Source organism: Nocardia sp. X0981 (genome assembly GCF_977089955.1).
In genome coordinates, this window is sequence record NZ_OZ372435.1 from 2,818,527 (window position 1) to 3,726,800 (window position 908,274).

The window sequence follows — 908,274 nt, forward strand, 5'->3', positions numbered from 1 at the left end:
CGGATTACGGGTACACAGCGGGGGAGCCAAACAACTCCAGCGGGATGTACCGTTCGCCGCGGTGGGGTCGTGGCTCGCGTCCGCCGCGGAGCGTGCCGGTATCGATGCCGATCCGATCCGGCTACTGCTCGGCGGCGCGCCCAAAGCCGGCGGTGCCGCCGCGACCCACGAATTCGCTCTCGCCGAGCTACTGCTGCAGCACATCACGGACTGGTGCTCGGCCGGGCCGGTCGCGCTGATCCTGGACGATATCCACTGGGCCGACCGTTCCAGCCTGGCGGTACTGCACCGTCTGTGCACCGTGGCGAGCCGGCTGCCGCTGCTGCTCGTCCTGGCCACCCGGCCGCTGCCACCGGAACCGGCGTTCGAGGCGTTGAGCTCCGCACTCTCCGCGGGTGGCGCCATCACCGTGCGGGTGAACGCACTGCCCAGCGCGGCGGCGGCGACCATGGTGCGACGGCTGGTCGGCGATGCCCCGCGGCCGTCCCTGCTGCGTCAGGTCGCCGGCGCCGAAGGTCATCCGCTGCACATCACCGAGCTGGTGGCCACCTCGATTCACGATGCGGCGCTCGCGGATACGGAGTTCGCGACGGGAGGTGATTCCACCGGGCGATCACCCGATTCGCTGGCCGAGGCGATCTGGCGGCGGCTGGGTTTCCTCTCCCGGTCGACCCGCAACATGTTGCCCATGGCCGCTGCCCTCGGCCCCACGGTCGATGTGGTGGAGCTGGCCGCGGTACTCGACAGCCACCTCATGGAGGTGTGGAGCGCGGTCACCGAGGCGGTGGATGGCGGCCTGCTCACCAAGGTCGACTCCGAACTGGTCTTCCGGCACGACCTGATCCGCGACGTCCTGGCCGACCGGTTGCCCGCCTCGTTGCGTTCGGATCTGTTCCGCCGGGCCGGGCGGGTGCTGCAGACCACCGGTGCGCCGATCGAGCGGATCGCCTACTACCTGGCGATGAGCGAACAGGAACTGAGCACGGCCAGCCTGCGGTGGTTGCTCTCGGTCGCCGACGAGCTGATCGTGCGGGCGCCGGAACTGGCCGTACGCCTGGTCACCAGGGTGACCGACCTCGCCCGGCTCGACGGTCCGACCCGCGCCGCGATACTGCGGGCGCGGACCCGCGCTCTGCTGTGGAACGGGCGCGCGATCGAGGCCGAAGCCGCGTTGCGGGTGGAGCTGCGATCGCGCCGGGAACACGGCAGGGATCCCGCACTGCGGTGGCTGCTGGCCCAGGTGTGCCACGCCCAGGGCCGGCTCGCCGAGGCGGTACTGGTCGCCGAGACCGCGCTGAACACATTGGATCTCGACGATGCCGACGCGGCCCGTTTCCTCGGGTTGTGCGCCTTGGACAATTTCTTCCTCGAACGGTTCGCCGAGGCCGAAGAAGCCGGCCGGCGCGCGGTCGAAATGGGTAGAAGGTCGGCGAATTCGCTGGCCACCGGGTACGGGCTGATGACGTTGGGAGCGGTGCGCTACACGCGCGGGCGTCTCGACGAGGCCCTGGAACTGAGTACACAAACGCTCGAGGTGCTGCGGGACGGCGCGGGGTCGGACCAGATCGATCCCTATGTGCTCTACGCGCACTGCCTGATCGAACTCGACCGTCCGGCCGCCGCCGAAGAGGCGCTGATGACCGCGATCGGCCACAACCGCCGGACGCACGGGGTGTACCTGGCCCCCAACCTGCTGGCCAAGGCCCGCTTGTATCTGCTGGCGGGGCGATGGGACGAGGCCGTCGCCGAATGCGAGGCCTGCCTCGAGGCACCGGATATCCTCGGTTATGCCCCGGTCGCCCACGCCCTGACAGCACTGATCACCATTCATCGTGGCGCGGCCGTAACCGCTTCCACCGACCTCGCCGCCCCGGATGATCGGTTGGGCAGCGCGGGCTACGCGTTCATGCTGCCGTGGGTCACCGCGCTGGTCCACGAAACCCGGGGCCACCCCGACCGGGCGCTGCGTGAGCTAGTCCGGGCCCGGGAGCGCCTTGCGGGCGGTATGAGTTCCTCCACCCTGCACTACATATTTCCCGATATCGCTCGCCTGGCGTTCGACGCCGGCGCGGAGGACGCCCTGCGGGATGTGCTGCTGGCGGCCGAGGAACTGGTGGCCGGTCAGGTAACGGCGTCCCGGACAGGAATCGCGTTACTGTGCCGGGGGCTGGCCGAACACGATCCGGAACATCTCTACGCCGCCGCGCGGGCCTTCGAGCGGTGCGGGTGGCCGCTCCACGAGGCCCAGGCCCACGAGAACGTCGCGGTTCTGCTGGGCGCGAGCGGGCGTGGTCGCGAGGCGCGGGAGGCATTGGAAACCGCGATCCAGCTCTACACTCGTCTCGGCGCCTCCTGGGATTGCGCACGGGCCGCCGCCCGGGTCCGGCGATACGGGATCCGCCGGGGAGTGCGCGGTCCGCGGAACCGGCCGAAGACCGGCTGGGCCTCGCTGACCGAGACCGAACGCGCCGTCGCGTTGCAGGTGGCGGAGGGCTGTTCCAACGCCGATATCGCGGCGCAGATGTTCCTGTCGCGCCGCACCGTGCAATCGCATGTGTCGAGCATTCTCGGCAAATTGGGGCTCCGGTCGCGGCGGGAGATCGCCGCGGCCATGCCCGCCACCCGGTGAGGACTCCCGGTTCGCGAGCGGTGAGCCGATGATCGGGCGGGCATTCATCCACAGGTTCGTGGCCGGGACGAGTTGTCCACAGATTCCGTTCCAGCCGGTCACCGCGGTGCCGGAGGGGTCACGATGGGTGAGTTCCCGGATCGCGGGGCGCTCGCCCGGAGACACCGGGCACAACGAAGGGGGCGGATATGTACGAAACAGTGGCGACAGTGGTGGGTACCGTGGTGACCGAACCGGTGAAACGCGATCTGCCGAGCGGGGAGCAGATGATCAGCTTCCGGCTGGCCAGTACCGCGCGGCGACTCGATCGCGAATCCGGCGAATGGGTGGACAATGGGATGCTGTTCCTGAGCGTGAGCTGCTGGCGTCGGCTGGTGGCCGGGGTCGACGCCTCGATCCGGCGGGGGGATCCGGTGATCGTGCAGGGGCAGCTGCGGTCGAACGAATACCGCACCCGGGACGGCGCGGAACGCCGGGATCTGGAGATGCGGGCGCATACCATGGGGCCTGATCTCAGCCGGTGCACCGCCCCGGTGGTGTCCCGGCGGGGTGGGCATTCGCCGACGTCCGGGAATATTTCCGGCGCCGCGGGCGCTGGGTCTGCCGGTATCGGGGAGGCGGGGGAGCAGGACGATCCGATGGCGGAGCCGTCGGGGCGGGTCGTGGAGCCCGTGAGTACCGACGTGTGAAACCACAGTGATGTTCGACGGATAGGGTGATCGCTATGGCTGAGTTCATCTACCAAATGAAGAAGGTTCGGAAGGCGCACGGCGATAAGGTCGTGCTCGACGATGTCACCTTGAACTTCCTTCCCGGCGCGAAGATCGGCGTGGTCGGTCCCAACGGCGCCGGTAAATCCAGCGTGCTGAAGATCATGGCCGGATTGGACCAGCCGAACAACGGCGAGGCCTTTCTCGCGCCGGGCGCCAGCGTCGGGATCCTCCAGCAGGAGCCCCCGCTGAACGAGGAGAAGACGGTCCGCGGGAACGTCGAGGAGGGCCTCGGCGAGATCAAGGTCAAACTCGACCGGTTCAACGAAATCGCCGAACTCATGGCCACCGATTACTCCGACGAGCTCATGGATGAAATGGGCAAATTGCAGGAGGATCTGGATCACGCCGACGCCTGGGATCTCGATTCCCAGCTCGAGCAGGCCATGGACGCTCTGCGCTGCCCGCCGCCCGACGAGCCGGTCACCAACCTGTCCGGTGGTGAGCGGCGCCGGGTGGCGCTGTGCAAACTGCTGCTGAGCAAACCCGATCTGCTGCTGCTGGACGAACCGACCAACCACCTCGACGCCGAGAGCGTGCTGTGGCTGGAGCAGTTCCTGGCGCAGTACCCCGGCGCCGTCCTGGCGGTCACCCACGACCGGTACTTCTTGGACAATGTCGCCGGCTGGATCCTCGAACTCGACCGTGGCCGGGCCATCGGCTACGAGGGCAACTACTCCACCTATCTGGAGAAGAAGGCCGAACGGCTCGCCGTACAGGGCAAGAAGGACCAGAAGCTGCAGAAGCGGCTGAAGGAAGAACTCGCCTGGGTGCGCTCCGGTGCCAAGGCACGGCAGGCCAAGAACAAGGCGCGGCTGGGCCGGTACGAGGAGATGGCAGCCGAGGCCGAGAAAATGCGGAAGTTGGACTTCGAGGAGATCCAGATCCCGGCCGGCCCACGCCTGGGCAGCGTCGTGGTGGAGGTCGAGCACCTGGACAAGGGTTTCGGCGACCGTCAGCTGATCAAGGATCTGTCGTTCACCCTGCCACGTAACGGGATCGTCGGCGTCATCGGTCCGAACGGCGTCGGTAAGACCACTCTGTTCAAGACGATCGTCGGACTGGAAGCGCCGGACAGTGGCACGGTGAAGGTCGGCGAGACGGTCCAGCTGAGCTATGTGGATCAGACCCGTGCCGGTATCGACCCGAACAAGACGGTATGGCAGGTGGTCTCGGACGGTCTCGACTACATCGAGGTCGGTCAGCAGGAAATGCCGTCGCGGGCCTATGTGAGCGCCTTCGGCTTCAAGGGCCCCGATCAGCAGAAGCCGGCCGGTGTGCTCTCCGGTGGTGAACGCAACCGCCTGAACCTGGCGCTCACCCTGAAGCAGGGGGGCAACCTGATCCTCCTCGACGAACCGACCAACGACCTGGACGTGGAGACCCTCGGGTCGCTGGAGAACGCGCTGGAACAGTTCCCCGGCTGCGCCGTGGTCATTTCCCACGACCGGTGGTTCCTGGACCGCACGTGTACACATATCCTCGCTTGGGAAGGTGACGCCGACAACGAGGCCAAGTGGTTCTGGTTCGAAGGCAACTTCGAAGCATACGAGGCCAACAAGATAGAACGTCTCGGTCCGGAAGCCGCACGGCCGCACCGAGTGACGCATCGCAAGCTGACTCGCGGGTAACGCCACGGAATTTTTCCTGCTAGACGGGTGCGGGACTACCCTCGGTTCCGGTGTCGGTGTGTCCGAGAAAACCGCATTCAAGGGAGTGGGAAATGACGGTCTCGTCCGAATTGGCCAGCGAGGCATGGATTGCCGGATTGCCGGAGGGTCTACGTGCCGGGCTCGATGCGCTGGAGACCGGTTATTTCCGGCATGTCGAGACCGAGGACACCGACTGTGAGATCACCGCACCCACTCCCACTTTCCTGGCCCATCTGAAGCTGGCCCTGACCCGGCAGCCGGGTCAGGGCCTGGTACGCGCGCATCACCCCGACGACGGCTCCGGGCTGGGTGCCGCCCTGCAGATCGTGACCGACGATATGCCGATGCTGGTCGATTCGGTGACGGCACTGTTCACTCGGATGGGCGGCACCATCAGCGAAGTCATCCATCCCATCTTCACGGTGCGGCGGGACGACGACGGCCGGCTCGTCGAGGCCCGTCAGCACCAGGCGGATGAGAGCCGGGCCGATGACTCCGGTATCCACGAATCCTGGATCCACCTGCAATTACATCCGGCGACGAGTGCGGAACTACTCGCCGAGATCGTCGCGGCCGTACCCGAGGTCATCAGCGATGTGCGCCAGGTCAGCCGGGATACCGAAGCCATCCACGCACTGCTGCACCAGCTGGCGGACGGGCTGGACCGTACCGGCGATTCCGCCGCGGCGGCCGAAGCCGATATCGAGCCCACCGATTGTGCCCGGTTGCTGCGGTGGATGGCCGCCGGTAATTTCACCGTGCTCGGGTACGCCCGCTACCGGCGCGAACCAGGAGACTCGGTGCCGGTGCTGGTCGCCGATTCGGCTCTGGGCGTACTGCACCCTGGTACCGGGAGCGGTTTTCAGGTGCCGGTCAGCCCCGGTGAACGGCCGCTGCTGCGGATGACGCAGGGCCTGGCGCCGGTGACCATGCAGCGGGCCGTCTACCCCTACTTCATCGGTGTGGCCGATCTCGACAGCGCGGGTGAAGTGCGGGGTGAGCATCTTTTCATCGGTGTTTTCACCGTGACCGCACTGCACGAGAACGTCCTGGACATACCGGTGGTGGGCCAGCGGGTGCGTTCGGCCATCACGGGCAGTGGCTTCGAGCTCGACTCGTTCTCCGGCCAGGCCATGCTCGAAGTGATGCAGGGCTTCCCGCGGTCGGAACTGTTCTCCTCCGATGCCGCGACCCTGCGGCGCACCGCGGCCGCGGTACAGAATGTGGGATTGCGCCGCCAGGTGCGGTTGTTCCTGCGAGTGGACCCCTACGGCCGGTTCGTCACCGCGATGGTGTATCTGCCGCGGGATCGCTACACCACCGCGGTGCGGCTGGAGATGCAGGAAATCCTGGTTCGCGAACTCGGCGGCGCCTCCATCGACTACTCCGCGCGCGTGAGCGAAAGCGAGCTCGCCAGCGTGTATTTCACCATCCGGATGCCGGACGCCGATACCACCGAACCGGTTCGGGTGTCCTCGGCCGAGGCGATCTCCGATACCGAGCGGCTGCGCATCCAGCATCTGCTCGCCGAGGCCAGCCGCACCTGGGACGACCATCTCAACGACGCGGTGAGTTCCTCGACGGTGCTGGATCCGCGTATCGTGCGCCGCTACTGCGAGGCGTTCCCGGAGGGGTACAAACAGGATTTCACCGCTCGCCGTGCGCTCGCCGATATCGACCGCCTCGAGCGGCTGGCCCCCGGCAGTATCGATCAGCACCTGTACCGCACCGCCGAAGCGCCCGCCGGATCCTGGCGCTTCACCCTCTATATCGGCGGCGGCGGTATTTCGCTGAGCCAGGTACTGCCCGTTCTGCAGAGCCTCGGTGTCGAGGTGGTCGACGAGCGTCCGTACCGGATCCGGCGGGAAACCGACGGCGAGGGTGTAGCCGAGGAACGCTGGATCTACGATTTCGGTCTGCTGGCCAGCCCGGAACTGCTCCACGCCGCGCTCGACCAGGATCTCGATGCCGAATTGCTGGAGGTGACGCCGGACAGCTTCGCGGCCGCCTCGGCGGCGGCGTTGGGGGTGCGCAAGCGTTTCACCGCCGCGTTCGACGCGCTGTGGTACGGGCGGGCGGAGGCCGACGGGCTCAACGAACTCGTATTGCGGGCGGGTCTGTCCTGGCGTGAGGTCGCTGTGCTGCGTACCTACGCGAAATACTTGCAGCAGGCGGGATTCCCCTACAGCCAGGTCAATATCGCCCGGGTCCTGCACACCTACCCCGACGCCGCGCGGTTGTTCGCGCAACTGTTCGCCGCCCGGTTCGACCCGGATACCCACTCCGCCGAACACGCCGCCGAGTTGGAAGAGCGCGTACGTGAGCGGATAGACCAGGTGGTCAGCCTGGACGCGGACCGGATTCTGCGCGCTGTCCTGGGACTCATCCGAGCGACTCTGCGTACCAACTACTACGTCACCGACGCCGATGGCGCACCGCGCGAATTCATTTCGGTGAAGGTGGAACCGCAGGAGATCGCCGAACTCCCCCAACCGCGGCCGAAGTACGAGATCTTCGTGTACTCACCGCGGGTGGAGGGGGTGCATCTGCGGTTCGGCGCGGTGGCGCGGGGTGGTTTGCGCTGGTCGGATCGGCTGGAGGATTTCCGTACCGAGATCCTGGGTCTGGTGAAGGCGCAGGCGGTGAAGAACGCGGTGATCGTACCGGTGGGTGCCAAGGGTGGTTTCGTGGTGAAACGTCCGCCGGCGGCCACCGGGGACGCCGCCACCGACCGCCAGGCCCGGATGGCGGAAGGGGTGGAATGCTATCGCACTTTCATCTCGGGTCTGCTCGACATCACCGATAACGTCGATCTGGCCGGAGGGCAGGTCGTGCCGCCGGAACGGGTGGTGCGCCGGGACGGTGACGATACGTATCTGGTGGTCGCCGCGGACAAGGGGACGGCGACGTTCTCCGATATCGCCAACGAGGTGGCGGGGCGGTACGGGTTCTGGTTGGGGGATGCGTTCGCTTCGGGTGGTTCGGCGGGTTATGACCACAAGGCGATGGGGATCACCGCGCGGGGGGCGTGGGAGAGTGTGAAGCGGCATTTCGCGGAGATGGGGGTGGATACGCAGTCGCAGGATTTCACGGTGGTGGGTGTGGGGGATATGAGTGGGGATGTGTTCGGCAACGGGATGTTGTTGTCGGAGCATATTCGGTTGGTGGCGGCGTTCGATCATCGTCATATTTTCCTGGATCCGGATCCTGATGCGGGGTCGTCGTTCACCGAGCGGCAGCGGTTGTTCGGGTTGGCTCGGTCGAGTTGGGCCGATTACGATCGTTCGCTGCTCAGCGCGGGCGGGGGAATCTACGACCGCACAGTGAAATCGGTGCCGATCAGCCCGCAGGTCCGGGCCGCGCTGGGCCTGCCCGATACGGTGGTCTCGCTGTCCCCGCCCGAATTGATCCGGGCGATCCTCGAGGCGCCGGTCGATCTGCTGTGGAACGGCGGTATCGGTACCTATATCAAGGCGAGTACCGAAACCAATGCCGAGGTCGGTGACAAATCCAACGACGCGGTCCGGGTGAATGCCGACCGGGTGCGGGTGAAGGTCATCGGTGAGGGCGGGAATCTCGGTGTGACGCCGTTGGGGCGGATCGAGTTCTGCCGTAACGGTGGGAAGATGAACACCGACGCGCTGGACAATTCGGCCGGGGTGGATTGCTCCGATCACGAGGTGAACATCAAGGTTCTGCTCGATGGGGTGGTCTCGGCGGGGGAACTCGATATCGAGGACCGTAATCCGTTGCTGGCCGAAATGACCGACGAAGTCGCGGAACTGGTGCTGCGGGACAATATCTCGCAGAACTATCTGATGGGTATATCGCGGGCCGAATCCGCGCGCATGCTCAATGTGCACCGCCGGCTCATCGAGGAGCTGGAGAACGAGCGCGGACTCGACCGGCAGCTGGAGGCACTGCCCACCGATATCGTGCTGAAACGCCGGCTCGACGAGGGGACGGGGCTGACGTCGCCCGAACTCGCGAACCTGCTGGCTCATGTGAAGCTGGCGCTCAAGTCCGATCTGCTCGCCGGAGATCTGCCCGACAGCGCGTTCTTCGCGGCGCGCCTGCCCGAGTACTTCCCGACTCCGCTGCGGGAACGTTTCGGCGCGGCGATCAAGAAGCACCGGCTGCGTCGCGAGATCGTCACCACCATGATCGCCAACGAGGTGGTGGACTACGGTGGCGTGACCTATACCTTCCGCCTGGGGGAGGAGATCGGCGCCACCGCGACCGATACCGTGCGCGCTTTCGCCGCCGTCACCGATATCTTCGGGCTGCACGATATCTGGGCCCGTATCCGTGCCGCCGACACCACGGTGGCCGTTCGCGACCAGCTCGAGCTGGAGACCAAGCGGACACTCGACCGCGCTTCGCGCTGGCTGCTCACCAACCGGCCGCAGCCCATCGCCGTCGGTGCCGAGATCAACCGCTATCGGGTGGGTGTGCAGGAGTTGGCGCCCAAGGTGCCCAGCTGGTTGCGTGGCCACCACGTGACCACACTCACCGACCACGCGGCCGATCTGGTCGCGCACGGCGCACCGCTCGACCTGGCCACCGAGGTTTTCGGGCTGTTGCACCTGTTCCCGCTGCTCGACGTGATCGATATCGCCGATATCACCGACCGCTCCGGCGACGAGGTGGGCGCGCTGTACTACGCGCTGAACGAACACCTGAAGATCGACTGGCTGCTGGAGGCGGTGAGCCACCTGGAACGCGGCGACCGCTGGCACGCCCTGGCTCGCCTCGCGCTGCGCGACGATATGTACAGCTCGCTGCGGTCGCTCACCCTCGACGTGCTCTCCGGCGGCGACCCGGAGGAAAGTGCCGACGAGAAGATTGCATACTGGGAGTCCAAGAATCAGTCCCGGCTCGGCCGTGCACGCGCGGCACTGGCGGAACTGTTCGAATCCGGAACCCACGATCTCGCCACGCTGTCGGTTGCGGCGCGGCAGGTGCGCAGCATGGTGAGTGGGGTGGGCGCCCAATCGGAGGTACCACGGTGACGAATGCTGTTTCCCACGGGGACGGGGCCACCGGCCTGGCCGGAACCGCCGCGGCGGCACCGCGGCGGTTCCACACCGCCGTGCACGTGCGCTGGTCCGATATGGACGTCTACCAGCACGTCAACCACGCTCGGATGGTGACGTTGCTGGAGGAGGCGCGGATCCCCTGGCTGTTCGAGGACGGCCGCCCCACCGTCGCGCTGCGCAACGGGTGTGTGCTGGCCGATCTGCACGTGACGTACCGGAGCCAGCTCCGGCACGAGGACACTCCACTCGATATCGCCATGTGGATCGAACGGCTGCGGGCGGTCGATTTCACCGTCGGTTACGAGGTGCGACCCGCGGGCGCGGCCCCCGGGTCGCCCGCGGCGGTCACCGCCACCACACAGTTGGCGGCGTTCGATATCGAGACCCAGCGGTTGCGCCGGCTCACGGAAGCAGAACGCGAATACCTCGCGCAGTGGTCGAACAAATGATCGAGCGGGCGGGATCCGTTCACCCGTGATATCCGATCAGCGGGTCCTGTCCGTGCCCGACCCGGCGGAACGCGAGAACCTGGCCACCTTCCTCGTCCGGGCGCAACGCCTGGACCCGGCTGTGGTGGTCCGGTTGCGCCGGCGCGGCGACCGGCATGTGGCGGCCTGGGTGGCCACCGGCTTCGAGACGCTCGCGACTCGGACCGTCGCGGCCGAACTGGGTGCCGACGATGTGACGGTGGGAGCGGAGACCGTGCTGGCCGGGCTTTCCACTGCCGGCCCCGTCGACCTCGGCTACTCGATCGATTCGGCGTGGCGGGGCGCCCTGCCGCCCGCCACCGGGTTCGGTCATATCGACGATCTCCCCGCCCACACCCTGGTGGAGCTGGCGGAGCGTGGAGCGGACCTGGCCAAGGAACACGGTTCGAGCCACGGCCCGCCGGCCTCTCTCCTGGACCAGACCGTCCTCACGGTCTCGGCGGCACACGAACAGGTGCGGGTGCCCATGCGGGTGGTTTTCGCATTGACCGCCATGGATTTCATCCCGCACTCCGGGGAACGCGCCGACCCCGCCCACATCCCGCCGGGTGAGATCGTCCGGGTCCGCGCCAGCGCCACCTGGCTCCGGCTGGACGCCCGCTACGGTTCGGTAGCCCGCCGGAGGACAGGGGCGCTATCCCTCACCCCCCAGTGAGTTGTGCTTATTTCGCGGCGCCTGCCGGATCTGGGGTCGGGCCTTGCATGGTGGCGGCGTGCGGATGATCCGGGGCAGGTCGGACCGTGAAGGTGAGAGGTGTTGTTGTCCGTGAAGGGCAACCCGGGCTGTGTTTTCGCGGCGCCTGCCGGATCTGGGGTCGGGCCTTGCATGGTGGCGGCGTGCGGATGATCCGGGGCGGGCCGGACCGTGAAGGTGGCAGGTGTTGTTGTCCGTGAAGGACGACGCGGGCTGTGTTTATTGGCGGCGCCTGCGGCGCCGCGGGGTTGAGCCCTTTTGGCGTCGTGCTTCAGCACTCGAGACTCGCGCCTTCGGCGCATGCGCTTCGAGTGCTGAAGCACGACGCGGGCTCAACCCTTCGTGGGCCTCGCTGAACTCGGCGCTGGGTGGTTGCGCCGGGATGCGGACCTCCTGTTTCCGAGACAGGAGCTACCGGACTACGGACTGCGGGGTGAGCCCGTGTGGGGAGTGCACGCGGGTGACTTTCCTGGGTGGGAGTGTCTCGGTTGTTGTGTTTTCGCGGAGGGTGTCCTCGGTGGTTCGGGGCCCGTCTCGGGTCTGGAGCGACGAAGCGAAGGAGCGCAGCGACTGAAGACCCGAGACACAAGGGGGCCCCGAACCCCGCCCCGCCGGAGGCGGGGCAAATGAACACAGCCCGCTCAGGCTGCTCCTTCGCCGAGGTATTGCAGCCAGAGCGGATCGAGTTCGCTGACCGTGGACAGCAGGCGCCAGTGCGGGCCTTTCGGGGACACCAGCGGGGCGCGCAGGGTCCAGCCCAGTTCACTGAGCAGTTTGTCGGCTTTTCGGTGGTTGCAGGGGGCGCAGCTGGCGACACAGTTCTCCCAGCTGTGTTCGCCGCCCCGGCTGCGGGGGATCACATGGTCGATGGTTTCGGCTTTACCGCCGCAGTAGCCGCAGCGGTAGCGGTCGCGCTGCATGAGGGCGGCTCGGGTCATCGGGACCCGGGCGCGGTAGGGGACCCGGACATAGGTGCGCAGGCGGATCACCGAGGGAATGGCGACGGCCGACCCGGCCGAATGCAGGACCGGCCCGGTGGGGTCGTGATGCACCGCGTCGGCTTTGTCGCAGACCAGCAGAACGACGGCCCGGCGGGCGGTGAGCGCCGTCAATGGTTCGTAGGTGGCGTTGAGCAGCAGCACCCGGCGTTTCGGCCAGCTGATCGGCGTCGGTGGATGAAGGCGGGAAGCGGAGTCGCTTCCGAGATGAGGGGAATCGGAATTCGGAGCGGGATCGGCGCTGTGCCGGTCGGCCGCGTGATCGGACAACAGTTGCAGCGGAGGAGCCCCCGACCCACGAGCGTGGACGTCGGCGGGCTTCAGTTGTCGGTGGCGTATCGCCTCCGGTGATCGGGCGCCGGTCCGTTGCTTCATGTCGACCCCAAATTCTGCGTTTCAAGATCATGTGGTATCTCGACTGGAGACAGAACCCAGTTGACCATGGAAATTGCCTCAGCGCACGGATATTTTGCACAATGGCTGGTCAACTGTCCCTGAAGCAACGCCCAGGGTACCGAGCCGTAACCGTCCGGCGCCGACACCTCGCTCACCGGGCGAGCCCTGTGACACGGGCGGCACCGTCTGCGAACCCGCCGCGACGCGGGCACAATGGACGGCGCATCCGGCGAAACGAGAGGCTTCATGACTTCGGGTAATCCGGCTTCCGGCATTCCGGCGGGCGAACAGGCCACGCTCTCCTTCTACGAGGCCGTGGGCGGCGAGGAGACATTCCGCCGTTTGGTAGCGGCCTTCTACCGCGAGGTGGCCGCCGACGACATCTTGCGCCCCATGTACCCGGAACAGGATCTGGGTCCGGCCGAACGCCGGCTCAGAATGTTCCTCGAACAGTACTGGGGCGGCCCGCGGACCTACTCCGACGAACGCGGCCACCCCCGGCTGCGCATGCGTCATATGCCGTTCCGGATCGGTCCCCTCGAACGGGACGCCTGGCTACGCTGTATGCGGATCGCGGTCGCCGAGATCGAACCCGGGACACTCGACGACCTCCACCGTCGCCAGCTGCTCGACTACCTCGAAATGGCGGCGAACTCCCTGGTCAACACCGCCTGGTAAAACCCGGGTGCCGGGGAGGAGTGAGCTGTTTCACGATATGGGGGAAGACGTGTGTCCGGGTGCGGAGAGGCCGTCTCACCTGCACGGTCCGCCGTCCTCAGCCGTGGCCGACGACGCCCGTGACGCCACACAGCAAACCCAGCCGGTGATCTACTACAGAGGATCGTCTACCTTTGTTCCGTGAGCATTCTCGAGACAGTGGCGGTTTTCGCCGGTATCCCGCTGGGGATCTACCTCATAATCGCTGGTTTGTCGTATCTCGGTAAGCCGCTGCCCGGGGAGAAGCCGGTTCACTTCGATATGAGCAAGGAGTGGACCGCCGGCCCGGTGCTGTGGAGCGCTACCGACGAGGTGACCGGGCTCGGTCACTATGACATCACCGAGTCGTCGCACGGGGAACACGCGGCGTTCGAATCCCTCGAATCATCTCAGGAAGCGCTGATCGGAGGCCGGGCAAGTGGCAAGTACTAAGTGGCCCGCGGTGGTCGAGTCCGAACTGCCGCGCGGATACGCCCTCACCAGCAGCGGCCGGGTTTCCGGTGTGCACGAGGCCGGGGATGTGTTCAAGGAGGCTCCGTTCGACAACGACGAGCGGCTGGCCATGGACAATGTGCTCACCGAGGCCACTCGGGCCACCAAGGTGCGGTTCAACGTGTTCATCGGTGATCTCGGCCCGGATGCCACCGCTGCCGTGGACGCGCTGTTCCCCACGACCCCGGAGGCGGCGCGTTCGGTGCTCATCGCCGTCTCCCCGAACGACAAGGTCGTGGAGGTTCGTTCCGGTAGGGATGTGGCCGACCGTGCCAACGACCGGGTCTGCCAGCTCGGGGTGACCGCGGCGCTGAGCTCGATGCGGCAGGGTGATCTGATCGACGGTCTGATCTCGGCGGTCCGGGTGATGGCGGCGGCGATCGGCCGCTGACCCGGGTACGTGACCGGCGGGGTGGTCCGGGAACGCTCGCTGAAACGGAAAACGGCGCGCCCACCGCATGGTGGGCGCGCCGTTCGTCGTCGGTCAGGAGATATCGAAGGCCCGGGCCCGCAGGGAGCGTTCGATACCCGCTTTGCCCTCGCTCACCAGCCGCCGGAGGGCCGGAGGATGGTCACCGGCGAGGAATTCGTCGGCGCGGGCCACGGCCTCCTCGCTGATCGCCCAGGAGGGGTAGAGGCCGATCACCACCGTCTGGGCGACCTCGCTGGAACGCCGCTCCCACACTGCCGGGATCTCGTCGAAATACCGCTGCACATAGGGCTGCAGCAGAGCGTCCTGGCCGGGGTGGGCGAAGCCGTTGACGATTGCCCGCGCGGTGATATTGGGCACCGAATCGTCCTGCAGCACGGTGGTCCACGCGGTTTCCTTCACCTCCGCGATGGGGCGAGCGGTGGCCGCGGTGGCGGCCTGGCGCCGGCCGGCGGCGGTCTCGTCGTTGCGCAATTCACCGTCGATGGTGGGCGTCTCCGGACCGTCGGTGTCGACCTCTCCGGCCGCGGCCAGCGCGGTGAGCAGCCGCCAGCGCAGGTCGGTGTCCACGGTGAGCCCGGTGAGCCCGACCGTGGCCGGGTCACCGTCGAGCAGTTCGCGCAGCACCTCGGTATGCCAGGGTGACAGTTTCGCGGCGGTGAGGGCGTTGACGAAGGCCAGCTGGTGGTCCGAGCCGGGCTCGGCTTCACGGGCCAGCTCCAGGAGCCGGTTCGCGTAGTCCTGCCAGCCGGTGGTTTCCGCCCACTCCGGGTCGGCGTAGCTGCGCAGGGCGGTATTGGCCTGCATGAGCAGGCGCTGCACCACACCGATCTCGGATTCCGAGCCCACCCCGCGCTGTACCAGCGCCACGAAGTCCCGGGCGCGGAACTCGGCCTGGCGGGTCATCTCCCAGGCCGCGGACCAGGCGAGGGTGCGGGGGAGCGGTTCGGCGATATCGGCGATGTGGTTCACCAGGACGTCGAGCGAATCGGTGTCCAGGCGCACCGAGCAGTAGGTGAGATCGTCGTCGTTGACCAGTACGAATTTGCCCCGCGGTACCCCGATGAGTTGGGGCACCTCGGTGCGCCCGGCGGCCTCGAGATCGAGCTCCACCCGCTCGGTGCGGACCAGTTTGCCTTCCTGGTCGTCGTAGATACCGATCGCCAGCCGGTGGACGCGGTGTTCACCGGCGCCGGGCGCGGCACCTTCCTGGAGCACCGCGAAGGAAGTGAACCGGCCCTCGGCGTCCACCTCGAATTCGGGGCGCAGGATGTTGAGGCCGGTGGTTTTGAGCCACTGGGCGCCCCAGCCGGACAGGTCGCGGCCGGAGGATTTCTCCAGCGCCGTCAGCAGGTCGTCGAAGGTGGCGTTGCCGTAGGCGTGGTCGGCGAAGTAGGCGCGCAGACCGGCGAGGAAGGGCTCCAGCCCCACATAGGCCACGAGCTGTTTGAGCACACTCGCGCCCTTGGCGTAGGTGATGCCGTCGAAGTTCACCTCCACCGCGGCGAGGTCGGGGATATCGGCGGCGACGGGATGGGTGGAGGGCAGCTGATCCTGCCGGTAGGCCCACGATTTCTCGACGTTGGCGAAGGTGGTCCAGGCGCTGGTGTACTCGGTGGCCTCGGCCTGGCACAGTACCGAGGCGAACGTCGCGAACGATTCGTTGAGCCACAGGTCGTCCCACCATTTCATGGTGACCAGATCGCCGAACCACATATGCGCCATCTCGTGCAGCACCGTTTCGGCCCGGCGCTCGTAGGAGGCCCGGGTGACCTTCGACCGGAAGACATAGTCTTCGAGGAAGGTGACCGCGCCCGCGTTCTCCATGGCGCCGGCATTGAACTCGGGGACGAAGAGCTGGTCGTATTTACCGAACGCGTACGGCACGCCGAAATTCTCGTGATAGAAGCCGAAACCCTGTTTGGTCTCGGTGAACAGACGATCGGCGTCCATGAATTCGGCGAGCGAGGCGCGGCAGTAGATACCGAGCGGGATGGTGCCGTGGGCATCGGTGTAGGTATCGGTCCATTCGGCGTAGGGACCGGCGATGAGGGCGACCAGGTACGTGCTCATACGCGGTGTGGTGGCGAAACGGTGTCGCCCGCCGTCCGCGGTACCCGCGCCGTTGGAGATGACCTTCCAATCCGCTGGGGCGGTGACCTCGATATCGAAGGTCGCCTTGAGATCCGGCTGGTCGAAGCAGGCGAACATCCGTTTGGCGTCGGCGGTCTCGAATTGGGAGTACAGGTAGACCGCGCCGTCGGCCGGATCCACGAAGCGGTGCAGACCCTCACCGGTGTGCGAGTACTCGCAGTCGGCCTCCACCACGAGTTCGTTGCGTTCGGCCAGGTCCGGCAGCGTGATACCGGTCGATTCGTCGTAGTCGGCGATATCGAGTGGTTTGCCGTTGAGTACCGCGGAACGTACGCGCCGGGCGACGATATCGATGAAGGTGCGCGAACCCGGCTTCGCGGTGAAGGTGACCGTACTCCGGGAGAAGAAGGTCTGCTCACCTGCGTGGTCACGCTCCGCTACCGCCTCCGGGCCCGACTCACTCGGCCTGTGCTCATCGGGGCCGAGTGCGGGCCCTGCGTGGTCACGCTCCGCTACCGCCTCCGGGCCTGACTCACTCGGCCCACCGGTCAGATCGAGTTCGATGCGGTAGTTCTCGACCGAGACGACGCCGGCGCGTTCGATCGCCTGTTCGCGGGTGAGGTTCGGTGCGGACATCGGGCTCCTTCGAAGACACGGTGTGGTGCGGGCACGGGCGCTGTCCACAATGCCACGTGGGTAAGGTTGCTCGCGCGGTGGTGATCCGCGAACGACCACTCGACCAGGATCGGAGCTGTTACGTGAAGCATGTGCACGCCGGGAAGGTGCGTGACCTGTACACCGACGGTGACACCCTGCTCTTGGTGGCCTCGGACCGGGTTTCGGTCTACGACGTCTCGCTGCCCACCCCGATCCCGGACAAGGGCGCCCTGCTGACCCAGCTGTCGAACTGGTGGTTCGAATACTTCGCCGACGTGCCCAATCATGTGCTCTCCACCACCGACGTCCCGGCCGAATTCGCGGGCCGGGCGATCCGCGTCAAACCGTTGAAGATGGTGCTGGTGGAGTGTGTGGCCCGCGGATACCTGGTGGGGTCGGGATGGAAGGACTACCAGCGCACCGGCTCGGTCTCGGGTGTGGAATTGCCCGCCGGCCTGCGCGAGGGCGACAAACTCCCGGAACCGATCTTCACCCCGACCACCAAGGTTTCCGATACCGGTCACGACGAGCCCATGACCTTCGAGGATGTGGTGCGGCAGGAAGGAAGCGAGGTCGCCGCCGAGCTGCGTGACCGTACGCTCGACCTGTACACCCGCGGTGCGGCCTACGCCGCCGAGCGGGGAGTGATCATCGCTGATACCAAGGTGGAATTCGGCTGGGACGGGGATGTTCTCACCCTCGGTGACGAACTGCTCACCTCCGACTCCTCCCGTTTCTGGCCGGCGGCCGAGTGGGAGCCGGGGCGGCCGCAGCGTTCCTTCGACAAGCAGTTCGTCCGGGACTGGGCCACCTCCACGGGCTGGAACAAACAGCCGCCCGGTCCGGAGATCCCCGCCGATATCGTCGCGGCCACCCGGGCCAAATACGTCGAGGCCTACGAGCTGATCACCGGCCGCACCTGGTGATCGGCGGTCGGTGAGCACAGTGGAGACGAGCCGCCCGTAGGGCGCGGAACCGTATCCGGTGTGATCGCCGGTCGGTGGGTGGCTGCCGGGTACCCGGTGACGGCCGCGGCGATATCGCCACTTCGTACGGTCGTGCCGGTCCTCACGTGGTCACAGCGAGGTCGAAGTGTCCGTAAGCCGGACCGGATCGACCGGGTCGCCGGAAAGGATCAGTTCCTTGATCCGGTCTCCCACGTCCCATACGTTCACGTTCATCCCCGCCAGCACCCGTTGCCGATCGTCCAGCCAGAACGCCACGAACTCCCGGCCGGCCCGATCACCGCGGACCACCACCTGCTCGTAATCGCCCGGTCCGGCGAAACCCGTGTACTCCATCCCCAGGTCGTACTGGTCGGTGAAGAAGTAGGGCAGCCGGTCGTAGGAGGCGGCTTTGCCGAGCATGGTCCGTGCCGCGACGGCGGGCTGGTTCAACGCGTTCGCCCAGTGCTCCACGCGGATCCGGCGGCCCATGACCGGATGGTCGTGTTCGGCGATATCACCGACCGCCACGATATTGGGATCGCTGGTGGTCAGCCCCGCGTCCACGAGCACCCCCGAGCCGGTCGGCAGGCCCGCCGCCGCCGCGAGCCCGATATTCGGCTGCGCGCCCACGGCCATCACTACGGCGTCGGCGTCGAATACCGTGCCGTCGTGCAACCGCACGCCGTCGGCACGACCCTCGGAGGTGGTGATCTCCGCGACCCGCGTCCCGAAACGCAGATCCACCCCGTGCTCGCGGTGCAGGGTGGCGAATACTTCGCCCATTTCCGGGCCGAGCGCGCCCAGCAGCGGCGCCGCGGCCGTTTCGAGCACGGTGACCGCCGATCCGGCCGCCCGCGCCGTCGCGGTGACCTCCAGGCCGATCCAGCCGGCGCCGATCACCACCAGCCGTCGCGGGGCCCGGAACAGTTCGATCAACGCGTCCGACTCCTCAAGCCGGCGCAGGGTGTACACCCCGGCGGCATCCGCACCGGGGATCGGCAGAACACGTGCGCTGGAACCGGTGGCGAGCGCGAGTTTGTCGTATTCCAGTGTCGATCCGTCGGGCAGGCTCACCGTACGGGCACCCCGGTCGATACCGGTGGCCTCGGTGCCGAGCATCAGGTCCACATTGTGGTCGCGGTACCAGGCGGCGCTCTGCACCGTGAACTCCTCCAGCGGCTTCTTCCCGGCCAGATACTCCTTGGACAGCGGCGGGCGTTCGTACGGTAGCCGGTCCTCCGCGCCGATCAGGGTGATATGGCCGTCGAAATCGTTGTCCCGCAGGGCCTGGGCGACTTTCGCGCCGGCCAGTCCGGCACCGACGACGACGAAACGTTGCGCAGATGTCATAGCTGATACTCCCTTGCCGTGGGTTGTTCCAGCGACGATCCGAACTCCGCTTCTCAGCCTACGGTGGTGCCGGGATCGGGAACGAAAACCGGCCGGCCGCGGTTGCTCGTTACAACGCCGGTATCCGGTGACGATCTAGGGAGAGGAACAGACGTGGCCGACTCGTCCGCGAAGAAGGACCTTGCCGAATTCTGGTTCGATCCGCTCTGCCCGTGGTGCTGGATCACCTCGCGCTGGATTCTCGAGGTCGCGCAGGTACGCGATATCGAGGTGCGTTTCCACGTGATGAGCCTGGCGGTACTCAACGAGGGACGCGATCTGCCGCCGGAGTACCAGGAGTTGATGGCGAACGCCTGGGGACCGGTACGGGTGGCGGTAGCCGCCGAGCAGGAGCAGGGGGAGGAGATTCTCTCGCCGCTGTACACCGCGCTGGGCACGCGCTTCCACGACCGCCGGGCCGAGTTCGAGCGGGAGGGCGATACGCGGGCCACATTCGCCGCGATCGTCGCCGACGCGCTCGCCGAGGCCGGTCTGCCGGCCGAACTGGCGAAGGCGGCCGAGAGCACCGATTACGACGAGGCGCTGCGGAAGAGCCACCACGCGGGGATGGACAAGGTCGGCCCCGATGTCGGCACCCCCACCATCCACGTCAACGGTGTCGCGTTCTTCGGCCCGGTGCTGTCGCGGATCCCGCGCGGTGAAGAGGCGGGAAAACTATGGGATGCGGTGGTCACGCTGGCCGCCTACCCGCACTTCTTCGAACTGAAGCGGACCCGCGACGAAGAGCCCCGGTTCGACTGAGCGGATCGTGCCGGGTTCTCACCGCGCTCCGGTGGGATCTCGGCACTCGGCACGCGCTCGCCGGACACCCGGCCGGAACTAGAGGGGCGCTTTCGACAGCGAAACCGGGCCCCCGCCGGGCAGGGGCGGGGGCACCGGACCGGGGAGGACCCGTGGCGGTGCCGGGTTGGGCCGCCAGAACAGCCGCCCGTGGCTGCTGCGATCGCGCAGGGCCCACATACGCCAGGTCAGCACCGGGTGGGAGGACGTGGCGTTCACCATCCATACGAAGAAACCACGCTCCTGGGCGGCCCGGTCCGCCATTTCGTCGAACTGGACGACCGAGTTCAGGTACTTGCCCGCCGCCAGCGTCCCCATCGCGGCCGAGGCACCCTGCGGCCGGTTGCAGTAGCCGTGATTATCGGCGGTGTACTCCTGGGCGCGGATCAAGGAATTGCCCAGGATCGGCAGAAAAGGTACGAGGAACATTCCCAGCTGGCGCCAATAGGAGGTGTGACCGGCAGCGATATGCCCCACCTCGTGCCCGATGATGAAGGCCAGCGCATCGGGTTCCCGGGCGGCGCCGCTGATCTCGAACAGGTCGCTGTACACCACGACGTACCTGCGGAACCCGTGCCCGGACGCGAACGCGTTGATCTGCCCGTTGCCCAGGACCACATAGGCGTCCGGTGCGGTCGCCATTCCGAACCGCGCGGCCGCCTCCTGCACCATCCGGTACCCCTCGGGGAACTGGGTCGGGGACATCTTCACCCCGTTGACCCGCTGTGTCGAGAAGGTGATACCGCGGCCCAGCCAGAGCAGCAGCGGCGCCCCCACCAGCACCAGCACGTATTGGTTGACCGCCCCCAGGATCAACAGCAGGAAGGCCAGCAGGTACGCGACACCGGTGAACATGATCACCACCACCAGCAGGGGAATCTCCCAGCTGTGCCGCGCCGGCATGCCGAACGGTGACAGTCCCCGCGGCTCGCGCGCCGGCACCGGCGGTGGGGGATAGCCACCCGGAAGCGGAGCGGAGGAGGTGAGCCACGGGTAGGGCCCGGGCTCCGGCGGGTTCGCGGACCAGGCGGGGCCGGCGCCGGATCCGGACGGCTGCTGAGGGTCGTGCGGCTGCATACCATGACTCTAGGCAGTGCGGGTGGTGCGCCGCCCGGCGTCATCGCCCCGCTCACGGCCTGACAGAATCGCAACCATGCGCGTATACCTCGGTGCCGATCACGCCGGTTTCGAACTGAAGAACGCCGTCAAGGACCATCTGGAGAAGGCCGGTCACGAGGTCGTCGATTGCGGCGCCCTCGTCTACGACGCCCTCGACGACTATCCCGCCTTCTGTATCGAGGCGGCCCGCCGTACGGTCGCCGACCCGGGCAGCCTGGGGCTGGTATTCGGTGGTAGCGGTAACGGCGAGCAGATCGCCGCCAACAAGGTGCCCGGCGCGCGGTGTGCGCTGGCCTGGAGCGTCGAAACGGCCCGGTTGGCGCGGGAACACAACAACGCGCAGCTCATCGGTATCGGCGGCCGGATGCATTCGGAGGAGGAGGCCCTCGCGATCGTCGATGCCTTCGTGACGACCCCGTGGTCGCAGGAGGAGCGGCACCAGCGCCGGATCGATATCCTCGCCGAGTACGAGAAGACCGGCCGGCCGCCGGCGCTGCCCGCCGACTGAACCCCGCTACGAAGCGGTGCCGGAAGGTCATACCCTGCATCGCCTCGCTCGCCGGCACGATCGGAAACTGGCGGGCGGGGTGGTGCGGGTGTCGAGCCCACAGGGAAAGTTCGCCGCGGGGGCGGCACGAGTGGACGGCCGGGTGCTGGTGCGGGCCGAGGCCTGGGGGAAGCACCTGGTGCACGAGTACGAGGGCGAGCTCTTCGTGCACGTCCATCTCGGGCTGTACGGTGCTTTCACCGAATCGGGGCTGCCGATGCCCGAACCGGTGGGTCAGGTGCGGATGCGCATGCTCGGCACCGGACGCGGTGGGAACGGGTTCGGTACCGATCTGCGCGGCCCCACGGCCTGCGAGATTCTCACACCGCCGGAGGTGGCCGCACTCGTCGAGCGGCTCGGCCCCGATCCGCTGCGTGCCGACGCCGATCCGGACCGGGCGTGGGCGCGTATCCGTCGCTCCCGCCGCCCCATCGGCTCGCTGCTCATGGACCAGCGGGTGCTCGCGGGCGTGGGCAACGTCTACCGCGCGGAAATACTCTTCCGGCACGGTATCTCGCCCTCCCGGCCGGGCAGTGGACTCACCGTCGAGGAATGGTCGGCGGTGTGGGCGGACCTGGTCGACCTCATGCGTATCGGCGTGCGGCGCGGGAAAATGCACGTGGTGCGTCCCGAACACGACCACGGCGCGCCTTCCTACGCGGCGGACCGGCCCCGCACCTATGTCTACCGGCGGGCCGGTGAACCGTGTCGCTGCTGCGCGGAACCGGTCCGGCATACCGTGCTCGAGGGCAGGAACCTGTTCTGGTGCGCGGGGTGCCAACCCGACTGAGCTCTGTCGCTCAGCCCGCGACCGCGGTATCCACGGCACCGCCGCCGGAGTCGGCCCCGACGTACCGGTGCCCGCCCGCGGTTTTCGCCGAGTACATCGCCAGATCGGCTCGGCGGAGCAGTTCCGCGAGTTCGCTGCGGTCGGCCGGGGGCGAGTAGGTGGTGCCGATACTCGCCGAAACCGGTACCCGGCCCGCCGAGGTCCACAGTGCTTCGTCGAGGGCGAGCACGATATCGCGGGCCAGTTCGTCGACGCGGTTGTCCGCCATACCGGCGGCCAGGACGAATTCGTCTCCACCGTAGCGGCACACCACCGCACCCGGCGGCGCGACCTCACGCAGTCGCTGGGCCAGCTGGACCAGCACTTCGTCGCCCACGGGGTGCCCGTAGTTGTCGTTGATCTGTTTGAACCGGTCCAGGTCGACCACCAGCAGCCCCAGGCCCCGGTCCGGGTGCTCGGCCATCTTGCGGACACGTTTGCGCAGTAGCGTGCGGTTGGCCAGGCCGGTCAGGGCGTCGTGGGTGGCTTCGTATTCGAGGCGTTGCTGGAGGGCCGCGAACTCCCGTACCCGCTGCGTGGCCTCGTCGGAGAAGTTCTGTTTCTGTTTCGCCAGTGCCAGCTCCTGCAGTGCCTGGGCGTAGCTGTCGATGGCCTGGCTGGCCACCAGCGGCCACCGCGTCGCCTGCAGGGATCCGCGCGGCCCGGCCGGGAACCCGAGCAGAGTGCGGGTGACCAGAGCGAGCATCCGTACCTGGTGCAGCGGTTCGCCGCACAACCGGGCCCCGAGGCGCCGTGCGGCGCGGATCGGGAAGGGATCCGAAACGGTCAGGTCGAGCAACTGCTGGAGGATATCGACGAGCACGGGCTCGATCTCGGCCGCGCTGATATCCGCGTCGGGCAACGCGCCGGCGGCGATGGCCCATTCCCTGGCGGTGGAACGGATCGGCGGCCGACACTTACCGGGCATGGCGGTCACCGGTGACTGCGGACATCGCGCCACCGACACCGGCCGACGGCGTGGGCGCCGGGCTGCGCCGGCTCTGTCGCACTGCTATGCGGATGGTCCACCTTGTCGGGTGCACGCCACCGCCCCCTTTCCAGATACCCCGTCCGGCAAGAAGATCGTAGCAAGATGGTGGGTCCCGACTCTCTGCGTTCTAGAACGAGTTCTCGGGCCCGGAACAACAGCATCTCTGGCGTATCGCCCTGCATCACAGGGTGTTACACACTTTGCGTATAAGTTTTCGCGGCACTCGGTTCGGGCGGAGGCCGGCCCGGAAGTGCCGATTCCCAGTAGTGGGATCTCGGGCGCGCCGACGCGCGAGCGGGGGCTGATTGGCGAAAGGAAACCCCGATTGGGTACAGTCGCTCATGCACACGGGAGCGTGGCCATCCACAGTTGTCGTATGCATGCGGGTGTAGTTCAATGGTAGAACCTCAGCCTTCCAAGCTGATGGTGCGGGTTCGATTCCCGTCACCCGCTCCGACCGGATCATCACCCCCTCCCGGGGGTAGTACGGGGTGTGGCGCAGCTTGGTAGCGCACCCGCTTTGGGAGCGGGTGGTCGCAGGTTCAAATCCTGTCACCCCGACAGTTTTCCGCCCGGCCGCCATCTTCCGGCGGCCGTATCCCGCTCAGATATGCGAGCGTGACGGTTGCTTCCCATTGGTGCTCGCCCCGCCCGGGGCGGAATGCGATCGTTCGGCGTCCGCTTCCGCTGCCGGGAGTTCGGCACGGCGACCGAAGGCCTGATCGATCAGTTCCGAGGCCGCCCGGGTGACGATCAGCCGGGCGATGGCCAGATCGGTTTCCAGTTTGGTGCGGTCCTTGGGATTTCGTTCCGACTGTTCGTAGGCCTTACCGGCCAGGACATAGAAGATTTCCGCGGCATAGCGTTCGGCGATGCGGTCGCAGTCCGCGCGGAGCCGCTCCACCAGTTGAAAGGTGGCGGGAGCGGGTAGACCGGCGTCACCGAGGCGAGTGGCCAGATCGCTGCAGCGCGGGTTGGTGACCCGGTAGACATCGAAGGGATCGTCGCTGGCGGCCAGGGCTTGCTGCACGTAGTCGGGTAGTTCGTGGGTGGGTTCCTCGGGTTCGGGTGGTGGCGGGCTCGCCGGAGCCGTCCGCCCAGAGGTGCTCGTGGTCTGCTCGGTGACGCCCAGGACGTCGGCGAGGCCGTCGCCGCGGTCCCATGCGGCGAGCAATTCCCGGATTCCGTTCAGTTTCATGCCCCGGCCGAGCAGCCGGCTGATGGTCTGGAGCCGGTTGAGGTGGTCCGAGCCGTAGTACCCGATCCGGCCACGGACATCGGGCGAGGGCAGCAGCCCGCGCTCGTGGTACACGCGGACACTGCGCACGGTGGTCTCGGCGGCCCGCGCCAGCTCGTCGATCGTGTACTCGGATTCGCCAGCCATATCTATAGGAAACCATAAGTAGGTCCGTAGATAAACGGTCCGTAGGGAAACGACCCGCTGAGCAGCGGCTAGAACTTGGTCAAAAACATGTCAACGTCCCGTTACTTAGCGGTACGAGGCCTTGCTTTCCGGGCATGTAGTGCTCTACCGTCGTGATACAGCTGACACCAGCTGGTTTCCGGGGACTGTTGAGCAGCCCTGATGATCCGCCCGACCACGGGACACGTATCGGTTCCCCCGGCGTGCCCTCGGCAGTTCCGGAGACGGTTATGAGCACAACACAGGTTCGTTCCTCGAGCGTGGTTCTACCTCGGACTACCTCGGCACCGCGGGTTCATGCGCCCGCCCTGCCCGCCTCGGCGAAATCGGCGCAGCGGCCGCCGTGCGCGGAGGTGCCGGACAGCTGGGATCTGGATTCCGGCACACCCGAATCCTGGCATTCGGCAGTGCGCATTTGCTATGGGTGCCCGCTGTTCGTGCAATGCGGTCGACTGGCGCAGACTCTCATCGATCGGGGCGACGCTCCCCGCGCCATGATCTGGGCGGGTGTGGCCTATGACAACTCCGGCAACGTGATCGAGAATCTGGACCGGCACCGGAACGTGCCCATTGATCACAAGCGCCCGATGCGGATCATCCGCAACGGACCGCGCCCCACGCGCGGTGCCGCTGTCGCGGGAGCCCCCAAACGGCATATCGTGCTGGGTCGCCCGCTCCGGCCGACGGAGACCGCCGCTGTCTGACTATGCTGCGGGGGCAAACGCGGATCTAGCTCTGGTGGTGCGTGAATGACAATCCTGGCGTTGGAGATCGGTCCGACCCGGTTCGCCGCGATCGAGATCGCCGCCGATATCGGTCCCGAGAAGCTCCGGCAGATACCCGTTCCCGAGCGTGGGGCCTGGGATCGGCTGCGTGAGTTGCTGCTGGAGATAGCGGCGGGACGCGATGTCACGGCGGTCGGGATCGCCTCGACCGGGCCGATCGATATGCCTACCGGAGTCGTGGCACCCCCAGGGGTACAGGATTGGCAGATCGGCTTCCCCATCGTGGACTCCGTGCAGGATCTGTTCCCCGGGGCGGCTGTCTCGATGGCCCTGGACGGCGTATGCCTGGCCTTGGCCGAGCGGCATTTCGGCGCGACCCAGGAGATCGTGGACTCGCTCTCGATACATCTGGCGGAAACGGTTATCGGCGGTGTGATGGCCGGGGGCTTCGTCGTGGTCGGCCGGACCGGTAACGCCGGCCAGATCGGTCATGTCCTGGTGCCCGGCTACGAGGACCTCTGCCCCTGTGGTGGTCGCGGTTGCCTGGAGGCGGTGGCCGGTGGCGCCGCCCTGACGAAATGGGCGCGTGGTCAGGGCTGGGGCGGCGATTCGCTCGAGGCGTTGGCATCGGATGCGCTGGCAGGGGAGCGCGTCGCCGTCGCGGCCGTGGAACGGGCGGGTACCGCGCTGGGCCGGGCCATCGCCTCGGTGGCGGCATTGCTGGATATCGATCGGGTGGTCGTCGGCGGTGCCATCGCAGAACCGGGCTCGCCGCTGTGGAAACCGCTGAACAGCGCGATCGCGATGCATGCGCGGTTGCCGTCCCTGCCCGGACTGCGAGTGGTGCCCTCGGAACTCGAAGATATGGGCATGCTGGTCGGTGCGGGTGTTTTTGCCCTGGCCTCGCGGGAGGGGTGAATTACCGGCTTTTTCTCGTCGTTTCACCGGTGGAGCGGTCGCGTCGCGACCGCTCCACCGCAGGTTTGTGGCCCGGTTGCGGTCGGTCGCATCGCCAACGATTAGCCGATGATTAGCTATCCGGTTGTTTTCACTTCCGGCAGGGCGGGGTGGCCGGGGCAGTTGATGTGGATCGCGGTTCGGGGACCCGAATGAATCGCGACGGCAACGATTTCCGTAGAATCGCCGAGTCGGGTAGCTGCGGGTTGCCGTGCTCGTCGTGTCCTGGCGCCGGGTTGCCCGGTAGGTTGTTCACGTCTCGGCCAGGGTCCACTGTTGAACGTACCGCTGCGCAACGGTACATTACCTTCTGCGGCCGTTGTCTCATTTGAGGCACACACCGCACAACGGTTGGACGCACGCGATGAGAGGGCGCAGTGATCCCCTGGGTGACGGTCGAAACTCTGGCGCCGGAAGGTTTCTCGGTCGCCTCGGTCGGGGATACCGCACGGGACTTCGCCGACTGGCGGCGTGTCCTGCAGCGGCAGCTCGCCCGAACTCCAGCGCTCTACGACGGGTTGACCACCCGTGATGTCACCGAGGCGCTCCGGACCGCGATCGAAGCGGCGGTCGATCTGGACCAGAAGATCGTGACCCGGTCCGGTCCGCACCGGCTGATGGTCCGTCCGGTCTTCGGCCCGGGTGGTGAAGTGCACGCGGTGCGCTGGTGGGCCGGACCGGAATCGGGTCCGGTGCCGCCCCTGCCCACCGCGGTGGGCGCCATCTGGGACCTGGACAGTCAGACCCTGGCCCAGCCCAGCGGGATCACCACGCTGTCGGGGATCGCGCCCGAAGAATACGTACCGCGGATGTCCATCGCCGAATTCTTCCACCGCGTCTCGGCCTTCGACCGGCATGCCGAAGTACTCGATCTGCTGTACAGGCCCGTGCGTGGCGACAAGCTGCAGTTCGAGGTCACAGTACTGCGGAACGCCGGCCGGGCCACCCGGTGGCGGATCACCGTGCGCGCCCGTGACGACGAGCTCACGCGAGGCGCCTGGTGGCTGATCGAGGACATCACCTCCGAGAACGACCCGGCCGTGTGGCCGACCCTGGAAAGTGTCGGCTTACGGGAAGCGCACCGGAGAGCGGGTAACCACCTCGCCGTGGTGCAACTGGCGCATACCAGTATCTCCCACTGGCTCACCGACCCCGCGCCGTGGATCCGCTGGGACTATCTGTTCCGGCCCGTCGATGTCTTCCATCCCGACGATCGGGTGCGCCTGGTGGAACTGGGGGCCAGGGTCCGAGGCGGTGACAGTGCCGGGGTCACGGTGCGGGCATTGAATTACGGTGGCGGCTATACGCCGACCTCGATGCTGCTGTATCCGTATCCGGGCTTCTCCAATCGAGAGCTGGCCATCGCGCAACTGGTGCGGGTCGCCGACGATACGCCCATGGTGGAACCGGATCCGGCGGATCTGGCCACCGCGGGCAATCCGATCGGTTACGACGATCAGCTCCGCTATCGGCTGGCCGGTCTGCGACGGCACAGTACCGTGCTCTGATCCCGTACCCGATTCCGGAATTCGGAGTCCCCACATGTGGGAAGAAATTACCGGCCGGTACCGGAGGCGCTCTCTACCATTTCGGGAGTGAGGACCGGGGCGGTTGGACGTGCGAATTCGGGCGAAGCGCTGCTTCGCCAGATGGCCGCGCGACGCCGGCGCGACAATATCGTGGTCATCGTCTTGGCGGTGCTCGCCGTTCTCGGTGGCGGGCACGCGGTCTACAGCTTCTTCGCCCCCGCCCCGAAACCGCCGGGCGACGAGGCGATGGTGACGGTCACCGGCCATGCCCGCCTCGCGAGTTCCTTCGCCGAGGATTTCGTGGTCGCTTATCTGAGCGCTGGAACCGGTCAGCGGGAGTCGCTGTCGCGCTATATCGACGGAGTGCAGCAGATCTCACTGCCGAAAGTCGGCCAGCAGGTCGACGACCCCATCGTGGTGTATGTATCCCGCACTCTGGCGGCCGGGAACATGGAGGTCTGGACCGTGACCGTCTCCGTGCACGTGGGCCGGGGGCAGGCCCACACGCCACGGCAGTATTACCGGGTGCCGGTTTCGGTATCGGAAGGCAGTCTGCGCGCTCTGACCCTGCCGGCGGTCGTCGAACCGCCGAGAGTGGGAGCCGATCTGGCGCAGGCATACTCCGCACCGTGTGGTGAGGAAACCGCGTTCACCCAGGTGGCCACCGGCTTTCTCACCGCCTATCTGACCGGATCCGGCGATGTGGCGCGGTACGTCACGGTGGACTCCGGTATCTCGGCACTGCGCCCGGCGCCGTTCACCGAACTGTCCGCGGTGACCGTCACCGCGGAAGACGCCACCTGCGGCTCCGCCGGTACCACCGCGCGGATCCTCGCGACCGTGACGCCCGAGAGCGGAACGGGCACCGCGCCGTCGCTGGCCTACCCGATGACCATGGTCCGCGGCGAGGGGCAATGGCAGGTCCGAGCGCTCGAAACGGTACCGGCTCTGAAGGAGCCGCTCACCGTTGTCGTACCCCAAGGCGAGAGAACCGGTCCGGCGGGTGGCGGCACAACCGCACCCCCGACCACCACTGTGCAGATTCCACCGGCTACCCAGAACTGATACGAGGCGACCACCATGGGAAATTTGGCCAATATCCTCTACGGCATCCTGGTCTTCGTCCGCTGGGCAGGCCTGATCCTGATCACCATCCTCTCCATGGGGGTGCTGATCTCGGAGGCCGCGAAATCCAAGCTCTCCCCGGCCAAGATCCTCGGAGTGGCCGGATCGGCGATCCTCGCCGCCGTGTTGTTCTGGATGCTGCCGACACTGGTGAACTACGCCCGCGGTGATGCGAACATGATCGTGCCGGACCACCCTGTGGGCGGTTATCAGTGACCCAGGTGATCAAGGTCTTCACGCCGGTCAAACGTGTCCCCACGATGATCGGAAAGGCCCAGAACGGCCAGAAGCTGCCGTTCGGGCCCTACACCCTGCCCCAGGTGGCGGGTGTCGCCGTGAGCCTGATCATCACGGGTGCCGGTGCGATGACACTGCCGGTGAATCCGGCGATCACCTTCCTGGCCGGGCTGGCGCTGACCGTCGTGGTCGGTTTCGCTCTCGGCCTCGTTCCGTACACGGGTGTGCGGTTGCTGTCCCGAGTGCTGTGGTTCGGGCGGCTGATCTTCTTCCCGAAACCGGTACTGGCCTCGGGAATGCCGGTGACCCCCGAATCCGCCCGGATCACCATGTTCGTCGAGGAGACGGTGGTGGCGATCCTGCCGTACGAACCCCCGCCGGCCACCACGGGCCGGGGCCGAGGCAACCGGCCGGCGGCCCGTGGCGGGCGGATGCTCGAACTTCTGGAAACGAACCGGTTCATGCGGCCAGTGGATATCGTGGAATCACCGGCGTCGAACTCGAATTGGCGGTCGATGATCAGCGGTAACGGGGGGCGGTCGAAGAACGGAGAGGGACGCTGATGGGCTTCAACCGGGATCTACAGCCGACCGCTGCCATCCGCGGGCATCTGCAGTTCACGCATTCGGGATTGGTCACCGCCACCTACTTCATCACCCCGCTCGGTTACGGTTTGCGCAAGGCCAGCGATAAATTCGATGTCAAACTCGCGCATCACTCGCTGATCAACAACCTGCCCGACGGTTCTCTGCTGCTGGGGATCCAGGCTCGCCAGAACACCATCGACGTGTTGAGCAAAATGGTCGAGGGCATCGACCTGGACGAATGTGTCGATTACGCCGACGAGGTGTTCGCCTCCTACGAGCGAGTCAGTGCCATCTCCCCGCAGACCCGGATCTTCCTGCTCTCCATACCGGTGGGCACCGCCAATACCGGCGGGATCTCGGCACTGTCGCGGATGTGGCGGGGCAGCACCACCACGATCGACGCCACGGCTGTCTCCCGGGCGGAACTGGACGCCTACGAAGAGGAAGCGAACGAGATCCTGTCCCGGATCGGCGAGGATTTCGATCCGGTGCCGGTGCCGGCGGCCATGTTCCAGTGGTTGTGGGAGCACTATCTCGCCCGCGGTGCCGTCGGAGACCCGGTCGCACCGACCCGGGCGGGTGCCCTGGACGACGCGACGGCCGCGGTGTTCAAGGCCGCGGCGCTGGACGAGGGCGCCCGCGCGGATTCCCAGCGCCGGCTGCGTCCGTCGTTCGTACCGGTGATCAAAGTGGTGCAGCCCGACCGGGGATACCGGCCGTCCTATCAGGCGATGCTCACTCCCCGGTCGTTCCCCTACGGGGGCATGGTGTTTCCCGGTGGCAGCGAATTCCTCAACGTCATCGACGGCCTCGGCGATGTGACCGTCGACTGGGGAATGCGGGTCTCCACCAAACCGGCCGATCAGGTCCTCAAGGCCAACGAGGTGAATCTGCGCCGCCTCGGTGAACAGATGGACCAGCGGGACCAGGAGGTCTCCTTCGCGCAGAACACCCTCCTGTCCAAAGCCCAGATGCTGAGCGAATACAACCAGCACTTCGAGGTCAACGGCGGGGAATCGGAGGTCTCCTTCACCACCGTGATCGCGGTGGGTGGACCGTCCCGAGACGAAACCATGGACGCGGTGAACACACTGCGCCGCCGGTACAAACGCTTTCAGGTGGAAATGGTCGCACCGGTCGGTGCGCAGGTGGATCTGTGGTCACTCCTCGTGCCGGGGAGTCCACCGCGCCGGGCGTTCGACGATTTCGCCCATATCGTGCCTTCCGATATGTGGGCCGGGTTCGTACCGTTCACCACCAGCCAGATCGGGGACGACAGCGGCCCGGTGATCGGAGTGAATCTGCTGTCCGGGCATTTCGAGCCCATCCACTTCGGGATCATGGAGGCCGCCCTGCACGATCTGTCCGCCTCGTTCGCCGTCACCGGCGAATTGGGTTCGGGTAAATCGTATTTCCTCAAGCTCATGGCCGTGCTGGTGCACGATATGGGCGGGCAGTTCCTGGCCATCGACCGCAGCCAGGTGGGGGAGTGGGAGCATTTCGCTTCGGCCATCGACGACGCGGTGGTCATCGACCTGGCCGAGCCCACGGTCTCGCTGGACCCGCTGCGCCTCTTCGATCCCCGGGTCGCCGGTGAGCGAGCGCTGGACTCCATACTGCCGCTGCTGGACCTCTCGCCCACCTCCGGGACCGGCGCGGTGATCAGTAACCTGCTCTCGCCCCGCGGGATCGCCGAGCACGGGATCACCAGCCTGCTCGATCTGTACCGCGTGGTCTGCCGGTTACGGGACGAGCCGGGGTCGCTCGAGGAGTACACGGATCTGGCGGCCCGGCTGGGCAGCATCGTCGAGCGGGTGCCCGTGCTGTTCGACCCGAATCTGAAACCGATCCGGTTGGATGCCGCGGCGACAGTGGTGCGGAGTCACAAGCTGGCTCTGCCCACCGCCGAGGAACTCACCACCCCACACCTGTACAACCGGCTGCCCTTGACCAAACGGCTCGGTACGGCACTGTACGAACTGGTCGGGGTGACCGCGCGGGAGGCGTTCCTCTCCGATAACGGACGCTTCGGACTACTGGTCGGCGATGAGGCGCACCATTTCACGCAGACCCAGGTGGGTGCGGCGGTGACCTCGGACTTCAGCCGGGACGGCCGTAAACACCTGGCCGCGATCGGCCTGGCCTCACACGATCCGGCGACCGACTTCCAAGGCGCGGCGCACAATCTCATCCCGAACCGCTTCGTTTTCCGTCAGCGCGACGAGACGCTGGCACGGAACAGCCTGGAGTGGCTGGGCGTGGACCTGGAGGAGGCGCCGTTCCTGCTGCAGGCGCTGCGCGAGGAGACTTCGCCACCGGTGGGTCCGGGACGTCAGGTCCCGGAAGAGCGGCGCGGCGAGATGTTCATGCGGGACGCGCTGAGTCGAATCGGCCGGGGCAAGGTACTGGGCCCGGCGCGGGCGGACCGGGCCGCGGCCATCACCAGCACCCCGACCGTCGCCGCCAAACCGGAACGTAGGGAACCGGAGATCGTGCGGTGAACGGGTGGTGGGGTGATCAGGTGGGATGGGGCCGGGCATGGCCGACAAGAGATTGATCGTCGTGGTGGCCGTCATCCTGATGTGCTGCTGCGGCTGCGGTAGTCTGCTCTCGGCGCTCGTACCGTTCGGGGAATGGGTGTCGATGGGCAGATCCGACTATCAGCGGCAGTGCGATATCGCGCTCGGCCCGGAGCCCGCCACTACCCCGACATCTCTCACCACGACACCCTCCGCCGCTCCGGCCGCCGCGCCGACGGATACGGAGACATCCCGTCCCACGGCCAACCCGTATGCCGAACTCGAATTCGCCGCGGACGATCCCGATGTGACCGATCGGGACCGGGAGTGTGCCTCGGCGATGCGCGTGGCCCCGCACCAGGATCAGCCGCTGCGCCAGGCGCACACCGGTCCGGCCGCGGTATGCGCGGCAGACCTCGCACTGCGTTATCCCGAGGCCGGGGGGACCGCGGAAACGGCCGAATACCTGCGTGATGTGATCTACGGGGCCTCGGTCGCGACCACGACCGGGCAGTGCGCGGTGGTCAGGGCCCCACGGGCGGTCGCGGAGGAGAACTGTGGCGACCCGAAACGGGGCGCGACTGTGATCGCACTGCCGGAAACAATCCGTGAACAGGCATTCTGTGGTCAATTGGTGGATCCGGTCGCTGTATCACCGGGCGATCTGGTTTTCTGGGCGTACCGCGACAATGCGGCGACCCGGGCCGGTATCGCGATCGCCGCGACGGAGATGGTGAGTGTGGACGCGGGTGAATTCGTACGGCTGAGTATTCCGGACGACGGCCGGGTCCAGATCAAGCGGGTGCTCGGGGAGGCGTTGTCGTGACGAGTGCGGAGGTCGGGCCGTACCCGGTCCAGGCGGAGACCGAGAGTGAGGAGCCGGTCGAGGGTGCGCCCGAAACCGGGACGCCGTGGGCCATCGGTGAACGGAGACGTTGGGGCGCCGGGCAGAACAACGGATCGGCTCCCGGTACCCCGGGCGCGCCGGCCGGGCAATCGCAGTCGCCCACCGCCACGCCCGCGTCCAATACCGGTGCGGGGCCGTCGGCCCCGGCTTCGGCGGCGCCACCCCCTGCCGCGCCCGTAGCGGCCGCGGCGCCGCAACCGGCACCGGCCGCCGCGGTCCCGGCCCAACCACACCAGGCCGCGCCACCGGCGGAGCAGCCGCCGCCCGCCGCGGCGCCACCCGCCGCGGATCCGGAGCGGGAGGAGCCGGATCCGCTGGTGGATCCGGAGACACTGGCACAGCTCGCCCCGATGGCCATGATGGCCGGTACGGCATTGCTGCCGATGATCGGCTCCGCACTGTCGGGACTGCTGGGCGGTGGTGGCGCGGGGGGAGCCGGTACGGGCGGAGGTGCCGGAGCGTCCGCCGGAGAGGTCGAGGGAGCCGGGATGTCCCCGGAAGCCCAGCGGGCCATGAAGGTCCTGAACGCGCTCGAGGCGATGTACGGGGAAGGTGAGCCCGCGAACCCCGAGGTGAAGGAGCTGCGCGAGAAACTGGCGGGTTCCGGGAGCGCGGGTACCGGCGAAGGGCCGGCCATGGTGAAGGCCAAACGACTGTTCCAGGCCAATTCCGCCACGGCCTTCAACAATCTGGACAAACAACTGGTGACCTACATCGGGGGGTTGGCCGGGTCCAACAAGGTCGACAAGAACGCCATACGGGCGCTGCTGAAACAGGTGAACGGTGCGCTGGCCGAGCTGGGGCCGACGGCGTACACCAAAGAGGGACAGCAGAAGGTCCGCAAGATCCTCACCGTGGCGCTGGAGACGGCGCACAAGATCGTCTCGGGTGGCACAGCGAACGCCGGCGACACCGCCTCGGCGATCAACCAGCTCACCAACCAGTACCTCTACAACATCATGGGTAAAGAACTACCCGGTGGAGTGAAGTTCGCTTCTGGTTCCTCCGGTGGCGGGGGTGCGTCGGCGCGGGCCCAGCACGCGGTGAAAACCGCTCTCGCCCAACTCGGCGACCCTTACGCGTGGGGTGCCGAGGGGCCGGGTAGTTTCGACTGCTCCGGGCTCACGCAGTACGCGGCCAAGAAGGCGGGGGTCAATATCCCGCGGGTGGCCGACGACCAGTTCCGGAAGGTGCCCCGGGTGAAGAGCAGTGAGATCAAACCGGGTGATCTGATCTTCCCTGAGGAACGATATGTCAACGGCAAGATGGAGCACGTGATGATGTACATCGGGGACGGCAAATGCGTACATGCGCCCCGACCGGGCAAATCCGTCGAGATCACCGACCTGCCCTCCAGCTTCGCGGCCGGGCGTTACGCGTGAGCAAACCGTAGCCACCCGGCCCGTTGGGCCGCGGCTATGAGCTCCGCCCTCCAGTACACGGCCCGAAGCCCGACACATATGCCGCGCAGCGCGGTGGAGAGTTCCGGCCCGGTGGGCCGGGCCGATGAAAGTGCGCGCGCCGGGGTCCTCGGGAGGGATGGGCTCGTGTTCCCGGTAATACCGGGAACACGAGCCCCTTCGTTTACGGGTCCCAGGGGTCGAGGCCCTGGGCCGGATCGAGGTGGTCGAGGTTGGCGATCCGGTTGGACCACTGGATCAGGGCCCGCCGGTTGAATTCGTTGGGATTGTTGTTGAAGTTGTGCGCGGCTGCGCGGAATTCGTTCGCGACTTCGGTACCGATCGCCCATCGGGTGTCGCGACCGACGGCGTTCCATTCGGCGGGAGTGATCGCGTTGGCCAGTGCGATATCCGAATCCCAATGCCGCCGGACCCGGTTGACGAAACCGCGGTCGATCCGTGCGCCCAGAGCCGGGCTGTTCGTATGCCGGGCGAAGTTGTCGGCCGCCACGGCAGCCTGGGCGGAGAACGCCGCCCGGGCCGACGCCGAATCGGTGGGCAGGAGGTGGTTCTCGACGGCGCGGCCCGCCGCGAGCGCCTTCTGCAGGGGGCCCCAGCCATAGGGGTTGGTCGACATACTCGACTTCTGCGCCGATGCGGCGCGCAGCACCTGGTGCACCTGTTCGTCGGGGGTGCCCGCCGCCCGCAACAAACCGGTCATCCAGTTGTCCGGCACCCGGCTGTCGCCGAGACCGTCCAGCGCATTGGCGACACCCATCGCTGTGGTCATGCCACCGTACGGTTCCGAGCGCACTCGTGCCTTGTCCAACCAGTTCGCCCGACCGAGCTGGCCCCACCGGTACATCTCCACCCGGGAGCCGGCTGTCGCGATATTCGCGAGGTCGGACCGCTTCTTCCCCCGCGCCAACGGGTTGAGCGGGCCCGGTGTGGCACCCAGGAGCCAGCTCGTCACCGGTGAGCTGTTCACCGTGTTCAACGCGGCGAGGGCCGCTATACCGCTCAGGCCGCCGCCACCGCCGGATCCTCCGGCGCCGATGCCCATACCGAGCGCGGCACCGCCGCCGCCACCCGAGCCCGACCCGGAGTTGCCCTGGATGGCGAGCGAGAAACGATTCGCGATCCAATCGTTGCCTCTGGACAGACTGCTGTTGAGGCGGCGGATCTGGGAGATGGCCACGATCTCCACCACGCAGGCGATGACGATCACCGACATCACCTGATCTCGGGCCTGGTCGAAGAGGTTGCTCATGAACAGCAGGTAGATGCCCAGGAAGATCGTGAAGACCGTCATCCGCGCGGCAGCGATCAAACTGTCCACGAGATTGCGAACGAGGAAGGTCTGGGTGGGGCCGTAGACGAAACCGCCGGCCGCGAAGCCGAATATGGCCATGAAACCGTGGTAGATGGTATTCATCGCGGCCTTCACGACCTTCAGGGCGAGATAGATTGCGAAGAGGAGCAGCAGCGTGGCGCAGATCAGGAGGATCAGACCTGTGCCGACCTGACCCATGGTCGGGGTACCCGCCTTGGCGGACGCCGCGTCGTTACCGCAGCTCTCCATTCCCTCCCGGATATTGTTGTCGTTACCGGACAGAACACCGGAGGTCCATGCCGCTTCGCAGCCGACGTAATTGTCCACCACGTGACCGAAGTTCCATACCTGCACGGGCTTGCGGGCGAAATTGTCCGCGAGGTCGTGCTGCATGACGGTGACCAGCTGGGCCGGATTCGGATTGCCGTCTCCGGTCAGGCCGGCCGCCACCGAGATACCGAGATCGCGTCCCTGAGTGAGCAATCCGTCCGAGGAGAGCACATCTTCGAGCGGGTGGGCGAGGAAGACCGGCCCCAGTATGCCGACCCCCAGCATGGTGACCACCTGCATGGTCGCTTTGCTGGGGAACCCCCGGACGATGAACCATGCCACGAAGAAGGCTCCGATGGTGGCGGCCGTGATCAGCACCATGGGGGTGGCGATCTGACGTGTGAAGGCGTCGGCGACGCCGTTCAGTGCCCGGGCGAACATATCGAGCCAGGTGAAGCTGAAGGTGAAACCGATGATCCAGATGGCGGTCGTCACGATCGCCATGTACCCCACGAATTCCAGGCTGATCAGGGTCCACAGGATGGTGTTGCCGGGATTGAGCAGGCCGCCCTTATCGGTGGAGAACATATAGCTCGCGAGGGGTACGCCGTTCGAATCGGCGACATTCATCCAGCTCAAGCCATCGATCTGGGAGACTCCGCTGCTGACCTGAGCGGTGGCCACCGCCCCGATCACGCCGGGAAAGACCACGAAGGCGAAGAGGATGAGCAGTGTCCAGCAGGTGCGGCGGCGCCACGGGCGCTCGTTCAGCCAGGTCTTGAAATTCGCGACCAGCGTATCGGGGTACCAGCGCAGGGGATCCCATTCGGGGTGCTCGCCTGTACCCGGGCGAGTGGAGGAACATTCGCGGGACCGGGTGCGCACAGTCATCGATCGCTCCGAGTCGAGTACCAACAGGCGCGGGTCATCCGATGGCGCGGACGGCGCCGGGCGACCGCATCGCCGATCTTCATGGACCATGCCGGTATACGACGCGGATTCATTCGATGGTTCCTCCTGCGTCGGTCTCCGGCTCCGTCCTCACGAAGGAGGGGGTCGTTCGTGCACGTCAGTGTATTACTCGCGAACTCGATGATGACGTGTTCCAACAGATCGGCGCTTCCCCGCAATGGGAATCCCGGACAATATCGGTAGTCAGGAAGGAGACGCAGATGGTCGGCGGCCGGTGCTCCGTACCACGCGTCGGCTCGGCGTTGCTCGCTCGTTGCCGAAGCGTCGGTGCTCGGGTGTCGGCGATCCCGGTGTGGCACTGTTCGGAACAGGTGAGTCCATGGGCTTCTGGGACGGTGTAGGCGACTTCTTCAGCGAATACGGGGACGATATCCTCGTCGGCGCCGCCAGCGTCGCGGGATTCGCCCTGGGCGCACCGTTCGGCGCCGCCCCGCTCGGCGCTGCCCTGCTGGGCGGTGCCGCCAATGGTATCTCCGCAGCCGTCAAAGGCGAGAACGTGCTCGCCGGAATCGCCCTCGGTATGGGTAGCGGACTCCTCGGCGGGGTCGGCAGCTTCGGTGTCAAAGGAGCACTGTTCGCGAAGAGTTCGCTGAATCGGCTTTCCGGGTTGACGACGGAACAGGCGGCGAAAGCCGCGGCGAACCGGGGGGCTCTCGGTGTGATTCCGTCCCGGATCGGCGGCGCGCATATCGCGCCCTGGAAGTCCTATATGGGTCTTCTCGGCGCGGCAACCGTGCCGATGACGGCTTCTTACATCCAGGGCGCCTACTATCGGAATTTCGGTTACCCGGCGATCCCGCTCATCGATATCAGCCCGGAGGAAATCGACGAAATTCCGGACGGTATGCCGCATATCTGGATGCCGAAGCCCGACGAGATGCCGGAGGGCCTCGTGTTCACCGAGCCCATGCAGCGGAACTACCGTACACTTCCCGATTCCTACCTGGGGTTCTGGCAGAGCTTCGGCACGAAACCCGCGAAACCGGAACTGCCGGAGGAGCTCGAGGTGAGCGATATCTCGGGTGAGGAGGCATCGAATATCCCCTCCTACGTCGAGCGAGTGCAGCTCCTGAACGAAAGCTATCTCCGGCTGCGGGGATACACCGAAGTCGTGGCGACCGCGGTCGAACGCTCCGGCGAACTCCGCGATGCGGGGCGTAAGGATCTCAGCCGATCGATCGAGGGGCTGAAAGAGTTCGCGGCGGCCGATCCCCGGGACGCGAAGCGGCTCGGTGCGCTCCTCGAGGAGTATGCCGAGAAGACGAGCGAATACGCGGCGAAGCAGGGAAACGTCGAGGTCTGGCCCTTCATGATCGACCCGCAGTTGCTCAACGCCGGGTTGGCGGGTGAGGACGACTACGCCATGTTGCTGATCGAATCCGCGCTCGGGTGTTCGGAAGGAGTTATGGGCTTCTACGCCGAGCAATTCCTGACGCTGGCCGAGGAGATCGCGCAGAAGGAGCCGCCGGCGGAGACGACACCCGAGAACGAGCGTGACACGCCCAAATCCGGCAATAAAAACGAGAAAGATACGGACGACCCCGTCTTCGGCGGTCCGGAAGACGAGAAGACCGATGACACGGGGAACGGCGACGATGCGGGCGTGCGGTCCGTGGCCCCTCCCGAACCGTGGGACCTCACCGCGGGCGCCGTGCCGGCCGATGACTCCGAGCCCGGGGCGAGAGCCGGAACCAGGACCGAAACCGGAAGCGTGAACAACCCGTTCGGCACGACGGCCCTCGGCGACTCCGCGCGAGTATCGCCGATCGGCGCCGGCGGGACGGCCCCCACGGCCCCGGGCGGCCTCATGGGCGGGTCGGACCTGACCTCGGCTCTCGGCGCCATGCTGTTGCCCCGCCTCATCCAGTCGTTGCTCGCACGGCATGGCGCTGCCGGCGAGGACGACCGAAAGCGGGACCGGAACGAGGGGCAGCGCCCGCCGGGCGCTGTCGTGACCGCCTCGTCCCAGGCCGGGGCGGGTGCCCCGCAGTCGACGACCACGACTCCCTCGAAGGCGACCGCGCCGCAGGCCGCGCCGTCCAAACCGGTGTCCGCTCCCGAAACCACGACACCGCCACCCCGCAGAGCTGTGGCTCCGGACTGGAAGGACACGATGGTGTACACCTTCCCCGACGGGCGCTCGCAAGAGGTGTCGGTGGTGGTGGCCCGTGCCCTGGACGCGGCCTTCGGGAACGCGGCGGGTACCGATGCCCGGGCGGCGTACACCGGTACCCCGATCGAATGGACCGATGAGAAGCGCATCGGAGAGCGGAAGAGCCCGTTCGAAGCCGTAACCGGTGATGTGGGAGTCTGGGCCGATCGGACCGCCCTCTTGGTCAAGATCGATACCGGCAGCGGAGGCGAGGACGTTCTCGAAGCCGTGGTGGACGGTGCCCTGGTGAAGATCATCGATTTGGACCGTATGCACGATGGCGCGGGCGGGTTCGGCGCCTTCGTCGGGGCCTTCCATCCACCTGGAATCGAAAGAGCAGCAGCACCCGGTTCGGCCGTTTTCACGAGTTCGGGCACAGCGGAGCAAGTCGGGGCAGTGGGGTAAGGAGCATTTATGGACTGGGGTGCGCTGAAGAGCTTCACTCTCGAGGTCGGTGCCGGGGCTCTCATACAGGCGATTCCGATCGGTAAAGGTGCGAACGCGCTGGCGGTCAGATCCGGGGTGAGCGGGGCGATCGTGGGTGCGGGTGCCGAAGGTTTTCGGGGCAATTCCTCCCCGGAAGGCTTGTTCACCGGGGCCCTGTTCGGGGCCGGCGGTGGTCTGCTCGGGCATTTCGCCGGGCGATCGGGGATCGGGCGTTTAACCGGAAAAACATCCGATCGATACGCCAAAACGATGGGCAGCCTGAACAATCGGGTCGGTCGACACCAGAGGCGCGTGACAGATGCGAGGAACGATCGAGATGCGGCTCAGACCACCGTAAACAATCTGCAAAGCGGTCTTGGTCGCGGAAAAAACTTTGCGTCGCTGGGGTATGTTGGTCGACAAGCGAAGGCCAAACTCACGGCAGCCGAAGGCCAACTGAAGAAGGTTGAAGGGCAACTCGCAAAAGCGCAATCCTTGCAAAAAAAAATCAAGAAGCCGGCGGATCGATGGAAGAAAACTACGGATAGTTTTAAATCCGGGTGGGGAAACCATACATTGGTCGGTCTCGGGAACGCCGCGTTCAGGCAGGGTTATAGAAGCGGATCCACTTCCGATTCGAAAGGAGGGGGCGGTGAGAAGAAGAAAGAACCGCCCACTGCCTCGGAAAGCTTGACCTGGGACGGCGCGGCTGCGGCCAGGGCCCAGGGGTTGATGTGAGGGAGGTGTCCTGATGGCCGAAGAAAAAGACCCGGTTTTCGAAGAAATCGAGTACCCCTTCAAAAAAGACCCCCTGGTGACTCCCAACGGGGACGGGTTCCTACTGCGGCCGATATCTCTTCACGCCGACCTGGTCAAGTTGTATGCGGGTCCCGACGAATCCTTCGCCACTTCGGTGGTCGGCAATTGGCTGATGTTCGGGGACCTGAAGGGGAAGGACGCACTGAAGAAGAATTTCACACCGATCCCCAAGATGGGGAAAGCGAGCGTAGGTGGCTCGAGCCGGATCGCCACCAACTACGGGGAGACGGTGACCAACCTGGACAAGGCCGCGGATAACCTGGACAAGAAGCAACAGGCGGTCCTGCAGGTCATGGAGAAGCTCAGCGTGCTCATCCATACCGGGAAACAGAATACGGCGGCCCTGATCCATGGGGTCAACACGAAGATGTCCGAGATGCACAATTTCTCGGATGTCGCTTTCCTGGAAACATTGACAGAGGCCTACAGCGCAGCGATCTGGATCGTGGAAGAGAATGCGCTGGAAAACCAGCGCCTCGCCGGGGAGGTCCCCGACCCGGAAGTGGAAGACGACGACAAAAAAGCGCGGGATGCTCTGGACCGGGCGGTGGATCGGTTCGAGGAGAAGGCGAACGACCCGCGTTTGAACCCCGATGATGTGGTGACACCCGATCTCTTCGACCCCGCCAAGAATCCCGATCTCTCGGTCGGTGATCCCGATACCCCCGGAACGCCCAGTGCGGATCTGAAGGATTCGGTCGCCGATATGCAGAACCGCAACGACGATGCCCTGCAGGCCGCCACCAACCCGGCGAACAGTCCGGGATACAACCCCGCGTACAACCCCGGGATGGGGGCCGGTGGTTTGGGTTCCATGGGCGCGCTCGGTGGAGCGATGAATTCTCTGTTCCCCCTGCTGGCAGGACAGTTGGCCGCGCGTGGAATGGCCGATCCCGATTCGGCCGGCCGTGTGCAGGATATCGACCCCTCCCGTTACGACCGGGCCGCCGCGCCGACCATGCCGCCCGCCCGGCAGGCGGCGACCACTCCGTGGTCGACCCAGGCCGCGGCCACTCCGGCGCAGGCGCAGCCGGCTCAGCACCAGACAGCAGGCGCGCCTTCCGGTACCACTTCCACCCAGCCCGGGACCGGTATGCCGAAGCGTGCGGTCGGCGATGACGGCCTGGTGGCGTACCAGTTCCCCGGCCGGGACCCCATACGGGTGTCGCCCGTGGTGGCGCAGGCCCTGGACAAGGCGCGGGACAACAAGAACAGCACCGATGCCCAGGCCGCGTACGCCGACACCCCGGCGGCATGGACCGATCCGAAGGATATCGGCCGGCCCGCGGACCCGTTCGAACTGGCTTCGGGCGATGTCGCGACATGGACGATCCGCTCGGGTCAGAAGGACGAGGGGAGCAAGGTCCCCTCCGGCGACCCCACTCCGGGCGGCCCTGCTTCCGGTGATCAGAAGTCCGAGGACAAGAAGTCCGAAGCACCCACGGGCGATACCGAATACCGCACCGCGGTGCTGGTCAAGTTCGGGGAGGGCGAGAGCGCGACCTTGGAAGCCGTGGTGATGGGCGAATTGCAGCCGTTCGCGGAGGATATGGGGGACGCTCACGGGCCCTTCGGCGATTTCGCCGGGCTCAAACGCCCGAAGAATGTCGAGGCCACCGGTGCGAAGGGGCAGGATACCGAGGGGGCGGCGACGGGCACCGATCAGCCCGCCGGTGATATGCCCGCGTTGTCCGCTTCGATATAGCGATGGCAGGGTGATGGGTGAGAGGAGACGGGTATGCCGCTGAATGTCGATCTCGGTGAGTTGGTATCCGTAGCCGGGCAGTCGGCGGATCTGGCACGTATCACGGGTGCGTCGATGCCTCGTGAATGGGTGCTGCCCGCCGGCGCGGATCCCATTTCGGCGCAAGCCGTTCCGCAGCTGAACGCGCAGGCCGCCGCCCTGTTCAACGCCACCGTGGGAGTGCTGAACAAGATCCAGCGGGACGCGCACCACATAGGGCAGGCGGCCGTCGAATACGCGACCGCCGAGGACGCGGGTGCGCGGCTGATCAACGGGTCGGGTGCGGAACTGGTGGCCAACCCGGTGCCGGCCGTGGAACCCGTCGGCCTGCGGCGGGTGCCACCGGCGCTCAGCAATATGCCGGTGGTCACCGGTGATCCACTGACCTTCGCGCAGCAGTTGCACAGCGGTCCCGGTCCCGAACCCGCGCAGCGGTTCGCGGATTCGGTCCGTTCGTTCAACACCCTCGCGCGCGCCCAGGCCGCCGATGATATGGACCGGGCGGGATCGGTGCTGCAGCACTGGTCGCCGGTGGGTTCGGAGGTGGCCCAGCGCTTCGCGACCTATCGCGGGTGGATGGACCATCTGGGTGACGCCATGGAGAAACTGGCCCGGGGGGCGGAGGATTACGGTAACGCCTTCGCCCGGGTCAAGGCCAAACACCCCACGCCACAGGAGATCCTGGCGGCCCGCAAGAAGATGCTGGCGGCGGCGCGATCCAAGAACGAGGCGGCCCTCGCGGCGGCGACCGCCGAGTACAACGAGTTGAACGCGCGTTCCGGGGAGGCCACGGGCTCCTACGTCGCCGAGACCGGCACCGGTGTCACGAACTCGCAACAGGGCACCGAGGCGGCCACGCAGAGCGGATCCGGCTCTGGGGATCAGATGCTGGCGCAGATGCTGCCCATGCTCATGAGCATGATGAATCTCGGCGCCAACGGCCTCTCGGACACCGAGGACATCTCGGACGAGTATTTCGACGACTACTACGACGACTACGGTCTCGGCGATTACGCCATCCCCTCCTACGGCAGCCCGGGCGGTGGCTCACCGTCGTTGCCGGGCGGCGGGGTTCCGAGCGTCTCGGATGTGCAGACACTGTCGGCGACGACCGCCGTACCGTTGGTCGGCGCGCCCGCCGGGGCCGGGGGCGCGCCGCGAATCCCCGTCGGCGAGGTCTCCGCCGCCACGGCATCCAGCGGTGCCACCGGCCGGGCCGGGTCCCCGATGATGCCGTACATGCCGATGGCACCCGGTATGGGCGGCGCGGGCGGCGGCAGTGGCAACGAACGTAATCGGATAGTCGCCTGGCATCCCGACCGGCTCATGTACGTCGACGACACCCCACATACCGAGCCCGTCATCGGGGAACGGCCCACCATCGCGCCGACGGTCACCCAACCGACCCCGGCGCCGGCCAACCAGGCCCCGTCTCGCTCCGGAGGTAACGCATGACCATTCATCCCGATGTGCAGGCCGCTCTGGACGCGGCCCGCGAACTACGGCATCGCATCGCCGATATGCGCGAACGTATCGATGAGGTACGTGCCCGGCGCCCGTCACCGAGTGGCCTGGTGATTCCCGAGGTGGACGCGATGGGCCGGCTCACCAGCCTGTACCTGGCGCCGGGTACGGCCGACCGGTTCACCTGTGACGAACTGGTCGCCGAGATCATGGCCGCGATCCGGGAGAGCACACAGGACGCGGCGCGCCAGTATCAAGTGATCATGGAAACCGTGATCACCGACGATGTCACCGAGGAGGCCGAGGAGCCCGCCGTGGTGGCGGAGGCGGTGCGATGACCGCTCCGGAAGGTGAGGCCACCGAGGATTCGGTATCGGCCGCCGACGCCATCGGCTGGCTGCACGAAGAAGGTTTGGCGCGGCTGGCCGCGCTGGGCGCCGGCTCACCCAACCCGGCGGTGGCCTTCGCCGTCGATGTCGCCACCGGAATCGTCACGAAATACCCGGCCGCCAACGGCGGTATCGGAGCGGATTCGAGTACGGTCGCCGCGGACGACCTTCCCGCACCGATCGCCGGGCCGAATCGGCTGGTGATCGTCGGAATCACCAGCAGCGAGCAGATACTGGTGGTGGATCTGGCCGGATCGCTGGTCGTGGAGATCAACGGCGACCGGCCGGAACTGGCCGCGCGGTCCTGGGTGAGTCAGTTGCTGCTGAATCCCGAGATCACCGTGACCACCAACAGCACTCAGGTCGCGATCGGCGGCAGCCCCCGGTGCCGTAAGAGTTTCATCCCGGGCAGCGCGGGTTCGATCATCAGTGTGGACGACGGGAGACCGCCGGTGACCACGGTGACGATGAACTCCGATGTGGACAGCTCCGACTATCTGGCGCTACTCGGCGACGGCACCGGGGAGATGTATCTCGGCGCCCGGGTCTGGCCGCTGCGGCTGGTGCTCACCATCGCCGACGCGCCCTGGACGGCGCTGTCGGAAACCCTGGCCGAATCCGCATAGCAGAACCGAGGAGACAGCGATGGCCGACGACGATTACGACTACGACCTCATGGACGATCTCGAGGACGAACAAGCCGGTAAACCGGCCGTTTCGCCCCAGGTGCACGAGGTGTTCAACCCCGACCACACGGTCGGGGTGGCCTGTGACCGCGACGGCGAGGTGGTGGGATTGCACATCACCGACGAGGCGCGCGAGAACGGCGACAGCTGGTTGAGTGCGGAGATCCTCAAGATCGCCGGGCTCGCGCACGCGAAATCCCGGTTGGGCCTGCGGCGGGAAATGGAGGCGAACGGGGCCCGCTCGTACACCATCGATTCGTTCGGCCTGCCGACCGAGGCCGCCTATCAGGCCATGGAAGACGAGGCGTTCGGCCTCCGGCCCGCATGACCGTTCCCCGGTGCGGCCGGGAACGCTGGACAGACAGGACACGACCATGGTGCATATCGCTTCCCTCACCGATGTGACAACGAGCGTGGGCAATGCCTCCGGGGCGGTTTCGGTGCTGACCGGTAGCGTCGGCACCACCGTCGATTCCCTGCGGTTGAAGGGAGAATCCGCGCTGGACCGGAATATGACCGGCAAGCTCGACTGGATTCGCGCGACCTTCGAATCGGCGGCGTCCGAGGCCACCGAGCAATCCGAGATCACCGTGCGTGCCGCTGATTACGGAACGACGAAAATCGGCAATGCCGAGACCGACGGTGCACATACCGTGCGATCCGCCGAGGCCTGACCCACACCATGCCACCGGAGCACCCCAGCCCGTACTGGGACCGAATCGTCGGCGACCACTGGCCGCAGATACCGCCTGCCGCCTGGCACGGTTTGGCCGCCGCCGCGCGCGAGGGCGCGGAGGCGTTGGATCTCGCCGATGTCCAGCAGGCGCGGCATGCGTTCGACGAGGCGGTTCAGCGCTCCGAGGGGCTCGCGCAGATCCGGCGCGCGTTGGTGGCGCTGGAAAAGTATCCTCATGCCTTCGCCGCGGCCCTGTCCGCTGCCGCGGATACTTTCGGCACCTTCGGCGAGGTGGTGCGCCGCACCCGTAACCAGATCCTCGATGTGGTCGACGACGCCACCGATCGGATCGCGCAGGCCACCCGGGAGAACGACGACGACGAGGACGCAGAAGAGGACCCCGAGGCCGAGGCCGAAGCGGACCGGCAGGCCACCGAGGCGATACTCACCGAAGCGCGCGGTGAGGTGGCCGATATCGTCGCCGCGGCGCTGAACTCGCTGGGGCCGCAGGGGCTGCCGAGACTGGACGATATCGCCGAGGCATTGGGACAGCCGGGGCCGTGGCGCAGCGATGCGATACCCGGTGCCGGTCCGCGCAGGCACGGCGTTCCGGGTGAATCTCCGGGTCCCGCCGCGTCCTGGAAGCCGGGACGGGATCTCGAATTCGGCCCGTGGGGCACGAGGCTTCGGGACCTCGTGCCGCCCGACGCGCTGTTCGGCCGGATATTGATCGATCTGCTCGACGATCTGCTGCATCGCGATCTTCCCGCGCCGGCACCGGTGCCGCTGCCGCTGTCGCCGGAGGGTGCCGAAATACCGGTCGACGCCGGGGGACCCGTCGGCGCGCAGCCCCCTCCGCCTGTCGGTCAGGACGTTTCCGGTGGCGACACGGGGTACGGCGTCGGGGGTGCTCCCGTTCCCGGCCAGCGCCCGGTGGTGTCGTCGCCCGAACCGCAGGCCGGGTCCGAGGAGGCGGCGCCGGTGGACGAGCCGGTCGCGGCGGACGAGCCGCGGGAGGAGCCGGGTGCGGACTCCTCCTCCGGCCCCGATCCGTCGGCGGAGCCGGACCGGAGCGCGGGCCCGGCGGAGCCCGAAGGGATCGCGGAGCCGGCCGGCTCTCCGCGGGGTGCCGCTGAGCAGCACACCGATGCGCCCGGTACCGGTATTCCGGTCGCCGCGGCCCCGGCCACCGCACCGCCGGGCGCTGTCCCGCCGGTCGTCTTCCCGGCCGCCGCGCCGCCGGCGCCGGGGGGCACCGCACCTGTCACCGCCACACCCGCGGCGAACTCCGCGCCGGCGTCGGCATCCGCCGCGGGAGCGTCGACCGGGTCGTCCGCGATATCGGCAGCCCAGGCCGGTCGTGCTGCCGCGGCTCCGGTCGAGGCGCACCGGGCGGCGGGAGCCACCGGGAAGATCGCCGTACCGATTTCCGGTCCGGGAGCGACGGCGGCGCCCGGGGTGAAGGGGCCGGGGTATCTGCCGGGGAGTGAACCGGGCACGGAAAAGCCGGGCGGGACGGGGGAACTGGTACAGGAGGCGGTGGGGGCGGCGATGGTGGCCTCGGCCGCGCCGGCGTTCGTGGTGGGGGAGCGTGTCGACGGTGATCTGGCGCTGGCCCGCACCCTGCTGGGCGGTATTCGCGCGGCCACCGATTCCTGGGTGGTGGGCGTGGACTGGGCAGTGGGGGTGCTGCGGCATCCGAGCGGGGTGAGCGCCTTCGTCACCTCGAACGAGGGGCGCGGCTGGTTGCCCGCTCGGCTGTATCTGCCCGGCGAGGTATCCCTGCCGTGGTTGTGGGCCGTGGCCGGGGAGTCCGGCTGGGAAGGTGTCGCGGACCCGGCACGGATCCTCGTCGAATTCGCTCTCGCGTGGGGAACCAAGTCGGGTTCGAAGCTCTCGGCGCTCGCCTCTTCGCAGCCGATCGAGCCGGGGCTGGGGCGCCAGCTCACGACTGTCGCGCTGGCCGGCTCGGTGGGGCCCTCGGATGTTATGGACCTACGCACGCCCGCACCCGGCACCATGGATCGGCTGGGGCTCACCGCCGCGCCGCGCCTGCTGGACCGTGCGGCGAAAGTCCCCGACAACGTGGTCGCGGTGCGCTGCCTGGAACTCGCCGTGGACGCGCATATCCGCGTCGAGCGGGCCGATCTTCCGACGGTCGACGCGATGGGGGCGCCCGAGATCAGATTGCGGATCCTGCGGGCACTACGCGACGGACGGGATTTCGCGGCCAGTTGGTGGGAAGAGATCCAGGACGCCGACGATCTGATCGCGGCCACCGTACTGGGACACCGCGCCGATACCAGCCGCGTCGCACTCGGAGATCTGCGGCCGAGTGCCGCCGATCTCGAACCGGAGTCGGAACTGTCGGTGCTGCGGGCACTCACCTTCCAGCGGCGCTGCAACGAGCTGGTGTTGTTGCTGGCCGAGGAACGGACACGGCAAACCTTGCGCGACGCGATGTACGCGCACGCGCAGATCCTGGCGCATCCCCTGTTCACCCGCCCGGCGGCGGCCGAGCCCGCGCCCCGGCACACGACCGTATCCGTGGGCCCTGCCCGTTGATCCGACCATCGGCCACCATCCGCGATGCTCCCCAATGGTGGGAAGAATCGACAATTGGGGAAGTCGGTGGCGGGAAAGGATGTATCGAGCATGCCAAAGGATGTGTCGAGCATGCCGGGATGGCTGGACATCGAACCCGAGGTACTGCGCCAGCTCGCCGACCAACACGATCGGGTCGCCGCCGAGACCCGGGAATGGGCGCAGCCCCCGCTGGATTGGCTCGCCAACTTCGAACCCACCTACGGCAAGATCGCCTACCCGGTCCAGCAAGCACTCGAAAGCTATTACGACGCTCGGCAACGCGCGGGTGAGGCCTTGGCGCGGGAACACGAGCAAACCGCCCGTTCCTTGCGTGAGGCCGCTAATGCCTACGAACGTTCCGATGCCGAGAGCGCGGCCGCCATCACCATGGCGGGCGAGGACTACACCGGCCGGGGTGGATCTCCGCTCGATTCGGCTCCGCCGACGGTCCGGCCGGTCGCGGCGGCCCCGGTGGGCGAGAACGAGGCGCCCGTAACGGCCGGGCCGAACGGTGTCGGCACCACGCCTCCGCTGGGGGCGACCACGCCGCCCGGCGCAGGTGTGGACCAGCCGGCCGCGAACGGGGCTCCGCCGGCCGGCCCGGCCGCACCGGCCGGAACGCCGGGCACCACCGGTGCTCCGGGAGTGCTCGGTACACCCGGCGCGGTACCGCCCGGTACGGACGTGGCCGCTTCCGCCGCTTCGCCGGCCGGTGGCGCCCCGCCGGCCGGCCCCGGTGCCGGTGCGGTGCCGCCGAGCGGCGCTCTGATCGGCGGCCCACTGGGTTCCGGCGCCGGTGGCGACGATCGTGGCGCGACCGCGCCCCCGAGCGCGGCCGCCACGGAGGGCACCGCTGTCCCGCCGATCGCCCCGACCCCGTTCAACGCGGCGGTGGCCTCCGCGAAGGACAAGGAAGCCGAACCCGCCTACATCGTCGGCGACCAGGTGAACGACGATCTCGTCATAGCCAAGACCCTGCTCGGTGCGGTGCTGGCGGCCACCGATTCCCCGGTGGGCACGACCTGGGCGGTAGCGGTACTGCGCGGTCCCGCCGGCGCCGGGGTGTTCATCACCTCCAACGAGGGCCGGGGCTGGCTGCCCCGCGGGCTGTACCTGCCGCGTGAGGTCTCCACACCGTGGCTGTGGGACGAATTGCTCGGTGCCGACGGTGAGGCCGCCGCACCGTGGGAAGGTGTTTCCGACCCGGCCCGGGTACTCGTCGAGTTCGGGCTGGCCTGGGGCGCCAAGGCCAATGCGGTGCTGTCCGCGCTGGCCTCGTCCGGGCCCATCGATCCCGGATTGACCGGCCGTCTCGGCGAAGTGGCCATGCAGGGTCTGGTCGGGCCGAATTACGATGTCGATCTCCGGGTCCTGACTCCCGATACCGCCGACCGCCTCGCGATCACCGGATCCGTACCGGCTCTGGAATCGATATCGGATGTGGCGGACGCTCAGATACATGCGCACTGCCTCGGACTCGCCCTGGATGCCCACGCCCAGCTCGGCCGGTCCGTGCCGGGGCACTACGACACCGCGGGTGCCCGCAATATCCGCGATCGCATCCTGGCGCGGGTCGAAGCGGGCGAGGAGATCCCTCGTTCCTGGTGGGACGAGCTTCGCGACGCGGACGACCTGCTGGCGGCGGCGATGATCTCGCAGCGGGTCGATGTAGGCCGGGTGGACCTCGGCGCCATCCGGGTCGACGAAGAGGTCAGCGCGTTGCGCGCGATGGTCTGGGAGCGGCGCTGCAACGAATTGGTCGCGCTACTGGACGAGGAACCGGACCGTCAGGTCCTGCGGGACGCGGTGTACGCGCACAGCCAGATTCTGGAGCACCCGTCGTTCGTGTCGATTCCGGCCGCGGTCGCGGCGGATGTGGACGAGCGGGTGGCACGCCCTGCCGCGGGAACCACCGGGGTATCCGCCGCGCCGGAACAGGCCGTGGCCCCGCCGGAGACGACGTCCCCGGCGGCCCCGCCCCGCGGCGCCGTGGTCGCCCCCGATGCCGGTGGTCCGCCGGCCGGTGCGGTCCCACCACCTGTCGCTCCACCGCCGGAGAACCGGGAAACTTCCTGAACAGGCGCTCTCCTCGCCCGCCGCACGGCGTATGCCGGTCGGCGGGCCAGGGGGGTGCTCGGATGTGCCGGTGCCGGTCGGCCGGGCCAGGGGGTGCTCGGATGTGCCGGGCCGGGGCGTTCAACCGGTCGGCACAGCGGATCGGTACCGCCCTGTTCTCGTTGTCATACCGGCAACCGGCGCGTCGGCACCTCTGTGCTCGAGAGACTTTCGGCCCGCACGATGCGGCATCCACGGCAGGCGCTGATGCGATATGACCGGGCCGGTGATGCGCTATCGCCCTAGGCGTCTGTTGCCGCGTTGTATGAGGGCCGGGTGATCATCACGCGCCGGTCGAGGCAGCCGCAGATTCGATACGTTCGGTGACGACGGCTGCCGGCGCTCTGTCGGCCGACCGAGGGTTGTGATGGGGGTTGCCTCGTGCGGACACACGGGGAACGTGCGGTGCTACACCTGTTTGCTGGGAGGTGTCGGGCCGTAGGGGATTTCGGTCTGCGGCGCTTCCGGCTGAGGATTCTGGTTCGGTGGGGGGCTCTCGCCGGGGGTGGGCGCGGCGCCCTCGGGCTCCGGTTTGGTGGGGTCGGTGGGTGCCGGAGCGGGGCCGGGGGAGGGGGCCGGCTGGCTGGGCGGCGCCTCGTCTTTCTCGCCGTCCTCGTTCTCGTCCTTCTGCTCGAGAAGTTCGGGCAGCTGACTGAGCAACGGCATCGCCATCATGGGCAGCATGGCCAGCATCGGCAGCATGGAGCCGAGGCCGCCCATCCCGTTCGCCGCACCGGCACCTCCCCCGGCCGGAGCGCCACCGCCGGAACCGCCGGAACCCCCGCCGCTCGAACCACCACCGGCCGCATCGACGTTCACGTTCTGCGCGGCCTGGACTATATCGTGCACCTTCGTCACCGCGGCGGCGACATGGTCCATGACCTTGGCTTCTTCCGCGGGCTTGAGTTTCTTCGGCTTCACCGTGCGCAACGCGGCGTTCAGCTCCGCCTCGACGTGCACGATGGAGAACAGCGCCTGGGCCTGCTCGGCCGCCACCATCTGCGAGGTGCCGTCCACCTGGGCATCCATATCCACCATGGAGTCCTGCCGTGCCCCCGCGGAGAGCACCTGCTGTTTGTACAGTTCCACACCCATGCCCGACCCCGGGAGGGCGGCGGCCTGGACCTTGTCGGGGGTCTTACCGTTCTTCGGTGGCGGTGGTGGGTCCGAACGTCCGAAGCCGAGCACGTCCACCGACTGCTGCATCGCTCGCTCCGCCTGCGTGATGAACAGGTTGAGCTCGGGATTGTTCGGCAGCTCCTCCAGATTCACCTGGTGGTAGGGCTTTGTCGGCCCACTGTTGGCGAGCACCTGCATCCCGCTGGATGCGGGGTCCGCGGAACGGGTTTCGGACTCGGTGGTCGAGGTCGTGCCGGGTTTGTCGGTGGTCGAAGTCGTGCCGGGTTTGTCGGTGGTCGAGGTGGTCCCGGGTTTGTCGGTGGTTCGGCCTTTCACCAAAGTATTGGTGGTTTCGGCTTCGGTCGGAGTCGAGGCGGGCAGGATCCGTGGGTCGGCCGGCGTGGTACCGCCGACCAGTGTGCTGCGGTCGGTTGGTCGGGAACCGCTGTGCAGGGGGCCCGAAGTGGGAGTGGGGGTGCCGGAGTCCACGTCCGCTGTCGCTGTATCCATCCGCTGTCGTCGCCTCCCGTGCTGTCTCCTTCATTGTGTTGTCTTCCTATGGATGGGAATACGGCGGCCGTCGCTCGTCCTCGTGTTGTCGCATAGTCGAGACACAACAAAGGGCGTAATAGCCGAAAAGTTGCCCGGGGTGGCTGGGGCTAGAGAGGTAAGTCGGTGCGATGAGCGATAGCGAGCTGATCGTATGCCGGCACTGACCGATGATGTGCACGGTGTGCTTCAGGAGCTGCTCGGGTTGTACGGGGCCGGGCAGCCGACCGAACGTGCCTCCGCGGCGCTCGCGCAGGCGATGGCGGCGGATCTGGGCCGGCTCTCCGGCGGCGGTGCCCAGGGCTACGGCGACACCCTGGGTATGCACCGCACCGTCCTCGACACCCAACACGGCCGTGAGGGGGTCGTGAGCAAAACGGTCGCCGAATCGGCGACCGGCACGCTGAACGGACGCGGAATCCTGAACAGTCAGATCTCCGACCTGCAGGCGCGTATCCAAGCCATCACCGCCATAGGTGATACGAGGTTCAGCGGTCCGGCGCTGCTCGACTCCGCTCAGCAGACCATCACGAACGCGACCAGGCAGGTGAACGCCGATATCGACGCGGCACGCAGACAGGCGGCTCAGATCATGCCGCCGGTAGCGCTCGCCGAGCGCACCCGGAGAACAGCCACGCCCCCGCCCCGGAAACGCCGGCGCCGGCGGCGGCCGCGCATGGTGTCCGGTCAGCAGGTAACCCAGCAACCGGTACGGCGGCGCACCCGCCGCAACTGGGACAAGACCAAAGGCGGCCAGGCCGCGCGAGCCGCGGATTCCGCTCTCGGGCTGCCCTACGTCTGGGGTGGTGGTGGTGCCAACGGGCCGAGCGGGGGCGGTTTCGACTGCTCCGGCTTGACCCAGTACGCCATCGCCCAGGCCACCAACGGGGAGGTGGTGCTGCCCCGCACCACCTACGAACAGATCTACGCCGGGGAACGGATCGATCCGCGCGATGTGCGTGCCGGTGATCTGGTGTTCCCGGCCTCCTCGTTCAGCTCTCGCGGACCCGAACACGTGCAGCTCGCCGCCGGTAACGGGATGGTGATCGAGGCGCCGTATACGGGCGCTACGGTAACCTATTCGCCGATGCCCCCCAGTGCTGTGGTGATACGAGTCGTCTGAGCGGAGTCCCCGCCCTTGGCCATCGAGATACCTCATGAAGTGGCGCTGTTCCTGAACTTCATCGGTGTCCCTTACCCGGATATCAACGAGGATCAGGTCCGCGAGCTGGCCGAGCATGTGCGCACGTTCGCCGAGGACGTCTCCGGAACCCATGAGGCGGCAACCGGCACCATCACCGAGATGGGCTCGGTTTACCAGGGTCAGTCGTATCGCGCGCTGGTGGCCTCCTGGGCGCGGTTGAGTTCTTCGCATATGGAGCGGCTCGACGAGCTGTGCCGGGGGGTGGCGGCGGCTCTGGAGATCGCCGCGGAGGTGATCACCGTGGTGAAGGCCGCGGTGCTGACCGAGCTCGCGCTGCTCGCATCCGCGTACACCGCGGCCATGGCGGCCACCCTGGCCACCTCGGGTGCCTCCGCCGCGGTGGGGCAGTCGATTGCCATGGTGGCGAAGCGCCTGGTGAAGGCCATGGAGGAAATGCTGGTCGCCTACATCCTGGCGGAGGTGCTGGGCAAGGCGATCGAACCGCTGGAACAGGCGGTTTCGGATATGATCAGCGGCGTCGTCTACGACGTGGCCGCCGATGCGCTGGGAGTCGACGACGGTGGTGGGGACGGGCTGCTGATCGATCCCGACGAGGTCCGCCGGTACGCGCAGGTGCTCGACGATCACGCCGACGACATCATGAAGCACGCGGACAAGTTCGCCAACAAGGTGTCGGCGCTGGATTTCACCACGCCGATCGCACCGGATCCGGCCTCCGCGCCGGAGAGCGGGCCCGGGAACACTCCACGCGAGGGCGGCGATCCGAACGCGGTCCGGCGGAGCCCGGTGGATACCGAGCGAACCGACCCTCCCGCGGCACCGCGAAACTGGCTACCCACCGCCGGGAACGATACGGGATCCCGTGATACGCACACGCCGGGCGGGCCGCCGCGGGTTGCCGCCGCGGACGGCGCCGTTCCCGGCGAGAGTGGGGGTAAGCCGCCGACGGCGGCTTCCGCGCCCACCGGGGCGGCGGCTTCCGCACCCGACGGAGCGGCAGCGCCCGCGCAGGGGCCGTCCGCGCCGGGTGGTGGGCCCACGGGCGGCGCGTCACCCGCCGCGGCCGAAGGGGGAATTCCCGCGCCGGCGGAGCGGGGTTCGTCCGCACCGGATTCGGCTATCCGATCGTCGGAACAGGTAGCGGCCGGCGCCCACTCCGCGGGGGCGGCTACCGGGAGCGAGCCGGTGGAAAAATCCATGGGCCGGCCGGTTTCCGGCCCGGTGGATTCTCCGGAGCGGCCCGCGAGCGTGGCGACAGCCGGTGATACGTCCGGTGATCCACGTGCACCGGCCGCGTCCGCGGCGGGCGCGCAGGACGGCACGCAATCGAGTCCGTGGAATCGTTCGTCGCCGCAGGGCGCGCCGGCCGCCGGCTCGGCCGGGGGGAAAGCGCCGGCCGGTACGGCTGCGGCTCGAGGTGTCGAGCGCCGCCGGGGCGGAGCGGGAAAGCCCCACCCTTGGGCGGCGGATCCGGCCACCGCTCCCGTACCCGCCCGTACCCCGTGGGCAAGGCCCGGCCGTTCCGCGCCGGCGCCCATACCCGCGGTGGCGGCGGCCGGAGATACCGCGCCGCCGGTCCCTGCCGCGCCGGAAAAGAAGCCGGTGCGGTCCTCGGAAGAGCTGGAAGGCGCGGTGCGTACGGGGGATCCGGTCGAGCGGCCGGTGCCCACCGGTGAGCCGGGTCGGGACGTGGCGCTCAACGGTGCGCCGCCGGATACGGTGCGCGATGGGGAACCGGGGCGGAAGGGTGAGCCGCCGCGGAATAGCGTGCCGGAGCCACCGGAGCGAGCAGCGCCGGAAACGGGCCGGTCCGGAAGGCCGTCTGCCCGGTTCGTTTCGGTGGCACCGCCACCGCTACGGGATGAAGGTCCGCCACGGGGCTGAGATGAGTGCGGCGGCCGGTGGCTCGCTGTTTCCCCCGGCCGCCGCGATAAGAGGTCATCAGGGATGAGGGAACTGGTGACCCGGTTTCGACTATAGCGATAAATAACGTGCCGTCAAATAACGGCTCCATAAACTATTAGGCGATTGGCTTCTCGGGGAAGTGGTCCCGGTTCCTTGTCGGCGCAGCGGAAACCGGCCTCGTACGCGCGTTATTCGTATGGCGGCCGGCCCCGGGTCGCGGTGACCGGCCCGCCACGGAGAAGGTTCCGTGCCGGGGTGCGATACGGAACCGGGGAGTACTTTATCGTCAATCCATGTACCGCTCACCAGTGGGAACGTTGAAGCGTCAAGTGGGGTAGAGATCTGGTGATCGTCGGGGCGGGTCCCGATTACCTCACCTATTCGCTCCTGCGGTGCACTCGCTTCCCACCGGCGGGAAATACCCCGGACGTCGCGCTGTTCCGGCGTGGCTTACCCTGCCAGCAGGCGAGGGTCGGCGGAAGGGAAGTCCGAGTTGTCAGCGGCCGAAGATGCGTTCTACACAGGCGTGCAAAGTTTGGGATTGGTCGCCGGTGGGGTGCGCAACGAAGAGCATGCTCGCGCGGCGTTCACAGCGGCCACGGATCTGGATCCGGATATGTGCGATGCCTGGCTCGGCCGGGCCATGGCGGGGGAGGTGACCTCCGAGGTCATCTACGGTGCCTACCGCTCCTCGCACAACCTCTACCGCGATCAGCAACGTGCCGGATTGGTCGACCGGGCGCTGTGGTGCCAGGTCGAGATCGGCGTTTTCGGCCTCCGCGTGGCCATGGCCGACCGTGATCAGATCGCCATTGCCCAGGCGTGCTCCTATGCCGAGGGTGGGGAATGGCAGGAGGCCGCGGCCATCCTTAACGAGGTACGTGGCGACGATGTCGCCGATTTCGCCCGGCTCTCGCTGTTCTACCGGACAGGTCGCTGGCCCGATGTCCTCACCGCCCGCTCGGAGAAGCCGGTGCTCGAGGACGGGTTGCTCGATATCGCGGCGGAATTGATGGCGGCCAGCGCGCTGGCCCATCTCGGCCGCTTCGGCGAAGCGCTGCCCCGCGCCCAGCGGATCGTGGAGGACAGCCAGTCCGGCAACCTCTCCTATATCTGGGCCGACGCCCACTACCTGCTCGGGATGATCCTGCGGCACAACGGCGAGCACGAGGCCTCCGACAAGATCCTCAAGGGCCTGCAGGGTTCAGGTCTGTGGCCCAACCGCCCGCAGTGGCAGCAGGCGGTGCGCGACAAGAACTTCCGGCTCGAGGTCACCACTCCGGCGGTGATCGCCTCGCGTACGAATATCTGGGATCCGAAATCCGGTGACGATCCGGCCGAGGTGGCCGCCAGTGCCGCCAAGGCGGAACGGGACGCACTGCTGGACGAGGCATCGAAACTGCTGCAGTCGCAGATCGGGATGGATTCGGTCAAGGAGCAGGTCGACCGGCTGAAATCCGGTGTGCTGATGGATCAGGTGCGCGCCAAGCGTGGGCTGGCGGTCGATTCTCGGTCCAACCACCTGATCTTCTCCGGGCCGCCCGGTACGGGTAAGACCACCATCGCCCGCGTGATCGCCAAGATTTTCGCCGGTCTCGGCGTGGTCGAGAACGCGGAGGTGATCGAAGCCTCGCGTAACGATATGGTCGGCACGCATCTCGGGCACACCGCCCCGAAGACCAACGCGCTGATCGATTCGGCGCTGGGTGGAGTGCTGTTCATCGACGAGGCGTACACCTTGATCCAGGAGGGACTCTCCGGTGGGGATGCCTTCGGTAAGGAGGCGGTCGACACCCTGCTGGCCCGGATGGAGAACGACCGCGACAAACTGGTTGTGATCATCGCCGGGTACGAGGCGGAGATCGACCGGTTCCTGCAGTCCAACGAGGGTCTGTCCTCACGTTTCACCAAGCGGATCCGCTTCGCCAGCTACGATCCGGACGAATTGGTGCAGATCGCCGACCATATCGCCGGCAAGAAGGATTCGATCCTCTCCGACCAGGCACGTGAAGTCCTGCGGGATCGCTGCACGATGATGTCCGAGCAGAGCAAGAACGGGCGGCGGCTCATCGACCTCGCGGGTAACGGCCGTTTCGTGCGCAATGTGGTGGAGGCCGCCGAGGCCGAGCGGGATTTCCGGTTCACCCGGGAAAACGTGGACATCGCCTCGCTCACCGACGAGGAACTCATGACCATCGACGCGTTCGATATCACCGCGGCCCTGCAGGGGCTGGCGCCTGTCGGTAAATAGCGCCGGCCGGCCTCCGTTACCGGATTCCCAATTATGGGAAGTTTCCGGCTCTGTGGTGCGCGTTAGGTTGAGGCCGAGGTCGGCGGAAGGAACGTATACCGGTGGCACGCTTCCGGGTGGTGACCAAGCACCAGGTTTCGGGTTGGCGGTTTCTGCTACATCGGATCGAACACGCCCTGGTGCGGCGCGACGCCTCGATGATCGACGATCCGCAGCGCGGCCGGTCCACCGCGCTGGCCATCGGGGTGGCGCTGGCCTGCGTGGGGATCGCGGGGGCCGCCGTGCTGGCGTTCTTCAAACCCGCCAAACCCGTCGGCAATTCACCGATCATCGCGGAAAAGGACAGCGGTGCGCTGTATGTGAAGCTCGGCGAACGGCTGCATCCGGCGCTCAATCTCACCTCGGCCCGGTTGATCGTCGGTCAGGCGGCCAATCCGGTGGAGGTCTCCCGCAGCGAGCTCGAGAAGTATCCCCGCGGCGCCTGGGTCGGGATACCCGGCGCGCCGGGACAGATCACCGACGAAGCCGAAAGGGATTCCGAGTGGACCGTCTGTGATACCGCCCGGACCGGTGCCGCGGCGCCGGTCGATCCCCGGACCGGATTGCCGACCCTCTCGCGCTCCGCCGTGCTCACCACCGCGATCGCGGGACCGCTGACCGTGGACGACGACGCGGTACACGAACTGCGCGGAAACCAGGCCCGGCTGTTGCGTGGTGAGGACGCGACCTGGCTGGTGTATTCCGATCCGGAGCAGGGCGTGGTCCGCGCGGAGATCAACCTCGCCGAATCCCCGGTGATGCTGGCCCTCGGGATCGATGCGACCGTGCAGGTGGCCGCGGCCTCCCCGGGTCTGCTGGAGGCGATACCGGAGGTCGCGCCGATCCGGGTTCCGGATGTGCCCGGCGCCGGAACGCCCGCCACCCTGAAGCCCGCTCTGGACGCGGTGGTGGGCTCCATCGTCACCGTATCCACCCCGAACCAGCCGGCTACCTACTACCTGGTGTCGAATTCCGGTCTGGTCCGGGTGAGCCCGGTGCTGGCCTCGATCGTGCGCAATGCCAATTCGCACGGTTCGGTTGCCTCGAGCACCATCAGCCCGGATGTCGCCGCGGCGAATCTGCGCCCGGGTGATTGGCCGGGAACGGCGACCTATCCGACCGCGCCGGTGGAGATCCTGGACCCCATCCGCGATCTGGTGACCTGCTATCACTGGTCGCGCACCGGCAACGACCCGAACGCGCACACCCGGCTGCTGTTCGGTCGGCAACTTCCGCTCTCCAAACAGGAGCAGGGCCGGACCGTGCAGCTCGTCACGGCACCGTGGTCCGGCGGCGCGACGGCCGACTACGCCTATCTGCCCCGTACCTCCGGGAAGTTCGTACAGGTGACCGGCTCCGAGGCGGGGTCACCGCTGCGGGAATCGCTGTACTGGATCTCCGACAGCGGCGTACGCTACGGCATCGGGGCCAATATGGCCTCCGGGGGTAAGAACGATCCGACCTTGACCGCGCTCGCGCTCCGCGAGCCGGTGACCGCGCCGTGGAGTATCGTCTCCCTCTTCGCGGTGGGGCCCACCCTCTCGGTCGGCGACGCCATGATCCAGCACGATGGGATACCGACGAATTTGTCCGGTGTGCAGATGACGAGAGACAAATGACCGCGACCCGCCGGTTCGTCCGCCCGGCCCGTATGGTGCGCGGCCCCAAGGCTCCCGCCGTCACCGAACTGCGGTTGCAGCCGCCCACCGAGCTGCCGCGCCCGGTGCCGATGTCGAAGCTCAAGATGATCATGCCGGTGATCATGGTGGCGGCCATGGTCGGCATGATGGCGATGATGTTCTCCGGCGGCCGCGCCATGTCGCCGATGATGTTGATGTTCCCCATGATGATGATCGTGTCGATGTTCGGCATGCTCGGCGGCACCCTGGGCGGTGCCGGGGGAGCCAACAGCACCGCCGCCGGGCTGAACGAGGAACGCAAGGACTATCTGCGCTCGATCACCGAGAACCGCAAAACGGTGCACGAGGCCGAAACCGAGCTCTACGAGTATCTCTCCTACACCCATCCGGGGCCGGCGGGACTGAGCCGCCTGGTCGGCGGTAAGCGGATGTGGGAGGTGCAGGTCGCCAACCCGCAGTTCCTCCGGGTCCGGATGGGGCGCGGGCGGATCGCCAATCAGGTGCGGGTGATCGTGCCGGAGGCGGCGCCGACCTCCGACCTCGATCCGGTGGGTGTCGTCGAGCTGACCCGGTTCGCCAAGGCCTATTCCACGGTCGGGGGTATGCCGGTGGCGATCAACCTGCTCTCGGCGCCGCTGGTCGGCCTGGACGGCGACGCGGAGGCGGTCGCGGGCCTGGCGCGGGCCATGATCGCGGAGATCGTGGTATTGCACGGTCCCGATCAGGTGGCGGTCGCCGCGGTCCTCAACGACCCGGACGGGCCGGAATGGGCCTGGCTGAAATGGTTGCCGCATACCCAGCACCCGTCCGAGACCGATGCGATCGGGTCGAGTCGTATGGTCTACCGGACCGTCGCCGAACTCCGCACGAAGGTGCTCGCCGGGCTCAACCGCGGCCCCTTCTCGGCGAACAACGAACCAGCGCTGGACAAATCGCATTTCGTGCTGATCGTGGAATCCGGTGGCGCCAACACCGACCGCGATATCTCCGGTATCGACGGCTGCACCTGGCTGCGCCTGGGGGAATCGGAGCAATCGCTACCGCGCTCCTTGCGATTCACCGTCACCGCCGATCGCACACTCGAGGAGAAGACACCGCGCGGTAGCCGATTGGTCGGCTCGGCCGATGCCATGTCGATCCCCCAGGCCACCGCGCTGGCCCGCAGCATCTCCCCGTACCGGCTCTCCACGGTGGTCGAGGCGGTTGCCGCCGAACAGGCCAGCGGTAGCACCTCCTGGGAGGATATGGTCGGAATCAGCGATCCGGGCAATATCCGGGTGGACCAGCAGTGGCCGGTACGCCGCGATGCCGACCGCAACCGGTTGAACATCCCCTTCGGCCACGATCCCACCGGCCAGGTGGTGTACCTGGACATCAAGGAATCCGCCGAAGAGGGTATGGGCCCGCACGGTATGTGCATCGGCGCGACCGGCTCGGGTAAATCGGAATTCCTGCGCACCCTGGTGCTCTCCGCGATCGCCTCGCATTCTCCGGATGTGCTGAACCTGCTGCTCGTCGACTTCAAAGGTGGTGCGACCTTCCTCGGGTTCGATCGGCTCTCCCATGTCACCGCGGTGGTGACGAATATGGAGGAGGAAGCCGATCTCGTCACCCGTATGGAAGACGTCATCAACGGTGAGATGGCGCGGCGGCAGCGCATTCTGCGTGACGCCGGAAATTTCGCCAGCGTCGCCGACTACGAGAAAGCACGGGAACAAGGGGCGCAGCTGGAACCGCTGCCCACCCTGCTGATCATCCTCGACGAATTCGCCGAACTGCTCGAACAGCATCCCTCGTTCTCCAAGCTGTTCGTCGCCATCGGCCGGCTGGGCCGGTCGCTGCGTATCCACCTGTTGCTCTCCTCGCAGAAGGTGCCGGCGAACCGGATGGGTGAGCTCGAGGCGCACCTGTCGTACCGGATCGCGCTGCGCACCAACCAGACCAGCGACTCCCGCGATGCCATCGGCACCGCCGACGCCTATCACCTGCCCAAGAAACCGGGGTCGGGCTATCTGCGTGTGGGCGCCGGTGATCTGCAGCGGTTCCAGGCCGCCTATGTCGGCGCGCCGTACACCCCTCCGGCGCAGACCACCGCGTCGAGTGCGCAGCGGGCGCGTCGCCCCGGTGGCGGGTACCGGCCACCGCAGCGATTCACCGCCGCCCATATCGCCGAATCCCGTCCGGCGCCGGTGGTGGAGCCGGTGCGCGTGGTCGAACCCGAGGAGACCGAGGGCGAACCGATCACCGTTATGGAAACCGTGCTGCAGCAATTCGCGCGGCACGGGCGCCCGGCGCACCGGATGTGGTTGCCCCCGCTGGGTGTGCCCCCGACTCTGGACCGGATGATCAATGCCGTGGAGCCGGGCACCCTGCGGTTGCCGTGGGCGGTTATCGACAAGCCCCGTCAGCAGCGCCAGGACGTCTGGGCGGTGGATCTGTCGGGCGCGGGCGGCCATGTGGCCGTGGTCGGTGGACCGCAGTCCGGGAAATCGACGGCATTGCAGTCGCTGGTTCTCTCCGCCGCGCTCACTCACACTCCGGAGCAGGTCCAGTTCTACTGCCTCGACTTCTCCGGTGGTTTGTCCGCGCTGCGCGACCTTCACCATGTCGGTGCCGTCGCGGCGGCGCGGGATGTGGACCGGATCCGGCGTACCTTCGCTCTGCTGCGCAATCTGATGGCCTCTCGGCAGGCGCTGTTCGACCATCTGCGTATCGATTCGATGCGCGAGTTCCGGCGGCGCCGTGCCACACCGGAAGGATCCGCCGAGCTCACTTCCTACGGGGACAACCACGGTGATGTGTTCGTGGTGGTGGACGGCTGGGATATCGGCTTCGCCATCAACGGGCCGTTCTACGACGAGTACATGCCCACCATGGAATCCATCGCGCTGCAGGGCCTGAACTACGGGATCCACCTGGTGGTCAGCAGTTCGCGCTGGGCCGCGATCCGGCCGGCGGTCAAGGATCTGCTGCAGACCCGCCTGGAGATGCGACTCGGTGATCTCACCGATACCGCGTTCAACGCGCATCGGGCCGTGGTGGCGGCCGTCCCGCCGAATCGGCCGGGCCGCTGTATCTCCAGCGAAGCCCTGCATATGCTCACCGCGCTTCCCCGTATCGACGGTAACGGTGACTCCGACTCCGCGGCAGCGGGGTTGAACGCCGCGATCGCCCAGCTGAACCAGACCTTCTCGGGGCGCCGGGCGCCCGAGGTCCGCTTGCTGCCGAATCAGGTCACCATGCCGGAGGTGCTGCAGCGGATGCCGCGCCCGACCACGCTGGCCGAACGGCTCGTCATCCCCTTCGGTATCCGGGAATCCGATCTGGCTCCCGCCACCGTCGATTTCGGGACGGCGACGCATTTCGTCGTTCTCGGTAGCACCGGGTGCGGGAAGTCGACGGTGATCGACGCGTTGCTGGAGTCCATTCGCACCCGGTTCACCGCGGACGAGGCCCGGGTACTGCTCATCGACTACCGGCGCCACCACATGGACGCGCTACCGCCCGAGCAGATGGTGGGCTACTTGACCAGCGCCCGCGATCTCGAGGTGAATCTTCCGCCCTTCGTGCAGAAGATGCGTACTCGCCGCCCGCCGGATGATGTCACGAGCCAGCAGCTCAAGGAGCGTTCCTGGTGGAGCGGCCCGGAGATCTTCGTGGTGATCGATGATTACCATATGGTCGTCCAACGCGGGCAGCTCAATCCGCTCGACCCGCTCAAGGAGCTCATCGTCGACGGCCGCGATACCGGTCTGCACGTGATCGCGGCGCGTAATATCGCCCAGGCGGATTCCGCCCTGTTCGACAACGTGCTGGGGCAGATCAAGAATGTGAACGCCCCGGGCCTGATCATGGACGGTACGAAGTTCGACGGCACCCTCATCGGCGATGTGCGAGCGACCAAACAGCCGGTGGGACGGGGTGTTCTGGTCGAACCACTGCATTCGCGCAAGGATCTGGTGCAGGCGGCGTGGCGGCCCGAATGAGTATCCGGAATTCGTCCGATGAGCGGGACTCCCCAGTAATGGGGATAGCTTAGCGTTCTTGGTGTACCGCTCTGATGCGGATAAGACAACGGTCGATCGGAGTCATCGATGGTCCAATTCCTGAATCAGCCATCCGACGTTTCGGCGCTCAGCGGCAGAATGTCGGTGCAGGAGTCCTCCCTGGTCTCGGCGCTGGCCACGACCGGAGCGTTCGCCGGCGCGGGGCCCACCGGCCCTCATATCCCGGGCGTTCTGATGGCGGCGGGCTTCCAGATCGTGAAGGAGGCGTATTACGGCATGCTCGATGCCGGAGTCGTCGAGAAGCTGCGCGGCAGTGACGCCTCGACCAAGGCGAGTATGGTCTTCGAGATCGAAGACGGAGCAGCCGGAGCAGCGGTCGGCGCCGCCGGCGCCGTGATCGAACCCGCGGTTCACGGCGGCTGACGACATACGGTCGGAGCGGTTGTCATGCTGGGTTTTTTATATGCGGCTATGGGGCCCAAAGCCGTGCGTTCCCTCTATGACAGCGGGCCGGGCACTGTGCCGCTCGACAACGCCAGATCAGCCTATGAAGGTGTGGGGGAGGCACTGAACACCAGCGCCTCGGGCACGGACGGTCTTCTGGCAGCCATGGCCGAGGCGTGGGGTGGGCTGAGCGCCCAGAGCGCCCAGCGGGCGTTCGGCGAGCACACCCAGTGGGTGCGGCAGCAAGCGGCGGTGGCGAAGTTCCTCTCCGACATCGCACGTGGCGCCGCGGAGCTGCACCGAGCGGTCGGTGCGCTCATGCCCTCGATGCTCGAGATCGAGGCGAACGAAGCGCTACGCACGAGCACCAAGATGGCCGCGGTGGCCACAGCGGGGACGCCGTTCAACAGTATCGCCATGGGGCTGGCGGCCGCGGCCGAAGCGGACTATGAGCGCCTTCGAGCACAGGCCGCCGCGGCGATGGATTTCTACGACGACGGGGCGCTGCAGGTGATGGATCTGCTGCTGGCGACCCCGATCACCGCGCCGCCGCCCATCGCCCTACCGGGCGGGGTTCCACCGCCGACGGCACCGGATATCACCGGCCCGTTACAAGATCTGATGAAAAACGGTCCGGACAGCCCCTATCTCACGGATGGTCCGAACAATACGGTCGGTGACGGACCCCAGCACCCCACGGGTGACGGTCCGCAATCGACGGGGGACAGCGGTGGTGGCGGTGGTGATCCCGGGCCGGATCCCGGGCCGGATCTGGGCCCGTCGCAAGCCGGGCCGGAGCAGGGGTTGACCGATCTCGGTCAGTCGCTGGGCGCCGATCCCGCATTCGGGCCGGGCACGGACGGATACGGGCTGGATTACCCGGCCGGAGACGCGCTGTTCGGTACTTCGCCGACCTCACCCACTCTCGCGGGGCTCGGCGGCGGTGTCGGCAGTCTCGTCGCTCTCGGTATGACGCGCGGTGGTATCGGCTCCATGCCCGGTGTCACCACGGGTTTCCGGATGCCGGGCGGTTGGGCGCCGGGTGCCGGCACCCCATTCGGCGCTTCCACCGGGGCGCCCAGCGCGGCTCCGGCCCGCAATGTTCCCAAACGGGTTTCCGCGCCCACGGCGCGGATGCGGCGACGCAGGAAGGAAGAGGAAGACAGGCCGGGAAAGGTTTTCACCCCCGGCGAGCAGTTCGAGGTACCGGTTCTCGAACGCCCCCCGGCGATCGGTGTCATCGAATACCAGGAGGACGAACCCGGCGAGGAGTTGCTGGTGGACTCCTCACTGGTGGGAGTGCTCGACCGCCTCGACGACGAGGCGGAAAGCGACAATGAACGAAAGACCCGAGGGTAAGCATCTCGGGCACTACCTCCGGAAGGAGCGCCGAAATGGCCGGAAACGGTGGCATTTTGAATGCTGACATCTCGAGCATGAGCTCGGGTGTCAACAAGACGGCAGCCAGCCTCGGTCTGCTCGAGCAGGGCCTCAGGCAATTGAGTGGTATCCAGCACGATTACCGGGGTGTGGCCGAGGGTCAGATCCAGCTCGCGGTCTACAACGCACTGGGTAACGCGTTCGAGACCGGTGGCAAGCTGGCCGAGACGCTCAACAAGATCATGGAGGCGATGAACAACGCCGGCCTGAAAACCGAGGGCGCGGAACTGGAAGCCGCTGGCCTGGTCAACGCGGCCAACGAAGGTTTGGACGGAGTGGTCAACGCCGGAACGGCCACAGATTCTTGGGCCAACAATGGCGCCGAGCAGGTCGGAAACCGTGATATGTCGAAGGTCAACCTCGCTTTCTGATCGGTTCGTAGCCGACACCCCAAGCCACTATTCGAAAGGCGTAATTCCATGGCTATTCGGCTCGATTACAGCGGGATCAGCGGGCTCACGGAGATGACCACGGCCGTGGTCAGCCACCTGCAGGATCTCGCTGTCGAGATCAAGCAGTGCAAGACCGAGATCCTGAGTATCTACGAGGGCACCGGTGCCGGTGAGTACGAAACGGTTTCCCGGGTGTTCGATCAGCGCCTGGAGGCATTCCAGGCCAGCCTGGCCGGTCTCAACCAGAAGATCATCCAGGTGGGTACCAAGGGTGGTGACGTCGACAATGTCGACCGGGCCGTCGCCGATTGGTTCCGTGGCGTCATCTAGATCGGCCGCGACGACCGGTTTTCGCGGCGGGAAGCGGTGAGCGGACAGATTGGATACCGATCCGGTCTCGATCGATCTGAATGTCGATGCCGCCCTTGTCCTGCAGGACATGGTCGGCATCGACAGCTACCCCACCGTGCTCGCCATCTATCCGAATATCTACCGGCTCACCGACCGGGATCGGGTATGGAAGGTCGTCAAGGAACAACTCACCGACGCGGGAATCATCACCGGTGACGAGGTTCATCCGGTGGTGGCCGGCTGGCTGCGCGCCCTGCACCGGCCGGATACCGAACTGGTGGTGCGCGTAATCGACAACGGTCGCGGCGGACACACCCCCACCATGTTGCGTATATCGCTGGTGCGCGCGGGCGGGGATCATGTGCTGGCCGTACGGTGCGACGACGAAATCATCATCCAGTCGGTTTTCCACGAGGGCACACAACTGAATACCCTGGCAGAGGTGCTGAAATCCGCGCTGGGTAATTATCCGGTGCTGAATTTCGACCCGTTCGTCCTGCCGACCGCGGAGCTCGACGATATCCCGTTGGACCCGGACGAACGGCCGGCGGCGCTGCGGGAACTCGGTGCGACACCGCGTACCGCGGCCGTGCTCACCCGGGCGATGGACGAGATAGTCCGGCGTGCCGAGGTGCTGATGATCGAACATCGGGACGGTGAGGTCCGCTCCGTGGATTTCGGCATCTGCATGAGTGTGGTGGATACACTTTCGGGACGGTTCGTGGTGACGCCCAGCAGGGCCATGGACGGACAGACCCGGTCGGCTTTCCGCCCCGGTGACGACCTCGCCCTGCAGAGTGGTATCAACGCTCTGGTCGAGCTGCTGCCCGGCCATAGCTGGTTCGATACCGCGCGCACCGGTTGACGTTCCAGTGCTGGATGAGAGGACGGTGAAATGAACCGGGCACCGACAACGAACGGTGACGCCTCCGCGGCGCTCGCCAAGGGTGGTTACGACGCCTATTTCGCGCAGCTCGAACAACGTCCCGAGGGGGGCGCGGCGGTGAGCACGTCCGGCGCTCCCACCTCCGAAGCCTCCTCCTCCGCCGCACAACCCGAACCCACCGGCGCGCCGGCGACCGGTGCCGACCAGGCGGGCCCGGCCGCCTCCGTGCCCCCGCCTTCCGGGGCCGCGCCGAGCATCGCTACACCGGCCGCGGTTTCCCCACCGCCGCCACCTCCCATCCCCCCGCAGACCGCACCCGAGCCGCAGAACGCCGCCGGCGGTGATCTGGACGAGTTGCGGCAACGTGCGGCCACCGCATACGAGCAGGCGGCCGAAGAAGAGCGGCAGGCGATAGCGCGTAAACAGCAGCAGGGATCGCAGAGCGTGACCACTCCGCCGCCGACCGGCGCCCCCGCCCCGCCGCCGGAGCAGGCCTCCGGCGCCGGGGACGCCTGGACCGGCACTCAACAGAGCACGGCCACACCGGCGGCCGGTGTCACCCAGCCGGGTCCGGCCGTCGCGTATCCACCGGCCGCGGACCCGGCGACGGGACAGCAGGGGTTCGGCGGCTATTCCGCGGTCCCCGGTGGTGGGCCCACCGCCGTGCCTCCCGCGCAGGCCGCCGCCGAGAACTCGCATGTGCCCGATCGGATCCATCGCCCCGCCTACGACTCCACCGGCCGCATCGAGGTGCTGCCGCCCGCGCTGGCCTCGGCGGAACTGCTCGCCGAGATCGCCGCCGTGCGCCAGGCACATCTGCGCTCGGAAAAGGGCGTACGCGGAGCGCTCAACAAGGTCGGCTTCAATCTGGGCCTCTCCCCGGCCGAACAGCGGGCCGAGAACCGGCGGACCCGGATCCGCCGTCAGCTCACCGCGCCCTACCAGATCGCGGTGGTGAGCGTGAAGGGCGGCGTCGGCCGCACCACCACCGCGGCCGGTCTCGGCTCGACCTTCGCGAAGCTGCGGCCCGATCGAGTGGTCGCCATCGACGCCAACCCGGATTTCGGGGACCTCTCCAGCCGGACGGCCCGGCACCAGTTCGGCCTGTCGCTGCGGGATCTCGCGCAGGCCGGGGCCCGGTTGGATTCGTTTTCCGCGGTTCATTCCTATACCGCGGTGAACACCGCCGACCTCGCGGTGGTCGCGTCCCCGTGGAACACCGACGCGGCCGAGGCACTGACCGGCAGCGAATACCAGCAGGGCGTGGAGATTCTGCGCCGCCATTACAATCTGCTGGTGGTCGACTGTGGAACCGGGGTGCTGGATTCGTCGACCAATACCGTGCTGCGCACCAGCGACGCGGTGGTGGTCGTGACGCCCGCGACGGTCGGCGGGGTGACCGGTGCCGTGGCCACGCTGAACTGGCTCAGCTCGCACGGTTTCGATCATCTGATCGCCTCCTCGGTGGTCGCGATCGTGCGGCAGCATCCGGTCAAACCCACCGTGGACATCGAGGCCATCGAGAAACTGTTCGCCTCGGCGCAGCGACCCACCATACAAATTCCTTTCGACCCGCACCTCGCTGAAGGCGGCGAGATCGATCTGCGGATGCTGGAGAAGGACACCGTGCTGGCATTCGAAGAGCTCGCGGCCGGTTTGGCCGACGACTTCCCCGGCTACGTCGCCGAGCCGTCGCGCGGTCACCACGGAGATATGCGGTGACCGCTGTGCAGACGGCACCGCCCTCTCCGGCGGGCGGTGCCGCGCCGGCGGAGGTGGCCCGGGCCCGGGTCGCCGTCATGGTCGCCACCTATCAGGTGGACGTCGTGGTGCCGACCAAGTTCACCGTGGAAACCTTCATCGATGATCTGGTGGCCGTACTGGCCAACGCCATCGGCGACGAAGAGGTGGATTTCACGCCACCGCAGGGGCAATGGAGCCTCGCCCGGCCGGGTGAGCCGCCGATTCCGCGCTGGCGCAGCCTGGGCGATCACGACATCGTCGACGGTACGGTGCTCATGCTGGCGCCGGTCGAATCGGCCGAGGTGTTCACACCCGTGGTCGAGGACATCACCGATGCGCTGGCCCTGATCAACGAGCGCGAATTCGCCGAATTCGATTCCGAGACCGCCGCCGTCGTGGGCCTGGGTGTCTTCGGAATCGGAGCGGTGGGGATCGCCACCCTGTTGTCCTGGACCTGGACACAGACCGGATCGCTGCTGTGGTGCGGACTGCCGGCGCTACTGCTCGGCATGCTGTGCTGGGGGGCGGCCGTCGCCATCCGGGGCAGCGGCGCGGCCCGGCGGATCTCGCTGGGCGCGGCACTCGCGGCGATTCCGTTGTTGTTCGCGGGCAGTGCCATGCTGGTGCCGCCCGCCTACGGGGAACCGGGGCCCTTCGCCCCGGCCAATATCGCGGCGGGCGCGGTGGTCACCGCGGTGGCGGCCATGGCGATGATGCGGTTGACCGGATCGGGTATCGCCACGCTGATGAGCATCGCCGTACTCGGTATCACCGTGACGGCGGCGGTACTGCCGCTGACCTATTTCGACCTGGTGACCCGTCAGGTCGCCGGCGGTGCGGTATTCGCCGGTCTGGTGCTGCTCACCCTGGCGCCCCGGATCGCGGTGTTGATCGCCCGGATCCGGCCGCCCGATCTGCCGGACCCGGGCAACGAGGTCAATCCGGCCACGCTGACCGATATCTTCGATGCCGAAACCCACCGCGATGTGGAGCAGAACGCCGAGGACGCCGCGGCCGACGAACAGTCGCGCCGCCGTCACGAAGCCGGTATCGAAAGCCGGGCGCGGCTGGCGGTCACCAGCCTGCGGGGTCTCATCGTGGCCATCTCCGGACTGCTGTCGGTATCGACGGTGATCTGTGCGGCGGTGAGTCCCGGCGGAATCCGTGAGATCGTGATGGGAGTGGCGGTCGCCGGCATCCTGGCCATGCGATCCCGCTGGTATCCGGATCGTATCCAGGCGATAGCGCTGGTAGCCGGCTCGGCGATCACCGTGCTCGGGGTCGCGGCGGTCCTGGTGACGGCGTACGGCAGTTCTTTCGCGCGCCTGTCGGTGGTGCTCGTGGTGGCCGTTATCGCCTGCGGGGCACTGGCCGCGGCGCTGCGCCTGCCCGGTAAGCGGCTCACCCCGGTCACCCGCCGGATCATCGACCTCATCGAGTACGCCTTGATCCTCGTGGTTCCTGTGATCGCCTTCTGGATCATGGGGGTCTACACCGCCATGCGAGGAATCTGATGGCACTGGGCAGAGCCGCGGCGGCGGCACTGGCCGTACTCGTGCTGAGTACGGGCGCCGCACCCGCCGCCGCGCTGGTACCACCGGAGGTGGTGGTGGGGGTGGCGCCACCGGACGGTCCGCCGGGGCCGGAGCAGCCCATGAAACAGGACAGCGGCTGTCTGGCCACGGGCGTGCTGGAGAATACGGATATTTCCCGCACCCCGCCCTCGGAACTGGCGCTGAACCTGGCCGATGCGCGGACTCTGAGCCGCGGGGCGGGTGTGACGGTCGCCGTGGTGGACAGCGGGGTGTCGCCGCATCCACGATTGCCGAATCTGGCTCCGGGCGGGGACTACGTGCTTCCGGGCGGCGACGGGCTCCAGGACTGTGACGCGCACGGCACCCTGATCGCCGGGATCATCGCCGGGGCCGCCGATCCCGCGGATGGTTTCACCGGTGTGGCGCCCGACGCCCGGATCCTCTCCATCCGCTACCGCTCCAACGCGTTCCGTCCCGAACGCACCTCCGGGGACCGGCGGGAGCGGATGGCGATGGACGTGCGCACACTGGCGCGGGCGATCACGCACGCGGCCAATCTGGGGGCGGGGATCATCGCCGTACCGCTGCCCGTCTGTATTCCGGTCGATTCGGGGGTGGACCTCGGCACGGTCGCCGAGGCGGTGGGTTACGCGGTGCACACCCGCGGTGCCATGATCATCACCGGCGCCGGTGACTCCGATGCGGACAACTGCGAGCAGAATCCGGATTTCGATCCCGCCCGCCCCGCGGACCCGCGCAACTGGAAGTACGTGAAAACCGCTTCGGTACCGGGGGTTTTCAGCGAATCGGTGATGACCGTCGGCTTCACCACGGCGCACGGCGGCCCCACCGATCAGTCGCTGTTGGGTCCCTGGGTGACCGTGGCCGCGCCCGGTACCAGTATCGAATCGCTGGGTCCCGGGAGCACCGGCCTGATCAACGGAGTGGGTTCGCCCGATAAACTCCAGCCGGTCGGCGGCTCCTCGTTCGCCGCGGCCTACACCGCCGGTGTCGCCGCTCTGATCCGCTCCCGGTACCCGCACGAGACGCCCGCGGAGATCACGGCGCGGCTCACCGCGAGCGCGCACGCCCCGGCCCGCGGTATCGACAATATGGTCGGCGCGGGTGTGATCGATCCGATCAGGGCCCTGAGTTACCGCACCCCGCCCGACCCTCCGGACGGTCTGTTCCAGGCGGCACCACTGGAACTGCCGCCACCACCACGTCCGCCGGATGGCAAACCCGGTATCACCGCCGGGATCGTGATCGTGGCGTCGGTGCTGATCGGCGCGGGCGCGACCTATGGCGTGAACGTGCGGCGGAGGCGGCAGTGACGGTGACTGCGGAAAGGGCGGTGCGCGTGCCGCATCGCCGGGTCGCCGGGATCGAGCGCGGCCCGTTCGCGGTGATGGCGATCGGAGGCAGTGTGGTGGTGGCCGGATTATCCGCGTACCTACCGCTGTGGGGTGCGGGCCTGGTCCTCGCGGGGCTGCTCCTGCTGGTGGTGGTGCCGGTCAAGGGCCGGACACCCGTGCGCTGGTCTCTCGACTGGCTCGCCTTCCGCGCCGGACGGTCTGCCCGGGCGGCCCGGTTGGCCGAGCCGCTACCGGTGCGCGATATCGAGGTTCCGGCCGGTGTCTGCGGGATCATCGAGGAAGGCGATGTGCTGATCGCCATGATCCAGCTCGCACCGAACCTCGATCTGCCGACGGTGATCGCCGAACAGACCATCTACACCGAGGACACGGTCGCGGTGGAGAGTCTGCTGCCGATGCTCGACCACTACGGGATCTCGATCGATATCGATATCGTCACCACCGGTCAGCGGGTGCGCTCGGCGGGTAGCTACAGCATGCTCTACGACCAGCTCATCGGCTCGCATCCGGTGGTGGGTAACCGGTTGACCTGGCTGGTGCTCCGGTTGGATCAGGAGTGCAATCTGCGGGCCCTCACCCGGCGGGGGCCGTGCGCGGTGGTCGCTCCGAAAACCCTTGCCACGGCCGCGCACCGGATCGCCGGGCGATTACGTGAGCGCGGGGTGGCCGCGCATCCGCTCCCCGCGGTGGCCGTGGCGGACGCCACCCGGTTGCTGCATGCCGGCGCCGAGCTGACCGATCTCACCGAGCGCTGGGATTGCCTGAAGACCTCGGTTCCGGGTCGTTTCGTCACCAGTTTCGGAATCGACTGGTCCGAGCTGGACGAATCGGGGCTCGACGACTGCTGGACCTGGAACAGCGGTCGCACCACGCTGGTGGTCAGCCTTTCCGGTTCCGACGGGCCCCGGGCCGTGGTCCGCTATATCGGGCCCGCCATGAACGAAGCACTACCGGACTATCTACGGCGACTGCCCGGTCGTCAGTCGCTGGCGTTGTCCGCCACGCTGCCCACAGGTAGCTCGGTGCGGGCACTGACCCGGGACGAGCGGACCGTGGAGGAGGCACCGGCCGAGGTGTCCGCCGGACTGTCGGTGGCCATCGGACCGAACGGTCAGATCCTCGGCGCGATCAACGGCCAGCCGCGCCATCAGCTGGCCTTGCCTCTCTACGATCCCGCTCGCTACAATCCGCGGCGGCGGAAGGTCGACGTGCAGGCATTGCTGCCGGTGGCGCAGCAGCTGGTATTGCGCGCCACCGTTGTGGGCGCCGATATCGAAGTGCACACCAACCGCCCGCAGCGCTGGCAGCATCTGGTCAGCGCCGTAGGCGACACCAGATCGCTGCGGCTTGCCGGTGACGGAGACGCGGAGCCGGGCGCGGAGGCCACCATCGCGGTGTTCGATCAGCTGCCGCCCCAGGCTTCCGCGGCGCCGACCACGGTTTCTATCAGTGATCCGGGCAGTCCCCGGCGCGGATCGGTGGATCTGGCGATCGAGCAGGTCGGTGAGACACAGCTGGACGTACGGATCCCGATGCGTACGGTCCGGGTGAACCTGGTCGAGCCACGCGGGGAGACCCGCTACTTCGATCACAGCGACCGGCCGCCGACGGTCACCGCGCCTCCGGGCTATTCCGAACGTACGGTTCCGGTGACCCGGCCCCATGGATATCCCACCCGTTGACTAGGGCAGAACAGGTAATCTCGATGACCGTGGTAGCGGATCCCGACTCGGACAGTGGCAGGTTCGACAACGCGGAAGGAGCGCAGGAGCAGACCCCTCGGCAAGCCGCGGCGGCCATATTCTCCAACCGGCTCTCGGAACTGATCGCCGAGTCGGTGGTCTCCACCGAGGACGGGTCGACGCGCGGTCTCACGCTGTATTCGCTCGCCCAGCATCTGGAACTCGCGTATCCGGACGTACCGGTTTCCCAATCGGGGCTGTACCGGCTCATCCACGGTGATGCCATACCGCGGCTCGATCTGATCATCGCCCTGGCGCGGGTCTTCGATGTGCCGCCGGAGTACTTCGTCACCGCCGAGAAACCGCGCTGACCCGGCTGTCGTCACCGGCACACCGAAGCTCCCATCGCTGGGAAGGTGGGGCGTATCGCCGGATCGGGAGCCGATACCATTTCGGCTATGCCCGATGCGGATTCCGGAGATGTTTTTCTCCGCAATCGAGGTGCGATTCTGGACGCCCTTCTGGCGGATCCGGCTTTCGGGCTCACCGGGCAGACGCCCGCCGAGACCGATGCGCCGGAACCGGCCGCATCCCCGGTCACCGGGGTCGCGTTCGATGAATCGCTGCTCGCCTCGTCACGACCGGACCGTGAGCCGGTAACACCCGAATCCGACATTCCGGCACCGGTGGGTGTGGGATCACCGGCCGCCGAGCCGGATTCCGTCCCCGCCGCGCCGCGCCCACGCCGATCCAGTGCCGGTCCCTCGGCCAGCGAGCGGATCAACGCCCTGCTCAGCGGCCAGGTGCCGGATGCGGCGTCGTCGTCCTTCGCCACCGAGAACGCCGAACGCGTCGCGGGCCGGCTCACCGCGACCGCACCCCCCGAGGCCGAGCCCGAACCGGCCGCCGGGCCGGAACCGGCGCGTACCGAACGCCAGTCACCGCAGGAGATCGCCCGTGAGGTGGCCGATCAACTGCGTAAGCCGCGGGTGGCGATCGCGGTGGCGGCGGTGGTCGCACTGCTCATCGTTGTCCTGCTGGTGCTGACCAGTGGGCAGGAGGAACCGCAGGAGAGCCGGCCGCTGGCGGTCACCCCGGCACCGACACAGGTGGCGCCGTCCACGGAGCCCGCGGGTAGCAGCACGCTCGAGGTGGAGTCCGCGGAAGCGAAATGCCCCCCCGGCGGCACCGACGGTATGGATGCCTTCTCCGGTGAGCCGGACAAGGCGTGGTCCTGCCCACGGGCGTACAAGATCGATGGTCAGGTGCTGCGAATCGATCTGGGGCAGAAGTACGAGATCGATTCGATCGGAATCGTTCCCGGCTGGGATCACGTGGGTACCGACGGCACCGATCAGTGGACGAAGTATCGCACCGTCAGCCGGGTTTCGTATCAGTTCGACGACGACAACAAGACGGTCTACACCCAGGAGACGCTGGATCAGCGTTCGCTGGTGGTGACGCAGATCGAACCGCCGATCGAGGCCTCGGAAATCGTCTTGACCGTGCTGAAATCCAGCGGGGACAGCTCGGTCAATACCGTGGCCATCTCATCGATCGTGATCACCGGTAAATGAGGCCCGGGATGAGACGGGGGTTGCGCGGATGACGGTGGTGCGGTGCCAGTACTGCGGCCATTCGGCGACCCCGGGTGCCGCCTGCGCCAATTGCGGCGCCCCGTTGCCCGATGTGCCCGCGCCCTCCGGGGGGACACCGGGCGAACGGCCGGGCGCTGCCGCGGCCCACGGTGGGCTGGGCTCGCATCTGGCGGAGATGAGTGGACGGGTGGGCGCGCTCGGCGCCCGGCCGGGGGAAGCCCGCCGGCATTCCGAAGGGGAGCATCCGGTCCGATACGACGGCGCGCACGAGGGGCATGCTCCTGCGCATATGGAGGGTCATCCGCATCACCGGACCCGCGGGGTACTGGGTTTCCTGCGTTCGCATCTGGTGGACGAGACGGAAGAGGTCGTGCACCGGCATCATCCGAAGTGGCAGTGGCGGGCGGCCGCGGGTGTCGCGGTGGCGGTACTGCTCGTCCTGGCTTTCCTGATGGTCAGGTCCTGCGCTCTCACCCCGCCGGTGCTGACCGGTCCGCACGGTTTGGCCGGCCCGGCCGCCGGTCCGGCTGTGGCGACCGATGCTCTCTCGGCGCTACCGGGCCCACTGCGTGCCGCCTCCTGCCGCCCGCACGAGGAAACCGAAGGTGTGCACAGTTGTGTTCTGGCCGCGGACAGTCCGCTGCTGATGGGCGGGATAACCGGCGGCCGCGGGCTGGCGTTCCAGGTGCAGACCGCCGACCCGGGCCCGCTGGCCCAGGCCATCGCGCAATGGCGTTCGGCGGGCGGGGACGTGGTCGCGGACGGGAAGGTGTTCGCGGCCGTCAGTGCCTCTTCCGCCGTGTGGTTCGCCGATACGACCTCGGGACTGCGCGTCGATACCGGAGCCTTCGCCAGTGCTTCGGGTGCGCGAACGTTTCTCGTGCGATCGGGTCTGCTGCAGTCCTGAGGTCCTGATCCGGCGTTGCGGCCCGTTCGCTGGCGAACGTGACGGCGGTCTCGTTTCTTCCCGCTACCTCGATCGGTGATCGTTTACGCACATTTAACGTACCGCTATACAACGGCACATTATTCGCGTAGAGTGCCTGTGTATCGAGGTTCGAAACCGAAGCGGAAAGGCGCGGATCACGGTGACGACAATGCAGGACACAGTTTCGCCGAAACGATTCCGGATTGATCCGAACGAGCTGGGGACAGCGCGATTCCGGACCGCGCTGTACCGCACCACCGACGCCCCGCCGGGTGAGTGGCGCTTCACCCTCTACGCCGCCGGCGAAGGCGTTTCCCTGAGCCGCGTCCTGCCCGTGCTGCACAGCCTGGGTGTGGAGGTCGTGGACGAACGGCCCTACCAGCTCGAATCCGAAGACGACAGATCGGACTGGATCTACGATTTCCGGTTGCGGGTGGTCTCGGCCGTACTCCGTACCCAGCTGGACCCCGAACTGGAGGCCGGGCTGGACCTCCCCGACGGCCCGGGCGCCCAAGGGATCGCGCAGCGGTTCACCGCGGCATTCGAAGCCATGTGGTTCGGTGCCGCCGAGGTCGACGGACTCAACGAACTCATCCTGCGGGCCGGGCTGCACTGGCGGCAGGTGGTCGTTCTGCGGGCCTACGCGAAATACCTGAAACAGGCCGGATTCTCCTACGGCTTCGCGGGGATCACCCGGGTGTTGCTGGCCAACCCCGATATGTCCCGCGGCTTCGTCCGGCTCTTCGAAGCCTATTTCGATCCCGACGGCAGCTCGGAATCGGCCGCGAGTATCGCGCAATGGCTGGAAGCCGAAATCGACGCCGTGGTCAGCCTGGATACCGACCGGGTGTTGCGCGCCGTGCTCAATGTCGTCACGGCGACCTTGCGTACGAACTACTTCCGGCGCAACGGTGACGGGGAACCCCCCGCCCACCTCTCCCTCAAATTCGATCCGCAGTCGATCGCGCTGCTGCCGCAGCCGCGGCCGAAGTACGAGATCTTCGTGTACTCACCGCGGGTGGAGGGGGTGCATCTGCGGTTCGGCGCGGTGGCGCGGGGTGGTTTGCGCTGGTCGGATCGGCTGGAGGATTTCCGTACCGAGATCCTGGGTCTGGTGAAGGCGCAGGCGGTGAAGAACGCGGTGATCGTGCCGGTGGGTGCCAAGGGTGGTTTCGTGGTGAAACGTCCGCCGGCGGCCACCGGGGACGCCGCCGCCGATCGCCAGGCGCTGTTCACCGAGGGCGTGGAATGCTACCGCACTTTCATCTCGGGCCTGCTCGACCTGACCGACAATGTCGAACACGGCACCGGCACGGTGCTGCCGCCGGAGCGGGTGGTGCGCCGGGACGGTGACGATACGTATCTGGTGGTCGCCGCGGACAAGGGGACGGCGACGTTCTCCGATATCGCCAACGAGGTGGCGGGGCGGTACGGGTTCTGGTTGGGGGATGCGTTCGCTTCGGGTGGTTCGGCGGGTTATGACCACAAGGCGATGGGGATCACCGCGCGGGGGGCGTGGGAGAGTGTGAAGCGGCATTTCGCGGAGATGGGGGTGGATACGCAGTCGCAGGATTTCACGGTGGTGGGTGTGGGGGATATGAGTGGGGATGTGTTCGGCAACGGGATGTTGTTGTCGGAGCATATTCGGTTGGTGGCGGCGTTCGATCATCGTCATATTTTCCTGGATCCGGATCCTGATGCGGGGTCGTCGTTCACCGAGCGGCAGCGGTTGTTCGGGTTGGCTCGGTCGAGTTGGGCCGATTACGATCGTTCGCTGCTCAGCGCGGGCGGGGGAATCTACGACCGAACCGCCAAAGCCATTCCGGTGAGCCCGCAAGTGCGTGCGGCCCTGCGGCTTCCGTCCTCGGTCACCCGGTTGTCGCCGCCGGAGATGATCCGGGCGATCCTCGAGGCGCCGGTCGATCTGCTGTGGAACGGCGGTATCGGTACCTATATCAAGGCGAGTACCGAAACCAATGCCGAGGTCGGTGACAAATCCAACGACGCGGTCCGGGTGAATGCCGACCGGGTGCGGGTGAAGGTTATCGGTGAGGGCGGGAATCTCGGTGTGACGCCGTTGGGGCGGATCGAGTTCTGCCGTAACGGTGGGAAGATGAACACCGACGCGCTGGACAATTCGGCCGGGGTGGATTGCTCCGATCACGAGGTGAACATCAAGGTTCTGCTCGATGGGGTGGTCTCGGCGGGGGAACTCGATATCGAGGACCGTAATCCGTTGCTGGCCGAAATGACCGACGAAGTCGCGGAACTGGTGCTGCGGGACAATATCTCGCAGAACTTCCGGATCGGGCTCTCCCGCTCCGGCGCCGCTCGCCGCAGCGCGGTACACCGGCGGTTGCTGACCGAACTGGAGACCCGCCGCGGTGTGGACCGCCGGCTCGAGGCGCTTCCCGCCGACGCGGAAATGGAACGGCGTATCGCCGCCGGCTCCGGCCTCACCTCACCGGAACTGGCCACTGTGATCGCCCATGTGAAGCTGGCGCTGAAGGCGGATCTGCTGGCAGGCGACCTGCCCGACAACCCCACCTTCGCCGCGGTGCTGCCGGGATACTTCCCGACTCCGCTGCGGGACCGTTTCGCCGGCGCCATCGCCAAACATCCGCTGCGCCGGGAGATCGTGGCCACCGTGGTCGTCAACGAAATGGTCGACTTCGGTGGTGCGACCTTCGCCTTCCGGCTGGCCGAAGAGATCGGCGCCACCACCGGCGATGCCGTGCGGGCCTTCACGGCCGCGGTGGACATCTTCGGGCTGCGCGCGCTGTGGCAGCGTATCCGGACGGCCCCCATGCCCACCAAGGTTCGTGATCAGCTGGAGCTGGAGACCAACCGCACCCTGGAGCGGGCCGCGCGGTGGCTGCTACTGAACCGGCCTCAGCCGATCGCGATCGGTGCCGATATCACCCGCTACCGCGACGGTGTGCGCGCCCTGTCGGGTCAGGTACCCGGCTGGCTGCCCGAGGCGCTGTCCGAAGGGCTCGCGGCCCGGGCCGAGGCCGCCGCGGAACAGGGCGCGCCCGCCGATCTGGCCACCGAGGTCTATCGCCTCATCCACCTGTTCCCTCTGCTGGATGTGCTGGATATCTCCGATATCGCCGAACGCGATGCCCATGAGATCGCGGAACTGTACTTCGCGCTCAACGCACACCTGGAGATCACCCGGCTCATCAGCGCGGTCGGCGAACTCGACCACGACCAGCGCTGGCCCAGCCTGGCCCGGTTGGCTCTGCGCGACGACCTCTACGAATCGCTACGGCTGCTGACGCTGGATATCGCCACGGCCACCGATCCCGAGGACCCGGTATCGGAAAAGCTGGACTACTGGGAACAGACGAACCGCTCCCGTCTCACTCGGGCGCGGGCCGCGCTCACCGAGATCTTCGGGGTCACGCGGCACGATCTGGCCACGCTCTCGGTGGCTGCCCGGCAGGTGCGGAGCCTGGCGGGTAGTTCGGAGTCGGGCATCGTCACCTGACCAACGGTGTGGGGACAGCGGTCCGGCCCGCGCACGCGGGCCGGACCGCTGTGTTTATTTGCGGCGCCTGCGGCGCCGCGGGCTCAACCCTTCGTGGGCCTCGCAAGCCTCGGCGCCGTGGGGTCGCCTCGGATGCGGATCACCGGTTTGGCGAGATGGGAGCTGCTGGACACCGGATCGGAGAGAGATCACCGGGCGGGGGCGCATGCGGGTGACTCTTCTGGTGGGTGTCTACGTGGTGGTGTTTTCGCGGAGGGTGTCCTCGAACCCCGCCCCGCCGAAAGGCGGGCAATTAACACATATCTACTTTTGCGCTGTCTGTGTTCCGCAGGCAGCGCAGAACTTCGCCGTCGCGAGGAGTTCGGCTCCGCATTCACGGCAGCGGGCGGGAGGGGGCGGGGTGAAGCGGGTCCCGCAGTTCACACAGAAGTTCGCGCCCGGGGGATTCACCGCGGCGCATTCGGCGCATACCGGGCCGGGGTCGGCGGCCGGGGGGAGTTCTCCCGGTTTGGGTGGATCCGGCAGCGCTGTGGGGGGCTCGAGGGCCTCCCGCGCTTGATGCTGCTGCCACGGTGAGGTCACCGGGGCCGGAAGCTGACCGGGCGGGGGCGGGGTCGCCTGCTGGAAAGCGTTGATTCCCAACGCCGCGCCCAGGAAACCGCCCTCGTGCCCGTGTCCGGTCGCCAGGCCCTGACCGGCACCCAGGGCCATCTCGCCGGCCGCGTACTGCCGGAAATCTCCGGCCAGCCGGATGTAGGTGACATCCTTCGCGAGTCGTTTGAGTCGTTCGGCGTCCTCGGGGGCGAGAGTGATATCGAAATTCCCCAGGCGGGAGATGCGCAGCCCGTATTCGTAGAGCGCGATATTGGTTTGGCGCACTACGGCCTGCTCGATGATGGGCAGGAGGCCGGATAGGCCCAAGACCGGCCACTCTCCTCGCGATACGCCCTGCGTCACCGCGACTTTCATCGATTTGAGCAGGAGCTCCGCGCTCCAGGACTCTATTCCGGCCGGATCGTGTAGATCCGTGCCGCCGGCCAGGGAGACGATCAGCTGCTGGGCGTCGCGTACGGACAGCGCGAACTCGCCGAAGACCCGCAGTGTGACGATCTGCTCGCTCACCGGGTCGGCGATATCGGCCAAGCGGCCACCGAATTTGATGCCGGGGAACTCGCGGGTGGAGACGAAATAGAGTTCGGCGCGGTAGAAGTTGCCGCCCGAGAGGGTGTCCATCAGGGCGCCGAGGACCGGGAGCTCGTCTGCGTCGATCCGGTGCCGGCCCGGGCCCAGGACGCCGAGGACATGCCCGGATTTCACGAACAGGGCCGTTTGGTCGGCATTGACGATGGCGCGGGAGTACCGCCGGATGTTCACATCCGGCCACTTGTAGACGAGTTGTTTCCTGCCGGTCTCGGGGACGGCGATGAACTCGCGTTCGAACCAGGCCATCGGGTGCTCCTCAGCGGTTGACACAGCCAGCGTATCGACGTTCAGCGGCTCGATCAATTGCTCGTAAACAGGGCTGCGACCTCGGCTTACGTGAAAGTCGCTGGTTTCCATGACGTTACACCTAGCGGCTACCTATTGATCGTGCCGCTGAATAGCGGTACATTGCTCGCAGACATGATCTGCGCCACTCGAAAGGCAAGACCACGATGACAACAGTTCAAGAGCCTCGGGGACAGGAGGCGCCGGCGGAGGGCCTGCACGCCGAAGACGCGGGCTACCACAAGTCGCTGCGCCCCCGGCAGCTCCAGATGATCGCCATCGGTGGCGCCATCGGTACCGGTCTCTTCCTGGGTGCCGGCAGCCGGCTGCATGATGCCGGACCGGGCCTGTTCCTGGTGTACGCCATTTGCGGCATCTTCGTATTCTTCATCCTGCGCGCCCTGGGCGAGCTCGTCCTGCATCGCCCGTCCTCCGGGTCGTTCGTCTCCTATGCGCGCGAGTTCTACGGTGAGAAGCTGGCTTTCGCGGTCGGCTGGATGTACTTCTTCCACTGGTGCATGACCGGCATCGTGGATATCACCGCGATCGCCACCTATGTCCACTTCTGGGGCGCTTTCGAGGTGATACCGCAATGGACCATCGCCCTGATCGCGCTGGCCATCGTGGTGGCCATCAACCTGATCTCGGTGAAGTGGTTCGGTGAACTGGAGTTCTGGGCCGCGCTGATCAAGGTCGTCGCCCTGGTGAGCTTCCTGATCATCGGCACCATCTTCCTGGCCGGGCGCTTCGAACTCGACGGCGCCGCCACCGGGCCGAGCATCCTCGCCGACAACGGTGGTCTGTTCCCCACCGGCTTCCTGCCACTGATCGTCGTGACCACCGGTGTGGTCTTCGCCTACGCCGCCGTCGAGCTCGTCGGTACCGCGGCCGGTGAGGCGGAAAACCCCGAGAAGATCATGCCGCGTGCCATCAACTCGGTGATCGCCCGTATCGCGCTGTTCTACGTCGGTTCGCTGATCCTGCTCGGCCTGCTGCTGCCCTACACCGCCTTCAAGGCCGGTGAGAGCCCGTTCGTCACCTTCTTCTCCAAGATCGGGATCGACGGTGCCGGCTCGGTGATGAACCTGGTGGTGCTGACCGCCGCGTTCTCCAGCCTCAACGCCGGCCTGTACTCCACCGGTCGCGTCCTGCGCTCCATGTCGATGAACGGCAGCGCGCCCACCGTGGCGGCCCGTATGTCGCGTAACGGTGTGCCCTACGTGGGTATCCTCGCCACCGGTGTCATCGCCCTCGCGGGTGTCGGGCTGAACGCGCTCGTCCCGGACCAGGCGTTCGAGATCGTGCTGAACGTTTCGGCACTGGGCACCATCTTCGCCTGGACCGCGATCGTGCTCTGCCAGCTCCAGCTGTGGAAGTGGGCCCGTGACGGCAAGGTGACCCGACCCAAGTTCCGTCTCCCGGGTACGCCCTACACCAGCTACGCCACCCTGGTGTTCCTTGTCGGTGTGGTCCTGCTGATGCTGTTCAGCGAGGAGATCGAACAGCGGGCCGCGGTGATCGCCATGCTCGCCATCGGTGTTCCGGCGCTGGTCGGCGGTTGGTTCCTGGCGCGTAAGCGGGTCTTCGCACTCGCCGCGGAACGTCAGCCCGTCGCCGCCCCGGCGGCCGCCGCGGAGGCCGGCGACACGGTCCGTATCCTGGACGAACCGGAAGACAAGCGGTAGGAGACGACCGCGACGGATTACCCCGGGTAGCAAACCCGGGGTAATTCGCATTTCCCAGAGAAGGGAACGATTCGCCTCCGGCGCTCGTGTATCGGGACCACAATGGACTCTCGGTTCTTCCGCGGGTTTGAGAGGTCGTGCATGCCAGAGCATCCCAGCTCCCCCGAGCGTCCGGCGCCGCCACCCTGGTCGAAGCGGCGGATCCGCGGTGCCGAGATGCCGCGGCGGGCCACCCACACCTGGTCCACCCGGCGCACCACCAGTAGCGAGAGCGTGCACCGCGCCGGAGGCCCGGAATCGGATCTCACGCGCGCCGCGGAGGAACTGCTGGCCGCATCCGAGGGCCCGCGCAGTCCCACGGATGCCGCGGCGCTGCCGAGCGAGTCCGGTGTCTTCGTGCCGGTACCGGTGGAGGCGGTCCCCGCCGTCGTGGCGCCCCCACCCTCCGATACCGCACCCGAACCCCCGGATCTCAGCGATTTCGACCGCGCCATCGCGGCGCTGACCGGGGACGATATCGCGCGGCTGAACAGCCTGGCCGGGCCCGACGACGAGGATCTGGACGAGCTCCTGTTCGGTGACGACGAGGACGAGGAACCCGATCCTTTCGCCGGTTTCGCCGACGAACCGGTTTCCGGCCGTAACGCCCGCTCCCGCCCGAGTGTGCGGCGGCTCGGCGCCGGGCTGGTGGCCCTGCCCCGGGTGGATCCGGTCGATCCCGCCACCGCGGTGCTCGCGGATCCGGTCGTACCCGAGCACAAACGCTTCTGCTGGAAATGCCAGGCACCGGTCGGCCGCGCGGGACCCGAAGGTCCGGGCCCGGTTTCGGGGGAGTGCGGCCGTTGCGGTTCCACCTACAATTTCCTCCCCGCGCTCTCCGCCGGAGAGGTGGTGGCCGAACAGTACGTGGTGAAGGGCTGCCTGGCGCACGGTGGCCTCGGCTGGATCTACCTCGCGGTCGATACGAATGTCAGCGATCGCTGGGTCGTGCTGAAAGGATTGCAGAACCCGCAGGATTTCGAGGCGCACGTGGTGGCGCTGGCCGAACGGCAGTTCCTGTCCGAGATCACCCACCCGGGCGTGGTCAAGATCTACAACTTCGTCAAGCATCGTTCGCACCGCGAAATAGCCGACGGCTATATCGTCATGGAGTACGTCGGCGGACGTTCGTTGAAGAAGATGCTGGATATGGCGGGGCCGGAGCGGATCCCGGTGGCCGAGACCCTCGCGTACATGATGGAGGTCCTGCCGGCCCTGGATTACCTGCACTCCTTCGGACTGGCCTACAACGATCTCAAACCGGACAACATCATGGTCACCGACGATGAGGTGAAACTCATCGATCTCGGTGCCGTAGCGGCCATGGAGTCCTACGGCAGTATCTACGGTACGCCCGGGTACCAGGCTCCCGAGATCATCGAGACGGGGCCTACGGTCGCCTCCGATATCTACGCGGCAGGACGTACCCTGGCCGCGCTGATCCTCGATCTGCACAAGGACGCGCACGGTAACTATCGCGTCGAAATGCCCACCCCCGAGGAATATCCGCTGCTGCGCCGGTATCCGTGCCTGCACCGGTTGCTGGTGCGTGCCACGCATCCGGATCCCAGTCGCCGTTTCCCCTCCACCTATGCGATGTACTGCCAGCTGGCCGGGGTCCTGCGGATGGTGCTGGCCGCCGACTCGGGCCGGGAGCATCCTCAGGCTTCGGTCGAATTCGGCTCGCTCCGGGGCGATTTCGGGATAGATACGCTGATCGGCCAGACGGACGGGATGGTCGACGGCGGGCATCGCAGTACGGGACTGGACGCTGCGGCGGTGGTGGCCGCGCTCCCGGTGCCGCTCATCGATGCCGACGACCCCAGCGTCGAACTGCTCACCCCGCTGCTGCACGGTGACGCCCGCCAGACCCTGGACTCGCTGCGGCAGACCTCGGAGCGGATCGCCGCGGGCACCATCGACGCGCCGGAGACCTTCGAGGTGGAGGGCGCGCTGGCCGCTATCCGCGCCCATCTCGACCTGGGTGATCTGGATTCGGCGCTGGCCCTGCTGGATGCGCTGCGGCCCCGCGCGGCCACCGATTGGCGTATCGAATGGTTCTCGGGTGTCACGGCTCTGCTGGACGGGCACTACGAGCGGGCCTATCTGCATTTCGACGAAGTGCACACCATGCTGCCCGGTGAGCTCGCTCCCGCGCTCGCGCTGGCCGCGACGGCCGAACTGGTATTGCAGAGTCTGTCCGACCCCGGCGATTCCGAACGCTGGCATACCGCCGCCACCGAGTTCTACCGGTTGGTCTGGCAGACCAACCACGGGGTGGTCAGTGCGGCGTTCGGGCTGGCCCGCCGGCTGGCCGCCGATGGAGAACTGCTCCAGGCGGTACAGGTGCTCGACGGGGTCCCCGATACCTCCCGGCACCACGGGACCGCGCGGATGACCGGCAGTCTGCTGCTGGTTTCCCGGCCGCACCGGGAGATCACCGAGATCGATCTGCTCGAGGCGGCCTCACGGCTGGAACTGCCCGACGAACCCCGTGCGCTGCAGATGCAGGTGGTGGTGGTCGGCGCGGCTCTGGAATGGCTGCGGTCGCGGATGCGCCCGGCCTCCTCCGATACCACTCTGCTCGGCTACCCCCTCACCGTCGCGGGATTGCGCGGCGGACTGGAATCCCGGCTGCGGGCCCTGGCCCGGATGGCGCCCGGCAAACTGCACCGGTATCGGCTCGTGGACCTGGCCAACAGCGTGCGGCCGCATACCCGGTGGTGAGGTCAGGACTGCTCGGGTAGTCGGCGTCGATGGAGGATCGCGGGTAGCAGGGGTGCCGATACCAGCAGGATCACCAGCAGAAAAAGCCAGAGCCAGCCGCCGTAGACGAGGGCCAGGATGAGCGCGAAGACAGCCGCGCCGCCGGCCAGCATCGCGAAGCCGAACGCGGCGTCGGTGGTCTCGTGAGTGCCGGGCGTGGGTGCGGCCGCGGGCAGATCGGCGAACAGTGCCGCCAACTCCGGGGTGGTTTCCGCCGCGGCCACCGCGGCCGTGCGTTCCTCGAATTCGGGCAGGGTCAATCTGCCCGAGCCCAGATGCTCGGCGAGTTCCCGTAACGCGCGATCGCGTTCCTGAACGGTGATCCGTGCGCCGGGTAGCTCACTCATACTCGCAGCATAGGACGGTTTCCACGGTTCCGGCCGAGGTCGGGTTCGCCACTGCCGGGAAGGCCGGTACCCCGCGAAACATCCGATTCCCAGGTGTGGGGAGTAACTACGCTGGCCCTCACAGAATTGCGGGCAGAGGAGTTGGGTATGTCCACCGTGATCCAGAATCGACGCCCGGCCGCGGAGGCATGGGATTGGCAGCTGCGCGGATCCTGCCGTGGCCTGGAATCGACGGTGTTCTTCCATCCGGAAGGAGAGCGGGGCCGGGCTCGCGCCGCCAGAGTCCGGCGGGCCAAGGAGATCTGCGGCTCCTGCCCCGTGCTCGACCGGTGCCGCAGTTACGCGTTGGCGGTCGGTGAACCCTATGGGGTGTGGGGCGGAATGTCGGAGGACGAACGTCGTACCCATGCGCAACGAGCCACCGGTCCGAGAGCGGTGAACTAGCGAACCCCACCGCGACCGGCGCGGAATCAGGCGTTTCGGTCGTGTCCGCCGCCACGCGTTCTCTCCGCCGTGTGGTTTCCTTGTTGTATGGCTGCTGGTGACGAGTACACGATCGATGAACTGGCGCGCGCCGCCGGCACGACCGTGCGCAGCCTGCGGGTTTACCACGAACGGGGGGTTCTGCCCCCACCGCAGGTCAAGGGGCGGACAGGTTATTACAGCCCCGAACATCTCAACCGGGTACGCACGATCAGCAGGCTGCTCGATCGTGGGATCAAGCTCAACGGGATAAAAGAGCTGCTCGCGGCATGGGATCGCGGTGATGATCTCGGGGATATCCTCGGTGTCGGACCGTTGCTCGGCGGTATGGAATCCGGTGAGCCGTCCTCGGGTGAGCCGGCCGCGCCCACCGATACGATTCCCGCGACGGAACTGCAGGAACGCTATGCCGCGATTCCCAACGGGCTGGCCCGGATCGTCGCCGCGGGGTTGTACGAACCGGTGGATGCCGTCACCTATCGGCCCGCCGACCGGCAGCTCATCCGGATGGCCGAACAACTCGCGGCCGCCGGAGTACCCGATGCCGAGGTGCTGGGAGAACTCGAGCGAATCCGGGCCGATTGCGATCGGATGGCCCGGCGTTTCGTCGATCTCTTCCACCGCACGGCCTGGCAGAAGTACCGGGAATCCGAACAGGGCGCGGCGGACCTCGCCCAGCTCACCACGCAGCTGCAACTGGCGCGCACCATGCCGGGGAAAACGGCCGCCGAGCTCGTGAACCGGTTCGTCGCCCACTACATCGAAAGCGATAGTGAACTCGCCGAGATACCCGTCGAGAACTAGCCGGTTCGTACTTCTCCGCGTTGGGAATCCGGTTCGACGACGTTTCGTCGATCGACGGTACATTCGGCGGCGGTGTTTCCGGCGGTCCTCGAACGGCCCGCGAACATGTACTTAAGTAGGTTTCCGGAAACCTACCGATGCGGTCGGCGCGTGGTCGCGTGCAGAATCTGCTCCCTTGGCGTCTGAAGCGGTAGATGAGGCATGGCATGGGAAGCGTGACACTGTGGATGCAGATTTCCCTCGACGGGTTCGCCGAGGGCCCCGACGAGACAGTTCACTGGCCGGTGGTCGACGAGGAACTCTGCGCCGAGTACCTGGATGAACTCCGCAAGGCGGACCTACTGCTGTACGGGCGGAAAACCTACGAGATCATGGCGGGGTTCTGGCCGACCGCCGACCTCGCGCCGGTCTCCCCGTTCTATGTCGATTTCGCCCGGTTCTGGCGTGCGGCGCCGAAACTCGTGCTCTCTCGTACGCTGCGTGATCCGTCGTGGAACACCCGCGTGATCGGCTCGGATTTCGCCGAGGAAGTGTGCCGGCGCAAAGCCGCGGGCCAGAACATGGTCCTTTTCGGCGGGGCCGCGACGGCCACCACCTTCCTGGAACACGAACTGGTCGACGAATACCGGCTTTTCGTACACCCGCTGGTGCTGGGCGGCGGTGTGCCGCTGTTCCGGCCACCGGTCGATCGGGCGGGGCTGCGGCTGGTGGATGTGCTCACCTTCGACAGCGCGGTGATTCAGATGCACTACCGTCAGACCGCGCCCGCGATGTGCGAAGCCTGAATACGGTGGCCCGTCGTGGAATGTGAAATGCCCGGGTTCGCCGCACAGTGGTTGGTGACGTGCACTAATTTACGTTGCTATGGCGATGATCTACCCGGTTGTCGCGGCGCCGGTCGTACCCGCGGCCGAATTCTTCGGCCGCGATCGGGAGCTGGCGCGCCTGCGTGACCTGCTGCGGCCGGGGGCCGCGCGGATGGTCACGCTCGTCGGTCCCGGCGGTATCGGCAAGACCCGGCTGGCCGCCGAAGCGCTACGCCGGGTGCGGCGGGCCGATCCGGACCGGCCGGTGTACTGGGCGCGGCTGGCCGAGCTCGAACGCGACCGCGGTGACAGCGAAGACGTACTGAGGTCGGTGGTCCGTACCGATATCAGCGATCCGAACGCCCTCGATATGGGTGTGGGTACCCGCGCCGGAGAGATCGCCGACGGCGCGGTCCTGGTGCTGGACAATTGCGAACACGTGCTCAACGCGGTGGGGCGTGTGGTGATCGACCTGCTCGCCGCCATCCCCGGCCTGACCGTTCTCGCCACCAGCCGCGAACCCATCGGCTGGGCCGACGAGTACATCCTCGCCGTACCGCCGCTGTCGCCGGTCGAATCGCTGGGCCTGTTCCGGCAGCGGGCCGAACTCACCGGTCGTCCGGTCTCCGACGATCCCGACCAGCTCGCGGTGGTGCGCCGGATCTGCCGCCGAGTCGAACACAATCCGCTGTTCGTCCGCCTCGCGGCCGCCCGGCTCCGGCACCAGCCGCCGGCCATGGTGCTCGCCGAGCTGACCGGCGATGCCGACGACCAGCGCATGCGCTGGTCGCAGAGCCCTCGCTCGGGTATCGAACGGCGGCACCGCGGCCTCTACGATGTGATCGAGTGGTCGTTCGACCTGTGTACCGGCGACGAACGGCTCCTGCTGCAGCGGATGTCGGTGTTCGCGGCCGGATACGAAACCGACGGTGTCCAGCCGCAACGCAACGGGGTCGAACTCGCCGCCGTCGTGGCGGTGTGCGCGGACGAGACGTTACCGCCCGAGCGGATCGCGGTGCTCCTGGAAGCCTTGGCCGAACGATCCCTGGCCTCCACCTTCCGCACCGCGACCAGCGTGCGGTGGTATCTGGTGGAAAGCGTGCGATTGTTCGCCGCGGACCGGTTGCGCCGCGATCCCGAGGCGGCCGCCCGATTGGCGGCCCGGCACCGCCGGTACTACCGGGATCGGGTCGTGGCGGTCCGTTCGCTCTGGTACGGGCCGCGTGAACAATCGTGGCTCGAATGGGCGCGAGCCTGCTGGGACGACATCCTGATCGGTATCGAAACCGCTCTCGCCGACCCGGACGAGGCCCTGATCGGGCTGGAGACGGCGTCGGTTCTGCTTTCGGTGTGGGTACCGTTCGTCAACGGCGGGAATTCGGCGCTGACCCGGCTCACCGCGCAGGTACTGGAGGTGACCCGTGCGGCGGGCGTCACCGGGCACCGTATCCGGGCCACCGCGCTGCTCGGGTGGTACTACCTGTGGCAGGGCGACCGGGAGCAGACGGTGGAGCTGCTGGACGAATGCGTGGCCGGCTGTATGCCCGGCCGGGCGGGCGACAGGTCCTGGGGGGACGATCCGGAAACCGACCGGGGCCTGCCGGCCTCGGTCGAATGGATCCGGGGTCTGGACCTCATGCTGTTCCGGATGGATCCACGGGCTGTCACCGTGCTGGAACGGGCGGGTCGCAAGTTCGCCGAACAGGGCGACCGGGTCGGCGTGGAGCGAGGGCAGGTTTTCGCCGCTCTCGCCGCGGCGATGCTGGCCGATACCGAGCGGGCCGAGTGGATGACACGACGGCATCTGGAGCGGGCGGTGGCCGCGGAATCGGCTCTGGCCACCCATTGGGCGCGGGTGGCCAGAGCGCTGGCGCTCGCGCGCTCCGCGGATCCCGTCGCCGCCCTGGAAACCGCCCATGACGTGCTGTCCGGCCCGGGTGTGGACCGGGACACCTGGACGACTTCGTGGTCGGTGGCGGTATCCATGGTCGTGTTGACCCAGGTGCTCGGTGGCGCCCCGGCGGCGGTGGGTACGGCCGCCGCCCGTCGAGTGCGTGCCACCGAACTGGCCTGGCTGGTCGGGGTTTTCCGGGCCTGCCATCGCATGATGGGCAGCAGTGTCGAGCGGGTGCCGATGGTGGCGCTCGGGGTACGGCGGGCCACCGAGGTCGCGACCGCGCTCATCGGGCCCGCGGATTTCGCGGCGGCCGAAGAACGCGGCGCGCAGTTCCGTCCCGGTACCGATATGGTCGGCCGGTATGTGCGTGCGCGCTGGCCGGTGCGCCCGGTGCGGATGCCCACGGCGGCCGAGCGCACGGTATCGCACTGGGGCACGCTTTCCCCGGCCGAACGCGAGGTCGCGGTGCTGGCTGCCGCGGGCTGGCCGAACAGTGCCATCGCCGAACGGCGGGGGAGTTCGGTGCGGACCGTGGACGCTCAGGTCGCCAGTATCCGGCAGAAGCTGCTGATCGCCTCACGCCGGGAGATCGGCAGCCACGTTCCCGTGGAGCTGTCGGAGCTGGTGGCGCTCGAACGTGCTTCCGCCGCCGGTCGCCGGCGTAACCGGCGGCGTGTGCCGAGGTCGGCCGAACGTCCCTGAGCGGGCCGCGTCAGCGACAGGCGTAGAAGTACGGCTTGTACGCGCAGATGTCGTGGTAGCCGCCGCTGTCGCTGTCGTAGGTGAAGCTGCGCTCGGCCGGGATGGCGTGCACGGGCTCGCTGCGGTTGCTGGGATCGCTGGGCAGGTTGTGGGAGTCGTTGTAGGTACCCACGCCCGGGTGCGAGTCGTCCCGGGTGCTGTGGCCGACATCGGCGTGGGCGAACTGCGGGGCCAGGGTCGCGGGTACGAAGGCGAGGGCGCCGGCCAGGGCGGCGGCCGCGGCGATCCTTCTGACGAAACCGTGGGTGCGAGCGGTGGTCATGGTGTTCTCCGTTCCGAGGGGCACGGACTAGAACTTCTACGGCGGATCAATGTCTGTGGGTCCGTAGTTCTATGTGCCGCTGTTTAACGGTACGGTACACGAGTGTGAGCAATGGCGCGATGGCTTTTCTCTCTGGTGGGAAGTCTCGCTCGAGCCGAGGTCCAGCGGCCGCGGCGAGGGCACCGGGTACCGGCAGCCGTTCGGGTACCGCCGGAGCTCGCAGACCTACGTCCCCGGGGGTCGAGCGTGCGGCGGACGGACCGGATCCACCTCGGGCAACAGAGCAGATTTCCGGGTGGAGAACGAAGAAAGTGGCGACTCCCGCACCCTGCCGAGGTTCTCGCGCAGCAGGAAACCGCGCGGAGGATGCCTGCCTCCGGATGATGTCCCCGGCGCCGGAGGATCGGGCTCGTACGCTACGTTCCCCGGTCGAGGACATACGGCGCTCGCCGCCGGGCCGTGCCGGGCACGGCGGGAAAGTGGCCGGCGGCCCTCACCCGCCGGTAACTATGTGTCCGGGACGCTCAGCCGGGCCAGCGCCAGTCCGCCACCTCGGGAATATCCGTGCCATGGGTCCGGGTCCAGGTACGGGCCCGCAGGCGCGCGTCCACCATGTCCTGGCGCAACCCGGCGGCCTGCTGGCGCAGCGCCGGAACCCGATCGATCACATCCATCACCAGGTGATATCGGTCCAGGTCGTTGAGCATGACCATATCGAAGGGGGTCGTGGTGGTGCCGCGCTCCTTGTACCCCCGTACATGCAGCCCACTGTGGTTGGTGCGGCGGTAGGTGAGCCGGTGGATCAGCCACGGATAACCGTGGAAGGCGAAGATCACCGGAGCTTCCCGGGTGAACAGGGTGTCGAATTCGCTGTCCGGCAGCCCGTGCGGATGGTCCTCGACCGGCAGCAGCCGCATCAGATCCACCACATTCACCACCCGCACCCGCAACCACGGCAGTCGCGCCCGCAGAATCGCGGCGGCGGCAAGAGTTTCCAGGGTCGGTACATCACCCGCGCAGGCGAGCACCACATCCGGCGTGGTGGCCGGTTCGTCCCGGTTACCGGCCCAGTCCCACACACCGATACCACGCGCGCAGTGCAGCGCGGCATCGGTGGCCGAGAGCCAATCCGCCTGCGGTTGTTTACCCGCCACCACCACGTTCACGTAGTGCCGCGACCGCAGACAGTGGTCGTAGACCGAGAGCAGCGTATTCGCATCCGGCGGCAGATAGACCCGCACGATCTCCGGCTTCTTGTTCAGCACCACATCCAGGAAACCCGGATCCTGATGGGTGAAACCGTTGTGATCCTGCCGCCACACATGCGAGGACAACAGATAGTTCAGGCTCGCCAGGGGGCGTCGCCACGGTACCGCCGCACTGGCGTCGAGCCATTTCGCGTGCTGGTTGAACATGGCGTCGACGATGTGCACGAAGGCCTCGTAGCAGGTGAAGACTCCGTGCCGCCCGGTGAGCAGGTACCCCTCGAGCAGGCCCTGGCACATATGCTCGGAGAGCACCTCGATCACCCGGCCGGTGCGGTCCAGTTTCTCGTCGTGTTCGCCGATCTCCGCCTGCCAGTTGCGGCCGGTGACCGCCAGGATGTCCTGTAACCGGTTACTGGCCAGTTCATCGGGGGCGAAGGTCAGGAAGTTGTCCGGGTTGCGCACGGTGACCTCCCGGAGCCACCCGCCCAGTACGCGCGTGGCCTCGTGGCTGGTCCGGCCCGGCCCGGGAACCTCCACCGCGTGCTCCCGCCAGTCGGGCAAGCGCAGATCGCGGACCAGCGTGCCACCGTTGGCCACCGGATTGGCGCTCATCCGCCGTTCGCCCGCCGGTACCAGCTGCCGCAACTCCGAAACCGGGCAGCCGGAGCTGTCGAACAACTCCTCCGGACGGTAGGAGCGCAACCATTGCTCGAGCACCGCGCGATGCGCCGCGTCGTCCCGGGCCGCGGGGAGCGGAACCTGATGTGCCCGGAAAGTACCCTCCACCGATTCGCCGTCCACCTGCGGTGGCCCGGTCCACCCCTTGGGGGTACGCAGCACGATCATCGGCCAGTGCGGCCGGCTGGTATCGGTACCGTCCCGGGCCGCCCGCTGGATCTGGGCGATCCGCTCCAGGCAGGTATCCACGGCGGCGGCCATATCCTGATGGACCCGGGCGGGTTCGTGACCGGAGACGATCAGCGGATCGTATCCGTTGCCCCGCATCAGCGAGACGAGCTCCGATTCGGGGATCCGGGCGAGCAGGGTGGGGTTGGCGATCTTGTACTCGTTCAGCGCGAGAATCGGGAGCACCGCGCCGTCCCGGGCCGGGTTCAGGAATTTGTTGGCATGCCAGCTGCCCGCCAGCGGACCGGTTTCGGCCTCCCCGTCGCCGACCACACAGAACACCGTCAGGTCGGGATGATCCAGCGCGGCCCCGAACGCGTGCAGTAGCGAATAGCCGAGCTCCCCACCCTCGTGGAACGATCCGGGCGTCTCCGGCGCGCAGTGGCTGGGAACTCCGCCGGGAAAGGAGAACTGAGCGAACAATGCCCGCATCCCCTCGGCGTCACGGGGCACATGGCTGTACAGCTCGGAATAGGTGTTCTCCAGCCAGGCGCATGCGTTCGGCCCCGGCCCGCCGTGCCCAGGCCCCGCGACGAACACGGCGTTCAGGTCCCGGGCGAGGATGGCGCGATTCGCGTGCACCCACACCAGGTTCAATCCCGGCACGGTACCGAAATGCCCCAGCAGGCGGGGTTTCACGTGTTCGGGGGCCAGCGGTTCGCGCAGCAGCGGATTGTCCATCAGATAGATCTGGCCGACGGAGAGATAGTTGGCGGCGCGCCACCAGGCATCCAGCGTTTCCAGTTCATCGGAATCCAGTGGTCCCGCTTCTTTCGCCGCGAGCCGGTAGGGGCGAGGCGCGATCGTTTCGCCACCGTCGCTGCCCATATCGCCGGAAGCGGTGTCTCCGCCTGCACTCGCCAACTGCGTCATACGCCGAACCTCCTGGAGGTCGTGGTCGCGCCGGGCTCCCCGCGGAACCGAATGCGGGCTCCCATCACGATAGCTGGAGGTATGCGGAGTCGCGGCCGGTTCGGCCGGGTCGGCGCCCGAGAGATCGATACACTGTCGTCCCTCGCGTACCCGGCCGGTGATCGGATAACCGCCGCCGGCTTTTCCGTTCGGCGGGGCGGGTCGTCTCACCACGGATCGCGCCGCTCCGGACGGTACGCCGGCCATACGGTGGCTCCGGGCGCCGGATGGTTCGTACGACGACGGGTAGGGTGCGCCCATGCACACTCTCGGCAGGATCATCGCTGTCACCGCCGCGAGCGCGGCTGCCCTCGGGCTCGCCGGCTGCGGCGCGGAAGACGACTCGCAGACCCCCGCGACGACCACCACGGCGGCAGCCCTGCCGACGAGCGCGCCGGCCGCGGCCTCTCCGACCGAATCGAAAGGCCGCGAATGCGTGGCCGACGATATCGGGGTGACCGGCGGCTTCGGTGAGGTTCCGCGGATCACCATCCCCGACGACTGCGATCCACCGCAGAAACTGGTGGTGAAGGATCTGGTCCCCGGTACGGGGCCGGGAGCCACGCCGGGACAGCAACTGACCATGAACTACGCACTGGTCACCTGGTCGGACAGAGCGCAGCTCGACTCGTCGTTCGACCGCGGCGAACCTTTCGAACTGACCCTCGGCTCCGGCATGGTCATCCCCGGCTGGGAACAGGGCCTCGAGGGGGTCCAGCAGGGTGCCCGCCGGTTGCTGATCATCCCGCCGGACCTCGGCTACGGCGCCGGAGGCAACGGGGTGAAACCGAACGAAACCCTGGTCTTCGTAACCGACGCGGTGGCGGTCCCCCAGGGCTGAGCTGTGTTTGTTCGCCCCGTCTCCGGCGGGGCGGGGTTCAGGGCCCCTGGTGTCTCGGGTTTTCACTCCGCCGCTCGGTCGCTGCGCTCCTTCGCTCCAGGCCCGAGCGCGACGCCGAGGGGGCTCGGCCCCACGGCGCCGAAGGCGCCGCAAAATAAACAGCGGGGCCGATAAACACGGTCCGAGCCGGTCAACTAACCTGGTCGGGATGCGTATCCCGAGCGCGTGAAACCGCAGGTGCTCGCCGTTCGGACGGTACGCCGAGGGCGTGTCGCCGCACGCCGTCGCCAGACCACGCGCCATCAACCGGTTACCAGCACGGATAGCGTGCGGGGCCGATGAGAAGACGAACCGACGAGAAACAAGGAGCATGTCCGTGAAGAGCACCGTCGAGCAGCTGAGCCCGACCCGGGTCCGGATCAATGTCGAGGTGCCCTTCGAGGAGCTGAAGCCGGACTTCGATCGCGCCTACAAGGCCCTGGCCAAGCAGGTGCGCATTCCCGGCTTCCGTCCGGGTAAGGCGCCGGCCAAGCTGCTCGAGGCGCGCCTGGGTCGCGGGGCGGTCCTGGAGCAGGTCGTCAACGATGCGCTGCCGGGTCGCTACAGCGAAGCCGTCACCACCTCCGAGGTGAAGGTCATCGGTCAGCCGGAAATCGAGATCACCAAGATCGAGGACGGGCAGGAGCTGGCGTTCACCGCCGAGGTGGATGTGCGCCCCGAGATCACCCTCCCCGAGGACTACAGCAGCATCTCCGTCACCGTCGACGCCATCGAGATCACCGACGCCGATATCGATGAGCAGCTGCAGTCGCTGCGGCAGCGGTTCGGCACCCTCACCAGCGTCGAACGTCCCGTGCAGGACGGCGATTTCGTCTCCATCGATCTGGCCGCCACCGTCGACGGCGAGGAGGTGCCGGAGGCGGCCACCACCGGCCTGTCGCACGAGGTGGGTTCGGGCCAGCTCATCGAGGGCCTGGACGAGACCCTGACCGGGATGTCGGCCGGAGAGTCCAAGGAGTTCACCTCCACCCTGGTCGCCGGTGAGTACGCGGGTCGCGAGGCCACCATCACCGTGACCGTCGGGTCGGTCAAGGAACGTGAACTCCCCGAGGCCGACGACGAATTCGCGCAGCTCGCCAGCGAATTCGACACCATCGAGGAGCTGAAGACCGATCTGCGTTCGCGGGTCGAGCGGGTCAAGAAGGTGCAGCAGGCCGGCGAGATCCGCGATCAGGTGCTGGAGAAGCTGCTCGAAAGCGTCGAGGTGCCGCTGCCCGAGGCCGTGGTGAAGGCCGAGATCGACGCCGTCGAGCACGACGCGATCCACGGGTTCGATCACGACGAGGCGAAGTTCGCTGAGGCGCTGGAGGCGCAGGGCTCGAGCCGTGCGGAATTCGATGCCGACACCAAGGAAGCCGCCGAGAAGTCGGTGAAGACTCAGCTGCTGCTGGACGCGGTCGCCGAAGCCGAAGGCACCCAGGTGGGCCAGGAGGAGCTCACCGAGCGCATCCTGTTCCAGGCCCAGCGCTACGGTATGGCGCCGGAACAGTTCATCCAGCAGGTGCAGCAGGCCGGTCAGCTCGGCGCGGTGTTCGCCGATGTCCGCCGCGGTAAGGCGCTGGCCGAGGTGGTCGGCAAGGTGACGGTCACCGATTCGGCGGGCAACCCGGTCGATACGGACGAAATGTTCGGCACCGCCAAGGAATCCGACGCGGAGACCGCCGAAGAGTCCACCACCGCGGACGCGGAGTAGATCACGCGGGAATCGTGAGCGGGGAAGCCCTGGGACAGGCGGTGGTGGCCATCGAGAGACAGCGGATGATCGAGCGCTGTCGTCGGTGTGCGCAGAACCGGACGCCCAGGGTTTTCGCGCGTCGTGCTCCGGCGGCCGGCGTCGCGGGACGAGCTCGTTCTGGAACCAGCTTCCACTTCGAGCCGTCAACGCCCGCGAGTTCGCTCGGTGCCGCCTCCTCCGGATGGTTCACCTCCGGCGGTGGGCCCCGCCCCGCCCTGCCCCGAGCGAGGCCATCCACCACAGCCACCGAACATGTGCGGCAGGCCATCCCGAGGCGGGAAGCCGTCGAGCGCTCACAGTGCCGTGAAGCCCCCCGGGCTGTACCAGGTGCGCCTTTCACCTGCCCCGGATGGCCCGCGTCCCTGGTCGGGGCCCGCCCCGGGTCTGCAGCGACGGAGCGAAGGAGCGCAGCGACTGAGCGCAGGAGTGAAGACCCGGGGTTAATAGGGCCCCGACCTCGTCCCGCCGGAGGCGGGGCAATAGATATAGGCCCCCGACCCCGCCCCGCCGGAGGCGGGGCAACAGATATTGCGCTCTGAGCGAATCGGGGTGGTACCGGGAGTTCGGTGCCGCCCTGTTTCGTTAATGTTTGTGACAGCAACGAGCCGGCGAGAGAAGGCAGGTATCCGTGACAATCAATAAAGCCGAGGTCATGACAGCTCCGACCGCTGGGCTCAATCTCAGCGATTCGGTGTACGAGCGCCTGCTGCGTGAGCGCATCATCTTCCTCGGCACCCAGGTGGACGACGATATCGCGAACAAGATCTGTGCCCAGATCCTGCTGCTGTCGGCCGAGGACCCCACCAAGGACATTTCGCTCTACATCAATTCGCCGGGTGGTTCGGTGAACGCGGGCATGGCCATCTACGACACCATGCAGTTCGCCGAATGCGATATCGCGACCTACGGGATGGGCCTGGCGGCGTCCATGGGCCAGTTCCTGCTCACCGCGGGGGCGAAGGGGAAGCGGTTCGCCTTGCCCCACACCCGGATCATGATGCACCAGCCTTCGGCCGGTCTCGGCGGTTCGGCCGCCGATATCGCGATCATGGCCGAGCAGTTCGCCTACACCAAGCGTGAGCTCAACGAGTTGCAGGCGATGCACACCGGTAAGTCGGTGGAGCAGATCAATACCGACGCCGATCGCGACCGCTGGTTCACGCCCGAACAGGCGCTGGAGTACGGCTTCATCGACCGCGTGATCACCAGTGCGCGTCAGACGGGCGGCGCGGGTAACTAGGGCCTCGGCCGCGAACCCCTCGGCCCCGGGCCGTCGGCCGGTGTTCGCGGCTCGGTCCAGCGGATAGCTCACTCACAGACTTGGAGACCACTATGGCCAACCCGATCGATCCTCGCGCCCTCGGCGGTATCGCCCCGGCGGGCCCGCAGTCGCGCTACATTCTGCCGTCGTTCATCGAACATTCGAGTTTCGGCGTCAAGGAGTCCAACCCGTACAACAAGCTGTTCGAGGAGCGGATCATCTTCCTCGGGGTACAGGTGGACGATGCCTCCGCGAACGACATCATGGCCCAGTTGCTGGTGCTGGAATCGCTGGATCCCGACCGTGACATCACGATGTACATCAATTCGCCGGGTGGCTCGTTCACCTCGCTGATGGCGATCTACGACACCATGCAGTACGTGCGGGCCGATGTCGCGACCGTATGCCTCGGTCAGGCCGCTTCGGCCGCCGCGGTGCTGCTGGCTGCGGGCACGCCGGGTAAGCGCGCCTGCCTGCCGAACGCGCGGGTGCTCATCCATCAGCCGTCGGTCGAGGGCGGTATCCAGGGTCAGGTGTCGGATCTGGAGATCCAGGCCGCCGAGATCGAGCGGATGCGCCGCCTGATGGAGACCACGCTGGCCCGGCACACCGGGAAAGACGCGGACACCATTCGTAAGGACACCGATCGCGACAAGATCCTGACCGCCGAGGAGGCGAAGGAATACGGGATCATCGATACGGTGTTCGACTACCGCAAGCTCAGCGCTCAGAAATGAGCGCACCGGTCCGGTGCGCCGCGTGGGGCGGGGCACCGGACCGGCCGGGTGGCGGTTCCCGGTCGAGGGGATCCGCGCCGGCGCGTCCGACACGCCCCGGATAGGGGCGGGGCCCGAAAATACGCCGTGACGTGCCATCCGCGTGAATCCCCGCACAACCGCGACGAGAAACCTGCCCGAGTTGTCGACCTCTGTCGCGCACACCGGGTACGGTCAAACCCAGGGACCTTTGTTCCCGGTTGACAGCACCGCCCTTCGATCCGGGTGATATCACCGGATTCGCTCCACCGCAGGCGGCGGTCGGCTGGCAGCTGGACGGATGGTTGCACGCGAACAAGGAAGTAGGGACCCACGAGATGGCGCGCATCGGCGACGGCGGCGATCTGCTCAAATGCTCGTTCTGCGGAAAGAGCCAGAAGCAGGTCAAGAAGCTCATTGCGGGACCAGGGGTGTACATCTGCGACGAGTGCATCGATCTGTGCAACGAGATCATCGAGGAGGAGCTGGCCGAATCCAGCGAGGTCAAACTCGATGAGTTGCCCAAACCCGCGGAAATCCGGGATTTCCTGGAGAACTACGTGATCGGGCAGGATACGGCCAAGCGCACGCTGGCGGTGGCGGTATACAACCATTACAAGCGTATTCAGGCCGGGGACAAGGGCCGCGACGCGCGCGGTGAAAGCGTCGAACTGGCGAAGTCCAATATTCTGATGCTCGGCCCCACCGGATGCGGTAAGACCTATCTGGCGCAGACGCTGGCGAAAATGCTGAATGTGCCGTTCGCGATAGCCGATGCCACCGCTCTCACCGAGGCGGGCTATGTGGGTGAGGATGTCGAGAATATTCTTCTCAAACTCATCCAGGCCGCCGATTACGACGTGAAGCGTGCCGAGACGGGCATCATCTATATCGACGAGGTCGACAAGATCGCGCGTAAGAGCGAGAATCCGTCGATCACCCGGGACGTATCCGGTGAAGGGGTGCAGCAGGCGCTGCTGAAGATTCTGGAGGGCACCCAGGCGAGTGTGCCGCCGCAGGGCGGGCGTAAGCATCCGCACCAGGAATTCATCCAGATCGATACCACCAATGTGCTGTTCATCGTGGCGGGTGCGTTCGCCGGCCTGGAGAAGATCATCTCCGATCGCACGGGCCACCGCGGGATCGGTTTCGGCGCCGAGGTGCGCTCCAAGGCCGAGATCGACACCACCGATCATTTCGCCGAGGTGATGCCGGAGGATCTGATCAAGTTCGGTCTGATCCCAGAGTTCATCGGCCGCCTGCCGGTGGTGGCCTCGGTGACCAATCTGGACAAGGACTCGCTGGTGAAGATCCTGTCCGAACCGAAGAACGCGCTGGTCAAGCAGTACATCCGTTTGTTCGAGATGGACGGGGTGGATCTGGAGTTCACCCGTGACGCCCTCGAAGCGGTGGCGGACCAGGCCATTCTGCGCGGCACCGGGGCGCGCGGGCTGCGCGCCATCATGGAAGAGGTGCTGCAGCAGGTGATGTTCGATATCCCCAGCCGCGACGATGTGGCCAAGGTCGTGGTGGACGCGGATACCGTCAACGACAATGTGCTGCCCACCATCGTGCCGCGTAAACGGGAGCGCCCCGAGCGCCGCGAGAAGTCGGCCTGACCGGAGCCGCAATCGTTCCGAGGCCGGATCGGGGCCTGTCCGGGTCCGGCTCCCGCTACGCTCGGTGACCACTCGACATTCGTGCGATGTAGGAGCAGGTCATGGGGAGACGGCTGTTTGCCGGGAGTACCCGGTTCGCGCGGGGTGTACCGCCGCTCGCGGGCCCCGGCCGTGGAGGCTTCCGGCTCGCGGTGATCGCGGCGGCGCTATCGGCCGGGGTATTGCTCACCCCACCGGCCGGAGCCACTGTCCGCCAGGTCAGCGTGACCCCGGATCTGAACGCCGGTATCCACACCCCCTACGGCACCGGGTGCGGCTATACCGTGCGGGCATGGCTCAGCGAGGCGGTGACCTCGGTGACCTTCTACGACAACGGGGTCCCTTTCACCACGGTCGCCCCCGATGGCGGCGGGCTCGCCCTGGCACATTGGGTGCCCGCCTACGAGGGTGAGCACACCCTGCGGGCGATCCAGCCGACCGGCGGAAACGAGCAGGCTCCGTATGTGCGGGTTTCCGTCGGTCGGGGCGAACACTTCGGCTACGCCTGCTGGGTCGTCTGAGCCTCAGGCCCACGGCACCCGGCAGGAATCGGTGCTGAACCCCTGAGCGGTGATGCCGAGGGCGTGGTTGTTGCGGGCCCGGGAGTTCTCCAGGGCGATCTGATAGGTCAGTTCGATGACGCCGGCCCGCCCGAACCGGTTCTCCAGATCGGCGACCTGCTCGTCCGTCACGGTCATCGGGGTGGCGGTCATGGCGTCGGCGTAGGCGATGGCCGCGCGTTCGTCGTCGGTGTAGTGCGGTGAGGTCTCGTATTCGGCGATGTGCTGGAGCCGGGCGATATCCAATCCGTCCAGTCGTTGCAGCATGGTGCCGAAGTCCACGCACCAGGAGCAGCCGATGGTCCAGGCCGTGCGATAGACCGCGATCTCGCGAATATTGGCGGGCAGCTTCTTCGACACCTTCTCGGCGGCCATTTCGTGTATACCGCTGGCGATCAGGATGCCGGTGTGGTGGGCACCGACGGCGAACGGTTCCGGCACCTCACCCACTTTGCGCCGGGCGAACCAGTACATCACCTTGGTCAGCAGTCCGGCGTCTTCCGGCGCCACAGCGGGGATACGGGAAGTACTCATCGGCTCTCCTCCTGAGGTCGGTCATATCTCTACAACCTGGACGAGGCAGCTGCCCGCGGCGTGACGCTCGGGGGCTTCCGTGGTGACGGCCCGGCGTCGTCCGGGCTCGACTCCCAGGTCAGGCCGGGTACCGGATGGGGGCCAGGGCCGGACGTGGACGGCTTCGGAGCCGGCGGCTCAACGACGCCGACTCGCCGTATCGCGGCTCATTCGGGTTCGACGCTCATATCGTCGGCACCCCAGTAGGCGCGCATCCGGGTGATGCGGCCCTCGTCGTCGAATTCCATGACATCGATGGGACTCAGCGTCATCCGCCGGCCACCTGCCCTGGTGACCAGGGTGAAGACGAAGGCGGCATGGTTGCCGGCGATCCGGACGGTTTCCGGGGCGAGGCTGGTTTCGCGGTCCAGGCTCGCGATCACGTCGTAGAACGCGCGGATGGCGTCGTGGCCGTGTTTCGGCTCGGTGCCGATCGGGTCCTCGACGACGGCATCGGGTGCGTAGAGGGCGACGATCTCCTCGGTCGGCCCCGAACCGACGAGCTTCACATAGTGTTCGACTACGTCGCGGATCTCCCGTGCCATCACCAGCTCCTCGCAAAATGAAACGTGTTCTAATTCGGCAGAGTAGCAGGTGTGTACGGGCGGGGGCAGGGGTCGCGCGCCGTACTCCGCGGGCGCGCCGGTGTCTTCCCTCGGGATATGGTCCGGAAATACCTGGTGACGACGCTGACCTTGCATGGCGGGCGGGTATCTCCGTTGACCCCTCGGTGCGTCGTTGCATCGCCGCCGTGCAAGTCGTGCGTCTGTTCTGGGTGTCGCGCAGCGCGGCGCAAATGTTACGTGTTTCACAGGCTCGGGTAGGTGACCTCGGCGGGGTGTGTGCCCGACTTCGGCTCCGGCTCCCGGTAGGCATTGAGAAATCAATGCTATGACTGCAGGTACAGACGGTGTGTCGGCCGTTCGGTGTCGGTATTGTGATGTTGAATCGACCCGGTCAACCAGATGTTCGAGCGATAAGTGAAAGCGGAGGAGATATGGCACTGCCAACGATGACCGCGGAACAACGCACGGAGGCTCTGGCCAAGGCGGCGGCGGTGCGCAAGGCGCGCTCCGAACTGATCGGTCAGGTGAAAGACGGCAAGATCTCGGTGGCCGACCTGCTGCGCAAGGCCGATAGCGATGAACTGGTCAAGAAGACGAAGGTGGTCGCCGTGATCAAGGCGCTGCCGGGCGTCGGTCCGGTCAAGGCCGCCAAGCTGATGGACCAGGCGGATATCCCGGAGGACCGCCGGATCGGCGGCCTCGGTGCTCGTCAGCGCGCGGCGCTGCTGGAAGCCCTGTCCAACTGAGGAGGTGGAGCGTCCGGTGGACGCTCCGAACTCGGATCGTGGCCGAGCCGGTCGGGCGATGATGCGACCGGCATGGCCCGGCCGGTCCGCCGCGGCGATCCGAGTGGTTCACCCGGCCCGTGGGCCGGGTGTGGGTACCGCGGCGGGTGCGACCGGATCCTCGGAACCGTCCCGGCTCGCCGCGGGCAAGGGGATCCGGCTGGGGGTATGCGGCCGGAGGATGGATGTCAGATTCCGGTGCCGCCGCGCTCGGCGAGTAGCGCCGCCACGCCGTCGAGAATGCGGTGAATGCCGAATTCCAGCGCGGCATCGCGCTGGTGAGCGCCGGCGTCGCGGGGGGCTTCGGCGATCGCCCCGAGGATCTGGGGGAATCGATCCCCGGACAGTTCGAGTGCCGCTGCCATCGCGCGAGTGAAATCCTCCTCCGCGGTACCGGGTCCGACGAGCTGCTGGGCGAGGCTGCGTACATGCCCGTTCAGTACTACGACGGTGTCCAGGCGTTCGGGCCCGGTGAGGGCGGTATCGGCTGTCGCGCGCAGCGCCGCCTCCGTCCAGCCCAGTTCGTTGGGGCCGAGTGGGCGTGCCCCGACGAGTAGTTCCATCACCCAGGGATGGCGCCGGTACCGCTCGTAGGTGTGCAGTGCCCACGACCGCAGGCCGGATCGCCATGGGTGCGGGCCCGTGGTGTCGAGTGCGGGCGGCTCCCCCAGGGCCGCTTCCACCATCAATGCCGTCAGTTCGGTCTTGCCGGGCAGGTGGCGGTACAGCGACATCTTCGTATAGCCGAGCCGGTCGGCCAGGCGTTGCATGGACAGCCCGGTCAGCCCCTCGTGATCGGCCAGCTCCATCGCTTCCTCGATGATCGCCGCCCGGGACAGTGTGGGTTTGGGACCGCGGGTCGGGCGGCGATCGATCCCCCAGAGCAGCTCGAGCACGGTCGATGTCGCCATCGGGCGCCTTTCGGGGAGGGGATTGACGTGAAACTGTGTCTACCATACGCTGATCTGCGTCCACCGGAAACAGTTTCCGGTGGACGCAGATCGGTGAACGGAGTTCCATGCGCAACCGAACCGTCCTCGTCTCCGGCGCGAGCATCGCCGGTCCCGCCCTCGCGTACTGGCTCGACCGCTACGGATTCGATGTCACGGTCGTGGAACGCGCCCCGGCCCTGCGGCCGGGTGGGCAGGCGGTCGATTTCAAGGGCCCGGCGCAACGCGCCGTGCTGGAGCGGATGGGGATCTACGACGACATCCGGCAACGCAGCACCGGGGCGACCGATATGGTCTTCCTCGACGAGAACGGCCGCGAGCGCGCGCGTCTCTCGGGCGACTTCACCGGCGGCGATATCGAGATCCTGCGCGGCGATCTGGCCGAGATCCTCTACGCGCGCACGGCGGCACGCAGCACCTACCTCTTCGGGAACTCGATCGGCGCGCTCCACGACACCGGAAACGGTATCGAGGCCGAATTCGAGCACGGTCCGGCGGACCGGTTCGATCTGGTCGTGGGCGCGGACGGTATCCACTCACGGGTGCGCCGGCTGGTTTTCGGCCCCGAACGGCAATTCGTCCGCCACCGCGGCTACTACTACGCGATAGCCGGGGCTCCACCTGCGGACGAGGACGGTAGTGGCCCGCGCCGCCGGATCACCTACGCCTACGCCGCCCCCGGCCGGCTCGCGGTTCGCGGCGGGCCGAAAGCGCAGCAGCTGTACATGTTCGCGGCGCCCGAACGCGATTTCGCCGACGAAGCCGAGCAGCGCTGTGTGCTCACCGAACGCTTCGCGGGAATGGGCCGGCAGGTATCGGAGATGCTCGCGGAACTGGCGGAGTGCGAGGAGTTCTATCTGGACGCGCTCGCGCAGGTGCGCCTGCACAGTTGTGTGTCCGGACGGGTCGCGCTGGTCGGCGACAGTGCCTACGGCAATACCCTGGCCGGTTTCGGGACCGGTCAGGCGGTCGTGGGCGCCTATGTCCTGGCGAGCGAACTCGCCGCCGCCGACGGCGACCACACGGCGGCCTTCGCCCGATACGACCGGATCATGCGCTCCTACAGCGCGATCGCGGGCAACAGCAGTCCCGGCCGCTTCCTGGCACCGAAGACCGCCTACGGTCTCCGGCTGCGGAACTGGTTCCTGGGGTCCCGCTGGTTCGAACTGATGAACCGGTATGCCGCCGCCGAGAACGATGTGGATCTGGCCGGCTATTCGGCTCTGCCGACGCGATGAACCGGCCCACCCACCGGGCCGGGCGGCCGGAACCGGGCGCTCCGGGAATCAGGCGCCGCGCTCGGGCGGCGCCGGGCAGGACCGGATGCGTTCGGGGTGGGTGTAGACGTTCATGGTGTCGCCGCGGACGAAACCCGCCAGGGTGAGCCCGGATTCGGCGGCCAGATCCACCGCCAGCGAACTGGGTGCCGAGACCGCCGCCAGAACGGGGATGCCGGCCAGAACCGCTTTCTGGGCGAGCTCGAACGAGGCGCGGCCGCTGACGACGAGAACCAGATCGGTGGCGGGGATACGGTCCTCCCGCAGGGCCCAGCCGATCACCTTGTCCACGGCATTGTGCCGGCCGATGTCCTCGCGGACGGCGAGCACGGTGCCGTCGGGAGTGAACAGACCCGCGGCGTGCAGACCACCCGTGGCGTCGAATACCGACTGGCGGCTGCGCAGGGCGTCCGGTAGAGCGGCCAGTACGGCGGCGTCGAGCAGCGGTTGCGGAGGCGGAAGGGGATGGCGGGTGCGCAACCGGACCTCGTCGAGCGCGGTGCGCCCGCAGAGACCACACGCGCCGGTGGTGAGGAACGGGCGGGCCGGTAGGGCGACGGGAGCGTGCAGGCCCACATCGAGGACGTTGTAGGTGTTGCGGCCCGCGTCGTCGGTACCGGCGCAGTAGCGGGCGGTGTGGATATCGGCCGCTTCGGTGATCAGCGTTTCCCCGAACAGGAACCCGTGCACCAGGTCGATATCGTGACCGGGGGTGCGCATGGTGACGGTGAGCGATTCGCCGCGCACCCGGATCTCCAGCGGTTCTTCGACGGCCAGGGTATCGGGGCGGATTATCTCGCCGGACGCGGTGATACGTCGCATCCGGCGTCGTGCGGTGACTCTGCTCATCGGGGGCCGGTGCGGTGGGTATGGGGTTCGAGACGGACGGTGATCGCCTTGGATACGGGGGTGTTCGACCGCGCGGCCACATGGTCCAGCGGGACCAGCGGATTGGTCTCGGGGTAGTAGGCGGCCGCGTTGCCCCGGGGCGTCGAATAGGCGACCAGGCGGAAGCCCTCCACCCGGCGGTCGGCGCCGTCCGGCCACTCCGAGACCAGATCGACGAGATCACCGTCACGGAAACCGAGTTCGGCGATATCGTCGGCGTGCACCAGCACGACCCGGCGGCCGTCGCGTACGCCGCGATAGCGATCGTCGAGGCCGTAGATGGTGGTGTTGTACTGGTCGTGACTGCGCAGCGTCTGCAGGATCAGCCGCCCCGGCGGTACCGGTACCCAGCTCAGTGGGTTCACCGCGAAATTGGCCTTCCCGGTGGCGGTGCGGAACTCGCGGGTATCGCGCGGTGGATGGGGCAGGACGAAGCCGTTGCGCTGCCGGACCCGGGTGTTGTAATCGGCGCAGCCGGGCACCACGCGGGCGATGGCATCGCGGATCCGGTCGTAGTCGTCACGGAATTGTTCCCACGGCACCGGATGACCGGGCCCCAGGAGTTCGCGGGCCAGTTCGCAGACGATGGCGACCTCGCTGCGCAGTTCCGTGCTCACCGGGCGCAGCCGCCCGGTGGACAGGTGCACCATGGACATCGAATCCTCCACCGACACCTGCTGTCGTACGCCGTTCCGCACATCCAGATCGGTGCGGCCCAAGGTGGGCAGGATGAGCGCGGTGGCGCCGTGGACCACATGGCTGCGATTGAGCTTGGTCGAAATCTGGACGGTGAGAGAACAACCGCGCAGTGCCGCTTCGGTGACCGCGGTATCGGGGGTGGCGGAGACGAAATTACCGCCCATACCGACGAAGACCCGGGCCCGGCCGTCGCGCAGGGCGCGGATGGCGGCGACGGTATCGAACCCGTGGGCGCGCGGGCTGGTGATACCGAATTCGCGATCGAGCGCGGCGAGGAACGATTCGGGAACCCGCTCCCAGATACCCATGGTGCGATCGCCCTGCACATTGGAATGCCCGCGTACCGGGCAGAGACCGGCGCCGGGTTTGCCGATCATGCCACGGGCCAGCAGCAGATTGGTGACCTCCTCGATCGTGGCCACCGCGTGGGTGTGCTGGGTGAGACCCATGGCCCAGCACACGATCGTGCTCCGCGAGCGGGCCAGCAATCCGGCCGTGTGTTCGAGCTCGGCGCGGGTGAGACCGGTGGCCTCGCACACCGTATCGAGGTCGACGGCGCGGATATGTCGTTCGTAGCCGGCGAATCCGGCGGTGTGGGCGTCGATGAAGGCGCGGTCCAGCACCGTGCCGGGTGCCCGGTCCTCCGCCTCGAACAGGAGTTTCGCCAGGCCCTGGAAGAGCGCCATATCGCCGCCGAGCCGGATCTGCAGGAAATCGTCGGCGATATCCACGCCGGTGGTGAGGCCCCGCACGGTCTGCGGATCGCGGAACGCGATCAGCCCGGTCTCCGGCAGCGGGTTGATCGCGATGATCCGGGCCCCCGACTTCTTGGCATCGGCGAGGGCACTGAGCATCCGCGGGTGGTTGGTGCCCGGATTCTGCCCGGCCACCAGGATCAGATCGGCGGCGGCGAAATCGTCGATGGTGACCGACCCCTTGCCGATCCCGATGGAGCCGGTCAGGGCGGTACCCGAGGACTCGTGGCACATATTGCTGCAGTCGGGCAGGTTGTTCGTACCGAAACTACGCACCAGCAGCTGGTACAGGAACGCCGTTTCGTTGGCGGTGCGGCCGGAGGTGTAGAACACCGCCTCGTCGGGGGAGTCCAGCGCCCGCAGGTGATCGGCGACGAGACGATAGGCCTCGTCCCATCCGATGGGGGAGTAATGGGTATCACCCGGCCGCAGCACCATGGGGTGGGTGAGACGCCCCTGCCGGCCCAGCCAGTACCCGGACTTCTCCGCGAGCTCGGCGATCGAATGTTCGGCGAAGAACTCCGGTCCCACCGTGTTCACCGTCGCTTCCTCGGCGACGGCCTTGGCGCCGTTCTCACAGAACTCCGCGAGCCGGCGGTGCCCGGTCGGCTCCGGCCAGGCGCAACCCGGGCAATCGAACCCGTGGACCTGATTCACCCGGGCGAGTGTCCGCGCGGTGCGCGCCACACCCATATCGGCGACCGCCCGCTGCAGTGCGACGGCGACCGCCCGGACCCCGGCCGCCTGCTCTTTCGGCGGAGTGACGGTCAGCGCTGACTCGTCGATATCGTGGGTCGGGCCGTTGCGATGCATACCGCCATTGTGCGCTGCGCGCGCCGGGGCCGTCCGCCGGACGGGTCGCTCAGGCCGAGCCGTGCGGATGATCGGGATGGTAGGTGAGTACCTGTTCGCTGATCCGGATACGGCCGCCGGGCGGCAACTCGGTGGGTGACTGGCTGATCCTGGTCCAGCGGGGTTCCCCGGGGGTGGAGACGAAAGTACCGGCCGCGGTACCGGCGTCGCGGAGGAACACCTTGCCGGCGTCGACCGAGAGGTAGGCGTGGACCCGGGAGATATGCCGGTCGCGCTGGAGTACCAGCGGGGCGGCGGTATTGCGGCGCACCGATTCGTCCACCGAGGGGCCGCGGCCGATGACGTAGGCGCGGTCCAGCGGATAGGCGGTCCCGTCCTCCGCGACCAGGGCGGGCGCGGCCGGTTGCCGCTGTTCGGTGGTGTGCGACCGGCCCGCGCGCAGATGGGGCCGGGCGGGCTCCTTGCGCAGCCGGATCGGTTCCACTGTGCCGCGCAGCGGCGCCGGCGCCGCCGACCAGGCCTGGGTACCGGGCAGTGGTTCCGGGGCGGGGGGTTCGGCGAGGCCGGTGCGCGGCCCCGCTATCGCCTCGGCTTCGGGTTCGCTCGCGGCCAGACCCGCCGGGGCCGTCGCGGGAGGTTCGTAGGTGGCGCCCTCCGCGGCGGCCCCGGACGACCGGGCGGACCGCGCGGGGGTTCGGTCCTGCTTCTTCTTGCTCGTGCGTACCGCGGCCCGGATGACGAAACCGCCGCCGGGCACCACGCCGGCGCGCAGGTCGGTACGGGGGTACGGGGTGATCTGCGAGTCGATTCCCGGGCCCACCGCGAGAGTGCGCACCGGATCGCGCACGATCTCGTCGACCCAGGTGAACGCGCGGGCGCCGACGAGCCGCCGGGAGCCCTCGGCACCGGAGATCATGGCCGATACGGGGCCGCGCAACAGCACGAGCGTGCCGTCGGCGGCCGGGGCCACCAGTCCGAACGGTGGCGGCTCCGATCCGGTGCCGAAGACGACGGCGGCCAGCCGCTGCGCGATGGCGGCTCCCGGATGCTCGGCGTTCGCCACCGCTTCCACCGCGCCGAGTATCCGCTCGGTCGAGGCATTGGCGCCCACAAGATAGATCACGACATCACCGAAGCGCGCGACCAGGCCTTCACCTGGCGCGATACCTATGGTGGACGTATCAACGCGCACCCGCGGCTCCTTCCTGGTGCACCACCGGATCCAGCATAGATGCGAGCCCGTTACCCGGTCCCCGGGACGGAGGCCACGGATCGCCCGGTGGGGGATATCGTTCGGGTAGGCGACGCCGTACCGGAACCGGAGGAAGGACATATGCCATTCAGCGCTTCGGGTGGCCGCACCCCCCGGGTCACCGCATGATCCGGCCGGCGCGGTTCGCGGATATTCCGGTGCTGCGGGATATCGAGGTGCGGGCCGCGGAGCCCTTCGCCGCGGCGGGGATGGACGCGGTGGCCTGCGACGAACCGCTCGCCGCGGCGGTGCTGCGGGAATTCGTCGAGGACGGTCGCGCCTGGGTCCGGGAGCTCGACGGAGCCGGCCCGGTGGGGTACCTGATCGCCGCCACGGTCGACGGGAACGCCCATATCGAGCAGGTGTCGGTACTACCCCGGTACCGGGGCGCGCGGATCGGCCGCGGCCTCATCGACCGCGCGTTCCGCTGGGCCGCCGCGCACCGGCTGCCCGCGACGACCCTGACCACCTTCACCGAGGTTCCGTGGAACGGGCCGTATTACCAGCGTCTCGGCTTCCGCTACCTGGACCGCGCCGAGGAGACCCCGCAGCTGCGGGCCTTGCGCGCCGCCGAGGTCGCCCACGGCTTGGACCGGTGGCCGCGCGCCTGTATGCGCGCCGAGGTCGACGCCTGGGAGTACGCCTGACTCCACTGCCACGGGGCGGTAACGGTTCTGCTGCCGCCTACCGGCTACGGCTCTATTGCCGCCAGGCGGCCACCGCCGCCGCGGCCGCTGGGTGGGCGGCCGCCCGGTCGGCCGCGATCAGGCCGATGCGGGTGCGCCGGTCCAGGAGGTCGTCGGCATCGAGGGCGCCTTCCCGGGTGAGCGACCACACGAACTCCGCCGCCAGCACATCCATACCGGGAGCCACCGGCCCCGCCAGCTCCGGGTTCGCGGCGGCGAGAGCGGCGAGGTACGGGGCTTCGGCGCCGTAGCGTTCGATCAGCAGGGGTGCTGCGGCCAGCCGATCCCGGGCGGCGCCGGTCACCGCGCCGACGAGCGGAAGATCGGTGGTGCGGCACGGCCCCGCGGCCGGGAACCTGTGCGCCACGGCCGTGTCCACCGCGTCCTGCGCCATCTTGCGGTAGGTGGTGAGTTTGCCACCCACCACGGTGATCACGCCGTTCGGCGCGGTGAGAACCGCGTGTTCGCGGGAGATATCGGCGGTGTTCTCGCCGCCGGTGCGCAGCAGCGGGCGCAGTCCGGCGTAGCTGCCCCGGATATCGCTGTGGGTGAGCGGGATACGCAGGACGGTGTTCACGGTATCGAGCAGGAAATCGATCTCCGGTTCGGTGGGACGCGGTTCGTCGGGCACCGGGCCGGGCGCGTCCTCGTCGGTGAGTCCCAGGTACACGCGCCCGTGCGGGGCGGGCAGGGCGAAGACGAAACGACCGGTGGAACCGGGGACCGGGACAGTCAGCGCCGCGCTCAGCCCGCCGAATGCCGCGGCATCGAACACCAGGTGGGTACCGCGGCTCGGGCGCAGGGAGATGCTCGAGTCGACCCGGTCCGCCCAGACCCCCGTCGCGTTGATCACGGCCGCGGCGCGGACGGTGAGCGTCTCCCCGGTCCGGGTATCGCGCAGGGTGGCCCCGTCCCCGGTGACCGCCTCGGCGGCCACCCGGGTGAGTACGGTGGCGCCGTGCGCCGCCGCGGTCCGGGCCAGCGCGACCACCAGCCGGGCGTCGTCGACCAGTTGCCCGTCCCAGGCCTGCAACCCGCCGCGCAACCCCTCTCGGCGCACTGTCGGCGCCAGTCGCAGCGCTTCGGCCCGGGTCACCCGCCGCGACCGCGGTAGCAGCGCGGCCGGTGTGCCCGCGCCGGCCCGCAGGGCGTCCCCGGCCAGGAAACCCACCCGGATCAGCGTTCGTGCCGGGCGGTCGATACCGGGCAGCAGCGGCACCAGTTGGGGTAACGGCCGCACCAGATGGGGCGCGTTGCGCAGCAGGAGACCGCGCTCCGCCGCGCTCTCGCGGGCGATACCGATCTTCCCGCTCGCCAGATAGCGCAGTCCGCCGTGCACCAGTTTCGAACTCCACCGGCTGGTGCCGTGCGCCAGATCGTGTTGTTCCACCAGGACGGTGCGCAGTCCCCGGGTGGCCGCGTCGAGCGCGACCCCGGCGCCGGTCACGCCGCCACCGACGACCAGCAGATCCACGGACGGCTCGTCACCGAGGGCGGTGAGTTCGGCCGTGCGGCGGTGGGCGTTCAACGCGGACCCGGCGGTCGCGCTCGGACCGCCGGTTGCGGAAGTCTTTCCGGCCATATGTTCTCGGCGCGGCTCCCCACCCGGGGTGGGGACGGAACGCGGCCGGGCCGTGTCCGTTGGTCGCCGCGCGCTACTCCTTCCTGGGCGAGGGTGCTCCGGGCGCGAGATAGGTATCGAGGGCGTGGTGGAGCTCGGTGTCCATGGCGGACCCGTCGAGCAGATCGGCGACCGTGGCCGCGGACTGCACCGTGGACTGTGCGATCAGCAGCATCATGGCCGCCAGTTGCCCGGGGTCACCGGCGCGCACCGATCCGTCGGCCTGGCCCGCCCGGATCTCCGCGGCGAACAGCTCCAGCAGATGCCGCTGATTGCGGCCCAGACGCCCGAAGACATAGGTCAGCATCAGGTCCGTATCGGTGCGGAAGATCTTGCCGAACAGCGGATTCGCCCGGACCTGGGCCGCACCCGTCACCACACCGGCGATCAGCCGGGCGCGCGCCGGGCCCGATCCGGGCATCGCCGCGGTGATGATGCCGCGTAGTTCGCGTACGAGCAGTTCGGCGATGAGCGCACGGCTGTCGGGCCAGCGTCGATAGACCGTGGGCCGGCTCACTCCGGCCCGGCGGGCCACTTCGGTGAGGGTTGTCCGCCGGACCCCGAATTCGGCCACGCATTCGCGTGCCGCGTCCAGGATCGTCCGTTCCACGGAGCTGTCTTCGGGGGGTGCCGATTCCGACCGCATCTTCGACTCAGTCTTCCACCACTGTTTACTGCTTGACAGAACATGTAAAACTGTAACGCATGACCGAGGAGCAAGCCGGACCCCGGGCGGCCGCGGGCCCCGGCGCGGGACGAATCGATATGGTGTGGGACGCCTGGGGTGTACCCGCCGGCCACACACCGCTGCCCGAGCAGATCCGCGGTCTGCTCACTCAGGTGTTCGGCGTCTCCGGGAAGATCGCGACGCGTCGTGCCGAGGGCGATGTGGCGCTGCGACCGTCGGTCCTCTCCGCGGCCCGGCGGTCCGGTCTGGCGGATCTGGTGGGTGCGGCCCATATCTCCACCGAGCACGCCGCTCGGCTCCGGCACGCGGGCGGGAAGAGCACCCCCGATCTCCTGCGCCGCCGGGATCCGGCCCCGCAGGACGCGCCGGACGCGGTGGTCCGGCCCGCCGGCCATCAGCAGGTCTGCGCAGTACTCGAATACTGCTCCGCGGAGGGGATCGCCGTGGTGCCGTTCGGCGGGGGTACCAGTGTGGTCGGCGGTCTCGACCCGGTGCGCGGCCGGTTCGAGAGTGTGATCGCCCTGGATCTGCGCCGGCTCGACACGCTGATCGACTGCGATCCGCTCTCGGGGACGGCTACTTTCGGCGCGGGTGTCACCGGGCCGCGTGCCGAAGAGCTACTGGCCGCGTACGGGCTGTCGCTCGGCCATTTCCCGCAGAGCTTCGAATTCGCCAGTATCGGCGGTTTCGCCGCGACCCGCTCGTCCGGTCAGGCCTCCGCGGGATACGGGCGCTTCGACGATATGGTTCAGCGCCTCCGGGTGGCCACGCCCACGGGAACCCTGGACCTGGGCCGGGCACCCGCCTCTGCCGCCGGACCCGATCTCCGCCAGTTGTTCCTCGGCTCCGAGGGCGCGCTCGGTGTACTCACCGAGGTCACGGTGCGGGTGCATCCGGTACCCGAGGCCACCGCTCATATGGCCTGGTCCTTCCCTGATTTCTCGACCGGTGCCGCCGCTCTGCGAACGGTCGTGCAGACCGGTGCCGCCCCGACCGTGCTGCGTTTGTCGGACGAGGCCGAAACGGGGTTGAACCTCGCCCGGGCCGGCGATATCGGCGGCGCCTCCGTCTCGGGGTGTCTCGCGGTGACCACCTTCGAAGGCACCGCCGCGCATATCGCCACCCGGGGCGCCGAAGCCGCGGCACTCCTGCGCGCGGCCGGTGGTACCGAACTCGGCGCCGGACCCGCACGCGACTGGGAACACGGCCGGTTCGCCGCACCCTATCTGCGGGACGCGCTGCTGGACGCCGGGGTGCTGTGTGAAACCCTCGAAACCGCCACGACCTGGCGCGAACTGGAAAATCTCCGGGCAGCGGTCACCGCCGCGCTCACCGATTCCCTGACCGCCCAGGGGACCCCGCCGCTGGTCATGTGCCATATCTCGCATACCTACCCGACCGGCGCCTCGCTCTATTTCACCGTGGTCGCGAAACTGCTCGACGAGCCCCTCGCCCAATGGCGAGTCGCGAAGACGGCCGCCGGGAACGCCATCGCCGCCGCCGGTGCCACCATCACCCATCACCATGCCGTCGGCGCCGACCACCGGGCCTGGCTGCCGGACGAGATCGGCGAGCAGGGAGTGCGGATACTGCGCGCGGTGAAACGGGAAATCGACCCGGCCGGCATCCTCAACCCTGGCACACTGCTGCCATGACCGAAGCCACCCGCCGCGACGCGGGCGTCCGCGAGGTGCGCGCGGTCGCCGTGGTGACCAATCCCTCCTCGGGTCAGGGCCGGGCCCGTGCCGCGGCGGATACCGTCGTCGAGCTGCTGCACCGGGGTGGTGTGGTGGTCACCGAGATCAACGCGCCGTCGGCCGCCGGAACCCGGCAGCAGGTGGCCGATATCGTGACCGGCGCAAACCTCGACGCTGTGGTCTGTGTCGGCGGTGACGGCCTGGTCTCCACGGTCCTGGAGCCGCTGGCGCATTCGGGTGTGCCGCTGGCCCTGGTACCGGCGGGCACCGGTAACGACCTGGCGCGCGAACTGGGTATCGGCGACGATCCGGTCGCGGCCGCGGAACTGGTCCGGCATGGGCGCGCGCGCAGTATCGATCTGGGCCGGATCGAAGCCGGCGGCCACGACCCCATGTGGTTCGCCACCGTCGCCTGTACCGGATTCGATGCCCGGGTCACGTTGCGCGCCAACCGGATGCGCCGTCCGCGCGGACCGTTGCGCTACACCCTCGCCGCGATCGCGGAGATCACGCACGGCACCGCGGTGCCCTACCGGATCGAACTGGCCGGGGGTGACCGGCCCGATCAGGTCGTCGAGACGGAGGCGCTGCTGGTGGCGGTGGGCAACACCACCACCTACGGCGGTGGGATGCTCATCTGTCCGGACGCCCGCTGCGACGACGGACTACTGGATGTGACGGTCGTCGGTAAGGTCCCGCATCGAGAACTGCTGCGTCTTCTGCCCGCGCTCTCGTCGGGTAAACGGGTCGAGCATCGCGCGGTGAGCCGGTACCGGGTGCGGACACTGCGGCTGAGCGCGCCCGGCGCCCCGGCCACCGCGGACGGGGAACCGGCCGGGCACCTACCCCTGACGGCGCGTATCGCGCCACGGGCATTGACCGTACTGACGCCGTGAGCCGCTCAGGCGGCGAACCGGACCTTACGCAGCCGGTCGATACCGATACGGTCGAACACCACGACGGACGCGGGTTCCGGGCGGGGTCCCGCTCCGGTCTCCACCCGGTTCAGCAGTCGTCTCCAGTGCCGGACATGCCAGCGGAACGACAGCCGGCCGACCCGCCGGCCGCGCGCGTACTGGTCGGCGCGGGCGATCGCCGCCGGCACATCCAGCAGCACCATGTGCAGTTCCCGCCCGTGCCGGGCTGCCCAGCGGGTCAGTATCCGCCGGGTGAGACCGATGGTGCCGCAGTCGTGGATGACCACCGGCCCGGAGTGATCGCGCAGTGCCGCCCGGATCCGGCTGAAATGCACCATGTGCACCACCGGCCGCCACAGCGGGTACGGCAGCCAGGCCAGGCGGCGCCGCCAGGAGTTACGCGCCTGAATGGAATCGAGCACCACCGAACCGTCGGGTCCGCGCGGCGCGCGTTCGGCCTCGGGGTCGGAGCCGAAGAGTTTGCGTAGCGCGGTGCTCTTACCCGCGCCCGGGATACCGGCGAATATCACTGCGGCGGTTGCCGGGTACCGTAGCTCCCTTGTCGCCCGGCCCCGGAGATCGTCGACGGCCCGGGGGCGGACGATATCCGAATCCGATTCCGGAAAAAGGGATTCGGGAGGATGCAGCGGTACGGAGTCGAGCGGGGGGTTCACCCCGTCCAGGGTCCCCAGTGAGATCGATTTCGGCAAGACAGCGGCCCCTCCCCGATGGAACTCGCAGCACACGAGCTGGTGATCGGTCACAATACCTGTGCCGTCGGGGCGGAGAATTCCGGGATTCAAGCTGAGAATTGCTTATGGATTCGAGGCGATGACCCCGAACAGCGGTAGGATATCCGGTGTAGGCGGAGTCTCCGGTGTCCCTCATCCACCGAAGGCTCCGCCTTCGTCTTCTCCCGGTATCCCTGCCCGCCACCCCCGATGCTCCACCGCTGCGCTCGGGTCCGGACCCGACGGAGCCGGAGGCGGCGCCACCCCACACAACCCCGCGCCGCCGCCGACGAGGCCGATAACACTAGAATCGCGGCGTGACCAGCGCAGCCCCTGACAACACGCGTAATCGTGCCGATGCCCTCCCCAAGAGCTGGAATCCCGGCGAGGCGGAGGCCGACCTGTACGAGCGCTGGGTAGCCGCGGGTTACTTCACCGCCGACCCGGCGAGTTCCGCACCGGCGTATTCCATCGTGCTGCCGCCGCCGAATGTCACCGGCACGCTGCATATGGGGCATGCCCTCGACCACACATTGATGGATACCCTGGCCCGCCGCAAACGGATGCAGGGCTACGAGGTGCTGTGGCTGCCGGGGATGGACCATGCCGGTATCGCGACCCAGTCCGTGGTGGAGAAGCAGCTCGCCGCGGACGGTAAGACCAAAGAGGATTTCGGGCGCGAGTTGTTCGTGCAGAAGGTCTGGGACTGGAAGCGCGAGTCCGGCGGCGCGATCCAGTGGCAGATGCGCGCGCTCGGCGACAGTGTCGACTGGTCGCGGGACCGCTTCACCATGGACGAGGGCCTGTCCCGGGCCGTGCAGACCATTTTCAAACGCCTCTACGACGCCGGCCTGATCTACCGGGCCGAACGGCTGGTGAACTGGTCGCCGGAACTGCGCACCGCCATCTCCGATATCGAGGTCAAATACGACGAGGTCCCCGGCGAGCTGGTGTCGCTGCGCTACGGTTCGCTCGACGACGCCGAACCGCACGTGGTGGTGGCCACCACCCGGGTGGAGACCATGCTCGGCGATACCGCGGTCGCGGTGCATCCGGAGGACCCGCGCTACGCGGACCTGATCGGCACCACCCTCGAACATCCGATCACCGGGCGGCAGATCCCGATCATCGCCGACTCCTATGTGGATCCCGAATTCGGTTCCGGCGCGGTGAAGATCACACCCGCGCACGATCCGAACGACTTCGAGATGGGTCTGCGGCACAACCTGCCGATGCCCACGATCATGGACGAGCGCGGCCGGATCACCGGGACCGGTACCGAATTCGACGGGATGGACCGTTTCGAGGCGCGGGTGAAGGTCCGCGAACGGCTGGCATCCGAGGGCCGGGTGGTCGCCGAGAAGCGGCCCTACCTGCACAGTGTCGGTCATTCCGAACGCAGCGGCGAACCGATCGAACCCCGCTTGTCCATGCAGTGGTGGGTGAAGGTGGAGGCGTTGGCCAAGGCAGCCGGGGACGCGGTGCGCAACGGCGATACCGTCATCCATCCGGCGAGCCAGGAGCCGCGCTGGTTCGATTGGGTCGACGATATGCACGATTGGTGCATCTCCCGGCAGCTGTGGTGGGGCCACCGCATCCCGATCTGGTACGGCCCGGAGGGCGAGATCGTCTGTGTGGGTCCCGACGAGCAGGCGCCCGAGGGCTGGGTGCAGGACCCCGACGTCCTGGACACCTGGTTCTCCTCCGGGCTGTGGCCGTTCTCCACCATGGGGTGGCCGGATGCCACTCCGGAACTGTCGAAGTTCTATCCGACCAGTGTGCTGGTCACCGGCTACGACATCCTGTTCTTCTGGGTGGCCCGGATGATGATGTTCGGCACCTTCGTCGCCGAGGACGCCGCCATCACCGCGGGCAAGGACGGCGAGTACCAGGTGCCGTTCCGGGACGTGTTCCTGCACGGACTGATCCGCGACCAGTACGGTAAGAAGATGTCGAAATCCCGGGGCAACGGGATCGACCCGCTGGACTGGATCAACGACTACGGCGCCGACGCGCTGCGGTTCACGCTGGCGCGCGGCGCCCAGCCCGGCGGTGACCTCTCGGTCGGCGAACCGCACGCGCTGGCCTCACGCAGTTTCGTCACCAAACTGTTCAACGCCACCAAGTTCGCGCTGATGAACGGCGCCCGCCCCGGCGAGTTGCCCGCCCGCGAGACGCTCACCGACGCCGACCGCTGGATCGTCGACCGGCTCGACGCGGTGATCGCCGAGGTCGACACCGCGTTCGACGCCTACGAGTTCGGGAAGGCCTGTGAGGCGCTCTACCACTTCGCCTGGGACGAGCTCTGCGACTGGTATCTGGAACTGTCCAAGGTCCAGTTCGCCGAGAGCGAGGAGCGGGCCGATTCGACCCGGGTCGTGCTCGGAGCGGTGCTCGACGCCGTGCTGCGGCTGCTGCACCCGGTGATCCCGTTCGTCACCGAATCGCTGTGGCAGGCGCTGACCGGCGATGAATCGGTGGTGATCGCGAGCTGGCCGCGCCCGTCCGGGACCTCCGCGGATACCGCGGCCGCGCAGCGGATCGCCGATCTGCAACGGCTGGTCACCGAGATCCGCCGCTTCCGCAGCGATCAGGGACTCAACGACAAGCAGAAGGTCGCGGCACGGCTGCTGGGCCTGGATACCGCCGGACTCGGCCACCTCCATCCCGAGGTGAGCAACCTGGGCCGGCTCACCGAACCGGGCGCGGATTTCGCGGCCACGGCGTCGGTGGAGGTGCGCCTCAGTGGCACCACCGTCACCGTCGAAGTGGATACCTCGGGCACCGTGGACCTCGCTGCCGAACGCCGCCGCCTGGAGAAGGATCTGGCCGCCGCGCAGAAGGAGCTCACCGGTACCGAAGCCAAGCTCGGCAACGAATCGTTCCTGGCCAAGGCCCCGGAGCAGGTGGTGGACAAGATCCGGAACCGGCGCGCGGTGGCGGCCGCCGAGGTCGAGCGGATCGGGGCCCGGCTGGCGGAGCTGAGCGGCAAGTGAACACCCCCGACGGGTATCCGGAGCCGGAGCGGCAACACGGCGGCGCCCGCCTCGGTAGCGGGCCGTCGCCGGTGGAGCTGGCGGAGATGGCGCTGGTCGAGGCCGAACTCGATCAGCGCTGGCCGGAAACCAAGATCGAGCCGTCGCTCACCCGGATCGCCACGCTGATGGATGTACTGGGGTCGCCGCAGGGTGGCTACCCCGCCATCCATATCGCCGGAACCAACGGCAAGACGTCGGTCACCCGCATGATCGACTCGCTGCTCACCGCGCTGCACCGCCGCACCGGCCGCTTCACCAGCCCGCATCTGCAGCTGGCCACCGAGCGGATCAGTATCGACAACCGGCCCATCTCGCCGGGTCGCTACGTGGAGCTCTACCGGGAGCTGCAGCCCTATATCGAGATGATCGACGCCCAGTCGGAGACCGCGGGCGGCCCACCGATGAGCAAATTCGAGGTGCTCACCGCCATGGCGTTCGCGGCTTTCGCCGAGGCGCCGGTCGATGTGGCGGTAGTGGAGACCGGGATGGGTGGTAGCTGGGACGCCACCAATGTGATCGACGGCCAGGTCGCCGTGATCACCCCTATCGGGCTGGATCACACCGACTATCTGGGCCCCGATCTGACCTCCATCGCGCGGGAGAAGGCCGGGATCATCAAACGCGCCCCCGATTCGCTGGTGCCGGTCGACAATGTCGCGATCATCGCCGAACAGGATCCCGAGGCGCTGGAGGTTCTGCTGCGCCGGGCCGTGGAGGTCGACGCAGCGGTGGCGCGGGCCGGATCGGAGTTCCGGGTGCTCGGCCGCAGGATCGCCGTCGGCGGGCAGCAACTGGAACTGCAGGGGCTGGGTGGGGTCTACGACGAGATCTTCCTGCCGTTGCACGGAGAGCATCAGGCGCACAATGCCGCGCTCGCGCTGGCCGCGGTGGAGGCGTTCTTCGGGGCGGGCGCCCAGCGCCAGCTCGATATCGAGGCGGTGCGCGCGGGTTTCGCCGCGGTCACCAGCCCCGGCCGGCTCGAACGGATGCGCAACGCGCCCACGCTCTTCATCGATGCCGCGCACAACCCGGCCGGTGCGGCCGCGCTGGCCGCCACACTCGGCGCGGAATTCGATTTCCGCAAGCTGGTCGGGGTGGTCGCTGTGCTCGGGGACAAGGACGCGGAAGGAATACTCACCGCGCTCGAACCGGTTTTCGACGAGATCGTGGTCACCAGCAACGGGTCGCCGCGGGCGCTGCCGGTCGACCGTCTGGCCGACCTGGCCGTTCAGCGGTTCGGCGACGAGCGGGTGGTCACCGCGCCCACGCTGCCCGACGCGGTGGAGACCGCCGTGGCACTCGCCGAGGAAGTGGGCGAATCGGGCGAGATGGTCTCCGGCGCGGGCGTGGTGGTCACCGGTTCGGTAGTGACGGCCGGCGCCGCCCGCGCACTGTTCGGTAAGGATCCGGCGTGACATCGGCCACCCGGACGTACCCTGGACCCTCGATCCGCCGAACACGGCCCGAAAAGGTCCGGCGCCCGACCCGGGCCCGGAGCGAGGGGACGAAGGCAGGGCTCGTTCGCGGACCGCAGGCCGTTGAGCGCTTACGGTGGCGTGAGCCCCGAACCCGCGCCGCCGAAGGCGGCGCCATGAACAAGGACACCGTATGAGTGAGCACGACGCGCCGGAACCCGAGCCGGCCGCTCCGGCCCCGCCCGACCCCTGGAAGGGGCTGCGCGGAGTGATGGCCGGGGCCCTGGTGCTCGAGGCCGTCACCGTACTGCTCGCCCTGCCGGTGGTCGCCGATATCGCGGGTGGTGTCACCTGGCTGTCCGGGACCTACCTGGTGGTGCTGGCGCTGCTGATGATCGCGGGTGCCGGGTTGCAGCGGCGTCCCTGGGCCATACCGTTCAACCTGGGGTTGCAGGTGCTCGTCCTGGTCGGCGGGGTTTTCCATCTGTCCATCGCGATCATCGGCGTGATCTTCCTCGCCGTCTGGGCGTTCATCCTGCTGCTGCGTTCCGATGTGAAGCGCCGGATGGACGAGGGGACCCTGCCCAGCCAGCGGCCGCGCGGATCGTGAGAGCTGAGAGCGGTATCCCCCGGTCTTCCCGTGGCCGGATGGGCGGGTTCCGTTCCGGTCGTGCGCGGACCGCGGTCGAGGCTCGCTCAGCTGCGCCTATTACGCTGGCCCCGTGACAGAGCAGACGTTGATTCTGATCAAACCGGACGGTGTGGCCCGCGGGTACGTCGGTGAGGTGCTGAGCCGGATCGAGCGCAAAGGCCTGAAGATCACGGCCCTGGAGCTCAAGCAGGTGAGCGAGGAACTGGCCGGCGCCCACTATGCCGAGCACGCCGACAAACCGTTCTACGGTTCGCTGATCGAGTTCATCACCTCCGGTCCTGTGGTGGCGGCCGTCCTGGAGGGGCCCCGCGCCATCGCCGCGTTCCGGCAGCTGGCCGGCGGAACCGATCCGGTGGAGAAGGCCGCGCCCGGTAGCATTCGCGCGGATCTGGCTCTGGAGACGCAGTCCAACCTGGTGCACGGGTCGGACTCGCCCGAATCCGCCAAGCGTGAAATAGCGCTCTGGTTCCCCGAATTCCCTCTCTGATCCTCGCCGGGTGCCGGGCTTTCCCTATCCGTGTGAGGGCCCGGAGCGGCGCCGTGGCGAACACCTGGCGCATGGTGTGGGATACTGGTACCGGTCGCGCCCGGAACCGGGTGTGACCGGATGACACGCTGCGGAACGATGCCGCCATCGCTGCCGCGGACGTACAGCCGGATTTCTGGGCTGCGTCTGCCCGGCGCGCTGGACGAGTGCTCGTACCGCGGGGTTCAGCCATATGCCAGGCGCCGCGTGGCCAGTTAGCCCGACCGACGTTCGATAGTGGAGATAACCGGGCACGCGGGGCGAGACCATGGACCTCGTGCCAACCGCGCGAGGCGGACGGAAAGCGTCCCCGCGACGGCCGCGTCACTCGATGAGGAACGCGCCCGGGGGCCCGAGGAGACTTCGTGGCCGATCAAGAGCCGCTGAACACCACATCACAGGACGACGATCATTTGCCGGAGCGGATCCGAGTACATGCCCTCGCCAAACGGCTGGGAGTGACCAGCAAGCGCATTCTGGCCAAACTCAGCGAACTGGGCACCGAAGCCCGTAGCCCGCAGTCGAGCGTGGACCGGGCGGTCGCGGAGTCGGTCCGCGATTCGCTGACCACCCCTGCCTCGAGCCCGGCCGAACCGGCCCTGTTCGACCCCGCGGCTCCCGCGCCGGACCCGGCGGCCGCCGCGCCCGGCGATCCGGGTGGGAACGCGGCGGAGTCCGGTACCGCGGCGGAGGCCGCGACCGCCGGGCAGGCTCCCGGCCCCGGGACCGGGACCGGGCAAATCCCTGGCATCGATAACCGGTCCGGGGCGGTCGTGGGGGAGCCGGCCGATACGGGCACGGTGGGCCAGGGGCCCGAACCGGTCACCTCCCCCGAGGGCGAGACCGCCCCGGGCGAGACCGCCGCGGTCTCCGAAGAGCAGAACACCGCGACCGCAGCCGCCGAGACCGCCGGCTCGTCGGCCGCCACGGTCGCCGTTTCGGCGGTCGTGACACCGGTCGCCTCGGATACCGGTGTCTCCGGCCCGGCGGCCCCTCCGCCGACCTTCACCGCGGCCACCGGCCTGTTCGCGAGCCCGGTTCCCGAGGAGCCGGCGGCGGCCGAACCGGTCGTCTTCGAATCCGCGGTCGTCGCGGCCCCGCTGTTCCTCTCCCCGGACGCCGCCGCGGCCGAGGAACTGCGCCGGCGTCGCAAAGCCGAGCAGGAGTCCCGGGAGCAGGCCGAGGCCGAGGCCGAGGACGAGACGGACACCGGGGCCGGTGCCGACGATCAATCCGATCAGGACGACTCCGATGATCAGCCGCGTCGTCGGCGGCGCGGCCGCCGCGGCCGCGGCCGGGGTCGTGGTGAACAGCCCGCCGACGCCGACGGCGATACCGAATCCGAGAGCCCGGCCGAGTCCGCGGAGGCGCCCGACGCCGATACCGAGGAGAAGAGCGCGGAGACGGACGAGGCCGAATCCGGCGAGTCCGATACCGGCGAGGACTCCGATACCGGAACGAGCCGCCGGCGGCGCCGCCGGCGGCGGCGCAAGGTGGCCGGGGAATCCGGTGACAACGAGCCGGCCGAGGACGATCCGCCCAATACCGTCGTGCACGAGCGCGAGCCGCGGAACAAGACCCGCGCCCGCGTCGACGAGGTCCAGGGCATCACCGGCTCGACCCGGCTGGAGGCCAAACGGCAGCGCCGCCGCGACGGCCGGGAGGCCGGTCGCCGCCGCCCGCCGATCCTGACCGAGTCGGAGTTCCTGGCCCGGCGCGAGGCCGTGGACCGGGTGATGGTGGTCCGCGAGAAGGAGTTCCCCGGACATTCGGCCGCCACCCAGGTCGCCGTGCTCGAGGACAATATCCTCGTCGAGCATTTCGTCACCAGCACCGGCTCGGCGTCGATGGTGGGCAACGTGTACCTGGGCAAGGTGCAGAACGTGCTGCCCAGTATGGAAGCCGCGTTCGTCGATATCGGCCGCGGGCGCAACGGTGTGCTCTACGCGGGCGAGGTGAACTGGGAGGCCGCCGGGCTCGGCGGTAAGGAACGCAAGATCGAGCAGGCCCTCAAACCGGGCGATCAGGTACTGGTCCAGGTGAGCAAGGACCCGGTCGGCCACAAGGGCGCTCGTCTCACCACGCAGATCAGCCTGGCCGGGCGTTTCCTGGTGTACGTACCCGGGGGCACGTCCACCGGTATCAGCCGCAAACTGCCCGATACCGAACGCAAGCGTCTCAAGGAGATCTTGCGCGATATCGTGCCCGCCGACGCCGGCGTCATCATCCGCACCGCCTCCGAAGGCGTCAGCGAAGCGGAACTGACCCGCGACGTGGAACGGTTGCAGGCCACCTGGCGCAAGATCGCCGCGGCGGCCGAGGGCCGGGCCACCGCCCCGAAGACCCTCTACGAGGAGCCCGACCTACTGGTGAAGGTGGTCCGGGACCTGTTCAACGAGGACTTCTCGAAACTGGTGATCGAGGGTGAGCGCTCCTGGACCACCGTCGAGAACTACATCGGCACCGTCGCGCCCGATCTGCTCGCCCGGGTCTCCCGGCACGAGAACAACGGGGCCGACGTCTTCGAGACCTACCGGATCGACGAGCAGTTGGCCAAGGCGCTGGATCGCAAGGTGTGGCTGCCCTCGGGCGGCACCCTGGTGATCGACCGCACCGAGGCCATGACCGTGATCGACGTCAACACCGGGAAGTTCACCGGCTCCGGCGGCGGCAATCTGGAAGAAACGGTCACCCGGAACAATCTCGAGGCGGCCGAGGAAATCGTGCGGCAGATGCGGCTGCGCGATATCGGCGGCATGATCGTGGTCGATTTCATCGATATGGTCCTCGAATCCAACCGCGATCTGGTGCTGCGCCGGCTCACCGAGGCGCTGGGGCGCGACCGCACCCGGCATCAGGTCTCCGAGGTCACCTCGCTGGGCCTGGTGCAGATGACACGTAAGAAGCTGGGTACGGGCCTGGTGGAGGCGTTCTCCACGACGTGTGAACACTGCCACGGCCGCGGCCTGCTGGTGCACAGTTATCCGGTGGAGGCCGCCGGTTCGGAGGAGTCGGCGGGCCGGGGTCGCGAAACGGGTTCGCGACGCCGCCGCAGCCGCGACAAGTCCGCGGCCGCGCCCGCCCCCGCGGCGGCACCCGCGGTGCCGGAGGTAGCCGAGGAGGACGCGGCCGCCAAACGCGCCCATCCGGTGGCACTCGCCATGGCCGCCCATCAGACGGACGAGACGGCCGCAGACGTGGAAGCGGTCCCGGCGCAGGATACGACGGGCCCGGACGGTGTGCCGGCGAGCGCGGAGGCCCCCGCGGACCTCGCCGCCTCCGGTGCCGGAGCGGCGCCGGACGGTTCCGCCCGCACCGCGGCCGGGACCGGTGCCGCCGAGAAGGCACCGGAACCGCGGCGGCGCCGCACCCGGGTTCGCCGGTCGTCCGGTGCGGCGGCGTCCGGCGACGAGCGTCCCGCCGCGGAGCTGAACGGCAGCGGTGCGCATGCCGAGGCGGCCGCCGCACCGGACAGCGCGCAGCCGTCTCCGGCCGCATCGGAGGAGGCACCGGAGCAGCCCGTCGCATCGGAGGAGGCACCGGAGCAGCCTGTCGCACCGGCCGTCACCGAGCCGGTGGCCGCCGGTCCGGAGGCGAGTGTCACGGCCGACCCCGCGGTGAGTGAAGCCGCCGTGGATACGGACGCCGCGGCGCGTAACGGGGTGCCGGACGCGCCGGCGGAGAGCGCGGCGGATCGGCAGGCCGCCGCGGAACCCGCAACCGAGGCCGGAGACGGGGTGCCCCCGGTCCGGGCTCGCCGTCGCCGTGTCGCCCGTTCGACCTCGGCGCCGGCCGCCGACAGTACGGGCACCGTTTTCGTCCTCTCGGCGCAGGAGCAGCCGTCCGCGGCGGTGGCCGATTTCTCGGCCGAGACCCCGGAGGTCGAGCTGCCGGCCCGCCGGGTGCGCCGCCGGGCGGCCGGCCGGCCCGCCGGCCCGCCGGTCGACGAGCAGAACTGAGTTCCCCGAGGAACGCCCGGCCCACTGGATCGACAGGGCCGGGCGTTCTTCTTCGGGCACGGGCGCTGCCGTCGAACCGGCTCGTTGCCCGATACGGCCGTCCGGGCGTGTTCGCGGCGAATCGGCAGGCCGCCCCGCTGCGTGGACGCGCTTCTCGGGTGCGAGCCGGGGACCGGTTTGGTCGCGTGTACCGGCATCCTGTAATCTTGGCCAGTCGCTGCCCGGCGGCAGCAATGCGCTGTTCCGTGGCCGGTTCCCGATACCGAGAGCCACCAGGTGCTGAGGCGGCGGTGATTACCAGACCAGTCGTACGGTCGATCCGGTGTGAACCGGGGGACGACCGTATGAACGAGTGCCGAGCACTAGAGGAAGAAGGGCAGCCGACCGATGGCAACGTACGCGATCGTCAAGACCGGCGGAAAGCAGTACAAGGTCGCGGTCGGTGACCTGGTGAAGGTCGAGAAGATCGAGGGTGCGCCGGGCACCTCCGTGGCACTGTCGCCGGTGCTCGTCGTCGATGGCGCCGAGCTCACCACCGCGGCCGACGCGCTCGCGAAGGTTTCGGTGTCGGCCGAGGTGGTCGAGCAGACCAAGGGCCCGAAGATCCGCATCCACAAGTTCAAGAACAAGACCGGCTACCACAAGCGCCAGGGTCACCGTCAGCCGCTGACGGTCCTGAAGGTCACCGGCATCAAGTAACGACCCACCGGGCCGCAGGCCCGAAGAGCACGCAGGGCTGCACAGCCCGCGCTGAAGGAGTATCAGCAATGGCACATAAGAAGGGTGCATCCAGCTCCCGGAACGGCCGCGATTCCAATGCCAAGCGGCTCGGCGTGAAGCGTTTCGGCGGACAGTCCGTCAAGGCCGGCGAGATCCTGGTGCGGCAGCGCGGTACCCACTTCCACCCCGGTGTGAATGTCGGCCGCGGCGGTGACGACACCCTGTTCGCCCTGGCGGCCGGTGCCGTCGAGTTCGGCAGCAAGCGGGGTCGCAAGACCGTCAACATCGTGGTCCCGGAGCCGGTCGAAGCCTGACCGGCTGACGACTCCACCACAGCGAGCGGGTCAGGGTGATACACCCTCGACCCGCTTTTCGCGTTTCCACCCCCCGCGTTCACCATCCCAGAGGAGGATGATCCGGCCATGGCCAAGTTCATCGACCGTGTCGTTCTTCATGTGCGCGCCGGTAAGGGCGGCCACGGTTGCGCCTCGGTGCACCGGGAGAAGTTCAAACCGCTGGGCGGGCCGGACGGCGGTAACGGCGGCAACGGCGGCGATGTGGTCCTCGAGGTCGACGCCAATGTGCATACTCTGCTCGACTTCCACTTCCACCCGCACGCCAAGGCCGGTAACGGTAAACCCGGCGAGGGCGGGAACCGGGATGGGAAGAAGGGCGGCGAGCTGCTACTGAAGGTGCCCGACGGGACCGTGGTCCTGGATACCGACGGCGAGGTCCTCATGGACCTGGTCGGGGTCGGTAACCGGTACGTGGTGGCGAAAGGCGGCCGGGGCGGGCTGGGTAACGCGGCCCTCGTCTCCAAGGCGCGCAAAGCGCCCGGGTTCGCGCTGCTCGGCGAGGAGGGCGAGGCCCGCGATGTGGTGCTCGAACTCAAATCCGTCGCCGATGTGGGGCTCGTGGGTTTCCCCTCGGCCGGGAAATCGTCGCTGGTCTCGGTGCTGTCGGCCGCCAAACCCAAGATCGCCGACTATCCCTTCACCACGCTCGTGCCGAACCTGGGGGTGGTGCACGCGGGGGATACCACCTTCACCATCGCCGATGTGCCGGGGCTGATCCCCGGTGCCAGCGAGGGCCGCGGGCTCGGCCTGGATTTCCTCCGGCATCTGGAACGCTGCGCCGTCCTGGCCCATGTGGTCGATCTCGCCACATTGGAGCCCGGGCGTGATCCGATCTCCGATATCGACGCCCTCGAGGCCGAACTGGCCGCCTACAAACCCGCCCTGCGTGGCGACGCGGGTCTCGGGGATCTCGCCGACCGGCCGCGGGTGGTGATCCTGAACAAGGTCGATATCCCCGAGGCCGAGGATCTCGCCGACCTGGTCACGCCCGAACTGGAGCAGCGCGGCTGGCCGGTTTTCCGGATCTCCGCGGTCAGCCGCGCGGGTCTGCGCCAACTGGGATTCGCCCTCGCCCAGCTGGTGCAGGATTACCGGGACGCGCATCCGAAGGCGGAACCGAAACGCCCGGTGATCCGGCCGATCCCGGTGGACGAGTCGGGGTTCACGGTGCTCGCCGATCCCGACGAGCCGGGCGGTTTCATCGTGCGCGGCACCCGGCCCGAGCGCTGGGTCCGGCAGACACAGTTCGACAACGACGAGGCGGTCGGTTACCTCGCCGACCGGCTGGCCCGGCTCGGTGTCGAGGACGAACTGGTGCGGCTCGGCGCGGAACCGGGGGCGCCGGTGACCATCGGCGAGGTGACCTTCGACTGGGAGCCGCAGATCGCCGCGGGTACCGATATGGTGCCCACCGGTCGCGGCACCGATATCCGGCTGGAGCAGACCGGCCGGGTCGGCGCGGCGGAACGTAAGCACGCGTCGCGGGTGCGGCGCGGTCTGGTCGACGAGGACAGCGAGGAGTAGGCAGGTGAATCCGAGATACCGGGGAGCGGGGGCACGGCCGTGAGCGGTGTTTCGCCCGAACCCGGGGATACCCGGGCGATCGTCGCCGGCGCCCGGCGGGTGGTCGTGAAAATAGGGTCGTCGGCGCTCACCAGTTTGCGCGGTGGTCTCGATATCGACCGCCTCGACCGCCTCGCCGATGCGATCGAGGCCCGGATGCGGGCCGGCTCCGATGTGGTCGTGGTGTCCTCCGGTGCCATCGGCGCCGGGCTGGCTCCGCTGGGGCTCACCCGGCGGCCCCATGATCTCGCCACCAAGCAGGCGGCGGCCAGCGTCGGGCAGTTGGCCCTGGCCCACGCTTGGGGTACCTCGTTCGCCCGGTACGGCCGCACTGTCGGCCAGGTATTGCTGAGTGCCGACGATTTCGCCCGCCGGGAACACCACCGCAACGCCCAGCGCACGCTCGACCGGCTGCGCTCGCTCGGCGCGGTCGCGGTGGTGAACGAGAACGACACCGTCGCGACCGAGGAGATCCGGTTCGGCGACAACGATCGGCTGGCCGCCCTGGTGGCGCATCTGGTGGGGGCGGACGCGCTGTTCCTGCTCTCGGATGTGGACGGGCTCTACGACGGCGACCCGCGCAAGGGCGACGCGAACTTCATCCCCGAGGTACGCACCAGCGCCGACCTCGACGGTGTGATCGCGGGTACCGGCGGTGTGCTGGGTACCGGGGGGATGGCGTCGAAACTGTCCGCCGCCCGGCTGGCCGCGGACGCGGGCGTACCGGTTCTGCTGGCCGCCGCCACCGATGCCGCCGAAGCGCTCGGCACCGGTACCGTCGGAACGGCTTTCGCCGCTCGGCCGGTGCGGCTGTCGGCGCGCAGGTTCTGGGTGCGGCACGCCGCCGACAGCCGCGGGGCCATTCTCATCGACGCCGGAGCCGTGACCGCCGTGGCGCGGGCCCGCCGGTCCCTGCTGGCTGCCGGAATCGTGGGGGTGCGGGGTCGTTTCCACGGCGGTGATGTGGTGGACCTCATCGGCCCGGATCATTCGCTCGTGGCCCGCGGGGTGGTGGAATACGACGCCGCCGAGCTCAGCACCATGCTCGGCCGGTCCACCCGGGAACTACCGGACAGTATGCAGCGCCCGGTGATCCACGCCGACGACCTCGTGCGGGCGTGAGCGGCCACCGCCGCGGCCTTCCCCCGATCGGAACGGATCCGGAGCCGTAGGGTCGCCGACCGGTCCGTGCGGCGGGTCGGCGGGTCAGGAAATACGTCCCAGGTGGTCGGCGGTACGGGTGGTTTCCGGGAGCCGGTAGCGCGGCGCGAGACGCAGTACCAGCGCGCAGGCGGATTCCAGGGTGAAGCGGTGCCCCACGGAGACGAAAACCGGTTTGACTCCCCGCTGGGTGCGCAGCGCGGCGCCGACGATCTCGCCGTCCGCGGTGACCGGGCTCCGGTCACCGCGGCCCGGACCCGGTTCGGTATGGGTGCCGTAGGATTTCTTCGCCACACCGATACTGGGCAGGTCGGTGAGCACGCCCAGATGCGCGGCGAGACCGAAGCGGCGGGGATGGGCGAGACCGTGGCCGTCGCAGACCAGGGCATCGGGTTCGACGGTCAGCGCTTCCAGCGCCCGGGTGAGCGCCGGGACCTCGCGGAACGCGAAAAGTCCTGATATGTAGGGGAACACGATACGTTCGCGGACCACCGCGTGATCGACGATCGCCAGGGTCGCCAGGTCCAGGACGGTCACCACCCCGATCGCGGTATCCGGATCGCGGTAGGCGACATCGAGTCCGGCCACCCGCCGGAGCGGTCCGTGCTCGTCGTCCATCCGCACCCGCGACCGCAGGCGCTGCTGGATGGCCACCGCTTCGTCCTCGCCGACCACCCATTCGTGCATCCGCCGCACCCGCACCATGTGCGGAGCCTATCGGGCGGCCGCGCTACCGTTTCATGAGGAACCGATCGACGCGCGCGGCGATCTCCTCGGGCGCTTCACCGTTGATGGCATGCGACCGGCCGGGCCAGACCTCGACTTCGGCGCCCGGGACCTCGCGGGCCCGCTCCGCAGCCCGGAAGGAATCGTGCACGATACTGTCGCCTGCCAGGATCACCAGCAGTGGCACCGTAACGGCGCGTAGCTGCTCGACGGTCGGCTGTTTCGGCTGAACGGGTATCTGTACGAAATCACGCATACCCGAGGTGATGAGCTGCGCCTCGGGGACCGATTCGTCGGCCTTCGCGCCGCCGGAGATCCAGCTCAGCAGCCACTGCCGGACCCGCTGCGGCATACCGGGTATCACGCTGCCCAGCGAGACCAGCATCATCTTCCAGGTGATCGGCGCGAAGGTGATCGCCGGATCGAGCAGGGTCGCCGACGCTACGCGCTGCGGACGATGGACAACGGTTTGCGCGGCCAGCCATCCGCCGATACTGACCCCCAGCAGGTGCACCCGTTCGGCTCCGAGCTGGGCGATCGCCTCGTCGAGCCAGGCGGCCTGCTCCTCGGGGCCGGTCAAGGGTGCGGTCTGCGCGGTGGCACCGGGCTCACCCAGGCTGTCCAGTGACCATACGGTGCGCTTTGCGAGGAGACCGGGAATGTTCACCCGCCACATCGGGGTCGAGGCCTGCCGCCCGGACAGCAACACGATCGGCTCGGCGGCCGGGGGACCGAACCGGTACGCGGTCACCTCGCCGAACGAGGTGGACAACACGCGGGTTTCGGCCGGGGTCGGGAGGGTCGCCATTCCGGCACGGTAGGCGGCCACGAAGCGTGCTCGGGCCGTCTCGTCGGCGAAATGACCGATCCCCTCCGGTTGCGGTGCAACCGGGGAGGTTTCGGGGAAGGGGCTGTTCACCCGGCCATGTTACTGCCGATAGGTACGAGCGGCGGTCCGGCGGGCGAGGGGGCCGGCTCGACGAGGGCGTAGGTGCGCAGGCGTACCACGGCACGGTCGTCGGACAGTTCGGCGCGTAGTTCGGGATGGTCGTGATAGAAGCGGACCAGCCAGTACGTCGCGGCGGAACCGATCGAGAGCTTCTCCGCGTGAATGCGTTTCGTCACCGTGCGCCCCGGTTTGCGACCGGGCGATTCGATCCGGATGGTGCCTTTGGAGTTGTTCCGGGACACCACGGCGATCCGTTCTATCGCCGTCCAGCTCACCATGTTCCCCACCGAGGTCTTCGTGGGGAGCACGATATGCATCGGGGTGAGCACCAGCCGGCGCATCTCCGGCCGTAGGGCGTACCCGCCCAGGTGGACCAGGACCAGACCGGCCGCGGCCAGCGCGAGCCACGGCGGTACCGGGGGGTGCAGCGGCAGGGTGAGGGCTTCCTGCCAGGTGCCGATACCGAAGATGGCGCAGAGTACCGCCAGGCTGACGAAGCAGAGGACCAGCGCGACCTCGTAACCCAGCGACCGGCGTACCACCAGCGCACCGTGTTCGTTCGCGAAGCGGGCGCCCTCGATCCGGATCCGGGTCCGGCCCCGGGAAGTCGCCGACAGCATCGGCAGGAACGAGGCCACCCAGACCGCCGCCGCTATATGCAGCGCCGGGCGCAGTGGTTCGTTCGCGCCCAGCGCCAGCCATGCCTGGGCCAGCAGGAAGGTCGCGAGCACGGCCACGAGGAACACCGCCGGATAGGTCCAGCCGTGTGGATTGCCCCGTAGTTCCCGGGTGGGTGGGAAGTAGTCACGCGCCGCGGCGGCTCGCGGACCGTTCACCGCGTCCGGCGCCTCGGCCCGCGGCATCTCGGGGGATACGGTGTGCGACTGGCGTGTCATCGGTAGTACCTGTGCTTCAGGATCGCGTGGGAGCTCTCATGATATCGGCAATCGGAGGGCGATCCCGCGTCCCGGCGGGGTGGTGGCGCCTCTGCGTCACCGCCCGGTCTCCGCTGCCGCGACAGCCGGATCACCGGGTAGGCGATCCCTCCTTCCGGAGGTCGGCCCCCGCGCCGGGGACGGCTGGGCGGCGATAGCGGACGACCGGAATACCTTCTTCTACGGTCACCGTCGCCGCGACGCCGTATACGCTTCGCACCAGCTGTTCGGTCAGCGTTTCGGCCGGGGTGCCGTGCGCGGCGATCCGCCCGCCGTCCAGGAGCAGGATGTAGTCGCAGAACATGGCGGCGAGGTTGAGATCGTGCAGGGCGACCACGGTGGTGACGGGCAGTCGCGTGAGCAATTCGAGAATTTCGAGCTGATGGGCGATATCGAGGTGATTGGTCGGTTCGTCGAGCAGGAGCTCGCTCGGTTCCTGAGCCAGTGCCCGGGCGATCTGGGCACGCTGTCGTTCGCCCCCGGAAAGGGTGTGCCAGGTGCGCTGCGCGTGCTCGGTCAGGCCCGTGGCGCGGAGTGCGCGCTCGATCGCTTCCGCTTCGCGGGTGTCGGCGCCGAACAGATCGCGATGGGGGATCCGGCCGAGCCGCACGACATCGAAGACCGTGATATCGGTATCGGTGTGCGCGTGCTGGCCCACCACGGCGATACGGCGGGCCAGCGGCCGCTTTCCCAGCCGGTGCAGCGGAGTACCGTCCAGCTCGACCGTTCCCCTGTCCGGCCGGGAGACTCCCGCCAGCAGACGGAGCAGCGAGGATTTACCGGAGCCGTTCGGCCCCAGCAGTCCCACCGTCTGCCCCGGCTCCGGTCGGATATCGATATCGTCCACGACGAGATGGCCGCCGCGGGTCCAGGATAGCTGCTGTGCGCTCAGGGTCATGATGTACTCCTGGTACGAAAGAGCAGTACCGCGAAGGCCGGGGCGCCGATCAGCGCGGTGACTACTCCGACCGGAACCTCCTGGGGCTCGAATACGGTACGGGCCAGCGCGTCCACCCAGACCAGCAGGACCGCGCCCAGTACGGCGGTGACCGGCAGGAGGCGGCTGTGCCGGGGGCCGACCAGGAACCGCGCCGCATGCGGCAGCACCAGGCCCACGAAACCGATGGCTCCGGCCGCGCCGACCAGCACAGCGGTCATCATGGCGGTGACCACGAGCAGGAGCAGCCGGGTCCGCCCGACCGCGATCCCCAGGGAGGCCGCCGCCGCGGAGCCGAAGGTGAAGGCGTCCAGTGCCGAGGCCCGCCAGCAGCAGAGGAGGAAACCGGCGGCACAGACCGCCGTCGTGACGGTGACATCGGTCCAGGTGGCCCCCGCCAGGGACCCGAGCAGCCAGAAGAGGATGCCGCGGGTGCGTTCGGCGTCGGCCGCGGAGAGCACGATGAACGAGGTGAGCGCGGAGAACAACTGGGTGCCGACGACCCCGGCCAATACGACCTTGGCCGCGCCGCCCCCGGCACCGGCCGCCAGCAACAGCACCAGCCCGAACGAGACCAGGGCTCCGAGGAAGGCGCCGGTGGACAGAGAGACCACTCCACCGCCCACCCCGAGCACGGCCACGACCACCGCTCCGGTCGAGGCGCCGGAGGAGATACCGAGCACGAAGGGGTCGGCCAGCGGGTTGCGCAGCAGGGACTGCATGATCACTCCGCACACCGCCAGCCCGGCACCGCATACGGCGGCGAGCAGGGTGCGGGGGAGTCGCAGTTCCCAGACGATCCCCTCCCGGATCGCCGAGACCGTGGACGCGCCGATACCGAGCTTCTCGAACAGTACGCCGTAGACATCGCCGATCGACAGCTGCGCGGGACCGACAGTGATGGTGACCGCCATGGAGCCGGCCAGTACGCACAATCCGAGCAGGACCAGCGCGGCTGTGGCGGGCACTCGGGTACCTCGGCTCGCCGGGCCGGCGGATACGGGGCGGGAATTCACGACCCGTAGCCCCACCGTTCCAGCGCCTCGGCGACCTTCTCGATGCCGTCGATGGTTCGGATCGAGGGATTCAGATCCGCACCGTTGACGACGATATAGCGTCGCTCCCGGACGGCGGTCAGCCGCGCGGTCACGGGATTCGATTCGAGGAATTCGATCTTGCTCGCCAAGGCGTCACCGGCGAGACTGCGCCGGCTCAGGTCGGCCAGGACGAGCGCGGTGGGGTCGCGATCGAGCACGGTTTCCCAGCTCACCTGCGGCCACTCGTTGGTGGTGTCGGCGAAGACGTTGGTCGCGCCGACCGCGTCGGTGATGATTCCCGAAGAGCCGCAACAGCCGGCGACATAGGGGGTCGCGGTATCGGCGAACCAGTACGCCAGCGAAACCTCGCCGGCGGAGATCCGGCCGGTCGCGGTGTTCTGGCGGTCGCGTAGTTCGGTGATCAGTCGCTCGCCTCGTGGCCGGACGTCGAAGATCGCGGCCAGCTCCCGGATCTCCTGGTAGACCGAATCCATGGTCAGCGGTTCGGTACGGGCGCCGTCGGCGTTGACACTGGCATCGGTTTTTCCGTCGCAGTCGGTGGGGGAGAGGTAACTGGGGACACCCAGCTGCGCGAACTGGTCTCGTTCGGCGACCCCGCCCGGACCCAGCGTGCCGCCGAAAGAGGCGGCGACGAAGTCCGGTTCGGTGCCGAGTACCACCTCGAACGAGGGCTTGTTGTCGGCCAGCCGCGGTACGCGCGCGTTGGCGTCGGCCAGGTTCGCTCGTACGGGGTCGGTCCAGGTGGCGGTGCCCACCATCCGATCCGCGAGACCGAGGGACAGCAGGATCTCCGCCGCACCCTGGTTCAATGCGACGGCGCGCTGCGGTGGCGCCTGCACGGTGACCGTTACGCCGCAGTTGTCGATGGTCATCGGGTAGCCGGAGTCGTGGGCGGGCGTGGTCGCCGGGCTGTTGCCGGAAGTTGTGCACCCGGCGAGGAAGAGGCTGGTCACGAGGGCGGCGGCTGCTACGGGGAGGGACCGCATCACGGCGTGGACTCCTTGCGTCTGGGCCTGTGCGCGAGGCCGGATCCGGGCCGGCGCGTGAGCGATCGGACTTCACCCGCGAGGTGTCACCGTTGCGCGCCAGTCCCGGAATCCCACCGGGTTCCCTCACTACGCCGAGGCCGCAGTACGGCCGTCGCTCAGTGTATCGAACAGGAAACTGGACGTACGACCGATTCGAGGCTCCGGTGCGGCTGGACGGCGGTCACCTCGCTTCGGGCGCTTCTACCAGCTGTTACCGTTGGCCTGGTGACGCCCCTGTCCCGATGCCGGTCGTGGACAGACGAGGAGGGCCGGACCATTGGCAGGCGAAATAGGTCGCACCCTCGACCTCGTGCTCCGGCGGCTGACCGAAGCCGTCGCGGCGGTGGGTAGCACCGTGCCCTTACGGATCCGCGGCGAGAGCGCCACCTTGGACCTCGCGGCTCGAAGGACCCAGCGGACCGTGGACGAGGGCGCCCAGCGAATCGAGCAGTCGGCCCCCATGGCCGACGAACCGCGCCGCAGCGTCGTGCCGCATCCGCTCAGCGGCCGCAAGCGGGTGTTCGAACCGAGCGCCGGGGAGCTGATGATGCGGCGGCGCCGGCTCGTCCCGCCACCACCCGGGCAGCGGCCGGCGCTTCCGGACCCGCGGATGAAGACACGCCAGCACGGGCTGGACGGCCGAGAGGTGCCGAAGCAGGTGTGGCGGATGGAGTCGACCGATGGTGGTCACAATGTTTTCAAGCCGTTCACGGGGGAGATCCGCATGCGGATCGGAATCCCGGAGGGCGGGGGCCAGCAGGCCGCTCGCGAGGTTCTCACCTACCGGGTCGATCAGATGCTGGGCTTCGGCCGGGTTCCGCCGACGGCCGTCGTCGACGGGCCCGAAGGGTACGGACGTGGTTCGATCATGGATTTCGTGCCCTCGAAAGACGGACGTTCGATCACCAAATACGACAAGCTGCAGCGGCATCAAATGGCGGTTCTCGACTACATCATCGGTAATACCGACCGGCACGCCGGTAACTATCGGACCGTGACGAGCCCCGACGGGCCGCAGATCGTGGCGATCGACCACGGCCTGACCTTCCCCGAGCGGCCGGATCCGCATTTCGGTATCAGGTCGGATTTCGTGACCGCGCAGCTGAATCAGGCGCTGCATCCCGATGTGCTGGACGCGGTCAAACAATTGCATCCAGACCAATTACGCAGTGCGGCAAGCGATTTCGACTTGAGTCCCCAGGCCGTCGAAGGGGCCGTGGCCCGGCTCCAGGAGATCCAGATGCACGGGAAGATCACCGGAGAGAAATGGCCCGGTTCGATCAACTGGTGTGAAGAGGTTCCGGATGGGCCGCCGGGTTTCCAGTTCATACCGTACCGGACCTGATATCCACATCGTCGCTCCCCGAAGGAGAACGGAACCATGAGCAACGCCCGGACCCCCACCCTGATCGCGGTCTTCGATTACGGTTCGTGGGAGCCGCGGCGGGTCGCCGAATTCCGGCTCACCGCCGCAGGGGCCGCCGAGCTGGTCGTTCTCGACGCCGAGGGTTGTCTGTTCGCCGAACAATGGTTCCGCCGCGGTATCGAGATCCTGGGGGAGGGGCGGTTGGTCGGCGCCGAGGACGGGCCGGGTTTCATGCGGGCGCTGCTGCAACCCTTCGCGCTGAGCTACTACGAGTTGGTCGATCTGAGCCCCGCCCCGGGAGCGGAACCGCCGGGCGGGGACACGGCTCGCTGACCGGGGCCCACGAGCCGATACGTCCCTCCGTGGGCGGCCGAATGCCACGGCGATTTCCTGCCAGCGTGCCCGCGTGCTTTCGCCGAAGCTCATAGGGCACGAACGGAATCGCGAAAGGACGGATATGTCGGAGAAAATCGTGGTGGTCACCGGGGCGACGCGCGGAATCGGCCGCGCCACCGCAACCCTGTTCGCCCGGAAGGGATACCGAGTGATCGTCACCGGCCGGCGCGCCGATGCGGTGGACACCGTGGTGCGGGAACTGCGGGCCGAGGGACTGCTCGCGGAGGGGGAAACGCTGGACGTCTGCTCGGTCGACAGTGCGCGCTGCCTGCGCGAATCGCTCGCCGAGCGGTACGACTACATCGATGTACTGGTGAACAACGCGGGTATCCTGCCCGAGGCCACGGCCTCGGGAGAGGTGAACTTCGCCCATCCCGGGGCATTCACCGAGACATTGATGACGAACACGTTCGGGCCGGCCAATGTGATCGAGGCGCTGCTTCCGCTCATACGGCAGGCCCCGGCCGGGCATATCGTCAATATCTCCACCGAAATGGGTTCGCTCACCGAGCAGCGCAACCCCGATTCGCAGTACTACCCGATGATCGTGCCGGGCTATCAGGCCTCGAAAGCGGCACTGAACAGCATCACGGTGGGGCTGGCCAAACTGCTCGCCGATACCCCGGTCCGGGTGATCTCGGTATGCCCGGGTTTCGTCGCGACCGAACTGGCGCCCGCGTCGGCCGATGCGCCGACGACGCCGGAGGAGGCCGCCCTCGTCGTTTTCGCGGCGGCCGAAACCACCGACCCGTGTACCGGTGGCGCTTTCGTCGGCGCGGGCGGGCCGATTCCCTGGTGAACCCGGTGATCACCCACCACCGGTGACGTTTTCCGGCGCCGGTGCGGCCGTCAGGCCCGCTCCGGCCGAGGCTCGTCGCCACGACGGCCGGGAAGTCGAGATCACTGTCGTGCTGTAGGCCGCCGGTCACGGCGGAGCCGTACGGATACAACCCGAGTAGTTCATCGGCCAGTACCTCCCGCACGACACGGACAACGGGTCCGGTATTCGTGGCGAGGTCCGCAGTACCCACGTACCCCAGCACAAGGCGGACCGTACCGCTGGAGAGGGGCCCGGATCCTGCTCGTGGCGGACGGGGGAATCAGGGTTTCCATGGAGGTGTCCGGGGCGGCCGGTGCTCTATGTTCGACTGGTGCGCCCGGCGCGGGGCCGGGCCGGGCGGATCGCCGGTTCGGTCCGGGACAGCGAGGTGCGTTGTGCGGTTGGACGATACGGCGATAACGAAAACCGTGCGCTCGGAATCCCCGTCCACCACCCCGGCCCACTGGCCCTGGGCGGCCCGTATCGGTTTCCGGTTCGGTGTGGTCTATTCCGCCCTCTTCTGCGCGATGATCGGGCAGGTCGCCTACGTATTCGTCGGTGCCCTGTACGAAGTGCTGCCCGACGATACGCCGACCTGGCCGTTACGGCAGGCCGCTCCGCTACTGGAATGGGTGGGGCGCACGGTGTTCGGTATCGAGGCGGTATTCCAGGAGAATTCCGGCAGCGGTGATCAGGCGGCTATCTGGGTGATGCTGTTCTGCCTGGTCGTGGTGTCGGCCGGCGCGGCGCTGGTGTGGTCGGTGCTCGACCGGCGCCGGCTCGCCTATCCCCGGCTCGGCGCCTGGTTCCTGACCGGGCTACGCCTGTGCCTCGCGGGGCAGATGCTGTTCTACGGGATCGCCAAGGCCGTACCGACCCAGATGCCGCCGCCACCACTGTCGGTGTTGATCCAGCCGTACGGGCAGCTCTCGCCGACGTCGGTGCTGTGGTTGCAGGTGGGCAGCTCTCCGGTCTACGAGATCCTGCTCGGGACAGCGGAACTGATCGGCGGTCTGCTGCTCCTCGTACCCCGTACCGCCACCCTGGGGGCGATGCTGAGTCTCGTGAGCATGGCCCAGGTGTTCGTGCTGAACATGACCTTCGATGTACCGGTCAAAATCCTTTCGTTCCATCTGCTGGTCTTCTCGCTGGTGCTGCTCGCCCCGCAGGCCCGCCGGTTCGCGGATTTCTTCCTGCTGGCCCGCCGGGCCGACCCGGCCGTCCAGCCGCCGCTGTTCACCGGCCGCCGCGCGAACCGGTACGCGGGCATCGCCCAGGCGGTGCTCGGGGTGTGGCTGGTGGCCGGGGTGGTGCAGTTGGGCTGGGCGAGCTGGGACGAGTTCGGTGGTGGCGCACCGAAGCCACCGCTGTACGGATTGTGGGAGGTTACCGGATTCCGGGTCGCCGGGCAGCCGGTCGCGCCGCTGCTCACCGAGGAGAACCGGTGGCAGCGCGTGGTGATCGAGGCCCCAGGGGCGGTGACACTGCAGCGTATGGACGGTGGCCTGGTCACCGCACCCGCCGAGATCGATGAGAGCGCACGCACCCTCACGCTGGCCGCGGTACCGGAGTCCGGCTCGGTCGCGACTCCGCCGGGCACCTTCACCTACCACCAGCCGGATACCGGACAGCTGCGCCTGGAGGGTGAACTCGACGGCCGGCCCACAGCCGTCGATCTGCGCTGGGTGGACCCGGCGAGCTTCCCGCTGAACGGCCCGGCCTTCCACTGGGTCCAGGAATTCCCCAACCTGTAGCCGACCGGAACGAGCTTCCGATCCGTCGTCTCGCCGCGGTCGTGCCGGGCCGGCGTACGCGGGCCTGCCGCTCCCGAGGTGAGCGCACCACGGATGGCGCACCACTGGGCCGGCTACCGTCCGGGGGGTATCACACCGGGCTGGTCGGGGGCGCGCTGACCCGGAACGGGGCCGGTGATTCCGGGCTGACCGCCGGGATCGGAGAGGGGGACTCCGGTCGGGTTCTGCCCCGGCGGGGCCGGAGCCTCCGGTTCGGCCGGCGCCGGAGCGGGCGGTTCCGGGGGCTGGGCCGGCGCAGGGGGAGCGGGGGCCGGAGGTGTTTCCGGCGCAGGGGGTTCCGGCGGGGCAGAAGGTTGTTCGGCGGCCGGGGGTTGCCCGGCAGGCGGTGGCGGGGCGGACAGCTTCGGCTCTTCCGCGGGCGGTGGAACTTCGCCGGGCGCCGGTGCCACGGGCGGCGGCGGGGTACCGCCTGCGGCAGCGGGGGGCGCGGGCGCTTGCGGAGCGTTCTCCGGTGCCGGTGCCGAAGGCGGCGCCGATTCGTCCCGCGGTGCGTCCGCGCCGGGCTCGGCGGTGCCGGGAGCGGTCGGTGCGGGAGCCGGAACGGTGCCGGCGGTGTGCACCACCTGCGATCGGGGCGGCTCCAGCGGGGGCAGTGCGCCCGGGGCGGCCGGCGGATCGGGGAGTGCCGGGACCCCGGTGCCCGCGGTGGTGTAGGCGGGTTTGTAGACCATGTTCATGGTGAGGATCGCCTCCTGGCGCAGCACCTCCTGCACCATGTGGGCGTCGATCACCTTCGCCGCTTCCATCAGCCGGGCCAGCGCGCCGACCGGGCCGGATTCCCCGGGTGGGACCACCGCGATCTTCACGGCCTCCGCGGCGGCGGCGACGGCGCCGAGGCGCAACCCCACCTGCCCCAGCACGGCGGCCAGTTCGTTCACCGAATCGGCGAAGCTGCGGGTGCCGGCGTAAGCGGCGTCGGCGGCCTCTCCCTCCCAGCCCATGGCACTCATCACCCGCTCCGCCCCGGAGCGGGTCAGCGGGAAGGAGGTCTGCAGGGTGGTGGCGGCGTGCATCCAGGTGCCGGAGGCGCGCAGGATCTCCGCGGCATCGATCTGCTGGGTGCCCGCGTAGATGTCCTCATGGCGCATGGATTCGAAATGCTCCATGGCGCTGATGTATTCGGGATCGGTGCCACTCATCGCGGGATCTCCGATTCAATGGCGCGTACGGCGGCGGCATTCGCGGCGTCGGCCTCCTCGTACAGGCCACCACTGATCAGGAACGCCTCCTTCATGCGGTAGGCGGCCTCGATGTAGTGATCGAGCAGGGCGGCGGCATCGCGCGCTTTGTGCCCGAAACCGGCCTGCAGCTGCTGGGCGGAGACGAAACCGCCGAAACCGCGTAGATCGGCGGCCTCCTCGAGACGCTGCCGGAGGAAAATCAAGCGATCGGCCTGCCGGTCGTACAGTTCCGCGCAACGACGTGCCGCGTCCGGATCGAACTTGACGGTTCCCGCGTGGGCTGCCTGGCGGAACCGGACGATCTCGGCGCGACTCTCTTCGATCTTCATGAACGGCGTACCCCTCCGTCGGTCTCGCCCAGCGTAACCGCTACCGGCGCCTGCGGGCAGCCGGTCCGGCGTGATCCCGGCTCAGGTGAGGAGACGTTTCTGCAGATGCGCGGCGAGTTGTTCGGTGGAAGCCGGCGCCACGTGCACGGTTTCCTCGCTTCTGAGCAGGTAGCGGCCGTCGTTCTCGATATCGAACCAGGTGTAGTGCACGGGTGGGGGCGGTGTCGGGCGGTCGAGCCGGGTTTCGATCCGGATATGTCCTTCGGCGGTATGCGCGGTGGACAACAGTTTGCGGATGAGCGGGGCGGCTCGCTCCTGCTGGACGACGGTCTCGGTATCGCGTACCGCCGCGGCCGAGGCGGTACGCGCCGGATGGCGGCCCGCGGGCATTCTGGGAAGCAGTCCGGCCAGCCGGGCGCCCAGTTTCGCGCTGTGGCCGATCGATACATGGACCGGACCGCCGAAATCCGGGGTGCGTCCCGGCGCCTGGACCGCCAGGACGGCGCGGTCGTGCACGAGACAACCCAGGACACGCAGCTCCCGGCCGGGCCGGGGGCCGCCGCCGATGGCGATCACCCGCGTATGCGGGGCGGCCAGGATCCGCAGGCAGGCATCCAGGTCGGGATCGGCGGGAAGGCGCCGGGCCAGTTCGGCGTGCAGGATCCGGGCGTCGTATTCGGTGCGGGGTGTTTCGAGGACACGGAGCGGATAGGGGAGCCGGTCCAGGTCGGCGCGGCGCCATACGTACGCGAACTCGTCGGGGGTCAGGCTCCAACTCACGCGGAATCACATCCTCACCGATACTCGCGCGGGCCAGAACAGACTATCGGTTGTTTCGCAGCGCCGTGACCTCGGGCAGCGTCCGGCCCCCGACTTTGTGGGCTGACACAGGACCCGAATCCACGGTAGACAGAGCATTCCTCGGGTTTACTCATGGCTGAGCGGGCAACGATGTGCTGCGGCGTCGGACGGGGTTGGAGGTCACTTCTTGCGGGTGCTCGGAGCAGACGACGCCGCGGCGGATATCGCGGCGTCCGGCGGTGGGAAGGCACGGGGACTGTATGCGCTGGGGGCGGCGGGGGGACGGGTGCCGGAGTGGGTGGTGCTGGGCACCGATATCTTCGCCGCATACGTCGCCGCGCGCGGATCGACCGAGCTGGTCGCGGAATTCGGGCGGGTCACGGACCCGGACACGGCACTGGAGCCGGCGCGGCGGATCCGGGAGATGCTCCTCGCCGACCCGGGTGACGATACGCCCGGCCTCGCGGAGGTACGCGAGGTGCTGCGGTCGGCTTACGCGCGGGTGGGTGGCGGCGCCGTCGCGGTGCGGTCGTCGGCGACAGGCGAAGACGGTGGGACCGATTCCTATGCGGGCCAGTTCGATTCGTTTCTCAACATTTCCGGGGAGGCGGAAGTCGAGGCCCGGGTACGGGCCTGCTGGGCCTCCTGTTTCTCGGAGCGGGTGATCCGCTACGCCTTCGCGCGGGGTCGTCCGCTCACCACGGAGATGGCGGTTGTCCTGCAGCGCTTCGTGGCGGCCCGGGCGAGCGGGGTGCTGTTCACGGTGAACCCGACCACGGGGTCGCCGGAGGAATCGATGGTGAGCGCGGTGTACGGCCTGGGGGAAGGACTGGTTTCGGGGACGGTGGACGCCGATACGGTCCTGGTGGATACGACCGGCACGGTGCTCGAGTGGAATGTGGGCGACAAGGAGGTGGAGTATCTGGCCGGCCCGGGATCCGGGGTCGTGGTATCCGAGGTCGGCGCGCGACGGCGCGCGCTGCCGGTACTCGAGGCGGGGGAGGTGGCGGAGCTGGCGGCCCGTGGCCGGGAGCTCGCCGCCACGCTCGGGGGACCGCGGGACATCGAATGGGCGATCGATTCCGCGGGACTGTGGCTGCTACAGGCCCGGCCGGTTACGGCCATTTCACCGGCACCCGCCCCGGCCACCGTACGGCGCGGCGGGTTGCGCCTGATCCGCGGTGACGCCGCCGCCACCGCGGCCGTGATCCGCGGTGCGGGTGAAGACGTCCCGGCGGGGGAGATACGAATCTGGGACAACTCCAACATCATCGAGAGTTTCCAGGGCATCACCTCACCGTTGACCTTCACCGTCGCCGCCGGGATCTACGGCCGGGTGTACCGGGGATACGCGAAATCGCTGGGCGTGACGGGCGCGCAACTGCGCCAGACGGATACGTGGACTCCCCACCTGCTGGGCTGTTTCCACGGCCGGGTGTACTATAACCTGCTGCACTGGTATCGGATGGTGGGTATCGCACCCGGCTATCCGCTGAACCGCCGGGTGCTGGAGGCCGCGCTGGGGGTCGCGGAACCGCTCCCCGACGAGATCGCCCGGACCCTGCGGCCCTTCACCTTCGATTCGTGGCCGCGCCGGGCCTGGTCGCGGGCCCGGACGACAGCCGTCTACGCGCGTCGTATCGCTCGGATCGACGCGATGATGCAGGACTTCTACACCGAGTTCTACCGGGTCTACGACCGCTACGACGCGATGGACTACGTGAACGGGGAGCACGCCTACGCCGCCTATCGGCGGGTGGACCGGGACCTGGTGCTGCGCTGGGGACCGATGATGGTGCTGGACGCCATCCTGCTGACCCTCACCGGCACCATGTATCTGTTGACGAAGGCATTCCTGCCCGGGGCACCGGAATCGTTCCTGTACGCGGTGGTGGGGCCGGGCGCCGATATCGAATCGGCCGAACCCGCCCGCGCCATGACCGAATTGGCGCGCCGCGCGCAGGCCGAACCGGAGCTGGCCGCGGTGGTGATGTCCACCGAACCCGGCCGGGCGTATCAGGCGCTGCGGGAACGTGGATACGCCGATTTCCTGGCCGCGGTCGACGACTATCTCGATCGGTACGGCTACCGCAGTGTGGACGAGCTGAAACTGGAAGCGCCGGATCTGCGGGAGGACCCGGCGGGGCTGTTCGTGCTGTTGCGCAGCGCGCTGGGACGGGTCGCCGCCCCGGAACCGGTGGCCGGCGCGGCGGTGCCCGATCCCGGCGTCTACCTCGACGAGCGGCTCGGCGGCGGTATCCGCCGCCGCGTCTACGAGCGGGTGCGGGCGAAGACGGCGCGGTGCGCCGCGCACCGGGAGGGTCTGCGGTTCTGCCGGACCCGTGCGTTCGGGATCGTGAAGCGGATGATCCGGGTGATGGGCCGCGATCTCGCCGCGCGCGGGATCATCGACGATTTCCCCGATGTGTTCCTGCTGACCGTGGACGAGCTGCGCAACTGCTACGACCAGGTGCCGATGCCGGATCTGCGGGCGCGGATCGCGGCACGCAAGGTGGCGCGAACCGCCGATGCCGAACTCGTGGCTCCGGCCCGGTTCACCACGGTGGGGCCGGAGTTCACGGAGGACGAGCTGGCGGCGCAGGGGTGGGTACCGCTGACCGAAACCCCCGCCGCGGCCGATGGTGATGTGCTGGCCGGGACGCCGTCGGCGTCCGGGGTCGTGGAGGGGACCGCCGTGGTGGCGCACGAACCGCGCGATGTGGCGGGCGGGATCCTCATCGCCTACCGCACCGATCCGGGCTGGGTGGCGGCGCTGCCGTCGGCGTCGGCCCTGGTGATCGAACGCGGTAGTCCACTCACTCATGTGGCGATCGTCGCGCGGGAGCTCGGTGTACCGACCGTGGTGCAGGTGCCGGGGTGCACGGCGAGACTGCGCAGCGGGATGCGGATCCGGGTCGACGGGGCAGCGGGAACGGTGACGGTGCTTTCCGGAGGAGGGCCTGGAGATGGAATCTGACGGGTATGTGGCGGCGGTCCGGGATTGGCTCACCGCCCCCGCCACGGATACGGGGGTGTACTTCGCGGACGAGGGCACCGGCTGGGAATACCGGAGCTATGCCGAGCTGGCGGATCTGAGCTGGTCGATCGCGGAGCTGATGCGGGAGCGCGGTATGCGCGACCGGGCCGGGGTGTGTGTGGTGATGCCGACCGGATTCCCCTGCGCGGCAGCGTTCTACGCCGTCTGGGCCTGCGGCGGAGTGTTCACGCCGGTGGCGCCGCCCATGTACGGAGACCTCGAACAGTACGTGGCGCACGTGGGTTCGATTCTCGCGCAGGCGCGGCCGCTGCTCGTGGTGACCTCACCCGAGTTCCTCGAGCTGGCGCGGCAGGCGCATACGGCCGCCGGACGCGACGACGAACCGGTGGTGGTCGATCCGGCGACCCTGCCCGCCGCTCCTACGCGGCGGGTGTTCTCCGAACCCGACGACTGCGCACTGCTGCAGTTCACCTCCGGCTCCACCGGTACTCCCCGCGGCGTGCGGGTGAGCTGGCGGAACCTGGCGAACAATATCGCGATGATCACCGCGCTGGTGGACTGGCGGCCGGGCGAGGCCATGGTGTCGTGGCTGCCGCTTTACCACGATATGGGTCTGGTCGGCGCGTTTCTCACCACCGTCACCAACCAGGGCGATCTGTATCTGATGCGCCCGGATCAGTTCGTCCGCGACCCGGTGCGCTGGCTCCGGGCCATGACCCGCGCCCAGCATTCGCCGTCGCCGTCGTTCGCGCTCGGCTATGTGGCGCACCGGGTGCGGCCCCAGGATATCGCCGGACTCGATCTGTCGGGATGGCGGACGCTGGCGGTGGGCTCGGAACCGGTGGAGGTCGCGGATCTGCAGTCGTTCGCGCGGCTCACCGCGCCGCGGGGCTTCTCGATGAAGGCCTACACGCTGGCCTACGGGCTGGCCGAGGCGACGCTCATGGTGAGCTCCTCGGCTCGCGACCGGCCCATCACCTCGTTACGTCTCGATACCGCCGCGCTGCGGTTCGGGGAGCCGGTGACGGTCCTGGAGGAGCAGTCGCTGTCCGACGGCCGTACGGTGGCCGGGTCCGGGTGGATCAACGGCCTCGGGTTCTCGACGCCGGAATCGACCGTACACGTGGTGGACGCGAACGGGCACGAACTGCCCGACGGAACTCTCGGCGAGATGACGGTCACCGGTGGTTCGGTGGCCCTCGGCTATTCCGGCCCGCCGGGGCCCGCCTCCGCGACCCGGATCGAAGACGGGGTGCTGTACACCGGTGACGCCGGATTCCGCTACCGCGGAGAGGTTTTCGTCCTGGGGCGGATGGGTTCCAGTCTGAAGGTGCGCGGGCGGCCGGTGTTCATGGAGGACCTCGAATCCCGGGTGGCGCAGGAAACCGGTATCACCAAGGGGAAACTGGCCGCGGTGGCCGTACCCGATGCGGGAGAACCGGGGATCGCGCTGTTCGCCGAGGCGGCGCCCGGCGACTGGATCGCGCGGGCCCGCGAGATCATCGGCGGGCAGCTGGGTTCCGGACGTCCGGTCACCGTCGTCACCGGACCCCGCGGCATCATCCACCGCACCTCCAGCGGTAAGCCTCGACGCCGGCATATGTGGCAGCGTTTCCGTGCGGGCACGCTCGACGGCGCGGTGGTCCACCCGGCCGATCCGGCGCCGCTGCCCGCGGAGCGGGTCACCCGGCTGCTGGACGCGGCACTGGTCCAGGTGTCCGTACCGGCCGGTGCCGCCGTCCTGTTCGAGGGCTCGCTGGCCGAGGGGTTCGGTAACGCGGGCTCGGATGTGGATTTCCTGGTGGTCGCCCCCGGCGCAGAGGAGCTGCCGACCCTGCCCACGGTGTTGTTCGCCGAAGGGCGACGGGTGGAGATCCGGACCAGATCGGTCGCGCAGCTGCGCCGGCAGTTGTCGGCGGTCGCCTCGGCGCCGGACCCGGAACAACTGGACGAGGACGTGCTGAACCGCTGCCAGCGTTTCCTGCGGGCCACCGTGCTGCGATCCGGTGCGGAGGTGGACCTCGCGGAGCTGCGGGCCGTCCTCGGCCACGACGATTTCGCGGACCGTATCGCCCGCTGGTGGGTCGGCCGGGCGCGGCAGGCACTGCGTTACGCGGTGGCCTGGTACGGGCTGGGTGCCGGCGCGGACGCCGCCGGATGGGCGGCGGACGGGGTGCTGCAGGCGGTGAAGGCCTGGGCCGCGCGCCACGGTGAGACCTATCTCGAAACGAAATGGCTCCCCGAACAATTGCGCCGGCTCGGCCCTCGCGGTAGCGCGGTGGCGGACCGGTACCGGGTGTTCGATGCCGAGACCGCCGGTCTCGGCCCCGTGCTGGACTTCGCCGCGGAACTGGGTGTGGACGGGGTGAGCGACGATCCGGACCGGGTACTCTTCGCCCGCTTGCCCGGGGTTACCACCTGGCAGATCGGTGACCGCGTACATGTGCTGCGCGGTGACAGTGAGGTGTTCGTCCTGTCGGAACCGGCCGGGCGTGCCTGGCGGTCGGTGGTGTTCCGGCGTTCGATCGAGGCGATTCTGGGCCGAGCCGGTGATATCGGCGCGGAACTGGCCGAATTCGTGCGGCTGGGGTTCGTCGGATTGCAGTGGCGCGGAGGCGAGATGATCGCCCCGGCGCTCGCCATGTGCCCGGTGGCCCGGCCCTACACCCCGCCGCCCTGTGCCGCCGCTCCGGCACTGGGGGTGGCCGGTGCCGCGTCGGACGGGCGGCCGGTGGCCCTGTCGGCGCTGCCGGCGCACCGGTTCACCGAATGCGGGATGGGCCTGGTCTGGTCGAATATCGTGCTGGAGAACGCACGTGAGGATCTGACCGGTGCGATGAAGGACCGCCAGTGGGAGGTCGCCGATATCGCCGCGCACCGCATGTTGGCGATGGCGGTCCGGGTACTGCTGTGCGCCTACGGTGTTCATCCGCTACCTGCCGATGTGGCGGCGGGGCAGGTGCTTTCCCGTGTCCTGCCCCCGGACACGGCTCGGCGGACGGAAGTGCTCGACGCGCTCGAGCGTGCCCAGCGGGTGCGGTTCGCTCCGGCGGGAGACGATGCCGGGGCGGCGCTGAGCGTGCTGGAGGATTTCGTGGCGGTGGCCCGGGAGGTCGCCGGCGATACCCGGTTCCCCGCCTCTTTCGATTCGCGCGAGCAGTGGCGGCGCACCCTCGCCATCGGTTACGACTGGCTCCGGCTCGCGGGCTATCTGGATACCGACCTGCCCCTGGACGAAGCCCGTGACCTGTTGACCTCGGGCGGGCGGCAACCACATATCCGGGAAGGTGAGCAGTTGTGACCGAACCGAGCGTGGCAGCGCGGGTGTATCACGTGGTCGGGGCGATGGCGCCGAAGACGGATATCGCCTTCACCGACGAATCCCGGCTCATCGAGGATCTCGGGTTCGATTCGCTGCGATTGATGGAACTGACCGTCGTCCTGGAACGTACCTTCGGGTTGCCCGGTTACCGGCCGGAACAGCTGGCCGGGGTGCTGCGGGTGGGGCAGGTCGTGGCGTTGATCCGCGACACCCTGGATGCGGGGCGGCGATGATGGCCGGCGCGGTACTGGTGACCGGGGCGAGCGGTCTGGTCGGATCCGAGGTGGTGGCTCGATTGCGGTCGGCGGGCCGGGCGGTGGTGGCGCTGCGGCACAGCAATGCCGCCGTCGTCGGCAACGACGGGCGGCCGGTGGCCGTGGACGATATCCGTGCCGGCGATGTGCGGCGGCCGGGGTTCGGCATGGATGCCACGACACTCGCCGAGTTGGCCGGGCACGTCGATACGATCGTGCACTGCGCGGCGACCACCGCGTTCGATGCCACCGACGCGGAGTACGCGGAACTGAACGTGGGCGGTACCACCCGTGCGATCGAGCTCGCGCTGGACTGGGACGTACCGCTCGTGCACGTCGGTACCGCCTACGTGTGCGGTATGCGCGGCGGGGTGATCGCCGAGGACGAACTGGATCGCGGGCAGGAGTTCGGGAATCGATACGAGGCGAGCAAGTTCGCCGCCGAGAAGGCGATCCGGGCGGCACCCGGGTTGCGCTGGTCGGTGGTACGGCCGGGAATCGTCACCGGCGCCACGGGCACCGGGGCGATCCGCGAGTACAAGAATCTCTACACCGTGGTGAAACTGATGGTCGAGGGCAAATTGCGGACCTTGCCCGGACGCTACGACGCCACCGTCTCCCTCGCCCCGGTGGACCATGTGGCCGAGGTGATCGCCGCCGCGGTGCTGGACTTCGGCGCGGCGGCCGGACATACACTGCACGCGGTCGGCCGGGAGACGTTGTCACTGCGCGAGATATCCGATGTCCTCGCCGAATACCCCTCGTTCGAGGTCGCCACCTTCGTGCCCGAAACCAGTTTCGCCGAAACCGATCTGGGGTCGATCGAACGCGAATACTATCGCCGTATCGGCTCTCTCTACACCAGTTATTTCACCCGTCGGCTCGTCTTCGACACCACATACGCCGACTCCCTGCTCGGGCGCGCCGCGCCCGAATCGGGGAAGGAGTATCTCCGTTCGCTTCTGGATCACTGCCTGGAGACCGGCTATCTCGGTGATCCGCTTCCGGGTATCGAGGAAGTTCTCGCGGGAACGAGGTGGCCGGTGTGACCGCCGCGAAGCAGCCCGGGGCCGAGGGGCCGGCGGATCCGGTCGCCGCTCTGCTGGCCGCCTCGACGCCGTATCCGGACAAGGTCGCCGCCTACCTGAACGACACCTATCTGCTGGAAACCGTGGAACAGCTCTGGCGGCTGAAGATCGATGCCCGCGCGTTCGCGTGGCGGCATTCGCTGCTGCTGCTCAAACCCGACGCCATCGTCGCGCGCGCGGTGGAGACAACACTGAAATGGTTGTCGCACAATAATTTCCGTGTTGTGGACGCGGCAATCGTGCCGGTGAACCGGCATCTGGTCCGCGCGCTGTGGTACTACGCCTGGAATATCGCCTCCCCGGAGCGTCGCCGCCTGGCCGATCTGCTGGTCGGTATCTCCGATGCCCTGCTGCTCGTCGTCACCGGTCCCGACGGCGAGCTGCCGACCCCGGTGCGGCTGACCGCCGCCAAAGGACCCACCGATCCCCGCAAACGCCGGCCCGGGGAACTCCGTCACCTGCTCGGCCAGCGGAACTTCCTGCTGAACCTCGTCCACACCCCCGACGACCCCGCCGACGTGCTGCGGGAACTGGCCATCTACTTCGACGAGCAGCGCCGCGCCGAAGTGCTCTCCCGGGCCTACGCCGGTGTCGATCACGCCGAATCCGCGCGCGCGTTCGCCGATGTCCTCTATGCCCGCACCCCTTGTCGCTCCTTCGACCGGGACGTCGCCCTGGAGCGGGTCCTGCGGGATCTCGACCGCGCCGGCGCGCCCGCGCCACCGGATCTCGACAGCGGTTCCGACGAGATCTGCGCGGCCGTACTGACGCGCGCGCTGGTGTCCGGGCACGATATCGATCCCTGGTCGGCGATAGTCCTCGGATCGCGGGTACTGCCCATGCGAGTCGGCGCCGGACCGCAGACGCTGCGGCCCGTGACCGTCGCGGACTGGAGGGAGGAGTGGCGATGAGTCTGGAAGCGGTGGGGTCGGAGGTCGCCCACCAGCAATCCATCCGCCGGGAGTTGACCCACCGGGCCGCGGTCGCGGAGGTTTTCGTCACCTCACTGGCCGAGCGGGGCGCCGGGCGATTCGTGGCAGGGGCGCAACTGCCGCGGATGCACGCCTACTTCGGGGATCATCTCGGCGAGCTCGCCGCCCGGCACGATCCACTCGTCGTCATGGAGGCGGCACGGCAGACCGCCATCGCGATCACGCACGAGTTCTACGGGGTGCCGCTGGATTCGGCGTTCACGGTGCGGACCTTCAACGGCGACTGCGCCGGTGACCCGGCCTGGTTGTGCGGGCCGGACCCCACCGATCTCGTGCTGGCGGTCGAGGTGCCCCGGACCCATTCCCGCGGTGGTGTACCGGTGGGGCTCGATATGATCCTCGAGATCTTCCGGGACGACAGTCCACTCATGACCGTCGACGGCTCCTTCTCCTGGACATCACCGCAGCGGTGGGCGCGGGCTCGTGCGGCGATCCGCGGTGAGCTGGGGTTGCCCGCCGCTCCCGGGGCGCCGGTCGCCGGCGGCCGGGCCGCCGCTGCCGTGGTGGCCCGGGAGAATCCGCGCAACGTGATCGTGGACGAGCCGGTGCACGAGACCGATTCCGTATGCGCGCGACTGTCCCCCGACCCCGCGCATCCGTTCCTGTTCGACCACCGGCTCGACCATCTCCCGGGCAGCCTGCTGCTCGAGGCCGCCCGCCAGACCGCCTCGACCCTGCTCATCCCGCGGAGTGCGGTGCTACCCCGGCTGATCGGGGTGACCAGTGCGTTCGGCCGTTTCGTGGAACTGGACAGGCCGGCATACTGCGCAGCGACGCTATCGGCGGTGGCGGCGGATCAGGCCGCGGTGCACTGCGTGATCAGCCAGGAAGGCAGGGCCGCCGCGGAACTGGAGCTCGCCTTCCTGGGCGACTGGCAGGCCCTGTGAACGCCGCCGGAACCCGGCGATCGGCGGTGCGGTCCCCCGGTACGGTGCGGCGGCTGGTCGACTTCACCCGGGTGATGTACAAACCGCACTATCTGCTCTACGGGGTGCTCTGGGTTTTCGCCCTGGAAGCCACTCTCGCCCTGCTCGTCGCTCCGGCGCAGTCCTGGCGGCCCACGGGGGCGACTGTCCTGCGCGTGGTGATCGTCGCCTTCGTCCTGCTCTACCTGCGCATGGTGGACGAGCAGAAGGACCTCGACTACGACCGCGTGCACAATCCGGACCGCCCGCTGGTCACCGGTGCGGTATCGGCCACCGATCTGCGGCTGGGGATGGCGGTGATCGCGGCCGGCGCCGTCGCGGCGAGTCTGCTGCTCTCCGCCCGTTCGGCCGTGGCGTGTGCGGTGGTGCTCCTGTACGGGCTGGCGCTGTGGGGCGCCGAGCGCGTCTCGGCCCGGCTCCGCGAGGAGCTGCTACCGAATCTGGTGATCACCTATCCGGTGCAGCTGCTGGTCACCGCCTATGTGCTGATCTCGGTGCTCGACACCGCCGGTCCGTCCCCGGCCGGGCACCCGGCGTGTGCCGGCTGCCCGGCGCGGAGCGCGGAGTTCTGGTCCCTCGCGCCCGTCGCCCTGATCTTCGCGGGTGCCTTCCTGCAGTTCGAGTTCGCCCGCAAAACGGCCCACGAACGCCGGCCGGGCGAGCACTACTACTCCAACGTTCTCGGTGCCCGCGGTAGTACCGCTGTCGCACTGCTGTGCGTGGCCCTGGCGGTGGGGGCCGATCTGCTGTTGGTACGGCCATGGGAGCAGGGTGGGGTCCGGGAGGCGGTGGGGCTGCTGGTGGTGCCGCTCGCCGTGGTCCCGGTCGTCGGCGCGGTACGGTTCCTGCGGGTTCGCACCGCGGAGTATCCGTTGCTCCCGCCGGTGCTGTTCATCCTGCTGCTGTACGTGCTCCTCATCGCCCAATCCGTCCCGCCGCGATGACCGCGTAGGGCGCGCGTGGCGGTGCCGTGGCATCCGCGCACGTCAGCGCCCGGAACCGGCTCCGCTCTGCGAGAATGCGTCCGTGCACCTCGCGATCGGTCTGGTGATCCTCGTAGCGTCCGCCGCGGCGGTGGCGGCGCTCGCGCGGCGGGCGGGGATCTCCGAACCGCTGGCCCTGACGGTGGCCGGGGTGGCCGCCTCGTATCTGCCGTTCGTGCCCGAAGTGCATCTGGAACCGGAGATCGTGCTGCTGGGCCTGCTGCCGCCCCTGCTGTACACCGCGGCCATCCGCACCTCACTGGTGGATTTCCGGGCCGATATCGGCACCATCGTCTCGCTGTCGGTGGGATTGGTGCTGTTCAGTACGTTCGCCGTCGCGCTGGTGGTGTGGTGGCTGCTGCCGGTGCCGTTCGCGGTGGCCGTCGCACTGGGCGCGGTGGTGGCACCACCGGACGCCGTGGCGGCCACGACGGTGGCCCGCCGGATCGGTATGCCGCGGCGCCTCGTCACCCTCCTGGAGGACGAATCCCTGTTCAACGACGCGACCGCGCTGGTCGCCCTGCGCACCGCGATCGCCGCGTCCGCGGGCGCGGTCTCGGTATGGCAGGTCGGCGGTGATTTCCTGCTCGCCGCCGGAGGCGGTGCGGTGGTCGGTATCGCGGTCGCGTACCTGCTGGCGCTGCTGCGCCGCCGGATCACCGACCCGGTACTCGATACGACGCTGTCGTTCCTGGCTCCTTTCCTCGCCTACCTGCCGGCGGAGGAAATCCACGCCTCCGGGGTCATCGCGGTGGTCACCTGCGGGATGATCCTCGGTCACAACGCGCCGGTCTGGCAGAGCGCGGCGTCGCGGACGGCGGAACGGATCAACTGGCGCACCGTTCAGTTCATCCTGGAGAGTGCGGTGTTCCTCGTCATCGGACTCCAGGTGCGGGCCATCGTCGAGGAGGCGTGGGAGAGCGGCCTCGACCACGGCACCCTGATCGCCGCGGCCGTCGCGGTCCTGCTGGCCGTCGTGCTGGCCCGGCCCGTATGGGTGTTCACCTGGGTTCTGCTCGCCCGGGCGATCGGCCGCTCAGCGGTACCGCTGACCCATCCGACGGTGGTCTCCTGGGCGGGAATGCGCGGGGTGGTCACGCTGGCCGCGGTTCTGCTGCTGCCGGCGGACACCCCGCAGCTACCGGTCCTGAAGCTACTGGCGCTGGTCGTCGTCGGGGGCACCCTACTGCTGCAGGGCACCTCGCTGCCGTGGCTGGTGCGCCTGCTGCGGCTGCGTGGACCCAGCCGCGCCGAGGACGCCCTGCAGAAGGCGACCCTGCTGACCCGGGCCGCCACCGCGGGGCTCGCCGCCCTCGACGCCGCGGTGGCTCCGGACACCCCGGACGAAGTGGTGCGCTCGCTGCGCGACCGGGTGTCCTGGCGGACGAATGCCGCCTGGGAACGGCTCGGCCGCCCGGAATCCGAGCAGGCCACTCCGACCGCCGAGTACCGGCGGCTGCGCTTGGAGATGCTGCGCGCCGAACGGGAAACCGTGCTGAAGGTGCGCGACGCGGGTGAGGCGGACTACGAGATCCTGCAGCATGTGCTGGTCCGGCTCGATCTGGAGGAGTCGATGATCGACCGGTTCGACGAGAAGGAGGCCGAGGAACGGGCCGAACCGCTGGTGGGCCCGGCCGGCGCGGCGGAGAACTGCGCGCATCTGCGGGCGGCACCGCTGCTGCGCGAATCGGAAACGCCGGATGTCTGTGCCGAATGCGTGGCGGAGGGGCTCACCTGGGTGCATCTGCGGATGTGTCTGCGCTGCGGCCATATCGGTTGCTGTGACTCCTCACCCGGTAACCATGCCGCCGGGCATTTCGCCGCCACCCGGCATCCGGTGATCCGCAGCATCGAGCCCGGGGAGGCGTGGCGCTGGTGCTATCTGGACGAAATGCTGGGTTAGCGGGACCGGAGGGCGACCGGTAACCGGGTGGGGGCGGCGACGAAATCGCCGCTGGAGGGCCGCACCCGGTAGGCCGGATCCGGGGCCGGTGTCCAGCGGGTGAACAGGGCCGCGGTCGCGAGGGTGATGGTGAGCAGGGCGAAATTGTTGCCCGGGCAATGCCGGGTGCCGACGCCGAAGGGCAGGACGGCCTTCTTGTCGATGGCCTCCACTCGGCCGGGTGACCAGCGGTCCGGGTCGAAAACGCCGGGCCGGGCATAGTGGCGCGGGTCGTGGTGGATCAGGTAGGGGCTGTAGACGATGACCGTGCCGTCGGGCAGCGTCAGATCGCCGAAGACGACCGGACCGTCCGCGTTCTGGATGCTCACCCACGGCCCCCAGTAGCGGAGGGTTTCGAGAATCACCTGCCGCAGGTACGGCAGTGCGCTCACCACCTCGGGCCGCAGCGGTCCGGCGCCGACCGCCGTATCGAGTTCCGCGCGAACGGTCGCGGCGATATCCGGATCGCGCATGATCTCGTGCCACACCCAGCCCAGAATGGAGGCGGTGGAACCGACCCCGGCGGCGAGCATGAGGATCAGTTCGTCGACGATCTCCTCGTCGGTGAGCGCGGTACCGGTTTCCGGGTCGATATGGTGTACCAGCGCGGACAGCACATCGTGGTAGTCGTGCCCGGCGGCGCGACAGGCCGCGACCACCGCGCCGATCTCGCCGCGCAGCGCGGCGGCCTTGGCGGCGAACCGGCGGTTGGCCACCACCCGCAGTCGGCGCACCGGTGCGGGCAGCGCGCCTCGTTGCACCACCTGTTTCAGCAGCCACGGAATGTTCTGCCGCACCTGTATTTTGGCAGCCGCGCCGAAATCGGCACGGAAGAGAGTGGAGGAGATGGCATCGAGGACCAGCTGATGCGCGGCGTCCATCAGATCCACCGGGCGGCGGGCGGGTAGCGCCGCGGCCCACCCCTCGGCGAGGGGTGCGATGACGGCGGCGTAGTCGTGCAACCGGCGTTGCCGCAGAGCGGGGGCGATCATCCGGCGCCGCAGCTCGTGTGGCGTTCCGCTGAGTACGTTCGAGGCGTCGCGGATCACCTCGTGAACGGCTTCGCGCAGATCGTCGCGGTGGAATTCACCCGCGGTGCCGAACCCGACCCGGCGCACGAGCTCCGGGGTGGTCAGCACGTAGGCGGGACGAGGTCCCAGATGGATCCGCACGATCGGGCCCACCGCGGCCAGCGACCGGACGAAGGCGAGGCTGTTCCCCAGCGCGGCGGCACTGTGCCCCAGCAGCGGCAGCCGCCCGGGCGCGGTCGGGATCTCCGCGGGAGTGCGCGGCATCCGGTGGGCCGGATTGCGGGTCACGAGGTCGGTGTAGATCTCCACGAGCCGGGGCGTGAGCGCGGATTGACGTAGCGGTAGGTCCGTGGTGGCCGCCGCGGTCCGCATGGCGGCGAGCCGCTCGGGTGCCTGCGCCAGCTCCGCGAGGGTTTCGGTGATCGCCGCCACAGTGGCGTCCCGGGTACGGATTCCGCTACCGGAGGGAACGGATTCGTCGAGTTCGGGATCGCAATAGACCACCGGCAGCCCGACCGCGGCCGCCTCGAGCAACGCCATGCCCTGCGTGTCGAATCCCAGTGAGGGAAACAGCAGCACATCGTGTTCTCGCATGGCGCGCAGACATTCCCGCTGCTCGACGGCACCGTGGAACCGCACCCGGTGCGTGGCCCGGTGCGCGGCGGTCAACCGGCGGGCGGATTCGAGCTGATCGCCGCCGCCGTAGACGTCCAGGGTGCAGCCCGGTACCGCCAGCACCGCCTCGACCGCGGCCAGGGGCCGCTTCTCCGCGGACAATCGCGCGCACCAGAGGACCCGCAGCGGCCGTCCGGGCAGTGGGGTGCCGGGGTCCGTGGCCGGTAATCCGGCGAGTAGTTCGTCGTCTATTCCGTTCGATACCACGTGCAGCGGCCCACGCAGCCCGTGCGCCCGTAGACGGCGGGCGAAATGCGCGGAGGGGACGAGCACCGAATCCGCCGCCTGCGCTTGGGCGATCATGGTCCGCCAGGCGTGCCGGGCGGCCCGGGATTCCGGATTACGCGGCATCCGCCCCCGGTGCGGGACGAACCGGCCGTGCAGCGCGCGCATCGCCAGCGCCGCCGCGTACGGGGCGGGGGAGGTGTACCGCAGGAAGACATCGTCGCGGCTGTGGAGCGTCTGAACCAGTGGGATGCCATGGCGCCGTGCGGCTTTCACTCCCGCCACGGCCACTCCGTAGGTGGTGTGCGCGTGGACGAGGTCGACGGGCCCGCGCTCGGCGAAGACCGTATCGATATGCCGATTGCCGGCCCGGGTCGGCAGCACCACGGCGAATCCGTTCACCGATACCCCCGCGAGTCCCGAAAGAACCACGAGCCCCGGGTCCGGTTCGGTAGATTCCGGTCCGGGAGCGGTGAATACCGTCACCCGGTGCCCGCCACGCTCCAGCCCACGCCGTGCGGCGGCGACCGAGGACTGGATACCGCCGGCCGTTCCGGGGTGGAAATCGGTGAACAGCGCGATATGCATGTCCCCCACGGTAGTTAGGGAGCTTTGATGAAAGTCGCAATTCCGTTGACCGGAACCCGGGGCGATGTACAGCCCGCTCTCGCACTCGGATTGGAATTGCGTGCACGCGGCCACGAGGTGACTGTCGGCGCACCCCCCAATCTCGTCGATTTCACCGCCGCGACCGGGCTCGGGGCGCAGACCTGCGGTCCCGATGTACAACAGCTGTATTCCTCCGAAGAAGGGCAGCGGGCGCTCGCGGCGGGCAGCAGCCTGCGGTTGATGCAGCTCGTGGGCGAGCAGATGGCCGAGTACGCCGAGCGGATGAACCGGGAGGTCGTCGCGGTCTGCTCGGGGGCGGACGTGATCGTGTCGACGCTGCTCACCGAGGACCGTGCCGCCTCGGTATCGGAGGCTTCCGGGACGCCGATGGTGACCATGCACGGTTTTCCCGGTCGCAAAACCGGCGTCTATCCGTTCCCGGGAACACTTCCCCCGCATTGGCGGCCCCCGGCGCCGGTCAACCGGGCCACCTGGGCCGTGGCGGAGAACCTGCGGCGAGTGGTGTTCATGCGCTACCTGAACCAGCTCCGCCGCGAACTGGGCCTACCGCGGACAACCCGGAGCCCGGCGGCGATGCTGGCCGCCCGCGGGGTGCCGGAGATCCAGATCTACGACCCCGCGCTGGTACCGGGGCTCGCCGAGGACTGGGGCGATCGCCGGCCCCTGGTCGGGTTCCTGGCGCTACCGCGGGAGGCCCGGGAAGCGGTGGGGGAACTCGCCGACGACCACGCCGATCTGCTGGCCTGGATCGCCGACGGTGCCCCGCCGGTCTACTACGGCTTCGGGAGTATGCCGATCCGCGATACCCGTCGGGTACTGGCCATGGTGGCCGAGGTGAGTCGCCGGCTCGGCCGCCGAGCCCTGGTCAGCGCGGGCTGGAGCGATCTGGATACGGCGAACGCGGAAGCCGGCGAACAGGTGCGGGTGGTCGGGCCGGTGGCCCACGATCTGGTTTTCCCGCGCTGTGCCGCCGCGGTCCATCACGGCGGTATCGGTACCACTTTCGAAAGCCTGCGTGCCGGTCTGCCCACGCTGGTCTGCTCGGTATCGTTCGATCAGCCGATGTGGGGCGGGCAGGTGGAACGGTTGGGCGTGGGGGCGCATCTGCCGTTCGGGAAACTGGAACCAGATCGGCTGACCGCCGCCGTGCGTTCTCTGCTGGAACCGTCCATCGCCCGCCGGACGGCGCTGCTGGCCGAATCCCTGCGCAAGAGGTCGGACGCGACGGTCCGGACGGCCGACCTGGTCGAGGCCGCGACGAAGTGATCCGGACGCCGCGAGGCAGGAGGACGGTCCGGTGAGCGGGTCGCGCCGTCCCGCCCGGGGCCCGGATCGGGCGCAGCGGCCGGCGGCGGTGGACCGGGTGCGGCCGGCGATATGGGTGCTCTCCGATACGGCGGTGATGTCCCGCCGGGCCCTGCGCCGCACGGTACGCGGCCGCGACACCCTGCTGATCTCGCTGCTGCTGCCGATCCTGCTGATGCTGCTGTTCGTGCACGTCTTCGGCGGCGCCATCGCGGTCGGTATGCGCTATATCGACTACGTTGTCCCCGGGGTCGTCCTGCTGTGCACCGGTTTCGGTGCCTCCCTCACGGCGACCGCGGTCGCCACCGATATCCGCTCGGGGGCGGTGGACCGGTTCCGCACCCTGCCCGGCTACCGGCAGGCTCTGCTCGCCGGTCACGCCCTGGAAGGCATGGTCCGCAACCTGGCGGCGGTGGCGGTGGTGGTGCTGGTGGCGGCGGTTCTCGGTTTCCGGCCGCAGGCGGGAGTCCGGGCCTGGGCGGCCGCGGTGGGTCTGGTCGCGCTGTTCGTACTCGCCGTCACCTGGATCGCGGTGGCACTGGGAGTGCTGGCCCGGGCTCCGGAAGCCGCCGGTGGGTTCACCTACGCCATCATGTTCGTGCCCTACGTCAGCAGCGCGTTCGTCCGCACCGACACCATGCCGTCGTGGTTACGGGGTTTCGCTGAGCACCAGCCCGCCACCCCCGTGCTCACCACGCTCCGCGGTCTGCTGACCGGAACCCCGCAGCACACCGCGAGCACCGCGGTGCTGTGGTGTGTGGTGCTGGGCGTCGCCGGGTACCTGCTGGCGGCGCTGTTGTTCGCGCGCGACGGCCGGTGACCGGCAGGGCACGAACCCGGCGTCCCGAGTAGCGCCCGCCCACCGCGCCTCCGGTGTCGGTGGGCTCGGGCAGTATGGCCGTATGACGACAGCACCGGGCAGCACTGTGGGCGGGGCCGGCGAAGTCGCCGGGGAACTACGTGAGCACGCGGAGGCGTTGCTGCGTGAGCTGGCCGGGCCGGCGGCCCGGTTACGCGAGGACCAGTGGACCGCCATCGAGGCGCTGGTGGTGTTCGGGCGCCGGGCACTGGTGGTGCAGCGCACCGGATGGGGAAAGTCGGCGGTGTACTTCATCGCGGCGAAACTGCTGCGTGCGCGGGGCCGGGGGCCCACGGTGATCGTGTCCCCGCTCCTGGCGCTCATGCGCAACCAGGTCGCGGCCGCGCGGCGGGCCGGTGTGGTGGCGGCGACCATCAACTCCGGGAACGTCACCGAATGGGACGAGATCCACCAGCAGGTGGCCGCGGGCGCGGTGGATGTGCTGCTGGTGAGCCCGGAGCGGTTGAACAATCCGGATTTCCGGGATCAGGTGCTGCCCCGGCTGGCCGCCGATGCCGGACTGGTGGTCGTCGACGAGGCGCACTGTGTCTCGGACTGGGGGCACGATTTCCGGCCCGACTACCGGCGTATCCGCACGTTGATCGCCGAACTCGGCAGCGAGGTGCCGGTGCTGGCCACCACCGCCACGGCCAACGACCGCGTGGTGACCGATGTGGCCGGGCAGATCGGTACCGATACGCTGGTGCTGCGCGGCAGCCTCGATCGGGAATCCCTGCGCCTGTCCGTGGTCCGTTTCGACGACGCGGTCGAGCGCACCACCTGGCTCGGTACCAACCTGGACCGGTTGCCGGGGTCCGGAATCGTCTACACCCTCACCGTCGCCGGGGCGCACGATCTCGCCGATGTGCTCACCGCGCACGGCCACCGGGTGGCCGCCTACACCGGCCAGACCGATCCCGCCGAACGGGAAACGCTCGAGGCGGCCCTGCTGGACAACGAGGTCAAGGCCCTGATCGCCACCTCGGCGCTGGGTATGGGCTTCGACAAACCCGACCTCGGTTTCGTGGTGCATGTGGGCGCGCCCTCGTCCCCGATCTCCTACTACCAGCAGGTCGGCCGGGCCGGGCGCGGTACCGAACGCGCCGAGGTGGTGTTGCTGCCCGGCCCGGAGGACACCCGCATCTGGAGTTATTTCGCCTCGGTCGCCTTTCCCCGGGAACAGGTGGTGCGGTCCGTGCTCGAAGCCCTGGATCGCGAACGGCCGCAGTCCACCGCCGCGCTGGAGCCGCTGGTCGAACTGAACCGCTCCCGCCTCGAGATGGTGCTGAAGGTGCTGGACGTCGACGGCGCGGTCCGGCGGGTCCGGGGCGGCTGGCTCGCCACCGGTATGCCCTGGAACTACGATGCCGAGCGCTACGAACGCCTCGACGCCGCGCGTGGCGCCGAGCAGCAGGCGATGCTCGACTATCAGCGCACCACCGGTTGCCGGATGGAATTCCTGCGCCGCCAGCTCGACGATCCGGCGCTCACCGGCGCCGCGCCCGGCGCCGCGGCCTGCGGCCGGTGCGACAACTGCACCGGGGCCCATCGGGACACCACCGTGGACACCGCGGCCGTGGCGGCCACCCGGGCCCGGCTCGACCGGCCCGGTTTCGATCTCGCGCCCCGCAAACAATGGCCCACCGGTATGGCGAAACTCGGTATCCCGTTGTCCGGGAAGATCACCGAGGGCGCCGAGCCGGGTCGCGTGCTGGGCCGGTTGAACTCCCTGGGCTGGGGCCGGCGCCTGCGTCCGATCCTCGACGGCCCCGACGGCCCGGTCCCCGCCGAGGTGGTCGACGCCTGTATACCGGTACTGCGGGAGTGGGATTGGGCCGTCCGCCCCACCGCGGTGCTGGCGCTGGCCTCGTCCACCCATCCCGTGCTCACCGCCTCGCTGGCCGAGCGGCTGGCCGGGATCGGCCGTCTGCGCAACCTGGGTACCCTGCCCAGGCGCCCCGGCCGGCCGCCGGTATCGGCTGTCAATTCGGCCCATCGGGTGGCGGCGCTCCACGACGTGTGGGAGGTTCCCGACCTCACCGGTCTGGACGGTCCGGTGCTGCTGGTGGATACCCTCACCGATTCCGGCTGGACCTTCACCGTCGCCGCCTGGTCGCTCCGCCGCGCGGGCGCCCCCGCGGTACTCCCGTTCGCCTTGGCCACTCCGGCCTGAGACTAGGCCGGGGGCTCTTCGTCCAGGTCCACGTCGTCGCGGTCGGCCCATTCGACGAGCTCGGACAGGTCGAAGACCGCGTCGTCGATACCGGCGTGCAGATCACCGAGGCGGCGGTAGCGTTCCGGCACCGTGGCGATGGTGAAGTCCCGGGGATGGATATCGGGGATCTCGTCCCAGCGCACCGGGGTGGATACGGTGGCGGCGGGATCACCGCGCACCGAGTAGGCGGCGGCGATGGTGTGGTCGCGGGCGTTCTGGTTGTAGTCGATGAACAGTTGTTCCGGGTCGCGGTCGCGCCGCCACCAGGTGGTGGTCACCTCGTCGGGCAGGCGGCGGCGGACTTCCTCGGCGAAGGCCAGCGCCGCCCGCCGCACCTGGTGGAAGCCGTGATCGGGTGCGATCCGGACGTAGACGTGCAATCCCGCGCCGCCGGAGGTCTTCGGCCAGCCCACCGCCCCGAGTTCGTCCAGCACCTCGTGCACCACCCCGGCCGCCCGCTGCACCCGCGACCAGGGGCAGTCCGGCATCGGATCCAGGTCGATGCGCCACTCGTCCGGGCGTTCGGTATCGGCCCGGCGGGAGTTCCACGGATGGAATTCGATCGTGGCCATCTGCACCGCCCAGATCACCTCGGCCAGTTCCCGCACGCAGAGTTCGTCGGCGTATCGGTCGTAGCGGGGGAAGTGGACCCGCACGGTGGACACCCAGTCCGGTGCGCCCGCCGGCAGCCGCTTCTGGTGCACCTTGCCGCCGGGCAGGCCTTTGGGGAAGCGGTGCAGCATGCACGGCCGGTCCCGGAGCGCGTTGACGATACCGTCGCCGACGCTCAGGTAGTACTGGACCAGGTCCAGCTTGGTCGCCCCGGTTTCCGGGAAGTACACCCGGTCGGGGCTGGAGATTCGTACCTGCCGGTCTCCGACCGTCAGCTCTATCGCCGCCCCCGCGTTATCGCTCATGGTCCCGACGATAACGGCCGGTGCGCGATCCGGGCGGCCGATGCGGCACCGTTCGCGGCGGTCCGGATTCCGTCGCGGCCCCGGACCGGGGACGGCCGCCCGGTGCGTAGCGCGAGGTCGCCGCGGGCTACGGCGAGTTGCCGCTCACCGGTGATCGGTTCGGGCGGGGGAGCTTTCGCTTTCGCGCGGGGACGCGCTACCGGCGATCAAGCTGCCGAGCAGGGACAGCGACCGTTCCGCCGCCGACCCCGGTTCCGGGTGGTAGACGACGAGTGTCTGTCCGGGCGCGCCGTTCACGGTGAAGATCTCGTAGGACAGTGTCAGCTCGCCGACCATCTCGTTGTGGAAGCGTTTCGCCCCGGCCGTTTTCGCCCGCACATCATGGCGCGCCCACAGCCGGCGGAATTCCTCGCTTTTCAGTGACAGCTCACCCACCAGTTCGGTCAGCCGCGGGTCGTCGAGGTCCGGACCGGCGGTGGCCCGCAGGCTCGCCACCGTCTCCGCCGCGATCTTCGGCCATTCCGGGTAGACCTCTCGCGCCCGGGGGTCGAGAAAGATCATCCGTACCTGATTGACACCGGGCACCGAGCATGCGTTCACCGCGGCGGCGAGCGGATTCGCCGCCAGAACGTCCAGATACCGGCCCAGCACGACCGCCGGGGTGTGCGGCCAGGCATTCATCAGCCGGACGAGCCCCTCGGACACCCGTTCCGGCCGTCGCGGCGCCTTCGGGCGGGTGGCCGCGGGCCGGGCGAGTTCCCGCAGATGTGCCGTACCCTCCTCGTCGAGCGAGAACACCCGTGCCAGGGCGGTGACGACCTGTTCGGACGGATGCCTGTCCCGTCCCTGCTCCAACCGTATGTAGTAGTCGGCGCTCACCCCGGCGAGCAGCGCGATCTCCTCGCGCCGCAGCCCGGGGACCCGCCGTTGCCCACCCGCCGGCAGACCGAAATCCTCGGGCCGGACCAGTTCGCGGCGGGCGCGCAGGAAAGCGCCCAGCTGATTCTCGGTGTGCATGATCCGAGGGTAGGGGAGATCGGTCCGCCTCGGGTGGCCCCGCTACTACCAGGAAGTCCGCGACCTGGCAGGTCCGCGCCGCGACACCGAATGTTGTGGACATGACGAACAATGATCTGAACGGACGGGTAGCGGTGATCACCGGAGCTTCGAGCGGGATCGGGGCCGCCACCGCCCGGCGCCTCGCCGCCGGCGGGGCGAAGGTGGCGCTGCTGGGCCGGCGCAAGGAGCGCATCGCCGAGCTGGCCGCCGAGATCGGTGGGGACGCGCTGGCGGTCGTGGCCGATGTGGGGGATCGCGCGTCGGTGCGCGACGCCGCCGCCACGGTGCGGGCGGCGTTCGGTCCGGTGGACCTGGTGGTGGCCAACGCGGGGGTGATGCTCGGCGCGCCTTTCGAATCCGCCGATATGGACGAATGGGATCGGATGGTCGGCACCAATGTCACCGGTCTGCTCTACACGGCCCGCGCCTTCGTCGACGACCTGCTCGCGGCGGCCGGGTCGGGGCGCCGCGCCGATCTGGTGCTGGTGGGGTCGATCGGTGGGCATACCGTGTTCCCCGAGTACGGCGTCTACACCGCGACCAAGGCCGCGGTCGCGCACCTGACCCGCAACCTGCGCGGGGAGTTCGGGCCGCGCGGGGTGCGCGTGAAGAACATCGAACCGGGTTTCGTGAACACCGAGTTGGGTTCCGATATGCGGGATGCGGGACAGCAGGCCCAGCTGTCCCGGTGGCGGTCGGAGATCACCATCCTGGAACCCGAAGATATCGCCGAGGCGATCGCGTTCGCCACCGCGGTACCCGCGCGGCTGAACGTGGCCGAGTTGATCCTGGTGCCGACCCAGCAGGGCTGAACTTGCCGGTTGCCCGCGGTCCGGTGTCGCGCCGGACACCGGACCGCCGTGCCGCGGCCGGTGTCCGACCGGCCATCGGCCGCTGTGTTTCTCACCGCGTGACGGCGACAGGTTGCGCGACCGAGTCGTCGCGGTCCGGGCGCCGGGTGGGCAGTGTGTTCGAAACCCACAGGGCGAGCAGGAAATACACGATCTGCTCCGGAATCCGGAACCACAGCGGGGTCGCGGGGTCACCGTTGAGCGGGATCTCTTCCAGCGCCGCGTGGATGTTCGCGGGGGTCATCACCACGAGCAGAGCGGCGAGTATCGGGCCCGCCCAGCGGCGGGTCGCGGTGACGACCAGGCCCGCCGCGCCGGCCAGTTCCAGTACGCCCGTCGCGTAGACCGCGAAATCCGGGAACGGGATGGCGGAGGGCACCATCGCCACCAGCTCGTTGTGGCTGGGCATCACGGTGACGGAGTCGGGCGCGAAATGGGCGAGTCCGGTCATGGTGAACAGGAAGGCCAGGCCGTGGGCCGCGCTGACCCGCCAGGTGCCGAACCGGCGGATGCCGAGTCGGCCGAGCAGGCGCAGGACCAGGGTGGGGACCACGAAGAGCATGAGGGTGTCGAACACGGCTTCCTCCGAGGACGAGAGCTGGATGGTCCGGGTGGACCGGGCGAAATTTGTTGTTATCGACTGATAACAACAAAGGGTATGCATCGACTGATAACTAGTCAAGTGATTGCCGGCCATGCCTCTGCGGCACCGGGTACCGGCCGCCGACTCCGTATCCGTCGACGGCCGATCGGTGGACGGGCCCGGTGGAATCGCCCCGGAGGTGGGGCGGGGCCGCCTGCGACGGTGCCGGGCTCGCGACGAGAATGAGCACGCGCGAAGCCCGTACCGACCGTCCGGAGGAGGAGTGATGACCGATCAGCTGGAACAGCGCGTTGTAGCGCGTATCGCGCGGCCGGGCGAGCGGCTCGTCGCACGGAGCCGGCGAACCGTACTCGCCTCGCTGGTCGCACTGGTGGTGACACCCGTGGCGTTCGGTATAGCAGCGAACGGCGCCGTCCTCACCGGTCGGTGGTGGGATACCACCGACCGGTGGCTCGCTCCCGCGCAGTCGGTACTCGGTGCGGTGATGCTCCTGGGGGTCGCCGGGCTGGCGGTCCACGCGCCCGTAGCGGTGATGCTCGCGGGACTGATCTGGGGGATCGTTCCCGCCGCCGTGCAGATCGCGGCCCCACAGAACACCTATCGCCTGATCTCCGCGATACCGGGCCTGCCCGCGGACCTCGACCGTGCCCTGCACAGCTGGCTGTCGGGCGGTGTGGTGCTCCTCGTCGGCGTCCTGCTCTTCGGCGCCGGATGTGCGGCCGCCCTGCGCCGGCGGTCGGCCGGATAGCGCGGCCGTTCTCGTCCCGCCCTCGGCCGCGGAGATTCCGGCTCGGACGCGCGGCCGGGCGGGCGAGCGTGGGCCGGGAAAGCTCCCGGCCCACCGTTCAGCCCTTCACGCAGAGCACCTGACGCAGGGTCGCCACCACATCGACCAGATCGCGCTGGGCCTCGATCACCTCGTCGATGTTCTTGTACGCGGCCGGGATCTCGTCCACCACCCCCGCGTCCTTACGCGATTCCACGCCTTCGGTCTGGGCGATCAGATCGGCCACGCTGAACTGCCGCTTGGCCGCATTACGGCTCATCCGCCGGCCCGCCCCGTGCGAGGCGGAGCAGAACGACGCCGGATTGCCCTTACCGCGCACCACATAGGAGCGGGTGCCCATGGACCCCGGGATGAGCGCCATATCGCCCGCACCCGCCCGCACGGCACCCTTACGGGTCACCAGCATGGGGACGCCGTCGATCGTCTCCTCCGCCACATAGTTGTGGTGGCAGCTGATCGGCGTATCGAACCGGACCTCCCGGGTCGGGAACTGCTCGCGCACCGCCTGGCACACCAGCGCCAGCATCACCGCCCGGTTGCGGGCCGCGTACTCCTGCGCCCAGGTCAGGTCGTGCCGGTAGGCGGCCATTTCCGGGGTATTCGCCAGGAACACCGCCAGGTCGCGGTCCACCAGGTTCCGGTTGTGCGGCAGTGTGCGGGCCACCGCCATATGCCGCTCGGCGATTTCCTTGCCGATATTGCGGCTGCCCGAATGCAGCAGGATCCACACCTGCTCGTCCTGATCCAGGCACACCTCGATGAAGTGGTTACCACCGCCCAGCGAACCCATCTGCTTGTGCGCCTTGGATTCGCGCGGGGCCACCGCGTCGTCGAGATCACCGAATGCCGACCAGAACCGCTCCCAGCCGGTGCGCAGGGTAGCCGTGGCGACCCCGGACGGGCCGGGCGCCAGCTTGTTCACGGCGACCGGATGGTCGTGCGCGGCGAAGCCGACCGGTACCGCCGCCTCGATGGCCGAACGCAGCGCACGCAGATCGTCGGGGAGATCGGCGGCGGTCAGATCGGTGCGCACGCTCTCCATCCCGCAGCCGATGTCCACCCCGACCGCCGCGGGGGCGACCGCGTCGCGCATGGCGATCACCGAACCGACCGTGGCGCCCTTCCCGAGGTGCACATCCGGCATGACCCGGACACCGTGGACCCATTCCAGCCGGGCGATATTGCGCAGCTGTTGCAGCGCCTGCGGCTCGATCTCGTCTTCGGATGCCCACATCAACGTCCGTGCCCGGGTACCGGACAGCTCGACGGGAAACATTGTCTCGATCCTTCCGATCGGTGGCGGACCGGTATCCGCCTCCGTAATTCACGGTAGGCCGGGACGGCGCGCGCGGCACCCGAATATTTCCGTGGCCCACGCGGGCGTTGTGCCGGACAGCACCCCGCTCAGCGGGCGGCCGCGGCCTCGATATCGGGACGCCACGGGATGGACGCGCTCGCTCCGAGCGCGGTGGTCGCCAGCGCGCCCGCGGCGCAGGCGAAACGCAGCGCCGCGGCGGGACCCGCCGACCACCGCACGGCCAGGGCGCCGGTGAAGGTATCACCCGCCCCGGTGGTGTCCACGACCTCGACCGCGGGGCCCGTGACGGTCGTGGCGGCACCGTCGGGCCCGCGGTGGCGCGCGCCGTCCGCGCCGAGCGTGACCACCAGATGCGGTACCACGTCGAGGGCGGTACCCAGCTGCGCGGCTTCGCCCGCATTGACCACCGCGATATCCACCTCGGCCAGCAGCTCGGCCGGCAGGTGCCGCGCCGGCGACGGATTGAGCATCACCGTGGTGCCGTGCGCGCGGGCCTGCCGGATCGCGGCGGCGATCGTCGGAATCGGTATCTCGAGCTGGCAGAGCAGGATATCCGCGGCGGCGACGGCAGCACGGTCGGCGGGCAGTAGTTCGTCCATCCGGGTGTTGGCGCCGCCGACCACGATGATCGTGTTCTCACCGGCGTCGTCGACGACGATCGAGGCGATTCCGCTCGGCCCGTCCACCGTGCGCAATCCGGTGGTGTCCACCCCGGATTCGGTCAGCACGGTACGCAGGGGCGGGGCGAACACATCGGTGCCGATGGCGCCCAGGAACATCACCTGTCCGCCCGCCCGGCTCGCCGCGACGGCCTGATTGGCACCCTTCCCGCCGGGCACCATGGTGAAGCCGCGCCCGAGCACCGTCTCACCGGGTTCGGGACGCCGGCCGGTGGTGGTCACCAGGTCCATGTTGATACTGCCGAGCACGGCGATCAGCGGAGTGGTCACAGGGGAGAACCTAGCGCGCACCAGCGCGTGAAATCCGGTTTTCCCGGTGCGTAGGCTGTACACCATGACGGCAGAGACCACCGCTGAGTTCGATATGCGCGAGGCAGTGCACGAGGCCGCGCGCAAGGCCCGGGTCGCTTCCCGGGTGCTCGCGCAGCTCACCACGGATCGCAAGAACGAGGCCCTGCACGCCGCCGCGGACGCCCTGCTCGCCGCCGCGGACACCGTTCTGGCGGCCAACGGCGAGGATCTGATCGCGGCGAAGACCGCCGGAACCGAGGATTCGCTGCTGGACCGCCTGCGGCTCACCAAGGATCGCATCGATGGGATCGCCTCCGGACTGCGTCAGGTGGCCGGGCTGCCGGATCCGGTGGGTGTGGTGGAACGCGGTTCCACACTGCCCAACGGTTTGGAGATCCGGCAGGTCCGGGTGCCGCTCGGGGTGGTCGGCATGGTGTACGAGGCCCGGCCCAACGTTACGGTCGACGCCTTCGGTCTCGCGCTGAAATCGGGGAATGCCGCACTGCTGCGCGGATCCTCCTCGGCGGCCCGCTCGAACGCGGCGCTGGTGACGGTGCTGCGGGAGGCCCTCACGGAGGTGGGACTCCCGGCCGACGCCGTGCAGTTGTTGCCCAGCGAGGACCGCTCCAGCGTGACCCATCTCATCCAGGCCCGGGGTCTGGTGGATGTGGTCATCCCGCGCGGCGGCGCCGGGCTCATCAACGCGGTGGTGCGCGACGCCCAGGTCCCCACCATCGAGACCGGTACCGGTAACTGCCACGTCTACGTGCACTCCGGCGCCGATCTGGATATGGCCGAGCAGATCCTGATCAACGCCAAGACCCGTCGGCCCAGCGTGTGCAATGCCGCGGAAACGGTACTGATCGACGCGGCCATCGCCGATACCGCGCTGCCGCGGCTGAGCAAGGCCCTCGCCGACAAGGGGGTCACCCTGCACGGTGAGCTCGACGGAATGGTGCCGGCCACCGACGAGGACTGGGGCGCGGAGTACCTGACCCTGGATATCGCGGTGAAGGTGGTCGACGATCTCGACGCCGCCGTCGAGCACATCAACACCTGGGGTACCGGGCATACCGAGGCCATCGTCACCGGTGAGCTCGCCGCCGCCGACGAATTCGCCAACCGGGTCGACGCCGCCGCCGTCATGGTGAACGCCTCCACCGCCTTCACCGACGGGGAACAGTTCGGCTTCGGCGCCGAAATCGGCATCTCCACGCAGAAATTGCATGCCCGCGGGCCCATGGGCCTGCCGGAGCTCACCTCGTCGAAATGGGTGGTCCGCGGCTCGGGGCAGATTCGGCCCGCCTGACCGTCACCGGGCGCCGCTGCTCCCGGCGGCGCCCGGTATCGCCGTCTCCGATACCGGCCCAGGTGCACGACGCCGGCGCGTGATCGCCCGGTAGCGTGGACGGCAGAGTTCGACGGAAGGACGGCCCATGGAGCCCGCGAGTTCCCCCACCCCGCCGGTTCAGGAGCCGATCTTCGGGTCGGTCGACGAGGTGGTGCGCCGCCTCGCCGATACCGGATATCTGGCGGACAAGGCCACCGCCACCTCGGTCTTCCTGGCCGATCGCCTCGGCAAACCGCTGCTCATCGAGGGGCCGGCGGGTGTCGGCAAAACCGAACTGGCCCGGGCGGTCGCGCAGACCGCGGGCGCGGAGCTGGTGCGGTTGCAGTGCTACGAGGGGGTGGACGAGGCCCGCGCCCTCTACGAGTGGAACCACGCCAAGCAGATCCTGCGGATCCAGGCCGCGAGTGAGAACGATTGGGCCGAGACGAAGGCCGATGTGTTCACCGACGAGTTCCTGCTGTCGCGTCCGCTGCTCACCGCGATCCGGCGCACCGATCCGACGGTGCTGCTCATCGACGAAACCGATAAGGCCGATGTCGAGATCGAGGGGCTGCTGCTTGAGGTGCTGAGCGATTTCGCGGTGACCGTACCCGAACTGGGCACCATCACCGCCACCCGCCGGCCGTTCGTCGTCCTCACCTCCAATGCCACCCGGGAGCTCTCGGAGGCGCTCAAACGACGCTGCCTGTACCTGCACCTGGACTTTCCGGACGAAGAGCTGGAACGGCGGATCCTGGCCGCCCGGGTACCGGAGTTGCCGCAGGCCGTGGCCGGCCGGCTGGTGCGGATCGTGCACGTACTGCGCGGTATGCAGCTCAAGAAACTGCCGTCGGTCGCCGAGTCGATCGACTGGGCGCGCACCCTGCTCGCCCTCGGCCACACCGATCTCGACGACGCCACCGTGCGCGAAACCCTCGGGGTCGTGCTCAAACATCGCAGCGACCACCAGCGGGCGCTGGCCGAACTGAAACCGGTCTGACCGTGGCATCCGGCGAAGAGAAACCGCTCGCGCCGCACGGCCTGCCGGGACATCTGGTGGGGTTCGTGGCGGCGCTACGGGCCCGCGGTATCCCGGTGGGGCCCTCGGAGACGGTCGACGCCGGCCGGGTGCTGTCGGTGCTGGACCTGGCGGACCGGGAAGTGGTGCGCGAGGGGCTGGCCTGCGCCCTGCTGCGCCGGACCACCCATCGCGCCACCTACGACGGGCTCTTCGATCTGTGGTTCCCCCTCGCGATCGGGAAACGCGACGCGGCCGCGGAGATCGAACTTCCGTACCGGTCCGACGGGCGCCTCGACGTACCCGAATTGCGCAGGATGCTGGCCGAGATGCTGGCGGACGAGGGGTCCGGTGCCCAGCAGGCGCTCATGGCGGCCCAGCTGGTGGAACAGCTGGGCCGGTACCAGTCGGCGCGCGGCCCGTCCTTCTCCGCGTATCAGGCGCTCAAGGAAGTGCAGCCGCAGACGCTGCTGGCCCAGATCCTGGCCGGTATGGCCACGCCGGAGATGAGTGATTTCGAGACCGAGATCGCGCGCCGGGCCGCCCGCACCCGGATCGAGAACTTCCGCCGGATGGTGGAGGCCGAGACCCGGCGGCGGGTGGCCGAACGGATCGGCCGGGAACGGGTCGCCACCTACGGGGTGGCCCGGCAGGCCGAAGAGGTGGATTTCCTGCGGGCCTCACAGGCCGAACTGGCCGAACTGCGGCGCGGGACGCAACGGCTGGCGCGGATATTGGCTTCCCGGCTGGCGGTCCGGCGCCGGCATGCCCGGCGCGGGGAGATCGACCTGCGCAAGACGCTGCGCCGATCCATGTCCACCGGAGGGGTGCCGATCGACCTGGTGCACCGCAAACCCCGGCCGAGTCGTCCCGAACTGGTGCTGCTGTGTGATGTGTCCGGTTCGGTCGCGGGGTTCAGCAATTTCACCCTGCTGCTGGTGAGCGCGCTGCGCGAACAGTTCTCGAAGGTGCGGATCTTCGCCTTCGTGGACCGCACCGACGAGGTGACGCGGTTCTTCGATCCGCACACCCAGCCGGACGAGGCCATGCAGCGGATCTTCGGTGAGGCCGATATCACCGGTGTCACCGGCCACTCCGACTACGGCAGCGCGCTGACCAGCTTCGCCGAGGAGTTCCCCGACGCGGTCACCAGCCGCAGCTCCCTGCTCATCCTGGGCGATGCCCGCACCAACTACCGGGATCCCGAACTCGCGACCCTCGGCGAGCTGGTCGGCACGGCGAAGCACGCGCACTGGCTGAACCCGGAGCCGCGCACGAACTGGGGTTCCGGTGACTCCGCGGCCGATCGTTACCAGCAGGTCATCGAGATGCACGAATGCCGGTCCGCCGCTCAGCTCACCGCCGTCGTGTCCCGGTTGCTACCGGTCTGAGCGGGACCGCTCGCGAACCCACCGTTAAGCTCGACACTCATGCGTGGAACAGGCCGGGGCGGACCCAAGCTGGGGGTGATGGGCGGCACCTTCGATCCCATCCACCACGGGCATCTGGTCGCGGCCAGTGAGGTCGCGCACCGATTCGACCTCGACGAGGTGATCTTCGTCCCCACAGGGGAGCCGTGGCAGAAGGCCGGCCGGCAGGTCAGCCCGGCCGAGGACCGGTACCTGATGACGGTGATCGCCACCGCGTCCAATCCGCGGTTCTCGGTGAGCCGGGCCGATGTCGACCGGCACAAGGTCACCTATACGGTCGACACCCTGCGGGATCTGCACGCCCAGTATCCGGGTGCCGAGCTCTACTTCATCACCGGGGCCGACGCGCTGGCCAGCATCCTCACCTGGCAGGATTGGGCGGAACTGTTCGAGCTGGCGAAATTCGTCGGCGTCAGCCGGCCGGGGTACGAGCTGAACATCGATCATCTCGCCGAACATCTGCGGGATATGCCCGCCGACGCGGTCACGATGATCGAGGTCCCCGCGCTGGCCATATCGTCGAGCGAATGCCGCCGCCGCGCGGCCGAGGGGCGGCCCGTGTGGTACCTCGTCCCGGACGGGGTCGTGCAATACATATCGAAGCGGCACCTCTACGTGCCCGCACAAGCAGAAGGTGAGAACGGCGTGACGGAGGCTACGAAATGACCGCGTCCCCCGAAGCGGTGCGGATGGCGACCGTCGCCGCCCTGGCCGCGGACGAGAAGCTGGCCGCCGATGTGGTCGTGCTCGACGTTTCCGAGCAGCTGGTGATCACCGATTGTTTCGTGATCGCCTCGGCGCCGAACGAGCGCCAGGTGAACGCCATCGTCGATAATGTCGAAGAGAAACTGCGTGCGGCCGGTCACAAACCGGTACGCCGGGAAGGGACCCGCGAGGGCCGCTGGGCGCTCTTGGACTATGTCGATGTGGTGGTGCACATCCAGCACAACGACGAACGAAATTTCTATGCGCTGGAACGACTGTGGAAAGACTGCCCCGTCGTTGCGGTGGAGGGGATCGGTGCGCCACCGGCCGCCGGAGAAGAAAGTGCTGGAGAAACCGAGTGACACGAAAAACCGGTGTGCGCACCCTGATCCTGTTGCGCCACGGGCAGACCGAGTGGAACGCCAACGACCGGATGCAGGGGCAGATCGATACCGATCTCACCGATCTGGGCCGGCGGCAGGCCAAGGAAGCCGCGCGGGAACTGGTGTCCCACAAGGCCGTAGCGCTGCTCTCGTCCGACCTGAAACGCGCCTATGACACCGCGCTCGCGCTGGCCGAGCACTCCGGTCTCGAGGTGGTCCGGGAGCCGCGGTTGCGGGAGACCCACCTCGGCGACTGGCAGGGGATGGGCGATGTCGAGGTGGATTCGCTCTACCCGGGTGCCCGCCTGGAATGGCGGATGGACGCCACCTTCACTCCGCCCAACGGCGAGTCCAAGCTCGAGGTCGGGGCCCGCGCGTTGCCGGTGGTACAGGAACTCTTCGTCGAGCGGCAGGATTGGCCCGGCGCCACTATTATTCTCGTGGCGCACGGCGGGCTGATCGCCGCGCTCACGGCCGCACTGCTCGACCTGCCGCCTCAGAACTGGCCGGCCCTCGGTGGCCTGGCCAACGCCAGCTGGGTGCAGCTGAGCAGCCACGGTCCGAGCATCGAGAAGCCCGGCTGGCGTCTCGATGTGTGGAACGCAGCGGCGAAAGTAGCTCCCGATGTCATCTGAAGACCTGAACCGGCAGATTCCCGACGAACTGTTCCGGAAGGTATCCGCGAAACCGGAACGTACCCTGCCGGACGCTCTGTTCGGTCCAGCGCCGGAGCAGGAGGCGTCCGAGGACACCGAACCCGCCGACGAGGGCGACGTTCGGAAGGCCGTCTGACAACCAGGAGGATTTCGCAGTGACAGCCACGTCGGACCGGGCGAGCACACCGGATTCCGGAACGGAGCCGCGATCGGCCGGAGCGGGTGCCCCGGCCGGGTCGGACGTGGAAAGCGCCGAGAACCCCGCCGGGGGGTGCCGCGCCGAAGGTTCCGAAGGAGCGGAATCGGAGCCGGAACCGGCGCGGCGGCCCGTGCTGCTGGTGATCGCCGATTCCCTCTCCTATTTCGGCCCGAAAGGTGGCCTGCCCGCCGATCATCCGCGGATCTGGCCGAATCTGGTGGCGGCCGAACTGGATTGGGAGGTGGAGCTGGTCGCCCGGATCGGCTGGACCTGCCGGGACGCCTACTGGGCCCTGATCGGCGACCCGCGCGTCTGGGCGGCCGTACCGCACGCGGGCGCGGTGGTTTTCGCGGTGGGCGGTATGGACTCGCTGCCCTCACCGTTGCCCACCGCGTTGCGCGAACTCATCCGCTACATCCGGCCGCCGGCACTGCGGCGGGTCGTGCGCTCGGCCTACCAGTGGATCCAGCCCAGGGCCGCCAAACTCGGCCGGCCGGTGGCGCTGCCGCCCGAGGTGAGCGTGGACTATCTGGAGCAGTGCCGCACCGCGCTCGCGCAGTTGCGGCCCGAACTGCCCGTGGTGGCGGTGCTGCCGTCGGTGCACGACTGCGCGGCCTACGGCCGGGTGCACAGCGGCCGCGAACCGGCCGTACGCGCGCTCGAGGCATGGTCGGCGCGGACCGGTGTACCTCTCGTGGACCTGAAGGCGGCCGTGCGCGACGATATCTTTTCCGGCGCCGCCAATCCCGACGGTATCCACTGGGGCTGGGCCGGGCATGCCGAGGTCGCTCGCGCGATGCTGAAGACCCTGCACGAGGCCGGGTGAGACGTGGCGGTCGTGGTCGTCACCGATTCGTCCGCCGGCCTGCCCGCGGAACTGCTCGCGGAGTCGGGTATCGAGGTGGTGCCCCTGCACGTCCTCGTGGGCGACCGGGATGTCCGGGAGGGCGTCGACGAACTGGCCATCGACTACGGCGCGGATACCGTCACCACCTCCGCGCCCTCGCCGGGCGAACTCCGCCGAGCCTATACCGCGGCGCTGGAACGCAGTGGCGGCGACGGGGTGCTGGCGGTACATCTGTCCCGGCAGTTGTCGGCGACCTGGGAAGCCGGTCGCCAGGCCGTCCGGGAGATGGACGCCGGTTCGGCGGTGCGGGTGGTGGATTCCCTCGGCGCGGGGCTGGCGACCGGTTTCCCGGCTCTGGCCGCCGCCCGGTGTGCCGCGGCCGGGGGCGAACTGGAAGAGGTGTACCGGGCGGCGGTCACCGCGGCCGACGGCGCGCGCACCTACATCCTGGTGAACCGCACCGAACAACTCCGGCGCGGCGGCCGGCTCGATACGGCGACCGGTTTCTTCGGTAGCGAACTGGTGAGCAAACCGATTCTGCAGCTCGTTCGGGGACGGCTGGAGCTGCGGGAGAAGGTACGCACCCGGTCGAAGGCGGTCGCGAAACTGGTGGCGGCGGCCGTGGCGGACGCCGGGTCCGGCGAGGTGGCGCTCGGAGTGCAGCATCTGGGCGCGGCCGATATCGCCGAGTCCGTGAAAGCCCAACTGCGGGAAAGTATCCCGGGTGCTGGGGAGATCGTCACCGCCGAATTCGGGCCGGCTCTCGGGGTCCACCTCGGTATCGGTGCCGTCGGCGTGCTGGTACTACCCGGCGGCTGCGGCTGAGCCCAGCGGGCGTCGTCGTGCCCGGTTGGTTGTCCACAGGGGCCCCTTTTCCACAGGTTTGTCGTGAGGCCAGTTCGGCGCGGATACCCACCGCTCGTGCGGGCTTAGCGTCGCGGGCATGGCACGACAAGACGAGCGCGAACGGATACGCAGGCAACTGGGTGGGCAGCTCGAGGAAACACCGGCCGCCGGCACCGGGCGCGGTCCGCAGTGGCCGGAGCCCGCGCACACCGGCGAGACCGGCCCGGTCCGCATCCCGCACTGGCTCGACGAGGAGGCCGAACCGCTCACCTGGCGGGAACGCCTGATACCGGAGCGGTTCCGCGGCGCCCGCCTGGATACCGGCCGGCGCGCGGTGCTGACCATGGCGGCCGTAGGCCTGCTCACCGCCCTGATCACCACGGTGGTCGTGCTGTGGGAACGCCCCGTCACGCAGCCCGTGCCACCGTTGCCCGCCGCGTATCCGGCCGCCCTGCCGTCCGGTTCCGGCGAGGCCGCGGTACCGGCGGATCCGGTTCCCGCTCCGGCACCACCCGCCGAACTGGTGGTGAGCGTGGTCGGTCTGGTGCGCAATCCCGGCCTGGTGCGCCTGCCACCGGGTTCCCGGGTGGCGGATGCCATCACCGCCGCGGGCGGAACGACCGCGGGCGCCGACCCGACCGGTCTCAACCTGGCCCAGCGGCTCGCCGACGGCGATCAGGTGCGCGTAGGCGCCGCCGATGCCGGCGCACCACCCGCCGGTAGCGCGACGGTCAGCGGTGGCGGGGCCCCGGCGGCCGCGCCGGGAGCTGGGGTCGCGGGGCGCCCGGCCGGCGCACCGGTGAACCTGAACATCGCCACCGAATCCGATCTCGACGCCCTGCCCGGGGTGGGTCCGGTCACGGCGAAGGCGATCATCGCCTGGCGCGCGACCAACGGGCGGTTCACGGAGGTGGAACAACTCGGCGAAGTGGACGGCATCGGCCCGGCTCGGCTGGCGCGGTTGCGCGAGTTGGTGACGATATGACCGTGCCGATCGACGGTTCCACCGGCCTACCACGGCACGGCCGATACCACCGGCTCCGCCGGTCACTCGGCTGCGCACCGGGCCGCCGGGTGCGCCGGTGAGCGGTGTGCGCCGTACGGAAGTTCTGGAACCGGTGGCCGGTCCGGACCGGGCCCGTACGGTACTGGACGCGCGATTACTTCCCGGTGGCCTGACCTGCTGGCTGGTGACGATCCTGGCGGTGGGCGCGGGGTGGTTCACCGGGGTGCTGGTCGCCCTCGGGCTGGTGGTGGTGGCCTTCGTCTGCTGGGCGCTGCTGTGGACCGGGGTCGCGCATCGCAGTGAACGGCGCCGGGCCGTCGCCATGGCGGTGCTGGGGGCCGCTCTCCTGGGTGCGGCCTTCGCGTCGGCGGCGGCCTGGCGGGAACACCAGGTGAGCGTCCACCCGCTGCGCGCGGTGCCGGCCGCGGCCACGGTACAGGTGGTGGCGGAACCGGTGGACGATCCGAAACCCGTGCGCAGCAGCGGTTCCGGGCCCGGTCGGCTCTGGGTGCTACGGGCGGAGCTACGGGAGTACCGGTATCGCGACCGGACCGTGCGCGCGGGCGGGCGGGTGGTCGTTCTCGGTACCGGGCAGCAGTGGGGTGCTCTGCTGCCCGGGCAGGCGATCGAATTCCGGGCCCGGCCCGTGCCGCCGCAGCAGCGCGACCTGACGGTGGTCGCGTTGCGGCCCGTCGGCCCGCCACAGGTCGCCGGCCCGCTGCCGTGGTGGCAGGCGGCGGCCGCGGCGGTACGCTCCGATCTGTCCGGGGCCGCCGCGGCCGTGCTCGCTACGGAGCCGGCGGGGCTGCTGCCCGCGCTGGTGGTCGGTGATACGTCGGCCCTCCCCGATCGGGTCCGCGACGAGTTCGCCGCCGCCGGACTCCAGCACCTCACGGTGGTCAGCGGCGCGAATTTCAGCATTGTGCTCACGGTGGTTCTCGCGACCACCCGTCTGCTCACCGTCGGCCCCCGGCTGTCGGTGCTGTTCGCCGCGGTGGCGCTGGTGTCGTTCGTGATCATCGCCCGTCCCGATCCCAGCGTGCTGCGCGCCGCCGCCATGGGCGCGGTCACCCTGCTGGCCGTGCTGACCGGTCGCCGTAAACAAGCTCTACCCGCCCTCTGCGCGGCCGTTATCGGGCTGCTCGCCGTTTGGCCGGCCCTGGCCGTCGAGGCCGGATTCGCCCTGTCGGTGCTGGCCACCGGCGCCCTGCTACTGCTCGCGCCCAGCTGGGCCGATCACCTCCGGGGCCGCGGTTGGTGGCGCCTGCCCGCCGAACTGGTCGCCGTCGCCGCTGCGGCCTTCGTGGTCACCGTCCCGCTCACCGTCGCCCTCTCCGGCAAGCTCAGTCTGGTATCGGTGGCCGCGAATATCCTCGTGGCGCCGGTTGTCGCCCCGATCACGATCCTCGGTGCCGCTGCCGCCGCGGCGGCTCCCTGGCGGGACGCACTCGCCGAATTGATCCTGCGTTGCGCGGCGCCGCCGCTGTGGTGGTTGCTGACCGTGGCCGCGGAGGCCGCCGCGATTCCGGGTGCGGTGATCACCGTCCCCGGTGGTACGGCGGGCGGGTTGTCGGCCGCGGTGATCGTTGCCCTCGGCATCTGCGCCCTGCGCGCCCGCTGGTTCCGGCGGTTCGCGCTGGCCGTCGCGCTGGGTGTGCTCACCGCTCAGCTACCGCTTGCGCTCTTGCCGCTCGGCTGAATCACCACCGCCCGTGGCCGGGTGGTCGTATCGAGCCACGGAAAGGTGCGATGCCACCGTGGTTCCCGGAGCCGGGTTTCCGGGATATCCCAGTCCGAGGATGCCGCTCAGGTCGCGGAGGCATTCCTCGTAGACGGGTTCGAGGTCGGAGTAGGCGAAGTCCAGCTGGTGCAGAACCTCCATGCACAGCAGGCCGTACAGCCGGATCCAGCAGGACAGGAAGATATGGGCGGCCTCCGGCGGCAGCCGGCCCTCGATGGTGGCCGAGTAGGCGGCGAGCTGTTCGCGTAACGAGGCGGGTAGCTCGGCCGGATCGGGTACCGGGAACGGCTGGGTCCGCCACAGCTCGACCGTGAGATCCAGCAGGATCTCTTCGAACCGCCGTCCCGCGCGGTGGCGTTCGGAACCGGGGTTGCGGTTCGTGGGGCTGATCGGGCCCGCGAAGATCCAGCCGAACTCGGCCGGGTGGGCGACCGCCCAGCCACGCATGGCCCGGCAGACCGCCAGTATCCGTTCGCCGACCGGCGCGTCGGCCCGAGCGTCGCGGGCCTGCTCCATCGCGGCGGCCAGTTCGCCGAAGAAATCCGCGGTCACGGCGCCGACCAGCGCGTCGTGACCCGAGTAGTAGTGATACAGGGCCGGGCCGCTCATCCCGACCCGTCTGGCCACGGCATTGATGGTCACCGCGGCCGGACCCTCCTCGACCAGGAGTGCGCGTACCGCCTCGTGGATCTCTCCCAAGGTGGCCTTGCGCAGTCTTTCGCGTCTTCCACCGGCTCCTGTCGACATCGTCACCCTTCTGCTCGTAGCGCCACTCATTGACACTTTAGACCCTTTATGGTTCCTTAATGGCATTAAGAAAACCTAGAGAGAATAGGAGACCGGAATGGCGGATTGGTGGTGGGTTCCACCGGTGCTCGTGCTGGTGGTGACGGCTGTGTGGTGGCGTCGGTCCAGGACCGCGCATATGCGCCGGGCCGCCGGAACGGGTGATAAGCGAACGAGCCGGCGATGAAGGCGCTCATAGTCGGAGGTGGGATCGGTGGCCTGGCCGCCGCCGTGGCCTTCCATCAGCGTGGATGGCAGGTCGAAGTACTCGAACGCGCGTCGCGATTCACCGAGATCGGCGCGGGGTTGTCCATCCAGCCCAACGGCCTCCGGGCGCTCGATACGCTCGGACTCGGCGACGCGCTACGCGCCGGTGGGGCGTCGGGTCCACCTCTGGGTATCCGCCGCAAGCAAGGGTCCTGGCTGATCCGCAACGATATCGACGAGCTCGAGCGCCGCTTCGGCCCGTGGGCGGTCATCCACCGGGCCGATCTCGTGGACCTGCTGCGCGCGGCCGTGCCCACCGCCGTGTTGCGGCCCGGAACCACGGTGCGGCAGGTGGACCCCGACGGCACGGTGGTCCACGACGAGGGCACCTCGACCGCGGATCTCGTGGTGGGCGCCGACGGTGTGCACAGCGTGACCCGGCGGTCCGTCTGGCCCCAGGCGCCCGGGCCGCGCTATGTCGGCTACACCACCTGGCGTCTCATCACATCGTCTCCTTCCGTTGCGGCGAGCGTGGAAACGTGGGGGAGGGGGCGGCGGTTCGGCCAGGTGCCGATGCCCGACGGTCGCGTCTACTGCTACCTGATGGCCAACGCCGCGGCCGGCTCCCGGATCGGTCTCGACCGGCTCCGCGAACAGTTCGCCGGGTGGCACGATCCCATCCCCGCCCTGCTCGCCGGCGCGCGCGAGGACAGCGTCCTGCAGCACGACACTTACGAGCTCCCGGAACTGAGCACCTACGCCACCGGGAAGGTCGCGATCCTCGGCGACGCCGCGCATGCGATGACCCCGAATCTGGGGCAGGGTGCCTGCCAGGCACTCGAGGACGCGGTCACGCTGGCCGCGGTGGTGGACACGCTCGGTGTGGCCGCGGGCCTGCGCGAATACGACCGCCGCCGCCGGCCTCGTACCCAGCTGATCGCCCGGCTCTCCCAGCGGGTCGGGGCCCCCGCGCACTGGACGTCCCCATCTCTGACCGCATTACGTGACGCGGCACTCCCGCTGGTCCCCAGCGCGCTCTTCGGGCGCTCGATAACTCCCGCCTACGACTGGGCGCCCTGATCCCGCCCGCCGGGCAAAAGCTCCCTCGGATTGTTCCGGTGACCGGGCGAGGCATCGTGTACTTTAGTGACCAAAGATATAAATCTGGTCACTAAAGGAGGTATCCGATGCCTCGTCCGCGCGTACCCGACCGTCGAGGACGCATCCTCACGGCGGCGCAGGAGCTGATCTCGGACAGGGGCTGGCCGGACACCACGGTGGCCGATATCGCGACCCGGGCGGGTATCGGGAAGGGCGCCGTATATCTCGAGTTCCCGGACAAGTCCGCGATTCTCGCGGCCGTCCTGAATCGCAGTATGCGGCGGATGACCGCCCGGGTGCACCGCCGGGTGCTCGGCGCGCAGCACCTGGTGGATCTCCCCGCGGTGTACCGCTTCGGGGTGGAGGCGCTCCTGGACGACCCGCTGATGCGTGCGCTGTACCTCGGTGATCAGGCAGTTCTGGGTGAACACGTCCGAGGCGTAACCGATGACCGCTACCTGCGCCGAATGGGCTGGCTCGGCGACTACATCACCCGCCTGCAGGACAGCGGAGCAGTCGACCCGGCGGTCCCCGCGGACACGATCGTCCGGGTGCTGAGTGTTTTCACCCTGGGGATGGTTCATGCGCCCGGCGTACTGGGCGCGACCACACCGGAGGAACTGTCGGAGGCCGTCGGCCTCTTCGCCGGCCTCGTGGGCCGCGGACTGGCCACCGGACGCCCGGTCGATCCCGAGGCCGCTCGCGCCGCGCAACTCGCTCTGCTCGAACGTCTGAACGCCCAACTCGACCTGCTGGAGGAATGATGGCCGACCTCTTCGACGACTACACCGATATCACCGTTTCCGGCGGCCCCGTGCGGCTCTACCGCGCGGGTGAAGCCGGCCCGCCGCTCCTGCTGTTGCACGGGGGAATGCTGGATACCGCGCAGGGAGTGTGGCGCAATATCGTGCCGGACCTCGCCCGCGACTATCGGGTATACCTCGTCGACCTTCCCCGCCACGGCGGCAGCAGGCCGTGGTCCGGCGTGCTCGACGACGCGTTCTACCGGCGGTTCCTCGGCGATCTGCTCGACAGCCTGGACCTACCGCGGGTGGCGATCATCGGGCTCTCGCTGGGAGCCGGTATCGCGACGGGCTACGCACTGGACCACCCCGAACGGGTCACCGCCCTGATCGCCGTCGGGCCCGGTGGAATCGGCGCCCGGCGGACGGCGCAGTTTCTCACCTGGTTGATCGTTCGTTCCCCGGCGGTCATGCGACTGACGAGCCGGTATCTCGCAAGCCGGCCGCGGACGATCCGTAAGTCCATGCGCGCCAATCTCGTAGCAGGCGAACGCACCCGGGATTTCGAGACCATCGTGGAACTGGTCACCGCGGAAGCGGTGGCAAAGGCGAAGTACCGTGAGCCGGCGCTGGACGACTGGATGACGCGGGCGTACGGGCCGCGCGCGATGCGGCTCGACCTGCTGCCCGAGCTCTCGGAGCTGACCGTCCCGACGCTGTGGGTCCGCGGTGATCGGGACCCACTCGTCGGAGAGACCGAACTGTCGGCCGCGGCCGCGGCCACACCGAACGGACGGATGGTGACGATCCCCGGCGCCGGGCATATCGTCACCTACGACCGGCCCGAGGAGTTCGGCCGGTTGGCCCGGGACTTCTTGGACCGAGCGCTCGGCAACCTCCGGTCCCCGGGCGAGGACGGCGCGGAGCCGGGGGACCGGCGCACGGCCGGGTAGTGCGAAGGAGCGCCGCCACCGGCCGGCGAGGCCGATAGCGGCCTGCGTCGGGGTCCGGCCGTACGATCTGAGCCGTGAGCGAGCGACCTGCGGCGGTGCATCTGGTTCTGGGGGACGAGGAACTGCTGATCCAGCGGGCGGTGGCGGGGGTGACCGCACAGGTCCGGGCGGTTGCACCGGACCCCGAATCGGTACCGGTGGATCGGTTGCGGGCCGGTGACGCCAGCAGCGCCGAACTGGCGGAGTTGCTGAGCCCGTCGCTGTTCGCCGAGGACCGGGTGATCATCCTGGAATCGGCGGACCAGGCGGGAAAGGATGCCGTGGCGGTGATCTCCGAGGCGGCGGCCGCGCCACCCGAGGGGGTGGTGCTGATGGTGGTGCATTCGGGCGGGGGCCGCGCCAAGGCGCTGGTGCCTTCGCTGCGGAAGGCCGGTGCGGTGGTGCACGAATGCGCGAAACCCACCAGGGCCACCGAACGCGCCGAATTCGTGCGAGCGGAGTTCAAGGCTGCCGGAGTGCGTGTTCCGGCGGATGCGGTGCAGGCGGTGCTGGACGCGGTGGGCTCGGAGCTGCGGGAACTGGCGGCCGCCTGTTCGCAGCTGGTCGCCGATACCGGGGGAAAGGTCGATGTCGAGGCGGTGCGGCGGTACTACTCCGGTAAGGCGGAGGTATCCGGTTTCGAGGTCGCGGATCTGACGGTCGCGGGGGACCGGGCGGGGGCCGTGGAGGCATTGCGGTGGGCGCAGGACCGGGGCGTGCCGCATGTGGTGCTGGCGGATGCTCTGGCCGATTCGGTGCACACCATCGCGAAGGTCGGTTCCGCGGGTCGGGGGGATCCGTTCAAGCTGGCGGGTCCGCTGGGATTGCCACCGTGGAAGGTGAAGAAAGCGCAGGCGCAGGCGCGGGGCTGGACTCCGGCCACGATCGGCTCCGCGCTGCGGGTTGTGGCGACGCTGAACGCCGATGTCAAAGGCGGCGCCGCGGACTCCGGCTTCGCGCTCGAGGATGCCGTGCTGAAACTGCTGGCCCTCCACGGGCGTGGCTGACGGGCACGGACGGGCCGGCGGATCGCCTCAGTCCACCGTGCTCAGTTCCAGCGCCTCCTCGGCGGCTTCGTCGTAGCGGCCGTCCCACTCCTCGTAGACGGGTGTCTCCTCGTCCCGGGTGACCATCCAGACCACCACCTGTGTCCCGTCATCGGCGGGGACCAGCACGTTCTCGATTTTCACGCCGATACCGAGTACTTCGGCGGCCCGGATCACACCGGGTAGATCCTCGGCTTGGACCACTGACTGATTTGCGTACAGCATCACCATGCGCCGCATGCTACGGCAGGAATGTACCGACCGGACGGGCGCCATCCGCAAGGACGGCAAAAACCGGCACCGACCGGCACCTGGACACACCGAAAGCCGCCGTGGTCGTCGAAGTCCGCGGCGGCTGTGCGTGAGCGATCAGGAGATTGTCAGAGCTTGTTCAGCGCGAGCGCCATCGCCGACTTCTTGTTGGCGGCCTGGTTGGCGTGGATAACGCCCTTGGAGGCGGCCTTGTCGAGCTTGCGGCTCACGAAGCGCAGCCGTTCGGTGGCGGCTTCCTTGTCGCCGGCCGCGGCGGCCGCCCGGAAGGCGCGGATATAGGTGCGCAGCTCGGACTTGACCGACTGGTTGCGCTGACGCCGCGCCTCATTGGTGCGGATCCGCTTGATCTGGGACTTGATATTGGCCACGCCGGTATCCTCTGGTTCCTGTCTGGTTCGGTCGGAAAGTCTGTGTGCACCCCCGCCCTGGGTGTACATCCCTCCGGGATGCCCGGGCACGGGGTAGGCAACGCCGGTTGGTCAGATTACCAGCACGTGGCGACGCGGCGAAATCGTGGGTGAATCGTCACATCGCCGACAAGGGATGTCGTTGTGCCGAGCGAGGGCCCAGCGTAACGTCCAGCGCGATCGGTGTACGAGTTTTCCCAGCAGGACCCAGGTTTTCCCGGTGCGCGCCCCGATACCGGCCGGGGCGGTGATCCTCTCGGAAGGCGGACGGACATGTCTCCCACTGCGCAGGAAAAGGAAGCTGTTCTCGAAGGCGTGGAACCGGCGGTTCCGTCCGATCCCAGGAAATGGGGCGCCGAGGCGATGGGTACGTTCGTGCTGGTGATGGGTGGTGTGGGGACCGCCGTGCTGGCCGGGGACAAGGTGGGTCCGCTGGGTGTGGCGCTGGCCTTCGGGCTCTCCCTGCTGCTGCTGGTCTACGCGATCGGTCCGGTGTCCGGCTGTCATGTCAATCCGGCCGTGACGGTGGGGCAGTTCCTGATGGGCCGGTTGTCGCCGGTGAGCGCCGTGGGCTACCTCGTCGCGCAGCTGGCCGGCGGTCTGCTCGCGGGTCTGGTGCTGTTCGCGATCGCGAAGAATCTACCTTCCTACGATCGGGCGGTGGACGGTCTCGGGGCGAACGGCTGGGGCGCGCACAGCCCGTCGGCGGTCACCGGTCCGTCCGGGGAGGTGGTGATCGAGAACGGTTACGGCCTGGCCGCGATGATCATCGTCGAGGTCATGCTCACCGCGCTGCTCGTCTTCGTGGTCCTGGCCTCGACCGATCAGATCTCCGATATTCCGCAAGCGGGGCTGGCCATCGGTTTCACCCTCACCGTCGTCCACCTGATCTCGATCCCGGTGGACAACACCTCGGTGAACCCCGCCCGCAGTCTCGCGGTGGCTCCCTACCAGGACGGCGCGATGGGCCAGCTGTGGGCATTCATCGTCTTCCCGCTGATCGGCGGGGTACTGGGCGCCCTGTTCTACGGCCTGCTGTTCGGGCGGTCGCGCGAACTGGAGGTCTGAGCCGCTGTTCGCCCTCAGCTCCAGTGGTACTCGCGGACCAGGCGGTGGGCGATCCGGTCGAACAGTTCGCGGGGCAGGATGGCGCCTTCACGGCGGATTCCGTCCTCGGGGACATCGAGCACCCGGTCCAGCCGCACCCAGCTGTCGCGGCCCTGGTGGTCCCAGGTGCCGGCGCCGATACCGACCCAATCCGGATCCTGGGCGCGGACGGGGTTGGAGCTGAGCATGAGGCCGAGCAAGGTGTGGCGGTCGCGGCCGACGACCAGGACCGGGCGGTCCTTGCCGTTGCTCGGATCCTCTTCGAACGGGACCCAGGTCCACACGATCTCCCCGGGGTCGGCCCGGCCGTCCAGGTGCGGGGCGTAAACGACCTGCCGGGCACGCTGGGCGGTGGGAACCGGGGTGGATGCGGCGGGCCGGACCGGTACGCCCGCGGCACGTGGGGAGCGGCGGGAACGACCCGTGCCGCGCGCGCCCCGGCGGTCCAGCAGGGCCTCGACCAGCCTCGGCGCCTGCCGCCGCACGATCTCGGGGCCCTGCTGTTTCGCTATCGCGGTGAGCTGCTTGCCGAGACTGTTCCAACTGCGGGCCATCTCTGGAGGATAACGGCACGCTCCGACCGGTGAAATCCTCGCGCCGGGCCGCGTCGGGTACGGCCGGGGCCGGACCTGGGGGTCGGTGGCCGGAGTCCAGCATGGGACGATGGTGACCAGTACGCCCGATACCCCATGAGGAGTGGAGTGCCCGCCAGCTTCGCCGATACGACGTTCACCGATCCGTCGCGGATCCGGAACTTCTGCATCATCGCGCACATCGATCACGGTAAGTCGACGCTGGCCGACCGGATGCTCCAGCTCACCGGGGTCGTCGAGGAACGGCAGATGCGTGCCCAGTACCTGGACCGGATGGATATCGAACGGGAACGCGGTATCACCATCAAGGCCCAGAACGTGCGGTTGCCCTGGAAACCGGGCACCGGTGCGCACGCGGGCGAGGATTTCGTCCTGCACCTGATCGATACGCCCGGCCACGTGGACTTCACCTATGAGGTGTCGCGGGCCCTGGAGGCCTGCGAGGGCGCGATCCTGCTGGTGGACGCCGCGCAGGGGATCGAGGCGCAGACGCTGGCGAATCTGTATCTGGCACTGGACAAGGATCTGGCGATCATCCCGGTGCTGAACAAGATCGACCTACCGGCCGCCGATCCCGACCGCTACGCGGCCGAACTGGCCCATATCGTCGGGTGCGAACCCGAGGACGTACTGCGGGTATCCGGGAAGACCGGGGTGGGTGTGGCCGAGTTGCTGGATCGGGTGATCGAGCAGGTGCCGCCGCCGGAGGGACGTGCCGATGCGCCGGCGCGGGCGATGATCTTCGATTCGGTCTACGACACCTATCGCGGTGTGGTCACCTACGTGCGTGTGGTCGACGGCAAGCTGACCCCGCGCGAGAAGATCAAGATGATGTCCACCGGGGCCACCCACGAACTGCTGGAGATCGGTATCGTCTCCCCGGAACCCAAACCCACGCAGGGGCTGGGTGTCGGGGAGGTCGGCTATCTGATCACCGGTGTGAAGGATGTCCGGCAATCGAAGGTCGGCGATACCGTCACCTCTGCCCGTAACGGTGCCGAGGAACCGCTGACCGGGTATCGGGAACCCCGCCCGATGGTGTACTCGGGTCTGTACCCGGTGGACGGATCCGATTACCCGGACCTGCGCGACGCCTTGGAGAAGCTCCAGCTCAACGATGCCGCGCTCACCTTCGTTCCGGAGACGTCGGTGGCGCTGGGCTTCGGCTTCCGCTGCGGTTTCCTGGGGCTGCTGCATATGGAGATCACGCGCGAACGACTGCAGCGCGAGTTCGGTCTCGACCTGATCTCCACCGCGCCGAATGTGGTGTACCGGGTGGTGATGGACGACGGCACGGAGCATACCGTGACGAATCCCTCGTACTGGCCGGAAGGCAAGGTGGGTACGGTCTTCGAACCGGTGGTCAAGACCACCATCATCGCGCCGAGCGAATTCATCGGCGCCATCATGGAGCTGTGCCAGTCGCGGCGAGGGGAGCTCGGTGGAATGGACTACCTTTCCGAGACCCGGGTGGAGTTGCGCTACACCCTGCCGCTGGCCGAGATCATCTTCGACTTCTTCGATTCGCTGAAATCACGCACCCGCGGCTACGCCTCGCTGGACTACGAGGAAGCGGGAGAACGGGAATCCCAGCTCGTCAAGGTGGATATCCTGCTGCAGGGTGAAGCGGTCGACGCCTTCAGCGCCATCGTGCACCGGGACGCCGCCCAGGCCTACGGCCACAAGATGACCACCAAGTTGCGCGAACTGATCCCGCGTCAGCAGTTCGAGGTGCCCATCCAGGCGGCCATCGGCTCGAAGATCATCGCTCGTGAGAACATTCGCGCCATTCGCAAGGACGTGCTCGCCAAATGCTACGGCGGTGATATCAGCCGTAAGCGCAAACTGCTGGAGAAGCAGAAGGAAGGCAAGAAGCGGATGAAGACGATCGGCCGGGTCGACGTTCCGCAGGAAGCCTTCGTGGCCGCGCTGTCCTCCGACGCGCAGGCCGATAAGCCGAAGGACAAGAAGTAGGCGGCCGGCCTTTCCCCCGGAACGGTTGATACCGACCGGGTCTCCGCGCGTCACCGTCACCGTCCGCAGCCGCAGTATCCGCCGATAACAAAAATGTGACAGCCGTAGATGTCGACAATAGGCTGTGGGCGGACCCGCGCCGGCAGACGCCTGTGCGGGCGCTGGTGAACGCGAGAGTGGAGTACTGGGATGGCGCGTGATCTGCCGTTCGACGGCGCTGCCGAATTGCCGTTCGACGGCGATGCCGACCTGCCGTTCGACGATGACGCGCCCGCCGGACAGGGCGGTGACACCGCCTACCGTATCGCCAGTGCCGCAGCGCGAGTCGCTCGTGGCGGCGCGTATGTGACCGGAGGCGCGCTCATCGCGTCCAACGGCGGCGGGGTCCCGGCGGCGCCCAGCGAACTCGACAGTCGCAATACCGGGTGGGCGCACAATGCCGATCCGGATCCCGATGTTCCCAGCCCGGTCGTCACATTCCCGGATCCCGAACCCGTACCGGCCGAACCGGAGGATATGCCGTTCGGCTCCGAGGGGGACGCGAGCGTCACCATGCCGCTCCCGTACGGCACCTTGGATATCCAGGTCGGCGGCTCCGACGATTTCGATTTCGGCGATATGGGCGACTACGGCGTTCCGTACATGGAACAGGTGCCGTACATGGACCAGGTGCCCGGCCTGGAGCTGGTGCCGGGCGGGCCGGACGCGGGGACGCCCGATCCCGGCTTCATGCCCGGGACCGGGGTGCCCGAGGCGGTGGTCCCGAGTGCGCCGGAACTCGGCATGCCCGATGCCGGTTCGCCGCCCGCGACCGGCGGTATCCCGGGCTGGGACGGTATTCCCGGCCTGGACGAGGACTTTCCCGTACCGGGCACCGAAGGTTTCGGGGTACCGGGTGATTTCGATCTGCCCGCGCCGGAGGACGCCTTCCACACCGATATCTTCGATCTGCCCGGATTCGATCCCACCTCGGCCGGTACGGCACGATCGGTGGCACAGGACTCCACCGACCCGGACTGGGGTTTCGAACTGTCCGACTTCCTCGCCCGCCCGGCGCGGGGCGATACCGGGAAGGAATCACGTGACGACACCCCCGGCGAACGTGACAGGGAAGCCGACGAGTCCGACCACGTCCGGCCCGACGAATACTTCGACGGCGGACCGGTGTTCGTCGACGCGGATACGGCCCTGGACATCACCGTCGGGGCGAACGGGGTGTGGCTGAACGCCGAATGGCGGATCGATATCGGACCGGGCGAAGCCGGTGCGGTCGACGATCAACTCGACCAGTACCTGGGCTGGGCGAATTCCGGTGCCGCGGTATCGGAATCGCTGCCGCCCGGTTCGCCGCGGCCGGGTCCGGCGGACTCGGCCGCGGAGAATACGCCCAACGGCGTCGGCTCCGATACCGCCGCGGAGGCGACGGTCGCCGGCGCGGGTTCGGGGACCACATCCGCCGCCCCCGCTCCCGCGTTCGCTTCCGGCGCGGCGCCGGCCGCGGCCCCGGTGATGCCCGCCGCGGCGCCCGCACCGATGGCGGCTCCCGCGGCGCCCGCCCCCGCCGCGGTCTCCATGGCAGCCGCGCCGGTGGTTCCCGCTCCTGCCCCGCCTCCGGTCGCTCCCGCAGCGATGGCGCCGACGGTGCAGCCGGTCGCGGCCACACCGTTGCAGACCACGGTGCAGCCCGATGTGGCCACCACACCGATGGCCCACGTCTTCCACGCCCCGGCGGGACCGTCGCCGTTGACGGCGCCGGCCGAGCAGGTACCGGATCTGTTCCCGCGTCCGCCGCAGCCGCCGGCCGGTGAGTCCCGGCCACCCGCCGAGCCCGCCGGCCCGGAAGTGAGCACATCAGTGGTGCCCACGACGACCGCCCCGGTCACCACCACCGGTACCACCACGCCGGGCGTGACGACCACCGGTCCGGAGGGCACCACGTCCACCGGCCCGGAGGCGGGTACCACTACGCCGGACGGCAGCAGCACCCCCTCGCTCGGCGGCAGTACGACCACCTCCCCCGGCGGCTCGACCTCTCCCGGCGGCTCGACCTCACCCGACGGCTCGACCTCACCCACGGAGGTCACCGATACCGGCGGCTCGCCCACGACGGATCCGTCCACCGGGGCGACCACGTCCGGACCGGAACCGTCCACCGGAACCGGATGGCCGACCACCACGGACCCGTCCCCGTCCACCGGAACCGGCGACGGGAGCGGCACCACCACCGATCCCATCGGCGAGACGGGCACCGGCGGCCCTTCCACCGGCGAGCAGCTGCCGGGCGAAACCCCCTCCCCCGTGGAGGTTCCCACTCAGCAGCTACCGACCGATAACGCACCCTCGGCCGAGGTGCCGACGGTGAGCGTGCCCACCCAGCAGCCGACCGCTCCGGATGTAGCGGTGCCGACGATGCCGCAACCGATGCCGACACCGCTACCGGCGCCACAGCTCGAGCCCATTGCCGACCACGGCGCCGCGGTGGTTCCGTACGATGTGCACGGGATCGCGACCACACCGTCGACCGAGTACGGCGTGCTCGGTCTCGCGGGCGGCGATCTCACCGGTGAGTCGTCGGCGGGCCTGCTGCCGCAGACCGCGATCGTGGCCGAGGACCCGATCGGGGATCTCGGGCACTGGGTATATTTCTGACGGTTCATGGCCGATGCCGGGTTCGTCCGGCCGGACGGGGTGGATGATCGGCCGGTCGCGGTCGATGACGTGATGTTTCGCCGAGAGTGAGGAGCAGGCTTGTCTGCCGTAGCCGGACCGCAGGCCGCCACGGTGAAGAATCCGGATGTGATGGCCCCCCTCATCCAGATCATCGATGAGTTGCGGGATGTATCCCGTACCGCGAGCCGTAACGATCTGCGCGGCCGGTTGGGGATGGTCCGCGCCCGGGTCGCCGATACCCGCGTACGGCTGGTGGTCGTCGGAGCCCCCAAGAGCGGGATGAGCACGCTGGTGAACGCGCTGGCGGGTGCGCCGATCAGTGCCACCGACAGCGCCATCAGCGTGCCGGCGATCGTGGAATACGGTCCGGAGCCCTCGGCCACGCTGATCCGCCGGGAGGGCGGCGGGCGGATCCGCCGCCAGCCGGTCGATCCGCTGAACCCGGCGCCCGCGCTCATGGCGAAAGGGGTGATCCGCGCCGATTTCACCCAGCCCAGTCCACTGCTGGCCGAGGGGATCGTGCTGATGGACGCCCCGGGGGCCGCTGTACAGGATCGCACCACGTGGTCGATGATCGCCGCCGCCGATGCCGTGCTCTACGTCAGCGATGCGAGCGCCGAGTACACCAGGGAGCAGATCGCGCATCTGCGCCGGATCGGACAGGTGTGCTCCACCGTGATCTGCGTGCTCAACAAGATCGACCGCAATGCGCACTGGGCCCATGTGCAGGAGCGCAATCGGGCGCTGCTCGACGCGGCGGGACTGGGTTACGCGGTGGCGCCGGTTTCGGCCGAGATCCATCGGGCGGCCATGCAATCCGGGGATCAGCAGCGGGCCATCGAATCCGGTCTGCCCCAGCTGGTCGAGCATCTACGCCGGTACGTCGTGGCGCATGCCGACGCGATGGCCGTGAAATCGGCGGTCCGCGATATCCAGCTCGTCGGCGATCACCTCGGGGCGGTGCTGCGCACCGAAGCCGATACGCTGCGCGATCCACGCCGGCGCGCGCATGTCCTCCAGCAGCTGGCCACCGCCCGGGATCAGGCGGATCAACTGCGGCAGCGCACCGCGACCTGGCAGATCACGCTCGCCGACGGCAGCACCGAGCTGATGGCCGATATCGAACACGACCTCCGGCACCGGTTGCGCAGCCTGGTGCGCGATGCCGAGACCGAGATCTCACGGGTCGATCCCGGCCGCCGCTGGGAACAGTTCGGGCGGGAGTGGGAGGCCCGCAGCGCCGACGCCGTAGCGGAGAACTTCGAACTGGCGAACATCCGCGCCGAGGAACTGGCCGATCAGGTGGCGGCCCGGTTCCCGGCCGACCACCGCCGGCCGGAACTGCCGGATATCCGGCCGCCGTACCCCGCGGAACTCCTCGACGAGGTGGCGCCCCTCGAACCGCTGCAGACCACGAAGGTAGCCGCCGTCGAACAGTTCCTGTCCGCGTTGCGCGGCTCCTACGGGGGGATCCTGATGGTGGGCCTGGCCACCAGCCTGCTGGATATGCCCCTGGTGAACTGGTACTCGGCCGGGGCGGGCCTGCTGCTCGGTCTGCACGTGCTGTGGGAGGACCGGCGGGCGCGCAGACTGCGTCGTCAGGCCGAGGCCAAAGTGGCACTGTCGCGCTGGATGGACGATGTCGTCTTCCAGGTGGGCAAGGAGTCACGGACCCGCCTGCGCGAGGTACAGCGAATACTGCGGGACCATTTCACCGATATCGCCACCGACGCGCTGCGCGCCGCCGACGAGGCATTGCGCGTCGCCGAGGAAGCGGGAGCGCAATACGGCGACCGCGGCGAGGAACGTCTTGCCCGGCTGGATACCGAACTCGGCAGGCTGCGTGGTCTGCGGCAGCAGGCCGACAGTATCGATGCGGCATAGCGCCGGCCCCGGGTGCCGGCGCGCTCATCTCATCTACGCCGGCTGCGCCACGGTGTCGTTTTCGTGTGGGCGGGATTGAAGGTCCCGGCCGGTTGGGCGTCCTCGGCGCGGATCAGGTGGGTGACCGCGTTGATCAGTGCCAGGTGGGTGAACGCCTGGGGGAAATTGCCCAGATGGCGACCGGTGTCGGGGTCGATCTCCTCGGCATAGAGTTTCAGCGGGCTGGCATGGGTGAGCAGCCGTTCGCACAACCTGCGGGCCCGGACGACCTCGCCGATCTCCACCAGCGCCGACACCAGCCAGAACGAGCAGATGGTGAAGGTGCCCTCGGCGCCGGACTGGCCGTCGTCGGTGGTTTCGGTGCGGTAGCGCAGTACCAGCCCGTTCTCGGTGAGCTCCTCGGCGATACCGAGCACGGTGGCGCGTACCCGCGGATCGTCGGCGGGGAGGAAGCGGGTGAGCACCACCAGCAGGAGGGAGGCGTCGAGCGTTTTCCCGCCGTACACCTGGGTGAAGCGGCCGCGTTCGTCCACGCCGTGGGACAGCACATCGGCCCGGATCTCGGCGGCGATCGTATGCCATTTCCGCGCGATCTCCGCCTGACCGTGCATTTCGGCCAGTCGTGCCCCGCGGTCCAGCGCCACCCAGCACATCACTTTCGAGGAGGTGAAATGCTGCGGTTCCCCGCGTACCTCCCACAGGCCGCGGTCGGGTTCGCGCCAATGCGCGATGGCCGCGTCGACCTGGCGCTTCAGCATGGGCCATAGAGTTTCCGGTACGTGCTGGCGTGATTTCACGTGCAGATAGACCGCGTCCAGCATGGTGCCCCAGATATCGTGCTGATCCTGGTTGTAGGCGCCGTTGCCGATACGCACCGGCCGGGCCTGGCCGTAACCGGACAGATGGTCGAGGGTGATTTCGGAGACATCGCGTTCGCCGCCGATTCCGTACAGCACCTGCAGCGGCGCCGGGTCGCCGTCCGCGGTGGTGGTGGCATCGTGCAGGAAGGCGAAGAAATCGTCGGCCTCGCGGTCGAGGCCCAGCGTGTACAGGCCCCACAGGGCGAAGCTGGAGTCACGCACCCACGAATAGCGGTAGTCCCAGTTGCGCTCCCCGCCGGGGCTTTCCGGCAGAGAGGCGGTGCCCGCCGCCATCAGCGCCCCGGTGGGGGCGTAGGTGAGGCCCTTCAGCGTGAGCGCGCTGCGCTGCAGGAAACGGCGCCACGGGTGATCGGGAAAATCGCCCAGGGTGATCCACTGCCGCCAGCATTCGACCGTCGTCTCCATCTGCTCGGCGGCTTCTTCGAAGGTACGCGGGGCAGGCAGTTCCGACCAGGTGAGCGCGACATAGGCGTGATCGCCTTCTCGCATCCGGGTACGGGCCCGGGCCTCGCGCCCTTCCAGACCCAGCCGCAGGTCGGTGGTGAGCACCAGGGTGGGGCCCACAGTGGGGTCGGCGGAACAGATCGCGGTCGCTTCCTCGTACACCTTGCCCGTGTACTCCCATCGGGCGGTCGCCCGGTGGTAGTCGAAGGACGGTTCGCAGCTGAGTTCGAGTTCGACGGTGCCGCTCACGCATTTGACCGTGCGCAGCAGCATATGCGCGGCATCCCAGTCGGTGGGGGTGCGCCGATGGGTGCGGCTGCGCTGCTCGGTGTTGTGCCACGGGCCGAGGACCAGCGCGTCCCGCACGATCAGCCAGCCGGCCTCGGTCTGCCAGGTGGTCTCCAGGATCATCCCGCCGGGCAGATAGCGCCGGGCGGCGGGCACGGCCCTGCCGTACGGACCCAGCCGGAAGTGGCCGGCGCTGCGATCCAGGAGGGCACCGAAAACGCTCGGGGAGTCCGGGCGGGGCACACACATCCACTCGACCGACCCGTTGCTGGCGATCAGGCAGGTGGTTTCGCAGTCGGAGAGAAAGGCGTAATCCTCGATGGGCGGGAAGTTGTTCCCCGCGCGGTGGTTCTCCGGCGGTGGATGCGCCGGGGAACCACCCGGCGCCCCGCCGGTGGGCGATACGTGGTCGGGACTCGGCATAACCCATGATGTGTTGCCGGGCCCCGGCCCGTCCACCCGCACTCAGTCGTTGCGCCGGATCCGCGCCAGCCAGGCGGCGACCTCGACCTTGCCCGAGGAGTCGGGGACGAGACCGTGGGCCTGCTCGGCGACGGTTTCGGTGATCCGCCCGTAGTAGCTGTCCGGGCGCAGCTCCTCGATCTCCCAGTCGGCACCGGAGAAGGAGTCGCGGATGAGACCGGCGCCGATCCGGGGGCCGAAACCGGGTTCGGAGTCCGAGAGCGCGAGAACGTGCACATGGCCCCCCGGTGCGCACAGCCGCCGCAGCGTGCGCACATAGGCGGCCCGGGCGGTGGCGTCGTCCAGGAACACGTGGAACAGGGCGCTGTCGACGATGGTGTCGAAGGTGCCGAGGGGGTTGTCTGCCCGGTCGGCGAGCTCCACCATGTCGACCACCTCGAAGCGCGCGTTCGGTACCCCTTTGGCCGCGGCGTTGCGCCGGGCGTAGGCGACGGCGCTCGGCGCGAGGTCCACGCCGAGTACGTCGTAGCCGAGCGCGGTGAGAGCGATGGTGTGTTCCCCGGCGCCCGCGCCGGGATCCAGTACCCGGCCGGAGATGAGACCGGCGCGTTCCAGCGCGAGCACGGCCGGTTGCGGTTCACCGATGATCCACGGGGCGGTGTCGTTGTCGTAGGCGGAATTCCATACTTCGGGGGCTCGGGTCATGACCCCAGACTGCAACCTGTAGCGCGGTTGAGGTCAAGCCCGGGGCCCGGGCGCCCGCGGCCGAGTGCTCTACGCTGGTCGCCGTGGAACGTATTGCCGGTTGGTGGGACGGGTTCGAGCTGTGGGTGGCCGGGCTGCCGTTCATCCCTCAGTTCCTCGTGGTGCTGGTGGGCATGGTGCCGATCAGTTTCGGTATCGCCTACCTGATCGACCGGATCCTGCGGCTGGCGGCCACGGCGCTGGGTCTCGACGACGAGTCCGAGCGCGATACCGGAAGCGGGGTGTGCTGATGCCGCGGTCCCGGGTCCAGCTCGCATTGGCGGCGCTCCTGGTGCTGGTGGTCATCGCCTGGCTCCTCACCAGGTGATCTCCCCGTCCGTTCGCGCAGGTGAGCAGCGGTGGCCACTAGACTTGCGCGAGTTCTGCGCAGAAAGGTCCACGATGTCACCCACCCCCTCGGTACGCCGCCGTCTCCTCGCCGTACTGGTCGCGCTGCCGGTGCTGCTGTCGGCCTGTGCGGGCGGTTCCAGTGACGAGGTCGGGGGAGGCGGGGCCGACGGTAGCGGGGGCACGGTCGATATGTACGCGTATGCGATCCCCAAACCCGGTTACGACAAGGTCATCCCGGAGTTCAACCGCACCGAGGCCGGTGCGGGCGTCGAGGTCCGTCAGTCCTACGGCGCCTCCGGGGACCAGTCCCGCAAGATCGCCCAGGGCGCACCGGCGGATGTGGTGAGTTTCTCCCTGGAACCCGATATCACCCGCCTGGTGGATGCCGGTCTGGTAGATCCGGACTGGAACGCCGACGCGACGCGGGGTATCCCCTTCGGGTCGGTGGTCGCGCTGGTGGTGCGGAGCGGCAATCCGAAGAACATCCGCGGCTGGGACGATCTGTTGCGGCCCGATGTGGAAGTGGTCACCCCCAACCCCTTCAGCTCCGGTTCGGCCAAATGGAACCTGCTGGCACCGTATGCCGTGGCCAGTGACGGTGGTCGTGAGCCACAGGCGGGGATCGACTACCTGAACCAGATGCTCACCCGTGTGCGGGTGCAGCCGAAATCCGGGCGGGAAGCCACCGAGGCTTTTCTGCAGGGCACCGGTGACGTACTGATCAGCTACGAGAACGAGGCGATCTTCGCCGAGCGGCACGGTGACCCGGTGGAACATATCGTGCCGGACAGCACTTTCAAGATCGAGAACCCGGTGGCGGTGCTCGAACACGCGCAGCATCCGGAAAAAGCCCTGGCTTTCCGGGACTTCCTCTACACGCCGGTGGCGCAGCGGGCCTGGGCGGAGGCGGGATTCCGTCCGGTGGATCCCGGGGTCGCCGCGGAGTACACCGAGGTGTTCCCGCAGCCGCGGACCCTCTACACCGTGGCCGGCCTCGGCGGCTGGGAAACAGTGGAGGCCGGGCTGTTCGCACCGGAGTCCGGCACGATCGCCCTCGCCTACGACAACGCCACCGAGTAGCCGCGTGACCCGGCCCACACGCGATACTGGATACCCGTGACCGAACGCAGCCCAGCCACCGACCCCGCGCGCGCGGGATCGGCCGGCCACGACGTTTCCCCCCGTCGACCGCTCCGCTCCCGGCTGCGGTTCACCGGTTCGGTGGGTCCGCTCGGTATCGCCACGGCGATGCTGTGGCTCAGCGTCATCGTGCTGCTGCCATTGGCGGCGCTCACCGTCAGCTCACTCGACAACGGCTGGTCCGGATTCCGGGATGCGATCACCGATCCGGTGGCGCTGGCGTCGTTGCGGGTGACGGTGCTGGTGTCGGTGGTGGTGGCGCTGGTCAACGTGGTCATGGGCACGTTGATCGCCTGGGTGCTGGTGCGCGACGATTTTCCGGGGAAGGGCGCGGTGAACGCGCTCATCGACCTGCCGTTCGCGCTGCCCACCATTGTCGCCAGCATCGTCCTGCTCGCCCTGTACGGGCCGCGCAGCCCCATCGATGTCCATCTCAACGCCACCCGTCCGGGCCTGGTGGTCGCGCTGGCATTCGTCACCCTGCCGTTCGTGGTGCGATCGGTGCAGCCCGTGCTCATCGAGGCCGACCGCGAGGTGGAACAGGCGGCGCTGTCCCTGGGCGCCGACAACTGGACGACCTTCCGGCGGATCGTGCTGCCGACCCTGGCGCCCGCCATCATCAGCGGCGGCGGCCTGGCCTTCGCGCGAGCCCTCGGGGAATTCGGTTCGGTGGTGCTGATCGGCGGCAATATCCCGCGCGAAACCCAGGTGGCCTCGCAGTACATCCAGCAGCAGATCGAAATCGACCGGCCGATGAACGCCGCCGCGGTATCGGTGGCGCTGCTGGTGATCGCTTTCGCCGCGCTGCTGGTGCTGCGGGTGTTCGCCGACCGCACCGCCCGCAAGGAACGCGAGGCCCGATGAAACTGTCCGCACCCAGCCGGGTGGCCCTGCGGGTGCTCGCGCTCGGCTACCTTTTCGTCCTGCTGGTCCTGCCGTTGGGCGTGATCCTGTACCGGGCTTTCGAGCACGGTATCGGCGCGTTCATCGATCAGATCAGCACCCCGGCGGCGATCTCGGCGTTCAACCTGTCCATGCTGATCCTGCTCATCGTGGTGCCGGTGAATGTGGTGCTCGGGGTGGTGATCGCGTTGGCGCTGGTGCGCGGGAGTTTCCCCGGCCGCCGGCTGCTGCAGGGGCTCGTGGATCTGCCCTTCGCCGTCTCGCCGGTGGTGGTCGGTGTCGCGTTGATCATGCTCTGGGGTGTCGGCGGCTGGTTCGGCGTGGTCACCGAATGGGGTTTCCGGGTGATCTTCGCGCTACCGGGCATGGTGCTGGCGACCATCTTCGTCACCATGCCGTTCGTGGTGCGCGAGGTCGAGCCGGTGCTGCACGAGATCGGGGACGACCAGGAACAGGCGGCCGCGACCCTGGGGGCCTCGCGCCGGCAGACCTTCTGGCGGATCACCCTGCCCGCGATCCGGTGGGGCCTCACCTACGGTGTGGTGCTCACCGTCGCCCGTGCGCTGGGCGAATTCGGCGCGGTGATCATGGTCTCCTCCGGGTTCCCGGGGGTCTCCCAGACGCTCACCCTGCTGGTGCACGAACGCTATATCAACGATCACAACGATTTCGGCGCCTACTGTGCCGCCACCCTGCTGATGGGCCTCGCGCTCGTCACCCTGCTGTTGATGACGCTTCTGGAACGGAAGCGGGACGCCTCGTGATGCGGTACCTCCGCCTTCGCTGTGGTCTCCGCGGATCTCAGGGAAGCATCGTGATGTGGTGTTTCCGTTCGGCTGCGGTCTCGGTGGGCCGTATGAATCAGTTTCGGGGGAGGCATCGTGATGTGGTGTCTCCGTCTTCGGTGCGGTCTCCGCGGATCGCACGGACCAGTTTCGAAGGAGACCTCGTGATCGTGTATGCCGGAGGCCGCTTGTGATCACTGTGACCGGCGCGCGCAAGAACTATGGTTCCTTCGCCGCTCTCGACAACGTCAGCTTGGACATACCGTCCGGAGAGCTGACGGCGCTGCTCGGCCCGTCCGGTTCGGGGAAGTCGACGCTGCTGCGGTCGATCGCCGGACTGGAAACGCTCGACTCCGGTGTGGTGACCATCGGCGGCCGCGATGTGACCCGGGTACCGCCGCAGAAGCGCGATATCGGATTCGTCTTCCAGCACTACGCGGCGTTCAAACATATGACGGTCCGCGACAATGTCGCCTTCGGCCTGACCATCCGTAAACGGCCCAAACGCGAGATCGCCGCGCGGGTGGACGAGTTGCTGGGCATCGTCGGGCTCGACGGTTTCCAGCACCGGTATCCGGCCCAGCTCTCCGGCGGACAGCGGCAGCGGATGGCCCTGGCCCGGGCACTCGCGGTGGATCCGCAGGTACTGCTGCTGGACGAGCCGTTCGGCGCCCTGGATGCCAAGGTGCGTGCGGATCTACGTACCTGGCTGCGTCGTTTGCACGAGGAAGTGCACGTCACCACGGTGCTGGTGACCCACGACCAGGAGGAGGCCCTCGACGTCGCGGACCGGATCGCGGTGATGAACGCCGGGCGGATCGAACAGGTCGGCAGCCCGGAGGACGTCTACGACCGGCCGGCCAGCGAATTCGTCATGTCGTTCCTCGGCGCGGTGGCCCGGCTGAACGGGCATCCGGTGCGTCCGCACGATATCCGGGTGGGCCGCGATCCGAGTATGGCGCTGGCCGCCTACGAGGGCACCGCGGAATCGGCGGGCGTCACCCGGGCCACGGTCGAGCGGGTGGTGCGGCTCGGGTTCGAGGTCCGGGTGGAGCTGCGCAATGCCGCCACCGGGGATCTGTTCGTGGCACAGGTGACCCGCGGTGATGCCGAGGCGCTGCGGCTCGCGGAGGGGGAGACCGTCTACGCTCGCGCCACCCGTATCCCGAGCCTGCCCGGGAGCTGAGCCCGCACGGCTGTTACCGGGCCCGCTCCTACCCGTTCCGGAAGTATGGGCGGGCCCGTTTCGTCCGCCGCGTGCTGGTTCCGGCGGACCGAGAATCCGGCTTTCTGTCCTGACCTGCTGTGATACGCCTTACTCGGCATTGTGATCCGGTTGCGCGCCGGAGTTCTGTTGACGTACCGCGCTGTAGCTGTAACTATGGGAAACAGTTAAGCCGCATCATCGACGAGAGGCAGTGACGATGACGTCTTCAGCCACCACGGTCTCCGACGACCAGCTGGTCGCCCAGGCTCAGGAGTACGCGGAGAAGCTGTTGCTGCTTTCGGAGGGCTCGGTCAACCGGAATTTCGATCCCTTCGAGGATATCGATTGGGACAATCCCGACTTCGATCCGGAAGCCCGGCCCGAACGCTGGATCCTGCCCGTATCGGGTGACACCCTCGGTCGTCACCCCTGGTATCAGGCGCTTCCCGAGGAGAAGAAGATCGCTCTCGGCAAGTACCGCCAGGCCAATGTCGCCAAGGTCGGGCTGCAGTTCGAGGCCATCCTGATCAGCGGCATGATGCAGCACATCTTCGGACTGCCCAACGGTGACCCGGAGTTCCGCTACTGCTCCCACGAGATGATCGAGGAGCACAACCACACTCTGATGTTCCAGGAGATGGTGAACCGGATCGGCGCCGATGTGCCGGGAATGGGACCACTGGTTCGCCAGATCCGGCATCTCGCCGTACCGGTCGCAGTTGCCTTCCCGAACCTTTTCTTCATGGCCGTGCTCGGGGGCGAGGAGCCCATCGACCATATCCAGAAGGATGTACTGCGCTCCGGCGAGGAAGTGCATCCGATCATGCGCGGCGTCATGGCCATCCACGTGGCCGAGGAGGCCCGGCATATCTCCTTCGCCCACGAATTCCTGAAGAAGCACGTACCGGAAGTGTCGCCGGCCAACAAGTTCGTGCTGTCGCTGGCCATGCCGGTGGTCATGTGGATCCTGGGGCGCGCGATCGTGACCCCGCCCAAGGCGTTCTTCGACGAATTCGACATCCCGGAGAACGTGCGCAAGGAGTTGTTCTTCGATTCCCCCGACGCCCGGCAGACCTTCAGCGATTACTTCGGTGATGTGCGCGCCCTGGCGCAGGAGATCGGCCTGATGAACCCGATCGCCAAGCGGGTGTGGAAGGCCCTGGGGATCTCCGGGCACACCACCCGGTACCGCTCCGAGCCGCTGCGCGCCGTCCCCGGCGCGGCGGCCTGAGCGCGGCGGTTGCCTTCATGCCCTACGTTGTCACCCAGTCGTGCTGTAGCGACGCGTCCTGTGTGTACGCGTGCCCGGTCAACTGTATCCATCCCACACCGGACGAACCCGATTTCCGGACCGCGGAAATGCTCTACGTGGACCCGGCCGCATGTGTGGACTGCGGCGCCTGCGCGTCGGCCTGCCCGGTGGACGCCATCACCTCGGTGAAGAAGCTCACCGACGATCAGAAACCGTTCATCGAGATCAACGCCGACTTCTACCGCCAGGCCCGGCCGCGCCCGCTGCTGGCCCGGCCGGTGCCCGCGCCTCCGATCGATACCGCCGGCCGCGGGCCGTTGCGGGTCGCGGTGATCGGTTCCGGCCCCTCGGCCATGTACGCCGCGGACGAACTGCTCACCCAGCCGGATGTGCGGGTCACGGTGTTCGACCGGCTGCCGGTGCCGTACGGGCTGGCCCGCTACGGTGTCGCACCGGATCACACCAAGACCCGCAAGGTGGCCGAGCTGTTCGACGTGATGTCGCGACAGCCCGGTTTCGGCTCGTATTTCGATGTCGAGGTGGGTACGCACATCTCGCACGAGGAACTGCTCGCCTACCATCACGCCGTTGTCTACGCCGTCGGGGCTTCGACCGACCGCAAACTCGGAATCCCGGGTGAGGGCCTGGCCGGGAACGTATCGGCGACCGATTTCGTGGCCTGGTACAACGGCCATCCCGACCATGCGCACCACGATTTCGATCTCTCGCAGCAGCGGGTCGTGATCGTCGGCAATGGCAATGTGGCGCTCGATGTCGCCCGGATCCTGACCACAGACCCGGAGGAGCTGGCCGGTACCGATATCTCACCGGTCGCGCTCGAGGCCCTCCGGCGCAGCGCGGTGCGCGAGGTAGTGGTGCTGGGCCGGCGTGGTCCCGCCGAATCGGCGTTCACGGTCCCCGAATTCGTCGGATTGCTGGGCGCTGATGTGGATATCGCGATCGAAGGGGAGCTGCCGCCGATCACCGCGGACCTGCCCTACCAGGTGGAGCAGAAGCTGAAACTGCTGCACCGGATCGCCGACCGGCCGTCCGGGCGCCGGCGCCGCATCGTGTTCCGGTATCTCAGCGCGCCGAGTCGTATCCTCGGCCCCGACGCCGTCACCGGTGTCGAGGTGGAGCGCACCGAACTGGTGGCCGAAGCGGACGGCCGGGTGCGTGCGGTGGCCACCGGTGATCTCGGCCTGCTGGAGACCGGGCTGGTGCTCACCTCGGTCGGTTACCGGGGGGTCCCGATACCGGGCCTGCCCTTCGACGAGCGGCGGGGAATCGTCCCGAACCGGGCCGGGCGGGTGCTGGAGGACTCCGACGGTGCGGTGCTTCCGGGGGTGTATGTGACCGGGTGGATCAAACGCGGCCCCACCGGATTCATCGGTACGAACAAATCCTGTGCCCAGGAGACGGTGCGGCAACTGGCCGACGACTTCAATACCGGCCGGCTGGCCGAACCTGCCGGAAGCGCGGCGGCCTTCGACCGGCTGCTGCGCGGCCGCCGTCCCCAGGTGCGGCCGGGGGGAGCGGTGCTGCGCGCCGGTAAGCCGGTGCGCCGCTTGTTCTCTCGCGCCTGAACCGCTCTCTTCCCGCCCGTCCGGTGTTCCCATCGGGCGGGCGGGTCTGTTCCGGATTCGATTCCGCTGTGGCAGCTATTGACTGGTTACCCGTGAGTAGACGCCGGCTTCCGGCATTGTTCGCGTCAGTGGGGCTTACGCGGAAACCGAAGGCGGGTCGGCGATATGTACCGGTTGGTATTCACCGAACTCCCTGGTGGTTGCCGCGTATCGGAATTACCGCTTATCGGTCTATCGGTATGTTTCAAAGGGGTCGAACGGGGATCGCTTCCGTAACTTCGGTTTTCCTCGCCGATTTTTCGATTTCTTCCCGTGGTTCCAGCTAACCTGTGCTCGCTGTTTGGAAAACGACCGCGCCCATGGTTCTTTCGGACGTGGTCTCGGTGCGTTGACGGGATGGCAGATGACTTCTGGGCTGGGTATCGGTATCGGTACGGTGAACGTTGTTTCGGCGCGGATCACGGGGCAGAACGCACGCCCGGTCGTCCGGACACGGCGGACGGCGGTGGGATTCGACAGCGGGGGCACCGCACGGCTCGGCGGTATCACCCGATTCTCCACGGCGGTCAACGAATTCGCCGATCTGGGACGTGATCCCGATTCGGTCTACGTCGACGGCCGGATCTTCTCGCCCACCACGATTTTCGCCTCGGTGGTGCAGGGCATGGTGGCCGCGGAACCCGCGGCTGCGGTGGTGGCCACCCATCCCGCCGGCTATACGGCCAAACAGCTCGATCTGCTCCGGCAGAGCCTGGATCTGGCCGGTGCCGGCCATGTGCAGTTGGTTCCGGAACCGGTGGCCGCCGTCCACTGGCTCGAGACCGAACACGGGCCCCTGGACTCCGGATTCGTGCTGGTCTACGACCTGGGCGGGAACAGTCTCGATGTGGCTGTCGTCCGCACCGGCCCGGACTGGCCACACCATCCCCTCGTCGGCACACCGATTCGCTCCTACGAATTCGGCGGACGCCCGTTGGGCGCGCTGATCGCGCGCTGCGCCGGGGACCGCGCGATCGGCCCGGCCGCACCCGGTACCGGCGCGGTTTCCCTGGTGTCGTTCGTGAACCCCGAAGGGCTGCGCCGCGAACACGTCCGGGATTCCCTGGAGGTGGTCCGCGCGGCGGTGCGCGCCGCCGGTGTCGCGCTCTCCGATATCGGGCGAGTGCTGGTGGTAGGCGGTGCCGCGCGGCCGCCGCAGGTCGCCGAAACCCTCGCCGAACTCGGCCTGCCGGTGACCGTCGCCGCCGACTCCGGCCAGTGCGTCGCCCTCGGCGCCGCCGGTATGGCCGCCGACAGCATCGCACCGACGGGTTCGGCCCGCCTCGGGCACCCACCGATCTTCTCGGGGGCCGCTCTGTTCTCCGCGGTCGCCATGTCCGCGGCCACCATCCTCGGCAACGGAGCGGCCGATCCCGCGCTGCCCGAGCCCGAACGGCCGCCGCTGCGCGGGCCCGGGGCGGTGCTCTACGAGATCCACGGTGAGGCTCAGGTCGAGCGATCGGAAAGTGGCTGGAGCGTCTCGTACGCGCCGCTCGGCGCACCCGCCCGGATCGCTCCCGCCGGGGTCGCGCGGCTGTACGGACCGCCCATACCGGGTCGGACGGATGCCCCGGCACAGCCGCGGATCGTCCGCCCCGCGCCCCCTGGAAGGTACGGTGCGCCGCCGGCCGAAGGTAGCCGGCCCGGTACCCACGACAGCGATCCGGCCCGTTTCCACACCCCCGGGCCTTTCGGGTACCCGGGTATTCCGCTGCCGGCCCAGCCGGGTACGGGCCCCGACGGCCCCGGGTCCCCGGACGCGGACGAACCGGATGATGGTCAGCCGGACGGTGGGCAGTCCGGTGGTGAGCAGTCGGGTGGTGGTCAGCCCGGTGGTGAGCAGGCCGGTGGTGGGCAGTCCGGTGGTGGTCAGCCCGGTGGTGGTCAGCCGGGTGGTGGTCAGCCCGGTGGTGGTCAGCCGGGTGGTGGTCAGCCCGGTGGTGGTCAGCCGGGTGGTGGTCAGCCCGGTGGGGAGCAGCCCGGTGGTGAGCAGGCCGGTGGTGGTCAGCCCGGTGGGGAGCAGGCCGGTGGTGGTCAGCCCGGTGGGGAGCAGGCCGGTGGTGGGCAGTCCGGTGGTGGTCAGCCCGGTGGTGGGCAGTCGGGTGGTGGTCAGCCCGGTGGTGGGCAGTCGGGTGGTGGTCAGCCCGGTGGGGGAACGGATACGGGACACGGCCCGGGTGCATGGTCGCCGGAAGGTGGTGGCTTGCCCGGTCCGGCTGGTTTCGGTGCGCCGGGTGGTGACCGGCCCGGTGGTGGCGGCTGGTCCCCGGGCCACGGCTGGTCGCCTCCGGGCGGTACCGCCGCGCCGAGGTCCGGGATGGAAGGTACCGGCGTCCCCGGGGCGCACAGCGCTGGTCCGGGCATGAGCCGCGACGGTGTGGGCGGACCGTCGCCGAACGGCGGGTACAGCGGACCCGGAGGTCCTCTTTCCGGCGGGGGCCGCCCCGATTCGTTCGGCGGGTATTCGAATCCCTCCTCTTCCGTCGGGCCCGGGGGGTTCGGTGGGCCCGGAGGTAATCGCCTCGGTGGTGCGTCGCACGGCTTCCACCGCTGATCCCACCCTGGTGCGCCACCATGCGCGAGCAGGTGGGAAATCGGTGCCGCCGCTGTGCGATACGGGTCAGAATCGGAGTATGGACGTGGACGGGGGCCCACCGCGGCTGATCGCGCTGGACGTGGACGGAACGCTGTTGAAAACCGGTGCGCCGGTGAGCGAGAGGGTACTCACCGCGGTGCGGGCCGCGGTCGCGCACGGCTCCCACATCGTGGTGAGCACCGGGCGAACGGTGGTGAGCACCCGGCCGGTGCTGGCGGAACTCGGACTCGTTCGGGGACATGCCATCTGCTCGAACGGGGCGGTGCATATCGATATCGAGCAGACCCTGCCGCTGACCGTGCACTATTTCGACCCCGCGCCCGCGGTCACCGCGCTGCGAAAAGTTTTCCCGGAGATGATTTTCACGGCGGAGCGGGTGGGCGAGGGGGTCTGGGCCAGCGGAATGAGTCCGGGGGAGTACTACGGTGGCGGCGAATACGTGGTGGTCGATGACCACACCCTGGGCAGCGAGCCGACCCCGCGGCTCAATTGCTGGTGGCCCGAAGGGTCCGCCGCCGAATTGCGCCGCCTGTTCGAGCGGCTGTCGATACCGGATATCAGCTGGGTCTACGGCGAATTCGGCCCCTGGCTCACCATCTCCCGGCACGGCGTCTCCAAGGGCTGGGCCCTGGAGAACCTGCGCGGTCTCCTCGGGATCCCGCGCGCCGCCACACTGGCGATCGGCGACGGGTTCAACGACCGGGAGATGTTCGCCTGGGCCGGGCATTCGGTGGCTATGGCCAATGCCCCGGTCGAATTACACGACCTGGTCGACGAAGTGACCGACGATGTCACCGCCGACGGAGTGGCGGCCGTCCTGGAGCGCTGGTTCTGAGCGCGCTGTGCGAACCGCGCGGTATCAGGCCGACAGCGGCAGAGCGCGTGCGCGGGCCGCGTCGTAGCGGTTCCAGATCACCTCGGCCAGCGCCGGATCCGGGCCCAGTACCGCGGCGTGCGGAAGCGACGGATCTTGTGCGCGCAGGCGATCGGTGAGCAGACCCGGAGCCAGGAACCAGGGGGCTACCAGCACATGTTCGGCTCCGCGGGCACGCAGGCGGCTCACCGCCCGCGGCAGTGAGGGTTCGGCGGCGGCGAAACACACCTCCGTGAGACTGCCGGTGCGGTCCGCGAACCGGCGGGCCAGCCGCGCCGTCTCCCGGTTCGCGGCCGCCGAAGACGAGCCGACCGCCGCCAGCGCGATACCGATCCGCTCGGCTGCCACGGACCAGCCCTGCTCGGCACAAACGGAACGGACCCGTTCGTGCAGCAGGGAGATCAGCGCGGGATCGGCGCCGAACACATCGGCCTGGACCGTCCGGAGCCGCGGCTGCCGGGTACCGGCTTCGGTCAGCAGCGCGGGCAGGTCGACCCGGGCGTGGAAGGCGCTGCCGAGCAGCAGCGGAACCACCACGGCACGGTCTTCCCCGGCCGCGGCGACCGAATCCAGCACCTGCCCCACCGACGGGGCGTTCAAGTCGAGAAAGGCTGTCCGCGCCGGAATACCGGGGCGGGCGGCCCGGACCAGCTCCATGAGCGCGGTGACGGTGGCGGCCGACCGGGGGTCCCGGCTGCCGTGGGCCACCGCGACCAGCGTGGGCTCCGGCATCAAGCCTCGGTTCCGACCTCGACCGCGGTGAGCACATCCCCCACCAGACCCGCCGCGAGGGTGTTCCCGCCGGCCGGGTCGATCAGCAGGAAGCTACCGGTATGCCGATTGACGCGGTAGTCGTCGGCCGCGATCGGTTCGGCGACCCGCACCGAGATACGGCCGATATCGTTGAGCTCGAGCGTTTCGGGTGCGGGCTCGGCGGCCAGCCGTTGTTCGTCGAACCGTTCGGTGAGCGCGCCGACGATGGCCTGGGTGGTACGGGTCCCGTGCTTGAGCAGCAGCCGGGCCCCGGGGCGCAGGGGTTTGTCACCGAGCCAGCAGACGGTGGCGTCGAAGGTGTCGACCGGCTCCGGCGCGTCATCCGGGGAGGCGAGGGTATCGCCCCGGGAGATGTCGACGTCGTCGGTGAGGATCAGCGTGACACTGCGTCCGGCCTGGGCGACAGCGAGTTCGCCGTCGGGGGTATCGATACGCTCCACGGTGGTGCGGATGCCGGAGGGCAGCACCACCACCTCGTCGCCGGGCGCCACCGACCCCGCCGCGATCTGCCCCGCGTATCCGCGGTAGTCGGGGTATTCGGGGGTGCGCGGACGGATCACGTACTGCACCGGGAAGCGCAGGCCCACCGCGTGTTCGCCGGAATTGTCGGCGTCCACCGGTACCGATTCGAGATGCTCGATCAGCGAAGGGCCGCTGTAGTAGGGGGTCTTATCCGAGCGGGTGGCGATATTGTCGCCGTGCAGCGCGGAGACCGGGATCTCCAGCACGTCCTCGTCCGACCAGCCGAGCGTGCGGGTGAGCTGGGAGAATTCCGCCGAGATCTCGGCGAACACCTTGCCGGCCGCGGCCTGCTGGGCCGCTTCGCTGGGTTCGTCCCCGCCGATGAGGTCGATCTTGTTCACGGCCAGCACCAGTTTCGGCACACCCAGCAGTGCCAGGACCGCGGCGTGCCGGCGGGTCTGCTCGATCACGCCCTTGCGGGCGTCCACCAGCAGGATCACCAGCTGCGCCGTCGACGCGCCGGAGACCGTATTGCGGGTGTACTGCACGTGACCCGGCGTATCGGCGAGTACGAACGACCGCCGCGGGGTCGCGAAATACCGGTAGGCGACATCGATGGTGATGCCCTGCTCGCGTTCGGCGCGCAGGCCGTCCACCAGCAGCGAGAGGTCGGGGGTGGACAGGCCCCTGTCCACCGATGCCCGGGTCACCGCGTCGATCTGGTCGGCGAGTACGGACTTGGTGTCGTAGAGCAGACGTCCGACCAGGGTGGACTTGCCGTCGTCGACAGAACCGGCGGTGGCCAGCCTCAGTAGGTCGGACATATCAGAAATATCCCTCTCGTTTGCGGTCTTCCATGGCGGCTTCGGAGACCCGGTCGTCGCCACGGGTCGCACCGCGTTCGGTCAGCCGGGAGGCGGCGACCTCGGCCAGGATGGCCTCGTTGTCGGCGGCGTCGGACAGGATGGCCCCGGTGGTGGATCCGTCGCCGACGGTGCGGTACCGCACCGACCGGGTTTCCAGGACCTCACCGTCGCGGGGGCCGCCCCATACTCCGGGAGTCATCCACATCCCGTCGCGCTGGTACACCGGCCGCTGATGCGCGTAGTAGATGGTGGCCAGTTCCACGTTCTCCCGCGCGATGTAGCGCCAGATGTCCAGCTCGGTCCAGTTCGACAACGGGAACACCCGGACGTGTTCGCCCGGTGCGTGCCGGCCGTTGTACAGGTTCCACAGTTCGGGCCGCTGCCGTTTGGGATCCCACTGGCCGAAGGCATTGCGCAGCGAGAAGATCCGCTCCTTGGCGCGGGACCGTTCCTCGTCGCGGCGGCCACCGCCGAAGACGGCGTCGAACCGGTTCTCGGTGATCGCGTCCAGCAGCGGCACCGTTTGCAGCGGGTTGCGGATACCGTCCGGGCGCTCGGTGAGCCGGCCGTCGGCCAGGTAGTCCTCCACGCTCGCCACATGCAGTCGCAGGCCGTACTTGTCGACCACCTTGTCGCGGAACTCCAGCACCTCGGGCAGATTGTGCCCGGTGTCCACATGCAGCAGTGCGAACGGCAGCGGCGCCGGCCAGAACGCTTTCAGCGCCAGATGCAGCAGGACGGTGGAGTCCTTACCGCCGGAGAACAGGATCACCGGCCGTTCGAACTCCCCCGCGACCTCGCGGAAGATATGGATGGCTTCCGATTCCAGCGCGGCCAGGGTGTCGAAGTCCGAGAGGCCGACAGAGCGTTCGGTGGTGAATACGTCGGTCATGATGCGTGCAACCCACATTCGGTCTTGGCGAGCCCGGCCCAGCGGCCGCTTCGCGGATCGGAACCCGGCTCCGGCTTCCGTGTGCACGGAGCGCAGCCGATGGACGGATATCCCTCCTCCACCAGGGGATTGACGAGAATCGAATGCTTTTCGATGTAGGCCTGCATCTCGTCGTCGGACCAGGGTGCGATCGGGTTGATCTTCACCAGCCCGAAGCCCTCGTCGAAGGAGATGAGCGGGGCGTTCGCGCGGGTGGGGGCCTCCACCCGGCGGATACCGGTGACCCACGCGTTGTAGGGAGCCAGCGAACCGCGCAGCGGCACCACCTTGCGCAGGCGGCAGCATTCGTTCGCGTCCCGGGCGAACAGATCCTTGCCCAGCAGCGCGTCCTGTTCGGCGACGGTCTGTTCCGGGCGGGCGTTCACCACGTTCACCCCGTACACCGCTTCCACGGCGTCGCGGGTGCCGATGGTTTCGGCGAAGTGGTAGCCGGTATCGAGGAACAGCACGTCCACGCCGGGCCGGACCTGGGCGGCCAGCTGTACCAGCACCCCGTCCTGCATATTCGACGCGACGATATAGCCGCTACCGAAGGTTTCGTCGGTCCAGCGCAGCAGTTCCTCGGCCGAGGCGTCCGGTCCGAGTTCGGCCGCGCCGCGTTCGGCCAGGGCACGCAATTCGTCGGCACCCAGTTTGGCGGGCAGCTGTTTCTGCTCGGTTGTCACTATCGGTTCTCCCGTCGTCACGCTCGCGGGTTTCATCGCAGATCGGCTTCCTCGGCGCGAACGGCCCACTGCGCGAACCGTTCGCCACCTTCGCGGTGTTTGACGAAATTGCGGACCACGCGCTCGATGTAGTCACCGAGTTCGGCGCTGGTCACCTTGTGCTGGCGCAGTTTGCGCCCGAAATTGCTGTCGAGGCCGAGGCTGCCACCCAGATGAACCTGGTAGCCCTCGACCTGATTCCCGGTGCCGTCGTCCACCAGCTGGCCCTTGAACCCGATATCGGCGATCTGCGACCGACCGCAGGAGTTGGGGCAGCCGTTGATATTGATGGTGATCGGCACATCGAGCTGGGCGTTGATATCGGCCAGCCGCTGTTCCAGCTCCGGCGCCAGTACCTGCGAGCGCCGGCGGGTCTCGACGAAGGACAATTTGCAGAATTCGATCCCGCTGCAGGCCAGGAGATTGCGCCGCCATACCGAGGGACGTGCCTGTAGACCCAGCGGTTCCAGGTCGGCGATGAGCTGTTCGACCGCTTCGTCTGCGACATCGAGAACGATGAGCTTCTGGTACGGGGTGAACCGGGCCCGATCCGACCCGGCGCGCTCCATGGCGTCGGCGACCTTGCTGAGTACCGTGCCCGAAACCCGTCCGGCGATGGGGGAGAAACCGACCGCGTTGAGCCCGTTGCGCAACCGCTGCACGCCGATATGGTCGATCGGGCGGCTGGGTTTGTCCGGTGCCGGACCATCGATCAGCTTCCGCTTCAGGTACTCGTCCTCGAGGACCTGCCGGAACTTCTCGATACCCCAGTCCTTGATCAGGAACTTCAGCCGGGCCTTGGTGCGCAGCCGGCGGTAGCCGTAATCGCGGAACAACGCGACCACGGCCTCCCATACGTCGGGTACCTCGTCGATCGGGACCCACGCGCCGACCCGCTGGGCCAGCATCGGGTTGGTCGACAGCCCGCCGCCGACCCACAGGTCCAGGCCCGGGCCGTGCTCGGGATGGTTCACACCGATGAACGCGACATCGTTGATCTCGTGCACCACGTCCTGCTGGCCGGAGATCGCGGTCTTGAACTTGCGCGGCAGGTTGGAGTATTCCTTCTTGCCGATATAGCGGCGCACGATCTCCTCGATCGCGGGCGTGGGATCGATGATCTCGTTCAGGGATTCCCCGGCCAGCGGAGAACCGAGCAGCCCGCGGGGGCAGTCACCGCACGCCTCGGTGGTGTGCAGGCCGACGGCTTCGAGCCGGCGCCAGATCTCCGGAACGTTCTCGATCTCGATCCAGTGGTACTGGAGGTTCTCGCGGTCGGACAGGTCGGCGGTGTCGCGGGCGAACTCGGTGGAGATGCCACCCAGGGTGCGCAGCCGGTCGACGTTCAGCGCGCCGCCGTCGGTGCGTACCCGCATCATGAAGTACTTCGCTTCGAGCAGGTCGGCGTTCTCATCGCCGGTCCAGGTGCCGTCATACCCCTGTTCACGCTGAGTGTAGAGGCCCCACCAGCGGAAACGGCCGCGCAGATCGCCCTTGTCGATACTGTCGAAACCGTTCTTCGAGTAGATGTTCTCGATCCGGGTGCGGACGTTGAGCGGGTTGTCGTCCTTCTTGGACTGCTCGTTCGGGTTCAGCGGCTCGCGGTAACCGAGCGCCCACTGGCCCTCGGCGCGACGGCGGACCGGTTTGCCGGTGCGGGCGCGAGTGGGGCGCGCGGGGCGGGCCTCGGACTTCGCGGTGGGATCGGCGTCGGTGCTCGACGTCATGAAATGGCTCCTGCGTGTGGTCGTACATCCGGGCTGAAGGCGCGAGGTACTCCGCTCGCGCCCGCGGTGTCAGCGGGCCGAAATCCTCGAGAGGGAATCGCCGGAAATCCGGGATGGGCGCGGCTGAGCTACCGGGCGGAACCGGGCAGACAACAGGCGCTGCAGACGCGCTTGTAGTCGACGTGGCGACGTGCCACAAGTCGTACTCCCGATGCGCGCATGCGGTCTATTGTGCCATGCCCGAGCGCGCCTTCGATGGGCCCTACCAGTATTTCCCGTGAACAAGCGGGAAATCCCCAGGTGCCGCGAGGTTATTTGTGACGCCTGTCATATTTTCCGGAGGAAAGGTTCGCGGACGGTGTCGCCGTGCTCGACCCCGACCCCCTCGAGGCCGCGCGATCGGCGCCGTGACCACGGAAACGATCGGATCCGCACACCGGCCCGCCGATCTCGCCACCGAGACCGCCGCACTCCACGGCATCGTGGCGGCCGTCGCCCGCGCCCCTGGGCGCCTTCGACGGCGAAGGCACCCCGATGTACGTGGTGACCACGGAGGACGGTCCCCGGATGCCGGCGGGGAACCGGAGCACCCCGATCGTCGAGGACCGATCCGGGGCCGTTCACACTGCGTTATGTCGACCGTGTGGCCCAGGGTGGGCTACCGGCCGCGGCCTGGGAGGGCCTCACCGCCGCCGACCGCTATCTCGAACGCGCGTCATGCGCGCCCTGCGCTTGCGCACCGGTCTGCCGCTGGCCGATCTCGATGCGGACGGCGGGGCCGCGGCGCAGCGTATCGCCGCGGCCGGGTTGGTCACGATCGGGAAGAGCGGCTGGTCCTCACCGATAGCGGGCGGCTGCTGGCCGACGCTGTGGTCCGGGAGCTGGTCGGCTGAGCGGGTTCTGCGGTGTCATCGCACGAGCTGGATGAGGGTGACGCCGTGTTCTCCATCTCATAGTGGGCAGATTCCCATCGGTGAGAACGGGGTGTGTAGATATGTGCGGATAGCCCGTAAATTCGTGAGATGCGAATCGTCCCTGCGCTTCTCGGCGCTGCTCTGCTGACCCTGCCGGCCTCCGCCGCCGCGGGGGCGCAGCCGCTGCAGTCTCCGCTGCCTTCCGGGTCGGCATTGGTGCAGCCCGCGTGGGAACTGCCCGAAGACACCGCCGCTGCGGTACAAGAGGCCGGGTTGTCGTTGTCGGCGACGATCATGACGACATTCCACTACCATGCCCATCTCGATGTCATCGTGTACGGCCAGCCGGTGACGGTCCCCGCCCTCATCGGCATCGATGACGAACGAAAAATGGGTTCGCCGCTGCATACGCACGACGAGACCGGCATCATACATATCGAGTCGGGGGAGGATATTCCTTTCACGCTGGGTCAGTTCTTCACCGAGTGGGGGAAGCCGCTCACCTCTGATCGGGTCGGGCCGATTCGGTTGACCCCGTTCGAGGCGGTTCATCTCTACGTCAACGGTGTGCGGTTCCCCGGCGATCCCGCATCGTACCGATTCGCTCCCTATGACCAGATCGCACTTGTCGTCGGGACGGTATGGATGGATCCGGCCGTTCCCGCCCGTTACGAATTTCCGGAGGGCCTGTGAGTGACTGATCTTCAAAATGCTTGTGCTGCTGCAACTTTCGCTTGACAGGTGCCTCCGGTGGGACCAAAATATAAGTGCTCCAGCGTTTCTGGAGCCCTGTTGGCCGACATGGTGAGTTCTGAAGAAATCGAGGAACCAGGCTATGACGAGCATTGCATCTGAGACGTTGGAAACGGATGTTCCGTCAGCGGAATTCGATACGACACACCTCGCGGAAAATCTTCGCTGGGGTCACCTGTTCTGGCCGGGATCCACGGCGCTGACCGAGGAACAGATCAGCGACCGAATCGCTCGCTACCAGCGTTCGCTGGAGCGCTACCGGGCGAGCGGTATGAAGGGTAACTACCTTCCCGATGATCTCGAAGTTGACTCGGCTTGGCATGCACATCAATGTGACCCGGTCGGGTACGCGGAGTTCTGCACACGCTACTTCGGTGGAATTCTTGCGCATAACGTGACGCTTTGCGTCTGCCAGCTCGTCGACCTCGACAAGAAGTAGGAGTCGGGACAGGCCCGAGGCGTTCCTGGACGATCGGTCGCTTTCGACCGTGGATGAGCAATGAAAGGAGGTCTCGTGGACGCGCTGTTGAATATGGTTGCCGCGCTGTTCGCGCCGGCAGGTGTGAACGTCCCACCGATCCCGTCGGTTCTCTGCTGATACCGGCAGCAGTGTAGCCGGAATTTCGGCTACACTGCTATCGGCCGCGTATTCGTGTAGAGATATCCGGCCGACCAGATGTACTGAGCACCGCCCCATCGTGCGGCGGAGGCGACATCGGGAAAGAATCCTCGACCTTCGAAATTTGCGCTGGTATTGCACAGGACCGGTATACCGCTGAGATCTTCGTAGGCCGCGAGAATTGGATACGTGGAACTATCGGACGACTCGTCGATGGTTTGTAGCCGAGCGGTGCCGTCGAGATGCATCACGGCAGGAATCCGGCCGGCCCATTCGGGACGAATATCGTGCTCGAAAAGCATATACGGGTCGCTGCCTCCCGGCTGGAACACCTCTGATGCCCGCGCGGCGAGGCAAACAGGGGCCACCGGCCGATAGTCGGCGCGGTTCTTGATGCCGTTGAGCCTGGCTTTCATCGCAATATCGGTCGCGGGGGCCAGAATGCTGCGATTGCCGAGGGCGCGCGGCCCGAGCTCAGCCCGTCCGGACAGCACCACGACAGGTTCGCCGGTGCTGAAAAGCACATGGGCGACTCCCTTTTCGTCGCATAGCTGTTTGCGCCAGCCGGTCGGAATATCGCCGATACTCGCCCGAGGCCCGGAGTACACATCCCACCGCAATGCCGGGCCGAGTCCGGTTCGGAACATTTCGCAACACGCGGTGCCGAGGGCGGCGCCCGAATCGTTCGGGAAAGGTGGGATCCATAGCTCTTCGACGATGGACCGCTTCCGCAGCAGCGAATTCCACTTGATATTCAAGGCACACCCGCCGGTCAGTACCAGGTTCGCCGGCAATCCGGGGGTCCGGCGTATCAGAGTTGCGAGTCCCTCCGCCAGCCGCTCGCCCAGATATGCCTGAAAGGTGGCAATGAGGTCGGCATCGGTCAGCCCTCGGAACGCCTCGGCTCGAATCTGTGCGATATGTGTCCCGACCGAGCGGGCTGCGTGCTGGGAGGCCTCCGGTAACCCCGCCATGATCCTGTCGAGCACCGGAAACGCCGACTCTTCTGGAGTGCCCAGACCCGCGTACGCCATTGCCTTACCGGGAATCGCCAGATGCTGTCGCAAAATCTCATCTCGTGAAAGTCCCTCGATATCGGGGACGAACGGTCCGAAATTGGAACAGAAATAGGTGAAGCTGTTACCCACAATCGGCAGCGCCGTGGCTACCGGCCGCACAGTACGGGTCGTAGCCATGACGTGGTAGACACGGGCAACCGTTCCTCCATCCCAAACCACTACGAGCGCGTCTTCTCCGCGCGTAGCGAACGGACTTGTGCAATAGCCGCCCAGGATGTGTTGATCGATATGGTGGTAACTCGTATATCCGCCTGCGGCGGAACCGAAATCGTGATCATCGAAGTGGTAGCGAGTGCCCGGCTCGGTAACTCCCGGGCGATCCTGATAAGGCGCTACACGAAGCTTTATCGGGTGGCCACCGGATAAAGTCGGAATAAACGAAGGTTCCGCCGAGTCGACATTCGGCACCGAGGAGTCCGCGAACCATCCGTCGACCACGAACCGGTCGATATCGGAAGGCTCGAGCCCTTCACTGCGGAGGATTTCGGTGACAATATCGAGATTGCCGAGCGTGCTGTATCGGGGATTGTTGTTCAGTTTCTCGAATTCGATGCCGAACACCAATCGATCACCGTCGACGACCGCGATTCCGCCATCGTGTGACACCTTGATCCCGCAGATCACCATGCAGAGCGACTGTACCGGGCGCTGGATGCCTCTCCACTAATGAGAAGCCTTGTTGCCGAAGAGTTTTCGACAAGCGAATCGTGCGATGTCCCGCTGGCGGGTCACTCGAGGAGCGCATGGTACAGGCGCTGTCCACCCCGAAACACCGTCAGCGCGCCGATGAACGCGACGTCGTTGATCTCGTGCACCACGTCCTGCTGACCGGAGATCGCGGTCTCGAACTTGCGCGGCAGGTTGGAGTACATCCTTCTTGCCGATATAGCGGCGCACGATCTCCTCGACCGCGGGAGAGGTGTCGAGAACCTCGTCGAGTGACTCACCGGCCAGCGGCGATCCGAGCACCACTCGGGGGCAGTCGCCGCAGGCCTCGGCGGTCTGCAGGCCCACACTCTCGACCCGGCGCCAGATCTCGGGAACGTTTTCGGTCTCTATCCAGTGGTACAGGAGGTTCTCGCGGTCGAAGAGGTCGGCGGTATCGCGGGCGAACTCGGTGGAGATACCGCCGAGAGTTCGCAGCTGCGCGACATCGAGCACGGCCGGGCGCAGAATGCCGACGGCCTGCCGGAACACCCCCATCGTCGAGGATCGAGCCGGGGCCGGTCACACTGGAGGAGTGAGTTCCACTGCCACCGCCGCCCCGCACACCGAAGCCACCGCTCCGGTCCTGCGTGATTTCGGTGGGGGACCGTTCGGCATCTACGTCCACGTACCGTTCTGCGCCACCCGCTGCGGATACTGCGATTTCAACACCTACACCGCCGGTGAGCTGGGCAGCTCGGCTTCACCCGAATCATGGGCGGAGGCGTTACGCCGCGAACTGGCGACGGCGGCCCGGCGGTTCGCGGCGCTGCCCAGCGCGACACCCGAGGTGGCCACGGTGTTCGTCGGCGGCGGCACGCCCTCGCTGCTCGGCGGCGACGGGCTGGCCGGGGTGCTCGACGCGGTCCGCGCGGAGTTCACCCTGGCCGCCGATGCCGAGATCACCACGGAATCGAACCCGGAATCGACCTCCCCGGCTTTCTTCGAGCAGATTCGGGCGGCCGGATTCACCCGGGTCTCACTCGGTATGCAATCCGCGGCCTCGCATGTACTCGCCGTGCTGGATCGCCGGCACACCCCGGGCCGGGCGGTAGCCGCGGCGCGGGAAGCCCGCGCCGCGGGGTTCGAGCACGTCAACCTGGACCTGATCTACGGAACGCCCGGCGAAACCGACGCCGACCTGGCCGCGAGCCTGGACGCGGTGCTGGACGCCGAGGTGGATCACGTCTCCGCGTACTCGCTCATCGTCGAGGACGGTACCGCGCTGGCCCGGCGGGTCCGGCGTGGCGAACTGCCCGCCCCCGACGACGATGTGCTCGCCGCGCGTTACGAGCGGATCGACGCGCGGCTCGAGGCCGCCGGGCTCACCTGGTACGAGGTATCGAACTGGGCGGCCGGGGACGCGGCGCGCTGCCGCCACAACCTCGGCTACTGGGACGGTGGCGACTGGCTCGGCGCCGGACCGGGTGCACACAGCCATCTCGGGGGAGTGCGCTGGTGGAATGTTAAGCATCCGGCGCGTTACGCCGACCGTGTCGCGCACGGCGGATTACCCGCCGCGGACTGGGAGAACCTCACCGCCGCCGACCGCTACCTCGAGCGTGTCATGCTCGCCCTGCGGCTGCGCACCGGCCTGCCGCTCGCCGATCTCGACGCGGACGGTAACGCGGCGGCCCGGCGCATCGCCGCGGACGGGCTGGTCGAGATCGTGGGTGACCGGCTGACCCTCACCGACCGCGGGCGGTTGCTGGCCGACGGTGTGGTCCGGGATCTGGTCGGCTGAGCGCGGGTGCCCTGATCCGGTGGTCCCCGCCGCACCTGGATCCGGTCCCACCGCGACTGCTCACAATATCGCGCGGGTCACTCGAAGAGCGCGTAGTAGAGGCACAGTCCGGCGAGGACCAGCATCAGCGTGCTGAACAGCGCCGCAAATACCCGGTAAGCGCGGTATCCCGGGAAATGCTCCCGCGGCTGGGGCCCGAGGGCGCCGCGCAGAATCGTTGTCAGCGGCGGCTGATAACAGACGGTCGTGCAATGGCCGGCACGGACCGGGATCATCGCGTCCGCGAATCCGAAGTCCATGGCCGGTACCGAGGTGGGTATGGCCCGCCACTCCGCGATCCAGTGCGGGATGGTCCCGACCCGCACATGGTGCACACCGGGAGGCACTGGCACATGTGTCGTTCCCCATGCGGCGTCCGGGACCCGCCGGCCGTTGACCACGATCCTGGGTGCGGCCAGCCAGCGGTAGATCAACGGCGGAAACGACCAGGTGTAGTACCTCGCGTCTACGAGGATTCCGGTGGGGCCGGGCTCCGGTATGTACTCCGGCATGGGCGAGTCCGGACTCGCCTCGTAGGGCAGGATGAAATCGGCGGGCAGCATCGTGCCCCGATACGGCTGCCCGGGCGTCACCGGGCGTACCGGGGGCGGCTCCGGGGTGGCGTTCGGCGCCCGGTGCGGGTGTTGTGGTTGCACTGTCTTCCTGTGTTCGCTCATGGGAAAGGGGCAGCTGTCGGCCGAACGACGCCGTGTAGATCTCCGGGGTGCGGATTTCCTGCGGTCAGGCAGGTGCCGGGGCTTCTTCGGAGCCGGTGATCTCCTCGAGGATTGCCGCGAGAGCGTGCCGTACCGGGGTCATGTCCTTGAGGGCCAGACCGAGTTTGGTGATCAGGACCGAGACCCGGACCGATTCCGCGGTGATCCGGTTGGCTGCCGCGAAGGCCACCACCGGCGCCGCGGTGCCCAGCGACAAACCCAGTTCGATGGTCCAGCCGATCAATGCGCCGGCCAACGCCACCAGGATGTCCTGCACCATGGTGCGCACCGCGTCGACGATCTTCTGGGCTTTCTCCGTCATCGTGGCCAGGCAGGCAGCCGCGGCGCCGGCCGCTTCGATACGGTCGATGGCGGTCGCGGCGTAATTGCGGTAAGCGGTCGCGGTTTCGCCGGACCACGAGGTGATCTCCTGCTCGACGGCTGTCTTCCAAGCCGCGCCGATCGCCGTCAACTCTTTCGCGATTTCGGTCCATGTATCCGCATACGCCTCGACCATCTCCGGGTTGCCCGCCAAAGCGTCGAAGCATCGCCGCAGGTACTCGACATGCTCCAGCATCCACCCGGCGATCTGGCTGCCGACGAATCCGAACGGATCGGTGCAGGCCCCCCATGCGGTGAGTCCGACATCTGCCAGACCGAAGGCGGAGCTGAGGTAGTCCTCTTTCCGGAAATCCGACACCATTTTCCACGTGTCGAACGCGAGCGTGCCCTCCAGCACCCCCCACGGCCCGTCCTCGCCGTGGAGGCCGACATTGGAGAAGGTGAACAGCGTCTCCTGAAAATACTGCTCGCGGAAGTTCGTGCCCTCGGCGATCAACGGGTTGCCCTCGGGGGCGGCCTCGTCGCCGAACCCCGGGAGGGTCTCGTTGAGCCAATCGCCTACTTGATTCGCCATTTACAGTCCCCCCGCGGCTCCGTCGACGGTTGTCTGCAGGCCCTCCAGCGCTTTCGAGATCGCGCCGTCGGCATCCTCGAACGAATCAGCGTCGGCGGCGAGCATACCGGGCACGGCGCCCACCTTGTCGGTGAGATTGCTGATAGCGGTCAAGGTGGAGGCGTGATTGTCGGCGATCAACCACTCCACGAGAGGTTTCGGAATCAACCCGTAGCCGTCGTCGGCCGCGCTGATGTAGTTCGCCGCTTGCAGCACGGTTCCGAGTCGTGTGGCGATTCGCCCGATCGAGGTGGCGTGCGTGCGCAGAGCTTCGGGATCTACGTGCACGGGAAGCGGATTCGTCATCGCCTCACACCAGCCACGAAGCGCGACGGTAGTACTCGCCCTCTTCGTCATCGACATCGGGGACGAGCGAGGACGGCGTCGGCAGCGGCTCCGGCGGTGCCGCGGGACGCGATGGTGCCGAGGCCTCGGGCGGCGCGGGTGGCCGCGGTGCCGGCGCTTGCGGCGGAGCGGATTGCTGCGACCGAACGGGATCAGGCGCCGTCGAGGGAGCGGGGGAGGCCGGCACAGGGGCATCCGGGGCCGCGTAACGGTCCTCGTATTGCTTGATGATGTTCGCGCCGATCGGATCGTCGCCCACTACCTCGCGCACCGTCGCGGTGATATCGCGTACCAGGGTTTCGCGCGCGTGGCCCAGGCATTGCATCAACTCCGCCGACAGCGCTGCCGGGCTCTTCCGCCGGATGGCATCGGTGAACCGGATATCGGTCGGCACGCCGTTCGCGTCGATGGCCACGGTTATGCTCTGGTCGCTGGAGGTAGTGGTCACCGCCAGCTGTGTCATCCGTACCTGGAGAGATTGGAAGCGCTCGCTCTTCTGCCGCATCTGCTCGGCCCATCGGGCGAGGTCGGCCGCAGTGCGCCCCGGATCGTCGGTCATCTGATATTCCCCCCTTGTGCAGCCGGCTGTGCTTTTGTGTATCTCGTTTGTGGGCCCAGACGCTATCATGCGCGCCACGGCCGGCGCCCGAGGAAACAGGCGGTCGCATTTACACTGGGTGAGGAACCCGGTGGAACGCGAGCCGGGTTCATAGGCAGCGGTGCGCCGGGCACACCACATCGGCGCACAGCGAAGGTAGGAGGTGGGGTCGATGTCGAGCACCGAGGATCGGCGCTTCGAGGTCCTGCGGGCGATCGTCGCCGACTATGTCGCCACCAAGGAACCGATCGGTTCGAAGACCCTGGTGGAGCGGCACAATCTGGGTGTTTCCAGCGCCACGGTCCGCAACGATATGGCCGTGCTGGAGGCCGAGGGCTACATCGCCCAGCCGCACACCAGTTCCGGGCGTATCCCCACCGACAAGGGCTACCGGCAGTTCGTGGACCGGATCGCGGAAGTGAAACCGCTGTCGGCGGCCGAGCGCAAGGCGATCATGCAGTTCCTCGAATCCGGGGTGGACCTCGACGATGTGCTGCGGCGGGGAGTGCGGCTACTGGCCCAGCTGACCCGTCAGGTCGCCGTCGTGCAATACCCCACGGTCTCCGCATCCACCGTGCGCCACCTCGAGGTGGTCGCTCTCAATCCGGCCCGGTTGCTGCTGGTGGTGATCACCGACACCGGACGTGTCGACCAGCGCATCGTGGAGTTGGGCACCGTCGTCGACGACGAGGATCTGGCCGCGCTGCGCGGCATGCTCGGGGCCGCCATGGACGGTAAACGACTGGCCGCGGCCTCCGCCGCGATCGCCGAACTCCCCGAGCAGGCGCCGCCGCAGCTGCGCGATGTGCTGATCAAGGTGTCGACCGTGCTGGTCGAAACCCTGGTCGAACATCCCGAGGAGCGACTGGTGCTCGGTGGTACCGCCAACCTCACCCGCAATGCGGGCGATTTCGGGCTGCACGGGTCGCTGCGCACCGTACTGGAGGCGCTCGAGGAGCAGGTCGTGGTCCTCAAACTGCTGGCCGCGGCCCAGCAGCCGGGCACGGTGACCGTGCGGATCGGCGAGGAAACGCAGGTCGAGGAGATGCGCGGCACTTCGATGGTCAGTACCGGCTACGGCTCGGCGGGGGCTGTGCTCGGCGGGATGGGAGTCCTCGGACCCACCCGGATGGACTACCCCGGCACCATCGCCTCGGTCGCGGCCGTCGCCCGCTATATCGGCGAAGTTCTCGCCGAGCGCTGAGCCGCAACGTCCGGACGGTCCGCAACGCACCGGAATTCCCGGTGCCGAACCGATTGCGGCGGGTCGGTATCGTAATCGATCAGGGGCTGTGTTTCCCCAGGAAGACGCACACCGCCGGGGCAGAGTTCGGCCACGCGGCGGAGGTCGGCGCCCGTACCGCGGTTCGTCCGGCGAAGCGCATCCGCCGCAGGCGCGAGTCTCGGTGGCCGAACCTCGGGGGTCTCGGAGGCCCTGACCCGCGCCGCCGCGGAACAGTAGAGCCCCTCCGCTGTTAGGCTCGTAGTTCCGGCCGGATAAAGTTGAGTCGACCCGACTAACGTTACGGACGGGGCGGCTACCACCAAAACAGGAGCCACGTGGCCGGCCGCGCGAAGCCGGAGCCGTGGACAGCGACCAAGGACTAAGAGAACTCAAGTGGCACGGGACTACTACGGACTGCTCGGTGTCGGCAGGGACGCCTCCGACCAAGAGCTCAAACGCGCGTACCGCAAACTGGCTCGCGAACTGCATCCCGACGTGAACCCGGACGAGGCGGCGCAGGCCAGGTTCAAAGAGGTCTCCGCGGCGTACGAGGTGCTGTCGGATCCGGAGAAACGCCGGATCGTCGATATGGGCGGCGATCCCCTGGACGGCGGCGGTGCCGGCGCGGGCGGTTTCAGCGGTGCCGGTTTCGGCGGCCTCGGGGATGTGTTCGAGGCGTTCTTCGGTGGGATGAGCGGTGGTGCGACCGGTGGGGGCCGCAAGGCCCGGGGCCGGGTCCAGCCGGGCGCCGATTCCCTGGTGCGCACCCGCTTGAGCCTGGCCGAATGCGCGGTCGGGGTGACCAAACACCTCACCGTCGATACCGCGATCCTCTGCGATCTCTGCAAAGGCGCGGGCACCAACGGCAATTCCAAACCGGTGCGTTGCGAGACCTGCGGTGGCGCCGGTGAGGTCCAGTCGGTGCAGCGTTCCTTCCTGGGTCAGGTCCTCACCTCGCGCCCCTGCCCCACCTGCCGGGGTGCCGGGGAGACCATTCCCGACCCCTGCCACAAGTGCGGTGGTGACGGGCGGGTACGCGCGCGCCGGGAGATCGCCGCGCCGATCCCGGCGGGGGTGGCCAACGGTATGCGGGTGCGCTTGGCGGCGCAGGGCGAGGTGGGGCCGGGTGGCGGCCATGCCGGCGACCTGTACGTGGAGATCGTGGAACAGCCGCACGACGTCTTCGTCCGCGACGGTGACGACCTGCACTGCACCGTCCGGGTGCCCATGGTCGACGCCGCGCTCGGTACCACCGTGGTGATCGACACCATCATGGACGGGCCCACCGAGCTCACGATTCCCGCGGGCACTCAGCCCGGCGAGATATCGGTACTGCGCGGGCACGGTATGCCGCGGTTGCGGTCCAGCGCCCGAGGCGATCTGATGGCCCATCTGGATATCGTGATCCCCACCAAACTGGACGGGAAGCAGAGCGATCTGCTGCGCAAGTACAAGGGTCTGCGCGCCAAGGACAAGGCCGAGGTGATGTCGGCGCAGTCCGAGCACAACAGCGGCCTGTTCGCCCGGTTGCGCGCGTCCTTCAGCGGACGCTGAGGCGATGGCCGCCACGGTCTTCTATCTGGACGAGGTTCCCGAGCCCGGTCGGGTCGCCGTACTGGACGGCCCGGAGGGCCGGCACGCGGCGACGGTGCGCCGTATCCGGACCGGGGAGCCGATCACCCTTTCCGACGGCCGGGGTCTGGTCGCCGAGAGCGAGGTCGTGGCCGCGCACCGGCATCAGCTGGAACTGCTGGTCCACGACCGCCGCCGGGCCGCGCCCGCCGCGCCTGCGGTGACCGTGGTCCAGGCACTCCCGAAATCCGACCGCTCGGAGTTGGCGGTGGAGTTGATGACCGAGGCCGGCGCGGATGTGATCGTGCCGTGGCAGGCGGCGCGCTGCGTCGCCAACTGGGAGGCCAAAGCGGACAAGGGCGTGGCGAAATGGCGCCAGACGGCCCGGGGTGCGTCCCGCCAGTCACGGCGGGCCTATATCCCCGAGGTCACCGCGCTGCATCGCACACCGCAGATCGTGGACGCCGTGCGCACGGCGAAGGCGCAGGGTGCGGTGGTGGCCGCCCTGCACGAATCGGGTACCGCGTCTTTCACCGAGTTGCCGTGGCGCTCGGCCCAGGCCGTGACCTTGATCGTCGGTCCGGAGGGCGGTCTCGACGAGGCGGAGCTCACGGTGCTGGCCGGTGCCGGGGCCGAGGTGGTCCGGTTGGGGCCGACGGTGCTGCGTACCTCCACCGCGGCCGCGGTGGCTCTCGGGGCCCTGGGCGCGCTCACTTCGCGCTGGTGACCTCCGGGTGAATTCGCGGTCGCCGCTGTGCGCCGGTTCACCGCCGGGCGGAATTCCGGTGGGCCGTGTCGGCGCCGGGAGTTAGACTCTGGTCAGCGACAGCGTTCGCTCCCAGATCGAATCAGCGCGCACCATCGCAGCTGCCGAGACCGGAAAGCAGGCCATAGCCACTACGTGCGAACACAAGGCGATATCGGCGATCAGAACCCGTCCGCAACCGAGAACGATGTCTCGGCGTCCGCGGCACGCACCGTCCGCTCCAGTATCGAACTCGCTCCCGAGTCGGTATTCCCCTTCCTCGGGTCGGCCGATGAGAACCTCCGCGAACTGGAAGACCTGCTGACCGCCGATATCCATGTCCGCGGCAATATGGTCACCCTCACCGGTGGGGCCGCCGAGGTGGCGCTGGCCGAGCGGGTCGTCGAGCAGTTGGTCGCGCTCACCGGCCGTAACCGGGTGATCACCCCCGAGGCGGTCCGGCACACCGTGTCCATGCTCACCGAGGGCAGTGCCGAATCCCCGGCCGAGGTGCTCAGCCTGGATATCCTGTCCCGGCGCGGTAAGACGATCCGGCCGAAGACGCTGAACCAGAAGCGCTATGTCGACGCGATCGACGGGAACACGATCGTATTCGGGATCGGCCCGGCCGGTACGGGTAAGACCTATCTGGCCATGGCCAAGGCCGTGCAGGCATTGCAGACCAAGCAGGTCAATCGAATAATCCTCACCCGGCCGGCGGTCGAGGCGGGGGAGCGGCTCGGTTTCCTGCCCGGCACCCTGAACGAGAAGATCGACCCGTATCTGCGCCCGCTCTACGACGCCCTGCACGACATGATGGATCCGGAGGCCATTCCCAAGCTGATGGCGGCCGGGGTGATCGAGGTCGCGCCCCTGGCGTATATGCGCGGTAGAACGATCAATGATTCGTTCATCATTCTGGACGAGGCGCAGAACACCACCGCCGAGCAGATGAAGATGTTCCTGACCAGGCTGGGATTCGGGTCGAAGATCGTGGTGACCGGTGATGTCACCCAGGTGGATCTGCCGCACGGGTCCCGGTCGGGGTTGCGGGCGGCCAGTGAGATCCTGACCGAGATCGAGGATATCCATTTCGCTCAGCTCACCAGCAGCGATGTGGTGCGGCACCGACTGGTGTCGGACATCGTGGACGCCTACGAGAAGTTCGAGGCGGAAACACGCCCGGCGGTCGGGCCGCCGCATATGGCGGGGAATCGGGCGCAGCGGCGGGCCGCGGGTCGTACCGCGCGCCGGTAGCGCGCCGGCCCGCAGCGGCGGAGCCGTGCGCGGACGTCGGATGGGCTCCGCCTCACCGCACCCATTAGGCTGACCAGGTGAGTATCGAGATCGCCAACGAGTCGGGTATGGATGTGCCCGAGGAAGACCTGGTGGGTGTCGCCCGGTTCGTGATCGGCCGGATGGATGTGCACCCGGCCGCGGAACTGTCCATGGTGCTGGTGGATCTCGACACCATGGCGGATCTGCACATGCGCTGGATGGAGCTGCCCGGGCCGACCGATGTGATGTCGTTCCCGATGGACGAACTCGAGCCGGGCGGCCGCCCGGACAGTCCCGAACCCGGACCGTCCATGTTGGGCGATATCGTGCTCTGCCCCGAGTTCGCGCTGGACCAGGCGGCCAAAGCCGGTCATTCGCTGGAACACGAACTCGCCCTGCTCACCGTGCACGGAATGCTGCATCTACTCGGCTACGACCATGCCGAACCGGCCGAGGAGAAGGAGATGTTCGCACTCCAGGGGCGGCTGCTCGAACAGTGGTACGAGGAGTTGCGGGAGGCGCAACGCCGCGCCGAACTGGCCGCCCGCGATGCCCGGCTGCTGGACAAGACAGGTTTCGCCGCACCCGAGGAGAACCGCTCGTGGCCGGGTGACGCGCACGCGTGAACGAGATGACCCTGCTGCTGCTCGCCGTGCTGCTCGTTCCGGTGGGCGGGGTTTTCGCCGCCGTGGATTCGGCACTGAACACCTTGTCGCCGGCCCGGCTCGACGATATGGCGCGTGGCGACCGGCCCGGCGCGGTGCGGTTGAGCACGATCGTGGACGACCGGCCCCGGTACGTGAACCTCATGGTGCTGTTGCGCATCCTGTGCGAGATCACCGCGACCGTGCTGCTGGCCGCCGCGTTGAGCCGGTTCCTGGGCAGCGGCTGGGCGCTACTGGTGACGGCGGTGGTGATGGTGCTGGTCTCCTATGTGGTGATCGGGGTGGGGCCCCGGACCCTGGGGCGTCAGCACGCGTATTCGATCGCGCTGGCCGCGGGCCTGCCGCTGCAGTTCATCGGTGCCCTGCTGGGGCCGGTGAGCCGGTTGCTGATCCTGCTGGGTAACGCGCTCACCCCCGGTAAGGGCTTCCGCAACGGTCCGTTCGCCTCGGAGATCGAATTGCGGGAAGTGGTCGATATGGCGCGGGAACGGGGGGTGGTGGCCGACGACGAGCGCCGGATGATCCAATCGGTGTTCGAACTCGGCGCCACCACCGCGCGCGCGGTGATGGTTCCGCGTACCGAGATGGTGTGGATCGAGGCCGACAAATCGGTGGCGCAGGCCATGTCGCTGGCGGTACGCAGCGGTCATTCCCGTATACCGGTCATCGGGGAGAACGTCGACGACATTCTCGGGGTGGTCTATCTCAAGGATCTGGTGCCGTATGCGGACCGCGGCCGTAGCGTCCGGGTGCGTGAGGTGATGCGGGACGCGGTTTTCATGCCCGATTCCAAGCCCCTCGACGATCTGCTCGACGAGATGCAGCGGCGGCGCAACCATATGGCGCTGCTGGTGGACGAGTACGGCGGTATCGCCGGTCTGGTCACCATCGAGGATGTGCTCGAGGAGATCGTCGGGGAGATCGCCGACGAATACGACACCGACGAGACACCGCCGATCGAGGAGATCGAGCCCGGCCGGTTCCGGGTGTCGTCGCGGTTGCCCATAGCCGATCTGGGTGAGCTGTACGGGCTGCTGATCGACGAGGAAGAAGTGGATACTGTGGGCGGATTGCTCGCGCACGAACTGGGGCGGGTACCGCTTCCCGGAGTGGAAGTCGTCGCGCACGGCCTCGAATTGCGTGGTGAGGGCGGCGCCGACGCTCGTGGACGGGTCCGGGTGCACACCGTGGTGGTGAGCCGGGCCCCGGCGGAGAACACGGAAACCGATCCGGGCTCGGAGCGGGAGCGCCCGTCCGCCCGAAACGACGAGGGAGCTGGCGATGAGTGAACTGGACGCCGAGGACAACAAGCTGCTGGTGCTGGCCCGTGGCGCGCTGGGGCGCACGGGTGGGACGGCGGGTGCGGCCATCCGCGATACCGACGGCCGGACCTATGCCGCGGGTGAGGTGGGGTTGCAGGCGCTGCGGCTCACCGCACTGCAGTCGGCGGTGGCGGCCGCGATCTCCAGCGGCGCCGAAGGTTTCGAGGCCGCGGTGGTGATCGGCGGGAAATTCGCCGATGCCGGGGTGTCGGCGGTCCGCGAGGTCTCCGCGGGGGCCCGGATCATTTTCGCCGATACCGCGGGCACGGTCTTCGATATCGCCGAGGGATACGAGGCCACCGATGCCTGAACCCGCCGAGCGCGAGTTCCGTTCCGGTTTCGTCTGTTTCGTCGGCCGGCCCAATACCGGTAAATCGACGCTGACCAATGCTCTGGTGGGCGCGAAGATCGCTATCACCAGTTCCCGGCCACAGACCACCCGGCACACCATTCGCGGTATCGTGCACCGGGAACACACGCAGCTCATCCTGGTCGATACTCCCGGGCTGCACCGTCCCCGCACCCTGCTCGGTCAGCGTCTCAACGATCTGGTGCGCGATACCTATTCCGAGGTCGATGTGATCGCGCTGTGTATCCCGGCCGACGAGAAGATCGGGCCCGGGGACCGCTGGATCGTGCAGCAGGTGCGGCAGATGGCGCCGAAAACCACGCTGCTCGGTGTGGTGACCAAGATCGACAAGGTGGGCCGGGACCAGATCGCGCGGCAGTTGATGGCCGTATCGGAACTGCTCGGCCCGGATACCGATGTGGTGCCGGTATCGGCGACCGCCGGGGAGCAGATCGAGGTGCTGGTCGATGTGATCGCCTCCCATATGCCGCCCGGTCCGGCTTTCTATCCCGACGGCGAACTCACCGACGAGCCCGAGGAAACCCTGATGGCCGAGCTCATCCGGGAAGCGGCCCTGGAGGGGGTCCGCGACGAATTGCCGCATTCGCTGGCAGTGGTGATCGAAGAGGTACTGCCGCGCGAAGAACGTGAGGACATGCTCGATGTGCACGCGTTGCTGTACGTGGAGCGACCGAGCCAGAAGGCGATCATCATCGGTAAGGGCGGGGGCCGGCTCAAAGAGGTCGGTACCAATGCGCGCAAACAGATCGAGCACATTCTCGGTACCCGCATCTATCTGCATCTGCATGTGAAGGTCGCCAAGGATTGGCAGCGCGATCCCAAACAGCTGGGCAAACTGGGTTTCTGACCGCGCGTCCGGCGGGCGGCGCGAACTCTGCCGACCGGGCCCCACGACTCCGGCGACAGGATGGTGCCGCCCGCGGCCCCGCTCGGACGAAAACCGGGCGCGCCGAACCTGTTCCGGTATCCGGCATCGGCTGAGCTCTGTCATGCCCGAGTAGCGGACGTTGGACTAGGCCGATATGCTCGCCCGGTACCCGAATCCGAAGGGTTGAAACCTTTTTCGTCCCACGATTCGGTAACGGACACGGCGGTGTGTCGGATGCGGGCTCGGCTTCGGGCCGGCAGGACGAAGCTCGAGCGGGGGTACCCCACCTATGTACGAATCGGCGGCGGCCCCGGCCGGAGGCACTGCCCGTAGTGAGTGGCTGGCTCCGGGTGTGGCACTCGGTATCTCGGTCGCCGTGGGGGTCGCGGTGGTCTCCGCGGCCATGCTCTCGGTATCGCCGGCCGAACGAATACTCACCGCTGTCTGGGTTTCCGTGACCGTGGTGGCGGCCTGCACCGCGATCACGACCGCCGTGTATTTCCGCGGCATGATCACCGCGGAACAGCGGCGAGCCACCGCGGCCCTGGAGGAAATGGCACGGGCACAAGCGCGTGCCGCGGCCGCCGAACAGGCCGTTACGGTGGAAAAAGAGGCGACCACGGCCAGCGAGCGCCGTCGTTCGGCGGCTATCGCCGCACTCGCCAACGCCGCCGGCCGGATGCAGGCCATGACCACCAGCATGCTGGCGGATCTGCAGGAGCTGGAACACCGGTATGCCGACCAGCCCGTGCTCACCGATCTCCTGAAACTGGACCACGCCACCGCCCAGGCAGGCCGTCTCGCCGACAGTATCGCGATTCTCAGTGGTGCGCGGACCGGCCGCCGCTGGGCCAAACCGATCGTGATGGAACGGGTCCTGCGGGCCGCTATCGGCCGGATAGGCGGCTATCAGCGGGTACGGATGCGCGCGATCGTCGATATCGCCATTGCCGGACACGCGGCCGAGGGCGTCATCCACGCCCTGTCCGAGCTCGTCGACAACGCCTGCCGCTTCTCCCCGCCCACCACCGAGGTGCACGTCTACGCCGCGGAGATCCCCGCCGGGGTGGTGGTGACGATCGAGGACAGCGGCCTGGTGATGAGCGAATCCTCGCTGCGCCGCGCCCAACTCACCGTATCCGGTACCGAAGGCGATGCGGCGGAAGGTCTTTCCTCGCTCAACGGCACCCGTTTCGGGCTGGCCGTGGTGGGCCGGCTGGCGCGTAAGCACGGACTCACCGTGAGCTACCGCCCCTCCGCGATCGGCGGGACCGCGGCGGTGGTGATGATCCCGCGCGATCTCACCGCACGCCTCGAACCACCGGCCGTTCCCGCGCTGCCCGAAGGTCGTTCGGCCGGCCGGTCCGGTCTGCTACCCGCTGCCGGACCGGACCCGGAATCCGGGCCGGCCGATATCGGCTCCGAAACCGGGGCCCGGCACCGGCAGGCGCCCGCGGCGGTCACTCGTTCCGCCGAGACGGTGGGCTTCGGTCCCGCGACGGCCACGCACCGTCCCCCCGACCGGCACGGTCGCGCACAGTACAGCTCCGGTTCGTTTCCGATGGCCGCCGATATCGAGGCGACCACCACCACCGTGCTTCCGAAACGGCGGCGGGGCAGCACCCTGGCCGCCGCACATCCCGAAGGTCTGCCCGACCCCGGCGCGTTCGACTCTGCCGCACAGCAGGACCCGTCCGGGCGACATCGGCCGTCGGCGGCCTCGCTGGGTGCGTTCCAGCGCGCGGTCACCGGGCGCTCCGGTGACGAGGCCCAGCCGTTCGGCGGACCGATCCAGCCACCCGGCAACGAGGCCGCGCGGCTGTCCCGTCATTCCATGACAACCGACTGGGAGAACCATCGATGACGATGACATCGGATCCAGCGCAACTCGATTGGCTGTTGCAGCGGCTGCTGAGCGAAACCGCCGGCGCCCGTCACGCGGTGTTACTGGCCGCGGACGGTATCCAGATATGCCATACCGCCGGCCTGACCATGGACCAGGCCGACCGGCTGGCCGCCATCGCCTCGGGGGTCCAGGCGCTGGCCGGGAGCGCGTCGGCCGAATTCGGCGACGGCCGCGGCGGGGTGCGGCAGTCGATGACCGAGTTCCACGGCGGGATCCTGTTCATCGTCGGCGCGGGAGCGGGCGCCCAGATCGCGGTGCTGGCCGATGACGACGCCGACGCCGGCCTGGTCGGTGCCCAGATGGCGGCATTGATCGAACAGGTCGGGGAGTATCTGTCCGCACCGCCGCGAGGGAGCCGGGCGAGGTTGTTGTGAACCGCCCCGGCCGCGAGGACGAACCCGATCGTTTCTACACGCTCACCGGTGGTCGTGCCGCGCCCGGCACCGAGGAATTCGATCCGGTGACGCTGGTGGTCAGCGAATGCGCCCCGGCGGCGGCGATGCAGTACGAACACGCGGCGATTCTTTCCATGTGCCGACAGCCGACCGCGGTGGTGGAGATCGCGGCCGAACTGCGGCTGCCGATCGGCATCGCGACGGTCCTGGTCGCGGATCTGCTGCACGCAGGCAAAGTCACCGTTCGCCACCCCGAATTCGATACGGGCCCATACGGTGACACGTTCGATATCGACATGCTCGAGAAGGTGCTAGTTGGACTCCGTAGCCTATGACGACCGCCCCACACGCGCCCGGTCGCCACTGTCCAGTTCGGTGCGGTACGCCCTGAAGGTCGTCGTCGTCGGCGGGTTCGGGGTGGGTAAGACCACCATGGTCCGTTCCATCAGCGAGATCCAGCCACTGGACACCGAAGCGGTGATGACCGAGGCCGGAATCGGGGTCGACGATCTGTCCGGGGTCACGGGGAAGTCGACCACCACGGTCGCTTTCGATTTCGGCCGAGTCGGTCTTTCCGACGAATATGTGCTGTACGTGTTCGGCGCACCCGGTCAGGAACGGTTCTGGTTCCTGTGGGATCGCCTGTTCACCGGGGCGCTGGGGGCGGTCGTACTCGTGGACCCGCGCCGTATCAGCGATTCCTGGTATGCCATCGACCGGCTCGAATACCAGGGCACGCCGTTCGTGGTGGCCTGTAATTCCTTCGAACCCATCCCGCCGGCCCTGGCCGATGTCCGGGATGCCCTGGACCTCGACCCGCATGTGCCGCTGTTCCACTGCGACGCCCGCTCCCGGGAATCGAGCAAACAGGTGTTCATCGGTCTGGTCGAGCATCTCCTCGAGCGCCGGACGCCACCGGCCGCGGTTGCGGAGGTTCTCCTGTGACCCGCTCGGAGCACCGCGTCTCGCCGGCGGGTTGCCCGCTCGCCGCGTCGGGGGCGGTCCTGCTCGACGGCCCGGGCTTGCACTCCGACCCCACCCTGTTCTATACCCGGATGCGCGCGGACTACGGTCCGGTGGTCGCCGTGGAACTCATCGGCGGAATCCCGGCATGGCTGGTGATCGGCTATCGCGAATTACATCAGGTTCTCACCGACGGTCTGCTGTTCCCGCGGGATTCGAGTCTGTGGAACCAATGGCCCGCGATACCCGTGGATTGGCCGTTGCTGCCCATGGTCGGCCGTCCGCAGCCCGGTATCTATTTCACCGCCGGTGCCGTGCACGCCCGGCACGTGGGCCTGGTGGAACCCGCACTGGAGTCGGTGGACCCGTTCGCGCTGCGGACCGCCTGTGAACAACTCGCCGACGGGCTGATCGACCGGTTCTGTGGTCGCGGTCGTGCGGATGTGGCCGCCGAATTCGCCGAACTGCTCCCGGTACTCACGCTGGCCTGGATCATGGGTGTCCCCGAAGCCGACGGCCCGTATCTGGCGCAGACCATGCAGACGCTGTGCGACGGTGGCCCGGACGCGCCCGCCGCCTATCAGCGCTTCGCCGAGTACATGCAGCAACTGCTGGTACAGAAGAAAACCGCTCCGGGCCGGGACCTGGTGTCGCGCATGCTGGCGCATCCCGAACCGTTCACCGACGAGGAATACGTATTGAACATGCAGTCGGTGATGGCGGCCGGGCATCTGCCCACCGCCGACTGGATCGGTAATTCGATCCGGCTCATGCTCGTCGACGACCGGTTCGCCGCCGCGTTCGGCGCGGCCCGGCACAGTATCGGTCAGGCGATGAACGAGGTGCTGTGGGAGGACACCCCCACCCAGATCTTGGCCGGACGCTGGGTGGCCCGTGACACCCGGCTCGGTGAGGTACTGGTGCGCCGCGGCGACCTGCTGTTGCTCGGCCTGGCCGCCGCGAACTCCGATCCACATATCCGTCAGTACAGCGGCGACGGTGCCGAACCCGCCCATTCCGGCAACGCCGCGCATTTCGCCTTCGGTCACGGTGAATACCGCTGCCCCTATCCGGCACAGCAGATCGCCGAGATCATCGCGCGCACCGGGATCGAGGTCCTGCTCGACCGGCTACCCGACCTGGATCTCGCCGTACCCGCGGGATCCCTGGTCCGGCGGCCTTCGCCCTTTTTGCGCGGATTCGGTTCGCTGCCCGTACGTTTCACGCCTGTGCCCGCTGTTGGAGGTGGCTCGTGAGCCAGCAATGCCCGCATACCGCGACCCTGCCCATCGACCCCATGGTCGCCGATCTCGCCGGGGAGACCCGGACGTTGGCCGAGGGACCCGAGCTCACGAAGATCGACCTACTCGGCGCGCCCGCCTGGGCCGTCACCCGGCACAACCTGGCCCGGCAGTTGCTCACCGACACCCGCCTGGTGAAGGACCACACCCGGTGGAATCTGTGGCGGTCCGGCGCCGTCACCCGGGACTGGCCACTGATCGGCATGATCGACGCCGGCCGGTCCATGTTCACCGTGGACGGTGCCGAACACCGCCGGCTGCGGATCAAGACCACCCGGGCCCTGGCTCCCCGCCGCCTCGGGGCGCTGCGCCCGAAGATCGAGCAGTTCACCGCCGAACTCCTCGACGATCTCGCCGAAGCCGGCGCGGGCGGGGAGATCGTGGATCTGAAGCAGGTTTTCGCCTATCCGCTGCCCATGCGGGTGATCAGCGAATTGATGGGTGTACCCCGGGACGATCACGGCATGCTGCTGGAGTCGTACAAGGCGTTCTTCTCCCTGCTGACTCCGCACGAGGAGCGGATGCGGGTCTTCGATGAACTCGACGAGTACTACACGAGTCTGATCAAGCGGAAAACCGGCGATCCGGCCGACGATCTGACCTCCGATTTCATCCACGATATCGCCGAAGGCGAAACCCCGTTGACCGAGGCGGAGGTGCACGGCAATCTCAAGGCCCTGGTCGCCGCGGGGCACGAAACCACCGTCAGCCTGATCATCGCCACCACCCGAGCGCTGCTCGCGTATCCGGAACAGCTGGCAGCGGTCCGCTCCGGGGAGCGCACCTGGGAGGAGGCGATCGAGGAGACCCTGCGCTGGGACGGTCCGGTGATCCATCTGCTGATGCGGTTCGCCACCGAGGACATCACCGTCGGCGGCGTCACCATCGAGGAGGGCGACGGGGTGGTCGTGTCGTACCGTGCCATCGGTCGTGACCGCGGCCTGCACGGCGACGACGCGGACACCTTCGATATCACCCGCCCCACCGCCCACCGCAATATCTCCTTCGGTTACGGCCCGCATATCTGCCCGGGTGCCGCCCTGGCCAGGCTCGAGGCGTCCATCGCCCTGCCCGCCCTGTTCGACCGTTTCCCGAACCTGCGATGCGCCGTACCCCTGAACGAGATCGGCAACCTGCCGGTCCTCACCCAGAACGACCCGGCCGCCTTCCCCGTCACCCTCGGCGACTGACCCCTCGGCCGGTACGCCGGCCCGCCCCGCGGCGCCGCAGGCGCCGCAGAAGAACATAGACTGACCGGGTGCGTTTGTACCGGGACCATGCCGTCGTGCTGCGCCAGCACAAGCTGGGCGAAGCCGATCGCATCGTCACGCTGCTCACCCGGCAGCACGGGCTGGTGCGGGCCGTGGCCAAGGGGGTACGGCGCACGAAATCGAAGTTCGGGGCGCGGCTGGAGCCGTTCGCCTACGTCGATGTCCAGCTTCACCCCGGCCGCAGCCTGGACACGGTGACCCAGGTGCACACCGTGGAGGCGTTCGCGACCGCCATCGTCGCCGATTACGGCCGGTACACCACCGCCTGCGCCGTGCTGGAGACCGCCGAGCGGCTGGCCGGGGAGGAGCGCGCCCCCGCGCCTCGTCTGCATGTGCTCACCGCGGGCGCATTGCGGGCGATCGCCGCCGGGGAACGTCCGCACGAGCTGATTCTGGATGCGTTTCTGCTGCGTGCGATGGATTGTGCCGGGTGGGCTCCGGCGTTGGACGAATGTGCCCGCTGCGCTACTCCGGGACCGCATCGGGCTTTCCATATCGGGGCCGGGGGAGCGGTGTGTGTGCAGTGCCGCCCGCCCGGTGCCGCCACCCCCGCCCCGGCGGTTCTCGACCATATGCTGGCGTTGCGGTACGGCCACTGGGAGCAGGTGACGGCCGTGCCGGAGGCGGCGCGCCGGCAGGCGAGCGGGTTGATCGCCGCGCATCTGCAGTGGCATCTGGAGCGGGAACTGCGCACATTGCCGCTCATCGAACGGACCGGCGCCGTGCCCTCGCCCGCCTCGTAGACTTTCCCGGCCGGCGCGGGTGTGCGCCGCGGCGGAGTGCGCCGTATCGTCCCGGCGCCCGATCAGGCACCATGTAGCTGTGATTCTGCGTCGTGACTCCGCCGGTTCGGACGTGCTCGCGTCCGATGCCGCCCGCACCATCCGACCGCCGTCACCGCATCCTTCCGGTGCCCGGCCGCCGGAGATCCCGCCGGATCTCGTGCCCAGGCATGTGGCGTTGGTGATGGACGGTAACGGTCGCTGGGCTCAGGAGCGGGGCCTCCCGCGGACGGCCGGGCACGAGCGCGGAGAGGCCGTGCTCATGGATACCGTCGAGGGTTGTATCGAGATCGGTGTGAAGTGGTTGTCGGCGTACGCGTTCTCCACCGAGAACTGGCGGCGCAGTCCCGAGGAGGTGCGCTTCCTCATGGGGTTCAACCGGGATGTGATCCGCCGGCGGCGGGACGAGATGCACGAGATGGGGGTGCGGGTGCGCTGGGCGGGGCGGCGCCCGCGGCTGTGGCGCAGTGTTATCCGGGAATTGGAGACCGCGCAGGAGTTGACGAAGGACAACACCGTGATGACGTTGACCATGTGCGTCAACTACGGTGGCCGCGCCGAGATCGCCGATGCGGCACGGGAAATCGCGCGCCGGGTGGCGGCGGGTGAGCTGGATCCGGAGAAGGTGACCGAATCGGTTCTCGCGCGGTATCTGGACGAACCGGATATGCCGGATGTGGATCTTTTCCTGCGTCCGTCGGGTGAGTACCGGAGCTCGAATTTCTTGATCTGGCAGTCGGCGTACGCGGAGTTCGTCTATCAGGCGACCCTGTTCCCCGATTTCGATCGCCGTAATCTCTGGGACGCATGCCTCGAGTACGCTCGTCGTGATCGACGGTTCGGCGGTACCAAATGAGCGGGGAGCCGGATTCCGGTGCGCTGGCGCCTGATCTGGAGTTGCAGGCGCGGGCGGGTGCCGCGCTGGGTCTCTACGATATCGATGTCCGGGTCGACAACGACAGGTCGTTGCGTTTCGATTTCCAGGGCGCGCTGTGTTCGCTGAGCGCGTTCACGCTGACGCCGGGGCTCGATGTGCTCTCGCTGACCTGTGTGCTGGCGTGGGATCGTCCGCTGAAACCGCAGCTGCACAAACGGGTCGCCGAGCGTAATGTTTCGCTGCAGTTCGGCTCGATCTCGGTGATACCTCATGGGAAACTCGCCGATGTGATCCTGCGCTATACCTTTCCGGCGGCGGGTCTCGACGATCCGGCGTTGACCACGATGCTGCTGCTGGTACTCGGCGGCGCCGGTGACGCGCGGAAGGGTTTGCTGCCCTAGCGCTACCGGTCGGGGGCGGCGGTCGCGGGTTCGGGTCGTTCGGGGGTGGGCCGGGTCCCGTACGGGAACAGCGTGGTGACGCCGCGGAGGAAGAGTTCGCGGTCCATATCGCCGATGAGTAGGTGCTGCAGGACGAAGCCGGGGAGTAGGCCGAACATGGCGGCGGCGACGGCGTCGAGGTCGGCGTCGGCGGGTAGCCAGCCGGCCGCGCGCATACGTTCGGCGTAGCGGTGCCACATTCCCTGGATGCCCTGCATCGTCCGGCGTACGGGTTCGGCGGCCTGTTCGTCGATCAGGGCCAGCGACCAGGCCTGTGGGGCCAGGCGTAGCCGGCCTTCGGGGCCGCTCTGGGCCTCTATCCATTCGGTCATATGCGCGAGGAGTTCGGCGGGGGCGGGTAGTGGGTCGCGCTCGATCATCTCCGACATCCGGCTGCGGATATCCCCGGCCGCGGTGGAGGCCAGGGCGATGACCAGTTCGTCCTTGCTTTTGAAGTACCGGTAGACGGCGCCCGCGGACAGGCCGGATTCGGCGAATACGTCCTGCATGGAGGTTTGGTGGAAACCTTTGCGGACGAAACAGGCCCGGGCAGCGTCGAGGATCTGCCGGCGACGTCGTTCCAGGTGTTCCGCGCTGACTCGGGGCATGGGTCCAAACTAAAACGAATATTCGTTCTTGACAAGCTGCGGTCTCCGGTGGGACGGTTGCCTCATCGTTAAAAGAACGAGCCTTCGATTTTCTGGGAGAACGTCATGAACGTCATCCAGCGTGCCGTGGCCCTCGGGCTGGGCGCGGCCCTGCTCCAAGCGCTGATGCTGCTCGCCTTCGCCTGGCCCGCCACCCAGATCGCGCCACGGGACCTCCCTCTCGCCGTAGCCGGACCGCAGGCGGGCCCGGTGGCGGCCCGCCTCACCGGTCAACACCCGGGCGCCTTCGAATTGACGACCGTTCCCGACGAGGCGGCGGCCCGGGCGGCCATCACCGACCGTGAGGTCTACGGCGCGATCGTCACCGGCGACGGCGCGCCGCGCGTGCTGGTCGCCTCCGGGGCCGGTGCGGCCGTGGCCCAGCAGCTCACGCAGATCGGGCAGCAGATGGCCGGGGCTCCCGTGGCCGGGGTGGAGGACGTGGTTGCGGCCGATCCCGACGATCCGCGTGGGGCCGGCTTCGGCGCCATGGCGCTACCGCTGGTCATGGCCGGTATCGCCGGAGGTGTGCTGGTAACGCTGCTGATACCCTCGGCCGGTGGGCGGGTGGTCGGCACCGTCGTCTTCGGTATCGCGGGCGGTCTGCTGAGCATGGTGATCGCTCAGACCTGGCTTTCCATCGTGCCCGGCGACTACCTGCAGCTCTCGTCGGCCGCCGGGCTGGTGTCCTTCGCTGTCGCCGGCACGGTGGCGGGTCTGGCCACGGTCATCGGCCGCGCCGGTATCGGTCTCGTCGCGCTGCTGATGCTGCTCGTCGGCAACCCGTTCTCCGCCGCCACATCGGCTCCGGAGCTGTTGCCGCAGCCGTGGGGGCTCATCGGCCAGTTGCTGCCCCCGGGCGCCGGAGCCTCGCTGATCCGGTCGGTGGCGTTCTTCGGCGGGGCCGGTGCCCAGGGTCCGTTGTCGGTACTGCTGGCCTGGGCGGCGGTGGCCCTGGTGCTGCTGGGCGTGGGTGTGGTCCGCGCGCGCGGTCGCCGGGAGCCGGTGCCGAGCGAGCCCACTCCGGCGCCGGTGCCCGCCTGACCCCGCAACGGCGGCGGGCCGCTACCGAAGTGGTAGCGGCCCGCCGCCGAGTGCTGAGCGCGGTATCAGTTACCGCGGACCCCCGAACACGAGTGGCAGGTACCGAAGATCTCCAGAGTATGGCTGACCTCGGTGAATCCATGGGCGGAGGCGGTGCTGGCGGCCCATGCCTCGACGGTGGGCCCGGCGACCTCGACGGTGCGCCCGCAGTGACGGCACACCAGGTGGTGATGATGCTCCGTGGAGCACTGCCGGTACACCGACTCCCCGTTGTCGGTGCGCAGTACATCCACCATGCCGGCGTCCGCGAGGGACTGCAGCGTGCGATAGACGGTGGTCAGTCCGATTCCCTCACCCCGGCGGCGTAGCTCGTCGTGTAATTCCTGGGCCGACCGGAACCTGTCGATGTCCTCCAGTAGCGAGGCGATCGCATTGCGTTGCCGCGTGCTGCGAATGCCGACTGCTCTCTGTGTGGTGGTCCCTTTGCCGGTGACCAGGTTCTCGGACACGAATTACCCTTCTTCTTCGGCGTGCGCTACTGCATCGACCACGATATGCGCCAGGTGGTCGTCGACGAGTTCGTAGAGAACCTCTCGCCCCGAACGCTCACCGTGTACCACCCCGGCCGATTTGAGAATCCGCAGATGCTGGCTGACCAGCGGTTGGGTCACACCGAGGGCATCCACCAGTTCGTGCACACAGCGCGGCGACTCCCGCAGTTGTAGCACGATCGCGATGCGGACGGGGGCCGCGAGCGCACGCAGTAGTTCGCCGGCGTTCTCCAGTACGGTCCGGGTGGGGACGGGAACCGGCGCGGGGGAACGGTAGGGGTTGTGCGGCGCGGCGGCGGTATCGGTTGTCATGGTCCACTCCTTATTGGAAACCGGTACCATTTTGATATGCATGGATATGCATGTCAAATGTCCGTTCCGGTGGAGCGCGAAAGACCCGCCCCGGGGATCGGACACACCTCCGCGTCGGCTCCGGCCGTGCGCAGGCTGCGGATGGGCTCCGCTCGACGGCACCTACTAGGCTGTACCCGATCAACCGCTCGCAGCGAAGCAATCACCGTGGGCAGTCGCGATCACGTACGCCCGATCCGGGCAGCGTAACTATCGGCGATACGTAGTGGATGGAGAATTCTCGCGTGGCACCCAAGTCGAAGGTGGACACCGTTGCCAACCTCGCCAAGCGCCGGGGCCTGGTGTACCCCTGTGGTGAGATCTACGGCGGTACCAAATCGGCCTGGGACTACGGTCCGCTCGGCGTGGAGCTCAAGGAGAACATCAAGAAGCAGTGGTGGCGGTCCATGGTCACCAGCCGCGAAGACGTGGTGGGCCTGGACTCTTCGGTGATCCTGCCCCGGCAGGTCTGGGTGGCTTCCGGCCATGTGGCGACCTTCACCGATCCACTGGTCGAATCCCTGCACACGCACAAGCGTTACCGGGCCGATCATCTCCTCGAGGCCTACGAGGCCAAACACGGCCACCCGCCGGCCAACGGCCTGGCCGATATCAACGACCCGGACACCGGCCAGCCCGGCAAGTGGACCGAACCACGCAACTTCTCCGGCCTGCTCAAGACCTACCTCGGCCCGGTCGACGACGAAGAAGGCCTGCACTATCTGCGTCCGGAAACCGCGCAGGGCATCTTCGTGAATTTCGCGAACGTCATGACCACCGCGCGGAAGAAACCGCCGTTCGGTATAGCCCAGATCGGCAAGAGTTTCCGCAACGAGATCACCCCCGGCAACTTCATCTTCCGCACCCGCGAGTTCGAACAGATGGAGATGGAGTTCTTCGTCAAACCGGGCGAAGACGCCGAATGGCACAAGTATTGGATCGATACCCGCTTCTCCTGGTACACCGACCTGGGCATCGACCCGGAGAACCTGCGCCTCTACGAGCACCCGAAAGAGAAGCTCTCGCACTACTCGGCCGGTACCACCGATATCGAGTACCGTTTCGGCTTCCAGGGCGGCGAATGGGGTGAGCTGGAAGGTGTCGCCAACCGCACCGACTACGACCTGTCCACCCATGCCGAGCACTCCGGTGCCGAACTGAGCTACTTCGACCAGACCACCAACGAGCGCTACACCCCGTATGTCATCGAACCCGCGGCCGGACTGACCCGCTCGCTGATGGCGTTCCTGGTCGATGCCTACGCCGAGGACGAAGCGCCCAACGCCAAGGGCGGCGTGGACACCCGCACGGTACTGCGGCTGGACCGGCGGCTCGCGCCGGTGAAGGCCGCCGTACTGCCGCTGTCGCGGAACGCCGACCTCACGCCGAAAGCCAAGGAATTGGCAGCTCAGCTGCGCCGGAACTGGAATATCGAATTCGACGACGCCGGTGCCATCGGCCGCCGCTACCGCCGGCAGGACGAGATCGGTACCCCGTTCTGCATCACGGTCGATTTCGACACTCTCGACGATCAGGCCGTCACCGTGCGGGAACGCGACACCATGACCCAGGAGCGCATCGCGCTCGATCAGGTCGAAGGATATCTGGCGCAGCGGCTGCTCGGCTGCTAGACCGGCGTCCCGCTGCCGCTGGAACCCGACGTGGTGGCGCGCGCCACGCCACCACGCCGGCATCCTCGTTCGAGCGGCTCGTACCGGGTGGGTTAGGTCGTCCGCCGCGGGGTGGTGGTGTCGTAACGCGCCGTGGTGTCCTTGTTCCGCTTGGCCAGACCGCCCAAGCCGAGCAGGCCGAGCAGACCGAGCAGGCCCCACAGGCCGGTCTTGTCGCTCTCCTGTTCGTGGTCGTTGTCCATCTGGGTCTGGGCCACCACCGGCTGCGGCTGTTCCAGTGGACCGGCCGCGGCGACGCTCGCTCCACCGAAAGTCAAAACGAGGGACGACAGAGCAACTGCAGCAGTCTTGCGCATGTATTTCTCCTTTTCCTCGTTGGGCGTTGCCGCACTACCCGGCCGCGGCGGGGCCAAACCACCTCGGTGAAACGCTGTGCCGGGCCGGTCTCCGGCAGGCCGGTGCCCGACCCGCCGCAGCCGTGCGCCGGCGCCGATGATCGGCCACCCTCGATAGCATCGGGGTGTGATCACCATCGACACGTCCTATACCGGCCATGTCTCGCCCGGTTCCGCGCCCCAGCGCCGCGAGATCCCCGGCGCCCGGGTGACCAAGATGTCGGTCGGTCCGATGGACAACAACACCTACCTCGTCCAGTGCACCGCCACCGGAGCCGCGCTCTTGATCGACGCCGCCAACGAAGCGGACCGCATCCTCGAGTTGATCGACCAGGAGACCCCCGGTGGGATCGACCTGATCGTCACCACCCACCAGCACGCCGACCACTGGCAGGCCCTCGCCGCCGTCGCGGCCGCGACCCGAGCCCCGACCGCCGCGCATGCCCTCGATGCCGAACCGCTTCCGGTGTCACCGCAGCGGATCCTGGCCGAAGGTGACACGGTCACGGTCGGGGCCCTCGATCTCGAGGTCGTCCACCTGGTGGGGCACACCCCCGGTTCGGTCACCCTCGCTCTCACCGACGGCTCCGGCCGCACCCACCTCTTCACCGGCGATTGTCTCTTCCCGGGTGGGGTCGGCAAGACCCGTCGGCCCGAGGATTTCACGACATTGCTCGACGGCGTGACCACGAAACTCTTCGACCGCTACGGTGACGAGACGGTCGTGTATCCGGGCCATGGCGACGATACGACGCTCGGTGCCGAGCGGCCGCAGTTGTCGCAGTGGCGCGATCGCGGGTGGTAACCGCTCCGGCCTCGGCGGTCGCGCACGGCGCGGCGTGATCGCTTCGGCCGCGGCGGAAGTGCCGCCCTCGGCGAACGACGCCACCGAGGGCGGTATGGCTCAGGACAATTCGATGAGCTTCTGCCGCAGCCAGGTGAGCGGGGTGGCGCCGCCACCGACCTGATAGTGGGCATAGCTCTGGTGGATACCGGATTTGACGAAATCGTCCACCTGCTTCTTACGTTCCTCGTACGCGGTGCCGTTGAGCTGATCGTGCAGCAACCCGAGCCCACCGGCCGCCAGCGCGTCGTTGAGCAGTTGCATACCCAGCGACTGGTAGTTGCCGAACTGGGCCGGGTCGGCATTGGACACCTGGGCGAAGAATCCGGCGATCCGGGCCGCGAAATCGCCGTCGGGAGTGGAGCAGTACAGATCACCGACGGCGCAGAACGTGTAGGTGCGGTTGCTCAGCCAGCCGAAGCCGGTCAGCCGGGGACCGCCGGCGCCGGCGCCCAGCACCGGCGGGCCGATCAGGACATCGGTCGGAGAGCGGCGCGGATCGGCGATCAGTCCGACGAGGGCGACCCGGTCGGGCGTGACGACGCCCAGCCCGGTACCGATCTCGGCCGCGAGATCGCCGGCGGCATCCGCGCCCTGGCTGTAGCCGAGCAGAGCGAAACGGGTGCCGGGGCAGCGCCGGGCGACATCGTTGATCAGCCCCTTGGCGCCCGAGAACGCCTCGTGCTTGGAGCGGCCGTATACCTCGCCCTCCCACGGGAAAGCCGTCGCGGTGTAGGCGACGTAGTCGGTATACGCCCCGCCCGGCAGGTTGTCGGCGGCCAGGGCCAGCATCCCCTTGCCCGGGTCGGTCTTCGACGTCTCCCAGGTGCCGGGGATCGCGACCACATGCAGGCCGGGGCATCCGGCGGGTGCGGCATGGGCGCCGGTCGCCGCCACCGCGGGGGCGAGGGCCGTGGCGAGGATCATCGCCAAACCGGCGGTGGCGCTCTTCCATCGAGAAGACATCGTGTACTCCATGTGTTCATCGAGACGGCCACCGGCCGTTCACCTGTCCCCAGGGTTCCCAAAACAGCTCACGGGCATACCACACGCTGTGGCGCACCTGAACTCGGGCGCGGGTCCACGGCCGCCGGTGGGGCGTAGCGGATCCCGCCGCGGAATAGCCGAACATATCGGTGCCTGTTTCGGCAGCTCAATCTACCGGTGTTCGTCCTGGATCCACGGGATATTCATCAGTCGTCCGCGCCCTGTCGCTTCAATCGGCGTGTCACCGGGGGCCATCGGCGAATCGCGGGAGCCGCGACACGCCGAGCGGTGGATCAGCGAGAGGACCGGGAGATCCGTGCCGTCCAACATCCGCCGCACCTGGTCCAAGGTGAAGCCGAGTTCTTTCAACGCGATGATCCGGTTCAGCCGGGCCAGTTGCCCGACCTCGTAGTAGCGGTAGCCGCTGACCGGGTCCACCCGGTCGGGTACCAGTAGTCCCAGCAGGTGTAGTGCCGCAGCATCCGTACCGATATCCGTCCGTGCCTGGCGAATTCTCCGATACTCAACATGATGTCTTCGTTCTACGAGCTGACACGGTGACAGGGTCAAGTACATGATGAGTCCCCTGGTCCGCCGTCGGCGACTGCGCTACGGGCCGCGAGCCACCGGTGGCCGGTTCTTCCCGGCGCGGGTGGCCCGTCGATAACGATTCGGGACGGACAGGGCACCGGAAAGGCCGGAATCCGGCCCGCACCGGCCGGGATCCGGCCGCTCGACACCCGGCGACAACTTTCCGACCAGGCACAACGGTGCGAACACCGGTCGCGGGCAGGGACCCGGCCGGTGCCGCGCGGTGTCCAGGGGCCCAAACCTGCCTGGCAGACTTGTGTCGTGACTTGGGCACCAGTGCGTACGCGACCGGACTCGCGTACCGATTCCGGCGTTTCACGGGGGATCGGTGGTGGGGTGCTGCGCTGGGGCGCACGGCTGCTCGGTGGCGCCGTGGTGGTCGGGATGATCCTGGTCTTCGGCACCGCTGTGCGGGTCTGGCAGGTGGCGCGGATCGAGGACTACACGCCCGCCGACGCCATCGTGGTGCTCGGCGCGGCACAGTATTCGGGTACCCCCTCCTCTGTTTTCGAGGCGCGGCTCTATCAGGCCGCGAACCTGTACGAGAAGGGGGTCTCCGACCTGGTCATCACGGTCGGCGGCAAGCAGGAGGGCGATCTCTACACCGAGGCGGCGTCCGGGAAGATGTACCTGATGGAGGCCGGGGTTCCGGAGAGCGCCATCCTCGCGGTCGAAACCGGCTCCGACACATTGCGCAGCGTGGAAGCGGTGGCGGACGCGATGCGGGAACGCGGTCTCGAATCGGCGGCACTGGTGAGCGACCCCTGGCATTCGCTGCGTACCCGCACCATGGCCCGGGACGCCGGACTCGACGCCTGGACCGCACCCACCCGCACCGGTCCCGCCGTTTATACCCGGGAATCGCAGGCGCACGGGATAGCCCGCGAAACCGCGGCTCTGCTCTGGTATCAGCTCACCCATTTCTCGGCGGATTTCGACTACACCGCCGGGCAGTGAACGCCTCACCCGCCGATATCGCCGCACGCCCGGACCGGTCCCCTCGGATGGCAGACTTGGTGTGGTGAGTTACACCGACCACGACCGGGAACGCCTGGTCGCCGAGGCGCCCAAAACGGCCGGGCTGGCCCCGGCGGGCGGCAACGGGCACCGCAGCGAGTTCGCGCGCGACCGATCCCGGGTGTTGCATTCGGCCGCGCTGCGCCGCCTGGCCGACAAAACCCAGGTGATGGGCCCGCGCGAGGGCGATACACCGCGCACCCGGCTCACCCATTCACTGGAGGTCGCGCAGATCGGCCGCGGTATCGCCGACGGCCTCGGTTGCGATCCCGACCTGACCGAACTGGCGGGCCTCGCGCACGATATCGGGCATCCGCCCTACGGTCACAACGGGGAGAAAGCGCTCGATATCTTCGCGACCCACTACGGAGGTTTCGAGGGCAACGCGCAGAATCTGCGTATCCTCACCCGGCTCGAGCCCAAGGTTCTCGACTCCTACGGCGGCAGCGCCGGCCTCAACCTCACCCGCGCCGCTCTCGACGCCGCGATCAAGTACCCGTGGCAGCGCACCGTCCCGGGTGGCAAGTTCGGTGCCTACGAGGTGGACGCCGAACGGCTGGCCTGGGTGCGCAAAGGGGCGCCGGAGCGGCGGCCCGCGCTGGAATGCCAGGTGATGGACTGGTCCGACGATGTCGCCTACTCCGTGCACGATGTGGAGGACGGGATCATCGCCGGGCGTATCGATCTGCGGGCCCTGGCCGACCCGGTGGAGCGGCTGGCGCTCGCCGAACTCGGGCATGTCCAGCACCGTGACCTGACGGTCGACGATCTGGTGGCCGCCGCGCAGCGGCTCTCGGAGCTGCCGGTGGTCGCCGATGTGTTCCGCTACGACGGCACGCTCACCAGTTCGGTGGCGTTGAAACGGCTCACCAGCGAGCTGGTGGGGCGGTTCGCGAACGCGGCGGTCGCGGCGACCCGGGAGTCCTGGCCCGGCCCGCTGGCCCGCTACTCCGCCGAGCTGGTGGTACCGCCGGTGGCCGCCGCCGAGGTGGCCATCCTGAAAACGGTCGCCCTCCGCTATGTCATGTCCGACCCGAACCACAAGCTGCGTCAGGCCGATCAGCGTGACCGCCTCACCGCCGTCGCCGAACATCTGCTGGCCACCGCCCCCGCCACCCTCGATCCGCTGCTGCTGCCCTGGTGGGAGGCCGCCGCCGACGATGCCGCCCGGGTCCGGGTGATCGTGGACCAGATCGCCTCCTGTACCGAGAGCCGCCTGGAGCGGATCGCCGCCGGCATACCGGGGTGAATCCGGGCACAGGGTGCTCGGGTCCGGGGCCGGGCCCGCTCGCTTAGACTCGACTCCGTGACCGGACGAATACCTGCTCGCGATATCACCGCCATTCGGGAGCGCGTCCGGATCGAGGATGTGGTGGGCGAGTACGTCACGCTCAAACGCGGTGGCGCGGACTCCATGAAGGGTCTGTGCCCCTTCCACGACGAGAAATCACCGTCCTTCCACGTGCGGCCCAACCACGGCCTGTTCCATTGCTTCGGGTGCAGCGAAGGCGGCGATGTCTACGCCTTCCTGCAGAAGATCGAGCACATCGGCTTCGTCGAGGCCGTCGAACAGCTCGCCGACCGGATCGGCTACCGGATCAACTACGAGGGCGGCGGCACCTCTGTTCAGCGTGATCGTGGCACCCGCGCCCGGCTGGTCGCCGCCAATGCCGCCGCGCACGAGTTCTACACCGCCCGCCTGCGCGGCCCCGACGCCACGATGGCCCGCAAGTACCTCACCGACCGCAACTTCGACGAGGCCGCGTGGACCCAGTTCGGCTGCGGTTACGCCCCCGACGGCTGGGACACCCTCACCAAACACCTGTTGAACAAGGGGTTCGAGTTCAAGGAGCTCGAGGCGGCCGGGCTCTCCCGGCAGGGGCGGCGCGGCCCGATCGATCGCTTCCACCGCCGGTTGCTGTGGCCCATCCGCAACCTCGGCGGCGATGTGATCGGCTTCGGAGCCCGCAAACTCTTCGACGACGACACCATGCCGGGTAAATACGTCAACACCCCCGAAACCCTGCTGTACAAGAAGTCGCAGGTGCTGTTCGGGCTCGACCACGCCAAACGCGAAATCGCCAAAAGCCATCAGGCGGTGGTCGTGGAGGGCTACACCGATGTCATGGCCATGCACCTGGCGGGGGTGAAAACCGCGGTCGCGGCCTGCGGTACCGCCTTCGGTGACGAGCATTTCGCGGTATTGCGCCGCCTGCTCATGGACGACAACTTCTGGCGCGGTGAGATCATCTTCACCTTCGACGGCGATGCCGCGGGGCAGGCCGCCGCGCTCAAGGCGTTTCTCGGCGACCAAAAGGTCTCCGGGCAGACCTACGTGGTGGTGACCCCCGACGGCGAGGACCCGTGCGAGCTCCGCCAGCGTTCCGGCGATGCCGCGCTCCGCGACCTCGTCGCCCGCCGCGAACCGCTGTTCGATTTCGCGCTGCGCCAGGAGATCGCCAAACGCGAGGACAGCCGCACCCACGCACTCACCTACGACAGTCAGGTGGAGGTGATGCGCTGGGCGGTGCCCATCGTGGCCCAGATCAAGGACCACGGACTGCGCAAACGCTACGCCACCCAGCTCGCGGAGTGGACCGGCTGGCAGGACCCGCAGCTGGTGTACCGCCGGGTGGACGAGGAAGCCCGCAAACTACGCGGCGCGGCGGCCGTCCCGGCCCGCTCCACGCGGGCCGAGGCCACCGGCCCCGGCCCGGCCCGGCCGGCCGATCACCCCGACCCGCGCGATCCGCTGCTGCGTTCCCAGCGCCAGGCCCTCGCCGCCGGTCTCCAGTACCCGGAGATCGCGGGCCCGGCCTTCGATGCGCTGGAAGCCGACGCCTTCACCCACCCCGCCTACGTCGCGGTGCGCGTTCTCATGGCCGAGGCCGGGGGAGTGGCCTCGGGGTTGGCGGGTGCGGACTGGATCCAGGCGATCACCGACCGCACCGACGATCTCACCCTGCACGCCCTGGTCTCCGAACTGGCGAGCGAACCGCTGCCGGTGAAAACCACCGACGATATCCCGCGCTTCATCACCGGCGTCCTGGCGAACGCCCAGGCCGCACTGGTGGGCCGGCAGATCGCGGAACTGAAATCCCGGCTGCACCGCGTCTCCTCCACCGAGGAACCCGATACCTATATGGCGCTGTTCGGTGACCTGGTCGCCCTCGAGCAGTACCGCAAGAGCCTGCTGGAGCAGGCCATGGGCAGCGGCGATTTCGCCTCGGCGTAGCCGTCCGCGGCGTTACCGCCGCCGCAGTTGATCGTGCGGGACCATGACCGTGGTGCGCTCGTCCAGCGGCTCCATCGGTTCCAGCTTCGGCCGGGTGCTCAACTTGTCCGACAGCTTCTGCCGGCTCACCTGCACCAGCTTGCGGGTCACCGGACTGCCCGCGACCGCGCGCGCACTGGCACTGATCTGCTCATAGCGCGCCCGCCCGGCCTTACTGCCCAGTACATAACCGGCAGCTATACCGATGATCAACCGCAGCATCAGGGTCGAGCTCCTCCCAGTAGTCCGTGCCGCCCCATCCTGCCCGACCGCCCCGACACCTGTCGATCCGGCACCCCGCGGACCCGCCGCTCAACGCCGGTTTTCTCCCGTTCACCCCAGCTCGACCCCGCGATTTGGGCGGGCGCCCACCCATACGCTAGAGTTTCTCCTCGGTCAGCCCGGCACGGGCGGGCCACCGAACAATCCCCTATAGCTCAATTGGCAGAGCAGCCGACTGTTAATCGGCAGGTTACTGGTTCGAGTCCAGTTGGGGGAGCAGAAACCGCAGGTCAGGCCGACTAAGTTGGCCTGACCTGATTCTTTCTTCGGTGTCTAGCCAAGAATATGCCAAAATTTCCGGGCCGAACTTCCGATCAATTGAATGCCTTGGCGGTCATTCGTCGCAGATTCCGGTCGTTGGCAGGACACGCAAAGTCAGGGCGGCCGGGAGATGGCTGGTGGTTGCGGGTTAGTATCCGGCTTGACCGTTCGCGGTGTGTCCGCTGGGACCGGTTCTCCGGTGCCTGGTCCGTCGTGTTCAGGGCGGGCGTTACGTCCGTTACATCACCTATTCCCTGTCGGTCCGCGGGCTGGTGTGTTTCGGCTTTAGCGTCCGGCGTAGATGCCATGGTTTGCAGGGTGCCTTCGTACCAGGCATGGACGGCCAGCCAGATGCACGGGGGTTGCCCCTCCTGATTTTCTCAGTAACGTCGGCGCCGCGACCACCGATGCCCAGATTCGGCAGGTGCGGTTCGATCGGTCTCTCTCACTCGGTGGGGGTGCTCAGCGGGGGACGGGTTCTGCTCAGATCGAGGCGCGTCCGAGTTGCCAGAACGCCCTCTCAGACCTTCTCTACCCGCACAGGCCGACCCGCCAGAAGTTGGTTCAGGTCGTCGGCGTCGGAGGTGAAGACGGTGGTTTCGGACCCTCTGGCGAACTCTCGCTCGGCGACAGCTGCGAGGACGGCGTCGATGGCGTATTTGTGCCCGTGTAGTCCGGCGTTCCGCAACATGTCCCGCGCGGATGCGATTACGTGGTCATCGGTGTGTACCACGCGGATTCGTGACAACGTCAAACTCCGCAGGGCCTGCTTGGATCCGTCTCGCGGGTTCCACGCTTCCAGCGTGGTCAGTGCTGACGTGACGATCGGGATATCGAGTTGCGGTGCGGTTTTGATGAGCGCGGCGATCTCCCGGTCACCCTGGACTGCCTTGGCCAATGCCTCGGAATCGAACACGAAGACACGTTGCCGTGGCTGATGTGCTGCCGCTCGTCGTGTCCGGTTCACGCGGCACTGCCGGGACGTGCGCCGTGTTCGTCATGCCATTCGTCGAGCGCGGCGATCCGATCGAGCGCGGCCTGCTGCTCCTCCTCCGACAGTGGACCGTATTCTTCCTCGATCTGTTCGGCCAGCTCCCGCAGCCGGTCCATGGCATCGCGATGTGCGGCAGCGGCAGCGATGTAGCCGGACACTCCCCGCGAGTCGACCCGGCCCTTGATCGATTCGACGAGTTCTTCCGGCACGGTGACGGTAATCTTCCGGGTTGCCATACTTTAAGTATGGCACACGGGTGGTGTGCTCGACTACGTAAGTTCCGGATTGTGATCGAGCCTCGTTCCGACGCCGAGGACCGGTCGGCATTTACGGTGCCGCTGCCGATCGGCCAACGGATCGGCGTCGTCTGATGACAGCCCTCACCCAAAACGTTGCTCCGGCCGGCCGGGTGTCTATGTATCCGGCAGGGTGAACAGGAGACGATCGAGTTGCGGCACGGTGCCATCGAGAATCTTCGCGATCTGGGAGTGCCGATCGCGTAGTACCGGCGGGCTGGTGTCCAGGGGAAGCGGCAGGGGGCGACGAGAGTCCGGAAGCAGGGATCCCAACTCGGTGAGACGATTGCGGGCGAGAGCGCGCGCCGACGCGAGTTTATCAGGACTCATGGAATCGAGCAGTTCGCCGAGGCCGTTCCACCGGGTCAAATCGACACGTTGTCCGTTCCTACTTGACCCATAAGCAGAGGTGCCCGCCGATATTCGGGGTCTGACCAGCACACCGGCGGGAGCTCGTAACGGCAGGTTACTGGTTCGAGTCCAGTTGGGGGAGCACAAACAGCAGGTCGAGCCCGATAGCAGGGCTCGACCTGCTTTTCTTTTTCGGCGGATCACCGAAGTTTCCGCGCCGAACTTGTGTCCAGTCGAACGAGATGGTGACCGTTCTTCGCGGGTTCGTGCCCTCAGAGGTGAGCCCGCCACCGATCGAACGGCGAGTTCTTGTTCGATCTGCCCACGCGGACAAGCCCGTTCGGTACTCGCGAATCCATGGCATGACGGGTCGGCTGTGCTCCGCTGCCCGATCCTCCGGGGTGAGTGGATCCTCGCCGCTCGCGCACGGGCGCAGGAGGATCTTGCCGAGGCTGTGGCCGGTCGCTGCTGCGGCCCGCAGCCGGTAAAGGCTCGACCCGGGTGATCCGAGTTCGTGTGCCCTGCTCGTGTGGAAGGCGGGCGGGGCTCCGTCGCACAGGGGCCGGCACCGAATCGGTGCCGGCCCCTGTGCTGTGCGGAGGATTTCCGGTGTCCGTATCGGGCTACCGGTGGGATCGTTTCAGTTGGTGTCGAGGTCGCGTTGCCGGAATCGATACGCACCCACCGCCGTGGCTGCGAGTGCGAGGATTGTGAGCAGGGCCAGCGCCGGCCAACGCGGTTCTTCCATCGGCACGCGGGCGATGTGCTGGAACGGCGACAGGTCATGGAGCCGGTGCGGCAGGTTCATGATCGGGCCGAAGAAGCCGAGGATCAGGGCGAACCCGAAAAGTGCCCAAGTAACGCCGATGGCTCGGGGGAAAACGCCGTAGAGCAGTGCGGCGAGAGCGAGCACGAATAGTACCGCGGGCGCGAATACGAGATGGGAGAGGAGACCGTCGACGAGGTAGCCGGCGTCGCCGGCCGATAGCGCCAGCGCGATCCCGAATGCCAGGCCGGTGATGACGAGGAGGGTCAGGGCGCCGAGCGCGGCGACACCGATGTACCCGGCGAACCAGGTGACCCGGCCGGTCGCGGTGGCGAGTACCGGTTCGGCGCGGCCGGTGGTTTCCTCGGTGCGCAGGGATTGCACGGTGAGGATGGCGAAAACGGTGACCAGCAGGGCATCGAAGAACGCCATGGTGCCGAGGTAGCCGTCGAGCATACGGCTCGCGTCGCCGCCCATGACGTCGACGACCTGATCGGGCAGATCGTCGAAAGAGCCGACGATGGTATTGCCGATACCGCCGAAGAGCGCTCCGCTGGCGACCAGGGCGCAGGCCCAGCCGGTGAACCCGGCCCGTTGCAGCCGAGCCGCCAGCGCTACCGGTGTGGCCAGCCAGGCCGGAGCCTCCCGATGCCCGGGGCGTGACGGCACCAGGCCGGCGCCGAGGTCGCGGCGCGAGGAGAGGAAGTAGGCCGTCGCGGTGACCGCTACAACCAGCGCAACCGATAACGCCAGCGGCCACCAGCGGCCGTCGGCATAGGCTCGGGTCTGCTGTGACCAGGCCAGCGGGGACAGCCACGACAGCGCGCTGCCGCCTTCGCGGACCGCGTCGCCGGCGGCGCGAACGACATAGGCGATGCCCAGTGCCAGGCCGGCCAGTCCGGAGGCGGCGCGGGAATACTCGGTGATCTGGACGGTCACCGCGGTGATGGCGGCGAACACCAGACCCGCCGCGCCGACACTTGCGCCGAACAGCCACGCGTCGGAGGTGGGGAGTCCGGCCGCGGCGAACGAACCGGCGACCAGCAGGGCCACCGCGAGGTTCGCGATGACCGCGATGACGAGTGCGGCGGTGAGCTGGGCGTGGCGGCCGACGGCGTTGGCGCGGACGAGTTCGGCGCGTCCGGTTTGTTCTTCGACGCGGGTGTGCCGGGAGATGAGCAGGATATTCATCAGCGCGGCCAGGAGCAGGTAGTACAGGCCGTAGACGGCGACGATCACCGATTCGGTGGTGGGGTCGGTCAGGCCGTACCCGGGGCCCGAGATCAGGGCGCCGACGACTCCTTCGCTGAACTGGCCGACAGCCCGTAGGTCTTCGGGAGTTCTGTACACCTGCTGTAGTGCCGAGGCGTAGTAGAGGCTCATCAGCGCGATACCCAGCACCCATGCGGGAAGTTTGATCCGGTCCCGGCGCAGATCGAGTCGTACCAGTACGCCGGTGCCGGCCAGGGGATCGCGCCAGGTGGTTGGTCGCGGATCTGCCGAAGCCGCGGCGGGCGAACCGGAATATGTTGTGGCGGTGGTCATCGGCCTGCTCCGTTGCCCGCGGCGGCGAGTTCGTCGCCGTAATGACGCAGCATGAGTTCCTCGAGTGTGGGCGGATGGCTGGTCAGGGCGCGGATGCCGGCACGGCTGACCGCGGCGATCGCGGCATCGAGTGCGTCGGTGTCGACATCGAATCGGACCCGGCCGTCCTCGGTGGTCACATTGTGGACGCCTGCCAGGGCGTTCAGGTCGCCGATCGAGCGCTCGGTCACGGCTTCGACCGTGGTGCGGGTCAGGTGCCGGAGCTCGGTGAGGGTGCCGGTTTGCGCCACTCGTCCGCTACGGATGATGCTCACCCGGTCGGCGAGTTTCTCCACCTGCGCCAGGATGTGGCTGGACAAAAGGACCGTGCCACCTCGCGCCTTCACCTCGGCGACCACATCCTGGAACACCACTTCCATCAGTGGGTCGAGTCCGGCGGTGGGTTCGTCGAGCAGGAACAGGTCCGCGTCCGAGGCCAGCGCGGCGATCAGGGCGACCTTTTGCCGGTTGCCTTTGGAATAGGTGCGGGCCTTCTTCGTGGGGTCCAGGTCGAAGCGTTCGATCAGTTCTTCGCGGCGGTTCTTGTTCACCGTGCCGCGGAGCCGGGCGAATACGTCGATTGCTTCCCCGCCGGTGAGGTTCGGCCACAGTTCCACGTCGCCGGGGACGTAGGCCAGGCGCCGGTGCAGAGCGACCGCGTCCCGCCAGGGATCCCCGCCCAGTAGCCGGACCGATCCGCTGTCCGGCCGTAGGAGGCCCAGCAGGATTCGGATCGTCGTGGTCTTCCCGGCGCCGTTGGGTCCGAGGAATCCGTGGACCTCACCTTGCCGGACCTCGAGGTCCAGGCTGTCGAGTGCGGTGGTGCGGCCAAAAGTCTTGCGCAATGCGGAGATTGCGACGGCGGTGTCCATGTCCTTCAGCGTACATTTATTTCACAAATGTGTGAATAGTTTGAAGGCTATGATGTAACTGCATGTGGCGATGGGAATAGAGGAGGCCCGGGTGGACGAGCAGGACCAGCAGGAACAGGCGGTCCTGCGGTTCGTAGAGCAATTCGCGCTGTTGCTCGCGGACTCGGGCACACCGCGGATGGCGGCCCGGGTTTTCGCCTACGTCCTCGCAGACGACGCCGAGCGCTACACCGCCCAGGAACTCTCGACAGGGTTGCAGGTCAGTCCGGCCGCGATCTCAGGAGCGGTTCGCTACCTGGTGCAAGCCGGGTTACTCGGCCGGGAACGCGAACCCGGTGCGCGCGCCGATACCTATCGTGTCTACGACGAGGACGTCTGGTACGCGATCACCACCCAGCGCCAGGAGGCACTCGACCGGGCATTGCGGTTCCTCAGCGAGGGTGTCGAACTGCTCGACGCCGCCCGCCCCGGTGGTCGCCGGGTCCGTGAGACGCTGGAGTACTACCGGTTCATGCGCGCAGAACTACCCGAGATGATGAGCCGCTGGCAGAAGCGCCGCCGCGAACTGTTTCCCGACTGACCCGCACACCGGTATGGCCGTTCGTACGGCGTTGACGATTCGCTTCCAGCGGGCTCGCAGACGACTGCGTGCCGAGCACCGGTCAACGTCGGCGCACCACGACATCAGGCGGGATCATGCCCAATGTGCGCAGGTTCTCCAGGCGGGTGATCGCCCCGTCGATCGCCCGTTCCTGGATTCCGGCCTCGCCGAATGCCGTACGCAGCAGGTGGGTGTCCACCCGGTTCAGCGCCTCGAGGATTTCCGGTTCGAACGGTTTTCCGCGCTGAGCGTGCACGAACGGGGACCGGATATCGACGGTGAGCGGGTCGCCGACCGAGAAGGACCGCGCGTGATCGATGGCCACGACCTGGGGTCGGCCTCCCACCGTGACCGTGCGGTAGTTGAAGCTGTGGCGGTCGCGATTTCCCATGATGTAGTCGAGAACGGCGACTTGCTGCTGCTGCACTCTCGGATAACGCTGTGCCCGGCGCCCCGGCAGGGATTCGACGAACTGCTGGATCATGCCGGGTCCGGCGGGCCCGTTGGTCCGGGCAGTCGGCGGAATGCGGCCGAATCCGAGAATCTCGTCGAGGCGGTAGGCGGCTATCTCCCGGTCGGTGAACCCCTGGAGCGAGCGCCGCTCCAGGGAGTCGGGCTCGAAATCCAGACCGCCGGTGGGTTTGTAGATATTCACCTGGCCGTCCGCGGAGCGCATCTTGCGGACGTCGGAGATACTGCGCGCGACCTCGGCACGCATGGCGCCGGTGAACGGGACCTCGGCGACCATCCGCCGTGCGGCCATCCGGGATTCGGCCGCGCTGGGCCGGTACTCCCGGCGCCGGGGCAACGCGGGGGTAGGCAGCGGGGTGTGATCCAGTAGCTTTCCGAAAACCCCGTCGGCATATGCCAGGTGGTCGGTTCCGTAGCTGGTGAACCGGCTGGTGCGGCGGAATTCGAGCGCGACCTGTCGAGTGCCTTGCCGCAGGGCGGAGCTGACGCGGTCGGTGACGCCGCGCAGTAGGGAGGCCCCTCGGTCCGAGGTTCCCGGCAACACGTCGTATTGCCTTCGGTCACCGCGAAGTACTGCCCGGGACCTCCGGCCGGGTAGGCGGGTCCTCGGCCACGAGCCGGTAGTAGCTCATCGCGGGAAGGTCCAGCAACGCCCGCAGGAACGGCGCGCCGGCCTCGGGCCGGACGAGTACCGGTTCCGGCGCACCGGGTTCGTATCGTTCGACACCGTCGGCGTACCAGTCCTCGGCCGGCAGGCACTCGTCGGGGCCGAAGGTGGTGAGCGTGACCGATCCGGCGGTGGTGAGCTGGAACTCGGCCACACGTCGCGGTTCGCCGAAACCGAGATCGTAGACCGTGACCACCGTGGGCGGTGCCGCCGCGCGCTCCGGTATCAACGCCCGTCCACCGGAGTTCGGGCGGTTTTCGCCGGGCAGCCCGGTGCCGCCTGCAGGTCCTACCGGCCCTCCGCCCGCCGCGGTTTCTTCTGTCGCCCGTTGCCACCGCATGTCGTAATCCACGACCTCGACTGTGGGTCCCCCTGCTTACGACGAGCTTGGGTTCCGCTTACGGTGGGAGGGACGCGGGTGTCTGTCCCAGACAGTTTCAGGTGGTCGCGCTGTCGAGCCAGCCGGTGTCGATATCGCCTGGACGTTCTTCGCAGGCCGCTGCGGCGGCTTGCAGGATCAATGCGGCGGCCGCCGCGCCCGGATCGAGCACACCGCGCGCCACCTCGCCGACATAACTGGCGCGCCCGCGCCTGGCCACCAGCGATACGGTGCCGGACGCGCCTGTCACCGCCGCGGCGGCTGCCGCGGTGAGTGCCGCGGCGGGCTCGCTGTCGGTGCCGAGCGAGGCGAGGGTTTCGGCCGCCGGCGCGAGGGCGTCGACCATTGTTTTGTGCCCGACTTCGGCTTTCCCGTACCGCTGCACGGTGGCCACACCGGCACTCAGGCCCCGGGAGAACTCCGCCAGGGTGGGTTCGCGACCGTGTGCGCAGCGGGCGAGTTCGCGGAAGAACATGCCGAACAGCGGCCCACTGGTCCCGCCGGTACCGAGGAAGCCCCGGGACACCGCGGTCAGCCAGGCCGAGTAGGAGTCGGGGGTCGCGGTGTCGATGTTCTCGCGGGCGCGGCGCAGAGCGGCGGCGATATTGGCGCCGAAATCGCCGTCACCGGCGCGGCGATCGAGATCGGCGAGCGCGTCGGTGCGGTCGAGGAAAGCATCGAACATTGTGTGTACCCAACGCTGCCCGAATCCCGAGGGCAGTGCGTGATCGGTCATGTGCGAGCTCCTTCACCACGTCAGGGCCGGGGTGCGCACGGGCGCGTCCCACAGCGGCAGCAGATCGGTGTCGGCGGGCAGCAGCGTGAGCGAGACGCCGACCATATCGAGTGAGGTCACATAGTTGCCGGCCGATGACCGGGCGACGGTGATACCACGTCCGGTGAGTTGCCGGTGTACCGCGCGCGCCGCGATGGACAGCTCCATGGGGTAGGTGCCACCGAGACCGTTCACGATGGCGATGACCGACGATCCGCGAGATACCCCGAGTTCGGCGACCAGCGGGTCGACCAGCAGTGATATCAGAGTGTCGGCATCGGCGAACGGGACCCGGCCGGTGCCGCGTTCCCCGTGGATCCCCACACCCAGTTCGATCTCCCCGGGATCGAGGGTGAACGCCGGGTCGGTTTCCCCAGGGTGGGTGCCCGCGTTCAGCGCGAAGCTCAGCGTGCGGGCGTTCCGTGCTACCCGGCGGCCGAACTCGGCGACGGTGGTCAGGTCGGCTCCGGCTTCGGCGCTCGCGCCGCAGATCTTCTCGACCGCGAGTACGGCGGCGGTACCGCGCCGGCCCGGCCCGTCCGCGTCCTCGCTCTGGGTGGCCAGATCGTCGTCGACCAGAACGGTTTCGGTGGCGATCGCGTTGTCGTCGCCGGCCAGCTCACCGGCGATGCGGAAATTGAGGACATCGCCGGTGTAGTTCTTCACGATCTGTACGACACCCCGCCCGGAATCGGCGGCCACGGTGCCCTCGTGCACCTGAAGTGCCGTCGGACTGGCGAACACCGCGCCGGGCACGGCCACATCGAGCATGCCCTGCCCGACGAAGCCGGCGTGTAGCGGTTCGTGGCCGGAGCCGCCGCCGGAGACGAGTCCCACCTTGTCCCGCGCCGGCGTGGCGCGGGTGACGATTCCGCGCCGGCGGTCGTAGGTGATGAGTGCCGGATGGGTGAGGGCCAGCCCCTCGAGCGCCTCCTCGGGAGCGGTTCCGGGCTGGTTGAGAATCTGTCGGCGCACGATGTCGTCTCCTTCGATCGACTGGTGACCGATAGTAATCCGGATTGCCACGGTACGATTCGCTCGTTTCGGGCGGACAGGATTCACTATCCGCGGGCCCGCGCGCGGCCCAGATTCCAGCTGTTCCACGTGTCCTCGTCGAGCCGGCGGGTCAGCCTGTTGTGCAGGTCGACGCGGATCGATTCGGGAAGCCGGTCCAGGGCGGGCACGATATCGACCGACAAGCCGGCCAGATAAGCGACGTCGAGCTCCTTGCCGCGTTGCCAGCGGTCGATGTTCTCGGAGGCGACCAGTGCCTCGGGGTTCAGTACGGCGAGTGTCAGCAGCGCGGCCACGGCGGTCCCGAGGGCCGAGCGTGGCAGCCACGTGGCTTCCAGGCGCAGGACGGCGATCATCACCAGGACGTACACGATGCCCAGCCACAGTTCACAGGTTCCGACCAGCAGCCGCAGTACCGTGAACCCGTACGCCTGCTGATATGTCCACATGCGTCCGAGCGCGGACGCGATGATCACCAGGGTGAGCCCGCTGATCGCGCACAGCAGCACCCGTAACCACAGGCGGTCCGCGGCCGAATCCCGGACCGCCCGGTGCAATACGGGCAGGATGACGGCGAGGGTGAGCACGGTGACCGCCGACAGCTGCCAGAACCCACCGCGGGCGTATTCGGCATAGGTCAGACCGGCGGTGCGCTGCACGTAGTCGTCGCCACCGAACAGAGCCACCAGCTGGGTCCCGACGAACAGCGCGAACAACACCGTCAGCGCGCCGACGGGCAGCCCCCACTCCGGCCGCGTCAGCGTCCGAGGCGGAACTTTAGGGTGCGCGCCGGCGGGAGCGGGTGTCGCGGCGAGAAGATACATGGCGCTCAGGCTTCCGGTGCCGGCCAGTGCGAACACCACCACCCAGCGAGTCGCGGTGGTGCCGTCCATCCGCGGTACCAGCCCGTCGACGAACGCGGCGAATAACGCGTCGGCGCCGGTCAACAGTGGTACGAACACCGCCAGCAGGATCAGCGTGACGGCCACGGAGACACCCAGTCGGCGACGGCGCGCTCCGGCACCGTCGCGCAGTCCGCCCTGCGCGGCGTATACCCAGGCGAGGGCGCCGAACGCCGCCGCCGGGACCGCTGTCGCGTCGCGCCACACCCCCTCGGCCGAGCGCCGCCCCACCACCGCCAGCGAGCCGGCCACGGCTGCCGCCGCCACACAGAGGACGAACAACCATCCCGCCGCCCGGAAGGTACCGACCGCCAGCAGGGCCAGCGCCGCCGCCGTCCACCACAGGCGCTCCCGGTTGCGGCCCGCCCCGGCGAGTTCTTCCCCTGTCCGCTTAGCGGACCGGTGCGCGCGGTGATGGATCACGCCCACCGCGCCGGCCGCGGCGATCCCCGCGAGCAACCAGCCGATCCCGGGCCGGTCGAGGGGAACGGTCGCGGCCGCGGCCAGTCCGGCGGTTCCCGCCGCGGGGAGTACACCCGGCGGGTAGGCCACCTGCCGCCATCGAGGAGTCGCCTTCGGTGAAGGCGTGCGTGCCGGATACCCCGGTGCGCCCTTCGAGCCGGCGGCCCGTTCGCAACCGCGGTTTCCGGGCCCGGTGCCGGTCGCGGCGGGCCGATCGCCGAGGGAGCCGGCCTCGGGAACGCCGGAGGCCGGTTCCTCGGCTGTACCCGCCTCCGGGGGCGCTGGCGCGGCCGGATCCCCGCCCGTGCTCGTCGAGCCCCCGGCCGCGGCCGGGGTTTCCGTACCGGCCGCTGGTTCCGGGGTGTCGGCCGGTGGCGCCGGTTCGGCCGAACCTGTCGGCTCCGTGGATCGCCTCCGTTCCGCGGCATCGTCCGAGGTGGAGCGTGCGGGCATGACTGTCCCTCCTGAGGGTGTGCGGTAGCGCCCCGGCGCCGAACGGGTGCCGGGGCGGTCCGAGATGGAATGTCAGTGGTGGGGCGGCTCGGCGGACGGCAGGATCACCCGGATCCGGGAACCGGGGTCGGCCACGGCGATGGAACCGCGGTGCAGTTCGACCACCCAGCGCGCGATGGCGAGCCCGAGACCCGTACCGCCGCCGTCGGTGCGGCCACCGCGAGTGAAGCGGTCGAAGATACGCGCGCGTTGCGCAGGCGGGATACCGGGGCCGTCGTCGTCGACATCGATGACGAGATCACCGCCCGCGGTATGGGCGCGCAGGCGCACCTCACCGCCGGCCGGTCCGTGCCGGGCGGCGTTGTCCAGGAGGTTCACCAGAACCTGGTGCAGGCGCGCGCGGTCGGCGTACACGGTGGTGGCGCCGGGGGCGGCCGTACCGCGGAAGCGGATACCGCGGCCGAGAGCCGCCGTCATCACCTCCACCTCGGCGACCACTTCTGTGAAAAGCGATGCGATATCGAATGTTTCGCGTTCCAGCGGTATGGCGCCCGCCTCGATACTGGATATGTCGAGTAGCTCGGAGACGAGCCGGCCGAGTCGTTCGGTCTGGGCGAGTGCGGTTTCCAGCGTTCTCGGATCGGGCTCGGAGACCCCGTCCACCAGGTTCTCCAATACGGCGTTCAGCGCGGTGATCGGGGTACGCAATTCGTGCGACACATTGGCGATCAGATCGCGGCGCTGCTGATCGGCGGTGGCCAGATCGGCCGCCATCCGGTTGAAGGCCTCGGCCAGTTGCCCCACCTCGTCCCGGGAGGACGCCCGAACCCGGCTCGTGTAGTCGCCCCGGGCCATCCGCTGGGCCGCGGCGGTCATCTCCCGGAGCGGTGCGGTGATGCCGTGCGCCAGGAACTGGGAGGAAACCAGCGCGATGACCATGGCGGTCAGGGTGGTCATCGGCGGTAGCCAGCCGATCCGCAGCCGGAAATAACCGAAGGCGAGTGCCCCGGCGGAGGTCATCAGGACGGCCAGCTTGAGTTTGATGGAACGGATCCGGTCGAGCGGACGCGGCAGTGCCGCCGCCACCCGCTCCGCGGCCTGCCGCAGCCGGGGCGGGATGCCCCGTTCACCGCGGCCGCCGGTACCGGGCTGCGCACCGTCGCGCTCGTTCATCGGCTCTCCAGGGCGTAGCCCACACCGTGAACGGTGCGGATCAGGTCGGCGCCGAGTTTCCGGCGCAGCGCCTTGATATGGCTGTCGACCGTCCGGGTGCCCGCGGCATCGGCCCAGTCCCACACCTCCTCGAGGAGTCGCTCGCGGGCGAGGACGGCACGCGGACGCCGGGCCAGCCGGGCGAGCAGATCGAACTCCAGTGGTGTCAGTTGCGCTTCGACCCCGCCCCGCCAGACCCGGCGCTGGTCGGCGTCGATGCGCAGATCCCCGACCACGGTGATCGTGCCGCTCTGCGCCCCGGCGCGTTCGACCCGGCGCAGCAGGGCGTGCACGCGGGCGGTGAGAACCCGCAGCGAGAAGGGTTTGGTCAGGTAGTCGTCGGCGCCGACACCGAGACCGATGAGTTGATCGGTCTCGTCCGTACGCGCGGTGAGCATGAGGACGGGCACCGAGCGCTCGGCCTGGATACGCCGGCACACCTCCAGCCCGTCGTAGCCGGGCAGCATGACATCGAGCACCACCAGATCGGGCTCGAACAGGCCCGCCGCCGCCACCGCGGCGGGACCGTCGTGCGCCATATCGACCGTGAAACCCTCGGCCCGCAGCCGTGCCGTGACCGATTCCGCGATGGTGGGCTCATCGTCCACCACCAGGATCCGCCGCGCCGTCGCTCCCCCTACCGGTGCGTTCTCTTCCATGCTCGGGAGCCTAGCCACCGCGTGTGGAGAGAACCGGTACCAGTTGTGGAGATTCCGTGTGGGTAGCTCCACAGGTCCGGGTGCGGTACCGGTTTCCCGTACGAAACGGCCGATCCCCCCGGCGACTCGCGTCGACGAGGGGATCGGTGATCTTCCGGCAGCGCCGGTCAGCTCACGAGAGCCGGGCCTCGATGGCCTCGATGATGCGGGGACGCAGTTCCGCGGCGCGAATGATGGCGTCGACGGAGCCGACCTCGACGGCGCGCTGGATGCTGTGCACGCGGTCGAATTCGGCGGCGACCTCACCCAGCTTCTCCGACCGGACCGAGGAACGGAGTTCGTCGAGTTCCGCGGTGAGGGCGGCGCGTTCGGTACCGCCCGCGTTCGCGGCGCGCTTCTCCAGATCCCGGACCCGCGGATCGGTCGCGGTCCGCTTGTCGACCTCACCCGCGAACACCACGGCGGCGGCGGGGGCGCCACCGAGCACCGAGGCGAACGAGCCCTCGATGGCGAGCACCGTCATATTCGGGTTCAGCGCCTTCGAGAACACCACGAACGCGCCACCGTGATACCGGGAGATCACGCAGAACACGATCGGGCCCTGGAAGTTGACGATGGCACGGCCGATCTCGGCACCGTACTCGAGCTGCAGTTTCCGCAACGACTCCGGCGACCCGTCGAATCCGGACAGGTTGGCCAGCACGACGAGCGGCCGGTTACCGCTGGCCGTGTTGATCGCCCGCGCGGCCTTCTTCGACGACTGGGGGAACAGGGTGCCCGCCGTGTAGGTGTCCGGGCCGTCGGTGGCCGGGAAGCCGCGCCGCGGAATACCCCGGGACTCGATACCGAGCAGGCATACCGGGATACCGCCCAGGTGCACATCCTGGACCACCGCCGTCTCGGCATCGGCCATACCGGCCCAGCGTTCCAGCACCGGGTGGTCCTGGTCGGCCAGCGCCCGCATCACGGTCCGGATATCGAACGGCTTCTTGCGGTCGGGGTTGGCGGTGGACGAGAAGATCTCCCCGACGGTGGTGAAGCCGCTGTCGGCCATGACATGCGGGAAATCGGAGATATCGCGGTCCACCGGGTCGGTGGTGCGGGCCCGCCGCGGTGTCTGCTCGCCGGGCGCGACGTAGGTGTGGTCGTAGTGCGCCATGAGCACGCCCGCCGCGGCGGTCAGGTTCGGCGCCCAGTACTGCGCCTGGCCGTTCGGGCCCATCACCCGGTCGTGACCGCCGATACCGAAGTTGTCCTCGGCCGAGACACCGCCGGAGAAGTCCAGCGCCTGTTTGCCGGTGAGCACCATGGCCGATTCCGGGGTCATCACCAGGATGCCCTTGGTGTGCATGAGCATGGTGGCTTCGGCGTTCCAGTACGGCTGGGCGCCGACGTTGATACCCGACACCACGATATTGATCTCGCCGCCGTCCTGGGTGAACTCGACGATGCGCTTGAGCGCCGCCGCCACCCAGTCCATGTTCTCGGTACCGGAGGTCATCGAGATCCGGGCCCCGGACGACAGCGCGTACCACTCGAGCGGTACCTGCATCCGTTCGGCCAGGTCCAGCGCGGCGATCACCCGGCGGCACTCCGGCTCCGACAGCGCACCCAGCGATTTCGTCGGATCGCCGAGCAGTACCACCCGGGTGACACCCTCGGGATACCGTTCGGTCGGCGTGGTCACCACCCCGGCGACCATCGCCGCGGTGTTGCGGCCCTTGGGCCGGTCGACCGGCACCAGCGTGTGCTCGGCGTCGAGGTCGTATTCGGTGAACTCACCGAGCTGATCGGTGAGCTCGTAGGGGTAGACGGCGTTACGGCTGCGGGCCCGCAGGACCTTCTGACGGTACTCGTCCAGCGGCTCCACCGGCTCGTCGGATCGTTCCCCGACGATGACCCGGGTGCCGCCGTTGGCGTCGAAAACGATCTGCAGGGCCAGTTTGACCAGCTCGCCGGTTTTCGGGTCGGGCTGGCGGGCGATGAGCAGGATTTCCTCCAGCCCGGCCCCGACCGTGGTCGGCCGGACCCGTTCGACGATCGTCTCCAGCTCGGCGCGGGTCACATCGATCGCCGGCCAGATGTACATCACGATGCGGTTGGTCTGGAACCGCTTGGCCGCCGGCCGGCCCGCCTGCGCCCGCCGGATGGAATCGAGGCAGGTGGCGATGGTGCTCTCCGCCGTGGGCAGGGTGACCAGGCGACCGTCGTGGTCGCGCAGTGCGGTCAGGTCGCGGACCTGCGCGAAGGCGACGAGACGCTCATCGGCCGGATTCTCCTTGGCCACACAGCGGAACAGGTACACCTCCTCGTTGTCCGAGGACGGCAGCTGGGTGAGGTCGAACTTGTGCAGCCGCTTCATCTGCATCCGCTGCGCGATGTAGGGGTGCAGACCGCGGATGAGCCGTTCCTCCTCCAGCCCGGCGGCGGACGGGCGGAAGGTGAAGTGGTGGTGCATGACCGCGTTGTCGCTACCCGCCACGGTCGCGGTGATCCGATGCACCTGGTTGGACACCGGCTGCTCGTTCAGTACCTCGTGCAGCGCCGCCGCCGTGGCATCGAAATCCTCGGGCTGGTTCTCCCAGGAAAGGTAGATATCGGCCTCGATGGAGGCGGTCCCGGTGGCCAGTTCGGCGAGCCCGCGCACCACATCGGCGAGGGAATCGAAGCTCACCGCCGCCGAGACCAGGCTCACGCCTTTACGTTCGGCGACGACGAAGGTGCAGTCACCGGTTTCCCGGGTGTGGACGCCGGTGAGGTCCTTGTTGCCGTAGTAGCGGCGGGTCAGCACCTCCAGCATGGCCGTATTGTCCGCGGAACCGCGGGACAGCCGCTGGCCCAGCAGCCGCACCAGCGGTTCGGTGGCGCTCACCATGTCGGCGATGCGTTCGGCGCGGTCCGCGGCGTCCGGGTGCGCGTCGAGGTAGCTGAGGTTCTTGCGCGCGTCGGTGTAGACGCGGGCCCGGTTCCGGCGCAGCACCGGCTGCCCGTACCAGGCGAAGACCAGGCCGCGGGTGAGGTCGGCGATCACCGGGAACCGCACCTGGGTCGCGGCCACCAGTCGTTCCAGCGCCAGACCCACGGGCTCGCGCAGTACCCGGTCGGGCATCGGCTCGCGCAGCCACTCCCGCAGCAGCGTGGAGACGACCTCGACGGTATCGGCGGGCCGCTGCTGGGCGAGGAAGATCCGGAACACCGCGGCCTCGAGGTCGGGGGTGCGGTCCAGTTCGGTGATCCCGTAGTGGCCGAGCGCCTTGGCGAGTTTCGCGCGATACGACTCCGGCAGCCCCGCCCGCTCGACATCGAGACTCTGCAGGTAGGTGTGGAAGTATTCGCGGGCGCTGTGCACATGGCTCGGACCGCCCTCGTCGTCCGAGGGCCGGTTGTGGCTCAGTTCGGCGAGGTCGGTGAACACCTGTACGAGTTCGAGTTCCTCGGCCAGCGGCCGGCGGTTGTCCGCGACGGCCGCTCCGCGGGCGGTGAGGTAGGCGTCGAGCACCCGGCGGTCGTCGTGCGGGTCGACATCGAATCCCAGCAGCAGGCTGCGCAGATCCTGCTGGCCGCGGGCCATCCGCTCGTGCGGCCGGATCTGAGCGGGTTCGGCGGGCAGGTCGAGTTCGACCGCCGCGGTCGCCGCGGTATCCCCGGCCTCGTCGTCTTCGGCGAGCGGTTCCAGCCGCAGCAGCGGCGCACCGGTTTCCACCTGGGTGCCGACAGAGACCGCGCACTCCTTGAGCCGGGCGCGGAACGGCGCGCGCAGCACCGTTTCCATCTTCATACTCTCCAGCACCAGGACCGGGGCACCCGCCTCGACCTCGGCACCGACCTCCAGCGGGGTGGCGACCACCAGCGCGGGCGCGGGGGAGCGGACGACACCGCCCTCGTCCCGGCTGATCCGGTGCGTCACACCGTCGATATCGACGAGGTGGATCGGGCCGTGTGTACCGGTGATCAGGCGGTACCGGACACCGTTGACCACGATCTGCCCGGTGTGCTGATCGAACCGCTCGAGATCGACATCGGCGGTGCGGGAATCGCCGCCCGCTTCGATCCCGACCCGGAACCGGTGCGCGCCGATCCGGGCGACCCGCACCCGGTAGCTCGCGCCGCGCAGTTTCAGGTCGAGCGGACGGCCGCTTTCGTGCTGCACCTGGGGGCGGCCGCCGGCGGCCGTGGAGAGCAGCCGGTGCCGCTCGACCCGCTCCTCTTCTTCGTAGGCGTCGATGGCGGCGGCGGCCAGGGCGACGGTGGAGTGCCGGTGGGAGACGAGCCGACCCGCACCGCGCACACGGTCGATCCAGCCGGTGTCGGCACTGGCGTCGATCACCTCGGGCTGGTCCAGCAGGTCGAGCACGAAGCTCTTGTTGGTGGCGCCGCCCTCGATGATCACCCGGGTCTGCGCGACCGCGCGGCGCAACCGGCCCAGCGCCTCGTCGCGGTCGCGGCCGTAGGCGATGATCTTGGCGATCATGGAGTCGAAATCGGCCGGGATCGTATCGCCCTCGCTGACCCCGGTGTCGACCCGGATACCCGGCCCGGCGGGCAGGTCCAGATGGGCGATACGGCCGGGGGCGGGGGCGAAGTCGCGGTCGGGATCTTCGGCGTTGAGCCGGGCCTCGATGGCGTGGCCGCGTTCGGCCGGGGGCTCACCCTCGAGCCGCCCGCCGGAGGCGACCAGCAGCTGCGCCCGGACGAGATCGAAGCCGGTGGTGCATTCGGTGATCGGGTGCTCGACCTGCAGGCGGGTGTTGACCTCCAGGAACGCGAACAGCTTCTCGCCGGGGTGGTAGAGGAATTCGACGGTGGCCGCGCCGCGGTAGCCGACCGCGATCGCCAGCCGCTCGGCGGATGCCTTCAGCTCGGCGGCCTGCTCGGGGCTCAGCACCGGTGAGGCCGATTCCTCGATGATCTTCTGGTTGCGCCGCTGCACCGAGCAGTCGCGTACGCCGAGCGCCCAGGCGGTGCCCTGACCGTCCGCGATCACCTGCACCTCGACGTGCCGGGCGCCGGTGACGAGCCGTTCCAGGAAGACCACGCCGCTACCGAACGCCCGCACGGCCTCCTGCCGGGTGCGTTCGTAGGCGTCGACGAGATCGGCGTCGTTGGTGATGACCCGGATACCGCGACCGCCGCCGCCCGCGGTCGCCTTCAGCATCAGCGGGTAACCGATCTCGGCCGCGGCGGTCAGGGCGTCGTCCACGGTTTCGACCGCGCCGCGGCTCCACGGCGCGACCGGCACGCCGACCTCTTCGGCGATCAGTTTCGCGCCGATCTTGTCGCCGAGTTTGCGCATGGCCTCCGGGTCGGGCCCGATGAAGGTGACACCGATCTCCTCGCACAGCTCCGCGAACGCGGGATCTTCGGCGACGAAGCCCCACCCGACCCACGCGGCGTCGGCGCCGGTTGCCACCAGCGCGCTACGCAGCAGCTTCAGGTCCAGGTACGGGCGTGCGGACGCCGGGCCGAGATCGTAGGTCACATCGGCTTCCCGCACGAATGTCGCGTTGCGGTCCACGTCGGTGTGCAGGGCGATGGTTTCTATCGGTCGCCCCGTCTCCGCGGCCAGATCTCGTACAGCGTGGATGAGACGCATGGCGGCCTCTCCGCGGTTCACGATGGCAATGCGGCTGAACACTCGCCGACTCCTTCCTGTGAAAGCACTGGCCCGGTCGGGCGAGGGATATGCGATCGTTTCACCGGTAGTGTGCACTCCGGCTTCGTGTATGTGTACCGCGTACGGGGGTTACTCGCACGTATCCACGAATCGGGGTCGTGCGGGCGTGGCGCCGGAGGTCGTCACCGGGCCCGGTGACTCGGGATTGCGGGTCGAGCACATGCTCGTCCGAATCGCACCGGCGTATTCCACGATCGGGGTGCTCCGCTGCCGGTTCGTGCCTTCGGCTCCTACTCCGCGCCGTCGAGCAGCAGTGGTGAGAGGAGGGACAGATGTCGCGGAGCGAGGTCGAAAGACCGCAGCTGTTCCGGCGGGCGCAGGCGTTCGGCCCGGCCGATATCCGGCGTCACCGACGCGATCGTCTCCGTATTCGGTGAACATATGCGGTCCGGGGTGACGGTCGAGCTCATGGGCAGCCCCGCCGGGCGCTCCGGGATCGGTGGCGTGGTGACCGTGAGTCGACCAGAGACCGGACCCCGCCTTCCGCGCGATACCGCGTGTCGGTAACGACGCCCGCCCACCCGGCGATAGCAGGATGTTTGCGCACGGATTGGACAACCCTCTCGCCTGGCCGCAGCACTGTGCCACGGGCGAGCGTCGACTGAAGGCGGTCTGATGCTCCACCGATTCCTTGTGCTCGTTTCCCTGGTCGTCGCGGGTATCGCGATCACCTCCGCTCCGGCCCATGCCGAGGACGCGGTGCTACCCGCGCCGACCGGACCGTATTCCGCCGGCCGCACCGACACCGTGGTCTCGGTGCCGGACCGCGATGTACCGGTGTCGGTGTGGTACCCGGCCGCCGAGTCCGGCCCGGCAGCGCCCTACATTCCCGCGCGGCGACCCGAGAACGCGGCGGAGATCGCGGCCCATACGGCGTACCGGCTCTACACCCCGCTGGCGGCCGGCCCGATGCTGGCCGCCACCGTTCCCGCCACCCTCGACGCGCGGCCCGCCGATCTGCCGGCGCTGCCCGTGGTGGTGTGGTCGCCCGGACTGGGTACGCCGCGATGGCTGGCCTCGGGTCTGGCGAGCGACCTCGCCTCACGCGGGTATGTGGTCGTAGCGGTGGACCATCCCGGCGAGACACCCGCGGTCGAGGTGGGGGATCGAGTGGTGGTGGGTGCCGCGGCGCCCACCCAGGAGCCGGAATACATGCGCGCCGTGCTGACGCGGCGGGTCTCCGATATCGGTCTGGTTCTCGACCGGCTCACCGAATTACCCCTGGTGGGAGACCGTATCGATACGGAGCGTATCGCGGTGGCGGGTCACTCCTACGGCGGCCAGACCGCGGTCTCGGTGGCGGCGGGCGATGCCCGGATCCGGACGGCACTGGTGCTGGACGGCAGCGCCGGGTGGGACGAGGTGGCGGAGGTACCGGATCTGGACCGTCCGGTGTTGCTGCTGGCCGCGGGCGATATGGTGCACGCCAGCTGGACCAGTACGGCTGCCGTGATCGGCACGATGGCGGAGGCGGGACACTACACCGGAACCGATCTGCCGATGCTGGGCGGCGGTGCCCAGCTGTGCGGCACCATCGGGGCGGAACGGGGAGCGCGGATCACGGCGTCGGTGCTGGCGGCGTGGCTGGACCGGCATCTGCGCGGCCGGGATACGGCGCTGCCGGAGGGCGACCCCGCCTTGCGCTGGCGGACACGATGAGGCGCGAGGCGGAGTGCCTCCGACCGGTGCTCAGCTCCGGCGGTCGGGCCCGCGGCCGGAAATGATCGACTCGCCGAACCGCCCGGGAATCGTGGTCAGGGCGGCCACCGCCGCCACGACCGCCGAAACCCACAGCAGGACCGGCACCCCCGCGCTGTCCAAGACCACTCCGCCGATGAACGAGCCCAGTGCGATACTTCCGGTGAAAGCACCGACATACAGGCCGGTGACCTCCTCCCGCCGGTCCGGTGCGGCCTGTATCGCCCAGAGCTGGCTGCACACCGATACGCCACCGTAGGCGAATCCCCACACGATCAGCGCGCTCGAGGCGCCCGCCGGTGACGCGCCGAAGAAGAGCATGGCGAGCAAGGCCGCGATGATGCCCGCGGCCAGGACGAAAAGTGTCGCCCGAACCCGGCGGGCGGCAGTCGCACCGGCCACGAAGTTCGCGACTATGCCACACAGTCCGTAGACGAGGAGCAGCAGCGAGACGGTGCTGCCGTGGATACCCGTCAGCTCCTCCAGAATCGGCCGCACGTAGGTGTAGGCCGCGAAATGCGCGGTGACAACGCAGATCACCGCGATCAGGCCGATCCGCACGGCGGGAATCGCCAGCAGCGAACCACCCTGACGCGGTCCGGTCGTACCCGGCTGCGGGGGTAGCGGCGGCAGCACCAGTGCCGAGGCGACGGCGAGCAGGAGAGCGGCCAGGACGAGCATCCCGAAGGCATTGCGCCAACCGGCGAGGTCGCCGACGAATGTACCCAACGGCACGCCCAGTACGGAGGCCGCCGCTACTCCGCTCACGACCGTCGACACGGCCGTCGCCGCGGAACGTTCCGCCACGACGCGCGAGGCGGTGGCGGCTGCCAGGGCCCATACGGCCGCCATGGCGATACCGACGACGACTCGTCCCAGCGCGAGGGCGCCGAATCCCGGTGCGAGCGCGGTGATCAGATTACCCGCGGCCAGTACGAGCGCGGCCGCCACCAGGACGGTGCGGCGGTCCAGGTCACCGATCACCCGGGGAACGAGGGGAGCTGTCACCGCGGTGACGACGCCGGTGACGGCGAGGCTGAACCCGGTCGTCCCCTGGGAGATACCGAGGCCTTCGGACATCGGGGTCAGTACGCCGACCGGAAGCATTTCCGCGGTGACCACCAGGAAGGTCGACAGCGCCAGTACGAGGACCGAGAACCAGCCGCGGGGGGTAGCTGGTCGCGCGGTGGGGGAGCGGGTTTCACCGATTGTGGACATGAGTTCAGTCAAGAAGGCGCACGAGGGCGGAACAACAGTGATCAGCTCATCGTTCGATCAGCTGGGCTCATCGATCCCCGCCGCCGGAAGGAGCGTGTATGCCGGACCTGCCCGTCCGCGAACTGGAATGTCTGCTGGTTCTGGCGGAAGAACTGCATTTCGGGCGGACAGCGCGGCGCCTGCGGATTTCGCAGAGCCGGGTGAGCCAGCTCATCGCCGCGCTCGAACGTCGAATCGGAACCCGGCTGGTCGACCGCACCAGCCGGAGGGTGTCGCTCACCGCTGTGGGCGCGGAGTTCGTCCAACGCCTGCGGCCCACCTATACCGAGCTGGTGGAGCTGGTCGACAGCACTCGCCGCAGGGCCCGGCGCGACCATCCCGAAGCGATCCGCATCGGTTTCCAGGGCATTGCCTACGAAGCCGTGACCTGGACGTTGACCCGTTTCACCCGGGAGAATCCGGAAGTCACGCTATCCCTGCAGGAACTACCCCTCGGTGATCCGTTCGGTGCGTTGCTGGCCGGCGAGATCGATGCCGCGGTGGCGTTGCTACCGGTGCGGGAGCCGGAGCTCTCGGTCGGCTTCGTCTTCCCGCCCGCGCCGCGCATGCTCGCGGTGGGAAGCGAGCACCCGCTGGCGTCGACGGGGCGTATCACCATCGAGGAGCTCACCGAGGTCGATCTGGTGTCGATCGCCGGCCCGGCGCCGGATTACTGGCGGGACATACACTTTCCCCGTTTCACACCGTTCGGCCGGCCGATCCCCAGTACGGTGCGGGTGACCACCGTCCAGGAGGGGCTGACTCTCGCCGCCACGGGGAACTACGCGATGCTGACGTGCCGGCCGGTGGCCGAACGTAATCAGCGTACCGATGTGCGTTATGTGCGGGTCACCGGTTTCGACGAGGAGTCGAGACTCGCGTTGATCCAGCGGAGCATTCGCGGTACCCCGTATCTGACGAAGCTGGCGGCCCTGCTCGGCGAGATGGCGGATGTCGTATGACGATCACGGCGTCGGCCGAACAGATGAGGATATTGTTGCGCGCCTCACCCATATCCGTGTAGACCACCGCGGACAGGCCCGCGCGCACCGCACTCCGATCGGTATCGGGGCGTACCCCGATGACCAGACCGCCCGCCGTCGCGGCACCCGCGGCCACCGCCGCCATCACACCCGTACCCCCCGCCGCACAGGACGGTCGACCCCGCTTCGGCGAGCAGCCGTCCGACCTCCCGGGCGTCCGCGGCCTCGGTACCGGTGCAGTCGCGGGGCCGCATACGGCCACCTGAACAGCGGACACATCACTCCCTACATGTGGTGCGCGGTATGGGCGCCGCGCCCGCGGAGCTACTCGGTGTCACCGGAACGTGAACGGTGGGGACGGCGGGAACTTTACCGGCAGCGCGGTCAGCGAGCGGTGGAACGGACCGGGGCGCCAGGTCGCGCCTTCGGGCGGGAGATCCGTCTCCATTTCGGGCAGCGCGTCCAGGAGTTGATCGATGGCGTCCTGGGCCACCAGGTAGGCCATCGCCCGGGCGGGACAGTCGCGTTGTCCCAGCCCCCAGGACAGGTGGGAGCGGTTGCCGCGGTGGTCGTCGGCGCGGATCGCGGGGTCGTGGTTACAGGCGGCGATACTGATGACCACCGGTTGGTGGGCGGGCAGCCAGACATCGTCGATCAGGATGGGTTGGCGCGGATAGGTGATGAGGAAGTTCGCCATCGGCGGATTGTCGAACAGCACCTCGTCCAGGGCGTCTCGGGTGGAGAGGCTGCCGCCGAGGACGTATCCGCCGAAGCGATCGTCGGTGAGGATCAGCAACAACGTGTTGGCGATCAGGTTCTGCTGGAGTTCGATACAGGCGCCGTAATGACCCACCACCTGGTGGATCAGCTCCATATCGTCGAGCTGGGCCGGGTGCTGGATGAGCAAGGAGGTGACATCGTCGCTCGGCTCCTTGCGTTTGAGTTCGATCAGCTCCGCTACCGCGGCAGCCATCATCTGATTGCCTTCGTCGGCATCGACACCTTCGAAGATGGCGGCCATCCCGGCGGCGACGCGCTGGCCGATTTCCGGCGGGCAACCGAGCAGGGTGTTGCAGACCTCGAAGGCCAGCGGGAACGCGTATTGCATGAGCAGATCCGCGGAGCCGGTCTGGCAGAAGGAACTGATCAGCGGGACGGCGATCTCTTCGACGGCCGACCGGATCGAATGCAGGTTCATCTCGGCGAGGGCGGCGACATTGGCCTCCCGGTACCGGTGCTGGTCGATGCCGGTGCTGCGGGCCGCGATCGGCCGCCACTCCATGATCGGCAGCACGGGACAGTCGGCGGGGATGTTCTGCTGCCAGGTGCGGGGATCGGCTGGGAAATGTTCGTGGTCGTTGAGAATGCGCACGGCGGTCTGGTGGTCGATCACCAGTGTCGCGGGTACGCCGGGAGCCAGTTCCACCGGGACCATGGCCCGGTGTTCGCGGCGCATCTGCCGGTACACCGCGTGTGGGTCCTCGGCGAATCCTGGCGCGTACAACGGGATCCGGGGTCCGTCGACGCTGGTGAAGGGAGATCCGTAACCGGGCGGGGGTGGGGTGGGATGACCGGTCTGCGGCGTGCTCAAGGGTGACTCCAAACTGTTCGCGGTGGGCGACGAGAAACTCTGAGTAGCTGTCCCGCCGGATCGCACAGGTGTAGCACCCTATGTCATGAGGGTTCGTAATTCTTTGTGGCGCAATATTTTTGCTCTCAGCAAAAGTTCGGAAAACGGCGATGGCGCCTTGCTTTCGAAGCGCTGGCAGGGTTCGTACGGGCCTGCCGGGGTCCGTTGTGCCTCGCAGATCGCTGTGGCGGCGATCCGCCGGAATCCGGGCCCGTGGTCGTGGCCGTACCGCGAGGGGTGTGTGTACCTTTGCCGGCGGTGTGCCGCCCGCCGGGCCGCATCCGCTACGAAGAGACCGGATGGCGGCCGGTGCCACCGGAGGGGTGGGCACCGGGGTTTGCGCGGCGGTAGCGCGGGAGCCGACAATAAGAAGCGGCTCCGAACGAGCTGACCAGCGATTTCGACGACGAGTAGGCGGCCGCGAAAGTATTTCTCTCCAGGGACGCGACGCGCCGTGCACAGATCCGAGGTTTTCCGAGGAGAGATCGATGACGCAGTCCGTAACCAATGAGCTCAAGGCCAAGCATCGAGCCATGTGGGCCTCCGGTGACTACCCGCGGGTGGCCGCCGATGTCATTCCCGACCTGGGCCGCCGCCTGGTGCGTGCCTGCCCGATGGGGCCGGGGCAGCGCGTACTGGATATCGCGGCCGGAGCCGGTAATGCCGCCATTCCCGCCGCGGCGACCGGGGCCGAGGTCGTGGCGAGCGACCTCACCCCCGAACTGTTCGAAACCGGCCGTCGCAACGCGGCCGCGGCGGGTGTGGAGCTGGTCTGGGAGCAGGCCGACGCCGAAGCGCTGCCCTACGCCGACGCCGAATTCGATGTGGTCCTCTCCTGCGTGGGGATCATGTTCGCGCCGTTCCACCGGCCCGCGGCCGACGAGCTGGTCCGGGTGACCCGGAAAGACGGGGCGATCGGGCTGATCAACTGGACACCCGGTGGCTTCATCGGGCAGATGTTCGCCGCCATGAAACCGTATGCTCCGCCGCCGCCCGCCGGAGCCCAGCCGCCACCGCTGTGGGGCGACGAGGACCATGTCACCGAACTCCTCGGCGACCGGGTGAGCGGCCTCGAGATGCGGCGGGAGACCGCGGTGGTCGAATGCTTCGCCGACGGTGCCGCGTTCCGCGACTTCTTCAAAGCCAACTACGGACCGACCATCACGGTGTACCGGGCGCTGGCGGGAGAGCCGGAGCGGGCGCGGCGGCTGGACCGGGAACTCGCCGACCTGGCCACCCGGCACGATCTGGGTAACGGACGGATGGAATGGGAATACCTGCTGGTGACAGCCAGGCGTGCCTGAGCTCGGGCAGCCCGGGACTTTCCCGGGGCGGGCGCGGGTTGTACCGAGGGCCGATAATGCGGAGAACGAAGGAGGAAGCGTGACCGAAACCCGTAGGGCGATCCTGGCCGGTGGGTGTTTCTGGGGTATGCAGGACCTGATCCGCAAACAGCCCGGGGTGCTCTCCACCCGAGTCGGCTACACCGGCGGGAGCAATGATCACCCCACCTACCGCAACCATCCGGGGCACGCGGAAGCGGTGGAGATCGTCTACGACCCCGCGCAGACCGACTATCGGGCACTGCTGGAGTTCTTCTTCCAGATCCACGACCCCACCACGAAGGACCGGCAGGGTAACGATATCGGCACCAGCTACCGTTCCGCGATCTTCTACCTCGACGACGAACAGAAGCGGGAGGCGCTGAACACCATCGTCGATGTGGAGGACTCGGGCCTGTGGCCCGGCAAGGTGGTCACCGAGGTGACTCCCGCCGCGGAGTTCTGGGAGGCCGAACCCGAACACCAGGATTATCTGCAGCGCTATCCGAACGGCTATACCTGCCATTTCCCGCGTCCGGGATGGAAGCTACCGAAGCGGCAGACCACTGCGTAGCGCGCCGGCCGGGGCCGTGGTCCCGGCCGACGGCACCTCCCGGGCCACATCGGCTCGCGGCCGGGCCGTGGCGATGGGTACTGTCGGTCGCGTGAGTAGGTGGGCAGGCCGGAAGTTCCGCAGGATCGGACGCCTCGATCGGGCATTCGGTGATTTCGTGGCGGATCTGCCCGCCTCCCGGGCCGACGGTGGCCTGCTGCGGCTCACGGGAAGCGCCGACTACAGCACGCTGTGGATGGCGGGCGCGGCGGTGCTCGCCACCCGCCGGGGCGCGACGCGCCGGGCCGCGTTGCGCGGGATGGTATCGGTGGCCGGGGCGAGCCTGGTCACCAATGTCGTACTGAAATCCCTGTTCGCCCGTCGCCGGCCCGCGGCCGAGCTGATGCCGGCGCATCGCCGGCTGATACCGGCGCCCACATCGTCGTCGTTTCCGTCCGGCCACAGCGCCACCGCGGCGGCGTTCGCCACGGCGGTGGCCATGGAGAGCCCGCGCACCGCGCTCGTCGTGGCACCGGTGGCGGCCGCGGTCGCCTACTCGCGGGTGCACACGGGGGTGCACTGGGGTTCGGATGTGCTCGTAGGCGCGGCCGTCGGATCCGGGATCGCGCTGGCCACCCGGCGCTGGTGGCCGGTGCGGGAATCGGACGAGGCGCGGGCCCGGCCGGTGCGCGAGGCGCCGGTACTGGCGGAGGGCAAGGGGCTGGTGGTGATGGTGAACCCGGTCTCGGGTGATCCGAACTACGACCCCACCGACGATATCGCCGCCGCGCTGCCGGCGGCGACCGTTCTGCGGACCCGCCCGGATCTCGACTGTGCCGAGCATCTGGAACAGGTCATCGCCGAGCAGCGGGAACCGGTCCTGGCCGTCGGGGTGGCCGGTGGCGACGGCACGGTGGCGGCGGTGGCCGCGGTCGCGCTGCGCCACGAGTTGCCGCTGGTCGTCGTGCCCACCGGTACGCTCAACCATTTCGCCCGTGATCTCGGTGTCTACGACCTTCTCGAAGTGGTCGACGCGACGGGGGTCGGTGAGGCCGTGGCGGTGGATATCGCCGGGGTCGAATACGGTGACGAGAACGAGACGCAGATCCGGCACCTGGTCAACACCTTCAGCCTCGGCTCTTATCCCGACCTCGTGCGCCTGCGCGAGAAATGGCAGAAGCGCTGGGGGAAATGGCCGGCTTTCGCCGCGGCGCTGATGGTTACGCTGCGGAAGGCCGAGCCGATCGAGATCTTCCTCGACGATCGCTGGCAGCGGGTGTGGTTCCTGTTCGTCGGCAACGGGCCCTACCACCCGCACGGCGCGGTACCGGCCTTCCGCGATCGCCTCGACTCCGGGTTGCTGGATATCCGCTGGCTGCGTGCCGATCTGCGCTGGTCACGTACCCGCGCGGTGGTCGCGCTCCTGCTGGCCGCGATCGGGCACAGCCGGGTCTATGGGGAACGTCAGTTGTCCGAACTGTTCGTGCACCTGCCGGAGCCGGAGTTCCTCGCCGCCGACGGTGAGGTGTTCGGCAGCGCCACCCATCTCCATTTCTCGGTGGCGGGGCAGCTCACGGTCTATCGGCGCGACGAATCCAATCCGCTGTGGGCCAACCGCAGCCGGCCTCACCATCGCCGGGCGCCCTGGCTTCCCGAGGTGTTGCGCTTCCGCTGACGGCCGCGCAGACCGTCCGTCCGGACCGCGCGCGACCCGCCTGCCGGAGCGCCCTCCCCGGGTAGTGGCCGGGCACCGGGAATACTCGGGGTTCCGCGCGGCCCGGGCGATCCACGCCCGGCCCCGATGCTCGGGGAGGTCTCCATGGCATTGACCCATCCGTCGCAACCGCGCGAGCACGACCGGGCCGATATCGCCGTGAATCCGGTGTTCACCAGGGAGCCCGTCGAGGTGCCGCGCAACCGGCTGCCCGCCGGTGAACTGGACAGTGATGCCGCCTATCAGATCGTGCACGACGAGCTCATGCTCGACGGTAACGCCCGGCTCAATCTGGCGACTTTCGTCACCACCTGGATGGATCCGGCGGCCCGCACCCTGATGAGCGAATGCTTCGACAAGAACATGATCGACAAGGACGAGTACCCGCGCACTGCCGAGCTCGAGCAGCGCTGTGTGCGCATTCTCGCCGATCTGTGGCATGCCGCCGACCCCTTCCATGCGGTGGGCTGTTCGACCACCGGTTCCAGCGAGGCCTGCATGCTGGCCGGCCTGGCGCTGAAGCGGCGTTGGCAGCAGCGGCGGCGGGCGGCCGGGCTGTCCACCGACCGGCCCAACCTGGTGATGGGCAGCAATGTTCAGGTGTGCTGGGAGAAATTCGCCGCGTACTGGGATGTCGAAGCGCGGCTGGTGCCGATGTCCGGGGAGCGGTTCCATCTGACCGCGGAGCAGGCGGTGGCCCGCTGTGACGAGAACACCATCGGTGTGGTGGCGATCCTCGGCTCCACCTTCGACGGCAGCTACGAACCGGTCGCCGAGATCTGCGCCGCTCTGGACCGGGTGCAGGCCGAGCACGGCTGGGATATTCCGGTGCATGTGGACGGTGCCTCCGGGGCCATGTTCGCGCCGTTCTGCGATCCCGAGCTCGAATGGGATTTCCGGCTGCCCCGGGTGGCCTCGATCAATACCTCGGGGCATAAATACGGTCTGATCTATCCGGGGGTCGGCTGGGTGCTGTGGCGCGATTCCGCGGCCTTACCGGAGGATCTGGTGTTCCGGGTCAACTATCTGGGCGGCCAGATGCCGACCTTCGCGCTGAACTTCTCCCGCCCCGGCGCCCAGGTGGTGGCGCAGTACTACACCTTCCTGCGGCTCGGCCGCCGCGGTTACGAGCGGGTGCAGCGCTATTGCCGGGAGGTGGCGGCCGGTCTGGCGGATCGGATCGGGCGGATGGAAGCGTTCCGTTTGCTGACCGACGGCCGGGAGTTGCCGGTCTTCGCCTTCACTCTCGCTCCGGGGGAGAGTGGATACTCGGTTTTCGACGTCTCCGCGGCATTGCGCGAGCAGGGGTGGCTGGTCCCCGCCTACACTTTCCCGGCCGATCGGGAGGATCTGGCGGTGCTACGGGTGGTGGTGCGCAACGGTTTCAGTCACGATCTGGCCGATCTGCTGATCGAGGCACTCGAACGGGCGCTGCCCCGGCTCCGGGCCCAGCAGGCCCCGCTGCGTGGCCCCGAGGCGGCTTCCTTCTCACACGGCGCGGAGACGGACAGCCGGGGTGTGGCGCCCTCTGCCGTGACCGGGTGAACCGGATGGGCCGAAGAACGCTTCCGCGACCGGTGGCGCGCCGGAATGCGATCGGCCGGATCCCGTGGCGGATCCGGCCGATCGCCGCACCGGGCCGATCGAACCCCTGGCGATATTCATCGACACCTGGGTGATGTGCCGTTGTTCAGGGGTCAGAAGGCGCTACCGGTACCGAAGGGGAAGATGCGGGGGAAAGGCAGCCCGTGGCGGTGACCCCAGCCGTGGTCGTGCCGGCCGTGGTTCCAGCCGTGGTTCCAGCCGTGGTCGTGCCGGCCCCGGTTCCAGCCCCGGTTCCAGCCCGGGTGGTGCCGGTGGCCGCGGTTCCAGTCGACGTTGTGGTCGTGCCGGCCGTGGTTGTGGTGGCCACGGTCGCGCCAGCCGCCCCCGAGCCCGTTGTGGTGGTGGTTGTGCCGCCCCGGACGGCTGACGTCCTGGACCTCCGCGCTGGGGGCGGGGCCGGACTCGGCGAGAGCGGGGGCGGCGGTGACGGCCAGCGGGGCCAGGGCGATCGCCGCGGTGGCGACCATCCGGACGGCGAGTCGGCGGGTGCGTGCGGTTCGGTGCATGATTCGTTCCTCGGTCGTGGTGCGCCGCCACGGGCGGCGGTATCTCGGTCTCGGAGCTGGCGCACTCTGGAGTGCGTTGCGATACCTCAGACCGTACCGTTAAATAACGGCGCATTCAATAGGTGTTCGTTAATTGGGGTTGACCGGGGATTTTGCAGGGGCGCGCCGACTCCCGAACGCGCCTAACGGCTTTCGGTGGCCGGCGCCGCGGCCTGATCCAGCCGCAGAACGCACCGCGTGCGGCTGTAGATGGTGGGCATGCACAGGTTGCAGTGCACACAGGCGGATTCGGTGCTCGCATCGGAGCGGATGCGGTGCAGCAGATCCGGTTCCCGCAGAAGCGCCCGGCCCATGGCCACGAACTCGAATCCCTCCGCCATCGCCAGATTCATCGATTCCAGGTCGGTGATCCCGCCCAGCAGGACCAGCGGCATGGACAACTCCCGACGGAACTGGCGGGCCCGCTCCAGCAGATACGCCTTCTCGTACGGGTATTCGCGCAGGAACGCCCGTCCGACCATCCGGAAGCCCCATCGGGTCGGACCCGGCAGGGTTTTCGCGAACTCGCGACGTGGCGCGTCGCCGTGGAACAGCAGCATCGGATTGAGCAGGGAACTGCCCGCGGTGAGTTCCAGGGCGTCGAGGTTACCGTCCGACTCCAGCCAGGAGGCCACCTGCAGCGAATCCGGCAGGGTGAGGCCGCCGCGTACGCCGTCCTCCATGTTCAGTTTCGCGGTGACCGCGATCCGGTCGCCCACTGCCTCGCGCACGGCGCGGGCGATCTCCCGGGCCATGCGCGCCCGGTTCTGCAGTGTGCCGCCGTAGCGGTCCTTGCGGCGGTTCAGCAGCGGGCTCAGGAACGAGCTCGCCAGGTAGTTGTGCCCGAAATGTATTTCCACCGCGTCGAAGCCCGCCTCGACGGCCAGCCGGGCCGCCTCGGCGTGGGCGCGGACGAGCTCGTGGATTTCCGCCGCGTCGGGAACTTTCATCGGGCTCATCCCCAGCGGGCTGAACAGCCGGCTCGGCGCCAGCGCGGGGGCGCGATTGGAGGCCGAATTGGCCACCGGACCCGCATGGCCGATCTGGGCGGAGGCTGCCGCGCCCTCGGCGTGCACGGCGTCGGTGAGGCGGCGCAATCCGGGTACCGCCTCGGGCCGCATCCAGATCTGGTGCCGGTCGGTGCGGCCGCCCGGCGCGACCGCGCAGTAGGCGACGGTCGTCATCGCGACCCCGCCGGCCGCCACCTCCCGGTGGAATTCGATGAGATCGTCGGTGACCAGTGCGTCGGGAGTGCGGCCCTCGAAGGTCGCGGCTTTGATGATCCTGTTGCGCAGGGTGAGCGGGCCCAGGGTGGCGGGGGCGAAAACGTCGGTCATCGGTTGTCTCCTGTGGGGGCGGTCAGTCCGGCCACGACGAATTCGCGGAGCGTCGCCACGGCCTGGGGGGTCAGGGGCCGGTTGTCGGCGGCGCCGCCACCGAATCGCATGATGATGAGGTCGAAGGCGAGCATCCAGCGGCGCCGGCTCTCCCGCTCGCTCACCTCCGGTAACAGGCCTGCCCACGAATCGATCCGGAACCACTGCTGCTGCCAGAGCCCGACCTGACGACCGAGTACGCATTGGGCGAGCAGGCGCAGATGCAGCCGGCCCAGTGGGTCGGCCGCCAGCTCCGTGAAGGGGGCCAGTACGGCGTCCACGATCCGGGCGACGGGCCCCGGTCCGGCGGTGGCCGCCGCCAGCCCCTCGGCCCACAGGGCGCCGAGGCGGTCCTCCAGCAGGGCCGCGACCAGGGCCTCCTTGGAGCCGAAGTGGTAGTGCACGGAGGCCGCGTTCGCGCCGGCCTCCGTGCAGATGCGGCGTACCGAAACGTCCTCGTATCGCTCGGTGAGCAGCAGCCGTTCGGCGGCCGTGAGCAGGCGTTCCCTGGTGGAGGCCGCGACGTTCGGGGGCATAGGAGCAGTCAACCACCGCGCCACCGAGAATTCAATCATTGATTGAAACATTGATTGAACTTCGGTGCCGGGCCAGTCGTTACCCGATCGCAAACCCCGGGGCAGGCAGCTCCCCCGCCGCGGCCCGGCAACCCTGGTCTACTGGTCCGTAGGCCCGCTCCGGTTGTTCCGATCAGACCTTTCTTTTCGACCGACGAGGAGAACACGATGGCCATCGAGATTCGCGCGGTGACGGTGCTGGGAACCGGGGTCCTCGGCTCTCAGATCGCCTTCCAGACCGCGTTCCACGGATACGAGGTGCAGGCATACGACATCAGCGATGCCGCGCTGGATGCCGCCCGCGGCCGGTTCGCCACTTTGGCGATCACCTATCACGAGGAGGTCAGGGGCGCGACGACCGAAGCCACCGATCGGGCCCGCGCGCGTATCGGCCTCACCACCGATCTCGCGGCCGCGGTGGCCGAGGCGGACCTGGTGATCGAAGCCGTACCGGAGGTGCTCGACATCAAACGGCAGACCTACCGCGAACTCAGCGAGGTGGCCCCCGACCACACGATCTTCGCGACCAACTCCTCCACCCTGCTGCCCAGTGAGATCGCGGAATTCACCGGCCGGCCGGACAAATTCCTGGCGCTGCATTTCGCCAACCGGATCTGGAAGTTCAACACCGCCGAGGTGATGGGCAGCCCCTGGACCGATCCGCACGTGTTCCGCGCCGTGGTCGAGTTCGCCGCCTCTATCGGCATGGTCCCGATCGAGGTGCACAAGGAGAAGTCCGGTTATGTGCTGAACTCGCTGCTCGTTCCGTTCCTGAACTCCGCGATGGAACTCGCCGCGGGCGGTTACGCCGAGCCGGAAGCGGTCGACAACACGTGGCGTATCGCCACCGGCGCGCCGCTGGGCCCGTTCCAGATGCTCGATGTCATCGGCCTCACCACGCCCTACAACATTCTGGTCAACGTCCCCGAGACCCGCGACCTCGCCACGTGGCTGAAGGACAACTACATCGACGAGGGCAAACTGGGCGTGGCCACCGGAGAGGGGTTCTACAAGTATTCGTGACACCGCGATGTTCCCGGCCGGGCGGCGCACCACGACTACCAGGGGACGGGTCCACGATCGTCGAAGAAACCGCCGCGCGGTCCGTCGTCCGGCAGGGTGGCGAGCCGGATGGCGATCGCCGCCCCCTCCTCGGGTGTCCGCTCCCCGGAGAAACCCGTGAAATCGGTGGCCACATATCCGGGGCAGCAGGCGTTGACGACGATATTCGTCTCGGCGAAGCGGCGGGCGTACTGCACTGTAATGCTGTTGAGCATGGATTTCGACGGTGCGTACGCGGCCATGATCGGGCCCGTTCGCAGCGTCAGCGAGCCCATGTTGCTGGATACGTTGACGATGCGCGGCGACTCGGCGCGGCGCAGCAGCGGAAGCATCGCGTTGGTCACCCGGACGACCCCGAAAACGTTGGTGTCGAGGACGGTCCGGGCGATATCGATATCGAGCGTGGTCGGATCCTGTGCGCCGCCATCGGTCCGGCCGCCGATGCCCGCGTTGTTGACGAGCACGTCGAGCCGCCCCGCCGTCCGCTCGATGGCCTCGGCGGCCGCGGTGACACTGTCCTCGGAGGTGACGTCGAGAGCGACCCCGAATGCGTCGATTCCGGTAGCGCGTAGCCGCTCCACGGCAGCCGCGCACCTGGAGGCGTCGCGGGCCCCCACCGCGACCGTGCAGCCGATCGCCCCGAGCCCCTGCGCGATGGCGAAACCGATTCCCTTGTTCGCGCCGGTGACCAGCGCGACCTTCGTAGTCTTCACGCGATCCATGCTCGGCGCGCCGCGTCCGGATCGTCCAATACCGGATCGGTTCCCTGTGATACCCGCCGGGTATCAGCCGATAGGCTGAGCGCGTGGACCATCTCGAGACCCGCGAGCTCCGCTACTTCGTCGCCGTAGCCGAGGAATTGCACTTCGGACGCGCCGCCGAGCGGCTCGGGATCGCCCAGCCACCGCTCTCGCGCGCCATCGGCCGGTTGGAACGCCGGCTCGGTGTCCGGCTCTTCGACCGGAACCGTCGCGGTGTGGCACTCACCGAAGCCGGCCGAGTACTGCTGCGCGAGGGCGGAACCGCTCTCGACGCGGTCGCGGCCGCCGCCCGCCGGACCCGGCGTGCCGGTGATCCGAAGCGACCGCTGGTGCTGGTGACCAAGGCCGGAGCATCGCACGAACTCCTGCGGCGGCTCCTCGACGCCCACGTGAGCGAACCCGGGACGGCGCCGATCGAAATCCTGCTGTGCGAGGTCGGCGAGCAGGCGGGCCTGCTCCGCGACGGGCACGCCGATGTGGCGCTCATGCATCGCCCGTACGACGACCTGGCGGGGTTCGACACCGAAGACCTCTACGTGGAAGGTCAGGTCGCGATCCTTCCCGCGGCGCATCCCCTGGCCGCACGCGAGCAGCTCACGATGGCGGAGGTCGCAGACGTCCCGGACCTGCCGCTCGCTCGCTGGCCCCGGCTCGACGGGTCCTATCCGGAAGGGCCCGGCCCGGAGGTGCGTACCCAGTCGAAACTCGCTCAGCTCGTGGCCCTCGGCAGAACACTGCTCGTCATCCCGGCCTCCAGCCGCGCCTGGCAATGGCCCGAACACGTCGCCGTACCCGTTGCCGACGCACCGGAAGTCACCACGGTGCTCGCCTGGCCGCCGAACAGCCGCTCCCGGGCGGTCGCCGCCCTGGTCCGATCGGCAGTTGCGCTCCGCGATACCGCGGCCCGCCGGCCGGGCTCACCACCACTGATCCGCGGCCAGGGCGGCCGACGCGACGGCAAGGGCGAAGTAGGTGCCGGGGAAAACGATGTTGTAGTAGACGCGGGCGCGTAGATGCGCGATGAGCGCACCCGCGAAGAACAGGACCAGGCCCACCGCGGCGGTGAAGCCGACGAGGCGCATGCCGAGCAGTCCGGCCAGCAATCCCAGTGCCCCGGCCAGTTTGGCCGTGGCCAGCCACGGCACCCAACTCCGCGGTACCCCGACCTCGGCGGAATTGGCGAGGACGAATTCCGCCCGGCCGAAGTCCGCGATGGCGATTCCGGTATTGGCCACGAGGGTGGCGAGGGTGACGACGAGATAAGCGGTCTGCATACGACCACCCTTCACCGGCCCCGGAAAACCCGCCAATACCTGCGTCCATAACCTGAGGGAATGGATATCGACACCCGGCTGCTGCGCTATTTCGCCGCGGTTGCGGCCGAGGGTAACCTGACCCGGGCCGCCGTCCGGCTCTATGTCTCCCAGCCGGCGCTGACCAAACAGATCAGGCGGTTGGAGAATCTGCTGGAGGTCCGGCTGTTCGACCGATCGCGGACCGGTATGGCGCTCACCGCGGCGGGGACGGCACTGGCCGCGCGGGTGCCGGCGTTGCTGGCCGACTGGGATCACGCGGTGGCGGAAACGCGGCGGGCGGCCCGGGTGCTGCGGGTGGGATTCCTGGCCAGCGCCGCCAACGAGGCCACCCCCCGGATCATCGCCGAGTTCTCCCGCCGCCGGCCCGGCTGGCGGGTGGATATGCGCCAGGCCGCCTGGAGCGACCCGAGCTGCGGTCTGGCCGCGGGCGAGGTCGATATCGCCATTGTGCGCCTGCCGTTTCCCGGGCAGGACGCCGTGCGGGTGCGCGAGCTGTTCAGCGAGCCGCGCCGGGTCGCGCTGCCCACATCGCATCCGCTGGCGGAGCGGGCGTCGATCGCCTTCGCGGAATTACTGGACGAGCCCTTTGTCGCCGCGTCGGGGAAGACCGGGGCGTGGCGGGACTACTGGCTGGCGGTCGGCGAACGCGGGGGCCGGACACCGCGTATCGGCGCGGTCACCGATCAGCCCGACGAATGGCTGAATGCGATCGTCAACGGTTACGGGATCGCGCTCGCGCCCGAGTCGAGCGCCCGGTTCTACGCGCGACCCGGTATCACCTATCGCCCGGTGACCGGTATCGGGCCGAGTACGGTCGGCGTCGCTTGGGTGCCTGCCGCCGATACCGATCCGGTGGTGGGGGAATTCGCCCGGTGCTGTCTGGAGTTCGGCGGGGTGCGCGAACCGGCGCCCCCGGGCGCGCGGGAATAGCCGCCGAGTGTGCGGCGAACACGAGAGGTGCGTGCGAGCATGTGGTGGTCCGGCCCCTGGTTCGGCATACGACCGGCGACTACCGATCTGCGCGCCGGGTGAGCGGTTGTCACGCGGATCGGTTCCCGTGCCGTCAGATGGGTGTCTGTGCGCGCCGCGCCAGGATGGAGGCGACTCCGGCGGCCGCGGCCTGTACCGAGGCGGCGTGGGCTTCCGGGCGGAAACGGGTCACCGGGCCGGTGACCGAGATCGCGGCCAGCGGTTCGTCACCGGAGCTGAGGATGGGTGCGCCCACGCAGGCGATACCGATCGTCGACTCCTCGTGCTCGTAGGTCACCCCGAGTTCCACGGCCTGTTTCAGTTGGGCCCGTAGCAGTCCCGGGGCGACCACGGTGCGGGGCGTGCGCCGGACGAGGGGGCCGGCGAGGATCCGGTCGATCGTGGCGGGGCCGGAGTGCGCGAGCAGAGCCTTGCCGATCGCCGTGCAGTACAGCGGCATCCGGCCACCGATCCGGGAGGGGGCACGGGCCTGGCGGTGGCCGCCGATCTTGCTGATGTAGACCACTTCGTCTCCGTCGCGCACTCCGAGGTGCACGGTTTCGCGGGTGCGGGTGAACAGGTCCTGCAGGAAGGGGACCGCCACCTCGAGCAGCGTTCGCTCGGTGGCCGCCCGCATCCCCAGCTCGAACAATCCACGCCCCAGCCGGTAGCCCTCGGGCGAAGAGCTGAGCAGCCGCGCCGCCGTCAGATCGCGGGCCATCCGGTGCACGGTCGCCTTCGGCAGGCCGGTCCGCCGGGTCAGTTCGGAGAGGCCGACGGCCTGATCCTCCACGCCGAAGGCTTCGAGGACGAGCAGCGCCCGGCCCAGGACAGAGCGCTGGTCGAGCTGTCGTTCCGGCATATCGGCCTTCTTCTCGGGTGGTCCATTCAGTGGACCACTTTACTGGGCAGTCCCTCACGGCCGGTGTGAACTGGACCCACCACATACGAGGAGAACGGAGGTAGTGGTGGCCACCACTGTCGACAGCACCGGTAACAGCGCGGCCGGTGTCGACGAGTCCATCGTCGAGCGTGCCGCGCAACGCCTGACCACGGCCGCCGCCACGGGCCGCACCTGCGCCCCGCTGCGCGAATGGATCGCCCCCGACGATGTCGCCACCGCCTACCGGATCCAGGAGCGGTTCAATGCCGCGCGGGTCGGCCCGGGTATCACGGTGGTCGGTCGCAAGATCGGCGCCACCTCGGCGGCCGTCCAGCAGCAGCTCGGCGTGGACCAGCCCGATTTCGGTGTCCTGTTCTCCGATATGGGCTACGCCGACGGAGACGTGATCCCGATCGACCGGCTGCTGCAGCCGCGGGCCGAGGCCGAGATCGCGTTCGTCCTGGGCGAGGACCTCGCCGAGGGACCGCTCGATATCGCCCAGTGCCGCGCGGCCGTGGCCGAGGCGATGGCCGCGCTGGAGATCGTGGACAGCCGGATCACCGACTGGAACATCTCTTTCGCCGATACCGTCGCCGACAATGCCTCCAGCGGGCTCTACGTGCTCGGTACCGAACGCCGCGGTCTCGACGATTTCGAACCGGTCGAGGTCACCATGAGTATGCGTATCGACGGGGAAGAGGTATCGACCGGTAACGGCGCCGCCTGCCTCGGTGACCCGCTCAACGCCCTGTCCTGGCTGGCCCGGCAGGCCCGCACCTTCGGCGAGCCGTTACGGGCCGGGCAGGTGATCCTTTCCGGTGCGCTCGGTCCCATGCGGCCGCTGCACCCCGGCGCCACCGTCACCGCCGCCATCTCCGGCCTCGGGACGGTCACGGCTTCGTTCACCACCGCTTCGGAGGTATCCCAGTGAGTGACAACACCCAACGCACCAAGGTCGCGATCATCGGATCGGGCAATATCGGCACCGATCTGATGATCAAGGTCATGCGCCATTCCCGGTTCCTGGAGATGGGCGCCATGGTCGGTATCGACCCGGAGTCCGACGGCCTGGCCCGCGCCGCGCGCCTGAAGGTGCCCACCACCCACGAAGGGGTGGAGGGCCTGATCGCGCTGCCGAACTTCGACGAGATCGAGATCGTCTTCGACGCGACCTCGGCGAAGGCGCACCAGCGCAATCACGAGCGGCTGGCGCCGCTGGGCAAACGCCTGATCGACCTGACCCCGGCGGCGATCGGCCCGTTTGTGGTACCGCCGGTGAACCTCGAGGAACACCTCGACGCGCCGAATGTGAACATGGTGACCTGCGGTGGGCAGGCGACCATCCCGATCGTGGCCGCGGTCTCGCGGGTCGTGCCGGTGGCCTACGCCGAGATCGTGGCCTCCATCGCCTCGAAATCCGCCGGACCCGGTACCCGCGCCAATATCGACGAGTTCACCGAGACCACCGCGCACGCCATCGAAACGGTCGGTGGCGCCGAACGCGGTAAGGCGGTGATCATCCTGAATCCGGCCGAACCGCCGCTGATCATGCGCGATACGGTGTTCTGCCTGGTGAATGCCCCCGACGAGGATTCCCACGCCCAGATCAAGGCCTCGGTGGTGAAAATGGTCGACGATGTGGCGGCCTATGTCCCCGGCTACCGGCTCAAGCAGGAAGTGCAGATCGACCCGGTTCCCCGGGACCAGCCCGTCCACACCTTGCTCGCCAAGGACAACGAAGCGTTCCCGACCCACCGGGTGTCGGTGTTCCTCGAGGTCGAGGGCGCCGCGCACTACCTGCCCGCCTACGCCGGCAATCTCGACATCATGACCTCGGCCGGACTGCAGGTCGCCGAGCGGATCGCGCAGAACAGCAAGGAGAACGCACGATGAACTCGTCCGACGCCGTGCCGTCCGTTTTCGTCCAGGATGTGACCCTGCGCGACGGTATGCACGCCATCCGGCACCGGATCACCCCGGAGAACGTGGGGAAGATCGTCGCCGCACTCGACGCCGCCGGTGTCGACGCCATCGAGGTCGCCCACGGTGACGGGCTCGCCGGTGGCTCGGTCAACTACGGGCCCGGTTCGCACAGCGACTGGACCTGGCTCGAGGCCGCCGCCGCGAACCTGAAGAACGCACGGCTGACCAGCCTGCTGCTGCCCGGAGTCGGTACCGCCGAGGATCTGCGGCGGGCCTGGGGTCTGGGGGTGCGTTCGGTGCGGGTCGCCACCCATTGCACCGAGGCCGATGTCGCCGCCCAGCACATCGCGACCGCGCGTGAGATCGGGATGGATGTCTCGGGGTTCCTGATGATGAGCCATATGGCCGAACCCGCCGAACTCGCCGCCCAGGCCAAGCTCATGGAAAGCTACGGCGCGCACTGTGTCTACGTCACCGATTCGGGCGGCCGTCTCACCATGAACGGTGTGCGCGACCGGATCCTGGCCTACCGCGATGTGCTCGATCCGCGAACCGAGCTCGGTATCCACGCGCACGAGAACCTGTCGCTGTCGGTGGCGAATTCGGTGGTGGCCGTGGAGAACGGGGTCACCCGGGTCGATGCCTCCCTCGCCGGTCACGGCGCGGGCGCGGGCAATACGCCGATCGAGGCCTTCGTGGCCGTCGCCGACGTCCTCGGCTGGAAACACGGTTGCGATGTGTTCGCTCTCCAGGACGCGGCCGACGATCTGGTCCGGCCGTTGCAGGACCGGCCGGTGCGGGTGGACCGCGAAACTCTCACGCTCGGTTATGCCGGGGTGTACTCGAGCTTCCTGCGGCATGCCGAGGCGGCCGGCGAGCGCTACGGGATCGATGTCCGCACCCTGCTCATGGAAGCCGGCCGGCGGCGGCTGGTGGGCGGCCAGGAGGACATGATCGTGGATATCGCGCTCACCATGGTCGCCGAACGGGAGGCCGCGCAGCAGGCCGGGTGATCCCGGGCCGCCTCACCCGGTGTTCCGGCGGAGTTCCGCGTTGAGCCGGGCGGCCTGCCGGGTGAGGTGGTCGCGTTCGGGGAGGGTGGTCGCCGCCCGGGCGGCTTCGGCATAGAGCCGGGCCGCGGTCACCGGGTCGCCGTCGCGTTCGTGGAGGTAGGCCGCGGCGGCGGTGTAGCGGGGCAGGGTGGGGTCGAGTTCCGCCAGGGCGGCGAGGCCTGCCCGCGGTTCGTCGGCCTCGCCGACCGCGACGGCGCGGTTGAGCCGGGCGATGGGATTGCCGGTGAGGCGGAGCAATTCGTCGTACCACTCGACGATCTGCACCCAATCGGTCTCCTCGGTGGTGCGGGCGTCGGCGTGCAGCGCGGCGACAGCGGCCTGGGCCTGGTATTCGCCCAGCCGGTCCCGGGCCAGAGCTGCCCGGAGGATAGCGATCCCCTCGGCGATCAGGCCCGTATCCCAGCGGCTGCGGTCCTGTTCGGCCAGTGGTACGAGGCTGCCGTCGGGGCGGGTCCGGGCCGGGCGTCGTGCGTGGTGCAGCAGCATGAGTGCGAGCAGGCCCCACACCTCCTCGTGCTCGACCGCGGCCGCCAGCCGGCGGGTGAGCCGGATCGCCTCGGCGGCGAGGTCCACGTCGCCGGAGTAGCCCTCGTTGAACACCAGGTAGAGGACGCGCAGCACGGTGGCCATCTCACCGGCCCGGTCGAACCGGACGGTGGCGACGGTCCTTTTGGCCCGGCTTATCCGCTGGGCCATGGTGGCCTCCGGTACGAGGTAGGCCTGCGCGATCTGTTTCGTGGTGAGGCCGCCGACCGCGCGCAGTGTCAGCGCGACCGCCGAGGCCGGTGTCAGGGAAGGGTGGGCGCACAGGAAGTACAGCGCGAGGGTGTCGTCGGCCGATTCGCTCGGGCCGGGCGCGGGTTCGGCGTCGACGAGCACCTCGCGCCGGCGCCGGGAGGTCTCGGCGCGGGCGGCGTCGAGGAACTTACGCCAGGCGACGGCGACCAGCCAGCCCTTCGGGTCCCGCGGTGGCTCGTCCGGCCAGGTGCGCAGCGCCTCGATCAGGGCGTCCTGGACGGCATCCTCGGCCGCCGCGAAGTCGGCTCCGCGACGGCCGAGGATGCCGATCACCGTGGGGGTGAGGGTCCGCAGGAGGGCCTCGTCCACGGAGGTCACTCCGTGATGGTCGGGGGTGCGGTCAGGAACGGGCGCAGCTCGAGCCATTCGTGGATCGGCTTCCCGCCCGCGCCCGGTGCCGCGGACAGTTCACCGGCCAGTTCGAGCGCTCGCTCGTAGGTCTCGACGTCGATCACCATCCAGCCGGCGATCAGATCCTTGGTCTCGGGGAACGGGCCGTCGGTGACCGGCGGCCGTCCCTCGCCGTCGTAGCGGACGAAGGTGCCCTCCGGGGCGAGGGCCTGACCGTCGACGAACTCGCCGGTGCGCTGGAGCCGGTCCGCGAAATCCTGCATGTACTGCATATGGGCCGAGATCTCCGCCGGCGTCCACTGGTCCATCGGTACGTCGTTGACAGCGGCCGGCGCACCTCGGTAGTGCTTGAGCAGCAGATACTTGGCCATGGTGGTCTCCTCGGTCGGTACGGCCCGTTGTGGCCGTTACACCCCTGGGACGGAGCCGTGCCCGGCTTCTCGACATACCTCCGGAAATTTTTTTCCAGCGGATCGCGGATCGCCGGGTGGTGCGGTTTCGTCGCGTGAGTGACCCGCAGGCTCGGCGGTGCGTTCCGCGGATCGCTCATCGCGGTGGCGGCCGGATCAGACCGCCGGGGTGGTGGCCGGGCAGCGGACCATCATCATCAATGTATCGGTGATCTCGTCCACCGCGGCCCGTTGTTCGGATTCGGGGAGATCGGCGCACCACAGCGGGGCCTGGCTCATGGCGGCGTGCATGCACTGGAGAGTGGTTTTCACGCTGATCACCCGCAGCTCACCGGAGTCGATGCCCTCTTCGATGAGGGTCCGGAAGAGGGTGTCGTGGCGCTGCCGCAGTTCCTTGATCCGTTCCCGCTGGGTATCCGGCCATTCGCGGGGGATGAGGAAGAGCCGCAGCGCGGCGGGATAGTCGTGGACGGCGATGGTCAGGTGTTCGTGGACCAGCGCGCGGAGCCGGGTTCCGGGGTCGCCGCCGGTGCGGTCGAGGAGATCCTCGAGGCGGGTGGTCCACTCCGCGCCGAGTGTTTCGATCGCCGCGGTGCCCAGCTCCTCTTTGCTCGAAAAGTAGTAGTAGAGCGAGCCTTTTGTCAGATCGAGCCGGTCGGCTACATCGTCGAGGCTCACCGCGTCGTAGCCGCGTTCGCCGAAGAGTTCGGCGGCGGCGGTGAGGATTTCCTGCCGGCGTTGTCCGCGTTTGCGTTGTACGCGGGCCGACGCGGGCCGTGGTTCGCCGGCCGTTCGCTGGGCGCTCATACCTTCCTTCCGATCGTCGACCCAACGATACATCTTTGACTTACGGATTGATTATTGACTCATGGGTCAAAATTCGTCACTATGGTCGGCGAATCGTTCGACGAAGGAGGCGACAGTGGGCGCGCACACCTACGAAGACATCCGCTACGAGGTCGACGGGCCGGCCGCGATCATCACCATCGACCGGCCGCACCGCTACAACGCCTTCCGCGGCAAAACCGTGGAAGAACTGATCAAGGCGTTCCGGGCGGCCTGGGCGGACCGGCAGGTGCAGGCGGTGATCCTCACCGGGGCCGGCGACAAGGCGTTCTGCACCGGCGGCGATGTGAAACAGCGCGCCGAGACCGGCGACTACGGTCCGACCGAGAGCGGGATGTTCGAAATCGGCTACCTGCACAAACTCATCCGCGATATCCCCAAACCGGTGATCGCGGCCGTGAACGGGCTCGCGGTCGGCGGCGGGCATGTGCTGCACGTGCTCTGCGATGTCTCCATCGCCAGCGCCACCGCGCGGTTCGGGCAGGCCGGCCCCAAGGTCGGCTCGTTCGACGCCGGATTCGGCACCGCCTACCTGGCTCGTGTGGTCGGGGAGAAGAAGGCCCGGGAGATCTGGTTCTGGTGCCGCCAGTACGACGCCACCGAGGCCGAGCGGATGGGTCTGGTGAATCTCGTGGTGCCGCCGGAGGAACTGATGCCCACCGCCAAGGCGTGGGCCGCGGAGGTGGCCGAGAAGAGCCCCACCGCCATCCGGTTCTGCAAACAGTCGTTCAACGCCGACACCGACCATCAGGCCGGTCTGTCCAACCTGGCGATGTCGGCGCTGGATCTGTTCACCGCCTCCCCGGAAGGGCTGGAGGGTGCCGCGGCCTTCGCCGAGAAGCGGCTCCCCGATTTCAACTCACACGTGAACTGGCACTGATATGGACTTCCTGTTCTCCGAAGACGAAGAGGCCTACCGCCAGGAATTGCGGCGGTTCGCCACCAAGGTGCTGGCGCCGCACTACCAGTCCGACGACAAGGCCGCGCGGCTGCGGCCGCAACTCGTTGCCGATATGGCCGGAATGGGGCTCACCGGATTGCGCGTGCCCGAGCGGCACGGTGGTCAGGAGGCCAGCGCCGTGGTGGCCGGAATGGCGGCCGAGGAGGTGGGGCGCGGTGATTTCAACGCCGGCTACCTCATCATCGTGAGTGCCCTGATCAGCGATATCCTGGCCCGCCACGCCGACGAGAGCCAGCAGGCCCGCTGGCTGCCCGCCATCGCCTCGGGCGCGGCCGTACCGGCGCTGTGCGTCACCGAACCCGGGCACGGTACCGATGCGGCGGGGCTGGAGATGAAAGCCGAACCCGACGGTGACGGCTGGCGGCTCACCGGTGAGAAAACCTCCATCACCCTGGGCATGTCCGCCCATACCGGACTCGTGCTGGCCCGCACCGGCGGTCCGGGCGCGCGGGGGGTGAGCGCGTTCTACGTCGACCTGGACGACCGCTATGTCTCGCGATCGGGGTTCGACGATCTGGGTAGCCGCTCGATCGGCCGCGCATCGCTGCATTTCGACGGCCTGCCGGTAACCCGTGCCGAACTGGTCGGCAACGAAGGCGACGGATTCGTCTCCGTGATGCAGGGTTTCGACTACTCCCGGGCCATCATCGGGCTGGCCTGCCTGGGTGCCGCCCAGCAATCCCTCGACGAGGCCCTGCAGTGGGCGCGGGAACGCGAAGCCTTCGGCAGCCCCATCGGCACGTTCCAGGGGGTGGCCTTCCCGCTGGCCGAATGCGCGACCGAACTGCGCGGCACGCGGCATATCTGCTACGAGGCGCTGTGGCGTAAGGACCACGGTCTCGAACACAGCACCGAGGCGGCCATGGCCAAGTACCGGGCGCCGAAACTGGCCGCCGAGGTGATCCACCAGTGCCTGCTGACCTTCGGTCATCTCGCCTACTCCAGTGAGAGCCCGATCGGGCAGCGCCTACGCGATGTGATCGGCCTGGAAATCGGCGACGGCACCGCACAGGTGTCCAAACTCGTCATCTCCCGCAACCTGCTCGGCCGGGCCTACGCCCCCTGACCCGCGCCGCCGGAAAGGACTCACCATGGGAAAACTGAACGACAAGATCGCTTTCGTCACCGGAGCCGGGCAGGGGATCGGCCGGGGGATCGCGGAGAAACTCGCCGCCGAGGGCGCCACCGTGGCGGTCACCGATATCAACGAGCAGACCGCCACCGAGACCGCGGCGGCGCTGGGTAACGGCGCGATCGGCCTGCGCACCGATGTCACCGATCCGGATTCGGTGCGGGAGACGGTCGACCATATCCTCGAGCGGTTCGGCCGTATCGACATCCTGGTCAACAACGCGGGCTGGGACAAGGCCGGGCCGTTCGTGGATTCCGACCGCGCCGACTGGGACCGGGTCATCCAGATCAACCTCTACGGCGTACTCAACACCACCAAGGTCGTACTGCCGATCATGGCCGGGCAGGGGTTCGGTTCGGTGGTCAATATCGCCTCCGATGCCGGCCGGGTCGGGTCTTCCGGGGAGGCCGTGTACTCGGCGGCGAAGGGCGGGGTCATCGCCTTCACCAAGGCGATCGCCCGGGAAATGGCGCGCCACCAGGTGAACGCCAACGTCGTCAGCCCCGGTCCGGCCGATACCGCGCTGTTCGCCTCGATCGGCGGTGACGATCCCAAACTGCGCGAAGGATTGAAGCGGGCCATCCCGTTCCGCCGCCTCGCCCAGCCCAGCGATCTCGCCAACGCGGTCGCGTTCCTGGCCTCCCCGGAAGCCGACTACATCACCGGACAGACCGTCAGCGTCAGCGGCGGCCTCACCATGAGCTGATCCGGAGCCGGATATGTCTTTCACAGCGATCCTCGACGACGAGCAGATCGACAACTACACGCGCGCGGGATACTGGGTGAATCGGGTGATCACCGACTATCTCGACGATGCCGCCGCGGCCACCCCGGAGAAGACGGCGTTCGTCGACTCCCGGCGGCAGATCACCTACGCGGAGCTGAAGCACGAGGTCGACCGGTGCGCGCTCGGCCTGCTCGAGCTCGGTGTCCGGCCGGGGGACGTGGTGTCGTTCCAGTTACCCAACTGGATCGAATGGGTGGTGGTGCATTTCGCGGCCAGCCGGATCGGCGCGATCAGCAACCCACTGATCCCCATCTACCGGGAACGGGAGATCGGGTTCATGGTCGGACTGGCCCGGTCGAAGGTGCTGGTGATCCCGGAGACGTTCCGCGGGTTCGACTATCCGGCGATGGTAGCCACACTCCGGCCGCAATGGCCCGATCTGGAGCATGTGCTGGTGGTCGGTGGCTCCTGGGACGAGTTCGCGGCCACCCCGTGGGAGCAGCGCCGCGATCCGGCCGAACTGGCCGCGCTGCGGCCCGACCCCAACGCGGTGACCCTGCTGATCTTCACCTCGGGCACCACCGGTGAGCCGAAGGGGGTCATGCACACCCACAACACGGCGATCGCGGCCAACAATCCGCTGCCCGAGCGGCTGGGAATCGACGCCGGCACCGTTTTCCACATGGCCTCGACGCTGGCGCACCTGACCGGTTTCCTCTACGGCGCCCGGCTACCGGTGCAGAACGGGGCGAGCTGTGTCCTGCAGGACGTCTGGGATGCGCGCCGATTCGTGGAACTGGTGGCGCGGCACGGTATCAACTACACCTCCGCCGCCACACCGTTCCTGCACGATCTGCTCTCGGCGCCGAATCTGACCGAATACGATCTGTCGTCCCTGACCCGGTTCTGCTGTATGGGCGCGCCGATACCGCGGGCCATCGTCCGTGAGGCACGCCGCGCACTGCCCGGCCTGGTCGTGCTCGGTGGGTGGGGGCAGAGCGAGAACGCGCTGGTCACCCTGGGAATTCCCGGCGACTCGGACGACCGGATCATCGATACCGACGGCTATCCGTGGCCGGGTATGCAGATCCGGGTCGTCGACGACGGCGGGGCGCAGCTGCCGCCCGGAGCCGAGGGCCGGCTGCAGGTGCGGGGGCCGTTCCTGTTCGTCGGCTACGCCGACCGGCCGGAGCTGACCCGCGACTCCTTCGACGGCGACTGGTTCGATACCGGCGATCTCGCGGTCGTGGACGCGGCGGGCTATCTGCGTATCGCCGGGCGCACCAAGGATGTGATCATCCGCGGTGGGGAGAACATTCCGGTCGCCTATATCGAGAACGTGCTCTACGAGCACCCGGATATCGAGGCTGTCGCGGTGGTCGCGGTGCCCGACCCCCGGCTGCAGGAACGTGCCTGTGCCTGTGTCGTCTTGGCCCCTGAAGCCGCGCCACTGGACCTGGCGGCCATGCGTTCGTTCCTCGCGGAGAAGGGTGTGGCCAAACAGTACTGGCCCGAACAGCTCGAAATCCTCGACGAACTGCCGCGCACACCGAGCGGGAAGATCCAGAAGTTCCAGTTGCGGGAGCAGATCGGAGGTGTCGCATGACCTACGAGACTCTGCTGGTGGACATCCGGGACGGTGTCGCCACGGTGACGCTGAACCGGCCCGAGGTCCGCAATGCCATCGACGAGCGGGTGCAGCGCGATCTGCGTTCGGCGCTGGAGCGGTTGTCCGACGACGACGCGGTGGGCGCGGTGGTGTTCACCGGGGCCGGTGATCGCGCCTTCGCGGCGGGCGCCGATATCGGACAGTTGCGGGATTACACCTTGCACACGGGTCTGGCGGCACGGATGCAGCGGCTCTACGACGATATCGAGGCGTTCGACAAACCGACGCTGGCCGCGGTGAACGGCTACGCCCTGGGCGGTGGCTGCGAACTGGCGATGTCGTGCGATATCCGGATCGCCGCCGAGAAGGCGGTATTCGGGTTGCCGGAAACACAACTGGCGGTGCTACCGGGCGCCGGTGGTACCCAACGGCTGGCGCGGCTGGTGGGCGCCGGTCGCGCGATCGAGCTGATACTCACCGGCCGGACCGTCGCGGCCACAGAAGCCGCAGAGATCGGCCTGGTGACCGCGGTGGTGCCCGATCCGGTGGCCCACGCGCGTGAGACGGCCCAGCGGGTACTGGCCCGGGGCCCGCTCGCGGTGCGGCTGGCGAAGCTGGTGATCCGCACCGGGATGGACGCCGGTCAGCGCACCGGCCTCGTCGTGGAGCGGCTGGCCCAAGCGCTGCTCTACACCAGCGATGACAAAACCGAAGGCGCGGCCGCGTTCCTGGAGAAACGCCCGCCGCGGTTCACCGGGCACTGAGGAGCCGAGGTTGAGCACGATCAATCGCATCCTGGTCGTCGGGGCCGGGGCCATGGGATCGCAGATAGCGCTGGTGTGCGCACTGGCCGGCTATCGCGTGACACTGGCCGATATCGACCCTGCCCGGCTGGAGACCGCGCGCGCGGAAATCGCCGGCCTGCTGGCCCGCCGGGTTCGTAAGGGCCGGCTGACCGAAGCCGACGCCGCGGCCGCGCGGTCGCGGCTGGATACCGGCACCGATATCGAAATTCTCGCCGCCGACGCCGATTACGTCATCGAGGCCGTGGTGGAGAAACTCGAGATCAAACGGGACCTGTTCGCCCGCCTGGACCGCGCTGCCCCCGCACACGCCATCCTCGCCAGCAACTCCTCGGGATTCGTTCCCTCCCAGTTGGCCACGGCCACCGACCGGCCCGATCGCTGCTGCAATATGCATTTCTTCAACCCGGCGCTGGTGATGACCTGTGTGGAGGTGGTGCCGGGCCCGCGGACCGCGCCCGCGACCGTGGCCGCCACCGTCGCGCTGGCCGAAAGCCTGGGCAAAACGCCGGTGGTGCTGGACCGGGAGATTCCCGGGTTCATCGCCAACCGCATCCTGAACGCGGTGCGCGACGAGGCCATCGCCCTGCTCGAGGCCGATATCGCGTCGGTGGAGACCATCGATACCGCCTGCCGGACGGCGCTCGGCTACCCGATGGGTCCGTTCGAGCTGATGGACCTCACCGGTATCGATATCGGTTACTACACGAAACAGGCCCGGTTCGCCGAAACCGGCGATCCCCGGGATGCTCCGAGCCGCAGCGTCGCCACCCTCGTGGCTCGCGGGGAACTCGGCCGCAAATCCGGTGCCGGCTGGTACACCTACGCCCCCGACGGGAGCGCTGTCGCCCGCCCCCGACCCCAGGAGATCTGATGGAAACGATCCTGACCCTCGAACAACGTCAGTTCCGTGACTACGCGCGCGATTTCCTGGACAAGGAGGTGGTGGCTCGCCGGCGGGAATGGGACCGCGCCGAGTCGGTCGACCTCGTAATCGTCGAAAAGCTCGGCGAGATGGGCTTTTTCGGGCTGACCATTCCCGAACAGTACGGCGGTCTGGGTGGCGACTATCGCACCTACTGCATCGGGATGGAAGAACTCGGGCGTGCCGATTCCGCGGTGCGCGGCATTGTTTCGGTATCGATGGGGCTCGTCGGCAAGGTGATCCTCTCGCACGGTACCGAGGAACAGAAACAGCAGTGGTTGCCGCGTATCGCCACCGGCGCGAGCCTGGCCTGTTTCGGGCTCACCGAGCCGAATACCGGATCGGATGCGGGCAACCTGGAAACCCGGGCGGTGCGCGAGGGTGACAGCTACGTCCTCAACGGTCAGAAAATGTTCATCACCAACGCCACCTGGGCCGAGTCTGCCTGGTGTTCGCCCGGACCGGCGCGGCCGGCCCCAAGGGGGTGAGTGCTTTCCTCGTGCCCACCGATACCCCGGGATTCGAGCGGCGGGAGATCAAGGGCAAGCTGGGCCTGCGCGGACAGGCCACCGGGGAGATCTACCTGACCGATGTGCGGGTGCCCGCGAGCGCGCGGCTCGGCGCGGAAGGGGAGGGTTTCGCTATCGCCATGCACTCTTTGGACAAAGGCCGGGTATCGGTGGGCGCGGGCTGTGTCGGCATCATCATGGGGTGTCTGGAGGCGGTGGTCGACTATGCCACCCAGCGGCGCCAGTTCGGCCGCCCGCTGGCCGGATTCCAGCTGGTGCAGGACATGATCGCCGATATCTCGGTGGAGCTCGACGCCGCTCGTATGCTGGTGTGGCGGGCCGCCGATCTCATCGAAGCGGGTGAGCCGTTCGGGGTCGCGGCCTCGAAGGCCAAGTACTACGCCAGTGAGGCCGCGGTGCGGGCGGCCAACAGCGCGATCCAGATATTCGGCGGTTACGGCTACATCGACGAATACCCGGTACAGAAGTACCTCCGCGACGCCCGCGTGATGACGCTCTACGAGGGCACCAGCCAGATCCAGAAACTTCTCATCGGCCGCGCCGAAACCGGTATCAGCGCGTTCGTCTGACATACGGGAACAGCAGGGAAAGGAAAAATTACCCATGGTCACTCCCCAGGCACCGCTGGAACTGTTCGGAACCGAGGAACTGATCGGCGAGGACGAGCGCGCCATCCGCGATACCGTCCGCGATTTCGCCGCCGAGCGGCTCCGGCCGTATCTGGCCGAATGGTTCGACACCGCCGCCCTCCCGGCCCGGGAACTGGCTCGTGAGCTCGGCGAACTGGGTGTGCTCGGAATGCATCTGGAGGGCTACGGCTGCGCCGGTACCAGCGCCACGGCCTACGGCCTGGCCTGTATGGAACTCGAGGCCGCCGATTCCGGGCTGCGCAGCCTGGTGTCGGTGCAGGGTTCGCTGGCCATGTTCGCCATCTGGCGGTGGGGGTCGGAGGAGCAGAAACAGGAGTGGCTACCGCGGATGGCGGCGGGTGAGGCCGTCGGCTGCTTCGGGCTCACCGAACCGGATTTCGGCTCCGATCCCAGCGGTATGCGCACCTACGCCCGGCGCGACGGTGACGATTGGGTGCTCAACGGAACCAAGATGTGGATCACCAACGGGTCGATCGCCGACGTCGCGGTGGTGTGGGCGCAGACCGACGACAAGATCCGCGGTTTCGTGGTGCCGACGGATACCGCCGGTTTCTCCGCGCCGGAGATCAAACGCAAACTGTCGCTGCGCGCCTCGGTGACCAGCGAACTGGTGCTCGACGACGTACGGCTGCCCGCGAGCGCGATATTGCCGGAGGCGCGCGGCCTCTCCGGCCCGCTGTCCTGCCTGAACGAGGCCCGCTACGGGATTGTGTTCGGTGCGCTCGGCGCCGCGCGGGACTGTCTGGAAACCGCCATCGCCTATACCGGGCAGCGCGATATTTTCGGCAAACCGCTGGCCGGCTATCAGGCCACCCAGCTCAAGATCGCGGATATGACCGTGGAACTGGGCAAAGGCATGTTGCTCGCCTTACGGCTCGGGGCGCTCAAGGATGCGCACCGGCTGCGGCCGGAGCAGGTCAGCGTGGGCAAGCTCAACAATGTGCGCGAAGCTCTGGCCATCGCCCGGGAATGCCGGACGCTGCTGGGCGCCAACGGCATCAGCCTGGAGTACCCGGTGATGCGCCATGCGTCGAATCTCGAATCCGTGCTCACCTACGAGGGCACTTCGGAAGTACATCAACTGGTCATCGGTCAGGCCGTAACGGGTCGTTCCGCATTCCGCTGAGCGTGCTCCCGGCCCGGTGCCCGTCCGGTTCGTTTCCCATACCCCGCCACCGGGGCCGGACGACCGTGGGTCATCCGGGCCGGATGGCTCAGCGGCGGTCCAGGAAGAGGGTCTGGGTGCTGCGGCCGAGGGGCCCCTTCTCGTCGAAGAGTGCCGATTCGGCCAGGCCGATCCCGTGCGGCTGCGGGTGGGTGACGGCGTCGAGGCACACCCATTCGCCCACGGGTTGCCGGTGCAGGGTGACGGTCAGATCGGTATTGATGAACAGGTAGCTGTTCCAGTCCAGCACCGCGCTCACCCCGCTCCCGGAATCGGCGGCGGCGAGGGTGCGTTCCAGCGGGCTGGGGGTGGTACCCGCGACGATCGGGTAGCCGAGCCGGATCCAGCAGATCGCCGGCCCGGGTTCGGCGAAGGAACCGGTGACGAAGCGGTATTCGATACCGGTGTGGAATCCCACCGGCTGGGTGGACGGGAACGGTTCGGGTTCGGGGGCCTGCGCGGGGCCCGGTCGCACGCCGGCCGGTAGGAAACGGCCGGGTAGTTCGAGTTCCGGTTCGGCCGGTTTGAAGCGCCAGGCGTTCGCCCGCATCACCGGCCCGCGTTCGGTGGAGAGGGTGGCTTCGATGAGTTCGACGCTGCGGCCGGGACGCACCAGCCGGGCCTGTGCGGTGAGCGGGGCCAGCGGTACCGGACCGAGAATCTCGACGGCCACTCGGCCGACCTGGAAACCCGGGCGCGGTTCGCACCGTTCGATCACATGGCCGAGCAGCGCGGACGGCGGGCCGGCGTGCTGGGCGTGCGGCGACCACGGCCCGCGGGTGAGTTCGGTGGAGACGAACCGCTGCGGGTCCTGCGGGTCGGGCAGATAGAAGGCCTCGTTCATGTGGTTGTCCGTTCTTGGATCGATGCCGGCGCCGGCTGCTCGCGCTGTGCACGACGGTACCGGCGGCTCGGGCCGGCTCCTCGGGGTGTCCGGATCGGCTGCTCGTGTGCCCGACCGGGGTGATTTCGCAGACAAGCTCGGATACAAGCTTGTATCTATCCGATACAGTGGAGCCGTGCAGAAATCATCCTATGAATCTGCGTCCGTCAGCGCCGCCGACCGGGCCTACCAGCTCACCAAGGAACTCGTCCTTTCCGGTGAGCTGCCGGGCGGTCATCTCTTCAGCGAAAACGAGATCGCCGGTCGCCTGGGCCTGAGCCGCACCCCGGTGCGTGAGGCATTCGTACGGCTGCAGGCCGAGGAACTGCTGACCCTCGTCCCGAAGCGCGGCGCGATCGTCGTGCCCGTTCCGCCGGGGGAGGCGGAAGACGTGCTGGACGCGCGCGAAGCCGTGGAAAGCGCGGCGGTGCGGCGCCTGCTGCGTACCCCGGGCCGGGTACCGGTGGCGCTCGCGGAACTGCGGGCCGCGCTCGACGTACAGCGCGGGCATGCCCACCGCGCCGACCTGCACGCCTTCGCCGAAGCGGACGAACTCTTCCACCGCACTCTGGTGGCAGCGGGCGGTAACGCCCTGCTGATCCGTTTCTACACCGGCCTGGCCGACCGGCAGCGCCGGATGAACGTGGCCGCCCTCGCTCCGGCGCCGGAGCATATTCCCGTGATCCTGCGGCAGCACGCCGAACTGATCGACATCATCGAAGCCGGCGATTCGGCGGGGTTCACCACGGCGCTGCGGACACATCTGGACGGAACGCACCGGCGATGAGGCAGGGCTCATGGCACGCGGCGGTGGCCGCGATCTTCGTCTGCGCCTGGGGTGGTAACCAGTTCACGCCACTGCTGGTGATGTACCGGGATATCGGTTTCTCGCCGTTGGTGGTGAACGCCCTGCTCGGCGCCTATGTATTCGGCCTGGTTCCCGGCCTCCTGCTCGCCGGTGGCCTGGCCGCGCGTTTCGGGCGGCGACCGGTGGTGCTCGCCGGCGTCCTCGCCTCATCGGTGGCGAGCCCGCTGCTGGCGGCCGGGGTGTACGGGGTGGGCTGGATCGCCGCCGGACGGCTGATCTCCGGTTTCGGAGTGGCGGTGGCCATGGCCGTCGGCACCACCTGGGTCACCGAACTCGCCGCCCGCACCGGTAGCGGTCCGGCGGCCGGTGCCCGTCGTGCCGCGCTCTGGCTGACCCTGGGTTTCGGGTTCGGGGCCGGTGTCGCCGGGGCACTGGCCCAATGGGGACCGGCGCCCATGGTGCTGCCCTACCTCGTCCACACGGTCCTCGCGCTCGCGATCCTGCCCGCGCTGTACCGGGTGCCGGAGACAGGTCTCGGCGGAGGACGCGGCGGACGGTTCTCCGCGGTGCGGCATCCCCGATTCCTGCGGGTGGTCGCGCCGATGGCCCCGTGGATCTTCGGGTCCGCGGCCGTGGCCTACGCGATCATGCCGCAACTCGTCGGTGACCGGGTGGGCGAATGGGGCCTGCTCTACTCGACCACGCTCACCGTCGCCGCTCTCACGGCCGGAGTACTGGTGCAGCCTCTCGCCAAACGGCTCGACCGCACCACCAGCGCGCGTGCCGTGGTGGTATCCATGTCGGTCATGCCGGTGGGGCTCCTCGTCGGCGTGGCGGCCGCGATGGTCCGTTCGCCCCTGCTGGCGCTGGCCGCCGCCCTGGCTCTGGGATGTGCCTACGGGATGGCACTGGTTTCCGGGCTGCTCGAACTGCAGCGCTTGGCGCGGCCGGAGGAACTGGCCGCCCTCACCGGCGTCTACTACGCCCTGGCCTATCTCGGCTTCCTCCTGCCGTCGCTGTTGAGCCTGCTCGGTGCGGTGGCGGATTACCCCGTGCTGCTCGGGGGCCTGGCCGTGGTCGCCCTTGCCGGGGCCGCGAGTATCGTCCGCCACTCCCGGTCGTTCCTGCCGGCCCGCGCCGTCGTGGTGGAGCCGGAACCGGCTCGTATCGGCTGACCGGGTAGGTCACACCGTTCCCGGGGCGGGGATCTCCCGCACCGAGAATCGGTAGTCGGCCTGGCGTAGTAGTTCCTCCGGATCATCGGTGGGCGGATAGATCCACACTTCGTTCACCGTGCGCTTGCGGGCCTTGGCGATTGCGCCGGTGGCGACCACCCGCCGGTCCCAGCCGTTGGTGAACACCGCGCCGGTGGAACCCAGATCGAGGCAGGTGACGTACGGGGCGGCCGTGAACGGTGCCGCGGGGTGCCCCAGCAGCCCGGCGGCCGCATTGTGGCCGGCGAACTTCCCGAGCTGCAGGGCGTGCTGGCAGCACTGCAGCACGGTCCGGTCGGGTCCGGCTGCCGCGGCGGCGGTATCGCCCGCCGCGTAGACGCCCGGTACCCCGGTGACCTGGAGATCGGCATCCACTTCCAGGCGCCCCAGGTGATCGCGGGCGGCGGGGATATCGGCGGTGAGCGCGCTCGCGCGCACGCCCGCTGTCCAGACCACCGTATGGGCGGCCGGCGATGTACCGTCGGTGAGAGTGACCCGGCCCGGTTCCACCGCCACCAGGCTCGTACCCAGTCGCTGCTCCACCCCCAGCGCGGCCAGGGCCGCGGTGATCTGCGGCCGGGGGCCCGGACCCAGTTCGGGACCGATGGTCTCCGCTCGCTCCACGAGTACCACCCGGACCTGCTCGTCCGGCGCCGGTCCGGCCGCGCGGAGCCGGTCGACCAGTTCGGTGGCGATTTCGAGGCCGGTGAACCCCGCCCCGACCACCACGGCGGTGTACCGTCCCGCACCCGGGGGCAGTTCCGCCAGCCGGCGCAGATGCGCGTCCAGGGCGGCAGCCGCCGGAAGGGTGTCCACGTCGTGCAGCAGTTCGGCCCCAGGGAGTTCGGGCCGGACGAGCCGGCTGCCGGTGGCGAGAACGAGCCGCTCCCAGTCGATTTCACGAACGACGCCGTCGCGTTCGACAACGGTCACCGTCCGATGGGTGGTGTCGATCGTGGTCGCCGTGCCCGCGATTCGGCGTACTCCCACGGGGCCCAGGATGCTATCCAGGCAGACCCGCATCCGGTCCGGTTCGGCCTGGTACAGCCGCGGGCGGATCACCAGATCGTCCCCGGGGGCGATCAGGGTGACCGGTAGATCGCGGCCTGCCGCTCGCGCCGCCCGGACCGCGCCGGCGGCGCTCCAGACACCGGCGAAGCCGCCGCCCACTACGACTATTCCGGGCACTGTCCACTCCTTGTCGATGGGTACTTCCGGGGTTCTGTTCCGGCGGAACGCGGCTCCGCTGTCATGGTGCCGGGCTCGCGAATGCTTGCTGGGTGCGCTCGGCGGAGCCGGCGGGGGCCGTGATGGCCAGGTCCGCGATGGTCTGTGCGGCCAGTTCCCGGCGCCAGGCCAGTTCGGCCCGGCGTATGGCCACCGCGATTCCGCACGCAGCGGTGAAGTCCGTGGTCGCTGTGCGGCCGCTGAGGCCGCGCTGCCGGATCTCCGTGCAGCGGAAGGGGGCGGTTGCGCCCTCGACGGCGGTCACGACATCGAGCAGGGTGATCTGTTCGGGCGGACGAGCGAGCCCGAATCCGCCGCGAACGCCCCGGGACGAGGTGAGGATTCCCGCGCGTACCAGGGTTTGCAGGCGTTTCTTCAGATACTCCTGTGGCAGGTCGAACCAAGCGGACAGGCGCGTGATCGGCACCGGCCACTGTTGCTCGAGCCAGGCCAGTGTCACACAGCAGTGCAGGCTCCATTCGACGCCCTCGCCCATTTTCACAATAGGGATATTAAATATCCCTTTTTAGATCCGCAACCGTGCTCTCCGGGCCGGTGGGTTCCGCTATCGGCCGGGCCGGAGCAGGGTTCTCGTTCTTCTGCCGCCACGCCAGATCCGGTCGAGGCGGGTATGAAAGTCATCGGCCGGCCGGCAGTTCCCATGCGCAGTCCGTTGATCGACCTGGACGAAACCGGCCACCACCGCGCCCGCCACTACCTCGGTCGGCGCCCGTGCCGTCGAACGTTTCCTGCGGCCGGTGAGTTACCGGAACGTTCCCGGGAAGCTGCTCACCGCCGAGATCCGGAAGGAGGGTCCACTCGGTATCCGGCGGCGCGTGGACGGGATGCTCGCGGGGGATCGGCCTTACCACTCGGCTCGGCGCTTCGTGGGGCTCTCGCTGCCCGCGGATTGTCCCGCGAATAAAGTAGAACGTGTTATAGTTTTTGCGGTTTGCGAGCCCCGGTGGGCGGTTCGCGGGTCGTACCGCCGTGCGGCGGCGTCGGGTCGCGGCTGTACCGGGGCGCCGGTCAATTTCGCTCGGCCGCTCCCGGGAGCAGGCCCGAAAGGCAGACGAATGAACACTGAGCCGCACGTCGACGACACCGATCTGCTGCACCGCGAGCCCTTGGCGGTGGAGCTGCTGGGCAAGGCCCTCGAGCGTTACGCCGACCGCACCGCGGTCCATATCGACGACGCCACCCTCACCTACCGCGACGTGCGCGATCACATCAGCCGCTATGCCCAGGCACTGGCCGCGGCGGGGCTCGGTCCCGGATCGCCGGTAGCGGTGTTGTCGGCGAACCGGCCGGAGGTGTTGTTCGCCCAGGGCGCCAACAACGTGAACGGGTCGCGGGCCATGGCCCTGCACCCCATGGGCTCGCTCGACGACCACGCCTACGTTCTGCAGGACGCCGGCGTGGAAACCCTCGTCTTCGACCCCACCGGTTTCGACGAACGGGCCGCGCAGTTGCGGGAGAAGGTGCCCGGCCTGCGGAACCTGTTCTCGTTCGGTCCCTCCGAAGTGGCGACCGATCTCATCGCGGCCGCGGCCGGCTACACCCCCGGCCCGCTGCAAGCGCCGCGTGTCGACCCCGATGCCACGATGAGTCTCGCCTACACCGGCGGCACCACCGGTAAACCCAAGGGCGTGGAGATGAGTTTCCGCGGCAGCGCGGCCTTGCTGCGGATCCAGATGACCGAATGGGAGTGGCCGGAGGAGGTCCGCTTCCTGGTGTGCACACCGTTGAGTCACGCGGGTGCCGCATTCTGGAACCCGACCGCCCAGCAGGGTGGCTCCATCGTGGTGCTGCCCTATTTCCATCCGGCCAAGGTCCTCGAGGCGATCGAAAAGTACAGGATCACCGCGACCATGCTCGTGCCCACCATGCTGTACGCACTTCTGGACAGCCCCGATCTGGACAAATACGATCTGTCCAGTTTGCAGACGGTGTTCTACGGCGCCTCCGCCATCTCCCCGACCCGGCTGGCCGAGGCCATCGAGAAATTCGGGCCGATCTTCTTCCAGTTCTACGGCCAGGCCGAGAGCCCGATGACCATCTCGGTGCTGCGCCGCGGCGACCACGACCTGGACAAACCGGAACGACTGGCCAGCTGCGGCCGTCCGGTGCCGTGGCTGAATGTCGCGCTGCTCGACGACAAGGGCAACGAGGTGCCCCAGGGTGAACCGGGAGAAGTGTGCGTCCGGGGACCGCTGGTGATGAACGGGTACCTGAACAAGCCCGAACAAACCGCGGAGGCCACGGAATTCGGTTGGCTGCACACCGGTGATATCGCCCGGCAGGACGAAGAGGGTTTCCTCTATATCGTCGACCGCAAGAAGGACATGATCGTTTCCGGTGGGTTCAATGTGTTTCCGCGTGAGGTCGAGGACGTGCTGTCGTCGCATCCGGCGGTGAGCGCGGCGGCGGTGATCGGTGTACCGGACGAGAAGTGGGGCGAGGCGGTGAAGGCGGTGGTCGTCCTGCGCGACGGGCAGAGCGTACCGGCCGAGGAATTGCAGGCGCTGGTGAAGGAGCGCAAGGGCGCGGTGTACACACCGAAAACGGTCGATTTCGCCGACAGTATCCCGGTGAGCCCGCTGGGGAAACCGGACAAGAAGGCGTTGCGTGCCCGGTACTGGGGCCAGGGCCGGCAGGTGAACTGAGAGTACAACCGAGGGAACGGGACACCACGCTGTCCGGCCGGTCCTGGAAAGCGCGCGATCGACCGGGCCTCGGGATCGGGAGTGTGCGCGGGCCGAGATGGCCGAATCGGTGAGCCGCACGCCGTTCGGCTGTGCGCGATAGGGTCGCGCGCCGGCGGCCTCTGCCCTTCTGATCCGTGCACCCCTGGGGCCGGCTCGCGGCTTCCGCCGGCAGTGCAACCTTCCGGCTTCGTGCGGCATGCGATGAGACCGCGCCGGTCGGTGTCGACCGAAAACCTCTGGGGCACAAGAGGTTGATATCGCAGCGTGCACGGCAACGAAATCTGCGAAACGCAGAAAAGCGTTCGAAAACGGACGAAAACGGAGTGGTAGAGGCATTGCCGGGCAACCGGTGCGGGGTGTTAATGGAAAGAGCCGGGATTCAACAAGAGTCGGGCGCCCACCCGGTGCAGCGGAACCATCGACCCAGCAACAAGGAGGCAGCGCCATGCCTACCATCATTTCCCTTTCCCCCACCTCAGGGCCCGTCAATACCAGTGTCACGATTACCGGCACCGGCTTCGATCCCATTGTCACGGACGTGAAGTTCGGCAATGTGGCCACCTCTTTCACGGTGGACTCACCCACTCGGATCACGGCCATCGCCCCCGCCTATCTGTCCGGTACCGTGCCGGTCACCGTCACCACCTCGAGCGGCGGCACCAGCAACGCGGTTCCCTTCACCTATGTTCCGGTTCCCGTGCTGAACAGCATCAGTCCCAACCAAGGGTCGACCGCGGGCGGCACGACGGTCACCCTCACCGGATCGGGTCTGACGGGGGTCACCGCGGTCGCTTTCGGTGCTACACCGGCGACTTCGTTCACCGTCGATTCCGATACGCAGATCACGGCCGTATCCCCGCCCGGCACCGGGATCGTGCCGGTCAGGGTCACCGGCCCGGGTGGTACCAGTGGCGCGGTCCCCTTCATCTATGTCGTGATACCTACCATCACTGCCATCGCGCCGACCGCGGGGCCCGCATCGGGCGGTAACACCGTCACGATAACCGGGACCGGATTCACCGGCCCGTTGACGGTGCGATTCGGCACGACCGCGACCATCTTCACCATCGACTCTCCCACCCAGATCACGGCAGTGGCCCCACCCGGAACCGGAACCGTACAGGTCACCGTCACCGGTTCGGGTGGGACCAGCAACGGCGTCGCCTACACCTACGCCGCGGTCCCCACCCTGAGCTCCATCACTCCTGGTTCGGGGCCGGCCGCCGGTGGCACGACGGTGATCCTCATCGGGACCGGATTGTCCACTGCCTCCGCGGTCACTTTCGGTGCCACACCGGCGACTTCGTTCACCGTCGATTCCGATATGCAGATCACCGCTGTCGTCCCGGCCGGTGCGGGCACCGTACCGGTCACCGTGACCACCGCGGGCGGAACCACCAACAGCCTCGCCTACACCTACGTCGCGCTGCCCACCCTGACCTCGGTGGTCCCGAGCTCGGGCCCGGCCGCCGGCGGGACAACGGTCGTCCTCACGGGCACGGGACTGGCGGGAGCGACCGCGGTGAATTTCGGTGCCACACCGGCGACCTCGTTCACCGTCGACTCACCGACGCAGATCACCGCTGTCGCCCCGGCCGGTGCCGGCACCGTAGCGGTCACCGTGACCACCGCGGGCGGAACCAGCAACGGTGTCGCCTATACGTATATTCCGGCACCTGTTCTGACCGCCGCGGTTCCGAATGTGGGTTTGGAAGCCGGCGGAACAACGGTCGTCGTCACCGGTATCGGACTGTCGGGAGCCTCGGCGGTCGCTTTCGGTGGTACACCGGCGACTTCGTTCACCGTCGATTCCGATACGCAGATCACCGCTGTCGCTCCCGCCGGGACCGGGACCGTACAACTCACCGTGACCACTCCCGGCGGAGTCAGTAACGGACTCGCCTATACGTACATCCCGGCACCGACACTGACCACAGCGGTTCCGAATGTGGGCTTGGAAGCCGGCGGGACGATAGTCGTGCTCACCGGGACCGCGCTGTCCACCACCTCCGCGGTCGCTTTCGGTGCTACACCGGCGACTTCGTTCACCGTCGATTCCGATACGCAGATCACCGCTGTCGCTCCCGCCGGAACCGGGACCGTGCAGATCACCGCGACCACCGCGGGCGGAACCAGCAACGGTGTCGCCTACACCTACATCGGGGTTCCCACCCTGACCACGGTGCTGCCGGATACCGGACCGGAAATCGGCGGAACGACCGTCGTCCTCACCGGGACGAATCTGACCGGGGCCACGGCGGTGAATTTCGGTGCCACACCGGCGACCTCGTTCACCGTGGACTCGGACACGCAGGTCACGGCCGTAACACCCGCCGGGACGGGTACGGTACAGGTGACCGTCACCACCGCGGGAGGCACTACCGAAGGTGTCGCCTACACCTACGTGTGACGACTGATGTGGCTGGGCTGTCGCAGGGGTGATAACCGGCGGCCCAGCCACATTGCGGGTTGAGCGAACAGCGACAAAGCCACGATGGGCACAGGCCGCAGGGGTAAGGGGTTTTCGTTGGCAACCGTACTGAAGATGCTGCTGGCGGAGCGGCACCTCAATAGTCATCCGGATTTCCTCGCAGCGTACGACAGGTGCGCGGCACAGCTCGACCCACCTGTTCCGCGCGGTCACGGGCCGGCCAAGGCGCAGTACTACCAATGGCTCTCCGGCCGCATGGTCGGACTTCCCCGCTACTACCACCGCCGGGTGCTCGAGAAAATGTTTCCGGGATGGACGGTGGAAGGATTGTTTCAAATGGTCGATTCGGACGCCACCGTCATCCGGCCGGACCATATCGGTCCGTCGGATACCGATCTCCGGCTTCGAACGTTTCTCGGTGCCGAGACGGCCACCCGGGGGGCGACTCTGGTGTACCCGACCCTGGAGGCGAGCGAGCCGCCCGGGGAGACATCTCGGGAAGCGGAAATTCCCCGGCGGCGCAGATTCGGGGGCAGGCCCGGTGTTCTCGCTCCTCATCACCGCATCGGTGCGCCGGTCATGGTGCCGGAAAACGATATTCGCGGTCTCCTGTATGTGTTCTCCCTACTCCAGCGCCACACCGGTATTCCCACCGATGTGCAGAGCGCCCGTGATATCGTCGCGCACTTCGACGGTCCGTACATCAGCTTCGGACTCATCGGCAACGACTGCGCTCAGCGGTACCTCGAGAGCGTCGAGTGCCCGCTGTTCACGGTCCGGGATGCTCCTGCCGACAACGGTTTCCGCCGGCAGCGCCTGGAGCTGAGCGATGGAAGCAGCCATGAGTCGAACAAGGATCGCGATATCGGCATCATCGTGCGGGTACGACCGAGCCCGGATCTGCACCCCGGCCGGTACTGTATCTACTGCGTGGGATCGGGCCCGCGTGGTACTTCCGGAGCGAGTTGGTACCTGGCCAACAACTGGCGTCTCCTGCAGCGTCGTGCCGGTGGTCGCGAGTTCGTCGCGGTCATCGGTGTCCGTAGATACTCCGACCGGACCGCGGTCTTGGAGCATCTGCTGGTGGAATCGACCGATTAGAACTCCCCCGGCGGCGGCCCCGGCCGAAGCGCCGTACGCGCGAGGACGTGACCGAATCCGTCGACCGGCTCGGGTCACCACGATGCTCACCGGTCCGGCGGCCCGGTGAGGATCGCGGTGACCGTATCGATCAGTTCGACGAGCAGTTCGTCGGGGGAGAGCCGGGTACCGCTCAGCGCGAGCATGCCCCGCAGGCCGTCCGGGTCGCCGAGGGTCTGGAATGTGAGGTTCATGGCCTGGGTGAGGCGGAAACGGAGCGTCCGGGGCGCGACCCCGGCAGCGATCTGTTCCAGTAGAGCGTTGAACCGCAGCGCCTGGGGGGCGAACCCCTCGGTGAGCCTGGTGAGGGCGGGATGATTACCGCTCATGATGCCCGCGACCAGGCGGATCCACGGTGTGCCGCCGGCGGCGGCGAGTTCACCGACCGGGCGGACGAAGGCCTCGGCCAGCGCGCGGGCATCGGGTGCGCCGGAAGCCTCGACGGCGTCCAGCAGTTCGGCGCGCCGGGCGTGCAATTGTTCGCTGCGGCGGCTGATCAGCGCCTCGACCAGGGCATCCTTGGAACCGAAGTGATAGTGCACGGACGCGACGTTCGCACCGGCTTCGGCCATCACCGCGCGCAGTGATACCGCGTCGATCCCGCGTTCGGCGAAAAGCCGTTCGGCGGCCAGGATCAGGCGCTGATCGGTGGGCAGATCGGTGCCGGACAAGGGGCCGGGGTCCGGCCGGGCCGCGTCGCCGGCCGCGTCCGCATCCCGGGGCGGGGGCGCGGCGGACGAGCGTATCGCTCGTCCCGTCCGCACCCGGCTTCTCGTCATGGCCGAAACTCTAGGAGACCGTGTCCGGCGCGCCGTACAGGGTCACCACGCAGGCGCCGCCGAGGCCGAGATTGTGCGCGAGCCCGAGCCGCGCGCCCGCCACCTGGCGATCTCCCGCGGCGCCGCGTACCTGCGTGACCAGCTCGGTGCATTGCGCCAGTCCGGTGGCGCCGAGGGGATGTCCCTTGGAGATGAGCCCACCGGAGGGATTGACCACCCAGCGGCCGCCGTAGGTGGTGGCACCCGATTCGATCAGCGCGCCGGATTCGCCTTCACCGCACAGCCCCAGCGCCTCGTAGGTGAGTAATTCGTTGATGGAGAAGCAGTCGTGCAGTTCGAGCACATCGATATCGTCGATACCCACCCCAGCGGTCTCGAGCACCTTCCGGCCGGCGATCCGGGCCATGGGGGCGCCCACCACATCGATCATCGAGCCCGAATCGAACGAGGCGCCGGTATCGGTCACCAGTTCCTGGGCGAGAATCGGTACCGCCCGATCGAGCCCGTGCGCGCGGACGTAGCGTTCGCTCACGAGTACCGCCGCGCCGGCGCCGTCGGACATGGGGGAGCACTGCGAGCGGGTCAGCGGATCGGAGACCGGTTTGTCGCCGAGCACCTGTTCGAGGGTGTAGGCGTCCTGGAACTGAGCTTTGGGGTTGCGGGTGGAGTGTTCGTGGTTCTTCACCGCGACCCGGGCCAGCTGTTCGCGAGTGGTCCCGTACCGCGCCATGTGTTCGCCGGCGGCGGCGCCGAAGAACTGAGCGGTCATCGGAGCGCTACCGAAACCGGCGGCGGCCTTCAGCGCGGCCATGTGCCGGTCGACCGTGGTGACCTTCGGGACCGTGCCGTCGCCGGACATCGCCTGTTTGGTCATCTGCTCGAACCCGGCCGCGAGCACGATATCGGCCAGCCCGGCCTGCACCCATTCCCGGGCGAGTACGAGTGCGGTCGATCCGGTGGCGCAGTTGTTGTTCACGTTCACCACCGGGATACCGGTGAGGCCGATCTCGTAGAGCGCCCGCTGCCCCGCGGTGGACGGCTGGAAGACGTAACCGACGGCCGCGCGCTGCACCTGCTCGTAACCCACTCCGGCATCGGTGAGTGCCTGCCCCACCGCCTCGGCGACCATCTCCGGATACGTCCAGTCCCGCGACTGGATCTTCTCGAACTTGGTCATACCGACACCGGCGACATATACCCGCCCGCTCATGATCTCTCCTCGGATAGTGATGGATGCGGTCCGCGGCGGCCAGGGCGAAGGCGGAGGTATCGCATCGTGGTCTTTTCTCAGGGGCTGGTGGATGCGGTCCGCGGAGGCCGCAGCGAAGACGGAGGTATCGCGGTATCAGGAGTCCGGCGGTTCGGAGCCGACCACCCAGAGCGCGTGGAACTGCGCCGCCCCGCCCATGGCGTGGCCGATGGCGCGCCGCGCGTCCGGTACCTGGTGCTCGCCCGCGGTGCCGCGGACCTGCATGGCCGCCTCGGCGAAGCGCAGCAGACCCGTCGCGCCGGTGGGATTCCCGGAGAGCACGCCACCGGAAGGGTTGATCGGCAGTGACCCGTCGAACGCGGTCCGGCCGGAGTCCACCACCTTCCAGCCGTCGTGCACCGGCGCCAGACCGACGTTCTCCAGCCAGATCGGTTCGAACCAGCTGTAGGGGATGTAGAGCTCGGCGGTATCGATCTCGCGGGCCGGGTCGGTGATCCCGGCCTGCCGGTACGCCTCGGCCGCGCACTGCCGGCCGGCCTCGGGGTCCACCTCGTCGCGGCCGGCGAAATGACCGGTCTCGGTGCGCCACGACATTCCGTGGATCCAGGCTGGGGGACGGCCGGTGTGGTGCGCGTCGGCCTCCCCGGTGATCACCACCGCGCACGAACCGTCCGAGGACGGGCACGATTCCAGGAAGCGGATCGGATCCCACAGCATCCGGGATTCGCGTACCTGCTCCACCGTGATGTCCGGCAACTGGATATGCGCGTACGGGTTGCGTGTGGCGTTGAGGCGATGGTTCACCGCGATCTGCCAGCCGATATGCTCCGGAGCCGCCGAACGGCGGATGTACTCCCGGATCACCGGGGCGAAATGCGCTCCCGCTCCCGCGCCCAGTTGCGCGCTGAACGGCAGCCCGCGCGAAAGAGCCCAGGTGAAATCGCCCTCGGATTCCTTCGAATACGCGACCACCAGCACCCGCCGGGCCAGCCCCGCCTGCACCAGATGCGCACCGTAGATGGCGGCGTGCCCGCCGACGCTGCCGCCGGTGAAGACCCGGGTCACCGGTAGCCCACGAGCCCCCATCGCATCGGCGAGGTACAACTCCGGGTTCATCACACCGTCGAACAGATCGGGGGTCTTCGACAGGACGACGGCATCGATATCCCCGAACTCCAGTTCGGCATCGGCCATCGCCTCGTCGACGGCTTCGCGCACCATCGCGCCGATGGTGACCTTGCGTTTCTTGGCCTGTTTGCTCTGTCCGATTCCGACGACCGCGAGTTTCATCGGTCTCCCTCCAGTAGGCAGATCATGTTCTGCTGGAGCGCGGGCCCGCTGGTGGCGTGTGCCAGGGTGCGGTCCGCACGACCGGTCAGGATGTGCTGTGCCGCTTCGCCGATCCGGATGAGTCCGGTGGCGGTGGTGGGCCGGGCGGTCAGCGGTCCGCCACCGGGATTGACGGTGGCCCCGGACAATCCGAGTGCCTGCGTCAGTAATGGTTCCTGATAGCTGTACTCGGTGTGCAGTTCGGCGATCTGCACCTCGCGGGCCGCGAAGCCGGCCTGCTCGGCGGCTTTCGCCGCGGCCGTCGTCACCGTGTCGACGCGGGTCAGATCGCGGGTTCCCGGATAGTGGCTGTCCATCCGGTGGTCGGCGCCGCGTACCCAGGCCGGGCGCCGTGCCAGCCGCCGCGCGGTATCCCCGGCCGCCAGCACCAGGACCGCCGCGGCATCACCGATCGGCCCTCGATCGTGTTCGCGCAGCGGCGACGCCAGATACGGCGCGGCCAGCAACTCGGCCACTGTGACCTCCCCCGACACCTGCGCGCCCGGATTGCCCACCGCGCCCGCCCACGCCCGGGCCACCACCTCGGCCAGCTGTTTCTCGTCCAGCACACCGGCGGCGATCAGCGCCTGCGCCTGTAGGGCGGCCAGCGCGTCCTGATGCGGGCGCAGTGGGGCCAGGAAGTACGGGTCGAGCTGGGTGGCGGTCACCTGGTCGAGATCGCGGGCCAGCGACCCGCGCCCGACACCGTAGACCACCGCGATCTCGCCCTCGCCGAGTTGTAGCCACGACCAGGCTTCGTAGGCCGCCCAGGCCGCGTCCATCTCGACATGGGATTCCGAGATCGGCGGCCACGCGCCCACCGCGTCGAGCGATTCGATATAGGCGAAGGTCCGGCCTTCGTGGAAATCGTGGCTGCCCGACGCCCAGAAGTCGACCTCCGTGCGGTCGATCCCCGCCGCGCCGAGTGCCTCGCGCATCACCGGCAGCAGGATCTCGGCCATATCGTCTTGCCGGTCGGCGGCGGTTCCCGGCGACTGCGCGAAGGCGACCACCGCGATATCACGCATCGGGACCTCCTGTGACCGGCCGGTAGTAGCGGATGCTGTTCATGGATGTGTCCAGGTCCTCCTCGGCGCACCACACCGGTTCCACGCGCATCCCGATGTGCACATCGGCGAGTTCGACGTCCCGGATCAGATGCATGAGCGTGGTGTCCGCGCCGTCGACCTGGATATAGGCCACCAGGTACGGCGGGTCGATCACCTGACCCGGGAACGGGAAATTCACCACGCAGAACGTTTTCACCACGCCGGTGCCGTCCAGTTCGAACGGGGCGGAGAGTCCGGCCAGGCAGCGGGAGCAGAATTCCGGTGCGGGTAGGTACACCCGTTCGCAGGCCGGGCAGCGGCGGGCCAGCAGCCGGCGTTCCTTCAGTCCGCGCAGGAAGGCCGAGCGTCCGGTTCCGGCGACGAAGGTGTAGTCCACCTTGTGCGGACTGGTGAACGATTCCACGGGGGCGGGCAGGGCGCTCATCACGACTCCACCGGTGCGAAGCAGACGATATCGCGGATACTGCCCACCCGTTCGGCGCGCCAGCGGGGCGCCACCCGTAGCCCCGCGGTGAGGCGGGACGGGTCGCCGCCGGTGTCGACGGCGTGGAAGAGGCCGCCTGCGGTGCCGTCGATGGTGATCAGGGCCCAGGCGAAGTGGTCGGCCTCGATATCGTCGCCGGGCCGGGTGGGTACCCAGGTCCAGTGGGAGACGGTGCCGGTGGGGGCCAGGCGGACCAGTTCGCCGGTGGGAGCCGCGGTGGCCGGGTCGAACTCCAGGGCGGGGCAGAGTATCGCGCCGGATGCGGTGCGCACCCCGTACAGCTCGCCGTCGCGCAGGCCGCCGAGGAACGTGCCGATCTTCTCGCCGACTGTCCGGTTGTACGGGAATTCGATGCTGTAGGGCGCGGTGAGGCTCGCGTCCGGGGACTCGGCTGTCATCGGTCTCCTACTGCTCGGGGGCGCGGCCCGGCACTGGACCGCGTTTCGATCGTGGCCCGGCCGGCGGCTTGTGTCAATCACTTGATTGAATCGCTTGATCGGTCCATCGTGGGAAGTCCGGAAGGGTTCGATCGATCCCCGGTGCGTGGCCTTCGAGGATGACGTAAGCTCCGAATTAAAGTAGAACCTGTTTCAATTCCTCGGGTGAGGAGAGATCACCATGGCCATCGTTGAACAGCTGGAGCCGACCGCCGACGGACGCCGGCGGCTCGAGCTGCGCAGCCCCGCTACCCGCGAACGCGTCGGCGAGATCGAGGTGAGCACGGCCGACGATGTGGCCGCGGCGCTGGCCACGGCCCGCGCCGCGCAACCCGGCTGGGCGGCGCGGCCGGTCGAGGAACGCGCCGCGATCATCCGTAACGCGGTCTCGGTGCTGCTCGCGCGGCGCGACGAGATCGTCGAGACGGTGATGCGGGAGACCGGTAAGCCGCGGGTCGAGGCGCTGGCTGTGGAGATGGTGCCGGCCTGCGATTTCCTGAACTACTGGAGCGGGCGGGCGCCCAAGGACCTGGCCGACGAGAAACGCCGCCTGCACGGCTATATGCTGCCGCTGAAGAAGCTGGTCATCAACTATCAGCCGCTGGGTGTGGTCGGGGTGATCACCCCGTGGAACGGCCCGTTCATTCTCTCCTTGAACCCGATCGCGCAGGCGCTGCTGGCCGGTAACTCGGTGGTCCTCAAACCGTCCGAGGTCACCCCGCATTCCGGCGAGTGGGCGGTCAAGGTGCTGCACGAGGCCGGGGTCCCCGAGGATGTGCTGCAGGTGGTACACGGCGACGGCGAGACCGGTGCGGCCCTGGTGAACGGCGATATCGACAAGATCTCGTTCACCGGTAGCGTGGCCACCGGCAAGAAGATCGCCGCGGCGTGCGCGAGCCGGCTCATCCCGTGCACCCTCGAACTGGGCGGCAAGGACGCGATGATCGTCTGCGCCGACGCCGACCTGGACCGTGCCTCGCTCGGTGCGGTGTACCTGTCGATGTTCAACACCGGGCAGGTCTGCGTGGGGGTCGAGCGGATCTACGTGGTGGACAGTATCGCCGACCGTTTCATCGAAGAGGTCCGCAAACGCGCCGCCGAGGTCACCTACGGCCCCTCCGGCAAGGATGTGGGTCCCCTGTTCTGGGACCGCCAGCTGGAGATCGTGGAGAAACATATCGAAGACGCCAGATCCAAGGGCGCCACCATCCTGCTCGGTGGTGAATCCGATACCACCGAGGGTGTGTTCTTCAAGCCGACGGTGGTGGTGGACGTCACCCACGAGATGGACCTCATGCAGCAGGAGACCTTCGGCCCGATCGTCGCCATCATGCGGGTGCGCGACGAGGAGGAGGCGGTGAGACTGGCGAACGACTGCCGGTACGGGCTCAGTGGCAGTGTGTTCACCAAGGACAAGGCCAAGGTCCTGCGTCTCGCCAAACAGCTGAAGACCGGGTCGGTGGTACAGAACGACGCCTCGGTGATCTACGGCGTGGCCGAGGCGCCTTTCGGGGGGCGTAAGGACAGCGGGCTGGGGCAGGTCAACGGGCGCGACGCGCTCCGCGGTTTCGCGCACGCGCAGCCTGTTCTGCTCGACCGGTGGGGCCTGAAGAAAGAGAACATCTGGTACCCCTACAGCGAGGCCACCGCCGCCACGCTGGAGAAGACCATCGCCACCCTCTTCGGGAACAGGCTCATCCGCCGCCTGGTGCGCTGAGCGGGGCCGGCCGCCGGGCCCGCCCCGGCGGCCGGTTACCCGGCGTCAGCGGGCCCGGTGGTCGACCGGTTCGTCCTCGCCGATCGCCGGGGTGCTTCCGCTCGTACGCCCGGCCCGGTACCGCTTGAGCACCTCCCAGGCGATCGGCAGCACCGAGACGGCCACGATGAGCAGGAAGATCAGGTCGATATTGTCGCGTACGACGGCGATCTGGCCCAGCAGGTAGCCCAGCATGGTGACCCCGGAGCCCCACAGCACGCCGCCGATCACGTTGTAGGTGATGAACACCGAGTACTTCATCTTGGCCGCCCCGGCGACCAGCGGGGCATAGGTGCGCACGATCGGCACGAACCGGGCCAGCACGATGGTGATGGGACCGTGCTTCTCGAAGAACGCGTGCGATTCGTCGATATAGGACTTCTTGAATATTTTGGCGTCGTCACTCTTGAACAGCGCCGTCCCGCCCCGCGCGCCGATGAAGTATCCGACCTGGTCGCCCGTTATCGCCGCGAGCGGGATGAGAACCAGCAGCAGCCAGATGGGGGCGAAGGGTTCGATCTCGGCCGATTTGGACGCCGCGATGAGCCCTGCCGTGAACAGCAGCGAATCGCCGGGCAGCAGGGGGAACAGCAGGCCCGATTCGATGAACACCACGATGAGCAGGCCCAGTAGCACCCAGGTGCCGAACGAATTGAGCAGATTCACCGGATCGAGGAAACCCGGCATCAGGGCGAGGTCGGTGGTGACCGCTGCGGCGGCTGAGTAACTCACCCCGCCGAAGATACCGCAGTACGGAATATCATTTGTTTCCGGATTGACCGTTTTGCGAAGAAATGGTGAGGCGGTCGATCAACGGGTACGCAGTGTCGCCTCGATGGAGGCTACCCGCTCCGCCGGAATGCCCCAGGGGCGGTCCAGCCCCAGCCGGGTATCCAGGTCCCAGAGCACGCAGGCCTCTCCGGGCCGGGCGGCCAGTGACCAGGCCACGACGGTCCGGCCCAGTTGGTTCGCCATATCACCGTGGTCCGTATCCGGCGATCCGGCGCCTTCCGGATGGTGGTGCAGGAATTGCCCGTAGGCCCGCTCGCAGAAATCCGCGTACCGCCGGGTGCACAGAATGAATCCGTGCCACGCCTCGTCCACGGCGCGCGAGGGCATCCCGATCGCCTGATCGTCGGCCAGCGCGGGGCCGCAGCAGCGCAACCACTGGCGCAGGCCGGTGGCGACCAGTTCCCGCGGTTCCCAGGGACAGGTCTTGTAGACGGCATCGGGAAGTTCGAGCTCGCGTACCGCCTGTGCCACGTCGGCGGGATCGATACCGCGGCGGCGGCGTGGGGAGGTGAAGGCGAACACCGCTCCATTATCCCGGCCGCTTTCGCGGAGGTGGAGGTAGCGCGAATCCCGGCCTCTACCAACTGGTTCGGGGTCAGGGAACTCAGCTGGGTGGTGGTGGGGCACGTTGCCCCGCCGGATCTTTTCCGGCCGCGATATCCGGGCGGAAAGCGATGTGCCGCAGGATGGTTCGCCGGTACCGTGGAGTAATGGACCTGGGAGCATTGTTCATCCTGATCGGTGTGGCTGTCGTCGTGGTAGTGATCGTCGTCATCAGCAGAGGGGGTTCGGGAGGGAGTGGGAGGGGTGGAGGGGGGTCCGGGGGTGGTGCCGGTGGTTCGGGGCTCTGGTCGGCCGGTGACGGTGGTTCGGGCGGCGGTTCGGGCTGTGGCGGCGGCGGTGGCGGGGGAGGCTGTGGCGGTGGGGGCGGCGGTGGTGGCGGCGGGGGCTGACGGCTTCGCCTCGGCCGGTTGCCCGGCGGGTGCTCCGGAACCCCCGAAATGGCTGTAACTTTTGGTTGCGTGTAATAGTGGGAATGGTTCCGGCGGCACATTTTCGGCAGCCGGATCGAGACCCTGCCGGGCTTTTCGAAAAGGATGGTGAGGCAAGGGTTTCCCGGTATGCCGGTTCATATCAATTTGATATATGTTGGAACCGTTCGGTTTCAGAATTTATTATCAGAACCCACATCGAACGGTAAATAGTCTGGATTATTGCGCTGTTGCGCGAAAAATGATCATCAACTTAGTGATTCGGCCTGCAATGCGCTAAACGGGCAAACGCACCATAGACCGATCTGGGGTGCGACCGCGGATGCTCCTCGTTACTGTGCGTGCCGTGGTTACCGCATTGGTAGTGCTCGCAATCCTGATTCTTGTTGCCGCCGTAGTCCATCTCGCCAGCCGTCCCCCGGAGGATCTCGCTCCGCGGAGAACTCGCGTGCGGGCCGGATCGGAGAGCTACTCCGACTGACCCGCCCCGCGCGGCGAAAGCACTACGACGGCAATCGGACGCGTCGTCTTCTTCTGGTACTCGCTGTACCGGCCCCGATTCACCGCGTCCACCAACTCCCAGCGGCGTGCGTATTCCGCATCGCCGGGCAGCGTCGCCCGGGCGGTCACCGGAAACGCGCGCCGCCCCACTTGGATCTCACACTCCGGTCGTGCCCGCACATTCGCCAGCCACCCCGGCGGCCGCGGCGATCCGCCGTTCGAGGCGGTCACCAGGTAATCCGCTCCATCCCTCGCATAGGTCAGCGCCGAGGTCCGCGGCAGACCGCTCCTACGGCCCACCGTCCGCAGCAGCAGGGTCGGATTCCCGAACAGCAACCGGTGCCCCACCAGCCCACCGCTCTTCTCGTACACCCACTGGTGCACCCGCAACGCCCGCACGAACAACCCGGCCACTCGCCCTCCTCCACTCGGCAGCAACCCCACCCTAGTGAGCCGCGACCCCGGACACCTTTCACTCGCCGCCTCCCCCGGCGGCCGAACACCGGCTCGGGCATTCCGTCCGCTGTTTCTCGCGCTCTCGTACGCCGTAGCTCTCACCCGTGGCGAGTCGCTCGTCGTCGCCGGACAGCGCGACGCCCACCCCGCTGGAGTCCGCCGGTGGCGGATTGGGCTCACGTTGCCGCGGAGGGGTGATCGATCCGGTCGGGAAAGGCTTCCTCTTCGGCCGGTGCCGACTCGAACGGGGGGGTCGAGCAGGAGAGACCGAGGTGCCCGGTCACACTCTGGGTGATCGTGAGAGCGTATCCGTCGGATGTCCGCGCGTAACCGTTGCGCGGCCGCGTAGGGCGATCGGTCGCCGATTCCGCGCCGAGCGCGCGCCAAGCCCGCAGCACCAGATCGAAGTACCGATCGGACTCCGCCGGGCCCACACCGACCATCCAGTACGAGATATCGAAGAACTCGGCGGAACTGTCCGGGTCGTCATCGTGGGGCAGCGTGACACCGTGGTGGAAACCGGCGGCCGGCAGATCCGGATGCCGTAGCGCCAGAGACGTACCGGTGGGCAACGCCCGCAGGGTCTCGGCGAAGTACCGGAGCAGTTGCGCGCGGGCGGCGGCCCGAGTTGTCGCCGATGGCATGGCTTCCTCGTTTCGTCGGTTCGAAGGGGCGGAAAAGCGACGGGCACTACTCAGCGGAGTAGCTCCCCGTACCCGGTCATGATCATTCCCAGGCTCCGGTACGCGCTGTTGCCGGAGCCGAAGTAATTGGTGGCGAGGTGATCCGCCGGATTCCAGCCCAGCTGCCTCTCGCTGGGCGTGGAATCGGTGTGGAACACGGTAGCGCCGAACGCGGGATCGGTCGGGGCGGGACCGTGCGTCGCGGGCATCAGCTGGATGGAGTCGTGCTGTGCCATCGTCGCGAACACGCGCTCACCGCTGAGGGCCGGTTCGGCACCGGCCAGCCGCAGATCACCGACATGGGTGGCACCCGTCCCCCAACTGCCGACGAAGACGAGAGCGTCCGTATCCAAGGCGTTCCCGTGCCCGGCCGAATGGCCACCGAGAACCCCGCCGTAGGAGTGCGCGATGGTGGTGTTGTGCGAAGGCGTGCCCTCATGCGTGGCCCGCAGCCCTTCGTGGAAACTACGCACCGCCGGCGCTCCCTCCTCGGCCGGTGTCGATCGCAAGGTCGCGACCAGCGAGTTCGGGTTGTCGTAGGCGCCCCACAGCACCACCGATGTCTCTGCCGTCGGATCGACCGCGAGCGCCGCCTGACGCAACTGCTTCAGGGACTGCTCGGCGTAGCCCACCCCGCTGCGCCGCCGCAACGCACCCACCAACGCGACGGTGACATTGTCCGCGGTATCGGGGTTACCGAGCGCGTACACGTACCGCAGTTCGTCGTCGATATACGACAAGAAGTGCGGCGGCAGCCCTTCTTCGGTCGAATCGAGGAAGCGCTGTATATCGTCGATCCGGTCGAGGTGATCCTGATTGCCTTCCCGCTCGGCCCGCTCCCGCAATATCCCGAGCGTCCGCCGGTTGTACCGGTCCCGGTCGGCCTGCGGTATACCGTCTCGATTCCCCAGGAACGGATCGGCGCGATACCGGTCCTCCCTTTCGGCCGCGGACAACCCCGACCACTGCTCGTGAACACTTCTGGGGTCCGTGGGCAGCCCGATATCCGGCCTCGGTGACAGCAAGACACCCACCTCCGCGTCCAACGGCCAGCGGAACCACCGCGCTCCGGTCCGATCGCTTTCCACCAGGTTGTCGCGGACGATCCGCAAACGATCGGCGGTGCCCCGGTAGATCTTCTCGCTGATCGATGTCGCGAGATCGTTGGCGGTGGCTTCCAGCCGATGGGCCAGATGAGCCTTGAGAATCCCTCGATGAAACGGCAGCGAGTAGAAATCCGAAGGGTCCGCGTCTGGGTCCGGAATGCTTACGGGCATATCCGCGGCAGACGGTCCGGATGTCCCGACGAGCTCTTCGCGCTACGAGGGCACACGCCCCGAACGACCCCTTCCGATCCATCCCGCATAACTTGAAGTTACAAATATGAAACACTTCTGCGCCGCTTTCTGTGTGCAGGGCGACATATCCCTTTCAACTTGTGCTGCAACACTTTCGGAAGCAAGAAATACCTCCGAAGGCTGATGGACCGGCCACCGGAACATGGACCGGACCCGCTTGCAGACAGCGAAGCCCCTGCTCCGGGAGTCGACCGGCGGGTGTACGGCACCGATACTTTCGGTGTAGGGGCAACCGGTGGCGGGGCCGGAACAAGAGCGGCGAAGCCCCGGCCGCTGGGGTAGGCGAGAGGAACGACACACGGGGGAATTCTTCGTATGGCGACAACCCCGCCCCCATGAGCCGGGGCCGCCCGGACCCGGCGCGCAGCCCCCGGGCCGATTGGCCCCCACTGCGCCGACCGGGTAGCATCCGACACCTGCGAGCTGGTCGCGACGAGGGGCGGTAGCTCAGTCGGTTAGAGCCGTGGACTCATAATCCATTGGTCGCGGGTTCGAGCCCCGCCCGCCCCACAAACACTCTCCTACCAGGGAAAACCTGGAACTCGACAGCCGAAGTTGTCCAGAACAGCGCTCCGTCAGCAATGTATTTTGCCGGTAGAATCCGGTCATGGGGATGGATCTGGACGACATACGCGAACTGGCGGAGGACTTCGCGACCGAGCTGCGGCGGAAGAACCGGAGCAAGCAGACGATCGACGGTTACCTGACGCGGATCAAGTACTTTGCCGCCTTCCTTCGGGCGAATGGCCTGCCGACCGAGGCTCCGGACATCACTCGTGAGCACATCGGCGCCTACATCGAGGATCTGCTCACGCGGCCGAATCAGCGCACTGGCGCGCCGCTCTCTCCCGAATACGCCCGCGGGCAGTACCGATCCCTACAACAGTTCTTCAAGTACCTCACCGCCGAGGAGATCATCGAGAGCAATCCGTTCGACAAGATGAGTCCGCCGGCGGTACCGGAACAGAAGGTGCCCGTCCCGAGTATGGACGCGGTGAAAGCGCTACTGGCCGAATGTGGTGGCGCCGAGTTCGCCGACCGCCGCGACAACGCCATCATCCGGCTGTTCGCTGATACGGGAATGCGCTGCGGCGAGCTCGCCCCGCTGGAGGTCGACGCGCTGGACTTCAACGAGAACACCGTGCTGGTGATCGGCAAGGGTGCGCGGCCGCGGACCTGCCCCTTCGGTGACAAGACGCGCACGGCGCTGCGGAGATATCTTCGGGTGCGGGCCAAACATCCCGGTGCGAAGAACGACAACCCCGCCCTGTGGCTCGGGTACCGAGGGACGATGACCGACTCCGGTATCCGGCAAATGCTCGAACGGCGCTGTGATGCCGCGGGGGTAGAGCGGCTTCACCCTCACCAGCTGCGCCACTTCTTCGCGCATACGTGGCTCGACAGCGGCGGCCAGGAGCAGGATCTGATGATGCTCGCCGGCTGGCGGTCGCGGCAGATGCTCGCGCGGTACGGCGCTGCGGTGGCCGACAGCAGGGCGAAATCGGCGCACCGTCGCGCACGTCTCGGCGACCAGCTGTGATCAGGCCTGTGTGGGGCCTGAACGGTCCGAACAGCGTGGCGGCTGGCTACCGTGTGTTCATGACCTCGGAAGAAGGCCGGAGCTGGGCTGAACGACTCGCACGTGAGTACCTGGCCCCTCTCCCGCGGCGGGTGGCGCACGTGGAGGGCGTCGCTCGGCGGGCGGTAGAGGCGGCCCCGGCCGTGGCCGATCCGGAACTACTGGTCACCGCGGCGTGGCTGCACGATATCGGTTACGCGCCGGCGCTCGCTACTACAGGTTTCCATCCGGTTGACGGCGCACGCTTTCTGCGGCAGCTCGGCGCCGACGATCGCCTCTGCGGTCTGGTGGCCAATCACTCATGTGCGTGTGTCGAGGCGCGCAGGCGCGGGGTTTCGATCGAATGGGCCGACGAGGACTCTGCTGAGCGTGATGCGCTCTGGTGGGCGGATATGACCACAACGCCGACAGGAGGCCTCACGGAAGTGGCAGCCCGGATCGCCGAGGTTCGGGCCCGGTACGGCTCGGATCATGTTGTTTCGCTCTCCGTGGCTGAGGCGGCACCTCATCTGCTCGCAGCAGCGGAGCGCACCGAAGAGCGGATCAGAAGAACCGCGGTTACGTGAAGTAGGGCTCGTCGGCCGGGTCGAGCGCACGCCGAATCCGTAGCCGGATCGATGGATGGATGTTCAATTCGGGCAACTTCTCCGGGGCTATCCAGGCGACTTCCTTGGACTCGCTGCTCGTGCGCACCTCACCGCCGACGGGCTCTGCGCGGAAGCAGATCGAGAACTCCTGACGGACTTCGCCATTGTCGAAGGCGATCACATGGTCCGGGTTCGAGAAAACTCCGACCAGGCTCCTTACCCGGACGGTGATGCCCGTTTCCTCGAGCACCTCACGCTCGACGGCCTGGGCCACCGTCTCGCCGGCTTCGAGGCCACCACCGGGGATCGCGTACAGATCGTTGTCGGTTCGCCGAATCATCAGGACGCGGCCCTGGTCGTCCTGAACCAGCGCGCTCACGGCGACCTTGATGGAGTTCGCGGCCGGCGCCGCCGGGTCGTGGAAGTAGTCGGTCCGGCTCATCGGAACTCCTCGAAATTCGCGGGTTCGCTCTCGCTCCATACCTGCTCGAAGCTGGTCATATACGTTTCGAACAAGTCACCGGCCGGGAGCCGGCGGAGGTGCATTGCCGGTGCATGCGCACCAGGCTGCCCGTAGACGTGCATATTGACGATCATCTCGTCGTCGAACCGGAAAATGGAGTTGTAGAGCGTCGTTCCGTGGAATCGGATTTCGACGTTTTCGACCTGGGCGAGCGGTTGTATCAAGGCCAGCGCGTTCTGGATGCGGGCCGGTACGGTCGCCGGTGCCAAGCGTTCTTCCGCGCTGCGCTTCGTGGCTTCGGGCTCGCGTGGATCGCCGAACAGCATTCGTACCTGCAGGCCTTCCTGTGTTCTCTGCCGAATGGTCTTCGTGAAGAGTGGATCCTCGGCCATGAACAACCCGGCCAGCACGAGGATGTCCAGCTGCTCGGCGGTAGCCGACAGAAGGCGGGACCACAGATCATTTGGGATCGAGTTGCGGTGCGGATAGACCTTGATGACCTCGGATTGGCTTATTTCACCGCGCCGTTCAGGGGCCACGGCGTCGGGCCATAGATAGTTTTCGGTCTCCCGGACCAACGACGCAAGCGTGTGGCGGTGCCGCGGATAGGGGGTGCGCCCCTTCGTGATCCACCGCTCGACGGTCTTTTCCTCGACGCCCACTGTCGCGGCGACATGCGGAATGTCCAGGCCATTGCGGAGAAGGGCGTCGCGGAGACGGTCGTTCGGCATTGTTACTCCCAAGGGACGAGTAGGGACGTCTTCAGTGTACAGAAGACGTCCCTACTCGTCCATGTATGCGGTGCTACGGGCGCCAAATTTCCCGAAAAGTGAGGAATTGCAACGGATTTCCTACTTTTAAGGGAGTGAGTGCGCATGTCACACAAGGACTACAGCAGCGCCCACGGGAGCGACGCTCGTCGCCTCATCAGCCTCAAAACCGCCGCGACACTCGTCGATGTCGACGCGAAGACGATCCGCAACTGGATCGCCGCCGGCCACCTGCGCGGGTTCCGGATCAATGGCCACCTGCTCCGGGTGAATCACGCGGAGCTCCTCGCCCTCGTCCAGCCGGTCGTGGTCGATGCTTCCGGGGATATCGCATGAGTACGCCAGTCGAACGGACTCTCCAGGCGCGTATCGCGGCCCATGAGTCCTGGGCCCGGACTTCCGACCGGACAGCGCGAACCGCCAAAGCGCGCGCTGCCCTCGAGTCGAAGTTCGATCGAATCGTTGACCCAGACGGCCTGCTCAGTCCGGAAGAGCGGGCGTATCGCGCGGATCAGGCCCGGAAGGCGCATTACACCCGGCTCGCGCTCAAGTCGGCTCAGTCCCGCCGCCGGCGGCGCGAGAAGAGCCGCAAGGGCGGTGACTTCTGATGCGCATCAGAACGTTTGTCATGTCGGTTGCCGCCATCTCGATCGGTTTCCTGATTCTCACCGCCCCGGAGATTCTCGCGTTCTCGGTGATGCTGCTGGGCGCGATCGCGCTGTGGCGGATGCGTCCCCGATCGGGGGTGCGGCGGTGAACGGGCAGTACGGCGGCCGGGATCCACAGGGGTACGCGCCGACGCACTACGAGCGCGTGCGAGGTCACCACGCCTTCCAGAGCATGGCTGGCCCGGAGTTCACCGGAACCGGTGCGGTGTTCGCACCGATCCGGGCGTTGCCGGTCGGTGGTCAGTTGATGGCGTGGGCCGTGCTGATCCTGGTCGGGATGGGCGGGTGCACCGCGGCGTGGATCGACCAACAGGACTACGTGCCGTCACCGAACATCTGCCGGGCCCACGAGACGACCCGTACTGATTGCGTGCAGGTCGATCGGCCAGCGCAGCAGGTACCGGCCGAAGGCGGAGCGCAAGGGGTGGCGCGATGACCGCCGAACCGGGCAGTGACGAGTGGTCGCGGGCGGTGGCTGCGGCTCGGGCTGAGCAGCAGCGGATAACGGTGGTCGACGGCGTGCTGTCGGACATGTTCATCGCCGCGTTGGGCTCTCAGCTTCGCAAGAACTTCCGGGATTGCTCGGCTGAAGTGGCCAAACTGGACCACTTCCATGCGGTCACAGAGTCGGTGCAGCCGGAGCTGGACCTGGCCGATGACCGCGTAAACGGCCTGCTGATGGGCCCAGAGTACGTCGAGCAGCGACGTCAGCGCAGGGCAGAGATCCGCGCCCGTGGTCGGGTCGAGCGGTCGCGATGAGCAGGCACGAAGTCATCGACCAAACCCGTCAGGCCCTGGCCGCCCGCCGCACTGCGTGGGCCCGGCCGGTCGAGCGCGGGGGAAGGGAACGAACACGATGAACCACAACCAGGAAATCACCGGCGTCGACCGCGAGTTGTCGCAGCGTGCGGAGATTGCCGCCGAGATGCGAGCGGTGGGCAAGTCCTACCGCGAGATCGCCCGCCAGCTGGGGGTTTCGGCCCGCAAAGTCGAGGCCGCTTTGGGGGAGATCGCTGCGCTGCGAGCCGGCGGCCATTCGCAGAGCGAGATCGGTCGGATTGTCGGATTGCCGCGGACCACGGTTCGGGATTTATTGCGATCGAAATCGTCCGGGCAGTTGACTGCGCGGAAAACGGCCGCGGTGGCAGGGCTGGCGGATATGCACGGCATGCAAATCGATGTGCTGGCGCAGTTTCTCGGTATGAGCCTGAACCACACTTATGTGCTGGTAGCGGAGTTGCAGCAGGCGAAGTTGGTGCATCCGCTCACGCAGGTGCAGCCGGGCGCGAAGTGGGTGTACCCGACGCGGGACACCGCCGCCCAGTATCTGGGGTGGAAGCCGCGGGAGTGGACCCCGCCGCTGATGTACGCCAACCACTACCGGGCGGTGGCGCAGGCCCGGATCATGCTTGTCGGCCCAGACCCGGATCGATGGGTATCGGAGCGAGTGCTGCGCCGACGTGCCGAGCAGGTGGCAGGCCGCGGCCCGGTGCTGCTGTCGTCGGGGCTGGCTCCCGCAGCCGGACGGCCGCATGTGCACGATGCACGGTTCGCGCGTCGCCGCCGGCGCGGTGAATTCGAATGGTGGGCGCTGGAAGTCGAGCTGACCCGCAAAACCGTCGCTGCGATGGATACCGCGCTGCAGGGCGCGATCCGTGCCCTGCGGGACTCACAGGCTGAGCCCGAACCGTGTGTCGGACTGCTGTATCTGTGCCGGTCCGCCTCGGTCATGGACGGTGTCAACGCCGCCGCCGAGCGGCTTCCGGCTGAGTTGTCCGCGCTCGATTTCGAGTTTTCGGTTCTGGACTTCGACGACCGCTGGGGCGAGTTCCTTGCCGATCAGAAAGCCACACGAGCCCGTAAAGGGCTGCACGTCACCAAGGAAGCGTCATGAGTAACCCCGACTGCCAGCCGATCATCACTCCAGACGACTGCCAGCCCTACGGCGCCGAAGCGGTCCTCAGCCCGGCCCCGGCTGCACCGCTGGGTGATCCGATGCCGGAGACCAGCCCGGTAACCCCGCCAATCGAGCACCTCGACGGTATCGAGCTACCGGACTTGTCGGCGATTACCGACGCCGCCAGCCGGTCCGCGGTGATCGCGGCGGTGGTGATCGCGGTACTGATCATGACCGTGGCGGTGGCCGCGCATCGGCCATTGGAGCCGCACCGGTTGCGGAACTTCGCCACCGCCGCGCTGTTGCTGCCGCTGTCCTCGGTGGCTGCGGGCGGCTCGTGGGCGACCCCGTGGGTGCTGTTGTGGTCCGGCGCCGACCAGCTCGCGGCTGCGGACTTCACCGGTATCACGCCGATGCTGCTGATCGCGCTGCCCGCCGGCATGCTGGCTGCTACCTGGTGGTGGGCGGAGTTCCTGCACAAAAACGCCAGCGTCGGCCAGAAGAGCCTGGCGCGCACCGAGCGGATCGCCGCGGCGATGCAGAAGCGCCGCGACCGGGCTGCCGCCCGTACCGCCGCGCACGGCGCCCCGTACACCGCCGGGAACAACGTGGTGTTGGGTGTGCTGGCCGAACACGTGAGCGCCGCGCCGCTCGGGGTGTGGCGGTCGCTGTCGGCGCGGCATATGCAGTGGCTGACGGTGCCGTTGGCCGAGATCGGCCGCCACCTCGCCGTGGTCGGCACCACCGGATCCGGCAAAACCACGCTGTTGGAGCGGCATTTCGTCGCAATTCAGGAAGCGTCGTGGACGGCGTGGCAGCGGTGGCGGGATGTGCCGGGGATGAAGGGCAAGCACCCGCGGCCGTTGATGGTGCTGATCGCGTGCAAGGGCGGGGAGGACGACCGCAAGCTCGGGGAGAAGATCCGCCGGATTTCGCTCAAGCGCGGCATCCGCCCGGACCGGATCGCGATGGTCGTCCCCGGCGGGGACCGCCTCGACATCTGGGATATGCCCGCCCGCGATCTGCGCGGGGTGTTGTCGGAGCTGATGGTATCGGGCCAGGCCAGCAGCAGCGAGGGCCAGCACTTCGACGAGATGCGTAAACGCATCGTCTCCCTGGTCGTCGACGCCCCGATCGGGCCGCCGCGGAGTTCTGATGAGTTCCTGGCCCGCCTCAACGAACAGGCGTTGATCGATGCATGGCAGGCCGCACCGGATGTGGTGCGTCAGGTCAAGGCGCTGCAGGAGGAGAAGGTTCCGCAGCTCGATGACGCACTGATCAAAATGAGCAACCTGTTCGGTCAGCTCAAGGACCACGACGGCAACGGGGTGTTCGACGGCGGCCGGGATCTGAACGACCTGGATGTGCTGTACGTGACGGTGCCCGGAATGGACAAGGACGCCGCCCGCGCCCAGGTCGCCGCCATTTTGCGGATGGTGATGCAGCGCGCCGGCCGCACCAGAGCTGACGAACGCCGCGCGGTGTATCTGCTGCTCGACGAGGCCAGCGCGGTCGCGACCGAACAGGGCTCGATCGGGCTGGTCGAGATCGCCGAACGCGGCCGCTCACAGGGGGTGTCGATCACCTTCTCCGCCCAGTCGAAAGAGGGCCTGGCCGCGGATCCGTGGACTTTGTCGCGGCTGCTGTCCTCCTGCGCCGGTGGGTTGCTGCTCGGCTACTCGGAGAACGCCGGGGACCTGTGCAAACACCTCGGCTCGATCCGGCGGATGCTGCCCAGCCGTCATCTGATCAAGGGCCAGCGCCACGGCGACGAGGGCCAAACCTCCTACGGGGAGAAGTGGCTGGTCGACCCGGACCGGATCCGGCAGATGGGCACCGGTGACGTCGTGTACGGCAAGGCCGGCCACGCCTGGTACGGCCGCGTCGTCCCCGTCGACGTCGACGCCCTCAAGCCGCTGCCCGGCACCACTCGCACCGAGCCCGCCTCTGTCACCGGTGCGGCGCCGTCTCCCGCCTGAACCCCTTGGAAGGACCTGTTTGCCATGCGTAAGAGCAATTTCGACCACGACGACGACCACGAACCCGACCGCGAGCCGGGTGGGGACCTCGATCAGCTCATGGAGATCCTGTCCGACGAGCTCGAGGACTTCCTCGCCGCCGAGGCAGCCGCCGCCGATCCCGCCGGCAGCGACGCCCGTGCCGATCAGCCGCCGGCGCCGGTGGCCCCGTTTGTCCGGCTGGTGAAGACCACAAAACGAGAGCCTGCGGTGCCGGTCGAGGACGAGCACCTGGCCCCGGTGCACCGACCTGCCCCCGAGGCGGTGGCCGGCCCGGGTGGGCGGGTGCCGCGGTGGGTGCGGGTGACGATGCCCGGCTCCGCGGTTGTGGTCACCCTTACCGCCACCATCGCCGCCGGTCAGCCCGGGGTGGTCGCGGTCCCGGTCGCCGCCTATGGGGCGGGGTGGACGGCCTACCTGTGGTGGAACGCCGCCTACCGGCCCCCGGCACGCGAGGTCGCGGCCGCGATTGTCTCCGCGATCACCCGCGGCGCTGGCGCGAGCGTCCACGGCGCTCGCTCGCTCGTGGGCCGCGCCGACTCCGCGCGTGCCCGGCACGAAACCACCCGCACCAATCCGGCCTGACCAGGCCACAACCCGGAAGGAGAAACCGATATGTCCGATCGCTCTGTGGAGGACGAAATCATGGACGAGGCCCGTCGCTTCGGGCACTCGATGGCGCAGATGATGCGTATGCACGCCCAAGCCTCCGGCTGGTGGGAGCAGCGCAAGATCCGCCGCCAGATCAGCCTGGAGATGCGGCGCCACCGTCGCGCCGAGCAGGCCGAGCGCGCGCACCAGTTGTCGTGGACCTCGCAGATGGTCCACCGCTACCAGATCGCCGCCCAGGCCCGGTACGAGCGGGCCACCGACCCGCAGACCACCCGTGAGCAGGTGCGCCGCGACGACGCCGCCGCCGACCGGCACATCGAGTATGTGCGCCGCCGGGTCATCAGCAACTCACGGCTGACCGAGGTCGAACGCGGGATTGCGCTGGACTGCCTGGAAACCGCCCGCATGTGGCCCTACACGCAGGCGAAAACCCCAGAGATGCTGGCCCGCGCCCCGAAGGTCCGCGGCCTCGATGCCTTGCGCTACCGGGCTCGGCTCGCACGAGAAACCGAATGGGTGCAGCGCCGCGACCTGGAACGCGAACACCGACACGACATCCTGCAGCCGAGCAGGGAACAGACCGAGCCGAACGCACGGCCCCGGCAGGTGATGGCCGCGCGCACCGGCTGGGAGCCCGACGCCGTGCCGGTGCTGGTCGACAACGGCCGCCTGATCGAGCCCGAATCCCGGCAGCCGGAACAGCAGCGGCCGGGCGCCGGCGTGGTCGATGCGGCGGAATTGGACGAGATCAAGCAGCGGATCCGGGACCTGGCCGACGCGCAGGAAGAGCGAGACCGCAAGATCGCGGTGCTACAGCGCAGCGTGGACGCGGTCACCGCCGACCGGAACCGGTTGCGGGCAGCGCTCGATGATGCCGAGGCCCGAATCCAGCGGTTGCAGAACCTCAACCGTGGCCTGTCCAGTGAGCGGAACAGGCTCCGCAGTGAACGCGATCAGGCGGTGCAGAAGCTGGTGCAGCGCACCCCGGCAGCCGAGCGGCTGGGGAGCCCTGAGCGTCGGGCCGCGCAAGAAAGCCGGCCAAGCGCGGACGAAGAAAGACTTCGTGCCGACCGCCGCGAGACGCCTGCCAGCGAGCCCGACACCGGGGATATCGCGGCGGATCTGGCGAGGCTGCGGCAGCAGCAGCGCGACCGCGGCGGGGAGAACACCCAGGCCATGGCCCGCGAACAGTTGCCCACCCCACCGGAGACCAACGGTCACCGTCCGGGCCGCAACGGCATCGAGCGGAGCCGGTGACATGCAGCGTGAGCACGAAGAAGCCATGCGCGGCGACTTCCAGGATTTGATCGAAGCGTACCGACAGCAGGCGCAGCCCGAGACGGCCGAGTCCGAACAAGACGGGCTCGCCCGGATCGGTTCCACCATCGACCGGCGGTGGCGGTCCGGTCCGTATGCCGAGCAGTGGGGATTCCTGCGCGCCGCTTACAACGAGTGCCGCCAACGGCCTGACACTGTGCGTCGCCGGTTGGACAGCATCGCCCACAGCCGAGCCCAGGGCCGCGATGGCGGTGTTACCGATATCGAGTTACGCAGCTTGGAGCAGGCGTTCGGACGGTCCCATATCGAGCGCGTCCGTACCCGGCTGCGCCTGGACAGGGAGCGCTGATGTTGCCCGAGTACAGGATCCTGGTCACCGGGTCGCGGTCATGGACCGACAGCACCACCATCCGCGAGGCACTGGCCGCCTACAAGGGCATGAAGGCGGTTCTGGTGCACGGGGATTCCCGCGGCGCCGACCGCATCGCCGCCAGTATCTGGCAGTCCTGGGGCGGCGAAGTCGAAACACATCGCGCGGACTGGGACCGGCACGGCAAGAAGGCCGGCCCGCTACGCAACCAGCAGATGGTCGCGGCCGGTGCCGATATCTGCCTGGCGTTCAACCAGGCCGAATCCGCCGGCACCGCCCACACCATGCGGCTGGCGCGTGAGGCCGGTATCCAGGTGTGCGAATACACCGCACCCGGGATCGAACGCCCCTACACCCCACCCGCGGCGCCGCAGCGCCAGCAGCGTCCGGCCGGGGCGTCGTATCAGGCGATCGTCGAGGCCCTGGAACGCCGCGTCGGACCGGGCAAGGGATATAGGTCTCCGGAAGCGTGGACCCGGTTCCTGTGTCCAGTGCATGAGGGCGACGGCGGGCATCACAACCCTTCCCTTGGGGTCCGCTACGACCCCGGGCAGCACAAGACCATCGTCCGCTGCTTCGCCGCGAACGGCTGCGATGACCGCGAGGTGATGGAACGTATCGGCCTGCAGGTGCGGGATCTGTGGGACAACCTGCCCGAACGTGACCCCAACCAGCCCCGCCGCAACACCCTCGCGGCCGCCCAGCGCCCGGTCCGCCCGGTCGAGTTGCCCGCGGTAGAGCGGGCGATCCGGGCGGCTGGGTTCGAAATCGCCGCGCCGAAGCCGAATCTCGGGGCGCCGACCGGGCCGAAGGAGAACGTCGAGGCGTACCTGTACAAGTGGCCGGACGGCAGGACCGAGGGCGCGGTGCTGCGGCGGGAAACCCCGCACGAACACGGCCGGGCCAAAGAGTTCACCCAACGCCGCTGGACCGGCCGCGAATGGATCAACACCGGATTCGAACCCATCCCCTACCGGCTCCCGGAACTGCTCGACGGGATCAAACGCGGCCGCGAAATCTATATCTGCGAGGGCGAAAAGGACGTCCACCGCGCCGAACGCGCCGGCCTGGTCGCGACCTGCAACGCGATGGGCGCTGGGTCCTGGAAACCCGAACACGCCCGCTGGCTGCAGGGCGCGGCGCGAGTGTTCGTGGTCGCCGACCAGGACCGGCCCGGCTACCGGCATGCCGCCAAGGTCGCCGACACCCTGGGCGGTCTGGTTGGGGAAGTGCGGGTGGTACAGGCCCGCGACGGCAAAGACCTCTCCGACCACTTCGACGCCGGCCACGGAATCGACGACCTCGAACCCGTCCCGTACCTGGACCGGCCCGGCACTCAGCGCGAACAACCACCACCCAACCCGGAGCGCTTGAGCGCCCGGCAGCGGGCGGCCATGCCTCCCGATGGCTGGAAGCGGATCCAGCGCCCGGCCCGCTCCCGCTGAACACCCAGATATCGACCACAACCAGGAAGGACCCGCCTCTCATGACCAACAGCAGCCTCAGCACCCGATTCCGTAACGCCGCCCGACCCGCCAGCGCCTTCGGCAAGAACACCCCGGTAGGCGCCACCGTGTCCGGTCGGATCACCGCCGCCGAGGACCAACCGAAACTCAAATTCGGCGGCGCCCCGGGCGAGGTCGAGACCGATCAGGACGGCAACCCGCTCACCCAGCTGGTGATCACCCTCGATACCGCGTACGGGGCGAAGAACCTGTATGTGTCCTGGCGCATGGAACAGGCCATCGGCGCCGCCCTGGCCGAGGCCGGCGACGCCGACTTCGAACTCGGCGCGACCCTGTCGGTCACCTTCACCGGCCCCGACCCGCAGTTCCCGAAAGCGCGGCTGTTCACCGCCACCTACACCCCAGCCCGCCCCGGGGCGAAGTAGCCGGATGCGTCGCGGGGGCGCACGCCCGTCAATGGTGCGCCCCCGCTGCGGACCTTGCTCCCACCCCGTCGACCACACCCACCGACACCTGAACCACCGCCCGGAAGGAGCCGAAGCAGTGAGCGACACTCACAGCCAGCTACAGCCCAGCCACCATCCCGAACCGGCAGCACGCACCCTGCACCGCACCGACAGCGCCCACACGGTGCACAGCCGCGACGCTGTGCACCACGGTGCACACGACTACGCACCGTCCGCACCGGCCGATGCACAAGCCCGCCCCCGCACCAAAGAAGAAATCGCCGCGGTCCGGTTCTTCTGGGCCGAACTGCTCCTGGTCGCCGCGATGTCGATCGCCGGCAACATCATCCATGCTTGGATCAACGCCCCCGAAGGCAAACAGGAAATCGCCGCGTTCTTCGCCTCCTTCCCCCCGATCGCCCTCTTGGCGGCAACCCACGGTGTCGGGCTGTTGGTGAAGGCCAAGAACGGCGCGAAGTTCGCCTACTGGTGCGTTGTCGCACTTACCGCTGGTATCGCCGCGGTCGCGTTCCGGCTCTCGTTCGACGCGCTCAAAGAGCTGGGCGTCCAGGTAGGGATGAGTGAACACCTGGCGTTCCTGATGCCGATCATCATCGACGGCGCCATCGGCCAAGCCACCATCGCGCTGCTGGTCCTCGCCCGCAGCGACCACAAACCCGCGGTGCGCACCGCTCCGGAGCCTGCGCACCACAGTGCACTGGCGCGCACCGTCGCGGTACGCGAGCAGTGGACCGAGACCCGCACCACGGACACCCAGCTCACCGCCGGCCCGCAGCACCCGGAACTGGAAACCGCCACCCCCAGCGCCGCCGCCGAAGGTGTGCACCACGCCGATGCGCAACGCGCCGCCGACAGCAACCAGGCAGCACCGGTGCGCACCGAGCGCACCGACCGATGGGCCTCGGTCGCCGAAGCGCTGTGCGAGGCCGACCCGGCCGGCCGCCGCGACCCGGGCAAGGTCGCCGAAATCCTGCGACTGCGCCACGAACAGAACTGGCCGCACGCTCGCATCGCCGAACACGTCGAACTGTCCTCATCCACCGTCACCCGCACCCTGACCGCCGCCCGCACCTACATCGAGGAGTGAACCGATGCCCCGCCTGATGTCCGTTTCCTTGACCGAGCCCCAAGTCCGCGACCGCAGCAAGACTGTGACCCGCCGTGTCGGCTGGACCATGCTGCGGCCCGGTGACCGGCTCACCCTGTGCCGCAAGGTCATGGGCCGTCGCCGCGGTGATCCCCTGGTGCGCATCGTCGATATCGAGGTCGCCTCCACACGGCGGGAACCCCTCAACACGATCACCGCCGCCGATGTTGCTGCCGAGGGTTTCCCGCAGATGAGTACCACCGAATTCGTCGAGTTCTTCTGCGCCACCCACCGCGGATGCCGACCCGATACCCTGGTCACCCGCATCGAGTGGCGCTACCTCGACGACACCGCCCAGCTCCAGCTCGCGACGACGGAGACCGACCGATGATCACGCTGACCGATCTGTTCTGCGGCGCCGGCGGATCAAGCACCGGCGCTACCCAGGTCCCCGGCGTGCAGGTGCTGCTCGCGGCGAATCATTGGCCGCTGGCGGTGGAAACCCACAACGCCAACCACCCGAACACCGACCACGACTGCGCCGACCTATCCCAGGTCGACCCCCGCCGGTACCGGCGCACCGACGTGCTCTGGGCGTCCCCGGAATGCACCAACCATTCCGTGGCCCGCGGTCGGCGCCGCAATATCGACGCCACCCCGGACCTGTTCGGGGAAGCGCTGCCGAACGAGGCCGCCGAACGGTCCCGGGCCACGATGTGGGACGTGGTGCGGTTCGCCGAGCACCACCGCTACCGCGCCGTTGTGGTCGAAAACGTCGTCGACGCCGCGAAATGGGTGCTGTTCGACGCCTGGCTGACCGCGATGCGCAGCCTTGGCTACCAGCATCGGATCGTCTACCTCAACAGCATGCACGCCCAAGCCGCCGGCGCACCCGCGCCGCAGTCCCGCGACCGCATGTACGTCGTGTTCTGGCGCACCGGGGAATTCGCGCCCGACCTCAACCGCTGGACCCGCCCGAAGGCGTGGTGCACGAACTGCGAACGCCAAGTGACCGCAGTGCAGGCGTGGAAGAACCCCGACCGGCCGTGGGGCCGCTACCGCGCCCAATACCTGTGGCGCTGCCCCTCGGTCACCTGCCGCAACACCATCGTCGAACCCGACTGGCTCCCCGCCGCGACGGTCATCGATTGGAACCTACGAGGCCAGCGCATCGGTGACCGCACCAAACCACTTGCCGCCAAGACACTGGCCCGGATCCAGGCCGGACTCAACAAGTACGCCCACGCCCCGGTGCTGGTCCCGGCCGGCGGCACCTGGCGCCAGAACGGGGCCTCGGTGGCCGAGGCGATGCCGGCGCGCACCACCTGCGAGACCGATGCGCTGCTGGTACCGGTCGAGGGCCGCGACGGCAAACAAGCCCAGCACGCCTGGACTCCGATGCGGACTATGACCACCCGCTCGGAAACCGGGGTGCTGGTGCCCTACTACGGCAACGGCACCCCGCGCAGCACCCAGGATCCGCACGGAACAGCCACCACCCGAGACCAGTGGGCGATGGTGATCCCACTGCGCAACCACAACACCACCAAGACCAGCCGTGATCCGCTGGACACGGTCGCAGCAGCCGGCACCCATCACGGGCTGGCCAGCCGAGCCGCCCGAATCGAAGACTGCGAGTTTCGGATGCTGGAACCGTATGAGATCAAACAGGCCATGGCCTTCGACCGCGACTACATCATGGCTGGCAACCGCCGGGAGCAGGTCCGCCTCGCCGGAAACGCGGTCACGCCACCGGCTGCCCGCGATCTGATCAGTGCGGTAGCCGAAGCGCTCGGCCAGCACGCCCAGATTTCTGCCTGAGTCGACGCTCGCACTGGCCATCCAGGGAGCCCGCCACCGATCGGTGGCGGGCTCCCTGTGTTCCCGACCCGCGACTTCGGCGGGATTATGGCGGGACTTCGGCGGGAGTAAGGCGGGACTGTGGCGGTACTTGCGGAGTCCCGCCACAGTCCCGCCGCCTTGGACTCAAACCCCAGCAGAGCTGGGATTTCTGTGTCGCCCCTCCTCGCTCTGCTTCCCAACTCTCTATGGCTTCGCTGTTCATAGAGAGTTGGGAAGCAGAGCGAGGAGGAACAACACAGAAAAGAAGAGAGGAAAGAGTCCAAGGAGAGAGGAGAGGACCACAAAGAGGAGGCGGGCTTGGCAGGGTGGTTGCGTTACGGAGCGCCCGTAGCGTTGCGTACGCGAGCCGGGTGGGTGGACGTGGCAGCGGGGTCTCGGCGGGGACTGGACCACAAGAGGACGGCAGTGTCCGCTATGGGTATCGCACACTCCACGAGTCCATACCTCCGCCGCACAAGCGGGGGAACGAACGGCCGTAACATCCGCCGCCGACAGTGCGAAGATCAACCGACAAAGTTCGATTGAGCTACACACGAGAGAGGTGGGGGCAGAGGGTGATTGGCTACAAAAGCGAGATCCGTCCAAGTGAGATCGCGGACTTAGAGACGAAGGTATCTAAGGGGAGCTACGGGAAGTACCTAAAGCGTGTCATTTTACGAAGAGTGCGCGGATTTATTGACCGCGAGGTTTCATTCGATTTCCCTGTGACTGCTCTAGTTGGCCCCAATGGTGGTGGAAAAACCACGGTTCTAGGTGCTGCCGCTCTCGCCTATAAAGACGTTCTACCGGGACGTTTCTTTGCTAAAAGTGGCAAATACGACGAGAGTATGCAGAATTGGACAATTGAGTACGAGATTATTGACAAATCTATCAACCCTCGATTGCCTGTCACACGGACTTCTAGCTTCAAGAAGCTTAAGTGGAACAGAAATATCGTGGAACGGGAGGTGTTAGTCTTTGGAGTGGATAGAACTGTTCCTGCTACAGAACAGGCAAAGCTCAAGAAGGCGGTAGGAGGTGCTTTCAAAGCAGCCAAAGAGGTCGAACTACCGCAAGAGGTGGCCGAGCATGCCGCCAGAATTCTTGGAAAACGTATCGACGGTTTCCAACAGCTCTACCTCGACGCCGCAGGTCGCGTTAAGATGTTTACGGGAGTTACTCAAAGCGGTGATGACTACTCAGAGTTCCATTTCGGTGCAGGGGAGGCTAGCGTGATCCGCATCGTCGCTGAAGTGGAAGCTGCTACTGACAATGCAATGATTTTCATTGAAGAGATTGAGAATGGACTCCATCCCGTCGCCACCCGTCGGATTGTGGAGTATCTAATCGACGTTGCCAAACGAAAGTCCTGCCAGGTACTGTTTACAACACATTCAAACGAAGCACTCGCTCCGCTTCCTTCGACGGCAATTTGGTCGGTGCTAAATGGTGACGTGCTTCAGGGGAAGCTGGATGTCAAGGCTTTGCGGACTATTACCGGCCAAATTCATGCGCAGTTGGCTATCTTCGTCGAAGATCAGTTCGCTGAAATGCTCGTCGCGATGGCGCTGAGAACGCACGGTGGCATCGAGATGGAGGCGATAAAAATTCATGCAATGGGTGGAGCATCCCCAGCGATAAAAGTCACCGTGCAGCACAATGCTGACCCTACGTCGACGTTCCCAGCGATTTGTTTTGTCGATGGTGACCAAGCGTCTGAGGTCGATCCGGATAATCGAATATTTACACTGCCTGGCTCGGCCTCGCCTGAGGCTCATGTATTTCACTGCGTGGAGCGTCGATTGGACGAGCTGGCTGCACGTTTAACACTTGCGCTTCACTTACCGATCGAGCGTCAGGAAGAGGTGAAATCCGTGGTTCGGCAACGAGCTCTGACTAACCGCGACATCCACGTCATTTGGGAACAGATTGGCGCAGACCTCGACTTCATGTCTGGGCATACCGTCGCTAGCGCATTCCTTGCAACTTGGGCTCAAGCGTGGCCGGAGGAGGTCAAGGAACTGGTGAACAAGCTCGGCGATCTGGTGACCAGACGGGCGTGAGGCGCTCCGAGGTACTTCTAAGTTCTGGCGAAGCGGCGGATGGATTGTCTGGCTTCAGCCGTAGGCGGCGGTGGAACGGTCTGTGGTTTCCCACCCTCCGGAACGGATACCACCGACTTCAGTCGGGACTGGGGTTAACCGCGTGATCTCGGGGCACCGAACGCTGGTGCACCTCCCCGCGGAGAGGCCGTGAGGCGAGGCTAGCGCTCAATCCCAAGAAGATCCCGTAGGAACGGCGAATCCGGCTTCTCCAGAAACTGCTGGTGAGTTTCCCGCGCGGTGTCGATCAGCTCTTCGACCGACGTAGCCGATACCAGGATCGGATCAGACCAGGGTTCCTCATGTGTATGTAGCCATGCTTTGCCGATCTCGGGTATGAACTGGGCCAAGGCGCTGAAGGTGGGGGCTTCGCCGGCAATTGGGATCCTCCAGTGCTGGGTGGGATCGCCGCCCGGCGGCACCGTGATCGCGAGGGAGGCTCTTCCATCACCTGAGCTGGAAAGGAGAGCGTTCGTTAGCCAGGGGCCTGTGCCCATCGGGTCTCCGAAGAATCGGAATGGGTTTGAGATATCGCCAGTCACACGAACCATGTAGCCGCCAACTGTTGCGACCTGATCCATGCCCACAACCGACTGCATCGCCCAGATGAGCCGAGCCTCCTTGTCCTCGGTGATCTGTGCCAGTTCGCCATGGTAAAGACCACTGAAGTATTGGAACGCTTGCCTATCACCTATCCAGGCCCGTCCTATGGTTGTGCGATCCTCGACATCTCCATTGGATACCGTCCACAGTCTCGGCTCAGGAGCTCGTTTGGCGACGAGAAACGACTTCGAAACCTCGGGTAGGGAACCGAGTTCAGCGGAGTGCATGGCCAGGCGTTCGACGATGTCTTCGGCCGGCAGACCGCGCAGGCTGACCAGGAATTTCAAAGCTGTTGACGGTGTAGTACCTGCAAAGCCGACCACGGCGGCATCGTCCAATATGACGACCTTTTGCCCTGCGCCTGTGTAGATCTGGCGAGTCGCTCGCTCGTCGCGCTCATCTGTCAGCTTGGTATCGGCGAGCAGGGACAGTCGGCCAGTACTTGCATCGGTTATCTGCGCAATCACGAAAGTCACAGGCCGAAAATACTTCTTGCAAAGGCTGCTTGTTCTCGGAATCAGGGGTCCGGTCCACCGCCCGGCCAGTTGGCCTGCGCCCCTGGGGGCGCCAGCGTCGGTGGGATGGTGGATGATCGCAGTTAACCGTAGGAAGGGGCCAAAGTGTCCAGGCAGAACCGGCGTCAGAAGCAGCGGGGCGATACACGGGCACGTTCAGGTGGTGCTCCCCGCAACCTGGAAACGCCAGAGGCGGCGATGCTTCGAGCTCAGCTGTCTCGCCTGATCCCTTCGCGTCGGCGTATTGACGATCGGGCAAGAGAAGCCCGCCGCTTCAATGACTGGCGAGTCCGTCCGAGCCCCCCGGAGTCTGGGAGTTCGATCGTTTTGGACGACACGGAGTTCTTCTCGGAAAAAATCGTTACCCACGTTTCCGAGCGTCCGGTGTTGCATCACGCGCTTTTTCCGGCCATGAGCGCCGCCGAGAACCTGACCACGGTCGTCCGTCTGATCGATCAGTGGGACTCCACAGGCCAGCTCCGCACAGCCTCGATCATCACGCTCTGTCGATCAGCGTTGGAGTCGGCCTCTCGCACGGTTTGGATCTTGTCCGATACGGATCGCGACGAACGTCGGAATCGAGCGCTTCGGGTGACCAAAGACGAGGTACTGGCCCAGAAGAAGTACCTTGATGAACAGATCAAGCGGGTTGATGGGGGTGCTATCCCGGAGGATAGGCTGGCTCAGCTGAAGCAGAGTCAGGAGGCCGCGAGCGAGGTACTCGACGAGCTCGATGGGGTGAAACACGCGCTCAAGTTCGACCAGACGATCGAGAAGGCTGCGCAGTGGATCGATCAGGGCACGCTGAACAGTTCGGCCAAGCCTATGGCTGACTTGTCAAAATCTATGTATTCGATTGCGTCTGGGATCGCCCACGGCTATACGTGGACGACCAATTACCTGCATAGTCCCACCGACTTGTCTAACATCGTCGCTGACTTCTTGTACGCGGCTAACACCACAACTGCGGCCGCGGTTGCTCTCTTTGAGGCTCAGGCGTCTGCTACTGGCACGGTCGGGGACAACTGTCCGCCTCATCTCCGGGACCTGGCGGAACGCCTCGGGCCCCACTATTCAGCTGGGTAGGTTCCGGGGGCTGGACCGGTTCGCTGTGAACGACGACCGACAGCAATGTATTTTCAGGATTTGCTCGTCGCTGAGCGCTGTCTCTGCTGCTCAGCACACTGTTGGGAGTGTTTGATCTCATAATCCATTGGTCGCGGGTTCGAGCCCCGCCCGCCCCACAAACACTCCTCTACCAGGGAAAATCTGGAACTCGACAGCTGGCGGCGCCCGAATGCACGCTCATGCCGTTTTCAGGACGGGTCGAGTCGTCCCTGGCTGGTTACCGCCGTGAACGATTGGGCTTTGGCCCAGGCTGCGATCGCGGTCGTTTGCTCCGGGTTGCGCCGCCGCATGCTTTCAGCCCTCAACCCGACTGCGGTGAGAAGCCGCGAGAGCTCTTCGAACTGTGTCGGTGTCACGAAGACCAGGTAGTAGTTCTCGTCGGAAGTCAGCGACGCCAGGACGGTTCCGAGGGCGAACGCGCGTTCACCGATCTCTTTCAGAAACGCTTTGATGTAGTCGGCTCGAGGGGTGTCGGCATGCTCGGTGTCGAAGGCGGCGAACCAATCCCAGGGCAGCGCCGCGGGATAGGACCGCAGCGATGCCAACTGCTCGCGGACGGTCCGGGGCTCCTCCTCGCGGGAGATGATCGCCATATCCGCGATGTCGTCCGGAGATTCGGCGTTGCGAACCGATTCGGCGACACCGGGGGTGAGATGTGCCAGTCGTTGCGCCACGAGGGACCGCACGCCGAACCCGAAACCGGGTTCCTTCGCCACCGCTTCGCCGCGGTAGATGCCGTCTGCGTCCACCCTGTTCGCGAAGTCTTCCCAGTCCAGGTTCGCTTCGTTGATGTTGTTCTCCACGCTCCACAGCTGGGCGGGAACGACTCTGAACGGCTTGTGGTCGCCTCGGTGGGAATCCTGGGGTGGCAGGACCCGAACTGCCAGGATGGGATGCTCGGGGTGGGTGAGGGTGATCTCGTCGGCGAGGAAGGACACGATCGCCCCGTCCGGTTGCTTTGCCTGGAGCGCTTCGGGGCTCAGGTCCTCGAACTCCGGGTCGTTCACCGGAGTCGTATAGGCCAGGAATCCCTCTCCGCTGGGTGTCAGGACCTCCCGGACCAGAGACCCCCATGCGCCGTCGTCGCCGAACCATGTGCGGACGAGGACTGCTTTCCTCGGTAGGCCTGCCATGTCCGAACCATAACGGCAGGGGCCGACACACCCCGAGTGTCAGCGCAGCGTGCGGCAGCTACGTCAGGAGGCGAACCTGCGAACGAAGAACGGGATGTTGTCCGACTCGACGCGGTCACCGTCGCGCCTGACCGCCCATATACGTTCGGTTCCGACGGGAGGCCACCCATCCACGTCTCGGGGCAGCTCGAAGGCTACCTTCACCACTCGACGTCGCCGGTCACCGATGCCTCCTGGCCTGTCGTCATCCGGATAGCATGCCAGGCTGCCGACAAGCACAATCGACCAGCCTGTTGCTCGACAGGCTGGTTTCACCCGTTGGGGCCCCTGGTCGCGCACAACGGTACCGGTGCGAGCTCACGTGGGCACCACGCCTACCCGCTGTGCGAGCTTGCCGAGGTCGCCGGTGGTCAGGTCACGGCGGGCCGAGCGCATCATGTGCCCGACGAGTTCCCGTACGGGCGTCATGGTGCGTACGTGTTGCGGAGCGGCATGCTCGGCCCGTAGCAGCGCGTACAGAGAATCACGGTAGTTGCGCTTCATCGCATGCGCGCGGCCGATCTCGACGAAGTACTGAGCCCTGCGGCCCTCGTTGGGTAGTTCGGCCGGGTCGAGGCTCGGAGCGAGCGCGAGTACCTGCCCGGGTTCTCGGCGTTCGATCGCCGCCGACATCCGCCACAGTGCCACGTTTGCCGGACCGAACGACTCGTTACGGGCGACAGACGTGTTCGATTTCGCCCCGGGAAGCCTGCTCGCTTGTTCGGCAGCCTCGGCAAGGTGCGGTTCCGGGTCGCTGCCCATGGTGGCGGCCACGATGCTGCCTTGCAGGTGGAGCATTCCGTAGGTCTCGATTTCGCCGACCGTGCGTACATCGGCGGCGATCTTTGCGGCGGTGTCCACGGTGGTCGTCAGCGCGGCCGGGAGCGCACCGGGGCGAGACAGCAATATCTGACCTTGGACAAAGGCGGCGGCGGCGACCGGGGCGGCTCCGCCGGCGTGCTCGGCGGCCCGCTGGGCTTCCTGCGCGGCATTCCAAGCCAGGGCCGGATATCCGCGTGCTCGTAGTGCGGACGCGACGCCATAGGTGACGGTGCCGAGTACATCCCATGCCCGCTCGCTGCCGGAGTCACGCACGTGGCGGTAGGCATCGGTCAGCATCGGCGCGAGCATCGGGCCGAGTGTGGCGTAATCGCAGTCGTGACGAAGGCGGGTGGCGCGCTGCGAGTCGGCGGCGAGTTCGTCCAGGGTGCGCGGCGGACGGGTGTCTGTCACATTGCCCTGAGCCCACAGGACCGTCTCGATATCGGGCACCACCATGTGGAACCCGGCTGTGGCAGGGTCCAGCTTCTCTTGTTCCCGGCTTCCGGTGAGGTCTCCGATCGTTACACCGAGCGCGGACGCCAGCGCGAGTAACGTCCGGCGTGAGTCGATCGGTCGTAAGCCGTTCTCGTACTTGGCGATAGCGCTGCGGGACAGTCCGGTTCGGTCGGCGAGGACCTGTTGCGATATTCCGCGCCGGGCGCGGATGGTGCGCACCTGACGGCCGACATAGCGGTCGTCCTCGGGCTGGGAATCACTCATGGTTCCGAGTGTTCCACAGCGGAACGGTTTCCGACGGTGCCGCTGTCAGGCTTCCCGTTCGAGCCCCGCCGCCGGGTGAGTATGCCTCGGCGGCGGGTGCGGACCAATAACGCACTGGACAGGGGAACAGATGGAGAGCAAGGGTAAGGCCATCGGGTTGATACGTAAGGACGTGCACGGCAACGGTGTGGACATCCACCGGGTGGCCGGGCATTACGGCTACCGGCTGGTGTGGACGGTACGGCTCGATACCTGCCCGCTGGCGAGCGCGTTGATCCTGGCCGGGGCGGTCTACGAGCACGGCGCCGACGCTGTGGTCGTGCCGGGGTTCGAGCATGCCGACGCGGTGCGGCACGCGATCACCGATATCGCCGCGCTGGTCACGCCGATGCAGGTCTACCCGCGCGGCTACCGGTGGCCGGTGGTTCATATGGACCGGTGGTAGGCCGTGGTCACGCTGGGGTTCGTAGTGGCGATAGGGCTGCCGCTGGCGGTACTGGTCTGGGCGCTGGCGTGGCCCTCGGCCGGCTGCCGACAACGGCGAGAGGATCGCGGCGGCAACCGCTCTCGATTCCGATGGGGTTCCCGAGACCACTGATTCAGGGGCCCGGGATACCGGAGTCACTCGACCCGAGCCATTCGGAACCTTCATATCGGGCCGCCCACCGTCAGTAGGTGGGCAATCGAGTTCGATTTTCATCTCGAGGGTGAGGTCGGCGTCTTCGTCGGTGGACCATACGTCGGTATCCGCGATGCGGCGCGGTGTCCGGCTGCCCGAGGGTGCGGACGGATTCGGGGCGGGGTGAATCCTTTGGTGCGGCCCGCGCCTCCTATGTATGTGCCGACGAACGTCGGGAACGGATAGGGAGGTTGTCGTGAGTATCGGTATCGCCGTCGCCGTCGCCATCGGCCTGGTGCTGCTCTGCACCGAGCCCGCGCGGCGGTTCGGCAAGCGCTGCAAACCCCTTCCCACCCCGTTCCCGGAGGAAACGATGACCGCGACAACGAAACCTGACCGACCCGATTTCGCGAGCACGTCCCTACCCCGGCACCTCGGGCGGGGCGTGGTGGGCTTCGGCGCGCTGATCGGCTCGGTCGCGCTGATCCCGGTCGCCGGGCCTGTCGTCCTGCTGCTTCTGCCCGTCGGCCTGGTCGACCTACGCGGGTGCCCGATGTGCTGGGTGATCGGGCTGGTGCAGACCGTTTCGCGGGGGCGGTTGCGACGCTCCTATGGGGACGCCGGTGCGCGCTGACCGTCGCCGGGCACGAGGAGCCTCGCGCGGTCGCTTCCCGGCTCTCCGGTGGCGAACGGCGGTAGGCCGGACGGGACGGCCGCGTTCGGCAGCGGCCCTGGTGAGCGGGCCGACGCGGATCTCCGGGGTGTTCGAGGGCGTAGGGCGGTGATGTTGACTTTGCCGGGGGCCGGGCGTGTACTGAAGATCTGTAACGTCGAGCTCGTTGCAGCTGGTGGTGGGTGTAGTGAGCGATATGAGCAGCGCTGATGCCGTTACCGGCGATCGCACGATGCTCGGCGCGCCGGCATCGAGTCCCTCGGGGTCGACCGCTGTGAACTCGATCCCTCCCGTCACGAATTCGCACCGCCGAGGCCGCCGTATCGCGACCCCGGCTCGACCGTCCCGGAGAGTTCCGTCGTCGCCTGCGTGCCCCTCGGCGGACTCCCGGCCCGTTTCCCGTCCCGTCCAGATCGCGATGCCGTGGGCATATCCGCAGGCCGGCGCGGTCGATACGGTCCGGAAAGGGTGTGTCGAGGCCTCTCGTCCCCCGAGTTCCACTACCGAAACCAGGTCATCTCATGATCATTCTCGGACTCGTCCTGCTCGTTCTCGGATTCCTGCTCAATATCCAGATCTTGTGGATTATCGGGATCGTCGTCCTCGTCGTCGGGCTCGTGCTGCTGCTGTTGGGTTCGATGGGCCGCGCGGTCGGCGGGCGACGCCACTATTTCTGACGCCGGTGGACCGCGCCCACCCTCGGTCGATGCCATGAATGAATCACAGTCGAGGTGAGGAGCCGAAATGGCAACCAGCACTCTCGTCACCATTATTGTCGTCGCGGTTGTCGTAGCACTGGTCGTTGCCGCGCTGAGCTGGATGGCGGCGAGAAAACGGAAGGAGCACCGCCGGATAGAGGCGGGCAGGATCCGCGAGACGGCAGCTGAGGAAGAACACCGAGTGGGGCAGCGCGAAGCGATCGCCGAGGAGACCGAGGCCAGGGCCCGCGCGGCGGCGGCCGAAGCCGACGCCAAAAAAGCTCGGGCGGCCGGTCTGCAGCAGCAGGCGGCCACACATCGCAGTGATGCGGCCGCCTCACGCGAGGAGCTGAATCAGCAGTTCGAGCGCGCGGACAAGATCGATCCGGACCAGAAGAGGCGCGACACCACCTAGGGTCCGCGGCGGACCCCGAGACCCGAGAGCCCTCCGGCGGGTACGGTGCGTACCGTGCCGGGAGCCGGGAAAGCCGGGGAAACCGGGAGCGTCGCCGACCGGCAGGGCCTCCGGTGACCTCCGCGGCGGAGGAGAGCGCGGTCTCGCTCGGTGACCTCGCCGGACGAGTCCGCGCGGCTGCCGCCCCGGTCGAGCCCGGACGCCGGTATCTCCTGGGAATCACCGGGCCGCCGGGGGCCGGAAAATCCACTTTCGCCTCCGGACTGTGCGCGGAGCTGAACCGGCGGGAGGCCGGGGCGGCCGGTATCGCGCCGATGGACGGGTTCCATCGCCGTACCGCTGATCTGCGGAAGGCGGGAGAACTACGACGGAAGGGCGCGCCCCACACCTTCGATATCGACGGTTTCACGGCACGTTTGCGTGAACTCCGGTTCCGCGAACCCGGTAGGTGTATCGGCTGGCCCGTCTACGACCGGGAAATCCACGATCCCGTCCCCGACGGTGTCGTATTCGATCGGCAGCGGGTGGTGGTGGTCGAGGGGAACTATCTGCTGCTCGAGGCGCCGGGCTGGTCGGAGGTGCGGCCGCTGCTCGACGTGTGCTGGTACCTGCACGCGGATACCGCCCTCCTCGAGCGACGTCTGTACGAGCGCCATACCGCGGGTGGTAGATCGCGGGCGGAAGCGCGCACGCGGATCGCCTGCGGCGATCTGCCCAACGCGGCGCTCGTCGCGGCGACCGTTACGCGGGCCGATCTCGTCCTGTTCCCCCGGGGCGACCGGTATCTCGTCCGGAGCGGTCGCTGAGATGCGCGCACCACTCCCGGGTGCCGAAGTACCGGCACGACAAGGTCGCCACCTCCGACGCGCGAGCCAGCGCGCCCGGGAAATCGTGGCCGGCGCTCAGGTAGTAGCAGAACGCTCCGTGCAGGACATCGCCGGCGCCGAGGGTGTCGACGGCGGGAACCGCGGATACCGCGATGTCGAACGATCGGCTGCCGGTACGCCCGATGATCGGTTTGTCGCCGCCCGTTACCGCGACGTCGGCGATACCGGCGGAGCGCAGGAAATCGAGGACGGCCGCCGTATCGCCGGGCCGGATACCCGGCGGAACGAACGACGACGAGCAGATCGCGATATCCACCAGTGGCAGAATCCGGGTATGCGCGTCGCGCCATCGGCCCGCGTCCAGCACGATCGGGATCCCGCGTTCCCGGGCCGCCGCGCAGAGGCCTTCCGCCAGGGCCGGATGATGCCCGTCCGCGAGCAGCACGTCCACACCTGCCAGGAGCGCGGTGGTCGCCGGGTCGGATCGGACGCTGATGCGGGAGCCGTCCAGCGAAACTATCGTGCGCGTGGCCGCCGAGTCGGACACCACGATGGAGGAGACCGGTGGCCGGTGCTCGCTGTCGGGTAGCGCATCGACCACCTCGACGCCGTGGCCGGTGAGGTCGCTACGGATCAGGTCGGTGAGCTGGTGGCGCCCCACCACCGTGACCAGGGTGGACGAACCACCCAACGCGGTGAACGCCACGGCCGCGTTGGCGGCCGGGCCGCCGGCGCCGAGCCACTGGTCGGTGGCCTGCGTTTTGGTGTCCTCCGCCGGATACGACCCCACCCGGTAGGCGATATCGACGGTGGACAGTCCGACGAAGAGACCGGTCTCCATCCCTGCGTACCGCCCTTCTCTCCGCTGTGCGCGAGTGTCGTGGTCCGGTCAGGGTACGACCGTCCGCCGCGCGTACGGACGATCCAGGGTGCCGATGCGCCCGCCGGGGATACCGGATTCGTCACGGACCGGCCGGGGGAGTGGGCGGGCAGCGTAGGGTGAAGGGATCCGCGCCCCGCGAACGGGACCGTTTCCAGGTCACCGGGGTCGCCGATTCACCACTCACCGATCCCTCGCGGATCGAGTCAGGACGTCGATATGACGCTACCGAACACCCGCCCTCACGGGGGCGACCACGAAACACTCGCCCGCAACCGAGGCCGGCGGCCGCGGCAGCCGTTCACAGAATCAGGAGAACCGGCTGTGCACGACAGCGCCTCCGGATTGTTCAGCCATCCCGTGGTCTCCGAGCCGCGCTCCGAGCCGGAATCCCCGAGGGACCACCGGCCTGTCTTCCGGAACGCGGCCGCCGAGGACCGGCAACCGGCGGACGAGTGGTGCCCTGCGCCGATAGCACCCGGGTCCGCCGGGGTGCCCGGCCGATTGTTCAGCAGCCAGGAGCGAGGTGGATCACCGACGGTGGACGAGCCCGCGAGTGGCGACCGATAGCGGGATCTTCCGGTGAGCGCAGCGGCGCGAGTAACGGATCTCGGGTACGCCGCGGGATGGCGGCTGGTGCGTCTTCTGCCGCGGCGGTGGGCGCTGCGTTCGTTCGAGCTGGCGGCGGATCGCGCGGCCCGTCACGGAGGGCCCGACCAGCTGCGGCGCAATCTGGCGCGGGTGCTCGGAACCACTCCCGCGGCGGTACCGCGGGATCTCGTCCGCGCGAGCCTGCGCTCCTACGCCCGCTACTGGTGCGAAGCGTTCCGGTTGCCGTCGATGGACCCGGTGCGGCTGGCCGAAACGATCGAATCCTCGGCCACCGGCCTCGAGCACATCCGCGCTGCCGTCGAACGCGGGCGCGGGGCGGTACTGGCATTGCCGCACAGCGGGAACTGGGACCTGGCGGGGGTATGGCTGGTGCAGCGGGTGGGCTCACCCACCGTAGTGGCCGAGCGGCTGGCGCCGGAATCGCTGTTCCGGCGGTTCGTGCGGTTCCGCGAGGGTCTCGGATTCGAGATCATTCCGCTCACCGGTGCGGAGAAACCACCGATCGAGCAGTTGACCGGACGGCTCCGGGAGGGCCGGCTGGTATGCCTGCTGGGCGAACGCGACTTTTCCGGCCGGGGGGTGCCGGTCGATTTCTTCGGCGAACCGGCCGCGATGCCCGCCGGACCGGCCAAACTGGCGATCGAGACCGGTGCGCCGCTGTTGCCGGTGCACTGCTGGTTCACCCCGGACGGCTGGGGTTTCCATATCGGCGCGCCGATCGATACCGGCGGTGGCCTCGTCCCCACGACGCAGCGACTGGCCGACCGGTTCGCCGCCGGTATCGCGGCGCATCCGGCCGACTGGCATATGTGGCAACCGGTGTGGACGGCCGACCGCATCCCCCACCGGCTCGACCCCGGCCCCACCCCATCGCCGCGCTGACCGAGCGGCGTTGTTACAGTCCGCTGCGTACACGTTCTCAGGGCGGGGTGGAATTCCCCACCGGCGGTGATGGCATCCGGACCGATCCGGACGCACGAGCCCGCGAGCGCCACGGTTTCCGCGGAGACCGTGGGTCGAGCAGATCCCGGTGCGATCCCGGAGCCGACGGTCACAGTCCGGATGAAAGAGAACGCGGCAGCCCGGCACCCGCGTGCCGGTGGTTTCTGTGCGCGTTGCCATGCCCTGGGTGACAGCGAACAGGAGGACCCATGTCACCCACCCCGAACCGTATCGCTCTGGTCGCCGCGCGCTGGCACGCCGATATCGTCGATCGGGCCGTGACCGCCTGCCGGGACCGGCTCACCGAGCACGGATTCGACGATATCGAGGTGTTCGAGGTGCCGGGCGCCTTCGAGATACCGCTGCGGGTCAAACGTTTGGCGGTCACGGGCCGATACACCGCTCTCGCCGGTTGCGCACTGGTGGTGGACGGCGGTATCTACCGGCACGATTTCGTGGCGGCCACCGTGGTGGACGCGCTGATGCGAGTGCAGCTCGACACCGACGTACCGGTGTTCTCGGCGGTGCTCACCCCGCACCACTTCCACGAGCACGGTGAACACCTGACGTATTTCGCGCGGCATTTCGAGGTCAAGGGCACGGAATTGGCCGATGCCATCGCCGCCACGGTGCGGGCGGAACCGGCTCCCGTCTGAGGCGGCGGGCCGAGGCGGTGGCCGTTCGAGAACCACACTGCCGCAATGACTCCCGCAGGCCCGGTCGCGCGTAGGCCCGCGCTCGGCCGGGCCCGCGGCCGAATTGCCGATACGCTGGGGTCATGGCGCATGCCGGAAGTACTCACGCGGCCGCCCTCGACCGGCTCATCGCCGCCGACCGGATCGAGGTCGCGGCGTCTCTCCTGGTGAACGTTTTCGCGGGCGAGGAGAGTAAACCCTATCCGTCCGTTACCGACTACAAGGTCACCATGTTGCTGGCGGCGCGGTACGGCATCGTGCTGAAGAGCGCGCTCACCTGGAACCCGCGCCGCGAACCCGACGGCACGGTGCTCCGTATCGCGATCGACGTGCAGGAGGCGTGGCGGGGAGCGGGACTGACCGGCCGCGGCTCGATCGGGGAGGGCGGACACGAGGTGCTGCTCCTGCGCGGTGGGCGGATCCTCGCCGCCGACAAGCCTTATCAAGCGGTGTGCGCGGCACTGGAGCGGTCCGGTGCGTCACGGTCGTTCGTCTGATCCCGCCGGGGTGGTCGGGTCCCGGATCAAGTGGGTGATCGGCCGGCGGTCCAGCTCGGTACGCCGTAGACGTTGAGTTTGTCGATTCCGCGCTCGGGAGAGAAGCCCAGGCCCAGGGCCGAGCAATGGAAGGCGGCACCAGATGCCTCGGCGGCCCCGGTCAGCGCCGCCACGGCCCGGGTGGTTCCGTGGTGCCGGTGGGCGAGTCCGGCCACGAGATCGTCGAATTCGTAGCGGTCCGCGGTCAGATGCAGGGTGAAGGTGGGGGCGCCGGAAACCCGCGCACGGCAGGCGAAGAAGTTGTGCTGGTACAGCCGATCCGGTTCGAAACCGGCACAGGACAGTTCCGACAGGATTTCCCATGCCGGTTCGCCGAAGTGCCGCACCAGTTTCATCGGTGCGGCGATATCGCGGCGGATCCGGAGATAGAGCTTGTGCGTGATGGTGCCCTCGGCATCCACCTCGAGCGCGGCGAAAGACGGCGCGATCAGTTGCTCGTCGGGGACGGAGGCCAATCCGGCGAACGCGGGAAACGCCTCGCACAGTCTTTCCAGCTCACTCGGTGTCGCCGCTCGCGCGTAGGCCTTGAGCCGGGTCAGATGATGTGGCGCCGCGGCGTGGTGCACGATTCCTGTCCATGTGGGTGCGTGGCGCCGGGGCGCCCGCGCGGAATCCGGGTACGCGGTCTCGATGAAGGTGCGCAATACGGCGGCCCGCATTCGCCCGGCGTCCGGCAGCCGGGGGACGAGGGCCTCGATCGCGGTGAGCTGGGCGGCGACGCGCGAGGCGAATATCGTTTCCTGCGTCGCTGTTTCGGTGACATAGCGGATGGCCGGGGTGAGTGTTCCCCGGCCGCCGCTCACACTGACTTCGAACGGGAGTCCCGAGCGGGTGAGGCGGCTGGCCCGGCGGCCGTCGGGCCGGCGTTCTCCCATCTGCCCGCCGTTGGCGAGGTCCAGCGTGGAACGCACCATATCGGGTGCACACGGCAGCGCCAGCCGTTCGGCCAGATCGAGCAGGAAATCTCCCGCCGATTTCAGGGTCAAGACCGTTTCGCTCCACGCTCGCGTCGTTGTGCCGGGCCCGGACTTCCGGGTGCGGTCGCCGGTCCCCGTTGTGGATCCTATCGACGCGGGGGATCTCGGTCTTCCCAGAGTTTCGGGGCTGCCACACGGGCGTGGCAGCCCCTCGGCGGGCGTGGATCAAAAGTAACGGACCACGATATAGAGCCAGGCGAGGATGGTGCTGAGCGTGGTGACCACGATGCCGTATCGGGTGAACTGCCAGAACGTGATCCGGTGACCGGCGCGGCGGGCGATATCGAGGGCCACCACATTGGCGCTCGCGGCGACCGCGGTGCCGTTACCGCTGAAGTCCGCGCCGAAGGCGAACGACCACCACAGCGCCTGACCCTGCTGCCCGTCGGGGGTTTGTTCGACGAGCCCCTCGACCACCGGGGCCATGGTGGTGGTGTAGGGGATGTTGTCGATGAAGGACGCGACGATGGCCGATCCGAAGACGAGGATTCCCGAGGCCAGCAGGGGATTGTCGCCGAACGCGGCGACAGCGGCGTCACCGAGGAAATTGATCACCCCGGTGTGTACGAGGCCGGCGACCATCACGAACAGGCCCATGAAGAACACCAGTGTGCTCCATTCGACTTCGCGCAGGATATCGCCGATATCGAGCCCGGAGAGCAACACCATGGCTCCGGCACCGAGCAGCGCGATGATCGACGGCGCCACATGCAGCAGCGAATGCAGTCCGAACCCGATCACGACTCCGGTCAGCACCAGCAGCGACCGGGTGAGCAGCCGGGGATCGGTGATCGCACGGCGTTCCTGCAGCGCCATCACCGTGGTGATGTGCTCGGAACGCGCGCGTAGGTGGGTGCGGAACAGCCAGCGGGTGAACACGACGAACAGTGCGAAGATCACGGCCACCGCGGGTGCCATGTGGATCAGGAAATCGTTGAAGCTCAGGCCCGCCCGGCTGCCGATGATGATGTTGGGCGGATCGCCGACCAGGGTGGCGGCACCGCCGATATTGGCGGCGAGGACCTCGGCGATGAGAAACGGTTGCGGGGCGAAACCCAGCCGGCCGCAGACGACGATGGTGACCGGCGCGACCAGCATGACGATGGTGACATTGTCGAGGATGGGCGAGGCCACCGCGGTGATGATCATCAACATCACCATGAGGCGGAACGGGCTGCCGCGCGAACGTTTCGCGGCCCAGATGGCCAGGAAGTCGAACAGGCCTGTTTGTTTGACCACGCCGACGATCACCATCATGCCGAGCAGCAGGAATATGACGTTCCAGTCGATACCCGCATGCGCGGAGTAGAACACCTCTTCGCCGGGGACCAGACCGAGAACGGTCATGGCCGCCGCGGCGACGAGAACGACTTTGACCTTGTCCGCACGTTCGGTCGCGATGAACCAGAACGCCCCGACGAAGATGGCCACCGCCAGGATCTGGTTCATCACCTCACCTCCGGGCCGGCGGCGTCAGTCGTCGGGCCCGGCGACCGCCAGACTGATCAGTAGACGTTCGAGGGTGATACCGCCGACGAGGGTGTGTTCCCGGTCCACCACCGCCACCAGCGGGGTGTGGCGCTGGGCCATCAGCACCGCGATCTCGAGCAGGGTGGCGCGTGGCCGCACCACCGACGGCCGCGGCGGATTCTGCGGTAGGCAGTCGCCCACGGTCAGATCTCCGGGTTCGCGCCAGAAGATTTCGGCGTGCAGTTCGTCGATGGTGCGGACGAGGGCCGGATCGTCCTGGTAAGAGCTGGGGATGGCCAGCCGCAGCACCTGGGTACCGGGCAGGACCGCCACCGGGCGGTTCGCGTCGTCCACCACGATCATGCCGGGCAACCGGTTGACAACCATCAGGCGTACGGTCTTGGTGACCGAATCGCCGGGGTGGACTGTCGGCAGATGAACGGCGATATCGTGTGCTTGCATCGGATGGTCCCGTCGCGGGGAAAGAGTTCTCATGGCCGGTTCCTGTCGCCGGTGAGCTGGTCCATCAGCCGCTCGAGCCGAGCGACACGGTCGGGCAGAGGAGCGCTGTGCAGCAGTTGGGCGAATTGGTCGGCCTCGTCGGACCCCAGCGCGATGGATTGGGCCGGTTCGTCGCGGGTGGTGTGGTAGACGAGAATGTGCTTGTTACCTTCGGTGTCGGTGATCAGCGCGAAGCGGTCCCCCGACCGGGTCGATAGATGGTGTACGGTGCCCTGGCCCGGCACGGTACTGCGGTCGATGTCCACGCCGAGCACTCCTCCCGCAACCGATCGCTTTCGGGTTTCAGTGTCGGTGCGCGGGTGCGTCCGGGACCATCGGTGCCGATACCCATCTCCGGGGGCGGAAGCCATGTAGGGCGGTGGACAGAGATGGGGCCCGTGCCCCATGGACACCTGCCCCGGTAGCGGCCACACTGAGGTCATGGACCGTCCGGAAAGTGGAATCGGCCTGTTCCGGCGGCACACCAGGACCCCGGCGGACGCCTTGTTCCGGCGGATCTTCCTCATCAACGGACTGGTGTTCACCCTCGGCACGCTGGTCCTCGCGCTCTCGCCGGCCACGGTGTCCTCGCGGGTGCGGTTGACCGAGGTACCGGTTCTGGCGGTGGGCCTGGCAGTGATCCTGGCGGCGAACGCTTTCCTGCTGCGGTCGAGCCTGGCTCCGCTGGACCAGCTCATCGCCTCCATGCGCCGGGTGGATCCGCTACGGCGCAGCGGCCGGCTCGACGATCGCGGTAACGGTGACCTGTCGCGGGTCATCGACTCGTTCAACGCGATGGTGGACCGGCTCGAGGCCGAGCGTGCGACGGCCAGCGCCTCCGCGCTGGCCGCGCAGGAGGGGGAACGGCAGCGGATCGCCCGCGAACTGCACGACGAGATCGGTCAGAGCCTGACGGTGGCGCTGTTGTCGATGAAACGCGCGGCCGATCGCGCGCCGGCCGATGTCGTGGACGTGCTGTACGGCGCTCAGGAGACCGTGCGTTCCTGTCTGGACGAGGTGCGCGGTATCGCCCGGCGGCTGCGCCCCGATGTGCTGGACGATCTGGGGCTGTCCAGTGCGCTGAGCGCGCTGTGCAACGAGTTCTCCTCCACGGCCGGTATCAGTGTGACCCGCGATATCGATCGCGATCTGCCGCGGCTACCGCCGGATACCGAGCTCGTCTGCTATCGGGTGGCGCAGGAGAGCCTGACCAATATCGCCCGGCACGCCGCGGCCACGCGGGTGGGATTGAGCCTGCATATGCGCGGCGCGGCTCTGGTGCTGCGGGTATGCGACAACGGGCGTGGGGGTGTGGCCGACGATGGTGCCGGTATCCGTGGGATGCACGAGCGCGCATTGCTCGTGAACGCCACTCTGACGATAGATTCGCCGCCTGGACACGGCACCGAGGTGCGCCTGTCCATCCCGCATCGAGGTGAAAGGAGCGCGCCGTGACGACCCCCGCGCCGGCCCGGATCCTGCTGGCCGACGATCACGCACTCGTCCGTTCGGGACTGCGGATGATCCTCGACGCCGAACCCGATCTCACCGTGGTGGCCGAGGCCGCCAACGGGTACGAGGCGGTCCAGCAGATCGGCCATGTTCCGGTCGACCTCGCGATCCTCGATATCGCCATGCCCCGGATGACCGGGATCCAGGCCGCCCGCGAAATCAACCGCGTCACACCCGGAGTGCGGATCCTGATGCTGTCGATGTACGACAACGAACAGTATTTCTTCGAATCCCTGCGTGTCGGTGCCTCCGGTTACGTCCTGAAATCCGTTGCCGACCGCGATCTCCTCGAGGCCTGCCGCGCCACCTTGCGCGGCGAACCCTATCTGTATCCGGGCGCGGTCAATTCGCTGATCCGGGATTGGCTGCAGCGCGCCGACCGCGGTGAGCCCCTCCCACAGACCCTGCTCACCCCGCGGGAAGAGGAGATCGTCAAACTGGTCGCCGAAGGGTATTCCTCGCGCGAGATCGCCGGTGACCTCGTCATCAGCGTGAAAACCGTGGACCGGCACCGCGCCAATATCCTGCAGAAGCTGGGGTTGCGGGACCGGCTGGCGCTCACCCGCTATGCCATCCGAGCCGGTCTCATCGAACCGTGACCACTCGCCGCGCCCACCGCGGGAGTGCGATGAGGCGCCGGGCACCGCATACCGGACCGCGTATCAGCCGAGCCGGTGCTCCGCGACGGCTGTACTCAGCGCGGTGCCGGCGATTTCCAGGTAGAGCTGCCGTTCCGTGATCGACAGGGTGGCGGTGTTGCGGCGTTCCAGGGCCGCGGCCGCGGCGTCGACGAAGGGGCGGTCGAAACTGTAGAGCGGGATCGTCTCGGCGCGGTGGATCCGCTTTCCGGACAGCTGATCCAGTACCCGTGCCGGGTCGCGGTGGGTGTAGACGGCGACCCGGTCGGCCAGTTTGCTGCCGCGGTGGACGCGTTCGGCATCGGGTGCGCCGACCTCGATCCAGGCGGTGACCCGGCCGGTGAGATCTCGCACCAGCACCGCCGGCTCGTCGGTCGAGGACACCCCGCCGTCGCTGAAGGTGATTCCCTCCTCGTATTCGAGGCAGTAGGCCAGCAGCCGGGTGACGAGGAATTCCGCGGTTTCGGAAGGGTGCCGGGCCAGCCGCAGATCCAGCTCCCGGTAGACACCGCGGTCGATATCGGAGAGCTGGAGAGAGACGGTGTACAAGGTCGCGCCGATAGCCATAGGAGGGCAAGCCTAACCGGCCGCCGGTCCACCGCCGCGCCGCCGGGTCTCGGTCCGTGAGCGTGGTGGCTGCTGGCAACGGTGGTGGCCCCGGCCGGGAAGGCCGGGGCCACCGTTCGTAGGTGCGGTGCGGAAACCCGGATCAGCCGAGGCTGAAGGGCTGACCCCACACGCGCATCTCCGAGATGCCCTGTTCGGTGCTCACCTCGACTCGGACGAAGGACCGGGCCTGGGCGTAGCCGGCGCAACCGTTGAGCGCGATGGTGGAATCCGACCAGGTCACCGAGCCGTTCGGACCGGTGAACTTGATCGCGAACGTATGGCCCTCGTCGCCGTAGACGTCCGGCTTCTCGATATCGAGCAGCAGGAACGATGTGGCCTGACCGGGGCCCAGGGTGAGATTGCCGCCGGTGCTGAGGCTGCCGCTGGTCTTGTCACCCGTTTGGGTCAGGCCGGCACCGCCGTTGGCACCGCCGCCACTGATATCCACCTGGCAGCCCACGACGTAGCCGGGGGTGATCTTGGTTCCCTTGTGCGGCCCGTGCACCTCCACCTGCGCGCTACCCGAGACCCAGGCGTTGCGGTGCAGCGGAGTCGCACCCAGCGAGGGGTTGATCAGCGCCGACTCGTGGGCGATACGGGCGGTGACCGCCAGGCCGTTGGGCAGGGTGTGGGTGAGCTCCCCGCCGGGCAGCGGGACGAAGGTATCGGCATCGGCGGCGCCGGTCGAGAACAGGCCGACCGCGGCGACGGTCGCGGCCGCGAGGCTCGCGATCCGCGTGACGCTCTTCTTCACTACAGACATGACTTTTTCCCTCTCGGAAATGGTTTCCGTTCAGCGACGGATGGATCGACCAGGTATGACGTGCGTCAGCCGATGCTGAACGGAGCTCCGTACAGGGTGGTCTTCGAGTAGTGGTCGCCGATGATCTCGACGACGGCGTAGGACCGGGCCTGCGCGTATCCGGCGCAGCCCTCGATCTGCATTTCGACGTCCTTGTAGTCGACCCAGTAGACCCCGGGCTTGGGGATGTCGACCCCCTCGACGTGCACGAACTTCACCTCACCGGGCCCGAGTTTGACACTGAGCGAGCCGCTGGTGCCGATGCTGGAGGTGCTCAGGCTGCCGGAAAGCCCGGCGGAGATGGCGTTGTCGGCGATGCTGACCTGGCAACCCACGATGTATCCCGCGCTGAGCCGCGAAACGCCGTGGGTGGACGAGTTGTTCGTACCCGGTGCGTTCGTGGGGCCCTTCCACGGGCCGGGCTCGCCCTCGGGGGTCGTGGTGACATCCGCGGTGACGGTCGCGGTCAGCCATGCCACCCGGCCCGCGCCGTTGGCGGACAGCGACGGCGAGATGAGCGCGCTCTCGTTGACGCGGCTCATTTTCACGCCGGGGCCCAACTTTTCGCCGGCGGGAAGCGGAACAAAAGTGTCCGCGTTCGCCGTGCCACCGGCGATGCCCAGTACTGCCGCCGTCATCGCCGCGGTGGCAGCAATCGACTTGATATTCATCGTGTGTCCCTCAATGGTCTTGCGAAGTACCGCCGGGTCCGGCCGCGGTGGCGCCGCCCGGCGAAAAGGGCAGACGTATACCCCGGACCGGCTGTACGTCGAGTGCAGGCCGCGGTTCGGGGGTTACCTGCCCGATCGCAGGTGAAATCCAGTGGGTACGGAAGGCCCACCGGTGGTGTCGGATCGTCGCCCTGGGCGATCAGGTGACGAAATGCTGCGCCATGAATCCCTCATCCCTGTATATCTTCTTGCGGTCCGGCCGGATCGGCCGGAAGCTCGGACCGGCTACGGCGAAGGGTGAGGTGCGCCGGCACGCGGAGCTCGATGTCCGAGTTCGCATCCCATCACCTTTCGCTCATGTACCGCGACGCCGTAGCGGTGCGACGTCCTGGACGAGACGCCACCCGGTTGCGGGCGCCGCCGGCGCGATCTGTTGCCAGGGCGACATAAGTTAGGTTAGCCTTCGCTCACTATAAAGGTTCGCTAACGAATCGTGTGGGCGTTGGCTATGACGTATGTCATACGCGCCGGGAAGGATGATTCGATGCGCAGAGGATCTGGCACCGCCTCATGACCGCCGGTTCGTCCTATGAATACCACAAAAACTCTTCCTTCCGCAGGTGGTTGGGCTGGTCGCTCGTCGCGGGCTTTCTCCTTTCGGCCTGCGTATTGAGCCTTGTGGTAGGGGTGAAGAATATTCCGATCACGCAGATCTGGTTGTCTTTGTGGCAGCCCGGCAACTCTCCGGACGAGCTGATCGTCACCGAATACCGCCTGCCGCGCACTCTGCTCGGTTTGCTGGCGGGAAGCGCACTCGGTGTCGCCGGCTGCCTGATGCAGGGATTGACCCGTAACCCCCTGGCCGATCCCGGCCTGCTCGGCATCAACGCGGGCGCCGCCTTCGCCATCGCCGTCTCCGTCGCGTACCTGGGCGCCGGGAGCATCACCTCCTATGTCTGGTTCGGATTCGCGGGTGCCGCCGCGGTCTCGGTAGTGGTGTACCGGCTGGGAACCGCCGGTCGCGGCGGCGCCGATCCGGTGCGGCTCACCCTGGCCGGAGTAGCGATGACGGCCGTGCTCACCGGCATCACCAAGGGGCTGATCCTGCTGAACGCGACCGCTTTCGACAAGATGCGCCAGTGGGACGCCGGTGCCCTCACCGGCCGCGGCTACGACGTACTGGCCGGGGCCACTCCGTTCGTCCTCGCCGGAATGCTCCTGGCGGCGGTGGCCGTCCGATCCCTGAACGCGGTGGCCCTGGGGGAGGATCTGGCCCGTGCGCTCGGTGTGCACCTCACCCGCACCCGGGCATGTACGGCGCTCGCGTTGATCCTGCTCTGTGGTACCGCCACGGCCGCGGTCGGGCCGATCACCTTCGTCGGGCTGGCCGTACCGCATATCGCTCGCTGGATCGCCGGCCCGGATCACCGCTGGATCGCGGCCTACTCCCTGGTGCTCGCGCCGGCACTGGTGCTGTTCGCGGATATCGCCGGGCGGGTCGCCATCGCGCCGGACGAACTCTCCGCCGGTGTGGTCACGGCCTTCCTCGGGGCGCCGATCCTCATCTGGCTGGCCCGTCGCTCGGAGATGAGACAGTCATGACGACCCCGCCCGAATCGTCGCGGCGCGGTGCCGCGACCGGTATCGATTTCGGCCGTACGGTCCGCGTTCTCCGGGTGCGCGGGGTGACCGCGCGCTTCGGGGTGCGCGGGATCGTGGTCTCCGCCCTGCTGCTCGTCGCCGCCTTCGGGGTGGCCCTGCTGGCACTGGGCACCGGTGATTTCGCCATCCCACCGGACCGGGTGCTGCGGGCGCTCTTCGGTCACGGGGCCGGTAGCGATGATCTCGTCATCCGGGAATGGCGGTTCCCCCGCGTGCTCATGGCGCTGGTCCTCGGCGCGGCCCTCGGTGTCAGTGGCGCCATTCTGCAGTCGGTCACGCGCAACCCGCTGGGCAGCCCGGATATCGTCGGATTCAATTCCGGGGCCTACACCGGCGCGCTGCTGGTCCTTCTCGCCGGGGGTGGGTACTACGCCACGGCGGCCGGCGCGGTGATCGGGGGGCTGGGTACCGCGCTCGCCATCTTCGTGCTCGCGTTCCGGCAGAACGTCAAGGGTTTCCGGCTGGTCATCGTCGGTATCGGCGTGGGTGCCATGCTCGCCGCGCTGAACACCTGGCTGATCCTGCGCGCCGATCTCGACGAGGCCATGTCGGCCGCCGCGTGGGGGGTCGGCACGCTGGACGGGCTCACCTGGGCGGAAATCGCTCCGGCGCTGGTCGTCCTGGCCGTACTCGCGCTCGCGGTGGTGCCCGCCGCGTACCGGTTGCCGATTCTGGAACTCGGTGACGACGCGGCTCGGGCACTCGGCGTCCGGGTCGGCCGGGCCCGGCTGGCGCTGACCGTCCTGAGCGTCGCCTTCGTCGCCGTCGGTACCGCTGTCGCCGGTCCGATCGCCTTCGTCGCGCTGGCGGCGCCGCAGCTCGGCCGGCGGCTGGCCCGGACGCCGACGACCGCTCTGCTACCGGCGGCGGCGATGGGCGCGTTGCTGCTGGTGGCCTGCGATTGGATCTCGCGGCGGCTCTTCGCGCCGACCACCGTGCCGGTGGGCGTGGTAACCGCCTCGATCGGTGGAGCGTATCTGGCTTATCTGCTGGTGGTAGAGGCTCGACGGAACTGAGGAAGCATCGTGGACGAATACTCTGAGCGCGGCGACGCCGAGCGGCGCGGCGGCGCGGCGCGGTTGCGTGCCGACCGGTTGCGCCTGGGCTATCGAGGGCGGGTCATCAGCGACGAACTCACCGTCGATGTCCCCGACGGTGCCTTCACCGTCATCATCGGGCCGAACGCCTGCGGGAAGTCGACTCTGCTGCGCGCGCTCTCCAGGCTGCTGGCACCCGAATCCGGTGCGGTACTGCTCGACGGTAAACAGATCGGTTCCTATCCGGCCAAGGAGGTGGCGCGCCGGATCGGCCTGCTTCCCCAGACCTCTACCGCACCGGAGGGGATCCGGGTCGCGGATCTGGTGGCCCGGGGCCGCTATCCGCATCAGTCGCTGATCCGGCAGTGGTCGCGCCCCGACGAGGAGGCGGTGGCCGCGGCCATGGCCGCCACGGGGGTGACCGAGTTGTCGGGAAGGCTGGTCGACGAACTCTCCGGTGGTCAGCGGCAACGGGTGTGGATCGCTATGGTGCTGGCCCAGGAGACGCCGATCGTGCTGCTCGACGAGCCCACCACCTTCCTCGATATCGCCCACCAGATCCAGCTGCTGGATCTGTGCCGCGAACTGAACCGGGGGACCGGGCGCACCGTGGTGGCGGTGCTGCACGACCTGAATCACGCGTTCCGCTACGCCGATCACCTGATCGCCATGCGCGACGGTGCGGTGATCGCCGCCGGGCCGCCCTCTGAGATCGTGACCGCGGATCTGGTGCGGGAAGTTTTCGACCTCGGCTGCCGGGTGATCGAAGACCCGGAAACCGGTGCGCCGCTGGTTGTTCCGCTGGCAGAGCAGGCGGCCCGGATGAGTTGACCGAAAGGTATGCCTCGAGGCCTATTACCGGACAAGTGTTTTACTTTAGGGAAGGTTAGGCTAACCTCAACTGTGATCGCGTGTTGCGACGGTGGGCGGATCACCGCCCTCGCCACGACAGCGAATGTGCTTCACAGCGAAGGGAGTTGCCGTGCCGGCGGCAGTGCAGAACGCCTCGGAGCCCAGCGATCCCGGACTACCGCTCACGGGTCCTCAACTGGGAATATGGAATGCGCAGCAGTTCGATCCGGAGTCCGGCCGCTATCTGGTCGGTGAGGTGCTGGAAATCTCCGGAAACGATCCGATCGATGTGGACCTGCTGGCCGAGGCGATCCGCCGCACCGTGGCGGAAGCGGAGAACATGCGCTTGCGCTTCCACGATACCGAAGCCGGGCCACGGCAATTCGTCGGCGACGAGCCCGCGGTCCTGCGGCCGATGATCGATCTGCGTGGCGCGGCCGACCCGGTTTCGCTCGCCCACGAGGCGGTCGCCCTCGAACGCCACGCTGCGGCGCAGCGCTGCCGCGGCATGGTGGACCGGCGACTGTACGACTACACGCTGATCCGGCTCACCGATACCGAGGTGTGGTGTGTGCAGCTGTACCACCACCTGATCGTCGACGGCTACAGTGCCGCACTGCTGTCGCGGCGGGTCGCCGCGCACTACACGGCGCTACGGCGCGGAAACGAGCCGCCCGCGGCGACTTTCGGCGCGATCGCCGCCCTGGTCGCCGACGAACAGGCCTATCGCGACAGCGAACAGTTCACCGAAGACCGGCGTTACTGGCGCGACCGGCTCACGCCCGCACCCTCGCTCGACGGCCGCGGTAGCGCACCGGGCGGGGTGGTCGAGCGCACGATCCGCGCCGAGGCCGTTCTGCCGGTCACCACGCTCGACGCACTACGCCACTGCGCCGAGCGCTACCGGATCACCTGGGCGGAGGGCCTGATCGCCTGCTACGCCGCGTATGTGCAGCGGCTGCTCGGCAATTCCGATGTCGTCCTGTCCATGCTGATGATGGGCCGGGTCGGCCGGGTGGCGCTGAGCACCCCGGCGATGGCGGTGAACGTACTGCCCCTGCGCCTCACCGTGCACGCACACGACACGATCGGCGAGCTCGGGGTGCGCGTTGCCGAAGCCCTGCGCGAGATGCGCCGGCATCAGCGCTACAGCGGCGCCGATCTGGCCCGTGACCTCCGCGGTTTCGGCGCCGGCGAACTCCTGCACGGTATCGGCGTGAACCTCAAGGTTTTCGATTTCGCGCTGGATTTCGACGGAGCCGCGGGCGTGCTGCGCAATATCGCCGGTGGACCGCCGGAGGACCTCGGGCTGGTGGTCACCCCGCTGCCCGACAAATCGGTGCTGCTCGGTTTCGAATGTGATGCGCGGACCAATGATCCCGAGAGCGCCTACCGCCGGATCGCCGGGCTGGTACGGGTGATCGAAGCCTTCACCGAACTGGACAAGGTGCCCGTCGGGGCGCTGGAACCGATCGAGCGCGCCGAACGCGACCGCCTGCTGGCCGCCCGCTCGGGTGCCGCGGCCACCGCCGACGCCGAACTGGTACCCACCGCGCTGGACCGGCTGGCCGGCGAGTACGCCGGCGAGACCGTTCTCGTCGCCGGGGAACAGCGCTACACCGGCGCCGAACTCGGTACCCGGGTGTGGCGGCTGGTCCGGTACCTGCGGGACCAGGGTGTGCGTCCGGGCGATCTCGTGGGCGTGGCCCTTCCGCGTACCGCCGATCTGGTGGTGGCGCTGCTGGCCGTCTGGCGGGCGGGAGCGACATATCTGCCCCTCGACCCCGAGTATCCGCTACCCCGGCTGCAGACGATGATCGACGATGCCGCGCCGGTACTCGTGCTGGCCGGTGCGGATCCGGCCGCCGGCCTGGACTGCCGGGCGGTGGTGGTGGACGGTGAACCGGTGCGGGCGGCGCTACGGCAGTATTCCGGCGCCCCGCTCACGGAAGCGGAAACCGGTGCGATCCGCGGCGATCACCCCGCCTACGTCCTCTACACCTCGGGGTCGACGGGGACACCGAAGGGCGTGATCGTCGACCATGCCGCCCTCGCGCAGCTGGTGGCCGCCCACCGGTCGGGGATCTACGCCGCGGCGGTCGAGCGGGCCGGTGGGCGCCGGCTGGCCGTGGCACACACCACCTCGTTCGCCTTCGACGCGGCCCTCGACCCACTGCTGTGGCTGCTGGACGGCCACCGGATCCACCTGTACGACAGCACGATCCGCCGCGATCCCGCGGCGCTGATCGCGGCATTGCGCGCCGATGAGATCGACGTGATAGACGGCACTCCCACCCTGGTCGCCGCGCTGTTCGGGCACGGCCTGGCCGAGGTGACCCCGCAATTGCTGGTTCTCGGCGGGGAAGCGTGCCCGCCGGATGTGTGGCGGCAGGTGCGGCGCGCCGGTATCGGCGCGGTCAATATGTACGGTCCCACGGAAGCCACCGTGGACGCCATCAGCGCGCCGGTGCGCGGGGACGATCCGCATATCGGCCTCCCGCTGCCCGGGGTCCGCGCCTATCTGCTGGACAACGGTCTGCAGGCGGTGCCCGACGGGGTATCCGGAGAGCTGTATCTCGCGGGATCGGGTATCGCGCAGGGATATCTGGGGCGCCCTGGGCTCAGTGCGCACCGTTTCGTCGCCGACCCTTTCGGCCCGCCGGGCGCGCGGATGTATCGCACCGGCGATCTCGCCCGCTGGGTGCCGGGGCGCGGCTACTTCTATTCCGGGCGTGCCGACGCCCAGGTGAAGATCCGCGGCCACCGGATCGAGATCGGCGAGGTGGAGGCGGCGCTGAGCGGGTTGCCGGAGGTCGCCGCGGCGGCCGCCGATATCCGGGAGATCGGCGGGCGGGACAGTCTGGTCGGCTATGTGGTCGCCACACCGGAGGCAGCGGGGGAACCGGCCGCCGGGTCCGCGGAGCTCGGGGCGCGGTTGCGCAACAGGCTGGCCGAAATAGTGCCCGGCCCGATGGTGCCGGCCCGGATCGTGGTGCTGGGCGAACTGCCGTGGACGGTCAACGGGAAAGTCGATCGCGCGGCGCTACCGGAACCGGCGGAGACCACCGGCGGACGGGCACCGGCCACCCCGGCCGAGCGTATCGTGCACGAGGTCGTCGCCGAACTGCTCGGCCGGGAAACCGTGGATATCGACGACGATTTCTTCGGGGCCGGTGGTGACAGCATCACCGCGATCGGGGTGTGCGCCCGGCTGCGCGAGCGTGGGCTCGGCCTGGTTCCCCAGGAACTGCTGACCCGGCGCAGTCTCGGTGAGCTGGCCGCGTCGGCCGAAGCCGCCGACAGCACGGCGGTAGCGGCGCCCTCCGTATCCGTACCGGCCACCGCCTCGATCTCTCTTCCGGCCGATACCGCGGCGGCGCTGGCGGCGGCACACGGTCCGATCGCCAATGTGCTGCCCCTGTCCCCGCTGCAGGAGGGGCTGCTGTTCCACGCACTACGGGACGGGGCGGCCGACGTCTACACCCTCACGGCCCGTTTCGAACTGTCCGGCCCGGTGGACCCGGATCGCCTGGCGGCCGCCTACACGGCGGTACTGCGCCGGCATCCGAATCTCGGAGCGGCGTTCCACTACGATCGGGCCGACCAGCCGGTTCAGGTGATCCCACGGGAACCGCGGGTGGCCTGGCGGGTAGCCGACCTCCGCGACCGGACCCCGGCTGCCGCGACCGCCGAGGCCCTGGAACTGGAAACCCATGCGGGGGCACAACCTTTCGATATCGGCGAGCCACCACTGCTGCGCGCCGTGCTGATCCGGCTCTCCGATTCGGCGCACCGGCTCGTACTCACCGCCCATCATCTGCTGGCCGACGGCTGGTCGGTGCCGATCCTGCTACGCGAGATACTGGCCCTCTACCACGGGGAGCGGCTCGCCGAACCCGGTTACTACGGCACCTATCTGGCCTGGATAGCCGGCCGCGACAGCGCGGCGGCGGCCCGGCGCTGGGGGGAATACCTGGCGGGACTGGAAGCGCCGAGCCTGGTCGGGGCGCCCGGCCCGCGGTCGGCGGCGGTCGGGCTGCGGGTTCCGCTCACCGAGGAGACCGCGAGCGAACTGGAAAAGTTCGGCCGCTCCCACGGTTTGACGATGAACACGCTGCTGCAGGGCGCGTGGTCGATGGTGCTGGCCGAACAGCTCGGCCGGACCGATGTGGTGTTCGGTGCCGTGGTCTCGGGCCGGCCCGCCGATCTGCCCGGGGTCGGCGGGATGGTGGGTCTGTTCAGCAACACCATCCCGGTGCGGATGACACTGGATACCGCTCGCCCGATGGCCGAACAGCTCGCCGAATTCCAGCGGACCACGCTCGATCTGCAGAATCGAGGCCATCTCGGCCTGGCCACCGTGGAACGGACGGTGGGCACCGGGCGGCTCTTCGACACCCTCGTCGTCTACGAGAACTTCCCCCGGACCGGTGTGGGGCCCAAGGACGCGCACGAGATCGGCGTGACGGACGTCGCCGTGCACAGCCGCACCCATTATCCGGTGACCGTGACGGCGCTGCCCGGTGACTCCTTCCGGCTGATGCTGCACTACGCGCCGGGCGCGGTCGGGGCAGCGTCCGCCCAGCGGATGGCCGCCCGCCTCGCGACCGTGCTCACCGCACTGGTGGGCGATCCGGATGCCGCGGCCGGCGCCGTACTCGACAGCACACGCCACCCCGGCAGCCACGGCGCAACGCTGGCCACCTGGTCGGCGGCCGTCGCGATCGACCCCGATGCCCCCGCGCTCACCGCCGAGGGCACCACGATCGATCATCGCGAATTCGACGGGCGAGCCAACCGTCTGGCCCGCCTGCTGGTGTCCCGAGGAATCGGCCCCGAGACGGTCGTGGTGGTCGCGATGCCACGCTGCCCCGAGGCGGTGATCGCCGCGCACGCCATCAGCCGGGCCGGTGGCGTCTATCTCCCGGTGGATCCCGGGCAGCCCGCCGAACGCCTCGACACCATCCTCGTCACCGCCGTGCCGGCCCTGGTGCTGACCACGGCCGCCGCGAGCTTCCACACCGGGCGGGCGCCCGTGATCGCCACCGATACGCTCGATCTCACCGGTTTCGCCGCCACCGCGGTCACCGATGCCGAGCGCCTGGCCCCGCTGCGCCCGGACAACACCGCCTACCTGCTCTTCACCTCGGGGTCCACCGGAGTGCCCAAGGGGGTCGCGGTCGCGCACGCGGCCATCGTGAACACCTTTGCCTGGCTGCAGGAACAGCACCGGTTCGGGGTGGGGGACACCGTGCTGTACCGCACCCCGGCGACCTTCGACGCATCCCTGCTGGAGATCTACCTACCGCTGCTGGTGGGCGCCCGAGTCGTGCTGGCGCGGCCGAACGGCCAGCGCGACCCCTACTATCAGGCGCGGCTGATGGCCGACGAGGGCGTCACCGCCGTCCAGATGACTTCCTCGATGCTCACCACCATGGCCGAGGAAAGCGATCTCACCGGGTGTTCGGCGCTGCGCTGTGTGTTCACCGGCGGGGAACCGCTGCCGCCGGCCACCGCGCGGACCTTCCGGGAAATGACCGGGGCCGTGGTGAACAACCTCTACGGGCCCACCGAGGCCGCGGTCTGCATCACCTATCACGTCACCGACGACACCGATGTGGAGACGGTCCCGATCGGCCGGCCCCCCGGCGGCGTGGGTGTGCGGGTACTCGACGGGCGGTTGCGGCCGGTTCCTTTCGGGGTCGTCGGTGAGCTCTACCTGACCGGGGCGCAGCTCGCCCGCGGCTACCTGCACCGGCCCGCGCGTACCGCGCACACCTTCGTCGCCGACCCCGGGGGCCGCGGCGAACGGATGTACCGCACCGGTGATCTGGTGCGCTGGGGTGCCAACGGTGAACTCGAGTACCTCGGCCGCACCGACAGCCAGGTCAAATTACGTGGGCAGCGTATCGAACTCGGCGATATCGAAGCCGCGGTACTGCGCCGGCCCGAGATCGCCCAGGCCGCGGTGATCCTGCGCGAGGACACTCCCGGCGACCAGCGGCTGGTGGCCTATCTGCGGGCGCGTTCGGGTGCGATCGTGGATACCGGCGCGGTCCGCGCCACGCTGCGTGAGACGTTGCCCGCCTACATGATTCCCGCGGCATTCGTGGAACTCGACGAGATCCCGATGACATCGAGCGACAAACTGGATCGCACGGCGCTGCCGGTGCCGGGGTATCCGGTCGAGGCCGCGGCCGTCCCGGCCCCCGCCGGGCGTCCGGCGCCGACGCACGTGGCCGCAGCGGTGACCGAGGCGATGGCCGCGGTGCTCGGTGTCGCCGCGATCGGGCCGGACGACGATTTCTTCGCCGCCGGTGGGCATTCGCTCACCGCGGTACGCCTGGTGGGGCGGCTGCGCCGGGCCGGGTACGAGGTGGTGGTCGACGACGTTTTCGAGGCACCGACCGCGCGAGCCCTCACAGCGCGGATCCGACGGGTGCCGCTGTCCGGCGAGAACATCTCCGGTATCGAGCTTTCCGTGGCCGGCGCGGTGCCGGAGGAGATCGCCATGCTGGGCCGGCGCCTGGATCCCGTGTTGCCCCTGCGCTCCGGCGGTACGGCCGAGCCACTGTTCTGCGTGCATCCGGTGGGGGGAACCGCCTGGCAGTTCGCCCCGCTGGCCCGGCGGCTGCGTGCCGACCGGCCACTGGTCGGATTGCAGCTGCCCGCCCTGCGCGGCGCGGCTTCCGGGGCCACGACCATCGACGAACTCGCCGTGCGGTACCTGGCCACGATCCGGGAGATCCAGCCCGAGGGCCCGTACCATCTGCTGGGCTATTCCCTCGGCGGCAATATCGCCCACGCGCTGGCGGCGGCGCTCGCCGCCGGCGGCGCGGAGGTCGCCTTCGTGGGTCTGGTCGATTCGCATCCGCTGTCCGGCCTCGCCGGGCCGGCGACGCAGGCGCTGGCCGATCCCGGCCGCCTCGAGGCGCTGCTCCCGGAGCTGCCCGAGGACACCCCGGATCTCGCGGCCCGTATCCGGGCCGCGGCGACCGAACTCCTGCGGATGGTCCCGGTTTCCGCGGCGCCGCGATACGACGGGCCCATGGCCCTGTACGCGGCGGACCCCGGCGCTGCCGACGATACGGCGCGAGTGACGGCCCAGCTGTCCGGATGGCGTGCCGACGGAGCGCGGGTCATCACCCGCAGGCTGCCGTACACCCATTTCGGCATCGTGTCGGAACAGGGGTGGGCGGAGGTCGCGGCGCTACTCGATACCGAACCGGCCCTGCGGACATGACCGTGCGAGCCGGTCCCGCCCCTTCGCCGCGGCCTCGTCCGGTGCCCGGCGGTTCGAGAAAGAAAGTGGAACACCTATGTCGCTGTTATCCCCCAGCCGCTTCGCGGTCCGGCTCCGTGCCGTAGCCGGATTGTTCGTCGCGGCCGCCGTGGTGGTCGCGGGCACCGGATGCGGCTCGGGTGCCGGACCCGCCGCCGGTTCCGATACCCGCCCGGTACAGACCGACCGCGGCACGGTCGAGGTCCCCGCCGATCCGCAGCGCGTCGTGGTGCTCAACGGGGCGCTCGCCGGCTACCTCTACGACCTGGACGTTCCGGTGGCCGCGGCCGATCCGCGAGTGCTCGGGGTCAGTGGCCGCAGCGCCGACTTCCCCCAGGCGTGGGCGGCGGACGCGCAGGAGCAGGGCACACAGGTGGTGCCGGTCGGGCAGAGTGTGAATCTGGAGTTCATCGCCTCGGTGCGACCCGATCTGATCATCGGCGGCGGTCAGGGATTCACCGCGAAACAGTCGGTGGACGCCTACGATCAGCTCAGCGCCATCGCGCCCACGGTCCTGGTGCCCGCCGGCACCACCGGCTGGCAGGACCAGCTGAAGCTGCTCGCCGATGTGGTGAACCGCGGCGACGACGTGGCCGAGCTGGTCACCGCCTACGAGAACCGGGTGAAGCAGGTCGCGGCCGAGATCCGGGTGCCGGAGCAGAAGGTCGGCTACTTCCAGTCCGCCGCGGACAACCGGCCCAAGATGATCCTGCCCGATGCGGCCCTGCCGACGCTGCTGGCCGAGCTGGGTTTCCGGGCCGACGATCAGGTGCTGGCCAAAGCCGGTGCCCCCGAGGTCGACCCCTCCGCCGACTGGTTCGGTTTCAGTCCTGAACTGCTGACCGAGGTGGTGGACGCGCCGGTGCTGTTCGTGGTGCCGCTCAGCGGCGCCAAGAGCGCGGCCGAGCTCGCGAAGGATCCGATGTACGCCCAGTTGCCCGCGTTCGAGGGCAAGAAGGTCTACGAACTGCCGGCCACCAGCTACCGGCCGGACTATCGCGGTGTCATGCACACCCTCGACCTGATCGCGGAGCAGTTCAAGTGAAAGCCCCCGCCGGCCTCCTGATCGATACCTCTCCGTTGCGGGAGAGCCGGCGGTTCCGCTGTGCCTTCGGCGCGCGGCTGGTCTCGGTTCTCGGCATCGGTCTGCTGATGGTGGCTCTGCCGGTGCAGGTCTACGAGCTCACCGGTTCGAGCCTGCACGTCGCCGGGGTGTCCACGACAATGGCGGTGGCGCTGTTCGCCGGCAGTCTCGGCGGCGGGGTCGTCGCGGATCGCTACGACCGGCGCACGGTGATGCAGTGGTCCCGCACGGCGGCGGGCCTGGCGTTCCTGGCCCTCGGTGGCAATGCGCTGTTACCCGATCCGGAGCTCGCGGTGATCTACGCCGCGGCCACGGTGGACGGGCTGGCCGGTGGGGTCAGCGGTTCGGCGATGATGGCCCTGGTGCCGATGCTGGTGGGCCGGGAGAAGATCGCCGCGGCCGGTGCCCTGACCACACTCACCTCGGATCTGGGCACCATGATCACCCCCGCTGTCGCCGGTGTGCTCATCGCCCGGATCGGCGTCTCTTTCGCCTTCTTCGCCGCCGCGGCGGCGACGGTGGGCACCGTGGCGCTGATCCGGGCGATCGGGTCGGCGCCGCCGCCGGCCCGGGAGATCCGTAATCCGCTGGTCGAATTGGGTAGGGGTATCGGATTCGCGGTGCGGCACCGTATCATTCGCGCGGTGCTGGTGAGCGGTCTGCTCGCCATGCTGGTGAGCGGGCCCCTGGTGTTGCTGCCCGCCTTCGCCGACCGCGCACTCGCGGCCGGCCCGGCGACGCTGGGCCTGCTCTATGCCGCGCCGGGTGCGGGCGCCGTACTGGGATCGCTGACCAGCGGGTGGGTCGGTCGCGCGCAGCGTAACGGGGCGGTGCTGCTGGTATCGCTGGCGCTCATGCCGCTCGGGGTGATCATGGCGGGTCTCTGGCCGCAGGCCGCGTGGAGTTTCCTCGGGCTCGCCGCCTTCGGGGCGGCCCGGGCGGTGAACAACATCCTGCGCTACGCCGTTCTGCAACAGCAATCACCGGAGGATATGCGCGGCCGGATGTCGGGCCTGCTGCTGGTGCAGTCGGTGACGGGGACGGCACTCGGGTCCATGGCCGCCGGCGTGGTCGGCGGTCTCGTGGAGCCGGGGACCGCCCTGGTCGTCTACGGGGCCGCGGTGCTGGGGCTCTTCGTACTGGCGCTGGTGCTGGTGGCACCGCTGTTCCGGCTCACCGCGGACACCGGCCGGCCCGCCGCCCCGGTGCCGGTACCGGAGGTTCGGCCGCCGGTGCCGGAAACCGGGGCCACCGGGATCGTGGACAAGGGAAAGGACGGTATGTGATGGATCGTGGGGCCTACCGTGAGCGGATCGCCGAGGTACTGGCCGGTGCGCACGGGGCGAAGGTCGGGTATCCGATCGGATTGCGGGAGCTGGAGGTGATCCGCACCGCACGAATCGGTTCCGGCCTGCTCCGGATCACCTTCGGCGGGCCGGAGCTGGACGGATTCCACAGCTGTGTTCCGGACGAACACGTGCGGCTGGTGTTCCCGGATACCGACGGCACGCTACGGCTACCGGTGCGTGACGGGCTGTCTCTGGAATGGCCCGCGCCACGCCCGGTTTCGCGGGAATACACGGTGCGCCGCTACGACGCGGCGGCCGGGGAACTCGATATCGATTTCGCGTTGCACCCCGGTGGCCTGGCCTCGGACTGGGCGCTGGAAGCGCGTCCGGGAACGCGGATCCACATCGCCGGTCCGCCCGGGGGCGTGGTGGTGCCCACCAGCTACGACAACTACCTGTTCGCCGGCGATATCACTGCGCTGCCGGCGATAGCGCGCTGGCTGGAGTGGCTACCGCGGACGGCTACGGGCTGGGCGCTCGTCGAGGTCGCCGACGCGAGCCAGGAGATCGGACTGGACGCACCGGCCGGGGTCGAGGTGCGGTGGCTGCACCGGGGTGATGCGGCGCCGGGTACCGGCGATGCGCTGGAGAAGGCCGTCCGCTCGGTCACTGTGCCCGCCGGGCAGAACGTCTACGTATGGATCGCCGGTGAAGCCGGGCAGCTGCGCCCGATCCGTAAATGGGTGCGCGGCGAACTCGGTATCGGGCCGAAGGACTGCCTGATCGCGGGCTACTGGAAACGAGGGGTCGCGGATTTCGACCGCGAGGAATGAGGAGAACACAGCGATGACGAAGGACGGAACGGCAGTGGCCGATCGCGCGCATTTCATCCGTGATGTGGCCGATGCGCTGGGCGTGGCGCCGGAGGAACTGTCCACCGATACCAATCTGCTCGACGCGGGACTGGATTCGGTACGCATCATGCAGTTGGTGGAGAAGTGGCGGTCCGAAGGGCACGAGACCGTGGACCCGCTGATGCTCGCCGGAGATCCGGTCCTGGACTCCTGGCTGGAGGTATTGTGCCCGTGACCGGGCACCGCGAACCGCGCATGTGGCGCGGTTCGCGGTACCGGGGGTCATCCGGTCCGGTGCCGCTCGGCGAGCAGGCGCCGCAGCTCCCGGCGGCTGGTCTTGCCGACCCCTGTTTCGGGGAATTCCGCGACGGTGACCACCGTGTCCGGCATCTTCCAGGCCGCGATACCGCGCTCCCGGACGAAGGTGCGCACCGTGGTCGGCGTGGGTGGGGCCGCCGGGTCGGCGGGCTGGACGAAGGCACAGATACGCTGGCCGAGAACCGGGTCGGGGGTTCCGACGATCACCGCGTCCCGGATGCCGGGGTGTGCCAGCAGGTGGGCCTCGAGTTCTTCGGCCGAAACCTTTTCCCCGCCGCGGTTGACCCAGTCACCGGCCCGGCCCTTCACCACCAGGTTCCCGTCCGGCCGCATCGCGACGATATCGCCGGTGCGGTACCAACCGTCGTCGGTGAAGCTGCGGGCGTCGGCCTCGGGGTTGTCGTAGTAGCCGCGAATCGTATAGGGCCCCTGAGTCAGCAGATTCCCGTCGGCGCCCGGGGCCACCTCGGCACCGGTATCGTCGACGATCTTGATCCGGTCGGCCTCCGACATCGGACGGCCCTGGGTGCCCACCACCACATCGATCGGATCGTCGAGCCGGGTATAGCAGACCAGGCCCTCGGCCATACCGAAAACCTGCTGCAGTGTCGCACCGAGCGCGGGGCCGACGCGCCGGGCCAGTTCGTCGGGGCAGCGGGCGCCGCCCACCTGGATCACTCGCAGACTGGACAGATCAGGCAGGTCGCCGCCTTTTTCGGCCCGCTCCACCCACAACCGGGCCAGCGGGGGGACCAGTCCGGTGATGGTGACGCCGAAGCGTTCCACCGCCGCGAACGCGGTCGAGGGGGTGGGATCGGGGGTCATCGCCACCGTGCCGCCTGCGTAGAGCGCGCCGAGGATTCCCGGGGAACTCATCGGGAAGTTGTGCGCGACGGGCAGTGCCGCGAGGTAGACGGTATCCGGGCCGAGACCGGTGATCTCGGCGCTGCGCCGCACGCTGTAGAGGTAGTCGTCGTGGGTGCGGGGGATGAGCTTGGGGATTCCGGTGCTGCCGCCGGAGAGCTGCAGGAACGCCACCTCTCCGGCGTCGGGGGCGGGCAGTCGACCGGGTTCGTCGCGGAAATCGGCGAGGTCGGCCGCGCCATCGGCGAAGATACGGTCGGTCTCGTCGGTGACGAGCAGGACGTGGCGCAGGCTGTCGACCCGGGTGCGCACCGTATCCGCCAGTGCCGCATAGTCGAAGCGTTGATGCCGGTCGCAGGTGATCATGGCCACCGCCCGGCTCGCGGTGGCGATCGGTACCAGTTCGGCCTCCCGGTGGGCGGGCAGGCAGAACACCGGCAGTGCCCCGATCCGGAACAGCGCGAAGATCACTTCGACGAATTCGGCGCGGTTGGGCAGCTGGACCAAGACGCGATCGTGGCGCTGGATCCCCAACCGGATCAGTCCGGTGGCCAGCGACCGGGAGCGGTGGTCGAGTTCGGCGTAGGTCCAGCGGTGTGCCGCGTCGACGACGGCGATCGCCTCGGGGACCGCCGCGGTGCGGTCGGTCAGCAGGTCACCGAATGTCTTGCCGATCCAATAGTTTTCGCTACGATACCGGGCTATCTGATCCGGCGGCCACGGGGTGAAACCGGGGAGAGCGGGCGATGACATGTGGCACCTCTTTCCGATCGGCGATCTTGTTCGATGTCACACCGGGGCGCTGGTCTTACGGTGTAACTTCAGGTTAGGCTAACCTAATGATCGCGAACCAGTGGGGCGCAAGTCTCCTCGTCACGGGGGCTGCCGGGGGTATCGGAGCTGCAGTCGCCGCGGACCTCGCCGGTGATTACGCGAGTATCGCGCTGTGGGACCGGGCCCCGCGGGTGCGGGAGGTCGCCGACCGGCTCGGTAGGCAGCACGAGAACAGCACTGTCGAAGCCACCGAGGTCGATATCAGTGATCCGGAGGCGGTTTCCGCGGCATTCGATCACGTACTCGCCGCCCACGGCACCCCTCGTGTCGTCGTCCATGCCGCCGGTGCCATGATCGGCGGATCCGCATTGGACACATCGCCGGAGGAGTGGCAGCGGTGCGTCGCGGTCAACGCGGGTGGCGCCGTGTACGTGGCCCAGCGCGCGGCTCGCGAAATGGTTGCCGCCGGAGGCGGTTCCATCGTGGTCGTCGCCTCCAACTCCGCCACCACCCCCCGTGTGGGCCTGGCGGCCTACGGCGCCGCGAAAGCCGCCGCCGCCGCCTTCACCCGCTCACTGGCGCTGCAGGTCGCGCCGCACGGGGTGCGGGTCAACCTGGTGTCGCCGGGGTCGACCGACACCCCCATGCTGCGCGGAATGTACTCGGACTCCGATGCCCACGGACTCGGCGAGGCCGCGCGGGCGAGTCTGCTCGACGGCGATCCGGAGAACTACCGGCTGGGTATCCCGCTACGCCGGATCGCCGATCCGGCCGATATCGCCGCCGCGGTCCGCTTCCTGGTTTCCGATGCCGCGCGCCACATCACCATGCACGACCTCCGGGTCGACGGCGGCGCGACGCTGGATATGTGACACGAGAGGATGATCACCATCAACGCCGAGCATTCCGCCGAGATCGCGGACCCAGCCTTTGTCCTGTCCCGGCCGCAACGCACCGTGACCGCGTCGGCCGGAGATCGTGTCTTCCACAGCGCCGCCGATGCCGTAGCGCAACTACGCGCCCGTAAGGTGACCCATATCGTCGGTGCGCTGCCCTTCGCCCCCGATGCGCGCGCCGCATTGTGGGCGCCGGAAGCGGTATCGGTGACCGAGGGCCGCCGCCCGTCGCGCCCGGTGCGTACCCCCGCTATCGCGGTCACCGAGAACCTGCCCGAACCCGAGGAGCACATGCGGCGCGTGGCCGCCGCGGTACGCCTCCTCGCCGATCCCGCGCATCCCCTCCGGAAAGTGGTGCTGGCCCGGGCGCTCCGGGCGCGCGCCGAGTGCCGTGTGCGAGCGCTGGACCTGCTGGACCTGCTGGTCTCCACCGACCCCGCGGGTAACGGCTATCTGGTGGATCTCTCCGCCGCGGGCGGTGTTCACCGGGGCCACCACCTGGTGGGCTCCAGCCCGGAAATCCTGGTGCGGCGCCTGGGTACGGAGGTGACCAGCCATCCGCTGGCCGGGTCGGCACGCCGGATCGCCGACGACCCCGTGGCCGATCGCATCGCCGCCGAAAAACTGCTCGGTTCGGCGAAGGACCAGCACGAACACGGTTACGTGGTCGATCATGTCGCCGCGGTGCTGCGCGACCGGTGCGTCGATGTGCGCATGCCCACGCGCCCGGACCTCACCGAGACCCCCGCCATGTGGCATCTCGGTACCGCACTCGCCGCGACGGTCGCCGCGGAGGGCCCCTCGGCCCTGGAATTGGCCGCGGCGCTGCATCCCACGCCCGCCATCTGCGGCACCCCCACCGCGGCCGCGGCGCGGTTGATCGCTGAGCTCGAGGGCGAGCGCGGCTTCTACGCCGGCGCTGTCGGGTGGTGCGATGCCGAGGGGAACGGCGAATGGATGGTCAGCATCCGTTGCGCTGAACTGGCCGCCGACAACCGGACACTGCTGGCGTACGCGGGCGGCGGCATCGTCGCGGAATCCGATCCCGAGGACGAACTCGCCGAGACCACCGGCAAGCTCGCCCGGGTCCTCGAACCGCTGGGCGTGACCGGACATCCCACCCCCGTGTCCTGATCAGCGATTTCCCACTACCGCGCCCGCCCACAGCCTGTAAAACCCGCGGGTCACAACAGACGAGGAGTTCCGGCCGATGCCCATGCAGCCGATCGCACCCTATGCGATGCCGTCCCTGGACGAGGAGATCACCAACCGGGTCTCCTGGAAACTCGATCCCGACAGATGTGCCCTGCTGATCCATGACATGCAGAACTATTTCCTGACGGCCTATCAGCTCGACCGCGATCCGGCCCGCACCATGATCGCCAATATCGCCCGGCTCCGCGCGCGTTGCCACGAACTGGGCATACCGGTGGTCTACAGTATGCAGCCGGGTGATCAGCATCCTTATCGGCGTGGGCTGCTCGCCGATTTCTGGGGTACCGGAATGTCGGACGGCCCCGATACCGAGGTCATCGCCGAATTGACACCCGCCGAGCAGGATATACGGGTCACCAAGTGGCGCTATTCGGCGTTTCAGCGCACCGATCTGCGGCAGCTGCTCGGATACCGTAACCGGGATCAACTCGTGGTCACCGGTGTCTACGCCCATATGGGCTGCATGCTCAGCGCCGCCGAGGCGTTCATGAACGATATCCACGCGTTCCTGGCTCACGATGCCGTCGCGGACCTCAGTCGGGAAGAGCATGTGATCGCGCTGAAATACACCGCCCGCCGCTGCGGGATGGTGCTCGGCACCGAAGAGATACTGGCGCAGTTGCGGCCCGCGGTGGTGCATTCGGGGGCCTGACCCGGCGGCCGGTGCCCCAAAGCCGCGCGGCGGTGCGAATCGCCGGCCGTTCGCGGCACCTCTGCGGACCCATCGAATTAGAACGTGTTGTAATTCTGGGACGGGTTCGCGTGAGAGGAGTCGCTACCGTGTTCGCGTTCTTCACCAGGGAGGGTGAGCAGTATCTGCCCACCCGGATAGCCATGTCGAGTTGGAGCCCCACCCAGGTGGGCGGGCCCGCGGTCTGCGGCCTGCTGGCGCGCGAACTGGAAACTCTTTGCCCTGGAGACGAATTCGTACCGTCACGGCTGACCGTCGACCTCTTCCGTCCGGTCGTCGACGAACCCGCCACCCTGCGCAGTACGGTCGTGCGGGAAGGGAAACGGATCTGCGTGGCCGACGCGGAACTGCTGCAGCGAGGGGAGGTACGCGCCCGGGCGACCGTGGTCTACCTGCGCACCGGCGATATCCCCGAGGGCGAACTCTGGCAGCCCGATCGCGAACTACCGGTCCCCGAGACCCCGGATGCCTCGGAAGCGGGCGCGCGTCCGCTGTTCAAGAACGGGAACGGCGCGTGGACCCGCGATTTCGCCGCCTCCCAGAACGCCGAGCGCAAGGCGATCTGGCAGAACATGCTGCCGGTGGTCGCGGGGGAGCCGGTCACCCCCTTCCAACGGGTCGGAATGGCCGGTGACGCCGCCAGTTTCATGTGCCACTGGGGGAGCGCGGGCATCGGTTACATCAACGCGGACATGACCCTGGCCCTGGCCCGGCTCCCCATCGGGCCGGGCATCGGTGTCCTGGCGCAGGACCAGGTCGCGGTCGCGGGTATCTCGGTCGGCACGGTCACGCTGTACGACCGGAGCGGTCCGCTCGGTACCGCTGTGGTGACCGCGGTCTCCAATACGCGGCGGCAGGTCGATATGCGGCGGTTCTGAACGGCGCGGCGGCTCAGCGCCGGGATTCGGTGCGCGAGGGCCGAGGCCACGGACGTGCCTCCCGGGCCTCGATCTCGGTGTTGAACCGTGCGAGGTAGGAGGCGAAGGTGCGCACGTCCTCCTCGCTCCAGTCGCGGAGCAGCCGGTCGAGGGCATTGATGTTGTAGTCCCGATCGGCGCGGACGCGGCGTTCGCCCTCCTCGGTGATCCGGAATTTGCGGGCCACCCCGCCGTCCGGATCGGGTATGCGTTCGACCAGACCGCCCTTCAGCATGGCCGCCGTCTGCCGGTGCACGGTGGAATTGTCCAGGCCGAAGGCTTCGCTGAGCTCACCGATGGACATGGGGCCCTCCATCCGCAGCCGCCGCAGCACCAGATAGGCGCTGCGCTCCAGATGATCGGGGCGGCGCAGATGGGTGTTGATGCTGTGCCGCCCCAGCAGCATGGTTTCGAATTCGATCAGATGGGTCGGTTTGTCCATGGCGGGTGTCCTGCTCGTTCGCGGCGGCCGTAGCGGCTCGGAGGCGTCCCACCGGTCGTCGTACCATGCGGCCGGGAGTGTGTTGCATCCTGCATACGCTGTGTATGGTGCGAATTATATGGAGGTCGCATCGCCCGGGCGATCAGGCCGGACCCGGACTCGTCCGGGCGGCGGTCCGGTCCCGGCGCGCACGGCGTTCCACGAAGAACCGCGCCGCACGGGCCACCGCCTCCAGTACGGGTTCGGGTTCCCAGCCGAGTTCGCGTTCGGCTTTGCCGTGGTCCATCCGGGACATGACATGCATCAGGTTCACCGAGGTCACCGTGAACCGGCTGTCCCGGCCGCGTAGCCGGGCGGCGGTGGCGGTGAGCGCCGCCGCCGGATAGAGCAGGGGCAGGGGGATCGCCGCGCGCGGTGGTTCCCGGCCGGCCGCACGCGCGGCGGTGGTGAGCAGTTCCGCGCTGGTGAGGTAGCGTTCCGCGACGATATAGCGCTCACCGAGGCGACCTGCGGTCCCCGCGAGTATCAGCGCGCGTGCCGCGTCCTCGACACCCACCGATTCCGCCCCGGTACCCGCGAACCGGAACGGCAGGCGGCCGAGTGCGGCCGCGGCCACGAAAGAACCGTGCGGTGTGGGTTGCAGATCGCCCGGACCGTAGGTGTTCGCGACACACAGCGCCACCGCCGGTAGCGCGCGCTCGGCCGCGTAGCGCAGTACCAGGTTCTCGGCCGCCACCCGGGAGCGTACATACGGTCCGCCCAGGTGGCCCCAGTCGAAAGGTGTGGACTCGTCGACCACGGCGCCCGGACGCCGGCCGATGGTGGCGGCCGAACTGGTGAAGACGAAACGGTGGGGGCCGGCGGCACACGCGGCGTCCAGCACATGGCGCAATCCGGCCACATTGGTGCGGAACAGGGGTTCGGGATCGCGCAGCCAGGCCCGGGTGTCCACGGCGCAGTGATAGATCACGGCGCAGTCGCGCATGGCCTCGCGCAGCGCCGTGTCGTCGAAGAGATCGCCGTAACGGATCTCCACCGGGAGATCGGCGATGGCGCGCAGATCGCTGGTGGGGCGCACCAGGGCGCGGACGTGGGCGCCGTCGGCCACCAGCAGGCGGGTGAGATGCGAGCCGAGAAACCCCGACGCGCCGATCACCAGTACCACCGGATCCGCCATGCTCCCGGCCTCCTGTCCGCGCGTGGTAGCCGAAGTCCGGCTACGAGTTTCGCAAGACCGGAGTGAGTCCGTACAGGAAACCGAACAATTGGCCGGACAATGCTATGGACTTCTGTCCGATAAGTGGTTGTCCCACCTCCGGCCCAGGTCACCGCGGTCTCCCGGAACGTGACGCGCGACCCTTCCGCCCCGGCCCGGCGTGTCGCGCGGTGCCGGTGCGGGTACCGTTTTTCCCGGTACATCCCGTTCGGCCACGCGCGTTCGCGGTCCGTCGAGAGGTCGATTATCAGCTGGTCCTCATGGTGCGCGCGGTGTGGCGCCGGACGCACAGTGCGATCTGAAAGGACTCGTCCATGGTGATCGACACCGGCGGAAAACCCGCTACGCAAGACAGCGGCTTGCCGGGCTCGCCCGGAGGCAGACCGGCTCGGCCCGGCCTCGACCGGGCGATATTCGGTATCACTTCGATCGGTGCGGTGGCCTTCGTACTGTGGGGAATCATCGACAAGGACGGCCTGGCCACGGTGGCCTCGAAGGCGCAGTCCTGGGTGATCACCAATACCGGCTGGCTGTTCGTACTGGTCGCCACCTCGTTCGTGGTGTACGTGGTGTGGCTGGCCCTCAGCCGCTACGGCAAGATCCCGCTCGGCGCGGACGACGAGAAACCGGAATTCCGGACCGTCTCCTGGATCGCCATGATGTTCAGCGCCGGGATGGGGATCGGCCTCATGTTCTGGGGCGTGGCCGAGCCGCTGACACATTTCACCGCACCGCCGCCGGGTACCGCCGCCGCCGGAAGCCCCCAGGCGAGCGAGGTCGCGCTGGCCACCACACTGTTCCACTGGACGCTGCACCCATGGGCGATCTACGCCGTGGCGGGCCTGGCCATCGCCTACGGCACCTTCCGTCGTGGACGGTCCCAGCTGTTCTCCTCGGTGTTCCGCCCGCTGCTGGGCCGCCACGCGGCGGGCCCGGGTGGTAAGGCGATCGATATGATGGCGATATTCGCCACGCTGTTCGGGTCGGCGGCCTCGCTGGGACTCGGCGCCCTGCAGATCGGGGCCGGGTTCGAGTTCAACGGCTGGGTGGACGCCATCGGCAAAGTCGGCCTGGTACTGGTGATCACCGGGCTCACCTTCGCGTTCGTGCTGTCGGCGGTATCCGGGGTGGCGCGCGGAATCCAGTGGTTGTCGAATATCAACATGGTGCTGGCGGTGGTTCTGGCGCTTTTCGTTTTCATCGCCGGACCCACCCTGTTCATGCTGAATTTCCTGCCCACCGCGATCGGCGACTATATCGCCGATCTGCCGACCATGGCCTCGCGTACCGGGATAGCCGGCGGTGCGGAGATGGAGGCCTGGTTGTCGAGCTGGACCATCTTCTACTGGGCGTGGTGGATCTCCTGGACCCCCTTCGTCGGCATGTTCATCGCGCGGATCAGCCGGGGCCGCACCATCCGGCAGTTCGTCGCGGGGGTACTGCTGGTCCCCAGCCTGGTGAGCCTGGTCTGGTTCGTGGTCTTCGGTGGGGCGGCCATCCGGCAGCAGAGCGAAGCCCACGATCTCACCGAGGCCGACGGCAGTGTGAACCCCGATTTCGCGTTGTTCCATCTTCTCGCCGACTACCCGATCGCCGCGATCACGACCGTGCTGGTGATGATCCTGGTGGGTATCTTCTTCGTCTCCGGCGCGGATGCGGCGTCGATCGTCATGGGCACGCTGTCCGAGCGGGGGAGTATCGAGCCCTCGCGGCTCACCGTCATCTTCTGGGGCACCGCCACCGGCGCGGTGGCGGCGATCATGCTGGTGATCGCCGATTCGGATGATCTGGGGGGTGCGCTGACCGGGCTGCAGGCGCTCACCACCGTGGTCGCGCTCCCGTTCATGATCGTCATGGTGATGATGTGCGTTTCGCTCTACCGCGATGTGCGCGGCGATCCCATCATCGTGCGGGCCGATCTCGGCGTCGAGCTGGTGGAAGGGGCCGTCCTGCAGGGCGTGGCGCGGCACGAGGGCGAATTCGAATTGGTCACCTCGCCGATCGAACCGGCCGGGGACGAACCGGTCGATCGCCTCTGACGTTCGGTGCGTCGGTTCCGGCCGGGATGTCCCGCGCCGGGGCCGGTGTGCTCCGGTGGCCGGGCGAGTGCGGTCCGGTGGGGCGCCGGCCGCGAGCTTCCTCCGCGAGAACAGTGTGGCGGAGGCGAGCCGGTCAGTGCCGGGGGCCGCGGAAATCGAGGCAGGCGCGGCCCGATGCCGGTGCGGGCCGGACCCGGGGCGCGGTGTTCTGGGTGGCCTCGATGTAGATGCTCAGGCCCGTGCCGATCTTGCCGGCCAGGGCTTCGAGCTGGTCGGGTGAAAGGATCTCGCCGAATGCCGCCGCGGCGAGGAGACGTTCCCGTACCTGCTCGAGATTGAGCCGGGCGAACGGGAGGGGGGCGAGTTCGGGCATGCGGTTACCGTACCCGAATTCGAACATATTTTCGATAGGTGGCGACAGCGTTATTCGGCCTCGCGCTGCCTACGGCTCGACGAGATCCGCGCGGCCGAAATCGCCGAGCAGCCGGACCGCGCCGGTTTCGGCTGCGCTACCGCGCCACACGAGAGGTCGTGGAACTCGGTGGCACTGGGGAACCCGGCTCCGAGCGTGTTCGGGTGGCGTCGGCCCCTGCGCTGCCGGCGATCCGGCGGCGGATCCGCACGAGGTGTGGCCACCGATACCCGCCCGCGGCGTGGATCCGGCTGCGGCGTGGTGGAACCGGGCGCGGCGACGCGCTCAGCCGATCACGGCGTTCATGATGGTGCCCGCGCTGGTGGCGACGACACCGCCGATCATGGCTCCGGCCACCATCTTCGGCGATTCGAGGCCTCCACCGGACCACTTCTCCCAGGCGAATCGCCCACCGGCGTAGATGATCGCGCAGATTCCGGCGAGCAGCACGAACCAGGTGAGATACCGGACCAGTTGCAGGAATTTGTCGGAGATGGGCGGCGCTTCGGGGGTGGGATTGCCGATTTGCGCCAGCGTATCGGTGACGGCGGCCAGTATCATCTCGCAGCTCACTTGAGTGTTCGGGGTGGGCGGGGACGCTAACGCATCGTAACCGCTCGCCGGGACGGTCGCAGTTGTCCCAGTTCGGGACAGGTATTCGGTCACCAGCGGTTATAGCGCGAAAGTCGCTGCGCGGCAAGAACTTGCGCCGGGGTGGCACCGGTCTGGATGATGGGAGCGGGGCCCGGCGCCCCGGACGAGATCGGCAAGGGAGCAGACGGTGAGCAGCATCGCGGCGTCGGTTGTGGACGCAGTAACGGTATACGCGCAGGTCAGCGATCCCACTCCGGAGGCACCGCCACTGGCGGATAAAATCATGCGGTTCGTCCGGTACGCCACCTGGCTGGCGATACTGTCCGGAACCATCAGCATCATCTACGCGGGCGGCCGATTCGCCTGGGAGAAGTGGTCGGGTAGCGGTCTGCAATCGCCGAAGATGGTTGCCGGAGCCATGATCGGCGGTGTCGTCGCCACCAGCGCGGGCACCATCATGAACACCGTTCTGGCCATCTGAGAAAACGGCCGCGCCGACCGTAGCGGCAACGATTCGGCTATCTTTGCGCGTATTCTGCCAGCAGTCCTTTCGACAGCGATGAGCAGGGAGAACGCCCATGCGCGAAGAGCCCGCCGGTGGCCGGGGCCAGGGAGCGGCAGCCGACCGTCTCCGGTTGACGCGCCGGTCGATGCTGGGGCTCGTCGCGGTAACCGGCCTGGCGGCCTGTGGCGGTGAGGAATCCGCCGACAGCGGGGTCCAGCCCTCCGGTACGCCCGACGCCCGGCGGGAGGTCGCCACCGAGGCATACATTTTCGGCTATCCGATGATCCTGATGGATACGGTTCGCCGCCGCTCGCTGCGCTACGCCTCGACCAACCGGTTCCTGCACACCACGGATATCCCGGCGGCGAGCCAGCGCACCGTGGTCCAGATCGATCTGGACACCCTGTACTCGGTCGGCTGGCTGGATCTGCGGGAAGAGCCGGTGCTGTTCGAAGTCCCCGAGATCGAGGACCGCTACTGGGTGATGCAGGTGCTGGACACCTGGTCCAATACGGTGTTCACACCGACCAGCGCGCAGCCGCTGGGCGAGCCCGGTAGTACGGCACCCTTCACCTACGCCGTCATCGGGCCCGGCTGGTCCGAGACCCTACCGCCGGGTGTGGTGGAGTTGCCGGTGCCCACCGCGGACGCCTGGCTGTACGGCCGTATCGAGGTACGTGGTCAGGCGGATGTACCGGCGGTGCGCGAAATCCAGAGCAGGTTACGGCTCGCGCCGCTGAGCGCGTGGAACACCGACGCCGCCGGTGAATCCGATTCCATCACGAACAACCAGGACTGGTCGGAATCGGCCGGCCTGAAAACGGTCGAGGAGATGTCCGCCCGGGATTTCTTCGAGCGTATGGGCGAGCTCATGGTGGACAATCCCGCCGCTCCCGACGACGATGCGGCGTTGCGGCGGTTCGCCACCATCGGGATCCGGCCCGGTGGATCACCCGAAGGGGTGAGTACCGGCGAACTCGATGCCGGTGCCGATGCGGCGAAACGCCGGATCGCCGCCTACGTGGACCCGGACTCCCGGCAGCGCAACGGCTGGGTGATCGCGACGAATATCGGCCGCTACGGGACCAACTACCTGCTGCGTGCCGCCACCGCCTACCGGGGGCTCGGGGCGAACCTGGCGAAGGTGGCGATGTATCCGATCCTGTTCGGCGAGGCCGACGAGGACGGCGCCTCGCTGGAGTTCACGCTGCGGTTCCCGCCCGGCGAGGAGCCGCCGGTGGGGGCTTTCTGGTCGCTCACCGCGTACGGTGCCGAGGGCTACCTGGTGCCGAATACGGCAGGTATTCAAACGGTGGGTCATCCCGTCTCCCCGCAGTTCGCTCCGGACGGCTCGCTGGAATTCGCGGTGCAGGCCGCCGACCCGGGGCCGGCGGTACCGCGCTCCAACTGGCTGCCGATCCCGGAGGAGGGGCAGTTCTTGCTGGTCATGCGTTTGTACGAACCGGATAAGCGAGTGCTGGACGGTCGCTGGGACCCGCCGCCGCTGGTACCGTGAGCGGGCGTCCGCGCACGCGCGCAACGCGCTCATCTCAGATATTGGCACCCTTGGCGCGATTACAGCCACGGCACAGGATCTGCAGGTTGGCGGCACTGGTGGCTCCGCCCCGGCTGAGTGGGATGATGTGGTCGAACTCGAGGTAGTGGGTCTCCCCGCATTCCACACAGCGGCCGCCGTCACGCTGCCACACCTGCGCCTTCACCTCCTGCGGGATACTGCGTGAATCACGCTGTCCCGGGGCCAGCACGAGCCGTTTGGCCACCCGTAGCGCCCCCTCCAGCGCGGCGGCCAGATAGGCGGGGTCGGCGACGGCGAAGGTGGCGCCCCCGCGGGCCGATGTGGCCGCGACCACGACGGTATCGCGTTCCGCCGACACCGAGACAATGCGCGACCACGGCATTTCCACACCGGCGCCGATACCGACGAAACGTAGTTTCTTGGTGCTCGCGATCAACCGGCCCTCGATATGCTTGGGCCCGCGCGCCAGTTCCCGGATCTGCGTCGCCTCGATATCCAGGTGGACGATTTCCTCGGCGTCCAGGTGCAGATCGGGCGTATGCACCGTCGGTAGATCGCCCTCACGCAGCCGGGAAAGCGCCCGCCCGCGCGCCATCCGGCCCCGGAGATCGTCGATCAGCGGACCGGAGAGCTGCAGTTCGGTGATCGCGTGCTCGACCTCGTCGTATTCCTCGGCCGAGATCTGCCCGTCGGCGAAGGCGAACGCCACCCGGCGCTCCACGTACTGCAATGCCAGCGGACGCAGTGCGGTGCGCGCCGTCGCGGCGTCGATCCGCTGATAGCGCAGGGAGGCCCACAGCTCCTCCCATTCCGGCCCGTGTGGTCCGGCCGCGAAGAGTACGCGGGCGGCGCGGGTATGCCAGTGGGTGAGGAATTCCTCGATCTCGGCCGCGCACGCTGTGCAGGGATGGTGCCCACCGAAGACGCGGCGGCGGCGCCGGGCGCCGCAGCGGTCGCAGTCGTGTGGGTGGGGCCGGGAGGTGGGGCGGTGCTCGGTGGTCCAGCGTTCGCCGTCCCACCAGCGCAACCGGGCGGGGTCCGCGGGGTCGCGATACCAATCGGCCCGCTCCGGCTCGGGCGGCGGTGGTAGGTGTACCGGTTCGGTGACGGTGATCCTGCGCAGCGTCACCGTGCCCGCGAGCCGGCGGGTGGGCTGCGGTTCGGCGAAACGGTTCCGGGGCGCCGCCGTGGGACCGGATGTCTCGTCGAGCCGGTAGTGGGCGTTTCCCGGATGTCTGTCGGCTGCCTGCCGGGCCGCGGCCGGGTGGCGGGTATCGGGGCCCGCGTGGGGTGAGCCGGTCGCCGCGGGCCGCTCCAGCACCGCGGTGCCGAGATCGGCGAGGGGGTCGGCCACCGCGCGCCCCACGCCCGCGGGCCGATCCCGCGCCTCCGCGGACAGCGCACGGGTGGGGTCCGGATCCGCGCCTGCCGCCGTGGCCGGACCGGCGGCGGGTTCGTCGTCCACCCGGATCCCGAATTCGGTGACCAGCCCCGCCATCCCGCTGGCCCAGCCCTGGCCGATCGCACGGAACCGCCAGCCCTCGTCGCGGCGGTAGAACTCGCCGAACATCATGGCCGTCACCGCTTCCGGATCGGTGAGGGTGAACACGGCGACCGGGCCGTCCACCGCGAACACGGTGATCCGCAGGTCTTCGACATCGGCGAAGGTGGCGTTCTCCAGCGACCCCGATACCACGATCCGGTCCACCTCGGCCTCGGTACGCGGCAGCGATACGCTCAGCCGCGCGGTACCCGGAGCGGGGTCCTGGTCCAGGGTGACCGCCTGGGAGATGTGCCGGGGCGCGTTGTAGAAGACCAGATCCCGGTCGCCGCGTACGGTGCCGTTCGCGTCGAGCAGCAGGGCGTGCGCGTCCACCACATGTTCGGACCGCCAGGAAACCACCACGGCCAGAAGAGATGTCGGTATCGGCGTATTGGCGCCCTTGCTCAGTTCCATCGACGTGGAACTATGCCATGCGACGCCGACACGCCCGCAGATGCGCAGGTCACGGCGATATCCGGAGTGGAACCGGCCCGCCGGAACCGCCGCCGTACTCCTGGGGGAACGGAAGCGGCCCGGCGGGGGAGCGGTATTCGCTCAGCAGGGGTCGAGGGCCCGGCCGTTGTAGGGGGTGTCGTGGGCGGTGCGGTCGTGTACCGGCCGGACCCGCACCTCGTTCTCCTCGAAGATGATCTGCGCGTTCTTGTTCGCGTTGAGCAGGATCAGCACCAGTTGGTCGGCGATCCGCGCGGCGGTCTCGGCATCGGGATAGCGGCCGAGTACCCGGGCGCTGGGCCCGAGGGCCCCGCTGCCCCGGTCGTAGTCCCAGTTGCCGCTGCCGGCCGCCACCGCCAGCCGGGCGACGACCTCCACGGTTTCCGTGCCGTCGTGGGGGCCGTGCTCACGTACCGGTTCGGTGCCGATCTCGATGATCTGTTCGGCCCGAAGCCAGTCCCCACCATGTGTTTTCACCCAGAGCTGTGCCATCGCTCCATTGTCGCCCTGTTCGTGGGATCGGACCGGCTGTTTTCCGGGTCCGGCCGGGGCAGCGCCCTCAGGTGGTCGCCGCTACATCCGCCGCCGGCCGGACGGACCCGGCCGGATCCGCGGCGAGAGCACCGAACACCGCCCCGGCCTTGAGCAGCATCTCGTCGTATTCGTCCGTGGCCACGGAATCCAGCACAATGGCTCCGCCCGCCCCGACCTGCCACTGCCCGCCGTGCCGGACCGCGGTGCGGATGACGATATTGAGATCGGCCGTACCGCCCAGGCCGAGGAAACCGATGGTCCCCGAGTACACCCCACGCGCCCGGGTCTCGAGAGTGTCGATGAGTTCCATGGTGCGGATCTTGGGTGCGCCGGTCATGGAACCGCCCGGAAAACACGCGCGCAGGCATCCGATGACATCGGTATCGGCGCGCAGGGTGCCGCGGACTGTCGAAACAAGCTGGTGCAGAGTGGAATACGTTTCGGTGGCGAGCAGGTTGTGCACCCGTACACTGCCGATCTCGCACACCCGGCCCAGATCGTTGCGCAGTAGATCCACGATCATCACGTTCTCCGCGCGAGTTTTCGGATCCTCGGTCAGTCCGCGGCGCAGACGCTCGTCCACGACCGGATCGGGGTCGCGGCGGGCGGTGCCCTTGATGGGTTTGGTTTCGACCGTGCGGGCGCGGTCGATCTTCAGGAAGCGTTCCGGTGAGGAGCAGGCGATTTCGAGGTCGTCGAACCGCAGATAGGCCGAGTAGGGGGCGGGGTTGGTCCGCCGTAGCCGGCGATAGGCGTCCAGGCCCCCGGTGGTGGCGGGTACGACGAGCTGATCGGTGAGCGTGATCTCGTAGGATTCGCCCGCCCGCAACGCGCGCCGGCATTCGGCGATATCGCGTAGATACCGGGTGCGACCCCGGACGAGATGGTGTTCGAAATCGGCGCTGTCCCGATGGTGCGATACGCGCGGTGGATTCGTCCAGGTGGGCACGGTCTCCAGGATCGTGGCGGTGCTGTGCAGCCAGGCTTCGCCCGCCTGCCGGGCGCTGCTCTCCGGACCGGTGAGTGCGAGCAGATGGGTGCGGCCGGCGAGATGATCCACCACCACTATCCGGTCGGCGAAGATCCACTGGGCATCCGGGGCCGGGGCCCGGTGCGCGACCGCACCGCCGCATTCGGCCTTGACCTCGTAGCCCAGGTACCCGACGTAACCGCCGGCGAAGTCGAAGGGCAATTCCGCCGGTAGCGGGACGAACCTCTTGCGCAGGGCCTCGCTCAGGTAGTCCAGGATGCCGCCCGGCTCCTCGCGGACCCGGCCGTCGGCGGAGATCACGCTCACCCGCCCGCTGCCGACCCGGTACCGCACGACCTCCGCCAGGGGGCCGCCGGCGTCGCCGAGAAAGGAGAACCGGTCGAGTCCGGGTTCCACATATTCGCTGTCCAGCCAGAACGCGGTGGCCGAGGTACCGTACAGCCGCAGGAAGGCGGCCTCGGTGTCCACCGCGCGTTCGAGAGCCCGGTGCTGGAGCATTACGGAAAGAGACATCGTGGTCCGAACCCTACGCCCAGGCCGGGCCGTCAACTGTTGTCGGTTGCCCGCAGTTTCTCCGGGCCGGTGGGGCACAATGTCAGGCATGTCTGTTGTGCAGCCGGTAGGCGTGGATCGTGAGCACGTCGACTTCACCGTCGTCGGGAACTGGATGGAGGAGCACGGGCTCCCCGGCGGTGAATTCCAGGAGGTGAAAGCCCTCGGTGGCGGTACGCAGAACATCATGCTGCGTTTCACCCGGGGCGGGCGCGACTATGTGCTGCGCCGCGGTCCGGCACATCTGCGGCCCAAGAGCAACGAGGTCATCCGGCGTGAGGCGCGGCTGCTGGGTGCGCTGTCCGGCACCGATGTGCGGGCGCCCCGGATCGTCGCCGCCGAACTGGACGAATCGGTGCTGGGGGCGGTGTTCTACCTGATGGAACCGATCGAGGGGTTCAACCCGCAGACCGAACTGCCGGCCCGCTACGCCGAGGACGCCGAGGCCCGGCGGCAGATGGGGCTGTCCGCGGTCGAGGCCATCGCCCGGCTGGGTGCCCTCGACTACCGGGAGCTCGGACTGGCCGATTACGGCAAACCGGAGGGATTCCTGGAGCGCCAGGTCGGGCGCTGGATGCACGAGCTCGAATCGTATTCGGCGAACGAGGGTTACCCGGGCCCGGAGATTCCGGGCCTCCACGAGGTGGCCGACTGGCTGGAACGGCACCGCCCCGCCGCCTGGACCCCCGGAATCCTGCACGGGGACTGTCACCTCGCCAACATCATGTTCTCCTACGAGCGGCCGGAGGTCGCCGCCCTGGTGGACTGGGAGATGTCCACCATCGGCGACCCACTGCTCGATCTCGGCTGGCAGATCGCGACCAGGCCGGAGCCGGGCACCTCGGGTGCCGCGCTCATCGGCAAACTCGGCGCGGCCGGTGGCCTGCCGTCCGGCGCGGAGATGATCGAACACTACGGCAAGTTCTCCGACCGCGATCTGAGCGCGGTCACCTGGTACACCGTGCTGGCCTGCTTCAAACTCGGCATCGTGCTCGAGGGCACCTATGCGCGGGCCTTCGCGGGTAAGGCGCCCGAGAAGGTCGGCGAGTTCCTGCACGCCAACACTCTGGAACTGTTCGCGCGGGCGCGCGGACTCATGGAGTGAGAACAGGTTTCATTATTTTCGCTCGATCCCGGCGGTTCGGACGGTGGAGGCGGGTGGCTCGCCGGGTTTCGTAGCCGCGGGTGATCCGGCGGAACTGTTCGCGGTGCGGCCGGGGAAAGTGGACGACTCGCGTGCTTTCCGGGCAGCGGCCGGTGGTGGATCCGTCGCGCCGGCCGCCGCCGTATGGTCGGTTGTCCAGGTGTTCTCGGGAATTCTTTCCGAACCACTAGAACGTGTTCCAGTTGGTGTCGTAGTGTGGAGGCTGTCACATGAAAGCCCGCGCATGCGAGAGGTCGGACACGAATGAAGACGAAGGGCGCGATCCTGTGGGGGATCGACGAGCCGTGGTCCGTGGAGGAAATCGAACTCGGCGACCCCCGCGCCGGTGAGGTGCAGATCCAGCTGGAAACCGCCGGGATGTGCCATTCCGACCACCACATGGTCACCGGTGCCACCCCGATGCCGTCGTTCCCGGCCATGGGCGGCCACGAGGGCGCGGGCGTCATCACCAAACTGGGGCCCGGCACACCGCCCGACCTCGCCGTCGGTGATCACGTGGTGCTGTCGTTCATCCCCGCCTGCGGTCGCTGTCCGGCGTGCGTGGCCGGGCATATGGCTCTGTGCGATCTCGGTATGGGCCTGCTCTCCGGGCAGTCCATCAGTGACGGCAGCTACCGCATCCAGGCCCGCGGCAAGGACGTCATCCCGATGTGCCTGCTCGGGACCTTCTCGCCGTATATGACGGTGCACCACACCTCGGTGGTCAAGATCGACCCCGAGATTCCGTTCGAGGTGGCCTGCCTGGTCGGCTGCGGGGTGCCCACCGGTTTCGGTTCCTCCACCCATGTCGCCAATGTGATGCCCGGGGATACGGCGGCCATCGTCGGTATCGGTGGTGTCGGGATGAGCGCGCTGCAGGGTGCGGTGTTGTCCGGGGCGCAGAAGGTCGTCGCCATCGATCCGAACCCGTGGAAACTCGAACAGGCCAAGAAATTCGGTGCCACCCACACCTACGCCAGCATGGCCGAGGCGATCGGTCCGCTGATGGAGGCCACCGAGGGCCGAATGGCCGATAAGGTCATCCTCACCATGGGTGAGATGCAGGGCGAGTACATCGAAGAAGGCCTGATCCTCACCGCCAAGGCCGGAACCCTGGTCGTCACCTCGATGGGCCGGATGGACGCCTTCGACGTGAAGATGAACAACTTCCTGCTGTGCATGCTGCAGAAGACGGTCAAGGGCTGCATCTTCGGCGGCGGCAACGCCCGCCAGGACATTCCGCGCCTGCTCTCCATGTACAAGGCGGGGCAGCTGAATCTGGACGATATGGTCACGCGCAGCTACTCCCTGGAGGACGTGAACCAGGGTTACCAGGACATGCTGGACGGCAAGAACATCCGCGGCATCATCAAGTACACCGACGCGGATCGCTGATTCCGCCCTCCCGGCGGGTCGCCTCGGGCGGGTGGACCGGCGGAAGCCGGACACCCGCCCGCGCCGCATCGGGGGCGAGTCCGCTCGGGGGCCCGGGAACCGGTGGCCGGAGCCGGCGGCCCCGCGAACCGTCACCTGACAATTGCGCGGGGGGATGCCCCGGGGCCCGGCCTCGTCTCGTAACCTCGGAGGGTGCGCGCACTCGAGCAGATCAAGGAATGGCCGGTCCGGCACGCGGCGGCGGGTGTGGTCACCCGGGAGGGCCGATGGACCGCGGGGGAGGCCGACCGGGTCTTCCGTCTCGCTTCGGTCACCAAGCCCCTGGTCGCCTACGCGGTACTGATCGCGGTGGAGGAGGGGGCGATCGAACTCGATCAGCCCGCCGGGCCGCCCGGCTCGACGGTCCGGCATCTGCTGGCCCATACCTCCGGGGTGGCCTTCGATACCACCGATATCCTCGCGAAACCCGGCGCCAAGCGGATCTATTCGAGCGCGGGTTTCGAACTCCTGGCGGATTTCGTCGGTGAGCACACCGGTATCCCGTTCGCCGACTATCTGCGCGAGGCCGTACTCGAGCCGCTGGGTATGGCGGATACGACCCTGACCGGCTCGGCCGGGCACGGCGCCCACGCCACGCTGACGGACCTGCTGCGCTTCGCCGCCGAACTCCTCGAGCCGCGGCTGGTTTCGGCGCAGACGCATACCGCCGCAACCACCGTCCAGTTTCCGGGTGCCAATGGGGTCCTGCCCGGGTTCGGTTCCCAGCGCCCGAACGACTGGGGGCTGGGTTTCGAGATCCGCGACGGGAAATCGCCGCACTGGACCGGTTCGGCCAACTCCCCGGCCACCTACGGTCATTTCGGACAATCCGGAACTTTCCTGTGGGTCGACCCGCGGCACGACCTGGCCTGTGTGGCGTTGAGCGATGAGAACTTCGGCGATTGGTCGCGCGAAGTATGGCCTCCGTTCAGCGATTCGGTGCTCGAGGAGACCACACCCGCGCGCAACACGGCCGGAAAGTAACACGTGTAACACGGAGCACTCACGTACACTCGGGCCACACCTTGTCGACGGACCGTTGGGGAAGACGAGCATCGTCGAAACCGGAGGTGTACGTAGTGCGCGCATCGACTCGATATGTGGAGGCGTCGGCGGGTGTGGTGTACATACACTCGTCACCCACTGCGCTGTGCCCACATATCGAATGGGCTCTGGCGGCCGCCGTCGGCGCCCCCACCGCCCTGCGCTGGACCGCCCAGCCCGCGGCGCCCGGCCGGCTCCGGGCGGCCACCGAATGGGTGGGCCCGGCCGGTACCGCCGCACGTATCGCGCAGTCGCTGCGGTCGTGGCCGATGCTGCGTTTCGAGGTCACCGAGGATCCCAGCGAAGGTGTCGACGGCGAACGCTACAGCTTCGTCCCGTCGCTGGGTCTGTGGCACGGTTCCACCAGTGCCAACGGTGATGTGACGCTGGGCGAGATGCGGTTGCGGGCGATGCTGCAGGCCGCGCGGGAACTGAGCCGCCATTCCGCCTACGATCTGGCCGCGGAGATCGATCGGGCGCTCGGCACGGCCTGGGACGAGGATCTGGAGCTCTACCGTACCGGCAGCGAGGGCGCCGAGGTCACCTGGTTGCGCCGGGATGTGGGTTGATGCCCGGTCCGGCTGGTCGGACTCGGGCGAGGGGGCCGACCCGGGCGCGGGGCGGCTCGCGCCGGTGGTGCCGCTGCGGTTCCCGCCGCGGTCTACGTACTCGCCGCGGGCATCTTCGCCATGGTGACGAGCGAATTCGCGGTCGCCGGCCTGATGCCGCAACTCGCCGAGAGCCTCGATACCGGAATCGCGCAGATCGGTTACCTCGTCACGGTTTTCGCCGCGGCCATGGCGCTCGGTGGGCCGCTGCTCGTCGCGGCGCTCACCCTGGTCTTCGTCCGTGATCCGGGCCGGCCGGCCGAAGGCGAAGCCCCGGCCGCGGCGGCCGCCGAACTACGCGCCTTCCGTCGCCCCCAGTTGCTGCTCGCACTCGCCTCCAGCACGGTGCGACCTTCTCCGTTTTCGGCTTCCTCGCCCCGGTGCTCACCCAGCTCGGTGGTTTCGCCGAAGGCGGCGTGCCCGTGTTGCTTCTGGCCTACGGTGCCGCCACGGTGGTGGGTAATTTCCTCGTGGGCCGTTTCGCGGACCGTCACACCGTCGCGACGCTCCTGATCGGCACCTCACTCAATATCGTGTTCCTCACCGGCTTCGCGGTCTGCGTCACCTATCAGCCGGCCGCGGTGCTGTTCATGCTGGGCATCGGTCTCGTGGGCGTGACGATGAACTCGGCCATGGCCGTGCGGGTGCAACGCGCGGGCGGTACCGGGGTCCTGGTGAACACGGTGCACACGTCGTTCATCACGTTCGGGGTGATTCTCGGCTCGGCCCCCGGCGCCGCCCTGATCCCCGCGCACGGCCTCCGGGCGCCCCTGGTCCTCGGGATCGTACTGGCCGTACTGGCGGTCGCGGCGATCCTGCCGGCCCTGCGCTCCCCGTACCTGCGTCGTGGTCGCGAGCCCGAACCGGTCGTGCGGCAGGAGGGCCGCTATGTGAACGCGTAAGGGCGCGCAGCGCCGCGGAACGCGGTCGATCCGCCGGGCTCATCCGGCTCACGCCGGGTGGCCCCGAGGCTGTTCGCCGGGTCGGGCGGATCCGTCCGACCCGAAGGTCGTGAGCTGGGACACATACTCGGTTGCCGGGTATGAATACGTCCGTTTTAGACTGCTCCGGACGAGCTGGAGACTTCTGGAATCCTCGCACCCGGTGTGAGCGATGGTGGTCAACGCGGTCGGGACCAAGGGTGGGCCGATGAACGACGGCAAGACGCTGCGGGCCTGGTGGAACGATCCGGTCGACTACGGCTGGCTGGTGCGCACCCTGGCGGCCCGATCGGCGCTGGGGCCACTGAAGGTGCTGATCGGCGTCGCGGGCGCGGCGATGGCGGCGATGGGCGCGGTGATCGCGGGCACTCCGGTGGGACCGCCCGGCGATCCCGGTCTCGCTTCGACGGTCGGGGTGCTGGCCGGAACGCTGTGGGCGCTGCGCTGGTGGTTGCTGCCCTGGCCGAACAAAACCGAATCGCTGGTGCTGATCGGCTGCGCCGATGTGCTGTTCACGGTGGAGTTCCTGCGGGTACCGGATCGTCTGTTCGGCGCGATGGGTGCGGTGCTGCTCGTGGTCACCGGCAGCTACCTGGGTTTCTTCCACAGCGCGCGGGCCCTGGCCGCGCATTCCGCGTGGTCACTGCTGTCGGTGATCGTGCTGTCGGCGCGGATCGTCACCGGCGGCGGGGATATCCGCTCGGCAGTGGCGGTCGCGCTGCTGCTGTTCGTCTCGGTGGTCAGCGCGCTACCCGCGTTGCAGATCCTCTACTGGCTGCTGCGCACCGAATCTCTGTCGGATCCGCTGACCGAACTACTGAACCGCCGAGGCCTGCAGACCCGGCTGCCGTCGCTGGTGGAGCGGCATCCCGCGATCTGTGTCATGGCCTTCGATCTCGATCGGTTCAAAAGTGTCAACGACACCTGGGGTCACCGCGTCGGCGATACCGTCCTGGTGCGGACCGCCCGGCGCTTACGCGGTGCGGCCATGGAGGCGGCGGTGGTGGCTCGGACGGGCGGGGAGGAGTTCGTCGTGGCCGCGCCGATCGCCGCCGCGGCGGCGCGCGCCGAAGCCGAACGTCTGCGTCGCGCGGTGGCCGCACCGCCGGAGACCGCGGTGGAGGTCACCGCCAGTGTCGGTGTCGCGGTTTTCGATACGACGAACTGTCCCTGGTGTCCGCGCCCGGCCCCCGACCGGCTGTTGCAATCCGCCGATGCCGCCATGTACCGCGCCAAGCGGTCCGGCGGGAACCGTGTGGTGGTCGACGACCTCACCCCGCCTGGGGATCACGCCCACCCGATACCCGGATAGCGCGTTCGCGATATCGGGCCGCTCGCCGACTGCCCGGCGCCGGCCGGAATCAGCGCGCTTCGAGGGTGGGACCGATCATTTTTACGGTATTGACTTATGTCGAAAAGGTGGCAGACTAGCGACTGTCAGCTATTCGATATATGTCACACAGGTGGTGGTGAGGATGTCACGTGTTCAGCTCGCACTCGACGTCGACGATCTGGAGCGGGCGATCGGGTTCTACTCGACCCTGTTCGGCACCGGACCGGCGAAGGTGAAGCCCGGATACGCGAACTTCGCGGTGGAGAATCCGCCGTTGAAACTGGTTCTGATCGAGAACCCCGGGCGGGGCGGCGGTATCAACCATCTCGGGGTGGAGGTGGAGTCCCCGGAGCAGGTGCGCGCCGAAATCGCGCGCCTGTCGGAGGCCGGTCTGTTCACCGAGGAACAGGCCGCGACGACCTGTTGTTTCGCCACCCAGGACAAGGTGTGGGTGACCGGCCCGGATCAGGAGCGGTGGGAGGTCTACACGGTCCTGGCCGATACCGAGCACTTCGGCACCGAGCCGCGGTTCGCCGGGAAGGACGATGGGGAGGCGGTGCAAGCGTGCTGCGGCACCGCCGAAACCTCCACTACGGAGGGTGAGGCCGGTTCGGGGCCGGCGGTGGCGTGTTGCGCGCCGGCCGCCACGGCTGGTTGAGGGGCACGCAGTGATGGCCGGGGTCCGGCGAGATCCGCTGGACCCCGGCCGTTCACGGATGTGCTCAGGGGGCGAGTTCGGTGATCAGCGCTTCGACGCGGATGCGAATTTCGTCGCGGATCGGGCGCACGGCGGTCAGGACCTTGGGGAACTCGGCGGTGATATCGATGCCGACCTCGGCCATCGCCTTCACCGCGACCGGGTTGATCGCGTCCGTGGGCGCGCTGCCGGCGGAGCGGACCTCGATCGACCCACCGGCGAGGTGGGCGAGGAAACCGGCGGCCATCCGGGAGCGGCCGGCATTGTGGACGCAGACGAACAACACACTCGGCAGGCGAGTCACAGCGTGCGGCCTTTCAGGCGGAGCGCGTAGTGGATCCAGGGGGCGTGGTGCGGAACCGGTCCCGTAAGGCGAGGGAGGCATAGACGAGGGCGATCAGGACCGGAACCTCGATCAACGGGCCGACGACACCGGCGAGGGCTTGTCCGGAGGTGGCGCCGTAGGTGGCGATCGCCACGGCGATGGCGAGTTCGAAGTTGTTGCCCGCCGCGGTGAACGCCAATGTCGTCGTCCGCTCGTACCCGAGCCCCAGGGCCGCGCCGAGGAGTTGGCCGCCGCCCCACATGATCGCGAAGTACGCGAGCAGTGGCACCGCGATCCGCGCCACGGCGAGGGGTTGGGAGGTGATGCGCTCGCCCTGCAGCGCGAACAGCACGACAACGGTGAACAGCAGCCCGTACAGCGCCCACGGCCCGATCCGCGGAAGCAGTGCGGTCTCGTACCAGTCGCGGCCCTTCACGCGTTCTCCGGACCGGCGGGTCAGATAGCCGGCGAGCAACGGGATTCCGAGGAAGAGCAGAACCGATTTCGCGATCTCCCACGGCGATGCCTCGATCGTGGTCTGCTCCAGCCCCAGCCATCCGGGCAGCACCGAGAGGTAGAACCAGCCCAGCACGGCGAACATGACGACCTGGAAGACCGAGTTGATCGCGACCAGTACGGCGGCGGCTTCGCGGTCTCCGCAGGCGAGGTCGTTCCAGATGATGACCATGGCGATGCAGCGGGCCAGGCCGACGATGATCAACCCGGTCCGGTACTCGGGCAGGTCCGGGAGCAGTAGCCAGGCCAGTACGAACATGAGTGCGGGGCCGAGCAGCCAGTTCAGTGCCAGTGACCCGGCGAGCAGGCGGCGGTCGCCGGTGACGGTGCCGAGGCGGTCGTAGCGGACCTTCGCCGACACCGGATACATCATGATCAGCAGACCGATCGCGATCGGCAGCGAGATCCCGTCGACCTCCACCGCCGCCAGGGCGGCACCGAGTCCGGGGATGAGCCGGCCCAGCAGCAGGCCTGCGGCCATGGCGATACCGATCCACACCGGCAGGAACCGGTCCAATATCGACAGTTCGCCCGCCACATCCCGCGCTGCGGTGTCGGTGGTGGTCATGCGTTCACCGCGGTGGCCGCGCCGCTTTCGGCCAGTAGTGCCCGCGAGATCCGGGCCAACGCCTCGGGCACCACCCGGTAGTACACCCATGAGGCGCGCCGTTCACTGGTGAGCAGCCCGGCTCCGCGCAGCACTTTCAGGTGATGGGAGATCGTCGGCTGGGTGAGGTCGATGCCCTCGGACAGATCACATACGCAGGCTTCCTGTCCGGCCCGCGCCGCGATGGAACTGAGCAGCCGTAGCCGGATCGGGTCCGACAGCGCCTTGAACACCACCGCCAACTCCGCCGCCGTGTCCGCTGTCAGCGGTTCACGCACCCGTGGAGCGGGGCCGCAGGTATCCGAGGGGACGATCGGCGCTTTCGGATTAGACATGGATCTATATTGATGACTGTCCATGTCGTGGGCAAGGGTCGCAGCCGAGTGCGGCGTGCTTGCCGTCGAGCGCCGAGGTTCAGGTGCGCCTACGGGGCAGGCGAGGCTGCGATCGTCGGGAAACAGCATCTTCCCGTCTCATGAAAGCCACGAAAGGCGGATGGGTGCTCTGATTCGTGACGCCGTAGAACGGTGTCCTGGTGGGCGCAGACGGGTTCGAACCGCCGACCGCTGGTGTGTAAAACCAGAGCTCTACCACTGAGCTATACGCCCGGATCCCCGGAGCGAATCCGGGGGCAACGGCTTATGAATCTAGCGCGGCGAGCGCTTTCTCCCAAGCCGCCTGGTCACGGGGCTCTCCGGGGCCGTTCATCTCCGCGAAACGGACGATTCCTTCCCGGTCCACCACGAAGGTGCCACGGTTGGCGAAGCCGGTGGTGTCGTTGAAGACGCCGTAGGCCTGGGCCACCGCGCCGTGCGGCCAGAAATCCGACAGCAACGGGAAGGTGTAGCCCTGTTCGGCCGCCCAGATCTTGTGGGTGGGCGGGGGGCCGACGGAGATCGCGAGGATCTCGGTGTTGTCGTTCTGGAAACGCGGCAGTTCGTCGCGCACCTTGCACAGCTCACCCTGGCAGATACCGGTGAAAGCGAGTGGATAGAACACGATCAGGACGTTCTTCTCGCCGCGGTAATCCGCCAGCGAGACCTCCTGGTTGTTCTGGTCCTTGAGGGTGAACTCCGGCGCCTGTGCGCCGACCTCGAGGGGCATGGTGGACCTCCAAATCTCGGACCGCGCGCCGCGGGGGCGCGCACGGCAAGGAGCGGCTCAGCGCTGCTTCGTGGGGGCTTTCGGCTGTACCAGCCGGCTGGCCGACCATTCGCCGAGTTTGATGGCCGAGGTCTGGGTGAGGCCCGCCGTCGGCGCCGCCTCGGCGATCTCACTGGGATCGACGTGGCCCGCGTTGCCGGTTTTCGGGGTGAGTACCCAGATGAAACCGTCGTCGGCGAGTGGCCCGATGGCCTCCATCAGCTCGTCGACCAGGTCGCCGTCGCCGTCCCGCCACCACAGCAGTACGACATCGATGACCTCGTCGGAGTCCTCGTCCAGCAGTTCACTGCCGCAGGTCTCCTCGACATCGGCCCGGAGGTCGTCGTTGGTGTCCTCGTCCCAGCCCAGCTCCTGGACAACCATGCCGTGGGTGATGCCAAGCTTCTCTGCGAAATTCTGCGCGTCCGCCGCGGCGACCACGGTGGTGTCCTCCTCAACTCCCGACTACAGATACCTGCAAGCGAACATGGTTATCGGCCCTAACGCAAGCCGATCGGGTGGATGGAATTTCTGATGTCGTGACAAATGCCTGGTGACGAGCCTTCCGGATTATCCGGGGCAGGCATCGCGAACCGCGCTGCGCGCCTCGTTGACGCGGCGGCTGGCGTCGTTGAGCGGACCTACGGGGGAGGTGTAGGTCATCTCCCGGGTCGCCTGGGACAGCGCGCGGGCCGCCGCGACGTACTCGGTGAACTTCGTCCGGAAATCCTCGGGCAGATCGGCGCCGGCGGTGTTCACCCCACCCTCCACCTGGTTGGCGGCATCGTCGAGCGCGGTGACGGCGGCATCGCGTCTGGCGTCGTAGTCGGGGGCGTTGCTGTCGTGCGCGTCGACGAATTCGTTGTACTTCGTCACGCCGACGCCGGTGACTCCCGGGAAGAGCGCGCAGTTGTCGGTGACGGCCTTGTCCCGGGCGGCGGCGATCCGGGAGGACGTGGCGGCGGCGGACGAGGAGGAGGCGAAGCTGCGGTAGGCGGTCGCTTCGGCGGCGTTCGGCGTCGCGATCCCTTCGATCTGCTGCGCGCATCCCGCCACGGTCGCACCGGTGACCAGTGCCGCCGCGGCGCACACCAGGCCGAATCGGCGCGGGTCCAGCCCTTCCATCGTCCTCCCGACTCCTCGGTAGCTGCGGTGAGACCTGCCTGTCGAACGGTACTGGATCGGCGGCTGACATGATGATGTGGGACGCGCCACGAGCACGCCGGCGCGCCCGGACAAGTCGTCACGAGTGATCCGCACACCAGCGGGCCACTCGGGGTCACCGCAGCCATCAGCTCGACCACCCCCTGTACGAGGAGCAGTTTTGACCGATCTGATCCACTCTGGCGCCCCGGCGGAATCCGCTGTGCCGGGTTCCGCTGCCACCCCTCGCGACGCCAACGGCGCGCCCGCCGGTGGCCGAGTCCGTGTGATTCGTGAAGGAGTGGCCTCTTACCTACCGGACATAGATCCGGAAGAGACCAGTGAATGGCTCGAATCCTTCGACGAGATGCTCGAGCGCGAAGGTCCGGGCCGGGCCCGCTACCTGATGTTGCGCCTGCTCGAACGAGCCGGTGAGCGTCATGTCTCGATTCCTTCGCTGACGTCCACGGACTATGTCAACACCATTCCGACCGAGAACGAGCCCTGGTTCCCCGGCGACGAGGAAACCGAGCGCCGTTACCGCGCCTGGATCCGCTGGAACGCGGCCATCATGGTGCACCGGGCGCAACGCCCGGGTATCTCGGTCGGTGGCCATATCTCGACCTACGCGTCGTCGGCGGCGCTGTACGAGGTCGGGTTCAATCATTTCTTCCGCGGTAAGGACCATCCCGGCGGCGGCGATTCCATCTTCATCCAGGGTCACGCCTCGCCCGGTATCTACGCCCGCGCCTTCCTCGAAGGCCGGTTGTCCACCGATCAGCTCGACGGATTCCGCCAGGAGTACAGCCACGGCGGGCTCGGCAAGGGTCTGCCCTCGTATCCGCATCCGCGGTTGCTGAGCGATTTCTGGGAGTTCCCGACGGTGTCCATGGGGCTGGGCCCGATGAACGCCATCTACCAGGCGCGGTTCAACCACTACCTGCACGACCGCGGCATCAAGGACACCTCCGATCAGCATGTGTGGGCGTTCCTCGGTGACGGCGAGATGGACGAGCCGGAATCGCGTGGCCTGGCCCATGTGGCCGCGATGGAGGGCCTGGACAACCTGACCTTCGTGGTGAACTGCAACCTGCAGCGCCTCGACGGCCCGGTCCGCGGTAACGGCAAGATCATCCAGGAGCTGGAGTCGTTCTTCCGCGGCGCCGGCTGGAACGTCATCAAGGTGATCTGGGGCCGCGAATGGGACGCGCTGCTGGGCGCCGACCGCGACGGCGCGCTGGTGAACCTCATGAACACCACGCCCGACGGTGACTACCAGACCTACAAGGCCAACGACGGCGCGTACGTCCGCGACCACTTCTTCGGCCGCGATCCGCGCACCAAGGCGCTGGTCCAGGATCTGTCCGACCAGGAGATCTGGAACCTCAAACGCGGTGGGCACGACTACCGCAAGGTGTATGCCGCGTACGCGGCGGCGCTGGCGCACAAGGGCCAGCCGACGGTGATCCTGGCCAAGACCATCAAGGGCTACACCCTCGGCAAGCATTTCGAGGGCCGCAATGCCACGCACCAGATGAAGAAGCTGACGCTGCAGGACCTCAAGGATTTCCGCGATCTGCAGCGGATCCCGATCAGCGATGCCGAGCTGGAGAAGGACCCGTATCTGCCCCCGTACTACCACCCGGGCGCGGAAACCAAGGAGATCCAGTACATGCTGGACCGCCGCAAGGCCCTCGGCGGGTTCCTGCCGGAGCGGCGGACTGCTCCGAAGCCGCTGAAGCTGCCCGGCGACGAGGCGTACAAATCGGTGCGCAAGGGTTCGGGCAAGCAGAACGTGGCCACCACCATGGCACTGGTCCGTTTGATGAAGGAACTGCTGCGCGACCCGGAGATCGGCAAGCGCATCGTGCCGATCATCCCGGACGAGGCCCGCACCTTCGGTATGGACTCCTGGTTCCCCTCGCTGAAGATCTACAACCGCAACGGCCAGCTCTACACCTCGGTCGACGCGGAGCTGATGCTCGCCTACAAGGAGAGCACGGTCGGGCAGATCCTGCACGAGGGCATCAACGAGGCCGGATCCACCGCCTCGTTCACCGCGGTCGGCACCTCCTACGCCACCCACGGTGAGCCGATGATCCCGCTCTACATCTTCTATTCGATGTTCGGGTTCCAGCGCACCGGCGACGGCCTGTGGGCCGCGGCCGATCAGCTGGCCCGCGGTTTCGTTCTCGGCGCGACGGCCGGGCGTACCACGCTCACCGGTGAGGGGCTGCAGCACAACGACGGGCATTCGCTGCTGCTGGCGGCGACCAACCCGGCGGTGGTCTCCTACGATCCGGCGTTCTCGTTCGAGATCGCCCATATCGTGCGCGACGGGTTGCGCCGGATGTACGGCGGCACACCCGGGGTGGACGGCTTCGGTGGAGAGAACATCTTCTACTACCTCACCCTGTACAACGAGCCCTATCAGCAGCCCGCCGAGCCCGAGGGGCTGGACGTGGACGGACTGCTGCGGGGCCTGTACCTGTACAGCAAGGGCGGGGAGGGGAAGGCGCGGGCGCAGATCCTGGTCTCCGGGGTCACCGTGCCCGACGGCCTGCGGGCCCAGCAGCTGCTGGCCGAGCACTGGGGTGTGGCCGCCGATGTCTGGTCGGTGACGTCCTGGGGCCAGCTGCGCCGGGAGGCGCTCGAACTGGAGATCGAGGCGCTGCACCACCCGGGTGAGGATCCGGGGCAGCCCTACGTGACCCGGGCGCTGTCCGGCGCCGAGGGGCCGTTCGTGGCCGCCTCGGACTGGATGCGCGCGGTACCCGATCAGATCCGCAAGTGGGTTCCCGGCGATTTCACCACCCTGGGCACCGACGGGTTCGGTTTCTCCGATACCCGTCCGGCCGCCCGCCGGGTGTTCAACGTCGACGCGGAATCCATCGTGGTCGCCGCGCTGGCCGGGCTGGGCCGGATGGGCCGGATCGACCCGGCGAAGGCGGCCGAGGCGGCCGCGCGGTACCGGATCGACGATGTGACGGCGGCGCCGGAGTTCACCGCCGGCGGCGCCGGAGACGCGGAGTGACGACGGGTCGATGATCGAACGCCGACCACCGCGTCCCCGCCGGGTCACCGAGGGTTCGTCCGAACACGAGGTGTATCTGCCGACCGGTGCGCTGTCGCCGAACCGGCAGAACCGCGACCCCTTGCCGGATACGCTGCTCAAACGGGTGAAGCAGTTCTCCGGACGGCTGTCCACCGAAGCCGTGGGGTCCATGCAGGACCGGTTGCCGTTCTTCGCCGATCTGGACGCCGCGCAGCGCGCCGGGGTCCAGATGCTGGTGCAGACCGCGGTGGTGAACTTCCTGGAGTGGCTCCAGGACCCGGACAGCGATATCCGGTTCAGCCTGGATGCCTTCCAGGTGATCCCACAGGATCTGGCGCGGCGGCTGACGCTGCGCCAGACCGTGGACATGGTGCGGGTGGCCATGGAGTTCTTCGAACAGTGGCTGCCCGCCCTGGCGCGTAACGACCGCCAGCTGGTGGCGCTCACCGAGGCGGTACTGCGATACGGGCGGGAGCTCGGTTTCGCGGCCGCCTCGGTGTACGCCAGCGCCGCGGAATCCCGCGGCGCCTGGGATACCCGGTTGGAGGCGCTGGTGGTGGACGCGGTGGTGCGCGGCGATACCGGGCCCGACATGCTCTCGCGGGCGGCCACGCTGAACTGGGATGCCACCGCGCCTGCCACGGTGCTGGTGGGTACCCCGCCGCGGGATCAGGGCGTCTCGGTGGTCGGGGCCGTGCACACCATCGCGGCCCGGCACGGGCGTGCGGCGCTGGCCGTGGTGCAGGGTTCGCGGCTGGTGATGGTGGTGAGCGGCCATCTCGGTGACGCGCCGCATACCTCACCTTTCATGTCCGACCTGCTCACCGAGGCGTTCTCGGACGGCCCGGTGGTGATCGGGCCGACCACCCGGACCCTCGGCGCTGCCCACAGCAGTGCGCTCGAGGCCTTGGCGGGTATGGAGGCCGTTATCGGCTGGCGGGACGCGCCGCGTCCGGTGCACGCGATGGAATTGCTGCCGGAACGAGCGCTGCTCGGCGATCGTGCTGCGGTGGACGCACTTGTCGAGTACCTTGTCCTACCGTTGGCTTCTGCCGGTTCCGCCCTGGCGGACACCCTGGATGCCTACCTGGAATGCGGCGGTGCGGTCGAGATGTGTGCTCGGCAACTGTACGTTCATCCAAATACTGTGCGTTATCGCCTGAAGCGTATCGGGGAAGTCACCGGTCGCGATCCGCTCAATCCGCGGGACGCCTATGTGCTACGCATCGCCGCCACGGTGGGTCGTTTGACACGAACTCGTAACGAATCATCAACATCCGTACCAGAGGACGCTTTTGTCCCGATGGACAACGAGGGGCCGTAACGCGCGGGGCGATTCGGGCGATCCGGACACCCCACGCGGGCTTTTGTGGGGACCATACAAAAGCAATCCGCAAGCTTCATTCACGTCGACATCTCGCGAGAGCGGTCTCACAGTGTTTTCTTAGGTACGTGATCGCGTTGTTCGCCCCTGGACAGGGCTCTCAGACACCCGGCATGCTCGCGCCTTGGCTCGACCTGCCCGGCGCTCGTGACCGCCTCGCACTGTGGTCCAAGGAATCCGGTCTGGATCTGATCCGGCTCGGAACCGAGGCGACCGCTGAAGAGATCACCGACACCGCCGTGACCCAGCCGCTCGTGGTCGCTGCCGCGCTGCTCGCTTACGCCGAGATCGGTGATTCGCGGGTACCGGCCGATACCGTGGTGGCCGGCCACTCGGTGGGTGAACTGGCCGCCGCCGCGATCGCCGGGGTCATCTCGGCCGATCAGGCGGTGACGCTGGCCGCTATTCGCGGATCCGAGATGGCGAAGGCGTGCGCGCTGGAGCCGACCGGTATGTCCGCGGTGCTCGGTGGCGACGAAGCCACCGTGCTGGCCCGGCTCGACGAGCTGGGTCTGATCCCGGCCAACCGCAACGCCACCGGGCAGATCGTGGCGGCGGGCCGGTTGGACGCGCTGGCCGAGCTGGCGGCGACCCCGCCGGAGAAGGCGCGGGTCCGTGCCTTGCCGGTAGCGGGCGCTTTCCACACCGAGTTCATGGCTCCGGCCCAGGAAGCGGTGGCGGCGGCGATCGCCGAGATCACCCCCCACGAACCCACCCGTACCTTGTTGTCGAACGCCGACGGCCGGCCGGTCGCGTCCGGCGCGGACGCGGTGGCTAAGCTCGCCGCGCAGGTCACCCGGCCCGTCCGGTGGGACCTGTGCACCGAAACCGTCCGGCAGGCCGGCGTTTCGGCGGTGGCGGAACTGCCACCGGCGGGAACCCTCGTCGGCATCGCCAAAAGGGAGCTCAAGGGCACTCCGAACCTGGCGCTGAAGACCCCGGGGGACATCCCCGCGCTGACCGAGCTCACGAGCTCGGGCTAGCTTGCCTGCGGCCGTGTTTTCCCGGGTCACCGGGAAAGCTCGGCACCGAGCGGCGTAACCGTTCGCCGTCTCGGCCCGAAGAAATATGTAGAGCCCTACCCAGAGAAACAAGAAGGGAGCCACGAAGTGGCCGCTCTGACCCAGGAACAAATCGTCGAGGAACTCGGCAAGATCATCGAAGAGGTGACCGGTATCGAGCCCTCCGAGGTGACGTTGGAGAAGTCCTTCGTCGATGACCTGGACATCGACTCGCTGTCGATGGTCGAGATCGCGGTGCAGATGGAGGACAAGTACGGCGTCAAGATCCCGGACGAGGATCTCGCCAGCCTGAAGACCGTGGGCGATTCCGTCGCCTACGTCCAGAAGCTCGAGGCCGAGAACTCCGAGATGGCCGCCGAGCTCAAGGCCAAGTTCGACAACGCCGAGTAGGGCCGAAACCGTGACCACTCCTTCCACCTTGAACGGGAACTTCCCCAACGTCGTCGTCACGAGTCTGGCGGCGTCCACGTCGATCGCGGGTGATGTCGATGCGACGTGGAAGGGTCTCCTGAACGGCGAGAGCGGTATCGACGTTCTCGAGGATTCCTTCGTCGAGGAATACGACCTTCCGGTCCGCATCGGCGGCCATCTCAAGGTCCGTCCCGACAGCCTGCTGAGCCGGGTCGAGGTCCGCCGTATGGCGTACGTCGAGCAGCTCGCGACCGTGCTCGGCCGCGAAGTCTGGCGCAACGCGGGCAGCCCGGAGGTCGATCCGGACCGGCTGGGTGTGGCCATCGGCACTGGACTAGGTGGCGGTGACGCGCTCATCGATTCGGTCGACAAACTGAAGAACGGCGGTTATCGCAAGATCTCCCCGCTGGCCGTTCAGATGGTCATGCCGAACGGGCCGTCCGCCGTCGTCGGTCTCGAGCTGAAGGCCCGGGCGGGAGTGGTCACTCCGGTCTCGGCGTGCTCGTCGGGCTCGGAGGGCATCGCCAACGCGTGGCGCATGATCGTCATGGGTGATGCCGATATGGTCGTGACCGGCGGTGTCGAAGGTTTCATCGACGCCGTGCCGATCGCCGCGTTCACCATGATGCGTGCGATGAGCACCCGCAACGACGACCCGAAGGGGGCCTCGCGGCCGTTCGACTCCGACCGCGACGGTTTCGTCTTCGGTGAGGCCGGAGCGCTGATGGTCCTCGAGACCGAAGAGCACGCCAAGGCGCGTGGTGCCACCATCCACGCCCGCCTGCTCGGCGCCGGTATCACCTCCGACGGTTTCCACCTGGTCGCGCCGGACCCCGAGGGCACCGGTGCCGCCCGCGCCATGACCCGGGCGATGCAGACCGCGGGGCTGACCAAAAAGGACATCACCCATATCAACGCGCACGCCACCGCCACCCCGATCGGCGATACCGCCGAGGCGAAGGCGATCAACAAGGCCGTCGGCAACCACGCCTCGGTCTACGCGCCCAAATCGGCACTGGGCCACTCCATCGGCGCCGTCGGCGCGCTGGAATCCGTGCTCACCGTGCTGAGCATCCGGGACGGTATCGTGCCGCCCACCCTGAACCTGGACAACCAGGATCCCGAGATCGACCTCGACGTGGTGAAGGGCGAAGCCCGCCGCCAGGAGATCGAGTACGCGATCAACAACTCGTTCGGTTTCGGCGGGCACAATGTCGCGCTCGCCTTCGGCCGGGCCTAGGAATCCCCGGACCCAACCGAACAGTTCGACGACCTCGGGCGGGGCCGCCGGAACCACCGGCGGGCCCCGCCCGTGTGCTTTTCCGCGGCCTCTTCCTCGGCCGCACACACTTCAGGAGAACGCGATGACCACTATCGCCCCGGCTCGCCACGAAGAAACCGCGACCGATCCCCGCGACCCGTACGGCCGCCTGCAGCGCTTCTTCGATCCCGGAACCCTGCTACCGCTGCATCCGCGGGACAGGTCGGGTGTGCTCGCCGCGGTGGGCGAAGTGGACGGCGTCCGGACCGTCGCCTACTGCTCGGACGCCACCGTGATGGGCGGCGCCATGGGCGTGGAAGGTTGTAAGCACATCGTCGCCGCCATCGATACCGCCATCGATTCCGGTGCGCCGGTGGTCGGGCTCTGGCATTCCGGCGGGGCCCGCCTCGCCGAGGGCGTCGAAGCGCTGCACGCGGTCGGCCTGGTCTTCGAGGCCATGGTCCGGGCATCCGGTCTGGTACCGCAGATCTCGGTGGTCCTCGGCTTCGCGGCCGGCGGCGCCGCCTACGGTCCCGCGCTCACCGATATCGTGATCATGGCCCCTGAGGGCCGGGTCTTCGTCACCGGACCCGATGTGGTGCGCAGCGTCACGGGCGAGCAGGTGGATATGGCCACCCTCGGCGGCCCGGAAACCCACGGTAAGAAGTCCGGTGTCACCCATATCGTCGCCGATGACGAAGCCGATGCCGTGCACCGGGCCCGCCGCCTGGTCTCGATGTTCGCCGAGCAGGGCGAATTCGACCTGGTCGCCGCCGAACACGGCAATGTCGACCTGCAGGCCATGTTGCCGGCCTCGGCGAAACGTGCCTACGACGTCAAACCGATCGTGCACGAGCTGCTCGACAATGTGGACGGCGAATCCACTTTCGAGGAACTGCAGGGCGGCTACGCCCGCTCCATGGTCACCGGTCTCGGCCGTCTCGGCGGGCGCACCGTCGGGGTGCTGGCGAACAATCCGCTGCGCCTGGGCGGCTGCCTGAACTCCGAGAGCGCGGAGAAAGCGGCCCGCTTCGTGCGGTTGTGTGATGCCTTCGGCATCCCGCTGGTCGTGATCACCGATGTTCCCGGCTATCTGCCCGGGGTGAGCCAGGAGTGGGAGGGTGTGGTACGCCGCGGCGCGAAACTGCTGCACGCCTTCGCCGAGGCGCGGGTTCCCCGGGTCACCCTGGTCACCCGCAAGATCTACGGTGGCGCCTATATCGCGATGAACGCCCGCGCGCTGGGCGCCACCGCCGTCTACGCCTGGCCGGGCTCGGAGGTGGCGGTGATGGGTGCGAAAGCCGCCGTCGGCATCCTGCACAAGAAGGCCCTGGCCGCCGCGCCGGAGGAGGAGCGCGAAGCACTACTCGAGCGGCTCACCGCCGAACACGAGGCCATCGCCGGCGGTGTGGATCGCGCGCTGTCCATCGGTGTGGTCGACGAGGTGATCGACCCGGCGCGCACCCGCAGCATCATCGCCGCCGCTCTGGCCGCCGCCCCTGCCCGCCCCAGCCACCACAAGAACATCCCGTTATAGTTCGCGCCGTCTGCGGCGTCGCGGGGTCGAGCCCCTGAGGCGCCGTGCGTCGGCCCGCGAGACTCGCGCCTGCGGCGCATGCGCTTGGCGGGCCGACGCACGGCGCGGGCTCGACCCTTCGTGGGCCTCGCAGGCCTCGGCACCCGCCGATAAACACAAAAGGGCCTGCTGAGGTGGCCCGGTCGACGACAATGCGCGCATGGGACGCGATGGAGCGGGGGCTCGCGAGCGGAAACGTCATGGGCGGCACTACACACCCGCCGCACTCGCGGGCTTTCTGGCCGGTCGAGTGGCAGCGCGGATCGATACCGGTGGGGCCGCGGTCCGGGTGCTCGATCCGGCGTGCGGTACCGGGGAACTGTTGTTCGCTATGCGAGACGCGCTCGCCGACCGGCTGCCGGGTGTTCCGGTCGAGCTGGTGGGTTACGACCTGGATCCGGTGGGGCTGGCGCTGGCACGGCGCCGGGCGGTACGAACCGGCGTGACCGCCGAGTGGCGGCAGGCCGATTTCCTCGTCGAATGTGCCGGGTTGCCGGCCGCGGTGTTCGACGCGGTGATCGCGAATCCACCCTATGTCCGGACCCAGCAGCTGGGTGGTGCGGCGGCGCAGGCGCTACGCGGCCGGTTCGGGTTGAGCGGGCGGATCGATCTCACCCATCCGTTCGCCGCCGCGCTGCCGCGGCTGCTGGCGCCCGGCGGGGTGCTCGGCCTGCTGTGCGCGAACCGGTTCCTGACCACGAAGGCGGGCGCGAATCTGCGGGCGGTACTGCTGGCCGATCTGGCGCCGGTGGAACTCTACGATCTGGGCGACACCCGATTGTTCGAGGCGGCGGTGCTGCCGGCGGTGACCATCGCCGTGCGCGGGGCCCGGTTCGGCAGTTGCCGTTATGTTTCGGTCTACCAGGACGATCCGGGTCCCGGAGCCGCCGAGCCGGGGGATGCGTTCCTCGGGAGCCGAGGTGCTCCTGCGGCAGGGAGCCGGCATGTGGACACCGTCGGCGAGCCGCGACCGGCGGCACCCGGGTGGGGGGACACGGCCGGGCGGGGCGTCCGCTCCGGCGCCGGGGAGCCCGAGCGGGGCCGCCTCGGTCCCGGGAAACCCGGGCCGGGTGGGCCGATGTTCCTGGAAACGGACGACTCCGCCGGTGATCGGGAGCTGTTCGCGGCGCTGCGCGGCGCCGACGATGCCACGGTGTGGCGGCAGGGCCGGAGGTTCCGGGTGCGGGTGGGGGAACTGGTCACCCCTGCGGGACCGGCGGCTTCGGTGGGGTGGCGGATGTCGCGAGTGGGGTGCGACGACTGGTTGCGCCGGGTGTCCGAGCAGATGTGGCGCACCTTCGGGGAGCTGGGACGTGTCCGGGTGGGGATAAAGACCAATGCGGACCGGGTCTTCATCGCGGACCACTGGGGCGATCCGGGGACCGAACCGGAACTGCTGCGGGAACTGATCACCCATCACGATCTGCGGCCGTGGCGTATCGAGCGGGTGCGCCGGACCCGCGTGCTGTACCCCTACGATCTCACCCGGACCCGGCGGGTACCGGTGGATCTGGCGCGTTATCCGCGTACCGCCGCCTACCTCGAACAGCATCGGGAAGTGCTGGCGGCACGGGGTTATCTCACCGGCGCGGGTCGGCAGTGGTACGAGCACTGGGTGCCGCAGCGACCGCATCTGTGGCGGATACCCAAGGTGGTGTTCCCGGATATCAGTGAGCGGCCGCGTTTCGCGCTGGACCGGTCGGGCGCGGTGGTCAACGGTGACTGTTACTGGATATCGCTGGCCGAACTCGGGGGCGACGACCGGGCCGAGGAACTGGCCTGCCTGATGATGGGTGTGGCGAATTCGTCGCTGGGGCTGCGCTTCTACGACGCCGTCTGCGGTAACCGGCTCTATTCCGGGCGGCGCCGTTGGATCACCCAGTATGTGTCCCGGCTTCCGTTGCCGGACCCCTCGGGGACGGCCGCGATGGAGATAATCGCCCGGGTGCGCGGGTTGGCCGAGGAACCGGAGACCGGCGCGGCGCGTGCCGAACTGGACGAACTGGTCTATCGGTCGTTCGCGCTGTGAGCGGTCAGGGCGCGCTGTGCCCCTGGACCATCGGCAACAGGGTGCGGCGGGCGAATTCGCGGCCGGCGGTCTCGTCCTGGATCGGAATGAGCCCGTCGGGGGTCAGCGCCAGCGACAGCGCCAGCCGCGCCATGATCTCGGCTACCAGGTCGTGGTCGAAGTCGATACCGCTTTCGTCGAGCTCTCGGAGTTTGGCGGCGAGATAGGTGCGGCCCACGGCCAGAATGGGACCGGCCTCGGTGGTGAAGCGGGGGAGTACCAGATCCGGTTCGGTGCGCAGCAGCCGGCTCAGCAGCGGGTTGCCGGCGATGGCGGAGATGAAGGCGACGAAGATCTCCACGAGTTGATCCTCGGAGCCGGCCACCGTGCGTACCCGGCTGTCGATCTCGGCGACGAACCGCTGCGCCTCCCGGACGGTAACCGCTTCCACGAGGTCGTTCTTCGATTCGAAGCGGCGGTAGAGGGTGGCGGGGCTGATCCCGGCGCGGCGCGCGATCTCGCCCATGCTGGTGCGTTTGATCCCGAAGTCCAGGAACGCCGATAACGCGCTGTCGAGAACCTTACCGCTGTCGGCGGGAGGCTCGGTCAGGATGCGCTGCAGAATCGGCGGGAGGACAGACATGGTTTTCTCACCTTATCCGACGCCGTGGGCGCGGTGTGACCTGCGCGTTGTTTTTCGTGCTCGGTATCACTCCGGGGGCAGGTCCAGCTCGGCCATCTCGTGTTCGATCGCGTTGGCCGCGAAATCGACTCCTCGGGAACGTAGTTCGTGGACCCGGCGCCGCAGCGCCTCGATACCTCCTGGTTGAGCGGCGATATCCGCCACACTGATCCGTCCGGTCGGCCGGCGCATCTCGGACTGCTCACACGCCACCCGTCAAACCTCCTGCCGGCACGCGTGGTGCCCACGTGCACGGGCCCGCCCGATACGCCGACGCCTTGCGGGACAGCGGGTTCCGGGCGTGCCCGTCTCCCCGGTTACGTTGTTCCCATCGTATCAGTCACCTAGTGGACGCTTGTCCAATAAATTGTCCGGCCGAGTGTCGCGGGGAAGGCGCTCACAGCTCCTTCGCGGACAGATGTTCGGACATATGGTGCAGGTAGACCATGGCATTCAGTTCGATCCCGCGCTGCTGCTCCTCGGTGAGTTCGCGGCGCACCTTGCCGGGCACCCCGGCCACCAGCGAACCCGGCGGGATCTGTGCGCCCTGGGGGATCAGGGTATTGGCCGCGACGAGGCTGCCACGGCCGATCACCGCGCCGTTGAGCACGGTCGCGCCCATCCCGATCAGGCAGTCGTCCTCGACGGTGCAGCCGTGCAGGATCGCGTTGTGCCCGACCGAGACGCCCGCGCCGACGGTGGTCGGAAAGCCCGGGTCCGCGTGCAGAACACAGCCGTCCTGGATATTGCTGCGCTCACCCACGGTGATCAGCTCGGTATCACCGCGCAGCACGGCGTTGTACCAGATACTGGCCTGGGCCTCGAGCTTCACCTTGCCGATCACGGTCGCGTTGGGGGCGATCCACGCGGTTTCGTGCACTTCGGGCCGGTGCCCGCTGACTTCCATCCTCATACAGGCAACTTAACCCGCCCGGCGGTAGCGCTGGGAGGCGGTGAGCACCCGCGCCGGAGACGGTCAGTGGCCGGTGTCCTCGCGCAGGAACCATTCGGGCCCCTCACCGGTAGGTAGACCACGCAGCTTGTCGGGGTTGCGGACGGCGTGGATGGCGGTGATCCGGCCCGCGTCGATGGTGAACGAGAAGACCCCGCGATGCCGTCCGTCGAACACCAGCAGCCCGGGCATACCGTTGACCTCGATCGTGCGGCCCCAGCCGCCCCCGGCCGAGGGGGCGTGGTACCAGCCGAGCAGCATCTTCGCGATGACTTCGGCGCCCGCCACCGGTTTGCGGATGGCCGGCACCTTGCCGCCGCCGTCGGCGGTGAGAGTGACCCGGTCGTCGAGCAGACCCAGCAGCGCGCTCATATCCCCCGACCGCCACGCCACCGCGAACGCGGAGACCACCCGCTCGTGTTCGTCCGGCGACGCGGGGAAACGCGGCGTGCCGTCCTCGACGCGTTTGCGAGCGCGCGAGGCGAGCTGCCGTACCGCGGCCGGAGTACGGCCCACCACTGTCGCGACCTCCGGTCCGGTCATACCGAACACATCCTGCAGCACGAACGCGGTGCGTTCGGCGGGCGACAGCGATTCGAGGACGACCAGCAGTGCCATGGTCACCCGTTCGTCCTGCGAAACCCGGTCGGCGGGATCGTCCCACTCCGCGAGCGCGGGCTCGGGCAGCCATTCACCGACGTACTGCTCCCGCCGCACCCGCGCGGATCCGAGCTGGTCGAGAGCCAGCCGCCCGGTGACAGTGGTGAGCCAGGCCCGCAGGTTCTCGATCGGCGCGCCGGACTCCTGGTGACGCTGCAGGCGCAGCCACGCCTCCTGCACCACATCGTCGGCGTCGGCCAGACTGCCCAGCGTGCTGTAGGCGAGCCGGCGCAGGTAAGGGCGCAGTTCCTCGAAACGACGGGCCAGTTCGGCGGAGCCGGGTAGATCGGTCACTGCGGTCCTCGTTCGGTCGTGCCCGGTGGGTGGGCGGGATCATCGGTGTCGTCGGGTCGACGATGTAGAAACCGGAGGTGTGACATGGTCGCGCCGGACCTGGCGTCATCGACGATATCCGTCCCGCCACCGGGGGCGCTCACGGAATGCGGTACCCGCGGAAGGTCACCGGGGTGCGGGTCCGGAAGCCGAGCCTCTCGTAGAGATCGATCGCGCCGGTGTTCGTCTCGACGACATGGAGGAACGGACGTTCACCGCGCGCCGCGATCCGCGTGGCGAGCGTGCTGATCAGGCGCGCGGCGTGGCCGCGTCCGCGCGCTTCGGGAGCGGTGCAGACGGCGCTGATCTCGGTCCAGCCCGGGGGTCGCAGCCGTTCGCCGACCATCGCCACCAGTCTGCCGCCGTCGCGGATACCGAGATAGGTGCCGAGTTCGTGTGTGCGGGGGAAGAACGGCCCCGGCTGGGTCCGGGCGATGAGCGCGAGCATTTCGGGTACGTTGTCCGCGCCCAGTTCGACCACCTCGACGCCGGTATCGGTAGGCGTATGTGCGAGCCGGTCGGCGGTGGGGCCGACCATCTGAAGGCCCGCGAGGGCGAAAACCGGTTCCCAGTCCGGCGGCGGTGGCGCCGCGCAACTGAACACATCGGCGATTTCACCGCGGCCGAGCAGCCGGGCGAGATCGTTCCACTCCGCCGAGCCGGGATCACCGTCCAGCGCGGAGAAGGTGGAGACCCCGGCCGGGTAGGTGGCGGCCCCGCCGAGCCGGCGCGCCAGGTGAGCGTGGTGACCGCGCAGGGACGCGCCTACCGGATCGTCGAGCACGGCGCTGTCGCAGTTGATCATGGTGGTGCCTCTTGCGTCGTTCGGATCGAGCGCCGACCGGATATCGGAGGCCCGCTTCCGTCCGCGGAGGAGGCGGGCATCGCCGGCGGCCCGGATACCCTACCGGGGAGCGGTGACTCCGCCGTGCCACCACCGGGATTCCGGTGGCTACGCTCACCGGGTGCGCAGAGGTTTTTCGACCGCGGCCGGTTTGCTGGCCGGCTTCGCCCTGGACCGTGCCCTCGGCGACCCCCGCCGCTGGCATCCGGTCGCGGGATTCGGCGCGATGGCCGCGAGCCTGGAAACCGTGACCTATGCCGACCACCGGGGCGCCGGAACGGCACACGAGGCGATCCTGGTGGGGGCGGCGGTCGGTGCGGGACTCGTCCTACGCCGCGGCGGTGCGGTGCCGGTGGCGCTGGCCACCTGGACCGTGCTCGGCGGCCGCAGCCTGACTCGCACCGGGCTCGATATGGCCCGGCGGCTGGAATCCGGCGATCTCACCGGTGCGCGGCGACTGCTGCCCGCGCTGTGCGGGCGCGATCCGGATGTACTGGACGCGGACGGGCTGGCCCGGGCCGCGCTGGAGTCCATCGCCGAGAACACCTCCGATGCCGCCGTGGCCCCGCTGCTGTGGGGCGCGGTCGCGGGCGTTCCGGGACTGCTCGGTTATCGGGCGGTCAACACCCTCGACGCCATGATCGGGTACCGCAACCACCGGTATCGGCGGTTCGGCTGGGCGGCCGCCCGCCTGGACGATGCCGCGAACCTGCTACCGGCCCGGGTCACCGGCCTGCTCACGGCACTGGTGGCGCCGCTGGTGGGCGGGCGGCCCGGTACGGTGCTGCGGACCTGGCGGCGCGACGCCCCTCGGCATCCGAGCCCGAACGCCGGCGTGGTGGAGGCCGCCGCGGCAGGGGCGCTGGGGGTGCGGCTCGGCGGCCGGACCGAATACCGGCACGGAGCCGAACAGCGCCCCGAACTCGGTACCGGTGTGCCGCCCACCGTCGCGGACCTGCGCCGGGCGGTGCGGTTGTCCGAGCTGGTGCAGTACGCCGCGGTGGGGGTGGCGCTGGTGGTCGCGCCGCTGTGCGCGGTTGCGCGCCGTCGAGTTCTCCCGGCGCGTCCGGTTGGACCGGCCGCGGCCGAACCGGCTCCGAGCTGAGGAGCAGGGGGAACGCGGGTCTCCGGTGCCGGTGGTACGAGCGGAACGCGACAGGCGCTCCGGACGCGGGGATGTGAGCGGAACGTGAGGGCGCTCCGGAGGCGGGAGGCGGGAACACCGCGCACGCTGCCGGATGGGTCCGGGTCGGAGCTCAGTGGCGGGTGCGGCCGTAACGGTCCGCGAGCCGGTCCTCCTTGGTGGCCGGCGCGGGCGCGGCGCGGGCCGGTTCGGCTTTCTCCGGATGCCGCTGCTTACGGCGTTCCCGGATCTCCGCCCAGGCGAAATAGCCCAGGCCCAGGGGTGCCATCACCCCGAACGCCAGCCACTGCAACCCGTAGGAAAGATACGGGCCGGCATCGAGCTGGGGAAGGGGCACCGGGGTGAACGCGCCGGGCTGATCCGCGGAGAGCTGCAGATAAGCGCCGCGCTCACCCACCGGCAGCGGGGTGAGTGGCAGACCCAGGACCGTGCTCTGCTGCGGTACGTCGATCGAATAGACGTGGGGTACACCGTCCTGCACCGCCGGCGCGCGTTCCGGGTCGATGTTCTCCGAAACCCGCACCCGGCCCTCGATACGCTGCGTTCCGGAGGGTGCGGCCGGGATCGGGGGCGGCTGGGAACCGTCCACCGCGGCCACCAGGCCGCGGTCGATCAGCAGTGTCCGGCCGTCGGTGAGGGTGAAGGCGGACAGGACGCCGTAGGCCGGGGCGCCGTCGAGATGGCGCAACCGGACCAGGACGGTCGAATCGGGCACATAGCCGCCCTCGGCGAACACCTTGCGCCATTCGGTGGCGGTACCGCCACCGTCCAGTACCTCGGTGACCGCCACCGGGTCGGCGTCCACCGAATCGGCGATCAGCTGGTTGCGTTCGGAGGTGGATTCGTTCTTCCCGAGCTGCCAGGGTGCGAGCACGGTGAAACACAGGTAGGCGAACGCGGCCACCACCGCGGCCAGGATCAGCCATCCGGGTCGCAGCAGGAACGCGAAGCGGCGCATCAGACCGGCTCACCGGTGACGGGGGCGCGGGCCGCGAGCGCCGCCCGGACCCAGTCCAACAGTCCCGGGACGGCGGCCTCGATCTGGTCGCGTACCAATTCGAATTCGGCGGTCGCGCCGTTGTAGGGATCGGGTACGTCGATATCGTCGGCGCCCGGATCGAAACTCCGCAGCAACCGGCGGCGCTCCCGCGGTACACCGCGCATCGCCAGGTGCCGGTCGTGCTCGGTGGTCATGACCACGATCAGATCGGCGCCGGCGTGTTCGGCGCCGAACTCCGCGGCCCGATGCCCGGTGGGGTAGCCGTAACGCAGCAGGGTGTCGGTGGTGCGCGGATCGGCATCCGCCCCGGCGTGCCAGCCGTGGGTGCCCGCGCTGCTCACCCGGACCCGGCCGGCCAGGCCTGCCCGCGACAGATGCGCGGCCAGGATCTTCTCCGCCATCGGCGATCGGCAGATATTGCCGGTACAGACGAACGATATGTGCAGCTCACCCACGACAGCCATTCTGGCGGGTCCGGTGGTCCGGCCGCCACGTAGGGTGCGTCTCATGCTCGCCGACCACGTCGATTTCGCCGGATTGCGTCACCACGGCGACGCCGAGGCCCTGCCCGGCCTGCTCGATTTCGCGGTGAACGTGCAGGGCAGTGCGCCGCCGCGGTGGTTGCGGGAGCGGCTGGTCGCGGCCCTGGACTCGCTCGGCCGGTACCCGGCGGCGGCCGACGACCGGCGCGCCCGGGAGGCGGTGGCGCGCCGGCACGGGGTACCGGCCGATCATGTGCTGCCGCTGGCGGGCGGGGCGGAGGGCTTCGCGCTGCTACCGCGGCTGCGTCCCCGGCTGGCGGCGGTGGTGCATCCGTCGTTCACCGAGCCCGAGCTCGCGCTGCGCGAGGCGGGTGTCCCGGTGACACGGGTCCTGCTGCCGCCGCCCTACACGCTGGACCCGGCCCTGGTTCCGGAGGCTGCCGATCTGGTGGTGCTCGGTAACCCCACCAACCCGACCTCGGTGCTGCACCCGGCCGAGGCGGTGCGCGCACTGCGGCGCCCGGGGCGCATCGTCGTGGTGGACGAGGCTTTCATGGACGCTGTTCCCGGCGAACCCGAATCCGTGGCAGCCGAGTCCGGTTCCGGGCTGCTGGTGCTGCGCAGTCTCACCAAGACCTGGGCGCTGGCCGGATTGCGCTGCGGTTATCTCCTCGGCGCACCGGAAGTGCTGGAGCGACTCGTGCGGGGGCGGGCGCACTGGCCGGTGGGCACGTTGCAGCTCGCCGCGATCGCGGCCACCGCGGCACCGGAGGCGGTGGCCGAAGCCGAGCGCGCCGCGCACCGGATCGGACGGGAGCGGGCCGCCATGGCCGAGCGGTTGGCCGGGACGGGGGTGACGGTGCGGTTACCGGCCGCCGCGCCGTTCCTGCTGCTGCGGGTGCGCGCTGGGGGCGCGCTGCGCGAGCATCTGTTCCGGCAGGGGATCGCGGTGCGCCGCTGCGATACCTTCCCCGGGCTGGGGGCGGACCATCTACGGGTGGCGGTCCGGCCCGCGACGCAGGTCGATGCGCTGGTGGAGGCGCTGCGTACGGCCGAGCGGGCGGTGCTGCCGCCCGTGCCGGCGGCCGAGTGACGGACCGGGGCGCCCGCTCGACATTATTCTCGCCGACAACCTCCCGAGAGAAAGGTGTGCCGTGGCGATTCTCGCCGAACTCGTCGAAACGCTGGAGACGGCCTATCCGCCGCGATTGGCCGAATCATGGGATTCGGTAGGCCTGGTCTGCGGTGATCCGGCGGAGGAGGTGCACCGGGTGCTGTTCGCCGTCGATGTCACCGCGGCCGTGGTCGAGGAGGCGGTGATGTGGGGGGCCCAGGCTCTGGTGGCGCATCACCCGCTGCTGCTGCGCGGGGTGGACAGTGTGGCGGCCGACCGGCCCAAGGGGGCTCTGGTGCACCGGCTCGTTCGCGCGGGCTGTGCCCTGTTCACCGCCCATACCAACGCCGATTCCGCCGATCCGGGGGTGTCGGATGCCTTGGCCGCAACGCTGGGGCTCACCGTCACCGCGCCGTTGGAACCGAAAAATATCGCCGCGGTGGACAAATGGGAGATCCAGGTGCCGCGGGAGCAGGCCGAGGCGGTGGCCGCGGCCCTGTTCGCCGCCGGAGCCGGCGGTACCGGCGCCTACCGGGAGGCGGCCTGGTGGTCGACGGGGACCGGGCAGTTCCGGCCGCTCCCCGGCGCGGATCCGGCCATCGGCACGATCGGCGAGCTGACCCGGGTGGCCGAGGACCGGCTGGAAGTGATCGCCTCGCCGGGCTCACGCGGGGCGATCCTGGCCGCGCTGCGGGCCGCGCATCCGTACGAGGAACCCGCCTATCACGTGACAGAACGTGCGCCGCTGCCCGGCAATATCGGTCTGGGCCGTATCGGCACACTGCCCGAACCGCTGACCCTGCGGGAATTCACCGCCCGCGCCGCCGCCGCGCTTCCGGCGACGACGTGGGGGGTGCGCGCCGCCGGTGATCCCGAGCGGGTGCTGCGCACGGTGGCCGTCTGCGGTGGAGCCGGTGATTCGCTGCTCGACACCGCCATCCGCAGCGGTGCCGACGCCTATCTCACCGCCGATCTGCGCCACCATCCGGCCGATGAGCATCTGCGCCGGTCCGGGCCCGCGCTCATCGATGCCGCGCACTGGGCCACCGAGTTCCCCTGGTGCGCCCAGGCCGCCGAGGTGGTCCGCCGCGGACTTCCGGAACTGGAAACACGGGTATCCACCGTCCGCACCGACCCGTGGACGGTCGGCTGCGGCGGCTGACCGGGGTCCGATGCCGGCCGGATCCGACTTCGGCCCGGCGTGCGCACGCCTCGCCCGGTGCGCGGAGTACGGTGGACGTTCTATCCGTCCACAGCGTGCAGGGAGTTCGTTCGCGTTGAATGTCGAACCATCGATTCAGGCCCAACTGCTGCGTCTCGCCGAGGTCGACACCGAGCTGACCCGGATTGCGCACCGGCGCACCGTGCTACCGGAACAGCAGGAAGTCCAGCGGTTCGAGACCGAGCGCAACGCGCACAAGGACGCGGCCGTGGCCGTGGAGATCGTGCTGGACGATCTGGACCGCGATATCCGCAAACTCGAGGGTGAGATCGAGGCGGTGCGCAAGCGCGAGGACCGCGACCGCGGGGTCCTGGAGGCCGGTTCGGTGGGCGCCAAGCAGCTGTCCGAGATCCAGCACGAGCTGACCAGCCTGCAGCGGCGGCGCTCGGTACTCGAGGACGAACTGCTCGAGGTCATGGAGCGCCGGGAGGCCTCGGCCGCCGATCACGAACACGCCGGCGCCCGGCTCGACCGCACCGAAACCGAGCTCGCCGCCGCCCGCACCCGCCGCGACGAGGCGCTGGCCGACCTGACGGCCGCCCAGCAACGCTGTGAAGCCGACCGCGCGAAACTGGTGGGTGCCTTCCCCGAGGACCTGCTGAAGATCTACGAGCGCCAGCGCGCCGACCACGGGATCGGCGCGGCCCTGCTGCAGGCCCGGCGCTGCGGCGCCTGCCGGATCGAGCTGGATCGCGGGGAGATCGCGCGTATCGCGAAAACCGCGCCCGATGTGGTGGTGCGCTGCACCGAATGCGGTGCGGTACTGGTGCGGACCAAAGAATCCGGTTTGTGAGCGCGCGCGGAATGCGGGACGGCGGGACGCGGGAGACCGGATGAGTGTGCGGGAAGTCATCGTGGAGGCCGATGGCGGTTCCCGGGGTAACCCGGGCCCGGCCGGGTACGGGGCCGTGGTGTTCGACGCCGACCGGATCGCCGTGCTCGCCGAACGCAAGGAGGCCCTCGGCGTCACCACCAACAATGTCGCCGAGTACCGGGGCCTGATCGCCGGCTTGGAGGCCGCCGCGGAACTCGGCGCCCGGGTGGTGACGGTGCGGATGGATTCCAAACTCGTGGTCGAGCAGATGTCGGGCCGGTGGAAGATCAAGCACGCCGCGCTGATCCCGCTCGCCGACCGGGCCCGCCGCCTGGCCGCCGGCTTCGAGCGGGTCGGTTACCGGTGGATACCGCGTGCCGAGAATTCCCACGCGGACCGGCTCGCCAACGAGGCCATGGACGACGGCGGGCTGATCGAGGAGGTGCGGGCCGCGACGCAGCCGCCCACAACCGCCGCTCCGGCGCAGCCGGCCACAGCCGCCCCGGCACAGTCGCCCACGAATGTCCCGGCGCAGTCGGCGGGCACCACCGGGGTCCCGGCGGATTCGCGTAGTGCCGCGGCCCGGCTCGGCACGACGGGTCCGGGGTGGACCGGCGCGACCGGCCGCCCCACCCGGCTGCTGCTGTTGCGGCACGGCCAGACCGAGCTGTCGGTGCAGCGCCGCTATTCCGGCCGGGGCAATCCACCGCTGACGGCGGTGGGCCGGGAACAGGCCACACGGGCCGCGAAAATGCTGGCGGCGAAGGGGGATATTGCCGCGGTGGTGACCTCCCCGCTGGGCCGGGCCCGCGAGACGGCGGAGGCCGCGGGCGCGGCACTCGGTGTCGAGGTGCGGGTGGTGGACGGTCTCACCGAAACCGATTTCGGTGAATGGGAGGGCCTGACCTTCCGGGAGGCGGCCGAACGTGATCCGGAGCTGCACGCCCGCTGGCTGGGCGATCCGGCGCTGCGCGCGCCCGGCGGGGAGAGTTTCGACGAGGTCCGGGAACGGGTGGAGGCGGTCCGGCGGGATCTGCTGGCCCGGTACCCGGGCGCGAATATCGTCGCGGTGAGCCATGTGACCCCGATCAAGACGCTGCTGCAGCTCGCACTGGGTGTCGGGCCGTCGCTGCTCTACCGGCTGCATCTGGACCTGGCGTCGCTGTCGGTGGCCGAGTTCTACCCCGACGGCGGTTCCTCGGTTCGCCTGGTCAACGATACGAGCTATCTCTGAGGGTTCCGCTCGGGCTCTCGGGTGGGAACCGGGGCGGCCGGCGCGGACGCGGCCCGGTCGCGCAGGTAGCGTGCCGTGAATTCGTCCAGGGGGTAGAAGAACTCGACTGCCAGCTCGGACAGGGTCACATCGGCCGGGGCGCCGAAGGTCGCCATGGTGCCGAACAGGGAGAGCTCGCCCGCGGGTGTGCGCACCCGGATCGGTACCTGGAAGGGCCCCGCGTACCGGGGATCGGAATCTTCGCTCTCCACTTCCGTGACCGGATAGCCGCGGACCTCGTTGTAGAGGTCGCGCAGCCGCGGGTCGCCGGTGGTATCGACCTGGCGGGCCAGTCTTTCGAGCAGTTGCTCGCGGACCTGCCGTGGATTGGCCAGCCGCGCCACCAGCCCGCGCGGATGCAGGACGAGCCGGTAGACATTGGGCTCGGCCAGCAGTTGCGGGGGCACGTCGCCGGTGAGCACCGACAGGGCCGCGTTCGCGGTGACGGCGTTCCACCACCGGTCCACCGCCACGGCGGGATACGGTTCGTGCGCGGCCAGCATGTGGTCGAGCGCGGCGCGGGCCGACGCGAGATGCGCGTCGTCGAGGCTGCTCTCCGGGTAGGCCGGGGCGAACCCGGCCGCGACCAGCAGGGTGTTGCGTTCCCGCAGCGGCACTTCCAGCGTGCGGCACAGCCGCAGCACCATCTCCCGGCTCGGCGCCGAGCGGCCGGTTTCGACACAGGACAGGTGCCGGGCCGAGGTGTCGGCGGCCAGTGCCAGATCCAGCTGGCTCAGCCGGCGCCGCTGCCGCCATTCGCGCAGTAGTCCGCCGATCCGGGTCGGGCCGCCGTTTCTCCGATGCTCCACGCGGCGAGCGTAACCGGGCGCGCGGTACCGCGACCATGACCTCGGAGGTCATTGAACCGCTGACCCGGCCGCGGCACAGTCGGGAACGGAACCGGCCGGTTCCCGCTTCCCCCGACTTCCGAAGGCACACCATGACCACCGCAACCCTGTCCGCGCCCACCACCGACGACCTGCTCCGCCGTACCCTGCGCGTGGACGGCTGGGGCACCGGAGTTTTCGGCGTCCTGATGCTGGCCGGCGCCGCGCCGCTGCGCGAGCCGCTGGGCCTGCCGACCTCCTGGTCGGTGCCCTTCGGCGTCGCCATGCTCGGTGGTGCGCTGGCGCTGCTGCTCATCGCGGGGTATCCGCGGATCTCGCCGCGGCACGCGACGGTGGTGGTGGCCGGCAACTCCGTCGGTGTGGTGGCGATGATCGTCCTGGCGTTCTCGGGGTTGATCGAGCTCACCGGTCTCGGTATCGCCTTCTTCCTCTCCGGGGCGGGAATCGTCGCCGTATTCGCCGCGCTGGAGTTCGCCGGCCTGCGCCGTCTCCTCCGGTGAGCACCGCGCGCGGGTCAGGCCGGGTAGCTGTGGATCTCGGTGGCCTTCAGCGCGGCCCACACGTTGCGTGGACTGTCCTCGGGCCGCCGCGGCCGCAGGCCGCCCGCGGCCGAGGCGAAGGCCGGATGCGCAAGGCTGGGGACCGGTCAGTACGACAAGCGCAACGGCAAGGAACGGGTAAGTACTTCTGGACCAACGTCATCGTCAAGAATTCCAACGGCGATATCATCACCGCATATCCCACCTCGAATGCGCACCGCTGTGGCTGAGCTTCCGATCTCGGCCGGCGACCAGTGGGCGGGTATATGCCACGATAGGCTTCGAAAGATGCGGCCGGTATCGATCATCCCTGCGACCTGGAGGAGTCTCGGTGCCAAATTCTCCCCGCGCCGAATTCGGTAATCACGCGGACCTGACAGCACTGCACATTCCCGGAGCGCTGGATTCGTTTCTGCCGAGAGCGTTCGCGACCCTGCATCCACGGCACCTCGATGAGGACGATCCCAGCCGCTACTTCTGCGTACTGTATTACCCCTCGCAGGATTCTACGGACATGCGTGGCAGCATCCGGGTGTTCATCCGGGACCATCCGGTCGGTGGCGGGGAAGCCGCTGGCGAGGCGGAGCTGTATCCCGAACCGTTCTTCCACTACGAACCCGTTCCGCGGGGGCTACGCGAAAAATACGGTGAGCACGCGTTTGTCGCCACTACCACAGACGAACTCGCCGGGTGGGCCCTGACGTCCGACACCCTACGGACCAGAGTTCAGTATCCGATCGGTGAGGTTACCTCGGAAGAGTTGTGGCACCTTGCCGCCTACGTTCACCGGGTTGTCCGGACGTCGCCCGGGAGCATCGAGGCCACCCACCCGCCTGTGTAGCGCCGGGTTCGGACGGCTTCGACGACCTGCCGGGGAAACTCGGCGAGATCGCGCCCGGACACCCTTGCGCCCGTTGTCCAGCCGTACCGCCGACAGCAGCCGCGGGTCAGGCCGGGTAGCTGTGGATCTCGGTGGCCTTCAGCGCGGCCCACAACTCCAGACCGGGACGGATGCGCAGTTCGGCGACGGTGGCGGGGGTGATATCGGCCAGTGCCGGGATCGCGCCGTCCACCCGGACCCGCACGGTGTGCGCGTGCTGTTCCACACCGGCCACTGTCACCGGCCAGGTATTTCGCGGACTACCGGTGGGCCGCTGCGGGTACAGGCCGACCGCGGCCGGAGCGAAGGTCAGGTGCACCGGGCCGGTCACGGGCTCGGCGACGGTGAGCTCGGCGCCGCTGTCGAGGCGAACCCGGGTGCCCGCGCCGCGCCCCCGGAACAGGTTGAGGCCTACCAGGTCCGCCACATAGTCCGACCGGGGCCGCCGCGCGATCTCGCCCGGCGGGCCCTGCTGGACGATCGAGCCGCCCTCCACGATGACCAACCGGTCGGCCAGCACCATGGCGTCGAGCGGGTCGTGGGTGACGAGCAGGGTATGCCCGGGGTAGTCGCCGAGATGGTGTCCGAGTTCGGATCGCACCCGCACTCGGGTGGCGGCGTCCAGGGCGGCCAACGGCTCGTCCAGCAGCAGCAGCGCCGGGTCGCCGGCCAGCGCGCGGGCCAGCGCCACCCGCTGGGCCTGCCCCCCGGAGAGGGCACGGGGGCGGGTGTGCGCGTATTCGGCCAGCCCGACCCGCTCCAGCCACCGGGCCGCGCGTTCGCGGGCCGCGGCCCGGCGCATTCCGCGGGCACGCAGGCCGAAGGCCACATTCTCCAGGGCATCGAGGTGGGCGAAGAGCAGATAGTCCTGGAATACCACTCCGGCCGAGCGGCGTTCGGGGGGTACGAATTCGCCGGGCGGCGCGTCCCACACCCGGTCGCCGAGCCGGATCACCCCGCCGGTCAGCGGGGTGAGCCCGGCCAGGGCGCGCAGCGCGGTGGTTTTCCCGGCGCCGTTGGGCCCGAGCAGCGCGACGACCTCACCGGCCGCCACGGTCAGGTCCAGTTCGAGGGCGAAGGCGCCGCGTCGCACCCGTAGGGCGGCGTCGAGGGTCACAATGCCCCCCGGATCCAGCGCTCCCGCAACGCCGCCAGCACCACCACCGATACCACCAGCAGCACCAGGCTCAGCACGATCGCCGCGGCGGGGTCGGTTTCCAGGGCCAGATACACCGCCAGCGGCATGGTGGTGGTGCGGCCCGGGAAGTTACCGGCGAAAGTGATGGTGGCGCCGAATTCACCGAGGGCCCGCGCCCAGCACAGCACGGTTCCAGCCACCACACCCGGCAGGATCGAGGGCAGGGTCACCCGCCGGAAGATGAGCCAGCGGGAGGCGCCGAGGGTGGCCGCAGCCTCCTCGTAGCGGGGGTCGGCGCCGCGCAGGGCGCCCTCCACCGAGATCACCAGGAACGGCATGGCCACGAACGCCTCCGCCAGCACCACCCCCGGGGTGGTGAACGGAAGCGCGATCCCGAACCAGTCGTACAGGTACCCACCGATGAGGCCGCGGCGGCCCAGGACCAGCAGCAGCGCCACCCCGCCCACCACCGGCGGCAGCACCAGCGGGACCGTGACCAGTGCCCGCACCAGCCCCCGGCCGGGCAGCCCGCCGCGAGCCAGCAGCCAGGCCAGCGGAATACCCAGTACCAGGCACAGCACGGTGGCCAGACTCGCGCACACCAGCGAGAGCCGCAGCGCCTGTCCCACCTCCGCGCTCACCAGGCGTTCGGGCAGCTCCGCCCACGGTGCCCGCACCAGCAGCCCGGCCAGCGGTACGGTCAGGAACGCCAGCCCCAGCAGCGCGGGAACGACCAGGATCAGCGGACGCCGGCCGCGCACCGCGCGCCGCCTGCGCAGTGCCGCGGCCCGCGCGGGCACCGTGTTCACGCCGGGTCGAAGCCGGCCGCGGTGAACACCGCGCGGGCCGGTGGCGAATTCACGAAATCGACGAAGGCCTGGGCCGCCGCGGGATTGGGCGCCGCGGCCAGCGGCGCGATGGGGTAGTCGGTGATCGCCCCGGCGGCCTCCGGGAATTCGATACCCGTCACCGTTTCGGGTGCGGCCCGGATATCGGTCCGGTACACCAGCCCGGCATCGACCTCACCGAGCGCGACCTTGGTCAGCACCGCCTTCACATCGGTTTCCCGGGTATCGGGCTGCGGTGTGACCCCCGCCGCCTCGAACACCTGTGCCGCGGCGACGCCGCACGGTACCTGTTCGGCGCACAGCGCGATCCGCGGCTCGGGTTTCCCGAAATCACCCAGACCACTGATACTGGCCGGATTACCCGGCGGCACCGCGATTTCGAGCCGGTTGCGGGCGAAGGTGACCGGTCCGGCCGTGACATCACCGGACTCGACGACCTGCTCCATATTGCGCAACGCGGCGGCGGCGAAGACATCGGCCGGCGCGCCCTGGCGGATATGTTCGGCCAGGATGGAGCTCCCGCCGAAACTGAACACCACATCCAGGCCCGGATGCGCGTCCTCGAACTGGTCGCCGAGCGTGGTGAAGGTTTCGGTGAGCGAGGCCGCGGCGAAGACGGTGAGCGTTCCCCTGACCCCGGTCGTCTCCTCCGCCTCGTCGTCGGCCGCGCACCCCGCTGACATCGCGATCAGGACAACAGCCGGGATCAGACCGCGCAGTGCGCGCGCTACGGTTCTCATCACCGATCCTCCGGTATCTCGACCACCACATTCGTCGATTTGATCGACGCGACCGCCACACTGCCCACTTCGAGGCCCAGTTCCTCCACCGATTCCCGGCTCAGCAGCGAGACCAGCCGGAACGGCCCGGCCTGCAGTTCCACCTGGGCCATCACTGTATCGGTGATCACCCGCGTCACGATGCCGCGCATCCGGTTGCGCGCCGAGGCCGCCACGGTCACCCCGGGTTCGGGCGCCTCGGCGGTCTGCCGGGCGAATTCCGCGAGATCCCGCCCCCGGACACCCTTGCGACCGTTGTCCAGCCGGACCGCCGGCAACCGCCCCTGGTCGATCCAGCGCCGCACCGTGTCATCACTGACACCGAGCAGTCCAGCAGCGTCTTTTATCCGCAGATGCGTCACAAAAACGAGTTTATCTCCGTATATGCGGAATAGTGAAGGAGGGTTGTGCCCGCGAACGAGCCGGGCCCTGCCGGTGAGCCGGAAGCCGCTTCGAGAAGGGGGCTGGACAAACCGGTGGAATCGATAACGCCACGGCTCGGGATCCCGTACGTAAAGTGTTCGCGGGAAAGGGATTCGAACACCGGGGGAGGTGGGGTACCCCGTGCAATCCAGGCGCGCGATCATCGTGGCCCGAAAGCATCTAGAGGAAGTGGCCAGATCCATCTCCTCGTTCACCTTCCAGCATGTGGCCGGTGCGAGCCGTAAGGCCGAGGTGGCGAGCGATACTCTCTCGGAGGCCGCCCGTGTTTACAAGCTGCGCATCAACGGTGAGATCCGGCTCGTGGTCGGCCGCCCCACTCGGCATCTCAAATCCGATGAAGAGGTCGCTGCCGGGCCGAAAGAATCCACCGGGCGGACCACCCCCGGCAGTCGAGAGGAAGCCGAGGCCATCAACCTGGTTCAGGATTTTCCGGAATACGGCGAGGTGCTCACCAACGTGACGCTCCACGACCCGCGCTGGCCGGCCACCGAGGGATGGGTCAAGATGAGCCAGACGGTCCACGGGGTCGAGATCCACTACGTCCGCAACCCGCTCACCCGTGAGGTCGCCGACTTCAAATTCAAGGATCGAACGGAGCCGGATAAATGAGTGAGGGCGACGACCTGCCCGAGGGTGCTCTCCCCGCGGGTACCCGTGTCAAGGTTGTCCACGACCCCGAGTGGGACGGTCCCTGGCGGGACGAATTCTACGGAACCGTCGACTACGCGCCGGAGCCCCCGGAGCCGGTGACGTTGTCGAGTGCCCGGCCCGGGGAACTGGTCTACTGGGTGCGGTTCGACGATTCCCAATTCGACGCCGACGGTGACGGCCCCTACCGGAAAGCACAGATCTGGGATCGCTATCTGCAGGTCGTGCGGTAACCGCCGGACGCGGTCCACATCGACACCCGCTCGGGTCCGCCCGCGGTGGTGATCACGCCCGCTGATCCCTCCCGCACACCGGCGGCGATATCGCTCGCCGGTTCCGGGCCGTCGGCCGGGGCGGGGTCGTGCTACCGGTCCCGGTACCAGATGAGGTAGTAGCGGAAAAGCGGCAGCCGGCGCCACCGCATACCCGGGAGAGCGCGCGCGGCGATCCGCCGGACCTGCGCGTACGTATGCGGGAAGTTCATCCGCACCGGTGCGGTGTGCTCCCAATAGCCGCGGGTGCGCGACAACACCTGATGCTGCGCCGCCCCGACGACGTCCATGGCGTAGTCGCCCAGCCGTGAGTTGCGGGCGCAGCCGATGACGACCAGCGCACCGCCCGGGGCGGTGAGATCGGCCAGGCGGCGCAGGCCGGTGGCCAGGTCGGGGAGATGATGCACGGTCGCGACGGTGGCCACGAGGTCGTAGTGCCGCTCGGGCAGCGGGGCCGACATCACGTCACCGAGTACCCAGTCGATATCGGTGCCGCTGGTGCGGGCACGGTCGAGAACCGCGGGATCGGTATCGATCGCCGTCACCGCAGACACCCGTGCGCGTAACGCCGTGGCGAGCAGCCCGTCGCCGGTGCCGACGTCGAGCGCGGTCCGGGCACCGGCGGGGAGGACATCGAGAATTTTCGAGTAGTAGTGCGTGTTGTGGTTCCAGCGTTCATTCGTATCGATGGACACCCGGCCACCCTGGCACGACTCGAGCGCGTGGGCGCGGCGGCGTGGGCCGGCCCAGCGCGGCGAGACCGCCGACATCGAGATCTCGCCCCTCGGCATCTAGTCGAAGAAGCTGTGAACAGTATTGATTCGACCCTGCTCTATCACCACGACGTCCCCGCCCGTGGCCGCTGAGGGGCCACCGGTATGAAGGTCGAGGAGCAACGGTGCGTATCGGAGAGCTGAGCCGTCTGAGCACCTCCTCGCCGCCGGACTGTCCACCGAGGACATCGCATACCTGCTGCCGTGCGCCACCGGGGAAGCCCCGGAACTCCCGGCTGCCCCGAGCTGTTGACGGCCATGCGGACCCGGCTGCGCCGCTTGGACGCTCAGCTGGAGGCGCTGGGCCGCTCCCGAAAAGCGTTGGCGCACTTTATCGACGAAGCCGCGCGAACCGCAGGCGAGACCTATGGCCCCTTCGGTACGCTCGCGCCGGAGCCGGCCTTGTCTGAGCAGACCGGCGGAACCGGCCGCCGACGCATTGCCATGACCCGTACCGAACACCTGCCCTGTATCGGGCCCGGGCGTCGGCGCAGCAGCATCGCACGGCGGAGCGGAGGTGGGGGTCGTGAGCCGGCCGGCTCGCGAGCGCCGGTCAGCCGTGCGGTAGGCGGTATGGGTGCTCACCGCTTTGCCGTGTCGGGTCGATGCTCGGTCGGGCCGAATCGTTCGAGCCCGGTGACGCGGAGCAGTTCGAGGGCCGAGGCGGTGGGGGTGACGGATGCGGCGGAGTAGACGAGGACGGTCTGGTCGGTTTCGGGTTCGTGCAGCACGTCGCAGTCGAGGGTGAGTGGCCCCAGTTCGGGGTGTGTGACGGTGGCGGTGCGGCTGCGCAGCCTACCGGAGCGGCCGGTTTGCCAGAGCTCTTCGAATTGCGCACTGCCGGCTCGTAAGTCGGTGATGAGCCGGGTGAGGTCCGCGTCCTGCGGGTACTTGGCGTGCGCGGTGCGCAGGCAGCCGACGCAGTCGGCGGCGTGGACCGTGGACTCCTCCGCCGTCATGGTGGGACGATCCGCTCCGGCGCCGAGGAATCGTTGCCGCAGCAGGTTGCGTTGCGCGGCCGGTAACCGGGAGAAGTCACCGAGCAGGGCCGCCGCGAGCGGATTCCAGGCCAGCACATCGGATTTGGCGGACAGCACGATAGCGGGCAGGTCCGAGACCCGGTCCAGCAGCCGCAGCACGCTCGGGCGCACCAACATGGGAATACATCTGGCATGCGGCGGTTCCGAGCCGGCGAGCCGGAAGACCAGATCACGGTCGGCCGCGGTGAGCCGCAACGCCCGCACCAATGCGCCCAGTACCTGGTCCGAGGGCTTGGGGCCACGCCCTTGCTCGAGCCGGACTATGTAGTCGACGCTGAGCCCGGCCAGCTGCGCGACCTCCTCGCGTCGCAGACCGGGTACCTGCCGCCGGATGCCGGCCGGCAGACCCACATCGGCGGGCCGGATGCGGGAGCGCGCGGTTCGCAACACCGTGGCCAATTCGGCTCTGTCCACCACCTCATCCTGCCGCAACCCGGGCGACACCGGGTGGTACCGGCAGTCCTACGCCTGATCGGCCCTGGAGACGGCGGCCGCCCGGTGTGACGCTACGAGACGTGACAAGATCGACGATCGCCCTGGTGACCGGGGCGAACAAGGGCCTGGGTCGCGAGACCGTACGACGTCTGACCGACCTGGGATGGGAGGTATTCCTCGCCGCGCGCGATACCGCGCGTGGTACCGCGGCGGTCGCGGAGCTGGCCGCCGAAGGCCGGCAGGCATGGTTCGTCCCGTTGGACGTGACCTCGGACGAGTCCGTCACCGCGGCCGCCGACCTGGTCCGGGCGCGGGCAGGACGACTCGACGTACTGATCAACAATGCTGGTGCGGCGGACCCCGGAACCCCTCCGGCCGATACCTCTCCCGACGATCTGCGAGGCGTTTTCGACACCAACGTTTTCGGGGCGGTCCGGGTTACCCGCGCCTTCTTGCCGCTGCTGCGAGCATCCACGCGTCCACGCATCGTCATGGTCTCCAGCGGTATGGGATCGATCGCCACCCTTACCGATCCCCGCTGGAAAGACCTGGTAACCCCGACACTGGGTTACCCTGCGAGCAAAGCCGCGTTGAACATGCTCACCGCCGTGTACGCGAGCGCGCTGCCGGATATCCGGATCAACGCGGTGGATCCGGGTTACACCGCGACGGACCTCAACGGCCACACCGGCTTCCAAACCGTCGCCGAGGGCACCGACGCGATAGTGCATCTGGCTACCATCGCCGCAGACGGGCCCACGGGCGGGTTCTTCGACCGCAAGGGAGAGATCCCGTGGTGAAGGCCGGAGCGATCGCGGCGGCGGCAGTGGTTGTCTCCCTGGTCTTGTTCATGATCACCATCGCAGCGGAGGACACAATGGAACAGCAGAATGTGGGCACGTCGACGGTGCTGTCCATCGGATTGCATCCCAGCGCCCTGGACTACAGCCGGTACCCGCATATCGACGAGGCCACTCTCACCGCGCGGATCCAGGCGGGCGAAGCCGCGCTACGCGATGCCGGATTCGACATCGTCTCCTGTCAGCTTCCCACCGAACTCGATGCGGCCGAGGAGAAACTGCGCGAATGCGTGGCGGACAGAACTTTCCGTGTCGCCATGATAGGAGCGGGTGTCCGCATGGCCCCCGAACACACGCTGCTGTTCGAACGCCTGATCAACACCCTCACCGATATCGCTCCCGGAATCCGCTTCTGCTTCAACCTCTCGCCCGAAACCACTATCGACGCCCTACGCCGCTGGATACGACCCGACGGCCACTGAGCACGAACCACCTCCCGGGAAACCGCGACCCCGCCGGTAGCGCCGATCGGACCAGGCGCCGCAGCCGGCGGCGCATTGTTTCCAGCATGGGGGTGCCATCTGCCCGCCAGGCGTCGTCGGTGATCGCTGGGCCGGCCGCAGGCGCAGGCGAGCAGATCGAAGTGCGGGTCATCGGGACGTTCATCGAGCCCTGGTCTTGATAAACCCGCAGGTAGGAGTTCTGCTTGGGCTACCATGGGCACCATGTCGCGGCCGGATGTACAGCACCCCGAACTCCCGGAGTACATGACCTGGGAGGAGCTCGCGGCCTTACCCGAGGAGATCGCCGAACGCATCGAACTCTGGGACGGTCGAGTGGTGTGGTTGCGGCGCGGTCCTCATGAGCACCAGGAGTTCACCAATCTGCTCTGGAGTGGTTTGCGGCGATGCGCGCGTACGGCGATGTCGGCCGATCCCGAGCAATGCTGGCGGGTGAGCACCGAGACCAATGTATTCTTCGGACGAACCGGGATGTCGGACTTCGTCACCCCGGACTTCATGGTCTACCGATGCATGCGCGAACCATACCGGTATGTGCGCTCCGATCGAGTCGTTCTGGTGGGCGAAGTCCTCTCGCCCTCCAATTCGGATGCCGATATGGAGTTGAAGAAAGCCCGCTACGCGAAAGCCGGGATCCCTTGGTATTGGGAGGTAACCCTGGCAACTCAGCGCAGCGAGATCGCTCATATCCACGCTTACACCCTCGTATCCAATGTGAATCCCCCCGAACCCGGCATCACAGTGCTGCATCGCGCCAACTACATCTTGGCGGGCGCTTGGTCGCCGTCCGATACGGGGTCGATCACGATCAACCACCCGTTCCCCATCACCATCCCCTGGTCCGAATTGGAGTTCTGATCGCACTCCGGCACACAACGAACATGCCGATTGTGAACGCCGGACCGGGAGGGGCCGCGCTGCTCGCGCGCAGAGGAAGATCGGCGGATGCGCAACTACAACGACGCGATCGATGCTGCTGCCTCCAAGCTCCGGGACATGCTGGACCGGTTTCGTGCGTTGGTGGACTGCGAATCGCCCTCGAACGACCGGCGTCTCGCCACTCACGTCGGCGCCGCACGTCCCATCCCATTCCGCGGCCTCCGCGCAGGTGGTGGAGAAAGCTTCCGAAGAGGGGCCGGCCGGGGTGTCCGGCCGGACCGACCGCGCGGTGGGCCGGTCGCCGAGCCGAGCGGTCTTGTTCGCATGGCCCGAGGGGGCGCCGGAAAAGCAGGTGCCGCCGTCGAACAGGACTTTCAGCGAGCAGCCGCGGCTGTTCGACGCGTACCCCGAGAAGGCTGGACGACCTCCCAGGCTGCTTCGATCATCCGGAAGGTCTCGTCCACCGCGGCCTCCGGGTCGGCCGCCTCGCGCGCCAGTGAATAGGCGTCGCTCACGAACCTCGCGATCGCCCGGCAGGCCGTGGTGGGCTGCGCCAGGTCGAGCTCGGTGGCGATGGCTGTCGCCAGGGATTCGGCATGGCGCAGCCGCATGGCTTCCTCGTATTCCCGCAGGGCGGGGCATTCGTCGATCATGCGCCAGATCGGGGCGGCGGCCTCGGACGCGCAATGCCGCACCATGGCATGGACTTCGCGGCGTAGCGCGGGGATGAGCGGTTCGTGCGGGGCCCGGTCGGTGACGGCCCGGGTGAGGCGTTGTTCGAAGTGGTCGTCGCGCTCGAATACCAGGGCCTCTTTCGAGGGGAAGTGGGAGAAAAGCGTGGTGACAGCCACATCGGCCTCGGCGGCCACGTCCCGGATGCCCACCGCCTCGTATCCGCGTTCCAGGAAGAGCCGCAGGGCGGTATCGGCGATCTTCTGGCGGGTCGCGGCCTTTTTGCGCTCCCGGCGCCCGGACGGCTCGATCATCCCGAAATGCTAGCAAACACAAAAATGTAACTGCTTCAAAAGGCTAACCGTTAGTGTTACGGTCGCCGGTATGCGGAAAGTGAGCTTCGCCGAGTTCGGCGGTCCGGACGTGCTGCGACTGATGGACGCCGAGGAACCCCACGCCGGTCCCGGGCAGATACGCATCGCCGTACGGGCGGCTGGTGTGAATCCCGTCGACTGGAGAATCCGAGAAGGTCAGATGCGGCAGGTCCGGCCGATCGAGCTGCCCGCCGGAGTCGGGCAGGACGCCGCCGGGGTGGTGGACGAGGTCGGGGCGGGCGTCGTGGGGGTCGAGGCCGGCGAGCACGTGTTCGGCGCCGGCTCGAGCACCTGTGCCGAGTTCGCCGTGCTGTCGGCCTGGGCTCGTATGCCCGAGGGCCTGACCTTCGAAGAGGCGGCCGGGTACCCATCCGTCATGGAGACCGCGCTGCGCATCATCGGCGAGGTCGGTGTGCGACCCGGGCAGACGTTGCTGGTCAACGGTGCGTCCGGAGGAGTCGGATCGGCGGTGCTGCAGATCGCCCGCGACCGCGGTATCACGGTGATCGGCACGGCCAGGGCCGCGAACCAGGACTATCTGCGCAGCCTGGGCGCCACCGCCACCACCTACGGTGACGGCTGGCTCGCGCGGGTACGGCAGCTCGGCCGGGTCGACGCGGCTCTCGATCTGGCCGGTTCGGGCGTGCTCCGCGAACTCGTCGAACTGACCGGCGACCCGCGGAAAGTGATCACCATCGCCGATCCCGATGCCTCGGAACACGGCGTCCGATTCTCCGGCGTGGCCGGGAGCATGCCGGAAGCACTCACCGAAGCCGCCCGCCTCGTCTCGCGCGGAAAGCTCCACATCCCGGTGGAGAAGTCCTATCCGCTCGCCGAGACCGCGGCGGCGCATATCGACAGCCGGGCCGGTCACACCCGCGGGCGCCGGGTAGTGGTGATCTGAACCGTTACCGCGCCGTGTGCCGCGATGAGTTCCGGCCGGTTCGGGCGTCTGTTCTCATGACCGTCGTAGGACGTAGTACGACGCTGCCCCGCACGACACACTACGGAGGACACCATGACCGCACCGCACGAGCCGGCCACCGCTCTGCCCGGCCGCCCGCCTCTCGTCGATATGGCCACCTGGCAGATCGCCCGGGACGAGCTGCTGGTCCGCGAGAAGGCCCACACCCGCGAAGGTGACGCCCTCGCCGCGGCCCGCCGCCGGCTGCCGATGGTGGAGTTCGATCCGGCGGTCGAAGTGGTCGGCCCCGACGGCCCGGTCCCGTTCCTGAGCTTGTTCCAGGGCCGCGAGGAACTCATGGTCTACAAGCACATGTGGCACGACGACGCCCCGCATCAGGGGCAGTGCGAAGGCTGCACCACCGTGGCCTGGCACTGCGGGGACGCCGTCTACCTCAACGCCCGCGGTGTCTCTTTCGCCGTCCTCACCACCGGCCGCTGGGACGAGGTGGCCGCCTACGTCGACTTCATGGGCTACACCCAGCCGTGGTACTCGGTGCGCGGCCTGGACGAGCCGGTCGGCGGCAGCATGGGTTACCTCACCTGTTTCTTGCGCGACGGTGACCGCGTGTTCCTCACCTACTCCACGACGGGCCGCGGTATCGAGCCGGTCAGCGGTTCCTTCGCCTTGCTCGATATGACGCCCTACGGCCGCGGCGAGGCGTGGGAGGACAATCCCGAAGGATGGCCCGAGGGGCGCGATGCGTGCTGGTACTGGCGTTCGGACGCGAACGGCAACGCCACGTGGGGCCCGACCAGCCGTCCTGTACCGCAGTGGACCCGCCCCGGCGCGACCCCCGTGCAGACTCTCGGACGGCACGGCCCCCACCACTGACGCGCCAGCGGCGCGTGGGTGGGTCGGTGACCCGCCCACCGCCGCGGCGCTCAGTCGCGCGGGCCGCCCGCCACGTAGATCACCTGACCCGAGACGAATCCGGCGCCCTCGCTCACCAGGAACGACGCGGTATGCGCGATATCCTCCGGGTAGCCGACCCGCTGCACCGGGATCTGGGCCGCGGCGCCCTTCTGGAAATCCTCGAAGTCCACGCCGACCCGCGCGGCCGTCGCCGCGGTCATATCGGTGACGATGAAACCGGGCGCGATCGCGTTGGCGGTAACCCCGTACTTACCCAGTTCGAAGGCCAGTGTTTTGGTGAAACCCTGCATACCGGCCTTCGCCGCCGAGTAGTTCGCCTGGCCGCGGTTGCCCAGCGCCGACGTGCTGGACATATTGACGATACGACCCCACTTCTGCTCGACCATGTACTTCTGGGCGGCCCGGGTGAGCAGGAAGGCGCCGCGCAGATGGACGCCCAGCACCGTGTCCCAGTCGTCGACGCTCATCTTGAACAGCAGGTTGTCGCGCAGCACGCCCGCGTTGTTGACCACCACGGTCGGCTCGCCGAGTTCGGCGGCCAGCCGCTCCACCGCGGCGTTCACCGAGTCCTCCTTGCTGACGTCCGCGCCGAGCGCGATCGCTTTCCCTCCGGCGTCGGTGATCGCCGAGACGGTCTCGGCGCACGCGGATTCGTCGAGGTCGAGCACCCCGACCCCCATCCCGTCCGAGGCCAGCCGCTTGGCGATGGCCGCTCCGATTCCGCGGGCGGCACCGGAGACTACTGCGATCCTCTCGGCCATGAGTCCGACATCCTCTCGTGTGGTCGATTGTTCTTACGCCATCTAACAACGTAGGGACGCGCGGAGCGAGGGGTGGTCGGGTGCCCGTTACGGTGCGTGCCGTCGCACCGAGATCGCCCGGGCGGTGTACTGCCCCTGGGGAATGTTCTCGATTTCGGCGTCCACCGTGTCCCCCTCCCGCAGAGTCAGCACGTCGGGCCGCACCACGCTGGACAGATGGAACCAGGCGAGCGAGCCATCGGGCCGGGACAGCACACCTGTGCCGTTGCGAATGTTCCAGCGGTACACGGTGGCCTGTTCCACGAGTCGCTCCACCCTCTCGTCGGCTCGCAATTCACCTTGGTGTGGGATTTTTGCACTCCCTGGGCAGCGGTTCGCGCTCTATGCTCGAAAAATACCGATCACCAGCGAGTTTGGAATGTGATGACCACTCCTCAGCCCCCGTACGGCTCGTCTCCGGGACAGCCCTATCCGTCGCAGCCGAATTACGGTGCCCCGCCACCGCACGGGATGCCGCCGGCGCCCTACGGTGCCCCGCAGCCACCGGTTTCGCCCTCCGATGCCAAGACCTGGGCCATGCTGGCGCATTTCGGCGGGATCGTGCTGGGGTTCGTGGCGCCGCTCATCATCTGGGTCATGTACAAGGACCGCGACGAGTTCGTGCGCCGGCACGCGGTGGAATCATTGAACTTCCACATCATGCTGTCCATCGGCTATGTGGTGTCCGCGGTGCTGATGATCGTGCTGATCGGGCTGCTGCTGTTCCCGATCCTGTGGATCGCGGGCATCGTTTTGGCGGTCCTGGGTGGTATCGCGGCCAACAACGGCCGGGAACACAAGTATCCGTTCACGATCGCGTTCGTGAAATAGCGGAAGCCGGGCCGGCCCTCGTGAGCGGCCGGCCCGGCGGGGTGGCGGTACCGGATCGGCGCAGTCGTACCGGTGCCCGCCGCGGCACGTCAGGGACGCAGCACCGAGGTGAGGAATTCGGTCTGGTCGTAGACGGCCTGTTCGAAGACCTCGTCGAAATAGATATCGAAGTGTCCTGCGGGATAACGTTTGACCACCGCGTGTTTGGTGCGTTCGGCGGCGCGCAGCGCGGGTTTCACCGGGGTGACCGAATCGCTGTCGCACAGTGCGTACAGCACCGGCATCTTCAGTTCCTTCACCTGCCGCGCCGGACGGTCGAACAGGATCGGTAAGGCGGCGCGCGCGGGCACCTTCGGCCGGTAGGTGGTGCTCTCCTCGGCCAGCCGGCCGAATCCCGCCGGGACATCGGCGCCGCTCAGCATGGCCGTCGAATGTTTCCGGCCGGCCAGCCGGATCTGTACCGGCTTACGGAATATCGTGCCGAACACCAGGTCGGCCGCCGCCAGGGTGGTCACCTTGGCCATACTCACCGGTCCCTTCGCCAGCGCGGCCGAGAACCCGTTGATGAACGGCACCTGCGCCACCACCGCCGCGATATAGGCGTCGTCCGGGGCCACCGCCAGCGCGTGGCCGCCACCGAACGAGGTGCCCCACAGGGCGATCCGGGTGGCATCGAATCCTCGCAGCGTGCGGGCGTAGGCGATGGCGGAGATCCAGTCCTCCCGCTGCCGGGCGATGTTCACCAGCTGGCGTGGATCGCCGTCGCTGTCCCCGAAATGCCGGTAGTCGAAAACCAGTACCCCCATTCCCGCGGCGGCGAACCGCCGCGCGAACCTGTCCAGCCCCATTTCCCGGTTCGCTCCCAGCCCGTGCCCCATGATCACGATGGGACGGGGCTTGGGCGGACCGGCTGGTAGGTACAACCAGCCGGCACATTTCTGACCTCCCGAGGGGAAGCCGACCTCGACACGCTCCATGGATATGGACCGTAACGAATTACCGGCCCCGGTGGTTCATCCGGACGTGGAGGTGGCGGGCTCGCACCGGCCACCGTGCCGGAGCGGGAGTCTTCCGGCCCCTTCTCCGGTCGCCGGAGCAGCGCGAGCCCATGGGTACAGCCCCGGGCGGGACGAGGTCCTGATCTTCGCCGGCCGAACCCGGCGTATTGCGCACCGGCCCCGAACCGGACACGGCTGTCGATATCGGCGCGACCGTCTGCGATACCGATGTGCTCACCGTGCCGACCGGTGAGTGGGACTGGTCGCCGGAACGGCTACAGCGGTGGTGGAGTGGGTCCGGCCCGGGAATTGTTCGCGGCCTCGGCCGGGTGAGCGCATCCGGCGGCCGTGCCGCAGGGGTGGCGGGGAATCCGTACCGAGTATTCTGTTCCGGCGGATGAGTCGGCCGGGCGGTCGCGGCTCCGGGAACGGACACCGAATGGTGTCACGCCCGGTGCCGAGGAAAGTCCGGACTCCACAGAGCAGGGCGGTTGCTAACGGCAACCCGGGGTGACCCGCGGGACAGTGCCACAGAAAACAGACCGCCCACGGCCCGTGAGGGCCGTGCGGTAAGGGTGAAACGGTGCGGTAAGAGCGCACCAGCGCCCCGGGTGACCGGGGCGGCTCGGTAAACCCCGCCCGGAGCAAGGTCGAAGATCGCACCTCGCGGTGCGGTTGCGCAGGTGTTCGAGGGCTGCTCGCCCGAGCCTGCGGGTGGACCGCTCGAGGTACCCGGCGACGGTGTGCCCAGATGGATGGCCGCCGCCCGGTGCGAACCGGGCACAGGATCCGGCTTAGAGGCCGGCTCATCCGCCCCCCATTCGTCCCATGATTAGAACGGGTTACAACCGGTTGGAAACAGCAGGTCAAAACCCGTTTGTACCGGCCCGGACCCCGGCCACTGCGCTCAAGGAGTACGGGGCGTTGCGGCGCACTGTCTACGCCGCCCGATACCTGTCGGATCCGGACTATCGGCGCAAGATCTCCCGCCGGCTCAACAAGGGCGAATCCCTGCACACGCTGCGCCGGGACCTGTTGTATGCGCACGAGGGCATGATCCGTGCCCGCCAGCTCGACGACCAGACCGAGTAAGCCTGGTGTTCGACCCTGGCCACCAACGCGGTCATCGCGTGGACCACGGAGTATTACGGGCTCGCTGTCGATCAGATGCGCCGAGCCGGTCGCCGGATCGATGACGATGTGTTGGCGCATATCAGTCCGGCGCACAGCGAGAACATGAATTTCTTCGGCGCGATCGAGGTCGACATCGACGCCGAGCTCGCCCAGTTGGGGCCGACCGGGTATCGGCCGCTGTGCTGGTCATGCGGGGGTGAGTGACAGGTTGAGGTGCGCGAGGCGGCGCACGATCAGGCTGGGGACGTAGGTGGGTTCGGGGCCGTTCGGTGTGATGGTGGTGGTGGCGTCGAGCAGTGCGCGTACGGCCTGGGTGGTTTCCTTGCGGGCGAGGTGGGCGCCGAGGCAGAAGTGGATGCCGCGGCCGAAGCTGTGGTGCAGTTTCGGCTGGACACGGTCGAGGTCGACCCGGTCGGGGTGGTCGAAGACGCGGGGATCGCGGTTGGAGGCGCCCCACATCAGCATCAGCCGTGCACCGGATTCGAGTTCGACTCCGGCCAGCCGGGTGGGGGCGGTGGTGACGCGGAAATGGCCGCGGAACGGGCTCTCGATGCGCACCGCCTCCTCCACCAGCGCACCGACCCGGTCCGGTTCGGCGCGCACCGCGGCCTGCAGTTGCTGGTCGCCGGCCAGCAGTCGGACCGCGGTACCCAGCAGGCTCGTAGTCGATTCCGCGCCCGCGGTGACCAGCTGCACCAGCAGCATCGCTCCCTGATCACGGGTCAGAGTTCCCAACGCGACCGCCGCGGCGACGCTGCCCAATACCCCCGTGTCCGCGCCGGGGCGGGCCTGGTCGAGGCGCTCGCCCAGATACTGGGCGAATTCGAGCACCGCGAGCGCGGCCTGCCCGGCGCGTTCGGGACTGGCGACACCGGACACCAGATCGATCGCCGCGTCCGACCAGTCGGCGAGCCGCTGATGGTCGCCGCGTGGGAGCCCGATCAGCTCACCGATCACCTGCACCGGGACCCGGTGGGCGACCGTGGCCATCCAGTCACCGCCGCCGGAGGCGACCAGCCCGGCCACCGCCGGGGCGACCGCAGCATCGATCAGCTCGGTCGTCTCGGCCACCGCACGCGGACTGAACCGCGACATCACCAGCGCCCGCTGCGCGGTATGCGCGGGCGGATCCGCGGTCGCCAGCACATCCACCCCGCCGCCTGCTTGGGCCACCGACACCGTCGCCGAGCCCGACGCCGCCGACAGTACCGCGACCAGATTGCTCGAATAGGTCTGCGGGTCGGCCAGCACGGTGCGGATCGCATCGAACCCGAGCACCACATACACCTGCTGATCAGCCAGGAAATGCACGTCCCCGGCACCACGCAACCGGTCGAACAGCGGATACGGGTCCTGCAATGCCTCGGCAGAGAACACATCGGCAGTGGTCATCGGCGGCACCGTCCTTTCACACGTAATATAACGTGTTATACAACGTGTTATTGTTTTGCGGTACCCTTCACCGGTGATCGATGACACTGCATCCCTGCTGCGCGAGTCCCGCGATTCGTTGCGGGTGGTCCGCGAATTCGGTCCCGCCGAACGCGCGCGCCGCGCCGAGATCGCCGCGGTCGCCCGCACGATGGCCTCCCGGCACGGCTACAAGGGCGTCACGATCCGCGAGGTCGCCGCCCAGGCCGGCACCACCCCGGTCACCGTCTACCGCTACTTCGGGTCCAAGGACGGCCTGATCCAGCACCTCATGGCCGACTGGGCCCTGGACACCCTCGACCGCCTCACCCGGCTACCGGCCGACCCCGCCGCTGTGCCCGCCGACCGGATCGCCGCCGCGTTCGCCCAATTCATCGACTGGGCCGCCGAAGACCGCAACCTGCTGCAAGCCGGAATGAACTCCGTGCACTCCGGCGACGGCCCCGGCATCAGGGTCTGGCGCCCCTTGTTCACCGAACTGGTTCGCGCCGCCCTCGCCGACCCCGGCTGGACCGACGACCACGACCGGGCCCTGGTCCTCGGACACGTCCTGACCACCTGCCTGCTCGACCTGGCCACCAATCCCGCCAACATCACCGACATCCGCCACACCATCACCCGCGCAGCACAACTGCTCTTCACCACCTCCACCCCGAACTGCCGCCCATAACTCGGTATCGCCAGCCACGACGCCCCGGACCCCACCGGACCGAGCCGCCCACCGCCCAGATCACGGGCTACCACTCGCAGCGTTCATCAATGGGTGATTCCTATACCGCGCGCTACCGGTAAACATCACTGATCAGCGATAACATCAAAGTCAAGTGTTCAAGAACGTATCGGTTGATGAACAGCGGTCGGAGGCGTGGAGCCGACCGTGCCGAGGCCGCCGACACTCTGGCCATGGCAGCCCCGGCCGGGCTGCCCTTCAGTAACCACCACCGCCTCATCGACCCCGCCGATGTCGCTTGGATTGCCGCGAACGCAGCCCGTGACCCCGCCGCCGCCTTCTTGACTGACGTCCAAGAAGTCTTTACCGTAACCGCGATCTTCTTCTTGGACGGCGTCCAAGAAGAGCGGTGGTGAAGCGGGAGGACGCGAGTCATGGAAAACAGTGGGCCGGCCGATCGGCACGAGGCGGTAACGGTGCGGCGGCGTGAGGTCTCGTTCTCCTCTGGCCAGGATGAGTGCGCGGCATGGCTGTACACCGCACCCGAGCTGAACGGCCCGTGCCCAATAGTGATCATGGGGCACGGGCTCGGGGCCGTGCGGGAGATGCGCCTGGATGCCTACGCGCAACGGTTCGCCGAGGCGGGGTGGTCGGTGCTGGTGTTCGACTACCGTCACCTCGGCGCCAGCGGCGGAGCGCCGCGCCAGCTCCTCGATATCGGCCGCCAACGCGCCGATTGGCATGCCGCCCTTGCTTTCGCGCGCACACTTCCGGAGGTCGATGTCGACCGGATCGCGTTGTGGGGAAGCTCGTTCGGCGGCGGACATGTCCTTCGGGTCGCCGCCGAAGACAGCGGTATCGCGGCGGTCGTGGCCCAGTGCCCCTTCACCGACGGACCGGCGTCGTTGCGCTCGCGTCTACGGACCGGCCCGCTGAGCGCGGTAGCGCTGACCATGGCCGGCATCCTCGACACGGTCGGTTCCTGGTTCGGCGCGAGGCCGATCCTGTTGCCGATGGCGGGGACGTCTTGGATGCCCGCGTTCGTCGCCTCACCCGATGCCCTCGCCGGCGCTTCCGCCCTCCTGCCCGCGGGGACCCGGCTCTCGCGGCGCACCAGCGCGCTGTTGAAACGGCTGCCCTCGGTGCGGGCTCAGGTGTCGAAGAACATCGAGCTGACCGAGAACGACAGTAGGGAAGAACCCGCGACCGATGTCGGTCGCGACAGCATATGGGGTGTACTGCGCGGCCCGGCCGGTGAATTCGATGCCGCCAACGCCCTGGCCGCACGGCTGGTGCTGCGCCTCCCGCTCGATCGGCCCGGTCGCGCGCTGGCTCACTTGCGCACCCCGACGCTGCTGTGTGTCTGCGACAACGACGCGGCCGCGCCCGCGAAAACCACCAAGCGTTACGCGCAGGGCCTGGCACACGTGCACGTCCAGAACTACCCGTGCGACCACTTCGACATCTACCTGGGCGAGCACTTCGAACGCGCCGTGCGTGACCAACTCTATTTTCTGGCGACACAATTCGACTGCACCGCCCCCACCACGCAGTAGGGCGCCCCGAGCTCGTGGACGTACGGGAGACCAGGCACACTCAGCCGGCGGCTGCGGCAAGACTGCGAGCGCTGTTGAGCAACGTCTCGATCACCGCGCGCCGCTGAGTCTGATCCCCCGGATGCGTCAGCAAGCCCTCGACAACGAAAACGCCGATCGTGACCAGCGAATCAACTTCATCGGCGGGCACACCGAGCTCGATCAGCTCTGCCCGGAACAATCCCTCGGCCAGTGCGTGGAACTGCTCGTGCCATTCACGGATGGACGCGGACTCCTCGGCGCGCGTGTGCACCGTGCTGACCAATCGCCCCAGTTGCTCCAATTCCTCGACCAGCCACAACAGCCGATCGGCCAGCCCCGAGCCCAGCACTTCGCTGTAGGCGGCCATCGAGTCGGCCAGGACCGCATCCAGGACCGCGATCAATACCGCGTCCTTGTCCTGGAAGTACCAGTACAGCGTGTTCGATACCACTCCGGCGTCGCGGGCGATCCGCGTCATCGACGCCGCGTGGTATCCCTCCTCGACGAACAACCGCCGGGCAGCCACCACGATCTCCGCGCGCTTCTCTTCCCGATCCTGCGGACGTCTGTTGCGAGGCATCTCCAGTCCTGACCTAGTACCGGCCCCGATGCTATCTTGACCGGCCCCCAAGAACGGCCCCGGCAGGCGAACGGCCAAGCAGATCGCCGCGGCGCTCGGCCGGGAAATCGCTTTCGTTCCGGGCCGCCCCGCCACGGTCTTCCGGGAGTGGGCGGCGCGCTACGCGACCGGATTATTCGGGTCACTCGAGGAGGACGGCGGTCGACCCGGCGGAATTATTCGGAGCGGAGCCGACAAATCGGACCGGCCGGACGGTTCGGCCGAATTCGGCGAGCACCCGCTCCCGTAATTTCTCCGAACGCTACAGCGCTCGCCGTTACCCCCGGCACATAACGGCGATCATTTCGTGAACCGTCCGCGTTTCCTGGACGGTCACCTGGTTGCCGATACGCGCTCTGAGCGCGTCGAGCACCTCGCCTTCCGGTTTCCCGCCGCGGATATCGGCGCAGGTTTCGGTGAAGAGCGCGGTGATCGCGGCATCATCGCGGCTCTCGGACAGACCGGGGAAGGCGCTGCGGAAGCCGATCACGAAAGAACCGGCCTTGACCTGGTCGATCTTCGCGGTATCGGGGTCGACCGCGACGGAGGCGGTCAGGGTTGTTTCCGCCGCGCCGGATTCGCTTCCGCAGGCGGCGACCACCGGTGCGAGGGCGATGAGCGCCACCGGAAGCAAGGTGAAGGGTCTGTGCACAGGCGGATGGTAACTCCGCGAGATGGACACCGGCCCCCGCAGGGCGGGGGACGATGTTCATCCAGCGGCTGCTCAGGCCCCGGGACCGATAACCAGCATCTGCGCCAGCGCGGTGGCCTGCTGCGGGCCGAGGATGGGAAGCAGGTAGTCATAGATGAGAGTGGACATACGTCAGGAAACTCCAGCTCTAGATGTCGTCGGACGCTTACGATCCGCCACAGTAGCAGTTGTCCGGTCGGAGCGAACTCTTCCGCCGGGATTCGTGTACAACTGGCATAAAAGGTGATCGCCGTCATAAAGTATGCGGGGTCGGCAGGCTCGTCCGGTGCAGTAGTGGAGTTCGCGGCACGAGCCGATTCATTCCTATCGAAGACAGGTCATAATTCATATGCGGGTAGCACGTACCTTGGCAACCGGAGCTTTGATCGCCGGGGCCGCATCTGTTCTCGCCACCGTGGGTGCCGGTTCGGCCGGCGCCGTCGCGGTGACACCGCTGCCCGGTGGAGTGCGGGTGGACCTCAGCCCCGCGGACACCCAGTGGGTGCACCACAGCAAATTCGGGCACACCCTGGCGGCTATCCCGCATCCGTCGGCTCCCTCCTTCGGGATGGCGCTGGACGCGGCCGCGGCGGTGTCGTCACAGCATCCGAACGGGCGTGTGGTGTTCACGGTGTTCGGGCCCCTGCACGAACTGAACGGGTCGATGCTGGCGCTGCAGTAGGGCGTCTCGCCGATCAGGTGAACAGGGCCGGTACCGGTGATTCGGTACCGGCCCTGTTCTGCGGTACGGGACGATCCGGACGCGGCCGGTCACCTCGTGTCGATTGCCGCCGCGGCGGCCGGATACCGGGCCAGGTGCCGCCCCGCCGCGGTGTCCTCGGCGTCGGCCAGGGTTTCCAGCAGCGCGGTGTCCTCGCCCGCCGCGTGTGCCTCCGCGGCACGAGCGCGCAGGGCGGCATGGGATTCGACCGCGTCCCGGTGATCGCCCAGGACGGTCTGCAGATGTTTGGCCCGCTTGCCCAGATCCTCCGCCGGAGCGCCGAGGACCGCCGTAGCGGCCTCGCAGGAATACCGCAATCTCTTGGCGCTCTTGCGGATATCGTGCAGCAGTTCGACGCGGTCGGCCGGTGCGACGGTCGGCTCGGCGCGCACCAGGCGCCGCACCCGCTTGCGGTCGGTGCGCAGTACCTGCCCGAATATCTCCGGCGCGGGCGTACCGGCGGCGGATTTCCGCAGCGGCGGCTCCACACACCATTGCTCCAGCTCCCGGCGCATCTCGCGGTAGCGGTCGCTGTCCAGCGCGGTGAGGATATCGGTATGCGCCGCGGCGTAGCGGTCGCGTTCGGCGTGGACCAGCCGCTCCCGGGTGGAGTCCAGTGCGGCGTAGTCCGGTTCCGCGTATCGGTCGAGTAGATCGGTGAGCCGGGCCGCGTGGACCTCGGCGTCCCGGGCCACCCCCAGCAGCCCGGCCAGCCAGGCGAGTTCGGTGCGGATACGGTTGGCCGCGTCGGGGTCGAGCAGTTTCTTGTAGGAGCGCAGCACACTGCGCAGCCGCCGGGTGGCGACACGCATCTGGTGTACCGAATCCTCGCTATCGGCCCGCACTTCCGGCTCGGCGGTGAGCAAACGTTCGATATCGGCACTCAGCGCCGTGGTGAGCGCGGCGCCGGCGGTCGTCGGCTCACTCATCGTGCTGCGCTCCCGCGAAGGAATCGGTCGCTTCGACCAGGTGATGGGTGATCCCGGGTTCGTTCGAGCTGTGCCCGGCATCGTCCACGATGTGCAGCCGGGCGGTGGGCCAGGCGCGATGCAGGTCCCAGGCGCTCACCGCGGGGCAGACGATATCGTGGCGGCCCTGCACGATCACCCCGGGAATATGGGCCATGGTGCCGATCCCGCGCAGTAACCCACCCTCGTCGAGGAAACCGCCGTGCCGGAAATAATGGTTCTCGATCCGGGCGAAAGCGAGCGCGAACCGGGGATCGGCGGTCTCGGCTACGCGGGCCGGGTCGGGGCGCAGCGAACTCGTCGCGCTCTCCCAGGTGGTCCAGGCGACGGCGGCCGCCGTGGCGATCTCCGGATCGGCGGCGTGCAGCAGCCGGTGGTAGGCCTCGACCAGGTCGCCCGCGCGGTCGGGCTCGGGTACCGGCGCGAGGAACCTCTCCCACTCTTCCGGATACACGTACCCGGCGCTGCCGTTGTAGTACCAGTCGATCTCTTTACGGCGCAGCAGGAAGATCCCGCGGAGCACCAGTTCGGTGACCCGCTCGGGATATCGCTGCGCGTAGGCCAGCGACAGCGTGGACCCCCAGGATCCGCCGAAGACGAGCCACTTCTCGATCCCGAGATGCTCCCGCAGCGCCTCGATATCGGCGATCAGATGCGCGGTGGTGTTGACCGACAGATCGGCGCCGTCGGCGGCATGCGGAACCGAACGACCGCAACCGCGCTGGTCCAGCAGCACGATGCGGTAGCGGGTGGGGTCGAAGAAACAGCGATTCGCGGCGGTGGTGCCGCCACCCGGGCCGCCGTGCAGGAATACGGCGGGTTTGCCCGCGGGGTCACCGCTGGTCTCCCAGTACACCGCCTGCCCGTCGCCGACCTCGAGCATGCCGCGATCGTAGGGCTCGATCGGCGGGTACAGCGTACGCATCAGAACGCCAGACCGGAGGCGAGATCGGGCAGCTCCAGGGCCTGGAGCGCTTGGGTGCGCACCTCCGAACAGGTCTGTCCGGTCGCCCGGTCGACCACCGCCTTGTCGGCGAGCACCTGGGCGTTGATCGCGCCGTTGGTGAGGGCCCATTCGTGCACCATGGCGTTGAGACCCACCCGGCCCAGGGTGGGCCCCTGCACCCGCCAGTTGGACAGCTCCGGCTCCATCATGTCGCACAGGTTCCGGGCGGCCTGCTCGGAAACCTCCAGCGGGGTGACCGGTGCGGCGCCGGTGCTGCGGGGCGCGGAGGTCACGGAAGTGGCGGAAGAGGACGAGGCATCCGGGGCCTCCGAACCGGGCTGCACACCCCCGCATGCGGTGAGCAGTACCGTTCCGCACACTCCCGCCACCAGCAGGGCACCCCGTGTTGTCCAAGCGCGTTGCCGCATCAGTACCTCTGTATTCGAGTCGAAACCGTCGGTACCGAGTCTGCCATCATGCGCCCGGCTGGGGAGCCGTCGTGAACCGCGCCCGGCTCAGAAGCTGTGTTCCGGGCCCGGGAACGTACCCTGCCGCACCTCGTCGGCGTACGCGGCGGCCGCCGCGCGGAGTTCGTCGCCGACGGCGGCGAACCGCTTCACGAATTTCGCCGTCCTACCGCTGGTGAACCCGGCCATGTCCTGCCACACCAGCACCTGGGCATCACATTCGGCGCCCGCGCCGATACCGATGGTCGGGATGGTGAGCTTGCGGGTCACCTGGCCGGCCACCTCCGCCGGAACCATCTCCATCACCACCGAGAAGGCGCCCGCCGCCTGTACCGCGATCGCGTCGGCGAGCAACCCCTCGGCGCCCGCGCCGCGGCCCTGCACCCGGAAGCCGCCGAGGGTGTTGACGCTCTGCGGAGTGAACCCGATATGCGCCATGACCGGAATACCGGCCGAGCTCAACAGGGCGATCTGGTCGGCGACACGTTCGCCGCCCTCCAGTTTCACCGCGTGCGCGCCCCCCTCTTTCATGAACCGCGTGGCGGTGGCCAGGGCCTGCTCGGGGGATGCCTCGTAGGTGCCGAACGGCAGATCCGCCACCACCAGGGCGTTCGGCGCGCCACGCACCACGCCGCGAACCAGCGGGATCAGTTCATCGATGGTGATGGGGACGGTGGTGTCGTACCCGTACACGACGTTGGCCGCCGAGTCGCCGACCAGCAGTACGGGAATACCGGCCTCCTCGAAGAGGCGGGCGGTGGAGTAGTCGTAGGCGGTGAGCATGGCCCAGCGTTCACCCGTCGCCTTCATCTGCTGCAGATGCTGGACGCGGGTCGCCCGGCGCGCCGGTTTCGCGGTGCCGTAGGCGGGAGTCTCCGACGCGGCGTCGGACATGCCGGATGAATCGGACATCATCGTCCCTTTCGTCTCCTCGAGGCCCTGTTCGGGTCCCCGGGTTGGGGTTGACGCCCTCCAGTGTGCACCCGCGCACACGGCGGAAATAAGCCCGCTACCAGGTGCGGTTGGTCACATCCCCGGCTGCGGTCCCGGCCCCGCTACCATTGCGGCGGTGCGGAGAGGGCGTGGAGTGCGCGCGGTCGGGCTGGCGGTGATGGTGGTCGCGGCGGGACTCGTCGGTTGTGCCGACGAGCCCCGGGTACAGCCCACGCCGTCGGCGCCGGTACCCGCGGAGCTGGCGCGGTTCTACACCCAGGTTCCGCGCTGGGAGTCCTGCGCCGAGTACACCGCCCCCGGGCAGCGTCTGCCCCCGGCCGCCCAGTGCGCGCGGATCGAGGTACCGGTGGACTACGCCGATCCGGACGGCCCCACCGCCCGATTGGCGCTGTCGCGGGTGCGGGCCGGTGGTGAGCGGATCGGTTCGCTGCTGCTCAACCCGGGTGGGCCCGGGTTGTCGGGCCTGTCCACCGTCGTGGTCGGCGGCGGTACCCCGCTGGCCGAACGTTTCGACCGGGTGGGGTTCGATCCCCGGGGTGTCGGGGCTTCCACTCCCGCGGTCACCTGTCTGACCCCACAGGAAGCCGACGCCGAGCGCGCCGAGGCGCCGGAGCCGCCCACGCCCGAAGGGATCGCCGCCGACGAGGCGGAGAACCGGGAATACGCCGACCGGTGCGTGGCCCGCACCGGCGCGGAATTCCTGGCGCATGTCGGTACGCGCGAAGTGGTGCAGGATATGGATGTCATCCGTGCGGTCCTGGGCGATCCGCAGCTCACCTACCTGGGGTACTCCTACGGCACTCGGCTCGGCACCGCCTATGCGGAGAAGTTCCCCGGCAATGTGCGGGCCATGGTGCTCGACGGCGCCATCGATCCCACCCAGGACCCGGTCGCCGAATCGCTGCGTCAGGCCGCGGGTTTCCAGCGCGCCTTCGACGCCTACGCCGCCGATTGTGTGCGCTCCGCGGAATGCCCGCTGGGTACCGACCTCGGCCAGGTGATTCCGCGCTTCCGGGAGCTGGTGGACCCGCTGTGGGAAACGCCCGCGGCCACCGATGATCCCCGGCGCCTGGGCTACGAGGATGCGATCACCGGCGTCCAGCAGACCCTCTACAGCGAGGAATACTGGCCCACGCTCACGGTAGGGCTGACCGAACTGCGGGAGGGACGCGGCGATACGTTGCTGCAACTGGCCGATACCTATAACGGCCGCCGCCCCGACGGCACCTACAGCAACCTCACCGACGCCTTCAACGCGATCCGCTGCGTGGACGATCCCCGGATCACCGATCGCGCGGTGGCGGGCCGGCAGGACGCGGAATACCGCCGGGCGGCGCCCTTCCTGGACGATGGTCGCGGCACCGGCGCGGCACCGCTGGAACTGTGCGCGTCCTGGCCCGTACCCAACACCGGCCGACCGCACGAGATCACCGTCGAGGGGCTGCCGGAAATCGTGGTGGTGTCGACGACCGGGGACCCGGCCACCCCGTATCAGGCGGGAGTGGATCTGGCCGAGCAGCTCGACGCCGCCCTGATCACCCATGAGGGCGACGGTCACACCGTGGTGCTCAACCGGCTCGATACCTGCGTGGACGACGCGGTGATCGGCTATCTCGTCGACCTGCGTTCTCCGGCGGACGGCCTGCGGTGCTGAGCCGACACACAGCGCAACGCGCGATGTAACACGGATTTAACGCCGGGTGCCTACTCTCGCGGTCATGGATCGCCAGAAGGAATTCGTGCTGCGGACGCTCGAAGAGCGGGATATCCGCTTCGTACGGCTCTGGTTCACCGATGTGCTGGGCTATCTCAAGTCCGTCGCGATCGCGCCCGCCGAGCTGGAGGGGGCGTTCGAGGAGGGGATCGGCTTCGATGGTTCGGCCATCGAAGGCTTCGCCCGGATCTCCGAGGCCGATATGGTAGCCCGCCCCGATCCGTCGACCTTCCAGGTGCTGCCGTGGTCGTCCAGTAAGGGGCACCAGCACTCGGCCCGGATGTTCTGCGATATCACCATGCCCGACGGTTCGCCGTCGTGGGCCGATCCGCGGCATGTGCTGCGGCGGCAGCTCAACAAGGCCGGTGATGTCGGGTTCAGCTGCTATGTGCATCCGGAGATCGAGTTCTTCCTGCTGAAGAACCAGCCGGACGGGGTGGCACCGGTCCCCGCGGACAACGGCGGTTTCTTCGACCAGGCCGTGCACGATTCCGCCCCGAACTTCCGGCGCCACGCCATCGACGCCCTCGAATCCATGGGTATCTCGGTGGAATTCAGCCATCACGAGGGCGCCCCGGGGCAGCAGGAGATCGACCTGCGCTACGCCGACGCGCTGTCCATGGCCGACAATGTGATGACCTTCCGCTACCTGATCAAGGAAGTGGCCATCGACGAGGGTGTGCGCGCCACCTTCATGCCCAAACCGTTCGCCCAGTATCCGGGCTCGGCCATGCACACCCATATGAGCCTGTTCGAGGGCGAGGCGAACGCCTTCGCCGACCCGGACGATCCGGACAACCTCTCGGCGACCGCGCGTGCCTTCATCGCGGGCATCCTCGAACACGCGCACGAGATCAGCGCCATCACCAACCAGTGGGTGAACTCCTACAAGCGGCTCATCCACGGCGGCGAGGCACCGACCGCCGCGTCGTGGGGCCGGTCCAACCGCTCCGCGCTGGTCCGGGTGCCCATGTACACCCCGAACAAGGCGTCCTCGCGCCGGGTCGAGATCCGCAGCCCCGATTCCGCCTGCAACCCGTATCTGACCTTCGCGGTACTGCTGGCCGCCGGTCTGCGGGGTGTCGAGAAGGGGTACACGCTGCCCCCGGAGGCCGAGGACGACGTGTGGTCGCTCACCGCCGCCGAACGGCGGGCCATGGGCTTCAAGGAGCTGCCCGGCACCCTCGACGAGGCACTGCATGCGATGGAACGGTCGGAACTGGTCGCCGAAACGCTCGGTGAGCACGTCTTCGATTTCTTCCTGCGCAACAAGCGCCGGGAGTGGTCGGATTACCGCGCCCAGGTGACACCGTTCGAGCTGCGCGAATACCTGGGTCTGTGAGCGCCGGCGGCTGAGGGGCCCGCCACACCGGTGCCGGGCCGGTGGGTACCTTGAGCTCATGGTCCGCCCACCGTCCGCCCGGTCCGCCGTCCCCGGTGCCGGCCGCCTCGGATTGCTCGAGCCGTCGGCCGCCGATTCGCTGCGAACTCTCGGCTGGGACAATGTCGGCAGTATCGAGGTGCTGTGGGCGTTGTCCCGATCGCCGGACCCCGACCTCGCGCTGAGCACACTGATCAGGTTGTCGGAGGCGCTCGGAAACGAGTGGGCGGCATTGGATTCGGCGATCCGCACGGAAACAATGGTGCGGGGCAGGCTGTTCGCGCTGCTCGGTTCGTCGACCGCCTTCGGTGACCATCTGGTGGCCGACCCCCAGGTGTGGACCCTGCTGCGTCGCGCCGAACTTCCCGACCGCGACGAACTGATCGCCGATCTGCTCGCGGTGGTGGCCGCGGAACCGGAGACCGGCGCGCATGCCGGACCGATGCTGTTCCGGGCCGGTGAATGCGGACCCGAGGTGGTGGCATGGCTGCGTAAACGCTACCGCGATCAACTCATGCTCCTGGCCGCGGTGGATCTGGCCGCGACCGTGCAGGACGAGCCGGTGATCCCCTATGAACTGGTGGGCCGTCAGCTCACCGCGCTGGCCGATGCCGCGCTCACGGCGGCCCTGGCGGTGGCGGTGGCGCGGGTGTGCCGGGACGAGCCGTGCCCGGTGCGGCTCGCCGTGATCGCCATGGGTAAGAGCGGTGCGTGCGAGCTGAACTACGTCAGCGATGTCGATATCGTGTTCGTCGCCGAACCCGCCGATGCCACCGCCACCCGGCTGGCTGCCGAGCTGATGACCGTCGCCTCCTCGGCTTTCTTCGAGGTGGACGCCGCGCTGCGCCCCGAGGGTAAAGCCGGTGCCCTGGTGCGTACGCTCGAGTCGCATCTGGCGTACTACCAGCGCTGGGCGCGGACCTGGGAATTCCAGGCCCTGCTCAAGGCCCGCCCGATGACCGGTGATCTGGAATTGGGCGAGCAGTACCGGGCCGCGACCGACGCCATGGTGTGGACCGCCTCCGAACGCCCGGATTTCGTCGCCGATGTGCAGGCGATGCGCCGCCGCGTGGAGAATCTGGTACCCGCCGAGCTGCGGGAACGGGAACTCAAGTTGGGCAGCGGCAGCCTGCGCGATGTGGAGTTCGCGGTGCAGCTACTGCAGCTCGTGCACGGCCGGGCGGATCCGAAACTGCATGTCCAGGGCACGGTGGAGGCGCTGGCCGCGCTGGCCGCGCGCGGCTATGTGGGCCGCGACGACGCCGCCAATCTCACCGCCTCCTACGAGTTCCTGCGCCTGCTCGAACACCGCCTGCAGCTGCAGCGGCTCAAACGGACGCATACGCTGCCCGCGGACGACGACGAGGAGGGGATGCGCTGGCTGGCGCGCGCCGCGCATATCCGGCCCGACGGCAGACGGGACGCGGCAGGGGTACTGCGGGGGGAACTGCGCCGGCACACCGGCCGGATCCGCCGGCTGCACACCAAACTGTTCTACCGGCCGCTGCTGGAAGCGGTGGCCCGGCTGGATTCCGATGCCCTCCGGCTGAGCCCGGACGCCGCCGTCCGGCAGCTGGCCGCGCTCGGCTATGCCGATCCCGAGCACGCGCTCGGTCACCTGCGCGCACTCACCAGCGGGGTTTCGCGCAAGGGCCGGATCCAGGCGGTACTGCTGCCCACCCTGCTGACGTGGCTGGGTGAAACCCCCGACCCCGATGCCGGGCTGCTCGCCTACCGGCGGGTCTCGGAGGGGTTGGCCGACCAGGACTGGTACCTGCGGGTGCTGCGTGACGAGGGCGCGGTCGGGCAACGGCTGATGATGGTGCTGGGTTCCTCGGCCTATCTGCCCGACCTGCTGATCAACGCCCCCGAGACGATTCGCCTGTACGCCGACGGCCCGGAGGGACCACTGCTGCTGCGCACCCAGCCGGCCGAGGTGGCCAGCGGTATTCTCACCGCCGCCCGCCGCTATACCGACCCGAAACGTGCCGTGGCCACCGCCCGTTCGCTGCGCCGGCACGAACTCGCCCGGGTGGCCTCGGCGGATCTGCTGGGGCTGCTGGATGTGCCCCAGGTGTGCGCGGCCCTGTCCTCGGTGTGGGTGGCCGTCCTCGAGGCCGCGTTGCGCGCGATCATCAAGGCCAGTGTCGCCGAGCGGGGTGCGCCCGCGCCCGCCGATCTCGCGGTGATCGGGATGGGCCGGCTGGGCGGGATGGAACTCGGTTACGGCTCGGATGCCGATGTCCTGTTCGTCTGTGAGCCGCGTCCCGGCGAGGAAGAGCATCTCGCCGTGAAATGGGCCAACGGTATCGCCGAGCAGGTGCAGAAACTGCTCGGCGCGCCCAGTACCGACCCACCGCTGCAGGTCGACGCCGGGTTGCGGCCGGAGGGCCGCAGCGGGCCGCTGGTGCGTACCCTCGCCGCCTACGACGCCTACTACCGGCAGTGGGCGCAGCCGTGGGAGGTGCAGGCGTTGCTACGCGCCCACCAGGTGGCCGGGGATCAGGAGCTGGGTATCCGGTTCCTGCACACCATCGACCGGGTGCGCTACCCCGAAGGCGGGGTTTCCGCCGACGCGGTGCGGGAGATCCGCCGGATCAAGGCCCGGGTCGATTCCGAGCGGCTGCCCCGCGGCGCCGATCCCGCCACACACACCAAACTCGGCCGGGGCGGGCTGGCCGATATCGAATGGACCGTGCAGCTGCTACAACTGCGGCACGCACACGAGATCCCGGAACTGCACAACACCTCCACACTGCAAACGCTCGATGTGATCGAGCGTACGGAACTGCTCGGCGTCGAGGACACCGATCTGCTGCGCCGGTCCTGGCTCACCGCCACCGCCGCCCGTAACGCCCTGGTCCTGGTGCGCGGCAAGCCCACCGACCAGCTGCCCGGCCCGGGTCGCACCCTGTCCGCGGTGGCGCGGGTGGCGGGCTGGCCCACCGACGACGGCGGCGAATTCCTGGACAACTATCTGCGGGTCACCCGCCGGGCGAAAGCCGTGGTGGAGCGGGTCTTCGGCGGTGCTTAGCTCCCGGAGGCCAGAGCGCGGAAACGGGTGACCAGAGCGTCGAGTGCCCGCCGGTCCTCCCGATCGGGCGGGCGGTAACCGCCCTCGGCCGTGACGGTGACCCGGGTTCCGGCCCGGATTCCGCGCTGTACGCCGTTGCCCACCTTGTGCTTCGATGATGCCGGCCCGGACATGAAGTCGACGCGGTCCGGGCGGTGCCCGGCCCGCTGGGCCCGGCACAGAATACGGGGAGGCAGGAAATGGCCAGGAGACGGTGGTCGCGGTCGGTGGTCGTGGCGGCCGCGGCATTGCTGACGGTATCGATGCTGTCGGCGTGTTCGGACGCGAAATCCGCTCAGGACCTGATGGATCCGGACAATCCGTGGCAGATCGCGGGCGCGACGACGAGTACCGGACCGAGTGGACCGCGCGAGGGTGTGCCCGACAGCGATCGGCAGGCCGAGAACAGCGACGGCGGCGATATGGACCGCCTCGCCCTCAACGCGGTCGCCGATATCGAGGAGTTCTGGACGGAGAACTATTCGGCCACCTTCCCCGGTGAGTTCCGGCCGGTATCGAAGCTCATCTCCTGGGACGCGACGGCGGCGGAACGGGATTCGGTGGAGTTCTGCACGGTGAGCACCCACGAATTGGTGAACGCCGCCTACTGCGGATCCGACCGGACCATCGGCTGGGACCGCGGGGTACTGCTCCCGGAACTCGTGGAGCGGTTCGGCGAGATGGCCGTGGTGATGGTGCTCGCCCACGAATACGGGCACGCGCTGCAGATCCCGGCTGGTATCGCCACCGAGGATTCTCCGGGGCTGGTGACCGAACAGCAGGCCGACTGCCTGGCCGGAGTGTTCCTCCGGCACGTCGCGGAGGGGGATTCGCGGCATTTCAGCCTCAACACCACCGATGGTCTCAACGGTGTCCTGGGCGCGACCGTCGCCGTACGCGACCGTGACCCCGACGACCCGGAGAACGTGCACGGCAGCGCGTTCGAGCGGGTCACCGCGGTGCAGATGGGATACACGAACGGCGCCGAGGCCTGCGCCGGTATCGACGAACAGGAGATCGAGGACCGTCGTGCCGGTCTCCCGGTGACCTTCGAGCCCGGTGAGGAATACCTGCAGCTCGAGGTCACCGAGGACACACTCCAGGATATGGCCGCCGCGCTCGCCGATATTCTGCCGGTCACCGGCGCCCCGGAATACGACTACGACGGTGTGCCCACCCGCTGCGCCGACGCCACCCCCACCGAACCGGTGGCCTACTGTCCGGCCACCGAGGTCATCGGTACCGATGTCGACGCGCTGGCCGAGCTCGCGGGTGAGACGGGCGCGGCCGACGAACCACTGTCGGCGATCGTCACCGGCGACTACAACGCGTTCGTCGTCTTCGTTTCCCGATACGCGCTCGCGTACCAGAACGACAAGCAGCTGAGCCTGACCGGCGCCGCCACCGCGGGGCTGCGCACCGCCTGCCTGGCCGGTGCGGTGACCACCGCGCTCAGCCGGGAGACCAGTGATCCGCGCCTGTCGGCCGGAGATCTGGACGAGGCGGTATCGGGCCTGCTGTCGGACGGACTGGCCGCCGCCGACGTCGACGGCGAGATCGTCCCCGAGGGGTATCTGCGGCTGGACGCCTTCCGGCTGGGCGTGCTGGAGGGCGAAACCGCCTGCCTCGCCGAATACGAGTAGCGCGGGCGTGTTCCGGATCGGTGTGCCGCCCGGCGCACCGATCCGGAAATCCGCCGGTTATTCGGCCGGTGTCCGCTCCCGCAACCAGGTGAGGACATCGGCGAGTACCGTATCGCGCTCGGGTTCGTTGAAGACCTCGTGGTAGAGCCCCTCGTAGCGGCGGATCGTGAGATCGGTGGTACCGGCGTGCTGTTCGATCCGGTCGGTGCTCGCCGGTGCGGCGATGGCGTCGGCGGTGCCGTGCAGCACCAGGGCCGGTACCCGCAGCCGCGGCAGATCGGCGAGTACGCGGCCCGCGGTGGTGAGGATTTCGGTCGCGGTGCGGGCGGGTAGCTTGCCGCGGAACACCAGTGGATCGGCGTCGTAGGCCGCGACCACAGCCGGGTCGCGGCTGATCTGCGAAGAATCCAGTTTCAGTACCCCGAGGTTCGGTGCCAGCCGGGTGAGTACCGGCGCGAACAACCGCTGCACGGGATTGCCCGCGTCGATGATCAGCGGCGGCGCCGACACCACCACACCGGCGACATCCAGTGGCGCCCGGGTGGCCAGGCGCAGGGTGATCAGCGCACCCATGGAATGGCCGAGCAGGAACGCGGGCACCCCGGGATGTTCGGTACGGGCGAGGTCGAGCAGTGCCGCCACCGCGTCCGCGGCCCCGTCGATCGACCCCAGGTTCGCCGCGGCGCCGGCCCGCGCCGACTCCCCGTGGCCCACATGGTCCAGCGCGTGTACCGCGAAACCGGCCGCGGCGAGCGCCCGCCCCACATAGTCGTACCGGCCCGAATGCTCCGCCACCCCGTGCACCAGGACGATCACGCCGCGCACCGGTGCGGCGGGAATCCACGAGCGGCGGCTGATCCGCTGCCCGGCGTGGTCGAACTCTCCGCGGCGCACCACTACGTCCTGGTCGCTGGTCACCGGGTCCTCCTTCGCAGCTGTACATATGGTCCGCGGCGGTATCGCATCGTCACGGCTCCCGATCGGGTCGGTCAGCGCGCCGGGGCCGGCTCGGCGAGCGCGGTGACCAGGCGCCGGTTGAAGTCGATCAGCCGAGCGTAGTTCACTCGCGAGAGGCGTTCGTCGTTTCCGTGGATCCGTTCCAGATCCGCCGCCGTCAGCTGTATCGGCGCGAAATTGCACCGGGTCTCGGCGAGATCGTCGTAGTGCCGGGAATCGGTGGCGCCCGGCACCAGGCCGGTGGTCACCGCGATACCCGGCACCACCTGTTCGGTGATCTCGGCGATCAGGTCGAACCGTGGCCCCGGGCCGGTGGTGAGGGAAGGTTCCGAAGACATTCCCACCAGTTCGATCCGCACCCGCTCGTCGCGGACGGTGCGGCGGCAGTGCGCGAGCACCGAATCGACCGAGTCCCCGGGCAGGATCCGGAAATTGATCAGCGCCTCCGCCCGCTGCGGCAGCACATTGGCCTTCACCCCGCCGCGGATCACCGTCGGCGCCGTGGTGGTGCGCACCAGGGCCTCGGTCTGCGGGGTCGCCGCCATGATCCGGGCGACCACCGGCGCGGCCGCGCCGGCGACGCCGAGCAGCCGGCGCTTGGCCGCGGGGAGATGCGGCCGCAGGCGGGTCAGCATATCGGTGACCACGGGCGTCACCCGCAGGGGCATCGGCCGGTCCTGGATCCGGCTCACCGCGCGAGCCAGGCGCCCGATCGCGGTCTGCCGGCCCGGCATGGAGGAATGCCCGCCCGCCTCCGATACCGACAACCGGACCGTCGCGTACCCCTTCTCACCGAGCATGATCGTGGCCACCGGCACCCGCACATCGTTCACGAGGCCCTCGGTGATCACCCCACCCTCGTCCAGCAGCAGCTCCGCCCGGACCCCGCGCTCGCGCAGCCGGGCCGCCATCCGCACCGCGCCGGCGTCCCCGAAGACCTCCTCGTCGTGCCCGAAGGCCAGCTGGATCGTATGCCGCGGCCGCAGTCCCGCGGCGAGCGCGGATTCGACGGCCTCCAGGATCGCCAGGACACGGCTCTTGTCGTCGATGGCGCCGCGACCCCAGATGAACTCCTCGTCCACCACCCCGGCGAACGGGGGGTGGGTCCAGCGGTCCGGATCGCTCGCGGGCACCACGTCCTGGTGCGCCAGCAGAATCGCCGCTGTCCGGGAGGGGTCGGCGCCGCGCCAGGTGTAGAGGCGGCTGTGCCCGAATTTCTCCAGTTCCAGCTCCGCGTGCACTCGCGGAAAGGAACGTTCGAGGTGGGCGGCGAGCCGGACGAATTCCGCCTCGGCGGAATCGCCGGTGACGTCGGCGGTCTCCGGGTCCGCGTACGAGACGGTCACACAGCGCAGGGCGGCGGCCAGGCGTTCGGCGGTGGCGTCGTCGACGGGGGCCGGGGCGGCGGGCCGGGCCTCGAGGTTGGTGGGCATTCCTGCATTCTCCTCGGCACCGCAAACCGGGCCACCGGTCCGGCATCCACCGGTGGCCCGCCCGGAGCCGAGCCCGGACAGCGCCGGGCCGGGCATTATTCTGGGAGTCATGGCAGCAGGCAAGCCCGACAAAGAGGCGAAGGCCGCGGCGAAAGCGGCGCGCAAACAGCAGTCGAAGGAACGTCGTCAGCAGATCTGGCAGGCGTTCCAGATGCAGCGCAAAGAAGACAAGCTGCTGCTGCCGCTGATGATCGGGGCCGTACTGGTCACCACGCTGGTGCTGTTCGGGATCGGTTTCCTGTTCGGCGTGCAGTGGTTCCTGCTGCCGCTGGGCCTGCTGCTGGGAGTGCTGTTCGCCTTCATCATCTTCGGCCGCCGGGTGCAGCGATCCGTGTACAGCAAGGCCGAGGGCCAGGCCGGGGCCGCCGCTTGGGTACTGGACAATCTGCAGGGCAAATGGCGGGTCAGCAACGGTGTCGCCGCCACCACTCAGCTCGACGCGGTGCACCGGGTCATCGGCCTGCCCGGGGTGATCTTCGTGGCAGAGGGCTCGCCGCAGCGGGTCCGTTCGCTGCTTGCCCAGGAGAAGAAGCGCACCGCCCGCCTCGTCGGTGATACCCCCATCTACGACGTGGTGGTCGGTAACGAGGAGGGCCAGGTGCCGCTGAAGGAGCTTCAGCGCTACCTCACCAAGCTGCCGACCAATATCGACGCCAAGCGGATGGATCAGATCGAAGGCCGTCTCAGCGCGCTCAGCTCCCGCAGCGGTGGCCCGGCCCTGCCGAAGGGGCCGATGCCGACCAACGCCAAGATGCGGGGGATGCAGCGCACCATCCGGCGGCGCTGAACGGGCCGCGCCGGTCGGTCACCTCGCGGAGCAGCCGGAACGTCCGGTTGTCAGCGGGCCCGCACCACCGCGGTGCCCGTGGCCCGATCGTGCATACCGCGGCCGTCCTCGTCGGTGAACAGCGCCGGGATCACGAACACCAGCAGAGCCTGCCGGCCGAGCGCCCGCGCGAAGCCGACCGGCGCCTCGGCGTCCACCCGGATCACGCGGATGCGCAGGAAGTACTGCCCGGGCGTGAACCCGAACAGGGTGACCGCCGCGACTCCGACCACGAACCAGACCAGCAGGTTCACCGAGGAAGCCGGCATGCCCTGGGCGATGAGCGCGGAGATCCCGACCGCGATCAGCCAGTCCACCAGCAGCGCGAGGATCCGGCGCAGCATTCCCGGTAGCGATCCGACTCCCTCGCGTGGCAACCCGAGCCGGGCACCGGCGTAGTCGGCCCCGGACGCCGTGCCGGGAGCGCTGGGCGGGCCGGAGAGCCAGGAACCGGTGATACGTGCCATGCTCCCAGGATAGGCGGGCGGTCGGCCCGTGCCTTCGAGTGGTGGATTCCGGCATATCCGGCAGGCTCCGCGCGGGCCCGTATCCGGTCGCCCCGCCGAACCCGCAGTTCGTGGCGTGGCCGAGGACACCCCACCGACGGCACGTGTAACACTGGCGAAACACACTCTTGACTGGCGGGAAACACCCTGTCCATAGCGTCGGGTCGCGACGCCCCGCACTCGATACTGGCTGGGAATCTATCCGTAAGGAGAAGCACGTGACGTTCAGCACGGCCGACGAGGTCATCAAGTACATCGCCGAGGAGGAGGTCGAATACGTCGACATCCGCTTCAGCGATCTGCCCGGTGTGCAGCAGCACTTCTCCATCCCGGCGAAAGCGTTCACCGCGGACCTGGCGGAGGAAGGCCTCGCGTTCGACGGATCCTCGGTGCGGGGTTTCCAGTCCATCGACGAGTCCGACATGCTGTTGCTGCCCGATTTCAGCACCGCGCAGATCGACCCGTTCCGGGCGGCGAAGACGCTCAACATGAACTTCTTCGTGCACGATCCCTTCACCCGTGAGGCATACTCCCGCGACCCGCGCAATATCGCCCGCAAGGCCGAGGAGTACCTGCGTTCCACCGGTATCGCCGATACCGCCTACTTCGGCGCCGAGGCCGAGTTCTACATCTTCGACTCGGTGCGTTACGACTCGCAGATGAACGGCTCGTTCTACGAGATCGAGTCCATCTCCGGTTCGTGGAACACCGGCGCCAAGGTGAACCCGGACGGTAGCCCGAACCGCGGTTACAAGGTCCGCAACAAGGGTGGTTACTTCCCGGTCGCGCCCTACGACCACTACGTGGACCTGCGCGACAAGATCGCCACCAACCTGCAGAACGCCGGGTTCGAACTGGAGCGCGGCCACCACGAGGTCGGCACCGCCGGTCAGGCCGAGATCAACTACAAGTTCAACACGATGCTCGCGGCTGCCGACGATCTGCAGCTGTTCAAGTACATCGTCAAGAACACCGCCTGGGCGGAGGGCAAAACCGTCACCTTCATGCCGAAGCCGCTCTTCGGTGACAACGGCTCGGGTATGCACGCGCACCAGTCGCTGTGGAAGGACGGCAAGCCGCTGTTCCACGACGAGGCCGGCTACGGCGGTCTGTCGGACCTGGCCCGGCACTACATCGGCGGCATCCTGCACCACGCCCCGTCGCTGCTGGCGTTCACCAACCCCACGGTGAACTCCTACCACCGCCTGGTGCCCGGTTACGAGGCCCCGATCAACCTGGTGTACTCGCAGCGCAACCGCTCCGCCGCGGTCCGCATCCCGGTCACCGGCAACAATCCGAAGGCCAAGCGCATCGAGTTCCGCGCGCCGGACTCCTCGGGCAACCCGTACCTGGCCTTCGCCGCCATGCTGATGGCCGGCCTGGACGGCATCAAGAAGAAGATCGAGCCGCTGGCCCCGGTCGACAAGGACCTCTACGAGCTCCCGCCGGAGGAGGCCAAGAACATCCCGCAGGCCCCCACCAGCCTGGCATCGGTGATCGACCGCCTCGAGGAGGACCACGAGTACCTCACCGAGGGCAATGTCTTCACCGAGGACCTGATCGAGACCTGGATCACCCTCAAGCGGGAGAACGAAATCGCCCCGGTGAACCTGCGGCCGCACCCCTACGAGTTCGAACTCTACTTCGACGTATAAGCCGTTCTGATGATCTGACCTGCGGAGGAGCATTCAAGAACCGTCTTCCGTCCGCAATACGTCCGCAGTAGCTACAGACGAGTCCATTCGTTCCGCGATCACTTCACCGATGGCGGTCCGGGTGGACTCGTTTGCGTCCGGCGTCGGTATCGCCTGACAGATGGGTTTCTTCGGCCGGTATCGGCCGGTCCGTCCCCTCGGCCGGGGGCAGGTGGCCGGAACGTGCCAGTTCCCCGAGCACGGCGAGTCCGTCCCACTACGACCAGCCCTGACCGAGCGGTGCACGGCCGGCCACGAGGGCTCGTGCGTTCCACGGTTTTAAGGTTTTGTCCTATTGATCCCAGGTAATTGTCGAAAAACTTTCACTCGAAGGTTAAACGATAATGTCGAGGGCATTCCTTCTGAAAGAGGTGCACATGCCCACTGCCACATCACTGCGGAGAATCGGCCGCCCGCTCGACGACCCGGCGAGCCTGGGTCGTGCCGTCGACGAGCTGCTCGCCGCACGGCGCGAGTCGCCGGCCCTGCTCGCCCTCGGTGAGCCGACACACGGAATCGAGGCGTTCCCGTTGCTGCGCAACGAACTCCTCGCTCATCTCGTCGAACGCGGATACCGATCGATCGCGCTGGAGACCGATATCTTCGCGGCCTCCATTGCCGACGACTACGTGGCGGGGGCGGCGGCGGATATCGATACAGTGCTCGCGACCGGTTTCAGCCACGGGTTCGGCGCTGTACCGGGTAATCGTGAACTCCTCGAATGGCTCCGCGCCCACAATGCCGGCCGCGCGCCAGGAGACCGGGTGCGCTTCTACGGCTTCGACGCACCGCTGGAAACATCCGCGGCGCCGAGTCCGCGGCGCGCGCTGTCCGCGGTCACCGACTATCTACCCGAGGCATTGCGGCCCGATTCGATCCGCGACCTCGACGCGCTGCTCGGTGCGGATACGGACTGGACGAACCCGGCGGCCATGTACGATCCGGCAGCGTCCATCGGCGACTCCGAACGTGTTCGCGCCCTGCGTATCGTCGCGGATGATCTCGCCGGTGCGCTGCGTCGCGCGGCCCCCGTCCTGTGTCCCGCCGACCCGGCCGGCTACGAGCACGCCGTCGCGCACGCGCGCACCGCCCAGGGGCTGCTGCGCTACCACGCGGCCATGGCCCGGTCCGCACCCGATCGCATCGCGACCCTGCTCGGGGTGCGTACCGAGATGATGGCCGAGAACCTGCTCTCGATCGTCGCCCGGGAGCGGGACCGCGGGCCGAGCCTGGTGTTCGCGCACAATGTGCACCTGCAGCGGGCACAGTCCGATATGCGGGTCGGTGCGGTCGATGTGAACTGGTGCAGCGCCGGCGCGCTCGTAGCGCTCACGCTGGGGGAGCGCTACGTGTTCCTGGCGGCCGATGCCGGGCCGCACAGCGATCCGGGCACCCTGCAGCGGCTGCTGGCCGACGCGACCACCCGGCGCGCACTGTTCCCGGCACCGGCCCTGCGCGCCGCGCTCGACCCGTCGACCGGCACGGGCGAACCGATCGTGCCCGGTCATATCCCGCTCGCCCCGGCGGATCTCGGCGGCACCGACGCTGTCGTCTTCGTCGCCGACACCGACGGAAAACGACATCAGTACTGGTAGTGGCTACCGAGGCGGCGGTAGAGGCCGGCGTGGGTGGGCCGCCGTCGTGGGTGCGGTACTCGCCCGGCCGGGGTATCGGTGAGGTGCGTCACAGTGGAGCTGGTGGCGATGAACAGGCAGCGGCTCCCTCGTCTGCTACGAGGAACACGATATTCGGCAAGGAGAACGACTGTGACGACCCGCCCGAAGGGACCTGCTTCCTACTTTCCCGCCATCGAGGCCAAATACGGGCGCAGTATCGAGGAGTGGAAATCCGCCCTGCGCGACTCGGGAGCAGCAGGGCACAAGGAGCTCGTGGAATGGCTGAAGAGCGAGCATGCTTTCGGCCACGGTCATGCCACCGCCTTGGTCCAGCACTATCTGCATCCCGAGAAATGGGCGGCGTCCTGACGGTGCGGTGTGGCGCGCACGGCCGGGAGGGCGCCGGGGCCCGCGCTGTGCCGCTGTGGCGGCACGGCTGCGGGGGAGTTGTCCGGGGCGGCGGGCGCGAGCTCGGGGTCGGGTAGCGTCGCGGGTGTGACGGCGCAGTCGAACCGGGCCTATGCGGGGGAATCACCCACGGAACGGGGGCGCCGCCGCCGGTTGCAGCTGCTGGAGGCGGGGCTGGATCTTCTCGCGGGAGACGGTGTCGAACCGATTTCCAAACGCCGGGTATTGGCCGCCGCCAATCTGAACGACCGGTACTTCGCGGAGAATTTCGCTTCGGTCGAGGATCTCGTGCGGGAGGTCCACCGCTGGCAGCTGGGTGAGCTCGCCGCCCAGCTGGCCGCGGTCTCCGAGGCTGTGGTGGGTGATATCCGTGCCCGGACGACGCTGAACGTCGAGGCGGTACTGCGGTTCCTGACCGAGGATCCGCGCCGGCCGGCGCTGCTCGACGGCCGCCGTCAGGTTCCGGGCGCCGCCGATCATCGTGAACAGTGGGCCCAGTTCATCGCCGCGGCCATGCTGTCGGAATCCGATAAGGCCGCGCTGCCGGCGAAGCGCGGGATCCGGCATCTGGAGATCGCCGCTCTCGTGATCGCCACCGGCGCGATCGATGTGGTGACGTTGTGGGCGAGCGGCCGATTCGGCGATATCACCGTCGACGAGCTACGGGACAGTTTCGTCGATCTCATCCTGGACGCCGCCGGAGTCGTCGATTGATCCGTTCTCGTCGTTCGGCCGTGCGCGGCCGGTGACGGTTCGTACTTGACAGCGCGTGTGGGTGCGGTCACCATCGGTCTATCTGGTGTCAGGGTGACACCAGAATTGCGGCATCCGCGCCCGGGTCGGCCGCATGAGCGAAGGAGCCGCGATGAACAGGGAATATCGACCCGACGGCCAGGTTCGGATCCCGGTCTTCCTCGAGCGGCCGCTCATCCGGGCCGCGCTCGCTCTCCTCGCCGGTGACGTGACACCGGGCCCCGAACAGGCCGAAGCGTTCATCCGGCTGGCCGATATCTGCGACGAACCGGCCGATGCTCTCGTCGCCGGTATGCGCCGGCTACCCAGCGGAGTGGGGCGGCGTCTGTTCGAGCAGGCACTCGAGCACGGGATCGAGTCGGTCGAGGACCCCTTCCCCGAACTCGTCGAGTTCTTCCGGGTCGTCGACGAGGTACCGCCCTGGGTCGACTTCGACATCCTGCGCACCGCGCACCGAGTGCTGTCGATGGTGCCGCAGTCGACGCTGACCCGGACCACCATCTCGCTGGTCTTCCCGTTGAGCTATGTCGCCGGCCGGGCCAACGAGGTGCTCATCCGGGGTGGTGATCTGGCGGAGAAGGCGCCCCGGCGGCTGGTCGAGACGGTCAACTGGATCTTCCGGTGCACCGATTACGACGGAATGACCCGGTACGGGGAAGGATTCAAGGCAACCGTCCGGGTGCGGGTGGTGCACGCCTATGTGCGCGCCGGGATGAACGCCCTGCCCGAATGGAACCACACCGAGTGGGGGCGCCCCGTCAATCAACTGCATATGACCGTCACGATGCTGCCCATCGTGCTGGCCGGTCTGCTCAACTTCCCGCTCGGCCATCTGTTCACCCGCCGCGAATGCGATGCCCTGCTCCACCAATACCGGTACATGGCCCATGTGATGGGAGTGGTCCCGGAACTGCAGATCCGTACCCTCGCGGACCTGGCGCGGCTGACCTGGCTGGCGGCGTGGTCCGAGATCGATCCCGGCCCGCATGCGCGGCCGCTGACAGCCGCCGCCTTCGCCGCGGTCGGGCAGATCTACGGGCTGGACGAGGACCGGGGCTTCGCCGCCGGGTTGCGGCTCGGCTCCGCGATACGTTCCCATACCGGGCTGACCCGGGCGGTCACCGGCCGTGCGCTGGGTGACGAGCTGGGGGTTCCTCGTATATCCCCGGTCGTTCTGCTCGAACTGCCGCGTATCGCGACGAATACGGCGAAAAGTCTGCTTCGGTTGCTTGTTCCTCCGGCCGGTCGCCGGCTCACCGAACACGGTGCCCGGCGCCGCCGGCGGGATATGGATCGGATGAACCGGCGGGTGGCCGCGCGCCTGGACTATCGGCGCGACAACGCGGTCGGGGCGGTCGCGGACCGGCATCGGGCGCTGCGGGAGCCTCGGACGGACCGGACGCCGGAGCGGGTGTGATACCACGTATGCGCCGGTACCGGTACCGGTAGCGCCCGCTCCGCCCGGCCGGGGTCAGTCCACCGGCGCCACCCGGATCAGGTTGCCGTCCGGATCCGCGACGAGGAAAGTGCGGCCGAAGACCTCGTCATAGGGTTCGGCGACCACCTCGACGCCTTTTTCCACCCACTTCCGGAAATGCGCATCGATCGCCTCCGGGCCGCCCGGCAGCGCCAGGCAGACTTCGCTCGTGCGCGAGACATCGCGCGACAGCTGCTCCCGCACACCGCTCCAGACGGCGAGCTGCACCCCGCCGCCGAGGTCGAAGGCGATGAAGCGCGGTGTGTCGAACGTGGGTGCCATATCGAACAGGTCCGCGTAGAAACGGGCCGATTCCGCCGCGTCGCTGACGTAGACGATGAACATGTTCGGCGTGGTCACAGGGGGTAGCTCCTCTGTTCGGTGATTCGGACAGCAGGAGGGTGCCTGTCATACCTGACAGATCCCGGCGTGTTTGCTGAGATTCTTGTCGGCATGACGCCCGATCGCTTCTTCTCGCTGCTGATCGCCCTGCAGTCCCGTGCGACCGTCACCACGACCGACCTCGCGGCCGAGGTGGGCGTCTCGGTGCGGACCGTGCTCAGGGATGTGCAGTGGTTGCAGGAGGCGGGTTTTCCGATACTCGTGCGCCGCGGCCGGTGGGGAGGTGTCACCTTGCTCCCGGGCGGTGCACTGGATCTCGCTCGCCTCACCCCGGCCGAGCGTGATCACCTCACGCTGTACGGGCTGGACGATGCGCAGCGCGAACAACTCGGCGGTGGTTTCGACGGCCGGCGGGCCCGGAGCAAAGTGGCGGCGAGCCGGACGCGAGCGGAAAACCTGCTGCCGATCAGCGCGGTGGTCACCACGGACAATCGGCCGTGGTTCGGGCGGGCGGGGGAGGGGATCGGCCCCGCCGAACTGGTGGGCGATCTCCGCCGCGGGGTGCGGTTGCGCCTGCACTACCGCCGCTCGACCGAGGGTGAGGCCGGTTGGCAGACCGTCGACCCCTACGGCCTGCTGGCGAAAGGAGGCCGCTGGTATCTCGTCGCGGACCGCGCGGGTACGCCCCGGCTGTACGCGCTGGAACGAATCACCGGGTGGCGCCCCCTGCGGACGCCGCGGTGGTTACGGCCCGGCAAGACCCTGGAGCAGGTGGCCGCGGAACTCTCCGCGGCGTGGGAGACCTCCGAAACGCTGCGGATCGAGGCCGAGCTCGCCGCCGGCCAGCTGGAACGTGCGAAGCGAATTCTCGGCACCCGCTTGTCCGTTCGCTCTCCGGGCGGGGAAGGCCGGGTGCGTATCGCCGTCGCCTGCCGGGTGGTGGAGGACGTGCGCCAATTGCTCCAATTCGCCGACGATCTCACGGTCACCGGGCCCGTGGAAGCCGTCGAGCGGGTCCGGGAGCTGGCGGCCCGGACCCTGCGGCAGTACGGGTGAACGACGCTGTCCCCGGCGTCACTGCCGGGTGGCCGTATATGCGGCTGCCCCTGAGTGGTCTTCGCCGTTCGAATTCCGTTCTCTTGCGCCGACACCCTCGGAGCTCTATGGTTCATTACATGAGTAGTGAACCACTCCACCGGCGGAGGTGAGGACCAGTGCTCGCGGACGGGAAGCCGCTCTTCCTGCAGATCGCGGAGATGGTCGAGAACTCGATCATCGACGGGTCGCTGCCCGAGGAGGCGCAGGCGCCGTCGTCGAACGAGCTCGCGGCCTTCCATCGGATCAATCCGGCAACGGCGGCCAAAGGCCTGAATCAGCTGGTGTCGGACGGGATTCTGTACAAGAAACGAGGGATCGGCATGTTCGTCACCGCCGGTGCACGCGGTGCTCTGCGGCTGCGCCGCAAGGAACGATTCGCCCAGCAGTACATCGACCCGCTCATCGCCGAAGCCGACAAGCTCGGTATGAGCATCGATGAACTCAAGGCTCTGCTCGACCAGCGGGAGGGAAACCGATGAACACCACCTTCATCGATCCGGCGCTCGACAACGATGTGCTGGTCTCGGCGCGCGGGGTGACCATGCGCTTCGGCTCGGTCACCGCGCTCGACGATGTCACCTTCGACCTGCGCGAGAACACCATCTACGGCTTGCTCGGCCGTAACGGCGCGGGAAAGACGACCCTCATGCAGGTGCTCACCGGGCAGCTGTTCCAGACCGCCGGTGAAGTACGGATCCACGGTGCCGTCCCACACGAGAACGCCGCGGTGCTGCGCTCGGTGTCGTTCATCAAAGAAAGCCAGGCCTATCCGGCGGATTACAAGGTCAAGCATGTGCTGACCGCTGCCCGGCATCTGCTGCCCCATTGGGACGAGGCGTTCGCGCGGGAGTTGCTGCGCGATTTCGACCTGCCCACCGATCGCAAGGTCAAGAAACTCTCGCGAGGTATGACCTCGGCCCTCGGCGTGATCATCGGGCTCGCCTCCCGGGCGCCGCTGACCTTCTTCGACGAGCCCTATCTCGGCCTCGACGCCGTGGCCCGGCACCTCTTCTACGACCGGCTGCTCGCCGACTACGCCGAGCACCCCCGCACCGTGGTTCTGTCCACCCATCTCATCGACGAGGTCGCCGATCTGCTCGAGCATGTCGTGCTGATCGATCGCGGCCGGATCGTCGCCGACGCCTCGGCCGACGAACTGCGCGACTCCGCGCTCACCGTATCCGGTCCCACCGCCGCTCTCGACGAATTCGTGGCCGGCCGGGGGGAACTGCGCCGAGAATCGCTGGGGAGCCGGAGCCGGGTGCTGCTGCGCACCACCGACAACGCCGCGGACACCCAGCGCGCGAAAACGATGGGCCTGCTGGTGGAACCGGTTTCGCTGCAGCAACTCATCGTCGAGACCACCACCCTGCACGGCAAGGAGCAGTCATGATCGCCCGCGCCCTCGGTATCTCCCGCATCCATACGGTTGCCTGGCCGCTGCTGATCGCCTGGCCTCTCGGGGTCCTGGTCGCGGCCTTCGTGATTTCCTGGGGGATCTTCGCGCTGATCGATTCGCCGGAATCCCACATCACCGGGAGCGTCTACTCGATTCTGGGCGTGATGCTGGCCTTCTACCTGGGGGCCATGACCCAGACCTTCCCTTTCGCCCTCGGTCTCGGCGTCACCCGGCGTGACTTCTTCGCCGCCACACTGCTGGTCGGTGTCGCTCAGGTGGCCGGCCTCGGCGTGCTGCTGTGGACGCTCGGCGTGATCGAGGACCACACCGACGGCTGGGGGGTGGGGATGGTGATGTTCGGCCTGCCGGGCTCTTTCACCGGCAACCTTCTCGTCCAGCTGGCGGCCTATCTGGCCTTCTTGGCGCTGGTCGCCACCCTGGGCCTGCTCGCCGGTGCCATCTATCAGCGCTGGCGGGTCACCGGGCTGTACACCGCTGGTGTCGTAGTGCTGCTCGTGGCCGGTTCCGCGACCGTCCTGGTGACCTGGCAGCGCTGGTGGCCGGCGGTCGGCTCCTTCTTCGCCGACACTCCGCGTGTGGTGCCGATGGTGGTCCTGCCCGCGGTGCTCGCCGCGGCCGCGCTGGCCGGGGCGTGGGCGACGATCCGCCGGGCGGCGGCATAGCCGACCTCCCGGGAACCCCGCTCGCCCGGTGTGAGTGGGGTTCACTCGTCTCGCGGCGGCGCTGGATCACGGCCCGGGGCACCCGTCGGGTGACCGCCGTAGGTTTTCGCGAAATGCCGCCAGGCGACTTCGGGTGCGATGGGGTCCACGCGGTCGGCGACCCTGCTGAGCAGGCCGACGAGGGCCCACGACAGTGTGGTGATCGTCAGCTCGTCCGTGGGCGGGCCGGGTTGTCCGGCGAGATGCTCGCGCAGAATGGTGGCGATGCTGTCCCGGCAACCACGCAACGCGACCGCCGACGCTTTCGGTCCGATCAGGGCCTGGTACACCCCCGGGTAGTCGGCGGCCAGCGTGAGCACCACCCGGACCGGCGCCCACCGCCGCTGATCCGAGGAGCGGGCGATCTCTTCGCGGAGGTGTTCGGTGCAGCTCACCACCAGCAGATCGTCCTTGTCGCGGAAGTGGGCGTAGAACGTGGAACGCCCGATATCGGCCCGCGTGATCACATCGGCCACGGTGATGCGCTCGTAGGGCCGCTGCAGCATCAGCTCGATGAGAGCCCGGTGCAGGGCGTTGCGGGTCCGGCGGACCCGGCGGTCCGGTGTGCTCATAGGCCTGTAGTTCCTCGGTGGACAATTTCCGCGGACCTGTCCGGAAACGGACGGATCGGATGGTTCTGATTCTGGTGGACGCCCGGCCGGGTCGCGACGATCGACCCATGACATCCGAACAGCACACAGGTAATTCCATGTTCGTCGACGAACCCGGCACCGGTCTGGTGATCTCCGGTCTACGCCGGTACAACCTGTTCACCGCCGTCTTCTTCCTCGGCCGGCAGGGGCGGCTGCTGCGGGAGTTCGTGGAGCGCAGCGGGGCGCAGCCGGGGGAGGACGCCCTGGATATCGGTTGCGGGCCGGGGAAGTTGGTGCGCGCGCTCGGCCGGCGGGTGGGGGAGAACGGAACGGTGACCGGCGTGGACCCGTCCGAGGAGGCGATCGCCTACAACCAGCGGCGCGATCCGCGGCATCGATACCTCCGGTCCACGGCCCAGGAGCTACCACTCGCCGACGCCGCATTCGATGTGGTCACCTGCACATTCGTCATGCACCACATACCCGAGGAACACCGGGAAGCGGCATTGTCGGAGATGTGGCGGGTGCTGCGACCGGGGGGTCGGCTGCTTCTCGCTGACGTGCACCCGTCGGCAATGGTACGAAGCGTGTTCGCCCGGAGCGACCGGCTTCGTAGGAGGGACTCCGCCGACCGCTTCGCAGTCGTCGATATCCGCCGGTACACCACCGCATTGCGCAGAGCCGGTTTCGACGAGCCGGAATTCGTCGCCGGTGGTCACTCCACGGGCATGTTGATTTCTGTGAAACCCCGATAGCGGGAGACACCGGTGGCCGCCGCATCCGATTCGTGGGGCGGACAGTGGAGTCAATTGGTGGAGACCTCGTCGCTATTCCGTGGAATCTCGCTCCCACGTAGGGGTGCAGTAGACGTTCAACTTGTCTATGCCATGAGCGGTGGAGAACCTGAGACCGATCCCCGAGTAGTGCCAGGCCGCTCCGGACGATTGCGCGGCTGCGGCGAGGGCCTCGACAGCATGCGTGGTCCCATGATGCCGGGTGGCGAGCGTACCTACGAGACCGGTCAAATCCTCGCCCGGCCTTGCGACCATATAGAGCGTCAATGCCTCGCGTGTCCGGCAGACGAAAAGGTTGTGTTGGTGGATCCTGGCCGCATCGACTCCACACGACACGAGTTCGGAAAGCAGAGCCCACGCGGGTTCGCCGAAGTAGCGGACCAATTTCATCGGGACGGCGACGTCTTTGTAGCGGGTCTTGAAATAGACCTTGTGTCCTATCTTGCCGGCCGCGTCCGACTCGAGCCCGACTCCGGCGGGCATTATCAACTGTTCCGCTTCGCGTGTAAGCGTCAAACCTTCGAATCCGGGTATTTCACTACACAGTTTACGCAGCCCTTCAGGTCCGCCTCTGGGGTTTCCGTACACCTTGAGTCCCGCAGGGTGGCGCGGGGCAGACGCGTGGTGGGAAACCCCCACCCAAGTGACGAAGCGATGCCGTGCCGGAATTTTCGTGGGCTCTGGATACAACGTCGTAACGAAGGATGTGAACATATCGGAGAGTCGGCCGCCGTCATCCGGTAGCATTGCGGTGAGTTTCTGTATCGCAGCCAGTTGAGCGGTCATGCGCGGACTGAACTCTTTTTCCTGGGAGCCGGCCTCGGTCACATAGCGAATGACGGGCGTGAAAGTTCCCGAACCGCCGGTCACACTGGCTTCGAACGGGACACCGGAAATGGTCAGCGTGCTGGCTCGGTATCCGTCCGGGCCGCGCCCGGCCAGCTGCCCTCCCGATGCGCAGGTCAAACCTGTCCGGATGAGGGTCGGATCGCAGCTCGGCGTCAGGCGCTCGGCCAGACCCACCAGGAAATTCCCGGCAGCTTCAATGGTCATGGGTGTCGGGTCTGTTTCGCGAAAGAGGTGGAAGCGGCCGTCACAAGCGGTAGATCGGCGTTGATGTGCTGCAACCGGTATATGGAGCGGAGTTCTGCAAGCCGGGGCAGATCGGGCCCGTATAGTCGATCGCCCAGCGTCCCGCTCAGCTCGTGGACCCCGTAAAGGTATGGGCGGCCGCCGAGGTCGCAACATTGCTCGGAGAGTTCGCGAAACATCTGGCGGATCGTGGTGACGGTGTGTTGTTCTCTGCCGACAGAGGTATAAATGCCCAGCCCGACCGAAACGTTCGTTGTACTGACCGGCGTGAAGGCGAACGTGAGTGCATCGGCCGGGCGTCGGATTATCAAGATGTACAACATCGTGGGGGTGCGGTCGAAAGGGGGTCGCCGACGCATCGCATCAACGGTAGCGAGTATCGGAGCGAATTGGTCGACGGGCACGACGAAATCGGTCCAGAGTTGGATCGGTTCAGCGGAGGAAGGAGTCGCCCGGGTGTAGTATTGCCCGACGGAGGGGCCGCTACGGACCACCGAGCAATTGCCGGCATGGCATGGCCGACGGTCGTTGCTGCGCCAGCCGATGGCGGCGCTGAACTCGCCGCCGCGCAAGGAAGCGGCGCAATAGATGTCGACGTCCTCGCGTTGTGCAACCGTTTGGGTGTGTTCGGCGATTCCGGCGACATCGGTGTAGTAGGTGCGATGCAGGTGCATGTAGCGGTAGTGCGGCACGGTGCGTAGCACTACTCGCTCTATCAGTCCTACGGTGCCCAGCCCGCCCAGCGCGAATCGGAACAACTCCGCATCCTCGGTTCGCGAACACCAGCGGCTGGTACCTGTCCCGTCGATCAGCTGGATTCGTTCCACATGATCGACCTGCATTCCGTGGCGCACCGAGCCGACTCCGGCGCCCCCCACCGAGAGTGTCCCCCCCACAGAGACGGAGAGGTGATCGGTGAGTACGGGGTTGGTTACGCCCCGCTTGTTGAGGTGTCTCTCCAGTGCATACCAACTGAGTCCGGCAGGTACCTCGGTCGAGCCGTCGTCATGGTCCCGTACCTGTGAGAGACCAGCTGTGGGGAGGTAGGTGACGAGCAAGTCGCCGTCGGTCACCGTTTGCCCGTCGCAAGAATGGCCGGCACCGCGCAGGGTGAGTCGACGACCGGAGCCGAGTAGCCGGGAGGGGAAAGTGGCAGGCATTCGATGCACGGCCGCGGGGACCGCATGTTGTGCGCCGCCGAAGTCGGTGGTGAACTCGTGGTCCATGCCCTCGGGGGAACCCATGGCCTCGCTTTCGGAAATCTCTTCCCGTCGAGTATCCTTTCTTCCCGCCATTGGGAATCATTCGGTGCTGTGGCTACCGTCGGAAGTACTGTCGAGCGGTGTTCTCTGGAGCGTTCGGAGGTTGAGAACGCCGTGCTATTGGCGATCTGCGGCAGTGCTGAAGGGCTCCGGCGGTGCTGTCGGCATGCGGAGTGGGGAGGCATCATCGGCATGGCGCAGTATGGGACCGGTCAACTCATGAGTGAGGATCTATGAGAGATGTTCACCCTGACGTGCGTGCCGCGGTCGGGATGATGCGAGAGCTGCGGCACCGGATTGCCGATGTGCGGGAGCGGGCCGACGAGATCGTCGCTCGTCGACCGTCGCCCAGTGGTTTGGTCATTCCCGAGGTCGATGCGATGGGGCGGCTGCGCGACCTGTACCTGGCTCCCGGAACCTGTGCCCGGTTCGACAGCGGGGAACTGATCGCCGAGGTCATGGCCGCCATCACCGAAAGCGCCGCAGATGCGCGACGGCAGTACGAGATCGTGATGAACGATACCGAAAGTTTGCCGCGCCCGTTCGCCGAAGTAATGGGGGAATGGCGCAAGAGTGATGGTACGAACGGGCGTTTCCCCAACTTTGGGAAGGCGGAACAATGAATCTGAGGTAGTCGGCGGAAGGTGTCAGCGGAGCATGTCGTACTTGGATGTGAAGCCGGATGAGCTGCGCAAGATTGCCCAAGAGCACGGTGAAGCCGCCAAGAAAATTCGCAAGTGGGGCGAAATTCCACACACCTGGCTCGCTCAATTCCCGTCGGCCTACGGTACTATTGCCGACCCGGTGCACGCAGCCCTTGTGGACTACTACAACAGACGTCATGCGAAGGCGGAACGGCGAGCCGCCCAGCATGAGCAGACACGCGACAACCTGATGAAGGCGGCGGAATCCCTCGAACGCGCCGATGAAGGTGGCGGACACCAGATCAGCCGGGCCGGGGACCGGCTGGATGTAGCGCCTCCGGGCGGTACCGTTCCGCCCCGTTCCTCGGAACCTCCGGTGCCGGTAGGAACCGGCCCGGCCGTGCCGTTGAGGGACGGTACGCGGCCCCCGCAACCGTCCGGCACTGTCTCCTCGGAGCGAGGCATGCCTGTAAACAGGGGGCACAGTGATACGGATCCCGGCTCCACCACGTTCCGGGTGCCGCCGGTGAACGGCGACTTTTCCTCTCCTGTGGTCCCACCTCCTGGAGTCGCCGTACCGCTCGAGGTTCCGCCGCACCCCGCTACCGCCCTGTCTCCTCCGGTAGCCCCACCACCGGAGACAGGTGCGGTCGCTCAGCCCCCGGCGCCGTCCACGGGTTCATCTTCGCCTCCAGTCCTCGACCTGGCTGCCGGTGCGGTCCCCGCGGGTACCCTGTCGGCACCGGGGGCAGCGGCCGGTGCATGGCTGGAGGTAGCGGTCGCTGAGGGTGCGGAGAGCGCCTCCACCATGCCCGCGCCGCTGTCGGTGGGTCCGTTCGCAGCCGAAGCTCATCCGAACAAGGCCAGACGCGCGTTTCCGTCGTTTGTGGTAGGTGATCGGGACGAGGAGGACCTCGTGCTTGCGCGTACTCTCCTCGGTGCGGTTCTTTCAGGGGTCGGCTCGGCGCACGATCCGGAATGGGCGGTCGCGGTGTTGCGCACCCGTGGAGGGCCCGTGGTTCTCCTGACCTCCACTGAAGGACGCGGCTGGTTGCCGCCCGGATTGTTCTTACCGTCGGAAGTTTCCATTCCATGGAGATGGGACGCGGCCATAGGTCGTTTGGCGAAACGGACCACCGCCGCTTTGGAAGGCACCACCGACCCGGCTCGGATGCTCGCCGAGTTCGGCATGCTGATGGCCCATCCCGGCAGGATATGGCTGAGTGCCGTGGCTTCATCCGTGGCGATTCCGGTCGGCTTGCGTGATGCCCTCCAGCGCGAAGGCGTCGCGTTGGAGGGCGCGGTGCCTGCTGCCGAAGCGGCAGTAGATCTCTCCTCACCCGGTGACGGTTTGGTCGATCGGCTAGCTCTGGCCGGCTCCGACACCTTACAAGGTGTGGCTGCCGCGGTACCGGACAGGGAAATTCGGGCCAAATGTTTCGAGTTGGCCAGGTTGGCGGATGCGCGAGTCCGTGCTGCAGTGCCGGCGAGCGACACGGGGTCCACCCTGCGGCGTGCTCACCGTGAGCAGATCCTCGACGCGTTCCGAAACGGGCAAGCTGTACCCACGAGTTGGTGGGAGCAGTTACGAGCCGAGGACGACATAACGGCGGTCACGCTCAGCTCGCAGCGAGTGGACGTGTCCCATATACCCGTCGGTGCCGTACCTGTTGACCTGCCCGGTGCGGAAACTGTCCGAGCTACGGTTTTCGAGCGTCGCGCGGACGAGATGCTCATGTTGCTGGCAAGGGGAGAGCCCGACCGGCAGACGCTTCGCGACATGCTCTATACGTACGGCCAAATAGTCGAACACCCGCAGTGGTCGGCCGTGGCATCTGTGGCCGCACCGGAAGTGCGTCCGATCCCGAGCGCCGAATCTGCCCACAGCTTCGAACCGATCTCCCGAGGCGCTGTTTCCGTCGCAGTCGGAGATTCGTTCGTGTCTGTTCCCGTACGTGAGCCGGGTCCGGCGGGAGCCGAGGATTCCGCTGAACAGAGGAGGGCTTGATGGGCAAGGCAGAGGATGCCGTCGGACTGATCGAAAAACACTACCACGCTGGTACCTGGGATTCTGTCGGTTTTCAGGATGGCCAAGCAAAAGAGGCTCTGGATGCTCTCGCCGCACTGAGCGCAGAGGAATTCGAGCAAGCCTTCAACGATCTCGACTTCACCCATTCGCAATCCTATAAGTACGACGTACGGGAACAGCTCGTTCATGACGCCGGGGACCTCAAGGACGATCCTAAATACAGGGATATAATAAAAGCTCTCGAAACTGACGATCCCGGTCCGGTTGTCCAGGCCAAAAGGGAGAAAGAAGAGGCGAAGTTCGGAGATTATGGTTACGAACGTCGTGATGAGAAGGAACATTTGCACTGGGTCGATCTCTATCAGCCGAAAGGGGCAAGTCCGACGCTGATAGCATTGATCGAGGATACCGAGTTTTCGATGCAGTGGGGGTTGGACACTCTGGGTGCTCGTAACCCTGAGGCCGCACCCGACTTCACCAACCTGCTCGACGGGGATCAGATTACGGACCCGGAAGGTTGGGCGAAGCTCATAAAAGAACATGACGAGGTCAAAAAGCAGCTTTCGGATCGACAGGAAGAAGAAAGCTCTGAGCTCACGGGTGTCAAGGTCAATACCGAGGACTCTGCTGTACTCAACTCGGAAACTTTCAAAAAACTCGTACGAATAAAAGACGATTTAAACAAGGAGCTTTCTAAGGATATAACCGGGGGTCTGGAAAATTTCCGTCGAGCTGGTGACAAATTTGTCTACGATTCCGGCCCGAGTGATAAGACGTATACCTTCTATGAGAAAAATTCGGAGTCGGGTGAATTTATACTTGATCCCACGGCGGAGCAAATTTTTTATGTAGCGGCAATTGATAAAGCTGCCGAGGATTGGGAAAAAGAGTATGCCGATGCTATCGAGAAGTTCCAGAAGAAGGCTAATGATATAGACAAACCCGGGAACGGTAACGACGGGAACGGCAACGACGGGAACGGCAACAACGGCAACGGCAACAACGGGAACGGCAACAACGGCAACGGCAACAACGGCAACGGGGGAGGGGACGCCCAGTTCAACGGTGGCAACAATAACGACGACAAGCCGCAGGACACCGATAAGCCGGCTGATGCCGACAAGGCGCTGGATGATATGGACAAGGAGTTGTCCGATATCCTCGGTGGCCCCACCGGCACCGGGACGCCCGGAGACGAAACGGATCCCACCGGCGGTACCGAGAATGAGGACCCCTCCGGTATCAAAGACCAGCTCATGGACTACGTCAAGGGCGATACCGGAAACGGTGCGACCGCGACTCAGGCGCAACAGCCCCAGCTGCCCCAGCAACAGGCGACCGGCGGTGGATTCGATCCGACGAGCGCGCTGGCGATGCCGCTGATGGCCTCCGCGCTGGCCGGACAGGCGGGGAACGCGTTCGGCGGCAACGAGAAAGAGAAGAAGAAGGACGACCGGGACGAGGACGATCGCCGGGACGGGGACCGGCAGGCTCCCGGTCCCGGACAGCAGTCCCCGGGGACGGCCGTCACACCCGATTCGGGTGCGGCCCCGCAGAATGTGGTCACCGCGTCCACCGATGCCGGCCCCCCGCCCATCGTCAACACACCTGGTATGAATACCGACCACAAGTTGCCGGGCGAAGAGAAGACGATCAAGATGCCGCAGACGGTTTCGGACGCTCTCACCAGGCAGCAGAGCAATCCCGCCATCAACGCGACCACCGCCTATGCCGAGACCTCCGCGGCTCAGGATGCGGACAGCCCGTGGCGAGAGATCGACGTTTCCGAATTGCGGGTGGGCGATGTGATCAAGTGGGAGAACCACAGCGCCGTCCTGTTCCAGAAAGACGGTGGTTGGCACTATGTCATCGGCGATCAGGTGACCCCGCTCGATACGCAGAACCTGGACAGTGCGCAGTTCGGCAAATTCGAGCGGTTCCTGCATCCCACCGGTCTGGATTCCGCTACCACCAACGCCCCGGCTCCCGAGCCCTCGAAGCTGCCGGAGCCGAAGGTCAGTCAGACCGCTCCCGCGGACCCGCCGGCCGTCCAGCCGCCGCGGGAGGTCTGAGCCGGCGCCGACCGGAATACGGAGACGGTTTCGGGCCACCCCTACAGGTGGCCGGAAACCTCCGGCGGGGGATGTTAGTCTCCGCTGAGATCGTCAGAGGGAGGCCGCCATCAACGCGCTGTTGCTCGTCCTGCTGATCGTCGTGCTCGTCGCGGCGGGTATCGCGTTGTTCCTGCTCGTGCGGCGGAAGAACGAGCCCGCCGCACCGCCGGTTCCGGTGGACCCGTTCGCGGACGAGGACACCGACGCCCTCCGGGGCGACCCACGGGCGCTGAAGGCCGGGGATATCGTCGATATCTTCGGGGAGACCTTCACCGTGCGCGGTTCGCTGCGACTGAAAGAGGGCGGGTACCAGTGGAGCGAGCATCTGCTCGATACCGCCAAGGGCACCCGTAAGTGGCTGTCGGTGGAAGAGGACCCGGAGCTCGAGCTGGTGCTGTGGACGGAGACCCCCGGGATACCGGCACCCGGGGGCGCGGAGCTCGAGCACGACGGGAAGCGGTTCCGGTTGGAGGAATCGGGGAACGCGCAGTACCGTAGCGAGGCCACGACCGGCCTGACGCCTTCCGGCACACTGGCCTACCACGACTACGTCGCCGAGGACGGAACCCGGTTGTCGTTCGAGGATTTCGGGGGGTCGGGGAAGAAGGAAGCCGCCTTGGGGCAGGTGGTGTACCGGAGTGCGATTATGATCTACCCGCAGTCGCAGTCCTGAGCGGTAGCCGCTGCGTCACCGGACGGACTGGGCGCCAGACGGGGGAAGGTTTGTTGTGAGTCGTAGGTTTCGGGCGTTCGCGACCCTGTGCGCGATCGTGGTCATGGCGCTGTCGGGATGCGGTTCCGATGACAACGGTGTCAGCGCGCGATCGTATATCTCGTCCCATTACGCGCGGACTCCGAAATTGGACGAGGCGAACAACGGTATGGCCTACACGGCGAACGCAACGCCGACCGCGGCGGCCGACGAGATCACCAAGGCGGCGCGGCCGCTGGATCGCCGCACCTCCGGACCGCTGACCTTCCTGCAGTATCGCGACGACATCATCGCGATCTCGCCGAACGCTTCCGGCGTCAAGATCCTGGTCGACGACTACCGCACCGGTCACCGCCGGCATCACAGCCATGTCAGTGCCTTCGGCTGGCCCAGTGACAACAGCAGCTTCCGCGGCGGCGGTTCCGGTGAGGGAAAGTAACCGGACGCGAACGGATCCACTCTTCCAGGAGGAACAATGCTCGAAGACCTGCCCGCGAACGCCGGGGCCGCGGCCGCCTACGCCGGCCTGGGCTTCGTCCTGATGGTGCTCGGTTTCGTCCTGGTGGATGTGCTCACGCCGGGTAATCTGCGCCACCAGATCTGGATCGAGCGCAACCGCAACGCCGCGCTGCTGGTGGCGGCGAACATGCTGGGCGTCGGCATCATCGTCGCCACCGCGATCTGGACCTCCGACGGTGCGATCGGGCAGGCTCTGGTGTCCAGCGCGGTCTACGGCATCATCGGGCTGATCGCCATGGCGCTGGCCTTCCTGCTGCTGGAGTTCACCACACCGGGGGAATTCCGGGGCGTGGTGAACGAGCACGAACTGCATCCCGGGGTGTGGGTGAGTTCGGCGGTGCACATCGCGGTCGCCGCCGTGGTCGCGGCCGCGCTCACCTGAGTTGCCGGCACCCGAGACATCCACCGGCACCGTCGCCGCCGAGCGGACGACGGCCGGAAACGGGCGCCCCCGGGCGGAGGCCCTCGATGGCGCAGCCCCGGCCGGGCCGCCGGTCACCGGGCGTTTCGCCCGCCTCGCTCTGCTCGTCACGGTCTTCGTCTGCGCGGCCTGCGGGCTGGTGTACGAGCTGTCCCTGGTCACCCTCGGCAGCTATCTGATCGGTGATACCGCCACCCAGGCCTCCATCACCCTCAGCGTGATGGTGTGTGCCATGGGTGTCGGAGCGCTGGCCGCGAAACCGCTGCGGCACCGGGCCGCCGCCGCGTTCGTCGTGGTGGAACTCGCGCTGGCGCTGGTCGGCGGTATGTCGGTTCTGGTCCTGTACGCGGCCTATGCCTGGCTCAACCTCTACACTGCCGCGCTGGTGGTGGCGGCGGGGGTGATCGGTGCGCTGGTGGGCGCGGAGATCCCCCTGCTGATGGAGATGCTGCAGCGCATCCGGAGGCAGGCGGCGGGCAGCGCGGTGGCCGATCTGTTCGCGGCCGACTACGTGGGCGCGTTGCTGGGTGGGCTGGCGTTTCCGTTCGTGCTGCTGCCGGTATTCGGGCAGATCCGGGGCAGTCTCATCGTGGGCGTGGTGAACGCGGTGGCGGGGCTGATACTGGTGCTGGTGTGGTTCCGGGCCGATCTGTCGCATCTGGTGAAGGTGAGCTTCGGCGCGCTCACTCTGCTCGTCGCGGGAGCGCTGGTCGGCAGCTATGTGTATGCCGACCGGTTCGAGGCCACGGCGCAGCAGGCGCTGTTCGCGCATCCGATCGTCTGGCAGCGGCAGACCGAATACCAGAAGATCGTGCTCACCGAATCCCTGTCCCCGTTCGGCACCCGCGACACCCGGCTGTTCCTCAACGGCGACCTGCAGTTCTCGTCGGTGGACGAATACCGCTACCACGAGGCCATGGTGCATCCGGCGCTCGCCGGGTCCCGGCGCGACGTACTGGTCATCGGTGGCGGCGACGGTCTCGCGCTTCGCGAGATCCTGAAGTATCCGGACGTGCGGACGGTCACCCTGGTCGAACTCGATCCGGTCGTCGTGGAACTGGCCCGGAGGGATACCCGGCTGACCGAGCTCAACCGCGACTCCTTCGCCGATCCGCGGGTGCGGGTGATCACCGCGGACGCGTTCACCTGGCTGCGGACCGCCGAACCCGGCTACGACGCGGTGATCGTGGACCTGCCCGACCCGGATCAGACCTCCATCGCCAAGCTCTACTCCACCGAGTTCTATGCCATGGCCGCGCGCGTGCTGGCGCCCGAGGGCACCATGGTGGTGCAGGCGGGATCACCGTTCTTCGCACCCCGCTCCTTCTGGTGTATCGCCGCGACGGTGCGCACCTCCGGGCTGCATGTTCTGCCCTATCACGTGGATGTGCCGAGTTTCGGTGACTGGGGTTTTCTCCTGGCCACCCGCGCTCCCATCGCGGGGCTCACCATCGACCCACCCGCGCCGTTGCGTTCGATCGACGAGTCGAGCCTGCGCGCGGCGACGGTTTTCGCGCCGGATCGCCGCGATACGGGTGAGCGGCCGTCCACGCTGATGCACCCGGTGATCCTCGATCTCGCGCGCAGTGAATGGGTCTGACACCGGTGGGTTTCAGCGGGGTGGTCGCCAGGACAGCACCGGCGCGAGCGCCCGCAGGGCGGCGCTGTCCGGTATGAGGCGGAGCGCGGTGTCGCGCAGTACCGCGGCCGGCGGCCAGGACAGCTGGAGCGCGGTGCCCATCCGGCGCGACAGTGTGAGCAGCGGCCGGACCCGGGCTCGGCGGAGCCGGTCGTATTCGGTCAGGGCGGCGGGCACGGGGAACCGGTCGAGCAAGGCGGCCAGGGTGACGGCGTCCTCGATGGCCAGGTTCGCGCCCTGGCCCAGATTCGGGGTCATGGCGTGGGCGGCGTCGCCGAGGAGGGCCACCCGGCCGCGCGTATAGCTCCGTAGGGGCGGCAGCTCGTGGATATCGTGGCGCAGCAGGGCCGCTGGGTCGGCCGCGGCCAGCAGTGCCGGGATCGGCTCGTGCCAGTGGCCGAACCGGCGCCGCACCTCGTCGAGCTCCCCCGCGGGGCCGCGCTGCCCCGCAGGCAGGTTCGCGGTGGCGAAAACGTAGACCCGGCCGTCACGTAACGGCGCGATACCGAAACGTTGCCCGCGCCCCAGCGTTTCGCCGCCGGAGTGGACGGCGGTGTCCGGCGAGACGATGGTCCGCCACGCGGTATAACCCGCGTAGACCGGTCCTCGCGCCGTCGGCCACAGGGCTGTACGGACGGTGCTGTCGATACCGTCCGCGCCGAGTACCAGATCGGCTTCGTGGCTACCGTGACCGTGCCACACCCGGGCGCCGTGCGGGGTGGCCTCCAGCCGTCGCACGGTGGTGCCGAGCCGGAGCGCTTCCGCTCCGAGTGCCTCGCGCAGGATCTCGGAGAGCAGGGCGCGATGGATCACCACCAGATCCCCGAAGCGCCGCCGGAGTTCGGTGCTATCGGTTCGTGCCAGCCACTTTCCGGCGGGGGTGCGCATCCCCCCTTCGAGCGCGGGCAGCGCCTGCTCCCGGACGGCGCCGGCCACGCCGATCACCTCGAGGCCGCGTAATCCGTTCGGCCACAGGCTCAGACCGGAACCCGCGGGCGTCACCGCGGCGGCTCGTTCCAGTACCACCACCCGCCAGCCCCGCTGTCGCAATGCCACGGCGGCGGTCAGGCCCGCGATACCGGCGCCCACGACGACGGCACGTCGCTCGGCCCCGTTCGGTTCCCCGGCCATCGCCACCTCCGAAGTCGAGTCCGGTACGCGTCGATTATCGTCGTCGGTCCGGGTGGCCTCCACGGTGGCGGCGTGTGGCCTTCGACTCGACCGCGAGCCGGGTGCGTACCGGTCTGCTACCGGGGAGGGGATATCGGGGCGGAGTCGGTGGCGATGGCGGTGCCCGTCGCGTCGCCCGGGTCCGCCGGGTCGTCCCCGGCTTCCGCGGTGCCGGTTTCCTGGGGGGCGCTGGTGGTCGGCGACGTACTCGTCTCGGTGGAGGTGGGAGCCGTCGTCTCCGGCGGGGTCGTCGTGGGTTCGGTCGTACCGGTGGTGGTGCTCGGCGCCGGTGTGCTGGTGGTCGTCGCGGGCGGGCGCGTGGTGGTAGTGGTGGGGTCGGGAGAGGGATCCGGTGGCGGGGATACGGGTGCCGAGGTGCCGGGAGCGGGTGTACCCCCCGCTCCGGGGATGCCCGGTACGATCACCGGCGCTACCGGCACCGTGCCCGTAACGGTCACCCCCGGCGGGGACGTGGGGTCGTGGAGCTGCGGTGACTCCGCCACGGCCGGTGGGTCCACCGGGCCGGCCGATGCCGGGCCGGGCGCGACGGTCGCCGAGGACGTGACGGGTACCGCTGGGTCGGGCGGGTCGGTGACGAGCGTGCCGCCGTCCCGGGCGAGCGCGAGAGCCGAGGCCCCTACCACCACGAGGGCCGAGACGGACGCGGCCGCAACGGTATGCCGCCGCTTCCGCTTCCGCGGCCGCGGAAGCGGCGGGGGCTCGGGCGCCGTCGGCGGTAGCAGGGCGTGCTGGGCGGCGGCCGCGAGCTCCCCGGCCGATCCGTAACGTTCCTCGGGTTTCTTCGCCATCCCGGTGGCGATCACCGGGTCGAAGGCCGCCGGGATCCCGGCGGCGGACGGGCGCGGAGGCTCGTCGGTCAGATGCGCGGCGATCTGCCGTTCCACACTGTCCCCGCGATACGGTTTCGTACCCGCCAGGCATTCGTACAGCACGCAGGCCAGGGCGTACACATCCGAACGCGCGTCCGTTTCGCCGAGGGTGAGCCGTTCGGGTGCCATATAGGCCAGGGTGCCGATCATCACCCCGGCCGCGGTGAGCGTGGTGTCGCTTCCACCGCGGGCTATGCCGAAATCGATCAGGTACGCGAAACCCTCGGCGGTGAGCAGGATGTTCGACGGTTTCACATCGCGGTGCAGCAGGCCCTGGGCGTGCGCGGCGTCCAGGGCGGAGGCGATCTGGGTGATCACGTGGACCGCGGTGGCGGGTTCGAGCCGGCCCTTCTCCTCCAGGAGGGTGGCGAGGTCGGGGGCCTCGACCAGGCGCATATCCAGGAAGAGGCGGCCGTCGATTTCGCCGAAATCGTGGAGCGGCACGATATGCGGGTTGGACAGTCGTGCCACTATCTGCGCTTCGCGCTGGAATCTCTTGCGGTAGACGGTGTCCTCGGCGAACTGCGGGGACAGCAGCTTCAGCGCCACCATCCGATCGGTACCCGTGTCGTAGGCGCGATGGACTTCTCCCATGGCACCCGCCCCGAGTGGATCGAGTAGTCGGTAACGACCGAACTCCGTACCTTCCACGAGCAACCGATCCACATCCTGTGATCTCGCACAGCACCTCATCATCGGGTACCGGCCGGAACAGCGCTGATAATAGCCGATTTCGCTATCCGGGCCGTTCGCCGGGTCCCATGGATTCGACCGGCGGATCCGCGAACACCGTGCCGGCGGTGCCGGTGGCCAGGCGGGCGGCCGCCGCCGCGTTCACCCGTAATGCGAAGCGGCCGGTGGCGGGGTCGAGCGCGATCAACCCGTACTCGCGGTCGACCTCCTCCGCGCGCAGGCGCAGTGCCCGCAACGCGTCGGAGAGCGTCGAATCCGGCGGAAGTACGACGGTGAGCAGCGGCATTCCTCCACGCTACGCGCGAGCGGCGGCCTTCTGCAGTTCGGCGAGCAGGGCACGTGGCTCGGCGATTCCGTATCCGTGGTCGTGATCGAATCCGGCACCGCCGCGGTCCGCGGCGGTGCGCTGGATCAGTTCCCGCAGCCGGGCCGGGGGTAGCGCCGTGGCCGGCCATCGGGTGCGGAACGCGGCGATCACCCCGGCCAGTACCGGGCAGGCCGTCGAGGTGCCGGTATCGGGCTCGTCCGGACCGAACGCGGTGGAGCCGAGGAAATGGGTGTAGGAGCAGATATCGGGTTTGCGATCGGCCAGCCGGCCCGGCCCCTGCGACGAATACCCCACGCGCCGGCCCCCGGTGTCGACCCCGCCGACCGACAGGACGCTCGGATGCGAGTTCGCCCCGGTGATCGGACGGTCCGGATAGGCGCAGCGTCCGTCCGGGCAGTCGCGCCCGCAGTTACCGGCGGCGAAGAGGATATCGGCGCCGGCCGCCGCTAGGTGTAGTTCCCCGTGAGGTTGTGAACGCGGGCTGCGGGAGTTTGGCCGCCGAGGCTCGTGTGTGGGCGGTGGTGATTGTAGTGATGCAGCCAGTCGCTGTAGGTCGCTGAGCGGGCGGCCTCGCTGTTGTAGGTGCGGGCGTAGGCCCATTCGGTGGCGAGGGTGCGGTTGAACCGTTCGACCTTGCCGTTGGTTTGCGGCCGGTAGGGGCGGGTCCGTTTGTGGGTGATGGTTCCCAGCGCTGCGGCGAACTCGCGTGACCTGTAGCAGGACCCGTTGTCGGTCATCACCGCCTCGACGGTGATCCCGGCCGCGGTGAAGAACGCGTTGGCCCGCTGCCAGAACCCGGCAGCGGTGTGTTTGCGTTCATCATCGAGTATCTCCGAATACGCCAGCCGGGTGTGGTCGTCGACAGCGTGGTGGAGGTAGCGGTAACCACGGGAAGCGGCTGCTCCCGCCCGCCCTGCTCGGTCGCGTGCGGCTCCGGCAGCGCGGTCGGGGGCCGAGCCGCGGCCGTGGGCTCGCCATCCACCACCGTCGGGAATGCGGCCTTGCTTTTTGATATCGACATGGACCAGCTGACCGGGCCGGGTCTTCTCGTAGCGGACCGGGCGCGGGCGGCGCACCGGCAGACCGGTGGCCTGGTCGACCTGGCGCAGGAGCGGCATCCGGTATCGGGCCAGGACCCGGCCGACGGTCGAGCGAGCCATACCGAGGTGGAAAGCGATCCGGTGTGGACCCCACCGGCGGGTGAACCGCAGACCGATTATCCGGCGTTCGGTTCGTGATGGTGTCCGGTTCGGGAAACGATGAGGACGTGAGGATCGGTCGGTCATCGGCAGGCCGGACCGGTACCGATCGGCCCATTTCTTCGCTGTCGCCGGCGAACACTGAAACCGTTGCGCGGCCCGGCGAACCGGCCAGCCGTGATCGACTACGAGCCGGGCAAGACGTTGCCGACCCACGGGTGAGAGCGGGGCATTACCGTGGAGCACGAAGACCTCCGTGGACTGACGTGAGTGTGGTGACCCACATCGTCGCGGAGGTCTTCGCTCACTTCACCCGACCACAACGTCCCGGGGAACTACAGCTAGGGAGCCCACGATGACGTTGAACGGGTGGTCCGGATTGTCGGAGTAGTTGCCCGGATCGCCGACCGGGAAATCCCATTGCGGCGCGAAGGTGCCCCAGCTGTTGCTGATCACCAGCGCGCGCCGGTCCTCGGGTTGTTCGGTCAGCACGGTACGCAGATGGGCGAAGGCGGCCACGGCGTCGGAGAGCAACCCGTCCATCTCGCTACCGCCGGACCGGGAGCTGCGCAGCAAGGGGATATCGAGATAGGTGGCGCGCGGCGCGGCGATGAGCGCGTCGAAGGCGCACATGGTGCCGTGGTCGACCGCGAATTCGCCCGCGGTACCGCGCACTCCGGCCGGATTCCAGCTGCGGGCGGTATCGATGGTGATCGGGACACCGCCGGCCGCGCGTACTTTCGCGGCGTTGATGCCGGTGTCCAGTACGGCCAGCGGCACTCCCTCGCCGGTGAGTCCGGCGGCGGCGAGTTCGTCGCGGCCCAGGAGATTCGCGACCTCGGTCCAGGTGCCGACCGGGCCGTCGGTGCCGCAGGTGAGGATCGGTTCGATCACCGGGTCCGCGAAAACACCGGCCACACCGGTGGCGGTGGTGATCGCGGCGCGGGCGGCCGGGTCGTCGTCGGGTATTTCACCGCGCACCAGGTACGCGCCGGTGTCCTGGCGGGTTCCACCGGCCGCCGGCCCGCTCGCCGGTACGGCCACCGCCGCGAAAGCCGGGTCGAGCGTGAATCCGGGGACTTCGCCGGTGATTTCCGCGGCGGAGATCGGGGAAGCGGAAGAGGTTGCGGCGGAAACGACTTCGGGCGCTGGGCGGAGCTCGAGCAGGACTCGCATGCCGCCATAGTGCCTGCGCCGCGCCTGCCTCGCAATCGAGGCCCGGATCCGGGGAGCCCGCCACGGCCGGTTGCCCGGCCGGAGGGTGGTGCGCGCGGTGCGCGGCGCCTCCTGTCCGGAGGCGCCGGCGCGTTCCGTCGCGCGCCGGGCGCTGCGTCCGGGTCGGTCGTCTACCCCGCCGGGTTCTGGTTGCGTCCGTTGCCGCTGTGAGCGGGTGGTGCGATCAGCGCCGGACCGGTGCGGCCGGGATACGGTGGCCGGTGAGGCGGTGCAGGACCGCCTGATGGGCTTCCCAGCCGTCCGGGAACTTCACCGGCACCCCGAGATAGACCGGTTCCGCCGAGGGATGGGCGTCGAGGAGTTCACCGATCCCGGCGCGGCCCACCACGATACAGGCGTGGCGGTGCCGCGAGGCCAGGACGCACAGGCGCCCGGCTTCCAGATGGAACGCGCCGGCGTCGCGGCGGCCCGAGAGGGGATGCAGCACGACGGTGACATCGTATTCCCGGCCCTGCAACCGGTTCGCGGTATCCACGGTGACCGTTTCGGCGACGGTACCGGCCAGGGCGTCGCGTACCGCCTGGGCCTGGTCGCGGTGGGCGGTGCCGACCGCGATCCGGGTGGCGTCCACCGGGCGGGTGCCGTGTTCGGAATGCGCGATACCGCCGCGTTCCAGCAGCCGGCAGGTGAGGTCGGCGATGGCGGCCACCGCCTCCGCGTCGGTGCGCAGGGTGTGCCGGGCCGGGAGTTCGTAGTACGCCCAGCCGTGTGCCGCCGCCTCGTCCAGTACCTCGTCCACCGGACCCCGCAGGCCCCGTGTGCCGAATTCCAGCCGCCGCTGTTCGGGCCGGGTACCGGCCTCGAACGGAGCGAACGGGTAGAACGCCGAGGAGACCACCGAGGCCGCCGACGGGGGCAGCCGCCAGGACACCGGCAGTGTGTGCACCGGAATACCGTCGTTGTGGTTGAGCATCACCGCCACCGCGCTCATGGTGGGGTCCCAGGACAGGCCCGCCCAGCGGTCGGAGTCCACGGTCGCGAACGGGTCCAGCTGGCCGGGATCGCCCACGAAGAGTCCGCGTTCGAAACGGTTCGCGATCCGCAGCAACATATCCGAACGCATCTGATAGGCCTCGTCGACGATCGCGTACGACCAGCGGCCCTCGTCCAGGGTGGCCCATTTCGCGGCGGTCCCGATCACGAGGGCGCAATTCTCGAGGTCGGCGGGGCGGGTGGCGACCTCGACGTTGTCCCGGTCGATCCGCGCGCTGCGGCGGTAGTCGCCGGCGGAGAGGCGGCCGATGCGCAGACCCGGGTCGGCGGTGGCGAGCCGGTCGATGAGGTCGTCGACCTGTTCGTTGGTCTGCGCCACGATCATGCGCTGTTCGTCGTCGGCGGCGGCGAGCTGCCGGGCGGCGCGCACCACCAGGGTGGATTTGCCCGCACCGGGTGGTGAGTCGACCACCAGGGCGCGATGCGCGGGATCGTCGAGATCGGTAAGGATCCGGCCGATCACCTCGTCGGCTGTGCTCACGACCATTCCTCCGCGGGTTCGGGGGTGGGTTCCGGCGGCGGGCCGCCGTGCGTCCACGGCGTCTCCTCGCGGGGTGGGAGTTTGGCGGGCGGCCCGGCGAAACCGGTGGGGGAGAAGCGGGCGAAACCGATGGCGTCGCCTTCCTCCGGGACGCTGCCCGCGGCGGGATTCTTGCCCTGGCCCATCCCGCTCACCAGTTCCAGCTGGATCACTTCCTCCTCGACCGCCACCACTTCGGCTTTCTGGTTGGGGCGGTCGATGCGGATCAGTGTTTCCCCGATCCGCGCGCGAAACGGATCGGCGGTGTGCACCCAGAGATAGGGTCGCGGTACCTCGCGGGATTTCGGTTTCGCCCGCCGCTCCGGTTCGCAGGCGAGGACCTGCCCCTGGAAGGCTTCACCCACCAAGCGGTATTCGATGAGCACCCGCGGATCGTCGAAGGCCCGCTGCGCCTGGAACGTATCGAGGGCCTGCTCCTGCTTGAGCAACCGCCGGGTCGCCGAGACCGCCGAATCCCGGCGCGCCTGCGGATATCCCTCCGGGATATCGGCCGCGAACCAGGAGAACGCGGACCGGTCGTCGGTCCACCGTTTCTCCACGCTCGCACCCGCGGGCAGCTCGCGCAGCAACTCCACGGCGCGCCACATCAGCCGCCAGGTCGGTTCCAGCTGTCCGCGCAGCGCCTGTTCCAGGCGTTCGGCGGCGACGACCCGGGCCCATTCGTGCGCGGCGGTGTCGTAGGCGGTGATGAGCGGCGCCAGCTCCTCGTTGTCGAATCCGGGGTCGGTGGCCGGACCCGCGGGCGGATGCGCCAGTGGGTCCTCGGCGAGGGCGGCGGCCTCCGGGCCGGTCATCCCGGCCGGGGGGTCGATCCAGCCGAGCAGGGCGGCGAGGTTCCCGTCTTCCAGCGCGGACTGTCCGGACGCCCAATGGGTGGTGAGTACCGAGGTCATCGCCAGGCAGACGCTCGAACCGGGGAAATCGGACCGGTCGCCGAACCAGGTGAGCCATCTGCCCAGCAGCGGTAGCGTTTCCGGGACCGCGTTCTCCCCCTCCGTGCGGTGGAAGCGCACCGACCGGCCCAGCAGCCGCAGGAACTCCACGCCGCCGGGGTTGGGTACCAGCAGTTGCGGGGCGTCCAGGTAGCGCAGGTAGGTTTCCCCGGTCGATTTCACCGTCAGCTCTTCGGCGTCCTCGCAGAAGGCCGAGATATACGGCAGCACCCGGTCGGCGAGCTGTTCGATGAATCGCAGGCGCAGCACCCGGTCGCGCGGTTGCGCGACGATCAGCACGGTCGAATCGTGCGGGGTGGAACCGAACATCACCGCCAGTGGTGCCGCGGATTCTCCCGCCAGCCGCAGCGGCACCAGCACCAGCGGACGCTCCGAGAGGTGATAGTGGCGCCGGGCGGCGATGGGTTCGGCCCGCCCGGTGCGCGCCGCGGTGACCTTGGCCAGCGCGCCGAGCACGCTCATCCGGCGACCTCGAGCCGCAGGGCGTGCGCCCGCCGCAGCATTTCCGCGATATCGGCGTGTTCGGGACCCGGTTCCAGGGTGCCCTCGGCGAGGCCCAGCACGGTGTCGAGGTTGTCGATACCGCCGAGGTCGTCGCAGACACCGCGGCCGAGGGTGTCCACCGAGCCGTGGGCCCGCGCCTCGGAACGGCAGGCGAAGGCCAGCTCGCAGCTCGCCATGCACTCCGGTGCGTAGCGGGACGGGATGGCCGCGATGGTGTCGGACAGGCCTTCCCCCGGCGTGAACGATGTGCCCGGCGGCACCAGATCCAGCAGGGTGTCGATCGAGGTGAGCCGCGAGAGCTGCCGTCCGATCACCGCGAGTTGTTTACGCAGATCGACCAGTGCCGCGGTGGGGCGGTTGGTGAAATCCCGGGCGCACACCAGAATAGATTCGTGGGACACCAGATCCGGTGAATGCCCCAGTTCCCGGAGCAGTTCCCGCAGCGCCAGTACGTACACGGCCGATTGCCGGGCGGCCGAGGCCACCTGCGCGGGGTCGGCCCGGCCGTCCACCACGGCGAACGATTTGATCTCCACCACGTGGAAGAGCCCGCCGATCTGCAGCGCCACCACATCGGGTTCGAGATAGGCGGGGGCGCCGGCGATCTCCAGTCGCAGCATCGGGTGATCGAACAGGGTGCCCGCGCCGGAGGTCAGGGCCTGCCCCAGGAGTTGTCTGGTGCGCTGGTACCGCACGGAATTGGTGGCGTTGTCGCCGACGGTCTCCAGATCGTGGTATCCGACCTCCGGGATGGTCAGGCCCAGTTCCTGGCGTAGCAGCCGCAGCAGTTCCGCGCAGCCGTGGGCCTTCACCATGGCCTCGAAGGCGTTGCCGCGGGTGATGGCGAACGGGGACTGACCGAACTGGGGCGGGAACCCCAGCTCCCGGGCGATCACGGTTTTGTCCACCGCGGCGGCGTCCAGGAGCGCCCGCCGGGTGCAGCCCGGGTTGGCGGTGAGCGTGGCAATGGTCCGGGCGTTGTGGCGGGTGGTGGGTGCGTCGCCGCGCAGCTCGTCCAGGCGGTTGGTCAGGGTTTTCTCCGCAAGCGTCATCTCAGGCCTCATTCCGTCGCCGCTCGGCTACCGCGAGCCGAACACCGAACAATTGCGCCGCGGGATCCGCCAGTTGCCGTACCGCCCGCTCCGCGGCGTCGGCCCGCTGCTGTGTGTCGTCGTCACTGTGCACCTCGAGTTCGCGTTCCGCCGCGGCCAGCACCACCTCGGGGTCGATGGACGTGCCCTCCGTCGCCCCGGGGATGGAGACCGCCAGCTGCCACAGCACCCGCTGTCCCGCCGGGGTGCTGCCGTGTTCGGCCGTGTACCGGGCCAATCGGATGGCGGCGGTGAGCAGGTCCACGCGCGGACTCAACGGCCCGACCATACGCTGCGGCAGCGGCCAGGTGCTCACGGCCAGCAGGCCGCGGGCCGGAGCGAGCAGATCGGTGGTCATCGCCGCGCAGATGTAGTACGGGCGGGAGTACGGTGCGGCGCGGAAGGACCGTTCCTCGTCACGGCGCAGACTGGTGAGCCGGGCCGGGACGAGTTCCCCGGAGAAGAACGCCTCGTGGACCGCGAGTACCAGTTTGGGGGCGGCGGGCACCGACAGCAGTGTCAGGGCCCGGTGCACATGCTCACGCACCGGGACCGCCGCGGCGGGCTGGCGCGGGGGAGCGGGCGGTTCGGCGGGGCCGAGAACCGCGGCGTCCCATTCCATTTCGGCGGTGCGTAATTCGGCGCGCAGCCGACGGGCCGCGGTCCGGTCACCAGATCCGGCGGCACGGCGCACCTGGGTGCGCAGCTCGGCTATGCGCTGTTCGAGCGCCTCGGCGGTGGGCATGGGGTGAAATGTAGGGCCCGATTCCAGGGAAGTCCAGTGAATGCCAGTATTTGCCGGGGTGTGTCGGCGGTGGTGGTCGTCCTTTCGTGAACTCTCATTTCCTGTCCGCGATCGTGTTACGGTCGCGAATATGACTGCGGCCCTGCCGAACAGCGCTCCCGGCATCACCCAGGATTTCGTGGACGGGCTCGCCGAACGCGCCCGCGCGGCGGAGGAATTGCGCCGGTTGCCCGACGCCACCGTCGAGGCCGCGGTCGCCTCGGGTTTCCTCGGGCTGCTGGTGCCGAAACGATTCGGCGGGCAGGAGGAGAAATTCCCGGCGATCCTCGATCCCATCCGCCGGATGGCGCACGGCTGCGTATCGAGCGCGTGGACGCTCGGCTTCTACGCGCTGCACAACTGGTTGCTGGCCCTGTTCCCCGAGCAGGCGCAGGAGGAGGCCTACGCCGCCGGCCCATTCCTGTGCCCGGCGCCGCTGGCACCGACCGGTCGTGGCGTCCCGGCCGACGGTGGGGTGGTGCTGTCCGGACGCTGGTCCTGGGCGACCGGAGTGATGGCGGGCAACTGGATCATGGTCGGCGCGCTGTGCGGCCCCGACGACCGGATGTACCCCTCCCTGGCGCTACTACCCGCCGCGGATCGCACCGTCGTGGACGTATGGCACACCGAGGGTATGCGGGCGACCGGGTCGAACGATGTGGTGATCCGGGAGGCCCGGGTACCCGAGCATCGCCTGGTACCGTTCCTGGACTTCTACAACGGCACCACCCCCGGTGCGCGGCTGCACGACGCCACCACCTATCGGTGGCCGCTGGTACCGGCCCTGGCCCTGGCCTCGTCGATGACCGCGCTGGGCGCCGCCGAACGGGCCACCGATATCTATGCCGACCGCCTCGAAGGCCGAATCCTGTACGAAGGTGGGGGCCGGCAGCAGGACAAACCGATGGCCCTCGCGCATCTGGGTGAGGCGCGGGTGCGGCTGCGCGCCCTGCGGGGCCTGCTCGCCGATACGGTCGGCCGTATCGAGGCCCAGCTCGACGAAGGCACGCCGGTACCGCTGCCCGAACGCGCGGAGGCCCGGATGGCCGCGGCGCAGATCGTCCGGGAGTCGCGGGCGCTCATCGCCGATCTCCTGCACGCCTCCGGGGCGAGCGTGCATTTCACCGACCATCCAATGCAGCGTCTGAAACGCGATGTCGATGTGCTGAGCGGGCATGTGATCTTCGACTACGACACCGCTCGCGAACTCGCCGGCGCCACCACGCTCGGGCTGAAGGTGCCCCGTACCGCGATGCTCTGAGCGAAGCGATCAGACGATTCCCCGATCCCGCAGCTTCTCCAGCTCGTCCGGGTGTTTGCCGAGCAACCCCGAATAGATCTCCTCGTTGTGTTGCCCCGGCCGCGCCGAGCCCGCGTTCCGGATGGTGCCCGGCGTGGCCGACAGCACCGGGATCACCCCGGGTCCCTTGACGTTCCGGCCGATCCGTTCGTCGTAGTGGTCGGCGATCATCCCGCGGGCGTTCAGTTGCGGATCGGCGACGACTTCGGCGACCGTGTTGATCGGCCCGCTGATGACCCCGGCCTCGTTCAACGTGGTGATGATCTCCGCGGGTTGCCGCGCGGTGGCCCACTCACCGATGATCGCATCGAGTTCGTCCTGGTTACGGCCCCGCGCGCCGTGGTCGGCGAACCGCTCGTCCGTGGCCAGCTCCGGGCGGCCCATGGCCGCGCACAACCGCCGGAACACCGTGTCCTGGTTGGCGGCGATCACCACCCAGCTGCCGTCGGCGGTGCGGTAGATATTCGACGGGGCGATACCTTCGAGGCGGGTGCCCGAGGGACCGCGGACCACACCGCCGATATCGTAATCGGGGATGGTCGATTCCTGGACGGCCAGGCAGGCCTCGGTGAGCGCGGCATCCACGATCTGCCCCTCGCCGGTGACCGTGCGGCGGTAGAGGGCGGCCAGAGCGCCTTGGGCAGCGAACATTCCGGCCAGGCTGTCACCGAGTGAGAGCGCCAGCCGCGGCGGCGGGCCGCCGGGGAAACCGTTCATATGGCGCAGTCCGCTGGCCGCCTCGGCGACCGAGGCGTAGCCCGCCTTCCGGGCATCGGGCCCGGTCTGCCCGTAGCCGGATACCCGCACCAGGATGATGCCGCGATTGCGTTCCCGCAGCACCTCGTAGCCGAGTCCCCAGCGTTCCAGCGTGCCGGGCCGCAGGTTCTCCACGATGATGTCGGATTTCTCCGCCAGTTCGAGGAACAGGTCCCGGCCCGCGTCCTCCCGCAGGTTCAGGGTGACGGCTTTCTTGTTGCGGGCGTGCACCGTCCAGAAGAAATGGTGGCCGTCCAGTTCCGCCTGGCCCCAGGTGCGCAACGGATCCGGGGCGTCCGGTGGTTCGAGTTTGATCACCTCGGCGCCCATATCGCCGAGCAGCCGGCCGGCGAACGGCCCGGAGATCAGAGTGCCGATCTCGAGTACCCGGATACCGTCCAGAGCGCCCGTTGTCGCGGAGTCCATCGCGGCATTATCTCCCGTACCGCGGTGGGATGCGGTACGGGGTGTCCGCGCGCTATCCGCTCGGGGCGAGATCGTGGCCGCGCAGCCAGTCGTCGATCACCGCGATCGCCTTACCGAGCGGTTCCCGTTGGTCGGAACCGAGATAGTAGTGATTCGCGCCGGGGATCTCGTGCAGTTGTTTGTCGGCGCAGCCGAGTGCGGCGAAGATGCGGTGCGCGTGGGAGGGGGTGCACACATTGTCGGCGGCGTTGTAGAGCACCAGCGCCGGGACCGCGATATCCGGCCCGCAGGCCACCGCGTCACCGCGCGCGTGGTCGATACTCCACTGCGACAGCCAGCTGCGCAGGGTGGTGAACCGGGCCAGGCCGAACGCCCCCATGTTCACCTCCTGCGGTTCGCCCAGATAGGACTCGCCCGGTGTGCGGTCGTTGGGATCGAGGGCGGGGTCGAGAACCGTGGGGTCGGCCATCGTGCCGTGGACGACGAAGCAGAATTCGTCCTGGGGCCGCTCGGAGGCCCGGATCTCGGCGAGTTCGTGCTCCACCCATGCGGTGATACGCCGGTTCCGGTCCACCTGAGCCTGCCGGTAACGGGTCACGAACTCCGCGCTGTAGGGCGGCTGGTTCGGATTGTCCGGGTTGTACAGGTCCAGTTCCGGGTCGCGCCGGGACGGGTCGGTTTCGTCGAGGATCGACGGATCGAGGCATTCGGTGAGGGTGTGATGGCGGCTGATATGGGCGGCCAGCAGCATGATCCCGTCGGCGGGCGGCAGATCCAACGCGGTCAGATCGGGGCCGTCACCGGACGGGCTCGCGGTGACCGTCGGATGCTGGGCCTGCTGCTGGTAGTACACCGACAGCGAGCCGCCACCGCTCCATCCGGCCAGCACCACCTTGCGGTATCCCAGCCGGTTCTTCGCGTCCCGGATACATTCCCCGAGGTCCTGCACCACTTTCTCCATGAGCAGCGCGGCATCCGCACCCCGGTAGCGGCTGTTGCACACGATGATGTGATGCCCGGCCCGCGCCAATGCGGTGACGATGGGCAGGTAGGTGCCGCTGGACACCGGATGCATGAGCACCAGCACCGTTTCGGAGGACAGATCCTCCGGTTTCACCAGAATCGAATCGAGGGTGACCATCTCGGTGAGGCCGCCGTAGGCGTCGCGGGTACCCGAGGTGTTCGCGTAGGCGACGACGTACGGGATACGTTCGACACGGTGGGACATGGGATGCCTGCCTTCGTCGTTCGATGCGGCCATGATTCGTCCGCGCTCCGGCCGGAGTGCGGTCGGTGGGTCCGGGTAGCTCAGTGCGCGCCCAGATCGGCGGCCCTGACCTCGGGGGAAGGGGTGAGCCGGCGCCGGGTGTCGACCGCGATGGTGGTCCACCCGATACGGGTGATCTCCTCCCGCTTGCGCCGCGCCCGTTCGCGCATCTTCTCCGGCGCTCCGTGGTGCACACCCTGCGGGGCATGGGATATCAGCCCCGGCGGCATCGGCACCCCGTACATCTCACCGCCGTGGAAGAACGCGATCTCGTCGTAGTCGGCATTGCGGTGGTACCAGGGAACGGTTTCGGTGCCCGGCCCCGATTCGGCCCGCTTCGGCAGGAAATTCATCACGTACACACCGGTGGCCTGCATGAACAGATGCACGGTGGCGGGTAGGTGGACGGTATCGGAGAGGATGACGTTGTAGTCGGCGATATTGAACGTGAACGGGAAATTGTCACCCTGCCAGCCCACTACATCCAGCGGGTGGTGCGGATAGAACAGCGAGGTCGGACCGCCTTCGTGGATCAGGCGCACCTCGTATTCCGCGAGTCCGTCCTCGTCCATGGCCTGTGGTTCGGGAACGACGATCCGGGCGGGGTCGAAGGGGAAGTGCCGCCCCAGCGGCCCCGGCGGGGGGACCCGGAACTCCTCGGCCGCCTCGATCATGAACAGCGTCGATTCGCTGTCGGGCACCTGCCGGAAGGTGCATCCCTTCGGGAGATACACCCAGTCGCCCTCGCGGTAGCGCAGCGGCCCGAATTCGGTTTCCAGCAGCCCCGATCCTTTGTGCACGAAAGACAGCAGGTCGCCGTCGACGTACCGGACGAAGAACGGCATCTCCTGGGCACGCCGGCTCAGCAGGATACGGCAGTCGGTATTGGAGAACAGCAGCAGCGGCACACCCGCCGGGTCGGTGGAATCGGTGGGCTTCAGAGTGTCGGCGAGGACATCCACCGGGGCCAGTGGTCCTGCGGCGCGATAGCTCACCGGATCGTTGCGCCGGTACAGCTGGGCCGTGCGCCCGGTGAAACCACCCCGACCGAGTTCGTCGTCCTTGAGACCACCCAGGTCGGCGTGCAGCCGGTCGGGGGTGGTGCCTTTCCGCAGGTGCACAAAGGATTCCATAGCAGCATCCCGTTCTCGTCGCCGGCGGGCAGCGGTGGTGCCGCCGACCGGATCGGCGCGCTGCGACCCGCCACACCGCAAGTCGATGGGTGCCAATATCGCAGAGAAATTGATGTGTGTCAATATAATTGGGATATGGACGCTGTGATCGCACCGGAACCGAAGCGGTCGCGTAAACCGCGCGGCCGGCCGCCCGCCGGGGCTTCACCGGCCTCGGCGGACGAGATCCTCGCGGCCGCACTCCGGGTATTCGCGCGCGACGGTTTCACCGGCGCCTCGGTGGCGGCGATCAACCGGGAACTGGGAGTCAGCCACAACCTGATCCACCAGCGGTTCGGGTCCAAGGAAGCGCTCTGGTACGCGACAGTGGACTGGATCTTCGACCATGCGATCACTCTGCTGCGGATCCGCCCCGAGCGCCGCGACCTGCCGCCGCTGGCGGAATTCCGGGCGGGCATCATCCGCTTCCTCGAACTCCAGGCGCAGTACCCCGACGTGGTGCGGCTGATCAGCATGGAAGCCGCGATCGAAGGCCCCCGGCTCACCTACCTCTACGACCGCCACATCGAGCCGATGCTGGTCCTCCTCGCCGAACCACTGAAACCGCTGGTCCAGCGCAAGATTCTGAACCGCGCCGATCTGCGCTCCCTGCACTTCCTGATCGCGCACGGCGCGACCGCCCCGTTCGCGCTGCTCCCGCTGGCGACCCGGATGTCGCCCACCGACCCGCGCGCCGAGCGGGCCGTGCGCCGCCACGCCCGTTTGGTCGCCAACACCATCGTCGCCGGTATCGAAGCGCGGGCCGCGGGGGCCGATTCCGGAGAAGAGACGACGTCCACGGGTTCCCCGGAATCCGGGTGAGGGCCCGGCGACTTCGTCGCCGACCTGATCAGCCGATCAGGTCGGCGAGGCGGTCGGCCTGGCCGGGGTCGGAGCGTAGCAGTACAGCATCACCTCGTCGGCGCCGAGTTCGGCGAACCGGGCGATCGCCGAGCGGATCGCGTCGGGCGTGGTGTGCAGGCCGGACACCTTGTGCTCGGCGAAACCGCTGAACTCGTAGTAGGCGCCGATGGCCGCGCGGGCCTCGTCGATCACCGCCTGCGGGCCGAGGGCCACCTCGACCTGTGCCACCAGCCTCGGTTCGCCGGCTCGGCCGTGCTCGTACCAGGACTTGCGCACCGAGTCGAACAGTCCACCACACCACTGCGCCGGGGCCGCGGCGAGGAAGCCGTCACCCCAGCGGGCCACCCGTTCCAGCGCCCGGGGTTTGAATCCCCCGAAAAGTATCGGCGGCCCACCGGGCCGGACCGGCGCCGGGCCGATCGGGCCGCATTCCTCGCTGAACGGATCACCGGACCACACCATGCGCAGCTGCGCGAGTTGCCGGTCCAGCCGGTGCCCCCGGGTGCGGAGTTCGACCCCCGCCGCGGCGTGGTCGTCGGCGCGGCGGGCCCAATCGAGCAGGGTGACGGGATCGGCGATCGGGAGGCGGGTGGGGGCTCTCGTTCTGCGGCTACTGTCGGGGCCATGCCGAGCGACCCAGCCGACCAGCCTCCGCGGACGCCTTCTTTCCACGTGAACGCGATATCGACCGACGATCCCCGGGCTTCCGGGGCGGATCCGATGGCGGTGCTCGTCTCGGTCCTGGATCTGCAGGCGGCGCTGCCGGGGATCCAGCGGATGCGGCGCTGGGCTCATGAGGTGCTGGCCGCCGGTCCGGGTGAGCGGGCGCTGGATGTGGGGTCGGGCACCGGCTCGGAGGTCCTGGAGTTCGCCCGCCGGGTCGGCGCCGGGGGCGAGGCGGTCGGGGTCGACCCGAATCCGGCGATGCTGACGGCCGCGCGTGAGCGCGCCGCCGCGGCCGGGGTGCCCGGCCGGTTCGTCGAAGGTAACGCCTACCACCTGCCGTTCGACGACGATTCGTTCGATGTGGTGCGCTGCGAACGTGTTTATCAGCATCTCGACGATCCGGCCGCCGCCACCGCGGAGATCGCGCGGGTCCTGCGGCCCGGTGGGCGGGCGCTGCTGATCGACAGCGACTGGCAGACCGCGATCCTGCATCCCGGCGATCCCGAGGTGGTCGGGCGTATGACCGCGGCGATGCTGGAGGCCACCCCCAATGCGAAATCCGGTCGTTCGCTGCGTGGACTGCTCGTCGCGGCGGGCTTCGAGATCGACGATATGGGCTCGGAGGCGGTGATCTGGGATCCGACGACCGTGCGCCCGATGTTCGACCAACTCGGCAGAAGCGCCCTGGCCCGCGGCGTCGTCACCGAACAGGAACTCACCGATCTCACCGCTCGGATCGACGAGGGGCTCGCGGTAGGCGACTACCTGCTGTCGGTGACCATGTTCGCGGTACTCGGGCATCTCCCGTCCGAATAGTCACGAGCCCACGCGGGTGGCGGCCGGACGAGCCGGTCGCCACCTCCGGGCGGAGACGGGCTACTCGGCCGGTGGGTTCGGGGCCGAGGTCGCTCGAGCGGCGAATCGGTCGACGGCCTCGAGGACGGCGTCGGCCATGGCGGGGCTGCCGGTGTGCCCGGAGTCCTCGATGATCCGCAGTTCCGCGTCGGGCCAGGCCCGAGCCAGTTCCCAGGCGGTGAGCAGCGGCGCGGACAGGTCGAGGCGGCCGTGGACGAGAACCCCGGGTATTCCGGCGAGGCGGTGCGCATCGCGCAGCAACCGGCCGTCGTCGAGCCAGGCGGCATGCGCGAAATAATGCGTGCAGATCCGCACGAACGCCAACCGCGCCGTATCCGGTTTCGCACTGTATTGCCCCGGTGAGCCCTGGGTTTCGTGGGCGATCACGGCATCCTCCCACGCGCACCAATCCTGCGCTGCCCGCTCGCGTACCACCGGGTCCGGATGCTCCATCAGCCGCCGGTACGCCTCGACCAGGTTCCCTTCCCGGTCCGCGGCGGGCACCCCGTCGCGGAACCGCTCCCACTCGGCCGGGAGCAGTAACCGCAGCCCGTGGTAGAGCCAGTCGACCTCCTGCGGGCGCGTCATGGTCACGCCGACCAGCACGATCCCGGTGACCCGGTCCGGATGGCGCTGGGCGTAGGCGAGGATCAGGGTGGAAGCCCACGAACCGCCGTAGAGCAGCCAGCGTTCGATACCGAGGTGCTCACGCAGCCGCTCCATATCGGCGAGCAGATGTTCGGTGGTGTTGTACGCCATGTCGACGCGAGGATCGGAGGCATGCGGCAGGCTCGCCCCGCATCCGCGCTGATCGAACAGCACGATCCGGAACGCGTCCGGATCGAAGGTTCTCCGGGCGCCGCGACTGCCGCCGCTGCCGGGTCCCCCGTGTACCACCAGGGCGGGCCGGCCCTGCGGGTTCCCGCTGCTCTCCCAGTAGATCCGGTTTTCGTCCCCGACATCCAGCAACCCCGACTCGTAGGGTTCGATCTCGGGAAAGGGTCGTCGCGTTCCGGAAGCAGACACGGTCCGCAACGGTAGTGGAATCGCGCGGAGCCGGTCAGGCGTCCCGTTTTCGCCTGTCCTGCTCGTGTTTCGCCTTCCGCCGGTAGGCGCGGCGGGACTTCACGGGCCCGGCCGCGTTGGAACGCCGCAGCTCGTGCCGGCGCCGCCAGGCGATGAGGTCCGGGCGTTCGGCGGTTTCGCGGGTGGGGTTCATGGTGGGACGACTCTTCTCGTGACAGGTACGCTCGGTGGTACGCGTTGGTACTCAACGCCTCCTCCGGTCGCCGAGCAACCGAATAACGTGACGTTCGCCGCCACCGATATCCAGCAGCCCCATTCACCGAGAAGCGACCGTCGGGAAGGATTGCAGCGCACCGCGAACAGACGCAGTCCGCGACAGTAGCGGACAACCCTCATCGGCAGACCTGTTCGGGCACTGCTACTCTTCCCGCGATACGCGGTACTGGTTTCTCGGGGGTGCGGTTGATGGGGGTGGCAGGTCCTGTACGCGATCGGACGTTCGGTCCGAGATGGCGTCGGGCGCAAACCCCTCGAAACGTCTTCGACGGACTCCCTCTACTCGACAGTCGCCGATCGGATAATCGCCTCCTTGCCGCTGAGCGAAGGCTTCGGTTCGTGAGGAGCTTCAGAAGGGAATTGTCCTAGCGTATGACGTTTCAGGTTTCGGTCGAAGAGCTCTTCGGTATGGGCAATCTGGCGAGCATATTGGCGCAGTTCGAGCGTGATGCAAAAATTCTGGCCAACGCCCCGTCGAATTTCCCGTACACGGAATCTTATAAAACCAGCGGAGGAATAAACGTTCCCGGATTGATCGAAGTTGCTCGTATCGACGAGGCAATTTCCGTGTTCGCCACGAAAATGTCCTCTCGGCTGACAAGCCGTGCCGGCGGTTTGGATTATATTGCGTTCGAGCTGAAACGCGCTGCCTGGCGCTACAGTGCGACGGACCGCTCGACCGCGGACGAACTCGCGGACGCGCATTCGAGTATCGAGAACTACGGCGGCTACACCGGCTATAATGTGGATCCCATGGCGAATGCCACGGAGTTTCCTGCGGGAGACATTCCGGATACCTCGCTGCCGGCCCACAAAGAAACCGATGTACGCGCGATCATCAGTGCAAGCGAAGGAATCCTCACCGATCTCGACGGGTATATCCAGCAGGGAACCAAGTGGCTCCACGAGAACGTCACGCACAGCGGGAACAAAGATGGATGGAGCCCCCTCGAGCAGGTTGTCGGTCCGCTGCTCGGGAACTGGGCGGAATTGGAGCGGGCCGGTGAATGTTTCAGCAAGGCCGGTAGCGCATCGGAGGCTGTAGCCGCAACATTCGCGACCGGAAACGGGCAGTTGAGCCGCAGCTGGCAGGGGGAGGCAGCCGACGGCTATCAGGACTACGGTGATCGCTTGGCAAAGGCCATGGATTGGGAAGGTCCTATAGGGCGCATCGCCGAAGCCGTCCTGGTAGCCACTTCGGAGCAAGCGCAGGCAGCCGCGACTTCGCTATTGACATACCTCAATACGAAGTTCCAGGAAGTCATCATCGACCGAGGGCTACGGACTCTGCTGGAGACGGCCGTGACGAAGTTGGCGCCCGGCGTCGGTTGGTTCAGCCTGATTCGAGATGTCGGTACCTGGTACGACCTGGGTACAGACATCTGGAATATTTATGAAGAAGCCACGGCGATGATCGACGATATCCAGCGGCTACTGGAAGATGCAAATGCCGTACTGGAAGCTTTGCAGAACCCGAAAGACGCCGCCGCGAGCGAACTTCAGCAAAGGCTGGATACGGTCGAAGAGCAAATAGATCAGAACAAAGAGCGGTTGGATCTCGCTGTCGACGTCGCTGAAGCCTCCGATGTCACGGCAGTTACCGATGCTCCGGATGAGAACTACACCGCACCCACCGGTGCTCCAGCTTGGGAGAATTGATGAGAATCGATAGGGGCGATATTCCGCCGGGAGCGGAAGCCGCCGTGCGGCGCTTCCAGAACTCGTTGGCCAACGTGGGCACCAAAGCTGCACATCTCGAACGACTTGCCCGTGAGCCGATAGAGCCTTTCGCAGGAATGGATGAAGGGCGTTTGAACCAGCTGGCTCGCGGATCGCGTGCTTCGCGTGAGCTGGTGGACACGGCGGCTGCTGTCGCCCGGGGCGAGTGCACCTGGCGGGAAATCGTTGAAGGAAACCGTCGGCAGCCGCCGGAGATCGCCACCCTGATCGTCGAGGGAATACCCTTCGCGTTCGCGACCCCGAAGCTTGCCTCCCCCGATGCTCCACTGCCCGGTCGCCCACCGGAAGTCGATATCCGGCCCACGAACCGGTCACCATATGATGACGAGGACGAGGACTATCCGCCCCGAAGCTGGTTGGTATGAGAAATATGAAAATCCCGCATCCGTACTATATTTTACTGACGCCCCTTGTCGTTGCGATGTTCACGACGGGCTGCGCCGAGTCCGGAAAAACGCAGGATTGGCGTGCCATAGATTTGTGTTCGCTTACGGAGCCGGAACAGATCGCGCAGCTGGACAACAGCAGGGCAGGTGAGGAAACGGTCCCACCGGAGCGATCGGACAACGACGTCAGCAATGGTTGCTCCTGGAGTGACGGTTGGCGTGATTTCTTGTCCATTTCCATCAAGGACCGGACCGTTCCCGACCATGAGTCTCCTACACACGTACGCTATCTGGAGATCGATGGGCGGCGTGCATCTGTCACCAATGAGAAAGGTGGGAAGTGCAGTGTGTGGCTGAAGTATCGCGATGCGGAGATGGTGATCAATGTGGAGCCGGCTGCAAGCAAGACGGAAGTGGATACCGATGACCGTTCCCCGATCAGCTGCGATACCCAATTGCCGCTCCTCACCTCGATCGTCGGCCGAGTGAACCTTCCCTGACCCGCCCGTGTAGCGGAGGTCCTCCGGCCGGGCTCGGGCTCTTAGTGGAGCGGAATGTCCACCCCGTATTCCTGCTCGGGCCGCGGGCCGCGGATCCTGCGTTCGGTATCGCGGATCGCGATATCGTTGATGCTCGCCTCGCGGCGGCGCATCAGGCCGTTGTCGTCGAACTCCCACAGTTCGTTGCCGTAACTGCGCCACCACTGCCCGCTGGTGTCGTGCCACTCGTACTGGAAACGGACCGCGATGCGGTTGTCGTGGAAGCTCCACAGGCTCTTGCGGAGCGCGTAATCCAGTTCGCGTTCCCATTTGGCGATGAGGAACGCGATGATCTCGTCGCGCCCGGTGACGAACTGATCGCGATTCCGCCAGACCGAGTCCGGTGTGTAGGCGAGGGCCACCCGCTGCGGGTCGCGGGTGTTCCAGGCGTCCTCGGCGGCCTGGACCTTCTGGAGCGCGGTTTCCGCGGTGAAGGGAGGATACGGTGGTCGGGTGTCGGTCATGACAACCTCTCAGGGGTAGTGGGTGTTCTCGGCGGATGCTTCCCGGTCACGATTCGGGCGGGAGGGCGATCCGGTGTGCCGCCAGCGTCGCCTCGAGATGACGGATACGTTCTCGTAGTGGTTCGGTGGCGGCCCGCATCTCGTCTGCGGTGAAGCGTGGAGTGATGAACTTGGGGCAGTTCCAGTCGAAGGCTACGACCTCGACGGTCATGATTCCTTCGAGGCGGCCGCCTGTCCCGAGTTGTTCGAGCGTTTCGGGAGCGGGATCCGGATCGAACCGGGCGTGGCCGAGCAGCTTGAGTCGTTTCCGGTTCGGGTAGTCCACCGCGATGATCGCGATCCGGTCGTCGCGGTCGACGTGTCCGGCGGTGATGTACTGCCGGTTGCCGGTGCTCTCGCCCCACATCAACCGCGTCGGGCCGGTCACTTTCACGAAGCCCGCCGGTCCGCCGCGGTGTTGTACGTAGGGCCAGCCGTTGCTGCCGGTGGAGGCGAGATAGAAACTGTCGCGGTGGCGCAGGAACTCGGCTTCCGCCGCGCCCATGCCGGTCGGCACGGGCGCGGCGGAAAGCGCGTGTTCGTAGCGGTCGAACGAGCCGCGGCGGCGTTGATGCGCCTGTTCTTCCGCTCCGAAAGTGAGTGCGAAGAAATGCTCCACGGTCAGAACGACAGGATGGCGTAGCCGTTGTCGACGAGGGTGCGCACACTGGCCACGCCCGAGGTGCCCGGCAACGGGTTGTCCTTGATCAGCTCGAGGCCGGAGGCCTGGGCGCCCTCTTTACCGCCGAACAGATCGCTGCATCCGCACGAGATCCCGGCGACCGTGTGCCGCACCGCCTGGTAAACGTCGTAGGCGGGGTGGTCGGGCGAATTCAGGAGTTCGGGCCAGCGGGTGCCCGCGCCCTGGAATTGCAGCCGGACCTCGTCGCCGGCCTGGTCGAAATCGTAGGCGGCGGCGAGGGCGTTGAATACGCGGCCGAGTGCTTCGTCGCCGCCGTTGGGGTCGCTCATCACGAGAACTGCGGTCTTGCTCGCGGTGTTCGCGCTCATTGTCTTCTCCTTCGAAGGATGGCCGGGCTTGCGGCCACGGTTGTCCGGGCATGAACTCTCGAGCCGGGTGCGTGCCCTGTTCCAGGCCGATGCCGTGCCGGTCGATCCGTGAGAACGATCGTTCTCGCCGGTGTCGGTAGTGTATGAGAACGAAGGTTCTCAACGCAAGGAGGTCGCGATGCCGGAGGTACCCGAAGCGCTACAGGTGGTCGTCGCGGCCGACCGGTTGTTCAACGACCGAGGCGTACAGGCGGTGGGGATGGACGATATTCGCGATGCCGCGAACGTATCGCTGAAGCGGCTCTACCGGCATTTCCCTTCCAAAGCCGATCTGGTGTGCGCGGTACTGGAGCAGCGCGACCGTGACGTGCGCGGGGCGATCGCCGAATACGTGGACGCGCGGGCCGATACGCCGCGGGAGCGGATCCTCGCCGTATTCGACTACTTGCTCGAATGGTTCGCTCAGCCCGGTTTCCGGGGATGCCTGTTCATCAACACCGTCGGGGAACTGGGCGGCACCTCCGACGAGGTCGGCCGGATCGCGCGGCGTCACAAGCTCGCCGTGCGCGACTATCTGGCCGCACTCGTCGCCGAGGGCTCGTTCCCCGGCTACGTGGCCGATCAACTCATGATTCTCGCCAATGGCGCCATGGTCACCGCCGCCATCCACGAGGACCCCCAGGCGGCACGCCACGCGCGCGCCGCCGCCGAGACCCTGCTCTCCGCCGTCGAACACCGTGCCGGTAGGTGACAAAACTCCAATCCGGCGGGTGCCGCGCCCGCCCATACTCGGCATCATGAGTATCGAGCAGATCACCCCGAAGTTGAGTGTCGAGGGCGCCGATAAGGCGATTCGCTACTACGGCGAGGTTTTGGGCGCCGTCCTGTGCGACCGGCACGTGGCGGACGGCCGAGTATTGTTCGCCGAATTGGAGTTGCCCGGCGGGGCGATGTTCCAGATCAAAGACGCCGACGAATTCGATCCCGATCCGGTGCGCCTCGGTGGTCGCGGGGTGCTGCTCACGGCGGTGACCGACGACCCCGACGAGATAGCGCGGCGGATGGTGGCCGCCGGCGGGGAAACCGTGTTCGAGGTGGCCGACCAGTACTACGGCGCCCGGCAGGGGCGGGTGCGGGATCCGTTCGGCCATGAATGGATCATCGGCACCCGGGCCCCGCGGGCAGCGGATTTCGCACCGGCCGGTGCCCCCTGACCTCCGTGCTCCGGTCCCGTGCGGACCGATGACGCTGCTCCCCGTGGTTCAGGGGCTCGAACCGCGGGCGCTTCGGCGGTGGAAGGGTGCACCGCGGCCGGTGGGAGAGGGGAGGGCCCTGGTGGTGAGCCGCTTCCCCTGCCCGGCTCCTGCGGCGCGCGGTTGTGAGCCGACCGCGGGGGCGGTGGACCTCACCCTCCGCTATTCCTCGTCGGCATCCCATTCCGACTGGTCGGCGCAGGCGATCCAATGCAGGGCGTAGCATCTTTCCGCTACCAGCACAGGATCCAAGCCGTCGATGATTTCTCCGTATTTTTCATGGATATCGGCCAGGAAATGGTTGAGAAAGAAATAGTAGTGCAGTTCCGCCAGTATCTCGCTCCTGGGGCGCAGCGCGGCATTCCGGATGAACGGCTGCAAGGGTTCGCCCAGCCCGGGTAGGTGGTCGGCGACCAGGGAACCGTCCATCCTCTCCTCGGGGCCGAGCAGGTCCGGAACCGCTCCCGAGGCCCACAGCAGGACATACAGGGATTCGGCTCGCCAGGTCAGTATGTTCGATTGCAGGGATGCCTGCGCCCACCGCATTTCCTTTTCGGGTAATTCGGTGATCGAAAGTACCTGGGCTTCTCGTTCGGTCAGCTCGCCCAGGAAGTTCTCCGTGCGCAGCCATTCCGAGATATCTTTCGGCTCCGGGTGGAAGATGAGGCCGAGCAGCGCGTGCAGGGCGAGTGCCCGGCCGGCCAGCTCCGCTGGTTCGCGGAGTCGAACAGGGAAGATCTCCTCGATCTCGGGTAGGGATTCCACCTCCAATCCATGCTGTTTCAATCGATTCCGTGTCGATACGGTCATCGCTTACCTTCCGTGCGGCCGGTGTGGGTGGCTCGGCAACCGTCTCGGCGTAGCGGTGGGCGGGACGGGCTCGCTCGCCGCGCCACCGAGAAGAGCCGCACCGTTCCCGCGAGAACTGCGAAAATCCTTCTCGGACAAAAGTATTCCTCTACTCCTCGTCGGTTCGAAGCGCTCAGTGTTCCCTGTCCTACGTCGAGACGCAAACGGCGGCCCGCCGATCGCCGCCCGGGGAGGTGGGCGGGCCGGATGTAGGGTTGCGGGTCATCGCCTCACGGGGCGGGAGCGTGGCGGCCGGGTGTCGAGGCTCGGATCGGGCCGAATGACCGGTCGGTCCGTCTTCGCTGCATCGGCTTATATTTGACTTGTAGTTACAAAAAAACCTACTGTCGGCTGCGTGGCACGGACGAAGAGCTTCGACCCGGACGATGCGGTCGCCAAGGCGATGGAGGTGTTCTGGCGCAAAGGATATGCCCGCACCACCCCCCAGGATCTCGTCGACGCGATCGGTATCGGCCGGGGCAGCCTGTACAACGCGTTCGCGGGTAAGCGTGATCTCTTCGAGCGGGCCTTGCGCCGCTACCAGGCGACGGAAACGGTGCGGTTGATCGATCTGCTCGATGGGCCGGGTGCACCACGCGAGCGGGTGCGTGCCGCGCTCACCATGGTGCTCGACGCGGCCTGCGCCGACTCCGGGCGACGCGGTTGCCTCGCCACGAATACCGCGGTCGAGTTGGGTGACGATGATACGGCCGGTCTGCTCGTGCGGCGTATCTTCGACCGGCAGCACGATGCTTTCCGGGGCGCGATCGAGGAGGGGCAGCGCGCCGGCGAGTTCAGCGCGGACCTCGATCCGCGCGACGCGGCGAATTTCCTGCTCACCACCATCAACGGTATGCGGGTGCTCGCCAAGGCCGATCCGCGTCCGGCCCGGCTCGCCGGATTGGTCGAAACGGCGCTGCGCGCCCTGTAGTTTCCTCCTCGGTCCGTATGCGGTGACGGGCCTGTCTTCCTGTTCTTATTTTGTAACTGCAGTTCAAGAAAGGCATATTGTGGATCTTCGACTCAGCGGTAAGACCGCCGTCGTCACGGGGGCCAGCAAGGGGATAGGCCTTAAAATCGTCCGGGCACTCGGCGCCGAAGGCGTACGCGTGGTGGCGGCTGCGCGCACCGTCACCACCGAACTCCGCGAGCTCGAAAGCTTCGCCACGCCGGTGCCCGTGGACCTGGCGACGCCGGCGGCTTCCTCGATATCGCCGACGACACGTGGCAGCGCACCTACGAACTCAACCTCTTCAGCACCGTCCGTGTCGCTCGCCACGCCCTGCCCAGCCTGCTCAGGCAGCGCGGCGTGATCATCAACATCTCCTCGATCGGCGCGCGCGCCGCCTACCATCCCGTCGATTACGGCACCGCGAAGGCCGCGCTGAACAACCTCACCAAGGCACTCGCCGAGGAGTTCGGCGCCCAGGGCCTGCGCGCGCTCACCGTCTCCCCGGGCCCCACCCGCACCCGCAACTGGTCGGCCTCCGACGGTTACGCCGCAGACGTCGCCGCTCGGAACGGAATACCCCTGGACGAGTTCCTGGCTCAGACCCCTACCCGGATGGGTCTCACCACCGGCCGGCTCACCGAACCACACGAGACCGCGGCACTGGTCACCTTCCTGGCCTCCCCGGTCTCCGGAAACCTCACGGGAGCGGACTATCTGGCCGATGGCGGGGCGATAAAGACGGTCTAGGCTCGCGTTTTCACAAGCCCCCAGTCGAGGACGGAAAACGTTGTCCGGGTGGACAGGCTGTCTACGGGCTGCCGCCGACCGGCCGGTGAAGCGGGGGTCAGAGGTAGCTGACACCGGTCAATTTCTCGGCGGCCGCCCAGAGCCGCTTTCCGACGACCGGATCGGCTGCCTCCCGGCTGAGCCGGGCATCGGTGACCCGGCCCCGTGTCTCCCAGAACCTGGAAGGACCCAGAAACCGGCCACCCGGTAAACCGGGTTCGGTCGCAGCACGCAATTGCGGAAGCGCCCCCTGTTCCACCGACTGTGTGACCAGTAGGCCGCCCCGTGCGATCAACCGCCCCATACGGCCCCGGTGCTGCCAGGCTCGCGGAGTGAGATTGGTACGGGTGAGACCGGGGTGGGCCAGTACGCTGCTGACCGGCGACCCGGCCGCGCGCAGGCGGCGGTCCAGTTCGATGCCGAAGACCGTGGTGGCGAGTTTCGACCGGCCGTAGGCAGCAGCTGCCCGGTAAGAACGCTCGAACATGAGGTCGTCGAAGTCCAGGTGCGCGTTCTTGTGGGTGATCGAGCTGAGACCGACAACGCGGGCTTCCCGCGCGGCGGCCAGGTTGCCGAGCAGCAGGCCGGTCAGTGCGAAATGGCCGAGCATGTTGGTGGCGAGCTGCAGCTCGAAGCCGTCGGCGGAGGTGCGGCGCGGACCGAGCACTACGATGCCGGCGTTGTTCACCAGCAGGTCGACAGCCCGGAAGTCAGCGGCCAGTTTCGCGGCGAAGGTCCGCACGGAAGCAAGTGAGGCCAGGTCCAGCTCACGTACCTCGGCCTCGCCGCCGATCCGCCGGACGGCCTCCTCGCCAGCAGCGGTGTTGCGGACGGCGAGCACGACGTGGGCGCCGCGGCGCGCGAGCTCGGTAGCGGTCACCAGGCCGAGGCCCGAGTTCGCACCGGTCACCACGGCTACCCGGCCGCGTTGGTCAGGAATACGGTCGGCGGTCCATTCGGTCATCTGCTGCTCCTGGAATGTCGGTGCGTTGGACGGTCGACGCTACGGGCGATTCGAGTCGTCACGGTCGTTCTCGGTTGCCCAGGTCTGACAGACCTACCTTCAGTGGCCGGGCCCGGGGCACACTGGAAGAGTGACCGATTCGCATCCCTACGCTCGTGAGCTCGGTGATTTCCTGCGTGCGCGCCGCGGCCGGTTGCATCCACACGCCGTCGGCCTCGAGCCGGGTGGCCGGCGCAAGGTCACCGGGCTGCGGCGCGAGGAACTGGCCATGCTCGCCGGGCTGAGCACCGATTACTACCAGCGGATGGAGCAGGGCCGAGGGGTGCGCCCGTCCGACGACGTCCTGGACGCGCTCGCCACCGCGCTCTGTCTCGACGACGAGGAACGCCGCCATGTGTTCGGCCTGGCCCGCGCCGCCCGTCGGCCGATGCCCATCCGCATGAACCGTGCTCCGGAACAGGTGCCGGACAGCACACATCGGTTGCTCCGGGTCATGAACACCCCCGCGGTCGTCCTCGGCCGACATCTCGACCTACTCGACTGGAACCCGATGGCGGAGGCGCTGCTCGGCGACCCGGGCACCTACCCGCCCGACCGGCTCAACATGCTCTTGCTGATCTTCGACGATACGCTGACCGGCGAGCGGAAGTGTCCGGACTGGGAGCAGCAAGCCCTGGATTACATCGGCATGATGCGCGCCGCGGTCGCCACCGATCCCACCCACCCTCGCGCCACCGCGATAGTCGGTGAACTGAGCATCCGCAGCGCGGAGTTCCGGCGACTCTGGGCCCGCCACGACATCCGCGAGTCCGTCAGCGGCACGAAAACCTTCCACGTCCCCGAGGTCGGCGATATCGTCCTGGACTGGGACACATACCCACTTCCGGGGAACCCCGGTCCGGTCATGCTCGTCTACACCGCCGAGCCGGGAAGCGCCGACGCGGACCGGCTGCGGCTCCTGTCGACACTGCGGGCGACCCGCTCGGCGCTCGCCGACAGGTGACCCCGCCGGAACAGCCGGGCACCGTCGCGCCCTGGTCGGCGACGAGACCTGAGCGAACGGGTGACCGGGATCGCCTATCAGTTCCGCAACGACACCTACCAGGCCTGGCCGGCCGCCGGAAGCGGTGAAGGGTGGGGGCGGGCCGGCGCTGCGACCCCCCTGAGACCGGCCCATCGACCGATCGGGTGGTTGAACACTCCGCAAGCGGGCATACGCGCTATATGACCGACCGCTCCTCCGATATCTCCAGGCAGGTACTACTCGCGGTGGCTGCCGCCATAGCGGCGATCGCCGCCGTCATCGGTTCGGGCACGCTGGGCGGCACACCGATCGCCGAGGCCGCCGACGGGGCGCTTTCGGCCGACGCCACCTTCGTCGCTCCCGGGGGCCCGGCCTTCGCCATCTGGTCGCTGCTGTACATCGGTTTCCTCGCGCTCGCGGTCTGGCAGCTCCTACCGGCGCAGCGTGGCAATCCGCGGATACGGGACCTATGGTGGCTGATCGTCCTGTCACTGCTGCTGAACGCGCTGTGGATCGCCACGGTGCAGCTCGGCTGGGTCTACGCCAGTGCCGTGGTGATCCTCGCCCTCCTCGTAACGCTGGCGGTGATCTTCGCCCGCTGCCTACGCTCACGTCCCGCCAACTGGGTCGAAGCTGTGCTGCTCGACGGCGTGATGGGGCTCTACTTCGGGTGGGTCATCGTCGCGACGGTGGCCAATATCGCCGCGGCGCTGAAAGCCGGGGGCGTCGACGAGCTCGGTCTCGGTGCGCAGCCGTGGGCGGTGGTGGTGCTGGTCGTCGCTGCCGCGGTCGGGGCCGGATTGGCCTTCCTCAGCGGCGGGCGGATCGCCTTCGCTCTCGCCATGATCTGGGGACTCGGCTGGATCGGGATCGCTCGTTTCGCCGGCGCCCCGGAATCAGCGGTGGTGGGATGTGTCGCGATCGCTGCCGCCGCGGTGATCGCGCTCGCCACCGTCGCGGCCCGGATCGGGCAGGAGAACAATGTTCCGGTGTCGTAGATGGTTGCCGCTCTCCGGCGCCGGTTTCCGTTCCGGCGGAAGACGCATTCTCGAAGACTGCGTACTTCCACCTCGGTTGCGCCTCGGGTGATGCCGCCGCTTGAAGTCGAAGGACGGAAAGATCTGCTCCGGCGAATCATGCCGTAGATGTGCACGCTTCCCTGGAACATGGTCATGAGAGTGATATACACCCGTGGCCGGTTGGAAGACGCACCGATCGGTTATGCCAGCGAATGCTGACGTCGTTTATCGGTGAACGCCGTAGTCGCCCAGCATCGGACCGGAGCGATCCGATCGGTGAAATCCGACGTCACCGGTGCACTGGGCAGAGGCTGTATCGGTTGGCCTGCACCTGCCTTGTTACCAGTGGCCGCCGGTCGCGTTCACCGATCGAAACCACGGTAAACACCGTCGTCGTCGACGTTGTCGGCGTATTCCTCGAAATTCACGTTGGCCAGCAAGAAGTTGGCCTCTACCTCGGCCATCGCGCTCGGCGCGAGCCGGAACTCGGCGGCGTGGATGCTGGTTCTGGCCGCGGCTTGGCGGATACGCCGGGGGATCGGTAGTAGAGCCAGAAAGTGAACCATTCCTCGTCGGCGGCTTTCCATGTGCAGCCGGTCCAGTCTCGGAAATCGACGCCGTCCGTTCCGGGGCGGGCGGATTCCGGGTTCAGTCCGGCTTCGGTGAGCGCGGATGCTGGGATATCGCATGGATCAGTGCTGGTGGTGTCTTCGCCGGTACCGCATCCCGTGCCCAGCCGGACGCCGGCGCTGCACACCAGTGCGGTCAGGCGCGCGTTCACACCAACCATGACCTGCCTTCCGGATATTCGTCGAAGTCATCGGGCCAATCGGAAGGGCCGACCGTGCCCGGGTCGGACCGCGGGCGGTGCGGTGGATTCTCCGGTGCAGGAGGCGCCACGTTCCACTGCCAAACGAACCGGCTCGATGACTTCAGTTCGATCACCTCCGGCGGAAGCGGGCGAGCATGGATTTCGATTTCGGACCACTGGCATTCACCGCGCTGTACCCGCAGCCAATAGTCGGCGAGCTCCGGCGAAACGCCCGGCCGGGTGGCCAGGGCGCGCATGAATTCTTCCGTGACCTCGGTCGGCTCGTCGAGGAAGGCCTGCATATCGAAGTTGTCCATGCGTATGCGCGCGGTACGCAGGTTGTCGACAGCTCCCATCAACTTGCGGAACGCGGATTCGACTGCCGGGTCGACGTCCGAGTTGCGGTCCGAGGACCGGTGCGGGTTCATCCGTTCTCCCAAGGTTGCCGGCCGGTACCCACGTCGTAGGCTTCGTCCGGGCGGTTGGTGGTCTGGGACAGGTCGGCCGCGAGCCGCGCGTCGTTCATGATGTCCGCCGCTTTGACGCCTTTGGCGAACGGCTCCACCAATTGCTCGAACTTCTGATTGGCTTTATCACGGACGAACTGCGCGGGATCACGAATTGCGTCCAGGAAGGTCTGGACTGCTTCGACCAGCTTTCTGATCTGGCCGACCAGGTCTACCGCGCGCGAGATGATGTCTTTTATCTTGAATGCGAGTTCGGTGATCTGGGCGGTCCAGCCGACTACCGGAATCTTCTTGAAGGCGAACTTGAAGGCGTCTGCCACCCCGTCGATGATGACCTGGCTCTCGAGCATTTCCCACAGCCATTGGAGTACGCTACGAACCGCGTTACGTATCTCATCGGAAACCGCTCCCAGGGCTTCGGCGATGATTCGGCCGGTGGGGCCTTCCCACTTCATCGCGGCGATCTGACGGGTAGCCCAGTCGCTGAACGCGAGCGCCGCCTGACCATCCCAATAGGCGTCGACGCGTTTCGCTCCCGACTCGAGATTCTTTCCGCATGCTTCCAGCGCCTGCCCGGCTATCTTGTACGCTTCGCCGATCCGGCGGATCTCGGTCCAGTTCCCGGGAATAGGCTTCAAAGCTTCACCCAGCGGATCGAATTCCCGGCCGGCGGCCTTCGTCAGTCTTTTCACCGTGTCGTTGACCGCCCCGAGCGGCGGCGCGACATCCCCGATGAGACCGATCAGCTCTTCTTTGTTCGCCGCAGGAGGATCCAGCTGCACGTTCTCCGGTTTCGGATACGAGGCGGCTCCCTCGAAGGGGTTGGTGGCCCCCACTGCCTCCTGGTCCGAGAGCACCGGTACCTGCTGGTCCGGGACGAGTATGTTGACTTTCTGGCGGTTCAGCGCTTCGTAGGTCCGGTTGTCCTGGTCTACATAGAGCCATGCGGCATCCCGCAGCGAAAGCGCGCTGTCGGCGGTGATCGTTCCGATGCTCAGCATGCGCATGCGGGTGGTCTCAGCGAATGATCTCAGTGGTTCGAGCAGGCCGTCGATGATCTCCGCGTTCAGCCACTCGGCGGGCGGTCCCTCCGTGCGGATGAAGTCGGCGGCCTTCCACACGTCCCGGCTGATGTCTTCCATGAGATTGCCCATTCCGGCAATCTCGTCGGCTTTGGCCCGGAAGTCCTCTACCAATCGATCACACCCCCATCCGTTATCTGTTATTTCGTATCGATCGAATGATGTTTTCCACTTCGTTCCCGCTGAGCGAATCCTCCAGTCCGAGGTGTCGGCGGATCACGAAAACGGCGACTTCGGCAGTGGCGGGCGCCGGTATGGCTACCACGGTGAATTCCGATTGCGCGGGATCGCAGGAGGCCCGCTGCGGAAGTCCGGAGATCGATGCCGTGTAGCGGACCGCGAGCCGGCCATCGAGGTCGAATTCGGTGGGCGAGCTGATCTCGACCTGGGGTTTGCTTTCTCCCGGATCCGAGAACAACTCCGGTGTTTTGTCGATCTCCTGACGTGCGGCTGTGCGTACATCCACGCCGTTTCGGCCCCTGGCGCCCACGAATGCGAGAGACGAGGTATCGGTCTCGGGGCAGTAGTGTGCGCCGTAGTCGCTGACGGCTCCGTAGGTGGCGATCGTGCCTCGTCCGGAGGCATCGGAGTAGCCCACCACTGTTTCGTTGCTCGGTCGCCAGCCGGCGCCGGACGGCACCGTATAGGTGAGCCCGTATTCGGTCGGCACGGGTTGCGGTTCACCCTCTGGGACCGGAATCAGCACCGGTCGGTCGATGCGCGGGTGGTCCGTCGGCGGGGGCGGATCGGCCGGGCCGAGCCCCGGAGGTGGATTCCACGCCGAGGTGTCGTCGGTGGCTGTTCCCTGGCTCTGCGCCAGGGGGTTGCCGATTTGCGCGGCGAATGCCATGACGCCAGCGGCGACAGCGATCGCTACCACCAGGCGAAGTGCCTGAATGCGTCCGCTCTTCGCCGGCCCCCGCCGAAAGAAATCACGCAGGAACGGTTCGATGCGTCCCCGCAAGTCCTCGCCCTTCACCACCCTCCGAATTCCGTGGAGGTGACGCGGCCGTCTGGTGCCGGAACGCCCGCTTCGGCGTCATTTGGCCGCTGCTGGCGTGTGTGGTTCGGCCCCAAAAGATCCCCTAGATCGTGCTCGCGTGCATCCGGACGATACACCGGACCGCGGTGGGCAGCGTGGACCGCCCGCCCTCTGTCTGTATTACACTCCGGCGTATCCGCTGGTTCGGGTCGCCGTCCACCGGTGGCGATTCAGCTGGCCAGACTGTGGGATGGATGGCTTCGTGATATCGCGTAGATACTTGTCGAAAGAAAGCGGCCATCCCATCCCTGGTGCCCGGCGGCTCGTTTTCTCCGCTGTCCCGACTGCCGCTATCGCTGTGGTCGGGCTGGCTACGGGATGTGCCTCCTCTGAATCGGCGGAGCCTGTAGGCAATACGCCCTCGGAATCGACTGCGTCGATTTCGGCGGCACCGGCTCCTGTGCCTTCGGCAGGCTCCATCAGCGTGTCCGTGCCGCCGGCTCGCGATAACGCGGTTCCCGGCGAGGTCGGATTCGATCCGTGTTTCGAGGTCGACGATTCACTGATCGCACGGGTGGGATTCGACCCCGGCAGCCGTCAACGGCAGGCAGCGGAGATCACCGGTAGTTCGCTGTTGACGAAAATCGGCTGTAGTTTCCGCCGCTATCCAGCAGGTGGTGGCGAGGGCGTGCCCACTATGTCGCTCAATATCACCACGAGTACGGAAACAGTCGCGGAAGTCGGCGGTGACGAGGACCATGAGGTCATCGATTCGGCGCCGATCAACGGTCGGCCCGCTGTCGTCTACCGGGTAGCCGGAACGACCTTGCCGGCGTGCGATGCCGTTGTCGAAGCCCCCGACGGGACTTTCGGTGTCACTTTGACAGTGGCTCCTGGGCTTGCCGACGCTTCGGACCCATGTGGCGAGATCCGAGAAGCCACTACCGTATTGGCTACGGCCCTCGACGGGTGACCGGTTCGGCCGGAGAAGTCCGGCCGGACCGACGGCACGCGAATGGAGGGACCGGTCCTCGTTCGAGGTGCGGCTGTTCCGTCGAGAGACGGGAAGACCGGTGCGATGGCCGGGTCATCAGGTGCGCTCGGTGGGGGTGCGTAACCGGCCACCGCGGGCGGCGCAGGCTCGGATGGAGCCGATCACGGCACGCCCGGAGGGCCGGTAGGGGCAGTGCGGGGGTTGGATCCAGCGGCGGAAGAGTTCGCCGCGGTCGGTGGGGGAGGGTAGGGCGATAGTGGCACCGGTGCGGACGACGGAGACGTCGAGGCGGAACATTTCGGCGAACAGGGCGGTGTCGTCGGGCAGGTCGGGCCGGATGAGGAAGGTCCACCGGCTGGAACGGATATGGGAGATGATGGGTCCTGCGCCGGTGCCGGCATCGTGGACGCGAGACCGTTGCAGGTCGCTCTTGACGGCGAGGCCGAGGGCATCATGAGGGCCCAGATGTGTCCGGCGGGCATGATGATGCGGCCGAGTTCGGGTGGGTCGATACGGGCGGGTAGGTCGCAGACGTGGCGGTAGTAATGGCAGCGGGTGCGCGGGGTATCGCCGAATAAAATATGTTCCATAGCGGTACTTCCGGATGGTGGTCGGGGTGTGGGGAACGCGCCCGTTCGGTGTGCTGTCGGACGTTGGGGTGCGGTGGGTCCGCCGGCTGCCCGGCGGGCGCGGGTCGAGGTCAATCCCGGTGTTCGGGCAGCGTGATCGCCAGTACCAGGACGATCAGCGGCAGGCCGATGGCGACGGCGAATCCGAGCGTGGTCACCGCTGCCCCCTCGTGGGCGAGGTGAGCGTGGACCCCAGTGGATACTCCTGTGTTCCGGTGATCAGCTCGGCTGCTGCGGTGACCACCCGCCACGGTGTAGCGGGCTCGAGTGCACCGATGTGGGGGATCACCACCGCGTCGGCGAGGTACTCGAGCGCGTGCTGGACAGCGATGAGTGCGGCCAACACGGCGGGAGCATCTGTATACACTGTGTAGACGATGTCCAGCGTGTGTCTCCGCACCAAGGCTTCGAATACGACCGGGTCGTGGTCGCTGTGCAGCAGGGCGACCGCCCGCTTCGGCCGGTTTCGATCCGTCACTGTGTAACCCCTCCTGAAATCGGTGTGCGGCACCCGGAACCGACGAACACCGCCTTCACTCGAAAGCGAGTGCTGACAAACGCTGAAGTCCACTCGGACCCTCGTCGCAGTCCTGATAGAGGTCGCAGAGTGGCTCCCGTATGTCTGCCGATAATCAGTTGCCGGAGGCTGGATTCAGCGTCGCGGCGATCGATCTCTTCCCCAATCCCCGTGCGAGATATCCCCAGTGGGGATTGCCTGTTGTCGGCGAGCCGGTCGTGTTCGGTTCCGAGGGTCTGGACAGAGCGTTATGGTGAGGCGAAACAAACCTCCGGACCAGCTGAAAGCGGTCGATTCATGAGAAAACGACAGCAGTGCCGCTCCTGCGGGGATGGAGCCGCGATAGAGACTGCCGCAGGCCTGTGCGCGGGGTGCGCGCGAGCGGCGGGTTTCCGCCGCCCCTTGCCCGCCGGTTTCTTCACCACCCCGATGATGCGGACAGCTCTGTCCGATCACGATTTCGCCGCTGTATTCGCTGCGATCCGTAATCGCACCGGTCTGTCGCAAACCCAACTCGCGGCCCTGGTCGGGCTGAGCCAGGCCCGGGTCTCCGAGGTGGAAGCTGGAGCACGGCGGTTGACCGGCGCAAAACTGGTCGCGCGTATCTCAACGGTCTTCGCTGTGCCCGCAGAGCTGCTCGGCTTCCACGTGGATACTGTCGGCCCTGCGGCCGGTAGCCTGGCCTGCGAGGAGGTGGACTGGGTGAACCGCAGAGACTTCGTCACCTTGGCAACCGCTGCCGCGCTCGGCTCTCGTTTGCACCCGGAACTCGAACGTCTGGCCCACGTCCTGCCGGGTCGGCTGGCCCCCGTCACGAGGCCCCGAATCGGTGACGCCGACATCGACGCGGTCGAAGCCATCAGCGACGGATTTCGCCGTTGGGATCTGGCCCACGGCGGAGGGCTGTGCCGCAGCGCCGCACTCAGCCAACTACACCAGGTCGCCGCACTCGACGACGCGGTATGCACCTCGACCGTCCGGGCTCGGTTGCAGATCGCCACCGCCGAGCTGGCGAGCATGGCCGGCTGGCTCGCCTACGACATCGAGGACCACAACGCCGCCCGTCGCCTGTGGACCTACGCCCTCCACATCGCCCAACGCGCCGACGACAATCCCCGCTCCACCGACCTCATGGTCATAGTCCTGCTCGATATGGCCCACCAGGCGCTGCACCTACGTCAGCCGAAAGACGCCCTCGCGTTCTGCCGGCTGGCCGCAGCCACCTCCACAAGTCGCCGTCACCCGGTATCGCACATCACCGAGGGATACATCCACACGGTCACCGCATGGTGCTGGGCGATGCTCGGCGAACCCGAACCGACTCGTAGAGCATTAGCCGATTCCCGAGCCGGGTACGCAGCGGCGAGCGCCGAGACGATCCCACCCTGGGCGTGGGTTGTCACCAACGCGGAAATTGATGCTCAACAGGGCCACGCACTGTATTTGCTGTCGCTGACACACCCAGAATTCGCCGAGTCCGCCGCCGCCCAATTGACCTCTGCGGCAGAAGGGCATCCGGCTGAGCACGAGCGCAGCCGTGCCGTGGTGCTGCCGACCTTGGCAGTCGCACATTTTCAAGCCGGTGACATCGACTCGGCAGTACAGATTGGACACGATGCTGTTACCGCGGTCACCGCGCTGTCTTCGCAGCGCTGCTACGCCCGTCTGCGAGACCTGGATACTGTCGCCGCCGGCCATCGATCGATCCCGGAAGTACTGGATCTGCGGGCCGATATCGCTGAGGCCCTGGCAGCGTGAGCGATGGTGGCAGATAGTGCACTACCAGGCCCATTCGAACTCGAAAAGGCCTGCCATGCTTATGGTTTGAATTCCAGCGCAGCGCAGCTACTGCATCGTAGGTCGAACGTTGTCTGGCGGGTTGACGATGTGGTCGTTCGTCTTGCCCCGGATACACCCCTACGCCGCACCCGCGCCGCCACGAGCATCGCTGTCACCCGATGGCTCGCATCAACGGCGACAGAGCCGATCGCGCTGAACCCGCTACCCGGCGACCAGCCGGTGCTGACGGACAACGCTGTGGCGACATTCTGGCCGCATCGGCGCCCGACCGCCGATCCCGCTGCCGGCGATATCGCGAGACTTGTTCGCCTCCTCCACAAGCAACCGACACCGCCGTTCCGGGTTCCGGAGTACCTCCCGTTGCAACGGCTGTGCGAGGCCCTCGAGGTCGACGCCGCTCGAGCACAGCCGGTTTTGAGCCGTCAGGACCGCGCCTGGCTTCAACACCAAGCGAACGAGCTGATCGCAGCGTTCGGGGCAACCCGGTTCCCGCTGGGATACGGCCTGGTCCACGCCGACGCGCACGAGGAAAATATGGTGCTGGACAACGGTAATTGGGTGCTCATCGACTGGGATAATGCCTGTTACGGCCCACGAGAACTCGATCTGGTCGGCACACTGCCCGACCACTTCCACACCCCGCACGCCGAGCGCGCCGAGTTCGTCCGAACATACGGCTATGACCTGCTCGAGTGGCCCGGATGGACATTGTTGCGGGACATCACCGAATACCACTCGCTCGGCTCTTATATCCGACTCGCCGCCGACATGTCTCGAGCTGCAAAGGAACTCCACCGCCGGGTGGAATCACTGCGTACCGGCAACCGCGAGGTTGTCTGGCAGACGGTTGGTTGAGCCGCCGTAACCGAAATACAGTATGCCGACAGGAATGATCCAACCCCGCTGGCTCCAGACATAGTTACCTGACGAGGGCCTATTTCCGACAGGGCCGAGGTACACCAGCGTGGGCGAGGATCGTGGACACCTGGGAACCTCATTCGGTGGGATCGGTGTCGTCCTCGGCTGCCGCCCGCAGGTTGTGAAGAGCTTCGATCGTCAACCGTTGGGATGAGTGCGCCCGCGCCCCGGCTGTGAATCGGATGCCCTCCCGCTGGCCTGCACCTGCCTTGTTACCAGTGGCCGCCGGTCGCGTTCACCGATCGAAACCACGGTAAACACCGTCGTCGTCGACGTTGTCGGCGTATTCCTCGAAATTCACGTTGGCCAGCAAGAAGTTGGCCTCTACCTCGGCCATCGCGCTCGGCGCGAGCCGGAACACCGGGGCACCGTCCCCTCGGACATCCTCGTCGCTGGTATCGACCACCAGCAGTGGGTGCTCGGGGTCGGTCATCGTGGTGGTGTCGGCGAGGAACACATAGGTCTGGCCATCGACCAGATCACCTAGATCGGCGGGGACCAGCCCGTCGAAGGTTACGTCGTCGACGGGTGTCAACTCGGTCATCATGTCTTCGTCGTAGGACGCGATGACCGCCGCGAGGGTTCGGGCCCAGGCCGTGTCGTCGGAGAAGTCCGTACGCACCAGAAGCGATTCGCCCTGGGGCAGGGATCGTGCCATATGCCCGATTGTGCACTACGGCAGCCGGACACCCTGCGCCACCCACGTCACGACGTCGAAATTCGCCGATACGAAAGTTCTCAGATCCGAGGCGACGTCAGCTTCTACCGAGGGTGACGTCGCAGATCGCCGATAGAACCACACCGATAGAGATGGCCGAGCGTGGCGATGCGCTCGAGGCGGTGCAGTTCGGCTGGGTTCATGTCAGTGCCGTGGTGATCCTCGAGCTGCTCGTAACGCCGGCGGTGAGCTCACCCGCTGCCTGCGCTCGCGTCCCGCGAACTGGGTGCAAGCCGTATTACTCGACGGCGTGATGGGCTGTATCCAGGGCGGGTGGGGGCGGAAAGCGGGATCGGTGAACACCGGCGCACGCGGTAGCGCTGGTCGCCGGTGAACGAGGTCTGGGCGCCCATCGACAACAGGGCCGCCGCTTCTGGGCGAGCGTACTAAATTGAGCCGAGGCAGGTTGGCAGTCGGTCGAGTGCCAGCCAGTGTAGTTCGAGGAGTTGGTATGGGCGGTGCCGGACGAATGATCGGCCCGATGTCACTGGTGTGGACACTGGGCGTCCCGGTAGCGGCCGTCGTCTTCATGGCAGGCGCGCTGAACCTGGGTGCCGTTCTCGCCCGTGCGACGGGGTCGCAAGTCGCTATGGCGCTGTTTCTTCCGGCCAGCGTGGTGCTGGGCTCGGCGGCGTGGATGCTGGTTCTGGCCGCGGCTTGGCGGATACGCCGAAAATATCTACGGCACGCCGGGCTCGCGATGTCCGCGACGGTGGTCGCCTCCGATCTGCGGCGCAAGCACAGTCACAGTCCGCTCAACTTCGATTTGTGGCGGGTGCGGGTCGAGGTCCGGTTTCCGCACCCGGAATCGGGCAGCGACACCCGGGTGCGGAAGCAATACTCCTACCCGCAATTCTTCGGGGCACGAGCACGCGCCCTGGCCGAACAGCTCGGTGTCGGCGCCTCGGTTCCCGTGATGGTCCACAAGAATTCCGTGTTGCTGGATATACCCAAACGTCCTACTTGGGCCGATATCTGGTGAGTCGGACGGCACGCCGCGCGGCGAGCCGTCTCGATCCGGGGCGTACGCGATGGGCTCGGATTCGGCAGTGGGGGCTGTCCTATTCCGGCAGGTACTTGCTCAACTGCTGGGCTACCCGCTGGTTCGCTGCGCAGAGCCCGTCGCCCTTGGCTTCGCCGGGCTCCCGTCGAACCGACAGCGACGACCACAGGAACGCCATCCCGTCCGGCAGCTCGACCCCGATATGGCAGAACCGCTGCCGTTCGGGATCCAGGTTCACCGTGAATTCGGTGGCTTTTCGTGAATCGATATCGGCAGGCCCGATCGCTCGGTAATGCTGGTATCGAGGGTCGGTGCTGAACTCTTCCAGGCTGGGGGATCCGTAGTAGAGCCAGAAAGTGAACCATTCCTCGTCGGCGGCTTTCCATGTGCAGCCGGTCCAGTCTCGGAAATCGACACCGTCCGTTCCCGGACGGGCGGATGCCGGGTTCAGTCCGGCTTCGGTGAGCGCGGATGCCGGGATGTCGCATGGATCCGTGCGGGTGTCCTCACCGGTGCCGCATCCCGCGCTCAGCAGGACGCCGGCGCTGAGCACCAGTGCGACGAGACGCGCTTTCACGCCAGCCATGTCCTGCCTTTCGGGTATTCGTCGAAGTCATCGGGCCAATCGCTGGGGCCGACCACCTCTTCCCGACCCGCTCGGGGTCGTTGCACCGGGGGCAGCGACGGAGGAGGTGGCGGAGGAGGAACCGGCGCGGGCGGAACAGCATCCCATTTCCACTCGAATGCCGGAAGCGATTTCAGCTCCGGTACTTCCGGGGGGAGAGGCCGGGCCAGACGCTCGATATCGCACCATCGGCATTCACCGGCGGCGACTCTCATCGCGTAGGCCTTCAACTCGGGCGAGGATGCCGGGCTGTCGGCCATTCTTTGCAGAAGGCTTTCGGTGACCGGGATCGGTTCACTCCAGAGCTCGGTCAGTTCGGTGCGCTCGAGGCGTAGGCGCGCCGTTTCCAGATCGCCGACGGCGTTCATGACGCGGCGGGCAACGGCCTCTATCTTGGGATCGAGATCGGGTTCAAACACGTATACCTCGGTGGGAAATGATATCTGCGTGATGCCGGATAGATCTCCGACGGTGTCCGGAATCCATCATGTCGCCGCTGCCCAGGGTTGCTCACCCGAGCCGATCTCGTAGGAATCCTTCGGCCGGTTGAGTGTATCCTCCGCATGCGCGATCGAGTTGATATCGTTGACCAGTGCGGCCTTCTTCGCCGCGTCCGCCACCGCGCCGGTCACCGGTTCCATCTTCTGCTGGACCCATTCTGCCCCCTTACCGATGGGGTCGGTGACGAACTGCATCAGTTCGGTGATGCGGTTACGCAATTCCTCGATTTCCCGCTTGATATCGAGCACCATATCGACGACTTTCCAAATCTTGGTGCTGAGGTCGATGGCTTCGGCGATCGTGCCGATGATGGGGATTTTCTTCGCCACGAACTTCAACAAGTCCTTGACGCTGCGGAAATCGACCATCGACACGACCATTTCCTTGAGCTTTTCGCAAGCCGTCCGGATGCATTCGCGGATTCTGTCGGAGATCACGTTGAAGAGGTCGCAGATCACGCGACCCGTGGGACCCTCCCATTTCATCGCGGCGATCTGTGCGCGCGCCCAGTCCTCGAACGCTATGGCAGCCTGCCCGTCCCAGTGCGGCCCGACCCGGCCGAGTGCGTCCTCGAGGTTCTTACCCGAAGCCTCCATGCCGTTGCCGGCCAGCTTGTAGGTTTCGCCGATCCGGCGCAGTTCGTTCCAGTTCACCGTGATCGGGTTGAGAACCGTCTCGATGATGTTGATCTCTTGGTCCGCCATCCGGGTGACATCCTTGATGGCGTCGTTGACGTCGCCGAGCACACCTGTCGTCTCGGAGATCAGATCCGCGAGCTCCGGGGGCGCCGCGGACGGGGGATCGGTGTTGATCGTATTGGGCTTCGGATACCAGATCGAAGCGTAGTAATCCTTGACCACGCCGGGGTTCTCGACACCCGAGTCGACCGCCACCGGTTGGCCGGTATACATATCCACGGTCGCCGCATTGAGCGCCTCGTAATTCTTCTTGTCCTGCTCGTGGTAGAGCCACGCGGCACGGTTCAGTTCGGTACTCGTGGACAAGTTTTTGCCCGATATATCGGACTGCCGCTTCGAGGTCGCTTCGGCTGCGGCTGTGAAGGGCTGCATGAGCGGCTGGAAGATCTCGCCCCCGAATCCGGCCGGGCTGACGCGGCAATGCTCCCGTGTCAGAGTCGCGATGCGGTATCCGTCGTTGGCGATTTCTTCGACTACATTGCTCAGCCCGGACAGGTGCTGAGGATCGGCTACGAGGTCTTCTGGCATGGCGGCTCTTCCGGCTGAACACATTCGATCTTGCGTATGCGCCGGTAAGCCTACCGCTGGGCATCCAGTTGCCCCCGGCCGATGCCTGGGGTGGAGATGCTGCGGTGGATGGGTCCGCCGAGCATGGACGATTCGGGTATGGGATGCGTTCGGTAGGGGTGCGTGCCCGGTCGTCGGGGTGGCGCCGGTGCGGACGACGAAGCCGTCCAGGCAGAACATCTCGGCGAACAGAGCGGTGGCATCGGGTAGGTACGCGTCCGGGGGCCGTGCACCGTTCTCCCGCTTGTAACGAGCGGGAGGCGGCGCGGTCAGATCAGGGCGGCCAAGCCGTCACGGTAGGAGGGGTAACGAGGTGTCCACATCAGTTCGTCGACGGCGCGCCGGTTGGACAGGCGAACGTGGGTGGTGACCATCAGGGCGTGCAGGTACGGCAGGGCAGCCAGGATATGGCCGGGTACCCGTCGGGGAGGAGGGGCCCCCGCGGTTTGTGCTACGGCGCGGAAATAGGTCTCGAAATCGACCGGATGGTCATCCACGATGTTGTACGACCGATCGGGACCACACCGGTGCAGTGCGGCGATGGTGGCCGTGGCGGCGTCGTGAATGTGGATGAGCGATACGGTACCGCTGGGATGTGGTGCGAGCAGCCGGCGTCGCCGGGCGAGGCCGATCAGCCGTCGGGTCGCGGGTTCCGGGCCGTAGAACATGCCGTAACGCAGAGCGATACCGTCTATGCCAGGAGCATCGAGAACCTGCGCCTCGTTGGCGCGCAGGGAGTTCATGTGCCGGTCGAAACCTCGATGGCCGGTTCGTACGGCGAAGGGGTGATCCTCGTCCAGTAACCGGTCGCCGTGATCGCGATAGCCGTATCCCAGGAAGAACGACTGAGTGAGGAAGCGCCGGGCGCCGAGCTCCGCCGCGGCGCGGAGCAGGTGGGCGGTGCCGCGCTCGCGCAGGGCGTCGGTGGCATACAGGTGACGGTGCATGAAGGGCACACCGGTAATCGAGGTCGCCTGGTGGATCACCGCGTCGGCCTGCCGACCGTCCAGCGCGGCCAGTAGGTCCTCGGCGTTCATGAGGTCGGCTTGCACCGGCTGCACACCCAGCGCCGCCAGCCGGGCCGCTCCGGCGGCCGACCTCGTCAGAGCGAGTACGTGATGCCCCTCGGCCAGCAGCAGCGGGATCAGGGCGGAGCCGAGTGTGCCGGTCGCGCCGGCCAGCAGAACCCTCATGAGTTCACCCCGGCCCGGACACACAGCTTCCGAATGCGTACCACCAGGGCCGCCAGCGCTACCGCGGAGATCACCAACAGCGTCCACGGGTCGGAGGCGTTGCCGCCCAGTGGCAGGTCGACGGCGTGGTTGACGGCATGGAAGGTATTCGTGAACACGAAACCGGCCAAGACCACAGCCGTTACATCACGCCAGAGCAGAGCGCACAACATCGTCAACCCGATCCCGATCTGGAACACGCCCGCGTCGTGCAGGAAATGTACGTGTTCGGGCCAATTCGCGAAGCGGGCGAAGCTTGCCGGATCCAGCCGGGCCCAGCTTCCGGCGCCGAGCATGGTCGATGCCGCCAGCACCACCACCACCTTGACCATTCCGTCCTCGGACATCTGTCACAGTTCCTTTCCTTGCCTCTGTTCATGAGAGGCACGCGCCCGGCCGAGGCGTGACATGAGTCCGTGTGTTCCGGCGCACATGTCACGTCTGGGCCGGCGAAGTACCTCATATGGACGGAACACGGCATTCGAGAAGATGGATGGGCATCATGGACAACACCTTCGAACAGCACCGGAACCTGCTGTTCACCCTCGCCTACGACATCCTGGGCAGTGTGCACGACGCCGAGGACGTGGTGCAGGAAACCTGGCTCGCCTGGGCCGCTGTGGAGGTCGGCCGCCTCGACCACCCCAGGGCATACCTGGTGCGCATAGCCGTACGGCAGGCACTGGCACGAGCGCGCCGCCTGCGCGCCGCGCGGGAAGACTACGTGGGCCCCTGGCTCCCGGCGCCTCTGCTCACGGGCTCCGACCCCAGTGAAACCACCGCCCGGGCAGAAGAGCTGACCTTCGGCCTGCTGGTGGTGCTGGAAACCCTCTCGCCGTTGGAACGGGCCGCCTTCGTCCTGCGCGAAGGATTCGGCTACGAGCACACCGAGATCGCCCGCATTCTGGAGCGGACCCCTGCGGCGGCCCGGCAGTTGGTGCATCGTGCCCGCGAGCACGTCCAGGCGCGGCGGCCGCGATTTCCCGCGGACTCCGGCCTCGCACGCCGTGCCGCCGAACGCTTTCTGGCCGCCGCGCTCGGTGGCGATCTCGGCGATCTGATGGAAGTCCTCGCCCCCGACGCCGTGCTGTGGACCGACGGCGGCGGTGCGGTGCGCGCAGCCCTGCGCCCGGTGACCGGAGCGGCCAAGGTGGCCCGTCTGCTCGCGACGATCGGCCCCCGCTACGGCCACCTGTCCGCGCGCTGGCTCCCCGGCAACCAGCCCACCGCTCTGCTCCTGGCCGACGGCGAGCTACGCGCGGTACTGGTGTTGGAACTGGACGCTGACACGGCAAGGGCCCGGAACGTCTACGGCATCGTCAATCCCGGCAAGCTCACCCATCTGTCACCGGCTCGGTAGTCGACCATCCCGAGCCTATCGGCTGTTCACAACCGACTCGGGTGGAAGGGCGGGTACCCCCACTCCCGGGCGTTGAGGGTGGGATCGTTGTACCACGGATCACCGTAGTTCTCGTAGGGGTCGCCGAGTGCTTGCAGGCGGGACCGGCCGCGCTCGGTGATTTCTGCTCGGAACACCTCGCTCGAGCCGATTTCCTCTTCCGAGATATCCAGATACCCGGGAATGCCGTTGAACCCGCGGGCGATCCGCTGAATCGCCTCCTCAGCGGGGACTTCCCACGGTTCCCAGGACCGGCCACCGCCGGGAAAGGATCCTGCACGGATATATCCCTTGTCGATGAGCTTGCGAATTTTCTCCAGGACCGCTTGCCTGGAATATTTGGACGGAGTCAGAGTTCGTATGTTCTTCTCGAACTCGGACAGGGGTGCCCAGTCGTCGGAAATTCCATACAGCAGGAAATTATCGAGAACAATATTCATCACTTCGGGCGGGTGTGCCTTCACTACTCGTCCGTTGGGGTGAGTTGCGTTGACTGTGGTGACGATGTTCTTGATGATGGTAGCCGCGTTGGCGTGTCCTCACCCACATCAACGGGGTCGACGACCATGTCTTCGGCACCCTCCAATTCCGATACCGACAGGTCGGCGCGCTGCAGATCCGCACCGTGGAAGACGGCATGCTGGGTGTGGCAGCCGCGACCCTGCACTTTGCGGAGGCCGGCGCCACTCGGCTCTGCCCGGCGGATGTCGGCTTCCGTCAACCATGCCGTATTAGAATGCCTCAGTCGCCGCTGAACCACAGGTAGCCGTGTTCACGGATCGCGAGTTCGGCGGCGCGTTGCAGCGATGAGATGGTCTCTCGTTCGTCTTCGTTTCTCGGTTCGAAATCCTTCAGCTCCTCCAGTAGGAACTTGAGTTGATACGAGTTGAACATGGTATCGGCGTATTTGTGGATACCCTGCATCATCGGCGTCCGGGGATCCCTGAATACCATTTCAGGCAGCGTGGAAGCTGTTGTGCCGGTGATTGTTTCGATCGGCTGGTGTATCTGATTCTGCACTATGACCGCTATTCCCACTGCGCTCCTACTTCACTGGGAACATGTTCACGACTGTTCCCCATCGGTCGGTGATTACTTTGTAGCGGGTTGTCGGTTCTCCACCCGCGTCTTTCGATAGATTGCCGATGACCTGTCCAGCGTCCACCACCCTTTCATAGTTGCCGACTTCGTTGGGGCCATGTGCGGGTACGTCGTCAGCGGCATCGACCAGTTCGTCGAGGTCGGTGCCGTCAGGGAAGGTACTCTTGTCGCTGGTCACTTCAGACCCCCCTGCAGCGTGCTTGCCACGCACGTATGCTTCGGAAACGTCGGTGAGTCCGCCGAGAGGGATCTCTGGGGCTACCGGTAGGTCTTCGTATCGAGTCTCGTTGGTTTGGCCGCCGATCGGTTCGCCATCGATATTGACGCGGCTCAGGATTATGGCGGCGAGGCCGGTGGTGACCTGCTCGAGGTCGGGAAGCGCGTCGAAGGCGGTGATGGCGGTGGCTGCTGCTGCGAGGCCCAGCAGGCTCCAGAGCCGGCTGGCCCGGTAGATACGGCTGATCGTCAGGGCGGCGTCACCGGCGAGCGCGACGACACCGCCGGCGCCGGCTGCCAGGCTACCGCCGACAGTGAGCCAGGAAACAGCGACTGCGGCGGCGATGATGATGCCCGACTCGACGAGGAACGCTGTGGTCTCGCTGCTGATCTGCCGACTGGTTTCGGCGGTGTTCGTGCGGTATTCACCGATGGGTGCGGCCATCACCTGTGCCGCGCCCGCGAGGCTCTCGGCGGCTGTCCTCATGGTGGCGAAGTCGTTGGCAATGCCTTGCCTGGTCTTTGGTTCATCTATGCCGGTGAGCAGGTCGGCGATTGCGGAAATGCGGGCGGCGGCGCCGGTGACGGTCTCGTGGTTGCCGAAGGTTTTCCACACGGTTTCGGCGGTGGCGAGTTTGTCGAGGTCGCCGTTGGGGAGCTTCCCGAACTCGGCGGTCACCTTGTCGAGGAGGCTGTCGAAGAACTCCGCTGCTCCGCCTTCGTGGCCCAGTCCGTTGCCGTTGTCGGCGACCGAGCTGGGTATCTGCACGGAGTGGACGGTGACGTCGGCGACCTGTGGCCGGTCGGGGTTGCTCTTGTTGGCTACGCCGTGGTTGTAGCCGGTGGCGTAGAGGAGGTAGCCGAAGTTGGTGAGGGCGTCGGCGAGGTTGGTGCAGGTCTGCAGGACCGTGCGGGCGCGTTCGTCGTAGGTTTCGCCCCATTGTTTGCAGCCGGGGGCATCACCGGCCATGCCGGCGCATTGGCCCTTGACCGCATCATGGACAGGTTTGTCGGCGGCACGGAGTTCAGCGGCGAGGTCGTGGCATTTCTTGGCGGCGTCGTAGTAGGTCTGCCAGTTCACGTACACGGTGGTCTCACCTGTTGCCGAACATGGTGCGGTTCAACTCGATAGCGCGGGTGTAGCGGTCGTGGGCGGCGCGGGCCGCGTCGCTGATATCGGCCAGGCCGGTGCCGAATTCGCGGGCGCCCACGGCCCAGAGCCGGTGGGCATCGCGGTAGGCGTTCGCGGCCAGGGTTTCCCAGGCGCCGTCGAGGGCGGCGACCTTGTCGTCGATGAGGTCGAGTTGCTCGGTGAGGTAGCCGGCCAGGTTGGACAGGCGGGTGACCAGTTGCTCGAGGCGTTCGAGGTCGACGGTGAATTCGGGGTTGTTCACAGGTTCAGGCTCGGGAACTGCTGGGAGGTGGTTTCATCGGTGGTTTCGTAGCTGCCGGCCTGCACGCCGAGTTCGGCGGCCATACCTTCGAGAGCCTGCAGGATTTTGATGCCGCCGTCGCGGAGTTCGGTCCAGCCGCCGCTGAACTCGTCGGAAGCGTCGCCGCGCCACCCGTCGCCGAGTACGGCGTCGACTTCGCTACTGGCCGAGTCGAGGCCCGATCGCAGGTTCCGAGCGATATCGGCTACGAACTGTCCCACCGCCCGGACTTCATCGGGTACCACCGTGATGTCGGCGGGCTGGTTCGGATTTCCCCCGGAATCGACCATGCCCGGAAGATTACCAGCGCCGTCCGCCGCACCCCACCAGTTCACGGCTGAGCCACCTGGGCGGCTCGAAAGCACGGCCATGCTCAGCCTTTATGTGTGCTTCCGGCTTTCGCGCACCACCACGGTCCCCAGCGTGTCGTACTCCACGCGCTCGAACGTGGCGAAGCCCAGCTCGTTCAGTGCTTTCAGCGCGGCGTGCGAGTTGTAGTTGGTGGTCTCGCCGGACCTACTCGGCATCCCGGTGGCCAGTCCGATGAGCTGGGTCGGCGGCCAGAGAGCGTTGTTGACGAACACGGCATAGGTCTGCGGTGTTCCCGGGGTCTGGTCGCGGGTGGCGAGGAAGATCTGTTCATCACTGATTTCCACCGAATTGCCGTTCATCGTGATCGTTGTGGTCGAGCAAGCCATGTGCCGAGATCCTGCCACAGGATCGGCAGGGCCGAATCCGACATCGGTGATCGGACCACGGCCGGGCGACCGGGTGCTGATGAGAAGCGGTTCTCGGCGGCTATGCGCGGCGCCACTCGTCGATCGACGACCAGATCGTGGTATGGGGTGCGTCGAATTCTGCGAGGTCGCCCTTCTCCGAGATCCGTTCGATCAGCTTCTCGATTCGAGTGGTGAGTTCGGCGGAGCCGGTTGTCCGTGCATGACAACGCAGCAGAGCCGTCAACAAGTCGCCTGGGTAGAAGTCGCCTCCGGCGAGCGGATCGGCATCGAGGAGGTCCAGGACCACCGGAGTCAGTACGTCGACGCCCACTCTTTGCGACAAGAGGATCCGGAAGTTTTCGACGGTGAGGTCCGTCAACGGGACATCTCTCAGCTCGTGCACGGTCTTCATGAGCCGAGTCGCATCCGGACCCGGCGCGTGCCAGGCTTTGCCTTCGATCTGCGTAAGTGACCGCGGATCGCGATTCCGCACTCGCTTCCCCTTTCTGAAGTATCGGTCGGCATCATCGCTTGCGGCGCGGGCCATGGCTGTGACCGGGCCGGTGCTCGGCGTTCGACCGCACAACCATCGGTAAGCCTCCGGCGATCCGGCCGGCGGAGGTCCTCGAGTGTGGTCTTGCCGGCTGCACGCTCCGGCCTCTGACGGACAACCGGCCAGGTGACCGCCTTCCGAAACAGCTTGGCCACCCTACTCATGTGGCTTCGAGGACCGACCCCGGCCGGTGATACCGAGCGCTGCACGACGGCGTTCGAGGAACGTCTCGTACGATCCGGAGAAAGCGTTGGTGACGGATTCTCAATAATGGCAGGATCTTTCGCCGAATGTCGGTGTCCCTTGCTAACTTGTCGCGTTCTGATCCGACAAGGCGACGAGGCGAACCATGGCAATCGGGAACAACATCGGTTTCGAACGGTCCGAGGAGGTGCAGTCCGCGCCGGTGCTGTGGAGTTTTCGTTCCGGCGCCGCCGCTTCCGGCGTCGTCGTGGACGAACGGGGCTGCTGGGTGGGCACCGAGAGTGGTGACGTGTTCATCTTGACCCCGGAGGGCGTGGTCACCGGCCGATTCCGACTGCCGAGCGCGGTCGAACACATGGTGGCCGACGGCTTCTGGATCTACGCCGCGTGCGCCGACAACCAGGTCTACGACCTGTCGGGCACGGTGCCGAGAGTCGCCTACGACATACCGGCCGAAATCGACATCTGCTCGCTCGACATCCATGAAGGCCGCCTCTGTGTCACCGACCGGCACGGTGTCATCACCGCGATCGATTGGAACGGGGAATTGCTGTGGAGTACTCCCGTCGAGGAGGGCGGAGTGATCCAGATCGACTCGCATGCCGTCTACCACGGGCATTCCGCCGGTGTCACCGGATACGACCTGGAAGCCGGATACCGCGTGTGTCATGAGGACACCGATGGCGCGGTCCTGTCTGCCTGCCAGGACTCGGAGGCGTTCTACGCCGGTACCGACGACAACTGTGTCGAGGTGGTCGGCAAGAACGAATGGGCGGGAATCGGCTACCTGTGCGGTGCGCCGGTACAGTCCTGCGCCACCTCCCCTGACGGCCGCGTCTTCGCCGGGGACGACTGTTCCTCGGTGTACTGCTGGGACATGTCGCGATGCGGTGCGTGGAAATGGGCCACCGGCTGCGGATCGGCCTCTGCCATGCGGTACCACGACGACAAGCTGTACCTGGTCACCACCACCGGAACCCTCACCTGTCTCGATGTCGGCGACGCCGCCTTCCGCGCCGCCGAGCAGGGTGTGCTGCCCGAAACAGTGTCGGTGACGGCTCCGGAGATCTCCGCCGTGGTGCCCGGCGCCACCGTCGAGGTCACCTCCGACGCCGGGAGCGGCGTTGTCGTCGAATGCGTGCTGCGCAACGGCGAGCAGTGCGTGCTCCCCGTCTCCCCTGATCGCGTGTTGCCCTTGGAGGTTCAGTTCCCCAAGGATCTGTGGCGCTGCGGTGCCCGCTATGTGGTCGATGACGTGGACGAGCCCGAGCGCGGCTTCTTCTACCGAGTCCGCGGCGACATTCGACAGCTGATCTGACTTCCGGCCGGACCACACCGACCGCACATCACCTGCCACGTAACCAGTGGCTCGTGCCCGGCGAGCCCGAATACCGGATGGCGTAGACCATGGAAATGGCTGCTGAGGTGGACGTCCGGTCGGCCGGTCACGGGGCGGCGTGTACGGGGGAGTACCCTCGCAAATTCTCGGCGTGGAAATACTCGGACACGGTGGTGAATCCGTGCGGTAAGCAGTGCCGAGGCGGGGCAGGATCGCGAGTGGGCTGGGAGGCCGGGGTGAGTGGGACGGAATGGGAGATGTTCTGCTCGGAGGTGTTCGCCATCGCCGAGCGTTACGCCATCCATACGTATTCGAATCCCGGCACCCTGCTGCTCTCCGGCGGATCCTCCTCTATGGAAGACCAAGCGCGCGGGGCCAACCCACATATCATGCTGGTGGATATGGGCGACGCCTCGGTGCGCATCGAAACGGGCTGGTGCGTCCGTGCCATCGCCGACTACGAAATCCAGTTCGAGGACAAGCCGTCCCAGGCGGCCGCGGCGGTCGAGGCGATCATTCTCGGGGGCGCCGAAGAGTATGTGCTCACCGATGACGACGACCGGTGGGTGGCGTTCGGGTGGTGTATTCGGGGCAAGGATTTCCTGATGTCGCAATCCCCGCACATCACTTCGGGGCGAAAGGCGGTTCGTCGGCTCCTGCCGTGGCGGTCGGCGTGACCATGCGGCCAGGAACTCGACCGAGCCGCCCACCTGCCGTCGGTCCACCGTGATTCTGCACTTGATCTCCCTTTCCAAAGCATCGGCTGGCATCACCGACCCGCGGCGCCGGCCGTGGCCGCGACCGGACCGGTCTCGGGATCGGATCGGACAGCACCGCCCAGCGGCGTTCGACCGACCGCACAACCACCGGTGGGCCTCCGGCGATCTGTTCGGCGGAGGCCTTGCGGGTGGTCTGGTCGGCCGGAAGCGGTCAGCTCACGGCGACGAATATCTTGTCGGCGAACATTGTGGGTTCAACGGCAAGAGTGCCCTGGGTCGCGGATGCGGTCGGCGAGACGAGGCCACATCGGGTCAGCTCCGCTACCAGTTGACCTATCTGGGGGACTATGCCGAAGGTCGGACGTAAGCCCTGGGAGCGATCAACTGCGGACCTACACGATCCGGGACGGCCTCCCGCGGAGTGGCGAACAAGTGACGGGATCTGGTAATGCCGATTCGACTCGAACTCGGCATCGAGGTCGAGGGAGCCTGGCTCGACTACGAACGCAGCCGATTCATCTCGGTGAGCCGGAAGCAGATGCTTCGAACATTCAATAGAGGTCGGGGCGGAAAAGGGCTTTGGCGCCGTCGCGAGTGTAGAGCTTGCGTTGCAGGTGCCGCAGGATCACGAGCGCTTCGTCGTCTCGCATCGGGCTGACGAGCTGGAATTCGACTCCTGCGCCGAGCAGGTCGCTGCCGAAGGCCAGCTCGCTGAGAAACAGCACTCGTGCGGTGTCGAGGTCATTGAGGGTAGCCCCCTGAGCGACCGCGTGGCGGAGTCTGCCGACTTCGGCGTCGAAGAGGTCCCGGTCGTCGAATCCGAATGCGCGCACGGGTATCGGCGCGCTGGTCGATACGCCGGTGTAGCTCGCCAGCGCCGAGTCCAGGAATTCGCGTTCCCGCGGGGTCAGCGCGGCCATATCGAAACCCATCGGTGTTCTCCTGAGGTGTGTGCAGTGTCAGCGAGTCGGTCCGGGGCCCGGCTTGCCGGGGTAGGTACCCCCGAGGCCGCCGGGCGGTGTGGGAGGCCCGAGCGATGGATCCTCGACCTGGTTGGTGAGGCGTATGAATTCCCCCAGCGGGTCCTTGGGGCGGTATACGGTTCCGTGATCTGTGGTGATCGGGTCGACGATAACGATGTATCCGACTCGTCCTCCGCCGGTTTGCAGCCCGATCGTAGGCGGGGACCGATCCTGATGCGAGCCGAAACAGACTGTGGTGGAGATAGACAAGTGCGTAATGCGGGCGGCGACGAGGGGCAACGCGATCAACAGTCTGCTGGGCACGCGCTCACGCTCGCCGGTCGTCGATGCAGATCTGTTCGAGTGTGGCGGCCGGAACGTGCCGATCATCCAGATCCGGTAGTTTCAATCCTTCGATCAGCGGTTCGTAGCCCATGACGAGGCTGTCCGGAACTACGGCATCACGCAGGCCATCTCAGCCCAATTCCTGTCCGAGTTCGGAGAGTCCGTCGGCGGCGGCGCGGCCGGATTCCTCGAGCCTGCGTGAGTAGGTGCGCAGGTCGTCGAATCCGACGCGCCGATGGGTTCCCATCAGCCTGAAGGGGATCTCCCCTGCTTCCAGGAGGCCTACCAGGTACGGCCGCGACACGTTGAGCATGTCGGCGGCCTGCTGCGTGGTCGGTTCCGTGCCGGAGGGCACGATGGTCACACTGCGGCCGCTCGCCGCTTCCACCAGTACGAAAGCCAGCAGATCGACGACGGCTCGCGGCACGAGCAGGGCATCGTCGCTGCCGACTTCCCGGCCGACGGCGATCACTTCCTCGTCGGGATGCCGGGTGAGGTAGTCCCGGATGCGGCGCATCGCTCGCGCCGCGAGTTGGGCATCGACCGCTCCGGGCTCGATCCGTTTCGCCGGATGGACACCTGTCTCACAGACGGTGATCACGCAAGGTGGCTCATTGTTTGTCCCGGCGTTCGGGCAGTGTCACCGCCAGGATCAGGACGGTCAGTGGCAGACCGATTGCGACGGCGTATCCCAGTGTGATCACTGTGGGTGCCTCGTCTGCTCGGTGAGCGCCGACCCCAGGGGATATTCCTGTGTTCCGGTGATCAGGTCGGCGGCTCGGGTGACCACCCACCACGGGCTGTCGGGTTCCAGCGTGTCGAGGTGGGGGAGCACGACCGCGTCCGCGGCGTGTTCGAGGGCGTACTGCACAGCGATCAGCGCGGCCAAGACGGCGACGGCGTCGGTGTGGACGGTGTAGACGATCTTCAGCCGGTGCTTCCGCGTCAGCGCTTCGAATGCGGCCGGGTCGTGGTCGCTGTGCAGCAGGGCGATCGCGCGTGCCGGTCCGTCCGGTTCCGTCACAGCGCCTGTCCTTCCGCGTAGCGGCGTGTCGTGACCGAGAGGTGTGCCCTCCGGACCGCGGTCACTGCGGGACCTCGATGTACTGGGCCGCGAGCCGGAATCGGGGGCAGCGGTGTCCGGCGTGGTCGGCCATCACGTGGATGGCGTGCGCTCGTCCACGGATGGGGTCGGTGCTCTTGCAGGCTGCCGGGTAGTCGAGATGGCGCAGGCCCGCGGCGACGCGCTCGAGGAGGTCGCGGTTGCGGGTGTGCCAGAGCCGTATGGTGGCCGCCATCGACTGGTTGTGCGTGCGCCTGGTGGGGAGTTTCGGTAGTTCCTGACGCATGTAACCGTCGACCGGGGCGATATCGGCCGGGGGCTGGTCCACGCCGATCGGCTCGCGGGCGCCGGCTTCGGCTGCGGGTATGGGCATAACGGTCGGCTCCGGGTTCTGTCGGGGCGAAAGTCGAGCGTGCGCCTCTGTGGATTGCGGTAATGATTGCTTCCAGCATTGCCGGGTTCTTGCGCCGGAAGGACACACTGAACCCGTACCGAGTACGTACTCTGGCGGTACTACAGCGGAGGGGAGAACGCCGAGAGATGACGATTATCAAGTGGACCGGGCTCGAGGTCGCCGCACTGCGTACAGCGTTGCGGGATACGCAGGTTCAGTTCGCCGACCGGATCGGATGCTCTCTGGAAGCGGTCGGCAAATGGGAGCGCAGAGGTGCCGAGATCACCCTGGGTGCGAAGTACTCCGAGTGTATGGACACCACCCGCAGGAGGCTCGACGAGGAGCAGCGGGCGCGCTTCGACGCAGCGCTTCACCAGGACCAGCGAACGGCGTCCGCTAACGTATCCCCGCAATCTGCCGGAGTTCCGAACGGTTGCTCGCGGTCACCTACGGTGATGATCCGGCCGAGCGGCGACGGGGTCTCGGATAGTTCGCGCAGCGACTCACACGATGACAAGATCTCTACTCTGCGGCGGATGCTTATGGGATGCATCCCCGATGCGCCGCCAGTCGATGAGTCCGAGATGATGGCTGCGGTAGCGGACACCTGGCATCTGTTCTTTTCGGCCCGGCTGGGTGAAATGGAGCGGACGCTTCCTGCTGTGTTGGCGGGAGTGTACAACGCTGCCGAGGAGGTAACCGGAGAAAAGCGCCGGCGGGTACATATTCTGCTTGCGCAACTATTACACGCCTCCTCCAATCTTCTTGGCTACGTGGCGCATGCGGACTTGGCGGCCCTCGCACTTGTCCGTGCGGATGCACTAACCGCAGAAAGCGGAGACGAGCTGACACGGGCTGCGATCAAAGGATCACAATCGTGGCTCCTGGCAAAAAGCGGGCTGTATGATGATGCAGCCGCGTATGCCGAGGAGGCTGCCGTTGGCATCGAACCGCGATTGTCCACTGCCACACCGCGCCATATCGCAATATGGGGAGAGCTCTTATGCTATGCGGCATTTGCGGCTTCTCGAACGGGAGACCACCGCGAGGCGAGAAGGCTCCTTCGTTTATGTGAATCTGCTGGGACGCAGCTGGAAGACAACTATCGCAGGAGGCCTGAGCCGTCCAATGTATTCGGTCGCACCTCAGCCGCTAGTTTCGGTGTCATCAACGAGGTTTCGGCGAATCGGCCGCGTGAAGCTCTGAAGCTTGCCGGTATCGTCACCAGCGGTGGCAGCGGTATGCCGCCCACGCTGCAGAGCCGCCGGCTCGTCAACGTCGCTCATGCTCAGATCGGCAGCCGAGACGATGCAGGGGCCGTGGCTACGCTTCGTCGAGCTTGCTCGATGGCCCCAGAATTTGTAGGCCATATATCTCTGGCCCACGAGCTGGCCAATGAACTCATGAATCGTCGAAGTTGGATCCAGGCGAATGAACTCTTCGGCGTGGCCGACCATCTCGGTTATCCGTATGAACTTCAGGAATACGACCTTGATCGTTAACCCGGCTGCATTTACCATCTTGTGTTTCGGTGATTCAAACACCTTTGGCCAGCCTTCGGGGGAGCGCGGCCGATGGCCAGTGGACGTGCGCTGGACCGGGCGGCTGCAGCAAATATTGGGTAACGGGTACGCCATAATCGAGGAAGGCCTCGGCGGCCGTACCACCGACCTCGACGACCCGGATCGTGATGATCGTAATGGCCGTAAGTACTTCCAACCATGTCTACGCAGCCACTCGCCCTTGGACATGGTGGTGATCATGCTGGGTAACAACGATCTCAAAACCAAGTTCGGTCGAGAAGCAGACGCCGTCGCTACCGCGCTCGAGGGTTATATCGACAATATCGAGCGCACTGCTTGGACCCGCACTGGTGGAGTACCGGCGGTACTGCTGGTCAGTCCGATTCATCTCGATGCCAGCCAGCCTGCGTTTGCCGCGCAAAGCTCTGAATACGACGTTGACTCCGCGCGCAAGTCACGCGAACTCGCTGCGGCAATAGGCCGTGTTGCTTACAAGCGCCGCGCTCTGTTCGCAGACGCGGCAACTGTCGCCTGTGCGGGAGTCGATGGTGCGCATCTGAGCCGTGGTTCACACGAACCGCTTGCAAGGCTGATTGCTCGAGAGGTAGACCGCAATGGGGCTGTTGCACGGTCAGGTGACACCGTCACCTGACCGTGCAACAGCCCCGCATGCGGAATTACGTTTCATCGTTTTCAGCTCGCGGGGATCGCCCGGAACTACCGGCAGGCCGCGATCCCGGCGGGGGAGAGCCTGCCGAGCCGGGTTCCGGTCGCTTCCGCGAGCGCTGCCAGGTCGTGGGCGCCGACCCGGCCGGCGAGGGCGAGGGCGATATCGGCGGCCGCGGCGGCGTCGGCTCCGGCCTGATGATGGGTGGTCAGGCGGACGCCGAGGGCGCTGCTCACATCCGGCAGCCGGTGCCGGGGAAGGTGCGGCAGATGCTGTTGGGCCCAGCGGTGGGTGCAACCGTAGGTCCAGGTCGGCACCGGTATCCCGCTGTGGCCGCAGGCTTGGGTCACCGCGTTCATATCGAAGGCCGCGTTGTGCGCGACGACGGGGAGTCCGTCGATCACCCTGAGCGCCGCGTCCAGCTGCTGGGCGAAGCTCGGCTGCCCGGCCACCATGGCGGCGGTGATGCCGTGGATTCCGGTATTGCGGGGATGGAAGCTGTGCACCGGCTCGGGTGGGCGGCAGAGCCACGAGTGGGTACCCACCCGGCGGCCGTTGCGCACGATCGCGATACCGATCGCGCAGATGCTGCCGTACTTGGGGTTGGCGGTTTCGACGTCGAAGGCGGCGAAGTTCAGTGTGCTGGTCACCGGACTGCTTTCAGTGGGAGGGGGCGGGGGAGTTCCCCGCCGAGCGGAATGAGGGGTTTACGGGAGAGGCGGAGCTTCTCGAACTCGGCCCAGCTGTCGGCGAGTCCGGCGTAACCGCGGGCCAGTCGCAGCAGCGTGGCGATGGGTTCCGGGGTTGTTTCCGGTATCCGTGCCGTGCCGGGGTGCTCGATAGGGGGCCAGCGGGGCGAGATCAGCCGGTGCCGGGTGGCTGCCCGGTGTTCGGAGAACCGCCGATCCGCTTCGGTAACGAAGTCTTCGACGGCGCGCACGGTGGCGTCGGTATCCACGATCAGGGCGGGCGTGACGTAGTCGGGCACAGCTGTATCCGCGCTCGCGACGGCCACCGGGTGGCCGTGGACGAGGCCCCGGATGTCGGTCACCCGCTCGTCGTCGAGCAGCCATGCGCCGGTCAGCCGGGAGAGGCCGAGGCCGGAACCGGTGTGCACGTGCCAGATCCCGAGCCGGTCGTCGCAGCGGCCGAGTACCGCCAGTGTGGTGTCCAGCGGTTCGGCGGTCATCTCAGCTCACCGCGACCCGGACGCCACCGGAGAACATCGAATCGTGGAACTCCAGTGCTGCTGCCCGGGTGCCGACGGGGACGTCGAAGGCGAGGATCACCGAGAACTTGTTGCCGGGGTTGATATCGGTGTAGACGTCGTCGTTCAGGTAGATCTCCGCCTCGGTGTCGTTGGTGAACTCGCGGCCCTGGGCGTCGATGAGTTTCTGGTTGCTGCCGATGTAGGACTGCGGCTGGTCGCTGGTGTTGGTGACGTCGATGTGCACGAGGACGAACTCGCCCTGCGCGGCTTTGCTGAGGAAGTCGCCGCCCACCGATTTCACCGGCGGGTCCACCTGGGTGATGACGAACGCGAACTTGCCGTCGCGCACCTCCGATCCGGCGGGCGCGATCTCCTCACCGCCGTCCGGTGCGGATCCGGCGACGACGCTGGTGCCGCTCGGGGTGTCCGCGTTGTCGGCGCTGGTGGCGATGATGCCGGCGCAGCCACCGCAGAGCAGGACGAAGAAGCCGAGAACGCCGAGGACGACCCAGAGGGCGGTGCGGCTCTTGCGCGGCGGCTGCGGGTAGGGGAGAGGGTACTGGGGGGTGGTCATCGGACCGGGCTCCTCGATTCGGAATGATTCGGGCGTGCGTGTTCCGCCCCGGCGGCGCATGCCGTGGGGCCGGATGTTCGCGGTTGAAGGAGCCGGGCCGCTTGGGTCGCGGCCCGGCGGGGGCGGTCAGGAGATTCCGTCGAAGCTGCCGGTGGCCATCAGTCCCAGCAGGTGCAGCGGGATCTCGCCGTAGGGCACTACCGAGAGCCGGTACCGACCGTTGTTCAGCCGGTCGCACAGCACCACTGCGCCGGTGACCGGGCCGTAGGCGGCTTTGTCGGCGTTACAGGCCCATTCGGCGTCGTAGCCGGAGTAGTGCCGGAGGTGGGTTGCGGCACTGGCCGTTCCGGCGCCGAGCCCGACGGTGAGCGCGGTGGCCGCACCGGCGGCGAGGATGGAAGCGGTGATACGGGTGCGTATGGACACGCGGTCTCCTGGATTCAGGCCACCGGCTCGGGGCCGGTGGCGGGATTGCTGTCGTTGCGGGCCTGGCTGGTGAGATGCCAGCCCGCGCATTCCGGGCATCGGTAGGCCCGCTGCTCCCGTCGTCTGGGGTTGTCGTGGTCGATGCCGGCCAGGACGAGCTCGGCGGTTTCCGGGTCGAAGTAGCGGATCTTCCCGGTGGCCGCGCACCTGCTGCGCCGGGGGAGCGACGGCAGGGAACGGAGGTCGTCGCCGTGCCGTAACCGCAGCGGCCGGTGGCCGCGGGCGGCGAGGCGGCGCCGGTAGCCCTTGTCGCGGCGGTGGTCGAGGAGGTGATCGCGGTGCTCGGGCATGGCGTTACTCCTTGCGAAACAAAGGGATTCGGAGTTGAAGGCCGGCGTTCCGGTCTGTGGTCGCCGTGTGTCGAGAACGTTAGACGGCATCTGATCGGAGCACAAGTGAAAACATTGTCAATCGTCAAACTGTCGGTTGACGAGGATTCTCCGACAACCTAGGTTGTTGTTTGACGAAAGGAGGCGTATGCCCGACACCGCCCCACTGGTCACCGCCGCGGAGATATCCCGGCTGGCCGGTGTCACCCGAGCGACCGTCAGCAACTGGCGGCGGCGGCATCCCGGCTTCCCGTCTCCAGCGGGTGGGAGCGAAGCGAGGCCGGTGTTCCACCTTGCCGAGGTGCGGCAATGGCTGCGCGAGCACGGGGTGGAATCCGCGGAATCGCCGCTGCAGGAATTGCGCACGGTGCTACGTGCCCAGGTGGCGCCGCAGGAGATTCCGCCACTGTTGGCGGCGCTTGCCCCCGGAGCTGTCGATCCGGCGGCCGGCGCGGACGAATCCGCGGTGCTGCGCACGGTGCGCGCCGCTGTGGCCGATGCCGGCCTGCGGCCGACGATCGAGGCGTTGGCCGAGCGCGGCCTGGAGGAGAGCCCGACCACCGGCGTGTACGTCACCCCGGACGACATCGCCGACCTGATGGCCGGACTCGCCCGCGCCACCGGGGCGGTCGTCGACACGGTGCTGGATCCGGCGTGTGGCAGCGGAGCGCTGCTCGCCGCGGCGGCCCGGGCCGGTGCTCACGAATGCTTCGGGCAGGACATCCTGCCCGTGCAGGCGCAACGCACCGCGCTCAACGTCCCGCTGGATGTTCCCGGCGTCTCGGTGGCCGCTCATGTGGGCGACAGCCTCCTCGCCGACGCCTTCCCGGGGCTCGAAGTGTCGGCCGTACTGTGCAATCCGCCCTACCTGCAACGAGAGTGGGGGGCCGACGAACTGGCCCTCGACCCGCGCTGGGCCTACGGGGTGCCGCCGCGTGGTGAATCGGAACTGGCGTGGGTGCAGCACGCCCTCGCGCATCTACGGCCCGGTGGTGTCGCGGTACTGCTGCTGCCGCCCGGTGTGGCGTTCCGGGGCCCCGGCCGCCGGATCCGGAGCGAACTATTGCGCCGGGGGGCGCTACGCGCCGTGATCGGGCTGCCGGTCGGCGTCGCGCCGCCACGCCATCTGGGGTTGCAGCTGTGGGTGCTGCGGAACCCACCCTCCGGGGCCGGCGGCACCGACGAGGTGTTGTTCGTGGATACGTCCTGGCTCGTTCCGGCGGCGGGCCGAGGAGCCCGGAGCGTGTCGCCGGAAGTGAGCGAAGCGATTCTCGCGGCGTGGCGGGCATTCGACGGTAGCGATTTGAGCACACCGTCCGATGTAGCGGCTGTGGTGCGTGTGATGGACGTCCTGGGCGAGGATGTCGACTTGACTCCGGGGCGATATGTCAGCGCCGCGGTGGACGCCGACCGTACCGCCGATGCCGTGAGCAGTGAGGCGCGGGCACTGGAGGCTGCCGTCGACGATCTCTGCGACACCTTCGACGACCTGCCCGAATTCCGCGGCGTCGAGGAACCCGGCTGGCGCACCGCGACCGTCGCCGACCTCGCCAAGGGCGGCGCCTTGGAGATCCGCCTGCCCCGGCCACGCCGCGACGAGGAGCCGTCCGCGTTCGAACGATACGCCGACCGGGCCGTCCTCACCGCCCGTGATCTCCTTGCCGGTACCGGGCCCTCCGGCGTGCTGGAAACCGACGGACCAGGTTTCCCGGTGCTCATCGAACCCGGCGATGTCGTGATGCCGCTGCTGCGCGGTATCCGCGACGAACATCCCGGCGCCCGCGTCGCGGGCAGCGATGAGGCGGGCGCACTGCTCGGCGCGAATGTTTTCCTGCTGCGCCCCACCCCGGGCCGTCTCGACCCGTGGTTCCTCGCCGGTTTCACCGCGAGCCCCGAGAACACCGCCGCCACCCTCGGCGCGACCACGATCCGGGTGGTCCCCAACCGGCTCCGCATCCCCCTGCTCCCGCTGGAACAGCAGCAGCACTACGGTGCGCTGTTCCGGCGGCTACACCGATTACGCACGGCCGCCCGCCGCGCCGACCGTTCGGCAGCGCGGCTGACCGGCCTGATGCGCACCGGTCTCACCGCCGGTGCCCTCGAACCGCACGACCCGCCCGCCGACGCCGCGCGGACCACCGCACCGGAAGGTAGGAAGTGAACACCGATAAGCACACCGAACTGGCCAACCACGCCTGGTCGGTCGCCGACCTGCTGCGTGGCGATTACAAACAGTCCGACTACGGCAAGGTGATCCTGCCGTTCACGGTGCTGCGCCGGTTGGAGTGCGTGCTGGAACCGACCCGCGACAAGGTCGCGGCGAAGGCGGCGGAACTGGAGGGGGTCGATATCGACCTCGACCCGTTCCTGCGCGACGCCGCCGGCACCGAGTTCTACAACGCCACCGACCTCACCCTCAAAAAGGTGCTCGGCGATCCCTCGCACGTGATGAAGAACCTCCTCACCTACATCGGCGGCTTCTCCCCGAACGCCCGCGAGGTGCTGGAGAAGTACGAATTCGCCCAGCAGGTGAAACGGTTGGACAGCGCGGATCTGCTGTACAAGGTGGTGGGCAAGTTCGCCGACCTGGACCTGCATCCCGAGCGGGTCTCCAACCACAACATGGGCTACGTGTTCGAGGAACTGATCCGGCGCTTCGCCGAACAGTCCAACGAAACCGCCGGTGAACACTTCACCCCGCGCGAGGTGATCGAGCTGATGGTGAACCTGCTCATCGCCCCCGACGAGGAACTGATCGGGCGGCCCGGTGTCACCCGCCGCGTCCTCGACCCGGCCTGCGGCACCGGCGGCATGCTGAGCTCGGCCGAGGAACACATCAAAAGCCTCAACCCGCAGGCGCGGGTGGAGGTGTACGGGCAGGAACTCAACCCGGAATCGTGGGCGATCTGCCGGTCCGACCTGATGATCAAGGGGCAGAACCCCGACAATATCGCCTTCGGCAACTCCTTCAGCGACCCCGGGCACAAGGACATCCGCGCCGACTACCTGCTCGCCAACCCGCCGTTCGGGGTGGAGTGGAAGAAGGTCAAGGAACAGGTCGAATGGGAGCACAAGCACCTCGGTGACGCCGGGCGCTTCGGTGCCGGCCTGCCCCGGATCAACGACGGCTCCCTGCTGTTCCTGCAGCATATGATCAGCAAGATGAAACCGGCTTCCTCCGGAGGGAGCCGGGTCGCCATCGTCTTCAACGGGTCGCCGCTGTTTACTGGCGCCGCGGAATCCGGGGAGTCGAATATCCGCCGCTGGATCATCGAAAACGACTGGCTGGAAGCAGTTGTCGCACTGCCGGACCAACTGTTCTACAACACCGGTATCTCCACCTACTTCTGGATTCTCACCAACCGGAAGTCGCCGGAGCAGCAGGGCAAGGTGGTCCTGCTCGATGCCCGCGACTACTGGCAGAAGATGCGGAAATCGCTGGGTGACAAGCGCAAGATGATCTCCCCGGAGCAGATCGCGGAGGTCACCCGCATCTACCGCGACGCTCTCGATATCGCCGCCGACCCGGACCATCCGAAACACGACAAGGTGAAGGTATTCGTCAACAGCGACTTCGGTTACCGGCGCATCACCGTCGAACGGCCGCTGCGGTTGCGCTTCGAGTTGACGGAGGAAGCGTTGGGCAAACTCGCCTCGGCCGCGCCGGTCCGCAAGGCATACTCCGATACCGACGACTTCCGGAAGCTGCTCCAGCCGCTGATCGGCTCGGTGTGGCAGGCGAAGACGGACGCCATCACGGCATTGAAGGACGCGGTGGTCGGCGCTGGCGAACCCTGGCTCACCGGGGCACCGTTCGCCAAACTGCTGCGCGACGCGCTCGGTGTGCGCGACCCGAAAGGCGAACTGCAGCAGGTCAAAGGGGAGCCGGAACCCGACCCGGAACTCCGCGACTACGAAAATGTTCCACTGGACGAGGACATCGAGGAATACCTCGCTCGTGAGGTGTTGCCCCATGTGCCGGACGCGTGGATCGATCACAGCAAGACGAAGGTCGGATACGAGATTCCATTTACTCGCCACTTCTACGTATACCAACCGCCGCGCCCATTGGCGGAGATCGACGCTGAACTGAAGGCGCTGGAGGCGGAGATACAGGAGCTGTTGGGGGAGGTCACGCAATGAGCCTTGCCTGGCAAGTCAAATCCGAGACGGCCGGTGTGGGTGTGCCCGCAGGGTGGGAAGTGCGGAGAGTGCGCGACCTTGTCAGCGCGAGGAACGGGCACCCTTTTCCGTCGGACGCGTTCGGCCCTTCCGGTGATCTGCCCTTGGTGAGGATCAGGGATCTCGGTGCTCGGGAGTTCGAAACCTACGTAAGCGGTGATGTGCCGCAGTCGGCCTTGCTCCAGAATGGCGACGTCGTCATCGGAATGGACGGCGATTTCAACTTGCAGGTCTGGGATCGCGGCCCCGCGGCGCTCAATCAGCGTATGTGCGCGCTGCGCCCCGAACCGGATGTGGACATACGTTTCGTGGCATACGCATTGCCGGAAGCGCTCGAGATCATCAACGATCTGACATTCTCGACCACCGTCAAGCATCTCTCTACGAGCGATGTCCTCGGCGAGAGAATCGCGGTTCCCGATCTGGAGGGGCAGCGCCGCATCGCCGACTTCCTCGACACCGAGACCACCCGAATCGATCAGCTCGTATCCGCATCGGTTCGGCTCGAAACGAAATTGATGGAGCGCCGTCGAGCGCAAGTGCTATCAGCGGTTTCCGGTGCGGAATTCCCCGATCGCAAAGAGTCGAATCTTCCTTGGACAGAAAGTCTTCCCTCGCATTGGCCAGAAGTTCGCCTGGGTCTGCTGGCGAGGATGGGCAGCGGACATACCCCCAGCCGGTCGAGGCCGGAGTGGTGGACCGACTGCACCATTCCATGGATCACAACCGGTGAAGTTCAGCAGATCCGCGACGATCGCCGGGAGGACTTGGTAGACACCCGTGAGATGATCAGCCAGGTAGGTCTGCAGAACTCGGCGGCCGAGCTCCACCCCAAGGGCACTGTGGTGCTGTGCCGGACCGCGTCTGCCGGCTACTCGGCGGTGATGGGACGAGATATGGCGACCAGCCAAGACTTCGTCACTTGGACCTGCGGTCCTCTGCTGGACCCGTATTTCCTCCTGTGGTGTTTACGGGCGATGCGGCCCGATCTTCTCGGCCGGTTGGCTATGGGCTCTACACACAAGACGATCTATGTTCCGGACCTGCAGGCCTTGAAAATCCCTTTGCCTGAAATTGCGGAGCAACGTGCACTCGTCGAGAACATTCGCGCCGCGAACGCGGTAGTCGACAACCTTGTCGACAAGGTCGAGAGGCAGGTAGCGCTCCTGTCCGAGCGTCGCCGAGCCCTCATCACCGCCGCCGTAACCGGCCAGTTCGACGTCTCCACCGCTTCAGGCAGAAACACCACCCAGGGGGTATAGCTCCGATGAGCCCGGTCCACCACGAACTCACCTTCGGCGACGCCATTGTCGCCGCCATGCTGGAATCCGGTTGGCGCGCGGGCAACCCGCACGAGTATCGCGCGGAGCTGGGGGTGGACGCGGGCGAGTTGTTCGAGTTCATCGGCGCCACGCAGCGGGAGGAATGGGAGGAGCTGCGCTCCTATTACGGCAATGATCCCGATGACGCCCAGCGCGGCTTCCTGAAGGTGCTCGACCAGCAGTTGGGCGCCAAGGGCCTGATCGAGGTGCTGCGGTCGGGGGTGAAGGATCACGGAGTCAAGATCCGGCTCGCGTACTTCAAGCCCAACCTCGTCACCTCCGACGCCGCCCTCGACGCCTACCGCGCCAATCGTCTCACCGTCGTCCGCGAACTGCCCTATGCCACCAAGCTCGCCGACAAGGGCAACCGCCTCGATCTCGCTCTGCTGTTGAACGGCATCCCTGTCGCCACCGCCGAGCTGAAGAATCCCCTCACCGGCCAGACCGTGGAGGACGCCAAGAAGCAGTACCGCGAGGAGCGCGACCCCAGCGAGCTGATCTTCCGGCAGCGGGTGGTCGCGAACTTCGCCGTCGACCCGCACCTGGTGTTCGTCACTACCCAGTTGAAGGGCAAACACACCCGTTTCCTGCCCTTGAACACCGGTTCGGAGGGGCCGGGGCAGCCCGGCGGCGCCGGCAACCCGCCCCCCACCGAACCCGGCAAGTACGCCACCTCGTACCTGTGGGAGCAGATCTGGCACCCGGACAACTGGCTGGACATGCTGGAACGCTTCATCCACACGGATACGTCCAAGGGCCCGGCCGGGAAACCGAACCGCATCACCATCTTCCCGCGCTACCACCAGTGGGATGTGGTCAAGAAACTCACCGCGCACGCCGCGGCACACGGCGCGGGCCACAACTATCTGGTGATGGCCTCGGCCGGGTCGGGGAAGTCGAACACCATCGGCTGGCTCGCGCACCGCCTCACCGACCTGCACACCCCCACCGACCCCGAACAACTCGACCCGCGGGCGCGGGCGGCGGGCCTGGAACCGGGCACCCCGGTGTTCGACAAGGTCATCATCATCACCGACCGCCGCAACCTCAACGCCCAGCTCCAGGACACCGTGGGCGGGTTCGAGCGGGTGCAGGGCCTGGTGGTGGAGATCGACGAGAAGCGGGGCGCGAAATCCCGGCAGCTCGCCGACGCGCTGTCGAAGGAGTCGGGCAAGATCATCCCGATCACCCTGCAGACCTTCCCCGCGCTACTGGATTTCCTGAAACGCGAACCCGCCGAACTGCTCGGCGGCCGGTTCGCCGTGATCGTCGACGAGGCGCATTCCTCACAGTCCGGTGACGCGGCCGCCGCGGTGCGGGCGGCGCTGCGCGATCTGGGCCTGGACACCGACGACGAGGACGAGGGCGCGGTGGAACTCACCCTCGACGAACGGCTGAAACGCAAGGCCGAGGCGCGCGGGCACGCGAAGAACCTCTCGTATTTCGCGTTCACCGCCACGCCGAAGGCGAAAACCCTGGAAGCCTTCGGCACCCTCGAGGGCGACCGCTACCAGCCGTTCCACACCTACTCCATGCGCCAGGCCATCGAGGAGGGTTTCATCCTCGACCCGCTGCGCAACTACACCACCTACAAAACCTTCTACCGCCTGGTCAACGAGAACCCCGACGACCGGGAAGTGCCGGAGTCGAAAGCGAAAACCTTGCTGGCGCGGTTCGCCGCCACCCACCCGTCCACCGTGCACCAGCAGGCGCAGGTGATCGTGGAGCATTTCATCACCCACACCCGGCCCCGGCTCGGCGGCCGGGCCAAGGCCATGGTGGTCACCGATTCGCGCAAGAGCGCGGTCGCCATGGCCCGCGCGATCCGCGAACACCTCGACATCACCGGCCACGCCGCCCGCTATCCGGACGTCGGGGTGCTCGTCGCGTTCTCCGGCAGCCTCGACTACGACGGCGAGGAAACCAACGAGGAGAAGGAGAACGGGGGGCTGAAGGAAAGCGAACTGCCCGCGGCCTTCGCCTACACCCGCGCCGACGATATCGCCACCCGCTCCGGCGGTAAGGGGCAGCGGGAATACCGGATCCTGGTGGTCGCGGAGAAATACCAGACCGGGTTCGACCAGCCGCTGCTCACCACGATGTATGTCAACAAGTCGTTGAAGGGCATCGCGGCGGTGCAGACGCTGTCGCGGTTGAACCGCACCCACGAACGCAAGAGCCAGGAAGACCTGGTGGTCCTCGATTTCGTCAACGACGGCGACAAGATCCAGGATTCGTTCCGGCCCTACTACGAGCTGGCCGAAGCCATGCCCACCGATCCGAACCTGCTCTACCTCGCCCAGGACAAGGTGCTGGTACCACCCATCCTGCTGCAACACGAGATCCGGGCCTTCGCCGACGCCTACACCTCGGCCGAAGAGAAAGCCGGCGGATCGGCGAGCGTCTGGCAGAAACTGCACGCCGACCTCTACGTGCACCTCGCGCCGGCGGTGAACCGCTTCGCCGCACTACTGCACAGCGACGACGAAGACGATAACGACACCGCCGAAGCGTTCCGCTCGGATCTGCGCGATTACGTGCGCAAATACGGGTTCCTCGCCCAGATCGTGCCCTACCGCGATATCGACCTCGAGGCGCTGCACCTCTACGGCAAACACCTGCTGAACGTGCTGCCGCGGGTATCGGACGGCGGGGTCGATATCGGCGAGGTCGACCTGAGCTATCTCCGCGTCCAGAAAATGGGCGAGCAGGACATCAGCCTCGCACCGGAGGGTGCCCAGACGCTGCCGGGGTTCGGTGACGGCACCGGGGGAACTCAGGAACCGGAGAAATCGTTGCTGTCGGAACTGATCTCGCAGTTCAACGAGAAGTTCGGCGCGGAACTGACCGAAGCGGACCTCATCAAACCCCTGCAGGAGACGGTCGATGACCCCGGCGTGCAGCTCGCCGGTGTCGCGAACCAGAACGAAGAGGACTTCATGGGGAAGTTCGCCGAGGTCTTCGAGAAGAAGATGGTGGAGAACTTCGCCACCCAGCAGAATCTCGGCCGCCGCTACTTCAGCAAATCCGATCCCGCGTTCAAGGAAACCCTGAACAAACAACTCGGTCGTGCCGCGTGGCGGATGATCAGACGGCAACATGGTATCGGCGGGGCGGCCTGAACTACGGGCGGGCCGCGCCATCCGCAGTGACGTACAGCAGGGGATGACATGGGGAAACTGATCGCCGGCCGCTACGAGCTGACCCAGCAGATCAGCTCCGGCGGAATGGGCTCGGTGTGGCAGGGCTACGACAGCGTGCTCGACCGGCCCGTCGCGGTCAAACAGATCCGGGTGGACCAGGTGGACACCGGCGAAGTGGCGGCGGAGTTCGCCGAACGCTTCCGCCGGGAAGCCCGGGTCACGGCGCGTATCCGCCACCACGGGGTGCCGCAGGTGTTCGACGCGGGACTGGATGTGTCCTTCGAACACGTCTACCTGGTGATGGAGTTGATCGACGGTGTGCAGCTGCTCGATTACCTCGAGCCGGGCGCCGGGTTACCGCTGTCCTGGGTGGCCTCGGTCGGCGCGCAGATCGCGACAGTGCTCTCCCACGCGCACGCCCTGCCGGTAGTGCATCGCGACCTGAAGCCCGCCAACGTGCTCATCGCCCGCGACGGTTCGGTGAAGGTGATCGACTTCGGTATCGCCGCGATCCTGGACCAGAGCGCGCGCAAACTCACCAGGACGGGCCAGGCCATCGGCACGCTGCGGTATATGGCGCCGGAAGCGATGCACGGCTACAAACTGACCCCGCGCGCCGACCTGTACTCGCTGGGCTGCCTGCTCCACGAGATGGTCGGCGGCGTCCCAGTCTTCGACAGCGATTCGCCCTATCTCGTGCAGCACGCGCATATGGAGGACCCGCCGGTGCCGCTGCGCGAACTCCGGCCCGAGCTCCCGGCGGAGTTCGAACAGCTGGTGCTGGACCTGCTGGAGAAAGAACCGCAGCGCAGGCCGGTGGACGCGTACACCGTCTACGAACGGTTGCTGCCGTTCCTGCCCGGTCCGGGCGCGCACGTCGAGCCGGGCGAGGTGTACCTGCCCGGCCTGCCCGACCCCACCCGCATCTTCCGGCGCCCGAACGCGCCACTGGAAACCACGCAGGTCGAGCCGACCCGTACGCACGGCGTCGCCGCCGAACCCACCGCGCCGCTGACCGCCGCCCACCTCGATTCCGCACTGGACAACGCCCGCGGCCGGTACGACGAACTCCTCGAAGCCGAACGCTTCGCACAAGCCGCCGACGCCCTGGCCGCTGTGCTCGACAACGCGGCCGAAGCGCGCGGCCCGGACAGCTCCGAGGTGCTCGCGCTGCGCCGGGATATGGCGGCGGCCTGGGCGCTCGGCGGTGAAAGCCGCCGGGCACGCACAGAACTGGAATCCCTGGCCGAGGCGTACCGCCGCGTCGAAGGCAAGTTCAGCGAATCGGCCTGGGAGGCACGCGCGATCGCCGCCCGGTGCCAGATGGACCTCGGCGATATCGACGGCGGGCTGACCGCCATGCGCGGCATACTCACCGAAGTCGTCGCGGCGGACAGCGACAGCTGCGAACTCGCTCTCGAAATGCGCCGCGACCTCGCCGAGATCCTCGCCGGGATCGGCGATCACCCCGCAGCACTGGAACTGCTCGAGGCGCTGTACACCGACCTCTGCGTCCTCCGCGGCGCGGACGATCCGATGACCCGCGAAGTCGACGACCTACGGAACCAGTTGCTATCGGAAGCTGCCGAAGGCCACCGGTAGTCACGCAGCGGAAGCGCCGGCAGCGGCGATCCGACGACTTTCGCGGAATCTAACGATTCCCGCCGGTACGTGCAGGGTGGTCGAGCAGGGCGCGCCAGGCGGTTTCCCAAGGGAACAGATCGAGGTAGTTCTCACCTGTGCCGGGCTCGTGCTGTTTGTAGACTTCGTCGCCGACGAGCATCGTGACCCCCCAGTTCGAGAGGTTCCGGATGGCGGCTTGGACGGCTGGGAAGCTGATCTGAGCTCGATTGGAGAACGGCATCGCGACTACGGGAAGTTGTTTGCCCACTGCCTCGACCAAGAGTCCGAGAGGAAGGGTGTCGGAAATACCCGCAGCCCACTTCGCGAGCGAGTTACAGGTGATCGGTGCGGCGATCATGGCATCGGCGGGCGGGAGCACATCGGCGGTGCCGGGCTCTTTGTACTGACTTCGGACGATGTGCCCGGTCTGGGCGGCCAGCTGTTCGGTGTCGATGAAGCGACGGCCATCGGGGGATGCGACAACGCAGACATCCCATCCGTCGGCTTGGGCGAGGGCAACGAGTTTGCTGACATCCCGGGCGGCGGGTGAGCCGGTGACAATGGCATAAAGAACTGGTTCTCCCTGGTCGTTCATACGCCTCATGATGTCAGCTTTGGATTCCGCACCAGCCGGCGAAGTTGGCCGGACTGATGGTGGATCGCGCGTCAGTTGTCGCGAGAGCGCGGATGGTTTCGTGTACCTGAGGGTGGTAACGCGTGAGTTGAGGAGCGATACCACGAGCCTGGTGCAGGGCTTCGAGGGATCGACGACGGTCGCCGTGCAGGAACCATGCGCGAGAGAGGTGGATCCAGTAGTGTCCACTGCGGCTCGGGGCGGTCTCCGGTGGAAGGGTGATCGTGGCGGCTCGCGAGACGGCTGTAGTGCCGTCGTAGGCTTCCACGGGTACCGCGACGCGATGGATATCGACGTTGACGGCGCTGAACTTTGTCCCGTAGTAGTTGGCGCGCTCTTGCCCCGGAAAGGTATGGGAGGCGGCCTCTGCCAGATGGCTGTCCGCCAGATCGCTCTCTCCGGTCCGGGCGGCCAGGACAGCGGCCCGCAAGTGCAGAGCGCCGCGGACCGCCGAGATCGCGGCACTGCTCGGTGCGAGGTCGGCGAGTGCGGCAGTGCGGTCTATAGACCGCAGTCCCACCCGGTAGGACCCGTCGAACAGCAGTATCAGGGCATGGTTCCATTCGGTGACCGCGGCCCGGAGCGGATCATCGCCGAGCGCCCCGTAGGCGCGGGCGCGTTCATCGGCCAAGTGTGCGAGATCGAGATGTCCCAGCCGGTACAGGGATACCACCGCGTACGAGTAGGCCGCCGCAAGCAGTTCCCGCACGGCCGGCTGGTCGTCCATCGGAAGGTCATGGGCGGCACGATGTAGATGGCGCAGTGTGTCCGGCAGGGCGCGAACAACCTCGGCATGCTTGGTCCTGCGGTCCCATCCCTTGATTTCCGCCAAGTTTGCACGCAGGACGCTCAGGGAACGTATAGCGGTCTCGAGGTCGGGATCATCGCCTTCGACCAATGCCTGCCGTAGTGCGGGCACACCCGACTGCTCGGATTCGGGTGTGGCGTTGCGCGCTCCGTAGGGTTGCTCCGTAATGTCGGTGACGCTCACCGACATTGCACGGGACACAGCCGCGATGGAACTGGGGCTCGCTGGACGCTCACCGCGTTCGACCTTTCGCAACAGCGAATAGGAAACATTGGCCTGTCGGGCGAGTCCCTGCTGGGTGAGACCACGCAACTTCCTGATCTCCCCAATTCGATCACCGACGTTCGCCCCCTGCTTTTTTCGCATGTACCCAGCGTGATACGGGTTCGCGCGCAACGCAACCAGCGATCATGCCCAGGGTCCGATTGTGGCGATCGTGTGGCACTCCCGGTGTGAACAGACGCACAAAGTCTGTAACGGCCCCGCCGTCGGGTCGAGAACCACCTGCCGATGAGCCAGTGCGGATCCTCGAGGGCGGGAGCTTGCCAACCAAGGGAGTGAACAGTAGATGCGAGGGGTGCGGTGCGCGAACAAAGGGCAGCAATCGGCTATATCCGGAGAGATGTTTCCGGCAACGGGACGGACCTCGATGCACTTACCCGAAAGCATGGTTATCGACTTTCTTTCACAATAATTGCCGACACCGGTCCGATTGTTTCGGGATTCGTTGTCGCGCAACATCTGTGCGAATTCGCCGCCGAGGCGGTGGTGGTGCCCGGGTTCGAACATGCCGAGTCGATTCGAATTCCACGCTATCAGGCACGTTCGCCTCCCGGCAACGGGCGCGGTCCTCGGTCCACGACTCCGGCAGATACAACTCCCGATCGATCAGCGTGCGGCCCTTGCCGGTGGTATAAGCGCAGAAGACACCCAGTTGGCAGTTCTCTATGCGCCCTGCCGTACCCGAGTATTGCCGTTGCACCCCAGCTGATTTCACTCCATTTTTGAGGAACCCGGTTTCATCGACGATCAACACCCCATCGGGATCACCGAGATACTCGACCGCATAAGCGCATACGTCATCGCGGACACCGTCGGCGTCCCACGCGGCCTTGTTCAACAGCCGCTGTATCCCGTCCGGTGTCAGATCCCCGGCCGCTTCGGCAAGCGTCCAGCCATTCTTCCCCGCCGACGGCGCCAGCAACCCCTGTACATACATCCGCGCCCGCAACCGCGGCTCCGCACGATAGAAACGCCCCGCAACCAGCCCGTAGCCGGGACGGACCTCCACATCCTTGCTGGGCGTCCCGGCTACCGGCTGGTGTGCACGGTCATCTCGATGTTGCGGCCACGGAATCGGCGTGGGAGCTGATTTCCCGCACTCAGGCTCGACCCCGAGCAGTATCCGGTCCGCCGGGACGTGCGGACCGCGGATCCCCCTCGCCCGATTCTCAGACCGCGGCCGCCTTCCTGACGGTCTCGATGAGGTATCGCGCTGCGGTCTGCTGTTCTTCCTCGGTGAACGTCAGCGAACCTTCCGTGGTCCGGGTAGCGGCTGGATCGATCCGCAACTCTCCGAACCACCCGTCGATCGATGTCGCGATCTCCACCGACGACATCGCCCACTTCGGGTCCTTGCGCTTATCGAAGACCAGGACATTTTCGCCGTCCACGGTGGTCTCGACATAGTTCGCTTTCGAGGGGCCGAGCGGGTTCGAGTCCTCGGGTGTGTGTCGAATTCCGATCTTGCCGTAGAGGGCATTGTCCGAACCGCTGGACACTTCGCACGAAGCGCTTATCGCGATGGGCTCATCGAAAAGAGGGCCGTCCGTAATGGACTGTGCTTCCACGTCGACTGCCCGAAACTCTTTGGCGAACAAACTCTCCAGTGACTCGCAGACATCACGGGTGGTGAGCCCGGCGTGCGACGGTTCCGGAGTGGGTCCCGGCTGAGTGGATGGTGTGCAGCCTGCGGCCAGTGCGGAAAAGATGGCGATTGCAGCCGATGCCCGGCGCGCCTTCACGATAGGTTTCACGAGCTTCCGATCGACCAGTCCGACTTGTCGCCGTCCTGTGTTGAGGCATCGCCGATCGCTTCGGTGATGCGTTCCTTGTCATTGGGACTGCTACCGGGGTAGGCCACCGCACCCGGAGGCCACACGTTACCCGGAATGCCCGCCTGCACCGAGGCGGCTTGGGCGATCGTGTTGGCGGCCTTGGTATTCGCGAATGCGCTGTCCGCGACAGCGGTGGAGACATCCAGGATGAATCCCTTGGCCGCCAGCACTGCGGCCGCGACATCACCCAGCGTTGATACCGGGCCCCACGGTAGGTTGAAAAAAGATCCGAGGAAACTACCGACCAGCGCGGTCACTTTCTCGACCAGGTCTCGAGTGTGGGTGGCCAGGTCGGCATACAGCTTCAATTCGGCCTCGGCAACATCTTCGAGGTTGGTTGCTACCGTTTCGCACATTTCGGACATCGAGGTGAACGCCGTTTTCTGGCGGTCGCGCATCGCCCAGAACCGGTTCGCTGCGTCACCGGTCCAGTTTCCTCGTAGATCGGTCTCGGAAAACGAGTTACCCGCATTGTCGATATCCCCTTTGATGTTCCGCCACTCATCCGCAAACTTCAGGAACGTCACCGGCACCTCGAGTCCCGGATCCATTTCATCGAGCTTTTTCCACGTCTCCCCCAGAGCGTGGTTGATATCATCCCGGTACCCCCAGATCTTGGGAATGACGACGCTCTCGTCGATGGCCGTTGTGATCCCGAGGGAGCCGACCGCTGATACTATTCCGCCGGTCCGCACGAGAGCGACGAGATCACCGCACCAGTTCTGGACCTCTTGTGGCAGGTTGGCCATCGCGCTCTTGTTCGAGCGAATCGTAGCGATCGCGCGCCTCAGCTCGGCGACACTGTCGGTCTCGACGACGGGCGAGGTCACAGGTCTGCTCCTTGGTTGCCGAGAGCTTGGCCGAAGGCCGCATCCTCGGCTTCGTAGGTATCCCGGACCTGCCGGAGCACGACCGCGATATCGCGCATCACGGTAGCGCCCTCATTGACTCGGGCACGGACGTACTCGGGAACTGTGGCGTATTTTTCGATGGTCAGCGCGAACGTTCCCGCGCTTTCTTTGCTGATTTCGACACCGGAAGTCCTGCCGGCGGCTTTGTCCAGGTTGTCGGCTGCTTCGTCGCATTTGTTGGCTGCGTGCAGCATGGTGTTGAGCGCGATGTACAGTTCATCAGACACGGCGGCGGGTTCCTTCCCCGATCAATTGTTCGCGATGGCGCTTCAGCTGATATTCCAGGTCCTCGTCGCTGTAACTCGAATAGTTGTGATCGGGCACGAACCTTGCTCTGATCGAGCGTATTTCGTTCGCGCACCACAGGACTTCGTCAACGATCGCGTAAGGGTCCACCGCCGCCGCCCACCACGACCCGATACGAATCGATAACACATAGTGCCTGTCGGCAGTCAGCGAAACCGGGCGCTCTCCGTTGAGCGCGACCTTCCCGAAGACGTCCAGCACAGCATCTTTCACAATTGTCCGCTGGAGGCTGCTGTACTCGTCCCAGGTTGCCGTCTCGAGAAGCATCATCATGATGGTGCGCCGATCCGGAACTGCCGATTCGAAAACCTCCTGCGGCGTCGGCCATCGTCCCGAAGAATAGACACGCTGCAGACGGTCCGCCGCAGCCTTGTGATACGCCCGCATCAACTCATCGCCGGCCTCGTGTGGCGCCACTTGGTGGACCCAACCTGCGCCGATCGAGATTCGTGTCGGAAGGAAGCCGCGATCGACCTCCATTGATACGAACGGAGACCCGGTTCGCGGCGGCTCGGAAGTGTCTGACCGGCTTCCGAACGGCGGCGTCTGCACGGGCGGTTTCGATGGTGCGGCGGGCGGTGTCCGTGGCTGGGCAGTCGGCGTAATCGGAACCAGAGGTTCCTCGTCCCAGAACTCGTCCGGATCGTCGTAGTGGTTGAAGAAACCGTTGTATTCCTGTGCTGGCATGGCGGTACCTAACGAAATAGCACTGCTTCGGCAGTCGGAACGAACGCGCTGACTTGGTATCGAGACTATCCCCCAAAAATTTACGAGCCCTGCCCGTTGGTGTTTGCCGGTTCAGCCTCACCGCCGGCCCGGTGTTTGTCAAACCATGTGGTAGCCATCGCCGCTTCGGTGCTCACCGGATCCGGTTGCAGCCGGCCCAGCGAAGAGGCCGTGAGCAACCGCGGCCCTGATACGACTTCGGCCCCCGCACACCTTCTCCAATCTCTACAACCCGTGCCGCGAGGTGCAGAACAGTGTCGCCTCCGCAGCCGGCCTGGACCCGGCCTTCGAATCGCTGGGCTCCAAGGAGAAGGAGCTCTTGATGCGGCAGGTCTGCAAGTGATGCTCCGCGGATCATCAAGTGGTCGTATGGATCTACGCCACCTACCACACCCTGGACTATGCACGCCGAGTTCATGGTGAACAGTTCACGCAGGCCGTCCATGCCAATCGCGGCACGCGCCCGGGGATTCACCAGGATGGCTTTCGGCTCGTGCTGAAGCCCCGCCGACCTGGGCGCGGGTCGGGCGGTGAGCGCGGGACCGGCGCGCCCCGGGCGGAAGTGTGAGACGCTCGGATCGTCCCCACCGGAAGTCGGGAAAGGTTCTGAATGCACAGCGATATTCGTCGTTTCGGTTTCGCCGCAGTGCTGAGTGCGATGGGCGTGGCAGCAGCGTATACGGCACCGGTCGCGGGAGCGGCCGTGACCGGAGTGGAGGTCGCCGCCGGGCCGGAGGGAGTGCTGGCGGGCTGCTCCTACACGGTGACGGCGACAGTCGACGCACCGCCGTCGGAAGCGGGCGAGATCACCATCATCAACAGTGGTGGTGCGGTTCCGGGTAACGGTGAGCGGCTGGGGCAGGCCGTCTATCGCCCGGAGAGCGGGACGGCGACGTTCGAATGGACGCCGAAATATACGGGGCGGCAGAACATCACCGCTCAGCAGTTCGTTCCGGGGCAGTACACGTCGGCGAAGTACATCGAAGTGGATGTGCTCGGGCAGGGGCTGAACACCGGTAGTTCGTGCCTGCCGCTGCCCTGAGCGACGGGTGTACGCCGGAATGGGAATTCCGCGTGGTCCGGCTCGAAGACGGTGATGCCCGGAAGGTCACCGGCGAGTACGCACCGGTGACGCCCGCCGGCAAGGCCTATGCCGGAAACCTGCGGCTGTGCCGAGCCGTCGGAAACGAAACGTGAGAGTTCGCTGTTCGTTTCGGTGGGGCGCCACCGGTAGCCGGAAGACGCAGCCGGAACAGGGCTGATCCGGCGGCGAGGTATTGCCTCGGCTCGTCGCAGCCGAGCACCGTTCATTCCCGGAACAGCGCCACGGTGAGCCCGATCAACCCGATGACGAGCCCGATGAGGGCGAGGTCCGCGCCTATCACGGTGTGACCACCGGCCGGCGGTGGCGGTGCGGGCCGGTGTGTATCGGGCCGGCCGGTGGGGATGCGGCGATGTTCATGTTCTCCGGCGAAGGTATGAGGGGAGCGGTATCAGCCGTTGAGCCGGTTGAGCAGGAAATCACGGGCCACGGTGGAGGCCCGCTCGAACTGCTCTCCGTATACGGCGAAATGGCCACCGGGTATCAGGGCGAGTTGTTTGGGTTCGAGGGCGTCGGCGTAGCTGCGCAGGGCGACCTCGGTGGGAGTCAGCGTGTCCTGTTCGGCGACGATCATGAGCAGCGGGGTGGGGGATACCCGCGATACGAAGGCCTCGGGCGCGTAGGACTGGAATTTGTCCACGCTGGACAGGGTCACTTCGTTACGCCAGGTGGGGATCTGCGGACCGTTGGCCATCAGCCATTCGTAGACCTCGAGGCCGGGCATGGCCACCATGTCGGTGGGGTCGTCGGAGGCCGCTTTGATCGTTTCGTGTGGTTTCCCGGCGAGCCGGCCCGCCCGGTCCGCGGCGATGGCCGCGTGGACGGTGGGCAGCATGACCGAGGGGACCAGCCGGGTGAACGTCGACCAGCCGGCGGTCAGCGGCACCTGGGATACGACGGCCCGCACCCGCCGGTCGGTGGCGGCTACGACCAGGACATGCGCACCCGCGTAACTCGTCCCCCAGACGGCTATCCGCTCCGCATCGATCCCGTCCAAGGTCTGGGCGAAGGTCACCGCGTCTCGGTAACCCTCGATCTGGGCCGTGGGGTCCACTTCGTAACGCGGTTCGCCATCGGAGGTGCCGAATCCCGGATGGTCGTAGACCAGGCAGGCGAGTCCGGCGGCGGTGAACACCTCGGCGAACGGCGCGACCCACTCCTTGACTCCGGCGAACCCGTGCGTCATCACCACCAGCGGGGTCTCGTCCCGGGAGACATCGGGGCGGTACAGCCAGCCGCGCAATGTCACCCCGTTACTGCCGAACTCGATGTCCATCCGCATACCGACTCCTCTGATTACGTTACGGATCGTAATCAATGTAGGACGGTTCAAACGTGACGTCAACCATAGATATCGCGTACGGGGTATAACTCGGTTCAGGAGCCGCGATAGCCGACGGCGTCGAGGGCGGAACGTACCGTGAGCCGAACCAGTTCCGCATCGATCGGGCCCAGCGTGGGAACGAGCGCCCGCATCAGCATGGGTCCCGTGATCAGATCGCAGAGCCACTCCGGATCGGTCCCCGGGGCGATCTCTCCGCGCACCACCGCGCGCTCCAGAATGGAGGCGGTCGAAAGGCGGCGTGGCCCGAGGAACCGCTCATGGAACCGCTGGGCCAGCTCCGGGCTGCGAGCCAGGTCCGCGAGCAGGCCGGGTAACGCCTTGCGCATGACCACGTCGTTGAACAGCTCGCGCTGATGCTGTTGGATCGCCAGGAGTTCCGCTTCGATTCCCCCGAGATCCTCGGCGCCGGGCTGGAGGCCGAACCGCTCCATCAGCATGGAAGCGACCAGATCGGCGAGGTCGGTGTACCGGCGATACAGCGCGGGCCGGCTCGTCCCCGCGGCCTCCGCCACCGCCTGGAGAGTGACCGCACTGTATCCGCGCTCGGCGATCAAATCCGCTGTGGCCGCAAGCAATGCGGTATCGAGCCGGGTATCGCGAGGGCGGCCGACGCGAGTCGATGCTGTGCTATCGGTCATACGATCACCGTAGCGGCGGGGTCACCACCCGGGGTGCGGCACCACGACGGGCTTGTGCGGAGTTGCGGAAGTCGCTCGCGCGGCGGTGGTGGGCGCATCGGCATCCGCCACCGTTCGTGCGAGTCGTGCGCAATCATCTCCGCGGTGGTGGCACGTGGCTGCTAGCCTGGTCGCTGCACTGCCTGCGATCCAACCGATCTTCATCGACTTGGCTACGGAGACAGGATGGGCGAACCGAACGCTACCCCGCGAAGAAGTAGCATCAGAGATCGATGGCAGTGGGTCGCCGAGAGAGCGAGCGGTATTTCCAAGAAAATTTGGATACCGATTCGATTCATGGCCAAGTCGCTCTTGACCGTCTCCGCTCTGATAGCCGCGATAACGCTTATACTGGAATTCGCTCCGAGCGTTTGGCGGAGTTTCAATTGGCGAGCTGTGGAGTACTCCACCTTGAATCAACTCCATGCCGGCTACAGTATTGATTACTTCCGGTCCGAGCTCGGGGAGCCCGCTATCGTCGATCAGGAACAAGCTCTGGGGTGGCGGCAGATGACGTTCGTGCGTCGTGATCACTTCGTCAACATTATCGTCAGTGAATCCGGTCGGGTCGAAGCCTACTCGGTAGTGGCATGCGACCCGGATTTCGCGCCGACCCTGAACGCGCCCGACGGGTCGCGGGTAACGTTGAACGCCGCACCGCTCGCCAGATCGCAGCAGCCGACCAGGGTACACAGGGTCCGCGAGGGGGGTACGTTCCGGCCGCTGACGGTCGATGAAATGAACGACAGCCGAAAGCTGTCGTATTCTCCGCAAAAAACAGGAAGCGGCGTCAACCTGTTCGTGGAAGAGGTTCCGGGTTCCGGCGCCACGCCACTGCATGGATACGGCGTATATATCGGTATACACGCGGTATGTATCAATACCTGGGACTATCCGGAGATATTCGATGGCTTTCCGTTCTACAACGGTGGAGTCGCTGAAGCGCCGCCCGGCGCCATGAAGATTCGGGACACGGTGGCAGCGAACCTGTATCTCGAAACTGCGAAATGGTCTCCGCTGACCTTGAGTGAACACGGCTTCTTGGAAACGGAAGCCCCTGCGCCGAGTGGTATGTTTTCCGTCGGTCCGCATCGGTGGGATATTCCCGTGGATCTTGCGAACGAGGCCGGAACAAGAGTTTTCGGCTAGCTGTACGAGGCCGCGACGTCGGTGACGCGTCTGCGTGATAGCACGCTCCATTTTCCGTAACGACCTGCTCGATGTGGCTGATGCCGTGCGCGGCGAACCAGACCCTCGCGCGGTGTAGGAACCCGATCGCGGCGACCGCCTTCTCATTCGGCAGAGGTTCGGTGTAGGCGAGGCGAGTGTGGCCGTCGACGGCGGAGTGCGGGTACACGTCTCCGCGCTTCCCGGTCTTGGTCTTCGATCGTGCCGCCGCACGGGCTCGCTCGGAGTCGCGGCCGTCCACACGCCATCCGCCGCCGTCGGGGGAGTCATCGATCCTGGTGAAGGTCTCCGCTGATGACCCAGAGATGGCCGAACGGGTCTTCGACCCGGCCTTCCCGCTTGCCGTACGGCCGGTCGCCGATGGGGATCACGATCTCAGCTCCGTGACGCACCATGCGCTCCGCTGTCGCGTCAGGGTCCGGCACTGTGAGCAGGATCAAGACGGGCGAACCGCCGATCGATCGTGGATCGTTCCATCCCCATTCCTCCACGCTCTGCGCTAGAGCGAACGCGACGGAGTCGAGCGTGAGTTCGGCGTGGTTCACGACGCCGTGGTCATCGGCGACTCGAAGTTGCACCTGGGCGTCGAGCGCCCGGGCGTAGTAGGTGATCGCCGCGTCGGCGTCGGAGACCAGGAGTTTGGGAAGCAGTTGGCTGTTCATGCCCTCATCGTCATGGGGCGGGGCGCTGCCGGCCTTGTAGATTTCGGCCCTCTTCCTCGAGCCAGGCGGTGGGACTCGTGCCCATCAGAGCACGGAAATCATGCACAAGGTGACTCTGGTCGTGGTAGCCGTACTCGGCGGCGACTTCGGCCCATGAGCCCGCCCCTGCGCCGGCACCCGTCAAAACGGAGCCCAAGCGTGCCACCCGAGAAGCGAACTTGGGGCTGATTCCCAGGGCGCGCCGCATCACATACCGCAACCGCCGAGGGCTCAGGTGAGCTGATCGCGCCAAGTCCTCCACCGACGCCGCACCGCGCGTGTCCCTGATCAGGTCCAGCGCTCGGAAGGCGTCTTCGGGCCCGCCGCCGTGATCAGTCCGATGCAGCTGGTCGAGAAGCCTTACGCGCAAAACCGCCTCTCGTTGCTCGACCGGCCGGTCGGCGAGTTCTTCGGACAGTGAATTCACCCACGGAAGAACCGCATCGGCGCTCACGCCGCCGGCGTCTATCTCACTCAGCGGCACCCCGGTCAGACGTTGCCATGCCGATGGCGACAACTCTACGTAGGCGATCGGCTGCTGCGAACGCAGAGTCGTGGCCGCCGCCACGATTCCCGGGCGCATGAACCCTGCGACGATTGCCCGGGCGTGGCGGACCCTTGCGTCGTAGTGAACCTCGATCGGGCCGTCCAGGCTCACCACCAACCGAGCCGAGAGCCCGGGAGCGGCCCGATGCAGACGCGACGCGCCGTCGTGTTCGCTGACAGCCACCACGCCGATGCCCACGGCGAGACATGCGTGACGTAGCTCCACCGTCACATTGTCACATCCCTCGGCAGCCTCACCGGACAGAAGGGACAGGTCGACAACGTGTTATCCCGCAACAACGATCGAGCCGTGCTGGAGCAGGTGCGGTCCGCCGAGCGGATCGTGCAGGTGGTGCCGGCCGTGTTCGCCTACTCCGCGCCGTTGACCGGTGAGGTTCCGGCACCAGGGATCGCGTACTGGGCGCCACCCGGTTCGGTACTGAAGGTGCTCGGTGCGCCGGCTCGGGCGAAGGCGGTGGTGAGCGCGCTGCGCGCCGGCGGCCTGCGGGCCCGGCGGTCCACCCGGTCCGGTACCGGGGAACGGGGCGCCGCGTTGATCGTGCCCTATATCGCCGCGCTGAAAGTGGCGGACTGGTCACTGCCCGTTCTGCTCTCGGGTCTGGGGCCGGCGGTCGAGGCCGGTGGGGAAGCCGTGGCGGTCGTCGCCGCGCGCACCGGCAGCGGCGGGGTCCGCGCGCCGGGATGGGTGGTCGGCTCGGTACTGCGGCTGTTGCGAGTGCTGCCGCCCTTCGACCTGGACCGCTACCTGCAAGCCCATTTCACCAAGGTGGCCGATCAGACCAGGCTGATGCTCGACGGCTGGATCGCCGAAGGTGAGGACCGGCGTTGCCGGTGACCCACCTGCGCGAGCTCCGGAGCCGTCTTCCGGATCGGGCGACGCCGTGAACCCCACTGCCGAAAGCGTTCTGAGCACATTCACCCGATGCGGACCGCTGTTCACCGCGCTCGGCGACGACCGGCGGCAGGCGATCATCGCTCTGCTGCTGCAAGCCGGTGGGGAGGTCAGCGTGGGAGAGATCGCCGCACACGTCGGTCTCTCCCAGCCGGCCGTTTCGCATCACCTGAAAATTCTGCGAGCGGCACGAGTGCTCACCGTCGAACAGCGTGGCACACTCCGGTTCTACACGATCAACGGTGCCGAACTGACCGAAATCCTGGCCCCGCTGAGCGAACTCGTGGACCGGATCACCTCATGCTCGGATGCCGAGCCCGCCGGTTAGGTGAGCGGATACCCCACCTGTGTTCGAGTCCGCTCTGTTCAGGCGGGGACGCGGTCGCCGGCGAGGAAATCGTCGACGAAACCGGTCGCCCGCCTCTCCAGTTCCGCGTAGTGCGCGTCGCGCTCCGCGCCGACGAGGGCTTCGTCGAGCAGCAGGTTGCCGGCGTCGTCCAGTCGCTGACGCTTCTCCTCGGCACCGGTCAGCAGCCCCACCGACGAGCGGGCGAGCCCGCAGTAGTAGGCGATACCGTCGTTGAGTTGCGCGTCCAGTGATTCCTGCATGAGCTCGACGAGGGCGTCGTCATCCGCCGCCCCGGCCAGGCCCAGCCACAGCATCCGCTTACCCGCGAGCCGGGGTTTGCTGCGGCCGTAGGCGAATCCGTAGTTCCACACCCGATCGATCCAGCCCTTGAGGATCGCGGGAACCTGCATCCAGTAGACCGGGAACACCGCGACGATGACATCGGCGGCGAGGATGCGCCGCATATGGTCTTCGACCTCGGCGGAGTAGGCCTTCTCCCGGTTACCCCACTCCGGCAGATCGGCGGTGTTCATCCGCGGATCGAAATTCTCGGCGTGCAGATCGAGCAGGTCGATCCGATAGCCGGCCGCGGTGAGCCGGCGAGTGGCCAGTCCGGCGATATGGGCTGTCAGCGAATCGCGGCGCGGGTGGGCGACGACGACCAGGGCGGTGCCGGCAGCAGCGGCGTCGACGGTGTTGTGCGGCATGGGATCTCCATCTCGGTCCGGTTCCCCGGACGATCGGTTGTGCGGTGTCGGATCCCATTCCACCTTGGATGAGGTGGACGATCTATGGGTGGAAATCTAAATTGGATAGGAATTCGTCTACGCTGACGGGGTGGACCCCTTGAGTACACTGCTGGGCGGTATCCGAGCCGAGGGCGCGGTCCTCACCAATGCCGTCCTGGAGGCGCCGTGGACCATCCGCTTCGCCGATCACGCCCCCCTCACCATGGTGACCGTACTGCGTGGTGGGGGCACTCTGCTGCTACCCGATGGTGGCCGGCGCCGGATCACGGCCGGTGATACGGCGATAGTGCGCGGGCCGGAACCGTTCCGTCTCGTCGACAGTATCGATGCGGTGCGGCCACCCCACGAGGAATACGAGATCGCCTGTTTCGCACCGGATACGGCCTGCGATCCCGCGCTGAACAGCGGGCGCTGGGACAACGAGCCCGGTGCGGAAACCGCCCTCGTCGTCGGCGCCTACCGCGCCTCGGGCCGGCGGCACGAAAGGCTGCTGCGTGCGGTACCACCCGTGCTGGTGGTCTCGGAGGGCGGGGAGGTGTGTGCCTGGATGGAAACCGTTGCCGCGGATGCGGCCCGGCGCCCGGCCGGAGCGCAGGCGCTGATGGACCGGTTGCTCGATTGGGCCCTGGTGTGCACGCTGCGTGACTGGTTCGAAGGAGCGGAAGGCGAAGCGCCGGGATGGTATCGAGGGTCGGCCGACCCGGTGGTCGGACCGGCCTTGGCGGCGATGCACGGGCGACCCGCCGCGGGCTGGACGGTGGCGTCCCTGGCGGCCGAAGCCGGAGTCTCCCGTGCCTTGTTCGCGCGCCGTTTCACCGAGGTGATGGGGCAGCCGCCGCTGACGTATCTCACCGAATGCCGGATGGATGAGGCGGAAGAACTGCTGGCCGACCACGACCTCACCGTGGCGCAGGTGGCCCGGGCGGTCGGCTACGCGGACGCTTTCGGCTTCAGTGCGGCGTTCAAACGGCACCGGGGGGTACGGCCCAGCGATTTCCGCGCCACCGTCGGCGTCGGGGCCTGAAATCCGGAAGAGGCCCGGACCGGATACGGACCGGATACGGGTCGGGGCGGCGAGGGCATCCTCGCCGCCCCGGAAACAACCCGATACGTCCTCCGGCCTCGGGAACGAATACCGGAAGGCGCGGGATCAGGCCGACGCGGTGGCCAGGGCCACGGTGGACTCCACGGCCTGGCCCACACCGGCCACGATCGCCGCGGCGCGCAGCGCTTCGAAGATCACCTCGCGCGAGACGCCTTCCTCACGCAGGGTGTGCTCGTGCGCCTCCAGGCAGTGCTGGCAGCCGTTGATCGAGGACACCGCGAACGACCAGAGTTCGAAATCGGCCTTCTCGACTCCCGGGGAACCGATGATCTGCATACGCAGCCCGGCCCGCAGATCGTCGTACTTACCGTCCAGGAACGCCTTGCCCCGGTAGAACACATTGTTCATACCCATGATCGAGGCGGCGCCCAGCGCGGCGTTGTACGCCTCGGCGGACAATACGTCGGCGGCTTCCTCCGCGATCTCGCGCAGGGTGGCCGTGGACCGGGTCGCGGCGGCGGAGGCCAGCAGGGTTCCCCACAGCTGCTGCTCGTTCAGCACGGTGGTCCGCGCGATCGAGGACAGATTGAGCTTCAGGTCCTTGGCGTACTCGGGTAGCGAGTTCTTCAGATTATCGATACTCATATGTCACCTCGGGTTCAGACGCTCGCGGTCAGCAGTTCGCCGGCGTCGATGGTGGGATCGCCCTTCTTCCAGTTGCACGCGCACAGTTCGTCGGACTGCAGCGCGTCCAGTACGCGCAGCACCTCGTCGACATTGCGGCCGACCGAACCGGCGGTCACCGAGACGAACTGGATCTCGTTGTTCGGGTCGACGATGAAGGTGGCGCGGTCGGCGACACCGTCGGCGTTGAGAACGCCGGTGGCGGTGACCAGTTCGCGCTTGAGGTCCGACAGCATCGGGAAGGGCAGGGTCTTCAGATCCTCGTGCTGGGCCCGCCACTGGAAGTGGACGAACTCGTTGTCGACGGAGACGCCGAGAACCTGGGCGTCACGGTCGGCGAACTCGTCGTTCAGCTTGCCGAACGCGGCGATCTCGGTGGGGCAGACGAAGGTGAAGTCCTTCGGCCAGAAGAACACGATCCGCCATTTGCCCGCGTGGTCGGAGCTGGTGACCCGGGTGAAGTAGTCGTCGGGCTGCTGGGCGTTGACCTTCGACAGGTCACCGCCGATCACCGCGGTGAGGTCGTAGGCGGGGAACTGGTCGCCGATGGTCAACAGGGGCATTGTCGATCTCCTTGTCGTATCGCGGGACCGTCCGGATCGGACGGTGGTCTGGGGACTCACCCTCGATCTTGCCCAAAATTCAGAAAAAGGCAAAAGCGATAGGTGGTACTAGACTGATAGGTATGCCCGATCAGTCTTATCAGCCGACCCTGTCACAGCTGCGTGCCTTCGTCGCTGTCGCGGAATACCGGCACTTCGGAACTGCCGCGGCGCGACTGGATGTGAGCCAACCCACCCTCTCACAGGCCCTGGCCGCACTGGAAAACGGGCTCGGACTGCAGCTGATCGAACGCAGCACCCGGCGGGTCCTGGTCACCCCCGCCGGCACCCGGCTGCTACCGCAGGCGATGGCCACCCTCGAAGCGGCGGACCGCTTCGTGGCCGCGGCCACCGGTGACACCTTCGGCGGAGTGCTCCGGATCGGGATCATCCCGACCGTCGCCCCGTATATCCTTCCCGCGCTGCTGCCCACGCTGCGCCGCAAACTGCCTGCGCTCACCCCGCGTGTGGTCGAGGACAAAACCGCCCGCCTACTGGACGAATTGCGTGCCGGAACGCTCGATGTGGCGGTACTCGCGCTGCCCACCGACGCCGCGGGGGTGGTCGAGATCCCTCTCTACACGGAGGAGTTCGTAATGGTCGTGCCATCCGGTCACGAACTCGCGGGCCGCACCGATGTGCACCCCTCGGACCTGGACGCGCTGCCGATGCTGCTCCTGGACGAAGGGCACTGCCTCCGCGCCCAGACCCTGGAACTGTGCCGCTCCGCGGAGGTCCGGCCCGGCACGGCCGGTGATACCCGAGCGGCATCACTGTCCACGGTGGTGCAGTGCGTCGCCGGTGGACTCGGTATCACGCTGATCCCGGAGATGGCGGTGGCGGCCGAAACCGGCCGCGGTGCCCTGGAAACCGCGCGTTTCACCGCCCCGGCACCGGGACGGACCCTCGGCTTGGTGTTCCGCGGGTCCACCGCCCGCACCGACGACTACGCCTACCTCGCCGAGATCATCCGCACTCAGCGTCCGCTCTGAACGGGCCGGCCGAGCGGACGGGTGGCGCCGCCGGGAATCACGAGCCGCGAAGTGTTCGGGAGGTCGCGCGAACGCCGAACGTCACCGGCCGGTACCGGTGGCGCGCCGATCACGGTGCCGGTCGTCGAGGACCTTCCGGCGCAGGAAGTCCAGCTGGTCGGCGATGACCTCGGCGCGGTTGTCGGGGTAATAGATCTCGAAATGACTGAACGGGTAGGTGCGCACCTCGCTGTCGGGTGCCCGCCGAGCCAGTTCCCGAGCGTCTTCGGGTGGGGTTTCGCGGTCGTTTTCGGCGATGCAGACCAGCAGCGGCATTCGCAGCTGGGGGGCGTGATCGCCCGGTTTGTAGCGCGCCATCGCCAGCAGCGTGCGGGGTGCGATGCTGTTGCGCCAGGTGGGGCTGTCCATCGCCTCGATGACCCGGTGGGCCAGCGGCCCGGTCATCACGGCGAGTTCCCCGGGTTTGCCGACCGCCGCTATATAGCGGGGTGGCCTGCGGAACAGGCCGCGCAGCCAGTCGATGACGATCTCGCGCTGCAGGGCGCGGGTTTCGGCTTTCGACCTTCCCTCCGCCTGCTCGGGGAAACCGTTGAACGGTACCTGGGCGATGACGGCGGCGATCCGCGGGTCCCGGGCGGCGGCCGTGACCACATGCCCGCCGCCCAGCGAACTGCCCCACAGCACGATACGTGCCGCGTCGACATCCGGTTGCGTACGTGCGCAGGCGACCGCGGCGGCGATATCGGCGAGCTGCCCCTCGATATCGGCGACTTGCCGTGGCCGGCCACCGCTGGCGCCGAAGGACCGGTAGTCGAAGGTCATGGCGACGCAGCCGGCCTCGGCGAAGGCGGTGGCCGCCGCGATCACCGAGGGAGTGTCCTGAGTGCCGCTGAAGCCGGGGCACAAGATAACGCACGGCCGGCCGGGACCGGAGGAGTCGTCCCGGTAGAGGGTGGCCGCACAGTCGGTGCCGTGTGAATCGAAGGTTACGGTCGTGGTTTCCACAAGGGCTCCTGGGTAGCGGAGAAGTCGGTGTGCAGGATCTTTTCGAGAAGATCGATCAGGTTCGCGCGATGCTCACCCAGATCGAGGCCGGGCCGGCCGGCATAGTGCTCGTGCAGTTCGCGCAGCATGCCGAGCACCGCGACGGCGGTGAACTCCGCATCCCGTACCCGGAATTCGCTCGCGGTGGCGCCGGTGGCCAGCAGTTCGCACAGAACGGGCCGTAGCCGGTCGGCGACCTCGTCGACGACCCGGTGGTGGATATCGCGGAACCGCTCGCCGTGCAGGGCCGACATCAGGCCGGGGGCGGAATCGGCCCGGGCGAGTGCGTAGGTGTGGTCGATATAGGCCAGCAACCGGGTACGCGGCGCGACCGAGATATCACCGAGGATGTCCAGATAGCCGGCGCAGAGGCGGTCCGCCAGTGCCGAAACGACCTCGGCGAACACCTGTTCCTTCGAGGTGAAGTGATGGTAGAAGCAGCCCTTCGCGACGCCCAGTTCCCGGGTGATGGAGTCGATGGTGGTCCGCTCGTAACCGTGTGCGATGAAGGCGTGTAACGCCGCATCGACGATTTCGGCCTTCCTGACCTCGGGGTTCTTCACTTCACGCATGGGCACCTCCTGGGGAGAAAATTACCGACCGACGGTCGGTCGGTCAAGCGCGGTACTTCCTGGAACCGGGAAGAAGGCCGGGTATCAGGGCGAATTCGTGCTCGCGCCCTCCGCGGTGCGACGCGGGTGGTCGGCGGCGGAGACCGGTGCCGGGCCGGAATCGGCCGGGATATCGAGAAGGGCGAGGAAAGCGTCCGCCGCCGGGGTGCGGGTGGAATCGCTCCACACGATGTACTCGACCCGCGCCGGGGCATCGGAGACCTCGAGGGTCACCACGCCGGTGAGTTGCGGGACATAGGCGGCCGGGAGCATGGCCACTCCGAGGTCCTGCTCCACGAGCCGGGCTATGTAGTCGGCGGAGGTCACTTCGAAGGCGACGTCGCGGTTGAGACCGGCGGCGGCGAAGGCCTGGTTGGACTGGAGGCGCCCCGCGGTGCCGGCCGGGAGGTCGACGAAGGTTTCGGTGGAGAGGCGCAGCAGGTCCACCCCGGGTGCACCGGCGAGCGCGTGAACCGGAGCGACCACGGCGACGAGCCGGTCGCGGGCGAGTTCGTGGGCGGCGACTCCGCGGGGCCGGGACGTGGTCGGCAGGCCGAGGAAGGCGATATCGAGAGCTCCTTCCCGGACCTGTTCGGTGAGCTCGTCGCTCGCGCCTACCCGCAGTTCGATCCGCACATGCGGGTATCGCTTACGGAAATCGCGTAGGGCGCTGGGGATATCGACCGCGGTCACCGTGGGGATGAGACCCACGGCGAGCCGTCCGCGTACCTCGCCCACGGCCGCGGCGGCCGCCGCCGCGGCGCGTTCGGCGGCATCCAGGCATTGGCGGGCTGCCGGGAGAAAGGCCGCACCGGCGGGGGTGAGCCGCACCCGGCGGCTGGTGCGTTCGAACAGTTTCGCTCCGAGTTCCCGCTCCAGACGCGCGATCTGGTGACTGAGCGCGGATTGGACCACGAGGCAGCGCCGGGCGGCGCGAGTGAAATTGTTCGTCTCCGCCACGGCGATCACGTAGCGCAGTTGCTGAAGCTCCATGGATCAATCTTGAATGGCGATTGATGGAGTGACAAACATGTGTTGGACTCATTGATCGTTCGCGGTGAGACTTCCAAACGTGAAAAGTCCAGCCGTGCCACAGCTTTCCGGTGGTAGCGCTTTCCCGCGCGATCTGCCGCGCACCATCCTGACCGCATTCGCGCCCTTGGCCTGGGGCACCACCTATATCGTCACCACCGAACTGCTCCCGCCGGGGCATCCGCTCTTCGCGGGACTCCTGCGGGCACTGCCCGCGGGCCTGATCGCGGTGGCGATCACCCGTACGCTGCCGCGCGGTATGTGGTGGGGGAAGGCGGCGGTGCTCGGCGTACTGAACATCGGGCTGCTGTTCCCGCTGCTGTTCATCGCGGCCGAACGACTACCCGGTGGGGTCGCCGCCACCTTGGCGGCGGCGCAGCCGCTGGCCGTCGCGATCCTGGCCGTCGCGATCCTGGGGGAAAGCCCCTCCGGCCGGCGCTTCGGCTGGGGTGCGATCGGACTGCTGGGTGTCGGGCTCGTGGTGATCGGGCCGGCCGCCGCATTCGATGTCCTCGGGATCGCGGCGGGCCTGGGCGGCGCGGCGAGTATGGCGCTCGGGCTCACTCTCACCGCCCGCTGGGGCCGCCCGGCCGGGGTCGGTCCGGTAGCGTTCGCCGGCTGGCAGCTCGCCGCCGGCGGGATCTTCCTGGCGCCGCTCACTTTTCTCGTCGAAGGACCCCCGCCCCCGATCGGCCCGGCCGCGGCGCTCGGCTACCTCTGGCTCGGCCTCTGCGGTGGGCTGCTCGCCTATGTGCTGTGGTTCCGCGGCGTCACCACGCTACCGGTGAACTCCGTGGCGATCCTCGCGCTCCTCTCCCCACTGGTCGCCGCCGGTCTGGGAGCGGCACTGCTCGGCCAGACGCTCGGTCCGGTGCAGCTCGCCGGGTTCGGGCTCGCACTGGCCGCGATCGTGGCCGGACAGCTTCCCCGGCCCACCTCCGTTCCCACCCTCGCACCGAAAGGGGCCTTGTCATGAAGATCGCCGTCGTCGGCGCCGCCGGTATGGTCGGTTCCCGCGTGATCATCGAAGCCGCGAGCCGGGGCCACGACCTCCGCGCCGTGTTCCGAACCGTACGGCCGGCTCCGCTGCCGCCCGGAGCGATCGCCGTGCCGGGCGATGCGAACGATTCCGGTCGTATGCGCGAACTGTTCCACGGGATCGATGCGGTCGTGGCCGCGACCCGGCCGGTCCCCGGGCAGGAACACACCGTCACCGCGACCGCGACAGCGCTGCTCGACGCGGCCCGGGCGGCCCGGACGCGCATTCTGTTCGTGGGTGGCGCCGCACCCCTGACGCATCCGGCGGACGCCGGCCGGCTCGTGCTCGACAGTCCCGAGTACGTGCCGGAAACGGTGCGCGCCGTGGCCGCGGCCAGCCTCGCGCAGTTCGAGACCTGCCGGGCGCATGCCGCCGATTGGGTGTATCTGAGTCCGCCGGCCCTCCTCGAACCGGGCCACCGCACCGGGGAATACCGGCGCGGCACCACCGCCCTGCTGACGGGCGCGGACGGGTCGTCCCGTATCTCCGCGGAGGACCTCGCGGTAGCGGTTGTCGACGAACTCGAGAACCCGGGTGGATCCCGGCATTTCACCGTCGGCTACTAGAAGTCCGAGAGAAGGATCCGGAACGGATTCCGGCGGTGCCCGGCGGGACGGAGGCGCTTCCGTGCGTCGAAGCGCGCACCCTCCGATCCGCTACCGTGGAAATTCGCCCTGCTCTGCGCACGGCTCCACCGGCGGTGAGGCCTTCGCCGGCCGGGCCCGGGTCTGGTAGACAACTGCGGGTGGGTACGGATATCCGGATGGTCGAGGTTCCGGACGGGCAGGTGGAGCTGGCGGATCGGCGGACGCAGCGGCGGTGGACCGTCGAGGTGGCGAGGTTCCGCTTGGCGGTCTTTCCGGTGACGCGCGGGCAGTACGAGCGGGTCACGGCACCGGAAACCGAGACGGTGCGGGGGGAGTGTTTCCCCGTGGACAGTGTGTCGTGGTGGGATGCGGTGCGATTCTGCAACGCCCTGTCCGAACGCGAGGGTCTGGACGCGGCGTACCGCCTGGACGGCACCGAGGTGGAAGCCGTCGCGGCGGCGCGGGGGTACCGGTTACCGACCGAAGCCGAATGGGAATACGCCTGCCGGGCCGGCACCGGGGGGCCGCGCTATGGACCGCTCGACGATATCGGCTGGTATCGGGGTAATTCCGGTGACCGGCGGCATGCGGTGGGCGGTAAACGCCCGAACGGCTGGGGGTTGTACGACATGCTCGGCAATGTCTGGGAATGGTGCTGGGACCGCTACGATCCCGAGGTCTACGGTGAGTACCGGGTGCTGCGCGGCGGGGGCTGGTTCGACGAGCACTGGAGTTGCCGGGCGTCGGTGCGCCGGCGCAGCCATCCGACGCTGCGGCTCGACGATGTGGGGATGCGGGTCGCCCGGTCGGTGTAGCGGGTGATCGGCTCCGGTGCCGCACCGGCGGTATCCGCACTGCCGGTCGACGGCGCGGAAAGCGTTACCTTCACGGCGATTCGGGGTTCGTGTCCGGGTGCGGTGCCACCGATTGCGAGCGGGCCTGCCCGGTCTCGGCCGGGAGCGCGGCCGCGATACCGTCGAGTACCCGCTCCAACCCGTAACGGAACTGTTCCTCGGGAGGGAGGTGCGGGACCCGGGCCTCCAGGATCGTCCGGTTGAACATCGGATAGCGGCCGGATTCGACGATCCGGGCGACGTAGGGGCCGACATAGCCGCTCATCCATTGCGCGGTATCCATACCGGTGCGCCGGGCCTGGTCCAGCCAGCCGATCTCGCGGTGTACGGCGCTGTAGGCGTAGTCGTCGAGCATTCCGACCAGCCCGGAGATCTCATCGATGTCGAGTCCGTAACCGTCGAGCGCGGAGAGGGCGAATTCCAGGAGCCGCAGGGAGTTCGGGCCCAGGGTGGGGCGGCGGTTGGCCAGCGAGATCTGCCAGGGGTGACGCAGTCCCACTTCGCGGATCTGTCCGGCGACCAGGGAAAGATCCCGGCGCCATTCGCCGGTGGGATGGGCGGGTAGGTCGATTTCGCCGACGACGGCGTCGATCATCAGATCGATGAGGTCGTCGCGGGAGGAGACGTACCGGTACAGCGACATCGCCCCGGTTCCGAGTTCGGTGGCGATCCGGCGCATGGTCACGGTCTCGAGGCCTCCGCTGTCGGCGAGTTCGACCGCGGCCCGCGTGATGGCGGCGCGGTCGAAGCCGGGGCGGCGTCCCGGCCCGGAACGTTCCGGTGTTTCCGGGCGCATCCAGATGGTCGTGTTCTGCTGTGGCAGCGGCATGAGCCCTCCTTCCTGCGTACAGCGTACTTGAATCCATGGGTATTTCGCGTACGATGTACTCGAAATACGAGGAAGGAATGGAACATGAGTGAGCGGCCCACCCTCGGCGATCCGCGTCGCGAGGTCACGGCGAAGGAAGTGGCAATCGAATTCGCCCGGCAGCTGGAGATTTCCGGCGAAGCGAGCGACGCCGACGGGTATGATGCCGCGTTCGCGACGGATATCCTGTGGGGCAGCCCCTACGGAGCGAGCGTGACCGGATATGCCGAGTTGAACGCGCTGCACCACCGCCTGATGGCCGCGCGTGTGGCCCCGCCGTCGCGGTTCGAGGTCGTCACCGCGCTCTCACCCGCGCCCGGTGTGGTGGTGACGCAGATCCGCAGGCAGGCCATCGATACCGAAGCGTTCTCGGAAATGGCCATGTATGTGCTGGTCGAGCGGAACGGCCGATGGTGGCTGGCGGCCGCGCAGAACACTCCGGTCGGAACGTCGCCGCTGCAGCGCGAAGCGGCGGTGAGCGAAGGGTGAATCGCGCCGATACGAGACCACGGCCCATGAGCGGTCGTGGTCTCCCGCGGCCCCGCCCCACCTTCTGTGATCGAAAGGAATTCGCACCGTGTCGTTGACCGGAGAATACGAGCGCAGCACCTCGGACTGGGCTGCCGACCAGGCCGAACGGATCATGAAATCCGGTGGGCGGCAGGGAACCACCATCGTGGGTAAACCGGTGGTCCTGCTGACCACTGTCGGTAACAGAACCGGCAAACTCCGGAAGACGCCGTTGATGCGGGTCGAGCACGAGGGGGAATACGCCGTGGTCGCCTCGTTGGCCGGGGCGCCCGAGAATCCGGCCTGGTACCACAATATCGTCGCCCACCCGGAGGTCGAGTTGCGGGACGGAACCTTCACCGGCGACTTCCTGGCCCGTGAGGTTTTCGACGAGGAGCGGGCGCTGTGGTGGGACCGCGCTGTCGCCGCGTTCCCGCAATACGCCGACTACCAGCGCAAAACGACGCGGCGGATCCCGGTCCTCGTCCTGTCGCCGCGGTAGATCCGGTGCGCCGGATGCTCCTCGGCGTCCCGTTCCGGCCGAGTGGTTCGACGCGGCGCGGGGAAACGTTCGTTGTCCCGGAGCGGTTTTCTCGAAGTTTGCCACTATCGCGACAAAGACATATGGACGCCTATACAGTGGGCATCGACAAGCCGTCCGGCCCGCCTGTGCTCCGCGGATCGGAGGACGGCTCATGCCTGTGGAGATAGACGTCCATGCTCGAATGCCTCCGGGAACGACCCGACAACGGGGATGAGGAGACCGGTCCTGCGATGACACGGTCCGCTTCCACCCGTACTCCGAACTCGCACGTGGTGTCGTGCGCAGCGGACGGGCCGGCGTCGAAGAGGCCGAGCGGACCCCACTCGTACGGCTGCGCACCGCGCGGCCGGACGGCCCGTACCGGAGAAAACCGAGGATTGCCGATGAGTAAGTCAGGACTGTCCGCCGCACGAGAACTCGCTGCGCATTACGCCGAGGTGGTGACCAGCCTGAGCGCTGACGAGTGGGCGGCCCCGAGCCGGTGTGCCGGATGGTCGGTGAAGGATCTGGTGGCCCACACCGGATCCAATTTCGCGGCTCTCGTCGAGCCGCCGCCGGCCGATCCCGCCACACCGGCCCCGGAGACCGCGGAACAACTCCAGGAACTGCTGGTCGCGCGACGGCGGGATTGGTCCGCGGCGCAGGTGGCCGAGGAGTTTCTGCAGAGCGTGGAGGGTGCGATGGGTGCGTTGGCGGCCATGCAGGAGGGCGTGGCGGCCACGGCACCGATGACGTTGACCGACCTCGGCACCTACGAGGCCCATCAGCTCGCCGATGCGTTCGCCTTCGACCTCTGGTGCCATATGTATGTCGATCTCCTGGCGCCGGAGGGGCCGGTGGATCGGCCGGTGGGGCCGCATGAGCATCGGTTGGTACGCGCGGCTGTCGATTGGATGTGGGCGGGGTTGCCGCAGATGTGCCCCAAAGTCGCTTCCGCGCTCACCCATCCGCTCGGTATCCGGCTGACCGGCCCCGGCGAAGGTGAATGGACGTTGGTATCGGCCGAAGGCCGGAGCGCGGTGATCGCCGGAATCGATTCCGTCGATACCGTCGTCGTGTCCCCGGCCACCGATTTCGTCCTGTGGGGGACCGGACGTAGCTCCTGGCCCCAACATGTCGAGATTTCCGGAGACGACTCCTACGCGGCCACCGTTCTCGACCTCATCGATATCGTCTGATCCGGTTGTGTGATCGGTAGAGCCGACCGGCTTCACCGATCGCACCCGGCCCCGGATGAGGCGGCCGTGGTCGGCCCCGGGACCCGCCGTCGGCGGAAACGCCCACGTCACCGCCTTCGAATCGGGTGATGGGGGCGTTACCGTGTATGCCGGCGCACACCCAGCCGCCCGCTGCGAAGACCGGAACAAGGAGGCCGATGTCGGGATACGTGTTCGATACCAAGCACGACCGCTACCCCCTGGCGGCACACGTATTTCTCGTCGAGCACAGCCGCATCCTCCTGATGCGACGCGCCGGTCGCGGTTACGCCGACGGACAGCTCGGGTTGCCCGCCTGCCACATCGAGCGCGGCCGGGCTCTCACCGTGTCGGCTGTCCGTGAGCTCGCCGACCAACTCGGGATCATCCTCGACGCGGCTGAGCTGTGCCCGAGCGGCACGATGTTCCGGTGGTCCCGCGAACCCCGGGTCGACATCTTCTTCACCGCGGAATCCTGGGACGGCACCCCGGAGATCCGGGAACCGCGCAAATGCAGCGAACTCGTCTGGGCCGACCCGGAAGATCTGCCCCGGGATACGCTCGATTTCGTAGCCACCGCGTGGGCCGATACGAAAGAAGGACGAATGCTGCGGGAATTCGGTTTCGCACCGGCCGCGCTGTGAACTGCGGCGATATCGAGTCCGACTCGTCGGCGGGGGAGCTGTGTATTGGCCTCGTCGGCGGAAGCGATGATGTGCTGAGGCGGTGAAATTCTCCGCCATCGTCGAGATCGTCTCCTTCGACCGCCGCCGACTCGCCGCCGCCGTACTGGCGGTTTCCGCGCTCTCCGTTGCCACAGCGTGCGATGCCCCCACCGAGACCACGGCCGTGACAACCCCGGCCGGTACCACTTCCGAAGCCGCCACGGCGCAGCCGTTCGCCGATCTGGAAGTACAACACGGGGCGCGGCTGGGCGTCTTCGCGGTCGACACCGCCAGCGGCCGTAGCGTTTCCTACCGCGACGGGGAGCGATTCCCCATGGCTTCCACATTCAAGGGTCTCGCCTGCGGTGCGCTGCTGCGCCGGCACCCACTGTCGACCGGGTTCTTCGACCGGGTGATCCACTATTCGCGCGCCGATCTCGTCGAGTACTCGCCGGTGACCGAAAAGCATGTCGATACCGGGATGACGGTCGCCGCCCTCTGCGAGGCCGCCATCACGGTGTCCGACAACACCGCCGGCAATCAGCTTCTGAAACTTCTCGGCGGCCCCGCGGGTTTCACCGCGTTCCTGCGCACCCTCGGTGACGACACCTCCCGGCTGGACCGCTGGGAAACCGAGCTGAACACCGCGATCCCCGGCGACGAGCGCGATACCACCACACCCGCGGCGCTGGCGGCCGACTACCGCGCACTCGTGGTCGGCGATGCGCTTGCCGAACCCGAACGCGCGCAACTGAGCTCGTGGCTTGTTGCCGTCGCCACCGGCGCCGATCGTATCCGGGCCGGGCTGCCCGCCGACTGGACCGTGGGCCACAAGACCGGGACACCCGCCTACGGTTGCGCCCTCGACGTCGCCGTCGCCTGGCCGCCGGGTCGGGCCCCGCTCGTCATCGCGGTGCTCACCGCCCGATCCGAGCAGGATGCCGAACCGGACAACGCCCTGGTCGCCGCCGCCGCGCGCACGGCCGTCGAAGCACTCGAACTCCGTTGACGCCCGCCACCCGCGTATCGGTGCGGTAGTACCGGCCGGGCGTGATCGCGACCGGAGACGTATCGGCCCGGATTCTCCCGTATCGCCCGGTCTCCCCGGGCGGTACGGGCGAGGGGCTCAGACGCGGTTGCCGAACCGTTCCAGGACGGCGCTGGCCTCCTGGGAGGCGGTACCCTCGTCGGCGAGATGCGCCATGGCTTCCGGGACGGTACGGCCGTGATGCGCCATGGCCTGGGCGTAGAGGCGACCGGCCCGATAGGAGGAACGGACCAGCGGGCCCGCCATCACACCGGCGAAACCGATCTCTTCGGCGGCCTTCGAATGCTCCACGAACTCCTCGGGTTTCACCCAGCGGTCCACCGGATGATGCCGCGGCGACGGACGCAGATACTGGGTGATGGTGAGGATATCGCAGCCCGCCTCGTGCAGATCGCGCATCGCCTGCGTGACCTCCTCGGGGGTCTCGCCCATACCCAGGATCAGATTGGACTTGGTGACCAGGCCGTCGGCGCGAGCCGCGGTGAGCACCTCGAGAGACCGCTCGTAGCGGAAGGCCGGGCGGATCCGCTTGAACACCCGGGGCACCGTCTCCAGGTTGTGCGCCAGCACCTCCGGCCGGGAGGAGAAGACCTCGGCGAGCTGATCCGGTTTCGCGTTGAAATCCGGGATGAGTAGTTCGACACCGGTGTTCGGGTTGAGTTTCTTGATGGCGCGCACGGTTTCGGCGTACAGCCAGGCGCCGCCGTCGGCCAGATCGTCGCGGGCCACACCGGTGATGGTGGAGTAGCGCAATCCCATCGCCTGCACGCTCTCGGCGACCCGGCGCGGTTCGTCCCGGTCCAGCGGGGACGGTTTACCGGTATCGATCTGGCAGAAATCGCACCGCCGGGTGCACTGTTCGCCGCCGATGAGGAAGGTGGCCTCGCGATCCTCCCAGCATTCGAAGATATTGGGACAACCCGCCTCCTCGCAGACGGTGTGCAGACCCTCCCGCTTCACCAGGCCCTTGAGCTCGGTGTACTCGGGACCCATGGTGGCGCGGGTGCGGATCCAGCCGGGTTTGCGTTCGATCGGGGTCTCGGCGTTACGGGCCTCGATCCGCAGGAGTTTACGGCCGGCGGGAGCTTGGGCGGAGGTCATACGAGGGGACCTTTCGGTTCGCGTGCCGCGGTGGCGGCGGCGTGGTCCGCGACGCCCGGGGTGCCGGCGTGCGGAATATCGTGCTCGGTGACCGGGAGTTCACCGTCGAGTGCGGCGAGGATGTGCTTCGCGATCGACGGCCGGACCTCGGCGACAGTCACCACGCGGCCGAGTTCCCGGCTCAAGCTGGTGGAGCCGACATCTCGGATACCGCAGGGGATGATGGCGCCGAAAGCGCCGAGATCGGGGTCGCAGTTCAGCGAGATCCCGTGCAGGGTGACCCCGCGCTGCACCCGGATCCCGATCGAGGCGATCTTGCGTTCCGGCAGTGAACCCGACGCGGCCAGCCATACCCCGGACCGGCCGGGCACCCGCCCGCATTCGACCCCGAGATCGGTGACCGTGTGGATGATGGCCTGTTCGAGACGCCGGACGTAATCGACCACATCGATCGGTTCGGCGAGCCGGATGATGGGATAACCCACCAGCTGACCGGGTCCGTGCCAGGTGATCTTTCCGCCGCGGTCCACGTCGATGACCGGGCTGCCGTCGGTCGGCCGGTCGGCCTCCTCGGTGCGGCGGCCGGCGGTATAGACGGAAGGGTGTTCCAGCAGCAGCAGGGTATCGGCGCCCGCGCCCTCGGCGCGCCGGGCGGCCAGATCGCGTTGGAGGTCCCACGCCTGCTGGTAATCGATGAGGCCCAGATCGCGCACGTCGACGGGGGTGCTGTCGTAACGAGCCGACCGGGTTGCGGTGCGGGTGTTGTTCACCATCACGACGTTACGCTCATTCCCAGTGTGAGCTGCATCAGCGTCAGATCCATCCAGCGGCCGAATTTGCGGCCCACCTCCGGCAGTATCCCGACGGTGCGGAAACCGAACCGTTCGTGCAGGGCGATGGAGGCGGTATTGCTGGATTCGATCACCGCGATCAGAGCGTGGATATCGCCGGCCCGTTCGGCGCGGGCGATCAGTTCGCCCAGCAGCGCGGCGCCGATACCGCGGCGCTGGAAGCGATCGGCGATATAGATGGAGTTCTCGGCGGTGTGCCGGTAGCCGGATTTGGGCCGCCACGGACCGTAACTCGCGTAGCCGGCGAGTTCGCCGTCGACCTCGGCCACCAGTACGGGGCGGTGGTGTTCGGTGCGATTGCGGAACCAGGCGATGCGCTCGTCGAGCCCGACCGGTTCGTCGTCCCAGATGGCGGTGGTCTCGGCGATGGCCCGGTTGTGGATCTCCAGGATCGCGGGGAGATCGCCGGTTCGCGCGTCCCGGACCACGGCGGCGCTGATACCGGTCATCGGTTCACCGCGGCGGCGAGCGCCGCGCCCACGGTCGGATGCCGGAACTCGTATCCGGTCTCCTCCAGGACACCGGGCAGGGCGCGGGGGCCGTGCAGGATCGCCTCCTCGGCGAATTCGCCGACCGCGACGCGCAGGGCGATACGCGGAACCAGCAGGGGGGTGGGCCGGTGCAGGGCCTTACCCAGCGCACGGGTGAACGCGGCGTTGGTCACCGGGGCGGGGCCCACGGCATTGAGCGGGCCCCGCACCGCGGTGACGGTGAGCGCGTGCCGGATCGCGCCGATCACATCGTCGAGCGAGATCCACGGCTGATACTGGCGGCCGTTGCCGAGCCGGCCACCGAGACCCAGCAGGAACAGCGGTTTCAGCTGGGGCAGCATTCCCCCGCTGCCGGCCAGCACCACACCGCTGCGCAGCAGTACGGTGCGGGTGCCGGCCGCGACGGCGGGCCCCGTCGCGGCCTCCCAATCCCGGCACAGGGTCGGCAGGAAACCGGTACCCGGGGGGCCGGTCTCGTCGACCGCCCGGTCGCCGGTATCGCCGTAGTAGTGGATTCCGCTGGCATTGACCAGCGTGGGCACCCCGGCCCGGGCCACGGCGGTGGCCAGCACATCGGTGGGGGTGAGCCGGCTGTCACGGAGTTCCTGCTTGTACGCGCCGGTCCAGCGTTTGTCGCCGATCCCGGCCCCGCACAGATTCACCACGGCGTCCACGCCGTCGAGGATCGCGGGGTCGAGTTCGGCGCGCGCGGGGTCCCAGCGGCGTTCGTCGGGCGCGGCGGCCGGCCGCCGGACGAGACGGATCACCTGCTCGCCGTCCCGGCGCAGCGCCGCGACGAGAGCAGTACCGATCAATCCGGACGAACCGGCCACCACCACCGACATCGTCGCGACCCCTTACAGGCCCAGGTCGGCCTCGAACGCCGCCTCTTCGAGACGGTGCCGGATGGTCGTCAGGAACCGTCCCGCGTCCGCGCCGTCGATGAGGCGGTGATCGTAGGTGAGCGGCAGGTAGCACATCGAGCGCACGCCGATGGATTCGCTACCGGTCTCGTCGGTGACCACGGTCGGACGCTTGACGATGGCACCGGTCCCGAGCATCGCCGCCTGCGGCGGCACCAGGATCGGGGTGTCGAAGAGCGCGCCCTGGCTACCGATATTGGTGATGGTGAAGGTGCCACCGGCCAGCTCGTCCGGCTTCAGGCCACCGGTGCGGGCCCGGTGGGCGATATCGGCGATGGCGCGGGCCAGCCCGGCCAGCGACAGATCGCTGGCATTGTGGATCACCGGCGACAGCAGGCCCTGTTCGGTGTCCACGGCGATACCGAGATGCACCGAGGCGTGGTAGGTGATCTCCTTGCTGTTCGCGTCGTAGCTGGCGTTGACGTTCGGGTGCACCCCGAGCGCCTCCACCACGGCCTTGGCGAAGAACGGCAGGAAGGTCAGGTTCACACCCTCGCGCTTGGCGAAATCGGCCTTGGCCTGTTTGCGCAGCGCGGCGATCCGGGTGACATCGGCCTCGTGCACCTGGGTGAGCTGCGCGGTGGTCTGCAGCGACTCCAGGGTCTTGGTGGCGGTGATCTGCCGGATCCGGTTGGCCTTCTGCGTGGTGCCGCGCAGCGCGGCCAGGGCCGGGCTGGGGGCCGGCGCGGACGGGGCCTTGGCCGCGGGTGCGGTCGGCGCGGCGGCCGCCGGGGCCGCGGCGGCGGGTGCCTTCTTGGCTTCGGCGGCAGCCAGGACATCCTGCTTACGGATGCGGCCACCCACGCCCGACCCGGTGACGGTGGACAGATCCACGCCGTTCTCCTCGGCCAGTTTGCGCACCAGCGGAGTGACGTACGGAGTGGCGCCGTTGGCGGAGGGCTGCGCGGGAGCCGGGGCCTGGGCGGGCGCGGGAGCCGGCGCGGGCTTCGGAGCCGGAGCCGGTTCGGGCGCCGGCGCGGCGGCCGCGGGTTCCGGCTTCGGAGCCGGCGCGGGAGCCGGTTCGGGGGCAGGGGCGGGAGCCGGTTCGGGGGCGGGTGCCTGGGCGGCGGGAGCACCGGAACCGATCACACCGAGCTGACCGCCGACCTCCACCACATCGTCTTCCTGCGCGGTGATCTCCAGCAGGGTGCCGGCCACCGGGGAGGGGATCTCGGTGTCGACCTTGTCGGTGGAGACCTCGAGCAGCGGCTCGTCGACCGCGACCTCGTCGCCGATCGCCTTCAGCCACCGGGTGACGGTGCCCTCGGTCACGGATTCGCCCAGTTCCGGCATCTTCACCGGGGTGCCGGAGGCCGGGGACGCGGCGCCGGACGAAGCGGCCGGGGCGGGCTCGGGCTCCGGAGCGGGCTGCTCCTCCTCGGCGGGGGCGGCCGTGGGCTCGGTGGCGGCCGGCTGCTGCTCCGGTTCGGAAGCGGGGGCCTCACCGGCGTCACCGATGACGCCCAGTTCGCCACCCACCTCGACGATATCGTCTTCCTGCGCGACGATCTTCGTCAACACACCCGCCGCGGGGGACGGGATCTCGGTGTCGACCTTGTCGGTGGAGACCTCGAGCAGCGGCTCGTCGACCTCGACCGTGTCTCCTTCCTGCTTCAGCCACCGTGTCACCGTTCCCTCGGTGACGCTCTCACCAAGAGCGGGCATCTGGACGGAGAAGGCCATGTCCGTTGACTCCTCTAACTGCTCGACGGGTCTACAACAGTTCGTTCCGGTGGATCCCGTCGCGGGTCGCGAGGGTGTTCCAGCCGGCGTTCATTCTGCGCGGCGCCGGAGATCTGTGTGGTTGTTGTTCCGGCCACCATCCTTGCATTCTCCGTCGCGCGCGTTCACCGGAGGGCTTCCCATTCCGGCGGCGGGCACTATGGAATCACCGCCGGATGCGGCGGTATTCGAACGGCGAGCAGGAGGTCGGCGGCGGTGGGTTTGCTGGATCGTTTCCGTCGCGGCACGGCCGCGCGCAGGAGCATTACGCGCACCGGCGCTGCCGAGGCCCGCTATCCGGCCGAATGGGTGCGCGCCCGTACCGGCGTCGAAGGTTTCGTCGAACCGCAGACCATTGTGACCGATGTCACTATGGTGCTGGTGGCGGCGGACGGTGAGTGGACCCGGCGTGTCGTGGGCGAACGCGGCGCCCGCCGACTCGGCCGGGAGCCGCGGATCCCCGTGTACGACGTGAGCCGGACGGGATATCCCCAGCGGATGCGTGATGACGACGCGCGCCGGCGGATCGAACGCGGACGGGACCTGGAACGAGAGCTCGGCGAACAGCGATCCCGGTCCCGCCGGGATGCGATCGCCCGCATCGGACGACCGCACCCCGGCCGGGCGGATCCGCCGCCGTGCCGGATCCTGCGATCGCGCTACTCCGCGGCGATGTCCTCCAGCACCGCGATGAGCGTGCGGACCGGCACCCCGGTGCCGCCCTTACCGATGTAGCCGAACGGTCCGCCGGTGTTGTAGGCCGGCCCGGCGATATCGATATGCGCCCACTGCACACCCTCCGGCACGAACTCCTTCAAATATGTTCCGGCCACCAGCATGCCGCCCCAGCGGTGGGAGGTGGCGTTGACCATATCGGCGACCTTGGAGTCGAGATCGGCACGTAGTTCCGCGGGCAGCGGCATGGGCCAGCCGTGCTCGCCGACCTCCCGCGAGATCCGGGCGACCCGGTCGCGGAATTCGTCGGTGCCCATCACTCCCGGGGTGCGGGTACCGAGGGCGACCATCTGCGCCCCGGTGAGGGTGGCGACATCGATCAGGTAATCCGGCTCGTCCTCCCCGGCGCGGACCATGGCGTCGGCCAGGATGAGCCGGCCCTCGGCATCGGTATTGGTGACCTCGATGGTGGTACCGCCGTACTGGGTGAGTACATCACCCGGCCGCTGCGCGGTGGCCGAGGGCATGTTCTCGGCCATCGGCACCGTCGCGGTGACCGTGATCCCCAGGCTCAGCCGGGCGGCGAGCAGGGTCGTGGCCACGACGGCCGCGGCTCCGGCCATATCCGAGGTCATGTTCTCCATGTTCGCGGCCGGTTTGATGGAGATACCGCCGGTGTCGAAGGTGATGCCCTTACCGACCAGCGCGACCTTCTTCTCACCGCCCCGGTAGGTGAGCCGGACCAGCCGCGGCGGCCGCGACGAACCCTTGCCGACGCCCAGTACACCGCCGTAACCTCCGGCTTCCAGGGCTTTTTCGTCGAGCACCTCGACCTCGAGCCCCGCGCCTTCGGCCAGCACCTGCGCGCGCCGGGCGAATTCGGCGGGGTAGAGGTGGCTCGGCGGGGTGTTCACGAAATCACGGGCGGTGGCCACGGCTTCGGCGGTCAGCTGGGCGTGTAGCAGCGCGTCGCCGCCGAAATCCGGTTCCGGGACCAGGAGTTCGACCCGGGCCAGCGGGCCGGCATCGGGTTTCGGCGCGGATTTCGCCGAACGGAACGGCGTGAACGTGTAGGCGCCGAGGTAGAAACCCTCCGCGGCGGCACCGATATCCAGGCCGGACAGTGTGGTGGCGGCGCGTTCCACCCCGGTGAGCGCGCGGGCGGCGGCACCAGCGCTGCGGCGGATCTGCTCGGCGTCCACGTCCGCGGCAGTGCCGAGCCCGACGGCGAGCACGCTGGCGACCTCGTCCAGGCCGGCCGGCGCCGGAATGCGCACCAGCTGTTCCGCCTTGCCTGTGGCGCCCACCGCGGTCAGCTGTTCGAGCAACCGGGCGCGCGGCTCGGCGCCGAGCACATCGCCGAAGAGATCCTCGGGAAGGAGAACGGGCCCCTCGTCGGTGGTGGCCAGGCCGACGACGAGTACATCGGTATCGGGCTCGATGGTCAGGGTACGTGCCAATTCCGGTCCGAGAGGACGATCTGCGACTGCGGTCATGTGCCCAGGCTATTCGGTACCGGTGGCATACCGGAGGGCGACGCCTTCCAGCAGCATGTCCACCGCGTCGCCGAGCAGGACCGCGAAATCGAGTTCGGGCGGGGCCACCCGTGGGTCGAACAGGCGGTGCAGGGTGGGATAGGTGGCGGGATCGAGGAGTTCGGGTAGTTCGGCCGGGGCGCCCGCGGTGAACTCCGCGGCGCCGATCCGGTCCAGCCGCTCGGAGGTCCACAGCAGCGCCAGGCCCTGCACCAGGGCCGAATAACCCAGATAGGCCGATATCAGCTCCGCGCGCGACAGGTTCAGTTCGGTGAGGGCGGCGAGGGGGCGTTCCACGGTGTCGAAAAGGCCCGGACCGAGGGGCGGCCGGATCCGCGCCAGCACCGGCAGCAGCCACGGATGCCGCCGGTAGAGCTGCCATTCCTGTTCCGCTTCGTACCGCATCCGGGCTCGCCAGCCGGGCAGGTCCGGCGGTGGGGGCGGGGTTTCGGCCAATACCAGCTCGGTCATCGCGGCGAGGAGTTCCTCGCGGTCGCCGAAATACCGGTAGAGGGCCGCGGTGGCCACGCCGAGTTCCCCGGCCAGCCGGCGCATGGTGAGTGCCTCCAGTCCGCCGTTATCGGCGAGCGCGATCGCGGCGCGGGTGATCGCCACCGCGGAGAGCCGGTGCGGGCGCGGGCGGCCCGGACCGGCCGGTGCCCGCCGCCGGGCCCGGTAGGCGCGGGCCTGGCAGGACCGCGAACAGTAACGCCGGCGGCGGCCGCGGGCCGGTTGACAGAGTTCTTCACGGCATACCGCACACGCTGTCACGGGCCATATTTCATCACACGAAATACCGTGACGAAATAGTGGTGATCGAGTGGTTACAGGCCTAAGTTCGCGAACAATAACGTCATTCACAGGAGGCAGCGGAGATGGGTACGGAACCGACTGTGCGGCGGGCCGGTCCGGCGGATCGGGAGCCACTGATCGAAGCTCTGCGGGCGGCGACCCCCGATGAAGCGGTCACCGAATGGATCATGCGCGGATACCCGGCGGATCAGTTCCTCGATATCTGGGTTCCCGAGATCGCCGACCGCGCCCTGCGCCACGACGAGATCTGGGTGGCCGGAGCGGGCAGCGAGATCTGGGCGGTCTCGGTGTGGCAGCACCTGACCTCACCCGAGCGGCTGTTCGCCGAGGCGGCGACCGCCCGGGAACACGCCGAACGCGCCCCCACGGTGCGCCCACTACAACGCTCGGCGTACGTGACCGAGCTGCTGACCCGCGTACACCCCCGGACGTTCCCGCACAGTTACCTCGAGCTGATCGTCACCGTGCCGGAATATCGCGGGCGCGGCGCCGGCGCGGCCGTACTCACCGCCCGGACCCGGGAGCTGGCGGCCGCCGGGATCCCGGCGTTCCTGGAGGCGAGCACCGCACGGTCGGCGCGGCTCTACACCCGGCAGGGATTCGTCCGCACCGGGGAAACCCACACCCTGCCGGAGGACGGCCCGACGCTCGTGCCCATGTGGTTCGCGGCCCGGTCCGCCGAGGGCCCGCGCGACGACGATCGGTCCCCGGACGCCCGCCCGGCGCGGGACGGAACCGGCTCCGGGAACACGGCGATAAGCTCGCCGGGTGAGTGACGCCGAGCTGCAGCAGGGCCCTGTCCACACCGCGCACGTCGAACTCGGTGCGAAATTCGCGCCGTTCGGCGGCTGGGAGATGCCGGTTTCCTACACCGGCACGGTCGCCGAGCACACCGCGGTCCGGGAAACGGTGGGCCTGTTCGACGTGAGCCATCTCGGGAAGGCCACGGTGCGCGGCGCCGGGGCGGCGGAATTCGTGAACTCCGCGCTGACCAACGATCTCGGGCGGATCGGTCCGGGCAAGGCGCAGTACACCCTGTGCTGCACCGCCGACGGCGGGGTGATCGACGACCTCATCGCCTACTTCGTGCGCGACGACGAGATCTTCCTGGTGCCCAACGCGGCCAATACCGCCGCCGTGGTCTCGGCCCTGGCGGCGGCCGCGCCCCCGGCGATCACGGTCACCGGCGAACACCGCGAATACGGGGTGTTCGCCGTACAGGGGCCGCGCTCGGCGCAGGTGCTCGCCGGCCTGGGTCTTCCGGCGGATCTGTCGTATATGGCGTTCGTGGACACCGAATGGGCCGGACAACCCGTGCGGGTGTGCCGGACCGGCTACACCGGCGAACACGGTTACGAACTGCTGCCCCGGTGGGCCGGGGCCGAACCGCTGTTCCGGGCACTGGTCGAGCAGGTCCGGTCGGCGGGTGGCGCGCTCGCCGGGCTCGGGGCGCGCGATACCTTGCGGACCGAGATGGGATACCCGCTGCACGGGCACGAGCTGTCCCGCGAGATCACCCCGGTGCAGGCGCGGGTCTCCTGGGCCGTGGGCTGGGCCAAGGACGGTTTCTGGGGGAAGGCGGCGCTGGAGGCGGAACGGTCGGCCGGGGCACGGCGGACCCTGCTCGGCCTCGAGGCGCTGGAACGCGGTATTCCCCGCGAGGGTCAGCTCGTCCGGCACGACGGCCGGCAGGTCGGCGTGACCACCTCCGGTACGTTCTCGCCCACCCGGCAGCTCGGAATCGCGCTGGCGCTCCTGGACCCGGCGCTGTCCCCGGGCGCCGAAGTGGAGGTGGACGTGCGGGGTCGTCCGCTGCGCTGCCGGGTGGTGCGGCCGCCGTTCGTGCCCGCGCGTACCAGCTGATTCGCCCCCGGTGTGCCGGGCCGGAGACAGGTGCCGCACCGGACCACCGCGGCTGCGACGCGGACCCAGGACATAGACTGCTGGTCATGACCGCTGCTGCACAGTTCGCCCGTATCCCTCATCCTGCGCCCACCCCGGCGCAGCGGGTACAGGAGATCCTGGCGGCGCCCGGGTTCGGCCGCTTCTTCACCGACCATATGGTCACCATCGACTACACCGAGGCGGACGGTTGGACCAACGCGGCCGTCGCACCGTACGGTTCGCTCACGCTGGACCCGGCGACCATGGTGTTCCACTACGGTCAGGCCATCTTCGAAGGGCTCAAGGCCTACCGGCAGCCCGACGGGCGGGTCGCGTGTTTCCGGATCGACGCGAACGCCGCCCGCTTCCGCAGGTCCGCGCGGCGGTTGGCCATGGCCGAACTGCCCGAGGAACTGTTCATCGAATCGGTGCGTCAACTACTCGATGTCGACGCGGCCTGGGTCCCCGCGGCCGGTGGGGAGGAATCGCTGTACCTGCGGCCGTTCATGTTCGCCACCGAAGCCGGGCTGGGTGTGAAGCCCGCGTCCGCGTACAAGTACCTGCTGCTGGCCTCCCCGGCCGGGGCCTACTTCCCTCGCGGCGTGAAACCGGTGCGGGTGTGGTTGTCCACCGAGTACGTGCGCGCGGCGCCCGGTGGCACCGGAGAGGCCAAGGTCGCCGGTAACTACGCGGCCTCGCTGCTGGCGCAGGCGGAGGCCACCGCCAAGGGGTGCGATCAGGTGGTGTGGCTGGACGCGTGCGAACGCCGGTACGTGGAGGAGATGGGCACCAACAACCTGTTCTTCGTCTACGGCTCGGGTGCGGACGCCCGGCTGGTGACCCCGGAACTGTCCGGGTCGCTGCTGCCCGGTATCACCCGGGATTCGCTGCTGACCCTGGCCACTGATTCCGGCTACCCGGTGACCGAACGCAAGATCTCGGTCGAGGAATGGCGGGCCGGCGCGGAATCCGGCGAGATCACCGAGGTTTTCGCCTGCGGTACCGCTGCCGTGATCACCCCGGTCGGCTCGGTATCCGGTCCGGACGGGGAATTCGTGATCGGTGGTGGCGAACCGGGTGAGGTCACCATGGCCCTGCGGGACACCCTCACCGGTATCCAGCGCGGTACCTTCGCCGATGTCCACCAGTGGATGCAGGTGCTCTGACCGGCCGTCGATGACCGGGGTACCGAGCGGGGTGGCTCGGTACCCGGGCCGGAATCAGCCCGGCATCAGGGCGTGCCATTCGGCCAGTGACCGCGGGCGCAGCACGTAGTTGGTATCGCGAATGGTGTCCAGGGGGGCGTGTGGGTCGGCGGAATACCAGTGTCCGGGGTAGACCTCCGGATTGATCGGCATATCCGCCAGCGAGCGCAGGCTCCGGAACATGGCCTCGGAATCGCCGCCCGGGAAATCGGTGCGGCCGCAGCCGTCGATGAACAGGGTGTCGCCGGCGATGAGCTTGCCCTCGACGAGGAAGCACTGGCTGCCGGGGGTGTGCCCCGGGGTATGCAGGAATTCGATATCGAAGGCGCCGACGCTCAGCTTGTCGCCGTGCGAATGGCCGGTGAGCTCGCCGGGGGCGATACCGGTGACATTGGCGACCCAGGATTTCTCCTCGTCGTTGACGTGCACGGGGACGGTGGTCTGCTCGAGCAGCTCCTTGACGCCGCGCAGGGTGAAACCGAGCATGGTGCCGCCGATATGGTCGGGATGATGGTGGGTGACCAGTACCCCGGACAGTTTCAGGCCGTCGTTCTCGGCGACGGCGGCCAGATCACCGGCCGCGTAGGCGGGGTCCACGACAACGCATTCACCGGTGTCCCGGTCGCCGATCAGATAGGCGAAATTGCGCATCTGCGTGGCGATCGGATCGCCCACGGCGAAATCCCGGCCGGCCAGCAGTTGACGGAAGTAGAGACGCTCGGCTGACATACTCCCACCTTATGGGGAGCACCGGCGCGGTGTGGCGGTGCGTTCGCAATAGTGAGGCCGGGCCGCCGCGAATCGGCCTTCCCGTGGTGGCTCAGACAGACCCGGCGGCGGCCGCGAAACCCAGCCCGGCCAGCGCCGTGGTGATTTCCACGGCCGCGCCGAGCAGATCACCGGAGAGTCCACCCGTGCGCCGGCGGGCGTGGTCGGCCACCCGGACGGCGGCCGACAGCGCGAGGACGGTGACGAGCGGCCCGGCCCAGCCGAGTGCCGGTACCGCGAACACGGCCGCCGCGATCCCCGCCAGCGCCCACCCGCCGACCGCCGCGCGTGACTGGGTGCCGGCGACCAGGAGCCCGAACCGGGTACCGGGCGCCGCCTCGCTACCGCGCCGGCAGGCGGCCACCACCGCGACCCGGCCCAGCGCCACCGCCAGGACCACCGCGAAGAAATGGCCGGAGCCGGCCAGTGTGGTGAACGCGGTGGCCTGGATCGCGATCGCCGAGACGATCGCCGCCACCCCGAACGGTCCGGCGCCACCGCCCTTCATGACCTCCCGCGCCCGTTCGGGAGGACCGTAGACACCGAGCCCGTCGAACGTGTCGGCCAGCCCGTCCAGATGCATACCCCGAGTGAGCAGCGCCAGCACCGCGACCGCGGCGAAACCGGCCGCGGCACCGGCGGGTTGCGCCACCCACAGCACCGCCGCCGCGGCAAGCCCGAGCGCCGTACCGGCGACCGGCGCGAACGTTATCGCGCGAGCCGCGGCCCGCCGGTCGATCTCGTCCGGCCCCCGCACCGGCAGCACGGTGAGCCAGGAGAACGTGAGACGTAGCGTCAGCACGACAGCCGGCCCGTGGCACCCGCGCCGGTCATTTCCGCGGATCGATCGCGGGTGCCGGTGCGGTGACCGCGGTGCTGACCCCGGCATCGGTGAAGGTCGCCATCTCGGCGAGCACGGCCACGGCCGAGCGCAACACGGGCAGGGCGACCAGGGCCCCCGACCCCTCGCCGAGCCGCATATCCAGGTCGAGGACCGGGGTGAGCTTCAGTTTCGTCAGGGCTTCGCGATGCGCGGGCTCGGTGGAGCGGTGCGCGGCCACCCACCAGGCCGACGCGCCCGCCGCCAGATCCTCGGCGACCAGTGCCGCGGCGGTCACGATCACCCCGTCGAGCAGGACGGGGGTACGCCGGGCCGCCGCCTGGGCGAGGAAACCGGTCATCGCGGCGATATCGGCGCCACCGGCCACCCGCAGCAGTTCGATCCCCTCCCGCGCCACCGGACGGGCCCGCCACATGGCGTCCCGGACGGCGGCGACCTTGCGCATCCAGCCCTGATCGTCGATTCCCGTGCCGCGTCCGACGGCCCGGACCGGTTCGAGCCCGGTGAGAGTGGCGATCAGTGCCGTGGCGGGGGTGGTATTGCCGATGCCCATATCCCCGGCGATCAGCAGATCGGCACCCGCATCGATCTCCTCGTCGGCGATGGCCCGGCCCGCCGCGAGCGCGGCGGCGACCTCCTCGCCGGTGAGGGCGTCCTCCCGATCGATGGCACCGCTGGACCGGCGCACCTTGTGCGTGGCGACAGCCGCATCGGTCTGCGCGTCCACCGCGATGTCCACGATTCGTACGGTGGCGTCCGCGATACCGGCCAGCGCGTTGACCGCCGCCCCACCCGCCCGGAAATTGGCGACCATCTGCGCGGTCACCTCGCTCGGGTACGCCGACACCCCGTGCCGTGCCACCCCGTGGTCCCCGGCGAACACCACGACCCGGGCCCGCTCGAACTGCACCGGCGGGCAGACCCCCTGGCAGGCGGCCACCCAGATCCCCAATTCCTCCAGTCGCCCCAGCGACCCGGGAGGTTTGGTCAGCGACGCCTGCCGCTGCTCGGCCGCCGCGCGTACGCCGGCATCCGGCGGGGCCACGGGTGCGAATCCCTGGGTCACTGTTCGAGCCTTCCGATCGGGTGCTGTCGCGGCGGTGCGCCGGGCCGGGTACGGCGGGCCGTCCCCGAGGCCGCGGCGCACCGCCGTCCTCCGGACAATATTGCCCGCCGGGCGGAGTCGCGCCGGGAGGCACCCGGCCGGTGCCACCGCGAGCCGAGCGGCCGCTGTCAGCGCGCCGTTCGTTCGCGCAGCGTCGCCACTCCGGCGCCGGTGAGTTCACCGCAGTATTCGGCCCGGCCCGCCATGGCCATCACCAGAGCGAGGGTGCTACCGCGCACCTGGGGGCCGGAACCGATATCGAAAGGGCCGTCGGTGGCCGTGAGGCGCAGCCCCGCGGACGCGGTACGACCGGATACGGTGAAATCGTGCCGGGCGAAGAACCGGGCGACCTCGGTCACCGCATCGACCGACGGGGTCCGGGAAAGTCCGAGCGGCCGGCGGATATCCATCCCGTGCACCACGACCTCACCGAGCCAGGCCGCGGTGTGCCCGGAGGGGGCCGTCGTGCTCGGCACGGCGGCGCGGAACCGCGCGAGGGTTTCGGCCGGGTCCGCGCCACGATATTCCAGCATGCGTCGTCGATTGTGCAGATCCGGGTCGAAGCGGGCGCCGAGCATACTGCGGATCCAGCGCCAGCGCCCGGTGCTCGCGGCCGCGGTGAGATGGGCGAGTACCTCCTCGACCGTCCACTGCCCGCACAGTGAGCGAACCGCCCACTGCGGCGTGGTCAACGCGGCGAGTTCGTCGGCCAGAACGGCCCGTTCCCGGTGGATCGCCGCCCAGATGTCGGCGCGCTGCATGGTCGTCTGCACGGGTCGATTCCACCATCGCCCTGTGACAGGGAACCGGGCGCACGCCGCGCTAACGGCGCGGTGGGCGTCCGGCTCACTTCAGGCGCAGCGGCAGCCCGGCCACGATGAAGAACGCTTCGTCGCAGACCTGGGCCAGGCGTTGATTGAGGGCGCCGATCTCATCGCGGAACAACCGGCCGGAACGGGTCGCGGGGATCACCCCGAGGCCGACCTCCGGGGTCACCACCACGAGCCGGTCAGGGTACCGCGCGACGGCGTCCACCAGGGCCTCGGTCTCCGGGGCGATCGTGCCGCGCGGGGCATCCCAGGCCGCGCGGGCGTCCAGCCGGGCGGTGAGCCAGGTGCCGATATCGTCGACCAGGGTGGGTCCGGGGTGGGCCTCGGACAACAGCGTCGCCGGATCGGCGCCGTCCACCACTGTCCAGCAGGCCGGGCGCCGCGCCCGGTGCGCGGCGATACGAGCCGCGAAATCGGTATCCGCGGGATCGGGGATCGCGGTGGCGAGATAGCGGACGGATCCGCTGACCAGCGATTCGGCGAAGGCCGATTTACCGGACCGCGCGCCACCGAGAACCAGGGTGCGCCGACCGGTTCCGGCCGGCACGGGCGCGGGCACCCGGGTATCGGATTCCGGCACCCGGGGTCAGACCGGGTCGCCGGGGCCGAGCCGCGGTTTGGGTGCGCGCATCTTGCGCATCTGCGAAGCGCGGACGAACGCGTACCAGCCCAGCCGGAAACCGGTATCGGTGGATTTCGGGAAACGCTCCCGGACCCGGCGGTTCACGACGCGGCCCAGCAGGAAACCCTCGGCGATCATGAACACCATCATGACCAGCATGGCGAGCGTGATGATCGATTGCCACGCGGGCGCGGCGAACATCGACAGGATCAGCAGCAGCGCCATCGGCATGAACAGCCCCACCAGATTGCGGCGGGCATCGACGATATCGCGGACATACGCCCGCACCGGCCCCTGATCGCGGGGCAACAGGTACTTGTCCTCGCCGGCCAGCATCCGGGCGCGCCGGTCCTGGGCGGCGGCGCGCCGCTCGGCGGCGGCCGCCTTGCGTTCCTCCTTGGAGCCGCGGGCCTCCTTACGGCGCGCGCGGGCTTCTTTCCTGGTCATGGGCGGCGGTGCGACGGGCCCGCGACGGCGGCCCTCGGCCTCCCGGCGGCTGGGGGTGGGCCTGCCCTTACCCGCTGTCGGTGCGGCCTTGGCCAGGGTCGCACCGGTTTCGGGAGCGCTCGCGGTGGCGGTCGTGGCCCGCGAACCGTCGGCGGGCACATCGGTGCCGCTGGACTCACCGCGTCGGAAGAACTTCACGGTAACCAGGCTAATCGGTCGGGTGACCGGTGCGTGAGCGGGGCGGTGACCGGGTGGGCCCGGTCACTCGGCGGTCGCGGGGCGGCATTGTTCACTTCGGTCCGTCCCCGATTCCGGGGAGGAACGTCACGATGGTGTGGCCATGGGGGCGAAGATGGCAAGATAGGGGAATAGCAGCCCGTCCGAGGGTGTTGATCCACCCTGAACCGTGCGCTGTTCACGGACCGACCACGCTGTCCATAGGAGAGTTCATGACTGTGCAGAACGAGACCGCCACCACCCACGGTGTCACGCTGACCGACGCGGCCGCGGGTAAAGCCAAGGCGCTGCTCGATCAGGAGGGCCGGGACGACCTCGCGCTGCGGATCGCCGTGCAGCCCGGCGGCTGCGCCGGCCTGCGCTACCAGCTCTTCTTCGACGATCGCACCCTGGACGGCGATCTGACCGCCGAATTCGGTGGCGTCACCCTGACCGTCGACCGGATGAGCGCCCCCTACGTGCAGGGCGCGGCGATCGATTTCGTCGACACCATCGAGAAGCAGGGGTTCACCATCGACAACCCCAACGCCACCGGCTCCTGCGCCTGCGGCGATTCCTTCAACTGAGCGATCCGGGCCGGCACTGGTGCGCGGCCCGGTCACCTGCGGTATCGAGACGATGTGACGGTGAATCGTCACGACACCGGTCGCAACGCATAGTCGTGGCCCCGGCGAGTTGATACGGTGAACCGGGGGCAAGGCCCCGTTCACTTTCCAGTTCGCGCTGATTCCGAAGGGGCCCACTACGTGTCCATTGCTGTATCCGCGTCCATCGCGACCGACCATCTCATGCGGTTTCCCGGCCGTTTCGCCGACGCGCTGCTGCCCGATCAGCTCGAGCACGTCTCGCTGAGCTTCCTCGTCGACGATCTGGTGATCCGGCGCGGCGGCGTCGGGGGCAACATCGCCTACGCCATGGGGCTGCTCGGCCGCGCGCCGCTGCTCCTCGGTTCGGTGGGCCGGGATTTCGACGACTACCGGCAGTGGCTGGAATCCCACGGTGTGGACTGTTCCGCCGTGCGGGTCTCCGACACCGCGCATACGGCGCGCTTCGTCTGCACCACCGACGAGGATATGGCCCAGCTCGCCTCCTTCTATCCCGGTGCGATGAGCGAGGCCAGCGATATCTCGGTGACCGCCCTCGCCGAGGAACGCACCCTGGACCTGGTCCTCATCGGCGCGAACGATCCCGAAGCCATGCTGCGGCACACCGCCGAATGCCGGGAACTCGGTGTTCCGTTCGCCGCCGACCCCTCCCAGCAACTGGCCCGGCTGGACGGTGACCAGGCGGTGCAGCTCATCGAGGGCTCGGCCTACCTGTTCACGAACGAATACGAATGGGGTCTGCTGAAGCAGAAGACCGGCCTCACCGAGGGGGAGATCGCCGCCCGCGTGGGAGTGCGGGTCACCACACTCGGCAAGGACGGGGTACTGGTCGTCGATACCGACGGCACCGAGATCCGGGTCGGCGCCGTACCGGAGAACGCCAAGGTGGACCCGACCGGTGTCGGCGATGCCTTCCGCGCCGGTTTCCTCACCGGGCATACCGCCGGACTCGGCCTGGAACGTTCGGCGCAGCTGGGTTCGCTGATCGCGGTGCTGGTGCTGGAAACGGTGGGCACCCAGGAGTGGAGCCTGGACCCCGATGCCGCCCTCAAACGGCTCGGTGAGGCCTACGGCCCGCAGGCGGCGGCCGAGATCGAACCGCTGCTGCGCTGATCTCCGGACAGCCCGTGGGCCGCCGCGGCGCGGACCCGGTCCACCTCGATGCCCCCGCTCATCGGCCGTGAGCGGGGGCATCGTCGTCTCCCGGCTAGACCTGCACCGGGTAGGTGGGTTCGGAGATCTCCGGTTTGATGCGTTCCTCCACGAAGATCCCGTGCCAGATCATGAACACCAGCAGGGTCCAGAGCCGGCGGCTGTGATCGGCGTCCCCGGCCCGGTGCGCCTCGAGCAGGGCCGCGACGGCGGCCTTGTCCAGCAGGTGGTCGGTCTGCGATTCGGCGATCTGCTGCCGGGCCCAGTCGTAGAGTTCGGTACCGCGCAGCCAGTGACGCAGCGGAACCGGGAAGCCCAGTTTCGCCCGGTGCAGGACATGCCCGGGCACGATGCCCTCGAGTGCCTGCCGCAGGGCGTACTTCGTGGTCTCCTTGGTGATCTTCTGCTCCAGCGGGATCTGCTCGGCCACCCGGAACACCTCGGAATCCAGGAACGGCACCCGCAGCTCCAGCGAATTCGCCATGGTCATCTTGTCGGCCTTGACCAGGATATCGCCGCGCAACCAGGTGAACAGGTCCAGATGCTGCATCCGCGCCACCGGGTCCCACCCGGCCGAACGGGCGTAGACCGGGGCGGTGACGTCCTGGTGGGTCCACTCCGGGCGGAATTCGCGCAGCACCGAGCGCAGCTGGGCATCGCTGAAACTACGGGCGTTGCCGTAGTAGCGCTGCTCCAGGGTGAGCGAACCGCGGTGCAGCAGGCTCTTACCGCGGGTGCCCTCCGGGATCAGGTCCGAAACCTTGCCCGCGAGCGCGCGGACGGCCTTCGGCAGCCGCTCGAACGGCGCCAGCGAGAGCGGCTCCCGATAGATGGTGTAGCCGCCGAACAGCTCGTCGGCTCCCTCACCGGAGAGCACCACCTTGACGTGCTTACGGGCCTCCTTGGCCACGAAGTACAGCGGGACCAGCGCGGGATCGGCCACCGGGTCGTCCAGATACCAGACGATCTCCGGAATCGCCGCGGCGAACTCGGCGGGGGAGACCACCTTGACGATATGCCGGGCCCCGATCGCGGCGGCGCTCTCGGCCGCCACATCCACCTCCGAATAGCCCTCCCGCTCGAAACCGGTGGTGAAGGTGATGAGCTTCGGGTTGTGCCGCATGGCCAATGCCGCCACGGCGGTGGAATCGATACCCCCGGAGAGGAAGGAACCGACGGTCACATCGGCGCGCATATGTTTGGCGACCGAATCCTCGAGCGCCGCGGCGATCTCCGCGTACCGGGTCCGCTCGGTGCCGGCGGTGAACGGGCGCACCCGGAACTCCGGCACGAAATACCTGGTGATCTCCGGCTGCGCACCCGGGCGCACGACCGCGTAGCTACCCGATTCCAGGCGGCGGATCCCGGTGTGCAGGGTTTCCGGCTCCGGAACGTACTGCAGCACCGTGTAGTGCTCGAGTGCCCGGTGGTCGAGGGATTCGTCGAGCCCGAGATCGGGCAGCAGCTCCAGCAGACTCTTCTTCTCACTGCCGAACGCCGTGCCGCCGGGCCCCGTGGCCAGGAACAACGGTTTGATGCCGAAGGGGTCGCGGGCCAGGAACAGCTCCCGGGTGCGCGTATCCCAGATCGCGAACGCGAACATACCGCGCAACCGCCGAACCGCGTCGGGGCCCCAGTAGTGGAACGCCGCGACGATGGCCTCGCTATCGCCCTCGGTGGCGAACATCGGGGTGTCACCGAACTCGCCCGCGTGCTCGCGGCTCAGTTCCTCCCGCAGTTCGAGGTAGTTGTAGATCTCACCGTTGAAGGTGAGCGCGTAGCGCTGCGGGTCGTCGGCCGGCCCCCAGCGCAGCGGCTGGTGCGAATGTTCGATATCGATGATCGACAGCCGGTTGAATCCGAAGATCAGCTGGTCGTCGTGCCAGGTACCGCGCTCGTCCGGTCCCCGGTGCCGCACACAGTGCAGGGCGTCGTACACCCGTTCCACTGTTTCCGGCGCTGCGGTATCGGATGTCAGAAATCCGAGCAGTCCACACACTGCGGCGCTAACCTCGTTTCCTCTGGTCGGAGATCCGCGCCGGGGCAGCGGGCGCGGCGGGTGAAATCTAGTGTCCGAGTATGCCGCACGTCCCGTTCCCGCGTGCGCCACACCTCCGGTCGGCCGCTCGACCCCCGCACGGAGTGTCGAAGCCGACCCGACGGCGTACCGGGCGCGTGTTTGGTCTACGCTGCGTAGTACTCGGACTGTTCCGGGTGGTGCCGCGTGGTGCGCGGAGCCGCCCGGACGGCCCGGAAAGAGCTGTTTTCTGCATTCGCGGCGGCGTATCCCCGGCGCCGCGGATGCGATGTCGGAATGTGTGGCGACCAGGAAGGCGTGAGCGTGGCGCACAAGGCGAGCGACGAGATCGGGGCACGGCCTGCCCGGCAGCGGGGTCGTGTCCTGCGGCGGGCGGGGCTCGCGGTATCCCTCGGGATCACCGCGATGCTCGTCTCCGGCTGCTCGATCGACAATGTGTGGTTGCGGTTCGGCTGGCCCTCGGGTGTCACCCCGCAGGCCACCCGGATGCGCGAACTGTGGACCTGGTCGGTGGTCGCCGCGCTCATCATGGGCGTGCTGGTGTGGGGCCTGACCTTCTGGACCATCATCTTCCACCGCAAGAAGAAGGACTCGCCGGAGTTCCCGCGGCAGACCGGCTACAACGTGCCGCTCGAGCTCACCTACACCGCCATCCCGTTCGTGATCATCGCGGTGCTGTTCTACTTCACCGTGGTCGTGCAGAACTACGTGCACGAGAAGGTCGAGAACCCGCACGTGGTGGTCGACGTCACGGCGTTCCAGTGGAACTGGAAATTCGGCTACCGCAACGTCGACCTGGAGAACGGTTTCACCTACGACGGTGTCGACACCGTCCGGGAGAGCGCGAACCAGCAGCAGTTGCAGGAGTACGCCGAGCGCGTCGACGAGCACGGCCACGAACAGCCGGGGCCGGTGCACGGGCGTCCGGAGAACGACATCCTGTCCTACCTGCACTACAACAAGATCGAAACCGTCGGTACCAGCACCGAGATTCCCGTGCTGGTCCTGCCCACCGGCAAGGTGATCGAGTTCCAGCTCGCCGCCGCCGACGTCATCCACGCCTTCTGGGTTCCGGAATTCCTGTTCAAACGGGACGTGATGCCGAACCCGAAGGAGAACAACTCCGACAACGTCTTCCAGATCAGCGAGATCGAGCGGGAAGGCGCCTTCGTGGGGCGCTGCGCGGAAATGTGCGGCACCTTCCACTCGATGATGAACTTCGAGGTCCGGGCGGTTTCCCCGGAGAAGTTCCAGCGCTACATCCAGGCGCGGGAATCGGGTATGACCAATGCCGCCGCGCTCGAATCCATCGGGGAATCGCCGGTGGCCACCTCGACCAAGCCGTTCGAGACCGATCGCACGGTCAAGACCGATACCACCGAGAGCAAGTGAGGACTGATCTGAGATGAGGATCGAAGCACGGCTGTTCGAACTCCTCACGGTGTTCTTCATCATCGTGGGCGTGGTCTACGGCTTCTTCACCGCCCAGTCGCGGACCGGTATCGAATGGGCCGGCACCACGGCGATCGTGCTCACGGCGGGGCTGTCGCTGATCATCGGCACCTACTTCCGCTTCGTGGCCCGCCGGCTGGACCTGCGTCCGGAGGACTACGAGGACGCCGAGATCGTGGACGGTGCCGGGGACCTCGGCTTCTTCTCGCCGGGCAGCTTCTGGCCGATCACCCTGGCCGGCGCGGCCTCGGTGACCGCCGTCGGTTTCGCCTTCTTCGAACCGTGGTTGTTCGGCCTCGGCGTGATCCTGATCCTGGCGGCCGCGGGCGGTCTGGTCTTCGAGTACTACCTGGGCCCCGAAAAGCACTGAGCTGTGTTCATGGCGCCGCCTTCGGCGGCGCGGGGCCGGGGCCCTCGGGACCCCGGGTCTGTGTTCATGGCGCCGCCTCCGGCGGCGCGGGGTGGGGCCCTCGGGACCCCGGGTCTTCACTCCGCCGCTCAGTCGCTGCGCTCCTTCGCTCTGTCGCTGCAGACCCGGGGCGGGCCCCACCCACGGAGGTGGGCCATCCGGTCGAAGTCGAGGAGCATCCGGAGAAGCGGCCCGGGCCGCCCAGCAAAAACCTCGCTGTCCTTTCGGGCAGCGAGGTTTTTCGTTGATTTCGGTGCCGTCTCCGGCGGCGCGGGGTGGGGCCCTGGGGACCTCGGGTCTTCGCTCCCGCTCGGTCGGTCGCTGCGCTCCTTCGCTCTGATGCTCCAGACCCGGGGCGGGGCCCCACCCATGGAGGTGGGCGATCCGGTCGAAGTCGAGGAGATGTGTGGGGCACCGTGGGTGCCGCGTGGTTTCCGATATCGTCAGTGCTGAGCGGTGGTGTGTGATGGGGGCGGTCCGAGGGGGGGGCTCGCAGGTGGTGATCAGCTGTGAAGCGGGTCTGCTCCAGCACAGAACAGGCGATTCGGCGAAAACCCCCGCCGTCCTTCCGGACGGCGGGGGTTTCGTCGTATCGGCAAGGCCGGGATCAGGCGGCGGATTCGTAGCGGAGGCTGTTCTCCGAGCGGCAGATCTCGTCGATACCGGTGACGATATCGCGCAGCTGTTCGGAAGGCAGCGCCTGCGGGCGCAACCGGCAGGTGAAGGTGATCAGCCCGTGGTCGGCGGCGGGAAGATCCCGGGCCGCCGCTTCGGCCCGCAGATGGGCCGAACGCACCCCGTAGGTCATCGCGGAGATCACCGTGAAGCAGCCCGTGCGCTCCCGGTGACCGCTGAACAGGTCGTGCAGACGATAGAACACCGAGGTGTAGTTGCACAGGGGGGCGAATACGCCGACCCGGTAGGCCGGACCGCGCTCGGAGGAGCTGATCACCGTATCCGCGAGGTATTCCGCGTCGCGCAACGTCAGCACCTTGGGCGTGAACATGACCGCGCCCGCGGCGGCATTACGCACCGGCATACCGGCCTTACCGCCGGTATGCGAGGCGATGGCCCCCAGCGATTTGCGGGCCCGGCTGCCGACCTCGCGCCGCGCCCGCAGCGACCGGGTCGGCGCGGTGGGGTACAGGCTGGACCACTGGCCGAAACGGACCGTACCGAGTTGCATCTGGCCCGTGCCCACCGGGCGGGCCACCTTCAGTGGGGCGGTGTCCACCCAGCGCCCCACCTGCAGCACCGCGTCGCGCGGCCGGCTCACCTCGGTGTAGGCGTAGTCCACGAAACTGTCGAAATCCAGGAAACGCCGCGAATCGGTGGACAGCCAGGTGTGGTCCTTGTCGACCTCGACCGCGTCGAGGGTGAGCGCGGTGATGATGCCCGCTCGACCGCCCGCGCCGAGGATACGGTGGAACCGCTCCGTGTGGTGGGTACGACCGCAGGTGCCGATGCGGCCATCCGGGTCGACGTATTCCAGATCGGCGATTCTGTCGATGAACAGACCGTACCGGTGCGAGGCGGTACTCACTCCACCGACCGAGGCGAAACCACCGGCGGTGATATCGCGGTGGTCGCCGACGATCGGTAGGCCGAGCCCGTGCGCGGTGAGCCGGCGGTCGATATCGGACAGTCGCGCGCCTGCCTGCACGCGAACCGTACGGCGCCCCAGATTCAGGTCGACGATGGCGTTCATCCGGCGTAGCGAGACAACCGTCTGCTGATCGGGCAGGGTGAGGCCGTCGGTGGCGGGGTCGCCACCGTGTACGGTGAGCGGCCTGGACCGATCCCGTGAATTCCGCACGGTTCGAACGACATCCGCGGTGTCGCGAGGCAGGTACTCGGCGGGCGAAACAATGTGCGGCGTGCTCATGGCACGAAAGCTAACCACAGCCCGGCGGCGCTGGCGATATCCACTGCGCCGATCCCTTCCCCCCACCCGCTCGCACGGGCTGCGACCTGCGGTTTTCGCGTATTCGTCAGCGAGTGAGCAGATGCAGCCGCTGTCCGAGGACCTCGACCCAGTTCACCTGTTCGAACGTGGCGAAATCGACCCGTATCGCGTCCAGGACATCTCGTCCGGGCGCGAACAGCAGAGCGCGCTTATCGGCTTCGAGGACCACGTACATACCCTGCGGATCGGCCAGGAAGGTCACCTCGAGCTGGTTCAGGCCCGGAAAGCGTGGTGAGGGGCCGAATTCGATCTCCTGGAAGAACGGCAGCCGGTGTGGGATCCGGTCCACCCGCCCGGCCTCCACATCGGCGTGCCGCAACCCGAAACCCCAGGCCTCCACCGCCGCGAGCAGTACATGCTGCGCCGGCAGGGCGCCCACCCCGATGGGATCGGTATCCGCGGCGTCGAATCCGCCCTCCACATCGACCCGGGTGCGTACTGCCACCGCGGTCCCGGCCAGATGCCGCCCGTTGTAGAAGGTGATCGGCGTTTCCCACGGTGTCACCAGCTCGAAACGACCCTCCAGCGGATACCCCGGCAGCAGTTCGAACGGTCCGAACACCGGTTGCTGCGCGAAGGCGAGATCCACCATCTGCTCGCCTTCGTCGTATTCGCGTTCGGCCCGGGTGATCAATTCGACCGCGACCCCTTTGATCCGCGCCGGCCGTTCGTGACAGCGCATCCGGATCACCCCCTGCACCGGCTGCCCGGGCTGGACACCGGGCGTGAACAGTTCGGTCTCCACCTCGGCGGTATTCGTGCCGAGCGCGCCCAGCAGTGTCCTGAACATTGGCTTCTTCTCCCTTCGGGCCCTGCCCGCATGCTCCGCCCCCGGCCGTGGGGTCATCGAAAGAAGCGTAGGCTCCCCGCCACCGTCGTATCGCGGTGGGCCGGGGCCGAGGTGGGACACGGGCCGCGGCCGCCCGGGGAGCGGACCGGGTTGCGTGGTCGTGGTCGCGGCGAAACACCCGAGGTCACCCGGGCGTACCGGTAGGGTGATCGGAGTCGTTGGGCGCCTACGGATTCCGAGAACAGGCGCGGTGGAGGTCGGGGTGTCGAACATCGAACAACGGATCGACTGGGCCGTCGGCTGGCTGGAACGCAGCCAGCTCGGGGATCGCCACGGTGGGGCCGGTTGGGGATGGGTTTCCGATGTGCCACCGAACCCGCAGAACACCGCCGAGGCGGTGGTGGCGTTGACCACCGCGGGCCGGCCGGTGCCCCGGGCGGAGGAAGTGCGCGCGCTGGTACGCCGCGATGTGGTGGACACCGACAGCGGCGCATGGGAATTCCGCTCGCCCATCGACCTGTCCTGGCGCCTGCGGGCGTTACACCGGCTGGGGGTGGGGCCGGACGATCCCGCCGTGCTGGGATGCCTGCGGGAACTGTATGCCAGGCGGGACCCGGACACCCGCGGCTGGCGGCTGTCCGGGCCGGTCGGCCCGATTTCGCTCACCGCCACCACGGCCGCGTTGCACGCGCTGGCCGATCTGGCCGCGGTCGAGGAAACCGCCGCGGCGGCACTGCTGAACGGAACGTCCCTGGTGGTTTCCCTGATGCTGGAAGACGATCCACGCATCCAGCCCATGTACGCCTGCGCACACACCGCACTGCTGCTGTCACGTCCGGAGATCGCCGCGGTCGGGGGTAAACGGGTCGACCGGGTGCGTTCGCTGGTGGTGGAACGGATGCTGGAGGGGCTGCGGCAGGGACAGGCGCGCGTGGAGGAGGAGCCGTTCCGGCGCGGTGCGATGGCCGATACCTGGCGGCATCTGAGCCTGCATCTCGCGGTGTGCGCGGTGGTGACCGCCGACGAGAGAACGGTTTTCGATCCGGGCGTGCGCCGCGGCTTGGTGGAGTTGCTGGAACTGCAGGAAACCGAGGAACTGGTGGCGGTCCGCGGCGGATTCCGGACCTCCACGGAAGGTTTCGTCACCTCCTACGCGACGGTGCAGGGCCTCGAGGCGATGAGCGCGGTGCGGCGGATGGTGAACGAACGGGTCAATCCGGCCACGGTTTTCGACATGATCTGCCGGGAACAGGGCGTACATCCACGTGACGCGCAGGAGGTGGTGGGCTTCCAAGGCCGGACCGTGCTGATGAACAGTTACGCGGGTGCGGTGACCCTGGCCGCGGCGGCTCCGGCCGGGGTCACCATCGCGCTGCTGGCCGTGGTGTTCGCCGAGGAGCTGGGGGTGGTGGTGAGCCGGTCGCTGGTGGTCTGGGGAACCTTTTTCGTGGCACTGGGCACCTACACCGGGCTCGCGACCCGGTTGCCCTCGGTGCCCAAGGGGCGTACGGCGGCCGCGGTGTTCGCGGCCTATACCGCCGTCATCCTGCCGGTTGTGACCTTCCTGCTCTCATGAGCGGGACCGGACGTGGGCTGGTGCTGCTGACCGTGGCCACCAGCCTGTGGGGGGCGTCCAGCGCGGGAATCGCCGGGGTCGGCGCCGCGGGTTTCGCGGCCGCGCCGGTCGCCGCGGGCGGGGGAGTGGCGTTGCTGGTCTTCGCGGTCCTGCGCGGTACCGATCCCTGGCGGGATTTCCGGAGCGCGCCCCGGCTCTTCCTCCGGCTCGGTGTCCTCGAGGTGCTGAACCTGGTGTGCTACGTGGCCGCGCTGCATATCGGTCCGCTGCCGGTGGTGGTGGCCCTGCATCTCACCGCACCGGTGCTGATGATCATCACGCAGATCGTCCGTGCCCGGCGGGCGGTCACGGTGGCGGTCGTCGCGGAGCTGATGGCCGTGGGGGTGGCGATCTGGCTGGTCGCCGGGAACCAGCCGGCGGATACGGAGCTCGCGCCCGCCCTGGCCGGATGCGCGCTGGCCGTGGCCAGCGCGGCCTGCGTGGCCGGTTTGATCAGCCTGGTGGCGCGAGAATCGGCGGGCCGGCCCAGCGGTGCCGCGGCGGGCCTGCAACTGCTGACCGCCTCGGTGCTGGGTGCGCCGCTGCTGGGATTCGCACTGCTCACCGGTACCGGTCCGACCGCCGGTCAGGCACTGGTCCTCGCCGCCATCGGGGCGCTGCTGCTCGGCCCCGGTTTCGCGTGCTATTGGCTGGCGCTACGGGATCTGGACGAGGTCACCGCGGGGCTGGTGGGGTTGAACGAGGCGGTGGTGGCGACGCTGGCCGGTGCGGTGGTGGTAGGGGCCCATATCACCGTGGCGACCCTGATGGCTGGAGCTCTCGTGCTCGGTGCCGTGGGACTGGAACTCGGGAGCCCTGCTCGCTTTCGTGCGCCGTCTTGACGAACGCGGCGCAGGCCGTGAAATCCTTGTCGCCGCTTTCCGTTTCGACCCCGCTGTTCACATCCACCCCGAACGGGTGTACGGCGCTGATCGCGGCATCCACGTTGTCCGGGCCGAGCCCACCGGCCAGGATGACCGGACACCCGACCCGGGCCAGCGCCCGGACGATCCGTGCGCTGATCGACCAGTCGTGGACACGGCCGGTGCCGCCGAGCCGGTCCGTGGTACGGGAATCGAGCAGTACGGCATCGCAGTCGGCGGCGATATCGCATGCCCGGGCGACCGCGTCCGCCCCGGTGACGTGCACGGCGCGGACGATCGTGCGGCCGTGTGCCCCGGCGTGCACCGCCCGCAGGGTGTCGCGATCGACCAGGCCGTGAACCTGGATGGTGTCGACCCCCACCCGGTCGGCGAGGTCGAGGATCGCGTGGGCATCCTCCAGATGGGTGACCAGTACCCGGTTGACGAACGAGGGCGTGGCCGCGGCCAGCTCGGCGGCCGCGGCGGCGCTCAACGCGTCTTCGCTGTAATGGGTTGTCCCGGAGATGAAACCGACCGCGTCCGCGCCGGCACTCACCGCCGTTTCCAGGTCTGCCCGGGAACGGATACCACAGACCTTCGCGCGAACAGTCATCTGTCCATGGTACGCGCCGGGCTCAGCTCGCGGCAGACTCCGGAATCCGCGGCGTATGCGAGGACGGGCCCGACGGAACATTCTTCTTGAGGCTGGCGGCGTACACGTCCACGTACTCCTGGCCCGACATACGCATCAGTTCGTACATCACCTCGTCGGTGACCGCGCGCTCCACGAACCGATTTCCGCCCATCCCCTCGTAACGGGAGAAATCGATCGGTTTACCGAATTTCACGACGACCTTGCGCCGCCGCCACCGGAACCGTCCGGGCGGGCTCACCTCGTCGGTGCCGATCACCGCGACGGGAATCACCGGAACCCCGGTTTCCAGGGCGAGGCGGGCCATCCCGGTCTTCCCCTTGTACAGCCGGCCGTCCGGTGACCGGGTGCCCTCCGGGTAGAGGCCCACGAGCCGGCCCTGATCCAGCAGTTTGCGCGCCGCGTTGAGCGCGTCCTCGGCGGCATCGGCGCCACTGCGGTCGATCGGGTACTGGCCGGACGCGCTGAAGAAGAATTTCTGCAGCCGGCCCTTCACACCGGGGGTGGTGAAATATTCGGCCTTGGCCAGATAATTGATCCGGCGGGGGCTGGACAGGGGGGCGAAGAGCCAATCCGCGATGGAGAGATGATTTCCCGCCATGATGGCCGCGCCGTCGGCCGGGATATTTTCCACGCCCTCCACCTCCGGCCGATTGTAGAGGCGGATGAAGGGACCCAGCAGCACAAACTTAAGCAGCCAGTAGAACATGACGTCCTTACTCCGGGAACCGGGATGGAATGTGGGGATGCCTCTCGGATGCGACTCTACCGCCGGTCGCAGATCACCTCCAAGCCCGACGCGGAATCTCACTCCGCCTTCGGCGCGTTACTTCACCAGCGGATTTCGGATACGGAAAGGTAACGGACCGGCTTCGGGGCGGCCGGTACCGCGCGAACCCGCCACCGGCACGGGCGATACCGGTTCACCGGCCGCTGATGACAGCGGTGCGGGCCAGTTCCGCGGCGCCGATCATCCCGGCCGCCTCGCCCAGTTGCGTGGTCCGGATCCGGGCCAGCCGACGATGGCCGTGGCCGGTCACCGCCGCCGCGTACTCTTCTCGCGCCTCGTCGAGGAACAGCGGCGACGAACTGCTCACCCCGCCCGCGATCACCACCAGATCGGGGTCGAAGATATCGCCGACGAACGCCAGCCCCAGGCCCAGCCAGCGGGCGAAGTCCGCCATCACCCGAAGAGCCAGTGGATCACCGTCATGGGCGGCGTCGGCGACTCGGCGACCGGTGAGCGCGCCCGGATCGGCCACGATCTCGCGGGCCAGGGCCGAGGGCGCGGAGTCGGTGGCCAGTAGTTCGATCGCGGTCTCGGCCAGCGCGGTTCCGCTGCAGTACCGCTCCCAGCAGCCCTGTTTACCGCAGGCGCAGTCCCGGCCCTGCGGGACGACCTGTAGGTGCCCGAGTTCCGGAGCGACCCCGTGCGTGCCGCGGTACAGCGCGCCGTCGATCAGCAGGGCGGCCCCGATCCCGGTGCCGATGGCCACCAGCACCACATTATGGCCGCCGGCCGCGGCACCGAACCGGTACTCGGCCCACATCGCGGCGTTGGCGTCGTGTTCCAGCAGCACGGGCAAACCCAGCCGGTCGGTGAGTCGTTTCGCGACCGGTGCGTCCCGCCACGGCAGATGCGGTGCGAACCGCACCGTACTTCGATCGTGGGAGACGAATCCGGCCACGGCGAGCCCGACGGCGTCGAGTGTGTGCCGGTCGGCGAGTTCGTGGACCGCGCGGCCCAGGGTCGCTTCGAGCGCGGGCGCCGAATGCGGGGTCGGATACTGCACGGTGTCGAGAACGGCGCCGTCTCCATCGACCACCGAGGCGCGGATATTGGTGCCGCCGATATCGATCCCGACGGTCAGCGGGGCGCCGGGGCCGGTTCCGCTCATCGTTTGATGTTCACGGGTATACCGATGTAGCGGGACCTGCCGGTGCGCGCCGACCGGTCGCGGGTGCCCGTTTCGTCCGCGGCGTCGGGTTCCCCGGATCCGCTGCCGGGGAAGGACTCCGGCTCGGCCGTATCCGCCGCCGGGCCATCGGCCGTTTCCGCGGCATCGGACCGGTCCGGGGCGGGGGTGCGATGCTCGTGCGGCACGATCGGATCGACCGGCGTCCCGGCCAACGCCTCACGCAACACCGTGACGATCGCGGTGCCGTGTGCGGCCACGGCGGCCAGCACCTCGTGATGCTCCCCCCGTACCAGCGCCGCGGCGGCACACACCGGACACCAGGTGCAGTTGTTCCACTCGGGCCGGCCGTCCTCCGCGGCGGCGCGCAGCACCGGCTCGACCCGTTCGAGTACGGCCTCGGCGAGCAGCCGGAGTTCTTCGGCGAATTCGGCGACGCCCTCGGGCTGGCGGTAGTCGGTTCCGGTCACTGCGGCCACTCCTGCGGGTCGGGTCGGAAACGGACCACCAGGTAACCGTCGTCCAGTTCGGCGGTACTCACGGTGCAACGGCGTAGCACGGGCGCCAAACGCATTCGGCGCCGGACACCGTCCGCTCCCACGATCAAATCGTCCTCCACTCGTCCCAGTCGTAGCGTGGCCGGATCGGCCACGGGCAGATGGATGCGCAGCGCGTACACCGAATGCAGCCCGGTGCCCGATTCCAAACGCACCGTCGGCCCCGCGCCCTCGGCATGCTCCCCACTTCCGGTGTGCCCGGGCGGCACCGCCGGGTCCGGACTTCCGCGCACCGCTTCCGCGCCGCCCGTCCGGGCGGCCTCCACATCACCGGCCTCTCCGGAGCCGGCCGCGTCGCCCGCGACCACGCACGACAATCCGGCCAGTGGCCCGAGCCCCACCGGTTCGGGCCCCGTATGCCCGGCCACGAGAACCGGGATCTCCGGCATGGACCGGCGCAGCCCGCCGATCACATCGAGCTGTTCGGCGTAACGATGCAGATACCAGTGCACGGCCGGATGCACCGGTTCCGCCGGAGCCGGTGGCGGAACCGGTGGTAGCACCTTGTTCACCACCACCGCGTCCAAGCGCAACCCGAGCAGAGCCGTCGCCGAGCGCACCCGCGCGGACTCCGCGACCGCGACCCGTTCGGCCAGCGTGATCAACCGGGCACTGGTGCGCTCCCGGTCGGCCAGCAGATCCCGGACCTCGCCGACCGCCGCCACCACGCGCTGCGTCGTCGCGGCCAGCACCGCGCGGCGGATATCCGTGCCCACAGCGCTCATCATCCGCTGGTGCGGCGGCCAGACCCGGTCCAGATAACCGAGCACCGTCTCGGGTGCGGTGATGATACGCAACATATCGGCGGTGGGCGGACAATCCAGGACGATCACATCCCATTCGTCGTCGGAGGCGTAGTGGGCGATCTCCACCAGCATCAGCAATTCCTGGACCCCGGGCAATCCGGTCAGCTCCGCCGGATCCAGCGCGCTCAGATCGAGGCCGTGATCGTGGCCCGGCTCGGCGAGCAGCAGATCGGCGATCACGCGGAAGCGTTCCTCGAGCAGGGCCAGCGAATCGAGTTCGATCACTTCCAGCCCCGGTAGCACCCGGGTGATACCGGGTACGGTGCCGGCATCGTGCGCGAAACGGAAGCCCAGGGCGTCGCCCAGGGAATGCGCCTGATCCAGCGAGGCCAGCAGCACCCGCCGCCCCTCCCGCGCGTAAGCCATGGCCCGAGCGCAGGCCAGGGTCGTCTTCCCGACCCCGCCCTTGCCCACGAACAGCTCGACCCGCGTGTGTGCGCGTTCTCCGCGGACACCGCGACCACCCCGGCGAGCGGTGTCCCCGCCGCGCTGCGGCCCGGTCAGCCTTCGACCCGTTTCTTCAGTTCCTTGAGCGCGGTATCGGTGATCACCTTCTCCGCCTTGCGTTTGAACATGCCGATCATCGGAATGGTCAGGTCCACCGTCAGTTCGTAGCGCACCTCGGTACCGCCGTCGGGGAGTTCGACGAGCTCGTAACGACCCTCCTGGGCTTTCTGCAGCTCACCTTCCACCAGTGTCCAGCTCACGGCCAGATCGTCGGGGCGCCAGGTGTAGGACAGGACGTAGGTGTCCTTGACGACACCCGCGTCGAGCACGAACCGAGCGGTGCGGGCGCGGCCGTCGGAGCCGGTCTCCAGCACCTCCACCGATTTGGCCGCCGACACCCACTCGGGGTAGGACGCCAGATCGGCGATAACGGACATCACCTGCCGTGGGGGTGCCGCGATGACGATCGATCTCTGGGTCCGGTCGGCCATAGGTTCTCAGTGGTTCCTTTCGGCGATACGGTACGGAATTCGTCAGTTCTGTGGGCCGACACCGGCCGGGCGGTCGTCCTCGAGCCGGTCCTTGATCTCGAACGACATGACCTTCCCCGCCACCCGGCGCGCCCGGTTCGCGGCCGCGAGCTTGCGCGGCGGCAGCGGTTGCGGCGGCTCGGCATGGAGGAAGTAGTGCATGATCACCCCGTCCAGCGACGGCTCCAGCCACACCTCCATGGTGCCGGTCAGCGCGCCCCGCACCGACCAGCGAATCCCCTTGTCGCCCCGGTCTTCCCGGACGTCCAGCTCGAGATCCGGCCACCAGCGCCGCCATTGGCCGGGGGCAGCCAGCGTAGCCGCCACGGCGGCGCCCGGAGCGGCGAGGAAAGTTTGGTCCGCGACCTGGATACTGCTCACCCTGGTCAGCGTAATGGATGGCTGTGTTCGTTCGGCGGCGCCTTCGGCGCCGCGGGAGCGACGGAGCGCGGGAGTGAAGGCCCGAGACACAAGAGGGCCCCGAATCCGCGGCGCCGCAGAACAAACACAGCGTGGTCAGTACAGCAGCTGCCGCAGGCGGGCGCCCAGGGTGTCCCAGCGCCACTGTCGTTCGACGAAGGCCCGGCCGGCGGCGCCCATGGTGGCGGCCGCGTCGCGGTCGGCGAGGATATCGATGAGCGCTTCGGCGACCCGGTCGGCGCGACGGCCGTCGACCACTCGGCCGGTCTGTCCGTCGAGGACCGTTTCCGGTGCACCGCCCGAGGTTCCGGCGACCACCGGAACGCCCGAGGCGGAAGCCTCCAGGTAGACGATGCCCAGCCCTTCGACGTCCAGTCCCGCGCCGCGGGTGCGGGCGGGCATGGCGAAGACATCGGCGATGGTGTGGTGGGCGGCGAGTTCGGCGGCGGGTACCCGGCCGGTGAACACCACGTCATCGGCTACGCCGAGAGCTTCGGCGAGGCCGCGGAGCCGGTCTTCGTACGGTCCGCTGCCGGCGATCACCAGGACCGCGCCGGGTATACGCTCCCTGATCTCGCGCATGGCGACGAGGAGTACGTCCTGGCCTTTGCGGGGCACCAGGCGGGACAGGCACAAGATGGTGGGCCGGTCCCCGAGTCCGTAGCGTTCGCGCAGTTCCGCGCGGGCGGCGGGATCGGGGCGGAACACCTCGGTGTCCACGCCGGGCGGCAGGTACTCGAGGGCCGCGTTCGGTCCGAACGCGGAAGCGAACCGGCCGCGGGTGTATTTGCTGATGTAGGTGATCACGTCGGTGTGCTCGCCGATGGCCCGTAGCGCCTGTCGCGCCCCCGGCAGCATCGACCAGCCCACCTCGTGCCCGTGTGTACTGGCGAGGACCCGTTCGGCGCCCGCGCGGCGCAGCAGCGGGGAGAGCAGGGCCAATGGCGCGGCGGCGCCGAACCACACCGTTTCGCATCCCTCGGCTCGTAACACCTTCCGCGCCCGCCGCAGCACGCCGGGTGTCGGCAGCATCAGGGTGGTCGGGTGACGGACCACCTGGAACGACTGTTTCGCGTCGAATCGCCGGTGGCTGTCCCCGCGCCATCGGGGCGCGTAGACCACCAGATCGTCCGGGGGCAGCTGCCCGGCCAGTGCCTGTAGATACGACTGGATACCGCCCGGCCGAGGCGGGAAATCATTGGTAACCAGCAGAGTTCGAGCCATACCGCTCACAGTATGTGCGCGCTGTCCGGGACGGCGCTTCGGGTGTCAGTAGCGGCGGGCGGAGTGATAGGGCGTGGAATCCATGGGCGCTACGGCGACGGGGACACCGAAGGTGGACGCGTGCAACATGAGCCCGTTACCCGCGTAGATGCCGACATGTGAGATGTCGTCGTAGAAGAAGACGACATCGCCGGGTTGCAGTTCCGAGCGGTCGACGGGGGTGCCGTAGGCGGCTTGGGCGGAACTGGTGCGCGGCACATCTTTGCCGACCTGTTTGAATGCCCATTGCACCAGGCCGGAGCAGTCGAACTGGTCGGGCCCGGTGGCGCCCCAGACATACGGGTCGCCGACGCGGGTGAGACCGGCGGCGAGCGCGCTGGTGCCGCTACCGGGGACGAGGTCGCGCAGCAGACTGTCGCGGTCGAATCCGGGTGGGAACGGGGAACCGGCGAGGGCGGTGCGCTCGGCGGTGGACAGGGTTCCCCAGACTTCGATCACGCGGGCCACCGCGTTCTGCAGGTCGGTCTGTTTGCGCTGGACGTCGCCGCGGACCCGGTCGGCCTGATCGGTCGCGGCTCGGGCGGTATCGGCGGCGGCGCGGGCGGCCGACTGCGCGGCGGTCGCGGCGTCGGTGGCGCGTTTGTACTGTTTCAGCTGGTCGGAGGTCTGCGTGGCGACGACGTCCAGGGTGGACATCTGGTCCAGCAGTTGCTGGGGGGAATCGCTGACCAGGACCGAGAACAGCCGGTTGGTCCGGGCGCCCTGATAGGCCGCGATGGCGGTGCGGTCGATCATGGGCCGGTATCGGGCCACCTCGTTGCGGGCGGCGTCGACGGCGGCGGTGGCCGCGGCGAGTTCGGCGTCGGCGTCTCGTTGGACGGCGAGTTTCGCGTCGAGATCGGCCTGGGCGTCGAGCGCCTGCTGGTTGAGCTGTTCGGCCTGCCGGGAGAGGTCGATCATCTGCTGCACCGCTTCGGTGGCCGAGGTCGGCGCGGGGGCGGGGTCGGCACCGGCCGGGCCGCCGCCGTACAGGGCGGCGGCGAGGAGTCCGGCGGCCAGGGCGGAGCGGCCGAGCCGCCGGTCCTGCCCGGTGCGGCCGGGTTTCCGGTGACTCCGATGTTGTGCTGCCACAGCGTGCCGTGCCCCGCTCTCCTGTAACGCGCGATGCGATGAAGCCGGAAAAGATCTCGATTAGATTACGGAACGGGCCCGCGGGGTGTCCAGTACGACACGAAACGGTCACACCGGCGACCGCCGGAACCGGAAGCGGGCGTGCGGGTCACCCGCGCGGGCCGGTGTCTCAGTAGCGGCGTGCGCCGGTGAACGGCATCGAGGAGATGGGCGCCACCCGGACGGGCGTGCCCGCGGTGGAAGCGTGGACCACGTTGCCGTCACCGGCGTACAGGCCGGAGTGGCCGCCTCCGTAGAACGACACCACGTCGCCGGGGCGGAGGTCGCTCATCGAGACCGGGGCGCCCGAGGCCAGCTGCGCATCGCTGGTGCGGGGTAGTTCGAGGCCGGCCTGGCGGTAGGACCACTGTACGAGGCCGGAGCAGTCGAAGGCGTCGGGTCCGGCGGCACCGTAGACGTAGGGCGCGCCGACCTTCGAGAGTGCGGCGTCGAGCGCGAGCTCGCCCGCGGTCTTCACGGGAGTGACGAAGGGGGGAGCGGCCGGGGGGTGCGGCACTCCCATGCCGGGTATGCCCGGCGGGATCGGGATCTCGTCGGGCACCTCGAACGTACCCACGCCGGGAACGGTCACCGGCTGGGCGGTGGCCGGGGCGGCGGGGAGCAGGAACGCGCCCAGGGTGGCAGCGCCGACGGCTCCGGTTGCGGCAGCGCGCCGCGCCTGTCGCTTGACGGTGTTGAACGCCATGATGCGGTCCTTCCGATCTCCCCGCGCGGCCGCACCGCCGATGGTGCGCCGGACTCCGCGAGGTCTCGAAAAGATTACGAACAGATCACGGTGATTTGTAAAGGTCGACCCGGCGGTAAGGGACGGCCCTCCAGTTTCCTCGTGGCAAATCATGCGAGTGAAATCACAGCGGGAAAATCGGATTGCGAGCCTGTTACGCCCAGGTGTGCTCGTCGGGCGAATTCGGATGCGGCACAGCCTGCTACGCGGTGGAGTTGGTGGAATTCTCCCAGTTGGATCGGCAAGTTGTCTTGTCCTGGACAATGGCACTTCTACGACAGGACGCCATGTTTGCTCTTGGTGTTACGCCGGGTTTTGGGAACTTCGACCATTTTTCGAATCATCAAGCAATTGCATAGCTATCGGACATGGGGTATGAACTGGCACACATATGGGTGGTGATGGCCGCGGAAGGGGAATCCGGAGAGGTTCCGGGCACGACGAACGCACCGTCGGCCGCGCACGGGATGTCGGTACCCTGCCGTACCCTGCCCGCCGTGTCCGAACCCCTTCCGCTGCCCGCCGCGCAGCTGGCGTTCGACCACCTCGACACCCCCCTCTACGACACGACCTTCGTGGTCGTGGACCTGGAAACCACGGGAACCAGCCCGGCCCAGGACGCGATCACCGAGATCGGCGCGGTGAAGGTGCGCGGCGGCGAGGTCCTCGGTGAATTCGCCACCCTCGTCGACCCGCGCCGAACGATTCCACCGGCGGTCGTACAGGTCACCGGCATCACCACGGCGATGGTGCGGGCCGCGCCACCGATCGAGGCGGTGCTGCCCGGCTTCCTGGAATTCGCCGCGGGGGCGGTCCTGGTCGCGCACAACGCCCGTTTCGATACCGGATTCCTGAAGGCCGCGGCGGCCCGCTGCGGCACCCCCTGGCCGCACACCCGGGTGGTGTGCACGGTACGGCTGGCGCGGCGAGTGCTCACCAAGGACGAGGCGCCTTCGGTCCGGCTCGGAGTCCTGGCCCGGCTGCTGGGCGCGAATACGACCCCCACCCACCGCGCCCTCGACGACGCGCGCGCCACCGTCGATGTCCTGCACGCCCTGATCGCCCGGGTCGGTAACCAGGGAGTGCGCAGCCTCACCGAGCTCATCGACTATCTACCCGAGGTCACCGCGGGTCAGCGGGCTAAACGCGCGCTGGCCGCGGATCTGCCCGCGGCGCCGGGCGTCTATCTCTTCCGCGGTCCCGCGGAAGAAGTCCTCTACATAGGGACCGCGGTGGATCTGCGCCGCCGGGTCCGCAGCTACTTCACCGGCTCCGAGACCCGGGGCCGGATCCGGGAAATGGTGCAGCTGGCCACCCGGGTCGACCACGTGGTGTGTGCGCACGGGCTGGAGGCCGGTGTCCGGGAACTGCGGCTGCTGGCCGCGCACGCCCCGCCGTACAACCGGCGGTCCAAATTCCCGAAGCGCGCCTGGTGGATCACGCTCACCACCGAGGCCTTCCCGCGGCTGACCCTGGTCCGGGATCCCGCCGGACCCGCCGTGGGCCCGTTCCACACGCGGGCCGCCGCCGCGGATATCGCCGCGATCCTCACCGAATACTGCGGTCTGCGCACCTGCACCACCCGACTGTCGCGGTCCGCGCTGCACAGCTGCCCGCCGGAAGCCGTCGGCGGCTGCCCGGCCGCCACGTCCGTACCGCGCGGCGCGACCGGCTACGCCGCCGCCCCGGCGGCCGCCCGAGCCCTGTTCGCGGGCAGTGACGATGCCCCGCTCCGGGCGATGCTGGCCGGGGTCGACGACCACGCGGCCGCCGAACGATACGAATCCGCCGCGCGCCTGCGCGATCGGGCCGCCGCGGTCATCCGCGCCCTGCACCGCACACAGCGTCTCGTCGCCGTGGCCCGGCTGCCCGAGCTGATCGCCGCCCACCCCGACGGTGCCGGCGGCTGGGAATTCGCGGTACTGCGCTACGGCCGGCTGGCCGCGGCGGGGACGGCGGCCCGCGGTGTGCCGCCGATGCCGGTCGTGGAGCGGCTCGTGGCCTCGGCCCAGACCGTGCGTCCCGCCGGTATCGCGGCAGCGGGCTGCGCGGCGCCGCCGCTGCCGGAGATCGCCACTCCGCACGCACATCCCCTCTCCGGCGCGCTCCCCGAGGAAGTCGCGGTGATCACCCGGTGGCTCGAACGGCCCGGGGTGCGGATAGTGCGTACCACTACCGGTTATGCCCAGCCCGCCCGCGGCGCCGCCCGTTGGCTGGGGTGGGCAGATACCGCCGATGCCGCGGTGGACGCGGCGCGTGGTGCGGCGGTCTACGACGAACAACGCGGCTGACCCGCTGGATATGGCGGCGCTGCCGCGCGGCCCCCGGGTTCGCGATGCTTAGGCTGGTCCCATGATTACCGCGATCGTTCTGATCCAGGCCGACAACGGGCGCATTCCGGAGACCGCGCAGGCGGTCGCCGATACCGAAGGCGTTACCGAGGTGTACTCCTGTGCGGGCGATATCGACCTGATCGCACTGGTCCGGGTGCGTGACCACGAAGAGGTCGCCGAGGTCGTCACCGCCCGGATCGACAAGGTCGCCGGCGTCGAGCGCACGGTCACTCATATCGCGTTCAAATCGTATTCACGCGCCGATGTCGAGGCGGGCTTCTCCATCGGAGAGTGATCCGCGGCCCGCGCCGCGGTCAGTCGTCGCCGAGAGTGCGGGTGAGCGCCACCCAGCGATCCAGCAGTGCCGCGGCCGCGCCGCTGTCGATGGAGGTGGCGGCCCGTTCGATCCCGGCGGCCAGGTGGTCGTCGAGATCGGCGGTGCCGTCCGCGCCGCGGGACAGGTCGTAGGCGGTGATCGCGGCGGCGGAATTCACCAGGACGGCGTCGCGTACCGCGCCGGGGTTTCCGGCCAGAACGTCCCGGGCGACCTGGGCGTTGACCCGGGCGTCCCCGCCGCGCAGGGCGTCCAGATCGACCCGGGGGATCCCGAGACGCACCGGATCGATCACGGCTTCGCGTACCTTGCCGTCCGCCACCACATAGACGTCGGTGACATCCGAGGTGGTGATCTCGTCCAAGCCGTCGCGCCCGCGCACCACCAGTGCCCCCGCCCCCCGATCGGCGAACACTCCCGCGATCGTCTCCAGCAGGTCGGCGAACGCGCAGCCCACCAGCCCGGCGCGCGGCTGTGCGGGGTTGGTGAGCGGCCCCAGCACATTGAAAACCGTCGGAATGCCGATCTCCTTGCGGGCGGGGCCGGCGAACCGCAGCCCGGAATGGAAGAGCGAGGCGAAGCAGAACCCGATACCGACCTCGCGGACGCAGCGCGCCACCGACTCCGGTCCGAGGGCGAGTTTCACTCCCAGCGCCTCCAGCACATCCGCGCCCCCGCTCTTGGAGGAGGCGGCCCGGTTACCGTGCTTGACCACCGGCACCCCGGCCGCGGCGACCACGATCGAGGACATCGTGGAGATGTTCACCGAACCCGACCGGTCGCCGCCGGTACCCACGATGTCGACCGCGTCGCCATCGATCTTCACCAGCCGCGCGTGGCCGAGCATGCCGCGCGCCATACCCGCCAGTTCGGCCGGGGTAGGGCCCTTGATCTTCATCGCGACCCCGAACGCGGCGATCTGCGCGGAGGTGGAGTTGTCGGTGAATATCTCGTCGATCACCCAGCTCGTATCGTCCGCGGTGAGGTCGTGTCCGTCGGCGAGGGCTCCGAGCATCTCGGGCCAGCTGCGCACGCTCATCTCAATCTCCTCGTCGCACCGATACGCGTGACCGAACAGTCATGCACACCCTAAACCGCGTGCGGGTGCCCGGCCCGGACGACTCATCCGCGCTGTTCGGAGCGGCCGGGCTGCCGACACGCCGGGCCGGCCCGAGAGAGCCGCCGGGGCGCCGGATCCCGACACGGATGATCGAGATGGGAACCCGACTTAGACTGTCGTACTACGAAGAGTCATACTTACCCCCGTGACGACCGCAGTAGGTACCTCAGGATCGGCCATAACCCAGCGTGTGCATTCGCTGAACCGGCCCAACATGGTCAGCGTCGGTACCATCATCTGGCTGTCCAGCGAGCTGATGTTCTTCGCCGGCCTCTTCGCGATGTACTTCGTCGCGCGCAGTCAGGCCCCCGAGTGGCCGATGCCGCCGACCGAGCTGAACCTCGGCCTGGCCATCCCGGTGACCGCGGTGCTGATCGCCTCGTCGTTCACCTGCCAGATGGGTGTGTTCGCGGCCGAGCGCGGTGACGTGTTCGGGCTGCGCCGCTGGTATGTCCTCACCTTCTTCATGGGCCTGTTCTTCGTGCTCGGTCAGGGTTACGAGTACATCCACCTGGTGGACCACGGGACGTCGATCTCCGGCAGCTCCTACGGCTCGGTGTTCTACATCACCACCGGGTTCCACGGTCTGCACGTCATCGGCGGTCTGATCGCCTTCTTGTTCCTGCTCGCGCGGACCAAGATGAGCAAGTTCACCCCCGCGCAGGCCACTGCCGCGATCGTCGTCTCCTACTACTGGCACTTCGTCGACATCGTCTGGATCGGGCTGTTCGCCGTGATCTACTTCGTCCAATGACCCCGGCCGGCGTCCGAGCGTCAGCGCCGCGGGAGGTAGCGCAGCGTAGCCACGCAGGCGCCGCGCGGACGCACAAACCAACCCTGCCCACCACGGTTCCGTCTACTTCAAAGGGACACAGATGAGTTCATCGCCCCCGACAGCGCCAGCGCCCGCCAGCGGTGGGCACGGCGAGGCCAGCAAAAAGCGCAGGCAGCGCCGCATCCGCCGCCGGATAGCGGGTGGTCTCGCGCTCATGGTGGGCCTCGTCGGAGCCGGTTTCCTGGCCTCGGCGCTCACCCCCGAACCGCAGATCGCCACGGCGAACGAGGACTCGGTGGCGCTGATCCGTGAGGGCCAGCAGCTGTACGAGACCTCGTGTATCACCTGCCACGGTGCCAACCTGCAGGGTGTCACCGACCGCGGTCCGAGCCTCATCGGTGTGGGTGAGGCGGCGGTCTACTTCCAGGTGTCGTCCGGGCGTATGCCGATGGTCCGCAACGAAGCGCAGGCCGAGCGTAAACCCCCGAAGTTCGATGCCCACCAGACCGACGCTCTCGGCGCCTATATCGCCGCCAACGGTGGCGGCCCCACCGTGGTGCGTGATGCCAACGGTGAGATCGCCCAGGAGTCGCTGCGTGGCGGTGATATCGGCCGCGGTAGCGAGCTGTTCCGGATGAACTGCGCCTCCTGCCACAACTTCACCGGCCGCGGCGGTGCGCTGTCGTCCGGTAAGTTCGCGCCGCCGCTGGATCCGGCGTCCGAGCAGCAGATCTACACCGCGATGCTCACCGGCCCGCAGAACATGCCGAAATTCTCCGACCGGCAGCTGTCGCCCGAAGAGAAGCGCGACATCATCGCGTACGTGAAGGACGCGGCCGAGGCCAAGACCCCCGGCGGCTGGGGGCTGGGTGGTTTCGGTCCCGCTACCGAGGGGCTCGCCATCTGGGTCATCGGCATCGTGGCCGTGGTCGGCGCGGCGATCTGGATCGGATCCCGGACATGACCGGAACAATGCCCTGCGGCGCGAGCTCGCACGGAGGGCACCCGGGAATGCCCCATCAGAAGGGCCCTAGCCATGAGTGAAGAACAGGAGCGGAACGAGATGGGTCGCCTGGACAAAGACTCCGCGGCCGCGACCCCGGCGGAACCCACCGAGGCCGAACTGGACGCGATGTCACGTGAGGAGCTGGTCGCGCTCGGTACCGCGCGTGACGGTGTGGAGGTGGCCTACCGGCGGGAACGCTGGCCGGTGCCCGGCACCCGTGCGGAGAAGCGTGCCGAACGGCAGGTCGCGCTGTGGTTCGCGATCTCCACCCTGGCGGCTGTCGCGCTGGTGGGCGTGTTCCTGTTCTGGCCCTGGGAGTACAAGGGCAAGGGCGACGAAGGGCACGGCCTCTACTCGCTGACCACCCCGCTCTACGGCCTGACCTTCGGTATCTCCATCCTCGCGATCGGTATCGCGGTGGTGCTGATCCGGAAGAAGTTCATTCCCGCGGAGCTGTCCATCCAGGACCGGCACGACGGTAAGTCCAGCGAGGTCGACCGGCGCACACTGGCCGCCGAACTGGGCGATGCGCTGGAAACCTCCACCCTCGGTCGCCGCAAGCTCATCACCCGCACCGCGGGCGCGGGTGTCGGCGTGCTCGGGATCGGCGCACTGCTGGTCTTCGTGGGTGGCATGGTGAAGAACCCGTGGGCCCAGCGGGAGAAGTCGCCGCTGTGGGTTTCGGGCTGGACCCCGGATTACCCGGGTGAAACCGTTTACCTGCGCCGCGACACCGGCCGGCCGCAGGACATCGTGCTGGTCCGTCCCGAGGACCTGGACGCGGGCGCCATGGAGACCGTGTTCCCCTGGAAGGAATCCTGGCGCGGCGACGAACACGCGACCCTGCAGTCGCTGCGCGGTATCCGCAATGCCGTGATGCTGATCCGGTTGCGGACCGAGGACGCGGCGAACGCGATCAAACGCAAGGGGCAGGAAAGCTTCAACTTCGGCGACTACTTCGCCTACTCGAAGATCTGCACCCATCTCGGCTGCCCGACCTCGCTGTTCGAACAGCAGACCAACCGGATCCTCTGCCCGTGCCACCAGTCGCAGTTCTCCGCGACCGAATGGGGCAAGCCGATCTTCGGTCCTGCTGCCCGAGCGCTGCCGCAGTTGCCGATCACCGTAAACTCAGAGGGGTACCTGGTCGCCAACGGTGACTTCATCGAACCCCTCGGCCCGGCCTTCTGGGAGCGTCGATCATGAGTGCTGGAGAGGCCATCGGCCGCAAGCTCGCGGCCCAGGCCAACGAAGTGGACGAGCGGTATCGTGCCGCCGCCTTCATGAAACGATCGATCAACAAGGTGTTCCCCACCCATTGGTCGTTCCTGCTGGGTGAGATCGCGCTCTACGCGTTCATCATCCTGCTGCTGTCGGGTGTGTACCTGACGCTGTACTTCGACCCGTCGATGGCGCACGTCACCTACGACGGCGCCTACCAGCCGCTGCGCGGTGTGGGTATGTCGCGGGCCTACGAGACCGCTCTCAACATCTCCTTCGAGGTGCGTGGCGGCCTGTTCGTCCGGCAGGTGCACCACTGGGCGGCGCTGCTGTTCGCGGCCTCGATCATCATCCACCTGTTCCGTATCTTCTTCACCGGTGCGTTCCGCAAACCGCGTGAAGCGAACTGGGTGATCGGCTCGCTGCTGCTGATCATGGCGATGTTCGAGGGCTTCTTCGGGTATTCGCTGCCCGACGACCTGCTCTCGGGTACCGGTCTGCGGGCCGCGTTCTCCGGTATCACCATCGGTGTTCCGGTGATCGGGACCTGGCTGCACTGGTTGATGTTCGGCGGCGACTTCCCCGGCGAGATCATCATCCCGCGCCTCTACATCGCGCATGTGCTGCTGTTCCCCGGCATCATGCTGGCGCTCATCGCCGCGCACGTCGCGATCGTCTGGTACCAGAAGCACACCCAGTTCCCCGGCCCGGGCCGTACCGAGAACAACGTGGTCGGCTCCCGGATCGTCCCGGTGTTCGCCGCCGACCAGGGTGCCTTCTTCGCCTTCACCCTCGGCTTCGTCGCCATCATGGGCGGTGTGCTGCAGATCAACCCGATCTGGAACCTGGGTCCGTACAACCCGTCCCAGGTTTCCGCGGGCTCGCAGCCGGACTTCTACATGATGTGGACCGACGGTCTGGCCCGGCTGATGCCGCCGTGGGAGCTGTACCTGGGCCGGTACACCGTCCCGGCCGTGTTCTGGGTGGCACTGACCATGGGCCTGGTGTTCGTGGTGCTCATCGCCTACCCGTGGATCGAGAAGAGACTGACCGGCGACACCGCCCGGCACAACCTGCTGCAGCGGCCCCGTGACGTTCCGGTCCGCACCGCGATCGGTGCCATGGCGATCACCTTCTACGTGGTGCTCACCCTGTCCTGCGTCAACGACATCATCGCGCTGAAGTTCGATATCTCGTTGAACGCGACCACCTGGATCGGGCGTATCGGGCTGCTGGTCGCACCGCCGATCGCCTACTTCCTCGCCTACCGGTTCTGCATCGGCCTGCAGCGCAGCGACCGGGCGGTGCTGGAGCACGGTATCGAGACCGGTGTGATCAAGCGGCTGCCGCACGGTGAGTACATCGAGGTGCACCAGCCGCTGGGTCCGGTGGACTCCCACGGCCATCCGCTGCCGCTGGAGTACCAGGGCGCCGTGGTGCCCAAGAAGATGAACAAGCTGGGTTCCGCGGGCCAGCCGGGTACCGGCAGCTTCCTGCGGCCCGACCCGCGCTCGGAGAGCGAACAGCATTTCGCGACCGAGCTGGAGGAGGAGCACAAGCAGCTCGCGGTGCTCCGGCGGGTGCAGGAGGACGCGAAGTCCAACGGAAACGGTCAGCACGGGCACTGATCCGCAGCCGGCATTCGAGTGGCGCCCCCGGAATCTTCCGGGGGCGCCACTGTCGTTCGCGGGCCTTTCGGCGCAGAAGTCCACCGAGCCCCGAATCGACTAATTGACCAATTTAGGATTCTGGTCATATATTTGATTCATGTCGCCCGGAGCGCGTGCCAGATCCAGCGAAGACCGCCGCCGGCGGGCTGTGGGAATACTCGACGCCGCCGCCGAACTGCTGTTGCGGTTCGGCTATCGGCGGATCACCGTCGACGATGTCGCCGATCGGGCAGGTATCGGCAAGGGCACCCTCTACCTGCACTGGAAGACCAAGGACGAACTTCTGCTCGCGGTACTGCGGCGCGAGGCCGCGGTCTCCCTCGACGGATTGGTGGCGGCACTGCGGGCGGATGCGCGGACTGTCGCGTTGCACCGGTTGACCGAGGTCCAGTTCCTGGGCGTCATGGGCCGTCCGCTGCTGCGGGCGCTGTACACCGGTGACCCGGCAGTGCTCGGAAAACTCGGTGCCGCGCTGCACGACGCGCAGGGCGACCGGCACCACAACCTGTTCGACGAATACCTACGCCTGCTCGGCGCACACGGTCTGCTGCGCCCGGACCTGACCGTCGAAGAGATCTCCTACGGTTACCACGCGGTCTTGCACGGCTACCTCACCGAAGATTCCTACGATCGCGGCACGTCACCCCTCCCGCTCGATCGCACGGCATACCTGCTCTCGAGTACCGTGCGGCGCGCCTTCGAAGCCACCGCCGAGCCGCCGGCCGAGGTGCTGCTGGACCTCGCGCCCCGCACCGTCGACCTGTTCGCCGCCGCGGCCGAAGACAGCCGGGCCGGGCTCTTCCCTCTCGAAAAATGAAAGAAACACTATGCGAATCGGCACCCTGATACACGAGCAGGGCACGACAGTGGACACCCTGGTGGAACATGCGCGCCTCGCCGCCGAGTCCGGGATGCGCGCGGTCTGGCTGGGCCAGCACTTCGGCTGGGATGCTCTGACCGCGGCCGCGGTGATCGGCCGCGAAGTGCCGGATATCGAGGTGGGTACGGCGGTGGTCCCGACCTATCCGCGGCATCCGATGGTGCTGGCCGGCCAGGCACTGACGGTGCAGTCGGCCACCGCCTCCCGGCTGACGCTGGGGATCGGGGTCAGCCATCCGCATATCGTCGAAGGGCAATTGGGCTATTCGTCCCATCGTCCGGTTCGGCACCTGCGCGAATACCTGCAGGCACTGATGCCGTTACTACGCGGGGACAGTGTGTCGTTCACCGGCACGCAGGTCAGCGCGGTGGGCAGGATCGGTACCACGCCCGTACCGGCGCCGTCGGTATTGATCGGGGCGCTGGGAGCGGCCATGCTGCGTATCGCGGGCGAATGGGCGGACGGCACCGTCACAACGTGGATCGGGCCCTCGGCTCTGGACAGCCACATCGTTCCGGTTCTCACCCGTGCCGCCGCCGCGGCGGGCCGGCCGCGGCCACGAATCGTGGTGTGCCTCTTCGTCGCCGTCACCGATGACGCGGACGGGCTGCGCCGGACTCTCACCGACCGGTACGCCGCCGTCGGGCAGATCGACGCCTATCGGGCCGCAATGGAACACGAGGGGGTCAGCGGCCCGGAACAGACCGCGATACTCGGCGACGAGAAAACAGTGGAACGCCGGATCAGAAGCCTTTTCGAGGCCGGCGCGACCGAACTCGTCGCGATGCCGGCGGGTACCGATGCCGAGCAGACACGAACGCTGCGCATGCTGGGTGCGCTCGCGAGCTGACATATCCGCACACGGAAGACGTCAGCGGCGCCGCGCCGCTTCGATGGCCTCGAACTTGGCGAGATTGTGCCGGGCATCGGCGAGTGCGTCGTGCGCGTCCCGCGGCGGAGGCGGCAGCTCCGGCCGGCCGTGCGCCTCCCAGTGCTGCCGCAGTTCGTTGGTGTAGCGGGGCAGGGCGGAGGGCAGATCGACCATCGAACCCCACAGCTGGCAGAGCACCACATGGTCGTACGCGCCGACCCAGGCCCACAGCTCCGGCTGCACCGTCGGCCGGGGCAGCAGGAACCGGTACAGGTCGTCGCGGATCTGGGCCCGCGTCCGCCACAGCGGCGATGTCTCCGGGGGGAGCTTCGGCAACACGTACTTGTTGACCCAGGGGCCGGCTCGGCTCGCATCGAACTCCGAGGACACGGCGTAGAACTCCCGGCCGTCCTCGCAGACGACGCCGATGGAGACCAGGTCGATGACGCGGCCGTCCTCGATGAACTCCGAGTCGTAGAAATATCTCAAGTGGTGAATCCCCTCGGCGACGAACAGAACGGGCACGAGCCTAGCTGTGTGCATCGGCGGCGCCTGCGGCGCCGCGGGGCCGAGCCTTTTCGGCTTCGCCTTTCAGCCCTCGGGACTCGCGGCCGCGCCGCATGCGCTTCGAGGGCTGAAAGGCGCCGCGGGCTCGACCCTTTGTGGGCTTCGCAAGCCTCGGCGCTGTGTGGTTGCGTCGGATACGGATCACCGGTGGGTTGCGGGATGGGGTGCCGAGCAAGGTTGTGGGCCGATCGCGACGTGGGGCCGGGCTCGGGGTATCCGGGATGTGAAGGGGTGGTGGCGATACGGGGCCTCGCCCGGCTCTGTGATATTTCCGGGCTCGGTGGGGGTGTCCGCGAGGACCCGCGCAGTGCGGGTGGCGCGATGGCGCTGGGTGGCCTCCCTCTATTCTGAAATGGTGAACTGGACCGTCGACGTGCCCATCGACCGTTTGCCCGAGCTGCCGCCGCTGCCTGTGGAGCTGCGTAAACGGCTCGACGACGCGCTGTCGCTGCCGGCGTTGCAGCAGCCGTCGTGGGATCCGGAGCAGGCGGCGAATATGCGCACGGTACTGGAGAGCGTGCCGCCGATCTGCCTGCCGGCGGAAGTCGACGAACTGCGCGAACAGCTCGCCGAAGTGGCACGCGGCGAGGCCTTTCTCATGCAGGGCGGCGATTGCGCGGAGACCTTCGCCGACAACACCGAACCGCATATTCGCGGCAATATCCGCACACTGCTCCAGATGGCGGTGGTGCTCACCTACGGGGCCAGCCTGCCGGTGGTGAAGGTGGCGCGTATCGCGGGCCAGTACGCCAAACCCCGCTCATCCGATACCGACGCGCTCGGCCTCAAGTCCTACCGCGGCGATATGATCAACTCCCTGGTGGCCGACCAGGCGTTACGCGAACACGACCCCTCCCGCTTGGTGCGCGCCTACGCGAACGCCAGTGCCGCGATGAATCTGGTCCGTGCCCTCACCGCCGCGGGGATGGCCGATCTGCACCGCGTGCACGACTGGAACCGTGATTTCGTCTCCCACTCCCCGGCCGGGGCGCGCTACGAGGCCCTCGCCGAGGAGATCGACCGCGGCCTGCGGTTCATGAGCGCCTGCCGGGTGAACGATCCGAGTCTGCAATCGGCCCGGATCTACGCCTCCCACGAGGCGCTGGTCCTGGACTACGAGCGCGCCATGCTGCGCCTCGCCGAGAACTCCGCGGGCACCCCGGCGCTGTACAACCTCTCCGCGCATTTCCTGTGGATCGGTGAACGCACCCGGCAGCTGGACGGGGCGCATATCGCCTTCGCCGAACTCCTCGCCAATCCCATCGGGCTCAAGATCGGGCCGAGTACCACCCCGGCCCAGGCGGTGGAATACGTGGAGCGGCTCGACCCCAACAACGAGCCCGGCCGGTTGACACTGGTCTCCCGGATGGGCAACACCAAGGTCCGCGAAATCCTCCCGGCGATCGTGGAGAAAGTGCAGTCCACCGGGCACCAGGTCATCTGGCAGTGCGACCCGATGCACGGTAACACCCACGAAGCCTCGACCGGATTCAAGACCCGCCACTTCGACCGGATCGTCGACGAGGTGCAGGGATTCTTCGAGGTCCACCACGCCCTCGGCACCCACCCCGGCGGCCTGCACATCGAACTCACCGGGGAAGACGTCACCGAATGCCTGGGCGGCGCCCAGGACATCTCCGATCTGGACCTGTCCGGCCGCTACGAAACGGCCTGCGATCCGCGCCTCAACACCCAGCAGTCCCTGGAGCTGTCCTTCCTGGTCGCGGAGATGCTGCGCTGATGGCGTCGCCTCGGCGCGGCGGCCTCGCCCCTTCGCGGGCCTCGTAGGCCCCGGCGCGGGTGCGCGGGCGAGTCCTCGTGGCCGGGCGGATGCGCCGTACCGGTATCCGGCCCAGCGCACGTCCATGACGGCCGCAGGGGCAGGGGCGGGTTCCGGACGGGAACCTCCCCCTTCGGAGACGCCGCCCCGCACGGAGCGTCGGCGCGGGTACCCGCCGGCTCAGGGGATGGCGACGATGGTGACCGAGGCGCCCGGCTCGACGTTGGCGTTGATGGCGGGGTTCTGGGAGACCACGACCGAGGAATCCAAGGGGGTCAGCTGGCGGACCTGTACCCGCAGGCCCAGACCTTCCAGGGTCCGCCGCGCCTCGGCGACCGATTTGCCGAGTACCGAGGGCATGGTGACGGCCTCACAGACCACCAGGGTGACCGAGGAACCGGCGTCCACCGTGGTGCCCACGGCCGGCTCGGTGCCGATGACGCGGCCGGTCTCCACCAGCTTGTCGTAGGCGGGACGTTCGGCGGCGACGGTCAGGCCGAGATCCTCGAGTTTGCGGCGGGCCTCCTCAGGGGTATCGGCGCGCAAATCGGGTAGCTGAACCGGTTTCGCGCCGTTGCTCCGCCAGATCTGCACGTGGGCACCCGACGGGAGTACGGTGCCGGGACCGGGATCGATGCGGGCCAGAGTGCCTTCGGGGGCGGTGCTGGCGACCTCCCCACCGTCGACGGGCTGGAGACCCTGATCGCGGATCAGCTGCTGGACCCGGTCCCAGTCGTCGCCGGGCGAGACGGAGGGGACCTGGGGCTTCCCGCTGGACACCAGGATGTCGACGGTGGATCCCTTGGTCTCGCGGGCACCCGGACCCGGATCGGTGCCCACCACACCGCCGACCGGAACGGTATCGGAGGCCTTGTCCCGGGTACCGGTTTCGAACCCGGCTTCCGCCAATTCGGCGGTGGCCTGTTCGAGGGTCATTCCGGCCACCGACGGCACCGTCGTATAGCGGCCCATGCCGAGCCACCAGCCGCCTATCCCGACGAGCAGGGTCAAGACCACCACGACCGCCGCCCAGATCATCCCGTTGCGCCGGTTGGCGGCGCGGGTCTCCTGGTAGGAGTCGTAGCGCGGGGGGATGTAGGAGGGCGGCGGCGGGTCGGTACGAGGGCGGGCCGCGGTCACCATCCGGGTGGCCTGCGGGCCCATCGCGGGCTCCGGGGCGGGCTGGGCGACCGGAAGGCGGGCGCTGGTGTGTTCGGCCGATTCCTGCGGTGCGGGTACCCGGTAGGCGGGCAGGTTCAGGCTCGCGGCGATGGACCGCAGTTCGGCCACCATTTCGTTGGCGTCGGCGAACCGGTGCCCGGGCTCCCGGGCGGTGGCCCGGGCGACCAGGCGGTCGAATTCCGGCGGCACCCCGGCGATGAACTCGCTCGGGCTCGGTACATCGTTCTCGACGCGCTGATAGGCGACCGACAGGGAATTGTCGCCGGTGAACGGCACCTGACCGGTGAGCAGTTCGAAGATGAGGATCCCGAAGGCGTACACATCGCTGCGAGCGTCGGCGCTGCCGGAGGTCACCTGTTCGGGCGAAAGATAGGCCGCGGTGCCCAGGATGACGCTGGCCGATGTGGTGTTGGCGGCGGCGACGGCACGCACCAGCCCGAAATCGGCGATCTTGACCTCACCGGCATCGGAGATGAGCACGTTCTCCGGTTTCACGTCGCGGTGCACCAGACCGGCAGCGTGGGCGACCCCGATCGCGGCCAGAACCGGTTCGGCGACGGCGCGTACCGCGTGCGGCGGCATGGGGCCGCGTTCGCGCAACAGTTCGCGCAGTGTCCCGCCCTGCACCAGCTCCATGACCAGGAACGGGTACTCGCCGTCCATACCCTGGTCGTACACCTCGACCAGGGAGGGGTGTTTGAGTCCGGCCACAGCGCGGGCCTCGAACTCGAAACGGGTGAGGAACTGCTGGTCGCCGGCGAATTTGGGATCCATCACCTTGATGGCGACCTGGCGTCCCAGCCGGGTGTCCACGCCTCGGAACACCATCGACATCCCGCCCCGGGCGATCGGCGCCTCTATCCGGTAGCGCCGGTCCAGCACGGCGCCGATCAGTTGTCCTCCGGCTGTCACGAATCTCTCCACTTTCGTACCGCGTCGACACGGTGGCCGCCCCGCGCGGCTCCCACGATGTTATCGGCCCGGACGACGCGGGTGTCGCACCACGGTGTGACGGCCAACGTCTACGGTTGTCTTCCGTGAGTGCCTTTCCATGCAGTGCCGATGTCCTGCCCGCCTCGGTGCCTCTGCTCGCGCTACCGGAGGTCGCGAAGAAATTGGGCGTCGTGGTGACCCGGGTCCATCAGATGCTGCGGGACAACCAGTTGCTCGCGGTCCGCCGCGGCGGCGTGGTGGGGGTCCCGGAGATCTTCTTCGACGATACGGGCGCTGTACTGAAATCGCTGCCCGGCCTGATCACGGTGATGCGGGACGCGAAGTACACCGACGAGGAGATCCTGGAATGGATCTTCACCGAGGACGACACCCTGCCGGGTAAGCCGATCGAGGCGCTGCACGGACCGCTGGCACGGGAGGTGCTGCGCCGCGCCGCGGCCGAACCCTTCTGAGCGGGCGCTACCGGCCGAGTACCGCGCCCGCGGCCAGGCGCAGCCGCCGGCGCTCGGGTACCACCGCGCGCTGCGCGAACACGGCGTAGCCGCTGTCCTCGATCCGTTCGAGGATGGCGGCGTAGAGGCCGGCGGCGGCGCGGATACCCGGCCGCACCCGGGGGCTCAGCAGGGCGATACCGGGGGTGGCATGGCGGTAGAGGTCGCGGTTGAGGGCGATGAAATGGGCGAGGGCGCGGCGCAGGCGGCGATCGGTGTGCCCGGTGTGCCGGCAGTGGGCGAGCAGCTCCTCGTCGACGCCGAACGCGGCGAGTTCCTCGGTGGGGAGATAGATCCGGTCGCGATCGAGATCCTCGCCGATATCGCGCAGGAAATTGGTGAGCTGGAAGGCGTTGCCGAGGGCGGCGGCCGCGGGTTCGGCGTCGGCGACCGGGCCGACGGTGCCCAGCACCGGGAGCAGTTGCAGGCCGATGGCGGCCGCCGAACCACGCATGTACTCGTGTAACGCGGTCATGGTGGGGTAGCGGTTACGGAACAGCGGTGAGCCCACGACATCCATGCGCATGGAGTCGAGGAAGGTCCAGAAATGCCGCGGTTCGATGGCGAACCGCTGGACGGTATCGGTGAGCGCCGCGGCGACGACAGCGAAATCGGCGGGTAGTTCGGCAGCGCTGTCCGGTGCCGCGGCCGCCGGTAGCGACCAAGCCGACCGCAGCCGGTTCTCCACGGTGTCCAACGCGGCGGCCGGGTCGGCGGCGGACCGGCGGGGCCCGTCGACGATATCATCCACCGTGCGGGCGAAGGCGTAGAGCGCGTGTACCGCGGGCCGCCGATCCGACGACAGCAGACGGGTGGCCAGATAGTAGCTCCGCCCGTGGGTGGCGGCCACTTCACGGCAGCGACGATAGGCATGCGGAAGGTCGGGTGCCTCGGCGCGGTACGCACCCGGCGCGGAGCCCGGCCGGATGCTCGCGGAACTCCCGGCCGCCGCCGGATCGGTAGCGCGCGCGCCGCTCACAGACCGGAGGTCACGACGGGGGCGGCTTCCGGACGCGGTGTGCCGCGCAACCGCAGCGGATCGACGGTGCGCAGCGACAACGCGGCGACCACGGAGGCGAAGGTCGCGAGCGCGACGTGCCAGAAGTTGTAGAGCCCGATCGAACCGTCCGGCTGGAACACCAGCATCAGCCAGGTGCACACCCCGACCAGCGTCATGAGCGTGGTGGTGGACAGGGCGAAACCGGCGGCCAGCGCCAGCGGCCACGAGTAGTACCAGGGCAGCGCGGCCGGGGACAGGATCACGATGGCGACGAAGGCGATCAGGATCCCCAGGACCGCGTCCCGTTCGGTGAGTTTGAACCGCCACCAGGTCCATACCAGCAGCACCACCAGCGCGGCCATGCACAGCAGGCGGGTGATCTCGAGGACCGGATCCAGGCCGAAGGGGGTGATCCAGGTGGTGGCGTGGGCCATGATGGTGGGCAACGAAAGCCAGTTGATGATCTTCCGCGACCCGGACAGCGCTGTCAGCCAGCCGATTCCGACCCCCGCGATCGCCGAGGCCGCCACGAAGACCGCGGCGAAAACGGCCAGGCCCAGTGAGGCGATCTTGGCGAACATCTTCCAGTGGTGCGCCAGGAATTCTCTGCTACTGGTGGCGAAATCGGCGCGCGAACCCTCCTCGGCGCGACGGTCGCGTTCGTGCAGCATCCAGATCCACACCAGGAACGGCAGCGCCACCCCCGCTGTCGCCTTGATCGCCACCCCGATGGCCACCACCACGATCCCCGCCACATGATGGCGCTCCAGGACCAGCGCGATACCCGCGCACATGAGTCCCACCATCAGCATCTCGTTGTGTACGCCGCCGATCAGGTGGATGAGCACCAGCGGGTTGAGCACCGCCAGCCACAGCGCGACGGTCGGTTTCCCGCCGAGGTGTTTGGTCAGGTACGGCACCGCCCACATCATCAGCACCAGACCGGGCAGCATGACGAAGCGCAGGGCGATCGTGCCGGCCACCACACTGTCCCCGGTGACCGCGGTGATGGCCCGGCCCAGCAGCAGGAACACCGGGCCGTAGGGCGCGGTGGTGGTGGTCCACACGGTGCTCACGTTGTCGAGCAGGACGCCGGGGTTGGCCACGGGGCCGACCTGGTACGGGTCGAATCCGTCGCGCAGCAGCGCGCCCTGGGCGAGATAGGAGTAGGCATCGCGACTGAACATGGGCACCGCGAACATCAATGGCGCGATCCAGATACCGACGATGGCGCGCAGTTCGTTGAGCCGTACCTCGCCGGAGTGCCCGCCGAAACCGAGCGTGATCCGGCCCAGGCGCACCCATGCGGCGATCATCATCAGTACGCCGGCCCAGACACAGATCATCGACAGCGCGTACCCGTGGCCGAAACGCAGCCAGGACAGATGCACGGCCTCGAGCAGCGGATCGCGTTTGCGGACCCCGCCCGCCCCGAAACCCCCGAAGGTGATCATGATCGCGCCGGTGAAGCCGAGCAGCGCCGCATGGCCCTCCGGGCTGCGCAGGAAATCACCGCAGAAACGCAGCCACCCCCGTAATCCGGGAGCGGAACCGGCACGTCCGGCCGCGCGGGTGGGGCGCGGGCGGGTCGCGGTTTCGCCGGGCTCGGCGAGCTGGACGGGGGCGGTGGTGGTGTGCATATAGGGGGCTGGCATCAGGTGTCGGTCCCCCCGGGGTGGTAGGCGGTCGCAACCGCGGGCGAATAGGTCGGCGCTCAGTTTACGGCTTCCGTTGTGGAAGACGGCCGGACGGTGGCGGGGGCACGCGGCCGGACTACGCGATTCTCGCCCACAACGCGCTGTGCCGCGAGTTTTCCGGACAGCAGCGCGGTCGGCACACCCACCCCCGGCGTGGTGCCGCAACCGGCGAGGACGACGTTCTCCCTGCCGCGTACGAGATTGCGGGTACGGAACGGGCCGGTCTGGCCGAAGAGGTGCGCGGCCGAGAACGGGGTGCCGGCGATCATGCCCTGATCCCGCCATGTCGTGGGCGTGTCGAGCCGGTCCACGGTGAACCCGGTCGCGATACCGTGATAGCCCCGGCCCTCCAGCACCGTGAGCAGCTCCCGGAGATATGCCGGGCCCAGCCGGGCCCAGTCCAGGGGCGCAGAATCCAGATTCGGGCAGGGCGCCAGGAGCGAGAACGGTTCGTACCGCACACCGTCGCGAACGATGCGCAACCCCGGATCGCTCAGGGCGGGCCGGGTGAGCAGCAGGGACGGGTCGCTCATCGGCCGCCCGCCGCGCCGCGCGGTGATCTCGGCGAAGGTGCGTTCCCAGGCGGCACCGAACTCGATGGTGTGGTGCGCCTGTACCGGCCAGGATTCGGCCGTCCCGGCCGGAACGGTCCCATGGGCGACCACCGCCGACGGCGAGGCCCGCAGGCCGCGCCGCGGCCGTACTCCCAACCGCGCCAGCGAGCCCAGATCGGCGGTGAGCACCACCGCGTCGCACTCCAGTGCCCGGCCGTCGCCCAGCAGCACGCGCCGGGCCCGTGTCGTCCGGCCGCCTCGGTGGTAGTCGATACCGGTGACCTCGGTGCCGAGTTCGAGCCGGCCGCCCGCGCCGGTGAAAGCTCCGGCCAGGGTGTCGGCGACCGCGCGCATCCCGCCCTCGGGGAAATAGACGCCCAGCGCGGTGTCCATATAGGGGATGGCTCCGTAGACCCCCAGGGCCTGCTCGGGCGCCATACCGGCGTAGAGCGCCTGGAAGGTGAACAGCCGGGCCAGCCGGGGATCGCCCAGGGTGCGCGCCACCCGCCGCCCCAGCCGCCCGAAGCCACCGAGCCGGATCAGCTCCACCAGCGCGGCCCGCTTCTCCGGGAAGCGCACCATATCCAGCGGTGAGTCGAAGTTCGCGGCCAGGAATTCGTCGTATTCGGCCCGGTAGACGCGGCCCAGCCAGTGCCGTAACCGCCGGTAGCGGACCGCGGCATCCGGCCCACAGACCCGGGACACCTCCTCGCTCATCCGGTCCGGATCGGAGAAGACGCGCAGTTCGGCTCCGTCCGCGAAACGCGCGTGGTACGCGGGCGTCAGCGGCCGGATCCGCAGCGGCGGAACCGCCGTCCCGGTATCGCGGCCCACGGCGGCCAGCGCATCGTCGATCAGCTCCGGCAGGGTGAGCACCGTCGCTCCGCTATCGATCTCGTAATCGTCGAACCGGTACCGTCCGACCCGCCCCCCGGCATGGTCCGCGCGCTCCACCACGGTGACCGCACAGCCCGCCCCGGTCAGATACAGGGCCGCCGACAATCCGGCCAGCCCCGCGCCCACCACGACGACCCGTTCCACCGGTCCGGTCACCGTTCTCATGATCGGCCCGCCGGTCCGGTCTCCGCCGCGGGTACGCGCCGCCGGTCCCTCATGCCGCGCGCCGAGTGGCGGCCAGGGCCATTTCACGCAGCTGCGTTCTGGCCTCCGGGGTGGCGCGACTGGCCTCGATAGCGGCCAGCCCCTGCTCGGTGAGCGCGGTGATGCGGGCCTCCACGGCGTCGACCGCACCGAGTTCGGTGATCAGCGCGCGCAACCGGCCCACCTGCTCTTCGGAGAGGTCGGTGCCGATCTCGGCGCGTAAGCGCGCGGCCGCGGCCGGATCGGTTTCCGCGGCCCGGTGCAGCGCCTCGGCGATCAGGACCGTACGTTTCCCCTCGCGCAGATCGTCGCCGGACGGTTTACCGGTGACCGCGGGGTCGCCGAAAACTCCGAGGAGATCGTCGCGCAGCTGGAACGCGATCCCGATATCGGTGCCGTACCTGCGGTAGGCGGCGATCAGCTCCGGATCGGCGTCCGCCAGCGCGGCCCCCAGATGCAGGGGGCGCTCCACCGTGTAGGCCGCGGTTTTGTACCGGTTGATCCGCAGCGCCGCCGCCACCGATTCGTCGCCGCTGGCCTCGCCGTGCACATCGAGCAGCTGCCCGCCCAGGACCTCGGTGCGCATTCCGGCCCATACCGGGGCGAACCGGGCCAGCGCCGCCGGTTCCAGCCCGGCACCGTGCACCATATCGTCGGCCCAGGCCAGAGCCAGATCACCGAGCAGGATCGCCACCGATTCGCCGTAGCGCGCCGAATCCCCGGCCCACCGCTGCGCGCGATGGCGCTGCTCGAAATCCACGTGCACGGTCGGGAACCGGCGCCGGGTACGGGAACAGTCGATGATGTCGTCGTGGACCAGGGCGCAGGCCTGCACCAGTTCCAGGGCGGAGCAGGCGTGCAGTACGGCCTGCGCCGCGGGGCCGGCCGGATCGCCGCCCGCGCCCAGCCAGCCCATCCAGGCGAAACCGGGCCGGGTGCGTTTCCCACCGCGCAGCACGAACGCTTCGAGAGCGGCGACCGCGTCGCCGAAGACCGGGCCGAGTTCGGCGACCGTCTCGCGCCGGCCGTCGAAGAAGCCGGTCAACCGCTGTTCCACGGCGGCGCGGAAGGCCGCGCTCCCGGGGACGGCCACAGGGGAACCCGGCCGGGTGGGTATACCGGTTCCGGCGGACAGGATGACCTCCCAGTTCGTTGGCTTCCGCGGGCACTGTGGGCCGAGGTGAGCACCTGCCGGCCGCCGGCGCCCGGCGTCCGCCCGCCGTGGTGGCGGGCCGTGCTCGCAGAATACGCGCGCGGCGGCGCCTACCAGGAACAGACCGCCGACTGGCCGGGGAGCGGCTCGGGTGAGCAGGCGCACCGGCCTAGACTGGGCCGGTGACTTTCGACAACGCGCGGGGACTTTCGACCCCTGGCCGGCCGTCTCCCACGTCTCCGAACGTCTCCGCGACGCCTTCGGTCGTGCAGAGCCTGAGCCGCCACTCCGGCGGTGCCGTCCCGTTCTCGGTGGAGTTCTCCCCGCCCCGGGACGAAGCGGGCGAGCAGCGCCTGTGGCGCGCGGTGCGCACTTTCGAGCGGATGCATCCGGCATTCGTCTCCATGACCTACGGCGCCGGCGGGAGTACCCGCGATCGCACCGTCCGGGTCACCGGCCAGCTCGCGCAGGAGACGACCCTGCTGCCGGTCGGGCATCTGACCGCGGTCGGCCACAGCATCGCCGAACTGCGCTCCATCGTCGGCGCGTACGCCGACTCCGGTATCAGGAACATCCTGGTGCTGCGCGGGGATCCGCCGGGCGATCCGCTGGGGGAGTGGCACAAACATCCCGACGGGGTGGAGTACGCCGAGGAACTGGTGCGCATCGTGCGGGATCTGGGGGATTTCCATGTCGGCGTGGCCTCGTTCCCGCAGGGGCACCACCGCTCGCCCGATCTGGATCACGACACCGCCCATCTGGCCGCTAAATTGCGGGCGGGGGCGGAGTACTCGATCACCCAGATGTTCTTCGACGTCGAGCACTATCTGCGGCTGCGTGACCGGATCGCCGCCTGGGACGCGGTGGAAGGCGCCAAGCCGATCATTCCCGAACTGATGCCGATCACCTCGTTGCGTACGGTGGAACGCGCGGAGCAACTGTGCGGGCGCCCGGTGCCGGATCGAGTGCTGGAGCGGCTGCACCGGGCGGCGGGCAGCGGTCCGGAGGAGGACCGGGCCGCGGTCCGTGCCGCGGGAATCGAGATCGCCACCGAGATGGGGCAACGACTGATCGCCGAGGGCGCGCCGTGCCTGCACTTCATCACGCTGAATTTCGCCAAGGCCACCGGTGAGGTGCTGGCCAACCTGGGTTACGGGGTCACCGCGGCGCCGCTGAGCGCCTGATACGAACCGCTTCGCTCAGTAGACGGGTCCGTGGACCCGCACCGAGATATGTTCCCCGTGCCGAGCGACCTCCAGCGCGTGCTCGTCGTGCCGCAGCAGCAGGCCGGGAGCGTTATCGGCCGGATCGAGGATCTCGATCCCCGCGATCCGCACGCCGTCGTGATCGAGCCGGTCGCCCGGTTTGGCCGCGATGAAGACCCGGCCGTCGACGACCCACCAGGTGCCGGGTACACCCGGCAGCCGTTCCGGGGTTTCGCCCAGCCGGTGCCGGGCGATCGGTTCGGGGGCGGGCCCGGGGCCGTGCAGCTGTGCCGAGCACCGGGTATGCCATTGCGTCCACGTGGTGTCGGCACCGATGTAACCGGCGATGGTCATGATGCAAGCCTCCCTCGAACCCGGCCGTGACGGCCGCTGCCCGCCGATGGGGCCGGGCCGGTTCATCATCCGTTCCGCCGGCGAGCGGGCACAAGACCGAGAATCAGCGAGAATCCAAGCCTTGGCAGGGTGTGAGTACACGTCCCTTCCAGGTCAGGGCGTTACGGCGCCGATCCCGCTGTGAGCGGGCCCACAGCAGGAGATAGGCCGCGACGGAGCACGGGTGGGCCAATGCGTCGGCGAGATCCCCGGGGCGCGGTGCCGTACCGGTTTCCAGACCGCGCGCCAGCAACCGGCCGGTGACGGCCGCGGCGTAGCCGAGCAATCCGATCCGCCGGGTGCGGCCCCGGGCCAGCGCGGCGGCCAGCGGGGGCAGCCAGTACACCCATACGGCCACGGCCCCCACGATCGCCCCGCCGGTCACGGAACCGCCGTAGGCGGACCAGAGCCAGCGACGGTATCCGGCGGCGAGTTCGCCCGCGCTCCGGTACATCCGGGTCCGGGCCAGCTCACCCGCGGCCGCGACCGCGGTGTGATACCCGGCGCGGCGCAACGAGCGGGCGAGATCGAGATCCTCGACGACGCTGTCCGCCACGGCCGCATGCCCGCCGATATCCCGGTAGGCGGCCGCGTCGAACACCAGGAACTGCCCGCAGGCCACCGCGGTCGAGGCCCGAATGCCCCGTTCGGTACGCACCACCGGCACGGTGGACGCCCACGACCAGCACAGCAGCGGCTGCACCAGACGCTCCACGACCGTCTCCGCGCACTGCCGCGGCCAGGGGGCGAGCAGTGCGACGCCCCGCCGGCGCAGTTCACCCACCGCCGCCGCGATCGCGGTGGGTGCCAGCCGGACGTCGGCATCGAGGAAGACCAGCACGGCCGGCCGGCCCTCGGCTTCGCCACCGAGGCGGTCGGCGTGCCCGGCGAGGAGCGCGCACGCCGCGGCCTTACCGGTCCAGCCTGCGGGGGGTTCGGTCGTATTGCGCAGCAGCGTACAGCGGGGATCCTCGCCCATGGCCCGGCGCGCGATCGCGGCCGTACCGTCGGCCGAGGCGTCGTCGAGGACGAGGATCCGCAACAACTCGATGCCTTCCTGCGCGCGCAGGTCGGCGATCAACCCGGGGAGCAGGCCCGCCTCGTCGCGTGCGGGTACGCAGACGGTGACCGATCCGGTGGGCGGCGCGGCGGCGGACGGTAGGCGGGGTACGGTGCGCCGGTTCCAGGCGGTGAGTGCCGCGCTCGCGAGGGCGAGTCCGGTTCCCGCGGTCACCGCGCGAGACAACCGGACCGGCGAATCGGGTGCGCTGGTTCTCACGTGTCGTTCTTGACCTGATCCCACCAGCGGCGCAGCGAGAACCCGGTCGGGGCGCCGGGGGGCGGGGGATTGCGGTCGAGGTAGGCCATGGCGGCGACGATGGCCGCGATGGCCAGGGTGATTCCGCCGACGATACCGGCCCAGCCGGCGAACGAGCGGGTGTTGGGATCGGCGTAGCCCACCTCGGCCCGGACCGTGCTCACCTCACCGGCGGGCAGCTTCCAGGAGACCACGGAATCGCCCTCGCGGTTGCCGTTGGTCTTGGCCACCCGGGCCGGGAACGCCACACTCAGCTGCACATCGGAACCGTGTGGTGCCAATGTCTCCAGGTCGACCCGGCCGTTGAGGCTCACCAGATCACCGTTGCGCTGGAACTTCAACTGGAACAGACCCTGTGCCTGCTCCGACAGCTGCGCCAGCTGTTCGACCTCGCCGAAGTTCAGATCGTCGAAGTACACCTCGCTGCCGACATAGCCGTCCTGGTTGTACGGTTCGATGCGCACCTTGGTGGCCAGAGCTTCCGGCGCGGTGAACTGCGGGCCCTTGTCCTCGCTGTTCTCCGGGACGACCGCGGCCACGATCCGGCCCGACACCCGATCGTTGGAGGACAACCCCATCGACGCCTGTACCCGCAGGCATCCGGCCAGCGCCGGCACCAGCAGAGCGGCCAGGACTAGGGCTGCCGCGAACCGCGTACGGAGGCGGCGTGTGAGTGGAGTGGGAACCGGGGAGCCGGGTTCGGTGGTAACGGGACTCGGAGGCACGGGTGACATGGTGCCAGGCGGCAACTCAGCGACGCCATGCGACGGGCCCGGCCGCGCCGCCCGTTCGCGCGCCGCTCCGGCCGGGGCCGCCGCGAATCAGCCGCGACAGCAGGGGAACTCCGAGAAACGCCAGGGCGAGACCGCCGTAGGCCGCGGAATACGGCAGCCCGAGGAACGCCGCGTGCGCCAGGGCAGAACCGAGCCAGGTCCACAGGAACATCGCTACGGGCACTCCGTGGCGCACCGGGCCGGTGGCGGTGCGTTCCCAGCCCGTGAGCGCCGTGGCCATCACGGCCGCCACCGCCAGCCATCCGAGATAATTGGTGTACGGGATGCTCTCGAGGCCCGGAAGTCCGAGATCGCGGGACCGCCAGCACCACTGGCCGTCGGCCACCATCTGCGGGTCGAGGAACAGATCCCAGCCGACCGCGCCCACGGCGGTCACGGCGATCCGCAGCGCGGGCGCGGAACACAGCAGACCCGTCACCACCCAGATCGGGTACAGCCCGCCCGTCCACGCCAGCGGTACCACCAGCGGTACGTCGAAAAGCGCCGGTCCGAGCCGCCCGTCCGCGTAGTCGTAGGCGCCGAACGGTTTTCCGGTCGCCGTACCCACCGCTTCCGCCACCAGCCCGATACCGGAAACGATCACGCCGAACCCGGCCGCGTACCGGGCTCCCCGGGTGACCGCCGCGTGCAGTAGTGCCGTTCCGGCCGCCAGCAGGACCACCGCGACGGTAACCCGGTCCCGGGCCGGGCCGCTGGTCAGCGGATAGGCGATCTGCGCGCCGATCAGCAGGACCAGGCACCCCGCGGGGAGCAGCTCCCGGGCGCGGGTGGTCCGGGCGGGGGGTCCGGTCACCGGCGCAGCCAGCCGCGGAGGCGGCGGCCGTCGCGCAGCACCAGCCGCGCCGCCGTACGGCCGCTCGCCCCCGATACCCCGCCGCCCGGATGTGTGGAGGCGCCGGTGAGATACAGGCCCGGCGCCCCGGGCACTCGCTGACCCGACAGCTCCGGTAGCGGCCGCCACAGCATCATCTGGTCCAGGCTCATCTCCACATGCATCACATTGCCGCCGCGCAGTCCCATCTCCCTTTCCAGGTCGACCGGTGTCTGCACATGGCGGCGCAGTACCGTGGCGGCCGCACCGGGCGCGTAGCGGTCCAGTTCGGCGATGATCCGATCGCCCTCGGCCTCGGCGTACCGGGACCAGTCGCCGTCGGCGAGCCGGTACGGATGCCACTGCGACCACAACGAGAGCTGATGCTGACCGGGGGCGGCGATACTCGGATCCAGCGCGCTGAAACTCATCGCGAGTACCACCGGGCGCGGCGGCAGCCGTCCGCCGAGCGCGTTGCCATGGGCCAGGCGCAGGTCGCGGCGGTCGGATACCAGCAGTTGCAGCCCGGTGGCCGATTCGGCGGTCGTCGCGTCCGGATACCGGGGTAGCGCGCTGGTCGCGGCCCGCACCACCATGCCGATACCCGGACCCACCCGGATCCGCCGCCGCCAGCCGGCGAGTGTCTCCGGGTCGAAACCTCCGGCGGCCAGCAGGTCCAGGGTGGTGAGGATATGGGTTCCCGCGATCACGGTGTCGGCGTCGTAGGCGCCGCCGGAGGCGGTACCCACCCGCCAGCCGTCGCCCCGGCGGGCCAGCGTGGTGACCGCGTCACCCGCGGCGATCTCGCCGCCGTCGGTGCGCAGGCGCGCGGCGAGCGCTTCGGTCAGCGCTCCGCTGCCGCCCACGGCCCGCCCGGGTGGGAGGGTGTGCATGAGCGCGGCGAATCCGACCATCGGCGCGGTTCCCGGTTCCGACATCGGCGGGCCGGACTGGGCGCCGAACCAGGCGAGAGCCGCCTTGAGGCGTTCGTCGTCGAACCAGGCGTCCAGGAGCGCGTCTCCGGACTGCAGGAATTCCCGCGACAGCGCGCTCCCGCCCGCGCGGGCGTCCAGGCCCCAGAACGACCGCAGCAGATGACCGGGTACCGGTGCCGCGCCGAAGGACCGCATCACCCGGCGCGCCCGCGGTTCCCAGATGCGCACGAAGCGCCGGTAGGCCGCCGCGTCCCGCTCCCCGCAGGCGGCGGCGACCGATGCGCAGGTGCGGTCGAGATCCCGATGGAAGACGATCGGCGCTCCGCCGGTGTCCGGGCACGCGGGGGTGAAGGCCCAGGGATCGCAGTCGAGGTAGCGCAGGCCGAATCGTTCCAGGCCGAGTTCCTCGACGATCCCGGTGTGCCGGATCATCAGATGCGCGGAGGAACCGCGGTCCACCCGGTGCCCGGGGAACCGCTCCACGGTGGAGACCGCTCCACCCACCACGGTATCGCGTTCCAGTACTCGCACCCGGCGGCCCGCCCGGGCCAGGTAGCAGGCCGCGACCAGCGCGTTGTGGCCGGAGCCGATGATCACCACGCTCATGTCAGCGGTAGGGACCGGCCCAGGATGCCGAAGCGGCGGGTATCGCCGGCGAAGACGAAATCGCGCAGGACGTCACCGAAGCCCATCCGGCGGTACAGCCGCCAGGCACGGTTGTCCTCCGCGTACACCTCCGGGGTGGACAGCAGTACCGAGTGCTCCGGGCGGTCCCGCAGCAGTCGTTCGAGCAGGATCGCCCCGATACCGCGACCCTGTGCGCTCGGGTGCACGTGGAGCTCGGTCAGTTCGAAGTAATCGGCGAGCAGCCGCCGGGCCGCGGGTTCCGGCCAGCCGGCCCGGCGCATACCCGCGTGCACCTGCTGCTGCCACCACTGGTGCGGCCCACCGTGGTAACCGTAGGCGATCGCCACCAGGGGAGAACTGCGCAGGTCGAAGTCGCCGTTGTCCTCGGGCACCACCGCCGCGACGGCCTGCCAGCCCGCGCGGTGGGTGTGCTCGGTCCACATCGGCGCGCGGTGGTGTTCGGTGCCTCGCGGATAGTCCATGGCGGCGACGTACACGGCCAGCGCGTCGTGCAGCCTGGCGCGCAGTGCGGTGACCGGCAGGTCGACGACGACCGGGGCGGGGAGATGGTTGGGCTTGACGGCTGTCATTGCGGTATCGGTGGGCTCTTTCGTGGTCGGCCGGGCTCAGCTGCGGATTCCGGAAGCGCGAACCTGTCGGTGGGCGTCTCTATATTCAAGCTCGAGCCAAACGTTCGAATGCCTGTTCGGCCCCCACGGTGCACGCTCAGCCTGCCATACCGGCGGGCCGCCCGGGGGTATGACGGGCGAGATACGGAGGGACGGCTATGTCGGATCGAAACGTTCACCCGGGGCAGCCCGGGCGGGCGGGGATGCTGTTGCGTCGCGCCGACGGCCTGCTGATGGAGTCGGCCGGGGAGCGGGACCCGCGGGAACGATTCCGCGTCGCCTATCTCGCGGCGTTGCGCGGGGCGGGGGCCGTGCTCGCGCTCACCGGTGCCGATACCGCGCCCCGGGCACGATCGCGTAACGCCTGGGTGATGTTGCAGCGCGCCGCGCCCGAATTCGTGATGTGGGCGGATTACTTCAGCGGCCATTCCGGAACGCGGGCGGCACTCGAGGCCGGCCTGCCCCGGGAGATCGACGAGGCGTGGGCCGACGAGTTCTCCTCACGAGTCGGGGCTTTCCTCCACGACGTGGAGGATCTCATCGCCCCGGCGGCGCGGCTGCGTGCGGCCGGCGACGAAGGCCGGAGCGGGCGGTAACAGGTGGTCCGCGGCGGGCGGACCTCCGCCTTTGTGGCCGCGTGGACTCGATCCGGGGACGAAGTTCGTTCGGCTGCCCCCATATGGTGGTACGGCTCTTGGTGAACTCGTATCATTGGGGGCAGATAGCCGCCAAGGGGTTATCTGTCGCCTACCCGGAGGCGACAGCCACGTCCTAGTGCCGGGGGAGGTACCGTGCCACTCTCCGAGCACGAGCAGCGCATGCTCGAACAGATCGAGAGCGCTCTCTATGCTGAGGATCCGAAGTTCGCGTCGTCCGTCCGCGGTGGACGTCTCCGTACGACCTCGAGTCGCCGTAGACTCCAGGCCGCGGCCCTGTTCGTACTCGGCCTGATTCTGCTCGTCGCGGGTATCGCCCTCCCGGTGCGTCCCGGCGGCTTCCCGATCATCAGTCTGATCGGGTTCATCGTGATGTTCGGCGCCGGGGTGCTGCTCCTGCTGGGCGGCGCCAACAGCGGCCCCTCGGGTCGCGGCGGTGGACCGGCGAGCGGTTCACGTCCGGTATCCGGTTCGTCGGAACGCTCCGGCGGTAGTCGTGGTCGTCCGCGGCGCTCCGGTGGGTTCACCGAGCGGATGGAGGACCGTTTCCGCCGAAGGTTCGAGCAGGAGTAGCCACCGGCGGCCGACGCCGGCAGCAGCGTGCAGCGGTGCCGCACCGGAGATCCGGTGCGGCACCGCTGTTCCCGTCCACCCGGCCCGTTGCCGCCCCTCCGCCGTTTCCCGGCCCCGCCGTGTTCCCGCCCCTATCGGTGGTCTGCTCCACACCTCCCCACCGGGTTACTCCATTCCGCCCCACCGGCCCGCCCGATAAACCGTGAACAGGTGGTTTGCTGGAAGTTGTCGGGAACGTGCGGAGGGGGCGCGCGCGGACGCGCGCGGGGAGGCAGAGTATGCGAAGAGTCCACCCCGGCAGTGATAGCTGGGATGACCTGCGGAATCGCTCGGCCGGGGAGGCACATCACCCCGTGTTTCGATTGAAAGTGGGGGAAAGTGGGGTAATGTGGAGCGCGCACTACAGGAGAGGCCGTGAGGCGCTCGACCGGCCCAGCCGGTCAACACCATTCGAGGTGGTCCGGTAGGAGGTAGCGGGGTGTTTCTCGGTACCTACACACCTCGGCTGGACGACAAAGGGCGACTCACGTTGCCCGCGAAGTTTCGAGACGATCTGGCGGGAGGGTTGATGGTCACCAAGGGACAGGACCACAGCCTTGCCGTTTATCCGAAGGACGAGTTCAGCGCACTCGCCCGGCGAGCCGCTTCGGCATCCCGGAGCAATCCGCAGGCGCGTGCTTTCATCCGGGCGCTGGCCGCGGGAACAGACGAACAGCGTTTGGACGCGCAGGGTCGGATCGTGCTGTCGGCCGAACATCGCCGGTATGCCAACCTCACCCGCGACTGCACGGTCATCGGTTCGGTCGACTTCCTGGAGATATGGGACAAACAGGCGTGGGAAACCTACCTCGCCGAGCACGAGGAGGACTACGCACAAGCGAGAGACGAGGCACTGGGCGGAATTTTCTAGCCCCGCGCGAGTGCCACGCGGCCTCTGCCCGGACGCGGACCCTGACGTACTTCCCCGACGCCAGGTGCTGCTTCGGTCAGAGACCCCGCGGCATTCGTTACGTCACCGATATCCCTCTGCCGCAGCCACTGCGGCGGACGATATCGCGGCGATGCGGCCCTATCTCACGCACCGATCGTTCTGCCGCCCGGCGCTCTTTCCGCGCCGAGGATCACGGCGCTATTGGAGCCGAATCCGGTTGTTACGGAGCGAGGCACGAATCCGGGAGGTCAGGTGAACCGTGAGCAGTACGGTACGCGGCACGTTCCTGTTCTGCTCACCCGCGCGGCCGAACTGCTCGATCCGGTACTGGACGGCCCCGCGGCGGTCTACCTCGACGCCACCCTCGGACTCGGCGGTCATGCCGAATACTTCCTGCGCACCCATCCCGATCTGCGGCTCGTAGGGCTCGACCGGGATACCGCAGCCCTCGCGCTCGCCGCGGACCGGTTACAGCCCTACCGGGACCGGATCACCACGGTGCACACCCGCTACGACGGAATCGCCGACGCCCTCGCGGCGGCCGGCCTGCCCGCCACCGGATCGGTCAGCGGTCTGCTGATGGACCTGGGGGTTTCGTCCATGCAACTGGACGAAGCCGACCGGGGTTTCGCCTATTCCGTGGACGCGCCGCTGGATATGCGGATGGACGCCACCACGGGCCCCACCGCCGCCGATGTGCTCAACACCTACAGCCGGGGCGAACTCGCCCGGGTGCTGAAAATCTATGGCGAGGAACGATTCGCGAACCGGATCGCGGCCGAGATCGTGCGGCGGCGGGCCCGGCAGCCGTTGCGCACCAGCGCCGAACTGGTGGAGCTGCTCTACGACACCATTCCCGCGGCGGCCCGCCGCACCGGCGGGCATCCGGCCAAACGCACCTTCCAGGCGCTGCGGGTGGAGGTGAACGGCGAACTGGATTCGTTGCGCGCCGCGCTGCCCGCGGCATTGGACGCGCTGCGGCCGGGTGGGCGGATCGTGGTCATGTCCTACCAGTCGCTCGAGGACCGGGTCGTGAAGCACGAACTCGCCGAACGCGCGAAATCCCGCACACCGGTAGGTCTTCCGGTCGAACTTCCCGGGATGGGACCCCAGTTCCGCATCCTGACCCGGGGCGCCGAACAGGCCGGTCCCGCGGAGGTCGAGGAGAACCCGCGCGCCGCCCCGGTGCGGATGCGAGCCGCGGAGAAGATCGTGCCGGAGGAAACCGGATGACTCGTTCCTCCTCCGGCCGGATCGGATCGTGGGCCTCCGGAACGCCGAAATCCCTTGTTCCGAGAGTGCGATTCGGGTACGACGGTGCTTATGCGAAAAGTGGGTATGGCATAGGCGTACGGCGTGCCGCGGTACCGGAGGAGTGCCGGTCGGGCACGCCGGAGCACTGGAGCGGAGCGCGCGGGCCGGAACCGCGGGCCATCACACCGAGACGGGGGTGTCTGGTATGAGTGTGAGCACACGTACCGAGACCGGGCGGCCGGCCCGGCGGGTGCACGAGGCGGAACGAGTGAAATCCGGCGCTGCCCAACGCGCCTACGCGCGTCGCAGGCATCGGTCCGGCGGTCCGGCGGTAGCCGCCGCGCCGCCGTCGGAGCTGACGGGGCGGGTGCCGTTCGTGGCCGCGATCCTGGCCATGTTCGGTTGCGGGCTCGTACTCACCCTGGTGTTGACCACGCGCGCCGCCGAGGACAGCTACCAGCTCAGTGATGCCCGGGAGGCCAACCGGGTGCTCTCGGACGAACGCGCCGCGCTGCAGCGGGAGGTCGCCGCGGCCGATTCGGCGCCCGAACTGGCCGATCGCGCGCGGGAACTCGGGATGATCCCCGCCGTGGACCCGGCCCGGCTCGTGGTCGGTCCGGACGGGACGGTCACGGTGATCGGTGAGCCGGTCCCGGCCCAGGGGCCGCCCGCCCCGCCGCTGAACGCGCCACCGCGCTCCACGGCTCCGCGCAACGGAGCGGATCCGGGGGAGCGGGTCGTCCCGGTGCCCGCGGTACCGGACTCCGAATCCGGTGAGCCCGCCTCGGGCAGTGTGCTCGCCGCCCCGGAAGCGGCTCCCGAGGTCCCGGGAGCACCCGCCGGGGCGGCACCGCCGAACGGGGTACCGGCCCAGGAGCCGGAGGCCGCCGCGGAACCGGTCGCGCCGCCCGCCGGTCCGGCTCCGGCGGAACCCGGCCCCCGGCCGGCCGAGGGCGCGGCTGCCGCGGAGAACGCCGAACCGGTGGCTCCCGCTCCGGCGAGCACCGATATGCCCGTATCCGTCGACGGAGCAGCGCCCGGTGTGCCTACACCGGCGCCGGAACCGGCTGTCCCGGCGGGGGAGGGGATGCGATGACCCGGCGCGGATCGGGACGCGGGCGCGGTGGTGGTGCACCGCGAACCCGGTCCTCGTCCGCCCGCAACGCCGCGAAGACCCGGTCGGTATCCGGGAAGCCGGCTTCGTCCGGGCGTCCGCCCGTCAAGCGGCCCCGCGGCCGTAAGGACGGCCCGGTGCGGCTGCGTCTCGGCACCGGCCGGGTGATCATGCTCGTCGCGCTGACGGTGGTGGCACTGCAACTGCTGTGGATCCAGACCATCGCCGCGCCCTCGCTGTCGGCGCAGGCGGCCGGACAGCGCACCGCCTACCAGGATCTGCCCGCGACCCGCGGCAGTATCACCGACCGGCACGGGAAGTCGCTGGCTTTCACTCTCGTCGCCCAGTCGCTGAGCTTCCAGCCGATCCGGGTGCGCAAGGATCTCGCCGACGCCCGGGCGAAGGACGATTCCGCACCGGACCCGGAGCAGCGGCTCGAGGACATCGCCCGCACCATCCACGAGGTGCTGGGTGCGGAAGGGCCGTCCGAATCCGATCTGCTGGACAAACTGCGCAGCGACCAAACCTTCGTCTACCTGGCCCGTAATGTCGACCCCCGGAAGGCCGACGAGATCACCTCGCGCTTCCCCGAAGTCGGCTCCGAACGGCAGGACCTGCGCGAATACCCGGGCGGGTCGCTGGCCGCGAATATCGTCGGTGCCACCGGCTGGGACGGCCACGGCCGGGTCGGTCTGGAGGCCTCACTGGATTCGGCGCTGGCCGGTACCGACGGGTCCTACACCTATGACCGCGGTTCGGACGGCGCGGTGATCCCCGGCAGCTGGCGCGACCGGCAGCCGGCGGTGGACGGTGACGATATCGAACTCACCCTCGATTCGGATCTGCAGTACTACGTCCAGCAGCAGGTGCAGCTGGCCAAGGACCGGTCGGGCGCGAAATCGGCCTCCGCCGTCGTACTCGACGCCAATACGGGCCAGGTGCTGGCCATGGCCAACGACAATACGTTCAACCCGGCGCTGCCCCCGCAGCACTGGGATCCCGCGGGCCTGGACAACCCGTCGGTGACCCAGCCTTTCGAGCCCGGTTCGGTGAACAAGGTGGTCACGGCCGCCGCCGCCGTCGAGTACGGTCTCACCACCCCGGACGAGGTGCACCAGGTGCCCGGCCGGATCCATATGGCCGGGGTGACCGTCGGGGACGCCTGGGAACACGGTGTCGTCCCGTACACCACCACGGGAATCTTCGGGAAGTCCTCCAATGTGGGCACCCTCATGCTGGCGCAACGGGTCGGCGAGGACCGGTTCGCCGATATGCTCGAGCGCTTCGGACTGGGCCGGCGCACCGAGGTGGGGCTGCCGGCCGAGAGTTCGGGGCTGCTGCCCGCGCGAGACCAGTGGTCCGGGGGCAGCTTCGCGAACTTGCCGATCGGTCAAGGTCTTTCGATGACGACCCTGCAGATGACCGGGATGTACCAGGCCATCGCCAACGACGGACTGCGGATACCACCGCGGATCGTCCGGGCCACGGTGGCCCCGGACGGGACACGGACCGAGGAACCGGCGCCCGAAGGGGTGCGCGTGGTGAGCCCGGAAACGGCCCGCACCCTGCGCTCGATGTTCCAGTCGGTGCTCCAGCACGATCCGAGCGGGGTGCAGACGGGCACCGGCGCGGCCGCCGCCGTCGAGGGTTACCGGATCGCCGGGAAGACCGGTACCGCGCAGCAGGTCGACCCGAACTGCGGTTGTTATTCGAGCTCTTCGTACTGGATCACCTTCGCCGGTATCGCCCCGGCGGACAATCCGCGCTACGTCATCGGCATGATGCTGGACGCGCCCGTGCGCAGTTCCGATGGCAGCGGCGGGCAGTCGGCCGCGCCGCTGTTCCACGATATCGCTTCCTGGGCGTTGCAGCGGGACCGGATCCCGCCCTCGGGCGAACCCGAACAGCAGTTCGTCCTGCAGGCGTCGTGATTCGGCGAACCGGCTTGTCCGCCCGAGACGCGGCGTCGGTAACCTGACTCGTCGTCGTATCCGCGCTTCATCATGCAGAGAGGAACCCTGTGCCCGCGCAGTCCAGCCAGCACGCGCTCAGGCCGGCCCGGCCGATATCGACGCCGCTGTCCGACCTGCTGGAACTGATCGCCGCCGAATCCCGGCCCCCGGTCGATTCCCACCTGCGGATCACCGGTATCGAACAGCGCTCCGAGGCGGTGGTGCCCGGTGATCTGTTCGCCGCGTTACCGGGTTCGCGCGCCCACGGCGCCCGGTTCGCCGCGGACGCGGTGAGCCGTGGCGCGGTTGCCGTCCTGACCGACGCCGCGGGCGCGGAGCTCGCCGGCGAGCTGCCGGTGCCCGTGCTGGTGCGGGAGAATCCGCGCGCGGTGCTCGGGGAGCTGTCCGCGGCGATCTACGGTCATCCGTCCGAGCGACTGCGGATCATCGGGATCACCGGTACCTCCGGTAAAACCACCACCGCGTACCTGGTGGAGGCGGGGCTCGCGGCCGGTGGCGCGTCCACGGCGCTGATCGGCACCATCGAGACCCGGATCGGCGGTCGCCGGGTGCCCAGTGCGCTCACCACTCCCGAGGCACCGCAACTGCACGCCATGTTCGCGCTGATGGTGGAACAGGGCGTGGACGCGGTGGTGATGGAGGTGTCCAGCCACGCGCTGGCGCTGGGCCGGGTGGACGGGGTGCGGTTCGCGGTGGGAGCGTTCACCAACCTGTCGCAGGATCACTTGGACTTCCACGCCGACTTCGAAGACTATTTCGCCGCGAAACGCCGGTTGTTCGAGGCCGGATCGCCGGTGGCCGCGCGCACCGCGGTGGTGTGCGTGGACGACGCCTGGGGCCGCCGCCTGGCCGACGGGCTGGAGGAACCGGTCCGGGTGTCGACCACCGGTCCCGCCGACTGGGCGCTGGCCGCACCGGCCCGCGCCCACGGCGGCGAACAGGAGTTCACCGCCGCCGGTCCGGGCGGCGAAACCGTGGTGCGGCTGCGGTTGCCCGGGGACTACAACGTCGCCAACGGGCTGTTGGCGCTCGCGGTATGCGCCGCCGTGGGGGTGGCACCGGAAACCGCCGCGCCCGCACTGGCCGCGGTGGATGTACCCGGCCGGATGCAGCGAGTGGAGCGGGGACAGGACTTCCTGGCGCTGGTGGACTACGCGCACAAACCCGCCGCGGTGGAATCGGTGATCGCCACGTTGCGCGGTCACCTGGCCGCAACCCGGAGCCGGGGCCGGTTGGCGGTGGTGGTCGGCGCGGGTGGTGACCGGGATCCCGGGAAACGGAGCCTGATGGGCGCGGCCGCGGCGCGCGGTGCCGATCTGCTGATCGTCACCGACGACAACCCGCGCACCGAGGACCCCGCCGCGATCCGCGCGGCGCTGGTCGCCGGCGCGCGGAGCGTCGCCGAGGAACAGCGCGGGGAAATTCGTGATATCGGCGACCGGGCCGCGGCCATCGAGGCCGCGGTGCACTGGTCGCACACCGGTGATGTGGTGCTGGTGGCCGGAAAGGGTCACGAGGTAGGGCAGGAGATCAACGGGGTGAAATATCCGTTCGACGACCGTGAGGTGCTCGCGGCCGCGATCGATTCGACACTGCGGCACAGTTCCGGGGGCGCGGACAACGGTTCGTGGCCCTCGGATGCGGAGGACTTGACAGTTTCATGATCGAGATGACACTGCGGGATATCGCCGAGGTCGTGGGCGGGCAGCTGCACGATATCGGCGACCCGGAGGTGAGGGTGACCGGTACGGTCGAATTCGATTCGCGCCGTATCGGTCCCGGCGATATCTTCCTCGCCCTGCCGGGCGAGCGGGTCGACGGCCACGATTACGCGGCGGCGGCGATCGAGGCGGGCGCGGTCGCGGTACTGGCCGCCCGGCCGGTGGGTGTTCCGGCCATCGTGGTGCCGCCCGCTCCCGGCGCGGTGCCGGCCAGTTCGGTGGCACTCACCCACGATTCGACCGGGGCCGGCGCCGCCGTGCTCACCGCGCTGGCCGAGCTGGCGCGGGAGAGCGTCTCGCGGCTGGTGGCGGCCGGTGGGCTGACCGTGGTCGGGGTGACCGGATCCTCGGGTAAGACCTCCACGAAGGATCTGCTGGCGGCGGTGCTGACGCCGCTGGGTCCGGTGGTGGCGCCGCCCGGATCGTTCAACAACGAACTCGGGCATCCGTGGACCGCGCTGCGCGCCGATCACACCACCAGGTTCCTGGTGCTGGAGCTGTCGGCCCGCGGTCCGGGCCATATCGCCGCGCTGGCGCGAGTAGCGCCGCCGAGTATCGGGGTGGTGCTCAATGTGGGCACGGCGCATCTCGGGGAGTTCGGCAGCCGTGAGGCCATCGCGCAGACCAAGGGCGAACTGGTGGAGGCGCTGCCCGCCACCGGCCTCGCCGTGTTGAACGCCGACGATACGAAGGTCGCCGCGATGGCCGGCCGGACCCGGGCCCGGGTGGTGCGGGTCGGGCAGTCGGCGGGTGCGGATATCCGCGCCACCGGGGTTTCGCTCGACGATCAGGCGCGGGCATCGTTCACGCTGCACACTCCGCACGGAGACCGGGATGTGACGCTGGCCGTGCACGGTGAGCACCAGGTCGGCAACGCGCTCTCGGCGGCCGCGGTGGCCCTGGAATGCGGTGCCGATCTCGACACTCTCGTCGCGGCGCTGTCCGGGGCCCGGGCGGCCTCGGCGCGGCGGATGGACGTGCGCACCAACGCCGCGGGAGTCACGGTGATCAACGATTCCTACAACGCGAACCCGGATTCGATGCGGGCCGCGCTCAAGGCGCTGGTCACCATGGCGCGGGCCGGTGATACGCCCCGGCGCAGCTGGGCCGTGCTCGGCGAAATGGCCGAACTCGGGCCGGAATCGGTGGTGGAACACGACGGTATCGGCCGGCTCGCGGTACGGCTGGACGTGGACCGGCTCGTGGTGGTCGGTACCGGCCGACCCTCCCGGGGCATGCACCAGGGAGCGGTCATGGAAGGCTCATGGGGTGAGGAATCGGTGCTCGTCCCGGATATCGAAGCGGCCGTGGAGTTGCTCGCCGCCGAAGTCGGCGCGGGTGATGTGGTGCTGGTGAAGGCATCGCAATCGGTCGGCCTGTGGACGGTGGCCGAACGGCTGCTGGCCGCGGGAGACAAGCACAGCGGCGCCGGCGCCGCCGACGGGGTGAGCACGGAGGCAGTGCGATGAGACAGATCCTTTTCGCGGCGGCGATCGCACTGACGGTGTCGATCCTGCTGACCCCCCTGCTGATCCGGATATTCGCCCGGCAGGGTTTCGGGCAGGAGATCCGGGTCGACGGACCGGCCAGCCACCAGTCCAAACGGGGCACCCCCACCATGGGCGGTGTGGCCATCATCATCGGTATGTGGGCCGGGTATCTGGGCTCGCATCTGATCGGAATCGGCTACGACGCCGAGGGACCCACCGCCTCCGCCCTGCTGGTGCTGGGCCTGGCCACGGCCCTGGGCGTGGTCGGTTTCATCGACGACTTCATCAAGATCCGCAAGGGCCGCAATCTGGGGCTCACCGCCGCGGGCAAATACCTGGGGCAGATCACCGCGGCGGTGGTCTTCGGCGTGCTGGCACTGCAGTTCCCCGGGGGCAGCGGACTGTCTCCGGCCAGCCGGCAGCTGTCCTATGTCCGCGATATCGACACCGTGTCCATGAGCGTGGTGGTGTTCCTGGCGTTCGTCTGCCTCATCGTGGTGGCCTGGTCGAACGCGGTGAACCTCACCGACGGCCTGGACGGCCTGGCCGCGGGATCGATGAGCCTGGTGCTCGGCGGCTATGTGGTGATCACGTTCTGGCAGTACTACCACTCGTGTGAGACCAAACCCGAGACCGGTTGCTACAACGTGCGCGACCCGCTGGATCTGGCGCTGGTCTGCGCCGCCGGGACGGCGGCGTGTATCGGGTTCCTGTGGTGGAATGCCGCTCCCGCCAAGATCTTCATGGGCGATACCGGTTCGCTCGCGCTCGGTGGTCTGCTGGCCGGGCTGTCCATCACCACCCGGACCGAACTGCTGATGATCGTCATCGGTGCGCTGTTCGTGGCCGAGGCCGCGTCGGTGGTGCTGCAGGTGGCGGTGTTCCGGACCACCCGCAACCGGTTGTTCAAGATGGCGCCCTTCCATCATCACTTCGAATTGAGCAAGTGGGCGGAGACCACGGTGATCATCAGGTTCTGGCTACTGGCCGCCATGGCCTCGGCGGCCGGGCTGGCCCTGTTCTACAGCGAATATCTCTCGGCGGTCGGGTGAGCTGACAATGGAGGAACACGCGCCACGGGCGCTGCGCTCGCCCGGTCCGATGCTGGAATTCCTGCGCGGCCGAGAGGTCTTGGTCGCCGGGTGGGGAATTTCGGGTCGCTCGCTGATCACGCCGCTGCGCGATATCGGCGCCCGCCCGGTGGTCACCGACAGCGGGGCGAAGGCCCTGGCCGAAGCCACCGAGCTGGGCCTGGACACGGCTCCCACACCGGAATTGGAGCACACCGACTGGTCCCGGTTCGCGCTGGTGATCACCAGTCCGGGCTGGCGCCCCGATTCGCCGGTACTGGCCTCGGCCGTCGCCGAGGGTATCCCGGTCTGGGGTGACGTGGAATTCGCCTGGTGGGTGGATCAGGCCCGGATCTACGGGCCCGTCCGGAAATGGCTGGTGGTCACCGGGACCAACGGTAAGACCACCACCACGTCGATGACACATTCCATCCTGCGGGCCGCCGGTATCCCCAGCGTCGCCTGCGGCAATATCGGTCTGCCCATCCTCGACGCGCTGCGCCGCAACCCCGGACCGCAGGTGCTGGCCGTGGAACTGTCCTCGTTCCAGTTGCACTGGGCGCCTTCGGTACGGCCGGAGGCCGGGGTGGTGCTGAACGTGGCCGAGGACCATCTGGACTGGCACGGCGGGCTCGACGCCTACGCGGCGGCCAAGGCGCGGGCGTTGCTCGGCCGGGTCGGTGTGGTCGGTCTCGACGATCCGGTGGCCGCCAGCCTGGGGCGTCGTTCGAAGGCCCGGCGTACGGTCGGATTCCGGACCGGGGTTCCCGCCGACGGCGAACTCGGCGTGGTCGACGGCAAACTCCTCGATCGCGCGTTCACCAAGGCGGCGATCCTGGCCGAAGCCAAGGAGATCAGCCCGCCCGGCCCGGCCGGTGTCGCCGATGCGCTGGCCGCCGCCGCCCTGACCCGGGCGATCGATGTGGCGCCGCAGTTCGTGCGTGAGGGCCTCGTCGAGCACAAGGTCGGACCGCATCGTGCCGCGCTGGTCCGGGAACTGGGCGGGGTCGAGTTCGTCGACGATTCCAAGGCGACGAACCCGCATGCCGCGCGGACCTCGATCCTCGCGCATCAGCAGGTGATCTGGCTGGCCGGTGGTCAGCTCAAGGGCGCCGGGGTCGAGGATCTGGTGGACGAGGTGGCCGAGCGGCTGGTCGCCGTCGTGCTGTTCGGCGTGGACGCTCCCGTGATCGCGGCGGCACTGGCGCGACACGCGCCGGAAGTCCCCGTCCTCGAGCTGGATACGCGAGACCATGCGGGCATGGGTCGGGCAGCTCCGAACGAAACGATCTCCGGCGGACCGGATACCGAGACCGCCGATGCCGTCATGGCCCGGGCGGTACGCGAGGCCGCGGCGTTCGCCGGGCCCGGCGATACCGTACTGCTGGCGCCCGCGGCCGCTTCGCTGGACATGTTCACCGACTACGCCCACCGCGGACGCAGTTTCGCCGGTGCGGTGGCGGGTTTGAAGGACGAGGACCTCGGGCGGCGGTTATGAGCCCGCGCGGCACGCGACAGATACAGGTGGGCCGTTTCGGCGCCTGGCTGGCGCGGCCGCTGGCCTCGTTCCATCTGGTGGTCACCATTGCCACCCTGCTGACCGTGCTCGGTTTGGTGATGGTGCTCTCGGCGTCGAGCGTGGAGTCCTACGCCGACGGTAAATCGGCCTATTCGCTGTTCATGCAGCAGACGATGTACGCGGTATTCGGCACCGTGCTGTTCTATCTGGCGCTGCGGATACCGTTCCGGTGGTTGCGCCAGATGTCGTTTCCGTTGTTCGCGCTCTCGGTCCTGCTGCTGGTGCTGGTACTCGTTCCCGGTGTCGGCAGTACGGTGAACGGTGCCCGCCGCTGGATCGATCTGGGGTTCTTCTCGATCCAGCCGTCGGAGGTCGTGAAGGTCACGTTCGTGGTCTGGGGGGCGCATCTGCTGGTTTCGCGGCGGGTCGCGGCCCGGGCGGCCAACGATCCCCGTGGCCTGAAGAACATTCTGGTGCCGCTGGTACCGGCCGGTCTGCTGGTCTGTCTGCTGATCGTCCTGCAGCCGAACCTGTCCACCACCATTGCCATGGGTATCGTCCTGCTGGCGCTGCTGTGGTTCGGGGGTCTGCCGATCCGGCTCTTCGTCGCCATTCTGGCCTCGGGTGCGGTCGCGGCTCTCGTCCTCGCGCTGTCGGCCGGGTACCGCTCCGACCGGATGCGCGCGTTCTTCAACCCCGGCGACGATCCGCAGGGCATCAACTACCAGGCCCGCCAGGCGATGTATTCGCTCGCCGACGGTGGGCTGTGGGGACGCGGGCTGGGGCAGAGCCGCGCCAAATGGAGCTATCTGCCCAACTCGCACAACGATTTCATCTTCGCCATCATCGGCGAGGAACTCGGTTTCCTGGGTTGCGCGCTGGTGCTGGGCCTGTTCGCGCTGTTCGTCTACACCGGTCTGCGGATCGCGGCGCGTTCGGTGGATCCGTTCCTGCGCTTGCTCACCGCCACCGCCACCACGTGGATCACCGGGCAGGCGCTGATCAATATCGGGTACGTGGTGGGTCTGCTGCCGGTCACCGGTCTGCAGTTGCCGCTGGTATCGGCGGGTGGTTCGTCACTGGCACTGACGCTGCTGATGTTCGGCATCATCGCCAACGCCGCCCGGCACGAGCCCGAGGCGGTGGCGGCGCTGCACGCCGGACAGGACGGCCGCGTCAGCCGCCTGCTGCGCCTGCCGAAACCGGAGGTCCACCATCCGCCCCGGGCCCGGTCCGGCGCCGCCCGTGACCGGGCCCCGGACCGCCGGCCGGCTCGGGACCGGGGCGAGGCGCCCGCCCGCTCCCGGACCAGCAGCCGGGGTACCGATACCCTGCGGGCAACCCGGGCCTGGGAGCCCAGCTATTCGGTGACACACGCACGAGAACGGGGAAAACACAGGTGAGCGCAGCTCAGTCCGCCGGAGAGCAATCGGCGGGGCGTGGGATATCGGTGATCGTCGCGGGTGGCGGCACCGCAGGGCATATCGAGCCCGCCTTGGCGGTGGCCGATGCCCTGCGCCGGCTCGCGCCCGGCAGCACGGTGACCGCGCTCGGCACCCAGCGGGGACTGGAGACCACGCTGGTGCCCGAACGGGGCTATCCACTCGAGCTGATTCCGCCGGTGCCGCTACCACGGAAACCCACCGCGGATCTGCTGCGGTTGCCGGGCCGGGTCCGGGCGTCGGTGGCGCGCACCCGGGAGATCATCGACGAGGTCGGCGCCGATGTGATCGTCGGCTTCGGTGGGTATGTGGCGCTACCGGCCTATCTCGCGGCCGGGCCGGGGTTGCTGCGGCGGCGTCGCGCGGTGCCGGTGGTGGTGCACGAGGCGAACGCGAAAGCCGGTATCGCGAACAAGGTCGGCGCCCGGCGCGCCGCCCGGGTGCTCGCGGCGGTACCCGGTTCCGGCCTGGCCGCGGATGTGGTCGGTATCCCGGTGCGTTCCGCGATCACCTCCCTGGATCGGACCGCGCTGCGCGCGCAGGCCCGCGCCCACTTCGGACTGCCCGCCGAAGGTCCGGTACTGCTCGTCTTCGGCGGCTCCCAGGGTGCGCGTTCGCTCAACGAGGCGATCTCCGGCGCCGCGCCCCAGCTGGCCGCGGCGGGTATTTCCGTACTGCACGCGCACGGCCCGAAGAACACCCTCGATATCGTCTCCACCGACCCCGACGTACCGTATGTCGCGGTGCCCTATCTCTCCCGCATGGATCTCGCCTACGCCGCCGCCGACGCGGTGGTCTGCCGGTCCGGGGCGATGACCGTCGCCGAGGTGTCGGCCGTCGGTCTGCCGGCGGTGTACGTGCCGCTGCCGCACGGCAACGGCGAGCAGGAACTCAACGCGCGGCCCGTGGTGGCCGCCGGTGGTGGCAGAATCGTTCCCGACCCGGAATTGTCCCCGAAATATGTGATCGATGAGGTGATACCGCTGCTCACGGATTCAGCACGCATTGCCGAAATGGGACGTGCCGCCGCCGGCGCCGGCCACCGCGACGCCGCCGACGAAGTAGCGCGGATCGTGCTGCGGGTGGCGGGACGGTGAGCGAGGAACAGGGGACAGTACCCGAATCCGGCCCCGGCGCGTTGCCGCCGGAGCTGGCCCGGGTGCACATGGTCGGGATCGGGGGCGCCGGAATGTCCGGTATCGCCCGGATCCTGCTGTCGCGTGGGGGCGCGGTCTCGGGCTCCGATGCCAAGGAGAGCCGCGGGGTGCTGGCGTTGCGGGCCCGCGGCGCACAGGTGCGGATCGGTCACGACGCCGGTGCGCTGGATCTGCTGCCCGGCGGTCCGACGGCGGTGGTGACCACCTATGCCGCCATTCCGAAAACCAATCCCGAACTGGTGGAGGCGCATCGGCGCGATATTCCGGTGCTGCTGCGGCCGACCGTACTGGCCGCCTTGATGAGCGGCCATCGCACCCTGCTCGTCTCGGGCACCCACGGGAAGACGTCCACCACATCGATGCTCATCGTCTCCCTCCAGCACTGCGGGCTGGACCCGTCCTTCGCGGTGGGGGGTGAGCTCAACGAGGCGGGCACCAACGCCCATCACGGTAGCGGCGATATCTTCGTCGCCGAAGCCGATGAGAGCGACGGATCGCTGCTGCAGTACGCCCCCGATGTCGCGGTGGTCACCAATATCGAATCCGACCATCTCGACTTCTTCGGATCCGATGCCGCCTATGTGCAGGTCTTCGACGATTTCACCGACCGGCTCGCCGACGGTGGACTCCTGGTGGTCTGCCTGGACGATCCGGGAGCGTGGGCGCTGGCCGAGCGGGTGGGGCAGCGGTTGACCGATCGCGGTGTCCGGGTACTCGGTTACGGGTCCGGTGAACTGACCGGCGCTCCGATTCCCGTGGGAGTGCGGTTGCACAGTTGGGAGCCCCGTGATGTCGGGGGGGTGGCGCAGTTCGAGCTCGCCGGTGAATCCGCGCCGCGGACACTGCGGCTCGCGGTGCCGGGCCGGCATATGGCGCTCAACGCACTGGCCGCACTGCTGGCCGCGCGGGCGGCGGGTGCGGATGTGGACGAAATCATCCAGGGTCTGGAGGGTTTCGGCGGGGTACACCGGCGGTTCCAGTTCGTGGGCCGGGAGAACCGGGTGCGGGTCTTCGACGATTACGCCCATCACCCGACCGAGGTCCGCGCGGTGCTCGGCGCCGCCGCCGAACTGGTCGATCAGGAGGCGCGCGACGGTGCGCTGTCGCGCCGGGGCCGGGTGATCGTCGTCTTCCAGCCGCATCTCTACAGTCGTACAGCGACATTCGCCGCCGAGTTCGGCGCGGCACTCGATCTGGCCGACGAGGTGGTGGTCCTCGACGTCTACGGCGCCCGTGAGGAACCGTTACCGGGGGTCAACGGCGCACTGGTGGCGCAGGCGGTCGGTAAACCCGTGCACTACCAGCCGGATATGTCGCGGGTGGGCCGGCAGGTGGCCGGTTTGGCCCAGCCCGGTGATGTGGTGATCACCATGGGCGCCGGTGATGTCACCATGCTCGGCAGCCAGATCCTGGACGGACTACGCGCGCGTCCGCAGTACGGACGGTGAGGCGGAATGCGAGCCGGGAGGCAGCGATTCGGTGCGGGCGGATTGCGGCGTTTCCGGTTGTGGGCGCTGCCCGCGTGCGCGCTGGTGATCACGTTCGCCGCGCTGGCCTGGTTCACGCCGCTGCTCTCGGTGCGCGAGGTGCGGATCGAAGGGGCCGGTGCGATTCCCGAAGAGCGGATCGAGGAGTTGCTGCGACTTCCGGAGCGGGGCTCGATCCTGCGGATCGATACGGCCGCCATGGCCGAACGGGTGGCGAGTCTGCCGAAGGTGCGCAGTGTGCGGGTGCAGCGGGTACTGCCGTCCACGGTGCGGGTGCGGATCGAACAACGAATCCCGGTGCTGTACTACGACACTCCGGAGGGCGCGCATCTGCTCGACGCCGATGGTATCGAGTACGCCATCGAAGCGACGCCGATCGGAGTGCCGCAACTGCTGACCGCCCGGCCCGGCAGCGCGGATCCGCTCACCCGGTCCGCGGTCGCCGTGGTGAACGTTCTACCACCGGAATTGGAGGCGCAGGTAGAAACCGTAACGGCCGATACGGTCTCCGACATTTCGCTGACACTGCGCGACGGTCGCACGGTACTCTGGGGCAGCAGCGAGGACGGCGAACGAAAATCAGCGGTGGTGCTACCGCTGCTGACCCGGCCGGGAACCGTGTTCGACGTCTCGAGTCCCAGTCTGGTCACGGTAAGATGAATTCCAGCAATCTTGTTCGGTGCGACCTCGTTCGGTTCGATGCTCCGCCTCGGCTCCGGGTGATCGCCCGGCCGGTACGCGCGGCGGGGGCCGGGGGCGTCCCACGATGTGGGCGTGGATTGCTGAGCAACCGTTCACGATACGACGTCTGCCGCCCTGGCAGAAGTGGGTTCGCCGAAGAAACTGGTTATCGTCTCGGCGCGCCTGCGAGCGGATCGCGACGGCGGCGAATAGCGTTCCGCACCAGTCGGATACTTGACATAACTCCAAACCTATGGTTGAGGTTTAGGGTTTGCCCGGAGCGCGGTCCGCGGATTTCGATCCCGCGGACCGGTACCGGGCATCCGAAAACGACAGACTTTGGATCGAAGGAAGGCGAGAGCTCATGACGCCCCCGCACAACTACCTTGCCGTGATCAAGGTCGTCGGTATCGGCGGCGGCGGCGTGAACGCCGTCAACCGAATGATCGAGCAGGGTCTCAAGGGCGTCGAGTTCATCGCGGTGAACACCGACGCCCAGGCACTGCTGATGAGCGATGCCGACGTGAAGCTCGATGTCGGGCGGGAGCTCACCCGGGGACTCGGCGCGGGTGCCGACCCCGAGGTCGGTCGTAAGGCCGCCGAGGATCACAAGGACGAGATCGAAGAGGTGCTCAAGGGCGCCGATATGGTCTTCGTGACCGCGGGTGAGGGCGGCGGTACGGGTACCGGCGGCGCACCGGTCGTGGCGAGTATCGCGCGCAAACTCGGTGCGCTCACCATCGGTGTGGTCACCCGCCCGTTCTCCTTCGAGGGCAAACGACGCGGTAATCAAGCCGAGGTCGGTATCAACCTGCTGCGTGAATCCTGCGACACCCTGATCGTCATTCCCAACGATCGGCTGCTGCAACTCGGCGACGCCGCGGTGAGTCTCATGGATGCCTTCCGTTCCGCCGACGAGGTACTCCTCAACGGTGTGCAGGGCATCACCGACCTGATCACCACCCCGGGGCTGATCAATGTCGACTTCGCCGACGTCAAGAGCGTGATGTCCGGCGCGGGCAGCGCGCTCATGGGTATCGGTTCGGCCCGCGGCGAAGGGAGATCGGTCAAAGCGGCGGAGGCGGCGATCAATTCACCCCTGCTCGAGGCATCGATGGACGGCGCGCACGGAGTGCTGCTCTCGATCGCGGGTGGATCGGATCTGGGTCTGTTCGAAATCAACGAGGCCGCTTCGCTGGTACAGGAAGCCGCGCATATCGAGGCCAACATCATCTTCGGTACGGTTATCGATGATTCGCTCGGCGACGAGGTCCGGGTCACCGTGATCGCCGCGGGTTTCGACGGCGGCGGCCCGGCACGGCGCACATTCGAGGCCGCGACCAGTCGCGGATCGCTGGGTTCGGGCCGGAGCGGGGAGATCTCCGCGCAATCGCGGACCACCGAACTCGGCCAGTCCCGTACCGCCGAACTCGGCGCCGGCCGCAGCCATCTCGAGGAAACCGGGGCCCTGCGCGCCGGTGATCCGGCCATCGCCCGTGGTCCGGCGCCCAGCTACCGCGATACCGAACGGACCCGCCCACCGGTGGATCCGGTGTCGTCCCTCGGTTCCCGGGACCGACTCCAGCCGCCACCTCCTCCGGACCTGCCCGACGATGACGACGACGATGTCGACGTCCCGGATTTCATGCGTCGCTGAGCCGGTGGTCGCCGGAGGGTCGCCGCGGGCCGGCCACCGGTGACGATATCGCGGATTCCGGCGCCGGGCAGTGGTGCCGGAGGGCGGGGGATCCCCGGCCGGGCCGTTAGGCTCGATGACATGACAGCGGCATCGGTACTCACGGTTCGGCGGGTGGTGACCACGCGCGCGGGTGGTTTCTCCGCGCCGCCCTACGATTCGTTCAATCTCGGCGACCATGTGGGCGACGACCCCACCGCGGTGCGGCGCAACCGGGCCCGGCTCGCCGGAACACTCGGATTGCCCGCGGACCATGTGATCTGGATGGAGCAGATCCACGGGCGGACGGTGACGACCGTGGACGGCCCCCGGACCGAGCCGGTACCCGCCACCGACGCCCTGGTCACCACCCGCCCGGGTCTGGCGCTGGTGGTGCTGACCGCGGACTGTGTTCCCGTGCTGTTGTCGGACGACGAGGCCGGAGTGATCGCCGCCGTGCACGCCGGCCGGATCGGTGCGCGGATCGGTATCGTGCCCCGGGTACTGGAGGCGATGGTCGCCGCGGGGGCCCGTCCCGAACGCATCGGCGCCCTGCTGGGTCCCGCCGCCAGTGGTCGGCAGTACGAGGTGCCCGCCGAGATGCGCGCCGATGTCGAGGCGCATCTGCCGGGCAGTGCCACCACCACCGTGCGCGGTACCCCCGGGCTGGATCTGCGCGCCGGGATCCGCCGGCAGCTCGCCGCGGCGGGGATCGGCGGGATCGCCGAGGATCCGCGCTGCACCATCGAGGACACGACGCTGTTCAGTCATCGCCGCGGCGCGCCGACCGGACGGATCGGCAGTGTTATCTGGATGGAATCGGGTACGGCATGAGCGAAGGCCTCCGGGCGCCGGGCGTGTGCTCGTCCGCGGCGGAGGGGTTACGCGCGTGATGATGGAGGGTGCCGGTGTCGGTGGTGATACCGGGGTTCGGAGCAGGGAGAGTTCATGCGGGCAGGGACGGCCCGGCGGCGAGAGGCCGGTGGGTACGAATGACGAGTGGAGAATCCACGGGAGATCGGCTCGTCCTCGACGGTGAAGAGGAGCGGGGATTCTCCGGTGTGCCGGCGCGTACGCCGTCCGGAACGGGCGGAGCGGAGCGTCCGGAAGCGGGCGGAGAAGCTGTCCCGGACAGTTCGGCCGAGCGGTTGCGGGAGACCGCAAGGGAAGCGGAGCTCGCGCGCAACCTGACCGCTCTGCTCGCGCGCATCGATGCAGCGTGCCGGGCCTGTGGGCGTGATCCGGCCGAAGTCGGCCTCCTGCCGGTGACAAAATATTTTCCCGCCTCCGATATCGCTCTGCTGTATCGTCTGGGCCGCCGCGAGTTCGGGGAGAACCGCCCGCAGGAGGCCGCCGCCAAAGCCGCCGGATTCCGCGGACCGGACCCTGTCCGGTGGCATCTGATCGGGCGGTTGCAGCGGAACAAGGCGAGGCAGGTGGTGCGCTGGGCCCACGCGGTGCATTCGGTGGACAGCGAACGCCTGGCGACCACCCTGGCGAGGGCCACCGCGGCCGCGTTGGACGCGGGGGAGAGGACCACACCGTTGCAGGTACTGATCCAGGTCGCGCTGGACGCCGACCCCGGTCGCGGCGGTATCGCCCCCGCCGCGGTACCCGCGCTGGCGGACCTGATCGCGGAAGTGCCCGAGCTATGTCTGGCAGGGATTATGGCCATCCCGCCGCGAGCCGCCGATCCCGATGTGCAGTTCGCCCGGCTGGCCGAACTGCACGGGCGGATACGGACGGACCACCCCGGCGCCACCCAGCTGTCCGCCGGTATGTCCAATGATCTTGAAAGAGCTATTGCCCATGGATCCACGTGTGTGCGTGTCGGTACCGCCCTCATGGGCGAACGGCCGATAACCTCGGCGTAGCAAACAAACCTCATCAGTCACATTCGACACATATGCTGGGACACGACGAGGGCTGAGCAAGACTTCAACACCCGGCCGCCACCGGGGCCGAAGGAAGGTCGACCAATGAGCACGCTGCACAAGTTCAAGGCGTACTTCGGCATGGTTCCGCTCGAGGATTACGAAGACGACTACGTCGACGATCGCACCCCGCGCGGGGTCGAGGATCGCGGCGGGCGACGACCGCGTGACTACTCCGACCGCGCTCCCCGCGACTACGACGACCGTCCGGAATTCGATCGGTACGCCGAGGACCGCTACGACGGCCCCGACTACCGCGACGTACCGTACAAGCCGCCCTACCAGCCCAGCTACCCCGCGTCGCGCCGGGACGACTACCCGGGCGATGCCTATGACGACGATTACGAGGGTCCGCGCCGCCCCACCCGGATCGACGCCGCCTCCTCCGGGCGGTATCGTCCGGGCGGCGGTGCCTCCCTGCGCGGCGCGACCAGGGGAGCGCTGGCAGTCGATCCCGATGCCGAGGAGCGACGGCTGGCCGAGCGGGTCCGTCCCGAACCGGCTGCCGCCCGCCGTCCCGCGATCTTCGAGGACGGAGGTCCCTTGTCCAAGATCACCACGCTACGTCCGCGTGATTACAGCGAGGCCGCGATCATCGGCGAGCGGTTCCGTGAGGGCAACCCGGTGATCATGGATCTGGTCGACCTGAGCAACGCCGATGCCAAACGGCTGGTCGACTTCGCTGCCGGGCTGGCCTTCGCGCTGCGCGGGTCGTTCGACAAGGTGGCCACCAAGGTGTTCCTGCTCTCTCCGGCCGATGTGGACGTATCGGCCGAGGAACGCCGCCGCATCGCGGAAACCGGCTTCTACAACCAGAAATAGCGGGAGCCGTCCCGGTCCGGGCGCGGGCGGGGGCGGCCGGAGTCGGCGCGGGCATTTTGCACCGCGCCGATTTTGCGGCAGAGTGACATCGTGGACTTGTTCGCGGTGCTGTACTTCGTACTGTTCATCTTCTGGCTGCTGCTGATCAGCCGTGTGATCGTCGAGTTCATCCGGAGCTTCGCCCGCGACTGGCGTCCCACCGGGGTGGTCGTCGTGATCCTGGAGGTGATCTTCACCGTCACGGATCCGCCCGTGAAGCTGTTGCGGCGGTTGATACCGCCTGTTTCGCTGGGCGGAGTCCGGCTGGATCTCTCGATCATGGTTCTGTTGTTCCTGGTCTTCATCCTGATGTCGGTGGTCAGCCGGCTCGGACAGCCGGTAGCTCCGGTGTGACAGAATGGGCCGTGAAGACTTGCCAGAGCCGCTAGATCTGCCAACGCGCGAAGGGATCCTTCCATGCCGCTGACCCCAGCCGATGTGCACAACGTCGCGTTCAGCAAACCGCCGATCGGGAAGCGCGGCTACAACGAGGACGAAGTCGACGCCTTCCTGGATCTCGTGGAGCAGGAACTCTCCCGGCTGATCGAGGAGAACGCCGACCTGCGCCAGCGGGTTGCCGAGCTGGACGCCGAACTGGCCGATGCCAAGAGTGGCCGCGGCCCCGTGAGCCCGGCTCTGGGTAAACCGGTGCCGCAGGCCCCACCACCGGAGCCGATCAAACCCCCGGTCCAGGCGCCGCCGTCGGCGCCCATCCCGGTGGTTCCGGCGGCGCCCTCGGCGAGCGATGTCGCGGCCGACGCCAATATGCAGGCGGCCAAGGTGCTGAGCCTGGCGCAGGAGATGGCCGATCGGCTCACCAGTGACGCGAAGACCGAAGCCGAGAATTTGCTGGCGAACGCGCGGGCCAATTCCGAGCGTATGGTCAACGAGGCACGGGCGCGGTCGGACGAGATGATCGCCGACGCCCGCCACAAGTCCGAGGCCATGATCTCCGATGCCCAGACCCGCTCGGACAGCCAGCTGCGGCAGGCCAAGGAGAAGGCCGACGCCCTGCAGGCCGATGCGGAGCGCAAGCACACCGAGATCATGGGCACCATCACCCAGCAGCGCAATGTGCTGGAGAGCCGGATCCAAACCCTCAAGACGTTCGAACGCGAGTACCGGGTGCGGTTGAAGTCGTATCTGGAATCGCAGCTCGAGGAGTTGGAGAACCGTGGTTCGGCGGTCCCGGTGGACGAAGGTGACACCTTCGATACCGGCGCCAATCAGCTCGCTCCCGCCTCGTTCGCCAAGGGCGAATAACCACCGCCCGATACCGCTGGGAGCGATCGGGCGCCCGGCCTGCTGTCCTGGGGGTCATCATGCTTGTCTTGACACTGGTGCTCGCCGCGATCGGCTCGGTTCTGCTGATTCTGTCCCTGACCACCGGCTCGGTGGGTTGGGCCTGGGGCTGCATCGTGGTGTGTGTCATCGGTGCCGTGGTACTGCTGGTGAGCGCGCTATCGATCCGTGCACCCGATGACGAACAGGTCCCCCCGCGTGACCAGCACGCGAAACGCTGACGAGAACTACGAGCGGGAAGCACATATCCTTCCGGGTCGGCGGGTCGCGCGGTGCCGCGGGGGTTGCATAAAAGGTTGACCGTGCTGGTTAGAATCAAACCTGTAAGTCGGCGACGATCCGGCCATCACCGGGGAGCTTTCGGAAGAACGGCGCTGTGCGGTCGGCCCGCGCACGCTCATTAGAACCGAACGGGTGAGCCCGTCACAGCTCGTAACGAGAGGTTCATCCGGCCCGCCGGGCCGGTGGACAAGCGGGGTGGTACCGCGGTCCGGCGCACCCGCTGCGCCGATCGTCCCCGTGCCAGAGATATCGCGCCACCGGCGCGCCGGGCACGAGGAGATGTGTATCCGCGATGGCGGACGAGAATTCCAGGAGCAGCGCATACCCCCGCGTCGATCTCGGCGGCGGGGCCGGTGCGTCCTTCCCCGATCTGGAGCGGGCGGTACTGGACGCATGGGCCGCCGACGGGACCTTCCGCACCAGTATCGAGCAGCGTGCGGAAGAGGGGGAGGAGTTCGTCTTCTACGACGGCCCCCCGTTCGCCAACGGTCTGCCGCACTACGGTCATCTGCTCACCGGGTACGTCAAAGATGTCATCCCCCGCTTCCAGACCATGCGCGGGAAACGGGTCGAGCGGCGGTTCGGCTGGGACTGTCACGGGCTGCCGGCGGAAATCGAAACGGAGAAACAGCTCGGTATCACCGATAAATCGCAGATCGACTCCATGGGTCTCGCGGAATTCAATGCCGCCTGCCGTAAGTCGGTCCTGCGCTATACCGGGGAATGGCGCGACTATGTGACCCGGCAGGCGCGCTGGGTCGACTTCGACAATGATTACAAGACCCTCGATCTCGACTTCATGGAGTCGGTGATGTGGGCCTTCAAGTCGCTGTACGACAAAGGGCTGATCTACCAGGGCTTCCGGGTGCTGCCGTACAGCTGGTACGAACAGACCCCGCTGTCGAATCAGGAGGCCCGGCTCGACGACGCCTACCGGATGCGCCAGGATCCGGCCGTCACCGTCGATATGGTGTTGTCGGTCCCCGGCGACCATCCCCTCCGTGAGCTGGACGGTGCCAATGCGCTGATCTGGACCACCACGCCGTGGACGTTGCCGTCCAACCTCGCCATCGCGGTCCATCCCGACGTGCGCTACGTGCAGGTGCGCGGGGCGGACGGTAAGCGCTACCTGCTCGCCGCCGAACGAGTGGCGCACTACGCGCGTGAACTCGGTGAACAGCCCGAAGTGCTCGGGCAATACGACGGCGCGGCGCTGGTCGATCTGCGTTACACGCCGCCGTTCGACTTCTTCGCCGGGCATCCGCATGCGCACCGCGTGCTCGCGGCCGACTATGTCACCACCGAATCGGGCACGGGCGTGGTGCATCTGGCGCCCGCCTTCGGTGAGGAGGATATGGACGTCGCGAGCGCGAACGGTATCGAGCTGGTACAGCCGCTGGATCCGGGCGGTAAGTTCACCTCGATGGTGCCGCCGTACGAGGGTCTGATGGTGTTCGACGCCAATCCGGTGATCATCAAGGACCTCAAGGCCGCGGGCAAGGTGTTGCGGCACGAGACGATCGAACATTCCTACCCGCACAGCTGGCGTTCGGGTCAGCCGCTGATCTATATGGCCGTACCCTCCTGGTTCGTGGCGGTGACCCGCTTCCGCGACCGGATGGTGGAGTTGAACAAGCGGATCCGCTGGGTGCCCGAGCATATCCGCGACGGCCAGTTCGGTAAATGGCTCGAGAACGCCCGGGACTGGAACATCAGCCGTAACCGCTACTGGGGCAGTCCCATCCCGGTGTGGATATCGGACGATCCCGCGTATCCGCGGATCGATGTCTACGGTTCGCTGGACGAGCTGGAGCGCGATTTCGGGGTGCGGCCGACGGATCTGCACCGGCCCGCGATCGACGCGCTGACCCGGCCCAACCCGGACGACCCGACGGGGAAGTCCACCATGCGCCGGGTGCCGGAGGTGCTGGACTGCTGGTTCGAATCGGGTTCCATGCCGTATGCGCAGGTGCATTTCCCGTTCGAGAACAAGGAGTGGTTCGACTCCCACTTCCCCGGTGATTTCATCGTCGAGTACAACGGGCAGACCCGGGGCTGGTTCTACAACCTGCACGTACTGTCCACGGCGCTCTTCGACAGCCCGGCGTTCTCGAATGTCGTGGCCCACGGCATCGTGCTCGGCGACGACGGGCTCAAGATGAGCAAATCGAAGCGTAATTACCCGGATGTGAACGAGGTTTTCGACCGGGACGGTTCCGATGCGATGCGCTGGTTCCTGATGAGTTCGCCGATCCTGCGCGGCGGTAATCTCATCGTCACCGAACGCGGTATCCGCGAGGGCGTGAGCCATGCGCTACGCCCGCTGTGGAACGCCTGGACGTTCCTGCAGTTGTACGCGGCCGAACCCGGTGTCCAGCGCACGGATTCGCCTCATGCGCTGGACCGGTACATCCTGGCCAAACTGGCGCAGACCCGGGACGCGATGACCGAGGCCCTGGAGAGCTTCGATATCGCCGGCGCCTGCGAAGAACTGCGTACCTTCGCCGATGCGCTCACCAATTGGTATGTGCGCCGGTCACGTTCGCGGTTCTGGGCCGAGGATCGCGATGCCGTCGATACATTGCACACCGTGCTCGAGGTCGCGACCCGATTGGCCGCACCGCTGTTGCCCCTGATCACCGAGGTGATCTGGCGGGGGCTGACCGGTGGCCGTTCGGTGCATCTCACCGATTGGCCGGCGCCCGACGCCCTGCCCCGGGATCCGGAGCTGGTGGCGGCCATGGACGAGGCGCGGGGTGTGTGCTCGACGGTGCTGAGTCTGCGCAAGGCACAGAAACTGCGGGTCCGCCTGCCGTTGTCGGAGGTGACCATCGCGGCGCCCGACGCCGACCGGCTCGCGCCCTACGCCGATATCATCGCCGATGAGGTGAACGTCAAGAAGGTCGATCTCACCACCGATGTCGCCGCGCACGGCCGGTTCGAGCTCGTCGTCAACGCGCGGGCGGCCGGGCCCCGCCTCGGCAAGGACGTGCAGCAGGTGATCAAGGCGGTGAAGGCCGGTGAATGGTCGGAGACCGCCGACGGGGTGGTCAGCGCGGCCGGGATCGAACTGTTGCCCGAGGAATACACCCAGCGGTTGGTGGCCGCCGAGCCGGAATCCACCGCGGCGCTGCCCGGTAACGCCGGTCTGGTCGTGTTGAACTCGGTGGTGACCGAGGAACTGGAGGCCGAGGGCTGGGCTCGCGACCTCATCCGGGATCTGCAGGAGACCCGGAAATCGCTGGGGCTGGAGGTTTCCGACCGCATCACGGCGACGCTCGAGGTGCCGTCGGACCGGCAGCAGTGGGCGGCGACCCACCGGGAGCTGATCGCCGGTGAGATCCTGGCCGTTGATCTGGGATTCGGTCCGGCGGGCCCGGCGGCGGCCGAGCTCACCGGAGGGGTGCGCGCCCGGATCGCCAAGGCGAGCTGAGGATCCGTGCCGGCCGGGCCCGAGGGTCCGGCCGGCACGGCGCCGGATGACTCCGGGGGCGGTCGGTTGCGCTGCTTTGTACGGCCTGGCGGTTTTCGCAGCTGGGAGCCCCGTGCGGCGGTGACCCGGATATCGTGGCCATGACCGGGGCGGCCTGCCCCGCTAGGGTGGTTTTCCATGGCTTCGGACAATCCCGGCGAATGGTGGCAGCAGTCCCCTGAGGGGCAAGAGAAGAAATCCCCATCGGGGCAGTGGCAGCAGGGATATTCGTCCCAGGGTGGGCAGTCGTCTCCGGGAATTCCCTGGGGGCACACCGCCGGGCAGGTGCCACAGCCGCCGCAGCAGGGGGCGTGGGAGATACCGCCGCTGAATTCCGGCGGCTACGGTGGACCACCGCGGCAGAACAAGGGTCCGCTGCTCGCCGTACTGGGTGTCGTGGTGGCTCTGGTGCTGGTCGGGGTACTCGGGCTGGTCGTGCTGCGATCCCAGGGGACCGAGGAGAACACCGCCACCGGAACCTCCACGCAGAACAGCGAATCGAGCAGCAGCTCGTCTCCGGCTTCCACCACCACGACGACCACCAGTGCCTCGCCGTCCGGGGGCACCCCCGTTCTCCGGGAGGGTTTGTCGCCGGTCACGATCCTCGGCCCGACATGGCAGGAGGGCGAGGACACCTACACCATGGCCTTCAAGGATTGGCCGTTCGCTTTCCGGGCGCCGGGCTCCTGGGGCTGTTTGAAGGGTTCGATCGAGAACATTCCGGAAGCTCAGGCGTGGGGGTGCGTCGATGAGGGCGACTCGGCGGCCGGGCAGAAGTTCAATGTGATGCTGCGGAAATGCCCGAGCACATGCGATGCGGCCACACAGGCGCAGTTCAACGCCGAATGGTTCGACAATATGGCCGAGGCGAAACACGTCGACGACCGGACCGCGTATGTGGAGACGGCGTCGAACAAAGAGGGCAAGTTCGTCATCGATTTCAGCCGCTTCTTCGCCGCCGAGCCGGGCGGGGAGCTGGTCTGGCAGGTGGGGGTCTACCTGGAGTCTCCGCCGGCCACCAAGGATGTGCTGCTGAAGACGCTCAACGATATAGCAACTCAGACACAATAAACATTTTTGTGATTCTGATCACACCCTGAAAATTTGCCAAGAGCTTGTCGGCTGCCGTAAAGGCGGGGCAAAATCATCGCCGATACCCGCTTCGGGACCCCGGAGCGCCGGAAACGGTAATTATTTCGTTCGGTTCTACCTGAGAGAAGTTGCGCCGGAAGCGATCTGTCCGGCGTCACGCCTGTGGTCCGCGGCTTCCTTCCGGGAAGGTTGCCGCAAGTTAACCGGATGCCATGCGGCGTCCGGCCTATCGACCAGCAGAAGGGTGGGTACGTGATCGGAATTGCATTGCGCCGGGGTATCACCGGCGTGCTCTTGGCGGCCGTGGTCGGTGCGGTCGCCGACGCGCCCGGATGGGCGCAAACCGGGAGCGCCAGCGGATCGGCGTCCGGTTCCGGTTCGCTGAGCGCCAGTGGTTCGGCGGCGCTGCCCTTTCCCACCAGCAACGGCCTCGGGGCGCTGGCCGCGGCCACCACCCAGACCGGGAAAATGTACGAATGGGGTGCGACGGGCCCCGATACCTGGGACTGTTCGGCCCTGGTGCAGTGGGCGTTTCGTCAGGTCGGGGTCGTGCTGCCCCGCACCACATGGGAGCAGGCGGAAGCCGGCGTGGCGGTCCCGCGGTACGCGCTCTCGCCGGGCGACGTCGTGATCATCAACCGCGACGCCTCCCACGTCGGGATCTACGCCGGTATGGGCCAGGTGCTCAACGCCTATGGTGCGGGAGTGCCGGTGGGGCTCACCCCGCTCGATCATTTCCACATCCACAGCATCCGGCGGTTCTGACCGGCCGCTGCGCCGGCCGGATCATTCCACCTGCCGGCGCAGCAGCGGCCCGTAGTCGGGATGGGCCAGTGCCGTGGCGAACTGCGCGATGAGATAGTCGCCGGGATTGCCGGTGTCGTACCAGCGGCCCTGGATGACCTGACCGTAGACGGCGTGGTTCGCGGCGTAGGCATTGATGGAGTCGGTGAGGTACACCTCACCGGTCCGATGGGTGTACCAGTTCTCGGTCTGGGCGCGCAGTTCCTCGATGATGCCCGGGGTTACGACATAACCGCCGATCGCGGCGTACGACGAGGGCGCGTCGGCGGGCTTCGGCTTCTCCACCAGGCCCGAGATCCGCAGCAGGCCTTCGTCCAGATCCTCCCGCACCACCGGCACGCCGTAGCGCTGTGATTCGTTCGGGTTCATCGGCATCAACGCCAGGACGGGGCAGCCCGTGGACTCGTAGGCCCGGATGAGCTGCTGGGCACGCGGTATCTCGGCCACGAACACATCATCGGGCCACAACACCAGCATGGGTTCGTCGCCGGCGGTGCGGGCCGCGTTCAGCACCGGTGTCCCGTTACCGTACGGGCCGTGTTGATCCAGGTAGGTGATATGGCCCAGCCGGGACAGCTCGCCGACCTCTTCCACCGCGTCCGCGTAGGCGTCCTTACCGTCGGCGCGCAGCTGGGCGACCAGGGCCGGGTTGGGGCGGAAATGGTCTTGGATCAGTGATTTCCCGCCGCTGACGACGATGGTGATATCGGTGATCCCGGAGGCCACCAGCTCGCGTACCGTGTGTTCGATCACCGGCTTGTCGCCGACCGGCAGCATCTCCTTCGGAATCGCCTTGGTCAGCGGTAGCAGTCGGGAACCGATACCGGCAGCGGGGATCACGGCCTTACGGATCTTCATCGTCCGATCATCACATATCGGCGCGGGCCACAGCGGCATCTCCGGCCGGGTCAGGCGGCGGTGGAGCAGCCGGCCACCGGGAGCGACAGGTGCGGAAGACCTCCGGCAACCCGCTGGTGACCGCTGCGCACCCGGGCGGACGGGAAGCACGGAGCTGTCGGCGGCGGGGCGTACATTCAGGGCTCATGGACACCAGCAGCCGGACGTGCGGCGGCCCTTTCCGGCCGCGGTCGGGCGCGGCGGGGAAACGGTGGGCCACTCCGTGGTGAGCGGCGAGCATCCGGCTACGGGTCCGGGGGCGCCCGCGAACGAGACCTCCCGCCGCTGGGTACTGCACATGGATATGGACGCGTTCTTCGCCTCGTGCGAACAACTCACCCGGCCCACGTTGCGCGGCCGCCCGGTACTCGTCGGTGGTACCGGTGCGCGGGGAGTGGTCGCGGGCGCCAGTTACGAGGCGCGGGTCTTCGGGGCGCGGTCGGCGATGCCGATGCAGCAGGCACGGCGCATGGTCGGCGCCCCGGCCGTGGTGATACCGCCGCGGGGCGCGCTGTACGGCGTCCTGAGCGGGCAGGTCTTCGATACCCTGCGGGCGCGGATACCGGTACTCGAGACACTCTCGTTCGACGAGGCGTTCGGCGAACCGGCCGAACTGGCCGGCGCGAGTGTGGCGGAGGTCGCGGCCTTCTGTGAGCGGCTGCGCGCCGCGGTACGGGAACGGACCGGCCTGGTGGTGTCCGTGGGGGCCGGCAGCGGGAAACAGCTGGCCAAGATCGCCTCCGGGATGGCCAAACCCGACGGTATCCGAGTGATCGCGCCGCGCGAACAGCAGGCGCTGCTGGCGGCGCTACCGGTACGCAAGCTGTGGGGCATCGGGCCGGTGGCGGAAAACCGGCTGCGCACACTCGGGATCGAGACGGTCGGAGCGTTCGCGGCCCTGCCCGAGGTGGAGGCGGTCTCGATTCTGGGCGGCAGTATCGGCGCGGCGCTGCACCGGCTCGCCCGCGGTATCGACGACCGGCCGGTGGCCGAACGCGCCGAGGCCAAGCAGATCAGCGCCGAGACCACCTACGACACCGATATCGTCACCCTGGAGCGGTTACGGCCGGCGATCAGCGAGATGGCCGCCGCGGCCCATCGCCGGCTCACGCGCGACGGCCGCGCCGCCCGGACCGTGGTCCTGAAACTCAAACGCGCGGATATGAGCATCACCACTCGTTCGACCACACTCGCGTACGCGACCGAGGACCTGCCCACCCTCACCGCCGCGGCCCAGCGCGCCGCTCTCGATCCGCGGGAGCTGGGCCCGATCAGGCTGGTGGGCGTCGGCTATGCCGGACTGTCGACGATCCGGCAGGAATCGCTGTTCCCCGAACTGGACCGGGCGGGCGTCGAACCCGAGGTGCCGGCCGGTGCGGCCGGTCCGGCCCGGCCGGTGGGTTCATCGGCAGAAGACGAGCAGAGCTCTGTGGATTCGGTGAGAATCGCGGCGGAGCCCGACCCGTCCGGGGCAGATCGCGCGACCGTCGGCGCCGGCCGGGCCGAAACCGCGGGTGTGGCGGCGGTTTCGGGCATCGCCGCTGGTGGCGCCCCCCTGTGGCGGCCGGGAACGGACGTCCGGCACCCCGAATTCGGCTTCGGCTGGGTCCAGGGCGCCGGGCACGGCCGGGTCACCGTCCGGTTCGAGACCCGCTCGACAGGACCGGGGATCGCGCGTACGTTCGCTGCCGACAATACGGAGTTGCGCCCGGCGGACCCGCTCGGCAGCCTGTCCTGACGGACCGCCGGGTAGGTTGGTCCCGGGCAGCGTCGCCGGTTCCGGTGGAGCTGCCGCAGCGCACGACACCGAACCCTCGAACGCAAAGGACGAGCAGTTGAAGCTTCGCAAGACCGGACGTATCGCGATCGCCGGCGTGGCCGCAGTGGCCGCGTTGACCCTGACCGCGTGTGGTAGCGATGATTCCGACTCGGACACCAAGGCCGCGAGTTCCACGTCCGCCGCGGCGGCCACCACCGAGGCGGAAGACGATCTGCCCGCGGTGCCCACCGCCACCGATCTGAACACTCAGCTGCAGCGCGCGCTCGATCCGGCCGTCCCGAACGAGGAGAAGCTGGAAATGGTGCAGGGCGCCGAGGCCGATCCGGAACTGCCGAGCAAACTGAGCCAGTTCTACACCGATTCGGGCGCCACCATCGAGGTCACCGAGGTCAACGATTTCGGTGACACCCTGAACGCCAAGGCCAACTTCAAACTGGGCGATACCCAGAACGTGGTCGATGTCCCGTTCGTCGCCGAGGACGGTGTCTGGAAGGTCGAGAAGACCTGGGCCTGCAATATGCTCGCGCAGGCTCAGGTGCAGTCGCCGGCCTGCGTCGCCTGATCCACCCGACCCGTACCCGGCCGGTCCGCCCAGCGCGGGCCGGCCGGTGTCGTTCCGGCCGGTGAGCGCAGCGGTGAGCGCGCTCGGACCGCCCGCTAGGATTGCCCCCCGTGGCTGACACGATCGTGGTGGCGGCGCCCGAGCCGGCGAAGATCTCCGAAACTCCGCGCCCCCCTTCCCGGGGCGGCTGGGCCCGGCCGGTAGCGCTGGTGTCGGCGTTGATCGGGGCTCTGCTCGCGCTGTCGGTGCCACTGCTGCCGGTACGGGTGGACCACGCCACACTGACCTGGCCGCAGTCCGATTCGACCGCCTCGATCGAGGCGCCTCTGGTCGCGTACGCGCCGCTGAGCTTCGATGTCACCGTGCCATGCGCGGCCGTGCGGCAGTTGGACGCCCGGGGTGGCGGCGTACTGGCGGCCACCGCCCCGTACGGTGCGCCCGATCTCGAACGTTACGGTTTCCTCGCCCGGGTGCGGCCCGCGACACCGGACGCCGGTTCCCGGCTCGATGTCGTACTGCGCAACCAATCGCTGTTCAGCGTGCCGGTGGCCGAGCTCGCGCCCGGCTGCGAGCTCACCGTCGGTGCGGGGATGACCGAATCCGTGGCCACGCTCACCGGCCGGGAACCCGTGGTGCTCGGCGGGGATTTCCGGCCCCAGCTGGTGGGTGTGTTCAGCGATCTCGACGATGCCGCCGGTACCCGGGTCACCGCCGAGGTGGACAGCCGGTTCAGTTCCACTCCCACCGGGTGGAAACGGATCGCCATCTGGGCGGCGGTGGCGGCCACGATCGTCTCACTGGTGGCCCTGCACCGCCTGGACCGGCTCGACGGCCGCCGCGCCCGCCGTTTCCTGCCGGCACGCTGGTGGACCTTCCGGCCCATCGACGGCGTGGTCCTGGGCACCCTGGTGCTCTGGCATTTCATCGGCGCCACCACCTCCGACGACGGCTACCAGTTCGGGATGGGCCGCACCTCGGTGGCGGCCGGGTACATGGCGAACTACTTCCGGTGGTTCGGGGTACCGGAGAACCCGGTCGGTACCCCCTACTACGACCTCATCGGTTTGATGGCGCAGCTGAGTACCGCCAGTCCCTGGGTCCGGCTGCCGACGTTGCTGGCCGGAATGCTGGCCTGGATGGTGATCAGCCGCGAAGTGGTGCCGCGGTTCGGTGCCGCCCTGCACCGGAACCGGTTCGTACCGTGGACCGGAGCGCTGGTGTTCCTCGCGGTCTGGCTGCCGTACAACAACGGGCTCCGGCCGGAACCGCTGGTCGCGCTGGGGGTTCTGCTCACCTGGTGCTCGGTGGAGCGCGGGATCGCCACCCGGCGGCTGCTGCCTTTCGCGGTCGCCGTGCTGATCGCGGCCTTCAGCTGTACCGCCGGACCACACGGCGTCATCTGCCTCGCCGCGTTGCTGGCGGGACTGCGCCCGCTGTTCAAGATCATCGCAACGCGGGCGCGGCGGGTCGGCTGGGCCGCCCAACTGCTTCCGCTGGGTGCCGCGGGTGTGCTGGTCCTGGTGGTCGCGTTCGCGGATCAGACGTTCAGCGCCATGCAGGAGATGCGCCGGGTACACGAACTGACCGGCCCCCATGTGCTGTGGTTCGACGAATACCTGCGCTACCAGTACCTGTTCATGGGCACCGTGGACGGCTCGGTGGCCCGCCGGTTCGGCATCTTCGTGATGGTGGCGGGACTGCTCGTCTGCCTGCTGACGCTGCTCCGCAAAGGCGGCAGAATCCCCACCGCGGCGCTGGGACCCTCCCGGCGGATCCTCGGGGTCACCGTCGGGGCTATGGCGCTGATGATGACCACCCCCACCAAATGGACCCATCACCTGGGCGTTTTCGCCGGTCTGGCGGGTGCGGTGGCGGTACTCACCGCGGTCGCCATCGGCCCGCGGGTGATGCGCGGGCCACGTAACCGGGCGCTGTTCGCCGCGGCGGTGGCGTTCCTGCTCGCGCTCGTCTTCTCCGGCCCCAACGGCTGGTGGTACGTCTCCTCCTACGGCGTCCCGTGGTGGGACAAACAGCCGTCGGTGGCCGGTATCGCCTTCAACAAGGTTTTCCTGTTCGGCGCGGTACTGCTGCTCGTACCGGCCGCCTGGTGGCATGTGCGGGCGCCGGAACGGGGGCATCATCGGATCTCGCGCTGGGGCTGGCGGTTCGTCAAGGTGCCGCCGCTGGCGGTGGCCGCCGCGTTCATGGTGCTGTTCGAGGTGGCGTCGTTCGCCAAGGGCGCCGTCAGCCAGTATCCGGCCTTCTCGCTGGCCGCCTCGAACCTGGGGGTTTTCACCGGCAGCACCTGTGGTCTGGCCCCGCACGTTCTGGTGGAAACCGATCCGAACCGCGGCACGCTCACCCCACTGTCCGGGGATCCGGCGGCCACCCTCGCGGGCACCGCCACCGGTTTCACCCCGACCGGAGTGGCCGCGGATCTCAGCGCCGACGCCGAGCAGGGCGCCGATGCCGCCATCGCCGACTCGATGGGCGATATGAGCGCCGGAACCGGTGTGGCCACCGAAACCGCCGGTCCCGCACTACCCTTCGGCCTGCACCCGGGTACGCCGGTGCAGGGGAGTTACGAAGCGGACGGTCCCGCCGAGCTGACCAGCGGCTGGTACCGGCTCCCCCCGGTAGCCGAACGCGGCGATATTCTCGCGCTCAGCGCCGCCGGACGCATCTGGTCGCGTGATGCCGACGGCGTGGTCACCCACGGCCAATCGCTCGAACTCGAATTCGGGTCGACCACGGCTCCGGGTGGCTCGGCCGCCGCTCCGGTACCGCTGCGCCGGGTGAACCCGATCGATATCGGCCCGGCCCCCTCCTGGCGCAATCTGCGGGTACCGCTGGATTCGTTCGCCGACGCCGATACAGTACGGATCGTGGCCGCCGACCGCGACCGGGACCCGCGCCAGTGGCTGGCCTTCACTCCGCCCCGTATACCGCAGACCCGGGATCTGAACTCGGTGGTCGGTTCCACCGCACCGGTACTGCTGGACTGGGCCGTCGGACTGCAGTTCCCGTGCCAGCGCCCGTTCGACCACCGCACCGGAATCGCGGAGGTGCCCGAGTACCGGATCCTGCCGGACCGGATCGGCGCGCACGACACCGAGCTGTGGCAGAACCACGACGGCGGCGGTCCGCTCGGCTGGACCGGTCTGCTGCTGTACGCACGCACCCTGCCGACCTACCTGAACCACGACTGGGATCGTGACTGGGGTCAGCTACAGCAGTTCCTGCCCATCGACCCCGACGCGGTACCGGCACGCCCGCGGATCACCCAGGAGGAGCATTCCGGGACCTGGACGCCCGGCCCGATCAACGTCGCCTATTGAGTTCCGCTCGGCCGGGGCTGGTTACGCTGGCCCACATGTCGACAACAGTGCAGGCCGTCGGAGCACCCGGCCTCACCGCCGCGGAGGTGGCGCAGCGGCGCCGGGACGGGCTCACCAACGATGTCCCGGACCGGGCCGGCCGCTCGATCCGCGATATCGTCCGGGCGAATGTGTTCACCCGGATCAATGCCATCCTGGGTGTACTGTTCGTCCTGGTCATGGCCACCGGGTCCGTGATCGACGGGATGTTCGGGCTGTTGATCGTGGCCAACAGCGCGATCGGCATCATCCAGGAGGTGCGGGCCAAACGCACCCTGGACCGGCTGGCCATCGTGGGCCGGGCCGAACCCACGGTGCGCCGCGACGGACGGTCCGGGCGGATCGCGCCCAAGGATGTGGTGCTCGACGATCTGATCGAACTCGGTCCGGGCGATCAGATCGTGGTCGACGGTGTGGTCGTGGAATCCGAACTCCTCGAGGTCGACGAATCGTTGCTCACCGGCGAATCCGACGATGTGCACAAAGACATCGGGGAACAGGTGCTCTCGGGTAGCTATGTGGTGTCCGGTTCGGGTGCTTATCGCGCCACCAAGGTCGGTGCCGACGCCTACGCCGCGAAACTGGCCGACGAGGCCAGCAAGTTCACGCTGGTGAATTCCGAACTGCGCAACGGTATCGACACGATCCTGAAGGTCATCACCTATCTGCTGATCCCGGCGGGCGCGCTGAGTATCTACAACCAGTTGGTATCCAGCGGTGAATCGTGGCGGCCGGCGGTCACCGGTATGGTCGCGGCGCTGGTGCCGATGGTGCCGGAAGGCCTGGTGCTGATGACCTCGATCGCGTTCGCGGTCGGGGTCGTGCGGCTGGGGCAGCGCAACTGCCTGGTGCAGGAGCTGCCCGCCATCGAGGGGCTGGCCCGGGTGGACGTGGTGTGCGCCGACAAGACCGGCACCCTCACCGAGAACGGTATGCGGCTGGCCGAACTCCGCATGATCGACACCGCGCCCGGCGCGGAAACCGCCGCGCGGCAGGCGCTGGCCGCCATGGCCGCCGACGACCCCCGGCCCAATGCCAGCGTGCAGGCGGTCGCCGAGGCGCTACCCGAAACACCCGGCTGGTCCTATACCGCGGTGGCGCCGTTCTCGTCGGCCAAGAAGTGGAGCGGTTTCTCCTACGGCGAGCACGGCGACTGGTTGCTCGGCGCACCCGATGTGCTGCTGGATCCGTCCTCGGCCCCCGCCCGCGCCGCCGAAGAACTCGGCGCCACCGGCTTACGGGTCCTGCTGCTCGCCCGCGGCGACCGGGATGTCGCCGCCGCCGGCGCACCCGGAGAGATCACCCCGGTCGCCCTGGTGGTCCTGGAGCAGAAGGTACGGCCGGACGCCCGCGCCACTCTGGACTATTTCGCGAGCCAGGATGTCGCCGTCAAAGTGATCTCCGGCGATAACGCCGTCTCGGTCGGCGCGGTGGCCGCCGCCCTGGAGTTGCCCGGCGGTGACGCCGCCGTCGATGCCCGCACCCTGCCCGCGGACCGGGACGGACTCGCCGGGGTGCTGGCGGAGCGGACCACCTTCGGCCGGGTACGCCCCGACCAGAAGCGGGCGATGGTCGGCGCCCTGCAGTCGCGCGGGCACACCGTGGCCATGACCGGCGACGGGGTCAACGACGTCCTGGCGCTCAAGGACGCCGATATCGGCGTCGCCATGGGAGCCGGGAGCCCGGCCACCCGTGCCGTCGCGCAGATCGTGCTGCTGGACAACAAGTTCGCCACCCTGCCGTACGTGGTGGGTGAAGGCCGCCGGGTGATCGGCAATATCGAGCGGGTCTCGAATCTGTTCCTCACCAAGACCGTGTACTCGGTGCTGCTGGCGTTCCTGGTGGGCGCCGCCGGGGTGGGGTCGCAGATCTTCGGCTACGAACCGATCGGCTATCCCTTCCTGCCGCGGCACGTGACGATCGCGGCCTGGTTCACCATCGGTATCCCGGCGTTCATCCTCTCGCTGGCACCGAACAACGAACGCGCCCGGACCGGGTTCGTCGGACGGGTGATGCGGTTGGCGGTCCCTTCCGGTGTGGTGATCGGAACGGCGACCTTCGTGGCCTACCTGATCGCCTATGCCGGCCCCGAGGCCAGCGAGCAGCAGAAGATGCAGGCCGGTACCACCGCGCTCATCACGCTGATCATGATCGCGGTCTGGGTACTGGCGATCGTCGCACGCCCGTACACCTGGTGGAAGGTCGTGCTGCTGGCCGTCTCCGTCACGGCCTATCTGGTGCTGTTCACGGTGCCGGCCACGCGCGAATTCTTCGCGCTCGACCCCTCGAACCTCCGCCTCACCACCGCCGCGTTCGTCTGCGGTGCGGTGGGCATCGTCCTGGTGGAGGCGGCCTGGTGGATGAGCGCGACCCTGCGGGGTGAACCGCACAAACTGGTTCCCGCGGCTCCCGGCGAAGCCTGACCGGCCCGCCCGCGTCCGAATCCGTCCGTACGGTCCGTCCGGTGCCGGATCGCGGCGTATCCGAGTGCACGGCTCGGACCGGGCGGCCCAGCGGGCGACGATCACCGATATGCCCAACGGCATCACCGGTTTCCACCAGGTAGGGATCGTCGCTCGCGATCCGGATGCCCTGGGGTGACGTACCGCTCGTCCGGGTTCACGCTCGGTCCACGGTCCCGGCATAGGCGCGCGGAGCGTCCGGGGCGCCGCTCACCGCGGACTGTGCCGCCGATATGGGCGCGCTCTAGAATCGCACGATGCCGAACCCTTTCGAGGTACGTCCGGCGCGCCGCGACGAGATCGTGGCGTTGTCGAGCACCCTGGCCGCCGCCTTCCAGGACGATCCGGTGATGGAATGGCTCTGGCCGGACCAGCGGCGGCGGGCGCTCGGATTGCCCCGCCTGTTCGCCGCCCAGACCCGGCACCATCATTTCGCTTCCCGGGGTGTGGATATCGCCGTCGATACCTCGGGGGCGATCGGCGGTGCCGCCCTCTGGGATGCACCGGGTAATTGGAAGCCGTCCCCGTTGACGGAATTGCGGATGCTTCCGCAATTGGTCCGGGCCTTCGGGCCCCGGCTGCGTGCGGGTAAACAACTGGCCGACCTCATGACCGAGGCGCATCCGGCCGAACCGCACTGGTATCTCGCGACCATCGGCACCGATCCGGTTCAGCGCGGTCGCGGATACGGGCAGGCCCTGCTGCACGCGCGACTGGAGCACTGCGATCGCGAGGGCGTACCGGCCTATCTCGAATCGAGCAAACAGGTGAATATCGGCTACTACGAGCGGTTCGGGTTCGAAGTCACCGGGACGGTCGGCCTCCCGGACGGCGGGCCGACGATGTGGTTGATGTGGCGCGCGCCCCGATCACAGGGGTGAGCCGCCGAGTTTCGGGATACTCCGTACCGGGGGCGGGCTCGACACCGGCGACACCGGGCAGCGCCCCGCCCGCTCGGTGATGTAGCCGGAGAACGCCGGCGCGTCCCGGCGCACCGGGAGAACCAGGAGGCTGTGGCTGCCGATGGTGGCGCCGACGAACGCCACCTGCGGGTCGCCGGTGCCGATCGTCGATCTCCGCGATCCGGCTGAACGGTGCTCGCCCGTCCCCCGGGAGGGCGTGCGGCACGCTCAGGTCGAGGGTGGCGACAGTGACCGGATCCACCGTTGCGGAATAGGCGGGCCCATGTTCCGGTGAATCGCGTGTGGCGGTTCGGGAGCGTGCGTGCCGTTACCCGGACGGGTCGGGTCCGCGGGGACCGGATCGGCGCGAGCGTCCCGGGGTATCCCCGAGAACCGCCCGGTACACGTCGATGAACGCACTGGCCGAGGCCCAGCCGCAGCGCCCGGCGACGGTCGTGACCGGCAGGCCCTCGGCGAGGAGTTGGACCGCTCGATGCAGCCGCAAGCGGGTACGCCACTGCGGGTAGGTCATGGCCAGTTCGGTCCGGAACAGCCGGGTGAGGGTGCGTTCGCTCGCGCCGATATACCGTCCCAGCGCGGCGAGTGTCCACACGACGGTCAGGTCCTGCTCGACCAGTGCGCAGGCCCGGCGCAGCCGTTCGTCGCGCGCGGCGGGCAGGTTCAGCCGCTGGCGCGGGCTGCGCCGCAGCTGGTCGAGCAGCACCTGCCGTATCCGATCGATCTCCGCATCGGGAAGGCCGGCCGGAGCCGAGCAGGTGATGACGAGTTCGCGTACCAGCGGTGGCGTGGTGACGACCGTGGGCGTGGACCAGGCGTGGGAAATGTCCGCCGGGAAGGCGACACAGTGGAAACGGGTGGGGCCGTAGAAACGGTGTTCGTGCCAGTGCCCGGCGGGAATCCAGATCGCCCGGTCGGCCGGGGCGATCCAGTAACCGGTATCGGTACGGACCTCCGCGGCACCGGAACTGGCGTAGACGAGTTGATGGTCGATATGCCGGTGCCGGTGGATCCGCGAACCGCCGGTGTGATCGCGCACCGAAGTCGGTGCGGGAGAAGCATGGCGGGTTTCCGGCACAACTTGGCATTTTATCGGAAGAAGGCGCGGGCCCGTCCTTCCTACGCTGAGCGCTGTCCGGTGGTAGCAGGAAGGATCCGAGGGTGGAGACGTCGGTCGAAACAGTGGCCACGACACACGGCGAGCCGGTGTGGAAGCGTATGCGGTACTGGGTCTTCGCCCATATCGTCGACGACTTCTATCAGGGGCTGGTGCCCGCGAGCATCCCCTTCTTCGTCCTCGAACGCGACTACAGTTACGTCGCCGCGTCCGGGCTCGCCCTGGCCGCCACCCTGGGAAGTTCCCTGCCGCAACCGGTTCTGGGGGTACTCGCCGACCGCCGGAAACTGCTCTGGCTGGCACCAGCCGGTCTGGCAGCCGCCGGCATCGGGGCGGGACTGGCCGGTCTGGCGCCCTCCTATCCGCTGGTCTGGGTCCTGCTGCTGCTGTCGGGTCTGGGAGTGGCGGCCTTCCATCCCGCCGCCGGGCGCGACGCCCGCCGAGCGGCGGGAAACAGTGCCACCGCCATGAGCCTGTTCGCCGCCGGCGGCAGTATCGGCTTCTTCCTCGCCCCGGCCCTGGCGACGCCCGCACTGGTATCGCTGGGTGTCGGCGCCACCGCGCTGTTCGTCCCGCCCGCGGTACTCATGGCCTTCCTCCTGTGGCGACATCAGCAGCGGCGCGATCCCGCGACCGCGGCCCCGGCCGGGACGGGCGGGCGCGACCGCTGGCTGCCGTTCCTGGCACTGACCGCCGTCGAGATCATCCGTTCCGTCGTTTTCCTCGGTCTCAATACGTTCATCGCTCTGTACTGGATCGTGCATCTGGGCGCCGGCCGGTACGCCGGTGGTCTCGCGTTGACCGCGTTCCTGGTGGGCGGCGTGATCGGCACGCTGGCCGGTGGACGGCTGGCGGATCGGATCGGCATGCTGCACACCATCCGGATCGGTTGCGCCGCCGCGGTTCCGGCGCTGCTCGCGCTGCGCCTCGCCCCGAATCCGGGTATCGGACTGGTCCTGGCGGTACTGGCCGGGGTGACGGTCAATCTGCCGTTCGCGGTGTTCGTGAAACTGGGCCAGGACTACCTGCCCGCCCGTCCCGGCACGGCCGCCGGTGTCACCCTCGGTCTCGCGGTGAGCGCGGGCGGGCTGTTCGTTCCCGTACTCGGTGCTCTCGCCGACCGCTACGGTCCGCAAGCCGTCCTGATGGTGCTGTGCGGGATACCGCTGGCCGCCGCGGTCCTCGCCCTGTTCCTGCCCGCCCCCGACAACCACCCGGCGCCGAGTACGGCGGAGCCTGCCGAGGGGTGAGCCCGTATCGTGCCGCGGTCCGCGAAGCGTATGCGCCGCAGGCGCGGCACCGGGCACAGCTACTCCCGAGCGTCACTGCGCCGGACCCCTCCCATTGCCGCCGGGCGCTCCCGGGGGCCCGGCGCCGACGCGCCAAAGACGCTGTGCGGAGTGAGCATTCGGACCTGGAGTACCTTCGTGGCATGGAGGTTCTGCTGCACCAGATCGACGCGTTCGCCGACGCACCGTTCTCCGGCAACCCGGCGGCGGTCATGCCGTTGCCCACATGGTTGCCCGATACCGTGCTGCAACAGGTGGCCGAGGAGAACAATCTCTCCGAGACCGCCTTCTACACCTCGCGGTTACCTCCCGAGGCGGGCGCGCGGGCCGAGGGTGTGCCCGCCTACCATCTGCGCTGGTTCACCCCTGCTACGGAGGTGGATATGTGCGGGCATGCCACCCTGGCCGCGGCCGCGCAGATTCTCACCGATATCGAGCCGGGCGAGGATCGCGTGGACTTCTTCACGCGCAGCGGCTGGTTGCGGGTGGACCGCACCGACGACGACGAGTACGTGCTGGATCTCCCCGCAGTGGCGTCGGTTCCGGCCGATCCGGACCCGGCGCTGGTGGCGGCCCTGGGGGTGGAGCCGGTGCGGGCGTACGACGGTGTCGACGTGGTGATCGTGGTGGACGGGGAGGCGGCCGTGCGTGAGCTGACCCCCGCCTTGACCGCTTTTCCGCCGGTGCCGCGCGGGGTGATCGTGACCGCGCGGGGAGACGAGGCGGATTTCGTCTCGCGGTTCTTCGCCCCGGGCGTCGGGGTGCCGGAGGATCCGGTGACCGGTTCGGCGCACGCCCAGCTCGCTCCGCTGTGGGGTGCCGAGCTGGGACGTACCTCGCTCACCGCGCGCCAGTTGTCCCGGCGCGGCGGTGCGCTCGGAGTCGAACTGGCCGGCGACCGGGTGTTGCTGACCGGACGCTGCCGCCGCTACCTCGACGGTGTGGTGACGCTGGACTTCTGAGTCAGCGGGGCGGTACGGGACCGTCGTCGGGTGGGGCGCCGATCGGGTCGGTGGTGTCGGGCAGCAGCGGCACCACAGCGAACCGCTCGGCCACGGCATCGCCCGGGAGTGCCTGGACGGCGCGGATTCCGGGCCGCTCGGCGAGTTCGCGCAGCCGGGGCAGGGGCGCGCGTACGACCACTGCGGGCGAGCAGGCGCAGTCGTCGCGGAGGCGGGCGACGGAGACATCCAGTACGCGCGCGGAGCGGGTGCCGTCGGCGGTGTAGCGCCGCCGGTCGGCGAGCTGGTCGGCGGCGTCCCGGCCCGAGCGTACGAGCGCCGGCTCGCTGTCGGGGAGATGCACCGCCGACAGAGGGGTCACCACCCGGGGCAGCGGTACCTGGTAGAGCACCTGGCTCACCCGGAGCCCGCCCAGGAGTTCCCGGAGCCCGGTGGCGGGCCGATAGCCGGTGAACGACACCAGTGCCCAGCGGTCGCCGTCGCCGGTACCGGTGAGCGAGTCCTCGGCCCGCCCCAGGTATCCGGCGACCGTTTCCCCCGTATCGGGGCCGAGCCGGTCGGTGGAGACACCGTCGTTCGCGGGTGGGTTCGCCACCCCGAGCAGTAGTACCGCCACCGCGCAGATCACGACCGCCGCACCGGACCCGAGGCCGCGGAGCAGGGCCCGGCGGGTGAGGACGGGTGGGACCGGTGCGGATGCGGACATCGGCCTGGTCAGCAGTCGCGCAGGATACCGAGAGCCCGGGTGAGGTCCTCGGGATATTCGCTGGTGATCTCCAGGTAGCGGCCGTCCGCCGGATGGTGGAAACCCAGCGAACGGGCATGCAGCCACTGCCGTTGCAACCCGAGCCGTTCGGCCAGCCGTGGGTCCGCGCCGTAGGTGAGATCACCGCAGCAGGGGTGGCGGATGGCGGAGAAATGCACCCGGATCTGATGGGTGCGGCCGGTTTCCAGGTGGATATCCAGCAGACTGGCCGCCTGGAACGCCTCCACCGTGTCGTAATGGGTGACGCTGGGGCGGCCGTCGGAGGTGACGGCGAATTTCCAGTCGTTTCCGCGGGCACGGCCGATGGGTGCGTCGATGGTGCCGCTGCTGGGATCGGGATGACCCTGCACCAGCGCGTGATAGCGCTTGTCGACGGTGCGCTGTTTGAACGCCCGCTTCAGCACCGTATAGGCGTGTTCCGATTGGGCCACCACCATGACCCCGGAGGTGCCCACATCGAGCCGGTGCACGATGCCCTGCCGTTCGTGCGCCCCGGAGGTGGAGATCCGGTATCCGGCCGCGGCCAGCCCGCCCACGACGGTGGGCCCGCTCCAGCCGACCCCGGTATGCGCGGCCACACCCACCGGTTTGTCCACGGCGACGATATCGTCGTCGGCGTAGAGGATCTTCATACCCTCCACCGGTTCGGCTTCGATGGTCAGTGCGCGGCGCGGTTCCGGGAACACGACTTCCAGCCAGGCGCCCGCGGTGAGCCGGTCGGATTTCCCGGCGGGCACACCATCGAGCTGTACCGACCCTTCCTCGGCCAGCGCCGCCACCGCGGTCCGGGACAGGCCGAGCAGTCTGGCCAGTCCGGCGTCCACCCGCATACCGTCGAGCCCATCGGGGACCGGCATGGTCCTGGTCTCCCTCATGCGGCCGTCTCCTCGCTGGTGGACGCGGCGGCGGAGCCTTCGGCGGATCGGCCGTGGTCGGGGTCGGGTGGGTCGGTGGGGGCCGGGGCCGCGTCCTCGGGCGATGTCTCCCGGTTCCGCGCGGCGGGGGGTTTGCGTTCGTAGCGGGTGCCGTCGGGTTCGAAACCGAATACGGTCAGCAGCACGAGGAGGACGGCCCCGCAGACGATCGAGGAATCGGCCACGTTGAACACCGGCCACCAGCCGACCGAGACGAAATCCACCACATGGCCCTGAAACGGGCCCGGGGCGCGGAAGAGCCGATCCACCAGGTTGCCCAGCGCGCCACCGAGCACCCCGCCCAGGCCCACGGCCCAGAGGGTGGAGCGCAGTGTCCGGCCGATACGGAGCACTCCGATCACCACCGCCGTGGCGATCAGGGTCAGCAGCCAGGTCATCCCGGTGGCCATGGAGAACGCGGCACCGGGGTTGCGCACCAGCACCAGTTCCACGACGTCGCCGATGACGGATACCGATTCGCCGGGCCGGATGTACTCGACCACCACGATCTTGGTGACGAGGTCGAGAACGAACAGTGCCGCCGCTACCGCCAGCAGTAACCGAAGCCGCTGCCGGGGCTGCCTGCCGGTACCGGCGGGACGGTCGTCGGGGTCGCGCTCGGGTGTAGACCGGTCCTCACTCACGCCGACCATCATCTCTCGAGCTGTGCCGGACCGGCACCGTGGGCACCCGTGCGCGGACCCGGCGTACCGATCGAGAACCGTTCCGCGGCCGTACCGGCGCCGATACGAATGATCCGCGGATGTCCCAGCCCACGCTCAGGTACGCCTCGTAGGCTGTCGGTCGTGACGGTGTTGTGTTCGTTTCCTACGCCCCGCCTGGCCCGGTCCAGAGTGCTGATGCTGGTCCTCGCGGTGGGGCTGACCGCATTGGGGGCCGGCTGCAGCGACCGGGGAGAATCCGCGGCCGACGTGGAGGGCACCGAGCCGCTGGGAATCGGCAACGAGGTCACGGTCCCGATCGCCGCGGCGGTGGTCACCACGGTGGATCCCGGTAGCGAACCGCGGTCCACACTGCGCCCGTCCTACTCCGACGGCACCGTGCAGGCGGTGACGCTGCGTACCGATCACCGGATCCAGCAGCAGATCGACTCCCAGCAGGTACGGGATTTCTCCAGCCCCGCGCTGACCATCCCGATGACCGCCACCGCCGACTCGGACGGGGTGGAACTGACGCTCGGTTCGGTCACCACTCCCGATCCCGCCCTCTCCGAGGCGCTCACGGCCGCCGACGGTTCCCATGCCGGGCTGGAGGTGAGCGAGCTCGGTGGTATCACCGCGCTGCGCCTGGCACCCGCTCCCGATACCTCCAATTCGGCGCGCGCCGCCTTGGAGCAGGCGTTCTATCAGGCCGTCTACCGTTCCATCACCTTCCCGGACGAACCGGTGGGGGTGGGCGCGGTCTGGCGGGTGCAGCAGACCGTGGGCGGCGGAGTCGACCTCGATCAGGTGACCACCGCCACCCTCGTCGACCGGGACGGCGGCCGATTGACCATCCGCCTCGATGTCACCCAGACCCCGAAGTCGAGTATCTGGGATCTGCCGAACGAGGCCGGGACCCTCGATATCGAGGATTACGCCATGCAGGGCAGTGGCGAGATCACCGTCGATCTGGGCATGCCGCTGCCGATCGCCGGGTCGATCACCATCGGTGGTCACCAGTTCTACCGCAACCCGCAGACCGCGACGGTCTTACGGCAGGTGATCGAGACGAAGGTCTGCTGGGACGACTGATCGGGGCCGTGTCGGTCGCCGGGCGGAGCCGTGCCCGGCGCCTAAGCTCGGAACATCCGTCAACCGATCCGAAACCGGAGGTCCCGCGATGGCTGATGTCTCCCCAGTACCGGAGGGTTACCCCACCATTTCACCCGGGCTGGCGATCGCGGGTGCGGCCGACGCGGTCGAGTTCTACAAGCGGGTTCTCGGCGCCACCGAGCGGATGCGGATCCCCGGCCCCGGCGGCACCGTGATGCATTGTGAACTGCTGATCGGCAATTCCGTGCTCATGCTCGGTGATCCCGCGCCGGAGATGGCGTTCCGCGATCCGCATTCGATCGGCGGTACGCCTGTCAACCTGTACGTGTACGTACCCGATGTCGAGGCGGCGCACGCGGCCGCGCTCGCCGCCGGCGCCACCGAGATCAGCGCCCCGGAAACCCAGTTCTACGGGGACCGCACCGGTTCGTTCGTCGACCCGTGGGGTCATCAGTGGACCGTGGCCACCCATGTGGAGGATATCGGGCCCGAGGAGATGCAGCGCCGGATGGACCGGCTCGGCTCCTGAGTCGTCCGGTTCACCCGTCCCGGGTCCGCAGCATCCGTCCGGTGACTACCATGGGCGGGTCGGAGAAGCAGGAAGGGTCTGGCGGATGCGCGTGCTGGCCGTGGACGACGAGCAGCCGGCGCTGGACGAGTTGCTGTATCTGTTGCGTGCCGAACCGGCGGTGACGGAATCCTACGGAGCCGTCGACGCGACCGGTGCGCTGCGGATACTCCGGTCACGCGGGGCGGACGCGGTCTTCCTGGATATCAATATGCCCGGGCTGGACGGTATGGAACTGGCCGGAATCCTCTCGGAATTCGCCAATCCCCCGGCCGTGGTGTTCGTCACCGCCCACGAGGACCACGCGGTGGCCGCGTTCGATCTCGGCGCGGTGGACTATCTGCTCAAACCGGTGCGTCGGCAGCGGCTGGCCGCGGCGCTGCGGCGTATCGCGGAGCGCCGCGCCCCGTCCGGCGGTCCCGGGTCCGACCCCGCCGGGAACAGCCAGGTCATCCCGGTCGAGCTGGGGGGTGTGACCACCCTGGTGCACCGGTCACAGGTGAGCTGGGTGGAGGCGGAAGGCGATTACGCGCGTCTGCACACCGATACCGGGTCCCATCTCGTACGTATTCCGCTGTCGGCGCTGCAGGAACGCTGGCGGGACGGTTTCCTGCGAGTGCACCGGTCCTATCTGGTGGCGCTCGGGCGGGTGACCGGCTTGCGTACGGTGGGGTCGGCGACGGTGGTGTGCCTGCGGGGGGCGGGGCCGGTGGAACTTCCGGTGAGCCGGCGCCAGGTGCGTGAACTCAAACAGCGGTTGGTGCACGGCCCCCATCCGGTGCCGGAGCGGTGATGATCGGCCCGCCACCGAAACCGCCCCGCCGGCGGGTGGTACTCGCCGAACGCCGGGGTGCGCGGCGGATCCGGACCCGGGTGGAGGTGGCCGAGCAGACCGAGATCGGGGCGGCGCTGATCGGCGGGCTGGTCCGCGCGCAGCTCGGCCTGGCGCTGAGTTGCGGGCTGGCGATCGTCCTGGTTCTGGCGGCGCTGCCGTTGCTCTTCGGAGTGACCGCGGTGGCCGAGACGGTCGTATTCGGGATCCGGCTGCCGTGGCTGGTTCTGGGCGGGGCCGCCTATCCGCTGCTGTGGCTCACCGGCCGGGTCTATCTACGGCTGTCCGAGCGCAACGAGAACGATTTCCTCGAGCTCACCGGTGACTGAGATACGAGCGGCAGGCGCGTCCGGCGCCGCGTGGCGGATCCGCGGAGACCGGCGGTGAGCGCGTCCGGGCTCACTGTGGGCGCGCTGCTCGCGGCGGCGGTCGCGACAGTGACGCTGGGCGTGTACGGGGTGCGCTGGGCGCGCACGACCTCCGACTTCCTGGTGGCCTCGCGCAGTGTGGGACCCCGCTGGAACGCGGCCGCGGTCTCCGGTGAATATCTCTCGGCCGCCTCGTTTCTCGGGGTCGCCGGGCTGATCGCGAAATACGGCGCCGACGCGCTGTGGTACCCGGTGGGCTTCACCGCCGGTTATCTGGCGCTACTGCTGTTCGTGGCCGCGCCGCTGCGCCGGTCGGGGGCCTACACCGTGCCGGATTTCGCCGAATTCCGCCTCGGGTCGCCGCGCCTGCGCCGGCTCGCCGCCGTGGTGGTGGTGCTGGTGTGCGCGGTGTATGTGATCCCGCAGTTGCAGGGCGCGGGGTTGACCCTGCGCATTCTGCTGGGCGTGCCGGGCTGGGTGGGTGCGGTGGCGGTGGCGGTGATCGTGGTGGCGAACGTGGTGGGTGGCGGGATGCGCTCGATCACCCTGGTTCAGGCGTTCCAGTACTGGCTGAAACTGAGCGCGGTGGCGCTGCCCGCCCTGGTGTTGCTCGTTCATTTCTTCGGCGGTGGACACCCCGGCGCGGACCGGGAACTCGGCGCGGCGGCACCGCCGACGGTGAGCGAACGCACCACGGTGGAGGTGACCACACCCGTGGTGGTGCGGCTGGCGGAAGCGCAGCATGTCTCGGTGCACGGTGTCCTCGACGGCGAGATGGTGGACGGGCCGGTGCTGCTGAGTGCCGGTAACCACGAATTGGCTCCCGAGACCCGGCTGGTGCTCGAACCGGGAGCCGCGGTGCCGGTGGTGGCGGGGGCACCGGCCGACGGCGCCCACTGGTTGCGCCCGGGTAACGGTTTCGCCGGGCCGCATCCGCGGTACCAGGTGTACTCGCTGATGATCGCGACCTTTCTGGGCACCATGGGGCTACCGCACGTGCTCGTCCGCTTCTACACCAACCGCGACGGTCGCGCGGCTCGGGCCACCGCGCTCACGGTGATCGCACTGGTCGGGGTGTTCTACCTGTTCCCGGTGTTGCTCGGGGTTTTCGCCCGGCTGTACGTACCGCAACTGCTGATCACCGGAACCTCGGACGCGGCGGTGCTGCTGCTGCCGTCCTCGGCGCTGGCCGGCCTGCCGGGACAGCTGCTGGCGGCGCTCGTGGCGGCGGGGGCGATGGCCGCTTTCCTGTCCACCTCCTCGGGGCTGGTGGTGAGTATCGCGGGTGTGCTGAGTACCGATGTGCTGCGGGGACGGATCCGGGATTTCCGGGTGGCGGCGTTGGTGGCGGGCGCGGTGCCGCTGGTGGTGTCGGTGAGTGTGGCCACCCTGGATCTCTCCCGCACCGTGGGCCTGGCGTTCTCCCTCGCCGCCGCCACGCTGTGCCCGCTGCTGGTGTTGGGGATCTGGTGGCATGGTCTCACCGCGGCGGGGGCGGCGGCGGGCCTGGTGACCGGTGGGCTGGTCGCGGGGGCGGCGACGGTGGTGTCGGTGCTCGGCGGTGTCGCCGAGGAGTGGGCCGATGGTTGGCCCGCCGCGTTGCTCGGGTATCCGGCGGCGGTCGCGGTGCCGCTGGCCTTCGGGGCGATGGTGCTGGTCAGCCGGTTCACCGCGCGTCCGGCCGGGGTGGGGCAGGCGTTCGTCCGGATGCACGCGCCGGAACGGCTCGGGATGGGAGCCGATCGGACGCCCGGCTCCCGGCCGGAGTGATCTCGCCGGACCGCTCGTCGCGGCACAGTGACCGTTCACCGCACCGTCGCATCCCTTCGGCGAGTGACCGCTGTCACACCTATCGAGGCCGCGGTGTCCTTGGCTAACTTCAGGACGGGTAACGCACGTCACAGCGCAAGGAACACGGCATGACCGATACAGATTTCGACAAAGGCGGCGGCCGGGCCACTCCGGCCGCCGATTTCGTCGCCGCGCAGGCAAGTCCGGAGTTCCAGGAACTCCGTAACAGGTTGCGCCGCTTCATTTTCCCCATGGCCGCGCTGTTCCTGCTCTGGTACCTCGGCTATGTGCTGCTCGGTGCCTACGCACACGATTTCATGGCAACCCGGGTTTTCGGTGACATCAATATCGGGCTGCTGCTCGGGCTGGGACAGTTCGCCTCGACCTTCCTGATCACCGGTCTCTACGTCCGATTCGCCAATCGGGAACTGGATCCCCGGGCCGCCGCGCTGCGCGCCGAACTGGAAGGAAATGAGTCGTGACCATGCTGTACGCCGCCGGCACAACGGTCGGCAACCCGGCCGCGAATATCGCTATCTTCGCGCTGTTCGTCGTGGTCACGATGGGTGTGGTGTTCTGGGCGGGCCGCAACACTCGCGGCGCCGCGGACTATTTCACCGGCGGGCGCGGGTTCACCGGCCCGCAGAACGGTATCGCCATCGCCGGCGATTATCTGTCCGCGGCGAGCTTTTTGGGTATCGCGGGAGCCATCGCGGTCTACGGCTACGACGGGTTCCTCTACTCGATCGGCTTCCTGGTGGCCTGGCTGGTGGCATTGCTGCTGGTAGCCGAAATGCTGCGTAATACCGGCAAGTTCACCATGGCCGATGTGCTGAGCTTCCGGTTGCGGCAGCGGCCGGTCCGCACCGCCGCCGCGATCAGTACCCTGGCGGTTTCGCTGTTCTATCTGCTCGCGCAGATGGCGGGTGCCGGGGGTCTGGTGGCGCTGCTGCTGGATGTGTCCAGCAGAACCGGACAGGCCGTGGTGATCGCCGTGGTCGGGGTGCTGATGATCGTGTACGTACTGGTCGGTGGGATGAAGGGCACCACATGGGTGCAGATCATCAAGGCGGTGCTGCTGATCGCCGGCGCCGCGGTGATGACCGTCATGGTGCTGGCGAAGTTCGGCTTCGATGCTTCGGCGATCCTGAGCGGTGCCCAGAGCGCTGTTTCCGGCTCCGGTGACGCGAAAGTGGCCGCGCGCGATGTGCTCGCACCCGGCGCCCAGTACGGCGGCAGCGAGATGTCGAAGCTCAACTTCGTCTCGCTCGGCCTGGCGCTGGTACTGGGCACCGCGGGCCTGCCGCATGTGCTGATGCGCTTCTACACGGTGCCGACCGCCAAGGAAGCGCGGCGCTCGGTGGTCTGGGCGATCGTGTTGATCGGTGCCTTCTACCTGTTCACCCTGGTACTCGGCTACGGTGCGGCGGCGATCGTCGGCCCGGACCGGATCCTCGGCGCGGCCGGCGGGCAGAATTCGGCGGCACCGCTGCTGGCCTTCGAACTCGGTGGAGTGATCCTGCTCGGCGTCATCTCGGCGGTGGCGTTCGCGACCATCCTCGCCGTGGTGGCGGGGTTGACCATCACCGCTTCGGCCTCGTTCGCGCACGATATCTATGCCAATGTCATCCGCCGCGGCGCGGTGGACGACAACACCCAGGTCCGGGTTTCACGGATCACCGCCGTGGTGATCGGTGTCCTGGCGATCGGGCTGGGCATCCTGGCCAACGGCCAGAACATCGCTTTCCTGGTGGCACTGGCCTTCGCGGTCGCCGCTTCGGCGAATCTGCCGACCATCCTGTACTCGCTGTTCTGGCGGCGGTTCAACACCAGGGGGGCCCTGTTCAGCATGTACGGCGGTCTGCTGTCCACCATCGTGCTGATCGTGTTCTCCCCGGCGGTCTCGGGTTCGGCGTCGGCCATGCTGCCCGATCTGGACTTCGCCTGGTTCCCGCTGTCGAATCCCGGAATCGTTTCCATCCCCTTGGCATTCGTCCTCGGCGTGGTGGGTACCTATCTCGGTGACAAGGACGGTGAGGATCCGGCCAAGACCGCGGAAATGGAGGTCCGGGCACTGACCGGGGTCGGCGCGGAAAAGGCCGTCGCGCACTGAATCCGGGTCGCACGATCCGGTGCCGGCCGGTCCCCGCTCTGTGAGGGTGAGCGGGGCCCGGCCGTTTCCCGTTACGGCCGGATACCGGCCCGGAATTTGGGGACGCGCATACTCACCTTCGTACCGGCGCCCGGCGCGGTATCCACCACCAGCCCGTAATCGTTGCCGAACGCGGCCCGTAACCGGTCGTCCACATTGGCCAGCCCGATATGCGGGGCCTCCCCGCTCGCCCCGCTGCCGGCGGCGTCCAGCGAGCCCGAGCTCAGCAGGTCGGGATCCATTCCGGCGCCGTCGTCCTCGACACTGATCACGCAGTCGGTCCCGCTGTCCATCGCTTCGATGGTCACCGTGCCACCCCCGGGGACACCCGCCAGCCCGTGCCGGACGGCGTTCTCCACAAGGGGTTGCAAAGCCAGGAACGGCAGGGTCACCCCGAGCACCTCGGGAGCTATCCGCAACCGCACCTGCAACGCCGATCCGAACCGGGCGCGCTCGAGTTCCAGATAGCGCTCGATATTGCTGAGTTCGTCGGCCAGTACCGTGTACTCCCCGGCGGCCCGGAAGGAATACCGGGTGAAATCGGCGAAATCCAGGATGAGTTCACGCGCCCGGTCGGGATCGGTGCGGACGAACGAGGCGATGGTGTTGAGCGCGTTGTAGATGAAATGCGGGCTGATCTGGGCGCGTAACGCCCGCACCTCGGCGCGGTCCAGCCGTGCCCGCGAGGCGTCGAGCTCGGCCAGTTCCAATTGCCCGCAGGCATAGCGCGCGACCTCGGCCAGCGCGCCGAGGGTTCCCGGGCCGGGCTGCCCGCCGGTGACCATACCGAGCGCACCGGGCACGGCACCGCTGTCGGCCAGCAGCGGCCGGACGACCAGGGTGCGTCCCGGATGGTCGGCCTCGGGTACGTGGACCAGCACCGCCCGTTCCTCCGCGACGGCCCGCCGGGCCGCGGCACCGAACTCGGGCATCAGGCCTCGGTGCGTCCCGTCCCAGGCCAGGATTTCGCCGTCGGCATCGGCCACCCCGATCCCCTCGGCCCCGATGAGGGTCCGCAGATGCGGAGCGGCGTCCAGTGCCGATTCGCGGGTCAGTCCCCGGCGCAGCGAGCGGGCCGCGAGCGAGGCGGTGTGCAGGGCCGCGTGGACCGCGCGTTCCGCCGGGGTGGTGACCATCCGGCGCGTCCGTGCCCAGATCAGCAGCGCGCCGGCGATCAGTACGGCCGCGGCGCAGACGGCCAGGACGGACGCTGTCATCGCATACCCCTGTCCCGGTCCGGTGCGGACCTTCTCGCCGGCCTGGGCCGGTCATCGTCTCACGCTCCCCGCGGCAACCGCCATTGCCGCGGGAAACCTTCTCCGGAGACGATGACCGGCCCACGCCGGCGAGCCGGTGCGGTAACCGGGACGCGGGCCGTCTATCGGGTGGGCCGTACGGTCCTCCCGCCGCGTGGGCCGGGGACGGGGCCTGGATCCACTTCGCGAGTGCCGGTGATCACCCCTGATACTTCGCCACGGTGAACTCCACGGCACCCGGTTCGGGGAGATGGGCCGCGCCCACCGTGACGGTCGCGGTGAACCGCCCGATACCGGGCCGGAACAGAGCCGAGCGTCCGTCGTTGATCCAGTGCCCGGGTCCGTTCGCGGTCCTGGTGACCGAGCCGGTTTCCCCGGTGTCGAGATTGCGCCAGTTCAGGGTGACCGGCAGGCTGCACGGGCCGATTCCGAACATGATGGTCGATACCGTGAACGCGGCGTGTTCCGGATATCCGGGACCGGTGACCGAGGTGTCGACCTGCGCGAGGCAGGCGCCCTCGGTCAAGGAGTAGACGGTTCCGAACGAGCCGTCCTCCGCCGCGGCGGGTGCCGCGGTGGCCGTCAGGGTCCCCACCGCCAGCGCTGCCGCGGCCGGCAGAGCGAGCGCCATCGTACGTGCTGTCATCGTTCACCTCGCTGGGTCGATCGTGCACCGGTGTGGTCGTGGGAGGGGTGGTCGGAGGGATACATCCGGGTACGTGACGCGGCCCGACCCTACCAGCGACCGGCTCCGGCCGGGGGCCGAATCGCGCTGCGACGGCAGGTACCGGCGACGACACGCCGGGTCCGGCGGGCGCGCCGATCCGGCGCCGTGGCTGTCGGCCGGGGCGCATAAACTCACTACACCAGCCTTCGCCGAGCCATTGGGAGGAAGGACAGATCTTGGCCGCCTCGTCCGGATTCGTTCATCTGCACAACCACACCGAGTACTCGATGCTCGATGGGGCCGCCAAGATCTCGCCGCTGTTCGCCGAAGCCGAACGTCTCGGTATGACCGCCGTGGGTATGACCGACCACGGCAATATGTACGGCGCGGCCGAGTTCTTCCATTCGGCGAAGAAGGCCGGGATCAAGCCGATCATCGGTATCGAGGCCTATATCGCGCCCGGCTCCCGCTTCGACACCAAACGGGTCCTGTGGGGTGATCCCAGCCAGAAGAGCGACGATGTCTCCGGCTCCGGTGCCTACACCCATATGACCATGGTCGCCGAGAACGCGACCGGCCTGCGCAACCTGTTCAAACTGTCCTCGCTGGCGAGTATCGAAGGCCAGCTCGGCAAATGGGCGCGGATGGACGAGGAACTCATCGCCGCGCACGCCGAGGGCATCATCGCCACCACCGGTTGCCCCTCGGGGGAGGTGCAGACCCGGCTGCGGCTCGGGCACGAACGCGAGGCACTCGAGGCCGCCGCCAAATGGCAGGAGATCTTCGGCCGCGACAACTTCTTCCTCGAGGTGATGGACCACGGTCTGTCCATCGAGAAACGGGTCCGCCAGGGCCTGCTCGAGGTCGGTCGCGCGCTCGATATCCCACCGCTGGCCACCAACGACTGCCACTACGTCACCAAGGAGCAGGCGAGCAACCACGAGGCGCTGCTGTGTGTGCAGACCGGTAAAACCCTTTCCGACCCCACCCGGTTCAAATTCGACGGCGACGGCTACTACCTGAAGTCCGCCGCGGAGATGCGGGCGCTCTGGGACGACGAGGTGCCCGGTGCCTGCGACAACACCGTCTGGATCGGGGAGCGGGTCCAGTCCTACGCCGAGGTCTGGGAGCATCGCGACCGGATGCCGGTCTTCCCGGTTCCCGAGGGGGAGGATCAGGCCGGCTGGCTGCGCAAGGAAGTACACCGCGGGCTGGAGCGCCGGTTCCCCGGCGGGGTACCACGCGAGTACATCGAACGCGCCGAATACGAACTCGGCGTGATCATCGAAATGGGTTTCCCCGCCTATTTCCTCGTGGTCGGTGACCTGATCAATCACGCTCGGGAGGTCGGTATCCGGGTGGGTCCGGGCCGCGGCTCGGCGGCCGGCTCGCTGGTCGCCTACGCCATGGGGATCACCAATATCGACCCCATCCCGCACGGGCTGCTGTTCGAGCGCTTCCTCAACCCCGAACGCGTATCGATGCCCGATATCGATATCGACTTCGACGATCGCCGCCGCGGTGAGATGGTCCGCTACGCGACCGAGCGCTGGGGTAGCGACCGGGTCGCCCAGGTCATCACCTTCGGCACCATCAAGACCAAGGCCGCCATCAAGGACTCGGCGCGGGTCCAGTTCGGGCAGCCCGGTTTCGCCATCGCCGACCAGATCTCCAAGGCGCTGCCCCCGCCGATCATGGCGAAGGATATTCCGCTGGCCGGGATCATGGATCCCGAGCACGAGCGGTACAAGGAAGCCGCCGAGGTCCGCGAGCTCATCGGTAACAATCCCGATGTCGCGAAGATCTACGAGACCGCGCGCGGTCTCGAGGGCCTGATCCGTAACGCCGGTGTGCACGCCTGCGCGGTCATCATGTCCTCCGAACCGCTCATGGACGCGATCCCGCTGTGGAAGCGGGCGCAGGACGGCGCGATCATCACCGGCTGGGACTACCCGTCGTGTGAGGCCATCGGCCTGCTGAAGATGGATTTCCTGGGTCTGCGCAACCTGACCGTGATCGGTGACGCGCTGGACAACATCAAATCCAATCGCGGTATCGACCTCGATATGGACAATCTGCCGCTGGACGACCCCGCCACCTATGAGCTGCTCTCCCGCGGCGATACCCTCGGCGTGTTCCAGCTCGACGGTAGCGCCATGCGCGATCTGCTGCGCCGGATGCAGCCCACCGGTTTCGAGGATATCGTCGCCGTGCTCGCGCTCTACCGTCCCGGCCCGATGGGCATGAACGCGCACAACGACTACGCCGACCGCAAGAACGGCCGGCAAGAGGTCAAACCGATCCACCCCGAGCTGGAAGAACCCCTGAAAGACATCCTGGCCGATACGTTCGGCCTGATCGTCTACCAGGAACAGATCATGCAGATCGCGCAGAAGGTCGCCGGCTATTCGCTCGGCCGAGCCGATATCCTGCGCCGCGCCATGGGTAAGAAGAAAGCCGAGGTTCTCGAGGCGGAATTCGAGGGTTTCGAGGCCGGTATGCAGTCCAACGGCTTCTCCAAACCCGCTATCAAGGCTCTGTGGGACACCATTCTCCCGTTCGCCGGTTACGCGTTCAACAAATCGCATGCCGCCGGCTACGGCCTGGTCTCCTTCTGGACCGCCTATCTCAAGGCCAACTATCCCGCCGAATACATGGCGGGTCTGCTCACCTCCGTCGGTGACGACAAGGACAAGGCCGCGGTGTATCTGTCGGATTGCCGCAAACTCGGCATCACCGTGCTCCCGCCCGATGTCAACGAATCGGAGACGAACTTCGCTTCGGTCGGCGCCGATATCCGTTTCGGCCTGGGCGCGGTGCGCAATGTCGGGGCGAATGTGGTCGCCTCGATCATCAATGCCCGTAAGGAGAAATCGAAGTTCACCGATTTCTCCGATTATCTGAACAAGATCGATACGGTGGCCTGCACCAAGAAGGTCACCGAATCGCTCATCAAGGCCGGGGCGTTCGATTCGCTCGGGCATCCCCGCAAGGGCCTCATGCTGGTGCACTCCGACGCCATCGACGCGGTCATGTCCACCAAGAAGGCCGAGGCGATCGGTCAGTTCGATCTGTTCGGCGGAATGGACGACGAAGGCGGCGAATCGGTGGCCTCGGTCTTCGATGTGAAGGTCCCCGACGAGGAGTGGGATTCCAAACACCGCCTCGCCCTGGAACGGGAGATGCTGGGCCTGTACGTTTCCGGCCATCCCCTCAACGGGATCGATCACGTGCTGGCCGCCGCCGCCGACACCCAGATCCCCCAGATCCTGGAGGGCGGGATCAAAGACGGTACCCAGGTGACCGTCGGCGGTATCCTGGCCTCGGTCAACCGCCGGATCAACAAGAACGGTCTGGCCTGGGCATCGTGCCAGCTCGAAGATCTCACCGGTGGTATCGAGGTACTGTTCTTCCCACAGGCCTATTCCGTCTACGGTATGGACGTGGTGGAGGACGCCGTGGTGCTGGTGAAGGCCCGGGTCTCCATGCGCGACGACCGTATCTCGCTGATCGCCAACGATCTGGCCGTGCCCGACCTCTCCGCGATCGGGGTGGCCAAACCGCTGTCGGTGACCATCTCCACCCGGATGTGCACACCCGACAAGATCAGCGAACTCAAGCGGGTGCTCTCCCGGCATCCGGGGACCTCGGACGTGCACGTACGGCATGTGGGCGCGCGGGAGAAAACCACCCTGCTGAAACTGGACAGCAGTTTGCGGGTCGAACCGTCGTCGGCGCTCATGGGCGATCTGAAGGCCCTACTCGGTCCCGGCTGCCTGGCGAGCTGAGCGCCGCGACCGGGCCGGGTGGCCGGTTCACGGATTGACGGCCACCCCGAGCGACTGGGTATCGAAGAAGGCGGGGCCCGGCCCTCGGAGGACCTCGATATCGCGGATGCCGAAGCCCGCCGACTGGATGAGCCCCCGGATATTGCGATCGAGGTGGCACCCGCCCGCGAGCCGCTGCTGGAGCGGGTCCAGCCGGTGCTGCCAGCGCTGGACTCTCGGGTCCGGTGCCAGCCCGTGCTCGACGAAGTGGAAGGTCCCGCCCGGTATCAGCACCCGCCGCACCTCGGCGAGAGCCGCGTCGATATCGGGGATGGTGCACAGGGTCCAGGTCGACAGGGCGGTATCGAAACTGTCGTCCGGGAAGGGCAGTGCCTGCCCGTCCAGCGCGGCCCGGGTCACGGGTACCCGGGCGGCGGCCACGCGCTCGGCGGCGAGCTTCCAGCCGAGGTCCGCGGGTTCGACCGCGCTCACCGCGGTGATACCGGCCGGGTAGAAGGGCACGTTCAGGCCGGAACCGAAACCGAGCTCGAGCACCCGGCCCGACAAGCCGGAGCACACTCGCTCCCGGAGCGGTTCGTTGGATTTCATCCCGCACGCCGTATTCACGATGCGCGGAACGATATGGTCGCGGTAGTAACCCACGTCTCCCACTCTGGCACCGCCGACCGGCGAAGGCCATAGGGAATCACCCCGATCCGCTATCCCGGGGCCCGAGAGGCAGGGAGGCCGTCCATGCCCATCGGATTCCGGCAGCGCGAATCCTTCGGGCCGCTGAAATCGAATTTCACCCAGTCGGGTCTGTCCTCGTGGAGTATCGAGATCGGCCCGTGGTCGTGGAACTCCCGTACCATGAAGAACAGTGTCGACCTGCCCGGTCCGCTGAGCTGGCGTCAACGCTGACGGCCACCGGTCCCGGTTCCGGACGAGGCCGCGGTCCGGTCACCACCGTGCCCCTGCCGCCCCGCCCGGTGGGTGCGCCCGCCTACAGCACCTGATCGAGAAACCGTCGCAGCCGCGGCGTTTCGGCATTGTCGAAAAGCGCCTCGGGGCTACCCGATTCCACCACCACACCGGCGTCCATGAACACCACGTGATCGGAAACGCTGCGCGCGAAGCCCATCTCGTGGGTGACCACGATCATCGACATACCGCCGCCGGCGAGATCCGACATCAACGACAGCACGCCCTTGACCAGTTCCGGATCCAGTGCCGAGGTGGCCTCGTCGAAGAACATGATGTCCGGTTTCATGGCCAGGGCCCGGGCGATCGCCACCCGCTGCTGCTGGCCGCCGGAGAGATTGGCGGGCCGGGAGTCGGCTTTTCCGGCGAGGCCGACCACCTCGAGCTGTTCCAGGGCCAGCGCGCGCGACTCCTCCTTGGACAGTCCACGCAGCTTGCGCGGCCCCAGCGCGATGTTCTCGGCCACCGTGCGGTGCGGGAAGAGATTGAACTGCTGGAAAACCATACCGATGCGCTGGCGCAGCCGGTCGGGGTTCTCCTGCAGTACGGATTTCCCGTCGAGCAGGATATCCCCGGCGTCCGGTTCGTGGAGCCGGTTCAGCACCCGCAGCAGGGTGGACTTCCCGGAACCGGAGGGACCGATCACCGTGGTGGTGCGCCCCGCGTCCACATGGATATCCACTCCCCGCAGCACCGGGTTACCACCCAGCCGCAGCCGCAGCCCGGTACCGGTCAGTGACGCGCTCATGGATTACCCCCGGCCTTCCGTGATCGTGGCCTGCTCGACCGGGTCGATCGGCTGATCGGGCCGGCCGGTACGCATGCGGTGGTCGATGTAGTTCACCAGATGGGTGAGCGGAATGGTCAGCAGCAGATAGACCAGACCCGCCGCGACGAGCGGGGAAAGGTTACCGGTCTGCGCGTTGAGGTCGCGGCCCACCGCGAACAGTTCCCGCTGGGTGGCGAGCAGGCCGAGGAAGTAGATCAGCGACGAGTCCTTGATCAAAGCGATGAACTGGTTCATCAGCGCGGGCAGAACCCGGCGCACACCCTGCGGGATCACCACCAGCGTCATCGCCTGGCGGTAGCCGAAGCCGATCGCGCGCGCCGCCTCCAACTGGCCGGGTTCCACCGATTGGATACCCGAGCGGAAGATCTCACCGATATAGGCCGAGGCGAGCAGCGCCAGCGCCACGGCGCCGAGCCAGTACGGATTGTTGCCGGTGATCTCGCCGACCACCGGACCGATACCGAGACCGATGAGCAGGATGATGACGACCGCGGGCAGGCCCCGGAAGATATCGGTGTAGATCCGGGCCGGCCAGCGTAACCAGCGCGTACGAGAGATTCCGGCTACCGCGAGCAGCATGCCGATGGCGGTGCCCAGCGCACCGGAGACCACGGCCAGGATCAGAGTGTTGGGCAGGCCGGTCTTGATCAGGTCCGGCAGAGCCCGACGGTACAGCTGCCAGTCGAAGAAGGTGTCGCGCAGTTGCTCCAGCGTGGATTTCGGCGCCTGCCGGGTCGGTTCCCGCGGTGCGTCCTCGGCGGCGAGCGCGGCGAAATCGGGGAGTTGCGGGGCAGGTGCGGCCTTCGATCCGGGTTTCCAGCCGGGTGGTAGTTCCCGCGGCACCCACTCGCTGTAGAGCCGGGCGTAGGTGCCGTCGGCGATCACCGCGTCCAGCCCGGCGTTGAGCGCATCGATGAGCGGTTGATTGTCCTCGGCGACCGCCCAGGCGACGGAATTGTCCAGGCTGAAGGAGTTCTCCACCACCGAGGTGGCGTCGCCGGGCGCGATCGCTCCCTCGGCCTGCGCGGAGGGAGCGACCCAGGCATCGACCTGCCCGGTCTTCACATTCGCGTAGGCGGTGTTGTAGTCGGGGAATTTCACCGGGTCCAGGCCCAGTTCCCGGACCACGTATTCGTCCTGGACGGTGCCCTGTACGACCGCGATCCGGGAGCCGGGCCCCAGATCGGCGAATCCGCGTACCGGGCTGCCGTCCTTCACGACCAGCGAGAAGTAGCCGAAATCGTAGCCGTTGGTGAAGCCGACCAGCTCCCGGCGGGCGTCGGTGGTGGTGATGTTGGAGGATCCGACATCGAAGCGCGCACCCGCGACCTGCGCCAGCAACCCGGCGAATTCGGTCCCGGAGAATTCGACGCGCAGACCGATCTTCGCGGCCACCGCCCGCAGCAGCTCGTTGTCGAAGCCGGTGAAGGTACCGGCCGAATCGACACAGATACTGGGCGGGGCGTCCGAGAGCGTGCCCACGCTGAGCACACCGGGCCGGATCAGGCCCAGGCGGGAGATATCCACCGATTCCGGCGCGGGCGCCGAGGCCGTGGTGAAGCGGTCCTCGGTGTCCGCATCCGGGGCGCGCAGGTTCTCCGGCGCGGCGGCGGCGGCTTCCGGGCCGGGTGGCGCGCACAGATCACGCGCGGGTGCGCCGTCACCGCCCCCACCGCAGGCCGTCGCCAGCAGGGCGATGGCGAACAGTATCGCGGCGAGCAGCGCACGAGAGCGCGGAGCGGGCAGAGCAGGCATGATCGCCCACCCTAATCCCCGCCCGGGCCGGGGGCGGGACGCCGGGTCGGGCCGGTGCGGTCCGTACCGCCGGCTCGTTCCCGGTGGCCGGCGGGCCACCGCGGGGTCCACCGCCCGAGTTCCGTTCGCCGGTTGCCGGATTCGGCTCGGACGGCGAGATCACCGGCCTTCGAAGAACGCGCGCGGTACGTCGACGAACATCGTATCGATCTGTTTCTGCTCGATTCCGCGGTCGAGGACATAGGGGATGACGTCGTCGAACAGATGTGTGTAGTGCCACTGTGGCAGTACGGCCGCCTGCATGGCCGGTTCCATCCAGTCCATATAGCAGCTGGAGTCCTGGGAGAGCACCATACGCTCGGCGTATCCGCGGCGCACCATCTCGATGAGTGTATCGGCGCGTGCCTCGAAGGTGGTGTCGAGATTTATCCCGAACCGGTCCATACCCAGGACGAATCCGGCGTCCGCGAGGGTGGTCAGGTAGTCGATATCGGTGGTGTCGCCGCTGTGCCCCAGTACGATCCGCCGTGGGTCGACCCCCTCCTCGGCGCACATGACGCGCTTGACCTCGAATCCCGATCCGGAATCGGGATGGGTGTGCACGGTGATCGGGACCCCGGTTTCGTGGTGTGCCCGGGCGACCGCGCGCATCACCCGTTCGACGCCGGGCGTCAGGCCCTGGGCGTCGATGGCGCATTTCAGCATGCCCGCTTTCACCCGGGTACCGGCGATACCGTCGCGGATATCGCTGATGAACATATCGACCAGGGGATCGGGGACATGCGTGCCGAGCAGCGGATCCAGCGCCGGACCCCGGTACCGGAAGAAGAACGGCACGTCGTCGTAGGTGTAGAGGCCGGTCGCGACGACCAGCTGTAGTGGAATGCGCTCGGCGATCTGGGCGATCCGGGGGATGTAGCGGCCGAGGCCCACCACCGTCGGGTCCACGATGGTGCGCACTCCCGCCTCGTAGGCGGCGGTCAACTGGCGTACGGCATCGTCCACCCGCTCCCGCTCCGATCCCCATTCGGCCGAATAGTTCTGCTGTACATCGGAGCTGAGCACGAAGATGTGCTCGTGCATGAGGGTGACGCCGAGGGCGGCGGTGTCGACGGCACCGCGGACGGTTTGGATCGAAGGCACAGCGAACAACTCCTGAGGCGGGCGGGATGGGGTGCGGGGGCGCGTCCCGTGAACGGGGGATCCGGACCGCGGGGGATACCGGTCTACGGCGCGGGGCGACGGTTCGTCCGGTACTGATCACCCAGGGGCGCGGTTCGCGGAACAACGGAACCATACGGCGGATATGGTCGGGCACACCATATTCCGGCGGCATGAAAGGTTCTCCGGTATTTGTGCTCGCGGCACTATTCCGGTGCCTGCCGCGCCGTGCCTATAGGCGTGATGTCCGAATGATGTGGATTCAGCGAGATGCCGTCCCCGGGCGCAGGACCGCCGCACCGAGCCGGTGTGTGGCCTGTAGGGCCAGCCGCAGATGCAGATCCGCGTCGTGGCCCGTGCGTCGCGCACCGATCAGGTTCAGTGCCTGCCGGACGCGGTACTGCACGGTATTGCGATGGACGGCCAGTTCCTGGGCGGCCGCGGCATAGCTGTGGTTGAGGGCCAGGAAGACACGCAGGGTTTCGCGCAGCCACAGATTGCGCTGATTGTCCACCGCCAGCTCGCCGAGTTGATCGGCGACGAACTCGCGCAGCGTATCGATATCGGCCGCCATCAGCGCCGTGGCCGCCATATCGGCATAGGAGAGCACCCGCTCGCCGCCGGGACCGGCGAGCAGGGCCAGCCGGCGGACCCGGGCGGCCTGCCCGGCGGCCTGCCGGAACCCGGCGAGTCCGGCCGCGCAGCCGCTGACCGCCACTCGTACCGGCAGCCCGCGTTCGGTCAGGACGTCTTCGATGGCGGCGGCGTCGACAACTGTCGCGCGGGGGACCGAGAACCACAACCGGGCCTCGTGCTCGTCCATCGGAACCAGGAGTGTTCCGTGGACCCGCCCGAACAGGCCCAGCAGGGCCAGCCGGAGCTGATCGAGGACATCCGCCGCGGTGGCGGACCCCACCTGCGGATCGGTCCACGCGGTCACCGCGAGGTGGTGCCCGGTCAGCGGGTACTGCAGGGCCTGCTCCGCTTCACCGGTATCCACGGCCGAACCGTCGAGCAACCGGCTCACCCAGCGCTGCCGCAAACCGCCGCGGCTGCCGATCCACCGCTCGTGTTCCTGTTCGTAGGCCACGGTGACCTGCTCGCAGACCTGGTCGATATAGAGCGAGGTGCGGTTGACGATGCGCGCGATCACCGCGGCGGCATCCGCGCCGCCGGCTTCGGTCGCGTAGCGCATGGCGACGTCGAGGAATCCCGCCAGTCCCACCCGGTACGCGCGGACCAGGGCGGAAGCCGGCACATCGTTGCGGGCCAGGGCGCGAGCATAACCGACCGCGTGGTCCGGAGCGCGTATCTCGTCCGCGCTCGCCCCGTTCGCCAGGAATTCGAGCGCAGCCGTGAGATTGTCGTTGGTCCCGGCCTCCATCAATTCCTGCAGCCGGGCATCCTGGCCCAGATTCTGCACCCGGGTGCGGATCTCGACCGAGAGATATCCGATGAACTGGTCGCGTTCCTCCCGCATCCGCTGTGCGACCTGCTCGATCACACCGTCGATGTCACTACCACCCGATTTCCGCTCCACCCTGTCATGATCGCGCGACACCGCGCGGGCTGTCGCATCACCTCCGTTCGCACCACCCCGCGACGGATATGGGGATAGAGTCGGCGGGCAGGCGGGGAGGCCGGTGTAGCGGATCCCGCGCGGCGGGTGTTGGTGCAGGATCGACCCGGTACAGGACGGTGTCATGAAAATCGCCGTCGGCGCGCCCGGCTGGTACGACGCGTGTACCCCGGATGAGCGTGCCACCACGGTGGCCCTGGCCGTGTCCCGATGGAAATGGTCCGTGGTGTGGTCGGGGCTGGCCGTGGCCGGAGTGTTTCTCACCCTGTTCGTGCTCGTGGGCGAGTTCCTGCCCTTGGCCTGGCCGGCCGATACCGCGCCGCGCGGTGCGCTGCTCGTCGCGTTGTGTTCCCTGCTGCTCGATCTGGCCGTCCTGCTGCCGAACGCGGTGGCCTGGTTCCGGGTCGGGCAGGTGTTCTCCGGGAACGCGCCGGAGGCGGTGGTACGGCCCTTCCGCCGGCTGCGCTGGGTGCCGACCTCGCTGGTGTCGCTGTTCGGCACGGTGGCCATGGCGACGGCCGGTATCCACCCGCTGGCGCGCTACGGCGCGGCGGGAGTCCGGGGTTTGTCCTTCGATGCGTGGCTGACCGCCGGTATCGCGGTGCTGTGCGTGATGTGCGGTCTGTCCACCCTGTGGCTGAAAGTGATCCTGCGACCGGTGCGGACCGGCCGGTAGCCGGCCGGTCCGGAATCCTGCCGTGCCGTTCAGTTGAGCGGGCTGCGCCGCTCCAGCAGGACGGCGTCGCGCCAGTGGCCTTCGAACCGGCCGATCCGTTCCCGGATACCGACCGTGCGGAACCCGGCCGCGTGATGGAGCGAAACGCCGACGCGGTCCTCGGGGAACACGGTGGTCTGCAGGGTGCGCAGCCCGGCTTCCTCCGCGGCCACGACCTGCTGCCGGAGCAGGGCGGTGCCCACACCGCGACCTTCGAGATCGTCGGCCACCATAACGCAGCTGTCGGCGACGTCCCGGTAGAACTCGTGGCCCGACACCGGGGTGAGAGCGGCCCAGCCCGCGATCCGGCCCTCGATCTCGGCCACCCACCGGTGGCCGGGAAGCCACTCGCGGTCCAGGGTGCGCCGGTCGGGGGTTTCGGCGGCGACGATCGCCGGGTAGGCGGTGCCCCGCGCGGTGTAGATGGCCAGGACCGGATCCCAGTCGGCGTCGGTCATCGCCCGGACGCCCACATCGTGGGGTGGATCGTCCGGGCACGGCGGCTGCGGGGTCAGGATGCCCATCACCGCGTCCGCGGTGTGCGGGAGTTCGGTGCAGCGATGCGGGTTGACGGTGACGAGGGTGGCGGTGCCTTCTCTGTGTACGGTGACGAAACCGGCGTCGGTGAGTTTGCGGACGTGATGGGAGACGGTGGGTTGTCCGATACCGAGTGCCTCGGCGATTTCTCCGATGTGGATCCCGGCGGGACTCGTGGCGACCTGGTGCAGTAACCGGACCCTGGTCGGGTCGGCCAGGCAGGAAAACCAGCCTGCGTAGACGGTCGCATCGGCGACCGGGAGCGCGTCACCGCGCACCTGGTCCCGCACGACCGGCGGTTCCAAGGAGGTCATGGGGCCCACTATATCGAGGCGTATATACCACGAGCCGGAATTCATCGCACGGCCGGTCGCGCGGGGGTGGGTGTCCCGGACGAGCATCCGGGGATCCGCGCGGGTCGGCGCCGCCCGGCCGCGGCCGGGCGGCGTGGTGGGGCGTCGGGGCCGGCGCGGCGTCAACCGTCCCGGACGGGCATTGCCCGGAAGTATCCTGTGACCTTACTGTGTAAGGATGAGCAGCGTTGCTTGTGCCGGCACCGCCGGACCAGAATTCCGGCGGCTGACGTCCGCCTTCACCCGGGCCTACGGCGGCCGCAAGGGTGTGGGTGCGTCGTTGGCGGTGTACCGGCACGGGGAACCGATTCTCGATATCTGGACCGGCGAATCCGCCCCCGGCAGAACCTGGACACGTGAGACCGGAGCCATGGTCTTCTCCGCGACCAAGGGCATCGCCTCCACCGTTGTGCACCGCCTCGTCGACCGCGGGCTCATCGACTACGACACTCCGGTCGCCGAATACTGGCCCGCGTTCGGGTGCAACAAGAAGGACCGCATCACCGTGCGGCAGGTGCTCACACATTCCGCGGGGCTGTCCGGCGTCGGGGCGCTCGCGGCTCAGGGCGCGGAACTGCTCGATCACGAGCTCATGGCCGAACGTCTGGCCGCCGCCACTCCCGACCGTCTGCTGGGGGTGCCCGCCTACCACGCGATCACCTACGGCTGGCTGCTCGCCGGTATCACGCGGTCGGTCACGGGGATGAGTATGAAGGAACTCTTCCAGCAGGAGGTGGCGGCTCCGCTCGGTATCGAGGGTATCCATCTGGGCCGTCCGCCGGCGGGTTCACTCACCCTGGCCGCGGAAAGCTTCGGAACGGGTTTCTCCTTCGCCGGCACCCCGCGCGGGGCACGGCTGGTGACCCTGCTCCAGGCCGTTCCCGGTGCGCTCGGGGTGAGCAGCCGCTCGCTGTTCATTCCGGGCGCGGAGGCGATCGTGAGCGGGCCCCATCCGCCCGTGCTCGATTCCGAGATGCCCTCCGCCAACGGGGTGTGCACCGCCAACGGACTGGCCGCGATGTACGAGCCGCTGGCCTGCGGTGGTTTCGCCGGTGGGCGGCGGTACCTGTCGGGAGCCACCGTCCAGGCCATTCGCCGGATCGAACGCTACCGGCCGGATACCGGGCTGTTCCTCTATCTGGGACCGTTCTGGCATCTGGGCTACCACGCCATGCCGACCGTCGGTGCGCCGCGGGCCTTCGGCCATATCGGGCTGGGTGGTTCGTTCGGGTGGGCCGATCCCGACAGCGGCCTGTCGATCGGTTTCGTGCACAACCGGCTCTCGCTCGACACGCTGGCGCTGGATCAGTCCGCGTTCGCCTGGCTACTGCCGCTGGTCGTGGCGGGAGCGCGGTCGGCCCGGCGGATCGCCCGCCGGACGCCCCGCGAGGCGGCGGCCTGAACGGTCAGGTCAGGTAGCGGTAGGCGGGGGAGCCGGGTTCGAGCCGTTCGCACCGGATCGGTGTCTCCGCGATCCGGTTCAGCAGCGGGCGCAGACCGGTGCGGTCGCCCAATTCGATACCCACCAGCGCGGCACCGGTCTCCCGGTTGTTGCGCTTGACGTACTCGAACAGGGTGATGTCGTCCTCGGGACCGAGCACCTCGTCCAGGAACCGCCGCAGCGCGCCGGGTTCCTGCGGGAAGTCCACCAGGAAATAGTGTTTGAGCCCCTGGTGCACCAGAGAGCGTTCGATGACCTCGCCGTAGCGGGAGACATCGTTGTTACCGCCGGAGATCAGGCAGACAACGGTCGAACCGGGCTCCGGGGCCGCCTCCAGCAGGGCGGTGACAGCGAGTGCGCCGGCCGGTTCGGCGATGATCCCCTCGTTCTGGTAGAGGTCGAGCATCGCGGTGCACACCGCACCCTCGTCGACCCGCAGCAGCCGGAAAGCACCCGTACCGTCGGCTTCGGTGGCGGTGAGCAGCGGTAGCGATCCGTGCGATACCACTCGCCCGCCGAATCGGGAGATCGCGTCGTAGGGAACCCGGCCGATCCGGCGCACCGCGGCACCGTCCACGAACGGATCCACTTCGGGCAGGGTGACCGGCGCACCGGCCACCAGCGCCGCGGTGAGGGACGCCGCACCGGCCGGTTCGACCCCGAGGATGCCCGTCCCCGGGGCTCTTTCACGCAGGTAGGTGCCGATTCCGGCCAGGCAGCCGCCACCGCCCACCGGTACGATGACCAGGTCCGGCGGGGCGCCGAGCTGGGCCAGGATCTCCGCGGCGATGGTGCCCTGCCCCGCGGCGGTGCGGGTGTCGTCGAACGGTGGCACCATCGTGGCCCCCGTGCGCCGGACATCCTCGGCGGCGGCCGCGGCGGCGGCGTCGAATGTTTCACCGACCGCGATCAGCTTCACGAACGCCCCGCCGTGGACCCGGATGCGGTCGCGTTTCTGCTTGGGGGTCGTCGTCGGCACGTAGATCCGCCCGGAGATACCCATGGACCGGCAGGCGAACGCCACTCCCTGGGCGTGGTTACCGGCGCTGGCCGCCACCACTCCGGCCGCGCGTTCGGCCTCGCTGAGCTGTACGACGAGGTTGTAGGCGCCGCGCAGTTTGTAGGAGCGCACGACGGTGAGGTCTTCGCGTTTGAGATACACCTGCGCCCCGGTCAGCTGGGACAGGCGCGGGCACGGCTGGAGCGGCGTGGGCTCGATGATATGGGTGATGCGCTCGGCCGCGGAGTCGATCTCGTCCGCGGTCAGCGCGGGACGGGCTTCGGGCAGTTCGGTCAGCACATCGGACACCCCGACAATGCTGCCACCCGCCGCGGCCGGCGCGCGCGGCGGGTATCCTGTCCTGGGCTTTCCGCCCGATTCGGGGTGTCGGCGCGCTCAGCGCGGGGTCAGGACGAAGACCGGGATCTGCCGCTCGGTTCTGCGCTGATAGTCGGCGTAGGGCGGGTAGGCGGCCACCGCTCGTTCCCACCACACGGCCTTCTCCTCGCCGAAGACCTCGCGGGCGGTGTAATCCTTGGTGACGGGGCCGTCCTGCAGTTCCACATGGGGGTGGGCGACCACATTGTGGTACCAGACGGGGTGTTTGGGCGCGCCGCCCAGAGAGGCGACGATCGCGTACTCGCCGTCGTGCTCCACCCGCATGAGCGCGGTTTTGCGGAGCTTGCCGCTCTTGTTGCCCACGGTGGTGAGCACCACCACCGGCATACCCTGCAGGGTGGTGCCCTCGGCGCCGCCGGAATTCTCGATCTTCTCGGCCTGTTCACGGGCCCAGTCGGAGGTGGACGGGGCGTATTCTCCAGTCAATGGCATGCCCCGGGCAACGCCTCGGCACCGGCGGGTGTTCCCGGGACCCCAAAAGTTCGATGGACCGAAACCTCGTCCACGGGTACCCTGAACATATGGCCGCATCACCTTCCGTCGAGACGCGCGAGGCCGTCCGCGCCGGGTCGGTGGTCGATATCGCGGGGTCGGACTGGCCGGTGTACAAACTGGAGGCCCTGACGATCGGACTGCTGGTCTTCCTGGTCGCGGCACTGGTCCTGGGTTCGGCGCAGGCGGGTGTGCTGCTCGGCGCCGGGCTCGGTGTGCTGCTCTGGACGACGGGCCGGTGGCGCGCGGCCGGCACTCGATAGCGGTTCGCGGATTACCCTGGTCCGAGTTGAACACATGTCCACGTGGTTCCGGGCCGAGCCGTCCGGGCCCCCGAGGTAGACGCGAGCCGACTCATGACCGATCGAGTACATGCCTTCACCGACGACGCGCTGGGCGAATACGACGCGGTGGGACTCGCCGAACAGGTGCGCTCCGGTGCGGTGAGCCCGGCGGAGCTCGCCGAGGCGGCGCTGGCCCGGGCGGATTCGGTGAATCCGCGGCTGAACGCGATCGCCTACCGGTGCCCACAACCCCGGCAGGCCGGGGACGATTCGGGCGTGTGGTACGGGGTTCCCTCCTTCGTCAAGGACAACACCGATGTGGCCGGGCTACCGTCCTGCCACGGCAGCGCGGCGATCACACCGCGGCCCGCGGCCCGGGACGACCGGTTCACCGCCCAGTTGCTGAGCACCGGTATCACCGTGCTCGGGAAGACCACCATGCCCGAATTCGGCTTCACCTCCACCACGGAATTCGAAAGCAGTGATCCCACCCGCAATCCCTGGGACACCGGGTACACGGTGGGCGGTTCGTCGGGCGGGTCGGCCGCCCTGGTGGCGGCGGGCGTGGTGCCGGTGGCGCACGGTAACGACGGCGGCGGTTCGCTGCGGATCCCGGCCGCGTGCGCCGGGCTCGTCTCGTTGAAACCCAGCCGTTTCCGGCATCGGGACAATGCGCAGGCACGCCAACTCCCGATCAAATTGGTGTCCGAAGGTGTGCTGTCACGCTCGGTCCGCGATCAGGCCGCGTATCACGCCGCCGCCGAACGGTACTGGCGTAACCCGGACCTCCCGCCCATCGGTACGGTGACCGGTCCGCCCACGCGGCGGCTGCGCATCGGACTGCTCACCACCGCCTGCAACGGCCGGGAACCCGATGCCGAGACCACCGCGGCCGTCACCGCCACCGCGAGCCTGCTGGAAAGCGCCGGGCATCTCGTCGAACCGATGGACTCCCCGGTAGCCCCGGATCTGGTCCACGACTTCCTGCAGTACTGGGGTTTTCTGGCGCAGATGTCCGGCGTCACCGGCAAATTCGGTCACGGACGGTCGTTCGATGCCGCCCGGCTCGATGCCTTCACCAAAGGACTCGCCGCTTCCTTCCGCAGACGTCTGCTCACCACGCCGGGGGCGCTGTACCGGCTGAACAAGGCCCGCGCCGACTACGACCGGGTGCTCACCCGCTACGACGCCATCCTGTCGCCGGTGCTCACCCATACCACCCCCGAACTCGGTTATCTGCGGCCCGGGGTCCCGTTCGCGGAACTGATCGAGCGGGTCACGAATTTCGTGGGCTACACACCGATCAACAATGTCACCGGTTCGCCCTCCATCGCGGTCCCGGCCGGTCTCACCGGTACGGGTATGCCGATAGGAGTGATGCTCAGCGGTGCGTACGGCGGCGAACGCCTGCTCCTCGAACTGGCCTTCCTGCTCGAGGCGCAGGCCCCGTTTCCGCGGATCACCGTCGCCGCGTCCGAGCCCTGATCCCGGCCGGCCCGGATTCAGCGGACCAGCAGCGCGACCGGCAGCCGGGCGAAGAGTTTCTCCGCCCGGCCGCGGTTCTGGAACGTGTGGCCGGTGAGGCGGTCGGTCCACGACCCGGACGGCAACTCGAGATAGGTATCGCCCCAGCCGGTCCCACCGATCGCTACGCTGTGCCGGGTCACCGCCACGATGATCTCGGGCTCCGCGCCGATCCGCCCGCGCGCGTACGCCACCAGTTTGTCGGCGTGCTCGCCGTTACCGAACATCGGGGTGTAGGTGCCTCCGACGAAGCACTCCGGTCGCTCGCGGCGCAGCCACAGCGCGTAGGCCACGACCCACATCTTGGCCGCGCCGGTGATATCCAGCGGTGGAGTGGTGGTCAGGGTGTGCAGCATCCCGGCCCGGGACCCGAAATCCACCGGACGGCGGTTGTCCGGATCCACCAGCGCGTCCTCCCAGATCTCACAGCCCTGGTAGATATCGGGGATACCCGGCGCGCACAACTGCAGCAACTTCTGTGCCAGTGAATCGGACCAGGCGTGCGGCGCCAGATCGTGCGCGAGATCGGTGAGCTGGCGGCCCACCGGCCCGTCGATCACCTGATCCAGCCAGGTGTGCACGGCGTTCTCGAATTCGAGGTCCGGTTCCTCCCAGGAGGTGTGCTCTCCGGATTCGCGCATCGCCTTCTCGGCGAAGCGGTGCACCCGCTCCCGCAGCCCGGGCACCGACGGTGCGGGACGGCCGTCGGCGGGCCATATCCCGAACATGTTCTGCAACAGGAACAGCGCCGTGGCGCCGTCGGGCGGGGGCAACTTCTCCAGCCACAGGGTGACCGCGCGGGCCCACATCCGCGGCACCTGGGACAGGATGCCGATCCGGGCCCGCACATCCTCACCGCGCTTGGTGTCGTGGGTGGACAGTGTCGTCATCGAGGCAGGCCAGCGGCTGGCCCGTGCGGCATTGGCGAGATGGAACTCGTTGACCGTGCGGCCGAAACGGGCCGGGTTACCGCCTATCTCCTGCAGCGAGACCAGCCGGACGGCGCGATAGAAGAGGGTGTCCTCGACGGCTTTCGCCCCGATGGCGGTGCTCACCTGATGGAACCGGGTCCATGCGGTACCTCCGGCGATCAGTGCTGTGACCAGGACCGACAGTGGGACCCGCAGTTCGGCGTTGCGTTTTTCCACTTCGGCGACGACCGCGCTGATCATTCCGGCCAACGGGGTGTAGTCGGCCCGGGCCACAGGCAGGAAGGACAGCACCTCGATGGTGGCATTGGTGAGCGCCATCGTATCGAAATCCTCGGCGCCGGCGTCCGTTTTGATCGCCGCCACCAGTCGGCGGATCTCCGGTACGAGGATGCTCTCGGCCACCGCCCGTTTGATGCGGTGTTCCTTCTCGCCGACCCATACCCGGTCGCTGCCGTGGCCGGTGACGTGCCGGGACAGTTCGGTGAGAATCGCCTCCCCGGCGGGTTCGAGCAGGACGCCGCCGAAATCGGCGATACCGTCGTAGCCGGTGGTGCCGTCGATCGGCAGGGTCGGGTCGAGGGGTTCCCGGTTGGCGAGGGTCTTCTCCACCAGCAGTAGCCGGGTCGGGCCGATCAGGGCGCGTAGACGCTGCAGATAACCGGCCGGGTCGGCCAGGCCGTCCGGGTGGTCCACCCGGACCCCGTCGATGAGATCGTGTTCGCACCAGGCCGCGAGTTCCCGGTGGGTCGCCTCGAATACCTGCGGATCCTCCTGGCGCAGCGCGGCCAGGCCGTTGATCGAACAGTACCGGCGGTAGCCGCAGATACCGGATTTCCAGCTGACCAGCCGATAATGCTGTTTGTCGTGGATGCGCAGCGCGTTGTCGCCGTCGGTGCCCGGCGCGATCGGGAAACGCAAATCGTGCAGGGCCAGCATCGGTTCGGGACCGGACCGGTCCACGGTGAGGGCGGCCGGATCGTTCTCGCTGCGCAGGACGGGCAGGGCCAGCCGGCCGCCCACCCCGTTACCCGGGCTCCAGTCGATATCGAAGAACGAAGCGAACCGGGATTTCCGGCCGTACTGCAGGACATTCCACCACCATATGTTCTGCTGCGGATCCGCGACGCCGACATGGTTGGGCACCAGGTCCATGATCAGGCCCATACCGCGATCGCGGACCTCGTCGGCGAGGCTCTTCAGACCCACGGGCCCGCCCAGGCCGGGGGAGACCGCGGTGGGGTCGGTGACGTCGTAGCCGTGGGTGGAACCGCGCGCCGCGGTCATCACCGGGGAGAGATACAGATGCGATACACCCAACTGCTGTAGGTATTCGGCGATCGCGGCGGCCTGGGCGAAGGTGAGGCCGTCGGGACGTAGTTGGAGCCGGTAGGTGCTGCGGACCGGGGTGACGCACGGGTGGCGGCGGAAGCTCGGCGGGTCTGCGGGCGGCATACGGTTCTCGGTGGGTTTCGAGGGGTGCGACGGGATCACGGGCCCGCGTGGATACGCGGGGGCGCCGGTCAGCCGGGGTGGCGGGCGTGGTGCGGCGACCGGGTTCGACCCGGCCGTATCACCGGCGGTGCCGCTACCCAGGGCAGCGGGTCGGACGCATGCATGGACAAAACACTAGCGCCATCCCGGTGCGAATCGGCCGCGGGTCGCCGAGGCGGCGATCAGCCCGGCGTGGAGGTCCCCGGCCAGCGGCGGGCGTATCCGGTTCGCTGTGCGATCGCGGTGAGCGCGCCCAGGGTCGCTCGCTGCAACCAGACCGGTATTCCGGCCAGGTAACCGTCCTGTAGATCCCAGAGCAGGGCGAGTGCCAGTGGATTGCGGGGAACGCCGGACCGGGTGGTGGCGCCGGCTCGGTCGAGGGCGTGCCACAGGACGAACATGTCCAGATGCCGCAGCGCGGGGCGGATTTCGTGGTCGAGCACGGTATCCGGCACTTCGCTGCGGAATTCGTGCACTACGCGCGCCGGTGCGTACACGGTATCGCCCGCGGCGGCGGTGGTCTCGCGGCCGTCGATCCGGAAGCGCAACGCGCCCTGCCGGACCGTCCATCGTTCGGTGAGCACCGGATGCCAGTGCGGGCCGGCCTGGCGGCCGGGGTGCGGCAGTTCGTGGCGTAGCCGCAAGTAGGTGCCGTGTTCGTCGGTGCCCCGATCGAGCACCGTGACGCGATGTCCGCCGCGGAATTCCAGAACCTGGCCTGTCATCTTCTCATTACAAAGGTAACCTTCATAATATGTCAACCTCCAGCGCCCCGTCCCTGCTGAAACTGCTCACCGTGGCCGCCCGGGCCGTCGAAACCGAGCTGAACCGGGAGTTGCGGCCCCGGCTGGACGAGGAACTACGCCCCGCGCACTATGCGGTGTTCCGCTACCTGGACCCGGCGGGATCGCGCGTGGGAGAGTTGGCGGCCGCGGCCGGGATGACCCAGCAATCGATGGGCGAGCTGGTGGGCGGGCTCGAACGCGCCGGGCTGGTGCGGCGCCGGGTGGACCCCGCCGATCGGCGGGCCCGGCAGGTGGTGTGCACCGAGGCGGGGGCCGCCGCGTTGCGGCTGGCGAGCGAGCGGCTCACGCGGATCGAGGAGCGTGTCGTGGCGGAGGTGGGGGAAGGGGGGATGGAGGATCTGCGCCGGTTGCTCGACCGGGTGGCGGTGGCGCTGGACCGATCCCGAACGGTGGACGAATGAGGTCGCCGCCGCGGCCGGCCGGTCTTCCCGCCGGCGTGTCCTGTCCGGCGGCCGGTCGCTCGTGGCTCCGCGGGGCGGGAGCGAGGTGGGGTACCGCGGCGTGGATTGATAGCTTGAACGGTGTTCAAGTCGCCGTGCGGCCGTGCGGCCGCCGACTCCGGGAGGACCACCGTGACCGCTGCCGCCCCCGTAGAGCTCACCGCCGAGCAGATAGCGGCCCGTGACGCGCGCTACGTCTGGCATCCCTACGGGGGGTTTCCCCCCAGCACCGAACCGCTCGTCGTCACCTCCGCCGCCGGTACCCGGCTCACCCTGGCCGACGGGCGGCAGCTGGTGGACGGGATGAGTTCCTGGTGGGCCGCCGTCCACGGCTACCGGCATCCGGTGCTCGACGCCGCCCTGCTGGAACAGTCCCGGCGGATGAGTCACGTGATGTTCGGCGGCCTCACCCACGAACCCGCCGTCCGGTTGTGCGAACTACTGGTGCGGCACACCCCCGCCGGCCTGGACAAGGTCTTCCTCTGCGACTCCGGCTCGGTATCGGTCGAGGTCGCGGTGAAGATGTGCCTGCAGTACTGGCGGTCGGTGGGACAACCGCGCAAACGCCGGCTGCTCACCTGGCGTGGCGGCTACCACGGCGACACCTTCACGGCGATGAGCGTCTGCGACCCCGAAGGCGGTATGCACACGCTGTGGCGCGATATCGTGGCCGAACAGGTCTTCGTCTCCGCACCGCCCCGGCAGTACCGGCAGGAGTACGTGCGCGAACTCGAGACGGCGGTGGCCCGGCACGCATCCGAGCTCGCCGCCATCGTGGTGGAACCCGTGGTACAGGGCGCGGGCGGTATGCGCTGGCACCATCCCCGCTATCTCGCCGACCTGCGCCGTCTGTGCGACGAACACGGGGTGCTGCTCGTCTTCGACGAGATCGCGACCGGGTTCGGCCGTACCGGCACCCTTTTCGCCGCCGAGCAGGCCGGGGTCCGCCCGGATGTCCTCTGCGTGGGAAAGGCCCTCACAGGCGGCTACATGTCCCTGGCCGCGGCCCTGTGCACCACCGAGATCGCCGAAGCGGTCAGTGCCGCGCACGGGGGGCTCATGCACGGACCGACCTTCATGGGTAACCCACTGGCCTGCGCGGTCGCCGTCGCCTCCGTGGAACTGCTGCTCTCGCGGGACTGGCGCGGGGAGGTGGCGCGCCTCGAGGCCGGGCTGCGCGCGGGGCTGGCGCCGGCCCGGGACCTGCCGGGCGTGGCCGAGGTACGGGTGCTGGGCGGAATCGGGGTGATCCAGCTCGACCACCCGGTGGATATGCGAGCGGCCACCGCGGCCGCCGTCGAGGCCGGAGCCTGGCTCCGGCCTTTCCGCGACCTGATCTACGCGATGCCGCCGTTCATCAGCGATAGCGCCGATATCGCCACCGTCACCGCCGCCATGGTCGCCGCCGCCCGGACCTCGGCCTGAACGGCCGGTTCCGGCCGGGACACGCCGTCCCCGGCCGGAACCGCCGCGGATTCAGCGCTTCTCGGTAGTCGGCGGTACGCCGTCCTCGTCCGGACCCCCGGCCGGCGCCGTGGTGCCCGCGCCGGTCTCGGCGAAGGCCCGGGCGTAGCGCGTTCCGGCGACGAGCAGCAGGATGCCGACCACCAGGAACGCCGCGACCCGGACGAGACCGTCGAGCGTGGCCAGATCGAAGAGGAACAGTTTGGCCAGGGCGGCCGCGGTGACCAGCAGCCCGGAACCCAGGGCGATCCGGGCGGTGGTGGGCGTTCCGGCGCGTACGGTGCGCAGGCCGTACAGAATGGCGGCCAGCGCACCGGCCATCCACACGATGGTGGCGATACTGTGGCCGATGACGAACCCTTCCGCGGCGCCGGAAACCACTCCGAGCGAAACGGTCGCGGCGGTCACCAGGTAGAGCGCGGCCGCACCGGCCCCGGTCCACAACAGTGTCATCCCGGCGTCGTCGGCCGTGGGACCCGTGAGCCGGCGCGACCCCCACAGCGCCACCGCCACCACGCCCAGTCCGGCGGCGGCCGAGGCCGCGGTTCCCGCGGTCAGCTCGTGGACGGCCCGCCACTGGCCGGCCAATGTCTGCGGATCGGCGTCGGCGAAGAAGGCGAGACCGCCGAGCGCCGCGTAGCCGCCGCCCAGCAGCGCGGCCACCCGGTTGCGGGCCTGACCGGCCACCCCCAGATAGCCCGCCGCGACACCGAACAGAGCCAGCGGCAGGGTGGCGCCGGTGGTGACGCCCCAGCAGGCCTCCAAGAGCGCGAAGGAACCGGCGACAGCCGCGACGGTCGCGGTATGACCCGGGATGCGGACCGTACCGCGGACGGCGGGCAGCAGCGGGGTGAGGGCAACCGTCAGCAGGACCGCCGCGTAGACCGCGGCGAGCACCGTGGACCCCGGGCGGTCGAAGAGAGCGGGCGCCGCCAGCAGCGGTGTGGTGGACAGCGCGAAACTCAGTGTGGCGACGAGATCGCCGGGGCGCTTGCGCACGATCAGCACCGTGCCCACGAGTCCGATCGCCGCCACGGCCACCGCCGCGGCGAGTACCTGGAGCGCGCGGCCGGTATGGGGGGTCTCCCAGACCGCGACCACGATCGCGAGCTGAGTGGCGAGCACCGCCGGGACCGTGCGCACCACGTGCAGCAGCGGCCAGTCGTGCCGGTACTGCACCGGCACACAGGCCAATTGGAGAATGATCAGGAAGGCGAGCAGCGGCAGCTGGACGGTGACGAACGGGGCCAGGACCGCCGCGCCCGCGACCACGAGCACGGCCAGGGCCTGGGAGCGCCACTGGACGGCCAGGCCGACGCCGGTGGCGGCGACCCCCAGCGCCACCGCGAAACCGGGCACCGGATGCAGCCAGTCGTAGATGGTCGTCACCGCGATCACGTCCAGGTACGCGCCGGCGAAGCCGGTGGCGGCGAGCGCCACGCCGCCCACCCGCCCGCCGCTGCGGTGGTACACCCGCATCCCCGCGCCGACGAGCGCGGCGGAGAACGCGGCCCCCGCCACCACGCGCGGGACCGGGCCGAACACCCCGGCCTGCGCCGCGAGCACCAGCAGCATGACCACACCGATGAGCGTGACGGCCACGCCCGCGACCGCGAGAACCCGGCTGATGACACCTTCGCGCTGCCACCACGGCGTCCGCGGCCCGGCCGGTACCGGACGGCCGGTGCGGAAACCCGGCCCCCCGGGCGGGGGTGGCGGTGGTACGGCACCCGGCGGGTACCCGGCGGGCGCGCCCGCCGGGTACCACGGCCGGGGCGGTGGGATCTGGGCTCTCGGAGCGCCCCACGCGGCCGGATGCGGCGGTCCCCCGGGTGCCCGGGCCGCGATATCCCATTCCGGCCGGGCGGAGCCGGTCGCCCCGGGCGCGGCGGCCGGGTCCGCCGGGCCCGGGGCGCGCACCCCGCCGCCGCGCACCCCGGGCTCGGCCTCCGTATCCGTTCCGGCGAACGAGGGCGGAGTCCGTTCCGGCGTCGGCTTCTCCGCGGACTCGCCCCGTTCGGCCGCCGCCGTTTCCGAGGCCGGCGTGTCCCGGTCCTTCTCCGCGCGCGCGTCGGGCCGGGGCGTGCCGTGGCGCACCGGTCCGGGGCCCGTGACCGGTTCCCCGCCGGCGTCGGCGAGGGGTTCGCGGGCGCCGTCCGCCCCCCGCACGTTTCGATGCAGTGTGTCCAGATCGCGGCCGAGTGCGTTCATCTGGCTGCCGAGCGCGGTGAATTCGCCGGCGAGTGTGGTGAACTCCCCGGAAAGGCGCGCGACCAGCGCCGGATCGATCGAAGTCGTCATATGTCGATGGTCGGCGGCGGGACCGTCCGGGGGATGAGTAGAACTACTCGGCGCGGTGCCGGGATCTACCCGTTTCCCGGCGGTGGCACTACCCGTCCGGACCCTCCAGGCCCTGTTCGATCACGTAGCGGGTGAGTTCGACCCGGTTGGCCAGCTGGAGTTTGCGCAACGTCGCCTGCACGTGGTTCTCCACGGTGCGATGGCTGAGACCGAGACGGGCGGCGATCTGCTTGGCGGACAGGCCCTTGGCGACCATCCGCAGCACTTCGGTCTCCCGGTCGGTGAGGGCGGGATGGGGCGCGGTACCGGCCTCGGGTGGGGCGGTCGCCATCCGCCGGTATTCGCCGAGCACCAGACCGGCGAGGCCGGGGGTGAACACCGCCTGCCCCGCGGCGGTGGCGCGTACCGCGGCGACGAGTTCGGCGGCCGAGGCGCTTTTCACCAGATAGCCGGACGCTCCGGCTTTCACCGCTTCCAGTACATCGTCGCGTTCGCCGGACGCCGAGAGCACCAGTACCCGGCTGTCCGGGGACACCTGTAGCACCTCGGCGGTGGCCTGGGCCCCGTTCCCGTCGGGGAGCTGCATATCCATCAGCACCACCTGCGGCCGGACCGCGGTGGCGCGCCGGACCGCCGCGGCGGCGCTCTCGGCCGTGGCGGCCACCCGGAAACCGGCCTCGGTGAGATCGCGGGACACCCCTTCCCGCCAGATCGGGTGGTCGTCGACCACCATCACCGAAATCGTTTCCGCCGCCTGCTCGCTCACGCCGTTCCTCCCGGGTGCGGGTGCCCGCCTCATCCTGCCAGACGGCCCGCGCTACGGCCGCGGAGTCCGGCGCCGGTCAGCCGCGCGGTATCCGGAATTCCCATTCGGTGCCTTCCCCGACCACTCCCGCGGTCAGTAGTTCGGCGGTGCCGCCGAGGGCGGCGATCCGACCGGTGATCGACCGGGAGACCCCCATCCGGCCCTCGCTCTCCGCTTCGGCCAGCCGGCCGGGAGCGATACCGACGCCGTCGTCGCGGACGCTCACGATCAATTCGGTTCCGGTGTCCTCGAGCAGGACGTAGGCCCGGGCGCCGGGACCGGCGTGCGCTTCGACATTGGTCAGGGCCGCGGCGACCGCGGCGGTGATCTCCTGAGCGGTCCAGCGGCCGATGCGTACGGGTTCGCCGGGAGTCGAGACCACCACGCGCGGGGTGGTGTGCGCGGTGAGCATCGGGCGCAGATCGGTTGTGGTGTCGCCGGTATCGGTGTGCGCGCCCTGTTCGGAGATGAGCCGCCGCAGGGCGAGCTCCTGCTCACCGGCGCGTTGCGCCAGTTCCGCGGCCGGGCCACCGATGGCGGTGCCGCGTCGTTTGATGTAGGACAGGATCTGCAGTACCCCGTCGTGTACCTGACGGGCCAGCCGTTCGCGTTCCTCGGCGGCGGCGGTGAGCCGTACCGCGTGCTGGAGTTGTTCCTGGGCCCGGCGAGCGGTGTTCGCGGCCAGGCCCAGCGCCAGCCCCACCGAGACCAGGACCGGTGCGGTCGCATCGGCCCACACGTCCTGCCCCCACTGCTCGCGCATGGTGATGATGGTGGCCGCGACGAGCAGGCCCGAGGCCACGCCCGCCACCGGACCGCGCAGGATGGCGGCCGAGATCACCGCGTTGGCCGACCACATGGTGGTGGGCAGCGGTTGATGACCGTGGTACCAGGCGTAATCGGCGACCAGCGGAGTCGCGGCGATCAGGCCGAGCACCACGATATGGTCCCCCAGCGCCACCAGCGTCCGGGTGCGGACGGTATCGGCGGTATGCCACTGGGCCAGCAGGAACGCCGAGATACCGGACCAGATCACCATGAGCGCGATGAAAACCCAGCTCAACCGCTGGTTCTGGTAGTACTGCACGGAGGCGATCTGCTGCCCCACCGCGTACAGCAGCGTGACCAGCCGGAACGCTTGGACCGCCCGCCACAGCGGTGCGGTCGCGGCAGCGGCCGGATCGGGATCGATCGGCTGGGCGAGACGCATACGGTGTTTTCCTTGTCGGCCGGTGGGGTCGCCGGAGGCCGGTCCGGGATTCGGCCCTACCGGAACTCTAGGGAGCGGTGCCGTCGCCCACCGGGCGAATTCCCGAATCCGGTACACCGAGACGATGTTCCACCCAGGACCGTGTGAACCAGCCCGGCGCGGCCGCCCGGAACCGCTGGGGAGTCCACGAGCCCGCCCCGGCGGGTACGGCACCCACCACCTCCGTGCCGGTGACCCGCGGCAGATCGACGCGGTTGGTTCGCATGGCCAGATCGGGTTGCCGCGGCCAGGAGCCGAGTACCAGTCCGGCGCAGTCCACTCCGGCCTGCTGAAGTGCCCGGACGGTGAGTTCGCTGTGGTTGAGCGTGCCGAGTCCGGGCGCGCTGACCACCAGCACCGGCGCCGCGAGTTCGCGGGCCAGGTCGAGCAGGGTGAATTCACCGAGCCGCACGAGCAGGCCGCCGGCGCCTTCCACCAGCACCACATCGGCGGTGAGACCCGCCACCGCGGCGGTGGTTCCGGCGAGAGTGAGCAGTGGGGCACCGCACCGGCGGGCGGCGGTATCGGGGGCGAGCGGGTCGGGGTAGCGGGCCAGTTCGACGGTCCGGTCGACCCCCGCCAGCGCGGCGACGACCGCGAGATCGCCGGGTTCGCCCGGCGCGACCCCCGTCTGCGCGGGTTTGCACACCGCGACGGTGTGTCCGGCCGCGCGGGCGGTGGCGGCCAGCGCGGCGGTGGTGACGGTTTTGCCGACCTCCGTGGAGGTTCCGGTGATCAGCAGCGGGGTCATACCGGCGTCACCTGGTTTTCCCGGGCGCGGTCCAGGATCGGTGTCAGTACGGCGGTGAGGGTGGCGAGGTCGGCGGCCGAGAGGTCGGCGCGGGCGGTGATCCGCAGCCGCGAGGTGCCTTCGGGGACCGACGGCGGCCGGAAACAGCCCACCTCCAGACCGCGGTCGCGGCAGGCGGTCGCGGCGGCGTAGGCCACGCCCGGTTCGCCGAGTACCACCGGTACCACGGCGGATTCGGGGGCGGGCACCCCGGCGATCCGGGCGATATCGGCGGCGCGGTCGAGTACCCGGCGGCTCAGTCCGGGATCGCGGCGCAGGACGGCCAGGGCCGCCCGGGCCGCGCCGACCGCGGCGGGCGCCAGCCCGGTATCGAAGATCATGGTGCGGGCCGTGTCGATCAGGTGCGCGCGTACCCGTTCGCCGGCCAGTACCGCCCCGCCCTGGGCGGCGAGCGCCTTGGACAGGGTCGCGGTGACCACCACATCCGGAGCTCCGGCCAGGCCCGTCTCGTGGACCAGGCCGCGCCCGCCGGTACCGCGTACCCCCAGTCCGTGGGCTTCGTCGACGAGCAGTACGGCGCCGTGCGCGCGGGTGATCCGGTGCAGTTCGGCCAGTGGGGCGAGATCGCCGTCGGCGCTGAACACCGAATCGGTGAGCACCAGGGCGCGTTCCTCGGTGCGTTCGGCCAGTAACCGCGCGACCGCGGTGGTATCGCGGTGCGGTGCGATCGCCACCCGAGCCCGGGAGAGGCGGCAGGCGTCCACGAGCGAGGCATGACATCCGGCGTCGGAGACGATCAGCGATCCGCGTCCGGCCAGGGCGGTGACGGCGCCGAGGTTGGCCGCGTATCCCGAGGAGAAGACCAGTCCGGCCGCGAATCCGGTGAACGCGGCCAGTTCCTTTTCGAGGAGTTCGTGCTCGGTGGTGGTGCCGGTGACCAGCCGGGACCCGGTCGCTCCCGCGCCCCACCGGCGGACCGCGGCGATCGCTGCGTCGACGACCTCGGGGTGGCGGCTCAGTCCGAGGTAGTCGTTGGAGGCCAGATCCAGTGTCACCGCGCGCTCGGGCCGGGGGCGCAGGTGCCGGCGGAGTCCGGCGGCCGTGCGGTCGGTGGCGTGGTCGTCGAGCCAGGACAGGGGGTCGGAGGTCACCAGGGCACCATACTTGAACGGTGTTCAAGGTGGGCGGGTGCCCGGACGAGGGCGATATCCGCCGGGGTCAGCGGATATCCGCGCCGAGGCTGTGCCGGATCCCCGCGGTGAACAGTTGCAGGCCGAAATCGAACCGGGCCGTCGGGTCCGGGCTCTCGGTGGGCGCCTCGCCCGGTACGCGCGTATCCGAATCCGGCAGGGCGCCGGCCGAGTCCATCTGCATACGGGATTGTTCGTCGACGGTATGGCCGAGCACGTAGTACAGCAGGGTGTAGGCGGCGAGTTCGGCCCGCTCGCGGGGCATCCCGGCGCGGACCACCGCATCCGCGAAACGTTCCCGGCCCCTGCTGGTGGTGAGGCGGGAGGCGTAGGTGGCCGAGACGAGTTCCGCGCCGTCGCGATAGGTGAGCAGGCAGTCACGCAGCCGGTGGGCCAGTTCGGTGAGCGCGCCCGCCCAGTCGCCGGTGGATACCGGCTGCTCCATCGGTGCGAGGATCCGGTCGGCGACGGCGCCGAGCAGGGCCTGTTTGTTGGGGAAGTGCCAGTACAGGGCGCCGGGCTGCACCCGTAGCGCCCCGGCGAGACGGCGCATGGTGAGGTCGGCGAGGCCGTATCGGTCGAGGATGGCGATGGCCCCGTCCACGACATCGGCACGGTGTAGTTGCACTGCTCGATCCTCCTGGTGGCGCTTCGGCTGCTCCTGACGCTACCCCAGCCTGAACGCCGTTCAATCCTGGACGCTACTCTTCCCTGAACGCCGTTCAAGTTCGCGTTCCGGAACCTCCGGGACGGATACGACCCTCCGGACGAAGGGATTCCCAGTGACCCAGGCACCCGTCAGGACCCCAGCCGATTCCGGCGATACCGCAGACGTGCTCGCGGGCGCGCGGACACAGGTGCTCGAACGCGGTATCGGGCTCACCCGGGAACAGACCCTCGAGGTGCTACGACTCGGCGACGATCGGCTCGAAGCGCTACTCGAACTCGCCCACGAGGTGCGGATGAAATGGTGCGGACCGGAAGTGGAGGTCGAAGGCATCATCAGCCTGAAAACGGGTGGCTGCCCGGAAGACTGCCATTTCTGCTCCCAATCCGGGTTGTTCCAGTCGCCGGTCCGGGCGGCCTGGCTCGATATACCGAGCCTGGTGGAGGCGGCGAAACAGACCGCCAAGACCGGCGCCACCGAATTCTGCATCGTCGCCGCGGTCCGGGGGCCCGACGAACGGCTCATGGCGCAGGTCGCCGCCGGGGTGGCGGCCATCCGCGACGAAGTCGACATCCAGGTCGCCTGCTCACTCGGCATGCTCACCCAGGACCAGGTCGATCGGCTCGCCGCCATGGGCGTCCACCGCTACAACCACAATCTGGAGACCGCCCGTTCGTACTTCCCGAACGTGGTCACCACGCATACCTGGGAAGAACGCTGGGACACCCTGCGGATGGTGCGCGCGGCCGGGATGGAGGTCTGCTGTGGCGGCATCCTCGGTATGGGCGAAACCCTGGAACAGCGCGCCGAGTTCGCCGCCGATCTGGCCGCACTGGAACCCGACGAGGTTCCGCTGAATTTCCTCAACCCGCGGCCGGGCACCCCCTTCGGTGATCTCGAGGTGCTGCCCGCCGCGGACGCGTTGCGCGCTGTCGCGGCATTCCGGCTGGCCCTGCCACGAACCCTGCTGCGTTTCGCCGGCGGCCGCGAGATCACGCTGGGCGATCTCGGTGCCGAACAGGGCATCCTCGGCGGTATCAATGCCGTCATCGTGGGCAACTATCTGACCACGCTGGGCCGCCCGGCCGAACGCGATCTCGACCTGCTGGGCAAACTCGAGATGCCGATCAAGGCACTCAACGAGACATTCTGATCGGCGGCGTCAGCCGCGGAGAGGTGGAGCCCGTGGGTACTGTCGGCCCTATGGACGAGCGCTACAACCCGTTCACGGGCAAGCGGGTGGTGCCCGGGAGCGACGAACCGGCTTCCCGGGCCGTCGAGCTGGGCCTGGAACCACCACGATTCTGCGAGCACTGCGGCCGCCGGATGGTCGTGCAGATCGACCCCGACGGCTGGTGGGCGACCTGCTCGCGGCACGGTCGTATCGATTCCGCCGCACTGGAACGGCGGTAGGTGGTGGCGGGAGTGCGCTGGTCCGGGGCGCGCCGGGAATTGCGTGCCGCCGTCGTCCTGTTGTTCGCGGTGGCAGCGGCGAGTCTGCTCGCCGGGGTGATCTGGGGGGTGCTGGCGCCCACCGAACGGGTCCTCGTCGTGCAGCCGGGGCGCGGAGCGGCGCTGGTGGGGGAGAGCCTGCACCGTTTCGACGCGCTGGCCGTTTTCACCGGCATCGGGGCGGTCACCGGACTGTTGTCGGCGGTCGGAGCCTGGCGGTGGCGGCGGATGCGCGGCCCGATCCAGGCCGCCGGTCTGCTGCTCGGCTCCGCGGTGGGGGCCTGGCTGATGGCCCGGCTGGGGGAAACCGTCAATGCCTGGGACAACCCCCGGCCGCACGATCCGCCCGTCGGGCAGATCGTGACGCTTCCGGTCGAGCTGGAGAGCCCGCTCGCGCTGGTGGTGCAGCCGTTGACCGCCGCGCTGGTGATCCTGCTGCTCGCCGGGCTCAGCACCACCGAGGATCTCGGCACCGGCTGGACGAGTCCCTTCGACGATTCGCGTGCCCAGCCGTATACCGATCCAGGCCACGAGTACGGCGCCGACCGGCGCGAACCTGTCGCGGAACCGCCGGCCCAAGCGGCCTCCACCACCGGGACCGTCCCTACCGGCGCCCTCTCCTCGAAGGAGCCACCGCCGCCCGTTTCGGGCTGAGGCACGGTTGTATACGGCATTCACGTGGCGATTACGGGAATGCCGGTGTGGCAACCTGTTGCGCCGCGGACGGCGTGCGGATCGTCGCGGCCGGCCGTAGGCTGAGCGGATTCGCCGGCACGACAGGGGAGACAACGCCGTGGTGTTCACCAGTGCGCTCGTGGTCGAGGAGATCGACGGGACGTTCTGGAAACTCAGAGAACCGCTGCGCTACGACGGTGCCGACGAAACATTCGAGGTGCCGGTGGGGTTCCGTACCGATTTCGCCTCGGTACCGCGGCCGGTGGTGTGGCTGATTCCCCGCTACGGGGTCTACACCCGGGCCGCGATCCTGCACGACTTCCTGCTCCGGTCGGGGGTGGTGAGTGTCGTCGACGCCGATGGCCTGTTCCGGCGGGCGCTGCGCGAATGCCGGGTCTCGTTCCCGCGGCGCTGGATGATGTGGACGGCGGTGCGGTTCGGCAGCGGGCTGCGGGGTATCTCCCCGGCCGCATTCGCGGTGTTCACGGTGATCGCGGTGTTTTCGATCCTCTTCCTGGCGATTCCGACGGTCGTGGTCACCGTGTTCCTGGTGTTGTTCTGGCTCGTCGAACTGACCGTCTGGGGGCTGGGCCGGCTCGTGCCCGGACGCCGTCGTCCGCCGGTACCGCGTCCGGAGATGCGGACCTGAGCGTCCGCTCCGCTGCGCGCAACCGGCCGGCCCGGTACCGGAGACCGCCCGTGGGGTCGTTCAGGCGCGGGGTCGCAGCGCGGCGAACTCGTCGGTGACCCGTAACCCGGAATCGGTGAAGCGGTAGACCGATGCCGGGCGCCCACCGGCCCGGCCGGGAGCCGCGGTGTCGCCGGTGGGGGTGATCACCTTCCGCCGGGTGAGCACCCGCTGCAGGTTCGTGGTGTCCACTTCGTAACCCAATGCGGCACAGTAGATTTCCCGAAGGGTGGACATGGTGAACCGGTCCGGCGCCAGGGCGAAGGAGATATTGGTGTAGGACAGTTTCGCCGCCAGGCGGGCGCGGGCGTGCCGCACCACGGTGCCGTGGTCGAACGACATCTCCGGTAGTGCGGCGACCCGGTGCCAGGAGGTATCGGCGGGCAGCCGGGGGTCGGCGGTGAGCGGAACCAGGCCCAGGTAGGCCGAGGCGATCCGGCGCGGTCCGGGCACGCGGTCGGGGTCGCTGAACACCGACAGCTGTTCCAGATGGTCCACTTCCCGCACATCCACCTTCTCGGCGAGCTGGCGACGGGCGGAGGTGTCCAGATCCTCGTCGTTGCGTAGCCGGCCACCGGGCAGCGACCAGGTGCCGCGCTGCGGGTCCAGTGCTCGCTGCCACAGCAGGACGGCGAGCTCGCGGCGCCCGCCGGGGGAGCGGCGTCCGGCCGCGGCGTCCTTGTGACCGCTCTCACCTGCGCGAACGTCATCGGGGAAGCGGCGAACCTGGAACACCGCGGTGAGCGATTCATGGATGGTGCTAAACTGGTCCACGTTTTCGATCATAAGTCGAAAACCTCGTTGGGTGCGAATCGGCAGGGTTGCCGGTCGTACGAAGGAAGGAGCGACCATGGCGACGATGGGAGCGGAATTGGCCCCGGCGCCGGGTACCGCACTGCGGGAGCGGATCGGCGACGGGCCGGCAGGCTATACCGGGATCGAGGCGACCCCGGAATGGGCGGCCGAGGTGAAACGCCTGGCCCGGCAGCGCAACGCCACCATTCTCGCGCACAATTACCAGCTGCCCGAGATCCAGGACGTGGCCGATCACGTGGGTGACTCGCTGGCGCTGTCCCGGATCGCGGCCGAGGCGCCCGAGGACACCATCGTGTTCTGCGGTGTGCACTTCATGGCCGAGACCGCCAAGATCCTGAGCCCCGCCAAGACCGTGCTGATCCCCGATCAGCGGGCCGGGTGTTCGCTGGCCGATTCGATCACCGCCGAGGAACTGCGCGACTGGAAAGCCGAACACCCCGATGCGGTGGTGGTGTCCTATGTCAACACCACCGCGGCGGTCAAGGCGCTCACCGATATCTGCTGCACCTCCTCCAATGCCGTGGACGTGGTCGCCTCCATCGACCCCGGCCGCGAGGTACTGTTCCTGCCCGACCAGTTCCTCGGCGCGCATGTGAAGCGGGAAACCGGCCGGGAGAACATGCACATCTGGATGGGCGAATGCCATGTGCACGCCGGGATCAACGGGGACGAACTCAACGACCAGGCCCGGGCGCATCCGGACGCCGAACTCTTCGTACATCCCGAATGCGGTTGCGCCACCTCGGCGCTCTACCTGGCCGGTGAGGGAGAATTCCCCGCCGACCGGGTGCACATCCTCTCCACCGGCGGCATGATCGACGCCGCCCGGGCGGCGAAGTCGAACCAGGTGCTGGTCGCCACGGAGGTGGGGATGCTGCACCAGTTGCGCAAGGCCGCGCCGGAGATCGACTTCCGGGCCGTGAACGAGCGCGCCGCCTGCAAGTACATGAAGATGATCACCCCCGCCGCGCTGCTGCGCTGCCTGGACCAGAATCGCGACGAGGTGCACGTCGACCCGGAAACCGCCGCTCTGGCTCGGCATTCGGTGCAGCGCATGATCGAGATCGGTAATCCCGGCGGCGGGGAATGAACCGCTCGCCCAGCGGCCGGGGCGCCGTACCGCACCCGGAACACGGGTGATCGCGGTGCGCGACGAGCGTGTAACGCGCCCGGAAGGGCCTGCCCCCGAATGGGAGGCCCGGGCCGATCTGGTGGTCATCGGCGGCGGGGTCGCCGGGCTCACCGCGGCGCGCGCCGCGGCCCGTGGTGGTCTGCGGGTCCTGATCCTCAGCAAGGGCGGTCCCAGTGATACCGCCACCCAGTACGCGCAGGGCGGTATCGCGGTGGTCGCCCCGGACGGGGATTCGGTGGACTCCCATGTCGCCGATACGCTCGCCGCCGGCGGCGGGCTGTGCGATCCCGATGCGGTGCGTTCCATCGTCGAAGGCGGACCCGACGCGGTCGCCGCCCTGACCGACCTGGGCGCGGTCTTCGACCTCGGTCGCGACGGCCGGGTGTCACGCACCCGCGAAGGTGGGCACAGCACCCGCCGCATCATCCACGCGGGTGGCGACGCCACCGGCGCGGAAGTGCAGCGGGCGCTCTCGGCGGCCGGTCTGCCCGTGCTGTTCGGGACCGCGGTCCTCGAGGTGGTCACCGGGCCGGCCGGTGTGCGGGGGGTGGTCGCGGTGTCCGGGCGAGGTCTCGGGCTCGTGCACGCCCCCGCCGTCCTGCTGGCCACCGGCGGGCTCGGGCAGTTGTACGCGTTGAGCACCAATCCGGCCGGAGCGACGGCAGACGGGGTGGCGCTGGCGCTGTGGGCCGGGGCGGCGGTGGCGGATCTGGAGTTCGTGCAGTTCCATCCCACCGTGCTGTACTCGCCGGACGGTGTCGGGCGGCAGCCGCTGATCAGCGAGGCGGTACGCGGTGAGGGCGCGCGGCTCGTCGATTCGCGGGGAGAGTCGGTGACCGCCGGGGTGCACCCCCGCGGGGATCTGGCGCCGCGCGATGTGGTGTCCCGGGCGATCGCTGCCCGTATGCGGCTGCTCGGTGTGGATCACGTCTATTTGGACGCCCGGCGAATACCCGATTTCTCCCGGCGTTTTCCCACGATCACCGCGTCCTGCCGGGCCGCGGGTCTCGACCCGGGCCGCGACCTCGTCCCGGTGGCGCCCGCCGCGCACTACCAGTGCGGGGGCGTGCTCACCGATCTGCACGGACGCACCGCGGTTCCCGGACTCTACGCGGCGGGGGAGGTGGCGCGCACCGGATTGCACGGGGCGAACCGGCTGGCCTCCAACAGCCTGCTCGAAGGTCTGGTGATGGGCGAAAGAGCGGGCCGCGCGGCGATCGAACGGCTCGGCGAACCGGCGGGGGTACCCGCGGTTCCCGCCGTGCTCCCGGCGGCGCTGCCCCGCCCGCTCGTACAGCGCACGATGACCGGATACGCCGCCGTGGTCCGCGACGGTACCGGCCTCGACCGGGCGGCGCGCGATCTCGGCGCCGCCGGTTCCGGCGCGCCGGTCCATCCGGCCGGTACGCGATACCCCGCCCCGGCGGCTCTCGTCGCGCACCTCGAGGACGCCGCGCTCACCGTGACCGCGCGCGCCGTACTGCTCGCCGCCCGCGCGCGCACCGAGAGCCGCGGTTGCCACACCCGTTCGGACCATCCGTCGCCCGTGGCGGAGCTCGCTCATCCGATCGTGGTGCGCTTGGATGCCGCGGGTATGCCCCGGGTGGTGGCCGAACCGACACCGCTGGCGGCGCCGTCGTGACGGGGTGCGCGGCCCCGGCGGGCCGTGCGCATCCGGTGGCGGAAAAGGATACGAGGAGTTGACCATGACATTGGACGCCGGACTGGATATCGAGGAGGTTCGCGGTCTCATCCGCACCGCGCTCGACGAGGACCTGCGGTACGGGCCCGATATCACCACGACGGCCACCGTGCCCGCCGAGGCCGCCGTGAAGGCCGCGGTGGTCGCGCGGGAGCCAGGCACCGTCGCCGGTATCGATATCGGGCTGCTGGTGCTGGACGAGGTGATCGGCGCGGGCGGCTACGAGATCACCGAACGGGTGGCCGACGGTACCCGGATCGCGGCCGGGCAGACGGTGCTCGGGCTGGTCGCGCCGACCCGTGGTCTGCTCACCGCGGAACGCACCGTGCTCAATCTGCTGTGCCATCTCTCCGGTATCGCCACCGCCACCGCCGCCTGGGTCGACGCGGTCGCCGGGACGGACTGCCGGATCCGGGACAGCCGCAAGACCCTGCCGGGCCTGCGGGCACTGCAGAAGTACGCGGTGCGGGCCGGGGGCGGGGTCAACCACCGCATGGGTTTGGGCGATGCCGCGCTCATCAAGGACAACCATGTCGTAGCGGCGGGATCGGTGGTGAACGCTCTGCGGGCCGTGCGCACGGCCGCCCCGGAGATCGAATGCGAGGTCGAGGTCGACGATCTCGATCAGCTCGACGCGGTGCTCGCCGAAAACGTGCAACTGGTCCTACTGGACAATTTCCCGCTCTGGCAGACCCAGGCCGCGGTGCAGCGCCGTAACGCGACGGCTCCGGAGACGAAACTGGAATCCTCCGGGGGGCTCACCTTGGATATGGCGGCCGATTACGCGCGTACCGGTGTCGACTACCTCGCCGTGGGTGCGCTGACCCATTCGGTCCGCGTGCTGGATCTGGGACTCGATATGTAGGGAGCCGGCAGGGTCCGGAACATTCGCCGGGTTCGCACGGTTGCTGGTGGCGAGACCCCGGGGAAACGAGGATCACCATGCCGAAACCGGCCGATGCCGCCTACCACTGGAACGGTGCGGAGCTGGACCTGGACCGATACCTGGAACGGATCGGTTATCACGGACCGCGGACGCCCACGCTGGCCGCGCTGCGGGCGCTGGTCGCCGCGCACACCACCGCGATACCGTTCGAGAACCTGGAGGCGGTGCTGGGCCGTCCGGTACCGCTGGATCTGGAAACCCTGCAGGACAAACTGATCCGGCGGCGGCGCGGCGGATACTGCTACGAGAACGTCACCGTGTTCGCGGCGGCACTGGAGCGGCTCGGCTTCGGTATCACCGGATTGTCGGGCCGTGTCACCATGGGGTCCGGAGAGCTACGGCCGGCCACCCATGCCCTGTTGCGCGTCACCGTGACCGATGACGACCGGGCGTGGCTGGCCGATGTCGGTTTCGGGGACGGTCCGGCGGAGCCGTACCCGCTCGTCGGCAGTCCGGCGGAATTCGAGCTCGCCGGACGGCGTTTCCGGCTCGAATCGACGCGGGGCGAGCTCGACACCGAACAATGGGCACTACACCAGTTCTCGGGTGGCCGTTGGCTGGAGCGTTACACCTTCACCCTCGAACCGCAGTACCGGATCGACTACGAGGTCGGCAACCATTTCGTCGCGACCTCGCCGCGGTCGCCGTTCACCCGGCGTCCGTTCGTACAGCGTTTCCTCCCCGATGCGCATCACGTCCTGGACGGTCGCACGCTGACCACCGAGTACGTCGACGGCACCGGTAGCACACGGGAATTGGAGCTTTCGGAGCTGCCCAAGGTGCTTGCCGAAGTTTTCGATATCGATCTCGTGGAGGAGGATCTCGCCGCGCTGGTACGGGCGCCGTGGGCCGCGGGCTGATCCGCGCGCCGGTGTGCCGGGCCGGAGCGGTGCGCACGCTCGGGGCTCGTTGGAGCGGATCAGAACCGGGTGCCCACGGCCCAGGTCGGGGTGGATTCCACCCGGGTGAACCGCCAACCGGCACCGGTGCGCCGGGCGGTGAAGCGATAGATCTCACCGAGGGTGTAGCCGGGCGCGGGCAGCGTCCCATCGGGGCTCTTCGGGGCGAAAACGGCGAGTAGGTTCGCCCGGATATCGGCTCGATCACCGGCCAGGTCGATCGAGATACCGGAGATGAAGTGCTGGATCCGTTTGTCGGGACAGTGATTGCGGCCGGCCTGCGTGATGAGCGCGGCGAGCCCGCTGGCCTCGCCGCCCGGGCTTCGCGCGGTGGCATCCGCGGTGTAGATCGTGCGGAACCGCGCGAAATCGGCGTCGTCGAGTGCCTGCCCGACCCGGTCCACCAGGGTGGTGAGTTCCGCGCGATCGGCGAGTTCGCGCAGTAGGGTGCCGGATCGCCCGGGACGGGCGTTGCCGGTGTGGTGGGAGAAGAGTCCGGCGAACGCCGGGAGGCGGAACCGAGTTTTCACGAGAGTCCTTTCCCGATATTGATTGGGTAAACCAATGTTGGTGTATCCCACGATAGCGATGATCGTTGGGATTGCCAATGGTTTATTGCTACATTGCCGGTATGAAGACCTCGCACGAGGGAGTTCCGAGCCGGCTGCGTTCGCTGCCCACCCGGCTGATAAACCAGACGGCGCTACTCGCGGACCGGGCCACCGAACAGGCGCTGGCCGATACGGGTTCGCGCCGGTATCACTACGCGGTACTCACCACGCTGAACGAGGGCGGCCCGGCCAGCCAAGCCCAACTCGGCCGTCGCACCGGGATCGATCGCAGCGATATCGTGGCGGTACTGAACGACCTGGTCGCCCGCGGATACGCGGAGCGCACGGCCGATCCCGCGGACCGCCGCCGCAATATCGTCACTCTCACCGACGAGGGCGCGCGACATCTGGCCGAGCTGGACCGCAGGCTGGACCGGGCGCAGGACGTATTGCTCGCCGCCCTCTCCGGTGCCGAGCGCCGCACCCTCATCGGCCTGCTGACCCGGATCCTCGACGACCACACCGGAAGATGAGTATCGGCGCGTGCCCGGGGTGGGGCCGCCCGAAACGTCGGGCAACCGGAACTCCGTCCGCTCTAGCGGTCGCGGACCATGGTTCGCTGATGAACCCGGGCGCCGCGGTAACGCAACCCGGGCACCACGGGAGTGGGGCCGTAGGCGGTGAACCCCATCCGCTCGAAGAACCGAACCGCCCTGGTGTTCTCGACCAGGGTTTGCAGATGGCAACCGGGAGAATTCGTCGCGGCGAGCCGTTCGAACCAGCGCCGCATCAACCCCTCGGCCGCGCCGGTACCGCGGGCTTCGGGCGCGATATTGATGTGCAGATGCGAGGGCCAGCGCGGATCGTGGATTTCCCCGGCCGCCGGGGCGCGGCGCAGGGCGCCGGCCGCCGCGTCGAGGGTGCTGCGCGCGAAAAAGGCAGCCGGTCTTCGCCGCAGGACGAGGCGGTGCCGGCGGATGGCCCGTTCTATTCGCTTCGCCTCACTCGGAAAAGCGGCGGTATCGACACAGCCCGTGAGGTAACCGACCAGCGCACCGCCGTCTTCGGCCAGGAACAGGGACGCCGGTTCCAGGTCCATGTACGGCACGAGATAGATATCGGCCTCGGAATCCGGATCGCCCCAGAGACTTTCGGTCGGTGAACCAGCTCCGGCGCGGGCGAACAACCGCCGCAACGCCGCGCGGTCGGCATCCCGGAATTCACGAATTCGCATACTGGACAATCTACGTGCGCCCAGCCCGGTTCACGCCGTGAGCTCTCGTTCCAGCGGCGTCCGGAACCGGGGTATCGGCCGCATCTCGCCGAACCATCCGGCGGCCCGCTCGGCTTCGGCCTCGACCAGCGCCGCGGCCTCGGCCCCGATATCTTCCAGCAGCCGGGTGACGATCTCCCCGTCCCGGCGCTGCGCCCAGCCGCCGACGATCCGGCCGTCGTACCAGATACTGGGGCCGATATTGCCGTTGCGGTCGAACAGTCGCGACCGGTGCTCACCCACATACCAGTCGCGGGCCTGCCAGCCCATCGGAGTGGGATCCAGCGCGGGCAGCAGGGCGGCCCACGGCGGCGGTACCGGCACCGGTTCCAGATCGTCGGCGAGCACCAGACCGGTGGTTGCGCCGAGATCGACCTCGACGATATCGAGCCGGGCGAGCGCTTTGCGGACCGCGCCCAGCGGCCATCCGGTCCACCAGGTGATATCCGCGACAGGCGCGGGGCCGAACGCACGCAGCCAGTGCCGTACCAGTTCGGCCCGTGCCTGCTCCACCTTGAGCTCGGCGACAGGTGCCGGCAACCAGGTTTCCACCGGTGCCCACGAATACCGACTGCTCGACCAGGTGCCGTCCGGCCGCCCGCGCACGATCCGCCCCTCGACCCCGAGCAGGAGCAGGACCCAGCTGGTGATGTTCGTCGGCCGCGAATACGATTTCCCCGGAGCGGTGTTCACCTGGGTGCGCAGATCCGGAACGTCTTCGCTCAACTGTGCTCCGGTGGCGCTGCCCCGGGCGAGCAGCGCCCGATGGGTCCGCTCGGCCACCTCGGCGAGCCATCCCGCGGCATCACCGTTTCCGATCCCCGCCTGCTCCAGATAGCGTGCGTAGGTGCGCCGCTGGGCGGCCGCGAGATCGCCGCCGCACGAAGAGTGCAGTACGGGAACCGTTTCCACCGGCGCGACGAACATGGTGCGCCGCATGGCCAGCATGCGCAGCAGTGTCCGCTCCTCGTACAGTGCCCGTTCCACCTGCGCGGGACCGAGATCGCGTCCCCGGGCCGCTACGGAGAGGTGCACGGTCGCGGGGTCGGTGGCGTGCAGCACCACCAGCGAGCGCACGATATCGGTGACATCGTCGTGCCGGTACCCGGCGGCCAGCCGGTGCCGGATGCCCAGCCGCGCACGCCGCTGCGATTCGGTGATCGAAAGCATGGGCGGATGCTATCGGCGAGGTCCGACAGCAAGCCCGCGAGCACGAAATACCGACCGGCTCAGCGCGGTTCCCGCACCGGAGGCCCCGCGCATGCCATATTCGAAAGTATGAGCAGACGCGGAATGAGCTATGTGGCCGGAGTCCTGCTTCCGGCATTGATGGCGAGTCTGCTGGCCGCTGTGCCGGCAGCCGCGGCGCAGCCCTGTACGGTGCAGACCCGTCCCATCTCGGTACCGGTCGACGGCGAACAGGCCACCGGTCTGCTGTTCGAACCCCACCGCTGTACCCCCGCCCGGACTCTGGTGGTGGCCGCCCACGGGCACAACGGGTCCGCCGCCCAGTACTCCGAGTACCTCACCGCCATCGCCGCCCGCACCGCAACCCCGATCGTCTCCATGGATATGCGCGGTAGCGCGCAGTGGCGTACCGGGGAATGGAACCTGTGGGCCGGCTGGCAGGACCTGGTCGCGGCCACCCAGTGGTACAAGGGCACACATCCCGGGGTCGCCCGCACCATCCTGTGGGGCTGGAGCCAGGGCGCCATGACGTCGGGATTGGCCGCCGCCTACGGTCCCCCAGGCCTGTTCGACTACTGGGTGGACACTTTCGGCCCGTCGAATCTGTTCACCCACTTCGAGGGCCCCGCGGCCGACTATCCCGCGCTGCGGGCGCAGATCCAGCGCGACGCCGGCGGCTGCGCGCCCGTCGCCTGCCCACTCGCCTACGCCGCCCGCTCCCCGGCCCTGCAGGCGGGCCGGATGAACATCCGGCACGCCTTCCTCGTCCACGGCACCGCCGACGAGGTGGTGCCGTACACGGCCAGCCTGCAGATGCGCGCCGCCCTCATGCTGGCCGGTAAGCCCAGCACGCTGTACTCCATCGCCAGCGGCCGCACGCTGCACGGGGTGGTCGAACCGGGCCGCCACAACGTGGGTCCGGCCCTGTTCGAAGCGGGCTGCGTGGTGGAACGTCTCGTGCTGGGTACCGAACCCGTCGGTGTCGATCGCGATTACCTGGTGGATGTGGCCGCCGGTATCGTGGCCGTACCGCCGGCCCCGCCGAATGCCAAATGCGCGGCGTGACCCACCGTCGCGCACCGGCTTTCGGATCGCCGCGGTACCCGTTACCGCGGCGATCGGTTCACAGCGATCGCACCCAATTCCGCAGTAGTTGCGCTCCCGCGTCACCGGACTTCTCCGGATGGAACTGGGTGGCCGAGAGCGCACCGTTCTCCACCGCGGCCAGGAACCGGCTGGCACCGTGTTCGCACCAGGTGAGCCGGGGCGCGGCCAGGTGATCGCTCGGGGGCAGGTCCCAGGAACGGGCGGCGTAGGTGTGCACGAAGTAGAAGCGGGTATCGGGGTCCATTCCGGCGAACAACACGCTGTCCTCCGGCGCCTCGACGGTGTTCCAGCCCATATGCGGCAGGACCGGTGCGTCCAGCGAGTCGACGGTGCCGGGCCATTCGGCGCAGCCGGAGGTCTGCACCCCGAACTCCACGCCGCGCTCGAACAGGATCTGCATCCCGACACAGATCCCCAGGACGGGCCGCCCTCCGGCCAGCCGCTGACCGATGATCCGTTCCCCACGGACCGCACGCAGCCCGGCCATACAGGCGGCGAAGGCACCGACCCCCGGGACCACCAGGCCGTCGGCGGCGAGAGCGGCGGCGGGGTCGGCGGTCACCTCGACCTGTGCGCCCGCCCGCACCAGGGCACGCTCGGCGGAATGCAGATTGCCGGACCCGTAGTCCAGTAGAACCACAGAACTCATAGTGTCTTCTCCGTAGTTGATGCCTGTGGTCCGCGGAGCCCGTAGCGAAGGCGGAGGGGCCTGCTGGTGGGGTCTTTTTCCGTAGCTGATGCCTGTGGTCCGCGGAGCCCGTAGCGAAGGCGGAGGGACCTGCTGGTGGGGTCTTTTTCCGTAGCTGGTGCCTGTGGTCCGCGGAGCCCGTAGCGAAGGCGGAGGGACCGCATCAGAGTGCGCCCTTCGTCGACGGCACGCCCTGCACCCTCGGGTCGGGTTCGACGGCGGCCCGCAGCGCCCGGGCCACGGCCTTGTACTCGGCTTCGGTCACATGGTGCTGGTCGCGGCCGTAGAGCACGCGGACGTGCAACGCGATACGGGCGTTGAGGGCGATGGATTCGAACACGTGCCGGTTGAGCACGGTCGAATACGGGGCCCCCGGATCGTTGCGGCCGCGGACGGGAGCACCCGGGATCACGGCGTGCAGCAGATGGTCGGGTTCCCCGGTGTGCACACAGTACGGCCGGCCGGAGACGTCCACGGCGGCATGCGCCAGGGTTTCGTCCATCGGAATGTAGGCGTCACCGAACCGGCGGATCCCCTTCTTGTCACCGAGTGCCTGCCCGAGCGCCTGCCCGAACACGATGGCGGTGTCCTCGACCGTATGGTGTGCCTCGATCTCGATATCCCCCTCGGCGCGCACGGTCAGGTCGAAGCTGGCGTGGGCACCGAGCGCGGTGAGCATATGGTCGTAGAACGGGACACCGGTCGAGATATCGGTGCGGCCGGTGCCGTCCAGGTTCAGATCCACCACGATGCTGGATTCCTTGGTGGTGCGCTCCACCCGCGCGGTTCGGTTCATACTCACTTCCGGTCGGTGATCAGCTGTGTGCGATGAGTTCGGTAGCGGCCAGTTTCGCGCTGACCCGCAGGAATTCGTCGTTCTCGGCGGCCAGCCCGATGGTGGCGCGCAGATACCCGCCGATGCCTACATCGCGGATGAGCACACCCTCGTCCAGGTAGTGCTGCCAGGCGCGTGGTGCGTCGCGGAATTTCCCGAACAGCAGGAAGTTCGCGTCACTGGGTACCACTTCGAAGCCGTAGCCGGTCAGTTCCCCGGCCACCCGGTCGCGCTGCGCGGCCAGTTCGGCCACGCTCGCCAAAGTTTCGTCGGCGTGCCGCAATGCCGCGCGGGCCGCGGCCTGGGTGACCACCGAGAGGTGGTACGGCAATCGCACCAGCAGCAGCGCCTCGATCACCGCGGGTGCGGCGACGAGATAGCCGAGGCGCCCGCCGGCGAAGGCGAAGGCCTTGCTCATCGTCCGGCTGACCACGAGCTTCGCGGGGTAGCGGTCGATGAGACCGATGGCGCTCGGTGCGGACGAGAATTCACCGTAGGCCTCGTCGACGATGACGATCCCCGGGGCGGCCTCGAGGACGCGCACCAGATCGCCGGCGTCGATACTGTGCCCGGTCGGGTTGTTCGGGCTGGTCACGAACACCACATCGGGCCGCCGTTCGGCGATGGCGGCGAGCGCGGCCTCGATATCGATGGCGAAATCGGCACCGCGTTTCGCGGCCACCCATTCGGTATCGATGCCCTCGGAGATGATGGGGTGCATCGAATACGAGGGGACGAACCCCAGGGCGCGGCGCCCGGGACCGCCGAACGCCTGCAACAGTTGCTGCAGGATCTCGTTGGACCCGTTGGCCGCCCAGACGTTGGTGAGATCCACCGGGAAACCGGTCTGCCGGGTGAGGTAGGCGGCCAGGTCGGCGCGCAGGGCCACGGCATCGCGGTCCGGGTAGCGGTGCAGGTCGGCGGCCGCGGTACGGACGGCCTCGGCCACATCATCGATCAGGGCCCGGGTCGGCGGATGCGGGTTCTCGTTGGTATTGAGCTGCACCGGGACGCTGAGTTGCGGCGCGCCGTAGGGCGACTTACCGCGTAGGTTCTCCCGTAGCGGCAGCGCGTCGAGCCCGATACCGGCGCCGGGCACCGCGGCCGTGGTGGCGCTCCGCGCCGGGGCCACGGTGGCGTCGGGGGTGCGCGCGCTCATGACAGCGCCTCGAAACGCGCCCGCACCGCCTGCCCGTGCGCGGGCAGATCCTCGGCGTCGGCCAGCGCCACCACATGCCCGGCCACATCCTTCAGCGCGGCCTCGGTGTACTCCACGACGTGGATTCCGCGCAGGAACGTCTGCACACTGAGCCCGGACGAATGCCGCGCGCAGCCCGCGGTCGGCAGCACATGGTTGGAGCCGGCGCAGTAGTCGCCGAGGCTCACCGGGGCGTACGGGCCCACGAAGACCGCGCCCGCGCTGCGCACCCGGTCCGCGACCGCCGCGGCGTCGGTGGTCTGGATCTCCAGGTGCTCGGCCGCGTAGGCGTTCACCACCCGCAGCCCCTGCTCGATATCGTCGACGAGCACCGTGCCGGACTGGGCCCCGGTCAACGCCGCCGTCACCCGTTCCCGGTGTTTCACCACTGTCAGCTGGGCGGCCAGGGCGGCATCCACGGCGTCGGCGAGGGCGGGGCTGTCGGTGACCAGCACACTGGCGGCGAGGACATCGTGCTCGGCCTGGCTGATGAGATCGGCGGCCACATGGACCGGATCGGCGGTGGCATCGGCCAGGATCGCGATCTCGGTGGGGCCGGCTTCGGCGTCGATACCGACCAGCCCGCGGCAGAGCCGTTTGGCGGCGGTGACGTAGATATTGCCGGGGCCGGTGATCAGATCGACCGGTACGAGATCGGCGCCGTCGGTATCGGCACCTCCGTAGGACAGCAGTGCCACCGCCTGCGCACCGCCGACCGCCCAGACCTCCTCGACCCCCAGCAACCGGGCCGCGGCCAGGATGGTCGGGTGCGGGAGACCGCCGAACTGTTCCTGCGGCGGTGAGGCCACCACCAGCGAACCCACCCCGGCCGTCTGCGCCGGAACCACGTTCATCACCACGCTCGACGGGTAGACCGCGTTACCGCCGGGCACGTACAGCCCGACCCGCTCCACCGGAACCCAGCGCTCGGTGACGGTGCCGCCCGCCACCACTTCCGTGGTGGTATCGCTGCGTCGCTGGTCGGCGTGCACCGCGCGGGTGCGTTCGATGGCGACCTCGAGTGCCGTGCGCACCGGCGGATCGAGCCGGTCGAGGGCGGCGGCGAGTTCCGCGGCCGGAACCCGCACGGTCTCCGGGGTGACACCGTCGAATTTCGCGCCGAATTCCAGGGCCGCGCCGGTTCCGCGATCGCGAACCGCCTCCACTATGGGGCGCACCTGATGCAGTACCGAGTCCACATCGACCCCGCCGCGCGGTAGCGCGGTGCGCAGTTGCGCGGCGGTGGGAGTGCGACCGCGCAGATCGACGCGGGCGAGCTCGATACGGGATGTCATGGTGGTATCGGTCCTTGTCTGGCGGCTGGATGGTTACAGCACTGGGTGCTGTACCAGCCTATCGGGCCGATACCACGGGTTTTCCGGGCGGTCCGGGTCAGGAGATGCGGGTATGGACGAGATCCAGCTCGTGTTCCCAGGTGCGCGGGTCCAATTCGGAGTCCGAACGCTCCCAGGTGGCGTGGAGTGTGTTTCCGGTCTCGTCCAGGCTGCCGGTGAACCGCTGGGAGGCGCCGGGAGCGTCGCGCCAGACCCGCCACAGCGGCCCCTCGAAGGAACCGTGATAGATCCGGTGGCCGCCGTTCTGGTCGTGCTGCAGGATCACCAGCCGGCCGGGCGCGGCTTCGTCGGCGCCGACCACCCATATCCGGCTGGTCGACGGGTCGGGTGCCGTGTACCGGACCAGCAGGAAAGCCTCGTCGCCCAGCCATTCGATCGTGGTGCGTCCGGTCACCTCGGGGAACAAGGTGGTGGTCGTCTCCCATTCGCCGACCATCGCGGCCATCCCCGCGAGTCCTGATTCGATCATCTGCGCTCTCCCATCGGTGGAGCGAACTCGGATGTTCAGCTACAGCGGCGACGCAGTTCCGGGACCCCCGCGCCCTCGAGTTCGCCGAGGACGACCGGACGGCCCACCAGGGCCAACGCTAGCGCTTCGCCCCGGCCCCGCACCTCGGGTCCGGAGCCCTTGACCCAGTCGAGATCTGTCGCGACGAATCGTAATCCTCTGGTGTGCCGCCAGGGGCGCGCGAAGGGATCGGGTCGGTCGAGCACGGCCCGCAACCGCTCGGCCGGGATCTTCCGGGGCCGGCCCAGTGGACGGCGGATGTCCTGCTGATGGACCAGCAGGTCCGCCAGGCCGAGGCGCGGCCACAAGCGGGATACCGAGAGCGGGGCGGCCTCGAACTCGGCCAGCAGTCGCGCCGGGGCCGTGCGCGACCCCACGGCCGCCATGGCGTTGTTGACGCCGTCGATCGAGAAGCGGTTACGTATCGCGATCCCGGCGTATTCGGTCAGCGGGATACTGTCGTAGCGCAGATGCGCCACCAGTTCACGTACCCGCCAGCCGGTACACAGTGTGGGCGTATCCCATTCCGCCTCGGACAGTTCCCGCAGCAGAGCGGTCAGCTCGGCGCGCTCCGCGGCCAGCATCCCCCGGATATCCATGCCGCACACCATAACCCGGCACGTGACGGTGTGCCGGGGCGTCGATACGGGTCAGCGGGTATCGCTGTCGATCAGCAGGGTGCCCCCGGAATTCACGATCCGCAGCGTCGGATTACGGGTCTGCCCTCCGTAACTGAGGTTGTTCACCCGCATATCCACCGAACCGTCCGGATTGTTGCCCTTGTACGCCTCGATCCGGCTGAAGTTCTGCACCGTCCGGGTCGACCAGTACTGCTGGAACTCCTGCTGACTGCTGTAGACCTGCTGCGCGGCCGGGGTGAGCAGCGACCAGGAACCCGTGGGGTCGAGGTAGAACTGCTCGATCAACTGCCCGGCCTGCGACCACTCCACCTGACCGTTGCTGGGCGTGGAACCCAGTGCCGGAGCGTCCGCGGCGGTGGTGCCGGGGGACAGCGGCGCGCTGGAGGTCGCCGAGGTATCGGCGCGGGCGGAATTGCCGTCGTCGGAATCGGAGGAGTTGAAGAAGAGCACCCCGCCGACCACCGCGGCGCCCGCGATCCCGCCGATGAGTACCGCGCGGCGTACACCACCCGAGCGCGCGCCTTCCGTCACGGGTTGGGTGGTGGTGGGCGGTCCGGCGGGGCGGCGCGGCGCCCGGGTGTCCGGGGTGTCGGAGCGCTGGGTGTCCGGCCGGCGCCGGGGCGCCACGGGTTCGGTGGCGTCGCGCGACCATCCGGGCGCGGGCGATTCCAGGGTGCTCGCCGCGGCGCCACCCGTATGCCCGTTGCGGTCGAACGCCTCGCGCGCGGGCACGAAACCCGCGTGTTCGGACGTGGCGCCCTCGTAGCCCGCGAACCGGGCGAGCTGCTCGCGGGCCTCGCGCATATTCGGGCGTTCCCGCGGATCCGCGTCCAGCAGATCCAAGAGGAAATCGGTGGCGATCCCGGCGTTCTGCGGTTCGCTGACCTGGCCGTTGGCCGCCGCGTACAGCACCTTGAGCGGATTCCCGGAGCCGAACGGCGGTTCGCCCTCCAGCGCGTGGAAAAGCGTGGCACCCAAGGCGAAAACATCCGCGGCCGGTGTGGGGTCGGCGCCGCGGGCGACCTCCGGTGCCAGATACGCCGCGGTACCGCAGATCAGGCCGGTTTCGGTGAGGGTGACATCACCGGTGGCCCGGGAGATACCGAAATCGGTGATCTTCACCGTGCCGTGATCGTCGAGCAATACATTGCCCGGCTTCACGTCCCGGTGCACGATCCCGGCCTGATGCGCCGCGATGAGTGCCGAGGCCACCTGTTCGCCGATCCGCGCGACCTGCGGTAGTGGCAGCGGGCCCTGCGCCGACAGCACCTGTGCCAGGCTGCGGGATTTCATGTACTCCATCACCAGGCACGGATCGCCCCCGTGTTCGGTGATATCGAAAACCACAATGGCATTGGGATGCTGGAAGCGGGCCGCGTTGCGGGCCTCCCGGGTCGCGCGCTGCCGGAGCACATCGCGCTCGGCGGGCGGCAGGCTGGGTTTGATGTGGATCTGCTTGATCGCCACCGACCGCTGCAGACGTTCGTCGACGGCACGCCAGACCACGCCTGTGCCGCCGCTACCAATCTGCTCGACCAGGCGGTAGTGGTCCGCGATCAACTGACCGGTATCGATGGCGCCTACTCCGAACCTTCTCGAAATCGTGACATGCCGCGTCCTTGACCATTCACGCGTAACGCGTCCGTGACCTTCACGCGTTCGCCGACGAGTGTAGCTGGCACCCCGACCGCACCAGTGGGTGATATCACCTTGGCCGCGCCCCGCGCGTCGGGCGCGGCCGGTGGGGAGCGCGCCCGGCCCCCGTATCCGATGCGGGCGAACACCGGGCTACCACGAGCACCCGTGCCGCGCCGCGCTCGTGTGCGGACTGCGACTGGGGCTCGCCCGGCTGTACCTACTAGGCTGTTCCGGGTGAGTCTTGTGCTGTTGCCCGCTGTCGATGTCGCCAATGGAGAGGCCGTCCGCCTGGTGCAGGGCGCGGCGGGCAGCGAAACCAGTTACGGTTCGCCCCGCGACGCGGCCCTCGCGTGGCAGGAGTCCGGCGCCGAATGGGTGCATCTGGTGGATCTGGATGCGGCCTTTGGCCGGGGATCCAACCGTGAACTGCTCGCCGAGGTGGTGGGCGAGCTCGATGTGGCCGTGGAGCTGTCCGGCGGGATCCGGAACGACGAATCGCTGAAGGCGGCGCTGGCCACCGGTTGCGCCCGCGTCAACCTGGGGACCGCCGCGCTGGAGGATCCGCAGTGGTGCGCACGGGCCATCGGCGAATACGGCGACCGTGTCGCGGTCGGCCTGGACGTCCAGATCGTCGACGGTGAGTACCGGCTACGCGGCCGGGGCTGGGTCAGCGACGGCGGTGACCTGTGGGAGGTCTTGGAACGGCTGGAACGCGACGGTTGCTCCCGCTACGTCGTCACCGATGTCACCAAGGACGGCACCCTCACCGGCCCCAACCTGGATCTGCTGCGCGAGGTCTGCATGGCGACCGAGGCCCCGGTGATCGCCTCCGGCGGGGTCTCGGCCCTGGAAGATCTGACCGCCATCGCCGAGTTGGTACCCGACGGAGTGGAAGGCGCGATCGTGGGCAAGGCCCTCTATGCGGGCCGGTTCACCCTGCCCGAGGCGCTGGCCGCCGTCCGGTGACCGCGATGAACCGGGGCTGACGCGATGACCAGGGCAGAAACCGAACTGACCACCTTGCTGGCCACTGCCGCCGAGGTGCTCGACGGGGTGGGGCCGCGATTTCTCGAAGGGCGCGGCGCGCCCAGTGCGGTGGCGAAGGGCGCCCGTGATTTCGCCACCGAACTCGATCTGGAGCTCGAGCGGACCATTTCGGAACAGCTGGTGGCGCGGACCGGTATCGAGGTGCACGGGGAGGAATTCGGCGGGCCCGCGCTGACCGGTGGTACCGCCTGGGTACTGGATCCCATCGATGGCACGTTCAACTATTCGACCGGCCACCCGCTCACCGGCACCCTGCTCGCGCTGATCCGCGACGGCGAACCCGTGCTCGGCCTGTCCTGGTTCCCGCCCCTGGGGCTCCGCTACGCCGCCGTGGCCGGTGGGCCGCTGCTGCTGCACGGGGCCCCGCTGCCGCCGCTGGCGCCCGGGACGCTCGACGAGGCGATGATCGGTTTCGGTGCGTTCAACATCGAGTCCACCGGCCGGGTACCCGGATTGTTCCGGCACCGGGTACTGGGCGCGCTCAGCGCGCTGTCCTCCCGGGTGCGTATGCACGGCTCCACCGGAATCGACCTGGCCTTCACCGCGGCGGGCCTGCTGGGCGGCGCCATCGTCTTCGGGCACCACCCGTGGGACAACGCCGCCGGGGCGCTCATGGTGCGGTGCGCGGGCGGGGTGGTCACCGATCTCGAGGGCGCCGCGTGGAGCATCGAATCCGGGTCCGTGCTCGCCGCCGCCCCCGGCGTGCACGCCGAACTGCTCGATATGATCGCCGCCACCCGGGGCGGCGCGTACGGTGCCGCCTCCGGTGGTGTGGACACCGCCGCGGCTCGTGGCGGGGAGGAGAGCGTATGACGCTGGCCACTCGGGTCATTCCCTGCCTGGACGTCGATGCCGGGCGCGTGGTCAAGGGAGTGAAGTTCCAGAACCTGCGCGACGCCGGTGATCCGGTACAGCTCGCCGCCGCCTACGACGCCCAGGGCGCCGACGAACTCACCTTCCTCGACGTCACCGCCTCCAGCGGCGACCGCGGCACCATGCTCGAGGTGGTGACCCGCACCGCCGAGCAGATCTTCATTCCGCTCACGGTCGGCGGTGGGGTCCGCACCGTGGCGGATGTGGACCGGCTGTTACGCGCCGGCGCGGACAAGGTTTCGGTGAACACCGCCGCCATCGCCCGCCCGGAGGTACTGCGCGAGATGTCACAGCGTTTCGGTTCGCAGTGCATCGTGCTGTCGGTGGACGCCCGCACCGTTCCGGAGGGAGAACCCGCTACGCCGTCGGGCTGGGAGGTCACCACCCACGGTGGGCGGCGCGGAACCGGTATCGATGCCGTGGAATGGGCGGTGCGGGGCGCGGAACTCGGAGTGGGGGAGATCCTGCTCAATTCGATGGACGCCGACGGTACCAAGGCCGGTTTCGATCTGCCGATGATTCGCGCCGTGCGGGCCGCCGTCTCGATTCCGGTGATCGCCTCGGGTGGTGCCGGCGCGGTCGGCGATTTCGCCCCGGCGGTACAGGCGGGCGCGGATGCCGTACTGGCCGCCAGCGTATTCCATTTCGGTGAGCTGACCATCGGTCAGGTCAAGGATTCGCTGCGCGCGGCGGATCTGGTGGTGCGCTGATGAGCCTCGATCCCGCGATCGCGGTCCGGCTCAAACGCAACGAGGCCGGGTTGGTGGCCGCTGTCGCGCAGGAACGCGCCACCGGCGCGGTACTGATGATGGCCTGGATGGACGACGAAGCGCTGGCCCGGACCCTGGCCACCCGCCGGGCGACCTACTATTCGCGTTCCCGGCAGCAGTACTGGGTGAAGGGGAAGACCTCCGGGCATACCCAGTACGTGCACGAGGTGCGGCTCGATTGTGATGGTGACACGGTGCTGCTGGTGGTCGATCAGGAGGGTGCGGCCTGCCATACGGGCACGCACACCTGTTTCGATACCGATGTCCTGCTCGCGACCGGCGGGCGGGCGGAGGGAGCCTAGACCGTCGTCAGGGCTCCGGGCCCGGCTGCGTGGTGTGCCCCAGCGCCGTGGCGAGATGGACGGTGAGCGTTTCGCCCAGATCGGCCAGGGCCACCGTCTGCTCGGCGTCCAGACCGTCGAACACCAGGCGCCGTACCACATCCAGGTAGCCGGGCGCGGCCTCCACGACCTTCCGGTGACCTTCCTCGGTGAGCAGGGCGAGAACACCGCGCCGCCCGGTCGTCGCCATGCGGGCCGCCCAGCCCATTCGCTCGAGCTTCGACACCACATGCGAGAGCCGGGATAGCGATGAATTAGCTCGTAGCGCCAGCTCGCTCATCTGCAGCCGGCGATCCGGTGCCTCCGAGAGGAGGGTGAGCACCCAGTACTCGAAATGGGTCACACCGGATTCCCGCTGCAGGTCGGTGTCGAGGGCGCCGGGCAGTCGGTTCAGTAGTGCGACCACCGCGCGCCAAGCGCGCCCCTCGACCGGGTTCAGCCACTCCGTCACTAGTCCGCCTTCTCTCCGGCCCGGTGACGATCGCGGCAGTGGTCACCCGGCTACAGAGAGTTTGCCACGACTTCGCTCGATCATGTGGCATCTCCGAAATGATGGTGAGGTCATTCACAGCGCCGCCGCGGCGGCGGCGCGGTCACGCCCCGCTTCGCTCGCGGAGGAACTCCAGGGCCCGATCGGCGTGGACATTCGCGCGCAGTTCGCTGCTGATCACGGTGAGTATCCGGCGGTCGGTACCGATTACGAAGGTATGCCGTTTCACCGGCATCAGTTTGCCCAGCAGGCCGCGCTTGACCCCGTACCGTTCGGCCACCGCGCCGTCGGAATCGGAGAGCAGCGGGTATTCCAGCCGCTGCGCGCCCGCGAACCCCGCCTGCACATCCACGGCATCGGCGCTGATCCCGGCGCAGCTCGCGCCCAGCGCGGCGAACTCGGCGGTGAGGTCGCGGAAATGACAGGCCTCGGCGGTACACACCGGCGTATTCGCGGCCGGGTAGAAGAACAGGACGAGCGGGCCGCCGGCCAGCAGGGAGTCCAGGGAACGAAGAGCGCCGTTCTGATCGGGTAGTTCGAAAGCCGGGGCGAGGTGGCCGATCTGCATAGACGGACAGTACCGGGGTGGGCGCGTCGGCGGGGTATGTCGCACGGTCGCGGGGCGGAACTGGAATGATGGTGCGAATGCACGGCGCGAACACTCCCGCGACTACCACCCGCGACCGATTCCGCGAACTCGCCGCCGAACACCGGGTGGTCCCGGTGACCCGGAAGGTTCTGGCCGATTCGGAGACCCCCCTGTCGGCCTACCGCAAACTGGGCGGCGACCGCGCGGGGACCTTCTTGTTCGAATCCGCCGAGAACGGGCGGTCCTGGTCGCGCTGGTCGTTCATCGGTGCGGGTAGCCCGTCGGCGCTCTCCGCGGTCGACGGCGTCGCCACCTGGCTGGGTACCACCCCCGCCGGCGCTCCCACCGGGGGCGACCCGCTGGACGCGCTGCGGGAAACCCTCGAACTCCTGCGTACCGAACGGTTGCCGGGATTGCCTCCGCTCACCGGCGGTATGGTCGGTTACCTCGGCTACGACGCGGTGCGGCGGATGGAGCGGCTACCCGAATACGCCGTCGACGATCTGCGGCTCCCGGAAATGGTGCTCCTGCTGGCCACCGATCTGGCCGCGTTCGATCATCACGAGGGCGCGATAACCCTGATCGCGAATGCCGTGAACTGGAACGGTACCGCGGACAATGTCGACGAGGCCTACGACGACGCGGTCGCCCGGCTCGACCGGATGACCGCCGCGCTGGCCGCGCCCGCGCAGTCCACCGTTTCCGTTTTCGATCAGCCCGAACCCGAGTTCCGGCGCGCGCGCACCCCCGGCGAGTTCGGCGCCGGGGTACGCCGCCTGGTCTCGGAGATCGAGGCCGGTGAGGCATTCCAGGTGGTTCTGTCGCAGCGCTTCGAAATGGATTTCGGTGGCGCCCCCATCGACCTCTACCGCATGCTGCGCGCGGCCAACCCCAGCCCGTACATGTTCCTGCTGCACATCCCCGACGGCGAGGGCAACACCGCGTTCTCCATCGTCGGATCCAGCCCGGAAGCGCTGGTGGCGGTCAAGGAGGGGGTGGCGACCACCCATCCGATCGCGGGCACCCGCTGGCGTGGCGCCACCGAAGAGGACGATCTCCTGCTCGAGAAGGGCCTGCTGGCCGACGAGAAGGAGAACGCCGAACACCTCATGCTGGTCGATCTCGGCCGTAATGATCTGGGCCGGGTCTGTATTCCGGGTACGGTGCGCGTCACCGAATACCGGCATGTCGAGCGATACAGCCACGTCATGCACCTGGTCTCCACGGTGACCGGCCGGCTGGCTCCCGGCAAGGTCGCGCTGGACGCGGTACGCGCCTGTTTCCCGGCGGGCACCCTTTCCGGCGCGCCCAAGGTCCGGGCCATGCAGTTGATCGAGGAACTCGAACCCACCCGGCGCGGTGTGTACGGCGGCGTGGTCGGCTACCTCGATTTCGCGGGTGACGCCGATACCGCGATCGCCATTCGCACCGCCCTGCTCAAGGACGGGATCGCCTATGTGCAGGCGGGCGCGGGCGTGGTCGCCGATTCCGAGGCCGAATACGAGGACACCGAATCCCGCAACAAGGCGATGGCGGTATTGCGCGCGATCGCCGCGGCCCGGACCGTCCGGGCCTTCGAGGCCGGGGATCCCGGCCCCGACGACGGGATAGGCGAGGCGGAGCTGGAAGCCGCGGCCGCCGGCGCCGGAGGTGGTTCGTGACCCCAGGCGACAGAGACGAGCCGGCTCCCGCCCGGCCCACCCCCCGCGACTGGGGCGACGAGGACATCCCCCCCGCCCCCGAGCCGGCCGCGCGTGGTCGCTATCCGGTGACCGCTCTGGTACTGCTCGCGGTGGGCGCGGCCGCGCTGTGGGGTTCCTCCCGGCTCACCTGGGTCACGGTCATCTCTGCCGACGGTCTCACCGAACCCCGTACCGACGCACTGAACGGCGGGGTCTGGTTCGGCGCGCTGACACCGCTGGCGTTGGTGTTGCTGGCCGCCGTCGCCGCGGTACTGGCCACGCGGGGCTGGGTACGCCGGCTGGTAGGAGTGCTGGTCGCCCTGATCGCCGCGGTGAGCGCGGTGCCGGCGCTGGCGCTGCTCACCGGTTCGGGGGCGACCGAGCAGCGGGCGGCGGATCTCGCCGAGCTTCCCGGCCGCGCCCAGGTGACGGAGTTGGTGACGGCGAACGGCCCCGCAGCGCTCACCCTGGCCGGGGCGCTGGCGGCATTCGGTGCGGGGCTGCTGCTGGCCCGAATGCCCGCGGAAGCCCGGCAGCTGTCCGGGAAGTACGACAACCCGGCGACCCGTAAGGCCGCCGCCACCCAGGCGGTGCGGGAGCCCACCGGGGGGCCGCTGCCGGAGCGGGTGCTGTGGGACGCGCTGGACGCCGGTGCCGACCCGACCGCCGCCGAGCCCCCGACGGACACCGGCGACACGCCCGGAGCGCTGCCCGGAAACACGACCGCGGGGCGTCCCGCGGACGAAGACGAACCGGGGACGACCGGGCGGTCCGGCGCCCCGGGTACCGGCGATACCCCTTAGCAGGTCCGCCGGGGCGGGATGAGCAGCCCCCGGCGTCACCATCGCGCCCACTGCCCTTTACTCTTGTTCAGCATCGGTGAGACAGCGCCTGGGGGAATCCTGCAGGCAGAAACTCGCGTCTCCCCAGAAAGGATTCGAGCCAGATGACGGTACTCGACTCGATTCTCGACGGGGTCCGCTCGGATGTAGCCGCTCGGGAAGCGGTGCTGGACTTTCCCGCGGTGAAGGCAGCGGCCGCCGCCGCGCCGCCGCCGCTCGATGCGAAGGCCGCACTGCTCGAAGACGGTATCGGCGTTATCGCCGAGGTCAAGCGGGCCAGCCCATCCAAGGGGGCACTTGCCGAGATCATCGACCCGGCGAGCCTCGCCAAGGCCTACGAAGACGGTGGCGCGCGGGTCATCAGCGTGCTCACCGAGGGCCGGCGGTTCCACGGCTCGCTGGACGATCTCGACGCGGTGCGCGCCTCGGTCGATATCCCCGTGCTGCGTAAAGACTTCGTGGTCGGCCCGTACCAGATCCACGAGGCCCGGGCGCACGGCGCCGATGTGATCCTGTTGATCGTCGCCGCACTGGAACAGGACACCCTCGCATCGCTCATCGATCGCACGGAGTCCCTCGGGATGACCGCATTGGTGGAGGTGCACACCGAGGAGGAGGCCGACCGCGCGCTCACCGCGGGTGCCACCGTGATCGGGGTGAACGCCCGCAATCTCAAAACGCTGGAGGTCGACCGGGACTGCTTCGCCCGGATCGCCCCCGGCCTACCCACGGAAGTGATCCGGATCGCCGAATCCGGGGTCCGCGGTACCGCCGATCTGCTGGCCTACGCCGGCGCCGGTGCGGACGCGGTGCTGGTGGGCGAGGGCCTGGTCACCAGTGGTGACCCGCGTGCCGCGGTCTCCGAGCTGGTCACCGCGGGCACCCACCCCTCCTGCCCGAAACCGGCCCGGCGGGGGCGCTGATGACCACCGCCGATCGCTCGTCCACGAGCGCACCGCTGCCCCCCGCCAGTGCGGGGGTGGCCCACCGCAGCGCGCACGAACCCGATGAGGGCGGGCATTTCGGTGTCTACGGCGGCCGCCATGTGCCCGAGGCGCTGATGGCCGTGATCGAGGAGGTCACCGCCGAATACGAGAAGATCCGCCTGGATCCCGATTTCCTGGCCGAGCTCGATCGCCTGCAACGTGACTACACCGGTCGTCCTTCGCCGGTCTTCGAATGCACCGGCCTGGCCGAGCACGCGGGCGGTGCGCGCATCCTGCTCAAGCGGGAGGATCTGAACCACACCGGTTCACACAAGATCAACAACGTGCTGGGTCAGGCGCTGCTCGCCAAACGGATGGGCAAGACCCGCGTCATCGCCGAAACGGGTGCCGGCCAGCACGGGGTGGCCACCGCCACCGCCTGCGCCCTGCTGGGTCTGGACTGCATCATCTACATGGGTGCGGTCGATACCGCCCGCCAGGCGCTGAACGTGGCCCGGATGCGTTTGCTCGGGGCCGAGGTCGTGTCGGTGAACCTCGGTTCGCGAACCCTCAAGGACGCGATCAACGAGGCGCTGCGCGACTGGGTGACCAACGCCGAGGACACCTACTACTGCTTCGGCACCGCCGCCGGACCGCATCCGTTCCCCATGATGGTGCGCGATTTCCAGCGGGTCATCGGGTTGGAGGCCCGGGCACAGGTGCGGGCCCTGACCGGGCGCCTGCCCGATGCGGTCACCGCCTGTGTGGGCGGCGGTTCGAACGCGATCGGTATCTTCCACGCCTTCATCGATGATCCCGGCGTGCGCCTGGTCGGTTACGAGGCCGCCGGTGACGGAGTGGACACCGGCCGCCACGCGGCCACCTTCGCGGGTGGTTCGCCGGGAGCCTTCCAGGGCGCCTACTCGTACCTGCTGCAGGACGAGGACGGCCAGACCATCGAATCGCATTCCATCTCCGCGGGCCTGGACTATCCCGGTGTGGGCCCCGAGCACGCTCTGCTCCGGGATATCGGCCGGGCCGAGTACCGGCCGGTCACCGATGCCGCGGCGATGGACGCCCTGCTGCTGCTGAGCCGGACCGAGGGCATCATTCCGGCCATCGAGTCCGCGCACGCGGTCGCCGGGTCGCTGGAGCTCGGTCGCGAACTCGGTGCGGGTGCGATCATCCTGGTGAACCTGTCGGGCCGGGGCGACAAGGATATGGACACCGCCGCCCGCTGGTTCGGGCTCTTCGACGATCCGGATACCGGCAAGGAGAACGGTCAGTGAGTTCCGAATCGCGTCTCGGCGCCACTTTCGCCACCTGCCGTGCCGAAGGCCGTGCCGCGCTCATCGGCTACCTACCGGCCGGTTACCCGGATCTGGAGGGTTCGCGTCAGGTCGTACGGGCAATGGTCGAATCCGGCTGCGATATCGTCGAAGTCGGGGTCGCCTACTCCGATCCGGTGATGGACGGGCCGACCATTCAGGCCGCCGCGGAGCAGGCACTGCGCGGTGGGGTCCGGGTACGCGACGTCTTCTCCGTGGTCGAGGCCGTGACGAGCGCGGGTGCTCAGGCGGTGGTGATGACCTACTGGAATCCGGTGCTCAAATACGGCGTGGACAGGTTCGCTCGCGATCTGGCCGCGGTCGGTGGCGCGGGCCTGATCACCCCGAATCTCATTCCGGAGGAAGCCGGGGAGTGGTTCGCCGCCTCCGCCGCCCATGCCCTGGACCGCATCTTCCTGGTGGCTCCGTCCTCGACCGAGGAGCGGCTGGCCGCGACCTTGGAGGCCAGTTCGGGCTTCGTCTACGCCGCGTCGACCATGGGTGTCACCGGTGCCCGGGACGCGGTCTCGTCGATGGCTCCCGCGCTGTGCGGCCGCATCCGCGCGCACAGCGATATTCCCATCGGTGTCGGCCTGGGGGTGCGGTCGGGGAAGCAGGCAGCCGAGATCGCCGGCTACGCCGACGGGGTGATCGTCGGTTCGGCACTGGTCTCGGCCGCGGCCGAAGGCCTGGAAGCGGTCCGCGCTCTCACCCGCGAACTGGCCGACGGCGTCCGCGCGGCCACCGTCGCTTCCTGACCCGCGCGCCGGGTCCGTGACACACGCGGACCGGAGGCCGATCGTGCGGCAGGGGTGGTCTCGGCTACGGTTGCCCCCGTGACCGTTCAAGCCGTATCGGAAACCGCCGCCGGAACCGCCGGCGCAGCCGTGCACGCCGTCGATCTGCTGGCCTTTCTGCCCAGCCCGCCACAGGGTGTCTGGGAGATCGGGCCGTTCCCGCTGCGGGCCTACGCGGTCTGCATAATCCTCGGCATCATCGTCGCCATCTGGTGGGGCGAGAAACGCTGGCGTGCCCGTGGCGGGGAGGCCGGGACGGTACTGGACGTCGCGGTGTTCGCCGTACCGTTCGGGCTCATCGGCGGCCGGCTCTATCACGTGGCCACCGACTGGCAGAAGTACTTCGGGGCCGACGGCGACCCGATGGACGTGCTGAAGATCTACCAGGGCGGCCTCGGCATCTGGGGCGCGGTGTTCTTCGGTGCCGTCGGCGCGTGGATCGCCTGCCGGATCTACAAGGTTCCGCTGCCCGCGCTCGGTGACGCCGTCGCCCCGCCGATCCTGCTGGCCCAGGCCATCGGCCGGCTCGGCAACTATTTCAATCAGGAACTCTATGGCCGGGAAACCGATCTGCCGTGGGGGCTGGAGATCTATCTGCGTTTCGACGACGCGGGCCGGCTCGACATGATGAACGGTGTTTCCTCGGGCGAGGTGTATTCCATCGTGCACCCCACCTTCCTCTACGAACTGCTGTGGAACCTCCTGGTGGTGGTGGCCCTCGTGCTCGCCGATCGGTGGTTCCGGATCGGCCACGGCCGCTTGTTCGCGCTGTACGTGGCCGGCTACTGCTTCGGCCGGTTCTTCGTCGAACTGATGCGTGACGACGAGGCCACCCAGATCGCGGGTATCCGGATCAATTCGTTCACCTCCGCGCTGGTATTCCTCGCGGCCGTCGCGTATTTCCTGTTCGCCACCAAGGGGCGCGAGACTCCCGGACAGCTGGCTCCCGGCGCGGGACCGCGCCCCTGGCCGTGGCAGCTGGGCGCGTTGCGTGCCGCGGGCACCGGGGAACCGGCCGAAGCCGGTACCACCGACGATGCCGAGAACGAGGACGAGGACACCGTCGCGGGGGAGTCGGAGGCCGGTGACGAACCCGCCGCCGAGGCGCGACCCGAGGACAGCACATCGCGGACCGGTGCCACCGAGAAGGCCGAGGGTTCCGGAGAAGCCGAGAACGGTGGAGGATCCGGGAAAGCCGTGAACACCGAAAAGAACTCGGAATCCGGAAAAACCACCGGTGCGGCGGAACCGTCCGCGGATGTGGACGATTCGGCGGAGCCGTCCGGAACCGCCGAGGTAGCGGCGGAAGAGGAGTCCACCCGGCCCGCCGAATCCACTGTTCCGCGAGCCGAATAGGACGTCGTTCGGCGGCCGGCGCGGTCGTCTGGCAGCATCTTCTCGCAGGGGAGGCGACAATCGGTTGTCCTCCGCTGTCGGGGGCACACGTAGAGGAGGAAGAATGACCGATCCGTACCAACAGGGCGGACCGCAGTACGGCCCGCCCGGGACCGGCCCGGATCTGAGTAAAGGACCCGGCGCGCCGGGGTACGCGTCGCAGCCGCAGCAGCCGTATCCGTCGCAGCCGCAGCCGTACCCGTCGCAGGGCGGGCCCCAGTACGGCGCCCCGGGCTACGGTCAGCCGTCCCCGGGTTACGGTGCCCCGATGGGGCCCGGCGGGTACAACCCGATGGATCCCGAAGCCCCGTACGGGCGCGATATGAACGGTGTCCCGTATTCCGACAAGCAGAAGCTCACGGCCGGTCTGCTGCAGATCTTCCTGGGCAGCTTCGGCGCGGGGCGTTTCTACATCGGTGACACCAGCACCGCCATCTTCCAGATCGCGGCCACCTGGCTCACCTGCGGTCTCGGCGGTATCTGGCCGTTGATCGACGGGATCATGATGCTCACCGGTAGCGTGCAGGACCCCCACGGACGTCCGTTGCGCGAGAACTAGGCCGATGCCCCGCCGCGGACCCGGAACCCCCGCGGGTCCGCGGTGTTCGGTCTCGGACCGGCCGGAACCGTATCGCGGAATTCACCTCCGGATAACAGCATGCTCGAGCTCGTGGTCCACGATGGTTCGCGCGGCGTTGGGCCGCGGTTCACCCCGGTGTTCCCCTGTCGATCGGCTCCGCGGGCCGGGCGGCGCGGAACATCTCGGCAGGATTAGGCTCGACACGTGATGCGACGGACGAAGATTGTGTGCACTCTCGGCCCGGCCACTGCCACCGAGGAACGTATTCGAGAGCTCGTCGAGAGTGGTATGGATGTCGCCCGGCTCAATTTCAGCCACGGCGAGCACTCCGACCACGCCGAAAACTACAAGAAGGTGCGGCAGGCCTGCGATGATCTCGGCCGCGCCGTCGGCATTCTCGCCGATCTGCAAGGCCCCAAGATCCGGCTGGGTCGCTTCACCGAGGGACGCGCCTTCTGGGCGACGGGCGAGATCGTCCGGATCACCGTCGACGAGATCGACGGTGATCACGACCGCGTCTCCACCACCTACAAACAGCTCGCCGACGATGCCAAACCCGGCGACCGGTTGCTGGTCGACGACGGCAAGGTCGGACTCGAGGTGATACGCGTCGAGGGCGCCGACGTGGTCTGCGAAGTCACCGAGGGCGGCCCGGTCAGCAACAACAAGGGTGTTTCGCTGCCCGGGATGGATGTCTCGGTGCCCGCGCTCTCCGACAAGGACATCGAGGATCTGGAATTCGCGCTGAACCTCGGCGTCGATTTCATCGCGCTGTCGTTCGTGCGCTCGCCCTCGGATATCGAACTCGTCCACGATGTGATGGACCGGGTCGGCCGGCGCGTGCCGGTGATCGGCAAACTGGAGAAACCCGAGGCCATCGACAATCTCGAAGCCGTGGTACTGGCCTTCGACGCGGTGATGGTGGCCCGCGGTGATCTCGGGGTGGAACTTCCGCTCGAACAGGTACCCATCGTGCAGAAACGGGCCATCCAGATGGCCCGGGAGAACGCCAAGCCGGTGATCGTGGCCACCCAGATGCTGGAATCCATGATCGAGAACTCGCGGCCCACCCGGGCCGAGGCCTCGGATGTGGCCAACGCGGTGCTCGATGGCGCCGACGCGGTGATGCTGTCCGGGGAGACCTCCGTCGGCAAGTATCCGATCGAAACCGTGCGCACCATGGCGCGCATCGTGCACGCCGTGGAGGCCGAATCCACCAACGTGCCCCCGCTGACGCATGTACCGCGCACCAAACGCGGCGTCATCTCCTATGCCGCTCGCGATATCGGGGAGCGGCTCAATGCCAAGGCCCTGGTCGCCTTCACCCAGTCCGGTGACACGGTGCGGCGGCTGGCCCGGTTGCACACGCCGCTGCCGCTGCTGGCGTTCACCCCGCTTCCGGAGGTGCGCAGCCAGCTGGCGCTGACCTGGGGCACCGAAACCTTCATCGTGCCGACCGTGGACAGTACCGATGCCATGATCAAACAGGTCGACCAGGCGCTGTTGAGCATGAACCGGTACCGCAAGGGTGACCTCGTGGTCATCGTGGCCGGTTCCCCACCCGGTACCGTCGGTTCCACCAATCTGATCCATGTGCACCGCATCGGCGAGGAGGACCACTGATGCCCCAGGACCGCGGAGAAGCCCGGTGAGCGCGCCGGCCGGCGAAGCGGAGACGGACAACCACACCGATCTCGATACGCTGCTGGAACTGCTGGACCTCGAGGAGGTGGCCGAGGACGTCTTCCTCGGTCACCACCCGCAGAAGGTGTCCAGCCGGACCTTCGGCGGCCAGCTGGTGTCCCAGGCCGTCATCGCGGCCGGCCGGACCGCCGGCCGCCGCCCGATCCACGCGTTGAACGCGCATTTCGTACGCGGCGGCGATGTGAAGAAGCCGATCGAGTACCACGTGGAGCGCCATCGCGACGGCCGGGCGTTCGCCAACCGGACGGTGACCGCCACTCAGGACGGCCAGGAGCTGTTCGTCATGCTGGCCTCGTTCCAGGAGTGGGGCAAGGGCCTCGAGCACGCGCACGCGCGGCCGGAGGTACCCGATCCGGAGACCTTGCCTCGTATCCAGGAGAGCTTCGCCGGTTTCGAGGACAAACTGGAGATGTTCGTCAATGCCCCGCATCCGATCGATATGCGCTACACCAACGATCCGGCCTGGATCCTCAAGGGCACCGGCGAGAAACTCAACCACAACCGGGTGTGGATGCGTGCCGACGGCACTCTGCCCGACGATCCGCTGATCCATGTCGCCGCGTTGAGCTACTCCTCCGACACCACCGTGCTCGATTCGATCATCACCACGCACGGTCTGTCCTGGGGCCTGGATCGTATCGTGGCCGCCACGGTGAATCATTCGATCTGGTTCCACCGGCCGTTCCGTTTCGACGACTGGGCGCTGTACGCGACCGAGTCCCCGGTCGCCGCGGGCTCGCGTGGGCTGGCGACCGGGCGTTTCTATTCCCGGGCGGGCGAATTGCTCGCCACCACTGTGCAGGAGGGTGTGATCCGGCATTTCCCGTCCCGCGGGTGAGGGGGCAGGAGATACCGGGGATATCCGAGGGTCGTTACCGGGTCAGAGACGTTCCGGTAGCAGCGGCTCGAGATCGAAATCGGTGCGCTGTTCGGCGCTGAACGTGTACGGCGCTGCGGGGCCCAGGGTGTCCAGGGCCCGCAGCAGCCGGTGTTCCAGCGCCAGAACGGAGGAGTCGGTGAGCTCTTCCGGATCGCCGACCAGGCTCAGCACGATTTCGAAAGTGGCGTGCCCGCACGGTTGCACACCGGGATTTTCCGCCCGCCAGCGGTTGTCGAACTCCCGGTGCCGCGGGTCGTCCTCGGCAACCGGTTGGGTGAAACGCCAGGCGCAGATATCACCGTCGGCCACATGGTCGGCCAATTCCGCCCTGACGGTGTCGACGAGCCGTTCCAGGTTTTCCGGTGTCACATAAACATGAAGCGAAACATCCGAAATGCGTTTCGGCATGTCTGATTCCTGTCGTGTGTCGAACCTTCAACGGGGGATTCGCGGATCGATGTTCCGGAGCGGAAGTGTAGTGCCCGCCGAGCGGAAAGTCAGGGGCCGGTCCTGATTCGTTACCCGAGGGAGTGCGCGTACAGCCGTGCCATATGGGCATCCCCGCGGAGCGGTTCCGCGCACATACCCGGCGCCGGTCGTGGTCGTCGGGCGTGGTGACGGGAGCCGGAGTCACCAGCAGGGGCACCAGCGCCTCGGCGATCCGGTCGCCGGCCTCGAGAGAGGTCTTCGCGGACGGCCCCACAGGGTCGGCGATTACCCGTGCGCCACACGGCGGGTCCCGCGACCGTCCATACGACGCCGAATTCGTTCCGTATGTTCTCGCCTCGTGGAATTCGCGGCTGTCTCGTGGCGTCATGATAATTCGATGTGGGAATCTCCGTGGCGGGCATTCGCCGGATCACCGGTGGTGGGGAGAGTCGCATACTCGTACCCAGTCCGATACCACCCTCCGGGAGGCTCCGATCGACGAATTCACCACCGATTTCGGTGGGCGGTACCACGCCGGTCCGGCGCTCGTGCACCGTATGCCCGAGGTGTTCCCCTCCGTCTTGCTGGGCTCCGGTCGCGGCCTGACCCTGCGCGGCGCCGGACATTCCTGTGACGGACAAACCGTTACCGACGGGGAACTACTCGTCACCTACGCTCCGGTTGCCGCCGCGCGGCAGATGCGCGAGCTCGGGGAAGATATGGTCGAGGTGCCCGCGGGAGCGAATTGGCAGGGGGTGGAAAGCTATCTGAACGGTCGTGGCCGGACCCTGCCGGTACTCACCGACCATCCGGCGGTGAGCGTCGGCGGGACCCTCTCGGTCGGCGGTATCGGTATCGGTTCGGTCCGGTACGGGATGCAGGTGGATCAGGTGGAACGGATCCAGCTCACCGACGGAACCGGGACCAGCCGCTGGTGCTCGCGGACCGATCATCCCGAGCTCTTCCGGTTCGCGCTCGGTGGACTGGGCGCTCTCGGACTGATCGAACGGGTGGTCCTGCGTACTCTCCCGTACCGGCCGTTCGCGCATCTACACCGAGTTCGGCACCACGATCTGGCCGGTCTCGTCGGGTACACGGAGCGAGCCGCCCGGCGCGACGATATCGACAGCTACTGTGGCTCCGCGCGGCGTGGGGTGTACTCCTCCACCACGGGTATGCCCCGTTTTCCCTCCCGGTGTGCCGGAGACGGGTGCCTGATCGTGCGCCGGGGGCAGGTCGTCGGCGACGAGCACGCCCGCCCGGTCGCACCCGCCGCCGATCACGTACGGATGTGGTGTGACTATCTGGTGCCGGCCGGATGCCTGGAACTCCTCGTCGAGGTGGTGGAATCGTCCGGCTCGCTGGAACGTGTACCGATGATGCTGTATTTCCTGATCGTGCGCCGCCCTCCGGGGGCGACAGCGTTCGCGTTCGCTCCGGCGGGCCCGGCACCGGTCTCCATCGGGTTGGGGGTCTACGCCACGGTTCGCCGTACCCCGGACGCGGTGGCCGCTACGCGGCGACTGTTCGCTGCGCTACTGAAAAGAAGCTGCGAGCTGGGCGGACGCCCTTACCTCTATGGCATCCACGATTTCGACGAGGTGCCGGCCGACCGGTTCTACGGGTCCGATCCGGATCGGCTCGCGCAGCTACGCTCTCTGTACCGGTTGGAGCACATCAACGCCCACCTACGGCTCGTCCGGGCCGCCGGCACCGTCGCTCCGCACCGCTGAACCGGAAAACCGGTCCGGTCCCGCGGTCCTGAGCACCGCTATCGTGATGAGCCGGGAAGGATATTCCGGAAAGCACGAGTCGCGGGTATATCGACCCCCGGCCGGCGGTCTTACCGCGCTCCGAGGTCTGGGCTGCTGCGGACTCACTGCGGACTGCGTGAGGGTGGGGGAGATGTCTGGAATCGGAAATACCGTCTGACCTTGGTGCCGAGTGTGGGACTCGAACCCACACGTCCTTTCGGACAACGGTTTTTGAGACCGTCGCGTCTGCCAGTTCCGCCAACTCGGCGCACCGGATCCAGATGATAGCGCCTTTGCGGCCCGGTCACCCAATCCGGGGGTCGCCGAGGTGTGGGGAACCGGTTTACGCAGGGGATATGCGCTGTCGATAGTGGTGAAAGGTAACCTTTACAGCACCCGATCGCGTGACGGCGGATCGACGGCCGTGGATCGGCCGGATCCGCCGTCCCCGTATCGGGACGAGGCATCGGAACCAGAGGGGTCGATTATGGGCACTAGTGCGGAGGCCGGGGCGAAACGTGTGGTCGTCGCCGAGGACGAGGCGTTGATCCGGATGGACCTGGTCGAGATGCTGACCGAAGAGGGCTACCGGGTGGTCGGGGAGGCCGGCGACGGTCAGCAGGCCGTCGATCTGGCAGTGGAGCACCGTCCGGATCTGGTGATCATGGATGTGAAGATGCCGCGCCGGGACGGGATCGATGCGGCGGCCGAGATCGCGTCGAAACGTGTTGCGCCGGTCGTGATCTTGACGGCCTTCAGTCAGCGCGACCTGGTGGAGCGAGCCCGTGACGCCGGGGCCATGGCCTATCTGGTGAAGCCGTTCACCAAATCGGATCTGGTGCCCGCGATCGAATTGGCGGCCAGCCGGTTCCACGAGATCACCGCCTTGGAGAGCGAGGTCGCCACTCTCGCCGAGCGCCTGGAGACCCGCAAACTGGTCGAGCGTGCCAAGGGTGTGCTGATGCAGACCCAGGGGCTCAGTGAACCGCAGGCGTTCAAGTGGATTCAGCGCACCGCGATGGACCGCCGCACCACCATGAAGGCGGTGGCGGAGGTCGTATTGGAGAATCTCGCCCCGCAATGAGTCCCGTATAGCGGATTTCACCGGTATCGGCGGCATTTTTACGCCACTGGAACAAAAGGTGAAAAAGAATATGCGGCGAAATCACCTCGATGATCCGCGACGACGGGGGCGGAAACCGCCGCGCGATCACTGCTCGAGGTCGACGATATCGTCGTGGGCTACGGCAGAATCCGCGCGTTGCACGGTATTTCGCTGCGGGTGGCCGAGGGGAGCTGGTGAGGCTGCTGGGGGCCAACGGCGCCGGTACCACCGTGCTGCTGGTGGAGCAGAACGCCCGGCAGGCGCTCGCGGTTACCTCCTGGAGACCGGGACGATCACCAAGACCGGGCCCGGCCGGGAACTGCTGAACGATCCGGCGGTGCAGGCAGCGTATCTGGCGTGGGGTGAATCCGGCGGGGGTGGCGGGTGTCCGCGGGTGTCGGTAGGGGTCCCTAGACTCTCGGTGTGACCTCACCGACCACCGCGCAGCCGACCACTTCCGCCGCCACTCCCGGTTCCCCGGCCGACCGGCCCACGCTGCTGCTACTGGACGGGCATTCGCTGGCCTACCGTGCCTTCTACGCGCTGCCGGCGGAGAACTTCACAACGGTCACCGGGCAGACGACCAACGCGGTGTACGGGTTCACCGCCATGCTCATCAACCTGTTGCGCGACGAGAAGCCCACGCATATCGCGGCGGCCTTCGACGTCTCCCGGCAAACTTTCCGCGTGGAGGCCTATCCCGAGTACAAGGCGAACCGTTCGACCACTCCCGACGAATTCCGCGGTCAGGTCGAGCTCACCAAAGAGGTGCTGGGTGCGCTCGGTATTCCCGTCATGGCCATCGAGGGATACGAGGCCGACGACATCATCGCCACCCTCGTCACCCAGGCCGTCCCGCAGGGCTATCGGGTGCTGGTCGTCACCGGCGACCGGGATTCGCTACAGCTGGTCAACGAGCAGGTCACCGTGCTCTACCCCCGCAAGGGGGTCTCCGATCTCACCCGCTTCACACCGGAGGAGGTCGAGAAGAAGTACGGCCTCACCCCGGCCCAGTATCCGGATTACGCGGCGCTGCGGGGGGATCCGAGCGACAACCTGCCCGGTATCCCGGGTGTGGGTGAGAAGACCGCCGCCAAATGGATCCGCGAGTACGGCGATCTCGATACCCTGGTCGACAAGGTCGAAGAGGTCCGCGGCAAGGTCGGTGACGCGCTGCGCGCCAATCTGAGCAGTGTGGTGCTCAACCGGCAGCTCACCGAGATGGTCCGTGACGTCCCCCTGCCCTACACTCCCGACCAGCTCGCACAGGGGGCCTGGAACCGGGAGCGGATCCATCAGCTGTTCGACGATCTGGAATTCCGGGTGTTGCGCGACCGGTTGTTCGAAACTCTGGCGCCGCCCACGGTCGAGGCCGAATCGGGTTTCGAGATCAGCGGGCAGACGCTGGAACCGGGCAGTATCGCGGATTGGCTCGACGAACACGCCACCGCCGGTGCCCGGCACGGTCTCGCGCTGACCGGTAGCGGGGTACCGGCCGCCGGTGATGTGCGCGCCCTGGCCATCGCCGCCGCGGACGGGGAATCCGGCTATATCGACACCACCGCGCTCACCGCGGAGGACGAAGCCGCCCTCGGTGCCTGGTTGGCCGATCCCACCCGGCACAAGGCCCTGCACGAGGCCAAGAGCGCCCTGCACGCGCTGCGGGGGCGTGGCTGGACCCTGGCCGGTCTCACCAGTGATACCGCACTCGCGGCCTATCTGGTACGGCCCGGTCAGCGCAGTTTCAACCTCGACGATCTCTCGCTGCGTTACCTGCACCGGGAGCTGCGTACCGAAACCGAGGCCGCCCCGCAGCTGTCGCTGCTGGACGCCGAGGACGCGGTGGACGTCGAACTCGCCCGCACCGAGATGCTGCGGGCCCGTGCCGTCGCGGATCTGGCCGAGGCCCTGGACGCCGAGCTCGCCACGATCGAATCCACTCCGCTGCTCGACGAGATGGAGCTACCGCTGCTCGGGGTGCTCGCCGAACTCGAGAACGCCGGGATCGCCGTCGATACCGATCAGCTCACCGCGCTGCAGCGGCAGTTCACCGACAAGGTCGCCGACGCGGCGAACGCCGCCTACGCGGTGATCGGCAAACAGATCAACCTCGGTTCCCCCAAGCAGCTGCAGGCGGTGCTCTTCGACGAACTCGATATGCCGAAGACCAAACGGACCAAAACCGGCTACACCACCGACGCCGACGCGCTGGAATCCCTCTACCAGAAAACCGAACACCCCTTCCTGCAGCATCTGCTCACGCACCGGGACGCCACCCGGCTCAAGGTCACCGTCGACGGACTGCTGAAATCCGTGGCCGACGACGGCCGGATCCACACCACCTTCAACCAGACCATCGCGGCCACCGGCCGGCTGTCCTCCACCGAACCCAATCTGCAGAACATTCCCATCCGCACCGATACCGGCCGGATGATCCGCGATACCTTCGTGGTCGGCGCGGGCTACGAATCGTTGATGACCGCCGATTACAGCCAGATCGAGATGCGGATCATGGCCCACCTGTCCGGCGACGAAGGTCTGATCGAGGCCTTCAACTCCGGAGAGGATCTGCACAGCTTCGTCGCTTCCAAAGCGTTCGACATACCGATCTCCGAGGTCTCCCCGGAGCTGCGCCGCCGGATCAAGGCCATGTCCTACGGGCTGGCCTACGGGCTGAGCTCCTACGGGCTGTCCGCCCAGCTGAAGATCAGTACTCAGGAGGCGAAGGAGCAGATGGAGATCTACTTCGCCCGGTTCGGCGGTATCCGCGACTATCTGCACGCCGTGGTGGAGCAGGCCCGCAAGGTGGGCTACACCCAGACCCTTTTCGGCCGGCGCCGCTACCTCCCCGATCTGGATCACAGCAATCGCCAGCGTCGCGAGGCCGCCGAACGGATGGCGCTCAACGCCCCGATCCAGGGAACGGCCGCCGATATCATCAAGGTCGCGATGATCAATGTGCACACCGCACTCGCCGAATCGGGGCTGCGCTCCCGGATGCTGCTGCAGATCCACGACGAACTCGTCTTCGAGGTGGCCGCGGGGGAAGCGGATCGGCTACGGGAGCTGGTCCGGGAGAAAATGGCCTCGGCCATCGAATTGTCTGTCCCGCTGAGCGTTTCGGTCGGTATCGGGCGCAGCTGGGACGCCGCCGCTCACTGAGCCGCCGGGGGCCGGAACGCAGGCCTTCGGTGCCGGTGGGCGTTCCGGCACCGAAGGCTCGTCGCCGGCGCCCTTCCGTCCGCGCGGCCGGACGCGCCGGGAGTCGGTTCGCTGTCGGAAAGCGCACGCCGGTCACCGGCGCGCGGGTCGCCGCCGCCGTGCCCAGGGAGTGGCGCGCGACTCGCTCGGAGAGTCCGGTTGGTCACCCGGGTTGGCGGTGGATTCCAGGTTACGAGCCGGTGACCAGCGGAAATAATACCGAGTGGGAGAAGAAAAGAAGGGTGGATATGGTTGCTATCCGCCAGGGGAGTCTTTATCCTCGAACGCGTGCAAATTCCCGCCGACGGCCTCAGCGCCGCGCCGACGTTCGCTGATCGCGACGGTGCGGTGGTTCTCGCGCGCACCGCGGAGACGGCACGTCGGCTACTTGCCGTAGTAGTAACCCGCCGTAGCGGGGTCTGATTCGGACCGGCCCCCTCGCTGCGGGCCCCCTTTGCTTTCGCTGGTCCCCCAAACCTGCCGACCTTCTCTGGGAAGACCTACGTGCTCATGACCACAACTATTCTGGACAACGACACCCTGACCATCGCCGCTCCCCGCAGTCTCCGCAGCGAATGCGCGGAACTGAACGCGGCCGATTTCCACGACCGCTACGGCGAATGCACCGGCCCGATCCGGCTCGCGGGCTGGTCGTCCACCGGTGCTCGTGGCGGCGCCTTCACCGCCACCCTGGAATTCCCGGGCTGGTCCCGATCGGTGGTGGCCGCGGGCAGCCCGATCGCCGCCATGACCTCCGCACTCTACGAGGCGGGCTATCCGGTCGAAATCCTGCGATTCCATCAGCGGCGCACCCCGCAGGGGACCGCGACCTTCGTGCAATGCGAATTCGACGGCCGCCGCGGCTGGGGTGCGGCACTTGCCACCGACGGCGCGGAATCGTCGGTGCGTGCCATGATCGCCAGCGTCAACCGCCTGGGCGAGCTCCGCTAGGCACCGAAGCGACGGCGGGCTCTACACCATCCCCGGAAAGTGTGGAGCCCGCCGTCCTTCGTCTACTCTATTCGCTCACCTGGCCGTCGCCCGCCTGCTGCTCGGCCAGTTGTTTGCGTACCTCGTCCATATCGAGGGCCTTGACCTGGGAGACCAGATCCTCGAGCGCCGCGGGCGGCAACGCACCCGGCTGGGCGAAGACCAGCACGCCTTCCCGGAAGGCCATGATGGTCGGGATGGACTGGATATTGGCGGCCGCCGCCAAGCCCTGTTCGGCTTCGGTATCGACCTTGCCGTGCACGACATCGGGATGTTTATCCGATGAGGCCTCGTAGGTCGGGGCGAAACTGCGGCACGGTCCGCACCAGGAAGCCCAGAAGTCGACGAGTACCACGTCGTTGCTGGTGACTACCTCATCGAAGTTCTGCTGCGTCAGCGTCTGGGTGGCCATGACGTCCTCTCGTGGTCGGTACTCGGGCTGTAACGCCGGCCCCGGCCGCGGTTGTTCCGCGACGGTGTCGTACGCCACCTCACCCCACCCTACGTGCCGACGGCCCGCCGGTGGGCGGCTGCGCTCAGCCGTGCTCGGCGATCGGCCAGGCGCGGCGCTGATCCCCGTCCCAGCGCCGGACCCCGACGACGGTCGCGTTGATATCCCGGTCCGTCGCCACGGTTGTCACCGCCTCGCCGATCCGCTGCGGGAGAACCCGGCGGGCCAGCGTGACGTGGGGTGTCCACTGGTTCGGGCTCATATTCGCCGGAACGTCCGGGCACGATGCCATGATCTGATGGACCCGCCGGTGCCAGGCCAGCAACTGTTCGGAGGGGACGACCGCCCGCACCAGGATCGGGCGGCGCGCCCCGAACACCAGCACGCCGCCGAGGCGTACCGGAAACGGCCGGAACGGTAGCCGGTCGAGTTCCTGTTCGATCCGCGGCCAGATCTGCCGGGCCACGGCGACGGTGATGTGCGGCCGGTGGGAGCCACCGTCGCGCCTTCCCCGCCCGAGCGAGGGCAGGCCGGCTTCGGTGAGCAGTTCCCATTGCCGCTGGATCCGTTGCTCCGCCGCTTCGTCGAGTAGTAACTCCACCGACTGCACCATGCCTGCAGACGCTAGCCGGTCGCCTCCCGCCGGTGCGGCGGACGGCCCGTTTCCGCGCCACGCCCGGTTGTGAAACTTCGGTTACTCCGGGCGCCTCGCGCGCCGCGGTCGCCTACTGTGCCTGAGAAACGTCGTCGATTGATCGAGACCGGATGGTTCGCGAGCGGCAGGTGGTGGCGGTGGCCGATAGGTCCGGAAGCCGGGTGCGGCGCATACTGTGCGGAATCGCCGGCGTAGTGCTGGCCGCCGGATGTGTGACCAATATCGAGGACACCGGGCCGGTCCCGCCGAAGGTGCCGGTACAGGCCGTCGACACACTCGCCGCGCGCCTGCCACCGGATATCGCCGCGGCCGGTGAGGTGGTGGTCGGGGTGAACGTGCCGTATCAGCCGAACGAGTACCGCGACCGGCACGGGGCGATCGTCGGCTTCGATATCGACCTGATGGACGCGGTGACCGCGGTGCTCGGTATCCGGGCCCGCTACACCGAGTCCGCGTTCGAGAAGATCATTCCCGCCGTCCAGGCCGGTACCTACGACATAGGGATGTCCTCGATCACCGATTCGCTGGAGCGCGAGAAACAGGTCGATTTCGTCACCTACTTCAACGCGGGGGTGCAGTGGGCGCAGCGCACCGGCGACGATATCGACCCGGACAACGCCTGTGGGAAACGTGTCGCGGTCCAGGCGACCACGGTCGAGCACGTGGAAGAGGTCCCGGCGAAGAGCCAACGCTGTGTCGCCGCGGGGAAGGAGCCGATCGTCATCGAGGCGTTCGAGGAGCAGAGCGCGGTGACCAACGCCCTCGTACTCGGTCAGGTCGATGCCATGTCCGCGGATTCCCCGGTCACCGCGTACGCGATCAAACGGACCGACGGCAAGATCGAACCCGCCGGACCGGTGTTCGATTCCGCCCCCTACGGGTGGGCGGTGGCCAAGGGATCGCCGCTGGCGCCGGTGCTGCGGGATGCGGTGCAGTATCTGATGGACAACGGGCAGTACCGGCAGATCACCGAGAACTGGGGTCTCCAGGAGGGTGCACTGGAGACCTCCGTGATCAACGGTGCGAGGAGCTGACACGATGAACGCCGATCCGGGTACCGGTCCCGCCCCCGAACCCATCCGGGCCGTGCCGTTGCGCCGGCCGGGCCGCTGGGCCGCGGCGGTGGTGATCCTGGTGCTGGTGGGGCTGTTCTGCTACGGCGCGGCCACCAATCCCGCCTACCGCTGGGATGTGTACTGGCAGTACCTGCGGGACTCCCGGATCGCGGCGGGTGCGGTGGTCACCATCGAGCTGACCGTGCTGGCGATGGTCATCGCCGTGGTCCTGGGTACCGCGCTCGCGGTCATGCGGCTGTCCCCGAATCCGGTCCTGCGCGCCGCGGCCTGGGTCTATCTGTGGATCTTCCGCGGTACCCCGGTGTACGTGCAGCTGGTGTTCTGGGGTCTGGTGCCCTCGCTGTACCAGCATGTGGCCTTCGGTGTGCCGTTCGGGCCGCGGCTGCTCGAGATCGATGTGCAGAGCCTGCAGGCCGCGTTCGCGTTCGCGGTGATCGGGCTGGGGCTCAATGAGGCGGCGTATATGGCCGAGATCGTGCGGGCCGGGATCAACTCCGTCGGGGAGGGGCAGCGGGAAGCATCGATCGCGCTGGGGATGTCGTGGTCGCAGACCATGCGCCGGACCGTGCTGCCGCAGGCCATGCGCGTGATCATCCCGCCGACCGGTAACGAACTCATCAGCATGCTCAAGACCACCGCGCTGGTCACCGCCATTCCGCTGAGCACCGATCTCTTCGGCCGGGCCCGCGATATCTACGGGGTGAACTTTCTGCCGATCCCGCTGCTACTGGTCACCGCGACCTGGTACCTGGCGATCACCAGCGTCCTCATGATCGGCCAGTACTACCTGGAGAAATACTATTCGCGGGGGGTGTCCCGGCAGTTGACCGCCAAACAATTGCAGGATCTGGCCGACGCGCAAGGGGAGGCGAGGGCGACATGAACGCCACGGTCACGGACCCGATGATCCGGGCCGAGCGGGTCCACAAGAATTTCGGAGCCCTGCGGGTGCTCAACGGTATCTCGCTGGAGGTCGGGCGGGGACAGGTGCTGTGCCTCATCGGACCGTCGGGATCGGGGAAGTCCACGTTCCTGCGCTGTATCAACCATCTCGAGCAGGTCGACGCGGGGCGGCTGTACGTCGATGGGGAGCTGGTCGGCTACCGGGAACGCAAAGGCCGGCTCTACGAGCTGCATCCGCGCGAGGCCGCCCGGCAGCGCCGCGAAATAGGTATGGTCTTCCAGCATTTCAATCTCTTTCCGCATCGCACCGCGCTGGCCAATATCATCGAGGCGCCCACGCAGGTGAAGAAGGTGCGCAAGGCCGAGGCGGTGGCCCGGGCGAAGGAGTTACTGGACCGGGTCGGTTTGGCGGACAAGGCGAATGCCTACCCGGCGCAGCTGTCCGGCGGTCAGCAACAGCGGGTCGCCATCGCCCGTGCGCTGGCGATGGACCCGAAACTCATGCTGTTCGACGAGCCCACCTCCGCGCTGGATCCGGAGCTGGTCGGTGAGGTTCTCACCGTGATGCGGGAGCTCGCCGGTTCCGGTATGACGATGGTCGTCGTGACCCACGAGATGGGTTTCGCCCGGGAGGTCGCCGATCAGCTGGTGTTCATGGACGGCGGGGTGGTGGTGGAGGCCGGATCGCCCACCACGGTGCTGACCGCGCCGGAACACGAACGCACCCGGGCGTTCCTGTCGCGCCTGCTCTAGAAGCGTTTCCCACGCGGCAGGGAGCGCGGCGGGCGCCGCGTGAGTGCGCGTTCCGGCTGCCGGATCCGGGTATGTCTTCCGGGGCGGACCTGTGCTTGCCGTCCCTGGCGTACCGGCCGCTACCAGCGGTGTACGCGCGCGGTGACCTGTTCGGTGAATTCACTCGTCGAGGCGAGGCCACCGAGATCGGCGGTCGCGATCCCGGCCGCGAAGGTCGCCGCTACCGCCCGATCGATCCGGTCGGCCGCCGCGGCGAGCACCGGTTCGGCGCGCCGGTCGGCCAGCCAGCGCAGCAGCATGGCCGCGGACAGCTGCAGGGCCACCGGGTCCGCCCGGTTGCGGCCCGCGATATCCGGTGCCGCGCCGTGGACCGCCTGGGCCATCGCCCGGGTCGCGGAGCAGTTCGAGGAGGGTGCGGTGCCCAGTGATCCGGCGAGCTGGGCGGCGAGGTCGGACAGGATATCGCCGAACAGGTTCTCGGTGACCAGGACGTCGAAGTCGCCGGGGGAGCGGACCAGATGCGCGGCCGTCGCGTTCACGTGTTCGTCGGTGACCGTGACTGCGGGGTACTCCCGCGCGACGGCGTAGCAGGTATCGCGGAACAGCCCCGTGGTCAGCGGCAGCACATTCGCCTTGTGCACGACCGTCATCCGCCCCCGCCGGCCGGCGGCCAGCCGGAACGCCTCGTGCGCGATCCGCTCGCACGCCGCCCGGGTCACCAGTCCGATGGAGAGCGCGGTATCCGGGTGGGGCAGAACTCTCCGGATCCCACGGCCATATTGCGGTCGGCGTAGAAACCCTCGCTGTTCTCGCGGACGATCACCAGATCGATATCCGGCGCGATCGCCTCGTCCACCACCCGCCGCGCCGAGCCCACCACCTCTGGCCCGATCCCGTCCCCGTCGAGGATGCCGAGCCGCAACGGCTGTCCGGGCTTGGTCTGTTCCATCCGGCCATGGTCGCAGGACCGGCGCGGGCGATCGGTCCGCGGGCCGGTGCCGCCGGCACATCTCGTGACCGGGCGTGCTTTCTGCTATCTTGGTGATATCACTTTGATAGATGGAGGATGTCATGTCGTTCCGGAACGCCGCTCGGGTCAACGGGTTCGTGGTGCTGTTGATATGGCTGGTGCTCGCCATCGCCCTGGCGGCGGTAGCGGTCGCGGGATTCGTGGTCTTCAAGCAGAACCAGAACGCGCCCGCGCTGATCGGGGCGATCGTTGCCTGTGTGCTGGAGGTGGTGCTGCTGCTGGGTATCACCGGCCTGACGGTCGTGAACCCGAACGAGGCGAAGGTCGTGCAGTTCTTCGGCCGCTACATCGGATCGGTGAGCGATCCCGGCTTCTTCTCGGTGCTGCCGTTGACCGATCGCCGCAGTATCTCGCTGCGGGTCCGTAATTTCGAAACCCAGAAGCTGAAGGTCAACGATGCCGACGGCAACCCGGTGGAGATCGCGGCCGTGGTGGTCTACAAGGTAGTGGACAGCTTCAAGGCCGCCTTCGCCGTCGACGACTACGAGGAGTACGTGGAAACCCAGTCCGAGGCCGCGGTCCGGCACCTGGCCACCACTCATCCCTATGACGCCCACGAGGACGATCGCACCAGCTTGCGCGACGGCTCCGAGGTCGCCGAAGAGCTCACCGTGGAACTGCGCGATCGCACCGGAACCGCGGGTATCGAGGTCATCGAGGCTCGGATCACCCACCTGGCCTACGCGCCGGAGATCGCGCAGGCGATGCTGGTCCGCCAGCAGGCCGCGCAGGTGGTGGCGGCTCGCACCCGCATCGTGGAGGGCGCGGTCGGCATGGTGGGCCTCGCGCTGGACCGCCTCGCCGCCGAGGGCATGGTGGAACTCGACGAGGAGCGCAAGGCCGCCATGGTGTCGAATCTGCTGGTGGTGCTGTGTGGTGACCGGGCCACCCAGCCGGTGGTCAACGCGGGATCGCTGTACCACTGATGGCCGAACGCAAGAAGGTCCTGCTCCGGCTCGACCCGGCGGTGTACGACGCGGTCGCGACATGGGCAGCCGATGATCTGCGCAGTGTGAACGCTCAGATCGAATTCGCTCTCCGGCGTGCTCTCGAGCAGGCCGGACGCTCCCCGCGACCGGCTCGCGGCGACGAGTCCTGAACAGTTCCGGAAGCATCCCGGGCCCGCCCTCGGCGCCGGCCCGGGATTTCCGATGGCCCGGCGGTCGCGCTCGCGAACGCCGGCTTCCGGGGCGGTTCAGCCCGGCGAGCCGGGTTTGTGGCTGACGAAGATGGCCGTGCCGGGGAAGATCTGCCCGCGCAGCGGGCTCCACTGGCCCCATTCCCGGTCCAGCCATTCCGGCCAATCGGGCTCGACGATATCGTCGAGCATCAGCCCCGCCGCGACTATTTCCCGGACGCGGTCGCCGATCGTCCGATGGTGCTCCACATAGGTGCACCGGCCCGCACCGTCGAATTCCGTGTACGGCGTGCGATCGAAATAGGGAAATACCGCCTCGAGACCGGCCGGGCCCGGATCGTCGCGGAATATCCAGCGCATCGGGTGGTTCACGGCGAAGACCCAGCGGCCGCCCGGCCGCAGGACCCGCGCCACCTCCCGCATCACCAGCGCGGAATCGGCGACGAACGGGACGGCGCCGAAGGCCGAACACGCCAGATCGAACGATCCGTCCGCGAACGGCAGCGCCTCCGCTCCGGCCTGTACCAGCGGTACGCGGGGCCCACCCCGGTTCATGGCGGCCACCCCGCGTTCCAGCATGCCCCGCGACAGGTCCAATCCGATCGGATACGCGCCCTGACCGGCCAGCCAGCGCGCGCACGGCGCCGAACCGCAGCCCACCTCGAGGATCCGTTTTCCGGCGATATCGCCGAGCAGGCGCATATCGCCCTCGTGCAGGCCCTCCGGGCACCAGACGAACTCGCCGCCGTGGCTTTCGGCGCCCAGGAACTCACCATGGGTATCGTGATACTGGTCGGCGTCGGCATCCCACCAGCGCCGGCTCGCGCGTTCGCTCTCGGCGGATCCGACCCGTAAGCGTGCGGCGCCTGCGGTCCCCAGCGTGGCAGTGGCCTGAGCGTGGCGATCTTGTACGAGGTCGTCGGACACGACGTGAAGCCTATAGTTCCGCGGCGGGGGGTCGTTTGCCCGCCCGTATACAGGTCGCGTACGCTGAACGCGCAAGTGATCACACCTGGAGCCGCTGGGTGTATCGCAGCGTACCGAAAGTCTCAATGTCCGCAACCGATCACAATCCGTCCGGAGCAAACCGCCACATGCCCACCACCGTCACCTCGCCGCAGGTAGCCGTCAACGATATCGGCTCCGCCGAGGATTTCCTCGCCGCCATCGACGCCACGATCAAGTACTTCAACGACGGCGATATCGTCGAAGGAACCATCGTCAAAGTCGACCGCGACGAGGTCCTGCTCGACATCGGTTACAAGACCGAAGGCGTCATCCCGTCTCGCGAGCTCTCCATCAAACATGATGTCGACCCGAACGAGGTCGTTTCCGTGGGCGATGAGGTGGAGGCCCTGGTCCTCACCAAGGAGGACAAAGAGGGTCGCCTGATCCTGTCCAAGAAACGGGCGCAGTACGAACGCGCCTGGGGCACGATCGAGGAGCTCAAGGAGAAGGACGAGGCCGTTCGCGGCACCGTGATCGAGGTCGTCAAGGGCGGTCTGATCCTCGACATCGGTCTGCGCGGCTTCCTGCCCGCCTCGCTGGTCGAGATGCGCCGGGTCCGCGATCTGCAGCCGTATGTCGGCAAGGAGATCGAGGCCAAGATCATCGAGCTGGACAAGAACCGCAACAACGTGGTCCTGTCCCGCCGTGCCTGGCTGGAGCAGACCCAGTCCGAGGTGCGCAGCGAGTTCCTGCACCAGCTGCAGAAGGGCCAGGTCCGCAAGGGTGTGGTCTCCTCCATCGTCAACTTCGGCGCCTTCGTCGACCTCGGCGGTGTCGACGGTCTGGTGCACGTCTCCGAGCTGTCCTGGAAGCACATCGATCACCCGTCCGAGGTGGTCGAGGTGGGCAACGAGGTCACCGTCGAGGTTCTCGACGTCGATCTGGACCGCGAGCGCGTCTCGCTGTCGCTGAAGGCCACCCAGGAAGATCCGTGGCGGCAGTTCGCTCGTACTCACGCCATCGGCCAGATCGTGCCCGGTAAGGTCACCAAGCTGGTTCCCTTCGGTGCGTTCGTCCGCGTGGAGGAGGGCATCGAGGGTCTGGTGCACATCTCCGAGCTCGCCGAGCGGCATGTCGAGGTCCCGGATCAGGTCGTGGTCGTCGGCGACGACGCGATGGTCAAGGTCATCGATATCGACCTGGAACGTCGCCGGATCTCGCTGAGCCTCAAGCAGGCCAACGAGGACTACAGCCCCGAGTTCGATCCGTCGAAGTACGGTATGGCCGACAGCTACGACGAGCAGGGCAACTACATCTTCCCCGAGGGCTTCGATCCCGAGACCAACGAATGGCTCGAGGGCTTCGACAAGCAGCGCGAAGAGTGGGAAGGCCGCTACGCCGAGGCGGAGCGCCGGCACAAGATGCACACCGCGCAGATGGAGAAGATGGCGGCCGACGCCGCGGCCGAGGCCGCGGGTGGCGGCGGTGCGTCGAACTACTCCTCCGAGAGCGGCGCGCAGACCAGCGCCGGCCAGCAGGAGTCGGCGGGCGGTTCGCTCGCCAGCGACGCCCAGCTCGCCGCACTGCGGGAGAAGCTGTCCGGTAACGCCTGAGGCGGATACCGGTAGCCGATAGCCGAACGGAAAAGACCCCGGTCCCTCGCGGACCGGGGTCTTTTCCGTGTCAATACCCGACGGTGAATCCGCGCTGGATGAACCGCGGTACTTGCGCTTCGTCGAGAAGCGCCACCGCGAGGTCCTCGGTGGAGATATCGCGGCCGCCGGTATCGAGCAGTTGATCACCGCCGATCCGGAATCGGCCGGTCCGTTCGCCCGGGTCGACGCGGCCCGAGGACGGGCTGAGGTAGGTCCACAGGCGATTCGACGTGCGATAGATATCCAGTGCGTCGCGCAGGGCGGCGATGACGCGGTGGTATTCGCGGGGTACGCCGAGTGTGGTGGGAAGGTTGTCCGCGAAACCCGGCTCGTCCACGAGTTGCCGACCGGGGGCGATCTCCAGACTGCCGGCACCACCGATTACGAGTAACCGCGTGTCCGGATGGTGTGCCAGGGCCGTCACCATCGCCTTCGCGCCCGTGACGAAATCGCCGGCCCGCGCGATCGTTTCGTCGATCCCGTGTCCGGCGTCGACCGCGCTGATCACGATATCGAGTCCGGCGATCGCGGTGCCGATACTGTCGGCGTCGCGCCAGTCGGCCACCTGCCACTCGGTACCACCACGTTCGCGTGGAAAGCGGAATTCCGCGGTGGTGAACGCCCGCCTTCGGTGACCTCGCGCTACGCCCTCGGCGACCACGCGAGAACCCGATCACGCCGGTGGCTGGTCGGCCTGTTCGCGGCGGCCGGACCCAGTCGTGGATTCCGGGTTCGAATGGGCTGATTTCGCGCCGGAACCGGCCGCGCACGTCCGGGCGGATTTTCCCGGACTGCCGCCCGCCGGGCTCGCCCTGGCACTCCGGATGCGGGGGCGGATGCACGGGCTGGTCGCGCTGGAGGTCTACGGCCGCAGTCGGCGGATCCGGCCGAACTCTTCCGCGCCGAGATGCTGGATCTGATTCGCTCGCTGGGCCTGTGACCGGCGGATCCCACCGCGGACCTCATCGCCGTCGGCCGCGCTGCGGTCCGGGCCCTCGACACGACGGTGGCCCGGTCCGCCGGACCGGGCCACCGCTGTCCGTCGGGAACTAACCTACCGGGACCGGGACCCAGCGCGGCCAGACGATCGACGGACGTGGGCGATGAGCGGCGAGACTGTGTCGGGGTGCGATGGTGAACAGGATCGGCCAGGCACGGCGGTTCTCCGCCAGATACGCCGCCACAGCCGGAATGGTGAGACAGTGCACCCGCCCCGGCGCCCCCAGCCGGTGCCGGCCTGTGCGGTAGTGCCTGATGCGCATGCTCGTTCCTTTGCTATCCGTAACAGAAGCGGTGAATCGGGGCGTGCACTCAGGCCGAACATTAACGCAGTCACCGGCCCGATCGGGATATTTGCGCTGTTCTGCCACACCTGGGCGTGTCGAGCGGGTGAGGCGCGGAAACCTCGCCGTTGCTCCGGTACCGGGGAATGCGAGACTGTGCGAATGTTACGAATCGGCCTCACCGGCGGTATGGGAGCGGGTAAATCGACGGTCGCGCGGGCACTCGTGGCCCGGGGGGCGGTACTGATCGACTCCGATGTCATCGCGCGGGAAGTGGTCGCGGTCGGCACACCGGGGCTCGCCGCCCTGGTCGAGGCGTTCGGCTCGGATATTCTGGCCGCGGACGGCAGCCTGGATCGGCCGGCCCTGGCGGCCAAGGCGTTTCGCGACGACGAATCCCGCACCACGCTGAATTCGATCACCCACCCGCTGGTGGGGCAGCGCACGGCCGAACTCTTCGCCGCCGCCGCGCCGGACGCCATTGTGGTTCAAGACGTTCCGTTGCTGGTGGAGAACCATATGGCACCGTTCATGCATCTGGTGCTGGTGGTCGACGTGGCCGCCGAAACCCGGATCCGGCGTCTGGTCGAATTCCGTGGCGTATCCGAAGACGATGCGCGGGCGCGGATCGCCGCCCAGGCGACCGACGAGCAGCGCCGCGCCGCCGCCGATGTGCTGCTGGACAACAACGGCCCCACCGAAGTGGTCGAAGCCGCCGTGGCGCGGCTGTGGGACGAGCGGTTGGTGCCGTTCGAGGCGAATCTGCGTTCCGGTAGCGCGGTACGGCCGGCACCCCGGCTCGTCGACCCGGATCCGGACTGGCCCGCGCAGGCGCAGCGGCTGATCGCACGGCTACGGGTGGCCGCCGGCGCCGCCGCGGTACGGGTCGACCATATCGGTGCCACCGCTGTGCCCGGTCTGCCCGCGAAAGATGTGCTCGACCTGCAGATCTGCGTGCCGGACCGCGCCGCGGCCGACGGTATCCGCGACGCGCTGGCCGCCGCCGGGTTCCCGGCGATCCCGCGGCACACCCACGACGATCCCGAGCTCGGTGTGGATGAGGGGCGCTGGGAGAAACGTGTGCACGGCAGTGCCGATCCCGGGCGGCCGGCGTATGTCCATCTGCGGGTTGCCGGTGGGCCCGGTCAGGAATTCGCCCTCGCCTTCCGCGACTGGCTGCGCGCAGAGCCGGCCGCCCGGGCGGAGTACACCGAGGTGAAGCGGAAAGCCGCGGCCGCGGCCGCCGGGCTCGACGGGGAGGGCGCGGTCGCCGCCTGCGCGGCGATCGAAGACCCGTGGTTCGATGCGGTGTACCAGCGGGTGCTCACCTGGCGAGCCGCGCATCCGGAGGAGCGGTAGCGAAGACGCCGGGCGCGCCCAGGCCGCCGGGCGAGGTGCGCGGCGCCTGGAATGCCCGGGCGACCGGGGGTCACAGCCAGGTGAGTGGCATATCGAGCGATGCCGTCCAGGCGAGGAAATCGTAGTTGTGGGCGGCGATACCGTCGATCGCCCGGGTGGCCGTGGCCACTGCTCGCTCGGCGGTGCGGGTGTCCAGCAGGCCCGCGGTGTGCGCGGCCAGGAGTTCGTCGACGTCCATGAGTTCGGTCCCCCGTCCCGTACGGACCACCAGATCGAGATAGTGGTCCTCCGCGCGCCATTTCTTCGGTCCGACCTCGCCGAAGTCGCCGATGTCGAGGTAGTAGTCCTGATCGCGGCGATGCGCGGGCCGGAAATGGAACACCGTCGCCCGCAGGTGCAGTTCGGGGAGCAGCCACGACTCCAGATAATGGAATTGCGCGTGGTCGGCGGTCCGCGCCATGTACAGGCCCCAGGGTTCGAGATGGTAGCGCTCCACATCGCGGACGAATCCTTTCGGATCGGTATTCGTCAATTCCGCGATATCGAAGTACTCCACCTTCGGCCGGTGGACGTGTACGGTCGCTGCCTCGGTCACAGTCGTCGAATCTACCCACTCTGCCGCCCACGCGTCCGGTCCGCCGCTCATCGCGTCGGATCCGATCGCCCGGCGTGCGCCGGGGCACAGGTCGAGGGGCGGGATTCTGTCGGTGTCCGCGCCTAGTCTTGGGGCATGGCATTCGCAACCGAACTCCGTGCGGCCGGCGTCAGCGCAACCGCGGCCGACGGGGAGACTCCGCTGGCGAAATCGGAGTTCCGCCCGGTCGGCGGTATCGAGCGGACCGGCGGCCGGTTCGAGGTGGTCAGCCCGTATCAGCCGGCCGGGGATCAGCCGGCGGCGATCGACGAGCTGGAACGCCGGATCAAGGCGGGGGAGCCCGATGTGGTGCTACTCGGCGCCACCGGTACCGGTAAGTCCGCGACCACCGCCTGGCTCATCGAACGGCTACAGCGGCCCACCCTGGTGATGGCGCCGAACAAGACGCTGGCGGCCCAGCTGGCCAACGAACTGCGCGAGATGCTGCCACACAACGCGGTCGAGTACTTCGTCTCGTATTACGACTACTACCAGCCCGAGGCGTATATCGCGCAGACCGACACCTATATCGAGAAGGACAGCTCGATCAACGACGATGTGGAGCGGTTGCGTCATTCGGCCACCTCCGCACTGCTCTCGCGGCGAGACGTGGTGGTGGTCGCGTCGGTGTCCTGTATCTATGGCCTGGGCACGCCGCAGTCGTACCTGGACCGTTCGGTGCTGCTCGAGGTGGGGACGGAAATCGACCGTGACGCCTTCCTGCGAATGCTGGTGGACGTCCAGTACACACGGAACGATATGTCGTTCACCCGGGGTTCGTTCCGGGTGCGCGGCGATACCGTCGAGATCATCCCCTCGTACGAGGAACTGGCGGTGCGCATCGAATTCTTCGGTGACGAGATCGAGGAACTCTACTATCTGCATCCGCTCACCGGGGATGTGGTGCGCAAAGTCGATATGCTGCGTATCTTCCCCGCCACCCACTATGTGGCGGGCCCGGAGCGGATGGCGCGCGCGGTCACCGATATCGAGGCCGAGCTCGAGGAACGTCTCGCCGAACTCGAGCGCAAGGGCAAGTTGCTGGAGGCCCAGCGATTGCGGATGCGCACCCAGTACGACCTCGAAATGATCCGTCAGGTGGGTTTCTGCTCGGGTATCGAGAACTATTCGCGCCATATCGACGGCCGGCCCGCCGGATCCGCGCCCGCCACCCTGCTGGACTACTTCCCCGACGATTTCCTGCTCGTCATCGACGAATCCCATGTGACGGTGCCGCAGATCGGCGGTATGTACGAGGGGGATATGTCGCGCAAGCGTAATCTCGTCGAATACGGTTTCCGGTTGCCCTCGGCGGTGGACAATCGCCCGCTCACCTGGGAGGAGTTCGCCGAACGGATCGGCCAGGCGGTCTACCTGTCGGCAACGCCCGGCGACTACGAACTGGGCCGCACCGGCGGGGAGGTGGTGGAGCAGGTCATCCGCCCGACCGGGCTGGTCGATCCGCAGGTCGTCGTCAAACCCACCAAGGGCCAGATCGATGATCTGGTGCACGAGATCCGGTTGCGCACCGAGCGTGACGAACGGGTTCTGGTCACCACGCTCACCAAGAAGATGGCCGAGGATCTCACCGATTACCTGCTCGGGCTGGGCGTGCGGGTGCGGTATCTGCATTCGGAGATCGATACGCTGCGGCGCGTGGAGCTGCTGCGGCAGCTGCGGCTCGGTGAGTACGACGTGCTGGTGGGTATCAACCTGCTGCGCGAGGGCCTGGACCTGCCGGAGGTATCGCTGGTCGCGATTCTGGACGCCGACAAGGAGGGCTTCCTGCGCAGTACCAAGAGCCTGATCCAGACCATCGGCCGCGCCGCCCGCAATGTCTCGGGCGAGGTGCACATGTACGCGGACAAGATCACCGATTCGATGCGCGACGCCATCGACGAAACGGAACGCCGGCGCGCCAAACAACTCGCCTACAACGAAGAGATGGGGATCGATCCGCAGCCGCTGCGCAAGAAGATCGCCGATATCCTCGACCAGGTCTACTCCGAGGCCGACGACGAGGTCGCGGTGGGCGGTTCGGGCCGCAATGCCAGCCGCGGCCGCCGCGCCCAGGGTGAGCCGGGGCGGGCGGTGAGCGCGGGCATCGTGGAGGGTCGCGATATCAAGTCGATGCCGCGCGCCGAGCTGGCCGATCTGGTGGCCGAGCTCACCGATCAGATGATGAACGCGGCCCGCGAACTGCAATTCGAGCTCGCGGGCCGGCTCCGCGACGAGATCGCCGATCTCAAGAAGGAGCTGCGCGGTATGGACGCGGCCGGGCTGCAGTGACCGGTATCCGGTCGGTGCGGCGGTCAGCCCTGGGTGGCCAGCCATTCGTTCACACGCCGCTCGGCTTCCTCGCGGGATACGTCCTCCACCCGGGTCATGACGACCCAGCGATGGCCGAACGGATCCAGCAGGGCGCCGTAGCGATCGCCGGTGACGAAGGTGGCCGGATCCTCGGCCACCTTCGCTCCGTGCTCGCGGGCGCGGGCGATCACCGCGTCGACATCCGGGCAGTAGTGGACCAGCGAGGTGTGCACCCATTCACCGGTGGGCACCAGAACGTTCTGCTCCGGCACGGGAAGGCCCAGTTGGATGGTGGAATCACCGATCTTCAGTTCGGCGTGGACGGGTTGCCCGTCGGGCATATCGTTGCGGGTGAGGACCTCGGCGTCGAATACGGCGGTGTAGAAGTCGATCGCGGCATTACCGTCGGGGACTGCGATGAAGACGGTGATCGAATGGTAGCCGGCGGGAATCGGATTCACGGTTTCGCTCATGAGTTCGACTCTGCCCCAGCGGCCCATGCGGATCTTGTAAGAAAGCGACACGTCAGGCGGTACGCGCCGGATCGGGCGTTCGCCGCCTACGTGTGTCCTGCCGGAAAGCCGGGGGCGTGGTGAGCGTGCCCGGGGCCGGCGTGGCCGACGGCGCGATTCCGGCCGGATCGGTACCGCCACCCGGGGACCGCAAGGCGATCCTGTATCCGCACGAGCAGGAGCGGTACCGGACACTGCACCGGCTCCCGCCGGGAGCCGGTGTGGCCTCGTATGTGCAGTGGTACTGGGCGGTGCGCTGGGATATGCGGGGGCGTGCTCCCTATTTTTCCCAAGTGTTGCCGTACCCGTGCGTGCACCTCACTTTCGAACGTGACGGTGACCGGTACGGCGGTTTCGTGAACGGGGTCTGTACCAGAAAATATGTCCGGGAGCTCACGGGCCTGGGGGAGGCCTTCGGAGTACGCTTCCGGCCGGGTGGATTCGGGGCCTTCACCGGACTCGATGCCGGTGCGTTCCGTGATCGCGCGGTACCGCTCACCGAGGTACTGCCCGATACCGGTGATCTCGCCGAGCGAGTGCTCGCCGAACCCACCGATCCAGGACGTCGGCGGGTGGTCGAGGAATACCTGCGCAAGCGTGCTCGCGGCGGAAACGACCCCGGGTACCAGCTGGTCGGTGCCATTGCCGCCGCGATGGCCGAAGATCCGGAACTCACCCGGGTGGATCAGGTCGCCGCGCGGTTCGGGGTGCCGGTGCGCACTCTGCAACGTCTGTTCCGGCGCTATATAGGCGCCGGCCCGAAATGGGTACTGCGCCGGTATCGATTACAGGACGGCGCAGATCTGCTGGCCCAGGGGCGTATCGGAGATCTCGCCGCTCTCGCCGCCGAACTCGGGTATTTCGATCAGGCGCATTTCACTCGGGAGTTCACCGCCGAAATCGGAATGGCTCCGCTGGAATATGCCAAGAATTCGTTACGCTCGCGCGACGAGGTGACCTCGAAGGTGCTGCCGACCGCGTAATCGAAGGCGACATCGCGGATGGCGGTATCCGTCGGCTACAGGATGAGGAGCTGCACATGGATGTCGTGGTGCTGATCGGCCGAGTGATGTTCGTCATTTTGTTCCTGAGCTCGGCGCTGGGGCATTTCACCCAGACCAAGGCCATGGCCGAATACGCGCGGAACAAGGGTGTGCCCATGCCGGAGGCGGCCGTCCTGGGGTCCGGGGTACTGATGTTGCTGGGCAGTATCAGCATCCTGCTCGGTATCTGGGCCGATGCGGGCGCACTGCTGCTGTTCCTCGCGCTCGTACCGACCATGATCATGATGCACAGTTTCTGGAAGGAAACCGATGCGGAGAGTACCCGGGCGGAGACCGTTCAGTTCAACAAAGATCTCGCCCTGGCGGGTGCCTCGCTCATGCTGTTCGCGTTTTTCGCGCATACCGATGAATTGGGTCTGACGCTCACCGGTCCGCTGTTCTCGCTCTGAGCCGCGCAATGGTGCCGCCGCGCCGAAACCGGCAGGCACTGTGAGGAAAATCCCAGGGCGCCAACAACCTTCGTATTCCTTGTGAACCGGCACAGTTCCTTCCGGGTGCGGATGGGAAGTAGCAGGTAGGCGAGGCTGCCGGTGATGAACGGTGAAAAAATGTGAACCGCGGTCGCCGCACCCGGTGTATGTGATGTACGACGAATCCCGATAATCGGGTCGTGGATGCGGCTATGGTCTACGCAGTCGCTGCGCCGCTACCCGGACTTTCCGGGTACGACGAGCGCAGCCGCGTTTATACCCTGCACAGTTGGAGGAGAGAATGACCGCCTACCGGACCATTGTCGTCGGTACCGACGGCTCGGACTCGTCGTACGTCGCCGTGGACAAGGCCGCCGCACTGGCCGGAGCCGCGGGCTCGACACTGATCGTGGCCTGCGCCTACTACCCCACCGACGACCGCGACGTCGCCGCGGCGAGCGATATGCTCAAAGACGAGGCGTACCAGGTTCGAGGCTCGGCGCCCACCAACGAAATCCTGCGTATCGCCCGGGACCGGGCCGTCGCGGCCGGCGCCGAGGAGATCGTGGAGAAGGCGATCGTGGGCGAGCCGGTCGAATCCCTGCTCGACCTCGTCAAGGAGACCCAGGCCGATCTGCTCGTGGTGGGTAACCGCGGTCTGAACACCCTGGCCGGCCGGTTGCTGGGTTCGGTGCCCTCGGATGTGGCGCGTAAATCGAAGTCGGATGTACTGATCGTGCACACCGTGCGCTGACCCGTCCCGCAGGCCACGGCCCCGCCCGGATCCACCGGGCGGGGCCGTGGCCTGTCGCGACCGGCCGCGACCTTACGACTCCAGCCGCCGCAGTTCCGGCGGGAGGCCGGTGCTGTGCACCACGGTGAGCCGTTGGGTGGCGCGGGTGAGCGCGACGTACAGATCGTTACGGCCGCGGGGGGATTCGGCAATGATCGCACTCGGCTCCACCAGGTACACCGCGTCGAATTCCAACCCCTTGGCCTCGGTCACCGTGAGGACCCGCACGGATTCGCCTGCCAGTCCGGACAAATCGGTGACGAGCTCGGCCGGTGCGAGGATCGCGCGCGTACCCGGCCCCTGTTCCTCGGCGAGGAACCCGGCCAGCGCCGCCCCGATCCGGGACGCCGCGACCCGGTGCGCGCGAGGCGGGTGGCCCGATTCCCGCACCGACCGCGGCACCCGGGCCTCCGGATCGATGGCGGCGAGTACATCCGCGGCCACCGCCATGATCTCCGCGGGCGTGCGGTAGTTGACGGTCAGTTCGGTACGTTTCCACCGTTTCGCCACATAGGGTTCCAGCATCTGCGCCCAGGATCCCGCGCCCGCCGGGTCGCCGGTCTGCGCGATATCACCGACCACGGTCACCCAGCGGTTCGGGATCCGGCGCATCACCATGCGCCAGGCCATCTCGGACAGTTCCTGCGCCTCGTCCACGATCACATGCCCGTAGGTCCACGTGCGGTCGCCCGCGGCGCGTTCGGCGGTCGTCTCCCGGTTGCGTACCTGCTGTCGTTCGGCCAGCTGGGTCGCGTCGATGAGGTCGTAAGCCATCAGGATCTCCGGGTCGAGCTCGTCCTCGAGATCCTGCGGGGCCGAACCGGTCAGGATGTCGAGCGCGTCCTGCGCCTCGGCGAGCTGGGCGCGCCAGCGCCGCCGCGCGCGTTCGCGCTCCTCCGCGTCGTCGGTGCCCAGAAGCTCGGCCAGCTCGTCGAGCAAGGGCGCGTCGGCCGCACTGAACTCCCCGGTGCCGGAGCGCAACAACTCGGCCCGGTCGGCGGGGTCCCAGATCTTGCCCGCGGCGCGGTCGAGCCGTTGCGGGTCGGAGAACAGATCTCCGAGCACCTGCTGGGGTGTGAGCAGTGGCCACAGCTCGCCGAGCACCCGCGCCACCTTCGGATCGGCCCGGAGCTCGTCGCTGATCTCGGACAGGTCGGCGGCGCTGAGCAGACTGCGGCCGCCGCTCATCGGATCGGCGCCCAGGGTCTGCGCGAGCTGGTCGGTGAGAGCCTCGATCACCATCGATACGAAGATCGGCCGCGCCAGATTGTGCGGCCGGCGCGAGGAGCGTGCCCGGCCGCGCGCCCGGGTGACGATCTTGCGGTCCACTGTCACCGGATAGCCGTCGAAATTCAGCGTGATCGGTTCGCGCGGTACCTCCTGCCGGTCGCGGACCGCGTTCTTCAGCACCTCCAGTACCGTGAGCGAGCCCTTCAGCTCCCCGGCCCGCAACGAATCGGGCAGGGTGGCCTTCACCCCGGGGTAGAGATCGCCGATCGTGGACAGCAGCACACCGGTTTCGCCCAGGGAGGGCAGCACCTGCCCGATGTAGTCGAGGAAGGTGGCATTGGGGCCGATGATCAGGACACCGCTCTTGGCCAGCTGCTGGCGGTAGGTGTAGAGGAGATACGCCGCGCGGTGCAGGGCCACCGCGGTCTTCCCCGTGCCCGGCCCGCCCTGGACCACCAGTACGCTCTTGTGCTCGGCGCGGATGATCGCGTCCTGCTCGCTCTGGATGGTTTCCACGATGTCCGACATCTGGCCGGTACGGGCGGCGTTCAAGGCGGCCAGCAGGGCGCTTTCACTGCCGACACCACCGTCGGAGGCGGTGACTCCGGCGCGGCGGGCCGCTTCCAGATCGAGGTATTCGTCGTTGACCGCCGTCACCGCGCGGTTGCGGGAACGGATGTGCCGCCGCCGCACCACCCCGTCCGGTGCGGCGGTGGTGGCCAGGTAGAAGGGCCGGGCCAGCGGTGCCCGCCAGTCGAGCAGCAGCGGTTCGTAATCGTTGTCCTCGTCCAGGATGCCGAGGCGGCCGATATAGCGCTGTTCGGGATCGCTGTCACCGTCGGCCAGATCGATGCGGCCGAAACACAGACCGTGCTCGGCGGCATCGTATTTGGCCAGGTCCTCGGTGTAGAGCTGGGTGAACGATTCCCGTTCGGTGCGTGCCTGCGGGGTCCCCCCGGTTTCCAGCAGCACTGTGCGCAGACGCTTCTCGGCGTAGGCGCGCATACCGTCCAGCCGGTCGTACAACACCGACAGATACGCCTGCTCCCGATCGATGTCCCGTGTCACCGCGTCCGGGGGCGCCTCGGCGGCGGTGGCGGCGGTGGGGCGTTCCTCGGTGCGGTTGTCGGGCAAGTTCTGACTCCTTCTCACCCACGGCGGGCCGGGCTCGGCGGGATACGACGCGATTGCGTGCGCAGAGTTGTCGAGTCTACTGCGGCCCCGGACCGGATGACGTTCACGCAGGTAGCCGCGCTGCGTTCAGGAGACGTGGGTGGTGTCGCCGCGCCGGCCGCGCCGCACCGTGGTATCCCGCTTACTGGGTGTCTTGACCTGGTACATGGCCAGGTCGGCGTCGTGCAGTACCGCCTCCGGCGTGCGGGGGTCTCCCGGTTCGAGAGTGGTGACGCCGATGGACGCGTTCACCGCGATGCGATGCCCGCGGGCGACGATCGGCTCGGCCATGGCCGCGCGCAACCGGTGTACCAGCGGGGCGAGTTCCTCGTCGCCGGGCCGTCCGGCCAGCAGAACGAGGAACTCGTCACCGCCGAGCCGGCCCACCAGATCCTCGGGGCGCAGCGCCCGCTGCAACCGGTGCGCCACGATCTGCAACACGGTGTCGCCGATGGCGTGCCCCAGGGTGTCGTTGATGGATTTGAACCTGTCGAGGTCGATGAACATCACCGTGGACACCCGCCGGTGCGCGCCGCTGGCCGCCAGCGCGCCCGACAACTGGGACAGGATCAGCGAACGATTGGCCAGGCCGGTGAGCGGATCATGGGTGGCCTGGTATTCGAGCTGCCGGCGGCTGGCCAGGTATTCGGTGATATCGGCGAAGGAACACACCGCGGCGGCCCCCGGCTCGTCCGGGTTCAGCAGCCGGCTGGACAGGGCCAGCCAGCGCCGCTGGCCGTCGGGCCGGACCACCGCGAAGACGAACGCCGTGATGGTCTCGCCGGTGGCCAGGGTGCGCGCCACCGGATGCCGGGTGCGGGGCATGGGGTGGCCGTTGGCGTCCAGCAGTTCCAGGGGTAGCCGGGTGATATTGGAGCCCACCAGCGGGGTGAGGTCCTCGATACCGAGGATGCGCCGGGCCGCCGGATTCGCCGAGGCGATGATGCCGTCCCGGTAGATGACGGCCACTCCCTCCTCGAGTTGCGAGACCACGGTGGTGAAGTGCTGTTCGGCTCGCCGTTGCGCGCGTTCGGCGGCCTTCTGCTTCGACAGGTCGTGGATGACCACCTGATACGCCAGCCGATCGTGCCAGGCGGTCAGCACCGAAACGGTTTCCGCGGGGACCTCTCGTCCGTCCAGGGCGAGCAGGATCATCTCCGTGGGTTCGGAGGCGATCCCCGTGGCCGTGAGCCCGGCGATCCGCTCGAACATGGAGCGCCGGTAATCGGGGTGTACGAAGCGGGAGATCTTCTGACCGAGGACCGCGGCGAGATTCTCGGCGCCCACGATCCGCAGCGCCGCCGGATTGGCGTAGACGATGATGCCGCGTTCGTGGACACAGATACCGTCGGGGGAGTGTTCGACCAGGGAGCGGTACCGGTGCGCGAGTTGCTCGGCGGCGGAAGCCCTGCGCTCTCCCATACCAACCCCCATCGTCGGTTGACCCGGACATTCAAACACGGCTCTACTCCGGTATCCACACGCTTAGAATCCAGGATGTGGATGTGGTTCTCCGATGATCACGCCACAACGTGTTTCCCGGCGGGGCCGAAGGACCGGGGACCGGCGAGGGAGATGTCATGGTGGGCACCGGACTCGGCATCGATCTTATGACCATCATCGGAATCGGCGCGGTCACCGGGTACGGCTGGGGCCGGGAGACCTTCTGGAAGGGTGTACTCGGCGGGAAATCCGCGGCCCGGTTCGAACCCGGTTACGGTCTGGATCCGGCCACCGGCGGGTGGGCGGCGCTGATACCGGACGGTGGTGAACCCGTTCCCGGCGGCACCCGATACGGGCAGGCGGTTTTCGCGGCCGTCGCCGAAGCGCTGGCCGATGCCCGCGAGCGGGGATGGGTGCCGGGGCCGCGTATCGGGCTCGTCCACGCCGCCGTACTGGGTGATGTGCGGCACTGGCAGGATTTCTCCGGCCCCGCGGGCGCCGGGTTCCGTGGCCGGGATTTCCTGCGCCTGCTGCCGTCCACGCCGGTCTCGGTCATCACCCAGGCATTCGGCTTCACCGGGCCGGTGCTCGGCGTATCGGCCGCCTGCAGTTCGGCGAACGTCGCCCTGTTGCAGGCCCGGCAGTGGTTCGCCGCCGGGCTGGTGGACGATGTGGTGTGCGTGGCCTCGGATCTGTCGGCCACTCCGGAACTGGTCCGGCAGTTCGCGAAACTCGGCGCGGCGGTGGTCGATGTGGAACCGCTGCGGAGCTGCCGGCCGTTCCAGGAGAGCAGCCGGGGATTCGGTGTGGGCGAGGCCGCGGTCGGGTTCGTCCTCACCCGCGGTTGCGGCCGGCCCTACGCCTCGGTGCTCGGTGGGGCGATGAACAATGACGCCTATCACGTCGTCTCGGTGGAACCGAGTCACGAGCGAATCCTGGACTGCGTCCGGATGGCGCTGGCGGATGCCGACGTGGCGGCCGAGCAGATCCGTTACTTCAACGCCCACGGCACCGGCACCGCGCAATGCGACCGCGCCGAGCGCGATGTATTGACCAGGGTTTTCGACGACCGCCCGGCGGTGTATTCGATGAAGCCGCTGGTCGGGCACTGCCAGGCGGCGTCGGGGGCGGTGGAACTCGCGGCGGCGGCACTGGCCTACGACCGGGGCATCCTACCGGCACCACCCGTCTCGGGCCCGGCCCACCCGCGCCTGCTGGACGGGGTCACGCCCGTCGAGCCCGGGCTCACGGCCAAACTCTCCCTCGGTATGGGCGGCCACAATTCGATGCTGGTTCTGGGGCCCGGGGAGCCGCGGTAGTGGTCGGCACCACGCCCCGCGGTCGCGGATGATTGGCCTACTCTGGACTGGTGGCCCGCCCGGCGCGGCCGGCCGGGCACCGGTGCCCGGCCCCGGCACCGATGCCGGTGGTGTGGATCCGCGTGGTCCGCGGTCACGCACAGTATCGCGCCGATGCTCGCCGTCCGGTGAAACTTGTCGGTGGCCCGTCCTAGCATCGCCGCGGGCCCGCTTGTGGCCCGAGCCGACGAGTCGGCCGGGCCGGCCGGGTCGCCGGCCGTGCGGGCACCGAGGTGGCCGTCATCCGGCGTCACGACGCACGGCGGCATCATGACCACGAAAGATACGAGAAGGGACCGACCTGGTGGCGGAACGCCTGACTGTGCGCGGAGCGCGGGAGCACAACCTCAAAGGGGTGGATCTCGACCTGCCCCGCGACAGTCTCATCGTCTTCACCGGTTTGTCGGGTTCGGGGAAGTCCAGCCTGGCGTTCGACACGATCTTCGCCGAGGGACAGCGCCGGTACGTGGAATCGCTGTCCGCCTATGCCCGGCAGTTCCTCGGCCAGATGGACAAACCCGATGTGGATTTCATCGAGGGGCTTTCCCCCGCCGTCTCGATCGACCAGAAATCCACCAATCGCAATCCCCGCTCCACGGTCGGCACCATCACCGAGGTACACGACTATCTGCGTCTGCTCTACGCCCGCGCCGGTGTGCCGCACTGCCCGGTGTGTTCGGAACTCATCGCCAGGCAGACCCCGCAGCAGATCGTCGATCAGGTACTGGCCATGGAGCCGGGCGTCCGGTTCCAGGTGCTGGCGCCGGTGGTGCGTACCCGTAAGGGCGAATTCGTCGACCTCTTCGATCAGCTGAACGCGCAGGGCTATGCCCGCGTCCGGGTGGACGGGGTGGTGTATCCGCTCACCGATCCGCCCAAGCTGAAGAAACAGGAGAAACACGATGTCGAGGTGGTGGTGGATCGTCTCGCGGTGAAACCCACCGCCAAACAGCGGCTCACCGATTCCATCGAGACCGCCCTGCGCCTGGCCGACGGCATCGTGGTGCTGGATTTCGTGGACCGCGACGAACACGCCCACGACCGGGAGCGGCGTTTCTCCGAGAAACTGGCCTGCCCCAACGGGCACCCCCTCGATATCGAGGATCTGGAACCGCGGTCGTTCTCGTTCAACTCGCCCTACGGCGCCTGCCCCGACTGCACCGGGCTCGGTATCCGCAAGGAGGTCGATCCCGAACTCGTGGTGCCCGACCCGGAGCTGAGCCTCGCGGAGGGCGCCATCGCTCCCTGGTCGCGCGGGCAGAGCGCGGAGTACTTCCTCCGGCTGCTGGCCGGGCTGGCGGCCGCCCAGGGTTTCGACCTGGACACCCCCTGGCGGGAACTGCCGCCGCGGGCCCGTAAGGCGGTGCTCGAGGGCAGTTCGGACCAGGTGCATATCGTCTACACCAATCGGTACGGCCGCAAACGTTCGTACTACGCCGATTTCGAAGGGGTGATGCCCTTCCTGCAGCGGCGGCTCGATGCCACCGAATCCGAGCAGATGAAGGAGCACTACGAGGGTTATATGCGGGATGTTCCGTGCCCGGTGTGCAACGGGGCGCGGTTGCGGCCGGAGATCCTGGCGGTGACCCTCACCTCGGGGTCGGAGCGGAAATCGATCGCCGAGGTCAGTGAACTGTCGATCCGTGACTGCTCGGAATTCCTCAACGCGCTGACCCTGGGGGAGCGGCAGGCGGCGATCGCCGGGCAGGTGCTCAAGGAGGTGCAGGCGCGGCTCGGCTTCCTGCTCGATGTAGGGCTGGACTACCTGACCCTTTCCCGTGCGGCCGCCACCCTCTCCGGCGGTGAGGCGCAACGTATCCGGCTGGCCACCCAGATCGGTTCCGGCCTGGTCGGCGTGCTCTACGTACTGGACGAACCGTCCATCGGCCTGCACCAGCGGGACAATCGCCGGCTCATCGAAACGCTGACCCGGCTGAAGAACCTGGGCAACACCCTGATCGTGGTCGAACACGACGAGGACACCATCCGCGCATCGGACTGGGTGGTCGATATCGGCCCGCTCGCCGGCGAGCACGGCGGCCGGGTGGTGCACAGTGGCCCGTACGCGGAACTGCTCACCGACGAGAACTCGCTGACCGGCGCCTATCTCTCCGGTCGCGAGCGGATCGAGGTTCCGCTCGTCCGGCGGCCGGTGAACAAGAAGCGGCGGGTCACCGTGGTCGGCGCGACCGAGAACAATTTGCGGGGTATCGATGTGGCGTTCCCGCTCGGTGTGCTCACCGCCGTCACCGGTGTCTCGGGATCGGGGAAATCCACCCTGGTCAACGACATCCTGGCGACCGTTATGGCCAACAAACTCAACGGTGCCCGGCAGGTACCCGGCCGGCACACCAGGGTGAACGGGCTCGATCAGCTGGACAAGCTGGTACGGGTGGATCAGTCACCGATCGGCCGCACTCCGCGGTCGAATCCGGCCACCTACACCGGGGTGTTCGACAAGATCCGCAGCCTGTTCGCGGCGACCACCGAGGCCAAGGTGCGCGGTTACCAGCCCGGCCGCTTCTCCTTCAATGTCAAGGGCGGCCGCTGTGAGGCCTGCTCGGGCGATGGCACGCTCAAGATCGAGATGAACTTCCTGCCGGACGTGTACGTGCCCTGCGAGGTATGCCACGGGGCGCGCTACAACCGGGAAACCCTCGAGGTGCACTACAAGGGCAAGACCATCGCCGAAGTGCTGGACATGCCCATCGAGGAGGCCGCGGAATTCTTCGAACCGGTCACCTCGATCCACCGCTATCTGTCGACCCTGGTCGATGTCGGGCTCGGCTACGTGCGGCTGGGACAGAGCGCGACCACGCTCTCCGGTGGTGAGGCACAGCGGGTGAAATTGGCATCCGAACTGCAGAAACGCTCCAACGGGCGGACGGTCTACATCCTCGACGAACCGACCACCGGGCTGCATTTCGAAGATATCCGCAAACTGCTCGCGGTGATCAACGGCCTGGTCGACAAGGGCAATACGGTCATCGTCATCGAGCACAATCTGGACGTGATCAAAACCGCGGACTGGGTCATCGATATGGGTCCCGAAGGCGGTTCCGGCGGTGGCACCGTGGTGGGGGAGGGAACGCCCGAGGACATCGCCGCCACCCCGGGAAGCTACACCGGGCAGTTCCTGCGGGAGGTCCTGTCCGCCTCCGCGGCCACCGCCGCGGAGGCGCCGAGTCCGGTGAAGGCGGCCACCGGCGCGGCGGGTGAGGCCGCGGCTCCGGCGAAGAAGAGGACGAAGGCGGCCGGGAAGACGGAAGCGGCCGGGAAAGCGACGCCGACGCCGGACGCCCAGAAGGCCAAGCGCCTGGCCCGCAAGGCGGCGGCGCTGCGCTGACCTGCCGCTACCCCGAGGAAGTGAACCCCAGCTCGGCCAGGAGGCGCTCGCCGGCCGCGGTGTGCTCGCCACCGGCGAGCACCAGCGTCCGTGCTCGTTGATAAGGACAGTGGGCCGCTTCGAAGGCAGCCGCGACCGTAACCGAGCGCCCGGGGTCCTCGTCGAGCAGGGCCGTCGCCCGATCGAGGATCGCCTCCGCGATCGGGTTACCGGCCACCGCGGTGCGCGCCACGTCCAGATGACCACGGGCATCCGGGGCGCCGGTGAGGACCGCGGCTTCGGCGCGGAGCGCGAAGTACCAGTGCCGCCAGATCCAGACGTCCCGGACGTCCATCTCGTCGGGATCGGTGGCGAGTTCCGCGGCGGCGCGGGCGGGTTGTCGGTGATGGAGCGCGACGAGGGCGTCGAATACGGCGCCGTACGCGGTGCGGTGGCCGGGGGTCGTATCGAGTTCGCCGGCCACGGCCAGCCATTCCGCTCGCGCCGCGTCGTCGCCGCGTAGCCCGTGGACCAGGGCGACCGCGGCGGTCGCCGGGGCGAGATGCGGCGCCGGCCGGTGCCCGGACAGCTGCCGGGCCTCGGCGAAACGTCCCGCGCCGGCGAGTACGGCTCGGGCGTTACCCGCCAGCGCGTCCGCCACCAGAAGGTGGGAGGTGGCGAAGTCGCCCCGCTCGACCAGCAACGGCAGTTCGCGAAGCTGCTCGCCCCAGCGGCGGGCCCCGGCCGGATCGCCCACCCCGAGGCAGGTGTCGGCGGCCTCGGCCAGCGCGTTGACCTGTTCGAGCGCTCCGGCCGGAGTAACCGGGATCGTCGCGAGCAGTTCGACTCGCCGCCGAGTCGTTTCCGCGGCGGCGAAGGTATCGCCGGCCCAGCACTGGGCCGCGGCGAGCGCGTCGAGAGCCGCGCTGCGGATCAGCGGATCACCGGTCGGGTCCGCCAGCTCGACCGCCCGTTCGGCCAGCGTGACCGCTTCCGGCCGGCCGGCGTGCGGCCCGTCCCCGCCGCCGGCGGTGGTGTGGGCGCGGACACCGCACTCGGCCAGGGCCACCGCGGCCCGGGCCACGGGATCGGTGCCGGCCAGCGCCCGTGCCTCGGCCAGCAACTCCACGGCCTCGTCCGCCGCCGGTGGCCGGGGGAACGTATCCGACATCCGGAAGACGGTGATGGAGGCGGTGGCCAGGTCACGAGCGGCCCCGGCCGCGTCTCCGGCCATTCGCGCGGACTCCGCGGCCGCGCGGTACAGGCGGTACATGTCCTCGCCGCGTAGCCGGCAACCGGCCACCGCGGCGGCGTGACGCAGGGCCGACGCCGCCGCGGCCGGATCGGCGGCGAGCGCGGCCGCCTGCTCGTAGCGCCGCTGGGACTCGCCGATCAGGTTGCGGGTGAAGGTCAGCCGGGCCAGCGCGGAAGCCAGATCGTATGCCTCGGCGCGGTGAACGGGCTGTTCCGCGGCCCACGACAGGGCTGCTCGCAGATCGTCGGCCATCGCGTCGAACGCGGTGCGCCACGAGCCGGTGGCGGCGGACGGCGACCCCTCCAGGGTGGCTACGGTAGCCGAACACCAGCGCAGATGGTGGGCGCGGGCTTCGACGAGCTCACCGGCTCCGGTGAGTCGCTCGGTCTCGTACTGACGGATCGTCGCCGAGATCCGGTAGCGGGTGCCGGGCGCGGCCGGCGCGGCGGTCAGCAGGCTCTGCTCGGCGAGGCGGGCCAGACCATCGGCGACCGCGTCCGCCTCCAGCGGCGGATACCCGGCCACCGCGGCGGCATCGGCGGCGGTGAACGGCGCGACGAAGACCGCGATACGGCGCAGCAGGCACTGGTCCGAGGCGGTCAGCAGGGCCTGACTCCAGTCGAGCACGGCCCGTACGGACCGGTGCCGTTCGTCGGCCCGGCGTCCTCCGACCAGAAGGCGCAGCGGATCGGCCAAGCTCGCGGTGAGGCCGTCGAGACCGAGGGTGGGCAGCCGGGCGGCCGCGAGTTCGATCGCCAGCGCCAGCCCGTCGAGCCGCCGGCAGATCTCCTCGACCCGATCCCACTGTCCGGGTTCCACCGTCCAGCCCAGGGCGGAGGCGCGGTCCAGGAACAGCGCGAGGGCATCGGCCGTGCTCGCGTCGCCGTCGAGGGACAGCGGTGGAACCGGGTAGACCTGCTCGAACGGCACCATGAGGCGGGCCCGGCCGGTGACCAGTACGTGGACGCGGGGACAGCCGGTGAGCAGGCGTTCGATGAACGGGGCGACGCCTTCGAGCAGATGTTCGCAGTTGTCGAGTACGAGCAGCGTATGGCGATCGGCGAGCGCGGTCAGCACCGATTCGTCGATGGTCCGGCCCTGTTGCTCGCCGATTCCGAGCGCGCGGGCCACCGCGGATCCGATCATCGCCGCATCCGTGACCGGTACGAGGTCGACGAACCACGCGCCGTCGGCGAAAGTGCCCGCCACGTCCGCGGCGACCGCGAGCGCCAGCCGGGTTTTGCCGATACCGCCGGGGCCGAGGGCGGTCACCTGGCGGTGTACTCCGACGGCGTCGCGCAGTGCCGCGCGCTCCCGGGCCCGGCCGACGAACGATGTCAGCGGCGCGGGGAGCGCGGCGACCGTCTCACTCGGCTGCCCGCTCCGGACGAGCGAGGCCGCGCGTTCGGCGAGCGCCCGCCTGTCCGGGACACCGACCTTGCGTAGCAGCGAGGACACATGGGTTTCCACGGTGCGTACGGAGATGAACAGTTGCGCGCCGATCTCGGCATTGCTGCGGTGTTGCCCCACGAGGGCCAGGACCTCGGCCTCCCGGTCCGAGATCCCACCGGGGGCCTTCTGCTTCGACACATCCCTATCTTCGCGTACCGGTTCCGTACCGCTACGTGGGCGCGGCTCCGTGTGTATTCCGTGGTGGGTTCCGTGCTCGCCACGGATGTGCCGGCCGACGGCCGGAAATACCGTCATGGCCATGAACGGAAGACGAACGGTGAGGCGGCACGACCGCTGCTCGCCCCGGCGGAGCGCCGGGCACCGGTTCGCCCGCCGTACCTCGCCCACGACAGCATCAGGAGAGTTCATGACCAGCGATTCCACCTCCGGGATCAAGACCGTGCTGCACCCGGTTTCCGATCTGGCCAAAGCCGGAAAGGTCTACGCCGCCCTGCTCGGTGTGCCACCGCGGACCGAAGGAACCTACTACCTCGGCTTCGAGGTCGCGGGCCAGCACATCGGGCTGGTACCGGGTGGTGGACCACAGGGGATGACCGCGCCGGTCGCGTACTGGCACGTGCCGGATATCGAAACGAAGCTGGCCGAGGTGGTCGCGGCGGGGGCCACGGTGCGGGAACCCGTGCGCGATGTCGGCGAAGGCCGCCGCGTGGCCACCGTGACCGACCCCGACGGCAATGTCCTGGGCCTCCTTCAGGACCGGGACCCGGCGAGCGTATAGCCGCGCGCCGGCCCCTCGCACAACCCTCCCCTCAGAAAACCGATACGAAGGAAATGGCTATGACCGCCCAGAAGACCACCACTCGCACCACGAAGAACAAGTCCACCGTGGGTTTCACGGCCGAGGAGCGGGCCGCGATGAAGGAACACGCCCGGGACTTGAAAACCGCCGCCCGCCGTGGTTCGCGTGCGTCCGCGGCGGACGGCGAGAACGATGTGCTCGCGAAGATCGCCGAGATGGCGGAGGCGGACCGGGTCATGGCCGAGCGCGTCCATGCCATCGTCAAGGCCAGCGCCCCGGAGCTGTCGCCGAAACTCTGGTACGGCATGCCCGCCTACGCCAGGGACGGCAAGGTCGTCTGCTTCTTCCAGACCGCCGCGAAGTTCAAGGCGCGCTACGCCACTCTCGGCTTCAACGACGCGGCTCGCCTCGACGACGGCGCCATGTGGCCGACCGCCTTCGCGCTGACGGAGCTCACCGCTGCCGAGGAGGCCAGGATCGGTGAACTCGTGCGGCGGGCGGCGAGCTGACGACCGTGCCCACCGGCGCACGCTCCGGCCCTGCCACAGCATCCGGTGGCAGGGCCGGACCGCGTCCGTCCGGGGGTGAATGTCGCCGGCCGTGCTCGGCGTGGCCTCCGCCGGAACAGGGCCTTCAGTAGACGGGGCCGGTGTATTTCTCGCCGGGCCCGGCCCCCGGGGCGTCGGGCACCGCCGAACTCTCCCGGAAGGCCTTCTGCAGCGACTGCAGCCCTTCGCGCAGCGGTCCGGCATGCGGGCCGAGGTACTCCACCGACGCGGTGATCAACCCGGCCAGCGCGGTGATCACGCGCCGGGCCTCGTCCATATCCCGGCGCGGGCTGTTCTCCGGGTCGTCGTCGCCGAGGCCGAGCTTCTCCGCGGCGGAGCTCATCAGCATCACGGCCGCGCGGCTGATCACCTCCACCGCGGGTATTTCGGCGAGTTCGCGCACATCGGCTCCGGACTGTTCGGTCATGCCCTCAGCCTAAGGTCACTCCGGAGGGGTGTGTGTTCGGGCTGGGGGCTCGCTTCGCGGTCCGGCCGCGCGCAGTACGCGCAACTGGCCGATCTCGGTGATGTTCTTCAGCAGTTCGACATCGACCCAGGCGGCCAGGTGGGCGACCGTGAGCCCGGCCTCGGCCGGCCAGGGGTACGAGGCCGTCGTATCGAGCAGGGCATCGTCCGCGCGGTCGAGCACGGCCAGCCAGCGTTCCCGCAGCCCGGCCAGCCAGGAGAGGGCCGCGGCGGTGTCGCCGGGCCAGTACACCTGCGTGCGCGGCGGAATCGGTCCGCCTTCCGCGTGGGCGATGGCCGAACTCCACCACCAGCCGATATGCCAGGTCAGCCAGGCGATGGTCGGTACCGGGACCGGATCGGGCTCGGTCTCGGCGAAATCGGGGTGCCAGCGGCCGTCCGCGCCGCGGTGTACCGTCCAGATCACCTCCGCCGGCGCCCAGTGCGAATCCTCGTCGGTCAGGGCCTCGAAATGCAGCTGGGCCAGCGACCAGATCAGGTCGAATTGCCAGCGGAGAAGGTCACGTCGGCTGCTCACGGGCGTCGAGCCTGACAGCCGGGCCCGACGTGGGCAACCGATTTCCGAATCGAGCCGATTCGGCGATCCGCCGTCGAGCTGTTAGAATTTCGGGCGACGACCGTCCCGGTCCTGTCCGGGGCAGATAAGTGGAGCCCGACTCCCACCGTCGCCGGCGAGTTATCGTCTGGTCGAACGGTCCGGTCGCCCGCCGCACGGCGGGTTCGCGGTCTCGCTCAGGCGGATCGTGGCGCAGGCGTCGAGTCTGCGTCGGCCGGTCGACATCGGGCCCCGTCGCGGTGAAATACCGCACCGGGGCTTTTGTGTTGAACAAGGGGTTCATTTCGAGCGGTCGTCGGACGACACCGCTAGACCTAGGAGGCCCCATCAGCACTGAGACCCGCATCAACGATCGCATCCGTGTTCCCGAGGTCCGGCTCATCGGGCCCGGCGGTGAACAGGTTGGGATCGTGCGTGTTGAAGATGCACTTCGCGTCGCCCTGGAAGCAGATCTCGACCTCGTGGAGGTCGCGCCGGACGCCCGTCCGCCGGTCTGCAAGATCATGGACTACGGCAAGTTCAAGTACGAGACCGCGCAGAAGGCGCGCGAGTCCCGGAAGAACCAGGTCCAGACCGTGATCAAGGAACAGAAGCTGCGGCCCAAGATCGACGATCACGACTACGAGACCAAGAAACGCAATGTCGTGCGGTTCCTGGAAGCCGGGTCGAAGGTCAAGGTCACCATCATGTTCCGGGGACGCGAGCAGTCCCGGCCCGAACTCGGTTTCCGGCTGCTGCAGCGGCTGGCCTCCGATGTGGCGGAATTGGGTTTCGTCGAGACCTCGGCCAAACAGGACGGCCGCAACATGACGATGGTCCTCGCCCCGCACAAGGGTGCGAAGACGCGGGCCAAGGCCCAGCAGGATTCGGCCCGGCCGCAGCCCGGCGGCGCGGCTCCGAACTCCGGTCGGCCGGTCGCGCAATAACAACGGCATCCGCCGTGACACTGCGGCGCCTCGCCGCAACACCGCGGCGTACGCCGCAGCGCTATTGCGTCGAGCCCGCAATAACGCTGATCAGTACACCTGGTCCGCCCTGCGCGGGCACGACACAGATTGAGGTTGCCATGCCCAAGATGAAGAGCCACAGCGGCGCTTCGAAGCGATTCAAGGTGACCGGTAAGGGCAAGCTGCGCCGTCAGCAGGCCAACCGCCGGCACCTGTTCGAGCACAAGCCCACCCGCCGGACTCGCCGTCTGGAAGGCACGGAGGCCGTCTCCGCTCCCGACGTGCGCCGGGTGAAGAAGCTGCTGGGTATCTGATTCCCTTCCCGGGACAGATACCGTCCGGTACCGCAGGTGCGACCGGACGCCGAAGAACCGACCCACTCGGGTGCGCTCGACCGGGCACCCCCAAGATCGATTAGGACTGACCAGTGGCACGCGTCAAAAGGGCCGTCAACGCTCAGAAGAAGCGCCGTTCCATCCTCGAGGCCTCCAAGGGCTACCGCGGGCAGCGTTCGCGCCTGTACCGCAAGGCCAAGGAACAGCAGCTGCATTCGCTCACCTACGCCTACCGGGACCGCCGGGCCCGTAAGGGTGATTTCCGCAAGCTGTGGATCGCCCGGATCAATGCCGCGGCCCGCGCCAACGACATCACCTACAACCGCTTCGTGCAGGGTCTGAAGGCCGCCGGTGTCGAGGTCGACCGCAAGAATCTCGCCGAGCTGGCCGTCTCCGACCCCCAGGCGTTCGCCGGGCTGGTCGCTGTCGCCAAGGCCGCGCTGCCGGAGGATGTGAACGCTCCGGCTGCCTGAGCCGGTGTGGAGCCGGGCCGTCGTCCGGTCCGAGATGTGAAGAGGGCCCCCTCCTTGGCGGGTTCACGCGGTCGTCGCAACACTCTTGATTGAGAGGTTGCGGCGACCGTGTCGTTTTCAGGGGATGTCGACCGTTTCGGTGATCAGTTGGCGCGGCTGGTCGATGCTGGAGTCGCAGTGAGGGACGCCGCTGAGTCTTTGGGGATCGCACGCGGTCGCGCTTATGCGATTCTGCGGGCGATCGGCCGTCCAGCGGGTGGACCGAGACTTCAGCGGTCGGCACCGGATCCGGTTGTGGTGGTGTCGGTGTTCGACAAGACCGGTTCGGTGAACCAGGCCGCGAAAGCGGTGGGGGTGTCGCACTCGGTGGCTCGCCGGATACTGGTCGACGCCGGCCTGGTCGATGCGGCGAAAGCCGGGTACGGGAAAGCCGGAGCCAAGGCGCGATTTTTGGAGTTGCTGTCTTCGGGCTGGTCGAGTGCGCGGGCAGCACGCGAGGTCGGGGTCCATGTCAGAACCGCTCGGGGCTGGCGTGACGGTGTCCGTAAGACGGGCAACAAGCGGGTCCGTCCCGACGGCACCGTGGTCGACTACACCACCGGCACGACCACCCGGTACGAACGACCGGTGAACATCGCCGTTACCGCCGCCGAACCTGCGGCGATCCACGCCAGATACCTGTCACTGACCGACCGGATCGCGATCGCAGACGGGCTGGCGGTGAGCATGTCGCTGACCGCGATCGCGGCCGGGATCGGCAAACACGAGTCGACGGTGTCACGGGAAGTACGTGCCCACCGGATCGAGGGCCGCTACCTGCCCTATCGTGCGCATCAGGTCGCCGCAGCACCGCGAGCACGACCCAAACGGTCCGAACTGGTGAACAACCAGGCTTTGCGGGCCGAGGTCGCCGATCGGCTGCGTCAGCGGCACTCACCAGAACAAATCTCTTACCGGCTCCGCGAAGACTTTCCCGACGACGAAAGCATGCGGGTGAGCCACGAAACGATCTACCAAGCCCTCTACTTCCAAGCCCGTGGCGGGTTGAAACGTGAAGTAGTCCACGCGCTGCGTTCGGGTCGGACGCGCCGCAAACCACATCGGTCACCCGATGCGCGGACCCCGCGGTTCGTCGATGACATGGTCATGATCGCCGACCGTCCCGCCGAGGCCGGCGACCGGGCCGTGCCCGGGCACTGGGAAGGTGACTTGATCATGGGTGCAGGTAACACCTCGGCGATCGGCACCCTGGTCGAACGCTCGACCAGGTACACGATGCTGGTCCACCTGCCCGGCGGGCACGACGCCGAAACCGTGCGTGACGCGCTGATCGCCACGATAGCGACCTTGCCCGCGCATTTGCGAGGGTCGCTGACCTGGGATCAAGGCTGCGAAATGGCCCGGCACAAGCAGATCACGATGGCCACCGACATGCAGGTCTACTTCTGCGACCCGCATTCACCCTGGCAGCGCGGCAGCAACGAGAACACCAACGGGCTACTACGGCAATACTTTCCCAAAGGCAACGACCTGAGCAAGTTCGATCCCGCCGACCTCGAACACGTTGCCCAGGAGCTGAACGGGCGCCCACGCAAAACGCTCGGCTGGGCTACCCCAGCCGAGCGTTTACGTGATCTACTCACCACCTAACCAACAGCGATGTTGCGACGACCCCTAGAAACCGCCCTTCGGGAGGGGGCCCTCTGTGTTTCCGGGGGCGCGGTGGCCGGTTCCGGCCGGGCCGGAGCCCGCGCCGGACGCGGACCGCGTCCGGCGCTGCGAGCCGGGGTCTGCCGGCCTCTAGGATTTCCTGGTGCGCGACCGACAAGAAGCTACGGACTCGCGGAACCCGCGGGTGGTTTCCGCCGTGAAGCTGCATCGGAGTGCGGCTCGGAAGAAGGCGGGCCGGTTCCTGGCCGAAGGCGCCAATTCCGTGGGCGCCGCTTTGGCGACGGGGCGGGTCCGGGAACTGTTCTATTCCGCCGAAGGCGCCGCCCGCGAACACGCGCTGATCGCCGGTGCCGAAGCCGGGGGGGTGCGGACCACCCTTGTCACGGATCGGGCCGCACAGGCACTGGGAGAAACGGTGACGCCACCGGGGCTGGTGGCGGTATGCGATCTCGTCGATATCCCGTTGGACCGGATCCTCGCGGGGGGACCCCCGCGGATGCTGGCCGTACCTGTCGGTATGGGCGATCCCGGTAACGCGGGCACGCTCATCCGGGTGGCCGACGCGGTCGGTGCGGACGCGGTGGTCCTCGCCGGGGACAGCGTGGACCCGCACAACGGCAAATGTGTCCGTTCCTGCGCGGGAAGCCTGTTCCATCTGCCGATCGTCCGGGAGCGCGATACCCGCGCGGTACTCGATGGTGTCGAAGCCGCGGGGATCACCACCGTGGCCACGGCGGCGGACGGGGAGATCGATCTCGAGGACGCCGGTGAGTTGTTCACCCGGCCGGTCGCGTGGCTGTTCGGCAGCGAGGCGCACGGTCTCGACCCGGAAGTCGCCCACCGGGCCCGCCATCGTGTCCGTATCCCGATCCGCGGGCGGGCCGAGAGCTTGAATCTCGCCACCGCGGCCGCGATCTGTCTCTATGCGAACTCCCGCGTGCGCTTCGGCCGCGACCGGGTGTCGTAACGGGCGGGGAGCTCTGAGCTAGCTGCCGTGCTCCATCAGGTCGTCGAGGAGTTCGCCGGCCCAGTCGGCGGGTACCGCGTCCGGACCGGCGACCTGCATCGATGCCATGACGGTGAGCAGCATTCCGGTCGACAGGAAACGCCGGATATCGGCGATCGGGGCGCCGGTGAGTTCGCGGATCAGGCGAAAGATCCGGCCGTAGCGGTCGCGTACCATCGGGCCGATCTCCGGGTCGGCGGCGGCGGCGAAGGCATGCAGTAGCACTTGCAGGAGGGTGCGTTCGGACAGGAACCGGTCGTAGGCGTGGGACATCGCGTGGAGGGGGCCCTCCGGATCGTCGGTGTCCGCGGCTTCGGTGAAGATGGCCTCGATCCGGTCGCAGACCTGCTCGACGGCGGCCAGGAAGAGCCGCTGTTTGGAGCCGAAGAGACGGATGACATACGGCTGGGAGACCCCCGCCCGGCGGGCGATCTCGTCGGTGCGTGTGGCGGTGTAGCCGGTTTCGGCGAAGGCGGAGACCGCCGCCGCCAGTACCTGCTCGCCGCGTTCTCCGGCGGTCATCCTGGTCTTGCTCGCCTCCGGCATGGTCCTCCTCTTCCGCGTGGTTCCGGGTGCCCGTTCCTTGACAGGTTATCAGCCGATGCATACCGTAATGATTAGTTATCATTCAATTACAACAAAGGGTGGATATGACCGACTCACTGATCTCCACGGCGTCGCCCCCGGCCCTGCCCGGTATCGCGCCCCCGCGCGAACGTATCGCCGCACCGCGCCGCCCGCTGGCGGCCGTACTCGCCGCGGTGGGCATCCCCATGTTCATGGTCACCCTCGACAACCTGGTGGTGACCAACGCGCTCCCCGTGATCCGTACCGAACTGGATGCTTCGCTGCGCGATCTGCAATGGTTCGTCAACGCCTACACGTTGTCGTTCGCCGCGCTGCTGCTCACCGCCTCCGCCCTGGGCGACAGAATGGGCCGCCGCCGTGTTTTCCTGGCGGGTATCGCCCTGTTCACCGCTGCTTCGGCGATATGCGCGCTCGCCACCGACCCCGGCATGCTGATCGCCGCCCGGATCGCGCAGGGGTTCGGTGGCGCGGCGGTGCTGCCCTTATCGCTGACCTTGCTCTCCGACGCCGTGCCGGAACGGATGCGCAGTGCCGCGATCGGCATCTGGGGTGGTATCTCCGGGCTCGGCGTAGCGCTCGGACCGCTGCTCGGCGGTGCGGTGGTGGACGGCCTGAGCTGGCAGTGGATCTTCTGGGTCAATGTGCCGATCGGCATCCTGGTGCTACCGCTGGTGGGCTGGGCGTTGCGCGACACGCACGGGGGCGGCGGCCGGCTCGATCCGGCCGGGCTGGTCCTCGCCTCGGGTGGTGTGCTGGCGATCGTCTGGGGCATCGTGCACGGCGCCGACGATGGATGGACCTCCGCAGGTGTGCTGGCCGCACTGGCCGGCGGGGCGGTTCTTCTCGTCGTGCTGATCATATGGGAACGCCGCGCGGCGGCGCCGATGCTGGCGCCGCGGCTGTTCCGGGTGCGCGCCTTCGGCGTGGCCAATCTGGTGGCCTTCGCGTTCTCCGTCGGCGTCTTCGGGGCGATATTCCTCCTCGCCCAGTATTTCCAGGTGGTGCAGGGATACAGTCCGCTGGAATCCGGTATCCGGACCATGCCGTGGACCATGGCGCCGATGGTGGTGGCCCCCCTCGCGGGCCTGGTGATCGACCGGGTCGGCGCCCGTCTCCTGCTGGTGAGCGGGCAGGTGCTGCTGGCCGTGGCCCTGGGCTGGATGGCCGCGATCACCACGGTGGACCTCGCCTACGGCTTCTTCGTCGCCCCACTGCTGATCGCCGGGATCGGTATGGGCCTGACCTTCGCCCCGCTGGCGACCGTGGTGATGGCCGCGGTCCCGGAAGCGGACCGGTCGGTGGCCTCGGGCACCAACAACACCGTGCGCGAGGTCGGGGTGGCCATGGGTATCGCGGTGCTCACCTCGGTGTTCGCCTCCTACGGTGCCTACACCGATCCGCAGAGCTACGTCGCCGGTCTGGTGCCCGCGGTATGGGCCGGTGCGGGGATCGTGGCCGCCGGAGCCCTCGCGGCGGCGTTGCTGCCCGGCCGGTCCCGGCGCTGAATCCCCCGGTGAGCGGCGGCTCGCCCGCGGAGGCCGCCGCTCAGCGTTCGCGTGCGGTGACCAGGGAATCGCCGGCGGTAGCCGGGCCGGAGAGCGTTCTCCGGCGGCGTCCGGCCGTCGCGTACAGCACCACGAGCAGCAGGCTGAACCAGACATATCCGTTGCCGATGAACTGCTGCCAGGCCGACCAGTCCATCTCCCGGCCGTCGTTGCCGGGAAGATCGCTGTGTTTCGCGAGTACGAACACCAGCGCGGTGGCCACCGCCGCGGCATACCAGCCGCGGGCCTGCGGCCAGGGCCGCGTGGTCGCGTAACCCACCATGGCCAGCAGCGCGGGCGCCACCCACACCCAATGGTGGGACCACGAGATGGGCGATATCAGCAGCGCGACGACCGCGTTCACGGCGAGCGCGATCATCGGCGGGGCCCCGGTGCGGCGGATGGCGGCCACGGCCAGCGCCACGAGCGCGACGGTGGCCAGCAACCACAGCGCGGTGGCCGCGGCGCCGGTGATCTCGAACCGCGCCAGCACGGCCTGGATCGATTGATTGGTCTGGAACTCCGAACCGCTCAGCCCGCCCACATTGCCGAAACCGCCGAACCAGTACCGCACCGATTCGTCCGGCATCACCGCGAACCCGATCACCGTGGCGATCGCGCCGCTCACCGCCGCCGTCGCCGCGGCCTTGTAGTCCTTGCGGATGAGGAAGAACAGCACGAACGCGGCCGGGGTGAGTTTGACGGCCGCCGCGATGCCCAGCAGCATGCCGCGCGGCCAGCGCGGATTACGGGTCAGGAAGTCGGCGGCCACCAGACCCATCAGCATCAGATTGACCTGGCCGAAATCCAGGGTCGCCCAGATCGGTTCCAGCAGCAGCGCCAGCGGGGTGGCGGTCGCGCAGACCAGCAGCGTGAGTCTGCGCTGGTCGGGCCGGGGCCAGATCTGCCGGGCCACCAGGAACAGGGTCAGCGCCAGTGCGCCCACCGAGACCACGAGATAGGCGACCACCGCCGCCGCCCAGGGCAGCAGCGCGTAGACGCCCAGGGCCAGGGCGGCGAAAGGGGGATAGATGAAGGGCAGGCTGATATCGGCGGCGGTCTCCGGCAACTGCCCGTAGAGATCACCGCCGGCCCGCCACTCCTCGACACCCAGCCGGTACACCTCGAGGTCGATGTACTCCCCGCTGATCGAGCGGAACGGGTCGAGGGGGCGTGATATGCACACCCACGTCACGAGCACCGCAAGCAGCGGTAGCAGCCAGACCGCCTGACGGCGGACACGTCCGGCGAGCGTCTCGGTGCGGGTCGGGGCGTTCGTCATCAGAGGGGACTTTACCGGTTGACGGTGTCCGGGTACCGGGCAGTGAGCGGCGGGGGATATCGACGTGAGTCGAGCACCGGCCATCGAATACGATTCCACCAGCAGCAATACGGGCACCGGGGTCCACCGGGGCCCGCTCACCGATGCCTAGGGGAGAGACGAGTAGACCGTGGCCGACGACACCGACGCAGGCGCAGCGACCGGCGGGCAGGAATCCGCGCTCACCGAAGAGGCCCTGACCGCCGCGGCCGCGGCGGCCGAGAAGGCCTTCGCGGCCGCCGCGGATCTGGACGCGCTCGCCGCCGCGAAAACCGAGCATATGGGCGGCCGATCGCCGATCGCGCTGGCTCAGCGCTCGCTGGGCGGTCTGCCGAAGTCCGAGAAGGCCGATGCCGGGAAACGGGTCAATGTGGCGCGGCGGCGCGTATCGGAGGCCTTCGAGGAACGCCAGCGGGTGCTGATCGCCGAACGCGATGCCGCGGTACTGGTGGCCGAGGCCATCGATGTCACCCTCCCCGCGAACCGGGGCCCGGTCGGGGCCCGGCACCCCATCACGGTCATCTCCGAGCAGATCGCGGACGTATTCGTCGGGATGGGCTGGGAGGTCGCCGAAGGTCCCGAGGTCGAAACCGAGCATTTCAACTTCGACGCGCTCAACTTCCTGCCCGACCACCCGGCCCGCACCATGCAGGACACCTTCCATATCGCCCCGGCCGGGTCGCGCCAGGTGTTGCGCACCCACACCTCCCCGGTGCAGGTGCGGTCCATGCTCGAACGTGATCTGCCGATCTACGTGGTGTGCCCGGGGCGGACCTTCCGCACCGACGAACTGGACGCCACCCATACTCCGGTGTTCTCCCAGGTCGAAGGCCTGGCGGTGGACAAGGGCCTGACCATGGCGCATCTGCGTGGCACCCTGGATGCCTTCGCGCGTGCCCTGTTCGGTCCGGAGACGACCACCCGGATCCGGCCCAACTACTTCCCCTTCACCGAACCCTCGGCCGAGGTGGACGTCTGGTTCCCGGACAAGAAGGGCGGTGCCGGCTGGGTCGAATGGGGCGGGTGCGGCATGGTGAACCCCAAGGTGCTGATCGCCAGCGGTATCGACCCCGACGAGTACAGCGGTTTCGCGTTCGGGATGGGGTTGGAGCGGACCCTGCAGTTCCGCAACGGCATCCCCGATATGCGCGACATCGTCGAGGGCGATGTGCGGTTCACCCTGCCCTTCGGTATCCGGTCCTGATCTTTCGAGCGAGAGAGCGAACGTCACAGTGCGAGTAGCGCAGTCCTGGCTGACCGAAACGATCCGCCGCACCGTCCCCGACTGGGAGGTGACGCCGGAGGAACTGGATGCCGGATTCGTCCGGGTCGGGCTCGAGGTCGAGGAGGTCGACCGGCTCGAGCGGGTGGGCGGCGAGATCGACCGGCCGCTGGTGGTCGGCCGGGTCGCCGAGATCACCGAGCTCACCGAGTTCAAGAAACCCATCCGTTTCTGCAAGGTCGATATCGGCGCGGAGCAGCCGCAGGAGATCGTGTGCGGTGCGACCAATTTCGCGGTCGGCGATCTGGTGGTCGTGGTGCTGCCCGGGGGGGTGCTGCCCGGTGGTTTCGCCATTTCCTCGCGGAAGACCTACGGGCATATCTCCAACGGCATGATCTGCTCGGTCGCCGAACTCGGTATCGGTAAGGACCATTCGGGCATCCTGGTGCTCGAACCCGGCACCGCCGAACCCGGTACCGATGCCAACGAATTGCTCGGCCTCGGCGATACGGTGATCGAACTGAACATCACCCCCGACCGTGGCTACTGTTTCTCGGTACGCGGGCTGGCCCGCGAACTGGCCTGCGGTTTCGATCTCGAATACGCCGATCCGGCCGTACGTACCCTGCCGGACGGGCCCGAGGCGTGGCCGGTCCGGGTGGAGCCGGAATCGCGTTGTACCCGCTTCGGGGTGCGCCGGGTGACCGGTCTCGACCCGCGGGCGGTGAGCCCGTGGTGGTTGCAGCGGCGCCTGCTGCTGTCCGGGGTGCGGCCCATCTCACCGGCCGTGGACGTGACCAACTATGTGATGCTCGAGCTCGGTCAGCCGCTGCATGCCTTCGACGCCGCGCGGGTGACCGGCGGCCTGGTGGTGCGGCGTGCGCGAGCGGGCGAGACGCTGCGCACCCTCGACGATGTACAGCGCGAACTCGACCCCGAAGACGTGGTGATCGCCGACGATACCGGTGTCGTCTCGCTGGCCGGGGTGATGGGCGGCGCCACCACCGAGGTGAACGGGGAGACCACCGATGTGGTGCTCGAGGCCGCCACCTGGGATCCGCTGCTCGTCTACCGGACCGCGCGGCGGCACAAACTGGTGTCGGAGGCGAGTAAACGCTACGAGCGGGTGGTGGACCCGGAACTGAACCTGGCCGCGCTGGACCGCGCCGCGAGCCTGCTCGCCGAGATCGCCGGTGGCACGGTGGAGGCCGCCCTCACCGATCTGCGGGTCCCGTTGGAGCCCACGCGGCCCATCCGGATGGATATCGACCTGCCCGACCGGGTCGCCGGTGTCTCCTACCCGACCGGTACCGCGGCGCGGCGGCTCACCCAGATCGGCTGTCATGTGGAGGTGGGTGTCGACGAATCCACCGGGCACGGTCAGCTGGTGGTCACCCCGCCGAGCTGGCGGCCGGATCTGGCGCAGCCGGCCGACCTCGTGGAAGAGGTGCTGCGGCTCGAAGGACTGGAGCAGATTCCCCTGGTGCTGCCGCAGGCCCCGGCCGGTCGCGGGCTGACCGCGGTGCAGCGCCGCCGCCGGGCGGTGAGCCGGGCGCTGGCCTTCGCCGGATGTGTCGAGGTGCCGCCGCCGGTCTTCCTGCCCGCGGGTGTTTTCGATACCTGGGGCCTGGCCGACGACGATCCGCGGCGCACCACCACCAGTGTGCTGAACCCGCTCGACGTCGAGCGCGCCGAACTGGCCACCACGCTGTTGCCGGGCCTGCTGGAGATCGCGGCCCGCAATATCTCTCGTGGTGCCCGCGACCTCTCGCTCTACGGTATCGCCCAGGTGGTGCTGCCCGGTCCGGACACCGGGCCCGTGGAGCCGCTGCCGGTGGACCGGCGGCCCACCGAGTCCGAGGTCGACGCCCTGCTGGCCTCCTTGCCGGCGCAGCCGCAGCACGTCGCGGTGGTGCTCACCGGGCGCCGGGAGCCCCGGGGGCCGTGGGGGCCGGGCCGGGCCGCCGAGGCCGCGGACGCCTTCGCGCTCGCCGATGTGATCGCCGAGGCCGCCGGGGTCCGGCTCATCCGCCGGCCGGGTAAGTATCTGCCCTGGCATCCGGGGCGCTGCGCCGAACTGGTGGTCGGTGAGACCGTGGTGGGTCATGCCGGTGAACTGCATCCCGGTGTGCTGGAGCGCTCCGGGCTGCCGCCGCGGACGTGCGCACTGGAACTGGATCTGGACGCGCTGCCTCTGGTGGAGAGCCGTCCCGCGCCGTCCATCTCCCCGTTCCCCGCCGTCCTGCAGGATGTATCGGTGAGCGTGGCCGCCGAGGTACCGGCGGCGGCGGTGGAAACGGCCCTGCGGTCCGGCGGCGGCGAGCTGCTCGAGGACATCTCGCTGTTCGATGTGTACGAGGGTGTGCAGGCCGGTGAGGGCCGGAAATCGTTCACCTACGCCCTGCGGTTCCGTGCCCCGGATCGCACCCTCACCGAGGACGAGGCCAGCGCGGCCCGCGATGCCGCCGTGGCCGCCGCCTCGGCCGCGGTGGGTGCCGTGATCCGTTCGTAGGCACACGGTCTAGTGGTCCATCCGAAACGACGGACCACGAGTCGTAGGCTGGTCGTATGAATGATCCGAGCGCAGGCGATCCGGGCGCGCTCGCCGCGCGGCTGGCGGCTCTGCCCGACGAACAGCTGCTGGCGGTACTGGTCGTCGCCACGGCCGGCCGGGAGAGCCTGGCCCCCCTGTACGAAACCGCCACCCGGCTGCTCGCCGAAACCGGGCAGAGTGGATCGGCGCCGGGTGTGATTCCCGGCACTCCCGCCACACCCGGCTATCGACCGGCGCCCGGGGTCGGTGAGTCTGCGCAGGTGAGCGGGGGTATCGGCGGGGCATCCGGCGGCGTCGGCCCCACGATTGGCGGCTACACCGGTGCCGGAGTGCCGACCTTCGATTCCGTTCGCGATAAGGTCGAGCGGCGTATCGGCACCGCGTACGGCGCCCGGGAACTCGATCGGCAGACCCCGGCCGGCCGTGGCGCCGACGAACAGTGGGAAGCGCGTGAACAGGCCGCGCGGGAACGTCTGGAACAGATTCGCACCTCGCTGCGTGAGGGCGACGGGTCGTGATCCCGCCCGGCCCACGCCGGAGCAGCAAGGGATGGACCCGATGATGCGATACCTCGGCCTTCGCTGCGGCCTCCGCCGACCGCATGGAGCTGCTCTGAAGGAGAATCTGTGACTCACACCGCCGATGCCGCCCGCGTCCTCGCCGACCGGCTGCTCGACGCCCAGGTGCGCTGGCTGCTCGACGAAGTGAGTGGTGAACGGTTCGCCGAGGTCGTCGCCCGGGATGTCGCGGCGGTACTGGAGGTGGCGGCCACCGTACGCGCGGGGGATGTGGTCGAAGCCGAGCAGCTGGAACAGACCGTGGCCACGCTGATCGACAAGGTCGGCGGTAGCGCGGTGCTCGCCGACACCCTCGGGCTGTTCGCCGACGCGATCTACGAGAGTGTCGCCGCCAACGAGGACCATACGCTGGGCGAACTCGTCGAGCGGGAGCCGGTGGAAGCGCTGCTGCAGAAGATCGTCGATATGCACCAGACGCAGGAGCGTGTGCTGGAACGTCTCACCGACAGTCCGCTGGTGGCCACGGTGGCCTCCAAATTCGTGGACAAACTGGTCGGCGATTTCGTGGAGGTCAACCGGCAGCGCGCGGAGAAGATCCCCGGTATGGGCACGCTCATGTCGCTGGGGCAATCCGCCGCGGACCGGGCCCGTAAGGCCGCCGAGAGCAACTCCATCCTGGGCGATATCGCCGGGAAAGGCGCCGTGTACGCGCTCAAACGTACCAACAACGCGATCCGCGAAATGCTGCGTGAGGCGCCCGTGCACGACGCCACGATGGAATTCTGGGATCTGCACGCCGACGAACCCATCAGTGGTCTCCGGGAGTACCTGACGAAGCAGGATCTCAACGATCTGATCCGGCTCTGCTACCGGATCGCGGTGACCACCCGGGAAAAGGAGTACTTCGGGCTGCTGGTGGCCGAATGTGTTCAGGTCTTCCACGAGAGGTACCGCGACCACACCCTCGCCGCCGTCCTCGAGGAAACGGGTGTGACCGGCGCGGATATCGTCACCGAAATCCTGCGCTACGGTCCGGCCGTGCTCGGGGCCGTCAAACGTGACGGGGTGCTGGACCGGCTCGTCCGGGAACGCCTGGAGCCGTTCTACTACTCGGAGGAGGTACTGGGCATCCTCGCGTCCGCGCACTGAGCCGGCGGTGCCGGGCGCGATCTCAGGAAGTGGAGCGGACCTGCTCGGTGTCCTTCTCGGCCGCGTTACCGCCGCGGGCTTCCCGGTCCGCGGCGGCACGCTCGGCCAGTAGATCCCGGATCTCGGTCAGCAGCTCGATATCGGTCGGGGCGGGCTTGTCGGCGATAGCGTTACGCGCCCGGTACCTCTTCTGCACGGTTTTCATCGGCAGGATCAACGCGAAGTACAGGACGGCCGCCACCATCACGAAATCGATGGCGGCGCTGATGATCGGGCCGAGGGCGATGAATGTCGCCGGTTTACCGGCCAGCAGGGTGATCCCGAAACCGAGATGGCTGTTACCGCCGAGGACCGCGAGCAGCGGTTCCACCACACCCTTCGTCACCGAGCTCACCACCGCGGTGAACGCGGTGCCCATCACCACCGCGACGGACAGATCGATGACGTTGCCGCGCATCAGGAACTCTTTGAAACCTTTGAGCATTCACCCACTCCGTATCGAACACTGCTGTTCCCGCCGGTCGGGTACGGCCGGTATGCGGCAACCGCGGCGATCCGGCTCCTCGTGATAGTGGCAGCCGGGGTGCCGGCGTGCAAACCCGTAGCGATCGCCGCGCGTGGCCGCGGACCGCGGCCACGCGCGGCGCGGACGACGGTACTGCCGGGCGCGCGAGCGCGCACCGCGCTAGGGTCGGTGCAGACAACCGGCGGCGACCAGGAGGATCCGTGGCTTCGACGAGTTGGGTGACCCGCGGGGTGCGGGGTTTCAATGCCGGGGTGGTCGCCCTGCTCGACGTGCCGGTTCTGGGACCGCTGCTGGGCAAGGGTTTCGTGGAGATCGAATACGTCGGCCGGCGGTCGGGCCGCACGTTCCGCACTCCGGTCAACTACCTGAGAAAAGGTGACGAGCTGATCATCGGCGTCGCCATGCCCGACAAGAAGAACTGGTGGCGCAACTTCCTGGGGGAGGGGGCGCCGATCGTGCTGCGGTTCCGGGACGGGGCCCGGCGCGGGCACGCGACCGCCCGACGTGACGAGAAGGGCCGGGTCTCCGTGCGGGTACGGCTGGACGCCGCGCACTGAGTTCTGCCGGGTGCCGGGCCGCCCGAGTGCGGAAATCGAGGTGCGGTCCGGCGGCACCCTCCGGTAGCGTGCCCGGTATGTCGAGCCCGGAGGCATCAAGACAGGGGCCGTCGGTCACCTCCGTCGGCTCCTGAACCACTCGAATCCGCGCACCGCGCTGTCCTTTCGGCAGCCTCGTGCGCCGGTGACCCCTGCGCGCCGACCGGGGTGACGAGACGTATCCGCTGTCTCTTCTCACCTCGGAGCACGACAATGCCCTTTCCTCTCTATCTGCTGGCTGTGGCGATATTCGCCATGGGTACCTCGGAATTCATGCTGGCGGGCCTGGTTGCGGATATCGCCACGGATCTCGGCGTCACCGTCGGCGCCACCGGTCTGCTGACTTCCGCTTTCGCGCTCGGCATGGTGGTAGGCGCACCGCTGATGGCCGTGCTGTCCCGGAATCGTCCGGTGCGGGCGAGCCTGGCGGCGTTCCTCACCCTGTTCCTGGCAATGCATATCGTCGGCGCCGTAACCGGTGATTTCCTGGTCCTCGCGGCCACCCGGGTGGTAGCGGCTTTCGCGAACGCCGGATTCCTGGCTGTTTCCCTGACCGCCGCGGTGGCGCTGGTGCCCGCCACCCGCAAAGGACGCGCCTTGGCCGTCCTGCTCTCGGGCACCACACTGGCGACCATCGCCGGTGTACCCGGCGGTGCCCTGCTCGGCGAGGTCCTGGGCTGGCGCGCGACCTTCTGGGCGATCGCCCTGCTCTGCCTGCCGGTGCTGATCGGCATTCGCGGCGGTCTCCCCGCCCGGCTCGGGGCGACCACGTACCACCGGGAGCCCGGGGCCGGCGGCGAATTCGCCGCGCCGGCGTGGCCGCGGCTGCTGGTGGTCATGCTGCTCGGGGCGACCGTCAACGCCGCCACCTTCGCGGCCTTCGCCTTCCTCGCCCCGCTGGTCACCGCGACGACAGGGCCGGGGACGCTGTGGGTGCCCGCGGCGCTGATGCTGTTCGGTGCGGGCTCCTTCACCGGAGTCACGGTGGCCGGCCGGTTCTCCGACCACCGCCCCGGTCTCGTGGTAGCGGTCACGGGACCGCTGCTGTGCGCCGGATGGTTCGCGTTGGGCGTGCCGACCGGGTACCCGGTAGTGCTGTATGTCCTCGTCTTCGTCCAGGGCGCTTTGTCGTTCGGGCTCGGGAGCACGCTCATCGCGCGAATTCTCCACGAGGCGGCGGATGCTCCGGCGATGGCGGGCTCGTACGCGACCGCGGCCCTGAACGTCGGTGCCGCGGCCGGTCCGATGATGGCCGCCGGTGCGCTCGGCACCGGCCCGCTCGGCCCGGTCCGGGTCAGCGGTGTGCTCGTGGCCGTGGCATTACTGGTCGCGGTCCTCGCCCGGCGTGTGCTGATGACCGAGCGCCCGCGTGCGCGGTTCGAGCAGGGCCCCTGCTGACCGATTGCGCCGACCTGCTGTTCGTCGTGGGTGTGGTAGCGACCGTGATCCGGTTCTCGGCGAGCCGGATACCCGCGGCCGGTCCGGTACCGGGCATCGGACGAGTTCCCGGCGATGATTTCCGGTGCCGGATCCCGTCTGTTGTGATGTCGGTGCGGCGGAGCCGCGGAAGATCGAAGCGAGGAGAGTGGAATGAGCACGGGCAAGGATCTGGCGCTGTCGCATATCGCCCTGTTGGTGGGTGACCAGCAAGCGGCGCTGGAGTTCTACCGGGATACGATCGGCCTGGAGGTGCGCGCCGATGTACCGCTCGGCCCGGTGCGCTGGGTGACCGTGGGCCCGGCCGGGCAGCCGGGGCTCGAGATCCTCCTGGAGGCCCCCTCGATGGTTCCCGATCGGGAACAGCGCGAGGAGGCCGAACGGCGGCTGGCCCGGGGCGCGCACGGGACGCTGATCTTCACCACCGAGTCCGCCGACCAGACATTCGCGCGGTTGCGCGAGGCGGGTGTGCGGGTCACCCAGGAACCGGCGGACCAGCCCTACGGCGTGCGGGACTGCGGGTTCGCCGATCCCTGGGGTAATTTCCTGCGCTTCTCTCAGCCGCTGGGCTGAGCGGTACCACGGGACGGTGCGGGTGCGGCCGCGCCGTCTCCCCGTAACGTACGGTTTCCCGCCGTCGTGTGCGTCGTCACAGCTGTGGGCGCCGCCGCCGACCATACTGTTCGATCATGGGCGATGCGCAGACCGGCAGTGGAAACGACGCGACCCGGCCGCTGCGCGAGGATATCCGGTTCCTCGGCGGCGTACTCGGTGACACCATTCGCGATCACGAGGGTCCGGAGGTCTTCGACCTCGTCGAACGGGTCCGGGTGGAGGCGTTCCGGGTGCGCCGCGAGGAGGTGCGGCGCAGCGCGGTCGCCGAAATGCTGGCCGGTGTGGATATTTCGGTGGCGCTGCCCCTGATCCGCGCGTTCAGTTACTTCGTTCTGCTGGCCAATCTCGCCGAGGACATCCAGCGTGACCGGCGGCGTGCCGTCCACGAGGCGGCCGGTGAGGCACCGCAGGATTCCTCCCTGGCCGCGACCTACCGGAAGCTGGACGCGGCGGGGGTGCCGGCGGATCGGGTGGCCCGGCTGCTGGCCGATGCGCTGGTATCGCCGGTGATCACCGCGCATCCCACGGAGACCCGGCGTCGCACCGTGTTCGACACCCAGTCCCGGATCACCGAGCTCATGCGGCAGCGGCAGTGGGCACCGGAAAGCGAGCGGCCCCGGCTCGAGCTCGAGATCCGGCGCCAGGTGCTCACTCTGTGGCGTACCGCGCTGATCCGCCTGTCCCGGCTGCGGATCCAGGACGAGATCGCGGTTGGGTTGCGCTACTACGAGCTCACGTTGCTGGATGTGATCCCGCAGATCAACGCGGGTGTGCGCGCCGCGCTGCGCTCGCGGTGGCCCGGCCGGGAACTGTTGCCGCAACCGATTCTGCGTCCGGGGTCGTGGATCGGCGGGGACCGGGACGGTAATCCGTACGTCACCGCGGAGGTGGTGCGGACCGCGGCCGGGCAGGCCGCCGGGGTGGCGTTCGGCCGGTACCTGCGCGAGCTGGTGGGGTTGGAGAAGACGCTGGCGCTGTCGGCCCGGCTGGTTCCGGTGACCCCGCGGCTGCGGTCGCTGGCCGAACAGGGCTACCCCGACCCGCGAGCCTATGTCGATGAACCGTACCGGCGTGCGCTGTACGGGATCCGGTCACGGCTCACCGTGACCGCCCAGCGGGCACTGGACGCGCTGGGGGTGGAGCCGACATACCCGGAAGACGCCGGCCCGGTGTTCGCCGGGTCCGTGCCGGCCCGTGCTTCGGCCCCGGCCGTGGCAGCGGGTCTGCGCGGCGGCGAGGCGTGCCCCGCCGGAGAGGAGAGCGAAGCGGAGGCCCCGCGGGTGCGTCCGTACCGGACTCCGCGGGAACTACTGGACGATCTCGACGCCGTCGACGCCTCCCTGCGGGCCAGCGGTGACGGCCTCCTCGCCGACGACCGGCTCGCGGCATTGCGCCACGCCGTGGAAACTTTCGGATTCCATCTGCAGGGCCTGGATATGCGGCAGAACTCGGAAACACACGAACAGGTGGTGGCCGAACTGCTGGCCTGGGCCGGTGTGCACCCCGACTACCCGAGTCTGCCGGAAGCGGAGCGCATCGAGTTGCTCGGCCGGGAACTGCGTACGCGGCGCCCCCTGCTCGGCCCCCACGCGCGATTGAGCGAGAAGACCGAAGCGGAACTGGGCGTCATCCGGGCCGGTGCCGAAGTGGTGGCCGCGCTGGGTCCGGAGACGGTGCCCAACTACATCATCTCCATGTGCACCTCGGTCAGTGATCTGCTCGAGGCGGCGCTGCTGCTCAAAGAAGGTGGGTTGCTGGATCCCGGGGCGGCCGCCGACGAGCCTGTCTGCCCGGTGGGAATCGTTCCGCTCTTCGAAACCATCGAGGATCTCGCGGCCGGCGCGGCGACCCTCCGCGCGGCGCTCGAGGTTCCGGTGTACCGGGAATTGGTGGCGGCGCGCGGAATGCGGCAGGAGGTGATGCTCGGCTACTCCGACTCCAACAAGGACGGCGGTTATCTGGCCGCGAACTGGGCGTTGTACCGCGCGGAACTGGACCTGGTGGAGCTCGCGCGCGAGCACGGAATCCGGTTGCGGCTCTTCCACGGCCGCGGTGGCACCGTGGGCCGGGGCGGCGGCCGCAGTTACGACGCGATCCTGGCCCAGCCCGCCGGCGCGGTCCGCGGATCGCTGCGGCTCACCGAACAGGGCGAGGTGATCGCCGCCAAATACGCCGAACGCGGATCGGCGCACCGTAACCTGGAATCGCTCATCGCGGGCACTCTCGAATCGACGCTACTGGACGTGGAGGGTCTGGGCGCGGATGCCGAACCGGCCTACGCGCTGATGGACGAGCTCGCGGCCCGCGCCCGCGCGGCCTACGCGGAACTGGTGCACGAAACCCCCGGTTTCGTCACGTATTTCCGCCAGTCCACGCCGGTCGCCGAGGTCGGGGACCTCAATATCGGCAGCCGTCCCGCCTCGCGCAAACCGACGAATTCGGTGTCCGATCTGCGCGCCATCCCCTGGGTGATGTCCTGGAGCCAGGCGCGGGTCATGCTGCCCGGCTGGTACGGCACCGGCACCGCACTCGAAGAATGGGTGGGTGGTGATCCGCGGCGGTTGGCCCTTCTGTCGGATCTGTACCGGCGGTGGCCCTTCTTCCGCACTGTGCTGTCGAATCTGGCCCAGGTGATGGCCAAGAGCGATCTCGCGATCGCCGCCCGCTACGCCGAACTCGTGGAGGACGCCGGACTGCGGGAACGTATCTTCGGGATGATCGAGCGCGAGCACGCCCGCACCGTGGCCGTGCATGCCGCCATCACCGGTAACGATCATCTGCTGGCCGATAACCCGTCGCTCGCCGAATCGATCCACAACCGCTTCCCCTATCTGGAACCGCTGAATCAGATGCAGGTGGAACTGTTGCGCCGGTTGCGCGGCGGTGACGACTCCGAACTGGTGAAGCGGGGAATCCTGCTCACCATGAACGGTTTGGCCACCGCTCTGCGCAACTCCGGCTGAGGACGGTACAGCGGTAATCGCCCGCCGTACCGGCCCGCTCCCGCGGCGCCGGCCGGGCCGGTGCGCCCGGAGGTCGGGTCGCCCGTGTGGTCGGCCGGGAGCCGTTCGCGCGGCCCGGCGGGGGATACCGGGCGCACCGCCGTATCGGACGCGCGGACCGGTCGGATGATATTTCGTCCGGGGTCGACCCTTAACGTCGAGGCGTGATCCGGAAACTGGTCGATACGCCCCGCCGCGTACTCGCGGGCGTAACCGTACTGCTGGTTCTCGCGGCGGGAGCATGGTCGGTGCAGGTATCGGGCAACCACCGGCAGCTGGTGCCTCCGGAGGTACAGGGGCAGTTCAGCGCCGCGCGGGCCGTCACCCATCTGGAACGGTTCGCTACGGAGCCCCGGCCCCTGGGTAGTCCGGCGGGTGACCGGGCGGCGGACTATATCGCCGGGCAGCTGCGAGCGACGGGTTTCGCGGTGGAGGTCCAGCATGCGGTCGGGGGCGGGGCCGGGAAGGGGCTGGCGTCCTTCGGGCGGGTGGACAATGTGATCGCGACCCTCCCCGGCCGGGACAGCACCGGCACCGTACTGCTGGCCGCGCACTACGATTCCGCGGCGACGGGGCCCGGCGCATCGGATGACGGAGCGGCGGTGGCGGCGATGCTGGAGACCGGGAGACTGATCGCCCGGGACGGCCGGCCGCGCAACGATCTGGTGCTGCTGTTCACCGACGGTGAGGAAGACGGGCTGCTGGGGGCGGAGGCCTTCGTCCGGGAGCATCCGCTGGGTCGCGCGGGCGGTGTCGTACTGAATTGGGAGGCTCGCGGAGTGAGCGGGCCTTCGCTGATGTTCGAGACCTCCAGCGGTAACGCTGAGCTGGTCTCGCTGTTCACCGAGGTGGTACCCGATCCCCGGGGCGATTCGTCGATGGTCGAGTTCTATCGGAAGCTGCCGAACGATACCGATTTCAGCGAATTCTCCGCCGGTGGTTTCACCGGTCTCAATTTCGCCTATATCGAAGAAGCGTCGTATTACCACACCGCGGGCGACTCCCTCGCGAATCTGGACCCGCGCAGTCTGCAACACCACGGCGACACCATGGTGGCGCTCACCCGGGCGCTCGGTGCCGCCGATCTGCCCGCCCTGCGGTCGGAACAGGATGCCACCTACTTCCGGCTCGGTGTATGGACGATCACCTACTCGAACATGTTCGCCCTGCCTGCGGCGCTGCTGGGCGCGGTACTCGTGGCGGCGGTGGCCGTGCTCGCGTGGCGCCGGGGAACGGCGAGTGCGCGACAACTGGCGGGGGCGGCGGTATCGGCGGCGCTGCCGGTGGCCGCGGCCGTCGCCGCAGGCCAGGCCCTGTGGCGGCTTCTCGTGCTCCTGCGCCCGGGCTACGAGCTGATGGGCGGCCTACTGCACCGGCCGCTGTTCTATCAGGCCGCTGTCGCCGCCCTGGTGGTCGCCGGACTGCTCGTCTGGTATCCGGTGTCGCGCCGCCGCGTGGGCCCGGCCGCTCTGGTGGCCGGTGCGCTCGCCTGGCCGGCCGTCCTGGGGGTGGGTTCCGCGGTCCTCGCTCCCGGCGCCTCGTTCCTGTTCTCGGTGCCGACGGTGTTCGCGGCGGCCGGCGCGCTCCTGGCGTCCGCGCCGGTGCGCCGGATCGGCTGGACGATAGCGGCATCGGTGCTGGGGCTCTCGGTCTCGGTGCTGCTCTATCCCGGGCTGACCCGCCTCCTGTTCGACGGTATCGGCCTGGCCTATGCCGGCGCCCCCGCGTTCTTCCTGACCCTGTTCGGTTTCCTGCTGCTTCCCGCTGCCGAACTTCTGTTGCCGGGGCGCACTCCACGGGGAAAGGTGGTGTGGGCGGCGCCGTCGATCGTCGTGTTACTGGCGCTCGTATCGATCGGCGCCGGTCTGGTCACCGATACCGCCGACGCGGAACATCCGCGGCGGAGCCACCTCGCCTACGTGCTCGATGCCGATACGGGGCAGGCGCACTGGGTCAGCAGTGAAGAACATCCCACCGCCTGGACCCGCGGTTACGTCACCGGCCACGATATCTCCGGGCTGCCACCCGGGTACGCGCGTGGTGCGCTGTGGACCGGGCGGGCCGAACCGATCCGTGCCGAGGGCCCCCGGCTCGAGGTACGCCACCGGGACGGGGACACCGTGACGGTGCACGTGGTATCCCGGCGCGCGGCCACCGGTCTCACCCTGCGCGTCGACCACCCCATCGATCTCGTCTCCGTGAGCGCTGCCGGGAGCGCCCCGGTGACGGTGGAGGTCGACGGTGTGCGCGCCCGAACCTGGCCGGGTGAGATCCGTTTCCGCGATCTGCCGCCCGAGGGCGTCGACATCACGATGCGTACCCCGGGCGCGGACCGGATCCGCGTTACGGTGATCGACGAGACGCGCGATATCGCCGATGCCCCCGGGTTCCGGGCCCGGCCGGATCATACGGTGGCCTCCACCCGGGAGGACGGTGATCTGATCGCGGTCGCCCGGACCTACGAGATGTGAGCCGGGGCGGTCGTCCGGCCCCTCGCCGTCCCGGCGGGCCACCGGCCGTCACCGCTTCCGGGGTGCCGCGGCGTTCGGTGCGGTGAAATGCCGTACCGGCTCTCGCCGGCCGTGGGGTGCGGGGCGCCGGATCGCGTGCGGGCACCGGTGTGCCGTCCGCGCCCGTCGGTCGCCGCACGGGGGCGCTCCGCCTGTCCTGACCAGGTGTGCCACACCGACGTCGTACCGTCGCGTCTATGACCACATGGAGCGAGTTCACCGCCGAGGCGCCCCGGATCAGCGAGATCTTCCGGCGCCGTCACGCCGCCACCAGCAACTTGTGCATGCTGGCGACATTGCGCTCGGACGGGTTCCCCCGGATCAGCCCGGTGGAGCCGATGATCTTCGAAGAGAAACTGGTGATCCCCGGTATGCCGGGGACCACCAAATTCCGCGATCTCGCGCGCGATCCACGGTTCTGCCTGCATACCGCCACCATCGACACCATGGTCGCGGAAGGGGACGCGAAACTCTTCGGCGTCGTGGTCGACGAGCCCGATACCGCCCTGCATATGCGTTTCGCGCAGTATCTGTACGCCGAGAGCGGATTGGATCTACGGGATCGGCCGTTCGAGCATTTCTTCGTGGCCGATCTGTCCTCGGCGTCCGCGGTGGAGGTCTGCGACGACGCCCTGCTGGTCACCATCTGGAAGCCGGGTCAGGGCGAACGGGTGGTCGAGAAGCGGTAGCCGGGCGTCTGCGGGCCGGCGCGGAGCTCAGTCGCCGGTGAACCGCGGTGCGCGCCGCCCGAGCATGGCGGCCACGGCTTCGTCGTGGTCGGCGGTGTGATGGGTGATGGCCTGCATGGCCGCCGAGAGCTCCAGCAGTGTCTCCAGGCTCTGGTGTTGTCCCTCGCGCAGCAGTCGTTTGGTCATCCGCAGGGCGTGCGGCGGGTTGGCCGCGATCTCGGCGGCGAGCCGGTGGGCGGCGGGGAGTAGCTCGTCGGGTTCCACGACCTCGTCGACCATCCCCCATTCGAGGGCGGTGGCGGCATCGATGGCGGCGCCGGTGAAGGCCAGCCGGCTGGCGCGGGCCATCCCGACCACCCTCGGCAGCAACCAGGCACCGCCGTCGCCCGGGATGAGACCGAGCCGTACGAAGCTTTCGGCGAAGGTGGCGGTGGTCGCCGCGATCCGCATATCGCACATCAGGGCCAGATCGCAGCCGGCCCCGACGGCCGGTCCGTTGACCGCGGCGATGGTGGGGATCTCACAGTGGTACAGGGCCTTCGGGATGCGCTGGATACCGTGCCGGTAACCCTGGCGCAGTTCGGCCGGGGCGCCGCCGAACATTCCCGCTTTGTCCCGCATATGTTTGATATTGCCGCCCGCGCTGAACGCGCTGCCCGCGCCGGTGAGCACGGCCACCCGGAGGGTGTGATCCCGGTCGGCGGCGCGGACCGCCTCCTCCAGAGCGTCGATGGTCGCTTCATCGGAGATCGGGTTGCGCTGGTCGGGATTGTCGATGGTCCAGACGACGACGTCGCCGGTGCGTTCCACGCGCACGGGTGCGGTCACGGGTACTCCTCGGGCCATGGGGCTGTGGTTGTCCCCGGCAACGATGCCCGATCGCTGCGGTGGGCCCGGGGCCGAGGTGCGATTCGCGGGGGAGTGCCCGTCCGGTGTCGCGGCTGTGTGGCCGATGCGCGCGGTGAAGCCCGCCAGATTCCGGGTCCGGCCTTCGAGCCGGGCGAGGGCCTCGGTCAGTTCAGTGGCGGAGGCGGACGTGAGATCGGTCTCCAAGAGGGTGTCGACCGCCTGCTCCAGGGCGCGGACCTTGTCCCGGAGGGAGCGGTTCGAACGCATGTTCTAATGCTATCGGATAGTGTGGAACCTGTTCGATCGGCTCGCCGGAACCCGGTTTATGAATGAGCTTGCATGGCCGTGCATAATCATCACATGGCTGATCACACGGATATGCCCGACCGGAACACACCTTTGCGGGTCGCTGTCGCCGGTGCCAGTGGGTACGCGGGCGGAGAAGTACTGCGTCTGTTGCTGGGGCATCCGGAGTACCGAGCCGGGCGCCTCGAGATCGGGGCGCTCACCGCCGGTAACAACGCGGGCACCGCGCTCGGTACGCTCCAGCCGCAGCTGCTGCCGCTGGCGGACCGGATCCTCGCCCCCACCTCGGCGACCGAACTGGCCGGACACGATGTGGTCTTCCTGGCGCTCCCGCACGGACAGTCCGCGGCACTGGCGGCCGAACTCCCCGAGTCGACGGTGATCATCGATTGCGGTGCCGATTTCCGGCTCACCGACCCCGCCGCGTGGGACCGGTACTACGGCGGCCCGTACGCCGGCAGCTGGCCCTACGGCCTCCCGGAACTGCCCGGGGCCCGGTCGGCGCTGCGCGGCGCCACCCGTATCGCGGTGCCCGGCTGCTATCCCACCGTCGCCAGCCTCGCGCTGGCACCGGCGGTCGCGGCGGGCATCGTGGAACCCACGGTCACCGTCGTCGCCGTCAGCGGAACGTCGGGTGCCGGCCGCAAACTCGATGTGGGCCTGCTCGGATCGGAGGTCATGGGTTCGGCCCGGGCCTACGGCGTGGCCGGTGCGCACCGGCACACCCCCGAGATCGCGCAGAATCTGTCGGCCGCGGCCGGCGTGCCGGTACGCGTGTCCTTCACCCCCGTACTCGCGCCCATGCCACGCGGCATCCTGGCCACCTGCACCGCCCCGGTCCGGGTGGACGCGGCGCAGGCGCGTGCCGTCTACGACAAGGCCTACGCGGACGAACCCTTCGTTCATCTGCTGCCCGAGGGCGTACTACCGCAGACCGGCGCCGTTCTCGGTGCCAACTCCGCCGCCCTGCAGGTGACCGTGGACGCCGATGCGGGCCTGCTGGTGGTGATCGGTGCCATCGACAATCTCACCAAGGGCACCGCGGGCGGCGCGGTGCAATCCATGAACATCGCGCTCGGCCTCGACGAGACCGCCGGCCTGTCCACCGTAGGAGTGGCCCCGTGACCACCGACAACACCGGAAAAATCGTGCACAATCAGGGCGTCACCGCCCCGCTCGGCTTCCGCGCCGCTGGTATCGCCGCGGGTCTCAAGGCGAGCGGCAGACCCGATCTCGCCCTCGTGTTCAACGAAGGCCCCGAATACGCCGCCGCCGGGGTGTTCACCAGTAACAAGGTGAAGGCCGCGCCGGTCCTGTGGTCGCAACAGGTGCTGAAGGCCGGGCGGCTGCGCGCGGTGATCCTCAACTCCGGCGGTGCCAACGCGTGTACCGGCCCGGCGGGATTCCAGGACACCCACCGCACCGCCGAGGAACTCGCCACCGCGCTGAGCAACTGGGGCACCGAAACCGGAGCGGGGGAGATCGCCGTCTGCTCCACCGGCCTGATCGGCGACCGGCTGCCGATGGACAAGCTGCTGCCCGCGATCACCGAGATCGTGCACGAAATGGGTGGGGGGATGTCCGGCGGTACCGACGCCGCCCACGCCATCATGACCACCGATACCGTGCCGAAAGAGGCGTCCCTGCACCATCCCGGCAAGTGGAACGTGGGCGGGATGGCCAAGGGGGCCGGCATGCTGGCCCCCGCGCTGGCGACCATGCTCGTGGTACTCACCACCGATGCCGTCGCCACCGCCGAACAGCTCGACACGGCGTTGCGCCGGGCCACGCGGCTGACCTTCGACCGGCTCGACGTGGACGGTTCGATGTCCACCAACGATACGGTCCTGCTGCTGGCCAACGGCGCCAGCGAGGTGGCGCCCACCCAGGAGGAGCTGGACGCGGCCGTACTGGCGGTCTGCGACGATCTGGCCGGGCAGCTGATGGCCGACGCGGAAGGTGTCACCAAACGGGTCCTGGTGACCGTGGCGGGGGCGCGCAGCGACGAAGACGCGCTCATCGCGGCCCGGGTCATCGCCCGCGACAGTCTGGTGAAAACGGCGCTGTTCGGCTCCGACCCGAACTGGGGGCGGGTCCTGGCCGCGGTGGGCACCGCCCCGATCGAACTGGACCCGGACCTGATCTCGGTATCGTTCAACGGTGCTCCGGTCTGTATCGACGGCACCGGGGCCCCCGGCGCCCGGGAGGTGGATCTGTCCGGCCCCGATATCGATGTCGCGGTGGATCTGCGGCTCGGTTCCGGCTCGGCCACCGTCCGCACCACCGACCTGTCCCACGGTTACGTCGAAGAGAATTCCGCCTACAGCTCATGACCGAAGCCATCAACGAACTCTCCGCGCTGGACAAGGCGCATATCCTGGCCGGCGCCCTGCCCTGGCTGCAGAAGTTCCGCGACAAGGTCGTCGTCGTCAAATACGGCGGCAACGCCATGATCGACGACGACCTCAAACGCGCTTTCGCCGCCGATATGGCGTTTCTGCGCACGGTCGGGGTGCACCCGGTGGTGGTGCACGGCGGCGGCCCGCAGATCTCGGCCATGTTGCGTCGCCTGGGGTTGTCCGGCGAGTTCCGCGGCGGATTCCGGGTCACCACCCCGGAGGTCATGGACGTGGTGCGTATGGTGCTGTTCGGTCAGGTCGGGCGGGAACTGGTGGGGCTGATCAACGCCCACGGACCGTACGCGGTCGGTATCTCCGGTGAGGACGCCCGGCTGTTCACCGCCACCCGGCGCACCGTCGAGATCGACGGTGCGGCCACCGATATCGGCCTGGTCGGCGATGTCACCGATGTGCACCCGGGCGCGGTACTCGATCTGATCGCCGCGGGCCGCATCCCGGTGGTCTCGACCATCGCGCCGGACGCCGACGGAGTGGTGCACAACATCAACGCCGATACCGCGGCCGCCGCGCTGGCCGAGGGGATCGGTGCCGAGAAACTGGTGGTGCTCACCGACGTCGAGGGCCTGTACACCGATTGGCCCGACCGGTCGTCGCTGACCAGCGTGATCGATACCGCCGCGCTGGCGGATCTGCTGCCGTCCCTGGACGCGGGGATGGTCCCCAAAATGGAGGCGTGCCTGCGCGCGGTCCGCGGCGGAGTACCGAGCGCGCACGTCATCGACGGCCGCGTTCCCCATTCGGTGCTGCTCGAACTCTTCACCGGAGAGGGCATCGGGACCATGGTCGTACCGGTGGCGGACGAGGGAAATGGAGACAGGGCATGAACACTGCGGAACTGCGGCAGCGGTGGTCGGACGTGATGATGCGCAACTACCCCACCCCGGAGGTCGTGCTCAGCCGGGGTACCGGCGCGGTGGTGTACGACGCGGATGGTAACCGCTACATCGATTTCGTGGGTGGTATCGCGGTCAACAGCCTCGGCCACGCGCACCAGGCCGTTCTGAATGCGGTGATGGACCAGCTCGGCACTCTCGGGCACGTGTCCAATCTGTACGGCAGCGAGCCGGTGATCGAACTGGCCGAGACCCTGCTCGGGTATTTCGGTGACGGGCACGGTCGCGCGTTCTTCTGTAATTCCGGTACCGAGGCCAACGAGGCCGCGTTCAAACTGGCCCGGCTCACCGGCCGCCGCAAGATCATCGCCTGTGACGATGCCTTCCACGGCCGCACCATGGGTGCGCTGGCGCTCACCGGTCAGCCCGCCAAACGCGCGCCTTTCGAGCCCATGCCGCCCGGTGTGGTGCATGTGCCCTACGGGGACGCCCGCATTCTGGAACGGGTGGTCGATTCCGATACGGCCGCGGTTTTCCTGGAACCGATGCTGGGGGAGAGCGGTGTGGTGGTGCCGCCCATGGATTACCTGGTGCGGGCTCGGGAGATCACCGCCCGGCACGGCGCGCTGCTGATCCTGGACGAGGTGCAGACCGGTATCGGCCGCACCGGAAAGATGTTCGCCCACCAGGCTTTCGGTATCACGCCCGATGTGATCACCCTGGCCAAGGGGCTGGGCGCCGGTCTGCCGATCGGCGCGGTGCTGGCCACCGGGCAGGCGGCCGAGCTCTTCACTGCGGGTATGCACGGCACCACCTTCGGCGGTAATCCGGTCTGCGCCGCCGCGGCGCTGGCGGTGCTGCGCACCCTGGAAGCCGACGGGCTGCTCGAACACGTCGAATCGGTGGGTAAACGGCTCAGTGACGGCATCGCGGTGCTGGAGCATCCGCTGATCTCCGATGTGCGCGGCGCCGGTCTGCTGATCGGTATCGGCCTCACCCAGCCGGTGGCGCCGCGGGTGGAGGCCCGCGCGCGGGCGGCCGGCTATCTGGTGAACCCGGCCAAACCCGATGTCATCCGCCTGGCCCCGCCGCTGGTGCTCACCGAAACCCAGGCCGACAATCTGATCCTGGATCTTCCGGCGATCCTCGACGAGGTCGCGGCCGAGACGAAAGGAACCCGGGGATGACCACCTCGATCCAGCCGACCACCACTGTCCGGCACTTCCTACGCGACGACGATCTCACTCCCGGCGAACAGGCCGAGGTGCTGGCCCTGGCCGCCGAACTCAAGAAGGATCCGTTCGCGCGCCGCCCGTTGGCGGGGCCGCGTGGAGTCGGCGTCATCTTCGACAAGAACTCCACCCGCACCCGGTTCTCCTTCGAACTGGGTATCGCCCAGCTCGGCGGGCACGCGGTCGTGGTGGACGGGCAGACCACCCAGCTCGGGCGCGAGGAAACCCTCGCCGATACCGGGCGGGTGCTCTCGCGCTATGTGGAGGCCATCGTATGGCGCACCTTCGGGCAGCAGCGTCTCGAGGAAATGGCCGCTACCGCGACGGTGCCGGTGGTGAACGCGCTGTCCGACGAGTTCCATCCCTGCCAGGTGCTGGCGGATCTGCTCACCGTGACCGAACACCGGGGCGATCCGAAGGGGCAGGTACTGGCCTACTTCGGTGACGGCGCCAACAATATGGCGCATTCGCTGCTCCTGGGCGGGGTGACCGCCGGTATGCACGTGCGCATCGCCGCGCCCGCCGGTTTCCGGCCGGCCCCGTCGGTGATCGCGGCCGCCGAGGCCCGCGCCGGCGAAACCGGCGGCAGCGTCACCGTGACCGACGATCCGCGGGACGCGGCCGCGGCGGCCGATGTCCTGGTCACCGATACCTGGACCTCCATGGGGCAGGAGGGCGACGGCCTGGATCGGGTCGCTCCGTTCCGTCCTTATCAGGTGAACGCCGGGCTGCTGGGGGCTGCCGCCGCCGACGCCATCGTGCTGCACTGCCTGCCCGCCCATCGCGGGGAGGAGATCACCGACGGGGTACTCGACGGCCCGCGGAGCGTGGTGTGGGACGAGGCGGAGAACCGGTTGCACGTGCAGAAGGCACTGCTGGTGTGGTTGCTGGAAAACGGGGACGCGCGGCGACGATGAGTGAGGCGCGTACCCATTCCGACGGGCCGGTGACGGCGGCCACCCGGGCCGGCCGGCAGTCGCGGATCATCGCGCTGCTGGCCGCGCATCCGGTCCGCAGCCAGACCGAGCTCGCCACGCTGCTGGCCGCGGAGGGGATCGAGACCACGCAGGCCACTCTCTCGCGTGATCTGGACGAACTCGGCGCGGTGAAACTACGGGCCGCCGACGGCGGTGCGGGCGTCTACGTGGTACCCGAGGACGGTAGCCCGGTGCGCGGGGTCACCGGCGGCACCGGGCGGCTGGCGAAGTTGCTCGGTGATCTGCTGGTCTCCACCGATTCCAGCGGCAATATCGCGGTACTGCGCACACCCCCGGGTGCCGCGCACTATCTGGCCAGCGCCCTGGACCGTGCTTCGCTGCCTTATATCGTGGGCACCATCGCCGGCGACGACACCATCGCGGTGATCGCCCGCGAGCCGCTCACCGGCGCGGAACTTGCGGCGAAGATCGAAGACCTCGCCTGAGCCGAGCCGGGCCCCGTTCCGGCGGGGCTGTCGCCGCCGCGGGTGTTCGTCGCGCCCGGGCCTGTGCCGCTGCTCCTCCGGACGGTCGTGAGCACCGGGACGTTCCCCTGCTCCCGCCGGTGGAGAGCGTGCTCCGCTGACCGGGGCGGCGGTGTTGCGGTCGCTCAGGGGCGGTTCACCAGCTCCCGCAGGAACGGAGTCGCGAGTTCGAGCCCCGTTACGGCCAGTGTCAGGGCGGCATTGCCGATGGTGACGACGTAGAAGCCGATCGTTTCGTAGTTGTCCTGCGCCCACTGCTGCAGTGTCTGCACGGCTCGCTCCTCCTTGCGCCGTTCCAGCCTTGCCGTTCCAGCTCCGGTGGTGTGACCAGCGTCTCATAACAGGGGTGGGTGGCCAAGGGGAGGCGAGCGATCGTTCCCGTGAAGGTTCGGGTATAGAGGCAGGTAGCGGCCATCGATACCCCGATTATGAATGAGATTGCACCATCGTGCATAATCATTTGCAGCGGCGGCGCGAGCCGGACCGGGCAACGGGCCAGCATACTGCTGGAGGCGGTCGTCGGACCCCGCGAGAACAGCAGACCCACGTACATCATCCGAGGAGCACCAGAACATGTCCGATCGCGTCGTACTCGCCTACTCCGGTGGGCTGGACACCTCCGTGGCCATCAGCTGGATCGGCAAGGAGACCGGTGCCGAGGTCGTCGCCGTGGCCATCGACCTGGGTCAGGGCGGCGAGGATATGAACGTGGTGCGCCAGCGCGCCCTGGACTGCGGCGCGGTGGAAGCGGTCGTGGTGGACGCGCGCGAAGAGTTCGCCGACGAGTACTGCCTGCCCACCATTCAGGCCAACGCGCTCTACCAGGACCAGTACCCGCTGGTCTCGGCGATCAGCCGGCCGCTCATCGTCAAGCATCTGGTGGAGGCCGCGAAGTTCCACGGAGCCGATACCGTGGCGCACGGATGCACCGGTAAGGGCAACGATCAGGTCCGGTTCGAGGTGGGTATCGGCGCTCTGGCGCCCGATCTGAACGTGATCGCCCCGGTTCGCGACTACGCCTGGACCCGGGAGAAGGCCATCGCCTTCGCCGAAGAGAACAAACTTCCGATCAACGTCACCAAGAAGTCGCCGTTCTCCATCGACCAGAACGTGTGGGGTCGCGCTGTCGAGACCGGTTTCCTCGAGGATCTGTGGAACGCCCCCACCAAGGACGTCTACGACTACACCACCGACCCGACGGTCAACTTCGAGGCCCCCGACGAACTGATCGTCACCTTCGAACGGGGTGTCCCGGTGGCCATCGACGGCCGCCAGGTGAGCGTGCTGGAGGCGATCACCGAACTCAACACCCGCGCCGGGCGCCAGGGTGTGGGCCGGCTGGACATGGTCGAGGACCGTCTGGTCGGTATCAAGAGCCGGGAGATCTACGAGGCGCCCGGCGCCATCGCGCTGATCACCGCGCACCGGGCCCTGGAGAACGTCACCCTCGAGCGGGAACTCGGCCGGTACAAGCGGCAGGTCGAACAGCGCTGGGGCGAGCTGGCCTACGACGGCCTGTGGTTCTCGCCGCTCAAGCGGGCCCTGGATGCCTTCGTGAGCGAAACCCAGCAGCATGTCTCGGGCGATATCCGCATGGTTCTGCACGGCGGCAATGTCGTGGTCAACGGCCGGCGCAGCGACCAGTCGCTGTACGACTTCAACCTGGCCACCTACGACGAGGGCGATACCTTCGATCAGTCGCTGGCCAAGGGGTTCGTGCAGATCCACGGCCTGTCGTCCAAGGTCGCCGCCAAGCGGGATCTGAATCAGAAGTAGCCGGTCCGGCCGCCGGCCGGCGGTTCGTGATATCCGGGCGGCCGGTGGGTACGCGGGCCTGCGTGAGGAGTCGGCGCCGGCCGCGCGGCACCGCACTCGCCGGTGTCCGGTCCCGCCGGCCGGATATACGTGCCGCCGCGGACCGGCGCATACGGTAGGGGCGGCAATCCGAACGGCACACCGAGACGTGGGAGAGGTATGGGCACCAACGAGGGCGCGTTGTGGGGCGGGCGGTTCGCTTCCGGTCCCGCCGAGGCGATGGCGGCGCTGAGCAAATCGACCCATTTCGACTGGGCGCTGGCGCCGTACGATATCCGCGCGTCCAAGGCGCACGCCCGGGTCCTGAACAAGGCCGGGCTGCTGTCGGAGACCGATCTGACGGATATGCTCGCCGGCCTCGACCGGCTCGCCGCCGATATCGCCTCGGGCGGATTCGGGCCCGCCGAATCGGACGAGGATGTGCACGGCGCCCTGGAACGTGGTCTCATCGACCGCGTCGGGCCGGAACTGGGCGGCCGGTTGCGTGCCGGTCGTTCCCGTAACGATCAGGTGGCCACCCTGTTCCGGATGTGGTTGCGTGACGGTGTGCGGCGGATCGCGGCCGGGCTGGTCGCGGTGGTGGACGCGCTGGTCGACCAGGCGGCGGCCCATCCGGACGCGGTGATGCCCGGGAAAACTCATCTGCAGGCGGCCCAGCCGGTCCTGCTGGCGCACCACCTGCTGGCGCACGCCCATCCGCTGCTGCGCGATATCGACCGCCTGCGTGATTTCGACAAACGCGCGGCCGTTTCGCCGTACGGATCGGGTGCGCTGGCGGGGTCCTCGCTGGGCCTGGACCCGGAAGCCATCGCCGCCGAACTCGAGTTCACCGCCGCGGCGGCCAATTCCATCGATGCCACCTCGTCGCGTGATTTCGCGGCCGAGGCCGCGTTCGTCCTGGCGATGATCGGTGTGGATCTGAGCCGGATGGCCGAGGAGGTCATCATCTGGAGCACGCCGGAATTCGGTTACGTCACGCTGGCCGATGCCTGGTCGACCGGGTCGTCGATCATGCCGCAGAAGAAGAATCCGGATGTTTCCGAACTCACCCGTGGGAAAGCCGGCCGCTTGATCGGGAACCTCACCGGTCTGCTCGCGACGCTCAAGGCGCAGCCGCTGGCGTACAACCGGGACCTGCAGGAGGACAAGGAGCCACTGTTCGATTCGGTGGCCCAGCTGGAACTGCTGCTACCGGCGATCGCCGGCCTGGTCTCGACACTGACCTTCCATACCGGCCGGATGGCCGAGCTCGCCCCGGCCGGTTTCACCCTGGCGACCGATATCGCCGAATGGATGGTCCGCCGGGGAGTGCCGTTCCGGGTGGCGCACGAGGCGGCCGGGGCTTGTGTGCGGGCGGCGGAGGCCAGGGGGGTCGGGCTGGACGAGCTCACCGATGCCGAGTTCGCGGCCATCGATCCCGCCCTCACCTCGGAGGTGCGGGAGGTGCTGACCGTGGCCGGTTCGGTGGCGTCGCGTAACGCGCGCGGCGGGACGGCGGGGGAGCGGGTGGCCGAACAGCTCGCGGAAGTGCGGCGGGAGCTCGGCGAGATCCGGAGCTGGCTGGGCTGAGCGCAGGTGCCGGGGCAGCCGTGGAACACGGCGGCCCGAGCCGAGATAGAAGGATTGTCCTACCTGGATATGCGCATCCAACTATGTTCTCCACCGCGAGTGTTTCAGCTGTCCGATCCGAGCCGGGAAAATCCACCGGGACAGGGTCGGGCCGCGGAGGTGCGGACGGTGGGTCCGGGCCCGGAATCAGCTACCGGTGGGAGGGTGCGCGTCGGCGATCTCGAGTACGCCGGCGAACCAGGGGCTGAACTCCTCCGGATGCTCACGGAGCAGTTTCCGCAGTTCCTCGGGATGTAGCCAGCGGTAGTCCGCCACTTCCGCGGGATCCGGGCTCGGCTCGATATCGTCGAGCCGTCCCACCAGTACGTGGTCCCATTCGTCCTCCACGAAACCGGTGCGGGGATCCTCGGCCCGGTAGCGGTAGACCCCGACCTCGGTGAGTGGCACGCGCACCCCCATTTCCTCGGTGAGCCGGATACCGGCTGCCTCGTCCACCGGCCGGCCCGGCGCCGGGTGGCCGCAGCAGGTATTGGACCAGCGTGCCGGGAATCGGGTCTTACCGAGTGCCCGCTGCTGCAGCAGGACCCGGCCGGCGGTGTCGAATATCAGCACCGAGAACGCGCGGTGCGGTATCCCCGGGGCGCGATGTGCCTCCCTGACCGGGCACGAGCCGGCCGCGTTTCCCGCCGGATCCACGAGTTCGACGGGTAGCGATTCCCGGTGGGCGTCCACCGGGTGGTGTGAAACGGTGGGCGGAGGGGTCGCGTCGGTCACGATCCCCACCCTATCGGCGTGGACGTGCGGTTCCCGGGAGGCCGCGGGTACATGATGTAGATGTCACAACGGACCCTCGGGTGCGGTGTGCGCGATGGCAGGCTTGTTTTTCATACCTCGGGGTTCGTGAGGTACATCACACCGCGGGTACGGCTGGGAGCGGAACGTGAAGTTGAGTGTGCGAGGTTTGGCGGGATCGGCGCAGCGGGTGATGGCCACCGCGCAGAACGGACTCGAGGTGCTCCGCTTCGGCGGCCTCGGTCGCGATACCGACTCCTCGCCGTTCGAGATCACCGAACGACGGCCCATGTACCGGCTGCGCCACTACTTTCCCGGCGAGATCACCGGCGGACCGGTGGCCGTGCTGGTGCCGCCGCTGATGGTGAACGCGGATATCTGGGATGTCAACGGGGACGACGGCGCCGTGGGCATTCTGCGACGCGGTGGTATCGACTGCTGGGTGGTGGATTTCGGGTCCCCTTCGGCGGAGGAGGGCGGCTGGAAGCGCGATCTGGCCGACCACGTGCTCGCGGTGAACAGCGCCATCGATACCGTCTGCGCGGAAACGGGCCAGAACGTGCACCTCATGGGGTATTCGCAGGGCGGGATGTTCGCCTATCAGAGCGCGGCGTTCCGGTCCGGGAAAGGGATCGCCAGCATCGTGACCTTCGGCAGTCCGGTCGATATCGTCGCCGGTATGCCGCTGGGGTTACCGCACGCCGCGGTGAGCGATCTGGTGGATTTCGCCGCCGATCACGTGGTGCCCCGGCTGCCGATCACCGACCGGATGGTGCGTATCGGTTTCCAGCTGCTCGACCCGGTGAAGACCGCGAAGGCGCGCGTCGATTTCTTCCGGCAACTCCACGACCGGGAGGCGCTGCTGCCCAAGGAGCGGCAACGCCGGTTCCTCAGCAACGAGGGGTGGGTCGGTTACGCGAGCCCAGCGGCCGCCGACCTGCTCAAACAGTTCGTGGTGCACAACCGGCTGATGCTGGGCGGTTTCGTCATCCGGGATCAGCCGATATCGCTGGCCGATCTGAAATGCCCGATCCTGGCCTTCGTCGGCGAAGTCGACGAGATCGGCCAGCCCGCGGCGGTGCGGGGTATCGTGCGCGCCGCGCCCCGGGCCGACGTGTACGAATCCACGGTGGTCTCGGGGCACTTCGGCCTCGTGGCCGGTTCGGTCGCCACCCGGTACACCTGGCCGCGGGTCCGGGACTGGGTGGGCTGGGTCGAGGGCGGTAACCCGCTGCCGGAGGGGATCGCGCCCATGGCCGAGCAGGTACCCGCGAACGTGCCGCGTACCGTGCTGCGCCGGGCCGTGCACACGGCCGTGACGTTCGCCGAGGCCGGGGCCGGGGTCGGCCGGGCGCTGGAACATTTCGCCGCGAACACCGTGCGCGGTTCGGTCGGGGTGATGGAGAGTGCCGCCCGCACCCTGCCCCGGCTGACCAGGCTCGGCACGATCCAGCCGACCACCCGTATCTCCATCGGCCTGCTGATGGCCGAGCAGACCCGTCGCTCGCCCCGAGGGGAATGCTTCCTCTTCGACGACCGGGTACACACCAACGCGGCGGTCGACACCCGGATCGACAATGTCGTACGAGGACTCATCTCGGTCGGTATCCGCCCCGCCACTCGGGTCGGAGTGGTGATGGAGACCCGGCCCAGCGCGCTGGTGACCCTGGCCGCGCTGTCCCGGATCGGTGCGGTCGCGGTACTGCTGGCCCCGGAGAGCGAACTCGCCGCGGCGCTGGAGCAGACGGGGACGACGATCCTGGTCTCCGATCCGGAGAACGCCCGGCACGCCGTGGCCGCCGGCGCCCGGGTGCTCGTGCTGGGTGGCGGTGATTCCCGCGGGCTGGCGGTGCCCGCCGGTACCGATCTCGTCGACCTGGAACAGATCGATCCCGATCGGGTACGGCTGCCCGGCTGGTACCGGCCGAATCCGGGCCGCGCCTGCGAACTGGCCTTCATCCTGGTCTCCGGGGCCGGTGATCGCCTGGACACCAAATACATCACCAACCATCGTTGGGCGCTCTCGGCCTTCGGTACCGCCTCGGCCGCCGATCTGGACCACAAGGACACGGTGTACTGCCTGGCGCCGCTGCACCATTCGTCCGGTCTGCTGGTGAGCCTGGGCGGCGCCATCGCCGGCGGCAGCCGGATCGCGCTGGCCCGGTCGCTGGATCCGGGACGTTTCGCCGAAGAAGTGCATCGCTACGGGGTGACCGTGGTGACCTATACCTGGACGATGTTGCGGGACATCCTCGACGCGGAGGTCTTCTCGGCCGGGCATCCGCATCCGGTGCGGCTGTTCATCGGCTCCGGAATGCCGGCGGGGCTGTGGCGGCGCACGGTCGAACAGTTCGCCCCCGCCCGGGTGCTCGAGTTCTATGCCTCCATCGAGGGGGATGTGGTGCTGGCGAATGTGCCGGGGGTCAAATTCGGGTGCAAGGGCCGGCCGGTGCCGGGTACCGCGCGGGTCGAACTCGTCGCCTTCGATCCGGTGACCGGGCAGATCCTCATGGACGACAACGGATACGCTCGCCGCTGCGCCGATAACGAGGTCGGTCTCCTGATCGGTTCCGCGGGCGCCACGGTGGATCTCTCCCAGGGGGGTCTGCGCGGTGTGTTCGACCCGGAGGATTCCTGGCTGCCCACCGAGAATCTGTTCCGCCGCGACAGTGACGGTGACTACTGGCTGGTGGACCGGATCGATACGGTGATCCGTACTCGCCGCGGTCCGGTGTTCACTCAGCCGATCGTGGATGTGCTCAACGATATCGCGGCGGTGGATATGGAGGTCGCCTACGCACTGCCGGTCCGTGACCGGGTGCTGGCGGTCGCGGCGGTGAGCGTGCGGCCCGGTTTCCGGCTCGAGGCCGGCGATCTCACCGAAGCCCTCCGATCGCTGCCGCCGTCCCAGCGCCCGGACGTGGTGTACCTGGTCGACGATATTCCCCGCAGTCTCTCCTTCCGCCCGTCGGCGCATGCCGTCCGGGAGGCGGGCGGACCCCGCCCGGGGCCGGGTACCTGGCGCTACGACCCGAGGACCGAAAGCTACGAGATACTCACCGAGGCAGGGGATCTGCTGACCTGACCGCGGGTTGCGGAGTGCCGGCCCGGCCGGCAGCGGTAGCCGGTGACGGCCTCGAGGACCCGGTCGAGCTGGTCGCGGGTGAGCATGGGCCACAGCGGCAGCCGTACGATGGTCGCCGCGAAACGCGCACTGCGGGTGCAGGGTACGGGCGTACGGCCGTATTTGAGCCCGGCGGCGCTGGAATCGAGCGGCACATAATGGAACGGCGCCACGATATCGCGGGCGGCGAGGTGCCGGATGAGCCCGTCCCGTACTTCCTCCCCGGGCATCCGCAGATAGAACAGGTGCGCGGTATGCCGCCGGTCCGGTGGTACCGCCATCGGCACGACCCCCTGCGTGGCCGCCCACGAGGCCAGTTCCGCCGCGTAGGTGTGCCATACCCGGTGCCGGGCGCGCTGGATGGTGTGGAAATCGGCGAGCTGCGCGTCGAGTACCGCCGCGTTGAGTTCGCTGGGCAGATAACTGGACCCGATATCCTGCCAGGAGTACTTGTCGACCTGGCCGCGGAGGAACCGTGCCCGGTCGGTGCCCTTCTCTCGGATGATCTCCGCGCGGGCCATCAGGATATCGTCGGAGAGCAGCAGCGCGCCGCCCTCACCGCAGTGCACATTCTTGGTGTCGTGGAAACTCTGCGTACCGAAGGTGCCCAGGGTGCCCAGTGCCCGGCCCCGCCAGGTACCGCCCAGTCCGTGCGCGTTGTCCTCGATGATCGCGATCCCGTGCCGCCGCGCCAGCGCCTGCAGGGCGTCCATATCGGCGGCGACCCCGCCGTAGTGCATCACCACGACCGCTCTGGTGCGGTCGGTGACCGCCGCGGCGGCCGCCTCCGGGTCGATATTGCCCGTTGTCTCGTCGATATCGACGAAAACGCAGGTCGCGCCGTGCACCGCGAAGGCGGTGGCCGCGGAGGTGAAGGCGAAGCTGGGCACGATCACCTCATCGCCGGGGCCCAGCTCCAGCAGTAACGCGGCCAGTTCCAGCGCATGCGTACACGAGGTGGTGAGCAGGACATGCGGTGCCCCGGTGATCTCGGCCAGCTTCGCGGTGGCCGCCGCGGTGAACGGGCCGTCACCGTGGCAGTGATCGGAACGCAGGACGGTGGCCACATTGGCCAGCTCGGCCGCGGCCCGGTAGGGGCGGCTGAAAATGATCCGGTCGCTCACCGCGCCGCCATCCGGTCCCGTACCCCGGCCGGCGCGGTAGCGCCCGGTGGCCGCGGTGTGGGTGAGTCCACCGTGAGGTAGAGCGGTTTCCCGACCAGGATGTGCAGTACCACGCCCAGGTACTCGGCGATGAGCCCCAGCGAGAACAGCACCGCTCCCGAGCACAGCAGGAGTACCACGATGATCGACGCCCAGCCCTCCGGATCGTCGTCACCGCCGGTCAGCGCCGAGTACCCGACCACAGCGGCGAGAATCGTCCCGGCCAGTGCCAGGGTCACACCGAGCAGGCTCACCACCCGTAGCCCCCGGGTTCCGGTGCACAACACCATTTTCCAGAACAGTGAGAACAGACGCCGGTAGTCGTAACCCGATTCGGCGCGGCCTTCGGCACGTAGCCGCACCGGTGTGGTCGCGGTCCGGCCCACCACCCAGGTCAGCGCGACATCGAGATAGGCGCCGTTTCCGGCGACCTCCGCGAGCCGGCGCCCGATATCGCCGCGGATCAGCCGGAAACTCTCGAACCGGGTGGAGGCCGGGAAGGCGAACAGCGTGGCCAGCACCAGTTTCGCGGCGCGGGAGGTGAGATTGCGCAACGGAGTGTGCGGGCGGATGTTGGTGGGCCGGGAATAGACCAGATCGGCGCCCTCCCGATGCGCGGTGTCCAGGAACGCGGCGATACAGCCGGGGTCGTGCTGGCCGTCCTCGTCCATGGTCACGATCCATCGGCCGCGGGCCGCGGCCATACCCGCGATGGTGGCCGCGTCCTGGCCGTAGTTGCGGCTCAACCAGATCACCCGCACCCGCGGGTGATCGCGGGCCAGCTTCCGCAGGACCAGATCGGAGCGGTCGGGACCGCAATCGTGGACCAGCACGATCTCCCGTACCCGGAACAGGAGACCGGCCGGTGTCCGCGACGGCGCGGTCAGCGCGTCGAGTTCGCGTACCAGCCCGGTGATCGTCCGCTCGCCGCGATAGACCGGCACGACAACCGAAACCCCGCATACTTCGGGCGAATCGGAATCCGGGCCCGCGGCCCGGTAGCCGGCATCCGGTAGGCGGGCTTCGGGCGATACCGAGGGGGCCGATGGGGGCCGGAAGGTGGCCGGGGCGGAAGCGAACCTGGGCGAAAACGGCATGGCGAGATCGACTTTCGACGGTGGATAACGCGTGCCGGGTCTCGATGACGCTGGTGAGCCCGAGAAATGCGAACTCTAGCAGGTGCACCGGATACGGCGCGGGCAGATCCGAATCCGCGTCGTTACGGCCGCGAACCGCGGTGTGACCGGTAGGGTCCGGTACCCGTGGCGGATGATCGAACCGATGATCGGCGGGATGTGTTCCGGTGGGGTCTGGTGTGCGCCGCGGGGGTGATCGCCGCCTACTCGGCGGTACTGCTGGCGAATTCCCGGCATTTCTACACCGACGACACCGAAGCCCAGTACGCACCCCTGTGGCTGATGACGGGCCGCGCCTTGCGGGAGGGGCGGTTTCCGGTTCTGGTGCCCGAGCACTGGCTGGCGGGCAACTACGCCATCGAGGAGGCCGGACTGCTGAACCCGCCCCAGCTGCTGATCGATCTGGGTGCGACCGTGGTGGACGATCTGGCGCTGTATGCCACAGTGGTCAAGCTCGTCTTCGCGGTGATCCTCGGCCTGGGTACCTACCGGGTATGCCTGGTCTACGGGGGCCGCCCGGCCTGGTCGGCGGTTGCCGGGGTGGCCCTGCCGTTCAGCGGTTTCCTGCTGTTCTTCGATGCGGCCAGTTGGATGACCGCCTTCACCGGGACGGCCTGGCTCGTCCACGCGTGGGCAGCCGGAGTGCGCTACGCGCGAGGACGGGGCGGGCCGGTACCGGTTTTCGTATTCCTGTACCTCACGATCTCGGTGCAGTATGTGTTCCCCGCCGTCGAGGCCGCCGTACTCTTCGGTGCCGTATCGGCCGGCGAGATCGTGTACCAGCGGCGGTGGGGTGCCGCGGTCCGGCCGACTCTGGTGGCGGGTTGCGCGGCCCTGGCGGGTCTGGCCACGTACCTGCCGAGTCTGCTCACGGCGGATGTCACCTGGCGCGGGGCGGCGGAGATCCGCAACGACCAGTTCCTCACCGTGCCGTGGTCGGAATCGCTGAACGCCAGTCTGCCCAGTACATTGCCCGCCTTCACCTCCTGGTGGGGCTATGTACAGCCGCTGCCGATGGTCTATATCGCCTGGTTCCTGGTGCCGGCGCTGGCGTTCGTCGAGTGGAAACGCGCCGCCGGCGCCGCTCGGGAGCTGAGCGGTCCGGCGTTGTTCGCGGTGCTCGTACTGCTGTGGACCGTCGGGCCGGGCACCATGGGCCCGTTGCGTTGGCCGGCGCGCGTACTGCCGATGGTGGCGCTCGCGTCGCTGGTACTGGTGTGTGTTCTGCTCGGCCGCTTCGGTACGGTCTCCGGCGTCCGGCGGCGTGCCGTCGCGGCGGGGCTGCTGATCGCCGTGCTGCTCGCGCGTTCGGCGGCCGCGGCGCCCCAGATCACGCTCACCCATCTGGGCGCCGCGCTGGGGGTCGGGGTGCTCGGCGCGGTGGTGGTGCTGCTGGCCCGCTTCCGCGGTTCCGCGCCGGCGGGTCTGCTGGCGCTGGCCGCGGTGGCGCCGATCGCCTTCCTCCAGGTTCACGCCGCTCAGCCGACGCCGATGAGCTGGAACCTGCCGGAGAAACGTTCGGAGATGAAAGCCGCGTTTCCCGATTTCGCCGGTACCACCCTGCAATTGGGTGACCGGGCGCTGATCGGGGCGGGGGAGCGCACCCTGGGCGGTGCCTACGGGTCCCTCGCCTTCGGGAACTACGCCAAGAACCTGGAGCTGGACTACGTGGGTGGTTACACCCCCAACGGTCATTTCCACTTCGGGCATCTGCTGTGCATGCGCTGGGACGGCAGCGTCTGCCCGGACGCGTACCGCCGGGCCTTCGCCCCCGAACCGGAGACCGGCCGGCCCCTGGTGGATCTGATGCTCGTCGACCGGGTGGTTCTGCAGCGCGCGCTGTATCCCGGCGCCCGTGACCATTCCCCGCCGGAGGGCTGGGAATGGGTCGACTACCCGGGGCACGAGGACTACATCCAGGTGCTCGAACGCCGGGGCGGTCCGGTATCCGGGCGCACCGGACGTATCGCCCACACCGAGGGTGTTGTCGTCGGCCCGGTCGCGGAAACCGCGACCACCAGCCGCGCGCGGGTGGAGTCGGAGTCCGGTGGTCGCCTGGTTTTCGCTCGTTTGGGGTGGCCGGGTTACCGGGCGCACCTCGACGGGCGTCAGGTGCCGATCGATGTGGTGGCGGACAGTTTCGTGACGGTGGAGATACCACCCGGTACCCGGGCCGCGGAGCTCGAACTCACCTGGCGTCCGCCGGGATGGAAGATCGGTGGCGGAGCCGCGCTCGCCGGGTTGGCCGGGCTGCTGGCACTCTGGGCCGAATCCCGGCGGGACCGCCCCCGGGGCGGTGGACCGGCGGCTCCGCCGTCCCCCACCCCGGCGGAGCTCCGCCCCGAGCTGGTGGCAGCCCGGCCGTGACCGGTCACTCTGCCGGGCGCCCGTCCCCGGCGCGGTGGAGCGGCGATACTCGGGCCGCGCCTCCGTCGCTCCCGGCGAGACCGGAGGCCCGGAAGGTCCCGGTGACGCCTGCGGTGCCCGGCGTCACGGGCCCGGAGCGGCCCGATGGTGAGCCCGGGCCGCCCTCCGGAGGGAGATCCGGCCGGATGACGCCGGTGCGCCACACCGGGGTAGCCGCCGGTGGCGCGGGGCCGCGACCGGCCGTGGTGTCCACCGACCCCGGACCGTTGCTGCGGGTGGTGCGCCGGCAGGAGCTCGCCTTCGCCGTCGTGGGCCTGGTGAACACTCTGATGGGAACAGGGCTCACGGTGATATGGCTGGCGCTGCTGGGTGCGGCGGTACCGCCTTCCGCCGGGGTGGCCGCCGCCTACGTGAGCGGGATCGGGATCGCGTTCTTCCTGCATCGCCGCCTGGTGTTCCGGGTGCGCGGACGGGTGTTCCGGGATTTCACGGGATTCGCCGCGGTGAACTGCGGTGGTCTGTTCGCCAACGCGCTGCTGCTCGAACTGGCCGTCACCGTACTCGGGTTTCCGCGGGCACCCGCCGCGGTGGTGACCATGGGTACCGTCGCCGCGGGCAGCTATGTCGGCCACCGCTACGTATCGTTCCGCCGACCGGTAGTTTGAACCGCATGTCGGAGGAAACCATTCTGGATCCCACCCTGCTGAGCCTGCTGGCCTGCCCGCAGGACAAAGGGCAGCTGCATCTGGTGCGCGCCGCCGACGGCGCGGACCTGCTGTACAACCCTCGCCTGCGGCTGGCCTACCCCATCGACAACGGCATCCCGGTGCTGCTCGCGGACGAGGCCCGCACGGTCGAGGACGCCGAGCATGCCGATTTCGCGCGGCAGTACGGCGAATAACGCCCGTCCGGTCAGGTATCGCGGTCGGCCCGCGGGCCCTGACCTATGTCTCCGGTCAGGTATCGCTGCACGGTCGGTCCCACGGCCGCCACCACTTCCGCGAGCGGTGTATCGGCGACCGGTGGCACTCGCACGATCTTGCGGGTGATCACCAGCCCCGCCATCTGCGATGCGGCCAGGGCCACCCGTAGCCGGCCGTCGTCGGTATCGGTGGCGATCCGCAGCCGGACCCGCTCCAGGATCACCGACAGCAGGAAATCCCGAGCCGGTGAAACCTCTCCGCTCGCGACCATGCTGCGGACCAGTGCCACAGCGCCCTCACCCGCCGGGGAATCCCATACGCTCACCACCGTGCGCACCATGGTCTCGCCCAGCCGGTCCAGCGGAGCCGCGTCGATCCGGCGCAGGACGATCTCCGGGTCCACGGGTAACCGCACCACCGCCGCGAACAGCCGCTGTTTCGTCCCGAAATAGTGGTGCACCAGGGCGGGGTCGACTCCGGCGTCCGCCGCCACCGCCCGGATCGAGGTCTTGTCGAAACCGCCCTGCGCGAATCGTGCCCGCGCGGCGGCGAGGATGGCGTCCCGGGTCCCCGGACGTCCGCGCCGGCGGCCCGTTCGAGGGTTGTGCGTATTCGCCGATTCCGCCGGGCTCATCGCGTCCGGCGGCGCAGGGTCGCCGCGCCCAGGCACAGCGCGACCGCGGCGAAGGCCGCGACGATCGCCAGGTCTCGCCACATCAGGCCGGTGGGCTCGGCGTGCACCGATACCTCCTGTAGTGCGCCCACCGCATAGCTGAGCGGTAGAACATTACTGATCGTTTCCAGCCAGTCCGGCAGCTGATGCCGGGGTACGAGCAGCCCGCACAGAAAGATCTGCGGTGCCGCCACCACCGGCATGAACTGCACCGCCTGGAACTCGGTGCGAGCGAACGCGCTGCACAGCAGGCCGAGCGCGACGCCGAGGACCGCGTCGACCATCGCGATCAGCACCACCCATCCGGGGTTGCCCGCCGCGGCGAGGCCCAGCAGCCCGAACGACACCAGGCAGGCCACCGCGGCCTGAGTGGCGGCCGCGAGCGAGAACGCGGTGCCGTATCCGGCCAGGAGGTCGAGTTTGCTCAACGGTGTGGTGAGCAGGCGTTCCAGGGTGCCCGAGCTACGTTCCCGCTGCATGGCGATCGCGGTGATCAGGAACATCACGATGAACGGCAGGATCCCCAGCATGCTGATCCCGACCCGGTCGAAAAGAGCCACCGGCTGCTGCGGTGTGGCCGGGACGTCTTGGTAGATGAAGTACAGCAGGCACATCAGCAGCGCCGGTACCACCAGGATCATCGCCACCGTGCGGTGGTCGTTGCGCAACTGCCGCAGGATTCGGCCGGTGGTGGCCGAATACGCCGCGAGGGGGCGCGGGCCCGGATGGGCGGGTATCGCGGTCCCCCCGCGCGCGGGGTGGCCGGGCGCGGTGGCGGCCTCGGCTCGCTGGTCGCTCATAGGGGAGCTCCCATCGTGATGAGGGCGAGAAAAGCTCGTTCGAGGTTCTGCTCGCCGGTCCGCTCGCGGAGTTCGTCCGGGCCGAGCTGGGCCAGGAGCCGGCCTTCCCGCATGAGCAGCAGCCGATCGCAGTGTTCGGCCTCGTCCATGACATGACTCGACACCAGCAGCGTGGTGCCCGCGGCCGCCAGTTCGCGGAATTGTTTCCACAGCTCCACCCGCAGCACCGGATCGAGCCCGACGGTCGGTTCGTCGAGCACCAGGAGGTCGGGCGCGGCCACCAGTGCGCAGGCGAGCGAGGCACGGGTCTGCTGTCCACCGGACAGTTCGTCGCCCCGCTGTGCCCGCTGGTCCAGAAGTCCCACCGCCGCGAGCGCGGAATCGACCGCGTCGCGATCGGCGCCGTACAGCGCCGCGAAGTATGCGACGTTGTCGCGCACGCTGAGATCGGGGTAGATGCTCGGCGACTGGGTCACATAGCCGATGCGCCGTCGTAGCGCGGCGCTGCCGGCAGGCAGCCCGAGCGCGGTGATCTCACCGGCGGCCACCACCTGGGTGCCGACGATGCTCCGCATCAGTGTGGTCTTCCCGCAGCCCGAAGGACCCAGTAAACCGGTAATGGACCCGGTGGCGATGTTCAGCGAAATCCCTTGTAGTACTTCCTGTTTCCCTCGCCGCACGGTGAGGTCGCGTACCGCTACCGCGGCCGGGGCGCCGCTGTCGGACATGGTCCGCCTCGATTCCTGGGGGTTTAATTCACCACCTGATGAATTCTTCTCCTCCCGGTCCTCGATCGCAATACCCCGTCGAGCGATTTCGCCGTGCCTGGGACCCGTTCCCTGTGGCCCACGCCTCGGCGCCGCGACCCTCGGCACGGCCGGCGCGCATCGGCTGCGACAATCCACGCCGTGAGTGTCGAGGAGCTGGCTGTTGAACCGCTGACCGCCGCCCGTCGTCTGCTCGGCGCCGTCGTGTGGTCGGGCCCCGTCGCCGCTCGGATCGTCGAAGTGGAGGCATACGGCGGTGATCCCGCCGGACCCTGGCCCGATCCGGCCGCGCATTCCGGTCGGGGCCGGACCCCGCGCAACGCGGCCATGTTCGGTCCGCCGGGCAGGCTCTACGTCTACCTCAGTTACGGCATGCACACCTGCGTGAACATCATCAGCGGCCCGGACGGAGTGGCGAGCGGTGTCCTGCTCCGATCCGCCGAGATCACCGCCGGGCACGACATCGCCCGGAAGCGCCGTCCCGCCGCGCGCAACGATGCCGACCTGGCCCGCGGACCGGGCAATCTGGGCAGCGCACTGGGTATAGGCCTCGACGACTACGGCACCGATGTCTTCGATCCGGGCTCCGCGATCCGCCTGGAACTGGCGCGCCCCGCCGCCCCCTCCCGGATCGCCGCCGGACCGCGGGTCGGCGTGAGTACCGCCGCGGATCGCCCGTGGCGGCTGTGGCTGCCCGAATCGGCGGCCGTATCGGCCTACCGGCGGAGTCCACGTGCCCCGCGGATCGAGGAATCCGCCTGACCCGGTCCGCCGGGAACTCGATACCGAGTCGGCGTCACGGGGTCACGCCTTGCTCCCACCGCGCGATATCCGATTGCGGGGATACGCGAAGATGAACCCGTGAGCAGCGACATCATCGACGAACTGACCTGGCGCGGCCTGATCGCGCAGTCCACCGACCTCGACGCGCTCCGGGAGGCGCTGGCCACCGGCCCGCGCAATCTCTATGCCGGCTTCGACCCCACCGCGGCCAGTTTGCACGCCGGTCACCTGGTGCCGCTGCTGGCGCTGAAACGCTTCCAGCGCGCGGGACACCGCCCCATAGTGCTGGCCGGTGGCGCCACCGGGTTGATCGGCGACCCTCGAGAGGTCGGCGAACGCACGATGAATTCCGCCGACACCGTCGCGGCATGGGCCGAACGGATCCGCGCCCAGCTCGAGCGGTTCGTGGATCTCGACGACTCGCCCACCGGTGCCCTCATCGTGAACAACATGGATTGGACCGGATCGCTGAGCGCGGTGGATTTCCTGCGCGATATCGGCAAGCACTTCTCCGTGAACGTCATGCTCGCTCGCGATACCGTCAAGCGGCGCCTGGAAGGCGAAGGGATCTCCTACACCGAGTTCAGCTACATGCTCTTGCAAGCGAACGACTACCTGCAGTTGCGGCGTAGCCACGACTGTGTGCTGCAGGTCGGGGGCTCCGATCAGTGGGGCAACATCATCGCCGGCGTCGAACTGAACCGCCGCGTGGACGGCGCCGCCGTTCACGCGCTGACCGTTCCCCTGGTGACCTCGGCGGACGGAAAGAAGTTCGGTAAGTCGACCGGCGGCGGCAGCCTCTGGCTGGATCCGGAACTGACCAGCCCGTATGCCTGGTACCAGTACTTCGTCAACACCGCCGACGCCGATGTGGTGCGCTACCTGCGCTGGTTCACGTTCCTGGACCGGGCCGAACTCGCCGAGCTCGAATCGGCGACCGCCGAACGCCCGCACGCCCGGGAAGCGCAGCGCCGCCTGGCGGCCGAGATGACCACGCTGGTGCACGGGGAAGCGAACACCCGCGCCGTGCAGTTGGCGAGTCAGGCCCTGTTCGGGCGCGCGGAGCTGCGTGACCTCGATGAGCCGACCCTTGCCGCGGCCCTGCGCGAAGCCGCCGGTGACCGGGAGGTCGCCGAGATCGAACCCGGCCGGGACACCATTGTCGACCTGTTGGTCGCCGCCGGCCTGTGCGAGAGCCGCGGCGCCGCGCGTCGCGCGGTGAACGAGGGAGGCGCTTCGGTGAACAACGAGCGCGTCAAGGATGTCGAGTGGACTCCGGAAAGTAGCGACTACCTGCACGGACAATGGTTGGTGCTGCGTCGTGGGAAGCGTAACTTCGCGGGTGTCCGGCGGCCGATCGCTAATTGATCTTGGTGTGCTGGGTCACAGTTGTGTGGCCCAGCGCCTCGAATCGCCCTTTCGCAAGCCTCTGACCAGGGTAAATGCGGTGCCGAAGTGGCGATTTGACGAAGCGTTCTCCGCCGCGTAACTTATTCAACGTCAGAGCGACACGGACACCGACCAGGGTCCCGGAGCGAGGCGGAAACGCCGAGCCGGAGGGACCAGGGAAACGAGGTAGGACGAGGAGCGCCTGGCGCGACTGGCCGAAGATGCGGAGTTTGACTCTGAGCCACTGGCCGGTTAAGCTAGAAAACCTGCCCCATTGAAGCACTGGTTGAGTCCAGCCGCTGAGATGTGTGCGTGTGTTCTTTGAGAACTCAATAGTGTGTTGATGAATGTCAGTGCCAAATATTTAATTTGGTTTCGGTTCTTCATACCCCCGTGTGGAGGGCCGAACATTTAAGTCAGCTAAATTCCGGCTGGCGATTTGTTTTGCTGGGTTTTCGGACTCTAGTTTGTACTTTTGATTGCGCCTTCGGGTGTGATTGTGAGTCTTCAACGGAGAGTTTGATCCTGGCTCAGGACGAACGCTGGCGGCGTGCTTAACACATGCAAGTCGAGCGGTAAGGCCCTTCGGGGTACACGAGCGGCGAACGGGTGAGTAACACGTGGGTGATCTGCCTCGCACTCTGGGATAAGCCTGGGAAACTGGGTCTAATACCGGATACGACCGTCAACCGCATGGTTGGTGGTGGAAAGATTTATCGGTGCGAGATGAGCCCGCGGCCTATCAGCTTGTTGGTGGGGTAATGGCCCACCAAGGCGACGACGGGTAGCCGGCCTGAGAGGGCGACCGGCCACACTGGGACTGAGACACGGCCCAGACTCCTACGGGAGGCAGCAGTGGGGAATATTGCACAATGGGCGGAAGCCTGATGCAGCGACGCCGCGTGAGGGATGACGGCCTTCGGGTTGTAAACCTCTTTCGACTCCGACGAAGCGAAAGTGACGGTAGGAGTATAAGAAGCACCGGCCAACTACGTGCCAGCAGCCGCGGTAATACGTAGGGTGCGAGCGTTGTCCGGAATTACTGGGCGTAAAGAGCTTGTAGGCGGCTTGTCGCGTCGATCGTGAAAACTCGGGGCTCAACCCCGAGCTTGCGGTCGATACGGGCAGGCTTGAGTACTGCAGGGGAGACTGGAATTCCTGGTGTAGCGGTGAAATGCGCAGATATCAGGAGGAACACCGGTGGCGAAGGCGGGTCTCTGGGCAGTAACTGACGCTGAGAAGCGAAAGCGTGGGTAGCGAACAGGATTAGATACCCTGGTAGTCCACGCCGTAAACGGTGGGTACTAGGTGTGGGTTTCCTTCCACGGGATCCGTGCCGTAGCTAACGCATTAAGTACCCCGCCTGGGGAGTACGGCCGCAAGGCTAAAACTCAAAGGAATTGACGGGGGCCCGCACAAGCGGCGGAGCATGTGGATTAATTCGATGCAACGCGAAGAACCTTACCTGGGTTTGACATACACCGGAAACCTGCAGAGATGTAGGCCCCCTTGTGGTCGGTGTACAGGTGGTGCATGGCTGTCGTCAGCTCGTGTCGTGAGATGTTGGGTTAAGTCCCGCAACGAGCGCAACCCTTATCTTATGTTGCCAGCGCGTAATGGCGGGGACTCGTGAGAGACTGCCGGGGTCAACTCGGAGGAAGGTGGGGACGACGTCAAGTCATCATGCCCCTTATGTCCAGGGCTTCACACATGCTACAATGGCCGGTACAGAGGGCTGCGATACCGTGAGGTGGAGCGAATCCCTTAAAGCCGGTCTCAGTTCGGATCGGGGTCTGCAACTCGACCCCGTGAAGTTGGAGTCGCTAGTAATCGCAGATCAGCAACGCTGCGGTGAATACGTTCCCGGGCCTTGTACACACCGCCCGTCACGTCATGAAAGTCGGTAACACCCGAAGCCGGTGGCCTAACCCCTCGTGGGAGGGAGCCGTCGAAGGTGGGATCGGCGATTGGGACGAAGTCGTAACAAGGTAGCCGTACCGGAAGGTGCGGCTGGATCACCTCCTTTCTAAGGAGCATTCTCCACGCCGGCTCGAACAGTCGAGTCCCGGTCGTGGCAGAGACCATTCCGGAAGCGAATGTCTTCCGATGGTGCTCATGGGTGGAACGCTGACATGCGCCGGCCGTGTGCCCTTCCTCTCGCGAGGCGGGGTGGCCGGATTTCAAGTAGTCAACACACTGTTGGGTCCTGAAAGAACAGACGTTCTTTCCAGGCAAAAGATACGATCCGCTCGGATCTCCGTCATACCGCGAGGGCTTCTGCCGAAGTCGTCGGCTGGTGCGGGTGCAAGGTTCGGGTGGGTGTGTTGTTTGAGAACTGCACAGTGGACGCGAGCATCTTTGTTTTGTAAGTGTTTTAGAGCGTTCGGTGGATGCCTTGGCACCAGGAGCCGATGAAGGACGTAGGAGGCTGCGATAAGCCTCGGGGAGCTGCCAACCGAGCTGTGATCCGAGGGTGTCCGAATGGGGAAACCCAGCACGAGTGATGTCGTGTTACCCGCACCTGAATATATAGGGTGTGTGGAGGGAACGTGGGGAAGTGAAACATCTCAGTACCCACAGGAAGAGAAAACAACATGTGATTCCGTGAGTAGTGGCGAGCGAAAGCGGATGAGGCTAAACCAGGCACGTGTGATACCCGGCAGGGGTTGCGTGTGTGGGGTAGTGGGGTCATTCTTCCCGATTCTGCCGGATCGGGCGGGAGTAAGAAACCGTTGTGTTAGCTGAAGTGGTCTGGGACGGCCTGTCGTAGAGGGTGAGAATCCCGTAGGCGAAAACTCAACGGCTCCCGTGGATGATGCCCGAGTAGCAGCGGGCCCGTGAAATCTGCTGTGAATCTGCCGGGACCACCCGGTAAGCCTGAATACTCCCTGGTGACCGATAGCGGACTAGTACCGTGAGGGAAAGGTGAAAAGTACCCCGGGAGGGGAGTGAAATAGTACCTGAAACCGTGCGCTTACAATCCGTCAAAGCCTGCGCCACTTCGGTGGGTGGGTGATGGCGTGCCTTTTGAAGAATGAGCCTGCGAGTTAGCGGCATGTGGCGAGGTTAACCCGTGTGGGGTAGCCGTAGCGAAAGCGAGTCCGAACAGGGCGTTCCAGTCGCGTGTTCTAGACCCGAAGCGGAGTGATCTACCCATGGCCAGGGTGAAGCGACGGTAAGACGTCGTGGAGGCCCGAACCCACTTAGGTTGAAAACTGAGGGGATGAGCTGTGGGTAGGGGTGAAAGGCCAATCAAACTCCGTGATAGCTGGTTCTCCCCGAAATGCATTTAGGTGCAGCGTCACGTGTTTCACACCGGAGGTAGAGCTACTGGATGGCCTAGGGGGCCCACAAGCTTACCGAAGTCAGCCAAACTCCGAATGCCGGTGTGTGAGAGCGTGGCAGTGAGACTGCGGGGGATAAGCTTCGTAGTCGAGAGGGAAACAGCCCAGATCGCCGGCTAAGGCCCCTAAGCGTGTACTAAGTGGAAAAGGATGTGGGATTGCGCAGACAGCCAGGAGGTTGGCTTAGAAGCAGCCACCCTTGAAAGAGTGCGTAATAGCTCACTGGTCGAGTGATCCTGCGCCGACAATGTAGCGGGGCTCAAGTACACCGCCGAAGCCGCGGCAGTCGCACAAGACATCCACACATCCCTGCGGGGGTGTGTGCAGTGGTGCGGCTGGGTAGGGGAGCGTCGTGTAGCCAGGGAAGCAGCGGGGTGACCCAGTTGTGGAGGCTGCGCGAGTGAGAATGCAGGCATGAGTAGCGAAAGACGAGTGAGAAACTCGTCCGCCGAATGACCAAGGGTTCCTGGGCCAGGTTAATCCGCCCAGGGTGAGTCGGGACCTAAGGCGAGGCCGACAGGCGTAGTCGATGGACAACGGGTTGATATTCCCGTACCCGTGTATCCGCGCCCAATGGCGAATCATCTGTGCTAAGTGCCCAAAACCTGAGCGATCTCCTTCGGGAGACGTGAGGGGGCTGCGCACGACCCCGGGTGTAGTAGTCAAGCGATGGGGTGACGCAGGAAGGTAGCTGGGCCAGTCAGTGGTTGTACTGGTGTAAGCCTGTAGGGCGTTGTGTAGGCAAATCCGCACAACATCAGCCTGAGAGGTGATGCGTAGCCGATTGAGGCGAATTCAGTGATCCTATGCTGCCGAGAAAAGCCTCTAGTGAGTTGGTACACGGCCCGTACCCCAAACCGACACAGGTGGTCAGGTAGAGAATACTAAGGCGATCGAGAGAACTGTGGTCAAGGAACTCGGCAAAATGCCCCCGTAACTTCGGGAGAAGGGGGGCCCGAGCTGGTGACGGAATTCACTTCCCGAGCTGGTTTGGGCCGCAGAGACCAGAGAGAAGCGACTGTTTACTAAAAACACAGGTCCGTGCGAAGTCGTAAGACGATGTATACGGACTGACGCCTGCCCGGTGCCGGAAGGTTAAGAGGACCGGTTAGCGCTTCGGCGCGAAGCTGAGAATTTAAGCCCCGGTAAACGGCGGTGGTAACTATAACCATCCTAAGGTAGCGAAATTCCTTGTCGGGTAAGTTCCGACCTGCACGAATGGCGTAACGACTTCTCTGCTGTCTCGACCACAGACTCGGCGAAATTGCATTACGAGTAAAGATGCTCGTTACGCGCGGCAGGACGAAAAGACCCCGGGACCTTCACTATAGCTTGGTATTGGTGTTCGGTACGGTTTGTGTAGGATAGGTGGGAGACTATGAAACGGGCACGCCAGTGTCCGGTGAGTCGTCGTTGAAATACCACTCTGATCGTATTGGACCTCTAACCTCGGACCATGATCTGGTTCAGGGACAGTGCCTGGTGGGTAGTTTAACTGGGGCGGTTGCCTCCCAAAATGTAACGGAGGCGCCCAAAGGTTCCCTCAGCCTGGTTGGCAATCAGGTGTCGAGTGCAAGTGCACAAGGGAGCTTGACTGTGAGACAGACATGTCGAGCAGGGACGAAAGTCGGGACTAGTGATCCGGCACCGGCAAGTGGAAGCGGTGTCGCTCAACGGATAAAAGGTACCCCGGGGATAACAGGCTGATCTTCCCCAAGAGTCCATATCGACGGGATGGTTTGGCACCTCGATGTCGGCTCGTCGCATCCTGGGGCTGGAGTAGGTCCCAAGGGTTGGGCTGTTCGCCCATTAAAGCGGCACGCGAGCTGGGTTTAGAACGTCGTGAGACAGTTCGGTCTCTATCCGCCGCGCGCGTTGGAAACTTGAGGAAGGCTGTCCCTAGTACGAGAGGACCGGGACGGACGAACCTCTGGTGTGCCAGTTGTCCCGCCAGGGGCACGGCTGGTTGGCTACGTTCGGAAGGGATAACCGCTGAAAGCATCTAAGCGGGAAGCCTGTTCCAAGATGAGGTTTCCCACCACCCCGAGTGGTTAAGGCCCCCTACAGACCATGGGGTTGATAGGCCGGAACTGGAAGCACGGTAACGTGTGGAGGTGACCGGTACTAATAGGCCGAGGACTTACAAACAAAGGTTGCTACGCGTCCACTGTGCAGTATCTGAAACAACACACAGATACAGAAGACACCACACCACCCCCTCACCGGGCCCGTGTGACAATCTCTCTGTGTGACAGTTTCATAGAGTTACGGCGGTTATAGCGGCAGGGAAACGCCCGGTCCCATTCCGAACCCGGAAGCTAAGCCTGCCAGCGCCGATGGTACTGCACTCGACAGGGTGTGGGAGAGTAGGACACCGCCGGAACATACTTTTACGAGTAGGGGACCCAATTATTGGGTCCCCTACTCGCGTTTCCGGCCCAGGAAGATTTTCTGGCTCCGAAGCACGGGCCGTAAACTTGCCTTAGCAGAGCATATGTACCACTTCGATCGACACAGCCGTGTCGACTCCGCGTCACCGAGAGAGGGCCCCGCCGTGCCGGAACAGAACAATGGTCGGAAACCGTTCCGCCGTAATTCTTCCGGGGCGGAAAGCGGGTTCCGTCGCACCGGCTCCGGTGGGGCGGGTAGGAATCGCCCGAGCGGTGGCGGTACCGCAGCCGGGGGCGCCGCCGGCCGCGGTGGTTCCGGCCGGGACAGCGAACAGTCGAACACCTCGCGTCGCGCACCGGAAGCACGGGGGGAACGACCCGCCTTCGGCCGGGGTGATGCCCGCGGTGCCCGCCGGCCCGATCACGGGCGGGATGAGCGCACCGGATCGGCCTCGGGACGCGACCGCGGGAGTGATCGCGCGGGCGGCCGGAGTGGTTTCCGTGCCGACTCCCCGCGGACCGGCCGGGACGAGAGCCGTGGCTACGAGTCGCGGCCCCGGACCCGTCCGTACGGGGACCGGCCGGAACGCGGTTTCCGGGAGCGTGACGACCAGCGGTCGCAGGGTCGGCCGGGTGCCGACGACCGGAGCCGGGGTAGCCGCGGCGACCGTCCGGAATATCGCGGCGGAGACGACCGCCGATTCGGGGGGCGCGGTGGGGAAGGCCGGTCCGAGCGTGCGACCGACCGTCCGCACCGCCGCGGACCTGCCGAGTCGAATGCGGGCGGCGAGGCGGGAAAGTACCCGCGTAGTGGTGGGGACCGCAGCAGTGACGGCTCGCGGCGGCGCGGCGGCGAGGGTGCGGGCCGAGGCCTGGACCGGCGTCCCCCGCGGCCCGAGGAACCGGACCTGCCCGACGATGTACAAGCCGGCGATCTGGACTCCTCCATCCGGCGGGACCTGCTGAGCCTGGACAAGGGCAACGCGGAGACCGTGGCACGGCATCTGGCCATGGCGGCGCAATTGCTCGACGACGATCCGCAGCTGGCCTTGGCCCACGCGCGGGCCGCGCGCCGCCGGGCCGGCCGGATCGCGGTGGTCCGGGAGACGGCGGGAGTGGTCGCCTACCACGCCGGCGAGTGGGCGGAGGCGTTGTCGGAACTGCGTGCCGCGCGGCGGATGGCGGGTGGCTCCGGGTTACTGGCGGTGATGGCCGACTGTGAACGGGGCCTGGGGCGGCCCGAACGCGCCATCGAGATCGGGCGCAGCGACGAGGGCCGGGCGCTGACCGGCGACGAGGCGATAGAACTGCGCATCGTCGTCGCCGGGGCGCGGATGGACCTGGGCCAGTACGACCAGGCCGTGGTGACCCTGCAGACCCCCGACCTCGACCCGGCGCGCACCGGTTCGGGCCCCGCCCGGCTCTTCTATGCCTATGCGGACGCACTCGTGGCCGCCGGGCGTACCGATGAGGGGTTGACCTGGTTCTTCAATGCCGCCGCGGCCGATATCGACGGTGAAACCGACGCCGAGGAACGGGCGGCCGAACTCACCGGCGGAGCCTGAACCGCTCTCAGCCCGGTGTGACGGCCCAGTTGAGCTCGGTGCGCAGGTCCGCCGGATCCATCTGCGGGCTCGGTTCGGTGAGATAGACCTCCCACCGGGTTGTCCCCGGGGTGAGGCCCTGCGCTGTGATCCAGGTGTGCAGCCGGTCCCAGGCCGGAGTCAGGCCGTCGAAGGCGCCGTAATGCACGAGACGAGCGGTTCGCCCGGCAGCCAGGTGACCCGGAACGACGGGACCGTCGGGGCCGATCCTGCGGTCCACCGGGAAACCCACCTCGAGCTCCGTCACTTCCTCGGAAACGGATCCGTACCGGCAGAAGGCGGGACCGAGGACGACGGCACCTCCCGCGGCGATCGCCGCCGGCAGCAGACCGAACGAGGAATCGAAGAATTCGGGGATCCGATCGGGTGATACCCGGCCGTGGACCACGGCGGTGATCACTTCGACGGTATCGAGCAATCGGGGTTCGGCGGTTCGGTCGCCGGTTGTCATGGTTTCCTCCACGGTCGTCCGGTTGGTTCGGCGGAATACTCCGATGAACACGGGACGGTGGCGGGGACGGAAATTCATCGCGCTCCGGACGCGGCCGGTGGGTACGCGGGGAGCCGTACCCAGCCGGAGCGCTGTTCACAGGGCTCGTGTCGCGGTCCCCCGGAACGCTCGCTGCTGTGCGGCCGTGTGCCCGGGGCATCGGCGGGGCACGTAGGGTCCGGGTGTGCGGGAAGCGAATGAGACGACACGATTGCGGGATCGATACGAGGCGCTGCTGCTGGATCTGGACGGGACCCTGTATCGCGGCCCGGCCGTGATCGAGGGAGGACCGGCGGCGCTGGCCGGCGGCCGGCAGCGGCTGGTGTACGTGACGAACAATGCCGGCCGGGCAGCGGCAGCGGTGGCCGCTCATCTGGCCGAGCTCGGTTATCCGGCCGCGGAACCGGATGTGGTGACCAGCGCGCAGGCGGCCGGGCGGCTGCTGGCCGAACGTCTCGAACCGGGCGCGGAGGTTCTGGTCGTCGGCACCGACGATCTGGCGGCAGAGGTGAAGGCGGCGGGATTGCAGCCCGTACGGCACGCCGGAGCCACGGTGGCGGCCGTGGTGCAGGGGCATTCCCCGCAGACCGCGTGGCCGGATCTGGCCGAAGCGTCCTATGCGTTACGTGCCGGTGCGGTGTGGATCGCCGCGAACACCGACCGGACACTACCGAACGAGCGCGGTCTCGCGCCGGGTAACGGCGCCATGGTCGCGGCGCTGCGGGCAGCCTCCGACCGGGAACCCGAAGTGGCGGGCAAACCCTATCCGCCGCTGCTCGAGGACGCTCTCGTCCGTGCCCGCACCCGTGCCGCGCTGGTGGTGGGGGACCGCCTCGACACCGATATCGACGGTGCCGAGAATGTGGGCATCGACTCACTGCTCGTGTTGACGGGCGTCAGCACAGTGGCGGAACTGGCCGATCTACCACCCCAGCGGTTGCCGACCTACATCGCCGACAGCCTCGACGCACTCAACCGTCCGCCGATTGCGGGCCGGGTCGAACCCGGCGCGGTACTCGCCGAACTCCGCGCACATCCCGGCCGGGCGCTACGGGTGCGCGCGCCTCGATCCGAAATCCGATAGCGTTGACCTCACGATGACTGACCCGAAACCCCGCCCGAACCCCTCCGGCGCCGCGCGCGCCGGGGCGCCGCTGCCCGGCCGGCACCTGCCCGGGACCGCCGGGCGCGGGGAACCCGCCGACCCGGACCGTATCCGAGCCGATATCCGTGAGCTGCTGGCCGAACTCGGTACCGCGCCGGTATCCGCCGGCACGCCAGAGGACGATACCGTCGGCGCCGATCTGGCCCGCCGTGCGCACATCCTGGATCAGGCACACGAGGTGCTGGTCCGGGCCCTGGCCACGGTGGACAAGATCTGAGGTGGCCAGGCGGGCGCGGGTGGACGCGGAATTGGTCCGCCGCGGGATGGCGCGGTCCCGGGAGCATGCTGTGGAATTGATCGGGGCCGGGCGGGTGCTGATCAACGGTACGGTCGCGGTGAAACCGGCGACCGCGGTGGAGGCGGGGACGCCCCTGGTGGTCAAGGAGCAGGTGGACGAGATCGTGTGGGCTTCCCGCGGAGCGCACAAGTTGCTCGGTGCGCTGGCGGCCTTCGAACCGCAGGGGGTGGTGGTCGCGGGACGGCGCTGCCTGGATGCCGGCGCGTCGACCGGGGGGTTCACCGATGTGCTGCTCGATCGAGGGGCGCGGGAAGTGGTGGCCGCGGACGTCGGGTACGGGCAGCTGGTGTGGCGGCTGCGGACCGACGAGCGGGTACGCGTGCTCGACCGGACCAATGTGCGCAACCTGAGCGCGGCCGAGACCGGTGGTCCGGTGGAGTTGGTGGTCGCCGATCTGTCTTTTATTTCGCTGGGACTGGTCTTTCCCGCGCTGGCGGCCTGCTGCGCGCCCGGCGCGGATCTGCTGCCGATGGTGAAACCGCAGTTCGAGGTGGGTAAGCAACGGGTCGGCTCGGGTGGGGTGGTGCGTGACCCGGTACTGCGCGCGGAGGCGGTGTGCGCGGCGGCGGCCGCGGCGGCCGAACAAGGTCTGCAGACGCGCGGCGTGGTGGCGAGCCCGCTGCCGGGCCCGTCCGGGAACGTCGAGTATTTCCTGTGGCTGCGTAAACAGGAGTCGGTGGAGCATCCGGCCGACGAGGTGGCGGCGCTGGTACGACGGGCGGTCGAGGAGGGGCCACAGTGAGTACGGTCCGGGAGATCCTGCTGGTATCGCATCCGGGCCGGGCCGAGATCAGCGAGACGGCCCACCGGGTCGCCAAGATCTTCGCGGAGGCGGGTATCGGATTGCGGGTGCTCGCCGACGAGGCGTACAGCACCCGATTCGATTCCGGCACCGAACCGGTCACCCGACCCGGCGGGTATCCGGTGCGGGTGGTGGCACACGAACCGGATGCCGCGCGCGGGTGCGAAATGGTGCTGGCGCTCGGTGGCGACGGCACCCTGCTGCGGGCGGCGGAACTGGCCCGGCACGTCACCGTGCCGGTGCTGGGGATCAATCTGGGCCGGATCGGGTTTCTCACCGAGGCGGAAGCGGAGAATCTGGACGAGGCACTCGCCCAGGTGGTACGCCACGATTACACGGTCGAAGAGCGGATGACCATCGACCTCAGCGTGCGGCTCGACGACGAGATCATCGAACGCGGCTGGGCATTGAACGAGGCCAGTATCGAGAACGCCGCCCGGATGGGTGTGCTGGAAGTGGTGCTCGAGGTCGACGGCCGGCCGGTGTCCTCCTACGGCTGCGACGGAATTCTCATCGCGACCCCGACCGGTTCGACGGCGTATGCTTTTTCCGCGGGCGGACCGGTGGTGTGGCCGGAACTGGAAGCGCTGCTGGTGATTCCGAGCAACGCGCACGCTCTTTTCGCCCGCCCCCTGGTGACCAGCCCGGATTCCCGGATAGCGGTCGAATCCGTTGCCACCGGCCATGATGCGATAGTTTTCCTGGATGGCAGGCGCACCCTCGCACTGCCGCGGGGCGGCCGGGTGGAAGCGGTCCGCGGTGCCGAGCCGGTGCGATGGGTGCGGCTGGATTCCGCGCCGTTCGCGGATCGGATGGTGCGCAAGTTCGAGCTGCCGGTCACGGGTTGGCGGGGCCGGCGGCGAACGGAGGGCACACGTGCTGACAGAGATACGAATTGACGGACTGGGCGTCATCTCCACGGCCACCGCGCAATTCCACGAAGGGCTGACTGTGCTCACCGGCGAGACCGGAGCGGGCAAGACGATGGTGGTGACCAGTCTGCATCTGCTGAGCGGCGCCCGCGCGGACGCCGGGCGGGTGCGGCTCGGCGCGAACCGTGCCGTGGTGGAGGGCCGGTTCACCCTGGACGAGGTGAACGCGGCGGCGCGCGGTGAAGCGGAGCGGGTACTGGAAGCGGCGGCCGCCGATATCGACGACGACGGCACCGTGATCGCGATCCGCACGGTCGGTAGCGACGGGCGGTCCCGTGCGCATCTGGGTGGCCGTGGGGTACCGGCCTCGGTGCTGGCGGATTTCACGGCGCCGCTGCTGACGGTGCACGGGCAGAACGATCAGCTGCGATTACAGCGTCCGGAGCAGCAGTTGCAGGCATTGGACCAATTCGCCGAAGCGACGGTGGAGCCGCTGCTGCGGGAGTACGCCGAGCAGCGGCGCGGCTGGCTGCAGGCCCGTACGACTCTGCTGGAACGTACCGCTCGCAGCCGGGAGATGGCCGCCGAGGCGGAGCGGCTCACCCGGTCGCTGGCCGAAATCGACGCCGTGGCACCGGAGCCGGGCGAGGACGAACGTTTGATCGCGGAGATCCGGCGCCTCAGCGACCTGGATTCGTTACGGGAGGCGGCGGCGACGGCGCACGAGGCGCTGGCCGGGCCGGCCGATAATCCGGGGGAGGGGATCGGGGCGCTGGACGCGCTGGGTGTGGCGCGGTCCCGGGTGGAGGGTGCCGAGGATCCGGCGCTCGCGGCACTGTCGCCGCGGCTGGCCGAGGCGATCGCGGTGGTGGTGGATCTGACCACCGAACTGAGCGGGTACCTGTCGGATCTACCGTCCGATCCCGGGGCGCTGGAGTCCATGCTGTCGCGCCAGGCGGAACTGAAATCGCTGACCCGTAAGTACGCGTCCGATATCGACGGTGTGATCGCCTGGGCGGACGAGGCGCGCAGCCGGTTGGAATCGCTGGACGTCTCGGAGGGGGCGCTGGCGGCGCTGGCGGCCGAGGTGGACGCGGGGGCGGAGCGGGTGCGGGCCGCCGCGGTGAAATTGTCGCAGGCCCGGACCGCGGCGGCGGGGACGCTGGCCGCGGCGGTGAGTGAAGAGCTGAGCGGACTCGCGATGGGCAAGGCGCGGCTGGAGGTCGAGGTGCGGCCGGTGCCCGCCGGGCCGCAGGATTCGGCGCCGCTGCTGATCGACGGGACCGAATTACATGCCGGACCCACCGGCGTGGACGAGGTGGAGTTCCGGCTGGCCGCTCATTCCGGCGCACAGTCGTTGCCGCTGGGCAAAAGCGCTTCCGGCGGGGAGCTGTCCCGGGTGATGCTGGCGCTCGAGGTGGTGCTGGCCGGCGGCGGGCACGGAGCGACCATGGTGTTCGACGAGGTGGACGCCGGAGTGGGTGGCCGGGCCGCGGTGGAGATCGGGCGGCGGCTGGCCCGGCTGGCCCGCACCCATCAGGTGATCGTGGTGACCCATCTGGCGCAGGTGGCGGCCTTCGCCGACACCCACTTGGTGGTCGACAAATCCGATGACGGTGACGGCACCGTGAATTCGGGGGTCCGGGCGTTGAGCCAGGACGAACGGATCGTGGAACTCGCCCGGATGCTGGCCGGTCTCGACGATACCGAGACCGGGCGCGCACATGCCTGGGAACTGCTGAACATCGCGCGTGCGGAGCGGATGGCGGCACACTGACCGGGTCCGCACGCGGCGGACCCGGTCGCGCCGGGCTCCGCGGGTCAGCGGACGGCTTTGCGCGCGCCGGAGAGGAACTGGTTGATCAGTCCTTTCAACCCGGCTTCCAGCGCTTTCGCGGGGACGGGTAGTGCGGGGTCGGAGGTCATGGTGTAGGACACCCGGGTGCCGTTGTTCTCGGCGTCGGCGAAGGTGATGACGCCGGTGTGGCTCTTCACCGGCGCGCCCTTGACGATCTTGTACTCCATGCGCTCGCCGGGTACCAGTGCGGTGATCTCCTCGACCACACCGACCGGCCCGATGCCGATCTTGTGCTGGGCGCCCACGCCTTCGCGTTCGCTGTGGCCCGGTTTGACGAGCGTGACGTTCACCGCGAGGTACGGGCTGATGCTCTCGCGGTCGGCGAACAGCCGGTACACGGTCGCCCGCGGGGCGGCGATCACGGTCTCGACGGTGGTGCTGGCCATGGAGTCTCCTCTTTCGAATAGCTGTGTCCGGCAGCATACGGCGCGGTATGGGGGTTTCCGCGCCGAGGCGGTCCGCCGCGACGACGGTCCGGTGGACGACGGTCGGGTAACTGATCGATTGCGGTGCGGAAACGGATCGCGGCGTGTCTCCACCGATGGTTGAGAGTTTGCGGACATCATCGCTGCATGAGGATGCTGGCGCTGCTGTCGAAGAATCCCGAGACGCTGCCCGGCCGGACCGGGGTCGCCCGGGTCGACCGCGATACCCGGCGGCTGCTCACCCGGGTCGGACCCGGTGATATCGCGGTTCTCGACGAAACGGACCTCGATCAGGTCACCGCTCGCCGGCTGGTCGCGGCCGGAGTGACGGCGGTGGTGAACGCCTCCCCCTCGATATCCGGCCGGTATCCGAATGCCGGGCCCGAGGTGCTGGTCACCAACGGTGTGCTGCTTCTGGATACGGTGAGTTCGGATGCCTTCGGCCGGGTGAAGGACGGCACCCGCGTGCGGATCGAGGACGGTGTCGTCTACGCCGACCGGCGTACCCGCCGGGAACCCGAGGCCCTGGTCGAATGTCTCGAACTGGGCGAGAGCGCGATCGCCGACCGGATGAGCGAAGCGCGCAACGGGCTGGCCGACCACCTCGAATCGTTCGCCGGAGACACCCTCGAATTCCTCCGAGCCGAATCACCGCTGCTCATGGATGGTATCGGAGTCCCCGAGGCGGAACTGGACCTGAGCGGCCGACAGGTGGTGGTGGTCGGTGACGGGCCCGGCCACGCCGAGGAGCTGAAGAAACTGAAACCTTTCGTCAAGGAGTACGACCCGGTCATCATCGGAGTGGGGCGCGCGGCGGATACGGTACGGCGGGCCGGGTACCGGCCGGACATGATCGTCGGCAATCCCGACGAGATCACCGTAGCGACATTGACCTGCGGTGCCGAACTGATCGTCCCGGCCGATCTGGACGGCCGCGCCGAGGGGTTGAGGCGGGTCCGGGAACTCGGGATCGGGGCGATCACCTTCCCGTGTTCCGGGACGCCCGTGGACAGGGCGCTGCTGCTGGCCCACCATCACGGGGCCGCGCTGATCGTGACCGTGGGCGCGGCTGCCTCGCTGGAAGAGTTCCTCGACCGCAGTCGCCGGGAAACCAATGCGGCGACCTTCCTGACCCGGCTGAAGGTCGGCCCCACGATCATGGATGCCACCGCTGTCGCCACGCTCTACCGCCGCCGGGTTTCCGGGGTGATCGTGTCCCTGCTCGTGCTGGTGGCGCTGGTGGTGGTGATCGTGGCGGTGCTGCTCGCCGGGCACGGCGGCGAGGTGGTCGCCGAGGTACAGGAAATGCTGCTCCGCGCCCAGGCGTGGGGACGGGAGATACTCGGCCCGCCGGGCCGGTAGCCGGCTACTCCGGTGACGTATCCGGCGTATGGGGTGGGGAGCCGGGGCGCGGGTCGCGGCGGTGCCCCGGCTCCGGCGTGTGCAATCCCGCAGCATCGTCGCGGTGGCGCCCCTGGGCGAGATCCTCTCCCGGTGGAGGCGGCGAGAGGTGTGAAAGAAGTGGCCGGTGGTGCTGCCGGGGTATGAGGGAGCTCGTGCCGGCGTGGTAGATGCCCGTGGTAGCGGCCGGTGGCCGGTTACGCACCGGGCGATCGGGTGGTTAACCGGGGGTGGCGGTCGATTGTCGTCCCGGTTTCGTGTTACCGTGAAGACCCGTGGGTCATACACGGATTCAGGCGCGCGCGGCCACCAAACATATCTTCGTCAGCGGTGGTGTCGCCTCTTCACTCGGTAAGGGTCTCACGGCCTCCAGTCTCGGTCAGTTGCTGACCGCGCGGGGGTTACGGGTCACCATGCAGAAGCTCGACCCCTATCTGAACGTCGACCCCGGCACCATGAATCCGTTCCAGCACGGAGAAGTGTTCGTGACCGAGGACGGCGCCGAGACCGATCTCGACGTGGGGCACTACGAGCGGTTCCTCGACCGTGATCTCTCCCGGGACGCCAATGTCACCACCGGGCAGATCTACTCCTCGGTGATCGCCAAGGAGCGGCGTGGTGAATACCTCGGTGACACCGTGCAGGTGATCCCGCACATCACCGACGAGATCAAGGCGCGCATCCTGGCGATGCAGGGGCCGGATCTGCAGGGCCAGGAACCGGATGTGGTGATCACCGAGATCGGTGGCACGGTCGGCGATATCGAATCCCAGCCCTTCCTCGAAGCAGCCCGCCAGATCCGCCACGACGTGGGCCGGGACAACGTGTTCTTCCTGCACGTCTCGCTGGTGCCCTATCTGGCGCCCTCGGGTGAGCTCAAGACCAAACCCACCCAGCATTCGGTGGCCGCGCTGCGCAGTATCGGTATCCAGCCCGACGCGCTGATCCTGCGCTGCGACCGGGAGGTCTCGGCGGGGTTGAAGAGCAAGATCGCGCTCATGTGCGACGTCGATGTCGACGCGTGCATCTCCACGCCGGACGCGCCGTCGATCTACGACATCCCCAAGGTGCTGCACCGGGAAGGGCTCGACGCCTATGTGGTGCGCAAGCTCGGGCTCCCGTTCCGCGATGTGGACTGGACCGTCTGGGGCGACCTGCTGGAACGTGTGCACACGCCCCGGGAGACGGTGGAAATCGCCCTCGTCGGCAAGTACGTGGATCTGCCCGACGCCTACCTGTCGGTCACCGAGGCGCTACGCGCCGGGGGATTCGCGCACCGGGCGAAGGTGCGCCTGCGCTGGGTGCGATCCGACGACTGCGAGACCCCGGCCGGGGCACAGGCGGCCCTGCGCGATGCGGACGCGGTCCTGATCCCCGGTGGTTTCGGTATTCGCGGTATCGAGGGCAAGGTCGGGGCGATCCGGTACGCGCGCACCCGGAAACTTCCGCTGCTCGGACTGTGCCTGGGGCTGCAGTGCATGGTGATCGAGGCGGCGCGGTCGGTGGGCCTCACCGATGCCAACTCCGCCGAATTCGAGCCCGAGACCGAACACCCGGTGATCTCCACCATGGCCGATCAGGAACAGGCGGTGGCCGGAGAAGCCGATCTGGGCGGCACCATGCGCCTCGGCGCCTATCCGGCGGTTCTGGAGAAGGGGTCGGTGGTGGCCCGCGCCTACGGCACGACCGAGGTGTCCGAGCGGCACCGGCACCGGTACGAGGTGAACAACGCCTATCGTGACAAGATCGCCACCAGCGGTCTGCGGTTCAGTGGTACGTCTCCGGACGGGCATCTGGTGGAGTTCGTCGAACTCCCCGCCGATATCCATCCGTTCTTCGTCGGCACCCAGGCCCATCCCGAACTGAAGAGCCGGCCCACCCGGCCGCATCCGTTGTTCGCCGAGCTCATCGCCGCCGCGCTGCGGTACAAGCTGGCCGAACGGCTTCCCGTCGATATCCCCGGTGAGCAGGAGCTGGCCGGTACTTCCGAGCGCGCGTCGTGACCCCGGCGCCGGGTAGTCACGACTTCCGCACCGTCGACAGCCGGACCGTCTACAGCGGCGCCATCCTGGCTCTGCGAGTGGACCGCGTGGAAATGCCGGACGCACGGGTCGTGGAACGCGAAGTGGTCGAGCACCACGGGGCGGTCGCGGTGGCCGCGGTCGACGACGAAGGGCAGGTCGTGCTCGTCCGGCAGTACCGCCACCCGCTCGGGGAACGGCTGCTGGAACTGCCGGCGGGTCTGCTCGATATCCCGGGCGAGGATCCGCTGGCGGCCGCGCGCCGGGAACTGGCCGAGGAAACCGGCCTGGCTGCCCGTGATTGGTCGGTGCTGGTGGATGTGGCGCTGTCTCCGGGCTTCACCGACGAGGCGCTGCGGGTGTACGTGGCCCGTGGGCTCACCGAAACCGAACGACCGGACCCCGAACACGAGGAAGCCGATCTGGAATTGGTGCGGATGCCGGTTGCCGAGGCGGTTCGCGCGGCGCTGGCCGGCGAGATCGTGAACGCCACCGCGGTCGCCGGCCTGCTCGCACTGAGCGCCGCCGAAACAGCCGGGTTGCCGCTGCGCCCGGCGGACGCGCCCTGGCCCGGGCAGCCGGACGCGCTGCTGCGCCGCCAGGCGGCCCGGCCGTCCGCGGACTGACGGGCGGTGCGGTGCGGGAGGTCGAGGTCTTCCTGGACCATCTGGCGGTGGAGCGGGGTGCCGCGCGCAGCACCCTGTCCGCGTACCGGCGGGATCTGGCTCGTTACCGGGAGTTCCTGAACGCTCGGGGAGTCGCCGAGCTGGAGCGGGTCGCCGAAACCGATATCGGGGAGTTCGCGATCGCGTTGCGCGCGGGAGACGAACAACATCCACCGCTGGCCCCGGGCTCGGTGGCGCGGGCGCTGATCGCGGTCCGCGGCCTGCACCGGTTCGCCGCGGCGGAAGGGTTGACCAGCACCGATGTCGCGCATGCGGTGAAACCGCCGATGGTGGGGCAACGGTTGCCGAAAGCGCTGCCGGTGGAGCAGGTGCTGCGGCTGCTGGAAGCGGCGGGCGCCGCGGCCGGGTCCGGCGGTGACGGAGCGGCGCGTGGGCTCCGGGACCGAGCCTTGCTGGAACTGCTGTATTCGACCGGTGCGCGGATCTCGGAAACGGTCGGGCTGGATATCGACGACCTCGATGGCGAGAACCGCACCGTGATCCTGCGCGGCAAGGGCGGTAAACAGCGGCTGGTTCCGGTGGGTCGCCCCGCGCTGGCCGCGGTCGACGCCTATCTGGTGCGTGGCCGGCCGGTGCTGGCCGCGCACGGGCGTGCCGGACCGGGCGACGCGGCGGCGATCTTCCTCAACGCCCGCGGCGGCCGGCTGTCCCGGCAGAGCGCCTGGCAGGTGCTGCGGCGGGCCGCCGAGCATGCCGGGATCACGGTCGCCGTCTCACCGCATACGCTGCGGCATTCGTTCGCCACCCACCTGCTCGACGGCGGCGCCGATGTGCGGGTGGTGCAGGAACTGCTGGGGCATGCCTCGGTGACCACCACGCAGATCTACACCCTGGTGACCGTGGGCACGCTGCGCGAGGTGTGGGCGACCGCGCATCCACGAGCGCGGTGAGAGCGACCCGCCTCCGCCATCGGTAGCCGCGACCGGATGCGGGTTTGCTATGGGTGTGCTCGGGAACCCGCCGGGACGGCGATATGAAGGCGCGTCGGAGCAGGACCACCGTCCAACTGTCGCTCGAGGTGGGACGTGCCGAGCCGTGATCGCCGAGGAAACTCCAACGGGAGAAGGGTGGAACCAGCCATGAGCACCTATACGGTCGGCTACTTCGTCGGCAGCCTCTCCTCGACCTCGATCAACCGGACCCTGGCCGAGGCGCTGATCCGGCTCGCGCCCGCGGATCTCGAATTCGTAGAGCTCGAGATCCGGAACCTGCCGCTCTACAGCCAGGATTACGATGCCGACTACCCACCCGAGGCCGTCGCGCTCAAGGAAGCAATCGCCGGGGTGGATGCCGTGTTGTTCGTCTCACCCGAGTACAACCGTTCGATTCCCGGGGCACTGAAGAACGCCATCGACTGGGCGTCACGCCCGTGGGGGCAGAATTCGTTCGACCACATCCCTGCCGCCGTGATCGGCGCGTCCATCGGAGCGATCGGCACGGCTGTCGGCCAGCAGAGCCTGCGGGCGGTGCTGAGTTTTTGCAACGCCCGGCAGATGACCTCGCCGGAGGCCTACATCCACTACACCCCCGAGGTCTTCGGCGACGACGGCACCGTGCACGACGCATCCACCGAGGAATTCCTGCGCAACTACATGACCGAGTTCCGTAATCACATTCACCGGGTTCTCACCGTTCTGCCGCGTTGACAACCGTGGAGATGGCCGGCGCGGGCCGGATCAGCGCGGGCCGGCGCACCCGCGTGTGCGAACACGCCGTGATCGCACACGGCTCTCCAGCGGGCACACCCGGTAGCGTCTAATAGGAACCGGGCCGTGGCGAAATCGAGACCGTGCCTTGATCGGCCTCGTTACGCTCTACGAGGTGACGGGTAGGAACGTATAAGGAGCAGCGGATCGTGACGACAGCCGGAGCGGCGGAATCGCCGAGGGGCGCGGAGAGCGAGGACCGCGCTGCGTCGGTATGGGGCACGGGCCCCGAACCCGTCCCCGCCGACGCCGCACTCGGTCCGACCGGGCGGCCGCTACGCCTGGTCCCGGAGCCCCCCGAGCCGTCCCATGAGGGTGACGCGCTCATCGTGGCGATGTGCAATCAGAAGGGCGGGGTGGGTAAGACCACCTCGACCATCAATCTGGGAGCGGCGCTGGCCGAATACGGGCGGCGGGTGCTGCTCGTGGATCTCGACCCGCAGGGCGCGCTGTCGGCGGGGCTCGGGGTGGCGCATCACGACCTGGATCTGACCGTGCACAATCTGTTGATCGGTTCGCCGGCGAGCGCGGACGATGTGCTCATGCAGACCAAGGTCGAGAATCTGGATCTGCTGCCGAGCAATATCGATCTGTCCGCGGCGGAGATCCAGTTGGTGAACGAGGTCGGCCGGGAGCAGTCGCTGGGGCGGGCACTCGAACCCATCCGCGACCGCTACGACTACATCCTCATCGATTGCCAGCCCTCCCTCGGTCTGCTCACCGTGAACGCCCTCGCCTGCTCCGACGGGGTGATCATCCCGATGGAGTGCGAATACTTCTCGCTGCGCGGTCTGGCGCTGCTCAACGACACCGTGGAGAAGGTGCGGGACCGGCTGAACCCGCGGCTGAGCCTGTACGGCATCGTGGTCACCATGTTCGATGCCCGGCTGCTGCATTCCCGCCAGGTGATGGCGCGGGTGGTGGAGGTTTTCGGGGAGCTGGTGTACGACACGGCGATCGCGCGGACGGTGCGGTTCCCGGACGCCAGTGTGGCCGGGGAGCCGATCACCACGTGGGCGCCGCGGTCCAGCGGCGCCGAGGCGTATCGGGCGATGGCACGGGAAGTCATCCACCGGTCCGGTCGGTGAGCGCGGAAACCCGGCCCGCACCTCCCGTCGACCCTGCTCCCGCCGGGGAGGCGCCGGAGAAATCCGGCTTCCATCTGCGACTGAGTAATTTCGAGGGCCCGTTCGATCTGCTGTTGCAGCTGATCTCGCAGCGCCGTCTCGATGTGACCGAGGTGGCGCTGCACCAGGTGACCGACGAGTTCATCGCCTACACCAAGGCACTCACCGCCGGGCTGTCGCAGCCGGGTGGTTCGTTGCGTTCCGATCGGATTCTGGATCAGACCACCGAGTTCCTGGTGGTCGCGGCGACGTTGCTGGATCTGAAGGCCGCGCGGTTGCTGCCCTCGGGTGAGGTCACCGATCCCGACGATCTGGAGCTGCTGGAGGCCCGGGATCTGCTGTTCGCGCGACTGCTGCAGTATCGGGCCTTCAAACAGGTGGCCGAACTGCTGGGGGAACTGGAGGCGGCCGCGTTGCGCCGGTATCCGCGGGCGGTGGGGTTGGAGGAGCGGTTCGCGGGCTTGCTGCCGGAGGTCACCTTGGGGGTGGACGCCGCCGGTTTCGCCGAAATCGCCGCCGCGGCCTTCCGGCCCCGCCCCGTGCCGACGGTGGGGTTGGACCATTTGCACGCCCATACGGTGTCGGTGGCCGAGCAGGCGACACTGGTACTGGAACTTTTGCGGGCACGAGGGGCGGGGACCTGGACCTCGTTCGCCGATCTGGTGGCCGATTGCACGGCGCCGATTCGGATCGTGGCGCGGTTTCTGGCCTTACTCGAGCTCTACCGGGGTAGATCGATCGAGTTCGACCAGCCCGATCCGCTGGGCCCCCTGGCCGTGCGGTGGATCGGGGAGGAGGCCGCGTCCGCGCCGGTGACGATCGAAGAGGACTACGGATGACCGAGACTGTGACCGATTCCGCGCCCGAGCCACTGGATGCGGACGAGTTTCGTGCCGCGCTGGAGGCGCTGCTGCTCGTGGTGGACACTCCGGCGCCGGTGGAGCAGCTGGCCGCCGCGCTGGACGAGCCGGCGGAGCGGGTGGAACGAACCCTGCGGGAGATGTCGGCCGAGCTCACCACCCGGCGCAGTGGGATCGATCTGCGTTTCGCCGGGGACGGGTGGCGCTTCTATACTCGCAGCGAGTACGCACCGTATGTGGAGCGTATGTTGCTCGACGGCGCCCGGTCGAAGCTGACCCGGGCGGCTCTGGAGACGCTGGCGGTGGTGGCATACCGTCAGCCGGTGACCCGGGCACGGGTCAGCGCGGTGCGCGGTGTCAACGTCGACGGTGTGATGCGTACCCTGCTGGCCAGGGGATTGATCACCGAGGCGGGCTCCGACCCGGAAACCAACGGCACGCTGTACGGCACCACCGAGTTGTTCCTGGAACGGATCGGGCTGGCGTCGCTGAGCGATCTGCCCCCGCTGGCGCCCCTGCTGCCGGGCGTCGACCTGATCGATGAGATCAACGACAGTCTGGAAACGGATCCCCGCTACACCAGGCTGCGCAAGCCCGCCGAGGACGATCTACGCCTCGGCGCCGAGGATTGACAGGAAAATCGTGAATACACCCGCTCGCCGAGATGGCATACCGGATCGTAGGAAACGTGGCGACCAGCCCGCACGGGCAGGTCGGGGGCGCGGCGCACCCCGTGGTGCGGGGGAGGCCCGCCATGGTGGGGAATCGCCCCGCACCGGGCGCGGTGGGGGCCCGCGTGGCCAGGAGCGTGGGGCGCGCAGCGACCAGGTCCAGCGGGCCGGCCGCACCGGCGGCGCGGACGCGGCGGGCGGCCGCGGGGGCCGTTCGGGAGCCGGGCGTGGTGCACCGAACGCGGGCCCGCGTTCCGGTGGACGGCCGGGCGGCGCCGCGCCGCGTAAGAGCCAGAGCGGGCGTACCGGTGCCGGCGCGCCTCAGCTGAGCAATGCCAAGCCGGCCCGTCGCCAGCATGTGGAGCCCGGCGAGCCCGGCCACGAGAAGATGCCGTGGGGTGAAGGGGAGCGCCTGCAGAAGGTGCTGGCCCGCGCCGGTGTCGCCTCCCGGCGGGCAGCCGAGGAGATGATCGAACAGGGCCGGGTCGAGGTGGACGGCATCATCGTGCGTGAGCAGGGTCTGCGTATCGACCCGGAGCGCGCGGTGGTGCGCGTGGACGGTACCCGGGTGGTGGTCCGCGAGGAACTGGTGCATCTGGCGCTGAACAAGCCCAAGGGCTGGCAGTCCACCATGGCCGATGATCTGGGCCGGCCGTGTGTCGGCGATATCGTCGCCGAGCGCGTGGCAGCCGGTCAGCGGCTGTTCCACGTCGGGCGGTTGGACGCCGATACCGAGGGGCTGCTGCTGCTCACCAACGACGGCGACCTCGCGCACCGGCTGATGCATCCGTCCTATCAGGTGTCCAAGACCTATCTGGCGACCGTCCAGGGTGAGGTGCACCGGTCGATCGGCAAGATCCTGCGCGACGGGGTGGAACTCGAGGACGGCCCGGCCGCTGTGGACAAGTTCCAGGTGCTGGAGGTCGACGCGGGACGTTCCCTGGTGAAGGTCGTGTTGCACGAAGGGCGCAAACATATCGTGCGCCGGCTGCTGGACGCGGTCGGCCACCCGGTGAACCGGCTGGTCCGCACACATGTGGGTCCGGTGGTACTGGGCGATCAACGACCGGGCACGCTACGGGTGCTGGGTCGGGATGAAATCGGCAAACTCTACGAGGCGGTGTCGTTGTGAACGGTGTGGAAGTTCCGGTGGGGGTCGTGGCGGACCTCGCGCACGATCGGTCGCTGGTCGTCGCGATGGACGGTCCCTCGGGTACCGGGAAGTCCAGCGTTTCGCGGCGGCTCGCGGTCCGGCTCGGGGCCCGCTACCTCGATACCGGGGCCATGTACCGGGTGGCGACCCTGCAGGTGCTGCGTGCCGGTATCGACCCGGCCGATTCCGCGGCGGTCGCCGCGACGGTCGCCGATATGCCGTTGCGGATCGGTACCGATCCCGAGAACGAACTGATCGAACTCGACGGCCACGATGTGCGCGACGAGATCCGGGGCTCCGCGGTCACCGCGGCGGTGTCGGCGGTGTCGGCGGTGCCGGAGGTCCGGGAACAGCTGGTGGCGTTGCAGCGCGAGATCGCGGTGAGCGCGGGCCGGATCGTGGTGGAAGGCCGCGATATCGGCACCACCGTGCTGCCCGACGCCGATGCCAAGATCTATCTGACCGCTTCCGCGCAGGCTCGTGCGCATCGGCGCAATCAGCAGAACATCGCCGAGGGCCGTGGTGACGACTACGCCGGGGTGCTCGCCGACGTGCAGCGCCGCGACCGGCTGGATTCGACCCGGGCGGTTTCTCCGCTGCGGCGCGCCGCGGACGCGGTGCAGGTGGACACCAGTGACCTGACCATGGACGAAACCATCGAGGAGCTGTTCCGGGAGGTCACCCGGCAGCTGGACCGGCCGCGGAACGCCGAGGCGGCGGCGCGGCGCCGAGGAGCGGCGGGATGAGCGGCGACACCATGGGCGATGTGCTCGCCGGGGACGGTGTGTGGAGTGACGAAGCGGACTGGGAGATCACCGATCTCGCCGGTGACCAGGAAACCGCCGACCATCTCCCGATGCCCACCCTGGCGGTGGTGGGCCGGCCGAACGTCGGTAAATCGACGCTGGTCAACCGCATTCTGGGGCGGCGGGAGGCCGTGGTCGAGGACGTACCCGGCGTTACCCGCGACCGCGTCTCCTACGAGGCGTCCTGGGCCGGTCGCCGTTTCTGGGTGCAGGACACCGGCGGCTGGGAACCGGACGCGAAGGGTTTGCAGCAGTCGGTGGCCCGGCAGGCCGAACTCGCGATGAACACCGCGGACGCCATCCTGCTCGTCGTGGACGCGGTGGTCGGCGCGACCGCCACCGATGAAGCCGCGGTGAAAGTGCTGCGGCGAGCGAAGACGCCGGTGATCCTGGTGGCGAACAAGGTCGACGATCAGCGCGTCGAGGCCGATGCGGCCGCGCTGTGGTCGTTGGGGCTGGGGGAGCCGCGGATGGTATCGGCCGCGCACGGGCGCGGCACCGGCGATCTGCTCGACGATGTTCTCGAAGTGCTGCCCGAAACCCCGCGCGAAGGTGCGGGGGCCGGGGGCGGGCCGCGGCGGGTGGCCCTGGTCGGGAAACCGAATGTCGGTAAATCCAGCCTGCTGAACAAATTGAGCGGGGACGAGCGTTCGGTGGTGCACGATATCGCCGGTACCACCGTGGACCCGGTGGATTCGCTGGTGGAACTGGGTGGCAAGGTGTGGCGCTTCGTCGATACCGCCGGGTTGCGGCGCAAGGTCGCCAATGCCAGCGGGACCGAGTTCTACGCCTCGCTGCGCACCAAATCGGCGCTGGAGGCCTCCGAGGTGGCGATCATGCTGATCGATGCCTCGCAGCCCATCACCGAACAGGATCTGCGGGTGATCAGTTTGGTCGCCGATTCCGGGCGGGCGCTGGTGCTGGCGTTCAACAAATGGGATCTGGTGGACGAGGATCGCCGCCTGCGGCTGGACCGCGAGGTGGAACGGGATCTGGTGCGGGTGCCGTGGGCGCAGCGGGTGAACATCTCCGCGCATACCGGCCGGGCGGTGCAGAAACTGGTTCCGGCCATGGAGACGGCCCTCGAATCCTGGGACAAGCGCATCCCGACCGGCCGGCTGAACACCTGGCTGAAGGAGGTCATCGCGGCTACTCCGCCGCCGATGCGCGGCGGCCGCTTGCCGCGGGTACTGTTCGCGACCCAGGCCACCACCCGTCCGCCCACTTTCGTCCTGTTCACCACCGGGTTCCTGGAGGCCGGCTACCGGCGGTTCCTGGAACGGCGGCTGCGGGAGGAATTCGGCTTCGACGGATCGCCGGTGCGGATCTCGGTGCGGGTCCGGGAGAAGCGGGCCAAGAAGTAGCGCCGGGGCGGATGCCGGACCGGCTGGAGGAGTGGTTCATGGCCGGTAGCGGTACGCGGGCGCTGGCGGTATTCCTGCGGATGACGCGGCAACGCGGAATGGCCACACCGGAGAAGGCTCGCGCGGCCATGGCCGAACCCGCCGGCGGACATACGCCGCCCCGGGCTTTCCGGCGCCGCTTCCGGGTCGGCTGCCGGACCGTGGCCGGTTTCCCTTGTTACACGGTGACTCCCCGGGCGGGCCGGGAGTCCGGCAAGGTCGTCGTCTACCTGCACGGTGGAAGTTTCTTCCGGGAGATCAGCTGGTGGCATTGGCGCTTCATCGCGCGGCTGGTGACGGCCGGGCACCGGGTCGAGGTACCCATCTACCCGCTCGCCCCGCGGTACACCTATCGGGACGCGTATCCCTACCTGCGCGCGGTCTATCGCGAGGTGGTGGGCGAAAGCGATCCGGGCCGGGTCGTGCTGGCCGGTGATTCGGCCGGTGGCACGCTGGCGCTCGGGCTCGCCCAAGCCCTGCCGGAGGCCGGTCTGCCCATGCCCGCCCGGTTGATCCTGCTCTCGCCCTGTCTCGATATGCGACTGTCGAATCCGGAGATCGACCGGGTGCAGCCGCTGGACCCCTGGCTGGCCCGGCCCGGACTGCTCGAAACCGGCCGCGCCTGGGCCGGTGGTGACGATCTCGGCCTGCCCGCGCTCAGCCCGATCAACGGTCCGCTCGCGGCTCTGCCTCCCACCGACCTCTTCGTCGGTACCCACGACATCCTCTACCCGGATGCCCGGCTGTTCGCCGAACGTGCCGGGGACACAGTGCGTTTGGTCGGATCACCGGGCGCCTTCCACGTGTACCCGCTGGCTCCGGTGCCCGAGGCGAGGCCGGCTGTGCGGATGATCCTGGCCACGCTCGCCGCGATGTGAACGGTCGTGGCGCGCGTGGCCGATCGTTCCGCGGCGCACCCGCGACGCTGGTCGCCGCGCCGGGAGCCGGAACCGCGAACCTGTCCGCGGAACTGGTGAACGTCCTGTGAACGTCCGCGGAAATCGGTTGTTTCGACCGTGACGGTGCATCATGGAGCAAAGCGCGGTACCGTACCCCGGCGTGACTACTTGTCTGCCATCGAATCACCCGAGGCGGGAGCCGTAATGACTGTCGAACCGCCGATTGAGGACGATGTCACGCAGCTGGCCCAGCGAGTCGAACACGCCCGCAGCCGACTGGCCTACCAGTTCGACCCCGCCCTGACCGAGGCGCTGTCGGAGGCGGAGCTACGCGCCGAACGTGAACTCGCCGAGCGTATTCGCGAACAGGAGCGTGGCCAGCGCTGGAAGGAGATCCAGGCGGTCGCCGCCGCGAACGACCGGGCCAGGCAGACCACCGAGCAGATCGAGAAGGCGGATATGCGCGACCTCTTGCTCGCCCGTAAGGCCATCGCCGCGCAGCGCCGGGAATCGAGTCCGCACGCCAAATTGGCCTCGCTGTACCGGCACCGGTCCTGGTCGCTGCGCGCACTGGCCGGTGTGGTCGGCGCGGGCATGCTGTGGTCGGCGGTCAACGTCCAGCAGAACATCGCCCCCACCGGACCGAGTGATCCGCTCTTCTGGTTCAGCTACCTGCTCGAAGCGATGATCAGTGTCTGCTTGATCATCATCATGATCGGCACCAACAAGGTCGCCGAATGGGGGGTGGTGAACAACCGGAAGCAGACCGCCGCCGCCGAAATCGCCCTGCTGACGCTGACGGTCGGACTCAACACCTACCCGTACGTGCGGGTGGGGAATTGGTACGACGTCGCCGTACACGCCGTCGCCCCGGTGATGATCGGTGTCGCGCTGCTCATCCACGACGCCGCGAGCAGCCGCTACGGAATGGCGATTCTGCGAGCGACCGAGCAGGTCCGGGTGCTGCCCGACCCCGCCGAGCAGATCCGCAACAACCTGCCCCGGGTGAGCCTGAACCTCAACAACAACCCGCACACCGCGCCCGCGGCCGATGCGCGCGCTCTGCCGGCCGGGGAGACAGCGCCCGCGGCGAAACCGGCGCTGGAAGCCGGCGCGAAGAAGGCTGCGGCCGGTGGGGCCGCGTTTCGCTCCGACAGCAAGTCCGGGGAGACGGGGAAGCGCCGCTCCGGCGATCTGGGTGAGGTGACCTCCGGCCTGATCGGCCGGACCAGTTCGCTGCTGGACGAATTGGCGAGCAATTCGCCGCTGTTCGAGGACTCCCCGGGTTCGAAATCGGCGGATACCACCGACAAACTGCCGGTCACGAAAAAAATCGCCGGCAACGGTGCGGGAGCCAAGACGAACGGTTCCGCGGCGGGAAAAGATAAAGGCAAGATGTCGGGGGACAAGGAGACCGACGAATTCCTGGATGTCGTACGTTCCTCCGACGGTTACGACACCGGGCAGTTCCGGGTGGCCGATATCCTGGAACAGGAACTGGCCGAACTCCAGGCCGAACGCCGTAAGGCGCGTAGCGGCCGGACTCGCACCACCTCCACGAACGGAGCCTGAGCGGGTTCGCGCCGACTGCCGGCGGCGTCGCCGGGCAGAGGTGAGGAGGCGCGATGTCGGAGCGCAAACCCGCGGGAGTCGATTTCGAGTCCTGGGTCGAACGCAAGATCCGTGAGGCCACCGAACGAGGTGAGTTCGACGATCTGCCGGGGGCCGGGAAACCGCTTCCGGGTGCGGGTAGCCGGTACCACGACGAGAACGCGTGGTTACGGGACTACCTGCGCCGGGAGGGGGTGAGCGGTGATGCTCTGCTACCGCCTTCGCTGCTGCTGCGCCGTGATGTGGAGCGGCTGCCGGAAACCGTACGTGATCTGACGACCGAGGCTCGGGTACGGGAAACCGTGGCCGTGCTCAACCGGCGGATCGTCGACTGGCTGCGCCTGCCCAGCGGCCCGCGGGTGCCGATCGCCCCGGTGGACGCGGACGAGGTGGTGCGCCGGTGGCGGGCCGGGCGTACCGGCGATACCGCCGGGCCGTCTCCGGTCGCGTCGGTGCGCGGTGCGGCCGCGGTGGTGCGGCCGGCGGCCGGGTCCGGCCCGCGCGGCGCGTGGTGGCGCCGGTTTCTGCGGGGGCGCTGAGCCGATAACACCCCGGGCCGGCGCGCCGGTGCGGTTGTATGGGGGAATGGATGCACGGACCCTCGCCGACCGTATCGAGATCACCGATCTGCTCACCCGTTACGCCACCGCTGTCGACGAGAAGGATTGGGCGCTCTACCGCTCGGTGTTCACCGCCGATGCGCGGATCGACTACAGCACGGCGGGCGGTCCGGCGGGTGATCTCGAAAGTGTCGTAGCCCGTCTGTCCGAACAGCTGGAATTGTTCTCCCGTACCCAGCATTTCATCTCGAATATCGCCGTGGAACTGGCGGGTGACACCGCGAAGGTGCGGGCCATGTTCTTCAATCCCATGATCGTGGCGCCGGGAAAGCAATTCACCTGTGGCGGTTGGTACCACCATGATCTGGTGCGGACCGCGGACGGTTGGCGCAGTACGCGGCTGTACGAGGAATCGGCCTGGTTCGACGGCCTCGAGGCCGCTTTCGCGTAGCAGCCGCGTACCCACGGCGGTGAGCGATACCACCGCGGGTCGGCCGGTACGCGCCGATTGAGGCGGAACCAGCCGGGTACGCGCCCGATATCCGAGCGAGTAAACGACATTCGGAGGTGGATATCGTGGCCGAGCACAAGACCGCCCGCGAGGGTTTCGAAGGTGCTGTCGAGGGGGCGAAGGGCAAGGCCGAAGAGGCGGCGGGAGCGCTTCTCGACGACAACTCCCTACGTGCGGAGGGTAAGGCCCAGCAGGACAAGGGCCAATCCCAGCGAACAGCCGCCGAGAAGGAGACCGAAGCCCAGCAGGAACGGGTCCGCGCGGCGGACGCCGAACAGCGTCAGCGGATCGAACAGGATCCGGGTCACGGACAGACGGTGGCGCCGACCCGGCCCGGCGCCTGACCGATCGAGACGCCGCCCGCGGCGGCCGTCCCCGAGCGGTGGCCGTGGGCGGCGCGGAGTATTCCGTCCCCGGCCGGCTCGGCCGGAGCGGGCGGGAACAGCCCCGTAGCGGCGAACTACGTGCTACCTCGGCGGGCCGGACGGTTATCCGCGTCGGTGGCTCACCGCGGAGGTGGGCGCGGTGCCCGTGACGTGATGCCGGGGCGCCGGTGGACCGGCCAGGGAAACACGCCCCGGGCGGGTCCCGGAGGTGAGGATCGGACCGAGATCCCCCGGCTGCGCCCACGAGTCGATATCGGAGGTGGTGAACGCGGCCGCCGCGCCGGCGGCGACGAAAGCCGAAGCCGCCGCCACCGCGCGCACCACCGCTTCCTCGGTGCCGGCGCCGGCGGCGAGAGCGGCAGCCGCCGCTCCGGCGAATCGGTCTCCCGCCCCGCAGGTATCCGCGCCCGGGCCCGAGCGCTGGTCCGGAGGTACCGGCACCCGCCGGGCGGCGGTCGGGCCGTGCCGGTGGAGTACGGCGCCTTCGGCTCCCACGGTGACGGCGACCGCGTCGGCGTCCCACCGCCCGGTGAGCGCGCGGGCACGTTCGCCTGGGCCGGACAGGCCGGGCACCAGGGCCTCGGCCTCGCCGTCGTTCGGGACGACCAGGGCAGCGCCGGGTATCGGCTCCGGTCCCCGGGGATGGGGATCCCAGATCAGCGGAACCCGTTCCGCCCGGGCCGCCAGTAACGCGCGCAGCTCGGGATGAGCGGCGGCCCCGCGACCGTAATCGGCGACGAGGACGGCCCCTGCCGTGCGCAGGGCGGCGGCCACCGCCGGGGTCAGTGGCTGAGTGCCGACCCGCCCGTCGCCGGTATCCAGCCGGGTGATCGGGGTCGGCGTTTCCCGGCCGCCCGGCGCCGCCCACGGCCCACACGCGCGCACCCGTTGTTTGCACACCGTGCTACCGGCGAACGGCAGTTCGACGACGCGGGTGATCCCCGCCAGCGATTCCCGCAACCAGTGTCCGGCGGCATCGGCGGCGAAACCGCCGATCAGCACCATCTCCTCGGTGTCCGCGCGGGTGACCGCCGCCGCCAGTCCCGCGCCCCCGGGGCGATACGACCGACCGGTCACATCGACGACCGGGACCTGCGCTTCCGGACTGCACCGGTCGGCGCGGCCCTCGATCTCGATATCGAGGAACACATCGCCGATCACGACGAGGGGGCCGGATTCCGAGGTCACGTCCACCGCACCAGTGTCTCGTCCAGGGTGGCGCACAGGGCGTGCACGAGCACCAGGTGCATCTCCTGCACCGTGGGCACGTCGGCGTCCTCGATGGCGATGGCATCGTCGCACAGCGCCGCCAGCGGATTGGGCGACGGGCCGGTCAGCGCCCAGGTGCGCAGGCCCAGGTCCTGCCCGGCCTTGGCCGCGGCGACCACATTGGCGCTGGCACCGCTGGTGGACAGGGTGACCAGGACATCGCCGGGCCGCCCGTGCGCACGCACCTGCCGGGCGAACATCTCCTCGGGGCCGTAGTCGTTGACGATGGCGGTGGTACTCGACGAGTCGGCATGCAGCGCTATGGCGGACAGGGGCCGGCGTTCCCGGCGGAAACGGCCGGTGAGTTCGGCGGTCAGATGCTGGGCCTCGGCCGCGCTGCCGCCGTTGCCGCAGGCGAGCAGGCGGCCGCCGTGGGCGTAGGTATCGGCCAGTTGCGCACCCCATACGCGGACCTGGCGGCAGGCCGCGTCCCGATGACCGGCCAGGGCCGCGCGCAGCGCGTCGAAATGCTGTTCGAGCCAGTCGTCGCGCGGCGCGGACGGGGCACGGGAATCCGGTTCGTCTGTGGTGCTCACAGTGGTTGGTCCTTCCTGTGCGCGCCCTTCAGGGCTACGGTGACCGCCTCGGTGAGGTCGGCAGCGACCACAGCGGTGCGTCGGGCACTCGCGATCTCCTCCGTTCTGGTGCGGGAAGTGGGAACCAGTACGGCCGCCGCACCGGCCGCATGCGCCGCGTCGATATCGGAACCGATATCCCCGATCACGACGCAGTGCCGGGGATCGACGCCCAGCGCGCGGGCAGCGGCGAGTACCAGACCCGGCCGGGGTTTCCGGCAGCCGCATCCGTCCTGCCTACCGTGGACACACACCTGCCAGGTGTCGAACGGGCCGAGTAGTTCCTCCACGCGGGATTCGACGGCCGCGAGCTGGGCGGGCGTGATCCGGCCCGTGGCCACACCGGACTGGTTGCTGACCACCCCCGTGCGTATGCCCGCCCGGCGCAGCCGCCGTAACTGGGCGCGGGCCGCCGGAACCGGCCGGACCAGGCCGGGATCGGCGAGGTAGGGGATATCGACGATCAGGGTGTCGTCGCGGTCGAACAGCACCGCGGCGGGCGGGGTGGACGCCGCCGGAACGCCGATGAGCTGATCGGTGCCGTTCATACCCGCCGGGATGCCCGCGCAGTGGCAGGTGAAACCGTTTCCGGTGGATCTTCTCCGCGACCGGCGAGTCGTGCCACCGCGTCGACCACGGCCGACGGGGCGATATCGTTCAGGCAGGGGTGGCCGGGGACCGGGCACACCCGGGCCCGCGACCCGGCGCATTCGGCGTTCGGGTCACCGAGCAGTACGGTGGGCACACCGTGCGGCGCCCAGCGGCGGGCCGGCACCACCGGAGCGAACAGCGAGACCACCGGTGTGCCGACGGCGGCGGCGAGATGGGCCGCGCCGGTATTGGGGGCGACGACGACGCCCGCGTCGCGTAGTACGGCCGCCAGGCCCGCGAGGTCGGTGGCGCCGCCGAGATCGATCCCCCCGGCGGCGGCCACTACGGCGGTCGACTCCCGTTCCTCAAGGCCTCCGGTGACCACCACCCGGTAGCCCGCGGCGCGCAGGGCCGCGACGAAGGCACCGCAGCGCGCCGCGGCCGGGCGCCGGGCGGGTACGGCGGCGCCCGGGTGTACGACGATGTAGCCGGGCGGGCCGGTGAGGGCGCGGGTATCGGGAAGATCGGCGCGGACCCGCAGCCGGCTGTCGTTCCCCGGATACCCCGCCGCCGCGGCGAGGGAGAGGGCGCGTAGCGGTTCGGGAATATCGTCGTCCACGCGGTGGCGGACATCCAGTAGCGAGCCGGGGTAGTCGGTGCAGATCGCCGCGATCCGCGGCACCCCCGCCATACGCAGCACCAGGGCCAGCGGGAGCGGTGACTGGTGGAAGGACGTGCAGATCAGGGCCTCGTCCGGGGCGAGTGCGCCGATGCGGTCCCGCAGGGCGTCGATCACGGTGGCGGTGACGGGAGGCCCATCGAAATCGACCCAGCCCGCGTGGAATTCGAGGACCTCGTCCACCCCGGGCAGGAGTTCCGCGGCCGCCCGGCCGCGGGGGCCGGCCAGAAAGGTCACCCGCCGGGCGCGGGCCGCCACAGCGCGGACGGCCGGGCCCGTGACGAGAACGTCGCCGGCGCTGTCGAGACGGGCGACGAGGACCTGCCCGCTCATCCGGGAGCCGCCCGGCCCGCGAGCGGGCTCACCACCCGCACCCGCCGGAAGACGAGGGGACGGCGGTCATCTCGACAATGCCCGCTCACTCCGCGCCCGCAGGCGCTCCGGGCGCGGCTGCATTTCGTAGACCGCGAAGGCGGTGCGGATCACCGGTTGGGCGACATTGCGTACCCGGATCCCGCCGGGCGTGGTACCGCGTTCGGTACCGGCGTGCGCGTGACCGTGGACGGCGAGATCGACCCGGTGGGAGTCGATGGATTCCCCCAGCAGATAGGAACCGAGGAATGGATAGATTTCGCGGGGCTCACCGTGCAAGGTATCGCTGACCGGGGCGTAGTGGGTCAGCGCGACCGTGACATCGGTATCCAGATCCGCCAGCGCGCTGTCCAGCGCGGCCGCCATTTCGATGGTGTGACCGGCGAATTCGCGCATCAGGCGCTCGCCGAACACGCTGGCGCACTTGCCCGCGAAACCACCGCCGAAGCCCTTGGTCCCGGCGATACCCAGAGTGTGGTCGCCGATCTCGAGTGTGGTGGCGCTGCCCTCGAGCACGATCATGCCGTACGCCTCCAGCAGTTCGGAGATCTCCGTCGCGACGTCACTGTGATAGTCGTGGTTACCCAGCACGGCGACCACCGGCACTCCCACATCGGCGAACTCGGTGGCCACCACCTCGGCTTCCGCCGCGGTGCCGTGCCGGGTCAGATCACCGGCGAGGAGCAGCACATCGGCGCGCTCGGGCAGTTCTCGCAGGGCGGGCCGTAGCAGCCCGCGGGAATCGGTTCCCAGGTGGATATCTCCGACAGCGGCGATCCGCATCTGCCCACTCCTTCCGCTCGGTGTCAGACACCGAGGTCCTCACATTCGCCCGGGCTCGGTTTCGCGGTGACGCGCACATCGTTGTGAATCGGCAGATCCGGGACGATATCGCGGATCACCTCCTCCAGGCGGTGGCGGCGCTCGGCGGTGCTCACTTCACCGTCGAGGCAGACGACATCACCTCGGATACGCACCTGCACGCCCTGTTCGGCCGTGCGCGGGTCTTCGGTCAGCGCGCGGTGTATTTCGGCGGCCAGGTATTCCGGTGGCCGCTGCTGCGGTGTGCTGTCGGGCATCTCATTCCGCCTTTCCGGAGTTCGGCTCCGGCGTTCTGGTATCGGCGATACCGAGATCGTCGATGAGCCCGAGGAACGCCCGCGCGTACGGCGAATGTTCGGTCTGGGCGCGAACCGCTGGCCAATCCACCTGTTCCCGCAGATCGCGGGAGATGCGCAGCAGCGGGCTCAGGTCGAGCCGGTGCGCGTCGAAGACCAGAAGCTTGTCCACCAGCAGATCGGTGCCGTGCACCACCGGCGCCACGGTCGGACCTACCCGCATGACCTCGGCCCGGTCGAGAAGAGCGTCGTCGACCTCCCGATTGTTCGGGCGATGGATGATATCGATCAGCGTGTCGCCGTCGTAGGCCTTGGTCAGCCAGTCCTCTGCCGCGTCGGCGATCCGCAGTCCCGCCCGGGCCAGTTCGCTGCGCGCCCGGGCGCAGTCGGCGGGTTTGACGAAGAGATCGACATCATGGTCCGAAGGCGGGCCGCCGCGCGCGTAGACGGCGCAGCCACCCGCCACCGCGAACGGGATCCCCTGATGCGACAACGCGTTCGCCGCCCGGGTGAGGGCGTGCAACAACTGTTGGTGCGTCGGAGCCATACCGGGCGGCTACCCGGAAGCGGCGACCCTAATCACCGGATGACCGGCCCGCACCCGGTCACGGCCACGAGGATTCGGTCTCCGGGCAGACCACCATCTCCCGGACCGCGCAGCCGGGCGGTTGGGTCATCGCGAAGATCGCGGCAGCGGCGACATCGGCCGGGTCGTTGAGCCGCGCGTCGGCCGGTGGTTTGTACTCTTCGGGCCGGCCGTCGAAGAACGCGGTACGCATACCGCCCGGTACGAGCAGGGTGACACCGACCTCCCCGGCCGTTTCCGCCGCCAGGGCGCGGGTGAAACCCACAACGCCGAATTTCGAGGCGCAGTAGGCGGTGGCATCGGGCAGGGCCCGCAGCCCCAGAGTGGAGGCACAGGTGACCACGGTGCCGTGCCGGGCCCGCAGAGCCGGCAGCGCGGCGCGGATCACGGCCGCGGTGCCGAATAGATTGACCTGGACGACACGTTCCCATTCGCCGGTGGCGATCTCGTCCAGTTTCCCGCACACATCGGTGCCCGCCGCGGTGAAAACGGCGTCGAGCCGGCCGCCGGCCCGTTCGATCAACGCCGCGGTGGCGCGGGTAGCCGCGGCGGAATCGGCCAGGTCCGCTTTTTCCCAGTCGACGCCCGGGGCGGGTTCGGCCCGGTCGACGACCAGGGGGGTGCCGCCCGCGTCCTGCACCGCCGCGACGGTTGCCGCGCCCAGGCCCGAGGCGCCGCCGGTGACGAGAACGGTGCCGGGATTACGCGAGGTATCCGGTGAATCGGCCATGGTTCTCCTCTGCTCGTGGATTCAGGACTCGGCCACCACACGGGAAGGGTCGGCGGGGGCGGCCAGTTCATAGGTGCGGAGCGTTTCCTCGGTCACGCGGTCCCAGGAGTAGTGCGCGCACACCCGGCGTCTCCCGGCCGCCCCCAGTTCCCGGCGGTGGGCGGGATCGGCGAGCAGCGCGCGCAGTGCTCGCGCCACTGGTTCGGGCTCGGGAGCGACCAGACGGCCGGTGACGCCGTCGGCAACGGTGTCCAGCATTCCGCCGACCGCGCCGGCCACCACAGGGGTACCGCAGGCCATCGCCTCGAGCGGCACCATACCGAAGGGCTCGTACCAGGGGGTGCACACCACGGCATCGGCCGAGCGCAACAGTTCGGGCATCCGTACACGTGGCACCTGACCCAGCAGCCGTACCCGGTCGGCCACGCCGCATTCCACGGCGATCCGCTGCAGGCGATACATTTCCGCGTTCTCGTCGGTGCCGTCCCGGCCGGGCGGCGGCTCGCCTCGTGCCGTACCGGCGGCCGGTGTGAACGCCGCGGAGCCCCCGGCGATCAGCAGTTCGGTATCGGCGAGCCACGGCAACGCGCGGATCACGGTATCGAAACCTTTACGCCGCACCGGACGTCCCACCGACACCAGCCGCCGGCGGGCGGTTCGCGGCGCGCGCGGGCCATTCGGTTCGAACAGCGACAGGTCCACTCCACAGGGCACCACCACCGCCCGGTCCGGTGGCACACCCATCCGCCCCAGTTCCGTCACCTCGTCGCGGCAGGTCGCGATGATCCGGGCGGCGCGGCCGGCGATGAGGCGTTCGAACTTGATCCGGGAGGGCGGGCTGGTATCGGCCGCACCCTGGTAGCGGCGCTTGACGGTGCCGAGGGCGTGGAAGGTCAGCACCACGGGGATATCGCGTTCGCGAGCCGCGAGCTCACCGGCGATACCCGACATCCAGAAATGCGCGTGCGCGATATCCGGTGTTTCCGCGGCCCAGTGCCGCCGCAGGAAATTCGTGAACTCTCCGAGGTGGGAGAGGATGGCATCCTTCGGAATCGGTTCCGGTGGGCCGGCGGGTACGTGGAGCACCCGGTAGCCCGCGCCGGTCACCACCTCGGTGTCGGTCACCGGATCGTCGCGCCGCGTATAGACCGTGACCTCGTGCCCGCGCGCGGCGCAGCCCGCCGCCAGCTCCGCCACATGAACGTTCTGGCCGCCGGCATCGACTCCGCCGAGCGGAGCGAGGGGATTCGCGTGCTCGGAGATCATGGCGATCCGCATCGGATCTCCCTTCTGGTCCGGCCGTAGTGCGGGCGGCCGGTATCACCCCAAGGAGGCGATGAGGGCGACCGCGACCACCGCGAAGACCGCTACCAGCGCGATCGTCGCGATAACGGCGAGGATTCCGGTAGGCGGGAAATGGTGACGGGTACGGGGCTCGGGGGCCGACAGGCCCGAGGTCTGCGGCGTATCCGGCGGGGTGGACCCGGGAGGTACTCCGCCGCCCGGCTCCAGATCGGGGGTGTCGGAGGGATCGGGATCCATCGAGCTCATGATCGTATGCCTCCTCGTCCGGTGCGGAGGAGTCCGTGGGCGAGACCGTGCGCCGAGATCAGCTCGCGGTAGCCGGTTACCGCGGCCGCCGGCACGACGCTGGCGGTGATCGTTCGTAGCACCATGGACCGCGCATACCCGCTTCGAGGTCGGTCAATCCGGTGGATTTCGCGAAGTACTCGCGAGCGCGGGGCCCGTTTATCGCCCCGGGAGGTGGGAAGCCACCGCACCGAGAGCCGACGCGCGGATCGCACGTGTGTACGGCAGAGCCGCTCCGCCGAAGAGGAGGACATTGTGGACGGTACATCGGAGCAGACGGGCCCGGTGCCCGCAGCGTCGGAAGCGGCACAGCGGCCGACCGGCGCGGGCCGCACCGGCGCCGATGCGAAACAACAGCAGCTCGATCCGCTCCGGCAGGACCGGACGAGCGGGTATCTCACCACCCAGCAGGGTGTACGGGTGGATCACACCGACGATGCGCTCACCGTCGGTGAACGCGGACCCACGCTGCTCGACGATTTCCATGCCCGGGAAAAGATCACCCACTTCGATCACGAACGTATTCCGGAGCGAGTGGTGCACGCCCGCGGCGCGGGCGCCTACGGCTACTTCCGGCCCTATGACAATTCGCTGGCCGAGTACACGGTCGCGAAGTTCCTCACGGATCCGGGTACCACGACCCCGGTGTTCGTGCGGTTCTCCACCGTCGCCGGATCGCGTGGTTCGGCCGATACGGTGCGCGATGTCCGCGGGTTCGCCACCAAGTTCTACACCGAGCAGGGCAACTACGATCTGGTCGGCAACAACTTTCCGGTGTTCTTCATCCAGGACGGCATCAAATTCCCCGATTTCGTGCACGCGGTCAAACCCGAACCGCACAACGAGATCCCGCAGGCCCAGTCGGCGCACGATACGCTGTGGGATTTCGTGGCCCAGCAGCCGGAAACCCTGCACGCCATCATGTGGCTCATGTCCGACCGCGCGCTGCCGCGCAGCTATCGCATGATGCAGGGCTTCGGGGTCCACACCTTCCGCCTGGTGAACGCCGAAGGGCGCGGCACATTCGTGAAATTCCACTGGAAGCCCGCGCTGGGTGTGCATTCCCTGCTGTGGGACGAGTGCCAGCAGGTAGCCGGCCGCGACCCCGACTACAACCGGCGGGATCTGTGGGACAGTATCGAAGCGGGCGATTTTCCCCGCTGGGAACTCGGTGTGCAGTTGATACCGGAGGAACAAGAATTCGATTTCGATTTCGACCTGCTCGACGCCACCAAGATAATTCCGGAAGAGCAGGTGCCGGTGCGGCCGGTCGGTGAACTGGTGCTCGACCGCAATCCGGACAACTTCTTCGCCGAAACCGAGCAGGTCGCCTTCCATACCGCGAATGTGGTGCCGGGAATAGATTTCACCAACGATCCGCTGCTGCAACTGCGGAACTTCTCCTATCTGGACACCCAGTTGATCCGGCTCGGCGGCCCGAATTTCGCCCATTTGCCGGTGAACCGTCCGCTGGCCGATGTGCGCACCCACCAGCAGGACGGTTACGGCCGGCACGATATCCCGCGCGGGGAAGCCTTCTATACCGAGAACACGATCGGCGGCGGTTGCCCGGCCCTGGCCCAGGAGGGTGTCTACCGGCACTACACCCGCCGGGTCGAGGGGGATACGATCCGGGCCCGCAGTGAGAGTTTCCGCGAGTACTACCGGCAGCCGCGTATGTTCTGGCGCAGTATGTCCGAGCCCGAAGCGCAACATATCGTCGAGGCGTTCGCCTTCGAGCTGGGTAAATGCCGGCGGGTGGAGATCCGCAGCCGGGTGCTGGATCATCTGGTGCGCATCGACCCTGATCTGTCCACGCGGGTCGCGCGGGAACTCGGCCTGCCCGCACCCGAGGCCGTGCCGGTGGACGATGTCCCGGTCTCGCCGGCGCTCTCGCAGCTGACCGCGCCACCGCGCACCATAGCGACCCGCAAGATCGCGGTGGTGGCCGCCGACGGTGTGGACACAGCCGGTGTGCAGCGGCTACGGGAGTCCTTCGGCGAGCGTGGGGCCGATATCGAGGTGCTCGCCCCGCACGGCGGGGAACTCCGCGGCGCCGACGGTACGGGTCTGGCGGTGGACCGGGCACTGCCCACCATGGCCTCGGTTCTCTACGACGGGGTCATCGTGAGCGGTGGAGAAGCCGCAGCGCGGACGATCGCCGGATCGGGCCCGGCCCTGCACTTCGTCACCGAGGCGTACAAACACGCGAAACCGGTGGGGGCGCTCGGTGCGGGAGCGGAGGTGCTCCGTGCGGGCGGAATCGCGGTGCCGGCGCAGCCGGATACCGCGGCCGGCGGGGTGGTGGTGGCCGGGGAATCGGCATCCGATGCTTTCGTCGCGGCCTTCGCCGAGGTACTGGCCGGTCACCGGGTGTGGCAGCGGGATACCGACGCCGTACCGGCCTGACCGGCCCTCGGCAACATCCCGGCCCGTGCGGCCGCTCGGCGGACACCGTGCGGCCGCACGGGGGTCACCGTGTCACCCGGAGAGCTCGCCGAGAGCGGTGTTCGGTTTCAGGTGGTCCGGCGCCGTCGGCGGTGGCTGGTATCGCACAGGGGGTAGGTCCGGGAACGTTTGCACAGGCAGATCGCCACCAGGAAACGGTCCGCGTGGATCTCCGTGCCGTCGGCGGTGACCAGGTCGACGGGGCCCTCGACCAGTACCGGTCCATCCGGTGTGAAGGTCATCCGGTGGGACTCCCGGTCACCGGTGCCCGGCTCGCCGGCAGCCGCGCAAGGAGGTACCGCCGTGTACGAGCAGGCCCGGCCCACCTCATCCGCCTCCCGGTCCCCGGTGCCGCGCGTCACCGGGGGGCGGGACCCGCGCACGGCAGCGAGCAGCTCGTCGGGATCGGGTGGTCCGCCTGCGCGGCGGCTCGGCTCATCGGGTTCGGTCGGCACGGATCACCACCAACTCCTCGTACTGCTGACCGGGCCCGATGAGGCCCCGAGCCTGTAACCAGTGGCTGCGGCGCCGCATCACCGGACCGAAGGGGATAACGGTACGGGCCACCACGGTCGCCTTCAGACCCCCGTCGCGCAGCTGGTCGAGGGTGGTCGTGGTGCCGGAGACCGCGGAGTGCACGATCAGCGCCGTACCGCCGTCGTCCAACAGATGCGGCATCATCGTGCACAGGGGGTCGAGCAGGGACCGGCCGTGGTGTCCGGCGTCCCAGGCCCGCGCCGCCCGGTCGGTGGGTGCCGGTTTCTCGCAGGGCACATACGGCGGGTTGGCCACGACCACATCGAACCGGCGGCCCCGCACCACCCGGGTGACGTCCCCGCGCAACAGTTCCAGGCGGACCCCGGACAGCCGGCTGTTGAGCCAGGCCGAGGCCACCGCCGCGCGGGACAGATCCACCGCCGTCACCGTGGCCGCACCGGTGCGCGCGGCATGGATCGCCAGTGCGCCGGTGCCGGTGCAGGCATCGAGTACCCGGGTCCCGGTCGGCAGCGCCGCTTCGGTCATCGCGCGAGCGAGCAGCCAGGTATCCGGCTGCGGGCGGTATACCCCCGGGCCGCGGATCAGCATCGTCGCCCCCGCTCCGTGGTCCGCAGCGAACTGCTGCCCGTCCGCCAGGGGTCCAGCAGCGCCGCACCGCAGCGGTCCTCGAGGAGATCGGTCGCCTGGATGCCGAAGACGATCGACGCGGCGAGCTCGGGCTCACGGTCGAGCAGATCGGCGAGCACATCCCGGCGTACCACCTGTTCGTGGACGGCGTCGGCGGTGACGTGTTCCTGGTAGAACCGCACGCAGGCCGGGTCGGCTCCGAACCGCTCCAGTGCCTCGACCAGGACGTAGGAGGCGGGTGAGGACGTGATCTCCACCGCCGCGAAATGGCCCACGACCGCGCCCCGCAACGAGCGGTGCAGCCCGAACAGCGACATCATATCGACCAGGGCGAGCATGGGGGCCGGCACGATATCCAGGTAGTGCAGATAGCCGTCGTCCAGGCCGGCGCCGCGCAGCAGATCGGCGTAGAGCCGCGCATGGACGCGCTCCCCCCGGCCGCCGCCGAATTCGTCGAACTCCACCGCCACCAGCGCGGCCTTGGCCCTACCGCGCAGGCGTGGGATGACCCAGGCCACCGGGTCGGCCTCTTTGTGGTGGTAGATCGAACGGTGAACGAAGTATTCGCGGACCTGCCACCATTGCCCTTCGTCGCGTAACCACCGGGGCACTCCGCCCACCGCGGGCGCGGTGAGCAGCCGGTCCAGCTCCGCGGTGACATCCTCACCACCGGCTACCTCGGCACGGAGCGCGGCGAGGAACCGGCGTTCCAGTTCCCTGCGCAACCGCAGCAGCCCGATATCCCACTCCCACTCGGGGTCTACCTGCCGGAATCCCTGATAGTGCAGTTCGTAACAGGTGTGCAGGGCGAGCTGGAAATCGTCGCCGTACGGGTCGGGATCGGCGGGCGCCGTGGGTACAGGGGAGCCGGGCTCGCCCCGCAGTGCCTCCACCAGGTCCGCGGAAAGAGCGCCTCGGGGCAGAGGCAGCGGAGCGGAGTGGGCGGCGCGGTCGTCGACGGCCAATGTATCGGTCATGGGGTTCACCTTTCGGGCGACCGTCCGAGGGATCGGCGTCCGGGAACCGGACGCGGTAGGGGGAATCGTTTACGCGGCGGCCGGGTACTGCGCGGTGCGCAGGAGTCCGGCGAGGTGGGCCGCATTACGCGCGGCGGTGGCGTTGGTGGACGCGACGGGGTCGGGGATCCGGTCCAGGTCCAGGTAGTCGACGCCGCTCATGGCCTCACCGTTCCAGTAGGTGGCGCCCTGGGCGGGCACGGTGAAACCGATATCGTTCAAGGCCTGGAACAGATCGGCGGTGATCTTGTGCGCACCGTCCTCGTTGCCGACCACCGCGGCGAGCGCCACCTTGCCGAACATCGCCGGCCTACCGGCCTCGTCGGTTTCGGACAGTTCGGCGTCCAGTCGTTCCAGCACCCGCTGGGCCACCGAAGACATGTGCCCGACCCAGGTCGGCGTGGCGATGACCAGGATATCGGCGGCGGAGATCCGGGCGCGGATATCCGGCCATTCGTCGCCGTCGCCCTCGTCGCGGGTGATGCCGGGACGGACGTCGTGATCGACCACCCGGATCACCTCACCGGTCACCTCGTGGCGGGCCAGTTCGCCCAGTAGTTGCCGCGCCAGCAGATCGCTGCTGGATTCGGCCGGAGACTTCTTGAGTGTGCACACCAATGCGATCGCGCTCAGGGAAGCCATGTGGTGGGAACCTCCGCACTGTCGGTCCGCCGGTTCGCTCGCCGGCCGCTGCCCTGGCAATAGCCGGGCACAAGCGGTGTAAACGTCCGGCGGTCCGGGCCCGTGGCAGACGGGAAGTGTTCGAGCGGAAGCGTTGTGAACGGTGTACAGCGGTAGCGGTGCGTGCCAGAATGAGGATCAGGTTGAAACACGCAGCCGATCCCGGCGCCGCGTAAACCGGTGCCCGGGCTCGCGGGATGGAGCCGGCGCTCCACCGATCACAACTGCCCGCAGTGCACCCACAGTGCATTACGCCAGCCGGAAATCCCCACCCAACGGACGGGGTTCACATGTCGGTTACCACCGTTTTGTACCAGGCCGATCAGCACAGGCACGAACCACGACCGGCCACCGTCGGCCGCATGTGGTCGCGACGTAGCGCCGACCATCCCGACTACGTGATCGCTCGGGTGGAGGGCGAACTCGACGCGGTTCTGCTCGACGAACTGCGGGCCCTGCTGCAGCACTGCCGCGCCGGCGCCTGCCGGGTGGTGGTGCTCGATCTCCGGGCCACCACCTTCCTGAGTCTCCGGGCGGCCGCCCTCCTGGCCGCCGCCAAGGCCGACGCATGGCGCGCCGGTGTCGAATTCCGGCTGGTCAGCGGACGCCGGGAGGTGGAGCGTGCACTGGAGGTGGCGGGCGTGCGCGGCCAGTTCCCCTATTTCCCGAGCCTGCGGGCGGCGCTGGAGACCTGACTCGTACCGGGGCACCCGGACCGGCGTCCGGTTCCTCGCCCCGGTTTCGCGATGGACACGAGCACCGTCGATAATCGACCGGTGACGCAAGAGGACGGCCACTGCACCGATGAGGCCGAGGCGATGGCGAATGCGCTGGGCGCGGGCATACCGCAGCGCGCTGGTGCCTTCCGGTTCTGGTTCGCGGACCAGCGCTGGGAGTGGTCGGAGACCGTGGCCCGGATGCACGGGTACCCGCCCGAGCCCATGACGCCCACCACCGATGTGCTGCTCGCCCATAAACACCCCGACGACCGTGCGCAGGTCGCCAGTGCGCTGGAGAAGTCGGTGGCCTCGCACGAACCCTTCTGCAGCAGGCACCGCATCGTCGACACCCAGGGACAGACCCGGCATGTGATCGTCGTGGCCGACACCATGACCGACGAGGACGGCGTCGTGGTGGGTTCGGCCGGGTACTACGTCGATCTCACCGAGACCCTGGAGGAGGAGCGCCAGGACACGCTGCAGGACACCCTGCCCGGCCTGTACGCCGCGCGCGCGGTCATCGAGCAGGCCAAGGGTGCGCTCATGCTCGTCTACAGCATCAGCGCCGAACAGGCGTTCCGGGTGCTCATCTGGCGTTCGCAGGAGACCAATACGAAGCTGCGGACCCTCGCCGCTCGGCTGGTGGACGAATTGCCTAGGATCGAGCAGGCCTCGGTCGCGTTGCGCACCGAATTCGACCATCTGTTGCTGACGGTGCACGAGCGTATCGACAGGCCCTGAACAGGTCCGGGTTTCGGTCCCCTGAGCCGGGGTACATGCGGATGTGACAATCAGGTAGACAACCGAGGATACGAACAACCGCGGCGTCACCGACGGTCATGCGGGTACGAGGGCCCGGGAGGCGCCCGGGCCGCTGCGGGGCGGGGCGGCACAAGCGAGGTGGTGATGCGCATGACAGAGAGTGTTTCCGACTCTGTGGACACGACATCGGCGGATACGACGACGGTGGGAGTGCGGGTACCCGCCCGCCACGAACAACTGGTGATGCTACGCGCGTTGGCGGAGACGGTATCGCTGATCGCCGATTTCGGCCTGGACGAGGTGACCGATATCCGGCTGGCTCTGGACGAGGTGGCCACATCGCTGATCGCCACGGCTGTGCCGGACACGACACTGGGTTGCGACTTCGTCTATGACCACCACCACATGCGAGTGCGCGTAACCTCGATATCGGAAGCCGCTTCGCTTCAGGATCAGGAGGGATTCGGCTGGCATATCGTCCGGACGCTGACCCGCTCGGTCAGCGTTGTGCAGCGCCCCTACGACGTGGGGAGTGGTGGTTATCCGACCGATGTCGAATTCAGCTGGTTCCGAGGAGGCGCCGATGGGGCTTGAGGGACCACGGGTAGACCCCGGACCCTCACGCCGCCATCGTGGCAGCGACAGCTACGACAATATCGAGCCGCTGTTCGGCAAGCTGGCCGCCCTTCCCGAGGGCGACCCGGATCGGGTCACCCTCCGGAAGGAGATTCTGGCCCGCTGCCTTCCGCTGGCCGAACACATCGCCCGCCGATTCTCCGGCCGCGGCGAAACCTACGACGATCTGCTCCAGGTGGCCCGCCTGGGGTTGCTGCACGCCGTGGACCGGTTCGATGTCTCGCGCGGTTCGTCGTTCCTGTCCTTCGCCGTCCCCACCATCATGGGGGAGGTGCGCCGGCACTTCCGGGACAACACCTGGTCGGTGCGGGTGCCGCGGCGGGTCAAGGAGATCCAGCTGAACCTGGGCCCCACCATCGAAACCCTGTCCCAGCGGCTGGGCCGGGTACCGCGGGCCCGGGAGATCGCCGCGGAACTCGAGATCGATCTGGTGGAGGTGACGCAGGCCCTCATCGCCGGTAATGCCTATCAGACCTCTTCGCTGGATTCGCCGTCCGGTGAGGACAGTGAGAGCGCCGGGTTACCGCTGGTGGAATCGCTGGGCGCCGAGGAGCCGTCGTACGGCTGGCTGGAGGACTACATGGCCGTCGAACCGCTGCTGGAGCAGCTCACCGACCGCGAACGGCAGGTGCTGCAGATGCGGTTCTTCGAATCCAAGACCCAATCCCAGATCGCGGAGCGCCTCGGGGTCTCGCAGATGCACATATCCCGGATCCTGTCCCGGACGCTGGGCTGGTTGCGCGAACAGGCGTTGCGTGATTGACCGGGGCGGTCCGTGGAGTCAGACGGGGGCCGAACCCGCCCGGCCCCGGATCCGCTCGATGGTCGCCGATGTGGAGCGGTCGGCGAGATAACCGAGGGTCCGCACCTCGCCGCCGTAGCCGTGGACGACCGGCGTCTCCGGCAGCAGCTCCGGCCGGTAGTCGCCTCCTTTGACATAGAGGTCGGGCCGGAGGCTGCGCAGCAGGTCGGCCGGGGTATCGGTATCGAATACGGTGATATGGTCCACGCAGCTCAGCGCGGCGAGTACCGCGCATCGGTCCCGTTGGGAGTTCACCGGCCGGTCCGGTCCCTTCAACCGGCGGACCCCGGAATCGGAGTTGACGGCCACGACGAGCACATCCCCCAGCCGCGCTGCTTCCTCGAGGTAGGCGATATGGCCGGCGTGCAGGACGTCGAAGCAGCCGTTGGTGAAGACGATGCGGGCTCCGGCGCGGCGCTCCCGGGCCACCGCCTCGCACAGCCTGCCGGGGTCGAGAATCGTTTCGCCGGATCCCGGCGGAGTGGAGGGCTGCGGCTGTGTCCGGGTGGCGATACCCGGTCGGCGGACGGGCTCCGTGACCGCGGCCCGGGCGAGTTCGCCGGCCGCGGCCGGTGCCGTACCGTCCATCAGGGCCAGTGCCAGCGCGGCGACGAAGGCGTCCGCCTGTTCCCCTGACCGGCCGCCGGGGACGGGGTGCAGCCGGGTCCGCGATGCCGGCCGGACACCGTCCGGAGGTATCGTCTCCGTCCCTTCCCGGGTGACGACCAGTGTTCTGGTTCCGGGGTCTGCGCACCCTCGGCCGAGATCGGGGCGATACGAGATCCGGGTATCCGCCTCCGCACGGTCGGTGCGGCCCGATATATGGGTGGCCGCCGGGCCCGGGGCGCCGGAGCCGGGACACCAGTATGCGGGCCGGTGCGTATCCACGATGAGCAGCGGTGGCCGGTCGGGCCCGGTGCGGAGCCGGTCGTTCCAGGCCGATACGGCTGCGGAGTGATCACCGACGAGCAGTGCGTCCGCATCCCGCAGAGCGGTATCGAGCAGCGCGCGCAGGGCGGCCGTTTCGGCGCTGTTCGCGGGCGCCGGCGCCGGTTCGTCGTAGCGCACCAGGACCCGGTCGCCCGCGACCACCCGGTTCCGGATCGCTGTGGCGCGGCCGGGCGTGGCGTAGAGCCCGGTGGTGCCGACCCCGGCGGCCTCCAGCGTGGCCCGCAGGGTGGCCGCGGCGGGGTCGGTACCGATCAGGCCGATCAATTCGACCTGCGCGCCGAGTGCCGCGAGCCCGGCCGCGATATTCGCCGCCGCGCCCGGAGCCGTATCGACTCGTTCGATATCGACCGCGGGGGCAGGTGCCTCCCGGTACCGGCGGACGGTGGGCCCCCAACGCCGGATATCGAGCACCGTGTCCCCGAGTACCACCACTCGTGCCGGTGTGCTCGCGCGCCTGCGTGCCGCGCCCGGAACCCGCCCCGGCTCGGCTCCGGCGGGCGGCCGGTTGCTGTCGTTGTCACGATGGTCGCCGCCGTTCACTGGGTGCCTTCCGGTCGATGACGGAGGGACAGGAGCATGGCCGGCGCGGTTCCGGCTCCGCCGCACCGCCGGTCGGCCACGGCGTGCGGGATGGTGCGGACTAGTGTGCGCCGGTGGCCGCGGCCTGTCCTGTGTGGGTCCGGGTCAGCACCCCGCGCAAGAACGCGGCCTGGCCCGCGTGCTGGAGATCGTCGGCGATCACGCTGATCAATCGCACGCCCATGGTGACGGGGGGATCCCAGCTCGAGTCGATGACGGCGTCGAGGTCCCGGTCGGCGATCGCGCCGACGAACCGCAGGGTGCGCTCGTGGACGGCGTCGTGGTACCCGGTCAGCAGTTCCGCCGGGGCGCGGATGAGAGCCACCTCGGCGGGGCCGTCGCCGTAGCCGGTGGCCTGCCGGTCGATCGGCAGATCGAAGCGTTCGTACCAGCCGCGGCCCGTCCACAGCGGTTCGGCGCCGGCGAGTTCCGCGATATGTTCGTCTTGGACCCGGGTCAGATGCCAGATCAGCCAGGCGATGGAATTGGAGCCGGGGTCGAGACGGTGTCCGAGTGCGTTCTCGTCGAGCCCGTCGACGGCCTCGTGTACCGATGCCCGGATTCGCTGGAAGGCATCGCTGAGCAGTTCGGCAGTGTTCATCGGTGTCTCCGTGGCTCGCGCGGTGAACGGCGGCGCCGGTTGCGCGCTCGTAGGGTTGCGGTATCGGCGCAGTACCACGCGCCGGTTCCCGCAAACCGGGTGGCACGCAAGGAACGGAAGCGCGGGCCCGTTCGAAAAAAATAGAACATGTTCTTGTCGTGAGCGGCGGGTCGTGCCAAGGTGACTCCATGGATCTGCAGGCACTCGAGCATCTCCGCGGTCTCAAATACCGGTACTTCCGGACCCTGGATCTGAAACAGTGGGACGATTTCGCCGATACCCTCGATCCGGAGATCGAAGCGCGCTACGGCACCCACGCCATGGGGCGCGCGCTCACCCTGGACGGTCGTGACGCCGTGGTCGGGTTCATGCGTGAGAACATGGGTCCCGGCATCGTCACCACCCATGTGGCCAATCATCCGGAGATCACCGTCGACGGCGATACGGCCACCGGGAGCTGGCTGTTCGAGGACACCGTTCTCGCCACCGATTTCGGCATGCTCATCCGGGGGTCCGGCTACTACACCGACCGCTACCGGCGCGGGGCCGACGGTATCTGGCGGATCCTGGCCACCTCCTACGTCCGGATCTACGAATCCTCACAGTCGCTGGCCGACACCCCGAGCCATACCCTGCTCAGCAATATGTGGGCCCCGGCCGCGGAGAAATGAAGCGGGGTCGCGGAGGAATCCCTCTCCAGGGATTCGGAGGCTTACGCGCCGTCCTCCGCCCTCTCGCCGTGCGCGGACGATCGAGCCACCGCAGCAGGTCGTTTCCGCTGCGCCTTCCGAATCGGGGAACCGGATGCGCCGGAGGCTGCGGTAGCGTCTCGAGCACCCGGCGATATGAGACAGCACGAATTGCAGGCAGGTAACACCAGTTGTGAACGACCTTACGGCCATGAGGATTCGGCATATCGTCGTGCGGGTAACACCTGGTGCCGGTGACGGTTTTTCCGTGGCCGCCGGCCGCTGAGAGAACACAGGAGCAGAATGAGCGCCAGAACCGAACTCGTCCACGAACTCGATGGCCCCACAGCCGCCTCGGAAATGCTGTCCGACCAGGAGATCGAGGATCTGCTCACCCTGTTCCGTGATGCCCAGAGGATGGAGAAGGATCTGCTGCTCGAAGCGGTGAACGGAATGATCCGGTTCTTCCCGCCGCCGTTTCGTGGTATCACCCGGCGGATCATGTTCGGGGATGCGCTCGAGGCATGAGTGATCTGGTCACGCGCGCGCAGATGATCCTGCTGGCGCGCACGTTACACGTACCCGTCGAACGGATCTCCTATCTGGAACGGCTCGGCGCCGAACATCTGCACGAACTGGAAACGCGTATCTCGCGCCGGTTCTCCGACTATCACGGGGAGATGTTCAAGCGGATCGGGCGGCTGATCCCGATCATCCCGCTGACCGTTTCGCTGCCGCTGGTGCAGCGCATCGTGCCGCCCATCATGACCGGCCGCGCGGCATGCGCGGTAGGGATCGACTACCCTGATGCGGCCGCCGATACGCTGACCATGCTGAAAACCGAGTACGCCGCGGATTGCACCCCGTATGTGGACCCCAGGGTGCTCGGTGAACTGGGCGACATCATGGCGTCGGAACCGCTGGTCGCGATCGTGAACGAGGTATTGCGCCGGAAGGATCACATCACCGTCGGACCGTTCCTCGAATACGCCAAACCGAAACTGGTGGAAGCGGTCGAGACCGGAACCTTCGACGACGAGGGGCTGCTCTTCTCCGCGGCCTACACCTACTCCCCGGCCGCGGTCAGCAGCATACTGCGCCAGCTGCTGAACGGCCGGCGGAACCGGATCCCCCTCATGATGACCACGGTGCTGGCGGGTTCGCCCGAACTGCAGGAAGCCGCCATCTCGGCCATCTCGCGGGCCGAGCCCGATGTGGCCGGTGCGATAGGTGCTGTGCTCCTCGATGCCGGCGCGCCGGAATCGCTGGGCAAACTCGCCGCGCACACCATCCAGAAGGGAGCCGCGCCGGAGCTGATGACCTTCATCGGCAAACTCGCCCGGCCCGATCTGGTACGGATGGCGCGTAATCCGATATTCGGTAATACCGCGGCGCTCACCGCGATCGTGGAATCGCTGGTGGTGGCGTTCGAGCCCGGTCCGTGGCGGGGTTTGCTGCGGCTGGCCGAACACAGTCATCCCGAGGTCCAGCGCTATCTGGTGACACTGGTGGCGCGAATGCCGGCGGAGCGGCTGTTCGAGCTCCCGTCGGTGGCCAACGCCGATGATCTCTGGCCCGAGTTGCTGCGCCTGCTGACCAGTGCCGATATCGAATCGCAGCGGCGTATCGGCGGCCTGTGGGCTCGGCTCACGCCCGAACGCCGGGCCGGTCTGCACCGGCGTATCGCGGAACTGCGGCTGGCGGACCGGCTGGCCGGGATCGCCGAAGCGGTGCCGGATATCTCGGTGGAGGAGGTGTTCTACCAGCGTCGCCGGCGTCGCCGCCGCGGACCCACTTCCGATAGCTGGAGTGTTGCCTGAAAGATGATCAGGCCGCGTTTCGCCGCCGCGCGTATGTCCATTTCCGCGCGTCGGGCGCGATTGCCGCCCATAACGCGCGCGAACTCGGTACCGTCGGAGAGTTCTCGGAATTTCGCTACTCATTTGCTATCCCTCGCGGGGGATCGAGAGAAGAGGCGGGTACGAGATGAGCGACGGACAGTTTCTCGCGCGGGTGCGCCGGACGGCGGTACTCACCGGGGTCGCGGCGGCGGTGCTGGCGCCCGCCGCGCCGGCGGTCGCCGATCCCCTGTGGCCGAACGGGCCGGATGTTCCGGGGGTACCGGCGATCATCCCGGCCCAGGCCCCCTGCTCGACCGCGGCGCGCGCCTGCCTGCGGCTCTCCACGAACGAGGTCTGGCTCATGGACAACGGGAAGGTCGTCTACGGGCCGACCCCGATGTCCCACGGTATGGACGGGTTCGAGACACCGCCCGGGGTTTTCCACGTCTCCTTCAAACGGCCCTACCACTGGAGCACCATGCATCATGCGCCGATGCACTACGCGGTGTTCTTCAACGGGGATATCGCCTTCCACGTGGGGCCGGTGGAACACCAGTCGCACGGCTGTATCCGCCTGACCGAGGCGGGCGCCATCGCCGTCTACCACTACCTCGAGCCCGGTGACGTCGTGGAGGTCGTGCCCTGACCCGGTCCCGAGACCGTTCATCCGGTTTCGTACGCTTGCCTGATGTGGATCATCGTGGTTGTTTCCATCATCAGCTGCCTGCTCATCGCCCTGGGCTTCGCGTTCGGCCTGCCGGACTGAATACGCGCCGGATATTCTGATATCTCCGCCCGGCCCGGCCGGGCGGAGTCGTGTACCGGTACCCGTCGCGGCGTCTAACGGTCCGCGTCGGTTTCGTCCTCGTTCTCGACGGCCGGGTGGTCGACGGCTACCGGCCGTAGTCGCGCCCATACGACGAACGCGAGGGCGGCGACCAGCAGAGCCACCCCGGTCCAGAGGTTCGCGTTGATCCCACCGGTTCGCGTGTCCGCGCCGGCGGTGCCGTGAACCAGCCCGGCGATCACCAGGACGATGCCGTAGAGCCCCAGCAGGGCGCCGACGATGGTGCGGATATCGAAGAGCACTGTGGTTGTCCTATCCGGTGGCGATATTGAGGACGATCACCAGTACCAGCGCGATACCGGCCAGCAGCGCCGGGCGCTGATACCAGGGCAGGGTGGCGGCTTCGGGATCGGTGCGCAGTTCCCGCGGCGTTTCCGAATACACCAGGCCGACGAGTTCGGAGGCCGGTTTCGGGCGGGTCACCCGGGTGACCAGCACGCTGACCAGGATGTCCACCACGAAGGCCGCCCCGGCGGCGACGAAACTGGCGCCCTGGCCGGACAGGGAGAACACCCCCACCTCGTTCAGCACGAAGATGGCCACGGCCACCGCCGTACCCGCCACCAGGCCGGTCCAGCCCGCGGCCGGGGTCATCCGCTTCCAGAACATGCCCAGGATGAAGGTGGCGAACAGGGGCGCGTTGAAGAAGCTGAACAGCGTTTGCAGGTAGTCCATGATGTTGTCGAACCCGCTCGCGATGAACGCGGTGAAGATCGCCGCCACGGTGGCGCCCACGGTCGCCACCCGGCCGACGGTCAGGTAATAGGTATCCGATCGCTCCCGCACCACGTACTGCTGCCACAGATCGATACTGAACACGGTATTGAACGCCGAGATGTTCGCCGCCATCCCCGCCATGAACGCGGCGAGCAGACCGGCCAGGCCGACGCCCAGCAAACCGTTCGGCAGGACCTCTTTCATCAGGTACAGCAGTGCCTGGTTGTAGTTGGTATCGCTGTCCAGATCCGGGTTCGCGGTGACGGCCCGCTTGTATTCGGCCATCTGGGGCACCAGGACAGCGCTGATCATGCCGGGGATGATCACGATCAGCGGAATGAAGATCTTGGGGAACGCGCCGATGATCGGAGTGCGGCGTGCGGCGGCGATGGAATGCGTCGCCAGTGCTCGCTGGACCTCCACGAAGTTCGTGGTCCAGTAGCCGAACGACAGGACGAAACCGAGACCGAAGACGATACCGAGGATCGACCGGAAATCGTTGGTGAACCCGGACAGGGCATTGCCGGGCCAGGAATCCAGCTGTTCGGCCCCACCGGGTGACGCGGCCACCCGGTCCCGCAGCCCGGCCCAGCCGCCCACGCGGTGCAACCCGAGGAGGGTGAGCGGGAGCAACGCGGCCACGATGACGAAGAACTGCAGCACCTCGTTGTAGATCGCCGCGGACAGTCCGCCCAGGGTGATGTAGGACAGTACGATCACCGCCGCGATGATCACCGCTGTCCACAGCGGCCAGCCCAGCAGGACGTTCAGAATCGTGCCGAGAAGGTACAGGTTCACCCCGGCGATGAGCACCTGGGCGATCGCGAAGCTGAGCGCGTTCACCAGATGGGCGCCGGTACCGAAGCGCCGGCGCATGAACTCCGGCACACTGCGTACCTTCGAACCGTAGTAGAACGGCATCATCACCACGCCCAGGAACAGCATGGCCGGAACCGCGCCGATCCAGAAGTAGTGGAAGGCCGGGAAACCGTATTCCGCTCCGTTGGCCGACATACCCATGATCTCGACCGCGCCCAGGTTCGCGGAAATGAACGCCAGCCCTGTCACCCAGGCCGGTAGCGATCGTCCCGACAGGAAGAAGTCCATACTCGACGAGACCCGCCGGCGGGCCAGCAGTCCGATACCGATGACGAAGACGAAGTAGAGGGCGACGATCGCATAATCGATCGGTTGCGCGTCGAGCCGCAGTACCTGCCCTTCGGCGAGCGTGGGAGCGAGCTCGTGGGCTGTATCGCGCTGCGACATGGAACGTCTCCTCGGAGCGACCACGGACAACCGCGCGGCGCACCCGATCGGCTCGCGAGGGTCGGCCGCACCACCAGAGGGGTTCTGGTGTATCGAACGTACCGCGCGCACGAGCGCTACGTTCGGTGTTCGCGCACTATCGGATGTGTTCGTCCGACCGGTGTTCGCTGTGCCAGGGAGCCGGCGGGCCGGGCCGGTGCCGGGAGCTCTCGCCGGGAGACAGGTGTGGGCGCAGGCTCTCGTGCACGCTGCCACCTATTGCTACCATGGACGCGGCGCATCCAATCGCACTGTGCGCCAGGAACTTTCGGAATACTCCTGGCGCACCTGTGGTGTGCGCGGGTTTCGTGGTCACCGAAGTAGGGGTTGCCGTGATTGTACGCGTGCAGAGCACCGAGTTGTCCAGTGTGCACCGTTTCGTGCGCCGATTGGTCGGCGAATGGGGTGCGGGCGACGACCGCATCGGCGGCCTCGCTCTCCTCGGATGCGCGCTACCACGCCGGCGCTCCGGGCCCGTGATCGATCTGCTGGTGTGGACCCCGTATTCCTGCACCCTGGTACTTCTCGCCGATTTCGGATCCGTCCAGCACGGTGAGCTGCGCACCCCACCCGCGGGCCGCTGGCAGGTCGGCGACCGCCCCGCGGATCTGCGCACCACCAAATCCGCGCTCAACCCGGTTCTGCGCGCCCGTAAGCAGAAAGCCGAATTGGCTGCGCTGTTCCGGCGCTACGGCCTGTCCGAGCAGATCGATATCCTGGTCGTGCTCATCCCCAAGACCGGTTCGCGGATCAGCTGGGATCCGCCTCCGGCGGAGGCGGATCTCGAGACGATCCTGGTGCGGATCGGGCAATCGGGTGGCCTGACCGAGTATTTCGAGCGGCCTCCGGTGGGCGGTGTGCGCTGGCGCACCGCCGACCTCGAGCGGGCGTTCGCGGCGCTCGAGCTCTCACGGCACCTCCCCGACCCGGAAACGCTGGCTGCCGAAGGGTTCGCGGTGACACCGGACGAGGCCGGTGTGCGCGCGGTGGTTGAATCCCCTGCCGTGGGACGAGTAACGCGGAAGGGGATCGCCGGATACTTGCCGGCACTGGTGACGCAGGCCGGTCGTTCTCTCGGCGCCCGGAATCCGCACGAGGGGCCGGTGGCACCCCGTGGCGCCGAGCCGGCCCGCCCGGTGGGGAACACGGGAGCCCGGCGGAGCGCCTCGCCCCGCCTGCCCGATCCGGTGGCGCCGCCGAAGTCCGTGGAAGCGTTCGCGGGTAGTGGAAGCGAAACGGAGGATTCCGCGACCGTACCCGTGCCCGAGGGCCGGGTGGATACGCCGAACCGGCCGGACGAGTACGAGAACTCCGCTACCCGGGAGGGTTTCGCGGTGCCGGTGGCCGGCGCGGCTTCCACCCGGGGTGATGTACTGCCCCCGGAAACGAGGGCGGTGGCGGCGGGACGCCGGGAGAGCGCGCAACCACAGGACGCGGTCGGGTATCCGGCCCGGCTCGGTACCCGGCCGGAGGCGACCGGGGACGAAGTAGCGGTTACGCGAGCCGGCAGTGATCGCGTGCAGGCTCGGGGAGCGGCGGCGATACCGGCGCACGAACACCCCGCTGGGAGTCCGGCCCGGTGGCCGGGCCCGTCCGGCCCGGTGCGCGACCCCGATACGCACCACGCGACGACGAGAGCGGATGCGCGTGGTCCGGCGCAGGAGTCAGGCGGCCCGGGGCCGGAATCCGCACGCGGGGAGGACGGAGGCAGTGGCACCGGGACCGTTGATCCATCCCATGCGGACGGCCGGAGCGGCCCCTCCGGGACACCGGCCGTTCCGGTCGGGGCCGGAAGGTTGCGCCGTGCTCCTCGACGGAGGGACGGGATTCCGGCGCGGGTGCGGGCGGGAATCGCCGGAGTGCGCTCGCTTCCCCCGCGATCCCGGGGTCCGGCCCCGGCGCGTCCGGGTTCGCCGGGTTCCGGTGCCCCCGACCGCGGGGAGACGAGCGGGGCGGAGCGGCGAGCGGGCCTCCGCTACCCGGCGGCGTTGGTGCTGGCGGTCGTGGCGGGAGCGGCCGTGGCGGGCACGATGTTCACCGCTTCCGGGTTCGCCCGGTTCGATATGGCCGAATACGGCGCGGTGTGCGAGGGCGGGCCGGGCCGGGCGGCGGCCGCACCGTACACGGCCGCGGGGCACAGTCCCGTATATCTGGGCAGTGGCCTCGGTGAGGTCACCGCGTTCGGTCCGTCCGCCGTCTGGCATCCCGTCGACCCGGGGACGGTGCAACTGGTCGCGTGCGCGGCGGAGGTACGTCTGGGACCGCTGGTGCGCACCTGCCAGTACGCGCCGCTGCCCGGGCAGCCCGTGGGCCGTACGCTGAACCTTTTCGCGAGGGTGTACCGGCTCGGCGTGTACGAGGCGCGCACCGGTAACCGGCTGTCCGAGGTGGAGATCACCGGCGATGGTTTCGCCGCGGACCCGGCGCTCGCGGAAGCGGATCCGTGCCGGGCCGCCGCCGGCTCCCCCGAGGACGGCCTCCCGGGCCGCCGGCACAGCAGGCTGTCACATCGGCAGGTCCAGGATGCGCTCGCGCCCTTCGTGCTGCCCGCGTCGCCGCGGATCCGTGCCGCCCGCTGAGCCGGTCGCTCCCGCTCGGCCCGCCGGCGCCGATCGGTGCCGAACTGCGGGCACCCGCCCGCGCACCCGATAGGCTCGGGGTGTCCGCCGCTCACCGCCGCACCGTCACCGGTACCGGCCCGACAGCAGGAGATTCACTCAGTGGGCACTGGTTCGATCCTCATCACCGGCGCGAGTTCGGGTCTGGGCGCGGAGATGGCGCGTCAGTTCGCCGCTCTCGGCTACGACCTGGCCCTGTGTGCCCGGCGTACCCAGCGTCTCGACGAACTCGCCCAGGAGATCGCCACGGCGTATCCGCGGGTCCGGGTACGGACCGCGGCGCTGGACGTCACGGATTTCGATGCCGTACCGAAGGTGTTCGACGAGTTCGCCACCGAACTGGGCCGGATCGACCGGGTCGTCGTGAACGCCGGCCTGGGGAAGGGCGTTCCCTTCGGCAAAGGCGGCGATCGCCCCAACCGGCAGACCGCCACCACCAACTTCCTGGGAGCGATGGCGCAAATGGAGGCCGCCATGAAGATCTTTCGCGCGCAGGGCGGCGGCCATCTCGTGGTGATCTCCTCCATCTCCGCCGTGCGCGGTATGCCCAAGACCATGACCAGTTACGCCGCGAGCAAGGCCGGTGTGGCGGCCCTGGCCGAGGGTATCGCCGCCGAACGGGTGCCGGGGGTGGAGGTCTCGATCATCTATCCCGGCTATATCGCCTCGGAGATGAACGACAAGGCCGCGCATCCGCCCAAGTTCCTGGTCGATACCCCCACCGGGGTGCGCTCCATGGTCTCGGCCATCGAGAAGCGCAAGTTCAAGGCCTACACCCCGGCCTGGCCCTGGGTTCCGTTCGGCTACGCCATGAAGGTGCTGCCGCTGCCGATCGTGCGCAAGCTCGCGGGTATGTGACGCCGTAACGCCGCGCCGGTCATTCGTCGCCGGCCAGGGTGGCGACCGCCGCCGACAGTTCGGTGAGCGCCGTGACGATCTCGGCCAGTCGTTCGTGGCCCAGTTCGCCGGCCAGCCGGGCGGCGAATTCCGCGTGCCGCGGCCGGATCCGGGCGATGGCGGCCTGCCCGGCCTCGGTGATCGCGACCAGTTTGGCGCGGCGGTGCGCCGGGTTCGGCCGGTATTCGGCCAGACCGCGGTCGACCAGCAGATCGGCGATACGCTGCACGCTCTGCCGGGTGACACCCATGGCGCGGGCGATACCGGCGACCGGCAGCGGTTCGTGCAGGACCGCGCCCAGCACCTGCCACCAGGCAGCGGTGAGGCCGGCCGGGGCGGCCAGTTCCTCGGCGATGGCGAGAAACCGGCCGTTGAGCTGGAACGAGGTGATGGCGGCGGTGCTGAAGAGTTGCTGTTCGGAGTGCTCCATCAGCCGGCCGTTCGCCGGGCCTCGTATGCCGCCAGTACCGCGTAGCCGGCGGGATCGCCTTGACCGAAAAGGCGGTACCAGCCGTCGAGTACTTCCGGTTCGTAGATGTCCAGGGCCGCCAGTACCTCGCGCGCGAATTCGAACGGCGCCGTCGAATTCGCGGTGATCACTGCCTGATCCGTGACGGCGGGTTCGTCGATGTAGTGTGCGGCTCCGGCATATCCGCTGGACGCCAGGTATTCGGCGATATTGCTGGTGTGCCGCCGTTCGTCGAGCAGGCCCGCCCGGGCCAGCCCGAAGGTCGCGCCGCAGATGGCGGCGACCGGTACTCCCGCGGCGGCGAATTCGCGGGCTTTGAGTCCGAAGGCGTCCAGTTCGCCGTCGTCCCAGCTCGCGGCGCCCGGCAGGATGAGCATGGCGCTATCGGCCGGGGTCAGTTCGGCCAGGGTGGTATCGGGAACGATCCGCATACCGCCCATCGTGGTCACCGGCTCGGTATCGGCTCCGACAGTGCGCACTCGGTACGCCCCGGGGTGCCGATGCCAGTGGCCGTTGTTGATATGCGCCGTGGCCGCGCCCACTTCCCAGTCGGCGAGGGTGTCGTAGACGGCCACATGAACAGTTCTCGGATTCATGACAATATGCTGTCAATATGACAATAAATTGTCAAATCTGTCGGGGTGGATCAGGTCCCCGGTGTTCCCCCCACCACCTTGTCGCGTTCGAGGGCGACGATCTCCGCCGCGCTGTAGCCGAGCTCGGTCAGAACCCTGTGGTTGTCCTGCCCCAGCAGGGGAGCAGGAGTGCGGTGATAGCGGTCGGGGCCCGCCGAATAGCGGGCCGGTACCGTGCTGTGCCGTACCGTGGGATTGACCGGGTGATCGACGGGTTCGAAGAACCGACGATGGCCGAGCTGGGGGATCTCGCCCTGGCGGTGCGGTTGCAGTACCTCGGCGACCGGGATTCCGGCGGGCCAGAGCAGGCCCACGATCTCCGCCGCGTCGCGTTCGGCACACCAGGCCGACAGATGTTCGTCGATTTCGTCGTGATGGGCGCGGCGCCCCGCGGCGGTGCGCAGGTGCGGCGCGGTCGCCCAAACGGGCCGGCCCAGCACCTCGGCCAGCGCGGCCCACTGATCATCGGTGGTGACGGCGAGCGCGATCCAGTTGTCGGGGCGGCCGAACTCGTCGAGCCCGGCGGCGCGATAGAGGTTCTGCGGAGCGGCATGCGGACCCCGGTTACCCATACGCCCCAGCAGAGTGCCGTAGGCGGAGTAATCGATCACCTGCTCGGCGGCGATGTTCAGCGCGGCATCGACCATCGCCGCCTCCACCAGCATGCCCGCACCGGTACGCCGCCGGTGCTCGAGCGCGAGCAACAGCGCGACCAGCGCGTGGACGCCGGCGTTCGGATCGCCGAGACTGTACGGTTCGACCGGGTTCCGGTCCGGGTAACCGGTGCGGCCGGTGAGCCCGGAAGCGTCTTCGATGACGTAGGCGAACGCCGGGTTGTCCCGCCATGGCCCCTCGAGACCGAAACCCGGCATCCGGACCATGATCACATCGGGACGCAGCGCGCGCACCGTCTCGTAGTCGAGACCGGTCTGCTCGATCACGCGCGGGGTGTAGTTCTCCACGATCACATCGCAGGTGGCGGCCAGCCGGCGCAGGACCTCGCGTCCCGCCGCGCTCCGGAAATCGACGGTGATACCGCGCTTGTTGGTGTTGAGGCCGGAGAAGATACCGGATTTCTCCCACCACCTGTCCTCGTCGACCGGCACTCCCGCGATGAGGCGGGTGCCGTCCGGGCGTTGCGCGGATTCGACATGGATCACCTCCGCACCCTGCAGCGCCAGGAAATGAGTGCAGGAGGGTCCGGCCCAGAAGGTGGTCATATCGAGGACACGCAGCCCCTGGAACGGCAGGGGGTGCGCGGCGGAAACCGCCTGCGGTACGGTGCCGGAGGACTCGTCCGGCCGTGTCGTCGCGTGCGGGACCGCGGCGAGCGGGATATCGCGGTAGCGGCCGGTGTGCTCGCCGAGGCAGGGCGCGGGACCGGGCGGGGACAGGATCGGGGGAGTGGTCCGGAACGGCGGGCCGGGCTGGACGAATCCCGTCCGGGGGTTGACGGTGAAGAAGTCACGCGCGCGGTGCTGTTCGATCCCGGTGACGTTCGCGCCGTCGGCCACGGGACTGTTGGGTATACGGAAAGCCGTGGCCAGTTCCCGGATCTCGGCCACCGTATGAGCGGCGAACCAGGCGGCGATCTCCTCGGCCTTCTCGTTGGTGCGTTCGGTGATGGCCGGGGTGGGATCCTCGTCTATCCACTCCGGATGCCCCACCATGACGCACAGATCGAACCACTGCTGGGCGGTCCCGCAGCCGACCGCGACGAGGCCGTCGGCGGCGGTGGCCACCCCCGGACGACTGAGCCGGCGCTGCGTGCGGAACGGCCGGTTCACCGTGTCGTAGAAGGACACCGGGTAGTAGGAGAGCCCCAGGATCTGGGTTTCCAGGACAGCGAGGTCGACGAGTTCACCGGTACCCGTCGCCAGGGCCCGCTGCCGGGCGGTGAGTGTGGCGGCAGCGGCATGCGCGCCGGCGAACCAGTCGCCGACGTCGCCGCCGATATGGACCGGGGGCAGCTCCGGCGCGCCCCGGCCCAATCCGACGATTCCACCCGACCAGGCCTGCAAGGTGAATTCGGTGGCCGCCCGCCCCGCCCACGGTCCGTCGAGACCGAACGCCGTGATCGCGGTGACGACCAGATGAGGATGCCGTGCGCGGATCGCTTCCGGGGCGAACAGCGTATGGTCCGCGGGTGCGGCGCCGGGCGCCCAGATCACCGCGCCGGCACCGGCCAGGAGGCTCTCCAGCAGCTCCACATCGTCCGCCGCGGCGGTATCGACCACCACGCTGTGTTCGGCCCCGGCCAGGAATTGGAAGAGCGCCCCATCCGTACCGGGCGGCAGCGGGAGACCGGATCCGGTCCGGCGGCGCAGCGGATTTCCCTCCGGAGGTTCGGCCCCGATCACCCGGGCACCGGCATCGGCCAGTAGTTTCGCGCAATAGGCGCCGGCGATTCCACTGGACAGATTCACCACGACATACCCGGCCAGCGGTCCCCCGCCGCGGGAAGCCTCCTGGCTCACGGTCCGTTTCGCTGTCATAACCCTCTCGCTTCCTTGCGCCCCCTCGCCGGTCCGGCGAGCGGGCGGTGCGGCGCCGGGGCCGGGGACCGTGTCACCGCCGCGGGTGAGTGAAGTACTGCCGCGGCGGTTCGGCGCCCGTGCGATACCCCCTGCCCACGGCGCCGCCCATCGGCCGCGGCGGTGGGTGTTACTCCGGTTTCCGGCGTCCGGACCTGCTGAGCCGGAATTCCGGCGGGAAACGGCTGTCGTTGTCCTTCACCGAGTTGTTCAGTCCCCCGTCGAAGGCGTTGTCCAGCATGAGGTCGGTGTCGTCGGCGTGGATATGACCGCCCATGGATTCGAAGAAACCGCTGAGCAGGCTGCCCATGTACTCGCCCTGCTGCTGTTTCATGATCTCGAAGAAAACCTTCTGCATGAAGACCGTGTCGGTGGGCCGGTTACGGGCGCAGGCCAGGGCGTATTTCTCGGTTTCGGCCTCCAGGTCTGCGCGGGACACGACGCTGTTGAGGAAATTGCATTCGGCCATTTCGGCCGCGGAGAACGCGCGCCCGGTGAACACCATCTCCTGGAATTTACGCAGACCCATCGTCTGCGCCCAGGTCCACATCCGCGGACCCCACCCGTAGTACCGGAACGAGGGATGCCCGAAGAGCGCGTCGTCGGAGGAGATCACCAGATCGGCATCCGCGGCTTGATAGAAGTGCCAGCCGTAGCAGTAGCCCTTCACCTCGACGATGCTGATCTTCTTGAATTCCTGCAGACTCCGGCAGCCGGCCTGGGCATTGGCGTACCACTGGCTGATGGTCGCGCCGTGCCGGAACGACCCCTTGGGTGGATACCGGACCTCGTCGGGTCCGATCTTGTACTCGCTCAGCCGCGGCCCCTGATCGGGGGCGTTCTGTACCTCCATGAACTCCCCGAGGTCGGCGCCGGAACCGAAATCGTCGCCGGCGCCGCGGATCACCAGTACCTTGACCTCGTCGTCCACACTCGCGCGGTGGATCAGATCGCCGTAGCGCAGCCGGGCGGCCATGGTGGGGGCGTTGAGCTGATCCGGGCGGTCGAAGGTGATGGTCGCGATCCGGGTCACCGGGTCCTTCGCGTAACGGATGATCTCTTCGGCAGCGGGCCGTTCGGCGCCGGGCATCTGCGGGGCTCCTTCGTCGTCGGCCTGCGCGCCCGCGGCCGTGGTGTGTGTGGTCATCGCCGATCCCAGTGCGGGCTCGAGGTCAGCACCTGCGGACCGTCCGCGCCGATCAATACCGCGTCCCGGCCGAAGACGGCCCCGACACCGGCGGCCCAGACATAGCCCGTGACGGCGAGCACCATGCCGGGTTCGAGCACCTCGGCCTCGGCGGTGCGGCGCAGCGCGGGGGAGACCACCGGCGGGTCGAAGCCCATCCCGAGGCCGCGGGCCACCGGCATGGCGGGTAAGGGTTCGCCCGCGTCCGGGTAGGCGTCGAGCAGTCCCGACGCGGGCGCGCCGGGACGGCACGCGGCGAGCAGCCGCTCCCAGACGCGGTACCAGCGGTCGTACAGCTTCGCCGCGGCCGGTGTCGCGTCGCCGACCGGCCAGGTGCGCCCGACCTCTCCGATGTACCCGTCGCCGAGCACGCCGGAGGAGAAGGCGACCAGATCGCCCTCCTGTACCCGCCGGTCCGCGGTGGCCCGGCGCCACGGATGGTCGCGCGCGGTGATCCAGGCCGCGTCCTGGGTGGCGGGTGTGCTCACCCCGCCCGCCGCGCAGGCTTCCAGCAGTATCCCCGCCAGCGCCTGTTCGGTGACCCCGGGAGCGAGTCCGGCCACGGCGGCGGCCAGCCCGTGCTCGGCGATCCGCAGCCCGGCGCGCATGGTCGCGATCTCGGCGTCGGTCTTGATCCGCCGCGCCGCCCGGAAGGCGAGTTCCCCGTCGACGAGTTCGGCGTTCGGGAACGCGGTGGGCAGGAGTTGCGCGAAAGCGGGGGAGAGTGCGTCGGTGCCCACCCGCCGCGCCTGTGCCGCGCCGTCGATATTCCGCAGCACGGCGACGAGATTGCGCGGATCCCAGAGCGTTTCGTACAGGTTCTCGCGTGGGATATCGGCGGGGATCCCCTCGTCCCAGGTGCTGTGCAGATGAACCGCGCCGGTGCTGCGCACGATCAGTGCCACCGGGCCGAACGGCCGCGTACCGGCCACCCACAGCTGGGGTGCGCCGGAGAGATAGCGGGCGTTGGCCTGCCGTCCGGCGATCAGCACATCGAGGTCGTGGGCTCGCATCTGTGCCAGCACGCGCTCGCGGCGCCCCACCCGCAGCGCGCGATCGTCCGGCAGGATCTCAGTCGCCATAGGGGGCATAGGTGTAGTCGGTGAGAGGCATCCAGCCTCCGTCGGTTACCACCACGATCTCCTCACTGCGATAGCCGCCGGTGCCGTCCTCCCACACCACGGGTTCGAGGACCAGCACCATGCCGGGACGGAGTACGAAATTCTCGTCGAACTCGGCGCCGAGATCGGTGCCGATCATCGGCATCTCGGCGGCGCTCACGCCGATACCGTGCGAAATGTAGAAATGGGGCAGCCAGGGCCGGCTCCCGTCGTTGGCCTCGGTGGCCGCGCGGGCGAGTTGCGCCGCGCAGGCGCCGGGCCGGATCTCGGCGAGCACCGCCCGGAGGATGTCGCGCCACCGCCGGAACTGGGCCTGCTGGCGTGGCGTGGGGTCCTGCCCGACTATCCAGGTGCGGCCGAAATCCGAGCAGTAGCCGTTGTAGGTGATGCTGACATCGGTCCACAGCACATCCCCGGTTTTCAGCTCCCGTTCGGTGGTGAGCAGCGGGAGTGCGAGATCGCCGTGGATGGTCCACACCCCCTCGGCCCTGCTGTCGGGCATCACCTGCCAGATGGCGTCGAGCATGGTGGCGGTGGCGCCCAGTTCGAAGGCCCGCCGCACGAAGCCCGCGGACAGGTCGATCTGCCGCCGGCCGGGTGCCAGCGAGGCCTGGACATCGACGATGGCCTCCTCGGTGATGCGGCAGGCCGTGCGGATACAGGAGAGTTCGTCCGGTGTCTTGATCAGCTTGGCGGGGCCGATGACGGTGGCGGCGTCCACCGGTTCGGCGCCCGGGAACAACCGGGTACGCGCGCGCAGCATGGCTCCGGTGAACTCGTCCACCGCGATCGTGGCACCGGGCGGTACCAGACCGGCCAGGGTGCGGGCGAAATCCTCCACGCCCTCGTCGAATTCGAGATACACCGGCGGATGCAGATGATCGGCGGGCAGATCGGATTCGGCGGCCGCGCCCGCGCGGAACGGCAGGAACAGATGCGGCCATTCGTCGTCGGCGGTCACCACCGCGACCGGGCGTTCGACATGGGCCAGACCGGCGTCCCCGAGCGGCCAGCTGGCTCCCGTCGCGTAGACGACATTGTTGTTGAGTAGCAGGACTGCCGCGTCGACCCCCCGTTCGGCCATGGCCGAACGCAGCCGGGCGCCGGTCTCCCGGCGCATCCGCGTGCGGTCCGGAAGGTCGGGTATCGCTGTCGCCGCGGTGGTAGCGGCCGGAAATGCGGTCATCGAATAGGGTCCTTATCGCCGTGGTCCGGATCAGAGACCCAGGAATTCCCTGACATTCCCGCTGACGATCCGCGCGGCGTCCTCCGGGCCCACCGCCTCGACGACCGCGGCCAGGGATTTCTCCGAATAGCCGAAGGTGCTCTCGTTGTGCGGATAGTCCGAAGACCACATCACCCGGTCCACGCCGAGCTGGTCGATCATGGTCAGGCCCAGCGGGTCGACCATGAACGAGGCCCGCATATGGTTGTTCCAGTAGTGGCGCACCTCGTGTTCCACCGGGCGGTTGTACATGTGCTGGTACGAGGCGTTCATGTGTTCGGCGTCCTGGAGCGCCGAGGCGACCCAGTTGATCCCGCCCTCGAACCAGCCGATCCGCAGGCCGGGGTGCCGGTCGATGATTCCGCTGAAGATGTATTTGGAGAACAGTTCCCGGAACGGTGCGACATTGTGCATCATCCCGACCACCACGCTGTTCACTTCGCACGGGGCGGACAGCGGTGATTCGCCGATGTGGTGCGATACCGGTACGCCGGATTCCTCGATGGCGTCCCAAACGCCGATCATCGAGGTGCTGCCGTAGTCGATGACCGCACCGTCGTCGTCCTTGCCCGCCGACAGCGGCAGCAGAAAAGTGCGCAGACCCAGCGATGTCAATTCGGCGAGAGTCCGGCGCGCGCCCCGGGCGTCCCACCAGTTGATCAGCCCGACGCCGTACAACCTACCGCCGGACCGCTCCTGGAGATCGGCGATGTATTCGTTGTAGATCCGGAAGCAGCGTTCACGGACCGCCTTGTCCGGGTAGAACAGCAGGGCCAGCAGTGAATTGGGGAATGCCAGCTCTTTATCGATACCGTCGGCGCGCAGATCCGCCGCGCGGGCCTCGAGATTGGTGCTCCCGGAGCCTTCCAGCGGGTCGTACTGCATCAGGACACGACTGAAATCACCGGGTAGAAAGGATTTTCCCTTGCGCCCGATCTGATAGGCCCCGTCCTCGTACCACACCCGTGGCGCCTTGTCCCGGAGTTCGGCGGGGAAGCGCTCGTAGAAGATATCGTCCGCGAGCGAGATGTGGTTGTCGGCCGAGAACACTTCGGTGCCGGCGGGAAGACCGAGGGTGCCCTCGGCCCGGCCGTGGCGATCCTTCGGCGGGCCGAACCCCTGTGGGGGGTAGAGCTGAGCGCTGCTGGGCGAAGTCGGCATCGTGACCCTCCAATGGATCGTTTGATTCGCGATATGCCGTCGGCGGTCGATCCCGCCGGGTGTCGTCAGGGGTCCATGCTCAACTGCTATGTCTCACCGTGGCGGTGTATCGGTCGAGCGTGTGGCCGGTCTGCGGGTCGAGTGCCCACCGGGGTGAAAACGACGTTATCACAATGCGAGAGTGGCGTTCTACAACTTATCCATGATTTTACTGTTCAGCTGCGGGTGAACCAGTGAGAATGCTATTTTCATCGAGGCTTCGCAGCGGTATCCGAAAGTGGTTGAAACGGCCGGATCCGCGATGCGGCCCGAGCGCTCTCCGGCTGTGTCGACTCATTGCCGAGGCAACTTCTCTGTAACCCTTGTCACAGAACAGAAACCAACCTACTGTGTGTTCACTAGGTTTGTCAGATCGGGGTTTCGGACCATGACAGCTCCTCGTCCTTACGCCTCACTCCTCGCCAAGGGGGAGGATCGCAGACAGCGCATCCTCGCCGTCGCGCAGCGACTCCTCACCCGGAACGGCTGGCGCAGTACCACGCTCGCGCAGATCGCGGGCGAGGCCGGGGTGACTCCGGCGGGGTTGCTTCATCACTTCTCTTCGAAAGAGCAATTGCTCCACGCGGTTCTGGACGCACGCGATGCCCAGGACCTGGAGGATGCGGATATCAGCGGGGATCTCATCGTCGAGATACGCAAAGTGGTGACCCGGATGGAACGCCATCCCGAGCTGGTCGGCACGTTCATCGTTCTGCTGGTGGAGAACCTGACTCCCGAGGCGCCGCTGCACGACCGCATGCTCGATCGGTGGCGTACCGCCGTCGAGCTCGTCACCGGGGCGATCCGCAGCGGCCAGGAAAGCGGCCGGTACCGGCTCGATATCGACCCGCGTATGCGTGCGGTGGAAATCGTGGCCTTCTTGAACGGAATGGAGATCTCATGGCTGCTCGATCGTTCGATCCCGCTGGCCGACGTATTCAACGGTTACACCCAGTCGCTGGCCCGCGACTTGGCGGCGAAGGAGAAGTGATGAGGTACCGGCTCGATGTAGTAGCGGCAACCGTGGCCGACGCGGTGCAGTTCGCCGGCGGGTGGCTGTTCGACCGATCGGTGGCCGGCTGGGAGGTGACGGTGCTGCTGGCCCAGCCCTCCGATATCCGCCCGCTGAAGATTCTCGGTGCCGAGGTACGTGAACTCGACGCCGTGCTGGCCACCGAGATACCCGGCCGGTTGCCGCAGGCGCTCGCCGTGAACGCCGATGTCTGTAACCGGGACGGCCGGGCGCGCAAGGGAGTGCTGCGCGCGCTCGAGGACCGCGGGATCGAGGTCGTTGTCTGGGGGGAGGGGTGGCCCGCCGGTCGGGATCACGGGGTCGACCCGGTGCTGCACCGGCTGAGTTATGCCGCGCGTGCGTTCAAGGCGCAGGCCTTGGTGGCCGCCGGTCTCTCCGCGACGGCGGTGACGCCGAGCGAGATCTTCCGTAGCGGTGCGATGGAATACGCGCCGGTGTGCGCCGATCTGGTCCCCGCGGTCTGATCCGCGGAGGTGGGGGCGGGCCGTCCGCGGATGCGGCGGCCCGGTGAGTCGGGGCGCCGGCGGGTGACCGTCCCGGGCGGTGTCCCGAGTGTGTCGGGGGAGCCGCGAGGCCGCGATATCGTGCGGCGACGGAAATCCTCCGGTCACTTTTCCGTGGTGGCCGCTGTTCTGTGAGTCGTGCGGAATGATTCGTACGCATTCTTGCGAATTCACCCTGCCGATGGGTGGCCGGCGTATTCGAAACGCCGCGTTTCATCATTCTCGGTGGCTGCGGATGGATTGCTCGGACCAGGTATCGAAACGGTCGTCCCTGTTCGCGTGCGGTATGGGGTGGGAGTGGCCGATTGCCCGCTCCGCTCGAAGGTTTGCGGAATCTTCCCGTCAAGTATTGAATTCTCTGAATTGGAATGTCATCCTATTGTAAATAGAGAATATCATTTCCGCCCCGGGAGTGTGGTGACAGGCCGGCCGAGACGGCCCGCCCTCGGATCATCCGCACCCGTCGGCCGATCCCGTTCGCCACGTCGCGGTTCACAGAGAGCCGCCCCGGTCGCGGCGGGCCCGCGCCGCCCGGCCGGTCACGCCGAGCCGTCGATCGTTCGACAGGAGCAATTCGATGCCGAATTCCGCGTTGCCCGGATGGGTTCCGGCCCGCCCGGGGAGCCGCCCGAGCAGACCGGCGGCCGCCTCCGGTGCGATGGGGTCCGGATGACCATCCGCACCCCGTACTGGTCGCAGGCCAAGGACCGGATCGCAGGACCGTTGCAGACAGTGGGCGGACTGTTCGCCATGACCGCCGACGCCATCGGTTTCGCATTCCGCCGGCCCTTCCAGACCCGGGAGTTCCTCGAACAGTCGTGGTTCATCGTCCGCGTCTCACTGGTGCCCACCCTGCTGGTGGCGATCCCGTTCACCGTGCTGGTCAGCTTCACACTGAACATCCTGCTGCGGGAACTCGGTGCCGCCGACCTCTCCGGTGCCGGTGCGGCATTCGGCGCGGTGACACAGGTCGGGCCCATGGTGACCGTACTGATCGTCGCGGGGTCGGGCGCCACCGCCATGTGCGCGGATCTCGGCTCGCGGACCATCCGGGAAGAGATCGCGGCCATGGAGGTGCTGGGCATCGACCCCGTCCAGCGGCTGGTCACCCCGCGCATGCTGGCCTCCGGCCTCGTCGCGTTACTGCTGAACAACCTGGTCTGCATCATCGGCGTGCTCGGCGGTTACGTGTTCTCGGTGTACGTGCAGGATGTCAACCCGGGCGCCTTCGTCGCCGGAATCACCCTGCTCACCGGCATCAACGAGGTGATCATCTCCTCGGTGAAAGCGCTGCTGTTCGGGCTGGTCGCCGGAATCGTCGCCTGTTACCGCGGGCTGATCGTCACCGGCGGCGCCAAGGCGGTGGGCAACGCGGTCAACGAAACCGTGGTCTATGCCTTCATATCGCTTTTCGTCATCAATGTGATGGTCACGGCCATCGGCATCCAGTTGACCACCGGGTGAGCGGAGGTACCCGATGACGGCCGCCGAAGTACTGACCGCACGCTATCCGATACTGGTCCGCCGGCTGCGTAAGCCGGTGGACGTCCTGGGGCGCGTGGGTGATCACGCCATCTTCTCTGTGAAGGCCCTGGTCTTCGCGCCGCGGGCGGCCTGGCGCTACAAACGGGAAACCATCCGGCTGCTCGCGGAGATCAGTATGGGCGCGGGGACACTGGCCGCGTTCGGGGGCACCGTGGTGATCGTCGGTTTCCTCACCCTGGCCACCGGCGGCACGCTCGCGGTGCAGGGCTACAGCTCGCTCGGTGATATCGGAATAGAGGCGCTCACCGGTTTCCTGTCCGCGTTCATCAACGTCCGTATCTCGGCGCCGGTCGTCGCGGGTATCGGCCTGGCGGCCACCTTCGGCGCCGGCGTCACCGCGCAGCTGGGCGCCATGCGCATCAACGAAGAGATCGATGCGCTGGAATCGATTGCGATAGAGCCCATCTCCTACCTGGTCGGCACCCGGATCGTCGCCGGGATGATCGCGATCACGCCGCTGTACGCGATCGCGGTGATCGCCTCCTTTCTCGCCAGCCGGTTCACCACGGTGGTCATCCTGGGCCAGTCCTCCGGCCTCTACGACCACTACTTCGCCACGTTCCTCAACCCCATCGACCTGATCTGGTCGTTCCTCCAGGCGATCCTCATGGCGCTCACGATCCTGCTCATCCACACCTATTTCGGTTTCTTCGCCGCCGGCGGGCCGTCAGGAGTGGGCACGGCGGTGGGCAACGCCGTACGGACCTCGCTGATCGCGGTGGTCACGGTGACACTGCTGGTCTCGCTGGCCGTGTACGGGTCCAACGGAAACTTCGAGCTGTCGGGGTAGGGATGGCACTGGTGGGAAACGAAACGACAACGGGTTCCGGCCCGGCGGTGCCGCCGGTCGTGGAACGGCGGCCGGGAAACGGTCCGCGGCGCCTGCGCGACCGGTTGCGTCCGCCGGCGGCCGCCGGACGTCCCGCGGCCGGGCTGGCGGCCATCGCCGCCGGTACGGCCGTCCTGCTGCTCGCCGTAACCCTTTTCCAGGGCGGTTTCGCCGATACGGTCGCGATCACCGTGCACGCGCCCCGGGCCGGTCTGGTGATGTACCCCGACGCCGAGGTGAAGTTGCGCGGAGTGCGGGTGGGCGCGGTGGAAGCCATCGATGAACGCGCCGACGGTACGGCCGAGATCCACCTGGCGATCGATCGTGCCGAGCTCGAACGCATTCCCGCGGACGTCACCGTCGATATCGCCTCCACCACAGTGTTCGGGGCCAAATACATTCAGTTGGTACCGCCCGCGCACCCCTCGGCCGGTCATCTCGTACCCGGACAGGTATTCGCCGCCGAGAGCGTGACCGTCGAGATCAATACGGTGTTCGAACAGCTCACCCAGGTCCTGGGGCGGATTCAGCCGGAGAAACTGAACGAGACCCTCGGCGCGCTCGCCACGGCGATGCGCGGCCGCGGTGACCGGGTGGGGCAGATGATGGTCGATCTGGAAGCGTTCCTGGCGAAGCTGGAACCCGCGCTCCCGGCGCTGCGCGCCGATCTGGCCATGGCACCCCAGGTGGTGCACACCTACGCCGATGTGGCGCCCGATCTGCTGACCATCGCCGGCGACACCACCCGGCTCGGCCGGACCTTGGTCGAAGAGCAACAACAACTCGATGTACTGCTGATGAGCCTGATCGGGCTCGCCGATACGGGTAACCGGGTGATCGGGGAGAACGCGCCGGGACTCACCGACGCCCTGGACGTGCTCGTGCCGACCACCGATCTCACCCATCGCTATCACCGGGCGCTGACCTGCGCGCTGGACGGTCTCGGCTACCTGGCCTCGGTGAAACCGGTGCAGGTTCCGGGTATCGGTCTGTCGGCGAACTTCCTGTGGGGTGTCGAACCGTACCGGTACCCGGACCATCTGCCGAAGGTCGCGGCCTCCGGCGGGCCGCAGTGCTCGATGCTGCCGGTGGGCTATGAGGATTTCCCGCCCTATGTGGTCACCGATATCGGCGCCAACCCGCACGCCGGTCCACACCGACCCGGGGTGACGCTGAATACCGTATCGCTGGCCGAAGCGCTGTTCGGTCCGGCCGCGGCCGGGAAGGGAGCGCCGTGATGGGCAACCGCAATACTCCGCTGCTGAAGTTCGGGGTGTTCGCCGCGATCATGATCGTGCTGTCCGCCTGCCTCATCATCGTTTTCGGGGAGTACCGCAGTGGTTCCACCACCGAGTACTCCGCGGTGTTCACCGACTCCTCCGGTCTGCGCGCCGGGGATACGGTGCGGGTCGCGGGGGTGGTGGTGGGGTCGGTGCGCGGCGTCTCGCTCCAGGACGACCACACGGTGCGGGTGCAGTTCGACGCCGATCGGAGGCTGGCGCTCACCACCGGCACCGAGATCGCGGTCCGGTACCTGAATCTCGTCGGTGACCGCTACCTCGAGATCACCGATCGCCCCGGGAACACGCTGCCCCCCGGCGGACAGCTCCCGGTGGAGAACACCACCGGCGCACTCGATCTGGACCTGCTGCTCGGCGGGCTGAAACCCGTGATCCAGGGGCTCAACGCCCGTGACGTGAACGCGCTGACCTGGTCGCTGCTGGAAATCGTGCAGGGCAAGGAAGGTACCGTGCACTCCATCCTCGGCCGTACCGCGTCGTTCGCCGCGGCCCTCGCCGACAACAACGACACCGTCGAACAGCTCATCGACAACCTGAACACCGTGATGAACACCCTGGCCGCCGAGGGCGGTCGATTCTCCGGCCTGATCGACCGGCTCCAGCAGTTGATCAGCGAACTCACCGCCGAACGTGATCCGATCGCCGCGGCGATCGATTCGCTGGAGGCGGGAACCGCGACGGTCGCCGATCTCCTGGTCCAGGGGCGCGCGCCGTTGGCCGGCGCCATCGACCAGGTCAACCAGCTGGCCGCCGATATCGACGGTGACAAGGCCACCCTCGACAGCGCCCTGCAGAAGGCCCCGGAGAACTTCCGCAAACTGGTGCGCACCGGGGCCTACGGCAATTTCATCCAGTACTACCTGTGCGATTTGACGATCCGGGTCAACGACCTGTCCGGGGAGGTCGTGGAGATCCCGGCCGCCGTACAGACCGACGGAAGGTGTGCTCCCTGAGATGTTTCGATACCGCGGAAAACATCTGCTGCGGCACGGTCTGGTCGGGATCGTGCTCATCCTCTGTGTCATCTCGCTGGGCCTGCAGTCACAGCAGGTGATCGCCTGGGGCACCACGGTGCGCTATCAGGCGGTGTTCCGGGAAGCCGGCGGGCTGGAGACCGGGGACGAGGTCATCGTCTCCGGCGTGAAGGTCGGCACGGTGACGGAGGTGGAGTTGCGGCGCGGTGCGGCACTGGTGCGGTTCACCGTGGACGATTCGATCGAACTCGGCGCCGACAGCACCGCCCAGATCAAGACGGGATCGCTACTGGGCAAACGGATCATGACCGTGGTCTCGCACGGTGACCGGCCGCTGCGCCCGCTGGAGACCATTCCGGTCGAACGCACCTCCTCGCCGTATTCGCTCACCGATGCCCTGGGCGATCTCACCACCACCGCTGGGGGGATGGATACGGAGGCGTTGAACAACTCGCTGGATATGCTGGCCGCGACGCTCGATACCATCGCTCCGCAGCTGGGCCCGGCTTTCGATGGGCTCTCCGAACTGTCGAAATCCATCAACAGCCGTAATACCGCGCTGAGCGATCTGCTCACCGCGTCCCGCGAGGTCACCGGAATACTCGCCGATCGCAGCCGACAGCTCGACACCATGCTGCTCGACGCCAATACCTTGATCGGGGTTCTCGACGAGCGACGGCAGGCGATCGCCACCCTGCTCGCCAACACCGCCGTGGTCGCCGATCAACTCACCCGGCTCGTGGCGGACAACCAGGCCGAACTGGGCCCCGCCCTGGATCGGCTGAACTCGGTGGCCGAAGTACTGCAACGCAACCGGGACAATATCGCCGCGGCGATTCCGGGGCTGGCGAAGGCCTCGCTCACCCAGGGCGAGGCGGTATCGGGCGGACCGTTCTACAACGCCTACGTCGCCAACCTCATTCCGGCCCAATGGATCCGGCCCTTCGTCGACGCCGCGTTCGGCGGTTCGGTTCCGCAACCACCCGCACCGCAGCCGGGGGCGCCACGATGAACCGGACCCTCGTCCTGCGGCTCGCGGCGGGCGCGCTCACGGTGGCGGTGCTGGCCGCCGCCTTCGGCGTCGCGCAGCGCACGCTGTTCGCACCCACCACCGTGCGAGCGATCTTCGCCACCGCCACCGCCATCTATCCCGGCGACGATGTCCGGGTGTCCGGCGTGAAGGTCGGCACCATCGCCGCTGTCGAACCCCGCGGTACCGCGGTGGAAATGACGCTGCGCGTGGACCGCGGCGTGGCGATACCCGCCGACGCCGGGGCGGTTATCGTCGCGCAGAGCCTGGTGGACTCCCGTTACGTCCAGCTCACTCCCGCCTATCGCGGCACGGGCGAGACCATGGCCGACGGCGCGGTGATCCCGTTGGAGCGCACCGCGATACCGGTCGAATGGGACGAGATCAAAACCCAGCTCACGCGATTGGCCACCGAACTGGGACCGGACGCCGGCCGGGCCACCGGTCCGGCCGGCCGGTTCATCGACAGCGCCGCCGATGCCCTGGCCGGTAACGGCGACAAACTGCGCCGGGTGCTGGCGCAGTTGTCCGGAGTGGGGCGGATCCTGGCGAACGGCAGCGGTGATATCGCGGATACGATCGCGAACCTCCAGGTCTTCGTCACCGCGCTGCGCGACAGCAATGTGCAGATCGTGCAGTTCCAGAACCGGCTGGCCACCCTCGCCGGCGTGCTGTCCGCCAGCCGCTCCGATCTCGACGCCGCTCTGGCGAACCTGTCCGTCGCGGTCGGTGAGGTGCAGCGATTCGTCGCCGAGAATCGGGACCGGGCGGTGGAGCAGGTGGGCAGGCTCGCCGATG

At 68.2% G+C, this 908,274-nt stretch carries 844 protein-coding genes, 6 tRNA genes, 3 rRNA genes, 1 other RNA gene, 13 pseudogenes and 1 riboswitch (2 of these 868 running past the window's edge); of the genes and pseudogenes, 507 read left to right on the forward strand and 360 right to left on the reverse strand.

Translation table 11 applies throughout. The features are described 5' to 3' along the window. The 6 genes from ACYR7D_RS12320 to ACYR7D_RS12345 all read left to right on the forward strand — a co-directional run. A protein-coding gene (locus ACYR7D_RS12320; protein ID WP_459549646.1) for an ATP-binding protein crosses the window boundary here: on the forward strand, positions 1 to 2,629 show its 3' portion. Its footprint begins 173 nt before the window's first position; only the last 2,629 of its 2,802 coding nucleotides appear in the window; the start codon falls outside the window, past its left edge; it ends in the stop codon at positions 2,627 to 2,629. 188 nt (positions 2,630 to 2,817) lie between these two features. Further along, positions 2,818 to 3,318 carry a single-stranded DNA-binding protein gene (locus ACYR7D_RS12325; RefSeq protein WP_459549647.1) on the forward strand — a complete coding sequence of 167 codons (501 nt, stop codon included), beginning with the start codon at positions 2,818 to 2,820 and terminating at the stop codon, positions 3,316 to 3,318. Positions 3,319 to 3,353: 35 nt separating this feature from the next. Next, on the forward strand, positions 3,354 to 5,030 hold the full coding sequence (ettA, locus tag ACYR7D_RS12330) for an energy-dependent translational throttle protein EttA (RefSeq protein ID WP_459549648.1): 1,677 nt from the start codon (positions 3,354 to 3,356) through the stop codon (positions 5,028 to 5,030). A 92-nt stretch (positions 5,031 to 5,122) separates the two neighbouring features. Then, a complete protein-coding gene (locus tag ACYR7D_RS12335; RefSeq protein ID WP_459549649.1) occupies positions 5,123 to 10,063 on the forward strand; it encodes an NAD-glutamate dehydrogenase in 4,941 nt (1,646 codons plus the stop codon). 35 nt (positions 10,064 to 10,098) lie between these two features. Beyond that, positions 10,099 to 10,539 carry an acyl-CoA thioesterase gene (locus ACYR7D_RS12340; protein ID WP_459550129.1) on the forward strand — a complete coding sequence of 147 codons (441 nt, stop codon included), beginning with the start codon at positions 10,099 to 10,101 and terminating at the stop codon, positions 10,537 to 10,539. A 25-nt stretch (positions 10,540 to 10,564) separates the two neighbouring features. Next, on the forward strand, positions 10,565 to 11,233 hold the full coding sequence (locus tag ACYR7D_RS12345) for a hypothetical protein (RefSeq protein ID WP_459549650.1): 669 nt from the start codon (positions 10,565 to 10,567) through the stop codon (positions 11,231 to 11,233). Positions 11,234 to 11,913: 680 nt separating this feature from the next. On the opposite strand, the gene ACYR7D_RS12350 is transcribed toward ACYR7D_RS12345, so the two are convergent. Beyond that, a complete protein-coding gene (locus ACYR7D_RS12350; RefSeq protein WP_459550130.1) occupies positions 11,914 to 12,435 on the reverse strand; it encodes an HNH endonuclease in 522 nt (173 codons plus the stop codon). 477 nt (positions 12,436 to 12,912) lie between these two features. On the opposite strand from ACYR7D_RS12350, the gene ACYR7D_RS12355 reads away from it, so the two are divergent. The 3 genes from ACYR7D_RS12355 (at position 12,913) to ACYR7D_RS12365 (ending at position 14,266) form a co-directional block, all read left to right on the forward strand. Continuing rightward, entirely contained in the window at positions 12,913 to 13,344 is a 432-nt protein-coding gene (locus ACYR7D_RS12355) for a globin (protein ID WP_459549651.1), read from the forward strand. Positions 13,345 to 13,524: 180 nt separating this feature from the next. Beyond that, positions 13,525 to 13,815, forward strand: a complete 291-nt coding sequence (gene ctaJ, locus ACYR7D_RS12360; RefSeq protein WP_459549652.1) for an aa3-type cytochrome oxidase subunit CtaJ — start codon at positions 13,525 to 13,527, stop codon at positions 13,813 to 13,815. After that, the gene (locus ACYR7D_RS12365) at positions 13,802 to 14,266 is read left to right on the forward strand and encodes a DUF5130 domain-containing protein (protein ID WP_459549653.1); all 465 of its coding nucleotides are present in this window, start codon (positions 13,802 to 13,804) and stop codon (positions 14,264 to 14,266) included. Before ctaJ ends, ACYR7D_RS12365 begins: the two co-directional genes overlap by 14 nt. A 93-nt stretch (positions 14,267 to 14,359) precedes the next feature. Here ACYR7D_RS12365 and pepN read toward each other — a convergent pair whose 3' ends face one another. After that, positions 14,360 to 17,035: an aminopeptidase N gene (gene pepN, locus ACYR7D_RS12370; RefSeq protein WP_459549654.1), complete on the reverse strand. Its 2,676-nt coding sequence runs from the start codon at positions 17,033 to 17,035 to the stop codon at positions 14,360 to 14,362. Between the two features lie 122 nt (positions 17,036 to 17,157). Between pepN and ACYR7D_RS12375 the strand changes: the two genes are divergently transcribed. Beyond that, positions 17,158 to 17,982 (forward strand): phosphoribosylaminoimidazolesuccinocarboxamide synthase, encoded by an 825-nt coding sequence (locus ACYR7D_RS12375; RefSeq protein WP_459550131.1) that lies wholly within the window; start codon positions 17,158 to 17,160, stop codon positions 17,980 to 17,982. A gap of 150 nt (positions 17,983 to 18,132) precedes the next feature. Here the strand turns inward: ACYR7D_RS12375 and ACYR7D_RS12380 are convergent, their stop codons facing one another. Continuing rightward, positions 18,133 to 19,353, reverse strand: a complete 1,221-nt coding sequence (locus ACYR7D_RS12380) for an NAD(P)/FAD-dependent oxidoreductase (protein WP_459549655.1) — start codon at positions 19,351 to 19,353, stop codon at positions 18,133 to 18,135. A gap of 153 nt (positions 19,354 to 19,506) precedes the next feature. Here ACYR7D_RS12380 and ACYR7D_RS12385 point away from each other — a divergent pair, with 153 nt between their 5' ends. Beyond that, positions 19,507 to 20,154: a mycothiol-dependent nitroreductase Rv2466c family protein gene (locus ACYR7D_RS12385; RefSeq protein WP_459549656.1), complete on the forward strand. Its 648-nt coding sequence runs from the start codon at positions 19,507 to 19,509 to the stop codon at positions 20,152 to 20,154. Between the two features lie 78 nt (positions 20,155 to 20,232). On the opposite strand, the gene ACYR7D_RS12390 is transcribed toward ACYR7D_RS12385, so the two are convergent. Continuing rightward, the gene (locus ACYR7D_RS12390; RefSeq protein ID WP_459549657.1) at positions 20,233 to 21,270 is read right to left on the reverse strand and encodes a M48 family metallopeptidase; all 1,038 of its coding nucleotides are present in this window, start codon (positions 21,268 to 21,270) and stop codon (positions 20,233 to 20,235) included. A 76-nt stretch (positions 21,271 to 21,346) separates the two neighbouring features. On the opposite strand from ACYR7D_RS12390, the gene ACYR7D_RS12395 reads away from it, so the two are divergent. Next, entirely contained in the window at positions 21,347 to 21,820 is a 474-nt protein-coding gene (locus ACYR7D_RS12395; protein WP_459549658.1) for a ribose-5-phosphate isomerase, read from the forward strand. Between the two features lie 16 nt (positions 21,821 to 21,836). Continuing rightward, a complete protein-coding gene (locus ACYR7D_RS12400) occupies positions 21,837 to 22,649 on the forward strand; it encodes an Fpg/Nei family DNA glycosylase (RefSeq protein WP_459549659.1) in 813 nt (270 codons plus the stop codon). Between the two features lie 10 nt (positions 22,650 to 22,659). On the opposite strand, the gene ACYR7D_RS12405 is transcribed toward ACYR7D_RS12400, so the two are convergent. Beyond that, entirely contained in the window at positions 22,660 to 23,616 is a 957-nt protein-coding gene (locus tag ACYR7D_RS12405; RefSeq protein WP_459549660.1) for a diguanylate cyclase domain-containing protein, read from the reverse strand. A gap of 445 nt (positions 23,617 to 24,061) precedes the next feature. Here ACYR7D_RS12405 and ACYR7D_RS12410 point away from each other — a divergent pair. Continuing rightward, a tRNA-Gly gene (locus ACYR7D_RS12410) sits at positions 24,062 to 24,132 on the forward strand. 34 nt (positions 24,133 to 24,166) lie between these two features. Beyond that, positions 24,167 to 24,240 (forward strand) — tRNA-Pro (locus ACYR7D_RS12415). Positions 24,241 to 24,283: 43 nt separating this feature from the next. Here the strand turns inward: ACYR7D_RS12415 and ACYR7D_RS12420 are convergent. Next, a complete protein-coding gene (locus ACYR7D_RS12420) occupies positions 24,284 to 25,063 on the reverse strand; it encodes a MerR family transcriptional regulator (protein WP_459549661.1) in 780 nt (259 codons plus the stop codon). 476 nt (positions 25,064 to 25,539) lie between these two features. Between ACYR7D_RS12420 and ACYR7D_RS12425 the strand changes: the two genes are divergently transcribed. The 9 genes from ACYR7D_RS12425 to ACYR7D_RS12465 all read left to right on the forward strand — a co-directional run bounded on the left by ACYR7D_RS12425 (position 25,540) and on the right by ACYR7D_RS12465 (position 35,070). Beyond that, the gene (locus ACYR7D_RS12425) at positions 25,540 to 25,806 is read left to right on the forward strand and encodes a hypothetical protein (protein ID WP_459549662.1); all 267 of its coding nucleotides are present in this window, start codon (positions 25,540 to 25,542) and stop codon (positions 25,804 to 25,806) included. Between the two features lie 45 nt (positions 25,807 to 25,851). Beyond that, positions 25,852 to 26,745, forward strand: a complete 894-nt coding sequence (locus ACYR7D_RS12430) for an ROK family protein (RefSeq protein WP_459549663.1) — start codon at positions 25,852 to 25,854, stop codon at positions 26,743 to 26,745. A 428-nt stretch (positions 26,746 to 27,173) separates the two neighbouring features. Then, positions 27,174 to 28,292: a GAF domain-containing protein gene (locus ACYR7D_RS12435; protein WP_459549664.1), complete on the forward strand. Its 1,119-nt coding sequence runs from the start codon at positions 27,174 to 27,176 to the stop codon at positions 28,290 to 28,292. 141 nt (positions 28,293 to 28,433) lie between these two features. Beyond that, on the forward strand, positions 28,434 to 29,378 hold the full coding sequence (locus ACYR7D_RS12440; RefSeq protein ID WP_459549665.1) for a conjugal transfer protein: 945 nt from the start codon (positions 28,434 to 28,436) through the stop codon (positions 29,376 to 29,378). A 15-nt stretch (positions 29,379 to 29,393) separates the two neighbouring features. After that, the gene (locus ACYR7D_RS12445; RefSeq protein ID WP_459549666.1) at positions 29,394 to 29,654 is read left to right on the forward strand and encodes a hypothetical protein; all 261 of its coding nucleotides are present in this window, start codon (positions 29,394 to 29,396) and stop codon (positions 29,652 to 29,654) included. Then, positions 29,651 to 30,238, forward strand: a complete 588-nt coding sequence (locus ACYR7D_RS12450; RefSeq protein ID WP_459549667.1) for a hypothetical protein — start codon at positions 29,651 to 29,653, stop codon at positions 30,236 to 30,238. The genes ACYR7D_RS12445 and ACYR7D_RS12450 overlap by 4 nt, the downstream gene beginning before the upstream one ends. Further along, a complete protein-coding gene (locus ACYR7D_RS12455; protein WP_459549668.1) occupies positions 30,238 to 32,763 on the forward strand; it encodes an ATP-binding protein in 2,526 nt (841 codons plus the stop codon). Before ACYR7D_RS12450 ends, ACYR7D_RS12455 begins: the two co-directional genes overlap by 1 nt. Before the next feature lie 37 nt (positions 32,764 to 32,800). Beyond that, positions 32,801 to 33,607, forward strand: coding sequence for a hypothetical protein (locus tag ACYR7D_RS12460; protein ID WP_459549669.1), 807 nt, complete (start codon positions 32,801 to 32,803; stop codon positions 33,605 to 33,607). Continuing rightward, positions 33,604 to 35,070: a C40 family peptidase gene (locus tag ACYR7D_RS12465; RefSeq protein WP_459549670.1), complete on the forward strand. Its 1,467-nt coding sequence runs from the start codon at positions 33,604 to 33,606 to the stop codon at positions 35,068 to 35,070. Before ACYR7D_RS12460 ends, ACYR7D_RS12465 begins: the two co-directional genes overlap by 4 nt. Before the next feature lie 202 nt (positions 35,071 to 35,272). On the opposite strand, the gene ACYR7D_RS12470 is transcribed toward ACYR7D_RS12465, so the two are convergent. Then, positions 35,273 to 37,582, reverse strand: coding sequence for a hypothetical protein (locus ACYR7D_RS12470; RefSeq protein ID WP_459549671.1), 2,310 nt, complete (start codon positions 37,580 to 37,582; stop codon positions 35,273 to 35,275). Positions 37,583 to 37,982: 400 nt separating this feature from the next. Here ACYR7D_RS12470 and ACYR7D_RS12475 point away from each other — a divergent pair, with 400 nt between their 5' ends. The 10 genes from ACYR7D_RS12475 (at position 37,983) to ACYR7D_RS12520 (ending at position 50,681) form a co-directional block, all read left to right on the forward strand. Then, entirely contained in the window at positions 37,983 to 40,220 is a 2,238-nt protein-coding gene (locus ACYR7D_RS12475) for a hypothetical protein (RefSeq protein WP_459549672.1), read from the forward strand. A 9-nt stretch (positions 40,221 to 40,229) separates the two neighbouring features. Then, entirely contained in the window at positions 40,230 to 40,979 is a 750-nt protein-coding gene (locus ACYR7D_RS12480; protein WP_459549673.1) for a hypothetical protein, read from the forward strand. A 13-nt stretch (positions 40,980 to 40,992) separates the two neighbouring features. Beyond that, complete coding sequence (locus tag ACYR7D_RS12485) at positions 40,993 to 42,765, forward strand: hypothetical protein (protein WP_459549674.1); 1,773 nt, start codon at positions 40,993 to 40,995, stop codon at positions 42,763 to 42,765. A 33-nt stretch (positions 42,766 to 42,798) separates the two neighbouring features. Further along, positions 42,799 to 44,259: a PPE domain-containing protein gene (locus ACYR7D_RS12490; protein ID WP_459549675.1), complete on the forward strand. Its 1,461-nt coding sequence runs from the start codon at positions 42,799 to 42,801 to the stop codon at positions 44,257 to 44,259. Then, on the forward strand, positions 44,256 to 44,606 hold the full coding sequence (locus ACYR7D_RS12495; RefSeq protein WP_459549676.1) for a YbaB/EbfC family nucleoid-associated protein: 351 nt from the start codon (positions 44,256 to 44,258) through the stop codon (positions 44,604 to 44,606). The genes ACYR7D_RS12490 and ACYR7D_RS12495 overlap by 4 nt, the downstream gene beginning before the upstream one ends. Next, on the forward strand, positions 44,603 to 45,283 hold the full coding sequence (locus ACYR7D_RS12500; protein WP_459549677.1) for a hypothetical protein: 681 nt from the start codon (positions 44,603 to 44,605) through the stop codon (positions 45,281 to 45,283). Before ACYR7D_RS12495 ends, ACYR7D_RS12500 begins: the two co-directional genes overlap by 4 nt. A 19-nt stretch (positions 45,284 to 45,302) precedes the next feature. Beyond that, entirely contained in the window at positions 45,303 to 45,671 is a 369-nt protein-coding gene (locus tag ACYR7D_RS12505) for a hypothetical protein (protein ID WP_459549678.1), read from the forward strand. 46 nt (positions 45,672 to 45,717) lie between these two features. Next, positions 45,718 to 46,017, forward strand: a complete 300-nt coding sequence (locus ACYR7D_RS12510; protein ID WP_459549679.1) for a hypothetical protein — start codon at positions 45,718 to 45,720, stop codon at positions 46,015 to 46,017. A gap of 8 nt (positions 46,018 to 46,025) precedes the next feature. Continuing rightward, entirely contained in the window at positions 46,026 to 48,584 is a 2,559-nt protein-coding gene (locus ACYR7D_RS12515) for a hypothetical protein (protein WP_459549680.1), read from the forward strand. Positions 48,585 to 48,674: 90 nt separating this feature from the next. Next, a complete protein-coding gene (locus tag ACYR7D_RS12520) occupies positions 48,675 to 50,681 on the forward strand; it encodes a type VII secretion target (protein WP_459549681.1) in 2,007 nt (668 codons plus the stop codon). Positions 50,682 to 51,128: 447 nt separating this feature from the next. Here the strand turns inward: ACYR7D_RS12520 and ACYR7D_RS12525 are convergent, their stop codons facing one another. Beyond that, the gene (locus ACYR7D_RS12525) at positions 51,129 to 52,349 is read right to left on the reverse strand and encodes a hypothetical protein (protein WP_459549682.1); all 1,221 of its coding nucleotides are present in this window, start codon (positions 52,347 to 52,349) and stop codon (positions 51,129 to 51,131) included. A gap of 193 nt (positions 52,350 to 52,542) precedes the next feature. Here ACYR7D_RS12525 and ACYR7D_RS12530 point away from each other — a divergent pair, with 193 nt between their 5' ends. The 18 genes and pseudogenes from ACYR7D_RS12530 to ACYR7D_RS12615 all read left to right on the forward strand — a co-directional run. Beyond that, positions 52,543 to 53,511 carry a C40 family peptidase gene (locus tag ACYR7D_RS12530; RefSeq protein WP_459549683.1) on the forward strand — a complete coding sequence of 323 codons (969 nt, stop codon included), beginning with the start codon at positions 52,543 to 52,545 and terminating at the stop codon, positions 53,509 to 53,511. 15 nt (positions 53,512 to 53,526) lie between these two features. Then, the gene (locus ACYR7D_RS12535; RefSeq protein WP_459549684.1) at positions 53,527 to 55,437 is read left to right on the forward strand and encodes a WXG100 family type VII secretion target; all 1,911 of its coding nucleotides are present in this window, start codon (positions 53,527 to 53,529) and stop codon (positions 55,435 to 55,437) included. A 547-nt stretch (positions 55,438 to 55,984) separates the two neighbouring features. Further along, entirely contained in the window at positions 55,985 to 57,709 is a 1,725-nt protein-coding gene (eccA, locus tag ACYR7D_RS12540) for a type VII secretion AAA-ATPase EccA (RefSeq protein WP_459549685.1), read from the forward strand. A gap of 119 nt (positions 57,710 to 57,828) precedes the next feature. Beyond that, positions 57,829 to 59,367, forward strand: coding sequence for a type VII secretion protein EccB (eccB, locus tag ACYR7D_RS12545; protein WP_459549686.1), 1,539 nt, complete (start codon positions 57,829 to 57,831; stop codon positions 59,365 to 59,367). Beyond that, positions 59,364 to 63,374: a type VII secretion protein EccCa gene (eccCa, locus tag ACYR7D_RS12550; protein WP_459549687.1), complete on the forward strand. Its 4,011-nt coding sequence runs from the start codon at positions 59,364 to 59,366 to the stop codon at positions 63,372 to 63,374. The genes eccB and eccCa overlap by 4 nt, the downstream gene beginning before the upstream one ends. 108 nt (positions 63,375 to 63,482) lie before the next feature. After that, positions 63,483 to 63,818 (forward strand): hypothetical protein, encoded by a 336-nt coding sequence (locus tag ACYR7D_RS12555; protein WP_459549688.1) that lies wholly within the window; start codon positions 63,483 to 63,485, stop codon positions 63,816 to 63,818. A 48-nt stretch (positions 63,819 to 63,866) separates the two neighbouring features. Next, positions 63,867 to 65,198, forward strand: a complete 1,332-nt coding sequence (locus tag ACYR7D_RS12560; protein WP_459549689.1) for a PPE domain-containing protein — start codon at positions 63,867 to 63,869, stop codon at positions 65,196 to 65,198. 35 nt (positions 65,199 to 65,233) lie between these two features. Further along, entirely contained in the window at positions 65,234 to 65,650 is a 417-nt protein-coding gene (locus tag ACYR7D_RS12565; RefSeq protein ID WP_459549690.1) for a hypothetical protein, read from the forward strand. A 48-nt stretch (positions 65,651 to 65,698) separates the two neighbouring features. Continuing rightward, positions 65,699 to 66,001, forward strand: coding sequence for a hypothetical protein (locus ACYR7D_RS12570; protein WP_459549691.1), 303 nt, complete (start codon positions 65,699 to 65,701; stop codon positions 65,999 to 66,001). A gap of 49 nt (positions 66,002 to 66,050) precedes the next feature. Continuing rightward, entirely contained in the window at positions 66,051 to 66,887 is an 837-nt protein-coding gene (locus ACYR7D_RS12575; protein WP_459549692.1) for an ESX secretion-associated protein EspG, read from the forward strand. A gap of 30 nt (positions 66,888 to 66,917) precedes the next feature. Next, on the forward strand, positions 66,918 to 68,630 hold the full coding sequence (locus tag ACYR7D_RS12580) for an AAA family ATPase (RefSeq protein ID WP_459549693.1): 1,713 nt from the start codon (positions 66,918 to 66,920) through the stop codon (positions 68,628 to 68,630). Then, positions 68,627 to 70,165 (forward strand): type VII secretion integral membrane protein EccD, encoded by a 1,539-nt coding sequence (eccD, locus tag ACYR7D_RS12585; RefSeq protein WP_459549694.1) that lies wholly within the window; start codon positions 68,627 to 68,629, stop codon positions 70,163 to 70,165. The genes ACYR7D_RS12580 and eccD overlap by 4 nt, the downstream gene beginning before the upstream one ends. Beyond that, positions 70,165 to 71,520: a type VII secretion-associated serine protease mycosin gene (gene mycP, locus ACYR7D_RS12590; RefSeq protein WP_459549695.1), complete on the forward strand. Its 1,356-nt coding sequence runs from the start codon at positions 70,165 to 70,167 to the stop codon at positions 71,518 to 71,520. Before eccD ends, mycP begins: the two co-directional genes overlap by 1 nt. Next, entirely contained in the window at positions 71,517 to 73,244 is a 1,728-nt protein-coding gene (gene eccE, locus ACYR7D_RS12595) for a type VII secretion protein EccE (protein WP_459549696.1), read from the forward strand. The genes mycP and eccE overlap by 4 nt, the downstream gene beginning before the upstream one ends. A 23-nt stretch (positions 73,245 to 73,267) precedes the next feature. Beyond that, on the forward strand, positions 73,268 to 73,615 hold the full coding sequence (locus ACYR7D_RS12600; protein WP_459549697.1) for a helix-turn-helix domain-containing protein: 348 nt from the start codon (positions 73,268 to 73,270) through the stop codon (positions 73,613 to 73,615). Positions 73,616 to 73,702: 87 nt separating this feature from the next. Continuing rightward, positions 73,703 to 74,821 (forward strand): discoidin domain-containing protein, encoded by a 1,119-nt coding sequence (locus tag ACYR7D_RS12605; RefSeq protein WP_459549698.1) that lies wholly within the window; start codon positions 73,703 to 73,705, stop codon positions 74,819 to 74,821. 28 nt (positions 74,822 to 74,849) lie between these two features. Next, the gene (locus ACYR7D_RS12610; protein WP_459549699.1) at positions 74,850 to 75,749 is read left to right on the forward strand and encodes a zinc ribbon domain-containing protein; all 900 of its coding nucleotides are present in this window, start codon (positions 74,850 to 74,852) and stop codon (positions 75,747 to 75,749) included. A 265-nt stretch (positions 75,750 to 76,014) separates the two neighbouring features. Beyond that, positions 76,015 to 79,263 (forward strand): annotated as a pseudogene (locus ACYR7D_RS12615) (NAD-glutamate dehydrogenase); the annotation flags it as partial. Positions 79,264 to 79,566: 303 nt separating this feature from the next. Here ACYR7D_RS12615 and ACYR7D_RS12620 read toward each other — a convergent pair. Then, positions 79,567 to 80,712, reverse strand: coding sequence for an SPFH domain-containing protein (locus ACYR7D_RS12620; protein ID WP_459549700.1), 1,146 nt, complete (start codon positions 80,710 to 80,712; stop codon positions 79,567 to 79,569). A 206-nt stretch (positions 80,713 to 80,918) separates the two neighbouring features. On the opposite strand from ACYR7D_RS12620, the gene ACYR7D_RS12625 reads away from it, so the two are divergent. Together ACYR7D_RS12625 and ACYR7D_RS12630 are read left to right on the forward strand one after the other, a co-directional pair. Beyond that, complete coding sequence (locus ACYR7D_RS12625; RefSeq protein WP_459549701.1) at positions 80,919 to 82,436, forward strand: amino acid permease; 1,518 nt, start codon at positions 80,919 to 80,921, stop codon at positions 82,434 to 82,436. Between the two features lie 141 nt (positions 82,437 to 82,577). Beyond that, positions 82,578 to 85,202, forward strand: a complete 2,625-nt coding sequence (locus ACYR7D_RS12630; protein ID WP_459549702.1) for a serine/threonine-protein kinase — start codon at positions 82,578 to 82,580, stop codon at positions 85,200 to 85,202. Between the two features lie 2 nt (positions 85,203 to 85,204). Here ACYR7D_RS12630 and ACYR7D_RS12635 read toward each other — a convergent pair whose 3' ends face one another. Further along, positions 85,205 to 85,588, reverse strand: a complete 384-nt coding sequence (locus ACYR7D_RS12635) for a DUF1707 SHOCT-like domain-containing protein (protein ID WP_459549703.1) — start codon at positions 85,586 to 85,588, stop codon at positions 85,205 to 85,207. A gap of 147 nt (positions 85,589 to 85,735) precedes the next feature. On the opposite strand from ACYR7D_RS12635, the gene ACYR7D_RS12640 reads away from it, so the two are divergent. The 4 genes from ACYR7D_RS12640 (at position 85,736) to ACYR7D_RS12655 (ending at position 90,280) form a co-directional block, all read left to right on the forward strand. Beyond that, a complete protein-coding gene (locus tag ACYR7D_RS12640; protein WP_459549704.1) occupies positions 85,736 to 86,032 on the forward strand; it encodes a WhiB family transcriptional regulator in 297 nt (98 codons plus the stop codon). Between the two features lie 87 nt (positions 86,033 to 86,119). After that, positions 86,120 to 86,875: a MerR family transcriptional regulator gene (locus ACYR7D_RS12645; RefSeq protein ID WP_459549705.1), complete on the forward strand. Its 756-nt coding sequence runs from the start codon at positions 86,120 to 86,122 to the stop codon at positions 86,873 to 86,875. A gap of 206 nt (positions 86,876 to 87,081) precedes the next feature. Beyond that, complete coding sequence (locus tag ACYR7D_RS12650; RefSeq protein WP_459549706.1) at positions 87,082 to 87,660, forward strand: dihydrofolate reductase family protein; 579 nt, start codon at positions 87,082 to 87,084, stop codon at positions 87,658 to 87,660. 79 nt (positions 87,661 to 87,739) lie between these two features. Beyond that, positions 87,740 to 90,280, forward strand: a complete 2,541-nt coding sequence (locus ACYR7D_RS12655; RefSeq protein ID WP_459549707.1) for an ATP-binding protein — start codon at positions 87,740 to 87,742, stop codon at positions 90,278 to 90,280. 10 nt (positions 90,281 to 90,290) lie between these two features. Here ACYR7D_RS12655 and ACYR7D_RS12660 read toward each other — a convergent pair whose 3' ends face one another. Together ACYR7D_RS12660 and ACYR7D_RS12665 are read right to left on the reverse strand one after the other, a co-directional pair. After that, positions 90,291 to 90,602 (reverse strand): hypothetical protein, encoded by a 312-nt coding sequence (locus tag ACYR7D_RS12660; RefSeq protein WP_459549708.1) that lies wholly within the window; start codon positions 90,600 to 90,602, stop codon positions 90,291 to 90,293. 524 nt (positions 90,603 to 91,126) lie between these two features. Further along, positions 91,127 to 93,544, reverse strand: a complete 2,418-nt coding sequence (locus tag ACYR7D_RS12665) for a phosphoketolase family protein (RefSeq protein WP_459550132.1) — start codon at positions 93,542 to 93,544, stop codon at positions 91,127 to 91,129. Between the two features lie 343 nt (positions 93,545 to 93,887). Between ACYR7D_RS12665 and ACYR7D_RS12670 the strand changes: the two genes are divergently transcribed. The 6 genes from ACYR7D_RS12670 (at position 93,888) to ACYR7D_RS12695 (ending at position 100,459) form a co-directional block, all read left to right on the forward strand. Further along, on the forward strand, positions 93,888 to 94,469 hold the full coding sequence (locus ACYR7D_RS12670; protein ID WP_459549709.1) for an FKBP-type peptidyl-prolyl cis-trans isomerase: 582 nt from the start codon (positions 93,888 to 93,890) through the stop codon (positions 94,467 to 94,469). A gap of 376 nt (positions 94,470 to 94,845) precedes the next feature. Next, positions 94,846 to 96,222 carry a trigger factor gene (gene tig / locus ACYR7D_RS12675; RefSeq protein ID WP_459549710.1) on the forward strand — a complete coding sequence of 459 codons (1,377 nt, stop codon included), beginning with the start codon at positions 94,846 to 94,848 and terminating at the stop codon, positions 96,220 to 96,222. Between the two features lie 694 nt (positions 96,223 to 96,916). After that, entirely contained in the window at positions 96,917 to 97,504 is a 588-nt protein-coding gene (locus ACYR7D_RS12680; RefSeq protein ID WP_459550133.1) for an ATP-dependent Clp protease proteolytic subunit, read from the forward strand. Positions 97,505 to 97,596: 92 nt separating this feature from the next. Further along, positions 97,597 to 98,262, forward strand: a complete 666-nt coding sequence (locus ACYR7D_RS12685) for an ATP-dependent Clp protease proteolytic subunit (protein WP_459549711.1) — start codon at positions 97,597 to 97,599, stop codon at positions 98,260 to 98,262. Positions 98,263 to 98,618: 356 nt separating this feature from the next. Further along, positions 98,619 to 99,899 carry an ATP-dependent Clp protease ATP-binding subunit ClpX gene (gene clpX / locus ACYR7D_RS12690; RefSeq protein WP_459550134.1) on the forward strand — a complete coding sequence of 427 codons (1,281 nt, stop codon included), beginning with the start codon at positions 98,619 to 98,621 and terminating at the stop codon, positions 99,897 to 99,899. Between the two features lie 101 nt (positions 99,900 to 100,000). Next, a complete protein-coding gene (locus tag ACYR7D_RS12695) occupies positions 100,001 to 100,459 on the forward strand; it encodes a hypothetical protein (RefSeq protein WP_459549712.1) in 459 nt (152 codons plus the stop codon). Between the two features lie 3 nt (positions 100,460 to 100,462). On the opposite strand, the gene ACYR7D_RS12700 is transcribed toward ACYR7D_RS12695, so the two are convergent. Further along, positions 100,463 to 101,032, reverse strand: a complete 570-nt coding sequence (locus ACYR7D_RS12700; protein WP_459549713.1) for a carboxymuconolactone decarboxylase family protein — start codon at positions 101,030 to 101,032, stop codon at positions 100,463 to 100,465. Between the two features lie 206 nt (positions 101,033 to 101,238). After that, on the reverse strand, positions 101,239 to 101,616 hold the full coding sequence (locus ACYR7D_RS12705) for a nuclear transport factor 2 family protein (protein WP_459549714.1): 378 nt from the start codon (positions 101,614 to 101,616) through the stop codon (positions 101,239 to 101,241). Between the two features lie 452 nt (positions 101,617 to 102,068). Here ACYR7D_RS12705 and mihF point away from each other — a divergent pair, with 452 nt between their 5' ends. Then, on the forward strand, positions 102,069 to 102,383 hold the full coding sequence (gene mihF / locus ACYR7D_RS12710; protein WP_459549715.1) for an integration host factor, actinobacterial type: 315 nt from the start codon (positions 102,069 to 102,071) through the stop codon (positions 102,381 to 102,383). A gap of 227 nt (positions 102,384 to 102,610) precedes the next feature. Here mihF and ACYR7D_RS12715 read toward each other — a convergent pair whose 3' ends face one another. Then, the gene (locus tag ACYR7D_RS12715; RefSeq protein WP_459549716.1) at positions 102,611 to 103,333 is read right to left on the reverse strand and encodes a TetR/AcrR family transcriptional regulator; all 723 of its coding nucleotides are present in this window, start codon (positions 103,331 to 103,333) and stop codon (positions 102,611 to 102,613) included. A 107-nt stretch (positions 103,334 to 103,440) separates the two neighbouring features. Between ACYR7D_RS12715 and ACYR7D_RS12720 the strand changes: the two genes are divergently transcribed. After that, positions 103,441 to 104,610: an FAD-dependent monooxygenase gene (locus tag ACYR7D_RS12720; protein ID WP_459549717.1), complete on the forward strand. Its 1,170-nt coding sequence runs from the start codon at positions 103,441 to 103,443 to the stop codon at positions 104,608 to 104,610. 48 nt (positions 104,611 to 104,658) lie between these two features. Here ACYR7D_RS12720 and fdhD read toward each other — a convergent pair whose 3' ends face one another. The 3 genes from fdhD to ACYR7D_RS12735 are packed head-to-tail and all read right to left on the reverse strand — an operon-like array spanning position 104,659 to position 108,996. After that, the gene (gene fdhD / locus ACYR7D_RS12725) at positions 104,659 to 105,498 is read right to left on the reverse strand and encodes a formate dehydrogenase accessory sulfurtransferase FdhD (protein WP_459549718.1); all 840 of its coding nucleotides are present in this window, start codon (positions 105,496 to 105,498) and stop codon (positions 104,659 to 104,661) included. Continuing rightward, positions 105,495 to 107,804, reverse strand: a complete 2,310-nt coding sequence (locus ACYR7D_RS12730) for an FdhF/YdeP family oxidoreductase (protein ID WP_459549719.1) — start codon at positions 107,802 to 107,804, stop codon at positions 105,495 to 105,497. Before ACYR7D_RS12730 ends, fdhD begins: the two co-directional genes overlap by 4 nt. Positions 107,805 to 107,853: 49 nt before the next feature. Next, positions 107,854 to 108,996 (reverse strand): FHA domain-containing protein, encoded by a 1,143-nt coding sequence (locus tag ACYR7D_RS12735; protein ID WP_459549720.1) that lies wholly within the window; start codon positions 108,994 to 108,996, stop codon positions 107,854 to 107,856. 185 nt (positions 108,997 to 109,181) lie between these two features. Here ACYR7D_RS12735 and ACYR7D_RS12740 point away from each other — a divergent pair, with 185 nt between their 5' ends. Beyond that, the gene (locus ACYR7D_RS12740) at positions 109,182 to 109,703 is read left to right on the forward strand and encodes a GNAT family N-acetyltransferase (protein ID WP_459549721.1); all 522 of its coding nucleotides are present in this window, start codon (positions 109,182 to 109,184) and stop codon (positions 109,701 to 109,703) included. 52 nt (positions 109,704 to 109,755) lie between these two features. Here the strand turns inward: ACYR7D_RS12740 and ACYR7D_RS12745 are convergent, their stop codons facing one another. After that, entirely contained in the window at positions 109,756 to 111,324 is a 1,569-nt protein-coding gene (locus tag ACYR7D_RS12745) for a glycerol-3-phosphate dehydrogenase/oxidase (RefSeq protein ID WP_459549722.1), read from the reverse strand. 73 nt (positions 111,325 to 111,397) lie between these two features. After that, entirely contained in the window at positions 111,398 to 112,009 is a 612-nt protein-coding gene (locus ACYR7D_RS12750; RefSeq protein WP_459549723.1) for a TetR/AcrR family transcriptional regulator, read from the reverse strand. A 119-nt stretch (positions 112,010 to 112,128) separates the two neighbouring features. Between ACYR7D_RS12750 and ACYR7D_RS12755 the strand changes: the two genes are divergently transcribed. After that, positions 112,129 to 113,706 carry an FAD-binding oxidoreductase gene (locus ACYR7D_RS12755; protein WP_459550135.1) on the forward strand — a complete coding sequence of 526 codons (1,578 nt, stop codon included), beginning with the start codon at positions 112,129 to 112,131 and terminating at the stop codon, positions 113,704 to 113,706. Next, positions 113,703 to 114,644, forward strand: coding sequence for a YegS/Rv2252/BmrU family lipid kinase (locus ACYR7D_RS12760; protein WP_459549724.1), 942 nt, complete (start codon positions 113,703 to 113,705; stop codon positions 114,642 to 114,644). Before ACYR7D_RS12755 ends, ACYR7D_RS12760 begins: the two co-directional genes overlap by 4 nt. A 5-nt stretch (positions 114,645 to 114,649) precedes the next feature. Here the strand turns inward: ACYR7D_RS12760 and ACYR7D_RS12765 are convergent, their stop codons facing one another. Next, positions 114,650 to 115,375, reverse strand: coding sequence for an AAA family ATPase (locus tag ACYR7D_RS12765; protein WP_459549725.1), 726 nt, complete (start codon positions 115,373 to 115,375; stop codon positions 114,650 to 114,652). A 338-nt stretch (positions 115,376 to 115,713) separates the two neighbouring features. On the opposite strand from ACYR7D_RS12765, the gene ACYR7D_RS12770 reads away from it, so the two are divergent. From ACYR7D_RS12770 to proB, 9 genes are all read left to right on the forward strand, one after another. After that, complete coding sequence (locus ACYR7D_RS12770; protein WP_459549726.1) at positions 115,714 to 118,392, forward strand: valine--tRNA ligase; 2,679 nt, start codon at positions 115,714 to 115,716, stop codon at positions 118,390 to 118,392. 71 nt (positions 118,393 to 118,463) lie between these two features. After that, a complete protein-coding gene (folC, locus tag ACYR7D_RS12775) occupies positions 118,464 to 119,849 on the forward strand; it encodes a bifunctional tetrahydrofolate synthase/dihydrofolate synthase (protein WP_459550136.1) in 1,386 nt (461 codons plus the stop codon). A gap of 193 nt (positions 119,850 to 120,042) precedes the next feature. Then, positions 120,043 to 120,459, forward strand: a complete 417-nt coding sequence (locus tag ACYR7D_RS12780; RefSeq protein ID WP_459549727.1) for a DUF4233 domain-containing protein — start codon at positions 120,043 to 120,045, stop codon at positions 120,457 to 120,459. 112 nt (positions 120,460 to 120,571) lie between these two features. Next, positions 120,572 to 120,988 carry a nucleoside-diphosphate kinase gene (gene ndk / locus ACYR7D_RS12785; RefSeq protein ID WP_459549728.1) on the forward strand — a complete coding sequence of 139 codons (417 nt, stop codon included), beginning with the start codon at positions 120,572 to 120,574 and terminating at the stop codon, positions 120,986 to 120,988. Positions 120,989 to 121,392: 404 nt separating this feature from the next. Then, the gene (locus tag ACYR7D_RS12790) at positions 121,393 to 124,986 is read left to right on the forward strand and encodes a translation initiation factor IF-2 N-terminal domain-containing protein (RefSeq protein WP_459549729.1); all 3,594 of its coding nucleotides are present in this window, start codon (positions 121,393 to 121,395) and stop codon (positions 124,984 to 124,986) included. 387 nt (positions 124,987 to 125,373) lie between these two features. Further along, positions 125,374 to 125,685, forward strand: a complete 312-nt coding sequence (gene rplU / locus ACYR7D_RS12795) for a 50S ribosomal protein L21 (RefSeq protein WP_030523233.1) — start codon at positions 125,374 to 125,376, stop codon at positions 125,683 to 125,685. A gap of 68 nt (positions 125,686 to 125,753) precedes the next feature. Beyond that, complete coding sequence (rpmA, locus tag ACYR7D_RS12800; protein ID WP_364587554.1) at positions 125,754 to 126,020, forward strand: 50S ribosomal protein L27; 267 nt, start codon at positions 125,754 to 125,756, stop codon at positions 126,018 to 126,020. A gap of 108 nt (positions 126,021 to 126,128) precedes the next feature. Next, positions 126,129 to 127,586: a GTPase ObgE gene (gene obgE, locus ACYR7D_RS12805; protein WP_459549730.1), complete on the forward strand. Its 1,458-nt coding sequence runs from the start codon at positions 126,129 to 126,131 to the stop codon at positions 127,584 to 127,586. A gap of 39 nt (positions 127,587 to 127,625) precedes the next feature. Continuing rightward, positions 127,626 to 128,747: a glutamate 5-kinase gene (gene proB / locus ACYR7D_RS12810; RefSeq protein ID WP_459549731.1), complete on the forward strand. Its 1,122-nt coding sequence runs from the start codon at positions 127,626 to 127,628 to the stop codon at positions 128,745 to 128,747. 84 nt (positions 128,748 to 128,831) lie between these two features. Here proB and ACYR7D_RS12815 read toward each other — a convergent pair whose 3' ends face one another. From ACYR7D_RS12815 to ACYR7D_RS12840, 6 genes are all read right to left on the reverse strand, one after another. Next, on the reverse strand, positions 128,832 to 129,491 hold the full coding sequence (locus ACYR7D_RS12815) for an endonuclease V (RefSeq protein WP_459549732.1): 660 nt from the start codon (positions 129,489 to 129,491) through the stop codon (positions 128,832 to 128,834). Positions 129,492 to 129,516: 25 nt separating this feature from the next. Next, on the reverse strand, positions 129,517 to 130,320 hold the full coding sequence (locus ACYR7D_RS12820; protein WP_459550137.1) for an alpha/beta fold hydrolase: 804 nt from the start codon (positions 130,318 to 130,320) through the stop codon (positions 129,517 to 129,519). 107 nt (positions 130,321 to 130,427) lie between these two features. After that, on the reverse strand, positions 130,428 to 131,357 hold the full coding sequence (locus tag ACYR7D_RS12825) for a hypothetical protein (protein ID WP_459549733.1): 930 nt from the start codon (positions 131,355 to 131,357) through the stop codon (positions 130,428 to 130,430). A 130-nt stretch (positions 131,358 to 131,487) separates the two neighbouring features. Continuing rightward, positions 131,488 to 132,294: an ABC transporter ATP-binding protein gene (locus ACYR7D_RS12830; protein WP_459549734.1), complete on the reverse strand. Its 807-nt coding sequence runs from the start codon at positions 132,292 to 132,294 to the stop codon at positions 131,488 to 131,490. Then, positions 132,291 to 133,247: a FecCD family ABC transporter permease gene (locus ACYR7D_RS12835; protein ID WP_459550138.1), complete on the reverse strand. Its 957-nt coding sequence runs from the start codon at positions 133,245 to 133,247 to the stop codon at positions 132,291 to 132,293. Before ACYR7D_RS12835 ends, ACYR7D_RS12830 begins: the two co-directional genes overlap by 4 nt. A gap of 98 nt (positions 133,248 to 133,345) precedes the next feature. Then, positions 133,346 to 134,377 (reverse strand): ABC transporter substrate-binding protein, encoded by a 1,032-nt coding sequence (locus tag ACYR7D_RS12840; protein WP_459549735.1) that lies wholly within the window; start codon positions 134,375 to 134,377, stop codon positions 133,346 to 133,348. 319 nt (positions 134,378 to 134,696) lie between these two features. Here ACYR7D_RS12840 and ACYR7D_RS12845 point away from each other — a divergent pair, with 319 nt between their 5' ends. The 4 genes from ACYR7D_RS12845 to ACYR7D_RS12860 all read left to right on the forward strand — a co-directional run bounded on the left by ACYR7D_RS12845 (position 134,697) and on the right by ACYR7D_RS12860 (position 138,755). Continuing rightward, on the forward strand, positions 134,697 to 135,764 hold the full coding sequence (locus tag ACYR7D_RS12845; protein WP_459549736.1) for a protein kinase family protein: 1,068 nt from the start codon (positions 134,697 to 134,699) through the stop codon (positions 135,762 to 135,764). A gap of 36 nt (positions 135,765 to 135,800) precedes the next feature. Continuing rightward, a complete protein-coding gene (locus tag ACYR7D_RS12850) occupies positions 135,801 to 136,118 on the forward strand; it encodes a hypothetical protein (protein ID WP_459549737.1) in 318 nt (105 codons plus the stop codon). Positions 136,119 to 136,242: 124 nt separating this feature from the next. Beyond that, positions 136,243 to 136,980 carry an SDR family NAD(P)-dependent oxidoreductase gene (locus tag ACYR7D_RS12855; protein ID WP_459549738.1) on the forward strand — a complete coding sequence of 246 codons (738 nt, stop codon included), beginning with the start codon at positions 136,243 to 136,245 and terminating at the stop codon, positions 136,978 to 136,980. A gap of 416 nt (positions 136,981 to 137,396) precedes the next feature. Next, positions 137,397 to 138,755, forward strand: coding sequence for a DoxX family protein (locus tag ACYR7D_RS12860; RefSeq protein WP_459549739.1), 1,359 nt, complete (start codon positions 137,397 to 137,399; stop codon positions 138,753 to 138,755). A gap of 113 nt (positions 138,756 to 138,868) precedes the next feature. On the opposite strand, the gene ACYR7D_RS12865 is transcribed toward ACYR7D_RS12860, so the two are convergent. The 3 genes from ACYR7D_RS12865 to ACYR7D_RS12875 form a co-directional block, all read right to left on the reverse strand. Beyond that, positions 138,869 to 139,954 (reverse strand): WXG100 family type VII secretion target, encoded by a 1,086-nt coding sequence (locus tag ACYR7D_RS12865; RefSeq protein ID WP_459549740.1) that lies wholly within the window; start codon positions 139,952 to 139,954, stop codon positions 138,869 to 138,871. After that, on the reverse strand, positions 139,951 to 140,325 hold the full coding sequence (locus ACYR7D_RS12870) for a hypothetical protein (RefSeq protein ID WP_459549741.1): 375 nt from the start codon (positions 140,323 to 140,325) through the stop codon (positions 139,951 to 139,953). Before ACYR7D_RS12870 ends, ACYR7D_RS12865 begins: the two co-directional genes overlap by 4 nt. 81 nt (positions 140,326 to 140,406) lie before the next feature. Next, complete coding sequence (locus ACYR7D_RS12875; protein ID WP_459549742.1) at positions 140,407 to 141,105, reverse strand: ESX secretion-associated protein EspG; 699 nt, start codon at positions 141,103 to 141,105, stop codon at positions 140,407 to 140,409. A gap of 214 nt (positions 141,106 to 141,319) precedes the next feature. Here ACYR7D_RS12875 and ACYR7D_RS12880 point away from each other — a divergent pair, with 214 nt between their 5' ends. From ACYR7D_RS12880 to ACYR7D_RS12915, 8 genes are all read left to right on the forward strand, one after another. After that, on the forward strand, positions 141,320 to 144,103 hold the full coding sequence (locus ACYR7D_RS12880) for a PEP/pyruvate-binding domain-containing protein (protein ID WP_459549743.1): 2,784 nt from the start codon (positions 141,320 to 141,322) through the stop codon (positions 144,101 to 144,103). Beyond that, entirely contained in the window at positions 144,093 to 147,425 is a 3,333-nt protein-coding gene (locus ACYR7D_RS12885) for an AMP-binding protein (RefSeq protein WP_459549744.1), read from the forward strand. Before ACYR7D_RS12880 ends, ACYR7D_RS12885 begins: the two co-directional genes overlap by 11 nt. Next, positions 147,422 to 147,679, forward strand: coding sequence for an acyl carrier protein (locus ACYR7D_RS12890; protein WP_459549745.1), 258 nt, complete (start codon positions 147,422 to 147,424; stop codon positions 147,677 to 147,679). The genes ACYR7D_RS12885 and ACYR7D_RS12890 overlap by 4 nt, the downstream gene beginning before the upstream one ends. Then, a complete protein-coding gene (locus ACYR7D_RS12895) occupies positions 147,676 to 148,749 on the forward strand; it encodes an SDR family oxidoreductase (protein ID WP_459549746.1) in 1,074 nt (357 codons plus the stop codon). Before ACYR7D_RS12890 ends, ACYR7D_RS12895 begins: the two co-directional genes overlap by 4 nt. Continuing rightward, positions 148,746 to 149,699: a nucleoside-diphosphate kinase gene (locus tag ACYR7D_RS12900; RefSeq protein ID WP_459549747.1), complete on the forward strand. Its 954-nt coding sequence runs from the start codon at positions 148,746 to 148,748 to the stop codon at positions 149,697 to 149,699. Before ACYR7D_RS12895 ends, ACYR7D_RS12900 begins: the two co-directional genes overlap by 4 nt. Continuing rightward, the gene (locus tag ACYR7D_RS12905) at positions 149,696 to 150,667 is read left to right on the forward strand and encodes a ScbA/BarX family gamma-butyrolactone biosynthesis protein (protein ID WP_459549748.1); all 972 of its coding nucleotides are present in this window, start codon (positions 149,696 to 149,698) and stop codon (positions 150,665 to 150,667) included. The genes ACYR7D_RS12900 and ACYR7D_RS12905 overlap by 4 nt, the downstream gene beginning before the upstream one ends. After that, on the forward strand, positions 150,664 to 151,650 hold the full coding sequence (locus ACYR7D_RS12910; protein WP_459549749.1) for a hypothetical protein: 987 nt from the start codon (positions 150,664 to 150,666) through the stop codon (positions 151,648 to 151,650). Before ACYR7D_RS12905 ends, ACYR7D_RS12910 begins: the two co-directional genes overlap by 4 nt. Positions 151,651 to 151,732: 82 nt before the next feature. Continuing rightward, positions 151,733 to 153,592 (forward strand): Na+/H+ antiporter, encoded by a 1,860-nt coding sequence (locus ACYR7D_RS12915; RefSeq protein WP_459549750.1) that lies wholly within the window; start codon positions 151,733 to 151,735, stop codon positions 153,590 to 153,592. On the opposite strand, the gene ACYR7D_RS12920 is transcribed toward ACYR7D_RS12915, so the two are convergent. Beyond that, on the reverse strand, positions 153,589 to 156,150 hold the full coding sequence (locus tag ACYR7D_RS12920) for a cytochrome P450 (RefSeq protein WP_459549751.1): 2,562 nt from the start codon (positions 156,148 to 156,150) through the stop codon (positions 153,589 to 153,591). The genes ACYR7D_RS12915 and ACYR7D_RS12920 overlap by 4 nt on opposite strands. A 27-nt stretch (positions 156,151 to 156,177) precedes the next feature. On the opposite strand from ACYR7D_RS12920, the gene ACYR7D_RS12925 reads away from it, so the two are divergent. From ACYR7D_RS12925 to ACYR7D_RS12935, 3 genes are all read left to right on the forward strand, one after another. Further along, complete coding sequence (locus ACYR7D_RS12925; protein ID WP_459549752.1) at positions 156,178 to 157,458, forward strand: glycosyltransferase; 1,281 nt, start codon at positions 156,178 to 156,180, stop codon at positions 157,456 to 157,458. 31 nt (positions 157,459 to 157,489) lie between these two features. After that, positions 157,490 to 158,317, forward strand: a complete 828-nt coding sequence (locus tag ACYR7D_RS12930) for an ABC transporter permease (RefSeq protein WP_459549753.1) — start codon at positions 157,490 to 157,492, stop codon at positions 158,315 to 158,317. 82 nt (positions 158,318 to 158,399) lie between these two features. Then, entirely contained in the window at positions 158,400 to 160,529 is a 2,130-nt protein-coding gene (locus ACYR7D_RS12935; RefSeq protein ID WP_459549754.1) for a RecQ family ATP-dependent DNA helicase, read from the forward strand. Between the two features lie 2 nt (positions 160,530 to 160,531). Here ACYR7D_RS12935 and ligD read toward each other — a convergent pair whose 3' ends face one another. Beyond that, positions 160,532 to 161,488: a non-homologous end-joining DNA ligase gene (ligD, locus tag ACYR7D_RS12940; protein WP_459549755.1), complete on the reverse strand. Its 957-nt coding sequence runs from the start codon at positions 161,486 to 161,488 to the stop codon at positions 160,532 to 160,534. A 144-nt stretch (positions 161,489 to 161,632) separates the two neighbouring features. Continuing rightward, positions 161,633 to 162,505 carry a helix-turn-helix transcriptional regulator gene (locus ACYR7D_RS12945; RefSeq protein ID WP_459549756.1) on the reverse strand — a complete coding sequence of 291 codons (873 nt, stop codon included), beginning with the start codon at positions 162,503 to 162,505 and terminating at the stop codon, positions 161,633 to 161,635. Positions 162,506 to 162,606: 101 nt separating this feature from the next. Between ACYR7D_RS12945 and ACYR7D_RS12950 the strand changes: the two genes are divergently transcribed. Further along, entirely contained in the window at positions 162,607 to 163,359 is a 753-nt protein-coding gene (locus tag ACYR7D_RS12950) for an SDR family oxidoreductase (RefSeq protein WP_459549757.1), read from the forward strand. 91 nt (positions 163,360 to 163,450) lie between these two features. Here ACYR7D_RS12950 and ACYR7D_RS12955 read toward each other — a convergent pair whose 3' ends face one another. After that, complete coding sequence (locus ACYR7D_RS12955; RefSeq protein WP_459549758.1) at positions 163,451 to 163,975, reverse strand: DoxX family protein; 525 nt, start codon at positions 163,973 to 163,975, stop codon at positions 163,451 to 163,453. Between the two features lie 292 nt (positions 163,976 to 164,267). On the opposite strand from ACYR7D_RS12955, the gene ACYR7D_RS12960 reads away from it, so the two are divergent. Then, positions 164,268 to 164,750: a hypothetical protein gene (locus ACYR7D_RS12960; RefSeq protein WP_459549759.1), complete on the forward strand. Its 483-nt coding sequence runs from the start codon at positions 164,268 to 164,270 to the stop codon at positions 164,748 to 164,750. A gap of 97 nt (positions 164,751 to 164,847) precedes the next feature. On the opposite strand, the gene ACYR7D_RS12965 is transcribed toward ACYR7D_RS12960, so the two are convergent. Both ACYR7D_RS12965 and ACYR7D_RS12970 read right to left on the reverse strand, forming a co-directional pair. Continuing rightward, on the reverse strand, positions 164,848 to 166,065 hold the full coding sequence (locus ACYR7D_RS12965) for an RtcB family protein (RefSeq protein WP_459549760.1): 1,218 nt from the start codon (positions 166,063 to 166,065) through the stop codon (positions 164,848 to 164,850). Positions 166,066 to 166,193: 128 nt separating this feature from the next. Then, positions 166,194 to 167,057, reverse strand: a complete 864-nt coding sequence (locus tag ACYR7D_RS12970; protein WP_459549761.1) for a ribokinase — start codon at positions 167,055 to 167,057, stop codon at positions 166,194 to 166,196. Positions 167,058 to 167,121: 64 nt separating this feature from the next. Here ACYR7D_RS12970 and ACYR7D_RS12975 point away from each other — a divergent pair, with 64 nt between their 5' ends. From ACYR7D_RS12975 to ACYR7D_RS13025, 11 genes are all read left to right on the forward strand, one after another. Further along, on the forward strand, positions 167,122 to 168,387 hold the full coding sequence (locus ACYR7D_RS12975; RefSeq protein ID WP_459549762.1) for a glutamate-5-semialdehyde dehydrogenase: 1,266 nt from the start codon (positions 167,122 to 167,124) through the stop codon (positions 168,385 to 168,387). 127 nt (positions 168,388 to 168,514) lie between these two features. Next, positions 168,515 to 169,408 (forward strand): AAA family ATPase, encoded by an 894-nt coding sequence (locus ACYR7D_RS12980; RefSeq protein ID WP_459549763.1) that lies wholly within the window; start codon positions 168,515 to 168,517, stop codon positions 169,406 to 169,408. Further along, positions 169,405 to 170,817: a vWA domain-containing protein gene (locus ACYR7D_RS12985; protein ID WP_459550139.1), complete on the forward strand. Its 1,413-nt coding sequence runs from the start codon at positions 169,405 to 169,407 to the stop codon at positions 170,815 to 170,817. The genes ACYR7D_RS12980 and ACYR7D_RS12985 overlap by 4 nt, the downstream gene beginning before the upstream one ends. A gap of 39 nt (positions 170,818 to 170,856) precedes the next feature. Further along, positions 170,857 to 171,522 carry a nicotinate-nucleotide adenylyltransferase gene (gene nadD / locus ACYR7D_RS12990; RefSeq protein WP_459549764.1) on the forward strand — a complete coding sequence of 222 codons (666 nt, stop codon included), beginning with the start codon at positions 170,857 to 170,859 and terminating at the stop codon, positions 171,520 to 171,522. Next, entirely contained in the window at positions 171,519 to 171,923 is a 405-nt protein-coding gene (rsfS, locus tag ACYR7D_RS12995) for a ribosome silencing factor (protein WP_459549765.1), read from the forward strand. Before nadD ends, rsfS begins: the two co-directional genes overlap by 4 nt. Next, the gene (locus ACYR7D_RS13000; protein ID WP_459549766.1) at positions 171,920 to 172,579 is read left to right on the forward strand and encodes a histidine phosphatase family protein; all 660 of its coding nucleotides are present in this window, start codon (positions 171,920 to 171,922) and stop codon (positions 172,577 to 172,579) included. Before rsfS ends, ACYR7D_RS13000 begins: the two co-directional genes overlap by 4 nt. Continuing rightward, positions 172,569 to 172,736, forward strand: a complete 168-nt coding sequence (locus ACYR7D_RS13005) for a hypothetical protein (protein WP_459549767.1) — start codon at positions 172,569 to 172,571, stop codon at positions 172,734 to 172,736. Before ACYR7D_RS13000 ends, ACYR7D_RS13005 begins: the two co-directional genes overlap by 11 nt. Positions 172,737 to 172,929: 193 nt before the next feature. Then, the gene (octT, locus tag ACYR7D_RS13010) at positions 172,930 to 173,625 is read left to right on the forward strand and encodes a diglucosylglycerate octanoyltransferase (RefSeq protein ID WP_459550140.1); all 696 of its coding nucleotides are present in this window, start codon (positions 172,930 to 172,932) and stop codon (positions 173,623 to 173,625) included. A gap of 3 nt (positions 173,626 to 173,628) precedes the next feature. Further along, entirely contained in the window at positions 173,629 to 174,471 is an 843-nt protein-coding gene (locus ACYR7D_RS13015; protein ID WP_459549768.1) for a DegV family protein, read from the forward strand. Positions 174,472 to 174,589: 118 nt separating this feature from the next. Then, on the forward strand, positions 174,590 to 175,477 hold the full coding sequence (locus ACYR7D_RS13020; protein ID WP_459549769.1) for a helix-hairpin-helix domain-containing protein: 888 nt from the start codon (positions 174,590 to 174,592) through the stop codon (positions 175,475 to 175,477). A 106-nt stretch (positions 175,478 to 175,583) separates the two neighbouring features. After that, positions 175,584 to 177,197: a ComEC/Rec2 family competence protein gene (locus ACYR7D_RS13025; protein WP_459549770.1), complete on the forward strand. Its 1,614-nt coding sequence runs from the start codon at positions 175,584 to 175,586 to the stop codon at positions 177,195 to 177,197. On the opposite strand, the gene ACYR7D_RS13030 is transcribed toward ACYR7D_RS13025, so the two are convergent. Further along, the gene (locus ACYR7D_RS13030) at positions 177,168 to 177,986 is read right to left on the reverse strand and encodes a TetR/AcrR family transcriptional regulator (protein ID WP_459549771.1); all 819 of its coding nucleotides are present in this window, start codon (positions 177,984 to 177,986) and stop codon (positions 177,168 to 177,170) included. The genes ACYR7D_RS13025 and ACYR7D_RS13030 overlap by 30 nt on opposite strands. Before the next feature lie 222 nt (positions 177,987 to 178,208). On the opposite strand from ACYR7D_RS13030, the gene ACYR7D_RS13035 reads away from it, so the two are divergent. The 4 genes from ACYR7D_RS13035 (at position 178,209) to holA (ending at position 182,075) form a co-directional block, all read left to right on the forward strand. Beyond that, a complete protein-coding gene (locus ACYR7D_RS13035) occupies positions 178,209 to 179,312 on the forward strand; it encodes an FAD-dependent monooxygenase (RefSeq protein WP_459549772.1) in 1,104 nt (367 codons plus the stop codon). A gap of 107 nt (positions 179,313 to 179,419) precedes the next feature. Further along, positions 179,420 to 180,097 (forward strand): TetR/AcrR family transcriptional regulator, encoded by a 678-nt coding sequence (locus tag ACYR7D_RS13040; RefSeq protein WP_459549773.1) that lies wholly within the window; start codon positions 179,420 to 179,422, stop codon positions 180,095 to 180,097. After that, complete coding sequence (locus ACYR7D_RS13045) at positions 180,094 to 181,029, forward strand: alpha/beta fold hydrolase (protein ID WP_459549774.1); 936 nt, start codon at positions 180,094 to 180,096, stop codon at positions 181,027 to 181,029. Before ACYR7D_RS13040 ends, ACYR7D_RS13045 begins: the two co-directional genes overlap by 4 nt. Positions 181,030 to 181,103: 74 nt before the next feature. Then, complete coding sequence (gene holA, locus ACYR7D_RS13050) at positions 181,104 to 182,075, forward strand: DNA polymerase III subunit delta (RefSeq protein WP_459549775.1); 972 nt, start codon at positions 181,104 to 181,106, stop codon at positions 182,073 to 182,075. A gap of 27 nt (positions 182,076 to 182,102) precedes the next feature. On the opposite strand, the gene ACYR7D_RS13055 is transcribed toward holA, so the two are convergent. Then, complete coding sequence (locus ACYR7D_RS13055) at positions 182,103 to 182,345, reverse strand: hypothetical protein (RefSeq protein WP_459549776.1); 243 nt, start codon at positions 182,343 to 182,345, stop codon at positions 182,103 to 182,105. Positions 182,346 to 182,494: 149 nt separating this feature from the next. Next, the gene (gene rpsT / locus ACYR7D_RS13060) at positions 182,495 to 182,755 is read right to left on the reverse strand and encodes a 30S ribosomal protein S20 (RefSeq protein WP_459549777.1); all 261 of its coding nucleotides are present in this window, start codon (positions 182,753 to 182,755) and stop codon (positions 182,495 to 182,497) included. 312 nt (positions 182,756 to 183,067) lie between these two features. Here rpsT and ACYR7D_RS13065 point away from each other — a divergent pair, with 312 nt between their 5' ends. After that, positions 183,068 to 183,862 carry an aquaporin gene (locus ACYR7D_RS13065; RefSeq protein WP_459549778.1) on the forward strand — a complete coding sequence of 265 codons (795 nt, stop codon included), beginning with the start codon at positions 183,068 to 183,070 and terminating at the stop codon, positions 183,860 to 183,862. A gap of 14 nt (positions 183,863 to 183,876) precedes the next feature. Here the strand turns inward: ACYR7D_RS13065 and ACYR7D_RS13070 are convergent, their stop codons facing one another. Then, positions 183,877 to 184,455: a type II toxin-antitoxin system PemK/MazF family toxin gene (locus tag ACYR7D_RS13070; RefSeq protein WP_459549779.1), complete on the reverse strand. Its 579-nt coding sequence runs from the start codon at positions 184,453 to 184,455 to the stop codon at positions 183,877 to 183,879. 135 nt (positions 184,456 to 184,590) lie between these two features. On the opposite strand from ACYR7D_RS13070, the gene lepA reads away from it, so the two are divergent. The 3 genes from lepA to ACYR7D_RS13085 all read left to right on the forward strand — a co-directional run bounded on the left by lepA (position 184,591) and on the right by ACYR7D_RS13085 (position 191,022). Beyond that, on the forward strand, positions 184,591 to 186,468 hold the full coding sequence (gene lepA / locus ACYR7D_RS13075; protein ID WP_459549780.1) for a translation elongation factor 4: 1,878 nt from the start codon (positions 184,591 to 184,593) through the stop codon (positions 186,466 to 186,468). 189 nt (positions 186,469 to 186,657) lie between these two features. Continuing rightward, positions 186,658 to 189,117, forward strand: coding sequence for a hypothetical protein (locus ACYR7D_RS13080; RefSeq protein WP_459549781.1), 2,460 nt, complete (start codon positions 186,658 to 186,660; stop codon positions 189,115 to 189,117). A 99-nt stretch (positions 189,118 to 189,216) separates the two neighbouring features. Then, positions 189,217 to 191,022 carry a dynamin family protein gene (locus ACYR7D_RS13085; protein WP_459549782.1) on the forward strand — a complete coding sequence of 602 codons (1,806 nt, stop codon included), beginning with the start codon at positions 189,217 to 189,219 and terminating at the stop codon, positions 191,020 to 191,022. A 29-nt stretch (positions 191,023 to 191,051) separates the two neighbouring features. On the opposite strand, the gene ACYR7D_RS13090 is transcribed toward ACYR7D_RS13085, so the two are convergent. Both ACYR7D_RS13090 and ACYR7D_RS13095 read right to left on the reverse strand, forming a co-directional pair. Next, on the reverse strand, positions 191,052 to 193,058 hold the full coding sequence (locus ACYR7D_RS13090) for a glycoside hydrolase family 15 protein (protein WP_459549783.1): 2,007 nt from the start codon (positions 193,056 to 193,058) through the stop codon (positions 191,052 to 191,054). A 42-nt stretch (positions 193,059 to 193,100) separates the two neighbouring features. Next, a complete protein-coding gene (locus ACYR7D_RS13095) occupies positions 193,101 to 193,763 on the reverse strand; it encodes a class I SAM-dependent methyltransferase (RefSeq protein ID WP_459549784.1) in 663 nt (220 codons plus the stop codon). Between the two features lie 83 nt (positions 193,764 to 193,846). On the opposite strand from ACYR7D_RS13095, the gene ACYR7D_RS13100 reads away from it, so the two are divergent. The 9 genes from ACYR7D_RS13100 (at position 193,847) to ACYR7D_RS13140 (ending at position 204,496) form a co-directional block, all read left to right on the forward strand. After that, complete coding sequence (locus ACYR7D_RS13100) at positions 193,847 to 194,053, forward strand: hypothetical protein (protein WP_459549785.1); 207 nt, start codon at positions 193,847 to 193,849, stop codon at positions 194,051 to 194,053. A gap of 151 nt (positions 194,054 to 194,204) precedes the next feature. Further along, positions 194,205 to 195,233 (forward strand): sulfate ABC transporter substrate-binding protein, encoded by a 1,029-nt coding sequence (locus ACYR7D_RS13105; RefSeq protein ID WP_459549786.1) that lies wholly within the window; start codon positions 194,205 to 194,207, stop codon positions 195,231 to 195,233. 123 nt (positions 195,234 to 195,356) lie between these two features. Further along, on the forward strand, positions 195,357 to 196,157 hold the full coding sequence (cysT, locus tag ACYR7D_RS13110) for a sulfate ABC transporter permease subunit CysT (protein WP_459550141.1): 801 nt from the start codon (positions 195,357 to 195,359) through the stop codon (positions 196,155 to 196,157). After that, a complete protein-coding gene (gene cysW / locus ACYR7D_RS13115; RefSeq protein ID WP_459549787.1) occupies positions 196,154 to 196,960 on the forward strand; it encodes a sulfate ABC transporter permease subunit CysW in 807 nt (268 codons plus the stop codon). The genes cysT and cysW overlap by 4 nt, the downstream gene beginning before the upstream one ends. 211 nt (positions 196,961 to 197,171) lie before the next feature. Further along, a complete protein-coding gene (locus tag ACYR7D_RS13120) occupies positions 197,172 to 198,167 on the forward strand; it encodes a sulfate/molybdate ABC transporter ATP-binding protein (protein ID WP_459549788.1) in 996 nt (331 codons plus the stop codon). A 238-nt stretch (positions 198,168 to 198,405) separates the two neighbouring features. Beyond that, positions 198,406 to 199,419, forward strand: coding sequence for an AurF N-oxygenase family protein (locus tag ACYR7D_RS13125; RefSeq protein ID WP_459549789.1), 1,014 nt, complete (start codon positions 198,406 to 198,408; stop codon positions 199,417 to 199,419). 17 nt (positions 199,420 to 199,436) lie between these two features. Continuing rightward, positions 199,437 to 201,026 (forward strand): FAD-dependent oxidoreductase, encoded by a 1,590-nt coding sequence (locus tag ACYR7D_RS13130; protein WP_459549790.1) that lies wholly within the window; start codon positions 199,437 to 199,439, stop codon positions 201,024 to 201,026. 403 nt (positions 201,027 to 201,429) lie between these two features. After that, the gene (locus ACYR7D_RS13135; protein ID WP_459549791.1) at positions 201,430 to 203,619 is read left to right on the forward strand and encodes an Hsp70 family protein; all 2,190 of its coding nucleotides are present in this window, start codon (positions 201,430 to 201,432) and stop codon (positions 203,617 to 203,619) included. 79 nt (positions 203,620 to 203,698) lie between these two features. Further along, a complete protein-coding gene (locus tag ACYR7D_RS13140) occupies positions 203,699 to 204,496 on the forward strand; it encodes an HAD family hydrolase (protein WP_459549792.1) in 798 nt (265 codons plus the stop codon). 24 nt (positions 204,497 to 204,520) lie between these two features. Here ACYR7D_RS13140 and ACYR7D_RS13145 read toward each other — a convergent pair whose 3' ends face one another. The 6 genes from ACYR7D_RS13145 to ACYR7D_RS13170 all read right to left on the reverse strand — a co-directional run bounded on the left by ACYR7D_RS13145 (position 204,521) and on the right by ACYR7D_RS13170 (position 210,241). Then, complete coding sequence (locus ACYR7D_RS13145) at positions 204,521 to 205,267, reverse strand: sirohydrochlorin chelatase (protein WP_459549793.1); 747 nt, start codon at positions 205,265 to 205,267, stop codon at positions 204,521 to 204,523. Continuing rightward, on the reverse strand, positions 205,267 to 206,595 hold the full coding sequence (locus ACYR7D_RS13150; protein ID WP_459549794.1) for a sulfate adenylyltransferase subunit 1: 1,329 nt from the start codon (positions 206,593 to 206,595) through the stop codon (positions 205,267 to 205,269). Before ACYR7D_RS13150 ends, ACYR7D_RS13145 begins: the two co-directional genes overlap by 1 nt. Before the next feature lies 1 nt (position 206,596). Next, positions 206,597 to 207,547 (reverse strand): sulfate adenylyltransferase subunit CysD, encoded by a 951-nt coding sequence (cysD, locus tag ACYR7D_RS13155; protein WP_459549795.1) that lies wholly within the window; start codon positions 207,545 to 207,547, stop codon positions 206,597 to 206,599. Continuing rightward, a complete protein-coding gene (locus ACYR7D_RS13160; protein ID WP_459549796.1) occupies positions 207,526 to 208,290 on the reverse strand; it encodes a phosphoadenylyl-sulfate reductase in 765 nt (254 codons plus the stop codon). The genes cysD and ACYR7D_RS13160 overlap by 22 nt, the downstream gene beginning before the upstream one ends. After that, the gene (locus ACYR7D_RS13165; protein ID WP_459549797.1) at positions 208,287 to 210,020 is read right to left on the reverse strand and encodes a nitrite/sulfite reductase; all 1,734 of its coding nucleotides are present in this window, start codon (positions 210,018 to 210,020) and stop codon (positions 208,287 to 208,289) included. Before ACYR7D_RS13165 ends, ACYR7D_RS13160 begins: the two co-directional genes overlap by 4 nt. Before the next feature lie 128 nt (positions 210,021 to 210,148). Beyond that, positions 210,149 to 210,241, reverse strand: a complete 93-nt coding sequence (locus ACYR7D_RS13170; protein WP_357054283.1) for an Ms4527A family Cys-rich leader peptide — start codon at positions 210,239 to 210,241, stop codon at positions 210,149 to 210,151. An 801-nt stretch (positions 210,242 to 211,042) separates the two neighbouring features. Between ACYR7D_RS13170 and ACYR7D_RS13175 the strand changes: the two genes are divergently transcribed. Both ACYR7D_RS13175 and ACYR7D_RS13180 read left to right on the forward strand, forming a co-directional pair. Next, positions 211,043 to 211,627, forward strand: coding sequence for a hypothetical protein (locus ACYR7D_RS13175; protein WP_459549798.1), 585 nt, complete (start codon positions 211,043 to 211,045; stop codon positions 211,625 to 211,627). A 142-nt stretch (positions 211,628 to 211,769) separates the two neighbouring features. Next, positions 211,770 to 212,126, forward strand: a complete 357-nt coding sequence (locus ACYR7D_RS13180; RefSeq protein ID WP_459549799.1) for a hypothetical protein — start codon at positions 211,770 to 211,772, stop codon at positions 212,124 to 212,126. A 188-nt stretch (positions 212,127 to 212,314) separates the two neighbouring features. On the opposite strand, the gene ACYR7D_RS13185 is transcribed toward ACYR7D_RS13180, so the two are convergent. Both ACYR7D_RS13185 and ACYR7D_RS13190 read right to left on the reverse strand, forming a co-directional pair. Continuing rightward, positions 212,315 to 214,012, reverse strand: a complete 1,698-nt coding sequence (locus ACYR7D_RS13185; RefSeq protein ID WP_459549800.1) for a carbamoyltransferase N-terminal domain-containing protein — start codon at positions 214,010 to 214,012, stop codon at positions 212,315 to 212,317. Between the two features lie 155 nt (positions 214,013 to 214,167). After that, positions 214,168 to 214,543 (reverse strand): annotated as a pseudogene (locus ACYR7D_RS13190) (nitrite/sulfite reductase); the annotation flags it as partial. Between the two features lie 82 nt (positions 214,544 to 214,625). On the opposite strand from ACYR7D_RS13190, the gene hemW reads away from it, so the two are divergent. Continuing rightward, on the forward strand, positions 214,626 to 215,834 hold the full coding sequence (hemW, locus tag ACYR7D_RS13195) for a radical SAM family heme chaperone HemW (protein WP_459549801.1): 1,209 nt from the start codon (positions 214,626 to 214,628) through the stop codon (positions 215,832 to 215,834). 77 nt (positions 215,835 to 215,911) lie between these two features. On the opposite strand, the gene ACYR7D_RS13200 is transcribed toward hemW, so the two are convergent. From ACYR7D_RS13200 to ACYR7D_RS13215, 4 genes are all read right to left on the reverse strand, one after another. After that, entirely contained in the window at positions 215,912 to 216,529 is a 618-nt protein-coding gene (locus ACYR7D_RS13200) for a hypothetical protein (protein WP_459549802.1), read from the reverse strand. 85 nt (positions 216,530 to 216,614) lie between these two features. Continuing rightward, positions 216,615 to 217,505 carry a WXG100 family type VII secretion target gene (locus ACYR7D_RS13205; RefSeq protein WP_459549803.1) on the reverse strand — a complete coding sequence of 297 codons (891 nt, stop codon included), beginning with the start codon at positions 217,503 to 217,505 and terminating at the stop codon, positions 216,615 to 216,617. Beyond that, a complete protein-coding gene (locus ACYR7D_RS13210) occupies positions 217,506 to 217,850 on the reverse strand; it encodes a type VII secretion target (RefSeq protein WP_459549804.1) in 345 nt (114 codons plus the stop codon). A 4-nt stretch (positions 217,851 to 217,854) separates the two neighbouring features. Then, on the reverse strand, positions 217,855 to 218,448 hold the full coding sequence (locus tag ACYR7D_RS13215) for a YbaB/EbfC family nucleoid-associated protein (protein ID WP_459549805.1): 594 nt from the start codon (positions 218,446 to 218,448) through the stop codon (positions 217,855 to 217,857). A gap of 211 nt (positions 218,449 to 218,659) precedes the next feature. Between ACYR7D_RS13215 and hrcA the strand changes: the two genes are divergently transcribed. The 17 genes from hrcA to ACYR7D_RS13300 all read left to right on the forward strand — a co-directional run bounded on the left by hrcA (position 218,660) and on the right by ACYR7D_RS13300 (position 234,428). After that, positions 218,660 to 219,691, forward strand: coding sequence for a heat-inducible transcriptional repressor HrcA (gene hrcA, locus ACYR7D_RS13220; protein WP_459549806.1), 1,032 nt, complete (start codon positions 218,660 to 218,662; stop codon positions 219,689 to 219,691). Between the two features lie 414 nt (positions 219,692 to 220,105). Further along, the gene (dnaJ, locus tag ACYR7D_RS13225) at positions 220,106 to 221,266 is read left to right on the forward strand and encodes a molecular chaperone DnaJ (RefSeq protein ID WP_459549807.1); all 1,161 of its coding nucleotides are present in this window, start codon (positions 220,106 to 220,108) and stop codon (positions 221,264 to 221,266) included. A gap of 4 nt (positions 221,267 to 221,270) precedes the next feature. Continuing rightward, the gene (locus tag ACYR7D_RS13230) at positions 221,271 to 222,011 is read left to right on the forward strand and encodes a 16S rRNA (uracil(1498)-N(3))-methyltransferase (protein WP_459549808.1); all 741 of its coding nucleotides are present in this window, start codon (positions 221,271 to 221,273) and stop codon (positions 222,009 to 222,011) included. A gap of 192 nt (positions 222,012 to 222,203) precedes the next feature. Further along, entirely contained in the window at positions 222,204 to 223,286 is a 1,083-nt protein-coding gene (locus ACYR7D_RS13235; protein WP_459550142.1) for a PhoH family protein, read from the forward strand. Positions 223,287 to 223,363: 77 nt separating this feature from the next. Further along, positions 223,364 to 223,933, forward strand: coding sequence for an rRNA maturation RNase YbeY (gene ybeY, locus ACYR7D_RS13240; protein ID WP_459549809.1), 570 nt, complete (start codon positions 223,364 to 223,366; stop codon positions 223,931 to 223,933). Between the two features lie 5 nt (positions 223,934 to 223,938). Next, positions 223,939 to 225,261: a hemolysin family protein gene (locus tag ACYR7D_RS13245; RefSeq protein WP_459550143.1), complete on the forward strand. Its 1,323-nt coding sequence runs from the start codon at positions 223,939 to 223,941 to the stop codon at positions 225,259 to 225,261. Continuing rightward, positions 225,254 to 225,604, forward strand: a complete 351-nt coding sequence (locus tag ACYR7D_RS13250; protein WP_459549810.1) for a cytidine deaminase — start codon at positions 225,254 to 225,256, stop codon at positions 225,602 to 225,604. The genes ACYR7D_RS13245 and ACYR7D_RS13250 overlap by 8 nt, the downstream gene beginning before the upstream one ends. Further along, entirely contained in the window at positions 225,597 to 226,511 is a 915-nt protein-coding gene (gene era, locus ACYR7D_RS13255; RefSeq protein ID WP_459549811.1) for a GTPase Era, read from the forward strand. The genes ACYR7D_RS13250 and era overlap by 8 nt, the downstream gene beginning before the upstream one ends. A 310-nt stretch (positions 226,512 to 226,821) precedes the next feature. Then, complete coding sequence (locus tag ACYR7D_RS13260) at positions 226,822 to 228,396, forward strand: sensor histidine kinase (RefSeq protein WP_459549812.1); 1,575 nt, start codon at positions 226,822 to 226,824, stop codon at positions 228,394 to 228,396. Beyond that, on the forward strand, positions 228,393 to 228,812 hold the full coding sequence (locus ACYR7D_RS13265) for a roadblock/LC7 domain-containing protein (protein WP_459549813.1): 420 nt from the start codon (positions 228,393 to 228,395) through the stop codon (positions 228,810 to 228,812). The genes ACYR7D_RS13260 and ACYR7D_RS13265 overlap by 4 nt, the downstream gene beginning before the upstream one ends. Beyond that, entirely contained in the window at positions 228,809 to 229,168 is a 360-nt protein-coding gene (locus ACYR7D_RS13270) for a DUF742 domain-containing protein (RefSeq protein WP_459549814.1), read from the forward strand. The genes ACYR7D_RS13265 and ACYR7D_RS13270 overlap by 4 nt, the downstream gene beginning before the upstream one ends. Further along, positions 229,149 to 229,778 (forward strand): GTP-binding protein, encoded by a 630-nt coding sequence (locus ACYR7D_RS13275; RefSeq protein ID WP_459549815.1) that lies wholly within the window; start codon positions 229,149 to 229,151, stop codon positions 229,776 to 229,778. The genes ACYR7D_RS13270 and ACYR7D_RS13275 overlap by 20 nt, the downstream gene beginning before the upstream one ends. Beyond that, positions 229,775 to 231,052, forward strand: a complete 1,278-nt coding sequence (locus ACYR7D_RS13280; protein ID WP_459549816.1) for a cytochrome P450 family protein — start codon at positions 229,775 to 229,777, stop codon at positions 231,050 to 231,052. Before ACYR7D_RS13275 ends, ACYR7D_RS13280 begins: the two co-directional genes overlap by 4 nt. Then, entirely contained in the window at positions 231,049 to 232,287 is a 1,239-nt protein-coding gene (locus ACYR7D_RS13285) for a cytochrome P450 family protein (RefSeq protein WP_459549817.1), read from the forward strand. Before ACYR7D_RS13280 ends, ACYR7D_RS13285 begins: the two co-directional genes overlap by 4 nt. Positions 232,288 to 232,355: 68 nt before the next feature. After that, positions 232,356 to 233,111 carry a DNA repair protein RecO gene (gene recO / locus ACYR7D_RS13290; RefSeq protein WP_459549818.1) on the forward strand — a complete coding sequence of 252 codons (756 nt, stop codon included), beginning with the start codon at positions 232,356 to 232,358 and terminating at the stop codon, positions 233,109 to 233,111. Positions 233,112 to 233,190: 79 nt separating this feature from the next. Next, complete coding sequence (locus tag ACYR7D_RS13295; RefSeq protein ID WP_459549819.1) at positions 233,191 to 234,006, forward strand: isoprenyl transferase; 816 nt, start codon at positions 233,191 to 233,193, stop codon at positions 234,004 to 234,006. Further along, entirely contained in the window at positions 234,003 to 234,428 is a 426-nt protein-coding gene (locus tag ACYR7D_RS13300) for a hypothetical protein (RefSeq protein ID WP_459549820.1), read from the forward strand. Before ACYR7D_RS13295 ends, ACYR7D_RS13300 begins: the two co-directional genes overlap by 4 nt. A 2-nt stretch (positions 234,429 to 234,430) precedes the next feature. On the opposite strand, the gene ACYR7D_RS13305 is transcribed toward ACYR7D_RS13300, so the two are convergent. Continuing rightward, positions 234,431 to 235,075, reverse strand: a complete 645-nt coding sequence (locus ACYR7D_RS13305; RefSeq protein ID WP_459549821.1) for a TetR/AcrR family transcriptional regulator — start codon at positions 235,073 to 235,075, stop codon at positions 234,431 to 234,433. 105 nt (positions 235,076 to 235,180) lie between these two features. Here ACYR7D_RS13305 and ACYR7D_RS13310 point away from each other — a divergent pair, with 105 nt between their 5' ends. Continuing rightward, entirely contained in the window at positions 235,181 to 236,158 is a 978-nt protein-coding gene (locus ACYR7D_RS13310) for a hypothetical protein (RefSeq protein ID WP_459549822.1), read from the forward strand. Positions 236,159 to 236,223: 65 nt separating this feature from the next. On the opposite strand, the gene ACYR7D_RS13315 is transcribed toward ACYR7D_RS13310, so the two are convergent. Together ACYR7D_RS13315 and ACYR7D_RS13320 are read right to left on the reverse strand one after the other, a co-directional pair. Then, positions 236,224 to 236,667, reverse strand: a complete 444-nt coding sequence (locus ACYR7D_RS13315; RefSeq protein ID WP_459549823.1) for a Fur family transcriptional regulator — start codon at positions 236,665 to 236,667, stop codon at positions 236,224 to 236,226. A gap of 3 nt (positions 236,668 to 236,670) precedes the next feature. After that, a complete protein-coding gene (locus tag ACYR7D_RS13320) occupies positions 236,671 to 237,021 on the reverse strand; it encodes an ArsR/SmtB family transcription factor (protein ID WP_459549824.1) in 351 nt (116 codons plus the stop codon). Between the two features lie 284 nt (positions 237,022 to 237,305). On the opposite strand from ACYR7D_RS13320, the gene ACYR7D_RS13325 reads away from it, so the two are divergent. Beyond that, entirely contained in the window at positions 237,306 to 238,691 is a 1,386-nt protein-coding gene (locus tag ACYR7D_RS13325; protein WP_459549825.1) for a glycine--tRNA ligase, read from the forward strand. A 92-nt stretch (positions 238,692 to 238,783) separates the two neighbouring features. On the opposite strand, the gene ACYR7D_RS13330 is transcribed toward ACYR7D_RS13325, so the two are convergent. Beyond that, a complete protein-coding gene (locus ACYR7D_RS13330; protein ID WP_459549826.1) occupies positions 238,784 to 239,047 on the reverse strand; it encodes a WGxxGxxG family protein in 264 nt (87 codons plus the stop codon). Positions 239,048 to 239,213: 166 nt separating this feature from the next. On the opposite strand from ACYR7D_RS13330, the gene ACYR7D_RS13335 reads away from it, so the two are divergent. Beyond that, complete coding sequence (locus tag ACYR7D_RS13335) at positions 239,214 to 239,891, forward strand: MBL fold metallo-hydrolase (protein WP_459549827.1); 678 nt, start codon at positions 239,214 to 239,216, stop codon at positions 239,889 to 239,891. 99 nt (positions 239,892 to 239,990) lie between these two features. Here the strand turns inward: ACYR7D_RS13335 and ACYR7D_RS13340 are convergent, their stop codons facing one another. After that, complete coding sequence (locus ACYR7D_RS13340; RefSeq protein ID WP_459549828.1) at positions 239,991 to 240,896, reverse strand: cutinase family protein; 906 nt, start codon at positions 240,894 to 240,896, stop codon at positions 239,991 to 239,993. 192 nt (positions 240,897 to 241,088) lie between these two features. Further along, positions 241,089 to 241,493 carry a MerR family transcriptional regulator gene (locus tag ACYR7D_RS13345; protein WP_459549829.1) on the reverse strand — a complete coding sequence of 135 codons (405 nt, stop codon included), beginning with the start codon at positions 241,491 to 241,493 and terminating at the stop codon, positions 241,089 to 241,091. Between the two features lie 399 nt (positions 241,494 to 241,892). Here ACYR7D_RS13345 and ACYR7D_RS13350 point away from each other — a divergent pair, with 399 nt between their 5' ends. The 3 genes from ACYR7D_RS13350 (at position 241,893) to dnaG (ending at position 245,760) form a co-directional block, all read left to right on the forward strand. Further along, positions 241,893 to 242,465: a YdcF family protein gene (locus ACYR7D_RS13350; RefSeq protein ID WP_459550144.1), complete on the forward strand. Its 573-nt coding sequence runs from the start codon at positions 241,893 to 241,895 to the stop codon at positions 242,463 to 242,465. A 61-nt stretch (positions 242,466 to 242,526) separates the two neighbouring features. Next, the gene (locus tag ACYR7D_RS13355) at positions 242,527 to 243,774 is read left to right on the forward strand and encodes a deoxyguanosinetriphosphate triphosphohydrolase (protein ID WP_459549830.1); all 1,248 of its coding nucleotides are present in this window, start codon (positions 242,527 to 242,529) and stop codon (positions 243,772 to 243,774) included. A 57-nt stretch (positions 243,775 to 243,831) separates the two neighbouring features. Further along, positions 243,832 to 245,760 (forward strand): DNA primase, encoded by a 1,929-nt coding sequence (gene dnaG / locus ACYR7D_RS13360; RefSeq protein WP_459549831.1) that lies wholly within the window; start codon positions 243,832 to 243,834, stop codon positions 245,758 to 245,760. Between the two features lie 12 nt (positions 245,761 to 245,772). Here dnaG and ACYR7D_RS13365 read toward each other — a convergent pair whose 3' ends face one another. Continuing rightward, entirely contained in the window at positions 245,773 to 246,021 is a 249-nt protein-coding gene (locus ACYR7D_RS13365; protein ID WP_039828542.1) for a hypothetical protein, read from the reverse strand. Between the two features lie 204 nt (positions 246,022 to 246,225). On the opposite strand from ACYR7D_RS13365, the gene ACYR7D_RS13370 reads away from it, so the two are divergent. Beyond that, a tRNA-Asn gene (locus tag ACYR7D_RS13370) sits at positions 246,226 to 246,298 on the forward strand. Positions 246,299 to 246,862: 564 nt separating this feature from the next. Here the strand turns inward: ACYR7D_RS13370 and ACYR7D_RS13375 are convergent. The 5 genes from ACYR7D_RS13375 to ACYR7D_RS13395 form a co-directional block, all read right to left on the reverse strand. Next, the gene (locus tag ACYR7D_RS13375) at positions 246,863 to 247,258 is read right to left on the reverse strand and encodes a hypothetical protein (protein ID WP_459549832.1); all 396 of its coding nucleotides are present in this window, start codon (positions 247,256 to 247,258) and stop codon (positions 246,863 to 246,865) included. Positions 247,259 to 247,305: 47 nt separating this feature from the next. Continuing rightward, the gene (locus ACYR7D_RS13380) at positions 247,306 to 247,572 is read right to left on the reverse strand and encodes a hypothetical protein (protein WP_033244774.1); all 267 of its coding nucleotides are present in this window, start codon (positions 247,570 to 247,572) and stop codon (positions 247,306 to 247,308) included. 177 nt (positions 247,573 to 247,749) lie between these two features. Continuing rightward, positions 247,750 to 247,962 carry a hypothetical protein gene (locus tag ACYR7D_RS13385; protein WP_459549833.1) on the reverse strand — a complete coding sequence of 71 codons (213 nt, stop codon included), beginning with the start codon at positions 247,960 to 247,962 and terminating at the stop codon, positions 247,750 to 247,752. A 661-nt stretch (positions 247,963 to 248,623) separates the two neighbouring features. Further along, positions 248,624 to 250,294 (reverse strand): ABC transporter permease, encoded by a 1,671-nt coding sequence (locus tag ACYR7D_RS13390; RefSeq protein WP_459549834.1) that lies wholly within the window; start codon positions 250,292 to 250,294, stop codon positions 248,624 to 248,626. Continuing rightward, positions 250,291 to 251,205 (reverse strand): ABC transporter ATP-binding protein, encoded by a 915-nt coding sequence (locus ACYR7D_RS13395; protein ID WP_459549835.1) that lies wholly within the window; start codon positions 251,203 to 251,205, stop codon positions 250,291 to 250,293. Before ACYR7D_RS13395 ends, ACYR7D_RS13390 begins: the two co-directional genes overlap by 4 nt. A 91-nt stretch (positions 251,206 to 251,296) precedes the next feature. Between ACYR7D_RS13395 and ACYR7D_RS13400 the strand changes: the two genes are divergently transcribed. Beyond that, the gene (locus ACYR7D_RS13400) at positions 251,297 to 251,785 is read left to right on the forward strand and encodes a GbsR/MarR family transcriptional regulator (protein ID WP_459549836.1); all 489 of its coding nucleotides are present in this window, start codon (positions 251,297 to 251,299) and stop codon (positions 251,783 to 251,785) included. Between the two features lie 82 nt (positions 251,786 to 251,867). Here the strand turns inward: ACYR7D_RS13400 and ACYR7D_RS13405 are convergent, their stop codons facing one another. From ACYR7D_RS13405 to ACYR7D_RS13445, 9 genes are all read right to left on the reverse strand, one after another. Next, positions 251,868 to 252,818 carry a protein kinase family protein gene (locus ACYR7D_RS13405; RefSeq protein ID WP_459549837.1) on the reverse strand — a complete coding sequence of 317 codons (951 nt, stop codon included), beginning with the start codon at positions 252,816 to 252,818 and terminating at the stop codon, positions 251,868 to 251,870. Positions 252,819 to 252,837: 19 nt separating this feature from the next. After that, positions 252,838 to 253,296, reverse strand: a complete 459-nt coding sequence (locus tag ACYR7D_RS13410; protein WP_459549838.1) for a hypothetical protein — start codon at positions 253,294 to 253,296, stop codon at positions 252,838 to 252,840. 85 nt (positions 253,297 to 253,381) lie between these two features. Continuing rightward, on the reverse strand, positions 253,382 to 254,059 hold the full coding sequence (dhaL, locus tag ACYR7D_RS13415; RefSeq protein WP_459549839.1) for a dihydroxyacetone kinase subunit DhaL: 678 nt from the start codon (positions 254,057 to 254,059) through the stop codon (positions 253,382 to 253,384). Between the two features lie 12 nt (positions 254,060 to 254,071). Further along, positions 254,072 to 255,073 carry a dihydroxyacetone kinase subunit DhaK gene (locus ACYR7D_RS13420; RefSeq protein WP_459549840.1) on the reverse strand — a complete coding sequence of 334 codons (1,002 nt, stop codon included), beginning with the start codon at positions 255,071 to 255,073 and terminating at the stop codon, positions 254,072 to 254,074. 86 nt (positions 255,074 to 255,159) lie between these two features. After that, the gene (locus tag ACYR7D_RS13425; protein ID WP_459549841.1) at positions 255,160 to 256,929 is read right to left on the reverse strand and encodes a DUF4153 domain-containing protein; all 1,770 of its coding nucleotides are present in this window, start codon (positions 256,927 to 256,929) and stop codon (positions 255,160 to 255,162) included. A gap of 72 nt (positions 256,930 to 257,001) precedes the next feature. Further along, on the reverse strand, positions 257,002 to 257,949 hold the full coding sequence (locus ACYR7D_RS13430; RefSeq protein WP_459550145.1) for a HAMP domain-containing sensor histidine kinase: 948 nt from the start codon (positions 257,947 to 257,949) through the stop codon (positions 257,002 to 257,004). Between the two features lie 149 nt (positions 257,950 to 258,098). Next, positions 258,099 to 258,800 (reverse strand): response regulator, encoded by a 702-nt coding sequence (locus ACYR7D_RS13435; protein WP_459549842.1) that lies wholly within the window; start codon positions 258,798 to 258,800, stop codon positions 258,099 to 258,101. A 172-nt stretch (positions 258,801 to 258,972) separates the two neighbouring features. Beyond that, a complete protein-coding gene (locus ACYR7D_RS13440) occupies positions 258,973 to 264,435 on the reverse strand; it encodes an ATP-binding protein (RefSeq protein WP_459549843.1) in 5,463 nt (1,820 codons plus the stop codon). A gap of 269 nt (positions 264,436 to 264,704) precedes the next feature. After that, positions 264,705 to 264,884: a hypothetical protein gene (locus tag ACYR7D_RS13445; protein WP_459549844.1), complete on the reverse strand. Its 180-nt coding sequence runs from the start codon at positions 264,882 to 264,884 to the stop codon at positions 264,705 to 264,707. 205 nt (positions 264,885 to 265,089) lie between these two features. Here ACYR7D_RS13445 and ACYR7D_RS13450 point away from each other — a divergent pair, with 205 nt between their 5' ends. Then, positions 265,090 to 266,133: an alpha/beta hydrolase family protein gene (locus tag ACYR7D_RS13450; protein ID WP_459549845.1), complete on the forward strand. Its 1,044-nt coding sequence runs from the start codon at positions 265,090 to 265,092 to the stop codon at positions 266,131 to 266,133. A gap of 30 nt (positions 266,134 to 266,163) precedes the next feature. Here ACYR7D_RS13450 and ACYR7D_RS13455 read toward each other — a convergent pair whose 3' ends face one another. After that, positions 266,164 to 267,390, reverse strand: coding sequence for an MFS transporter (locus ACYR7D_RS13455; RefSeq protein WP_459549846.1), 1,227 nt, complete (start codon positions 267,388 to 267,390; stop codon positions 266,164 to 266,166). Between the two features lie 98 nt (positions 267,391 to 267,488). On the opposite strand from ACYR7D_RS13455, the gene ACYR7D_RS13460 reads away from it, so the two are divergent. After that, a complete protein-coding gene (locus ACYR7D_RS13460; RefSeq protein ID WP_459549847.1) occupies positions 267,489 to 268,391 on the forward strand; it encodes a LysR family transcriptional regulator in 903 nt (300 codons plus the stop codon). Here the strand turns inward: ACYR7D_RS13460 and ACYR7D_RS13465 are convergent. Together ACYR7D_RS13465 and ACYR7D_RS13470 are read right to left on the reverse strand one after the other, a co-directional pair. After that, positions 268,279 to 268,557, reverse strand: coding sequence for an SLOG cluster 4 domain-containing protein (locus ACYR7D_RS13465; protein WP_459550146.1), 279 nt, complete (start codon positions 268,555 to 268,557; stop codon positions 268,279 to 268,281). The two genes, ACYR7D_RS13460 and ACYR7D_RS13465, sit on opposite strands and share 113 nt — an antisense overlap. A 189-nt stretch (positions 268,558 to 268,746) precedes the next feature. Next, positions 268,747 to 270,003 (reverse strand): cytochrome P450 family protein, encoded by a 1,257-nt coding sequence (locus ACYR7D_RS13470; protein WP_459549848.1) that lies wholly within the window; start codon positions 270,001 to 270,003, stop codon positions 268,747 to 268,749. A gap of 527 nt (positions 270,004 to 270,530) precedes the next feature. Between ACYR7D_RS13470 and ACYR7D_RS13475 the strand changes: the two genes are divergently transcribed. The 4 genes from ACYR7D_RS13475 (at position 270,531) to ACYR7D_RS13490 (ending at position 275,176) form a co-directional block, all read left to right on the forward strand. Continuing rightward, the gene (locus ACYR7D_RS13475; protein WP_459549849.1) at positions 270,531 to 271,346 is read left to right on the forward strand and encodes a class I SAM-dependent methyltransferase; all 816 of its coding nucleotides are present in this window, start codon (positions 270,531 to 270,533) and stop codon (positions 271,344 to 271,346) included. Positions 271,347 to 271,425: 79 nt separating this feature from the next. Further along, on the forward strand, positions 271,426 to 271,938 hold the full coding sequence (gene msrA, locus ACYR7D_RS13480; protein ID WP_459549850.1) for a peptide-methionine (S)-S-oxide reductase MsrA: 513 nt from the start codon (positions 271,426 to 271,428) through the stop codon (positions 271,936 to 271,938). 91 nt (positions 271,939 to 272,029) lie between these two features. Further along, positions 272,030 to 273,592: a phosphatase PAP2 family protein gene (locus ACYR7D_RS13485; RefSeq protein ID WP_459549851.1), complete on the forward strand. Its 1,563-nt coding sequence runs from the start codon at positions 272,030 to 272,032 to the stop codon at positions 273,590 to 273,592. 144 nt (positions 273,593 to 273,736) lie between these two features. Continuing rightward, positions 273,737 to 275,176 (forward strand): glutamate decarboxylase, encoded by a 1,440-nt coding sequence (locus tag ACYR7D_RS13490; protein ID WP_459549852.1) that lies wholly within the window; start codon positions 273,737 to 273,739, stop codon positions 275,174 to 275,176. Between the two features lie 152 nt (positions 275,177 to 275,328). Here the strand turns inward: ACYR7D_RS13490 and ACYR7D_RS13495 are convergent, their stop codons facing one another. The 3 genes from ACYR7D_RS13495 to ACYR7D_RS13505 all read right to left on the reverse strand — a co-directional run bounded on the left by ACYR7D_RS13495 (position 275,329) and on the right by ACYR7D_RS13505 (position 277,693). After that, positions 275,329 to 275,742 (reverse strand): hypothetical protein, encoded by a 414-nt coding sequence (locus ACYR7D_RS13495; protein ID WP_459549853.1) that lies wholly within the window; start codon positions 275,740 to 275,742, stop codon positions 275,329 to 275,331. A gap of 182 nt (positions 275,743 to 275,924) precedes the next feature. Continuing rightward, a complete protein-coding gene (locus tag ACYR7D_RS13500) occupies positions 275,925 to 277,118 on the reverse strand; it encodes an NADH:flavin oxidoreductase (RefSeq protein ID WP_459549854.1) in 1,194 nt (397 codons plus the stop codon). Next, positions 277,115 to 277,693: a TetR/AcrR family transcriptional regulator gene (locus ACYR7D_RS13505; protein WP_459549855.1), complete on the reverse strand. Its 579-nt coding sequence runs from the start codon at positions 277,691 to 277,693 to the stop codon at positions 277,115 to 277,117. The genes ACYR7D_RS13500 and ACYR7D_RS13505 overlap by 4 nt, the downstream gene beginning before the upstream one ends. A gap of 207 nt (positions 277,694 to 277,900) precedes the next feature. Between ACYR7D_RS13505 and ACYR7D_RS13510 the strand changes: the two genes are divergently transcribed. After that, complete coding sequence (locus ACYR7D_RS13510) at positions 277,901 to 278,755, forward strand: 3-hydroxyacyl-CoA dehydrogenase (protein ID WP_459549856.1); 855 nt, start codon at positions 277,901 to 277,903, stop codon at positions 278,753 to 278,755. 35 nt (positions 278,756 to 278,790) lie between these two features. Here the strand turns inward: ACYR7D_RS13510 and ACYR7D_RS13515 are convergent, their stop codons facing one another. Next, complete coding sequence (locus tag ACYR7D_RS13515; protein WP_459549857.1) at positions 278,791 to 279,516, reverse strand: SDR family oxidoreductase; 726 nt, start codon at positions 279,514 to 279,516, stop codon at positions 278,791 to 278,793. 83 nt (positions 279,517 to 279,599) lie between these two features. On the opposite strand from ACYR7D_RS13515, the gene ACYR7D_RS13520 reads away from it, so the two are divergent. Then, positions 279,600 to 280,568: a LysR family transcriptional regulator gene (locus ACYR7D_RS13520; RefSeq protein ID WP_459549858.1), complete on the forward strand. Its 969-nt coding sequence runs from the start codon at positions 279,600 to 279,602 to the stop codon at positions 280,566 to 280,568. Here ACYR7D_RS13520 and ACYR7D_RS13525 read toward each other — a convergent pair. Next, entirely contained in the window at positions 280,473 to 280,829 is a 357-nt protein-coding gene (locus ACYR7D_RS13525; protein ID WP_459549859.1) for a DoxX family protein, read from the reverse strand. The genes ACYR7D_RS13520 and ACYR7D_RS13525 overlap by 96 nt on opposite strands. Positions 280,830 to 280,889: 60 nt before the next feature. On the opposite strand from ACYR7D_RS13525, the gene ACYR7D_RS13530 reads away from it, so the two are divergent. Further along, a complete protein-coding gene (locus ACYR7D_RS13530) occupies positions 280,890 to 281,801 on the forward strand; it encodes a LysR family transcriptional regulator (protein ID WP_459549860.1) in 912 nt (303 codons plus the stop codon). 133 nt (positions 281,802 to 281,934) lie between these two features. Here the strand turns inward: ACYR7D_RS13530 and ACYR7D_RS13535 are convergent, their stop codons facing one another. Further along, entirely contained in the window at positions 281,935 to 282,702 is a 768-nt protein-coding gene (locus ACYR7D_RS13535; protein ID WP_459549861.1) for an IclR family transcriptional regulator, read from the reverse strand. 106 nt (positions 282,703 to 282,808) lie between these two features. Here ACYR7D_RS13535 and ACYR7D_RS13540 point away from each other — a divergent pair, with 106 nt between their 5' ends. From ACYR7D_RS13540 to dmpG, 3 genes are read left to right on the forward strand one after another with little or no spacing between them, the layout of a single operon-like run. Continuing rightward, entirely contained in the window at positions 282,809 to 283,654 is an 846-nt protein-coding gene (locus ACYR7D_RS13540) for a 2-keto-4-pentenoate hydratase (protein WP_459549862.1), read from the forward strand. Continuing rightward, the gene (locus ACYR7D_RS13545; protein ID WP_459549863.1) at positions 283,651 to 284,616 is read left to right on the forward strand and encodes an acetaldehyde dehydrogenase (acetylating); all 966 of its coding nucleotides are present in this window, start codon (positions 283,651 to 283,653) and stop codon (positions 284,614 to 284,616) included. Before ACYR7D_RS13540 ends, ACYR7D_RS13545 begins: the two co-directional genes overlap by 4 nt. Beyond that, complete coding sequence (dmpG, locus tag ACYR7D_RS13550; protein WP_459549864.1) at positions 284,613 to 285,659, forward strand: 4-hydroxy-2-oxovalerate aldolase; 1,047 nt, start codon at positions 284,613 to 284,615, stop codon at positions 285,657 to 285,659. The genes ACYR7D_RS13545 and dmpG overlap by 4 nt, the downstream gene beginning before the upstream one ends. Positions 285,660 to 285,671: 12 nt before the next feature. On the opposite strand, the gene ACYR7D_RS13555 is transcribed toward dmpG, so the two are convergent. The 3 genes from ACYR7D_RS13555 to ACYR7D_RS13565 form a co-directional block, all read right to left on the reverse strand. Then, positions 285,672 to 286,826, reverse strand: coding sequence for an RNA polymerase sigma factor (locus tag ACYR7D_RS13555; protein WP_459550147.1), 1,155 nt, complete (start codon positions 286,824 to 286,826; stop codon positions 285,672 to 285,674). Positions 286,827 to 286,831: 5 nt separating this feature from the next. Continuing rightward, positions 286,832 to 287,239, reverse strand: a complete 408-nt coding sequence (locus ACYR7D_RS13560) for a YciI family protein (protein ID WP_459549865.1) — start codon at positions 287,237 to 287,239, stop codon at positions 286,832 to 286,834. A 195-nt stretch (positions 287,240 to 287,434) separates the two neighbouring features. Continuing rightward, positions 287,435 to 288,085 carry a TetR/AcrR family transcriptional regulator gene (locus tag ACYR7D_RS13565; protein ID WP_459549866.1) on the reverse strand — a complete coding sequence of 217 codons (651 nt, stop codon included), beginning with the start codon at positions 288,083 to 288,085 and terminating at the stop codon, positions 287,435 to 287,437. 115 nt (positions 288,086 to 288,200) lie between these two features. On the opposite strand from ACYR7D_RS13565, the gene ACYR7D_RS13570 reads away from it, so the two are divergent. The 8 genes and pseudogenes from ACYR7D_RS13570 to ACYR7D_RS13605 all read left to right on the forward strand — a co-directional run bounded on the left by ACYR7D_RS13570 (position 288,201) and on the right by ACYR7D_RS13605 (position 296,587). Beyond that, on the forward strand, positions 288,201 to 289,004 hold the full coding sequence (locus ACYR7D_RS13570; protein WP_459549867.1) for an enoyl-CoA hydratase-related protein: 804 nt from the start codon (positions 288,201 to 288,203) through the stop codon (positions 289,002 to 289,004). 1 nt (position 289,005) lies between these two features. Further along, positions 289,006 to 290,151, forward strand: coding sequence for an acyl-CoA dehydrogenase family protein (locus ACYR7D_RS13575; RefSeq protein WP_459549868.1), 1,146 nt, complete (start codon positions 289,006 to 289,008; stop codon positions 290,149 to 290,151). A 25-nt stretch (positions 290,152 to 290,176) separates the two neighbouring features. Next, entirely contained in the window at positions 290,177 to 290,923 is a 747-nt protein-coding gene (locus ACYR7D_RS13580; RefSeq protein WP_459549869.1) for an SDR family NAD(P)-dependent oxidoreductase, read from the forward strand. Between the two features lie 13 nt (positions 290,924 to 290,936). Further along, positions 290,937 to 292,550 (forward strand): AMP-binding protein, encoded by a 1,614-nt coding sequence (locus tag ACYR7D_RS13585; protein ID WP_459549870.1) that lies wholly within the window; start codon positions 290,937 to 290,939, stop codon positions 292,548 to 292,550. Next, complete coding sequence (locus tag ACYR7D_RS13590; protein ID WP_459549871.1) at positions 292,547 to 293,317, forward strand: enoyl-CoA hydratase/isomerase family protein; 771 nt, start codon at positions 292,547 to 292,549, stop codon at positions 293,315 to 293,317. Before ACYR7D_RS13585 ends, ACYR7D_RS13590 begins: the two co-directional genes overlap by 4 nt. A 10-nt stretch (positions 293,318 to 293,327) precedes the next feature. Next, positions 293,328 to 294,230: a 3-hydroxyacyl-CoA dehydrogenase family protein gene (locus tag ACYR7D_RS13595; protein WP_459549872.1), complete on the forward strand. Its 903-nt coding sequence runs from the start codon at positions 293,328 to 293,330 to the stop codon at positions 294,228 to 294,230. After that, positions 294,230 to 295,380 (forward strand): annotated as a pseudogene (locus tag ACYR7D_RS13600) (acyl-CoA dehydrogenase family protein). The gene ACYR7D_RS13595 and the pseudogene ACYR7D_RS13600 overlap by 1 nt, the downstream one beginning before the upstream one ends. Before the next feature lie 34 nt (positions 295,381 to 295,414). Further along, on the forward strand, positions 295,415 to 296,587 hold the full coding sequence (locus ACYR7D_RS13605) for an acyl-CoA dehydrogenase family protein (protein ID WP_459549873.1): 1,173 nt from the start codon (positions 295,415 to 295,417) through the stop codon (positions 296,585 to 296,587). 88 nt (positions 296,588 to 296,675) lie between these two features. Here the strand turns inward: ACYR7D_RS13605 and ACYR7D_RS13610 are convergent, their stop codons facing one another. Continuing rightward, complete coding sequence (locus tag ACYR7D_RS13610) at positions 296,676 to 297,470, reverse strand: thioesterase family protein (RefSeq protein WP_459549874.1); 795 nt, start codon at positions 297,468 to 297,470, stop codon at positions 296,676 to 296,678. Positions 297,471 to 297,645: 175 nt separating this feature from the next. Between ACYR7D_RS13610 and ACYR7D_RS13615 the strand changes: the two genes are divergently transcribed. Then, positions 297,646 to 298,296 carry a GntR family transcriptional regulator gene (locus tag ACYR7D_RS13615; protein ID WP_459549875.1) on the forward strand — a complete coding sequence of 217 codons (651 nt, stop codon included), beginning with the start codon at positions 297,646 to 297,648 and terminating at the stop codon, positions 298,294 to 298,296. Next, positions 298,293 to 299,492 (forward strand): MFS transporter, encoded by a 1,200-nt coding sequence (locus tag ACYR7D_RS13620; protein ID WP_459549876.1) that lies wholly within the window; start codon positions 298,293 to 298,295, stop codon positions 299,490 to 299,492. Before ACYR7D_RS13615 ends, ACYR7D_RS13620 begins: the two co-directional genes overlap by 4 nt. Positions 299,493 to 299,501: 9 nt before the next feature. On the opposite strand, the gene ACYR7D_RS13625 is transcribed toward ACYR7D_RS13620, so the two are convergent. Continuing rightward, complete coding sequence (locus ACYR7D_RS13625; RefSeq protein ID WP_459549877.1) at positions 299,502 to 300,719, reverse strand: NAD(P)/FAD-dependent oxidoreductase; 1,218 nt, start codon at positions 300,717 to 300,719, stop codon at positions 299,502 to 299,504. 61 nt (positions 300,720 to 300,780) lie between these two features. After that, the gene (locus tag ACYR7D_RS13630; RefSeq protein ID WP_459550148.1) at positions 300,781 to 301,254 is read right to left on the reverse strand and encodes an RrF2 family transcriptional regulator; all 474 of its coding nucleotides are present in this window, start codon (positions 301,252 to 301,254) and stop codon (positions 300,781 to 300,783) included. A 580-nt stretch (positions 301,255 to 301,834) separates the two neighbouring features. Between ACYR7D_RS13630 and ACYR7D_RS13635 the strand changes: the two genes are divergently transcribed. The 3 genes from ACYR7D_RS13635 (at position 301,835) to ACYR7D_RS13645 (ending at position 306,998) form a co-directional block, all read left to right on the forward strand. After that, positions 301,835 to 303,424, forward strand: a complete 1,590-nt coding sequence (locus tag ACYR7D_RS13635; RefSeq protein WP_459549878.1) for an AMP-binding protein — start codon at positions 301,835 to 301,837, stop codon at positions 303,422 to 303,424. A gap of 487 nt (positions 303,425 to 303,911) precedes the next feature. Beyond that, positions 303,912 to 305,876, forward strand: coding sequence for a beta strand repeat-containing protein (locus ACYR7D_RS13640; protein ID WP_459549879.1), 1,965 nt, complete (start codon positions 303,912 to 303,914; stop codon positions 305,874 to 305,876). Between the two features lie 117 nt (positions 305,877 to 305,993). Then, complete coding sequence (locus ACYR7D_RS13645) at positions 305,994 to 306,998, forward strand: hypothetical protein (RefSeq protein WP_459549880.1); 1,005 nt, start codon at positions 305,994 to 305,996, stop codon at positions 306,996 to 306,998. Positions 306,999 to 307,084: 86 nt separating this feature from the next. Here the strand turns inward: ACYR7D_RS13645 and ACYR7D_RS13650 are convergent, their stop codons facing one another. The 6 genes from ACYR7D_RS13650 to ACYR7D_RS13675 all read right to left on the reverse strand — a co-directional run bounded on the left by ACYR7D_RS13650 (position 307,085) and on the right by ACYR7D_RS13675 (position 312,307). Continuing rightward, positions 307,085 to 307,816, reverse strand: a complete 732-nt coding sequence (locus tag ACYR7D_RS13650) for a TetR family transcriptional regulator (protein WP_459549881.1) — start codon at positions 307,814 to 307,816, stop codon at positions 307,085 to 307,087. Between the two features lie 10 nt (positions 307,817 to 307,826). Then, the gene (locus tag ACYR7D_RS13655) at positions 307,827 to 309,026 is read right to left on the reverse strand and encodes a thiolase C-terminal domain-containing protein (RefSeq protein ID WP_459549882.1); all 1,200 of its coding nucleotides are present in this window, start codon (positions 309,024 to 309,026) and stop codon (positions 307,827 to 307,829) included. Positions 309,027 to 309,161: 135 nt separating this feature from the next. Then, positions 309,162 to 310,316 (reverse strand): thiolase domain-containing protein, encoded by a 1,155-nt coding sequence (locus tag ACYR7D_RS13660; RefSeq protein WP_459549883.1) that lies wholly within the window; start codon positions 310,314 to 310,316, stop codon positions 309,162 to 309,164. Next, complete coding sequence (locus ACYR7D_RS13665) at positions 310,313 to 311,383, reverse strand: lipid-transfer protein (protein ID WP_459549884.1); 1,071 nt, start codon at positions 311,381 to 311,383, stop codon at positions 310,313 to 310,315. The genes ACYR7D_RS13660 and ACYR7D_RS13665 overlap by 4 nt, the downstream gene beginning before the upstream one ends. After that, on the reverse strand, positions 311,376 to 311,849 hold the full coding sequence (locus tag ACYR7D_RS13670; protein ID WP_459549885.1) for a Zn-ribbon domain-containing OB-fold protein: 474 nt from the start codon (positions 311,847 to 311,849) through the stop codon (positions 311,376 to 311,378). Before ACYR7D_RS13670 ends, ACYR7D_RS13665 begins: the two co-directional genes overlap by 8 nt. Further along, on the reverse strand, positions 311,849 to 312,307 hold the full coding sequence (locus ACYR7D_RS13675) for a DNA-binding protein (protein ID WP_459549886.1): 459 nt from the start codon (positions 312,305 to 312,307) through the stop codon (positions 311,849 to 311,851). The genes ACYR7D_RS13670 and ACYR7D_RS13675 overlap by 1 nt, the downstream gene beginning before the upstream one ends. A gap of 220 nt (positions 312,308 to 312,527) precedes the next feature. Here ACYR7D_RS13675 and ACYR7D_RS13680 point away from each other — a divergent pair, with 220 nt between their 5' ends. Then, positions 312,528 to 314,063, forward strand: coding sequence for an aldehyde dehydrogenase family protein (locus ACYR7D_RS13680; protein ID WP_459549887.1), 1,536 nt, complete (start codon positions 312,528 to 312,530; stop codon positions 314,061 to 314,063). A 45-nt stretch (positions 314,064 to 314,108) separates the two neighbouring features. Here ACYR7D_RS13680 and ACYR7D_RS13685 read toward each other — a convergent pair whose 3' ends face one another. The 5 genes from ACYR7D_RS13685 to ACYR7D_RS13705 form a co-directional block, all read right to left on the reverse strand. Continuing rightward, the gene (locus ACYR7D_RS13685; protein WP_459550149.1) at positions 314,109 to 314,789 is read right to left on the reverse strand and encodes a VTT domain-containing protein; all 681 of its coding nucleotides are present in this window, start codon (positions 314,787 to 314,789) and stop codon (positions 314,109 to 314,111) included. Between the two features lie 123 nt (positions 314,790 to 314,912). Then, positions 314,913 to 315,416, reverse strand: a complete 504-nt coding sequence (locus ACYR7D_RS13690; protein WP_459549888.1) for a glycine-rich domain-containing protein — start codon at positions 315,414 to 315,416, stop codon at positions 314,913 to 314,915. Between the two features lie 938 nt (positions 315,417 to 316,354). After that, entirely contained in the window at positions 316,355 to 316,801 is a 447-nt protein-coding gene (locus ACYR7D_RS13695; RefSeq protein WP_459549889.1) for a nitroreductase family deazaflavin-dependent oxidoreductase, read from the reverse strand. Positions 316,802 to 317,019: 218 nt separating this feature from the next. Continuing rightward, positions 317,020 to 317,487, reverse strand: coding sequence for a hypothetical protein (locus ACYR7D_RS13700; protein ID WP_459549890.1), 468 nt, complete (start codon positions 317,485 to 317,487; stop codon positions 317,020 to 317,022). 50 nt (positions 317,488 to 317,537) lie between these two features. Next, complete coding sequence (locus ACYR7D_RS13705) at positions 317,538 to 318,803, reverse strand: alpha/beta hydrolase (protein WP_459549891.1); 1,266 nt, start codon at positions 318,801 to 318,803, stop codon at positions 317,538 to 317,540. 517 nt (positions 318,804 to 319,320) lie between these two features. Here ACYR7D_RS13705 and ACYR7D_RS13710 point away from each other — a divergent pair. From ACYR7D_RS13710 to ACYR7D_RS13720, 3 genes are all read left to right on the forward strand, one after another. Next, positions 319,321 to 319,394 (forward strand) — tRNA-Ile (locus tag ACYR7D_RS13710). 97 nt (positions 319,395 to 319,491) lie between these two features. After that, positions 319,492 to 320,424 carry a tyrosine-type recombinase/integrase gene (locus ACYR7D_RS13715; protein ID WP_459549892.1) on the forward strand — a complete coding sequence of 311 codons (933 nt, stop codon included), beginning with the start codon at positions 319,492 to 319,494 and terminating at the stop codon, positions 320,422 to 320,424. 59 nt (positions 320,425 to 320,483) lie between these two features. Beyond that, on the forward strand, positions 320,484 to 321,029 hold the full coding sequence (locus ACYR7D_RS13720; RefSeq protein ID WP_459550150.1) for an HD domain-containing protein: 546 nt from the start codon (positions 320,484 to 320,486) through the stop codon (positions 321,027 to 321,029). On the opposite strand, the gene ACYR7D_RS13725 is transcribed toward ACYR7D_RS13720, so the two are convergent. Then, positions 321,022 to 321,492 (reverse strand): NUDIX hydrolase, encoded by a 471-nt coding sequence (locus tag ACYR7D_RS13725; protein WP_459549893.1) that lies wholly within the window; start codon positions 321,490 to 321,492, stop codon positions 321,022 to 321,024. The two genes, ACYR7D_RS13720 and ACYR7D_RS13725, sit on opposite strands and share 8 nt — an antisense overlap. After that, positions 321,489 to 322,244, reverse strand: coding sequence for a hypothetical protein (locus ACYR7D_RS13730; RefSeq protein ID WP_459549894.1), 756 nt, complete (start codon positions 322,242 to 322,244; stop codon positions 321,489 to 321,491). The genes ACYR7D_RS13725 and ACYR7D_RS13730 overlap by 4 nt, the downstream gene beginning before the upstream one ends. A gap of 144 nt (positions 322,245 to 322,388) precedes the next feature. On the opposite strand from ACYR7D_RS13730, the gene ACYR7D_RS13735 reads away from it, so the two are divergent. From ACYR7D_RS13735 to ACYR7D_RS13810, 16 genes are all read left to right on the forward strand, one after another. Continuing rightward, the gene (locus ACYR7D_RS13735) at positions 322,389 to 322,619 is read left to right on the forward strand and encodes a helix-turn-helix domain-containing protein (RefSeq protein WP_459549895.1); all 231 of its coding nucleotides are present in this window, start codon (positions 322,389 to 322,391) and stop codon (positions 322,617 to 322,619) included. Then, a complete protein-coding gene (locus ACYR7D_RS13740) occupies positions 322,616 to 322,891 on the forward strand; it encodes a hypothetical protein (RefSeq protein ID WP_459549896.1) in 276 nt (91 codons plus the stop codon). The genes ACYR7D_RS13735 and ACYR7D_RS13740 overlap by 4 nt, the downstream gene beginning before the upstream one ends. Then, the gene (locus ACYR7D_RS13745) at positions 322,891 to 323,040 is read left to right on the forward strand and encodes a hypothetical protein (protein ID WP_459549897.1); all 150 of its coding nucleotides are present in this window, start codon (positions 322,891 to 322,893) and stop codon (positions 323,038 to 323,040) included. Before ACYR7D_RS13740 ends, ACYR7D_RS13745 begins: the two co-directional genes overlap by 1 nt. Next, positions 323,037 to 323,387: a hypothetical protein gene (locus ACYR7D_RS13750; protein ID WP_459549898.1), complete on the forward strand. Its 351-nt coding sequence runs from the start codon at positions 323,037 to 323,039 to the stop codon at positions 323,385 to 323,387. Before ACYR7D_RS13745 ends, ACYR7D_RS13750 begins: the two co-directional genes overlap by 4 nt. Continuing rightward, complete coding sequence (locus ACYR7D_RS13755; RefSeq protein WP_459549899.1) at positions 323,384 to 323,710, forward strand: hypothetical protein; 327 nt, start codon at positions 323,384 to 323,386, stop codon at positions 323,708 to 323,710. Before ACYR7D_RS13750 ends, ACYR7D_RS13755 begins: the two co-directional genes overlap by 4 nt. 97 nt (positions 323,711 to 323,807) lie before the next feature. Beyond that, positions 323,808 to 324,845 (forward strand): hypothetical protein, encoded by a 1,038-nt coding sequence (locus ACYR7D_RS13760; RefSeq protein ID WP_459549900.1) that lies wholly within the window; start codon positions 323,808 to 323,810, stop codon positions 324,843 to 324,845. Next, positions 324,842 to 326,827: a type IV secretory system conjugative DNA transfer family protein gene (locus ACYR7D_RS13765; RefSeq protein WP_459549901.1), complete on the forward strand. Its 1,986-nt coding sequence runs from the start codon at positions 324,842 to 324,844 to the stop codon at positions 326,825 to 326,827. Before ACYR7D_RS13760 ends, ACYR7D_RS13765 begins: the two co-directional genes overlap by 4 nt. Before the next feature lie 24 nt (positions 326,828 to 326,851). Beyond that, positions 326,852 to 327,451: a hypothetical protein gene (locus ACYR7D_RS13770; protein WP_459549902.1), complete on the forward strand. Its 600-nt coding sequence runs from the start codon at positions 326,852 to 326,854 to the stop codon at positions 327,449 to 327,451. A gap of 30 nt (positions 327,452 to 327,481) precedes the next feature. Then, on the forward strand, positions 327,482 to 328,735 hold the full coding sequence (locus ACYR7D_RS13775) for a hypothetical protein (protein ID WP_459549903.1): 1,254 nt from the start codon (positions 327,482 to 327,484) through the stop codon (positions 328,733 to 328,735). A 1-nt stretch (position 328,736) separates the two neighbouring features. Further along, positions 328,737 to 329,105 carry a hypothetical protein gene (locus ACYR7D_RS13780; RefSeq protein WP_459549904.1) on the forward strand — a complete coding sequence of 123 codons (369 nt, stop codon included), beginning with the start codon at positions 328,737 to 328,739 and terminating at the stop codon, positions 329,103 to 329,105. Beyond that, positions 329,105 to 330,571, forward strand: coding sequence for a DUF2493 domain-containing protein (locus tag ACYR7D_RS13785; RefSeq protein ID WP_459549905.1), 1,467 nt, complete (start codon positions 329,105 to 329,107; stop codon positions 330,569 to 330,571). Before ACYR7D_RS13780 ends, ACYR7D_RS13785 begins: the two co-directional genes overlap by 1 nt. 41 nt (positions 330,572 to 330,612) lie before the next feature. Further along, the gene (locus ACYR7D_RS13790; protein WP_459549906.1) at positions 330,613 to 331,017 is read left to right on the forward strand and encodes a hypothetical protein; all 405 of its coding nucleotides are present in this window, start codon (positions 330,613 to 330,615) and stop codon (positions 331,015 to 331,017) included. Between the two features lie 118 nt (positions 331,018 to 331,135). Beyond that, positions 331,136 to 332,146: a DUF2637 domain-containing protein gene (locus ACYR7D_RS13795; RefSeq protein WP_459549907.1), complete on the forward strand. Its 1,011-nt coding sequence runs from the start codon at positions 331,136 to 331,138 to the stop codon at positions 332,144 to 332,146. 4 nt (positions 332,147 to 332,150) lie between these two features. Then, positions 332,151 to 332,537, forward strand: coding sequence for an ASCH domain-containing protein (locus tag ACYR7D_RS13800; RefSeq protein WP_459549908.1), 387 nt, complete (start codon positions 332,151 to 332,153; stop codon positions 332,535 to 332,537). Beyond that, positions 332,534 to 333,967, forward strand: a complete 1,434-nt coding sequence (locus ACYR7D_RS13805; RefSeq protein ID WP_459549909.1) for a DNA cytosine methyltransferase — start codon at positions 332,534 to 332,536, stop codon at positions 333,965 to 333,967. Before ACYR7D_RS13800 ends, ACYR7D_RS13805 begins: the two co-directional genes overlap by 4 nt. 596 nt (positions 333,968 to 334,563) lie before the next feature. Next, the gene (locus ACYR7D_RS13810; protein ID WP_459549910.1) at positions 334,564 to 336,051 is read left to right on the forward strand and encodes an ATP-dependent nuclease; all 1,488 of its coding nucleotides are present in this window, start codon (positions 334,564 to 334,566) and stop codon (positions 336,049 to 336,051) included. Positions 336,052 to 336,251: 200 nt separating this feature from the next. Here the strand turns inward: ACYR7D_RS13810 and ACYR7D_RS13815 are convergent, their stop codons facing one another. Continuing rightward, positions 336,252 to 337,169 carry a hypothetical protein gene (locus tag ACYR7D_RS13815; protein ID WP_459549911.1) on the reverse strand — a complete coding sequence of 306 codons (918 nt, stop codon included), beginning with the start codon at positions 337,167 to 337,169 and terminating at the stop codon, positions 336,252 to 336,254. Between the two features lie 366 nt (positions 337,170 to 337,535). Between ACYR7D_RS13815 and ACYR7D_RS13820 the strand changes: the two genes are divergently transcribed. Continuing rightward, positions 337,536 to 338,294, forward strand: a complete 759-nt coding sequence (locus ACYR7D_RS13820; protein WP_459549912.1) for a hypothetical protein — start codon at positions 337,536 to 337,538, stop codon at positions 338,292 to 338,294. A 230-nt stretch (positions 338,295 to 338,524) separates the two neighbouring features. Here ACYR7D_RS13820 and ACYR7D_RS13825 read toward each other — a convergent pair whose 3' ends face one another. Both ACYR7D_RS13825 and ACYR7D_RS13830 read right to left on the reverse strand, forming a co-directional pair. Next, positions 338,525 to 339,469: a DUF6630 family protein gene (locus ACYR7D_RS13825; protein WP_459549913.1), complete on the reverse strand. Its 945-nt coding sequence runs from the start codon at positions 339,467 to 339,469 to the stop codon at positions 338,525 to 338,527. Positions 339,470 to 339,826: 357 nt separating this feature from the next. Next, positions 339,827 to 341,050, reverse strand: a complete 1,224-nt coding sequence (locus tag ACYR7D_RS13830; protein WP_459549914.1) for a helix-turn-helix domain-containing protein — start codon at positions 341,048 to 341,050, stop codon at positions 339,827 to 339,829. A 130-nt stretch (positions 341,051 to 341,180) separates the two neighbouring features. Here ACYR7D_RS13830 and ACYR7D_RS13835 point away from each other — a divergent pair, with 130 nt between their 5' ends. The 5 genes from ACYR7D_RS13835 (at position 341,181) to ACYR7D_RS13855 (ending at position 344,261) form a co-directional block, all read left to right on the forward strand. Next, positions 341,181 to 341,495 carry a hypothetical protein gene (locus tag ACYR7D_RS13835; RefSeq protein WP_459549915.1) on the forward strand — a complete coding sequence of 105 codons (315 nt, stop codon included), beginning with the start codon at positions 341,181 to 341,183 and terminating at the stop codon, positions 341,493 to 341,495. A 430-nt stretch (positions 341,496 to 341,925) separates the two neighbouring features. Beyond that, positions 341,926 to 342,303 carry a hypothetical protein gene (locus ACYR7D_RS13840; protein WP_459549916.1) on the forward strand — a complete coding sequence of 126 codons (378 nt, stop codon included), beginning with the start codon at positions 341,926 to 341,928 and terminating at the stop codon, positions 342,301 to 342,303. Positions 342,304 to 342,863: 560 nt separating this feature from the next. Then, positions 342,864 to 343,019, forward strand: coding sequence for a DUF6131 family protein (locus ACYR7D_RS13845; RefSeq protein ID WP_459549917.1), 156 nt, complete (start codon positions 342,864 to 342,866; stop codon positions 343,017 to 343,019). Between the two features lie 67 nt (positions 343,020 to 343,086). After that, complete coding sequence (locus ACYR7D_RS13850; RefSeq protein ID WP_459549918.1) at positions 343,087 to 343,455, forward strand: hypothetical protein; 369 nt, start codon at positions 343,087 to 343,089, stop codon at positions 343,453 to 343,455. A gap of 113 nt (positions 343,456 to 343,568) precedes the next feature. Then, complete coding sequence (locus ACYR7D_RS13855) at positions 343,569 to 344,261, forward strand: nucleoside/nucleotide kinase family protein (protein WP_459549919.1); 693 nt, start codon at positions 343,569 to 343,571, stop codon at positions 344,259 to 344,261. Here ACYR7D_RS13855 and ACYR7D_RS13860 read toward each other — a convergent pair. Next, positions 344,197 to 345,123, reverse strand: coding sequence for a PfkB family carbohydrate kinase (locus tag ACYR7D_RS13860; protein WP_459549920.1), 927 nt, complete (start codon positions 345,121 to 345,123; stop codon positions 344,197 to 344,199). The genes ACYR7D_RS13855 and ACYR7D_RS13860 overlap by 65 nt on opposite strands. A gap of 621 nt (positions 345,124 to 345,744) precedes the next feature. On the opposite strand from ACYR7D_RS13860, the gene ACYR7D_RS13865 reads away from it, so the two are divergent. From ACYR7D_RS13865 to ACYR7D_RS13875, 3 genes are all read left to right on the forward strand, one after another. Beyond that, positions 345,745 to 346,656, forward strand: coding sequence for a phosphatidylinositol mannoside acyltransferase (locus ACYR7D_RS13865; RefSeq protein ID WP_459549921.1), 912 nt, complete (start codon positions 345,745 to 345,747; stop codon positions 346,654 to 346,656). 29 nt (positions 346,657 to 346,685) lie between these two features. Next, positions 346,686 to 346,852, forward strand: a riboswitch (FMN riboswitch). 73 nt (positions 346,853 to 346,925) lie between these two features. Further along, positions 346,926 to 347,372, forward strand: coding sequence for a 6,7-dimethyl-8-ribityllumazine synthase (locus tag ACYR7D_RS13870; protein ID WP_459549922.1), 447 nt, complete (start codon positions 346,926 to 346,928; stop codon positions 347,370 to 347,372). 122 nt (positions 347,373 to 347,494) lie between these two features. Further along, the gene (locus ACYR7D_RS13875) at positions 347,495 to 347,908 is read left to right on the forward strand and encodes a hypothetical protein (RefSeq protein ID WP_459549923.1); all 414 of its coding nucleotides are present in this window, start codon (positions 347,495 to 347,497) and stop codon (positions 347,906 to 347,908) included. Between the two features lie 26 nt (positions 347,909 to 347,934). Here the strand turns inward: ACYR7D_RS13875 and ACYR7D_RS13880 are convergent, their stop codons facing one another. The 4 genes from ACYR7D_RS13880 to ACYR7D_RS13895 form a co-directional block, all read right to left on the reverse strand. Continuing rightward, positions 347,935 to 348,954, reverse strand: coding sequence for a hypothetical protein (locus ACYR7D_RS13880; protein ID WP_459549924.1), 1,020 nt, complete (start codon positions 348,952 to 348,954; stop codon positions 347,935 to 347,937). Positions 348,955 to 349,110: 156 nt separating this feature from the next. Further along, positions 349,111 to 350,394, reverse strand: coding sequence for an ArsB/NhaD family transporter (locus tag ACYR7D_RS13885; RefSeq protein ID WP_459549925.1), 1,284 nt, complete (start codon positions 350,392 to 350,394; stop codon positions 349,111 to 349,113). A gap of 24 nt (positions 350,395 to 350,418) precedes the next feature. Then, positions 350,419 to 350,910 (reverse strand): CBS domain-containing protein, encoded by a 492-nt coding sequence (locus tag ACYR7D_RS13890; RefSeq protein WP_459549926.1) that lies wholly within the window; start codon positions 350,908 to 350,910, stop codon positions 350,419 to 350,421. Then, positions 350,907 to 351,182, reverse strand: coding sequence for a hypothetical protein (locus ACYR7D_RS13895; RefSeq protein ID WP_459549927.1), 276 nt, complete (start codon positions 351,180 to 351,182; stop codon positions 350,907 to 350,909). The genes ACYR7D_RS13890 and ACYR7D_RS13895 overlap by 4 nt, the downstream gene beginning before the upstream one ends. Before the next feature lie 175 nt (positions 351,183 to 351,357). On the opposite strand from ACYR7D_RS13895, the gene ACYR7D_RS13900 reads away from it, so the two are divergent. Together ACYR7D_RS13900 and ACYR7D_RS13905 are read left to right on the forward strand one after the other, a co-directional pair. Then, on the forward strand, positions 351,358 to 352,371 hold the full coding sequence (locus ACYR7D_RS13900) for a sensor histidine kinase (protein ID WP_459549928.1): 1,014 nt from the start codon (positions 351,358 to 351,360) through the stop codon (positions 352,369 to 352,371). After that, a complete protein-coding gene (locus ACYR7D_RS13905; protein WP_459549929.1) occupies positions 352,368 to 353,027 on the forward strand; it encodes a response regulator in 660 nt (219 codons plus the stop codon). The genes ACYR7D_RS13900 and ACYR7D_RS13905 overlap by 4 nt, the downstream gene beginning before the upstream one ends. A 63-nt stretch (positions 353,028 to 353,090) precedes the next feature. On the opposite strand, the gene ACYR7D_RS13910 is transcribed toward ACYR7D_RS13905, so the two are convergent. The 3 genes from ACYR7D_RS13910 to ACYR7D_RS13920 all read right to left on the reverse strand — a co-directional run bounded on the left by ACYR7D_RS13910 (position 353,091) and on the right by ACYR7D_RS13920 (position 355,148). Next, positions 353,091 to 353,633 carry a YaeQ family protein gene (locus ACYR7D_RS13910; RefSeq protein ID WP_459549930.1) on the reverse strand — a complete coding sequence of 181 codons (543 nt, stop codon included), beginning with the start codon at positions 353,631 to 353,633 and terminating at the stop codon, positions 353,091 to 353,093. A 142-nt stretch (positions 353,634 to 353,775) separates the two neighbouring features. Further along, positions 353,776 to 354,438, reverse strand: coding sequence for an MspA family porin (locus tag ACYR7D_RS13915; RefSeq protein ID WP_459549931.1), 663 nt, complete (start codon positions 354,436 to 354,438; stop codon positions 353,776 to 353,778). A gap of 65 nt (positions 354,439 to 354,503) precedes the next feature. Continuing rightward, positions 354,504 to 355,148 carry an MspA family porin gene (locus tag ACYR7D_RS13920; RefSeq protein ID WP_459549932.1) on the reverse strand — a complete coding sequence of 215 codons (645 nt, stop codon included), beginning with the start codon at positions 355,146 to 355,148 and terminating at the stop codon, positions 354,504 to 354,506. Between the two features lie 570 nt (positions 355,149 to 355,718). On the opposite strand from ACYR7D_RS13920, the gene ACYR7D_RS13925 reads away from it, so the two are divergent. From ACYR7D_RS13925 to ACYR7D_RS13960, 8 genes are all read left to right on the forward strand, one after another. After that, positions 355,719 to 356,750: an iron chelate uptake ABC transporter family permease subunit gene (locus ACYR7D_RS13925; RefSeq protein ID WP_459549933.1), complete on the forward strand. Its 1,032-nt coding sequence runs from the start codon at positions 355,719 to 355,721 to the stop codon at positions 356,748 to 356,750. After that, on the forward strand, positions 356,747 to 357,826 hold the full coding sequence (locus tag ACYR7D_RS13930; protein WP_459549934.1) for a FecCD family ABC transporter permease: 1,080 nt from the start codon (positions 356,747 to 356,749) through the stop codon (positions 357,824 to 357,826). Before ACYR7D_RS13925 ends, ACYR7D_RS13930 begins: the two co-directional genes overlap by 4 nt. Before the next feature lie 9 nt (positions 357,827 to 357,835). Beyond that, positions 357,836 to 358,678 carry an ABC transporter ATP-binding protein gene (locus ACYR7D_RS13935; protein ID WP_459549935.1) on the forward strand — a complete coding sequence of 281 codons (843 nt, stop codon included), beginning with the start codon at positions 357,836 to 357,838 and terminating at the stop codon, positions 358,676 to 358,678. A 151-nt stretch (positions 358,679 to 358,829) separates the two neighbouring features. After that, positions 358,830 to 365,942 (forward strand): amino acid adenylation domain-containing protein, encoded by a 7,113-nt coding sequence (locus tag ACYR7D_RS13940; RefSeq protein ID WP_459549936.1) that lies wholly within the window; start codon positions 358,830 to 358,832, stop codon positions 365,940 to 365,942. Between the two features lie 76 nt (positions 365,943 to 366,018). Beyond that, positions 366,019 to 367,026, forward strand: coding sequence for an ABC transporter substrate-binding protein (locus ACYR7D_RS13945; RefSeq protein WP_459549937.1), 1,008 nt, complete (start codon positions 366,019 to 366,021; stop codon positions 367,024 to 367,026). Continuing rightward, positions 367,023 to 368,351 (forward strand): enterobactin transporter EntS, encoded by a 1,329-nt coding sequence (gene entS, locus ACYR7D_RS13950; RefSeq protein WP_459545010.1) that lies wholly within the window; start codon positions 367,023 to 367,025, stop codon positions 368,349 to 368,351. Before ACYR7D_RS13945 ends, entS begins: the two co-directional genes overlap by 4 nt. Then, on the forward strand, positions 368,351 to 369,187 hold the full coding sequence (locus tag ACYR7D_RS13955; protein WP_459550151.1) for a siderophore-interacting protein: 837 nt from the start codon (positions 368,351 to 368,353) through the stop codon (positions 369,185 to 369,187). The genes entS and ACYR7D_RS13955 overlap by 1 nt, the downstream gene beginning before the upstream one ends. A 13-nt stretch (positions 369,188 to 369,200) precedes the next feature. Further along, on the forward strand, positions 369,201 to 369,443 hold the full coding sequence (locus ACYR7D_RS13960) for a phosphopantetheine-binding protein (RefSeq protein WP_459545011.1): 243 nt from the start codon (positions 369,201 to 369,203) through the stop codon (positions 369,441 to 369,443). Between the two features lie 47 nt (positions 369,444 to 369,490). On the opposite strand, the gene ACYR7D_RS13965 is transcribed toward ACYR7D_RS13960, so the two are convergent. Then, a complete protein-coding gene (locus ACYR7D_RS13965) occupies positions 369,491 to 371,143 on the reverse strand; it encodes a (2,3-dihydroxybenzoyl)adenylate synthase (protein WP_459545012.1) in 1,653 nt (550 codons plus the stop codon). 86 nt (positions 371,144 to 371,229) lie between these two features. Between ACYR7D_RS13965 and ACYR7D_RS13970 the strand changes: the two genes are divergently transcribed. From ACYR7D_RS13970 to ACYR7D_RS13985, 4 genes are all read left to right on the forward strand, one after another. Continuing rightward, positions 371,230 to 372,036, forward strand: coding sequence for an SDR family oxidoreductase (locus ACYR7D_RS13970; RefSeq protein WP_459545013.1), 807 nt, complete (start codon positions 371,230 to 371,232; stop codon positions 372,034 to 372,036). Between the two features lie 9 nt (positions 372,037 to 372,045). After that, a complete protein-coding gene (locus ACYR7D_RS13975; RefSeq protein WP_459545014.1) occupies positions 372,046 to 373,194 on the forward strand; it encodes an isochorismate synthase in 1,149 nt (382 codons plus the stop codon). Positions 373,195 to 373,270: 76 nt separating this feature from the next. Beyond that, positions 373,271 to 373,927: an isochorismatase family protein gene (locus ACYR7D_RS13980; protein ID WP_459545015.1), complete on the forward strand. Its 657-nt coding sequence runs from the start codon at positions 373,271 to 373,273 to the stop codon at positions 373,925 to 373,927. A gap of 128 nt (positions 373,928 to 374,055) precedes the next feature. Beyond that, positions 374,056 to 374,844, forward strand: a complete 789-nt coding sequence (locus tag ACYR7D_RS13985; protein ID WP_459545016.1) for a thioesterase family protein — start codon at positions 374,056 to 374,058, stop codon at positions 374,842 to 374,844. 13 nt (positions 374,845 to 374,857) lie between these two features. Here ACYR7D_RS13985 and ACYR7D_RS13990 read toward each other — a convergent pair whose 3' ends face one another. Together ACYR7D_RS13990 and ACYR7D_RS13995 are read right to left on the reverse strand one after the other, a co-directional pair. After that, complete coding sequence (locus tag ACYR7D_RS13990) at positions 374,858 to 375,325, reverse strand: MarR family winged helix-turn-helix transcriptional regulator (protein ID WP_459545017.1); 468 nt, start codon at positions 375,323 to 375,325, stop codon at positions 374,858 to 374,860. Between the two features lie 142 nt (positions 375,326 to 375,467). After that, positions 375,468 to 376,502, reverse strand: a complete 1,035-nt coding sequence (locus tag ACYR7D_RS13995) for an NAD-dependent epimerase/dehydratase family protein (RefSeq protein WP_459545018.1) — start codon at positions 376,500 to 376,502, stop codon at positions 375,468 to 375,470. A 353-nt stretch (positions 376,503 to 376,855) separates the two neighbouring features. Between ACYR7D_RS13995 and ACYR7D_RS14000 the strand changes: the two genes are divergently transcribed. Then, positions 376,856 to 378,580, forward strand: a complete 1,725-nt coding sequence (locus ACYR7D_RS14000) for a BCCT family transporter (protein WP_459545019.1) — start codon at positions 376,856 to 376,858, stop codon at positions 378,578 to 378,580. 133 nt (positions 378,581 to 378,713) lie between these two features. Here ACYR7D_RS14000 and ACYR7D_RS14005 read toward each other — a convergent pair whose 3' ends face one another. Both ACYR7D_RS14005 and ACYR7D_RS14010 read right to left on the reverse strand, forming a co-directional pair. Further along, positions 378,714 to 378,953: a DUF6374 family protein gene (locus ACYR7D_RS14005; RefSeq protein ID WP_459545020.1), complete on the reverse strand. Its 240-nt coding sequence runs from the start codon at positions 378,951 to 378,953 to the stop codon at positions 378,714 to 378,716. A gap of 324 nt (positions 378,954 to 379,277) precedes the next feature. Beyond that, entirely contained in the window at positions 379,278 to 379,553 is a 276-nt protein-coding gene (locus ACYR7D_RS14010) for a hypothetical protein (RefSeq protein WP_459550152.1), read from the reverse strand. 220 nt (positions 379,554 to 379,773) lie between these two features. On the opposite strand from ACYR7D_RS14010, the gene ACYR7D_RS14015 reads away from it, so the two are divergent. Both ACYR7D_RS14015 and ACYR7D_RS14020 read left to right on the forward strand, forming a co-directional pair. Then, positions 379,774 to 380,067, forward strand: coding sequence for a hypothetical protein (locus ACYR7D_RS14015; RefSeq protein ID WP_459545021.1), 294 nt, complete (start codon positions 379,774 to 379,776; stop codon positions 380,065 to 380,067). A gap of 97 nt (positions 380,068 to 380,164) precedes the next feature. After that, on the forward strand, positions 380,165 to 381,607 hold the full coding sequence (locus tag ACYR7D_RS14020; RefSeq protein WP_459545022.1) for a DUF1254 domain-containing protein: 1,443 nt from the start codon (positions 380,165 to 380,167) through the stop codon (positions 381,605 to 381,607). 34 nt (positions 381,608 to 381,641) lie between these two features. Here the strand turns inward: ACYR7D_RS14020 and ACYR7D_RS14025 are convergent, their stop codons facing one another. The 3 genes from ACYR7D_RS14025 to pabB form a co-directional block, all read right to left on the reverse strand. Next, on the reverse strand, positions 381,642 to 383,585 hold the full coding sequence (locus ACYR7D_RS14025; protein WP_459545023.1) for a TerD family protein: 1,944 nt from the start codon (positions 383,583 to 383,585) through the stop codon (positions 381,642 to 381,644). A gap of 141 nt (positions 383,586 to 383,726) precedes the next feature. Next, on the reverse strand, positions 383,727 to 384,116 hold the full coding sequence (locus ACYR7D_RS14030) for a hypothetical protein (protein WP_459545024.1): 390 nt from the start codon (positions 384,114 to 384,116) through the stop codon (positions 383,727 to 383,729). Between the two features lie 67 nt (positions 384,117 to 384,183). Continuing rightward, complete coding sequence (gene pabB / locus ACYR7D_RS14035) at positions 384,184 to 385,662, reverse strand: aminodeoxychorismate synthase component I (RefSeq protein ID WP_459545025.1); 1,479 nt, start codon at positions 385,660 to 385,662, stop codon at positions 384,184 to 384,186. A gap of 79 nt (positions 385,663 to 385,741) precedes the next feature. On the opposite strand from pabB, the gene ACYR7D_RS14040 reads away from it, so the two are divergent. From ACYR7D_RS14040 to ACYR7D_RS14070, 7 genes are all read left to right on the forward strand, one after another. Then, complete coding sequence (locus tag ACYR7D_RS14040) at positions 385,742 to 386,806, forward strand: phosphotransferase family protein (protein ID WP_459545026.1); 1,065 nt, start codon at positions 385,742 to 385,744, stop codon at positions 386,804 to 386,806. Between the two features lie 303 nt (positions 386,807 to 387,109). Further along, complete coding sequence (locus ACYR7D_RS14045) at positions 387,110 to 388,240, forward strand: NDMA-dependent alcohol dehydrogenase (protein ID WP_459545027.1); 1,131 nt, start codon at positions 387,110 to 387,112, stop codon at positions 388,238 to 388,240. Between the two features lie 192 nt (positions 388,241 to 388,432). Continuing rightward, a complete protein-coding gene (locus tag ACYR7D_RS14050; RefSeq protein ID WP_459545028.1) occupies positions 388,433 to 389,263 on the forward strand; it encodes a serine hydrolase domain-containing protein in 831 nt (276 codons plus the stop codon). 95 nt (positions 389,264 to 389,358) lie between these two features. Beyond that, complete coding sequence (locus ACYR7D_RS14055) at positions 389,359 to 389,892, forward strand: DUF3145 domain-containing protein (protein WP_459545029.1); 534 nt, start codon at positions 389,359 to 389,361, stop codon at positions 389,890 to 389,892. Between the two features lie 419 nt (positions 389,893 to 390,311). Then, on the forward strand, positions 390,312 to 390,833 hold the full coding sequence (locus ACYR7D_RS14060; protein WP_459545030.1) for an MFS transporter: 522 nt from the start codon (positions 390,312 to 390,314) through the stop codon (positions 390,831 to 390,833). Positions 390,834 to 391,044: 211 nt separating this feature from the next. After that, positions 391,045 to 392,184, forward strand: coding sequence for a GGDEF domain-containing protein (locus tag ACYR7D_RS14065; protein ID WP_459545031.1), 1,140 nt, complete (start codon positions 391,045 to 391,047; stop codon positions 392,182 to 392,184). Positions 392,185 to 392,347: 163 nt separating this feature from the next. Beyond that, positions 392,348 to 392,863 (forward strand): ArsI/CadI family heavy metal resistance metalloenzyme, encoded by a 516-nt coding sequence (locus tag ACYR7D_RS14070; protein WP_459545032.1) that lies wholly within the window; start codon positions 392,348 to 392,350, stop codon positions 392,861 to 392,863. 64 nt (positions 392,864 to 392,927) lie between these two features. Here ACYR7D_RS14070 and ACYR7D_RS14075 read toward each other — a convergent pair whose 3' ends face one another. From ACYR7D_RS14075 to ACYR7D_RS14105, 7 genes are all read right to left on the reverse strand, one after another. Continuing rightward, complete coding sequence (locus ACYR7D_RS14075; RefSeq protein ID WP_459545033.1) at positions 392,928 to 393,206, reverse strand: arsenate reductase/protein-tyrosine-phosphatase family protein; 279 nt, start codon at positions 393,204 to 393,206, stop codon at positions 392,928 to 392,930. Positions 393,207 to 393,219: 13 nt separating this feature from the next. Further along, on the reverse strand, positions 393,220 to 394,311 hold the full coding sequence (gene arsB / locus ACYR7D_RS14080; protein WP_459545034.1) for an ACR3 family arsenite efflux transporter: 1,092 nt from the start codon (positions 394,309 to 394,311) through the stop codon (positions 393,220 to 393,222). Beyond that, positions 394,308 to 394,685, reverse strand: coding sequence for an ArsR/SmtB family transcription factor (locus ACYR7D_RS14085; RefSeq protein WP_459545035.1), 378 nt, complete (start codon positions 394,683 to 394,685; stop codon positions 394,308 to 394,310). Before ACYR7D_RS14085 ends, arsB begins: the two co-directional genes overlap by 4 nt. A 198-nt stretch (positions 394,686 to 394,883) precedes the next feature. Then, positions 394,884 to 394,958, reverse strand: a tRNA-Val gene (locus tag ACYR7D_RS14090). Between the two features lie 31 nt (positions 394,959 to 394,989). Beyond that, positions 394,990 to 395,454, reverse strand: a complete 465-nt coding sequence (locus ACYR7D_RS14095; protein WP_459545036.1) for a peroxiredoxin — start codon at positions 395,452 to 395,454, stop codon at positions 394,990 to 394,992. A 57-nt stretch (positions 395,455 to 395,511) separates the two neighbouring features. Then, positions 395,512 to 395,934 (reverse strand): DUF3052 domain-containing protein, encoded by a 423-nt coding sequence (locus ACYR7D_RS14100; protein ID WP_459545037.1) that lies wholly within the window; start codon positions 395,932 to 395,934, stop codon positions 395,512 to 395,514. A 129-nt stretch (positions 395,935 to 396,063) separates the two neighbouring features. Beyond that, positions 396,064 to 396,618: a hypothetical protein gene (locus ACYR7D_RS14105; protein ID WP_459545038.1), complete on the reverse strand. Its 555-nt coding sequence runs from the start codon at positions 396,616 to 396,618 to the stop codon at positions 396,064 to 396,066. 241 nt (positions 396,619 to 396,859) lie between these two features. Between ACYR7D_RS14105 and aceE the strand changes: the two genes are divergently transcribed. The 7 genes from aceE to ACYR7D_RS14140 all read left to right on the forward strand — a co-directional run bounded on the left by aceE (position 396,860) and on the right by ACYR7D_RS14140 (position 407,374). Next, a complete protein-coding gene (aceE, locus tag ACYR7D_RS14110; protein ID WP_459550153.1) occupies positions 396,860 to 399,670 on the forward strand; it encodes a pyruvate dehydrogenase (acetyl-transferring), homodimeric type in 2,811 nt (936 codons plus the stop codon). Positions 399,671 to 399,680: 10 nt separating this feature from the next. After that, the gene (locus ACYR7D_RS14115; RefSeq protein ID WP_459545039.1) at positions 399,681 to 401,015 is read left to right on the forward strand and encodes a PucR family transcriptional regulator; all 1,335 of its coding nucleotides are present in this window, start codon (positions 399,681 to 399,683) and stop codon (positions 401,013 to 401,015) included. Positions 401,016 to 401,143: 128 nt separating this feature from the next. Further along, positions 401,144 to 402,058: an ACP S-malonyltransferase gene (locus tag ACYR7D_RS14120; protein WP_459545040.1), complete on the forward strand. Its 915-nt coding sequence runs from the start codon at positions 401,144 to 401,146 to the stop codon at positions 402,056 to 402,058. 126 nt (positions 402,059 to 402,184) lie between these two features. Continuing rightward, positions 402,185 to 402,487 (forward strand): meromycolate extension acyl carrier protein AcpM, encoded by a 303-nt coding sequence (gene acpM / locus ACYR7D_RS14125; protein ID WP_459545041.1) that lies wholly within the window; start codon positions 402,185 to 402,187, stop codon positions 402,485 to 402,487. Between the two features lie 10 nt (positions 402,488 to 402,497). Next, on the forward strand, positions 402,498 to 403,748 hold the full coding sequence (locus ACYR7D_RS14130) for a KasA/KasB family beta-ketoacyl-ACP synthase (RefSeq protein WP_459545042.1): 1,251 nt from the start codon (positions 402,498 to 402,500) through the stop codon (positions 403,746 to 403,748). A 124-nt stretch (positions 403,749 to 403,872) separates the two neighbouring features. Continuing rightward, complete coding sequence (locus ACYR7D_RS14135) at positions 403,873 to 405,306, forward strand: acyl-CoA carboxylase subunit beta (RefSeq protein WP_459545043.1); 1,434 nt, start codon at positions 403,873 to 403,875, stop codon at positions 405,304 to 405,306. A gap of 199 nt (positions 405,307 to 405,505) precedes the next feature. Beyond that, positions 405,506 to 407,374 (forward strand): Eco57I restriction-modification methylase domain-containing protein, encoded by a 1,869-nt coding sequence (locus ACYR7D_RS14140; RefSeq protein ID WP_459545044.1) that lies wholly within the window; start codon positions 405,506 to 405,508, stop codon positions 407,372 to 407,374. 4 nt (positions 407,375 to 407,378) lie between these two features. Here the strand turns inward: ACYR7D_RS14140 and ACYR7D_RS14145 are convergent, their stop codons facing one another. From ACYR7D_RS14145 to ACYR7D_RS14165, 5 genes are all read right to left on the reverse strand, one after another. Continuing rightward, positions 407,379 to 407,996 carry a TetR/AcrR family transcriptional regulator gene (locus tag ACYR7D_RS14145; protein ID WP_459545045.1) on the reverse strand — a complete coding sequence of 206 codons (618 nt, stop codon included), beginning with the start codon at positions 407,994 to 407,996 and terminating at the stop codon, positions 407,379 to 407,381. Between the two features lie 66 nt (positions 407,997 to 408,062). Beyond that, a complete protein-coding gene (locus tag ACYR7D_RS14150) occupies positions 408,063 to 408,248 on the reverse strand; it encodes a hypothetical protein (protein ID WP_459545046.1) in 186 nt (61 codons plus the stop codon). A 184-nt stretch (positions 408,249 to 408,432) separates the two neighbouring features. Continuing rightward, positions 408,433 to 408,948 (reverse strand): gamma carbonic anhydrase family protein, encoded by a 516-nt coding sequence (locus tag ACYR7D_RS14155; protein ID WP_459545047.1) that lies wholly within the window; start codon positions 408,946 to 408,948, stop codon positions 408,433 to 408,435. 63 nt (positions 408,949 to 409,011) lie between these two features. Then, complete coding sequence (gene sigJ / locus ACYR7D_RS14160) at positions 409,012 to 409,941, reverse strand: RNA polymerase sigma factor SigJ (RefSeq protein WP_459545048.1); 930 nt, start codon at positions 409,939 to 409,941, stop codon at positions 409,012 to 409,014. Between the two features lie 139 nt (positions 409,942 to 410,080). Then, the gene (locus ACYR7D_RS14165) at positions 410,081 to 410,785 is read right to left on the reverse strand and encodes a GNAT family N-acetyltransferase (RefSeq protein WP_459545049.1); all 705 of its coding nucleotides are present in this window, start codon (positions 410,783 to 410,785) and stop codon (positions 410,081 to 410,083) included. Between the two features lie 160 nt (positions 410,786 to 410,945). Between ACYR7D_RS14165 and ACYR7D_RS14170 the strand changes: the two genes are divergently transcribed. After that, positions 410,946 to 411,929, forward strand: a complete 984-nt coding sequence (locus tag ACYR7D_RS14170) for a cobalamin biosynthesis protein (protein ID WP_459545050.1) — start codon at positions 410,946 to 410,948, stop codon at positions 411,927 to 411,929. A gap of 151 nt (positions 411,930 to 412,080) precedes the next feature. Here the strand turns inward: ACYR7D_RS14170 and ACYR7D_RS14175 are convergent, their stop codons facing one another. Together ACYR7D_RS14175 and ACYR7D_RS14180 are read right to left on the reverse strand one after the other, a co-directional pair. Continuing rightward, positions 412,081 to 412,926, reverse strand: coding sequence for an SURF1 family cytochrome oxidase biogenesis protein (locus ACYR7D_RS14175; RefSeq protein WP_459545051.1), 846 nt, complete (start codon positions 412,924 to 412,926; stop codon positions 412,081 to 412,083). Continuing rightward, complete coding sequence (locus ACYR7D_RS14180; protein WP_459550154.1) at positions 412,926 to 413,432, reverse strand: low molecular weight protein-tyrosine-phosphatase; 507 nt, start codon at positions 413,430 to 413,432, stop codon at positions 412,926 to 412,928. The genes ACYR7D_RS14175 and ACYR7D_RS14180 overlap by 1 nt, the downstream gene beginning before the upstream one ends. A gap of 43 nt (positions 413,433 to 413,475) precedes the next feature. Between ACYR7D_RS14180 and cobC the strand changes: the two genes are divergently transcribed. The 4 genes from cobC (at position 413,476) to ACYR7D_RS14200 (ending at position 417,834) form a co-directional block, all read left to right on the forward strand. Beyond that, positions 413,476 to 414,543, forward strand: a complete 1,068-nt coding sequence (cobC, locus tag ACYR7D_RS14185; protein WP_459545052.1) for an Rv2231c family pyridoxal phosphate-dependent protein CobC — start codon at positions 413,476 to 413,478, stop codon at positions 414,541 to 414,543. Between the two features lie 61 nt (positions 414,544 to 414,604). Next, positions 414,605 to 415,726 (forward strand): Nif3-like dinuclear metal center hexameric protein, encoded by a 1,122-nt coding sequence (locus ACYR7D_RS14190; protein WP_459545053.1) that lies wholly within the window; start codon positions 414,605 to 414,607, stop codon positions 415,724 to 415,726. A gap of 115 nt (positions 415,727 to 415,841) precedes the next feature. Continuing rightward, positions 415,842 to 416,579 (forward strand): zinc ribbon domain-containing protein, encoded by a 738-nt coding sequence (locus ACYR7D_RS14195; protein WP_459545054.1) that lies wholly within the window; start codon positions 415,842 to 415,844, stop codon positions 416,577 to 416,579. Between the two features lie 40 nt (positions 416,580 to 416,619). Next, the gene (locus tag ACYR7D_RS14200; protein WP_459545055.1) at positions 416,620 to 417,834 is read left to right on the forward strand and encodes a bifunctional RNase H/acid phosphatase; all 1,215 of its coding nucleotides are present in this window, start codon (positions 416,620 to 416,622) and stop codon (positions 417,832 to 417,834) included. Here the strand turns inward: ACYR7D_RS14200 and ACYR7D_RS14205 are convergent. Beyond that, positions 417,825 to 418,682: a helix-turn-helix domain-containing protein gene (locus ACYR7D_RS14205; protein WP_459545056.1), complete on the reverse strand. Its 858-nt coding sequence runs from the start codon at positions 418,680 to 418,682 to the stop codon at positions 417,825 to 417,827. The genes ACYR7D_RS14200 and ACYR7D_RS14205 overlap by 10 nt on opposite strands. Positions 418,683 to 418,813: 131 nt before the next feature. Here ACYR7D_RS14205 and ACYR7D_RS14210 point away from each other — a divergent pair, with 131 nt between their 5' ends. Beyond that, positions 418,814 to 419,221 (forward strand): hypothetical protein, encoded by a 408-nt coding sequence (locus ACYR7D_RS14210; protein ID WP_459545057.1) that lies wholly within the window; start codon positions 418,814 to 418,816, stop codon positions 419,219 to 419,221. 370 nt (positions 419,222 to 419,591) lie between these two features. Continuing rightward, positions 419,592 to 420,101, forward strand: a complete 510-nt coding sequence (locus ACYR7D_RS14215; protein ID WP_459545058.1) for a PH domain-containing protein — start codon at positions 419,592 to 419,594, stop codon at positions 420,099 to 420,101. A 106-nt stretch (positions 420,102 to 420,207) separates the two neighbouring features. Here the strand turns inward: ACYR7D_RS14215 and ACYR7D_RS14220 are convergent, their stop codons facing one another. Genes ACYR7D_RS14220 through ACYR7D_RS14235 form a run of 4 tightly spaced genes read right to left on the reverse strand, consistent with a single transcriptional unit; the run spans position 420,208 to position 423,267 of the window. Further along, positions 420,208 to 421,257: an ABC transporter ATP-binding protein gene (locus ACYR7D_RS14220; protein ID WP_459545059.1), complete on the reverse strand. Its 1,050-nt coding sequence runs from the start codon at positions 421,255 to 421,257 to the stop codon at positions 420,208 to 420,210. Further along, positions 421,254 to 422,078: a molybdate ABC transporter permease subunit gene (gene modB, locus ACYR7D_RS14225; RefSeq protein WP_459550155.1), complete on the reverse strand. Its 825-nt coding sequence runs from the start codon at positions 422,076 to 422,078 to the stop codon at positions 421,254 to 421,256. The genes ACYR7D_RS14220 and modB overlap by 4 nt, the downstream gene beginning before the upstream one ends. Before the next feature lie 5 nt (positions 422,079 to 422,083). Next, positions 422,084 to 422,866 carry a molybdate ABC transporter substrate-binding protein gene (modA, locus tag ACYR7D_RS14230; RefSeq protein WP_459545060.1) on the reverse strand — a complete coding sequence of 261 codons (783 nt, stop codon included), beginning with the start codon at positions 422,864 to 422,866 and terminating at the stop codon, positions 422,084 to 422,086. Continuing rightward, on the reverse strand, positions 422,866 to 423,267 hold the full coding sequence (locus ACYR7D_RS14235; protein WP_459545061.1) for a TOBE domain-containing protein: 402 nt from the start codon (positions 423,265 to 423,267) through the stop codon (positions 422,866 to 422,868). Before ACYR7D_RS14235 ends, modA begins: the two co-directional genes overlap by 1 nt. A 202-nt stretch (positions 423,268 to 423,469) precedes the next feature. Between ACYR7D_RS14235 and ACYR7D_RS14240 the strand changes: the two genes are divergently transcribed. Together ACYR7D_RS14240 and ACYR7D_RS14245 are read left to right on the forward strand one after the other, a co-directional pair. Next, complete coding sequence (locus ACYR7D_RS14240; RefSeq protein WP_459545062.1) at positions 423,470 to 423,958, forward strand: hypothetical protein; 489 nt, start codon at positions 423,470 to 423,472, stop codon at positions 423,956 to 423,958. After that, positions 423,955 to 424,230 carry a hypothetical protein gene (locus ACYR7D_RS14245; protein WP_459545063.1) on the forward strand — a complete coding sequence of 92 codons (276 nt, stop codon included), beginning with the start codon at positions 423,955 to 423,957 and terminating at the stop codon, positions 424,228 to 424,230. The genes ACYR7D_RS14240 and ACYR7D_RS14245 overlap by 4 nt, the downstream gene beginning before the upstream one ends. Positions 424,231 to 424,361: 131 nt before the next feature. Here ACYR7D_RS14245 and ACYR7D_RS14250 read toward each other — a convergent pair whose 3' ends face one another. Together ACYR7D_RS14250 and ACYR7D_RS14255 are read right to left on the reverse strand one after the other, a co-directional pair. Further along, a complete protein-coding gene (locus tag ACYR7D_RS14250; protein ID WP_459545064.1) occupies positions 424,362 to 424,964 on the reverse strand; it encodes a class I SAM-dependent methyltransferase in 603 nt (200 codons plus the stop codon). 659 nt (positions 424,965 to 425,623) lie between these two features. After that, the gene (locus ACYR7D_RS14255) at positions 425,624 to 426,496 is read right to left on the reverse strand and encodes a helix-turn-helix transcriptional regulator (protein WP_459545065.1); all 873 of its coding nucleotides are present in this window, start codon (positions 426,494 to 426,496) and stop codon (positions 425,624 to 425,626) included. A gap of 101 nt (positions 426,497 to 426,597) precedes the next feature. Here ACYR7D_RS14255 and ACYR7D_RS14260 point away from each other — a divergent pair, with 101 nt between their 5' ends. The 3 genes from ACYR7D_RS14260 to ACYR7D_RS14270 all read left to right on the forward strand — a co-directional run bounded on the left by ACYR7D_RS14260 (position 426,598) and on the right by ACYR7D_RS14270 (position 428,696). After that, positions 426,598 to 427,317 (forward strand): SDR family oxidoreductase, encoded by a 720-nt coding sequence (locus tag ACYR7D_RS14260; protein ID WP_459545066.1) that lies wholly within the window; start codon positions 426,598 to 426,600, stop codon positions 427,315 to 427,317. Then, a complete protein-coding gene (locus ACYR7D_RS14265; RefSeq protein ID WP_459545067.1) occupies positions 427,311 to 427,799 on the forward strand; it encodes a hypothetical protein in 489 nt (162 codons plus the stop codon). Before ACYR7D_RS14260 ends, ACYR7D_RS14265 begins: the two co-directional genes overlap by 7 nt. Positions 427,800 to 428,042: 243 nt before the next feature. Beyond that, positions 428,043 to 428,696: a Uma2 family endonuclease gene (locus ACYR7D_RS14270; protein WP_459545068.1), complete on the forward strand. Its 654-nt coding sequence runs from the start codon at positions 428,043 to 428,045 to the stop codon at positions 428,694 to 428,696. A 395-nt stretch (positions 428,697 to 429,091) separates the two neighbouring features. Here ACYR7D_RS14270 and ACYR7D_RS14275 read toward each other — a convergent pair whose 3' ends face one another. Beyond that, complete coding sequence (locus ACYR7D_RS14275; protein ID WP_459545069.1) at positions 429,092 to 429,703, reverse strand: TetR/AcrR family transcriptional regulator; 612 nt, start codon at positions 429,701 to 429,703, stop codon at positions 429,092 to 429,094. 70 nt (positions 429,704 to 429,773) lie between these two features. On the opposite strand from ACYR7D_RS14275, the gene ACYR7D_RS14280 reads away from it, so the two are divergent. Beyond that, positions 429,774 to 430,667, forward strand: coding sequence for an NADP-dependent oxidoreductase (locus ACYR7D_RS14280; protein WP_459545070.1), 894 nt, complete (start codon positions 429,774 to 429,776; stop codon positions 430,665 to 430,667). A 114-nt stretch (positions 430,668 to 430,781) separates the two neighbouring features. Beyond that, entirely contained in the window at positions 430,782 to 431,561 is a 780-nt protein-coding gene (locus ACYR7D_RS14285; RefSeq protein ID WP_459545071.1) for a DUF899 domain-containing protein, read from the forward strand. A gap of 50 nt (positions 431,562 to 431,611) precedes the next feature. Here ACYR7D_RS14285 and ACYR7D_RS14290 read toward each other — a convergent pair whose 3' ends face one another. Further along, positions 431,612 to 432,364 (reverse strand): SDR family oxidoreductase, encoded by a 753-nt coding sequence (locus tag ACYR7D_RS14290; RefSeq protein WP_459545072.1) that lies wholly within the window; start codon positions 432,362 to 432,364, stop codon positions 431,612 to 431,614. 87 nt (positions 432,365 to 432,451) lie between these two features. Then, a complete protein-coding gene (locus ACYR7D_RS14295) occupies positions 432,452 to 432,667 on the reverse strand; it encodes a hypothetical protein (protein ID WP_459545073.1) in 216 nt (71 codons plus the stop codon). A gap of 120 nt (positions 432,668 to 432,787) precedes the next feature. Between ACYR7D_RS14295 and ACYR7D_RS14300 the strand changes: the two genes are divergently transcribed. Beyond that, positions 432,788 to 433,234, forward strand: a complete 447-nt coding sequence (locus tag ACYR7D_RS14300) for a DUF4870 domain-containing protein (protein WP_459545074.1) — start codon at positions 432,788 to 432,790, stop codon at positions 433,232 to 433,234. 89 nt (positions 433,235 to 433,323) lie between these two features. Here the strand turns inward: ACYR7D_RS14300 and ACYR7D_RS14305 are convergent, their stop codons facing one another. Next, the gene (locus tag ACYR7D_RS14305; protein ID WP_459545075.1) at positions 433,324 to 434,211 is read right to left on the reverse strand and encodes an alpha/beta hydrolase; all 888 of its coding nucleotides are present in this window, start codon (positions 434,209 to 434,211) and stop codon (positions 433,324 to 433,326) included. A gap of 419 nt (positions 434,212 to 434,630) precedes the next feature. On the opposite strand from ACYR7D_RS14305, the gene rnpB reads away from it, so the two are divergent. Beyond that, positions 434,631 to 435,045, forward strand: an RNA gene (gene rnpB, locus ACYR7D_RS14310) — RNase P RNA component class A. Positions 435,046 to 435,123: 78 nt separating this feature from the next. Then, positions 435,124 to 435,570 (forward strand): annotated as a pseudogene (locus tag ACYR7D_RS14315) (Tn3 family transposase); the annotation flags it as partial. Here the strand turns inward: ACYR7D_RS14315 and ACYR7D_RS14320 are convergent. Beyond that, positions 435,553 to 436,758 carry a cytochrome P450 gene (locus ACYR7D_RS14320; RefSeq protein WP_459545076.1) on the reverse strand — a complete coding sequence of 402 codons (1,206 nt, stop codon included), beginning with the start codon at positions 436,756 to 436,758 and terminating at the stop codon, positions 435,553 to 435,555. The pseudogene ACYR7D_RS14315 and the gene ACYR7D_RS14320 sit on opposite strands and share 18 nt — an antisense overlap. A gap of 73 nt (positions 436,759 to 436,831) precedes the next feature. On the opposite strand from ACYR7D_RS14320, the gene ACYR7D_RS14325 reads away from it, so the two are divergent. The 3 genes from ACYR7D_RS14325 to ACYR7D_RS14335 all read left to right on the forward strand — a co-directional run bounded on the left by ACYR7D_RS14325 (position 436,832) and on the right by ACYR7D_RS14335 (position 439,023). Next, positions 436,832 to 437,467 (forward strand): TetR/AcrR family transcriptional regulator, encoded by a 636-nt coding sequence (locus tag ACYR7D_RS14325; RefSeq protein ID WP_459545077.1) that lies wholly within the window; start codon positions 436,832 to 436,834, stop codon positions 437,465 to 437,467. 233 nt (positions 437,468 to 437,700) lie between these two features. After that, entirely contained in the window at positions 437,701 to 437,883 is a 183-nt protein-coding gene (locus ACYR7D_RS14330) for a hypothetical protein (RefSeq protein ID WP_459545078.1), read from the forward strand. 18 nt (positions 437,884 to 437,901) lie between these two features. Next, complete coding sequence (locus ACYR7D_RS14335; RefSeq protein WP_459545079.1) at positions 437,902 to 439,023, forward strand: alpha/beta hydrolase; 1,122 nt, start codon at positions 437,902 to 437,904, stop codon at positions 439,021 to 439,023. Positions 439,024 to 439,063: 40 nt separating this feature from the next. Here the strand turns inward: ACYR7D_RS14335 and ACYR7D_RS14340 are convergent, their stop codons facing one another. Both ACYR7D_RS14340 and ACYR7D_RS14345 read right to left on the reverse strand, forming a co-directional pair. After that, a complete protein-coding gene (locus ACYR7D_RS14340; RefSeq protein WP_459545080.1) occupies positions 439,064 to 439,624 on the reverse strand; it encodes a TetR/AcrR family transcriptional regulator in 561 nt (186 codons plus the stop codon). 316 nt (positions 439,625 to 439,940) lie between these two features. After that, the gene (locus ACYR7D_RS14345; protein WP_459545081.1) at positions 439,941 to 440,315 is read right to left on the reverse strand and encodes a hypothetical protein; all 375 of its coding nucleotides are present in this window, start codon (positions 440,313 to 440,315) and stop codon (positions 439,941 to 439,943) included. Between the two features lie 388 nt (positions 440,316 to 440,703). Here ACYR7D_RS14345 and ACYR7D_RS14350 point away from each other — a divergent pair, with 388 nt between their 5' ends. Next, on the forward strand, positions 440,704 to 441,036 hold the full coding sequence (locus tag ACYR7D_RS14350) for a hypothetical protein (protein ID WP_459545082.1): 333 nt from the start codon (positions 440,704 to 440,706) through the stop codon (positions 441,034 to 441,036). A gap of 89 nt (positions 441,037 to 441,125) precedes the next feature. Here the strand turns inward: ACYR7D_RS14350 and ACYR7D_RS14355 are convergent, their stop codons facing one another. The 4 genes from ACYR7D_RS14355 to panB form a co-directional block, all read right to left on the reverse strand. After that, positions 441,126 to 442,004: a CHAD domain-containing protein gene (locus tag ACYR7D_RS14355; protein ID WP_459545083.1), complete on the reverse strand. Its 879-nt coding sequence runs from the start codon at positions 442,002 to 442,004 to the stop codon at positions 441,126 to 441,128. Then, entirely contained in the window at positions 441,997 to 442,968 is a 972-nt protein-coding gene (gene pip / locus ACYR7D_RS14360; protein ID WP_459545084.1) for a prolyl aminopeptidase, read from the reverse strand. The genes ACYR7D_RS14355 and pip (ACYR7D_RS14360) overlap by 8 nt, the downstream gene beginning before the upstream one ends. Then, a complete protein-coding gene (locus ACYR7D_RS14365; protein ID WP_459545085.1) occupies positions 442,968 to 443,417 on the reverse strand; it encodes a hypothetical protein in 450 nt (149 codons plus the stop codon). The genes pip (ACYR7D_RS14360) and ACYR7D_RS14365 overlap by 1 nt, the downstream gene beginning before the upstream one ends. A gap of 87 nt (positions 443,418 to 443,504) precedes the next feature. Next, positions 443,505 to 444,368: a 3-methyl-2-oxobutanoate hydroxymethyltransferase gene (gene panB, locus ACYR7D_RS14370; RefSeq protein WP_459550156.1), complete on the reverse strand. Its 864-nt coding sequence runs from the start codon at positions 444,366 to 444,368 to the stop codon at positions 443,505 to 443,507. A gap of 199 nt (positions 444,369 to 444,567) precedes the next feature. On the opposite strand from panB, the gene ACYR7D_RS14375 reads away from it, so the two are divergent. The 3 genes from ACYR7D_RS14375 (at position 444,568) to ACYR7D_RS14385 (ending at position 450,539) form a co-directional block, all read left to right on the forward strand. After that, the gene (locus tag ACYR7D_RS14375; RefSeq protein WP_459550157.1) at positions 444,568 to 446,064 is read left to right on the forward strand and encodes an alpha/beta hydrolase; all 1,497 of its coding nucleotides are present in this window, start codon (positions 444,568 to 444,570) and stop codon (positions 446,062 to 446,064) included. A gap of 64 nt (positions 446,065 to 446,128) precedes the next feature. Further along, positions 446,129 to 447,466 carry a type I glutamate--ammonia ligase gene (glnA, locus tag ACYR7D_RS14380; RefSeq protein WP_459545086.1) on the forward strand — a complete coding sequence of 446 codons (1,338 nt, stop codon included), beginning with the start codon at positions 446,129 to 446,131 and terminating at the stop codon, positions 447,464 to 447,466. Between the two features lie 58 nt (positions 447,467 to 447,524). Continuing rightward, the gene (locus ACYR7D_RS14385) at positions 447,525 to 450,539 is read left to right on the forward strand and encodes a bifunctional [glutamine synthetase] adenylyltransferase/[glutamine synthetase]-adenylyl-L-tyrosine phosphorylase (RefSeq protein WP_459545087.1); all 3,015 of its coding nucleotides are present in this window, start codon (positions 447,525 to 447,527) and stop codon (positions 450,537 to 450,539) included. Here the strand turns inward: ACYR7D_RS14385 and ACYR7D_RS14390 are convergent. Further along, a complete protein-coding gene (locus tag ACYR7D_RS14390; protein ID WP_459545088.1) occupies positions 450,536 to 450,712 on the reverse strand; it encodes a hypothetical protein in 177 nt (58 codons plus the stop codon). The genes ACYR7D_RS14385 and ACYR7D_RS14390 overlap by 4 nt on opposite strands. 66 nt (positions 450,713 to 450,778) lie before the next feature. Between ACYR7D_RS14390 and ACYR7D_RS14395 the strand changes: the two genes are divergently transcribed. Then, positions 450,779 to 452,221, forward strand: a complete 1,443-nt coding sequence (locus tag ACYR7D_RS14395; protein ID WP_459545089.1) for a neutral zinc metallopeptidase — start codon at positions 450,779 to 450,781, stop codon at positions 452,219 to 452,221. A 57-nt stretch (positions 452,222 to 452,278) separates the two neighbouring features. Here the strand turns inward: ACYR7D_RS14395 and ACYR7D_RS14400 are convergent, their stop codons facing one another. Next, on the reverse strand, positions 452,279 to 453,139 hold the full coding sequence (locus ACYR7D_RS14400) for an alpha/beta hydrolase (RefSeq protein WP_459545090.1): 861 nt from the start codon (positions 453,137 to 453,139) through the stop codon (positions 452,279 to 452,281). 71 nt (positions 453,140 to 453,210) lie between these two features. Then, a complete protein-coding gene (locus ACYR7D_RS14405) occupies positions 453,211 to 454,611 on the reverse strand; it encodes a M20/M25/M40 family metallo-hydrolase (RefSeq protein ID WP_459545091.1) in 1,401 nt (466 codons plus the stop codon). Positions 454,612 to 454,720: 109 nt separating this feature from the next. Here ACYR7D_RS14405 and ACYR7D_RS14410 point away from each other — a divergent pair, with 109 nt between their 5' ends. Beyond that, complete coding sequence (locus ACYR7D_RS14410) at positions 454,721 to 455,458, forward strand: DUF4191 domain-containing protein (protein ID WP_459545092.1); 738 nt, start codon at positions 454,721 to 454,723, stop codon at positions 455,456 to 455,458. Between the two features lie 50 nt (positions 455,459 to 455,508). Here the strand turns inward: ACYR7D_RS14410 and ACYR7D_RS14415 are convergent, their stop codons facing one another. Beyond that, complete coding sequence (locus ACYR7D_RS14415; RefSeq protein WP_459545093.1) at positions 455,509 to 455,964, reverse strand: RDD family protein; 456 nt, start codon at positions 455,962 to 455,964, stop codon at positions 455,509 to 455,511. Positions 455,965 to 456,221: 257 nt separating this feature from the next. Here ACYR7D_RS14415 and glnA (ACYR7D_RS14420) point away from each other — a divergent pair, with 257 nt between their 5' ends. The 5 genes from glnA (ACYR7D_RS14420) to ACYR7D_RS14440 all read left to right on the forward strand — a co-directional run bounded on the left by glnA (ACYR7D_RS14420) (position 456,222) and on the right by ACYR7D_RS14440 (position 461,891). After that, positions 456,222 to 457,658 carry a type I glutamate--ammonia ligase gene (gene glnA, locus ACYR7D_RS14420; RefSeq protein WP_459545094.1) on the forward strand — a complete coding sequence of 479 codons (1,437 nt, stop codon included), beginning with the start codon at positions 456,222 to 456,224 and terminating at the stop codon, positions 457,656 to 457,658. A gap of 416 nt (positions 457,659 to 458,074) precedes the next feature. Beyond that, complete coding sequence (locus ACYR7D_RS14425) at positions 458,075 to 459,292, forward strand: erythromycin esterase family protein (RefSeq protein ID WP_459545095.1); 1,218 nt, start codon at positions 458,075 to 458,077, stop codon at positions 459,290 to 459,292. 171 nt (positions 459,293 to 459,463) lie between these two features. Further along, positions 459,464 to 459,682 (forward strand): DUF4287 domain-containing protein, encoded by a 219-nt coding sequence (locus ACYR7D_RS14430; RefSeq protein WP_459545096.1) that lies wholly within the window; start codon positions 459,464 to 459,466, stop codon positions 459,680 to 459,682. A gap of 126 nt (positions 459,683 to 459,808) precedes the next feature. Further along, on the forward strand, positions 459,809 to 460,435 hold the full coding sequence (locus ACYR7D_RS14435) for a hypothetical protein (protein ID WP_459545097.1): 627 nt from the start codon (positions 459,809 to 459,811) through the stop codon (positions 460,433 to 460,435). A gap of 151 nt (positions 460,436 to 460,586) precedes the next feature. After that, positions 460,587 to 461,891: an oxygenase MpaB family protein gene (locus ACYR7D_RS14440; RefSeq protein WP_459545098.1), complete on the forward strand. Its 1,305-nt coding sequence runs from the start codon at positions 460,587 to 460,589 to the stop codon at positions 461,889 to 461,891. Between the two features lie 54 nt (positions 461,892 to 461,945). On the opposite strand, the gene ACYR7D_RS14445 is transcribed toward ACYR7D_RS14440, so the two are convergent. After that, entirely contained in the window at positions 461,946 to 462,311 is a 366-nt protein-coding gene (locus ACYR7D_RS14445) for a VOC family protein (RefSeq protein WP_459545099.1), read from the reverse strand. A gap of 93 nt (positions 462,312 to 462,404) precedes the next feature. Between ACYR7D_RS14445 and ACYR7D_RS14450 the strand changes: the two genes are divergently transcribed. The 4 genes from ACYR7D_RS14450 (at position 462,405) to ACYR7D_RS14465 (ending at position 465,473) form a co-directional block, all read left to right on the forward strand. Continuing rightward, a complete protein-coding gene (locus ACYR7D_RS14450; protein ID WP_459545100.1) occupies positions 462,405 to 463,349 on the forward strand; it encodes a helix-turn-helix transcriptional regulator in 945 nt (314 codons plus the stop codon). A 200-nt stretch (positions 463,350 to 463,549) separates the two neighbouring features. Then, the gene (locus ACYR7D_RS14455; protein WP_459550158.1) at positions 463,550 to 463,870 is read left to right on the forward strand and encodes a GntR family transcriptional regulator; all 321 of its coding nucleotides are present in this window, start codon (positions 463,550 to 463,552) and stop codon (positions 463,868 to 463,870) included. Beyond that, positions 463,867 to 464,784 (forward strand): ABC transporter ATP-binding protein, encoded by a 918-nt coding sequence (locus ACYR7D_RS14460; protein ID WP_459545101.1) that lies wholly within the window; start codon positions 463,867 to 463,869, stop codon positions 464,782 to 464,784. The genes ACYR7D_RS14455 and ACYR7D_RS14460 overlap by 4 nt, the downstream gene beginning before the upstream one ends. Further along, positions 464,781 to 465,473: an ABC transporter permease gene (locus tag ACYR7D_RS14465; protein ID WP_459545102.1), complete on the forward strand. Its 693-nt coding sequence runs from the start codon at positions 464,781 to 464,783 to the stop codon at positions 465,471 to 465,473. Before ACYR7D_RS14460 ends, ACYR7D_RS14465 begins: the two co-directional genes overlap by 4 nt. Before the next feature lie 41 nt (positions 465,474 to 465,514). Here ACYR7D_RS14465 and ACYR7D_RS14470 read toward each other — a convergent pair whose 3' ends face one another. Next, entirely contained in the window at positions 465,515 to 466,084 is a 570-nt protein-coding gene (locus ACYR7D_RS14470) for a TetR/AcrR family transcriptional regulator (RefSeq protein WP_459545103.1), read from the reverse strand. Between the two features lie 107 nt (positions 466,085 to 466,191). Here ACYR7D_RS14470 and ACYR7D_RS14475 point away from each other — a divergent pair, with 107 nt between their 5' ends. Continuing rightward, entirely contained in the window at positions 466,192 to 466,860 is a 669-nt protein-coding gene (locus ACYR7D_RS14475) for a class I SAM-dependent methyltransferase (protein WP_459545104.1), read from the forward strand. A gap of 72 nt (positions 466,861 to 466,932) precedes the next feature. On the opposite strand, the gene ACYR7D_RS14480 is transcribed toward ACYR7D_RS14475, so the two are convergent. Both ACYR7D_RS14480 and ACYR7D_RS14485 read right to left on the reverse strand, forming a co-directional pair. Further along, entirely contained in the window at positions 466,933 to 467,952 is a 1,020-nt protein-coding gene (locus ACYR7D_RS14480; RefSeq protein ID WP_459545105.1) for a hypothetical protein, read from the reverse strand. Continuing rightward, entirely contained in the window at positions 467,949 to 469,235 is a 1,287-nt protein-coding gene (locus ACYR7D_RS14485) for an FAD-binding protein (protein ID WP_459545106.1), read from the reverse strand. The genes ACYR7D_RS14480 and ACYR7D_RS14485 overlap by 4 nt, the downstream gene beginning before the upstream one ends. Positions 469,236 to 469,507: 272 nt before the next feature. On the opposite strand from ACYR7D_RS14485, the gene ACYR7D_RS14490 reads away from it, so the two are divergent. From ACYR7D_RS14490 to ACYR7D_RS14525, 8 genes and pseudogenes are all read left to right on the forward strand, one after another. After that, positions 469,508 to 469,876 carry a hypothetical protein gene (locus tag ACYR7D_RS14490; protein WP_459545107.1) on the forward strand — a complete coding sequence of 123 codons (369 nt, stop codon included), beginning with the start codon at positions 469,508 to 469,510 and terminating at the stop codon, positions 469,874 to 469,876. Between the two features lie 34 nt (positions 469,877 to 469,910). Further along, a pseudogene (locus ACYR7D_RS14495) lies at positions 469,911 to 470,189 on the forward strand (type VII secretion target); the annotation flags it as partial. A gap of 516 nt (positions 470,190 to 470,705) precedes the next feature. Further along, the gene (locus tag ACYR7D_RS14500; RefSeq protein WP_459550328.1) at positions 470,706 to 471,905 is read left to right on the forward strand and encodes a hypothetical protein; all 1,200 of its coding nucleotides are present in this window, start codon (positions 470,706 to 470,708) and stop codon (positions 471,903 to 471,905) included. Continuing rightward, complete coding sequence (locus ACYR7D_RS14505; protein WP_459545108.1) at positions 471,905 to 473,998, forward strand: two-component system regulatory protein YycI; 2,094 nt, start codon at positions 471,905 to 471,907, stop codon at positions 473,996 to 473,998. Before ACYR7D_RS14500 ends, ACYR7D_RS14505 begins: the two co-directional genes overlap by 1 nt. A 121-nt stretch (positions 473,999 to 474,119) precedes the next feature. Further along, positions 474,120 to 474,713, forward strand: a complete 594-nt coding sequence (locus ACYR7D_RS14510; RefSeq protein ID WP_459545109.1) for a DUF4178 domain-containing protein — start codon at positions 474,120 to 474,122, stop codon at positions 474,711 to 474,713. 55 nt (positions 474,714 to 474,768) lie between these two features. Further along, the gene (locus ACYR7D_RS14515) at positions 474,769 to 475,191 is read left to right on the forward strand and encodes a DUF4247 domain-containing protein (RefSeq protein WP_459545110.1); all 423 of its coding nucleotides are present in this window, start codon (positions 474,769 to 474,771) and stop codon (positions 475,189 to 475,191) included. Positions 475,192 to 475,227: 36 nt separating this feature from the next. Further along, positions 475,228 to 475,653, forward strand: coding sequence for a DUF350 domain-containing protein (locus ACYR7D_RS14520; RefSeq protein ID WP_459545111.1), 426 nt, complete (start codon positions 475,228 to 475,230; stop codon positions 475,651 to 475,653). A gap of 1 nt (position 475,654) precedes the next feature. Beyond that, a complete protein-coding gene (locus ACYR7D_RS14525; protein ID WP_459545112.1) occupies positions 475,655 to 477,292 on the forward strand; it encodes a polyamine aminopropyltransferase in 1,638 nt (545 codons plus the stop codon). A 12-nt stretch (positions 477,293 to 477,304) separates the two neighbouring features. On the opposite strand, the gene ACYR7D_RS14530 is transcribed toward ACYR7D_RS14525, so the two are convergent. From ACYR7D_RS14530 to ACYR7D_RS14575, 10 genes are all read right to left on the reverse strand, one after another. Continuing rightward, entirely contained in the window at positions 477,305 to 478,462 is a 1,158-nt protein-coding gene (locus ACYR7D_RS14530) for an FAD-dependent oxidoreductase (RefSeq protein ID WP_459545113.1), read from the reverse strand. 116 nt (positions 478,463 to 478,578) lie between these two features. Beyond that, a complete protein-coding gene (locus ACYR7D_RS14535) occupies positions 478,579 to 480,042 on the reverse strand; it encodes a serine/threonine-protein kinase (protein WP_459550159.1) in 1,464 nt (487 codons plus the stop codon). A gap of 85 nt (positions 480,043 to 480,127) precedes the next feature. Then, positions 480,128 to 480,370, reverse strand: a complete 243-nt coding sequence (locus tag ACYR7D_RS14540; RefSeq protein WP_459545114.1) for a hypothetical protein — start codon at positions 480,368 to 480,370, stop codon at positions 480,128 to 480,130. Positions 480,371 to 480,379: 9 nt separating this feature from the next. Beyond that, on the reverse strand, positions 480,380 to 480,955 hold the full coding sequence (locus tag ACYR7D_RS14545; RefSeq protein ID WP_459550160.1) for a S8 family serine peptidase: 576 nt from the start codon (positions 480,953 to 480,955) through the stop codon (positions 480,380 to 480,382). Beyond that, positions 480,859 to 481,857, reverse strand: a complete 999-nt coding sequence (locus ACYR7D_RS14550) for an IS481 family transposase (RefSeq protein ID WP_459545115.1) — start codon at positions 481,855 to 481,857, stop codon at positions 480,859 to 480,861. The genes ACYR7D_RS14545 and ACYR7D_RS14550 overlap by 97 nt, the downstream gene beginning before the upstream one ends. Before the next feature lie 63 nt (positions 481,858 to 481,920). After that, a complete protein-coding gene (locus ACYR7D_RS14555) occupies positions 481,921 to 482,787 on the reverse strand; it encodes a hypothetical protein (RefSeq protein ID WP_459545116.1) in 867 nt (288 codons plus the stop codon). Positions 482,788 to 483,010: 223 nt separating this feature from the next. Continuing rightward, positions 483,011 to 484,321, reverse strand: a complete 1,311-nt coding sequence (locus ACYR7D_RS14560; RefSeq protein ID WP_459545117.1) for an AAA domain-containing protein — start codon at positions 484,319 to 484,321, stop codon at positions 483,011 to 483,013. After that, complete coding sequence (locus ACYR7D_RS14565; RefSeq protein ID WP_459545118.1) at positions 484,318 to 485,796, reverse strand: hypothetical protein; 1,479 nt, start codon at positions 485,794 to 485,796, stop codon at positions 484,318 to 484,320. The genes ACYR7D_RS14560 and ACYR7D_RS14565 overlap by 4 nt, the downstream gene beginning before the upstream one ends. Continuing rightward, positions 485,793 to 486,890 (reverse strand): hypothetical protein, encoded by a 1,098-nt coding sequence (locus ACYR7D_RS14570; protein ID WP_459545119.1) that lies wholly within the window; start codon positions 486,888 to 486,890, stop codon positions 485,793 to 485,795. Before ACYR7D_RS14570 ends, ACYR7D_RS14565 begins: the two co-directional genes overlap by 4 nt. A gap of 1 nt (position 486,891) precedes the next feature. Next, positions 486,892 to 487,674, reverse strand: coding sequence for a hypothetical protein (locus ACYR7D_RS14575; protein WP_459545120.1), 783 nt, complete (start codon positions 487,672 to 487,674; stop codon positions 486,892 to 486,894). Between the two features lie 130 nt (positions 487,675 to 487,804). Here ACYR7D_RS14575 and ACYR7D_RS14580 point away from each other — a divergent pair, with 130 nt between their 5' ends. Continuing rightward, a complete protein-coding gene (locus tag ACYR7D_RS14580; protein WP_459545121.1) occupies positions 487,805 to 488,974 on the forward strand; it encodes an acyl-CoA dehydrogenase family protein in 1,170 nt (389 codons plus the stop codon). 9 nt (positions 488,975 to 488,983) lie between these two features. Here the strand turns inward: ACYR7D_RS14580 and ACYR7D_RS14585 are convergent, their stop codons facing one another. The 3 genes from ACYR7D_RS14585 to ACYR7D_RS14595 are packed head-to-tail and all read right to left on the reverse strand — an operon-like array spanning position 488,984 to position 492,595. Beyond that, entirely contained in the window at positions 488,984 to 490,195 is a 1,212-nt protein-coding gene (locus ACYR7D_RS14585; RefSeq protein WP_459545122.1) for a CaiB/BaiF CoA transferase family protein, read from the reverse strand. 52 nt (positions 490,196 to 490,247) lie between these two features. Continuing rightward, a complete protein-coding gene (locus ACYR7D_RS14590) occupies positions 490,248 to 491,456 on the reverse strand; it encodes an alpha/beta hydrolase (RefSeq protein WP_459545123.1) in 1,209 nt (402 codons plus the stop codon). Between the two features lie 47 nt (positions 491,457 to 491,503). Further along, a complete protein-coding gene (locus ACYR7D_RS14595) occupies positions 491,504 to 492,595 on the reverse strand; it encodes a homogentisate 1,2-dioxygenase (protein WP_459545124.1) in 1,092 nt (363 codons plus the stop codon). Between the two features lie 135 nt (positions 492,596 to 492,730). Between ACYR7D_RS14595 and ACYR7D_RS14600 the strand changes: the two genes are divergently transcribed. Continuing rightward, positions 492,731 to 493,456 carry a TetR/AcrR family transcriptional regulator gene (locus ACYR7D_RS14600; protein WP_459545125.1) on the forward strand — a complete coding sequence of 242 codons (726 nt, stop codon included), beginning with the start codon at positions 492,731 to 492,733 and terminating at the stop codon, positions 493,454 to 493,456. Positions 493,457 to 493,492: 36 nt separating this feature from the next. Here ACYR7D_RS14600 and ACYR7D_RS14605 read toward each other — a convergent pair whose 3' ends face one another. Then, positions 493,493 to 494,170 carry an LLM class flavin-dependent oxidoreductase gene (locus tag ACYR7D_RS14605; RefSeq protein WP_459545126.1) on the reverse strand — a complete coding sequence of 226 codons (678 nt, stop codon included), beginning with the start codon at positions 494,168 to 494,170 and terminating at the stop codon, positions 493,493 to 493,495. On the opposite strand from ACYR7D_RS14605, the gene ACYR7D_RS14610 reads away from it, so the two are divergent. Beyond that, the gene (locus tag ACYR7D_RS14610; protein ID WP_459545127.1) at positions 494,171 to 494,980 is read left to right on the forward strand and encodes a methyltransferase domain-containing protein; all 810 of its coding nucleotides are present in this window, start codon (positions 494,171 to 494,173) and stop codon (positions 494,978 to 494,980) included. A gap of 60 nt (positions 494,981 to 495,040) precedes the next feature. Here the strand turns inward: ACYR7D_RS14610 and pip (ACYR7D_RS14615) are convergent, their stop codons facing one another. Together pip (ACYR7D_RS14615) and ACYR7D_RS14620 are read right to left on the reverse strand one after the other, a co-directional pair. Then, a complete protein-coding gene (pip, locus tag ACYR7D_RS14615) occupies positions 495,041 to 496,045 on the reverse strand; it encodes a prolyl aminopeptidase (protein WP_459545128.1) in 1,005 nt (334 codons plus the stop codon). Positions 496,046 to 496,079: 34 nt separating this feature from the next. Further along, the gene (locus ACYR7D_RS14620; protein ID WP_459545129.1) at positions 496,080 to 496,238 is read right to left on the reverse strand and encodes a hypothetical protein; all 159 of its coding nucleotides are present in this window, start codon (positions 496,236 to 496,238) and stop codon (positions 496,080 to 496,082) included. Positions 496,239 to 496,693: 455 nt separating this feature from the next. Here ACYR7D_RS14620 and ACYR7D_RS14625 point away from each other — a divergent pair, with 455 nt between their 5' ends. From ACYR7D_RS14625 to ACYR7D_RS14635, 3 genes are read left to right on the forward strand one after another with little or no spacing between them, the layout of a single operon-like run. Beyond that, positions 496,694 to 497,980, forward strand: a complete 1,287-nt coding sequence (locus tag ACYR7D_RS14625) for a hypothetical protein (RefSeq protein ID WP_459545130.1) — start codon at positions 496,694 to 496,696, stop codon at positions 497,978 to 497,980. Beyond that, entirely contained in the window at positions 497,980 to 498,426 is a 447-nt protein-coding gene (locus ACYR7D_RS14630) for a hypothetical protein (protein WP_459545131.1), read from the forward strand. The genes ACYR7D_RS14625 and ACYR7D_RS14630 overlap by 1 nt, the downstream gene beginning before the upstream one ends. Beyond that, complete coding sequence (locus ACYR7D_RS14635; protein ID WP_459545132.1) at positions 498,423 to 498,947, forward strand: hypothetical protein; 525 nt, start codon at positions 498,423 to 498,425, stop codon at positions 498,945 to 498,947. The genes ACYR7D_RS14630 and ACYR7D_RS14635 overlap by 4 nt, the downstream gene beginning before the upstream one ends. 41 nt (positions 498,948 to 498,988) lie before the next feature. Here ACYR7D_RS14635 and ACYR7D_RS14640 read toward each other — a convergent pair whose 3' ends face one another. From ACYR7D_RS14640 to ACYR7D_RS14650, 3 genes are read right to left on the reverse strand one after another with little or no spacing between them, the layout of a single operon-like run. Next, positions 498,989 to 499,450 (reverse strand): nuclear transport factor 2 family protein, encoded by a 462-nt coding sequence (locus ACYR7D_RS14640; protein WP_459545133.1) that lies wholly within the window; start codon positions 499,448 to 499,450, stop codon positions 498,989 to 498,991. Between the two features lie 46 nt (positions 499,451 to 499,496). Beyond that, on the reverse strand, positions 499,497 to 500,108 hold the full coding sequence (locus ACYR7D_RS14645; RefSeq protein WP_459545134.1) for a pyridoxamine 5'-phosphate oxidase family protein: 612 nt from the start codon (positions 500,106 to 500,108) through the stop codon (positions 499,497 to 499,499). 2 nt (positions 500,109 to 500,110) lie between these two features. Next, positions 500,111 to 500,500 carry a hypothetical protein gene (locus ACYR7D_RS14650; protein WP_459545135.1) on the reverse strand — a complete coding sequence of 130 codons (390 nt, stop codon included), beginning with the start codon at positions 500,498 to 500,500 and terminating at the stop codon, positions 500,111 to 500,113. Between the two features lie 178 nt (positions 500,501 to 500,678). Between ACYR7D_RS14650 and ACYR7D_RS14655 the strand changes: the two genes are divergently transcribed. Further along, positions 500,679 to 501,251, forward strand: coding sequence for a TetR/AcrR family transcriptional regulator (locus ACYR7D_RS14655; RefSeq protein ID WP_459545136.1), 573 nt, complete (start codon positions 500,679 to 500,681; stop codon positions 501,249 to 501,251). Positions 501,252 to 501,297: 46 nt separating this feature from the next. Then, complete coding sequence (locus ACYR7D_RS14660; RefSeq protein WP_459545137.1) at positions 501,298 to 501,714, forward strand: VOC family protein; 417 nt, start codon at positions 501,298 to 501,300, stop codon at positions 501,712 to 501,714. A 201-nt stretch (positions 501,715 to 501,915) separates the two neighbouring features. Here the strand turns inward: ACYR7D_RS14660 and ACYR7D_RS14665 are convergent, their stop codons facing one another. Further along, positions 501,916 to 502,563, reverse strand: coding sequence for a DUF4272 domain-containing protein (locus ACYR7D_RS14665; RefSeq protein ID WP_459545138.1), 648 nt, complete (start codon positions 502,561 to 502,563; stop codon positions 501,916 to 501,918). 394 nt (positions 502,564 to 502,957) lie between these two features. On the opposite strand from ACYR7D_RS14665, the gene ACYR7D_RS14670 reads away from it, so the two are divergent. Beyond that, positions 502,958 to 503,533, forward strand: a complete 576-nt coding sequence (locus ACYR7D_RS14670; protein WP_459545139.1) for a TetR/AcrR family transcriptional regulator — start codon at positions 502,958 to 502,960, stop codon at positions 503,531 to 503,533. A 79-nt stretch (positions 503,534 to 503,612) separates the two neighbouring features. Further along, positions 503,613 to 504,301 (forward strand): annotated as a pseudogene (locus ACYR7D_RS14675) (SDR family NAD(P)-dependent oxidoreductase). Positions 504,302 to 504,398: 97 nt separating this feature from the next. Here ACYR7D_RS14675 and ACYR7D_RS14680 read toward each other — a convergent pair. Next, entirely contained in the window at positions 504,399 to 505,304 is a 906-nt protein-coding gene (locus ACYR7D_RS14680; protein WP_459545140.1) for an oxidoreductase, read from the reverse strand. A gap of 130 nt (positions 505,305 to 505,434) precedes the next feature. Between ACYR7D_RS14680 and ACYR7D_RS14685 the strand changes: the two genes are divergently transcribed. Then, a complete protein-coding gene (locus tag ACYR7D_RS14685; RefSeq protein ID WP_459545141.1) occupies positions 505,435 to 506,307 on the forward strand; it encodes a helix-turn-helix transcriptional regulator in 873 nt (290 codons plus the stop codon). A 221-nt stretch (positions 506,308 to 506,528) separates the two neighbouring features. Continuing rightward, on the forward strand, positions 506,529 to 507,326 hold the full coding sequence (locus ACYR7D_RS14690) for a tryptophan-rich sensory protein (RefSeq protein WP_459545142.1): 798 nt from the start codon (positions 506,529 to 506,531) through the stop codon (positions 507,324 to 507,326). A 383-nt stretch (positions 507,327 to 507,709) separates the two neighbouring features. On the opposite strand, the gene ACYR7D_RS14695 is transcribed toward ACYR7D_RS14690, so the two are convergent. The 4 genes from ACYR7D_RS14695 to ACYR7D_RS14710 form a co-directional block, all read right to left on the reverse strand. Further along, positions 507,710 to 507,913, reverse strand: a complete 204-nt coding sequence (locus tag ACYR7D_RS14695; protein WP_459545143.1) for a DUF6924 domain-containing protein — start codon at positions 507,911 to 507,913, stop codon at positions 507,710 to 507,712. Positions 507,914 to 508,124: 211 nt separating this feature from the next. Continuing rightward, on the reverse strand, positions 508,125 to 508,586 hold the full coding sequence (locus tag ACYR7D_RS14700; RefSeq protein ID WP_459545144.1) for a hypothetical protein: 462 nt from the start codon (positions 508,584 to 508,586) through the stop codon (positions 508,125 to 508,127). Beyond that, positions 508,583 to 509,821, reverse strand: a complete 1,239-nt coding sequence (locus ACYR7D_RS14705; protein WP_459545145.1) for a hypothetical protein — start codon at positions 509,819 to 509,821, stop codon at positions 508,583 to 508,585. The genes ACYR7D_RS14700 and ACYR7D_RS14705 overlap by 4 nt, the downstream gene beginning before the upstream one ends. A gap of 19 nt (positions 509,822 to 509,840) precedes the next feature. Next, complete coding sequence (locus ACYR7D_RS14710) at positions 509,841 to 510,557, reverse strand: hypothetical protein (RefSeq protein ID WP_459545146.1); 717 nt, start codon at positions 510,555 to 510,557, stop codon at positions 509,841 to 509,843. 382 nt (positions 510,558 to 510,939) lie between these two features. Here ACYR7D_RS14710 and ACYR7D_RS14715 point away from each other — a divergent pair, with 382 nt between their 5' ends. Next, positions 510,940 to 511,662, forward strand: a complete 723-nt coding sequence (locus ACYR7D_RS14715) for a DUF3558 domain-containing protein (RefSeq protein WP_459545147.1) — start codon at positions 510,940 to 510,942, stop codon at positions 511,660 to 511,662. 117 nt (positions 511,663 to 511,779) lie between these two features. On the opposite strand, the gene ACYR7D_RS14720 is transcribed toward ACYR7D_RS14715, so the two are convergent. Both ACYR7D_RS14720 and ACYR7D_RS14725 read right to left on the reverse strand, forming a co-directional pair. Next, the gene (locus ACYR7D_RS14720) at positions 511,780 to 511,980 is read right to left on the reverse strand and encodes a hypothetical protein (RefSeq protein WP_459545148.1); all 201 of its coding nucleotides are present in this window, start codon (positions 511,978 to 511,980) and stop codon (positions 511,780 to 511,782) included. A gap of 486 nt (positions 511,981 to 512,466) precedes the next feature. Then, a complete protein-coding gene (locus ACYR7D_RS14725) occupies positions 512,467 to 512,790 on the reverse strand; it encodes a hypothetical protein (RefSeq protein WP_459545149.1) in 324 nt (107 codons plus the stop codon). Positions 512,791 to 513,126: 336 nt separating this feature from the next. Here ACYR7D_RS14725 and ACYR7D_RS14730 point away from each other — a divergent pair, with 336 nt between their 5' ends. Beyond that, on the forward strand, positions 513,127 to 514,587 hold the full coding sequence (locus tag ACYR7D_RS14730; RefSeq protein WP_459550161.1) for a helix-turn-helix domain-containing protein: 1,461 nt from the start codon (positions 513,127 to 513,129) through the stop codon (positions 514,585 to 514,587). A 3-nt stretch (positions 514,588 to 514,590) separates the two neighbouring features. Next, positions 514,591 to 515,484, forward strand: a complete 894-nt coding sequence (locus ACYR7D_RS14735; protein ID WP_459545150.1) for a phosphotransferase family protein — start codon at positions 514,591 to 514,593, stop codon at positions 515,482 to 515,484. 298 nt (positions 515,485 to 515,782) lie between these two features. Here the strand turns inward: ACYR7D_RS14735 and ACYR7D_RS14740 are convergent, their stop codons facing one another. Further along, positions 515,783 to 516,205 (reverse strand): DUF6924 domain-containing protein, encoded by a 423-nt coding sequence (locus ACYR7D_RS14740; protein ID WP_459545151.1) that lies wholly within the window; start codon positions 516,203 to 516,205, stop codon positions 515,783 to 515,785. A 511-nt stretch (positions 516,206 to 516,716) separates the two neighbouring features. Between ACYR7D_RS14740 and ACYR7D_RS14745 the strand changes: the two genes are divergently transcribed. Beyond that, a complete protein-coding gene (locus ACYR7D_RS14745) occupies positions 516,717 to 517,247 on the forward strand; it encodes a hypothetical protein (protein ID WP_459545152.1) in 531 nt (176 codons plus the stop codon). 79 nt (positions 517,248 to 517,326) lie between these two features. Here ACYR7D_RS14745 and ACYR7D_RS14750 read toward each other — a convergent pair whose 3' ends face one another. From ACYR7D_RS14750 to ACYR7D_RS14770, 5 genes are all read right to left on the reverse strand, one after another. Next, on the reverse strand, positions 517,327 to 517,854 hold the full coding sequence (locus ACYR7D_RS14750; RefSeq protein ID WP_459545153.1) for a DUF3558 domain-containing protein: 528 nt from the start codon (positions 517,852 to 517,854) through the stop codon (positions 517,327 to 517,329). Then, entirely contained in the window at positions 517,842 to 518,312 is a 471-nt protein-coding gene (locus tag ACYR7D_RS14755) for a hypothetical protein (protein WP_459545154.1), read from the reverse strand. The genes ACYR7D_RS14750 and ACYR7D_RS14755 overlap by 13 nt, the downstream gene beginning before the upstream one ends. Before the next feature lie 66 nt (positions 518,313 to 518,378). After that, positions 518,379 to 519,839, reverse strand: coding sequence for a hypothetical protein (locus tag ACYR7D_RS14760; protein WP_459545155.1), 1,461 nt, complete (start codon positions 519,837 to 519,839; stop codon positions 518,379 to 518,381). Positions 519,840 to 519,928: 89 nt separating this feature from the next. Then, positions 519,929 to 520,852, reverse strand: a complete 924-nt coding sequence (locus ACYR7D_RS14765; protein ID WP_459545156.1) for an NAD-dependent epimerase/dehydratase family protein — start codon at positions 520,850 to 520,852, stop codon at positions 519,929 to 519,931. Beyond that, the gene (locus tag ACYR7D_RS14770; RefSeq protein ID WP_459545157.1) at positions 520,849 to 521,238 is read right to left on the reverse strand and encodes a hypothetical protein; all 390 of its coding nucleotides are present in this window, start codon (positions 521,236 to 521,238) and stop codon (positions 520,849 to 520,851) included. Before ACYR7D_RS14770 ends, ACYR7D_RS14765 begins: the two co-directional genes overlap by 4 nt. Before the next feature lie 155 nt (positions 521,239 to 521,393). Here ACYR7D_RS14770 and sigJ (ACYR7D_RS14775) point away from each other — a divergent pair, with 155 nt between their 5' ends. Continuing rightward, a complete protein-coding gene (gene sigJ / locus ACYR7D_RS14775) occupies positions 521,394 to 522,251 on the forward strand; it encodes an RNA polymerase sigma factor SigJ (RefSeq protein ID WP_459545158.1) in 858 nt (285 codons plus the stop codon). A 26-nt stretch (positions 522,252 to 522,277) separates the two neighbouring features. Here sigJ (ACYR7D_RS14775) and ACYR7D_RS14780 read toward each other — a convergent pair whose 3' ends face one another. The 8 genes from ACYR7D_RS14780 to ACYR7D_RS14815 all read right to left on the reverse strand — a co-directional run bounded on the left by ACYR7D_RS14780 (position 522,278) and on the right by ACYR7D_RS14815 (position 526,306). Then, on the reverse strand, positions 522,278 to 522,730 hold the full coding sequence (locus ACYR7D_RS14780; RefSeq protein WP_459550162.1) for a hypothetical protein: 453 nt from the start codon (positions 522,728 to 522,730) through the stop codon (positions 522,278 to 522,280). 23 nt (positions 522,731 to 522,753) lie between these two features. After that, positions 522,754 to 523,050, reverse strand: a complete 297-nt coding sequence (locus tag ACYR7D_RS14785) for a pentapeptide repeat-containing protein (protein WP_459545159.1) — start codon at positions 523,048 to 523,050, stop codon at positions 522,754 to 522,756. Further along, positions 523,032 to 523,244 carry a hypothetical protein gene (locus ACYR7D_RS14790; protein ID WP_423697395.1) on the reverse strand — a complete coding sequence of 71 codons (213 nt, stop codon included), beginning with the start codon at positions 523,242 to 523,244 and terminating at the stop codon, positions 523,032 to 523,034. The genes ACYR7D_RS14785 and ACYR7D_RS14790 overlap by 19 nt, the downstream gene beginning before the upstream one ends. Before the next feature lie 91 nt (positions 523,245 to 523,335). Beyond that, positions 523,336 to 524,694 (reverse strand): hypothetical protein, encoded by a 1,359-nt coding sequence (locus tag ACYR7D_RS14795; RefSeq protein ID WP_459545160.1) that lies wholly within the window; start codon positions 524,692 to 524,694, stop codon positions 523,336 to 523,338. Positions 524,695 to 524,701: 7 nt separating this feature from the next. Further along, positions 524,702 to 525,001: a WXG100 family type VII secretion target gene (locus tag ACYR7D_RS14800; protein ID WP_459545161.1), complete on the reverse strand. Its 300-nt coding sequence runs from the start codon at positions 524,999 to 525,001 to the stop codon at positions 524,702 to 524,704. Continuing rightward, positions 524,998 to 525,330, reverse strand: a complete 333-nt coding sequence (locus ACYR7D_RS14805; protein WP_459545162.1) for a WXG100 family type VII secretion target — start codon at positions 525,328 to 525,330, stop codon at positions 524,998 to 525,000. The genes ACYR7D_RS14800 and ACYR7D_RS14805 overlap by 4 nt, the downstream gene beginning before the upstream one ends. 90 nt (positions 525,331 to 525,420) lie before the next feature. After that, positions 525,421 to 525,738, reverse strand: a complete 318-nt coding sequence (locus tag ACYR7D_RS14810) for a hypothetical protein (RefSeq protein WP_459545163.1) — start codon at positions 525,736 to 525,738, stop codon at positions 525,421 to 525,423. A gap of 100 nt (positions 525,739 to 525,838) precedes the next feature. Further along, a complete protein-coding gene (locus tag ACYR7D_RS14815) occupies positions 525,839 to 526,306 on the reverse strand; it encodes a contact-dependent growth inhibition system immunity protein (RefSeq protein WP_459545164.1) in 468 nt (155 codons plus the stop codon). A 355-nt stretch (positions 526,307 to 526,661) separates the two neighbouring features. Between ACYR7D_RS14815 and ACYR7D_RS14820 the strand changes: the two genes are divergently transcribed. Together ACYR7D_RS14820 and ACYR7D_RS14825 are read left to right on the forward strand one after the other, a co-directional pair. After that, positions 526,662 to 527,834, forward strand: a complete 1,173-nt coding sequence (locus tag ACYR7D_RS14820) for a PQQ-binding-like beta-propeller repeat protein (RefSeq protein WP_459545165.1) — start codon at positions 526,662 to 526,664, stop codon at positions 527,832 to 527,834. 257 nt (positions 527,835 to 528,091) lie between these two features. Beyond that, a complete protein-coding gene (locus ACYR7D_RS14825) occupies positions 528,092 to 528,532 on the forward strand; it encodes a hypothetical protein (RefSeq protein WP_459545166.1) in 441 nt (146 codons plus the stop codon). A 593-nt stretch (positions 528,533 to 529,125) separates the two neighbouring features. On the opposite strand, the gene ACYR7D_RS14830 is transcribed toward ACYR7D_RS14825, so the two are convergent. From ACYR7D_RS14830 to ACYR7D_RS14845, 4 genes are all read right to left on the reverse strand, one after another. Beyond that, positions 529,126 to 529,506: a hypothetical protein gene (locus ACYR7D_RS14830; RefSeq protein WP_459545167.1), complete on the reverse strand. Its 381-nt coding sequence runs from the start codon at positions 529,504 to 529,506 to the stop codon at positions 529,126 to 529,128. 505 nt (positions 529,507 to 530,011) lie between these two features. Continuing rightward, entirely contained in the window at positions 530,012 to 530,482 is a 471-nt protein-coding gene (locus ACYR7D_RS14835) for an excisionase family DNA-binding protein (protein WP_459545168.1), read from the reverse strand. 99 nt (positions 530,483 to 530,581) lie between these two features. After that, positions 530,582 to 530,905, reverse strand: a complete 324-nt coding sequence (locus ACYR7D_RS14840; RefSeq protein ID WP_459545169.1) for a hypothetical protein — start codon at positions 530,903 to 530,905, stop codon at positions 530,582 to 530,584. Positions 530,906 to 530,966: 61 nt separating this feature from the next. Beyond that, the gene (locus ACYR7D_RS14845; RefSeq protein ID WP_459545170.1) at positions 530,967 to 531,317 is read right to left on the reverse strand and encodes a hypothetical protein; all 351 of its coding nucleotides are present in this window, start codon (positions 531,315 to 531,317) and stop codon (positions 530,967 to 530,969) included. A gap of 167 nt (positions 531,318 to 531,484) precedes the next feature. Between ACYR7D_RS14845 and ACYR7D_RS14850 the strand changes: the two genes are divergently transcribed. Together ACYR7D_RS14850 and ACYR7D_RS14855 are read left to right on the forward strand one after the other, a co-directional pair. Next, the gene (locus ACYR7D_RS14850) at positions 531,485 to 532,840 is read left to right on the forward strand and encodes a helix-turn-helix domain-containing protein (protein ID WP_459545171.1); all 1,356 of its coding nucleotides are present in this window, start codon (positions 531,485 to 531,487) and stop codon (positions 532,838 to 532,840) included. Then, positions 532,809 to 533,513: a GDSL-type esterase/lipase family protein gene (locus ACYR7D_RS14855; RefSeq protein ID WP_459545172.1), complete on the forward strand. Its 705-nt coding sequence runs from the start codon at positions 532,809 to 532,811 to the stop codon at positions 533,511 to 533,513. The genes ACYR7D_RS14850 and ACYR7D_RS14855 overlap by 32 nt, the downstream gene beginning before the upstream one ends. Before the next feature lie 65 nt (positions 533,514 to 533,578). On the opposite strand, the gene ACYR7D_RS14860 is transcribed toward ACYR7D_RS14855, so the two are convergent. The 5 genes from ACYR7D_RS14860 to ACYR7D_RS14880 all read right to left on the reverse strand — a co-directional run bounded on the left by ACYR7D_RS14860 (position 533,579) and on the right by ACYR7D_RS14880 (position 536,088). Continuing rightward, on the reverse strand, positions 533,579 to 534,178 hold the full coding sequence (locus ACYR7D_RS14860) for an exonuclease domain-containing protein (RefSeq protein WP_459545173.1): 600 nt from the start codon (positions 534,176 to 534,178) through the stop codon (positions 533,579 to 533,581). Then, entirely contained in the window at positions 534,175 to 534,717 is a 543-nt protein-coding gene (locus ACYR7D_RS14865; protein WP_459545174.1) for a hypothetical protein, read from the reverse strand. The genes ACYR7D_RS14860 and ACYR7D_RS14865 overlap by 4 nt, the downstream gene beginning before the upstream one ends. A gap of 1 nt (position 534,718) precedes the next feature. Beyond that, the gene (locus ACYR7D_RS14870) at positions 534,719 to 535,312 is read right to left on the reverse strand and encodes a DUF4352 domain-containing protein (protein WP_459545175.1); all 594 of its coding nucleotides are present in this window, start codon (positions 535,310 to 535,312) and stop codon (positions 534,719 to 534,721) included. A 126-nt stretch (positions 535,313 to 535,438) separates the two neighbouring features. Further along, positions 535,439 to 535,738: a hypothetical protein gene (locus tag ACYR7D_RS14875; RefSeq protein WP_459545176.1), complete on the reverse strand. Its 300-nt coding sequence runs from the start codon at positions 535,736 to 535,738 to the stop codon at positions 535,439 to 535,441. A 14-nt stretch (positions 535,739 to 535,752) separates the two neighbouring features. Next, positions 535,753 to 536,088 (reverse strand): hypothetical protein, encoded by a 336-nt coding sequence (locus ACYR7D_RS14880; protein WP_459545177.1) that lies wholly within the window; start codon positions 536,086 to 536,088, stop codon positions 535,753 to 535,755. Positions 536,089 to 536,275: 187 nt separating this feature from the next. Between ACYR7D_RS14880 and ACYR7D_RS14885 the strand changes: the two genes are divergently transcribed. The 5 genes from ACYR7D_RS14885 to ACYR7D_RS14905 are packed head-to-tail and all read left to right on the forward strand — an operon-like array spanning position 536,276 to position 546,376. Continuing rightward, positions 536,276 to 538,288: an N-6 DNA methylase gene (locus ACYR7D_RS14885; protein WP_459545178.1), complete on the forward strand. Its 2,013-nt coding sequence runs from the start codon at positions 536,276 to 536,278 to the stop codon at positions 538,286 to 538,288. Continuing rightward, positions 538,285 to 540,270 carry a type I restriction-modification system subunit M gene (locus ACYR7D_RS14890; RefSeq protein ID WP_459545179.1) on the forward strand — a complete coding sequence of 662 codons (1,986 nt, stop codon included), beginning with the start codon at positions 538,285 to 538,287 and terminating at the stop codon, positions 540,268 to 540,270. Before ACYR7D_RS14885 ends, ACYR7D_RS14890 begins: the two co-directional genes overlap by 4 nt. Next, a complete protein-coding gene (locus ACYR7D_RS14895; protein ID WP_459545180.1) occupies positions 540,267 to 541,571 on the forward strand; it encodes a restriction endonuclease subunit S in 1,305 nt (434 codons plus the stop codon). Before ACYR7D_RS14890 ends, ACYR7D_RS14895 begins: the two co-directional genes overlap by 4 nt. A gap of 5 nt (positions 541,572 to 541,576) precedes the next feature. After that, positions 541,577 to 544,753, forward strand: coding sequence for a type I restriction endonuclease subunit R (locus tag ACYR7D_RS14900; protein ID WP_459545181.1), 3,177 nt, complete (start codon positions 541,577 to 541,579; stop codon positions 544,751 to 544,753). Between the two features lie 48 nt (positions 544,754 to 544,801). Beyond that, entirely contained in the window at positions 544,802 to 546,376 is a 1,575-nt protein-coding gene (locus tag ACYR7D_RS14905; protein ID WP_459545182.1) for a serine/threonine-protein kinase, read from the forward strand. 49 nt (positions 546,377 to 546,425) lie between these two features. Here ACYR7D_RS14905 and ACYR7D_RS14910 read toward each other — a convergent pair whose 3' ends face one another. From ACYR7D_RS14910 to ACYR7D_RS14940, 7 genes and pseudogenes are all read right to left on the reverse strand, one after another. Further along, positions 546,426 to 546,992, reverse strand: a complete 567-nt coding sequence (locus ACYR7D_RS14910; RefSeq protein ID WP_459545183.1) for a flavoprotein — start codon at positions 546,990 to 546,992, stop codon at positions 546,426 to 546,428. A 13-nt stretch (positions 546,993 to 547,005) separates the two neighbouring features. After that, positions 547,006 to 548,205 (reverse strand): helix-turn-helix domain-containing protein, encoded by a 1,200-nt coding sequence (locus ACYR7D_RS14915; protein WP_459545184.1) that lies wholly within the window; start codon positions 548,203 to 548,205, stop codon positions 547,006 to 547,008. A 430-nt stretch (positions 548,206 to 548,635) separates the two neighbouring features. Beyond that, positions 548,636 to 549,130: pseudogene (locus ACYR7D_RS14920) on the reverse strand (IS701 family transposase); the annotation flags it as partial. Positions 549,131 to 549,290: 160 nt separating this feature from the next. Further along, positions 549,291 to 549,863, reverse strand: coding sequence for a hypothetical protein (locus ACYR7D_RS14925; RefSeq protein ID WP_459545185.1), 573 nt, complete (start codon positions 549,861 to 549,863; stop codon positions 549,291 to 549,293). A gap of 8 nt (positions 549,864 to 549,871) precedes the next feature. Then, entirely contained in the window at positions 549,872 to 550,786 is a 915-nt protein-coding gene (locus tag ACYR7D_RS14930; protein ID WP_459545186.1) for a WXG100 family type VII secretion target, read from the reverse strand. Further along, a complete protein-coding gene (locus tag ACYR7D_RS14935) occupies positions 550,783 to 551,094 on the reverse strand; it encodes a type VII secretion target (protein WP_459545187.1) in 312 nt (103 codons plus the stop codon). Before ACYR7D_RS14935 ends, ACYR7D_RS14930 begins: the two co-directional genes overlap by 4 nt. Further along, positions 551,087 to 551,860 carry a hypothetical protein gene (locus ACYR7D_RS14940; protein WP_459545188.1) on the reverse strand — a complete coding sequence of 258 codons (774 nt, stop codon included), beginning with the start codon at positions 551,858 to 551,860 and terminating at the stop codon, positions 551,087 to 551,089. The genes ACYR7D_RS14935 and ACYR7D_RS14940 overlap by 8 nt, the downstream gene beginning before the upstream one ends. A 649-nt stretch (positions 551,861 to 552,509) precedes the next feature. Here ACYR7D_RS14940 and ACYR7D_RS14945 point away from each other — a divergent pair. Together ACYR7D_RS14945 and ACYR7D_RS14950 are read left to right on the forward strand one after the other, a co-directional pair. Further along, entirely contained in the window at positions 552,510 to 552,941 is a 432-nt protein-coding gene (locus ACYR7D_RS14945; protein WP_459545189.1) for a hypothetical protein, read from the forward strand. After that, the gene (locus ACYR7D_RS14950) at positions 552,923 to 553,096 is read left to right on the forward strand and encodes a hypothetical protein (protein WP_459545190.1); all 174 of its coding nucleotides are present in this window, start codon (positions 552,923 to 552,925) and stop codon (positions 553,094 to 553,096) included. Before ACYR7D_RS14945 ends, ACYR7D_RS14950 begins: the two co-directional genes overlap by 19 nt. A gap of 296 nt (positions 553,097 to 553,392) precedes the next feature. On the opposite strand, the gene ACYR7D_RS14955 is transcribed toward ACYR7D_RS14950, so the two are convergent. Both ACYR7D_RS14955 and ACYR7D_RS14960 read right to left on the reverse strand, forming a co-directional pair. Next, entirely contained in the window at positions 553,393 to 554,283 is an 891-nt protein-coding gene (locus ACYR7D_RS14955) for an alpha/beta hydrolase (protein ID WP_459545191.1), read from the reverse strand. A gap of 95 nt (positions 554,284 to 554,378) precedes the next feature. Continuing rightward, entirely contained in the window at positions 554,379 to 554,984 is a 606-nt protein-coding gene (locus tag ACYR7D_RS14960) for a TetR/AcrR family transcriptional regulator (RefSeq protein WP_459545192.1), read from the reverse strand. Positions 554,985 to 555,419: 435 nt separating this feature from the next. On the opposite strand from ACYR7D_RS14960, the gene ACYR7D_RS14965 reads away from it, so the two are divergent. Further along, a complete protein-coding gene (locus ACYR7D_RS14965) occupies positions 555,420 to 556,172 on the forward strand; it encodes an ETEC_3214 domain-containing protein (RefSeq protein WP_459545193.1) in 753 nt (250 codons plus the stop codon). Positions 556,173 to 556,203: 31 nt separating this feature from the next. Here the strand turns inward: ACYR7D_RS14965 and ACYR7D_RS14970 are convergent. The 3 genes and pseudogenes from ACYR7D_RS14970 to ACYR7D_RS14980 all read right to left on the reverse strand — a co-directional run. Further along, positions 556,204 to 556,473 (reverse strand): annotated as a pseudogene (locus ACYR7D_RS14970) (IS481 family transposase); the annotation flags it as partial. Between the two features lie 4 nt (positions 556,474 to 556,477). Beyond that, positions 556,478 to 556,873, reverse strand: a complete 396-nt coding sequence (locus ACYR7D_RS14975; protein WP_459545194.1) for a VOC family protein — start codon at positions 556,871 to 556,873, stop codon at positions 556,478 to 556,480. Between the two features lie 10 nt (positions 556,874 to 556,883). Then, positions 556,884 to 557,690: a helix-turn-helix domain-containing protein gene (locus tag ACYR7D_RS14980; protein ID WP_459545195.1), complete on the reverse strand. Its 807-nt coding sequence runs from the start codon at positions 557,688 to 557,690 to the stop codon at positions 556,884 to 556,886. Between the two features lie 51 nt (positions 557,691 to 557,741). On the opposite strand from ACYR7D_RS14980, the gene ACYR7D_RS14985 reads away from it, so the two are divergent. Then, positions 557,742 to 558,314 carry a hypothetical protein gene (locus ACYR7D_RS14985; protein WP_459545196.1) on the forward strand — a complete coding sequence of 191 codons (573 nt, stop codon included), beginning with the start codon at positions 557,742 to 557,744 and terminating at the stop codon, positions 558,312 to 558,314. Positions 558,315 to 558,360: 46 nt separating this feature from the next. Next, on the forward strand, positions 558,361 to 558,699 hold the full coding sequence (locus ACYR7D_RS14990; protein WP_459545197.1) for an ArsR/SmtB family transcription factor: 339 nt from the start codon (positions 558,361 to 558,363) through the stop codon (positions 558,697 to 558,699). A 38-nt stretch (positions 558,700 to 558,737) separates the two neighbouring features. Here ACYR7D_RS14990 and ACYR7D_RS14995 read toward each other — a convergent pair whose 3' ends face one another. Then, a complete protein-coding gene (locus ACYR7D_RS14995; RefSeq protein WP_459545198.1) occupies positions 558,738 to 559,427 on the reverse strand; it encodes an NAD(P)H oxidoreductase in 690 nt (229 codons plus the stop codon). Positions 559,428 to 559,557: 130 nt separating this feature from the next. On the opposite strand from ACYR7D_RS14995, the gene ACYR7D_RS15000 reads away from it, so the two are divergent. Next, on the forward strand, positions 559,558 to 560,493 hold the full coding sequence (locus tag ACYR7D_RS15000; protein ID WP_459545199.1) for an AraC family transcriptional regulator: 936 nt from the start codon (positions 559,558 to 559,560) through the stop codon (positions 560,491 to 560,493). A gap of 126 nt (positions 560,494 to 560,619) precedes the next feature. Here ACYR7D_RS15000 and ACYR7D_RS15005 read toward each other — a convergent pair whose 3' ends face one another. Both ACYR7D_RS15005 and ACYR7D_RS15010 read right to left on the reverse strand, forming a co-directional pair. Further along, positions 560,620 to 561,159: a carboxymuconolactone decarboxylase family protein gene (locus ACYR7D_RS15005; protein WP_459545200.1), complete on the reverse strand. Its 540-nt coding sequence runs from the start codon at positions 561,157 to 561,159 to the stop codon at positions 560,620 to 560,622. A 14-nt stretch (positions 561,160 to 561,173) separates the two neighbouring features. Then, entirely contained in the window at positions 561,174 to 561,761 is a 588-nt protein-coding gene (locus tag ACYR7D_RS15010) for a peroxiredoxin (protein WP_459545201.1), read from the reverse strand. Between the two features lie 122 nt (positions 561,762 to 561,883). On the opposite strand from ACYR7D_RS15010, the gene ACYR7D_RS15015 reads away from it, so the two are divergent. Beyond that, the gene (locus tag ACYR7D_RS15015; protein WP_459545202.1) at positions 561,884 to 562,792 is read left to right on the forward strand and encodes a hydrogen peroxide-inducible genes activator; all 909 of its coding nucleotides are present in this window, start codon (positions 561,884 to 561,886) and stop codon (positions 562,790 to 562,792) included. Positions 562,793 to 562,873: 81 nt separating this feature from the next. On the opposite strand, the gene ACYR7D_RS15020 is transcribed toward ACYR7D_RS15015, so the two are convergent. From ACYR7D_RS15020 to ACYR7D_RS15030, 3 genes are all read right to left on the reverse strand, one after another. Next, positions 562,874 to 563,797 carry an alpha/beta hydrolase gene (locus ACYR7D_RS15020; RefSeq protein ID WP_459545203.1) on the reverse strand — a complete coding sequence of 308 codons (924 nt, stop codon included), beginning with the start codon at positions 563,795 to 563,797 and terminating at the stop codon, positions 562,874 to 562,876. After that, positions 563,779 to 564,408, reverse strand: a complete 630-nt coding sequence (locus ACYR7D_RS15025; protein WP_459545204.1) for a TetR/AcrR family transcriptional regulator — start codon at positions 564,406 to 564,408, stop codon at positions 563,779 to 563,781. Before ACYR7D_RS15025 ends, ACYR7D_RS15020 begins: the two co-directional genes overlap by 19 nt. Positions 564,409 to 564,492: 84 nt before the next feature. Then, positions 564,493 to 565,440, reverse strand: coding sequence for a LysR family transcriptional regulator (locus tag ACYR7D_RS15030; RefSeq protein ID WP_459545205.1), 948 nt, complete (start codon positions 565,438 to 565,440; stop codon positions 564,493 to 564,495). A gap of 79 nt (positions 565,441 to 565,519) precedes the next feature. On the opposite strand from ACYR7D_RS15030, the gene ACYR7D_RS15035 reads away from it, so the two are divergent. The 3 genes from ACYR7D_RS15035 (at position 565,520) to ACYR7D_RS15045 (ending at position 567,920) form a co-directional block, all read left to right on the forward strand. Continuing rightward, positions 565,520 to 566,455 (forward strand): EamA family transporter, encoded by a 936-nt coding sequence (locus ACYR7D_RS15035; protein ID WP_459545206.1) that lies wholly within the window; start codon positions 565,520 to 565,522, stop codon positions 566,453 to 566,455. Continuing rightward, positions 566,452 to 567,084 carry an NAD(P)-dependent oxidoreductase gene (locus tag ACYR7D_RS15040; RefSeq protein ID WP_459545207.1) on the forward strand — a complete coding sequence of 211 codons (633 nt, stop codon included), beginning with the start codon at positions 566,452 to 566,454 and terminating at the stop codon, positions 567,082 to 567,084. The genes ACYR7D_RS15035 and ACYR7D_RS15040 overlap by 4 nt, the downstream gene beginning before the upstream one ends. Positions 567,085 to 567,281: 197 nt before the next feature. After that, complete coding sequence (locus ACYR7D_RS15045; protein WP_459545208.1) at positions 567,282 to 567,920, forward strand: formylglycine-generating enzyme family protein; 639 nt, start codon at positions 567,282 to 567,284, stop codon at positions 567,918 to 567,920. A 70-nt stretch (positions 567,921 to 567,990) separates the two neighbouring features. On the opposite strand, the gene ACYR7D_RS15050 is transcribed toward ACYR7D_RS15045, so the two are convergent. Then, on the reverse strand, positions 567,991 to 568,788 hold the full coding sequence (locus ACYR7D_RS15050) for a TetR/AcrR family transcriptional regulator (RefSeq protein ID WP_459545209.1): 798 nt from the start codon (positions 568,786 to 568,788) through the stop codon (positions 567,991 to 567,993). A gap of 84 nt (positions 568,789 to 568,872) precedes the next feature. Between ACYR7D_RS15050 and ACYR7D_RS15055 the strand changes: the two genes are divergently transcribed. The 5 genes from ACYR7D_RS15055 (at position 568,873) to bla (ending at position 572,751) form a co-directional block, all read left to right on the forward strand. Beyond that, positions 568,873 to 569,316 (forward strand): DUF4440 domain-containing protein, encoded by a 444-nt coding sequence (locus tag ACYR7D_RS15055; RefSeq protein ID WP_459545210.1) that lies wholly within the window; start codon positions 568,873 to 568,875, stop codon positions 569,314 to 569,316. 88 nt (positions 569,317 to 569,404) lie between these two features. Further along, a complete protein-coding gene (locus ACYR7D_RS15060) occupies positions 569,405 to 569,839 on the forward strand; it encodes a nitroreductase family deazaflavin-dependent oxidoreductase (protein ID WP_459545211.1) in 435 nt (144 codons plus the stop codon). A gap of 425 nt (positions 569,840 to 570,264) precedes the next feature. Next, entirely contained in the window at positions 570,265 to 571,059 is a 795-nt protein-coding gene (locus ACYR7D_RS15065) for a maleylpyruvate isomerase family mycothiol-dependent enzyme (protein ID WP_459545212.1), read from the forward strand. A gap of 197 nt (positions 571,060 to 571,256) precedes the next feature. After that, complete coding sequence (locus ACYR7D_RS15070; protein ID WP_459545213.1) at positions 571,257 to 571,721, forward strand: NUDIX domain-containing protein; 465 nt, start codon at positions 571,257 to 571,259, stop codon at positions 571,719 to 571,721. Positions 571,722 to 571,827: 106 nt separating this feature from the next. Then, on the forward strand, positions 571,828 to 572,751 hold the full coding sequence (gene bla, locus ACYR7D_RS15075; protein WP_459550163.1) for a class A beta-lactamase: 924 nt from the start codon (positions 571,828 to 571,830) through the stop codon (positions 572,749 to 572,751). A gap of 117 nt (positions 572,752 to 572,868) precedes the next feature. Here the strand turns inward: bla and lipA are convergent, their stop codons facing one another. From lipA to sucB, 5 genes are read right to left on the reverse strand one after another with little or no spacing between them, the layout of a single operon-like run. Further along, positions 572,869 to 573,891, reverse strand: a complete 1,023-nt coding sequence (gene lipA / locus ACYR7D_RS15080; RefSeq protein ID WP_459545214.1) for a lipoyl synthase — start codon at positions 573,889 to 573,891, stop codon at positions 572,869 to 572,871. Beyond that, positions 573,888 to 574,664: a lipoyl(octanoyl) transferase LipB gene (lipB, locus tag ACYR7D_RS15085; protein WP_459550164.1), complete on the reverse strand. Its 777-nt coding sequence runs from the start codon at positions 574,662 to 574,664 to the stop codon at positions 573,888 to 573,890. Before lipB ends, lipA begins: the two co-directional genes overlap by 4 nt. Further along, complete coding sequence (locus tag ACYR7D_RS15090; protein ID WP_459545215.1) at positions 574,664 to 575,191, reverse strand: N-acetyltransferase family protein; 528 nt, start codon at positions 575,189 to 575,191, stop codon at positions 574,664 to 574,666. The genes lipB and ACYR7D_RS15090 overlap by 1 nt, the downstream gene beginning before the upstream one ends. Further along, positions 575,188 to 576,078: a TIGR01777 family oxidoreductase gene (locus ACYR7D_RS15095; protein ID WP_459545216.1), complete on the reverse strand. Its 891-nt coding sequence runs from the start codon at positions 576,076 to 576,078 to the stop codon at positions 575,188 to 575,190. Before ACYR7D_RS15095 ends, ACYR7D_RS15090 begins: the two co-directional genes overlap by 4 nt. A gap of 12 nt (positions 576,079 to 576,090) precedes the next feature. Continuing rightward, on the reverse strand, positions 576,091 to 577,839 hold the full coding sequence (gene sucB / locus ACYR7D_RS15100; RefSeq protein ID WP_459545217.1) for a 2-oxoglutarate dehydrogenase, E2 component, dihydrolipoamide succinyltransferase: 1,749 nt from the start codon (positions 577,837 to 577,839) through the stop codon (positions 576,091 to 576,093). 303 nt (positions 577,840 to 578,142) lie between these two features. Here sucB and ACYR7D_RS15105 point away from each other — a divergent pair. Further along, positions 578,143 to 578,436 (forward strand): annotated as a pseudogene (locus ACYR7D_RS15105) (oxidoreductase); the annotation flags it as partial. A 101-nt stretch (positions 578,437 to 578,537) separates the two neighbouring features. Here ACYR7D_RS15105 and ACYR7D_RS15110 read toward each other — a convergent pair. Beyond that, positions 578,538 to 580,049 carry a leucyl aminopeptidase gene (locus tag ACYR7D_RS15110; RefSeq protein ID WP_459545218.1) on the reverse strand — a complete coding sequence of 504 codons (1,512 nt, stop codon included), beginning with the start codon at positions 580,047 to 580,049 and terminating at the stop codon, positions 578,538 to 578,540. Positions 580,050 to 580,058: 9 nt separating this feature from the next. Continuing rightward, entirely contained in the window at positions 580,059 to 580,703 is a 645-nt protein-coding gene (locus ACYR7D_RS15115; RefSeq protein WP_459545219.1) for a TetR/AcrR family transcriptional regulator, read from the reverse strand. Positions 580,704 to 580,963: 260 nt separating this feature from the next. On the opposite strand from ACYR7D_RS15115, the gene ACYR7D_RS15120 reads away from it, so the two are divergent. The 3 genes from ACYR7D_RS15120 (at position 580,964) to ACYR7D_RS15130 (ending at position 583,951) form a co-directional block, all read left to right on the forward strand. Then, positions 580,964 to 581,677: a GNAT family N-acetyltransferase gene (locus ACYR7D_RS15120; protein ID WP_459545220.1), complete on the forward strand. Its 714-nt coding sequence runs from the start codon at positions 580,964 to 580,966 to the stop codon at positions 581,675 to 581,677. Continuing rightward, a complete protein-coding gene (gcvT, locus tag ACYR7D_RS15125) occupies positions 581,670 to 582,764 on the forward strand; it encodes a glycine cleavage system aminomethyltransferase GcvT (RefSeq protein ID WP_459545221.1) in 1,095 nt (364 codons plus the stop codon). The genes ACYR7D_RS15120 and gcvT overlap by 8 nt, the downstream gene beginning before the upstream one ends. Before the next feature lie 86 nt (positions 582,765 to 582,850). Then, complete coding sequence (locus ACYR7D_RS15130; protein WP_459545222.1) at positions 582,851 to 583,951, forward strand: branched-chain amino acid aminotransferase; 1,101 nt, start codon at positions 582,851 to 582,853, stop codon at positions 583,949 to 583,951. Positions 583,952 to 584,005: 54 nt separating this feature from the next. On the opposite strand, the gene ACYR7D_RS15135 is transcribed toward ACYR7D_RS15130, so the two are convergent. The 6 genes from ACYR7D_RS15135 to ACYR7D_RS15160 form a co-directional block, all read right to left on the reverse strand. After that, complete coding sequence (locus tag ACYR7D_RS15135; RefSeq protein WP_459545223.1) at positions 584,006 to 584,719, reverse strand: MBL fold metallo-hydrolase; 714 nt, start codon at positions 584,717 to 584,719, stop codon at positions 584,006 to 584,008. A 91-nt stretch (positions 584,720 to 584,810) separates the two neighbouring features. Continuing rightward, positions 584,811 to 585,560, reverse strand: a complete 750-nt coding sequence (locus ACYR7D_RS15140) for an adenosylcobinamide-GDP ribazoletransferase (RefSeq protein ID WP_459545224.1) — start codon at positions 585,558 to 585,560, stop codon at positions 584,811 to 584,813. Between the two features lie 28 nt (positions 585,561 to 585,588). Further along, positions 585,589 to 586,665 (reverse strand): nicotinate-nucleotide--dimethylbenzimidazole phosphoribosyltransferase, encoded by a 1,077-nt coding sequence (cobT, locus tag ACYR7D_RS15145; protein ID WP_459545225.1) that lies wholly within the window; start codon positions 586,663 to 586,665, stop codon positions 585,589 to 585,591. A gap of 167 nt (positions 586,666 to 586,832) precedes the next feature. Further along, positions 586,833 to 587,477 carry a maleylpyruvate isomerase family mycothiol-dependent enzyme gene (locus ACYR7D_RS15150; RefSeq protein ID WP_459545226.1) on the reverse strand — a complete coding sequence of 215 codons (645 nt, stop codon included), beginning with the start codon at positions 587,475 to 587,477 and terminating at the stop codon, positions 586,833 to 586,835. Between the two features lie 73 nt (positions 587,478 to 587,550). After that, positions 587,551 to 588,093, reverse strand: a complete 543-nt coding sequence (locus ACYR7D_RS15155) for a bifunctional adenosylcobinamide kinase/adenosylcobinamide-phosphate guanylyltransferase (RefSeq protein WP_459545227.1) — start codon at positions 588,091 to 588,093, stop codon at positions 587,551 to 587,553. A gap of 27 nt (positions 588,094 to 588,120) precedes the next feature. After that, on the reverse strand, positions 588,121 to 588,801 hold the full coding sequence (locus tag ACYR7D_RS15160) for a DUF3043 domain-containing protein (RefSeq protein WP_459545228.1): 681 nt from the start codon (positions 588,799 to 588,801) through the stop codon (positions 588,121 to 588,123). A 251-nt stretch (positions 588,802 to 589,052) separates the two neighbouring features. Between ACYR7D_RS15160 and ACYR7D_RS15165 the strand changes: the two genes are divergently transcribed. After that, the gene (locus tag ACYR7D_RS15165; protein ID WP_459545229.1) at positions 589,053 to 589,406 is read left to right on the forward strand and encodes an iron-sulfur cluster assembly accessory protein; all 354 of its coding nucleotides are present in this window, start codon (positions 589,053 to 589,055) and stop codon (positions 589,404 to 589,406) included. Between the two features lie 180 nt (positions 589,407 to 589,586). After that, entirely contained in the window at positions 589,587 to 590,558 is a 972-nt protein-coding gene (locus tag ACYR7D_RS15170) for a carbohydrate kinase family protein (RefSeq protein ID WP_459545230.1), read from the forward strand. A 94-nt stretch (positions 590,559 to 590,652) separates the two neighbouring features. Here the strand turns inward: ACYR7D_RS15170 and asnB are convergent, their stop codons facing one another. Beyond that, positions 590,653 to 592,596 carry an asparagine synthase (glutamine-hydrolyzing) gene (asnB, locus tag ACYR7D_RS15175; RefSeq protein WP_459545231.1) on the reverse strand — a complete coding sequence of 648 codons (1,944 nt, stop codon included), beginning with the start codon at positions 592,594 to 592,596 and terminating at the stop codon, positions 590,653 to 590,655. A 444-nt stretch (positions 592,597 to 593,040) separates the two neighbouring features. On the opposite strand from asnB, the gene ctaC reads away from it, so the two are divergent. Both ctaC and ACYR7D_RS15185 read left to right on the forward strand, forming a co-directional pair. Beyond that, positions 593,041 to 594,027 carry an aa3-type cytochrome oxidase subunit II gene (gene ctaC / locus ACYR7D_RS15180; protein ID WP_459550165.1) on the forward strand — a complete coding sequence of 329 codons (987 nt, stop codon included), beginning with the start codon at positions 593,041 to 593,043 and terminating at the stop codon, positions 594,025 to 594,027. 13 nt (positions 594,028 to 594,040) lie between these two features. Continuing rightward, the gene (locus ACYR7D_RS15185) at positions 594,041 to 594,457 is read left to right on the forward strand and encodes a cytochrome c oxidase subunit 4 (RefSeq protein ID WP_459545232.1); all 417 of its coding nucleotides are present in this window, start codon (positions 594,041 to 594,043) and stop codon (positions 594,455 to 594,457) included. 646 nt (positions 594,458 to 595,103) lie between these two features. On the opposite strand, the gene ACYR7D_RS15190 is transcribed toward ACYR7D_RS15185, so the two are convergent. Both ACYR7D_RS15190 and ACYR7D_RS15195 read right to left on the reverse strand, forming a co-directional pair. Further along, positions 595,104 to 596,381: an FAD-binding oxidoreductase gene (locus ACYR7D_RS15190; protein ID WP_459545233.1), complete on the reverse strand. Its 1,278-nt coding sequence runs from the start codon at positions 596,379 to 596,381 to the stop codon at positions 595,104 to 595,106. A gap of 106 nt (positions 596,382 to 596,487) precedes the next feature. After that, positions 596,488 to 597,252, reverse strand: coding sequence for a sporulation protein (locus tag ACYR7D_RS15195; RefSeq protein ID WP_459545234.1), 765 nt, complete (start codon positions 597,250 to 597,252; stop codon positions 596,488 to 596,490). Positions 597,253 to 597,514: 262 nt separating this feature from the next. Here ACYR7D_RS15195 and ACYR7D_RS15200 point away from each other — a divergent pair, with 262 nt between their 5' ends. Further along, a complete protein-coding gene (locus ACYR7D_RS15200) occupies positions 597,515 to 598,828 on the forward strand; it encodes a hypothetical protein (protein WP_459545235.1) in 1,314 nt (437 codons plus the stop codon). Further along, positions 598,825 to 599,709 (forward strand): hypothetical protein, encoded by an 885-nt coding sequence (locus ACYR7D_RS15205; protein WP_459545236.1) that lies wholly within the window; start codon positions 598,825 to 598,827, stop codon positions 599,707 to 599,709. Before ACYR7D_RS15200 ends, ACYR7D_RS15205 begins: the two co-directional genes overlap by 4 nt. Here the strand turns inward: ACYR7D_RS15205 and ACYR7D_RS15210 are convergent. The 10 genes from ACYR7D_RS15210 to ACYR7D_RS15255 all read right to left on the reverse strand — a co-directional run bounded on the left by ACYR7D_RS15210 (position 599,618) and on the right by ACYR7D_RS15255 (position 608,158). Next, positions 599,618 to 600,343: a phosphoribosylanthranilate isomerase gene (locus ACYR7D_RS15210; RefSeq protein ID WP_459545237.1), complete on the reverse strand. Its 726-nt coding sequence runs from the start codon at positions 600,341 to 600,343 to the stop codon at positions 599,618 to 599,620. The genes ACYR7D_RS15205 and ACYR7D_RS15210 overlap by 92 nt on opposite strands. 22 nt (positions 600,344 to 600,365) lie before the next feature. After that, complete coding sequence (locus tag ACYR7D_RS15215; protein WP_459545238.1) at positions 600,366 to 601,091, reverse strand: lysophospholipid acyltransferase family protein; 726 nt, start codon at positions 601,089 to 601,091, stop codon at positions 600,366 to 600,368. A gap of 214 nt (positions 601,092 to 601,305) precedes the next feature. Further along, the gene (locus tag ACYR7D_RS15220; RefSeq protein WP_459545239.1) at positions 601,306 to 602,280 is read right to left on the reverse strand and encodes an ROK family protein; all 975 of its coding nucleotides are present in this window, start codon (positions 602,278 to 602,280) and stop codon (positions 601,306 to 601,308) included. Next, a complete protein-coding gene (locus ACYR7D_RS15225; protein WP_459545240.1) occupies positions 602,277 to 602,768 on the reverse strand; it encodes a hypothetical protein in 492 nt (163 codons plus the stop codon). The genes ACYR7D_RS15220 and ACYR7D_RS15225 overlap by 4 nt, the downstream gene beginning before the upstream one ends. Further along, positions 602,765 to 604,165 carry an ArsA family ATPase gene (locus tag ACYR7D_RS15230; protein WP_459550166.1) on the reverse strand — a complete coding sequence of 467 codons (1,401 nt, stop codon included), beginning with the start codon at positions 604,163 to 604,165 and terminating at the stop codon, positions 602,765 to 602,767. The genes ACYR7D_RS15225 and ACYR7D_RS15230 overlap by 4 nt, the downstream gene beginning before the upstream one ends. Beyond that, a complete protein-coding gene (locus tag ACYR7D_RS15235; protein WP_459545241.1) occupies positions 604,162 to 604,599 on the reverse strand; it encodes an SRPBCC family protein in 438 nt (145 codons plus the stop codon). The genes ACYR7D_RS15230 and ACYR7D_RS15235 overlap by 4 nt, the downstream gene beginning before the upstream one ends. 42 nt (positions 604,600 to 604,641) lie before the next feature. Then, positions 604,642 to 605,019, reverse strand: a complete 378-nt coding sequence (locus tag ACYR7D_RS15240) for a polyketide cyclase / dehydrase and lipid transport (RefSeq protein WP_459545242.1) — start codon at positions 605,017 to 605,019, stop codon at positions 604,642 to 604,644. A 135-nt stretch (positions 605,020 to 605,154) separates the two neighbouring features. Further along, positions 605,155 to 606,282 carry a glycosyltransferase family 4 protein gene (locus tag ACYR7D_RS15245; RefSeq protein WP_459545243.1) on the reverse strand — a complete coding sequence of 376 codons (1,128 nt, stop codon included), beginning with the start codon at positions 606,280 to 606,282 and terminating at the stop codon, positions 605,155 to 605,157. Between the two features lie 45 nt (positions 606,283 to 606,327). Beyond that, positions 606,328 to 607,413: an NlpC/P60 family protein gene (locus tag ACYR7D_RS15250; RefSeq protein ID WP_459545244.1), complete on the reverse strand. Its 1,086-nt coding sequence runs from the start codon at positions 607,411 to 607,413 to the stop codon at positions 606,328 to 606,330. Between the two features lie 169 nt (positions 607,414 to 607,582). Further along, on the reverse strand, positions 607,583 to 608,158 hold the full coding sequence (locus ACYR7D_RS15255; protein ID WP_459545245.1) for a C40 family peptidase: 576 nt from the start codon (positions 608,156 to 608,158) through the stop codon (positions 607,583 to 607,585). A 506-nt stretch (positions 608,159 to 608,664) separates the two neighbouring features. Here ACYR7D_RS15255 and ACYR7D_RS15260 point away from each other — a divergent pair. Continuing rightward, positions 608,665 to 610,488, forward strand: coding sequence for a DEDD exonuclease domain-containing protein (locus ACYR7D_RS15260; protein ID WP_459550167.1), 1,824 nt, complete (start codon positions 608,665 to 608,667; stop codon positions 610,486 to 610,488). Positions 610,489 to 610,549: 61 nt separating this feature from the next. Then, positions 610,550 to 610,825, forward strand: coding sequence for an Lrp/AsnC family transcriptional regulator (locus tag ACYR7D_RS15265; RefSeq protein WP_459545246.1), 276 nt, complete (start codon positions 610,550 to 610,552; stop codon positions 610,823 to 610,825). Positions 610,826 to 610,844: 19 nt separating this feature from the next. On the opposite strand, the gene trpD is transcribed toward ACYR7D_RS15265, so the two are convergent. Beyond that, the gene (gene trpD / locus ACYR7D_RS15270; protein ID WP_459545247.1) at positions 610,845 to 611,903 is read right to left on the reverse strand and encodes an anthranilate phosphoribosyltransferase; all 1,059 of its coding nucleotides are present in this window, start codon (positions 611,901 to 611,903) and stop codon (positions 610,845 to 610,847) included. A 226-nt stretch (positions 611,904 to 612,129) separates the two neighbouring features. Here trpD and ctaE point away from each other — a divergent pair, with 226 nt between their 5' ends. The 6 genes from ctaE to ACYR7D_RS15300 all read left to right on the forward strand — a co-directional run bounded on the left by ctaE (position 612,130) and on the right by ACYR7D_RS15300 (position 618,386). Further along, positions 612,130 to 612,738, forward strand: coding sequence for an aa3-type cytochrome oxidase subunit III (gene ctaE, locus ACYR7D_RS15275; RefSeq protein WP_459545248.1), 609 nt, complete (start codon positions 612,130 to 612,132; stop codon positions 612,736 to 612,738). Positions 612,739 to 612,859: 121 nt separating this feature from the next. Continuing rightward, positions 612,860 to 613,723 (forward strand): cytochrome bc1 complex diheme cytochrome c subunit, encoded by an 864-nt coding sequence (qcrC, locus tag ACYR7D_RS15280; protein WP_459545249.1) that lies wholly within the window; start codon positions 612,860 to 612,862, stop codon positions 613,721 to 613,723. A 99-nt stretch (positions 613,724 to 613,822) separates the two neighbouring features. Continuing rightward, on the forward strand, positions 613,823 to 614,971 hold the full coding sequence (qcrA, locus tag ACYR7D_RS15285) for a cytochrome bc1 complex Rieske iron-sulfur subunit (protein WP_459550168.1): 1,149 nt from the start codon (positions 613,823 to 613,825) through the stop codon (positions 614,969 to 614,971). Continuing rightward, the gene (qcrB, locus tag ACYR7D_RS15290; RefSeq protein WP_459545250.1) at positions 614,968 to 616,614 is read left to right on the forward strand and encodes a cytochrome bc1 complex cytochrome b subunit; all 1,647 of its coding nucleotides are present in this window, start codon (positions 614,968 to 614,970) and stop codon (positions 616,612 to 616,614) included. Before qcrA ends, qcrB begins: the two co-directional genes overlap by 4 nt. A 139-nt stretch (positions 616,615 to 616,753) precedes the next feature. Next, positions 616,754 to 617,473: a TetR/AcrR family transcriptional regulator gene (locus ACYR7D_RS15295; protein ID WP_459545251.1), complete on the forward strand. Its 720-nt coding sequence runs from the start codon at positions 616,754 to 616,756 to the stop codon at positions 617,471 to 617,473. Between the two features lie 10 nt (positions 617,474 to 617,483). Continuing rightward, a complete protein-coding gene (locus ACYR7D_RS15300; RefSeq protein WP_459545252.1) occupies positions 617,484 to 618,386 on the forward strand; it encodes a TIGR03564 family F420-dependent LLM class oxidoreductase in 903 nt (300 codons plus the stop codon). Between the two features lie 21 nt (positions 618,387 to 618,407). Here ACYR7D_RS15300 and ACYR7D_RS15305 read toward each other — a convergent pair whose 3' ends face one another. After that, the gene (locus ACYR7D_RS15305; protein WP_459550169.1) at positions 618,408 to 618,896 is read right to left on the reverse strand and encodes a polyadenylate-specific 3'-exoribonuclease AS; all 489 of its coding nucleotides are present in this window, start codon (positions 618,894 to 618,896) and stop codon (positions 618,408 to 618,410) included. A 433-nt stretch (positions 618,897 to 619,329) separates the two neighbouring features. Between ACYR7D_RS15305 and ACYR7D_RS15310 the strand changes: the two genes are divergently transcribed. After that, positions 619,330 to 620,715 (forward strand): class II 3-deoxy-7-phosphoheptulonate synthase, encoded by a 1,386-nt coding sequence (locus ACYR7D_RS15310; RefSeq protein ID WP_459550170.1) that lies wholly within the window; start codon positions 619,330 to 619,332, stop codon positions 620,713 to 620,715. A 219-nt stretch (positions 620,716 to 620,934) separates the two neighbouring features. Here ACYR7D_RS15310 and pknB read toward each other — a convergent pair whose 3' ends face one another. Continuing rightward, entirely contained in the window at positions 620,935 to 622,848 is a 1,914-nt protein-coding gene (gene pknB, locus ACYR7D_RS15315) for a Stk1 family PASTA domain-containing Ser/Thr kinase (RefSeq protein WP_459545253.1), read from the reverse strand. Positions 622,849 to 622,973: 125 nt separating this feature from the next. On the opposite strand from pknB, the gene ACYR7D_RS15320 reads away from it, so the two are divergent. Further along, complete coding sequence (locus ACYR7D_RS15320; protein ID WP_459545254.1) at positions 622,974 to 623,342, forward strand: Rv2175c family DNA-binding protein; 369 nt, start codon at positions 622,974 to 622,976, stop codon at positions 623,340 to 623,342. A gap of 7 nt (positions 623,343 to 623,349) precedes the next feature. Here the strand turns inward: ACYR7D_RS15320 and ACYR7D_RS15325 are convergent, their stop codons facing one another. Genes ACYR7D_RS15325 through ACYR7D_RS15340 form a run of 4 tightly spaced genes read right to left on the reverse strand, consistent with a single transcriptional unit; the run spans position 623,350 to position 628,826 of the window. Further along, complete coding sequence (locus ACYR7D_RS15325) at positions 623,350 to 624,360, reverse strand: phytoene/squalene synthase family protein (RefSeq protein ID WP_459545255.1); 1,011 nt, start codon at positions 624,358 to 624,360, stop codon at positions 623,350 to 623,352. Continuing rightward, entirely contained in the window at positions 624,357 to 626,036 is a 1,680-nt protein-coding gene (locus tag ACYR7D_RS15330; RefSeq protein ID WP_459545256.1) for an alpha-(1->6)-mannopyranosyltransferase A, read from the reverse strand. The genes ACYR7D_RS15325 and ACYR7D_RS15330 overlap by 4 nt, the downstream gene beginning before the upstream one ends. A gap of 59 nt (positions 626,037 to 626,095) precedes the next feature. Further along, on the reverse strand, positions 626,096 to 627,694 hold the full coding sequence (gene crtI / locus ACYR7D_RS15335; protein ID WP_459545257.1) for a phytoene desaturase family protein: 1,599 nt from the start codon (positions 627,692 to 627,694) through the stop codon (positions 626,096 to 626,098). 49 nt (positions 627,695 to 627,743) lie between these two features. Further along, entirely contained in the window at positions 627,744 to 628,826 is a 1,083-nt protein-coding gene (locus ACYR7D_RS15340) for a polyprenyl synthetase family protein (protein WP_459545258.1), read from the reverse strand. A 242-nt stretch (positions 628,827 to 629,068) separates the two neighbouring features. On the opposite strand from ACYR7D_RS15340, the gene ACYR7D_RS15345 reads away from it, so the two are divergent. Beyond that, the gene (locus tag ACYR7D_RS15345; RefSeq protein ID WP_459545259.1) at positions 629,069 to 630,070 is read left to right on the forward strand and encodes a methylenetetrahydrofolate reductase; all 1,002 of its coding nucleotides are present in this window, start codon (positions 629,069 to 629,071) and stop codon (positions 630,068 to 630,070) included. Between the two features lie 15 nt (positions 630,071 to 630,085). On the opposite strand, the gene ACYR7D_RS15350 is transcribed toward ACYR7D_RS15345, so the two are convergent. The 6 genes from ACYR7D_RS15350 to ACYR7D_RS15375 form a co-directional block, all read right to left on the reverse strand. After that, positions 630,086 to 630,445, reverse strand: coding sequence for a hypothetical protein (locus tag ACYR7D_RS15350; protein ID WP_459545260.1), 360 nt, complete (start codon positions 630,443 to 630,445; stop codon positions 630,086 to 630,088). Positions 630,446 to 630,548: 103 nt separating this feature from the next. Next, positions 630,549 to 631,763, reverse strand: coding sequence for a glycosyltransferase family 2 protein (locus ACYR7D_RS15355; RefSeq protein ID WP_459545261.1), 1,215 nt, complete (start codon positions 631,761 to 631,763; stop codon positions 630,549 to 630,551). Beyond that, a complete protein-coding gene (locus ACYR7D_RS15360; RefSeq protein WP_459545262.1) occupies positions 631,760 to 632,527 on the reverse strand; it encodes an LppM family (lipo)protein in 768 nt (255 codons plus the stop codon). The genes ACYR7D_RS15355 and ACYR7D_RS15360 overlap by 4 nt, the downstream gene beginning before the upstream one ends. Positions 632,528 to 632,552: 25 nt before the next feature. Beyond that, positions 632,553 to 633,389: a carotenoid biosynthesis protein gene (locus ACYR7D_RS15365; protein ID WP_459545263.1), complete on the reverse strand. Its 837-nt coding sequence runs from the start codon at positions 633,387 to 633,389 to the stop codon at positions 632,553 to 632,555. Then, positions 633,386 to 634,948, reverse strand: coding sequence for a phytoene desaturase family protein (locus ACYR7D_RS15370; protein WP_459545264.1), 1,563 nt, complete (start codon positions 634,946 to 634,948; stop codon positions 633,386 to 633,388). The genes ACYR7D_RS15365 and ACYR7D_RS15370 overlap by 4 nt, the downstream gene beginning before the upstream one ends. Next, positions 634,945 to 635,559, reverse strand: coding sequence for a GNAT family N-acetyltransferase (locus tag ACYR7D_RS15375; protein WP_459545265.1), 615 nt, complete (start codon positions 635,557 to 635,559; stop codon positions 634,945 to 634,947). Before ACYR7D_RS15375 ends, ACYR7D_RS15370 begins: the two co-directional genes overlap by 4 nt. A gap of 242 nt (positions 635,560 to 635,801) precedes the next feature. On the opposite strand from ACYR7D_RS15375, the gene ACYR7D_RS15380 reads away from it, so the two are divergent. From ACYR7D_RS15380 to ACYR7D_RS15495, 24 genes are all read left to right on the forward strand, one after another. Continuing rightward, entirely contained in the window at positions 635,802 to 636,194 is a 393-nt protein-coding gene (locus ACYR7D_RS15380) for an SAV_6107 family HEPN domain-containing protein (RefSeq protein WP_459550171.1), read from the forward strand. Between the two features lie 195 nt (positions 636,195 to 636,389). Beyond that, positions 636,390 to 636,827, forward strand: a complete 438-nt coding sequence (locus tag ACYR7D_RS15385) for a DUF3040 domain-containing protein (protein ID WP_459545266.1) — start codon at positions 636,390 to 636,392, stop codon at positions 636,825 to 636,827. Between the two features lie 478 nt (positions 636,828 to 637,305). Further along, positions 637,306 to 637,737: a division/cell wall cluster transcriptional repressor MraZ gene (mraZ, locus tag ACYR7D_RS15390; protein ID WP_063061666.1), complete on the forward strand. Its 432-nt coding sequence runs from the start codon at positions 637,306 to 637,308 to the stop codon at positions 637,735 to 637,737. A gap of 273 nt (positions 637,738 to 638,010) precedes the next feature. Then, complete coding sequence (gene rsmH, locus ACYR7D_RS15395; RefSeq protein WP_459545267.1) at positions 638,011 to 638,991, forward strand: 16S rRNA (cytosine(1402)-N(4))-methyltransferase RsmH; 981 nt, start codon at positions 638,011 to 638,013, stop codon at positions 638,989 to 638,991. A 226-nt stretch (positions 638,992 to 639,217) separates the two neighbouring features. Next, on the forward strand, positions 639,218 to 640,108 hold the full coding sequence (locus ACYR7D_RS15400) for a hypothetical protein (RefSeq protein WP_459545268.1): 891 nt from the start codon (positions 639,218 to 639,220) through the stop codon (positions 640,106 to 640,108). Next, on the forward strand, positions 640,105 to 642,057 hold the full coding sequence (locus ACYR7D_RS15405; RefSeq protein WP_459545269.1) for a peptidoglycan D,D-transpeptidase FtsI family protein: 1,953 nt from the start codon (positions 640,105 to 640,107) through the stop codon (positions 642,055 to 642,057). Before ACYR7D_RS15400 ends, ACYR7D_RS15405 begins: the two co-directional genes overlap by 4 nt. An 89-nt stretch (positions 642,058 to 642,146) precedes the next feature. Further along, positions 642,147 to 643,763 carry a UDP-N-acetylmuramoyl-L-alanyl-D-glutamate--2,6-diaminopimelate ligase gene (locus ACYR7D_RS15410; protein ID WP_459545270.1) on the forward strand — a complete coding sequence of 539 codons (1,617 nt, stop codon included), beginning with the start codon at positions 642,147 to 642,149 and terminating at the stop codon, positions 643,761 to 643,763. Beyond that, positions 643,760 to 645,289 (forward strand): UDP-N-acetylmuramoyl-tripeptide--D-alanyl-D-alanine ligase, encoded by a 1,530-nt coding sequence (locus ACYR7D_RS15415; RefSeq protein WP_459545271.1) that lies wholly within the window; start codon positions 643,760 to 643,762, stop codon positions 645,287 to 645,289. Before ACYR7D_RS15410 ends, ACYR7D_RS15415 begins: the two co-directional genes overlap by 4 nt. Further along, a complete protein-coding gene (gene mraY, locus ACYR7D_RS15420) occupies positions 645,286 to 646,362 on the forward strand; it encodes a phospho-N-acetylmuramoyl-pentapeptide-transferase (protein ID WP_459545272.1) in 1,077 nt (358 codons plus the stop codon). Before ACYR7D_RS15415 ends, mraY begins: the two co-directional genes overlap by 4 nt. A gap of 49 nt (positions 646,363 to 646,411) precedes the next feature. Next, entirely contained in the window at positions 646,412 to 647,878 is a 1,467-nt protein-coding gene (murD, locus tag ACYR7D_RS15425; RefSeq protein ID WP_459550172.1) for a UDP-N-acetylmuramoyl-L-alanine--D-glutamate ligase, read from the forward strand. Further along, positions 647,875 to 649,302 (forward strand): putative lipid II flippase FtsW, encoded by a 1,428-nt coding sequence (ftsW, locus tag ACYR7D_RS15430; RefSeq protein WP_459545273.1) that lies wholly within the window; start codon positions 647,875 to 647,877, stop codon positions 649,300 to 649,302. The genes murD and ftsW overlap by 4 nt, the downstream gene beginning before the upstream one ends. Next, positions 649,299 to 650,438 (forward strand): undecaprenyldiphospho-muramoylpentapeptide beta-N-acetylglucosaminyltransferase, encoded by a 1,140-nt coding sequence (gene murG, locus ACYR7D_RS15435; RefSeq protein WP_459545274.1) that lies wholly within the window; start codon positions 649,299 to 649,301, stop codon positions 650,436 to 650,438. The genes ftsW and murG overlap by 4 nt, the downstream gene beginning before the upstream one ends. Before the next feature lie 68 nt (positions 650,439 to 650,506). After that, a complete protein-coding gene (murC, locus tag ACYR7D_RS15440; RefSeq protein ID WP_459550173.1) occupies positions 650,507 to 651,946 on the forward strand; it encodes a UDP-N-acetylmuramate--L-alanine ligase in 1,440 nt (479 codons plus the stop codon). A 6-nt stretch (positions 651,947 to 651,952) separates the two neighbouring features. Continuing rightward, positions 651,953 to 652,645 carry a cell division protein FtsQ/DivIB gene (locus tag ACYR7D_RS15445; protein ID WP_459545275.1) on the forward strand — a complete coding sequence of 231 codons (693 nt, stop codon included), beginning with the start codon at positions 651,953 to 651,955 and terminating at the stop codon, positions 652,643 to 652,645. A 385-nt stretch (positions 652,646 to 653,030) separates the two neighbouring features. Beyond that, on the forward strand, positions 653,031 to 654,323 hold the full coding sequence (ftsZ, locus tag ACYR7D_RS15450) for a cell division protein FtsZ (protein WP_459545276.1): 1,293 nt from the start codon (positions 653,031 to 653,033) through the stop codon (positions 654,321 to 654,323). A 120-nt stretch (positions 654,324 to 654,443) separates the two neighbouring features. Further along, a complete protein-coding gene (gene pgeF / locus ACYR7D_RS15455) occupies positions 654,444 to 655,175 on the forward strand; it encodes a peptidoglycan editing factor PgeF (RefSeq protein ID WP_459545277.1) in 732 nt (243 codons plus the stop codon). Between the two features lie 158 nt (positions 655,176 to 655,333). Then, on the forward strand, positions 655,334 to 656,215 hold the full coding sequence (locus ACYR7D_RS15460) for a YggS family pyridoxal phosphate-dependent enzyme (protein WP_459545278.1): 882 nt from the start codon (positions 655,334 to 655,336) through the stop codon (positions 656,213 to 656,215). Positions 656,216 to 656,320: 105 nt separating this feature from the next. Beyond that, entirely contained in the window at positions 656,321 to 657,097 is a 777-nt protein-coding gene (locus ACYR7D_RS15465) for a cell division protein SepF (RefSeq protein WP_459545279.1), read from the forward strand. 90 nt (positions 657,098 to 657,187) lie between these two features. Next, a complete protein-coding gene (locus ACYR7D_RS15470; protein ID WP_459545280.1) occupies positions 657,188 to 657,490 on the forward strand; it encodes a YggT family protein in 303 nt (100 codons plus the stop codon). A 63-nt stretch (positions 657,491 to 657,553) separates the two neighbouring features. Next, a complete protein-coding gene (gene wag31, locus ACYR7D_RS15475) occupies positions 657,554 to 658,399 on the forward strand; it encodes a DivIVA-like cell division protein Wag31 (protein ID WP_459545281.1) in 846 nt (281 codons plus the stop codon). Between the two features lie 59 nt (positions 658,400 to 658,458). Next, complete coding sequence (locus ACYR7D_RS15480; protein ID WP_459545282.1) at positions 658,459 to 658,659, forward strand: hypothetical protein; 201 nt, start codon at positions 658,459 to 658,461, stop codon at positions 658,657 to 658,659. 353 nt (positions 658,660 to 659,012) lie between these two features. Continuing rightward, complete coding sequence (gene ileS, locus ACYR7D_RS15485; RefSeq protein WP_459545283.1) at positions 659,013 to 662,153, forward strand: isoleucine--tRNA ligase; 3,141 nt, start codon at positions 659,013 to 659,015, stop codon at positions 662,151 to 662,153. Between the two features lie 177 nt (positions 662,154 to 662,330). Further along, entirely contained in the window at positions 662,331 to 663,263 is a 933-nt protein-coding gene (locus ACYR7D_RS15490) for a hypothetical protein (RefSeq protein WP_459545284.1), read from the forward strand. A 282-nt stretch (positions 663,264 to 663,545) separates the two neighbouring features. After that, a complete protein-coding gene (locus tag ACYR7D_RS15495; RefSeq protein ID WP_459550174.1) occupies positions 663,546 to 664,049 on the forward strand; it encodes a C40 family peptidase in 504 nt (167 codons plus the stop codon). Between the two features lie 21 nt (positions 664,050 to 664,070). On the opposite strand, the gene ACYR7D_RS15500 is transcribed toward ACYR7D_RS15495, so the two are convergent. Further along, positions 664,071 to 664,946 carry a UTP--glucose-1-phosphate uridylyltransferase gene (locus ACYR7D_RS15500; protein ID WP_459545285.1) on the reverse strand — a complete coding sequence of 292 codons (876 nt, stop codon included), beginning with the start codon at positions 664,944 to 664,946 and terminating at the stop codon, positions 664,071 to 664,073. Between the two features lie 337 nt (positions 664,947 to 665,283). Here ACYR7D_RS15500 and ACYR7D_RS15505 point away from each other — a divergent pair, with 337 nt between their 5' ends. From ACYR7D_RS15505 to ACYR7D_RS15525, 5 genes are all read left to right on the forward strand, one after another. Then, positions 665,284 to 666,723 (forward strand): DNA polymerase IV, encoded by a 1,440-nt coding sequence (locus tag ACYR7D_RS15505; protein WP_459550175.1) that lies wholly within the window; start codon positions 665,284 to 665,286, stop codon positions 666,721 to 666,723. A gap of 97 nt (positions 666,724 to 666,820) precedes the next feature. Continuing rightward, complete coding sequence (locus ACYR7D_RS15510; protein ID WP_459545286.1) at positions 666,821 to 667,327, forward strand: hypothetical protein; 507 nt, start codon at positions 666,821 to 666,823, stop codon at positions 667,325 to 667,327. A gap of 110 nt (positions 667,328 to 667,437) precedes the next feature. Then, on the forward strand, positions 667,438 to 670,665 hold the full coding sequence (locus ACYR7D_RS15515; protein ID WP_459545287.1) for an arabinosyltransferase domain-containing protein: 3,228 nt from the start codon (positions 667,438 to 667,440) through the stop codon (positions 670,663 to 670,665). Positions 670,666 to 670,700: 35 nt separating this feature from the next. Next, complete coding sequence (locus tag ACYR7D_RS15520; RefSeq protein ID WP_459545288.1) at positions 670,701 to 673,127, forward strand: HAD-IC family P-type ATPase; 2,427 nt, start codon at positions 670,701 to 670,703, stop codon at positions 673,125 to 673,127. 296 nt (positions 673,128 to 673,423) lie between these two features. Further along, positions 673,424 to 674,047, forward strand: coding sequence for a GNAT family N-acetyltransferase (locus ACYR7D_RS15525; RefSeq protein ID WP_459545289.1), 624 nt, complete (start codon positions 673,424 to 673,426; stop codon positions 674,045 to 674,047). Here the strand turns inward: ACYR7D_RS15525 and ACYR7D_RS15530 are convergent. Continuing rightward, positions 674,036 to 674,212 carry a hypothetical protein gene (locus tag ACYR7D_RS15530; protein ID WP_459545290.1) on the reverse strand — a complete coding sequence of 59 codons (177 nt, stop codon included), beginning with the start codon at positions 674,210 to 674,212 and terminating at the stop codon, positions 674,036 to 674,038. The two genes, ACYR7D_RS15525 and ACYR7D_RS15530, sit on opposite strands and share 12 nt — an antisense overlap. A gap of 184 nt (positions 674,213 to 674,396) precedes the next feature. Then, positions 674,397 to 675,164, reverse strand: coding sequence for an AraC family transcriptional regulator (locus ACYR7D_RS15535; RefSeq protein ID WP_459545291.1), 768 nt, complete (start codon positions 675,162 to 675,164; stop codon positions 674,397 to 674,399). A 140-nt stretch (positions 675,165 to 675,304) separates the two neighbouring features. Between ACYR7D_RS15535 and ACYR7D_RS15540 the strand changes: the two genes are divergently transcribed. Together ACYR7D_RS15540 and ACYR7D_RS15545 are read left to right on the forward strand one after the other, a co-directional pair. Beyond that, positions 675,305 to 676,453, forward strand: coding sequence for an MFS transporter (locus ACYR7D_RS15540; RefSeq protein ID WP_459550176.1), 1,149 nt, complete (start codon positions 675,305 to 675,307; stop codon positions 676,451 to 676,453). A 182-nt stretch (positions 676,454 to 676,635) separates the two neighbouring features. Beyond that, positions 676,636 to 677,454, forward strand: a complete 819-nt coding sequence (locus tag ACYR7D_RS15545) for a PhzF family phenazine biosynthesis protein (RefSeq protein ID WP_459545292.1) — start codon at positions 676,636 to 676,638, stop codon at positions 677,452 to 677,454. A 1-nt stretch (position 677,455) separates the two neighbouring features. Here ACYR7D_RS15545 and ACYR7D_RS15550 read toward each other — a convergent pair whose 3' ends face one another. From ACYR7D_RS15550 to lspA, 3 genes are read right to left on the reverse strand one after another with little or no spacing between them, the layout of a single operon-like run. Then, a complete protein-coding gene (locus ACYR7D_RS15550) occupies positions 677,456 to 678,160 on the reverse strand; it encodes a hypothetical protein (RefSeq protein ID WP_459545293.1) in 705 nt (234 codons plus the stop codon). Positions 678,161 to 678,168: 8 nt separating this feature from the next. Further along, on the reverse strand, positions 678,169 to 679,095 hold the full coding sequence (locus ACYR7D_RS15555) for an RluA family pseudouridine synthase (protein ID WP_459545294.1): 927 nt from the start codon (positions 679,093 to 679,095) through the stop codon (positions 678,169 to 678,171). Beyond that, positions 679,092 to 679,790, reverse strand: coding sequence for a signal peptidase II (lspA, locus tag ACYR7D_RS15560; protein ID WP_459545295.1), 699 nt, complete (start codon positions 679,788 to 679,790; stop codon positions 679,092 to 679,094). The genes ACYR7D_RS15555 and lspA overlap by 4 nt, the downstream gene beginning before the upstream one ends. Before the next feature lie 204 nt (positions 679,791 to 679,994). Between lspA and ACYR7D_RS15565 the strand changes: the two genes are divergently transcribed. From ACYR7D_RS15565 to ACYR7D_RS15595, 7 genes are all read left to right on the forward strand, one after another. Next, positions 679,995 to 680,888 carry a hypothetical protein gene (locus ACYR7D_RS15565; protein WP_459550177.1) on the forward strand — a complete coding sequence of 298 codons (894 nt, stop codon included), beginning with the start codon at positions 679,995 to 679,997 and terminating at the stop codon, positions 680,886 to 680,888. An 88-nt stretch (positions 680,889 to 680,976) separates the two neighbouring features. Beyond that, positions 680,977 to 681,438 carry a VOC family protein gene (locus ACYR7D_RS15570; protein WP_459545296.1) on the forward strand — a complete coding sequence of 154 codons (462 nt, stop codon included), beginning with the start codon at positions 680,977 to 680,979 and terminating at the stop codon, positions 681,436 to 681,438. An 85-nt stretch (positions 681,439 to 681,523) separates the two neighbouring features. Next, the gene (locus ACYR7D_RS15575) at positions 681,524 to 682,270 is read left to right on the forward strand and encodes a LytR/AlgR family response regulator transcription factor (protein ID WP_459545297.1); all 747 of its coding nucleotides are present in this window, start codon (positions 681,524 to 681,526) and stop codon (positions 682,268 to 682,270) included. Next, the gene (locus tag ACYR7D_RS15580; RefSeq protein ID WP_459545298.1) at positions 682,270 to 682,638 is read left to right on the forward strand and encodes a hypothetical protein; all 369 of its coding nucleotides are present in this window, start codon (positions 682,270 to 682,272) and stop codon (positions 682,636 to 682,638) included. The genes ACYR7D_RS15575 and ACYR7D_RS15580 overlap by 1 nt, the downstream gene beginning before the upstream one ends. 54 nt (positions 682,639 to 682,692) lie before the next feature. Then, a complete protein-coding gene (locus ACYR7D_RS15585) occupies positions 682,693 to 684,447 on the forward strand; it encodes a sodium/solute symporter (RefSeq protein ID WP_459545299.1) in 1,755 nt (584 codons plus the stop codon). 149 nt (positions 684,448 to 684,596) lie between these two features. Beyond that, positions 684,597 to 684,950: a DUF485 domain-containing protein gene (locus ACYR7D_RS15590; protein WP_459545300.1), complete on the forward strand. Its 354-nt coding sequence runs from the start codon at positions 684,597 to 684,599 to the stop codon at positions 684,948 to 684,950. Positions 684,951 to 684,952: 2 nt separating this feature from the next. After that, positions 684,953 to 686,581 carry a solute symporter family protein gene (locus ACYR7D_RS15595; protein ID WP_459550178.1) on the forward strand — a complete coding sequence of 543 codons (1,629 nt, stop codon included), beginning with the start codon at positions 684,953 to 684,955 and terminating at the stop codon, positions 686,579 to 686,581. A 71-nt stretch (positions 686,582 to 686,652) separates the two neighbouring features. Here ACYR7D_RS15595 and ACYR7D_RS15600 read toward each other — a convergent pair whose 3' ends face one another. After that, on the reverse strand, positions 686,653 to 687,837 hold the full coding sequence (locus tag ACYR7D_RS15600) for a sensor histidine kinase (RefSeq protein WP_459545301.1): 1,185 nt from the start codon (positions 687,835 to 687,837) through the stop codon (positions 686,653 to 686,655). 238 nt (positions 687,838 to 688,075) lie between these two features. Further along, entirely contained in the window at positions 688,076 to 688,522 is a 447-nt protein-coding gene (locus tag ACYR7D_RS15605) for a hypothetical protein (protein WP_459545302.1), read from the reverse strand. 257 nt (positions 688,523 to 688,779) lie between these two features. Here ACYR7D_RS15605 and dnaE point away from each other — a divergent pair, with 257 nt between their 5' ends. Next, the gene (gene dnaE, locus ACYR7D_RS15610) at positions 688,780 to 692,331 is read left to right on the forward strand and encodes a DNA polymerase III subunit alpha (RefSeq protein WP_459545303.1); all 3,552 of its coding nucleotides are present in this window, start codon (positions 688,780 to 688,782) and stop codon (positions 692,329 to 692,331) included. A gap of 27 nt (positions 692,332 to 692,358) precedes the next feature. Here dnaE and ACYR7D_RS15615 read toward each other — a convergent pair whose 3' ends face one another. Beyond that, the gene (locus ACYR7D_RS15615) at positions 692,359 to 692,973 is read right to left on the reverse strand and encodes a class I SAM-dependent methyltransferase (RefSeq protein WP_459545304.1); all 615 of its coding nucleotides are present in this window, start codon (positions 692,971 to 692,973) and stop codon (positions 692,359 to 692,361) included. 90 nt (positions 692,974 to 693,063) lie between these two features. Here ACYR7D_RS15615 and ACYR7D_RS15620 point away from each other — a divergent pair, with 90 nt between their 5' ends. Next, on the forward strand, positions 693,064 to 693,231 hold the full coding sequence (locus ACYR7D_RS15620; RefSeq protein WP_459545305.1) for a DUF4236 domain-containing protein: 168 nt from the start codon (positions 693,064 to 693,066) through the stop codon (positions 693,229 to 693,231). A gap of 82 nt (positions 693,232 to 693,313) precedes the next feature. On the opposite strand, the gene ACYR7D_RS15625 is transcribed toward ACYR7D_RS15620, so the two are convergent. The 4 genes from ACYR7D_RS15625 to ACYR7D_RS15640 all read right to left on the reverse strand — a co-directional run bounded on the left by ACYR7D_RS15625 (position 693,314) and on the right by ACYR7D_RS15640 (position 698,537). Then, on the reverse strand, positions 693,314 to 694,039 hold the full coding sequence (locus ACYR7D_RS15625; RefSeq protein WP_459545306.1) for an amino acid ABC transporter ATP-binding protein: 726 nt from the start codon (positions 694,037 to 694,039) through the stop codon (positions 693,314 to 693,316). Positions 694,040 to 694,042: 3 nt separating this feature from the next. Next, positions 694,043 to 695,836: an ABC transporter substrate-binding protein/permease gene (locus ACYR7D_RS15630; protein WP_459545307.1), complete on the reverse strand. Its 1,794-nt coding sequence runs from the start codon at positions 695,834 to 695,836 to the stop codon at positions 694,043 to 694,045. A gap of 159 nt (positions 695,837 to 695,995) precedes the next feature. Further along, the gene (locus ACYR7D_RS15635; protein ID WP_459545308.1) at positions 695,996 to 696,979 is read right to left on the reverse strand and encodes a phosphotriesterase family protein; all 984 of its coding nucleotides are present in this window, start codon (positions 696,977 to 696,979) and stop codon (positions 695,996 to 695,998) included. Positions 696,980 to 697,259: 280 nt separating this feature from the next. Beyond that, positions 697,260 to 698,537: a PucR family transcriptional regulator gene (locus ACYR7D_RS15640; RefSeq protein WP_459545309.1), complete on the reverse strand. Its 1,278-nt coding sequence runs from the start codon at positions 698,535 to 698,537 to the stop codon at positions 697,260 to 697,262. Between the two features lie 163 nt (positions 698,538 to 698,700). On the opposite strand from ACYR7D_RS15640, the gene ACYR7D_RS15645 reads away from it, so the two are divergent. Continuing rightward, the gene (locus ACYR7D_RS15645) at positions 698,701 to 699,252 is read left to right on the forward strand and encodes a hypothetical protein (protein WP_459545310.1); all 552 of its coding nucleotides are present in this window, start codon (positions 698,701 to 698,703) and stop codon (positions 699,250 to 699,252) included. Positions 699,253 to 699,281: 29 nt separating this feature from the next. Here ACYR7D_RS15645 and ACYR7D_RS15650 read toward each other — a convergent pair whose 3' ends face one another. Beyond that, positions 699,282 to 700,142: a helix-turn-helix domain-containing GNAT family N-acetyltransferase gene (locus ACYR7D_RS15650; RefSeq protein ID WP_459545311.1), complete on the reverse strand. Its 861-nt coding sequence runs from the start codon at positions 700,140 to 700,142 to the stop codon at positions 699,282 to 699,284. Between the two features lie 217 nt (positions 700,143 to 700,359). On the opposite strand from ACYR7D_RS15650, the gene ACYR7D_RS15655 reads away from it, so the two are divergent. Further along, positions 700,360 to 701,583 carry a serine hydrolase domain-containing protein gene (locus ACYR7D_RS15655; protein ID WP_459545312.1) on the forward strand — a complete coding sequence of 408 codons (1,224 nt, stop codon included), beginning with the start codon at positions 700,360 to 700,362 and terminating at the stop codon, positions 701,581 to 701,583. Between the two features lie 4 nt (positions 701,584 to 701,587). Here ACYR7D_RS15655 and ilvA read toward each other — a convergent pair whose 3' ends face one another. Continuing rightward, complete coding sequence (gene ilvA / locus ACYR7D_RS15660; RefSeq protein ID WP_459545313.1) at positions 701,588 to 702,931, reverse strand: threonine ammonia-lyase IlvA; 1,344 nt, start codon at positions 702,929 to 702,931, stop codon at positions 701,588 to 701,590. A gap of 87 nt (positions 702,932 to 703,018) precedes the next feature. Further along, entirely contained in the window at positions 703,019 to 703,453 is a 435-nt protein-coding gene (locus tag ACYR7D_RS15665) for a nitroreductase family deazaflavin-dependent oxidoreductase (protein WP_459545314.1), read from the reverse strand. A gap of 89 nt (positions 703,454 to 703,542) precedes the next feature. Between ACYR7D_RS15665 and ACYR7D_RS15670 the strand changes: the two genes are divergently transcribed. Both ACYR7D_RS15670 and ACYR7D_RS15675 read left to right on the forward strand, forming a co-directional pair. After that, entirely contained in the window at positions 703,543 to 703,776 is a 234-nt protein-coding gene (locus ACYR7D_RS15670; protein ID WP_459545315.1) for a hypothetical protein, read from the forward strand. A gap of 93 nt (positions 703,777 to 703,869) precedes the next feature. After that, positions 703,870 to 705,282 carry an amidase gene (locus ACYR7D_RS15675; protein ID WP_459545316.1) on the forward strand — a complete coding sequence of 471 codons (1,413 nt, stop codon included), beginning with the start codon at positions 703,870 to 703,872 and terminating at the stop codon, positions 705,280 to 705,282. A 17-nt stretch (positions 705,283 to 705,299) separates the two neighbouring features. Here the strand turns inward: ACYR7D_RS15675 and treY are convergent, their stop codons facing one another. Together treY and ACYR7D_RS15685 are read right to left on the reverse strand one after the other, a co-directional pair. Further along, positions 705,300 to 707,705, reverse strand: a complete 2,406-nt coding sequence (gene treY, locus ACYR7D_RS15680; protein WP_459545317.1) for a malto-oligosyltrehalose synthase — start codon at positions 707,703 to 707,705, stop codon at positions 705,300 to 705,302. Positions 707,706 to 707,926: 221 nt separating this feature from the next. After that, positions 707,927 to 708,469 (reverse strand): cupin domain-containing protein, encoded by a 543-nt coding sequence (locus ACYR7D_RS15685; RefSeq protein WP_459545318.1) that lies wholly within the window; start codon positions 708,467 to 708,469, stop codon positions 707,927 to 707,929. Between the two features lie 29 nt (positions 708,470 to 708,498). Here ACYR7D_RS15685 and ACYR7D_RS15690 point away from each other — a divergent pair, with 29 nt between their 5' ends. Further along, positions 708,499 to 708,951 carry a MarR family winged helix-turn-helix transcriptional regulator gene (locus tag ACYR7D_RS15690; RefSeq protein WP_459545319.1) on the forward strand — a complete coding sequence of 151 codons (453 nt, stop codon included), beginning with the start codon at positions 708,499 to 708,501 and terminating at the stop codon, positions 708,949 to 708,951. A 171-nt stretch (positions 708,952 to 709,122) separates the two neighbouring features. Continuing rightward, positions 709,123 to 710,415 (forward strand): adenosylmethionine--8-amino-7-oxononanoate transaminase, encoded by a 1,293-nt coding sequence (locus tag ACYR7D_RS15695; RefSeq protein ID WP_459545320.1) that lies wholly within the window; start codon positions 709,123 to 709,125, stop codon positions 710,413 to 710,415. 51 nt (positions 710,416 to 710,466) lie between these two features. Here the strand turns inward: ACYR7D_RS15695 and ACYR7D_RS15700 are convergent, their stop codons facing one another. The 6 genes from ACYR7D_RS15700 to ACYR7D_RS15725 all read right to left on the reverse strand — a co-directional run bounded on the left by ACYR7D_RS15700 (position 710,467) and on the right by ACYR7D_RS15725 (position 717,378). Further along, positions 710,467 to 712,755, reverse strand: a complete 2,289-nt coding sequence (locus ACYR7D_RS15700) for a DUF2339 domain-containing protein (protein WP_459545321.1) — start codon at positions 712,753 to 712,755, stop codon at positions 710,467 to 710,469. A gap of 88 nt (positions 712,756 to 712,843) precedes the next feature. Then, positions 712,844 to 713,488, reverse strand: a complete 645-nt coding sequence (locus ACYR7D_RS15705) for a response regulator (protein ID WP_459550179.1) — start codon at positions 713,486 to 713,488, stop codon at positions 712,844 to 712,846. 109 nt (positions 713,489 to 713,597) lie between these two features. Next, positions 713,598 to 714,770 (reverse strand): MacS family sensor histidine kinase, encoded by a 1,173-nt coding sequence (gene macS, locus ACYR7D_RS15710; protein WP_459545322.1) that lies wholly within the window; start codon positions 714,768 to 714,770, stop codon positions 713,598 to 713,600. A 67-nt stretch (positions 714,771 to 714,837) separates the two neighbouring features. Then, positions 714,838 to 715,560, reverse strand: coding sequence for a dethiobiotin synthase (gene bioD / locus ACYR7D_RS15715; protein WP_459545323.1), 723 nt, complete (start codon positions 715,558 to 715,560; stop codon positions 714,838 to 714,840). Next, positions 715,557 to 716,711 carry an 8-amino-7-oxononanoate synthase gene (locus ACYR7D_RS15720; RefSeq protein WP_459545324.1) on the reverse strand — a complete coding sequence of 385 codons (1,155 nt, stop codon included), beginning with the start codon at positions 716,709 to 716,711 and terminating at the stop codon, positions 715,557 to 715,559. The genes bioD and ACYR7D_RS15720 overlap by 4 nt, the downstream gene beginning before the upstream one ends. 67 nt (positions 716,712 to 716,778) lie before the next feature. Beyond that, positions 716,779 to 717,378, reverse strand: a complete 600-nt coding sequence (locus ACYR7D_RS15725) for a TetR/AcrR family transcriptional regulator C-terminal domain-containing protein (protein WP_459545325.1) — start codon at positions 717,376 to 717,378, stop codon at positions 716,779 to 716,781. Positions 717,379 to 717,532: 154 nt separating this feature from the next. Between ACYR7D_RS15725 and bioB the strand changes: the two genes are divergently transcribed. The 4 genes from bioB (at position 717,533) to ACYR7D_RS15745 (ending at position 720,193) form a co-directional block, all read left to right on the forward strand. After that, entirely contained in the window at positions 717,533 to 718,570 is a 1,038-nt protein-coding gene (gene bioB / locus ACYR7D_RS15730) for a biotin synthase BioB (RefSeq protein ID WP_459545326.1), read from the forward strand. A 50-nt stretch (positions 718,571 to 718,620) separates the two neighbouring features. Beyond that, complete coding sequence (gene bsaP, locus ACYR7D_RS15735) at positions 718,621 to 718,830, forward strand: biotin synthase auxiliary protein BsaP (RefSeq protein ID WP_459545327.1); 210 nt, start codon at positions 718,621 to 718,623, stop codon at positions 718,828 to 718,830. After that, on the forward strand, positions 718,831 to 719,523 hold the full coding sequence (locus ACYR7D_RS15740; RefSeq protein WP_459545328.1) for a DUF2567 domain-containing protein: 693 nt from the start codon (positions 718,831 to 718,833) through the stop codon (positions 719,521 to 719,523). A gap of 139 nt (positions 719,524 to 719,662) precedes the next feature. Next, positions 719,663 to 720,193 (forward strand): DUF1353 domain-containing protein, encoded by a 531-nt coding sequence (locus ACYR7D_RS15745; RefSeq protein ID WP_459545329.1) that lies wholly within the window; start codon positions 719,663 to 719,665, stop codon positions 720,191 to 720,193. Positions 720,194 to 720,253: 60 nt separating this feature from the next. On the opposite strand, the gene ACYR7D_RS15750 is transcribed toward ACYR7D_RS15745, so the two are convergent. Further along, complete coding sequence (locus tag ACYR7D_RS15750; protein ID WP_459545330.1) at positions 720,254 to 721,018, reverse strand: NUDIX hydrolase; 765 nt, start codon at positions 721,016 to 721,018, stop codon at positions 720,254 to 720,256. 64 nt (positions 721,019 to 721,082) lie between these two features. On the opposite strand from ACYR7D_RS15750, the gene nadA reads away from it, so the two are divergent. The 4 genes from nadA to ACYR7D_RS15770 all read left to right on the forward strand — a co-directional run bounded on the left by nadA (position 721,083) and on the right by ACYR7D_RS15770 (position 725,688). Continuing rightward, positions 721,083 to 722,138 (forward strand): quinolinate synthase NadA, encoded by a 1,056-nt coding sequence (gene nadA / locus ACYR7D_RS15755; RefSeq protein WP_459545331.1) that lies wholly within the window; start codon positions 721,083 to 721,085, stop codon positions 722,136 to 722,138. 55 nt (positions 722,139 to 722,193) lie between these two features. Continuing rightward, positions 722,194 to 723,822, forward strand: coding sequence for an L-aspartate oxidase (locus ACYR7D_RS15760; RefSeq protein ID WP_459545332.1), 1,629 nt, complete (start codon positions 722,194 to 722,196; stop codon positions 723,820 to 723,822). Between the two features lie 64 nt (positions 723,823 to 723,886). Then, positions 723,887 to 724,747: a carboxylating nicotinate-nucleotide diphosphorylase gene (gene nadC / locus ACYR7D_RS15765; RefSeq protein ID WP_459545333.1), complete on the forward strand. Its 861-nt coding sequence runs from the start codon at positions 723,887 to 723,889 to the stop codon at positions 724,745 to 724,747. Between the two features lie 77 nt (positions 724,748 to 724,824). Next, positions 724,825 to 725,688: an arylamine N-acetyltransferase family protein gene (locus tag ACYR7D_RS15770; protein ID WP_459545334.1), complete on the forward strand. Its 864-nt coding sequence runs from the start codon at positions 724,825 to 724,827 to the stop codon at positions 725,686 to 725,688. 59 nt (positions 725,689 to 725,747) lie between these two features. On the opposite strand, the gene ACYR7D_RS15775 is transcribed toward ACYR7D_RS15770, so the two are convergent. Beyond that, positions 725,748 to 726,257 carry a nuclear transport factor 2 family protein gene (locus ACYR7D_RS15775; RefSeq protein WP_459545335.1) on the reverse strand — a complete coding sequence of 170 codons (510 nt, stop codon included), beginning with the start codon at positions 726,255 to 726,257 and terminating at the stop codon, positions 725,748 to 725,750. 101 nt (positions 726,258 to 726,358) lie between these two features. On the opposite strand from ACYR7D_RS15775, the gene ACYR7D_RS15780 reads away from it, so the two are divergent. Then, a complete protein-coding gene (locus ACYR7D_RS15780; RefSeq protein ID WP_459545336.1) occupies positions 726,359 to 726,811 on the forward strand; it encodes a MarR family winged helix-turn-helix transcriptional regulator in 453 nt (150 codons plus the stop codon). Positions 726,812 to 726,873: 62 nt separating this feature from the next. Here the strand turns inward: ACYR7D_RS15780 and ACYR7D_RS15785 are convergent, their stop codons facing one another. Beyond that, the gene (locus ACYR7D_RS15785) at positions 726,874 to 727,512 is read right to left on the reverse strand and encodes a GNAT family N-acetyltransferase (protein ID WP_459545337.1); all 639 of its coding nucleotides are present in this window, start codon (positions 727,510 to 727,512) and stop codon (positions 726,874 to 726,876) included. A gap of 30 nt (positions 727,513 to 727,542) precedes the next feature. Further along, on the reverse strand, positions 727,543 to 728,721 hold the full coding sequence (locus ACYR7D_RS15790) for a winged helix DNA-binding domain-containing protein (protein ID WP_459545338.1): 1,179 nt from the start codon (positions 728,719 to 728,721) through the stop codon (positions 727,543 to 727,545). 108 nt (positions 728,722 to 728,829) lie between these two features. Here ACYR7D_RS15790 and ACYR7D_RS15795 point away from each other — a divergent pair, with 108 nt between their 5' ends. Next, the gene (locus ACYR7D_RS15795) at positions 728,830 to 729,804 is read left to right on the forward strand and encodes an alpha/beta hydrolase family protein (protein WP_459545339.1); all 975 of its coding nucleotides are present in this window, start codon (positions 728,830 to 728,832) and stop codon (positions 729,802 to 729,804) included. A gap of 58 nt (positions 729,805 to 729,862) precedes the next feature. Here ACYR7D_RS15795 and hisH read toward each other — a convergent pair whose 3' ends face one another. From hisH to ACYR7D_RS15830, 7 genes are all read right to left on the reverse strand, one after another. Further along, positions 729,863 to 730,495 (reverse strand): imidazole glycerol phosphate synthase subunit HisH, encoded by a 633-nt coding sequence (gene hisH / locus ACYR7D_RS15800; protein ID WP_459545340.1) that lies wholly within the window; start codon positions 730,493 to 730,495, stop codon positions 729,863 to 729,865. A 202-nt stretch (positions 730,496 to 730,697) separates the two neighbouring features. Next, positions 730,698 to 731,330 (reverse strand): imidazoleglycerol-phosphate dehydratase HisB, encoded by a 633-nt coding sequence (gene hisB, locus ACYR7D_RS15805; RefSeq protein ID WP_459545341.1) that lies wholly within the window; start codon positions 731,328 to 731,330, stop codon positions 730,698 to 730,700. Between the two features lie 19 nt (positions 731,331 to 731,349). Continuing rightward, on the reverse strand, positions 731,350 to 732,528 hold the full coding sequence (locus ACYR7D_RS15810; protein WP_459545342.1) for a histidinol-phosphate transaminase: 1,179 nt from the start codon (positions 732,526 to 732,528) through the stop codon (positions 731,350 to 731,352). Next, positions 732,525 to 733,862 carry a histidinol dehydrogenase gene (hisD, locus tag ACYR7D_RS15815; RefSeq protein WP_459545343.1) on the reverse strand — a complete coding sequence of 446 codons (1,338 nt, stop codon included), beginning with the start codon at positions 733,860 to 733,862 and terminating at the stop codon, positions 732,525 to 732,527. Before hisD ends, ACYR7D_RS15810 begins: the two co-directional genes overlap by 4 nt. Before the next feature lie 97 nt (positions 733,863 to 733,959). Then, on the reverse strand, positions 733,960 to 734,391 hold the full coding sequence (locus ACYR7D_RS15820; RefSeq protein WP_459545344.1) for a hypothetical protein: 432 nt from the start codon (positions 734,389 to 734,391) through the stop codon (positions 733,960 to 733,962). A 35-nt stretch (positions 734,392 to 734,426) separates the two neighbouring features. Further along, complete coding sequence (locus ACYR7D_RS15825) at positions 734,427 to 735,029, reverse strand: maleylpyruvate isomerase family mycothiol-dependent enzyme (protein WP_459545345.1); 603 nt, start codon at positions 735,027 to 735,029, stop codon at positions 734,427 to 734,429. Between the two features lie 51 nt (positions 735,030 to 735,080). After that, positions 735,081 to 736,631, reverse strand: a complete 1,551-nt coding sequence (locus ACYR7D_RS15830) for a protein kinase domain-containing protein (RefSeq protein WP_459545346.1) — start codon at positions 736,629 to 736,631, stop codon at positions 735,081 to 735,083. A 312-nt stretch (positions 736,632 to 736,943) separates the two neighbouring features. Here ACYR7D_RS15830 and priA point away from each other — a divergent pair, with 312 nt between their 5' ends. Genes priA through hisI form a run of 4 tightly spaced genes read left to right on the forward strand, consistent with a single transcriptional unit; the run spans position 736,944 to position 739,701 of the window. Further along, on the forward strand, positions 736,944 to 737,675 hold the full coding sequence (gene priA, locus ACYR7D_RS15835; RefSeq protein ID WP_459545347.1) for a bifunctional 1-(5-phosphoribosyl)-5-((5-phosphoribosylamino)methylideneamino)imidazole-4-carboxamide isomerase/phosphoribosylanthranilate isomerase PriA: 732 nt from the start codon (positions 736,944 to 736,946) through the stop codon (positions 737,673 to 737,675). Positions 737,676 to 737,699: 24 nt separating this feature from the next. Beyond that, complete coding sequence (locus ACYR7D_RS15840) at positions 737,700 to 738,569, forward strand: inositol monophosphatase family protein (RefSeq protein ID WP_459545348.1); 870 nt, start codon at positions 737,700 to 737,702, stop codon at positions 738,567 to 738,569. Then, positions 738,566 to 739,339 (forward strand): imidazole glycerol phosphate synthase subunit HisF, encoded by a 774-nt coding sequence (gene hisF, locus ACYR7D_RS15845; RefSeq protein WP_459545349.1) that lies wholly within the window; start codon positions 738,566 to 738,568, stop codon positions 739,337 to 739,339. The genes ACYR7D_RS15840 and hisF overlap by 4 nt, the downstream gene beginning before the upstream one ends. Continuing rightward, entirely contained in the window at positions 739,339 to 739,701 is a 363-nt protein-coding gene (gene hisI / locus ACYR7D_RS15850; protein ID WP_459545350.1) for a phosphoribosyl-AMP cyclohydrolase, read from the forward strand. The genes hisF and hisI overlap by 1 nt, the downstream gene beginning before the upstream one ends. 7 nt (positions 739,702 to 739,708) lie before the next feature. Here the strand turns inward: hisI and ACYR7D_RS15855 are convergent, their stop codons facing one another. Together ACYR7D_RS15855 and ACYR7D_RS15860 are read right to left on the reverse strand one after the other, a co-directional pair. Then, entirely contained in the window at positions 739,709 to 740,191 is a 483-nt protein-coding gene (locus tag ACYR7D_RS15855) for a MarR family winged helix-turn-helix transcriptional regulator (protein ID WP_459545351.1), read from the reverse strand. 142 nt (positions 740,192 to 740,333) lie between these two features. Continuing rightward, positions 740,334 to 740,798 carry a peroxiredoxin gene (locus ACYR7D_RS15860; protein WP_459545352.1) on the reverse strand — a complete coding sequence of 155 codons (465 nt, stop codon included), beginning with the start codon at positions 740,796 to 740,798 and terminating at the stop codon, positions 740,334 to 740,336. A 65-nt stretch (positions 740,799 to 740,863) separates the two neighbouring features. On the opposite strand from ACYR7D_RS15860, the gene ACYR7D_RS15865 reads away from it, so the two are divergent. The 9 genes and pseudogenes from ACYR7D_RS15865 to ACYR7D_RS15905 all read left to right on the forward strand — a co-directional run bounded on the left by ACYR7D_RS15865 (position 740,864) and on the right by ACYR7D_RS15905 (position 750,911). Then, positions 740,864 to 742,480, forward strand: a complete 1,617-nt coding sequence (locus tag ACYR7D_RS15865; protein WP_459545353.1) for an anthranilate synthase component I — start codon at positions 740,864 to 740,866, stop codon at positions 742,478 to 742,480. 65 nt (positions 742,481 to 742,545) lie between these two features. Then, the gene (locus ACYR7D_RS15870; protein ID WP_459550180.1) at positions 742,546 to 743,304 is read left to right on the forward strand and encodes a TIGR02234 family membrane protein; all 759 of its coding nucleotides are present in this window, start codon (positions 742,546 to 742,548) and stop codon (positions 743,302 to 743,304) included. 143 nt (positions 743,305 to 743,447) lie between these two features. Beyond that, positions 743,448 to 744,266: an indole-3-glycerol phosphate synthase TrpC gene (gene trpC, locus ACYR7D_RS15875; RefSeq protein WP_459545354.1), complete on the forward strand. Its 819-nt coding sequence runs from the start codon at positions 743,448 to 743,450 to the stop codon at positions 744,264 to 744,266. Continuing rightward, entirely contained in the window at positions 744,266 to 745,558 is a 1,293-nt protein-coding gene (gene trpB, locus ACYR7D_RS15880) for a tryptophan synthase subunit beta (protein ID WP_459545355.1), read from the forward strand. Before trpC ends, trpB begins: the two co-directional genes overlap by 1 nt. After that, complete coding sequence (gene trpA / locus ACYR7D_RS15885; protein WP_459545356.1) at positions 745,555 to 746,355, forward strand: tryptophan synthase subunit alpha; 801 nt, start codon at positions 745,555 to 745,557, stop codon at positions 746,353 to 746,355. The genes trpB and trpA overlap by 4 nt, the downstream gene beginning before the upstream one ends. Before the next feature lie 129 nt (positions 746,356 to 746,484). Beyond that, positions 746,485 to 747,525: pseudogene (gene lgt / locus ACYR7D_RS15890) on the forward strand (prolipoprotein diacylglyceryl transferase); the annotation flags it as partial. 328 nt (positions 747,526 to 747,853) lie between these two features. Next, on the forward strand, positions 747,854 to 748,348 hold the full coding sequence (locus ACYR7D_RS15895; protein ID WP_459545357.1) for a TM2 domain-containing protein: 495 nt from the start codon (positions 747,854 to 747,856) through the stop codon (positions 748,346 to 748,348). A 225-nt stretch (positions 748,349 to 748,573) separates the two neighbouring features. Beyond that, positions 748,574 to 749,992 (forward strand): pyruvate kinase, encoded by a 1,419-nt coding sequence (gene pyk, locus ACYR7D_RS15900; protein ID WP_459545358.1) that lies wholly within the window; start codon positions 748,574 to 748,576, stop codon positions 749,990 to 749,992. A 25-nt stretch (positions 749,993 to 750,017) separates the two neighbouring features. Further along, on the forward strand, positions 750,018 to 750,911 hold the full coding sequence (locus ACYR7D_RS15905) for an acyl-CoA thioesterase (protein WP_459545359.1): 894 nt from the start codon (positions 750,018 to 750,020) through the stop codon (positions 750,909 to 750,911). A gap of 42 nt (positions 750,912 to 750,953) precedes the next feature. Here the strand turns inward: ACYR7D_RS15905 and ACYR7D_RS15910 are convergent, their stop codons facing one another. Then, the gene (locus ACYR7D_RS15910) at positions 750,954 to 751,361 is read right to left on the reverse strand and encodes a hypothetical protein (RefSeq protein ID WP_459545360.1); all 408 of its coding nucleotides are present in this window, start codon (positions 751,359 to 751,361) and stop codon (positions 750,954 to 750,956) included. Between the two features lie 407 nt (positions 751,362 to 751,768). Between ACYR7D_RS15910 and ACYR7D_RS15915 the strand changes: the two genes are divergently transcribed. Then, positions 751,769 to 753,115 (forward strand): FAD-binding oxidoreductase, encoded by a 1,347-nt coding sequence (locus tag ACYR7D_RS15915; protein ID WP_459545361.1) that lies wholly within the window; start codon positions 751,769 to 751,771, stop codon positions 753,113 to 753,115. Positions 753,116 to 753,317: 202 nt separating this feature from the next. On the opposite strand, the gene ACYR7D_RS15920 is transcribed toward ACYR7D_RS15915, so the two are convergent. Further along, a tRNA-Leu gene (locus ACYR7D_RS15920) sits at positions 753,318 to 753,404 on the reverse strand. A gap of 219 nt (positions 753,405 to 753,623) precedes the next feature. On the opposite strand from ACYR7D_RS15920, the gene ACYR7D_RS15925 reads away from it, so the two are divergent. From ACYR7D_RS15925 to ACYR7D_RS15945, 5 genes and pseudogenes are all read left to right on the forward strand, one after another. After that, complete coding sequence (locus ACYR7D_RS15925; RefSeq protein WP_459545362.1) at positions 753,624 to 754,220, forward strand: ANTAR domain-containing response regulator; 597 nt, start codon at positions 753,624 to 753,626, stop codon at positions 754,218 to 754,220. 129 nt (positions 754,221 to 754,349) lie between these two features. Then, positions 754,350 to 754,480: pseudogene (locus tag ACYR7D_RS15930) on the forward strand (ABC transporter ATP-binding protein); the annotation flags it as partial. Positions 754,481 to 754,664: 184 nt separating this feature from the next. Then, on the forward strand, positions 754,665 to 757,403 hold the full coding sequence (gene polA / locus ACYR7D_RS15935; protein ID WP_459545363.1) for a DNA polymerase I: 2,739 nt from the start codon (positions 754,665 to 754,667) through the stop codon (positions 757,401 to 757,403). A gap of 327 nt (positions 757,404 to 757,730) precedes the next feature. Next, positions 757,731 to 757,865, forward strand: a complete 135-nt coding sequence (locus tag ACYR7D_RS15940; protein WP_459545364.1) for a hypothetical protein — start codon at positions 757,731 to 757,733, stop codon at positions 757,863 to 757,865. Positions 757,866 to 757,952: 87 nt separating this feature from the next. Beyond that, complete coding sequence (locus ACYR7D_RS15945; RefSeq protein WP_459545365.1) at positions 757,953 to 758,393, forward strand: 2-keto-3-deoxygluconate kinase; 441 nt, start codon at positions 757,953 to 757,955, stop codon at positions 758,391 to 758,393. A gap of 67 nt (positions 758,394 to 758,460) precedes the next feature. Here the strand turns inward: ACYR7D_RS15945 and trxA are convergent, their stop codons facing one another. Both trxA and ACYR7D_RS15955 read right to left on the reverse strand, forming a co-directional pair. Further along, positions 758,461 to 758,844 carry a thioredoxin gene (gene trxA, locus ACYR7D_RS15950; protein ID WP_459545366.1) on the reverse strand — a complete coding sequence of 128 codons (384 nt, stop codon included), beginning with the start codon at positions 758,842 to 758,844 and terminating at the stop codon, positions 758,461 to 758,463. Positions 758,845 to 758,968: 124 nt separating this feature from the next. Then, the gene (locus tag ACYR7D_RS15955; RefSeq protein ID WP_459545367.1) at positions 758,969 to 759,496 is read right to left on the reverse strand and encodes a 2'-5' RNA ligase family protein; all 528 of its coding nucleotides are present in this window, start codon (positions 759,494 to 759,496) and stop codon (positions 758,969 to 758,971) included. Positions 759,497 to 759,648: 152 nt separating this feature from the next. On the opposite strand from ACYR7D_RS15955, the gene ACYR7D_RS15960 reads away from it, so the two are divergent. The 3 genes from ACYR7D_RS15960 to ACYR7D_RS15970 are packed head-to-tail and all read left to right on the forward strand — an operon-like array spanning position 759,649 to position 762,270. Beyond that, complete coding sequence (locus ACYR7D_RS15960) at positions 759,649 to 760,572, forward strand: ABC transporter substrate-binding protein (RefSeq protein WP_459545368.1); 924 nt, start codon at positions 759,649 to 759,651, stop codon at positions 760,570 to 760,572. Positions 760,573 to 760,576: 4 nt separating this feature from the next. Beyond that, positions 760,577 to 761,497 (forward strand): amino acid ABC transporter permease, encoded by a 921-nt coding sequence (locus tag ACYR7D_RS15965; RefSeq protein WP_459545369.1) that lies wholly within the window; start codon positions 760,577 to 760,579, stop codon positions 761,495 to 761,497. Positions 761,498 to 761,517: 20 nt separating this feature from the next. Continuing rightward, positions 761,518 to 762,270: an amino acid ABC transporter ATP-binding protein gene (locus ACYR7D_RS15970; RefSeq protein WP_459550181.1), complete on the forward strand. Its 753-nt coding sequence runs from the start codon at positions 761,518 to 761,520 to the stop codon at positions 762,268 to 762,270. 119 nt (positions 762,271 to 762,389) lie between these two features. On the opposite strand, the pseudogene ACYR7D_RS15975 reads toward ACYR7D_RS15970, so the two are convergent. Continuing rightward, positions 762,390 to 763,117: pseudogene (locus ACYR7D_RS15975) on the reverse strand (isocitrate/isopropylmalate family dehydrogenase); the annotation flags it as partial. Between the two features lie 224 nt (positions 763,118 to 763,341). On the opposite strand from ACYR7D_RS15975, the gene ACYR7D_RS15980 reads away from it, so the two are divergent. Continuing rightward, positions 763,342 to 764,226: an SPFH domain-containing protein gene (locus ACYR7D_RS15980; RefSeq protein ID WP_459545370.1), complete on the forward strand. Its 885-nt coding sequence runs from the start codon at positions 763,342 to 763,344 to the stop codon at positions 764,224 to 764,226. Then, positions 764,226 to 764,399, forward strand: coding sequence for a type II toxin-antitoxin system antitoxin (locus tag ACYR7D_RS15985; RefSeq protein ID WP_459545371.1), 174 nt, complete (start codon positions 764,226 to 764,228; stop codon positions 764,397 to 764,399). The genes ACYR7D_RS15980 and ACYR7D_RS15985 overlap by 1 nt, the downstream gene beginning before the upstream one ends. 96 nt (positions 764,400 to 764,495) lie before the next feature. Here ACYR7D_RS15985 and ACYR7D_RS15990 read toward each other — a convergent pair whose 3' ends face one another. Continuing rightward, a complete protein-coding gene (locus ACYR7D_RS15990; protein WP_459545372.1) occupies positions 764,496 to 765,365 on the reverse strand; it encodes a class I SAM-dependent methyltransferase in 870 nt (289 codons plus the stop codon). A 167-nt stretch (positions 765,366 to 765,532) separates the two neighbouring features. Here ACYR7D_RS15990 and rpsA point away from each other — a divergent pair, with 167 nt between their 5' ends. Further along, on the forward strand, positions 765,533 to 766,999 hold the full coding sequence (gene rpsA / locus ACYR7D_RS15995; RefSeq protein ID WP_459545373.1) for a 30S ribosomal protein S1: 1,467 nt from the start codon (positions 765,533 to 765,535) through the stop codon (positions 766,997 to 766,999). A gap of 70 nt (positions 767,000 to 767,069) precedes the next feature. Here the strand turns inward: rpsA and ACYR7D_RS16000 are convergent, their stop codons facing one another. Continuing rightward, positions 767,070 to 767,702: an NAD(P)-dependent oxidoreductase gene (locus ACYR7D_RS16000; protein WP_459545374.1), complete on the reverse strand. Its 633-nt coding sequence runs from the start codon at positions 767,700 to 767,702 to the stop codon at positions 767,070 to 767,072. Between the two features lie 58 nt (positions 767,703 to 767,760). On the opposite strand from ACYR7D_RS16000, the gene ACYR7D_RS16005 reads away from it, so the two are divergent. Continuing rightward, positions 767,761 to 767,961, forward strand: a complete 201-nt coding sequence (locus ACYR7D_RS16005; RefSeq protein WP_459545375.1) for a hypothetical protein — start codon at positions 767,761 to 767,763, stop codon at positions 767,959 to 767,961. A gap of 129 nt (positions 767,962 to 768,090) precedes the next feature. Here ACYR7D_RS16005 and ACYR7D_RS16010 read toward each other — a convergent pair whose 3' ends face one another. Beyond that, positions 768,091 to 768,303 carry a hypothetical protein gene (locus ACYR7D_RS16010; RefSeq protein WP_459545376.1) on the reverse strand — a complete coding sequence of 71 codons (213 nt, stop codon included), beginning with the start codon at positions 768,301 to 768,303 and terminating at the stop codon, positions 768,091 to 768,093. Positions 768,304 to 768,486: 183 nt separating this feature from the next. Between ACYR7D_RS16010 and coaE the strand changes: the two genes are divergently transcribed. After that, a complete protein-coding gene (gene coaE, locus ACYR7D_RS16015; RefSeq protein ID WP_459545377.1) occupies positions 768,487 to 769,683 on the forward strand; it encodes a dephospho-CoA kinase in 1,197 nt (398 codons plus the stop codon). 70 nt (positions 769,684 to 769,753) lie between these two features. On the opposite strand, the gene ACYR7D_RS16020 is transcribed toward coaE, so the two are convergent. After that, positions 769,754 to 770,278: a ribonuclease FAU-1 family protein gene (locus ACYR7D_RS16020; RefSeq protein ID WP_459545378.1), complete on the reverse strand. Its 525-nt coding sequence runs from the start codon at positions 770,276 to 770,278 to the stop codon at positions 769,754 to 769,756. A gap of 135 nt (positions 770,279 to 770,413) precedes the next feature. Here ACYR7D_RS16020 and uvrB point away from each other — a divergent pair, with 135 nt between their 5' ends. Beyond that, the gene (gene uvrB / locus ACYR7D_RS16025; protein WP_459545379.1) at positions 770,414 to 772,606 is read left to right on the forward strand and encodes an excinuclease ABC subunit UvrB; all 2,193 of its coding nucleotides are present in this window, start codon (positions 770,414 to 770,416) and stop codon (positions 772,604 to 772,606) included. A gap of 23 nt (positions 772,607 to 772,629) precedes the next feature. On the opposite strand, the gene ACYR7D_RS16030 is transcribed toward uvrB, so the two are convergent. Next, positions 772,630 to 773,100: a VOC family protein gene (locus ACYR7D_RS16030; protein ID WP_459545380.1), complete on the reverse strand. Its 471-nt coding sequence runs from the start codon at positions 773,098 to 773,100 to the stop codon at positions 772,630 to 772,632. Between the two features lie 119 nt (positions 773,101 to 773,219). Here ACYR7D_RS16030 and ACYR7D_RS16035 point away from each other — a divergent pair, with 119 nt between their 5' ends. The 3 genes from ACYR7D_RS16035 to ACYR7D_RS16045 all read left to right on the forward strand — a co-directional run bounded on the left by ACYR7D_RS16035 (position 773,220) and on the right by ACYR7D_RS16045 (position 775,367). Then, complete coding sequence (locus ACYR7D_RS16035) at positions 773,220 to 774,122, forward strand: DUF6597 domain-containing transcriptional factor (RefSeq protein ID WP_459545381.1); 903 nt, start codon at positions 773,220 to 773,222, stop codon at positions 774,120 to 774,122. 56 nt (positions 774,123 to 774,178) lie between these two features. Next, positions 774,179 to 774,592, forward strand: coding sequence for a DoxX family protein (locus ACYR7D_RS16040; protein WP_459545382.1), 414 nt, complete (start codon positions 774,179 to 774,181; stop codon positions 774,590 to 774,592). 322 nt (positions 774,593 to 774,914) lie between these two features. Then, positions 774,915 to 775,367, forward strand: a complete 453-nt coding sequence (locus ACYR7D_RS16045) for a universal stress protein (protein ID WP_459545383.1) — start codon at positions 774,915 to 774,917, stop codon at positions 775,365 to 775,367. A 72-nt stretch (positions 775,368 to 775,439) separates the two neighbouring features. On the opposite strand, the gene ACYR7D_RS16050 is transcribed toward ACYR7D_RS16045, so the two are convergent. Both ACYR7D_RS16050 and ACYR7D_RS16055 read right to left on the reverse strand, forming a co-directional pair. Further along, positions 775,440 to 777,770, reverse strand: coding sequence for a HelD family protein (locus ACYR7D_RS16050; protein ID WP_459545384.1), 2,331 nt, complete (start codon positions 777,768 to 777,770; stop codon positions 775,440 to 775,442). Positions 777,771 to 777,896: 126 nt separating this feature from the next. Then, positions 777,897 to 779,231, reverse strand: coding sequence for a diguanylate cyclase domain-containing protein (locus tag ACYR7D_RS16055; RefSeq protein WP_459545385.1), 1,335 nt, complete (start codon positions 779,229 to 779,231; stop codon positions 777,897 to 777,899). Positions 779,232 to 779,389: 158 nt separating this feature from the next. Between ACYR7D_RS16055 and ACYR7D_RS16060 the strand changes: the two genes are divergently transcribed. Both ACYR7D_RS16060 and uvrA read left to right on the forward strand, forming a co-directional pair. Further along, entirely contained in the window at positions 779,390 to 780,571 is a 1,182-nt protein-coding gene (locus tag ACYR7D_RS16060) for a beta-ketoacyl synthase N-terminal-like domain-containing protein (protein ID WP_459545386.1), read from the forward strand. A gap of 343 nt (positions 780,572 to 780,914) precedes the next feature. After that, positions 780,915 to 783,956, forward strand: coding sequence for an excinuclease ABC subunit UvrA (uvrA, locus tag ACYR7D_RS16065; RefSeq protein ID WP_459545387.1), 3,042 nt, complete (start codon positions 780,915 to 780,917; stop codon positions 783,954 to 783,956). A gap of 7 nt (positions 783,957 to 783,963) precedes the next feature. Here uvrA and ACYR7D_RS16070 read toward each other — a convergent pair whose 3' ends face one another. Next, entirely contained in the window at positions 783,964 to 786,780 is a 2,817-nt protein-coding gene (locus ACYR7D_RS16070) for an ATP-binding protein (RefSeq protein ID WP_459545388.1), read from the reverse strand. A gap of 229 nt (positions 786,781 to 787,009) precedes the next feature. Between ACYR7D_RS16070 and ACYR7D_RS16075 the strand changes: the two genes are divergently transcribed. Both ACYR7D_RS16075 and ACYR7D_RS16080 read left to right on the forward strand, forming a co-directional pair. Then, on the forward strand, positions 787,010 to 787,381 hold the full coding sequence (locus ACYR7D_RS16075; RefSeq protein WP_459545389.1) for a VOC family protein: 372 nt from the start codon (positions 787,010 to 787,012) through the stop codon (positions 787,379 to 787,381). Positions 787,382 to 787,440: 59 nt separating this feature from the next. Then, on the forward strand, positions 787,441 to 787,911 hold the full coding sequence (locus ACYR7D_RS16080) for an iron chaperone (protein ID WP_459545390.1): 471 nt from the start codon (positions 787,441 to 787,443) through the stop codon (positions 787,909 to 787,911). Between the two features lie 124 nt (positions 787,912 to 788,035). Here ACYR7D_RS16080 and ACYR7D_RS16085 read toward each other — a convergent pair whose 3' ends face one another. Next, complete coding sequence (locus ACYR7D_RS16085) at positions 788,036 to 788,377, reverse strand: DUF1844 domain-containing protein (RefSeq protein WP_459545391.1); 342 nt, start codon at positions 788,375 to 788,377, stop codon at positions 788,036 to 788,038. Between the two features lie 15 nt (positions 788,378 to 788,392). Further along, complete coding sequence (locus ACYR7D_RS16090) at positions 788,393 to 788,953, reverse strand: DinB family protein (protein ID WP_459545392.1); 561 nt, start codon at positions 788,951 to 788,953, stop codon at positions 788,393 to 788,395. Between the two features lie 320 nt (positions 788,954 to 789,273). Between ACYR7D_RS16090 and infC the strand changes: the two genes are divergently transcribed. The 5 genes from infC to ACYR7D_RS16115 all read left to right on the forward strand — a co-directional run bounded on the left by infC (position 789,274) and on the right by ACYR7D_RS16115 (position 793,385). Beyond that, positions 789,274 to 789,918 carry a translation initiation factor IF-3 gene (infC, locus tag ACYR7D_RS16095; protein ID WP_459550182.1) on the forward strand — a complete coding sequence of 215 codons (645 nt, stop codon included), beginning with the start codon at positions 789,274 to 789,276 and terminating at the stop codon, positions 789,916 to 789,918. 140 nt (positions 789,919 to 790,058) lie between these two features. Then, complete coding sequence (rpmI, locus tag ACYR7D_RS16100) at positions 790,059 to 790,253, forward strand: 50S ribosomal protein L35 (RefSeq protein WP_459545393.1); 195 nt, start codon at positions 790,059 to 790,061, stop codon at positions 790,251 to 790,253. 113 nt (positions 790,254 to 790,366) lie between these two features. After that, positions 790,367 to 790,747: a 50S ribosomal protein L20 gene (gene rplT / locus ACYR7D_RS16105; protein WP_058856755.1), complete on the forward strand. Its 381-nt coding sequence runs from the start codon at positions 790,367 to 790,369 to the stop codon at positions 790,745 to 790,747. A 459-nt stretch (positions 790,748 to 791,206) separates the two neighbouring features. Then, entirely contained in the window at positions 791,207 to 792,397 is a 1,191-nt protein-coding gene (locus tag ACYR7D_RS16110) for an IS30 family transposase (protein ID WP_459550183.1), read from the forward strand. Between the two features lie 163 nt (positions 792,398 to 792,560). Then, entirely contained in the window at positions 792,561 to 793,385 is an 825-nt protein-coding gene (locus ACYR7D_RS16115) for a TrmH family RNA methyltransferase (RefSeq protein WP_459545394.1), read from the forward strand. A gap of 18 nt (positions 793,386 to 793,403) precedes the next feature. Here ACYR7D_RS16115 and ACYR7D_RS16120 read toward each other — a convergent pair whose 3' ends face one another. Continuing rightward, positions 793,404 to 793,970 carry a TetR/AcrR family transcriptional regulator gene (locus tag ACYR7D_RS16120; RefSeq protein ID WP_459545395.1) on the reverse strand — a complete coding sequence of 189 codons (567 nt, stop codon included), beginning with the start codon at positions 793,968 to 793,970 and terminating at the stop codon, positions 793,404 to 793,406. A 104-nt stretch (positions 793,971 to 794,074) separates the two neighbouring features. On the opposite strand from ACYR7D_RS16120, the gene ACYR7D_RS16125 reads away from it, so the two are divergent. After that, positions 794,075 to 795,517: an MFS transporter gene (locus tag ACYR7D_RS16125; protein ID WP_459545396.1), complete on the forward strand. Its 1,443-nt coding sequence runs from the start codon at positions 794,075 to 794,077 to the stop codon at positions 795,515 to 795,517. Between the two features lie 40 nt (positions 795,518 to 795,557). Here ACYR7D_RS16125 and ACYR7D_RS16130 read toward each other — a convergent pair whose 3' ends face one another. After that, complete coding sequence (locus ACYR7D_RS16130) at positions 795,558 to 796,838, reverse strand: glycosyltransferase 87 family protein (protein ID WP_459545397.1); 1,281 nt, start codon at positions 796,836 to 796,838, stop codon at positions 795,558 to 795,560. A gap of 169 nt (positions 796,839 to 797,007) precedes the next feature. Between ACYR7D_RS16130 and pheS the strand changes: the two genes are divergently transcribed. The 4 genes from pheS (at position 797,008) to ACYR7D_RS16150 (ending at position 802,320) form a co-directional block, all read left to right on the forward strand. Further along, positions 797,008 to 798,081 (forward strand): phenylalanine--tRNA ligase subunit alpha, encoded by a 1,074-nt coding sequence (gene pheS / locus ACYR7D_RS16135; protein ID WP_459545398.1) that lies wholly within the window; start codon positions 797,008 to 797,010, stop codon positions 798,079 to 798,081. A 28-nt stretch (positions 798,082 to 798,109) separates the two neighbouring features. Next, entirely contained in the window at positions 798,110 to 800,611 is a 2,502-nt protein-coding gene (gene pheT / locus ACYR7D_RS16140) for a phenylalanine--tRNA ligase subunit beta (RefSeq protein WP_459545399.1), read from the forward strand. Between the two features lie 56 nt (positions 800,612 to 800,667). Beyond that, a complete protein-coding gene (locus tag ACYR7D_RS16145; RefSeq protein ID WP_459545400.1) occupies positions 800,668 to 801,171 on the forward strand; it encodes a hypothetical protein in 504 nt (167 codons plus the stop codon). 108 nt (positions 801,172 to 801,279) lie between these two features. Next, on the forward strand, positions 801,280 to 802,320 hold the full coding sequence (locus ACYR7D_RS16150; protein ID WP_459545401.1) for a hypothetical protein: 1,041 nt from the start codon (positions 801,280 to 801,282) through the stop codon (positions 802,318 to 802,320). Positions 802,321 to 802,342: 22 nt separating this feature from the next. Here ACYR7D_RS16150 and mscL read toward each other — a convergent pair whose 3' ends face one another. Continuing rightward, positions 802,343 to 802,804 carry a large conductance mechanosensitive channel protein MscL gene (gene mscL, locus ACYR7D_RS16155; RefSeq protein ID WP_459545402.1) on the reverse strand — a complete coding sequence of 154 codons (462 nt, stop codon included), beginning with the start codon at positions 802,802 to 802,804 and terminating at the stop codon, positions 802,343 to 802,345. A gap of 242 nt (positions 802,805 to 803,046) precedes the next feature. Between mscL and ACYR7D_RS16160 the strand changes: the two genes are divergently transcribed. The 6 genes from ACYR7D_RS16160 (at position 803,047) to ACYR7D_RS16185 (ending at position 811,695) form a co-directional block, all read left to right on the forward strand. Further along, positions 803,047 to 803,403, forward strand: coding sequence for a nitroreductase/quinone reductase family protein (locus ACYR7D_RS16160; RefSeq protein ID WP_459545403.1), 357 nt, complete (start codon positions 803,047 to 803,049; stop codon positions 803,401 to 803,403). A gap of 252 nt (positions 803,404 to 803,655) precedes the next feature. Next, positions 803,656 to 804,840 carry a Cmx/CmrA family chloramphenicol efflux MFS transporter gene (locus tag ACYR7D_RS16165; protein ID WP_459545404.1) on the forward strand — a complete coding sequence of 395 codons (1,185 nt, stop codon included), beginning with the start codon at positions 803,656 to 803,658 and terminating at the stop codon, positions 804,838 to 804,840. Between the two features lie 192 nt (positions 804,841 to 805,032). Further along, positions 805,033 to 805,452 carry a VOC family protein gene (locus tag ACYR7D_RS16170; protein ID WP_459545405.1) on the forward strand — a complete coding sequence of 140 codons (420 nt, stop codon included), beginning with the start codon at positions 805,033 to 805,035 and terminating at the stop codon, positions 805,450 to 805,452. 116 nt (positions 805,453 to 805,568) lie between these two features. Beyond that, positions 805,569 to 808,457: a phosphoenolpyruvate carboxylase gene (gene ppc / locus ACYR7D_RS16175; RefSeq protein WP_459545406.1), complete on the forward strand. Its 2,889-nt coding sequence runs from the start codon at positions 805,569 to 805,571 to the stop codon at positions 808,455 to 808,457. A 203-nt stretch (positions 808,458 to 808,660) separates the two neighbouring features. After that, positions 808,661 to 810,967, forward strand: coding sequence for a M28 family peptidase (locus tag ACYR7D_RS16180; RefSeq protein ID WP_459545407.1), 2,307 nt, complete (start codon positions 808,661 to 808,663; stop codon positions 810,965 to 810,967). A gap of 236 nt (positions 810,968 to 811,203) precedes the next feature. Further along, positions 811,204 to 811,695, forward strand: coding sequence for a pyridoxamine 5'-phosphate oxidase family protein (locus tag ACYR7D_RS16185; protein WP_459545408.1), 492 nt, complete (start codon positions 811,204 to 811,206; stop codon positions 811,693 to 811,695). Positions 811,696 to 811,722: 27 nt separating this feature from the next. Here ACYR7D_RS16185 and ACYR7D_RS16190 read toward each other — a convergent pair whose 3' ends face one another. After that, positions 811,723 to 812,541, reverse strand: coding sequence for a crotonase/enoyl-CoA hydratase family protein (locus tag ACYR7D_RS16190; RefSeq protein ID WP_459550184.1), 819 nt, complete (start codon positions 812,539 to 812,541; stop codon positions 811,723 to 811,725). A gap of 363 nt (positions 812,542 to 812,904) precedes the next feature. Between ACYR7D_RS16190 and argC the strand changes: the two genes are divergently transcribed. Genes argC through ACYR7D_RS16220 form a run of 6 tightly spaced genes read left to right on the forward strand, consistent with a single transcriptional unit; the run spans position 812,905 to position 818,758 of the window. Beyond that, the gene (gene argC, locus ACYR7D_RS16195; RefSeq protein ID WP_459545409.1) at positions 812,905 to 813,975 is read left to right on the forward strand and encodes an N-acetyl-gamma-glutamyl-phosphate reductase; all 1,071 of its coding nucleotides are present in this window, start codon (positions 812,905 to 812,907) and stop codon (positions 813,973 to 813,975) included. Next, positions 813,972 to 815,183, forward strand: coding sequence for a bifunctional glutamate N-acetyltransferase/amino-acid acetyltransferase ArgJ (gene argJ, locus ACYR7D_RS16200; protein ID WP_459545410.1), 1,212 nt, complete (start codon positions 813,972 to 813,974; stop codon positions 815,181 to 815,183). Before argC ends, argJ begins: the two co-directional genes overlap by 4 nt. Then, positions 815,180 to 816,094 (forward strand): acetylglutamate kinase, encoded by a 915-nt coding sequence (gene argB, locus ACYR7D_RS16205; RefSeq protein ID WP_459545411.1) that lies wholly within the window; start codon positions 815,180 to 815,182, stop codon positions 816,092 to 816,094. Before argJ ends, argB begins: the two co-directional genes overlap by 4 nt. Continuing rightward, positions 816,091 to 817,290, forward strand: a complete 1,200-nt coding sequence (locus ACYR7D_RS16210; RefSeq protein ID WP_459545412.1) for an acetylornithine transaminase — start codon at positions 816,091 to 816,093, stop codon at positions 817,288 to 817,290. The genes argB and ACYR7D_RS16210 overlap by 4 nt, the downstream gene beginning before the upstream one ends. Further along, entirely contained in the window at positions 817,287 to 818,252 is a 966-nt protein-coding gene (gene argF / locus ACYR7D_RS16215; protein ID WP_459545413.1) for an ornithine carbamoyltransferase, read from the forward strand. The genes ACYR7D_RS16210 and argF overlap by 4 nt, the downstream gene beginning before the upstream one ends. Next, complete coding sequence (locus ACYR7D_RS16220) at positions 818,249 to 818,758, forward strand: arginine repressor (RefSeq protein ID WP_459545414.1); 510 nt, start codon at positions 818,249 to 818,251, stop codon at positions 818,756 to 818,758. The genes argF and ACYR7D_RS16220 overlap by 4 nt, the downstream gene beginning before the upstream one ends. 164 nt (positions 818,759 to 818,922) lie before the next feature. Here the strand turns inward: ACYR7D_RS16220 and ACYR7D_RS16225 are convergent, their stop codons facing one another. Next, positions 818,923 to 819,069: a hypothetical protein gene (locus ACYR7D_RS16225; protein WP_459545415.1), complete on the reverse strand. Its 147-nt coding sequence runs from the start codon at positions 819,067 to 819,069 to the stop codon at positions 818,923 to 818,925. 301 nt (positions 819,070 to 819,370) lie between these two features. Here ACYR7D_RS16225 and ACYR7D_RS16230 point away from each other — a divergent pair, with 301 nt between their 5' ends. Next, on the forward strand, positions 819,371 to 820,573 hold the full coding sequence (locus tag ACYR7D_RS16230) for an argininosuccinate synthase (RefSeq protein WP_459545416.1): 1,203 nt from the start codon (positions 819,371 to 819,373) through the stop codon (positions 820,571 to 820,573). A gap of 198 nt (positions 820,574 to 820,771) precedes the next feature. Next, positions 820,772 to 822,181, forward strand: coding sequence for an argininosuccinate lyase (gene argH / locus ACYR7D_RS16235; protein ID WP_459545417.1), 1,410 nt, complete (start codon positions 820,772 to 820,774; stop codon positions 822,179 to 822,181). Between the two features lie 186 nt (positions 822,182 to 822,367). Here the strand turns inward: argH and idi are convergent, their stop codons facing one another. Then, the gene (idi, locus tag ACYR7D_RS16240) at positions 822,368 to 822,955 is read right to left on the reverse strand and encodes an isopentenyl-diphosphate Delta-isomerase (protein ID WP_459545418.1); all 588 of its coding nucleotides are present in this window, start codon (positions 822,953 to 822,955) and stop codon (positions 822,368 to 822,370) included. Positions 822,956 to 823,166: 211 nt separating this feature from the next. Between idi and ACYR7D_RS16245 the strand changes: the two genes are divergently transcribed. After that, complete coding sequence (locus ACYR7D_RS16245) at positions 823,167 to 826,058, forward strand: AMP-binding protein (protein ID WP_459550185.1); 2,892 nt, start codon at positions 823,167 to 823,169, stop codon at positions 826,056 to 826,058. On the opposite strand, the gene rffA is transcribed toward ACYR7D_RS16245, so the two are convergent. Both rffA and ACYR7D_RS16255 read right to left on the reverse strand, forming a co-directional pair. Next, on the reverse strand, positions 826,019 to 827,221 hold the full coding sequence (gene rffA / locus ACYR7D_RS16250) for a dTDP-4-amino-4,6-dideoxygalactose transaminase (RefSeq protein ID WP_459545419.1): 1,203 nt from the start codon (positions 827,219 to 827,221) through the stop codon (positions 826,019 to 826,021). The two genes, ACYR7D_RS16245 and rffA, sit on opposite strands and share 40 nt — an antisense overlap. Beyond that, the gene (locus ACYR7D_RS16255; protein WP_459545420.1) at positions 827,218 to 828,357 is read right to left on the reverse strand and encodes a glycosyltransferase; all 1,140 of its coding nucleotides are present in this window, start codon (positions 828,355 to 828,357) and stop codon (positions 827,218 to 827,220) included. The genes rffA and ACYR7D_RS16255 overlap by 4 nt, the downstream gene beginning before the upstream one ends. A gap of 165 nt (positions 828,358 to 828,522) precedes the next feature. Between ACYR7D_RS16255 and ACYR7D_RS16260 the strand changes: the two genes are divergently transcribed. From ACYR7D_RS16260 to ACYR7D_RS16270, 3 genes are all read left to right on the forward strand, one after another. Next, a complete protein-coding gene (locus ACYR7D_RS16260) occupies positions 828,523 to 830,763 on the forward strand; it encodes a hypothetical protein (RefSeq protein ID WP_459545421.1) in 2,241 nt (746 codons plus the stop codon). A 185-nt stretch (positions 830,764 to 830,948) separates the two neighbouring features. Continuing rightward, a complete protein-coding gene (locus tag ACYR7D_RS16265; protein ID WP_459545422.1) occupies positions 830,949 to 831,428 on the forward strand; it encodes a GtrA family protein in 480 nt (159 codons plus the stop codon). A gap of 5 nt (positions 831,429 to 831,433) precedes the next feature. Continuing rightward, positions 831,434 to 831,664, forward strand: coding sequence for a Trm112 family protein (locus ACYR7D_RS16270; protein ID WP_459545423.1), 231 nt, complete (start codon positions 831,434 to 831,436; stop codon positions 831,662 to 831,664). Positions 831,665 to 831,675: 11 nt separating this feature from the next. Here ACYR7D_RS16270 and ACYR7D_RS16275 read toward each other — a convergent pair whose 3' ends face one another. From ACYR7D_RS16275 to ACYR7D_RS16285, 3 genes are read right to left on the reverse strand one after another with little or no spacing between them, the layout of a single operon-like run. Continuing rightward, on the reverse strand, positions 831,676 to 832,320 hold the full coding sequence (locus ACYR7D_RS16275; protein WP_459545424.1) for a TetR/AcrR family transcriptional regulator: 645 nt from the start codon (positions 832,318 to 832,320) through the stop codon (positions 831,676 to 831,678). Further along, positions 832,317 to 833,159, reverse strand: coding sequence for an ABC transporter permease (locus tag ACYR7D_RS16280; RefSeq protein WP_459545425.1), 843 nt, complete (start codon positions 833,157 to 833,159; stop codon positions 832,317 to 832,319). The genes ACYR7D_RS16275 and ACYR7D_RS16280 overlap by 4 nt, the downstream gene beginning before the upstream one ends. After that, positions 833,156 to 833,887, reverse strand: a complete 732-nt coding sequence (locus ACYR7D_RS16285) for an ABC transporter ATP-binding protein (RefSeq protein ID WP_459545426.1) — start codon at positions 833,885 to 833,887, stop codon at positions 833,156 to 833,158. Before ACYR7D_RS16285 ends, ACYR7D_RS16280 begins: the two co-directional genes overlap by 4 nt. A gap of 180 nt (positions 833,888 to 834,067) precedes the next feature. Between ACYR7D_RS16285 and ACYR7D_RS16290 the strand changes: the two genes are divergently transcribed. The 6 genes and pseudogenes from ACYR7D_RS16290 to ACYR7D_RS16315 all read left to right on the forward strand — a co-directional run. Next, positions 834,068 to 834,688, forward strand: a complete 621-nt coding sequence (locus ACYR7D_RS16290) for a DNA-3-methyladenine glycosylase (protein ID WP_459545427.1) — start codon at positions 834,068 to 834,070, stop codon at positions 834,686 to 834,688. Positions 834,689 to 834,787: 99 nt separating this feature from the next. Continuing rightward, positions 834,788 to 836,077 (forward strand): tyrosine--tRNA ligase, encoded by a 1,290-nt coding sequence (gene tyrS / locus ACYR7D_RS16295; RefSeq protein ID WP_459545428.1) that lies wholly within the window; start codon positions 834,788 to 834,790, stop codon positions 836,075 to 836,077. Between the two features lie 528 nt (positions 836,078 to 836,605). Further along, a 16S ribosomal RNA gene (locus ACYR7D_RS16300) occupies positions 836,606 to 838,124 on the forward strand. A gap of 337 nt (positions 838,125 to 838,461) precedes the next feature. After that, positions 838,462 to 841,590, forward strand: a 23S ribosomal RNA gene (locus ACYR7D_RS16305). A 118-nt stretch (positions 841,591 to 841,708) separates the two neighbouring features. Next, positions 841,709 to 841,825: ribosomal RNA gene (gene rrf / locus ACYR7D_RS16310) — 5S ribosomal RNA — on the forward strand. Together the 16S, 23S and 5S rRNA genes form the textbook arrangement of a ribosomal RNA operon. A gap of 600 nt (positions 841,826 to 842,425) precedes the next feature. Continuing rightward, positions 842,426 to 843,397: pseudogene (locus ACYR7D_RS16315) on the forward strand (hypothetical protein); the annotation flags it as partial. Between the two features lie 7 nt (positions 843,398 to 843,404). Here the strand turns inward: ACYR7D_RS16315 and ACYR7D_RS16320 are convergent. Then, positions 843,405 to 843,887, reverse strand: coding sequence for a GyrI-like domain-containing protein (locus ACYR7D_RS16320; RefSeq protein WP_459545429.1), 483 nt, complete (start codon positions 843,885 to 843,887; stop codon positions 843,405 to 843,407). A 223-nt stretch (positions 843,888 to 844,110) separates the two neighbouring features. Between ACYR7D_RS16320 and ACYR7D_RS16325 the strand changes: the two genes are divergently transcribed. The 5 genes from ACYR7D_RS16325 to recN are packed head-to-tail and all read left to right on the forward strand — an operon-like array spanning position 844,111 to position 848,840. Next, complete coding sequence (locus ACYR7D_RS16325) at positions 844,111 to 845,010, forward strand: HAD-IIA family hydrolase (RefSeq protein WP_459545430.1); 900 nt, start codon at positions 844,111 to 844,113, stop codon at positions 845,008 to 845,010. Positions 845,011 to 845,023: 13 nt separating this feature from the next. Next, positions 845,024 to 845,308, forward strand: a complete 285-nt coding sequence (locus ACYR7D_RS16330) for a hypothetical protein (protein ID WP_459545431.1) — start codon at positions 845,024 to 845,026, stop codon at positions 845,306 to 845,308. 1 nt (position 845,309) lies between these two features. Beyond that, positions 845,310 to 846,131: a TlyA family RNA methyltransferase gene (locus ACYR7D_RS16335; RefSeq protein WP_459545432.1), complete on the forward strand. Its 822-nt coding sequence runs from the start codon at positions 845,310 to 845,312 to the stop codon at positions 846,129 to 846,131. Then, positions 846,128 to 847,090, forward strand: coding sequence for an NAD kinase (locus ACYR7D_RS16340; RefSeq protein ID WP_459545433.1), 963 nt, complete (start codon positions 846,128 to 846,130; stop codon positions 847,088 to 847,090). The genes ACYR7D_RS16335 and ACYR7D_RS16340 overlap by 4 nt, the downstream gene beginning before the upstream one ends. After that, positions 847,068 to 848,840 carry a DNA repair protein RecN gene (gene recN, locus ACYR7D_RS16345; protein ID WP_459545434.1) on the forward strand — a complete coding sequence of 591 codons (1,773 nt, stop codon included), beginning with the start codon at positions 847,068 to 847,070 and terminating at the stop codon, positions 848,838 to 848,840. Before ACYR7D_RS16340 ends, recN begins: the two co-directional genes overlap by 23 nt. Before the next feature lie 44 nt (positions 848,841 to 848,884). Here the strand turns inward: recN and ACYR7D_RS16350 are convergent, their stop codons facing one another. Beyond that, on the reverse strand, positions 848,885 to 849,307 hold the full coding sequence (locus ACYR7D_RS16350; RefSeq protein WP_459545435.1) for an SRPBCC family protein: 423 nt from the start codon (positions 849,305 to 849,307) through the stop codon (positions 848,885 to 848,887). A gap of 186 nt (positions 849,308 to 849,493) precedes the next feature. On the opposite strand from ACYR7D_RS16350, the gene steA reads away from it, so the two are divergent. The 16 genes from steA to ACYR7D_RS16430 all read left to right on the forward strand — a co-directional run bounded on the left by steA (position 849,494) and on the right by ACYR7D_RS16430 (position 865,105). Further along, on the forward strand, positions 849,494 to 850,708 hold the full coding sequence (steA, locus tag ACYR7D_RS16355; RefSeq protein WP_459545436.1) for a putative cytokinetic ring protein SteA: 1,215 nt from the start codon (positions 849,494 to 849,496) through the stop codon (positions 850,706 to 850,708). A gap of 314 nt (positions 850,709 to 851,022) precedes the next feature. Continuing rightward, positions 851,023 to 852,750: a CTP synthase gene (locus ACYR7D_RS16360; protein WP_459545437.1), complete on the forward strand. Its 1,728-nt coding sequence runs from the start codon at positions 851,023 to 851,025 to the stop codon at positions 852,748 to 852,750. Continuing rightward, on the forward strand, positions 852,747 to 853,394 hold the full coding sequence (locus tag ACYR7D_RS16365) for an NUDIX domain-containing protein (protein ID WP_459545438.1): 648 nt from the start codon (positions 852,747 to 852,749) through the stop codon (positions 853,392 to 853,394). The genes ACYR7D_RS16360 and ACYR7D_RS16365 overlap by 4 nt, the downstream gene beginning before the upstream one ends. 11 nt (positions 853,395 to 853,405) lie before the next feature. Further along, on the forward strand, positions 853,406 to 854,344 hold the full coding sequence (locus ACYR7D_RS16370) for a site-specific tyrosine recombinase XerD (protein ID WP_459545439.1): 939 nt from the start codon (positions 853,406 to 853,408) through the stop codon (positions 854,342 to 854,344). A 189-nt stretch (positions 854,345 to 854,533) separates the two neighbouring features. Continuing rightward, the gene (locus ACYR7D_RS16375; RefSeq protein WP_459545440.1) at positions 854,534 to 855,100 is read left to right on the forward strand and encodes an NADPH-dependent FMN reductase; all 567 of its coding nucleotides are present in this window, start codon (positions 854,534 to 854,536) and stop codon (positions 855,098 to 855,100) included. Positions 855,101 to 855,441: 341 nt separating this feature from the next. Beyond that, positions 855,442 to 856,248: a ParA family protein gene (locus ACYR7D_RS16380; protein ID WP_459550186.1), complete on the forward strand. Its 807-nt coding sequence runs from the start codon at positions 855,442 to 855,444 to the stop codon at positions 856,246 to 856,248. After that, positions 856,245 to 857,126, forward strand: coding sequence for a segregation and condensation protein A (locus tag ACYR7D_RS16385; RefSeq protein ID WP_459545441.1), 882 nt, complete (start codon positions 856,245 to 856,247; stop codon positions 857,124 to 857,126). The genes ACYR7D_RS16380 and ACYR7D_RS16385 overlap by 4 nt, the downstream gene beginning before the upstream one ends. Next, positions 857,123 to 857,779 carry an SMC-Scp complex subunit ScpB gene (gene scpB, locus ACYR7D_RS16390; protein ID WP_459545442.1) on the forward strand — a complete coding sequence of 219 codons (657 nt, stop codon included), beginning with the start codon at positions 857,123 to 857,125 and terminating at the stop codon, positions 857,777 to 857,779. Before ACYR7D_RS16385 ends, scpB begins: the two co-directional genes overlap by 4 nt. 10 nt (positions 857,780 to 857,789) lie before the next feature. Beyond that, entirely contained in the window at positions 857,790 to 858,950 is a 1,161-nt protein-coding gene (locus ACYR7D_RS16395) for a pseudouridine synthase (protein WP_459545443.1), read from the forward strand. Positions 858,951 to 859,015: 65 nt separating this feature from the next. After that, positions 859,016 to 859,717: a (d)CMP kinase gene (cmk, locus tag ACYR7D_RS16400; protein WP_459550187.1), complete on the forward strand. Its 702-nt coding sequence runs from the start codon at positions 859,016 to 859,018 to the stop codon at positions 859,715 to 859,717. Continuing rightward, on the forward strand, positions 859,714 to 861,141 hold the full coding sequence (der, locus tag ACYR7D_RS16405) for a ribosome biogenesis GTPase Der (RefSeq protein ID WP_459545444.1): 1,428 nt from the start codon (positions 859,714 to 859,716) through the stop codon (positions 861,139 to 861,141). The genes cmk and der overlap by 4 nt, the downstream gene beginning before the upstream one ends. An 11-nt stretch (positions 861,142 to 861,152) precedes the next feature. Continuing rightward, positions 861,153 to 862,058, forward strand: coding sequence for an alpha/beta hydrolase (locus ACYR7D_RS16410; RefSeq protein ID WP_459545445.1), 906 nt, complete (start codon positions 861,153 to 861,155; stop codon positions 862,056 to 862,058). A gap of 225 nt (positions 862,059 to 862,283) precedes the next feature. After that, entirely contained in the window at positions 862,284 to 863,651 is a 1,368-nt protein-coding gene (locus ACYR7D_RS16415) for a hypothetical protein (RefSeq protein ID WP_459545446.1), read from the forward strand. Between the two features lie 53 nt (positions 863,652 to 863,704). Then, positions 863,705 to 864,229, forward strand: a complete 525-nt coding sequence (locus ACYR7D_RS16420) for a DnaJ family domain-containing protein (RefSeq protein ID WP_459545447.1) — start codon at positions 863,705 to 863,707, stop codon at positions 864,227 to 864,229. Positions 864,230 to 864,275: 46 nt separating this feature from the next. After that, on the forward strand, positions 864,276 to 864,701 hold the full coding sequence (locus tag ACYR7D_RS16425) for a nuclear transport factor 2 family protein (RefSeq protein WP_459545448.1): 426 nt from the start codon (positions 864,276 to 864,278) through the stop codon (positions 864,699 to 864,701). Between the two features lie 125 nt (positions 864,702 to 864,826). After that, a complete protein-coding gene (locus tag ACYR7D_RS16430; protein ID WP_459545449.1) occupies positions 864,827 to 865,105 on the forward strand; it encodes a CsbD family protein in 279 nt (92 codons plus the stop codon). A 144-nt stretch (positions 865,106 to 865,249) separates the two neighbouring features. Here ACYR7D_RS16430 and ACYR7D_RS16435 read toward each other — a convergent pair whose 3' ends face one another. The 10 genes from ACYR7D_RS16435 to ACYR7D_RS16480 form a co-directional block, all read right to left on the reverse strand. Then, on the reverse strand, positions 865,250 to 866,341 hold the full coding sequence (locus ACYR7D_RS16435; protein ID WP_459545450.1) for a PfkB family carbohydrate kinase: 1,092 nt from the start codon (positions 866,339 to 866,341) through the stop codon (positions 865,250 to 865,252). After that, positions 866,332 to 866,952 carry a D-sedoheptulose-7-phosphate isomerase gene (locus ACYR7D_RS16440; RefSeq protein ID WP_459545451.1) on the reverse strand — a complete coding sequence of 207 codons (621 nt, stop codon included), beginning with the start codon at positions 866,950 to 866,952 and terminating at the stop codon, positions 866,332 to 866,334. Before ACYR7D_RS16440 ends, ACYR7D_RS16435 begins: the two co-directional genes overlap by 10 nt. Further along, positions 866,949 to 867,539, reverse strand: coding sequence for an HAD-IIIA family hydrolase (locus ACYR7D_RS16445; protein WP_459545452.1), 591 nt, complete (start codon positions 867,537 to 867,539; stop codon positions 866,949 to 866,951). The genes ACYR7D_RS16440 and ACYR7D_RS16445 overlap by 4 nt, the downstream gene beginning before the upstream one ends. Next, positions 867,536 to 868,594, reverse strand: coding sequence for a glycosyltransferase family 9 protein (locus ACYR7D_RS16450; RefSeq protein WP_459545453.1), 1,059 nt, complete (start codon positions 868,592 to 868,594; stop codon positions 867,536 to 867,538). The genes ACYR7D_RS16445 and ACYR7D_RS16450 overlap by 4 nt, the downstream gene beginning before the upstream one ends. 66 nt (positions 868,595 to 868,660) lie before the next feature. Continuing rightward, positions 868,661 to 869,416 (reverse strand): metallophosphoesterase family protein, encoded by a 756-nt coding sequence (locus tag ACYR7D_RS16455; RefSeq protein ID WP_459545454.1) that lies wholly within the window; start codon positions 869,414 to 869,416, stop codon positions 868,661 to 868,663. 23 nt (positions 869,417 to 869,439) lie between these two features. Continuing rightward, on the reverse strand, positions 869,440 to 869,712 hold the full coding sequence (locus tag ACYR7D_RS16460; protein WP_459545455.1) for a BON domain-containing protein: 273 nt from the start codon (positions 869,710 to 869,712) through the stop codon (positions 869,440 to 869,442). Position 869,713: 1 nt separating this feature from the next. After that, positions 869,714 to 870,298, reverse strand: a complete 585-nt coding sequence (locus ACYR7D_RS16465) for a nucleotidyltransferase family protein (protein WP_459545456.1) — start codon at positions 870,296 to 870,298, stop codon at positions 869,714 to 869,716. A 58-nt stretch (positions 870,299 to 870,356) separates the two neighbouring features. After that, entirely contained in the window at positions 870,357 to 871,067 is a 711-nt protein-coding gene (locus ACYR7D_RS16470; RefSeq protein ID WP_459545457.1) for an SDR family oxidoreductase, read from the reverse strand. 21 nt (positions 871,068 to 871,088) lie between these two features. After that, a complete protein-coding gene (locus ACYR7D_RS16475) occupies positions 871,089 to 872,345 on the reverse strand; it encodes a glycosyltransferase (RefSeq protein ID WP_459545458.1) in 1,257 nt (418 codons plus the stop codon). Positions 872,346 to 872,387: 42 nt separating this feature from the next. After that, entirely contained in the window at positions 872,388 to 872,618 is a 231-nt protein-coding gene (locus ACYR7D_RS16480; protein WP_459545459.1) for a DUF6480 family protein, read from the reverse strand. Positions 872,619 to 872,942: 324 nt separating this feature from the next. On the opposite strand from ACYR7D_RS16480, the gene ACYR7D_RS16485 reads away from it, so the two are divergent. After that, positions 872,943 to 875,066, forward strand: coding sequence for a catalase (locus ACYR7D_RS16485; RefSeq protein WP_459550188.1), 2,124 nt, complete (start codon positions 872,943 to 872,945; stop codon positions 875,064 to 875,066). A 107-nt stretch (positions 875,067 to 875,173) separates the two neighbouring features. Here ACYR7D_RS16485 and ACYR7D_RS16490 read toward each other — a convergent pair whose 3' ends face one another. From ACYR7D_RS16490 to ACYR7D_RS16505, 4 genes are all read right to left on the reverse strand, one after another. After that, positions 875,174 to 875,347: a CDGSH iron-sulfur domain-containing protein gene (locus ACYR7D_RS16490; protein ID WP_459545460.1), complete on the reverse strand. Its 174-nt coding sequence runs from the start codon at positions 875,345 to 875,347 to the stop codon at positions 875,174 to 875,176. 193 nt (positions 875,348 to 875,540) lie between these two features. Then, positions 875,541 to 876,191 carry a HemK2/MTQ2 family protein methyltransferase gene (locus ACYR7D_RS16495; protein WP_459545461.1) on the reverse strand — a complete coding sequence of 217 codons (651 nt, stop codon included), beginning with the start codon at positions 876,189 to 876,191 and terminating at the stop codon, positions 875,541 to 875,543. Continuing rightward, positions 876,185 to 877,207, reverse strand: a complete 1,023-nt coding sequence (locus tag ACYR7D_RS16500; RefSeq protein ID WP_459545462.1) for an iron-containing redox enzyme family protein — start codon at positions 877,205 to 877,207, stop codon at positions 876,185 to 876,187. The genes ACYR7D_RS16495 and ACYR7D_RS16500 overlap by 7 nt, the downstream gene beginning before the upstream one ends. 69 nt (positions 877,208 to 877,276) lie before the next feature. After that, a complete protein-coding gene (locus ACYR7D_RS16505; protein WP_459545463.1) occupies positions 877,277 to 877,888 on the reverse strand; it encodes a flavodoxin family protein in 612 nt (203 codons plus the stop codon). A 401-nt stretch (positions 877,889 to 878,289) separates the two neighbouring features. Between ACYR7D_RS16505 and ACYR7D_RS16510 the strand changes: the two genes are divergently transcribed. The 4 genes from ACYR7D_RS16510 (at position 878,290) to ACYR7D_RS16525 (ending at position 880,807) form a co-directional block, all read left to right on the forward strand. Beyond that, positions 878,290 to 878,622 carry an STAS domain-containing protein gene (locus ACYR7D_RS16510; RefSeq protein WP_459545464.1) on the forward strand — a complete coding sequence of 111 codons (333 nt, stop codon included), beginning with the start codon at positions 878,290 to 878,292 and terminating at the stop codon, positions 878,620 to 878,622. 123 nt (positions 878,623 to 878,745) lie between these two features. Further along, positions 878,746 to 879,387 (forward strand): PAS and ANTAR domain-containing protein, encoded by a 642-nt coding sequence (locus ACYR7D_RS16515; protein ID WP_459550189.1) that lies wholly within the window; start codon positions 878,746 to 878,748, stop codon positions 879,385 to 879,387. Between the two features lie 171 nt (positions 879,388 to 879,558). Continuing rightward, positions 879,559 to 880,002, forward strand: a complete 444-nt coding sequence (locus tag ACYR7D_RS16520) for an ATP-binding protein (RefSeq protein WP_459545465.1) — start codon at positions 879,559 to 879,561, stop codon at positions 880,000 to 880,002. Further along, entirely contained in the window at positions 879,992 to 880,807 is an 816-nt protein-coding gene (locus tag ACYR7D_RS16525) for a SigB/SigF/SigG family RNA polymerase sigma factor (protein WP_459545466.1), read from the forward strand. The genes ACYR7D_RS16520 and ACYR7D_RS16525 overlap by 11 nt, the downstream gene beginning before the upstream one ends. 18 nt (positions 880,808 to 880,825) lie before the next feature. Here ACYR7D_RS16525 and rfaE2 read toward each other — a convergent pair whose 3' ends face one another. Together rfaE2 and ACYR7D_RS16535 are read right to left on the reverse strand one after the other, a co-directional pair. Next, a complete protein-coding gene (gene rfaE2, locus ACYR7D_RS16530) occupies positions 880,826 to 882,337 on the reverse strand; it encodes a D-glycero-beta-D-manno-heptose 1-phosphate adenylyltransferase (protein ID WP_459545467.1) in 1,512 nt (503 codons plus the stop codon). A 100-nt stretch (positions 882,338 to 882,437) separates the two neighbouring features. Next, positions 882,438 to 882,977 carry a mycothiol transferase gene (locus ACYR7D_RS16535; RefSeq protein WP_459545468.1) on the reverse strand — a complete coding sequence of 180 codons (540 nt, stop codon included), beginning with the start codon at positions 882,975 to 882,977 and terminating at the stop codon, positions 882,438 to 882,440. A gap of 188 nt (positions 882,978 to 883,165) precedes the next feature. Here ACYR7D_RS16535 and ACYR7D_RS16540 point away from each other — a divergent pair, with 188 nt between their 5' ends. From ACYR7D_RS16540 to ACYR7D_RS16555, 4 genes are all read left to right on the forward strand, one after another. After that, a complete protein-coding gene (locus ACYR7D_RS16540; RefSeq protein WP_459545469.1) occupies positions 883,166 to 883,648 on the forward strand; it encodes a nuclear transport factor 2 family protein in 483 nt (160 codons plus the stop codon). 321 nt (positions 883,649 to 883,969) lie between these two features. Further along, positions 883,970 to 884,194 carry a hypothetical protein gene (locus ACYR7D_RS16545; RefSeq protein ID WP_459545470.1) on the forward strand — a complete coding sequence of 75 codons (225 nt, stop codon included), beginning with the start codon at positions 883,970 to 883,972 and terminating at the stop codon, positions 884,192 to 884,194. After that, entirely contained in the window at positions 884,191 to 885,486 is a 1,296-nt protein-coding gene (locus tag ACYR7D_RS16550) for a hypothetical protein (protein WP_459545471.1), read from the forward strand. Before ACYR7D_RS16545 ends, ACYR7D_RS16550 begins: the two co-directional genes overlap by 4 nt. Positions 885,487 to 885,652: 166 nt before the next feature. Beyond that, positions 885,653 to 886,153, forward strand: coding sequence for a L,D-transpeptidase (locus tag ACYR7D_RS16555; protein WP_459545472.1), 501 nt, complete (start codon positions 885,653 to 885,655; stop codon positions 886,151 to 886,153). A gap of 194 nt (positions 886,154 to 886,347) precedes the next feature. On the opposite strand, the gene ACYR7D_RS16560 is transcribed toward ACYR7D_RS16555, so the two are convergent. Beyond that, on the reverse strand, positions 886,348 to 886,596 hold the full coding sequence (locus ACYR7D_RS16560) for a hypothetical protein (protein WP_459545473.1): 249 nt from the start codon (positions 886,594 to 886,596) through the stop codon (positions 886,348 to 886,350). A gap of 10 nt (positions 886,597 to 886,606) precedes the next feature. Beyond that, positions 886,607 to 888,337 (reverse strand): sodium:solute symporter family protein, encoded by a 1,731-nt coding sequence (locus tag ACYR7D_RS16565; protein WP_459545474.1) that lies wholly within the window; start codon positions 888,335 to 888,337, stop codon positions 886,607 to 886,609. A gap of 371 nt (positions 888,338 to 888,708) precedes the next feature. Between ACYR7D_RS16565 and ACYR7D_RS16570 the strand changes: the two genes are divergently transcribed. Then, a complete protein-coding gene (locus tag ACYR7D_RS16570; protein WP_459545475.1) occupies positions 888,709 to 890,955 on the forward strand; it encodes a hypothetical protein in 2,247 nt (748 codons plus the stop codon). 141 nt (positions 890,956 to 891,096) lie between these two features. Further along, positions 891,097 to 891,852, forward strand: a complete 756-nt coding sequence (locus ACYR7D_RS16575) for an SDR family oxidoreductase (RefSeq protein ID WP_459545476.1) — start codon at positions 891,097 to 891,099, stop codon at positions 891,850 to 891,852. Between the two features lie 19 nt (positions 891,853 to 891,871). Here ACYR7D_RS16575 and ACYR7D_RS16580 read toward each other — a convergent pair whose 3' ends face one another. The 7 genes from ACYR7D_RS16580 to ACYR7D_RS16610 all read right to left on the reverse strand — a co-directional run bounded on the left by ACYR7D_RS16580 (position 891,872) and on the right by ACYR7D_RS16610 (position 900,222). Then, positions 891,872 to 892,321 (reverse strand): MarR family winged helix-turn-helix transcriptional regulator, encoded by a 450-nt coding sequence (locus ACYR7D_RS16580; protein WP_459545477.1) that lies wholly within the window; start codon positions 892,319 to 892,321, stop codon positions 891,872 to 891,874. Beyond that, positions 892,321 to 892,956: a type 1 glutamine amidotransferase family protein gene (locus ACYR7D_RS16585; RefSeq protein WP_459545478.1), complete on the reverse strand. Its 636-nt coding sequence runs from the start codon at positions 892,954 to 892,956 to the stop codon at positions 892,321 to 892,323. The genes ACYR7D_RS16580 and ACYR7D_RS16585 overlap by 1 nt, the downstream gene beginning before the upstream one ends. A 50-nt stretch (positions 892,957 to 893,006) precedes the next feature. Then, the gene (locus tag ACYR7D_RS16590; protein ID WP_459545479.1) at positions 893,007 to 895,490 is read right to left on the reverse strand and encodes a CaiB/BaiF CoA-transferase family protein; all 2,484 of its coding nucleotides are present in this window, start codon (positions 895,488 to 895,490) and stop codon (positions 893,007 to 893,009) included. A 169-nt stretch (positions 895,491 to 895,659) separates the two neighbouring features. Next, positions 895,660 to 896,619 (reverse strand): enoyl-CoA hydratase/isomerase family protein, encoded by a 960-nt coding sequence (locus tag ACYR7D_RS16595; RefSeq protein WP_459550190.1) that lies wholly within the window; start codon positions 896,617 to 896,619, stop codon positions 895,660 to 895,662. A gap of 53 nt (positions 896,620 to 896,672) precedes the next feature. Continuing rightward, on the reverse strand, positions 896,673 to 897,797 hold the full coding sequence (locus ACYR7D_RS16600) for a M24 family metallopeptidase (RefSeq protein ID WP_459545480.1): 1,125 nt from the start codon (positions 897,795 to 897,797) through the stop codon (positions 896,673 to 896,675). Continuing rightward, complete coding sequence (locus tag ACYR7D_RS16605) at positions 897,787 to 899,022, reverse strand: M24 family metallopeptidase (protein ID WP_459545481.1); 1,236 nt, start codon at positions 899,020 to 899,022, stop codon at positions 897,787 to 897,789. Before ACYR7D_RS16605 ends, ACYR7D_RS16600 begins: the two co-directional genes overlap by 11 nt. Before the next feature lie 30 nt (positions 899,023 to 899,052). Further along, positions 899,053 to 900,222, reverse strand: a complete 1,170-nt coding sequence (locus ACYR7D_RS16610; RefSeq protein ID WP_459545482.1) for an amidohydrolase family protein — start codon at positions 900,220 to 900,222, stop codon at positions 899,053 to 899,055. A gap of 427 nt (positions 900,223 to 900,649) precedes the next feature. Here ACYR7D_RS16610 and ACYR7D_RS16615 point away from each other — a divergent pair, with 427 nt between their 5' ends. The 8 genes from ACYR7D_RS16615 to ACYR7D_RS16650 form a co-directional block, all read left to right on the forward strand. Continuing rightward, positions 900,650 to 901,252 carry a TetR/AcrR family transcriptional regulator gene (locus tag ACYR7D_RS16615; protein WP_459545483.1) on the forward strand — a complete coding sequence of 201 codons (603 nt, stop codon included), beginning with the start codon at positions 900,650 to 900,652 and terminating at the stop codon, positions 901,250 to 901,252. Beyond that, positions 901,252 to 901,758: a hypothetical protein gene (locus ACYR7D_RS16620; RefSeq protein WP_459545484.1), complete on the forward strand. Its 507-nt coding sequence runs from the start codon at positions 901,252 to 901,254 to the stop codon at positions 901,756 to 901,758. Before ACYR7D_RS16615 ends, ACYR7D_RS16620 begins: the two co-directional genes overlap by 1 nt. Positions 901,759 to 902,466: 708 nt before the next feature. Continuing rightward, positions 902,467 to 903,261 (forward strand): MlaE family ABC transporter permease, encoded by a 795-nt coding sequence (locus tag ACYR7D_RS16625; RefSeq protein ID WP_459545485.1) that lies wholly within the window; start codon positions 902,467 to 902,469, stop codon positions 903,259 to 903,261. Positions 903,262 to 903,274: 13 nt separating this feature from the next. After that, positions 903,275 to 904,132 carry an MlaE family ABC transporter permease gene (locus ACYR7D_RS16630; RefSeq protein WP_459545486.1) on the forward strand — a complete coding sequence of 286 codons (858 nt, stop codon included), beginning with the start codon at positions 903,275 to 903,277 and terminating at the stop codon, positions 904,130 to 904,132. A 2-nt stretch (positions 904,133 to 904,134) separates the two neighbouring features. Beyond that, positions 904,135 to 905,409, forward strand: coding sequence for an MCE family protein (locus ACYR7D_RS16635; protein ID WP_459545487.1), 1,275 nt, complete (start codon positions 904,135 to 904,137; stop codon positions 905,407 to 905,409). Next, on the forward strand, positions 905,409 to 906,425 hold the full coding sequence (locus ACYR7D_RS16640; protein WP_459545488.1) for an MCE family protein: 1,017 nt from the start codon (positions 905,409 to 905,411) through the stop codon (positions 906,423 to 906,425). The genes ACYR7D_RS16635 and ACYR7D_RS16640 overlap by 1 nt, the downstream gene beginning before the upstream one ends. Position 906,426: 1 nt before the next feature. After that, entirely contained in the window at positions 906,427 to 907,458 is a 1,032-nt protein-coding gene (locus ACYR7D_RS16645; protein ID WP_459545489.1) for an MCE family protein, read from the forward strand. Further along, positions 907,455 to 908,274: the 5' portion of an MCE family protein gene (locus tag ACYR7D_RS16650; RefSeq protein WP_459545490.1), read on the forward strand. The gene runs 419 nt beyond the window's last position; only the first 820 of its 1,239 coding nucleotides appear in the window; it begins with the start codon at positions 907,455 to 907,457; the stop codon falls past the right edge of the window. Before ACYR7D_RS16645 ends, ACYR7D_RS16650 begins: the two co-directional genes overlap by 4 nt.

What these genes read in the sequence shown, in the direction of transcription:
- ACYR7D_RS12325 (WP_459549647.1), top strand. Translation starts at nt 2,818, where the DNA reads ATGTACGAAACAGTGGCGACAGTGGTGGGTACCGTGGTGACCGAACCG.
- ettA (WP_459549648.1), top strand. Translation starts at nt 3,354, where the DNA reads ATGGCTGAGTTCATCTACCAAATGAAGAAGGTTCGGAAGGCGCACGGC.
- ACYR7D_RS12335 (WP_459549649.1), top strand. Translation starts at nt 5,123, where the DNA reads ATGACGGTCTCGTCCGAATTGGCCAGCGAGGCATGGATTGCCGGATTG.
- ACYR7D_RS12355 (WP_459549651.1), top strand. Translation starts at nt 12,913, where the DNA reads ATGACTTCGGGTAATCCGGCTTCCGGCATTCCGGCGGGCGAACAGGCC.
- pepN (WP_459549654.1), bottom strand. Translation starts at nt 17,035, where the DNA reads ATGTCCGCACCGAACCTCACCCGCGAACAGGCGATCGAACGCGCCGGC.
- ACYR7D_RS12380 (WP_459549655.1), bottom strand. Translation starts at nt 19,353, where the DNA reads ATGACATCTGCGCAACGTTTCGTCGTCGTCGGTGCCGGACTGGCCGGC.
- ACYR7D_RS12390 (WP_459549657.1), bottom strand. Translation starts at nt 21,270, where the DNA reads ATGCAGCCGCACGACCCTCAGCAGCCGTCCGGATCCGGCGCCGGCCCC.
- ACYR7D_RS12395 (WP_459549658.1), top strand. Translation starts at nt 21,347, where the DNA reads ATGCGCGTATACCTCGGTGCCGATCACGCCGGTTTCGAACTGAAGAAC.
- ACYR7D_RS12405 (WP_459549660.1), bottom strand. Translation starts at nt 23,616, where the DNA reads ATGCCCGGTAAGTGTCGGCCGCCGATCCGTTCCACCGCCAGGGAATGG.
- ACYR7D_RS12420 (WP_459549661.1), bottom strand. Translation starts at nt 25,063, where the DNA reads ATGGCTGGCGAATCCGAGTACACGATCGACGAGCTGGCGCGGGCCGCC.
- ACYR7D_RS12430 (WP_459549663.1), top strand. Translation starts at nt 25,852, where the DNA reads ATGACAATCCTGGCGTTGGAGATCGGTCCGACCCGGTTCGCCGCGATC.
- ACYR7D_RS12440 (WP_459549665.1), top strand. Translation starts at nt 28,434, where the DNA reads ATGGCCGCGCGACGCCGGCGCGACAATATCGTGGTCATCGTCTTGGCG.
- ACYR7D_RS12445 (WP_459549666.1), top strand. Translation starts at nt 29,394, where the DNA reads ATGGGAAATTTGGCCAATATCCTCTACGGCATCCTGGTCTTCGTCCGC.
- ACYR7D_RS12455 (WP_459549668.1), top strand. Translation starts at nt 30,238, where the DNA reads ATGGGCTTCAACCGGGATCTACAGCCGACCGCTGCCATCCGCGGGCAT.
- ACYR7D_RS12460 (WP_459549669.1), top strand. Translation starts at nt 32,801, where the DNA reads ATGGCCGACAAGAGATTGATCGTCGTGGTGGCCGTCATCCTGATGTGC.
- ACYR7D_RS12470 (WP_459549671.1), bottom strand. Translation starts at nt 37,582, where the DNA reads ATGACTGTGCGCACCCGGTCCCGCGAATGTTCCTCCACTCGCCCGGGT.
- ACYR7D_RS12475 (WP_459549672.1), top strand. Translation starts at nt 37,983, where the DNA reads ATGGGCTTCTGGGACGGTGTAGGCGACTTCTTCAGCGAATACGGGGAC.
- ACYR7D_RS12480 (WP_459549673.1), top strand. Translation starts at nt 40,230, where the DNA reads ATGGACTGGGGTGCGCTGAAGAGCTTCACTCTCGAGGTCGGTGCCGGG.
- ACYR7D_RS12485 (WP_459549674.1), top strand. Translation starts at nt 40,993, where the DNA reads ATGGCCGAAGAAAAAGACCCGGTTTTCGAAGAAATCGAGTACCCCTTC.
- ACYR7D_RS12490 (WP_459549675.1), top strand. Translation starts at nt 42,799, where the DNA reads ATGCCGCTGAATGTCGATCTCGGTGAGTTGGTATCCGTAGCCGGGCAG.
- ACYR7D_RS12495 (WP_459549676.1), top strand. Translation starts at nt 44,256, where the DNA reads ATGACCATTCATCCCGATGTGCAGGCCGCTCTGGACGCGGCCCGCGAA.
- ACYR7D_RS12500 (WP_459549677.1), top strand. Translation starts at nt 44,603, where the DNA reads ATGACCGCTCCGGAAGGTGAGGCCACCGAGGATTCGGTATCGGCCGCC.
- ACYR7D_RS12505 (WP_459549678.1), top strand. Translation starts at nt 45,303, where the DNA reads ATGGCCGACGACGATTACGACTACGACCTCATGGACGATCTCGAGGAC.
- ACYR7D_RS12510 (WP_459549679.1), top strand. Translation starts at nt 45,718, where the DNA reads ATGGTGCATATCGCTTCCCTCACCGATGTGACAACGAGCGTGGGCAAT.
- ACYR7D_RS12515 (WP_459549680.1), top strand. Translation starts at nt 46,026, where the DNA reads ATGCCACCGGAGCACCCCAGCCCGTACTGGGACCGAATCGTCGGCGAC.
- ACYR7D_RS12520 (WP_459549681.1), top strand. Translation starts at nt 48,675, where the DNA reads ATGCCAAAGGATGTGTCGAGCATGCCGGGATGGCTGGACATCGAACCC.
- ACYR7D_RS12525 (WP_459549682.1), bottom strand. Translation starts at nt 52,349, where the DNA reads ATGGATACAGCGACAGCGGACGTGGACTCCGGCACCCCCACTCCCACT.
- ACYR7D_RS12530 (WP_459549683.1), top strand. Translation starts at nt 52,543, where the DNA reads ATGCCGGCACTGACCGATGATGTGCACGGTGTGCTTCAGGAGCTGCTC.
- eccCa (WP_459549687.1), top strand. Translation starts at nt 59,364, where the DNA reads ATGACCGCGACCCGCCGGTTCGTCCGCCCGGCCCGTATGGTGCGCGGC.
- ACYR7D_RS12555 (WP_459549688.1), top strand. Translation starts at nt 63,483, where the DNA reads ATGGTCCAATTCCTGAATCAGCCATCCGACGTTTCGGCGCTCAGCGGC.
- ACYR7D_RS12560 (WP_459549689.1), top strand. Translation starts at nt 63,867, where the DNA reads ATGGGGCCCAAAGCCGTGCGTTCCCTCTATGACAGCGGGCCGGGCACT.
- ACYR7D_RS12565 (WP_459549690.1), top strand. Translation starts at nt 65,234, where the DNA reads ATGGCCGGAAACGGTGGCATTTTGAATGCTGACATCTCGAGCATGAGC.
- ACYR7D_RS12570 (WP_459549691.1), top strand. Translation starts at nt 65,699, where the DNA reads ATGGCTATTCGGCTCGATTACAGCGGGATCAGCGGGCTCACGGAGATG.
- ACYR7D_RS12580 (WP_459549693.1), top strand. Translation starts at nt 66,918, where the DNA reads ATGAACCGGGCACCGACAACGAACGGTGACGCCTCCGCGGCGCTCGCC.
- mycP (WP_459549695.1), top strand. Translation starts at nt 70,165, where the DNA reads ATGGCACTGGGCAGAGCCGCGGCGGCGGCACTGGCCGTACTCGTGCTG.
- ACYR7D_RS12600 (WP_459549697.1), top strand. Translation starts at nt 73,268, where the DNA reads ATGACCGTGGTAGCGGATCCCGACTCGGACAGTGGCAGGTTCGACAAC.
- ACYR7D_RS12605 (WP_459549698.1), top strand. Translation starts at nt 73,703, where the DNA reads ATGCCCGATGCGGATTCCGGAGATGTTTTTCTCCGCAATCGAGGTGCG.
- ACYR7D_RS12610 (WP_459549699.1), top strand. Translation starts at nt 74,850, where the DNA reads ATGACGGTGGTGCGGTGCCAGTACTGCGGCCATTCGGCGACCCCGGGT.
- ACYR7D_RS12620 (WP_459549700.1), bottom strand. Translation starts at nt 80,712, where the DNA reads ATGGCCTGGTTCGAACGCGAGTTCATCGCCGTCCCCGAGACCGGCAGG.
- ACYR7D_RS12625 (WP_459549701.1), top strand. Translation starts at nt 80,919, where the DNA reads ATGACAACAGTTCAAGAGCCTCGGGGACAGGAGGCGCCGGCGGAGGGC.
- ACYR7D_RS12630 (WP_459549702.1), top strand. Translation starts at nt 82,578, where the DNA reads ATGCCAGAGCATCCCAGCTCCCCCGAGCGTCCGGCGCCGCCACCCTGG.
- ACYR7D_RS12635 (WP_459549703.1), bottom strand. Translation starts at nt 85,588, where the DNA reads ATGAGTGAGCTACCCGGCGCACGGATCACCGTTCAGGAACGCGATCGC.
- ACYR7D_RS12640 (WP_459549704.1), top strand. Translation starts at nt 85,736, where the DNA reads ATGTCCACCGTGATCCAGAATCGACGCCCGGCCGCGGAGGCATGGGAT.
- ACYR7D_RS12645 (WP_459549705.1), top strand. Translation starts at nt 86,120, where the DNA reads ATGGCTGCTGGTGACGAGTACACGATCGATGAACTGGCGCGCGCCGCC.
- ACYR7D_RS12650 (WP_459549706.1), top strand. Translation starts at nt 87,082, where the DNA reads ATGGGAAGCGTGACACTGTGGATGCAGATTTCCCTCGACGGGTTCGCC.
- ACYR7D_RS12655 (WP_459549707.1), top strand. Translation starts at nt 87,740, where the DNA reads ATGGCGATGATCTACCCGGTTGTCGCGGCGCCGGTCGTACCCGCGGCC.
- ACYR7D_RS12660 (WP_459549708.1), bottom strand. Translation starts at nt 90,602, where the DNA reads ATGACCACCGCTCGCACCCACGGTTTCGTCAGAAGGATCGCCGCGGCC.
- ACYR7D_RS12665 (WP_459550132.1), bottom strand. Translation starts at nt 93,544, where the DNA reads ATGGGCAGCGACGGTGGCGAAACGATCGCGCCTCGCCCCTACCGGCTC.
- ACYR7D_RS12670 (WP_459549709.1), top strand. Translation starts at nt 93,888, where the DNA reads ATGCACACTCTCGGCAGGATCATCGCTGTCACCGCCGCGAGCGCGGCT.
- ACYR7D_RS12680 (WP_459550133.1), top strand. Translation starts at nt 96,917, where the DNA reads ATGACAGCTCCGACCGCTGGGCTCAATCTCAGCGATTCGGTGTACGAG.
- ACYR7D_RS12685 (WP_459549711.1), top strand. Translation starts at nt 97,597, where the DNA reads ATGGCCAACCCGATCGATCCTCGCGCCCTCGGCGGTATCGCCCCGGCG.
- clpX (WP_459550134.1), top strand. Translation starts at nt 98,619, where the DNA reads ATGGCGCGCATCGGCGACGGCGGCGATCTGCTCAAATGCTCGTTCTGC.
- ACYR7D_RS12695 (WP_459549712.1), top strand. Translation starts at nt 100,001, where the DNA reads ATGGGGAGACGGCTGTTTGCCGGGAGTACCCGGTTCGCGCGGGGTGTA.
- ACYR7D_RS12700 (WP_459549713.1), bottom strand. Translation starts at nt 101,032, where the DNA reads ATGAGTACTTCCCGTATCCCCGCTGTGGCGCCGGAAGACGCCGGACTG.
- ACYR7D_RS12705 (WP_459549714.1), bottom strand. Translation starts at nt 101,616, where the DNA reads ATGGCACGGGAGATCCGCGACGTAGTCGAACACTATGTGAAGCTCGTC.
- mihF (WP_459549715.1), top strand. Translation starts at nt 102,069, where the DNA reads ATGGCACTGCCAACGATGACCGCGGAACAACGCACGGAGGCTCTGGCC.
- ACYR7D_RS12715 (WP_459549716.1), bottom strand. Translation starts at nt 103,333, where the DNA reads ATGGCGACATCGACCGTGCTCGAGCTGCTCTGGGGGATCGATCGCCGC.
- ACYR7D_RS12720 (WP_459549717.1), top strand. Translation starts at nt 103,441, where the DNA reads ATGCGCAACCGAACCGTCCTCGTCTCCGGCGCGAGCATCGCCGGTCCC.
- fdhD (WP_459549718.1), bottom strand. Translation starts at nt 105,498, where the DNA reads ATGAGCAGAGTCACCGCACGACGCCGGATGCGACGTATCACCGCGTCC.
- ACYR7D_RS12730 (WP_459549719.1), bottom strand. Translation starts at nt 107,804, where the DNA reads ATGCATCGCAACGGCCCGACCCACGATATCGACGAGTCAGCGCTGACC.
- ACYR7D_RS12740 (WP_459549721.1), top strand. Translation starts at nt 109,182, where the DNA reads ATGATCCGGCCGGCGCGGTTCGCGGATATTCCGGTGCTGCGGGATATC.
- ACYR7D_RS12745 (WP_459549722.1), bottom strand. Translation starts at nt 111,324, where the DNA reads ATGGCCGGAAAGACTTCCGCAACCGGCGGTCCGAGCGCGACCGCCGGG.
- ACYR7D_RS12750 (WP_459549723.1), bottom strand. Translation starts at nt 112,009, where the DNA reads ATGCGGTCGGAATCGGCACCCCCCGAAGACAGCTCCGTGGAACGGACG.
- ACYR7D_RS12755 (WP_459550135.1), top strand. Translation starts at nt 112,129, where the DNA reads ATGGTGTGGGACGCCTGGGGTGTACCCGCCGGCCACACACCGCTGCCC.
- ACYR7D_RS12760 (WP_459549724.1), top strand. Translation starts at nt 113,703, where the DNA reads ATGACCGAAGCCACCCGCCGCGACGCGGGCGTCCGCGAGGTGCGCGCG.
- ACYR7D_RS12780 (WP_459549727.1), top strand. Translation starts at nt 120,043, where the DNA reads ATGAGTGAGCACGACGCGCCGGAACCCGAGCCGGCCGCTCCGGCCCCG.
- rplU (WP_030523233.1), top strand. Translation starts at nt 125,374, where the DNA reads ATGGCAACGTACGCGATCGTCAAGACCGGCGGAAAGCAGTACAAGGTC.
- rpmA (WP_364587554.1), top strand. Translation starts at nt 125,754, where the DNA reads ATGGCACATAAGAAGGGTGCATCCAGCTCCCGGAACGGCCGCGATTCC.
- obgE (WP_459549730.1), top strand. Translation starts at nt 126,129, where the DNA reads ATGGCCAAGTTCATCGACCGTGTCGTTCTTCATGTGCGCGCCGGTAAG.
- ACYR7D_RS12815 (WP_459549732.1), bottom strand. Translation starts at nt 129,491, where the DNA reads ATGGTGCGGGTGCGGCGGATGCACGAATGGGTGGTCGGCGAGGACGAA.
- ACYR7D_RS12820 (WP_459550137.1), bottom strand. Translation starts at nt 130,320, where the DNA reads ATGGCGACCCTCCCGACCCCGGCCGAAACCCGCGTGTTGTCCACCTCG.
- ACYR7D_RS12825 (WP_459549733.1), bottom strand. Translation starts at nt 131,357, where the DNA reads ATGACACGCCAGTCGCACACCGTATCCCCCGAGATGCCGCGGGCCGAG.
- ACYR7D_RS12830 (WP_459549734.1), bottom strand. Translation starts at nt 132,294, where the DNA reads ATGACCCTGAGCGCACAGCAGCTATCCTGGACCCGCGGCGGCCATCTC.
- ACYR7D_RS12835 (WP_459550138.1), bottom strand. Translation starts at nt 133,247, where the DNA reads ATGGCGGTCACCATCACTGTCGGTCCCGCGCAGCTGTCGATCGGCGAT.
- ACYR7D_RS12840 (WP_459549735.1), bottom strand. Translation starts at nt 134,377, where the DNA reads ATGCGGTCCCTCCCCGTAGCAGCCGCCGCCCTCGTGACCAGCCTCTTC.
- ACYR7D_RS12850 (WP_459549737.1), top strand. Translation starts at nt 135,801, where the DNA reads ATGAGCAACGCCCGGACCCCCACCCTGATCGCGGTCTTCGATTACGGT.
- ACYR7D_RS12855 (WP_459549738.1), top strand. Translation starts at nt 136,243, where the DNA reads ATGTCGGAGAAAATCGTGGTGGTCACCGGGGCGACGCGCGGAATCGGC.
- ACYR7D_RS12865 (WP_459549740.1), bottom strand. Translation starts at nt 139,954, where the DNA reads ATGAGTGGCACCGATCCCGAATACATCAGCGCCATGGAGCATTTCGAA.
- ACYR7D_RS12870 (WP_459549741.1), bottom strand. Translation starts at nt 140,325, where the DNA reads ATGAAGATCGAAGAGAGTCGCGCCGAGATCGTCCGGTTCCGCCAGGCA.
- ACYR7D_RS12885 (WP_459549744.1), top strand. Translation starts at nt 144,093, where the DNA reads ATGGAATCTGACGGGTATGTGGCGGCGGTCCGGGATTGGCTCACCGCC.
- ACYR7D_RS12895 (WP_459549746.1), top strand. Translation starts at nt 147,676, where the DNA reads ATGATGGCCGGCGCGGTACTGGTGACCGGGGCGAGCGGTCTGGTCGGA.
- ACYR7D_RS12905 (WP_459549748.1), top strand. Translation starts at nt 149,696, where the DNA reads ATGAGTCTGGAAGCGGTGGGGTCGGAGGTCGCCCACCAGCAATCCATC.
- ACYR7D_RS12920 (WP_459549751.1), bottom strand. Translation starts at nt 156,150, where the DNA reads ATGCATATCGCGCTGTTCACCGATTTCCACCCCGGAACGGCCGGCGGT.
- ACYR7D_RS12925 (WP_459549752.1), top strand. Translation starts at nt 156,178, where the DNA reads ATGAAAGTCGCAATTCCGTTGACCGGAACCCGGGGCGATGTACAGCCC.
- ACYR7D_RS12935 (WP_459549754.1), top strand. Translation starts at nt 158,400, where the DNA reads ATGACGACAGCACCGGGCAGCACTGTGGGCGGGGCCGGCGAAGTCGCC.
- ligD (WP_459549755.1), bottom strand. Translation starts at nt 161,488, where the DNA reads ATGAGCGATAACGCGGGGGCGGCGATAGAGCTGACGGTCGGAGACCGG.
- ACYR7D_RS12945 (WP_459549756.1), bottom strand. Translation starts at nt 162,505, where the DNA reads ATGCACACCGAGAATCAGCTGGGCGCTTTCCTGCGCGCCCGCCGCGAA.
- ACYR7D_RS12950 (WP_459549757.1), top strand. Translation starts at nt 162,607, where the DNA reads ATGACGAACAATGATCTGAACGGACGGGTAGCGGTGATCACCGGAGCT.
- ACYR7D_RS12960 (WP_459549759.1), top strand. Translation starts at nt 164,268, where the DNA reads ATGACCGATCAGCTGGAACAGCGCGTTGTAGCGCGTATCGCGCGGCCG.
- ACYR7D_RS12965 (WP_459549760.1), bottom strand. Translation starts at nt 166,065, where the DNA reads ATGTTTCCCGTCGAGCTGTCCGGTACCCGGGCACGGACGTTGATGTGG.
- ACYR7D_RS12975 (WP_459549762.1), top strand. Translation starts at nt 167,122, where the DNA reads ATGACGGCAGAGACCACCGCTGAGTTCGATATGCGCGAGGCAGTGCAC.
- ACYR7D_RS12980 (WP_459549763.1), top strand. Translation starts at nt 168,515, where the DNA reads ATGGAGCCCGCGAGTTCCCCCACCCCGCCGGTTCAGGAGCCGATCTTC.
- nadD (WP_459549764.1), top strand. Translation starts at nt 170,857, where the DNA reads ATGCGTGGAACAGGCCGGGGCGGACCCAAGCTGGGGGTGATGGGCGGC.
- rsfS (WP_459549765.1), top strand. Translation starts at nt 171,519, where the DNA reads ATGACCGCGTCCCCCGAAGCGGTGCGGATGGCGACCGTCGCCGCCCTG.
- ACYR7D_RS13005 (WP_459549767.1), top strand. Translation starts at nt 172,569, where the DNA reads ATGTCATCTGAAGACCTGAACCGGCAGATTCCCGACGAACTGTTCCGG.
- ACYR7D_RS13020 (WP_459549769.1), top strand. Translation starts at nt 174,590, where the DNA reads ATGGCACGACAAGACGAGCGCGAACGGATACGCAGGCAACTGGGTGGG.
- ACYR7D_RS13030 (WP_459549771.1), bottom strand. Translation starts at nt 177,986, where the DNA reads ATGTCGACAGGAGCCGGTGGAAGACGCGAAAGACTGCGCAAGGCCACC.
- ACYR7D_RS13035 (WP_459549772.1), top strand. Translation starts at nt 178,209, where the DNA reads ATGAAGGCGCTCATAGTCGGAGGTGGGATCGGTGGCCTGGCCGCCGCC.
- ACYR7D_RS13040 (WP_459549773.1), top strand. Translation starts at nt 179,420, where the DNA reads ATGCCTCGTCCGCGCGTACCCGACCGTCGAGGACGCATCCTCACGGCG.
- ACYR7D_RS13045 (WP_459549774.1), top strand. Translation starts at nt 180,094, where the DNA reads ATGATGGCCGACCTCTTCGACGACTACACCGATATCACCGTTTCCGGC.
- ACYR7D_RS13055 (WP_459549776.1), bottom strand. Translation starts at nt 182,345, where the DNA reads ATGGTGATGCTGTACGCAAATCAGTCAGTGGTCCAAGCCGAGGATCTA.
- ACYR7D_RS13065 (WP_459549778.1), top strand. Translation starts at nt 183,068, where the DNA reads ATGTCTCCCACTGCGCAGGAAAAGGAAGCTGTTCTCGAAGGCGTGGAA.
- ACYR7D_RS13070 (WP_459549779.1), bottom strand. Translation starts at nt 184,455, where the DNA reads ATGGCCCGCAGTTGGAACAGTCTCGGCAAGCAGCTCACCGCGATAGCG.
- lepA (WP_459549780.1), top strand. Translation starts at nt 184,591, where the DNA reads ATGAGGAGTGGAGTGCCCGCCAGCTTCGCCGATACGACGTTCACCGAT.
- ACYR7D_RS13080 (WP_459549781.1), top strand. Translation starts at nt 186,658, where the DNA reads ATGGCGCGTGATCTGCCGTTCGACGGCGCTGCCGAATTGCCGTTCGAC.
- ACYR7D_RS13090 (WP_459549783.1), bottom strand. Translation starts at nt 193,058, where the DNA reads ATGCCGAGTCCCGACCACGTATCGCCCACCGGCGGGGCGCCGGGTGGT.
- ACYR7D_RS13095 (WP_459549784.1), bottom strand. Translation starts at nt 193,763, where the DNA reads ATGACCCGAGCCCCCGAAGTATGGAATTCCGCCTACGACAACGACACC.
- ACYR7D_RS13105 (WP_459549786.1), top strand. Translation starts at nt 194,205, where the DNA reads ATGTCACCCACCCCCTCGGTACGCCGCCGTCTCCTCGCCGTACTGGTC.
- cysW (WP_459549787.1), top strand. Translation starts at nt 196,154, where the DNA reads ATGAAACTGTCCGCACCCAGCCGGGTGGCCCTGCGGGTGCTCGCGCTC.
- ACYR7D_RS13125 (WP_459549789.1), top strand. Translation starts at nt 198,406, where the DNA reads ATGACGTCTTCAGCCACCACGGTCTCCGACGACCAGCTGGTCGCCCAG.
- ACYR7D_RS13130 (WP_459549790.1), top strand. Translation starts at nt 199,437, where the DNA reads ATGCCCTACGTTGTCACCCAGTCGTGCTGTAGCGACGCGTCCTGTGTG.
- ACYR7D_RS13135 (WP_459549791.1), top strand. Translation starts at nt 201,430, where the DNA reads ATGACTTCTGGGCTGGGTATCGGTATCGGTACGGTGAACGTTGTTTCG.
- ACYR7D_RS13140 (WP_459549792.1), top strand. Translation starts at nt 203,699, where the DNA reads ATGGACGTGGACGGGGGCCCACCGCGGCTGATCGCGCTGGACGTGGAC.
- ACYR7D_RS13145 (WP_459549793.1), bottom strand. Translation starts at nt 205,267, where the DNA reads ATGCCGGAGCCCACGCTGGTCGCGGTGGCCCACGGCAGCCGGGACCCC.
- ACYR7D_RS13150 (WP_459549794.1), bottom strand. Translation starts at nt 206,595, where the DNA reads ATGTCCGACCTACTGAGGCTGGCCACCGCCGGTTCTGTCGACGACGGC.
- cysD (WP_459549795.1), bottom strand. Translation starts at nt 207,547, where the DNA reads ATGTGGGTTGCACGCATCATGACCGACGTATTCACCACCGAACGCTCT.
- ACYR7D_RS13160 (WP_459549796.1), bottom strand. Translation starts at nt 208,290, where the DNA reads ATGAAACCCGCGAGCGTGACGACGGGAGAACCGATAGTGACAACCGAG.
- ACYR7D_RS13165 (WP_459549797.1), bottom strand. Translation starts at nt 210,020, where the DNA reads ATGACGTCGAGCACCGACGCCGATCCCACCGCGAAGTCCGAGGCCCGC.
- ACYR7D_RS13170 (WP_357054283.1), bottom strand. Translation starts at nt 210,241, where the DNA reads ATGCGCGCATCGGGAGTACGACTTGTGGCACGTCGCCACGTCGACTAC.
- ACYR7D_RS13175 (WP_459549798.1), top strand. Translation starts at nt 211,043, where the DNA reads ATGCGAATCGTCCCTGCGCTTCTCGGCGCTGCTCTGCTGACCCTGCCG.
- ACYR7D_RS13180 (WP_459549799.1), top strand. Translation starts at nt 211,770, where the DNA reads ATGACGAGCATTGCATCTGAGACGTTGGAAACGGATGTTCCGTCAGCG.
- ACYR7D_RS13185 (WP_459549800.1), bottom strand. Translation starts at nt 214,012, where the DNA reads ATGGTGATCTGCGGGATCAAGGTGTCACACGATGGCGGAATCGCGGTC.
- ACYR7D_RS13205 (WP_459549803.1), bottom strand. Translation starts at nt 217,505, where the DNA reads ATGGCGAATCAAGTAGGCGATTGGCTCAACGAGACCCTCCCGGGGTTC.
- ACYR7D_RS13210 (WP_459549804.1), bottom strand. Translation starts at nt 217,850, where the DNA reads ATGACGAATCCGCTTCCCGTGCACGTAGATCCCGAAGCTCTGCGCACG.
- ACYR7D_RS13215 (WP_459549805.1), bottom strand. Translation starts at nt 218,448, where the DNA reads ATGACCGACGATCCGGGGCGCACTGCGGCCGACCTCGCCCGATGGGCC.
- hrcA (WP_459549806.1), top strand. Translation starts at nt 218,660, where the DNA reads ATGTCGAGCACCGAGGATCGGCGCTTCGAGGTCCTGCGGGCGATCGTC.
- ACYR7D_RS13230 (WP_459549808.1), top strand. Translation starts at nt 221,271, where the DNA reads ATGGCCGCCACGGTCTTCTATCTGGACGAGGTTCCCGAGCCCGGTCGG.
- ACYR7D_RS13245 (WP_459550143.1), top strand. Translation starts at nt 223,939, where the DNA reads ATGACCCTGCTGCTGCTCGCCGTGCTGCTCGTTCCGGTGGGCGGGGTT.
- ACYR7D_RS13250 (WP_459549810.1), top strand. Translation starts at nt 225,254, where the DNA reads ATGAGTGAACTGGACGCCGAGGACAACAAGCTGCTGGTGCTGGCCCGT.
- era (WP_459549811.1), top strand. Translation starts at nt 225,597, where the DNA reads ATGCCTGAACCCGCCGAGCGCGAGTTCCGTTCCGGTTTCGTCTGTTTC.
- ACYR7D_RS13260 (WP_459549812.1), top strand. Translation starts at nt 226,822, where the DNA reads ATGTACGAATCGGCGGCGGCCCCGGCCGGAGGCACTGCCCGTAGTGAG.
- ACYR7D_RS13265 (WP_459549813.1), top strand. Translation starts at nt 228,393, where the DNA reads ATGACGATGACATCGGATCCAGCGCAACTCGATTGGCTGTTGCAGCGG.
- ACYR7D_RS13300 (WP_459549820.1), top strand. Translation starts at nt 234,003, where the DNA reads ATGAGCGGGGAGCCGGATTCCGGTGCGCTGGCGCCTGATCTGGAGTTG.
- ACYR7D_RS13305 (WP_459549821.1), bottom strand. Translation starts at nt 235,075, where the DNA reads ATGCCCCGAGTCAGCGCGGAACACCTGGAACGACGTCGCCGGCAGATC.
- ACYR7D_RS13310 (WP_459549822.1), top strand. Translation starts at nt 235,181, where the DNA reads ATGAACGTCATCCAGCGTGCCGTGGCCCTCGGGCTGGGCGCGGCCCTG.
- ACYR7D_RS13320 (WP_459549824.1), bottom strand. Translation starts at nt 237,021, where the DNA reads ATGACAACCGATACCGCCGCCGCGCCGCACAACCCCTACCGTTCCCCC.
- ACYR7D_RS13330 (WP_459549826.1), bottom strand. Translation starts at nt 239,047, where the DNA reads ATGCGCAAGACTGCTGCAGTTGCTCTGTCGTCCCTCGTTTTGACTTTC.
- ACYR7D_RS13340 (WP_459549828.1), bottom strand. Translation starts at nt 240,896, where the DNA reads ATGTCTTCTCGATGGAAGAGCGCCACCGCCGGTTTGGCGATGATCCTC.
- ACYR7D_RS13345 (WP_459549829.1), bottom strand. Translation starts at nt 241,493, where the DNA reads ATGTACTTGACCCTGTCACCGTGTCAGCTCGTAGAACGAAGACATCAT.
- ACYR7D_RS13350 (WP_459550144.1), top strand. Translation starts at nt 241,893, where the DNA reads ATGATCCTGGTCTTCGGCACCGCTGTGCGGGTCTGGCAGGTGGCGCGG.
- ACYR7D_RS13365 (WP_039828542.1), bottom strand. Translation starts at nt 246,021, where the DNA reads ATGCTGCGGTTGATCATCGGTATAGCTGCCGGTTATGTACTGGGCAGT.
- ACYR7D_RS13380 (WP_033244774.1), bottom strand. Translation starts at nt 247,572, where the DNA reads ATGGCAACCCGGAAGATTACCGTCACCGTGCCGGAAGAACTCGTCGAA.
- ACYR7D_RS13385 (WP_459549833.1), bottom strand. Translation starts at nt 247,962, where the DNA reads ATGAGTCCTGATAAACTCGCGTCGGCGCGCGCTCTCGCCCGCAATCGT.
- ACYR7D_RS13390 (WP_459549834.1), bottom strand. Translation starts at nt 250,294, where the DNA reads ATGACCACCGCCACAACATATTCCGGTTCGCCCGCCGCGGCTTCGGCA.
- ACYR7D_RS13395 (WP_459549835.1), bottom strand. Translation starts at nt 251,205, where the DNA reads ATGGACACCGCCGTCGCAATCTCCGCATTGCGCAAGACTTTTGGCCGC.
- dhaL (WP_459549839.1), bottom strand. Translation starts at nt 254,059, where the DNA reads ATGACCGATCACGCACTGCCCTCGGGATTCGGGCAGCGTTGGGTACAC.
- ACYR7D_RS13425 (WP_459549841.1), bottom strand. Translation starts at nt 256,929, where the DNA reads ATGCCCGCACGCTCCACCTCGGACGATGCCGCGGAACGGAGGCGATCC.
- ACYR7D_RS13430 (WP_459550145.1), bottom strand. Translation starts at nt 257,949, where the DNA reads ATGACCTCCGCCGGGGCACTCGCCTTCGGTTATTTCCGGCTGCGGATC.
- ACYR7D_RS13435 (WP_459549842.1), bottom strand. Translation starts at nt 258,800, where the DNA reads ATGGAAGAGAACGCACCGGTAGGGGGAGCGACGGCGCGGCGGATCCTG.
- ACYR7D_RS13445 (WP_459549844.1), bottom strand. Translation starts at nt 264,884, where the DNA reads ATGAGCTCGACCGTCACCCCGGACCGCATATGTTCACCGAATACGGAG.
- ACYR7D_RS13450 (WP_459549845.1), top strand. Translation starts at nt 265,090, where the DNA reads ATGCTCCACCGATTCCTTGTGCTCGTTTCCCTGGTCGTCGCGGGTATC.
- ACYR7D_RS13455 (WP_459549846.1), bottom strand. Translation starts at nt 267,390, where the DNA reads ATGTCCACAATCGGTGAAACCCGCTCCCCCACCGCGCGACCAGCTACC.
- ACYR7D_RS13460 (WP_459549847.1), top strand. Translation starts at nt 267,489, where the DNA reads ATGCCGGACCTGCCCGTCCGCGAACTGGAATGTCTGCTGGTTCTGGCG.
- ACYR7D_RS13465 (WP_459550146.1), bottom strand. Translation starts at nt 268,557, where the DNA reads ATGGCGGCGGTGGCCGCGGGTGCCGCGACGGCGGGCGGTCTGGTCATC.
- ACYR7D_RS13475 (WP_459549849.1), top strand. Translation starts at nt 270,531, where the DNA reads ATGACGCAGTCCGTAACCAATGAGCTCAAGGCCAAGCATCGAGCCATG.
- ACYR7D_RS13490 (WP_459549852.1), top strand. Translation starts at nt 273,737, where the DNA reads ATGGCATTGACCCATCCGTCGCAACCGCGCGAGCACGACCGGGCCGAT.
- ACYR7D_RS13495 (WP_459549853.1), bottom strand. Translation starts at nt 275,742, where the DNA reads ATGCACCGAACCGCACGCACCCGCCGACTCGCCGTCCGGATGGTCGCC.
- ACYR7D_RS13500 (WP_459549854.1), bottom strand. Translation starts at nt 277,118, where the DNA reads ATGACCGACGTTTTCGCCCCCGCCACCCTGGGCCCGCTCACCCTGCGC.
- ACYR7D_RS13505 (WP_459549855.1), bottom strand. Translation starts at nt 277,693, where the DNA reads ATGCCCCCGAACGTCGCGGCCTCCACCAGGGAACGCCTGCTCACGGCC.
- ACYR7D_RS13510 (WP_459549856.1), top strand. Translation starts at nt 277,901, where the DNA reads ATGGCCATCGAGATTCGCGCGGTGACGGTGCTGGGAACCGGGGTCCTC.
- ACYR7D_RS13515 (WP_459549857.1), bottom strand. Translation starts at nt 279,516, where the DNA reads ATGGATCGCGTGAAGACTACGAAGGTCGCGCTGGTCACCGGCGCGAAC.
- ACYR7D_RS13525 (WP_459549859.1), bottom strand. Translation starts at nt 280,829, where the DNA reads ATGCAGACCGCTTATCTCGTCGTCACCCTCGCCACCCTCGTGGCCAAT.
- ACYR7D_RS13530 (WP_459549860.1), top strand. Translation starts at nt 280,890, where the DNA reads ATGGATATCGACACCCGGCTGCTGCGCTATTTCGCCGCGGTTGCGGCC.
- ACYR7D_RS13535 (WP_459549861.1), bottom strand. Translation starts at nt 282,702, where the DNA reads ATGCCGGAACGACAGCTCGACCAGCGCTCTGTCCTGGGCCGGGCGCTG.
- dmpG (WP_459549864.1), top strand. Translation starts at nt 284,613, where the DNA reads ATGAACTCGTCCGACGCCGTGCCGTCCGTTTTCGTCCAGGATGTGACC.
- ACYR7D_RS13560 (WP_459549865.1), bottom strand. Translation starts at nt 287,239, where the DNA reads ATGGCCAAGTATCTGCTGCTCAAGCACTACCGAGGTGCGCCGGCCGCT.
- ACYR7D_RS13565 (WP_459549866.1), bottom strand. Translation starts at nt 288,085, where the DNA reads ATGAGCGCCCAGCGAACGGCCGGCGAACCACGGCCCGCGTCGGCCCGC.
- ACYR7D_RS13575 (WP_459549868.1), top strand. Translation starts at nt 289,006, where the DNA reads ATGGACTTCCTGTTCTCCGAAGACGAAGAGGCCTACCGCCAGGAATTG.
- ACYR7D_RS13580 (WP_459549869.1), top strand. Translation starts at nt 290,177, where the DNA reads ATGGGAAAACTGAACGACAAGATCGCTTTCGTCACCGGAGCCGGGCAG.
- ACYR7D_RS13585 (WP_459549870.1), top strand. Translation starts at nt 290,937, where the DNA reads ATGTCTTTCACAGCGATCCTCGACGACGAGCAGATCGACAACTACACG.
- ACYR7D_RS13590 (WP_459549871.1), top strand. Translation starts at nt 292,547, where the DNA reads ATGACCTACGAGACTCTGCTGGTGGACATCCGGGACGGTGTCGCCACG.
- ACYR7D_RS13605 (WP_459549873.1), top strand. Translation starts at nt 295,415, where the DNA reads ATGGTCACTCCCCAGGCACCGCTGGAACTGTTCGGAACCGAGGAACTG.
- ACYR7D_RS13610 (WP_459549874.1), bottom strand. Translation starts at nt 297,470, where the DNA reads ATGAACGAGGCCTTCTATCTGCCCGACCCGCAGGACCCGCAGCGGTTC.
- ACYR7D_RS13620 (WP_459549876.1), top strand. Translation starts at nt 298,293, where the DNA reads ATGAGGCAGGGCTCATGGCACGCGGCGGTGGCCGCGATCTTCGTCTGC.
- ACYR7D_RS13630 (WP_459550148.1), bottom strand. Translation starts at nt 301,254, where the DNA reads ATGGGCGAGGGCGTCGAATGGAGCCTGCACTGCTGTGTGACACTGGCC.
- ACYR7D_RS13635 (WP_459549878.1), top strand. Translation starts at nt 301,835, where the DNA reads ATGAACACTGAGCCGCACGTCGACGACACCGATCTGCTGCACCGCGAG.
- ACYR7D_RS13640 (WP_459549879.1), top strand. Translation starts at nt 303,912, where the DNA reads ATGCCTACCATCATTTCCCTTTCCCCCACCTCAGGGCCCGTCAATACC.
- ACYR7D_RS13650 (WP_459549881.1), bottom strand. Translation starts at nt 307,816, where the DNA reads ATGACGAGAAGCCGGGTGCGGACGGGACGAGCGATACGCTCGTCCGCC.
- ACYR7D_RS13655 (WP_459549882.1), bottom strand. Translation starts at nt 309,026, where the DNA reads ATGAGCGGGCGGGTATATGTCGCCGGTGTCGGTATGACCAAGTTCGAG.
- ACYR7D_RS13660 (WP_459549883.1), bottom strand. Translation starts at nt 310,316, where the DNA reads ATGAAACTCGCGGTCGTCGGAATCGGACAGAGCAAACAGGCCAAGAAA.
- ACYR7D_RS13665 (WP_459549884.1), bottom strand. Translation starts at nt 311,383, where the DNA reads ATGCGTGATATCGCGGTGGTCGCCTTCGCGCAGTCGCCGGGAACCGCC.
- ACYR7D_RS13670 (WP_459549885.1), bottom strand. Translation starts at nt 311,849, where the DNA reads ATGAGCGCCCTGCCCGCCCCCGTGGAATCGTTCACCAGTCCGCACAAG.
- ACYR7D_RS13675 (WP_459549886.1), bottom strand. Translation starts at nt 312,307, where the DNA reads ATGACAGCCGAGTCCCCGGACGCGAGCCTCACCGCGCCCTACAGCATC.
- ACYR7D_RS13680 (WP_459549887.1), top strand. Translation starts at nt 312,528, where the DNA reads ATGGCCATCGTTGAACAGCTGGAGCCGACCGCCGACGGACGCCGGCGG.
- ACYR7D_RS13685 (WP_459550149.1), bottom strand. Translation starts at nt 314,789, where the DNA reads ATGCCGGGTTTCCTCGATCCGGTGAATCTGCTCAATTCGTTCGGCACC.
- ACYR7D_RS13700 (WP_459549890.1), bottom strand. Translation starts at nt 317,487, where the DNA reads ATGCCATCGGCGACAACTCGGGCCGCCGCCCGCGCGCAACTGCTCCGG.
- ACYR7D_RS13705 (WP_459549891.1), bottom strand. Translation starts at nt 318,803, where the DNA reads ATGCCCGTAAGCATTCCGGACCCAGACGCGGACCCTTCGGATTTCTAC.
- ACYR7D_RS13715 (WP_459549892.1), top strand. Translation starts at nt 319,492, where the DNA reads ATGGGGATGGATCTGGACGACATACGCGAACTGGCGGAGGACTTCGCG.
- ACYR7D_RS13720 (WP_459550150.1), top strand. Translation starts at nt 320,484, where the DNA reads ATGACCTCGGAAGAAGGCCGGAGCTGGGCTGAACGACTCGCACGTGAG.
- ACYR7D_RS13725 (WP_459549893.1), bottom strand. Translation starts at nt 321,492, where the DNA reads ATGAGCCGGACCGACTACTTCCACGACCCGGCGGCGCCGGCCGCGAAC.
- ACYR7D_RS13730 (WP_459549894.1), bottom strand. Translation starts at nt 322,244, where the DNA reads ATGCCGAACGACCGTCTCCGCGACGCCCTTCTCCGCAATGGCCTGGAC.
- ACYR7D_RS13735 (WP_459549895.1), top strand. Translation starts at nt 322,389, where the DNA reads ATGTCACACAAGGACTACAGCAGCGCCCACGGGAGCGACGCTCGTCGC.
- ACYR7D_RS13740 (WP_459549896.1), top strand. Translation starts at nt 322,616, where the DNA reads ATGAGTACGCCAGTCGAACGGACTCTCCAGGCGCGTATCGCGGCCCAT.
- ACYR7D_RS13745 (WP_459549897.1), top strand. Translation starts at nt 322,891, where the DNA reads ATGCGCATCAGAACGTTTGTCATGTCGGTTGCCGCCATCTCGATCGGT.
- ACYR7D_RS13755 (WP_459549899.1), top strand. Translation starts at nt 323,384, where the DNA reads ATGACCGCCGAACCGGGCAGTGACGAGTGGTCGCGGGCGGTGGCTGCG.
- ACYR7D_RS13760 (WP_459549900.1), top strand. Translation starts at nt 323,808, where the DNA reads ATGAACCACAACCAGGAAATCACCGGCGTCGACCGCGAGTTGTCGCAG.
- ACYR7D_RS13765 (WP_459549901.1), top strand. Translation starts at nt 324,842, where the DNA reads ATGAGTAACCCCGACTGCCAGCCGATCATCACTCCAGACGACTGCCAG.
- ACYR7D_RS13770 (WP_459549902.1), top strand. Translation starts at nt 326,852, where the DNA reads ATGCGTAAGAGCAATTTCGACCACGACGACGACCACGAACCCGACCGC.
- ACYR7D_RS13775 (WP_459549903.1), top strand. Translation starts at nt 327,482, where the DNA reads ATGTCCGATCGCTCTGTGGAGGACGAAATCATGGACGAGGCCCGTCGC.
- ACYR7D_RS13780 (WP_459549904.1), top strand. Translation starts at nt 328,737, where the DNA reads ATGCAGCGTGAGCACGAAGAAGCCATGCGCGGCGACTTCCAGGATTTG.
- ACYR7D_RS13785 (WP_459549905.1), top strand. Translation starts at nt 329,105, where the DNA reads ATGTTGCCCGAGTACAGGATCCTGGTCACCGGGTCGCGGTCATGGACC.
- ACYR7D_RS13790 (WP_459549906.1), top strand. Translation starts at nt 330,613, where the DNA reads ATGACCAACAGCAGCCTCAGCACCCGATTCCGTAACGCCGCCCGACCC.
- ACYR7D_RS13800 (WP_459549908.1), top strand. Translation starts at nt 332,151, where the DNA reads ATGCCCCGCCTGATGTCCGTTTCCTTGACCGAGCCCCAAGTCCGCGAC.
- ACYR7D_RS13805 (WP_459549909.1), top strand. Translation starts at nt 332,534, where the DNA reads ATGATCACGCTGACCGATCTGTTCTGCGGCGCCGGCGGATCAAGCACC.
- ACYR7D_RS13825 (WP_459549913.1), bottom strand. Translation starts at nt 339,469, where the DNA reads ATGGCAGGCCTACCGAGGAAAGCAGTCCTCGTCCGCACATGGTTCGGC.
- ACYR7D_RS13830 (WP_459549914.1), bottom strand. Translation starts at nt 341,050, where the DNA reads ATGAGTGATTCCCAGCCCGAGGACGACCGCTATGTCGGCCGTCAGGTG.
- ACYR7D_RS13835 (WP_459549915.1), top strand. Translation starts at nt 341,181, where the DNA reads ATGGAGAGCAAGGGTAAGGCCATCGGGTTGATACGTAAGGACGTGCAC.
- ACYR7D_RS13845 (WP_459549917.1), top strand. Translation starts at nt 342,864, where the DNA reads ATGATCATTCTCGGACTCGTCCTGCTCGTTCTCGGATTCCTGCTCAAT.
- ACYR7D_RS13850 (WP_459549918.1), top strand. Translation starts at nt 343,087, where the DNA reads ATGGCAACCAGCACTCTCGTCACCATTATTGTCGTCGCGGTTGTCGTA.
- ACYR7D_RS13860 (WP_459549920.1), bottom strand. Translation starts at nt 345,123, where the DNA reads ATGGAGACCGGTCTCTTCGTCGGACTGTCCACCGTCGATATCGCCTAC.
- ACYR7D_RS13870 (WP_459549922.1), top strand. Translation starts at nt 346,926, where the DNA reads ATGTCACCCACCCCGAACCGTATCGCTCTGGTCGCCGCGCGCTGGCAC.
- ACYR7D_RS13875 (WP_459549923.1), top strand. Translation starts at nt 347,495, where the DNA reads ATGGCGCATGCCGGAAGTACTCACGCGGCCGCCCTCGACCGGCTCATC.
- ACYR7D_RS13885 (WP_459549925.1), bottom strand. Translation starts at nt 350,394, where the DNA reads ATGAACCAGATCCTGGCGGTGGCCATCTTCGTCGGGGCGTTCTGGTTC.
- ACYR7D_RS13890 (WP_459549926.1), bottom strand. Translation starts at nt 350,910, where the DNA reads ATGAGAACTCTTTCCCCGCGACGGGACCATCCGATGCAAGCACACGAT.
- ACYR7D_RS13900 (WP_459549928.1), top strand. Translation starts at nt 351,358, where the DNA reads ATGGACCGTCCGGAAAGTGGAATCGGCCTGTTCCGGCGGCACACCAGG.
- ACYR7D_RS13910 (WP_459549930.1), bottom strand. Translation starts at nt 353,633, where the DNA reads ATGGCTATCGGCGCGACCTTGTACACCGTCTCTCTCCAGCTCTCCGAT.
- ACYR7D_RS13915 (WP_459549931.1), bottom strand. Translation starts at nt 354,438, where the DNA reads ATGTCTGTAGTGAAGAAGAGCGTCACGCGGATCGCGAGCCTCGCGGCC.
- ACYR7D_RS13920 (WP_459549932.1), bottom strand. Translation starts at nt 355,148, where the DNA reads ATGAATATCAAGTCGATTGCTGCCACCGCGGCGATGACGGCGGCAGTA.
- ACYR7D_RS13925 (WP_459549933.1), top strand. Translation starts at nt 355,719, where the DNA reads ATGACCGCCGGTTCGTCCTATGAATACCACAAAAACTCTTCCTTCCGC.
- ACYR7D_RS13930 (WP_459549934.1), top strand. Translation starts at nt 356,747, where the DNA reads ATGACGACCCCGCCCGAATCGTCGCGGCGCGGTGCCGCGACCGGTATC.
- ACYR7D_RS13945 (WP_459549937.1), top strand. Translation starts at nt 366,019, where the DNA reads ATGTCGCTGTTATCCCCCAGCCGCTTCGCGGTCCGGCTCCGTGCCGTA.
- ACYR7D_RS13955 (WP_459550151.1), top strand. Translation starts at nt 368,351, where the DNA reads ATGGATCGTGGGGCCTACCGTGAGCGGATCGCCGAGGTACTGGCCGGT.
- ACYR7D_RS13960 (WP_459545011.1), top strand. Translation starts at nt 369,201, where the DNA reads ATGACGAAGGACGGAACGGCAGTGGCCGATCGCGCGCATTTCATCCGT.
- ACYR7D_RS13965 (WP_459545012.1), bottom strand. Translation starts at nt 371,143, where the DNA reads ATGTCATCGCCCGCTCTCCCCGGTTTCACCCCGTGGCCGCCGGATCAG.
- ACYR7D_RS13970 (WP_459545013.1), top strand. Translation starts at nt 371,230, where the DNA reads ATGATCGCGAACCAGTGGGGCGCAAGTCTCCTCGTCACGGGGGCTGCC.
- ACYR7D_RS13975 (WP_459545014.1), top strand. Translation starts at nt 372,046, where the DNA reads ATGATCACCATCAACGCCGAGCATTCCGCCGAGATCGCGGACCCAGCC.
- ACYR7D_RS13980 (WP_459545015.1), top strand. Translation starts at nt 373,271, where the DNA reads ATGCCCATGCAGCCGATCGCACCCTATGCGATGCCGTCCCTGGACGAG.
- ACYR7D_RS13990 (WP_459545017.1), bottom strand. Translation starts at nt 375,325, where the DNA reads ATGGACAAACCGACCCATCTGATCGAATTCGAAACCATGCTGCTGGGG.
- ACYR7D_RS13995 (WP_459545018.1), bottom strand. Translation starts at nt 376,502, where the DNA reads ATGGCGGATCCGGTGGTACTGGTGATCGGCGCGTCGGGGTTTCTCGGC.
- ACYR7D_RS14000 (WP_459545019.1), top strand. Translation starts at nt 376,856, where the DNA reads ATGGTGATCGACACCGGCGGAAAACCCGCTACGCAAGACAGCGGCTTG.
- ACYR7D_RS14005 (WP_459545020.1), bottom strand. Translation starts at nt 378,953, where the DNA reads ATGCCCGAACTCGCCCCCCTCCCGTTCGCCCGGCTCAATCTCGAGCAG.
- ACYR7D_RS14010 (WP_459550152.1), bottom strand. Translation starts at nt 379,553, where the DNA reads ATGATACTGGCCGCCGTCACCGATACGCTGGCGCAAATCGGCAATCCC.
- ACYR7D_RS14020 (WP_459545022.1), top strand. Translation starts at nt 380,165, where the DNA reads ATGCGCGAAGAGCCCGCCGGTGGCCGGGGCCAGGGAGCGGCAGCCGAC.
- ACYR7D_RS14025 (WP_459545023.1), bottom strand. Translation starts at nt 383,585, where the DNA reads ATGGAACTGAGCAAGGGCGCCAATACGCCGATACCGACATCTCTTCTG.
- ACYR7D_RS14030 (WP_459545024.1), bottom strand. Translation starts at nt 384,116, where the DNA reads ATGGCACAGCTCTGGGTGAAAACACATGGTGGGGACTGGCTTCGGGCC.
- pabB (WP_459545025.1), bottom strand. Translation starts at nt 385,662, where the DNA reads ATGTCTCTTTCCGTAATGCTCCAGCACCGGGCTCTCGAACGCGCGGTG.
- ACYR7D_RS14040 (WP_459545026.1), top strand. Translation starts at nt 385,742, where the DNA reads ATGTCAGGCATGTCTGTTGTGCAGCCGGTAGGCGTGGATCGTGAGCAC.
- ACYR7D_RS14045 (WP_459545027.1), top strand. Translation starts at nt 387,110, where the DNA reads ATGAAGACGAAGGGCGCGATCCTGTGGGGGATCGACGAGCCGTGGTCC.
- ACYR7D_RS14065 (WP_459545031.1), top strand. Translation starts at nt 391,045, where the DNA reads ATGGTGGTCAACGCGGTCGGGACCAAGGGTGGGCCGATGAACGACGGC.
- ACYR7D_RS14070 (WP_459545032.1), top strand. Translation starts at nt 392,348, where the DNA reads ATGTCACGTGTTCAGCTCGCACTCGACGTCGACGATCTGGAGCGGGCG.
- arsB (WP_459545034.1), bottom strand. Translation starts at nt 394,311, where the DNA reads ATGACCACCACCGACACCGCAGCGCGGGATGTGGCGGGCGAACTGTCG.
- ACYR7D_RS14085 (WP_459545035.1), bottom strand. Translation starts at nt 394,685, where the DNA reads ATGTCTAATCCGAAAGCGCCGATCGTCCCCTCGGATACCTGCGGCCCC.
- ACYR7D_RS14095 (WP_459545036.1), bottom strand. Translation starts at nt 395,454, where the DNA reads ATGCCCCTCGAGGTCGGCGCACAGGCGCCGGAGTTCACCCTCAAGGAC.
- ACYR7D_RS14105 (WP_459545038.1), bottom strand. Translation starts at nt 396,618, where the DNA reads ATGGAAGGGCTGGACCCGCGCCGATTCGGCCTGGTGTGCGCCGCGGCG.
- ACYR7D_RS14115 (WP_459545039.1), top strand. Translation starts at nt 399,681, where the DNA reads ATGATCGAACGCCGACCACCGCGTCCCCGCCGGGTCACCGAGGGTTCG.
- ACYR7D_RS14135 (WP_459545043.1), top strand. Translation starts at nt 403,873, where the DNA reads ATGACCACTATCGCCCCGGCTCGCCACGAAGAAACCGCGACCGATCCC.
- ACYR7D_RS14140 (WP_459545044.1), top strand. Translation starts at nt 405,506, where the DNA reads ATGGGACGCGATGGAGCGGGGGCTCGCGAGCGGAAACGTCATGGGCGG.
- ACYR7D_RS14145 (WP_459545045.1), bottom strand. Translation starts at nt 407,996, where the DNA reads ATGTCTGTCCTCCCGCCGATTCTGCAGCGCATCCTGACCGAGCCTCCC.
- ACYR7D_RS14155 (WP_459545047.1), bottom strand. Translation starts at nt 408,948, where the DNA reads ATGAGGATGGAAGTCAGCGGGCACCGGCCCGAAGTGCACGAAACCGCG.
- ACYR7D_RS14165 (WP_459545049.1), bottom strand. Translation starts at nt 410,785, where the DNA reads ATGATCAACTGCGACAGCGCCGTGCTCGACGATCCGGTAGGCGCGTCC.
- ACYR7D_RS14175 (WP_459545051.1), bottom strand. Translation starts at nt 412,926, where the DNA reads ATGCGCCGCTTCGCGTTCCTGCTGCGACCCGGATGGCTGATCCTGGCC.
- ACYR7D_RS14180 (WP_459550154.1), bottom strand. Translation starts at nt 413,432, where the DNA reads ATGGCTGTCGTGGGTGAGCTGCACATATCGTTCGTCTGTACCGGCAAT.
- cobC (WP_459545052.1), top strand. Translation starts at nt 413,476, where the DNA reads ATGCTCGCCGACCACGTCGATTTCGCCGGATTGCGTCACCACGGCGAC.
- ACYR7D_RS14200 (WP_459545055.1), top strand. Translation starts at nt 416,620, where the DNA reads ATGAGTGTGCGGGAAGTCATCGTGGAGGCCGATGGCGGTTCCCGGGGT.
- ACYR7D_RS14210 (WP_459545057.1), top strand. Translation starts at nt 418,814, where the DNA reads ATGACCACCGCAACCCTGTCCGCGCCCACCACCGACGACCTGCTCCGC.
- modA (WP_459545060.1), bottom strand. Translation starts at nt 422,866, where the DNA reads ATGAGAACCGTAGCGCGCGCACTGCGCGGTCTGATCCCGGCTGTTGTC.
- ACYR7D_RS14245 (WP_459545063.1), top strand. Translation starts at nt 423,955, where the DNA reads ATGAGTGAGGGCGACGACCTGCCCGAGGGTGCTCTCCCCGCGGGTACC.
- ACYR7D_RS14270 (WP_459545068.1), top strand. Translation starts at nt 428,043, where the DNA reads ATGTCGCGGCCGGATGTACAGCACCCCGAACTCCCGGAGTACATGACC.
- ACYR7D_RS14275 (WP_459545069.1), bottom strand. Translation starts at nt 429,703, where the DNA reads ATGATCGAGCCGTCCGGGCGCCGGGAGCGCAAAAAGGCCGCGACCCGC.
- ACYR7D_RS14280 (WP_459545070.1), top strand. Translation starts at nt 429,774, where the DNA reads ATGCGGAAAGTGAGCTTCGCCGAGTTCGGCGGTCCGGACGTGCTGCGA.
- ACYR7D_RS14285 (WP_459545071.1), top strand. Translation starts at nt 430,782, where the DNA reads ATGACCGCACCGCACGAGCCGGCCACCGCTCTGCCCGGCCGCCCGCCT.
- ACYR7D_RS14290 (WP_459545072.1), bottom strand. Translation starts at nt 432,364, where the DNA reads ATGGCCGAGAGGATCGCAGTAGTCTCCGGTGCCGCCCGCGGAATCGGA.
- ACYR7D_RS14300 (WP_459545074.1), top strand. Translation starts at nt 432,788, where the DNA reads ATGACCACTCCTCAGCCCCCGTACGGCTCGTCTCCGGGACAGCCCTAT.
- ACYR7D_RS14305 (WP_459545075.1), bottom strand. Translation starts at nt 434,211, where the DNA reads ATGGAGCGTGTCGAGGTCGGCTTCCCCTCGGGAGGTCAGAAATGTGCC.
- ACYR7D_RS14320 (WP_459545076.1), bottom strand. Translation starts at nt 436,758, where the DNA reads ATGACCACTGCCGATGTGTTCTCTGCCGAGGCATTGCAGGACCCGTAT.
- ACYR7D_RS14330 (WP_459545078.1), top strand. Translation starts at nt 437,701, where the DNA reads ATGGCAGCCCCGGCCGGGCTGCCCTTCAGTAACCACCACCGCCTCATC.
- ACYR7D_RS14335 (WP_459545079.1), top strand. Translation starts at nt 437,902, where the DNA reads ATGGAAAACAGTGGGCCGGCCGATCGGCACGAGGCGGTAACGGTGCGG.
- ACYR7D_RS14340 (WP_459545080.1), bottom strand. Translation starts at nt 439,624, where the DNA reads ATGCCTCGCAACAGACGTCCGCAGGATCGGGAAGAGAAGCGCGCGGAG.
- ACYR7D_RS14350 (WP_459545082.1), top strand. Translation starts at nt 440,704, where the DNA reads ATGCGGGTAGCACGTACCTTGGCAACCGGAGCTTTGATCGCCGGGGCC.
- ACYR7D_RS14355 (WP_459545083.1), bottom strand. Translation starts at nt 442,004, where the DNA reads ATGAGTGAGCCGACGACCGCCGGCGCCGCGCTCACCACGGCGCTGAGT.
- pip (WP_459545084.1), bottom strand. Translation starts at nt 442,968, where the DNA reads ATGCGTACGCTGTACCCGCCGATCGAGCCCTACGATCGCGGCATGCTC.
- ACYR7D_RS14365 (WP_459545085.1), bottom strand. Translation starts at nt 443,417, where the DNA reads ATGCGGCAACGCGCTTGGACAACACGGGGTGCCCTGCTGGTGGCGGGA.
- panB (WP_459550156.1), bottom strand. Translation starts at nt 444,368, where the DNA reads ATGTCCGATTCATCCGGCATGTCCGACGCCGCGTCGGAGACTCCCGCC.
- ACYR7D_RS14375 (WP_459550157.1), top strand. Translation starts at nt 444,568, where the DNA reads ATGGTGGTCGCGGCGGGACTCGTCGGTTGTGCCGACGAGCCCCGGGTA.
- glnA (WP_459545086.1), top strand. Translation starts at nt 446,129, where the DNA reads ATGGATCGCCAGAAGGAATTCGTGCTGCGGACGCTCGAAGAGCGGGAT.
- ACYR7D_RS14385 (WP_459545087.1), top strand. Translation starts at nt 447,525, where the DNA reads ATGGTCCGCCCACCGTCCGCCCGGTCCGCCGTCCCCGGTGCCGGCCGC.
- ACYR7D_RS14390 (WP_459545088.1), bottom strand. Translation starts at nt 450,712, where the DNA reads ATGTCCGGGCCGGCATCATCGAAGCACAAGGTGGGCAACGGCGTACAG.
- ACYR7D_RS14395 (WP_459545089.1), top strand. Translation starts at nt 450,779, where the DNA reads ATGGCCAGGAGACGGTGGTCGCGGTCGGTGGTCGTGGCGGCCGCGGCA.
- ACYR7D_RS14405 (WP_459545091.1), bottom strand. Translation starts at nt 454,611, where the DNA reads ATGCCCACCAACCTCGAGGCCCGGCCCGCCGCCCCGGCCCCCGTCGAC.
- ACYR7D_RS14410 (WP_459545092.1), top strand. Translation starts at nt 454,721, where the DNA reads ATGGCAGCAGGCAAGCCCGACAAAGAGGCGAAGGCCGCGGCGAAAGCG.
- ACYR7D_RS14415 (WP_459545093.1), bottom strand. Translation starts at nt 455,964, where the DNA reads ATGGCACGTATCACCGGTTCCTGGCTCTCCGGCCCGCCCAGCGCTCCC.
- ACYR7D_RS14425 (WP_459545095.1), top strand. Translation starts at nt 458,075, where the DNA reads ATGCCCACTGCCACATCACTGCGGAGAATCGGCCGCCCGCTCGACGAC.
- ACYR7D_RS14440 (WP_459545098.1), top strand. Translation starts at nt 460,587, where the DNA reads ATGAACAGGGAATATCGACCCGACGGCCAGGTTCGGATCCCGGTCTTC.
- ACYR7D_RS14450 (WP_459545100.1), top strand. Translation starts at nt 462,405, where the DNA reads ATGACGCCCGATCGCTTCTTCTCGCTGCTGATCGCCCTGCAGTCCCGT.
- ACYR7D_RS14455 (WP_459550158.1), top strand. Translation starts at nt 463,550, where the DNA reads ATGGTCGAGAACTCGATCATCGACGGGTCGCTGCCCGAGGAGGCGCAG.
- ACYR7D_RS14460 (WP_459545101.1), top strand. Translation starts at nt 463,867, where the DNA reads ATGAACACCACCTTCATCGATCCGGCGCTCGACAACGATGTGCTGGTC.
- ACYR7D_RS14465 (WP_459545102.1), top strand. Translation starts at nt 464,781, where the DNA reads ATGATCGCCCGCGCCCTCGGTATCTCCCGCATCCATACGGTTGCCTGG.
- ACYR7D_RS14470 (WP_459545103.1), bottom strand. Translation starts at nt 466,084, where the DNA reads ATGAGCACACCGGACCGCCGGGTCCGCCGGACCCGCAACGCCCTGCAC.
- ACYR7D_RS14475 (WP_459545104.1), top strand. Translation starts at nt 466,192, where the DNA reads ATGACATCCGAACAGCACACAGGTAATTCCATGTTCGTCGACGAACCC.
- ACYR7D_RS14480 (WP_459545105.1), bottom strand. Translation starts at nt 467,952, where the DNA reads ATGACCATTGAAGCTGCCGGGAATTTCCTGGTGGGTCTGGCCGAGCGC.
- ACYR7D_RS14485 (WP_459545106.1), bottom strand. Translation starts at nt 469,235, where the DNA reads ATGGGTTCCCCCGAGGGCATGGACCACGAGTTCACCACCGACTTCGGC.
- ACYR7D_RS14500 (WP_459550328.1), top strand. Translation starts at nt 470,706, where the DNA reads ATGCCCGCGCCGCTGTCGGTGGGTCCGTTCGCAGCCGAAGCTCATCCG.
- ACYR7D_RS14505 (WP_459545108.1), top strand. Translation starts at nt 471,905, where the DNA reads ATGGGCAAGGCAGAGGATGCCGTCGGACTGATCGAAAAACACTACCAC.
- ACYR7D_RS14520 (WP_459545111.1), top strand. Translation starts at nt 475,228, where the DNA reads ATGCTCGAAGACCTGCCCGCGAACGCCGGGGCCGCGGCCGCCTACGCC.
- ACYR7D_RS14530 (WP_459545113.1), bottom strand. Translation starts at nt 478,462, where the DNA reads ATGGCCGGGGAACCGAACGGGGCCGAGCGACGTGCCGTCGTCGTGGGC.
- ACYR7D_RS14540 (WP_459545114.1), bottom strand. Translation starts at nt 480,370, where the DNA reads ATGCCGCTGCTCACCGTCGTACTTCCGCCGGATTCGACGCTCTCCGAC.
- ACYR7D_RS14555 (WP_459545116.1), bottom strand. Translation starts at nt 482,787, where the DNA reads ATGCGAGTCCTGCTCGAGCTCCGCCCAGCGCCCGAAGTCGTTTCCGCC.
- ACYR7D_RS14565 (WP_459545118.1), bottom strand. Translation starts at nt 485,796, where the DNA reads ATGAGCGTGCTCGGCGCGCTGGCCAAGGTCACCGCGGCGCGCACCGGG.
- ACYR7D_RS14570 (WP_459545119.1), bottom strand. Translation starts at nt 486,890, where the DNA reads ATGACGCTTGCGGAGAAAACCCTGACCAACCGCCTGGACGAGCTGCGC.
- ACYR7D_RS14575 (WP_459545120.1), bottom strand. Translation starts at nt 487,674, where the DNA reads ATGCCCACCGCCGAGGCGCTCGAACAGCGCATAGCCGAGCTGCGCACC.
- ACYR7D_RS14580 (WP_459545121.1), top strand. Translation starts at nt 487,805, where the DNA reads ATGACTGCGGCCCTGCCGAACAGCGCTCCCGGCATCACCCAGGATTTC.
- ACYR7D_RS14585 (WP_459545122.1), bottom strand. Translation starts at nt 490,195, where the DNA reads ATGGACTCCGCGACAACGGGCGCTCTGGACGGTATCCGGGTACTCGAG.
- ACYR7D_RS14590 (WP_459545123.1), bottom strand. Translation starts at nt 491,456, where the DNA reads ATGGCCGCATCGAACGACGAAGGCAGGCATCCCATGTCCCACCGTGTC.
- ACYR7D_RS14595 (WP_459545124.1), bottom strand. Translation starts at nt 492,595, where the DNA reads ATGGAATCCTTTGTGCACCTGCGGAAAGGCACCACCCCCGACCGGCTG.
- ACYR7D_RS14600 (WP_459545125.1), top strand. Translation starts at nt 492,731, where the DNA reads ATGGACGCTGTGATCGCACCGGAACCGAAGCGGTCGCGTAAACCGCGC.
- ACYR7D_RS14620 (WP_459545129.1), bottom strand. Translation starts at nt 496,238, where the DNA reads ATGAACCCCACCCGCGAAACCGCCGAACGCCCGGACCTCATCGCCTGG.
- ACYR7D_RS14625 (WP_459545130.1), top strand. Translation starts at nt 496,694, where the DNA reads ATGACGTTTCAGGTTTCGGTCGAAGAGCTCTTCGGTATGGGCAATCTG.
- ACYR7D_RS14630 (WP_459545131.1), top strand. Translation starts at nt 497,980, where the DNA reads ATGAGAATCGATAGGGGCGATATTCCGCCGGGAGCGGAAGCCGCCGTG.
- ACYR7D_RS14635 (WP_459545132.1), top strand. Translation starts at nt 498,423, where the DNA reads ATGAGAAATATGAAAATCCCGCATCCGTACTATATTTTACTGACGCCC.
- ACYR7D_RS14640 (WP_459545133.1), bottom strand. Translation starts at nt 499,450, where the DNA reads ATGACCGACACCCGACCACCGTATCCTCCCTTCACCGCGGAAACCGCG.
- ACYR7D_RS14650 (WP_459545135.1), bottom strand. Translation starts at nt 500,500, where the DNA reads ATGAGCGCGAACACCGCGAGCAAGACCGCAGTTCTCGTGATGAGCGAC.
- ACYR7D_RS14655 (WP_459545136.1), top strand. Translation starts at nt 500,679, where the DNA reads ATGCCGGAGGTACCCGAAGCGCTACAGGTGGTCGTCGCGGCCGACCGG.
- ACYR7D_RS14660 (WP_459545137.1), top strand. Translation starts at nt 501,298, where the DNA reads ATGAGTATCGAGCAGATCACCCCGAAGTTGAGTGTCGAGGGCGCCGAT.
- ACYR7D_RS14665 (WP_459545138.1), bottom strand. Translation starts at nt 502,563, where the DNA reads ATGACCGTATCGACACGGAATCGATTGAAACAGCATGGATTGGAGGTG.
- ACYR7D_RS14680 (WP_459545140.1), bottom strand. Translation starts at nt 505,304, where the DNA reads ATGACCGAATGGACCGCCGACCGTATTCCTGACCAACGCGGCCGGGTA.
- ACYR7D_RS14690 (WP_459545142.1), top strand. Translation starts at nt 506,529, where the DNA reads ATGACCGACCGCTCCTCCGATATCTCCAGGCAGGTACTACTCGCGGTG.
- ACYR7D_RS14695 (WP_459545143.1), bottom strand. Translation starts at nt 507,913, where the DNA reads ATGGTTCACTTTCTGGCTCTACTACCGATCCCCCGGCGTATCCGCCAA.
- ACYR7D_RS14700 (WP_459545144.1), bottom strand. Translation starts at nt 508,586, where the DNA reads ATGAACCCGCACCGGTCCTCGGACCGCAACTCGGACGTCGACCCGGCA.
- ACYR7D_RS14710 (WP_459545146.1), bottom strand. Translation starts at nt 510,557, where the DNA reads ATGGCATTCGCCGCGCAAATCGGCAACCCCCTGGCGCAGAGCCAGGGA.
- ACYR7D_RS14715 (WP_459545147.1), top strand. Translation starts at nt 510,940, where the DNA reads ATGGATGGCTTCGTGATATCGCGTAGATACTTGTCGAAAGAAAGCGGC.
- ACYR7D_RS14720 (WP_459545148.1), bottom strand. Translation starts at nt 511,980, where the DNA reads ATGTTCCGCCTCGACGTCTCCGTCGTCCGCACCGGTGCCACTATCGCC.
- ACYR7D_RS14730 (WP_459550161.1), top strand. Translation starts at nt 513,127, where the DNA reads ATGAGAAAACGACAGCAGTGCCGCTCCTGCGGGGATGGAGCCGCGATA.
- ACYR7D_RS14735 (WP_459545150.1), top strand. Translation starts at nt 514,591, where the DNA reads ATGGTGGCAGATAGTGCACTACCAGGCCCATTCGAACTCGAAAAGGCC.
- ACYR7D_RS14740 (WP_459545151.1), bottom strand. Translation starts at nt 516,205, where the DNA reads ATGGCACGATCCCTGCCCCAGGGCGAATCGCTTCTGGTGCGTACGGAC.
- ACYR7D_RS14745 (WP_459545152.1), top strand. Translation starts at nt 516,717, where the DNA reads ATGGGCGGTGCCGGACGAATGATCGGCCCGATGTCACTGGTGTGGACA.
- ACYR7D_RS14750 (WP_459545153.1), bottom strand. Translation starts at nt 517,854, where the DNA reads ATGGCTGGCGTGAAAGCGCGTCTCGTCGCACTGGTGCTCAGCGCCGGC.
- ACYR7D_RS14760 (WP_459545155.1), bottom strand. Translation starts at nt 519,839, where the DNA reads ATGTTCTGCCTGGACGGCTTCGTCGTCCGCACCGGCGCCACCCCGACG.
- ACYR7D_RS14765 (WP_459545156.1), bottom strand. Translation starts at nt 520,852, where the DNA reads ATGAGGGTTCTGCTGGCCGGCGCGACCGGCACACTCGGCTCCGCCCTG.
- ACYR7D_RS14770 (WP_459545157.1), bottom strand. Translation starts at nt 521,238, where the DNA reads ATGTCCGAGGACGGAATGGTCAAGGTGGTGGTGGTGCTGGCGGCATCG.
- sigJ (WP_459545158.1), top strand. Translation starts at nt 521,394, where the DNA reads ATGGACAACACCTTCGAACAGCACCGGAACCTGCTGTTCACCCTCGCC.
- ACYR7D_RS14780 (WP_459550162.1), bottom strand. Translation starts at nt 522,730, where the DNA reads ATGAATATTGTTCTCGATAATTTCCTGCTGTATGGAATTTCCGACGAC.
- ACYR7D_RS14790 (WP_423697395.1), bottom strand. Translation starts at nt 523,244, where the DNA reads ATGGTATTCAGGGATCCCCGGACGCCGATGATGCAGGGTATCCACAAA.
- ACYR7D_RS14805 (WP_459545162.1), bottom strand. Translation starts at nt 525,330, where the DNA reads ATGGTCGATTCCGGGGGAAATCCGAACCAGCCCGCCGACATCACGGTG.
- ACYR7D_RS14810 (WP_459545163.1), bottom strand. Translation starts at nt 525,738, where the DNA reads ATGGCTTGCTCGACCACAACGATCACGATGAACGGCAATTCGGTGGAA.
- ACYR7D_RS14815 (WP_459545164.1), bottom strand. Translation starts at nt 526,306, where the DNA reads ATGGCCCGCGCCGCAAGCGATGATGCCGACCGATACTTCAGAAAGGGG.
- ACYR7D_RS14820 (WP_459545165.1), top strand. Translation starts at nt 526,662, where the DNA reads ATGGCAATCGGGAACAACATCGGTTTCGAACGGTCCGAGGAGGTGCAG.
- ACYR7D_RS14830 (WP_459545167.1), bottom strand. Translation starts at nt 529,506, where the DNA reads ATGGGTTTCGATATGGCCGCGCTGACCCCGCGGGAACGCGAATTCCTG.
- ACYR7D_RS14845 (WP_459545170.1), bottom strand. Translation starts at nt 531,317, where the DNA reads ATGCCCATACCCGCAGCCGAAGCCGGCGCCCGCGAGCCGATCGGCGTG.
- ACYR7D_RS14850 (WP_459545171.1), top strand. Translation starts at nt 531,485, where the DNA reads ATGACGATTATCAAGTGGACCGGGCTCGAGGTCGCCGCACTGCGTACA.
- ACYR7D_RS14855 (WP_459545172.1), top strand. Translation starts at nt 532,809, where the DNA reads ATGAACTTCAGGAATACGACCTTGATCGTTAACCCGGCTGCATTTACC.
- ACYR7D_RS14865 (WP_459545174.1), bottom strand. Translation starts at nt 534,717, where the DNA reads ATGACCGCCGAACCGCTGGACACCACACTGGCGGTACTCGGCCGCTGC.
- ACYR7D_RS14870 (WP_459545175.1), bottom strand. Translation starts at nt 535,312, where the DNA reads ATGACCACCCCCCAGTACCCTCTCCCCTACCCGCAGCCGCCGCGCAAG.
- ACYR7D_RS14880 (WP_459545177.1), bottom strand. Translation starts at nt 536,088, where the DNA reads ATGCCCGAGCACCGCGATCACCTCCTCGACCACCGCCGCGACAAGGGC.
- ACYR7D_RS14885 (WP_459545178.1), top strand. Translation starts at nt 536,276, where the DNA reads ATGCCCGACACCGCCCCACTGGTCACCGCCGCGGAGATATCCCGGCTG.
- ACYR7D_RS14895 (WP_459545180.1), top strand. Translation starts at nt 540,267, where the DNA reads ATGAGCCTTGCCTGGCAAGTCAAATCCGAGACGGCCGGTGTGGGTGTG.
- ACYR7D_RS14900 (WP_459545181.1), top strand. Translation starts at nt 541,577, where the DNA reads ATGAGCCCGGTCCACCACGAACTCACCTTCGGCGACGCCATTGTCGCC.
- ACYR7D_RS14905 (WP_459545182.1), top strand. Translation starts at nt 544,802, where the DNA reads ATGGGGAAACTGATCGCCGGCCGCTACGAGCTGACCCAGCAGATCAGC.
- ACYR7D_RS14910 (WP_459545183.1), bottom strand. Translation starts at nt 546,992, where the DNA reads ATGAACGACCAGGGAGAACCAGTTCTTTATGCCATTGTCACCGGCTCA.
- ACYR7D_RS14915 (WP_459545184.1), bottom strand. Translation starts at nt 548,205, where the DNA reads ATGCGAAAAAAGCAGGGGGCGAACGTCGGTGATCGAATTGGGGAGATC.
- ACYR7D_RS14940 (WP_459545188.1), bottom strand. Translation starts at nt 551,860, where the DNA reads ATGCCAGCACAGGAATACAACGGTTTCTTCAACCACTACGACGATCCG.
- ACYR7D_RS14945 (WP_459545189.1), top strand. Translation starts at nt 552,510, where the DNA reads ATGCACAGCGATATTCGTCGTTTCGGTTTCGCCGCAGTGCTGAGTGCG.
- ACYR7D_RS14955 (WP_459545191.1), bottom strand. Translation starts at nt 554,283, where the DNA reads ATGCGGATGGACATCGAGTTCGGCAGTAACGGGGTGACATTGCGCGGC.
- ACYR7D_RS14960 (WP_459545192.1), bottom strand. Translation starts at nt 554,984, where the DNA reads ATGACCGATAGCACAGCATCGACTCGCGTCGGCCGCCCTCGCGATACC.
- ACYR7D_RS14975 (WP_459545194.1), bottom strand. Translation starts at nt 556,873, where the DNA reads ATGAACAGCCAACTGCTTCCCAAACTCCTGGTCTCCGACGCCGACGCG.
- ACYR7D_RS14995 (WP_459545198.1), bottom strand. Translation starts at nt 559,427, where the DNA reads ATGCCGCACAACACCGTCGACGCCGCTGCTGCCGGCACCGCCCTGGTC.
- ACYR7D_RS15005 (WP_459545200.1), bottom strand. Translation starts at nt 561,159, where the DNA reads ATGAGTATCGATAATCTGAAGAACTCGCTACCCGAGTACGCCAAGGAC.
- ACYR7D_RS15010 (WP_459545201.1), bottom strand. Translation starts at nt 561,761, where the DNA reads ATGCCCCTGTTGACCATCGGCGACCAGTTCCCCGCCTACGACCTCACC.
- ACYR7D_RS15015 (WP_459545202.1), top strand. Translation starts at nt 561,884, where the DNA reads ATGCCCGATCAGTCTTATCAGCCGACCCTGTCACAGCTGCGTGCCTTC.
- ACYR7D_RS15025 (WP_459545204.1), bottom strand. Translation starts at nt 564,408, where the DNA reads ATGCGTGAAGTGAAGAACCCCGAGGTCAGGAAGGCCGAAATCGTCGAT.
- ACYR7D_RS15030 (WP_459545205.1), bottom strand. Translation starts at nt 565,440, where the DNA reads ATGGAGCTTCAGCAACTGCGCTACGTGATCGCCGTGGCGGAGACGAAC.
- ACYR7D_RS15040 (WP_459545207.1), top strand. Translation starts at nt 566,452, where the DNA reads ATGAAGATCGCCGTCGTCGGCGCCGCCGGTATGGTCGGTTCCCGCGTG.
- ACYR7D_RS15045 (WP_459545208.1), top strand. Translation starts at nt 567,282, where the DNA reads ATGGTCGAGGTTCCGGACGGGCAGGTGGAGCTGGCGGATCGGCGGACG.
- ACYR7D_RS15050 (WP_459545209.1), bottom strand. Translation starts at nt 568,788, where the DNA reads ATGCCGCTGCCACAGCAGAACACGACCATCTGGATGCGCCCGGAAACA.
- ACYR7D_RS15055 (WP_459545210.1), top strand. Translation starts at nt 568,873, where the DNA reads ATGAGTGAGCGGCCCACCCTCGGCGATCCGCGTCGCGAGGTCACGGCG.
- ACYR7D_RS15065 (WP_459545212.1), top strand. Translation starts at nt 570,265, where the DNA reads ATGAGTAAGTCAGGACTGTCCGCCGCACGAGAACTCGCTGCGCATTAC.
- ACYR7D_RS15070 (WP_459545213.1), top strand. Translation starts at nt 571,257, where the DNA reads ATGTCGGGATACGTGTTCGATACCAAGCACGACCGCTACCCCCTGGCG.
- lipA (WP_459545214.1), bottom strand. Translation starts at nt 573,891, where the DNA reads ATGACCTCCGCCCAAGCTCCCGCCGGCCGTAAACTCCTGCGGATCGAG.
- lipB (WP_459550164.1), bottom strand. Translation starts at nt 574,664, where the DNA reads ATGGTGAACAACACCCGCACCGCAACCCGGTCGGCTCGTTACGACAGC.
- ACYR7D_RS15090 (WP_459545215.1), bottom strand. Translation starts at nt 575,191, where the DNA reads ATGACCGGTATCAGCGCCGCCGTGGTCCGGGACGCGCGAACCGGCGAT.
- ACYR7D_RS15095 (WP_459545216.1), bottom strand. Translation starts at nt 576,078, where the DNA reads ATGTCGGTGGTGGTGGCCGGTTCGTCCGGATTGATCGGTACTGCTCTC.
- sucB (WP_459545217.1), bottom strand. Translation starts at nt 577,839, where the DNA reads ATGGCCTTCTCCGTCCAGATGCCCGCTCTTGGTGAGAGCGTCACCGAG.
- ACYR7D_RS15110 (WP_459545218.1), bottom strand. Translation starts at nt 580,049, where the DNA reads ATGACCGCAGTCGCAGATCGTCCTCTCGGACCGGAATTGGCACGTACC.
- ACYR7D_RS15120 (WP_459545220.1), top strand. Translation starts at nt 580,964, where the DNA reads ATGGGTACGGAACCGACTGTGCGGCGGGCCGGTCCGGCGGATCGGGAG.
- ACYR7D_RS15130 (WP_459545222.1), top strand. Translation starts at nt 582,851, where the DNA reads ATGACCGCTGCTGCACAGTTCGCCCGTATCCCTCATCCTGCGCCCACC.
- ACYR7D_RS15135 (WP_459545223.1), bottom strand. Translation starts at nt 584,719, where the DNA reads ATGTCAGCCGAGCGTCTCTACTTCCGTCAACTGCTGGCCGGCCGGGAT.
- ACYR7D_RS15165 (WP_459545229.1), top strand. Translation starts at nt 589,053, where the DNA reads ATGACTGTGCAGAACGAGACCGCCACCACCCACGGTGTCACGCTGACC.
- ctaC (WP_459550165.1), top strand. Translation starts at nt 593,041, where the DNA reads ATGCTCGTCTCCGGCTGCTCGATCGACAATGTGTGGTTGCGGTTCGGC.
- ACYR7D_RS15185 (WP_459545232.1), top strand. Translation starts at nt 594,041, where the DNA reads ATGAGGATCGAAGCACGGCTGTTCGAACTCCTCACGGTGTTCTTCATC.
- ACYR7D_RS15190 (WP_459545233.1), bottom strand. Translation starts at nt 596,381, where the DNA reads ATGAGCACGCCGCACATTGTTTCGCCCGCCGAGTACCTGCCTCGCGAC.
- ACYR7D_RS15195 (WP_459545234.1), bottom strand. Translation starts at nt 597,252, where the DNA reads ATGTTCAGGACACTGCTGGGCGCGCTCGGCACGAATACCGCCGAGGTG.
- ACYR7D_RS15205 (WP_459545236.1), top strand. Translation starts at nt 598,825, where the DNA reads ATGAGCGGGACCGGACGTGGGCTGGTGCTGCTGACCGTGGCCACCAGC.
- ACYR7D_RS15210 (WP_459545237.1), bottom strand. Translation starts at nt 600,343, where the DNA reads ATGACTGTTCGCGCGAAGGTCTGTGGTATCCGTTCCCGGGCAGACCTG.
- ACYR7D_RS15215 (WP_459545238.1), bottom strand. Translation starts at nt 601,091, where the DNA reads ATGTTCTACTGGCTGCTTAAGTTTGTGCTGCTGGGTCCCTTCATCCGC.
- ACYR7D_RS15220 (WP_459545239.1), bottom strand. Translation starts at nt 602,280, where the DNA reads ATGAGCGGAACCGGCCCCGGCGCCCCGCTGACCGTCGGGATCGATATC.
- ACYR7D_RS15235 (WP_459545241.1), bottom strand. Translation starts at nt 604,599, where the DNA reads ATGGCCGACCGGACCCAGAGATCGATCGTCATCGCGGCACCCCCACGG.
- ACYR7D_RS15245 (WP_459545243.1), bottom strand. Translation starts at nt 606,282, where the DNA reads ATGGCTCGAACTCTGCTGGTTACCAATGATTTCCCGCCTCGGCCGGGC.
- ACYR7D_RS15255 (WP_459545245.1), bottom strand. Translation starts at nt 608,158, where the DNA reads ATGGCGTTCAACACCGTCAAGCGACAGGCGCGGCGCGCTGCCGCAACC.
- ACYR7D_RS15260 (WP_459550167.1), top strand. Translation starts at nt 608,665, where the DNA reads ATGTCGGTACCCTGCCGTACCCTGCCCGCCGTGTCCGAACCCCTTCCG.
- ACYR7D_RS15265 (WP_459545246.1), top strand. Translation starts at nt 610,550, where the DNA reads ATGATTACCGCGATCGTTCTGATCCAGGCCGACAACGGGCGCATTCCG.
- trpD (WP_459545247.1), bottom strand. Translation starts at nt 611,903, where the DNA reads ATGAGCGTGCGCAGCTGGCCCGAGATGCTCGGAGCCCTCGCCGACGGA.
- qcrC (WP_459545249.1), top strand. Translation starts at nt 612,860, where the DNA reads ATGAGTTCATCGCCCCCGACAGCGCCAGCGCCCGCCAGCGGTGGGCAC.
- qcrA (WP_459550168.1), top strand. Translation starts at nt 613,823, where the DNA reads ATGGGTCGCCTGGACAAAGACTCCGCGGCCGCGACCCCGGCGGAACCC.
- qcrB (WP_459545250.1), top strand. Translation starts at nt 614,968, where the DNA reads ATGAGTGCTGGAGAGGCCATCGGCCGCAAGCTCGCGGCCCAGGCCAAC.
- ACYR7D_RS15295 (WP_459545251.1), top strand. Translation starts at nt 616,754, where the DNA reads ATGTCGCCCGGAGCGCGTGCCAGATCCAGCGAAGACCGCCGCCGGCGG.
- ACYR7D_RS15300 (WP_459545252.1), top strand. Translation starts at nt 617,484, where the DNA reads ATGCGAATCGGCACCCTGATACACGAGCAGGGCACGACAGTGGACACC.
- ACYR7D_RS15330 (WP_459545256.1), bottom strand. Translation starts at nt 626,036, where the DNA reads ATGCCAGCCCCCTATATGCACACCACCACCGCCCCCGTCCAGCTCGCC.
- crtI (WP_459545257.1), bottom strand. Translation starts at nt 627,694, where the DNA reads ATGAGAACGGTGACCGGACCGGTGGAACGGGTCGTCGTGGTGGGCGCG.
- ACYR7D_RS15350 (WP_459545260.1), bottom strand. Translation starts at nt 630,445, where the DNA reads ATGACCATCGCCGGTTACATCGGTGCCGACACCACGTGGACGCAATGG.
- ACYR7D_RS15370 (WP_459545264.1), bottom strand. Translation starts at nt 634,948, where the DNA reads ATGAGCGTGGTGATCATCGGCTCCGGCCACAACGCGCTGGTCGCGGCC.
- ACYR7D_RS15375 (WP_459545265.1), bottom strand. Translation starts at nt 635,559, where the DNA reads ATGACAGCCGTCAAGCCCAACCATCTCCCCGCCCCGGTCGTCGTCGAC.
- ACYR7D_RS15380 (WP_459550171.1), top strand. Translation starts at nt 635,802, where the DNA reads ATGCTGTTGCGTCGCGCCGACGGCCTGCTGATGGAGTCGGCCGGGGAG.
- ACYR7D_RS15400 (WP_459545268.1), top strand. Translation starts at nt 639,218, where the DNA reads ATGAGTGTGAGCACACGTACCGAGACCGGGCGGCCGGCCCGGCGGGTG.
- ACYR7D_RS15405 (WP_459545269.1), top strand. Translation starts at nt 640,105, where the DNA reads ATGACCCGGCGCGGATCGGGACGCGGGCGCGGTGGTGGTGCACCGCGA.
- ACYR7D_RS15415 (WP_459545271.1), top strand. Translation starts at nt 643,760, where the DNA reads ATGATCGAGATGACACTGCGGGATATCGCCGAGGTCGTGGGCGGGCAG.
- mraY (WP_459545272.1), top strand. Translation starts at nt 645,286, where the DNA reads ATGAGACAGATCCTTTTCGCGGCGGCGATCGCACTGACGGTGTCGATC.
- murD (WP_459550172.1), top strand. Translation starts at nt 646,412, where the DNA reads ATGCTGGAATTCCTGCGCGGCCGAGAGGTCTTGGTCGCCGGGTGGGGA.
- ftsW (WP_459545273.1), top strand. Translation starts at nt 647,875, where the DNA reads ATGAGCCCGCGCGGCACGCGACAGATACAGGTGGGCCGTTTCGGCGCC.
- murC (WP_459550173.1), top strand. Translation starts at nt 650,507, where the DNA reads ATGGTCGGGATCGGGGGCGCCGGAATGTCCGGTATCGCCCGGATCCTG.
- ACYR7D_RS15445 (WP_459545275.1), top strand. Translation starts at nt 651,953, where the DNA reads ATGCGAGCCGGGAGGCAGCGATTCGGTGCGGGCGGATTGCGGCGTTTC.
- ftsZ (WP_459545276.1), top strand. Translation starts at nt 653,031, where the DNA reads ATGACGCCCCCGCACAACTACCTTGCCGTGATCAAGGTCGTCGGTATC.
- pgeF (WP_459545277.1), top strand. Translation starts at nt 654,444, where the DNA reads ATGACAGCGGCATCGGTACTCACGGTTCGGCGGGTGGTGACCACGCGC.
- ACYR7D_RS15460 (WP_459545278.1), top strand. Translation starts at nt 655,334, where the DNA reads ATGACGAGTGGAGAATCCACGGGAGATCGGCTCGTCCTCGACGGTGAA.
- ACYR7D_RS15465 (WP_459545279.1), top strand. Translation starts at nt 656,321, where the DNA reads ATGAGCACGCTGCACAAGTTCAAGGCGTACTTCGGCATGGTTCCGCTC.
- wag31 (WP_459545281.1), top strand. Translation starts at nt 657,554, where the DNA reads ATGCCGCTGACCCCAGCCGATGTGCACAACGTCGCGTTCAGCAAACCG.
- ACYR7D_RS15480 (WP_459545282.1), top strand. Translation starts at nt 658,459, where the DNA reads ATGCTTGTCTTGACACTGGTGCTCGCCGCGATCGGCTCGGTTCTGCTG.
- ileS (WP_459545283.1), top strand. Translation starts at nt 659,013, where the DNA reads ATGGCGGACGAGAATTCCAGGAGCAGCGCATACCCCCGCGTCGATCTC.
- ACYR7D_RS15490 (WP_459545284.1), top strand. Translation starts at nt 662,331, where the DNA reads ATGGCTTCGGACAATCCCGGCGAATGGTGGCAGCAGTCCCCTGAGGGG.
- ACYR7D_RS15500 (WP_459545285.1), bottom strand. Translation starts at nt 664,946, where the DNA reads ATGAAGATCCGTAAGGCCGTGATCCCCGCTGCCGGTATCGGTTCCCGA.
- ACYR7D_RS15505 (WP_459550175.1), top strand. Translation starts at nt 665,284, where the DNA reads ATGGATATGGACGCGTTCTTCGCCTCGTGCGAACAACTCACCCGGCCC.
- ACYR7D_RS15520 (WP_459545288.1), top strand. Translation starts at nt 670,701, where the DNA reads ATGTCGACAACAGTGCAGGCCGTCGGAGCACCCGGCCTCACCGCCGCG.
- ACYR7D_RS15525 (WP_459545289.1), top strand. Translation starts at nt 673,424, where the DNA reads ATGCCGAACCCTTTCGAGGTACGTCCGGCGCGCCGCGACGAGATCGTG.
- ACYR7D_RS15540 (WP_459550176.1), top strand. Translation starts at nt 675,305, where the DNA reads ATGCGGTACTGGGTCTTCGCCCATATCGTCGACGACTTCTATCAGGGG.
- ACYR7D_RS15545 (WP_459545292.1), top strand. Translation starts at nt 676,636, where the DNA reads ATGGAGGTTCTGCTGCACCAGATCGACGCGTTCGCCGACGCACCGTTC.
- ACYR7D_RS15550 (WP_459545293.1), bottom strand. Translation starts at nt 678,160, where the DNA reads ATGTCCGCATCCGCACCGGTCCCACCCGTCCTCACCCGCCGGGCCCTG.
- ACYR7D_RS15555 (WP_459545294.1), bottom strand. Translation starts at nt 679,095, where the DNA reads ATGAGGGAGACCAGGACCATGCCGGTCCCCGATGGGCTCGACGGTATG.
- lspA (WP_459545295.1), bottom strand. Translation starts at nt 679,790, where the DNA reads ATGATGGTCGGCGTGAGTGAGGACCGGTCTACACCCGAGCGCGACCCC.
- ACYR7D_RS15565 (WP_459550177.1), top strand. Translation starts at nt 679,995, where the DNA reads ATGCTGGTCCTCGCGGTGGGGCTGACCGCATTGGGGGCCGGCTGCAGC.
- ACYR7D_RS15570 (WP_459545296.1), top strand. Translation starts at nt 680,977, where the DNA reads ATGGCTGATGTCTCCCCAGTACCGGAGGGTTACCCCACCATTTCACCC.
- ACYR7D_RS15575 (WP_459545297.1), top strand. Translation starts at nt 681,524, where the DNA reads ATGCGCGTGCTGGCCGTGGACGACGAGCAGCCGGCGCTGGACGAGTTG.
- ACYR7D_RS15580 (WP_459545298.1), top strand. Translation starts at nt 682,270, where the DNA reads ATGATCGGCCCGCCACCGAAACCGCCCCGCCGGCGGGTGGTACTCGCC.
- ACYR7D_RS15590 (WP_459545300.1), top strand. Translation starts at nt 684,597, where the DNA reads ATGACCGATACAGATTTCGACAAAGGCGGCGGCCGGGCCACTCCGGCC.
- ACYR7D_RS15595 (WP_459550178.1), top strand. Translation starts at nt 684,953, where the DNA reads ATGCTGTACGCCGCCGGCACAACGGTCGGCAACCCGGCCGCGAATATC.
- ACYR7D_RS15600 (WP_459545301.1), bottom strand. Translation starts at nt 687,837, where the DNA reads ATGACAGCGTCCGTCCTGGCCGTCTGCGCCGCGGCCGTACTGATCGCC.
- ACYR7D_RS15605 (WP_459545302.1), bottom strand. Translation starts at nt 688,522, where the DNA reads ATGACAGCACGTACGATGGCGCTCGCTCTGCCGGCCGCGGCAGCGCTG.
- ACYR7D_RS15620 (WP_459545305.1), top strand. Translation starts at nt 693,064, where the DNA reads ATGCCCATCGGATTCCGGCAGCGCGAATCCTTCGGGCCGCTGAAATCG.
- ACYR7D_RS15625 (WP_459545306.1), bottom strand. Translation starts at nt 694,039, where the DNA reads ATGAGCGCGTCACTGACCGGTACCGGGCTGCGGCTGCGGCTGGGTGGT.
- ACYR7D_RS15630 (WP_459545307.1), bottom strand. Translation starts at nt 695,836, where the DNA reads ATGCCTGCTCTGCCCGCTCCGCGCTCTCGTGCGCTGCTCGCCGCGATA.
- ACYR7D_RS15645 (WP_459545310.1), top strand. Translation starts at nt 698,701, where the DNA reads ATGAAAATCGCCGTCGGCGCGCCCGGCTGGTACGACGCGTGTACCCCG.
- ACYR7D_RS15650 (WP_459545311.1), bottom strand. Translation starts at nt 700,142, where the DNA reads ATGACCTCCTTGGAACCGCCGGTCGTGCGGGACCAGGTGCGCGGTGAC.
- ACYR7D_RS15655 (WP_459545312.1), top strand. Translation starts at nt 700,360, where the DNA reads ATGAGCAGCGTTGCTTGTGCCGGCACCGCCGGACCAGAATTCCGGCGG.
- ACYR7D_RS15665 (WP_459545314.1), bottom strand. Translation starts at nt 703,453, where the DNA reads ATGCCATTGACTGGAGAATACGCCCCGTCCACCTCCGACTGGGCCCGT.
- ACYR7D_RS15670 (WP_459545315.1), top strand. Translation starts at nt 703,543, where the DNA reads ATGGCCGCATCACCTTCCGTCGAGACGCGCGAGGCCGTCCGCGCCGGG.
- ACYR7D_RS15675 (WP_459545316.1), top strand. Translation starts at nt 703,870, where the DNA reads ATGACCGATCGAGTACATGCCTTCACCGACGACGCGCTGGGCGAATAC.
- treY (WP_459545317.1), bottom strand. Translation starts at nt 707,705, where the DNA reads ATGCCGCCCGCAGACCCGCCGAGCTTCCGCCGCCACCCGTGCGTCACC.
- ACYR7D_RS15685 (WP_459545318.1), bottom strand. Translation starts at nt 708,469, where the DNA reads ATGACAGGCCAGGTTCTGGAATTCCGCGGCGGACATCGCGTCACGGTG.
- ACYR7D_RS15690 (WP_459545319.1), top strand. Translation starts at nt 708,499, where the DNA reads ATGTCAACCTCCAGCGCCCCGTCCCTGCTGAAACTGCTCACCGTGGCC.
- ACYR7D_RS15700 (WP_459545321.1), bottom strand. Translation starts at nt 712,755, where the DNA reads ATGACGACTTCGATCGATCCGGCGCTGGTCGCGCGCCTTTCCGGGGAG.
- ACYR7D_RS15705 (WP_459550179.1), bottom strand. Translation starts at nt 713,488, where the DNA reads ATGGTGGTCGACGACCACCCGATCTGGCGGGAAGGGGTGTCCCGCGAT.
- macS (WP_459545322.1), bottom strand. Translation starts at nt 714,770, where the DNA reads ATGCGTCTCGCCCAGCCGATCGATCCCGATCCGGCCGCTGCCGCGACC.
- bioD (WP_459545323.1), bottom strand. Translation starts at nt 715,560, where the DNA reads ATGACCCCGCTGCTGATCACCGGAACCTCCACGGAGGTCGGCAAAACC.
- bsaP (WP_459545327.1), top strand. Translation starts at nt 718,621, where the DNA reads ATGGACGAGCGCTACAACCCGTTCACGGGCAAGCGGGTGGTGCCCGGG.
- ACYR7D_RS15750 (WP_459545330.1), bottom strand. Translation starts at nt 721,018, where the DNA reads ATGATCGAAAACGTGGACCAGTTTAGCACCATCCATGAATCGCTCACC.
- nadA (WP_459545331.1), top strand. Translation starts at nt 721,083, where the DNA reads ATGGCGACGATGGGAGCGGAATTGGCCCCGGCGCCGGGTACCGCACTG.
- nadC (WP_459545333.1), top strand. Translation starts at nt 723,887, where the DNA reads ATGACATTGGACGCCGGACTGGATATCGAGGAGGTTCGCGGTCTCATC.
- ACYR7D_RS15770 (WP_459545334.1), top strand. Translation starts at nt 724,825, where the DNA reads ATGCCGAAACCGGCCGATGCCGCCTACCACTGGAACGGTGCGGAGCTG.
- ACYR7D_RS15780 (WP_459545336.1), top strand. Translation starts at nt 726,359, where the DNA reads ATGAAGACCTCGCACGAGGGAGTTCCGAGCCGGCTGCGTTCGCTGCCC.
- ACYR7D_RS15785 (WP_459545337.1), bottom strand. Translation starts at nt 727,512, where the DNA reads ATGCGAATTCGTGAATTCCGGGATGCCGACCGCGCGGCGTTGCGGCGG.
- ACYR7D_RS15790 (WP_459545338.1), bottom strand. Translation starts at nt 728,721, where the DNA reads ATGCTTTCGATCACCGAATCGCAGCGGCGTGCGCGGCTGGGCATCCGG.
- ACYR7D_RS15795 (WP_459545339.1), top strand. Translation starts at nt 728,830, where the DNA reads ATGAGCAGACGCGGAATGAGCTATGTGGCCGGAGTCCTGCTTCCGGCA.
- hisH (WP_459545340.1), bottom strand. Translation starts at nt 730,495, where the DNA reads ATGAGTTCTGTGGTTCTACTGGACTACGGGTCCGGCAATCTGCATTCC.
- hisB (WP_459545341.1), bottom strand. Translation starts at nt 731,330, where the DNA reads ATGAACCGAACCGCGCGGGTGGAGCGCACCACCAAGGAATCCAGCATC.
- ACYR7D_RS15810 (WP_459545342.1), bottom strand. Translation starts at nt 732,528, where the DNA reads ATGAGCGCGCGCACCCCCGACGCCACCGTGGCCCCGGCGCGGAGCGCC.
- hisD (WP_459545343.1), bottom strand. Translation starts at nt 733,862, where the DNA reads ATGACATCCCGTATCGAGCTCGCCCGCGTCGATCTGCGCGGTCGCACT.
- ACYR7D_RS15820 (WP_459545344.1), bottom strand. Translation starts at nt 734,391, where the DNA reads ATGATCGAATCAGGACTCGCGGGGATGGCCGCGATGGTCGGCGAATGG.
- ACYR7D_RS15825 (WP_459545345.1), bottom strand. Translation starts at nt 735,029, where the DNA reads ATGGATATCCGGGGGATGCTGGCCGCGGAGCGCGCCGAGCTGACCGCT.
- ACYR7D_RS15840 (WP_459545348.1), top strand. Translation starts at nt 737,700, where the DNA reads ATGACCAGGGCAGAAACCGAACTGACCACCTTGCTGGCCACTGCCGCC.
- hisF (WP_459545349.1), top strand. Translation starts at nt 738,566, where the DNA reads ATGACGCTGGCCACTCGGGTCATTCCCTGCCTGGACGTCGATGCCGGG.
- hisI (WP_459545350.1), top strand. Translation starts at nt 739,339, where the DNA reads ATGAGCCTCGATCCCGCGATCGCGGTCCGGCTCAAACGCAACGAGGCC.
- ACYR7D_RS15860 (WP_459545352.1), bottom strand. Translation starts at nt 740,798, where the DNA reads ATGCAGATCGGCCACCTCGCCCCGGCTTTCGAACTACCCGATCAGAAC.
- ACYR7D_RS15865 (WP_459545353.1), top strand. Translation starts at nt 740,864, where the DNA reads ATGATGGTGCGAATGCACGGCGCGAACACTCCCGCGACTACCACCCGC.
- trpC (WP_459545354.1), top strand. Translation starts at nt 743,448, where the DNA reads ATGACGGTACTCGACTCGATTCTCGACGGGGTCCGCTCGGATGTAGCC.
- trpB (WP_459545355.1), top strand. Translation starts at nt 744,266, where the DNA reads ATGACCACCGCCGATCGCTCGTCCACGAGCGCACCGCTGCCCCCCGCC.
- ACYR7D_RS15895 (WP_459545357.1), top strand. Translation starts at nt 747,854, where the DNA reads ATGACCGATCCGTACCAACAGGGCGGACCGCAGTACGGCCCGCCCGGG.
- ACYR7D_RS15910 (WP_459545360.1), bottom strand. Translation starts at nt 751,361, where the DNA reads ATGCCGAAACGCATTTCGGATGTTTCGCTTCATGTTTATGTGACACCG.
- ACYR7D_RS15915 (WP_459545361.1), top strand. Translation starts at nt 751,769, where the DNA reads ATGATAATTCGATGTGGGAATCTCCGTGGCGGGCATTCGCCGGATCAC.
- ACYR7D_RS15925 (WP_459545362.1), top strand. Translation starts at nt 753,624, where the DNA reads ATGGGCACTAGTGCGGAGGCCGGGGCGAAACGTGTGGTCGTCGCCGAG.
- ACYR7D_RS15945 (WP_459545365.1), top strand. Translation starts at nt 757,953, where the DNA reads ATGACCACAACTATTCTGGACAACGACACCCTGACCATCGCCGCTCCC.
- trxA (WP_459545366.1), bottom strand. Translation starts at nt 758,844, where the DNA reads ATGGCCACCCAGACGCTGACGCAGCAGAACTTCGATGAGGTAGTCACC.
- ACYR7D_RS15955 (WP_459545367.1), bottom strand. Translation starts at nt 759,496, where the DNA reads ATGGTGCAGTCGGTGGAGTTACTACTCGACGAAGCGGCGGAGCAACGG.
- ACYR7D_RS15960 (WP_459545368.1), top strand. Translation starts at nt 759,649, where the DNA reads ATGGTTCGCGAGCGGCAGGTGGTGGCGGTGGCCGATAGGTCCGGAAGC.
- ACYR7D_RS15965 (WP_459545369.1), top strand. Translation starts at nt 760,577, where the DNA reads ATGAACGCCGATCCGGGTACCGGTCCCGCCCCCGAACCCATCCGGGCC.
- ACYR7D_RS15970 (WP_459550181.1), top strand. Translation starts at nt 761,518, where the DNA reads ATGATCCGGGCCGAGCGGGTCCACAAGAATTTCGGAGCCCTGCGGGTG.
- ACYR7D_RS15980 (WP_459545370.1), top strand. Translation starts at nt 763,342, where the DNA reads ATGTCGTTCCGGAACGCCGCTCGGGTCAACGGGTTCGTGGTGCTGTTG.
- ACYR7D_RS15985 (WP_459545371.1), top strand. Translation starts at nt 764,226, where the DNA reads ATGGCCGAACGCAAGAAGGTCCTGCTCCGGCTCGACCCGGCGGTGTAC.
- rpsA (WP_459545373.1), top strand. Translation starts at nt 765,533, where the DNA reads ATGCCCACCACCGTCACCTCGCCGCAGGTAGCCGTCAACGATATCGGC.
- ACYR7D_RS16010 (WP_459545376.1), bottom strand. Translation starts at nt 768,303, where the DNA reads ATGCGCATCAGGCACTACCGCACAGGCCGGCACCGGCTGGGGGCGCCG.
- coaE (WP_459545377.1), top strand. Translation starts at nt 768,487, where the DNA reads ATGTTACGAATCGGCCTCACCGGCGGTATGGGAGCGGGTAAATCGACG.
- uvrB (WP_459545379.1), top strand. Translation starts at nt 770,414, where the DNA reads ATGGCATTCGCAACCGAACTCCGTGCGGCCGGCGTCAGCGCAACCGCG.
- ACYR7D_RS16030 (WP_459545380.1), bottom strand. Translation starts at nt 773,100, where the DNA reads ATGAGCGAAACCGTGAATCCGATTCCCGCCGGCTACCATTCGATCACC.
- ACYR7D_RS16040 (WP_459545382.1), top strand. Translation starts at nt 774,179, where the DNA reads ATGGATGTCGTGGTGCTGATCGGCCGAGTGATGTTCGTCATTTTGTTC.
- ACYR7D_RS16045 (WP_459545383.1), top strand. Translation starts at nt 774,915, where the DNA reads ATGACCGCCTACCGGACCATTGTCGTCGGTACCGACGGCTCGGACTCG.
- ACYR7D_RS16055 (WP_459545385.1), bottom strand. Translation starts at nt 779,231, where the DNA reads ATGGGAGAGCGCAGGGCTTCCGCCGCCGAGCAACTCGCGCACCGGTAC.
- ACYR7D_RS16060 (WP_459545386.1), top strand. Translation starts at nt 779,390, where the DNA reads ATGGTGGGCACCGGACTCGGCATCGATCTTATGACCATCATCGGAATC.
- ACYR7D_RS16075 (WP_459545389.1), top strand. Translation starts at nt 787,010, where the DNA reads ATGACCAGCGATTCCACCTCCGGGATCAAGACCGTGCTGCACCCGGTT.
- ACYR7D_RS16080 (WP_459545390.1), top strand. Translation starts at nt 787,441, where the DNA reads ATGACCGCCCAGAAGACCACCACTCGCACCACGAAGAACAAGTCCACC.
- ACYR7D_RS16085 (WP_459545391.1), bottom strand. Translation starts at nt 788,377, where the DNA reads ATGACCGAACAGTCCGGAGCCGATGTGCGCGAACTCGCCGAAATACCC.
- rpmI (WP_459545393.1), top strand. Translation starts at nt 790,059, where the DNA reads ATGCCCAAGATGAAGAGCCACAGCGGCGCTTCGAAGCGATTCAAGGTG.
- ACYR7D_RS16120 (WP_459545395.1), bottom strand. Translation starts at nt 793,970, where the DNA reads ATGCCGGAGGCGAGCAAGACCAGGATGACCGCCGGAGAACGCGGCGAG.
- ACYR7D_RS16125 (WP_459545396.1), top strand. Translation starts at nt 794,075, where the DNA reads ATGACCGACTCACTGATCTCCACGGCGTCGCCCCCGGCCCTGCCCGGT.
- ACYR7D_RS16130 (WP_459545397.1), bottom strand. Translation starts at nt 796,838, where the DNA reads ATGACGAACGCCCCGACCCGCACCGAGACGCTCGCCGGACGTGTCCGC.
- ACYR7D_RS16145 (WP_459545400.1), top strand. Translation starts at nt 800,668, where the DNA reads ATGAATGATCCGAGCGCAGGCGATCCGGGCGCGCTCGCCGCGCGGCTG.
- mscL (WP_459545402.1), bottom strand. Translation starts at nt 802,804, where the DNA reads ATGCTCAAAGGTTTCAAAGAGTTCCTGATGCGCGGCAACGTCATCGAT.
- ACYR7D_RS16165 (WP_459545404.1), top strand. Translation starts at nt 803,656, where the DNA reads ATGCCCTTTCCTCTCTATCTGCTGGCTGTGGCGATATTCGCCATGGGT.
- ACYR7D_RS16170 (WP_459545405.1), top strand. Translation starts at nt 805,033, where the DNA reads ATGAGCACGGGCAAGGATCTGGCGCTGTCGCATATCGCCCTGTTGGTG.
- ppc (WP_459545406.1), top strand. Translation starts at nt 805,569, where the DNA reads ATGGGCGATGCGCAGACCGGCAGTGGAAACGACGCGACCCGGCCGCTG.
- ACYR7D_RS16185 (WP_459545408.1), top strand. Translation starts at nt 811,204, where the DNA reads ATGACCACATGGAGCGAGTTCACCGCCGAGGCGCCCCGGATCAGCGAG.
- ACYR7D_RS16190 (WP_459550184.1), bottom strand. Translation starts at nt 812,541, where the DNA reads ATGGCCCGAGGAGTACCCGTGACCGCACCCGTGCGCGTGGAACGCACC.
- argC (WP_459545409.1), top strand. Translation starts at nt 812,905, where the DNA reads ATGGCTGATCACACGGATATGCCCGACCGGAACACACCTTTGCGGGTC.
- argB (WP_459545411.1), top strand. Translation starts at nt 815,180, where the DNA reads ATGACCGAAGCCATCAACGAACTCTCCGCGCTGGACAAGGCGCATATC.
- ACYR7D_RS16210 (WP_459545412.1), top strand. Translation starts at nt 816,091, where the DNA reads ATGAACACTGCGGAACTGCGGCAGCGGTGGTCGGACGTGATGATGCGC.
- argF (WP_459545413.1), top strand. Translation starts at nt 817,287, where the DNA reads ATGACCACCTCGATCCAGCCGACCACCACTGTCCGGCACTTCCTACGC.
- ACYR7D_RS16220 (WP_459545414.1), top strand. Translation starts at nt 818,249, where the DNA reads ATGAGTGAGGCGCGTACCCATTCCGACGGGCCGGTGACGGCGGCCACC.
- ACYR7D_RS16230 (WP_459545416.1), top strand. Translation starts at nt 819,371, where the DNA reads ATGTCCGATCGCGTCGTACTCGCCTACTCCGGTGGGCTGGACACCTCC.
- argH (WP_459545417.1), top strand. Translation starts at nt 820,772, where the DNA reads ATGGGCACCAACGAGGGCGCGTTGTGGGGCGGGCGGTTCGCTTCCGGT.
- ACYR7D_RS16245 (WP_459550185.1), top strand. Translation starts at nt 823,167, where the DNA reads ATGGCCACCGCGCAGAACGGACTCGAGGTGCTCCGCTTCGGCGGCCTC.
- ACYR7D_RS16255 (WP_459545420.1), bottom strand. Translation starts at nt 828,357, where the DNA reads ATGCCGTTTTCGCCCAGGTTCGCTTCCGCCCCGGCCACCTTCCGGCCC.
- ACYR7D_RS16265 (WP_459545422.1), top strand. Translation starts at nt 830,949, where the DNA reads ATGACGCCGGTGCGCCACACCGGGGTAGCCGCCGGTGGCGCGGGGCCG.
- ACYR7D_RS16270 (WP_459545423.1), top strand. Translation starts at nt 831,434, where the DNA reads ATGTCGGAGGAAACCATTCTGGATCCCACCCTGCTGAGCCTGCTGGCC.
- ACYR7D_RS16275 (WP_459545424.1), bottom strand. Translation starts at nt 832,320, where the DNA reads ATGAGCCCGGCGGAATCGGCGAATACGCACAACCCTCGAACGGGCCGC.
- ACYR7D_RS16280 (WP_459545425.1), bottom strand. Translation starts at nt 833,159, where the DNA reads ATGAGCGACCAGCGAGCCGAGGCCGCCACCGCGCCCGGCCACCCCGCG.
- ACYR7D_RS16285 (WP_459545426.1), bottom strand. Translation starts at nt 833,887, where the DNA reads ATGTCCGACAGCGGCGCCCCGGCCGCGGTAGCGGTACGCGACCTCACC.
- ACYR7D_RS16320 (WP_459545429.1), bottom strand. Translation starts at nt 843,887, where the DNA reads ATGACAACCGGCGACCGAACCGCCGAACCCCGATTGCTCGATACCGTC.
- ACYR7D_RS16330 (WP_459545431.1), top strand. Translation starts at nt 845,024, where the DNA reads ATGACTGACCCGAAACCCCGCCCGAACCCCTCCGGCGCCGCGCGCGCC.
- ACYR7D_RS16350 (WP_459545435.1), bottom strand. Translation starts at nt 849,307, where the DNA reads ATGGCCAGCACCACCGTCGAGACCGTGATCGCCGCCCCGCGGGCGACC.
- steA (WP_459545436.1), top strand. Translation starts at nt 849,494, where the DNA reads ATGAGGATGCTGGCGCTGCTGTCGAAGAATCCCGAGACGCTGCCCGGC.
- ACYR7D_RS16375 (WP_459545440.1), top strand. Translation starts at nt 854,534, where the DNA reads ATGAGCACCTATACGGTCGGCTACTTCGTCGGCAGCCTCTCCTCGACC.
- scpB (WP_459545442.1), top strand. Translation starts at nt 857,123, where the DNA reads ATGACCGAGACTGTGACCGATTCCGCGCCCGAGCCACTGGATGCGGAC.
- cmk (WP_459550187.1), top strand. Translation starts at nt 859,016, where the DNA reads ATGGACGGTCCCTCGGGTACCGGGAAGTCCAGCGTTTCGCGGCGGCTC.
- der (WP_459545444.1), top strand. Translation starts at nt 859,714, where the DNA reads ATGAGCGGCGACACCATGGGCGATGTGCTCGCCGGGGACGGTGTGTGG.
- ACYR7D_RS16410 (WP_459545445.1), top strand. Translation starts at nt 861,153, where the DNA reads ATGCCGGACCGGCTGGAGGAGTGGTTCATGGCCGGTAGCGGTACGCGG.
- ACYR7D_RS16415 (WP_459545446.1), top strand. Translation starts at nt 862,284, where the DNA reads ATGACTGTCGAACCGCCGATTGAGGACGATGTCACGCAGCTGGCCCAG.
- ACYR7D_RS16420 (WP_459545447.1), top strand. Translation starts at nt 863,705, where the DNA reads ATGTCGGAGCGCAAACCCGCGGGAGTCGATTTCGAGTCCTGGGTCGAA.
- ACYR7D_RS16425 (WP_459545448.1), top strand. Translation starts at nt 864,276, where the DNA reads ATGGATGCACGGACCCTCGCCGACCGTATCGAGATCACCGATCTGCTC.
- ACYR7D_RS16445 (WP_459545452.1), bottom strand. Translation starts at nt 867,539, where the DNA reads ATGAACGGCACCGATCAGCTCATCGGCGTTCCGGCGGCGTCCACCCCG.
- ACYR7D_RS16450 (WP_459545453.1), bottom strand. Translation starts at nt 868,594, where the DNA reads ATGAGCGGGCAGGTCCTCGTCGCCCGTCTCGACAGCGCCGGCGACGTT.
- ACYR7D_RS16455 (WP_459545454.1), bottom strand. Translation starts at nt 869,416, where the DNA reads ATGCGGATCGCCGCTGTCGGAGATATCCACCTGGGAACCGATTCCCGC.
- ACYR7D_RS16460 (WP_459545455.1), bottom strand. Translation starts at nt 869,712, where the DNA reads ATGCCCGACAGCACACCGCAGCAGCGGCCACCGGAATACCTGGCCGCC.
- ACYR7D_RS16465 (WP_459545456.1), bottom strand. Translation starts at nt 870,298, where the DNA reads ATGGCTCCGACGCACCAACAGTTGTTGCACGCCCTCACCCGGGCGGCG.
- ACYR7D_RS16470 (WP_459545457.1), bottom strand. Translation starts at nt 871,067, where the DNA reads ATGGCCGATTCACCGGATACCTCGCGTAATCCCGGCACCGTTCTCGTC.
- ACYR7D_RS16475 (WP_459545458.1), bottom strand. Translation starts at nt 872,345, where the DNA reads ATGCGGATCGCCATGATCTCCGAGCACGCGAATCCCCTCGCTCCGCTC.
- ACYR7D_RS16480 (WP_459545459.1), bottom strand. Translation starts at nt 872,618, where the DNA reads ATGAGCTCGATGGATCCCGATCCCTCCGACACCCCCGATCTGGAGCCG.
- ACYR7D_RS16490 (WP_459545460.1), bottom strand. Translation starts at nt 875,347, where the DNA reads ATGACCTTCACACCGGATGGACCGGTACTGGTCGAGGGCCCCGTCGAC.
- ACYR7D_RS16495 (WP_459545461.1), bottom strand. Translation starts at nt 876,191, where the DNA reads ATGCTGATCCGCGGCCCGGGGGTATACCGCCCGCAGCCGGATACCTGG.
- ACYR7D_RS16500 (WP_459545462.1), bottom strand. Translation starts at nt 877,207, where the DNA reads ATGACCGATACATTGGCCGTCGACGACCGCGCCGCCCACTCCGCTCCG.
- ACYR7D_RS16505 (WP_459545463.1), bottom strand. Translation starts at nt 877,888, where the DNA reads ATGGCTTCCCTGAGCGCGATCGCATTGGTGTGCACACTCAAGAAGTCT.
- ACYR7D_RS16510 (WP_459545464.1), top strand. Translation starts at nt 878,290, where the DNA reads ATGTGGTCGCGACGTAGCGCCGACCATCCCGACTACGTGATCGCTCGG.
- ACYR7D_RS16515 (WP_459550189.1), top strand. Translation starts at nt 878,746, where the DNA reads ATGGCGAATGCGCTGGGCGCGGGCATACCGCAGCGCGCTGGTGCCTTC.
- ACYR7D_RS16520 (WP_459545465.1), top strand. Translation starts at nt 879,559, where the DNA reads ATGACAGAGAGTGTTTCCGACTCTGTGGACACGACATCGGCGGATACG.
- ACYR7D_RS16525 (WP_459545466.1), top strand. Translation starts at nt 879,992, where the DNA reads ATGGGGCTTGAGGGACCACGGGTAGACCCCGGACCCTCACGCCGCCAT.
- ACYR7D_RS16535 (WP_459545468.1), bottom strand. Translation starts at nt 882,977, where the DNA reads ATGAACACTGCCGAACTGCTCAGCGATGCCTTCCAGCGAATCCGGGCA.
- ACYR7D_RS16540 (WP_459545469.1), top strand. Translation starts at nt 883,166, where the DNA reads ATGGATCTGCAGGCACTCGAGCATCTCCGCGGTCTCAAATACCGGTAC.
- ACYR7D_RS16545 (WP_459545470.1), top strand. Translation starts at nt 883,970, where the DNA reads ATGAGCGCCAGAACCGAACTCGTCCACGAACTCGATGGCCCCACAGCC.
- ACYR7D_RS16550 (WP_459545471.1), top strand. Translation starts at nt 884,191, where the DNA reads ATGAGTGATCTGGTCACGCGCGCGCAGATGATCCTGCTGGCGCGCACG.
- ACYR7D_RS16555 (WP_459545472.1), top strand. Translation starts at nt 885,653, where the DNA reads ATGAGCGACGGACAGTTTCTCGCGCGGGTGCGCCGGACGGCGGTACTC.
- ACYR7D_RS16565 (WP_459545474.1), bottom strand. Translation starts at nt 888,337, where the DNA reads ATGTCGCAGCGCGATACAGCCCACGAGCTCGCTCCCACGCTCGCCGAA.
- ACYR7D_RS16580 (WP_459545477.1), bottom strand. Translation starts at nt 892,321, where the DNA reads ATGGAGCACTCCGAACAGCAACTCTTCAGCACCGCCGCCATCACCTCG.
- ACYR7D_RS16585 (WP_459545478.1), bottom strand. Translation starts at nt 892,956, where the DNA reads ATGAATCCGAGAACTGTTCATGTGGCCGTCTACGACACCCTCGCCGAC.
- ACYR7D_RS16590 (WP_459545479.1), bottom strand. Translation starts at nt 895,490, where the DNA reads ATGACAGCGAAACGGACCGTGAGCCAGGAGGCTTCCCGCGGCGGGGGA.
- ACYR7D_RS16595 (WP_459550190.1), bottom strand. Translation starts at nt 896,619, where the DNA reads ATGCCCGGCGCCGAACGGCCCGCTGCCGAAGAGATCATCCGTTACGCG.
- ACYR7D_RS16600 (WP_459545480.1), bottom strand. Translation starts at nt 897,797, where the DNA reads ATGGCGACTGAGATCCTGCCGGACGATCGCGCGCTGCGGGTGGGGCGC.
- ACYR7D_RS16605 (WP_459545481.1), bottom strand. Translation starts at nt 899,022, where the DNA reads ATGACCGCATTTCCGGCCGCTACCACCGCGGCGACAGCGATACCCGAC.
- ACYR7D_RS16610 (WP_459545482.1), bottom strand. Translation starts at nt 900,222, where the DNA reads ATGCCGACTTCGCCCAGCAGCGCTCAGCTCTACCCCCCACAGGGGTTC.
- ACYR7D_RS16615 (WP_459545483.1), top strand. Translation starts at nt 900,650, where the DNA reads ATGACAGCTCCTCGTCCTTACGCCTCACTCCTCGCCAAGGGGGAGGAT.
- ACYR7D_RS16620 (WP_459545484.1), top strand. Translation starts at nt 901,252, where the DNA reads ATGAGGTACCGGCTCGATGTAGTAGCGGCAACCGTGGCCGACGCGGTG.
- ACYR7D_RS16625 (WP_459545485.1), top strand. Translation starts at nt 902,467, where the DNA reads ATGACCATCCGCACCCCGTACTGGTCGCAGGCCAAGGACCGGATCGCA.
- ACYR7D_RS16630 (WP_459545486.1), top strand. Translation starts at nt 903,275, where the DNA reads ATGACGGCCGCCGAAGTACTGACCGCACGCTATCCGATACTGGTCCGC.
- ACYR7D_RS16635 (WP_459545487.1), top strand. Translation starts at nt 904,135, where the DNA reads ATGGCACTGGTGGGAAACGAAACGACAACGGGTTCCGGCCCGGCGGTG.
- ACYR7D_RS16640 (WP_459545488.1), top strand. Translation starts at nt 905,409, where the DNA reads ATGGGCAACCGCAATACTCCGCTGCTGAAGTTCGGGGTGTTCGCCGCG.
- ACYR7D_RS16645 (WP_459545489.1), top strand. Translation starts at nt 906,427, where the DNA reads ATGTTTCGATACCGCGGAAAACATCTGCTGCGGCACGGTCTGGTCGGG.